Origin of the sequence: Jannaschia sp. M317, assembly GCF_025141175.1 — a bacterium.
Classification (GTDB): Bacteria; Pseudomonadota; Alphaproteobacteria; order Rhodobacterales; family Rhodobacteraceae; genus Jannaschia.
Window position 1 is genome coordinate 1,111,707 of sequence record NZ_CP081155.1, and the last position, 885,014, is coordinate 1,996,720.

The window sequence follows — 885,014 nt, forward strand, 5'->3', positions numbered from 1 at the left end:
CTCTGGGCCGGGCGCTGGGGATGGAGGTCGTGGCCGCCGATCCCTACGCGCGTGACTTCGACGGCGCGCGCCAGGCGGAGGCGGCAGAGGTCATGGCCGAGGCGGATCTGCTGTCGCTGCACGTGCCGTTGACCGATGAGACCCGCAACCTGATCGACGCGGACGCCCTTGCGCGGATGAAGCCGGGCGCGATCCTGGTGAATGCCGCGCGGGGCGGCGTGGTGGACGAAGGTGCGGTTTGCGATGCGCTGCGCGCAGGCCATCTGGGCGGCGCGGCGCTGGACACCTTTGCGGTGGAACCGTTGGGTGCCGACCATCCCTTTGCGGGCGTTCCGAACCTGATCCTGACGCCGCACATCGGTGGCGTCACCGCCGAGGCGAACACCCGCGTCTCCGAGATGACGGCGCGCCGGGTGGCGGCGCACCTCGGGCTGGAATAGGAAGCGATATGAGACCAAGTTTTACCATCGCGGGCCACGGCCTGACGGCGACCTTCACCGATCTGGGTGCGGTGCTGCATGATTTGCGTCTGGACGGCCATGCGCCGCCGCTGGTGCTGGGTCTGGCCGATCTGGATCACTATCCGCAGCATTCCAACTACATGGGCGCGACGGCGGGGCGCTATGCCAACCGTATCGCCAATGGCCGGTTCCAGATCGACGGCACAGCCCATCAGGCCGACACCAACTTTCGCGATCGGCACCTTCTGCACGGAGGGGCCGATGGCACCGGGCGACAGGTCTGGGACATGGTGGAGCAGGGCGACGATCACATCCGCTTTGCCATCGACCTTGCGGACGGCCATATGGGTTTTCCGGGTGCGATGCGGGTCGAGGCGACCTATCGCTGCGACCCCGGCGCCTGTCTGCGGGTCGATTACACGGCCACGACGGATGCGCCGACGCTGTGCAACTTTGCGCATCATTCCTATTGGACCCTGGACGGGCAGCCGACGGTGGCCGACCATGTGCTGAGCGTTGATGCCGACCGCTATACGCCGGTCAACGACGATCTGATCCCGACAGGTGTCGAGCCGGTCGAGGGCACGGCCTACGATTTTCGGGCGGGGCGGGGATTGGCGCAGCCGGGGCTGTTGGATCACAATCTGTGCCTGTCGGACGGACGCGTGCCCCTGCGCGAGGTGGGGCGGCTTTGGTCGACGGTCAGCGGCGTGGAAATGCGGATCGCCACGACCGAGCCGGGATTGCAGGTCTACGATGGGGCCGGATTGAACACCCAGGTGCCGGGGCTGGAGGGGCGGGTCTATCGCGCCCATGCCGGCGTCGCACTGGAGCCGCAGATCTGGCCCGACGCGCCCAATCACGACGACTTCCCCGACGCGGTGCTGCGTCCGGGCGAGACCTATCATCAGACAACCACTTTTACTTTTTCGAAAGGCTGACCCATGGCGTTCCAGGACTGGATGAAACAGGCGAACCTGATCGGCGGCGACTGGGTCGGGGCCGATAGCGGTGCCACCATCGACGTCACCAACCCGGCGGACGGGTCGGTCATCGGCACCGTGCCCAAGGCGGGCCGGGCCGAGACCGAGCGTGCGATTGCCGCCGCCAGCGCGGCCTTCGAAGGGTTCGCCGGGATGCCCCTGATGGAGCGCTGCAACCTGTTGTGGAAACTGCACGATGCGCTGATGGACCATCAGGCCGATCTGGCCGAGCTGTTGACCATCGAGATGGGCAAACCCCTGGCCGAGGCCAAGGGCGAGATCGCCATCGGCGCGCAATACGTCCGTTGGTTCGCCGAAGAGGCGCGTCGCGCCAAGGGCGAAATCGTGCCGGCCGGTGTGAACGGGCGGCGCATCCTGGTGACCAAGCATCCGATCGGGGTCGTGGGCATGATCACGCCCTGGAACTTTCCGTCGTCCATGCTGGCGCGCAAGGTGGCCCCGGCCCTGGCCGTCGGCTGCCCCATCGTGGCGAAACCCGCGACGGCCACGCCGTTCAGCGGGCTTGCCTGGGGCGCGCTGGCCGAAGAGGTCGGCTATCCGAAGGGCGTGATGAACGTCGTCACCGGCTCTGCGCGCGACATCGCGGGCGCGATGATGGACGCCTTCGCGGTGCGCAAGATCACCTTTACCGGCTCTACCGAGGTCGGCAAGGAATTGATCCGGCAGTCGGCGGACACGGTCAAGAAGGTCTCGATGGAGCTGGGCGGCAACGCGCCCTTCGTGGTCTTTGACGACGCCGATCTGGATGCGGCCGTCGAAGGCGCGATGGTGTCGAAGTTCCGCAACGCGGGCCAGACCTGCGTTTGCGCCAACCGGATGTATGTGCAGGCGGGCATCCACGATGCCTTTGTCGAAAAGCTGGTCGAAAAGACCCGCGCCATGAAGGTCGGCGACGGTTTGGAGGCGGGCGTCGAGCAGGGGCCGATGATCGACATGGATGCGGTCGAGAAGGTCGAGGAGTTCGTGGCGGATGCCAAGGCCCAGGGCGGCGAGATCGTCACCGGCGGCGCGCGCCACGCCAAGGGCGGCACCTATTTCGAACCTACCGTCGTCACCGGAGCCACTCAGGCGATGAAATTCGCCACCGAGGAAATCTTTGGCCCCCTGGCCCCGGTCTTCAAGTTCGAGACCGAGGAAGAGGCGATCGAGATGGCCAATGCCACGGTCTTTGGTCTGGCCTGCTATGCCTATACGCGCGACCTGGGCCGCGCCTTCCGCCTGAACGAGGGGCTGCAATACGGGATGATCGGCATCAACTCGGGCCTGATCACCACGGTCGAGGCACCCTTTGGCGGGGTCAAGGAATCTGGCCTCGGCAAGGAAGGCGGCTCGCAGGGGTTGGAGGACTACCTGGAGACGAAGTACGTCTGCATCGACGGCATCTGACGGGGCACCAGACTTTTGCAAAAGTCTGGTCAAAGTCTTCCAAGACTTTGATCCGCCTAGATCAAGCGGGGCTGCTCGGCCTCGAAGGACGCGCCTTCCAGTTGCAGGAGGGCGCGTTTCACGTTCAGGCCGCCGCTGAATCCGCCGATGCCGCCGTCCGCGGCCACGACGCGGTGGCAGGGGATGATGATCGGAATCGGGTTGCGACCATTGGCCTGACCCACCGCCTGCGTCCCGCCGGGTTTGCCAATGGCGCGGGCGATGTCAGCGTAGGTGCAGGTTTGGCCAAGCGGGATGTCCGTCAGGGCCTGCCAGACGGTGCGCTGGAATGGCGTCCCCTCGGGGGCGAGGGGCAGGGTGAACCTGGTCAGGCGACCATCGAAATAGGCGGTGAGCTGGGCGCGCGCCTCGGGCAGGGTGGTTGGGTCGTCGCGCCCGTCAGGCAGGTCCGCGCCGGGCCAGCACAGATGCGTCAATTCACCGTCCAGACCCGCCAGGCCAAGTGGGCCCAGCGGCGTGTCCAGGGTCGTGCGCAGGCGGGTCACACCGGGTTGGGCGGGGCCCGCCCCTCGGCGATGGCGATGGCATTGGCCAGGGCCATGCGGCCCATGTCTTCGCGAACTTCCAGAGCGGCAGTGCCGAGATGTGGCAGCAAGACGGCAGTGTCGCAGGCGCGCAGCGCCTCGGGCACCTGTGGTTCCCGTTCATAGACGTCCAGGCCCGCGCCCGCGATCTGCCGCGTTTCCAACGCCGCGATCAGGGCCGCTTCGTCCACGACATCGCCGCGCGCGATGTTCACCAGGATGGCATGGGGTTGCATCGCGCAAAGCGCGGCGGCGTCGATGATGTGACGGGTCTCGGCGGTTGCGGCGACGGCGGTCACGACGATGTCGGCGGCGGCGCAGACCTCGGCAACGGTGGCCAGCTGCACTGCGCCGTCGACGGGCTTGGGCGAGCGGTTCCAGAACACGACCTGCATGCCGAAACCGGCGGCGCAGCGGCGCGCGATGGCCTGGCCGATCCGGCCCATGCCGATGATGCCCACGGTCTTGCCCGAGACGTGCATTCCCAGCATCTGCACCGGGTGCCAGCCCTGCCATGCGCCGGCACGGACCAGGCGTTCGCCCTCGCCGGCGCGGCGCGCGGCCATCAGGATCAGGGTCATGGCGATATCGGCGGTGGCATCGGTCACCGCACCCGGAGTGTTGGTCACCACCAGACCGGCGGCGCGGGCGGCGGTGACGTCGATGTGGTTGTAGCCCACGCCGAAGTTGGCGAGGCCCCTTGCGCGGATCGGACCGTCAAAGGCCGCGGCCCCGAAGGCATCCCCCAAAGTCGGCAGGACCACATCACAGGTGGCCAGCGCGGCACGGCATTCGTCCAGATCCATCGGCTGCGTCGTGTCGCGGCAGGTCACGTCGAAGCGATCTGCGGCTGCCTGCATCACGCTGTCGGGCAGCGCGCGGGAGACGAGGAGGGTGCCAAGATCGCTCAATGCATCCGCCCCCCTTCGGGGACCTCCCGGTCCGGGCCGATCAGGACGATGTCGCCGTTGGCGTCGGGCAGGCCCAGCACCAGCACCTCGGACATGAAACGCCCGATCTGGCGGGGCGGAAAGTTGACGACGGCGGTCACCTGTTTGCCCACCAGAGTTTCGGGATCGTAATGCGCGGTGACCTGGGCGGAGGTCTTGCGTTCGCCGATCTCTCCTCCGAAGTCGATCCACATCTTGATCGCGGGTTTGCGCGCCTCAGGGTAGGGTTCGGCGCGGGTGACGCGGCCGACACGGACGTCCACCTTGAGGAAATCGTCGAAGTCGATGGTCATGCCCGCAGCTCCCGCGATCTGTCGGCGGCGGCGGCGACGGTGCGTTTCATCAGGTCGGGCAGTTCGGGCATCAGAACCTCCAACCCGGCTTGGGTGGTGCCATTGGGACTGGTGACGTTGATCCGCAACTGCGCGGGGTCTTCGCCCGTCATCGCCAGCGCGCCGGACCCGGCGACGGTGGCGCGCGCCAGTTGCAGCGCAAGATCCGGTGTCAGGCCCTGCGCCTCGCCTGCGGCGGCCAGGGTTTCGATCATGTGGAACACATAGGCCGGACCAGAGCCGGACAGCCCGGTGACCGCGTCCATTTGGTCTTCGTGGGTCAGGCGCACAACCTGTCCCACGGCGGCGAGGATCCCCTGGGCCAGGTCCAGATCGTCAGGTGTGGTGGCGCCATTGCCGATGATCGCCGTGATGCCCTGCCCCACGGCGGCGGGCGTGTTGGGCATGGCACGAACGATCCGGGAGTGTGCGCCAAAGGCCGCCTCGTAGGCCGCGATCGGGGTGCCCGCGGCAACCGTCACGAACAGCGTCCCTGGCAGCCCCTGCAATGCGGGCAGGGCGTCGCCCATCATCTGCGGCTTGACCGCGATCAACGCAAAGGCCGGGGCGGCGGGCAGGTCGGCATTGATCCGCACCCCGGTGCCCTGCACCCAGTCGGAGGGATGGGGGTCCAGCACCGTCACCGCGCCGGGATCCAGCCCCCGGTCCAGCCAGCCCGCCAACATGGCGGACCCCATCTTGCCGCACCCAAGCAGGACCACGCCCCGCGCATTGATGTCTGAAAAGTCCATGCGTCCTCCGGTTTCGCCGCGCAGTCTAGGCGTGGCGGCGAAGGGGGGAAAGGTCAGGCGTGGCCATAGGCCTCGGCGATGGCGACCTGCATGGCATCGACGGGTTTGCGCCCGCCCCAGCAGACCAGTTGAAACGCCGGATAGTACCGTTCGCCCGCCAGGATCGCCTCGGCGACGATGGCGTTGATCTGGTCGACCTCGGCACAGGCCCCGCCCGCCAGGATCAGACCGTAGCGGTAGACCATCATCTTTTGCTCGGGCCAAAAGCTGAAGGCTCCGGCCCAGCATTCATCATTGGCGAGGTTCAGCACTTCGTAGAGGCCGGGCAGGCTGTCTTCGGGGGGCTGCATCTCGAAGCAGCAGACAAGGCGCAGGGTTTCATCCGCCTCGGACCAGGCCAGGGTGACGGAATAGCTGCGCCACTGGCCCTCGACCACCATGGAAATCTGGTCCTCGCCCACCCGGTCGAAGTCCCATTCATGGCTTTCGGCCACCGTCTCGACCAGGTCGATCGGATGAAGATCCCCGGTCTGAGAAAATTGCTGCCTCTGGTGGAGCATGTCTTGCCCTCTCGCTCGTTCGCTAGAACTTGTTGGCGCGACCATCCTTATGACGGCGGCCCCCACGTCCTACCAGATATGGTGGAGCGGTGCGGGGCGCCTGTAAAGCCCGCAGAACGGGTTACCCACAGGAATCACAAGCATTTGCGCGTTTTTGCGCTGTTTCCGGGCTGTCACGGCCTTGTGACGGGGTCGCACGGGGGCGGTGCCCTATCTCTGGCGCATGAAACACCTGCTTCCCGTGGCGCTTGCCGCCTGCCTCGCCCTGCCCGCCACCGCCGCGCCGCTGTCCTTTGACGGCAGCTGGAAAGAGCAGGGGTTCCTGCGCTTTTCCAGCAACGACTACGGACAGGGGGGATCGACCCTGCAAGTGGTCTCGGACGGCACCGTTTCGCTTTTGTGGAAGGCGGTGCCAGAGGCGCAGCGCGGCGCGACGCGCGCTTCCTGGGGGTGGGCGGTGGCCGAGGGCGTGCCCGCGACGGACCTGCGGCGCAAGGGCGGGGACGATCGGAACCTGGCGATCTATTTTGCCTGGACCGACGCGGAAACGGCGGCCACGGCAAACCCGTCTCGGGCCACGCGCCTGCTGCGCAACCCCGGCACCCGCGTTCTGGTCTATGTCTGGGGCGACGACGATGCGCGCGGCACGATCCAGCAAAGCCCCTATCTGGCGGGCTTGCGCACGGTCGTCCTGCGCCCGGCGGGCACCGGACAATTCGTCGAGCAGGTCGATCTGGCGGCTGACTACGCACGGGCCTTCGGCGGTGCGCCGGGCGTCTTGCTGGGCGTGGGCATCTCGGCGGACAGCGATGATACGGACGGCCGGATCCGTGCGTCGATCACGGCACCCGACTTGCGCTAGGTCGCGGGGCGCGTAGTGTGCGCGTCGAACAGACCGGGGAATGTCATGGACCTGAACACCTGCGTAGCGGCCATCACCGGCGGGGCCGGGGGGCTGGGTGCCGCGACCGCGCGGCACATCGCGGCGGCCGGTGGACGCGTTGCGATCCTGGACCTTGATGGGGACCGGGGACGGGCCCTGGCGGATGAGGTCGGCGGCACCTTCCACAGCCTCGACGTCACCGACGCCGCGGCCTGTGCCGACGTTCTGGCCGAGGTTGCGGGTGACGGGCGGCTTGACCTGATGGTCAACTGCGCGGGCATCGCGCCAGGGGCCAAGACGGTCGGAAAACACGGGGCCCATGATCCTGCGCTGTTCCAGAAAACCATTGCCATCAACCTGCTGGGCACCTTCAATTGCGCCAGCGCCGCGGCCGCGATCATGGCGCGGCAGGACGGGCGCGGCCCGGACGCGGAGCGGGGCGTGATCGTCAACACCGCCTCGGTCGCCGCCTTCGAGGGGCAGATCGGACAGGTCGCCTATGCCGCGTCCAAGGGCGGGGTCGCGGGCATGACCCTACCGATGGCGCGCGATCTGGCTGGGCTGGGAATCCGGGTGGTGGCCATTGCGCCCGGGCTGTTCCTGACGCCGATGCTGGAGGGCCTGCCGCAGGAGGTACAGGACAGTCTGGGCGCGCAGGTTCCCTACCCATCGCGGCTGGGCAAACCGGCGGAATTCGCGATGCTGGTGGGGCAGGTGGCCGAGAACACGATGTTGAACGGAACAGTTCTGCGCCTGGACGGAGCAATCCGCATGGCTCCGAGATGAGCCCGCGTCCCGACCTGACCCAGTGGCAGCCACCGGTGTTCGAATTGCCAGAGGTTCTGGAAGGTGCGCATGCCCGGTTGGAGCCACTGTCGTTCGATACCCACACGGAGGCGCTGCACCAGGCCAATCTGGCCGATGCTGCCATGTGGCGGTTCCTGCCCTATGGGCCGTTTCCGTCATTCGCGGCCTATCGGGGGTGGGCGGTTGGCGCATCGGTGTCCGAGGATCCGGCTTTTGTGGCGATCCGGGGGGCGGCTGGCTGGACCGGGGTCGCGGCCTTCATGCGGATCGACGAGGCCAATGGCGTGATCGAGATTGGCAATATCGCCTATTCGTCGGCCCTGCAGCGGACCGTGGCCGCGACCGAGGCCCTGCATCTGATGATCGACCATTGTTTTTCAAGCGGTTTCCGCCGCCTGGAGTGGAAGTGCAATGCCGCCAACGCGCCCAGTCGCCGCGCGGCGGAGCGGTTGGGCTTTACCTACGAGGGCACCTTTCGGCAGCATATGATCGTCAAGGGCGCGAACAGGGACACTGCCTGGTTCTCGATGTTGGATCATGAGTGGGAACGGATCTATCCCGCCCACCGGGCTTGGCTTGCCCCCGACAATTTCGACGCCGAAGGGCGGCAGAAGCAGTCGTTGGCCGATCTGACGGCCGGAGTGCTGCGCGGCGACTAGATCACCCGACGCGTGGTCGGAAGCCGCGCCTCGATCAAGGCGCGCAACTCGGGGCGAATGTCGTCGCGGTCGCGGGCGGCCAGGGTGCGGGAACGGATCAGCAATTCGTTGTCGTGGCCGGTTCGTGCCAACCCTTGCAGGAAATCGGCGACGAAGACGGGTTTGACGTTGTCATCTTCCAGCAGGCGACCCGCGTAGACCAGATCGTCGGACAGCGCGAGACGGTCCGGCTCGACCTGCTCGGAGCCGACGGGTCGCAGGCCCCGGGGCCAGTCGTCGCGGGGCATGTGGCACAGGATCGTCTGCTGAAAGGCCGCGAGCGATTCAATCGGTTTGGGCAGAAAGCCATCGGCCCCGGCGTCGAGGCAGTCAAGCTCCACCTCCTCCCTCGGGCGGCCGGAGGTGGCCAGGATGACCTGTGGGCGTTGGGTCGCGCGGTGCAGCCGCTGGATCAGGTCAAGACCAGAGCCGTCAGGCAAGCCCAGATCGACGATCGCCACCCCCGCGCGATAGGTTTCCAGGTGGCGGCGGGCGGACGCCAGGCAGTCGGCCCGTCTGATCCGCGCGCCCGAGCGCAGCGCCAAAAGGCGGACCGCCTCAGAGGCGTAGCGGCTGTCCTCGACCAGCAGAACGGTTGTACCCAGCAGCGGCCTTTGTGGGGTCGGGGCCGGGCGGGCCAGAATGTCCATCGTGTCCATTGATTCGCCTCCACAGAGTTTCCAGCAGCATGGCGGATCAGCCCTAACGGATCGTAAACGCGGCACCCTGTCCTGTTGCCGGGACGACGCGGGCGGCACATAAGGCCGCAGACTTTTGCCCAGGAGGCCCGCCATGATCGGCAAGCTGAACCACGTCGCCATAGCCGTCCCGGATCTGGAGGCCGCCGCCGCGCAGTATCGCGACACGCTGGGTGCCCATGTGAACCCGCCCCAGGACGAGCCCGACCACGGCGTCACCGTCGTCTTCATCGAGCTGCCGAATACCAAGATCGAATTGTTGTATCCGCTGGGCGAGAACAGCCCGATCCAGGGCTTTCTCGACAAGAATCCGTCGGGCGGCATCCACCACATCTGCTACGAGGTCGACGACATCCTGGCCGCGCGCGACAAGCTGCAGGCGTCGGGCGCGCGGGTGCTGGGCACGGGCGAGCCGAAGATCGGGGCCCACGGCAAGCCGGTCCTGTTCCTGCACCCCAAGGATTTCACCGGAACGCTGGTAGAGCTGGAACAAGTCTGATGGGTGTCTTTTCCGCAATCGTCGTTTTCATGATGATCTGGGCTATGGTCTTCATGCTTGGCCTGCAAGTCGGTCAGGACACCCAGGGCGACCGGGGAGAGCGGTCGCCGGGCACCCATGCCTCGACCCCCGCGAACCCGATCGGCGTCTACCGCCGCATCGCCTGGGCCACGGGGATCACCCTGGTCCTTTGGGTGCCGCTGGTCTGGTTCATCACTTCGGGGCAGTTGACCATCGACGATCTGCGCCGCTGGACCGGGCGCGACGTGCCGGGCTAGCGCCCCGACAGCCGGTGGAACAGGTGGGTAAAGGTCGCCGCCCCCACCACCGGCACCAGCAGGTTCACCACCGGGATCGACAGCGGGATCGCCATCAACACGCCGGTCAGCCAGATTTCGCCCCGGTGCTTGCTGCGAAAGGCGCGGGCCTCGGCCGGGGGCAGGTGTCGCGCAGCGCTCATCTGTGCATATTCACGGCCCAACAGAAAGCCGTTGACCCCCCAGAACAGCAGCAGCGCGATCGGGGCCAGAACCAGGTAGGCAATCAGCGCCAGCAGGTTGATACCGACCACCAGGCCCAGAAAACTGGCGCTTTCGCGCAGCGCCTCGCTCAGCGGTTGCGGGCGCGGTGCGGGCAGGTTCGGATAGTGACGATCCTCGACCGCATCGGCGATCCGATCCAGGAACAGGCCGGTAAACGCCGAGGCCACCGGCACCATCAGAAACACCGACGCCAGCAGGGTGACCGGGATGACGGCGATGCCGGCCACGTCGTTCAGCCAGGTCACCTCGCCCAGCCACGGGAGGGTCACAGCGGGCCCGACCAGCCAGTTCACCAGCCAGATCAGTACCAGCGAAAAGCCCAGCAGAAGGCCCGCCGACAGGCCGACGCCCGTCAGCAGAACGCGGCGAAACCGGGGGTCGCTGAGCTGGCCCAGGGCCTTGAGCGCGTCCCCGATCATGCCCCGACCCACTGCGTCTTGGTCGACAGGTCCGGGCGCGGGCGATCCGTCGGAACCGGGCCTTCGGTGCCGAGCACGATATAGCCGGCGACCCATTCCGTCGGCGCAAGGGACAGCCCTTCGGACAGGAAGTCCCGATCCGTCGACATCCAGCCCGACAGCCAGTTTGCCCCCCAGCCAGAGGCCAGGGCGGCGTTGACGAGGCCCAGGCAAACCGCGCCGGCGCTGAGCACCTGTTCGACCTGAGGGATCTTGTCGGAGGGCACGGGGGCCGCCACGACGGCGACCATCAGCGGGGCGTCACGGAACATGGCGGCGTTCTTTGGCAGCTTTTCGCCGTCGCGGCCCTGAGCATGGCCCAGCCGGTCGGTCAGGTCGGCCAACCGCGTCAGGGCGGCCCCTTGCAGGACGATCAGGCGCCAGGGTTCCAACTTGCCATGATCGGGGACGCGCAACGCGGCCTCCAGGATCGGGGTCAGTTCCGCACGGTCGGGCGCGGGGCCTGTCAGGGTCTTGGCAGGGCGGGACCGGCGGGAGCAGAGAAACTGCATCACTTCGGGGCGGGGCGTCAGGCGTGCGGGTGTTGTCATGGCGTCCATGTCGCAACGGCGCACGCAACATTCAAGCTTGGCGGTGACGGTCCTGCGACTAGGGTGGTGCGAAACACAAACGGGGGACGATCCATGCAGATCGACAGCATTCACCACGCGGGCCTGTCCGTGTCCGATTTCGACGCCGCGGTCGCCTGGTGGGGGCGACATTTTGGCTTTGCCCTGCTGGCGGAATGGGGCGATCCCGCCCTGCGCATGGGGCTGATCGGCAAGGGGGGCATCCATCTGGAACTGTTCTGCAAGCAGGGTGCCACGCCCGGACCAGACGAGGCGCAGAGCGTACCCGAGAGTTTCGGGCAGCGCGGGTGGAAACACCTGGCCTTTGCGGTGCCCGATCTGGAAAGCAGCATCGAGTCGCTGCGCGCGGCGGGCGTCGAGATTATCGTCGATCCCGTGCGCGACGCGCCGCCGGGCTATAGCTACGCGTTCTTTCGTGACCCGGACGGCAACCAGGTGGAACTGGTCGAACTGCCCTGACGACGGCCACCGGCGGACCCAGACTTTTGGAAAAGTCTGGGCAAATCCTTCGAAGGATTTGCGCCCGCGTCAGGCGTCGTCGGTCTTTTTGGTCGCAGCTTTCCTGGCGGGTGCCTTTTTGGCCGCGGGCTTTTTCGCGGCTGTTTTCTTTGGCGCGGCCTTCTTCTTGGCCGGGGCCTTCTTGCCGGCCTTGGCCGCACGCTCGGCGATCAAGTCGACCGCCTGGGCCATCGTCACGTCTTCGGGGGCGGTTCCCTTGGGGATCGTCGCGTTGATCTTTTCCCATTTGACGTAGGGGCCATAGCGCCCCTCCATGATATTCACGGGGCCGCCGCCTTCGGGATGTTCGCCCAGGGATTTCAGCGGCGCCGCCGCCGTGCGCCCGCGCCCGCGCGGGTTGGCGCGTTTTTCGGCCAGAACCTCGACCGCACGGTTCATGCCGATGGTAAAGACCTCTTCCTCATCGGGCAGGTTTGCGTAGACCGGCTTGGCGTCGTCGGGACCCTTGTGCATCACGTAGGGTCCATAGCGGCCCAGATTCGTCTCGATCGGTTGACCGTCTTCGGGGTGGGTGCCCACAAGACGCGGCAGGCTCAGCAGTTGCATCGCGCGGTCGAAATCCACGACGTCGGGCGCCCAGCTTTTGGGCAGGGACGACCGCTTGGGTTTCGGATTGTCCTCGGCCTTTTCGCCCAGCTGCACGTAGGGGCCGAACCGGCCCGATTTCAGCCAGACCTCCAGCCCGCTTTCAGGCTCGATCCCGAGCATCTTCTCATCGCCCGATTGCTCCCCTTCCATGCCCGGAGGGCCGAAGGGCCGGGTGTAGCGGCATTCCGGATAGCTGGAGCAGCCGATGAAGGCCCCGCCCGACCGCGCGGTGCGCATCGACAGGCGGCCTTCCTCGCATTTCGGGCACAGGCGGCGGTCGCGGCCATCCTCGCGTTCGGGGAACAGGTGCGGTTCCAGCACCTCGTTGATCTTCTCCAGAACGTCGGTGATCCGCAGCTCTGCCGTTTCGTCCACGGCAGCCTTGAAGTCGCGCCAGAAGCGGGCGAGCACGTCCTTGTAGTCGGCTTCGCCTGCGGACACGTGGTCCAGCTCGTCCTCCAGCCCGGCGGTGAAGTCGTAGCCGACGTATTTGCGGAAATAGTTCGACAGAAAGACCGTCACCAACCGTCCCTGATCTTGCGGGATCAGGCGGTTGCCGTCCTTTTGCACATAACCGCGGTCGACGATCGTGCCCAGGATTGACGCATAGGTCGAGGGGCGCCCGATCCCCAGCTCTTCCATCTTCTTGACCAGCGTCGCCTCGGTGTAGCGGGGCGGGGGCTGGGTGAAGCTTTGCTGGCCGAGCACGGCCCCGTCGCCCGACAGGCGCGCGTTGGTCGGTTCGGCGTCGCCCATCAAGGTGTCGGCCTTGGGATCGTTTTCGGCCAGCTTGTCGAAGTCGGGGCGCAGGCCGTTTGCATGTTTCTTGGCCACGTCGCCCTGATGAATGGCGGGCAGACGGCGGTCGTCGCCGTCGTCGGCGTCATCGTCGCGCCCTTCGGTATAGACCTTCATGAAGCCGTCGAAGACCACGACCTGACCATTGGCGCGCAGCTCGACCTGGTTGTCCGCGCTGCCGATGGTGACGACGGTGCGTTCCAGGCGCGCGGCCTCCATCTGGCTGGCCAGCGTCCGCTTCCAGATCAGATCATAGAGCTTCTTTTGTTCGCCATCGAGGCGCAGATCGTCGGCGGCCTTGGACATGTCGGTAGGCCGGATACATTCGTGCGCTTCCTGGGCGTTCTTGGCCTTGTTCTTGTAGATGCGCGGGCTGGACGGGACATAGCTGTCGCCATAGCGGGCGGCGATGGCGCCGCGTGCTTCGGCCACCGCTTCGGGGGCCATGTCGATGCCGTCGGTTCGCATGTAGGTGATGTGCCCGGCCTCATAGAGACGCTGGGCGGTACCCATGGCGGCCTTGGCCCCCATGCCGAACTTGCGGCTGGCCTCCTGCTGCAGGGTGGAGGTCATGAAGGGCGGGCTGGGATTGCGCGAGGCGGGCTTGGCCTCGACCCCCGTGACGGTCAGATCGCGGCTGGCCACGGCCTGCACGGCCAGCTCGGCCGAGGTGGCGTCCTTGAAGGTGAACCGTTCGACCTTGTCGCCCGCAAGCGATACCAGGCGCGCCTCGAAGGTCTGGCCACGCGGTGTTTCCAGGACGGCCCGGACGGTCCAGTATTCCTGGGGATCAAAGGCCTCTATCTCCATCTCGCGCTCGACGATCAGGCGCAGGCACACCGATTGCACCCGGCCCGCCGATTTCGAACCGGGCAGTTTGCGCCAGAGCACCGGCGACAAGGTGAAGCCGACCAGATAGTCCAGCGCGCGTCGTGCCAGGTAGGCGTGCACCAAGGGGGTGTCGATTTCACGCGGGTTGGCAATCGCCTCCTGCACGGCCTTTTTGGTGATGGCGTTGAAGGCGACCCGGCTGACCGGCATGTCCTTCTTGATGCCGCGCCGATTCAGCAGGGTTTCCTGCAGGTGCCAGGAAATCGCCTCGCCCTCGCGGTCGGGGTCGGTGGCGAGGATCAGGTTCGGGTCGTCGGCCAGCGCATCGGCGATGTCCTTGATCCGCTTCTTGCTGTCGGCGGGCACCTCCCACGTCATGTCAAAGCCGTTCTCGGTATCGACGGAGCCGTCCTTGCCCACTAGGTCGCGGACGTGGCCGTAACTGGCGAGAACGGTGTAATCCTTGCCCAGATATCCGTTGATGGTCTTGGCTTTGGCCGGGGATTCGACGACGACAACGGGCATGTTTGCGGGACCTCGGGGTGGTTCTGGATTGGCGTCATGGACCCTTCCGGCGGGGCCCATAGGCGGGGGACTCATGTGGCGAGCGTCCCATGATTGTCAATGCCATGGGCGGACGACGGTCAAAAGGGCGGGGTGCTGCGCGGCCCGTCCGGCAGATCCGAACGGGGCTTTGGGGGCCGCGCGGGCGGTCCGGTGTCAGGCTGTGCGCGCGGTCCGCACGCCGCGCCGGGCCGGTCCTTTCAGGGGGCGACCATCCGGGTCAGACCCGGACGAGACCACCGCCCGGTCGGCGGGCAATCGACCCCGACAGTTCCAGCTCCGAGAGTTCGGCGGCAAGGTGCGGTGCGGGGACGGGCCGGTCCTGCGACAGGTCGCGCAGCAACTGGTCCTCTCCGACGGGGACAGGGGACAGCAGGGTCAGGATCCGTTCGCGCAGGTCCGTGGTGTCCGCCTCGGGCTGCATGGACGGGGCAGGGGGCGTCAGCGCGACCTCAGGAGGAGGGGTCAGGCGGTCCAGCACCTCCAGCACGTCCTCGGCCCCGCGCACCAGGGTCGCGCCATCGCGCAACAGCATGTTGCAGCCCGAGGCGCGCCCGTCCAGCGGATGTCCGGGAACCGCCAGAACCTCCCGCCCCTGGTCGAGGGCATCTCGCGCGGTGATCATGGAGCCGGAGCGGGCCGCCGCCTCGACCACGACGACGGCCTGCGCCAGGCCGGATACGATCCGGTTGCGGCGCGGAAAATCGCGGGCCTGCGGGGACAGGCCAAAGGGGCGTTCGGACAGGGCGCAGCCCTGGGTCGCGATCTGCGTGCCCAGATCGGCATTTTCGGCCGGATAGATGCAATCCAGCCCGCCCGCGTGAACCGCAATGGTGCCCCCGTCCAGTGCGGCGCTGTGTGCGACCGTGTCGACACCACGCGCCAGGCCCGAAACGACGACAATCCCGGCCTCTGTCAGGTCACGCGACAGGGCACGGGTCATGCGCAGGGCCAGGCTGGACGCGTTGCGCGTGCCCACGATGGCCACGCAGCGCCGCTGCGCCAGCGTGGTGCGCCCCTGCGCCCAAAGCACGGCGGGCGCGTCCCCCACTTCGCCCAGGCGGCTGGGGTAGCCAGGGCCACCCAGCGTCAGCAGCTTGGCGTCGGCCTTGCGGGCGGCGCGGATTTCGCGGCGGATGTCGTCCTCGTTGGCGGGTCGGTATTTCGCGTCGCCTGCCTGCGCCGCCACCTCGGGCAGGGCGGCCAGCGCGCGCGTGGCGTCGCCATGTTCCGCGATCAGCCGCCGGAAGGTCGCGGGGCCGACCCGGCGGGACCGGGCGAGGCGCAGGCGGGCGAACATTTCTTCCTGCGAGGGGGGCGCGTCGAACAGGGGCAAGGGTGCCTCGGCCCAGCCGTCGGCGACGCGGATCAGTTCGGGAATCGCATACTCCATACGGGGATGGTCGCCGCAGGGGGTTGAGGAATGGTTAACGGGACCGCGACCACCAGCCATCGTCTGGGCGGAACATCTCGACCACCAGGCGAAAGTGCAGGGCATATACTATGCCGATCCCCGCGCCCACGATGACAAGCGCATCCAACTGACGGGCCAGCATCAACGTCAGCAGCGCGCCGTTCCCAAGGCCCAGCCCCGCAATCAACAGCCAGCCGGACACCCCACCAGCCAGCAAGATCGCGCCTAGCACGAGACCGGGCAGCATCGCCATCCAGGCCAGAAAGACGGACACCGCCAGCAACGCACCGGCAGAGCAGAGGGGGGGGACCCAGGCTATCTTGCCGCAGGTCAGGATGCTCAGGACGACCCCGAACAGTGGGATGAGGATCAGGGTCAGGACAGCCGCGCCCAGCAGGACACCGGGGTTGAAGGTCACCGGATCCGCCCGGACCGGGTGGGCAAAGGTCCGGGCGAAGACGGCCCGCAGGCCGGTGTCGGCGGGCACATCGACGGCGTCAGGCCGCGGAGCCGCCCACGGTCAGCCCGCCGATCAGAAGGGTCGGTTGCCCCACGCCTACGGGCACCCATTGCCCCTGCTTGCCGCAATTGCCCATGCCCGGATCCAGCGCCATGTCGTTGCCGATGGCGCGGATATTGGTCAGCGCGGTCGCCCCGTCGCCGATCAGGGTCGCGCCCTTGACCGGTTCGCCCACGACGCCGCCCCGCACGCGGTAGGCCTCGGTGCAGGAAAAGACGAACTTGCCGTTGGTGATATCCACCTGACCGCCGCCGAAGCCCACGGCATAGATGCCGTCCTTGACGTCGGCCACGATGTCGCCCGGCGCGGTGTCGCCGCCCAGCATGTAGGTGTTGGTCATCCGCGTCATGGGCGCATGAGCATAGCTTTCGCGGCGCCCGTTGCCGGTGGGGGCCACGCCCATCAGCCGCGCCGATTGCCGGTCCTGCATGTAGCCAACCAGAATGCCATCCTCGATCAGGGGCGTGCGGTTCGATGGCGTGCCTTCGTCGTCCACGGTGATCGACCCGCGCCGGTCCGGGATGGTGCCGTCGTCCAGCACCGTCACCCCGGCCGAGGCGACGCGTTGGCCCATCAGGCCCGCAAAGGCAGACTGCCCCTTGCGGTTGAAATCACCCTCCAACCCATGTCCGACGGCTTCGTGCAGCAGGATACCGGGCCAGCCGTTGCCAAGCGCCACGTCCATCACGCCTGCGGGGGCGGGGACTGCGGACAGGTTGACCACGGCGATGCGCAGCGCCTCGCGCGCGACGGATTGCCAGTGATCGGAGGTCATCAGGCTGGTCAGGCCGATCCGCCCGCCACCGCCCGCGCCGCCCGATTCGCGGCGGCCGTTTTCTTCGACGATGACGGATATGTTCAGGCGCACCATCGGACGGGTGTCCGCGACCGACACCCCATCGGCGCGCAGGATCTCTACCTCCTGCAGAGAGGCCGCCATCGACGCGCTGACCTGCACGACGCGCGGATCCAGCGCGCGGGCAAAGGCGTCGATCTCCCGCAGGGTGTCGAGCTTGACCGAAAAGGCCTGTCCGGCAATGGGATCGTCGTCGGTATAGAGTTTGCGATTGGTCCGCACGGGCGCATCCGCCAAGGTGCCGCCGCCGTCGCCCACGGCCAGGCGCGCGGTCTCGGCGGCGCGGCGCAGGGCCTGTTCGCTGACCTCGGTGGAATGGGCATAGCCCGCCGTCTCACCACGCACAGCGCGCAGGCCGAACCCCTCGGAGGCGTCGTAGCTGGCCGTCTTCACCCGCCCGTCGTCGAACACCACAACCTCGGAGCGGCGGCGTTCGAGAAACAGTTCTCCGTCGTCGGCCCCGTTCAGCGTCTCGCGCAGGACGGCCAGTGCGGTTTCGCGGTCGAGGTCGGTCTCGAAGGGGCGGAAGGGGGCGTCGGTCATGGCAAGCTCCGGGGAAGGCGGCGTTGCCTGTCAGATAGGGTATTCAGTGGCCGGACCCTAGGGGGCTGCGGCCAAGTCGGGTGTTTTCCTGTCTTCAGCAGGCCGCGCGGCCGCCGCCGGGCCGTCTGGCGTCTGCGATTCGCCGCAATCGGGCCCCCGGTATTCCGTCGTTCGTGCCGCCGGTGGTGCCTTGCGGCGAAGGCGGGGTTCACGCGGATCTGTTTGGGGTTCGATAACAGGCGCGCGAGGACTTGTCGGCGAGAGCTGTGAAAATTTCGGATCCTTTCGAATGTCACGCCAATAGCCTGCTTCAACCGTGCCGAAAGGGACGTGTCCCGCGCCACGGCGGTCCACGCGTCTGCAAGGATTCATACGTCGGCATGATCCCTGTCGCCCGTCAGTTCAACGTTGGAAAACATGCCCTTCCGACGCATCTGACCGGTGTGCGCCTTGCCTGGGCAACCCCCGCTCCCTTTGTTCGCAGACATCATGGTGCCGCAGCTCTGAAGTTTCGATGTGCAGGTGCCCGAGATAAAGGGGCTTGGGGTTCAACGCGTTCACGATACGCCGTCGAGCCGGGGCAAGCCGTCCTCCACGTTGGGGCGTGGATCGGCGCAATCACCCGTTCAGCCGGCGTTTGACGGGGTGATTGCCCTTGTCCCGTGGCGGTGACGGCGGCCACTTGCCTGTGTTCCGGTCGAACACGCAGCATGGCCGCCGGATTCTGTGGACCCGATCCATCGGACCGGACGGACACGGCACCGGGTCCCCGCCCCGCGCCGCCCGCCCTGCGGGGCGACAGGGTGCCACAGATCGTGTCCGGCCCCTTGCGCAAATGGTTCCGGTTATGGTCTTAGCGGGCGGAGACTCAACGGGGGGCCCTCGGCCCAGAGGCCCGACCGGACCGGAGCCGCCCCGCCAGACAGGATGACCGATATGAAGATGTCCCGATTCACCAAAGCGCTCGCGGTGGCCACCACGGCCCTCGCCGCGCTGCCGGCCCGCGCCCAGGATCTGTTCGGAGAGCTGCCGATCATCGGCACGCCGCAGCCCGGCGGCATGAGCTTTCAGCCCGCTGCGACCTCGCTGGCCGAAGAGATCCACTGGCTCGATGGGTTCCTGCTGGTGATCATCACCATCATCGCGCTGTTCGTGACCGGCCTGCTGGCCTGGGTCGTTCTGCGGTTCAACAAGAAGTCCAATCCGAACCCCGCGACGTTCACGCACAACTCTCCGCTGGAGGTCACCTGGACCGTCGTTCCGATTCTGATCCTGGTGGCGATCGGTGCGTTTTCCCTGCCGGTCCTGTTCGATCAGCAGCGCATCCCCAAGGGCGACGTGGTCGTCAAGGTGACCGGCTACCAGTGGTTCTGGGGCTATGAGTATCCCGAAGAGGGGATCGAGGAGTTCTCTTCCTACATGATCGGCACCGGCGATCACGTCCTGAACGAAGAGGTCAGCGCCCAGCTGATGGAGGCCGGTTACAGCGACGAGCATTTCCGCCTGGCCACCGACACCTCTGTCGTCGTGCCCGTGGGCAAGACCGTCGTGATGCAGGTCACCGCAGGCGACGTCATCCATTCCTGGACGATCCCGGCCTTTGGCGTGAAGCAGGACGGCATTCCGGGCCGCCTGGCTCAGCTGTGGTTCCAGGCCGATCAGGAAGGCATCTATTTCGGACAATGCTCCGAGCTGTGCGGCCAGGCCCATGCCTACATGCCGATCACCGTCAAGGTCGTCTCCGAAGAGGCCTATGCGGCTTGGGTCGAGGCCATGAAGGCCGGCGAGCTGGAGACCTGGTGATCCGTTGACCGACGCATCGCTTCATATCCCTGCCGATGGGCCTGTCTCTGACGAGGCGGGCCTGCGCGACTACTGGCAGCTGCTCAAGCCGCGCCTGATGTCGTTGTCGGTGTTCACCGCGTTGGTCGGCCTGTTGGTGGCACCGGGCGGCGTGCATCCGTTCCTGGGGGCGACGTCGATCCTGTGGATCGCGCTCGGGGCCGGGGCATCGGGGGCGCTGAACATGTGGTTCGACGCCGACATCGACCGGGTGATGAAGCGGACACGCAAACGCCCGATCCCTTCGGGGCGGGTCGCACCGGGCGATGCCCTGGCACTGGGCTTGTTCCTGTCGGGCGTGTCGGTCGTGATGCTGGGGCTGACGGCCAACTGGGTCGCGGCCTTCTGGTTGGGGTTCACCATCTTTTTCTACGCGGTCATCTATTCGATGTGGCTGAAGCGGACGACATCCTGGAACACGGTGATCGGTGGTCTGGCGGGGGCGTTTCCCCCGATGATCGGCTGGGCGGCCGCGACAGGTGGCACGCCGCTGGAGGCCTGGCTGCTGGTTGCGTTGATCTTCATGTGGACGCCGCCGCATTTCTGGGCGCTCGCTCTGTTCGTGAAACTGGACTACCACGCGGCCCGCATTCCGATGCTGACCGTGACCCACGGCCGCGAAGAAACCCGCAAACAGGCGCTGATCTACGCCGTTGGCTTGGCCATCGTGTCGATCTTCACCGCCTTCACCGCGATCGGCGGGCCGCTGACGCTGGCCGTTGCGGTGGTGTTGAATGCGGTGTTCCTCAAGGGGGCCTGGGACATGTGGCGCAGGACGGATGCCGACAGCGAGGCCGACAATCACGCGGTGGAAAAGGGGCTGTTCAAATGGTCTCTGGTCTATCTCTTTGCGCATTTCTCGGTTTTCGTGGCCGAGGCGGCGCTGCCGTTCGGAGGTTGGTGAATGCATCAGGATCATGAACTTCACACCCGCCGCAGGGGCCGGAACTTCGGCGTTCTGGGCGTCTTGCTGGCCTTTATCGTGATCGTGTTCGGCGTGACCGTGGCCAAGGTTCAGACCGGCGGCTTTTCCGAAGGGTTCGACCACGTGGCACGGCCCGCGTTGATCCCCGGCCAGACCGAGGGGGGCGACCAATGAGACGTTGGTGGCGCAACCTGACGGATAATGGCCGGGTCATCGCGATGACCGGCGCGACCGTGATCGGCATGGGGTCGCTGGGCTGGGCGGCGGTTCCGCTTTATGATCTGTTCTGTCGGGTGACCGGGTATGGCGGCACCACATCCCAGGCGGATGCAGGATCCGACATCGTCCTGGATCAGACCGTTCTGGTCCGGTTCGACGCTTCGCGGGAACGCGGGATGCCCTGGACCTTCAAGCCGGTCGTCCCCTCGATGGAGGTGCGCATCGGCGCGACGAGCCTGGCCTTCTACGAGGCCCACAACCCGACCGACAAACCGGTCGCCGGAACCGCCAGTTTCAACGTGGCCCCCTATGCCGCCGGCCCACATTTCGTAAAGATCGACTGCTTCTGCTTCGAAGAACAGATCCTGCAGCCCGGCGAAACCGTTTCGATGCCCGTCACCTTCTTCGTCGACCCGGAGATCGTCGACGACCCGGAGGCCAAGGGCATCCCCGAAATCACCCTGTCCTACACATTTCATGTAATGGACTTGCCCGAAGACTACGCCGCGTTGCAAACCGACGCGCTGACGACGACCAACTGAGAGGCACGAAGATGGCCCACGCCAAGAACCACGACTACCACATCCTCCCGCCCTCGATCTGGCCGTTCATCGGCGCGGTTGCTGGCTTCTTCATGCTGATCGGCGCGGTGCTGTGGATGAAGGGATCCGGCCCCTGGCTTTTCGCCGCCGGTTTCGTCGGCGTGCTGGGCGTGATGTTCGCCTGGTGGTCGGACGTCGTGCGCGAATCGAACGTAGGCGATCACACGCCGGTCGTTCGCATCGGCCTGCGCTATGGATTCATCTTCTTCATCATGTCCGAGGTCATGTTCTTCGCGGCCTGGTTCTGGTCGTTCTTCAAGCATGCCATCTATCCGATGGGCCCGCTCAGCCCCGGTGTTGACGGCGTCTGGCCGCCCGTGGGGATCGAGACCTTCGACCCTTGGCACCTGCCTCTGATCAATACGCTGATCCTGCTGTGCTCGGGGGCCGCCGCGACCTGGGCGCACCACGCTCTGGTGCACGAAAACAACCGCCAGGACATGAAGTGGGGCCTGATCCTCGCCGTGGCCCTGGGCGTCTTGTTCACGGCGTTCCAGATCTATGAATACAGCCACGCGGCCTTTGGCTTCTCCGGCAATATCTATGGTGCCAACTTCTTCATGGCGACGGGTTTCCACGGGGTCCACGTCTTCATCGGGACGATCTTCCTGCTGGTTTGCCTGTTCCGCCTGCAGGCCGGTCACTTCACCCCCGAAAAGCACATCGGCTTCGAGGCGGCTGCCTGGTACTGGCACTTCGTCGACGTCGTGTGGCTGTTCCTGTTCGCCGCCATCTACGTCTGGGGCGGCTGACGGCGTCAATCTTTTCGAAAAGATTGACCAAATCCTTCGAAGGATTTGGACGGCGCGGGCTTCCCGCGCCGTTCCCTGTTTGAAAGACCCCGATGCGTTTCCTCGTCCCTTTTCTTTTCGGTCTGACCGGTTTTGCCGTGCTGGTCGCTTTGGGCGTCTGGCAGTTGCAGCGTCTTGACTGGAAAGAGGGTGTCATCGCGCAGATCGAGGCGCGGATCACTGCCGCGCCCGTCGATCTGCCGCCGACCCCTGACCAGTCCGCTGACAATTTCCTGCCTGTCCGCCTGGACGCCCGCGTCACAGGGGCCCCGTTGCGCGTCCTGGGTGCCTGGCGAGGCGGGTCCGGCTATCGGATCGTGGCACCGGTCGAGACGGGGGGGCGGCGCGTGCTGGTGGATTTCGGTCTGGTCCCGCTCTCGGCTTCGGAGACCACGCTGGCGCCGGGCCCCTACGCGATCATCGGGAACCTGTCCTGGCCAGACGACGTCACATCCGCCACGCCCGACCCCGAGGGCAGCACCTGGTTCGGGCGCGACGTGTCTGCCATGGCGGACACGCTGGGCACGGATCCGCTGATGGTGGTTGCCCGCACGGTTACCCCCTCCGCCGGGCCGCAGCCCTTGCCCGTCGGGGTCGAGGGGATCCCGAACTCTCACCTCGGGTATGCGATCCAATGGTTCGGGCTGGCACTTGTCTGGCTGGGGATGACAGTCTTCCTGCTGTGGCGTATCAGACGCCGCACCCTCTGAGAGAGACCCGAATGCGCTATATCTCCACCCGTGGCCAGGCACCGACCCTGGGCTTTGAGGACACCATGCTGACCGGGCTGGCCCGCGACGGTGGCCTTTATGTGCCCGAGACCATGCCGGTTCTGTCCCATGCGCAGATCGCAGCGTTGGCGGGCCTGCCCTACGAGGAGGTCGCGCAGCGGGTGATGTGGCCCTTCGTTTCCGAGGCCTTTGCCGAGGACGATTTCGCGGCGATGATTTCGCGCGCCTATGCGGGTTTTGGCCACGACGCCCGCGCACCGCTGGTTCAATTGGGGCCAAACCATTTCCTGCTGGAGCTTTTCCACGGGCCGACCCTGGCCTTCAAGGACTTTGCCATGCAGCTAATCGGACAGATGTTCGAACACACGCTGACCCGGCGCGGCCAGAAGGTGACCATTGTCGGTGCCACGTCGGGCGATACGGGATCGGCTGCGATCGAGGCGTTCCGTGGACTGGACGCGGTTGACGTCTTCATTCTGTATCCCCACGGCCGGGTGTCAGAGGTGCAGCGCCGACAGATGACCACGCCGACCGAGGCGAACGTGCACACCCTGGCCGTGACCGGGCATTTCGACGATTGCCAGGCGCGGGTGAAGGACATGTTCAACGATTTCGCCTTCCGTGACCGGGTTGGTCTGGCGGGTGTGAACTCGATCAATTTTGCCCGGGTACTGGCGCAGGTGGTCTATTACTTCACCGCCGCCACTGCCCTCGGTGCCCCGCACCGAGAGGTCAGTTTTACCGTGCCCACGGGCAACTTCGGCGATATCTTTGCCGGCCATATCGCCAAGCGGATGGGCCTGCCGATCAAGCAACTGGTCGTGGCGACGAACCAGAACGACATTCTTCACCGCTGTCTGAGCACCGGGGAATACCGGGTCGGGACGGTCGAGCCCTCGATCTCTCCGTCGATGGATATCCAGGTCAGCAGCAATTTCGAGCGGGCGCTGCACCTGGCCTACGGCGGGGACGGCGGGGCCATCGCGCAACTGATGGAAGAGTTGAAGGGCGGCGGCTTTACGGTCAGTCAGGGTGCGCTGCAGGCCTTGCAGGACATCTATACCTCGGGCCGCGCGTCCGAGACAGAAACGGCCGCAGCCATCACCGGGATGCTGCGACGCACGGGCGAAACCCTGTGCCCTCATACCGCCGTGGGCACCCATGTCGCCGAGGCGCATCTGGGCAGCACCCCGATGGTGACCCTGGCCACCGCTCATCCCGCCAAGTTCCCCGACGCGGTCGAGGCCGCGACCGGCACCCGCCCCGCCCTGCCGCCGCGCATGGCGGATCTGTTCGACCGGGACGAACGCATTCTTCTGGTCGACAACGACCTGGCCGCCATCGAGGCGGTGATTGACGAAAGGCGCGCAACATGAGCGTGCAGATCACGCGGTTCCCCAACGGCTTTCGTGTTGTGACCGAACACATGCCCGGCCTGCAATCCGCCAGCGTCGGCATCTGGGTTGGGGCCGGCGGGCGCCACGAGGCAAGCGAACAGAACGGCATCGCCCATTTTCTTGAACACATGGCGTTCAAGGGGACGGACCGCCGATCTGCCCTGCAGATCGCCGAAGAGATCGAGGACGTGGGCGGCTATATCAACGCTTATACCTCCCGCGAGGTGACCGCCTATTACGCCCGGGTGCTCAAGGACGATGTGCCGCTGGCCGTCGATCTGATCGCCGACATCGTGTTGAACCCTGTCTTCGACGAGCGCGAGATCGAGGTGGAGCGGGGCGTCATCCTGCAGGAAATCGGGCAGGCGATGGACACGCCCGACGACATCATATTTGACTGGCTGCAGGAAGCGGCCTATCCGGAACAGCCGATGGGCCGCACCATCCTGGGTCCGTCGGAACGGGTGTCGGCCTTTGGGCGCCGTGACCTGACGGATTTCGTGCAGCAGAATTATGGGCCCGGACAGATGATCCTGTCAGCCGCAGGGGCGGTAGATCATGACGCCATCGTGCGCCTGGCCGAATCGCTGTTCGGACATTTGCCCGCGCAGCCCCAGAAGCTGCCGGAATTGAGCCGCTACCAGGGCGGCGAGGCGCGCCATGTACGGCGTCTGGAACAGGCGCATGTCGCGCTCGGTTTCGATCAACCCGGGTACCGCGACGACGATATCTATACCGCACAGATCTTTGCCAGTGTCATGGGCGGCGGCATGTCGTCCCGTCTGTTTCAGGAGGCCCGCGAAAAGCGCGGCCTCTGCTATACGATCTTTGCCAGTGTCGGGGCCTATTCCGATACCGGGCTGCTGACCGTCTATGCCGGCACCGCCGAGGAAGACGTGGCCGGTCTGACGACGCTGACCATGGATGAGCTTCGGCGCGCCGCGGACGACATGTCCGAGGCGGAGGTGGCGCGGGCCCGGACGCAGATGAAGTCGGGGATGCTGATGGGGTTGGAATCGCCCTCGTCACGGGCGGAACGTCTGGCCCGGGTCGTGGCGATCTGGGATCGGGTGCCGCCCCTGTCCGAGGTCGTGGACCGGATCGACGCCGTCGATGCCGCCGCCGTCCGCGCCCACGCGGAGCGGTTGACGCAGGGGGCGCCGACACTGGCGCTCTATGGCCCGGTCGACAGCGCACCGGACGTGGAGACCCTGCGCAGGCGGCTCGCCGCGTGATGCTGCCCAGCTTTCGCAAGCCGAAGATCGAAACGGATCGGATGGTGCTGCGACTGCCGCAGCATGGCGATTATCGCGCCTGGGTGTCGCTGCGCGAAGGGTCCGCCCCGTTCCTGCAACCCTGGGAGCCGGAATGGGCCCCCGACCACCTGAGCCGCAAGAGCTTCACTAACCGGGTCTATTGGGCGCAACGCAGCCAGTCCCAGGGCTCTGCGCTGGCCTTGTTCCTGGCGCGCAAGGACGATGGCATGCTGATGGGGGCGATCACGCTGGACAACATCCGGCGCGGTCCGGCGCAATCGGCGACCATGGGGTATTGGATCGGACAGGCTCACGCACGGCAGGGCTATATGCACGAGGCGATCACGGCCCTGTCGTATCATGCCTTCAGGCGTCTGGACCTGAGCCGGTTGGAGGCCGCCTGTCTGGAAGAAAACGGGGCCTCCCGCGGGTTGTTGGAAAAATCCGGCTTCAAATACGAGGGCGTGGCGCAGAGCTATCTGCAGATCGCCGGGCGGTGGCGAAATCACGTGCTCTACGCGATGCTGCGGTCCGATCGGCGCGGCCGGGCCTGAGGCCGGACCCCAACCGCCCCGGCATGCGTTGCCCCTCCAACCCCAAGGAGGATCCAACATGCCCGCCCCGACCATCCGCCGCATCCCGACCGTCGACCCCGCCACCTTTGCCTTCGAGATCGAGGGCGAGGTCTCCGCCGAGGAAATGGAGACGTTGGCCAAGCAGATGAACGCAGCCTTCGATACCTATGATCAGGTCAACATGCTGCTGGTTTTCGCGCCCTACGGCGGCAGCGAGCTGGGCGCGGGGCTGGATTGGGAATCGATCCGGTCGCGGTTCCGGTCGCTGTCGCACGTCAACAAATACGCCGTCGTCGGCGCGCCCGAGGGGGCGGCGATGATGATCGAGGCGGTGGGCCGGATGATCCCGGTAGAGGCGCGGACCTTCGATCTGCCCGACATCGATGCCGCCTGGGACTTTGTCGGCACACGCCCGGCCTGAGGCGTGGCGGTCAGAGTTTTCGAAAACTCTGACCAAATCCTTCGAAGGATTTGGCTGCCGCGCTATTGTTGGGGCAGGAGGATCCGCACATGCGCCTACTGCTTGCCTGCCTGCTTTTGAGTCCGACGATCCTGTTTGCGCAGGATCGCAGGCCCAGCCATTGCATCGCCATCGCCGAGGCACCGGGTCTGGCCTATATCCAGACCGCCAGTTTCGCGGCGCCGCTGCCCGACGATTACACTGTGCGGCTGAACTACATCGACCACGCCATGTTCCTGCTGGAAACGCCGGGCGGGTTGCGCGCCGTGACCGATTTCGTGGGTTTCATCGGGGCCACGCGCCTGCCCGACGTGGTCACCATGAACCGTGCCCACATCTCCCATTGGGACCCGACGCCGGACCCGGAGATTCCCCATGTCCTGCCCGGCTGGTCGGACCGCGTGGGCGACCCGGCGAACCATCACCTGGATCTGGGCGAAATGCTCGTGCGGTCGGTGTCCACCGATATCCGATCCCGAGCCGGGGTGGGGGTGGAGCGGAACGGCAATTCCATTTTCGTGTTCGAGGTGGGGGGCCTGTGTATCGGTCACCTGGGTCATCTGCACCATGAACCGACGGCCGAACAATATGCCGCGCTTGGTCGGCTGGATGTGGTCATGGCCCCGGTCGATGGCGGGCTGACCGTGGACATCCCGACGATGATCCGGGTGCTGACGCGGCTGCGGTCCTCGCTGATCCTGCCGATGCATTGGTTCGGCGAAGGCACCTTGCAGCAATTCCTTGCCGGCATGTCTGGCGACTTCGCGGTTGAGCGTCGCGCGGAAAGCCATATTGAGGTCTCGCTCCGAACCCTGCCGTCGCAGCCGACCATCGTGGTGCTGCGCCCCTCTTATCTGACGGACCCTGAATGACCTATGCCCCCGCGACCGGCGCCTTTGCCGAGGCGCTCCGAGCTGATCTGCCGCCCGAAACCTTTCGCCCGCTGGAGCCGCGCTATACAGAAGAGCCGCGCGGGCGGTGGCAGGGGCGGGGGGGCTTGCTGGTGGCACCCGCTTCGGTGGCAGAGGTCGCGACATTGGTGCGCGCGGCGGGGCAGGCGGGGGTGCCGATCGTGCCCTATGGCGGCGGCACTGGTCTGGTCGGCGGACAAGTGGCGGGCGACCTGACGGACCCGTTGATCCTGTCGCTGGAACGGCTGAACCGGATCCGGTCGGTGGACCCGGTCGAAAATGCTCTGGTGGCCGAGGCGGGTGTGATCCTGCAGGTGGCGCAGGACGCGGCCGAGGCGGCGGATCGTCTGTTCCCGCTGAGCATCGCGTCACAGGGCAGCGCGCGGATCGGCGGGATCCTGTCGACCAATGCGGGCGGCGTGAATGTCCTGCGCTATGGCAATGCGCGTGACCTGTGCCTGGGGCTGGAGGCGGTGCTGCCGGACGGGTCGGTCCTGAACGGGTTGTCGCCGCTGCGCAAGAACAACACGGGATATGACCTGCGGCACCTGTTGATCGGGGCCGAGGGTACTCTGGGCATCATTACCGCCGCGACGCTGAAGCTGCTGCCGCGCCCTGTCAGGACCGGGGCCGCGATGCTGGCCGTCCGCGACCCGCAGGCGGCGCTGGACCTGCTGAACCTGGCGCGGGACCGGATCGGAGAGGGCGTTTCCGCCTTTGAGCTGATCGGCCGCGCCGGTCTCGACTTTCTGACCGAAACCTTGCCCGATGTGCGCCTGCCGATCGGGCACCCGGATTGGTCCGTCCTGATCGACCTGGGGCTGGGGGCTAGCGGCGACCCGGAGGGGGCGCTGACGTCGCTGTTCGAGACGGCGCATGCGCGCGGGCTGGTGACCGACGGGACCATCGCCCAGTCGGAACAACAGCGGCAGGATTTCTGGGCCGTGCGCGAAAACATCCCCGAGGCGAACCGGCGCATCGGGTCGATCAGCAGCCACGATATCTCCGTTCCGCTGGCCGCGATTCCGGCCTTCATCGCCGATGGTCCGGGGATCCTGGCGAAGATCGGGGATTTCAGGATCAACTGCTTTGGGCATGTCGGGGACGGCAACCTGCACTACAACGTTTTCCCGCAATCGGGCCGCAGCCGCGCGGATCATGAAGACCAGCGCGAGGCGATCAAGTCCGCCGTGCACGACCTGACCCATTCCCACGGCGGATCGGTCAGCGCGGAACATGGGGTCGGGCGGCTGAAAGTCGGTGATCTGGAACGCTATGTGGATCCGACCAAACTGCTGGCGATGCGGGCGATCAAGGGGGCGCTGGATCCACGGGGCATCATGAACCCCGGCGTCATGTTGCGCGCCAGGTAACCTGTCGCGGGCGTGCCCCTGAACGGGGTGCGCCCTGCCGGGGGAGGCAGGGCGCGGGGGGGAATGGGTGGCTGTCTGCTTGCGCCACGCCTTACCCTTGCACCCGAAGTGTTACCAAAGTGTTTACGCGGGGCGGCGCGTGCGAAAATTTCTCACGCGCCCTCGAAATCGCAGATCGTATGGATCTGCATGCCCATGTCTTCCAGCACCTTCCGGCCGCCCAGCTCTGGCAGGTCGACGACGAAGGCACAGCCGACGATATCGCAGCCCAGCCGTTCCAGAAGGGAAATCCCCGCCCGCGCGGTGCCGCCGGTCGCCAGAAGATCGTCGACCAGCAGAACCCGAGACCCGGCGGGCAGGGCGTCGCGGTGGATTTCGACCGTGGCGGTGCCGTATTCCAGCGCGTAATCCTGGCTGAACGTCTCTCCGGGCAGTTTGCCCTTTTTACGGATCGGAACGAAGCCGGTGCCCAGCTGATGCGCGATGGCTCCGCCCAGGATAAAGCCCCGCGCCTCCAGGCCCGCGACAGCGTCGATTGGCTCGCCGGCCCAGGGGGCCAGCAGCTGATCCACGCACAGCCGCATGCCCCGCGCATCGGCAAACAAGGTGGTCACGTCTCGGAACATGATCCCTTCGTGAGGGAAATCGGGAATGGTACGGATATAGTCGCGGACCGTCTTGCGCTGCATGTCAGCTTTCCTCGTCGGCTGTGGGGGCACCCCGGTAGTGACGCCGCAGCGCCATGGCGTCCTGACCTTCCAGCCGGACGACGGAATTGCCGGTCTCGGCAAAGACGGAGCGGCGGTAATCCGGCCCCTCGATATCGGTCATCAGGCCCAGGGCCTGGGTCACCTCTTCCAGCAGGATCGAGGCGATTTCCCGGCGGCGCGCCTGTGCGGAGATGGCGATCAATGCCTCGCGGATCTCGTTGTCGCGGGCGCGCAGGGCCACGCGACCCAGCGGCAGGACATTGCCGTCCAGCCCCTCGACCCCGGTGTCTTCCATCACCTGACCCGGCGGCGTGGCGACCACGTGGATGGCAATGTCCGTGGCTCCGCGTCCGCCCGCGATCCGGGTCAGGCGCACCCCCGCGTCCAGCGCGTTGATCTGGCCCAGAGCGGCGTCCAGACCGGCCTCGAAGATGGCGCGCTGATAGGGCAGCAGCGCGGGCGTGACCGAGACCAGCGCGACGGTCAGATCCTGGCGCTTGTCTTCCGGCCAGCGCAGGATCGGTTTTTGGCAGGCGTCGCCCGGCGGCGCGGCGCAGGCGACCGCGCGATAGAATTCTTCGTCCGTCAGAGGGCCGGGCACGACGACGAATTCCTGCGCCGCGGCGGGCAGGGCAGCCAGCAGAAAGACGGCGGCCAGTCTCACAGCACGCGGCCCGCGATGGTGGACAGGCGGGTGATCATGTCCGGGTCGCGTGCGTCCGGGGCGGTCATGATCGCATGGTCCAGCGCCGTGGCGCAGCCCGCGCCGCAGCTTGCGCCCACAAGGCCCGGCAGCGCGGCGACCATGGCGGCGGCGCGGCCGACGTTTCCGTGCAGCGTCTCGAGGATGTCGGTGATCTGAACGTTGCCGTGATCCGGATGCCAGCTGTCGAAATCGGTGACCATCGCGACAGAGGCATAGTGCAGCTCCGCCTCGCGGGCGAGTTTTGCCTCGGGCATGTTGGTCATGCCGATCACGTCGCAGCCCCATTGCCGATAAAGATGCGATTCCGCCTTGGTCGAAAACTGCGGCCCCTCCATCGCCAGATAGGTGCCGCCCTCGTGCACCGTGGCCCCGCCCTGGCGCGCGGCTTCCGCGCAGGCTGCCGACAGCCTGGGGCAGACCGGATCTGCGACCGAGACATGAGCCACCAGACCTGGTCCGAAAAAGGTTTTCTCGCGTGCGAAGGTGCGGTCGATGAACTGGTCGACGATGACAAAATGGCCCGGTGCCATGTCCTCTCGGAATGACCCGGTGGCCGAGACGGAGACGAGGTGCGTCACCCCCGCCGCCTTCATCGCGGCCACGTTGGCGCGGTAGTTCACCGTCGACGGCGTCTGAACGTGCCCGCGCCCATGGCGCGGCAGAAACACCATGCGCGTGCCCCCCAGCGTCCCGATCAGCAGGTCGTCCGACGGTGCCCCCCAGGGTGTATCGAAGGCGGTCCAGACCGCGTCTTCCAACCCGTCCACCTGATAGAGGCCAGAGCCGCCGATGATGCCGATGACAGGGTTCATGCGCGTTCTCCGACCGTTCGCCTGCGCCAGACTATCAGGCGGCGCGCCGGGGACCAGCCCCGCGTGTCGCTGTCACTCCCGCTCCTTCTGGATGATCCCGGTCAGGGCGGCGGCCCCCAGCGCGGTGATGATCCAGCCGAGCAGGTTCAGAAAGAAGCTGGCGACCCAGACCCATTTGCCCCAGACGCCCCGGTTGGGCGAGGGTGCCCAGGCATCGGTCTGGTTCAGGTCGATGATCGGGATCACCAGATCGGCGGCATAGGCGTAGCGGTTGAACGTCTCCCAATCCTGTCCGGCTTGCGTGGTTTCGCTCCAGACCTGCGCGGGGTTGTCGGGGCATGTCTGCGGGCAAGCGATCATCGCCTGCCACGCCTCCGAGATCTGAACCGGACCGGAGTTCGGGGCGAAGGTCCCCGTCTCCCAGGCCTGATGGGCGAGGAAGGTGGCGAGGAGCCAGAGGGCGATCAGGCAATAGAGCGCCCGATGCGGGCGGTAGCCATGACCCACGACCACGCGCAGGGTCCAGTCCCACAGCACGCACGCCGGATGCCAGACGCGCCGCCAGAGAAACCGGGGCCAGTCCCACCACGTCCCGGCGGGTTTCGCCAACAGGCGGCGGCGCAGGTCCACATGCTCCCGCTTTTCCCGCTCATAGAGCACCCTTCGCGCATCCCCGTCCCGGCCCATGGCGCGGTAGACCCGGGCGAGCTGGGTGTAGGGCTGGGGGGTGAAGGCTCCGTCGAAGTAGCTGCCGGAAGCCAGCCAGCGCAGCCGCGCGTCCACGTCGAGGTCGCCATGGATCCGGTCGTAGGTCAGACCGTCCAGGAGCAACCGCCCGTCCGTTGGCCAACAGGTCAGGTCATCTGCCCAGCCGGTGACATGGGCCCCCGCGAACGCCATGCTTCCCGCCAGGCAACGAGCCCCGTCCCGCCAGAACAGCCCGCCCTTCACCTCCGCGCTTTGCACGTTGAGAGCAAAGCCCTCTGCGTTGGACAGGGTCGCGCCCACGCAGGACAACTGCCCGCCGATGACGGCCCCGGAGAGGCGGACCTCTCCGGTCGCCGTGACGCCGGGCAGGAAGATGCCGCCCTTCACCTCCGCGCCTTCCGCGTTGAGGGCAGGGCCCCCTGCGTTCGACAGAGTCGCACCCACGCAGGACAACTGCCCGCCGATGGCGGCCCCGGAAAGGCTGACCTCTCCGGTTGTCGTGACGCCGGGCAGGAAGACGTCTCCCTTCACCTCCGCGCCTTGCGCGGTGAGGGCATGGCCCCCTGCGTTGGACAGAGTCGCGCCCACGCAGGCCAACTGACCGCCGATGATGGCATCGGGGAGGCGGACCTCTCCGGTCGTCGTGACCCCGCCAAGGAAGACGCTGCCCTTCACCTCTGCGCCTTGCGCGTTGAGGGCGGGGAGGTGGCTGTTGTTGAGGTTGAGCGCGGTCAGGCGGGTCTGCATCGCCTCCACGCCATCGGTGAAGCGGCAGGCTATCAGGCCGGTCGCTCCGCGCGCCGTCTGAAAGGACAGGTCGAGCGCACCGGTGACCCGGGCCCCGTAGAGCCGCACCCCCCACCCCTGCACCTGGCACGCCTCGCAGCCGCCGAGGATCAGGTAGCGCAGGACGTCGGCCCGGATTGTCCGGTCCGGGCCCGCGTCCCCCGGCGGCAGCTTACGGTCGCCAAGGACGCAGACCTCTCCCGCCTGAACGGCCTCCAGCAAATGTTCCTCCGCCGGGGTGGGGCCGCCGAGGTGGGTGTCGATGTCGTCGCGGGTCAGGATCAGGGGCATGGCGCGACCCTAGCCGGTCCGCCGCCGTGTGCAACGGGGCGGGGGGTGTTGCCAGGGGCCCAAGCCTGTTACACGCAGGCCAAATCCCTCCCTTTGATCCGAGAGTCGTTCCCTTGAGCAGTTCACCACTGGCAAGCCTCGCCAACCTATTCGACCGCCCCGACCTGCGCGTCGCCCCCACCGCCCCGCTGAACCCCGCCCGATTCCGCATCGAGATTCTGGCCGGTCTGACCGTCGCCCTGGCGCTTGTGCCCGAAGCCGTTGCCTTTGCTTTCGTGGCGGGGGTCAACCCGCTGGTCGGTCTTTATGCGGCCTTTATCGTGGGGTTGATCACGGCGTTGATCGGCGGACGGCCCGGCATGATTTCGGGCGCGACCGGGGCCTTGGCCGTGGTGATGGTCAGCCTGGTGGCGCAGCACGGTGTGGAATACCTCTTTGCGACGGTCGTTCTGATGGGATTGTTGCAGATCTTCGCGGGCGTGATGCGTTGGGGCAAATTCATCCGCCTGGTGCCGCACCCGGTGATGCTGGGCTTTGTCAACGGCCTGGCCATCGTCATCTTTCTGGCTCAGCTGACGCAGTTCCGCACGGCGGACGGGTCCTGGCTGCCGCCTACGGATATCCTGCTGATGCTGGGCCTGGTGGCCGTGACCATGGCGGTGATCTGGGGCCTGCCCAAGGTGACGAACATCATCCCCGCGCCCCTGGCCGGGATCGGCGTGACCGCCGCCATCGTGATTCTGTTCGGATTGCCGACGCCGACCGTTGGCGACATGGCCTCGATCTCTGGCGGGCTGCCCATGTTCCACATCCCCATGGTTCCGATCAACCTGGAGACGTTGCAGATCATCCTGCCCTATGCCCTGATCCTTGCGGCCATCGGCCTGATCGAAAGCCTTCTGACCCTGAACCTGGTTGGTGAAATCACCGGTCAGCGCGGCGGCGCGTCGCAGGAATGCATCGCTCAGGGTGCGGCCAACACGGTGACCGGGTTCTTTGGCGGCATGGGCGGTTGTGCCATGATCGGTCAGTCGATGATCAACGTGAAATCCGGCGGGCGCACCCGCGTCTCGGGTATCTCGGCGGCTCTGTTCCTGCTGGCCTTCATCGTGGTCGCGGCACCCTTGATCGAGCGGATCCCCCTGGCCGCGCTGGTGGGGGTGATGTTCATGGTGGTGATCGGCACCTTTGCGTGGAACTCGCTCAAGATCCTGTTCAAGGTGCCCCGCATCGACGCGGTGGTCATCATCCTGGTGACCGTTGTGACCGTGATGACCGACCTTGCCATCGCGGTGGTCGTGGGCGTCATCGTCTCGGCGCTGGCCTACGCCTGGCAGAACGCCACCCGCATCCGCGCCACCACCTACGAGACGCCGGAAGGCGCGCGCGTCTATCAGGTCAACGGGCCGCTGTTCTTCGGCTCTGCCGCCGGGTTCACCGAGCTGTTCGACCCCAAGGAGGACCCGTCCGTCGTGATCGTGGACTTCGCCGAAAGCCGGGTCGCGGATCAATCCGCCCTGCAGGCCATCGAGGCGCTGGCGGCCAAGTACGAGGCGGCCGGCAAGACGATCCAGCTGCGCCACCTCAGCCGCGACTGCCACAAACTGCTGACCCGCGCAGGCCACCTGATCATCGACAGCGACGATGACCCGGATTACGCCATCGCGGCCAACTATTCGGTCCGCACCGGCATCCTGGAAGGCGGCCACTGACGGTGGCGGGCCTTGCGCGGGGCCACCGCCGGGGATAGTGAGGACGGGACGGGTGGCAGTGAGGACCCGTCCCCCCACATTGTCATCCCCGGTAGAAGGAGGCCGCGCGCGTGAAGCGTCCGTCCCGTCCTGTCGCCCGTCAGTCCGTGGACTGGCTGGCGGCGCACGAACAACACATGAAATGGCTGGCCCTGGCCCTTGGGCTGGGCAGCACCGTGGCCATCGTTCAGAACTGGCATCCCTGGCCGATGATCCTGGGTCTGCCGTTCTGCCTGATCTGGATCTTCTGCGCCTGGCTGCATGGCGAGCGGCAGTTGAAATATATCAACATGCTGTTCTCGGCTCTGTACCTTTACGGTCTGACGCGCTGGATCCTTTTTGGATAGCGGCCAACCGGGCCCGGATCAGTCGTCCGGGCGGGTCAGCTCGAAAACGTCTCGGACGGTCGTGTAGTCGCGATATCCCATCCGGGCCAACGGCTGGAAGGTCGTCACGTCAAATCGGCCGTCGCGCAGACATTCGTCGCGGATATGCACGCCCGTCACCTCGCCGAAGACCGCGACATTGCTGTCGCCGGGCAGGGGCACGATCTGGGTCAGGCGGCATTCCAGGGCTGCCGGGGCCCCGGCCACGCGGGGACAGTCGATGGTTTCGCAGGCGGCCTTTTGCACCCCGGCCGCGGCAAACTCATCCTCGCCCGCAGGCAGGCCCGCCGAGGTTGCGTTCATCGCGTCACGCACCGCATGTTCGACGATATTGACGCAGAACACGCCGGTTTCGCGGATCTGGGCCACGCTGTCCTTGGTATTGTCCCGGTCCGGTTTGGCCGAGGTCGAGGCGAACATCACCTGAGGCGGCACATAGGCCACCGCGTTGAAGAACGAATAGGGGGCCAGGTTGTCCCCAAGCTGCCCGCGCGTGGAAATCCAGCCGATCGGGCGCGGCGAGACGATGGCATTGAACGGATTGTGCGGCAGGCCGTGGCCGTCTTCGGGGCGGTAGAACATCGGGGACCTCTGTTGGCTTCTCCGCCCTGACTAGCGGTCCGGAGGATGGGGGGGAAGGTGCCGCGCCGCTGTGGGCCCTGGCGGTCGAGGCGGGTGTCGGGTTTGCATATTTGGAAAACAAGGAAGCCAGGCCGGGCGTCCAGATTTGCTCTGGCCCCCGCGTGGCGGAGCGGGCAGGAACGCGGCCATGGAACTGGTGCGCGAAACCGATGCGGATATCTGGGAGGTAGAGGCCCTCATGGATCTCTGCTTTGCGCCGGGTCGCACGGCGCTTTCGTCGTATCGATTGCGCGATGATGTGCCGCCTGCGCGGGATCTGTGCCTGCTGGCGCGCGGCGAGGCTGGGGAGGTGGCGGGCGCGATCCGGTTCTGGCCGGTGCGGATTGGGGGCGCGCGGGATTGGGACGCGATGTTGCTGGGCCCAGTGGCCGTTCACCCGACGCGCCAGGGTGAAGGTCTGGGGGCCTTTCTGATTCAGTCGGGTCTGGACCGCGCAGCGGTGGCGGGTGTGGACCGGGTGCTGCTGGTGGGGGACGCGCCCTATTACCGGCGGTTTGGCTTTGCCCGGCTGGACGGGGTCGAGATGCCGCCGCCGACAAACCCCGACCGCGTTCTGGGCGTTTGGGATTGGGACGGGGTCGCAGGCGAGGTCTGTCGCGCGATTTGATCCCGGGCTTGCCGAAGCCGTTCCGCGCCCCCATCTGACAGGGCATGAAAGATCATGACAGCGCACAGGTTTTCCCGCCGCTCGACCGGGAAGACGAACTCGACCGAATTGCCGAACGGATGCAGGCCGCGTCCGGCACCGGCATGCAGCTTCTCAACCTGATCGGCACCCAGGCCGAAAGCCTGATCGACATGTTGCCCGGCCCGGTCAAGGCCGGGTTGGAATCCGCCACCGCCGCCGCCTTGCAACAAAGTTTCAAGGCCGCTGCCATATCGCGAAACCGGGTGGCCGATGCCTCTGACTGGCTGACGCGCGCGATGACTTTGGGCACCGGCGCCGCAGGCGGCTTCGGCGGCCTGCCGACGGCCCTGGCCGAGCTGCCGGTGACGACGACTGTGATCCTGCGGGCCATTCAGGGCATTGCCGACGAACACGGGTTTGACCCTGCAAAGCCCGAGATACGCGCCGCGTGCCTGAAGGTGTTTGCCGCCGCCGGTCCGATGGACAACGACGATGGCACCGACCTCAGCTTCATCACGATGCGGCTGACATTGGTGGGCGGTACCGTACAGGGGTTGATCGCCAAGGTCGCGCCGCGGCTGGCCATCCCACTGGGGCAGAAGCTGGCGGCGCAGGCGGTGCCCTTTGTGGGGGCCGCAGCAGGGGCGGCGACGAACTATATCTATACCAGCTACTATCAGGAAATGGCGCGTGTGCAGTTCGGCCTGATGCGTCTGGCCGAGCAGGAGGGCGAGAGCCTGGAGGCCCTGACGCTCGACCTCAAGAAGCGGCTTTTGTGACGGTCAGGGGCTGGCCGGGGTGTCCTGGCTGAACAGGTTGATCCAGCCATCCCCGGCGCGTTGCCAGATCGACGTGACCCACATCGCCTGCTCTGCCACGTCGGGGCGGCGAAACCGGGCAAGGTAGGTCAGCGATGCGATCCCGTCGGCAAGCGGCAGGACACGCGGCGCGGTCAGATCGAAGGTCTGGATGGCTGGTCCATCGGCCAGTTGTCCGATGTGGTCTGCGCGGGTCGCGGGGCCGCTGGGATAGACACCCAGGAAATCCGGATGCAGGGCCGCCCCATCCGCCACCGCGTCGCCTGCGACCAGCGCCTGCCAGACGGCGGTTTCGGCGGCCAGCAGCTCTGCCAGCAGATCGTCAGGCGGCGGCGGACCGGCAAGCAGATGTTCCAATGCGTCCAGGTCCGGCCCTTCGAACTGCCCGAAACTCTGCATCCAGACGGAGGCATCGCGCAGCGCCTCCGGGTCCAGCTTGCACCACACGACCCGGCCCCGTCGTTCGCGCAGGATCAATCCGGCCCGATCCAGAACTCCCAGATGCTTGGAAATTGCAGCCAGCGAGATGTCGAACCCAGCGGCAACGTCGGTGACGGCCATGTCGTCCTCCAGCAGCATCGACAGGATGGCGCGGCGGGTGGGGTCCGCAAGGGCGGCGAATGCGGCGTCTAGGGCATTGGACATGGCCCCCGCGATGCCCGCAGGCGCGGCAGGGGTCAAGAACGTTCAACCGATGCGTTGAATCTCCTGCGGCTGCGACGGGGCGTCGCGGGGGTGGGTGAGGTTGGTGTAACATGCTGATCGAAAGCGGATAAACGGAACAGCATCGCTGCGTTGACACCCTTGCCGCTGCCGCCTAAACCCCACCACAACATCCGTGGGGATTCCATGTCCGACGAGCACGACACCGACCGACTGCGCGCCCTGGAGGCACGGATCGCGGCGGCGAAGGGCCAGGACGACAAGGACCACATGGAGGAGCACTACTCTCAGGCGCAACTGGCCTGGCGGATGGTGATCGAGATGGTGGCGGGCCTGGGCATCGGGTTCGGCATCGGATACGGCGCAGACGCCGTTCTCGGGACCCAGCCGTTCTTGATGGTGGTGTTCACGCTTTTGGGCTTCGCCGCAGGGGTGAAGACGATGATTGCCTCCGCCAAGGAGGCGCAGGGCAAGGTCGACGCGGCCGCCGCTCTGAAGGAACCAGGCGCAGGTGCGCCGAACGATGGGGATACGCATGGCTGAAGAAGCGCACGCAGAAGGTGGCCTTTCTTTCCACCCGATGGACCAGTTCATCGTCAAGCCGCTGTTCGGCGAGGCGGGGGACCCGGTCGGCATGCTGACCATCACGAACTCGACCCTGTGGATGGCGCTGGCGGTTCTGTGCGTGATCGGTCTGTTCGTGTTGGGTACGCGTGGCCGCGCGATCATTCCCAGCCGGACCCAGTCGGTGGCCGAACTGGCCTATGGTTTCGTCTACAAGATGGTCGAGGATGTGACCGGCAAGGATGGGGTGAAGTATTTCCCCTACATCTTCACGTTGTTCCTGTTCATCCTGTTCGCCAACTTCCTGGCCCTGATCCCGACGTCCTTTTCGCCCACCTCGCACATCGCGGTGACGGCGGTTCTGGCCTTCGCGGTGTTCTTCGCGGTTACGATCCTGGGTTTCGTCAAGAACGGCACGGCTTTCCTGGGTCTGTTCTGGGTCAGCTCCGCACCTCTGGTGCTGCGTCCGATCCTCGCCGTGATCGAGATCATTTCCTACTTTGTCCGCCCCGTCAGCCATTCCATTCGTCTGGCAGGCAACATCATGGCCGGTCACGCGGTGCTGAAGGTTTTCGCCGGTTTCGCCGCGATCACCGCCATCGCGCCGCTGTCGATCCTGGGCATCGTGGCCATCTACGGTCTGGAGGTGCTGGTTGCCGGCATCCAAGCCTACGTCTTCACCATCCTGACCTGCGTGTATCTCAAGGATGCGCTGCACCCGTCGCACTAATGACCTGCGCCACACTGGCGCAGTCTGACCTATCGCAAACTATTCCATCGTAAGGAGAATACCCATGGAAGGCGAACTCGCACACATCGGCGCTGGCCTGGCTGCAATCGGTTCCGGCGCTGCCGCAATCGGTGTGGGCAACGTGGCTGGCAACTTCCTCGCCGGCGCCCTGCGCAACCCCTCGGCTGCCGGCGCGCAGACCGCGACCCTCTTCATCGGCATCGCATTTGCCGAAGCCCTTGGCATCTTCGCCTTCCTGGTGTCGCTGCTGCTGATGTTCGCCGTCTAAGGCGAACCTCTCCTTCCTTACGCTCGGCGGGCGCCCCATCGCGGGTGCCCGCCGCAGGACCACCTGACGAACGGGACCCGATCTCATGGCCACCGAACCCATCGACCTCGAAGTTGCGGGCGCATGCGTCAACAGCGTCGGCTCCGCCATCGGCATGCCGCAGCTCTGCGACGCGTGGTTCGGCAATCAGATCTTCTGGCTGCTGGTCGCGCTCGCCGCAATCTACTTCGTCCTGACCAAGATCGCCCTGCCGCGCGTCAGCGCCGTTCTGGCGGAACGGTCCGGAACCATTTCCAACGATCTTGCCGCCGCCGAGGATCTGAAGCGTCAGGCCGTCAAAGCGGAAGAGACCTATAACCAGGCGCTCGCCGATGCCCGCGCCGAAGCGCAGCGCATCTCTGCCGAGGCCCGCGCCGCGATTCAGGCCGACCTGGCCGCCGCCATCGCCAAGGCTGACGAGCAGATCGCCGCCAAGACCGCCGAGAGCGAGGCGCAGATCGCCGAGATCCGTGACGGTCAAGCCGCCACCGTGGCCGAAGTCGCCCGCGATGTCGCCGCAGAGATCGTCACCGCCCTTGGTGGCGCTGCGGACCAGGCCGCGATCGACGCCGCCGTCGACGCCCGTGTGAAAGGGAACTGAACCATGCGTTACCTTTTGCCCCTGATGCTGATCGGCACCCCGGCTCTGGCCGCCTCCGGTCCGTTCTTCAGCCTCAAGAACACCGACTTCGTCGTTCTGATCGGTTTCCTTCTGTTTGTCGGCGTCGTCGTCTACTTCAAGGTGCCGGGCATGCTGATGGGCATGCTGGACAACCGGGCTGACGGCATCCGCAAGGACCTCGACGAGGCCAAGGCGCTGCGCGAAGAAGCGCAGTCGATCCTCGCCTCCTATGAGCGCAAGACCCGCGAAGCCAAGGAGCAGGCCGCCGAGATCGTCGCTGCCGCCAAGGCCGAAGCCGAATCCGCAAACGTCCAGGCCCGTGCCGAGCTGGAGCGGAGCGTGGAGCGTCGTCTCGCCACTGCCGCTGACCAGATCGACAGCGCCCGTGACGCCGCGATCCGCGATGTCCGTGACCGCGCCATTTCTGTTGCGACGGCCGTCGCCGGCGAAGTTGTCGCACAGCAGATGTCGGCCGCCGACGCCAACAAGCTGATCGATGCTTCGATCGATACGGTCAGCGCCAAGCTGCACTGACCCGCGCATCATCGCACTGATCAGGGCACCCTTCGGGGTGCCCTTTTTCATGCCGTTTCCTTGTTTCCCAGATATGCAGGTCCCAAGTCAGCGACCGCGTGGTTTCGCCCGCGTTGTGGGGGTGGCCTCCGCCGGGTCTTCGGGCCAGGGATGCCGTGGATATTGCGCGCGCATATCGCGGCGCACATCGGCATAGGACCCGGCCCAGAACCCCGGCAGATCCTGGGTGATCGCAACGGGCCGCTGCGCCGGTGACAGCAGCTCCATCCGCAGCGGTGTGTCCCCCACCATCGGATGCCGTGTTTCGCCCAACACCTCCTGCAGCCGCAGCGAGACGGTCGGCGTCTCGTGGCCGTAGTCGATGGGCACCTTGCGCCCCAGCGGAGTGGTGTAGGCGGCGGGGGCGAGCCGGTCCAACCTTTGCCCATCCTCCCATCCCAACCACGCGGTCAGGGCGTCGAACGGATCCAGGCGCCCCAGGCCAGCGGCATCCCGAAGGCCGATCAAATGCGGCAGCAGCCAATCCTCCGCCGTGGCCAACAGACCTGTATCGGACACATCGCGCAGTTTGACCGCCGCAATCCGCGCCCGCAGCAGGCGCGCCCGTTTGCTCCACCCTAGGCTGTCGAGGCCGAGTGCGTGAACGCCGTCCAGCGCCGCGCGGGCGATGTCCGCTTCGGGGGCGTCCGGCCAGGCTCGGTCGTCCAGCGCGATGGCCCCCAGGCGTTCCTGCCGGCGGGTTTCGACCCGTCGGTGCCGATCGGACCAGGCGCACACGTCGACCCAGGTCAGCCGGTCGCCCAGCACCTCGCGCAGCTCCGCCTCGCTGAGGACCAGCCCACGGCGGACACGCGCTTCGGTGCGATCACCGTCCAGGTCGCAGGCCACGATCAGTCGAGCGCTCGCCAGGGCGTCGCCCTTGTCCATCCGCGCGCCTTTGCCGCCCGACAGCAGCCAGCGAGGGGCGTCACCGGGGCGGCGCAGCCCGACGCGGTCGGGATAGGCCAGCGCCAGTTGCTGCGCCGGGCTCAGGTCCGGCCCGGCCTCATAGCGGCGCAACCGCCTTGCCTCGGCCCGCGCGTCGGGCGCGGGGCGGCGCAGCGCCTCCGTCAGGTCGACGGATCCCGGTGGCAGGCGCGTGGACAAGCACCCAGCCAACAACGTGCTGCCGCTGCCACCGCGCAGCACCATGTGCGCCAGCCGGGGATGCAGCGGCAAGCGCGCCAAGGCCCGCCCGTGGTCCGTGATCGACCCGCCTGAGAGGGCCCCCAGTTCGGCCAGCAAGGCCCTCGCTTCGGTCAGCGCGCCCTCGGGCGGGGGCGTAAGGAATGGCAGGTCGTCCGATCCCCAGGCCGCCAGCTCCAACGCCAGCCCTGCCAGGTCGGCATTGGCGATTTCGGGGGCAGGATGCGGTAGCATCCCGCCTTCTTCGCCGCGTGTCCAATTGGCATAGGCCACGCCTGCGGCGACCCGACCGGCGCGGCCTGCGCGTTGGGTTGCCTCGGCCCTCGTGACCCGTTCGGTGACCAGCCGTGACATCCCCGATGCGGCGTAGAACCGCGCGCGCCGTGCCCGGCCCCCGTCGACCACCGCGCGGATGCCTTCGATCGTCAGCGAGGTTTCAGCGATGGAGGTCGCCAAGACGACCCGTCGCCCGCCGCCGGGTTCGATCGCGGCCTGCTGATCCTTGAACGGCAAGGCCCCGTACAGCGGCCTGACGGCTGCGCCGCAGCCCGTCAGCAGGTCCGCGCAGCGGCGGATCTCGCCCTCGCCGGGCAGGAAGGCCAGCACATCGCCCGCTCCCTCATCCAAGGCTTGCAACACGAGGCCCGCGACCTGCGCTTCGAGCCGCTGGCGGTCCGGTGGGGGACGATCGCGCCAGCGTCGCTCTACCGGGTATGACCGCCCGTCAGAGGTCACGACCGGCGCGCCCAGCAGGTCGGCCACCGGACCGGCATCCAGGGTGGCCGACATGACCAGAACCTGCAGATCGGGGCGCAGCGCCTGCCGCGCCTCCCAGGTCAGGGCCAGGCCCAGGTCCGCGTTCAGGGACCGTTCATGGAATTCGTCGAAGATCACCGCCCCCACGCCCGGCAGTTCAGGATCGGATTGCAGCATCCGCGTCAGAATGCCCTCGGTCACGACCTCGATCCGGGTGGCTTTGGACACTTCGGATGCGCCCCGCATGCGGAAGCCGACGGTCTGTCCGACCGGCTCGCCCAGCGTGTCGGCCATGCGGGCGGCGGCGGCGCGGGTGGCCAGGCGTCGGGGTTCCAGCATGACAATACGGCCCGTGACCTGCGGCAACAGGGCCAGCGGCACCCGTGTCGTCTTGCCCGCACCGGGCGGGGCCTGCAGGACGGCCACGCCCCCGGCGGCCATCACGGCGCAGAGTTCGGGCAGGACATCCTCGATCGGCAGTCTCATTGGCGGCGCAACACCGCCTGGCCCAGCGAGGTGTCGGAGCGGATTTCGCCCACCTGCACCCGCCCCCCCGCGACCGGGGTGAAGACGAAGGTCATCTCGACGGCCTCTCGCTTGGCCAACTGCTCTTCGGAGTATCCGCGCAGGCGGCGGTATTCGGCGGGGCAGGTCACCGTCCCCCCGGTCTCGCGCGGGGCACCGAGTGTCAGCCGGGACACGTGTCGCCCGTCGAACAGGTCGAACCGGCGGTCGCAGGCCGCATCCGGCGCAACCGGCTGCAACACGGCATAGAGCGCGGTCAGCGGATCGACGACGCCCTGTTGCGCCGTCGGGTCGATGTCATGGGGTTCGGGCGCGCGCGCCGGGTCGAATGTGACGCTGGCAGGGGTGGTGCCGTTGAATTCTGTTGTGGCCACAGTCCGCTCTCCGTCGTCGACCTCCACCTCCGAGTAGGTGGTGCTGATATAACGGCCGTCCCGGATCTGGCCCTGCGCCCGACCTTCAAAGCCATATTTCACCAAGGCACCGACCAGCCCTGTCGCCTTTGCCGCGGACGACACGGAATAGCTGCCGCCGCTGTCTGCCCCGCGAATCGCGATCTGTCCGCCGGTGATCCCGCGCAACGACAGCGTGTATTGCGCGTCCACGTTGCCCGCGTGGGCGGGCAGGGCAAGCAGCAGCGGCAGAATGAAACGCAGGACCATCGACAACCTCCGGGTGGTGTTGCTGACGACATAGGACAATCTGCCGCTCAATCCCACGGGTTGCATTGACCGCACCCGCCGGGCATCCCCGAGGGCATGAATGACGATCCCCTGCATGGCCCCTTGCTGGCCGGTGACCGTCGGGCGCTGGCCCGGGCGATCACGCTGGTCGAAAGCACCCGCCCCGATCACCGTGTGCGCGCCGTGGCCTTGCTGGACGGTTTGCGCGCCGAAGGGCGGCAGGCCCTGCGCATCGGCCTGTCGGGCACGCCCGGTGTCGGAAAATCGACCTTTATCGAGGCGTTCGGGACGCTTCTGACCGAACAGGGCAAACGTGTGGCCGTGCTTGCCGTCGACCCGTCATCGACCCGCACGGGTGGATCGATCCTGGGTGACAAGACGCGGATGGAACGGCTCAGCCGCGATCCGCGCGCCTTTATCCGGCCCTCGCCGTCGGCGGCGCATCTCGGCGGCGTTGCGCGCCGGTCGCGCGAGGCGGTCGCGCTCTGCGAGGCGGCGGGCTTTGACGTGGTGCTGATCGAGACGGTGGGCGTGGGCCAATCCGAGACGATGGTGGCGCAGATGTGCGACCTGTTCGTTCTGTTGCTTGCGCCCGCGGGCGGGGACGAGCTGCAGGGCGTCAAGCGCGGCATCATGGAAATTGCGGACCTGATCCTGGTGAACAAGGCCGACGGAGAGCTGAAATCCACGGCGACCCGAACGGTCGCCGATTATGCCGGCGCGCTGCGGCTGTTGCGCAAACGCCCGCAGGACCCCGATGGCTTTCCCAAGGCGTTGCCCGTCTCGGCCCTGGCCGAGGAAGGATTGGCCCGCGCCTGGGCCGAGATGCAGGACCTCGCCTCCTGGCGGCGCGAGGCAGGGCATTGGGCCGAAAATCGCGCCGCGCAAGCCGCCCATTGGTTCACGCAGGAGGTGCGCGAAGGATTGCTGGCACGTCTGACCCAGGACGCCGAGACCCGCGCGCGCATGGCGGATCTGGCCCGCGCCGTGGCCAGAGGCGACCGCGCGCCGCAGGCAGCGGCGCAGGAGATGCTCGAATCGCTGCGGGGCGCTTGACGCGCCGGTCCAGCCCGACTATCACGCCGCGACCGCGGGGCCGTTTGATCGGCCCTGCACCTGTTTTTGAAACCCTTCAACCCGAGGTCCCCGCCATGTCGCGCGTTTGCGAACTCTCCGGAAAAGGCCCGATGACGGGCAACAATGTCAGCCACGCGAACAACAAGACGCGTCGCCGCTTCCTGCCCAACCTGAACGACGTCACGCTGCAGTCCGAAGCATTGGGTCGCGCGTTCAAGCTGCGGATTTCCGCCGCTGCCCTGCGCACCGTCGATCATCGTGGCGGTCTGGACGCGTTCCTGGCCAAAGCCAAGGACGCGGAGCTGTCGGCCCGCGCGTTGAAGATCAAAAAGGACATTGCCAAGTCCTCCAACACGGCGGCCGCGCTGGAGGCCTGAGCCTTCGCCAAGTTGCCTGACGCTTCAGAAAGGCCCCTGCGCAAGCGGGGGCCTTTTTCGTTGAGGTCACTGTGGTGTTGGTGGTCAGTCGTCGATCTTGTCCGCGACCTTGGCCGTGTCGTTCGCGGCCTGCGCCTTGGCCGCGCCGCCGCCCAGCCCCGTGACAGGTCGGCCTGCCTCGACGGCCATTGATGTGGCGCGCAGGAAATAGACGCACATCGCAAGCAGGGCGAGCAGCAGGATGATCGGTAAAAATGCCATGGCAGGCTCCTTTGGGGCAGAATGAGCAGACACTTTTCAACATAGGCGCGCCTGCCCATACGGAAACCCCTCAGGCGGCTGCACGCAGGGCTCCGCCTATTGGCGCAGCACCTCTGCCACCCAATTGGGCACCAATTGCGACGCCGGGCCTTTGCGGATGGCGTCGAATCGCCCGCCAGAGGCCTCCAGGTTCAGCTCCAGCGTCTGGGCCCCTGCGGTTCGCGCCATCTCGACGAAGCCTGCGGCCGGGTAGACGGTGCCAGAGGTGCCGATGCTGACGAACAGATCCGCCCGGGCCAGCGCCGCCTCGATCCGGTCCATGTGGTGGGGGATCTCTCCGAACCAGACGACATCCGGGCGCGTGTGGCGGGCGGTGCACCTGGGGCAGGGGTCCGTGGGGGCCATCCGCGCGGGCGCATCCCACCTTGCGCCGCAAGCGTGGCATAGGGCGCGGGCCAGTTCCCCGTGCATATGGATCACGTCCCGCGCCCCGGCTCGTTCCAACAGGTCGTCGACGTTCTGCGTAACCAGAGTGATGCCAGGCCTCTGCGACAGCCGGGCAAGCGCGTCATGGGCGGCCCCCGGTGCGGCGGCCCGCATGTTCGCGCGGCGCGCATTGTAAAAGCGATGCACCAGGTCCGGATCGCGGGCAAAGCCCTGTGGCGTTGCCACATCCCCCAGGTCGTAGTGCCGCCAGAGACCGCCTTTGTCGCGAAACGTGCCCAGCCCCTGTTCCGCGCTCAACCCCGCGCCCGACAACACCACGATCCGATCCATCCCGTGACCCTGCCCGAGCGCGGTGTCGATGGCCAGACTGGCGCGGCGCGACGGGCTGGCCTATGTCGGCGGTATGCGCGTTCTGTTCGTTTGCCTTGGAAATATTTGCCGGTCCGCCGCCGCCGAGGGCGTGCTGCGGGCGCGGCGACCCGATTGGCAGGTCGACAGCGCGGGAACCTCCGACTGGCACATTGGCAATCCGCCCTATGGCCCGATGCAGGCCGAGGCGCGGGATCGGGGGCTGGACCTGTCCGGGCAACGCGCGCGGCAGGTGAGTGTCGCGGATTTCGCGGCCTTTGATCGGGTACTGGCGATGGATGCGTCGGTCCTGGCCGATCTACGCGGGATGCCGGGCGGCGAGATGGCGGAGCTGTTCGGTGTCGCCACGGGCCTGGGCGCACACGACGTGCCCGACCCATACTACACGCGCGACTTCGCGGGGTGTCTCGACATGATCGAGGCGGGCTGCGCGCGTCTCTGACCGCGCAGCCAGAGTTTTCGAAAACTCTGGTCAAATCCTTTGAAGGATTTGATCGCCTCAGCCGCCGTTGCCCAGTTCGTCGTAGCCGTTGCGCAGCCAGTGGCTCAGCCGGACGTCACCTGCCTCGCCCGTGATGCGTGCGCGATAGGGCATCAGGCTTTCGCTGACGCGCATGATGTAGTTGCGGGTTTCGCTGAAGGGCACATCCTCGATCCAGTCGATGACATCGACCGACGGGTCCGACGGCAGACCGAAGTCCGCCGACCAGCGCCGTGCCCGCGACGGGCCCGCGTTGTAGGCTGCCGGCACCAGGATGGGGGAGCGGCCGAATTCCGCCTCCAACTCCTGCAGGTAGGTCGTGCCGAGCAGCGCGTTATACAGCGGATCCGTCGTCAGCCGCCCGGCCTCGTAGGCGATGTCCAGTTGCCCTGCCATTTCGCGTGCGGTCCCTGGCATCAACTGCATCAGCCCGCGCGCCCCGGCCCCAGAGACGACGACCGGGTCGAACTCCGATTCGCGCCGCGCGATGGCAAGGGTCAGTTCGGAGGCGACGGGGCTGGGCAGGGTGGCCAGATCGGTGACCGGGAAATAGCCCTTGTGCAATTCATGCCCCGCCTGCGCCGCGCGCTTGGCGATGATCAGGGCGATATGCGGCTCTTCCAGTTCCAGGGCGACGTCGATCAGCGTGCCGATCTGCGCGCGGGGAAGGGTTTCGGCCATATGCGCCATGAACCTCTCTGCCAGCGATCGTTCGCCGATGCCCTGCAGGGCCAGCGCGGCGCGCAGCACGCTGCTTTGCCCCAATCCGGCGGCGGTCAGGGGCGCGAACGCCTCCTGCCCGGTCAGAAGCGGGTCGGCGGGCAGCCCGGCGCGTTCGGCGGCCAGTTGTCCGTAAAAGCTGGTCTGCCATTGCCCGCCCGCGCGGTAGGCGGTCATGGCACCAGCGGTGTCGCCCGCGGCCTCCAGCGCGCGGCCAAGCCAATAGCCGGCGCGTCCCCTGGAAATCGGCGAGGCGACATTGGCATCGAACCGGCGGAAATGCACAGCGGCCTGCGCCGGATCGTCCAGGAACCGCAGCGCCATGTAGCCCGCCAGCCATTCGAGGCTGGCCACGTCGTCTGCGCCGTCGGGCAGATGGTGGCGCGCGGCGACACGGTATCCCGCCACCGGGTCGCCGTCCTGCATCAGGCCCCGCGCCAGTCGCGCGCGGTGGTCTGCCCAGGCGCGGGGATTGCCCAGCGTATCCTCGCTTTCATCATAGGCGAACAGCAGGTCCAGCGCGTCGGAGCGTCGTCCCTTGTCCAGCCGCCAGCGGAACCGTTCATAGGCGAGGCCTTGATGGTCGCGCCACGTCTCCGGTACCGCTTCGATCAGGGCATCGACCCCGTCGCGCCCATCGCGCAGGGCGATGCGGGCACGGGCGAGTGCCGCCTCCGGCCCATCGACCAGCGGCAGAACCCGCTCGGCCGAGACGATATCCCCCGACCAGGTCAGCGCATCCAGTCGGGCGGCGTGGTACGGGGTCAGGGCGTCGCGCCAAAGTTCGACGAACCCGGCATGGCTGGCGGCGGTCATCGGCTTGGAGAGCCAGAAATCGATCACGACGGCCTCTGCTTCGGCCATGCGACCCACTGCGCGCAACGAGGTGGAATACAAAAGCGCGCCGCGCGACGTGCGGGGCGGTTCGGATTCGAAGAAGGCGATCAGACGGTCGGGGGCCGTGGTGACCGGAATGTCCGCCTCGACCCGCGTGCGCAACAGCGGCAGACCGGGCCAGTCGGGGTTGCGGGCCAGAAACGCCTCGGCCTCGGCGAAGGTGCCCATACGGTTGCGCAGCAGTGTCCAGCGCAAGACGTCGGCCGCCGGTGGGGTGGCGATGCGGTCCAGCGCGGCGCGCGCCGCCTCTGCGTCGCCCGCGCGCACCTGCGCCAGCCCGACCGCCAGGTTGGGGTCGGCGCGCAGCGGGCCATGGAAAATCGTGATTGCCGCGATAGCGGTCAGAAATAGCTTCAACATATCACACCTCTTGCGGGCCAACGCCCAAGCGCGCCGATCGGTTCAGACCCCATCTTAGCCGATCCAGCGACTTGCCGCTGCTCGGACGGGGCACTAGGGTCCGCACGAATTTGTTATCGCCCTACATAGGAGGATGCGTCGATGTTCAAAGGCTCCATGGTTGCCCTGGTGACGCCCCTCAAGAACGGTGCGGTGGATTATGCGGCGCTGGACGCGCTGGTGGATTGGCAGATCGAAGAGGGCACCAAGGTTCTGGTCCCCGTCGGCACCACGGGCGAAAGCCCCACCCTGACCCACGAAGAGCATGAGGCCGTCGTGGAACGCGTGGTCAAGCAGGCGGCGGGCCGGGTCCCGGTCATTGCAGGGGCGGGGTCCAACAACACCGCCGAGGCGCGCCGCCATGTCGAACACGCCAAGCGGGTCGGCGCCGATGCCGCGTTGGTCGTCACGCCCTATTACAACAAGCCGACGCAGGCTGGTCTGATCGCGCATTTCAAGGCCCTGGCCGAGGTCGGCCTGCCGATCGTGATCTACAACATCCCCGGCCGCTCGGTCGTGGACATGTCGCCCGCAACCATGGGCGAGCTGGCCAAGTTGCCGGAAATCGTGGGCGTCAAGGACGCGACCGGTGACCTTGCACGGGTCTGCGCCCAGCGGATCACCTGCGGGCCGGACTTCCTGCAGATTTCGGGCGAGGATCCGACGGCGCACGGCTTCAACGCGCAGGGTGGGGTCGGCTGCATCTCGGTCACCTGCAACGTCGCGCCTGGACTGTTGAGCCAGATGCAGGACGCAACCCTGTCCGGTGACTATGCGACTGCGCTGTCCATCCAGGACCGCCTGATGCCGCTGCATCACGCCATCTTTGCCGAACCGGGATTGGTCGGCGCGAAATACGCGCTGTCGCTTCTGGGGCGCTGCGCGGAAGATGTGCGGCTGCCTCTGGTCGGGGCCACCGACGCGTCCAAGGCGCGGATCGCGGATGCCATGCGCCATGCGGGTCTGTTGAACTAGGCGCCGGGCCCGTGGACAGCGGGCCTGCGACACCCTAGGTGAGGCCAATGGCCAAGAAAGACGAAAACAAGAACTACAAGGTGATCGCCGAGAACCGGCGGGCGCGCTATGACTATGCTATCGAGGACGATATCGAATGCGGCATCGTCCTGGAGGGGTCCGAGGTCAAATCCCTGCGCGAAGGCGGCACCAACATCGCCGAAAGCTATGCCGAGGTGAAGGACGGGGAGTTGTGGCTGGTCAACGGCTACATCGCCCCCTACGCCCAGGCCAAGACCTTCGGTCACGAAGAACGCCGCCGCCGCAAACTGCTGGTGTCCCGGCGCGAGATTTCCAAGCTATGGAACGCCTCGGCCCGCGAGGGGTACACGATCGTGCCGCTGGTCATGTATTTCAACCACCGGGGCCGGGCAAAGCTGAAGGTCGGCATCGGCAAGGGCAAGAAAAACAACGACAAGCGCGACACGGTGGCCAAGCGCGACTGGCAACGGCAAAAGTCGCGCCTGATGAAGGAACACAACTGACGGTTGTAGTGGCGGTGGCGACCTTGCCCCCGTCGCCTGCGGCCCCTCCGCCGAGATATTGCGCCCCAAAGGAACAGGCTTGCTTTTGACCCGGTGATGGGATTGAGGCGACTGACCTGTCGGAGTGTCACCATGTCCATTCTCTCTGCCCTCGTGGTCAGTCGCGCGCCGGTTGCGGGGTTCATGTCCGTTGGCCTGACGTGGGGCTGTTTCGCCGCCATGGCACCGGTTCTGAAGGCGCGGATCGGTGTGGATGACGCAACCTTCGGCCTTATCCTTCTGGGGACCTCGATCGGATTGACGACGACGCTGTGGCTGGCCCCCCGTTGGGACCGGCGCATGGGCCCGTTGGCGATGCCATTGGGTGCGACGATTCTGGCGATGACCGCCCTTTTGCCGGGGCCTGCGACGACGGTCTGGCTGTTGTTCGCGGCGCTCTTGCTGATGGGCGCGGCCAGCGGCTTGACCGACGTGGTGATGAACACCCGCGTGTCCGAGTTGGAGGCCCGCCACGGCCGCAGCCTGATGAACGTGAACCATGCCATGTTTTCGGTGGCTTATGCCATCTCTGCGCTGATCACCGGGGCCCTGCGCGAGGCGGGTTGGCAACCGCAGGCGATCTTTGCGGTGACCACGGGGATGATCCTGCTGACGGCCTTGTTCCAGCGGATGCCGGTCGAACAGATCTCGGAGGAGGACAGCCGCAACGCGGGCCGCTTGCCCCTGTCGGTGGTCGCGATCTGTGGATTGATCGTGCTGATCGCCTTCATGAGCGAAGCAACGGTGGAAAGCTGGTCGGCCCTTCACATCGAACGCACCCTGGGCGGTGGCGCGGCAGAGGGGGCCTTTGGCCCCGCCATGCTGGGCCTGACCATGGCCGTGGGGCGGTTTTCGGGTCAGGCGGTGGCGGCAAAACTGTCCGAGATCGGCGTGATCCGCGGGGCCTCGGGCCTTGCTGTCGTGGGTGTGTTGATTGCGGCCGCCGCGCCCACGCCACTGGTGGCCTATGTGGGCTTTGGCTTGATGGGTCTGGGGATTTCGGTGATCGGGCCAATGGGCCTGGCGCTGGCCGGGCGGTTGACCGAACCCGCGCGCCGCAGTGCGGTGATCGCGCGGGTCGCGGTGATCGGCTTCGTCGGCTTCTTCATCGCGCCCGCGTTGATGGGCTTGGGGTCAGAGGCATTCGGCCTGCGCTGGGCCTTTGCCTCTGTTGCCCTGCTGCTGATGGTGATCTGGCCGCTGAGCCGCGCGGTGCGCTGATCAGGCGTTCCGCCCTTCCCATTCGCCGGCAAACCCCTTGGGCACCAACAGGTTGTGCGGGCCGACGTCGTGGATGTCCCGCTCGCCGCACAGCGCCATGGTGGTGTCCAGTTCCTTATGGAGAACCTCCAGGGTGCTGCGCACGCCTTTTTGCCCCATGGCACCCAGCCCATAGATGAACGCCCGCCCGATGTAGGTGCCGCGCGCGCCCAGGGCCACGGCCTTCAGCACGTCCTGCCCGGACCGGATGCCCCCGTCCATGTGCACCTCGATCTGATCGCCGACCGCGTCCACGATGGACGACAGCATCCGGATCGAGGACAGGGCTCCGTCCAGTTGCCGCCCGCCGTGGTTTGACACGATGATCGCATCTGCCCCCACATCCAGCGCCCGCCGCGCGTCCTCGGCATCGAGGATCCCCTTGAGGATGACCTTGCCCTTCCACTTCTGGCGCAGTTTGCGGATCTTGCCCCAGTCCAGCGCCGGATCGAATTGCTCCGCCGTCCAGGACGACAGGGACGATGTGTCCGACACGCCCTTGGCATGACCCACGATGTTGCCGAACTTGCGACGCGGGGTCTGCGCCATTTCCAGCCCCCAACCGATCTTGGTCATCAGGTTGGCGACGCTCTTGGGGGTCAATTTGGGCGGGGCGGAAAGGCCGTTTTTCAGGTCCTTGTGGCGTTGACCCAGGATTTGCAGGTCCAGCGTGATGACCAGCGTGTCACAGCCCGCGGCCTCGGCCCGGCCGATCAGGTTGTCGACGAATTCTTCATCCTTCATGACGTATAACTGAAACCAGAAGGGTTTCGATGTCTTGCGCGCGACGTCCTCGATCGAACAGATCGACATGGTCGACAGGGTAAAGGGCACGCCGAAATCTTCGGCTGCGCGGGCGGCCAGGATCTCCCCGTCGGCATGCTGCATACCGGTCAAGCCGACCGGGGCCAGGGCCACAGGCATCGCCACGTCCCGCCCGACCATGGTTGTCGCGACCGACCGGTTGGTCATGTCCACCGCCACCCGCTGCCGCAACCGAATCTGAGAGAAGTCGTCAACGTTGTCGCGGTAGGTTTGCTCGGTCCAGCTACCCGACTGACAGTAGTCGTAGAACATCTTGGGGACGCGGCGACGATAGATATCGTGGAGGTCGGCGACGGTTGTGATCACGGGCATCTCATGCGTCCTGCATCGGTTTTGGTAAGAATAACTAACCAATGTGGCGACTACATGCAATCCTTGCATAGCTCAAATCACGCCAAACGGGTCCGCTTGCCATAACGCGACCACAATCAACCACATTCCGAAGGCGTTCAGATGCTCCGTCAGGAAGAGCCAGAGACCCGTCAGGCCAAACGCGGCGATCCCACAATAGAGAACGCCGAACGTCGCCCATGCCGCAGTAGAGGTCAGGACGGGGAGGTCTCTGCCGTGGTCATCGTAAACATCGCGGCGGAAATCCCGCCGATTACCACCAAACCTATGGTAAAGACATTTCCAAACCAATGGGTTAACGCGGCAGCGCGGCGCGCGCCCAAGGCTCAGAACGGATCGTCTGGATAGCCCACCCCGGTCAGGACCAGCCCGTCGGGCGGCGATACCGGGCCGCAGGCGGCGCGGTCGCGTGCCGCCAACGCTTGGCCCACGCGCGCGGGGGGCCAGGACCCGGTGCCCACCCGCTCCAGCGTGCCCGCGATGCTGCGCACCTGGTTGTGCAGGAACGACCGCGCCCGCAGGTGCAGCCGGATGTCCTGACCGCCGGGGTAGGGAAATTCCTCCAACGTGATCTCGTCGAGGGTCTTCACCGGGCTTTTGGCCTGACAGATCGAGGCGCGGAATGTGGTAAAATCATGCTGTCCGATCAGGTATTTGGCCCCTTCGCGCATGCGGCCTACGTCCAGCGGCCCGATCACCCGCCACGCCTGTCCCGCGTCCAGCGCGAGCGGTGCGCGGCGCGCGATGATGCGGAAGGTATAGCGCCGTTCCTGCGCGGAAAAACGGGCGTGCCAATCGTCTGACACGCGCGCGCAGGCCGTGATCGCGATGGGTGCGGGTTTCAGGTGCCAGTTGACCGCCTCGGACAGGCGAAACGGCGTCCAGTCCTTTGCCATGTCCGCATGCGCCACTTGGCCCGTCGCGTGGACACCCGCGTCCGTGCGCCCGGCGGCGGCTATGGAGGGCACGTCCGGTTCCAGGGCGCGCAGCGCCTCTTCCAGCCTCTGCTGAACGGAATCGGGGCCGTCCTGGCGTTGCCACCCGGCAAAGGGGCGACCGTCGTATTCGATGCGAAAGGCATAGCGGGGCATGGCCCGCAGATAGGGCCGCCGGGCGGCAAAGGGCAAGCCGCCCGTTAACCTGGATCGGTCCGCAGACCGGACCAATTCCGCGCGATGCTGCGCAGGGCTCCAGGTATGATCCACGTCGGACGTGGGTATGATCTGGGTCTTCCCCCAATCCGACGGCCTTGGGCCGGGCCGCGGGCGGTCAGGTTTTCGACCAGCCCTGCAAACGGCGGGCGGCTGACGCCCCCCGTACAGGTCAGCCGCAACGGGGGGGTGGTGCGATGGTGGAAAGAAAGGACCGGGGCATGGCCGGTTTGATCGGGGCGCTGTGACAACCGCTCAGGCGTAGGCGCGCTCCACCTCGATCAGGCGGCGTTTCCGCCAAAGACCGCCGCCATAGCCGGTCAGCGACCCATCGGCGCCGATGACCCGGTGACAGGGAATCACGATGGCCAGCCGATTGGCCCCGTTGGCGCGGGCCACGGCGCGGATCGCGTCGGGCCGGTCGATGGCGCGGGCGAGGTCGGAATAGCTGCGCGTCTGTCCGGCGGGAATCGCGCGCAGCGCGTCCCAGACCTGACGCTGGAACGGGGTGCCACCGGGAAACAGCGGTGTGTCGAACCGGGCGCTGCGGCCTGCCAGGTAGGCCTCCAGCTCGGCGGCGATCTGGTCCACGGGGGGCAGCCGGCCCAGGCCCAATGCGCCGCGCGCCTCGTCGCGCAGCCCCTGCAATTCGCGGGGCAGGGCGGGGCGGTCGGCGAATTCCAGCAGGTGCAGGTGGGTGCGACTGGCCACGGCGACCATCGGGCCGAGCGCCGTGTCGATCCAATCGGCCTGCAGCAGGCCGTCGCGCGCCAGGCGTCCCGGCACCATGCCCAGATGTCTGGCGAAGGCCTCGCGGAAGCCCGAGGCGCTGTCGAACTCGGCGGCCAGCTGCGCCTCGATCACGGCCCCGCCGTCGGCCAGCGCCTGCGCGCCGCGACCCAGCCGCCGCAACCGGGCCATGGCCAGAAACGTCATTCCGAATTGCCGCCGGAACGCGCGCCGCACGGTCGAAGGGTCATGGCCGCGCGCGGCGACGTCTTCTTCGGACCAGCGGCGATCGGGGTCCGCCTCCAAGGCGTCCAGCAAGTCCGTCACCGTCGGCTCCTGACCCTCGGCAAGGGGGCGGCAGCGTTTGCAGGGGCGAAACCCCGCCTCCAGGCAGGCGGCGACGCTGTCGTGAAAGCGGCAATTGGCGCGCTTGGGCTTGGGCGCGGGGCAGGTCAGGCGACAAAAGATGCCCGTCGAGGTCACGCCGACCCAGGCGCGCCCGTCAAAGGCTGCATCGCGGGACAGAAGCGCGTCATAAAGCGTATCGTCGGGGGGCAGGGCAAACAACATGGCGCGACCCTATCGCCCGGTCCCCCTGCGTGCAGCCGGAATTCGGGCGTCGCTTTCCCTTTGGCCCCCCGGCGCCTACATTCCCTGCGGACGACGAAAGGGTTGCGAATGATCGGACGGTTTGCGGATGCGGTGACGCGCGGGGTGGGGGACATGACCGCCTCGGTGACCGAGGTGTTCGACCCGACGGTCCGGCTGGGCGTCACGGGGTTGTCGCGCGCGGGCAAGACCGTGTTCATCACATCGCTTGTCGCGAACCTGATGGACCGGGGGCGGATGGCCGGGTTTTCGCCCGCCGCGCGGATCGACACGGCGTTCCTGCAGCCGCAGCCGGACGATACGATCCCCCGGTTCGAGTACGAGCGGCATCTGGCCGCGCTGACGTCCCGGACGCCGCACTGGCCCGAAGGCACGCGCGCGGTGTCCGAATTGCGCCTGTCGCTGAAGGTGCGTCCGGCGGGCATGTTGGCGGGGATGCGGGGGCCGCGGGTCGTGCATCTGGATATCGTCGATTACCCGGGGGAATGGCTGCTGGACCTGGGTCTGATGGAAAAAACCTATGATGAATGGTCGGCGCGGGCACTGAACCGGCTGAAGGATTGGGGGGCCGAGGCCTATGCCGCCGCGCTGGCTGACGTCGATCCCGCCGCCAAGCTGGAGGAGCCGACGGCCCAGACGCTGGCCGCGACCTATACGGAGGCGTTGAAGGCGGCGCGCCGCGCCGGGGCCTACGACCTGACGCCGGGTCGGTTCCTGCTGCCCGGAGAGCTGGAGGGCTCGCCCGCGTTGACCTTTGCGCCGTTGCCCCCGGGGGACGCGCCGCGCGGGTCGCTGCGCCGGGAAATGGCGCGGCGGTTCGAGGCCTATAAATCCAAGGTCGTGCAACCGTTCTTTCGCGATCACTTTGCCCGGCTTGACCGGCAGGTGGTCCTGCTGGATGTGCTGGGCGCAATCCGGCGTGGTCCCCGCGCGGTCGAGGAGATGCGCGCCGCGATCGCCGATATCCTGTCCGCGTTCAAACCGGGCGCGCTGAACTGGTTGCTGTCCCTGCTGGGGGCGCGGCGGGTCGACCGGGTGTTGTTTGCCGCGACCAAGGCCGACCATTTGCACCACACACAGCACGCGCGTCTGACCGCGATTCTGGATGCCATGGTGGATGATGCGCGCCGGCGGGCCGATTTCGCCGGGGCCCGGACCGAGGCTCTGTCGATCGCCGCCCTGCGTGCCACCGTCGAAGAGATGCGGGAGCATCGGGGCGAGAGCTTGCCCGTGGTGCGCGGTCGCCTGCTGGAGGGCGGGCGCGAGGCGGCGCTTTATCCTGGCGAGCTGCCGCCGGATCCGTCCCACATCCTGACGCCTGCGATGCAGGGGGCCGAGGGTTGGTTGGAGGCCGAGTATGACATCATGGAATTCGCCCCCGCGCCCCTGACCCTGCGCCCCGGTGAGGGGCCGCCCTTTATCCGGTTGGACCGCGCGGCGGAGTTCCTGTTGGCCGACCGGCTGTAGCGGTCAGGGTGCCCCTGAACTGACAAGCGGGCCTGCCGACGCATCCGCCAAGCCCGACAAGCGGACCGTTTGCGGCATGATGCCCGGTGTCGCGGCCGGTGCGTTCATCGACGCGCGGAGTTGCAACGTCGGGCCGTCGAGGGCCGCGCGAAAGTCCGGTGCCTGGGGCAGGCCGCCCCCCTGAAGCACCGCCGAGGCGGTTACGCCCAGCGTCAGGGCACCCGCCCCGAGCAGGATCCAATCGGACAGTGTCAGCCGCAGGCCGGAAGAGGAAACAGGCATCAATTCGGTCACTTTCGTGTCAGGTCCCCCTTGCTAGCAACCAGATCTGGCCACGAGCGGGAGAGATCGGGGCATTGTCAGGGAAATGCGTTAACAAAGACTGAACGTTGCATCCGGCCGGCGGAGGCATACCTTCAGCACGACCGCAGACGGAGGGGCCGATGGCCGACACACCCGAAGGCAGCCGCCGCCGCGGCGCAGTCCTGTTCGAAATCGACGCGCCCGAAGCGACGCCCGAGCCCCCGCGCCGGGCCCGTCCGTCGGGTGACTTGCCACCGGGTGAGGGCGGCTTTGACCCTGCCTCCGCCCCGCCGGTGCCCGAGGCCGAGGTCGCGCCGCCGCCGTCCGGGCGGGCGATGCAGACCATGGCCCTGCTGGCAGGGCGGCGGGACAGACCGCTGGCGCGGTGGTTCTGGGCCGCCCTGGGCGCGTTGCTGAGCTTTGCCCTGTCCGTGGCGGCCTGGACGTTCGTCACCGATCTGCTTGCTGCAAACCCCTTGCTGGGTTGGATCGCGACGGCGCTGGTCGCGGCCTTTTTGCTGGCCTGCATTGCGGTCATCCTGCGCGAGGTTTCCGCGCTGTCCCGTCTGGGTCGGATCGACGCGTTGCGCACCCAGGCCGCGCAGGTCGTCGACCTGTCCGGCGCGCGGGCGCTGACCGATAGATTGGTGGCCTTCTACGCGGGGCGCCCCGACACCCGTTGGGGGCGGGAGGAGTTGGCCGCGCGCCGCGCCGACATCTACGATGCCGATGCGATGGTCGCAGCGGTGGAACGTGATCTGCTGGCCCCACTCGATACCGCCGCCACCCGCGAGGTGGAGGCGGCGGCCCGCCAGGTCGCGCTGGTCACCGCCGTCGTGCCGCTGGCGCTGGCCGATGTTGTGGCCGCGTTGACCGCGAACCTGCGGATGATTCGCCGCATTGCATTGATCTATGGTGGGCGCGCGGGGACGTTGGGGTCCTGGCGGCTGGCCCGCACGGTGCTGACCCACCTGGCGGCGACGGGCGCGGTGGCCGTGGGCGACGATCTGATCGGGTCGGTCGCGGGGGGCGGTGTTCTCAGCAAATTGTCGCGCCGCTTTGGCGAGGGGCTGATCAACGGCGCGCTGACCGCCCGCGTGGGTCTGGCGGCGATGGAGGTCTGCCGCCCCCTGCCGTTCACCCACCAGCGCCCGCCCCGCATCACCGACGTCGTTGGCCGGTCGTTGACCGGTCTGTTCGGCCAGAAGGAAAGCTGACATGGAAAGCCTGGCCGACGACCTGCAGACGATGACGCGCACCCCGCTCAGCGAGGATCACGTCGCCCGCATCCGCGAGATCGCACGTGTGATCGAGATTGGCGCGGGCCAGACGCTCGTGGATCTGGGCGACCCCATGGATACCTTCCACTACGTCCTGACCGGAGAGGTGGAGGCGGTCGATGCGATTACCGGTCGCCGCTACGGCAACGGGGCAACCCTGGGCCCGGGGCAATTCGGCGGAGAAATCGGGTTCCTGACCGGTGCCCGTGCCATGCTGCAGATGCGCGCCGTGTCCGACAGCCGTCTGCTGGCGGTCGATCGCGATCAGATGCTGGACCTGATGTCGCGTGTGCCAGAGATGTCCGACATCATCGTTTCGGTCATGGCCGGGCGGCGGCGCGCGCTGTTGGAAAGCGATCAGGCGTCGTTGACCTTGATCGGGATGGACCGCGACCGGGAGATTCGCGCCATCGGGGCCTTTGCCGCGCGCAACCGGATCCCGTATCGCACCCTGGACCTGGACGACGCCGAAGCAGGGGAAGTCGCGGCGCACTGTTCGCTGGCCCCTCGGCACCCGGCCGTGGTGTTCGGCAAGGACCGCGTGATTGAAAACCCGACCCCGCGCCGGGTCGCGCAGCTCTATGGTCTGGACCTGGATCTGGACCCGGAGGTGGTGCACGACGTGCTGATCGTGGGGGGCGGACCGGGCGGCATCGCGGCGGCGGTCTATGCCGGGGCCGAGGGGCTTTCTGCGCTGGTGGTCGAGGATGCGACCATCGGCGGGCAGGCGGGGACCTCTTCGCGGATCGAGAACTACATGGGGTTTCCCACCGGTATTTCCGGCGCGGATCTGTGTTTCCGGGGCGAGGTGCAGGCGATGAAGTTCGGCACCCGCTTTGCCGTCCCGCGCAGGGCCACCGGGGTGGAGCGTCGCGACGACGGCAGCTTCTGCGTCCGGCTCGACGATGAGACGGAGACCTGCGCCCGCGCTTTGGTCGTGGCGACGGGCGTGCAGTATCGCCGCCTGCCGCTGGACGGGTTGGAGGGGTTGGAGGGCGCAGGCGTCTACTATGCCGCGACGGAGACAGAAGCGCGGTTCTGCAAGGGCAGCGAAGTGGTCATCATCGGCGGCGGCAATTCGGCGGGCCAGGCGGCGATGTTCCTGTCGCGCCACGCCGTCTGTGTGCATCTGCTTGTGCGCGGCGACGGGTTGGCCGACAGCATGTCACGCTATCTGTCGTCCCGGCTGGAGGCGAACGATTGCGTCCGCATCCGCTATCGCACCGAAGTCGACCAGCTGGAGGGGGAGGGGCATTTGTCCCGCGTCCATCTCAAGGGCGATGGCGTGGCCGAGGGGAACGACAGCATCGACACCCGCGCGCTGTTCATCATGGTGGGGGCTGCGCCGAACACGGACTGGCTGGGTGATCTGGTGGCCTGCGACGGCAAGGGGTTTGTGCTGACCGGGCGCGATGTGGATCGCGACGACCCTTTTGCCACCTCTGCCGACGGGATCTTTGCGGTGGGCGATGTGCGCGCGGGATCGGTCAAGCGGGTGGCGAGCGCCGTGGGCGAAGGCTCCGTCGTGATTTCGCGCGTCTGGGGGCATGTGGCCGATCAGAAAGAGCGTTTGCGCGGCTAGCCCGGCTTGTCGCGATGGCGCAGGGGCCGCAACCCGCCCACGAAAGGCAACGGGATCGGATGAAGCAGCGCCAGTCGCCCGTTCCCGCGTGGACGCGGCAGCAGCAGCGGCAGAAGGACGACGAAAGCGGTGCCAAGAAAGGCGATGAAGAGCACGTGGGACATGTTCGGTCCTCCTGCCGCCATCCTTGCGCAGGAACATGAAGACTTCCTTAAGGCCGCAGCCGTCCGCCGCACCTTGCCCCCTGCCGGGTGCCCTGCCTATAAGGCGCGCGATGACGGGACGCGCGTGCATAGGCCAGCGAATTAGCCCCCCGGCGCCCTGATCCACGGGGCCGCCGGGCAAAGATGTTGGACCGACCGCATCGCCATTCCCCGCCGACGATCTGCAAAGGACGCCCGAGATGAGCGCCGACACGCCCTCCGACCAGACCCCCGACTACAAATCCACGCTGAACCTGCCGAAGACGGACTTTCCGATGCGCGCGGGCCTGCCCAAGCGGGAGCCGGGATGGCTGACCCGGTGGGAGAAGATCGGCGTCTATGATCGCCTGCGCGAAAAGGAGGGCCGCGCGCCCTTCACGCTGCACGATGGGCCGCCCTATGCGAACGGGAACCTGCATATCGGGCACGCACTGAACAAGACGCTCAAGGACATGGTGGTCCGGTCGCGCCAGATGATGGGCCACGACGCCCGCTATGTGCCCGGCTGGGATTGTCACGGCCTGCCGATCGAGTGGAAGATCGAAGAAAAATACCGCCAGAAGGGCCGCGACAAGGATGCCGTCGACGTGGTGGAATTCCGCCGCGAATGCCGCGAGTTTGCCGCCGGCTGGGTCGATGTGCAGCGCGCGGAATTCAAGCGTCTGGGCATCACCGGCAACTGGGCCGATCCCTATCTGACGATGAACTACCACGCCGAGGCGGTGATCGCCGCCGAGTTCCAGACGTTTCTGATGAACGGGCTGGTCTATCAGGGGTCCAAGCCGGTGATGTGGTCGCCGGTCGAAAAGACCGCGCTGGCCGAGGCGGAGGTGGAGTATCACGACCGCCAGACGGACGCGATCTGGGTGCCGTTCGAGGTGGTGTCCGGTCTGGAGGGGGCCCGTGTCGTCATCTGGACGACGACGCCCTGGACCATCCCGCAGAACCGCGCGATCTGCTTTGGGCCGGGCATCGCCTATGGTCTCTATGAAATCACCGGCACGCCCGAAGAATGCTGGGCCAAGGTCGGCGACAAGTATCTGCTGGCGGACGGTCTGGCAGAGGCCACGCTGACCGCCGCCCGGCTGGAAGACGGTCAATGGACGCGTCTGCGCGATGTGACGGCAGATGAGCTGTCTGCCCTGACCTGCGCCCACCCTCTGCGCGGGGTCGACGGCGCGAACGGGGAATGGGACTATGACGTCCCTCTCTTCCCAGGCGACCACGTGACCGACGATGCGGGCACGGGCTTTGTCCACACGGCCCCCAGCCACGGTGACGACGACTACAAGATCGGCGTCGAACATGGCCTGCCGATGACCTACAACATCGAGGCCGACGGCTCTTACCGCGCCGACCTGCCTTTGTTCGGCGGCGAGGCGATCCTCAGCCCGAATGGCAAGAAACCGGGGGGGGCCAACAAGGCCGTCATCGCGGCGCTGCAATCTGCCGACGCCTTGCTGGCGCGCAAACGCATCACGATCTCGGACGCGCATTCCTGGCGCTCCAAGGCTCCGGTCATCCGCCTGAACCGCCCGCAGTGGTTCGCCGCCATCGACCGGCCCGTGGGCGACGGGCAGGACACATATGGCGAGACGGTGCGGGCCCGCGCCCTCACCTCCATTGATCAACTGGTGGAATGGACGCCCAAGACTGGGCGCAACCGTCTGTTCTCGATGATCGAGAACCGGCCTGACTGGGTGTTGTCGCGCCAACGCGCCTGGGGCGTTCCGCTGACCTGCTTTACCAAGGTCGGCGCCAAGGCCGACGACCCCGATTTCCTGCTGCGCGATCCTGCCGTGAACGCGCGCATCATCGCCGCCTTCGAAGCCGAGGGCGCCGATGCCTGGTATGCGGAGGGCGCAAAGGAACGGTTCCTGGCCCCCGACTACGACCCTGCGGAGTGGGAGAAGGTCGACGACATCCTGGACGTCTGGTTCGACAGCGGCTCGACCCATGCATTCGTGCTGCGCGACCGCTCGGACGGGACCGAGGACGGAATTGCCGACGTCTATCTGGAGGGCACGGACCAGCATCGCGGCTGGTTCCATTCGTCGATGTTGCAGGCCTGCGGGACCAAGGGGCGCGCGCCCTACCGCGCCGTCGTGACCCACGGGTTCACCATGGACGAAAAGGGCATGAAGATGTCCAAATCCATCGGCAACACCATCGCGCCCCAGGACATCGTGGACCAATACGGCGCCGATATCCTGCGGCTGTGGGTGGCGCAGGTCGACTATACCGCCGATCACCGGATCGGGCCGGAGATCCTCAAGGGGGTGGCCGACGGCTATCGCCGCTTGCGCAACACGCTGCGGTTCATGCTGGGCTCCATCACCGAGGACACGCCCGCCGACCCGCTGGAAATGCCGGAGTTGGAGCGCTGGGTTCTGCACCGCCTGTCGGAGCTGGATGACGAGGTGCGCGCGGGTTATGCGGCCTATGACTTCGCGTCCGTCCTGAACGCGATCTTCCAGTTCACGACGATCGACCTGTCGGCCTTCTATTTCGACATCCGCAAGGACGCGCTTTATTGCGACGGTGACACGCTGCGGCGGCGGTCGGCGCGCACGGTCCTGCGGCTACTGCACGAACGGCTGACCACCTGGCTGGCCCCGATCCTGCCCTTCACCATGGAAGAAGTCTGGCTGGAGGTGCATCCGGACGAGGACGGATCTGTCCATCTGCAGGATTTCCCGGACGCCCGCCCCGGTTGGCGCGATGAGGCACTGGCGGCCAAGTGGTCCACCATCCGCCGCGTCCGCCGCGCGGTCACCGGCGCGCTGGAGGTGGCACGTCGTGACAAGACCATCGGGTCGTCGCTGGAGGCGGCACCGGTGGTTTACGTGGACACCGAAACGGCAGCGATCCTGCGCGACGTCAGCTTCGAGGACATCTGCATCACCTCGGGCATCGAGGTCAGCGAAGCGCCCGCCCCCGAGGATGCCTGGCGCCCAGAGGACGGCGAAGGAATCGCCGTCACCTTCCAGCATGCGGAAGGCGGAAAATGCCAACGCTGCTGGAAGATCCTGCCCGATGTCGGCAGCCATGGGCATGATGGCGTTTGCGCGCGCTGCGACGCGGCGCTGGGCTAAGACGTGACGCCGGGCCGCGAAAGCGGGCCCGGCGATACGGTTCGGCCTGTCATCCGATAACACACCGTCCAGCTAGACGGGGGTCTGCGCGCGCGCTACCAAACAAGATGTCATAAGACATTTTGACCTGCCGGACGCTTGCCCGAAGGGCCGCCTCCGCCCTCGGTAGTTAGGATGGGCCTTGCCATGACCCTTTTTGATTGGTCGCAGTACATGCCGCACGGTATGTGCCTTCTGTGGGAGCCGTGGCTTGTCGCGCTCTGGGTTGGGTCGGATTTGCTGATCGTGCTCAGCTATTTCGCGATCCCGCTGGCCCTGTTGTTGTTCCTGCGGCAGCGGCCCGACCTGCGGTATCGCGGTCTGGTGGCGTTGTTCGCGGGCTTCATCCTGCTGTGCGGGGTCACTCATGTGTTGTCGATCGTGACGCTCTGGCTGCCGGTCTATCCGCTGGCCGGGACGATAAAGCTGGCAACCGGCCTGGTCTCGGGGGCCACGGCGCTGGTGCTGTTTCGTCTGGTCCCGACGTTGGTCCGCATCCCCAGCCCCGCGCAGATGGAGGCCGCCAACGCCCGCTTGCTGGCGGAAATCACTTCGCATCAGGCGACGCTCAGTGATTTGCGCGCCGCCCAGGCGGACCTGGAGAAGCGCGTCGCCGCCCGAACCGAAGAGCTGGCCCGCGCAAATGACCGCCTGTCGGTCGCGGCGCGCGAAGCGGTGCACCGGTCGTCCAACATGCTGACGGTCGTGGCGGCCATGGCCCGCCAAAGCGCCAGAGGGGCCGAACGGATCGAGGATTTCCTGACCGCCTTTACCGGCCGTGTGGACGCGCTGGCCAAGGCCACGGCCCGCGTGATGCGCGGCGACGATCGCGGTGCGGCGGACCTGGAGGCGGTGATGCGCGACCAGTTGGAGCCGGTGCTGATGACTTGGGCCGACCGTGTCCGGATCGAGGGTCCTGCCCTGAATATTGGGGCGGAAGGGGCGCAGCAGATCTGTCTTGCCCTGCATGAGCTGAGCACGAACGCCCAGAAATACGGGGCCTTTGCCCATCCTGACGGCCGGCTGTCGCTGACCTGGCGGGTCGAGAATGATGCGGAGGCAGGCCCGATGCTGGCGGTCACCTGGGCCGAGACCCTGGGCCGCCCCATGGGCCCCGAAACCGGGCAGGGGTTTGGCACCCGGCTTGTCACGCAGATTGTGCCACAGACATTGCAGGGGCGGGCCGAACGGCGGTTCGAAGACGACCGGTTGATCTATGATTTGAGGGTGCCGATGGCGGCGATCGGACCGCGCGATGATCTGACCCAAGCCCAGGACCGCCCAGACGGCCCGGAGCCGCAGCCGGCGTAGTCGCCGACAGGGGCGTGACGCAGGCGGGGCGGCGTCGCAAGCCGGGGATCCGGCGTGACGTTGGCGGGGCGGGTCACCCCAGGCGCCGCAATTTCCGGGCCAGACGTTTGCCATGCTCCGGGAACCGCTGCGTATGTTCGGCCTCTGCCGCGGCGGTGTCGGCCCCGGCATCACGTCCCGCCAGAATGAGGCGTTCCAACAGAAAGGCGCGGGGTGGCCCCGCCTCCCAGGCTGCGACCAGGGCATCGAAGGCGTCGCGTGGGCGGCCCAGTCCCTGCAAGGCATTGGCCTTCAGGATGTGCAGGCTTGGCTCTCGACGCTCTGCGCCCCGGTGGCCGTCGATCAATCTCAGAAGGGCCGCGTGATCCTCCAGCCGGGACAGCAGCCGCGCCAATTCCGACAATCGGCTGATCGAGGTGACGCGCACCCGCCCAATCACCGCATCGACGAACCCCAGGACACGGGCCCGCCCCGAAGCTGTCAGTGCGACGGCGGCCAACGCCTTGCCGCGCCGTTCGTCCACCTGCTCCTCCGGGTCGTCCAGGTTATAGTCGGCAAAGAAGGACGTATAGCGGCACCCGCTTGCCAGCGCGTGCGGCATGAAATCCTGCCACCGGAACAGCGCCGTCTGCAGCGTGCCGATTTCGATGCAATGGGTATCAGCCTCGGCAAAGATCATGTTGGCGAACCCGGCACCGTGATAGCTCATCATGATGTCGGCATTCGCCATCAGGGCGACCTGTTCCAGGGGCGTGAAATCTTCGAAATAGATGGTTTCGAAGCCGCGCCGCGCCAAATCCGCCCGCAGGTCCGCCTCGCCCGCCATGGCGCGGTCCCGCACCGATTTGCGCCCCACCCAGAAGCGCCGGGGCAAGTGCGACCAGTCCTGTCCTGCTATTCGGTCCAGCGCCGTTTCGCGCAGGCGGATCAACATCTCGTCGCAGGAATTCATCGCCAGCATCCCTTGGGACGCCCGTTCTGGCTGGCGCCCGCGCCAGACATGGCTGTCCGGGGCCAGTGGGTCGAGCGAGGGGATCACCTCGTCCGTGGTCTGGCAATACCAGTGCCGCCCGTTGAGAACCGTCAACGCGGGGCCATAGTCGCGGTCCGTCCGGGTCAGGTGAACCCGCCCGACCAGTCGGGGAAAGATCGCCTCGACCCAGGCCATGACGAAGCTGGAAATGTCCGGCCCTTTCATGTGGATGTGAACGTCCCCCCGAAACCAGTCCGCATCGACCGCGCAAAGCTGACAGAGCGTTTCAGTCACGAAGTGGTAGAAGTTCGTCCCGTTGCGCGCATCCACCACGAAGGGCAGCCGGCTGACGTCACCGTCGTGCAGATCCGGAGCCTTGGCCGCGGCCCTGTGCCGGTCAAAGGCACGCGCGACCTCGGCGTCCATGTCCCGGCCAGGCTCTGCCTTCCAGACGTAGCGGTTGCGCAGCCGGGTCCCGGCCGCCCCGGTCAGCAGAAAGCGGTCGCCCACGGCCAGGAAATGTTCCTGCGCGCGCAGTTGGGTGACATGCACCAGCACGGTCGTGGTCACGATCCCGGCCCGAAAGGCGCGCAACCGGGTGTGCATGTCGATGTGGTCTGCCGTGCGGTGCGCGGTGGCGTCATCGGCGCTGACGCTGGCCCCGGCGATCCGCCCGCGCGGCACGCTCCGCCACATCCGGGGCAGGGGGGCCAAGGTGGACAGGCCCGGATCGACGCCTGGGGCAAAGAACATCTCTGCCGCCGGGCGCTGCCAGTCGATCGGGGGGACCTGGGTCACGGCAGGGCCGCGCCGGTCAGAATTCCACCCCGGCCTGGGCCTTTACGCCCGACCGGAACGGGTGCTTGATCAGCTCCATCTCGGTGACCAGATCGGCCAGGTCGATCAGCGCGTCCTTGGCGTTGCGCCCGGTGCAGACCACGTGGGTCATCGGCGGCTTTTCATCGCGCAGAAAGGCCACGACATCGGCCACGTCGATATAGTCATAGCGCAGCGCGATGTTGATTTCGTCCAGCAGAACCATGCGGTTGCCGGGATCGCGGATCAGTTCCTTCGCCTTGGCCCAGGCGGCCTGAGCCATTTCGATGTCGCGGGATTTGTCCTGCGTCTCCCAGGTAAAGCCCTCGCCCATGGTGTGAAATTCGCACAGGTCACCGAAATGCGCGGTGATCAGGTCGCGTTCCCCGGTGGACATGCCGCCCTTGATGAACTGCACGACGGCGCAGGGCATGTCATGGGCAATACAGCGAAAAATCATCCCGAAGGCGGAGCTGCTCTTGCCCTTGCCCTTGCCGGTATGGACGATCACCAGACCTTTTTCGTCGGTCTTGGTGGCCATGATCTTGTCGCGGGCGGCCTTTTTCTTGGCCATCTTGGCGTTGTGGCGGGCGGTGTCGTCGGGCGTCGCGGTCATGGGCTGTCCTGTCGGGCGTCGTGAGGTCGCGCAGACTGTCCGCGCGGGCGGGCCGGGCGTCAACCGCCCGCGTTCGCAGCGGCCCACGTTAACACTCTGTTAGGGATCGCTGTGGCAAGGTCCGGAAATGATCAGATCCAGTCTCCTATTCGTATGTCTTGGCCTGTTGGCTGCCTGCGGCGCGCCGCATCCCGTCTCCGGGTTGGACCGGTCCGGTACGGCCAGCGGCAATGGCCACGACTACCGCGTCAACTGGAACGTCACCAAGGCGCAGGCGACCCGGACCAATGCGGTCTGGCGGCCCGGCCTGGCCCAGGTGACGCGCGGCGCGATCATGGCGACAGAGCAGCTGAGCGGCTGCACGGTGGTGCCCGGCACGGCCATCGGTGACATCGCCCTCATCGAGATGGAGCTGGACTGCGTGCCGGGCTAGGTCGATCAATCCTTCAGGTTGACCGTGATGGTCGGATACTTGAATTCGTCCTTCTCATCGTCGCGGGCCGCGGCATTGACCGCCCCGATGACGATCGCCCCCAAAAGACCGGTGCCAACCGCTGAATTGCTGCGTTGGGCGGCGGTGAAATTATAGGGGCTGACGGTTGTGGACCCGCTGCGGCCATCGGGATGTTCGCAGCGCACGAAAATCGCCGGAGAGTTCGGGCCGTAGTCCGGCACGATCAGGTTGGCCGGGGTCTGAAAACGGGCGGAATAGACGCCGGCATCCAGCGTGCAGGGCACGCCGGTCAGCTCTGCGTTGGCGCTGCCCTTGGGGCCCTTGCCACGCGTGCGGACGGGGATGGTCTCCTGACCCCGGAACCGCGGCACCGGATTGCCCTGTGCGCGGGGCCGGGCGTAGACGTCGATGCCCACCGCATTGCTGGCGACCTTTGGGGTCACCATAATCGGGGGCGTGTCGATGTCGGCCATTTCACAGCCAGCCAGAAACACGCCCACAAGAGGGAGGAGTTTTGCGTAACGCATGGAATTTTCTCGTTATAATGCTCGTTACCCTCTGTTGCACAGAGGCTACTTTCGAGGAAAGCGCGGCATCTATGAAACGCGGTTCTGTGACCCGAAAGCCTCAATCAACGCCCGAGCGGAGTTCGATCTGGGCCGCCACAGCCCGCGCTCGATCGCTTCGCCCAGCCGATCGGCGATGTCGGCCAGGGCGGGGGCGTTTGCTTCGGCCAGGAAATCGCGCGTGTCCTCGTCCTCCAGGATGGCGGCATGGACCAGATCGAAATGGTGGTCGCGCACGGCCCCCGTCGTGGCGGCAAAGGCGAACAGATAGTCGATGGTGGCGGCGATTTCGAACGCGCCCTTGTAGCCGTGCCGCTTGACCCCTGCGATCCATTTCGGGTTGACCACGCGGGACCGGACGACGCGGCCGATTTCCTCGTCCAGGGTGCGGATGACGGGGCGTTCCGGGCGGGAATGGTCGTTGTGATAGACCGGGCGCGCTGTGCCTTGCAGCATCTCGACGGCCGCCGCCGCCCCGCCTTCGAACTGGTAGTAGTCGTCGCTGTCGAGCAGATCGTGTTCGCGGTTGTCCTGGTTCTGGACGATGGCCTCTACCTGGCCCAGCCGCTGGCGCAGCCCGTCGTGGTCGGCGCTGCCCTCACCGGTGCCATAGGCATAGCCGCCCCATTCGACATAGGCGCGCCCCAGATCGGCGCTGTCGGACCAGAGCCGTTCGTCGATCATGGCCTGGAGTCCCGCGCCATAGGCGCCGGGCTTCGACCCATAGACCCGCGCCTGTCCTTCGCCCGCGCGGGCACGGGCGGCTGCTGGGTTGTCGGCCTCGGGCTCGTCCAGTGCCTGCACCGCCCGGGCGGCGGCATCCACCAGCGCCATCTGTTGCGGAAAGGCATCGCGGAAGAACCCCGAAACCCGCAGCGTCACGTCCACGCGGGGGCGGCCCAGGGCGGTGGCCGGAATGATCTCGAACCCCACGACGCGGCGATTGGCGCTGTCCCAGCGGGGCTTGACCCCCATCAGGGCCAGAGCCTGCGCGATGTCGTCGCCCCCGGTGCGCATGTTGGCGGTGCCCCAGGCCGTGACCAGCATCGCGCGCGGCCAGTCACCGTGATCCTGCAGGTGGCGGTCGATCAACAGGCTGGCGCTTTTCCAGCCCAATTTCCAGGCGGTCGGTGTGGGCACCGCACGGCTGTCGACGGAGTAGAAGTTGCGCCCCGTCGGCAGCACGTCAGGCCGCCCGCGGGTGGGGGCGCCGGATGGCGCAGGGGCGACGAACTGCCCCGACAGGGCGGTGAGGAGGCCCTCCCCCTCCGCCGGGCCGCAGCTGCGCAGGGTCGCGCGCAGGTCGGCGGCGTCTTGCAGAACCGCCGCTGTCGCGGGGCCTGGTGCGGGCGCATCCCCTCGCAGCAAGGCAGCCGAGAGCGCCTCGATCCGCTCCACGGTATCCCCGCAGGACCGCCAGATACCCGAGTGTCCGCCAGCGGGGGTATTGTCCTCCTCCGGGCCGGTCTCGGGGGCGGGTATCGCGATCTGCGTCAGCATCTCGGGCCGGGGCCCGGTCCAGGGCGCGGCCATGTCGCAGTCCAGCGGATCGAATGCCAGGTCCAGATCGGTGGCGATGGCGCGCGGCAGGCTTGCCGCGTCGCCTCGCGGCAGGCGCAGCAGGGCCTGCAGCAGGTCATCCTCCAGCCGTCCTTCGGGCGATTGGCCAAAAATGTGCAAGCCGTCGCGGATCTGTGCCTCTTTCAATTCGCAAAGATAGGCGTCCAGCTTGGCCAGATCGCCTTCGTCGCCTGAGAATCCCGCGTCCAGGTCCAGCCCGGTGACTGAGGCCAGCGACAGGATTTCCTCTCGCAGGGTCTCGATCCGGCGGGGGTCGACGCCTGCGGCCTCGTAGTATTCGTCCACCAACGCCTCCAGATCCCGCATCGGCCCATAGCTTTCGGCGCGGGTCAGCGGTGGCGTCAGGTGGTCGATGATCACGGCTTGGGCGCGACGCTTGGCCTGCGTGCCCTCACCGGGATCGTTGACGATGAAGGGATAGACATGGGGCAGGGGGCCGAGCGCGATTTCGGGCCAGTCATCCCCGCCCAGGGCCACGGCGCGCCCCGGCAGCCATTCCAGGTTGCCATGCTTGCCCATGTGCACGATGGCATCCGCCTCGCGCCGCAGCCACGCATAAAACGCCAGATAGTTGTGCGGCGGGACGAGGTCGGGCGAATGATAGCTGTCGGTCGGATCCACGTTGTAGCCGCGCGCCGGTTGCAGCGCGACGACGGCCCGGCCGAACCGGTGGATCGACAGGGCGAAATGGCCGCCCGGCGCAGAGGCCGGTGCCTCCGGCGGGGATACTTCGGAAGCAGCGAAGAAGGGGTCGTCCTCGGGCGTGCCCCAGCGGTCCTCGATCTGTTGGCGCGCCTTGAGCGGGAGGGTGGCGAAGAACGCCCGGTAATCGCCGAGCGACAGCGTCTCGCCGCCTGTGCGCGTGGCCCGGTCGGTCAGCCAATTGGTCGGACCGGCCATCAGGTGCGCCATCAATCGGGCCCCGTCCGCCGGGGGTCGTGCGTCATAGCCTGCGTCTCGCAGCAGGCGCAGCACGTGGACCGTGGCGGCGGGCGTGTCGAGACCCACGCCATTGGCCAGCCGCCCGTCCCGGTTCGGGTAGTTCGCCAGCACCAGCGCGACCCGGCGGTCGGCGGGTGCCGTGCGGCGCAGGCGGCACCAATTGGCCAGCAGGTCCGCCACAAAGGCGATGCGGTCGCCGTGGGCTTTCCAGGTGGCGATGGGGCATTGGGTTGCCTCGTCGAAAAAGGCCTCGCCCTTGAACCCCACGGCGCGGGTCAGGATACGCCCGTCCAGTTCCGGCAGGGCGACGTTCATGGCGATGTCGCGGGCCGACAGTCCGGTCAGGCCGCTTTCCCATGCTTCCTCGGTGCCGCCGGACAGAACCGCTTGAAAGACGGGCGCGGCATTTGCCCAAGGCTGTGCCAGCGGGTTCGCGCCCGCGTCGCCCACCGCAAAGCTGGTCAGGTTCACGATCGCGTCGGGCGGTGTGTCGCGAAACAGCGCCTCCAGCGTGGCCGCCGACACCGGATCCTTGAGCGAGGCCACAAAGACCGGCAGCGGGTTCAGCCCGGCGCGCAACATCGCCCGGATCAACCGGTTCACCGGGTTCAGCCCCGCCCCTTGCAACAGCGCGCGGTAGAAGATCAGCGGCACGACCGGCGCGCCGTCGGTCCAGGACGCGCGGAGATCGGCCAGCCCGGCCTCCTCCGCGCCGGGCCAATAGAGACCCGCGCGCAGCAACGGCCGGGCAGGCGCGGGACGGGGCGCGTCGTCGAGCATCGCCTTGGCATGGGTGAGAAAGGTCTGGGCATTGGCCGGGCCGCCTTCGACAAGGCAGGACCAGAGCGCGTCGTAATCCACTGCCGCGACGGTGGACAGCTCGCGCAGCTCCGCATCGGGTTTGTCGTCGCCGGGCAGGGCGGCAAAGGGCACGCCCGCCTCGTGCAGGCGGGCGGCGAACTGCTCCAACCCATAGGTCCAGTAGCCGCGCCCGCCCAACACGCGGGCCACGACAAGGCGGCTTTGGGTGGCGCAGGCATCCAGGTGCAGGTCGACCGACATCGGGTGGCGCAGGTGCATCAGCGACGCAAGGCGCAGGGACGGGGGCAGCGCCATCTCGGCGCGCGCCTGCGACAGGGCGGCAAGTTCCGTGTCGGCGGCAGAGATCATCACCAGGTCGGCGGGGGTCTGGCCCAGGTCGACGGGGTCGCCGTCGTCGACGGCACCGGGTTGTGCGGCAAGCAGATGCATGGGCGGAACCTCCGCCCGGGGGTTTGCGGGAGGGCGCGGATGGGTGCAAGAGGGGGCCAAGACAAGGAGCGCCCGATGACCGCACGAATCGAACCCCAGATGACCGACGAAGTGGCTGTGGCCCTGGCCCAAGGGCGCCCGGTGGTCGCGCTGGAAAGCACCATCATCAGCCATGGCATGCCCTGGCCCCGCAACGCCGAGGTGGCGCTGGCCGTCGAACAGGCGGTGCGCGACGAAGGGGCTGTGCCGGCCACGATCGCGGTGATCGACGGGATCTGCTGCGCCGGGTTGTCCGGGCCGCAGGTCGAACGCCTGGGGCGCGACACGGGCGTGGTCAAGGCCGCCTCCCGCGATCTGGGGGCCTGTCTGGTCAAGGGCCGGACGGCGGGCACCACGGTCAGCGCGACGATGCGGATCGCGGCGTTGGCCGGGATCGGGGTCTTTGCCACCGGGGGCATCGGTGGGGTGCACCGGGGCGGCGACATGGATGTCAGCGCCGACCTGACGGAGCTGTCGCTGACCGATGTCCTGGTGGTTTGCGCGGGCGTGAAATCGATCCTGGACATCCCGCGCACCATCGAACTGCTGGAGACGCTGCGCGTGCCGGTGGCGGTCTTTGGCACGGATGAGTTTCCGGCATTCTATACGCCCCATTCCGGTGTTCTGGCGGGCGAGCGATTCGACGACCCGGCCCAGATCGCGGCCGCGCGGCGTGCGAACCGGGCCGTGGGGCTGGGCACCGGCATGCTTGTGGCGAATCCGATCCCGGTGGCCCATGCGCTGGACGCAGCCGAGATCGGGGCCACCATCGACGCGGCCCTGGCCGCGGCGGAGGCGCAGGGTGTGCGCGGCAAGGATGTGACGCCTTTCCTGCTGGGACGGCTGAACGAGGTCACCGAGGGGCAGGCGTTGGGCGCGAATATCGAGCTGGTGCTCAACAACGCGCGACTGGCGGCGCGGATCGCCGTGGCCGAGGCCGGCGCGGGCACCTGGGTCTGACCGGGCGCAAGGCCCTGCGCGGCCCGTGCCGCAGACCTCAGGCGGGGCGTTCGAAAAACAGGCTGGCCGGGTTTTCCCGGTAGCCGTCAAACGGTTCGCAGGCGACGAAACCGTGGCGTCGGTAAAGCCGGTGCGCGGCGTCGAGCCCGGTCCCGGTTTCCAGCCGCAACAGGGGGCGTCTTTCCGAGGCGGCAAGGTCGATCAGGTGTCGCAGGATGGCATCCGCCACACCGCGTCCGCGCGCTTGGGGGGCGGTGAACATGCTTTTGACCTCGGCGTAGCCATCGCGCAGGGCCAAGGCGCCCGTGCCCAGCGTCGCCGCGCCCTCGGTGGCGGCGACGAACCGGATCTCGGGCCGGGTCAGCGCGTCGAGGTCGAGGAAATGGCATTCGTCCGCCGCAAACATCGACCGCATCAGCGCGTGGGACTGCGCGAGCAAGGCGGCGGGGCCAGCGGCGCGCGGGTCGGCTGGCCCGACGATCACGCCAGCGCGGCCTCGATCGCGGCGCGGTCCAGCCCGGCCTGACCAATGACGACCAGTCGCGCGCCGCGCGGGTCGCTGCCCAGCGGGCGGTCGAAGTAGTGATCCACACGTGGCCCGACCGCCTGCACCGTCAGGCGCATCGGTTTGCCCGCGACCGAGGCAAAGCCCTTGAGCCGCAGAATGTTGTGGGCGCGGATCACCTCGGACACGCGCACGGCAAAGGCGGCAGGATCCGTGACCTCGGCGGTTTCCACGACGAAGCTTTCGAAGGCGTCGTGGCCGTGTTCATGGTCATGGTGATGATCGTGGTCATCCTCATCGTCGTGGTGGTGATGGTGGTGGTGGACTTCGTGCCGGGCGGCAATGTCGTCCTCGGCCCCCTGGCCACGGCCCAGCAGGACATCCGCAGGCAGCGCCCCCATCGCGGCGGGCAGCACCTGGACGCCATCGCGTGCCTCGCCGCGCAGACGCGCGACCAGCGCGTCAGTCCCGTCGCCCAGCAGGTCGGACTTGTTCACGACGATCATGTCGGCACAGGCCACCTGATCGGCATAAAGCTCGCTCAGTGGTGTTTCATGGTCCAACCCGTCGTCGGCGGCACGCTGCGCGTCGACTGCGGCCACATCCGCCGCGAATGTCCCGGCGGCCACGGCGGGGCCGTCCAGCACGGTGACGACCCCGTCCACGGTGACGCGCGTTTTCAGCCCCGGCCAGTTGAAGGCCCGGACCAGAGGTTGCGGCAGGGCCAGCCCGGAGGTTTCGATCACGATGTGATCGGGGGGCGTGTCGCGGGCCAGCAGCGCCTCCATCGTGGGGATGAAATCGTCGGCGACCGTGCAGCAGATGCAGCCGTTCGACAGCTCGACCACGTCGTCGTCGGAACAGCTTTCGATGCCGCAGCCCTTGAGGATACCGCCATCGACGCCGAGATCGCCGAATTCATTGATGATCAACGCGATCCGCCGCCCGCCCGCATTCTGCAGCAGATGACGGATCAGAGTGGTCTTTCCGGCCCCGAGGAAACCGGTGACGATGGTGGCGGGGATCTTCATCCGGCGCGCTCCTGATCAAGGGGGGACGCCCGTTGCGGGTGTCGGATTTGAGTATTTGGAGACCCATGAGGCAGGCGTCTGGCGCGCTGATGCCAGCGCGGCCCCCTTGCGTCACGGGACTTCAGATACCCACGGCGCGCCGGATGTCCCGGGCGCGCCGCGAGAGACGGCGTCAGCCGGCGATGGCGGTGACGATCGGGCCCTCGAGGATCTCGAGCCCAAGGAACAGCCCCGCGCCCACGACCATGGCCCCGGCCAGGCGCGCGTTGACCGCGCTGGCGGCGGGGGCTGCGGCGCGGACGGCGAACCCGGCGGCGATGGCCACGGCATATTGGATCGCGGCAAGGCCCAGCAGGTAGCCCGCGAAGACGGCGGCAGACAGGCCGCCTTCCTGACCGGCCACCGAAGCGCCGAAGGCGGACCCGTGGAACAGCCCGAACCCGGCAAACAGCACCAGCGCGGGGGTCAGCGTCAGGGCGCGACCCGACAGAACAACACCGCCGACGACCAGCAGGGACAGAACGATCATGATTTCCTGTGCGGGCATGGCGACACCGGCAGTCATCAGGGCGACACCGACCAGCATGGCGGCGATATAGGCCAGCGGCGCGCGCAGGGCCTGGCCGGTAAAGGCGGCGGCGATGCCCATGGCGGCGACGAAGAACAGGTGGTCGAAGCCCAGAACCGGATGGCCGACGCCGGACATCATGCCGTGGGCGAAGGTTTCCATGGGCATGCCGTTCAGCGGATGGTGGGCAAGCGCGGGCGTGGCCGAAAGGCCGAGCGCGGCGATGGTGAGAAGTTTCTTCATGTCTGTCCCCTATCCGGGCCGGGGCCCGGTGATCTGTGGGGGGGATCGTGCGGGGGTTGCCTCCCCGTTCACGGAACACCCCGTCCGTTACGTCATCCCCACGCATCGCGCGGGGTGCAGGGCTGGTCTCCTGGCTCACGGGTCGATGGTCGGGGCGGCCTTCCCGGGATGGTCCCAGTGGCATGTGGCCCGTCCCTCACCGCATACAGTCGCGGGGGCGGCTGCGGCATCGGGTCCCTGCTTGGGTCCCCCATCACCGCATTCCCATTTCATCCCCTGTCGCTTTGGCGCATCGGGGAACCTTGCCCGGCTGTTGTGCGCCCGCCCCGGCAGGCGGTCAAGCGCGAAGGCGACGTATTGAGGTCTGATCGCGCAGGCGGGCCGCGACGTCGGGTCCGGGGGGCAGGGCCGCTAAATCCGGCGGATGCGGCGATATCTTGTGGAAAACCGCCCCTCGGGCACCAAATGGCGCGGGCGGTGGTTGACGGGGCGGACGGAGCCGCGACTATTCCGCATGCGTTTTTCCCGCCTGCGTCTGAACGGCTTCAAAAGCTTCGTCGACCCGACCGATCTGGTGATCGCCGACGGGCTGACCGGTGTGGTCGGCCCCAATGGCTGCGGCAAGTCGAACCTGCTGGAGGCGCTGCGCTGGGTCATGGGCGAGAATCGCCCGACCGCCATGCGGGGTGGCGGGATGGAGGATGTGATCTTTGCCGGGGCCGCCTCGCGCCCGGCGCGCAACTTCGCTGAGGTGACGCTTGCGCTGGACAACACCCTGCGCACCGCGCCTGCCGCCTTCAACGACAGCGATGCGCTGGACGTGGTGCGGCGGATCACGCGGGATGCGGGATCGGCCTACAAGCTCAATGGCCGCGATGTGCGGGCGCGCGACGTGCAGATGCTGTTCGCCGATGCCTCGACCGGGGCGCATTCGCCCGCGTTGGTCCGACAGGGACAGATATCCGAGCTGATCAACGCCAAACCGCAACGTCGCCGCCGCATTCTGGAAGAGGCGGCGGGGATCAGCGGTCTTTATCAGCGGCGCCACGAGGCGGAGCTGAAGCTGAACGCGACCGAGGGAAACCTGACGCGGGTGGATGACGTGGTGGAGCAGTTGGCCGCGCAACTGGCGACGCTGGCCCGGCAGGCCCGGCAGGCGGCCCGTTACCGCGAAATCGGGGCTGCGTTGCGGCAGGCCGAGGGGTCGCTGCTGTATCGCCGCTGGCAGGAGGCGGAGGCCGCGCGCGCCGCGGCGGATGCCACGCTGCGCGCCCGCCTGACGGCCGCGGCGGCGGCGGAACGGGCCGCGGTCGGGGCCGAAAAGGCACGCATTGCCGCCGAGGAGGCTTTGCCGCCCCTGCGCGAAGAAGAGGCCGTGGCGGGCGCGATCCTGCAACGGCTGGAGGTCGGGCGCGATACCCTCAAAGAGCGCGAGGCCCAGGCCCGCGCCACGGTCGATCGGCTGTCGGCGGCCATCGACCGCCTGGCCCGTGACGCGGAGCGGGAGGCAGGTCTGAACGAGGACGCGCGCGCGACCACGGCGCGCCTGCAGGCAGAGGACGCGACTTTGCAGGCGGCGGCCGACGGGCAAGAGACCGCGCTGTCTGCGGCCCAGGCCGAGGCCCACGAGGCCGCCCGCGTCCTGTCGGAGCGGGAGGAGGAGCTGTCGATCCTGACCGAAGACCTGGCCCGGTTGTCGGCGCGCCACCAATCCGTAACGAGGCTGGCCGAGGATGCGGCCAGGCGTCTGGATCGCGTGACCGCCGCCCGTGCCACGGCGCAGGCGCAGGCCGACGCCGCGCGTCGGGCCCTGGCCGAGGCGGAGGCGGCGCAGGGTGCGGTGCAGGCCGATCTGACCCGCGCGCAGGATGCGGCCGTGGCCACCGACGCGGCCTTGTCCGCAGCCGAGATGGCACGCGAAGCGGCCCAGGACCGCGAGGCGGCGGCGCGCACCGAACGGGCCGAGGCAGAGGGGGTGGCAGGCACCTTGGGTGCAGAGGTCAGCGCCCTGGCCAACCTGCTCAACCGGGACACCGGCGAGGGAGAGCCGCTTCTGGATCGTCTGACCGTGGCCCCTGGCTATGAGGCGGCCTTGGGCGCGGTCTTTGGCGAGGACCTGAGATCAAGCGAAATCGGCCTGACCGAGATGGAGGAGGCGGGCTGGGCCAGTCTGCCCCCCTACGACCGCACCGCCCCCTTGCCCGAGGGGATCGCGCCGCTGGCCACCCATGTGACCGCCCCCGAGGTGCTGACGCGGGCGCTGGGGCAGGTGGGCCTGGTGAAACCCGAAGAGGCGGCGCAGATGCAGCCCTTGTTGCAACCGGGGCAGGCTTTGGTGTCGCTGCGCGGGGATCTTTGGCGCTGGGACGGGTTCCGCGCCACGGCAGAGGCAGCCCCCTCGGCGGCGGCCCTGCGGTTGCAGCAGATGAACCGCCTGACGTCGCTGCGGCAGGATCTGGAAGAGGCGACGGCCCGCGCAGATGGCACGCGCGCCGCCCATGACGCGCTGGGCCGCGATCTGGCGCGGGCCAAGACCGCCGAGGGGGCCGCACGGGACGCCCGCCGCACCGCCGACCGCGCCCTGACCGATGCGCAGCGCAGCCTGGCCCAGGCCGAAGGGGCCAGGAACGTCGCCGGATCCCGGTTGGAGTCGGCGCAGATGGCGGTTGCCCGCCACGACGCCGAGATGTTGGAAGCCCGCGAGGCCCAGGCCGAAGCAGAGGCCGCGCGCCGGGATTTGGCCCCGCTGGACGGGGCGCGCCTGGCCTTGGAGACGATCCGCACCACGGTCGAGGCCGCACGCATGGCGATGATGGCGCTGCGGGCGCAGGCCGATGAGGTCAAGCGCGAGGCGGCCGCACGGGATCGGCGGCTGGGCGAGATCGCGAAGGAGCGGGCCTCCTGGCAGACCCGGCTCGACAATGCGGGCGCGCAATTGGCCGATCTGACCGCGCGGCGCACCTCCACCCAGGCAGAACTGGACGCCGCCCGCGACCTGCCGGAGGCGCTGGCCACCGAGCGTGCCGCGCTGAGCGCCGAGATCGAAAAGGCCGAAGCCCGCCGTACGGCTGCAACCGACGCCCGCGCGGGGGCTGAAGGGGCCAGCCGTGACGCCGTCCAGGCCGCCCGTGACGCGGAGCGCGCGGCGGGCGAAGCGCGGGAGGCGCGCGCCCGCGCCGAGGCACGCCTGGATGCCGCGGGCGAGACTTTGGCCTATGCCGAAGACCGGATCGACGAGGCGCTGGACTGCACGCCCGCCGAGCTGCGCGCCGCGCTGGACCTGGACCCCGATGCGATGCCCCCCGTCGAGACGATCGAGGCGGAGGTGACGCGCCTGAAGCGGCAGCGCGACGCGCTGGGTGCGGTAAACCTGCGCGCCGAGGAAGACGCCCGCGAGGTGCAGGCGGAACACGATCTGCTGGTCAGCGAAAAGGCCGACCTGGAACAGGCCGTGTCAGAGCTGCGCGCAGGCATTGCCGCGCTCAACAAAGAAGGGCGGCAGCGCTTGCTGGACGCCTTCGAGACGGTGAACACCAACTTTTCGATGTTGTTCCGGCACTTGTTCCAGGGCGGCGAGGCCCGTCTGGCCCTGGTCGAAAGCGACGACCCCCTGGAGGCGGGACTGGAGATCATGTGCCAGCCACCGGGCAAGAAGCTGTCGACGCTGAGCCTGTTGTCCGGGGGCGAACAGACGCTGACCGCGCTGGCGCTGATCTTCGCCGTCTTTCTGGCCAACCCGGCCCCGATCTGTGTTCTGGACGAGGTGGACGCGCCACTGGATGACGCGAACGTTACGCGGTTCTGCGACATGCTGGACGAAATGACCCGCCGCACCGACACCCGGTTCCTGATCATCACCCATCACGCGGTGACCATGGCCCGGATGGACCGGCTGTTCGGGGTGACCATGGTCGAGCAGGGGGTGAGCCAGCTTGTGTCCGTCGACCTAAAGAAGGCCGAGGCGCTGGTCGCCTGACGCTTGACCGCCTGGGGGTGGGTGCCGCACGGTTCGCGTATGAGGATACCTTTTGCCATTTGCGCCGCCGTGCTGCTCTGCCCGGCCCCCGCCGCTGCGCAGGATGTGTCCGCGGCCAACCCGAAAAGCATCGTGCAGGCGATGCAGGCCCATGGATTTGCGGTCGAGGCGTCGCGCGATGAGGACGGATCGCCACTTCTGACGTCGCGCACCTCTGACAGCAACTTCGAGGTCTATTTCTACGGCTGCACCTCCGGCACTGCCTGCGAATCGCTGGAATTCTGGGCCGGCTATCGTCTGGAGGTGCCGGTGAGTGCAAAGGTGATGAACGACTGGAACCGGGACAAGCGGTTTGCCACTGCCTTTGTCAACGGCGATGGAAATCCGGGCATTCGCATGGATCTGATCGCCCCGGGTGCAGGCATCAGTCGGGAAAGCTTTGCCCTGACGCTCGATTTTTGGCGGTTGCAGGTTGAAGAGTTCGAGGACCTCATCAATTGGTAGCCTCCGCCCCTGACCGGAAGGCCATCGCATGAAACTGACTATCGAAGCGGGACTCTCCTACCAGTTGGAGACCGCCTCCGACCTGTTGCTTCAGATCGAGGTGGCGCGAATGTCTGGGCAGGAGTTCGAAAACGATGCCCTGTTCACCACATCCGTTGACGGCTTTCGCCGTGTGGCCGGGGCCGAGGCGCTGGGCAAACGGGCCTGGATGCGCGCCGAAGGATTGTTGGAAGTGACCTACAAGGCCGAGGTCGAGGTCAATCGCCCCGATCCGCCGCTGGCCGCAATGCAGGCCGCCGCGCCGCGCAGCCTGACCGCAGAGGCGACGAATTTCCTGATGCCCTCGCGGTATTGTCCGTCAGACGAATTCGATGCCTTTGTGGCGGCCGAGTTCGAAGGGCTGACGGGGGGCAAGCTGATCGTCGCGCAGCGCGACTGGATCGAGGACTCATTCAGTTATGTCCCAGGTGCCAGCGGCCCGAACACCACCGCGCGCGAAACCTTTGTTCAGCGGCAAGGGGTCTGTCGGGACTATGCGCATGTGATGATTTCCATGGCGCGGGCTGCGGGCATCCCCGCGCGAATGGCCAGCGTCTATGCACCCTATGTCGATCCGCCCGACTTTCATGCCGTGGCCGAAGTCTGGCTGGAGGATGCCTGGCATCTGGTCGATGCGACCGGCATGGCCCGCGCCAGCGAAATGGCGGTGATCGGGGTCGGTCGGGATGCGGCAGAGGTGTCATTCCTGACGACCTTCGGCCTGGCCGAGATGATGTATCAGAAGGTCAGCGTCACCGCCGGCTAGGCGATGGCCAGCCCGGCGTGGGTGTCGAGCAGGAACTGCGAGGCGATGGGCCCGCTGGCAGCCCCGATGGCGCGGGCCCCCAGGCCGATGGTGCCCGGTTCGATGCGGGGCGGGATCAGGCCGCGGATGTCCTGGTTCACGACGTAGCGGCGGGTCCGTTCGACCAGTTCAGCGCGGATTTCGGGCGGGAACGCCCCGTCGATCAGCACCGCCTCAAAATCGATGACGGCACAGATCGACAGGCAAGCGCGCGCCAATTCCTGCGCGGCCTGGCCTAGCCAGGGATCGACGTGGCGGGTCAGACCGCTCCAATCCTGGGGCTGATGCCAGAGCTGGCTTATATCCAGCTCCGATTCGCGCAGCCTCTGTTCGAGGACATGGATCGAGGCGGTGTCGACCAGTTGCAGGCTTTCGCCCAACGGGCCCAACGTCGGCAGCGAACCCAAGGCGCCCGCATTGCCCTGACGCCCCTCATAGACGGAATGGTTCAGAACGACGCCGCCGCCCACGTAGGCCCCGACAAAGAAATAGGCGTAGTCGCGGAATTCCTTGCCGCGCCCAAACACCTGTTCGGCCTGACAGGCGGCCGTCGCGTCGTTGATGATGGTGGCGGGCAGGTCGGTGATCTCGCTTGCGCGGGTTTTCATGTCGATCCCCGCCCAGGGTGCGAAAAACGCCAACCTGGGCGAGTCGTCGCGCCCGATCTGCATCTCGAACGGAGCCGCGACGCCGATGCCGCACAGACGTGCGCGCTGGGCCGTGGTCAAGGTCGTCGCGATCTCGGTGGTGCTTTGGGCGAGAAAGGCAAAGACCTCCTCGGGGAGGGGGCGGGCATAGCGCAGGCTGCGGGCGTCGCGGACCGCACCGCCCAGGTCCAGCAGAACCAGATCGGCAGAGCGGCGGCCGATCTTCAAGCCCCAACTCAGTGCCCCATCCGGGTAAAGCCGCATCGGCAGTGAGGGTTTCCCGATCTTGCCGCGCACCGGGTCGCCCCGTTCCAGCAGGCCATCCGCCTCCAGCCGTTTCAGGATCGCCGAGACGGTGGGCGGGGACAGGCCCGCGCGGCGCGCCAGCTCGCTTGCGGGCAGAGCACCATTGCGTTGCAGCAGCGACAGAAGCAGCCGTTCGTTGTGATTCCTGACGCCTCGCTGGCTGAGGCCGGAAGAGAAGGTGGTGGCGGCGTCGGTCATGACAAGCCTTTTGCACGTCCTATGTCAAAACCTACAGAGGGGAACCGAGTTAGTAAAGAAAACAAACTAACTAATTGACAGCCCCCCATCGGGGCTGGCATTGGAGGAGGCACAGGCAGGGAGAGCCTGTGCAGAATTTATCGCCGCTTCGATCCGGCAAAACGTTCTCGGGAGGAACACAGATGACCAAGACACTGCTCGCCACGACTGCTACCGCCGCCGCGCTCGCCCTGTCCGGCGGGGCTGCCATGGCCGACGGCCACGGCGTTTCCGCGTGCCTGATCACCAAGACCGACACGAACCCCTTTTTCGTCAAGATGCGCGAAGGGGCCGAGGCTGCTGCCGCCGAGAATGGCGTGACGCTGCGGTCCTATGCCGGTCAGGTCGACGGCGACCACGAAACGCAGGTTGCCGCGATCGAGACCTGCATCCTGGACGGTGCGTCCGGCATTCTGATCACCGCCTCTGACACGTCGTCCATTGTCGGGGCCGTCACCCAGGCCCGTGACGCGGGTCTGCTGGTCATCGCGCTGGATACGCCGCTGGATCCGATCGACGCCGCCGATGCCACCTTTGCCACCGACAACTTCCTTGCCGGAGAGCTGATCGGTCAGTGGGCCGCCGCCTCCTTGGGGGATGCCGCCGCCGACGCCAAGATCGCGATGCTTGACCTGGCTGTCAGCCAACCGACCGTCGGTGTGCTGCGCGACCAGGGGTTCCTGCAGGGCTTTGGCATCGATCTGGCCGACCCGAACGTGAACGGTGACGAGGACGATCCGCGTATCGTCGGCAACGACGTCACCCAGGGCAACGAAGAAGGTGGCCGCCGCGCGATGGAGAACCTCCTCGCTGTCGATCCCGAGATCAACGTCGTCTACACCATCAACGAACCCGCCGCCGCCGGCGCCTATGAGGCGCTGAAGTCCATCGGGCGCGAAAACGACGTTCTGATCGTGTCGGTCGACGGCGGTTGCCCCGGTGTTCAGAACATCTCCGACGGCGTGATCGGGGCCACCTCGCAGCAGTATCCCCTGCTGATGGCGTCCAAGGGCATCGAGGCGATTGCCGCCTTCGCCGCCGACGGCACCCTGCCTGAAAAGACACCGGGCAAAGAGTTCACGGACACCGGCGTGGCACTGGTCACCGGAGCCCCCGTCGACGGTGTGGCGAGCATCTCGATCGAAGAGGGCATGGACCTCTGCTGGGGCTGATCGCCTGATCCTCTGACACTGGCAAGGCGGCGCGTGATCGGCCGCCTTGCCGCATATCGACCGAAAAGGGGGGAGCCATGCCGTCCGGCACCGACAACTACGAAGCTGCGAGCAACAAGGCGGAAAGCGTCGCACAGTTCGCCGATGCGCGCCGTGGCTTGCTGGCGAAACTGCAGCATGCGCTGCACGTCAATCCGGCCCTGGTGCCGCTTTTCGTGCTGCTGGTGTCCATCATCGTGTTCGGGCTGTTGCTCGGCTCGCGCTTCTTCAGCCCCTTCGCTATGACCTTGATCCTGCAACAGGTGCAGATCGTGGGCATTGTCGCAGCCGCCCAATCGCTGGTGATCCTGACCGCAGGTATCGATCTGAGCGTGGGGGCCATCGCGGTCATCTCTTCGGTGATCATGGGGCAATTCACCTTTCGCTATGGCATTCCCGTCGAAATTTCGGTCGCCTGCGGCCTGATCTTTGGCACGGCCATCGGTGCGCTGAACGGCTGGCTGGTGGCGCGCATGAAGCTGCCGCCGTTCATCGTGACGCTGGGCATGTGGCAGATCGTGCTGGCTGCGAACTTCCTCTATTCCGCCAACGAGACGATCCGAAGTCAGGAGATCGAGGCCGAGGCCCCGCTGCTGCAATTCCTGGGCACGACCTTCAAGATCGGCGCGGATGAAACCGGCCGCGGGGGCGCCACCTTTACCTATGGCGTGATCGCGATGGTGCTGATCGTGGTCCTGCTGGCCTATGCCCTGCGGCAGACGGCCTGGGGCCGCCATGTCTACGCCACCGGCGACGACCCGGAGGCCGCGCAGCTGTCGGGCGTCAACGTGACCGCGACGCTGATTTCCGTCTATGCGCTAACCGGGTTTATCTGCGCCATCGCCGGCTGGGCCCTGATCGGTCGTATCGGCAGCGTCAGCCCGACCTCGGGCCAGCTGCTCAATATCGAAAGCATCACGGCCGTGGTGATCGGGGGGATCTCTCTGTTCGGCGGGCGTGGCTCGATCATGGGCACCTTCTTTGGCGCGCTGATCGTCGGGGTCTTTACCCTGGGCCTGCGGTTGGCTGGGGCGGATGCCCAGTGGACCTACCTGTTGATTGGCGTTCTCATCATCGCGGCGGTGGCCGTGGATCAATGGATCAGAAAGGTGTCGGCATGAGCACCCCCGTTTTGCAAGCCCGAGGCCTGGTCAAACGCTATGGCAAGGTCACCGCGCTGGACAATTGCGATTTCGATCTGCACGCCGGAGAGATCGTGGCCGTCATCGGTGACAACGGCGCGGGGAAATCATCGCTGATCAAGGCGATGTCCGGGGCCGTCGTCCCAGACGAAGGCGAGATCCTGCTGGAGGGCAAGCCGATCCGCTTTAATTCGCCCACGGACGCCCGGCAGGTCGGAATCGAGACCGTCTACCAGACCCTCGCCATGTCGCCCGCCCTGTCGATTGCCGACAACATGTTCATGGGGCGAGAATTGCGCCGCCCCGGTTGGCGCGGCCAGTTCCTGCGACAACTGGACCGGCCCCGCATGGAGAAGGTCGCGCGCGAAAAGCTGTCGGAGCTGGGTCTGATGACGATCCAGAACATCAATCAGGCGGTCGAGACGCTGTCGGGTGGCCAGCGGCAGGGTGTCGCCGTGGCGCGCGCCGCCGCCTTCGGGTCCAAGGTCATCATCCTGGACGAGCCGACCGCCGCACTGGGCGTCAAGGAAAGCCGCCGCGTGCTGGAGCTGATCCTGGATGTCCGGTCGCGCGGGATTCCCATCGTGCTGATCTCGCACAACATGCCCCATGTGTTCGAGGTCGCGGACCGGATTCACGTGCACCGGTTGGGCAAGCGGCTGTGCGTCATCGACCCGAAGGATTACACGATGTCCGATGCCGTGGCCTTCATGACCGGCGCGAAAGAGGCCCCACTTGCCGCCTGACGCCCGGATCGCCGCGATAGCGGACCGGATCGCCGAACGGCCCGGTGCGCGGTTGCTGATCGCCGTGGTGGGGCCGCCTGCCTCGGGCAAATCGACCATCGCCGAGGGCCTCGTGGATCATCTGGGCCCCGATGCGGTGCTGATGCCGATGGACGGGTTCCACATGGACGACCGGGTGCTGGAGGCGCGGGGTCTGCGTCCGCGCAAGGGCGCGCCGGAGACATTCGATCACGCGGGCCTGTCCCGAGCGCTGGACGCCGTTCGGCGCGGGGAGGAGGTCTTCGTGCCGGTCTTCGACCGCTCCCGCGAGATTGCCATCGCGGGCGCGCAGGTCATCGCACCTGAGGCCCGCGTCGTGGTGGTGGAGGGGAACTGGCTGCTGCTCGACCGGCCGGGTTGGCGCGACCTGGGGCCTTGGGATCTGACCATTCGCTTGGAGACACCCGAGGCAGAGCTGCGCCGTCGGCTGGAAGATCGCTGGCGCAACCTGCCGGAGGCCGAGGCGCGCGCCAAGATCGACGGCAATGACCTGCCCAACGCGCAGGTGGTCGCCGCCGAGTCCCGTCCGGCGGATGTCGTGCTGACCGACTGACCGGTCAGAGCGCGTCCAGAAGATCCCGCGTCGGCCAGGCATCGGCAGGCAGTCCCAGGCGCACCTGCTCTGCCTTGACGGCGCGCCTTGTAAGCCGCCCCAGGATGCCGTCCACGTCGCCCACGTCGTGGCCGCGCGCGGACAGCTTGCGCTGCAACGCTTCCATTTCTTCCCCCGACAGGCCGGGCGTCGGGGTTCCCGCGTCGAACACGGGGGCCCCTGACAGGCGGGTGGCGAAATAGGCGGCGGTGGTCACGTAGACGAAGCTCTTGTTCCATTCGAACAGCACTTCGTAGTTCTGAAAGGCCAGGAACGCCGGTCCGTTCCGCCCCTGTGGCAGCAGCAGCGACGCCTCCAACCCGTCGGTCATGCCAGTCGTCGGGCCGCGTGGGCTCACGCCATCGGCCAGCCAGGCAGACACCGGGCGTTTGGTGTCCAGCCCGCTCTGCGCCCAGTCCAGATCCGAGGGGACCGCGACCTCGATCAGCCAGGGCTGCCCGGCCTGCCATCCGATATCCTGCAGGAACCGCGCACCCGAATGCAGCGCGTCGGGCACCGACGTCTTGAGCGTCACGCGCCCGTCCCCATCCCCGTCCACGCCGCGTTCCAGAATATCCAGTGGCAGCATCTGCACCTGCCCGATTTCGCCGGCCCAGGCACCGGTCGTGTCCAGATCGAACTGACCGCGGGCATAAAGCTCCAGCGCGGCAAAGACCTGCGGGTGGAACAGGTCCGGTCGGCGGCAGTCATGGGCCAGCGTGACCAGCGAATCGCGCGTGTTGAAATCCCCCTGCACCGCGCCAAAGTCTGTCTCCAGCGCCCAGAACGCCAGCAGAACGCCGCGCGGAACGCCATAGGACGCCTCGACCGCGTCAAAGATCGGGCCGTAGCGATCCGCGTTGCTGGTGCCTTTGCGGATCCGGTCACCGGAAATGACGCGGCGGGCGAAATCCACAAACTCCAACCGGAAAACGCCCTGGTTGCGGTCGCGTGACAGCGTGCGCTGATCCTGCTGCACCCCGGCGAAGAACCGGTCCACGGTCGCGGCGTCCTGACCGGTGGCCACGGCCTCGGATTTCAGATCGGCCACGAAGGCGGCAAAACCGCCACCGCAGGTTTGTGCCGCAGCCGGGGCGGCGCAAAGGCTCAGGACCAGGAAAGGGATCAGTCGCATCAATATCTCCGAAATCTAGAAAAGCACCCAGACGCCCAGGATCAGGGCAAGCGTCACCCCCCAGGTCCGCCAGAGCGCGCGCACCGCGCGGTCGATGTGATCCGCGCCGAGGGTGCGGTCGCCGGTCGGGTTTACCCAGGGAAAATCCTGCATCTGACCTTCGTAGCTGCGCGGACCCGCCAGTGCCACGCCCAGAACCGGGGCCAATGCCGCCTCGGGCCAGCCCGCATTCGGCGACCGGTGCAGCCGCGCATCGTTGGGCACCCGCAGCCACAGCGCAGGTGCGCCATGGGCCAGCACGATCAGCGCGGCCGTCAACCGCGCGGGAATCCAATTGAGCACATCGTCCAGCCGCGCGGCGGCCCAGCCGAACTGCGCATGGCGTTCCGTCTTGTAGCCGATCATGCTGTCGGCGGTGTTGACGACCTTGTAGATCAGGATGCCGGGCAGCCCCAGGATCAGGAACCAGAACGCCGGTGCGATAACCCCGTCGGACAGGTTTTCGGCGGCGCTTTCGATGGCGGCACGGGCGACCTGTGGCGTGTCCATGTCATCGGTGTCGCGCCCGACGATCATGGCGACGGCGGCGCGGCCCTGCGGCGGGCCGCCCTCGCGCAGGGCCTGCGCCACCGCCTGCACATGGGTCACGAGGCTGCGCTGCGCCAACAGGATCGCCGCGCCCAGAACCTCCAACAGGCCGAAATCCGGCACCCAGGCGATCACCGACCCCAGGGCCCAGGCCCCGATGACCAGCAGAACCACGGCCAGCACACCCTTGTCCCGGCGGTTCGCGCCGGTGTTCAGGCGCGTGTCCAGCCAGGCGACTGCGCGGCCCATGACGACGGCGGGATGAGGGTAGCGCGACCAGAGCCAGTCCGGTTCTCCGAAGATGGCGTCCAGGATCATGGCGGTGGCCAGCATCATGTCAGCGCCTCTTTCAGCCGGTCCCAACGGTGTTCGGGCGGCAAGCCCAGACGAATCCAGCGGTCGGAATAGGGGAAGGTCCGCGACCAGATCGCGGCGCGGGCCAGACGGTCCTGCAGCGCGCGGGCGTCGTCGACATCATACAGGCGAAACAGATCGGTGCCGCCTGCAACCTGCCCGTGCGGGGCCATCAACCGGTCCAGCCGGGCCGCATCCCGTGTCAGCCGGGCGCGCGTGGCGCTGGCCCAGTCGCGATCCGCCAGCGCCCGCGCCCCCAGCCGCAGCGCCGGACCGCTGACGGCCCAGGGTCCGATCCAGTCGACCAGCGGGGCCAGCGTGTCCGCCGTGCCGATGGCAAAGCCAAGCCGCAGGCCCGCATGGCCCCAGAATTTGCCAAAACTTTTCAGGACGACCGTGCCGGGGCGCGTGGTCAACGCGATGTGGCTGGCACCGGGGCAGAGGTCACAGAAGCTCTCGTCGATGATGGTCAACGGTCCGGGCTCGGGGGTGGGCCACAGTCTGCCGTCCGGGTTGTTTGGGTGGACGCGCACCTGCACCGGGGCGGTGCCCTCGGTGGGGGTGTGGCCGTGGGCGCGAAAGGCGGCGGCATGTTCGTTGTAGGTCGGACCGGGGATCGACACGGGCCCCGGCGGCACAAGGGCAGGCAGCCGCGCGATCAGCGCCGAGGTGCCGGGTGCCGCCAGCACGGCCGCGCCGTCGGGGATGGACCAACAGGCGCGGGCAGCCGCGATCAGCGCGTCTTGCGCGGGGCGGTCCGGCAGGGCGGTCCAGTCCTCGGGGGCGAAGGTCGGCAGGGGGTAGGGCACCGGGTTGATGCCGGTCGAAAGGTCGATCCAATCCGTCCCGCCCCAGCGGACCTGCGCGGCAGCTACGCCGCCCCCGTGATCGCGCCCGCCCGCCATCTCAGTCCAGGATCGGGGGGTGACGGGTGACGAAATGGCCCTTGATCGGCTGTGGCCAGTCCCGATACGGGACCACGCCCGTTTCGGTGGCGGCATGTTTGGCGGCATACTCGACGATGGCCTGCGCCGCCTCCGCCTCCGGGTCGAACCGGCCCAGAGTATAGTTCATCTTTCCTGTCGCCTGCACCGTGATATTGCAGGCCCGGTCACACCCCATCAGACAGGAGTGGCGGCGGGTCTTTACATCGGGGATGGCGGCGGCGGCGGCCTCGACCAACTCGGCCAGGGCCTCTCCGTCGGTCCGGCCCGAGGCCGCGTCCCAGCCTTCGCGCTTGCAGGTGTCACAGATGGTGATGACGGTTGTCATGGCGTCCCTCGGAAATGGTCGGCCCTTGCTGATCATACTGCCCGCCTGAGGGCAATGGTGCCCGATCGCTTGGCGGCAGAGCGGGTTTTCGCCGGTGTTTTCGACCAAGTGGTCAGAATTAACGATCTGTTAACCACGAGATCGCATGGTCCCCTCGTGGGAAGGCCGGACTTTGAGGAAGAACTCATGACTGAGAAACCTATCGTGCTGTCGGTCGGCTTCGCGCTGCCCACATTTTCGGGCACGGACAGCCCTGACAACCAGCAGTCGTTCCGATCCGAGGTCGCGACCAGCCAGGCACAGGCCGTCGCGATGATGTTCGAACTGACGCCCGCCGTGGTCCTGATCGATCTGGGGCTGATCGACGGCAGCCCGCTGGCCGTGGCCGATTTCGCCAGCTATCGCCACCCCGACGCGCGGGTGATCTTTACCAGCGCCTCGGGCATCTTTTCGGATGGTTCCATCTTCAACCACTGCGCCAACGCCCATGCACATATCGCGCATGGCATGGCCGAACCGGATGTTCTGGCCCTGGTCGGTTACCACGCAGAGGCCGCGCCCGCGACGCGCAGGCGCGCCTGACGGTCAGCCGCGCCCGTGCGGTTCCATCCAGTCGATGACCGGGTTGATCGGAATGACCCGGTGCGGATTGATGGATTCATGGCTGTAGTGATAATGACGCACGATATGTTCCAGGTTCACGGTTTCGGCGACGCCGCAGACCTGGAACAGCTCGCGCGCGTAAGGCCAGAGGTTCGGATAATCGATCAGCCGCATCCGGTTGCATTTGAAATGCAGGTGATAGACGGCGTCGAACCGGACCAGCGTGGTGAACAGCCGCCAGTCGGCCTCGGTAATCTGGTTGCCGGCCAGATAGCGGCGATCCTGTAACAGACCGTCGACCCACGCGAGAGAGTTGAACAGGGCGGTCACCGCCTCATCATAGGCGGCCTGGGATGTGGCGAAGCCGGACTTGTAGACGCCGTTGTTGATGTCCGAATAGACCTGCGCGTTGATACGGTCGATTTCGTCGCGCAGCGGGGCGGGGTAGTAATCGTCATGATTGCCCGTCAGCCCGTTGAAGGCCGTATTGAACATGCGGATAATTTCCGAGCTTTCGTTGGACACGATGCTTTCGGTTTGCTTGTCCCACAGGACCGGCACGGTGACCCGACCGGTGACGTCCGGTTTGGCCTTGATGTAGATGTCGCGCATGAATGGCAGGCCATACAGCCGGTCACCCGTCGCCCCATGATCATCGGTCTCAAAGGTCCAGCCGTCCCCCAGCATGTCGGGGTGAACGACCGAGATGTCGATCAGGTCGGTCAGCCCCTTGAGGCTGCGCATGATCAACGCGCGATGGGCCCATGGACAGGCGAGCGAGACATAAAGGTGATAGCGCCCCGCTTCGGCGGGATAGCCGCCTTCGCCGGTGGGGCCGGGGCTGCCGTCGGCGGTGACCCAGTTGCGGAAGGCCGCGTTGGGACGGACGAACTTTCCGCCGTGCTTTTCGGTGTTGTACCAATCGTCGTGCCAGACGCCCTCGACCAACTGTCCCATGTTCCGACCCTTGCTGTGAATAATTTCCGCGCCACACCTAACGCGGAGGTCTCTTTTGGTGAAACAGCCGCGCGCGCACAGGCCCTGCGCATGCGGTCAGTCGAAGGTGCCCGACACCCGCCCGGTCAGCATGAAGGCCCGCGCCGTCCGCGTATCGGCAAACCGCGCAATCTCGTTGTCGGATGCGCCTTTGGCGAAGGCCGAAAACACGGTGTCGAAGGTGCGCAGGAAATGGTGGATGGCGTCGCGGAAGACCGGGTCATTCTTCATTCGTCCCAGTGTCAGCGCCAGACTTGACCGATCGCGAATCCCACCGAGCGCCGCGATGGCCTCGCCCCGCTCTCCGGCGGCAAAGGCACGCCAGACCACTGGCTCTGCCCGGTGCGGGGCCAGATCGTCCATATAGATCTTGTCCTGCGACAGCAGTGTCAGCACATCCTGCGCGGCGGTCACAAGCTGCCCGGTGCGATGGTGTTCCAGCGCGCGCCGCAGCACGTAGAAGCCTTCCTTGTCGTGCTCATTCTCCGGAAAGTTGAGCGCGCGGATGAAATCCTCGGGCGGCAACGGGGACTCTTGCGATTTCTCCTCTAGCGCAAGGGTGCGCTGGGTGTCCCGAACCGGGCGTAGCGGCGGCTGCAGCACGGGTTCGGGCTCACTGGTCAGGTGCAGGCTGGCCACTTCTGCGCCCAGGGCGGCCTGGGCGCGCGCGACGCTTTCGATCCGGTCCTCCATATCGCGCTTGAGCGACAGGCCCGCGTTCTGCTGCTGCTCCACGTAGGACAGGCGCATGGCGTCGATGGCGGCCTGCAGGCGGCTGCTTTCCTCGCGCATGGTGCGCGCCGTGCGCGCCGCCGAGGCCGCGACCCAGATCAGGGCGACCGGCAGGAAAACCCCCAGGATCGTCATCATGAAACCCAACGGATCGGCGCGCGTCAGGCGCGCCTCCTCCTGCGGGATGGTCAGAAAGAACCACCCCACCAGCCCGAGCCAAAGAAAGCTGAGCACCAGAGCCGCGACCTCGACTGTGGAAATCCGGTCCGTGCGGTGGGGCGTCACGCTTACGAATGGCGGTGCCTGCACCGGTGCGTAGACCCGTTGCTTTCCTGTCAGGCGCGGTTCCGCGCCGGGGAGCGTGTCAGACATCGCGGCGCTACTTGTAGACGACCGCCGTGACTTCGTAGTCGCGGGTGCCGCCGGGGGTGCGAACTTCGACGCTGTCTCCCTCTTCCTTGCCGATCAGGGCACGGGCCAGGGGGGATTTGATGTTCAGCAGGCCGTTTTCGATATCGGCCTCCTGCTCACCCACGATCTGATAGGTCTTTTCGACCTCGGTATCTTCGTCGACCAGGGTCACGGTCGCGCCGAACTTGATCGAGCCGGACATCTTCGAGGGATCGATGACATCGGCAAGCGAGATCAGCCCCTCCAACTCCTTGATGCGGCCTTCGATGAAGGACTGCTTTTCACGGGCGGAATGGTATTCGGCATTTTCCGACAGGTCGCCGTGTTCGCGTGCTTCGGCGATGGCGCGGATGATGGCGGGCCGCTCGACGGATTTCAGCTGCTTCAATTCTGTCTGCAGGGCAGTCATGCCCCGCGGCGTCATCGGGAACTTTTCCAAGGGTCTCTCCTGAAGGGCGTGTCGCCCGTCGTGTGTTTAGCCATGAGTCTAGGAGGCCCTGCGACCGCACGCAACAACCCATGGGCCGCTGGTGTCAGGTCGGCTGCGTGACGGCGCGCTGTTCCAGGGTCTGGACCAGGCCCGTCAGCGGTTCCTTGCGCCCCGATCCCGGTTCCCAGGCGTCGATCACCTGCATGCCGGCCTGACGGGCGGCGGCCAGGCCGCTTGGCGTGTCCTCGATCACCAGGCAATCTTCGGGGGCGGTGGCCAGCATCGCCGCGGCCAGATGGTAGCAGTCTGCGGCGGGCTTGCTTGCGACCAGATTGTCACCGGTGACGATGGTGTCGAACACCTCCGGGGCCAGTTCCAGGTGTTCGAAGACAGAGATCGTCCAGGCGGTCGGCGTGGTTGCCACCAGACCCAGCGGCACCGCAGCACCGGCGGCGGCGGCAATCAGCTGATGCAACCCGCGGCGCGGTTTGAGCGGCCCATGGGCGAGCGCGGCCCCGAGATGGTGATTGCGCGCATCCAGCAGACTTTCGAGAGGCACCGCACGCGGTGACGCCGCAGACCCGGACGCTGCCTGATCCAGTGCATCGCGCGCATCGGTATCGAATTTCAATCCGTGATCCCGAAAGGCACGCGCAAACGCGTGTCTACGCGCATTGCGGGTATCGGCGAGCAGCCCAACAGAGCCGAGCAGGATGGCCTTCATGGCACGTGCTCCTTGAAACGCTGGTCAGGCGCTATCTACGGTCGCTCCCTCACAGCGTGGTGCGGTTCCGGCAACCGGCACAAGGGGAATGTGGGGGTCCGCCAACAAATGTCAACGCATCAGGACGGTCAGAATGTCCCATCCAGGCTGGCCAAGGCCCCGGTTCAGGGGCTCTGGCGCGCGATGCCCACCCCGACGCTGCCGGAAAGTGTCACGCTGGCAGGCTGGGCTGCGTCCTGCTCTTCGACCTGGGACGGGCGGAGCGGGTCGCCGTCGACTCCGCAGGAAACCAGCGTCAGAAACAGCAGAAATGCAGCGGTTTTCCTCACGCCAGCTCCTCCCGCCAACGGGCGACCTGCGCCTGGACATTGGCCGGGGACGTGCCGCCGTAGGACACACGGGACGCGACGGAATTATGCACCCCCAGCACCTCGAAGACGGCCTCTGTGATGTCTGCGTGGACCGACTGCATTTGCGCAAGCGTCAGGTCCGGCAGGTCGATGCCTGCGTCCTCGGCCATCTTGACCAGGGCGCCGGTGACATGGTGCGCCTCGCGGAACGGCAGGTCCAGCGTCCGCACCAGCCAGTCGGCCAGATCGGTCGCGGTCGAAAAGCCAGAGGCGGCGGCCGCCTCCAGGTTGTCTTTCTGGCCGGCCATGTCGGACACCATTCCGGTCATCGCCGCCAGGGCCAGCATGAGGCTGTCGGCCGCGTCGAACACCTGTTCCTTGTCCTCCTGCATGTCCTTGGAATAGGTCAGCGGCAGCCCCTTCATCACCATCAGCAGCGCGGTCTGCGCCCCAAAGATCCGCCCAATCTTTGCGCGCAGCAGTTCGGCGGCATCGGGGTTGCGTTTTTGCGGCATGATGCTGGATCCGGTGGACCAACGATCCGACAGCCGCACGAAACGGAACTGCGCCGAGGACCAGATCACCAGCTCTTCGGCCAGGCGGCTCAGGTGCATGGCGCAGATCGAAGAGGCCGACAGGAACTCCAGCGCGAAATCGCGGTCGGACACGGCGTCCAGCGAGTTTGCGGCGGGCCGGTCGAATCCCAACGCCTTGGCCGTCATGTCCCGGTCGATGGGAAACGACGTGCCGGCCAGGGCGGCGGCACCAAGCGGGCTTTCGTTCATGCGCTTGCGCGCGTCCTGGAACCGCGACAGATCGCGGGCGAACATTTCCGTATAGGCCAGCATGTGATGGCCCCAGGTCACCGGCTGCGCCGTCTGCAGATGGGTAAAGCCGGGCATCACCCAGTCGGCCCCTGTTTCGGCCTGATCGACCAGCGCGGTCATCAGGCGGGGCAGGGCGTCGATGGCGGCGTCGCACTGATCCCGCACCCACATCCGGAAATCGAGCGCCACCTGATCGTTGCGCGACCGCGCGGTATGCAGCCGTCCGGCGGCGGGGCCGACGATTTCGGTCAGCCGGGCCTCCACGTTCATGTGGATGTCCTCAAGGGCCGTCGAAAAGGCAAAGGTGCCGCCTTCGATTTCTGACAACACCGTGAGCAGGCCTTCCCGGATCGCCTCGGCGTCGCTAGCTGTCACAATGCCTGTGGCGGCAAGCATCGCGGCATGGGCCCGGCTGCCGTCGATGTCCTGCTTGGCCATGCGACGGTCGAACCCGATGGAGGCATTGATCGCCTCCATGATGGCGTCTGGGCCTTCTGCGAAACGACCGCCCCACATGGCGTTGGATGAACTGGACATCGGGTCCCCTCGAATGCTGCGATACCTTGCCTTTGGCCTATACGGCCTGACTGCCACGCTCGCCACCCCTGCGGATGCCGTCGATCCGGGGCTTTTGACGGGGGACATGGCCAAGATGCAGTTGGACGCCCCCTGGCGGCCCGAGGTGCAGACCTTCGCCCGCGAAGACAGCACCCGCGGCCGCCTGTCTGACTACGCCGGTGAGGTCGTGGTGCTGAATTTCTGGGCCACCTGGTGCGCGCCCTGCCGCGCCGAGATGCCGTCGCTGCAAGCGTTGCAGAATGAATTGGGCGATGACGGCCTGCAGGTCGTGACCGTCGCATTCGGGCGTCATAACCCGATGCAGATGAAAAAGTTCTGGACGGAGGCGGGGATCACCTCGCTGCCGCTGCACCTGGATGCGGGGACCGAGTTGGCGCGGGCCCTGGGCGTCAAGGGCCTGCCGCATACGCTGATCCTGAACCGGGCCGGCGAAGTCGTGGCCCAACTGCCCGGCGAAGCTGACTGGGCCGCGCCCGAGACGCTGGCAGTTATGCGGGAATTTCTGGCGGAATAGCCTGTCGTCGCAAAGAATTTCCGGCCATCTCCGCAGGGCTCTTGATCGCATCTTCTGCGCACCCAACTGATCATCAATCGCCGGGCTGGCCCTGCCTGCGGGGCCTTTGACAACCGGGCCGGGACTGTCTTTCTTGGATATTATTCTGGTGGTGGCGGGGCTTGTGGCCTTGCTGTTCGGCGGCGGTTGGCTGGTGACCGGAGCGGTCGGGCTGGCGACGCGTCTGGGCCTGTCACCGATGGTCATCGGCGTCACCCTTGTCGGTATGGGCACGTCCATGCCGGAGCTTCTGACGAGCCTGCGGGCTGCACAGGCCGGGGCACCGGATCTTGCCCTGGGCAACGTGGTCGGGTCGAACATCGCGAACATCCTGCTGATCCTCGCCCTGGCGGCCATCGTCGCGCCCGTGGCCATGTCGCGTCAGGTCTGGCGGCGCGATGGGTTGGTGCTGGCGGCGATCTCGGTGGTGGCCTCTGTCTGGATCGGGGTTCATGCCGGGCTCGACCGGTTCGGGGCCTTTGTGTTTCTGGTCGCCTTTGCGCTGTGGCTGGGCTGGCAGCTGCGCAACGATCCCGATGGCGCAGAGGTGCCCGCGACCCCGCAGGGGGTGGGCCGCACGGTGTTCCTGTTCGCGGTCGGACTGGGCGGTGTTTTGCTGGGGGCCGATCTGCTGGTGCGCGGCGGTATCGGACTGGCCCGCGATTTCGGCATCGGCGAGGCGGTGATCGGCCTGACGGTCGTGGCGGTCGGCACCTCTCTGCCGGAACTCGCGGCCAGCGTTGCCGCCGCCCGTGCAGGACGCGGGGATCTGGCACTGGGCAACGTGCTTGGGTCCAACGTCTTCAACCTCTTGGGGATCCTTGGGGTTACGGCACTCGTTGCCCCGCTGGAGGCGTCTGCCCGATTTGCAGTGCTGGACTTGCCGTTGATGGTCGGGGCCGTCGCGGTGCTGCTCCTGATTGGCCTGCGCGGACTGATCGGGCGGTTGGCGGGCCTGGCGATGGTCGGCGGTTACGGCGCCTACGTGGCACTCATGTTCTGATGCCGCAGCGCAGCGCTTGCAATTCCAAAAGACAGAATGTAGCGCCTGACACCAAAGACACGCAATTTCGTTACCCGAGGATCCGCCATGAGCTTCCGCCCGCAACCTACGCCCCCCGCCCGCCCGAACCGCTGCCAGCTTTTCGGCCCCGGTTCCAATCCCAAGCTTTTTGCCAAGATGGCGGCCAGCGCTGCGGATGTGGTGAACTTGGATCTGGAGGATTCGGTCGCGCCGTCTGACAAGGATGTGGCGCGGGCAAATGTGATCGAGGCGATCAACACCGTCGATTGGGGCGGCAAGGTGGTGTCGGTGCGGATCAATTCGCTCGACACGCCCTATTGGTATCGGGACGTGGTGGACCTGCTGGAACAGGCCGGTGACCGGCTGGATCAGATCATGATCCCCAAGGTCGGCTGCGCGGCGGATGTCTATGCGGTCGACGCGCTGGTAACGGCCATCGAGGCCGCCAAGGGCCGGGCCAAGCGCATCGACCTGGAGGTTATCATCGAAAGCGCGGCGGGCATCGCCCATGTCGAAGACATCGCGGCATCCTCGCCGCGTCTGGTGGCAATGTCGCTGGGGGCTGCGGATTTTGCCGCCTCCATGGGGATGCAGACCACCGGCATCGGTGGCACGCAGGAAGATTATTACATGTTGCGCGATGGGGCGCGGCATTGGTCCGACCCGTGGCATTGGGCCCAAGCCGCCATTGTCGCGGCCTGTCGGACCCATGGTGTCCTGCCGGTGGATGGCCCGTTCGGAGACTTCTCGGACGATGAGGGCTTCCGCGCCCAGGCACGCCGGTCTGCGGTCTTGGGCATGGTCGGCAAATGGGCCATCCACCCCAAGCAAATTGCCCTTGCCAATGAGGTGTTTACACCCTCTGACGCCGCCGTGTCCGAGGCGCGCGAAATCCTGGCCGCGATGGAGGCCGCAAAAGCGGCGGGCGAGGGGGCGACCGTCTACAAGGGCCGTCTGGTGGACATCGCCTCGATCAAGCAGGCCGAGGTCGTGGTGCGCCAGTGGGACATGATTGAGCAAAATTCGAAGGATTAAACGTTCGGCCTGAGCCGCTTGCTACCCTATTCTCCGGTGACCCCTGAAACACAGAGGGATCGGGATTTGCAGAGCGGAATCATCTTTGAGTATGGCGCGCCGATCGCCCTGTTGATCGGTATGGCCTACGGCTACGGCGTGATGCGTCGCCTGCTTCCGGGAACCGACCTGGCGCCGCAGATCCTGGGTGTTCTGTTTGGCCTTGTGGCGGTGTTGCAGATGAATCTGCCGCTGGAACCGGTCGATGGGTTGATCATCGACTTGCGCAGTGTGCCCGTCGCACTGGCTGGCGCGTTCCTAGGCTTGCGCGGTATGCTGATCGCGCTTTTCATCGCCTGCGCCACACGGATTTCCATCGGGGGGGTCGGCTGGATGGCCGGGGTGGTTGGCCTCATGCTTGCCGGGGGCGCGGGCATGCTGTGGGATCATTTGACCAGAGGTGGGGCGCAGCGGCCGTTGCGGATGATGTTCGGCCTGGCTGCGATGATGTCTTCGCACAATCTGGCGGTGTTCTTTCTGCCTGCGTCCATGGCGCTTTGGTTTCTGACGAACGCTGCTCCGTTTCTGCTGGCGCTCAATTTCCTGGTGGTGCCCGTGGTGGCCTTGCTGATGGAAAAGCAGCGAATGCTGATGATGACAGAGGGCCGCCAGAGGCGAAGCCTGGCGCGCGCGGGACACCGCCTGTTCGACAGCCCGGAGCTGCTGGCGCAGCGCATGGCCCAGGCAGACGGCAGCGTGGATTTTCCAGGCGGTGCCGAGGTTTGGGCCCTGCGGATGCGGCGGAGCAGTACAATCGCCACCTTTTGGGGGCCCGAGGCAGAGGGCCACGTTCTGGGCACCCTGCACAGTCGCCTTGCGGAGGTTTTGCCGACGGCTGGCATGGTCGGTCTGGTCCGGGACGATCTGATCCTGATCTGCGTTCCGCGCCAATCGGACCAGGACCGTGACGACCTGTGCCAGGCCATCAGGACGCAGGTGGGCGGGACGCCCATCAAGGTGCCCGGCATGGCTGCGGTTCCCGTTCGGTTCGGGGTTCGCCACCACATCTTTGACTGTGTGCCGACGCTGCCCGTGGCAATGGAGCGTCTCGACAAGGGGCGTGGACGCATCTGGCGGCGCAAGGCGCACCTGATGACCGGAATCGAAGGCCTGCATGCCATGCCCGAACGGGTGGAACCAGGAACCGGCAGGTTATTCCATATCGCAGATCGTCTCCTTGAATCGGAACCCGCGCGGCAGGGCGCGAATGGGTCCGACACGGTCTGATCCCGCTTCGGGTGCATTGCATCACTGCTCGGCGCGCTCCATATGGGTGCGAAACCGGCAGGGACTTGGGCAATGACGCAGTATCTGGATTTCGAAAAGCCGCTCTCCGAGATCGAGGGCAAAGCCGAAGAGCTTCGGGCCATGGCGCGGGCCGACGACAAGATGGATGTCGAGAAGGAAGCCGCCGCGTTGGATCGCAAGGCGGGCGACATGCTGACCCAGCTCTACCGTGGGCTTTCGCCCTGGCAGAAAGCCCAGGTCGCGCGCCACGGCGATCGGCCCCACTGCAAGGACTATATCGAGGCGCTGTTCACCGATTACACGCCGCTGGCCGGGGATCGGAACTTTGCCGATGATCACGCCGTCATGGGCGGGTTGGGGCGGATCGGCGACACGCCGATCATGGTGATCGGCCATGAAAAGGGCAACGACACCCGCACCCGGATCGAGCGGAACTTTGGCATGGCCCGGCCCGAAGGCTATCGCAAGGCGATCCGCCTGATGCAGATGGCCGACCGCTTTGGCCTGCCGGTCGTGACATTGGTCGACACCCCCGGTGCCTATCCCGGCAAGGGTGCGGAGGAGCGGGGCCAGTCAGAGGCCATCGCCCGCGCCACCCAGGCCTGTCTGCGCCTGGGCGTGCCGCTGGTCAGCGTCATCATCGGCGAAGGCGGCTCTGGCGGGGCCGTGGCCTTCGCGACCGCGAACCGGGTCGCGATGCTGGAACACTCGATCTATTCGGTGATTTCGCCCGAGGGCTGTGCCTCGATCCTTTGGAAGGACTCCGAAAAGATGCGCGAAGCGGCCGAGGCGCTGCGCCTGACCGCGCAGGACCTGCAGAAACTGGGTGTGATTGACCGGATCGTGTCCGAACCCATCGGTGGGGCCCATCGGGATCGCAAGGCGGCCATCGCGTCGGTCGGGCAGGCGATCACCGCGATGCTGGGCGAATTCGCAGACAAGGATGCCGCATCCCTACGTCAGCAGCGCCGGACGAAATACCTGTCGATGGGGTCCAAGGGCCTGGCCGCCTGATCCCTATTCGCGGCGGTAGACGCCTTCGGGCAGGTCCAGCGCGACCAGCAGGTCGTGGACCTGTCCCATGGTCAGGGTGATCTGCACCGTTTCATCGCTGCGGGGGTCGACCTGAGACAGGGTGATGCATTCCTCGAAGGCAGACACGATGACGTCCTCCGCCGGGGGACGGGTGTCGTCGCCTTCGTCGACCAGGGTGACGACTGTGGCGTCGAATTCGTGCTCGATGGAAAACATGTCGTGATCCTTTGACTGCTGCGCACGGCTGGTCCTGACATTCGCGCAGCCCGGCCTATAACCTGTTCTGACGGTAGAAAACGATGGGAAGGAAATCCATGCGTTCTGTGATCATGGCCGCAGTTTGCGGCCTGGCCCTGGCCGGGTGCCAGGTCGCCCCGGTAGAGACCGCGCCTGCGCCCACGCCGCGCAGCACATCGCCCGCCCCCGTCGGTGGGTCCGTCGCCGTTACGAATTTCCGCGCGGCCGTCGCGCGGGTGGAACCGGCGGCAGAAACGCTGTGCCGGTCGCGGACCCAGGGGATCAATTGCGATTTCCTGATCCAGGTCGACCCCGACCCGCGCAAACCCGCCAACGCCTTTCAGTCGCTGGACCGCAGCGGGCGGCCCGTCCTGACCTTTACCCAGGCCCTGATTGCGGACGCCCGCAATGTCGATGAGATCGCCTTTGTTCTGGGCCACGAAAGCGCCCACCACATCGAACAGCACATCGCCCGCCAACGCCAATCCGCCGTGGCCGGGGCCGTCGTCGGCGGGCTGATCGGGACGGTGATCGGGGCCGATGCCTCGACCGTGGATGCCATCAGCCGCACCGGGGCCACCATCGGCGCGCGGCGGTTTTCCAAGGATCATGAGTTGGAGGCCGACGCGCTGGGCACGATCATCACCGCGCGGGCCGGGTTCAACCCGGTGCGCGGGGCGGCCTTTTTCACGCGTATTCCCGACCCGGGCGACCGGTTCCTGGGCACGCATCCGCCCAACGCCGACCGTATCGCGACGGTGCAGCGGGTGGCCTCCGGTCTCTGACCGGATCGTGATTGGCGCGCGGTGGGGTGGACGGATAGGTCCGGGGACATGCGACTGATCCTGCTTTTGTTTCTCGCCCTCTCGGCCCTGACTGCGCCGCCCGCCGTTGCCTGCACCGGGGCCGAGGAATGCCCGCTGGGCGAGCGTGCCTATCACGTGCGTGAGCCCGACGGCTGGGACGGGCGCAGCCCGTTGCCGGTCATGCTGCATTTCCACGGCTGGGGCCGTCAGGGCGAAACCATCATGGGGCACCCGCGCATCGCAGGGGCCACGGTCCCGCGCGGGGTTTTGCTGGTGGCCCCGGATGGGCTGGGCCGGTCCTGGGATTTCCGCCGCGCAGGCAGCCGGGACACGCCCTTTGCGCGGGCCGTTCTGGCGGATGTCGCCCGCCGTTATCCGACCGCAGGCCAGCCGTTGATCGTTTCGGGCTACAGCTGGGGGGCGTTGATGGCCGCCCGTTTCGCCTGTGAGGGCGAGGCGGACATCGCCGCGCTTCTGCTGGTGTCCGGCGCGTTCCCGCCCTCCGTCTCCTGCGATGCCGCGCCGGTGCCCGCGCGTGTCAGTCACGTGCACGGGCTGACGGATGGCGTTCTGGATTTCCCCTATGGTCCGGGCGGCGAGGATACCCACGCCGTCGCCCTGTGGCGCGCCCGGATGGGGTGTGACGCCCCCGAGGCACGGCGCTTTGACTGGCAGGCGGTCAGCTGGCTGACCCATGATCGCCGCGAATGGGACTGCGCAGGCGGGCGCGTCACGATGGACATCCATCCGGCCAGCCACCTGATCCCGCGCGGTTGGTTCGCGCAGGTCCTGGACGAGGTCCTGGACGCCCGCTGACCGCTTGCGCCAGATCAAGGCGCGGCCCTTATCTGGTCGCTACCTTCCGGGGGCACAGTCTCAGGAGGATCCGATGACCCGACCACACCCGATGGGCGACGCACGCAAGCATCTCATGCTGCTGCGGACCATGGCGGCGCAGACCGGCGCGGATACCGTTCTGGCCTTTGACGAAGGTACGCTCGACGCCGATGGCTGGAACAGCGCGATCACCCGCTGCCGCAACTGCGACTGGGCCCAAGGCTGCCGCGACTGGCTGGCCGATGCCTCTGCGGAATATCCGCGCGAGGTCCCAAAGGCCTGTGCGAATTCAGACATGTTGCGCGGACTGCGGTTGCCGGGGTGACCGCTAGTCATCCGAGGGTGAATGATCGACTCCAAAAATCGAATGATCTGCATCCGCGCGCAGGGCCACAAAGTCGTCGAACGTCATCTCTTCTACAAACTGATCGGTGAGAATGAACATGATGGTTCCGGGACGTCGGCGGGACTCAAGATGGATCAGCTCAAACCGGAAACGTTCGGCGGCATCGCCTCTGACGTCGAAAAACCAGACGCATGACAAGGCTCCGTCCAGTGGCGCAGCCGTAGGAGCGTCGAAGTTCAGGTTCACCTGGAATTCAAACTGCTGCTGCTGATCCGTCAGTTGACGCGGCTGGTCGTCAGGCAGAAGGAATGTGACATAAACCGTGCTTTCCCCGCCCATGAAAGCACCGCGCGTGGGACGACAGCCGATGTGCCGGTTCGGTTGACCGCGCCCCGCTTCGTTCGAGGCAAATATGGAAAGCGTCCGGTAGGCGTAACTTCCTTGCTGCAGTTGTACGGAATAGCGGTCGCTGACAGGCCAGAAAGTAATTGCGAATGTCAGGATTGCGGCCAGGGCCGCAAGAGCGGCCAAGATCCCGCCCCCGGCTTTCGCAAGCGTCGTCACGGATGGAGTCCGATCAGACAATCCGCCCCCAGAGATCGTATTCCGATGCCTCGTCGACCTCCACCGTGACGATGTCCCCCGGGGCGAGCGTATCGAAGCCTTCGTCGATGAACAGGTTGCCGTCGATTTCCGGCGCGTCGGCCTTGGTGCGGCAGGTTGCGCCCTCGGCGTCGATCGCATCCACGATGACGTCCTGCCGCGTGCCGACCTTTGCGGCCAGCTTGGCGGCGGAAATGGCCTGCGCCTTTTCCATGAACCGCTCGAACCGCTCTGCCTTGACCTCCGCGGGGACATGATCGGGCAGGGTGTTGGACCGGGCTCCGGCGACGTTTTCATATTGAAACGCGCCGACACGATCCAGCTGCGCCTCGTCCAGCCAGTCGAGCAGCGTTTCGAACTCCGCCTCCGTCTCGCCCGGGTAGCCGACGATGAAGGTCGAGCGGAGCGCGATGTCCGGGCAGATGTCCCGCCATTCCGCAATGCGGTCCAGCGTCTTTTCGGCGGCAGCCGGGCGCGCCATGCGGCGCAACGTGTCCGGATGGGCGTGCTGAAACGGCACGTCCAGATAGGGCAGCACTAGACCCTCGGCCATGAGCGGGACGAGGTCACGCACAAAGGGGTAGGGGTAGACGTAGTGCAGCCGCACCCAGGCCCCGAGCGCCCCCAGCCCGCGCGACAGCTCGACGATTTCCTGGCCCGCAGCCTTGCTGCGATCCTTCCAGTCGGTGCCATAGGCAGAGGTATCCTGGCTGATCACCAGCAGTTCGCGCACCCCGGCCTCGACCAGTTTCTCGGCCTCGCGCAGCACCGCCTTCTGCGGGCGCGACACCAGCCGCCCGCGCATGTCGGGGATGATGCAGAACTTGCATTTGTGGTTACACCCCTCGGCGATCTTCAGATAGCTGAAGTGGCGCGGCGTCAGGCTGACGCCGGACGCGGGCAGCAGGTCGACGAAGGGATCGGGTGCGGGCGGCACCGCCTGATGGACGGCGTCCAGCACCTGTTCGTATTGATGCGGACCGGTGACGGCCAGAACCTTGGGGTGGGCACCGGTAATATACTCCGGCTCCGCGCCCAGGCAGCCGGTGACGATGACGCGGCCGTTTTCGCGCAGGGCCTCGCCGATGGCGTCCAGGCTTTCGGCCTTGGCTGAATCCAGGAACCCGCAGGTGTTGACGATGACGGCTTCGGCGCCGGCATAATCTGGGCTGATGGCATAGCCTTCGGCGCGCAACCGGGTCAGGATGCGTTCACTGTCGACCAGCGCCTTGGGACATCCGAGCGACACCATCCCGATCCGGGGCTGGCCCGGTCGGGCGTCGGTGGGCAGCACGGCGCGAGGGGCCAGATCGGGGCGGAGGTCGGGCGGGTTCTGGGACATGCCGCCCACATAGGCCGCACAGCCCCCACACGGAAGCCCTTGCAGCCCGCGCCCGCGCGATTCATCGTGGCGCGACGTTTACCCGGAGGTCCCGTATGAGGTGGCTCATTCGCATTTCCTTGACCTTGGTTGCCTTGGTCTTGGTGGCCGTGGTGGCCCTGCTGCTGGTCCCGACAGAGCGGATCGCCCAGTTGGCCGCCGACCGGTTCGAGGCGTCTACGGGGCGCGCCCTGACCATCGACGGTGGTCTGCGCGCGACGCTTTGGCCGCGCCTGGGTGTTCACGCCGAAGGGGTGGAAATCGCGAATGCCGCCTGGTCCGACGCGGGCCCGCTGTTGCGCGCCGACAGTCTGGAAATCGGGGTGACCGCGGCCGCCCTCTTGGGGGGCGCCCTGGAGGTCGAGACCCTGGAGGCCAGGGGCGCAAGGATCCTGCTGGAACGCCGCGCCGACGGCACCGGAAACTGGGAATTCGGCACGGCCCAGGGTGCGGCACGTGGCCCGGGCGGGGCAGGGGCGGCCCCGGCCCTGACCGTCGCGCGCGCCGTGCTGACCGGGGCGGAGGTCACCTATGTCGACCGCGCCGAAGGCACCCGGTGGGAGCTGCGCGCCCTGGACGTGTCGACGTCCATCGCGGATCTGTCGCAACCCGTGGAAGTGACCGCATCGGCCCTTTTGGGCGGCGTCGCCCTGAACGCTGACGTCACGGTCGAAAACCTGCTCGCGCTCAGCGAGGGTGAATTGACGGGCCTGACGGGCACCTTGTCGTCGGGGGCGACGACCGTTTCGCTGGACGGGCGCGCCGATCTGGATCCACTGTCCTTCGAAGGGCGCATCGACGCGCAAAGTACGGATCGCTTTGCCCTGCTGGCGGCGTTGGATATCCCGCAGCCGGATCTGCCTGCGGGTCTGGGTGCCGAACGGATCGCGCTTGCCTCCGGCCTGACACTGGCCCCTGCCGGTAGCCTGCATCTGCGCGGGATGGAGTTGTCGCTGGACGGAAACGTCCTGACCGGTGCCATGGATGTCGCGCCCGGCGCGGACCGGCCCCGCATCACCGCCACGCTCGCGGCCCCCGCGCTGGACCTGACCGGCCTGAGCCGCAAGGGACAGGGCGGTGAGACGGCGCTGGTGGCCGAAACCGGCTGGGGGCGAGAGGTGATCGACGTCTCCGGCCTGTTCGCGGCGGATGCGCAGGTCAGTTTTACCTCCGGCCCGATCACGCTGGGCGACGCGCGGCTGGACCAGGCTGGCATCGGTATCGTTCTGGACCAGGGTCGCGCGGTCGTCACCCTGCGCCCGGTCGTGGCCTATGGGGGTACGGTTACGGGGGACATCGTGATCAACGGGCGGGGCGGGCTGTCGTCGCGGGCGACGCTGGACCTGTCTGGCCTGCAGATGCAGCCTTTTCTGACGGAATTCGTGGACTTCGACCGGCTTGTCGGTCAGGCCGATCTGTCCGTGAACCTGCTGGGCGTCGGAAACACCACGCAGGCCCTGATGGACAGCCTGGATGGCGATCTGTCGTTCCGCCTGGGTCGGGGGGAAATCCTGGGGCTGGATGTCGGCGGCATGATCCGCAACCTGGACGCGAATTTCCGGGGCGAGGGGCAGAAAACGATCTTCGACGGGCTGTCGGGCCGTTTTGCGGTGACCGACGGCGTGGCGCGGGGGGATGACCTGTCGTTACAGGCCCCTTTGCTGGCCGCGACCGGCGCGGGGCAGGTCGATCTGGGGGCGCGGACGCTGGATTATCGCCTGCTGCCCACGCTGCGCCGCGACGCCGAAAGCGACGGCATCTCGGTCCCGATCCTGATCACCGGCCCCTGGTCCGATCCCCGCATTCGCCCGGATCTGGAATACCTCGCAAAGCAGCGGTTGGAGATCGAGCGCGCCGAGCTGGAGGCCCGCGCCCGTGCCGAGGCCGACGCCGCCCGCGCCCGCGCAGAGGAGGCGACGCGCCAAAAGCTTGCCGAAGAGCTGGAGGTCGCGCCCGAGGTTCTGACCGATCGAGGTGCCGTCGAGGACGCGATCAAGGAGCGGGTCGAGGAACAGTTGCTGGACCTGCTGCTCAACCGCTAGGCGACTGGAACTTCGGTCCGGCCCGCGCTATCTGCCGAAAGGTCCGGGATGACCCGGCGCAACCCACCGGAGAGCATCGCATGGGCGTCAGCCTCAAAGACACCGTCATCAAGCCGATTCACAGCGAAGGCCCGAAGTTCATCGGCATCTTCGCCATCGTTTCGCTGATCCTGTTCATGCTGTGGGAACCGCTGGGCGTGATCGGTCTGGGCCTGACGATCTGGTGCTATTACTTCTTTCGTGATCCGGTGCGGACGGTCCCGATGGGGCCGAACCTGGTCGTTTCTCCGGCTGACGGCCTTGTGTCGCTGATCGAGCCCGCGGTTCCCCCGGCGGAACTGGGTCTGGGCGATGCGCCCCTGATGCGGGTGTCGGTTTTCATGTCGGTGTTCAACTGCCACGTGAACCGCGCGCCGGTCGCGGGCGAGGTCACGGTCATCGGCTACCGGCCGGGCAAGTTTCTGTCGGCGGAACTCGACAAGGCGTCCGAAGAAAACGAGCGCAACGGCCTGGTCCTGACCATGGACGATGGCACCAAGATCGGCGTCGTGCAGATCGCGGGCCTGGTGGCGCGACGTATCCTGTGCGAGGTGACCGAGGGCGCACAGCTGGGCCGTGGTGACCGGTTCGGGATCATCCGCTTCGGCTCTCGCCTTGATGTGTACCTGCCCGAGGGCACCGCCCCCAAGGTGTCGGTCGGTCAGACCATGATCTCCGGCGAGACGGTGCTGGCGGTGCTGGACGATCCGACCCCCGCCATCGCGCGCGAGGTCTGACATGGGCCGCAGGGATCGCGACAAGCCGCTGCCGGTAGTCTTGCTGCTGCCGAACCTGGTCACGATCCTTGGCCTCTGCTTCGGCCTCACCTCGATCCGCTTTGCCTTTGAGGACCGGTTCGAACTGGCGGCAGGCCTTTTGATCCTGGCGGCGCTGGTCGACGGCATGGACGGGTTGCTGGCGCGGCGCCTGAACGCGGCCTCGCCGTTCGGGGCGGAACTCGACTCGCTGTCGGACTTCGTCTGCTTTGGTGTGGCCCCGGCGATGATGGTCTACCACTTCGGGCTGGAGGGCATGGGCGGCATGGGCTGGATCGCCGCCCTGACGTTTGCCATCTGCTGCTGCCTGCGGCTGGCGCGGTTCAACGTGGCCGCCAAAGATGAAACCAACGACAGCGGCTCCTTCACCGGGGTGCCTGCCCCGGCGGGGGCGATGCTGGGCCTGTTTCCGGTCACGCTGCATCTGGCTGAATTTGTCGACCTGCGCGACTATCAGTGGGTCATCGGGCTTTGGATGCTGGCGGTTGGCGGGCTGATGATCGCGCGGTTCCCGACGATATCGCTCAAGTCGATGAAGATCAGCCGCGACAATGCCGTCTATGTGCTGCTGGCGGCGGCCGTGGTCATCGGCCTGATGCTGACCCGGATCTGGGTATTCCACGTGGGCGCGACGTTGCTTTATCTGATGATACTGGTTTGGGGCCTGATCCAGCACCGCCGGGCCTGTGCCCAGGACTGACGCCGTCCCGGTCCTGTTTCGTCGGGGTTACGCGCCCTCCTTCCTATGGCCGCAAATACGGCGGTGGCAGGCCCCCCTGCGATGGTGCAGATTTCCTCTTCCATCCCCGGCAGATTTCCGTATCTTCCGGCTCATGACGCAGACCCTGATCCTGGACCTTCTTCTTATCCGCTCCTGAGCGTGCCATCCGGCGCGACCGCTCGGGAGAGGTGCAGCGCCGAAGAAGACACCCACCAGATCAGGACAGAGCCATGACTTCAGACAGCAACCGCGTCGTTATTTTCGACACCACCCTGCGTGACGGCGAACAATCGCCCGGCGCCACGATGACCCATGCCGAAAAGCTGGAGATCGCCTCCATGCTCGACGACATGGGCGTCGATATCATCGAGGCCGGGTTTCCCATCGCCTCGGAAGGCGATTTTGCCGCCGTTTCCGAAATCGCGAAGAACGCGCGAGGCGCCACGATCTGCGGATTGGCGCGGGCGAACTTCAAGGATATCGACCGCTGCTGGGAGGCGGTGAAGCATGCGAAATCCCCGCGTATCCACACCTTCATCGGCACCTCGCCGCTGCACCGCGCCATCCCGAACCTGACCCGTGACGAGATGGCCGACCGGATCCACGACACGGTCACCCATGCGCGCAACCTCTGCGACAATGTGCAGTGGTCGCCGATGGATGCGACCCGGACGGAGTGGGACTATCTGGCGCGCACGGTCGAGATCGCGATCAAGGCCGGGGCCACGACGATCAACATCCCCGACACCGTGGGCTACACCGCGCCCAACGAGAGCGCGGAGCTGATCCGGCGCCTGATCGCCGAGGTTCCCGGTGCCACCGATGTCATCTTTGCCACCCATTGTCACAACGATCTGGGCATGGCGACGGCGAACTCGCTCGCCGCGGTCGAGGGCGGCGCGCGGCAGATTGAATGCACCATCAACGGTCTGGGCGAACGCGCCGGCAATACCGCTCTGGAAGAGGTGGTGATGGCGCTCAAGGTGCGCCATGACATCATGCCTTTCACCACCGGCATCGACACCACGAAGCTGATGGCGATTTCGCGCCGGGTCAGTGCCGTGTCGGGCTTTGCGGTTCAGCCCAACAAGGCCATCGTCGGCAAGAACGCCTTCGCCCACGAGAGCGGGATTCACCAGGACGGCATGCTCAAGAACGCCGAGACCTTCGAGATCATGCGCCCCGAAGATGTCGGCCTGACCGAGACCTCGCTGGTCATGGGCAAGCATTCGGGCCGCGCGGCGCTGCGGTCCAAGCTGGCGGAACTGGGCTATGACGTGGAGGGCAATCAGCTCGCCGACGTCTTCGTGCGGTTCAAGGCCCTGGCGGACCGCAAGAAAGAGGTGTTCGACGACGACCTGATCGCGCTGATGCAGGATGAGGAACGGTCTGGCGAAGACCGCATCAAGGTCGGCACGCTGCGTGTTGTCTGCGGCACCGAAGGCCAAGCGGAAGCGGCGCTGACGCTGATGATCGACGGCGAGTCCGTGTCGTCGGACGCCGTCGGCGATGGTCCTGTGGACGCGGCCTTCAACGCCGTGAAGGACCTGGTCGCGCACCAGGCACGCCTGCAGCTTTATCAGGTGTCGGCAGTGACCGAGGGCACCGACGCCCAGGCCACCGTGACCGTGCGGATGGAAGAGGACGGGCGCATCGTATCGGGGCAATCCGCCGACACCGACACGGTCGTGGCCAGCGTGCGGGCCTATGTCAACGCGCTCAACCGGCTGCTGATGCGCCGCGAGAAGGCGGGCAAGGACGCGCGCGAAATCTCCTACAAGGACGTCAGCTAAGGGCGCAGACAGGGCGGCGTGAACCCCGCCCTACACCTTACGTTAACCACTGGTGGGGCAGGCTGAGGCATGCCCCGCTACACCCGCCCCCGACTCCCCGGTGCCACGATCTTTTTCACGGTTTGCCTGGCCGACCGGGAAAGCGACCTGCTGGTGCGTCATGTGGACGTGTTGCGCGCTGTCGTGCGGCGAACCAGGGCCGACCGGGGGTTTCACATCGACGCCTGGGTGACGCTGCCGGACCACTTCCATGCGGTGCTGACCCTGCGCGATGACGACGCGGATTATCCCAACCTCATCGGCGCGGTGAAGGCGCGGTTCTCGCGTGAACTGCGTAGGGCGGGGTTCACGCCGCCCTCCCCGTCGGGCCCCATGGCACAGCATCTGCGACCCGGGGAAACCGGCATCTGGCAGCGCCGCTTCTGGGATCGCCATGTTCGCGACGTCGGAGAGTTGAATCGCCTTGTTGCCTATTGCCACCGCAATCCGGTCAGGCACGGGTTGGTGGCCGATCCCTTTGACTGGCCCTATTCGTCGATCCATCGGGACATGCGCGCGACGCTGCGCAAAGGGGCCGCTTTGGCGGCGACCCGGGTGCCCAGGGCCGACCTGCCCCGGGGCCTGGTTTCGCGGTCACGCCGCGATCCCTTGGGTGAACCCGACCCGACCAACGGTCGCCCCGGCGAAAACTGGCCGAACCGCAGGCCCACGACCCTTCCCCCCGGGGCACCGCTCCGCTAAACCCCGACAAACCCCTCGGGCGCGCGCGTCACGAGGATCGGTATGGTTTGGGGAAGCGCATGTCTATTTTCGGAAGCCTGTTCAGCAAGGACATGGCCATCGACCTCGGCACGGCCAATACGCTGGTTTACGTCAAGGGCAAGGGGATCGTCCTGAACGAGCCCTCTGTCGTGGCCTACCACATGAAGAACGGTCGCAAAGAGGTTCTGGCCGTGGGCGAGGACGCCAAGCTGATGCTTGGCCGGACCCCTGGCAGCATCGAGGCCATCCGCCCGATGCGCGAAGGCGTCATCGCCGATTTCGACACCGCCGAAGAGATGATCAAGCATTTCATCCGCAAGGTGCACAAACGGTCGACCTTTACCAAACCGAAGATCATCGTCTGCGTCCCCCATGGGGCCACCCCCGTCGAGAAACGCGCGATCCGCCAATCTGTTCTGGGCGCGGGGGCGCGCAAGGCGGGTCTGATTGCCGAACCCATCGCCGCAGCGATCGGGGCGGGGATGCCGATCACGGACCCGACCGGATCCATGGTCGTCGACATTGGCGGCGGCACCACCGAAGTCGCGGTGATGAGCCTGGCCGACATCGTCTACGCCCGCTCGATCCGCGTGGGCGGCGACCGCATGGACGAGGCGCTGATCAGCTACCTGCGTCGTCACCAGAACCTCTTGGTGGGTGAAGCCACCGCAGAGCGCATCAAGAAAGAGATCGGCACCGCCCGCATGCCCGAAGACGGACGCGGCGAGGTCATGCGCATCCGGGGCCGGGATCTGTTGAACGGTGTCCCCAAGGAGACCGAGATCAGCCAGGCCCAGGTCGCCGAGGCCCTGGCCGAACCGGTGCAGCAGATCTGCGAAGGTGTGATGACCGCACTGGAATCGACGCCGCCGGATCTGGCCGCCGACATCGTCGACCGGGGTGTCATGCTGACCGGCGGCGGGGCCCTGCTGGGAGAGTTGGATCTGGCGCTGCGCGAGCAGACCGGACTGGCCATCAGCGTTGCCGACGAAAGCCTGAATTGCGTGGCTCTCGGCACCGGCAAGGCGTTGGAGTATGAGCGTCAGCTCAGCCACGTCATCGATTACGACAGCTGACGGACCCGCTGGACGCGGGGCCGCCATCGCATAGACTGAGACCCCATGGCGCGTAACCCGTCCTCCGAGGAGATTTATCAACGGCCGCTCCGGCGGCTGGTGATCGTGATCCTCTGCGTGCTGTTGTTCGCGCTGGCGTTGCTGTGGCGGATCGACAACCCCCGTGCGGAGCGTATTCGGGCGGGGCTGGTCGACCGGGTCGTGCCCAGTTTCGAATGGGCGCTGGCCCCGGTGACCTGGGCGGGACGGCTGATCGAGGATTTCGAAGGCTACGCCCGCGTCTATGAACAAAACCAGGAACTGCGGCGCGAGTTGCAGCAGATGAAATCCTGGCGCGAGGCCGCAATCCAGCTGGAGCAGGAGAACGCGCGCCTGCTGGATCTCAACAAGGTGCGGCTGTCGCCGGACCTGACTTATGTCACGGGTGTGGTGCTGACCGACAGCGGGTCGCCGTTCCGGCGGTCGGTTCTGTTGAACATCGGGGCGCAGGACGGGATTCAGGACGGTTGGGCGGCGATGGACGGGCTGGGCCTGGTCGGGCGCATCGCGGGTGTGGGACAGCGGACGGCGCGGGTGATCCTGCTGACCGATGGCAACAGCCGCATTCCGGTGACCATCCAGCCCTCGGGCAAGCGGGCGATCCTGGCGGGCGACACCACCGCCACCCCGGCATTGGAATTCGTCGAAAACCCCGAAGATGTGCGCCCCGGCGACCGGATCGTCACCTCGGGCGATGGCACGGTCTTCCCACCCGATCTGCTGGTGGGGCAGGTGGTGCGGTCTTCGGACGGGTTGCTGCGGGTGCGTTTGTCGGCAGACACCGCGCGGCTGGAATTCTTGCGCGTCCTGCGCACGCGCGCGGCCCCGACCATCGATACCACCGGCGGGTTGATCACGCCGCCTGCCGGGCCGGTCCAGGGGCCGCCCCCGCCAGAGGGGGGCTGACACATGGCGCAGCGCAACGTCTGGGGCTATCGCGCGGTGTTCGCGCTGCTGTCGTTTGTGATCCTGTTTTTCGCGCTGCTGCCGTTTGGCCGTTCGGACGGCGGGGTGCCGGGGCCGGACCTGATGCTGTGCCTGGCCTGTGCCTGGATCTTGCGACGCCCGGACTATGCGCCGATCTGGCTGTTGGTGCCGCTGGTGTTGCTGGACGATGCGCTGCTGATGCGGCCCTTGGGGGTCTGGACGATGGTCGTGATGTTGGCCACCGAATACCTGCGCCGGCGCGTCGATCATACCGAGGCGCAGACGTTTTCCTCGGAAATCCTGATTGTCTCGGGCCTGATCGCGGGAACGTTCGTGGCCAATCACCTGGTGATGTTGCTGCTTCTTGCTCAAACACCGCCGCTGATCGGTCAGGCCTTGCACGCGCTGGTCACGATTGTTTTTTACCCGCTGACGGCCATATTCTCACAATTGATCGGCGTGCGCAGGTTGGCTCCGGGTGAGCTGGACAGTCTGGGCACGCGCGCCTGACATCCGGCGGGCCTGCAAGCCGCCGCATGGGAGACGATGATGAAACGCAATCCACAGGAATTGTCCCTGTCGTCCAAACGGATCACCCGCCGCGCCCTGGTTCTGGGCGGGGCGCAGGTGGCGTTCGGGGGGCTGTTGGTGGCGCGGATGAATCATCTGCAGGTCGATCAGGCGGACAAGTTCCTGCTGCTGGCCGAAGAGAACCGCATCAAGGTCCGCCTGCTGGCACCGGCGCGGGGCAATATCTTCGACCGCAATGGCCTGATGCTGGCGGGCAACGAACAGATTTATCGCGTGTCGATGATCCGCGAAGACGCCGATGATGTCGATCAGGTCATCGCCAACCTGCGCGGCCTTGTCCGCCTGGACGAAGAAACGTTGCAGCGCGCGCTGCGCGAAATGGACCGGCGCCCGCACCAGGCCGTCACCCTGGCCGACCGTCTGACCTGGGAGGAGCTGTCGACCATCGCCGTCAACGTGCCTGCCCTACCGGGTGTCACCCCCGAAGTCGGGCTCAGCCGGGTCTATCCGCTGACCGCCGATTATGCCCATGTCATCGGCTACGTCGGTCGCGTGTCCGAACGGGACCTGGAGAACGAGGAAGACCAGGACCCGCTGTTGCAGACGCCGCAATTCCAGATCGGCAAGATCGGCGCGGAGCGGCGGCTGGAAAGCGTGCTGCGTGGCAAGGCCGGGTCGCGGCGGGTCGAACAGAATGCCGCGGGGCGCATCATGCGCGAGCTGGGGCGCACGCCGGGCGAATCCGGGCGCGATGTGCAGTTGACCATCGACGCGGGGCTACAGAACTTCACGCAGGCCCGACTGGGCACCGAAAGCGCCAGCGCCGTCGTCATGGATGTGCGCAACGGGGACGTGGTGGCCGCCGTGTCCTCGCCCAGCTTCGATCCGAACCTGTTCGTGTCCGGTATCTCGGTCCCGGATTACGCGGGGCTGCGCGACAACGATCACCGTCCGCTGCACAACAAGATCGTGCAGGGGCTTTATCCACCCGGCTCCACCTTCAAGATGGTGACCCTGCTGGCGGCGATGGAGGCGGGCCTCGTTTCCCCCGGAGAGACGGTCTATTGCCCCGGCCACGCCGATGTGTCGAACCGCCGGTTCCACTGCTGGAAACGGGGCGGTCACGGGGCGGTGGACGCGGCCAAGTCGCTGCGCGAAAGCTGCGACGTCTATTACTACGACATGGCACAGCGCGCGGGGATTGATCGCATTTCCGCCATGGCCCGAAAGCTGGGCCTTGGGGTTGCCCACGACCTGGAGATGACCTCCGTTTCGGATGGCCTGATCCCCACACGCGAATGGAAGCGGGATCGCCGCGGAGAGGATTGGGTCGTCGGCGACAGCCTGAACGTCTCGATCGGGCAGGGCTTCGTTCTTGCGTCGCCGATGCAATTGGCGGTGATGACGGCGCGGCTGGCCTCCGGGTTGGAGGTGTCGCCCCGCCTGGTGCGGTCGGTTGGCGGCGTGGCGCGTCCGTCTGGCGTCAAAGGTCCGCTGCAGATTCAGCGCAGCCTGCTCGATCGGGCACGGGACGGCATGTACGAGGTCGTCAATGCCCGTGGCGGCACCGCCGGTCGGTCCCGGTTCGATCTGGACGGGATCAAATGGGCGGGCAAGACCGGCACCAGCCAGGTCCGCAACATCACCGCCGCCGAACGGGCGCGTGGCGTGTTCCGCAACGAGGATCTGCCCTGGAACCGGCGCGACCATGCGCTGTTCGTCGGATATGCCCCCTACGATGATCCAAAATACGCCATTTCCGTCGTTGTGGAACATGGCGGTGGCGGATCGACGGCGGCCGCGCCGGTGGCACGCGACATCATGCTTTACGCCTTGCACGGGGGCGTCCCCCCGCTGGCGGCCTATCCCTCCAATCAGCGCAACCAGATGGAGGAGCTGCTGTCGAACCTGCCGCTTAGCGACCTGCCCGCGCGGCGCACGGATACCAGCCAGGCGTGAGCTATCTCGAATATAACGTCGCCCGCGTTCCGCAGGGCCTGCAAAAGGTGCTGGCGCTCAATTGGGCGCTGATCCTGCTGATCTGTGCCGTGGCCTCGATCGGATTCATCGTGCTCTATTCCGTCGCCGGGGGGGACTGGCGCTGGGCGGAGCCGCAGATCGAGCGGTTCATCCTGGGGCTGTCGGTGATGTTCGTGGCTGCGATGATTCCGATCTGGTTCTGGCGTAACGTCTCGGCGCTGGCCTATGCGGTGACGCTGGTCATGCTGGTGGCGGTCGAGGTGGTCGGCGTCACGGGCGGGGGCGCGCAGCGCTGGATCGACCTGGGGTTCATGCGTCTTCAACCGTCAGAGCTGATGAAAGTCGCGCTGGTGATGATGCTGGCGGCCTATTACGACTGGCTGCCGCCCAGTAAGGTCAGCCGCCCGCAATGGGTCATCGTGCCGGTGGTGATCATCATCGTGCCGGTGTTCCTGGTTCTCAAGCAGCCGGACCTCGGCACCTCCATCCTGTTGATCACCGGCGGGGGCGCGGTGATGTTCCTGGCGGGTGTGCACTGGGCGTATTTTGCCACTGTGGTCGCGGCGGGCGTTGGCCTTGTGACGGCTGTGCTGAAGTCGCGGGGCACCGACTGGCAGATCATCAAGGATTATCAGTACCGCCGCATCGATACCTTCCTCGACCCCGAAAGCGACCCCTTGGGGGCGGGCTATCACATCACCCAATCCAAGATCGCCCTGGGATCAGGGGGATGGACCGGCAAGGGGTTCATGCAGGGCACGCAGGCGCGCCTGAACTTTCTGCCGGAAAAGCACACCGATTTCATCTTCACCACACTGGCCGAAGAATGGGGCTTTATCGGCGGGCTCAGCCTGTTGCTGCTGTACCTGCTGATCATCGGATTCTGCATCACCTCGGCCCTGCGCAACAAGGACCGGTACTCGTCGCTTGTGATCCTGGGCGTTGCGGTCGCGTTCTTCCTGTTCTTTGCGGTCAACATGTCGATGGTGATGGGGCTGGCCCCGGTCGTGGGCGTGCCCTTGCCGCTGGTCAGCTACGGCGGCTCGGCGATGCTGGTGTTGATGCTGGCCTTCGGGATCGTACAGTCGGCCCACGTGCACCGGCCCCGCGCCGCCGGAGAGGGTCGCCTGCTGCGACGCTGACCGGTTTCTTGCGGCGGCAATCGCCCTAGGGCCTGCGAACCATCGCTGTGCGGGTATGAGCCTGTCGCCGTGGTTCTTGCGACTTATCTTCGGGGCAACGCAACGCGATCGAAAGGATCCCCTGATGTCCGACAAACACATCGCCGGCCTGCACCACGTCACTGCCATTTCCGGACCGCCGCAGGCCAACGTCGATTTCTTTACCAAGCTGCTGGATCAGCGCCTGGTGAAGAAGACCGTCAATTTCGATGATCCCGGCACCTATCATTTGTACTACGGCAACCAGACTGCTGACCCCGGTACGATCCTGACGTTCTTCCCCTTTGTGGGCGCGCGCCCCGGGCGGCCCGGTCCCGGCATGGCGTCGGCCTATGGCTATTCGGTCGGCGCGGAGGTTTTCGAGCATTGGACGACCGAGGTCCGCCAACGCGGGGCGCAGGTCTCCTCTCCCGAAGAGCGGTTCGGTCAGTCTGTTGTCACCGTCACCGACCCCGATGGCGCGGCGGTAGAGCTGATTGCAGAACCGGGCGACCACGCCCCGGTTGACGGCGGCTTTCATTCCACGACGCTCTGGCTGGACGATCTGGCCCCGACGCAGCGGTTGCTGGTCGACCACATGGGCTATGTCGAGGCGGGCCATGAGGCGACAGACGGGGTCGAGCGACTGCGCCTGCAGGCCCCCGGTGACGCGCGGGGCACCGTCGTCGATCTGTTCCGCCGTGAGGGGGCCGCGCCGGGCGTGTCCGGCACCGGCACCATCCACCACATCGCATTCCGCGCCCGCGACGATGCCGATCAACTGGATTGGCGGGACCGGATGCTGGCCGCAGGCATGCAAGTCACGCCGGTCATCGACAGGCAGTATTTCAACGCGATCTACTTTCGCGAACCGGGCGGCGTCCTGTTCGAGATCGCGACCGATCCGCCGGGGTTCACCCGCGACGAGCCGCTCGAAAGCCTGGGTGAGGCGCTGAAGCTGCCCGACAAGTATGAGCCGCTGCGCGACCGGATCGAGGCGGCGCTGCCCCGGATCGAACGTTGAAGGGGCTGGTGCTGATCCACGGGCGGGGCGGGTCGGGTCGCGACATGCGCGGCCTGCTCGCCCCGCTCGGGGCCGAGGGGCTGGCCATCGCCACGCCCGAGGCACCGGGCCACAGTTGGTGGCCCACGTCCTTTCTGGCCCCCACCGCACAGATGGAGGGCCCGCTGGCCGCCGGGCTTGCGGCGGTTGATGCCGCCATCGACGGGTTGGCGGTGCCCCGTACGGATATCGCCATCCTGGGGTTCAGTCAGGGGGCCTGCCTCGCGTTGGAATATGCCGCGCGGCGGGGGCAGGGGTTGGGCGCGGTTATCGGGCTGTCTGGCGGGCTGGTGGGCAACGGGGACGCGCCGGGGACGGTCTATGGGTTCGGGGAGAAGGTCTTTGACTACGACAGCGACCTGTCAGGGGTGCGGGCGCTGGTCACCTGTCACGAGGCGGATCCGCACATCCCCCTTGGGCGCGCTGCGCACAGTGCCAGGGTGCTGGGCGGGCTGGGTGCCACGGCGCAGTTCATTGCGCACCCGGGTCCGGGGCATCAGCCGATGCCCGACGGGATCGCGGCGGCGCGGGCGCTGTTGGCGTAGGGCGGGGTTCACGCCGCCGCCCGAAACGAAAAGGGCCGCCCCGAAGGGCGGCCCGATCAGCGTCATGCGCCGGACGTCACTCGCGGTTGCCGAACAACGACAGCAGCATCATGAACATGTTGATGAAGTTCAGGTACAGTGACAGCGCGCCCATGATGGCGGCCTTGCCCAACCATTCCTGATCCCCATGCGCCGCGTGGGCGATGTATTCCGTCTTGATCCGCTGGGTGTCGTAGGCGGTCAGGCCCGCAAAGATCAGCACGCCGATGGCGGAGATCGCGAAGGCCAGCGCCGAGGACGCCAGGAAGATGTTCACGACCATCGCGACGATCAGGCCGATCAGGCCCATCATCAGGAAGGTGCCCATCGCCGACAGGTCCTTGCTCGTCGTGTAGCCATACAGCGACAGCGAGGCGAAGGCGATCGACGTGATCAGAAAGATCTGCGCGATCGAAGTGCCGGTGTAGACCAGAAAGATCGAGCTGATCGACAGGCCCATGACAGCAGCGAAGGCATAGAACACCAGCTGCGCGGTGGCGGCCGACATCTTGTTGATCATCGCCGACAGACCGAACACAAAGGCCAGCGGCGCGAACATGATGACCCACTTCAGCGGCGAGGCATAAAGCGAGTAGCCGATCTGCGTCAGGAAGGTGTCCGCGTTCAGCTGCGCGACAGCGGCGGCCGGATCGGACGTTACCGCCAGGCCGGAAATGGCCCAGGCAGCGGCAAAGGTGATGAGCATGCCCACGGACATCGTGCCGTAGACCTTGTTCATGTGGGCGCGCAGGCCCTGGTCGATTTCAGCGGCGCGGGCGCCGGAGATTGAACCGGTCCGCAGGGCGTCGAATTGTGCCATGGAACTCCTCCAAAGGATGAAAGATGAGGGCCGCGACCTGCGGACCCCTTCGCAATCGAATATCGGGGCGCTTCGAAGGCTTTTCAAGCAGGCATTGGCTCAGAAACGGCTTGTTTTGATTGATAATACCTATCGACTGTGCGCCTTGGACCGATTCATGCTATCGCAAATCGTGATAGACGGCATGACGACATTCAATTTCCAGAATGGCGACGTGCCCGCTACGGTTCCGGGGAAGGAGTTTCCATGGCCCGAAATCTTGACCTGACCGCGTTGCGCGCCTTTGCGACCGTTGCCGCCACTGGCGGTGTTACGCGCGCTGCCGCGCTGCTGAACCTCACGCAATCTGCCGTGTCGATGCAGGTCAAGCGGCTGGAGGAGGCATTGGACGCGACCCTTCTGGAACGCACAGGGCGGGGGATGCGCCTGACGTTGGAGGGCGAAAAGGCGCTGGGTTATGCCCGCCGCATGCTGGCGCTGAACGACGAGTTGCTGGACCGGATGCGCGACACCACCCCCGAGGGGGAAATCATCGTCGGCGTGCCCCATGACATCGTCCCCCGCGCGATCCCCGAGGTGCTGCGCGCCTTTGCGGCGGAATACCCCCGCATCCGCATCACGCTGATCTCTTCGGTGACCTCGATCCTGCATGAGATGTACGCGGCAGGCGAATGCGACGTGATCCTTGGCACCGAAATGGCCTGCCGCGACGGGGGCGAGGAACTGATCCGCCTGCCGTTGATCTGGGTCGGGGCCGAAGACGGCCGCGCCTGGCAGCAGCGCCCCCTGCGCCTGGCCTTTGAGGAGGCCTGCGTGTTCCGCGTCACCGCGCAAACCGCACTGGACCGGGCCGACATCCCCTGGGAGGTGGCGATCACCGCCAAGTCCAGCCGGGCCATCGATGCCTCGGTCAGTGCGGATCTGGCGTTGCACGTGTTGATCGACGGCTTCGAGACGTCGGAACTGGTGCCCGTCGAACACGGCGGCAGCTTGCCGGACATCGCGGACGTGGCGATCACGCTTTACCACAATCCGGCGGTGCGCGACCCGGCGCGGGATCGGTTGCTGGATCTTTTGCGGCAATCCTATCGCAGCTTCAGGGGGTCACGACGACCTTCCCTGTTGAGCGTCGCGTCCTGAGCAGATCCAGCGCCTCGGGCACCTGATCCAGCGGCAGCACATGGCTGATGTGCGGGTCCAGATCACCGCGCGCGTGCATCTCGAACAGGGCGGCGATGCTGTCGGTCAGAACCTTGGCGTCAAAGGCCAGGTAGCCACCCCAATAGACCCCCATCAGGTCGATGTTCTTGACCAGCAGATGATTGGCCTTGACCTGGGGCACGTCCCCGCTGGCGAAGCCGATGACCAGGATGCGGCCGCCGGGATTGGTGGCGCGGAAGGCCGCTTCGAACCCGGCCCCGCCCACCGCGTCATAGACAACGTCCGCCCCGCCCAACGCCTTGAGCCGCCCGCGCAGGTCCGGGTCTTCGGCGTCGATCAGGTGCGTGGCGCCATGGGCGCGCGCGATGTCCAGCTTGGCGGCCCCGCGGGCCACGGCCACCACCTCCGCGCCCATCTTCGCGCCCAGCTCTACCGCTGTCAGACCGACGCCGCCCGCCGCCCCCAGAACGACCAGACGCTCGCCCGGCTGCAGGCGGGCACGGTGGGCCAGGGCGACGTGGCTGGTGGAATAGGCGACGATGAAACCGGCGGCGACCTCGGCGGCCATTCCGCCCGGTACCGGAACGCAGCGGTCGGCGGGAAAGCAGCCGACTTCGGCCAGGCCGGCGTTCCCACCGAAGACGGCGACGCGGGTGCCGACGGTAGGGCTCGTGACGCCGGGGCCTTGGGCGATCACGGTGCCGCAAACCTCCATGCCCGGAACGAAGGGCGTGGCGGGGGTGTCCTGATAGGTGCCTTTGATCATCAAGAGATCGGCAAAGTTCAACCCGCAGGCCGCGATCCGCAAGGCGACCTCACCGGGGCCGGGCGAAGGCTCCGGCAGGTTGCGCAACACCGGGTCCGTCCCGCTTTCCTCGACAACCCATCCACGCATGTCCCGCCCTCCAAAGCCCGTCTGCTCCGGGATGCCGGTCTTTGGGTGCTGCGGCAAGGGGGGAAAGGTCGCAGGCGCAGCGGCCGGAACCGGGCATGTCATGGTGCTGAAATCTTTTACGAAACCACCGGTGACTCCATGGTCTGTCACACGCCGTTCACAATTCTGCAAAGGCACAACAGCACGTCTGGATCTCGTCCCTGCCGCCGGAATATGCGAAAACAACCTTTACGTGCATTGGGAGTGTGCGGATCGAGGAAGATCGGGAGGACGACCTTGAAGCATCCGGTAGATGAACACGTGGGCAAGCGCATCCGGCAGCGTCGCTGGATGATCGGGACAACCCAACAGCAGCTGGCCGAAAAGGTCGGGATCAAGTTCCAGCAGATCCAGAAATACGAGACCGGTGCGAACCGCGTCTCCGCATCGCGGATGTGGGACATCGCCGAGGCACTTCAGGTGCCCGTCGCCTATTTCTTCGAAGGCCTGGAGGAAGGACCGACCCGGACGCCCTGCAAGGATGTGCTGGGCGACAAGGAAGCGTCGGACCTCGTGCGGTGTTATTACGCGATGCCCGAAAATCAGCGCCGCCGCCTGTTCGAGTTGGCCCGCGTCCTGTCCGAGAGCGCGGCCTAGCCCTCCGCCCGCTCGCATGTCTTGACCCTCCGGTCCCGCCCATGCCACCGCAGGGAGGCCCGATACCGGAGGTGCCATGACCCATGATCTGACCGCGCTGGCCGCCGTCGCGCAGCAGTTGGCCGATGCGGCCCGCGTGGCCACCCTGCGCCATTTCCGCAAGCCGCTGACCATCGACAGCAAACGCGCGGATTTCGACCCCGTCACCATTGCCGACCGCGAGGCGGAGGCCGCGTTGCGTGCCGTTCTGGCCCGGCTGCGACCCCAGGACGGCGTTCTGGGAGAGGAGCAGGCCGCGACCCCCGGCACCTCTGGTCTGACCTGGGTTCTGGATCCGATCGACGGCACGCGCGGGTTCATTTCCGGCACGCCGACCTGGGGCGTGCTGATCGCGCTTCAGGACGACACCGGCCCGATCCTGGGGATCATCGACCAGCCCTTTACCGCGGAACGTTTCGCCGGTGGCCCGGATGGCGCGACCTGGACCCGTGGCGCGGAACACCACCCGATCAGCGTTCGCGACACCAAGACCCTGTCCGAGGCCACCATCCTGACGACCTTCCCGGAGGTCGGGACCAAGGCCGAGGGGGCCGCCTTCCACCGCGTCGCGGGGGCCTGTCGCCTGACCCGGTATGGCATGGATTGCTACGGCTATGCCTTGCTGGCGGCAGGTCACGTGGACCTCGTGATCGAGGCGGGGTTGCAGGCCTATGACATCGCCGCCCCCGTGGCCGTCGTGCAGGCGGCCGGTGGGATCGTCACCGACTGGCAGGGCGGCCCGGTTCACGCAGGCGGCCAGGCCATCGCTGCTGCCACGCCGGAGCTGCACGCCGCCGCGATGGAGCTGTTGCATGGCTGAGACCCTGATTTCCGGCGCGACCCTCTGGCGACCAGACGGGGCCGAGACCGCGGACCTGTTGATCCGTGACGGCGTGATCGCCGCCATCGGCCCGGCCCTTTCGACCACGGGTGCGCGGGTGCTGGCCCACGGCTGCCTGGTGACACCCGGCCTCGTGAACACGCACCACCACCTGTACCAGACGCTGACCCGCGCGGTGCCTGCGGGGCAGGATGCGCTGCTGTTCGGGTGGTTGCGCGCGCTTTATCCGATCTGGGCCCGGTTCACGCCGGATCACATGGCGGTTGCCACGCAACTGGGCCTCGCGGAACTGGCGCTCTCGGGCTGCACCACCTCTTCGGATCACCTCTACCTCTATCCCAACGGCGCGCGGTTGGAGGATACGATCCACGCCGCCGCCGAAATCGGCTTGCGGTTCCATCCCACCCGTGGGGCCATGTCCATCGGCGAAAGCGACGGCGGCCTGCCACCCGATTCCCTGGTCGAGGACGAAGCGGCGATCCTGGACGATTGCATTCGCGTCATCGACGCCTTTCACGACCCGGCACCCGGATCCATGTGCCGCGTGGGGATCGCGCCCTGCTCGCCGTTTTCCGTCAGTCGTGATCTGATGCGCGACGCGGCCCTGCTGGCGCGGGACAAGGGCGTGCGGCTGCACACCCATCTGGCCGAGAACGACGAAGATGTGGCCTATTCGCTCGACACGTTCGGCTGTCGCCCCGGCACCTACGCCGAGGATCTGGGCTGGACCGGCGACGACGTCTGGCACGCCCATTGCGTCAAACTGGACCCGGGCGAGATCGACCTGTTCGCCCGCAGCGGCACGGGCGTCGCGCATTGCCCCTGTTCCAACTGCCGCCTGGGATCGGGCGTGGCCCCCCTGCGCGACATGCTGGACGCGGGCGTGCCCGTGGGGCTGGGGGTGGACGGGTCGGCGTCCAACGACATGGCCAGCCTCGTGGGCGAGGCGCGCCAGGCGATGCTGTTGCAGCGGGTCACCCGTGGGGCCGACGCCATGTCGGGGGCCGAGGCGCTGCGCGTCGCGACCGAAGGCGGGGCGCGCGTGCTGGGCCGTGACGACATTGGCGCGCTTGTGCCGGGACTGCGGGCCGATCTGGCGATCTGGGACATGACGGGCGTGGACGCCGCCGGCAGTTGGGACCGCGCCGCCCTGTTATTGGCCGGGCCACGCCGCGTCCGCGACCTGTTCGTCGAGGGCCGGCAGGTGGTGCGCGACGGACAGCTGACCACGCTGGACCTGCCCCGTTTGCTGGAACGCGGCGAAGGCCTGCTGCGCGATCTGATGCGCTAGAGCGTCCAGAGCACGAGACCGACCACCACGGCCGAGACCGAGAAGACGCTCGCCAGAACCGTGAAAAGCCGCGTGGACTGCGGATCGGTGTCGTGGGACTCGAGCCGCCTCATCGCCTTGCTTGCCTGCCTGCGCGCCGACCAGAAGATCAGGAAGGCTGCGGCCAGAAACAGGGTCGAAACCAGCTTCGGCACCCAGGACGGTTCCGCTTCGTTGAACACGGCCTTCAGGCCGACGGCGATGGCGATGGCCGCCATGCCGGTGCGCATCCAGCCCGCGAAGGTCCGCTCATTGGCGAGGATGGTGCGATCCTCGGCCCAGTCGGTGCGGTCCTCGGCCCAAGCGGTCTTGGCTTCGGGGTCGGGGGTTTCTGCGGGTCTATCGGCCATGAGGACGGAGGTAGGGCGCGATAGCCACAGGACGAGGGGCCTTGGACGCCGCGCGCGGCTGCCAGCAGACTGGACGGTCAACAAGACGGACCGGCTGATCAACGGGGCGGCGTGGCCGAAGGTCCCCTAGGGTGGATTTGTCACGGGATACGGCGCGCTTACGGGACAGTTTGTTCCAAACTGCCCTGTCACTTGCGATGCTGGGTATGGTGACGTGGCAGACTTTGGCTTTGCCAAAGTCGCCGGGGGCGACGGGGCGCGGATTGCTTGGTGCGATCTTGCGAGATACGGCTCGCTTTCGGGACAGTTTGTTCCAAACTGCCCTGTCGCTTGCGATGCTGGGTGTGGTGACGTGGCAGACTTTGGCTTTGCCAAAGTCGCCGGGGGTGAGAGGCTGGACGACGACCCAAGCGGGACTCGTTGTGGCTGCTACCTTCCGGTCCTGACCAGGTTGGCGAGGCGCCTGCCCGCGCCAACCTCTCGCTGGTTGAGATAGGACAGGGGCGGGCCGGATGCAAGACGTAGCGCCGCCTGCGTGCGCAGGCCCCCGGTAGGTATGTGACACACCGCGGGCGGGGTCACCCGGGGTTGCGTTCGGCCCAGCCTGCAAAGATCTTTTCCAGCAAGACGACGACGTAGAACAACGCAATGCCCAGAACTGCCAGCGCGATCAGCACGGCAAACATCAGCGGGTAATCCGCGTTGATCTTGCCGGAATCGAACAGGTGGCCGAGGCCCCGGCCATGAGGTTCCACGATCTCCATCAGGTTGGTGCCGATGAAGGCCAGGGTGACCGATACCTTCAGCGCGCCAAAGAATTCGGGCAGGGTCTTGGGCAGGGCGATCTTCCAGAAGATCGTCATATTGGATGCCCCCAACGACCGCAGGATATCGCGGTACTCCGGCTCCAGCGTGCTGAGCCCGATGGAGACGGAGACGGCGATGGGAAAGAAGCTGATCATGAAGGCGATCAGGATCGTGTTGAAATCGTGCTGGCCTACGAACAGCAGCGCGATGACCGGCACCACGGTCGCCTTGGGCACGGCATTGAAGCCGACAAGAAGGGGATAGAGCGCCTCGCGCGCGGTGCGCGAGAAGCCCATGACCATGCCCAGACCGATCCCGAAGACGACCGCCACCAGCAGCCCCACGACCGTGCGCCACAGCGTTTGCCAAGCGTAAATGGCGAACAATTCCCGGAACTTCCAGAACGCGGGCCAAAGATCCGAGGGCGAGGCCATCTTGTAGTTTGGCCAGCCGTTGACCCAGACCAGAAACTCCCACGCGATGAGGAAAACGATACAGGCCCCGACGGGGACGGCGATCTTGCGCAACATGTTCATGCCTCCACCTCACGGCCTTGGGCGATCTGGATTTCACGGCGCAGCGTGGCCAGCAATTCGACCGCTTTCGGTGTGTAAAGATCGTCGAGGGTCCGGTGCCCCTCCAGGTCGATTTCCACGACGCGCTGCGCGCGGGCGGGGCGGGCGGAAAAGACGACGGTGCGGTCCGACAGAAACACGCTTTCGCGCAGATCGTGGGTGATCAGGACGGTGGTGAACCGTTCGATCCGGCGCAGGTCGTGCATCGTTTGCCACAGGTCTTCGCGGGTAAAGGCGTCAAGCGCGCCAAAGGGTTCGTCGAGGATCAGAACCTCGGGCCGGTGCACGATGGACCGGCACAGCGAGGCGCGTTGGCGCATGCCGCCGGACAGCTCGGACGGGCGCTTGTCTTCGAAACCCTCCAGCCCGACCAGCGCCAGCAATTCGCGGGCGCGGTCCTGCTGTTGGGTCTTGGACATGCCGGTGGATACGATTTCCAGCGGCAGCATCACGTTTTGCAGGATCGTGCGCCATTCCAGCAGAACCGGGTTCTGAAACGCCATGCCGACGGTCTTGCGCGGGCCTGTGACCGGTTCTCCGCCCAGGCGGACGATGCCCTGGTCGGGCTTCATCAGGCCTGCGATCAGGCGCGTCAGCGTGGACTTGCCACACCCCGAGGGGCCAACGACGGCGGTAAAGCTGCCTTCGGGCATGTCGATGCTGAGGTCATCCAGAACCGGCAGCGGACCGGCCGCCGTTCGATAGGCGTGGGTGACGTGTTCAAGGGCGATGGGCAGCGACATGGCGGACTTTCGGCAGGCGGCAAGGGGGCCGGGATACGGCCTGAAATCGAAGGGGGGATGCACGTCGGACCAAGGGGTGACCCGGGTCCGACGTGCAACCGGGTCTTATTTCAGCATCCGGTCTGCCGCGTCGGGCAGGTAGCTGCCGTCGAAGATGACGGACATGTCCGGGTCGTTCTGGAATTCATAAACCAGTTTGGTCTGTTCCAGCGCCGAGGCCATGCGGTCCGCGTCGACACCGCCCATGCCGTTCTCAATCACGTAGTCGGTCAGCACGTTGGCATCGATCGCCAGTTGCAGGCGCCGCTCTTCGAGGGCGACGTCGCCGGCGGGGTTGCGGTCGATGACCATCTGCGCGCCCGCGGCGGGATCGGCGATGACGTCCTTCCATCCGGCGGCCACGGCCTTGAGGAAGCCGGTCACCAGCGCCGGGTTTTCGGCGGCGAAGTCGGTGTTGACGATGATCGCGTTGCCGTAAAGGTCGACACCGTGGTCGGCCATCAGGATCGTGGTCAGATCATCCTCTGGCACGCCCAGGCGGACGAGGTTCAGATAGGATGAAAAGCTGAAACCGGTGACCGAATCGACGTTGCCTTCGGCCAGCATCGGCTCGCGCGTGGGGAAGCCGACGGGCTCGACCGTGATCTTGGACACGTCGATGTTGTTCTCGGCGGCGAAGATCGGGAACTGCGCCCAGGCGCCGTCGGGCGGCGGCGCGCCCAGGGTGGACCCCTCCAGATCGGCCACGCCGTTGATGCCCTGGCTCTTGCGACCGACGATGGCAAAGGGCGGCTTGTCATAGACCATCATCACGGCGGTCACGGGCGCGCCAGGGTTCTGGTCGAGGAATTTGACCAGGCTGTTGATATCGGCAAAGCCCAGCGGAAAGGCCCCGGTCGCGACCTTTGGAATGGCGTCGAGCGAGCCCTGACCCGCGCTGACCTCGACCGAGAGGCCCTCGGCCTCGAAGTGGCCGTTGTCGATGGCGGCGAAATAGGCAGCGGACGGCCCCTCGAATTTCCAGTCGAGCGCGAAAGGCACGGCGGTGGCGTGGCCATCGGCAAAGGCCGGCGCGGCCAGCATAAGCGCGGCGGCGACGCCGGTGAAACGGTTGAACATGATTACTCCCCATCTTTTCGGACGCCTGATTTGCCAGCAGGCCCCGTGAAAGGACCAGACGGTTCGGCTGTCTCGGGGCAGGCTGACGGGCGCGGGCAGGGCGATCAACTGATTCTTGAGCAGCCTGCCCAAAAAAGTGGCAGACGGTCTGGTCTGTGGACACGGCTGCGCCTTTGCCCCAGACCCGCACGGCGCAGCGACAGGAGACCCGCCATGAAGATTGCCGAAACCGTTACCTTTGGCGGTGGCGGGCTGAACCGGGCAGAGGATCTGCGCCGTCACCCCGAATTGCTGGCCGAGCTGCCGGTGCGGACCTTGCCGGTCTGGCGTGGCAAGCTGCTGATGAATGCGGCCCGTGACGGGCTGGCGACGCTGGACGGCCCCGCGTTCGATGGCCACGGCACACCCGTTCTGATCGGCAAGCTGGAGGGCGCGGCCCTGATGGCCCGCGATGTTTCCAGCCTGGAGACGGAGGGCATCGACGACACCATGGGTCAGTTCGTGGACCCGTCGGAACAGACCCACCCGGACCTGCCCGAGGGCACTGCCTTTGCCGAGTTGCGCGCCGTGATGCCCCGGTTGTCGCCCCTGGACGCGGAAATCGCGGCCACCGCCAAGGGCGTGTTGGAATGGCACCGCACCCACGGGTTCTGCGCCAATTGCGGGACCGAAACCCAGGTCGGCAAGGCGGGCTGGATGCGCGGCTGCGCGGGCTGCGGGCGGATGCATTTCCCGCGCACGGACCCGGTGGTGATCATGTTGATCACCCATGGTGACCGCACGTTGCTGGGCCGCTCGCCCGCCTGGCCCGAGGGGTTCTTTTCCTGTCTCGCCGGCTTCATGGAACCGGGCGAGACGATGGAATCCGCCGTGCGCCGTGAAGTCTGGGAAGAAACCGGCGTGCGGGTCGGGCCGGTGCGCTATCTGGCGTCGCAGCCCTGGCCGTTTCCCGGTTCCCTGATGCTGGGTGCCCACGGCGAGGCGGTCACGGAGGAGATCGAGATCGACCCGGAGGAAATCGCCGAAGCGATCTGGCTCGACCGATCCGAGGTTCTGGAGGTCTTTGCAGGCACCCATCCGCGCATCACCCCCGCGCGCAAGGGGTCGATCGCGCGGTTTCTCCTGGAAAACTGGCTGGCAGATCGGCTGGACTAGGCTAGACCTAGTCAAAACATGACCGCCGGAGTCCCCATGAAATTCACCGCCACCGAAGACATCGCCGCCCCGATCGAAACCGTCTGGGCGCGGGTCAGCAACTTCGACGGCTTCGAAGGGGCGTTGAAGGGACGCGCCCGCGAGATCCGGCGGAGCCCGGACGGACCTGCCACGCCGGGCACCAGATGGACGGCGACCGGCACGGTTCTGGGCAAGCAACGGGACGTAGAAATCACGCTCGACGAGATGACGGTGCCGACGCGTGTCTGTGCCTCCGGCGGCAGCGATGGGCTGTCGGTCGTGCTGGACGCGACACTGGAATCGCTGGGCCCCAACCGCACCCGCCTGACCGTGACGAGCGAGGCCAAGGCCAGAACGATGACCGCGAAACTGATGCTCAAGACCGCGTCGCTGGCCCAAGGCAAGATGGCGGAACGCTATGGCAACCGCATCGAAAGCTTTGCCCGCCGGATCGAGAAATCCGCCTGATCAATCGTCGTCCACGCCGATGTCGCGCAAGAGGTGCGGGGCCGTATCCCGCAGCCGCTCAACGCCTTGGTGGCGCAGGTTTTCCAGCCGATGCCGCGCCTGGAGTGCGTATAAAAAGCTGATCCAGTCGCGGAGCATGGAGCGGGCCGGCGTGGTAACGTCTGTTCTGCGGTCCAAGGTGATCATCTGCGCCTCACGTGGTCATCCTGATTGCAGGATAGGGGTGCCGGACCCCGGCGCACAAAGCAGGAAAACGCTGGCCTGCGTCAGGAAACCTGTGCCAACCTTGTGCCATGCGCCTGCCCCCGCTCAACGCCCTGCGCGCCTTTGAGGCGGCCGCCCGCCACGGCGGGTTTCTGGCTGCTGCCGATGAGCTGGGGGTTTCGCGGGGTGCGGTCAGCCGCCACGTCAAACTGCTGGAGGATGACCTGGGCACCGCGCTGTTCATCCGCAGCCACAACGGCGTGGCCCTGACCCCGGCGGGTCAACGGCTGAGGCCCGTGCTGACCGAGGCGTTTCGCGCCATCACCGATGAGGTGGCGCAGGTGTCGGGGCACGGCGGCGCGCTGCGCATCATCTGCCCGCCCGCCTTGTCGATCCGCTGGCTGTTCCCCCGGCTCGACGGATTCCGCGCGGCGCACCCGGAGATCCGTCTGCAGCTGACGACTGATTTCTATGGTGAGGCGGGGTTCGATACGGGGGCTTTCGACCTTGGCATCACGACCCTGCACGCGCGCACCCGGCCCGACAGTCTGCGCAGCCAGGTTCTGTTTCCGATGCGGGTGACGCCGGCCTGTGCGCCGGACTTTCTGGCGGCCCATCCATTGCGGCACCCCGCCGATCTGGCGGGCCTGCCCCTGCTGCACGAGGCGGCGTCGCGGGCGGACTGGCGACAGTGGCTGACGGTGTTCGGTGCGGGGGGTGCCTCGGCAGAGGACGGCACGGTTTTTCCCAATCTCGACATGGCGTTGCGGGCCGCCGTGATGGGCGGGGGCGTGGTCATGGCCGATCTGGCGCTGGCCGTCGAGGAGCTGTCGCGCGGCGATCTGGTGCTGCCGTTTCCCACGATGACGCTGGACCCGCCGGAGGGGCCCTTCGGTCTGATCGGTCCGCGCGACCGGTGGAACAGCCCGTCGGTCGCGGCTTTTCGGCGCTGGGTTGTGGGCGTGCTGCCCGAGGGTCCCGTCGGCTCAGTCTGACAGCAGGCGATTCGCGAGGGGCCAGCCGACGGCCACATTTTCCGACCGTCAAAGCGGACCGGCATCGGTAAAGCGCTCCGTCTCGACCCCGCCGCTGCGCGCATAAAAGGCGCGCGCGCGGTTGTTCGCCGTCACCACCGCCAGGGCCGCACGGGCGTGTCCCGCCCGCGCCAGCCGGTCCAGCGCCAGATCCAGCAGTCGCCGCCCAAGGCCCGCGCCGCGCGCGTTCGGGTCGACATACAGGTGCTTGATCTCTGCCGTGGCCCCGAGGTCAGCCTGCGAGGCGGGCCCGAAGGCGACGACACCCGCGATCCCGTCCCGCCCCTGGGCCAGGACCGCCCCGCGATCCGGCGCGGGGCTGGCAAGCAACGCGTCCCAGGCGGGCAGACGGCGCGCGATGTCCAACGCGTCATAGGCGGCGGCTGGTGCCAGGTCGCGATAGGTCAGCCGCCAGATCCGGACGTGAAATGCCGCCAGGGCCGCTGCGTCGGACGGGTCCGCCTGCCGAAGGCGCGGGCCGTCTGTCACCCGGCCCCGCCGTCGAAATGCTCCGGGTCCGCGGGGTAGACGCCCAGAATGTCCAGAGAGGAGGTGAAATAGGCCAGCTCCTCCAGGGCGCGGGCGACGGGGGCATCGTCGGGGTGCCCCTCGATGTCGGCATAGAACTGGGTCGCCGAAAAGCTGCCGTCGACCATGTAGCTTTCCAGCTTGGTCATGTTGACGCCATTGGTCGCGAATCCCCCCATCGCCTTGTAAAGCGCGGCGGGAATGTTGCGGACGCGGAACACGAAGGTGGTCTTGATCGGGCCCGACCCGGTGACCGGGCGGTGCGGCTCGCGCGACATGATCAGAAACCGCGTGGTGTTGCGGTCGTGATCCTCGATGTGGCGCGCCAGAACGTCGAGGCCATAGATCTTGCCCGCCATCTCGGAGGCCAGGGCCGCCTCGGACGGATTGCGCGCCTCGGCGATCTGCTTGGCGGATCCGGCCGTGTCCGCACCGACGCGCGGGCGGATGCCGTTCCGGCTGAGGTAGTCGCGGCACTGCCCCAGCAGAACCGTGTGCGACTGGGCCACCTTCACATCGCTCAGCGCCGTGCCAGGCAGGGCCAACAGGTTGATATGCACCCGCACGAAGGCTTCTTCGATGATGTGCAGGCCTGAATGCGGCAGGAGCGAATGGATGTCGGCCACCCGGCCATAGGTGGAATTCTCGACCGGCAGCATGGCCAGATCGGCGCGTCCGTCGCGCACCGCGTCGATCGCATCCTCGAAGGTCGGACAGGGCAGGGGGGCGTGGTCGGGGCGGGCCTCGTGACAGGCCTGATGGGAATAGGCGCCCAGTTCCCCCTGGAAGGCGATGGTGGCTGACATATCCTCTCCCCGTCAGATGATGCGTTTCGTCGCGGTCGGTATCTCTTGCGCCGAGCCGTTGAAACCCCATACATACCCGCGACGCGAGACACGACCCGCAAGACGGGCCCCAGGACGGAAAGAGGCATCATATGGATACCATGACGATCACCAAGGCTGGCGGTGCCCTGTGCGGCGCGCTCCTGATCTTCTTGCTGGGTGCCTGGGCGGCCGAAGGTCTGTATCACGTGGGCGGTGGCCACGGCGACGATCACGCCATGGGCTATGAGATCGAAGTCGCCGAAGCAGGCGCCGCCGCAGCCGAAGTCGAGGCCGAGCCGGAAGTCCCCTTCGAAGAGGTTTACGTCAACGCCTCTGCTGATGCGGGCGAGGGCCTGTGGCGTCAGTGTTCCGCCTGTCACAAGCTGGAGGCAGGCGCCAACGGCACCGGCCCCTATCTTCATGGCGTGGTCGGTCGCGACAAGGGCGCGGCAGAGGGCTACAGCTACTCCGACACGCTGGCCACGATGGAAGGCGACTGGACCCCCGAGAACCTGTCCGGGTTCCTGGCCGACCCCAAGGGGTACGCGCCCGGCACCAAGATGGCCTATCGCGGCATGCGCGACATCGAAGATCGCGCCAACCTGATTGCCTATCTGGCCACCATCGGCGGCTGACACCCGAGGCAATCTGACGTGACAAGCGACCGCCCCCGGGCGGTCGTTTTCGTTTGCGGCGCCGCGCGTCCGGTTGCGATCATACGGCGTAGGGCGGGTTTTCAACCCGCCTTGGTGGGGCGGCGGGTTGAAAACCCGCCCTACGTCTTACGCCCGCGGACCGGTTCGCGACCTGCGACCGCTGCGTGGTTCCGGCTTTCCTGACGCTTGCAGCGGCCTAAATCACGCGCAGGTGACGTGCAGGCCCTTGAAACTGGGGCGCACGGCTCGTTACGTGATGGGAACCCCAAAGGGAGGTGCCGTATGATCCACCGTTTTGCTTCGACCTTCGCCGCCGGGCTGGTGCTTGCCGCCCCCGTCCTGGCCCAGGATCTGATCGTCAGCCATGGCTACAGCAACTTCGGGGAGCTAAAATACGGACCGGATGAGCCGTTTTCCTACGTGAACACCGATGCGCCCAAGGGGGGCGAGATCAGTTTCGATGCGCTGGGCAATTTCGACAGCTTCAACCTGTATACCCGCAACGGCAATGTCGCGACCGGCACGCAGGTGATGTACGAGGATATCTTCATCTCTGCCGCTGACGACCCGTACGGCAGCTATTGCTACCTTTGCACCACGATCGAATACCCCGCCGACCGATCCTATGTGATCGTCAATCTGCGCGAGAACATCACCTTTGCCGACGGCACGCCGATGACCGCAGAGGATGTGAAGTTCACCGTCGATCTGTTTCTGGAACAGGGCCTGCCGGAGTTCCGCTCCGTGGTCGAAAGCTATTTCTCGGCAGTGGACGTGACCGGCCCCTATCAGGTCCGTTTCGATTTCAACGACGAGGCGCCGTTCAACGACCGCCTGGGACTGGTGGGCATCTGGAATCCCTTCTCCAAGGCGTGGTTCGAGGAAACCGGGGCGCGGCTGGACGAATCCACGACGACACCGTTCCTGGGGACTGGTCCCTATGTGTTGGGCCCGGTCGACATGGGCCGGTCGCTGACATACGTGCGCAATCCCAATTGGTGGGGCGCGGATCTGCCGCTCAACCAGGGGCGGCACAACTTCGATTCCATCCGGTACGAATATTTTGGCGACGCCGCCGCCGCCATTCAGGGCTTTTTCGCGGGCGAATATACCGTGCGGGTCGAGAACAGCTCCAAGGAATGGGCCACCTCCTACGACGTGCCCCCGGTGGAGCGTGGCGACATCATCCGCGAAACGCTGCCGGACGGGAATATCTCTACCGCGCAGGGGTTCATCTTCAACCTCAAGCGGGACAAGTGGAACGATCCGCAGGTGCGCGATGCCATCCGCATGATGTTCAACTTCGAATGGTCGAACGAGACGTTGTTCTACGGTCTCTATTCCCGTCCCGCCAGCTTTTGGGGCGGCTCCGACCTGGCGGCCGAGGGCGTGCCAACCGAAGGAGAGCGCGCCGTGCTGGCACCGCTGGTCGAGGAAGGTCTGCTTGACGCCTCGATCCTGACCGACGAGGCGGTGATGCCGCCGGTCAACGGCGCGGACCGCAATCAACCCGACCGCCGCACCCGCCGCGCCGCGCTGCGCCTGCTCAACGAGGCCGGCTGGGAAACCGGCAGCGACGGCATGTTGCGCAATGCAGAGGGTCAGACGCTGGATCTGATCATCATCCAGTTCAGCCCGACCTTCGACCGCATCGTGAACCCCTACGTGGAAAACCTGCGCGACATCGGGGTCAACGCCCGCCTGGAACGGATCGACCGTGCGCAATACATCGAACGGCGCCGGTCGGGCGACTGGGACCTGACCAATCAGTCGCTGGGCCAGGGCTTTGAGCCGGGCGGCGGGTTGAAGCAATGGTTCGGCTCCGAGACGGCCGAGAATTCGTCGCGGAACCTCATGGCGCTTGCCGATCCTGCGGTGGACCGCCTGATCGACATCGCCATCGACAGCAAGGACCTGGACGACGTCCGCGACCGTCTGCGGGCGCTGGACCGGGTGCTGCGCGCCTGGGGGTTCTGGATCCCGCAATGGGGCAATTCGGAACATTGGATCGCCAGCTGGAACATGTTCCGCCACCCCGATGAATTGCCGCCGCTGGCCCCAGGCGTGATCGACTTCTGGTGGCTCGACGCCGAGGCCGAGGCCGCGTTGAAAGCCTCCGGAGCCCTCTAATGGGAGCTTACATCCTGCGGCGTCTGCTGCTGATGATCCCCACCCTTCTGGGGATCATGATCATCAACTTTGCGCTGATCCAGTTCGTCCCCGGCGGCCCGGTGGAACAGGTTCTGGCCCAGTTGGAAGGTGGCGGCGACGCCTTCGACAGCTTTTCGGGCGGCGCGTCCGAGATCCAGTCGACCGGCAACGATTCGGGCTACACCGGGGCGCAGGGCCTGCCGCAGGAGTTCATCGACGAGCTGGAGCGCCAGTTCGGGTTCGACAAGCCGCCGTTGGAACGGTTTCTCAACATGATGTGGGACTACGTGCGCTTCGACTTCGGCGAGAGCTATTTCCGATCCATCTCGGTCGTCGACCTGGTGCTGGAAAAGATGCCGGTGTCGATCACGCTGGGCCTTTGGACGACGCTTCTGGCCTATCTGATCTCGATCCCGCTGGGCATCCGTAAGGCGGTGCGCGACGGGTCCAGTTTCGACACCTGGACCAGCGGCATCGTCATCGTGGCCTATGCCATTCCGGGCTTTCTGTTCGCGATCCTGCTTTTGGTGCTGTTCGCGGGCGGGTCCTACCTGAAGCTGTTCCCCCTGCGCGGCCTGACGTCGCCGGGGTCCGAGGACCTGTCGATTCCGATGCAGATCGTCGACTATTTCTGGCACATCACCCTGCCGGTCCTGGCCGCAACGATTTCCGCCTTTGCGGGTCTGACGTTGCTAACCAAGAACTCGTTCCTGGATGAAATCCGCAAGCAATACGTGGTGACCGCCAAGGCCAAGGGCCTGTCCGAGGGGCGGGTCCTTTATGGCCACGTCTTCCGCAACGCCATGCTGATCGTGATCTCGGGGTTTCCTGCGCTTTTTGTGTCGGTTTTCTTCGGCGGCTCGCTTATCATTGAAACGATCTTCTCGCTCGACGGGCTGGGGCGGCTGGGGTTCGAGGCCGTGGTGAACCGCGACTATCCGGTGATGTTCGGCACGCTGTTCGCGTTCTCGCTGCTGGGTTTGATCGTGGGTCTGATCACCGATCTGACCTATATCTGGATCGACCCCCGCATCGACTTCGAAAGCCGGGAGACGTGACATGGCCCTGCTGACCCTGTCCCCCCTGAACCAGCGCCGATTGCGCAACTTCCGCAAGAACGGGCGGGCCTATTGGTCGCTGTGGATCTTTGGCGTGCTCTTCATCCTGTCGCTCTTTGCCGAGGTGCTGGCCAACGACAAGCCGCTGTTGGTCAGCTACCGCGGAGAGGTGCACGCGCCTTTCCTGACCTTCTACCCGGAGACGGCCTTTGGTGGCGATTTCCAGACCGAAGCTGTCTACCGCGACCCGGAGGTGGAATGCCTGATCGTGTCCGGCGGGTTGGAGGATTGCTTCGACTTTCCCGAAGAGATGCTGACCGAAATCGACGCCAGCGGCACCTGGAACGGGGAGGCGGTGGACAAGGGATGGGTTCTCTGGCCGCTGATCCCCTACAGCTACAACACCGTCAACGACATCGACGGCGCGGCCCCGTCCGCCCCGGATGCGCAGCACTGGCTGGGCACCGATGACACGGCGCGCGACGTGACCGCGCGGGTGATCTACGGCTTCCGCCTGTCCGTGGCCTTTGCGCTGATCACCACCTTTTTCACCAGCATCATCGGCATCGCGGCAGGTGCCGTGCAGGGCTTTTTCGGGGGCTGGACCGACCTGATCATGCAGCGCGTGGTGGAAATCTGGGCTGCGATCCCGTCGCTTTACATCATCATCATCGTGGCGGCGATCATCCCGATGAACTTCTGGCTGCTGGTGGGTCTGACCGTGTTCTTCGGCTGGATCGGCCTGGTGGGCGTGGTGCGCGCAGAATTCCTGCGGGCCCGCAACTTCGAATACGTCCGCGCCGCGCGCGCGCTGGGCGTATCCAGCGCCACGATCATGTTCCGTCACCTGCTGCCCAACGCCATGGTGGCGACGCTGACCTTCCTGCCGTTTCTGGTCACCGGGGCGATCGGCGGGCTCGCCGCGCTTGATTTCCTGGGCTACGGCCTGCCGTCGTCGTCCCCCTCGTTGGGCGAGATGACCTTGCAGGCCAAGCAGAACCTTCAGGCCCCCTGGCTGGCCTTTACGGCCTTCGTCACCTTTGCGGTGATGCTGTCGCTGCTGGTCTTCATCTTCGAGGGCATCCGCGACGCCTTTGACCCGCGAAAGACCTTCGCATGAGCCTTCTGACCGTCAAAGACCTGCGCATCGCCTTCCGTCAGGACGGCCAGGTGACCGAGGCCGTCAAGGGCGTCTCGTTCTCGGTCGAAAAGGGCGAGACCGTCGCCCTGGTCGGCGAATCCGGCTCCGGCAAATCGATCACCGCGCTGTCGACCGTGTCGCTCCTGCCCGATTCGGCGCAGGTGACCGGCTCGATCACCTACGACGGCGCAGAGATGGTCGGCGCCCCCGAGGCAGAGCTGCGCCGCGTGCGCGGCAACGACATCAGCTTCATCTTCCAGGAGCCGATGACTTCGCTCAATCCGCTCCACACCATCGAAAAACAGCTGAGCGAGGCGCTCCTCCTCCATCAGGGGCTCAGCGGTGGCGCAGCCCGCAGCCGTATTCTGGACCTGCTGGACAAGGTCGGTATCGTCGACGCCGAAAGCCGATTGTCCGCCTACCCGCATGAGCTGTCGGGGGGGCAACGGCAGCGGGTGATGATCGCCATGGCGCTGGCGAACGGGCCGGACCTGCTGATTGCGGACGAACCCACGACCGCGCTCGACGTGACGATCCAGGCGCAGATTCTCGAACTCCTGGCAGAGCTTCAGCGGGCAGAGGGCATGTCCATGCTCTTCATCACGCATGACCTGGGCATCGTGCGTCGCTTTGCGGACCGCGTCTGCGTCATGCAGCACGGGGAAATCGTGGAAACCGGTCCCGTGGCCGACATCTTCGATAACCCACAGCATCCCTACACCCGCAAACTGCTGGCCGCTGAACCGACGGGCCGCCCCGATCCGGTGCCCGCCGGCGCAACAGAGGTGGTGTCCACCGACCACCTGCGCGTCTGGTTCCCGATCAAGACGGGCCTGCTGAAACGCACCAGCGGCCACGTCAAGGCGGTCAACGACGCCACGCTTTCGGTCCGTGCGGGCGAAACGCTGGGCATCGTGGGGGAATCCGGTTCCGGCAAGACGACGCTGGCGCTGGCGATCATGCGGCTGATTTCCTCCGATGGGCCGATCACGCTTGAAGGCAGACGCATCGACGGGCTCAAGACCCGCGACATGCGCCCCCTGCGTCAGGCCACGCAGATCGTGTTCCAGGATCCCTACGGCAGCCTCAGCCCGCGCATGACCGTGGCCGAAATCGTGGCCGAGGGTCTGCGCCTGCACGACACCGGCGACAGCCGCCCGCACCGCGAACAGGTGGCCGAGATCCTGGCGGAAACCGGCATCGACCCGGCGTCGATGGACCGCTATCCGCATGAATTCTCCGGCGGCCAGCGACAGCGCATCGCCATTGCCCGTGCCATGATCCTGCGCCCCCGTCTTGTTGTCCTGGACGAGCCGACCTCTGCCCTGGACCAGACCGTGCAGGTCCAGATCGTCGACCTTCTGCGCGATCTGCAACGACGCTACGGGCTGGCCTACCTCTTCATTTCTCACGACCTCAAGGTGGTGCGCGCCCTGTCCCACAAGGTCATGGTGATGAAACGCGGCGATGTGGTCGAGGCGGGCGAGGCAGCCCAGGTCTTCGACGATCCCGCCGATCCCTACACCCGCGCCCTCATGGCCGCCGCCTTCGATCTGCGCACCTCCGAGGCCATCGCCACCTGACCCGGGACTTTTTCTCGGCGAAAATACTCCGGGGGAGTCCCGCAGGGACGGGGGCAGAGCCCCCCACAAGCAAAAAGGCCCGGCGCAGCCGGACCTTGTCGCAGTGGGGCGGTGGTAGCTCAGCTACCGGTGAGGACGCTGCATTCCACGTCGCGGGCCCGCAGGCGGGTGCAGGCGCGGTTCGCCTCCCGCTCCGACAGGCCGACGAAGCTGGGCTCATAGCCGCCGCGCACGCGTTCCACCTGGCGCAAGGCATCGTCCAGGGCGTCCAGTTCCTGCAGGGCGGTGCGCAACAACAGCTTGTCCGCGGCCGATCGCGACGGCTGGTTGCTCAGTGAAATGGCATAGCTCCGCCCGCCGCTGGTGGACGCGCGGGTGACCACCTCGCGCGGGGCCGGGGCCACATCGGGGCGCGGGGCCGGGGTGGGCGAGGGCAGGACGGCCGGGCCGGAGGCATTGGCCATCAACGTGATCTGCCCCGATCCCCCACGCGCCACGGGCCGCATCGAGACCGCCGGTGCGGTCGGTCCGGGCAAGGTGGCCCCGCCATAGGTTGGCAGTGCGGGTTTACGCTCCGCGACGCGGCTGGGAGCCCGTTGAAAGCCGAGGTCCAGCAACTCCGCGATCCGGGCGTTCCGCGTGGCGGTGGATCGCCCGCCGAACACGGTGGCGATCACACGCTCGCCGCCCCGCTCGGCGCTGGCGACCAGGTTGAACCCGGCGGCATTGGTGAACCCGGTCTTGATGCCGTCGGCCCCTGGATAGGCATCCAGTAGACGGCGATTGGTGTTGCGCACGCGGGTCACCCCCGCATCGGTCGTGCGGCGCGAGAACAGGTTGTAATACTGCGGGTAATCGTAGAACAGCCGCCGCCCCATCACGGTCATGTCGCGGGCCGTGCTCATATGTCCCGACTGGGTCAGCCCGTGGGCGTTGCGGAAGGTGGTGGACGTCATGCCAAGCGCGCGCGCGGTCATGGTCATCCGCTCGGCAAAGGCGCTCTCGGAGCCGCTGATCGCCTCACCGATGGCCGTGGCCGCGTCGTTGGCCGATTTCACGGCTGCCGCACGGATCAGATAGCGCAGCGCGATCTTCTGACCCGCGCGCAGGCCCAGTTTGCTGGGCGGCTCGTTGGCGGCATTGCGGCTGATACGGACCTGCGTATCCAACGTGATTTCGCCGCGTCGCACCGCTTCGAAGGCGATGTACAGGGTCATCATCTTGGTCAGCGACGCGGGATGCAGCCGGGTGTCGGCATTGCGCGACCGCAGCACCTCGCCGGTGCGCGCGTCCATGACCATCTCGGCATAGGGGGCGGCGCGCACCGTCATCGTGGCGGATGCCAGGAGGATCAGGATCACGACGAACGGCGTCAGGGCCCTCAAGGCCCGGTTCATTCCAGTTTTCATCAGCGACTGCTCTGCTGCCTGCGACCCGATCTGTGCCAGGTCTGCGTTATGATTAAGGTCAGGCTAGCCGCTCTGACGGCACGAATCCATCCTCGAATCGGCTGCCTCAAAAAGACCTAATTCCTTAGGAAACGGCGCAATATCTGGTGCAATCGGGGCACCACTCCTACTATGGTCGGGTTGAAAGATGGCGAAATCTGGGCAGTCAGGGGGGAACTCCGCCACTGCTCTGCATTGTTGCAAAAGAAGGTTCTCATGCTCGCAAATCCCGAATCCCGAAAGGCCGAAGCCGCCGCCTGGTTCCGCAGCTTGCGCGACCGTATCACCCAGGCCTTCGAGGCGTTGGAGGATGCCGGCGCCCCCGGACCCTTTGGCGATCTGGAACCGGGCCGGTTCGACGTGTCCGAAACCCGCCGCGACCCCGGCGACGGCAGCGACGCGGGCGGCGGAATCATGTCGGTGATGCGCGGTGGTCGCGTGTTCGAAAAGGTCGGCGTCAACTGGTCCGAGGTTCACGGAACGCTGGCCCCCCGCGCGCAAAAGGCGATGGCCGCGCGCGGCGTGCCGGGGATGGAGGACGACCCCCGTTTCTGGGCGTCGGGGATCAGTCTGGTGGCGCATATGCGCAACCCGCACGTCCCCGCCGTGCATATGAACACCCGGATGTTCTGGACCCCCCACGCCTGGTGGTTCGGCGGCGGGGCCGACCTGAACCCGTGTCTGGAATACGCAGAGGACACCGCCCATTTCCACGCCCGGATGCAGGCCGCCTGCGACGCCCACGGACCCCTCGATGGCGAGGATCGCTATGCCAAGCTCAAGGCCTGGGCGGATGAGTATTTCTTTGTCCCCCACAGGGGCCGGGCGCGGGGCGTCGGCGGGATTTTCTACGACGATCTGAACACCGGCGACTGGGATGCGGATTTCGCCTTTACCCGCAATGTCGGGGCCGAATTCCTGCCCGCCTATCAGCCCCTGGTGGAAAAGCGCCGGGCGCAGTCCTGGACCGATGCCGACAAGGACGCGCAGCTGGTGCACCGGGGTCTCTATGCCGAATACAACCTGGTTTATGATCGGGGCACCAAGTTCGGGCTGGAGACGGGGCACAACGCTGATGCGGTGCTGATGTCCCTGCCGCCCGAGGCGAAATGGCCGTGATGTAGGGCGGGGGGCACCCCGCCGTGCGACCTCGACCCGGGGCGGCGGGGTGAACCCCCGCCCTACACGGCCACCGGCACCAGAACCCGCAGCGCGCCGATCGTCTCGAACCCGGCCTTCTGCGCCGCCTCTAGGTCCGCGCCGCGCTCATAGCCCACGACCGGGCGGCCCGCGCCAAAGTTTTCTGCCGATGCGGCGGCCTCCGCGAAGGTCTCCGGCCCATCGCCGAAGACATTCGACAGTCCCACCACCTCCGCCGAACGATTGACGATGCAGCCCGCCGTCACCCGCCCGGCCTCGATGCGCCCAAAGAAGGCCAGGCCCGGGTCTGTCAGGCAGGTGTCCGGAAACATCCGCTGCTCCGTGGGGGAGGTCGCGCCCCAGGCACCTTCCCAGGCGGCCAGCAACGCCGGTGTGTCGATCCGCCGCCAGTCGCTCTCGGGCCCCTCCGCCGCGCGCCAGATCCACCGCGCCTCAAAGAGCACCCTTCGCCTAGCCTCGTCGATCTCGCAGAAGCTGTCCTTGATCGCCGTGCGTGCCCCGAAGGTCCGCTCCAACCGCGCCAGCAGCCCGGCCGCGCTACCTGGCCGGGTCACGACGCCATGACCGTAGAACGGCGGCGGCGGGTCGAGCGCGGCGAAGCCGTCGGGCAAACGGGCAAACCGCAGCCCCTGCGCGCGGAACACCGCTTCATAGAGGTCCGCATTGTTCCCGGCCGCCAGAACCGCGCGCCTGTCTGTCACGCCCAGACCGCCGCGAAATCCTGCGCGTAGCCTTCGCCTGCGAACTCGGTGCCCGTGGCCATCAAGGCCCCCAAGCGGCCCAGTTCATCCCCGCATTTCGCCGCCGCGCCGTTGCCACCGCACAGAACGGTGATCCCCGGTCCGGCGGTGTCGATGTAGGGAAACCCGGTTTCGGACCAGACCACGGCGCAGGGGCCGCTGTGCGTGGCCTCTGCGGTCAGGCCGGGCAGGATGCGCTGCATCTCTGCCAGCAACCGCGCACCGACCTCGGCGTCGCCGGGCCCGTGGAACCAGGTCGCCATCTCTGCGGCGGTGCGGATCCTGGGCGAATCGACCTGGCCACCGATCTTCAGATACAGCCGCCCATCCGGATAGCGCACCGGTGGCAACATATAGAGATCGTGGTCCCAGCCCTCGGGCACCCAGATGACCGAGGGCATGGCAGCCAGCCGCGCGCCCTCTGCCTCCGACAAGCGGGCAAAGGCGATGGTGCGCGCCCAGACCTTCAGTTTGGGCACCGCGGGCAGCAACCCGTCCGACGCCGCATGGGGCCCGGTGGCGATGACAACATGCCCGCCCGACAGCCGCGTGCCGCAGGCCAGGGTCACATCAGTGCCGTCCCGCGACACGGCGGGTTGCGCGAACAGTTCGGCCCCCGCCGTTTGCGCCAGTTGCCACTGCGCGGTGCGCATGGCGCGGGGGGCCATCCAGCCGCCCTGCGTCGCCTCATGGGTCGCACGCGTGCCCTCGGGCAGGGTCAGGCCAAGGCCCGTGCGAACCGCGTCGACGTCCAGCACATCCGGTGGGTCGGGCAGGGCGCGTGCGATGCCGAGAAACCGCGCGGTCGCCCCGGCCATTGGCCCGTCCGTGGGACCGGCCATGACGGCACCGGTCTGGTGGAAGATGCGGTGCCCGGACCGGACCTCCAGATCCCGATACCGCGCGATGGATCGGCATGACGCCAGCGACCAATCCGGGTCCGACGCCACCCGCCGCGTGATCCGCGCGGCGTCGAAATGGCTGCCGAACGGCCCCTGCGAGGTCCCCCAGTCCGCCGGTTCCGGGGCGGCGATCAGGGCGACCGAATGCCCGGCCTCGGCCAGATGACGGGCACAGGGCCCGCCCATCATGCCGCCACCGACGACGATGAAATCGAAGGTCTGGGTCATGGCAGCGGATTCCCCCAAAACGTGAATTGGTCCCCGGTGGATTGCCCCAAAACGGGGCATTTTGTGTCAGGCGTGTTCGCGCAGGGTTTCGATCATCAGGGCGACATTTTCGGGATCCGCATCCGGTGTGATCCCGTGGCCCAGGTTGAAGATATGCGGCCCCTTGGACAGCGCATCGCGAATGCGCCGCACCTCGGACACCAGGTCCGCACCGCCCGTGACCATGTGAGAGGACTTCAGATTGCCCTGCACACAGCCGTGGGGCTGCAGGTGTTCCGCGACCCATTCCGCGCTGACCGAATCGTCGACGGCAACGCAGTCGGCCCCGGTCGCCGCGTGAAACCCGACATAGCCCTGACCCGCTTCGCGCGGGAAGGCGATGATCGGCAAGGTTGGGTGACGACGCTTCAGCTCGGCGATGATCTGCTTGGCCGGTTCCAGCGCATAGCGTTGAAAATCATCCCCTTTCAGGGATCCGGCCCAGCTGTCGAAGATCTTGACCACCTCGGCCCCGGCCTGCACCTGCATGTCTAGATACTCGATCGTGGCGGCGGTGATCCGGTCCAGCAGCGCCTCGAACACGGGGCGATTGCCGTCCTTGAGCGCATGGGCCGGGGCCTGATCCGGTGTGCCACGGCCCGCAATCATGTAGGTCGCCACCGTCCAGGGCGCGCCCGCAAAGCCGATCAGCGCCGTCTCGGAGGGCAGGGCAGAGGCCAGATTGCGCACGGTCTGATAGATCGGGGCCAGGTGTTCGTGAATGTCGTCGGGGCCTTTCAGCTTGGCCATGCCCTCCGCATCGGTGATCGTCGACAGGCGCGGTCCCTCGCCGGTGACGAACCAAAGATCAGCACCCAGGGCCTGTGGCACCAAGAGGATGTCGGCAAAAAGGATAGCCGCGTCAAACCCATAGCGCCGGATAGGCTGTAGCGTGACCTCGGTCGCCAGGTCGGAATTGTAGCACAGCGACAGGAAATCGCCGGCTTCGGCCCGTGTCGCACGATATTCAGGCAGGTAGCGGCCCGCTTGCCGCATCATCCAGATCGGGGGCACGGGCAGGGTCTCTCCGGCCAACGACCGCATCAGCTTCTTCATTTTCTTCGCGCTTCCTTGGGTCTCGGGTCTGGACAGGATGTCTCAAGTTGGTGTCACAGTGTCAAACGCCGCGCAGCTGTCAACCTATCCTGACAGTCAGGCGTGCTGGACAGACAGGACGTTTCATGACCCCGACCCCGACCGCCCCTCTCAAGATTGGTACCCGCGGCTCTCCGCTGGCGCTGGCGCAAGCCTATGAAACCCGCGCCCGCCTGATGGCCGCACTCGACGCCCCCGAAGCGGCGTTCGAGATTGTCGTGATCAAGACCACGGGGGACAGGGTACTGGACCGACCGCTGAAGGAGATCGGCGGCAAGGGTCTGTTCACGCGGGAAATCGAAGACGCCTTGCTGGACGGCGGGATCGACATCGCCGTGCATTCGATGAAGGACATGCCGACGTTGCAACCCGACGGCCTGCTGCTGGATACCTACCTGCCGCGCGAGGATCCGCGCGATGCCTTTGTGACCCTGGACGGACGGCAATTGTCCGACCTGGAAGCGGGCACCGTGGTCGGCACCTCGTCGCTGCGCCGTCGTGCGCAACTGGCGCACCGGCGGCCCGATCTGAACGTGGTGGAGTTTCGCGGCAACGTACAGACGCGCATGAAGAAACTGGCCGACGGCGTGGCCGATGCGACCTTTCTGGCGATGGCCGGTCTGAACCGTCTGGGCATGGCAGAGGTGCCGCGCGCCGCCATAGAGACCGCCGATATGCTGCCTGCCGTGGCGCAGGGTGCCATCGGGATCGAGCGGCGCGCAGACGATGACGGCGTGGCCGAGATGCTGGCGTTGATCCATGATCGGGACACCGGGCTGCGCCTGGCGGCGGAACGCGCGTTCCTGCTGACGCTGGACGGATCCTGCGAAACACCGATTGCGGGTCTGGCGGAGCTGGACGGCGATCATCTGCGATTGCGCGGCGAGGTGTTGCGGCCCGACGGCTCGGAGGTGCTGGCCGAGGCGGGCGAGGCCCCCGCCGCCGAGGGGGCCGACCTGGGGCGGGCGGTGGCCCAGCGATTGCTGGACCGTGCCCCGGAAGGGTTCTTCGACTGGCGCGGGTGACGCGTTTTCGGGCAAGGCTCTGGCCCGGCGTTTCAGCGAAACCTGTCCGCCGTCATCCTGCCCAGGGTCCGTGCTGATCGGTCTTGCCATTGCTGTGAACAAAGCCGTGCAGGCCAAAATAGTCCCGTTGCGCCTGCACCATGTTCGCGGTTCCGCGCGCCGTGCGCATCGCATCGAAGTAGGCCAGACCGGAGGACAGCGCGGGCGTCGGGTGCCCGTGCAACGCCGCCTGGGCCACGACCTGGCGCAGTGCGTCGTGGCTGTCGCGCATCAGTTGGGCGAAATGGTCGGTAAACATCAGGTTCGTGCCCGGTGACGCAGCCAGCGCCTGGGCCATGTCGTCCAGCATGGCGGACCGGATGATGCAGCCCTCGCGCCAGATCTGTGCGATTCGCGCCATGGGCAGGTCCCACCCGAAATCCCGTTGCGCGGCGGACAGCATCTCGAAGCCCTGAGCGTAGCACAGGATCTTGCCCGCGATCAGCGCCCGTTCCAGCAGGTCGTGGTTGACCGTCACGGGTTGCGGGGCCGCGCCAAAGATCCGTTCTCCCTCGGCGCGCTCGTCCAACCGCGCGGACAGGTTGCGGGCGACGACAGCCGCCTCGATGGCGGGGACAGGGGCCAGGCGGTGCTGGCTTTCGATGGCGGTCCAGCGGCCGGTGCCCTTTTGCCCGGCGGCGTCCACGATGACCGACAACAAAGGCGCGCCGGTGGCGGTGTCTTGGGCCTGCGCCACGATGCCCGTGATCTCGATCAGGTAGGAGGCGAGGGTGCCCTCGTTCCAGCGTTCGAACACCTTGCCAATCGCATCGGGGGCCAGCCCCTCACCGTCGCGCAGCAGGCCGTAGACCTCTGCGATCATCTGCATGTCGGCATATTCGATGCCGTTGTGCACCATCTTGACGAAATGCCCCGCACCGCCGGGGCCCATCAGCGCGGCGCAGGGGTCGCCGTCGTGCTTGGCCGAAATGGCAAGCAGAACCTCTTCGACGCGGTCCCAATGGGCCGGATCCCCGCCCCCCATGATCGACGGACCGTGGCGCGCGCCTTCTTCTCCGCCGGACACCCCGACCCCAAGGAAGGGGCCGCGGTCGTCGTGCACCCGCCGGTCGGTGTCGGAAAACAGGGCGTTGCCGCAGTCCACGATCAGGTCGTCGTCATCCAGCAGGGGGCGCAGCGCGTCGATCTGATCATCGACCGGCTGGCCTGCGGGCACCATCAGGATGATCGCGCGCGGTTTGGCGATGGCGGCGACGAAGGCCTCCAGGCTTTCGGTTGCGGTGATGCGCGCGGACAGGTCCCCGGCCGCAGCCGCAAAGTCGCGGGTCACCTGCGTCGTGCGGTTGAAAACCGCGATGTCGAACCCTTTCTCCGCGATGTTCGACGCCAGTGCCGCCCCCATCGTGCCCAGTCCGATCAAGCCGATCCGTGCGCCTGTGTCCGTCATCGCAAATCCTCCGTTTTGTTCGTCCTATCGGGCGACGGCCCCTCGCGAAAGGCGAAGCCTACCCCGCGCCCGCGCACAGTCGGTCTGGGTGCGACGTCGGGGCGCTGTCTGTCGGGATTGTAAGGAACGAGTGGGGAACATATACCGAACGAATGGCAAAAATGACGATCAAAGACAAACTGGCCTTGCTGTCGGATGCGGCGAAATACGATGCGTCTTGCGCGTCGTCTGGCACATCCACGCGCGGGTCGCGGGATGGCAAGGGGCTGGGGTCCACCACCGGGTCGGGAATTTGCCATGCTTATGCGCCTGACGGGCGCTGCATCAGCCTGCTGAAGATCCTGATGACGAACTACTGCGTCTATGATTGCGCCTACTGCGTGAACCGCGTGTCCTCCAACGTGCCCCGCGCGCGTTTCACGGTAGAGGAGGTGGTCTGGCTGACCACGGAATTCTACCGTCGCAATTACATCGAGGGGCTGTTCCTGTCGTCGGGGATCATCAAATCCTCGGACTACACCATGGAGGAGATGGTCCGCATCGCGGAAACCCTGCGCAAGGGTGGCTTTCGCGGCTACATCCACCTGAAGACCATCCCCGATGCCAGCCCCGAGTTGATCGAACGGGCGGGCCTGGTGGCGGATCGTCTGTCGATCAATATCGAGCTGCCGACAGATGCCAGCGTCAAGGCCTATGCCCCCGAAAAGGACCCGGCGGGCATCCGGCAGGCCATGGGCAAGGTGCGCCTGACCAAGGAGGATTATTCCGACCGGACCCACACCGGGCGCAGGCGGGGCAATTTCGCGCCCGCCGGGCAATCGACGCAGATGATCGTGGGGGCGGATGCCGCCGACGATGCCACGATCCTGGGCAATTCCACCCGGCTCTATTCTTCCTACGGGTTGAAGCGGGTCTATTATTCCGCGTTTTCGCCCATTCCCGACAGCTCCTCGGTGCTGCCGCTGGTCGATCCGCCCCTGATGCGGGAACACCGGCTGTATCAGGCGGATTGGCTGCTGCGGTTCTATGACTTCTCGCTCGATGAAATCGTGACGCGGGATGCGGGCGGGATGCTGGACCTGGAGGTGGACCCGAAACTGGCCTGGGCGCTGGCGAACCGGGATCGGTTTCCGGTGGATGTGAACCGCGCCCCGAAAGAGGATTTGCTGCGCATCCCCGGCTTTGGCACCAGGATCGTCCAGCGGATCCTGAAGGCCCGGCGATCCGGTGCACTGGGGTTGGAGGATATTCGCCGCATGGGCGGGCGGGTCAGGGCGGCGCGCCCCTTTGTCGTGACCCGCGACCATCATCCCGGTGCCCGTCTGGATCAGGCCGACCTGCGCGCCCGGTTCGTCAAGCCCAAGCAGATGGAGCTGTTCTGACGTGTTCGCCCCTCGGTTGCCGCGATTGGGGACCCATGCCGCCTGGCGCGAGGCCGCGCGCGCCTTGGCCACCACCCCGCCCGAGGCGGTCGACTGGGGGTGGCAGGATCGGGGGGCGTCGATGTTCGATGCGCCCTTGCCGGTGTCCTCGGCGGCATTGTCGGTGCCCAAGGGGTTCGACGCACTGAGCCGGACCTTGATGGCGGAACGGACGGGCGAAGGCTTTGCGGTGTCGCATGCGCTGCTCCATCGTTTGCAGGCCGAGCGCGGGCTGATGTCGCGTCGCGCCGATCCGTTGGTGGCGCGGGCCGAAAGGGTGGCCAAGGACGTCCGCCGCGACATTCACAAGATGCATGCGTTCCTACGCTTCAAGGAGGTGCCGGGCGATGGCCGCCGCCGCCGCTTTGCCGCCTGGTTCGAGCCGTCCCACCGCATCGAAGAGACGACGGCCGATTTCTTCGTGAACCGTTTCGGCGATATGGATTGGGTGATCGTCACGCCCGAGGTGACGCTGCGCCATCTGGGCGGGACGCTGGAGATGCAGGCCGTTGCCTCCGGCAGGCCGGACGAAAGCGACCCGTTGGAGCAGCTCTGGACGACGTATTATTCCAACATCTTCAATCCTGCGCGGCTGAAGCTGAACGCGATGCGCGCCGAGATGCCCAAGAAATACTGGAAGAACATGCCCGAAACGGCGGCCATTCCGGGTCTGGTCGCCGAGGCCCGCAAGCGGGTGGAGGCGATGCAGGCGGCCCCGATGCGCGCCCCTCGAACCGCCGCGCCCCGCCAGATCGCGCCGATTGCCGACGATTTGCCGGGGCTGGCTGTGCGGTTGCAGGCGTGCACTGCGTGTCCGATCCATTGCGGGGCGACCCAGGCGGTCATGGGCGAGGGCCGCCCGCAGGCGCCAGTGATGATCGTCGGCGAACAACCCGGCGACCGGGAGGATCTGGTCGGGCGTCCGTTCGTCGGGCCCGCCGGTCAGCTGTTCGATCAGGTCGCGGCGCGCGCCGGGCTGGATCGCAGCGCCTGTTATGTCACCAACGCGGTCAAGCATTTCAAATACATCCAGCGGGGCAAGACACGGCTGCATCAACGTCCCGATGCCGCCGAGATCCGCGCCTGCCGCAGCTGGCTTATGCAGGAGATCGCGCTGGTCCGGCCGCGCCTGCTTGTCGCGATGGGGGGCACCGCGGCAGAGGCGTTGACGGGGCGCGGCACAGGCGTCTTGGCCCGGCGCGGCACGCTGGAGGAGACGCCTTTTGGTTTGCCGGTCTGGATCACGATCCATCCCTCGGCCTTGCTGCGGATGCCCGACGCGACGGCCCGTGCCGATGCGCGCCGCCAGTTCGAGTCGGATCTGGCTGCCATCCCGGATATGCTTAAAAAACAGGCGGAATGACGCTGCGCTGCGGCGAAATTGACCTCGGCTAGGCGGGTCTTTGCTGCTGCGCAGAAAAATGTCCCGAATGGTGGAACTTGTCGCCTGTTTGTCGCTTCTTATCGTCAGAATGTCGGAAATTTGTCCGGCGCACGAGAAGGAGTTTGCCCCGTGAGAACCTTGAACACCGTGATTTTTCCCGTCGCCGGTCTTGGAACACGGATGCTGCCAGCCACCAAGGTGATGCCCAAGGAGCTGCTCCCGGTTTACGACACACCGCTGTTGCAATTCGCCATCGACGAGGCGCTTGCTGCAGGTGCAAAGAGGATTGTCCTCGTTTCGCACCCCGACAAACCCGCGATTGCTGAATATTTCCGCCACGACGCCGCGTTGGAGGCGACGCTGGCCGAAAAGGGCAAGCACGACCTTCTGGCCGCGGTCGAGGCCAGCAACCTGCCCGAAGGGGTCGACCTTCATATCGTCATGCAACACGAGCAGTTGGGCCTGGGGCACGCGGTCCTGTGCGGTGCGGACTACGCAGGCGACGGCCCGGTCGGGGTGATCCTGCCCGACGATCTGATTCTGGGCGCGCCTTGCCTGGCCGAGATGACCGCCGCCTATGATCCCGAAACGATGAACAGCCTGGTTGCCGCGCAGCAGGTCGCGCCGCAGCACGTCTCTCGCTACGGGATCTTTGATTGCGACGAAAGCGTCCGGGACGACGCGCTGCCCTGCGCCCGTTTCGTGGAAAAACCTGATCCGTCGGTTGCCCCCTCTCGTCTTGCTGCGGTCGGGCGCTACATCCTGGATCAATCGGTGTTCGACATCCTGCGCGGCACGGGTCGCGGCGCCGGGGGCGAGATTCAGTTGACCGATGCCATTGCAGACATGGGCGGCATTCATGCCTTCCGGTTTTCGGGCACGCGTCACGATTGTGGGTCGAAGGACGGTCTGGTCGAAGCGACCCTGGCCGTTCAGAAAATGCGGAAGCGCGCACATCTGAGTGTTGCTGCTAAATGATTACTTTGGGGAGGAAAGGATGCTCTACTATCAAATGACTGGCTTCATGGAGGGGGATAGCCCCACCGATCAGGGGCGCATCACCCTCCCCAAGCACGAAGATGCGGCTCTGTTTCTCGACTTCGACGGAACCTTGGTAGAAATCGCGGACCGCCCCGATGGCATCACCGTGCCCGAGCGTATCACGACGATGCTGAAGCGGGCGCAGGATCGTCTTGATGGGCGCGTGGCGCTCGTCTCCGGTCGCTCCGTCTCTGATCTCGAAGCGTTTTTGCCCGATTTCGATGGGCCGCTGATCGGGGCCCATGGGGCCGAGCGGCGGATTGAGGGGACGACCGAACACACCCAGGATTTCGACCTGGGCAAGATCGCGACCTTGCAGAAACTGGTCGAGGACTACGCCAGTCTCCAATCCGGTTTTCTGGTCGAAACGAAGCCCACGGGCGTCGTGCTGCATTACCGTCAGGCACAGGAACACGGGGCGCTTGCTCTGCACTTCATGGAAAGCCTGGCCGAGGCGGCTGATGGTTTCCGTCTGCAGCCCGCGCTTTGCGCCTATGAGATCAAGCCCGACAGCGTGGGCAAGGATATCGCGCTGTCCGACCTGCTGGAGACGGCGGCCTTCAAGGGCAAGACGCCGATCTACGCGGGGGACGACCTGACGGATGAACCCCCGCTGGAGCTTGTGAAATCTCTGGGTGGGACGGCGATCAAGATCGGCGGTCGGGAAAGCGTTGCCGAGTACGGGTTGGAAACGCCGGAGATGCTTCTGCGACTATTGGAGAAGTGGCTTGCCTGACGGTTCGAAAATGGAACCCCGCCCCAACGGCCAGCTTCTTGTCCTGTCCAACCGCATCCCGAAAGGCGATGTTCCGGCAGGCGGTCTGGTTTATGCCCTGCACGAGGCCCTGACCGGTGCCGGCGGCACCTGGATCGGCACGGCTGATCCCAGCCATTCTGCCGAGCCGGTGCTCAGCCCGATCGGCAGCGGCGATTACGACCGCATGACCTTTCCGGTGACGGGTACGGAATATGACGGTTTCTATCTGGGTTACGCCAATGGCGTGCTCTGGCCGCTGTTTCACCACCGTGCCGACCTGCTGGATATTCAAGAAGGGCACTTTGATGCCTATGCTGCGGTCAACCGGCGCGCCGCCCGTGTGATTGCCGATCGGATCGGGCCCGAAGACACGATCTGGATCCACGACTATCACTTCTTGATGGTCGCCTCCGAACTGCGCAAGCTGGGTGTCGAGAACCGCATCGGCCTGTTCCTGCATATCCCGTTTCCCAACGTCACCGACATCATGGCCCTGCCCGAGGCGTCGATGCTGGCGGGTTGGCTGGCGGCGCATGATCTGGTCGGGTTGCAGACGGAACGTGACGTCGCCGCGGCCAACGATATCGTCGCACAGGACGGTCAGGCGCAGCATCTCAACGATGGCACCTGGGTCCGGGACGGTCGCGTGTTCAACGTAGAGGCCTTTCCGATTGGCATTGACGCCAAGGGCTTTGCCGAAACGGCGGCCCGCGTGCCCGCTCCCGATCTGTTGCTGCGCCCCGGTGCGCCCCTATTGATCGGGGTGGACCGTCTGGATTATTCCAAGGGCCTCGTCCATCGGTTCGAAGCCTTCGGGGAATTCCTGGAACGCCGGGCCGACCAGACGATCCGTCCGACGTTCCTGCAGATCGCGCCGGGTTCACGCGAAGACGTCAGCGCCTATCAGGACATCCGCGAAGAGTTGGAGCGTGCGGCGGGCTCGATCAACGGCGAACACGCCTCGCTCGACTGGACCCCGATCCGCTATATCCGCCACCACATCGACCGGGACACGATCGCCGCGCTGTATCGCAAGGCCGACGTCGCGCTGGTGACGCCCTTGGCCGATGGCATGAACCTTGTGGCGAAGGAATTCGTGGCCGCCCAGGATCCCGAGGACCCGGGCGTTCTGATCCTGTCCCATTTCGCCGGCGCGTCGGAACAGATGGACAGCGCGCTGATGGTCAACCCGTTCGACGCGGGCAGCTTTGCCCAGGCCATCGAACAGGCATTGACCATGCCCCTGGCAGAACGTCAGGCCCGCCACGCCTCGCTGCGCGACAGCGTGTTCGAGCAGGACGTCGCATGGTGGACCGATCGGTATCTGAAGCGACTGCGCGGCGGGTCCATGGTCCCGGTCTGACGGGCTACGGCCCGCCCGCGCCCGACAGGGTGACACGCTGACAGGACGCCGCCAGCCGACCCCGTTGCGGGCGGGGGCGGTCCGTCTTGGTCCGGAAAACCGTGTCGCGGCCGTTCTCAGGTTTGCGTGCCGTCGGCGGGTCGCGCAAGCCGCGCCGCCAGTTGGGACACTGCGATTGACGCCGCGGCCTTCGATGCCTCGTGCCGATGATCGCCGAATTCCTGATACTCTATGCCGATATGGTGGAAATCCGACATGCCGAGGTATTTCGACGCGACGCGCAAATGCGGCACCAGATTGTCCAATCCCTCGTTGAGCTCGCCCGCCCCGAAACCGAATTCACCCCATGAGGTCAAGGCGACGACGGTCTTGCCGCTCAGAACCGGCAGAAGTGGCCGGTCACCACGGGCGAGATCGAAGGTGAAGGTCTTGTTGATCCGCACGACCTGATCGAACCACGCCTTCAGGGCCGCAGGCATGCCGTAGTTGTACATCGGCGTCGTGAAGACGATAAAATCGGCTGCGACCACCTCGGCGATCAGCTCATCGGAGATCCTGGTGATCTGCTGCTGCTCCGAGGTCGTGCCGTCACTGAACACCGCCGCGATCCATGCTTCGGAGATAAGCGGCGGCGGGCGCGTTCCGACGTCCCGCGTCGTAACCACCACGTCCGGTTCGCGAAGGGTCCATTCGCTGATGAACCGGTCGCCAAGGCGGCGAGAGAGGGAGCGCGTCGTGCGGGCGCTGGCATCGACTCTGAGGATGTGTGTCATGTGCGGGATCCTTTCTTCGGGTTTCGCGAAGGCCTTTCTGCGCAGTCAGATCGGGCCCCGTCGGTGGGCGGGAAACGCATGAGACGGTCTGGGCAGGGTTGCGTGGTTCGGGCCGCATCACGGACAAGCGATGATGCTGGCCAATGGACGCGCCAGTGTCGGGGCGCGGGTCGTCCGCGATGTGACTGACGCCTTGGCGCGTCCGGTAGCAGCGGGCGTTCCGGGCCCCAAAGATCGGGACCCGGACCGGGCTGCTGAGCCCCCGGATCAGAGATCGTCGATGGAGGTCGACAGGATGCCGGGCCAGGTTTCATTGGCCACCTCAATCACCTCGGCACTGTTTTCCTTATACTTTTCGAAGATCGCGGCGTTGACGAAAAGATAGAGCTTGCCGTCCACGATGTCGGCAAAGCGAACGTCTCCGTCGAGTTTCTTGCCGACGTAGACGCCGAAGGCGCAGAACCCTCCGAACTGCGGAAGGTAACCTGCTGGATCCGCCTCGAAGAGCTGCTGAGCCTCTGCGGTGGCAAAGTAGTAGTCCACGCCGTCATGGGCCGTGCTGTAAGCGGCATCGCCGATCTGCGGCACCGGGCCGTCGAACATCGACACCGGATCGACGCCGTGCAGGCCCAGCGGATTGCCCGCAAGCGTCAGGCCGTTCGAGACATTGTATTCGTCGGCGGCCATCGCGGACGAGCCGCAGGCAAGCACAGCAACAAGGGCAAGTGCGGAAAGGGTGAGAAGGGATTTCATGGGTCTGTTCCTTTCAGGGTATGAGATCAGGGGGGAGGGGTCAGGCCCCTCGGGCGATGCGCTCGACGGCGTCGTCGGTCCACCAGACGCCGTTTGCGACCATGCGGAAGTTGATGATCGCGGCCAGGTAGCCGTCGCCTTCGGGCACCTTCGCGCCGGCGGTCGCGTCGCGCACCACGGCGACCTCGAACCCGAGCTCCAGAAGTTCGTAGAGATGCGCCTGGGTGCAGAGGTTGGCGGACATGCCTGCCAGGATGACCTTGTCGATCCCGCGCTTGCGCAATTGCAGGTTCAGATCGTTCTGGGCCGGGCTGTAGACCTTGTGGGGTGAGCAGATGACGGTCTCTCCGTCTTCGATGTATTTCTTGTACTGCGGCATCCAGTCGGCGCCGGAGCCGTCAAAACCCTCAAGGTTCAGCGGGCCGGGGCGATCGAACATGCCGATGCCGTGCATGGTCTTTTCGAGGGTGCCTTCGAAGTCCCACCGGTGATCGTGTGGATAGTAGTAGTGCGGCGAGATGAAGACCGGCATGTCCGCAGCCTTGGCCGCAGCGAAAAGACGCTCGATGTTATCGACGGTGCCCTGTTCGGTCACGCTTTCGCCAACGACGCCCCAGGTGACGCCATCTTCGGACAGGAAATCGATCTGAGGGTCGGTGACGACAAGCGCGGTGCGGCCCGGCGCGATTTCCATATCGACTTGCGGCAGGCCCGGCTCGGCGGGGTCGGCATAGGTCGCGCGTGCCTGGGGCGTCGCGGCCATCGCGGCGGCACCTGAAACGGCGACGCCGCCCGCAGCGGCGGCCCCGGCTGCGCCGGCCATCAGGCGCCGTCGTGCCATGTCGACCCGTTCGGGGGTGACGTCGCAGCCGCAGGCGCGGTCATTGTGGTGGGTGTGATCGTTGTCCATTTCGGGACTCCTTTCTGGGGTGTGATGACAGCGCGCCGGACGGTGTGCTGTCGGGGGAACAGGGTCGTGCCTCGTCGTTTGGGCACATGTCATCTGCGCGCAGCCGAAGGGCGCGCGGGGCAGGCAGGTGTCGTTGCGGAGGACCTCGCGCCCCGGCGTAAGGGGCGCGATCCGTGACGCTTTAGGTCAGAGGGTGCCGCGCGCCGGGTTCGGCTGGGCGCAATCGGTGCCTGAGGCGCGGATTACCGGCAGGAGGCGCGCGAACACCTTTCACCGCATGGTGAACGGAAACGTCAGGATGCCGGTCATCAGGGCGGCGGCGATGGCGGCCAGAACAAGCTGGGCCATGTCACCGGTGACCGAAGGAACCGAGGGTTTCGAAATCTGGGGGGCGTCGTGCCGCTTTGCCGCGGTCCGTGTCATCTTGCTTTTCATTCTCATAGTCTTGGTCTCTCGGTTGGCAGGACGGGCTTTCGGGTCGCGTTGCAGCATCCGAACCTTCCTGTGTGTGCTGAGATGACGCTAGATGACCGGGCGTCCTGCGGTATCGGCCAGACCTGCCAGGCAGATGGCCGAACCTGCCAATGTTGGCTGGCGGCAGACCCGGGTTCAAAGGGCTTGACCGTTTTCAACGCGCAGGTTTCGCGGCGCTTGATCAGGGCGGGCACGTGGGTGGCGTGAGGACCGTCGGTTGTTCAACCCGTCCAGCCTGATCGAGGGGGGCTGCGGGTTTTACCGGTTCGGACGTTGTTGCCTGAACTGGGCAGGGGCCTGGCCGACCCACCGCTTGAAGGCCCTGCTGAACGTGCTCTGCTCCGAGAAACCGGTCAGAAAGGCGATTTCCGCGACCGAGCTGGTGCTGTCCCTGAGAAGATCCTGCGCGAGCGAAGACTGCGCTTCGGTCAGCACATCGCGAAACGTCAGCCCCTCTGCGGCAAGACGACGGTAGAGCGTGCGTTCGCTCATCCCCAACGCGCGCGCGGTCTCCGCTGCCTGCGGCACGCCATTGCTGAGCGCCGGTGTGAGGTGACGCAAAAGCGTCGCCCTGAGCGAGGTGTCATCCCTGAGCGAGCCGATTTCCGTTTCGAGGTGCGCAGTCAGAAAGTCGGACACCGCCCGGTCCCCCAGCAGGTTCGGCAGATCGAGCGTCGCGGGCGGCAAGGCTATGGCGTCATGATCTGCCTCGAAGTGTACAGGGCAGTTGAAAAGCGCGGCATAGCGGTCTGGATCACTGCGGCAGGCATGCCGGAACGAGACATGGTCGAGAACCAATTCGCCTTGGACGAACAGACGCATGTTGTGGGCGAACCCGGCAAGGGCGATTTCAGTGCGCAAGGTCAACACCGGATGATGATCTGTCCGCGCCTCGAAGGCGAAGAGCGCGGGATCCCGCGTTTCGTCCAGGCGATAGATGGCTGTGTCGGTGACAACGCGCCAATAGCGCGCAACCCGTTCCAGCGAGCATCGCAATGTCGGAGACGTCTTGACCGCCAATCCAAGAATGCCGATGTCATCAACCCGGATTTTCCGCGCATAGGCCTCCATCAGGCCGATATCGTCCTCGTAGCGAAGGCGGATCCAATCCAGCAGCTCGAAATAATCGCTGTCCGAAATACGACTGTCAGACGATTGCGGCAGGCTCCGCAGGACAACACCATCGGACACGAGGTCCCCGTCGTCGCTCAGGGACATGCCCGCGGCCTGGGCCATGGTTTTTGCAAAGGCAGCGATCACACTCGGCATGGGCAAACGTAAGCCGAAAGCGGTCAGGGTGCCAGTTTTTCCAGCTCGTCTGAAATCCTGTCGGATCTGTCAGCCGCTCAATCCGCACGCGCGCGTCGCTGTCGTCTCAGGCGCGCTTTCGGGAAGGGCGATCCGCTCCCGCAGGGCCACGGGTTTCCCCCCGCGGTCAGGATCGGTCAGGCCCACCGGGACGCGCTGCGGGCTGGAACGGTCGTGGCCGATCATCTGGCTGACGGTGCCGCGCGCGGTCCACAGGGACCGGCGACACCTTTCAGGCGACAGGACCGGTCCCGGTTTGTCGCCCATCCTCAGACCACCTTTGCTGCGGCACAGGGTATTGGAAAGTGTGTCGAGGCACAGCCGTCCGGTACCTCAGGCGAGATCGCTGGGCGGCCAAGACGTTGACCACGCAAGACCGCACCGCAAAGGTGAACCCGGCGACCAGAGCACAGCGCTGACGTTCCTGCCCGCCCGCCGGGTTGGCCCGGTCGGACTGTCAGCGATCAAGACGGTTGTTCCCAAAGGCACGCCGACCTATGCGTTCGGTGGCGTCGGACCGGTCAGTTTGCGGAACGGTTCCAGGCCGGGATTGCCGGTTGCGGTATCGGGACAGGCCCCGTGCCGCCCCGACGACCCGGCTGGGGACGGTCACACGGGTGCCACGCAGGCCAACGTGCCATGCTAGGATGCAGCGCGGGCGCAATTGAAGGGATCAAATCAGACATGAGCGAAGCACAAGTAACTTTCCGGCAGTTCCTGCTGAACAACCGGCGGGCGCATGGGACGGACAAGGATCTGATATTCTTGCTGGAGGATATCGCCACAGCCTGTCGGATCATTTCCCACCGGATCCGCAGCGGCGCTTTCGCGGGCACGCTTGGCGCGACCAAGGACGTCAACGTGCAGGGCGAGACGCAAAAGCAGCTCGATGTGATCGCCAACGAAGTCTTCGTCAAACACTGCTCCAACTGCGGGCGGGTGGCGGCGCTTGTCTCGGAGGAGGTGGATGAGATCATCTGGCTCAAGGATCGGCCGGCCGCAGGGGACTATCTGGTTTACTTCGATCCTCTCGACGGTTCCTCCAACCTGGATGTGAACCTATCGGTCGGTTCGATCTTTTCGGTGGTCGCGCTGGAAGACGCGCTGGAGCGGACATCGGACGAAGCGGTCCTTCAAAAGGGAAGCCGACAGATCTGCGCGGGCTACGCGATCTACGGACCCTCCACGTCGCTGGTCATCACAACCGGAAGCGGGGTCGACGGTTTCACGCACCAGCAGGGCACGGGCGAGTTTCGCCTGACGTTTCCGGACATGCGCATCCCTGAAACCACGCGGGAATTTGCCATCAACGCTTCGCGCTATCACCATTGGGACGCATCGATGCGGCGCTATGTGGATGAATGCCTCAGCGGCGAAAACGGCCCACGCGCGCAAAGCCACAATATGCGCTGGACCGCGTCGATGGTGGCCGACATCCACCGCATCCTGACGCGCGGTGGCGTCTTCATCTACCCGGTGGACCGCGAAAATGCGTCGATGGGCGGGAAACTTCGCCTGATGTACGAGGCAAACCCCCTGGGGATGGTGGTCGAACAGGCGGGTGGCATGGCCTCGACCGGAACGGATCGTATTCTCGACCTGCCGCCACAGTCGCACCATCAGCGGGTGGCTGTGGTCATGGGGTCTTCGGATGAGGTGCGGCGGATCAATCGCTATTATCAGGAGGCGCAATAGCACCACCTGACCAGGCGTCTCAGGCCGCGTTCAGCTTCAGGGGCGTCGCGAATTCTTGTTCTCGATGCCCCTGCGGGTAAAGGCGCGCAACCGCCGCAGGAAACCCCCTCCATGGTGGGGGCCCGACGAGGGCATCCTATGGGGGCGCCATGGGAAGAACGGTCTGTTCGTCTTCATGCGGACCGCAGATCGGCCCGTCCCTCGGAGAGCCACGGACGAGGACTATTCAGGGTGAGCGTCGCTGACAGGGCCCGTCCGCAACGGCCCGCGTGCAGATCCTCGCGTCCGTCTAAGCAGCGACCAATCTAGGAGACGCGGGTCACGTCACCCCGCCGCCCCCAACGAATTGCCGAGACACTAGCGGACGCCTCAAACCGGATAAGATCCACGCAAGCAATAGGGGCATGATGGTGGCGGTGCAGGGACTTGAACCCCGGACACGCGGATTATGATGACGCGGACAGTATGGCATAACAGTATGTTACGACCGTTTGTCTAAATCGGTGTCTAACTTTTGTAACGGACTGATAACAGGATGTTTTGTGATCTGAGCGGGATCAGTATCCGTTGGTCGAGAGCGTGTGCATGCTTCCACGTTGTGCTCGAACCGTGCTCAGACCCAAGGACATCGATGACGAAGAGGGTCGCCACAGCTCAACGCTCACCCAATAAAAGCGCTCTTAGGCCAAGAGGTCGAAGTCCTGTCCCGCGATCCGCAGCGTGATCTCGTCGTTGCCCATGCCGTCGACCAATGCCCAAAGGATCTGGCCGGAGGGTTTGAAGATCACGAAGGCCTCGTCGACGCCCGCTGCGCCTGCGTTGGCTGTGTTGGCCTGGTTCACCTGGAACTGGTCAATAGTTGCACTGCCGCCAAACTGCAGCACGTCGCCCTCGGCAAAGCTGTAGTCCTGGATCCAGTCGCTGCCGTGATCCCGAATGCCGAGATGGAAGAAGCGATCCGCGTCTGCACCGCCATTGACCCGATCCGACCCGAACCCGCCATTGATGAAATCGAACCCGTCGCCACCGACGATCAGGTCCCCGAACGCGCTGCCGGTCAAGGTGTCGTCGCCGGTGCCACCTATCACCGTATCGGTCCCGAACCCGCCTGCTATGTTGTCGTTCCCTGCATCCCCTCGCAGTTCATCATTGCCGAAGCCGCCGTCGATGTTGTCGTCGCCGTCACCGCCGTAGATCACGTCGCGCAGGTCGGAGTCCGTGTCTCCTCCCACGAGCAGATCGTTGCCGATGCCGCCGATCAGAGTGTCGTTGCCGTCGCCACCACGAAGTGTATCGTTGCCGGCGTCGCCGCTCAGCCGGTCGTTGCCGCCGTCGCCGGACAGGTCGTCATTGCCGCCGCCCCCCGCGATGGTGTCGTTGCCGTCAGACCCGACATAACTTTCGTCGGCATCGGTGCCGGTCCACACATCGTCCCCAACAGTGCCTGCAACGGGAACTGAAAAGAACTGGCCGAAAACGCCCTTGCCGTTGTGATCGCCAATCAAGCCATTATTGTCTCCCATTGTCCAGGCGATTGCCACACCGCCTTGTGTGCTGGTGGCCATAGCCGGCGAGCGCTGCCAATCCTCTACAAAGGTATTGACCACTTGTTCCGTGCCGACCGGCGTACCGGTCGCGTCAAAACGTTGGGTCGCGATATCGCCAAGCTGGGTGGCGTGATAGGTTTCCCACGTCGCCTGAAAGCCGCCATCGGGCAGCGCGGAAAGCTGAACATTATGCTGATCCCCAACGGTGATCGTATTGACCAGGAACTCGCCCCCCAGCGCGAGGCCGTCCGCGTCAAAGCGTTGCGCCCAAATGCCGTTAGCGTCGGTATCGTCGCCGTGGCCAAAAGACATCCACGCCACGACGAAACCACCGCCCGTAAGCCCGGTGACAGATGGCAATCCCTGATTCATATCGCTAAAGGTGTTGACGTGAAATTCCCCCCCCACACGTTCGGACAGGTTGTTGTAGCGCTGGCCAAAGATATCCCGCCGCACAAAGCCGTCCTGGCCATCGGACTGCCAGACCACCACATAGCCACCGTCGCTAAGGGCCGCGATATCGGGATAGTCCTGATTGTTGGTGGTCGTGGTGTTGACGCGGAAATCCGGGCCCAGACTGATGCCCGTCGCCGAAAGTTGCTGGACGACAACACCCGCTTGCGATCCGTCCCACGACCACGTCGCGGCACTGACGATGCTGCCATCTATCAACGTTGCCAGTTTCGAGTAGTGGGTGTTGTAAATCATACTGAACATTTCGCCGACCGGATCGTCATCGGCGTCAAACAACTGGATCCGGACGGTGTTGTAGTTGGTCCAGCTGACCGCATAACCGCCATCGGCTAGCCCGGTCACGTTGGGCTGCGTGTTGTTGTACAGATCGGTTGTGTTGGCCACGAATTCCGGTGCCAAAGGCTGCCCCTGACCGTTGTATCGCTGGGCGATGATCCCGTCATAGGCATATCCGTTGGGGTTTTCCGCATCCTGATCTTCGGATTGCCAGGCAATGACAAAACCGCCGTTGCTCAACGCCGCGACCGCAGGATAGTCCTGATGTCCGGTTGCAAAAGTGTTGATCTGGGTTCCTATTCCGGCGGGAATGATTGCATGGCTCGGCATGGGCTTCTCCTTAAAACCGTTCACGGAGGACGATAAGCTGTCACATGCGCTATATAAGTTGTGTTCGATGGCAACATTGAGCTACGTCAAGACGGACCGGGTAGCGCTTGGTGCCGCCCAAACAGCCCGCACAGCGATGTGCCGGTCGCAAATTGGTCAGCGATCAATCGGCCATGACCTCGGGCAGTTCGATGCCGCTTAGGAAGGTCACCAGATAGCAGGCCAGCGCGTGCAGTTGCAGCCGCACCTCGTTGTCGCCGAACCACCTGCAGGACCGCCGCGTCCAGAGGACCGCATCCATGCCCTGGAGATAGGCTCTTCATATCTTCGCAGAGCTAAAATCTAATCTGAACAGCCTAAGATACGCTTTGTTACAGATGGTTACCGGGAGTTTTCAAATTTGAAAATTTCTCAAAACTGGTTGTCAACCTGGACCTGCCGTCTATGCGTGCTCGTGACTATCCCCCACATCAGGAGAGTACATGAACGTACGGGAGAAGACCCAGACGCGTCTGGACACGTTGGAAACGCAGTTGAAAGCAGGTGACCATCTTCAGTCAGCGGAGGACGTAATCGCGGTGCTGACGACCATCGCGTCGGTGTCGAAGTTCTGGCGTGTCCTGACGGACGACGAGCGAGACTTCGTGAACGCAGCGAAGATGGCAGTAGAAGAAGGCCTCGAGTGGAAATGACGCGTGACCAATCGACCAAGCGTGTGTGCGACCTCTTCCAGCTCGCCCCGAAGAACTGGGGGTATCGCGGCGACCCCGTCTTGTGGTGGCGACTGAGAGATCGGTTCGATGACACGCTGTTTGAACCGCACCGGGTTTGCCGGAGGCTCCAACTCATGAGTAGGATGGAGCACGATGAACCAGACAACAAACAAGTACACGCCAGAAGTCCGCGAACGCGCGGTACGGATGGTTTTGATTGGCGCAGGGCAGCATGAGAGCCGTTGGGCTGATTGTGTCGATATCGTCGAAGATCGGCTGTGCGCCGCAAACGCTGAACGAATGGGTCAAGAAGGTCGAGGTTGATACAGGTCAGCGCGGGGGTGTCACAACCGAGATGGCCGAGAAGATGAAGGCGTTGGAACGCGAGAACCGCGAGTTGAAACAGGCCAACGAGATCCTTCGCAAAGCCTCCGCATATTTTGCTCAGGCGGAGCTCGACCGCCCGTTCAAGAAATGATCCGCTTCATCAACGATCACCGCGCGGATCATGGGGTCGAGCCGATTTGCGGGGTTCTGCCGATTGCCCCAGCGACGTTCTACGACAACATGGCCAAGCAGGCCGATCCGTCGCGGTGGTCGGATCGTGCCAAGCGTGATGAGCAACTCAAGCCCGAGATTGAACGGGTCTTTGAGGAGAACCTCAAGGTCTATGGCGTTCGCAAAGTCTGGCACCAGATGCGCAGAGAAGGCTTTGACGTTGCGCGCTGCACCGTCGCGCGTTTGATGAAGGATATCGGGATCGAAGGTGTCATTCGTGGCAAGAGACCCAGGACAACAATCCCCGATAAGGTGCTGCCGTGTCCTTTGGATCGCGTGAACCGTCAATTCCACGCGCCTGCACCTAACCTGCTGTGGGTCAGTGACTTCACCTATGTCGCGACCTGGCAGGGGTTTGTTTACGTCGCCTTCGTCATCGACGTCTTTGCACGCAGGATCGTCGGATGGCGGGCCAGCCGAACAGCACATGCAGGCTTTGTCCTGGATGCTTTGGAACAAGCCATTCATCAACGCAGGCCGGCACAAGACCAACTGGTTCATCACTCGGATCGCGGGTCGCAATACCTATCAATCAAGTACACCGAACGGCTGGCTGAAGCCAAAATTGCCCCATCGGTCGGCAGCGTCGGCGACTCGTATGACAATGCCTTGGTCGAGACGATCATGTTCAAAGCAGAAGTCGTTCACAGACGCGGGCCATGGCGCAGCTTTGAAGCCGTCGAATATGCCACCCTCGAATGGGTCGATTGGTTCAACAACCGACGCTTGCTGGAGCCTATCGGGAATATTCCGCCAGCCGAAGCAGAGGCAAACTTCTATGCAGCTCTGGAAAGAACAAACATGGCCGCGTAACTAAGACAAATCAGCCTCCGGCAAACCCGGCGCGGTTCAGTTGCCCGAGACCGTCAACGCCTTCGTAGACATGATTGATGCGGCGTTTCGGGGGGAGGTCGGCGCAGGCATCTTGGCGCTGAACGAAGCACATGTGCCGGAGTTGCGGACTGGGGGCATGTCGTCGGGCATGGTGAGCGGTGACTTCTGGCGCGACACTGCTCTGCCGACGTTGATGGACCGGTTCATGCGGGAGCGTGATTTGCGGCGGGTGGCTTTGTTGCGCAAATCGGTTGAGGGGATTCATCTTTTGAATCCAGTGTGATAGATGGAGGGCGTGAGCAGTTGGACGCAAACGAAGTACAAGACCACGAACTGGCCTTCGTACAACACCGCACTGAGGCAACGCGGATCGCTTTCAATCTGGTTTGATCCCGGGATGATCTGGGTGCCTCCGCCAAGCGGTAAGCGTGGTCGACAGCAGCAATTCAGTGATGCGGCCATCCAGACTTGCCTGTCGATGAAAGTTCTTTTTGGGATGCCGCTCCGGCAGACCACAGGTTTCGTTGAAAGTCTCCTGCGGCTGGCTGGCCTGAACTGGGCCGTACCGGATTTCAGCACCCTTTGTCGGCGTCAGAGAACCCTGGACGTGAGCCTACCCTTTCGCGGCGGCACCGGCCCACTGAACCTCCTCATCGACAGCACCGGCATCAAGGCTGAGGGTGAAGGCGAGGGGAACGCCCGCAAGCATGGCGGCCCAAAGCGCCGCATCTGGCGCAAGATACACATCAGGATCGACGAAGAAACGCTGGAAGTTCGCGCCGTCGAAATCACCACCAGCAATGTCGGTGACGCGCCAATACTGTCAGAGTTGCTCAATCAAATCCCAACCGATCAGACCATCGGGTCAGTGACCGCCGACGGGGCCTGTGACACGCGCAAATGCCATGATGCGATTGCTGCCCGGAATGCCCATGCGGTCATCCCTCCGCGCAAGAACGCCAAGCCCTGGAAACCCAGCAGCGCCGGTGCCATAGCCCGCAACGAGGCCGTCAACGCATCGCGATACCTCGGCCGCGCAATCTGGCGACCCCTCTCGGCAGCATCCTTCGGATGCGCCTGCCGGGCAATGGATGGAGCGGATACCACCGACGAAGTCGTGTCGAAACCAAGATGCATTGTGTGAAGTTGCTGGGGCAGAGCCTCATGGCGCGGGACTTCGACCGCCAGATCGCAGAAATCCAAATCCGTGTTGCCGTCCTCAACAAGTACACCGCTCTTGGCATACCTGTTACTGAGGCCGTAGGCTAATTCCGTCCGGGGAAAGGGGAAGTGCGCTCACCCCCAGATTTGTGCAACAAAGCCTGATGGGGGGGTATTTGGTGGCGGTGCAGGGACTTGAACCCCGGACACGCGGATTATGATTCCGCTGCTCTAACCAACTGAGCTACACCGCCACTGGCGCGCGAAATACGCATACCCGAGGGGGGCGTCAAGCCCGCGCGCGCGGCTTTTCTTCGCGGTCTCTCCATGCCACCCTCCGCCCCCGGAGGCCCCCATGAATACCACTCAGACCGACCCGCTTTCTGACCTGCGCGCCCTGCTTGGCGCGACCCATGTCCTGACCGGGGCAGAAACCGACCGCTTTGCCCGCGACTGGACCGGCAAGTGGCGGGCCGACCCGGTTGCGGTGGTGCGCCCCGCCGACACCGAACAGGTCGCCGCCTGCGTGCGGATTGCGGCCCGACATGGGCTGGCCATCGTTCCCGTGGGTGGCAACACCGGCCTCGTTGGGGGCACGGCCAACACCGGGGCCTTGATGATCTCGTTGGAAAGGATGACCGCGATCCGCGACATCCGCCCCGAGGCCGGCGTCATCGTGGTCGAGGCGGGCGCCGTTCTGTCGACCATCCACGACGCCGTGGCAGAACACGGGCTGATGTTCCCGCTGACCTTTGGCGCGCGCGGGTCCGCGCGGGTGGGGGGCTTTCTGTCGACCAACGCGGGCGGCTCCAACGTGGTGCGGTATGGGTCCACCCGCGGGCTTTGCCTGGGGTTGGAAGTGGTGCTGGCCGATGGCCGCATCCTCGATCTGATGAGCGCGCTGCGCAAGGACAACTCCGGCTACGACCTGCGCGACCTGTTCATCGGGGGCGAAGGGACGCTGGGCATCATCACCGCCGCCGTCCTGCGCCTGACGCCCACACCGCGCCACTACGCCACCGCTTTTGCCGCCGTCTCTGACCTGCCCGCCGCCCTGCGTCTTTTGCGCGCCCTGCAGCAGGCGACGGACGGTGCGGTCGAGGCCTTTGAATACATGCCGCGCGGCTACATGCAGGCCCTGTCGAAATACCGCCCGGACCTGCGCCAGCCCTTTGCGATTCACGACCACAACGTGATGATCGACCTGGGCGGCCTCAGCCGGCCCCTGGACGAGACATTGGAAAACGTCCTGGCCCGCGCCGTCGAGCAGGGCGATGTCCTCGATGCGATGATCGCCCAGAACGCGGCCCAACGTGCGCATATCTGGGAAATGCGGGAATCCGCCGCCGAGGTGACCTTTACCCGCCTGCCCATCGTCGACAACGACGTGGCCCTGCCGCTGGATGGGGTCGGTGATTTCATCGACACCATGCGCGCCCGGCTGGACGCGATGGACCCCGGGGCCGACGATCTGATCGTGGCGCATCTGGGCGACGGCAACGTGCACCTGACGGTCTATCCCAGCGACGACAGACAGCTGGACGCCATCCGCGAGATGATCGAAGCGGTGACCGTGGACCTGGGCGGCTCGATCAGTGCCGAACACGGCATCGGCCTGTCAAAGCTGACCACGATGACCCGGCGCAAGGATCCGGTGGCGCTGGACGTGATGCGGGCGGTCAAACAGGCGCTCGATCCGGACAACCGGATGAATCCGGGCAAGGTGATCCCGGACGCTTAACCTATGTTAAGGTTAACGCGCCGCCCGCGACGGCGCGTCGACCCCTGGTTTCTTCTCGGCGAAAATACTTAAATCCGACCATCCCGGCCGCGCTACGGCAGGAAGGTCAGACCAAGCATCAGAACCGCACCGGACACGAACAGGACCAGCACGCAGAACCCCATGATGTCGCGCGCCGACAGGCCCGCCACGGCCAAGGCGGGCAAGGCCCAGAACGGCTGGATCATGTTGGTCCAGGCATCGCCCCAGGCAATCGCCATCAACACGCGGGCCTTGTCCGCGCCCAAGGCCTCGGCGGCGGGCATGACGATGGGGCCCTGCACCGCCCATTGCCCCCCGCCCGAGGGCACGAGCACATTCACGATCCCCGCAGACAGAAACGCCAGCACCGGCAGGACCGTCGCATTGGCACCGCCTACGAACAGATCGGTCAGCGACGCCGCCAGCCCCGATCCGACCATCATCCCCATGACGCCCGCGTAGAACGGGAACTGGATCAGGATGCCGCCCACACCTTTTACCGCCGCGTCCAGCGCATCCAGAAAGTTGCGTGCCGACCCGTGCAGCAGCAGTCCGGCGAACAGGAACGCAAAGTTCACCGTGTTCAGCGTCAGCGCAAAGGCACCGGTCAACACCTGCAGTGCGATATAGGCCAGGCCGAATCCGCCGATCCCCCAGCCCAGCCATCTCGCCGTTTCCAGGCGGGCGGCGGGGGTGTCGGCTTTGACATGCGGGGTGCCTTCATCTGCGTCTTCCAGGTGCAGATCGCCCGCCCGCACCACGCGCCCGCCGTGGTTCAGCATCGTCCGGTTCAGGAACGGCAGACCCACGGCGATCACCGCCAGCAGGATCAGGTTGAAGGGGGCAAAGATCGTCTCGGACGCCGGGATCAGCCCGATTTCGTCCTCCAGAAAATTGCCCGGCGTGGCTGCGGTCAGCGGGATCGACCCCGACAAGCCGGCGTGCCAGATCAGAAAGCCGGAATACCCTGCGGCGATCAACACGCGGTAATCCACCTCTGGCACTTCGCGGGCAAGTCGTTTGGCGAAAAGCGCACCAATCACCAACCCAAAGCCCCAGTTCACGAAACTCGCCGCCAGCGAGACCAGCGTGACCAGCACGATCGCCTGACCGGGTGTCGACGCGCGCCGGGCAATCGCACCCAGCAACCGCCCGAACAAAGGGGTGGAGGCAAAGACGAAGCCCGTGACCAGCACCAGCGCCATCTGCATCGCGAAGGTCAGCAGGTTCCAGAACCCATCCCCGAAGTAGCCGATCATGGCCACGGGCGAGGCCCCTTCGAAAAGGATTCCCGCCGCAAAGACGAAAAAGGTAAGCAGGATGACGATCACCAACGGCTCCGGCAGCCAGCGTTGGATGAAAGCGTCAAGCGCGCCGGTCAGGCGGCCGATGAATCCGGGGGAAGGGGAATTGTCAGACATGCTCCGAACCATGGCGCGCTGCGGTGCAGCGTCAAGGGGGGGCGAACCCTTCGAAGGATTTGGTCCCTCAGTCCCGTCCCGCCATCTGCGTCAGCAACAGCCCCACCGCCATCAGCACCAGCCCCCCTATCCGCAAGGGGGACAGCGCCACCACGCGCGCGCCGAACAGGCCGAACTGATCGATCAACCCGGCCGAGATCATCTGCCCCAGCAATACGAACAGCACTGCATTTCCGACCCCGAAGGCAGGTGCGATCCAGGTGATCGACAAGACGTAGAAGGCGATCAATCCCCCTGCGAGGAACAGATGCCAGGGTTGCCCGGCCAGCCGTGCAAAGCCGTGCATCCCGGTCAGCACCGCCGCAACCGCTGCCGTGCAGAAGGCGACGGCGAACAGCACCGTCGCCGCGGCGGCAGGGGCCCCGATATTCGCCCCCAGACGCGCATTCAGGGCCGCCAGGATCGGGATGCCGACACCTGCCAGCAGCATGATCAGCGCATGGTGCATCACGCGGTGTCTACCTTTGCCAGCCAGGCACGCAATGCGTCGGTCACCGCATCGGGTTGTTCCAGGGTCGGCAGGTGACCTGCGCCGTCCACCACCACCAGGTCGGACCCGGGGACCAGATCACGCATCAACTCATGGCGGTGCAGCGGGCAGAGGCTGTCTTCTGCACCACACAGCACCAGCGTCGGGACCACCGCGCCGCGCAACGTATCCTGCCTGTCGGTGCGCCCCGCCAAAGCGCGGGATTGGCGCACGAAGACCTCGGCCCCCAACGTCTCGGCCATGGCCATGCACGTGTCCAGGATGGCCCCCCGGTTCGGGCCATCCGCCAGGTAGTTCGGCTTCATCTCGTCGCGCATCACGCCGCGCAGGCCCCCGCCCAGGACCTTGTCGATCTGCGGCTGCCGCCCGGCGGCGACGGCGGGGTGTTCCGCCTTTGGGTTGGTGTCCATCAGGCACAGGCCGGCAATCCGGTCGGGGGCCTGGGCGAGCATCTCCATCGCGACGATCCCCCCCATGCTCAGCCCTGCCAAGGCAAATCGAGGCGGCGCGACGCGCAGAACTTCGGCGGCCAGCGCTTCGGTCGTGTCGAAGTCCGTGATCGGGGCGACCATGACCGCCCGGTCCGACAACGTCAGGATCTGAGGCGCGAACAGTCGCGCGTCGCACATCATTCCGGGCAAAAGAAGCAGAGGAGTCATCGCGGAGATCTCGAAATCGTGAAGCAGCTGTTCATTTTTGTTAAGGCATCCCTGCTTTCCATGGACATAATCCAGACTATAAACACTTTTGTGCCTTTCGTTTGGGAGAGCGAAGTGACCGACTACTTCATTTTGGCCGTTGCCGTTTTTTCGGCCGTCGTCATCGCGCGTCTGCTAACGAAAAGCTGGTCGGCCCCCGTCGACGACGACAACGAAGGTCCGACGTCAACGCCCTAGGTGCCGGTCGCCCCGTGTTCGGGCAAGTTCGATCTGGCGCACGCGTTCCCGAAATCTGTTCCGATCAGCCTCCGAAAACTGCGTAACACATTGATGGCACTGTACCCCGGCCTCATAGGCGGGATGTTCGGTTTCGTTTGGTTTCAAGGGTCTGCGGCAGGCGTGGCACAGAAGATGCCCGTCCGGTTGCAGCCCGTGCCCGACGCTGACCCGGTCGTCGAAAACGAAACACCCACCCTGCCAAAGGCTGTCTTCGGGGGCCACGTCCTCCAGGTATTTCAGGATGCCGCCCTGCAGATGCACCACGTCGTCCACGCCCTGTTGCCGCAGGTAGGCGGTGGATTTTTCGCAGCGGATGCCCCCGGTGCAAAACATCGCAACCCGTTTGCCGGCAAATCGCGGGGCGTTTTCCTGCCACCAGGCCGGGAAATCGCCAAAGGCTTCGGTCTTTGGGTCGATGGCACCTGCGAAACTGCCGATCGCCACTTCGTAGTCGTTGCGGGTGTCGATCACGACCGTGTCGGGGTCGGCCACGACCGCGTTCCAGTCCGCAGGCGGAACATAGCGTCCGACGCCGCCCAGGGGGTCAACCTCGGGCTGGCCCATCGTGACGATCTCGCGCTTCAGGCGGACCTTCATCTTGCCAAAGGGCATCTCGTCTGCGTGGCTGATCTTGGCCTCCAGCCCATCGCAATCGGGCAGGGCGCGCAGATGCGCCAGCAGCCGGTCGATCCCTTCGGCCGGTCCCGCCACGGTGCCGTTCACCCCTTCGGGTGCCAGCAGGATCGACCCGCGCAATCCCTCGGACTGTGTCAGGGACAATAGGGCGGGGCGCAGCGCCGAAGGGTCGGCAAAGCGGGCGAACCGGTAGAAGGCGGCGATGGTGACCATGGGCGCGGCTTAGGCCGTTGCGCGCGCGCACTCAAGCCGTAGGGTGGCCACAACCCCAGGAGGCCCCGATGATCCCAGACCCGACCCATGCCCTGATCGTGATCGATGTGCAGAACGGTTTCTGCCCCGGCGGCAACCTGGCCGTGCCTGGCGGGGATGAAATCGTGCCGGGCATCAACGCGCTGATGGATGGGTTCGCGCATGTGATCCTGACCCAGGACTGGCACCCATCGGGGCATTCGTCTTTCGCGTCCTCGCATCCGGGCAAGGCACCCTATGACCTGGTCGAGATGCCCTACGGGCCACAGGTCCTGTGGCCCGATCACTGCGTGCAGGGCACCGAGGACGCGGCCTTTCATCCCGATCTACGCAGCCATATGGCCCGTACCATCGTCCGCAAGGGCATGAATCCTGCTGTCGACAGCTATTCCGCCTTCTTCGAGAACGACCAAAAGACGCCGACCGGTCTTGATGGCCTCTTGCGGACGTTGGGGGTGACCCGGCTGACGATGGTGGGCCTGGCGACCGACTTCTGCGTGAATTTCTCGGCCGTGGACGCGGCCAAACTGGGCTATGCCGTCACCGTGCAAGAGTCGCTGTGCCGCGCGATTGATCTGGACGGATCGTTGACGGCGGCGCGGCAAGGGCTGCAGGCCGCTGGCGTAAGCCTGGCCTGACGCGGGGTCAGTCACCCCCCAAAACTGTCAAAAAGCGACATGAATCATGCAAGTGATGTCGCATTTGTCGTTACGACCTGCGACAGAGCAGCGCAGGCTTCTCTTCGGGACAAAAAAGGAACGACATATGGCTGATATCAAACCACCATTGACCGATCTCCAGATCCACACGAAGGAAGGCGGGTTCTACAACGGCTTTGCCACGCGCGTGGCAGTTCCCGCCAAGATCATCATCTCCATTCTTTGCGTCTGGGCCATCTTCTGGCCGGTCCAATCGGGCAACGTGCTGAATGGCTTCAACACCTTCATCCTGGGCAACTTCGCGGCCTGGTACATCTGGGTCGTGGCCCTGTTCATCGTCGTGTCCCTCGGGCTGGCGATCTGGCCGACGGCGGGGCGCATGAACCTCGGCCTCGACGGCGAAAAGCCTGAGTTCGACAATTTCTCCTGGTTTTCGATGATGTTCGGCGCGGGCATCGGGGTCGGCATGCTGACCTGGGCCGTGGCCGAACCGGTCGCACACTTCCGCAACAACCCGGAGGTTATCCAGGGGATCACGACCGCGGCGGACGCCAACAATATCATGATGGCCTACAAATGGTCGTATCTGCACTGGGGGCTCAGCGCCTGGGCCTGCTATGCCATCGCGGGCCTGTGCCTGGCGTTCTTCAGCTATCGGCGCGGCCTGCCGCTGACCATCCGGTCGTCCTTGACGCCGCTGTTCGGTGAGAAACTGTCTGGCACCCTGGGCCATGTCATCGACGTCGTTGCCGTGGTCGCCACGATCCTGGGCGTCGCGCAGACGCTGGGCTTCGGGGTGGAGCAGTTCGTCGCCGGTCTGGGCCGGATCGGCATCGGCGGTCTGGCCGACGCAGAGGGCGCGGTCACCACGACCGGCATCATCGTCGCGATCCTGATCATCATGGGGGCGTCGACCCTGTCGGCGCTGTCCGGCGTGGGCAAGGGCATCAAGTGGCTGTCGAACATCAACATGGTGCTGTCGATCATCCTGCTGGGCTTTTTCATCATCTTCGGCGCGACCTTCTTTGGCCTGAACGCCATGTTCGTCGGCACGTTCACCTATCTCGTCGCCTTGCCGGAGCTGAGCTTCAACGTCTGGTTTTCGGACGGTGTCGAAGGCTCGCAGGACTTCCTCCTGGCACAGTGGCAGGGATGGTGGCCGGTGTTCTACTGGGCCTGGTGGATCGCCTTCGCCCCCTTCGTGGGGCTGTTCCTGGCGCGCATCTCGCGCGGTCGGACCATCCGCGAATTCGTGCTGGGCGCAATGGTCGTGCCCGCGCTGATGTGTTTCGTCTGGTTCGCCTGGGCCGGGGGCACAGCCATCGACCTTGAACTGAACGGAGAGGCCAACGGCGTCATCTTCGATGCGGGCAACGGGGACAAGATCTTCGCCATGACCGCCTTCATGCTGGAACCCATCTCCGAGATCCTGTCCTGGCTGATGGCAGTGATGATCGTGGTTCTGCTGATGACGTTCCTCGTCACCTCTGCCGATTCGGCGGTTCTGATCGTCAACACGATCAACGCGGCCGGCGACGAAGGCCCCAAGGCGCGCCCGCACATCATCTTCTGGGGCGTGGCCCTGGGCACGGTGGTGGCGGGTCTGCTGATCTCGGGCGGGACCTCGGCCATTCAGACAGCCATGGTGATCGGCGCGCTGCCGTTCTCCGTGGTGATGGTTCTGATGTGCATCGGCCTGATCAAGGCGATCTACAATGACGGGCGACGTGAAAAGGTCGGCGTGCCGACCACCCACGACAAGATCGAGGGGGCGAGCCCGCCGAATATTCCCGATGATTTCGGCACCCCCGCCGAGTGATCGTACAACAAGGAAAAAGGGGCCTTCGGGCCCCTTTTTTCATGCCCGCCCAAGGGATCAGACAGAGACCTCCATCTGATCCAGCAGCAGCACATCGCCCAATTGGGCCGAGATCATCATCCCCAGAACGCCCCCGGCCCGTGTTGCGACCGGGGTGAAATCGCCTGCCTCGACCACGTCGAACCCCGCCAACGTCGCCAAAGGCTCGGCCGCGATACGGGCCCGGACCGCGGCTTCGGCGGTGGGGACATCGCCGCCGCTTCGCAGAACCTCTGCCGCGTCGCGCAGGGCCTGGTTCAGGACCGGTGCCGCCGCCCGTTCCACCGCCGACAGGCGGGCATTGCGCGACGACATGGCCAGCCCGTCAGCCTCGCGCACCGTCTCGACTGCCTCGATCCGAAGACCGAAATGCAGGTCGCGCACCATGCGCCGGATCAGCGCCAGTTGCTGATAATCCTTCTTGCCGAAACAGGCGACATCGGGCTGCGCGATGTTGAACAGCTTGGTCACTACCGTGGCCACGCCCTTGAAATGCCCGGGCCGCACCGCGCCGTGCAACATCGTGCCCAGCCGGGTGACCTCCACGATGGTCTCCGCCCCCTCCGGGTAGACATCAGTCGCCTGGGGCAGAAACACCGCCGCAACGCCCGCCGCTTCCAGCGCGGCCAGATCGGCGTCGGTGTCCGACGGATAGGCCGCCAGGTCGGCCCCGCTCTCGAATTGGGTGGGGTTCACAAAGACCGAGGCCACGACCGCCTCCGACACCTCCGCCGCGCGCACGACGAGCGCCATGTGCCCGGCATGCAGGCCCCCCATGGTCGGTACGAACCCCAGCGTCCCGTCGCGGCGCAACGCCCGGCAGGCGGTCCGCATCTCCTGCACGCTTCGACAGATCTGCATGGCATCCCCCTCTGATGCGCCGGGCATAGGGCAGCCTCACGCGCGCCTCAACCATTCCGCTTTCCATGCCGGTGCCCCTTTGCTCTAAGTCGAACCCAAGAGGAGCGCCCAATGAACGACATCGCCACCCGCGTCTGGAACCACAAGTGGAAGATCGACCCCATCGTCCGCTCTCTTATCGACACGGATTTCTACAAGCTGCTGATGTGCCAGTCGGTCTTCCGCAACCGGCCCGACACCAAGGTCACCTTCAGCCTGATCAACCGCTCCAGACACGTGCCCCTGGCCGACCTGATCGACGAGGGCGAGCTGCGCGAACAACTCGACCACGTCCGCACCCTGTCGCTGTCGCGCGGCGAAAGCACCTGGCTGCGCGGCAATACCTTCTATGGCCAGCGCCAGATGTTCCGCCCCGACTTCATGGAGTGGTTCGAGGCCCTGCGCCTGCCGCCCTACCACCTGGAACGCGTGGGCGACCAATACGAGCTGACCTTCGAAGGCGCCTGGCCCGAGGTCATGCTCTGGGAAATCCCCGCGCTCGCCATCCTGATGGAACTCCGCTCGCGCGCGGTGCTGGCCGACATGGGCCGGTTCGAGCTTCAGGTCCTCTATGCCCGCGCCATGACCCGCGTGTGGGAAAAGGTCGACCGCCTGCGCGCCCTGCCGGATTTGCGCCTGGCCGACTTTGGCACCCGGCGCCGCCACTCCTTCCTCTGGCAGGACTGGTGCGTCCAGGCCCTGCACGAAGGCCTGGGCGACAGCTTCGGCGGCACCTCCAACTGCCTCATTGCCAAGAACCGCGACCTGGAGGCGATCGGCACCAATGCCCACGAACTCCCCATGGTCTACGCCGCCCTGACCGACGGCGACGCAGCCCTCGCCCGCGCCCCCTACGACGTGCTGGCCGATTGGCACGAGGAGCATTCGGGCAACCTGCGCATCATCCTGCCCGACACCTACGGCACCCAGGGCTTCCTTGACCGCGCACCCGACTGGCTGGCGGGCTGGACCGGCATCCGCATCGACAGCGGCGATCCGGCGAAGGGCGCCGAGACCGCGATCCGCTGGTGGCAGGACCGGGGCGAGGACCCGACGGAGAAGCTGGTGATCTTCTCGGACGGTCTGGACGTGGACAAGATCGAGCAACTCCACGCCCAATTCCGGGGCCGTGTCCGGGTCAGCTTCGGCTGGGGCACCCTCCTGACCAACGACTTCCGAGGCCTGGTAGACGGCGACCGCCTGGCCCCGTTCTCCCTGGTCTGCAAGGCGGTCGAGGCAGACGGGCGGCCCACTGTGAAGCTGTCGGACAACCCGAAGAAGGCGATGGGGCCTGCGGCGGAGGTCGCGCGGTACAAGCGGGTGTTCGGGGTGGGGGAGCAGGTGGCGGAGGAGGTGGTGGTTTAGGCTATTGTAACTCTAAACGGTTCGCCTAATATCTGGGAATGAATAGATTTTCTGAAGCACTCCGCGACTTTGAAGCTACAAATTCTGGTCCTGTTCGAGAGCGTGAAATTTTACGTGTGGCTGGAATTTTGCCGAACTGCAAATTCGCTGATGTTCGAAAGCAGGTTTTGCTTTGGGCAAAAAAGAGAACACCATCTGAGTTGCCGCAGGATGCTTGGAACGGTGGTCCTGTCGAAGTCCTTTCCGGTGGTCGGAGTGTTCATATTGAAACTCTTGAGACATCAAGCGGCAATCTTTGGGCGTTTCGTAACGATGATCCAGACAAGAACGTGCCTGGGCGCGTTTGGACCACTGAGGTAACTGTTGGCGGTGAAGAAAGTCAAGACTTGATGCTGAGTCTAAGGCAGATGGTCTCAAGTAGTGAGGGTGAACTTCACATTGAACCTCATGTTCCGGGGCCTATCTTACAGATCGCTGAAAAGCTAGAATTCATTTCTGGTGGAGCGGCTGTCTCGAAATCACCGAAGAACATAAGAAATGAAAATGATCTGGCGAAGTTGCTTGACCTTATGGAGCGACCTCAGAGAACATTGCCTGTGATCATTGCTTCAGGCGACGAACGGGGAAGCGAACCGGAACAGCCGCTTATTGATATAGATTCAATTGCACGGGCGTGCTGCGGATTGGCTCACTGTTTTGTCTTGCCTGCCGAATTCACCTACGGCTTGAGCAATGCGTTTGGAAAAACTCGATCAGTCTTCCATGGCGGCGTCCGTATTTTTCTGCCGGGATTCTCAAGTCAATCTCGGCCATTAGATCATCGGCTGTTTGTCGGAGATTCGTTGAAAGACATTTCTGGAAGAGAGTTATGTGAAAGCTCGCTGAGGCAATTATCTGCCCGACTTAGTTTGAGCAAAACAAGACTTGGTCGTGAGATTGTCACTTTCTCCTCGGTGCGTAGCGCCGCTAGTCGGAAAGCCGTTACTGAACCCGTTTCCCCGATGGGAATTGATGGAGGAGAAATTGCGGCAATTCGTACTCAGCTTGACGCCATGGAGAACGAACTTGTCGAGGCGAAAGCATGGGAAGAACAACTCACAAATCTTCATGATGAAATGGAGGAGAGAGCACTTGCTGCTGAGGGGCAAGCTGCAAGCGCCGCGTTCAGAATTCAGCAACTGCAAAGTTTGTTCGAAGCCAAAGGCACGGACCCTGATGAAGACGTCGAACTCCCGACATCTTGGAGTGAGATCGGCGATTGGATTGATGCCAGGCTGGCGGGAAGACTAGTTCTCGTCCCATCGGCGAGAAGGAGCCTCAAAAAGGCAAAGTTTGAAGATGTGAGTGCTGTCGCTCAAAGTCTACTTTGGCTTGCCTCCGATTGCCGAAAACGAAGAATTTCCGGGGGAGGCTCGGTGGGAGAAGAATCAATAATGGAAGGTGTGAGAAACGCTTCATGTGGCGGAGACACCTTTGATTTTGAACATCAAGGGCAAAAAATGAAAGCCGATTGGCACGTCAAGAACGGCGGCAACACGCGTGATCCCAAAAGGTGCCTCCGGATCTATTACGGCTGGGATTCTAATTCGACCCAAATAGTGGTCGCGTCGTTGCCCGCGCATATAGAGACTGGTGCAAGCTAAGCAAGCGTAGGGTGGGTGAAACCCACCATCACCGCCCGCATCAAACGCCGGACGGTGGGTTGCACCCACCCTACTCCTCCACCCCACCCCTAAGCGCCTTAACCTCCCCGCGCCGCTTCTTCGCCTCCACCCGTTTGCGCTTCTGGTTGAGCGACACCCGCGTCTTCACCCGGCGTTTCGGTTTCACCGCCGCCGCGCGCACCAGTTCCACCAGCCGGTCCCGGGCCACCGCGCGGTTGCGCGCCTGCGACCGTTCCTCGGACGCCTGGATCACCACGGCCCCCTCCTTCGTCCACCGCCTCCCCGCCAGCCGTTTCAGCCGCGCCTTCACCGGCCCCGGCAGGGACGGCGACCGCTCCGCCTCGAACCGCAGCTCCACCGCGCTCGACACCTTGTTGACGTTCTGCCCGCCGGGCCCGCCCGCGCGGACGAACTGCTCGGTCAACTCCCAGTCCTGAATCTCGATTTCTGGGGTCACGGAAAGCGGCATGATGGCCTCGGATGATTTTACCCCAAAACGTGAAACAGGGGCGCGGGGTTTCCCCCAATATGTGAAAGAAGGCCGCCCCCGGCAACGGGAACGGCCTTCCGAAAGGTCAGGAGGTGGCGACGGTTAGACGCATCCACCCCGAAGGTTAACGGCCCAGGGGCTGCCCTAGACGCGGACCTCCGAAGCTGTCCCGTTCGCATTCTCCAACATCTTTCTAGACACTGGGTCACCTCCTTTCAGTTGTTGCCGATACCCCGAAGGTGCCACGTATCTGGTATGGGTCAAGACTTTTTACGCAACAGATTGTGCAAACTTCGCCGTGATGAGCCGGAACGGCACCAAAGCCAGCAGCGCGATGGACAGTTTCACTGCCCAATCCGCCAGCGCCAGACCAACCCAGAGCGGCCCCACAACCGTCGCCTCCTGCGCCCAGGACACGTCGCCCCAAGTGATTGGAAACGCAAGGAAACCAGCGAAGGCGAGGGTGAAGAAAAGCGTGGTGTCGATCGCCGACCCGACGATCGAAGACGTCAGCGGCGCAACAAACCAGCGGCGATTGCGGAGCGCGGAAAACACCCCCAGATCAACAAGTTGTGCGACAAGGAAGGCCGTGCCCGATGCCAGCGCGATGCGCAGCGTCACCAGAGGCCCGAACTCGCCCATGATCTGCGTGCCGATCAGCGAACAGACAAGGCCGACACCGAACCCGGCGAGCACGACTTTGCGCGCTTTTTCAGCACCGTAGAGACGGTTGGTGACGTCGGTGACAAGAAAGGCCAGCGGGTAGGTAAAGGCCCCCCAGGTCAGCCAGCCGTCAGCGATGAGGAATTGAACGCCGATGTTGGAGGCGACGACGATGGCCCCCATGGCGAGGATAGCAAGGATCATGATGTGGTCCGTTTTTGACATGGTGGTCGGAGACATGGCCCGATTGGGCAGGGGCGCGACTTAGCCCCGAGCAGACCAGCGCGCAAGGGTGTCGGTGCGAAACGCCTCGGGGATCGTGTCGGACCCCGTCAGGACCAGGTCTGCCATCACCTCTGCCACTTTCGGCGCGACACCAAAGCCGATCTTGAAGCCGCCGTTGGCGATGAAATGTCCGGCGCGTCCGGGCCAGGCCCCCATCAGGGGCGCGCGGCTGCGGGCACGGGGGCGGACGCCGGCCCAACGGCGCAGGACGCGGCAACCCGCGAGCGTGGGAACAGCGGCCACGGCACGGGCCAGCACGGCGTCGAGCTGTGCGTCGGTGGCGGTCGGGTCGTCAAAGTCCCGCTCCGATGTGGATCCGATGGCCGTCGTCCCGTCCGCATGGGGCACGATGTGCAGCCCGTCGGCATAGAGCTGTGGCAGGTCGCGGCGGTCCAGGTCCAGCAGGACCGCCTGTCCCTTGACGCCGTTTCCGGCGGCACGCCCCCGGTCGTCCTGCATCGAGGCCAGGCCTTGCCAGCCGGTGGCATGCAGAACCAGGCCCTCGGTCGTGCCGTCGACGACGATCTCTGACCCTTGGGCCCGGATTGCCGCCGCCAGGGCTGCGCAGGCGCGCGCGGGGTGAAGGCGGGCGCTGAGCGTGTCGCGGATCACACGACCGGTGGGCGAGGGGGGGGACCAGTCGTCGGGCGCGTCGATCACGTCCCACAGGATCCCGGACGGCCAAAGCAACCGGGCCCCCGCCGCGCGGTCCTGCGCGCGCAGCAGGGCCGCGGCGTCGGGGATCGGTTGCAGCCGACCGCTGCGGGCATAGCCGGGGTCGCCGCCGCCGGCATCCGCCACGGCGCGCCACCAGTCCTCGGCCATCAGCAAACTGTCGAGTTGGAAGGCCTTCTTGTCGTTCCATTGCTCGGGCACGTGCGGGGCCAGGGCCCCGACGATGCCGCCGGACGATCCGGTCCCGACACCGGCAGGGTCGATCACGCGCACCCGCGCGCCGCGCCGGATCAGCGCCCAGGCGCAGGACAGACCGAAAGCACCCGCGCCCAGGACCGTTACGTCGATTGCCAAATCACCGGCCCTCCGCCATCACTCGCCCATGGGCATAGGGCAGGACATCGCGAACGGAAAGCAGCCCCGGCTTGACTGGCGCGACGGTGTGCCGGTGGCCGAAGCGTTTGCCGATCCTTATTTCTCGCTCGCCGACGGTCTGGCCGAGACGGAGCATGTATTCCTGCGTGGCAACGGCATGCCGGGGCGGCTGTGCGATGAGTTCCGGGTCGCAGAACTGGGATTTGGCACCGGCCTGAACGCCTTGGTGACGGCGCGGGCCTGGGATGGGCCGGGGCGCGTGGCCTTTACCTCGTTCGAGGCGTTTCCGATGGCGCGATCCGACATGGCGCGGGCGTTGGCGGCCTTTCCGGCGCTAGGCCCGCTGCGCGACGACCTGCTGGATCAATGGCCTGCTGCGCGGATGACCTTGGGCGCGCTGGATCTGACCGTGGTGACCGGCGACGCGCGTCAGACGTTGCCTGCGTGGACCGGTGCGGCCGATGCCTGGTATCTGGACGGCTTTTCGCCCGCGCGGAACCCGGAACTCTGGGGGTCGGACCTGATGGCAGAGGTTGCGCGCCACACGGCGCCTGGCGGGACCTTCGCGACCTATACGGCCGCGGGGCACGTGCGGCGGGCCTTGTCGGCAGCGGGCTTTGCGGTGGAACGGCAACCGGGCCACGGACGCAAACGACACATGACCGTGGGGCGACTGCCGTGAAAGCAATGACCGGCGACCGCCTTGGCATCGCGTTGATGGTGGCCACTACGGCGGTCTTTGCGATGCAGGACGGGATCTCGCGCCATCTGGCGGGGGAATACAACGTTCTGATGGTGGTGATGGTTCGCTACTGGTTCTTTGCCGCCTTCGTCGTGGCCATCGCGACCCGGCAGGCAGGCGGCGTGCGGGCGGCGGCGGCAACCACGCAGCCGGTTCTACAGGCGTTTCGCGGACTGCTTCTGGCCGCCGAAGTCTGTGTGATGGTCGGGGCCTTTCTGTTGCTGGGCCTGGTCGAAAGCCATGCGATCTTTGCCGCCTATCCCCTGATCGTCGCGGCCCTGTCGGGGCCGGTTCTGGGCGAACGGGTGGGGTGGCGCCGTTGGATGGCGATCGGGCTGGGGTTCATCGGCGTGCTGGTGATCCTGCAACCGGGGGCGGGGGTGTTTTCGCCCGCCGCACTGGTGCCGCTCACCTCGGCCTGTCTCTTTGCCTTGTACGGGCTGTTGACGCGGTTCGCCGCCCGGCGCGACAGCACGGCGACCAGTTTCTTCTGGACCGGCACCGTGGGGGCTGGCGCAATGACGCTGGTCGGCGTCTGGTATTGGGAGGCAATGACCGCGGCTGACTGGGGATGGATGGCGACGCTATGCGTGGCGGCGGCGCTGGGGCACTGGCTGCTGATCAAATGCTACGAAGTGGCGGAGGCCAGCGTGGTGCAGCCCTTTGCCTACCTGCAACTGGTCTTTGCCTCGATCCTGGGGGTCAGCCTGTTCGGAGAAACGATCCAGACCAACGTCGTGATCGGGGCGGGAATCGTCATGGCCGCCGGGCTGTTCACCCTGTGGCGGGCACGCCAGGCGGACCCCTAGCGGCAGGCCCGTTCTGCCACGGCGACGAACCGCTTGTAGCGCTGCCAGAACGCCTCGTCCCCGCGATTGTCCGACTGGCGCGTTACCTGGGCCTGATGCGGTTCGCGGAAGAACTTGACCGCGCGCGACTGATCTCGGCCCGACAGCGTGGCGTCGGCCGCTGCCTGAACGCAGCCACACAGGGCCGTATCCGCCGCCCGACGATCCGCCCGCAGGCAGGCCGTCTGCATCGGGCCCGTCGCATAGGGCCGTGCATTGCTGGTGACGTCGCTGCCACGGCCACCGCCGCCACAGGCACCTAGCACCAGCAGGGCCGCCAGCGCACAAAGGGTCTTGATCGGGGTCATCTGCTCTGCCTCCGGTCATTATGTTTTGACCGCAGAATGCCAGAGGTGGCGGGCACTGGCAACGTCACCTCTGCGTTACCCGACCCGCAAAAGTCAGCGCGCGTGGCCCAATTGCAAGGGCCACGCGCAGCAAGGTCAGGCCGTCTTGCGCGGACGACGGCGACGGTTGCCGCCGCCACCGGCGGGCTTGGCCGCGCCTTGGGGGCGACCGCCGCCCCCGCCGCCACCACCACTGCGACGACGACCGCCGCCGCCGCCGCCACGCTTGGGCTTGGCCTCTTCCTGCGACGGGGCCCAGCGGCGACCGGTCGCCACGGGAATTTCGCGGCGAATGACCTTTTCGATGTCCTTCAGTTCCGACATCTCGTCGGGCGCGCACAGCGTGATCGCGGCCCCTTCGCGCCCGGCGCGGGCCGTGCGGCCGATACGGTGCACATAGGTTTCGGGCACGTTGGGCAGGTCGAAGTTATAGACGTGCTTGACGACCGGGATGTCCAGGCCGCGCGCGGCCACATCGGTGGCGACCATCACGGGCGCGTCGCCCTTGGTGAACGCCTCCAACGCGCGGGTGCGCTGTCCCTGGCTGCGGTTGCCATGGACCGCGACGGCCTCGATGCCAGCCTTGGACAGCTGCTTGGCCAACCGGTCCGAGCCGTGCTTGGTGCGGGCAAAGACCAGCGCGGCCTCGCCCTCGTGCTGGCGCAGCAGTTCCATCAGCAGGGTTGGCTTTTCGGCCTTGGCGATGAAGTGGATCGACTGCTCGATCTTGTCGGCGGTCTGGCCCGAGGTCGCGACCTGCACCCGCGCGGGGTTTTGCAGATAGGTGGCGGCCAGGCTTTCCATATCCTTGGGCATGGTGGCCGAGAACAGCATCGTCTGGCGTTCGCTGGACAGCTTTGCCGCGATCTTCTTCAGGTCATGGATGAACCCCATGTCGAGCATCTGGTCCGCTTCGTCCAGCACCAGGAAATGCGTCGAATCGAGGCGCACCGCACCCCGGTCCATCAGGTCCAGCAGGCGGCCCGGCGTGGCGACCAGCAGGTCCACACCGCGTTCCATCCGTTTGATCTGCGGGTTGATGCCCACACCGCCGACGACCTTGGCAACCCGCAGGTGGCTGCCTTTGATGAAACCGTCCAGGCTTTCGCCGATCTGGTTCACCAGTTCGCGGGTAGGGGCCAGGATCAGGGCGCGGGTGGTGCGGGCGGCGGGGCGCAGCTCCTCGCTCAGCAGGTGCTGCACCAGCGGCAGGCCAAAGGCCGCCGTCTTGCCGGTGCCGGTCTGGGCCAGGCCCAGCACGTCGCGCCCGTTCAACGCATGCGGAATCGCCTGCTGCTGAATGGGGGTCGGGTCCTTGATGCCCATGTCGGTCAGGGCAGTGATGAGTCGGGGCTTCAGCCCCAGCATGTCGAAATCCATAAATATTCCTGTCGCGCGCGCGGCGCGCGGTCTGGCACGCCTCCGGCGCGCGGTTGAGGGTCACGGGACCGGTTGTCCCGCGCCTCCCTGGCGTGATCCTTGGGAAAGCGTCCCGCCAATCGTGGGGATGCCCAATGGGGCACCCGGCTCACGCGGCCCGAAGGGCGGGGTTGAGCGCCATGTGGGGGATTGGGGCCGATATGTCAACGCCGCCCGAGGCCCGCAGCAAGCCAAGGCTCGCCCGATGGGCCGTTTGCGGCTAGGCTGGGTGCGACGACAAGGGGGGCCGAAATGCAGACAGACAGCTATGATAACCCGCTTTCGACCCGGTCAGAGGTCGCGCAGGGGCATTACAACGAGGGCCTCGACCGCATCCTGGTCGCCGGGGCCCATCCCAGTGCAGCCTTTCGCGCGGCGGTTGAGGCGGACGACGGTTTTGCCTTGGGGCACGCGGGGCTGGCCCGCGCCTGCCAGTTCGAGGGCGACGGCCCCGGTGCCCAGGCCGCCATCGCGCGCGCGCGCCAACTGACCGGCGGGCTGTCGACGCGGGAGGCGTCGCATATCAACGCAATCGGCCTGCTGATCGACGGCGCGCCGGGGGCGGCCTATCCAGCCATCCGCGCCCATCTGGCCTGTCATCCCCGCGATGCCCTTGTCGCACAGACCTGCAGCTCGGTCTTTGGCCTGATCGGGTTTTCCGGCCGGCCAGGGCGCGAGGCGGAAATCCTCGCCTTTGTCGCGGGTCTGCTGCCGCACTACGGCGCGGATTGGTGGATGGAGAGCCAGTATGCCTTTGCGCTGTGCGAAAATGGCGATCTGGAGCGGGCGGATGCCTACGTCGACCGATCCCTGGCCCTGCGCCCGCGCAACGCCAACGGCGCTCATATCCGCAGCCACGTCTACTACGAAAGCGGCGAGACGGATCTGGGGCGCAGCTATCTGGCCGACTGGCTGAAGGGGTATGACCGGGCCGGGGCCATCCACGGGCATCTGTCCTGGCACGCCGCGCTGTGGTCGCTGGAGCAGGGGGATCACGCGACCATGTGGGCGCGGATCGACGGGGATGTCGCGCCGGGCGTGAACGAGGGGTTGCCGATCAACGTGTTGACCGACACCGCGTCGATCCTGTACCGGGCCGATCTTGCGGGATTGACGGTGGACGCGGCGCGTTGGGCCGATCTCAGCCGCTATGCCGCCCAGGTGTTTCCGAAGCCTTCGCTGGGCTTCATCGATTTTCACGCGGCGATGGCCCATGCCATGGCGGGCGACGGGGCGGCGCTGGCGCGGATCACCGAGGCCCCCAATGCCCTGAACGGTGACCTGGTTGTCCCGGTGGCCGAGGCGTTTGCCGCTTACGCCCGCCAGGATTGGGAGGGCGGCGTGGCCCTGTTGACCCAGGCCCTGTCCGACAGCGCGCGCCTCGGCGGCAGCCGGGCGCAAAGGGATGTTCTGGAACTGGCGCTGCTGAATGGTTTGCTGCGACTGGGCCGAGACACGGAGGCGCAGCGCCTGTTGGTCCTGCGTCGTCCGGTCCTGACCGGATCGGCCCTGGTTCATGGCATGACGGCGCATTAACCGCGGGCGTAGACGTCCTCGTAGCGGATGATGTCGTCTTCGCCCAGGTAGGCGCCGGTCTGCACCTCGATCAGGACCATGGGCACCTTGCCCGGGTTCTCCATCCGGTGCGTGGCCCCCAGGGGGATGTAGACGGACTGGTTCTCGCTCACCAGTTTGACTTCGTCGTCAACGGTGACGCGGGCGGTCCCCTCGACGACGATCCAATGCTCGGACCGGTGGTGATGCGACTGCAGGCTGAGCGCGGCACCGGGGTGCACGACGATACGTTTGACCTGGAACCGGTTGCCGATCACCAGGCTTTCGAACCAACCCCAGGGGCGGTGGTCCTTGGGGAAGGCGACGGCCTGTGTGGCCTGTTTCGCCTTGAGCCGGGCAACGGCTTCCTTGACGTCCTGCGCCCGCGAGGCGTCGGCCACCAGCACGGCGTCGGGCATCGCCACAGCCACGATGTTCTTCAGGCCCAGGCCCACGATTTCCAGGCGCGGATCCTCGGAGCGCAGCAGGCTGTCGTCGCAGTCGATGGCCGTGGCGGCACCATAGGTGGCGACGCCGCGCGCGTCGCGGTCGCCTTCGCGCCAGACCGCATCCCAGCCGCCCAGGTCGGACCAGCCTGCGTTGAACGGCACGACCGAAAGGGTGTCTGCCCGTTCCATCACCGCATAGTCGACCGAAATGTCGGGCAGCGTTTCCCAGGCAGCCGGATCCAGCCGCAAGAAGCCCAGGTCCGTCTCGGCCCGTTCGACCGCTTGGCGGACGGGGGACATCAGTTCGGGCGCATGTGAGGCAAAGGCGGCCAGGATGGACTTGACCGAAAACAGATAGATTCCCGCGTTCCAAAGGAACGTGCCGGCGGCCAGCATCTGCTCGGCGGTCGCGGCATCGGGCTTTTCGACGAACCGTGTCAGCGGCATGGCCCCGCCGTTGGGCGTCTCGGGCAGTTCGAGATAGCCATAGCCGGTTTCCGCATGGGTCGGATGGATGCCGAAGGTGACGATGCGCCCGTCCTGGGCCGCCGCGACGCCGGTATCGACGGCCGCGCGGAAGGCGGCGGCATCTGGAACGACGTGGTCCGAGGGGGCCACGAGGATCAAGGCCTCGGGGTCCATGTCCGCCAGGTAGACGGCTGCGGCCAGGATCGCAGGTGCGGTGTTGCGCCCTTCGGGTTCGATCAGGATGGCACCTGGATCGATGCCCACCTCGGCCAGTTGTTCGGTCACGATAAAGCGGAAATCGGAATTGGTCAGCACCGTCGGTGCCGCGTAATCCGGGCCGGACAGACGCTCTGCCGAGGCCTGGAACAGCGTCGTCTGACCGGTCAGGGGGACGAACTGCTTGGGATAGCTCTTGCGAGACAGGGGCCACAGACGGGTGCCGGAGCCACCGCAAAGAAGAACAGGATAAATGGTCGCCACGGGCACCGCTCCGACGTTTTGTTTTGTTTCGATAAAGCAGTGCAATGCGGCAGCACTAAGGAATTCTGCAACGCTTTCGCACCAGTGGCGGCGGAACATCCCGCCCATGCCGGGTGTTCCCCCCTGACTGCAAACAAGCGAGAGGAGTTCCGCCATGAACGCCCCCCATATTCCGGCCCAAAGCCAGGACGCCATGCCCGCCCATGAGTACAAGATGGACCCGGCCCCCGACTATGCCCCGCGCCACCCCGGTGCGGACAAGTTGAAGGACAAAGTCGCGCTGATCACCGGCGGCGACAGCGGCATCGGCCGCGCCGTGTCGGTCCTGTTCGCCCGCGAGGGTGCCAAGATCGCCATTGCCTACCTGGAAGAAGACCGCGACGCCGAGGAGACCAAGCGCCTGGTCGAGGCGGAGGGCGGCGAATGCCTGCTGATCCCCGGCGACCTGGGGGCGAAGGCCCATTGCGAGGCGACCGTGCAGAAGGTGATCGACACCTATGGCCAGCTTGACGTGCTGATCAACAACGGCGCGCAGCAGTGGCTGGACGAAGACTTTGCCGCCCTGGACGAGGACAAGATCGACCGGATGATGGCCTCCAATGTGAAGGCCTACATGTTCACCACCCAGGCCGCCCTGCCGCATCTGAAGGAAGGGGCCGCGATCGTGAACACTTCGTCGGTCAACGCGTTTGCGGGCATGGGCTCGCTGATCACCTATTCAACGACGCGCGGTGCTTCGCTGGCCTTCAGCCGGTCGCTGGCGGGCAACCTTGCGGACAAGGGCATCCGCGTCAATTCGGTCGCGCCCGGCCCGATCTGGACCCCGTTCATTCCAGGCACCATGCCCGCGGACAAGGTCGAAGATTTTGGCACGCAGACGCCCATGGGCCGCGCGGGTCAACCGTGGGAGGTGGCGACCGCCTTCCTGTTCCTGGCCAGCGACGACGGCAATTACTTTACCGGCCAGACGCTGCACCCGAACGGCGGCATGGTGGTCGGGGCCTGATCCGCCCCTAGGTTCGACCTGGATGGGACGCCCCGCGCGGGCGTCCCTCTTTTCATGAAAGGATGCCGATGCCCGACCGCCCCTGGCCCGCCGCGCCCGTGATCTATCAAATCTATCCGCGCTCGTTCCGCGACACGACCGGCAGCGGCACGGGTGACCTGAACGGCATCACCAGCAAGCTGGAATTCGTGGCGGACCTGGGGGTCGACGCGATCTGGTTGTCGCCGTTCTACCCGTCGCCGATGAAGGATGGGGGCTATGATATCGCCGACCACATGGAGGTGCACCCCGCGCTGGGCACGTTGGGTGATTTCGACCACCTCGTGGCCCGGGCACATGACCTGGGCGTGCGGGTGATGATCGACCAGGTGTTCAACCACACCTCGACCGAGGCTCCGTGGTTCAAGCGTTCGGTCGCGCGCGATCCCGTCTATGATGACTACTACGTCTGGGCAGATCCGAAACCGGACGGCACCCAACCCAACAACTGGCTGTCGCAATTCGGCCCCCCCGCCTGGACCTGGAACCACAAGCGGCGGCAGTATTATTTTCACAACTTCACGTCGGATCAGCCCAGCCTGAACCTGCGCAATGCGGACGTTCAGGCCGAGTTGAAGCAGATCATGCAGTTCTGGCGCGACCGGGGTGTCGACGGCTTTCGCATCGACGCGGTGACGTCGCTGCTGTTCGACCCGTCGCTGAAGGACAATCCGCCTGCCACGCCAGAGGTGCGGGACAAGGTCTCGGGCGAGAACTTCGTGCCCTACACCTATCAGGACCACGCCCATGACATCCTGCCGGGCGACGGCGTGGACTATATCCAGAACCTGCGCGACTGGGCCGGAGAGGGGGCGTTTCTGATCGGCGAGGTCACGTCCGGCAACAAATCCGTCGACCTGGCCTGCCGTTTGGTGGCCGATGGCGGGATGAGCGCGGCCTATACGACCGACCTGCCGGAAAAGAAGGCGACCGCCGCCGCCTATGCCGACATTCTGGATCGGTCAGACGACCCCGGCCACCTCGGCTGGTGGCTGTCGTCCCACGACCAGACGCGGCATCTGGGCAAAGCGGGCGACGGGTCGGCGCGCGAAGCCAGGTTCTTTGCCCTGCTCTTGGCCACCGCACCCGGTTCCGTGCTGATCTATCAAGGAGAGGAGCTTGGCCTGGTTCAGCCGGCCCTGCCCAAGGCGGCGGTCACGGACCCGCTTGATCTGCTCTATTGGCCCGACGGGCCGGGGAGAGAAGGCGCGCGCGTGCCCTATCCTTGGGCCGAGGGTGGCAACCGTGGGTTCACCACGGGCGCGCCGTGGTTGCCGATGGATTGGCCCGAGGGGATTTCCGCCTCGGTGCAGCACATCGACAAAGGCAGTGTCCTGAATTTCTACCGCGACGCCTTGGCGTTCCGGCGCGCCTCAATGCAGGATCTGACGCTTCGGCACTGGGAACGGGACGGCGACGTGATCCGCCTGAGCTATCCCGCCGCCTATGTCGTCCTGAACTTCGGAGCAGAGGCGGTCGAGGTAGAGGGGGCAGCCGACCTGTCTTCGGACAGGATCGACGGCACCTTGCCGGGACGGGCCGGGGCGGTCTGGCTGCGTTAGGGGCGATCTGGTCGGGCGTGCACCCTGGCTTCATTGGCGCGCGGCACACCTGACGTCTGTCGCGCCACCGCAGGGGTATTGCCTGCGGCGGCGCAAAGGCTTGTGTCTGACTGCCCGTTCAGACGCGATATTCGGTCGGGCGGCGATAGGCGGGGCTCGCCGGATGGCGATCGGGTTTTTCGCGTGCTTCGACTTTGGGACTGGATCCCGACGTCAGGCCCCGACCCAGCAGGTAGCCGAGCCCCAGCAGCGCCGCTGCCCCCCCGAAGGCAAGCGTCTTGCGTGCCGCGTCGCTGTCCAGGGTGATGCCATCGTCTTTGGCGCGCGCGTCGAAGCCGCCGTGTGCCCGCGCGGAAATGTCGGGGTGGGGGCCGTCCAGGTTGTCGCGGGCGTCGGTGTCCGGGCGGTCGGATTTCTGCGTTTCGATCCCCATCTCGGTCAGCTGTCTTTCGACCAGTGGCGGAAACAGGATATTGCCGATCAGCAGCTTCAGGACCGAGCGGCCCACCAGGATTTCTCGTGCGTTCTGGTCGATTGCGCGCAGGATGCCACGGGCCGCGACTTCGGGTTGAAAGATCGGCGGGGCCGGTTGCGGGTGGCGATCCAGACGGTTCCGGGCCCAGTCGAACTGCGGCGTGTTCACTGCGGGCAGCTGCACCATGGACAGGGTGATGGGCCGCCCCTCACGCGCAAGTTCGATCCGCAACGCCTGAGTGAAACCACGCACCGCATGTTTCGCCCCGCAATAGGCGGCCTGTCCCGGGACCGACACATAGGCCAGCCCGGAACCGACGTTGACGATATTCCCCTGCGCCATGACCGACAGCGCCGCGCGGCACCCGTTCACGGTGCCCAGATAGGTGGTGTCGGTGATCTTGCGGAACTCGGCCTCGTCGACCATGTCGAAGGTCGAAAAACTGGTGAGCATGGCGGAATTCACCCAGATCTCTGGCGCGCCCAGGTCCGAGGCGATGTCAGAGGCCGCGCGCATCACCGCGTCGCCATCGCTGACGTCCAGGGCGCGGGTCCAGATCTGCGCCCCCAACTCTTGTTGCATCTGCGCCAGGCGCGCCTCACCGCGGGCCAGAACAGCCACGCGGTATCCGCGTGCGATCAGGGCGTCGACGGTGGCGCGCCCGACCCCTGCGGTTCCGCCTGCGACGACGGCGACGGGATTGTGATCACGGGTCATTCTGGTCGTCTCCTTCAGATAGGTTGCCTGCAAAACGCGCGCCCGCTTGCAGCGGTTCCGGCGCATTTTTCCGGCTTTCCCGGAACTTCGCCCCCCGGTCACCGCGTTGGGAAGGCAGATCCCAAACGGGAAAGGAGAGACCAATGAATACGCTGACCGACCTCTATCTGGACGAACTCAAGGACATCCGGTCCGCCTGTGCGCAATCGCGCGAGGTGACGATCAAGCTGGAAGAAGCCGCGACCGATCCCGCGCTGAAAGAGGCGCTGCATGCCGGTCACAAGGGCATTTCCGACGGCATCGCGATGCTGGACCAGGTCATCAAGGGCCACGGGGCCGACCCCGATGGCGAATTCTGCAAGGGAATGGAAGGCCTGGTGAAAGAGGCCAGGAAGCACGCGCTGGACGAAGATTTCGGCGACGACGCGGTGCGCGATGCGATGATCATCACTCAGTATCAGCGCATGGCCCACTATGCGATTGCCGGCTACGGCTGCGTCAAGGCGTTTGCCAAACGTCTGGGCCTGGACGAAGACGCCCGCCACCTCGACACCCATCTGAGCAACACCTACGACGGTGACGAAAAGATGACCGAACTGGCAATGGGTGGCATCAACGCCGACGCCAAGGCTGCGTAAGCCTTGACCGACCGATGATCGAGGGCGGCCCCGGTGGGCCGCCCTTTGTCGTCTCAGGTGGTCACGTCAGGGTCGATGCGCCCGATGTGCCCCTGGAAATCGGCCAGCGCCAAGGTCGCGGCACGCACGTCGTCCAGTTTGGACGGGTCGTCCAGATCGTCCGCGCTGAACGCCTCCAGGTAGCAGCGGATCGTTGCGCCGACGGTCCCCGTTCCAGAGGTGCGTAGCATGGCGCGCGCGCCCCCCTCGTAGCCGATCATCAGCCCCTGATTGGCGCTGACCGAGCCGTCGACCGGATCGTTGTAGGTAAACTCTTCTGCCGTCTCGACCGTCAGACCGGCAAAGGTCTGACCGGGCAGGCTGTCCAGCCGTGCGCGCACCCCGTCCATGAGCGCATCCGCCCCTTCGGTCGGGACGGCTTCGAAATCGAGACGAGTATAATAGTTCCGTCCGTAGTCATCCCAATGCGCCGCCAACAGATCCGCCACCGACATCTTGCGCGCGGCCAGGATGTTCAGCCAGAACAGCACAGCCCAAAGGCCGTCCTTTTCGCGGATGTGGTCCGATCCCGTGCCCGCGCTTTCCTCGCCGCAGATGGTGACCTTGCCCGCGTCCAGCAGGTTGCCGAAGAATTTCCAGCCTGTGGGCGTGGCATAGATGCCGATGCCCAGTTTCTCGGCCACGCGGTCGGCGGCCCCCGACGTCGGCATCGACCGCGCCACGCCAGCCAGGCGTCCGGCATAGGCGGGCACGTGCTGCGCATTGGCGGCCAGCACCGCCAGGCTGTCTGACGGCGACACATAGGCCCCGCGGCCCACGATCATGTTGCGGTCGCCGTCCCCGTCCGAGGCCGCACCGAAATCGGGGGCATCCGGTCCCATCATCCGGTCCATCAGCTCCTTGGCCCAGACCGGGTTCGGGTCGGGGTGCCCGCCGCCGAAGTCCGGGGACGGCGTGCCGTTGACCACCGATCCAGCGGGGGCACCCAGCGTTCCCTCCAGGATCTTGGTGGCATAGGGGCCGGTGACCGCGTGCATGGCGTCAAAGCTGATCGTGAATCCGCCCGCGATCATCGCGCGGATCGCGTCGAAGTCGAAGATCGAGGCCATCAGCGTCTCGTAATCCGTGACCGGGTCCACGATGGTGACGGCCATCTCGCCCAGTGTCGTGTCGCCGTCGGAGTTCAGATCCACATCGGGCACGTCGGCCTTGTGATAGACGTCGATGGTCTTGGTCCGCTCGAAAATCGCGTTGGTCACACCCTCGGGGGCAGGGCCGCCGTTGGGCGTGTTGAACTTGATGCCGAAATCCTCGTCCGGGCCGCCGGGGTTGTGGCTGGCCGACAGGATGATGCCGCCGTCGGTCTTGTTCAGACGGATCAGGTGCGACGCGGCAGGCGTCGACAAAAGGCCGCCGCGTCCGACGATGACCCGCGCGGCCCCGTTGGCGGCGGCCATCTTCAGGATCGTCTGGATCGCCTCGGCATTGAAATAGCGTCCGTCTCCGCCGACCACGAAGGTCTTGCCCGCTGCCCCGCCGATGCCGTCGAAAATCGCCTGAACGAAGTTTTCCAGGTAACCGGGTTCCATGAACACGCGGGTCTTCTTGCGCAGGCCAGAGGTGCCGGGTTTCTGCCCGTCGATGGGCTGTGTTGTGTGTTGGGTCATGTCTCGGTCCTCGATGGCTCAAGCGATAGGGCGATGACGGAGGCGGCCGGGATCGGCGCGCTTCGCTGGTCGGGTTCCTCTGCCACGAGGGCATCCGGAGCGGTGGTGTCGATGTGGCGGGTCCAGACCGTGCCCTCGGGGGCGGGTGGCAGGCTGACGCGGGCGGGACGGTCGGCGCGGTTGAAGGCGATCAGAACGACGTCCGTCTCGCTTTCGTTCACGGTGGTTTCCGCCGAAGGCCGCTTGACCAGACAGAACCGCGCCAGCGCCGGATCGCGCCATTCCAGCGGTTGACCGGCAAAGTCGCGCCAGATCACATCGGGCATCCCGTCCGCCTCGCGCTGACGTCCATGCAGGAAACGGGACTGCCGCACCGTGGCGTGGTCGCGTCGAAAGGCGGACAGACGCGCGACAAAGGCCGTCAACGCGTCGTCCCCGGACCAATCGATCCATCCGATGTCGCTGTCCTGGCAATAGGCGTTGTTGTTGCCGCCCTGGCTGTTGCCGACCTCGTCGCCGGCCAGCAACATGGGCGTGCCCTGCGACAGGAACATCGTCGCCAGCAAGTTGCGCGCCCGCAGCGCCCGCTTGGCCAGGATCACGGGATCGTCGGTCGCCCCTTCGACCCCGCAGTTGTCGGAGTAATTGCCGGAATGCCCGTCGCGGTTGTCTTCGAGGTTCGCGGCGTTGTGTTTTTCGTTGTAGGCCGTGACGTCAGCCAGGGTGAATCCATCGTGGCTGGTCAGGAAATTGATCGACGCCCAGGTCCGCCGCCCGTTGCAATCGAACTTGTCGGCAGAGCCCAGCAGCTTGCCGCCCAACTCCTGCGTGGCGTGGTCGTCGCCTTTCCAGAATCGCCGCGCGGTGTCGCGGAACCCGTCGTTCCACTCGGAGAATTCGTAGGGGAAATTGCCCAGTTGATAGCCACCGGGCCCCAGGTCCCAGGGTTCGGCAATCAGACGCACCTGGCTGAGGATCGGATCCTGGCGCAACGCGTCGAGAAAGCCGCCATGGGGGTCGAACCCATAGCTTTCGCGCCCCAGCGTCGTCGCCAGATCGAACCGAAAACCGTCGATCCCCATCTGCGTCACCCAGAACCGCAGGCTGTCCAACACCATCCGCAGGACGTGCGGGTTGGTCATGTTCAGCGTATTTCCGGTGCCCGCGTCATTCACATAATAGCGTTTTTGCCCGTCGATCAGGCGGTAGTAGCTGGCATTATCGAGGCCGCGGAACGCCAGGGTCGGGCCGGTCTGATCGCCCTCGGCGGTGTGGTTGTAGACCACGTCCATCAGCACCCGGATGCCCGCATCGTGGAACCGCTGCACCATGGCGCGGAACCCGGCAAACCCGGCGGGGCCGAAATAGCGCGGCTCGGGCGCGAAAAACCCGATCGTATTATACCCCCAGTAGTTGCGCAGTCCCTTTTCGATCAGGAAACCGTCGTCGGGGAAGGCCTGCACCGGCAGCAATTCGATGGTGGTGGCCCCGATCCGGTGCAGATGTTCGATCACCGAATCCGAGGCCAGACCCTCGTAGGTGCCGCGCAGATGCTCCGCCACGTCGGGGTGCAGCATGGTCAGGCCCTTGGCGTGGGCCTCGTAGATCAGCTCCGACGCAGGCACACCGGCAAGCGGGCTGAGCGCCGGTTCAAACAAGTCGGGCCGCGAGATCACCGATTTGGGCACGAACGGCGCGCTGTCGCGGGCATCGAATGACAGGTCGACCGATGGATCCATGCGATCAAACCCGTAGGTTTCCGAGGCGTGGGCGAACCGTCCGTGAAATTCGCGCGCATAGGGGTCGATCAGCAGCTTGTTGGCGTTGAACCGGTGGCCTCGCTCCGGCTGATAGGGACCATCCACCCGGTAGCCGTACAGCGTTCCGTAAGGCAGCCCGGCTACATAGCCGTGCCAGATCGGTCCGGTGCGTTCCGGCAGCGGCAGGCGCGCGACCTCTTGCTGGCCGTCGGGCGAAAAGAGACACAAGCTGACCTGTGTCGCATGTTCGGAATAGACGGCGAAATTCGCCCCCTCGCCGTCGTGGGTCACGCCCATGGTTTTGGGCGTGCCGCTGGTGAGTGTGTATTGGGTCACGTCAGCCTTCGATCAGGTCAGTGAACAGCGCGTGATAGGCCTGCGCAGAGGCGTCCCATCCCACCGGCTGACGCATAGCCCGTCTCTGCATCCCCGCCCAGACCTTGGGCTGGGCATAAAGCGAGATGGTGCGCGAAATCGCCTGTTCCAGCGCGGGCGCGGTGATCGGGGCGAATTGCACACCCGTGGCCACACCCATATCCAAGGCCGCTGGATTGGCGTCGATCACCGTATCGGCCAACCCACCCGTGCGCGCCACAACCGGGATCGTGCCATAGCGCAGACCATACAGCTGCGTCAGGCCGCAGGGTTCGAACCGCGACGGGATCAAGATGGCGTCGGACCCGGCCTGCATCAGGTGCGACAGCGGCTCATCATAGCCGATGATCGTGCCGACCTGGCCCGGGTAGCGACTGGCCGCCTCGGCAAAGCCACGCTCCAACCCCTTGTCGCCACTGCCAAGCAGGGCCAGCCGCCCCCCTTCGGCCAACATCGCGGGCAGGGCCTCAAGCAGCAGGTCCAGGCCTTTCTGTTCGGTCAGGCGGCTGATCACGCAAAACAGCGGGCCGTCGCCCGGTGCCAACCCAAAGCGGGCCTCCAGCACGGATTTGTTCGCGGCCTTCCGCTTGAGTGTGCGGGCGGAATAGGGCGTGTCGATGGAAGGATCGTCGTCCGGGTTCCAGACGTCCAGATCAATGCCGTTCACGATGCCGGACAAATCCGATCGCCGCGCCCGCATGACCCCATCCAGCCCCATGCCGAACCCCGGCTCCATCAGTTCCCGCGCGTAGGTAGGGCTGACGGTCGTGATCCGGTCGGCCAGCATCAGCCCGGTCTTGAGAAAGCTGAAGCCGCCGTAATATTCGCCCCGGTCCACGTCGAACATGGAATGCGACAGGCCCAGCGGGCCCATCACCTCGGGGGCATAGACGCCCTGAAACGCGATGTTGTGAATGGTCATGACCGTCGGCACGTCCACTTGCCAGTCGGTCAGATAGGCGGGCACCAGTGCGGCCTGCCAATCATGGGCGTTGACCAGATCCGGCGTCCAGTCGCCCAGGTCGCCGCGGGCGATCATTGCCCCCACCCGGCTTAGGGCGCCGAAGCGCAGCGCGTTGTCGTGCCAATCCTGACCGTTGCCATCCAGATAAATGTTGCCGGGCCGGTCAAACAGATGCGGTGCGTCCAGCAGCAAAAGGTCGATGCCGCGCGCCGTGACCGCCAGCACCCGTGCCGGCCCGCCATGCAGATCCGGCAGCGACAGAACCTCGGTGCCCTGCGCCACTTCGCCCGACAAGGCAGGGTAGGCGGGCAGCAACACCCGGACCCTCGCCCCCAGGGGGGGCAGGGACTTGGGCACGGCTCCGATCACATCGGCCAGCCCGCCTGTCTTGATGAAGGGCGCGCATTCCGAGGCAACAAAGAGCAGGTTCATCAGTCTTCCAATCGGTCGATCATCTTTTTGGTGATCAGGCAGATCCCGTTTTCGGTGCGTCGGAACCGTTTCGCGTCCAGGTCCGGGTCTTCGCCCACGACCAGGCCTTCGGGGATATGCACCCCCCGGTCGATCACGACGTCCTTCAACCGTGCGTTTCGCCCGATGTCCACATAGGGCATGGCCACAACACCCGACAATTCCGCGTAGGAATGGGTTCGCACCCCGGTAAACAGCAAGCACCGGTCCAGCGTCGAGCCAGAGATGATGCAGCCCCCCGATACCATCGACGACACGGCATGCCCCTTACGGCCTGCTTCGTTGTGGATGAACTTGGCCGGGGCGGTCAGTTCCTGGTTGGTCCAGATCGGCCATTCGGTGTCGTAGAGGTCCAGCTCCGGCTCGAAATCGGTCAGGTCGATGTTGGCCTGCCAAAAGGCATCGACGGTGCCGACGTCACGCCAATAGGCCTTCTTTTCCAGCCCCGTCTTGACGCAAGAGCGGCCGAAGGGATGGGCGATGGCCTTGCCATTGGCGACGATGGCCGGAATGATGTCCTTGCCGAAATCGTTCTCGCTGTCGGGGTTGGCGTCGTCCGCGCGCAGCAGTTTTGCCAGGTACTCTGTCTCGAAGACGTAGATCCCCATCGAGGCCAGTGCCAGGTCCGGGTGGCCGGGCATCGCGGGCGGATCGGCGGGCTTTTCCATGAATTCGATGATGTTGTCGTTCTCGTCGACGTGCATCACGCCAAAGGCGCGGGCCTCCATCCGGGGGACTTCGATGCAGCCCACCGTCACATCCGCGCCGCTATCGACGTGGTGTTTGATCATCAGGGAATAGTCTTGCTTGTAGATGTGATCGCCCGCCAGGATCACGATGTACTTGGGACCGTAGCCTTCGATGATTTCCAGGTTCTGGGTCACGGCGTCGGCCGTGCCGCGATACCAGTTGTCGTTCCCCATCTGCTGCGAGGCAGGCAGAATATCGAGGCTCTCGTTGCGCTCGGCCCGGAAGAACGACCAGCCGCGTTGCAGGTGACGAATCAGGGAATGCGCCTTGTACTGGGTGGCGACGGCGATCCGGCGGATGCCGGAGTTCACGGCGTTGGACAGGGGAAAGTCGATGATCCGGCTCTTGCCGCCGAAATACATCGCCGGTTTGGCCCGGATGTCCGTCAGCTCGTAAAGTCGGCTGCCGCGACCTCCTGCCAGAACGAAGGCCATGCTCTGCTGCGCCAGCCGCTGCGATTCCCTGTCGGTCATGTCGTCTCCTCCCAAAGCGTCGTTCCCATTTAGTCTAGTTCGAAAATCAGTGTGGACAGAGGCGGCACCGTGATCACGATGCTCTGCGCCCGGCCCGAGGCGGCGATGTCCTCGGACGACACGCCCCCCAGGTTGCCCTCACCGGTGCCGCCATAGTCCAGCGCATCGGTGTTCATCCGCTCAGCCCAATGTCCGGCCTGGGGCACGCCGATGCGACGGCCCTCGCGCAGAACCGGGGTCATGTTGGTGACGACCACGACCGGTTTCGTCCCGTCTGCCCCCAGCCGGGCCCAGACGAACAGCGATTCCTCGACCGCGCCGCCTTCGATCCATTCGAAGCCCTCGGGCTTGGTGTCCCGCTCGAACAGGGCGGGCACCGCGCGGTAGGTCGCGTTCAGGTCGCGGACGAGTGCCTGAATGCCCTGATGCTGCGGGATATCCAGCAGGTGCCAGTCGAGCGAGCCGTCGTGGTTCCATTCGCGCCCCTGCGCGAACTCGCAGCCCATGAACAACAGTTTCTTGCCCGGATGCCCCCACATGAACCCCAGATACGCCCGCAGGTTGGCGAATTTCGCGTCGCCATCGCCGGGCATCTTGTCCAGCAGGCTGCCCTTGCCGTGCACCACCTCGTCATGGCTGATCGGCAGGACGAAGTTTTCCGAAAAGGCGTAGTTCAGCCCGAAGGTGATCAACCCGTGGTGATACTTCCGGTTGATCGGGTCCTCTTCCATGTAGCGCAGGGTGTCGTTCATCCACCCCATGTTCCACTTGTAGCCAAAGCCCAGTCCGCCGCTGTCGACCATGCCGGACACGGCCGGAAAGGCGGTGGATTCCTCGGCGATGGTCACGACTCCGTCCAGCTGTCCGTAGACGGTGACATTGGTCGATTGCAAAAAGGCGATGGCTTCCAGGTTTTCGCGCCCGCCGTCCTTGTTGGGGATCCATTCGCCGTCCTTGCGGGAATAATCACGATACAGCATCGAGGCCACGGCATCGACGCGCAGACCGTCGATGTGATGTTCGTCCAACCAGTAAAGCGCGTTGGCCGTCAGATAGTTCGACACCTCGGCACGGCCGTAGTTGAAGACCAGCGTGTTCCAATCCGGGTGGAACCCCTCGCGCCGGTCGGCATGTTCATAAAGCGGGGTGCCATCCAGCCGGCCCAGGCCATGCGCGTCCTCCGGGAAATGGCCCGGCACCCAGTCCAGGATCAGGCCCAGCCCCGCGACATGGCACGCCTCTACGAAGGCGCGGAATTCGCGCAGGGTGCCGTGTCGGATGGTGGGCGCGAACAGGCCGACCGGCTGATAGCCCCAGGACCCGTCAAAGGGGAATTCGCTGATCGGCATCAGCTCGATATGGGTGAAACCCATATCCCTGGCGTAGCGCACCAGGTCGTCGGCCAGTTCCAGGTAGGACAGGGGGCGGTTGCCGTCTTCGGGGACGCGCTTCCAGGATCCGAGGTGCACCTCGTAGACGGTGACGGGGGCGTCGACGGCGATGGCCTGCCCGCGCTTGCCCATCCAGTCCGCATCGGCCCAGTCGAAGCCGTCCAGCGCACGCACGACCGACGCCGTGGCGGGCGGGTGCTCGGCCCCGAAACCGAAGGGATCCGCCTTTTGCGGCAGCAGGTTGCCGTCGGCCCCGATGATTTCGTATTTGTAATGCTCGCCCTCGCCGATACGAGGGACAAAGATTTCCCAGACACCGGTAGTGCCCCGTCCACGCATCACGTGGCGGCGTCCGTCCCAGGTGTTGAAGTCGCCCACAACGGACACCCGCTGTGCATTGGGCGCCCAGATCGCGAAATGGGTGCCCGCGACGCCCTCATGGGTCATCACATGTGCCCCCAGCACGCGCCACAGTTGCCGGTGAGAGCCTTCGCCGATCAGATGCTCGTCCAGGTCGCCCATCACCGGGCCAAAGGCATAGGTATCCTCGGTCTCCCAGGTGGTGTCGTCATGGGTGACGCGCAGCAGATAGCGGAACCGGGTCTTGCGGCGGGTGGCGGCCTCGAACAGACCGTCGCGGACCTCTTTCAGGGTAGCAATCCGGCGTTTCGTCTTGGCGTCGATGACATCGACCGCGCTGGCACCGGGCAGGAACGCCCGCACGACCAGCTTGCCGTTCACCTCATGCAGGCCAAGGCAGGAAAAGGGGTCAGCGAGCCGGCCCGTGGTGATCGCTTCGATCTCCGCATCCGTCAGTGTCGTCATGATGACCCCCCATTTGCCGTCTTACAGCAGCGACTTTGCCCCCCAGATGTCGCGGGCGTAACCCGCAATCGTCCTGTCGGAGCTGAACCACCCCATCCGCGAGGTGTTCAACGCGGCCTTCCGCATCCATTCCTTCGGATCGCGGTAGTCCTTGTCAATCTGGCGCTGTGTTTCGAAATATCCATCGAAGTCTGGCGTCACGAGGAAATAGTCGTGGTCCCAAAGCATCCCGAGCACGTCGCCGAACCGGTTGTCGCCGTCCGAGAAAACGCCGTTGGCGATCTGGCCCAACACCCGTTTCAGACGGGGTGACGCCTCGATCGCGGCGCGGGCATAGTCGGGCTCGGCGCGGTGGGCCTGCACTTCGGCGGCGGTCAGACCAAACAGATAGAAGTTCTCGGCCCCGACCTGTTCGCGGATCTCCACGTTCGCGCCATCCAGGGTGCCGACGGTCAGCGCGCCGTTCAGCGACAGCTTCATGTTGCCGGTGCCCGAAGCTTCCTTGCCCGCGGTCGAGATCTGTTCGGACAGATCGGCGGCGGGGATCAGGCGTTCGGCCATCGACACGTTGTAGTTCTCGGGAAAGACCACCTGCAACCAGTCGCGCGTGACCGGGTCGGTGTTCACCTTGGCGGCGACGCCGTTGATCAACTCGATGATCGACTTGGCCATGGCATAGCCGGGGGCGGCCTTGCCACCGAACAGCTTTACGCGCGGGGTCCAGTCGGCGCTGGGCGCATCGTGCATGTCGTTCCACAGCGCGATGGTTTCCAGGATGTTCAGAAGCTGACGCTTGTATTCGTGAATCCGCTTGATCTGGATGTCGAACATCGCGTCGGGGTTCAGGCGCGCGCCGTCGCGGTCCTTGAGCCATTGGGCCAGACGCACCTTGTTGGCCCGCTTGGCGGCGGCGAATTGATCCAGGAAACCGGCATCGGGGATATGCAGTTCCAGCTGAGTCAGCTGTTCCAGATCCGCGACCCATTCGTTTCCGATCGTCTCGGTGATCAGGCCCGACAACGCAGGGTTCGCCGAATACAGCCAGCGGCGCGGGGTGATCCCGTTGGTCTGGTTGATGATCCGGTCCGGATAGGCGCGGTGCAGGTCGTGGAACACGGTTTCCTTGACCAGGTCCGAGTGCAGAGCCGAGACGCCGTTGACCTTGTGAGCCAGCACAAAGGCCAGATCGCCCATCTTGACCTCGCCGTGCTCGATCAACTGGGTGCCGTTCTCGGCCGAGACGCGGTCGTGCAGGCCGCGGACAATGTCGTAGTGACGCGGCAGAATGCCCTGGAACATGCCCTCGGGCCAACGCTCCAACGCTTCGGGCAGCAGGGTGTGGTTGGTGTAGCCCAGGCAGGTCTGCGCCAGGTCGATCGCCGCGTCGAAGGTCAGGCCGTGCTCGTCTTCCAACAGGCGGATCAGCTCGGGCCCGGCCAGCGCGGGATGGGTGTCGTTGAGCTGAATGGCGACGTGATCGGCCAGGGTGGCGATCTCGTATCCTTCGGACTTGAACCGGCGCAGCAGGTCACGCAGCGAGGCGGAGGTAAAGAAATACTCCTGCTTCAGGCGCAGGGCCTTGCCCTCGTCGGTGGTGTCATCGGGATAGAGCACGCGGCTGAGCGTCCGGGCCAGCGCTTCGGGGGCAGAGGCCCCGATGTAGTCGCCGCGATTGAACGCCTCCAGGTCGAAATTCCGGTTCGGCAGCGCTGACCACAGGCGCAGCGTGTTCACCCATTTGCCCTGCCAGCCGACGACGGGCGTGTCGTGCGCCTTGGCAATGACGGTGTCGGCGGGGTGCCAGACGGCGCGGGCCCCCTTGTAGTCCACATGCCCGCCAAAACCTATTTCATAGCGCGCCTCGGGACGCTCGAATTCCCAGACGTTGCGCTGACCCAGCCAGGTCTCGGCGCTTTCGATCTGCACGCCGTCGCGGAAATGCTGCTCGAACAGGCCGTGCTCATACCGGATGCCATAGCCATAGGCCGGGATGCCAAGGGTCGAAAGACTGTCGAGGAAACAGGCCGCAAGACGCCCCAACCCGCCGTTGCCCAACGCGGCATCGGGTTCCAGCGCGACCAGCTCGGCATAGTCCTGACCCAGGGATGCCATCGCCTCGCGGGCGATGTCTTCCAGCCCCAGGTTGAGGGTCACATCCTCGATCAGGCGCCCGATCAGGAACTCCATCGACAGGTAATAGACTCGCTTGCCCTGCTTGGCATAGGTCGCGCGCGTGCTTTCGAACCAGGGGTCCACGACCCGGTCGCGCACGGCCATCGACATGGCCAGACGCCAATCGTGGCGGGTCGCATGGTCGGGATCCTTCCCAAGCGAGGCTTTCAGGTGACGCTGGATCGCGTCGGCAAAAAGTTCGCTGGTGGGCAACTGAAACAGGTCCTTGGGCACGTGGAAAGGTCCTCGATGAATGCGTCCGAATGGACAGGTGGGCGTTTTGCCCATTTCGGCAAGGGAGAAACACAGGAGTCACGCTGTGTCGCGACATCTCGCGCAGCGCAAGGGCACTGGACCCATGATTAGATGCAAATAGGGGACAATGGTTCCCCCATTCGACACAATCCCGCCCTGCTGATTGCGCAAGCCTCAGCGCGGGGCAGACGACAGCACGATGACTTGCCACGGGGACAGCGGGACGATTCCCCGCAGGTGCCGCGTCGTCTGGGCCTGCTCGAACAGGGGCCAACCCGTCAGGTGCAGGCGGTCGGGCAGGGCATAGTCCACGGGTTGGCTGCTCAGGTTGCCGATGACGGCAATCCATGCCGCATCCAGCCGGCGCGTATAGGCCATCACCTGCGGATGGTCCGCGTCAAACGGGGTGTAACGCCCCTGTCGGATGACCTCCGATTGCGCCCGCAGGGTCGCCAACGCGCGATACCGCGCCGACACACCGTCCGGATCGGCCAGATCCGCAGCGACGTTGAGCGTGGCATGGTTCGGATTGACCTCGATCCAGGGCGTGCCGGTGGTGAACCCCGCCTGCGGCCCGTCGGTCCACTGCATCGGAGTGCGCGCGTTGTCGCGACCGTTCTCGTTGGCTCCGGCCAGGAAATCCGTCTCTGCCACGCCCGCCGCCATCTGCAACCGATGGAAGTTCAGCGTCTCGACATCGCGGAACTGATCGAGCCGGGTGAACGCCGCGTTCGTCATCCCGATTTCTTCGCCCTGATAGACGTAGGGCGTGCCCTTCATAAGGTGCAGCACGGTGGCCAGCGCCTTGGCCGAAGCGACCCTGTGTTCGCCGTCGTCGCCGTATTTCGACACCGCGTGCGGCAGGTCGTGGTTGCCCCAGAACAGGGAATTCCACCCATCCTGGGCACACACCTCCTGCCAGGTGTTCAGCACCCGCTTCAACGCGGGCCAATCCACCGGGCGGGGCCGCCACTTGCCGTGTTCCGGGTCATGACCCGCGATCACATGGGCGAACTGGAACACCATCGACAATTCGCCCCGGTCGCGCCCACAATAAAGCAGCGCCGTTTCGGGCGTGGCACTCCAGGTTTCGCCGACGGTGACCACGTCGCGACCCGCCAGAACGGCGGCGTTCATTTCCTGCAGGTGCGGGTGCAGGGTCGGCCCGTCGGTGGTGATGCCCCGGTCCACGTCCTTGCCGATCAGGTCGATCACATCCATGCGGAAGCCCGCGACCCCCCGATCCAACCACCATCGCATCATGTCGTGCACCTCGGCCCGCATGTCCGCGCAGTCCCAGTTCAGGTCCGGCTGTTTTGGGTCGAAAAGGTGGAAATAGTACTGACCGGCAACCTCGTCCCAGGTCCAGGCGGGGCCGCCAAAGACCGATTGCATCCCGTTGGGCGGTCCACCATCCGGGCCTGCGTTGCGCCAGATATACCAGTCACGGCGTGGGCTGGCCGGGTCGGCCCGCGCCTCCTGAAACCACGCGTGTTCGTCGGAGGTGTGGTTGACCACCAGGTCCATGACGATGCGGATGCCGCGTGCACGGGCCTGGGCCAGCAAGTCATCGAAATCGGACAGCGTCCCGAACTCCGGCGCGATGTCGCGGTAGCCCGAAATGTCGTAGCCGTTGTCCGCCATGGGCGAGCGGTAAACGGGCGAGAGCCAGATAAAGCCCACGCCCAGATCCGCCAGGTAGTCCAGTTTCGAGGTGATCCCCGGAATGTCCCCGATCCCGTCGCCGTTGCTGTCGCAAAAGCTGCGGGGATAGATCTGATACCCCGTGGCCGCCTGCCACCAGGGGGCGCTCATGCCCCCGGGCGGCCGATCCAGACGCCGTTCGGGCCTAGTTCGACCCCGTCTTCGACCACCTTTGCCGCGATCTCCAACAAGGGCGCGCCGACGCCCAGGCCCAGAACCTCGACCGCCTCGGGGCCGAGGTTCATGACACACAGAACATCGTCGCCTCGGGTAAAGGCCATGACCGGTTCCGGCGCGTCCAGAAAGACGGTCTTGCCCGTGCGCAGCGCCGGTTCGTCGCGGCGCAGGTGCAGCAGTGCGCGGAACGCTTCCAACACCGATCCGTCGACCCCTGCCTGGGTATCCACCGCGCGCGCGGTCTGCGGCGCCTTGGCGGGCAGCCAGGTCGTCTCTGCGGTCGAAAAGCCACCATTAGGGGCCCCTGCCTCCCAGGCCATGGGCGTGCGCGACGGGTCGCGGCCCTTGACCAACGGCCAGAAGCTCTTGCCCTCGGGGTCGACGATCTCGTGGCGTTCCAGATCGGTGTCGGCCTGGCCCAGCTCTTCTCCCTGATACATGCAGATGCCGCCTTCCAGCGTCAGGAGCACCGCCCCCGCCAGTTTGGCCAGTGCGTCCTGATCGGCACCGATGTCGGACCAGCGGCTGACGGGACGGTTGTGATCATGGCTCGACATGGCCCAGCAGGGATAGCCGCCCTGACCCGGCGCGATCATCGATTCCACCTGGGCGCGGATATAGTCGGCGGTGAAATGCGGCCCGGTCAGCGCCAGCGTATAGCCCATGTTGAGCCGCTTGCCGGTGGTGTATTCCGTCATCCGCTCGACCGGGTGGTGGCCTTCGCCGATCTCGCCCACGGTCATGGTCGCGCCGTAGCTGTCCATGACCTCGCGCACCCGCTCCATGAACTCCAGGTTTTCTGGCTGGTTCTTGGAATGGATCGGGTACTGCATCTCGAAGGGTTTCGAATCCGGCTCCGACTTTTCACGCCAGTCGGGCGGGTTGTCGCGCAGTTCAGGGTCCTGGAAGTAGTGGTTCACCGCGTCCAGGCGGAAGCCGTCGACCCCCCGGTCCAGCCAGAACCGCAACGTATCCAGAATCCACGCCTGCACGTCGGGGTTGTGGGCGTTGAAATCGGGCTGCTCGGACAGGAACTGGTGAAAGTAGTATTGCTTGCGTCGGGTGTCCCAGGTCCAGGCGGGGCCGCCGAAAATCGCCTGCCAGTTGTTCGGCGGGCTGCCGTCCTCCTTGGGGTCGGCCCAGACGTACCAATCGGCCTTGGGGTTGTCTCGGCTCTGACGGCTTTCCTCGAAAAAGGGATGTTCTTCGCTGGAATGAGAAAACACCTGGTCGATGATGACCTTCAGGCCCAGCTCATGCGCCCGCGCCACCATCGCTTCGAAATCCTCCATCGTTCCGAACGACGGATCGACCCCGCGATGGTCGCTGACGTCATAGCCCATGTCCGCCATGGGGGAGGTGAAGAACGGGCTGACCCAGATCGCATCGACGCCCAGGGCGGCCACGTGGTCCAGCCGCCGGGTGATCCCCTTCAGGTCGCCGGAGCCGTCGCCGTCGTCATCCTGATAGGACCGGGGATAGATCTGATAGATGACCGCACCGCGCCACCATTCTGCATTTTCGGCCATCCAGGGCCTCCACTTCCAAACCGCTTTGCATGACTAGACGGGCCACCCGTCCGGTTTGCAAGCGGTCTCAGAGGTCGCGAGCGATCTGTTCGGCAAGTTGCAGCCACGCGGCCTCATGCGCGGCAATGATATCGACATAGTCCTGGCCCGCGACGGGTGCTGTGATGGCAAAGGGTTCGACCAACCCGCGCGCGCCTTCGCGGCGCAACGCATAGCTGCCCGTGAACCGCAGGGTGCCGGACGACTGGACGATCATGTCTTCGACAAAGACCGAGACTTCGACATCGGGAAACCCGCCCAACGGCCAGGGTTCGACCGCGACCTGCGCGTCGGTGATGACGTTGAGGTGGCGCATCAGGCTGCCGGCCATCGCCCGGTCGGGCAGGTCCGCCCAAAGCCGGCTGGTGTCGGTGGTCAACGATCCGTCGGGCTGTTGCACCGGGATTTCCTGGTTCACCGCGTATTCCGGGATCGAAACCTCGTTTACCTGTACCGTGTTCGCCCGCACGTTCAGGCGCAGCTCGGACTCCGTCGGTGGGGGCGCGAAATACTGCGTCGAGGAACAGGCAGACAGCGCCAGAAGCGCAGGGATCAAAAGTCGCATCAGGTCACCTTCCCAGCAGCAGGGAGTTCGGGTTGCGTTCGATGGTCCGCGCGAGCGACGACACGTCCTCGGCGGCGCGCACGGCGGCACGCAGCGCGGCATAGAGTTCGGTGTTCACTCGGCTGCCATCCCCATAGGACGCCAGCACGCCGCCCGCCTGCGTCGTCAGCGTCTGCAACCGGTTCACCAGCGCGGGCAGGTCCTGCGCCGCCGTGGCGATGCTGTCCGCCGCCCCGGAGGTGGAGCGGAGCGTGGTGTTCAGGTTCTCCAGCGTGCCGCCGGTGCGGATCGTCTCGATCGTCAGGCGCAGCTCTTCCAGGGTTTCGACCAGGACGACGGGCACGTCGTCGGCTTCGTCGGACGACAGGAAGGCATCGGCGGTGCGCATCAGATCGGTGGTGGAGGTCACCAGATCCTCCAACGCCAAGGCCTCGGTCTTCGCCGTCAGGCGGTTCAGCCCGGCGCCCAACTCCTCGGCCTGCGCCATCACCCGCTGGGCGGAGGCCGAGAGTTCCGGCAGATTGGCCGTGCCCTCGGCCACGGCGACAGCGGCGGCTTCGGCGGCTTCCAGCGCGGCGGTCAGGCGGGCGGTGGCCTCGGCGGCGGCCAACTCGGCGGTGATCGCGCGGACGTCGGCGGCGGTCGCGGCCAGGTCGCGCAGGATCGCGTCCAGCTCGGGCGAGGCGATCAGCGCCTGGCCGTCCTGCATCAGGGCCAGCGTCGCGGCGGGCAGGGCGCGCGTTGCCTCGTCCGACAGCAGGATCTCGGCATCGGTGACCAGCGCGTTGATGTTCTCGGTAACGGCACCCAGCCCGACGGTGCCCGAGGCGATGTTGCGCGCGGCTTCGGTGGCCGCCGACAAGGCGTCGTTCAGCATCGGGGCCAGCGCGGTCTGCGCCACATCCGCCGTGATCGCGGCAATGTCCGCCGAGGCGGTTTCCAGGTTGCCAAGCACGGCGCGGAGCTCAGGCGTCGCCAGCAGGTCGCGTCCCTCGGTAAGCAATTCCCGGCCTTCGTCCAGCGCGGCCAGCGCGGCACCAGGCAGGGCCTGTGTCGCCTCATCGGACAGCAAGACCTCGGCCCCTTCGGCCACTGCGGTCAGTCGTTCGGTCAGGGTGTCCAGATCGACCGTCGCCCGTGCGATGTTGTCGGCCGCAGATCCCGCGCTTTCCAGGGTGTCCGACAGGCTGGCGACAAGGGCGATCTCTTCCAGCTCGGTGGTCAGCCGCGCGACGGTCGCGGAAATCGTTTCGATATCCAGCAGGACGCTGGCCACCTGCGGCGAGGAAATGATGCCGCGCCCGTCCCGGATCAGACCGCGTCCGTCTTCGATCGCGGCCAGGGCCGCGCCCGGAATGGCCCGCGTGTCCGGGTCGCCCGCGATGCGGTTGAGGTTGTTGAGAAGATCGGTGGCCGAAGTCAGCAATTCTTCCACCGGCAGGGCCGCGATCCGGTCCATAACGCCTGCCGCGCTGGAGGCGAGACCGGAGTCCTCGGTTTCGATCGAAGGGATCAGCGGGTTGTCGGCGACGCCGATTTCCAACCGGGCCGGCGGCGCACCCGCTGTCTGGACAAGGTCGATGGCCAATTCCCCACCGAACAGGCCAAGCCCGACCAACTGCGCGCGCAACCCGTCTTCGACCAGTCCCCCGATGAAATCGAGCCCGGCGAGTTCCGAAACCTCGCCTTCCTGACCCATCTTGACCGGCTGCAGATCCATGACGGCAAGCAATTGGACCTGCCGGGTCGGATCGTCGGGGCGGATAAAGCCGTTGATCGAGGTCACCGACCCGACGCGCACCCCGTTGTAGCGCACCGACGCGCCCTGCCGCAGGCCTGCGATGGCCGACGGGAACAGGGTCGACAGCTTGACCGACCGCGCCGACGGCGTCTCGAAGGTCGAGGCGCGCGCTGCGCTTTCGTCAGCAAAGATCTCATAGACGTGGCCTTCGCCGATCCCCGAGCCGCCAGAGATCAGCGTGTCGAAGTTGAGCCCGCCTTCCAGCAGGGTCGCCACCGATCCCAGCCGCAGGTCCACGCCGCCCGCGCCGATGTTCACCGACACGCCCGAGGCATCCCAGAACCGCGTCGCGGTCGACAGTTGGCGGTCATAGGGCGCACGGACGAAGGCGTCGATGCGGATTTCCGTGCCGTCAGGCGTCAGTCGCGGCTGCGACACCTCGCCCACCTCGATCCCGCGATACAGGATCGGTGCCCCCGGTCCCAGGCGCGAACTGTGGCGCGTGGTCAGCGTGATTGCGGTTCCGTCCACGCCGGGCGGGACGATCGGGGCCCGCTCATCGCCGACGAATGCCGTCAGGGGCGTGCCCAGGTCGCTATCCCAGGTGCCTTCGATGTAGGTGCCCGACAGGATCGTGTTCAACCCTTCGACGCCCCGCGCCGACACCTCGGGCTGGACCACCCAGAAGGACGCGTCGTCATCCAGATAGGGCGCGATGTTGCGCGACACCCGCACGTAAACATTGACCGAGGCCAGGTCCGGCGAAAACCCCACGTCCTCGACCACGCCGACCGTCACCTCACGGTAGCGGAGCGTGGTCTGCCCGATCTCGACGCCACTGGCATCCGGAAAGGCGATCTGCACCAGGACACCGCGGTTGGCATAGCTTTGCCAGGCAATCGCCAGGGCGATCATGACGGCAATGATCGGCACCAGCCAGACCGCCGACACGATGCGCCGCCGGGGGCGGGGGCGTTCCATCACGGGGCTATGGGGTGTTTCGTCACTCATCGCTCAACGTCTCGATCCGGTCCCAGATTATTCTGCTGTCAAAGCTCAGCGCCGACAGCATCGTGAATACGACCGACAAGGCAAACGACACGGCCGCGATTCCGGGGTTGATCGTGGCAATCAGCGAGAACTGCACCAGCGCGACCAGGATTGCCACGACAAAGACGTCGATCATCGACCAACGGCCGATCCATTCCACGAATTCATACAGATGCAGCAGGCTCTTGGGCTTGGTGCCATGGGGTTTGCGCACGATCAGGGCCAGGTAGGCAATCGCCAGAAACTTGCCCACCGGAATGATGACCGAGGCGAAAAAGACGATGCCCGCCACGCCGTAGGCCCCGTGATGGATCAGTTCGATCACACCGCCCACGATGGTCGCTTCGGCGGTGCGACCCACCGTCGTGGTCAGCAGCATGGGGTACAGGTTCGCGGGGATGTAGGCCATCAATCCGACGATCCACCAGGCCCAGACCTTTTGCAGGGACGTGGGATCGCGGCTGACCAGGTCACCGCCACAGCGCGAACAGGTCCAGGTGCCCGCGGGCGAAACCCGCGTGCAGTGCCTGCACCCCACCAGCCCCGCATCGCGGGCGGTCAGCGCCTTGTTGCCTGATCCAGTGCCGTCCATATCGAATGTTTGCTCATCTGCGTGTCCTTGAGGCCCGTTATGACCACGATGGCCGCAAAGGACCAGAAGGCGGGGCCCATCGACAGGGTCGCCAGATCCGCAAGTTTCACCAGCGCGACCGCCACGCCCACCATGAAGATCTCGGCCATGGCCCAGGGCTTCAGAACCTCGGCCCACCGCAAGGCAAAGGCCGCGCCGGGCCAGGCCGCGCGTCCGACCGACAGGGGCCCCAATGCCCAGATCAGCAAAACCAGCCGTGATACCGGCAGCACGATCACAAAGGCCGCGACCGCCAGCGACAGGGGCGCCATGATCCCCTGGCTAAAGCTCATCACTGTCTCGAAGACCGAGGCCTTGCTTTCGAAGACGCCGTTGCGCAGCTCCAGAAAGGGGTAGAAGACCACGATGCTCATCAGAACCAGCGCGGTAGAGGCCAGGACCACGATCCGCAGGATCGCCTCGGGCCGGCCCACCGCGATGATGGTGCCACAGCGGATGCAGCGGGCCCGTTCCCCGTCCGGCACGTCCACATGATGGTGCAGCGCATCGCAGACCGGGCAGCAGACCATGTCGTCGGTCGCCTCCATCTCAGTAGTCCTTCTCGAAGAAGATGCCGAGGCTGCTTTCGCCGCTGGCACCGGTCGCGCCCCGCACCGTCAGGTTCGGCGTCAGATCAAGGTTGAGAGAGATCGTCGCGTCCCCGCTCTGGTCGATTTCGACGTCGGTATAGACATTGTCCGAGATGTATTTGCCGGCCCGCACGGCGGTGTTGCCGTCGCTGTCGGTGGTCACGTCCAGATCGTCCAGTCCCGCATTGCCGCGCAGCTTTTCCAACAATCCGCCCGATCCCCGACCCGCCAGAACGGCGATGGAATTGGCCAGTTGCAGCGCCTGCAAGGGCGACAGCTGGCTCAGGTCGCGGCCAAAGAAGATCTGCGCCAGGATTTCCTCCTGCGGGACGTCCGGGCTGCTGCCAAAGCTGACCTCGATGCTGTCCGCCGGTCCCTCGACCGCGATGGAGGCGGTCAGGGCATCGGTCTCGGTGATGGCCACCAGCCGGATGTAGGGGATCAGATCACCCTGAAAGCTGATCGTGCCCTCGTCCAGATCGAACCGCTGTTGCAGAATGTCGAGACGCCCGCGCACCAGCTCGAAGGCGCCCGCCGTGACCGGCGCATTCGTGGTGCCCGTCACTCGCAAGGATCCCCCCAGTTCCGCGTCCAGGCCGCGCCCGCGCACAAAGATGCGACCGGGTGCATCGACCCTCAGGTCCAGCCCGAAACCCGGGCCGGAGCTGGCCTGCTTCTCGGCGCGCACCGCCTTTGCGTCCTGGCCTGCCCGCGCCAGGGTGCGCTGCACTGGGCGCGGGGTGGCCAGATGGTCGATGGGGGGCAGGTCGCCGATGGCCGTCAACCCAGAGGAGGGGACAGCGATCTCTGCGCCGTCCAACAGCACCTGCCCCGAAATCACCGCCCCGCCCGTCAGCGGCCCGGTCACGGCGACATCGCCCGAGACATTGGCAGTATAGAGGGTCGGATCCTCTAGCGTGACGGCGAATTGCGCCCGCAGGTTTGCATTGAACGGGGCCGACAGGTCGACAGGCCCGCTGACCTGGACCTGACCGCCGGTTTGCAACGTCGCCTGTGCGTCCACCACTGCGCGCCCGTTCTGCAACGTTACGGTCGCCACCAGCGGCTCCAGCCCGTTGCGCAGGGTGGGCAGGCTGACCGCGCCGTTGGTGGTGCGGATCGTGCCGGTCACCGAGTCGAGCGCGGGCGGTCCGGCCACGCGCAGATCGAAACTGGCGGTGCCGCCCAACCGGCGCGGGGCCACGGCTGCATTTGCCAGACCCAGCGGCGCGCTGCCGCTGACCGACAGGGTCAGCGTCGCATCCGTGGCCACCGTGCCTGCGACCTGCGCCGCCGTGCCCGCAGGCCCGGTCAGCGACAGGTCGAGACGGTAATCCGACCCCGGCTGCGTCACCCGCCCGCTGACCCGCAGCGGGCCGGAAATGTCGGGCACCAGAGGCGAGATATCGGGCACCGCAAATGCCACATCCACGTCCACCGGCCCACCAAAGACGACACCCGACACGTCGAGATCGGCCCCGAACGGTCCCGACGCGTCCACATCCGCGCGCCAGACCCCGCCGCGTTCTGTCGCGGTCAGGTCCAGGTTCAGGGGGCCGCGCAGGGCAGGCGACAACGTGGCGGCGTTGGGCATCCGCAGCGCCGCCGTCACCTCCGCCCCACTGTCCGGCAGGCGGGCGTTCGCCGTGACCCGTGCGCCCAACGGGCCGCTCGCCTCCACGTCTGCCGACCAGACGCCGCCGCGCTGTCGCGCCTCGGCCTCGACCGTCAGGGCACCGCGCAATTGCGGTGCGATCCGCGTGGCGTCCGGGATCCGTGCGGTCAGCGTCACCTCGGGCCCCGCGTCCGGCAGGCGGGCCGAGGCGTTCAGCGTCGCCGCATAGGGGCCGGTTCCGTCCAGATCGACGCGCCAGCCGTCTTCTGCCTGCACGGCCATGCCCGACAGGTCCAGCCCGCCCGGCACACCCGCGGCAAAAGCGGCCAGGCGCGGCACATCCAGCGTGAAATCCACCGCCAGCGGCGTGTCGGTCAACACCGTCTCGACCGTGGCGCGCGTGCCTTCGGGGCCGCGCGCGCGGGCCTCAAGGGTCCATTCCTCGCCCGCCCGCGCCAACAGGGCGTCCAGGCTGAGCGTCCCCTCCACCTGCGGCACAAGGACCTGCAGGCGCGGCACCGTCGCTGCCATCTCCAACCGGGGGGCGGGGCCTGTCACAGGGCCGCGCAGACGCAAGGTGACACCCTCGGGCGCGGTGACCTGCGTGTCCGTGACCAGGGCCGCGCCTTCCTGTGTGATCTTGCCCGACAATTCGACCGGTCCCGCCAGCGCGGGCAGCGCGGCGAGCGCCGGGACCGGTGCGGTGACGTCCGGCAGGCGTGCCGAATAGGTGATGGTTACCGCGTCGCCCGTGACCGGTCCGGCGACCTCGGCCACCAATCCCCAGGGTCCGGCCAGATTGGCGTCCACCGACCAGATCCCGTCTTCGGCAAAGGCCCGCCCCTCGGCGGTCAGCGCCCCCGGCACGCCGTCGACGAAGGCCCCGATTTCGGGGACCGACAGGGTGAAATCCAGGTCCGGCGTAGGCCCCGTCAGCCGCCCGGCGGCCGTGGCGGACACCCCCTGCGGTGCCGTGATCTCCGCGTTGCCGGCCCAGGCACCGGCGTCATCCTCGCTCAGCGCAACGCGGGCGCTGAGCGGGCCGGTCAGACGCGGATCGACGACCCCGCCGTCCGCCACCGTCAGGTCCAGCGTGGCCTGACCCGTCTGCCCCTCGGTCCGGGCGGGGGCGTCTTCGGCCAGGATCCGTGCGGTGCCCGACAGCGCCACTTGCGGATTTTCCAGGGACAGAGCGTCCAGATAGGTGCCCGTCTCATCGCGCCGCGCCGCCAGCGACAGCGCGGTGCGCCCCTGTAGCAACCCGTCTGCCTGGGCGATGCCGGTGCGCAGCCCCTCTGCCGCGCCCCGCGCCGACAGATCAAAAGCGCCGCCAACCGGGGTCAGATCGCCCGATACCTCCAAAGCCGCCGCGCCGCCAAGGTCCAGCCCGGTCAGGGCCGACAGCCGCGACAAGGCCCCCACCTCGGCCCGAAGATCCAGTGTCACCGGCAAGGCGCGCCCGTCCAGTGCATAATCCACCGCGCCCGATGCCGTCAGCGCGGGGCCCTCCAGCGCCAGATCCGTGATCCGCACCGGCCCGCCTTCGGCCCAGCCGACCTGTGCGCCCAGGGTGACCTGCGCGCCGATCGCATCCGCCAGCGCCGGGTCGATCCAGCCGATCCCGTCCAGCGCCGCCTCGATCAATCCGTTGGCCCCGATGACGGACCCGTCGCTGCGATCCACGGTGCCGCGCGCGGTCACGTACCCGCGGTCCAGCGTCAGGGCCGGGTGGTCCAGTGCCTCGACCGACAGATCCAGCAGCCAATCTTCGCCCGCCTGAGCATCGTGACGCAGGGCGAAGTCCGCCCCGGCCAACGAGATCGCATCCGCCGTCGGCAACAGGACCCGCGTTCCATCCGCCGAGGCAATGCGCCCGGTCACGTCCAGCGCGCGGGGCCAGCCGTCGGCCCCGACCTCTGCCGTGCCGCCAAGCGTCAGGGCCTGGGTCGAGATGTCCAGCTCCTGCAAGAGGGTGCCACCGGCATCCAGCGCCACGCCCACGACCCGCAGGCCCACGTCATCGCCAAAGAACGGGCGATAGCGCGGGGCCAGCAAGGCGGTCAGGTCGCCGCCCAGGTCGGCGGCAAAGCGGCGGCCGTCCTCGACCCCGGCCAGTGTCACCTGTCCCGACAACCGGTCCGCCCCGTCCGAGGCCACCGCGATATCGGCGGCGAAATCGTCCAGTGGCCCGGTTCCCGTCACCGTCAGCTCGATCGCGGGCGCACCCGGCAGTTGCAGCAGGCCGGACGCCAGCCCGCCCTCGGCCTCGCGCACGTCCAGATCGACCGACAGGATCTTGGTCTCGGCGTCGAATCCGGCTTCGATGTCGAAGGTGCCCGCGACCCCGTCCAGCCGTTCGCCGGTCAGATCCACCTGGCCCGATCCATCGGCCAGCTGCGCGGTCGCCTCCAGCCGTAGCGACAGGGCCTGCCCCAGGATCGCGGCGCCCAGGTCGATGCGTTCTGCCCGGATCAAACCGATATCGACGGAAACCGGCAGGTTCGGTAACGAAAACCCGCTCGCCCCGGCCTCTGGCAGGGCCTCGACCCCTTCGGGCGGCAGGGGCGTGCGTTCGACCGCGATCAGCGCCGCGGTCAACTGCTCCACCTCCAGCCGTCCGCGCAGCAGGGCAGAACGGTTCCAGTCCAGCACCACCTCCTCCAGCCGCAGCCAGGGGCCCGCGTCGTCCGAGATCGTCAGAACGTCCAGCGAGGCTTCGGATGACAGGGCCCCTTCAAAGCCGTCGATCCGCACCGACAGGCCGGGCGCGCTCAGGTTGTCTTCGATCAGGGCGGTCAGAAAGCTGCGATCCCGCTCCTCGGCGGCGTCCTGGGCGGCGGCGGGCAGGGCGAGTGTCAGCGCCAGCGTCAGCGCAAGGGGAAGCGCGCGCATCAGAACGACTGCCCGATGCCGATGTAGACCTCGACACCGCTGTTGGTGCCCGGCCCCGATACCGGCAGGCCCAGGTCCACGCGGATCGGCCCGATCCCGGTCTGATACCGCACGCCAAGGCCCGCGCCGACATGGGTTTCCCCGTCGGAGAACCCGCTCTCCGAGCTGACGCGCCCGGCATCCACAAAGCCCACGATGCCGATGCTGTCGGTCACCTGCTGGCGAATTTCGGTCGACAATCCGACAAAGGACCGGCCGCCCACCTCGCGCCCGTTGGGCAGGGTCACGCCCAGCGACTGGAACGGCTGACCCCGCACGGTGCCGCCGCCACCGGAATAGAACAGATCCGTGGCGGGCGTATCCGCCAGATCCGGCCCGACGACGGATCCCAGTTGCAGCCGCGCGGCCAGAACGGTCCGATCCTCTGCACCAAACCCCTGATAGCCGCGCAGGTCGGCGGTGAACCGCAGCCCGCTGCCCGCCGTCTCGAAGCCGTGGAAGGGCGACAGGCCTGCCTCGACGTAATAGCCGTCAGACGGGTTCAAGGGGTCGTTGCGCCGGTCATACTGCGCCTCGAGCGGGAGGGAGACGATCTCGAAGTTGCGGGTGCCGAAGGCGTCGGTGATCCGGGATTTCTCGAACGACAGACCATAGGAATACTGAAACTCGTCGCTCACGATCCGCCGGGCACCCACCACCAGTTCCGCCCGGTCGGAGGAGAATTCCGGCTGGTCCAGGCTTTCGATTTCGCCAGTGATGAACAGGTCGGTTTCCGGGTTGAAGGTGGCGGGGCGATTATAGCTCAGCCCGAGGCGATAATCCTCGCCGCCGCTGTCACCGCCGATACCCTCGACCTCGCCTTCCACGCGAAAGCTGTCGGCGTATCCCGTCAGGTTCCGGTGCAGCCAGAACGCCGACAGGCCCAGCCCCTCGGTCGTCCCCAGCTCTGCGCCAAAGCCGATCCGGCGGGGCAGGCGCTCTACGATCTGCACCTCCATCGGCAGGGTCTGGCCCGGCGCGATCTCCTCCGCTTCGACGATGGACACCGACCGGAAGGCACCGGTCCGCTGCAGGCGCCGCGCCGATTGCCGCACCTCTTCGGGGTCGAACACATGCCCCGGCCGCAGATCGGCGATACGCGAAATCTGCCGCGTCTTGACGGCCTCGTTGCCTGCGATGGTCAGCGGACCGTACGTCAGCCGTGGTCCCGGGGCCAGCGTCAGCCGCGCATCCAGCCGGTCGACGTCGTGGCGCGCGGTGATCTGCTGGTCAGCCAAAGCCGCCTTGGCATGGCCGCGACCACGCCAGGCGTCGATCCCCTCGGCGGTCGCCTGCCGCAGGATATCCGTTCCCGCCTGCGCTCCGCTGGCAAAGCCTTCGGGCGGGCGGATGCCGTCGGGCAGGGGGCCGACCGTCGCCGTTCCAAACAGGAATACGGGCCCCGGCTGCACCGAAATCGACGCCGTCCCGACCGAGCCGGTCGTCCCGATCGTCGGCAGCGCGGCGGCCTCGACCCCGTCCAGCGTGATGGAAATCGCGGGCCCAAAGTGGCCGGCTTCGAACAGGACGGCCAACAGGCGCGAATAATCTGCCTGCGCGGCAGCGACCAGATCGCGGCGCACCTGCGTGCCCTCGTCCACCGCCTGCGCCAGCAAGGACGCGGCGCGCAGCGTTTCCGCCAGGTCTTCGTCGGTTGAAAGGTTCAGCCGCAATTCGGCGGCAGGGGCCGTCAAGGGGATCGACAGGGTCGCAAGGCACAGGGCCAGTCGCGCCAAGGCAAGGTTCCGAAAACGCATTTCCACTCCCCAGATGGCCCCGCATGGCAGTTCGGCAGGCCAAAGGACCACCGGGGCGTGCGGGCCCCGCACGGCACCGCTGTGCAAACAGCTAGCACCACGCCCCCCCTTCGGAAAGGCAAAGGCCGTCAATGTTGTGTGACCGGCGCCAGGCGGCGCGGCGCGTCCCTTGGAAATTCAGAGCGCGCAACCTAGGTCTTTCGCTCTCAGACCTAGGCGATTGACCGATGCTGCCCGGACCGACCGTTCCCGCACTCCTGCCTCTCTTGACCGCACAGGAGGCATTTCCCGCCTTCGAGGAGGCGGTTCTCGACGCGCACGAGGAAATCGTCTGCGGTTTTCGTATCTTCGACTTCGCAACCCGCCTGCGCAGCCCCCGTGCCCGCGCGGTCGGGGCGGATTGGTTCGACCTGATCCTTGATGCCTTGCGCCGGGGCGTGACCTTTCGCCTGGTGCTGTCGGATTTCGACGCGGTCGTGGGCGAACATCTGCATGGCCTGACCTGGCGCAGCCTGCGCGCGGCGGCGGCGCTGCGCGAACTGGCCCCGCCGGGCGCGCAGCTGGATGTCAGCGCGGCCCTGCACCCGGCGCGTCTGGCCTGGCCGGTGCGCCTGGCGCTTTGGCCAAAGGTGCAGCTGATGCTGGGCGCGCGGACCCGCAGTCTGGCGCAGATGCCCGAGGGCGCGCGCGCGCGCTATCTGCTGGATCACCCCGGAGTGATGCGCATGCTCCGCGTCCAGGGCGCGCGTCTGCGCCCGCGCCGTCTGTTCCTGCCGGATTTGGCCCAGGTTACGCACCACCAGAAACTCGCCGTGATCGACGGGCGGCGGCTTTACTGCGGCGGGCTGGACCTGAACGAACGTCGCTTTGACACTCTGGCCCACGACCGCCCCGCCGAAGAAACCTGGCACGACGTGCAGGTCATGATCGACGATCCCGCGATGGCCCAGGTCGCGCGCGCGCACCTGGAGACTTTCGTGTCGGCCACGCATCGCCACGCGCCGCCCAGCCCGTCAAGTGGTGGCGTCCTGCGCACGCTTTCGGCCTGTGCGGCGGGCACTGGCAATTCCTTTGCCCCGCGTCGATTGCTGACCGAGTTGGAGGCCGAGACCCTGCGCGGCATCGCCGCCGCCCGCGACCTGATCTATATCGAGACGCAGTTTCTCCGCAGTCGCCGCATTGCCGGGGCCCTTGCCCGTGCGGCGCGCCGCAATCCGCAGCTGCGCCTGTTCCTGATCCTGCCCGGCGCCCCCGAAGACGTCGCCTTCGAACAGAGCGACCGCAGCGACGCGCGGTTTGGCGAATATCTGCAGGCGATCTGTGTCGCGCGCCTGCGACGAGCCTTCGGGACACGGCTGTTCATCGGCGCGCCGGTGCGCCGGGTCGCGGCCACGTCGCGCGGGCGCGATACGCTTTATGGTGCGCCATTGATCTATGTGCACGCCAAGGTGAGCATCTTCGACGAGACCCTCGCCGTGATCAGCAGCGCGAATCTCAACGGACGCAGTTTGCGTTGGGATACGGAATTCGGCGTGAAGATTTCCGACCCTGCTCAGGTTCGCGCCCTTCGCGACCGTTTGCTGCGGCATTGGCTGGACGACGCCGAGGCGGAGCGCCTGGTTTCTGCCGAAAGCTGCGTCGCCGCCTGGCGCGCCCAGGCGGCCCGCAATGCCCATAGCACCCCGAGTGCGCGTCTGGGATTTCTCGTGCCCTACCGCTCCGGTCCCGGTCGCCGTTTTGGCCGAGATTTGCCGGTCATCCCCGAAGAGATGGTCTGACTTCGGGCGCGGGCTGGCAGGCCCACCGCCAGGATGCTGTGAGAGCCGCGGGCGACGGCCGTGCCCCTCCGCGGGTCCGTACTTCTCTTTCAGGAGCAATGACCCCGACCCGTGCCCGCGTCTCATTCAGGGTCCGCCAGGGCACCGCCCAGCGGGCCTCAGGTGTCACCGACGCCCCGCAGTCCGGGCGCGCCCACTCACGCCGAGGCCGACCGGTTGTTGGACTGATCGCTCTCGATCTGATCGAGCAGCCGGTTGATGCCGCGTGCCAGAACTGCGCCGTGGGCATCCAGCCCCAGCACATCGATGCGCCGATCCGCATCACCCCGCGCCGCCGCCGCCAGCACATCATCCAATCTCTCGTCGACGTAGATCCGGATGTCCTCGGCCGCAGCGGCGGACATGCGCCGCTCGATCTGGGCCGCGCGCAAGGCAGACAAGGCTTCGGAGATCTGGTTCAGATCCGCCTGAGAGCAGGGCGGCACACGCGTGCCCACCGGATCCTGCGACATCGCGTGGATCGACGCGATGATGGACCCGATCGACTGATCCACCCGGTGCAGCGTCAGGTAGGCCAGCGATCCGAAGATCATGAACAACCCCGCCAGGAACGTCAGGTCCCGGACAAACGCGTGCCAAAGCGCCGTGGTTTCGGCGTCCAGCGCCTCGTTGAGGCGTACGTTGCCTTCCACCTCCAGGGTGCGCAGGGAATCGATCAACCGGTCGGCGATGGTGAACCAGGCCTGGGGCGACGCGGGCAGGCGGGTGTCGCGCCCCGTCGGATCCAGCAGCGCCGCACGGGCGGCCAGAAATTTCGTTGTCTCTGGTGCGCGTGCCCAAAGATCGGTGGACACCCGCGCTTCCTCGTCGGCGACCATGCGAAAGCCCGCAAGCCAGGTGTCGCGGATCAATTGCTGATCCTGCAATTCCCGGCGCAAAGCTTCGGGCACCGCCCGACCGGCGGCCAGGTTGGCGATGATCGCGCCGCCCATGGCGCGTTCCAGCCCGACCGCATCCTTGGCCACCATCAGCGCAGAGGCGTTGCGCATCAACAGGGCCAGCCGCCCGGACCAGGCCGATTCCGCAGCACGGGCGACGGCACCGATGATGCGGGTGTTCTGCTCCGTCATTGCATCGCGATAGGCCCGTGGGATCAGGTCCCCGGCGTCTACCGTTTCCCGATGGGTGTCCAGCCAGTGCTGCAGGACCGCAAACCGCCCCCCGGACGTCATGACGTCACGGTGCATCTCGTTTCCATTGCTCAACATGACGCGGGATAGGACCGTGTCCGTGGCCAGGCGCTGCACCTCCAGCGCGTCGCGCAGGTCTTCGTCTCGTGCCGTCAGCCAGCTGTAGGTCAGCCCGCGTTCCCGCTGCATCTCGTGGACCAGGGCCCCCATGTTCTGCGTCAGCTGCAAAAGATCGCGGTCCCGCGACAGGATGCCGTGTTCCTGCTTCTGAGCCATCAGGGACGACAGGGAAAACAACAGCGCCACCGCGAAGCCCGAGAAAAAGACGACAGCCATCGATTGGCTGACCGTGAGAGTGCGAAGTCGCATCATGTCGGATCCCTTGCAGTTCCGCCCGGATATGTGGCGAAGAGGGTTGCGATTCCGTTAGCAACCCCTTTCCAAACCCTTACCGCCGCCGAATTTTCCACTTCCGTTCCCATAGGCCATTGCGCCCGGCGTTCTGCCGGGACAGGGTTGTGACATGACAAATGACGCAACTTTCGACGAAATGCGGGCCGCCGACGGCAAGACCCGTGCCGCCTACGCCGAGTTCGCCCATTGGTTTGACGAAGAGGACCCCGCGCGCCTGCGCGCCAAGGCCCGCGAGGCCGAGGACGCCTTTCGCCTGACCGGCATCACCTTCAACGTCTACGGCGAGAAGGAGGCTGGCGAACGGCTGATCCCCTTCGACATCATTCCGCGCATCATCGCGGCGCGGGAATGGGCCAAGCTGTCCAAGGGCATCGAACAGCGGGTTCGCGCGCTCAACGCCTTTCTGCACGACATCTATCACCGGCAGGAAATCATCCGCGCGGGCGTCCTGCCGGCGTCTATGATTGCCAAGAACGAAGCCTTCCTGCCGCAAATGATCGGCGTCGATCCGCCGGGCGACATCTATACCCACATCGTGGGCATCGACCTGGTGCGCACCGGGCCGGATCAGTTCTACGTCCTCGAAGACAACGCGCGCACGCCGTCCGGTGTCAGCTACATGCTGGAAAACCGGGAAACGATGCTGGCGATGTTCCCGGAGCTGTTCTCGCGCAACAAGGTGCAGCGGGTGTCGAACTATCCGCGCAACCTGCACGAAAGCCTGTCGGCCTGCGCGCCGACAAAATGCACCGATACCCCCGTGGTTGCGGTGTTGACGCCCGGCATCCACAATTCGGCCTATTATGAGCATTCCTTCCTGGCCGACCAGATGGGGGCCGAGCTGGTCGAGGGGCATGACCTGCGGGTCGTCGATGGCCGTGTCGCCATGCGCACCACGCGCGGGTACAAGGCGATCGACGTGATCTATCGCCGGGTCGACGACGATTACCTCGACCCGCTGACCTTCAACGCGGACTCGATGCTGGGGGTGCCCGGCATTTTCGACGTCTACCGCTCTGGCGGGATCACCATCGCCAATGCGCCCGGAACCGGGGTCAGCGACGACAAGGCGATCTACAGCTACATGCCCGAGATCGTGAAGTTCTATACCGGCGAAAAGGCCCTGCTGGAAAACGTCCCGACCTGGCGTTGTTCGGATTCGGACGCATTGGCCCATGTGCTCGACAACCTCCAGGATCTCGTCGTCAAAGAGGTCCACGGCTCTGGCGGGTATGGCATGTTGATCGGGCCGACCGCGTCCAAGAAGGACATCGCCGCCTTCCGCAAAAAGCTGGAATCGAAGCCGTCGAACTACATCGCGCAGCCGACGCTGGCGCTGTCGACCGTTCCGATCTTTGCCAAGAAGGGGCTGGCTCCGCGTCATGTGGATCTGCGGCCCTTCGTGCTGGTGTCCCCCAATGGGATCGACATCACGCCGGGTGGCCTGACGCGCGTGGCGCTCAAGAAAGGGTCGCTTGTCGTGAATTCCTCGCAGGGCGGGGGCACCAAGGACACTTGGGTGCTGGAGGACGACTGATGCTGGGAAAAACCGCAGGTGGCCTCTACTGGATGTTCCGTTACCTGGAGCGGACCGAGAATATCGCCCGCCTGGTCGAAACCGGCGAGCGTATGGCCCTGACCAGGCCCGATGCCGACGACAGCGAGTGGGGGTCCATCCTGTCCACCGCCGGCGTGCGCTGGGCCTATGACGCCCACCACGACGAGGTGACGGGCGAGGCGGTGGTCGATTTTCTGCTGCGCTCCACCGACAATCCGTCTTCGGTCATGAGTTGTATCGAGAACGCGCGCATGAACGCCCGCACCGTGCGCACCGGCCTCACGCGCGAGGTCTGGGAAGCGGTGAACGAATGCTGGATGTCCCTGCGCGAGGCGTTGCAGCGCAAGGTGCCGCCCCGCGATCTGCCTCGGGTGCTGGGTCTGATAAGGGCGCGTTCGGCCTTTGTGCGCGGTGCGTTGCATGGCACGATGTTGCGCAACGACATCTACGATTTCGCCCGTCTTGGAACCTTCATCGAACGCGCCGACGCCACTGCGCGCCTGCTGGATGTGAAGTATTTCGTTCTGTTGCCCTCTATCGCCGGTGTCGGCTCCCGGCTGGACAATGCTCAGTGGGAAATGATCCTGCGCGCGCTGTCCGCCGAAGGCCCGTTCCGCACCGTGCACGGCAATACCCGTGGTGCGTCCGCCATCGCGGAATTCCTCATTCTCGACGGGCGCATGCCGCGATCGCTCGCGTTCTGCTACAAGAAGATCGGCGACAACCTTGGCTATCTCGAATCCGACTACGGCATCCGACAGCCGTCCCACGATCTGTCCCATGAGATTTGTCACATGTTGGAACAGCTCTCCATCGAGGACATCTTCGATCAGGGTCTGCACCAGTTCCTTCAGGTCTTCCTGAAGCGTAATCACGCGCTGGGCCAACAGATCGAACAAGATTACAGGTTCATCAAATGACCGCCCGACTGCACATCCGCCACGTCACGACCTATCGCTACGACGCGCCCGTGGACTACGGGTTGCAGCAGTTGCGACTGACGCCCAAGCCTCGCAATGGCCAGCACATCGTCGACTGGAACACCCGTGTACGCGGGGGGCGGGAAGAATTGAGTTTCGACGACAGCCACGCCAACCACGTTCAGCTCGTGTCGATCGACGCGGGGGCCACCGAGGTGGAAATCACCGCCGAGGGCGTGATCGAGATGTCCGACGAAACCGGCGTGATCGGCAGTCACGCGGGCTACATGCCGCTGTGGATGTTCCTGCGTCCCACGGACCTGACCCGGCGCGGGCAGGGCACCATCGGCCTGGCACGGGACGTTCGGCCGATGGAAAACCAGTTGGAGCAGCTGCACGCGCTGTCGGCCGCGATCCGCGAGACGGTGACCTACGACACCAATGGCATGGACGTCGCCCGCAGCGCCGAAGAGGCGATCGCCGATGGCCATGGGGTCTGCCAGGATCATGCCCATATCTTTGTCACGGCGGCCCGCCTTCTGGATTGCCCCGCGCGCTATGTCTCCGGCTACCTGAAGATGAACGACCGTGACGACCAGGAGGCGACCCATGCCTGGGCAGAGGCCCACGTCGAGGGTCTGGGATGGGTTGGCTTCGACGTGTCGAACGGCATCTCGCCGGACAAACGGTATGTCCGTGTCGCCACCGGTCTCGACTATGCCGACGCGGCACCCATCTCGGGCATCCGCCAAGGTGCCGGGTTGGAACAGATGTCGGTCAGCGTCCATGTCGCCGAAGCCAAGGCACAGGCCCAGCAGCAGCAATCCGGGGGGCAGGACCAGGCGCAGAGTTGACCGGCCGAGTTTACCCCAAAACGTGAAACAGCTTATCCAGACGTGCTGCAAAATGTGAAAAATCCGCAGCAACGGATGCGCCGCCCGTTGACATGGGCGGTCCCCGCGACAACCTCTGACGGACCTGAAACCGGAACTGCATCCATGACCTACTGCGTTGGCCTTCACCTCGACCGTGGCCTCGTCTTCATGTCCGACACCCGCACCAACGCGGGCGTCGACAACATCTCTACCTTCCGCAAACAGTTCACCTGGGAGGTGGAGGGCGACCGGGCCATGGTGTTGATGACGGCGGGAAATCTGGCCACCACCCAGGCGGTCGTCTCGCTTCTGGATGAACGCAACCTGGCTGCGCCCGACCGTGCGCCCAGCCTTCTGACGGTGCCGTCGATGTTCCAGGCCGCCCGCCTGATCGGCCAGACCCTCAAGGAAGTCATCGCCGACAGTCGCGACGACGGCGGTCCCACCGCGTCCAAGGCCTTTGGCGCGACGATGATCCTCGGCGGTCAGATCCAGGGCGGCCCGCCCCGGCTCTATATGATCTACCCGGAAGGGAATTTCGTGGAAGCTCAGGAGGATACACCGTTTTTCCAGATCGGAGAGACCAAGTACGGCCGCCCCATTCTGGTCCGCGCCTACGACCCGGAGATGCCCTTCGACCAAGCCGTCAAGCTGCTGATGGTCAGCTTCGATTCGACGATTCGGGCCAACCTGTCGGTCAGCACCCCGCTTGACCTGCAGGTGATCGAGACCGATGCATTCTGTCTGGGCAAGAGTCGCCGCATCGAAGATGCTGACCCGGATTGGCGCGCGGTGTCGGATGGGTGGTCCGATGCGTTGCGACAGGCCTTCCACAGCCTGCCCGACGTCGACTTCTGATCGCGCCCCTGCGACGAAACGAACGCGTCCAGGCCATTGAACCTGCGGGCCTGCCCGCTACCCTTTGTCCATGCTCCTCCGCGCGCGTGACCTGACCCAAAGCTTCGCCACCGCGGACGGACCCGTCCGCGTGCTGGACGGCGTGTCCCTTGATCTGGATGCAGGACAGACGCTTGCCTTGACGGGGGAAAGCGGGTCGGGGAAATCGACGCTTCTGCATCTGATCGCTGGGCTGGACACCCCCGACAGCGGCACGATCCACGTGGCCGGGCGGGACATCGCGGGGCTTGACGATGCCGGGCGCGCGGCGCTGCGTCGGTCCGAAGTTGGACTGGTCTTTCAGCAATTCAACCTGATCCCCTCGCTGTCTGTTGCCGATAACCTGTCCTTTCATGCCCGCCTCGCGGGGCGGGCCGACCCTGATCGTCTCGCCCGTCTTGCGGATCGTCTGGGCCTGCAGGATCATCTGTCGAAATATCCCGAACAGCTGTCCGGCGGACAACAACAGCGGGTCGCTGTGGGCCGAACCCTTGCCGCGTCGCCGCGCCTTGTGCTGGCGGATGAGCCGACGGGCAACCTGGACGAGGCCACGGGCACCGCGGTGCTGTCGCTCATGTTGGAGCTTGTGTCCGAGGCCGGTGCGGGGTTCCTGATGGTGACCCATTCTGATCGTCTGGCCGACCGGCTGGATGCGCGACTGCACCTGCGTGCGGGCCGCGTCGCGTGATCCGCGCGGGGGCGCAGGCGCTCTGGTCGCATTGGCGGCGTCATCCGATCCAGCTGCTGACGCTGATCATCGGGCTGGCGCTGGCGACCGGGCTCTGGACCGGGGTGCAGGCGATCAACGCACAGGCGCGGCTCAGCTATGACCGGGCGGCGGCCACCCTGGGGCAGGACCGGCTGCCCGCGTTGGAAGGGGCGCTGACGCTGGCCGATTTCGCCCGGGCCAGGCGCGCGGGCTGGCCCGTGTCTCCGGTGGTCGAGGGCCGTTTGCCCGGCGGGCTCCGCCTGCTGGGGATCGACCCTTTCACCCTACCGCAGACGCCCGGCACCGCGATGCCCGATCTGTCCGAGCCGGACCTGCTGCGCGCCTTCCTCGCGGCAGAGGTGGCCTTTGCCGCCCCCGACACCTTGGCGCGCCTGCCCGAAACCCTGCCGCCGGCGCGCGCGTTGGAGGGGCTGGCACCGGGGGTGGTCCTGCTGGACCTGCAAGCAGCGCAGAGCGTGCTGGGATCAGAGGGCATCACGCGCCTTCTTGTCGGGGGACCGACGCCGGATCCTCTGGACCAGTTGCCCGACCTTTTGCCCGGCACCCGGGTCGCGCAACCCGCGGGCGGTGGTGACATCGCCCGACTGACCGACAGCTTTCATCTGAACCTGACCGCCTTTGGGCTGCTGGCCTTCGCGGTCGGGTTGTTCATTGTCCATGCAACCATCGGCCTGGCGTTCGAACAGCGCCGCACCCTGTTCCGTACCCTGCGCGCGCTGGGCCTGCCTGCGCGGGTGCTGGGCGGTTTGCTGGCGGCCGAGCTGCTGGCCTTTACCCTTGTTGCCGGTGCGCTTGGCATTCTGCTGGGCTATCTCGTGGCGGCGGCTCTGTTGCCCGGCGTCGCGGCGACGCTGTCGGGGCTTTACGGCGCAGGGGTCGAGGGGGCGCTGACGCTTTCGCCCGTCTGGTGGATGTCGGGCTTTGCCATGGCGGGGGCAGGCATGGCGATTGCAGGCGCGGCAAGCCTGCACCGGATCGTGACCTTGCCGGTTCTGGCCCCTGCCATGCCCCGCGCCTGGGCGCGGTCACAGCGGCGCAGCGTCTGGATGCAGGGGGCGGCGGGGCTTGTGTTGTTGGGCGGGGCCGCCGGGTTGGCGGTCTTTGGGACCGGTCTGGTGGTGGGGTTCGTGACGCTGGGCGCGTTGCTGGTGGGCGCGGCGCTGCTGCTGCCGCCGGTCCTGACCCTCGTGCTGGACGCGGGCGCGGCGCGCGCGCGGGGGGCCGTGGCGCAATGGCTCTGGGCGGATACGCGCCAACAGGTGCCGGGGTTGAGCCTTGCGCTGATGGCGCTGCTGCTGGCGCTGGCGGCCAATATCGGCGTGGGCACTATGGTCGGCAGCTTCCGCGCGACCTTCGTCGGGTGGCTGGATCAGCGTTTGGCATCCGAGTTGTACATCACCGCCGAGGATATGGCCCAGGCCGATGCCATCGAGGCCTGGGTTGCGCCGCAGGTTGATGCCGTCTTGCCCATTGTCTCGGTCGAGACCGATTTGGCGGGGGCACCGGGCGCGTTGTTCGCGGTGGCGGATCATCCGACCTATCGCGACAACTGGCCCCTGCTGGATGCGGTGCCCGCAGTCTGGGACCAGGTGGCGGCGGGTGCGGGCGTGTTGGTGAATGAACAATTGGCCCGGCGCGAGGAGCTTTGGGCGGGGACATCAATCGTGGTGCCGGTTCTTGGGCAGACACCGATCCTGGGCGTTTATTCCGACTACGGCAACCCAAGAGGCGAGGCGATGCTGGGCCTGGCCGCGTTCGAGGCGGTCTTCCCGCAGGCGGAGCGACGGCGTATGGCGCTGCGCGTGGCCCCTGATGCGGCAGATGCCCTGGCAGAGACGCTGCGCGATCGGTTCGACCTGACAGGCGACGGCGTGGTGGCACAGGCGCAGGTCAAGGCCTTCTCGTTGAGGGTTTTCGAACAGACCTTTGCAGTGACCGCCGCACTCAATGTTCTGACGCTGGGGGTCGCGGCCTTTGCGCTTTGGGCGTCCCTGACGACGCTGGGAACGATGCGCCTGCCGCAGGTGGCACCTGTCTGGGCGCTGGGCCTGACGCGGGCGCAGTTGGCAGTGGCGGACCTGGGGCGCGCGCTGTTGCTGGCGGCGCTGACCGGGGCGGTGGCGGTACCGGTGGGGATCGCACTGGCCTGGGTGCTGTTGGCTGTGGTCAACGTGCAGGCCTTCGGTTGGCGCCTGCCGCTCCTGCCGGATCCGGGGGGGTGGCTGCGGCTGGGCGGCTGGACCCTTACGGCGGCGGTTCTGGCGGCGGCGGTCCCGGCCTGGCGGCTCTGGCGGATGCCGCCCTCGGACCTGGTCAAGGTCTTTGCGCATGAACGGTAACGGGGGATCAATGTTATGGAAAACATTGAGCAAAGCCTTCGAAGGCTTTGCCGCCGCGCTGGCGGTTTGCGTCGCGATCGGCACAGGCGCGGCGGCGCAGGGGTTTGCCGGTTTGGGGCAGGGGGGCGACGGCTTTGCCTTACCGCAGCCAGATCCGGTGTTCGATTTTCCCGCCGACCACGGACCCCATGAAGGTTTCCGCATCGAATGGTGGTATCTGACCGCGACCCTGCGCGATGCCCAAGGCACCCGGTACGGCATCCAATGGACGTTGTTCCGGTCCGCCCTGTCGCCCGAGGGCCCGCAGGTCTGGATGGGACACTTCGGTCTGACCACCCCCGATGCCCACTATTCCGCAGAGCGGCTGGCGCGTGGCGGCGTCGGCCAGGCGGGCGTCCAGGTCGCGCCTTTCGATGCGTGGATCGATGACTGGCAATTGGCAGGACCGGATCTTGACAGGCTGACGCTGCGTGCGCGGACCGCCGAGACGGGATACGACCTTGCCCTGTCCGCTCAGGGGCCGCTGGTGTTTCATGGTGACGGCGGTTTTTCGGTCAAATCCGCCAGCGGGCAGGCCAGCTACTACTACTCCCAACCCTTCTACAGCGTCAGCGGTCTGCTCGATCTGCCATCCGGTCCGGTCGAGGTGACGGGGGAGGCCTGGCTTGACCGGGAATGGTCTTCGCAACCGTTGGAGGGCGATCAGGAGGGCTGGGATTGGTTCTCGCTCCATCTTGACGACGGCAACCGGCTGATGGCGTTCCGGCTGCGTGGCGATGGCGACTATACCTATGCGTCCTGGATCGCGCCCGATGGTCGCCTGACGCCCTATGGCGATGGCGCGCTGACGTTGGAGCCGCTGACCACGGCCCAGGTCGCCGGTCGCACGGTGCCGGTGCGCTGGCGGCTGCGCCTGCCGGCCGAGGGCGTGGACCTGGACGTCGGGGCCGTGAACCCGCAAAGCTGGCAAGACACGCTGTTTTCCTATTGGGAGGGCCCGGTTACCGCGACCGGCAGCCACCGGGCCGAAGGATATCTGGAGATGACCGGTTATGAGTGATCCCTGGCAAAGCCTCGGTACCCTGCGCGCGCACCTTTGGGCGCGGCTTGCCCGCGGGGCGGCGAAGGCGGACGATCCCTTTCGCTTCACCACACTCGCCACGCTGGGTGCCGAGGGGCCAGAGGCGCGGATCGTTGGTCTGCGTCGGGCCGGGGCCGGGCAGGTCGAGGTGCACTCCGATCTGCGCACAGCCAAGGTCACGGCCCTGCGCCGGGATCCCCGTGCGGCGCTTTTGTTTTGGGACCCTGACACGCAGGAACAGCTGCGCCTGTCCGTGCGCCTGACTGTGTTCCCGGCGGACCCGTCGCGTTGGGCTGCGATCCCCCCCGAGGCGCGGTTGAACTATGGCACCGACCCGGCCCCCGGCACGCCCATCGACGACCCCGACCGTCTGACGCGCACCCCCGAGGCCGCGCGCCACGGCACGCTGACAGGGCCCGTGTTGCGCATGGATGCGGTCAGCCTGGCCCATGATCCGCATCGACGCGCGGTCTTTGAGGGGCCGGACCTGCGCGGGGCCTGGGTCGCGCCCTAACGGTTCGTTCACGACTTGGCGCTAAACCTCCGGCCAAACTGTCGGAGGATCTGGGCATGAGTGGCGAGAACAAGCGCCCGATCATCATCAAGCGCAAGAAGGTGGTCGGCGGTGGCGGCCACCATGGTGGCGCGTGGAAGGTGGCCTATGCGGATTTCGTGACCGCGATGATGGCCTTCTTCATGCTGATGTGGCTGCTGAACGCCACCACAGAGAATCAGCGCAAGGGCCTGGCCGACTACTTCAGCCCCACCGTTGCGCTGTCGCGCACCTCTGGCGGCGGCGATGGGGCGCTGGGTGGGCGTACGATCAGCAGTGACTCCACCGCCGTCGACGTCGGGCGCGGCGGCGTCACGTCGACCACGTTTCATGGCTCCACCGAAGCGGAGAACGCGGAGCTGGAGGCCGTCGAAGCCGCGCTTTTGGGGCGAGGTGGCGAAAGCCTGCTGGATCAGGAACAGTTACGCCATGTCGCCGTGCGCCTGACCGATGAGGGGCTGGTCATCGAACTCTTTGACCTGCCGGACCGTCCTCTGTTCGAGCAGGGGGACGCGACACCCACCCTGCGGGAGCTTCTCGGCTCGGTCGCCCCCCTCCTGCGGGAGCAGCGCAATCCCTTGGCGCTAAGCGCGTTTACAGCGGCTGAACCGGTCGTGACACGGGTGCCGCGCGGCTGGGACCTGTCGACAGAACGGGCGCAGGCCCTGCGCCGCACTCTGTTGCCGCTTGAAATCCCCGATGGTCGGATTGCCCGTTTGACTGGCCACGCCGACCGCCGTCCCGCGGATCGCAACCCCCTGTCGGCGCGGAACAACAGGGTGGAAATCACGCTTTTGCGCGCGGGGTCCAACCCCTGACATGGAGCGCGCGTTAACCCTGCCCGCGTTTCGTCACAGCCGTTAGCCGGGGCTTAACCTTCCGTGGGCTAGGGTGCCTCGACTCGGGGAGAACCCCCGAGGAGAGAGACAGCCGAAAGGGACTTTGATGACGATCTCCTCCTCTCTGAATGCAGGTGTGACCGGGCTCAGCGTGAATGCCAGCCGGTTGGCCACGATTTCGGACAATATCGCGAATTCCGCGACCCATGGCTACAAACGGTCGACAGCTGATTTCCACTCCCTTGTCATGGACCAGAGCCGTGGGACCTATTCGGCGGGTGGCGTGCGCGCGACGACGGGGCGTTCGGTAGATCAACGTGGCACCCTGGTCACCACCAACAACCCGACTGACCTGTCGGTCGGCGGACGCGGCATGCTGCCGGTGACCCCGGTTTCCGAGATCGGAAACACCGCCGGGGCAATGCCGTTGCACATGACCACGACCGGATCTTTCCGTCCCGATGCCGATGGCATCCTGCGAACTGCGGGCGGTCAGGCGCTGCTGGGCTGGCCCGCGGATCGGGATGGCGCAATCCCCAGTTTCCCCCGGGACACCATCAGCGGACTGCAGCCGGTGCGCGTCGACAGCAATGAATTCGAGGGGGATGCCACGACGCGCATCGCGCTTGGTGTGAATCTGCCGGCGACGGACACGATCGCCGGGGCAACGGGTGCGCCGCGGGACCTCTCATTGGAGTACTACGGCAACCTGGGCCAATCGCAGAACATGCAGATCGCCTTCACGCCGACTGTGCCCCCCGCCGGTGACCCCGCGTCGAACACCTGGACGATGACGATCCGGGACGACGCACAGGGTGGCATTCTGGTGGGTGATTTTACCATCACCTTTGACGATAGTCGGGAAAATGGCGGGACGATTGCCACGGTGACTGAAAACGGCACCGGGACTTACGATGCCGTCACAGGCGACGTGACCATCGCCGCGCAGAGTGGGGACATCGCGCTGGAGATCGGTATCCCGCTGGAGACCGGCGGCATGTCGCAGCTGTCTGATGCCTTTGCGCCGCTTTCGATCAATAAGGACGGCTCTCCGGTGGGGATCCTGTCGGCTGTCGAGGTGGACGCCAAGGGTATTCTCAAGGCGATCTACGACACTGGCTTCACCAAGCAGCTTTATCAAATCCCCATCGTCGACGTGCCCAACATGAACGGGTTGGAGGCGCTGGCCAACCAGACCTACAAGGCCTCCACCGAAAGCGGGGCGTACTACCTTTGGGATGCGGGAAACGGTCCGGTCGGTGATCTCGTCGGCTTTTCCCGAGAGGAAAGCGCCGTCGACGTAGCCTCGGAGTTGACCCAGCTGATCCAGACGCAGCGGGCCTACAATTCCAATGCCAAGGTGATCCAGACCGTCGACGAGATGCTCCAGGAAACCACCAACATCAAACGCTGATCGTTGAACGCAGCATAACGAACGGAGGCCCGGATGAGCCTGACCGCATCCTTGAATTCTGCCTTGTCCGGCCTCTCGCTCGCCAGCAGGCGGGCAGAGATCATCGCGACCAACGTCGCAAACGCCGACACGCCTGGATACGCCAGTCGGCGCCTGGAAGCGAGCGGGCCAATTGCCGGTTTGCCAGCCAGCAAGGCCGGCGTCGTGCGCGGGATCGACCCGGTTATCCTGTCGCTGCGGCGTGAATCGCAATCGCGTCTGGCGGATGCCTCGGTTGCGCAGTCATTCCACACCCGGATCGAGACCGCCATTGGCGACCCGGATCAATCCGGAAGCCTGCAGGATATGCTCGCACGGTTCGATGCCTCCCTGACGACTGCGGCTGCCGATCCGACATCGGATCTGAGGCTCGGCAATGTTGCCCGTGCCGCAGGCAATCTGGTGACCAAGGTCGGCGACCTGGCCCAGGTCATCACCCGCGAACGTCAATCCGCCGAGGTGCGCATCGGCCAGACGGTCGATCAACTCAACCTCGATCTGGCCACGGTGGAACGGCTCAATGGCGACATCGCGCGGTCGATGGCAACGGGGTCCGATCTGTCCAACCTGCTCGACCAGCGCCAGCTTGCCGTGGATCGCATTTCCGAGGCGGTCCCCCTGCGGGAGCTGCCGCGCGAACGGGGCGGCGTTGCCCTGGTTTCCACCGGAGGGGTCATCCTGCTGGACGGCTCCGCCGCCAAGATCGGCCACAACGCGCGGCCGGGGATCGAACCTGCCGACCGCTATCCGACCGAACTGTCGGGCCTGACGGTTCGCGGGCGTGATATCGGACCGGGCACCGGGTTGCAGGGGGGCTTGCTGGGGGGGCTGTTTGCGTTGCGCGACGATCTCGCGCTTACGGCAATGGATCGGCTCGACGCCTTCGCTGGTGACCTGGCTGCGCGGTTCGAGGATCCCGCTGTCGATCCCAGCCTGGGGGCTGGTGAGCCCGGTCTCTTCGCCGATGCCGGTGCGGCGGTCGGGGTGGCACCGGATGCCGGTCTGTCCCTGCGCCTCAGCCTCAATACCGCTGTCGATGCGGACCGCGGTGGGGATCCTGTCGTACTTCGGGCGGGTCTCGGCGTGGGGGCCACGGCTCTGGCTTCCGATCCGTCGCAGCTGCTGCGCTACGGTGCCGCGCTCGCGCAGGCACGTGTGCCCAGCTCCGCCGCGCTGGGATCCGTTCCGACCGGCTTGGCGGATCTGGGGGCTGCCTTGCGATCGGCAATGTCCAGCGATCGGCTCCGCGCCGACGACGTATTCGGGGCTTTCAGCCGGCAGGAGGCCGATCTCGTGGATCAGCGTGACGGCGCGCGGGTGGACGTGGATGCAGAGATGCGCCGCCTGTTGGAGGTCGAGCAGGCCTATGCCGCCAATGCCCGGATGATCCAGGTCGCGGGTAACATGATCGATAGACTGACGGAGATTTGAAATGACCCCTTCCGCTTCGCTCGCCCAGGCTATCCTGGGCCCTCGTGACCGCACGCAGCCGACCCGCGACCGGATCGAGACCCTCTCGCAAGAGATCGCCAGCGGGCGGGCCGCCGACACCGGGCGGGCCCTGTCCAGCGATTTCTCTCAGGTTTCCCGCCTTGCCCACGGATTGCGGGAGGGGCGGGCCAGCATCGAAAGCCTGTCCCAGGCGCAAACCTGGGGTGCCGCAATCCAGGCATCCCTCGCAAGAGTGGCAGATGTCAGTGCGAGACAGATGGCCGACCTTCCCGTCAACCTCGCCAATCCGGATCCCGCAGCAATCTCTCGCCTGTCTCGTGGAGGAGAGGAAGGGGTCCGCGACATTGTCGCTGCCTTGGGACATACCGTCGGCGGGCGCGCGCTCTTTGCCAATGGCGGAACGGAACCGCCGATCACGACGGTCGACGATATCTTGACCGAGGTGTCCGCGCTCGCCACCGCGGCCACCGATTTCGACGACTACATCCAGCGGGTCGACGCCTATTTCGCGCCGGGCGGCACCTTCGAGACCGCCCATTTGTCCGTCCCGGCCACTGACCCGACCCGTTTCCCGGCGGGTGGCGGCGAGGTTGTCACATTCGAAGTGGAGGCCGGATCAGACGAATTGGTGCAGGCGCTTCGCTCGGCGGCGACGCTGTCGGGGCTGGGTGGCGCAAGCTTCGCGCTGACCCCGGACGCGCGCCTGACGCTTCAGGAACGCGCGGCCAACGCGGCGGCGGACCTGCCAACCCTGCAAGGTCGTATCGGTGCGACCGAGGCTCGCGTGGGCGACAGGCTGGAAACACTCAGGGCGGAGGAACAACAGGCCGAGGTCGATCTGTCGACCGCTGTCGGTGTCGATCCGTTCGAGACTGTCAGCGCCCTGCAAAACGAGATGACCCGGTTGGAGACACTCTATGCGATCACCGCGCGCCGTGCGCAGTTACGACTGACGGATTACTTGCGTTGAGTTGGCGTCATCTGATCGCGCGGCTCGTCTTTTTCGGGATGTTTGCTGCCTGGGCATTTGGCGTGCAGGCGCAATCGGTGCGGCTCAAGGATCTGGTGGAATTCGACGGTGTGCGCGGTAACGACTTGCTGGGATATGGTCTCGTTGTGGGGCTGAACGGCACCGGGGATGGGCTTCGCAATGCGCCCTATACCGAAGAGATCATGTCCAACATCCTCGAACGTCTCGGGGTAAATGTCACGGGTGAGCAATTCCGCCCGCGAAATGTCGCGGCAGTGATCGTGACGGCGACCCTTCCGCCCTTTGCGCGCAGTGGGGGGCGGATTGATGTTACGGTGTCGGCGATCGGCGATGCGGACAGCTTGCAGGGTGGTACATTGGTGATGACCCCCCTGACCGCAGCCGACGGTGATATCTACGCTGTGGCGCAGGGGACCATCGTGGCGGGCGGGGTGGCCGCACGTGGTGAGGCCGCCGAGGTGATCGAGGGTGTCCCGACGGCGGGCGTCATCCCCGCCGGTGGACGCGTCGAGCGAGAGGTGGAATTCGATTTTACCCAGATGACGCAGATCCGCCTGGCCCTGCGGGAGCCGGATTTCACCACCGCCGCGCGGGTTGAACGTGTCATCAACGGCCAGATCGGTCGCGACGTCGCGCGCATGCTGGATGCAGGGACGGTGTTGGTGGACATCACGCGGGCCAACCGCCGATCACCTGCCCATGCGATCAGCGCGATCGAGAACCTCGCGGTAGAGCCTCAACAAAAGGCGCGTGTTGTGGTCGACCAGGCATCAGGCACCATCGTGATGGGAAGCGACGTGCGCATTTCGGAGGTGGCTGTGTCGCAGAACAACCTGACCTTGCGGATCGAAGAAGCCCCGGTCGTGGTGCAACCCAATCCCTTTTCGCAGGGTGAGACGGTGGCCGTCCCGCGCACAGGCGTCGCCTTGCAGGAGGAACCGGGACCGGGCCTTGCCCTGATACAGAGCGGGACGAGCCTGTCGGACGTGATTGCCGGGCTGAATGCTTTGGGTGTTTCCGCGCGCGACATGATCGACATCCTCAAAAGCATCAAGGCAGCCGGCGCGCTGCATGCGGAGTTTGTGGTGCGCTAAGGGGCCTAACGGGAGGGCACCGTTCGACATGTGGCCTGGACAGGCGAGCGTCGCGGGGTGAGGATGGGGCGATGGCCCCGGGTCTGGGACCGGATTTCCCGACCTGCAGGCGAACCCTCCGCTCGGCCTGGGTGCAGGCTTGCCACGCATCTCACCGCAATCGGTCGGGAACGGGTCGCAGCATCTGCGAGACCGGACGCACCCCGCCGGTTTGCCCCGTGACAGTGGGGGCTGAACGACCATGGCCTGTCCGCAGAGCAGAGGCACGTCGGTCGTCTTGGTGTAATTCGGATTCAGGTGTTCGGGGCGTCTTTGCGCCGATCCGCCAAGATCAGGGCCCGCGCTTTTTGTTGCTTTCGCGCGACGGTCCGGTCGCGGTGCGGCGGTTCCCTATACGACAACCATCCGCTTCGCCTTGTTCCCCCCCGGGGTCGCCTCTACATCCCCCTCATGCTTTCGCGCCTGCGCCTCCCGTTTCGCCCCCGCCCCGCCGTCATCCCGGTTCTCCGTCTTCAAGGCGTGATCGCCGCGTCCGGCGGCAGGGGAACGTTGAGCCATTCGAGCCTTGCCCCGTTGATCGAACGGGCGTTTCGCAAGGGCAAACCCAAAGCCGTCGCCCTGGCGATCAATTCGCCCGGCGGCTCGCCGGTGCAATCGGCGTTGATCGGGGCGCATATCCGGCGTCTGGCCGATGAGTTGGACATCCCCGTCCATGCCTTCGTCGAGGATGTCGCCGCTTCGGGTGGCTATTGGTTGGCGGCGGCTGCGGATGACATTCACCTCGACCCCAGCTCGATCACGGGCAGCATCGGGGTGATCTCTTCTGGCTTTGGCTTTCATGAACTGATTGCGCGTCACGGGATTGAAAGGCGCGTACATACCGCGGGTGAGGACAAGTCCCTGCTTGACCCGTTCCGACCCGAGCGGGACGAGGATGTCGCGCGGCTCAAGGACATTCAGGCACGGATCCACGCCAGCTTCATCGATCACGTCAAGGCACGGCGGGGCGCGCGCCTGGTCCCTGATCGCGACCTGTTTACCGGCGAGGTCTTTGTCGGCGCGGAGGCGGTGGACGTCGGGCTGGCGGATGGGCTGGACCATCTGGAGCCGCGCCTGAAGACGCTTTATGGCGACAAGATCCGCCTGGTTCTGCTCAGCCAGAGGCGGCCCCTGCTGCAGCGTCTGGTCCCCGGCATCCTGACCGAAGCTGCAACCGCCATCGAGACCCGGGCCCATTGGGCCCGCTTCGGGCTCTGACGCGCGATGATCGTCAAAATCGTCTTTCTGTTTCTGGTCGGTATGGCTGTGCTTGCGATGTTCGGCAAACTGCGAATGCCCAAGATCGGCCTTGACCGTCGAGCCAAGTGCCGCAGGTGTGGGGCACCGCGCGTCGGCCGTGGCCCCTGTCCTTGCGGGAAGGATCCCAAGGCATGATGTTTGAGTTTCTGAGCGTTGGCGTCGGCCTCGTGATCCTGATCTTTGCGGGCGATGCCTTGGTCAAAGGGGCGGTCAACCTGGCCCTGCGCCTTGGCCTGCCTGCCCTGGTGGTCAGCTTGACGGTTGTCGCCTTCGGCACCTCTGCGCCGGAACTGCTGGTCAGTGTGCAGGCCATACTGGAAGACGCGCCAGGTCTGGCGTTGGGCAACGTGGTGGGATCCAACATTGCAAATGTGTTGATGGTCCTGGGCGTGCCGGCCCTGATTGCAACGTTGCACACCGGTGCCTGCGAGACGCGGCGCGACTATCTCTATATGTTGGGCGCGACGGCGCTGTTTGTCGCGTTCTGCTTCACGGGACAGCTGGTTTGGTGGCACGGCATCGTGCTGCTGACGGCATTGGTGGCCATTCTTGCCGCGACCTTTCTGGGGTCGCGCGGCGAAGACGTAGAGGTCGAGGGGGCCGATACCGGTTTGCCGGGCTGGAAATTGGCGGCCTATCTGATCCTGGGCATAATCGGCCTGCCGTTGGGGGCCGACCTGCTGGTCGAGGGCGCGACCGAGATCGCGCGCGATTTCGGCGTCAGCGAAACGGTGATCGGGCTGACGCTGGTCGCGATCGGCACATCGCTACCCGAACTTGCGACGACGGTCATGGCCGCGATCCGCCGCCATGCGGATGTGGCGTTGGGCAATGTGATCGGGTCCAACCTGTTCAACCTGTTGGGGATCATGGGCGTTGCCGTTCTGGTCGGCCCGATCCCCGTCGATCCGGCGTTTCTGCGCACTGACCTGTGGATCATGGTGGCCGCGACGCTGATGTTGGTGCCGTTTGTGTTCTTGCGCCGCGACATCACCCGGCTCTGGGGCATTGTGCTCACGGGCCTTTATATCGCCTATCTGGCGCTGGTGCTGGCATGAGGGCGCTGGTCACAGGGGCCGGTGCCCGCCTGGGGGCGGCCATGGCCCGCGATCTGGGCGCGCAGGGCTGGGACGTGGCGTTGCACTATTCCTCGTCCGCCGACGGGGCGCAGGCGGTTGCCGACGACATTCGCGGCCAAGGGCGTCAGGCGGTTCTGTTGCAGGCCGATCTATTGGATCTGGACGCCTGCGAGGCTTTGGTCCCACGCGCCGCCGAGGCGCTGGGCGGGCCGCTGACCCTGTTGGTGAACAACGCCTCGATCTTTGAACACGATGACATTCGCACCGCCAGCCGCCGCAGTTGGGACCGGCACGTCGGGTCGAACCTGCGCGCGCCGCTGATCCTGACGCAGGCCTTTGCGGCCCAGACCACCGCTGGCAATATCGTCAACATGATCGACCAGAGGGTGCGCAAGCTGACGCCCGAATTCATGACCTATACGCTTGCCAAGACCGCGCTCTGGACGCTGACGCAGACCAGCGCGCAGGCGCTTGGTCCGGGGATCCGCGTGAACGCGATCGGGCCCGGTCCGACCCTGCAGGGCGTGCGACAGTCCGCTGCTCATTTTGCGGCGCAACAGGCCGCGACGTTGACCGGGCAGGGGGCCGGGCCCGAGGACATAACCGGCGCATTGCGCTATATTTTAGCGGCCCCCGCACTGACCGGTCAGCTGTTGTGCATTGACGGTGGCCAGCACCTGATCTGGCAGACGCCGGACGTCCAGGGGGTTGAATGACCGCCCGTCGATTCGTCCCAGTTTTTGAAGTCCTGCGAAAACTGTCCACCCTGACGTAATGTCAGGTTTGCGGATCAGGCGGGCATCGCGGGCACAGCGGTGAAATCCAGCGCAGAAAAAATTAACAATACTTATCAGATAGATAGATAATGTATCCAATTGTGCACTTTGTAACGGTTTGGTAAAAAAGCCAAGTAGTTCAAAGGGGCTGGGAAATCTGTCCCCCGAGTTATCCACACGGGTGGCCTGGAAAAAACCGACGCTGCGACCCTTGCTTTGGTCCGGCCTGGTGTGCAGCCCCATCAGGGAATCGGATCGCGCATGAATGACGTCGTCAAAACCGGCCCGGAGGTCATCAAACGCTTCTTGCGCACGCTGGACGGATCCCCCGGCGTTTACCGCATGTTGGATGCCGACAGCCGCGTTCTTTACGTCGGCAAGGCCCGCAATCTGAAGAACCGGGTCGCCAGCTACACCCGCAGCCACGGCCATTCCGGGCGTATCCGCCGGATGATTTCCGAGACCGCCTCGATGATGGTGCTGACCACCGAGACAGAGTTGGAGGCCCTGCTGCTGGAGCAGAACCTCATCAAGCAGCTCAAGCCGCGCTACAACGTGCTGCTGCGCGACGACAAAAGCTTTCCGAACATCGAGGTCACCCACACCCACGCCTTCCCGCAGATCCGCAAGCATCGCGGGCGCAAGGGGCAGGGCACCTATTTTGGCCCCTTCGCCAGCGCCGGGGCCGTGAACCGCGTTCTCAACCAGTTGCAGCGCGTCTTCCTGCTCCGCAACTGCTCCGACAGCGATTTCGAGACGCGGACGCGGCCCTGTCTCAACTATCAGATCAAGCGCTGTTCGGCCCCCTGCGTCGGGTTCATCACCCCCGAAGATTACGCAAGCTCGGTCAAGGACGCGGAGCTGTTCCTGCGCGGTCAGACCACCGAGATCCAGGAAAAGCTGGCCCAGGACATGTCCGCCGCCGCCGAAGACATGGAGTTCGAGCGCGCCGCCGCCCTGCGTGACCGGATCAAGGCGCTGACCAACGTGCAATCGGTCCAGGGCGTGAACCCCCAGGGCGTCGCCGAGGCGGACGTGATCGGCCTGCACATGGACGGCGGCCAGGCTTGTTTCCAGGTCTTCTTCATTCGCGCCAACCAGAACTGGGGTAACGCCGATTTCTATCCTCGCGTGTCCGACGACATGTCCCCGGCAGAGGTGACAGAGGCCTTCCTGGGTCAATTCTACGACACCAAGGACCCGCCGCGCATGGTGCTGTTGTCCCACGGAATCGAAGACGCCGACCTGATGGTCGCAGCCTTGTCGGAAAAGGCAGGCCGCCGGGTCCAGCTGCTGCATCCGCAACGCGGCGAGAAATTCGACCTGGTTCAGGGGGCGGTCCGCAACGCGCGCGAAAGCCTGGGCCGCAAGATGTCCGAAAGTGCGACGCAGGCGAAACTGTTGCGCGGCGTGGCCGAGGCCTTTGACTTGCCCGCTCCGCCGCTGCGGATCGAGGTCTACGACAACTCTCACATCCAGGGCAGCCATGCGGTCGGCGCGATGATCGTTTCCGGCCCGGACGGGTTCGAGAAAAGCCAGTATCGCAAGTTCAACATCAAGGACACGGCGCTGACCCCCGGTGACGATTTCGGCATGATGAAAGAGGTTCTGACCCGCCGTTTCAAACGCCTGCTCAAGGAAGACCCGGAGCGGAAATCCGATCTCTGGCCCGGCCTGTTGCTGATCGACGGCGGGGCGGGCCAGGTGTCGGCGGTGCGCGACATCATGCGGGAATTGCAGGTCGAGGACATCCCGATGGTTGGCGTCGCCAAGGGCGTCGACCGCGACCACGGCAAGGAAGAATTCCATCGCACCGGCCATCGCCCCATGGCCCTGCCGCGCACCGACCCCGTGCTCTATTTCATTCAACGGCTGCGCGACGAGGCGCACCGTTTCGCCATCGGCACCCACCGCGCCAAGCGGGCCAAGGCCTTCGTCGCCAATCCCCTGGACGAGGTGCCGGGCGTCGGCGCCACCCGCAAACGCGCGCTGCTTGCACACTTCGGCTCTGCCAAGGCCGTCAGCCGCGCGGCGCTTGCGGATCTGAAGGCGGTCGACGGCATCTCGGGTGCCTTGGCCGAGGCGATCCACCGCCATTTCCATGAAAAAGACTGACCGGTCTTCGTTCTCGGCAAAATACTCCGGGGTCCGGGGCCGCGTCCCTGCCTCCCCCTAGGTGTGGGCGGCCCACGGTCTGGGATGGGGTTCAACCCTGCGGATCGCCTGCGCGCGCCCGCCCCCGCCATCGTGACGCAAAGGCCGCGACGCCGAGGCGCGATTGGCAAAGGGGGGATGGATTGCCCCTCCGAAGCCCGCTACACCGACCTTCATGACGTGGACAGTGCCCAACATTCTGACGGTCCTGCGCCTCTTCGCTGCCCCCGGCGTTGCGGTCATGTTCCTGTTTTTCGCCCGGCCCTGGGCCGATTGGTTCGCTCTGGTGCTTTTTGTGGTGGCCGCCGTGACCGATTGGTTCGATGGCTACATCGCGCGCGAGTTCAATCAGGAAAGCCGCTTTGGCGCGATGCTGGACCCGATCGCCGACAAGGCGATGGTGGTGATCGCGTTGCTGGTCATCACCGGGTTTTCGGGCATGAATCCCTGGATCCTGCTGCCCGCCACCGTGATCCTGTTCCGAGAGGTCTTTGTCTCGGGCCTGCGTGAATTCCTGGGCGCGACGTCGTCCACGCTCAAGGTCACAAAGCTGGCCAAGTGGAAGACGACGGCGCAGATGGTGGCCATCGCGGTGTTGTTTTCGACCGGCGTGTTCGAACATCACTTCGCCGAACGGGTGCACGGCATGGACGCCGAAATGGTCGGGGCCATCCTGTCGGGCACCATCCCGGATGAACTGGGCCTTGGTGCCCTGATCTGGGGGGAACAGGCGACGTTCCTGGCGGGCACGGTTCTTTTGTGGATTGCGGCCGCGCTGACCGCGATCACCGGCTGGGACTATTTTTCCAAGGCACGCCCCTATCTGATGGATGGCAGCGAATGAAAATTCAGGTGCTCTACTTTGCCTGGTTGCGCGAACGTATCGGACTGGGACGCGAAGACGTCGACACAGAGGCCGCGACCATTGCCGAATTGGTCGAGGAACTGCGCGCCCGCGAAGACCGCTATGCCGCGGCCTTTTCCGATATGACGACCGTGCGGGCAGCCCTGGACCAGGAACTCGTGGCGCTCGATACGCCGTTGGGCCAGGCGCGCGAGGTTGCGTTCTTTCCGCCGATGACGGGCGGATGATCCGCGTTGTCGTGACAGACGCCGATTTCGACCTCAAGACAGAGGTCGAGGCGTTGGAGGAGGGGGCCGATACCGGGGCCGTCGTCACCTTTACCGGGCGCGTCCGCGACGTGGCGGGTGGACTGCGTCACATGGAGATAGAGCATTATCCCGGCATGACCGAACGCGCCCTGACTACCATCGCCGAACAGGCGGCGGATCGGTGGCCGTTGTCGGGGGTGACCGTGATCCACCGCCACGGCGCGCTGGAACCCGGCGCGCGGATCATGATGGTGGCGACAGCCTCGCGCCACCGCGACGCCGCCTTTGCCGCGGCCGAGTTCTTGATGGATTACCTCAAGAGCCGTGCGCCCTTCTGGAAGAAGGAAGTCACGTCAGATGGCGCCGATTGGGTTGCGTCCAAAGAGAGTGACGAAGCGGCCCTGTCGCGCTGGTCGGATTAGGCGGCGTCGATTTCTTCGACGGATTTGATCGGGATTTCCAAAGTCCCGATCCCCATCGCTACCTGCTCGACGCCCGCCGAAGAAGGTCCGCAGCATCCAACCCGTCCAGGTCCGAGGCGGAAGGTTCGATGCCATGGTGGGGGGCATGGTTCCGGCCCTGCATTCGGCCCTGGACGTCGCGGGCCAGATCCTCGTCCAATCCGGCCAGAACATCGGGCGAGACCAGCAGGCTTTCGGCGGGAATGCCCTCGGCGTAGATGATTTCGTGCGCGTCGAACAGCAGGTGGAAATAGTCCACGTGCCCGCCATTGGCGCGGCGGATCGTTGTCCCGTTCACAAGATGGCGCGCACGGACCAGAACCTCTGCGCGACCTGCGCCGATGGCATCGCGGCGTTGATAGATGAACAGCCGGTGATCGGGCGACAGGATCAGGTCGTCGGCGTTGTTCAGTGCGCCAGCCTCGATCACGACGGGGGCGTTCGCCCCCTCGGCGCGCACGGTTTGCTGGCCGGTCCAGCGCACCGCCTGGGGGCCGTGGTCGCGGGTCAGGACGCGGTCGCCCTCGCGCAGGTTCTCCACCGGGATCTGGTGGCCCCCTGCGCCGGTAATCTTTGTGCCCCGCGCAAAGCTGACCGAGGCGACGGACCCAAGTTCACCGGCGACCGCCTCGGACGAGATCAGCGTGTATTCATCCGCAGGCGACAGCGCCCCTAACGGTAGCGCCATGCGTACCCCGCCAAGATCGAGCACCAGAACCTCTGCCGCCGTGCCCCGGTCGCCCATCAACTGATGCCGCGCCAACGGCACGACCGGCTGGCCGGTCACCCCGACAGAGCTGCCTGCGGCGACGGTCACGGTGCCTGCGGCCCGCGTCAGAACCAATTCGCGCGCCTGCGCCTTGGGATCCAGGGCATAGACATCGCCTGCCACCACCTGTGTCAGATCGCCGATCGGATCCCCCATCAGCGCGCCGGTATCCACCGACAGCGCCTCGGCGGGAAAGACGGTGCAGCGGCTGAGCGCGGAGAGAGGGGTCTGTGTCATGCCTCCTCCTGGCAGGGGGGTCGGGCGAAAGTTTGGCGGTTTGGTGATCCTGCGGCAACATTTCCGCTGATTACCGGGCAAAGGGATGATAGCGCAGGGAAAGCACAAAAGGGAGGTGTCCGATGGATCTGGGTATCAAGGGCAAACGCGCGCTGGTCTGCGCGTCGTCAAAAGGTCTGGGACTGGGCTGCGCCGAGGCGCTGGCAGAGGCGGGCGTGGATCTGGTCATGAACGCACGCGGGGCCGAGGCGTTGGAGGCAGCCGCCGAAGACATCCGCACTCGGTTCGGTGTGTCGGTGACGACGGTGGCCTGCGACGTGACCACCGCCGAGGGTCAGGCCGAGGTGCTGGCTGCGGCCGACACCCCCGACATTCTGGTCACCAACGCAGGCGGGCCGCCTCCGGGGATCTGGTCCGATTGGGATCGCGACGATTTCATCCGCGCGCTCGACAGCAACATGTTGACGCCGATTGCCCTGATGAAGGCCTGTCTGCCCGCGATGATGGACCGTGGTTGGGGCCGCGTGGTCAACATCACCTCGCAATCGGTCAAGGCACCGATCCCGGCGCTGGGCCTGTCGAACGCGGCGCGCACGGGCCTGACGGGCTATGTGGCGGGCACGGCGCGGCAGGTGGCGCCCTCGGGCGTGACGATCAACAACCTGTTGCCGGGCATTCACGACACGGATCGGGCGGTGTCGCTGGATTCCGGGGTCAGCCGTCAACAGAACATCTCGGTCGAGCAGGCGCGCGAGCAGCGCGAGGGCACGATCCCCGCACGGCGCTATGGCACGCGGGCGGAATTCGGGGCGACCTGCGCCTTTCTGTGTTCGCAGCATGCGGGCTTTATCGTCGGGCAGAACGTGCTGCTGGACGGCGGCGCAACCAACGCCACGATCTGAGTTGGGCGCGCGTCAGGCCGGGGTCTGGCGCGCGCGGCTGAGGCGAGTCCGGACAAGCGTGTAGCCCGCCACCAAGAGCGCCGCCGCCCCGGCAAATATGCCGACAAGGCTGGTCCCGTTCTGAACGACCACGCCCACCAGTGCCCAGACCACCGCCCCACCATAGGCCGGGCTGGGCACTTTGGTCAGCATCACGAGCGCGATCACAAGGCCTACGGTCAGGGCAACGATGGCCCACCCCTCGGGGCCAAAGGGTGGCACGCCCCAGCCCGGTGCAAGCAGGCCAAGCGAAACCGAGGAGGCCGCCGTCAGCCAACCGGCATAAAGCCCTATCGGCCCCCGCAGCAGAAAACGGTCTTTTGCAGGGCTTGCCAGCAACGCGGCCAGCGCCCCGCCCAGCATCACCCAGATCAATACCGTGGCCCAGATCGGCGAAGCCAGCGCCACGGCCAGCCAGAACGCACCGACGACGAGGCTGAGGAGCAGGGGCCGTCGGGTCGCGTCCCATGCCGCATCTTCGGCCCGCTTCCAAACCCCGTATCCCACAGATGCGATCAGCCAGAGGTAGATCACTCCCCAGATCGAAAACGCGTAGCCTGCGGGCTGGACCGGCGGCTCTTCGATCGGGACCGGGAATTGCGACGGCTCATAGCCGCCAAATCCGGGTGTCAGGAAAGGCGACACCGCAAAGGCGAGCGCGGCGAACAGCAGGAGGAGGGCACGGATACGCATGTCACGCAGGTAGGCCGCGACAAAGCGGCGGCAACAGCATGCGTGTGGGCGGCGCGAACTGGGGCATTCCTGCGTCGGGCATCAACGTCCTTTCCATCCGGGCGGTCCGGTGTCGCCTGCCTTGGGGGGGCAAGGCAAAGGGTGCGTCCGGCCCCGACGGGCCGGACGCGCGGGGGTCACTCCGACCAGCTTACGCCGGTCAGGTCGATGGCCTGCGTGGGCGAGTTTTCCCACAGGCCCTGAATGCGCGCGTCGGCCACGCCGGTCTTGGCCAGCTGGAAGAGGTAGCCGTTGACGTAGTCGTCCGCGATCATCTTCTGCGCATCGGCCAACAACTGCGACCGCATCGCCGGATCCGATGTCACGGTGATCTTGTCGTTCAAGGCCTGGAGGTCGGGATTGTCATACTGGAAGTAATAGTCGGGCCGGGCATAAATGTTGATGTCCGCGGGTTCCGTATGGCTGACGATCGTCAGGTCGAAATCCTTGCCCCGGAACACCTGTTCCAGCCATTGCGCCCATTCCAGGTTGCTGATCTCGGTCTTGATCCCGACCTCGCGGAGCTGGCTGGCGATGATCTCTCCGCCGCGGCGGGCATAGGCCGGGGGCGGCAGCATCAGGCGCAGGGTCAGATCCTCGACCCCGGCTTCGGCCAGCAGGGCGCGGGCGCGGTCCGGATCGTGCGCCGACTGGCCGGTCAGGTCCACGTAGTCCGGGTTGTGCGGCGCAAAGTGGGTGCCGATCGGTGTGCCGTAGCCGAACATCGCGCCGTCGATGATGGCCTGCCGGTCGATGGCATGGCTGATCGCCTCGCGCACGCGTACGTCCGTGATCGCCTTGTTGTTCATCGCCAGGATCGTCTCACCCTCGGTGGAGCCGACGATGACGGAGAACCGGGGATCTGCCTCGAAGTTCGAAAGGGTCTCGGGCGCCGGGAACACCGGGAAGGCATCCACATCGCCCGCCATCATCGCTGCAAAAGCCGCATTCGGGTCCGAGATGAACTTGAACGTGGCCGCCGTCAGGGCTGGGGCGGTGCCCCAGTAGTCCGGGTTTGCCACCAACTCGACCCGGTCGCCCTGCGCCCAGTTGGCCAGCTTGAACGGACCGGTGCCGACGGGTGCGGTGGCGTTTGTTTCGGCGCTTTCGGGGGCGACGATGACGGCATCGCCCCAGGCCAGGTTGAAGCCCAGGTTGCCGTTCGGCTCGCTCAGCGTGATGCGAACCGTGGTGGCATCCACGGCCTCGACGCTGTCGATCCCGGCGAACAGAGCCTTCTGTGCGTTGGTGCTGTCTTCTGCGCGGGCGCGGTCCAGGCTGAACACCACGTCGTCGGCATCCATTGTGGTGCCGTCATGAAAGGTCACGCCGGCATTGAGCACAAAGGTCCAGGTCTTGCCGTCTTCCGACACCTCCCAGGATTTTGCCAGCGCGGGCTGTACCGCGCCGTCCGGGCCAAACCGGGTCAGTCCCTCGAAAAGATTGGCATAGACCACTTCGTCGATGGCGGCGGCGGCCCCCCCGGTCGGGTCCAGGTTCGGTGGTTCCAGCTGCATGCCTATCGTGATGTCGGTCTGCTGGGCCAACGCGGTCGTGGCGGTCAGTGCCAGAATGGCGGCGGAGCGTGTGAGCATGGGTGTCCCTCCCGATTGACGTTGCTCAAGCTATGCGGGCGACGGGGCAGGGGGCAAGCGCGAAGGCAGCGCGCGGCCCCCGCTTCCTTGTTTCCAAAATATGCAGACGCTCCCTCGTCGCGGGCGCGTCGATGCGGGTCATGCGGGGCCAAGGGCGTAGCCTGCGACCACCTCCACCATGCGGTCGACGGACAGGATCGGCGGCAGCAAGGTCAGGAATCCGCCGTCTGCGTCCATGACGTAGATGTGGGATCCGTGGCTATAGACCGTGCCGCCCAGCGGCTCTTCGAACAGTGCGGTCCGTTCTACATGGAAAAGCGCGCGCGCGGCGGCCAGCTCCGCTTCGGTCCCTGTCAGGCCGGTCAGGCCGGGGGCATGGCTTGCCAGGGCGGGGCCCATCGATTCAACCGTGTCGCGCGCCGGATCGACGGTAATGACCAGGGGCGTCACGGGGATGTCGCGCGCAGAAAGCGCGCTGGCGACCTCGGACATGATGGGCAGGGCAACGGTGCAGATCGCCTCGCAGGAGGCATAGCCGAAAAAGATCAACTGGACGCGGCCCTCCGGGTCGGCCTGGGTCCGCGTCTGGCCGTGGTGGTCGGTCAGGGTATAGGCCCCGCCGAAATTCGACGGAAACAGCCGGTCGATGACCCCCTCGGCCGCGGCGGGGGCGGCCAGGAGGGTGGCGGCAATCAGGGCGCGCAGCATCAGAACCAATCGGCGATAAAGGCGGCGTCGGCTTCCTCGCCCAGGCCCAGGTAGCCCTCGGCCTCGATTTCCGAAATGATGCGCGGGTCGCGGCGGAACCATGGACCCTTGCCCGTCGCGTCCGGGTTGCGCGCGGCCCAGTCCTTGGTCCACTGGTTCGCGCGAAGCCATGCGCCGCCCTCGGGGCGGATGCGCTGAACAAGGTAGACATTGGTGGCCCCAATGTCGGGGTCGTCGATCAGCAGGCCATCCACCTCGACTGTCTGGCCACAAAACGGGGCGAGTTCCACGGCGGCTCCGGTAAAGGCGGCCTGGCTGTTCTTCAGCGGAAAGACCATGGCGTCGTCGGCATCGCGGATCAGAACGACCTGCCGCTGTCCGGTGCCGCAATCGGCGGCGCATTGGCCGGTCAATTCGCAAACGGGGTCGGCCACGCGGGCGGTGAAGCGGGCGGGCACCTCCGCATAGAGGTTCCAGGTCTTGGCCTCGGACATGGCAGAGAAATCCTGCGCGGCGGCGGGGGCGGCCAGCAGGGCGGCGGCCAGGGCAAGGCGGATCATTGGGCGGCCTCCTCGGGGATGGCGAAGCCGGGGATGACGCCGAAATCGTCATGGGTCTGGTTTATGATGTCCAAATCGGCGGTGATCGTCTCGACGATCAGGTAATTCAGACCGTCGCGGGTGTAATGCAACCCGTCCGCCTCGATCGTATGCGAGGCGATGTGCAGGTTGGTGTCGCCGCCCGCGTTGTCGGCGTCGCCCTCCATCTTCAGGACCATGTAGACCGTCCCGTCAGGTGCCAGCAGGCCGACCGGGATGCCGCCCGCCGAACACCACAGCGCGCAGGTGTGATGCGCGGACCCCACGACCGCATCGGTCGGTCCCATGACGCCCGAGAAATAGCACCAGGTGTCGATGACCTCTCCGGTGATCTGAATGCGTTCCCCCGAGGCGGCGAAGGCGGGCGGCGCCATGAGAAGGGCGGTAAGGACGAGGGGCAGCGGGCGCATGGGGCCTCCGATCTGGCTGTGCTGCGACGAAGTTGACGCAGGGGCGGACCCGGCTGGCAAATCACAATTTCGAATTGAGGGCACCGCCGACCGCGGGCGGGATCAATTTCTTCGAAGAAATTGATCAAATCCTTTGAAGGATTTGACGCGGTCACATCGCGTCGAGATAGGTCCGCACAGCCGTCTGCACATGGCGGAACCGGTCGCCGCCCAGGTGCTTGCCGCCATACCAGCGCGTGACGATGACGACATGATCCTGAAGGCCCTCCCGTTCCAGCATGCGCAGGATGACCATGCCGGCCCCGGCCTCTCCGTCGTCGTTCTTGATGGGCCCTGTGGCCGTCAGCAAGCCCCAGGTGTTGTGGGTCGCACGCGCGAATTTCTTGTCGCGGCAGAGCGCCTTGACCACGGCCTTTGCCGTCTCGGCGTCCGCAGCGGGGGCCCCGGTGACTGCATATTTGCTGCCACGGTCATTGATGTCGAGGGCAAGGGTGCGCATGCGGCCGGGGTATGTCGGCAGGTGGCCTGCCGGGCAAGGTGTATTGTGCCTGCTCAGGATCGGAGGGGTGCCACGGGGCCTTTGCCTACCGCCAGTCTCCGAACCGGTCGAAGGGGGCCGATGCAGCGGCGATGGCCTACTTGTTGGTCAGGCCATCGGACACCTTGCTGACAAGCAGATGCAAGAGAAGCGTCATGATCACGAGCGTGAAAAGGGCGGCGAACATCAGATCGGTCTTGGCGCGTCCGTTGGCCAGCAACATCAGGTAGCCCAATCCCTTTGACGCGCCGACCCATTCCCCGATGACCGCCCCGATGGGCGCATAGACCGCGGCCAGTTTCAGACCGGTTCCCAGGGACGGCATCGCGTGGGGAATCCTGATACGCCGCATGATCTGGCGATTGGTGCCCCCCATCGTTCTGGCCATGTCCAGGATCGCAACCGGCACGCGCGTCAGCCCATCATAGAATGCCGAGGTCACCGGAAAGTAGATGATCAAGACGGCCATCATGACCTTGGATGCGATGCCATAGCCCAGCCAAAGCGTCAGGATCGGAGCGAGCGCGAACACCGGCACGGCCTGGGTGAAGATGAGAAGGGGCATCACAAGACGGTGCAAACGCGCGGACCGGGCCAGCTGGACCGCCGTCACCGCGCCCAGAACGGCCCCGATGATCAGGCCCAGAAGGACTTCGGTCGCAGTGACGCGTGCATTTTCGGCAATCAAGACGCGGTTTTCGATCGCGGCCCGTGCCACCCGCATCGGGGACGGCAGGATGAATGACGGGACACCCGTGACCCAGACGACCCCCTGCCAGATCAAAAGCGCAAAGGCGGCGGCCCCCAAGGCATAGGTCACCCGCATCATGGCGATGCCCGCAGATGCGCAAGCAAAGCCGCCTGACAGGCGATTGTTGCGGGGGCAAACTGGTCGCGGACGGGCGGGTCCTGCGGGGGCTGCCAAACCTGCGCGTCGGTCGGGGTCAGCACGATGATCTGATGGCCAAGGCGCACCGCCTCTGCGGGGTCATGGGTGACCAGAACGACGGTCTTGTCGACCAGGACTTCGGCGGCGAGGTCTTGCATGTCGGCCCGTGTGCTCGCGTCGAGCGCCGAGAAGGGCTCGTCCAGCAGGGCGATGCAGCGATCCTCCATCAGGGTCCGCGCCAGGGCCGTGCGTTGCCGCATGCCCCCCGACAGGGTGTGCGGCCGTTGCTCGGCGCGATCCGACAGGCCGACCCGGTTCAGAAGATGCCTCGCCCGGTCCATATCCGGCTGTTGTCCGCGCAATCGGGCCCCCAGTACCGTGTTTTCCAGAACGCTGAGCCAGGGCAACAACAGATCGGATTGCGCCATGACGCTGACGCGTCCTGCAATCCGGGCCCCGTCGGACGCGATGATCTGCCCGTCAAACTGGCCCGGTCCATCCAGATCGGCGATCACGCGCAGGAGCGTCGATTTACCTACACCGGACCGTCCCAGAATGCAGGTCCACTGCCCCGCGGGCAGGGTCACATCGACGGGCCCGAACAGGGGACGCCCGGCAATGGACTGCGTGCCGCGCAGGCGAAGGGACGGGGCCATTGTCACGCGCCGCGCAATCCCATCTCCCAGAAGGCGACCTCCAGCCGGGTGGCCATGTCGAAACGCGCCTGCAGCCGGGGCCAGCGTGCGGATGTCGTCGGGGCATCGCCCAGACGGTGGGTCACGGCCCGGTCGAGCATTTGCCCCACGGTGACCATCGCGCCCTGATAGCCGTCATCGCAATAGGTGTTGATCCAGTCGCGATAGGGCGTGTCCGGGGCGGCGGTCGCGGCCAGTCGTGTGCCGATTTCACCATATCCGAAACAACATGGTGCCAGGGCCGCCATCAGATCCAGGAAATCTCCGTGCAGGCCGGCATCCATCACATAGCGGGTGTAGGCGATGTTCTCGAACGCCTCGGTCGCGGCGAAAAGCGTGGCCTCGTCGATGCCGGCCGCGGCGCAGGTCTGAACGTGCAAGGCCATCTCGTGATTGACGAGCGCGTCGACGGTGCCCGCACAGACCTTCATTTCGTCCAACGTGTCGGCCTTGACCACGGCCAACGACCAGGCCCGCGCAAAATGCACAAGAAACACGTAGTCTTGCACGAGGTAGTGCAGGAACGATGCGCGCGGCAAAGACCCATCGCGCAGGCCTTCGACAAAGGCGTGATGCGTATAGTCCTGCCACGCACCGCCACAGGCGGCACGCCACCGCGCAAAGGTGTGCCCATAGACCGACGCGGTCATTGCGCGGTCACGTCAATGGCGATGTCGCGGACGGAATTGATCGACGGGATCAGGCCCGCGTCATGCAAGAACGCCTCGAATGCGGCATAGCGGCCCGCATCCATCGCCGTCGGACGCAGGGCAAAGCGGGACAAGGTGTCGACCCACGCGCGCCTGTTCAACTCATCGTTCAGTTCGGGCGCGGTTCCGGCAAAAATCTCCCAGCTCTCAACCGGGTGATTGACGATGTATTGGGTCGCCTTTTCCGTCGCGGCAAGGAACCGCCGGATCATGTCGGGATCCATCGTGGTCTTGTTTGCCACATAGATCAGCTCGTCATAGGGCGGCAGGCCTTCTTCTTCGACGTAGAAACAGCGGCCTGGAGCGCCTTCGATATCCATCTGGTTCAATTCAAAATTTCGGAATGCCCCGATCACGGCATCGACCTGACCCGACATCAACGCGGGCGACATCGACCAGTTCACGTTGATCAGCTCCACATCTTCGAGCGTCAGGCCATGCGTGCTCAGGACGTGACCCAGCACCGCTTCCTCCACGCCACCGACCGAAAAGCCGACCTTGCGCCCCTTGAGGTCGGCAGGCGTTTCGATCGGACCATCCGCCAGCACCAGCAGGCAGCTGAGCGGCGTGGCAACCAACGTACCGACCCGAACCAGGGACAGGCCTTCGTGGATCTGCAGGTGCAACTGGGGCTGGTAGGAAACCGCAAGATCCGCCTGACCTGCCGCGACCATTTTCGCCGGGGCCGATGGATCGGCCGGGGCGATGACCTCTACGGCAAGGTCCTGGTCCGCGAAGTACCCTTTTTCCTGCGCGATGATGATCGGTCCGTGATCCGGGTTCACGAACCAGTCGAGCAGCAAGGTGACTTGATCCTGAGCCGCGACCGGCGCGGCGCACAACGACAGAACCAGTGCATGGATGATGGATTTCATGGGTCTCAACCTCGTGTGGAATAGTGCGCGGCGAAATGATGGGTCGGGCCGTGGCCCGTGCCCACAGACAGGTCCCCTGCCTGCGCGATGGCCCGCGCGACATAGGATTTGGCCGCCGCCGTGGCCGCCTCGGGTCCGAGTCCCTTGGCCAATTGCGCCGCCAATGCCGACGACAGGGTGCATCCCGTGCCATGGGTGTTTTGCGTTTGGGTGCGCCCGGCCTCGTACCAGGTCACGGTGTCGGTCGTGACAAGGCAATCGGGGCTTTCGGGACCGTCAAGATGGCCACCCTTCATCAGCACCGTTTCGACGCCAAGCGCGCAGAGCGCGCGCCCCTGACCGACCATGTCGTCGCGCGTCTCAGCGATGTCGCAGCCCAGCAGATGCGCCGCCTCGGGCAAATTGGGCGTCATCAGGGTCGCCATGGGCAGCAGGACGTCGCGCAGGACCTGCACCGCATCGGGCTGCAGCAAGGCCGCCCCGCCTTTGGCAATCATCACCGGATCAAGGACGATGGGGATGGTCGCGTGCGGTTCAAGCGCCTGCGCAACGGCGACGGCGATGTCCGCGTTCGCTATCATCCCGATCTTGATCGCATCGACGCGGATATCCGCAAAGATGGCCGCGATCTGATCTTTCACAAACTCCGGCGGGACAAGGTGAATGCCTGTCACACCTTGGGTGTTCTGCGCTGTCAGGGCCGTGAGCGCGGCCATGGCAAAGGCACCATTCGCGGAAATCGCCTTGATGTCGGCCTGGATGCCGGCCCCGCCAGACGGGTCAGACCCCGCGATGCTCAGAACGTTCGGGATCATCGGGACTGTCCTGCTGCAAAGCCATCAAATGCGCGCGCGGCCGCTTCGGGATCAGGCTGACCACAGATCGCGGACACGACGGCCATGCCATCCGCGCCGCTACCAAGCACAGCCTTGATATGATTTGCCTTCAGCCCGCCAATCGCGACGGACGGCAAGGAAGACAGGGCCACAAGCTGTGCCAACCCGTCAAACCCCACCGGCTGCGCGTGGTCGGCTTTCGTCGCAGTCCCGAAAACGGGTCCCAGCCCAAGATAGTCGACAACCGCCGGGTCAGCATCGCGCACGGTCTGAGCCGTCTCACAGGACAGCCCGAGGATCTTGTCCGCGCCCAGCATGGCCCGGGCCTTGGCGGGTGAAATGTCGCCTTGGCCGATATGGGCCCCGTCGGCCTTTGCCGCCACGGCAGCGGTCACATCGTCGTTGATGATCAGCGGAACGTCCGTGCCGCGCAGCGCCGTCCTGAGCGCGATGGCGCATTCAATGCGCTGCGCGGTGGTTGCGTGCTTGTCGCGCAGCTGAACCATCGTCACGCCGCCGGCCACCGCACGGCGTACGGTGGCCACGACGCCGGCCTGTTGGCAAAGCTCGGGATCGGTCACCAGATACAGCCGCAATCGGGTTCTGAGCGCTGTCACTATCCGATGGCCCCGGCCAGATCGCCAGGCTGAGCCGCGGAAAGCGCGTCGAGGAAATGCATCTGAAAGCTGCCCGGCCCCTGGGCCAGTTTCGCGGCGGCGGTCCCTGCGATCTTGAAATGGGCCATCGCGGCGAGGGCTGCGTCAAATGCGGGGCCTGTCGCGGCATAGGCCCCCATCAGGGCCGTCTGGGAACACCCCAGGGCCGTGACCTGTGGCATCAGGTCAGAGCCGCCGGAGACATGCGCCTCCTGCTTGCCGTCGGTCAGGTAATCAACCGGGCCACTGATGGCCACGACCGTGCCGAACTGATCCGCAAGCGCCTTTGCGGCCCCCCAAGCGGCTTCGACGCTGTCGCCGCTATCTGCCCCTTTTCCGGTCCCCGCTTCGCCTGCCAGGGCCAGGATCTCGGATGCGTTTCCGCGCACGATGGTCGGACGTTGCGCCAGCAAGCTTTGGGCCGCGCACTTGCGGTAATCCGTGATGAAATGTGCAACGGGATCGAACACCCAGGGGATGTCGTTGGCCGCCGCGCTGGATGCCGCCGCCGTCATGCTTTGCAGCCAGCTTCCGGAGAGCGTGCCGATGTTGATCGTCAGGCCACCACAGATGGGCGTGAACTGCGCCACTTCTTCGGGGGCATGCACCATCGCGGGCGACGCACCTGCCGCCAGCACGACGTTGGCCGCGATATTCATCGCCACGTAGTTGGTGATGCAATGCACCAAGGGTTTCTGGTCGCGCAGGGCGGTCAGCATAACGTCGGGGGTCATGGGTGGGCCTCTTTTTGCGAACGAAAAAGAGGCATGAATTCTGCAGTGCAAAAGACCATAAGACCTCCCTCCGCCAGCATTATCTGGTTCAGGTTCAAAGGGTACGTCTCAGCTTTTCAGCGCCCCTGGTACGCAGATGGCTAGTCGTTCCTGGACGGGGCGTCAAACGGATTTGAGATCCGCGACGACAGAGGCAAGTGTCTGTCTGGCCGCAACGCGGTGCCGTCAGCCCAGCAATCGCTGCATCGCCAGCCCCATCACCTGGCCGCTGTCGACCATGTCCTGCACGCCGATCCATTCGTCGGGCTGATGCGCCAGATCCAGCACGCCGGGGCCGTAGGCGATGCAGTTCTTCAGCCGCCCGATCCGGTCGATGTGTTTCTGGTCGTAGGTGCCCGGCGACACGACGTAATCGGCGGATTTGCCCAGAACCTGCTGCACTGCGTCCTGCACCACCTGCACGACGGGGGCGTCTTCGGGGGTCATGGTGGGCATGACCTCGAACAGGTCGCGGATTTCATAGCGAAAGTCGGGGCGGCGCGCGCGGACGCGTTCCATCATCGCGGTGACTTCGGCTTTTACCTCGGCGATGTCCTCTTCCATCAGAAACCGCCGGTCGATGGTCAGGGTACAGCGGTCCGGCACGCAGGCGGACGGCAGGCCGGTATAATCGGCGTCCTGCACGGGTTCGCCGCCGTGGATCGCGTTCAGGTTCAAGGTGGACTGCCGCGCGCCTTCGGGGACGACGGGCATCGCGGTGCGTTTCCCCGCAAGCAGGGGGAACAACGTCGCCTCCATCTCGTCCAGAACGGCCCCCATGTGGCGCACGGCGCAATCGCCCAGAAACGGCATGGAGCCGTGGGCGATACGGCCCTTTGTTTCGATCTCGGCCCACCAGACGCCGCGGTGGCCCAGGCAGATACGGTCCTTGTTCAGGGGCTCGGGGATGATGACGTGCTGCACCCGGTCGGGGTCGAAGAACCCGCGTTCCGCCAGATAGGCAACGCCGCCGTAGCCGCCCGATTCCTCGTCCGCCGTGGCGCTGATTTCGATGGCCCCGCTGAAATCGGGGTGGATGTCGGCAAAGGCCTCGGCCGCGATGACAGAGGTCGCCAGCCCGCCCTTCATGTCGCAAGCCCCGCGCCCGTAGATGCGCCCGTCCGCCAGTTCTGCGCCGAACGGATCGCGGGTCCAGCCGTCGCCGACCGCCACGACATCGTGGTGGCTGTTGAAATGCAGCGTCTCGCCGGGGCGGGGGCCTTCCAGTCGGCAGATGACGTTCCAGCGAGGGTATTTGTCGGAATCGCCCAAGGCCCCTTCGGCGCGCACCATCTGAACCTGCCAGCCCCGTGCCTGCATCCGCGCGCCCAGCAGGGCGCAGATGTCGTGGTAGTGCAGGCCCGGCGGGTTCAGCGTGGGAATGCGGATCAGGTCCTGGGTCAGCGCCACCAAGTCGTCGCGGCGCGTCTCGATTTCGGTCAGCAATCTGTCCATCGTTCCCCCTGTTTGCACGTGTCACCTGTGCCACGGACCGCATTATCCCCTTGGCGGAGCGGCTGCAAAACGCGACAGTGATCCCCATGTGGTAGGAAGACAAAGATATTCTCAAGACGGGAGGCACCGCGTGGCCGATTTCAATCAGCAGATTCAAGAAAGCCAGAAACAGGTCACGGCGGCACAGTCCAAAATCTCGGAGATTACGAGCCGGATCGAAGCAGCACGCGCCAAGCTGGATCAGGGCATCACCATCGACGTGGAAAACGCCACGTTGGAGGATGTGCACGCCCATACCGACACGATGAACGCAAACATCGCCGAGTTGATCATGGGGCTGGACGATGTGACGGCGGGGTTCTCCAAGGACTTCGACGAGATGCGGTCCAAGACGGGATGGGAAAGCTTCGTCGGCATTTTCGCCTCCGGCAAGTCGGAAGCGATGCGTCAGGAGCGGCTGCGGTCGGCGTCGATCGACGACAAGTTGCAGGACCTGATCTCCAAGTCCGACACGATCACCCAGTTGCTGCAAAGCCAGTTGGCGATGCTGAACAACCAGCGCACCAAGGTGGAAACCAACCTTTCCGGCACCCTTGATGATCGAGAGGCCGCCGTGGCGGAGCTGGAACGCATCCGGGCAGAGATCCTGGCCATGGACCCGCGCCTGATCGAGTTGGAAAACAAGATCTCGGTCGAACAGGACGCCACCGCGCGCACCCAACTGGAAAGCGATCTGGCCGAGGCCAACACACGTCACAACGAATTGGTGCAGGCCGAACAGGTGGCGCTGGCCCGGTCGCAGACGCTGGAGCGCTATATCGAAAAGGGCAAGACCTGGGTGGACAGCCTGCAGAACCAGGCGGCGACGCAGATGGTGCTGATCAACAAGCTGGAAACGGACACCAAGCAGCGGGTCGTGTTGTACGACGCCTTGTCCAAATCGCTGAAGACCGCGCAGCAGCAGGACGTGGCGCACCGGATCAACGAAATCGGCGTGAAAACCGATCAGGAGGCGCAGCAGGCGATGGCCGCGATCGGGGCCGCAACCAACAGCCGGATGGCCGAAATGCTGGAAGCACACGAAGACCACATGGTCTTCGCCCGCGACGTGCTGGAGGCCAAGGCCAAGGCGGACGAACGCTTTGCCCGCCGCTTTCAGGCAATTGTCGAGAAGCACGACAAGAACCTTTATGGCGGATGAGGCGGTGACAGAGTTTCCGCCGGAAATCCTGGCCAGGACCCTCGCCGAAGACGTTGCGCGGCACCCATGACGCTGAAGGAAGACCTGATCCGCGACCACGCGGGCCTGCAGGAAAACCGGCAGGCACGGCGCTATTTCGCGAAGTTCGAGACGATCCTGTCGCATCTGCCCCGCGTCGCCGCCGAGATGGAGCGGGACGGGCGATTGACCCGCCGCGAGTTGGAGGTGCTGGGCCTGCACCTGACCGCGTTGGGCCGGACCTTTCGGGCCTTGTCGCACAAGTATCTGATGACCGGGCGCGACACCGGCGTGTTTCTCGGCTCGCTCACGGTCGACCGCTCCGCCTCCGGGTTTCCGGTGATGCGGGAGTTGATGTCCATGGCCTCTGACGCGGCGCAGGCGGGCGGGGTCGAGGACCGCATTCCCGAGCCGGAGGAGCTGAAGGAGGCGATGCTGGCCGCAATCCTGGGCGAGCGACGCATTCCGACGGATCTGCAATATGCCATGTCCCAGCGGCTGTATCGGGACCTGCTGCTGGATGGCGCGCTGTTCTGGCCACGCAACGATGTCGTGCTCAGGGGGCTGACCTCTGAGCCGCGGGTTTACCTGATGCACTGGTCGGCCTGGGACGGACAGCGCAACCTGCCGGTGATCTGGATGATGGAGGTGGAGGACGTGGGCCGCACGCCCTTGCGCGACGACTTCGCGCGGCTGGCGCGGGTGCAGGGGCATCTGATGGCCCAGGCCCTGCCCGAGTTGAAGCTGCTGACCGTGGCCAAGGGGTTCGACGATGATTTCGACCAGCTGCAGCCCAAACGCCTGCGACGGCTGACCGTGGGGCCGATGTATTCCTCGGCCTACACGCGCCAGACCGAGGGGCTTGGTGCCGTGATGGAGGCCGCGCGCGCCCCGGCGGGCGAGGATTGGGCGCTGGCCTGGACGTTGGAGACGCTGGAAGCGGAGCGGACACGCAGCGAAAGAACCGGATGGTTTTCCTCTGCGGAGCGGGCCGTCTGGGCGTTGGAGCCGTTGGTCGGGGCCGAGACCGGCGCCACACGGATCGAGCGTGCCGCCATCCTGCCCGAGCGGATCTATCAGGCCCTCGTGGAAAGTGGCGCGCCGGGGTTTGCGGATGTCGTCAAATATGTCGTCGGCGGCGGGCGGCTGTGGCGGGCCGGGTGAATGGGGATCACCGGGCAGGGGGGCTCTGCCCGCCGTCGCCATCGGGCGACTCCCCCCAGGATAGTTTGAAAGCAGAGAAGGAACGGGGATGAGCCTGTCCGGAGACGCGGTGGAATTGACAGAAGCGGAAATCGTGGCCCGATACGGCGCCGCGCTGACCCTGCTGGAGGGGTTCGACCATACGCCGCGATTGGCGCGTGCAGAGGCCCCCGCGCGGGCGGAGCGGTCGCCGGGGATCGGCACAAGGTCGCGGTTTCGGTCCACCACGCCGGGGTTGGTGACACGGTCGGGGCCGCGGGCCTCTGGTGTGCATCTGCGCGAGGCTGTGGAGGGCGAAGAGTTGATCTCGCCCACGCGCGCGCACCTGTTGCTGGCGCTGCGCCGTGCGCTGGCGATTGCCATGGCCGTGGGCGGTGCAATCGAGGATCGCAGCGGCCTGGACGGGCTGAAGGCCGCGAACCTTGCCGGGCGATTGCCGTCGCAGGATGCGGGACGGTTTCGGGAATTGCTGGAGGCGGAGGCGCTGGCCGTGGGCCACGTCTTTGCCAACGCGCTGGCCTTTCTGATCGCCCCCTTGCGCGGCAGTGACACAGCCGAGGTCCCCCCGCCGGAGGAAGTGCTGACCGACAATGCGCCCGCCATGCTGGAAGGGCTGCTGTGGGAAATCGACCAGCGGATCGACGGGCTGGACGACGGCGCGATGGTCGCCACCCTGGCCGCGCAGGCGGAGTTGTTGCTGGAGAGGTTGGCCGATCGGGCGCGGGCAGCGGCACGGGCCTCGGTCTATGGCGAGGTCACATATCGGATCGAGGCAGATGACCTGACGCTGAACGGCTTCGCCCCGGCGCTGCGCGCGGCGGGCAAACCGTTGACCATGCAGTTCAAGGCCCCCCACGAGGTGGTGGGCAACCACATCGCCAAGCATCAGGCGCTGAAGCTGTCGAAGATGCTGATGGCCTATGATTTCGACCGCCGCCTGAACCCTTTTGCGGATCTGGGGGGGTTCATCTTCACCTTCATGGGCGACGGGGCGCCGGGCACGGGCAAGACCACCCTGATCCAGATGATGGCCGGGCTGATCCACGGCTATTGCGAGGTGGCGGGCTATCCGTTCCGCTACGAAAACCTGAGCACCGACAGCATCGACAGCTACCAGGGGAAATCGGCGCAGAACGCCAAGGCCTTTATCAATGGGGTGCTGGACCCGAACGTGATCGGCTTTGGCACAATCGACGACATTGACCAGCTGGCGGGCAAGCGCGGCGACCGGCAGGCCAGCGCGGGCCAGTTGGAAATCACCGCCGTCCTGATGGAGAGTTTCGCAGGCGCAAATACCGTCGTGCGGGGCAACTGCACCTTTGGCATGTTCTCGAACTACCCCGAAAACGTAGACGACGCCCTGCGCCAACGGGCGGGCGCGCGGTTCCTGGTGGACGGGCCGCAGACGCAGGCCGACTACATCGACATCCTGGCGCTGCTGCTGGGCAAGCGGCACGACATCCCGCTGGGCGACCACGACTTGTTCGCGGCCCAGGAGCTGACGCGCGCGGTGGCCGAAAGCTACGCCAAACACGCCCGTCCGGCGGAACAGCGTCTGGCCCAGGTTTTCGAAGACGTGCGCGACCGCATCGGGGACCTGGATACGATTGCCAAGATCGGCACCTACCTGAAGGGCATCCAGGAGGCGGACGAACGCTTCACCGGGCGGGCGATCAAGAACATCACAGACGCGGTAAAGGTCCGCGCCATGGACGTGGATCTGCCGGATGACTGGTTCGAGACGGCCGACGCATTCATGCACCGGTCCTACGACGAGAAACTGGCCATGGTGTCAGAGCTGCGCGTGCCGATCACGACAGAGATGGTCCTGCAGGAGGTCAACCGCTACGCCGACAGCGAATTCCGCTATGCCGACAAATCCGACGAGGTGGCCATCGACGCCATGGTCCGCGACATGGGCCGGGCGGAAGAGGCCAAGCGCCGCTATCTGGAGGGCAAGGCATGAGCCTGATCCTGCCGGTTCTCTTCCTGGCCGCGCTGGCCTGGATCGTGCCCTGGGGGCTGGGTCGGGTCCTGCCCGAAGGTCTGGGCTGGCTGATCGTCAACGGGATGATCTCGGTCGTGGCGCTGGCGGTCGGGGCGGGGGCGTTGTTCGTTCTGCTTTACGGCTCGGCAGGGGGCGTGGTCTGGCAGGAGGCGCCCTGGCACTTCGTTTCGCTGTCGGCCCGGTCGGCCATCGTCTGGGGGCCGGTACTGGTTCTGTCGCTGGCCAACCTGCCGCGCGGGTGGCGGGAGGTGGAGTGGTGATGGAACGTTCACGGGCCTTCCCCCCAAGCCAGCCACGGCCAGGCGATAGGGGGCCGACATGCACCGCCTGATCCGCCACGGACTGATGTTCGGGGGCCTCTTCGAGGTGTCCGCCCCGGCGCTGGTCGACCGCTACAACCGCGCGTTGGCGCACCTGATCGGCAAGCGCACCGCGCTCGACAGTTTTCATATCGACCTCAGCGGGTTCTCACCCGAGGTGGGCGATGAATTCGGGGACATGGATTACCTGAACCCCGGCGGCTGCAACCGACAGATCATCCTGCTGTCCACCCAGCAGCGCCACGCCCCCCTGTTGGAGATGAAGTTCTCGACCACGCAGGACATCCTGCGCGCCTTTATCGCCGCCAACGAGGCGCAGTTGTTCACCCTGACCGCGCGGGATGCGGTGGCGGGGGAATTGCAGAACTCCGTTTTTGGGGTGCCGGACCCGGCGCGGTTGCTCGACATCCGTTCGGTGACCGTCGAGGCGGATACCACCACCGGCATCGTGCGCGACGCCGAGGAACTGGACCGCCTCGTTACCCGCTTCCGCGAGGAGGAGGACGCCTGGTGGGACGACGTGTTGGTGGCGCGGATGATCGGGCTGGCGCAGACGACCGGCGATGTGTCCCGCGCGCCCGTCCGGTTCGAAAGCCCGGTTTACCAGCAGGACGATTTCTGGACCGCCCATCACGGGGGCGTCTACATCTTCCGCTCGGTCGAGCAGCCGGCGGTTGTCGCGAACGCGCCCTTCCGCGCGCCGGGGGTCGAGGTTCTGGACCTGGCCGACCGGCATCTGATTGCGACCTTCCTGCGCGCCAACGGTCTGGTCCAGCCCATCGTCGAGGGCCGGGGCCAGGCGGCGGCGGGGATCCTGCGCGAAAAGCTGGACCATCTGGTGATCGACGCACTGGGAGCGATGGGCGAACTGCCAGATCAGGTCGACGACCGCGCCCTGCGCCGTGCGATGCAGCGCCATGGCGCGGCCTTGCCCGCCGAGGTGCATTCCCTGGGCGCGATGCTGGCCTGGGCCGAGGGCCGCGGCGACTGGCCCCATATCGACAGCGGCAACGCCGCCTATTTCCACACGCTGCGCGCCGCGCCGGGGCCTTTGCGCGACCTGGTCAACATGCTGCTGGCCGAACTGGCCCCGCAGGATTTCCGCCAACTGCACATCTGTCACAAGCCGTTGTTCTACGACCGCTACCGCCGCGCGTCCGAGCCGTGGAAGGAATGGGTCGCGGCCCGGCTCGCCAGGGACTACGCTGCGGATCGCGGCGGGGTGTGGGCGCATCTCTATGCGTCGGACGTGGCGCGGCCAATGCCGAAGGTTGCGGCCCGTGTGAAAGGACCATGGGGGTAGAATGCTGGGACTGTTGAGACTGGCCGTTGTTCTGTTGATCGGGCTGACGGTGATCTATTGGGCGCTCGTCTTCTACTTTCGGGCGGGTGAAAAGGACCGGTTGGAGAGGGAATGGGCCGAAACCCAACCGCCTCTGCCGGAGGAAACCTTTGTGCGCAACGGATTGCGCGATTATCAGGGGTCCTTGCGTCGCAAACTGCTTTGGGCTGTCTATATCATTCCCATCAGCGCGATCTGCACGCTGATCTATTACGTGAACTACGCCTGAGGGGGCCTTGCCATGCGGTTTGTGAAATGGGGTCTGGGCCTGGTCGTCTTTGCGGTGGCGGGTGCGTTCCTGCACTATACCCTGCCGCAGACCGATATCGTGCGCGTGGTGAACACCGAGGTGCAGCGCTTCGACTTCGGCGAGAATTCGATCTTCTGGGCGGGCGGTGATGTCGGGGCGGATGGCACGGCCGTCAATCGCGACGTCCGCATCATCGAGACGGTCAAACCCAACGGCCGCCCGTCTGTCTATCGCAACGAGGACACGGGATGGGGCTGGCCGCCGTATTTCAAACTCGACAGCTCGAACCTGCAGACCGAGGCGCGCGACCTCGTGTCGACCTCCGCCGATCCGCAATGGGTGGCGCTGACGCATTACGGCTGGCGGTCGGAATTCCTGACGATCTTTCCGAACGCCGTCGGAATTCGACCTGTCGACAGTCCGGATGCGACGATCATCCCCTGGTTCAACATCATCTTCCTGACGATCCTGGCAGCCATCCTCTGGGCGATCGGCGTGCGCATCCTGAGGTTCCGACGCAACCGCATCGACCCGTTGATCGAAGATGCGGGCGAAGCCTGGGACGAAGCGGGCGACCGGGTCGCCGCCCGCCGAAAAGGTCTGCGTGCCTGGCTGGATACCTGGAAGGGAAAGCCCCGCGTGTGAGACGACCGGAGTTTTCAGATCACACCGTGATGCAGGTCTAGGGCTTTGGCCCCGCTTCGTGTCTGGGCGCAACGCCAAGCTTTGCCGCCGCCGTCGGGTCGACCTTGGTCGGTGCCCAGAGGGGTACGCCCGACCGAAACGCCGCGCGCCCGATCATATGAGCCGCGACAGGGGCGGTGATCAGCAGGAACACCACGATCAGAACCGCACGCGCGATGGTCGGCGCATCGCCGATCCCCGCCGCCACGGCCAGCATGATCAGGCCAGAGGCCAAGGTCCCCGCCTTTGTGGTCGCGTGCATGCGGATCAAAACGTCCGGCAAGCGCAGCAGGCCCAGCCCCGCGATGAAGGCGAAAAACCCGCCCAGCAGGACGCAGGCCGACAGGAACAGCTCAAGCATCCGGGTGCTCCTTCTCGACGGGCGTCGGGGCGATGGTCTTGCGCTCGATGAACCGGGCGAGCGCGACAGTCGCCAGAAAGCCGATCAGCGCCAGGACCACGGCCACATCGAGGAAGGCGGTAGACCCGCTCTCGAAGACGAAAAGCCCGCAGAACGCCACGATCAGAACCGTCATCGTATCCAGCGCCACGACCCGGTCGGGCAGGGACGGGCCCTTGACCAGCCGCAGGAACGACAAGACGACGCCCGCCATGACCATGACAAAGGCGGCCTGTACGGCAAAGGCCAGGATCGGCATGGATTCGATCATCGGTGTTGTGACGGCTTCGTTCATTCCAGCGCCTCCCGCACCCAGCGTTCCATGCCGTTTTCGATGTCGGATGCGATCTTTTCGGGATCGTCGGCGAACATCGCGTGCACGAACAGCGTATTGCAATCCTCGGTGACATCCAGGCTTAGCGTGCCGGGCGTCAGCGAGATCAGGTTCGTGACCAACAGGACCTCTGCCTCGCCCTTCGCCTTCAGCGGCACGGCCACGATGCCGGGCCGGGCCCTGTGGCGCGGGGTCAGAACGTCCCAGGCGACAGAGAGCGAAGAGATGATCAGCTCCCAGTGGAACAGCACCAGCAGCTTGGCCCATCGCCAGACCCGAACGAAGTATCCGCCGCCGCGGTTCTCGAACAGCGGCTGCACAATCCACAGCGCGAAGAACCCTACGACAAACCCCACCGCCAGGCCCGGCAAGGTAAAGGTGCCGGTCAACGCGGCCCAGGCCACGGCGAGGGTCAGGTTCATCAGAAACAGGCTCATTCGCTCGCCCCCAGCACGGCGGTGACATAGGCGGTCGGGTCCAGCAGCTCAGCCGCGGCGCGTTCGGCGACCTGCACGAAGGGTTCCGGGAACAGGCCGATCACCACGGTCATCGTCGCCAGCATCCCGATCGGCAGCAGCAGCGCCATACGGTCCGCCGGCCGCAGGCTGGACAGGGTCGGTGTGCTGCCGTCGGGGTGCGGCTTCCAAAAGGCCTGGCCCCAGATTTTCGTCATCGAGTAGATCGTCATCAGCCCCACGGCCAAGGCGATCCCCGCGACAACCCACATCTGAATATCCATCGACGCCTTCACCAGCACGTATTTTGCCCAGAACCCCGACAGCGGCGGAAAGCCTGCCAGCGAAAAGGCCGGTATCAGGAACAGGAAGGCCAGGAACGGTGCGCCTTTGTACAGCCCGCCAATGCGGCCCAGTTCCGTGCTGCCTGCGATCCGGTTGGCCACGCCCGCGACCAGGAACAGGTTCGCCTTCACGATGATATGGTGGACCAGGTAGAACACCGCCCCCATCAGGGCGAGCGGCGTCATCAGGGCCAGGCCCAGCACCATGTATCCGATCTGACTGACGATATGGAACGACAGGATCCGCCGGAAATCGGTCTGGGCGGCGGCCCCCAGAACCCCGGTCACCATGGTCGCGCAGGCGACCCACAGCAGGATCGTATGGGTAAAGCCAACGTCCTGCGTGAACACCAAGGTGAACATCCGCATCATGGCATAGACGCCCACCTTGGTCAGCAGCCCGGCAAAGACCGCCGAGACCGCGAAACTGGGCGTGTGGTAAGACGCAGGCAGCCAGAAAAACAGCGGGAAGACCGCGGCCTTTACCCCAAAACCCACCATGAACATCATCGCGATCACGGTCATCAACCCGTCGTCGACGGTGGGGACGATCCGGCTCAGATCCGCCAGGTTCAGCGTGCCGGTCGTTCCATAAAGCAGGCCGATGCCCGACAGGAACAGGATCGTCGAGATCAGGTTCAGCGTCACATACTTGATGCCCGCATCCAGCTGCACCCGCTTGCCGCCCAGGATCAGCAGTCCGAAGGACGAGATCAACATCACCTCGAACCAGACATACAGGTTGAACAGGTCGCCGGTCAGAAAGGCCCCCGTCACCCCCGCGATCAGCACCTGGAACAGGGCGTGGTAGCCCAATTGCTCCATCTCGTCGGTGATATCCGACAAGGCGTAGATCGACACGGCCAGCGCGGTGATACCGGTGATCACGACCATCACCGCCGACAGCGTGTCGGCCACCAGCACGATGCCGAAGGGTGCGGGCCAACCGCCCATTTCAGCGGCTTGCGGCCCATAGCGCAGCACATCGGCCAGCAAAAGGACCCCCGCACCCAGCATCACGGCGGACCCGGCGACAGAGATCCAGCGCCCCTCTCCGTTGCGGCGGAACAGGAAGGCCAGAACCGCCGTGGCGAAGGGCAGGATCAGGGGCAGGGGCAGAAGCCAGGTCACTTGGCGGGGTCCTCCGGCTCGGCCAGGCGCATCTGGTCGCTGTTGAGCGTGCCAAGGTTCTGGTAGCCGCGATAAATCAGGGTCAGGGCAAAGGCGAAAAGGCCGAACCCGATCACGATGGCCGTCAGCACCAGCGCCTGCGGCAGGGCGTTGGCCACGCCATCGGGCGGTGCGTTTTCGCCATAGGCGATCAGGGGCGGGGCCTCGGGCGTCAGCCCGCCAGAGGCGAAGATCAGCAGGTTCGCCGCATTCGACAAAAGGACCATGCCAAACAGGAACCGCAAGACGTTGCGCGCCAGCATCAGATAGACCGAGGCCGCGACCAGGACGCCGACCATGATGGCGATCAGGACTTCCATCAGACCTCCTCCTCCAGCGCCAGCACGAGGGTCAGGACCGACCCCAGCACGACCAGATAGACGCCGATGTCGAACACGAGAACGGTGGACAGGGGCACGCCCTTGCTGTCCTCGCTGGGCCACAGGAACAGCCACTGCCCGGTGAACAGCGCGTCGCCTGGTATCCAGGCGGCAACACCGGCCAGCAGCGCGATGCCCAGGCCCACGACGGCGATGGTCTGCGGATCCAGACGCAACGCCTCGCGGGCGGCGCGGCTGCCATGGGCGATGGCGTACAGGATGAAGCCGGTGGACCCGATCAGCCCCCCGATGAACCCGCCGCCCGGTTCATTGTGACCGCGCAGCAGCATCCAGATCGAAAACATCAGCGACAGGCTGACCAACAGGCGCGTTGCCGCGCGAACGATGAGCGAGGATCTCATTCCATCCCCTTTCGTGTGCCGCGCAGCAGGGCATAGGCCCCCAGCGCGGCAATGACGACCACGGCGATTTCGCCGAATGTGTCCAGCGCGCGGAAGTCGACGAGGATCACGTTGACGATGTTGCGCCCATAGGCCAGCGGGGCCGAGGTCGCCTCGAAGAACTCGGTCAGTGTCAGATCGAACGGCGTTGCCATGACCGCCAACAGGATCAGTGTCGTCAGCCCGCCGATGATCAACGCCAGGCCCAGGTCCCAGATCCGCAACGTCTTGACCCGCTCAGGGTTCAAAAGCGGCAGTTTCAGCATGGCGACGGCCACCAGAACGACCTGCAACACCTCGACCAGCAGCTGCGTGATCGCGACGTCGGGCGCGCCGAACATGATGAAGATCAACGCCACGCCGACCCCCACCACGCCCAGCGCCGCAACGGCGGTCATGCGCGAATTGGTGAAGGCCACGATGGCGGCACCTGCGGTGATGAAGATGAGAACCGACCAATGTTTGACCCGCAGGTCATCGCCCAGATCGATGGCGGGCCAGATGCCGCCACGCCACACCGACCAGCCCAGTGCAAAGGCCAGCGTCAGGAAGGTCACGAAGATATAGCGCCGCAACTGCCCGGTCTGGATCACGCGGGTCTGCCATTTGGCCCCGGCGGCAACCCAATCCATCAGCCTGTCCCAACCGGGATCGAAGCGCGACTTCCACCCACCCAGCCAGCCGCGCAGGCGGCCGTGCAGCAGGTAGATGACGAAACCCACGGCAAAGGTCGCCAGCGACAGGATCAGCGCCGTATTCACCCCACCCCAGAGGTAGAGATCCACCTTGACCGGCACCCCCGCCACAGCGGCGGCGGCGGGACGCACCAGCGCCTCGGCGTAGTCGGGGAACAGGCCGAGGCCCAGACCCAGCGCGCCCAAAAGCAGCGGCCCGGTCAGCATCGCGACCCCGCCCTCGTGCGCTTTGACCGGTGTGTCGGCCAGCTTGCCCACAAAGGGCCGCCAGGCCACCACGCCCGCGGCCGCGAACATCAGGGCCGAGGCGGCGAAGGTGCAGGCCGTCACCCAGAGCATTGCGGGATCCGCATCCAACGCGGCCTTGTACATGAATTCCTTGCCAATGAACCCGAACAGCGGCGGTATCCCCGCCATCGACAACGCGGCCAGCCCGGCGGCCAGCGCGGTCAGCGGCATCGCCCGCGCCAGCCCGCGCAACACGGTCGCATCCCGCGTACCCGTGCCGTGGTCCACCACGCCGATCATCAGGAACAGCGCCGCCTTGTAAAAGCTGTGAACCAGCAAGAAGGTCATCGCCGCCTTGACCGCCTCTGGCGTGCCGACGCCCAGGAACATGACCAGCGTGCCCAGCGCCATCAACGTCGTATAAGCCAGCACCTGTTTGATGTCGGTCTGCTTGAGCGCCAGGATCGAGGCAAAGACCGCCGTGACACCGCCGAATACCACCAACGTCCAGAACCAGATGTCTGTCCCGCCCAGCGACGGATTCATCCGCGCCAGCAGGTAGACGCCACCTTTGACCATGGTGGCCGAGTGCAGATAGGCGCTGACCGGGGTGGGTGCGGCCATGGCATTGGGCAGCCAGAAGTGGAACGGCACCTGTGCCGATTTGGTGAAGGCCCCGGCCACGACCAACAGAAAGATCGGCAGATAGAGCGGGTGTTCGGCCAGCGATCCCTCGATCGCCGAGATGTCAAAGGTGCCCGCCGCAAAGCCGATCAGGATGATCCCCGCGAGGAAGGCCAACCCGCCGGTGCCCGTGACCAACAGCGCCTGAAGCGCGTTGCGCCGGGCCTTGGCCTGATCGGCGTCGAAGCCGATCAACAGGTAGGAAGAGATCGTCGTGATTTCCCAAAAGACAAACAGAGACAACAGGTTGTCCGAAAGAACCAGCCCCAGCATCCCGGTCATGAAGGACAGCAGATACGTCACGAACCGCGTGTAATGCACGTGCCCGCCCATGTAGGACGATGCATAAAGCGTCACCAATGCCCCGATGCCCGAGATCAAAAGCGCAAAGCTGAGCGACAATCCGTCCAGCAGGATGCCCGTCTCTACCCCCAGCGATGGCACCCAGGCGAACCGCCAGGCCAGAACCTCTCCGGCGGCGACCTGCGGGACGAACTGAGCGAACCAGACGAACAACGCGGTCGGCACCAGGATCGAGATGATCCCAGGTGTTCCCCCAAGAAAGGGTGCCTTGTCCTGCCCTGCCGCCATTGTCTGTCCCGTATGTTTCGGAGGACTACATAGAGAGAATGTTTGATTGTTCAAACCCACCGAATATATATTTTTCGATAGCCCGTAACTATCGAGGCCCCAGATGCCCACTTTGCAACAGTTCCGCTATCTCGTGGCGGTCGCGGATACGCTTCACTTCCGCCGCGCCGCCGAGACGGTGCACGTCACGCAGCCGACGCTCAGCGCGCAATTGCGCGAGTTGGAGGAAAAGCTGGGCGTGCAACTGGTTGAACGGTCCCGATCGGGCGTGACGCTGACGCCCCTTGGTGCGGAGGTGGCGGGCCGGGCACGGCGGGTGCTGCGCGATGTGGCTGATATCTCGGCGCTGGCCCAGGCCGGTTCCGATCCGTTCAGCGGGACGATCCGCGTGGGCGTGGTCGGCAGCCTTGGCAGCTATTTTCTGCCGCTGGTGATTCCGGCCTTGCACGAAACCTGGCCCAAACTGACCTTTTACGTCCGCGAGGGGCAGGCCCCCGATCTGATGACGCGGTTGCGCGACGGGGCGTTGGACCTGCTGTTCTTTCCGCTGCCGGTAGAAGAGGCGGGGCTGGTCCATGCGCCGCTGTTCCATGAGCCGCTGCTGCTTGTCATGCCCGCGGATCATCGCCTGGCTGCCTCTGACCCGGTCGCCCGTGCCGATCTGGCGGGCGAGACGATCATGACGCTGGAGGCGGGGCATCGCCTGCACGACACCGTGGCCGAAATCGTCTCCGAGACGGGGGCCACCCTGTCGCTCGACTACGAGGGGACGTCGCTCGATACCCTTCGGCAGATGGTGGCGACGGGCCTCGGTCTGTCGGTCCTGCCCGCGCTCTATGTCCGCTCGGAGGTCGCGAGAGAGCCGCTGGTCACCGCCCGTGCCCTGTCCCAACCGGAACCGGGCCGGGACATCGGCATGGTCTGGCGCGCCAGTGCCGCGCGGATCGAGGCCTATACCGAAATCGCAGCCCTGATCCGCGCCACCCTGTCGGCCACCGCCCCCGAGGTGCGCGTGATCGGCGACTGACGCGGCTGGACCCACGGGGGCCGCGATTTGGCCCTAGCGTGGCGCCGCGTGCGGGGTCTAGACGGGCGGGATGGACCTGCTCGCCCTTGCCCCGTCTGACCTCGCCCTGTTGGGGGCCATCGCCTTTGCGGCGGGCATGGTCCGTGGCTTTGCGGGCTTCGCGTTATCCGCAATGGTCATGGCAGGCGCGGTCCTGATCCTGCCGCCAAGGGAGCTGATCCCGATCTGCTGGATCCTGGAGATGGTCGCCTCTCTCCTGATGGTTCGGGGTGGCATCGCCCAGGCAGACAGGCGTATCGCCCTGGGCCTTGCGATCACGGCGGCGATCGGGGCCCCTATCGGCCTGTGGCTGACCACGCGCCTGCCGGTGGAAGACACGCGCCTGTTGGCCTTGGTCGTTTTGATGGGGCTGGCGCTGCTGCAACTTGCCCGGGTGCGTTTGCCGTTTCTGGCCACCAACGCGGGCCTTTATGGTGCCGGCATCCTGGCGGGGGTGGCCACCGGCATCGCGTCGATCGGGGGCATGGTCGTCGCGCTATATGTTCTGGCTCAGAACAGCCCGGCGCGGGTGATGCGGGCATCCTTGGTGTTGTATCTGTTCGTCTCGTCGATTTTCACCCTGCTCTGGCAGCTGGGCTATGGCTTGTTCGATCTGACGGCCGTGGCGCGGGGCCTGACGTTGATCGTGCCGGTCGCGCTTGGGGTCTTGATCGGAAAATGGCTGTTCCGGCCCGCGTTGGAGCCATTTTACAAACCCTTTGCGCTGTGTCTGCTGCTGGCCCTGGCGGGGCTGTCGTTGATCCGGATGCTGTGAAAGCGCGCGGCGCGCCCGGTGATCCGGACGCGCCTGCATATTATCGGGACAAGGAAGCAGCGGTCAGAGGCCGAAGGGCACCCAGATCGTCTGCACTTCGGTCGCGGCGGCAAGAAAGGGGGCGGCGTCATTGGTCAGCCAGTCGCGCCCCCGACCGTGATTGACCCAAGTACGCTTCAGGTCTTCGGCCGCCTCCCGCTCGATCGTGGCGGAGATGTCGGCGGAAGAGAAGGACCAGACCGCATCCACCCCCTTGTGCCCCGCCATCTGACCGGCCAGCTCGGCATGGTCGCCGGTCAGGATGTTGACCACGCCGCCAGGCACATCGGAGGTGTCGAGCACCTGATACAGGTCCGTCGCCGTCAGGGGGGACGCCTCTGGCGCAATCAGAACGAGGCGATTGCCGGTGGCAAGGGCCGCGCCCAACACCTGCGCCAAGGCGGTCAGCGGGGTCTCTTCGGCGGCGAAGGCGCCGATCACCCCCACGGGTCGGTTCAGCGCCAGCGCGAGCCCCCCCATCGGCACGCCCAGGGTGCGCCCGTCGTGCTTGTCCGCCCAGGCCGCCCAGCGGAACAAATGGCGCGCGGCGGTCTCGGTGCTGTCCTTGGTGCCCTGCGCGGTCAGCCGGGCATCGAACTCCACGGCCCGCGCTGCCAGGTTCTCGGCCAGATAGTAAAGGATCTGTGCCCGCAGGTGCCCGGTCGACCGGCCCCAGCCGCTGGCCCCCCGCGCCGCCTCGACCGCGTTGCGCAGGTCCTTGCGGTTGGCGATGCCGACCTCGCCCACGGGTCCCTTGGGGCCATGGACCATGCGGGTGTAGCCGCCGTCGGGCCGGGCCTGTTTACCGCCGACGTACATCTTGGCTGTGCGGTCGATTGCGGCGGCGGGCGCCGGATCACCGGTGTAGGATTTCACAGCCGCCAACGCGGGGGCAGGGGCGGGACGCAAATAGGCCGCCAATCCCGCGATGCCGCCTTCGCGGCCAAAGCCGCTTTCCTTGATGCCACCAAAGGGGGCGGCGGCGTCCAGCATGTTGGTGCCGTTCACCCAGATCACGCCCGCGTCGATCTTTGGGGCGCAGTCCAGCGCCACGTCGATGTCCTGCGACCAGACGGACCCGGCCAGCCCAAAGCGCGTGTCGTTGGCCAGTTGCACGGCCTCGGCAGGCGTGCGGAAGGTGGTGGCCGCCAGGACCGGGCCAAAGACCTCCTCCTGCATCAGCGGATCGGCCCCATGCAGGTCTGTGACCAAGACAGGCGGCAGATAGCAGCCGTCGGGTGCCGCGCCCCGGTGGACCGTACCGGAGGTGCGCGCCAGCATCGCCTCGACCCGGGCCTTTTGCTCGGCGTGGACCATGGCCCCCATGTCGATGGCCTTGTCCAGCGGGTCGCCCACGCGGATGCGGGCCATACGGGTCTTGAGCCGGGCGTAGAAATCCTCGGCGATACCCTCTTGCACCAGCAGGCGCGCGCCCGCGCAGCAGACTTGCCCGCCATTGAACCAGATCGCATCGACCAGGCCTTCGACGGCGGCGTCGATGTCGGCGTCTTCGAAAACCACATAGGGTGATTTGCCGCCCAGTTCCAAGGTCAGGCCCTTGCCGGTGCCCGCCGTGGCGCGCCGCAACAGGCGACCGACCTCGGTCGAGCCGGTAAAGGCCAGCTTGTCGATCGGGGCGGCGGTCAGCGCCGCCCCGGTTGCCCCGTCACCGGTGACGATGTTGATCACACCCGGGGGCACGCCCGCGGCGTCGCAGATGTCGGCAAAGGCCAGCGCGGTCAGTGGCGTCCATTCGGCGGGCTTGAGCACGACGGTGTTGCCCATCGCCAGCGCGGGCGCGACCTTCCAGGCCAGCATCAATAGCGGGAAATTCCACGGCACGATCTGCCCGCAGACGCCCCATGGCTCCGCCCCCGGCATCAATTCGGACCGCAACTCGGCGTGACCCGCATGGTGGTAGAAATGCCGCGCCGCCAGGGCCACGTCGATGTCGCGGGCCTCGCGGATGGGCTTGCCGGTGTCCAGAACCTCCAACACGGCGAACAGGCGTGCATGTTTCTGCAAGCCGCGCGCAATCGCATAGAGAACGCGCGCCCGGTCATGGTCGGACGCCTTGGCCCAACCGGTCTGCGCCTTGCGGGCAGCGGCGACGGCGGCGGCCACATCGGCCTCGGTGCCCTGGGTGATCTGGGCCAGGTCCTCGCCGGTCGCCGGATCGATGGTCGCAAAGGTCTCGCCCGCTGTCAGTCGTTTGCCGCCGATGTAATGCCCAAAACTGCGCCCATGACCGTCCAGCCAGGCATCCGCCTCGGCGCGGCTCTCGGGGGCGGGACCCCAGTCCATCGTCTCGAAAATCTCAGCCACGCGTGTTTTCTCTGTCATGTCTTCTTCTCGGCTCAAATACTTCGGAGAGTGTGGGGCCCGCCACCGGCGCGACGCCGACCCGGCGGCGCAACACCTCGTGCGGTTTCCCGCTCACCCCACCGCGTGACGATGCGCGACCGAGTACCGCCCGGTCACGTAATGCTCCACCTGCCGCTCGATATCGCCCAGAAGGGACGAGGCACCGAACCGGAACAGGTCAGGCCGCAACCAGCGATCGCCCAGTTCCTCCTTCAGCAGCGCCAGGTAGGTGACGGCGTCCTTGGCCTTGGACACGCCGCCCGCTGGCTTGTAGCCGACCTTGAAACCGGACGCGGCCTCATAGGCGCGGATCGCGCGCATCATGGTCAGGCTGACGGGCAGGGTGGCGTTCACTGCCTCTTTCCCGGTCGATGTCTTGATGAAATCCGACCCGGCCATCATGCACACCATCGAAGCTTTCATGACGTTCTTAAGCGGGCCTAGTTCGCCAGTCGCCAGGATCGCCTTCATATGTGCCGACCCACAAGCCGCGCGCATCTGGGCGGTTTCATCATAGAGCGCGGCCCAATCCCCGGTCAGGACGTGGCGGCGCGAGATGACGATGTCGATTTCGGTGGCCCCTTCCGCGACCGAGCGTTCGATCTCCCGCAGGCGCAGATCGAAGGGCGACAGACCGGCGGGGAACCCTGTGGATACGGCGGCGACCGGGATGCGCCCGGCGACCGCCTCGACGGCAACGGGCACCATTTCATGATAGACGCAGACGGCGCCGGTGGTCAGGTCCGGCAACCCGATCGCCTCCAGCAGGTCGGCCCGCATCGGCGAAAGCGCCTTGGCGCAAAGCCGCCGCACCCGCATCGGGGTGTCGTCGCCCGACAGGGTCGTCAGATCGATCATCGACACCGCGCGGGCCAGCCAGGCGGCCTGCCACTCCTTCTTCACGGACCGGCGCCCCGGCAGGGTCGCGGCCCGGCGCAGGGTTGCGGGCGTGTTGACCCGCACCGCCTCCACGACGGACGGATCGAAAGGGAGCCCGGCGTTGCGGGTCAGGTCTTGGGCGGTGCTCACGTCGGTCTGCCTGGGCTGGAAAGGATGCAGGCAGAACGGTCGCATGGGGCCGGGACAAGCGCAACCGTGACCCGGCGCAAGGGCCCGGTGTCAGGACTTCGGGCCCAGCGTGGCGTAGTCGGCAAAGGTGGTCGGGACTTCGATCTCGAACAGGGTGGTTTCGATGCCGCGTGCCAGGTCCATGACGTGATCGCCGACCGGCTCGAAGAAGTAGGCGCTCAGCCCGATGGTCGCGGCGGTCATCAGGCACCAGTCAATGATGACTGACCCGCCTTCATCTTTGCAAAACGCACGTATCGAGACCATGAAATCCATTCCAGCCCCGGTTCTGGCGGGGAATCGGGGCAGAAATGGGCCGAATTCAGTCCGAACTACGGACGATTTTTGCGAACTTTTCGAAGATTGCGGCAGAGCCGGAGATCAGCTGACCGTTTTCCATCAGGGTCTGCGTTTCGGGGCGGATGGGTTCGACCAAACCACCGGCTTCGCGCACCAAAAGGATGCCGGCGGCGATGTCCCAAGGCTTCACGCCGCGTTCCCAATAGCCGTCGTAACGCCCGGCCGCGACATAGGCGAGATCCAGCGAGGCCGCGCCCCAGCGGCGCACGCCCGCGCAGACCGGCAGCAAGCGACCCAGATCCTTCAACGCGGCGGGCAGATACTTGTTGCCAGCCCAGGGCAGGCCGGTCGCATAGACCGTCTCGATCAGCGAGGTCCGGCCAGACACCCGCAACCGCACCTTGCCGTCCAGCCAGGCCCCTGCACCTTTCTCGGCGTAGAACAGCTCGTCCTTGACGGGGTCGTAGATCACGGCAGAGGTGACTTCGCCCTTGTGTTCCAACGCGATGGAAACGGCCCAATGGGGCATTCCGTGCAGGAAGTTCGTGGTCCCGTCCAGCGGATCGACGATCCAGCGCCGGGTCGGGTCCTTGCCTGCGACTTCATCCGATTCTTCGCCCAACCAACCATAGGTCGGGCGCGCACCCATCAGTTCCTCGCGGATGATTTCTTCGGCGGCATGGTCCGCGCGGCTGACGAAGTCGCCCGGCCCCTTGGTGCCGACCTGAAGGTTCTCGACCTCCGCGAAATCCTTGATGAGGGAGCGGCCCGCCTTGCGGGCGGCCTTGATCATGACGTTGAGATTGGCACTGCCTTGCATCTGTCGCGCTCCGGGTTCGGTCAGGGCGCGCGTGTAACGCGTGTTGCGGCAGGGGTGAAGCGGAAACGGCAGAACGGGACGTGCGCGGCGGGCAGGGACCAGATTTTTCGAAAAATCTGATCAAATCCTTCCAAGGATTTGATCCCGCCTCAGGCCGGCGCGCGTTGCAGCTTCAACGGTTCCGTCCGCATCAGGCGCAGCACATGGGCCATAAAGGGCTTTGCCGCATCTGCCTGACGCACGGCAGCATACAACCTGCGCGTGACCCCCTGCGCCGTCAGCGGTCGTGTGACGTAGTCGGAATTGTAGCGCACCTCGCGCACCACCCAGTCCGGCAGGACCGAAACGCCCCGGTTCGACGCCACCAGCAGCAGGATCACCGCCGTCAGCTCTACCTGCCGGACGCTTGCGGGCTCCACCCCTGCGGGCATCAGAAGCTGCGAGAAGACGTCCAGACGGGGGCGATCCACCGGGTAGGTGATCAGGGTCTCGCCCGCGAAATCCGCTGCTTCGACATAGTCCTTCTGCGCCAGCGGATGCGCCGACGACGCCAGGAAAACCGGCTCATAGTCAAAGAGCGGCGCGAATTCGACGCCGGGCAGGTCCTCGGGGTCCGACGACACCACGAGGTCCACCTCTTCCTTCTGAAGCGCGGGCAGGGCCTGAAACTGCAATCCTGGACGGATGTCCACGTCCACGTCGGGCCAGGCGCGGCGGAACTGTTCCAGCACCGGGAACAGCCATTCGAAACAGGCGTGGCATTCGATCGCGATATGCAGCCGCCCGGTCTTGCCCGACTTCAGCCCTGCGAATTCCTGCTCGACCGCCTCGATCTGGGGCAGGACCTGATCGGCCAGCCGCAGCAGCCGTTGACCGGCGGGCGACAGGGTCATGGGTTTCGACCGCCGCACGAACAGCTCCACGCCGATCTGTTCCTCCAGGTTCTTGACCTGATGGGACAGCGCGCTCTGCGTGATGTTCAGCCGGTCGGCGGCGCGCGCCAGCCCGCCACATTCCTGAATCGCGCGGATCGTGCGCAGGTGTCGAAATTCGATGTTCAGGCGCATGGCACACCCTCTTTGTGCAAGGCTCATGTTGTGTATGAGGATTATGAGGCTGTCTCACACAAGCGCAACAGGGCACAAGGGCGCAACAGATTTGCCCGCCGAGGATCCGACCCATGACCGCCCCCAAGATCAGCTTCGAATTCTTCCCTCCGAAATCGCTCCAGGCTTCGTTCCGGCTTTGGGATTGCGTCAGCACGCTGGCGCCCCTGGCCCCGGAATGGGTGTCCGTCACCTACGGTGCCGGCGGCACCACGCGGGAATTGACGCGCGAGGCGGTGGGGGCGTTGGGCAAGGAATTCAACCTGCGCGTGGCCGGTCACCTGACCTGCGTCGACGCCTCGCGGGCTGAAACGCTGGAGGTGGCGCGCGGCTTTCGCAAGGCCGGGGTGGAGGACATCGTGGCGCTGCGGGGCGACCCGCCCAAGGGCGCCGACGGGTTCACCGCGCACCCCGACGGGTTCGCCAATTCGGTCGAGTTGATCGAGGCCTTGGCGGGCGAGGGTTTTAAGGTCCGCGTCGGCTGCTATCCCGATACCCACCCCGAGGCGGCCTCGGCGGATGCCGACATTGCCTGGCTCAAGCGCAAGATCGACGCCGGGGCCTCCGAGGCGATCTCTCAGTTCTTCTTTGACGCCGACAGCTTTCTGCGGTTCCGCGACCGCTGTGCCGCCGCTGGTATCGACGCGCCGATCGTGCCGGGTCTCCTGCCGATCGAGAACTGGGAAAAGACGTCCAGGTTCGCCAAGGCCTGTGGGGCCCATATCCCCACCGAACTGGCCGAGGCCTTCGACCGTGCCGTCCGCGACGACCGCGCCGATCTGCTTGCCATCGCGCAGGCGGCGGAGCTGGCCGATACGCTGGTCTGCGAGGGGGTGGAGCATCTGCACTTCTACACGCTGAACCGGCCCGAACTGACCCGAGACGTCTGTGCGGCCCTGGGCGTCGTGCCGCAGGTAGGGTTGAGCCAGGTCGCCTGATAGGATCAGGGCCCCGATCACCTCCGGGGCGCGACGACCGAGCCAACCAACGGCCCGAACCCTGTCAGAGTGTCGGGCCCTTGCCGCCCCAAGGCACACCATTCCTGCCCCCAAGACAGGCCGCGCGACTTGACGCCGCGCGCCGTCTGCCGCCACCTGTGACCAGATGGGCGGAGGGGCGGGTGCAACGGATCTACGACAGCTTTGCCCGGCAGGGCCTGATGAACACGCTGGGCGCAACCATCGAAGAGGTCGCCCAGGGCCAGGTCCGGATTGCCGCCGAGGTAACGCCCGCAACCGGACAGCAACAGGGCTTCGGTCATGCCGGGTTGACTTTTTCGCTTGCCGATTCGGCCGCCGGTTACGCCGCCCTCACGACCCTGGGGTCAGAGTGGGAGGTGGTGACGTCGGAGTTCCGCATCTCCTTGCTGGCCCCGGCGCGAGGACGGCTGATCGCCACCGGCCGCGTCGTCCGGCCCGGTCGCCGGTTGATCGCCGTCGCCGCCGACGTCCATGGCGCGGACGGGGCCCATGTGGCCACCGCGCTGGGCACCATGGTCCCGGTTCCCGCGACATGAGCGGCGAGCAGAACCTTGACCGGCTGCTCGCCACGATGCAGCCCGTCCTGACCCCGGACACCTACGTCTTTGCCACCACCCGCGACCCGGCCAAGGCCCGGCTGCCCGCCCGCATGCGCCTCGACGAGGCGGAGGGCACGACCCTGATCCTGACCGAAGCGGAGGCCCGCGCGGCGGGGCTGGACGGCGTGTTTCCCGCGCGGATGATCACGCTGAACGTGCATTCCGCGTTGGACGCGGTCGGGTTCCTCGCGCGGATCACGACGCGGCTGGCTGCCGCCGGGATGGGCGTCAATCCTGTCTCGGGCTTTTACCACGATCATCTGTTCGTGCCCGCGGACCGCGCCGCCGAAGCAATGGAAATCCTGCGCGACCTGGCCGCCGAAGGCGGGGCCTAGCCGCCCTCGCGCACCGTCTCGACCATGGCCAGCAGCTGATCGGCGTCCACCAGGCCGGGGGCAAGTTGTTCGCCCACGACAAAGCTGGGCGTGCCCGAAAACCCGAGCGACCGGGCCAGTTCGAAGGTCGTGTCGATATGCGCCTGCACCTCGGGCGCGTCCATGTCGGTCTGCAACTGGTCCAGGTCCAGGCCGACGCTGGCGGCGATCTGCAGCACGATCCGTTCGTCGACGCGCCCGCGCGCGCCCATCAGCGCCTCGTGGAACGCGCCGTATTTTCCCTGCGCCCGCGATGCCAGAGCGGCCCGCGCGGCAAATACGGATCCGTCCCCCAGGATCGGCCATTCGCGGTACACGACCCGCACGTTGTCGTCGCGCGCCAGCAGGTCGGACACCTGTTCGCCCGCGCGGCGGCAGTAGGGGCAGTTGTAATCAAAGAACTCGACCACGGTGACATCGCCATCGGGGTTGCCCAGGACCGGCGCATTCGGATCCCGCTCCAACAGGTCGCGCCCCTCGGTCAGCGAAGAGCGTGCGGCGGCTGCGGCCTCTTCCTCTTCGCGGCTTTGCAGGATGGCGACGGCTTCCATCACGATCTGAGGGTTTTCCAGGATCGCCTGCAGGGCCAGCTGCTTGATCTCTTCTTCGCTGAAATCCTGCGCGGTGGCCGCGAACGGCAGGCAAAGCGCAAGGGCGGTGGCGGCGAGCCGGGTCACGGGGCGGGGCATGGCGAGGATCCTGCTGGGTCACGGTTGCGTGATACATGGCCCGCGTCCGGGGGCGGGCGCAAGGCGCCGCGCTGGTCACACTTGCGTCAACAGGCGCGGCAGGCCTTTCGCCCGCTGCTGTCTGCGGCATAAGTCGGGGCATGTTCCGCGCCCTGCTTTTCTGCCTCGGCCTGCTGGCCGCTCCGGTTTTCGCCGCCTCGTCCGATCCGGTCGAGACGCGCACCGTCACCGCCCGATTGATCACGGTCGAACAGGGGGTGGGCCCCGGCTCCGCCACGCTGGCGGCTGGGTTGCAGTTGCAGATGGCGCCGGGGTGGAAAACCTACTGGCGCTCCCCCGGAGAGGTGGGCCTGCCGCCCGAAATCACCTGGGACGATAGCGAGAACGTCGCCCATGTGGGCCTGGCCTTTCCGGCCCCCACCCGGTTCACCGCCTTCGAGATCGAAAACTTCGGCTACGCCGGAGAGGTCGTCTTTCCCTTGACCGTCACCCTGGCAGAGGCCGGTGAGGCCGCGCGCCTGGCCCTGCGCGCCGATCTGTTGGTCTGTGCCGAGGTATGCATCCCCGAGACGGTCAACCTGTCCCTTGATCTGGCCCCCGGCGCGGGCGTCGACTTGGACGCCGCCGCGATGCTGTCGGATTGGGTGGCCCGCGTTCCCGGTGATGCCGCCGAGGCGGGCCTGACGCTGACCGGCGCGCATCTGGGTGACGAGGCGCTGACCGTGGCCTTTGCCGCCGACCCGCCCCTGACCACACCCGACATTTTCCCCGAACAGGGTGATTATGCCGCCTTTGGTGCCCCCGACCTGCGCCTGGCGGACGGCGGCCGCACGCTGTGGGCACGCCTGCCGGTGCTGTCGCCGGGCGAAGGCACGTTGGATCTGACGCTGGTGGACGGTGCACGGGCGGCGACCCTGACCGCGGACCTCGACGCGACGCCGCCGTCGCCGCCGGGGGCGGCAACCGGTCTTTGGTGGATGCTGGCCCTGGCGTTTCTGGGGGGGCTGATCCTGAACGTGATGCCCTGTGTCCTGCCGGTTCTGTCGATCAAGCTGGCCTCGGCGCTGCAGGCCCGCGATCGCAGCCCGGCCCGGGTGCGCGCGGGGTTTCTGGCCTCTGCGGCGGGGGTCCTGGCTTTCTTTGCGGTGCTGGCGGGCGGGGTGATCGCGCTGCGCACGGCCGGCGTGGCCGTCGGCTGGGGCGTTCAGTTTCAAAGTCCGGTATTCCTGGCCCTGATGATCGGGTTGATGGTGCTGTTCGCGGCCAACATGCTGGGCCTGTTCGAGATCGGTTTGTCGAGCCAGGCCCTGACCGGCATGGCCCGGACCGAGGGCCGCGCGGGCTGGTCCGGTGATTTTGCCACCGGTGCCTTTGCAGCGGTCATGGCCACGCCCTGTTCCGCGCCGTTTCTCGGCACGGCGGTGACCTACGCGCTGACCTCGGGCGCCGGGACGACGCTGGCGGTACTTCTGGCGATGGGCCTGGGCCTGGCCTCGCCGTTTCTCTTGGTGGCGGCGCGGCCCGGGCTGATCGCCCGTCTGCCGCGTCCGGGTCGCTGGATGGCGACGATCAAGGCCGTGTTGGGCGGATTGCTTTTGTTGGCGGCGGTCTGGTTGGTGACGGTCCTGGCGGGGGCAGCGGGCTGGCCGCTGGCGCTGGGCGTGACGGTGGCGGCGGCGGCGATGCTGGGCGGGCTCTGGCTGGGGCGTCGCGCCCTGCCGGTCGCGCTGGCCGGATTGGTGGCGGTGACGGGGGTCGCGCTGGCGGTGCCGGTTGCGGCTCCGGTGGCGGTGCAGGCCTCGGGCCCCTGGCAACCCTTCGCCCGCGACCGGATCGGATCAGAGGTCGCGGCAGGGCAGGTGGTTTTTGTGGATGTCACCGCCGACTGGTGCCTGACCTGCAAGGTCAACAAGCGGCTGATCCTGGACGACGACACGGTCGCGGCCGCGCTTGCGGATGCGGGGGTCACGGCCTTGCGCGCCGACTGGACCCGCCCGGACGACGTCATCGCGACCTACCTGCGCGACAACGGCCGCTTCGGCATTCCGTTCAACGCGGTCTATGGCCCCGGCGCGCCCGAGGGCATCGCCCTCCCTGAAATCCTGACGGCTTCGGCTGTGTTGGAGGCGATGTCCAAGGCTGGCAGCACGCAGAGCGCGTCTCGCTGAGGGCTGCCTGCGGGCAGGTGTCGGGTTGAGTATTTTCGCCGAGAAGAAACCCAATGGCCCGCAGGGGCCGCGCCGGTGCGCCTGGCGGGGCGGGAATTATCGGTGCGCCGCCAGCGCCGCGTCAACCAGCGCCCGTTCCGCCTGCGACAGCTGCTGCGCGCGTGGATAGAGGGGCGCGGCGCGGTCGTCCCGGACCGGGGCCTGCCAGCCGTCGGTCGTGGCAAAGAACCGGTGCACGCCGGCCTCTCCGAACTGTTGCAGATAGCCCCGGACGACCACATCCAGATAGCTGAGCAGGATCGGCTGCGCGGTGTCCGCCACCGGGTGCAGGTTCTCGGGGATGTGATAGATTGCGGTGCCATCGGGCAGGGCGGCGCGCAGATAGGCCCCTTCGCGGGCATCGAGCGCGGCCCAGTCGCGGCCCGGCACCTGCGCGACGATCCCGTCGATCCGGGCCCCGTCGCGCGGCACCGCCGTCAGAATCGCGTGGTCGGCAAGCGCCGTGTGTCGCCAAATGCGGCCCCAGCCTTCGACCGTCACGCGCCGCGCCGAGGGGTAGTCATGGGTGCCCAGGTTCACCAGCGACCCGTATCCAAAGAATTCATCCATGCGCCTGTCTTTCCCTCTTGCGCCTGGGCGGTCAAGTTTCGTATCGGAAACCTGCACGGCACGGGAGACTCTGACCCCTGCGTCAGGGCCGAAGGAGCAACCGCCCCGGTAAACTCTCAGGCGAACGGACCTGTCGTGCATCGAACTCTGGAGAGAGGCGCGAACAGGCGTCCGCCGAAGGGATAGCGATCTCAGGCGAAGGGACAGAGGGGGCACTTTCGCGGGCGAAGCCCGCCTCAGGAGGTGCCGATGACCGATGATCTGATGCAATTGCCGCTGGCCGCTCTGCACGCCGAACTGGGCGGCAAGATGGTGCCCTTTGCGGGCTATGCCATGCCGGTGCAATATCCCGCAGGCGTCATGGCCGAACATCTGCACACCCGCGACAAGGCCGGTCTGTTCGACGTTTCGCACATGGGACAGGTCGTGATCCGGGGATCGGGGGCGGCCGCGGCGTTGGAGCAGGTGATTCCGATGAACGTGCAGGGCTTGGCCGAGGGGCGGCAACGCTATGGCTTGCTGACCCTGCCGGGCGGGGGCGTGGCCGATGACCTGATGTTTGCCAACCGGGGGGATCACCTGTTCGTCGTCGTCAACGGCGCGATGAAGCGGGCCGACATGGACATTCTGACGGCGGGTCTGCCGGATCATGAGGTGACCCTGCTGGATGATCGCGCCTTGCTGGCCCTGCAGGGCCCGTCGGCAGAGGCGGTGCTGGAGTCGCTGGTGCCCGGTGTAGCCCAGATGCGGTTCATGGATGTGCGCACCCTGTCGTGGTCCGGCGCAGAACTGTGGATCAGCCGGTCGGGCTATACCGGCGAAGACGGCTACGAGATCAGCGTCCCGGCCGATCATGCCGAGGCCTTTGCCCGCGCCCTGCTGGCCCAGGATGATGTGCTGCCCATCGGCCTTGGGGCGCGCGATTCGCTGCGGCTGGAGGCGGGGATGCCGCTTTATGGTCAGGACCTGACGGCAGAGATCACCCCGGTAGAGGCGGATCTGGCCTGGGCCATCCAGAAGATTCGCCGCACCGGCGGCGACCGGGCAGGCGGATTTCCGGGCGCGGAGGTGATCCTGCCGCAGCTTGACCAGGGTCCGGCGCGCCGTCGCAGCGGCCTGCTGCCGCAGGGGCGCGCGCCGATGCGCCACGGCGTGACGCTTTTTGCCAGCGAGACGGCGACGGATCCCGTGGGTGAGGTCACCTCGGGCGGGTTCGGCCCCTCGGTCGGGTCGCCCGTCGCCATGGGTTATGTCCCGGCGGATTGCCAGGCGGGCACGACGCTCTACGGTGATGTCCGGGGCCGCCGCCTGCCGGTGACGGTCACCGATCTGCCCTTCCACACGCCCCGCTACAAGCGCTAAGCCAAAGCCGCACAACAGGAGAAACCCGATGAAATACACCGAAGAGCACGAGTGGCTGGACGACAACGAAGGCGTCATCACCGTCGGCATCACCGAACATGCCGCCACGCAGCTGGGCGACGTGGTCTTTGTGGAACTGCCCGAGGTCGGGGCCACCGTCACCAAGGGCGAAGAGATTGTCGTGATCGAGTCCGTCAAGGCCGCATCAGACATAACCGCGCCGCTGGACGGCGAGATCGTGGAAATCAACGAGGCGCTGGCCGACACCCCCGGCCTGGTCAACGAAGACGCCGAGGCGGCGTGGTTTTTCAAGATGACCACGACCACCCCCGAAGAGATGGACGGCCTGATGGATGAAGACGCCTACAAGGAGTTCATCGACTAGCGACCCCAGATCGTCGGAGCCCGCATCATGGCCTTCTCTGTCATCCCGAAGCTGTCTTGCGCCGTGCCCGCGCAGGCATTGGCCAGTCCTGTGGCCGGGTGCAGACAGAAGGCGGTGATCGGTGCGGGCATCACCGCGATCGTCGCGGGGCAGGGGGCGCTGGCCGCCGTGCCTGCCGCGTCGGTCCCGGCCCCGAACGGTTGCGTGACGGGGGGCGTGGCCTGCTGCGCCCCCGTGACCGGACCGCGGGATCTCTGCCGGATCGTTTCGCACGGTCCCTTGTCTCTGCCGCCACCTCTGGCGGGCGGGGTCGCCTGAAACCCGCCCCGCCTCCCGGCGCTTTCTCAGGGCGGGTCCCGCCGTCCCGCCGCCCATTCACCTGCCCCGCCTGACACGCGCGACCGCGCACATCGCAAGGACCCGAGCATGCCGCTGACCGATTACGACACCTATGATTTCGCCAACCGTCGCCACATCGGCCCCTCGCCCGCCGAGATGGACGAGATGCTGGCCGCCATCGGCACGCCGTCGCTCGACGTGCTCATCGACGAGACGGTGCCCGCCTCGATCCGCCAGGCGGACCCGCTGCCCTGGCCGCAGATGACGGAACACGCAATTCTGGCGCGGATGCGCGAACTGGCCAACCGCAACCGCGTGACCGTTTCCATGATCGGGCAGGGTTACCATGACACGGTCACGCCGCCTGCCATTCAGCGCAACATCCTGGAAAACCCGGCCTGGTACACCGCCTACACCCCCTATCAGCCCGAAATCGCGCAGGGCCGGCTAGAGGCGCTCTTGAACTTCCAGACGATGATTTCCGATCTGACCGGTCTGCCCATCGCGAACGCCTCTTTACTGGATGAGGCGACGGCCTGCGCCGAGGCGATGGTCATGGCGCAACGCGTTTCCAAGTCGAAGGCCATGGCCTTCTTTGTCGACGAGAACTGCCATCCCCAGAACATTGCCGTCATGCGCACACGGGCGGAGCCGCTGGGCATCGAGCTGATCGTGGGCGATCCCGACACGCTGGAGGCCGAGGCCGTGTTTGGCGCGATCTTCCAGTATCCCGGCACCCATGGCCACCTGCGCGACTTCTCCGCCCAGATCGAGGCATTGCACGCGGCCAAGGGCGTCGCCGCCGTGGCCACGGATCTGTTGGCGCTGTGCCTGCTCAAGGAACCCGGCGCGATGGGGGCCGACATTGCCGTCGGCTCGGCGCAGCGGTTCGGCGTGCCGCTGGGCTACGGCGGCCCGCACGCGGCCTTCTTCGCCTGCACCGACGCGATGAAGCGGCATATGCCCGGCCGCCTTGTCGGCGTGTCGGTCGACAGTCACGGCAACAAGGCCTACCGCCTGTCGCTGCAGACCCGCGAACAGCATATCCGCCGTGAAAAGGCGACGTCGAATGTCTGCACCGCGCAGGCGCTGCTGGCCGTCATGGCCAGCTTCTACGCCGTGTTCCACGGGCCCAAGGGCCTGCACCACATCGCCACCCACGTCCACGCCCATGCCGTCGCCCTGCGCGATGCGCTGTCGGGCGCGGGCTTCACGGTCGACCAGGCAACGGTCTTCGATACCATGACCGTTCAGACCGGACCGCTTCAGGGCGTCATCTGGCGGTCTGCCCGCGCCGAGGGGATCACCCTGCGTCGCGTCGGCACCGACCGGATCGGCATCGCCTGCGACGAGCTGACGGACGCCGAAACGCTGACCCGTCTGTTGCGCGCATTTGGCGTCGAGGGGCAGGTCGCCGCGACCCGCACCGACATCCCCGAAGGCTTGCAGCGTCAGACCGACTACCTGACGCATCCGATCTTTCACATGAACCGGGCCGAGGCCGAGATGATGCGCTACATGCGCCGTCTTGCCGACCGCGACCTGGCGCTGGACCGGGCGATGATCCCGCTCGGCTCCTGCACGATGAAGTTGAATGCCGCCGTCGAGATGATGCCGGTCACCTTCCCCGAGTTCGGCAAGATCCACCCCTTTGCCCCCGCCGAAGACGCGCTGGGCTACAAGGAGATGATCGACGAGCTGGCCGCCCGGCTTTGCGTCATCACCGGCTATGACGCCATGTCGATGCAGCCCAATTCGGGCGCGCAGGGGGAATACGCGGGTCTTTTGACCATCGCGGCCTATCACCGGGCCAACGGCCATGACCGCCGCATCTGCCTGATCCCGACCTCTGCCCATGGAACCAACCCGGCCTCCGCCCAGATGGCGGGGATGAAGGTGGTGGTGGTGAAGGCCGCCGAAAACGGCGACATCGACCTGGATGACTTCCGTGCCAAGGCCGAGGCGGCGGGCGACGATCTGGCGGCCTGCATGATCACCTATCCCTCGACCCACGGCGTGTTCGAGGACACGGTGCGCGACGTCTGCGAGATCACCCACAGCTACGGTGGCCAGGTCTATCTGGACGGGGCGAACCTGAACGCGATGGTGGGCCTGTCGAAGCCCGGCGAAATCGGGGCCGACGTCAGCCACCTGAACCTGCACAAGACGTTCTGCATTCCTCACGGCGGAGGCGGTCCCGGCATGGGACCGATCGGCGTCAAGGCGCATCTGGCCCCGCATCTGCCCGGTCATCCCGATCTGGGGACCGAAGGCCCGGTGTCGGCGGCGCCCTACGGCAGCGCTTCGATCCTGCCGATCAGCTATGCCTATGTGATGATGATGGGCGGTGCGGGCCTGACCCAGGCCACAAAGGTCGCGATCTTGTCGGCGAACTACATCGCGGCCCGGCTCAAGGGCAGCTACGACGTGCTCTATGGCGGACGGCGCGGGCGGATCGCGCATGAATGCATTCTCGACACGCGGCCCTTTGCCGACAGCGCCGGGGTCACCGTGGATGATGTCGCCAAGCGACTGATGGACAATGGCTTCCACGCGCCGACCATGTCCTGGCCGGTGGCCGGAACGCTGATGGTCGAACCCACCGAAAGCGAGCCGAAGCCCGAACTCGACCGGTTCATCGACGCCATGCTGGCGATCCGGGAAGAGGTGCGCGCCATCGAAGAGGGGCGGATCGACGCCGCCAACAACCCGCTCAAGAACGCGCCACACACGATGGAGGATCTGGTCCGCGACTGGGACCGCCCCTATTCGCGCGAAGAGGGATGCTTCCCTCCGGGGGCGTTCCGCGTGGACAAGTACTGGCCGCCGGTGAACCGGGTCGACAACGTGGCGGGCGACCGCAACCTGATCTGCACCTGCCCCCCGCTGGAAGAGTACCTCGACGCGGCCGAGTGATCCGCCGTCTTGCCAGGGGGCGGTCTTTGGGCCGCCCCCTGGGTGCGAATATGGTCGCCGGCACTTTGCCGGTTGGGGCAGGGATCGGACTTGCCCTCCCCCCGTAGGGCGGGGTTCACGCCGCCCGGATCGTGCCTTGCGTCTAGCGACCCGCAGCCGCCGTGCGCACAACCGCCGCATCGGCAGAAAGCGGCAGATCCATCCGTTCCAGCGCGCGGGCCGAAACGATCCGCGCGGCCTGCGCCATCTCTGCATCCGGGTGGCGGGCCAGATGGGCAAGCGCGCTCTGAACCGCGACCTGCACCTCGACCAGCGCCGCCCCGTCGCGGGCGATGTAGTCAAACGCCCCTTCCACCAGGGCCTGCGCCCGCAAGGGCGGAACGAACAGCCGGGGGAACTGCGGCTTGCACGTGTCCCGCGCCTGCCAAAGCGTCAGAAGGCCCAGTTGCAACCAGACCACATGCGTCGCCGTACGCGGATCGTTCATTCCGGGCGACAGCGCACGCTGGCCGATTTCCGACAGAACCTCGATGCCAAAGCCGGGATCCTGCATGAAATCGCGCAACGGACCGATCACGATGGCCGCGTTCATCTCGGTCTGCGCCTCGACCGACATCCGCTCGGTCTCGACGTGGATCAGCACATCGTCCGGGGCTACGCGGTCGCCGGGCACCTTTGCCAGGTAAAGCCGCGCCTCTGACGTCTTTGCCAGGTCAGACAGCCGTTCCAGGTCGATATGCCGGACCCAGCCATGCGCCTGTGCGACGACCGGGATCGTGCCCGCGGGTGGACCGTCCTCGGGCAGGGCGCAGCCACCCAGAAAGGGGGCTTCCATCCGGTCCTCCATCGCGGCGCGGGCCGCGCTCTCGACCCGCTCGGTCGTGGCTTCGATCGATCCCAGGCTGGAAATCTGGCGGACCCAACGCACCAAGGCCACGATAACCAGGGCCAGCACGACAATGGTGACCCCGTAGACGGCTGCAAAGTCGCGCCCCCCGAACAGTCCGGCGTTGACCAGAACGATGGCCACGATGGCGTAGACGAAGGCCCCGATAAAGGTCGCCAGGACCGATTGCGTCCGCCCGTCCTGCCGCAGCAGGCGATGCGATCGGGGCGTGACCTGCGAGGCGGCGAAATGATGGGCCGATACCATGACCGACAGGGAAAAGGTCGCAACCGCCAGCATCGATCCGCTGAGCACCGACAGCAGGTCGCGCAGCGCCTCTTCGGTGATGCGGTCCTTCATGCCCTCAGGCAACAGCCAGCCCAGCACCGGCGTCGCTGCCACTGCAATCAGGGCCAGCCCGGAAATCAGCGCGATGCGCACCCAGATCCGCCGCGCCAACTCTCGCAGTTTCCAGAATTCGATCGACAGGAACATGCCCGCACTCCCTCTGTCTTTCGCGCAAGATAGAGCGCGGCACCCGCGCGGCCCGGAAAAGCCGGGCGATTTCGCCCAGCCGATATCGAGTGCGGCCCCCCAATGTCGCACGGCGCGCCGATGGTCTGCAAATCCCGCAACCCATCTTGACGCGGCCTCTGCCCAGCGCCATACGAGCCGCCGTTGGGGTCGTAGCTCAGTTGGTAGAGCGCGTCGTTCGCAATGACGAGGTCAGGGGTTCGATTCCCCTCGGCTCCACCAACGTCCCCCCCTCAATCAAGGCGACTCGCGCCAAGGCACGGGCCCCACGAAAAGCCGCCGTCCCCTTGTCGCTTTGCGGCACCAAAATCGCGCGGCACGGACGCGTTCCGCGATGGCGCATGCCCGCGCCACGGGGCAGGTGCAAGCCTGCGGATCCGGTCTGCGACAACGCCCCCCTTTCCGTCCCCCGACACCCGGTATATCTGCCTGTGAACCCCTGTTCCCGAAGGCCGCGCCCCCATGACCGACCTCAGCCGTATCCGTAACTTTTCCATCGTCGCACACATCGACCACGGTAAATCCACCCTGGCCGATCGCCTGATCCAGGAAACCAACACGGTTGCCCTGCGCGACATGAAGGAACAGCTGCTCGACGCGATGGATATCGAACGCGAGCGGGGCATCACCATCAAGGCCAACACGGTCCGCATCGATTTCACCGCCGCCGACGGCGAGACCTACGTTCTCAACCTGATCGACACCCCCGGTCACGTCGATTTCGCCTATGAGGTCAGCCGCTCCATGCGCGCCGTCGAAGGCTCCCTGCTGGTGGTCGACAGCACCCAGGGCGTCGAGGCACAGACCCTGGCCAACGTCTATCAGGCCATCGACGCCGACCACGAAATCGTGCCCGTCCTCAACAAGATCGACCTGCCCGCGTCCGAACCCGACCGTGTGCGCGAACAGATCGAGGACGTCATCGGCATCGACGCCTCCGAGGCGCTGCTGGTGTCCGCCAAGACCGGGCAGGGCATCAAGGAAACCCTGCAGGCCGTGGTGGACAAACTGCCCGCCCCCAAGGGCGACCCCGATGCGCCGCTCAAGGCGATGCTGGTGGATAGCTGGTATGACAGCTATCTTGGCGTCATCGTCCTGGTGCGGATCATCGACGGCAAATTGAAAAAGGGCGACCGCGTCCGTTTCATGTCCAACGACACGATCCACCATGTCGACCGCATCGGCGTCTTCCGCCCCCCTATGACCGAGATCGACGTTCTCGGCCCCGGCGAAATCGGCTTTCTCACCGCGTCGATCAAACAGGTCCGCGACACCCGCGTGGGCGACACGATCACCCACGAAAAAAAGGGCACCGACAAGGCGTTGCCGGGCTTCAAACCCTCTCAGCCGGTCGTGTTCTGCGGCCTGTTTCCGGTCGATTCCGCCGAGTTTGAGGACCTGCGCGACGCCATCGAGAAACTGGCCCTCAATGACGCGTCCTTTTCCTACGAGGTGGAATCCTCTGCCGCGCTCGGCTTCGGCTTCCGCTGCGGATTCCTCGGCCTGCTGCACCTGGAGGTCATCCGTGACCGGATCGAGCGGGAATACGACATCGACCTGATCACCACCGCGCCCTCGGTCGTCTATCACATCCACATGCGCGCCAAGGAAGGCGAAGAAGGCGAGATGCGCGAGTTGCACAACCCCGCCGACATGCCCGACCTGACCCACGTGGATCACCTGGAAGAGCCGCGGATCAAGGCCACGATCCTGGTGCCCGACGACTATCTGGGTGACGTGCTGAAACTCTGCCAAGATCGCCGTGGCATCCAGCTGGACCTGACCTACGCCGGCCCCCGCGCCATGGTGGTCTATGATCTGCCGCTGAACGAAGTCGTCTTCGATTTCTACGATAGGCTGAAATCGGTGACTAAGGGCTACGCCAGCTTCGACTACCAGATGATCGGCTACCGGGAGGACAACCTGGTCAAGATGTCCATCCTCGTCAACGACGAGCCTGTGGACGCCCTGTCGATCATGGTCCACCGCGACCGCGCCGAAATGCGCGGCCGCGCCATGGTCGAAAAGCTCAAGGAACTGATCCCCCGCCACATGTTCAAGATCCCGATCCAGGCCGCCATCGGCGGCAAGGTCATCGCACGCGAAACCCTCGCCGCGCTTCGCAAGGACGTGACCGCCAAATGCTACGGCGGCGATGCGACGCGGAAGAAAAAGCTGCTGGAGAAACAGAAGGCCGGCAAGAAAAAGATGCGCCAATTCGGCAAGGTGGAAATCCCGCAGTCGGCGTTCATCAATGCACTGAAAATGGATGGGTGACGGCCCAGACGTTCGCGGATGCCAGGGCCGGAAAATGTCGCCTCTTAGGGATTGAGGGGGTCATTTGGCTGTGACCGGAACGCCTGCCGCGAATTCAATTTCCGCAAGGTGCATTCAAGATCTATGTGGCTCAATGCATCGATGACGTGTTGCACGAGGCTGACCACAGAGAATCTGTGCGGATATGCGTGGAACCAGAGACGACGCAAAGCGGGATCTAATTTCAGGTGGCATATTCTTGCTGGTTATTCGCATCCCAGCACGTCTCTGACGGCTCCGATTGCCAGGGGCTTTTTAGGTCGCCAGCGTAGGGTGGGTGAAACCCACCACCCCACTCCCAATCCCGATCTAACGCCGCCACCCGAACCACCGCCTCCGCGCCGGCACGTCCACTTCCACCGCGACCTCGCCGCCCGGGACCGGGTCCAGGCCCGCCCGTGCCAGCAGCCGCCGTTCGGACAGGCGGTCCATCTGCACCTTCAGCAGCATCTCCCCCGTCTCCCGCGCCGTAGACGGCCATTTCCCCGACAACGCCGTGGGCCAGGCCTTGGCCCACCCCCGTGTCTTCAGTCTCTCGATGTCATGCGCATCGAAGATCCGCGAAAGCTCCGCCATCGACACGACGGCGGCGACAGGTTTGCCATGTCGGGTCAGGACGCAATAGGCGCGCGGGTCCTGCACCCGGCGGACAATTTCAGACAGGCGCTCATGTGCGAGCGTGGTGGACAGGCGCAGGGCAGCGGGCGTCATCAAGCCTCCTCGGGGTTTCCCCCAAAACGTGAATTCGGACCCGGAGAGTTCCCCCGAACTGTGAATTTTCCCTTTCCGACAGACGGCTGCGGTCGCTGTAACGATTTCATGAAAATTCCCGCAGGCAGGGGGTTGCGGCCCCCGATGGCCGGGTATAGGTGATCCCTCGTTGGCGCGGGATGGAGCAGCCCGGTAGCTCGTCAGGCTCATAACCTGAAGGTCGTAGGTTCAAATCCTACTCCCGCAACCAACTTATCCTGCGAAGCGCCCTCCGGGGCGCTTTCGCATGTTGGGCCTTCGCCAAGCGCGGCTCTGCTAGCCGCAATCGTGGCGTCGTTGATATGCGAAGAAGGCTTCGGTCCGGCAGACAACGTCAGGATGCCTGCCAGGTCGCCGTGAAGATCAGCCACCAAACGGTTTTCGCTTTCGTCCGGTGTCAGGACGATCTTCTCGACCAATGATCGAACGATTTCCGCTGCCTCAGCGCGATGCTCAGGCGTGTTCAACGTTTCGATCAGTTTCCCCAGCTGCTCACGATATCGGCAGGCCATACTGGGGTGCAGCAGAGGAGGAGCCTCCTCTACATCTTTCAGGAGGGCTTCCAAGTGTACCCTCCGATTCTCTAGTTCGTGCATCTTGTCCTTGATCGGCGCGACCGGCGCGCCTTCGGCGATGGCATCGACCATCTGGGAAAGATGCTTCTTAACTTTTCGCAGGTCGTCGCGATGGAAATCGAGCGCTGCATCATGTTCACGGCGGAGCTTGTTCATGTGCCGTGTGTATTCTTCGCAGAAGACGTTGCAGAGTTCGTCGTCCATCAAATAGTGTTCGAGAGCACCGAGCACGTCTTGCTCAAGGTTCTCCCGCTTCATCGTTCTTTTGTTCGAGCATGTGCCTTTGTTGCGGGCGTTGGAGCATCCCATGTGGGTTTGCGAAACCATGGAAAATCCACCACCGCATTCGCCGCACTTGATGAGCCCTGAGAATAGATTGCGAGGACGTTGCTTCGTCCAGAAGTTTCCACCCGTCCTGTCCAGCTTGCGCTGTCGATCCTTGGCTGCCTGCCATAGATCGTCGTCGATGAGCTGAAGTTCCGGAACGTCGTGAATGATCCAATCCTCTTCAGGATTGAGCTTTGAGACGCGCTTACCAGTCTCGGGATTCTTCATGTAGGTCAGGCGGTTCCAAACCAGACGGCCAATGTAAAGCTCGTTGTTCAGGATGCCCGTGCCACGCTGGCGGTTTCCGTTGATGGTGCTTTGCCCCCAGGCTTTGCCCATCGGCCCCGGAATGCCTTCCTTGTTTAGAGTAAGCGCGATGGCCTTGGGAGACTTTCCGGCTGCATATTCCTCGAAGATGCGCCGGACGATAGCGGCCTGCGCTTCGTTGATCGTCCTGTGGCCGCGCTCCTCGCCATGCACCACGTCATAACCGTAGCACTTACCGCCACCGGAGAGACCCTTCTCGACCTTCCCGACGAGCCCGCGATGCGTCTTCTTCCGTAGGTCGGAGAGAAAAAGCGCGTTCATCGTGCCCTTGAGGCCAATGTGCAGCTCGTTGATCTCGCCTTCAGCGTAAGTGACAATCCGCACCCCAGCAAAGGTAAGGCGCTTGTAAAAAGATGCGATATCCGCTTGATCACGGCTGATCCGGTCGAGCGCTTCCGCATAAACTTCGTCAAAGCGCCCCGCAGCCGCATCCTGCATGAGCATCTGGATTCCGGGCCGCATGATGGATGCGCCCGAGACGGCGTGATCTGTGTAGCTCTGGAACACCTGCCCGCCAGCCTCTCGCACCTTCTTCTCGCACAGCCTGATCTGATCCTCGATGGAGGATTCTCGCTGGAGGTCTGTAGAGTAGCGGGCGTAGATGGCGGTTCTTGTCATGGTTTCCTCTAGTGCGTTGTCGGCTCCTTGGTTTCCTTCAGCTTCTTCTTTCGCTGGCGTTGGAGCAAGCTTTCATAGTCGTCTTCGGCGGCGCGTCTGGCCAGAAACCTGGCCAGTTCGCGAAGCGGCTGATCGGATGGAACTTTTCGTGTATCACGAATTGCCGTCCGCCAGCTATTATCAGACCGCCGACGAGACATTTTACGCTACTTTCTTGTATACTTTGAGGCGAAAAGCCTGTGGATAACTTTTCTGGGCCTCTACTTTGATTTTACCACGAGCGGGCGCAAACCCGCAAAAAACGGGGTCAAAATTCATTTTTTTCAGTGGTTTAATCACTGCACATGCCCTTCGGATTTCCGCCAGAGGATGAGCGGACAGTGATCCTGACCGCTCAGCACGAAAGACTGGCTCACGAAGGGGAGACCGGCGTAGCTGCACCAGCTGAAACTGCGGGTGTACTCGATACGAAGGTGCGGCCAGCCGAAGGTGGCTACCGTCAGCACTGCCCCGGCCAGCAAGAGGACAGGAGGGCCAGGCACCAGATGGGCCATGCTTGCCAGCAGCGGACGCAGCAAGGGACGCTTGGGCCGTTCGATCTTCCGCCTTCCCGCGCGCGAGGCGCGCGCCACACCGTTCCTGATGCGCATCTTCACGCGGCCAAGGAATGGCTTGTTGCCATGCAGGGGGTTCGGCTTGACCTGCCGCCGGAAAGGATCGATCTCGTGCGCACCAACCTTGAGAAGCCGAGCGGCACGCAGGTTCTTGATAAACACGATCTGCTCATCGTCGGGCAGACGCCGGATTTGATCAGGCTTCAACAGCGGCTTCGAGCGGCGGCCAAGATTCAGCGAAGGAATGCCAAGCACATCGTGGCCAAGGCCGAAGCTTTCGGAGTTGAGCTCTTCTTCCCCCAGCATACGTGATACAAGCTGCGCCGTCTGATCGGAGGCGACACCGAAGAATTGTTTGACATCTGTCTGGCTGAGGATCGTGGAGAGCGCCTCTCTGCCATAAGCTCTGGCAACCTCATCGAGCTCCTGCACCAGCATCCAGCAACGAATGCCATAGGAGCCGAGGGCCGTGAGGGCGTTCGGCAACCCGCTCAGTCGATAGTTCGTAAACTCATCGAGCAGGAAATAGACGGGCGTGTCATTGTTTTCGCGCACCAGCTCTTTCAGCGCGGCCCAAATGATCAGACCAAGCCAAGGCGCGAACACGTCCATGCGGCTGTAGTCGCAAATCAGATAAAGAGACGTTTTCTGCTTCTTCAGATCGCTGAACCGGAAAGCGCAGCTCTGCATAGACGGCGCGAGGCGTCCGCTAGGGCCGAACGGCGCGAGTGATTGGAGGGCGCCTTCGCGGAAGGATTCGAAGTGCTTTGGGTTTTCGTCCCAGACGTTCTTGATGTTGCGCGCCATTGCGGCCAATTCGCCGCCGAGTGCGGTGCTATCCTTGGCATCGCTCAGCAGATCGTCAAACAGCCGATCATCGCCGAGAACTTCATAGACGCGCGGCAGATGCGCATCATGCTCATCGCGGAGCGCACATTGAGCGACGACTGTGAAGACGAGCATCTTTCGCGTGCCATTCGGCCAGAAGGGGTCCCGGTCTCCGCCAGGGGCTTCCGAGTGAATCTGCGTTGCCATGGAACGCGCATCGGCGATCACGTCCTGCGGCGCATAGGCAAGATCATCCAGGATGATCTGCATGGGATTGTAGGGCATGTTTGGCTTGCCGAACTGATGCGCCGGATTGACGTAGATGACGTTCTGACCGAGCACCCGTTCGCGATGTTCGCCAGTCTGGACGGCCAAATCACCCTTCATGTCCGCCGCGATGCAGCTCGCACCGAAGTCGTGGCAAAGGGCGGGCAGCACGAAGGACGTTGTCTTGCCCTTCCTTGCCGGAGCGCAGGTCAACCCGTGCACTGCATTGGCGATGAAGAGCGGCTGGCCTTCGAGAACGCCGAGGAACAGGCCTTCCGTGTTTCCGAGCCCAGCTTTGCGCGCCTCCCTCGCAGTAAGCCACTTCGCCGAGGCGGGCGACTCCTTCGGGCGGAAGGCGCGGAACGTCCGCGATACTCTTGCAACGAGCGCGCCGACTTCCGTCGCCACGCCGTAGGCTCCGGCGACGGTGGCAACAGCGCCCAGACCCCAGACGATCAGCCCCCAATCCGCGCCGTAAGGCGCTTTGGCGACCAGAGGCCAAGTCTTGTAGAGTGCGGTGCCGAGCGCGCTCGTCACCAGCAGTTTAGGCAGGAGTTTGGGGCCTTCGGGCTGCATCAGATAATGCCTCCCGGCCACGGGCAAGAAGCATGCGCGGCGGCAGCTTCCACCGGTTGCAGCTCCATCAGCGCGATGTCATCGTCGCTGAGGGGAAGGACGCGCACCCGCCCCGACGCATCGCGAATGGCCAAGCCGACACGAGGATCAAGCCCGCCTTCGTCGATGATTGCCCAGCAGAACGAGCGCACGAGACCAGTGCGGTTGGTCGCGTCTAGATAGATCGTGCCGACTACGAGGCTGACGCCGTCCTTCAGCGCGGGGCCTTGAGCGAATTCGAGATCACCGCGCGCGAGAGCATCTTCCGCCGCTCTCTGCGCCTCCTCAGCTTCGGCGCGCCGCTGATTTGCGGCGGCAACCGCATCGTCGGCACGCCGGATGGTATCTTGCGCACACTGGCTGCCTGCAACTGGATAGCCAGCGATGCACCGCACCTCTTCCCAGAATTCGCGCAGCGCCGTCTTGTCCGGTACGGCAAGAGAGAAGACGATAGCGGTAATTGTTCCGGTGAAGGCCAGGACCATCACGAAGCCGATGGCGGTTCCCAGAATTCGCTTGATAGCAGTCATTGGTTTGTTCCTTTCGTTGTTGTTCACTGATTGCGACGACGCATGCGGATAGCGGCGGCCGCAAAAAGCAGCGTGGAAAGCGGGGCGAAGCTGTCGATGCAGGCGGAGATCGCGAGCTGCGGCAGGTGCAGCTTCCAATGCTCCAGCACCAGCGTTTGACTCGGCTTGATGGTCGCGCGGCCCGGCTCGGGACGAGGCAGTGCTTCGATGCGCTCGATCAGGCCGTTCATCGCCCGACCGGACTCACGCTCTTCCTGAATAACGGCGGCGATGGCCTGAGCCTGGGCGTCCGCAAGAGAGCTACCGGTGCTTTCCAGCTCGGCGATAGAATTTGCCATGGCTTCGGAGCTGGCACGGATACCGTTTGTGCGATCCGCGTTTTCGAGTTCAAGCAGAAGGGCATCCATGCGGCGCGCCAGACGAATGAAGTCCAACTCTCGTTCGCCGATGGTCCGAACGCGGTCATAGATGACGCCGTCCAGTTCGGAGCTTAACGACTGGATTTCGCCCATACGCGCGGTATTTGCGGTGATGGTTGCTTCGAGTGCTTCCGCGATGGCTGTCTTGGCTTCGCAGAGCTTCAGGAACTGACCTGTGACAACGCCGCGGCCACGTGAACCGGTGATTGCACCAGTTGCCAATTCCTGCTCATACCGGGTGCACGCAGCCCGTGCTTCGGGCTCGACCGTAAACAGCGCGTCTTCCATTGCGCTGGCGCGCGGAGCGAGGATGCGGGCCTTCTCGGCGTAGAGGTCGGACTGACGCTGAAGCTCAAGGCCGCGCGCACTGTCCTGTGTGAGGCCGATAAAAGATGTGTAGGTGCTGGACAGCGCCAGCATCACCATCAGGACGACCAGCACGAGGATGCCGATCCCGCGCGCGGCATGAGTCATGTATCTCGGGATGAGGCGCATTGCGTAGTGCCACAGTGCAAACTGAGCGCCCATTGCGCTTGCCGTGACCAAGAGGGCGATGCGGCTCAGATAGTCGCTCACGCCGCTCATGAATTCGGCCATAGCGATCACGCCGGTGTAGCTGGTCCACCAGCTGCACAGCAGGAATCCGATCATCAGCAGCGGCTGATAGTAGAATTGGTAGATATTGGAGAAGCGGCTCGCTTCGTCCTGTAGGCGGTCAGGCCCTCGTGGGCTCATGTTGAGAAGTGCCATTTTGCAGTCCTTTCGGGTTGTTGAGACATATTTCGGGTGGTCGCCGGAGCGGGGTTTCCGCAGGCGGTTTGGGTATTCTGATCTGTCTGGAGAGCGTCCCCTCCGGCAGGTGCACCGAGCGGCCTACCCCGTTGCTCGACCGAGATAGGGTGGCGTTGTATCGCTTGCAAGTCCGTAACACACTGCTTGCAAGGCGATATCTGCTATGGGCGACGTCAAAAGGTTGGAATGCGATATCAGCATTGCGATAGCGCAATACAGTAGTATTTCGAATAGCAGCCTGTTATTTATCGAGATACCAGCGCGCTACGCGCCGATACCACTCCGACCGGTTTTGTCCCGATTTTTTCGCGGCAGCCTCTACAAGCGGAAAAAAATCTCTATCAAAGCGCACAGCGAAGGGTTCCGACTGCACTTCTCGCGTCCCTGAAGGCTCTGGAAGTTCGCCTTTCTCGTTCAGAAAGGATGTGATGGCTTGGTTCAACCAGGTCGAGCGATCCTGCTTTCCTCTCGCTCTGTCGATCTCTGCGGCCAGTGTCGGCCCCATGCGCGTCGAGGTGGAATAGTCTGCCCTGTTGTCATGAGCATCAGGGCTCTTGTATGGAACCGGGTACTTAGCGCGTTGGACTCGCCGGGCTCGCTCAGGCTTCTTGTTCCGAGGTTTGTCTGGCTTGGGTAGTTCAACGGCATGACCTTGCCGCTGGAGCTTTTCGGCAATGGCTTCTTCTAGCCAGCGCGACTGGCTGATACCAAGCTTGCCCGACTCCTCTTCGATCAGCGCCTTGAGCTGCGGATCAATGCGGCAGGGTATTTGGACTTTCTTTGGCGACATTCGATTCACTGGAGCCCATGCTGGCAGGGTTGGATCAGGTAACTCAGAGCGCTTTCGCGGCGGTCGGCGACGGCCAAAAGTACCTTCAGCACTCCGTCGCGTCGTTCCTTCGGCCTTGAGGGCGCTGCGAAGAGTCGCTTGCAACTCTGTAACCAGATAATAGCTCAGACGTTCGTATGCCAGCCTTGTAGGCGTTATTTCTCGGAGTACCTCCGCTACCAGCTCCGAGTTCCCAGCCAGCTGATCATGGCTGAAGAGCAGGCGAATGGCTGCTACGATCTGGCGAGCGCTGTCCCGTGGGGTCTCAGTCCGGCGAGCTGACAAGTTTGGCCTGCGAGGCCGGACGATCCCTTCGAGCCCATTTGATAGCATCACGATGTACCAGGCGAAGGTGCGATGTGGCTGCGGCTCATAGAACTTGCCAACGTCATCAACCGACGCCTCAACGATTAGCGACCGGAAAACCTGGGCTGTCGCTATGAGCTTTTGTTTCCTTCGTGATACACTTCGCGCCATGTAGTCGAACATGGCTCCCAGCGGCTGAGTTCGGCAAGAGCCAGTTTGCCTGAGAGATTGGGCTCTGAGCCGAGGCCGGAGATTGGCCGGACCGATGGATAAGAGCAAAGGCAAGGTGTGGCCGGTAGTACCATTAAATCAAAGATTTAGCGGCACTCCTGTTCGACCTAACCTTGGCAAGGGGGCCCGCTGCGCGCCCCCGTTGCATCCCCCCGGCCTGTGGCTCTTCCAGGGCATTTAACCCGTTCCAGAGCCATAGATCGTATCACCGATCAACCACTCGCAGGAGACTTCGCTCTCCCTGCACCCATCGATCCCTTCAGGAAGACCATGGGGCTATCGCGCCCCTTGGAACCACTCGCAGGGCTTGGAGACGTGCCTCTCCACCAGCACCGAACCATGCACAAACGGCTGCCCGTTTGATCACCAATCAGGGGAGCGTTCCTGCTCCCACCTATACCCCCATGACCATTTCATGGAGACGACTTCATCGAGACCAGGAAGGGAGCATTTCATAGCTACCCTTGCCTTGGAACTATCCCGTCGACTTAGGGCGCGTCGCCCCCAAGACCCCAGACCAAGGCTTTCGCTACCTTGGAACCCGCCATCTTGCCGAAGATGGATCACGGTCACCAAAGCTTTCGCTTGCTGTAGCTCAACGCCACCTGTGGGTGTGGATAATTACAACATTTTGTGCGTCGGTGGATGCGCGCAACAAAGCTAGCTGCTAGCTTTAACTTGGACTGAAGGAGTCGCCTCATCAGGGAACCGGGATGCTGAAGGAGCATGAGGCGAACGATTTGAATCAGCAAATGTCGAAAGAAGTACACCATGAAGCTCAAACTTACCCTCGCACGTCTAGAAAGCTTGCTGATGACAGCCTGCGACGACTTGCGTGGCAGCATGGATGCCAGTGAATACAAAGAATACATCTTTGGCATGCTGTTTCTAAAGAGGGCGAGTGACCTTTTTGATCAGCGCCGAGAAGAACTTAAAAAGCGTCTTAAGTCGCAGGGAATGAACGAAGCCGACATTGCGATAGAGTTGGCCGACCCCGACAACTACTCAGGCAAGTATTTCTTCGTGCCGGAGCGAGCCCGGTGGAATCAGGGTTGGAGCGAAGAAGTCGTGGAGGATGGTGAAACCAAAATCATTCAACGACCCGCCCTCAAGCATGTAAAGGAAAATGTTGGAACAGCACTCAATAAGGCTCTTGAGGCTATTGAAGATGCAAATCCTGACGCGCTGCAGGATGTACTAAAAGGTATAAATTTTAACCGTAAGATTGGTCAGAGAACGCTAGATGATGACACACTAGCTGATTTTGTACAGAACTTCGAAAAAATCCCTCTGAAGGATGAAGATTTCGAGTTCCCCGATCTGCTTGGGGCAGCATACGAATGGCTTATCAAATACTTTGCAGACTCCGCTGGTAAGAAAGCGGGCGAATTCTACACCCCTGCTGAAGTTGTTCGTGTGTGTGTTGAAGTCTGTGACCCGCAAGAAGGCATGAGCATCTACGACCCGACCGTTGGATCGGGCGGCATGCTCATTCAAACGCGTGACTATTTACGAGAGAACAACGGCAATGCAGATGAGATCGCTCTGTACGGTCAGGAAAAAATCGGAACGACCTGGTCAATCTGCAAGATGAACATGCTGCTGCATGGGATTTCGCACGCCGACATTCGCCAAGAAGACACCATTCGAGAACCTCAGCACCTAGGAGAAAACAACGAACTGCGGCGCTTTGATCGCGTCCTGGCAAACCCGCCTTTCAGCCAGAACTACATCAAGAAGGACCTCAAATTCTCGGGTCGTTTCCCGGTGATGATGCCGGAAAAGGGCAAGAAGGCCGACATGATGTTTGTCCAACATATGCTTTCCGTGCTGAAACAGGACGGAAAGTTGGCGACAGTCATGCCGCACGGCGTCCTCTTCCGGGGCGGTGACGAACAAGAGGCGCGCAAATACTTCATTGAGCAAGGCTATCTCGAAGCCATCATAGGCCTGCCTAGCAACCTGTTCTACGGAACAGGCATCCCCGCATGCATTCTCGTGATGAACAAACAGGGCGCAAAAGGCGCTGACGGGAAAACCAAACGCGACCACGTTCTCTTCATTAACGCGGATCGTGAATATCGCGAGGGTAAGGCTCAAAACCATCTGCGCCCCGAAGACATTGACAAAATTGTCCACGCCTACCGTTCTGGCCAGGATATTCCCGCCTATGCACGAAGCGTCCCGGTCTCCGAAATCAAAGGCGAAGACTACAACTGCAATATCCGCCGCTATGTGGACAATGCGCCGCCGCCCGAACCTCAGGATGTGCGAGCGCACTTGCATGGCGGCGTGCCGATCAAAGAAGTGGATGCGCTGGAGCATTTCTGGTCAAACTACCCCCAACTCCGAGAAGACTGTTTTGTGCCTCGCGATGACAAGTATCTCGACCTGGCTCCCGTCATCGCTGAAAAGCGCGAGATCGCAGAAACCGTCACAACCCACAAAGGCGTGACCTCCAGCCATGCAACTTTCATGGATACGTTGGAGACCTGGTGGCAGGCCAACTTCCCAATCATCGAGGCACTCGCGCCCGATCCGGAAAACCAGAACGAAACAGCCGGTAACGTCTACGTCATGCGCAGCACCATGCTGGCCAGCATTGAACAGACCTTGTCCAACCAGTCCCTCCTGACGCCCTATCAGGTGCGCGGGGCTTTTGCCCAGTATGTTGACCGACTCAAGGCTGACTTCAAATCAATCGCGGCTAGCGGCTGGAGCGCTGTCCTGATCCCGGACGAGGATATCCTGCAAAGCCAATTCCCCGAGGTTCTGGAAGAGTTGGAAACGGCCCAAGGGCGTTTGGCAGAACTTCAGACGCTGTTTGCTGCAGCGGGCGAGGAAGATTTCGAGGATACCGATGAAACCGGCGTCTTGCCTGCCGATGAGGTCAAGAACAAAAAGGCCGATCTGAAGACGGCCAACGCCGAATGGAAGGCTCAGCTAAAGCTAGTCAAAGACCTAGCCGCTAACATGTTTGTTGAGGTTCAAGCGGCAGGACTTCTGCCAGTGGGGGCGAAGAAAGGCTTCTACTGCACCGAAGGGCTCGCCGCAAAAGATGCACAGTTCGACAACGGCCAGCGTATTTTGGATTTGGCCCAAAAGGTCGGGCTGGCTTCTGAGTACTCCGTGTCGCTGAGCGATGCGATGGCGCAGGGCAAAGTTGCTTTTGCTCAAGCGGTGGCTTTGACCAAGTCGCTGGAAACGCACAAGCTTCTGGAAGACGAGGTGAAAGAGCTAAAGGCAACGATCAAGCAGATTGAAGGCAAGCGGGACGAGTTGGTTGAAAGCGCGCGCGCCAAGATTTCGACGGATGAGGCGCGTCAGGTCATCGTTGAGAGGCTGCGTAAAACTCTGATGGATACCTTTGCTGCGTATCTGCGGACCGATCAACGAGCCTGTGTGCGAGCGATTGAGAACCTTTGGTCAAAATATGCAGTGACAGCGAAGTCGATAGAAGGCGATAGAGATAAGGCCTCGGCGCAACTGCAAAGATTCCTTGAGGACCTTGGTTATGAGTAAGTGGCTATCAAAGCCGCTTGGGAAAACCGTAACCTTCCAAAAAGGCAGGAAGGTTGAAACGAGCGCGGAAGAGTTGCCCGGGTATTTAAGATATCTGGGAGCTGGGTCGCTTGTTGGAAAAAATGACGGATATGCTTCGACAGTGAATGCTGTGCGTGCAACATCAAAAGATGTCCTGATGCTTTGGGATGGCGAGAGAAGTGGCTTGGTTGGCTATAATCTAGAAGGGGTAGTTTCTTCTACCGTTTCAAAGCTCGCAACATTGGGCGAAGTAACGGCCCCATATCTATATTATTTCTTGAGCAGAAATTTCGAATGGATTCAGAACCGCCGTACAGGCACAGGTGTACCTCACGTTCCAAAGGATTTGGGGCGGATCATGATAGTGAATTTTCCGAAGTGCGAAGATACCCAAAAACAGATCACTACCATCCTCCAAACCATCGATGAAGCAATCGAGCAAACCGAAGCGTTAATCGAGAAGTACAGCTTGGTCAAAGCGGGGATGATGCATGATCTGTTTACCCGAGGTCTCACCCCAGACGGCAAACTCCGCCCCTCGCGCGAAGAGGCCCCAGAACTCTACAAAGAAACACTGATTGGCTGGCTTCCGCTGGAATGGGACCTCAAACCACTTGGGTCGATGTCGAAGATCGCTTCAGGCATTACTCTGAACTCTAAGTCCGAACCAGCTCAGAGCGTTTCTGTTCCATATCTGAGAGTAGCAAACGTTCAGGATGGCTATCTAGATTTGGCGGAAATGAAGGAAATTCGAGTTAGCAAAGAGGCGGTTGCTCGCTACGCTCTGCAAGAAGGCGATGTGTTGATGAATGAAGGTGGCGACTTTGACAAATTGGGTCGAGGTACGGTCTGGCCAGGCGACATTGATCCGTGCATTCACCAAAATCATGTGTTTCGGGTGAGGACAGAAAAGCAAATTCTTCGCCCATATTTCCTAACATTTTGGTCTCAATCCAATCACGGCAAAAAGTATTTTCTTCTAAGCTCCAAGCAGTCCACAAATCTGGCATCCATTAATTCCAAGCAGTTAAATGCCTATCCGATAGGTGTGCCAACTACAGACGAGCAATCTGAAATTGAAATCCGGATAACGTCCGTGAATTCAAAGCTGGAAACTCTAGAACATGAGAAGCACAAACTACTGGTTCAAAAATCTGGCCTCATGCACGATCTCCTTACTGGCGAGGTTCCTGTGAATGTAGCCGAACCGGAGGCTGCGAATGTCTGAATATACCGAGGTCGAACAACCCTTCTTACAACAGCTTGGAAGCCTCGGCTGGACTGCCATCGATCAGGGTGCGGATATCCCGCAAGACCCGATCAAAAGCCTGCGCCCGTCCTTCCGCCAGTGGATTTTGCCAGAGGTTTTTGCGTCATCCGTCTCTCGCATCAACACCACCGCTGACGGCTCCGAATGGCTAACCCCGAAACAATTGCAGGACCTCCAAGACCAGATCGCCCGCCAGCCCAACCGCACCTTGTTGGAGGCTAATGAAGCGATCCAGAAACTGCTGTTTAAGGCACAGGTCGATGTGAACGAGGTGACGGGCGAGCATGACCCCGTCGTCAAGCTGATCGACTTCGCTAATCCAGAAAACAACGCCTTCCACGCCATCAATCAGTTCCGCATCGATACACCGGGCTGTGTGAAGTCCTTCATGGTTCCTGACATTGTGCTGTTCGTGAATGGTATCCCCCTGATCGTGGTGGAATGCAAAAAAGGCGGTCCCACCTGCGCTAACCCGATGCCCGAAGCGTTCGAACAATTGCAGCGCTACATGAATGCGCGCAAGGCCACGAAACAGCAGGGATTGAAAGAAGGCGAGCCCAAGCTGTTCCACACAAACATGATGGTCATCCGCTCCTGCGGGCTTGAGGCGGATTACGGTACGATCACTTCTGGCGAAGAGCATTTCTTTCCTTGGAAAACTCAGTGGCCTGAGGATGATGCCGTCGCGGAAGGCATGAACGAACAAGAGCAACTGATCAACGGCATGCTCAACAAGTCCAACCTGCTGAGCATCCTACGGACGTCATCTGTGTTCATGGATACGGATGGAGGTCCGCGCATAAAAGTGGTTTGCCGTTACCAACAGTTTCGCGCTGCCAACAAGATTATTGAGCGACTGCGTCATGGCGAAGGCGTCATAGACCGCAGCGGTGTTGTCTGGCACACACAAGGGTCAGGTAAGAGCTTAACGATGGTTTTCGTCGCGCGAATGCTACGAACGTCCAAGGACCTGGGTGACTTCAAAATCCTGCTGATCAACGACCGCGTGGACCTGGAAGACCAACTGGCCGAAACAGCTACAATTATTGGTGGGCGGGTGAATGTGATCGAAAGCACTCAATCGCTTCGCAAGGATTTGGCGACGGACCAATCTGATGTGAACATGGTGATGGTTCACAAGTTCCAGCAGCGTGACCAAAGCCTGCCGCTGAAGGTTGCCGAGGCGTTGGGAACATATCAATCAATGCCAAGTGCTGAGACATTTGGGGTTGTAAACGAGTCATCGCGTATCGTGCTGATGATCGATGAAGCCCACCGCACGCAAGGCTCTGATCTTGGTGACAACATCTTCGAAGCATTCCCGAACGCGGCACGTATTGCTTTCACAGGTACTCCGTTGATCACGGAGCGGCACGGCGAGAAGAAAACGCACAAGCGTTTTGGGGAATACATAGACACGTACAAGCTGATGGACGCTGTGCATGACGGCGCGACGCTTCAGATTTTGTACGAAGGGCGTACTGCGGATTCAGCCTTGAACGACAAGCACGGTTTCGAGACTGAGTTTGAAAATTTGTTCAAGGATAGAAGCGACGAAGAGCTGCTAGCAATCAAAAAGAAGTACGGTGCAACCGGCGACATTCTGGAAACCGAATCCCGTATCCAAGCTATCGCCAAGGATTTGGTGAACCACTATTTGGAAAACATCTTCCCCAACGGGTTCAAGGCGCAAGTCGTCTGCCACTCTAAGCGTGCTGCAGTTCGATACCAAAAAGCGATATCCGAAGCGCTGCATGAGCGCGTCCGATCTCTGAAGGCTCAAGCTGAACCAGATATTGAGCTGATCAAACGCGTCGAATTTCTCAAGGCTGTGGTTGTGATATCTGGCGATGGGACCAACGAAGCGGCCTACATCACCCAAGCGCGTAAGGACGCGAAATCACTAAATGCCGTAGAAAACTTCTGTCGTTCGTTCGACATGGACGACCCCGATAAAGCGAACACCGGGATTGCATTTCTCATAGTTTGCGACATGCTGCTCACTGGCTTCGATGCTCCAATCGAACAAGTTATGTATATTGATAAGAAAATCCGTGAGCACACGCTGCTGCAGGCTATTGCACGCACCAACAGGGTAAAGAAAGGCAAAAAGCGCGGATACATAGTTGACTACATCGGGCTGACCGAGAACCTCACCGAAGCACTGACCCTCTATGCTGCGGCTGACGAAGCGCAGGAATTGGCCGTTGGATTGAAAAGCATAACGTCTGAAGTGCCCGTTCTGGAGGAACGCTACCAAAGGCTGCTACAATTATTTGCGGCTCATGGCGTGAAAGAAGTCGAGGAGTATGTACAAGGTAAGCTGGTAGGTGTGGAGGCAGATGCAGCTGTTGTTCATGAGGCGGTGAAACTGCTCAAGAACGAGAAAATTCGTGCTGACTTTGATGTGTACTTGAAAAAGTTCCTCACCAGCATGGACATCATTCTACCTCACGAAGCCGCTCATTCGTTTAGAGTGCCAGCTAAGCGCTTCGGTTACATCCTGCGAGTAACCAAGGAACGCTATAAAGACTCCAGTCTGAATCTGGGTGATGCAGGCGAGAAGGTAAGAGAGCTCATCAATGAGCATCTCATCAGCCTCGGTATCAACCCCAAGGTAGCTCCCGTAGAACTCCTGGCCGATGATTTTATCATGAACCTCAATAAGCATGCTGATGGAAATATAGAAGCCAAGGCAAGCGAAATGGAGCATGCAATTCGAAAGCACTGCACAGTCCATAATGACGAAGACCCTGCATTTTATAAAAGTCTGTCTGAAAAAGTCGAAAGCCTCTTGAACAAGCACAAGGACGACTGGGTGAAGTTAACGGAGGACCTCGAAAAACTCCGTGGAGAAGCTTTGAGCGGCAGGAAATCCGGACAAGACGGTATGAGCAAGGAAGCGACAACCTTTTACGAACATATCGCCAACGAGGCCTTTGATAATGGTCAGGTGCCAATCAGCGCGAAACCGAGAATGAAAATTCTGATGGAGTCCATTGTCGCGACGATGCAAGACAGTATCGGAAGTATCGACTTTTGGAACAATGCAGATAAACAAAAGAAAACCCGCAGTGAAATTAAGACAGCTCTCACACTAACCAAAATCCCTGAGCTCAAGGCAAACAGAGAGCGGATCGCCGTGGAAGTAATGAAACTGGCGAAAAACAGGCACAACGAATTACTGAAAGACGTATCAGAGGGGGCGCATAATGACTCCTAGACGCGTCGGCGACATAGATTACCATATCTTGCCTGGCACAGAGCGAAAGACGACTGACATCGTAATTGAACGTGACGGCAAGGTTGTAGTGCGCCCGCCTGCGACGCTAACGCACGAACAAGTTGACGAGCTCGTAGCTAGTAAACGCTTTTGGATATACCGAAATCTAGCTGAATGGCGTGACCTTAACGCGACCGCCGTGGTACGGGAGTGGGTCAATGGTGAGGCATTTCTTTATCTTGGTAGGTCTTACCGCCTGTCGCTTCAGGCCAACCAGGAATGTGATCTGACACTGAAAGAGGGGCGGTTTTGCTTAAACCGCAACCTCATTGACGAGCAGGGAGTTGAAGCTGCAAAAAAAGCTTTCGAGGATTTCTATACCGCCAAGGCGAAGCAGCGCATCAATGATCGTGTTGCCTACTTTGCTCCAAAAGTTGGGGTCCGGCCAGCGAGTGTTTCGATAGGCGATATGGCGTATCGTTGGGCAAGTTGTTCCCAAGACGGAAAGTTGAAATTCAATTGGAAATGCATGATGGCCACGCCCAAGGTCATAGACTACGTGGTTGTACATGAGCTTTGCCACATGCACATACAGGATCATTCAGATGCATTCTGGAATGAGGTGGATAAAGTTATGCCCGATTATCTGGAGCGGAAGAACTGGCTTAAGAAATATGGGGCCTCGATGAGCTTGTAGGTCCCATTAAGATACCACTCTTGGTGCAAGGGACTAGACCGTCTTTTAGAACGAAAATGATATTCAGAAACTTAGCCGCTTTGCCGTTTCTTCATTCGAGTAAGGGCGCCGAGCTCTCGGCTCCTTACTGCCAAAGGTCTGAGGAAAAATGGAAAAATAAAATCGTCAGCGTTGCTGAGGTGTGCGGCGGAATCTTCTCGCGCGTTCAAGCCGGTCGCGGTCAACGGCGTCAGCATCTAACCCTTCGTCACCAATCCCAACCGTACAGAGCTCGATTTGCTCTCGGTCGCATACTATGAGGAGCGTTTCCAAAAGGGCTGGATTTATCCTGTGCCCTGCGATTACTCTCCGTATGGGATTGTCCAATTGAAAGTATGGTGTGTTGTTCAGTATTCTTATCTCCTGTTCGTATTGCCATTCATTGTATTTTGAGAAAAGTATTGTCCTTGCGGCTTCATCTTCATCATTGACCTCATCCATATTCAAGAAGGCAAAAACCCCGCGATACTCAATCGGTCTGATGTTCGGATGGTCGCTGGGTAAATCTACTTCTATCGCCAGGCCGTTGAAGCCATCCGCGTAATGGGACCAGAGCAAATGAGACTGAAAATCAGCTGATAGAGAGCAGACTTTGTAACGACTCTTTTCAGAGCCGATGCCTTTGACAATGCGCTGGGCTTCATTCTGTTGCCTGCTTGTCGAGTAAGCAAACATCCCCTCCATCGGGTCGTTCAGGCTCTTCCAGTCCGCGCAGTAAAGTCGGCGGTTCAGAATGATATCGAGTGTAAACTCAATGTTCTGCGCCGATCTGAACTTAAATGCTCTCATTCTTGATACCCCCATTGCTGAAAAATTCTCCGTCAGAATCTTTACTTACAACCTCGCTTTGTGCGGAGAGGGCAAGAAGCATCGCCAAGCGATCTTCCGTAACAGTAGGTACCCACGCCGACGATACGAGTGCCGTTAAACCTGTCTCTTCAATGGCGAGCCGCAGGCGCTGGTTGCGACCGTCAAACCGGTTTACCGCCGTTGAGAAGTGCTGGCTGATCACCATGGCTTCCAAAATGTACTCGAAGGCTTCCGCGACGGTGACATCTCCAAGTCCGACCAATCTGTATCGTAAAACTCTCAACGACAAGCGCGGCGCACTGCCGAGTTGCACCATGTTTGGTGGGGCGTTTTCCGCTCCTGCGAACGAAGCGCATTGGAGAAGCCCGAAGAAGCAGGGTACTGCAAAGCCTGGATCACGCTGACGGAATTTCTCGGTGATTTCCGCCATGATTGAGAAGGGATCAGGGAGATCGTTTGTGTTGACGGCCCTAATGAAATCTTCGACCGAGTTGGACTTTGTATCCAGTTCGAAGATCAGTTCTGCAAGGTTTCGGGCTTCGCCAAGACCGTATTCGGAGGGTGCCCATGACTTCTTGAAGCGCTCAGCCATCGCGGACGGATCAACGACATCGTGGCGAAGTATCTGGTCTTCACACCAGCTTAGTAGTGTTTCTAAGGCAAGTCGTTGCAGCTGGCGCATTTGAAGTGTGAGCCATTTTCTGCGGCATTCTTCGAGCGCGGCTGGAACATCATAATTCGATCCATCTGGACGAACGGAAAAGCACATGCCTCGTCTGATCTTTGGAATGCTCTGCGCCGCGCCAACCTCCTGCAAGTGATGGCGCGCAAGAGCGAAGGTCGTGCTGCGCCTGCTGAGCAATGTGTCGTTTGAGCCGATAGCCTCTTCAGACGTCAGCGCGCTTGAGAAGGTCGCCATTTCTTCCTGTTCGACCGTCTCGGGAGACCAAAGTGACCATAGGGCGATAGCGTCGCTCTCGTTTGCCTTGACGGGATCGAGCGTTCCCAACAGACGGTTGTACCGCTCGCCATCCTCACGCAGTTTGTTGTCGAGTGCTTGCGCCAATGCCGCGCCTGCCCTCGATACCCGGAAGAATCCTCCGCGTCCTGGAACGGGCGATAGAAATCCGAGTCCTGTCACCGTCTTTGACGCAGGCCCATACCAGAGAGCAGCAATCAAGCTTGTACTGCTCTGCACGCGGCCCCATGCGTCAAAGGTCAACGGCTTTACGCCATCCTGGTCTGGCGGAGGTGTGGCCGAAATACCGGGGATGCGCTCAGCTGTTTCGTGAAGGCTTGCCCCCCATGTAAAGAGCACCTCAATTCTTTCGCGGAAAAGCCTGAGGTCGTCACTGGTTGCTTCTTCAATCTTGGCTTCTGTGCAGAGGTCGTGGAACTTCCAGTAAATCCAAGACAGAAGCGAGAAGGGACGAATGTATGAAGTCACGTTGTTGATCGAGGGGATCATTTCTCCCATCATGTCGAGATTGGCTTGGCGCAACCCTAGAAAATCAACGCCGCTATTTTCGCGATCTAGCGGGGCTAGAAAAAACGGTCTTTGCGGAAGTTCTATGCTCATGGCTCAATATCCAATGAATATCGTTTACACTGGACGCAGTGACCAACTCTCTGACTCTGAAACTGATTAAGTTCCTGGGCCGGGTAGCTGCACCAACAATGGCTACATGCCTGATAATTTGGAATGGCGCGTTTGATCTGCTTCCTCCAGTTCGGTTTGGTTAGTTTTCCATGGAGGGATTGACCGAGTGGTGACCTAAATACCTCCCAGTCTTTTGGAATTTCTTCACCTTGCTCCGCAAGATGAAGGGCGTCTTCAAGTTGGCTGCGACGTGTTCTCGTCGTCAACACGCCTGTGAGTGCAGCTTCCAGTGCGTTCGTATCAAGCTCGGGCAGGAGCGTGGATGCAAACCCTGTTTTCGGATCGTGTAGGAGACTTCCAATCGCCAGCTTTTCATCGACGGCGCCAGAGCAAAATCTCTCCAGTGCATCGTGCAAGGCGACCAATTGTGTGGTGCCGGACGAGATGTCGGCGAAGGCGGCAAGTATTGCAGCAGATGTGAAGATGTGCTGCGTCAAAGCTGACATGCTGTCTTCATTGACTAGGCCGCGTTTGCTCGCATTTACAAACCATCGACCCAAGAATTCGCGCGCTCCATCCACATCATCGAGGCGGTGAAGACGCATCCACATGCCAACTTCAAGTTGGATCACCAGCAGACCCTTGAGAGCTTCGAGTCGATCCGCTGCATCTTTGATCATCTGATCGAGTGAACGCTCGAAGTCCTCTAGCCCAAGCCCATACGCATCATCGTCGGTTGTTCTTCGATGCTCGTCACTATCCTCGTCTTCAGCTACGACAGCATCCGCGCCCTCTAAACGCGATAACGCAAGCTTTCGACCGTGGCCGAGTAACATGCGTCGCAGGCGCAGCATGGCTGTTTCGAAGTGATCATGTCCTGCGCTGTCCGCCGCGATTGCGATACCCTCGATGGGTTCCAAGCCAGACATTGGGGCCAAGTCGTCGATGCGCACGCTTACGGTATGTTCGTCCGTATCGTTTGGCACGTCTTCATCGTCGTCGCTCGCCAGCGGAAGATTGAAGATGCGCAAATGCTTGTCCGCTTGGACGCTGAGGTAATCCAGCAGTGCTTGAATATCATCGTCCGTTCCATCTCTGCGCATAAGACGGCTCAACGCGCCGGCGGTCAGCCGTCGCCGTGAGCCGATACTCAACAACAAATCATTATGGACCCAGCCCCGCGCTTCGCGGTTATCGCGTTTGAGTACAATCTGAAGTGCGGGCAGCTCAGAAAATCCATCCAGATTTTCGTCGAACACTTCGAATGAGCCATTATCCTTGATCGTCACATCGCCGGAAATCGAAGCGCCATCTGCTTGAATTAGCCGATACGTCCATGGACCGGCAGTCTCTTGCAGACTAAGGATAGAACCCTTCAAGACGCGCGTATCGCGTTGATCAAATCGCGCGAAGACGACTTCCGATGATCCGAGGCCCGAAGGCATCTGGACATCAGCATCAAAGCTTGGCGCGTCACATTCCACCCAATCCAGATAGGAAGTTTTCTCGTCCATCAGCCGCAACACGCCGAGCTCGACATTGTCCGTGGTAGCCAAAGCCTTTCTTGTGGCGTTGACGCTGCCCGTCAGAAGTATCGTTCCGTCGGCTGTTGTCATTTCAATCCATTTTGCGTGAACAAAATTCTGGCCGGAAAGAACAGGGGCTTTCGGTGTGATGGGCATGGTCCAAGAGGCAGCTTTGGCAAAGGGGAAGGGGCTGCTTTTGGGCGATGTGACAGCGACCGTTGTCTTTCGCGCGCCTGTTCTCTCAGCCAATTTTTGAATAGCAAATCCGTCCGGGTCGAAGTAGGGGGAAATGATTTTCAACTCCTCGCATGGACCGCGCGTGCTAGCCGTGTCCACAAGCTGATCGGCGATCGGGGTCTCTAACGGGTGAAGAAGTCTGATCGGCGGCGTAGATTTGTCATCCGCGCCGCGACGTGATGCTTCTTCTGCGCGCGCCGCAAACTCGTCGATCCAGCCCGTCAATCCTGTTTGAATATCTGAACGGGTTCCTAAGCCCAGCAGGAAGTCGGCAAAGTCTTGGAACGCGGTGGCGTGGCTGTCAGGCGTCAGGGCTTCGAAGACTTCGGCATTTCGTCCGTGCCCGCCAAATGTCAGATTACCGCTGCCGACAAGAAGCATTTCTTGTTCTGACGATGACAGATAAATGCATTTCGGGTGAAAAACCCCGTTGGGCATGCCCACGGGAACCAATCTATATTCCTGGCCGACACGCATTGATCGTCGCTCCAGAAGAGATGCGCGATAACCTTGAGCGTCAGCAACAAGCCAAATATCGTCGCATCCAGCTTGGAGAAGTGGCCGGAGAACTTCGGATTCAAAATAGCTGAGGCTGAGGGCGTATGTTGTGAATAGCGCGTGTTTCCACTGTTGAGCCTCAAGGAAGTCCCGGATCGTTGGTTGTGCGTTGTCTGCGTTGTTGATCTCGTTCACCCAAGCCTCATTCAATGTTCACAGGCGATGCGCATTCGAGGTAACGGCAGAAGCCATTTGCGAGCTGCATCTGTCTTGGAGTTTTACACTCAGCTTCAAACACATTGGGCGAAGCGACGAGGATGGCGATGCATTGGGCCCGTGATATTGCGACGTTGAAGCGGTTGGCACTGTATAGAAACTCCATGCCTCGCGGTGCGTCAGCGTGGCTGGATGTTGCCATCGAGTAGATCGTTATCGGGGCTTCTTGTCCTTGGAACTTGTCCACGGTCCCAACTCGCGCGTCTGGAAGGCGCTGCTGAATCTCGAAGACCTGCGCGTTATAGGGCGCGATGATGAGGATATCGTCCTCGGTGACATCGCGCACGACGCCGTCGCGGTCTGTCCATTGCGCGCCGCTTGCGAGGATTTGTCCGACGAGCTCGGCGACCGCGTCGGCTTCTTCGATGGATGCGCTTGTGTTGCCTTCATGCTTGATCGGTAGATATCGCAAGCCCGTTCCGGATATCGGACCGTCTGACGTGATGAGCTGACGCTCGCAATCTTCTTCGGCCTCCAACTTGCCTTCGTAGAAGAGCTCAGAGTTGAAGGCACAGATTTCCGGATGCAGGCGGTAGGTGGTTGCAAGGAAAAGGCCTTGCTCTTTTGTGATTGTCTGGGCTCCGCCGAGCAGGTGATCCAGCGCCGATACGCCGGTTCCATCCGGGTGTGTTCCCTGCGTTGGTTGTTCCAACTGTTGAGGGTCGCCGAGCATGACAACCGTTGGAGCTGCTTGGGAAACCGCTAGTGCGTTGGCAAGTGACATTTGCCCGGCTTCGTCGATGATGAGAACATCAACCAGGTTCTTGGCGTTTTCTGTGGCCCAGAAGAACGGTGTAGCCGCCGCCAACTGTGCAGCGCCGGAGCGGATGGCGCTGATGACATCGTCATTGCTTTTGGCGAAGGTCAGATGATCGCTCGGGTCTTCCTTGTGACCGCTCTCGGGTTTCTGGATGCAGACGAAATTTGCGCCCCGTTCCGGAGCGGCCTTGATGGTCTTGTCGACGAGGCCCCGGATCACCTTGTGGCTATTGGCCGTGATGCCGACCGTCTTGCCCTGATTGATCAGCTCGCAAATCATGCGCGCGCCTGTATAGGACTTCCCGGTACCCGGTGGCCCTTGGACGGGTAGCGCGCCCCCATTCATGAGGCCTGTTAAGCGCAGCGCAGCATCGAGGGTTGTTTCCCCATCTTTTTGAAACGCTTGGCCGCCTGCATCCATCGGTTTGCGCAGCAGGATTTCCCTTGCGGCTTGGTACTCGCCATCACCGCTGATGCCATGTTCGGCGACGTATTCCCCAAAGCGGAAGAGGGCAGCGGCCTGTTCTTTCGGGTCGATGAACTTGTGTGCGTAGACCGCATCGGGATGTATGTTTGCGGTTGCCTTGGATTTTTTGATGTCGATGGTGTTGGAATCCGGCGAAACGGCGAGTGCCGTGCCGAGTTTATCGCCTCCAACATTGTGAAGGTTTTCGTCCCCTCTGATGTCGGTATCTTGTGGCTCGAAGCGGTAGCGATCCGTTGGAATGCCTTGTTTCGAGCGCTCAATCGTTTCGACGTACTGAAGACGGCCAATGGCTGCTTTTTCTTCTAAGAGCTCCTCCGCACTGAGGTCCTTCAGACGGAAATACTCCCACCAGGTGGCCTTGTTCTCGCGGCGATGCCAATCGATGATGTAGGCCAAAATCCAGCGTGCCTGCTCCTCGCTCGTCCGTGCTTCAGGATCGACGGGCACGTCACGCGTTAGACGCTCAATGAGCTCTTGAACGCGTTTCTGCCTTTCATCGAGTTCTTCGCTTGGGCCATCTTGTCCTGGCGCTGGCCTGGGAACGTCAGTGCCTGCTGCGATCAATTCCGAACGCAGGTTCTCTAGCCAGTCTCTTAGGCTTGCCGTCGCCAGACAGTCATCTTTGTTATAGGCGGCGACTGTCTGTTTGGTCTCTTCGTCGATGGATGGGACATCATTCAGTTCCAGACCCGCCGAAACTTTGGTTAGGGCAATGTTGGCGTCGCGCAGAGTGGTTGCGCGCGTAAATCCGAAGAATGGTTCCAGCGATTTAAGCGAATAGCTCTCTACGCTGGCCCTTAAGGCATTGCGGGTCACACTCAACAGATCGACTAGAACAAGGCCGCGAAGGAGGTTATCCACCTCGTCCTCTCGGGTTGCATAGCGTCCCATCAGACGCTTGAGCGCTCCAGGCTCGTATCCCCCAAAGTGATAAATATGCATATCGGGGTATGTCTGCCGCCGCGCCGTAACAAAATCGATGAAGCGCTCGAAGATCAGCTTTTCGCCTTCGCGGTCAAAAGCCCAATCGGCGATGTATGCGCTCGCGCCCGTTTCATCTGCGTAGCTATACCCGAACAGATATTCGAGTCCGTGCTCGCCGACGAATTCGTCGCCTTCAATATCAAAAAAGACGTCGCCCTCTGAAGGTTCGGGAATGGCCGCGAGACCGAATTCAGGAACAACATTCAATAGCGTGTATTTGTACTGGCCCGTGCGTCGCCCTTCGACCTGGATTGCTGCTTGCTCCCGCGCCTTCTCGATGGATTGTGGCGAACCGCGCTTGGGCTTGAATGGCACAGGCAAAGGCATCTCGGCGAGTGCCTCAGTTGTCCCGAAGCCGTTTTCCTTCAGTTCCGCTATCTGGTTCTTCGTGATCCCAGCCACCAGGCACAAATGATCGTCTTGCCGCCTAAGCGCGTCACACTGGTTTTCCCATCGGCAGATATCGCAGTGCGATTTGGGTTCTGGATAGGTCTCAGCTCCGTTTTCTTCCGAAGCGGCGCGCTCAGCCGCACTTTTCACACGACGATAATAGGCCGCGTAGTCCGCGTACCGAAAGCTTTGAGGTTCGAAATCTGACCAAGGCGCAACCACATGCACATAGTCCGGCGTGATACCCTGCATGGCTTCCAGGAGATCGGCATATAGGCAGAGTTGGAGGACCGTTCCGCCCTTCGTCTCGCGCGCGAGTTTTGTGTCGATGACTTCGTAGGAGTAATCGCCCAGCTGGCTCGGCTTGCTAACACGGCGCAGGATATCGGCGCGTCCGCGCCAGCGATTATTGCTCAGCGCGGCCTGTATGATGATCTGCTTGCCTTCGCTCATGGCTTCGCGTGTGGCCTGAACGGCCTGCGCTGTAATATCCACACCATCTATGGCCGCTATCTCATAGCCGTTCGCCTTCAAATGATCGATGTATGCAGCTTCATGTCTGTGTCCCCGCTCACGCAGGATTTCGAGCAACGGGTCGTATCGATCCGGTTTTGCCATGCTGCCAGCGGCGACTTGAACGTCGAGTGCCGTCAAGTGATTGCAGTTCAAGTGGCCGACGAGATCGGACGCGCTGAGAATAAGTTCGCCATCTAACTTTTTCATGATTCACAATACCTTGGTTTTGGCATCCTTGGCGATAATGTGTGCCTCCGGAAACCGATTTGATCCACAATATTACTTGCGCACCCTACGGGGGCCGGGCTCTCGTGAACGGAGCCTGACAGGCCAGTCTCCGCCATCCGGCTTCGATCCCTTGCGCTATCATTGCCAGCCGTGAACGGCTGACATCCTTCTCTTTCATTGGGGCCTGATGGCCCATCACCCGTCAAGACCAAGCCCTTCGCTATGGCTGCGGGCGAAGGCCATGGGCCGTGGCTCGGCTTCGCCTGCGCCCGCACCACCCACCATGGCCTTCGGTCTGGACGGTCTCCCCCCTCTCTTCGCCAGAGGGGCAGTTCGGTTGCATGCGCAACCGAACAAAGGAGAAAAAAGACATGAAAGCAGATGTTTATCAGAAAGTCACAGACAAGATTATTGCCGATCTGGAGAAAGGCGAGCTGTCATGGCTGAAGCCGTGGAACGCTGGAAACCTTGAAGGGCGGATCACCAAGCCGCTACGGCACAACGGCATGCCTTACAACGGAATCAATATCTTGATGTTGTGGGGGGCGAGCGTTGAGGCGGGTTATCTCTCCCCGTACTGGATGACGTTCAAGCAGGCGAAAGAGCTTGGCGCTCACGTCAAGAAGGGCGAGCGCGGCAATCTGGTCGTTTATGCCAACACGATCACCAAGACCGAAGAGCAGGACGATGGGAGCGAGGAAGAGCGCAAAATTCCCTTCATGAAAGGCTACAGCGTTTTCAACGTCGAGCAGATCGAAGGCTTGCCCGAGCACTACTACACCAAGCCCGAGCCCGTGATTGATCCGGCCTTGAAGATCAGCCACGCGGAAGAGTTTTTCGGGCACACGGGCGCAGACATTCGCCATGGCGGGAACAGCGCCCATTATGCGAATGGCAGCGATCATGTGCAGATGCCAGCCTTCGAGACGTTCCGCAGCCCCGAGGCATACTACGCAACTCTAGCCCATGAACTGACTCACTGGACGAAGCACAAGAGCCGCCTTGACCGTGACTTTGGCCGCAAGCGCTGGGGTGATGAAGGTTACGCCCGCGAAGAGCTGGTGGCCGAGCTGGGCGCGGCGTTCCTTTGCGCCGATCTGAAGCTGACCCCCGAACCTGGCAGCGATCATGCCGCCTATATTCAAAGCTGGCTTAAGGTATTGAAGGAAGACAAGCGTGCTATCTTTGCCGCCGCCGCCCATGCGCAGCGCGCCGCAGATTTCTTGCATGGCCTGCAACCCCTCATCGAGGACCAGCAGAAGGACGAAGGAGTCGCCGCGTAAGCGGCGACATTCTTGCCTTAAGAAAATTTCGCGCCCGCCTTCCGGCGGGCGCATACCTACGGGCTTTTAGCCCTCGGGGAAAAGCCCCGGCATCCAACGCTCGGCGTATTTTGCCGGGAAAGCTAGATGCAGCGGCGCGCGCGTGCTTTCGGAGCGAAGCGCTCCGGCCTTGAGCAGGGCTGAGGTGATCCGGCGGGAAGTGCGCTCGCTTGTGCCAAGTACGGAATCCACCTCGCCGCGCTCCAGCACACCCTGATAGAGGATCGCTTTCAGCACCAGATCGGATTTCGGGGGCAGGTTTCCGGCGCGCATTTCTTCTTCGGCCCAGATCATTATCCGGTCTCGCAGCCGTTCCGCCTGCATCAGAGAGCCCATAAATTCGACCTGATCGATGCTGATGCGCAGGAAGAACTCCGTAAAGGAGGCCAGCGCCGCTTCGCTGAGCGTGCCGCGTCCATCCCTATCGCCGCGCCTGTCTCCATCGCAGGCCTGCAAATGTGCTTTGTAGTCAGCTTCGCGCCGCGCAAGGCCGCGCGCGACTGACCAAAGCCCACGCGTATCAAGAGAATTCCGCAGCATGGCATAGGACATCAGACGCGCCACGCGCCCATTGCCATCCATGAATGGGTGCACCCAAAGAAGGCGGTGATGCGCGCAGGCAGCGGCCAGGATCGACTCGATGCGGCCAGCGCGCGCGTAAGCTTGATGCAGTCGATCCAGAAAGCGCGGGACAGCGCCAGGGCTTGGCGGTATGTGCCGCCCGACCTGCACATAGCGTTCGCGGAGCTGGCCAGGCACGAGCGGCAGCTTTTCCTTTGTCTTGGGGTCTTCCACGAAGAGCAGGTCTTCCGGCAGCAACTCACAGAAGCGGCGATGAATCTCGATGATCGACGCGGGAGCGGTCGGGGGTTCTTCAAGCCCGCCATCATCAATCCATTTCTGGACAGTGATATGAGCCTGGGCTTCGAGCTGGAGGTCGCGCTTCTTGGGATCAGCGCTGTAGTCACCCTCAAGAGCGCGTTCGATATCAATGGGATGCGTGTTGTGGCCTTCGATCAGATTCGAGTAGTAGCAGTTCATTGAGCGCACCAGATCGGCCAGTGCCGCCGCGATGGATTCGGGCAGGCTGGCACGGAAGGCGGCGGATTTTTCGGCCAACTCCAGCGCCAGATCACTCAAGACCGCACGGCTAGGAGAGCCCTCGCTCACCATGAGGGGCTCAAAAAGACCTATACTTTCACCATCGTCGTGCGCCATGTTTGTCCTGCATTTTGGCCGGATAGTTAAATTCACTTATTCTAACTATATCATAGCTTTATGATCTGTGAAAGCGTTCTGAAGTCCGGCTTAATGGCCGCTTCTTTGGCCGCTTTCATGGCCGGTTGTCAAGGAAGCGACTGGCCGACCGGCCAGCCGCCAGACAGTTAGAGACCTGGACCGCGCGCGGCCAACTCATCTTCGATGTTGCGCATCGTAGCCAGCGCGTCGCGGCGCTCCTGGCTGCTGCGCGGGGCACTCGCAAAGGCGTTGAACGCCTCGGCCAACAGGCCATGCAGTTCTGCCGTGCTGCGGGATGCCGCTTCAAAGCGTGAGACGAGTTTCATCGTATCCTCCTTTTGCTTCAAGGAGGCCCCGAACCACTCAGGGCCTTTCGGCCCCGGCACACACCATCATCGGCCAATGGAAGGTCTGATGGTTCGGGAGGTTTCTTGATCCTGCATACAGGCGGATGCGCGTGAAGCGCTTCGATATCGTCTTTGAGGTGGTGATCTCCAGCAGCGCTAGCGGAATGCGTGGCCTATCGGGCGATGTCCGGCAGTAGTATTTGCGCGGCACTATCGGCAGCCATGTCCCGTGCTCCAATCCCGTGATTTCTTCGAAGATGACTGATGAGCCGAAGCCAGACTTGACGTTGGCGCGGCTGGCCTTGGCCTGTGGTGTTTTTTGCTACCGATACTGTCCGTCTCGTTTCCTTGGGAACTGGCTTGCAACAGTTGCCCTAAATTCCCTGGCCGGATGCGGCCCATCTATCAACATCCTGCCCGCTCCAAGTATCCGTGTTGGATATGACAGCTGGTCCTTTGCCTCCGGCGCTTCGGGAGGGCGTTAGCAAGCCAAACCCAAGCAAAGGAGAAAGAACATGGCCCGCGAAAACTCAAACCAAACCCAAGTCCTCAACGCGCCCGACTACATGGCATGGCACGTCACCCAGAAGGGTGCGAAATCCTACTGGAACAAAGTTGGCGCGGCATGGGCGCACAAAGACGGAAAGGGCTACACCCTCCAGCTGGAGACCTGCCCGATCAATGGCCGCATCGTCCTGCGCCTGCCGCTGGAAGATGCACCGCAAGCCGATAACGAAGCGGGGCGCTCATGAGCGCCCCTCTCGAAATTCCGGTAATCGAGGTCGATCCAGCACGCCTCGAATCTGGAACTTGGTGCCATGAGCGGGACCGCCAGATCGGCGAAGGCGACATTGCTGCCTCCTACAGCGCAGACAAGATCGCACTCGAAGGCCGGGTCCGTTCACCCTTCACATATCGAAACACCCTTTGGGTCTGCACGGGCATGGTCTCACACAGCAGCACCCGTGCTGCGACCGCGTACCAGCTCTTGCCCGCAAGGTTCTTCGATGGCATGCCGATCAGCTATCATGAGATTTCGATGCTTGGTGACGAAGCGCGAAACCGCCTTGAAGGCTTCTACCACGGTATGGCGGTGCACCACGGCAAGCAGGATTATGTCCTGATTGGCCCGAGCGCTTTGTTCATGCCATCGGAGGACGTGCAGACACCGAGGCAGGCCGATCTGTTTGATTTGCTTTAGGAATGAGCACCGTCTGATAGGGCGGTTTTCTGAATGAATGTGTCTAAATCCATTGAAATGGGTCAGTAGTATTGACATTTTTTAAACACAGCATATGGTGGCTCTTTAAAAATTATTATTATTTTTGTGAGGTTCAAAAAATGGGCAAAAGGGATAATACAATTAAGGCAGTTTTTCTTACCGCAGCCGGTGTTGGGGCCGCCCACTATGGCTTTGATGGCGCGGATAGATCATTAGTCGAGTCTTTCTCAGTGGGCGCAGCCGCAGGTTGGGGAGCCCTTATGGGAGATGTCATTAAGACGATACTGGATAGAAGGAGCGAAGCAGCTTCTTCGGAAAACAACGATCCGCCTGAACCTCCTCATTCCTTGTAAGGAAGTTGAGAATAGGACGATCAAGATGGCTCGTCATCATACCAGTCATCGCGCTTTGCCGACGGTTTGAACTCAGGCACGAGCACGTCCGGCTTTTGCTTGTGCCTGGCGTGGGTAAGTCGGATTGCAAGTCGGATTGTATCCTCCGCCTTCAGTTTGAAATGCTCTCGAAGATCATTCAGCTGGCGAGCATGTGCATCGTCCAGGTTCAGCATTATTGTGTGTCTCATGGCTTGTTACTCCTATTACTTGTTCTGTTCAAAATCCGGACCTTGATCGCGCGTTCTGCGTCGATCCCTTTGACGCTTTCCGTCCTCTTGCTTTCGCTGGGCCGTCTCAGGCACGCGTCCCATCGTGATGGCGAGCGCCATATCGGCTGCGAGCCCATACAGCGTATCTTGCTGGTGTTTGCGCACACGGTCGGCGGTTCTTTGAAGTCGTCGCCGTTCGGCGATCTGCTGTCGGATCAATGCGTGCTTTTCGATCCGGTCGCGCGCCTTCGCCTGCCTGATCTCGGCCTCGTTAATCTCTCTGAGTTTCCGATTCTTGCCAGTGATCCAGCCCCAAAGACCTCGAATGCCGCGCGGTGTCCGTGAGGCCCGAGCCTTTTCTTCGATCTTCCAGCGTTCTTCTTGCTTCCTGCGCAAAGCGTCGCGTTCACCGCGTTGCCGTTGAACGGCCTGCTCGGACTGGAACGTGATCGACAGCCGCAACTGCTTGGCGCGCGTTTCCGCTTCCTGAGCCCATTCCTTGATCTTGGGCGTCAGTTGTCCGCCGATATACGCCTTGGTCTCTTCGACAGAAAGAAGCTCCCTCATGTCGCCGAGCCGTGCAGTCAGTTCCTTCTTCTTGACACCGGCAGCGCGTGACAGGGAGTAAACCTCGCCCCGCCAATCGATGGCGACGTAGCTACGCTTGTCGCCGTGCGCGAGCCAGAATCCCTTTTCCCTCAGCGCCACCTCGAAGCTCTGGCGCGTGTCGGAGACGTTCCAACATTCGCGGAGCAAGGCCTTCGTCTCTTTGGCGTCGAGACCGGTACGTTTGGCTTGCTGCCATTCGTGCAACGAGAATTTTAGCGGATCGCGCTTGCGGAAGTCCTGAAGACCTTCCGGTAATGGCCATCTGTTTTCGAGGAAAAGCTGCTTGGAGATGCCGGTCAAACGCCTCTTGTAGAAGGAGATGTTGATCGCTTTCATGTCCTCGGAGTCGATCCGCGACCACACGGCATGTGCGTGGCGTCGGCCCGCCTTTTCGTGGAATACAATCGCACGGGGCTGGCCTTGCAGGCCGAGCCCCGCTTCGATGCGCTCGATTGCCTTCTCGAAGGTTTCGATAGGCACATCCGCGTATTCAGGCGGATTCAAGCTGAGGGAAAACAGGTGATTGACGCACCGCGTCCCCATGGAGATGGCCTCAGCTTCCAGGAGCGCACCGTGCAGGTCGTCGGAGACGAAACCACGCAGATCATGCAGCTCGACGTGGTCGTTGTCGCGCATGTTCAGGAGATGGCGTGCAAGCTCCTTCGCGTTTCCGCGTTCGTTGCCGTTCAAGATCATGACGCACCCCCATCCTTGCCGAAGGCTTCGAGCAGAGCGGTTCTCATCTCGTGGACCTCGCCGCAGGCCCGGCGAAGGTCAGCTTCTGTCTCGGGATGCACCGGCAGGGTGCCAGTGTTTACGGCTCGCGCCATTTGGTTGAGGTTTGCAGACAGACGTGACTGTCCGAGCGCGGCCAGCACGCGGCCTAAGGCCTCGTGGTCTTTGACCGGCTGGGTGTTCCGTCGCCGTACTTTAGGCAAGCTGCTGCCGAAGAGCACCGCCTTGATATAGGTGCCAAGCGGCACGCCGTTTGCGGCGTCCTCCAGCTTGGCACGTTCCTCGAATGTCAGTCTGAGCGAGAAGGGTGCTTCACGCTTTCGCTGGCTTCCATGTCTATTGAACTCGGTTTGCATGTCGGGTTCCTTTCGGACCCGGCATGACGGCGAAAACAACTTTCCTGAGCGATTGAATCATAGTTTCAACCGCTTAGGAGGCGTATCGCCATGCCGAGAAGTCTGGCGCGAAGATCAGCAAGTTAAGTTGGTTGCGAGCCCCCGCAACCAACTTATCCTGCGACCCTCGCAGGTTAAGTTTAGATCGCCCTCCCGCAACCAACTAAAAGCTGATAGTTCAGTGAGATAAACGCCGCCCCTTCGGGGCGGCGTTTCTCGTTGGAAGGCCGTGTCCGTACTGGGGCCGTGCTTGAGGGGCGAAAAAGATACGGTCGAGGTGAGATCGCTCTGTAGACATGTGAGGAAAAAAGCGGAGAGCTGCCGTTTGCTGAAGTATGGTTGTGCAGGACACGGTTGCGGATCGGCATTCCGTCGACCTCGAACTACATTCGCGTTGATGAACCGGGTGCCAAATACTACAACGTCTACAGCAGGATAGGTCGGTGGTTCACGGCGATCTGATGAAGAAGCATATTTCGACTTACGGTCGGGACGAGGCGTTCCGGTCCGTGGTCGAGCAAATCATCGGTGAGGAGGAGCGCAAGAACAAGCACGTCCTTGCGCGATCGCTTCGGGCGTCGCTCGATCATCTGGGAGAAGGGGTAACAGCCGGTGCGATGTCGCGGCTATTGCCGTTCCCCGACGAAATGGAAGCAGTGGGATGAGTCCGTCCGGGGAAAGGGGCCATCCGGACTTCAGATGATTTGTGCAACAGAGTCCTTTCAACCGACTGATTGAGGCGAGCGCACCGGCGTTGGCCTATCCGAGTTCCATTGACGCTATCGCATGAAACGCAGGGGCTTCGGCCTTTGGGGCTTTGCCACGGACCATTCTCGCAGTCTCGAAGGTCGCTTCAAACCCACGTGACGTCAACATTCCGGCGAGGGGTGAGCCGTGTTCCTGGACGTCGATGAAATAGGGGGCAGGGCGTCCCTCGAACGGATTTGAAGCCAAAAGCGCATCGGCGTCGGAGTCCGTCGTAGCGTGAAAAGGGCCGACCTTGATGCCGGTCCGGCAATGCCGGAACGTGGCGAAGCCCGTGACGGTTGTTCCATCAACCAAAACGACCGTTTTGCGTGTTTCCATTTGGTCAAGCCACGCGGTCGCAAAGGCCACGCGGTGCATGCCGGATGCGTTCATATCGCGTTCGACCAGGGACGGTAGTTCAGCGTGCGTTGCCAAGCGAACGCGGGGTTGATGTCTTGCTGGGACATGTCCCTCAAAACGGATCGTGCTGCCGCATTTGACGAAGCCCGAACGGGCGTAGTTCATCTGCTGATCCGGCACGCCATCCAAAGCGATGCTGCGGGTACCGGCATGGGCTATTCCTGCGCGCCAGACCTCCATCCCATAGCCTTGGCCCCTGTAGTCCGGCCTGCACAGATAGAGCCCTAGAAAGGCAAAGTTGCTGTCGTGGTTGACGACCGAAATCGCGGCGACAGGATCGCCGTCGAGTTTCTTGATGAAAAAACCCGACGGATCAGACGCCCAAAATGCCGGTGCATCTTCCAGGCCCGGGTTCCATCCCTCGTCTGCGGCCCAGTCCAGCACCTTTTCCAGATCCTGGAGGGTCATCGCGCGCACGGTCATGACGTCAGCGCGTCCTTCAGGGACAACGTCCTTTCACCCCTCTCTCGCAGGTCAAGCGCCGAATGGAGATCGACCAGATGGCTTCGCATCAGCTCCTCAGCCTGGTCGCCATTCTGATCGGCGAGGGCCTGCACCAAGGCATGATGCGCATGTTTTTCGCAGAGCGCGCTTTCCCGTCGCCAATACAGCGCGATGATCAAAGAAGAGCGTGCGACAAGCGTTTCAATTATGCCTGCAATCGTCGCCTGATCTGCGATCCGGGCGATTTCCATATGAAAAAGACCTGACAGGTGCAGCGCCCTGCCGGGATCCGCCGCGTCGAGCGCCGCATGTTCGTCGGTGATGTGACGTTCAAGCTTGGCAATGTCCGCAGGTGTCGCACGCGATGCAGCGCTGCGGGCTGTTCGCGGCTCCAGAAGCTCTCGCGCTTCGAAAACTTCATGCGCATCCGAGGTGGATGGCGAAGCGACAAAGGCACCTTTGTTGCGCCGGATATCGACCAGCTTGATGTGCGACAGACCGAGCAAGGCGGCGCGAATCACGGTACGGGACACGCCGTAGATATCGGCAAGATCGTCCTCACCGAGCTTTGTGCCGGGCATTATCCGATGTTCATGGATCGCAAGAGACAACGCTTGCGCGATGGTTTCGCTGCTTGCAGGCCTAGAAGTAGCTGGATTTGGACGGTTCAACATTTCGCTTCCTCAGGCCCCGGGAATGGCAGAGGTCTCGCGTCGCTTCAAGTCGGTGAGTTGTACGCAGTAGTATTCAACATTGTGTACAATGATGTGTTCAATTTCCGCGCTTCCGTCAGATTTGGTGCCTAAAGTTTCAGCAAGGCTGGGTTTGGCGCTGTGAAATTTCCATCTGAGTTTGCGCTTTTCCAGTCCGGACGTCTTGGGTGGCTCAGTGCATCGGAGAGCTTGTGATCGCCATGAAACAGGACCTTGAACTGGTATCAGTGACCAAGCGTTACGGCCCAACGATTGCCGTCGATGCGATCAGTCACAAGTTTCGACCGGCGGGCTATGCGTGTTTGCTGGGGCCGTCGGGCTGCGGGAAATCCTCCACGCTGCGTATGATCGCGGGACACGAGACAGTGTCTGACGGTTCGATACTCTTGGGTGGCACCGACATCTCCGACCTCGCGCCCGCGAAACGTGGCACGGCCATGATGTTTCAGAACTATGCACTGTTTCCGCATCTGAGCGTCACCGACAATGTCGCGTTCAGCCTGAAGATGCGAGGCGAAGACAAATCTGCGCGCCTCAAGAAGGCGGGTGAAGTGCTGGAACTGGTCGATCTGAGCGCGTTGGGAGACCGGCTCCCTGACCAGCTTTCGGGTGGCCAGCAACAGCGGGTCGCACTGGCGCGGGCACTGATCACGCGGCCTCAGGTTCTGTTGCTGGACGAACCGCTTTCAGCGCTCGACCCCTTTCTGCGGATCCGAATGCGGGGCGAGTTGCGCAAGCTGCAACGGGAGTTGGGGATAAGCTTCGTCCACGTCACGCACGGCCAGGACGAGGCCCTGGCACTCGCCGATGAAATCGTCGTGATGAACAACGCGGTTATCGAACAGGCCGGGTCTGCCCGGGACGTGTTCAACGCCCCCAAGACCGCCTTTGTCGCGCAATTCATGGGCGGCCATAACGTCATCGCCTTGCCAAAGGGACGCTTTGCCATCCGCATGGACGAGGTCGGGCTGTCGCAAAGCGAGGCGGGCCAGCTTCAAGGCAGCATTCTAGCCGTCGAATACCAGGGCGCGCATGTGTCCGTTCTGACCCGCATTGCCGGTGATCAGGAGATCAGCGCGTTGGTGCCCGAAGGCGTGTTTTTCAACAACCCATTCAACCCAGGCGATCAGGTCGGTCTGATCTGGGACGACGCGAAACTGCATAAACTCACGGCCTAAAATCAGTCTGACTCGGAGAGATAAAAGATGACCAAAGTATCAAGACGGAATATCCTCAAGGGCGGCGCGGCCTTTGCAGCTGGATCAACGCTCGGCGCACCAATGATTTGGGCGCAGAACATCAAGGACGTCACGCTGCGCCAGTTCGGCACAGGCGTGTCGAATTTGAATGACGTGGCCAACAAGGTCAAAGAAGACTTGGGCTTTACCCTGGAAATGACGGCGCTGGACAGTGACAGCGTCACGCAGCGTGCCGCCACACAGCCAGGCAGCTTTGACATCGCCGACATCGAATACTGGATCGGTAAGAAAGTTTGGCCGACCGGCAATCTGCAGGCGATGGATACATCTCGGATCGCGAACTATGACAAGATCGTCGGCATTTTCCGCAACGGTAAGCTGACGCCCACCAGCACAATCGCGCAAGGCACCGCCCCCCATACCGTCGGTTTCACGTCCGGGCCGAACGGGACCGAATTCGTTCAGGAAGAATCCGGCTGGATGACTCTGATTCCAACGATCTACAACGCTGACACCCTGGGTATTCGCCCCGACTTGATCGGGCGTCCGATCAACAATTGGTCTGAGCTGCTCAACCCTGAATTCGCGGGCAAGGCCTCGATCCTCGATATCTCGTCGATCGGGATCATGGACATGGCGATGGTCGTCGAATCGATGGGTGAATACACCTATCCCGACAAGGGCAACATGACCCGCGAAGAAATCGACATGACCATCGGCATCTTCACCGAAGCCAAGCGCAACGGTCAGTTCCGCGCCTTCTGGAAGTCCTTCGACGAGAGCGTCAACCTGATGGCCTCGGGCGAGGTCGTGATCCAGTCCATGTGGTCGCCGGCGATCACTGCGGTGAAATCCCGTGGCGTGCCTTGCGTTTACCAGCCCCTGGAAGAGGGCTACCGTTCCTGGGGCGGCGGTCTGGGCATGTCGGCGGCGCTGACAGGCTTGGAGCGGGACGCGGCCTACGAATACATCAACTGGTATCTCGACGGTTGGGTCGGCGGCTATCTGATGCGTCAGGGCTATTATTCCGCAGTGCCGGAAACCTCCAAGAACTTCATGTCCGAAAACGAATGGGGTTTCTGGTTCGAAGGCAAAGAGGCCACCGATACCATCACCTCCCCAACTGGCGACCCCTTGGCGCAAGCCGGCGAAGTCCGCGACGGCGGGTCTTTCGAAGACCGCATGGGTGCTGTTGCCTGTTGGAACGCCGTCATGGACGAAAACCAGTACATGGTTCGCAAGTGGAACGAGTTCATCGCGGCCTGATGACAAATGGGACGGGCGCAGGTGCGCCCGTTCTACCCTGACGTGGAAGGCCGACCCGTGCTGAAAAACAACTCGATACTTGGATGGCTGATGGCCCTGCCGATCATGGCGGTGCTTGTCATCTTTCTCGTCCTGCCGATCATCATGATCGTGATCGTCAGCTTCTGGCAGGCCACGGAATTTTCCATCATCCCGGCTTTTGATTTCGAGAACTACGAATTTCTATTCGGCTCGAACGTCACGTACCGTGTCTTTTTCAATACGTTCAAATATGCGTTCATCACCTGGGTGTTCACACTAAGCATCGGCTTTACCGTGGCGTACTTTCTGGCGTTTCACGTTCGCACCCTGACCTGGCAGATCGTTTTATTTCTGCTTTGCACGATTCCGTTTTGGACATCCAACATCATCCGCATGATCAGCTGGATCCCTTTCCTTGGCCGCAACGGGATCGCCAACTCAAACCTGATGTCCTGGGGCGTCATCGATGAGCCTCTTGACTGGCTCTTGTTCTCAGACTTTGCGGTGATCCTTGCATTCGTCCATCTGTACACGCTGTTCATGGTGGTCCCAATCTTCAACACGATGATGCGGATCGACAAATCCCTGATCGAGGCGGCTCGGGATGCAGGTGCATCGGGCGCTCAGATTCTTTGGAATGTCATCATTCCGCTGACCAAGCCCGGCATCATGATCGGCACAATCTTCGTGGTCACGCTCGTGATGGGGGACTTCATCACGGTGCGGTTCATGTCGGGATCTCAATCCGCCAATGTCGGACGATTGATCTCCAACGATATCGCGCTTCTGGCCTATCCATCTGCATCCGCCACGGCGGTGGTGCTCCTCCTGACGGTTTTGATCGTGATTGGCATCATGTTGCGTTTCGTCGATATCCGGAAGGAGTTGTAGAATGGAGCCGCGCTCGAAATCCTTTTACATCCTGGGCACCTTTTTTGCAGTCTTCCTGCTGTTCCTCTATGGCCCGACGATCACCATCGCGATCCTTTCCTTTCAGGGTCCTGGCGGAGGACTGACGTTTCCGATGCAAGGCACGTCGCTGCATTGGTTCCGCGAGCTGTTCGAACAGCAAGCTGTTGGTGACATCTGGGGAAGCTTCCGGCGGAGCCTCGGCCTGGGCCTCATGGTCATGGTGACGACGGTTGTCCTGTCGGTGATGGGGGGGCTGGCCTTTCGAAAGCGGTTCAAAGGATCCGGCATCCTGTTTTATCTGATCATCACGTCGCTTGTGATCCCATCGATCCTGATCTCGCTCGGCGTCGGGTTGGTGTTCTCGCAATCCGGTTTGACGGTACATTGGTCGACCTCGGGCTTTGGGGCGCAATTGACCTGGACACTTCCTTTTGGCCTTTTGATCATGTTCGCCGTCTTCAACCGCTTTGACAAAAGCTATGAGGAGGCGGCGCGCGATCTGGGCGCGACCCCATGGCAAACGCTCCGCCACGTCGTCTTGCCGATCATCGGCCCGTCGCTGATCGGCGTTGCCCTGTTCGGCTTCACCCTCAGCTACGACGAATTTGCGCGCACCCTTCTGACGGCGGGCAGCTACAACACGCTGCCGCTCGAGATCTTCGGCATGACGACGAATGTGACCACACCGGTTCTTTACGCCTTGGGAACTCTGACCACGGTGTTTTCGCTGCTGATGATCGGCTTGTTTTTGTGCCTCGCGGTTTGGAGTACCCGTCGCAAGGCGCGTGCGGGGTCCGATGCCGGGCAGGGCACGTTATGATTGTCTTGATCAACCCCAACAGCACGGTGTCCATGACGGATGCAATGCTACGCACCGCCCGCGAAACGGTCCCCACCGCGACGTTCAAAGGCTGGACATCCCATGATGGCCCGCCTTCAATCCAGGGTGCTGAGGACGGGCTGGCCGCCGAAGGCCCCCTGCTGGCGCTTGTTGCCAAAGCGTCCGAGGAGGGAGCCTCGGCCATCATAATCGCATGCTTTGATGACACCGCTCTGGAGGCTGCCCGGACAATTGCTAGGTGCCCTGTCATCGGCATTGGTCAAGCGGCGTATCATCTTGCCGCAGTCGCGGGCAGGCGTTTCTCGGTTGTGACGACCCTTGAGGTCTCGCGGCCAATACTCGAGGCCAACATCGCCGCCTACGGCCTCAGCGGTCACCTTGGTCGCGTTCGTGCCAGCGGAGTGCCCGTTCTTGCGCTCGAGCGCGATCCGAAAGCAGCAGCGGCGAGGATCCTTGCAGAGATTGAGATGGCCATACGCGATGACGACGTCCAGTCCGTTGTCCTCGGCTGTGGAGGCATGGTTGAAATCCACCAATCGACGACAAGTAGCGGGCAGGCCGTACGGTTCATCGATGGCGTAAGAGCCGCTGCGAATTTCGCCAGCCAGATTTGAGGGCTATCGATGCTGCAGGAAGGGCCCGTTGTGGCTGTTTGCCTACACACCTTTCATGCGACTACCCGAGATTGCCGCCGTTTGTGCGTTATGCAGCATCAGTCGATCCGGGCTCTTCCCTGACCTCAGATACAACGCAACATTCTGCGACATGATGCTGTGGTCAACGTCTGGGTTGTCTTTGTGGAAGGATTGGCAAGTCGGAGGATCAGTCTTGGAAACAACAGACTAGCTGGTCATTCGGACCCTTCGCCCCGCCTGAAACAACGGTCGTATCGTGGGCCGTAAGGGACCACTCAATCCAAAACACATCTGGACAAAAAGGGTGCGGCTGGAGTTGACCGAGAACCATCGCGATCCTGCTCTGTTCAATCTGGCCATCGACAGCAAGTTCCGCGGCTGTGATCTGGTGAAAGTTGGAAATCGTCTGTGTCATGGCGTCAGATCCGATCCAGGAACGCGCGTCCGCGTCGCAAAGCAAGACCCAGTAGCCCGTGCGCTTTGAAATTTCTCAAGGCGCGCGCGCACTGCTGGCCCGGTGGGTGCAGGAACCGCTCATGATCGGATCTGAATGCCTTTGCCCAGGGCGATTTCACGAATGGTTTCGCATCTCGACCCGTCAGTACACGAGGATTGTGCGAGACTGGGTGGCATCCATTGGCCTGGAAACCAGCGTATATGGAACGCATTCGATGCGGCAAACAAAGGTGACGCAGATCTACAAGAAAATCGGCAACCTTCGGGCCGTCCAGATGGTTTTGGGTCAGATCAAGATATGGACAGCACTTTCAGATACCTTGGCGTCGAGCTTGAAGATACGTTGGCGATCGCTGAAGCTATACGACCGCGCCGTCGTCACGGACGGCCCTTAGCCGCGGTTCTCCGGAAGCGTTGGAGACGCAGCGCAGCTTCCCCGGAACCGGTGTGTATCACTAGCGTACATTTGCTGTTGAGCTGATCTCCGCTCTGCGGACACGCATCGCCTGTCGGGAGAGGGGCCCTTCCTCTCGTCTGCTCTCCCTTCAGGATAATCTGCTGCACATATGGCATATGAGGTAATGAACCATGTCTGATGGATCACTGAAGCCAATATTCAATGATAAATCAGAAAACTTATCCGGTCAGATGATGGAATCATCAGGCACCATAATTCCATGTACGCCATGCTCGCAGGTGACCTTTTTCTCATCGCAGTTGATCGGCCCGGGCGGGCCGGACAAGTGAGAAGGGACCACTACTTGCTCACGGCTAGATGACGCTCCTACCTGAGCGTCAGGCTTCGCTTGCAACCAAATGTCCAGATCCGACTGATCGCAGGGCCACCCGTTTGGGCGGGTCGCCTACGCGGCGAACCGGGCTTGGCGGATCGCTGGCATGGACGGTTCGGGCGGGAAGGACCCTGGATGGATCAGGGTGCGGCACCGCGTCGATCAGGCGGCGGGTATAGCTGTGCTGTGGATTGCCAAAGACCTGCGCGCTGCTGCCAGTCTCGACGATCTGGCCCAGAAACATGACGGCCACGCGATCGGCGATGTTCTCGACAACCGCCATGTCGTGGGAAATAAAGAGGTAGGACATGTCCATCTCTGCCTTGAGTTCGGCCAAAAGGTCCAGAACACTCGCTTGGACCGACACGTCCAACGCAGACACGCTTTCATCTGCAAGTATCAGTTTGGGATTAAGCGCCAGCGCGCGTGCGATGCAAATGCGTTGCCTTTGCCCGCCCGAAAATTCGTGCGGATATCGGTCGAGCGCGTCACGCGTCAGGCCAACGCGGTCGAAAAGCGCTTCCGCCCGGGCGCGGCGCGACGCCGCGTCGCCGATCCCGTGGATCGTCAACGGCTCCATCACGAGGTCGCCCACGCGCATTCGACCGTTCAGCGCTGCCATCGGGTCCTGAAAGATCATCTGCATCTGCCGACTGGCGGCAAAGCGGGCGGCCGGTGTGCCGCCCAACGGTTTTCCGTCGAACTCCACGATACCCTGATGCGTGACCAACCCGGTGAGGGCGCGCGCGATTGTTGATTTGCCACAGCCGCTTTCGCCCACAAGCGCGAATGTCTCTCCGGGGTAGATGTCGAAGGTCACGCCTTCGACGGCGTGCACGCGGGACTGCGTTCGCCCCAAGATGCCGCCCTTGATGTCATAGGTAACGACCATGTCGCGGATCGAAACCAGCGGTCGCCTCGGCGTGTCTGCCGACGCCGCCCGGCCTTGGCCCATACGGGGCACGGCGGCCAGAAGCGCCTGCGTGTACGCCTGCTTCGGGGCCGAAAACAATTGGCCTACCGCGGCTGCCTCAACCATCGCGCCGGATTGCATCACCAGCACACGGTCGGCCATTTCCGCCACAACACCCATGTCGTGGGTAATAAGTATGAGGGCGGTGCCCAGATCACGGCTGAGGTCGCGCAGCAGGTCCAGCACCTCTCTCTGGACGGTCACGTCCAGCGCGGTCGTCGGTTCATCGGCGATGAGGATGTCGGGGCGCAACGCGATGGCCATGGCGATCACGACCCTCTGACGCATTCCGCCCGACAGCTCATGCGGATACTGGCCCAAACGTTGTTCTGGGTCGGTCAGGCGTACCGCCCGCAGCGCCTCTAGCGCGCGGGCGCGGGCCGCGTGACGCGACAGGGGTTCGTGCGCGCGCAGCGCCTCGACCAACTGATCTCCGATTCGCATGACTGGGTTCAGCGCGGTCATTGGTTCCTGAAAGATCATCGCGATGCGACTGCCGCGGATGGCTTGCAATTTCGTCTCGGCAAGCTTCGTCAGGTCGATGCCATCAAAGGTGATCGACCCGCCCGAAACATGCACGGCAGGCGGCGGCAAAAGGCCCATGATTGCCAGCGACGTCAGAGATTTACCGGACCCGCTTTCACCCGCGATGGCCAGCGTCTCGCCGCGCCGCAGATCGAAGGTCAGGCTGGTTACAAGGGGTTTGGCACCACCGTGCTGGCGCACGGAAATATCGAGGTCGCGCACGGACAGGACGACTGGGGCTTCCCCGGCGACCTCTGCCGCCGGGGAAAGGGATGCCTGCGCGGTCATTCGAAGACGATCCGCGGGAAGTAGAACGAGACGACCCAGTTCGGGGTGTCCACAATTTCCGAGATCCGCAGATCGCCGCAAGTGGAGACCAGCATGTAGGCGTCTTCGGGGGCCAGTTTCTGCGTCGCGCACAGGTGATCGACCATCTGCGCAACTGCATCGCGCGCGCCGCTCATCAGGTCCGGCCCGATGCCCGTCGTCACCTCATAGCCCTTGGCATCAAGGTGCCGCGTCACCGGTCCCGGCGTGGTAAAGCGCGGCATCTTGAGGTTCGCGCCCTTCACCAGATCCAGCGTCACGGTGGCGTCCATCGGGCTTTCGATGGCCGTACCGCAGACTTCGCCGTCGCCCTGTGCTGCATGCGTATCTCCGATCGAGAACAGCGCGCCCGCGACTTCGACCGGCAAGTAGAGCGTGGTGCCCGCCGCCAGATCACGGATGTCGAGGTTGCCGCCGACCCGCCGGGGCGGGACGATGGAATGCAGGCCCGGCTCGGCCAAGGCACAACCAATCGTGCCCGCGAAGGGCTTGAGCGGCACGGCCCCATGCTTGCCGAACAACGCCGGTTCGAGCGTGTCGGGATCGTACTTCCAGATCGTCAGCGCCGGGTCCTGAAACTGATCGGCAAGCAGGCCGAAGCCCGGGATGTTCGCCGTCCAGCCAAAGCCCGAAGGGGTGAACCCCTCGATCTTGATCTTCAGCGCGTCGCCCGGTTCGGCCCCATCGACGTAGATGGGACCGGAAACGGGATTGATCTTGCCAAAGTCGAGCGTGCGCACGTCATCGACAGTACTGGTCACGGTCAATTGCCCGGCGGAACTGTCGTGGCACTTGAACTCGATCGTCGATCCGGGGGCGACCGTCTCGACCGGGACAAACGAGTTGTCCCAGCCGAAATGGTGGCTTGCGCCGTGGATCGTGTAGTCAGGGCACTTATTGCACATCGGTGACGAACACGTAGTCGTAGTTGACGGGGATCGAGACCGGATCGACATAGAGCGCATCCGCCCCGCCCATCCGCTCGGACTTCATGGTGTAGCGCTGCTCGTTGAATACGGGCACCCAGGGCGCATCTTCCATGACGGCCATGTAGACGTCGGACCACATCTTCAGGCGGTCATCGACCATTGCGGGGTCTGTCATACTGTCGGCTTCAATCGCCATCGCGTCGATATCCTCGTTGCAGTACCACGACCAGTTCCAGCCACCCGGCACCGCCCCGTCGCACCCAAGGATGGGTCCGTAGAAGTTGGACGCATCCGGGAAGTCCGCGATCCAGGCCATGCCACCGGACCAGATCATCGGGGCCTGATCGGCCTCGCCACCAGCGGCGATGACGCTGGCTTGTGCAAGGCTCTGGATCGACGCGGTGATGCCGATCTGGCTAAGGTCTTGCTGGATGGCCTGCGCGATGCGCGGGTTCGGGTCGGTGTTCATCACGAAGAGTTCCGTCTCGAACCCGTCGGGGAAGCCTGCCTCGGCCAGCAGCGCCTTGGCCGCCTCCACATCATAGGCGTAGCCTTCGTAGCCTTCGGTGTATCCGGGCATCGACGGTGGCAGCGGCTGCGTAGCCGGAACGGCCCGGCCATTGATGACCTGCGTGATCCGCTCCTTGTTGATGGCCATGTTCACGGCCTTGCGCACGTCGACGTTGTCGAAGGGTGCGATATTGACGTTCAACGTGATGTAGCCGGTGTGCAGCTGCCCGCCCTCGATCACGCGGGAGGCCTGTTCAGGGTCGCCCATGACTTCCATGAATTTCGCAGGCGGGATGCCGTCGCCGGGCACGTCCACTTCGCCGTTCTGAAGACGCAGCAGGGCGACAATGGGTTCCTGCCCCACTTCGAAGGTTACCGAGTCCAGATACGGCAGCCCTTCACGCCAGTAGTCGGCGTTCTTCTCGAACACCAGGCGCTGACCGATGGTCCACTCGCTCAGCTTGAACGCGCCAGTGCCCATGGCCGTCTTGCCAAAGTCTGCGCCTGCTTCCTCGACCGCTTCCTTGGCGACGACGGAGGCGAAGTTCAGGCCCATGACATGCAGGAAAGTCGCGTCGGGACGCGAAAGCGCGATCTGGACGGTATAGGGATCGACAACGGTCACGCCTGACAGGCCCTCGGCCTCGCCCGAGGATACGGCGTCATAGCCCGCGATGGACCCGAAGAAGCCCGCACCGGGCGATTGTGTCTCGGGGTTGGTCACACGATCGAGGGAGTATTTCACGTCCTCGGCCGTCATTTCGCGGCCATTGTGGAACTTGACCCCTTCGCGCAGTTTGAAGGTGAAGGTCATGCCATCTTCGGAAATCTCGTAGCTCTCGGCCAGGCCAGGGCGCAGGTCGGTCGTGCCCGGCTCGTAATCCATCAGGCCGTCGTAGAGCGATTTGATCATCGACCAGTTCTGCCAGTCATAGCCGATGGCCGGATCGAGCGTGGCCACGTCATCCTTGTAGGTGATCGTGATGTTGCCGCCATACTGGGCGTCGGGGTCCGTCGCGGAATGCGCGTCGGCAGCAGCCAGCGTCGGCATCGCCAGGGCCGCGATGAGCGCGGTCGTGGTAAGCATGTTTTTCATCTGTCTCTCTCCTGTTGAAGTAGTTTGCTTTTCAGTTACCGGACCTTGATCCGGGGATCGGCCAGCAGCGACGCGATGTCGGCGACCAGATTTCCGATGACGATGGCGCAGGCGGACACCAGCGTGACGCCCATGATGATTGGAATGTCGACCCGTTGGATCGCCTGCCAGGCCAGCTGACCGATGCCGGGCCAGCCGAACACGCTCTCGACGACGACGATGCCCCCCATGAAGATGCCGACGTCGATCCCGATCATTGCGATGATGGGCAGGATCGCGTTGGGCAGGGCATGGCGGAACAGCACACGGGCCCGGCCCAACCCCTTGGCGCGGGCCGTGCGGATGAAGTCCTGGCGCAGCACGTCGATCATTGAGGACCGCATCATGCGGCTGTACCAGCCTGAGCCAAGGATCCCGAGCGTCACCGCCGGCAACACCAGATGCGCAAAGGTGCCGTAGCCCCCGATTGGGAACCACCGAAGCTGCACCGCGAAGACATAAAGCAGCAGCAAACCCACCACGAATTGCGGGGCGGACACGCCGATGAACGACACGATCATCAACGAATTGTCTGTGCCCGTGCCCCGGCGGATCGCGGCGATGACCCCCATCGTAAGGCCGAGAAGCAGTTCGCAGACGATTGCCCCCGCCATCAGCAGCAGCGAGGCGGGCAGACGCGACGCGATAAGCGTGCCGACCTCGGTTTTCTGCAGGTAGGAGCGGCCAAGGTCGCCCTGAAGCAGGTTGCCCAGATAGCGTAGGTATTGCACCGTAAAAGGCTGATCCAATCCCAATTGCGCGCGAATGTTTGCCACCGTCTCGGGCGTGGCCGAGCGGCCGGCGATCTGGCGCACCGGGTCGGCGGGAAACAGGTAGAGCAGGGCGAAGGTGATGAAGCTGACCCCCAGCAGGATCAGGGCCGACTGGATCAGGCGACGGGCGATGAAAGCCAGCATCAGGTCCGCCCCCGCTGCGTCGGGTCCAGGACCTCGCGGAAGGCATCGCCCACCAGGTTGAACGCCAGTGCCAGCGTCACGATGGCAAGCCCCGGAAAGAACACGAGCCAGGGGGCGGCCTGAAAATAGGTCTGGTTCTCGAAGATGATATTGCCCCAGCTGGGGGTCGGCGGCTGCACCCCCACGCCGAGATAGGACAGCGTCGCCTCCAGAAGGACGGTCGTCGAAATGCCCAAGGTCCCCCAGACGATGATCGTCGGCACCAGATGCGGCAGGATATGGCGGAACAGGATGCGCATGTGTCCGGCACCCAGCGTACGTTCCGCCGCGATGAACTCGCGCTGCGACAGGCTGGCGGTTTCTGCATAGAGGACGCGGGCCGTCTGCACCCAGTTCACGGTCGCGATGACCATCACCACGATCCACAGCGAAGGTTGAAAGATCGCCGCAAGACAGATCGCCAGCAGCAGCGCGGGAAACGCCATCATCAGGTCGGTCAACCGCATCAGGACACCGCCGAGGATGCCGCCGAAATAGCCGGCGGTCACGCCCACGAACGTCCCGATCAACAGGGCGACCCCATTGGCGAGCAGCCCGATGATCAGCGACGTGCGCGCGCCATAGAGGATGCGGGTCAGCAGGTCGCGTCCCAGCAGGTCCGTGCCCAAGGGGAACATCCCGCCCGGTGCCATTGGCGCGCCGGTGATGGAAAGGCCCTCGAACAGCTGCTCATTGGGATCGAACTGCGTCAGGTAGGGGGCGAAGATCGCGCCAAGCAGGGTCACGGCGATCAGGAATAGACCCAGCAGCGCCAGTTTCCGGCGGCGCAATCGTGTCCAGACACCCTCCTCGATCGGTGGGCTGGCGGCGGGGACGGTGTCAACTGCAGTCACGCAGACCTCCGGGCTTTTGCGCGCGCTCGACGACATGAACCGCAGCGGCTTCGATGGTCATTTGCCACGCCATCGCCATCTGGCGCAGTTGGTCGTAAGCGGCGTCCTGGTTCACGGCCTTGCGGGACAGAATGCTGACCGCTTGCACCACGGTCTGTCGGGCGGACAGGCGCTGGCGCAGCGCCGCGATTTCGGCAGCAAGACTGCGGCGCAGCTCGAACGCCTGCCGCGCGACCAGAAGTGCTGCGAACACGCCTTCCGCGCCCAACGGTTTCATCAACAGCGCATCGGCCCCCATCCGTGATGCCCATTCCAGCCGGCCCGGTGCCTCGGACCCGACCAGCGCGATCATCGGCATCGGTGCCTCGCCGGGGGCCCAAGGGAATTGTCCGTCGTGACCAAGGTCCACGTCGTAGAGGATCACATCAGCCTGAATGGCCGCCGACGGCAGTTCGGGCCAGGCGGTCTCGACGCTCAGGCCGATGGCGCGCAACTGCCGCAGCAGAAGCTGCAGGCGCTCATGTTCGGGGTGCAGTACGATGGCGCGCGCACCGTCGAGCCCGGCGATATCCATCCGCGGCATCATGCGCGCACCACCGACAGGCGCGGCCTGTCCAATTGGGGATGCCGCGTGGGTCGGGTCATGTAGGGGTCTGGCCGGATGTCACGCCAGTCGGCCAACACGTCGAAGGCACCACCGCGGACTTGCGCGATTTTTACGTCCAGCGTGCAATGTTGTGTCGCCGGGTCGATTCCGTAGGTCGCGCCATGCTCCGCGATAAAGGCATCGAAGGGGCCGGCTTCTTGCGCAGGCGACATGTCCGACAGGATCGCAGCAAGCGTGAGCACGGACCGGTAAGCCGCCAGCTCCAGAGACGAGCCGCGCCCAGCCGGTTGCACCCGGTCGCTGAACGACGGACCTACGGAGATCAGCCCCTCCGCGTCCGCGCCCAGAAGAGGCAGCTCGGCTTCGGTCAGGTTGCACGACAGAACGGGGCAGGTTTCGGGGCGGAAATAGGCGTCGCGTGCGCCCAGGGCCTGAAACGCCCGCAGGAACGCATAGGACGATGCCCCGACCAGGGAATTGAGAACGAACCGAGGCCGGGTCGCCTCGATCTCCGTGATCAGGCTGGCGACGTCTTCGTCTCCCAGAGGGAGAAAGCGCTCGCCCAAGACTTTGCCGCCTTCTGCCTCGGTCTGATGGCGGGCGAAACGGCAGGTCTCCCAACCCCAGATGTAATTCGACCCGACGAGGAACGCCGCGGTGCCGTACTCCCGCATGGCCCAGCCGAGGATGGGCAGAATGTTCTGGTTGGTGCAGGCGTGGGAATAGATGACGCGCGCGGACGTCTCGAACCCCTCATAGGGAACATTGTACCACAGCGTAGCCTCTGCCTTGTCCAGCGCCGGAATAACCTCCTTGCGCGAAGAAGAGGTTACGCAGCCGATGATGTGACGCGCGCCGGAAGATGCGAGAATGTCCGCGCACATGGGGGCGTACTGCTGCACGTCCCCACCGGGGTCACGCTCGACCGCCCGAAAGGTGACATTGGTCTCCGGCGACGTGTTGACCACTTCGATCGCGTCCATCGCACCCAGCCAGAGTGCTTCGGAAAGCGCGGAATAGGTGCCGCTGCGCGAGTAGAGGATGCCAAGATCGACGTTGGTTTTCATAAGTCCCCAAAAAGAAAAAGCCCCGCACGACCCCCTGAAAGGAAGGGTCGTAACGGGGCCTGATTGCCCAGCGGTCTGTCCGCGTGTGAGACTACGTTAAGGCAAGAGGTTGCAGACCTGTCTACGATTTCGGTCAGGTTTGTCGGTTCCCGACCTCGGAAACTGCGAGTTTTGCTTAATTTTTGCGCACATTATCCCAAATTTGGAGCGAGAAATGGCGCAACTGATCGCTTGGGCGGGCGGCTTGGCCCTCTTCACGTTTGCTGGCGACGACGACGATGGATAGCCCGTTGTCCCAGAATTTCGCACCGATGCCGCCGCTCGCGCCCACATCTGTCAGACCTGCCGATGCTTCCGGCAAGTCGGTCCGCGCGTCGAAGGGGCCTCGGCGGTCCGAACTGTGGTCAGGATCCGGTTGTCTCCTTGCGAATGGATGGCAAGAAAGAGCTGCGCGTTCCTTGTCACTTCGGCTTCGGCGCGAAGCTATACGCCCATCGTCAATTCGAGACCTCGCGCAGCGCCGCGGCCGGCAGCCGGCAGCAGGCCGAATAGGGCAACCTGGGCGACGACCCCGAACATCAGCAGATGCTTCGGTTCGGTGAAGGTGGTGGTCGCCACATTCTGGATCATGTCCCGATCGATCATCACGCCGAGTGTGTCCATGTAGTAGGATGACGCCGCTGACACGATCAGCATTACGGTGAGTGCGGGCCGGACAATGGGCCTGAAGCTGGTCACCCCGACGAAGGAAGCGAGAAGCGCGTACAAGGCGAGCCCGAACACGACGAGTTGCCCGGGGTGGCTCTGAAATATTTCGGCCCCCCACGACCAAAAGGTCGCGTTGTAGGCCGCCATCAATAGGGCCGCGACGAGCAGCGAGAGCGTCCCAGCCGAGAGCGCGATGCGTAGGCCGCCGGGATCGGTGAGGACGGGACGGGTATCTAGAGCGTTTTGCATTGGGGCCTGCGGGTTGGTTGCCCCGGTCTTCGGCCACGTCAACGTTATCTCAGGATTACGGGGATCACTCATACGATCTTTGCGGTTCCAGATACCGCGCTCCCATCGGTCTCGGAAAACCATGCGGTCATTCAAGCGGATTATTTCAGACACGCTGGAGGCCGGTGTCGCAAAGGAAGGGACCGAACCCGGCTATCGTCGAAGTGGCGGGCTGGTTGTGCCGTGTATCGACATGTCCCCATCACAGGTTCGTCTGGCGGCACCCGCGGCATCAAGATGTGGGCGTCGGGGGGTCTTTGAGGAAATGTGTCGGATAGGCCTGGCGGCCAAGATCGCTGCTGTGCGGGTGACAGCGGGGTGAGGGACGTTGATGCAGATGGAACGGATCAATTCACAATCTGTGCCCGGTAGACGGACCCTCAGAACTGCGTGCACCCCAAGAGGGCCGCGCTGTCTTCTTCTGCCACGAAGATGGTCGGATTGCTGTGCAGGCGGAATTTGCAGGAATCCTGGAACACATTGATCATTGGGTCCGGCGCACATCTGGCGATGGCGCGACCGACGCTGCCTGCAAGAAACGTCCCGCGGGAAGGCATGTAGCTAAGCGAAAGATCGCGCAGAAGCAGACCTAGAAGAGATGCGTATGTGTCAATTGCGTCGGAAATCTTCGCCTCTGCGGGGTCTCCGTAGTTCTTGATCGCGGATTCGCCCGATACGTAGTCCGAGCCGGTCATCTGCCGGCAGAACGCGGTCAGACCGCGGCCCGAGAACAATGTCTCGACGGTGGGAAACCGCTTTGGGTTGCAGGCGTGATCATCCAGTCTGGACGCGATGGCCGAGGGCATCGAGATGTGTCCCGCCTCGGCTGGTGGACAAACGGTACATTGGTCTTTGGTGATCACCTGACTGATGTTGAACCCTGTTCCGATCCCTACGATCAAGGCTTGGCCATTCGGGTCGTCGGGAATGTCCTGCCCGCAGATCTTTGTCACCTGATCCGTTCCAAGCAACGGCACGGCGTATCCCAAGGCCCCAAGATCGTTCAGCAATACCACGCGTCGGCATGAAAAACTCTGCGCCAGATCATCTGCGATGATGGTCCAGTTTCGGTTGGTCAGCTTGGCGCGGCCCGCGTGGACGGGCCCTGCAACGGCGATGACCATCTCATCGATCACGGTATCGGGATGCGCGCGGCAAAACGCGCGCAGCACGTCATCCAGGCTGTCCCACTCTGCGTTGGTGAATCGCGCGACGGAACCATGATCGACCCCACCATTGGCGCACAAAGCCACGCGGGCATTTGTGCCGCCAATATCCGCAACAAGTCGCATGACCTAGTTCAAACGCTCGCCGGTTTCCGGAGCAAAGTAGGACACCTTGCCAAGATCAAACGTGAGATTGAGGTTTTGCCCTGCGACCGCACCTGTTTCTGCATGTAGGCGTGCCGTCACGTGCTTGCCGCCCAGTTGCATCACCGCGAAGGTATCCGCGCCTGCAGGTTCGACGATATCGATCAGGCAGTCGGCCTCCTGACGTCCTTCACCCCCCCGCAAGGACGCGTCAGCGATGTCTTCGGGGCGCACGCCCAGAATGACATTCTCCGGCAAGTCCGTGTTCTTGGTGTCGATCAAGGTGATCGGTGCACCCGTTTCACGAGCGATCTCGATTTCCACACCATTGCCGTTTGCCTTGGTTCTGGCCGGGATCAGGTTCATTGCGGGGCTGCCCATGAAATCTGCGACAAACAGATTGGCCGGATGGTTGTAGATTTCGGACGGGGTTCCGATCTGCTGGATAATGCCGCCTTTCATCACAACGATCTTGGTCGCCAGTGTCATCGCCTCGATCTGGTCGTGCGTCACATAGACCATGGACGCGCCAAGGCGCTGGTGCAGGGCCTTGATTTCGGTGCGCATTTCAACGCGCAACTTTGCGTCAAGGTTGGACAGGGGTTCGTCAAACAGGAACAGTTTTGGATCCCGAACAAGCGCCCGGCCCATTGCAACGCGCTGACGCTGGCCACCGGACAATTGACCCGGTTTGCGGTTCAAGAGCGGCTCGATCTGCAGTTGGGTCGCGACGTGCTTCAGCTTTTCGTCCTGGACCGACTGCTCGATGCCACGCACCTTCATGCCGAAGGTGATATTCTTGGCGACAGTCATTGTCGGGTAAAGCGCGTAGGACTGGAACACCATTGCGATGTCGCGGTCCTTGGGGCTGACGTGGGTCATCTCCTGGCCGCCGATGCTCAGCTTTCCGCCTGTGATCGGTTCCAGCCCGGCGATGCAGTTCAGAAGCGTGGATTTACCGCAGCCGGATGGGCCCACAAGCACAAGGAAGTCACCCTGTTCGATCGCGACATTGATGTCTTTGAGGATTTCAACAGACCCATAGCTTTTGAACAGGTTGTTGATTTCGAGAATGGGAGCCATGGGTCAGCCTTTCACGGAGCCAGCGGTGAGGCCGCGGACGAAGTATTTGCCAGCGACGACATAAACAAACAGCGTTGGCAGGGCGGCGATGATCGCAGCGGCCATGTCCACGTTGTAGGCTTTGACGCCGGTGGTCGAATTGACGATGTTGTTGAGCGCGACGGTCACAGGCTGCGTGCCTGCCTGACTGAAGGATACGCCGAACAGGAAGTCGTTCCAGATTTGCGTGAACTGCCAGATGACGGTCACAACGATGATCGGCAGCGACAGCGGCAGGAAGATCGACCAGAAGATGCGGAAGAACCCCGCGCCATCTACCTTGGCGGCCTTTGTCAGCTCGGACGGGATCGACACGTAATAGTTGCGGAAGAACAGTGTCGTGAACCCAAGGCCATAGATGACGTGGACAAAGATGAGCCCCGGAATTGTGCCCGCCATTCCCATCAGGCCCAACATGCGCGCCATGGGCAGCAGGACAACCTGGAACGGAATGAAGCAACCAAACAGCATGAGCGCAAAGAACAGGTTTGCCCCCTTGAACCGCCACTGAGCCACGACGTAGCCGTTCAACGCGCCGATCAGGGTCGAGATCATCACCGCGGGAATCGCGATCAGAACGGAGTTCCAGAAGTAGGGGCGCACGCCTTCACACTGGATTCCGGTACAGGCACCCGACCATGCCGTGCGCCACGCATCAAACGTGACCTCGCGCGGCAGGGAAATCAGGTCGCCCGTGCGGATTTCATCCAGGCTTTTGAACGATGTCGTCACCATCACAAACAGCGGCATCAGGTAGAACAGCGCGAACAGGCCAAGCATGACATAGAGCGTCCAACGCAAGGCGATCTTGCCCGTGCGGCTGCCCGATTGAGGAGGGGTGTAGGACATATCAGTCATCTTTGGTCCTCAACTCTGAGTAGAGGTAGGGCACCACGATCGCGAAGACGACCATCATCATGATCATCGCAGAACTGGCCGCCTGGCCGATGTCGCCACGCGAAAACGCCATTGTATACATGTAGGTAGCCGGCAGATCGGTCGCGTAACCGGGGCCGCCGCCGGTAAGTGCAATCACCAGATCAAAGCTCTTGATCGCAAGGTGCGACAGCACGATGAACGCAGACAGGAAAATCGGGGCCATCGCGGGAATGATGATCGCGGTATAGACGCGCCACGTCGGGATGCCGTCGACCTGGGCGGCTTTGATGATCTCTTGATCAACGGACCGCAGACCAGCCAGAAACAGCGCCATCACAAACCCGGAGCTTTGCCAGATCGCCGCGATCACGACCGTGTAGATCGCCATGTCCGGATCGACGAGCCAGTTAAAGGTGAACGTCTCGAACCCCCAACCGCGGACCGTGGCCTCCAGACCCAGTCCCGGGTTCAAGATCCACTTCCACGCCGTACCGGTGACAATCATCGAAAGCGCCATCGGATAAAGATAAATCGTGCGGATCGCCCCCTCGGTACGAATGTTCTGATCCAGCAGGATAGCTAGGATCAGCCCCAGGATCATTGCAATCACAATGAACAAGAACCCGAACACGAACAGGTTGGTAAAGGCCGTATCCCATCGGGGGGAATCGAACAGACGGTCATATTGAATAAGTCCGTCAATCTCATATCTTGGCAAAAGCCGCGACCGCGTAAATGAAACCCAAGCCGTCCAGCCGATAAAGCCATAGACGAAGATCAGGACAACGATAAACGAGGGGGCCAATACCAATTTGGGCATGTGTTCTTCAAGCCACTTGGTCATTGGATTTCTTTCTAAAGCCCCCCCACGAAAACGCGTGGGGGGGAGAGGGAGGAAGGTCGACTACAGGCTGTTCGCGATTGCGTTGGCCAACATCTGAACCGCATCCGCAGAGGACATGTCAGAGTTGAAGTGTGCGGTCACGGTATCGGTGATCGCACCAGCCTGCGCGCCGCGAAGCGCCATGCCGTGGGCGTAAGACGGCAGAAGAGACCCATTTTCGTTGCTTGCGGCCATGTCATCGGAGGACAAGACAGCACAGCTGTCAAAGTTATCCAGGGCGACGTCCGTGCGTACCGGGATAGACCCCTTGTTCAGGTTGAAAACCTCCTGGAAGCTTTCGCCAACAACCAGTTCAGCCAACAGGGCCTGACCCGCCTGCTTGTTGTCGCCGTCAACTGCGAACATCGCGAAGCTGTCGACGTTGTAGAGGAAGCCTTCGCCGGGGGTGGACAGGCAAAGGAAGTCTTCGCCCGGGACCTTACCTGCCGCCATGAATTCGCCCTTGGCCCAGTCACCCATGATCTGGAACGCCGCTTCGCCGTTCATGACCATTGCGGTTGCCAGGTTCCAGTCGCGACCCGAGAAGTTCCCGTCAACGTAGCCGCGCATTTTGCGCATTTGGTCAAAGACCGCGACCATGCCGTCGGACTTGACTGCGTCCATGTCCAGATCGACAAACGCCTTGCGGAAACCGTCAGCGCCCAGGATGCCCAGAGCAACGGCTTCGAACACGGTCGCGTCCTGCCAGGCCTGACCACCGTGGGCCAACGGGATGATGCCCGCCGCTTGCAACGTGTCAGCAGCAGCGTTGAATTCGTCCCAGGTTGTCGGCATTTCGATACCGTTTGCAGCCAGTACCTCGGCGTTCGCCCAGATCCAGTCAACGCGGTGCACGTTCACAGGGGCCGCACACCACGTGCCTTCGCACTGCATGTGGCCGGCGATTGCAGCCGGCAGAACCTCGGACCAGTTGTTGGCTTCGGCAACAGCCGAGATGTCGGCAAGAACGCCTTCCTCATACCATTCCTGGATTGCGGGGCCTTTGATCTGAGCGGCTGTCGGGGCATTGCCCGCCAGAACGCGTGCCCGCAGCGCCGTACCCGCAGCGTCACCGCCGCCGCCAGCGACCGGCATGTCCGTCCAAGTGCCACCGTTTGCAGCGAACTCTTCTTGCAGAACGGCGACAGATTTCGCTTCGCCGCCGGATGTCCAGTAGTGCAGAACTTCTGCCTCTGGCGATGCATGGCCGTCTGCAAATGCAGCGGTGGATGCAACGATCGCCATGCCGGAAACTGCACCAAGAAGTTTAAGCGTCATTTTTTGATTTCCTCCCAGAAATACGTTCGCCCCGACGTGGGGTGGTGGCATAGATACGCCTCACCTCTGCCTAGCTTTGCAATTAGTGCAGGGCGGGTATTCCGGGCCAAATCGCGAATAATGGCCGAGTTCGTTACACGATGTTACGTTGCTCTCGATTTTGTTGCACGCTGTTACATAGATGCTGACGCATTGGGCGGATGCGCCCGCATGTTGCAGCAAGGAGAGGCAGCCCATGACGATCCCGCGCATCCTTGTCGTCGATGATGATTATGACATGCGTCAGATGATGACGCAGTTCTTGCGCCAGAACGGATCGATTGCTTTGCCTGCCTCAAACGAGCGCGAAGTGCGGTCTCATCTGGATGGCGGACGTGTGGACCTGATCCTCTTGGACGTGATGCTCGGCGACGAAAGCGGGCTCGAAATTTGTGGTCGTTTGCGCCATGAACAAAGCGTTCCCGTGATCATGGTGTCCGCGCTTTCGGCCGATCATCAACGCATGGCCGGCTATGCCGTCGGTGCCGATGACTATATCGCCAAGCCGTTCAATCCCGAACTGCTGCTGGCCCGGGTCAAGGCGGTGCTGTCGCGTGCGCGGCGATCATCATCCTTGGTGCATCGGCGAAATACCAGGACCTTTACCTTCGAGGGGTGGACCTATCACGCCAAAACCGAAGAAGTGCTGTCCCCCGAGAACGTCCAAGTTGCCTTGTCGCGCCGCGAAATCGCGCTGTTGCAGGTGTTGTTGGCCAACCCGCATATCCCGTTGACCCGCGCCGAAATCGCGACCGCTCTGGATGTTACCGGCACCTCGTCCCAATCGACCGAGGCGATGGGGCGGTCCATCGACGTCCTTGTCGGGCGCCTGCGCAACAAGATTGAAACAAACCCCAAGGCCCCAAGAATCCTAAGGACGGAACGCGGTGTCGGTTACGTCTTTTCCGTCGACGTCGTGGCCCGGGACGGTTGATCGGTGCCATGACAAGCCTGCGCTTCATCGGCCTGATTTCAGTCAGCGCGGCATTCCTGGCGGGTGCGTTTTCGGTCTGGCTGTGGACCCAGTCGACCGCCAGTTGGCGCGACCATCAAAGCGCCGCCTATGTTGCCGGTGTGACGCTTTATGATGCCTTGCAGAACGGCACTGCACCGCCAACCGGGGTCACACTTCGGGCCCTGTCGCCCGAGGATCAAGCCTTGGCCGCGACGGGTCAGTTTCGCCAGATTACGGGGGGCACATCCGCGTCGCGCCTGACGATCATCCCGATTTCCGCCGACATCACGCCGCAGCGGATCGGAGCGCCCCTGACGCTTGCCATTCTGTCCCCTGACATCACCTACAACATCGCCGATCTTCCCAACCGCGAAGGTCAGACTGCGGCGGAAACGACCGGGGCCGTCACGCGCAAGTTCGCGTCCTTTTGCAGCGACCCGGTTGTTGTCGCGAAAATGGGCGACGCTCCCTGGCTGAGCATCGAAGGGGCGCAGGTTTGGGGGTGCGCCGCAAGCCCCCCAGACCGACGGCTCTTGGCGGCCATTCTGGCGGTCTTGGCGATGGGTACGATGATCACCCTGGCGTTGAACCTGTCGTCAGACTTCACGGCCTTCGCGCATCAACTGCGCAATCGCCGCCGCGTCGGTGGCCCGACAAGGTACGATGCGACGGGCCCGCAGGAGCTGCGCGATATCGTGACAGCCGTAAACAGCTATCTGGAGGTCGAGCGGGATCAATTGGCCAGTCGCGCCGCGGTTCTGTCCGGTGTCAGCCACGACCTCGGCACGCCTGCGACCCGCTTGCGTCTGCGCGCCGCGCTGATCCCTGACAAGGAGCTGCGGCAGAAATTCGAAAACGACATCGACACGATGACAGGCATCATCGAAAGCGTGCTGACCTACACCAACGCCGAAATGAATTCAGAGGCCCCGCGCAAGCTGTCACTGACCTCTCTCGTGGATGCCGTTGTGGCAGACTACCAGGACGTCGGGCAGCCTGTCATGTTGCAACAAGCCAAAGAGGTGATTGTCCAAGGCGGAAGGTCCATCTTCATGTCGCGCCAAGGACAGGGCGTGGTGCCGTCTGAACACGACATCATCGTTTTTGCCCGTCCCGTGGCATTGCAACGCGCAATCACCAACCTGATCGAGAACGCCCTGAAATACGGACGCCGCGCGCATGTATCGATTGCGGCGAACGCCCGAACAGCCACCGTGGTGATCGAAGACGAGGGCACCCAGACATCCGCCCAGGACATCGAAGCCCTGATGGCTCCGTTCCAGCGCGGCGAAGACACTGCCACCATCGACGGGCACGGCTTGGGCCTGACGATTGTCGCAACGATCGCCAAACTGCACGGCGGTTCGTTGGCCTTTGAAGACGTTTCCGGTGGCGTGGCTGCAAAGCTGGAGATTCAGCGCAATTGAACCTGTGAGAAGACGCAAGCCTCTGCTCAAGACCATACTGGCCGAACCGATAGGCCGCATCGACAGAAGACAGGATGACGCGCTGCGATGGCCGGCCAGACGACGTCATCTATCGATGCCACGCGCTGCATGACCGTGATGTTCCACGGAACCGGCAACGCTTCTCCGCGTTTGTGTCCGCTAACGAGAAGTGCCACATCTTCTTGAAGGCGTTTGTCTCTGGAGTGCCTCGATGGCCAGAAAATCTCGTACCTTCGTCGTGATCGGATTGGGCACCTTCGGCGGCACACTTGCCCGCGATTTGCAGCGGTTTGGCAATCACGTGATTGGCGTCGACCTAGATGAGCGTCATGTCGCCCCCTACGCTGACGACCTCGGACAAGCTCTTATTCTTGATGCCCGCGACGACGCAGCTTTGCGCGCGGCGGGCATTGACGCGGTTGATGTCGGGATTGTCGCGATCGGCACCGACATCGAAGCCAGCGTTCTTGCGACGATCAACCTAAAGACCATTGGCGTCGAGACCATCTGGGCCAAGGCCACATCCAAGAACCATCACCGCATCCTGTCCAAGCTTGGTGTGGATCGTGTTGTCCATCCAGAACGCGAGATAGGACAGCACGTGGCCCAGGTTTTGAACAATCCATTGGTTCGCGACTACGTCAGCCTTGGCAACGGACAGCATGTGGTCAATTTCCGCGTCCCATCAAGCCTGCAGGGAAAAACGCTTGCCGGTCTGTCATACGAACGAGATCATAATCTACGGTGTATTGGCGTTCTCAGGGGCACCGACTACGTGGGCCACGACGGCAAAAGCTGTGAGTTGGAGGAAGACGACCTGCTCTTGCTGCTGGGAAGCCGCCAGGACCTTCGCGATTTCGCAAGCTTGCTTTAGTCGACAGCCATGGCGCGATTTCGGTTTTCAATGACAAGCAAGCGGTTCAGTCCGCCTGCCGTTCTCGCTGCAATTTACGCGATCTTCATTTTTCTTGGCGCGGTCGCGCTACGCCTGCCGTGGAGCAACTCTGGCAACGTGACGTTCAGCGACGCTTTTTTCACCGCGGCATCTGCCGTTACGGTCACGGGGCTCGTCGTCGTCGATACAGGTTCGGATTTCACGCTGATCGGTCAGGTGATCATCGCATTTCTTGTCCAGATCGGCGGATTGGGTCTCATGACCTTTGCGGCGTTGCTTCTGACGATGCTGGGTCTGACCATTGGCATGCCTCAGCGTCTTGTGTTGCGAGACGAGCTTGGCCAGACCAGTGTCAGCGAATTGATGGCGCTCGTCAGAATTGTCGTGATCGTCGCGCTCGCCGCAGAAGCCGTCGCGACTGTCATTCTAATGACCGTCTTCGTTCCCGAATTCGGGTGGGCCCAGGGATTCTGGCAGGCATTGTTCCATGCAATTTCGGCTTTTAACAACGCTGGCTTCTCGCTCTTTGCTGACAGCCTTATGGGGTACGTCGCAAATCCGACTGTCAACATCACGATTACGGTCCTGTTCATACTCAGTGGCCTGGGATTCGTTGTATTGGCGGACATGAACCGGCAACGGCGATGGTCAAAGCTGAACCTGCATAGCAAGTTGATGTTGACCGGAACGCTGTTTCTTATCCTGTTTTCATGGTTGATGTTTGCCATTCTGGAATGGAGCAATCCCGCAACTCTTGCAGGTCTCGAAAGCGACGGCGCAAGGCTGCTTGCAAGTTGGTTCCAGGCGGTGACCCCGCGCACTGCGGGCTTCAATACGCTCGACTATGCCGTCATGGAAGACAGCACGACCGTCATGACGCTTGCTCTCATGCTGATCGGAGGGGGACCTTCCTCTACTGCGGGCGGGATCAAGGTTACGACCCTGATTGTTCTGGCACTCGCGACGCTTGCCTTTTTCCGCAAGCAAGAGCGCCTTCACATTTTCGGTCGAAGTCTTGGAATTTCGGAAATCATGAAGGTGCTGTCCCTTACGTCGATTTCGATCTTTCTCGTTTTCGTCGGTCTGTTTTTGATCTCGCTGACGTACCGGGGCGATTTTCTAGATCTCCTGTTCGAAGTCTGTTCAGCTTTCGGCACGGTCGGTTTGTCACGCGGCGCGACAGGAGAGCTTGACGAATTCGGCCGGGTCCTGATCGCACTGATCATGTTCGTGGGCCGCCTTGGCCCCCTGACCCTGGCGTTTTTCCTGGCGTCACAGGTCAGGCCCAAAGTCGGATACCCGGAAGGCAAGGTTTTCCTGGGTTAGGGGGGCGTCGCATGGGATCGGCCTGAGTTACCCTCTGAAATTCTGACACTGAGATAAGCTACGATTTGCAGTCTGCTGATCTTCGACGAAAAGGAGGTTGGGTAATCCCCCCATTTCCGCTCTTTGAGCCCAGAGACGGTTCCGGTGCGTGTCGACGGCGAACGCGGTGGTGCGACACGTTCAGATCGATCCCACTCGGCGCATTGATCATGGGCGGCCCGGACACGTCGCCCCACCGCAAAGGCCGTGGCTGAGCGCGACAAGACGCCCTTCCAAACGATCCGGCCAGATGGTGACGCTCAACCAAGTTGGACAGGCGACAACGGGGGTCAGACCTATTCGGAATGGATATCCCAATCCGAATAGAACGCGCGCACAATCGGCAGCGCCGCGGCGGCCATTTCACGGCGGGCGGCTTCGGCCGGTGTGTCGGGCCGATTGAGGGCCCGGTTGATTGCGGCATGGATTTCGTCCCGGTCGATCCGCGTGAACTGCCCCCGATCAAAGACCACTTCGCCGCCAATCAGGACCGTCTTCACGGCGCCGCTACGGGCACGACGGATCAAGACATCCACCATGCCGATCGCTGGGTCCTGCCACGGTTGCGTCACCGCCTTCCAATCGACCAAGACAATGTCCGCCAGCCCCCCGACCGCCAGGCGTCCGATATCCTGTCCGAAGGGTGTCGTTGCCGCGCCATGCTGTGTCGCCATACGCAGCACCTGCGCCGCCGTCGGGGCCTTGGCGTCGTGACCTGCGGGGCGGTGAAGGGTGAGAGCCATCCGCATCTCCTGCAGCATGTCACGGTCGTCATTGATCCCCGCCTCGTCGATGCCAAGAGCACAGGGAATCCCCGCGGCGAGAACGGCGTTCAGGTCCAGTGTCCCACTCTTCAGACGAAGGTTGGAGGAACAATTGTGGCAAAGGCAGGCGCCCCGCTCGGCCAGCAACGCCAGATCATCAGGTGTCATCCAAGTGCCGTGCCCGATCGTCAGGCGGGGGGTAAGCAGGCCGAACTGATCGATGTATTCCACCGCGGATCCGCCGGTGCGGCGCCGCGCGTATTCCTTCTGGTACGGGGTTTCCAGCAGGTGCATGTGCATCGGGGCACCGGTTTCCTCGGACAGGCGGGCGGCCTGTTCCAAGGCGGCATCCGAAAGCCAATGCAGGTTGGCTGGCGCGATCTGGATGGCGATACCGGGCGCGTCTGCCCAGATATCGCGCAGGGCGCGGAACACTCCGATCTGGTCATCCAGCGGCAAGGCGAAACCACCAAGATAGGCGGCCATGGGGGCGCGGGCGTCGGGGGGCAGCATTTCGATGAACGTCTCATCGGCGGCGTAGATCATGCGGTTCTGATCACGCAGGGCGAAAGAATAGCTGACCCGCATTCCAATGTCCTGGTAGGCCCCGAGAATGGCCTGGGCACGCCCGACCACTGCGGTTTGGTCGCCGGGCGCACGGCTGTGCAGGTGCTGCACGGTCGTGACCCCGGACGCGATCATTTCGAAGGCGGAAAACAGGGTGTCCAGACGCGGATCGACATCGCGCATCGCCAGTCGTTCGGCGAACCATAGCTCAAGAGGTTGATCCGTCGCGCCCATTTGAAACGGGGTCAGGCCGACGTGATGGTGCGCGTTGATCAGCCCGGGGATCGCCACGTAGTCCCGCCCCCCTATCTCGGGCGTGCCGGGGTGGTCGCGGCGCAACGTCTCGGTCGGTCCGATGGCCGCGATACGGTCACCGACGATCAAGAGGGCACTGTTGTCGAGGATCTCCGGCGCACCCCGCGCATCGAACCCGGTCAAGATACGGTCAGCGACGACGAGTTTATCGGTCATGTTTTCCCCTTTGCGCGGCAGAGTGCCAGGAGGACGGCTTCGGGGACGGGTTCGATCAGCGGCACCGACAACCTGTCGCGGAGCGTTTCAGCCGCCTGCGCCAGAGGTCCGCCCCCGATGATCACCGCCTCTGCGCCCCCCTCCGAAATCGCCGCTTCGCAGGCGGCATGCAGGGCGCAGGTCAGCTTTCCAGGATCGGCCGTCAGTTTGACAGGGTCTCCGGGTGTCAGCCAAACGCCCGCGAAATTGGCGTGGCCCGCAGCCGCGACCCCCGCCCGGATCGAAGCGCAGAGATCGGGCGTCGTGGTCGCGACCGCGAAACGCCGCCCCCCCATTCCCGCCGCGTGCATCGCGGCCTCGGCAATTCCGGTGACGGGGCAGGGCACGCGCGTGCGCAATGCCGCCAGCCCCGGATCGCCGTAGGCGGCGACGATCACCCCATCAAATCCGCGCAACGCCGCGTCAAGGGTCACGACGGCATAGGCTGCCTGGGCGAGTGCCTCTTCATTGGTGATAAGGGCGGCCCCGAACGGCGCGGTGAATCCGGTGATGTCGATCCCCCCCCGCGCGGCGATGGCGCACATCGCGCGGGTGACCGCGACGTCGGTGTTGGGATTGACGAGGGCGAGTTTCATGTCGCGGCGATCCAGGCGCGGGCGATCTGCTCACGCGATGCCACCCAGAGCCGGTCCTTGCGGGCGGCCAGAACACTCAGAATGGTATCGAACGCCTTGAACCGGCCGGGTCGTCCGACGATCCGCAGGTGGAACCCGATGTTGAGAAGTCGCGTCCGCCCCCGAGCCGCCTCCGTCTCCAGCACGTCGAGCGCGTCGGTCACATAATCCACCATGTCTGCGGCCCGCACAAAGCCGTTCGGGTGGAAAAACTTCATGTCGTTGCTGTCTAGGGCATAGGGGACCACGGTCAGGGGGCCGTCAGCGTAAGGAAGATCATCGTCGAACCCGTTCGACGTGTAGAGATAACCACGGTCTGCCAGCAGGTCGCGGGTCCAGGGGCTTTCGGCACCGCGACAGAAGAACCCCACGGGCGGCTTGCCAGTGACGCGCGCGATGGCTTGCCCCGCGCGATCGAGATCGCGGGCCTCGGCGTCGGGATCATCGTAGTCGGCATGGGGACGCCAGAGCCAGCCGTGACAGGCCACCTCGTGCCCGTCCTGTGCAAACCGGTGAGCGACGGGGGCCGCGCGTTCCACGGCGCGACTGCAGGCAAAAATCGTGGCGGTCACGTCGTGGTGCGTCAGCGCATCGGCCATCCGCCACGCCCCTGATCGCGGCCCATAGGCGAAAATCTGCGCTTGCCCGGGATCAGCTCGGCCGTCCGGAACGACGCTCAGAACCTCGCCCATTCTCTCGGTGACGGGATCACCATCGATCACCTGCTGCTCCGCGCCCTCCTCCAGGTTGATGACGACCGACACGGCGAGCCGCGAACCGTTCGGCCAGACGACATCGGGCGTCTGGCCACCGTATCCGACGAGATCGCGGATCATCCGGAAAAACCCGCTGGACAGGCACGCGGTTGCCATACGGGCAGGGATCTGGCGGCCCGCCAGTGGCGCGCGATATCGGCGCGGGTTGCAAACCAGACGCCGTCGGCCGCCAGTGCATGATCGAGGAACATCTCCAGCCCGGCGATCCGGCCCGGCCGACCGATCATGCGGGTATGCAGACCAATGGACAGCATCCGCGGCGCGCGCAGGGACTCCGCCAGAAGTCGATCGAAGGCGGCGATACAGTAGCGCGCGAAATCCTCTGCAAAGACGAAGCCGCCCCGATTGAAAAACCTCATGTCGTTGGTGTCGAAGGCGTAGGGCAGAACGACATGCGGCCCCGCGATGCCATCTACCAAATACGGAAGGTCGTCGTTGTAGGCGTTACTGTCGTATAGAAATCCGCCCTGTTCGATAAGCAGATCCCGTGTCCGCAGCGACGTGGCAGACCGCGTGTGCCACCCCAGCGGAGGCGACCCGGCGGTGCGGGCGATCGCCTCGACCGTGCGGGCGATGGCGCGTCGTTCCGTGGCCTCGTCCATATGTACGTGCCGTTCCCAACGCCAGCCGTGCGCCGCCACCTCGTGTCCGTCGGCAACCGCCTGCTGGGCGATCCAGGGGGTCCGTTCCAGCGCGCGGCCGCAGGCATTCAGAGTGGCGGGCAGGTCCCGCGTGCGCAAGGCATCCCGGATACGCGGCCATCCGGCACGGGGCCCGTATTCATAGTGACTTTCCATGCAGAGGTCGCGTTCCCCCTCGATCAGTTCCACCGCTTCGTAGATCGACTCGTTTCGCGCGTCGCCTTCGCCCAGCGACAGTTCCGCCCCTTCTTCGATGTTGACCACGATGGAGACTGCCAGCCCTGCGCCATTGGGCCAGCGGACATCCGGCACGCCGTGACGATAGCCTTCGAAGTCGCGCTGGGTCATGCCCGGGCGGCCTCCATGAAACGGGCACAGGCGTCGGCATCCCATCGGATCAGATCATCGGGCGCACCGCACATCAGGGCCGAACTCACCACCACGCCGTCGGATGCCCCAAGCGCGTCGCGAACATTTTCGTTGGTCACGCCCCCACCGATCAGGATCGGCTTGCGCACACCCGCCGTGCGAACCGCCGCGATCCGGTCCAGGGTGTCTTCAAAACTGCTGCCGGTGATGACCAGCCCATCGGCCCCGGCCTTTGCGGCCCAGCCCGCGGCAACGGCCTGGGACTCCGACGACAGGGGTACGGCCGTTCGATCATGCACGTCCGACAGCACGGCGATATCCTCTCGCCCGATCCGCCGCCGGTGGGCCATCGCCTGTGGGGCCAGCGCGTGGCGCGGGCCGAAGGCGGTCATCGCGCCCCCGACGAAGACCTTCAGCCGGACGAAATCTGCACCCGATGCCGCTGCCACCGACAAGGCAGCCTGTGGGTCGTGCGCTTCGATGATGATCCCCAGACCAAGCGAGGGCACTTCGGCTCGGACCAGCCGTGTCAGCGCGGCCATCGTGGCAATCGTCTCGGACGCGGCCGGGCCGTCGGTTGGCGTCTGGTCCTGGATCTTGACCCAAGGCACGCCGGCATCCGCAAAAATCCGGGCATTGGTGACAGCATAGTCTTCCAGCCAGGCCATCGAGCGTCCCGCCCCAGGGGACGGCAAGTGCAGCGCGGCGATAACGGTGGGACGTTGGGTGAACAGCTGTTGGGTCATTCGGGCGTCACTTTCGAAGAATTCGGGATCAGGGCGCGCATTCGGCTGCGATCGACGGGCAGCGCCCCATCGGCCCCGAAATGGCGAACGACACGGCCCGCAGAGAGCGCGCCAAATCGCGCGGCCCGCAAGGGATCGGATGTCTGGACCAGACCGGCCAGGAAGCCACCGCAAAAGGAATCCCCTGCGCCGGTCGGGTCGATGGCCTGCACGGAGTCGGCCGGGACCAGCGTGGCAACGCCTTGTGCGCGGTCCCAGACCAGGACGCCGCGCGGGCCCAGCTTGACGGCAACCGCGCCCGGACACCGTTTTGCCAGAACGGCCAGCGCGTCCGACAGCTCCGCGCCGGGCACGAAGCGACGCAGTTCGACCTCGCTGGGCAGAAAGGCATCCAGACGCGAGAGGATCGGGGTCAAATCATCAAGGTGATGTGCGGCCAGTTGCCATCCGGGATCGGCCACGGTCGTCATGCCGGCGGGCGTGCGGTCCAGCATGGCCTGCATGACCGCCGGCCCGGACGGCGCGAGGAGCATTCCTTGGGCCTGCCAGAAGTCCGCCGGGACCTGGGCGGGGCTGAGCGGGTTCTGCACGCGGAACGCGGCGTACCCGATATCGTCCGGCTGTTGCCGTCCTGAAAGCAAGGTGTGCCATCGGGCACGTTCCGCGGGCGTCAAACGGTCGGTGGGGAACCCCGCCGCGGCCAGATCCTCCGGCGCGCTCTGCAAGCTTTCGTCCCGGTCGCCGTTGGGCTCATAGAAAAACCAAGTTCCCGCACGAAGCTCAGTGGGCACAAAGGCCACGCCCCGCAGGTCGACGCCCCCCGCGACCAACCGGTCCAGCACGGTCGTCGGGTAGCTTGAAACGGCCTGGCTGACCAGCCCGACCCGCTTGACCCAGTGGAGCGCGCCGACCGCGCCATAGGCCCCGTTCCCGCCCGCCTGACCAAGGCCGAGCGTCCCATCCGCAGCCACGACGTTGTCGACGGTCAGGCCGCCGACAGTGATCAGATCAGGGACGCCCGGCGGCATCAGATCGACTGTCGCGGTGCGCCAAGGCCGACCGCATCCCGTTCGACCGCCGCGTGATAGCCAAAAAGATGCAGCGGAACGGAATAGACCAGCGGCGCCACAAGGCCGGGGACATGGGGCAGGTGCCAGGCCTCGTCCGCGACGGCGGCAATCTCCTGCTCGCCCTCCGGGACAAGCGCGAGGCAGAACCCGTCCTCCCCTTTGCTCATGATCGCGGTTTCAAGCGCGCGGGTATGGCTGGCTTCGTCCGCCGCGACGAGAAAGATCGGGTCGCCAGCCTTCTGCGTGCGATAATGGTGATATTCCTCCAGAGGGAAGGCAATCGCGTGGATCGGGGCCAACTCCTTCAGCTTTGCAGCCCCGAAGGCGGCGGGCGCATAGAACGGCCCCGCCCCGGCCAGCAGCACCAGATCAGCCCGCGCCAGTTTGCGGGCGAGCCTTTGCGCCGGTGCCCAGAACGCCTTGGAAACCGCGTCCACCTGATCGGGCAGGTCGGCCAGCGCCGCGTCGATTGCGTCTGCAACGTCCGCGCGCCCCCGTGCCCGCGCAACCGCCGCACCAAGCGCCAGCTTGAGCGCCATCGCTGCCGTCGATGACTGCGTGGGCCAGCCGCCCCGGGTTGCATGAATGTGCAGCGCGCCCGGAAACTGTTCCATAAGCGGAGAGCCGAGTGTGTTCGACAACCCGATCACGTAGGCCCCTTGCCCTGCCGAGGCGGCCAGTCCGTCCATGACAGGTTCCGTCTTGCCCGAAGAACTGAGGCCGATCGCCACCGTTTCCGCATCCATGACGCCGGTGCCGTAGGTCGCGAAGTCGAATGCCTCGTAGGGTTCACACGGACAGCCGAAGGCCTGTTCCAGCGCGGGGCGAACCCCGTATCCGGAAATCCACGAGTCGCCGCACCCCACCATGACGACGCGTTTGACCGTCCGATCCGCAAGATCGCGCCCGATCTTCGCAAGCGGTTCGACGTTGGCGGCCAGGGTCGCCCGGATCGCGTCGCCCTGCGTCATCATCTCGGTGCCTGTCAGTTCCACGCGCCGGAACCGCTCCTTGTCACCGGGTGCGTCCGAAGAGGATTCGCGACGAATTTCCTTGAGGCGGTCCTGGATGCCCATCATCATATCTCCTGAATTCCCGAGGTTGCTCCCCGGCTCTTTCTTTCATTATTTTCTTTTGACCGAAAAACACAAGGGGTCTTTCGACAATGCCCGACGATGCGCAAAACATCTCTGCTGCGGTCACGCCCCGGCATGCCTACATCCTGGATCGGTTGCGCGCACAGCCCATGGTGGAGGTGACCACGCTCGCGGAAGAGCTTGGCGTGACCGCGGTTACCATCCGTTCGGATCTGGATGCGCTGGACCGCAAGCAACTTTTGCGCAGGATAAGGGGTGGCGCGATGGCCGTTCGGCCCGCGCGGTTCGAGCCTCCCGCAGATCTGCCCGGGCAGGAGCTTGATGAAGAAAAGGCCCGTATTGGTGCGATGGCCGCGCGTATGGTTCGGTCGGGCGAGACGATCATTCTTGACGCCGGAAGCACGGCAATGGCGCTTGCGCTTGCCCTTCCGGACGACATTCATGACGTGCTTATCGTGACGTCCAGTCTTGATATCGCAGTCGCGCTGCATGGCCACGCGGGGATAGTGGTCCTTGTAACGGGCGGAAAACTAAAGAAAACCGGGCGTAACTCAGCAGCGCGCTCTTTGATATCGCCCTTCGGGACGCTTCTGCTGGAACAGATCAACGCGGACTGCGCCTTTCTGTGTTGCACGGGGATCGACGCGCATCGGGGCTTTACCAATGCCAGCCTCGAAGAGGTGGAGATCAAGCGCGCCATGCTGCGCGCGTCGCGCCGGGTAGTCGTGTTGGGCGACTCTGGCAAGATCGGTCACGTGGCTGGCGCGCGAATCGCGGATACGGCCGAGGTGTCCACCCTCGTTTCCGACAGCGGAGCGCGGCCTGCCGACGTATCCGCATTGGAGGCGACCGGCCTTCAAGTGCTTCTGGCCTGACGCGCCAGCCCCTTTCGGATCCACAAGATGCCTAATTGTCCGGCAGGCACCCCTGCGGGTGACTGCATACGCGGCAACTTTCTGCCTGCATGATCGAGACACTTGCGTTTTTTTGTTTTTAGTACATTTTGATAAATCGTGAGGGATGGAAATCCTGAGATTGAAACGATGACACGGGGGTGGCACTGCCATGAAACTGACAAGACGGACTGTAGTGGGCGGATTGATGGGTACGGCAGCGCTTGCCGCCCCGACCATCCTGCGGGCGCAGCAGCGCGAGCTGGTGATGATCGGATACGGCAACGAGCAGGACCGACCGCTGATGCGCGCGGGCGAGGAATTGGCTCGCCGCCATCCGGGCACCTCGCTCACCATCATCGGTGGCCTCTCGACCGAGGCGCTGGCGCAAATTCGCGCGGCGCGGGGGAACTCGCCCTACGACATGGCGGTGATGGGCTCGCCTGCCATCGTCAATGCGCTCGCCGAAGATGTGCTGGAGCCGATGGACCTTTCGATGATTCCGAATGCGTCGACGATCGCCGACCGCTTTCCGCCGCTGTCCTATGGCGCGGGCTGTCCGATCACCTTTGAGGGCATCGGGATCGCCTACAACATGGAGGCGATCGACACGCCTCCGACCACGTGGGAAGAGCTGTGGGACCCGGCGTTCGCCGGTCGCGTCGGCATGTGTCGCCCACAGTCGAACCTTGGGCTTGGTGTCCTGGCGGCCACGTCCGAGGCCTTCGGTCAGCCGCAGACCGAGATGAACTTTGCCCTGGAGAAATGGATGGAGCTGGATCCGCTGGTCGGTCGGTCCCCGCCGCTTCTGCAGCAGATGCTGGAACGGGGCGAGATCGACATCACGCCGCTCTGGCACGTCAATACCGCACTGGCGGCGGCTGCTGGCCTGCCCATCGGCTACGTCAAGGTGCAGGGCCCGGGCCCGCTGATGCTGCCGTCCAACGTGGTGCACTTCGTGAATACTGCCGACGGGACCCGCGAGCTGGTGCACGAGTTCGCCGACATCATGCTTCAGCCCGAGCTGCAGGAATTCGCAGGAGGCGCGCCATTCTACTTCGGCACCGTGGTAGAAGGGGTGGAGACATCCGAGGCCGCGGCCCCCTACGTTCCCGCGTCGGAGGCGGAGCGGGCTGCGATGTCGTCGCTGGCATGGCAGGAAATCGCGCCGTTGCGTGGGGAAACGGTCGAAACCTTCGACCGCATGTTTGCCGGATGACGGTTGCGGAACGACAGATGACGCGACCGGACGACGCGGTCGAACCGGGGGGTGCGCAGGCCGCCCCCGGTATCCCCGCGCCGGTATTGCGGGTGCGCGACCTTGAAATGCGGTTCGGGACCATGACCGTTCTGTCAGATTGCTCAATCGACGTGGCCGAGGGCGAGATTGTCACGCTGCTCGGTCCCTCCGGGTGCGGCAAAACAACGCTTCTGCGCTGTATCGCGGGGTTCTGGGCACCGCATTCCGGTGCAGTGACCATCGACGGCCGGGATGCTTTGCCCATCCCGGTCAACCGGCGGCCCGTGGGCGTGGTCTTTCAGTCCTATGCCCTGTTCCCGCACATGACCGTCGCACAGAACGTGGGCTACGGCCTGCGTATGCGCGGCATGCCCAAGGCAGAGATCGACGAAGCAGTCGCGCGTGTCCTGGAAACCGTCGCCATGTCGCAATTCGCGGACCGTTGGCCCGCGCAGCTTTCAGGCGGACAGCAGCAGCGCGTCGCCGTTGCGCGCGTTCTGGTGCTGGAACCGCGCGTGCTCCTGCTTGATGAGCCGTTCAGCGCGCTGGACGCCAAGCTGCGCGGCGCGATGCAGATGGATTTGCGGAACCTGATCAAGCGCCTCGGCATTACGGCGATCTTCGTCACGCATGACCAAGAGGAAGCTCTGATCATGTCCGACCGCATCGCCGTCATGCGCCAGGGCCGGATCGATCAAATTGCACCACCGGCAGAGGTCTTCGACCATCCGGCGACAGCCTATGTCGCCGATTTCGTCGGCGCATCGAATTTCTGGGAGACGCAGGCGCGGGACGGTCGCGTCGTCTTTCCCGACGGGGCCGCCCTTCAGACCGACCTGTCCGGGACTGTCCGCGTCATGTCGCGGCCACACAACATCCGCCTGGAGGCGGGCGGCGAGGGCCCCTGGCGCGGCACCGTATTGCTGCATCGGCCGGTCGGCCCCCTGGTGGAGTACATCGTGCGGACCGACAACGGAGATCTGAAGGTGTCGGCCTTGAGACAGGAACAAGCGCGCATCCTGTCGGATGGGGTCGACGTGACACTGACCCTGCGCGACCCATCGCTTTGCGCGGTCTATCCGCAGGAATGATGCCCCAATGATCGCTTCCTCAAGCCCGCCCCCCTTGGCCCGTATCGGGTCCGCCACGATGGACAAGCTTCTGTCTGGCCGCGGCGTCTGGCCGGCTGTGCCGGCGTTGATCGCGCTGACGGTCGTTGCAGTCGTGCCTTTCGGCATCCTGTTGTCCCTGGGCTTTACCGATATCATGATGAACCGGGGGGCGATCTCCTGGAACGGGTTCACCTTCGACTTCCTGACGAATGCGCTTTCGGACCCGCTTTATTGGACGACGTTCCGGCGCTCGCTCACGTTGGCGCTTACGACGACGGTCCTGTGTCTGCTGTTCGGCTATCCGGTGGCGTACCTCTATCTTGTCGGGGGCGCGTGGACGCGGCGTCTTATCCTGATCCTGACGATCGCGCCCCTGCTCACGTCAGGGATCGTGCGAACCTATGCCTGGCTCGTGATCCTGGGCGGGCGCGGTGTGGTCAATTCGACGCTGATGGGCATGGGAGTGATCGACCAGCCGCTGCGCATCGTGAATACCCATTGGGCCGTCTTGATCGGCATGGCGCAGATCCACCTGCCGGTGATGATCTTGCCGCTGATCGCGGTGATGTCGCGCCAGGACCGCAGCATCGAAGAGGCGTCGGCCAATCTCGGGGCGAGCCGTCTGGGAACCCTGCGCCACATCATCCTCCCGATGAGCATGCCGGGGGTCGGCACCGGTACCGCGCTTGTCTTCACGCTCAGCTATACCACCTTCGTCGTGCCTCAGCTTTTGGGCGGTGGAAACTATCTCAACGCCGCAACCATGATCTACGAGCAGGTCGTCTATTCCCTCGAATGGTCCAAGGGCGCGGTTTCATCGCTGATCCTGATGCTCTCCTGCCTGCTCGTGTTGACCGTGATCGCAGTGACCACCAACCATTTCACCCGCTGGACGAAGGGGCGAGACGCATGACAGGCTCGGACTGGGATACAGGCGGACGCGGCAGTCGCCTGACGGATACTATCGGCATCGGGGCGGTGATAACGCTCGCAATCATTGCGTTGATCATCCTCGTGGCACCCTCGATCATCGTGCTGATCATATCTTTCGACACGCGCGCCTACGTCAGCTTTCCGCCCGAGGGGTTTACCTTTGACTGGTACCGGCAGGTCTTTTCGAAGGACGTTCTGGTCACCGCAATGCTGAACTCGCTCAAGGTCGGGGTCGCCGTGACGCTGATCTGCATCGTCCTCGGCGTTCCTACGGCTCTCGCTTGCGTGCGGGGTCAGTTCAAGGGCACGACAGCCGTGTCGATCTACGTACTTGTGCCGCACATGGTGCCCGGCATCGTCCTTGGTGTTGCTGTCCTTTTCGCCGGTGCGTTGGTCGGGATCGGCCCGTCCATCGGGCTGCAATCCATCTCGATCGCGATCTTCGTCCTAGCGGTGATGGTCCGCACGATCATGAGCCGTTTGCAACGCCTCGACCCGTCGCTGGAAGAGGCGGCGGCCAACCTTGGGGCCACGCCGTTCGCCGCGCTTCGAACGGTCACGTTTCCCCTGCTCATGCCCGCGATCCTGGCCGGGGCGGTGTTCACGTTCATCGAAGGGTTCGACAACATCTCGGTCGCGATCTTCACCCATGGATTCCGGGACCGGCCGTTGCCGATCGAGTTGCTGGCAATGGTGCAAACCACCAATTCACCCCTGGTGGCGGCGGTGTCCGGCATACAGATTCTGCTGGCATTGGTGGCGCTGGTCGCCCTGTCACGGTCCATCGGCCTGGATGAAATGAACAAGTAGCAAGGTCTGCCCAGACAACCGCTTGGGTGTGGCGAGAGCCGACCTTGTTGCACCAACCCGATGATCCGCAGGCTTTGCCATTCGAAGGATGGTTTTGTCCTGCGGACACCGTGGCCAAGGGCGGCGTGGCGATAGAGGCCGCGACGCGACCCTGGATCGGTGCGTGAGCTGTTTCGATGTCCCTCGGAATGAGGCTTCGCCCTGTCGACCTGTCCCGCTGCATCTTTGTTTTGGCGCGGCCCTGGCACCTTGCTGCAAGTCGACCAGTCTGCGGTTTGGTCGTCGTAAGGGTGCCACATTCTCAGGCCGGCCAGCTATCGCGCGGGCCCCACCAGTGCGTTTTCCAGCTGAATTGACAAGAAACCGAGAGCCAACTCACCCGTCCCATTCGACATCGAACCTGGTGATCAAGCGCTGAACATCAGTGTCCGAAATCCCGCGTGGATTCATGCCGCGCGTCATCATTGCCAGTTTTGCCGTATCTTCGAGTTCCTCGATGGCGTTGCACGCGGCCTCTATGTCTTTGCCGGCCACAACGGGTCCGTGATTGGCGAGCATGACGGCGGATCGCTTTCCCGCAAGACCGCGCACCGCCTCACCCATTGCGGGATCGCCGGGCAGGAAGAACGGCAATAGTTTCACGCGACCCAGTTTCATGATGCCGTAAGGTGTGAGGCGCGGCAGAAAGTCATCCTCATTCGCGTCGGGCATCATCGACAGCGCGACCGAATGGCAGCTGTGCAGATGAACAACCGCGCCCGCCGAGGAGCGGGTATCGTAAAAGGCCGCGTGCAACGGCATTTCCTTGGTCGGAGGATCGCCATCGATCAACCTGCCCTGGACGTCGAACCGGCTGAGGCGGGCTGGATCGAGGCGTCCGAAACTGGTCCCCGTGGGTGACACCAGAAGCCCGCCGTCCGGGGTGCGGGCCGATATGTTCCCCGTGCTGCCACCTGTCAGACCACGGTCGAACATGGATTTTGCCAGCAGACAAACCTGTTCTCTCAGGTGGGTTTCGGGGGTCATGGTTGATCCAATTTGGCCTGAGCGTCGCTGAAGAACGTCTCTGTGCCGAAGTTGCCGGACTTCAACGTCAGGGCGATCCGCGTGCCTGCGGATAGGCAATAGGTCCAAGGCACGCCCGGCGCGATCTCGGAGGCGATATCGAGCTGGCTCACGCCCAGGGCCTTTGTCACGGCACCCGACGTTTCCCCGCCCGCCACGATAATCCGTCGCGCGCCCGCATCCCGCGCGGCAACGGCGCAGGCGGCAAGGGTTCGTTCGATCAAGGCACCGACTTGCGCCACGCCCAGCTTGGCTTGCGCGGCCTTGACGCTTGCGGGATCGGCTGTCGCATAGATCAGCGGTGCGTCTGTCAAATCTTGTGTCGCCAGCCAATCGAGAACGGCTTGCGGACCTGACTGGGTCAGCGTCAGTGGGTCAAGCTGATACGAAGGCACCCCCTGCGCGATATAGGCCGCCACCTGCGCATTCGTCATGGCAGAACAACTGCCTGACAGAACGATCGTGGTGCGATCAATCTCGTGCGTGGCTTGCCTGGGGGCGTCCTTGGAAAGCAGGCCATCGGCGAGGTAAAGCGCCGGAAGCGGCATCGCCAACGCAGATCCACCGGTCATCAAGGGCATATCGCGACAGGCCGCTGCGATGGTTTCGAGGTCTGAATCGGCGACGGCATCCATGACAACATGGGCCACGCCATCCGCGCGGTGGTACGCCAGGCTGGCCTGCACCGCGTCGACGCCGCGCGCCACGGTCAATCGGTCGGTCAGCCCGACGGGCCTGGTTACCTGCGGCTGCAGCAACCGCATCAGATTGCTGTCGCGCATCGGCGTCAGCGGGTGATCTTTCATCGGACTTTCGGCAAGCGGTTGCCGGCCCACGAACAGGTTGCCCATGAAGATGGATCGTCCGTTTTCGGGGAAAGCGGGGCAATAGACTGTCTGGTCTGTTCCCAGATCGCGCATCAAGGCTTCGGCCACGGGGCCGATGTTGCCCTCGGCAGTGGAATCGAAGGTCGAGCAGTATTTCCAGAAGAACCGCGTTGCTCCGGCTCCTTGCAACCATGCAAGCGCCGCTCGGGTTTCGGCGATGGCATCTGCCACAGGGGCGGTGCGTGATTTCAGCGCGATCACCTCAAACGGACTTGTCCGGGTCAATGGGCTATCAGGCACGCCGATGCGCAGGGACACCTGGACACCACTGCGTGCCAGTAGACCGGCAATGTCCGTGGCACCTGTGAAATCGTCTGCGATACAGCCAAAAATGGTTCCGGTCATGTGCGTGCCTTTTCAAACTTTGCCCAAAGGTCCTTGAAGGTTTCAAAATCGACGGGTCCATTCCCGACGGCGTCAAGGACCACTGCTTCGGCGGCGAAAAGCCGGTCCAGCGCGTCCTGCAGCAACGGTATCACATCGACAGGGACACAGACTGCACCGTGTCTGTCCGCATGGATCAAGTCACCTTGCGCCACGCGCATGCCAAACACCGTTACTGGGGTGCCGATATCGTGGACGTGGACAAATCCGTGACTTGGGCCGACAGATCCTGCCAAAATCGGGAATCCGTCCGGTATATCGCCAAGATCGCGCATCACACCATTTGTGACAGCTCCGCCCAGGGCGAAGACGTTCTTGTGAATCTGGGCGTGAACCTCGCCCCACCAAGCACCAAGCGCGGCATCGCCGTCGAGGTCTTCTATCACGGCAACGCCGGGTCGGGCCCCGCTGTTCATGGCCTCGAAGTAGGCCATGCGGCGTGCGCGGATTTCCTCTGTCGGCGCGGTCGGGGGCAGGTTTCCCGAGATGCGGGCTGTGCGTGCGAAGCCGACGATCCGCGCGTCCGGATCGCCGGCCCATTGAACTGTGCGGTGGGTGAAGCCTGAAAACCCTCGGCGGCCTTGCGCGACTTCGATTGCATTGCAGACGGTCGGCGTATCGCAGGTTTGCAGGCGTGCGATCAAAGCGGGAATGTCAGGTGCCGTCATGTGTCACCTTGGTGGCCTGCATGACGGCCGATGCACATGCCTGTGGGTCTTCCAGCAGCGCGTAGTGCCCCAGTCCCTCAAGCGGGATGAACAGTCCGTCCGGAGCCGCCTGCGCGGCAGCTATGCCATAGCTCGGCGGGGTGATCCTGTCCTGGGTGCCAGCCAGTGCCAGCACGGGCATCCGCGCACGTGCCAGTGCAGGCACGGCACCGGGGCGTGTCAGCGACAGTCGCGTCTGGGCATCTATCATATGCGATGTCGCGTCAGCCATTTCGCAGATCCGAGCACGTGTCTGATCAGCGGTCGGGCCAAAAACCTCTGGCGGGCGAGCCATGAGCGCCGCGGCCCCACCACGAGCCTTTACGTCCCTTGCCAGGTCATGGCGGCGAACGGCACAGACAGGATCGTCTGCAAACGGGTTCACCCCAAAGAGGATCAGCCGATGGGCCGACATGCGGTCAGCATGATGCGCCGCGACCAGTGCCCCCAGAGAAAAACCACACACGACCGCGCCACGGGGAAGATCCGAAAGGACGCATGCATAGTCTTCGACCTTTGGCTGATCTAGCGGGATATGCTGTCGGTGCTGTGGTGGAACGGCCAGCGTATCGAGCATATCCTCAAACAAGATTTCGGTGCACAGGGTCCCGCCCAGCAAGATCCAGGGCCGGTCCGCCAAACTGTCAGTATCCATTTTGAGCGGTGACTTGTGGGCCGGTAACTTGCAGCGTTTCGCGGACCGCGTCTTGCATGCTTCGCGTCAGGTGGGCGAAATCGTTGCCCGGTGTAACCAGGTCAAATCCCTGTGCGACCCGGCGCCGCGCGTCTTCGCCCGAGGCACAGAACACACCGACCGGTATGCCGCGCCGTTTTGCAGACGACAGCACATGCAGCATGGCCGCTTCGGATCTGGGGCGGGGATGGCCGACATGTCCGTCCAGCGCGAAGGCCAGATCGTTGGGGCCCAAATAGATCATATCCACCCCCGCCACGGCGAGGATCTCTTCGATCCGTTCCACGGCTTCCGCGGTTTCGATCATCGGGATTGCCATGACGGTCCCATCCGCTTCGGCGACGTAGTCGCGACCACCGTACAGCATGCCACGCGATGGCCCGAAACTGCGGTTGCCGTGCGGCGGATACCGACACGCCGCGACAAGTTCCTCGGCTTGCTGAGGTGTCGAAATCATCGGACAGATGATCCCGTAGGCGCCGGCATCCAGCAGGTGCATGACCTGAGCAGGGTTCAGATCCGGAACCCGCACCATCGGCGTCGCGGGCGTCGCAGAAATCGCCTGCATCATCGCCAAGGCGTCAGAGAACCCCAGCATGCCATGTTGCAAATCAACCGTGACGGCATGCACGCCGCTATGACCGACGCCTTCGGCGGAATAGGTCGACGCGATCGATAGCCAGCCGTTCACGACGGTCTGACCGGCGGCAATGCGGGTCCGGACAGCGTTGGCGCGCATCAGCCTGCCCGCCGGTAGCTGGGCAAAAGGGACGCCTTTGCGACGAATCCGCTCGCGTCCAGACCGAGGCCCGCTGCTCGTGCCGCATCAAGGACGTCTGGCGCAAAGACGGGTCGCTTGCGATGATCCCCGCTGAGGACAACCAAGGCTTCGACGGGGGTGTCGCCCGTTGCGGTCAAGCTGCGCATCACGCCACCGGGGATCGAATAGGTGTCCCATGCGTTGATCTCGACGGACGCGCTGCCGCCATCGGCGTAGTCCAGGCGCAATTGTCCCTCATGCATCATCAGCACCATCTTTTCATCGACGCTGAAGGGGCCGACAGACTGGCCCGGTTCGATGCGCAGCCATTCCGCTGAAAATCCATGGGGATTGGTGAGCGGTGCGGCATGTTCGCGGTTCTGGGTCATGCCGAACCCGATGACGGGCGCAATTTGTGCGCCGCCTGTCGAAAGCGCCTGGTCGATGAAGGCAGGTTTGAAATCGCGGGCGTCGGCTGCAACGATCCTCGACATCATTTCGTCGCGGGACACATCGCGCAGATCGGCGACATCCTCGTCGGGCATTGGTGGAATACGCCCGCTTTCCGGCGGAACGGCATCGCCGCGCGAGGTGTCGATCAGGCTGTTTTCCGTCGAGATATACAGCCCGTAGTCAGCCGCTTCGCGAATGATTTCGGGGTGGAAGATGACGCCGCCGGTGTTGTCCCCGCCAAGAATGGTAAAGAGCCAGCCATCGTCGGGACCCGTATTGGTAAAGCCGCGAAAGATCCATGTGGGGACAGACACGATATCGCCCTTGCGCCCCGTCACTTCGTTTTCACCGTTCGATCCCCAACGGAATGTCCATTCCCCGGCCTGGACGATGAACACTTCGGCGGTGAAGTGGATGTGCAGGTTGTTGGTGATGCCATGGGGCATTGCCGCCGCCCCGATATTGAAGCCGTGTGCCTCTGGCAGGTTGATGACCTGATCCGCCGATGACGTCACGCCGGGGCCAATGATGGAGTAGTTTTCCTTGGTGTCTGATCCAGGCTTCTTGCAGTCGATAAAGGCGACCGTGCAGGACACATAGTCATCCCGTTTGATGTGGCGTGCGTCTGCGATGTCTTGTGTGATGGGGGTCATGGTCGTTCCTTTCCTCAACCAAGTCGTTCGCCACTGGCGCGATCGAAAAGGTGAATGCGTGCATCTTGTTTTGGTGCCAGAAAACAGGGCGAATTGATCTCGGCTTCGAAATCCGCGTGGCCGCGTGCGCAAACCGAGGACGGCCCATTGCGCATCGTGACCAGGGTGGATTCACCCGTCAGTTCCAAGGCATAGAGTTTGCCACCAATCGCCGCGCCGGTGTCGGTCGTGATTTCAAGTTCCTCGGGGCGAATACCCAGGACAACGCCATCACGGTCGGCCAGATCAACCGCCACCTGGACACCGTCCGCTCGGAACACACCGCCTTTGACCGCGCCATCGATCAGGTTCATCGACGGCGATCCGATAAAGCCCGCCACAAACAGATCCGCAGGTTCGGCATAGATTTTCTTGGGTGTATCCAATTGGACAATCCGCCCCTCGCGCATCACTGCGACGCGGGTGGCCAGCGTCATCGCCTCCATCTGGTCATGGGTCACGTAAACGGTGGTGACGCCCAGTTCGTGGTGCAGGTGCTTCAACTCGGCGCGCATTGTCACGCGCAGCTTCGCGTCCAGGTTCGACAGCGGCTCGTCCATCAGGAATATGGATGGCGTACGCACGATCGCGCGGGCCAGTGCCACGCGTTGCCGCTGGCCGCCCGACAATTCCGAAGGACGGCGTTCCAACAACTTGTCCAGCTCGACCTTTTCGGCGGTTTCCTGCACGCGGGCCTTGCGATCCGCCTTGGACATGCCGCGCAGCTTGAGCGGATAGTCGATGTTCTGACGCACGGTCATATGCGGATAAAGACCATAGTTCTGGAACACCATCGCGATGTCACGATCTTTGGGCGGCTTGTTGTTGATCCGCTCGCCCTTGATCATGATGTCGCCTGAAGTGATGTCCTCAAGCCCTGCAATCATGCGCATGGTCGTGGTCTTGCCACAGCCCGACGGGCCGAGAAGCACGAGGAACTCGCCATCATGAATGGTCAGGCTTTGTTTGGGAACGGCAAGGAAATTGCCGTATTTCTTTTCGATATCGACAAGACGGACTTCGGCCATAATCGTATTCCTTTTACTTGACCGCGCCGGCCGTCATGCCGCGCGTGAAGTGTTTTTGGATGAACAATGCCATGATGAAGATCGGCACTGTAATCATGACGCCTGCGGCTGACATCAATTCCCAGAGATCACCCCGTTCGGTACGGAAATTCACGAGACCCACGGGCAGGGTCACAGCCTCACGGCGCGACAAGATCAGGGCGAACAGAAATTCGTTCCACGTCAGGATGAAACAAAAGATCGATGACGTCATGATACCCGGCGCGGCCATGGGCAGAACGATGTCCTTGATCACCCGCAGGCGGGACGCGCCGTCAATCATCGCGGCTTCTTCGCTGTCTTGTGGAATTGCGTCGATGAACCCTTTGATCATCCAGATCACAAATGGCGTCACGATAGCCAGGTTCACGATGATCAATGCGATCCGCGTGTCCAACAGGTCCAACTGGCGGAACATCAGGAAGAACGGCAGCACGATGACAACGGCAGGGATGAACTGCGTGGACAAGATCAGGAAGAATAGGAATTTGCGCGCCCGCACCCGAAATCGCGAAAAGGAATAGGCCGCCAGCGTGGCACAGGGGACCGCAATCGCCACGGTCACCGTCGAGACGATCACCGAATTGAGGACCATGCTGCCAAGGTTCCACGGGTGCGAGAACACCGTGATGAAGTTCTGCAAGGTGGGCTCAAACCACAGCGACAGGGAATATGCATCACGCGGCTGTTTGAAAGCCGTCAGGAACATCCATGCAATAGGGAACAGAACCACGATCGAGATAAGGACCAGGAGGGCGCGTTCGCCCACATAGGCAAGCTGACGTTTCATGCGGTTGCCATCTTTCTTTCGCTCAGCAGCATGCGGACATACCAGATTGAGATGAACATCATGATCAACGTCAGGATCCACGCCAGCGCAGAGGCGTAGCCCATGTCGAACCAGCGGAAGCCCACGTTGAAGATAAAGTAAGCCAGTGTTTCGGTGGATGTACCGGGGCCACCACCTGTCAGCGTGACGACCTGGTCGAACATCTTCAGCGCGAAGATCGTTTTCAGAACCGCCATCACAAGGATGACGCCACGCATTTGCGGCAGGATGATCCCGAAAATGATGCGCAGGTTCGAGGCGCCATCAATGCGTGCGGCTTCCTCGGTTTCCTTGGGGATCGAGGCCAGCCCGCCCAGGCACATGAAGGTCATGTAGGGGGTCCAGTGCCAGACATCGGTGAGGACCAGAATGCCCATGGCCAATTGCGGATCTGCGAGCCACGGCACACCCTGCAGCGACGGAAAGACGGCCCCCAGACCATTGGCGAGGACACCAAATTCCGGGTTGAACATGAATCGATAGCTGACCCCGATCAATGCGGGGCTCATCGCGAAGGGCAGAATGAGGATGATGCGCGTAAATGTGTGCATCGGCCCTTTGCGGCGCAAAAGCAACGCCAACGCCATGGCCAGAACGACGGTGAGGGCAACACTAGTGATTACGAAAACGAAGGTAACCCAAAGGGAATTCAGAAATGCGCTTTCGCTGGCGGCATAGATGTAATTGTCGAAACCGACGAACCCCTCGGGGCGGCGGCTTGTCGTGAGGTCCCAGGCGCGAAACGATGTGACGAATGAATGGGCGAGGGGATAAATCGTTGTGGCCAGCACGATTATGAAAGCTGGGATCAGAAGCCAGTACGGAAGCAGCCGGTCTTGCACGGAGATCACCTCGTCGCAAATTTTCGAGAAAACAGAGGATTGGCCGGACGACAGATGCCGTCCGGCCGACCGGGAGGTTAGCGGATCGCCGCGATATCCTCGGCAGCCTTGTCCAACGCGGCCTGCACGTCGGTGCCTTCGCCGGATGCAAGGCTGGAAATCGCTGTCTCGAGGATCAGCGCAATACGCGGCCAGTCATCACCGAATTCCATGCCTTCTGCCGTTGCCAATGCGTCAGCCGCAGCCTGGTGCATGCCGCCCCAACGGGCGTTGACGTCCGCGTCTGTCAGGTTGGACATGTGGACCGCGACGACCTCTGACAGATCAGGGTCGAGCAGAACGTCACGTTCCAGCGCCGGATCCGTGAGCCAGCTCAGGAATTCGGTCGCGGCACCCTTGGAATCGGATTCTTGCGTGACGCCGAAGATCCACGTGTTGGTGAAGGTCGTGCGATCCGCACCTGCAACCGACGGGAGGGATGTAAACCCGACCTGATCGGTCGACAGCGTCGATTGCTCTGGGTCTGTCAGCTGGGAATTGACCCACCACCACACCGGCAACATCGCAGAATTGCCCTGCTTGAAGGATGTGACCGCGTCCTGTTCGACGAAGACTGCCGAACCCGCAGGCACGATTTCCTCGGCCAGATAGCTGATATAGGTTTCCGTCGCGGCGACGCCCGCATCGGAGTTGAAGACTGGCGCGCCGTCGGCGTCAAACACGTCACCGCCATTCCCCCAAAGAAGGTTCATCCAGACCATCAGGTTCTGGCCGTTCAGCTTGCCATACGGCAAGGCAATGCCAGCCGCATCCGAGCTGTCCTGAATGGCTTTGGCTGCGGTGACCATCTCGTCCCAGGTTTGCGGCGGTGTTACGTTCGCCGCATCAAAGAGGTCCTTGCGATAGAACATCAGCTGGACGTGGCCGCGCACGGGCAGGCCGATCAAGTCCCCGTTCAGCATTCCATGACGCATATGCGCGGCCGGAAAGTCGCTGAGATCGACGCCAAGCGCTTCGATCTCGGGGCCAATCGGCTCCATCAGCATCTGCAGCGAGCTGACCCATTGGTCCATCACCGACACGACGTCATAGTCGCCGCCCGCCACCATTTCAGTGGTCAGCGCCTCCTTCATGTTCGGGAACGGCACGTAGTCATAGATGACATCGATCCCCGTCGCGTCTTCGAATTCGGCCAGCCGCGCCTCGTGGGCGGCAAACTGGCTGGATGTCACGGCAAGGACTGTCACGGTCTGACCCTCGTAGGGCCGTCCTTCGGTCGCTTCCCATGCGAACGCTTGCGCGCCGTAAAGTGAAGCGGCGATCGCGATCGCGCTGGTAAGTTGTTTCATAGGTTCCTCCCTTGATTTTTCCTAGGTAGACGGGCCGCGCCAGCTTCGTCAATAAAATTATCAATAATATATATGGACAGAGTTTCGTGCTATGCTAAGCTGTTGTCATTGAAGGGGATGGGTGGCTGCGAATGACTGTTTCGCTGACGACAGACTTGCAAGACGACATCATTTTTGGCGTCTATGCGCCGGGAAACCGCATCATCGAAGACAGCGTGATGGAACGTTACAATGCCAAGCGCCATGCCGTCCGCAACGCATTCTCAGAGCTTGAATCCCAGGGTCTTCTGATCCGAAGACCGAACCGTGGCGTCGAGGTCGTGGACTTCACGCCCGAAGAAGTGGACGCCTTGTATGATGTCCGCATAATTCTTGAAACGGCTGCCGCCAAACGCACAATTCTGCCCTGTGACCCGGCGATCGTGGCAAGGCTGGATGATATAGCGCGCCGCCACAGTGAGGCGGTGCACGATCAGAATTTCCGCGCGGTCTACTGGCTGAACCAGGAATTCCACGAGGTGCAGTTTGCGACCTGCGGCAACCCGCGGTTGGCGGAGCTGATCGGCACGCATGCCCGGACCGCACAATCCATCCGCGTTGTGAAATACCAGGACGCCGAACATATGCGCACGGTCATTTCGCAGCATTTCGATATCGTTGCCGCTCTTGCCGGTGACTCGCAGGATGCGTTGGTTGCTGCGGTTCAGGCGCATTTGCCCGCCTCGGCCGAGGCCTATCGAAAACTCTATGAGCGGCGTTTTGGGTCGCGGTCGGCCACTGCCTGACCCAGGGCTCGGTCAGCCCGAAACCCGGCTTGCCCGGCGGGTCTGAGGCAGGTCATCATCCGGTCATGACGCTCAGGCCGAGGCGCGTTCCGTCAATCTGCAGGGCAGCCATATCCTGTCGTGTACGGGCTCCTGCTCGGCGATGATCCTGGCGATCAGTTCGGCGGCGCGGGTCGCCATGGCAGACACCGGCAGGCGAATGGTTGTCAGCTGATTGCCGACCCAGTTCGCCATGGGGATATCATCGAAACCAATGACGCGCATGTCCTGTGGAAAGCGGCTGCCTATACTGCTGCGCAGGCGGTCCATCAGGCCGATTGCAAAGAGGTCATTGGGGCAGAGAATCCCGTCGGGCAGACTGCGCCGGGCCGCCAGGATGTCCGCGACCTTCGCGCCGTCTTCGTAGGTATAGCCGCCTTTCAGCACGTCCATCGGGGTGATGTTCATCCGCTCAAGACCTGTCAGATGCCCCGCGAATCGTGCCCTGCTTGTCCAGTGGCCGTTTGGCCCCTGTGCGATCACAATCTGACGGCAACCGCGATCTGCAAGATAGCGCGCGGCAATAAGGCCGCCCTGGTTCATGTCGGCGCTGACCGAAGCGGTCGTGCCGTCTTCGTCGACGCGATTGAGCAGCAGAACCTGAAGGCCCGCATCCTGTATCCGGGTGACCAGATCGGCCGGGATATTCATGGAGGTAAGGATGATCACGTTGACCTGATACTGTCGGAAGGTCGCGATCATCTGGTCCGCATCATTGGGTGGCGACAGCTGCGCGGAAATCGGAATGAATCCGTTGGATTGCAATGCATGGCTCAGCGATTGGTGCAGGACCGCGTGGATCGGATTGCTGAGTTCGCCCATGACGATGCCGACGATCTGCGACCTGCGCGAGGTCAACGCCTGCGCGAGTGCATTGGGGTGATAGCCAAGCTCCTGCGCCGCACGCAGGATTCGCTGCCGGGTTTCCTCCTGAACGGGGCGCCCGGGCGAGAACGCCCGCGAGACGGTCGAGCGGGACACACCCGCCCGCAAGGCCACGTCATCGGATGTCACTCTGTCGTTTGGCATTTGCTGCTTTCTGCGGGCTTGCCAATATTTTGACCCCTTTCGAGCGCGCTGTCCAGTCACCCAGATGACCGCGCGTGCAGTTCAAAAAGATCAACAAATTAGCAATGTTGTTGACAATTTTTCGGGACTGTGACCAGATAATTGCACGCGCGTGCATTAACTGTGCAGCGATGCGCCTTGGGAGAGACGCGCAGGATCGGCACCAAGCCGGACATCAAGGGAGGACGATACATGCAAATATCTACATTCAAGGGTTTCGCCGTTGCCGGGGCCGTGGCGTTTTCGGGGGGCGCGGCTCAGTCGCAGGACATCACATGGGATCTGGCCTTATTCGGCAGCCCGGCATTCAGGGTCGCGGGCGAGGCATTCGCGGACTACGTCAACGAAAACAGCGGCGGCAAGATGGAGATCACGGTGCACAACGGCACCTTGTCCCCTTCGACCGAGATTCTTGACAATGTGTCGATCGGCGCCTTCGAACTGGGCTACGTCATCTCCAGCTACCACCCTGGGAAAAACCCGCTGATTTCGGTTCTGGATCTGCCGTTCTTGCCGATCGAGACGATGGAAGAACGCCGCGATCTCTCCGAAGCGCTGTTCCAGAATGAAGACGTCGCGAAAGAGTTTGCAGGCTGGAACGCCGTGCCGATCATGACCGTGGTCCTGCCCAACTATGAAATCATGGGAAAAGGCGAAGCGCCGCAAAAGCTGGAAGATTTCTCAGGCATGCGGATCAAGGCAACCAGCGGGATCGGCGATGCGTTGGCTCTCTACGGTGTCAGCCTGGTCCCGCTGAGCGGGTCCGAGCAGTATAATGCGCTGCAGACCGGCGTCATCGACGCAGCCTCGGCGACGCCCTCGGGCTTGGGCGGCTGGAAGCTTTTCGAGATCAGCGACTGGTACACCGTCGGCATGGAAGCAGGCGCGGCGCACGTCACGATGGTCGGCAATGCCGCGGCCTACGAGGCCCTGCCGGATGACATGAAGGCGCTGATCAACGATGCAAAGGCATTCGCCTATGCCGAAAGCATCAAGGCCCAAAGCGAAGCTGGCGCAAGCTATGAACCTGAATTGGTTTCACGGGGTCTCGTCCGCGTCGACATCCCGGCTGACATGGTCGCCGAACTGCGGTCGGAAGCGGCCAAGCCGGTCTGGGACGCCTATGTCGCGGATCTGGAGGCCAAGGGACTGCCCGGTGGCGAGATGCTCGATTTTGTTCTGAACTGGAAATGACAGGTTGGTGGGGCCGCATCTGCGCGCCCCAACACCCTTTCGTTCGAAGGCTGCGAACGTAATCTCTCTTGTTCAAGGTAAATTCCCGATGGTGGAAAAACTCGACAGATGGCTGGGACGTGTGGAATACGCGACCGCCTGGATCGCTGGCGTGACAATCTTTACGCTGATGCTCTTGGCGTCGGCCGAAGTATTATCCCGAAAACTTCTCAATGCGCCAATCCCGGGGCAGGTTGATTTCACCTCCTTGTCGATGGTGACGTTCAGCCTGCTGTGCATCTCGCATTGCTATCGGCAGGCCGGTCATATCCGGATGGATATCCTGCAGAAGATGACAAAGGGCCGGTTGTCCTGGGCCACGCAATTGCTGACGACATGTATCGCGCTGTTTCTGGTGACAGCGATTTTGCCAGGCACCTGGACGCATTTCATGCGGTCTTGGACCCTTGGGGATTCAACGATCGGCATCGGACTTTCCACCTGGCCATCCAAGCTTGCCGCACCGGTTGGGCTGGGCATTCTCTGGCTGCGCCTGACGTTGGAGCTTTGGGTCTATGGCCGTCTGATCGCCAATCCTGACCTTGATCCGATCGGGGTGCCGCGCGCACCGGACCCGGTCGACCATATGGATGCGTGAGGCGACACAATGGATCCCGTAACAATAGGCGCACTTGGCTTCATCGTTCTGATTGCGATGGTCATGATCGGCGTTCACATCGTATTCGCTACCGCGATCACAGGATTTCTTGGCATTGTCATCCTGAAAGGGTGGACGGTCGCGGTCAACATCGCCGGAATCATTCCGCACAGCACTGGCTCGAACTATCTGTTCAGCGTGCTTCCCATGTTTATTCTCATCGGGTTCTTTGCCCATGCGTCAGGAATGGTTCAGGGGGCCTATCGGGCGGCACGTGCCTGGATGGGTTGGATGCCCGGAGGCCTGGCCGTTTCGACTGTGCTGGCGGCAGGGGCATTCGGCGCGGTGTCGGGGGCCAGTCAGGCCACAGCGGCGGTGTTTGCCCGCGTTGCAATTCCCGAATTGCTCAAGTTCAAATACAACCCCACGCTTTCAGCAGCGGCCGTCGCGGCGTCCGGCACGCTTGCTTCGCTGATCCCGCCCAGTGCCGCACTTGTGGTTTATGGTGCAATCGTCGATCAATCCATTGGACGATTGCTTCTTGCGGGGTTTCTGCCGGGCATATTTTCGGCGCTGCTTTACGCTGGCTTCATCCTGTTGCGGTTCTCGTTGAACCCCGAGCTTGGGCAGCCGATCAAAGGCATCTCCTGGGAAGAACGCGGCCGGTCCATCGGTGGTGTGCTGCCAATTCTGCTCGTCATGCTGATGATCCTGGGCGGGATGTCGACCGGCTGGATGACCCCGACGGAAGCAGGCGCAGCAGGGGCCACGATCGTCTTTGCCTACGCGTTGATCCGTCGCAAGATGACCCTGACGGGATTGAATTCATCCCTGATCGAAACTGCAAACCTGACCATCATGCTGTTTTCGACCTTCTGGGGCGTTTTCATCTTTTCACGTTTCCTGGCATTCACCCGACTGCCGACCGAAATCGCCGAATGGCTCGTTTTGCTGCCCTATTCCCCGACAACGATCCTGATTGCCATTTTGGCCGGGTATGCGTTTCTTGGGATGTTCCTCAGCGCTTCGGGAATGATGCTTTTGACCTTGCCAGTCATATTCCCCGCGATTGTGGAGCTGGGAATCGATCCTATCATATTCGGTATCCTGGTCATCAAGATGGTCGAGATTGGCCTGATCACTCCGCCGGTGGGCCTGAATGTCTATGTCGTGGCTAGCATTCGCAGGGATATTCCCATTGGCGGCATCTTTCGCGCGATCTGGCCATTCGTCTTGATCGACGTGCTTACAGTGGCGTTGCTGATCCTTTTCCCTGCGATCACTCTGTTCCTGCCCAACCTCGTACTGGGTGCGGGATGATGAAAGGAAACACCCATGACGTTTGATATTCGTATGCCGGCGTTTACCGATCTTGTAGACAAGGCCGCTGCTTTCGAAGAAATCGCCAGTGGTCTGGGATTTACCGAGGGGCCGATATGGCACCCCCACGAGAATTGGCTGATCTTCTCGGACATTCAGGAAAGTCGACAATACAAGTGGAGCGATGCGGGCGGTCAGAGTATTTTCCGAACGCCATCCAATCAATCCAATGGAAATTGCTTCGATGCTGATGGGCGTGTAATCACCTGCGAACATGCGTCTTCGCAAGTTGTGCGCCACGAACATGATGGGAAACACATCGTTCCCATTGCGACGCATTATGGTGACAAACAATTGAACAGCCCAAACGATGTGATCTGCGATGGTCAGGGACGTATATGGTTTACTGACCCGACATTCGGACGTATCCGGGAAAATCTGGGTATTCTGCGCGAAGCTGAACAATCGCTGCAGGGGGTATTTCGTCTGGATCCTGATGGGACGTTGCATCTGGTTGCGGGTGATTTCCAGCAGCCTAACGGATTGTGCTTTGATGCCGATGAAACGCGTCTTTTCGTGAATGACAGTTGGGGTGGCCATATCCGTGTCTTTGATATCGATCCGGGGGGATCATTGCGCAATGGCCGCGTTTGGGCGGATGTGACCGGCCCAGGCGAAGGCGTTCCTGACGGAATGAAATGCACCCGGGATGGCCAAATCCTGTGCAATGGGCCGGGGGGCGTTCATCTTTTCGACCGCAATGCCGACTGCCTTGGCGTTATTCTGACGCCGCAGAAATCCACCAACTTTTGTTTCGGAGGCGCGGGGCTGCAGACCCTTTTCGTGACCGCATCAACCTCTGTTTATCGCATCAAAACCCGGATGACCGGGTTACCCATGACCAAGTGAGGCACCATGACCGAATTCGACATCGCACCAAGCATTGAAAACACCAAGACAGCAACCTTGATCCATCCGACCGTGACCGCGCGCCAGGTCGATGGCCTGCTGGTCTCGGTTGGCACCCGGTCGCACCGCTGGATCATTGACGAACCGACACACAAGGGCGGCACGGATCTGGGACCGACCCCGCTGGAATCGCTGTTGGGCGCATTGGTCGGATGCGAAACAGTCGTTCTGAAGCTGGTCGCCGATGCGATCGGCTTCGACTACAGCGGGATCGAGATCGACTGCGAAGGAACTGCCGACATGCGAGGCGCGCGCGGCGTAAAGGGCGTGCGCCCCTATTTTTCAACCGTCAAGATGACGATCCGCCTAACCACTGGCGAGGAGCCGAAGCGCGTCGAACTGCTGCGCCGCAACGTCGAACAACGGTGCCCGGTCATGAACCTGTTCGAAAGCGCAGACGTTGAGATGGACATCGATTGGCTGACTGTTCCGAAATCCCCTGCCTGATCCGGCATCTGATCGGAGAGCGGAATGGACTACGCTGGCTGACCTTGATGGGGCAGCCAGCGGGATTTGGTTCCGTGGGGCCCAATCCGACAGACCTGCAAATATCCGCCTGCACATATCCGCCAGTGACCAGTGTGAATTTCAATAAGCGATGCGGTCACAAGACTTGTGGAAAGAGGCTGCCGCGCTGTCTTCGCAGGGTGGGCAGGACCGGGTGGCGGTCGTGACGTGACGTACCTGACCCGATCGTGGGGCAGGGTGTCACGTCCCAGCCCCAGACAGAATAATATAATATCTGTGATAATTGTATAATTAAAATGCCTGCTTCATACGTGATCCCGGGGCGCAAGGCCCGTTGAGCCTAGGCAAAAGGGGACACTGATGAGCCGGAAACCGAACATCATCCTGATAACCACCGACCAGCAGCGCGGCGATTGCATCGGCCCAGAGGGCCGGGGCGTGCGGACGCCGCATCTCGACAGGCTCGCGCGCGAGGGGGTCCGGTTTTCCAACTGCATCACGCCGCATCCGATGTGTCAGGCGGCGCGCGCCTCGATCCTGACGGGCAAGCTGCCCTACAGCCACGGCGTGCGCGACAATGGTCGCGACCTGGACGAGGCGTTGGGCGCGGCCGGGCTGGGCGGCACCTTCTCCAAGGCAGGCTACGACACGCATTTCATCGGTAAGGCGCATCTGTCCAGCCAGCAGACATTCGAACCGACCGGTCGCCCGGAATGCTACAAAAGCGCCAAGGACTTCGCACCCGACTGGCGCGGTGGTTACATGGGGTTCGAGGATGTGCAGATGATGCTGCGCCCGCATCACCATTCGCAATGGTACGAACCGCCCGAGGCGCTCCACTACGAATACTGGCTCGATGCAGGCGGCAAGGGGCGGCAGCGCTGGGACCATGCCAAGGACCGGCTCGCCCCTGATACGGCGCATTTTCAGGCCTGGCGCTCCGCGCTGGATGATCCCTGGCATTCGTCGCCCTGGATCGGGGACCGCGCGGTCGAGATGATCGAAAACCAGGGGGATCAGCCCCTGATGGCCTGGGTGTCCTTTCCAGATCCGCATCCGCCCTTTCTGGCCCCTCAGCCCTGGTGCGACATGTACGGGCCCGATGAGGTCACGATTGCCCAGAACCCGACCCTGGACCTGGACAAGCGCCCTTGGTGGCACAAGGTCTTTGTCGACAACCGTGCCAAGCCGAACCAGCAGGGCGCAGAACACAACGCCCGCGGCATCGACTGGGGGCAGAAGGGTGATCTGACGGACGCCGCCTTGCGCGACATTACGGCGATCTACTTTGCGATGATCACTGCCGTGGATCACCAGGTCGGGCGCATCCTGGCCGCCCTGGAGCGTAAGGGCGAGTTGGATAATACCTATGTCATCTTTACCAGCGATCATGGGGAATGGCTGGGCGATCACGGTCTGCTGCTGAAGGGGCCGATGCTCTATGACGGGTTGTTGCGCGTGCCGTGCATCGTACGCGGCCCCGGCGTGCCGACCCAGGTCGTCAAGGACGATCCGGTCAACACCCTGGATATCCTGGCAACCGCCACGGATCTTGCCGGGCTCGAGGTGCCAGACACCCACGGCGCAAGTTGGCGGCCCCTTTGGGACGGGCAGGAAAGCCGCGATTTCGCCCTGTCGGAATACGAAGTCGACAGCAAGCGTTCTGCGGTGGACATGGATCTGATGACGGTCAAGACGCGCCGTCATCGCATGTCGGTCGACCTGAGGACCGACACCGGAGAGCTTTATGACCTGCACGAAGACCCCGCAGAGATGGTCGATCTGTTCGACGATCCGGGCGCACAGACCGTGCGGCGCGAGCTGATGGACATGATCCGGCAACGGCCAGACGATATCATACCGGTTGCGCCGCGCGTCGGGTGGCATTGACCAGGCGGACATCGGCCTGATGTGATCCCGACGTGGGCAGCGTCGTCGCGCCCATCCCAAAGGAACGCCGAAGTGTCACGCAAGGTCGACAAGTCAGGACCTTGTCGACCTTGCGAAGCTCTGTGTGGGGCCGGGCGGCAGGTGCGCCGCGCTGGCTGGCCCCACGCGGCCGCCAACCGTGGTCCGCCTACTTGGCAAACATCGCGTCCAGACGATCCGTATCGACGCCCAAACCCGGCGCATCGGTCAGGGTGACGGCACCGCCCTCAATCCTGCAGGGGCAGATATCTTCGCGCAGGGCATTGTCGTTGCCGTCCATCTCGACAAAACCGGTTCCCCCGATCCCCGCCCAAAGATGCATCGACCCGGCCAGGGCGACCCCGCCGCCCAGCGTGTGCGGGCAGGTCAGCTTGCCCGCCGCCTTGGCCCGCAGAAAGATGTCCCGCGCCTGGCTAATCCCGCCCCATTTGCAGATGTCTGGCTGAATGACGTCCAGCCAGTCCCCGGCGATCGCGTCATCGAACATTCTGAGATCACTGAAATTCTCGCCTCCAGCCAGTCGCAGGCCCGACCCGTGGCGCAGGGTGCGCCAGGCGGTGGGCGGGGTGTCGACGCGCACCGGTTCTTCGACCCAATAGGGGGCCACCGCTGCAAGGTCGCGCAGCGCGTGGTCCGCCGCCTCGACGGTCCAGCCTTGATTGGCGTCCAGCATCAGCTCCGCGTCCGGTCCCAAAAGCGCCCGCAGGGCACGGGCATTGGCCAGGTCGGCCTGCGCGTCAAACCCGACCTTGAGCTTCAGTCGGCGATGCCCCTGCGCCAGCAACCCCGCGCCCGTGGCCTCGGCGCCGCTTGGGTTGATGCCGCTGGCATAGACCGGAACATGGGCCTCCGTGCCGCCCATATATCGCCAGAGCGGCTGCCCCGCGCGCCGCGCCAGCATGTCCCAGACCGCCAGATCCAGGCCCGAAATCGCCTGCGCGATCGGCCCCGGTTCACCGGTCTGCAGGACCAGGACGCTCAGCGCTTCGGTCAGGTACCGCCACAGGGCGGGCGCATCGTCAAAGGTCCGGTTCACCACGCGAGGGGACAGGTCCTGCGTGACGATCTGGGCGCGGTGCGGGGCACCGAACTTTGGAAAATTGCACCAGACCTCTCCGTATCCGGTCGCGCCCGAGGTGTCGCGCACCCTCACGAATATGGCGGGTCGATGCGTCATGACCCCGAAAGACGTTTTGACCGGAACCTCACAGGGGGCATATTGCACCGTAACATCAATGGCTTCGAGAGTGAACGCAGTATCGGTCATAAAGATTTCCAATTGGCAGAGGACTTGATTGAACATATCTGCCCCGCCGTTGCCAAGTCGTCGCGGTCTGGCGGAACCCGCGCGCGGGGCGTTGACGGGCCGCAAGACGATCGTCATGCTGCGCTGCGGCATCAGGAGGGTTCGATGGCGACGGTACTCACGTTCGCGCAGCAAAAAGGCGGGTCGGGCAAGACCACGCTTTGCGCGCATCTCGCGGTGGAACTTGCGGCGCGCGGGCACCGGGTCGGCCTGCTCGATAGTGACCCGCAGGGGTCGCTGGGTCGCTGGTTCATGACCCGGTTCGAACGCGAAGGCGGGTTGAAAGGGGATCTGACCTTTTCAACCGCCTCTGCCTGGGGTGTCGGTTACGAGGTGTCCAAGCAGAAGGACGCGCTCGACTTCATCCTGATCGACACGCCGCCCAAGATCGATGCCGACCTGCGCCCGGCGCTGAAGGTGTCGGACTTGATCGTGGTGCCGGTCACGGCCAGCCAGGTCGATCTCTGGGCGACCGAAGGCGTGCTGGAAATGGCCGCGCGAGAGGGCAAGCGCCCGCTGGCGGTGTTGAACCGGGCACGGTCGGGGACCAATCTGACGGTCGCGGTCAAAGGCGCGTTGTCGGGGTTGGAGGCGGATGCCGCAGACGCCGTGATCGCCAACCGCGTCGCCTACGCAGAGGCGTTGGGGGCCGGACTGGGCGTGGCCGAGATGGGTGGGGCCAAGGCGGCCGCGGCCGAAATGGCTGCGCTGGCGGATGAAATCCTGCGCCGCCTCGACCCCTGAGAGCGCCGGGGCGCTGCCCCGGACCCCGGAGTATTTTCGCCGAGAAGAAGACCTAGCCGCGCCAGATCCAGGCGTGGTTCGCCAGCGCGCCCTGCGCCTTGGACAACGCGCGATTGGCTGGGCCGGGGCGCGGCCACGGGCCGTGGGCCAGACGGTGGAGTGCGACCTCGGGCGGGCAGGCGGTTCCGGTGATGGGGTCGAAATACCTAGGATAATCAATGAGAACGGCTTGGACCAGCGCGTCCAGACCGGGGCGCGCCGCGCGGCGACGGGCAGGCACCCGGCCAAGGTCGTGGGTCAGGCCCCAGCCCGCGTAGAAAGGCGCGCCGAGCGTCGTGACGGCGGTGTCCCGCAGCAGCGCCTCGAACCCCAGCAGCGACGTCAGGGTCCAGACTGCGTCGGCGCGGGCGATCAGCGCCAGGGGATCCGCGTCGCGGGCGACGAGGTCCGCGTCGGGGGCCTCGATGGCCCCGTCGCGGAGGCCCGCCTCCACGTCCGGGTGGGGTTTGTAGACGATGAACGCCTGCGGGTTCGCGGCGCGGGCGGCTGCCAAAAGGCCTGCGTTATCCGTGACGTCGGACGTGCCCAGCCGGATCGAGGCGTCGTCGGCGACCTGTCCCGGCACCAAGAGGATCGGGCCCTCGGGCAGATCGGGCAGGGTGCCGCCGAGGTTGTATTTCGTGACGCCCAGATCGACCACGGCGGCACGCAGCGCACGGGCGCGGGCCAGCGTTTCGGGGGGGCGGGCGGCGGCGGCGATGATCGCGTCTTCGAGGTCGGAACGGCGGCTCGGATCGTAGTAGATGCCCTGCCGATCCAGCACCAGCGACAGGGGCGGGATCAGGTCGGCACCCAACCCGCGCGACCGCAGAAAACCGTCTTCGACCTGCGCCCGGACCGGTGAAGCCACAGGGGTGACGGACGGGTGACCGGTGGGTGATCTGGGTCGGACGTGGGGCCCGGTGCCCCAGGTCAGATGTCGGGGGCCGGGTTTGTCGGTGAACCGCGCGCGGCCCGACAGAAAGGCCCGAACCGGACCGCGCTTCCACAGTCTGAAACCGGAGGCGGTCCAGCCATCGCGGTCTTCGCGCCAGGCGCGGGCCTGGGCCTCCAGATTGCGGATCACGTCGATGGGGTCGCACAGCCGGTCGCGGTGTGGATCGTACCAGCGCGGATAGAGCACCATCATCGCCGCGACAAGTTGTGCGCGCGTCAGGCGGCGTTGGCGGCGGGGCAGGGGATTGCGGGCATCGTCCAGGCCCCAGCCGGACCAGACGGGTTGCCCGAAAGTGACGGGGCGGTGGCCGTGGGCGATGGCCTCGAACCCCATCTGGCTGCTGACGGTATAGACCGCGATGGCCCCGGCCAGCAGGGTGGCGGGGGGCAGGGGGCGATCCTCCAGCGTGGCCCCATGGGTGGCGTCGGCCTCGGTGTAGTGGCCGGCGCGGTGGCCGCCCTGGGTTTCGGGATGGGTCTTGATCAGGATGGGATGGGTCGGATGTTCTTCGCGCGCGAACATCAGCATTTCGCGAAACGTGGTCTCTGTCGCGCCGCCGCGTGCGATGGAGGCATCGCCCCGCGTCTGGTCGACGACCAGAACATAGCCGGGGTCCGGTGGGGGCAGGTCGGTGCGGGTGGCGGCGTATTTGGTCACGCCGCTGGCGCGCAACGCGTCCAGCGCGGCGCGGGCGCGGGTCATCAGGTCGCCGTCGTCGAACGGGTGCGTGGCCAGCAGGGTTTCCAGGTCCGACGGCCGGGCCCCATCGTAGTGCGCACCCTGGGTGTCGATCAGCAGGCCCATCGCAGGTTCCCCCCCGCGACCGGGGTGGAGCGAGCGGAGCCAGGCGTCTTCGAGGGTGACGACGGGCGCGCCGGTCTTTGCGTTGATCCATGCGGCGCGGCGGGCGGAGGGGCCGTCGGTGCCCCATCGCGCCACCCAGTCGCCCGCCCGGGGCCAGCCGGGCCGCAGGTCCCAGCCCGCCAGCCAGGCGATCCGGCGGATGCGGTGCGACATCAGGCCCAGCGAGGGGACCCGGGCGATGCGGGGGGCGTCGGTCACCGGATTGGCGCGGCGCCCGCCCGCAGCATCAGTTCAGGCCAAGCGTGTTGGCCGCGCTGCCCACCGGGGTCAGCGACCCGAAGACGGCGGCGACGGAGCGGTTCCAGGCCACGATCGGGGCCTCGGTCACATAGACCGTGTCGCCGTCGCGGATGATGAAATCGCGGGCCGAGAACATGCCGTTGGGCGCGGTCAGGTCCAGCACATAGACCACCCGCTGCGTGCCGGTCAGGTCATCGCGGCCCATGACGGCCTCGGCGATTTCCTCGGGCTCGTTGCGGAAAACGAAGACGCCGGTGGGGTTGGCCAGGTTGGCGTTGAGGCCACCGACCTGGGCCAGCGCCTCGATGGCGGAGATGACTTCGGACTGGAATTCAAGCCGGGTCTGGGTGCCCGTCGCGCCTAGCACGGTGAAGGCGCGGGTGTCTTCCTCGATGAAGATGCGGTCGCCGTCGCGCAGCGCGATGTCGAGCTGCGGATTGCGGTAGAGGTCGGCCAGATAGGCCGTCTCGGTCCGGTTGCCGCGCGACACGGAGACGAGCGCCACGTCCGGCTCGATCGAAATGCCACCGGCGCTGGCGATCATCGCGGTCAGGGTACGGGTGGGACGTTCGATGGGATAGACCCCCTGCGCGCCCGCACCGCCGACGACCGAAACCGTGGCCCCGTCGCCCGCCAGACGGCGGACCAGAACCTGCGGATCGGGCGTCTGTTCGTCCAGACGACGGGTGATGACCCGGCGCAGCGCCTCGGGCGTGTTGCCTGCCGCGCGGATGCGTCCCGCGTAGGGGATGAAGATCATGCCCGCCGCGTCGACCTGAACCTCGTCGATCAACGAGGCCGAGGCCCCCGCGTTGGTCAGCAGGCCGTCCTCGACGTTCTCGTAGATGATCAGGCCCAGGGTATCGCCGGGGCGGATGGTGTCGGCCCCGATGGGGTTGGCGTTGCGGAACGCCGCCGAGAAGCCCAGGGCAGGCGTCACCGAGGTCGCCGCCGTCACCCGGTCGTTGACCGAGACGATGAAGGCATCGCCGTCCTGCAGGACGGAGCCTGCGAAGATTTCCGCCTTGTTGGGCCCCGACCGCGGCAGGGTCCCGCAGGATGCCACAAGGGTCACGGCCAGGAAGAGGGCGGTTGCCCTCATCTTCCGGCGTCTGAGATTGCTCACGGTTCTGCCCTTTCGCTCTGCCTCGGTGCCACATCGCGGGGGTTGGCCCCCGTCCAGTGCGGTTTGTCCGCACGGGCGTATGTTGTTGTCTCTACAGTATCCTAGCCGGATACCAATTTCAAATTCTGCCTCGGCACCGGATCGCCGGAGTCGAGACGGTCATAGGGGTCCTGTTCGGACAGCATCATGTCGACGACCTGGCGCAGCAACTGCCGCCGTCCGCGCGCCGAATAGAAGCCGCCCGCCACCTGCGAGGTTTCCAGCAGGTAGTGGCGGTAGTCGCGATAGGCGCGGCTGTCGGGGCGGTCGGGGTTGGCGAAGAAGGCCTCGATCGGCTGATCGGACACGAACTCCGGCTTGGAATAGACCGACCGGCCCAGTGCTTTGACCGGCAACCCGCGCCAGAGCGCCTGCTGCGCGGCGGTCGAATTGACGGTGATCGCGGAGCGCGCCTCGTTCATCAGACCGGCCAGCTTGCCGCCGCGCAGATAGTGGACGCGGCCCTGCAACCCATGCTTGTCGATCAGGCGCTTGATCGTGGCCTTGATCGGCGCGCGTCCATCTTCGAGGGGATGCGCCTTGAGGACGAGGTGGTGGTGCGAGGGGGCACCACGGGCGAAGCCCTCGACCACGACCTCCAGGAATTCGGTCATGGAGGTGAACGGGGAATGGGCCTGAAAGCTGGCGTCATGTTCCAGCTGCATCAGGCAAAGATGATAGGGGAAACCGCCGTGGGTGATCCGCCAGGTGGCAATGCGCCGTTCCAGCGCGGTCAGGGGCATGGTCAGCAAGCGTCTGAGATACAGACGAAATTCCTGCGCGACCGTGATCCGGCGGTGCGGTTTGTAGGTGCGATAGGCCCCGGGGCGGGACACGACGAACCAATGATAGAGCATGCCGTAGAACATGTGATGGCGCATGTCGCCCCAATGGGCGGGCGCGTCCGGCAGATCCAGGTCGAGCTGCGCCAGCGCGGCCTGCATCTGCGGCACGGTCTTGTCCATCAGGCGGGAATTGGCGTTCGATCCGCCACGTTCATAGCTGGTCCACCAGGGGCGCAGGTAGCCCTCTTCGAAGACATGAACGGTCAGGCCGACGGCCCGCGCATGGGCGATGGCCTGGGCATGGATGGGCCGCACGTCGCCATACAGCACGAGGTCGGTGATGCCCTTGTCGGCGACAAGGGCGGCGAAGGTCAGGGGCCAGGTGTCCGCCGGTTTCTGGAAGGGGATGTAGCTGGGGCGGTCGAACCAGAACGCCTCGTCGCCCCGGTTGAAGCCCACACGCCACGCCTCGCACCCCGCCGCCCGCAACAGCCTGGCGAGGCGGTGGAAGAAGGGCCCATGCGGCCCTTGCAGGAACAGGAAGCGGCGCGTTGGGCGCATGTCACCCTCCGATAAGACGCGCTATCGTGGTCCGGGCTGGCGGCAGGGGGAAGGCCATAATGTGGCCGCAATGGGGCACTTGCCCCGAAGATTGCAGGCCGTTAGCTGCAAAATGGCAACGAAAGGCAGCACAATGTTCACCGGAATCGTCACCGACATCGGCATCCTGCGCGCGTTGGAACAGCGCGGCGACCTGCGCGCGCGCATCGGCACGCGCTATGACGCGACCGGCATCGATCTTGGCGCGTCGATCGCCTGCGACGGCTGCTGCCTGACGGTGGTGGATCGCGGCACCGATGCCGAAGGAAGCTGGTTCGACGTCGACATCAGCGCCGAGAGCCTGTCGAAGACCGCGCTGGGCGACTGGGTCGCGGGCGGTCGGGTCAACCTGGAACGCGCGCTGAAGGTGGGCGACGAGTTGGGCGGGCATATCGTGTCGGGGCACGTGGATGGCGTGGCCGAGATCCTGTCGATCACGCCCGAGGGCGATTCGGTGCGCTATGTCTTTCGCGCGCCCGCGGCCCTGGCGCGTTTCGTGGCGCCCAAGGGGTCGGTGGCGTTGCAGGGCACATCGCTGACCGTGAACGAGGTTGCGGGGGCGGAGTTCGGCGTCAACCTGATCCCGCACACCCAAGAGGTGACGACCTGGGGCGGGGCGCGGGTCGGGCAGCGCGTCAACCTGGAGATCGACACCCTGGCCCGCTATGTCGCGCGGCTTGCTGAAATGTCCGGCTGACGCCGGGTTGCTGCCTGCTGGCCGCCTGCGGCGGCGGAGGGGGCGCTGCCCCCGTCCCTTGCGGGACTCCCCCGCGGTATTTTCGGCCAGAGGAAGACGGGTCAGGGCAGCCGGGCCGTCAGCACGCGCAGGCCCGCCGCGCCGAAGCCAAGGGCGAAAAGCGCCTCGAACGGGCGGCGCAGGCGCAGGTAGAGGCGGGTCATCGATGGCGTCGAGAAGAGCAGCGCATAGCCGTGGAAGGTCAGCGCGCTTTGCAGGCCCACGGCCAGGATAATCGTCAGCAAGGCGCTTGCCGAGGCATCGGGCGGCACCCCGATGGCATAGAGCGCCCCGAAGAACAGCACTGCCTTGGGATTGGTCAGGTGCAGGGCCAGGCCGCGCGCGAACAGGCGGCGCGAGCTGCCGCTGAGCGCGCGGGTCTGCGGGCGGGCCCGTGACAGGGCGGCGCGGGCGGATTTCGCCGCCAGGAGCAGCAGATAGCCACCGCCGATCAGGCGAATCGCCTCGAACAGCCAGACCTGCGTCAGCATCACCGCGCCCAGGCCAAGCGCCGCCGCCACCGACCAGGTCAGCGACCCCAGCGTGATGCCCGATGCCAGGACCAGACCCGCGCGGCGGCCTGAGGCCATCGAGGTGCCGGCGATGGCCAGGGTCGCGGGCCCGGGGCTGGCGCCCGCGACAAACGCGGCAAGAAGGATGAGGGGCAGGTCGATCATCCGCGCAGGATGACGGCCGGGGCAGGGCGGGGCAAGCGCTTGATTTGCGTCAAGGCGCCGGGGGCTTGCAGCTGTCAGATCGGGGACATCCCATGCAAACGGAGGTTGCCCCCATGTCCCATGTCCCGCACGAACTGGCCGAGGAATTTCCCCAGGATGCCGCGCGCATCTCGCTTTTGAAGGCGGAGGACGCGCATTTCTGCGGCTTGGCCGAGCAGTATCATCAGATCAATCGCGAAGTGCACCGCGCAGAGACCAACGTGGAGCCGACTTCGGATGTTCACATGCTGGAGCTGCGGCGCAAGCGGCTTGTTCTCAAGGACCAGATCGCCGGATATCTGGCTAAATCCGCGTCCTAGGCGGGACGGCGGAGTTCGAAGACCGGCTCAACCAGATCGCCGTCCCGGAGGGTGTCGATCTGGCGCAGGCCAAGGCGCGCGACCAGCGCCAGCGCGCCTGTGTTGCGCGCGTCGGTGATGACGAGGATGCGCGCCGCATCGGTCGCGTCAAAGATATAGCGGGCGGCGGTTTGCACCGCCTCCTGCCCGAGGCCCTGGCCCTGGGCGGCGCGTGCCAGGGTGATGCCCAGCTCCACCTCCGTGCCATCGGCAGACAGGCAGAGACCCAGATCCCCGATCAGCACGTTGTCTTCACCCCTGGCGATGCCGATCTGCCACCAGCCGCCTTGTGGAAAGGGTGCGGTTGTCTCCATCGCCGAAAGGAAGGCCTGCGCGCGGGCGTCGTCCATCCTGTCCCAGCCTTGATAGCGCGCGACCTGCGGGTCGGACCGATAGGCCTGAAACGTGGACAGGTCGTCGGGCCTCAGGCGGCGCAGGCGGATGCGGGCGGCGGTGCGGGGCAGGGCTGTCATCGGGGGGGGCTTTCGTTTGGGCTTGCGGTGGGTCGGGCGGCGTGGCGTGGTGGCAGGATGCAACAGACATTCGGCATTGGCCACAATTCAGGCAAGGACATGAACGGCTACACCGGGCGGCTGCACCAGTGGCGGCGCGCGCGGCAGGCGCTGTTCTCCAACCGGATCCCGGTGGAGGTGGTGCGCCTGCGGGTCCGGCGGGCGGCGGCGCTGGGCCTGGACTATCGCACCTATGCCGGTGTGCGGGCCACCACGGGGCGCGATATCGCGGCCTTGCTGTTTTCATCGAACGCGCTGGGGATGCTGCGCGCCGCCGAGTTGGAGGATGCGCGGGCGCGCAAACTGGCGGCGGTCGAGGCGGAGCGCGGCGCGCTGATGCACCGGCCCCTGCCTGCGGTGGCTGTGGACCCGTTGGATTTTGCCGCCGAAGCGCCCCTGTTCACCGAAAGCTGGACGGAGGTGCGCGCCCGTCTGGTCGCCGTTCTGGCCGCGCGAAAATTACCCGCCGATGCGGTTCTGATGATCGGTGACACGACGTTCGAGCGCAGCTGGTCTGTTACAGCCCGCGCCGGGGGCTATCTGTCCGCTGAAACCTATTTCGGGAGCGAGACATGAACGAACTGGCACTGGTCACCGGCGCCTCCAGCGGTATCGGGCGGGGGTTTGCGGAGCTGTTGGCCCGCAAGGGCAAGGATCTGATCGTCGCGGCCCGGCGTCTGCCCGAGCTGGAGGCGCTGAAGGCCGAGTTGGAGGCCGCACACGGCGTCACGGTGACGCCCGTGGCCTGCGACCTGGGCACCGACGACGGGGTCGCGACCCTGCTGGCGGCGGTAGAGGGCAAGCCGCTGGATATCCTGATCAACAACGCGGGATTCGGCGGACAGGGGGCGTTCCTGGACCGGTCCCTGCCGGGGGATCTGGCGATGGTGGATCTGAACATCCGCAGCGTCATGGCGCTGTGCCACGGTATTGCGCCGGGCATGGTGGCGCGGGGGCGCGGGCGGATCCTGAACGTCGGATCGACCGCCGGGATGGTGCCGGGGCCGATGCAGGCGACCTATTATGCCAGCAAGGCCTTTGTGAACAGCTTCTCTCAGGCCCTGGCAGAGGAGCTGCGGCAGACCGGCGTGACGGTCACGCTGCTGGCCCCCGGCGCGGTGGAAACACCGTTCATGGAGCGGGCAGACCTGCGCGGCACGCAGCTTGCTGCGCGCGGAAAATCCGTCGGGCAGGTGGTGCAGGTGGGGTATGACGCCATGCGGCAGGGCAAGCTGGTCGTGGTGAACGAGACGCTGTTGGCCATCGTTTTGCGGTTCATCGTGCCCTTTGCGCCGCGTGGGCTGGTCCTGCGGACAGTGGCGAGGTTGCAGGCGAAATAGACGCTCAGCGCGCCGCCGCCAGCCAGTCCAGCACACGGTCCACGTTGGGCGACATCGGCAGGCGCGCCATCTGGTCGCGGGTCAGCCAGGCGGCGGCCTCGGCGTCGTCGGCGGCCACCGGATCGCCGGCCTGCCAATCACACAGGACGGCGGCCAGCAGATAGTGATATAGCACGCGGGCGCCGTCGCGCTCGATCAGGTCGATATTGCCGAGATAATCGCGCGCGGTGGCGGTCACGCCGGTTTCTTCGGCCAATTCGCGCACAGCGGCGGCCAGTGCCGTCTCGCCCAGTTCGACATGGCCGCCCGGAAACCCCCAGAGCCCGCGATTCGGCGCCTTGCCGCGCTGCACCATCAAGACGGTGTCGCCGCGCGCCACCACGGCCAGGGCCCCAAGTTTCGGATGTGACGTCATTGATGGTTCCTCCGTCCCCGGCTCTGGCACATTGGGCCGTCGGGGGCTACATCCACGGGCAAACCGGACCAGACGTCCGGCACGACTGGAGGATTCCATGGCCGAAGCCATCCCATTCGAACAGCCCGGTCCGGTAGAGCGGGAGAACGCCGAGGTGATTTCCCCCATCGAGGACATCATCGAGGATGCGCGCAACGGGCGCATGTTCATCCTGGTCGATCACGAGGACCGGGAAAACGAGGGCGACCTGGTGATCCCCGCGCAGATGGCCACGCCGGATGCGATCAACTTCATGGCGACCCACGGGCGCGGGCTGATCTGTCTGACCCTGCCGGGCGAGCGGATCGACGCGCTGGGCCTGCCGTTGATGGCGTCGAACAATTCGTCGCGGCACGAGACGGCCTTTACCGTGTCGATCGAGGCGCGCGAGGGCGTGTCGACCGGCATTTCGGCCCATGACCGGGCGCGCACCGTGTCGGTCGCCATCGACGCCAGCAAGGGCGCGGCCGATATCGCCACACCCGGGCATGTCTTTCCGCTGCGCGCGCGCGACGGCGGTGTCCTGGTCCGGGCGGGCCACACCGAAGCCGCGACCGATATTTCGCGGCTCGCGGGGCTGAACCCCGCGGGCGTCATTTGCGAGATCATGAAGGAAGACGGGTCGATGGCGCGTCTGCCCGACCTGATCGCCTTTGCCCAATTGCACGGGCTGAAGATCGGAACGATCAGCGACCTGATTTCCTATCGCCGGCGCCACGACAACCTGGTCAACCAGACCGCGTCCGAACCGGTCACGGCAAAGATCGGCGGCGAATGGCTGATGCGGGTCTTTACCGACGAAACCCAGGGGGCCGAACACATCGTCCTGACCAAGGGTGATTTGACTGACGGGCCGGTTCTGGTGCGGATGCACGCGATGAACCCGCTGGAGGACGCGCTGGGCGTGGGCGACAGCGATCTGAAAGGCGCGATGCGCGTGATTGCCGACGAAGGGCGCGGCGTTGTCGTCCTGCTTCGCGACACCGAGATGAAGCTGGACACCGGCGGCGTGTCGCCGCGCAAGCTGCGGCAATACGGGCTGGGCGCGCAGATCCTGGCGGCGCTGGGCATTCACGAGATGGAGCTTGTGACCAACTCCGGCGCGCCGCGCGTCGTCGGGCTGGAAGCCTACGGCCTGTCGATCACCGGCACCCGACCCATTCCAAAGGAGGCCTGATCCATGGCCGGACATTCCGACAACGTCCTCGAGCTGCCTGCGTTCGACAAACCGACCAAGGTGTTGATCGTCATCGCCCCCTATTACGGCGCGATTTCGGCTGCTCAACTGGCCTCGGCCCGTGCGGTGATCGAAAAGACCGGGGCCAGCCATGACACGGTCGAGGTCCCCGGCTCGCTGGAGGTGCCGACGGCGATTGCGATTGCCCATCGTCAGATGGACTACGACGGCTATGTCGCGCTGGGTTGCGTGATCCGGGGGCGGACCTCGCACTATGATGTGGTCGTGAACGAAAGCGCGCGGGCGATTGCCACGCTGGGCCTGGGCGGGGCGTTGATCGGCAACGGGATCATCACCGTCGAGAACATGGACCAGGCCGAGGAACGCGCCGATGCGGCCCGCCTGGATACGGCCGGCGGCGCGGCGGCGGCGGCCGTGCATCTGATCGCCTTGCAACGGTCGATGAAGAAGGCCGAAAGCGGGATCGGCTTCAAACCCGGATCGTTCCAGCACGATGCGGCAGGCAAGGGGCCTACGGTGGCGTAGAAAAGTCTTGAAGAAAGACTTTTCCCAAATTCTTCGCGGAAGAATTTTTCAAAGAGTTTTCGGCGAAAACTCTTTGCCCCGTGTTGCCAGTTGCGCGCCCCGCAATCCTGTCTTAGGGGGCGCTCATGTCTGACCTTTCCGCCGAAGATCGCCGCCTGCTCAAGCGTCGCATGAAATCCGCCGCTCGGCTTTATGCCGTGCAGGCCTTGTTCCAGATGGAAGCCATGGGCCAAGGCGTCGACCGCGTGCGCGTCGAGTTCGAGGACCACCGGTTCGGCATGGTCACCGAAGAGGGTGCCTTTGCCGAGGGCGACGTCGACCTGTTCCGGTCAATTCTGAACCAGGCTGTCGACAACCAGGTGATGGTCGACCGCGCCACTGATGCCGCCCTCGTCGCGCGTTGGCCGTTGGGGCGGATCGATCCCACCCTGCGCGCCGTGTTCCGGGCGGCGGGCGCCGAGCTGATCACCAAGACGGTGCCACCCAAGGTCGTGATCACCGAATACGTCGAAGTCGCGCGCGCCTTTTTCCCCGAAGGCAAAGAGGGCGGCTTCGTCAATGGCGTGCTGGACCATATGACGCACGCCATCCGACCCGAAGGGTTCTGACGCTCCCCTCGGGTTTGCATATTTCTGAAACAAGGAAGACCTAGGCCGGTTTCCGGCGGCCCAGGGTCAGCCCGGCCGCAAGCCAGGTCAGCAAGAGCGCGCCGGCGGTGCCGGCCAGGAACGTGGCGAACGCCGTGGCGGGGCTGTCGAGCGGCAGCTGGGCCAACGGCGGCCATGGGGCACCGTTGATCAGGGTCACCCCCAGCGTGGCAAAGCCCCAGGCCAGGATTGCCGTCCCCAACGCAAGCGCCATCACGCCGACCGCGCGCCCCCGTGGCCGGCCCGGCAGGTGCAGCAGGCGACGCAGCGCCGTCCCCGCCCGGCCCAGGTCGTGCCCCATGGCCAGGATCGCGGGCACCAGGATCAGGACCAGCACCATGCCGAAACCCAACCCGTAGCTGAGCGTGATCACCGTGGGACGCAGAAACTGCGCCTGCGAGGAGCTTTCGTAGAGCAGCGGCGTCAACCCCAGCACCGTCGTCAGGGTCGTCAGCAGGATGGGCCGCAGCCGGTCGCAGACCGCATCGGTGATTGCGGGCAGCAGGGCGCGGTCCTTGGAATACTCGTCCACCGTGGTCACCAGAACGATGGAATCGTTGATGATGATGCCGGTCATCCCGATCAGTCCTACGACCGAGAACATGCTGAGCGGGACATCCCACCACCAATGGCCCCAGATCGCCCCGATCAATCCGAACGGGATCACCGCCATGATGACGGCGGGCCGCGTCCAGGAAGAGAAGATCCAGGCCAACACGACGTAGATGCCCAGCAGGCAGGCCACCAGGCCCAGCGTCGCGTCGGTCAGGAAATCGCGTTCCTGTTCCGCCAGCCCGCCGAGGGCGTAGCCGACCTGATGCACGGCGGCGACGTCGGGCAGGATATCCTCGGCCAGTTGGGTGCGGATCTCGTTGGCGCGGGCGGCGTCGTCCTGGCTGATGTCACCGGAAACGGTGACCACCTGCACGCCGTTCTCGCGCCGGATCGAGGCGAAGCCGGATTGCACGCGCACGGTGACGATGTCCGATAGGGCGACCTCGCCGCCTGTGGGCGCGGCCAGGCGGAGGGTTTCCAGGAAATCCGCCTCGATCTCACCCTTGGGCAGTTCGACCCGGATGGCACCGGTGCGTGGGCCGACGGGGAAGGTTGCGGCCTCGATCCCGTTCAGGCGGTCACGCAGGGTGCGGCCCAGGGCGTCGATCTCAAAGCCCAGCGCCTCGCCCTGGGGGGTCAGTTCCAGGATCAGCTCGTCCTTGTCATAGGGTAGGCTGTCTTCGACGCCCGAGACTTCGGGGATGCCCGCAACGGCGGCTTTCAGGGCCTCGGCGGCGGCCTTGAGCGTGGCACTGTCGGCCCCGAAGAATTCCACCGAGAGGGCATCGCCGCCGGGGCCGGAGCGCCAGCCGCGAAAGCTGATCTCTTCGGTCAGGGGCAATTGGCGGGCGGCGTCCTGCAACTCTCCGACGAACTGGAAGGAGGAGTAGGGGCGCAGGTCGGCATCGATCAACTCGATCGAGATGGCGCCCAATTGCTCGGGATCCTTATCCTCGGCGGAGGCGAGGGACCGGCCGGAATTTCCCCCGATCTCGGCCAGCACATAGGCCAGCGGATTCTGCCCATAGCGGTCTTCGTAGGTTTCGCCCAGAGCATAGGTGGCGCGCTGCATCTCGCGCATCTGCTCCAGCGTGTCGTCGCGCGTGGCCCCGTCGAGCATGGCGAAATTGCCGGTGACCGACCCCTGTTCCGGCGAGTTGAAGAAGCGCCACTGCACCTCTCCGGTCAGGAACAGCGCGGCCTGGGTCGACAGCAGCACGAAGGCCCCTGCGGCCACAGGATAGCGGGCCCAGATGCACAGGCGGATCAACGGGCGGAACAGCGTCTGCCGTACCCAGTCGAACCCCCGGTTCACGACCCGCGACGGCAGGTCATACCAGTGGTCGCGGCCCTGATGCGTCAACGCGCCGGCCATGTGATGTGGCAGGATCAGGAAACATTCGGCCAGCGAGGCGATCAGAACCACGATCACGGTAAAGGGGATGTCGGCGATCAGGTCGCCGAACCGCCCGCCGATGGCGACCAGCCCGAAAAAGGCGATCACAGTCGTCAACGTGGCCGAGAACACCGGCAGGAACATCCGCCGGGCCGCGTTTTCAGCGGCGTCATAGGGGGACTCGCCCAGGCGGCGGGCGCGGAAATCGGCGTGTTCACCCACAACGATGGCATCGTCCACCACGATCCCCAGCGTGATGATCAACGCGAACAGAGAGATCATGTTGATCGTCAGACCCGCCACCCACATCAGCGCGATGGCCGACAGAAGCGCCACAGGAATGCCCGTGGCGACCCAGAAGGCGGTGCGCGCGTTCAGGAACAGGAACAGCAACCCCACCACCAGCGCGAGGCCCAGCAGCGCGTTGTCCACCAGCAGGTTGATACGCCCGGTGATCGCCTCGGTCCGGGTGCGGATCAGCTCGATCGTCACGCCTTCGGGGGTGTCCTGCATGACCTCGGCCGCGACCGCCTCGACCTGGCGTTGCAGGGCGATGGCATCGCCTTCGGCGGTGCGGTCGACGCGGACCGACATGGCGGGGTTGTCGCCCACGAAATAGGCGCGTTCCCGGTCCACCCCTTCGGAGGTGACGCGGCCCAGATCGGCCACGGTCAGGGCCGAGCCGTCGGCGTTGCGGCGGATCACGATGGCCTCGATGTCGGCCACCTCGCGCCGGGCGGACCCGGTGCGGACGCGGGCATTGGCCCCGGTGACGTCGCCCGCCGGGTCGGCCTGGGCCTGACCCTCGATGGCCTGGGCGAGCTGGGCCATGGTGACGCCATAGCGCAGCAGGTTGGCGGTCGGCACCTCGACCACGACCTCGGGGGCGGCGACGCCCCGGACAGAGGTGCGGGTGACGCCCGCCGCGAACAGGCGGGTGACGAATTCGTCGGTGATCCGCGCCAGTTGGTCGACGCCCACAGGGCCGGTGACGATCACGTCGGTCACCCGGTCGAACCAGCGGGCCTGCCGGACCTGTGGGTCCTCGATCCCGTCGGGCAGGCCGGTGACCCCGTCGATGGCCGCCTGCACATCGTCGGCGGCCGTGGTCAGGTCGCGCCCCGGCTCGAATTCCACCTGAAATGACGCCATGCCTTCGCGTGCCGTCACCACGGTGTCGGCAACCCCGTCGATGGCCAGCAACGCCGGTTCGACCAGTTGCACGATGCCACGGTCCACGTCCTCGGCCCCGGCCCCGTCCCAGCGGATCGAGATGGAGACGTCTTCGACCACCACATCGGGGAAGAACTGCGCCCGCATGTTCGGCACCGCCATCAACCCCGCCGCTAGCATCAGCACCAGAAGCAGGTTGGCGACCGTGCGGTGCCGGGTGAAGTAGCCGAGGATGCCCATGCGCCTAGCCCCCCATCCGCGATTCAAGACGGCTGACCATGGCGGCGGGGACCTCCTCTTCCTGCAACTGGGTCAGCATCCGCGCCTTCACCTCGGACGGGATGCGGGTATTACCCTCCACGAAGGCCTGGATGCGGGCGCGGCGTTCTGGGTCCAGCGTTACCATCTCGGCCACCTCCGGTTCGGCCCCGTCGGGACGGATCGGACGCACCCGGATTCCGGCGCCCAACGCGGGTGAGCGTTCGGCCACCACCTCGCGCCCGTCGATGCGGCCGCGCACGATCACATCGTCGCCCTGGCGGCGCAGGCGGTCCACGGCGACGGTTTCCAGGCGGTCCTCTTCGCCCAGCACGAGAACCTCGCCCTGCGCCGACAGCGCGGTGGCAGGCAGGCGGATGGCGCGGGGCAGGGTGGGTTCCTCGACCACCACGCGGACAAAATCGCCGGGGCGAAAGCCCCGCGCGTCCGACAGCCGGGCAAAGACCAGTCGTCCGGTCTGCCCCTCGCCCACCGCCGGGGCTTCGCGCGTGATCTGGCCTTTCGCCTCGACGTCCAGGCCGAAGACGTCCAGCACCGCCGTCACCTCTGCGCCCACCAGGTTGCCTGCGCCGTCCAGCAGCCGCGCGTGTTCTGCCGCCGACAGGCGGAACGCGACCTCCAGCTCGGTCGGATCGATCAGTCGGGCGACTTGTTCGTTGGCGGTCACCAGCCCGCCGCGCAGGACCGACACCTCGGACAGCTGCCCCGCGAATTCCGCCGTCAGCGTGCGGTCGGCCACGTCGCGTTCCGCCTGGGCCAGGGCGATGCGCGCCCGGTCGATGGTCAGCGCCGCGGAATCGACGCGCGTCTCCGCTTGGGCGATGGCCCCGCGCCGGGTCAGGATCGTCTGTTCGGCATTGGCGAGGGCCAGTTCAGCCGACTCGCGCGTGGCGGCCGCACCCACGCCCCGGGCCGACAGGTCCACCTGCCGTTGCAACGCGCGGCCCTGCAGGTCGCGCTGCGCCTCGGCCCCGGCCAATTCCGCCCGCGCCAGATCCAGGTTGCGGGCCGCATCGCGGGCCTCGGCCTCGGCCCCGGCCAGGTCGGCGCGTGCCACGGCCAGCGCGCTTTCGGCATCGGCAGGGTCGATCCGCAGCAGCAGCTGCCCGGCGGTGGCGGTGCCGCCCTCCTCGAAGCCGGGGGCCAGTTCTACGACGCGCCCGCCGACCGGGGCCCGCAGTTCCAGAACACGCCGCGCGCGCACTTCGCCAAAGGCGGTCAACGTGGGGGTCAGCTGTGTCGCCTCGGCGGTGACGACATTGACGGCCAGCACCCGTTCGCGGGCAGGCGGGCCGCCGCCCTCGCGGGCCTGGCGGTCCTGCAAGGCGGCATAGGTGATCTGTGCCGCCCAAGCCAGCAGGCCCAGCGTCACGGCAGTCAGGAACAGGGCAATAAAACTGCGACGTAGGAAGCGCATGGACTCTCCGATCCAGGGGACCAACTTAAGATAAGGCGCGGACGGCCCATTCCAAAGTTTACACGCAGGCTTGCGTCACTTCCGTCGCAGATGTTCGTCCAGACGGGGCATTATTTCTACAAAGTTGCAGGGCTTGTGCCGATAATCGAGCTGATGGACGAGAATTTCGTCCCAGGCGTCCTTGCAGGCGCCGGGCGAGCCGGGCAGCGCGAACAGATAGGTGCCACCCGCCACCCCGCCGCAGGCGCGCGATTGCACCGCCGAGGTGCCGATTTTCCGCATCGAGACGTGGGTGAACACCGTGCCGAAGGCGTCGATTTCCTTTTCGTAGACGTCGCGGTGCGCCTCGACGGTGACATCCCGGCCCGTCAGCCCGGTGCCGCCCGTCGACAGGATCACGTCGATGTCCGCATCGGCCACCCAGGCGCGCAGGTGTGCGGCGATCCCGGCGCGGTCGTCGCGGACAATGGTCCGTGCGGCCAGCACATGCCCCGCGGCTTCCAGCCGTGCCACCAACGTGTCACCGGACCGGTCGTCCGTCACGCTCCGGGTGTCGCTCACCGTCAGGACGGCGATGCGGCAGGCGATGAATTCCCGATCTGTCACGCGCGGCCCTCTTCCTTGTTTTCCAAATATGCGGGGGGTCCGGGGGGCAAAGCCCCCCGGCGGATCGCCCCCGCATCAGCGGGGGCGAAACCCTCACTTGAAATCGTCGCGGGAATGCCGCTCCGGCAGTTTCAGGCTCTCGTCGTCGCCGAAGGACCGGTTGACCATGCGTCCGCGCCGCACGGCGGGCCGGGCGTCGATCCGTTCGGCCCAGGCCATCAGATGTTCATAGTCCTGCACCGCCAGGAACTCCGCCGCGTTGTACAGCCGTCCCAGGACCAGCTGCCCATACCACGACCAGATCGCCATGTCGGCGATGGTGTAGTCGTCGCCGGCGATCCAGGGCACGTCTTCCAGGCGCTGGTTCAGCACGTCCAACTGACGCTTGGCTTCCATCGCGTAGCGGTTGATCGGGTATTCGAACTTTTCGGGCGCATAGGCGTAGAAATGGCCAAAGCCACCGCCCAGGAACGGGGCGGAGCCCATCTGCCAGAACAGCCAGGACATCATCTCTGGCCGGTTGTCCCCCAGGAAAGCGCCATAGCGTTCCGCCAGATGCATCATGATCGCCCCGCTTTCGAAGATCCGGGCGTTCAGCCCGTCGGTCCGGTCGAACAGCGCGGGGATCTTGGAATTCGGGTTCACGTCGACAAAGCCGGAGCCGAACTGATCTCCCTCACCGATGTTGATCAGCCAGGCGTCGTACTCGACCGGATGCCCGGCCTCGATCAGCTCTTCGAACAGGACCGTGACCTTGACCCCGTTGGGCGTCGCCAACGAATAGAGCTGGTAGGGGTGATCCCCGACCGGCAGGTCCTTGTCGTGGGTCGGGCCGGACACGGGCCGGTTGATATTGGCGAACTGGCCCCCGGATTGGGTGTTCTGCCAGACTTTGGGCGGCTCGTAGGTCATGTGCGGTCGGTCCTTTGGTTAGAGCGGGCAGGGCGGGGGCCAGCCCCCGCGCCCCCGGAGTACTTATGCCGAGAAAAAGACAGGGCTAGGCCCCCAGCCGCGCGCGCAGCGCCAGCAGGTCTGCCCAGGCCTCGCGCTTGGCACCGGTCTGGCGCAGCAGGTAGGCGGGATGCAGCATCGGCAGAACCGGCAGACCAAAGCCCTCGGTCCAGGTGCCGCGCAGCCGGGTGATGCCGCGGCGGTTGAGCACCGCGCCGCAGGCGTGGTTGCCCATCAGGATCAAAAGCTCCGGCGCGGCCAGTTCCACGTGGCGACGCAGGAAAGGCAGCATCATCGCCACTTCGGCCGGATCCGGGTCGCGGTTCGACGGCGGCCGCCAGGGCAGGACGTTGGTGATGTAGACGGCCTGCGCCGGATCCTGTGCATCGCGGGCCATGTCGATCGCGGCAAGCATCCGGTCCAGCAACTGCCCGGCCTGTCCGACAAAGGGTTTGCCCTGGCGGTCCTCTTCGCGGCCCGGCGCCTCGCCGATGATCATCACCCGGGCCGCCGGATTGCCGTCCGCGAACACCAGCGACCGGGCGCCCAGCCGCAGGTCGCACCAGGGGTATGCGGCCAGCGCGTCGCGCAGGGCGGGCAGGGTCGCGGCCCCGGCGGCCATCCGTTCCGCCTCGGTCACGGGATCGGGGTCGGTGCCGATGGGGCCTGCGGGGGCCGCCTGCGCGGATGCGGGGGCCGGGTCCGCCGCCGGACGTGCGGGGGCCGGCATCCGGGGGGGCAGGGCAAAGCGATTGACGGGGCTCGCCTCGACCGCCGTGTCGCAGCCCAGTTCCACCTGCCATTCGAGGGCAGCACGCAGCGCTTCGGGGGACATCTGATCGAGCATGACAGATGTGCTAGCCCGTCTTGTGGCGAAGGACCAGAAGGTCTGCGCCCCGCGCGCAAATGTGATCGGACCGCGTCAGTCGCTGCGCCCCGCCGCCAGGGCCGTGATCCGGTTGAATGTCTCTTTGTGATCCGGCGCGATCTGGGGGATCGGGTGGCCCGCGGCCAGCGCCAGTTTCTGCTGGATCACCCGGAACGCGGCGGACACGACGGACCCGGTTGCCGCCTGCACCGGTCCATCCAGCGCGTCCGCCAGCGGCACGAACCGCGCGCCCGCCGACCGCAGCGCGGCCAGGTAGTCCTGCGCCATTACCGCGAAGAAAGCCACGTTGTGGCCCAGCGCGATGCTGGGCACCGGGGTGCCGAACCAGGCGGCTGCGGCCGCGTGATCGTGGCGCAGCTGGGCGGGGGCGAATGTGAGGAAGGCATCGCAGACCCAGGCCTCGGTCCGGCGGTCGCCTGCTTCGCGTGCGGCAAGCCAGGCGCGGTTGAAGGTCCATTCATAGCTGAACGAGGTGACATCGACCGCCGTATACCGTTCTGCCGTCAGGTGGGCGTTGACCGCCGCCAGCTTGGCCTGCGTCTCGCCCCAATGGCACAGCGGGTGGCGGAACAGGCGGCGAGGGGCGCGGTCCAGCCAGGGGGCCAGGGCCTGACTGCCCGCGTCGATGTCGGCGATGAAAGCGGCGGCGCTGACCTCGGGCAGGTGCGGATGGGAATGGGTGTGGTTGCCGACGTGATGGCCGTCTGCCAGCCAGTCATCCAGAATACGCGCGTAGCCTGGGCCGCGCGCCAGCGGCCAGGAATTGCAGAAGGCATAGACCCCCGCGACCCCCTGCGCGGCCAGCGCCCGGCGGATGTCGGCCACGATGCCCGCCGCCGTGACCCCGGCGGGCGGGTCCGACTGCGGCCAAAGCGGCAGGTCATCAAGGGTGAAGGCTATGTCCATCGGCGGATCCTTTGGACCCATGGGCCGGGCGGGTACGCCTGCTGTCAAGCCAAAGGGGCTTGATCCCCCGGAGATCGCGTCGCAAGACCACCCCATGTTCACGCAACGCCACCTCCTCGGCATCGAGCCGCTGCACCCCGTCGAGATCACCGCCCTGCTCGACCGCGCCGACCATTATGCCGAGGCCACGCGCCGCGGCGAAAAACATGGCGATGCCCTGGCTGGGCTGACGCAGATCAACATGTTCTTCGAGAATTCCACCCGCACCCAGGCCAGCTTCGAGATTGCGGGCAAGCGGCTGGGCGCGGATGTGATGAACATGGCGATGCAGGCCTCCAGCCTGAAAAAGGGCGAGACGCTGATCGACACGGCGCTGACGCTGAACGCCATGCGCCCCGATCTGATCGTCGTGCGGCACCCGCATTCCGGTGCGGTCAACCTGCTGGCCGAAAAGGTCAACTGCGCGGTTCTGAACGCGGGCGACGGGCGGCACGAGCATCCGACCCAGGCCCTGCTGGACGCGCTGACGATCCGGCGCGCCAAGGGGCGTCTGCACCGGCTGACCGTGGCGATCTGCGGCGACATCGCCCATTCCCGCGTGGCGCGGTCGAACATGATCCTGCTGGGCAAGATGGAAAACCGCGTCCGCCTGGTCGGCCCGCCGACCCTGATGCCGTCCGAGGTCGCCGCCCTGGGCGTCGAGGTCACCGACAACATGCAAGAGGGGCTGCGCGACGCCGACGTGGTCATGATGCTGCGCCTGCAAAAGGAACGCATGGACGGCGCCTTCATCCCGTCGGAGCGGGAGTATTACCACCGCTTCGGCCTGGACGCGGCGAAACTGGCGGCGGCAAAGCCCGACGCCATCGTCATGCACCCCGGTCCCATGAACCGGGGGGTGGAGATCGACGGCACCCTGGCCGACGACATCAACCGGTCCGTCATCCAGGAGCAGGTGGAGATGGGCGTGGCCGTGCGCATGGCGGCGATGGACCTGCTGGCGGCGAACCTGCGCGCAGCGGTGTGATCCGTTCACCGGACATTCACCGCTCGGCGCGATACCCTGATCGTCGACATTGAAGGACAGGGTTCAACGGTCGGGCGGGTCACGCCGCGCCCCGCGCGATCATCCGGCGCGGGGGCTCACCGTCCCGCGACCGCCGAGCCCACCCCTCACCCGAGGGTGGTGCCATCCTCACCACCAGCCAGAGCATCTGCCTGGTCTGCCCCGGTCCCCGGTTGACCGCCCTGTCGCCCGGCCCATATTCCGTGGCATGCCCATGGACCTTCCCCCCCGCGACGCCCGTATCCACGTCTTTTCCGTCAGTGATGGTGATCTGACGCTGGCGCATCAGACCTATCTGTCCCGCCTGGACGCGGAACCCCCCGCCGCCACGGCTCTGCCAGAGGCGTTTGGCGCGGCCATCGACGCCACCTACGCGGAGGTCTTTTCGGTCGAGGATATCGCGCCGATGCGCCTGCGCGATTACCTGTCGCAGGCGCACGACATCCCCTCCGACACCCTGGCCGCGGATGCCGCGCGTCTGGATGCCCTTTCTGGCGATGTGGTCGTGCTGGCCCCCCGCGCGATCGAGGGGCTGACCCGGCTGTCACCACAGCCCGAGCTGACCCATATCGGCAGCTATCCCACCGCCGAGGCCGACAACGCCCCCCGAGAACTGCCGCCTGCGGCCAAGCAGCCGCAGCTTGCGACGCCCGCCACGGCCACCGGCACGCCGGTGCAGCGCAAGGTCATCCCCTGGATCGTGATCGGTGCGCTGGTCCTGGCGGTGCTGGTGGTCGCGCTCTTCTGAGGGATCGGGTGCGTCTACCTGCGGCAGGGCGTCACCGCGCCGCGTGGAGCGGTCCGTCGGTGCATCTCCGCCTCTTCCTCTGGCCATGAATACCTCGGGGGTCAGGGGGCTGGCCCCCGGTCCTTGGCTTGCGCCAAGCCGATTGCCTTGGCGCGGCGCGGGGGCTAACCGGGGGGCATGACTGCGACGCTCTTCACCAATGCCCGCCTGATCGATCCCGTCACCGGCAGCGACGCCCTGGGCGAGTTGCGCATCGAGGACGGGCGCATCACCGCCCCCGGACCCGCGGCCCATGTCATCGACTGTCGCGGCAAATGTCTGGCGCCGGGTATCATCGACATCGGCGTAAAGGTCGGGGAACCGGGCGAACGTCACAAGGAAAGCTTCCGCACCGCAGGCCGCGCCGCCGCGGCGGGTGGGGTCACCACGATCGTCTGTCGCCCCGACACCCTGCCGCCCATCGACAGCCCGGAAATGCTGGATCAGGCCCGCGCCCGCGCCGCGGGCAGCCCGGTCCGCGTGCGGCACATGTCGGCGTTGACGCGGGGCCGCGCCGGGACCGAGATGGCCGAGATCGGGTTTCTGATGGACGCGGGGGCCGTGGCCTTTTCCGATGGCACCCATGTCACCCGCGACGCCAAGATCCTGTCGCGGTGCCTGACTTATGCCCGTTCGCTGGGCGCGCTGGTCATCGGTCATCCGCAGGATCCCAGCCTGTCTGCCGGGGCCTGCATCACATCCGGTAAATTCGCCAGTCTGCGTGGCCTGCCCGGGGTTGCCCCCTTGGCCGAGCGTATGGGCCTGGAGCGGGACCTGGCGCTGGTCGAGGCGACGGGTGCCCGCTACCACGCCGATCAGATCACCTCCGCTGCGGCGCTGCCCGCGCTGCGCCGGGCGCGGGACGCGGGGCTGGACGTGACGGCGGGCACCTCGATCCATCACCTGACATTGAACGTTCTGGACGTGGCCGACTATCGGACCTTCTTCAAGATGACCCCGCCCCTGCGCACCGAAGACGACCGTCTGGCCGTGGTAGAGGCGTTGGCCACGGGCGAGATCGATATCATCTCGTCGATGCACACGCCGCAGGACGAGGAATCGAAACGCCTCCCGTTCGAGCAGGCCGCCCCCGGAGCCGTGGGCCTGGAAACGCTGCTGCCCGCCGCGATGCGGCTGGTGCATGCGGGGCACATCGACCTGCCGACGCTCTGGCGCGCGGTGTCTCTGAACCCGGCCCGGCGGCTGGGTCTGGAGGGCGGCACGCTGGAGGTCGACGCCCCGGCCGATCTGGTTCTCTTCGATCCCGACGCGCCCTTTGTGCTGGACCGTTTCAAGCTGCAATCCAAATCCAAGAACACGCCCTTTGACGGGGCCCGGATGGAAGGGCGCGTCCTGGGCACCTGGGTCGCGGGCACCCGCGTCCACGGGCAGGAGAGAGCCGATGCCTGAGATCACGACCGCGCCCCTGACCCTGCTGATTGTCGCGGCGCTCGCCTACCTGCTGGGGTCCGTCCCCTTTGGCATCGTCATGGCGCGGCTGTTCGGGCTGGGCGATTTGCGGGCCATCGGCTCGGGCAACATCGGGGCCACCAACGTCTTGCGTACCGGCAACAAGGTGGCGGCCTTCCTGACGTTGCTGGGCGATGCGGGCAAGGGCGGCTTTGCCGTGCTGGTCGCCCGCGCGGTGCTGGGCGAGGATGCGGCACAACTGGCGGGGTTGGCGGCCTTTGCGGGCCATGTCTGGCCGGTCTATCTGCGGTTCAAGGGCGGCAAAGGCGTCGCGACCTTCCTCGGCACGTTGATCGCGCTGTCCTTCCCGCTGGGGCTGGCGGCCTGCCTGACCTGGCTTGCGGCGGCCGCAGTGCTGCGGATTTCCTCGACCGGAGCTTTGGCGGCTGCGGCGTTGGCCCCGGTCTGGGCGCTGTGGCTGGCCCCGCAGGCGGTGGCGCTTTGCATCGTGCTGGGCGCGATGATCTGGGTCTTTCACCGCAGCAACATCGCCCGCATCCGCGCCGGAACCGAACCCAGGATCGGCCAAAAATGAGCTTTGAGGTCGCGGTCATACGCTGCCTGCGCGGTTATCTCGATTTCTCGGGGCGCGCGACGCGGGCGGAGTACTGGTGGTTTCAGGCGTTCCTGCTGCTTTTGACCTTTGGGGCGCTGGTGCTCGGCTCTCTGTCCGAAACGGCGGGTGGGTGGATGTTCATCCTGGTCATCGCCGCCTTCATGGTGCCGACCCTGGCGGTCGCTGTGCGCCGCCTGCATGACATCGGCTGGTCGGGGTGGTGGCTGCTGCTGACGTTCCTGCCGTTCGGACAGTTGGCCATCATGATCATGTCGGTGTTGCCCGGCCAGGCCACTGAAAACCGTTGGGGTCCGCCAGTATCCGCCGACGTGGCATCGCCTGCGCCGTTGATCCGTTTCGACGACCTGGAGGCAAGCTATTCGCGAACCCGCATCCCCCGCGTCCGTCCCCACCGCGACGACTGAGCCATGCCTTGAACGGGACCTTTCGGGGTGCCACCTTGAAGGGGCGCAACCCCAGGAGGCCCAGATGACCTTTGCCGATGCTGTCCGCCGCTGTCTCACGACCGGCTACGCCAATTTCAACGGACGCGCGGGCCGGCCCGAGTTCTGGTGGTTCGCGTTGTTCGGGTTCGGCGCCAATCTGGCCGTGCAGTTGATCGACGCGATTCTATTCGGCTCAGACGGGATCGGGCTGTTCGAGGGGCTGTTCACACTGGCAATCCTGGTGCCGTCCCTGGCCGTTGGGGCCCGGCGCCTGCATGACATCGACCGAAGCGGATGGTGGCAGGCGATCCTGTTGGTGCCGTTGATCGGGATCTTGGTCATGATCTATTTCTGGGCGCAGCGCGGGATCGAGGGACCGAACCGCTTTGGCCCCCGGGTGCGCGCAGCGGTGCGCCGGGACAGGACAGTCCCCGAAAGCTCTGTGCCCAAGGTACGCCGCTGACCCGCGCCGAAGCGGTGGCCGCCCGGCTGCTGGATCTGCCGCTTGGGGCCTTTCGCGGACAGGCACTGGGGCGCGATTGGCTGGTGGTGCGCACGCTCTTTGCGGGCGGTGCGTCGGAGAAGCTTGTCGCGCGGTCGCTGGACGGGGCGGATTACGTCAGCCTGAACCTTTACCGCCTGGAGGCGGGGCCGCGGCTCAAACCCTGCGAGATGCCAGCGGCCAAGGTCGCGGATTTCGTGGCCGATCTGATCCCGACGCGACCTGTGTAGGGCGGGGTTCACGCCGCCCCCTGGTGCCTAGCGTCGCAGTGTGATCAACAATTCCAGCGCGTCGGCCGTGCGTCGCGTGTTGGCGTAGATCCCCAGGAACAGGTACAGCGCGCCGCCGGTGATCAACAAGGTCAGCGCCCCGCCGATCAGGATCACGGCGGCGGCCAGCGGACCTTCGATCGGTGGCAGGCCGGGGGCGGTGGGCACCGATCCCATCAATGCGCCGATGGCCGCCACGACGATGCCGACGGCGGCCAGAACGATCACGACCGAGATCACGATCTCCAGCCCCTTGATGAAGAAATCACGCATGGCGTCCCCCAGATGTCCGCAGCCGCCCTAGCATGGGCACCGGGCGGCGCGGCGCAAGGGGTCAGTAGCTGTATTCACCGTAGATGCGCGTCAGATCGCCGTTCCAGTCGCCGTGATACTTGGCCAGCAGCTCATCCGCCGGGGCCTGCCCCGTCTCGACGCTTTCGCGCAGGGCGTTCAGGAAATGCGTCTCATCGGGGATCATGCCGCCGGCCCCGGGCATTGCGCGCGCGCGCAGACCCTCGTGGGCGATATCGACCAGTTCACGGGCCAGATCGTGCATCTTCACGCCGTGGGTTTCCGCCTGCAGTCCATCGACCGAGGCCGCGACCCGCAGCGCATCCCGCGTTTCCTGATCCCAACCCTTTGCCAGGTCCCAGGCCGCGTCCAGCGCCGTCCCATCATAAAGCAACCCGACCCAGAACGCGGGCAACGCACAGAGCCTGCGCCAGGGGCCGCCATCAGCACCGCGCATTTCCATGTACTTCTTGATCCGCGCCTCTGGGAACAGCGTCGTCAGATGGTCGGCCCAGTCCGACAAGGTCGGCACCTCGCCCGGCAGGGCCGGCAGTTCGCCGCGCATGAAGTCGCGGAACGACATGCCCAGCGCATTCACGTATTTGCCATCGCGGTAGACGAAATACATCGGCACATCGAGCGCGTAATCCGCCCAGCGCTGGAACCCCATGCCATCCTCGAACACGAATTCGGGGATGCCGGTGCGGGCGTCGTCCAGGTGCCGCCAGGTGCGTGCACGCCAGGATTTGTGGCCGTTGGGTTTGCCCTCGAAGAACGGTGAATTGGCGAACAGCGCCGTGGCCACCGATTGCAGGGCCATCGCAACCCGCAGCTTTTTGACCATGTCGGCCTCGGACGCGAAGTCGACGTTCACCTGCACGGTGCAGGTCCGCCGCATCATGGTCTTTCCGCTGGTGCCCACCGTGTCCATGTAGGCATCCATCAACTTGTAGCGCCCCTTGGGCATCAGCGGCATCTGGTCATGGGTCCAGATCGGCGCGGCCCCCAGGCCGATGAACCGCACGCCGATATGGTCGGCCACCGATTTCACTTCGCGCAGGTGGTCGTTGACCTCGTCGCAGGTCTGGTGGATCGATTCGACCGCCGCCCCCGACAATTCGAGCGCGCCGCCGGGTTCGAGGGACACATTGGCCCCGTTCTTTTCCAGGCCGATCAGCTTGCCGCCCTCTTCGACGGGGGTCCAGCCGTAGGTGTCGCGCAGCGCGCTCAGCACGCGGTGGATCGACCGCTCCCCTTCGTAGGGCAGGGGGGCCAGGCTGTCTTCGCAATAGCCGAATTTCTCGTGCTCGGTGCCGATGCGCCAATCCGTCTTCGGCTTGCAGCCGGATTCCATGTATTCATACAGTTGCGCGGGATCGGTGATCGGCCCGCCGCCGGACTGGGGAATGGACATCGGGGGCCTCTATCTCTGCTCGGGGTTCACGGTTGAAACGCGGGCGAGGTCAAGTCAAGGCCGCGCGGCCCGGACGGCTCCATACGGTGATCGTCGTGGGTGTGCGCGATTGCACCGCGCGCACCATTGCACCGCCATCGAAACCCGGCAGCGGGGCCATGGCATCCAGCAGCGCCTCGGCGTTGTGGGCCCCTTCGGGGATATAAAGCGGCCGCGCCCCATCAGAGGTGAACCGCCAGAACGCCTCGCCCGTGGACGTGCGGCGGAACACCAGTTCCGTCAGGTCGTCCAGCTCTACCGCGCCGCCCATGATCGGGCCCAGGTAGGTGATGCGGCCCTCGTCCACCTCGACCGTGCCCGGGGCCTCCGCCTCGGTGCGGAACCGGGCGTGGCGGACACCGTTGAAGGCCAGGAACCCGCCCAGCAGCGTCAGCGCCAGCCCAAACAGAAACGCCAACCCGCCAGAGGTGGCCAGCAGCCAGAGGCCGGGCACCATCGCGGCCCCCCCTGCCAATGCTTCGCGCCAGCGGGTTATGACGGCGGCGGCTTCGGGTCGGATCATGGTCGGTGCCTCGATTGGAACAGGAGGAGGATAAGCATCCCTGCGCGCGGGACCAAGGGTCATACGGCGCGCTGCGGTCCATCGAAGAGGATGAGCGCGACGGTCCCGGTCCGCACGAACCCCAGCCGCGCGTAGCTGCGCAGCGCCTGCACGGAGTCCGCGAAAAGGGTCGCGCGCGTGACGCCAAGGGCACGGCGTCGGTCCAGGTCGAGTGCGACCGCCCGTCCGGCGAGGCGCGCACCGCGACGCGCGGGCGGCACGTAGACACCACCGACCTGGACAATGTCGGGCAGGGCCGCGTTCAGGCCGGTCAGCGCAAGCGGCGTGTCCCCGTCGATCAACAGCCGCCCCCGGTCCTGCGCAATCCAGCGCGCCACCTCGGCGCGCGCGCCCTCGATATCCTGCGCGCCGGCTTCGGCTTCCCGGTTGGCGGCCAGCCGCCAGAGGGCCGCCTGACCGGCATGGGCATCAAGCGGCACCAGCTTGCCCGGCCCGTCGGGGGTGACAAGTGCATCAAGCGAGAGGCCCATCTGCGGCGCGTCATCGTTCCTTTGCATCGGTGCCTGGGAAAGGCCGCAGGCCGCAAGAAGGGGGCGGGCCACGGCGGCAGGGCCGATGATCCCGTTCAGATCCATTCCGGACATTGCGTGCGCCGCGCGGTTCACGTCCCAACCGTCGGGCGCAAAGGGCAGGGCAAAGCCCGCCCGCGTCAGGCCCAGAACCGCGGTCCCGTCCGTCCAGAAGCGCGTCGCGTGAGGGTAGGTGCCGCGCAGCCCGTGGGCAGCCAGGTTGCTGCGCAGGAACATCGTGTCCTCCGGCATCCGGCTCAGATTGGCGTCGAGGCGGGCGGGGGCCGCCGGATCGTCGGGATCACCGCCAGTCGCCCCGTGCCGCCTGCCAAAGCGTCAGCGCCGCCACCGCCGCCGTATCCGCCCGCAGGATGCGCGGGCCGAGGGCCACGGGCACGGCGAAGGGCAGGGCGCGCAGGCGGTCGCGTTCCTCGGGGGCGAAGCCGCCCTCCGGCCCGATCAGTATCGCGGCGGGGGCGGGGGGGAAGGCCCCGGCCTCGCCGCCCTCGGACCAGAGGGGATCGTCCGACAGCGTCTCGTCGCAGAACACCAGCGCGCGGCCCTCGGGCCAGTCGTGCAGCAGCCGGTCGAGCGTGACCAGATCGGTCACCTCGGGCACGAAGGTGCCACCGCATTGCTCGGCGGCTTCGACCGCGTGGGCCTGCAGGCGGTCGCGGCGGATGCGTTCGGAATTGGTGAACCGCGTGGCGACGGGCAGGATGCGGGCGGCCCCCAGTTCCACCGCCTTCTCGACGATGAAATCGGTGCGCGCCTTCTTGATCGGTGCAAAGATCAGCCAGAGGTCGGGGGGATCGCGCTGTTCGGCCACGCGATCCTCGCAGACCAGCGCGCCACCGCGTTTCGTCGCAGCCTCGATCCGGGCGCGCCACGCCCCGTTCGCCCCGTCGAAGACCGTCAGCGTGTCGCCGGGCGACAGCCGCATGACGCCGGACAGGTAGTGCGCCTGCTCCCGCGTCAGTTCGACGGATTGCCCTGTGCCGACCGGCTGGCCTACATGAAGTCTGACTTTGCTGTCCATGAGGCTCTCTAGTGTCCGAAACGCTCCCCGATCAAGGACAGGTGGCCGACGCCGTCAAGGGCAACTGGGTCGATACCCTGGCCCCGGCGGTCACGCGCCCCTATCTGCGGCTGTCGCGGGCGGACCGCCCGATTGGCACCTGGCTGCTGCTGTTGCCGTGTTGGTGGGGCCTGGTGCTGGCGGTTGCTGCGACCGGGTTCCGGGTCGAGGCGTTGTGGATCGCGCTGGGTTGCGCGTTAGGCGCGTTCCTGATGCGCGGCGCGGGGTGCACCTGGAACGACGTCACCGATCGCGAAATCGACGCGGGCGTCGCGCGCACCCGGTCACGCCCGATCCCGTCGGGGCAGGTGACGCCCCTGCAGGCACTGGGCTGGATGGGGGTGCAGGCGGCGCTGGCCTTCGGGATCCTGCTGACGTTTCACCCGACGGCGATTGCCTTGGGCGTGCTGGCCCTGTTGCCGGTGGCGATCTATCCCTTTGCCAAGCGGTTCACCTGGTGGCCGCAGGTGTTCCTGGGACTGGCGTTCAATTGGGGCGCGCTGCTGGCCTGGGCGGCCTATACCGGGTCGCTGAGCCTGGCACCGGTGATGCTCTATCTCGGCGGGATCGCCTGGACGCTGTTTTACGATACGATCTACGCCTATCAGGACGTGGAAGACGACGCGCTGATCGGGGTCAAATCCACGGCGCGGCGGTTCGGGGACCGTCCGGGTCCCTGGATGAACGGGTTCCTGATGGCCACGGTTGCCCTGCTGTCCATGGGCGTTCTGGCCGCGCTGCCTGTCGGTCCGGCGCTGGTGGCGATGCTGGGGGTCTGGGCGATGGGGTGGCACCTGGTCTGGCAATTGTCCCGGCTGGACATCGCCGATCCGGCGCGGTGCCTGGCATTGTTTCGCGCCAACAGCACGACCGGCCTGATCCCCCTGCCGTTTTTCGCCGTCGCTGCATTGCTCTGATTGCCCAGCCGTTAACGGTTCGCTAAGCACAGCGGACGCATCAGCTGACGGATCCCATGAGCCGCAATCAGACCATCGCCACCACCGCAGCCTTCGTGCTGGCCGCCGCAACCGCAGCGGCCGCGGCCTGGGTTTCTGCCGATTACATCGAACGCAGTTCGCGCGACGCCGTGCGCGAACGGCTGTCGGGTCAGGGGATGGACTGGCTCGACGTGCGCACCGATGGCCTGCAACTGATCCTGACCGGCATGGCCCCCGATGAACGTGCCCGGTTCCGCGCGGTGACCGAGGCGGGGGCTGTCGTCGATCCGGGTCGCGTGCTGGACGCGATGGATGTGCGCGCGTCGGCCCCGGCAATGGCGCCGCGCTTTGCGCTGGAAATCCTGCGCAACCAGGACGCCGTTTCGTTGATTGGCCTGACCCCGGCAGAGACCTCTGGCGAAGGCATCGCCGCCTTGATCGCCCGCGCCAACCTTGATGTCACCGACATGGTGGAACGGGTTGCCTATGACACCCCCGAGACATGGGGCGATGCGGTGGCCTTTGCGCTGACGGCGCTGGACCTGCTGCCGCGGGCCAAGATCTCGGTCGAGCCGGGGCGCGTCAAGGTGACCGCCGTGGCCGACAGCGATCAGGAACGCCGCCGTCTGGAACGGGACCTGAACGCGGCCAAGCCTGCCGGGCTGGATCTGACGCTGGCCATTGCCGCGCCACGCCCGGTGATCACGCCCTTTACGTTGCGTTTCGTCATGCCCGAACAGGGGCGCCCCCGGTTCGAGGCCTGCGCCGTCGACAGCGAGGCGGCCCGCGCCAAGGTTCTGCGCGTGGCGGGCGAGGCCGGATATCAGGGCACGCCCACCTGTGTGATCGGGCTTGGTGTGCCCTCGGCGTCCTGGGGGGATGCGGCGGCGCTGTCGATCGCGACCTTGGCCGAGTTGGGCGGCGGGTCGGTGACCCTGTCGGACGCGGATGTGACGCTGGTGGCGCGTGAGGGCACGGTACAATCCGCCTTCGACACCGCCGTGGCCGAGCTGGAAACCGCGCTGCCCGATATTTTCGCGCTGAGCGCAGTGCTGCCGGAGGCCCCCCAGGCCGAGGGCGGCGAGGGGCAGGTCGAAACCCCCGAATTCACCGCAACCCTGTCGCCCGAAGGTCAGGTCCAATTGCGGGGCAGGCTGTATGACGAGGCGCAGGAGGCGGCGGTGCTGAGCTATGGGCGCGCCCTGTTCGGGTCGCAGCGGACCTATATCGCAACCCGCCAGGACGAATCGTTGCCGCAGGGCTGGCCCGCCCGCGTGCTGGCCGCGCTGGACGTGCTGTCACGGCTGGAAAACGGGGCCGTCGTGGTGCGACCCGATCTGGTCGCCATTCGCGGTGTCACTGGCAACCCCGAGGCCGAGGCCGAGATTTCCCGCATCCTGTCTGACAAGCTGGGCGCAGAGGCGAATTTCCGGGCCGATATCGACTACAACGAAGAGCTGGATCCGCTGCTGAGCATTCCGACGCCCGAGGGCTGCGAGGAACAGTTGAACGCGGTGCTGGTGGAACAGAAGCTGACCTTTGCGCCGGGCGAGGCAGTGATCGACACCGCCGGCGAGGGCCAGCTGAAGCGGTTGGTTGACCTGCTGGACCTGTGCGGGCGCAACGTCTTTGAGGTTGGCGGACATACGGACAGCCAGGGGCGCGAAGTCATGAACCTGGATCTGTCGCAATCGCGGGCCGAGGCGGTGCGCCTGGCCCTGATCGAACGCGGCACCCCGCCCAGCCAGCTGATCGCCAAGGGTTATGGCGAGGCGGAGCCCATCGACGACAACGGCACCGAGGCAGGGCGCGAGGCGAACCGGCGCATCACCTTTACCCTGATCGGTCGTCGCGACCGCGAAGGCGATCCGATCGCCGCAACCGACACCCCGGAAACCGGCGACGCAGACCCGCCGGCCAACACGCCAGAGGCCGACCCCGCCGAAGCCGAAGCGCTTGCCGAAGACAAAGCCAGTGAGGAGGGCGACCAATGAACCGCCTGGAGTTCGTTATCGCCATCGCGGTGATCCTGTTCGTGGCCTTCATGCTGGGCTGGTTCGCCTCCTGGTTGGTGAACCGGTTCAGCCGCGTCACCCATTCCGACATGGCGGAGTTGGAGGATATGGCCAAATCCCTGCACGACGCCGAAGAACAGCGCGACGAGGCGATCACCTACCTGCAGTATCGCGAGCAGGAACTGACCACTCAGGTGACCCAGACCGAGGCAGAGCTGAAGGCCGCCATGGAAGGGTTGCGCGAAGCCCGGCAGGAAGCCGCCGAGCTGCGCGGCTATATCGAGAGCCTGAACGCCTAGGCCGCAAGGACCGCCGCCATCCAGGCCGTGGCGGCGACGATCCCGCCCAGAACACGCAGGTGGTTCCAACGTGTCCAGCCCTGCGCATAGGCTGGCCAATAGGCCTGCGCCGCTGCGCTGCCGTCGGGCATCGCAGCCAGGCGTTCGTTCATCGGCACATTGCCCGCAACGGTCACGCCGATGACCCCCAGCAGGTAGGCCACCGCACCCGCCATGATGGCCGGATTGCCCCAGCCCAGCCACAGCGCCAGCGCCGAGACCGGCCCCAACCCCAAGGTCAGCGTCAGGAACAGCGTGCGGAACACACGGCGGTTGACGATCTGCATGGCCTCGGAGCCTGCCGCCGGTTGCGCCACCGAAAGCGATGGCATCACCAGTTCCGAAAAGGTCAGAAACACGCCTGCGACCAACGCCGCGCACAATGCCATCGCCGCCAGGACGTATGGCAGCAGTCCCGCGTCCCACAGCCCGGTCATGCCGAAACCGCCACGGCGCGGCCCGCGTTGCTGCGGTCGGCCAGTTGGCGCGTCAGGAACACGGCCAGATCGGCACGGCTGATCTTCAGCTTCAGGCCGCGTGTCTCGGGGCCGAACCCTTCGAGGTAGTCGCCGGTGGCGGGGCCATCGGTGAAGGCGCCGGGGCGAACCAGCGTCCAATCCAGGCCGCTGGCGCGGACCATGTCTTCCTGCCGCTGATGGTCCTGAAAGACAGGGCGGAGCAGCGCCCCGAACATGATCCGTTTCCAGAAGAAGTTGAGGTTGGACCAGCTTTCGTGGGCACCCAGTGTGCTTTGCACGATCAGGCGGCGGATGCCGTGGTGCTGCATGCCTCGGATAATGGCCAGCGTCCCCTGCGAGCGGATCGTGCTGCGCCGGGTCATGCCTGCGCCCAGGGTGACGACGACGGCATCCTGTCCCTGCAGCGCGGCGGTAACGGCGGCGGCGTCGGTGGCGTCGCCTGCGATGCGGGTCAGGGCGGGGGCCTCGATGTCCAGCTTGTCCGGATTGCGCGCAAAGGCGGTGACGCGATGGCCCGCGTCCAGCATGCGTTGCGTGGCGAGGCGGCCGACAGTGCCGGTGGCACCGAAGATGATGACGTTCATGGCGGATCCTTTCGAGGTGAGCTTTACACGGTGTAAAGTTGACGTCCCGGTCATAAGTGGTAGCTTTACATGATGTCAAGCGACTCAAAATCCTCCCGCGATCGCATCCTGGATGCCGCGCTCGACCTTCTTGAAAACAAGGGGGAAAAGCCGGTCCGCATGTCCGATATCGCCAAGGCCGCCGGGCTGAGCCGGCAGGCGGTCTATCTCAACTTTCCGAATCGCGCCGAGCTGCTGATCGCCGCGACCCGCCATCTGGACAGCCGTGCCGACGTCGACATCCGGCTGGCCGCCAGTCGGGCCGCAACATCGGGGACGGAGCGGCTGCGTCTTTGGGTGGCGGCCTGGGGCGATTACATTCCGGTCATCCACGGCGTGTCCCGTGCGATCCTTGCGATGAAGGACACTGACCCGGAGGCAGAGGCCGCCTGGGATGATCGCATGGCCGCGATGCGCGACGGGTGCGCGGCGGCGGTGGCGGCATTGCAGGCCGACGGGCATCTGGCCCGCGACCTGTCAGAAACGCAGGCAACGGACCTTCTGTGGTCCTTGCTGTCGGTGCGGATGTGGCAGCACCTGTGCCTTGATTGCGGCTGGTCGCAGGCCGCGTACCTGGCCGAGATGCAGGTCCTGGCGGCGCGGCGCCTGATTGCCTAGGGCACGGGGCGGAGCGTCGAGGCGGGCAGGATCAAGGTGATCCCCTTGCAGGGCCCCTGCGCAAAGCTGGTCGTCCACCACCCCTCCGGGTCGGTTGGCCGGGCCTTTACCGGCAAGGGCGCACCCGCGTCGGCGCAGCCGCGCAACAAGGGAACGACCGCTGCGGGCAGGGGGGCATCGCGGGCGATGAACAGGTCCATAGGCTCGGGCTTTGGCGGGCCCTGCAGCCAGGCCAGCGTGGCAAGCGCGGGCAACGCCAGCACGAAGTAGCCCATCAGCCGCCCCGTGACGTGCCGCGTTTCCTTTTCCAGCATCAGCCCGGCGGCCAGATCCTCTGCCGCGTTGCGAAAGGCCCGCAGGGTGGCGTCGGTCGGGGCGGTGCGGGGGGCGGACGTCAGGTAGGCGGCTTCAACCGACAGGACATCGGGCGCGATCCTGGTCACCAGGTTGGCCAGCGGATCATCGGCGGCCTTGGGCGTGACCCCTCCGGTCGGGCCCTCGGACGGCAATTTGGCCAAGGCGGCGCGCAGGGCAGACAGGCTGCGGTAGCGGTCGTTGGTCAGGCGCGGCATATAGTGGTCCAGCCGGGCGATGACCTCCGCGTCGGTCAGATCGTCCAGCAGGAAGGGATCTTCGGTCAGTGCGTCGCTGACCAACCGCAGACCGGCAATCAGCAGGCCAAGCACGAGGGCCCCGAAGAATACCCCGGCGGCGAAGCTTTCGGGCGGCAGCTTCGGCAGGACCGCCAGCGTCAGGCCAGCGGCCAGCGCCGCGCCGACCCCCGCCAGCGTGACGGCATACCATTTCAGCGTCTCACGCAGGGATTTGCGCCACCCCGCATAGCCCGGCGTCGCAGACCCATCGGCCATGGATCAGCTTCCCGATGTCATTTTGGAGGTGACGACGCCGGGGCGTTCTGCAAGCTGCAGCGCGCGTGCCTCGTCCTGAGCTGTCTTGAGCTGTCTGGTCAGGTCGATGAGGACCGCCGCCGCGTCCGCGCGGTCGCTGGCGGCGGCCAAGCGGTCCAGGAAGGCCGCCAGGTCCTCTGGCATTTCGATGGCGATCTTTCGGGTTGCCATGTTGCCCCCTTGGTCCCGGTCAATGCGTGACCGAAAGGTGCCATCAGCGCGCGATTCGCGAAAGGGGCCGCAAACCCGGCCCCAGCGGATCAGCGGTCGTCGTCTTCGTCGTCGTCCTCGCCCTCGGGCAGGTTGAAGAAGCTGTCGGCGTCGCGGACGTCGCGGGTGTCCCTCGGCTCTTCGTCGTCGGTGCCCGACAAGGTGAAGCTTTCCAGACCGGAGATGTTCGACGGCATCTTCGGCTCGTCCTCCTGGCCCAGCGATTGTTCGGTCGAGACCAGCTTGCGGCGTTCCTCGTCGGTCATGACTTCGCCATCTGCGGCCTTCTTGGCGGCGGCTTTCTGGACGGCGGCGTCCAGCTCGGACTGCTTGCACAGACCCAGGGCGACCGGGTCGATCGGCTGGATGTTCTGGATGTTCCAGTGCGTGCGTTCGCGGATGGCCCCGATGGTCGGCTTGGTGGTGCCGATCAGCTTGGAGATCTGGGCGTCAGACAATTCCGGGTGGAACTTGACCAGCCACAGGATCGAGGCGGGACGATCCTGACGCTTGGACAGAGGGGTGTAGCGCGGGCCACGGCGCTTTTCTTCGCCGACGGCGGCGGCGTTGAATTTCAGCTTGAGACGATAGGACGGCGTCTTCTCGGCCTTTTCGATTTCCTCGGCGGTCAGCTGGTTGTTGGCGACGGGGTCGAACCCCTTGACGCCGACGGCCACGTCACCGTCCGCGATGCCCTGGACCTCCAGCTCGTGAAGCTCGCAGAAGTCGCCGATTTGACGGAACGACAGGGTGGTGTTGTCCACCAGCCAGACGGCGGTGGCCTTTGCCATGATCGGTTTGTTCATCTCGGTCTCCTCTCGGATCAAATCTCTGGACCCCGGGCAAGCCTGTCCCGTCGCCCGGATCAGGGGCTTCCGGGCGGGGCCGGCTGTTCTCGCTTTCGGGGGAACTTGGGGGGCTATATAGGCAAAGGGTCCAGACAGGGGAAGCCCCGATGAAACGCCTTCTTGCCGCGCTGTGCCTGTTGGCCGCCCCCGTTTTTGCGGATGGGGAGCCAGCGGGCGCGTTCGATTACTATGTTCTGTCGCTCAGCTGGTCGCCCACCTGGTGTGCGCTGGACGGCGATGCGCGCCGCTCGCCCCAATGCGAGGAAGGCACGGGATACGGGTTCGTCCTGCACGGCCTCTGGCCTCAGTTCGAGCGCGGCTGGCCCGCCTATTGCCGCACGTCCCACCGCGAGGCGACGCGCACAGAGACCGGGGCCATGGCCGACATCATGGGAACCAGTGGGTCGGCCTGGCATCAATGGAAGAAGCACGGGCGCTGTTCCGGCCTTTCGGCGGGGGACTATTTCGATCTGGCGCGGCTGGCCTATGACCGCGTGAACCGCCCCGCCGTCCTGCGGGAGCTGGGGCGCGAGGTGACGCTGCCCGCCTCGGTCGTGGAAGAGGCGGTGCTGGAGGAAAACCCGGCGCTGGAAGCCGATGGCGTAACGGTCACCTGCAAGGCCGGGCGCCTGCAGGAAGTGCGGATCTGCCTGACCCGCGGGTTGGAGCCGCGGCGCTGTGGCGCGGATGTGATCCGGGATTGCAGCCTGCCCGACGCGTTGCTGTCACCCGTCCGATAGCGCGGGCTCCCTCTCCAGGCAGCGGGCCCAATCGCTGGCGGGCGCAGGGCGACCGAAGTGATAGCCTTGGCCGTAGCGAATACCCAGGTCTGAGACGGCGCAGGCCTGGGCCTCTGTCTCGATCCCTTCGGCGATGATTTCGATGTTCAGGTCGCGGGCCATGCGCACCAGATTGCGCAGGATCGCTTCGGCCCGGCCATCGCCGCCCAACTCGCAGGTAAAGGCACGGTCGATCTTGAGGAAATCCACCGGCGTCTTTTGCAACCGGTCAAGGTTCGACAGGCCGGTCCCGAAGTCATCCAACGCAACCCGCACGCCCTGTGCGCGCAGTTTGTCCACCAGCATGGCGGCGCGTTCCGGCTGGGCGATGACGGCGGTTTCGACGATTTCCACGACCAGACGATCAGGCGGCAGCCTGCGCAGCACCTCTTGCAGCCAGAGACAGCCGGTGCTGCCTGCCCCGTCCAGCACGGTGGCATTGATATTCACCGCCAGGAAGAGAGGGTCCGGCCCATGCACAAAGGGACGCGCCGCATCCTCGGTCAGGGCAGGGAACAGGTCCTCTGTGTGGTCGGGGATCCGGTCAAGCTGATCCACGAAGGCACCCGGCCCGATGACCGCCCCGTCTTCGCGGGTCCACCGCAGCAGCGCCTCCAGCCCTGCGACGCGGTTTCGGCGCAGATCCATGATCGGTTGCAGGTAGTAGCACAGAGCCCCCGACGCGATGCCCTTGATGACCTCGTCCCGCGTCGGGCCCGCAGGCGGCGCGGGGCGGCTGTGGGCCAGTTCCAGACGGTTGCCACCCAAGGATTTGGCCCGCGCGACGGCGGCCCCGGCATGGACCATGGCGCGGCCCCGTCCTTCTTCGCGCGTGGTGGCGACCAGCCCGGCCGACAAGGTGCGCGCGACCTGGCCTTGCGCGCCATGGACATAGCTGCGGGACGCCGTGTCGCGCATCCGCTCCACGACGGCACGTGCAGAGGCGATGTCCTGGTCGGGCAACCAGACAAGAAAGCGGCCGCTGTCCAGGCGCTCCAACCCCAGGCCGTCGGTCAGGATGCGGCGCAGCACGTCCTCGATCTGATTGAGAAGGCGGTCCCCCGTATCATAGCCGTTCACGCGGTTGAGCCCGGCCAGATCGTCGACGTCCAAAAGCGCCAGCGCCCCGTTTCCGGTCTCGGTCAGGGCCAGTCGGGTTGGGGCGACATTTGCAGACGGCGCGTCATCCCTGCGGCGATGGTGCCACCAACTGCAAAACAGTGCTCCGCCTGCGGCTGAACCGATCATCAGGGCGGCAAGGGTCGTGGCCGTGATCATCGGAGTCCTCGATGCTTACGGGGCAGGGCGTGGCCGGAAACCGGGGACACGTGAAAATGCAATGTGGTGCGCCAACGGGCAAAAAAAAGGAACTAGAAAGGTTTCCGGGATGATAGGGCCGCGCGCAAGGTGCCGTCATCCAAATAATCGAGTTCGCCACCCACGGGCATTCCCTGGGCCAAGCCGCTGACCGAGACACCGGTGCCCGACAGCTCCTGCGCCACGTAATGAGCGGTGGTCTGGCCGTCGACGGTGGCGTTCAGCGCCAGGATCACCTCGCGCACCGCTTCCGCCGCGATACGGTCGCGCAGCTTGGGAATGTGCAGATCTTCGGGTCCGACGTCATCCAGCGGGGACAAAGTGCCGCCTAGAACGTGATAGCGGCCCTGAAACACCTGTGCCCGTTCCATCGCCCAAAGATCTGCGACGTCCTCGACCACGCAAAGCTGACCGTTGGCGCGTTTGTCCGATTGGCAGAGCGCGCAGATATCGCCCGTGGTAATATTGCCGCAGTTGAGACAGTTTCGCACGCTGCGGCCGATGTCCGTCAGGGCCTGCGCCAAGGGCAGCAACTGTGTGTCGCGCTTTTTGATCAGGTGCAACACGGCACGCCGGGCCGAGCGTGGCCCCAGCCCCGGCAGCCGCGCCACCCGCGCGATCAGATCCTCGATGTCGCGCTGGCCGTCCAATGCGGGATCAGAACGGCAGCTTCATGCCAGGCGGCAGACCCAGACCTTCGGCCATCTTCCCCATCTCCTCGCGGGAGCGGTCAGCGGCGCGGGATTGAGCGTCCTTGATGGCAGCAAGGATCAGGTCTTCGACCATTTCCTTTTCATCGGGCTGAAAAATGGAGGGGTCGATGTCCAACCCGATCAGGTCGCCCTTGGCGGTGGCGGTGGCCTTGACCAGTCCCGCGCCGCTTTCGCCGGTCACCTGAATGTCGCTCAGGCTGTCCTGCATCTCGCCCATCTTGGCCTGCATTTCTTGGGCCTTCTTCATCATCCCGGCCATGTCGCCGAGGCCACCCAATCCCTTGAACATCTCGCCCATCCTTCTGCTTGATCCTGCCTTCGGACCTAGGCGGTGCGGCGGGGGCGGACAAGGGCCGGCGGGCACGCCGGGCCCCGCAGGCCGGATGGTCGGCGGGGCGCGGGTGCGTCTTTCGGGCAGTCAGATCGATGGAACGATCTGACCAATCCTTTCATGGAAACCGACGCGTGTCTCAGGCAGCAGCATTGGCCCCGATGAACCAGGTGTCCTTTTCGACCAGGCGGCTGACCTCGGTGAACAGGTCAGCGGTGTCTTCGTCGCCGGCATCGCCCGCGTCGGCGATCGCCGCGCGCAGGGCCTTGCCGTAGGTCTCGAAGCGGTCGACCAGTTCGGCGATATGCGCCTCGATATCGGTCAGTTCCACCGGATAGGGTGCGAGCGTGGTTTTCTCGGCCACGACCTGCGTGGTCCCGCGTGCGAAACCGCCCATCAGCGCGACCCGTTCGGCCATCATGTCCGTGCCGTCACCCAGCCGGGCCGACACCTCGTCGAGCAATTCATGCACGCCAATATATCCGCGCCCGCGCAGGTTCCAATGTGCCTGTTTCACGGCCAGCCGCAGGTCGATGCCCTCGGCCAGACGGGCGTTCAGCAGGTCGCACATCTGCGCCTGGACCTGGGTGTCGATTCCGGTGACGAAACTCTTGGGCATGGGACCCTCCTTGATGTGCTGTTCGGATCGACAACACCGCAGGAGGTGATTCGGTTTCAGATCTGCCGAGATTTCCGATGGCCGGGCCGGGGGACGTCCCCCGGACCCCCGTAGGCAAGCGGGGGGGCGGTCGCACGCGTCGAGGTCGGTGCGGGCCGCGGAGCGAGGGGCCAGCCCCTCGCGCTCCCCGCGGTATTTATGGCCAGAGGAAGAGGGGACGGATCCGCGTCAGCGGGTCGTCAGTCTTCGTCGAATGGATCCCATTCGTCTTCGACCTCGGCCAGCGCGTCTTCTGCCGCTTCGGCGGCGATGGCGGCGCGGGTGCGGACCTCCAGCAGTCTGGCACCGGGAAAGGCCTGCAGAACGGCCTGCGTCATCGGATGGGCGAGGGCCTCGGCCTCTGTCTTTCGGGCCTGCGCGTCGCGGGTTTCAGCCAGGGTGGGGGCCCCGCCTTCTGTCACCAGCGACACGGCCCAGCGCACGCCTGTCCAGCCCTGCAGCCGTCCGGCCAGTCGGGCGGCGAGGTCCGGGGCCGCGTCGGGGGTCGGCTCGAACTCGATCCGACCGGGTGAATAGCGGACGAGACGGACACCGGTTTCCACCTCTACCAGCAGTTTGACGTCGCGGTTGGCGCGGATCAGCTCGACAATCTGCGGGAAGGTCTGGAACCGGGCCAGAGCCTGTTCGTGGTCCATGGCCAGCGCCGTCGCAGCGCCGGAGCGGGCGACGGGACCACCACCGCCGCCGCCCGATGGCGCGGGGCGCGGGGCGGGTGCGTGCGTGGTGGGCGCGGGCGTGTCGCGCAATTTGCGGATCAGGTCGTCGGGCGAGGGCAGGTCGGCCACGTGGGTCAGGCGGATCACGGCCATCTCGGCGGCCATCATGGCATTCGGGGCCATCGCGACCTCCTCCAACGCCTTGAGCAGCATCTGCCACATGCGGGTCAGGGCGCGCATCGGCAGGCCGGTCGCAAAGGCCTGACCACGGGCGCGTTCGTCCGGGCTGACGGTCGGGTCCTCGGCGGCGTCAGGGGTGATCTGGATGACCGACACCCAATGCGTCACCTCGGCCAGATCGCGCAGCACTGCCATGGGATCGGCCCCGTCGGAATATTGCGCGCCCAGCTCCAGCAGGGCGGCGGCGGCCTCGCCTTTCATGATCAGCTCGAACAGGTCCATGACCCGGCCCCGGTCGGCCAGCCCCAGCATGGCGCGGACCTGATCGGCGGTGGTTTCGCCCGCACCGTGGGAAATCGCCTGATCCAGCAGGGACATGGCGTCGCGCACCGACCCCTCGGCGGCGCGCGCGATGAGGCCCAGGGCATCGCCCGCGATCTCGGCCCCTTCCTTGGCGGCGATCCCTGCGAGGTGGTCGACCATCACCTCCGGCTCGATCCGGCGCAGGTCGAACCGCTGGCAACGGCTGAGCACGGTGACGGGCACCTTGCGGATCTCGGTCGTGGCGAAGATGAATTTGACGTGGGCGGGCGGTTCTTCCAGCGTCTTGAGCAGCGCGTTGAAGGCGCTGTTCGAGAGCATGTGCACCTCGTCGATGATGTAGATCTTGTAGCGCGCCGAGGCGGCCCGGTAATGCACGCTGTCGATGATTTCGCGCATGTCGCCGACGCCGGTGTTGGACGCGGCGTCCATTTCCAGAACATCCACGTGGCGCCCCTCGGCGATGGCCACGCAGGGCTCGCAGGTGCCGCAGGGGTCGGTGGTGGGGCCGCCGGTGCCATCGGGGCCTACGCAGTTCAGCCCCTTGGCCACGATCCGCGCCGTCGTCGTCTTGCCGGTGCCGCGAATGCCGGTCAGGATGAAGGCCTGGGCAATGCGGTCGGCAGCAAAGGCGTTGCGGAGCGTCCGCACCATCGCATCCTGTCCGATCAGGTCGGCGAATGTCGCGGGCCGGTATTTGCGCGCGAGAACCTGGTAGACGGCGGGGGCGGTGTCGGACATGGGCGCGGCCTTTCGGGCGGGAACCGGACTGTTCTACCACCTGACCGGGGCGCGTCCACCGGTTGCGGGCAGGCGGGGCGCGCGCTATCGTTCTGGGGCTGCTCGGGGCAGCTGCCTGATCCGCGGAAAGTCGCAAGACACCCCTTTGGACGACCGGTCAGACCTTCGGTTTCATCCTGTGCCCCACCAGCGGATCGGGGGCGTTTCGGAGGAAACCCCATGCCCCTTACCCTTGAGACTTTGCGAAGATCCGCCAAGCGGTTGCGCGCCGCCTATGAGGCCGGCGACAGTGCCACGATCGCGCGTGTCACCGCCGTCGACCCGCGCCCGGGGCAGCCGCTGCGTCATGCCGATTTCCTGCATATCGTCGCCCGAGAGGCGGGGTTTTCCAGCTGGCCCGCCGCCAAGTTCGCCGAAGAAAGCATCGGCATGGACCGCGCCCAAAAGCGGCACCGGCTGCGGCAGGCCGTCTATTTCGGACAGCACTGGATCGTGGAACGCCTGCTGGCCGAGGACCTGGCCCCCTCGGAGGATTTTGCCCTGGCGATCGTGCTTTATGATCGCGAAGCAGTGATGCGGCGGTTGGCGGACGATCCTGGGGCCGCGGTGCGGATGCTGGGGCCGCGTCGTCCCATTCTGCACCTGGCCTTTTCGCGGCACTTTCAGGCCGCGCCAGAAAAGCGGGCGGACATGTTGGCGATTGCCGCAGCCCTGCGCGCGCAGGGGGCCGATGTGAACGATGCCTGGGACAAGGCACCGGGACAGCGATTGTCCGCGTTGTACGCGACAATCGGACACGCGCGGAACCTGCCGCTGGCGGAATGGTTGCTGACACAGGGTGCCGATCCGAACGATGGCGAGTCGCTCTATCATGCCTGCGAGATGGGGCATGCCGAGGGGGTGCGCCTGCTGCTGGCCAATGGGGCGGATCCTGCGGGGACGAACGCAGTGCTGCGGGCGTTGGATTTCAACGCTCATGACATGGTTGCGGCTCTGCTGGCGGCAGGCGCATCCTTGGCGGAGCCGGGGCGCAGTCCCGCGTTGCACCACGCCGCACGCCGGGGCTGTGACGGGCGGATGGCCGAGATGCTGATGCAGGCAGGGGCCGAGCCCGCGCAGTTGCATGAGGGTGTGTCGGCCCATGCCTACGCGCGGGTTTACGGGGCCAGGGCGGTTGCGGACGCGATCGAGGTGCGGGCGACGGTCCCCGCCCTGACCGAGGCAGAGGCGCTGATGGCGGGGGCCGCAGAGGGGGCCGTGCCATCGGGGCGGTTTCTAGACCCGGGCAAGTTGCCGCCCGGCCTGCGCAACATCATCCGTGATATTGCGCATCTGCCCGACAGCGCCGGGCACATCACCCGCCTGGCCGGGGTGGGGGTCGAATACGACCGACCGGACGGGATGGGGGTGACGGCGGTGCAGGTTGCGGGATGGGCCGGGCAGGCGGCCCCGTTGGCGGCCCTGCTGGCGTTGAAGCCGGATCTGGGTCGAGTAAATGCCCATGGCGGCACCTTGCTGGGGGCGATCCTGCATGGCGCGCAGGAAGGCGAGACCGGCGACCATCTGGCCTGCGCCGAGCTGGCCCTGCGTGCAGGCGTGGCGCTGCCCCGCTGGGCGCTGGAGGGGGCCGGGGACGCGGAGCTGACGGCCTTTCTGCGCGCTTGGGCGGTGGCCCATCCGGGGCAGGTCGTGGACTAGCCGGCGTTGCCTAGACCGGGGCCTCCGGGGGCACCCGGTCACCGATGCGTTCGCGGAAATGACGACGACAGAGCGAAATGTAGCGGTCGTTGCCGCCGACTTCGACCTGGGCGCCTTCGGTCAGGGCGCGGCCCTCGGCGTCGACGCGGATCACCATGGTCGCCTTGCGCCCGCAGTGGCAAATCGTGCGCACCTCGCGCATTTCGTCGGCCAGCGCCAGCAGCGCGGCGGATCCGGGGAAGAGCTCTCCGCGGAAATCGACCCGCAGGCCGTAGGCCATGATCGGAACGTCCAGATCGTCGACCACGCGCGCCAGCTGCCAGACCTGGTCGCGCGACAGCCACTGCGCCTCGTCGATCAGCACGCAGGCGCAGGGGCCCGCGTCCAGCCGGGCGGAGATCAACGCCATGAGGTCGGTATCGCCCGAATAGGTATCGGCCTCGGCGGCGATGCCGATACGACTTGCGATCTGCCCCTTGCCGGCCCGGTCGTCGAAATTCGCGGTCAGCAGATAGGTCTGCATCCCGCGCTCGTTGTAGTTGTAGGACGCCTGCAGGAGCAGCGTGCTCTTGCCTGCGTTCATCGTGGAGTAGTGAAAGTAGAGCTTGGCCATGCCCCGGTCGTGGCGCCCTGCGCCAAGAAAGGGAAGCCCCTGGTGCGGCCCTGCGACAGGAGACGACGTTTCCCAGACGGTTCGGCTTTGATACGGTGCCCCGGAGGGAGATCCAGATGACGGCGGATATCGCCACAGTTTTGAAACGACGCACCGAAGCTCTGGTGAAATCACTGGGGGTGGAGCGGTCCTGCGCCATCATCGGCAAGTCCAAGGCCACGATCGGGCGCTATTACTCGCTCGATGAGGAACACGCGGACCGTTTCATGCCGATCGACGCCGTCGCCCTGCTGGAGGCAGAGGCCGGGCTGCCCTTGGTGACCGACGCGCTGATCGCCCATGCCCTGGGCCCCGAGGTCGCTGATCTGTCCGACCTGTCGGAGGGGGTGGCCCGACTGATGAGCGGGGATTTGCCTGCGGACCAGGCCCTGGCAGAGGCGCGCATCCTTCAGGCCGCCCTGACTGCCCATATCCTGCGATTGACGCAGTCGGGTTAGTTCCGGCTTACCAAGACAGATCCCACCGAATACCCGGCCCCGAAGGAACAGATCAGCCCACGGTCGCCGGCTGTCAGATCGGCGGAATGCTTGGCGAATGCGATGATCGACCCTGCCGAAGACGTGTTGGCGTAATCCTGCAGGATGTTCGGCTGTTCCTCGGCAGTGGGCACGCGGCCCAGCACCCTGCGCCCGATGTAATCGTTCATCGACTTGTTCGCCTGGTGCAGCCACAGCCGTTTCAGGTCGTCGGGCATCACGCCTTCTGACGCCAGGTGATCGGCGATATGGGCCGAGACGAGGGGCAGGACCTCTTTGAAAACCTTGCGCCCGTTCTGGACGAACTGCATGTCGCGGCGGTCTTCCATCTGGTCACGGGTGCGGCGCAGAAACCCGTCGTTGTTGCGGATGTTGTTGGAAAATTGCGTGGCGCAGCGGGTGCTGTCGATGGTGAAGCGCGCGCCCCGCGCCAGGTCGTCGCGTTCCAGCACGAGCGCGGTGCAGACGTCACCGAAAATGAAATGACAGTCGCGGTCGCGCCATTCCAGATGGGCCGAGCAGATTTCGGGGCAGACGACGATGGCCCGCTGGATCGAGCCGGATCGGATCATGTCCGCCGCCGCCTGGATGCCGAAGGTGGCCGAGGAACAGGCGACGTTCATGTCAAAGGCAAAGCCGCCGGTGCCCAGCAGAGTCTGGATCTCGATGGCGATCGCCGGATAGGCGCGTTCGTGGTTCGAGGCGGCGCAGATCACCGCGTCGATCTGACCGGCATCGATCCCGGCCTGGGCCAGCGCATCGGTGCAGGCCGACACGGCCATTTCGGCCATCTGCCCCGGTTCCTCGTCGCTGCGCGGGGCCAGTCGGGGATACATCCGGTCCGGGTCCAGAACGCCCGCCTTGTCGAGCACGTAGCGCTGCTCGATCCCGCTGGCGGAGGTGATGAAATCGGCGCTGGATTGGGGCAGCGCGGCGCGGGTGCCTGCGGCGATTTCATCGGCGTGCAGCGCATTCTGACGGTCCGCGTAGGCGTTGAAGGCGGCGACCAATTCATCGTTTGTGATGACCTGGGATGGCGTAAAGAGGCCGGACCCGGTGATGGCGGCGCGCGTCGAGGCGGTCATGGCAGGGTTCCTCTGGGGGCGGGGACGATGGGCGTGCGCCAACCTGTCGGCGGCACCCGGCCCGGTCAAGACGTGCAAGCCCCCTGTGCCGTAGCGTCAGGCCGCTAGCGCTCTTGCCGCTCTGCCGTCTCGGCGTCTGCCAGTCGGAGTTCGATCCGCCCGCGGTCCCGGTCCCATTTCGCCAAACCCTGCAACGTGACAATTGGCAGGCCCGCGCGGTCGAACAGGCGGCTCTTGACCCGGTTGCGCCCGGGTGCGCCGCGCCCGGTGGCGTCGGGCGGGCAATGGTCGATTGCCAGCACCGGCCGCGCCCCCCGGTCCAGCAGCAACATGTCGACCCGTTCCTGAAACAGGGCGCTGCGGGCCGCCTGGGACACCGCCGATCGCCGCCCGTCACGGACGCTGAACACGGCCCCCAACGCGACCGATGGCGCAATATGGAGCCCGTGGGCGCGGGCCAGGTCAGAGACCCTGCGAAAGGTCTCCTCCCGCTCTTCTGCGCGACCGGAATGGGCACAGAGATCGGCAACCCCCGCCCGGCCCGACCTGCGTGTCAGGAAGGACAAGGCGGAGGCCAGGGGGCCCGGTGTGGGTCGCAGTTGCAGCAGCATCGGACGCTCCCTTTCTTGCGCAGCAGACAAGGGAGATATGGCCGGGATCACATGGCGAGATCAGGGCGGGGTGGTGGCGGCGTTGGTTGCTAAAAATATAGCAATTATAAATAATTAAATGAAAATGCGCATCCGCGCCCACCGGTTCCTTTCGTTGACAGGGGGGCACGGTCCGTCTTTGACTGTGGGATACATTTGTTTGACCCATTCGGATATTCACCCATGACGAGATTTCTTCGCGATCGTTTTCCCCTTTTGCTATTGTGTCTGGTCGGCCTTCTGGCTGGATGCGCGCCGGCATCAGACACGCAACCGGACCCCGGCACCACTTTCGATGGCCGCAGCCGGACCGTTGAGGCGGCGTTTGAGCGGGCGGTGGACAGAACACTGCCGGCCGCGCGGACGACCGGTGCCGTCGCACCGCAGTTGACGACCGATGATTTCGATAAGCTGGTCCATCTGAACCGGGCCGTGGCGGGGGAGTTGCTCAAGAGTTCGGACCGCGTGAAAGCCTATCGGCGCGGCGGCAACGGGCTGCTGATCCTGTCCGGCTTTGCCTACGCCCTCGTGAACGAAAACGCGCCGGGGTCCGACGATCTGGCCGCTGGTCTGTTGATCGCCTTGGGGCTGTCAGAAGGGATGCGGTATTACGGTGGGGCGAAAGCTCATGAGGCGCTGCTGTTGGCAGCGGATCAATCCAATTGCATCGCAAGTGCCGGGGCGTCCCGGATGGATGATAGGGGCACGCCCGACCTGGAGGATGTGGCCCTCCTGTGGGAGGTGACCTTTCTGGTTCAGACGAACCTTCGGCGCGCGGTAAGCCGGAAATCGGTTTCGATTGTCTCGCTGATCGACCGGGTCACCGGGGCCGAAAACCGTGAAGATGCGGAGTACGACCTGACGGTCGCGACCGCGCGCTTGAAGGCCTATGAGCGCTACTCCGGGGCGGCCGAAAAAACGTTCCCGCGCAGGCTTTGGGGATGCCTGGCCCAGAGCAACGGCTGAGGGCCCGGCCGCTGCTATTGCAGCGACCGCACCTCGACCGGGCCTTCGGCCCGCGCCTTCATTGCCAGTGCCGCGGCATGCGACCCGGCCAGGGTGGTGAAGTAGGGGATCCGATCCATCAGGGCGACGTTGCGCATGGACCGCGAATCCTCGACTGCCTGGGCGCCCTCGGTGGTGTTCATGACCAGTTGGACTTCGCCGTCCTTCATCACGTCGACGACCGTGCGCCCGCCTTCATACGCCTTGTTGACGTGACGGCTTTCGATGCCGTGGCGGGCCAGGAATTCCGCCGTGCCGGACGTGGCGAGGATCGAGAAGCCCATGTCGATCAGCAAGGATGCGGTTTCGACCAGCTGCGCGGTCTTGTCGTCGGATTTGATCGACAGGAACACGGTGCCCCCCTCGGGCAAGACGACGCCCGCGCCCATCTGTGCCTTGAGGAAGGCGCGCGCAAAGCTGCGGTCCCAACCCATGACTTCACCGGTGGAGCGCATTTCCGGCCCCAGCAGGGTGTCGACGCCGGGGAAACGGGCAAAGGGCAGCACCGCCTCCTTGACCGAGAACCAGGGCGTGTCCGGGTGCGACAGCATCATCGTGTCGCCCATCGGCACATGCGCGATTTCCGCGTCGGCAGGGTAGGGATCGCGGAGCGGGAAGTTCGACATCGGCTCGCCCGCCATCAGGCGCGCGGCGATGGAGGCGATGGCCGAATCCACGGCCTTGGCGACGAAGGGCACCGTGCGGGACGCGCGGGGGTTCACCTCGATCAGGTAGACCTCTTCGTCCTTGACGGCGAATTGCACGTTCATCAGGCCGACGACCCGCAGCGCCAGCGCCAAGTCTTCGGTCTGATGGCGAATCGTGTTGATGACGTCCTGGGACAGGGTGTGCGGCGGCAGGCAGCAGGCGCTGTCGCCGGAATGGACGCCGGCCTCTTCGATATGCTGCATGATGCCCGCGACATGGACGGTTTCGCCGTCGGACAGGGCGTCGACGTCGACCTCGATCGCGCCGGACAGATAGCTGTCCAGCAGGACGGGGCTGTCGCCGGAGACCACGACAGCGTCGCGGATGTAGCGTTCCAGCTGTGCGGTGTCGCGCACGATTTCCATCGCTCGCCCGCCCAACACGTAGGAGGGGCGGATGACCAGCGGATAGCCCAGTTCCTCGGCGCGCAAACGGGCCTCGGCGTCGGTCGTGGCGATGGCGTTCCGTGGCTGCTTCAGGCCCAGCTTTTCGACCAGCGCCGAGAAACGTTCGCGGTCCTCGGCCAGATCGATGGCATCGGGCGTGGTGCCCAGGATCGGGATGCCCGCCTCGTTGAGCAGGTTGGCCAGTTTCAGCGGTGTCTGACCGCCGAACTGCACGATCACGCCATGCAGCGTGCCGTTTTCCTGCTCCACCCGCAGGATTTCCATCACGTGCTCAAAGGTCAGCGGTTCAAAATAGAGCCGGTCAGAGGTGTCGTAATCCGTGCTCACCGTTTCGGGATTGCAGTTGACCATGATCGTCTCATAGCCCGCGTCCGACAGCGCGAAACAGGCGTGGCAGCAGCAGTAATCGAACTCGATCCCCTGGCCGATCCGGTTCGGACCACCGCCCAGGATGACGACCTTTTTTGCGTCGGTCGGGCGCGATTCGCATTCCGCCTCGCCCATCACGGGCATCTCGTAGGTGGAATACATATAGGGGGTTTGCGCCTCGAACTCGGCGGCGCAGGTGTCGATCCGCTTGAACTGCGCGGTGACGCCCAGGTTCAGGCGGGCGCGGCGCACGTTGTCTTCGGTCCGGCCCGTCAGCTTGGCCAGACGCGCATCGGTAAAGCCCATGGTCTTGAGGCGGCGCAGGTCTTCTTCGACAACCGGCAGCCCGTCGCGTCTGACCACGGCCTCGACGTCCACAATTTCGCGGATGCGGGCCAGGAACCAGGGATCGAACATGGTGATGGCCTGGATGTCGTCGTCCGACAGCCCGGCGCGCATGGCCTGGGCGATGACGCGGATCCGGTCAGGCGTCTGACGGCCGAGCGCCGCCTTGATCGCGGCTGGATCGTCCGGCAGGTCGATTTCGTCGAACCCGGTCAGGCCCGATTCCATAGACGCCAGCGCCTTTTGCATCGATTCGTGGAAGGTGCGGCCGATGGCCATCGCCTCGCCCACGGATTTCATCGCCGTGGTCAGGGTCGGCTCGGAGCCGGGGAATTTCTCGAAGGCGAACTTCGGGATCTTGGTGACCACATAGTCGATGGTCGGCTCGAAGCTGGCGGGGGTCACCTTGGTGATGTCGTTGTCCAGCTCGTCCAGCGTGTAGCCAACGGCCAGCTTGGCCGCGATCTTGGCGATGGGGAACCCCGTGGCCTTGGACGCCAGCGCCGACGACCGTGACACGCGGGGGTTCATCTCGATCACGACCATGCGCCCGTCGGCGGGGTTCACGGCCCATTGAACGTTGGATCCGCCGGTTTCGACACCGATCTCGCGCAGCACGTTGATGCTGTGCGTGCGCATGATCTGGTATTCCTTGTCGGTCAGCGTCAGCGCGGGGGCGACAGTGATCGAATCGCCGGTGTGGACGCCCATCGGGTCCACGTTTTCGATGGCGCAGACGATGATGGCGTTGTCTGCCTTGTCGCGGACCACCTCCATCTCGAATTCCTTCCAGCCCAGAAGGGATTCGTCGACCAGGATCTGCGCCATGGGCGACGCCTCCAGGCCGGTGCGGCAGATGCGCTCGTAATCGGCGCGGTTGTAGGCAACTCCGCCGCCGGTGCCGCCCAGGGTAAAGGCGGGGCGGATGATCGCGGGCAGGCCCACGTGTTCCAGCGCATCCATCGCTTCGACCATGCCGGCGTTGATGTCGTAGCGGTCGCCTGTCTTGGGCGCGGCCACGATCAGGGCCTTGGGGTTTTCGATACCCAGCCGATCCATCGCCTCGCGGAAGAGTTTCCGATCTTCGGCCATTTCGATGGCGGCGCGCTTGGCACCGATCAGCTCGACGTTGAATTTCTCCAGCACGCCCATATCGTCCAGCGCCAGCGAGGTGTTCAGCCCGGTCTGGCCGCCCATCGTCGGCAAAAGCGCATCGGGGCGTTCCTTTTCGATGATGCGCGCGACGACTTCGGGGGTGATGGGCTCGATATAGGTGGCATCGGCCATGCCGGGGTCGGTCATGATGGTGGCGGGGTTGGAATTGACCAGGATGACCCGATAGCCTTCTTCGCGCAGCGCCTTGCAGGCCTGGGCACCGGAGTAGTCGAATTCGCAGGCCTGCCCGATGACGATGGGGCCCGCGCCAATGATCATGATCGACTGGATGTCGGTCCGTTTCGGCATCGTGCCGTCCCCCGGTGCTTTTGCAAATTGTCGTGCGTTTAGGGGCCAGCGCGGGGGGGTGCAACCCCGTCCGGCACGTTGCGGGTCACGGAACATTTACGCAGGGGGAACCCGCAGCCGTAAGGGGGCGTTAACCGTCAATTAGGACACATTTGGCAGACTTGGACGCAAGAGGGCTGATTGCCCGCGTTCCGGGACTGTCGGGGACGACGAAACTTCCAAGACGGAGAGACGAAGCATGCTGCCTTCTGCGATTCTGTTCGGTGCCATCGGCACCTTGGCCGAAACGTCCGAGCTTCAGCGCCGCGCGTTCAATATGGCCTTTGCGATGCATGACCTGGACTGGATCTGGGAACCGGCGATCTATTATCGCATGTTGCGGTCCCCCGGTGGCCGCGATCGCGTGGCCAGCTACGCCGAGGCGGCGGGCGACCGGGTGGATGCAAAACGCATCCACGCCGCGAAAGAGGATTTCTTCCGCCTGTTGGTCCGGAAAGAGGGTATCACCCTCCGCGATGGTGTGAGGGAGACGATCAGACACTGCCACGCCCACGCAATCCCCATGGGATTTTGCACCACAACGTCGGAACGTCAGGTCGATCTGATTTTGCAGGGGCTGGCCCCCGCCCTGTCACGTGACAGTTTCGACTGGATCGGGAACCGGTCCAGGGTCGAACGTGTGAAACCGGCACCGGATATCTACCGCGCGGCCCTGCGGGATCTTGGCGTTCAGGCAGGCGGTGCCATCGCTATCGAGGATACGCCCGAAAGCGCGCGGGCCGCGCTGTCGGCTGGATTGCACGTCCTCGCGGTTCCGGGACGCGCGGCAAAGGGGCGCGCCTTCCCCGAGGGGGTCCAGGTGCTGGATCGGCTGTCCGTCCAGGCGTTGGGCGTCGGTATGAACCTGGCGGCAGAGTGATCGGCACCCGGCCGGGGCGCATGTGACGGTCAGGCGGTCGGCGCAGCACGATTGCAAGGGCAGGACACCCGACAGTGCCCGCAATGGCACAGCTGGGCGTCCCGCGCTCGGGTGGCGGGACCAGTCCGCCCGGTATCCTCATGGGCGCAGCCCCCCGGCGGGGTTGACTTCGCGCGCCCGCCACGGTCAACCGACGCGACCCGAATTCTCCCTTTCGCCGAGCCGCCCGAGGAACCGCCATGCACGCCTATCGCACCCACACTTGCGCCGGATTGACCAAGGAAGATGTCGGCGAAACCGTCCGTCTGGCAGGCTGGGTCCATCGTATCCGCGACCACGGTGGCGTGCTGTTCATCGACCTGCGCGACCACTACGGCATGACGCAGTTGATCTGCGACCCCGACAGCCCGGCCTTCGCCGAGGTGGAAAAGGTCCGCGCCGAATGGTGCATTCGCATTGATGGCACCGTGAAGGCCCGCGATGCAGCGCTGGTGAACGCCAAGATCCCCACCGGTGAGATCGAGGTCTTCGTGCGCGACATCGAGGTACTGGGCAGCGCCAAGGAACTGCCGCTGCAGGTGTTCGGCGATCAGGAATACCCTGAGGAAACCCGGCTGAAGTATCGCTTTCTCGATCTGCGCCGTGACGTGATGCAACGCAACATGCTGTTGCGGTCCAACGTCGTCCGGTCGATCCGCAACCGGATGTGGGACCAGGGCTTCAACGAATTCCAGACCCCGATCATCACCGCCAGCAGCCCCGAAGGTGCGCGCGACTTCATCGTGCCGTCACGTCTGCACCCCGGTAAGGTCTATGCCCTGCCGCAGGCACCGCAGCAGTTCAAGCAGCTGCTGATGGTGTCCGGCTTTGACAAATATTTCCAGATCGCGCCGTGCTTCCGCGACGAAGACCCGCGCGCCGACCGCTCGCCCACCGATTTCTACCAGCTGGACCTGGAGATGTCGTTCGTCGAGCAGCAGGACGTGTTCGACACCATCCAGCCGGTCGTGCAGGGCCTGTTCGAAGAGTTCGGGGGCGGCAAGGCGGTCGACACCGACTGGCCGCTGATTTCCTACAAAGATGCGGCGCTGAAGTACGGCACCGACAAGCCCGACCTGCGCAACCCGATCGAGATGCAGGTCGTGTCCGAGCATTTCGCCGGCTCCGGCTTTGCGATCTTTGCCAAGCTTTTGGAGCAGGACGGCACCGAGATCCGCGCCATTCCGGCCCCCACCGGCGGCAGCCGAAAGTTCTGTGACCGCATGAACAAATTCGCACAGGGCGAAGGGCTGCCGGGGATGGGGTATATCTTCTGGCGCGATCAGGGGCAGGGCATGGAAGCCGCCGGCCCCCTGGCCAAGAACATCGGGCCTGAGCGGACCGAGGCGATCCGCCAGCAGTTGGGCTTGGGCGTGGGCGACGCGGCGTTCTTCCTGGGCGGCAAGCCCGCCGCCTTCGAGGCGGTCGCGGGCCGCGCGCGGACTGTCATTGGTGAGGAGCTGGGCCTGACCGACAAGGACCGCTTTGCCTTTGCCTGGATCGTCGATTTCCCGATGTACGAGGCCGACGACAACGGCAAGATCGACTTCAGCCACAACCCGTTCTCCATGCCGCAGGGCGGGATGGCGGCGCTGGACGGCGATCCGCTGGACGTGCTGGGCTATCAATACGATCTGGCCTGCAACGGCTATGAACTGATTTCGGGCGCGATCCGGAACCACCGCCCCGAAATCATGTTCAAGGCATTCGAGCTGGCCGGATACGGCCACGACGAGGTCGAGAAGCGGTTCGGCGGCATGGTCAAGGCCTTTACCTATGGCGCCCCGCCCCACGGCGGCTGTGCGGCAGGCATCGACCGGATCGTCATGCTGCTGGCCGAAGAGGCGAATATCCGTGAGGTCATCCTGTTCCCGATGAACCAGCGGGCCGAAGACCTGATGATGAACGCCCCGTCGGAGCCGATGCCAGGCCAGTTGGCCGAGCTGGGCCTGCGGAAGATGCCACAGGACTGAGCCAGATGCCCCTGTCCGCCCGGACAGGGGCGCTGTACGCGCAAGACGCTGCACGGCCGCATGTGGCCATGTGCCTGAATGCGCCGCGCCAGGCCCGCAGACGCGGCGGGTAAGACAGTCAGCGCCACGTGCAGATCTGTGTCCAAGTCGCGACGCTGTCCCTCAGGGGGCTTATCACGCAGGGCTCGCCGACCTATCATGAGGATGGTCCACCGGAGCCTGCCATGAGCCTGATCCCGACCCTTGCTGCCGTCCGTTACGGGACCGGCCTGTCGCCGCGCATCGCGCCGCCTGAGGGGCGCGATGAGATGATGCACAAGTTGCAAGCAGCGGATCTGGTCGTTCGCCGGGTGCCTCAACCAGGATGGTCGGCCAAGTTGGACATGACCCGGCGTTGGATGCAGTTCAACAGCCGTAGCAGACGCGATCCGTCCGAGGAAAACCGCCGTCGGCTGCGTCATCAATCCACGGTTTTGCAACGCGCATTCCACGAAGACGCGACACGGATGCTTGTGCGCGCCTCAATCACGGCGGACGGCTTTCGGGAACGTCTCGCGTGGTTCTGGGCCAACCACTTTACGGTTCGGGATGGCGGTGGGCTGCTGCGCCGGTCGGTCGTCGGATACCAGGAAGATGCGATTCGCCCCTATGTGACGGGGACGTTCTCGGACCTGCTGACGCATGCGGTGCTACATCCTGCGATGCTGCTCTATCTTGATCAGTCATCATCGGTCGGGCCGAATTCCGCCCGTGCCGGTGGACGCAGGGGTCTTAATGAAAACCTCGCCCGCGAAGTTCTGGAGCTGCACACCCTGGGGGTCGAGGCGGGCTATTCGCAGGTCGACGTCCGGGAATTCGCAGAGCTTCTGACCGGGGTGACCGTCAGCCGGGACGGGGCGTTGCGGTTTGACGCCCGCGCGGCGGAGCCGGGGGCGGAACGGGTGCTGGGCACCGAGTATGGCGGGCGTCAGGCACGGTTGTCGGATGTGTACCGTGCGTTGGAGGATCTGGCCCTGCATCCTGCCACGGCGGCGCATGTCAGCCGCAAGCTTGCGGTACATTTCATTTCGGACGCACCGCCTGACAACCTGATCGCGCGGATGGTCCATCGCTGGCGCGAAACGGGCGGTAATCTGCTGCGGGTGTATGATGCCATGCTCGACCATCCCGCTGCCTGGCAACCGGATCTGACCCGCGTGCGTCGCCCGTTGGAGTTGATGGCGGCCACGGCACGCGCACTGGGGATCGGGGCGGAGCTGACGTCGCTCGCCGGTCGCGATGTCCGGCAGAGGGTATTGTCCCCGCTGGCGGCGATGGGGCAGCCGTTTCAGCGCCCGGCCGGGCCCGATGGCTGGCCCGAGGACCCAGAGGCCTGGATCACGCCTCAGGGTCTGGCAGAACGGATCGCCTGGGCGATGAAGGCGCCCGGTTGGGTGCCCGAGATGCCGGATCCGCGTGATTTTGTGGACACGGCCTTGGGGCCGTTGGCCAGTGCGCGCACCCGCTTTGCGGCGACCGCGGCAGAGGACCGGGCCGCGGGGATCGGGCTGGTTCTGTCCTCGCCCGAATTCCAGAGGAGATGACGCCATGACCCTCCCGTTTGATCGTCGACGGTTTCTGGCCACGGCGGCCTGTTCGCTGGCCGCGTCGCCGCTGGTGACGCCCGTGGCCTTTGCAGCGCTGCCGACGGACCACCGGTTGGTGGTCATCATCCTGCGCGGGGGTATGGATGGTCTGGATGTTCTGCACCCCTACGGCGACCGCGATCTGACCCGCCTGCGCCCCGGATTCGACATCGGCCCCGCTGCCGGGGCGGTCGATCTGACCGGTTTCCACGCGATGCATCCCGCGCTTGCCCCGCTGGCCCCGCTTTGGTCGGCGGGGGATCTTGGCTTTGCCCAGGCGGTCAGCACGCCCTACCGCGACAAGCGCAGCCATTTCGACGGGCAGGACATATTGGAGGCCGGGACCGCGGGGGATGTACCGGATGCGGTGCGCCGCGATGGTTGGCTGAACCGGTTGCTGACCCTGCTGCCGGGGGCGACGGGGCGCACGGCGCTGGCGGTCGGGCGAGACGAGATACTGCTGTTACGGGGGCGCGCGAACCATGCGGCCTGGACACCCGAGGCACGGCTGGACCTGGCGCAGGCAACACGCGACCTGTTGCTGCATGTCTATCACGACGATGCCCTGTTCCGGGAAACAGCGGAGGAAGCTTTGCTGTTGTCTGCCGAAAGCCTTCAGGCATCTGATACGCGCAATGCCAACGACCGGATGTTCGCCTTCGCCGCCGAGCAGTTGCGCCAGGAGTCCCGGATCGCGGCCATGTCGCTGGCCGGGTGGGACAGCCATCGCAACCAGCCGAGGCAGATCAGCGCAGCCTTGGGACGGCTCAGCGACGGGGTGCTGCGGCTCAGAACCGATCTGGGACCTGCCTGGGCCAAGACGGTCGTGCTGGCGATGACGGAGTTCGGGCGCACGGCGGCACAGAACGGGACGAACGGCACGGATCACGGCACCGGCGGGACGATGATTCTGGCGGGCGGTGCGCTCAAGGGTGGGCAGATCTGGGGCGAATGGCCAGGCCTGGCCGAGGCACAGCTTTATGACCGGCGCGACCTGATGCCGACAGGCGACGTGCGGGCCTATGCGGCCTGGGCCCTGCATGGGTTGTTCGGGGTTGATCGCGGGTCCTTGGGCACCGTTGTCTTTCCGGGCTTGGATATGGGGCGCGATCCCGGATTGCTGGCCTGACGGAAGGCTTGCCTGCCCTCGGTGTTCATGTCTTGTTCCGGGGCATGAGCTACAAACGCCCGCATCGGTTCGATATCATCGACCGCGCCTTTCCGGTGCGCCTGACCCTGGCTGTTGCGCCGGAACAGAACATGTTGGTCAATCGCGCTCTGACCCGGACGGCGGGGACGGGCAATTACGGGGTCACGCCGGCCCGCCTCTGGTCGTCGCAAAAGGCGCATCACCTGCACCTTTACACGGTGCATGACGCGCTGATGTTCCTCGCCGCCTGCCCACAGGCGCGGCTGATGTCGGAACGCTATGACGGCCCGCCGCGCTAGGCCTGGGGGCCGGACAAGCAAAAGCCGCGTCGGTTTCCCGCGCGGCCTCGGCTGGTTGGCAATCTCGTAAGCGGGTGCTTACTTGATCTTGCCTTCCTTGTATTCGACGTGCTTGCGCGCGACCGGGTCGAATTTCCGCACGACCATCTTTTCGGTCATGGTGCGGGCATTCTTTTTGGTCACGTAGAAGTGGCCGGTTCCGGCGGAGGAATTCAGCCGGATCTTAATCGTGGTGGGCTTCGCCATCGGGTGTCTCCTGCGTCGGGTGGGGGGACAATACGCGCCCAGCCCCATCTATCCGGAGGCTGCCTTCTATCCGACCCGCGCCCACTGTCAAGCGCAGTGGGCAGATCAATCGGGATTGGTCCAATCTAGACGCATGACGATGCTGCCCTGCGCGGTTCCGGGGGCAAAGGTGACCTCTGCCTGGATCGGCTCGCCGTGCACGTAACTCAGGTCAACGGGGGCCTGCCCGGTATCCCCGCGCCGCGCGGAGGCGAGGGCACGGGCTACGGCGGCCCGGTCGTCATGATGCCAAAGGCTGGAAATCTGCAAACCCGACAGATCGCCGGGCCGGTCGAAGCCCAGATCCTTGCTCAAACCCCGGCTGAGGGTCGCAATCCGCCCGTCTCTGGACAGCAGCGCCATACGCGCCTTGGCGCGCGCGACGTCCTCAACCGCCTCTGGCGAGAGTTTCGCGTTTGAGCATGGCTTATCGTCTGCGTGCAGTTTCAACGGTCAGACTTCCAATTCATTTCCCCATGGGAAAGCATGACCCCTGGTCGCCGTATGGCAAGCGTCTTGCCCGGAAAATGCTGAAAAAAGCGGCGATTCTGCCGATTACTGTGGATCTGGCGGGGTGCGGGGGGCCTGTAAGCGGGATTCTGTTCCCCGGATTTCTCCGGTTCGACGACCATTCCTCTGAACCACGAATCGCTTCGCGGCCTCTAGCTGCCAACCCGGACCCCTGCGGCAAAGCGCCGGAGCGTCTTGCGACGCGGTGGGTCCCTATTCGGCGTTGCTCCCGGTGGGGCTTGCCATGCGGGGACTGTTACCAGCCCCCCGGTGGGCTCTTACTCCACCGTTTCACCCTTACCGCAGGCACGCCTGCGGCGGTCTGTTCTCTGTGGCGCTGTCCGTCGGGTTGCCCCGCCCGGGCGTTACCCGGCACCGTCGCTTTGTGGAGTCCCGACTTTCCTCGAAGGTTGCCCCCCGCGGCCGTCCGGCCCCCCGCGCGGCGGGGTTAGGCCGTCACCCGCGGCTGGTCAACGGGGAACCGTCGCGCCAGGTCCGCCACGATGGCGCAATCACGCCCATCCAGCGGCCCCGACGCCCAGGGCCGAAAACGCAACCGGACGGCGGTCAGCACCCTGTCCGGGGACACGTCTGCGGTCCAGCCGGCGATTTGGGCGTCGCGCAGAAAGGCATCGCTGTCGGGCGCAGCCGGGCCCTGCCTGGGCCAGACGGACAAGCCGCCGCGCGCCAGACGCAGCCAATCGAAGCGCGCGCCCGGATCGATCTTGCGCCCGGGGGCACAGTCGGAATGGCCGATAATGTTCTGCGGCGGGATGTCATGGCGGGCCGTCAGATCCCGTAGCAGCCGCTCTAACGCGTCCATCTGGTCGGCGGGAAAAGGGGAATAGCCGTCGTTCGACAGCTCGATGCCAAGCGACCGGGAATTCACGTCGTCGCATTCGCCCCAGCGGCCCGCGCCCGCGTGCCAGGCCCGGCAGGCGTCAGGGACCAGCTGAGTGACCTCTGCCCCTTCGTCGATGATGTAGTGGCAAGAGACCTCGGTCGACGGATCGCAGAGCCGCTTGATCGCAGGTTCCGCCCCGCCCATCATGGCAGTGTAATGCAGGACAATCAGGTCCGGCGCATCGTATCCGCTGCGTCGGGGACCATGATTCGGTGAGGCGACGGTCCGCACCGGGCCGTCAGTTGCGCACGAGGTTCTTGTAGAGACCCGGGTCCCAGCGGCAGGCGTTGCCGTCGCCGTCCGGGTCCAGGTTCAACCGGTCGCGGGCCGGACCACCGGCCTCCAAGAACGCTTCTTGCGCGATGTCGTCGCTGCGGTAGCCTTGGCAGTTGATCTGACTGCGGCGCGCGCTGGCCAATGGGTTGCGGCGGAAGCTTCCTTCGGATCCCAGGGGGCGGGCCTGCTCGATCGCATAGGTGATGATGTTGGGTCCATTGTCGGCGGGACGCTCCAACTCGGTCGGCTGGACCAGCTCGAACTGCTGGCGGGCAGCACGGACCCGCGCGGCATCGTCCTGGATGGAGCGTTCGGCCGCGACCGCGTTGAAGTCCTGCTCTTGGCTGAGGCCGGGATTGTCGCGATCCAGGTCTGCCGCCGGGGCCCCGGTGGCCAAGGGGGCAACCGGGCCGCCGGGCAGCACGGTGGCGGTCGTCGCCGTGGGCAGCGGGGCAGGGGCGCCGATGTCCACCGGATCGGGGGTCACCGGATCGGGCCGACCCAAGGCGGCGCGGGTCTGGCTGGCCAGGACCTCTGCCTCGGTGGTGGGGGCCTGAATGGACTGGCTCGGCGTGGGGGCGGCCTGGCGCAGCTGCGCCTCCCGGCGGCGCTCGGCCTCGGCGCGCAAGGCTTCCTGGCGGGCGGCTTCGGCGGCGCGCCTCTGGGCGAACTGATCGGGCGTGTCAAAGCCCGCCCCCGATCGCGCGCCGCTGTCGGGCACGGGCGGCTCACAGGCGGCCAGCACTGCAACGGAAAGGACGGACAGGATCAGGGATGTCGCGCGCATCAGGGTGCCTCTGGGTTGTCGCGGGCCCTCTGAGGGGCCCTTGACGATGGGTCTTACCACCATTTCTCCGGGCGCGCCACGAAACCGGCACGCTGCTCCAATGTGTAGGCCACGTCGAGCAGGGCGCCTTCTTCCCAGGGGCGCCCGATCAGCTGCAAACCCATGGGCAGGCCGCGACGGTCCTGGCCCGTGGGCACCGCGATGCCGGGCAGGCCCGCCAGGTTCACCGTCACCGTGAACACGTCGTTGAGGTACATTTGAATCGGGTCGGCATCCTGCATCGCGCCCAGTTCGAACGCCGACGATGGGGTCGCGGGCGTCAGGATGGCGTCGACGCCATCGGCGAAAACCGTTTCGAAGTCCTGCTTGATCAGGGTCCGCACCCGGCGGGCGCGGTTGTAATAGGCATCGTAGAATCCAGCGGACAAGACGTAGGTGCCGACCATGACCCGGCGCTGCACCTCGGGGCCAAAGCCTTCGGCGCGGGTTTTCTCGTACATCTCGGTGATGCCGTCGCCCTGGGACAGCTTGGCACGGTGGCCAAATCGGACGCCGTCATACCGCGCCAGGTTCGACGAGGCCTCGGCGGGCGCGATCACGTAATAGGCGGGCAGGGCGTATTTCGTGTGGGGCAGAGAAATGTCGCGAATTTCCGCCCCGGCGTCGCGCAGCATGGCGATGCCGTCCTGCCAAAGGGCCTCGATCTCTTCGGGCATACCGTCCATGCGGTATTCCTTGGGAATGCCGATGACCTTGCCGCGAATATCGCCGGTCAACATCGCCTCGAAGTCGGGGACGGGGAGGTCGGCAGAGGTGCTATCCTTCGGGTCGTGGCCCGACATGGCGCGCAGGAAGATGGCGGCATCGCGCACGGTGCGCGTCATCGGTCCCGCCTGATCCAGCGAGGACGCAAAGGCCACGACGCCCCAGCGGGAGCAACGGCCGTAGGTCGGCTTGATCCCGGTGATGCCGGTAAAGGCGGCGGGCTGGCGGATCGACCCACCGGTGTCGGTGCCGAGCGCGCCCAGGCAAAGGTTCGCGGCCACGGCGGCGGCGGACCCGCCCGATGATCCACCGGGCGTCAGGTTGGCGTCGGAATTGCCCGCCCGCCAGGGGTTCACGGCATTGCCGTAGGTCGACGTCTCGTTCGAGGACCCCATGGCGAATTCGTCCATGTTGAGCTTGCCCAACATGACCGCGCCCGAGGTGAACAGCTTGTCGGTGATCGTGCTCTCATACTCCGGCTTGAAGCCGTCGAGGATCGCGGATCCGGCCTGGGACGCGACACCCTTGGTGCAGAACAGGTCTTTCACCCCGATCGGGATGCCGCACATGTCGGGCGCGTCGCCGCGCTGGATGCGCGCGTCCGCGGCACGCGCCTGAGCGCGCGCGATGTCCGGCGTGTGGTGCACAAAGGCGTTGAGCGCGCCCGCCCCGTCCACGGCGTCCAGATGCGCCTCGGTCAGGGCCAGGGCCGTTGTCTCACCGGCGCGCAGCATGTCGCGGGCCTGGGCGATGGTCAAATCGGTCAGGGACATTATTCCACCACCTTCGGCACGGCAAAGAACCCTTCGCGGGCATCGGGGGCATTGGCCAGAACGGCCTTGGGCTTGCTGCCATCGGTCACGATATCTTCGCGCCGCTTCAGCCGCTGCGGCGTCACCGAGACCATGGGCTCGACGCCCTCGACGTCGACTTCCTGCAATTGCTCGATGAAGCCCAGAATAGCGTTGAATTCCTGGGCGAGCGGCTCCAGCCGGTCGTCGGGCACGGCGATCCGGGCGAGCTTCGCCACCTTGCGCGCGGTTTCCTTGTCGATGGACATGGGGCCTCCGGGGGTTTCGGTCCGGGGCGGTCTATCCCCGGTGCGCCCGGTGTTCAATATCGCTCGCTCAGAGCGACATCGTGATCTCGGCCTGAAGGCCACCTTCGCGCCAATCCAGCGTCAGATCGCCGCCGATCGCGGCCAGCAGGGACCGGATGATCCGCGATCCGCCCGCGCGGGTGGGCACGGCGACCTTGGGGCCGCCCTCCTCCTGCCAATGCAGGCGCAGGGACGTGCCCTGGTTCATGGCTTGCGCGGCCACGGTCACATGCCCGGTCTCGGCACCCAGCGCGCCATGTTTGACGGAATTGGTCGCCAGTTCGTGCAGCGTCAGCGTCAGCGGTGTGATCTGCGCCCGCCCGACGCGGAAATCGTCGCCGGCGATGGTGAACTGGGACGCGCCCAGTGGCGCATAGGCCGTCAGGATCGTGCGCAACACATTGCTCATGGAATCGGTCGACTGGTCGTTGGACCGGAACGTGTTGAAATGCGCCTCGCCCAGAACATGGAGCCTTTCGGACAGTTGCTTGGAAAAGCTGGCCACGTCCTCGGCTTCGCGCGCGGTCATGCGGATGACGCCGGACATGACGTTGACGATGTTGCGCAGACGGTGGATCTGTTCCTCCACGTCCAGAAGAGCGGCCAGACGCTCTGCCTCGCGCTTGACGGTGATGTCCAGCTGAGAGCCGAACAACAGCACCGTTTCACCCGCCGCGTTTTGAATTGGGCCCAGTTGCAGGGCGTTGATGAAACGCTCGCCGTTCTTGCGATAGTTGACGATTTCCACCACGGCCTGCTTCTGGTCGCGCACGGCGGCGCGCACCTCTTGCAGGCTTTCCTCGGTGGTGCCGGGGCCCTGAAGGAACCGGCAATTGCGGCCCAGGACCTCGTCGGGGGCGTAGCCCGTCAGATCCAGAAACGCCTTGTTCACGTAGACAATGGGATTGTCGGGGGCTTTCGGGTCGGTCAGGCACAATGGCACCCGCACTTGCGACATCAGCCCGTCAAGCGTCAGCTCTCCGAGCATTGCCACCTGGGCAGGTTGGAATGAATTCGGCATCACGTCGTCCAGTAACGAGCGGTTGCAGGTCCACTCGCGCAAAGCATGGCAAGTTTGCCGACGCTGGGCAAGTTGACGGTGCATCTGCTCTTGCGTTCCGCCCCCGGTCGGGCGTATCTCGGGGGCCGAGCGCGGGCGTTGTGTAGTGGTAAGACCTTAGCCTTCCAAGCTAATGACGCGGGTTCGATTCCCGCCGCCCGCTCCAGATCTTCCGTGACGTCAAACGCCCAGCAGCCCCCTCAGAATCGGGAGGGCGAAGGCTGCGGCGATGCCGACGACGGCCCCGATGGCCGACCGCATCCATAGTTTCAGCCGTTGTGGAATCGTCGCGGCCAGCACCGTGCAGACGATGCCGTAGAAAATCAGCGGGACGAGGTCGATCATGGCGGCGCTCCGTGTCCGTTCCGCAGACAACGTCGCGCGGTCGCCCCGCCGGGGTCAAGTCCGGGGGCGGCGTCCTGCCAGCTTGCACCCCGGTGCAGGCCTCGTTACCCCCAAAGACGTCGAAGACGGAGAAGACCATGGCCGAGATCGCCAAAGAGGCCGACCGCGAAGGGTCGAAACGGATCGGAAGCTTGCGGTCCCTGACCCCGTTCTTCCGCCCGCACATCAAGATGGTCCTGGCCGCTTTGGCTGCGCTGGTCACAACGTCCTTCGTGTCGTTGGTCCTGCCTCTGGCCGTGCGCCGGGTTGTCGATGGGTTCCAGACGGGCACATCGGAATTGCTGGATCAGTATTTCGGCGCGGCTCTGGCCATTGCCGCGCTGCTCGCCGTGGGGACGGGGCTGCGCTATTACTTTGTGACGCGCCTGGGCGAACGGGTCGTCGCAGACATCCGCAAGGCGGTGTTCGACCGCATGATCCGCATGTCTCCGAATTTCTACGACGGCATTCTCACGGGTGAGGTTCTCAGCCGGATCACCACCGACACGACGTTGCTGCTGTCGGTGATCGGGTCCTCGGTCTCGATCGCGCTGCGCAATATCCTGGTGCTGATCGGCGGCATGGGCCTGATGATCTGGACCGCGCCCAAGCTGTCGGGCCTGGTCCTGTTGATCGTGCCCGCCGTGATCGTCCCGATCATCCTGCTGGGACGCAAGCTGCGCAAGCTGAGCCGCGAAAACCAGGATTGGATCGCGGAATCCTCGGGCCGCGCCTCCGAATGGTTGCTCAGCGCGCAGACCGTGCAGGCCTATACATTCGAGGGCGAAGCGGCGGGTCGTTTCGCGGATGTCACCGAGAAAAGCTTTCTGTCCGCCCGCACGCGCATTCAGGTGCGGGCGATCATGACGGTGATCGTCATCTCGCTGGTGTTTGCGGGCATCGTCGGCGTTCTGTGGATCGGGGCGCGGGACGTGCGCGCCGAGGTCATGTCCATCGGCGAGCTGATCCAGTTCCTGATCTATGCCATCCTCGTGGCCGGTGCCGTTGCCGCCCTGTCCGAGATCTGGGGCGAGTTGCAGCGCGCGGCCGGCGCGACCGAACGCCTGGTCGAGTTGTTGGAGGTCGAGGACGACGTCAAGGACCCGGCCCAGGCCGCCCCCCTTCCGGACGGAGAGGCGATTGCCTTCGAAGACGTCACCTTCCGCTATCCGGCGCGGCCCACGGTCGCGGCGCTCAAGGGCGTTACCTTGCATGTGACACCGGGCGAGACGGTGGCCCTGGTCGGTCCTTCGGGCGCGGGTAAATCGACCATGATCCAGATGTTGCAGCGGTTCTATGACCCTGACGAGGGTCGGATCACCCTGGGCGGCACCGATCTGCGTGACCTGGACCGCGACGCGTTCCGCGCGCGCATGGCGCTGGTGCCGCAGGATCCGGTGATCTTCGCGGCCTCGGCGCGCGACAATATCCGGTTTGGCAACCCCGGTGCCAGCGACGCCGAGGTAGAGGCCGCGGCCCGTGCCGCCGCCGCACATGATTTCCTGGCAGCCCTTCCCGAAGGCTACGACACCTATGTCGGTGAACGCGGCGTGATGCTGTCGGGCGGGCAGAAACAGCGTATCGCCATTGCCCGTGCCATCTTGCGCGACGCTCCGATCCTGCTGCTGGACGAAGCGACCAGCGCGCTGGATGCGGAAAGCGAACGACTGGTGCAGGATGCCGTGGCCCGCATGGCCGAGGGGCGGACCACCATCATCGTGGCGCACCGCCTGGCGACCGTGAAACAGGCGGATCGCATCGTCGTGATGCAGGACGGGGGCATCGTGGCGCAGGGGACGCATGACGAACTTGTGGCCCAGGGCGGTCTTTATGCGCGATTGGCGCGGTTGCAGTTCACCGATGGACTGGCGGCGGAATAGTCACCCCAACGAGACGGTCCAGTTTCCACCGCGATCCTCGAACTCGTAAGTGTATCTGAAGTTGTTGCAGACGATCGTGAAGCCACGGGACATCAGGAACGGTCTGGCCGCAGAGATACTGTCGCAACGCCATCCCATCGCGCGGATCATGCCGACCCCGGGGTCTATCAATCGCAGCATGTTTTGACGCGGCATGTCACGCGTATCGGCGATCATCGCGTCGCGTTCTATCGTGACCGACTGCGCCGTTGCGGGAAGACCAAGGGCAAAGATCGCTAGCAGCAGTAAAATCGGGTTCATACGGCGCATGGCCTGTCCTGTCTCGTTTTTCGGCCCGAGGATTGCTGGGAATGGGTTAGGATCAAATTAACTACTGAAAAGAAGTATGAGGAAACGCCGCTGCGTCGCACTTGTGTTCCCTCGGGGCGGTGTACCATCGTCGCAGACATGCGTTCCGGAGGGGGAACTCGGTTCAATAGGGAGGAACGGATGGCTTCTTTCGCCACCAAACAGGACATTCTCGACATCGAGGCGCAAGAGCCGTGGGAAAAGGCGCGACCGGCGACCACGCTCTATGAGCTGTTGTCCAAGACGGCGGCGACCCATGGCGACCGCCCGGCCTTCAGCTTTCAGCTCTTCTCGGGGCCGACCGACAAGGCCGAGACGCTGACCTGGACCGAGTTCAAGGGCCGGATCACCCAGGCCGCGAACCTCTTCCGATCGCTCGGTGTGGGCGAAACCGACACCGTCGCCTATGTCCTGCCCAATTGCACCGAGACGGCGACCGTCCTGCTGGGCGCCTCCATCGCGGGCATCGCCAATCCGGTGAACCCGCTTCTGGATGCCGAACAGATCGGGGCCATCCTGCGAGAGACGAACGCCAAGGTCGTCGTCACCCTGCGTGCCTTTCCCAAGACCGACGTGGCCCAGAAGGTCGCCGAAGCGGTCAAGCTGGCCCCCAACGTCGAAACCGTGCTGGAGGTGGACCTGCACCGCTATCTGACGGGGCTCAAGAAGCTGATCGTACCGCTGATCCGTCCCAAGAACCCGGTGTCGCATCATGCCAAGGTCAAAAGCTTCGTCGCCGCGGCGGCCAGGCAACGGTCCGATGCCCTCGATTTCGCGGACAGCGACGGCGACCGCGTGGCGGCCTATTTCCACACCGGCGGCACCACCGGCATGCCCAAGGTCGCGCAGCACACCTATGACGGAATGATCTACAACGGCTGGATCGGGCACCGTCTGCTGTTCTCGGAACAGGACGTGGTGATTTGTCCGCTGCCGCTGTTCCATGTCTTCGCTTGCCACGTGATCCTGATGGCGATGCTCGCCTCGGGCGCGCACGTGGTGTTCCCGACGCCGCAGGGGTATCGCGGGGATGGCGTCTTCGACAACTTCTGGAAACTGGTGGAACGGTGGCGCGTGACCTTCGTCATCACAGTGCCGACCGCCATGTCGGCCCTGATGCAACGTCCGGTCAACGCGGATGTGTCGTCCATCAAAACCGCCTTCTCCGGATCGTCCCCCCTGCCGGTGGAATTGTTCCGCCGGTTCGAGACGGACACGGGCGTGACCGTGGTCGAGGGATACGGCCTGACCGAGGCCACCTGTCTGGTCAGCTGCAACCCGGTCGACGGCGAGAAAAAGATCGGCTCTGTCGGGATTCCCTTCATGCACACCGAGGTGCGCATCCTGATGGACAAGGGCGAAGGCCCGGTCGATTGCGGCACAGATGAGGTGGGCGAGATTTGCGTGGCCTCCCCCGGCGTGCGTCCGGGCGCGACCTATACCGAGGCCGCCAAGAACGCGAACCTCTACCATCACGAGCGGTTCCTGCGCACCGGCGATCTGGGCCGCATCGACGCGGATGGCTACCTTTGGATCACCGGCCGCGCCAAGGACCTGATCATCCGCGGTGGTCACAACATCGACCCCGCCGAGATCGAGGAAGCGCTGGCCGGTCATCCCGCCGTCGCCATGGCGGGCGCCATCGGTCAGCCCGATGCCTTTGCCGGCGAATTGCCCTGCGCCTATGTCGAACTCGTCGCCGGGGCCACGGTCACGCCGGCAGAGCTGTCGAAGCATTGCGACAGCCACGTCCACGAACGCGCGGCCCGGCCCAAGTACATCGAGATCTTGGACGAACTGCCCAAGACCGCCGTGGGCAAGGTCTTCAAGCCCGACTTGCGCCGCCGCGCCATCGCGCGGATCTACGATGCGGCGCTCGCGGATGCGGGCGTGAATGCCAAGGTGGCCGAGGTGGTCGAGGACAAGAAACGCGGCCTCGTCGCGCGGCTGGAAAAGACCGGCACAGTCGAGGAGCGGGAGGTCGTGGCCGTGATGGGCAACTACACTCGCCCATGGGAATGGGTCTGAGACCGGAGATCAAATCCTTCGAAGGATTTGACCATTTTCTTGCAAGAAAATGGCCCCCTCGCGGGGGCCAGCACTAACAGTAGTCGTGGGGTGCCTGACTGTGCAGGCATCCCGTATTGCGTCACCTGGGGCTGACGTCTGGGGCCGGTTTAGTCCAGCGCGACCAGGTCGGAGGCGGAAGAACGGCCATCCCGGCCCTCTCGCATCTCGAACTCAACCTTCTGATTGTCGCGCAATCCGGTCAGACCGGCGCGCTCGACAGCGGAGATATGGACAAAGATGTCCTTGCCGCCATCGTCGGGTGCAATAAAGCCGTAGCCTTTAGTGGTGTTGAACCATTTCACGGTGCCAGTGGCCATTCCCGTGTCTCCTTCGTGGGTCGTGCTGCCCGCAACATCGCGGCAGAATGATGCCCGTGGCCCGAAGGGAAGTCAGACCTGCATGGCCGAGGCACCCTTTTGAGGTATAGGCCGCATGAAAAACGTCAAGGGGAAGCCCCGGGCGTAGCGGAGGGAGACGAAATCGTGATAGTTCTGAACGGCCTGAAGACCTGCGATACTTGCAGAAAGGCGCTCAAGGCGGTCCTGGCTGCCGGTCTGGAAGGCAGATTGCGTGATTTTCGGGCGGAGCCGCCAAGCCGGGATGAGGTGGCGAAGTGGCATGCGAATCTGGGTGACGCGTTGCTGAACACGCGTTCGACCACCTGGCGCGGCCTGTCTGAGGCGGACCGGGCGGCCGACCCCATCGACCTGATGCTGGCCCACCCCGCCTTGATCAAACGGCCGGTGGTCGAGACGGAAGGGGTCTTGATGCTCGGCTGGGCACCGCCGACGCAAAGGGCGCTGGGCCTTTAGGGGCGTGGGGGCCTGCGTCAGGCCTGTGGCATCCGCAGCACGACATTGTTGCCGCCGCGCTGATAGCTGAGGGTGCCGTCACCGATCGCCGTCACCCGGCCCCGGTCCAGACGGTCCCCGACCTCCACCTTGACGTAGCGCCCGTTGGCAAGCCGAACCAGGGCACGCCGGGCGTTCGGGCGGCCGTAGACACCGATCAGATTGATCCGGTTCAGCCGCAGCACATTCCGCTCCGTCGCTGCGCGCGCCACGCTGCCACCGGGCGCGCGGGTGGCCTGGGATCCGCTGTCGACCGATCGTGCGGCGGGTGTCGCTGGGGCAGCCGGGGCCGCAGCGGCCTGTTCGCGCCGTTGCGTCACGATGCGCGCGGCGTCCCGCTCGACCGAGCGGGGGCGGCTGCGGGGACGCTCGGATGCGGGCAGGGCCAGCGGCGATACCGGTCCGGATTGCACGACGGCGGCGACCTCTACCGGGGCGTCGGCCTGCGCCTCGGCCACGGCGGCATCGGTCGCGGCGGCCAGCGATGCCGCAGCCGCCTGTTCCGCGGCGGAGCGCGCCGCCTGAGCCGTGGCGGCGATCTGAACGATGGCGTCTGGACGGGCGCGGGGCCGTACGCGGGTCAGTTCCGCGCGCGTGAAACCGCCATTTCGCGTCCGCTCCACCAACTCGGCGGCGTCCTCGGGGCGGGGCACCGGACGGACCCTGCGCAGGATCTGCTGCGCTTCGTTTTCAAGCGCGTCCTCCGCCTCGGTCGTGCCACTTGCAGAGGTCGCGCGTTGGACCGGGAAGACGTCGGGCCGACCCAGCACGACGGTATAGCCGCCGGGGGCGAGGGTGCCCTCCGGGGTGGCCTCGACCAGGCCGGTCTGCGCATCGGTGGCAAAGGTCGTGCCCGCTGGTGCGGGGTTGGTCTGAATGGCGACCCCGTCGGCGGGCGGCTCGGCCCGGGGCAGGGCCACGGCGTCGCCCCAGGCGATGTCCGGGTCGATGGAGGCGACGTAGATATCCTCCGCGGTTGCATCTGCGGGCGCGACGGGGGCCGGCAAGGCGGTAAACTCCCCGGCGGCCTCGAAGCGTTCGATGAAGGTGGAAGGCGTCGTGTCCAGCGTCGGGGCCAGGTCCAGCCCCGGCGGGGCCGCGATGTCGGGGGCCACGATCGGAAGGATCTGTTCATCCGGCAGGCCGGTCGGCGCGGCCTCGGGCAGGCGCAGCAGCGGGTCGGCCAGCGCGACGACCTCGGGCGGGGTGGCCACGGGATCCGTCTCTGGCACCGCCGCAACGGGCGTGGCACCGGGGGCGGGCAACAGGGCCGCGATGTCGACCTCTGGTGTGGTCTCGTCCGGGGTCGGCTCGGCGACGGGCGGCAGGACAGCGGTGGCTTCGACCGCAGGCGTTTGCGGTGCAACGGGCACTTCGGCCAGGTCATCGCCACCCAACAACAGTGATCCGACGGCCACGAGGAACAGCAGGATCAACAGCCCGACGGTCAGGGCCAGGCCAAGCCGCGCGCCCCCGGGACGCGCAGGCGTCGCAGCCTTTTCCCGCGCCAGACCAGGCAGGGCCAGGGCCGCGGCCTCTTCTTGCCGGATACGGGCCTCTTCGCTTTGCTTCGGGTCTGCAACGCGGCCTTTCTCGCGCAGGCGCTGCATCTTGTCTGTAAGGGTCGAAAGGGCCCGCGCGGCAACGACGCCGGGCCGCTTGCCCGTCACTTCGGGCTGCGGCTCGGCCAAGGCGGGCGTGACTTCAGGGGCAGCATCGGCGTCGCCTTTGGCCACCGCCACGGTCGGGGCCGCGGGTGCATCCCGACTGGCGACGAGCGCGGGATTGGTTGCGGGTGTCTTGGGCGCAACGGTCGGAGGCGGTGCAACCTTGGGGGCCGTGGCGGGCTTGGGCGCGGCCGGTGGGGTCGACAGGCGGCGTGTGACACGGTCCAGACGCTCGCCGCTGGCGGCCCGCGCGGTCGGCTCCGGCGCGGCCTTGCGGCTTGTGCTGAAGCCGGGGACGATCAGCGGCGCATCCTCGGACGCCGGGACGTCCAGGGGTGTCGGCGGCGGCGTGGCGGCCTTTGGTTTGGGCGCGGCGGGGGCCTTCTTGGGGGCTGGCTTGGTCTGAGCCAACGTTTCTGCCGCGTCTACGGTCGGCGGTTCGGCTGGCGTGGGCGTGGCCGGGGGCTGCGCGACCGGCGCCTCTGGGGCGCTTTCGGGCAGGGCCGCGACAACCGTTTCAGACGATGCGGGGCGGTGGCCCAGCGGGACCGGTGGTTCGGACTTGGGCGCCTTGGGCGTAGGGCGCGGCGCGGGCAGGGCCGCGAACCCTTCGGGCAGGTCCACCTCCAGCGGCGCGCCCGCCAAAAGCTCCGCCGCGATGCCAGTCTTGCCGAAGTTCGGCAGGCCCGGATAGGCAGGGTCCTTCGGGTTGGCCATGATGACCACGGGCCGAAAGCCGTAATCGGCGGCAAATGTCTCTGCCTCCAGCAGGGTTTCGAGCGCGACAACCGCAACCTGCAACCGATCCCCCCGTTCGACATAATCGAAGGTCAGATCCTCGACCGGGTAGGGCGTGCGCCCCTTGAGCAGCGCGCGAATCGTCTCTTCTGGCCGACGGTCGTCGCGTTCCAGCGAGGTATAAAGCAGCTGGCTGTCCGGCAGGATCAGGATCGAGATGGCATCCGCCCCGACACGCGCCTGCGCCCGGTCCCGCAGATCGGCCAGGCGGTCCGGCATGTCCGGGGTGTCCAGCCGCACAGCCCCTTCGCGCCACCATCCACCCTCGGGCGCGCGGCTGAGGACGGCGATGCCGTCGAGCGATAGGTCCAGGGCGATTTCGGGTCTCATACAAATCGCTCTAACACGCTCGGCCCCCGGGCCGGAAGTCTTGCCGTGCCAGGGAACAGGCACCGGCGGGACGGTGCCGGCACCTCGCGTTCGTCGGGCCTTTGTGTGTTGTGGGTTGTATGAGTGGACTGATCGACTGGTCTGTCCTGGCCCCGGTTCCTTATGAAAATGAAACGGTTGCCATGATCGCCTGCAATGCCCGTCGCGGTGCCGACCAGGCCGCAGCGTGACGGGCATCGCGCCTCGGCCGGCAGGCATCCACGTCAGCCGGTGCGATGCACCGTCTTGGCCGCAACGCGCCAGCCGCATCGCAGATCTGGACCCTTGCAGCAGCAAAACCGACGGGCGGCTGTCAGCGCGCGATCGGATCGACGTCGCCGAGGAAAGCGGAGCGCGACGGCCAATGGTTGCATCCGTCTCGCAAAGTCAGGGGCGCGCGGGCAGCGGGTCCGGCGCCGTTCTGCGCGCGCAGCGGAGGGTGCATCCCGCACCTCGATGCCTTTGCGGGGTGTGGGGCAGACTGACATCGGCCCTTGGCCCTGCCGGGCAAGACCCCGCCTATGGCTGGTTTTCGCGGCTGACCTTGGCGCAGGCATCGCTAGGGTGCGCACGAACGCCATCTGACGGAGCCTGCCATGCGCGCCCTTTTAACCTGTCTACTGTTGGTCCTGCCCTTGGCCGCCCCCGCGCAGCAGGGCGCGGCCCCACGCCTTCTGGTCGAGGGGCGTGGCGAGATATTGGTGCGGCCCGACATGGCGACCGTGACCTTGGCCGTCGTGCGCGAGGCCGCCGAGGCGGCGACGGCCATGGCCGACTTGTCGGAGGCGACGGCGGCCGTTCTGGCGCGCGTCGAAGGCGACGGGATTGCCGCGCGGGATGTGCAAACCGGCCAGTTGTCTCTGCAACCGCGCTGGGACCATTCGGAAAACCGCACGACCCCACAGATCACAGGCTATGTCGCACGCACGACGCTGGACGTCCGGGTGCGTGACCTGGACGCACTTGGCCCCCTTCTGGATGCGGCGGTGTCGGATGGCGCGAACGGGTTGGAGGGCTTGCGCTTCGGCCTGAGCGACCCGCGTGCAGGCGAAGATGCCGCGCGGCGTGCCGCGGTGGCGGATGCGCTGGCCAAGGCGCAGATCTATGCCGAGGCGGCGGGCATGAATCTTGGGTCCATCGTCTCGCTGAGCGAAGGTCAGGCGGCCGTGCCGGGCCCGGTGATGATGGAAATGGATGCGATGCGGTCCATGCCGGTGGCCGCTGGTGAGGTGGCGCAAGTCATGACGGTCACCCTCGTGATCGAGATGATCGCCCGCTGAGGGAAAGGGCAAAGCCTTTTGCCAAGGCTTTGCCCAAACGTTCGCCTTAGTCAGACCTTGGCCAGCGCCTGTTCCAGGTCCGCGATCAGGTCATCTGCATCCTCGATCCCGATCGAGACGCGCACGACCTCCGGGCCGGCCCCTGCCGCCGTCTGCTGCTCCGGCGACAGCTGCCGGTGCGTGGTCGAGGCCGAGTGGATGATCAGCGACCGCGTATCGCCCAGGTTGGCCACGTGAGAGAAGATCTCCAGGTTGTCGACCACCTTCACGCAGGCGTCGTAGCCCCCCTTGAGCGCGAAGGTGAACAAGCCGCCCGCTCCCTTTGGACAGACCTTCTTGGCCAGGTCGTGATAGGGCGAGGACGGTAGGCCCGCGTAGGTGACGGCTGCGACTTTCTCGTGCCCTTCCAGCCAGGCGGCGACCTTTTCGGCGTTTTCCACGTGGCGCTGCATCCGAAGGCTCAGCGTTTCGGTGCCCATCAGGGTATAGTGCGCCGCCTGTGGGTTCATCGTCATGCCAAGGTCACGCAGGCCAATGGCGATCGAATGGAACGTAAAGGCCAGGTTGCCGAAGGTCTCGTGGAACTTCAGCCCGTGATAGGCCGGTTCCGCCGCCGACAGCGATGGGAACTTGTCTGACGCGGACCAGTCGAACTTGCCCGAATCCACCACGCAGCCGCCGGTGACTGTGCCGTTGCCGGTCAGGTATTTGGTGGTGGAATGGACGACCAGCGTCGCGCCATGTTCGATCGGGCGCACCAGGTAGGGGGTGGCCGTGGTGTTGTCGATGATCAGCGGCACGCCCGCAGCATCGGCCACATCTGCGATGGCGCGCACATCCATGATCCAGCCGCCGGGGTTTGCGATGGCCTCGCCAAAGACGGCGCGGGTGTTTTCGTCGATGGCATCGGCCACGGCCTTCGGGTCGTCAAAATCAACGAACTTGGCCGACCAGCCGAACCGCTTGATGGTCTGGCTGAACTGCGTGACCGTGCCGCCATAAAGGCGCGTCGAGGCCACAACGTTGCAGCCCGGCTGCATCAGCGGAAACAGCGCCATGATCTGCGCCGCATGACCCGACGAACAGCAGACAGCGCCGACGCCGCCTTCCAGCGTGGCGATCCGTTCGCCCAGGACCGCGACCGTGGGGTTGGTCAGGCGGGAATAGATGTAGCCGACTTCCTGCAGATTGAAGAGCGCGGCGGCATGTTCGGCATCGCGGAACACATAGGCCGTGGTCTGATAGATCGGCGTCTGCCGGGCACCGGTGGCCGGGTCGGGCCGGGCGCCTGCGTGGATCTGCAATGTGTCGAAGCCGTATTGGCGGGTCTCGGTCATTTCTTCCTCCTGATCTGTCCGAACGGCACGATAGAGAAGGCGGAGGCGGGCGGCTACAGGGCGCGGCGCGGAATCTGTGCACAGCAGGCACCTCGCGCGGCAAAGCCCCGCGCGCGGGGCCGTGACGCCTTGACCGCCCCGACCTGCGGTGTAGGGAAGGGGGAACGACCGCGCGGAGGACCGACAGATGGCCAGCTTGCTCAAACGCCTTGTGACCTGGTGGGACGGCGACTCCATCGGGACGCGCCTTTTCACCTCTCGCTTTGGCAACAAGGTCGGAGAGGACGCGCAGGGCAACGTGTTCTATTCCAATGCCGACGACAGCCGACGTTGGGTGATCTACGATGGGGACAACGACGCCACGCGCGTCGATCCCGAATGGTATGGCTGGCTGCACCACACCTTCAAACAACCGCCGACCGAGGCGCCGCTGGCCCACAAGACCTGGGAAAAGCCGCATCAGACGAACCTGACCGGGACCGATGGCGCGTTCTTGCGCCAGGGGTCGATCCGGCGTGCCGACGTCAAGCCCGCCTCCGACTACGAGGCCTGGAGCCCCGAGTGATGCGGACGCTCGGCCTTGCGCTGACGCTGGCCCTGCTGGCGGGTGCGTCAGATGCCCAGGCGGTGCGCACCGGCGTCGGGCTGGGCGCGGTGCTGCGCACGCTCGACAAAAGCTCGGGCGAAGTCATCGACGTGGAAATGGCCGCCGGGCAGACCATGGCCTACGGGCCGCTTCAGGTGACCTTGCACGAATGCCGCTATCCGTCGAACAATCCGGCGGGCGACGCCTTTGGACTGTTGCAGGTCGTCGACGCGCGCCAGGTGCAGGAGCTGTTCGCGGGCTGGATGGTCGCCTCTTCCCCTGCGCTGAATGCCCTGGAACATCGGCGCTATGATGTCTGGGTGCTGCGCTGCCTGACCGGGGACGACTAGGCCCGCAGTTCCGCGATGACGTCCTCGGGCTCCGGCACGGGATGGGGCAGGCGCGCCGAATGGCTGAGCGCGCTTTTCAGGCGGGCACGATAGGTGTCGCGCGCGATTTCCGCCCCCCCGAGCGAGGCCAGATGATCGGTCAGGAACTGCGTATCGAATAGCTGGAAACCGCCCTGGCGCAACATCGCCACGGACCATGCCAATGCCACCTTGGAGGCATCCCGCCGGCGCGAAAACATCGATTCGCCAAAGAACGCGCCCCCCATGGCCACCCCGTAAAGCCCGCCGACCAGTTCCTCGCCTTCCCAGACCTCGACCGAATGGCCAAAGCCCAGGCGGTGCAACTGCCCGTAAAGCCGGGCGATGGGCGCGTTGATCCACGTCTCCTCGCGATCGGCGCATCCGGCAACCACGGCGTCAAAGGCCTCATCGACGGTCACGAGAAAGCGCCGTTGCCGAATGACCTTGGCCAGGCTGCGCGACAGGTGAAACCCGGTCAGCGGCAGGATGCCTCGCTCCTGCGGGTCGACCCAGAAGATGTCTTCATCGTCCTGGGCTTCGGCCATGGGAAAGACGCCGCTGGCATAGGCCATAAGCAGCACTTCGGCCGTGATTTCGGGCACGTCGCGGGGCATGGGATCAGCTTACGCGCTGCGACGGCCGGGCAAAAGAACCCGATCGCCGCAAAAGATCACGATTGCGGGGGAGGGGGGACCAGACTTTTCGAAAAGTCTGGTCAAATCCTTTGAAGGATTTGATCCCCGATCAGCCCAGGTTCGTTTCAAGCCACTTTTCGAGCCAGTGGATCGTATAGTCGCCGCGCAGGATGTCGGGCTCCTGCAGCAGGGCGTCGAACAGCGGGATCGTCGTGTCGACCCCATCCACGATCAATTCGCCAAGCGATCGATGCAAGCGCGCCAGGGCCTCGGGGCGGTCGCGACCATGGACGATCAGCTTGCCGATCAGAGAGTCGTAGTAGGGCGGGATCCGATACCCGTCATAAAGCGCGGAATCCATCCGAACGCCCAGCCCCCCCGGCGCGTGATACTGGGTGATCCGACCCGGCGAGGGGGAAAAGCTGGGCAGCTTTTCGGCGTTGATCCGAACTTCGATGGCGTGACCGTTGATCTTCAGGTCGTCTTGGCCGAACGACATCGGCAGGCCAGCGGCCACGCGGATCTGTTCGCGCACCAGGTCGACGCCGAAAATCGCCTCGGTCACCGGGTGTTCGACCTGCAGGCGGGTGTTCATCTCGATAAAGAAGAACTCGCCGTTCTCGTAGAGGAACTCGATCGTGCCCGCGCCGGAATAGCCGATGCGCGCCACGGCATCGGCGCAGGTGGCCCCGATCTCGGCGCGCTGTTCGGGGCTGATCGCGGGGCCGGGGGCCTCTTCGAAAACCTTCTGGTGGCGACGCTGCAGGGAACAGTCCCGCTCGCCCAGATGAACGGCGCCGCCCTTACCGTCGCCGAAAACCTGGATCTCGATGTGGCGCGGCGTGCCGAGATATTTCTCGATATAGACCTCATCGTTGCCAAAGGCGGCCTTGGCCTCGGACCGCGCCGTGCGGAAGGCGGTTTCGAGATCGGCAGCTGTCTTGGCCAGCTTCATGCCGCGCCCACCGCCACCTGCCGTGGCCTTGACGATGACGGGGTATCCCGCCTCTTCGGCCACCGCGCGGGCCACGTCCATGTCGGGTACGCCGCCGTCGGATCCGGGCACGCAGGGCACGCCCAGCTCCTTCATGGTATCCTTGGCGGTGATCTTGTCGCCCATGATGCGGATATGTTCGGCCGAAGGGCCGATGAAGGTGATCCCGTGATCCTCCAGGACCTGCACAAAGGCGGCGTTTTCGGACAGGAAGCCGTAGCCGGGGTGGATCGCTTCTGCGCCCGTGATTTCGCAGGCGGAGATGATGGCCGGGACGTTCAGATAGCTTTGCGTTCCCGGGGCGGGACCGATGCAGATCGACTCGTCAGCCATGCGCACGTGCATCGCGTCGGCGTCGGCGGTGGAATGAACGGCAACGGTGGCCACGCCCATTTCGCGCGCCGCGCGGACGACGCGCAACGCGATCTCGCCGCGGTTGGCGATAAGGATCTTCTTGAACATGACGCTATCCCAGGATGACCAGGGGGGCACCGAACTCCACGGGGGCCCCGTCTTCGACGAGGATGCGCTTGACCTTGCCGGCGCGGGGGCTCGGAATCTGGTTCATCGTCTTCATGGCTTCGACGATCAGCAGGGTCTGACCTTCGGACACGGTGTCGCCAACCTTGACAAAGGCAGCGGCCCCCGGTTCCGCCGACAGATAGGCGGTGCCGACCATGGGCGATGTGACGGCCCCCGGATCCTGCGCCGGATCGGTGGAAACGGCGGGCGCGGCGGCCTGCGGCGCGGCCGGCGCCACGGGCGCGGTCGGGGCCGCGTAATGGACAGGTGCCGGCGCAGGCAGTTGGCGCGAGACGCGGACGTTCAAGCTGTCGTCGTCGCCATATTCGCGCATGACCTCCAGCTCGGTCAGGTCGTTTTCCCGAAGGAGTTCGGCCAGTGCCTTGATGAAGGCGACGTCGCTTTCGTGGTGTTTGGTCATGCGGTCCTCGTTGCCCTGTTTTGCCGGACTTACCGCGAACGAGACGCGAGGGAAAGGACTTGAATGCGCAGCGCCGTCGCGGGCGGCGTGACTTTCGCGGGAAGAAAACCGGGCGTTCCGCGCACCCGGGCAGGTTTCACCAGGCCTCAGCGGTCACGCGACGGTGTCGATCGTTCTGTCTTCGGGGTCACCGATGGTTCGGACCGTTTCGACATCGCCGGTCAGCTTCGGGATCGCCTCGACGGGGACCGGGATACGCGACAGGACCTCTTTCTGGATAACCTTGCGCAGCGCTTCGTCGGCGTCGCGCTTGGCCTGCGCGTCTGCGATGTCCTGCCGGGTTTCCAAGTCGTTCTGCACGTCCTCGGCAAGGGCGCGTCCCTCTGCGCCGGTGCGCGCGGCAGAGGTGCCGTTCGCCGTGCGAGAGGCCGTGACCGGTGGAATGCGCGCGGCGGTGACCGTCGCTTCTGCGGCGGTTTTGCCGGCGGTGCCCAGCGGCTGCACCTCGGCGGTGATCTGGCCCCGAGGGTTCTGAACCGGTGGTTGAGTTGGTTGATTGCTCTGCGCGGCGGCGGTGGCCGCCTGCACGGGCGCGATTGTCGAAATCAGAGACATTCCGGACTCCTGTCACAAAGCCCCCGGGTCTAAAGGTACCGTGGCGGACCGAAGCCCGCCACGATTCGTGTTCATCTCCGTTAGCAGGGCGTTAACTCCGCAGCGGCCTCAGCCCTTGTTCATCCGGTTTTCGATCAGGTCCTCGACGACCGAAGGATCCGCCAGGGTCGAGGTGTCGCCCAGGGCGCCGAAATCATCCTCGGCGATCTTGCGCAGGATACGGCGCATGATCTTGCCGGATCGCGTCTTGGGCAGGCCGGGGGCCCATTGGATCAGATCCGGCTTGGCGATCGGCCCGATTTCCGAGCGGACCCAATCCGACAGTTCCTTGCGCAGCGCCTCCGACGGCTCTTCTCCGCCCATAAGGGTGACATAGGCGTAGATCCCTTGGCCCTTGACCGCGTGCGGATAGCCGACGACCGCGGATTCCGCGACCTTCGGGTGGGCGACCAGCGCGCTTTCGACTTCGGCGGTGCCCATGCGGTGGCCAGAGACGTTGATGACATCGTCCACGCGACCGGTGATCCAGTAATAGCCGTCCGCATCGCGCCGACAGCCGTCCCCGGTAAAGTAGTAGTTCTTGTAATCGCTGAAATATGTCTTCTCGAACCGCTCATGATCGCCCCAGACCGTCCGCATTTGCGCGGGCCAGCTGTCGGCGATACACAGCACGCCCTCGGCGGCGGTTTCGTGGATTTCCTCGCCGCTCGTAGGTTCCAGGATCACGGGCTGGACGCCAAAGAACGGCAGCGTCGCCGAACCGGGTTTCGTCGCCGTGGCCCCCGGCAGAGGGGTCAAAAGGTGGCCGCCGGTCTCGGTCTGCCACCAGGTATCGACGATCGGACAGCGTCCGCCGCCCACCACGTCGTTGTACCAGTTCCAGGCCTCGGGGTTGATCGGTTCGCCCACGGTGCCGAGGATGCGGATCGACGACAGGTCGTAGGGCTCGACGAAGCTGTTGCCCTGGCCCATCAACGCACGCAGCGCGGTCGGGGCGGTGTAGAACTGCGCGACCTTGTGCTTTTCGCAGACCGCCCAGAAACGGCCCGCATCCGGGTAGGTCGGCACGCCTTCGAACATCAGGGTGGTCGCGCCGTTGGCCAGCGGGCCGTAGACGATGTAGCTGTGCCCGGTGACCCAGCCCACGTCCGCGGTGCACCAGAACACCTCCTGGTCTTTGTAATCAAAGGTATATTCGTGCGTCATAGAGGCGTAGACGATATAGCCGCCGGTCGTGTGGACGACGCCCTTGGGCTGTCCCGTGGACCCGGAGGTATAGAGGATGAACAGCGGATCCTCGGCGGCCATCTCTTCGGGCGGGCAATCGTCGGAGACGCCAGCCTCGGCCTCGTGCAGCCAGACGTCGCCATCGGGTCGCATCGCGACCTGCTGGCCGGTGCGCCGGACGATCAGGCACTTTACGCTGTCGTCGCAGTGCAAGAGGGCCTTGTTGACGTTGTCTTTCAGGTTGGTGATCCGGCCGCCGCGCGGGGCCCCGTCGGCGGTGATCACGACCTTTGCATCGGACCCGTTGACCCGTGCGGCCAGCGCCTCGGAGGAGAAGCCGGCGAAGACGATGGAATGGATCGCGCCGATCCGCGCGCAGGCCAACATCGCATAGGCCGCCTGCGGAATCATCGGCATGTAAAGCACGACACGGTCGCCCTTTGCGACGCCCAGGTCTTTGAGGACATTGGCGAATTTGCAGACGTGGGCGTGCAGCTGCCGATAGGTGATATGCTGCGCCTCGTCATCCGGGCTGTCGGGCTCCCAGATGATCGCGGTCTGATCCCCCCGTTCGGCCAGGTGACGGTCGATGCAGTTGGCGGCGACGTTCAGGGTGCCGTCCTCGAACCATTTGATCGACACGTTGCCCGGCGCGAAAGACGTGTTCTTGACCCGCGTGTAGGGCTTGATCCAGTCGATGCGCTTGCCGTGCTCGGCCCAGAACGCCTCGGGGTCCTCGATGCTGGCCTGGTACATCGCGTCATAGGTGGCGCGGTCGGCGTGGGCGTTTGCGGCCATCTCTGCGGATGGCGGATAGGTCTTTTCGTGCTCGTCGAGCATGTCGTCTCCTCCGAGGGTGGGCGCGCGGTCCGGGCGCGCCCAAGTCATTCAGATAGCGAGGTATTCTGCGCGCAGCGCCTCGTCGCCCAGAACCTCTGCTGCGGTGCCGTCAAAGACCACACCGCCAGTGTCGAGGATGACCGCCCGGTCAGAGAGTTCAAGGGCGCGCACGGCGTTCTGCTCGACAATGATGGTGGTCATGCCCAGTTTGCGGACCTCGTGCAGGGTGCGCTCGATCTCGTCGACGATGACGGGGGCCAGGCCCTCGTAGGGTTCGTCCAGCAACAGCAGTTTGACGTCGCGGGCCAAGGCGCGCGCGATGGCCAGCATCTGCTGCTCGCCACCCGAAAGGGTCACGCCCTCTTGCTTGCGACGCTCTCCAAGCTTCGGAAAAAGCTCATATAATCTCTCCAGCGACCAGCCGACGGGCGGGGCGATCTGGGCCAGTTTCAGGTTCTCTTCCACGGTCAGGCCGGGGATGATTCGCCGGTCTTCGGGGACAAGGCCCAGCCCCGCGGCAGAGGCTTCGTGGGCCTTCATGCGGTGCAGCGGCTGATGGTCCAGCCAGATTTCGCCGTGGGTCAGCTGGGGGTCGCCTACACGGGCGCAGGTGCGCAGGGTCGATGTCTTGCCTGCGCCATTTCTTCCAAGCAAAGCAAGGATTTCGCCTTCGTGGACGTTAAAGCTGACGCCTTGGACGATATAGCTTTCGCCGTAGTAGGCGTGGATGTCATGGACGCTGAAATAGGCGGGCGCGGAGGCGGCCTTGTTGGCGTCGCGGGTGAAGTCGGGTTTGACGTTCATGGGACCCTCCGGGGGCGATTTTCACATTTTGGGGTCGCTTTCGCGGCCCCGTTTCACGTTTTGGGGGAAACCTGTCAGTGCCCCGACGACTCGCCCAGGTAGGCTTCGCGGACCTTGGGATGGCCCTTGATGTTCTCGGGCGTGTCCTCGACCAGCGGCGTGCCCTGGGCCAGGACGGTGATCCGTTCGGCCAGGCTGAAGACGACGTGCATGTCGTGTTCGATGATGGCGATCGTGATCGGGCGGCTTTCCTTGATCTCCTTCAACAGGTCGATCGTGTTGTTGGTGTCCGCACGCGCCATGCCGGCCGTAGGTTCGTCCAGCAGCAGCAGGCGCGGTTCCTGCGCCAGGCACATGCCGATTTCCAACCGACGTTTGTCACCGCGCGACATGGACGCGGCGTGCATGCCGCGCTTGTCGATCATGCGCATGTCTTCGAGCATATGCTCGGCCCGTTCAACGATTTCCCGGTCGCCCAGCATGGACCGATAGCCGTGCAGAGCAAAAGACCCGTCACGTTTGGCCAGGCAGGGGATCATCATGTTTTCCATGACGGTCAGATCCCCGAAGATCTCCGGCGTCTGGAACACGCGGGAAATCCCCATCTGGTTGATCTCGTGCGGTTTGCGGCCGAGCACGGATTTGCCCTCGAACATGACCGATCCGGTGTCGGGGATCAGCTTGCCGACAAGGCAGTTGAGCAGCGTGGATTTGCCCGCGCCGTTGGGGCCGATGATCGCGTGGACCGTGCCTTCCTGGACGCTGAGGTTGACGTCGCCCAGCGCCTGGAGCCCTCCGAACCGCTTGCCGACGTTCTTGACTTCGAGAATGCCCATGGCGCGTTACTCCCCGGCTTTGCGTTGTTCGGCGGCGGCCTTTTCGGCATCCGCTGATTTGCGGTCACGGCGGAACACCGTGGCCAGTTTCTGACCGCCCTGGACCAGACCACCGGGCAGGAAGATCACCACCGCCATGAACAAAAGGCCCAGCGTCAGGTGCCACCCCTTGCCCACGAAGGGATAGATCAGCGTGACCATGACGTCCGTCGCCCAGTCGGGCAGAAAGGCGAACCAGCTTTCCAGCGTGGCCTTGTTGATGGTCGAGACGATGTTTTCCATGTACTTGATGAAACCCGCGCCCAGCACCGGCCCGATCAGGGTGCCCGCGCCGCCGAGGATGGTCATCAGCACGACTTCGCCCGAGGCAGTCCAGAACATGCGTTCCGCGCCGACCTGGGTGTCCATCGCCACCAGCAATCCGCCCGCCAGACCAGCGTACATGCCGGAGATGACGAAGGCCGCCAGCGTATAGGGCTTGGGCGAGATGCCGGTATAATTCAGGCGGTTCTGGTTCGATTTCACCGCCCGCAGCATCACGCCGAACGGCGACCGGAAGATGCGGATCGACAGGTAGAAGGCCGCCAGCATGCACAGCGCGGCGATATAGTAACCCGCGTTGAAGGTGAATAGCCAGGCGCCGATCTGCAACTCGTAGCTGGCTCCCATTTCCAGGCCGAACAGGTTGGCGCGGGGGGTCGTTCCCTGCTCCAGCGCGGCGTCGAGGATACGGGGGTCGAAGTATTTCAACTGCAGCCCCGTCTCACCGCCGGTGATCGGCGTGAGGACCGAATAGGCCAGGGCGAAGGACATCATCGCGAAGGCCAGCGTCAGGATCGAGAAGTAGATCCCCGAGCGCCGCAGTGAGATGAACCCCACCAGCAGAGAGAACAGACCCGCCACGATCACCGAGACCAGGATCGACGGGAGGACGTTCAGCGTCAGCAGCTTCATCGACCAGATCCCGGCGTAGGACCCCACGCCCAGAAACGCGGCATGGCCGAAGCTGAGGTAGCCGGTCAGGCCGAACAGGATGTTGAAGCCGATGGCGAAGATCCCGAAAATCACGAAGCGCTGCATCAGGTCCGGGTAGCCCGCGTTGAACTGCGCCAGGGCCGAGCCTTCGGGGAAGGGGTTGAGGATGAAGGGTGCCAGCAGGGCGAGCGCGGCGACAAGCAGCAGCAGGCCCGCGTCCTTCTTGCCCACACCCAGCAGCCCGCTGGAGGTCCGCACCGGAGCGGAGGAGGCGGGGCGCGCGGCCCCTGCGTTGGAAGTCTGGTCGGTCATTGGATTAATCCTCCATCACGCCCTTGCGGCCCATCAGGCCACGGGGACGGGTCAGCAGCACGACGATGGCCACGAGGTAGATGACGATCTGGTTGATGCCGGGCAGCACCTCCAGCACCTGGGTCATGGAGGCGAAGGCCTCGACGATACCCAAAAGGAAGCCTGCCAGCACGGCACCGGGCAGCGACCCCATGCCGCCGACGACGACCACCACGAAGCTGAGCACCAGGAAGTCCATGCCCATGTGGTAGTTGGGCGAATTGATCGGCGTGTACATCACGCCCGCCAACCCCGCGACGGCCGCCGCGATCCCGAACATCATGGTGAACCGCTTGTCGATGTCGATGCCCAGCAGGGTCACCGTCTCGCGGTCGGCCATCCCGGCGCGGACGACCATCCCGAAGGTGGTGAACTGCAAGAAGGCAAAGACAGCGGCGATGATGACCGCGGCAAAGAAGAAATAGACCAGGCGCCAGTAGGGATAGACGATGGATCCCGGATCGAAGCCCAGCAAAACCCCGAAGTCGTAGGACCCCACGAAGGCCGAGGGCGCGGGCGTCGGGATCGGGTTGGCGCCGTAGAAGTACTTGATGATTTCCTGCAGCACGATGGCCAGGCCGAAGGTCACCAGGATCTGGTCGGCGTGGGGGCGTTTGTAGAAATGCTTGATCAGTCCCCGCTCCATCACGACGCCGATGGCGATCATCACGGGAATGGCCATCAGGATCGACAGGGGGACGGCCCAGTCGATGATGGCGGCACCCGTCGATTCCCCGAACCAGTCGTAGATGTAGGGCACGTCCACCATCCGGGGATTGCCGAGAAAGTCCGTCTCGCCGGGGACCGGGATTTCGTGGCTGAGCGAAAGCAGCCGCGAGAAGGTCACGGCGCAGAAGGCCCCCATCATGAACAAGGCGCCATGCGCAAAGTTCACGACCCCCAGCGTGCCGAAGATGAGCGTCAGGCCCAGGGCGATCAGGGCATAGGCACTGCCCTTGTCCAGACCGTTGAGAATTTGAAGGATGATGGCGTCCATGACGTGCCCCCCCGCGCGGCTATGGGATCAGCGTAAGATCGGTATCGCCCCGTCGGGGGCGATACCTTGGGTCGGAAGGTGCCGTGCGGATGTCGCACGGCACCGCGTGATCTGCGATCAGGCGCCCGGGTTGCACTCGCCCAGCGAGCCACCGGCGAACTGCGGATGCTCGGGGTCGTAGGTGACCTGTGCGGCCGGAGTGACCTCGACGATTTCGACCAGGTCGAACTCGTTCTCGGGGTTTTCCTTGCCGCGCACCACGACGACGTCCTTGAAGCACTGGTGATCGTCGGCACGGTACAGGGTCGGACCGTTGCCCAGACCGTCGAACTCGAAGCCGGCCAGGGCCTCGACGACGGCGCAGGGGTTGAACGATCCGGCGCGGGTGACCGCATCGGCATAGAGCAGGGTCTGCACGTAGCAGGTGTGCGCGGCCTGCGACGGCGGGAAGCCGTACTTGGTGCCGAAGGATTGCACGAAGGCGTTGGTGCCCGCGTAACGCGCGCCCAGCTGGTTCTCCAGCTTCCAGTCCCAGTTCTGCGAGCCGAGGATGCCTGCGATGTTCTCACCGGCACCGCGGGCCATCAGCTCGGAGTAGAGCGGCACGACGATCTCGAACTTCTTGCCGTTGACCATGCGGTCACGCAGGCCAAACTGCACCGCGTTGGTCAGCGAGTTGACCATGTTGCCGCCGTAGTGGTTCAGGACCAGAACGTCCGCATCCGACTGCAGCACCGGCGCGATGTACGAGCTGAAGTCCGTCTGGGTCAGCGGCGTCTTGACGGTGTTGACCGTCTGCCAGCCCATCGCCTCGGTCGAGGAGGTGATCGCCTCTTCGGTGGTGTAGCCCCAGTTGTAGTCGGCGGTCAGGTGATACGCCTTGCGGTCGGCACCATACTGCTGCTCCAGGATCGGGGCGAGCGCGGCACCGGACATGTAGGAGTTGAAGAAGTGGCGGAAGCCATTGGCCTTCTTGTCCTTGCCGGTGGTGTCGTTGGCATGGGTCAGACCAGCCATGAAGATCACGCCCGCCTCTTGGCAGAGCGCCTGAACGGCCACGGCCACGCCCGAAGACGACCCGCCGGAGATCATGACGGCCCCGTCCTTTTCGATCATCGACCGGGCAGAGGCGCGGGCGGCGTCGGACTTGGTCTGCGTGTCGCCGGTCACATAGGCGACCTTCTTGCCCAGGATGCCGGTGCCATCGAGAACCTTCGACGAGAAGGTCGACAGCATGCCGCCGTCGCCTTCGCCGTTGAGATGCTCGACGGCCAGTTCGAAGGCGCGCAGCTCATCGGCACCTTCGTCGGCGTAGGGGCCGGATTGGGGCACGTTGAAGCCCAGCGTAACGGTGTCGCCCTGCGGCGCGTTGGTAAAGCCGGTGTGGCCATCGGCCCAGGCGGCCCCAGTGAAAATGGTCGGAGCGGCCAGGCCAGCACCCGCCAGGCTGCCGGTCTTCAGCACGCCACGGCGTGTAAAGTTCGATTTGGTCATTGAGACCCTCCCTGTTTTAAGCCCCGTCGCGCCTCCTCCTAGGCCGACAGGCGGTCCTGTCGCGTTGACAGCACAGGGTGACTATCGCGTCAGGTGTGAAAATGATTCAACAGATGCCTGTCAGGGTTGGATTTTTTTGTAAACAACATGACAGACTGGGTTCAATTGTTGTAAATTAGTTTGCGCGCGACCGCGGCATTGCGCTTTGCGCGCGCAGCAAGTCCTTGCCTGATGGAGATTTCATGGCGACCCCCGTTCCGACCGGTACCCGCATTCGCGAACGGCGACTGGCGCTGGATCTGCGTCAGGCCCATCTGGCCGAGGCTGTCGGCATCTCTCCGTCCTATCTGAACCTCATCGAACACAACCGCAGGCCCATCGGTGGCGGGCTGCTGGGCAAGCTGGCCGAGGCGTTGTCGGTCGATCAGGCGGCGCTGTCCTCGGCGCTGGACGACACGCTGATTGATTCGCTGCGGGCGGCGGGGGCCGCGCAGGACCTGCCGTCGCGGGCGTTGGGGGATGCCGCCGAACTGGCGCGCCGCTACCCGGAATGGGCCCGCGTCATCGCCGCCCAGGCCGAGGCGCTGGCCGTTCAGGCGGGCACGATCGAGACGCTGTCGGACCGGCTGACCCATGATCCGGCCCTGGCCGAGGCGATGCACGAGTTGCTGTCCACCGTCTCTGTCGTCCGTTCCACCGCGTCGATCCTGGCGCAGACGCCCGAGATCGACGCGAACTGGCTGGGCCGGTTCCACGCCAACCTGGATGCCGACAGCCGCCGCCTGGCCGATGGCGCGGAGGCGGTCGTCTCTTATCTGGACCGGCAAGCGGCGCGCGGCGACGCCCGGCTGACCCCGTCCGAAATCGTCGCGGGGTTCCTGGAGGCGGCGGGCCACAGCTTTGCGGTGCTGGAGACCGAGGGCGTCGGCGCGGTTTCGGATCTGGTTGCGCCGATCGCCAATCCGCAGGCCCAGGCGCTGGCCGCCGAGTTGCTGGAACAGGATGCCCGCGACGCCGCGCGCCTGCCTGCGGCAGAGGTTTTGGCCGCGGCGGGGCCGGATGCCCTGTTGGCGCGGGCCGGCGATCCGGCGCTGGTGCTGCGGCGGCTGGGCCTGCTGGATCCGGCGCGCGGGCTGGTGATCTGCGATGCGGCGGGCGCGTTGATCCGACGCAAGCCGGTGGCGGGCTTCGCGCTTCCGGTGATGGGGGCGGGGTGCCCGCTCTGGCCGCTCTATGAGGCGCTGTCGCAGCCCGGCCGCCCGCTGGTGCGGCGCATCGAGATGCCTGACGGCGCCCAATGGGTCGCCCATGCCGTGGCCCAGGGCCAGGTCGGCGGCTTTGACGAGGTGCCGGTGCTGCGTGCCACCATGCTGCTGTCGCGGGCTGACGGGCAGGGGGGCGCGCTGGGCGTGGGTCCCGGCTGTCGCGTCTGCGCCCGCGACCGCTGTCCTGCGCGGCGCGAGCCGTCGGTTCTGGGCGGCCTGCTGCCCGTCTAGGTCTGCGTCGCCGCGTCGCCATTTTGGCGAAACGCTGGACAAGGCGCGCCCAGGGGGGAAAGGTAGGGGCGAAGTGACCGGAGGGGAGGCCGGGCATGACCCAACACGCACCGCGGGCGGATGCGCCCACCCCGCGCCGCGTCCTTTTGATCGAGGACGAGGCCAATATCGCGACCGCCATCGCGTTCATCCTGCATCGCGCCGGCATGCAGGTCTCGACCCATTCCGACGGTGCAACCGCCCTGGAGGCCGTGGCCCGCCACGCGCCCGATGTGGTGGTTCTGGATGTCATGCTGCCGGGCCGTTCCGGCTTTGACGTGCTGGCGGGCATTCGGTCTGGCACGCGGCCCGATCTGCCGGTGCTGATGTTGACTGCCAAGGGTCAGACCAAGGATCGGGAACGGGCCGAGGCGCTGGGCGTCAGCCAGTTCATGACCAAGCCCTTTTCCAACCGTGATCTGCTGGATGCGGTCGAGGCGTTGGGCGCGGCGGGCGCGGCATGAGGGCCCCGGCCCTTGCGCCGCCGCCCCCCGGCGGGCGCGACGCCCGGCAGGCGCGGGCGGGTGTGGGTGTGGCCGACGCCCGGGTCCGGCCCCCCGCCCGGATCCCGTAGCTGATGGACCCCACACCGACACCGGCGGCCAGCGAGGCGCAGCGGCGGGCCTGGCGCCGCGACCGCCGACGGGACGCGGCGCGGCTGTTGCCGTTCTTTGGCATCGCGCTGCTGCTGTTGCCTGATCTGGTGCTGTCCGGATCGGACGCGGCGGGCGGGGCGACGCGGCCCTGGCTGGTCTACCTGTTTGCGGCCTGGATACTTCTGATTGCCTTGGCCGCCTGGATTGCCCGGCTCCACCACGGAGAGGCGACGGCCGCCTCGGACGACTAGATGGAGCTGACGCTCAACATTCTGGTGGCGGGGTGCCTCGCCTATGTGACGGGCCTGTTCGTCATCGCCTTCGTCGCCGAACGCGCGGCGGAACGGGGGCGGATGCAGGTGTTGCGCGGGCCCGCAGTCTACACCCTGTCGCTGTCGATCTACTGCACCGCCTGGACGTTCTATGGTGCCGTCGGATACGCCGCCCGGTCGGGGCTGGAGTTCATGACGATCTACCTTGGCCCCACGCTGGTCTTTGTCGGGTGGTGGTGGCTGCTGCGCAAGCTGGTCCATATCGGCCGGACCGAGCGGATCACCTCCATCGCGGACATGATCTCTTCGCGTTATGGCAAGTCGAACCTGCTGGCGGTTCTGGTGACCTTGTTGGCCCTGGTCGGGACCACGCCTTACATCGCGCTGCAATTGCAATCGGTCACGCTCAGCTTTGCGGTTTTTGCCGCGCCGGGCACCGTGGCCGAGGATCTGACCGCCATGGCGTTCTGGGTGGCTGCCGGGCTGGCCGTCTTTACCATCCTCTTCGGCACCCGCCGCCTGGACGCCGGAGAGCGGCACCACGGGATCGTCAGCGCCATCGCCGTCGAGGCCGTGGTCAAGCTGATTGCGCTGTGTGCCGTGGGGGTCTTTGTGGTCTGGGGGCTCAACGACGGGATCGCCGCCGTGGGGGCCGCGATCGAGGCTGCGCCGATCACCGACTGGTCGGGAACGCCGGGGCGTTGGGCGGGACTGATCTTTGTCTCCGGGGCCGCCGTGATCTGTCTGCCGCGGATGTTTCAGGTGCTGGTGGTCGAAAACTCGGACGAGCGCCACCTGATGACCGCGTCCTGGGCCTTTCCGCTTTATCTCATGGCGATGTGCATCTTCGTGGTGCCCATCGCGGTCACAGGTCTGGCGCGGATGCCCGAAGGGTCGAACCCGGATCTGTTCGTGCTGACCCTGCCGCTGGCCGAGGGGCAGGGCGGGTTGGCGATGCTGGCGTTCCTGGGCGGGTTTTCCTCGGCCACATCCATGGTGATCGTGGCGGCCGTGGCCATGGCGACGATGCTGTCGAACCACATCGTCATGCCGCTTTGGCTGGCCACGCAGGACGACGGACAGGCCACCATTTCGGGCGACGTGCGCACCGTTATCCTGCGGGCGCGGCGGGCTTCGATCCTGATCGTTCTGGCGCTGGGTTATCTGTACTATCGCGCGACCGGCGGGACCGAGGCGCTGGCCTCCATCGGGTTGATCGCTTTCGTTGGCGTGGCGCAGGTGTTGCCGGCACTGGTCTTCGGCCTGTTTTGGCGCGGGGCCACACGGACCGGGGCGGCGGCGGGGATCGTCACGGGATTCGTTCTGTGGGCCTGGGCCATGTTGGTGCCTGTTCTGGCGGGGCTGCCTCTGGTCGATGGTTGGCTGATTGACGGGCCGATGGGCCTGTCGTGGCTGCGCCCGCAGGCCCTGTTCGGGGTGTCGGGCGACCCGCTCCTGTCGGCGCTGATCGTGTCCATCGGGCTCAATTGCGCGGTGTTCTGCGCCGTCTCCCTGCTCAGCCATCCCTCTCCGATGGAGCAGTTGCAGGCCCCCCGGTTCGTCCAGGTGTTCGAGCGGGCCGCCACGCCGCGCGGGCGTCAGGGCGGGCAGGCGGGGGCCGATGAGCTGTTGATCATGGCGCAGCGGATCCTGGGACCGACGGAGGCGCAGGAGGTGTTTGCCGACGAGGCGCGCAATCAGGGCCGCGCCGGTGAAATGCCGGAACCGACCCCCGACCTGATCGACCGGCTGGAGCGCAAGCTGGCGGGGTCGGTCGGCGCCGCCACCGCCAACGCCATGGTCACCGGCATCACCGGAAATTCCGCCGTTTCGCTGGCCGACCTGATGGCCGTCGCGGATGAAACAGCGCAGATCATGGAATACTCGGCCCGGCTGGAAGAACAGCAGACGGAACTGACGCGCACCGCGCGCGAACTGCGGATGGCCAACGAAAAACTGACCGCGCTGGCGGTGCAAAAGGACGCCTTTCTCAGCCAGGTCAGCCATGAGCTGCGCACGCCGATGACCTCGATCCGCGCCTTTTCCGAGATCCTGCGATCCGGTGATCTGCCGGCGGAGGAATCGGCGCGGTATGCCGGGATCATTCTGGACGAAAGCCGCCGACTGACGCGGTTGCTGGACGATTTGCTGGATCTGAGCGTTCTGGAAAGCGGTCAGGTGGACCTGAACGCCGCGACGGTGCGGCTGGGCGATGTTCTGGACCGCGCAGTGACCGCATCCGCATCGGGGGCCGGGATGCGGGTGCTGCGGGATGGTGCGGGCGAGGACCTGCTGATCCGCACCGACCCGGACCGGCTGGCGCAGGTGTTCATCAATCTGATCACCAACGCAGCCAAGTACTGCGAGGCCGCCGAGCCCGAATTGAGCATCGTCGTGCGCGAAGAGGCGGGCACGGTTCTGGTGGATTTCATCGACAACGGCGCAGGCATCGCGCCCCGCGACCGCACGCTGATCTTCGAGAAATTCGCCCGCCTGTCGGACCAGGCCGCCGCCGGAAGCGCGGGGCTGGGCCTGGCCATCTGCCGCGAGGTGATGGGCCGCCTGGGCGGGGCGATCGACTATCTTCCGGGACAGGGGGGGGCGGCGTTCCGGGTTCGCCTGCCGCGCCCCGAAACGGCCGCTGCCGCCGCAGAATGACGGCAGGGACAATCCTTTGTTAACCTGATTGGGCCAGAACCGGGGGGCACATTTGCAAGCGCCGAGTTTCATGCCCAACGATTCGTCCCCCTCGATCCTGCGAAAAATGGCCGGCCTGCCAGAGGCGGAGGCCGCATTGGCGGTGCCGCAGGCCTCTCCGGTTGAGCGCGCCTTGGCCACGGCTGCGATGCGGGTGGCCGATGGCATAAAGGGGCTCGACCTTGCCGCGGGGGTGCGCGGTTCTGCGTCCCTGCCCGTTGCGACCGCGTTCGAAGGTTTGGCCGAGCTGTCGCTATGCCTGATGGTCAATCCCCCGCTGCCGTCCGGTGTGACCGCCCCCGCGCCGGAGCTTCTGGCGCTGACCACCGGGGTGCTCTTGATGGATTCGGCGCTGGTCGACAGCCTGATCGAGGTGCAGACCATCGGCCGTGTCGACGGGCCTGCGCGCCCGCCCCGCCGTCCCACCCGGATCGACGCGGCGCTGGTGCAGCCTTTCGCGCAGGAGTTGATTGCCCAGACCGCCGCCCTGTTGCCCGCCGACCATTGGGGCCCGCGTCCGGGCAAGCTGCGGCCTGGCACCTATCTGGCGGGGGTGGGGTCGCTGCCCATGGTGTTGACGGCGGCGGTTTACCAGCGGGTGACGCTGGACATCACCTTGGCCGGGGGGGCGCGCACCTCGCGCGTGGTGCTTCTGCTGCCAGAGCCGCAGATCGACGAGGGGACGGAGGTGGACGACGACACCTTTCCGCAGCATGACCCCGCCTGGGCCGCCGCGATGGATGCGGTCGGGCGCAGCGCCTCCGTCCGGTTGGAGGCACAGTTGCCGCCCGTTCGGATGACCCTGGGTCGGATGGTCGCGCTCAAGGTCGGGGATGAAATCGAAATCGACGCCGAGGCCCTGGACGAAATGCGCCTGATCGCCGGCACCTCGGGGCAGGGAACGCCGCTGCGCCGTCGGATGCCCCATGGCCTGCGCCTGACCGCGCGTCTGGGACAGCTGAGCGGTATGCGGGCCGTGCGGGTGACGTCGACGCCAGCCGATCCGGCGGTCGCGGCCCCCATCCCCGACCAGATGGCCGCCCTGCCGGTGGCGGCGCCTTCGGGTCCGGGGCAGGGGGCCTTGCCCGCGCCGAAGGTCACTGGTGGCCGCGTGCCCGGTGGCAGCCTGCAGGACAGTGGGCTGGTCAGATCCGCCAAGGGCCAGGCCGCATCGCGGGGGGCGGACAAGGGGGCGGCGTCGGGCCGCAGGATGCAGGTCGCAACCGGGGACCTCGCAGATCTGCCCGATCTGCCGGATCTACCTGATCTGCCCTAGGTGCGTGCGGGCATGCGCAGAGCGCAGGACGGGGTTTCTGCGGGCGCATTGGTCATTCTGCGCCTGCGAGGTTAGCTGTTCGGCAAGGGAAGACACACTTGGGCGAACACCGGTTCGCCGCAGCTCCTCGGAGAAAAGACATGACCGCTCAGACCCAAATCAACACTGCTGAAATCGAACTGCGTGCCCGCGCCCTGCGTGCGGAATACGTTCGCGAAGCCATTGCTGGCTTTGTCGCCCGCTTTCGCGGCGTCGCTGCCCGGCCCCAGACCTCGCAGGCCTGATCTGACCGCCGCGCAACGCGGCGATTGAATACGCGCCGGGGCGGAGATAGGCGGGGGTCATGAATGACACCCCCGACACCCGCCCCGTCCTGCGCCTGAAACCCAAGGCCGACGCCAAACGTCTGCGCCACGGCCATCCTTGGGTCTATACCGATGACATCGTGACAGACCGCCGGACCCGCGCGTTGACGCCCGGTACGCTGGCCGTTCTGCAAGACGCGGAGCGGGCCGAGATCGGTCTGGTGAGCGTCAACCTCGAGTCCCGGATTGGGGCCCGACTTCTGGATCGCGATCCCGCCGCACAGATCGACCGCGCCTGGATTTCCGCCCGGCTGACGGCGGCGCTGGCGCACCGCGACCGCCTGTTCGCGGACCCCTACTATCGCTGGATCCATGCCGAGGCCGATGGCATGCCGGGCGTTGTTCTGGACCGGTTCGGCGATGCGGCCGTCCTGCAGCCCAACGCCGCCTGGGCCGATGCGCGCGCCGAGGATTTCGCGGCTGTGCTGTCCGACCTGGGGCTGCGCCATGTGCTGTTGAACGCAGGTGGGCGGACGCGCGCCGCCGAAGGGTTGGGCGAGGAGAATCGCTGGTTGCTGGGCGGGATCGACGCGCCGCTGCCGGTGCCGATGAACGGCGCGACCTACATGGCCGATCTGACCGGTGGGCAAAAGACGGGGTTGTTCTATGACCAACGGCCCAACCATGCCTTTGTTGCGCGCCTGTCGCAGGGCGCGCGGGTTCTGGATGTGTTCAGCCATGTGGGCGGTTTTGGCCTGGCGGCCCTGGCCGGTGGCGCGGTTCAGGCGCTGGCGGTCGACGGGTCTGCCCCGGCTCTGGCGCTGGCCACCGAGGGGGCCGCGCGCATGGGCCGGGCCGATGATTTCACGACCCGCAAGGGCGATGCCTTCGACACGATGACCGAACTGGCCGCAGAAGGGGCCAGCTTTGAGGTCGTCGTGGTCGATCCGCCGGCCTTTGCCCCGGCCAAGCCCGCGTTGACGGCGGGGCTGCGCGCCTATGAACGGGTCGCGCGTCTGGCCACGCCCCTCGTGGCGGAGGGCGGTTATCTGACGCTGTGTTCGTGTTCCCACGCCGCCGAGCTGTCGAAATTCCACGCCGCCTGCGTGCGCGGGATCGGGCGGGCAGGGCGCAGCGCGCAGTTGATCCGCACAGGGTTTTCCGGCCCCGACCACCCGGTGCACCCACAATTGGCCGAAAGCGGGTATCTGAAGGCGCTGACCTTCCGACTGCTGCCGTGAAGGTCTTTCTCGACGCTTGCGTGCTTTATCCGACGGTCCTGCGGGAGATCCTGCTGGGCTGCGCGGGGGCGGGGCTTTACCGTCCGCTCTGGTCGCCGCGGGTGCTGGAGGAATGGGCGCGGGCCGCGCGCAAGATCCCCGACGGCGAAGCCTTTGCCCGAGGCGAGATCGTAACGCTCCGCGCGCGGTTTCCGCTGGCCGAGGTGCGGCCCGGGGACGCCACGCAGGCGCGTCTTTGGTTGCCGGACGCCAACGACGTGCATGTTCTGGCCGCCGCGTCGGACGCGGGCGCGGATCGGTTGGTGACGCTGAACATCCGCGACTTTCCGCGCGCGGACGTGACGGCCGAAGGGATCGCCCTGCAAAGCCCCGACGCCTTTCTGATGGATCTCTGGCTGGCCGATGACGCGGCGGTCGCCCGCGTGGTCGAAGACGTGCGCGCCACGGCGGAACGGCTGTCGGGCACCGCGCAGCCCCTGCGCCCGCTGATGAAGCGCGCGCGCCTGCCGCGACTTGGCAAGGCGCTTGCTGTCTAGCCCGTGACGGTTTGCGTCAAGGGGCCGGGCGGAGCGTGGTTACGCCAACCGCCCCCGCGCGCGCCAGCGCCGGGTCCAGGGTCATGGGAATATATTCGCCCCGTCGCCACAATTCGCCCAGGTCGTCATAGTGCTGGGACAGGGGGTGGCCGGACTGACCGGTGGCGGTGATGAAGACGCTGCTTTCGGGGTCGGCAAAGTCATAAACCCCGCGATAGGCCGCCGCATGGACGTTGGCAAAGGGGGTCGGCATCTCGCCCGACAGGCGTCCGCGTTGCAACGTGTTGTCCCCGCCCGAGGTCGATTGCCGGATGTTCACCACCGCACCCAGGAACGGCACGTCGCCCAGCACGGCGTGGTCATGGCGCGCCTCGTGGGCGTCGCCCCAACGCCAGGCCTCGACCCGGCCGCCATAGGTTTCGTCCAGCAGTTGCAGCGCATCGTCCAGCGCCAGCCGCGCGATGTCGGTGCAGGTTTCCACCTGGGACGACTGAATGATGTCGCACCAGGCCCCGGCCCCGTCGATGTTGCGGTAGACGCGTTCGATCAAGAGCGGCTCCAACCGGGTGTATTCATCGGCCAGGGGGCCCAGGTCGTCGCGGATCAGCCGGTCCTGCAACGCACGCATCCAGGCGGCGTAGATCAGCGGCTCTGGCAGATGTTCGGACATCTCGCCGTTCCAGGCGGCCAGCAGTTGCAGGGCGGTCTGGCGACGCCGCTCGGGCGTGCCTTCGGGGCTGGCTTGGCCGGTGAACCACAGGTCGGCCCCCACCAGCGGCAGCAAAGAGCGGGCGGCATTGGATACGGCATCCAGCTGCGCCTCGATCAGGCTTTCGCGGGTGTGAATTTCGCGGGCTTGCAGCAGGCGCTGCATCCGCTGGACGCGCTGACTGTCGCCCCATTTGAAGGTGAGATGACCTGGAAACGGGCGGTCGATGGTCTTGTTGTTGGTGTTGCCCAACTGGCCGCCCAGCGGGTCCAGCCAGACCGGATTGTCGGTAAAGGGACGCAGCCCCTTCCAGCGGTTCGCCGCGATCCAGCCGGGGGACGGGATGCGCCCCTGGCTTTGATGGGCGGCGTCACGATCGGGCTGACGGCCCATGATCTGCAGTGCGATGCGGTTGCCATCGGCCAGCATCAGGTTCTGCGACGGCGCGATGGTGTGGCGCGCGGCCTTCAGTCCGTCCTCGATGGTCTGGGCCTGCATCAGTTCCAGCCCCGTCGCCAGCGAGGTGTCCTCGGTCGACAGGCCGGTCCAGGACAACGCCGCGACATGGCCCGGCGGGGTGACCGCGCCCAGGTCGAACTGGCTGCCGGTCAGGACCGGCCCGTTGACCGTGCGGCGCAGCGTCAGGGTGACCGGGGCCGCGTCCTTGATGCCGACGATCGAGCGTTCCGTCTCGAACGGGGCGTAGCCGTCGGGGGTTTCGTATTCCTGCGGGTTCTCGGGGTTCAGGCGTTCGATCAGCACGTCTTGGTCGTCGATATAGGCGGTCGTCAGCCCCCAGCCCAGCGATTGGCTGCGGCCGACCAGAACGACGGGCATGCCGGGAATCGTCGCGCCGATCACGCCGCCGGTCGCCAGCTGCAGCCGGGCGAGGTAAAAGATGGTCGGCGCGCTAAGCCCCAGGTGCGGATCATTGGCCAGAAGGGCCCCGCCTGCCGCCGCGTGATCGCCCGCCACGGCAAAGGCGTTGGACGCGCCCGCCAATCCGCGCGGTGCCACGGGCCAGAGGTCGGGGCGCGGCAGGGACGCCCATTGCGTCCCCGTCAGCGCCGGGAAAAGGTCACCGGCCGAGGCCAGTTCTGTCACGCCGGTGCCGGGCATGTCGGGATGCAGGTCCGCCAGCCGGTCGTCGGGCAGTATCAGCGAGGCGCGGGCGCGCAGCACCTCTTCGGTGACATGGCCGGACAGTTGCAGCGCCATCAGCTTGGCCACCGCGATGCTGTCGGCGGGTTGCCAGGGTGCGATCTCGGGCGGGAACAGGAAGAACTCCGGAGCGCCCCGGCCAGAGGCGTCGCGGTTGATCACCTCGATCCGGGCGTTCACCCCGGCGGAATAGGCCCGCAGCATCGCTGCCACTTCGGGCGATTGCGCTGCGACGGAGGCGCTGGCCGCCTTGTAGAGGCCCAGCCTGCGCAGCAGCTCATCGGTGCGCAGCGTGCGGTTTCCAAAGACCTCGGACAGTTTGCCCTGTGCCGTGCGCCGCAGCAGCGTCATCTGCCACAGGCGATCCTGCGCATGGGCATAGCCCAGTCCAAAGAAGACATCGGCATCGCTGGACCCGAAGATATGGGGGACGTTGTGGGTGTTGCGGACGATTTCCACCTCGGCGCCCAGACCGCGCACGAGATCGGTGCGATCATAGTCCGGCAACGACCGAGAGGCGAGCCAGAACGCGCCGATCACGGCCAGCGCGCCAAGCAGCAGTGCCGCCGTTACAATGCGGAAGGACCAGCGAAACAGACGCTCCATGTCACCCCCTGTTGACCCGATTGCGCCTGGGCGGTCTAACCCTCGCAGCAGGCAGATGCAAAGGGAGGCCGTCATGGCGAAATTGGCGTTTTTGGGAATGGGTGTCATGGGCGCGCCGATGGCGGGGCACCTGGTATCGGCGGGGCACGAGGTTTGCGTCTACAACCGCACGGCCGCCAAGGCGGAGGCCTGGGCCGACACCCACGGCGGGCGCCACGCCGCGACCCCGCGCGAGGCCGCCGAGGGGGCCGAAATGGTGATGGCCTGCGTTGGCAACGACGACGACCTGCGCGGCGTCTGTCTGGGCGAGGACGGGGCCTTTGCGGGCATGGCCCAGGGCACGCTGTTCGTCGATCACACCACCGTCTCGGCGGAGGTCACGCGGGAGCTGTCAGCCGCTGCGGCGGAGCAGGGGATCGCCTATGTCGACGCCCCCGTGAGCGGTGGCCAGGCCGGGGCCGAGAACGGACAGCTGGTCATCATGTGCGGCGGGTCGGCTGAGAATTATGAACAGGCAGAGGGGGTTATGGCCGCCTATGCCAAGCTGGCCAAGCGCATGGGCGACGTGGGCGCCGGGCAGTTGACCAAGATGGTCAACCAGATCTGCATTGCGGGGCTTTTGCAGGGGTTGAGCGAGGGGATGGCCTTTGCGCAGAAGGCTGGTCTGGATGGCGAGGCGGTCGTGGATGTGATCCAGGGCGGGGCGGCAGGCAGCTGGCAAATGGTCAACAGACACAAGACGATGCTGGCCGGGGAATACGATCACGGGTTCGCGGTGGACTGGATGCGCAAGGACCTGGGAATCTGTCTGGCGGAGGCCGAGACTATCGGCGCGCCGCTGCCGGGGACGGCGCTGGTGGACCAGTTCTACAAGGACGTGCAGGCCATGGGCGGGGGGCGGTGGGATACCTCCAGCCTGATGGCCCGGCTGCTGAAATTGGGCGGGTGAGGCGCGGGTGACGGAGGGGTGATCCGGGGGTGATCCCGGTCGGACAGCCTTTTGTTAACCCTTCGTTCACCGCTCGGGCCGAGAGTGCCTTCCGGATCAGCAACCGGGGGCACGCACATGGCGACGCAGAGACAGGCACGCGCGGAACTTTTCGCGATCATGGACCGGTTCCAATGGGACCTCGCCAACCGCGCCACGCGAGAGGGGAAGATCCCCTCGGAATGGCGCCGCGTCTGGACGGAACGGTCGAGCCGAAAGCGCAAGGTCAGCCTGTGGGTGGACGAGGACGTCTACCGGCTGTTCAAATCCATGGGCCACGGAATGGGGCCACGCATGAACGCCGTCCTGGGGGCCTTCGTGCGGGCCCGGGTGGCGGGGATGCTGGAAGGCGAAGACCTGTCGGAGCGGTTCCGCGAGGAGTGGATGGGGAAGCCGAAGCCGTCTGCGGATGAGGCGGTTGCGGAGTGGGAGCGGAGTTTTGGAGAGTGACAGCCTTATAGCGATTTTACATGCTAGCATCGTTTTCTGGCGAAGCATTCTTCGCGGTAGGACAGTTTTCAGGCTATTATCTCATTATGGAGTCGTGAAATGAAATTGCTTCATTCTTTATTCGTTGCGGTCGCCATATCTGCCATTTCTAACTCTACGTCTGCAGATAGTGGCCTGATATTGACGACAGGAGGTCATACTATTCAGGTGGCTACGGAAACGGAAGAAGATCGTAAAAATTTGCCATTGTGTGCCCGACATCTCAATTTTTGGTGTATTAAGAAGCCAGGAAATGTTCGATGGGATGGTCAAATCGACGAAGATAGCAAGAATCATGCAATCTTTTCTGACGCGAGTTTCAGTGCGAGAGCATTTTTCCGACTGATGTGGACATACCGTTTCAAACACAATTTGAAAACTGCGGACGAAATATTTGGTCGCTATGCTCCAGCCTCTGACTGTATTGGATCAGTCGGCAGAGACCGGAGAACCGGAAGATGTCCGCGTGGGGAGAATTTAACTTGGGTATATTCTAGGAAAGTTGCCCAGTCCCTTGATCTGAAGCCAGATGAAGATATTCGGCTCTTTACCAGTCAAGATACCGTTGACCGGCAAGTGGCAATTAAATTTGCACAAGCAATTGCTAGTTTCGAGTTGGGGAGAGGATATAGTGTTTCAAAAGGGCTGGTTGACTCAGGTGTTGCGCTTGCTGGATTCTCATATCCATAGAGCGTGTCGTCCTCTCCGAGAGCGACGTTGTTGCACTAGTCAGGCGGAGCGGTCGTGGCCGTCACTGTTCCTAACTCTGGATTATAGATGATGCTGACGACATCGACTGTCAGTCCTCGAGCTAGTGTATCTGGATCATATCGCACTGCCGGAACTAATACTACGAATCTGGGGTCGCCATTTTCAAATCGGTAGACCTGCCCCTCGATCCTTGACTCAGAAAGCCAGATGTCAGTCCAGCCTTCGCCTGTATCGAGAGAAATAACAGAGCATTTATCTGAATATTCGCCATCGAAGTAGGATATCCCAATATGCATCGATCCGCCGACAGGTTCATAGGCTGTGGTGAGCTTGAATAGATCGATAGTTTCGCGCCATCTTGAAGTGAGGTCCGTATTATCTTCGTATCTTTCACGTGTCAGTGTGAGAATGTTTGAAGTCCGGGGGGAAGCGATGTCGCTCGGATCAAATCTAGGTGCGCAGCTGTCTACGCTGACGCCTTCTGCAAGAGCTGAAGCTGCCGGAACAAGAATAGCAAATGCAATAATTCCAGTTGATAGTGTCTTGATTTTCTTCATTCCAAAGCCTCTGATGAAGTGCAAATTTAGATCTAGGCAGCGCCTATCTTTTTGAGACTTGCTCAAGTAAGCGTAGTCCACGGTAGCGTCGAATAGCTGAAAGCCGACGCTTGCCAACATTATCGTAGAGACATTTTTGCGATTTGGCAAAAACTTGATATGTCCCATTCAACTTGTTGGCGAAATATTAATGGGCGAGCAATAGTGCCGCCCATTATTTAGTTATTTCAGTTGTTTAGTTCAGCGCAGCATCCGTGATCACAGACGTCCACGCCCCCTCGGGTGCCGCAGAAATCACCGGATCCGACCCGCCGGCCAGAAGCGTATCCACCGTGCGCTGGTAGTCGGCCTCGTCCAGGGCGCCGTTCGAGCCTGCCGTCAGTTTGGCGATCTCGCCCATCATGCGGACCTGGTGGGCCTCGGTCTGGGCACCGGTCTCGTCGTTGTCGAGCACGATTTCGGCGGCCTCGCCCGGGTTCTCCTCGGCGTATTTCCAGCCCTTCATGGAGGCGCGGACGAATTTGACCATCTTCTCCTTGAAGGCCTCGTCCTCCAGGTTCTCCTCCAGCACGTAGATGCCGTCTTCGAGGGTGGCGACGCCCATGTCCTCGTATTTGAAGGTCACGAGTTCATCCTCGGAGACGCCCGCGTCCAGCACCTGACCGTATTCGTTGTAGGTCATCGTCGAGATGCAGTCGGCCTGGCGTTGCAGCAGGGGATCGACGTTGAAGCCCTGTTTGAGGACCGTGACGCCATCGTCGCCGCCGTCCGTGGAGATGCCTTCCTGCGACATCCACGACAGGAAGGGATATTCGTTGCCGAAGAACCAGACGCCGATGGTCTTGCCCTTGAAGTCCTGCGGGCCGGTGATGCCGGTGTCCTTCCAGCAGGTCAGCATCAGGCCGGAGGTCTTGAAGGGCTGGGCGATGTTGACGACCGGCAGACCCTTTTCGCGGGCGCTGAGGGCCGAGGGCATCCAGTTGAGCATGGCATCGGCACCGCCGCCGGCCAGCACCTGCGGGGGCGCGATGTCGGGGCCGCCGGGCAGGATGGTGACGTCGATGCCCTCTTCCTCGTAGAAGCCCTTGTCGAGGGCCACGTAGTAGCCCGCGAATTGCGCCTGGGTGACCCACTGCAGCTGCAGCGTCACGGAATTGGCGTGGCCGTCGGCCATGGCACCGCCGGTCATGGCAAGGGCCAGCGCCGCGGAAGTGATCAGGGTTTTCATGTCGTCTCTCCTGTTGGGGGCGGAGGGTCCGCCCATTTGGTTGGCGCGCGTGTTCATCCGCGCGCTCTCTGGGAAGGATGCCAGAAGGTCAGCCGTTTTTCCAAGGCCGCGATGGCCCCGTAGGACAGGCTGCCCGCGATGGCCGCCACAACGATGGAGGCCCAGACCATCGGCAAGTTCAAGCGCCCCACTTCGGTGGAGATGCGAAACCCCATGCCCAGAGTCGGGCTGCCGAAGAATTCCGCGACGATGGCCCCGATGAGGGCAAGCGTCGTGGCGATCTTCAGTCCGTTGAAGATGAAGGGCAGGGCGGCTTGCAGCTTGAGGTAGCGCAATTCCTGCCCGGCGCTGGCCCCGTAGGTGCGCATCAGGTCGCGCTGCATGGTGCTGGTGTCGGCCAGTCCCGCAACGGTGTTCACCAGCACCGGGAAGAACACCATGACGACGACGACCGCGGCCTTGGATTCCCAGCCAAAGCCGAACCACATGACCAGGATCGGCGCGGTGCCGACGATGGGCAGGGCCGCGACGAAGTTGCCCACGGGCAGCAGGCCCCGGCGCAGAAAGTCGGAGCGGGCGACCAACAGGCCGGTCGCGATGCCCGCGCCCGCACCGATGAGCCATCCGCTGAGCGCGCCCTTCAGGACGGTCTGCACGAAATCCGCCCAGAGGGTCGGCAGGTTGGCCGCGATGGCGGTCGCGATCTGGCTGGGGGCGGGCAGAATCACGGTGGGCACAGCGAACAGGCGAACCGTCAGTTCCCACAGGATCAAAAGGGTTAGGCCGAACAGGATCGGGGCCGCCCAACCGCCCGCCGCGCTGCGCGCCACGCGAACGTTCAACGCCCAAAGCGCGGCCCAGGTGCCGAGGATCACAATCAGGTTCATCGCGCCAGCCCCATGCGTTTCAATGTCACCCGTTCCAGCACCGCGATGATCGCGACCAGGCCCGCCGCCACGATGGCCGCACCAAACAGCGCGGACCAGATCTGCACGGTCTGGCCATAATAGCTGCCTGCCAGCAGCCGCGCGCCCAGGCCGCGCACGGCCCCGGTCGGCAGCTCGCCGATGATGGCCCCGACGACGGCGGCGGCGACGGCGATCTTGAGCGAGGCAAAGAGATAGGGCAGCGACGAGGGCAGGCGCAGGCTGATCAGGGTGCGCAGGGGCGACGCGTTCCAGGTACGCATCAGGTCCAGGTCGGCGGGCGAGGGCGCGCGCAGACCCTTTACCATGCCGACAGTGACCGGGAAAAAGCTGAGGTAGGCAGAAATGATCGCCTTGGGGATCATTCCCTGCACCCCCACGGAGTTCAGGACCACGATGATCATCGGCGCGATGGCCAGAATCGGGATCGTCTGCGAGGCGATGGCCCAGGGCATGACGCTGAGGTCCATGACCCGGCTGTAGACGATGCCCACAGCCAGCAGAATTCCCGCCAGCGACCCGATGGCAAAGCCCAACAGCGTTGGTCCCAGTGTGATGCCCGCGTGGAACACGAGGCTGCGCTTGGAGGTGATCTTTTTGCCGACGGTGGTGTCCCAGAGCTCGGCCAGGATCTGATGGGGGGCGGGCAGGCGGGGGCGGTCCTGCACAAAGGCCCCGGACAGGGCGGGGCCGGGGTTCGCCAGCGCAATGGTGACGCCCGAAAGGTCGCGGCGTTCGGCGGCGGTGGGCGGGTCGATGACGGCACCGGCGCGCTCTGCCTCCAGCACGGATTGTTGGGCGTTCATCGGAATACAGGCGACATACCACAGCAGCAGCAGCGCGGCGACGACGGTCAGGATCGGCACGAGGCTGTGGGCCAGACCGCGCCAGGCGCGGGCGACCGTGCCGGAACGTCCCGTTGCGGCACCGGGGGCAGAGAGGGGGGCGTCGGTCATGCGCACATCCGGTCGTTGGTGTAGGAAGGCTGGCTGGATGCGAGGACTTGCAGATCCGTGGCGAGAGGCGGCGGCGCGCCAAGGTCACCCTGCGCCTGCGGCGTCGCGGGCCCGATGGGGCGCATTCGATGGATTGCACCGGTCGCAGCGGGCGCGGGTCTGTCGCCACCCCGGGCGGCACAGGACCGTGCGTCGAGGACAGCGGCCCGCGATGCGGAGGGGCGCGCGGTCTGAATCCCAGCCCTTGTCATGCGTGCCACTCCATCCGGAGTTCGGGGACGCCGTCGGCGCCAGCCAGATCGCGTGCCGTCACGACAAAACCTTCGCGGGTGTAGAACCGGTGCGCCGCCTCATTTGGCATATGGCTGTTGAGCGACAGAAAGCTGCGTCCCTGTTTCGCGCGGTCGATCAACGCCTTGCCGATGCCCCGTCCCGGTGTGCCGACATAAAGCCCCCGGATATGGTCGCTGTCGGCGTCCAGAGAGAGATAGCCCAGCGGGGCGTCGTTCTGTGCCACGTAGGCTTCGCGTTGGGGGAAGGCGTCGCGCATCATCTGCGTCAGCGCGGCCTCGCTGGGGCCTTCGGGCATCCAGCCGGAGACATCGAGCCAATGCCGCACGATGCGGGCACAGGCCGGGGCGTCGCCGGCGGTTGCGCGGCGGATCTTCATGAGGTGCCCCAACGTTTCCAGATCCGCCAAAGGGCCGATCCGATCACAAAGAGCGCGACAGCATCCAGAAAGGGTTTGGCCGGGATGTCGGCAAAGGCCTCGGCAAAGAGAAACCAGAGCGCCACGAGGATCGAGACGATATCGGCGAGGGATTTGCCCAGCGTTTCCATCACGCGGCCCAGGCCAGGTGGACGTCCGGCAGGCGTTCTTCGTTGTCGGCCTCTGTGCGCGCGACCTCGCGCACGCCATTGGCGGCGCAGAAGCGGCGCGCCCCGTCATTTGCCTGAAACGTCCAGAGTGACAGGCTGTTCCGTCCCGTCTTGGCCTGGTCCAGCAGGGCGCGTTCCCGTCCGAGGCCACGCGCCCGCGGGGCGAGACAGAGCGCGGTGACCATGCCGCCGTCCTGGGCCGCCAGAAAGCCGTCGACCGGTGCGTCGGTCACCCAGACGGTTTGGCGGGGCAGGACCCGTTCGGCGGAGTGGTGGCGTACATCCGCGTGGCTGTGGACGCGCGTCATCCCGTCGGTCGCGTCGACCCAGTCGTTCAGGATCCCGGCGCAGGCGGCGGCATCGGCGGGGGGTGCGGGTCGGATCATGCAGCCTCCATCCCTTCGCGCAGGCCTTCGCGGACGCGGTGGGCGATGGCCAGGAATTCAGGCGTGTCGCGGATGTCGAGCGGGCGGTCGCGGGGCAGAGGGCTGTCGATGACGTCGGTGATCCGCCCCGGTCGGGGGGACATGACGACGATCTTGGTGGACAGATAGACCGCCTCGGGGATGGAATGGGTGACGAAAAGGGTCGTCTTGTTGGTGCGTTTCCACAGCGCGAGCAGTTCTTCGTTCAACCGATCGCGGACGATTTCATCCAGCGCGCCGAAGGGTTCGTCCATGAGCAGGATCGGCGCGTCGAAGGCGAGCGCGCGCGCGATGGAGGCGCGTTGCTGCATGCCGCCGGACAGCTGCCAGGGGTATTTGTTGGCGAACTGGCCCAGTTCGACCAGGTCGAGAACATCGCGCATCCGCTGATCCCGATCCGCGCGGGAATAGCCCATGATTTCCAGCGGCAAGGTCACGTTCTTGCCGATGGTGCGCCAGGGGTAGAGGCCGGCGGCCTGAAAGACGTAGCCATAGGCGCGGGCGCGGCGGGCCTCGTCCGGGGTCATGCCGTTGACCTGCAGGGTGCCGCCGGTGGGGGTCTCAAGGGCCGCGACGCAGCGCAGGAAGGTGGTCTTGCCGCAGCCGGAGGGGCCGATGAAGGAGACGAATTCGCCTTCGTTGATGTCGAGCGAGACGTCCTTGAGGGCGTGGACGGGGCCGTCGCCGGTCTGGAAGGTGAGGTCTAGGGATTGGGCGGAGATTGTGGTCATTTCAATGCGCCAGTACTCGCATCAGGCCATCCCATTCACTTGGTATGGGCGCTCGCTCGCGAGGATCGGTCAGGCCAAGTTCCCTCAGGTGATAATCGTTCTTAGCAAAGTTGCATGGCGCACAAGTGATCACGACATTTTCCATCGAACTGTCGCCACCGTGCTTAAACGGAATGACATGATCGAATTGAAGCCACAGGCACTGAAAAGCAGCATGCTGCTCCGCATTCTTCGAGCCCCACCGCAAAGCGTTAGGATACTCCAAGTGCACACTCTTTCTCACTTCCATCGGAATCACTGGTACACCACAGAAACGGCAGCGATAGCCGTCACGGGCAATCAATAATCGCTTGGTTGCAGCTCCTGGCATGCGCTCCTTCGCTTTCGGCAGGCTTTCCGGCAAGGACTCTACATGCCGCCGACGCAGATAGTGGACTTGATCGGGATAGTTTTTTGCCGAGCCCCACATCGTCTCGACATAGTCCCGAATCTCGGGAGTATCGGCATCGGCGATGAGGGTCGCTGCCTCCGATCTGCTCCCAGAGACATGGGCATCGGCAGCCTTGTCCAATAGGTCTACAGCGCGCCAAACATGGCTTGTCGGCACCCTCAGACAGTCTCGCGGCTCCCAGTAGGTCGGGTCTTCGGTATTCATCACACCCCCGCCGGAATGTTCAGCGGGTTGCGCTCGATCTTGCGCGGCGTGTTCAGCGCCTTCCATTTCGACAGGGCCTTGGCGGCGCTTGCGTTCGGCGGGCGGCGGATGAACTTGCCGCGACCCGGCTGCGGTTGGGAGTTCTGGCCGTGGGCCCAGACCACGTCGCCACGCGACAGGGTGTAGCGGGGGGCGGCTTTCAGCTCCATGCCTTCGAAGACGTTGTAGTCGATGATCGACTTTTGCGCCGCGACCGAAACCGTGCGGTGAATGGACGGGTCCCAGACCACCAGATCGGCGTGGCCGCCCACGTGGATGCCGCCCTTCATCGGATAGATGTTCAGGATCTTGGCGATGTTGGTCGATGTGGTGGCGACGAATTCCTCGGGTGTCAGGCGACCCGTCTCGACGCCCTGGGTCCAGAGCATCGCCATGCGTTCCTCTAGGCCCCCGGTGCCGTTGGGGATCAGGGTGAAATTTTCCAGCCCCATGCGCTTTTGCTCGTCAGAGAAGGCGGCGTGGTCGGTGGCCACGACCTGCAAGGACCCCGACGCCAGACCGGCCCAGAGGCTGTCCTGGTGCATCTTGTTGCGGAAGGGCGGGGACATGACGCGGCGGGCGGCATATTGCCAGTCCTTGTTGAAATACTCGGACTCGTCCAGCGTCAGGTGCTGGATCAGCGGCTCACCGTAGACGCGCATCCCCTTTTGGCGGGCGCGGCGGATGGCTTCGTGCGCCTGCTCGCAGGAGACGTGCACGATATAAAGCGGGCATCCGGCGGCATCGGCGATCATGATGGCGCGGTTTGCGGCCTCGCCCTCGACCTCGGGGGGGCGGGAATAGGCGTGGCCCTCGGGGCCGGTGATGCCCTCGGCCAGAAGCTGTTCCTGCTTGGCGGCCACGATGTCACCGTTCTCGGCGTGGACCAGCGGCAGGGCACCCAGTTCGGCGCAACGCCGGAAGGACGCGAACATCTCGTCGTCCTCGACCATCAGGGCGCCCTTGTAGGCCATGAAGTGCTTGAAGGTATTGATGCCGCGCTCGCGGACGACGGTCTCCATCTCGTTGAAGATGCCCTCGTTCCAGCCGGTGATCGCCATGTGGTAGGAAATGTCGGTGCAGATCTGGTCCTTCGACTTGCGGTCCCAGTCATCGATCGCGTTCAGAAGGCTGCCGTCTTCGCCCGGCAGGCAGAAATCGACCAGCATCGTGGTGCCACCGGCGGCGGCGGCGAAGGTGCCGGATTCAAAGGTCTCGGCGGCGGTTGTGCCCATGAAGGGCATTTCCAGATGGGTGTGCGGGTCGATGCCGCCGGGGATGACGTAAGCGTCGGTCGCGTCGATGACCTCGTCGCCGGTCAGGTTCTCGCCGATCTGGGCGATGTGTTCGCCCTCGATCAGGACGTCTGCTTTCCACTGAAGGTCGGCGGTGACGATTGTGCCGTTCTTGATGACCTTGGACATGGGTTCCTCCGGGGGGATTACAGGCAGATCGGATTGCCGGTTTCGTCGAAGACGCCGATTTCGGTGTCGTTCAGCGTGTAGCGATAGCAGCCATCCACGACGCGCACCGCGCCGGGGGTCAGGTCCAGCGGGACCCGTGCGGCCACGGCGGGCGGCAGTTGCGTGGCCGGGGCCGGTGGGGACGGCGGGGCCGTCACGCAAGCCGCAAGCAGCAGCAGGGGGAGCAGGCGGATCATGGCATCCTCACAGGCAATACTGCGACCCGCGCGGGGTCAGAACGGGATAGGTTTGGCCCTGGTAGACGTAGCCATAGCAGTTCTGCCAAAGCCGCACGTCCGCATCGAAGACCCCGCGTGGCAGCAGTTGGCGCACGGCGAAGGGCACCGGCGCGTCCGACGCCACATAGCGGTCCGGGTTGGTGACCGGGGCGCTGATCGACGGGGCGCAGGCGGCCAGCGTCAGCAGGGCGAGGGTCAGGCTAATCCGCATAATCGGGGTCCTCTCTGTCGAGGATGCGCTTCATCTCCTCGAAGTGGGTCAGGCGTTCTGTGTGGTCGTTGTCCCAGCCCTGGGCGGTTTCCTCGGCCAGGGGGTCGGGCATGATGGCCAGCGGCTGTCCGGTGGAATAGGCCAGCACCATCGTCCGGGCGGCGCGTTCCAGGTGATACATCGCGTCGAAGGCCATCGCGGGCGAGGCGCCCAGCGTGGTGACCCCGTGGTTGCCCATCATCACGGCGGAATGGTTGCCGATGGTGCGGGAAATCCGCTCTCCTTCTTCGGCGTGCAGGGCCACGCCGCCGAAGGCCAGGTCATAGGCCAGACGGTTGTGGAACCGCGCGGTGACCTGGTCGATGGGCTTGATCGTCGGATCCTTCAGCCCCGCCAGCGCGGTGGCGTAGGCGGGATGCAGGTGCAGGGCGACGCGCGCCTGCGGCAGGTTGCGGTGCAACGCAGAGTGGATCATCCAGGCCGAGGGGTCCGGCGCATCGGGGCGGTCCATCGTGGTCGGATCGTCGGCATCCACCAGGAGCAGGTCCGACGCCTTGATCCGGGAGAAATGCCGCCAGCGCGGGTTCACGAGGAATCTTTTGCCGTCTTCGGACACCGCCGCCGAAAAATGGTTGGCCACCGCCTCGTGCCAGCCCGCACGCGCCGCCAGTCGAAAACAGGCGGCCAGGTCGATGCGCAACTGCGTCTCGTCCAGGTCGGGGGTGCCGTCGGCCATGGTCAATCCTCCTTGGGCGCGGTGAAGCGCAGGAAGGCGTAGTAGGCGGCCGTGGCCAGCACCGTGACCAACACGGCAGAGGCGATGGCCCCCAAGGTGATGCCCCCCGCCCGGTAGACATCAAAGACCAGGTTGATGACCAGAAAGATGCCAGCGAAATTCGCGGTCTTCTTGTTGATGGACGGCGGCGCGCTCACTCCACCACACCCGCAGTTTCGACGACGGCATGCAACAGGACATCGGCACCCGCGCGGGCCCAGTCCTTGGTGATTTCTTCGGCCTCGTTGTGGGACAAGCCGTCGACGCAGGGGCACATGATCATCGCCGTGGGCGCGACCTTGTTGATCCAGCAGGCGTCGTGGCCCGCGCCCGAGATGATGTCCATGTGGCTGTAGCCCAGCCGTTCGGCTGCCGCGCGCACGGCCGAGACGCAATCCGCGTCGAAGGTGACTGGGTCAAAGCCGCCGACTTTCTCCAGCTCGACCGCCATTCCCATATCGTCTGCGATCCGTTTGGCGGCGGCGTCGAAGCGGGCCTCCATATCCTCGATCACGGACAGGTCGGGGGACCGGAAATCGACGGTAAAGACGACCTTTCCGGGGATCACGTTGCGGGAATTGGGGTAGACGTCGATATGGCCCGCCGCGCCGACCGCGTGGGGGGCATGGGACAGGGCGATGGCCTCTACCTGTTCCAGCATCCGCGCCATGGCGAGGCCCGCGTTCTTGCGCATGGGCATGGGGGTCGATCCGGTGTGCGCATCCTTGCCGGTGACGGTCACCTGGGTCCAGGACAGGCCCTGGCCGTGGGTGACGACGCCGATATCGCGGCCCTCGGCCTCCAGGATGGGGCCCTGTTCGATGTGCAGCTCGAACATCGCGTGCATCTTGCGGGCCCCGACCTCTTCGTCGCCGCGCCAGCCGATGCGGTCCAGCTCATCGCCGAAACGCTTGCCCTCGGCGTCCACCTTGTTTTCGGCCCAATCCTGCGTGTGGACGCCCGCAAAGACGCCAGAGGCCAGCATGGCGGGCGCAAAGCGGGTGCCTTCCTCGTTGGTCCAGTTGGTGACCACGATGGGATGCCGGGTGCGGATGTTCAGATCGTTGAGCGTGCGGATCATCTCCAGCCCGCCCAGGACGCCCAGCACGCCGTCGTATTTGCCACCGGTGGGTTGGGTGTCCAGGTGGCTGCCGACATAGACCGGCAGGGCGTCGGGGTCTTCGCCCGCGCGGGTCGCGAACATGTTGCCGATGCGATCGACGCCCATCGTCATGCCCGCCGCCTCGCACCAGGTCTGAAACAGGGCGCGGCCTTCGCCATCGGCGTCGGTCAGGGTCTGGCGATTGTTGCCGCCCGCGACGCCGGGGCCGATCGTGGCCATTTCCATCAGGCTGTCCCACAGCCGATCGGGATCGACGCGCATGTTCTGTCCGGCGCTGGCTGCCATTTCATCCCCCGAAGATTTGACCGTCTGGTAAAACCGACGCTATCACGGGGGCAGAAGCAGTCAACAGGGCAGCGGGTGCGATACACCTCTGACCGCATCTGCACGGAATTCCGGCAGCCGGAGCGTTTTGCGCCCAAGGAGTATGCATGGCGAACGACGAAAGCCCAACGCGCATTCAGCTCAAGAACAGGGCGTTGATCCTGGAGGCGGGCCTCGACGCGTTTTCGACAGAGGGTCTGCGCGGGGCCACCCTGGACGCAATCGCGCGGGCGGCGGGTCTGTCGAAGCCGAATGTCTTGTATTATTTCGGCTCGAAGGAGGCGATCTATCGCGCGCTTCTGGACCGGATCCTCGACACCTGGCTTGACCCTTTGCGCGCCATGGACCCCGAGGGCGAGCCTGTGGAGGAGATGCTGGGCTACGTGCGCCGCAAGCTGGCGCTGGCGCGGGGTTTTCCACGCGAAAGCAGGCTGTTTGCCGGGGAGATATTACGGGGCGCGCCGCTCATGGGCGATGCGCTGTCGGGGGATTTGCGCGATCTGGTGGACGATTATGCTCGGGTCATTTCGGCCTGGATGGAGGCCGGTCGGCTGGCCCGGTCCGACCCGCACCACCTGATCTTCTCGATCTGGGCGCTATCCCAGCACTACGCCGATTTCGAGGTGCAAGTGCAGGCGGTTCTGGGCGACGGGCGCGATCCCTGGGCTGAGGCGGAGCGGGAGGTGGTGCAACATTTCACGCGGGTGCTGGCGGTGGTGTGACGGTCCGATGTTCGGACGAAGCACTCTTTCTCTGCGGTTGCACCAATTTCTGTATACGATTTCTTTAGGGTGGCGGTCCTAGACCAGCCAAGTGATCGACAGCCTTCCAATCGCGTAAAAATTTACCGGTAGTCTCGCCTAACGACTGATAATGAGCGAAAATGGCATCTAGTTCTTGATGCTGGTTCCCCCAGCGGACAAAATGCTCCCAAATTCCAGAGATATGACCCAGCAAATCGCTAGTCAGCAATTGGATGACCAAAGGATCATTTTGAAGCAACGTCATCGCACTTGGTGTTGGATGCCCGCCCATTTCACAATGATATCCGTAGTCTTTGGCTCGAAATTTTCCATCGGCAGCCTCTCGTAGTTTTGCAGGTCTGAAGAGCTTCCAACGGTCGTTTTTGTCCGACCTTACCCACTTTTCCGCGTCACAATCGCGTTGATCAAAAGCCCAGGCTAAGTACTCAATCTCAACGATTTGGCGGAGCAGTGCGGCTGCGGCGTAAGTCTGCTTCGCTTCGAAAAGTCTGATAGTGTTTTCGCTCAATTCAGCTGCGACCCTCAACAATAGTGAGACACCGTACACTTCATCGGATCCGAACTGGAAAGGGGAGCGTCCTTCTCTTCTATCTGTGCCCATAATTTGGCCAGAGGATCGCAGGATTTCTCCAAATTGTCGGAAACTGTTCGCTACAAATATAGTTGTCTCGATACGCATGGTCGCGAGTTCCGGCTTCGACTGTTCTTTTGTGGTCAGTTGTTTAGCGAACTCTGATTTTTCCATGTTGACAAAGTAAATTTCCTTTGAAGCTGGAGGTAGCGAAGAAGAACATTATTCCAAGAAACACAAAGCAACCAGTCGTATTGATTGCAGCCATTCGAACTTGGCGCAGCATCGCACAGAATTGGCTCGAAGCGGCCATCGACCGGCCGCTCCGAGAGGGCAGGCCCTACTCCGCTGCGACCTTGACCGACGGGTTGTTCGGATGCGTCGTCCAGTCGGCGTGCTCTGCCTCGACGACCTTGCCGGTGCGGGGGTCGACGGTTCCGGGGGTGAGGCGTTCCATGGTGATGCAATCCTCGACCGGGCAGACGTCCACGCAGAGGTTGCAGGCCACGCATTCGGCGTCGATCACCTCGAAGGTGCGGTCGGGGCCGATGGCGATGGCCTGGTGGGATGTATCCTCGCAGGCGGCGTAGCAGCGCCCGCACTTGATGCAATCGTCCTGCGAGATCCGCGCCTTGGTGACGTAGTTCAGGTTCAGGTGCTTCCAGTCGGTGACATTGGGCACGGCGCGCCCGATCAGGTCTTCGACCGTCATGTCCTTTTCGTCCAGATAGCGGGACAGGCCGGCCTTCAGCTCTTTGACGATGCCAAAGCCGTAGGTCATGGCCGCGGTGCAGACCTGCACGTTACCCGCGCCCAGCGTCATGAATTCCGCCGCGTCGCGCCAGGTGGTGACGCCACCGATGCCACTGATCGGCAGGCCGTGGGTTTCCGGGTCGCGGGCGATTTCCGACACCATCGACAGGGCGATGGGCTTGACCGCCGGGCCGCAATAACCGCCGTGGCTTCCCTTGCCGTCGATCGTCGGCTCGGGCGCGAAGAGGTCCAGATCGACGTTGGTGATCGAATTGATCGTGTTGATCAGCGACACCGCGTCCGCCCCCCCGCGCTTGGCGGCGGCGGCGGGTTTGCGCACGTCGGTGATGTTCGGCGTCAGTTTCACGATGACCGGCATGCGGGTGTATTGCTTGCACCAGCGGGTCACCATCTCGATGTATTCCGGCACCTGGCCGACGGCCGATCCCATGCCGCGCTCGCTCATGCCGTGGGGACAGCCGAAGTTCAGTTCAATGCCGTCGGCCCCCGTTTCCTCCACCCGGGGCAGGATGGCGCGCCAGGCCTCCTCCTCGCAGGGGACCATGATGGACGCGATCAGGGCGCGGTCAGGATAGTCGCGCTTGACCGATTTCATCTCGTCCAGGTTCACCTGCAACGGGCGGTCGGTGATCAGTTCGATGTTGTTGAGGCCCAGCAGGCGGCGGTCGGCCCCGTAGATCGCGCCGTAGCGCGGGCCGTTGACGTTGACCACGGGCGGGCCTTCGGCGCCCAGCGTTTTCCAGACAACCCCGCCCCAGCCTGCCTCGAAGGCGCGGCGGACGTTGTATTCCTTGTCCGTGGGCGGGGCCGAGGCCAGCCAGAAGGGGTTCGGGCTCTTGATGCCGACGAAGGTGGTGGTCAGGTCTGCCATGTCTCTACTCCCTGAGGGCCGTCAGCCCGGTCTGAATGTCATTGCGATGGGTTCGATGTCGCCTGCGTTCACCGCGCGCGCCATGTTCGCCGCTTTCTCCGCTGCCGTCGGACCCATCAGCATCGGCAGACCCAGCGGGCGCGGCCCATGGTCGGCCAGTTGCGCCTGCATCCGCGCGAAAAAGGCGCGGGCCACCTCGCCCCGGTCGGCGCGCGCGGTCAGGGTCAGGACGGCGGCCTGGGCGGCGTCCAGATAAGTTTGCGGCGTATCGAGGAAGGAGTGATCCGGCGTCTCGGCCCAGGGCAGCGGAAAGTCGGGGTGGGCCCCGTGGCGCATCACGTCATAGACGGCCAGCCTCCCGCCGGGGGCCAGCACACGCGCCGCTTCGCGAAAGAAACGCGGTTTGTCGGGCAGGTTCATGCCCACGTGCAGCAAGGTCACCAGGTCGAAACTGTCATCGGCGAACGGCATGTCCAGCGCGCTGCCCTCGACAAAGGTCACCTGCTGTCCGGTCAGTGCGGTCAGGCTGCGGGCGGTGGCCACGAAATCGGGTGTCAGGTCCAGGCCGGTGACCTGGGCCCCATAGCGTCCGGCGATGAACCGTGCCGCACCGCCAATGCCGCAACCTGCGTCCAGGACCCGTGTGGCGGGCCCGATGAAGAGATCGGCAAGCAGGGCCTCGGTCGCCTCCAGCCCGCCGATGTGAAACTCGTCGATGGGCTTCAGGTGCCCGGAGGTAATCTGGTCCCGTGTCACGCCGTCCTTGGCCAGCGCATCCAGAATTCGCCCGTAAAGATCACCGCCGCCGTAGTGCGCGGCGATCCTGTGTTCGGTGTCGGCCATGGTTGCATCCCCCTGTGTCCATCGGGGCAGCATAGCAGAAACCCGGCGTCGGGTCGCCGGGCGGCGGGGGGGCGGCGCGGCCGTTCGGGGCGGCGCAGGGGCCACCCAAGCGGAGGAATGCGCCAGCCCCATCCGCGCCTCAGGCCGTGGCGGCCGCGGCGGTCGCCGCTTCGGAGGCTGCGAGACGCGCGGTCGCGGCATCACGGATGGCCAGATCGAACGCATCGGGGTGACGCAGGATCACGGCCTCGCCGGTCATGTCGTCCAGGCCCCGCGCCATCAGCGTGTCGAAGGCGGTATAGTCCTCGGTCGCCTTGGCAAAGCCGGACAAGGCCTTGGCGGCCCCCGACTTGGTCATCGCCATGCGGGTCTTGGTCAGGCGCTTGGCCTTGCCCAGCTCTTCTCTGACCAGTTGTTCGTAGGCAAAGATCGTCTGGGTGAAATCATGTTCCAGGCTGCCCGGCTCTCCTTCGGTCTGGATCAGGGCCAGCCTGCGGAACGCCGCGTCGCGAACGGGGGTGACCCCCATCCGATCGGCGTTGGCCATCAGATTGCGCAGCTTTTCGGGTTCATCCATCGCATCGACGCGAGCGAGGGCTGCGGCGTTGCGCGCGGCCAGCTCCTTTTCGGTCAGGGCTGCGGGCTTGGGGGCGGGGGTGTTTTTGGATTTGCTCATGGGCGACCTTCGGTCAGGGCGGCATGGATGTCCATGGCGGCATCACGGCCTTCCGCGACGGCGGTCACGGTCAGATCCTCGCCCCCCAAGGCACAGTCGCCCCCGGCCCAGACCCCATCGACCGAGGTGCGGCCCGCGCCGGTCACGGTCAGCTTGCCACCGGACAGGGCCAGACCCTCGACCGTCTCCAGCTTTTGGCCGATGGCCCGGAACAGCTGATCGGCGCGCAGGGTCAGCGTCTCTCCGGAGGGTTTCATGTCGGCATCGACGTAGGCCAGTTCCACCTCACGCAGTTGGCTGTCGCCGCGCAGCGCGACAGGCTGGACATGGGACAGGATGCGCACGCCGTGGGTGGCGGCCAGATCCTGTTCCCAGCGCGAGGCGGGCATCCGGTCCTGGGCACGGCGATAGGCGATTGTGACCGTCTCGGCCCCCAGCAACCTGGATTGCACGGCGGCATCCACCGCCGTCATGCCGCCGCCGATCACCACCACGTGCCGCCCGACGGGCAGGGCCGTCAGGTCATCGGTCTGGCGCAGGGCGGCGATGAAATCGACGGCGTTTTCGGTGCCGGACAGGTCCTCGCCCTCCAGCCCCAGCGCGCCGACACCGGCCAGGCCGATGCCCAGGAAAACGGCGTCGAAGTCGCGGCGCAGCCCCTGCAACGTCAGCCCATCGCCCAGTGCACGGCCCGTCTCGACGGTGATGCCGCCGATCTTCAGCAGCCAGTCGACCTCTGCCTGAGCGAAGTCGTGGGGCGTCTTGTAGGCGGCGATGCCGTATTCGTTCAGGCCGCCGGGTTTGGTCCGGGCGTCGAACATCGTGACGTCGTGCCCCAGCATCGCAAGACGGTGCGCGCAGGACAGACCGGCGGGGCCGGCCCCGACGACGGCGACTGTCTTTCCGGTCGCGTCGGCGCGGGTATAGGGGTGCGTGTCCTCGGCCATCAGGCTGTCGGTGGCATAGCGTTGCAGGCGGCCGATCTCGACCGGCTTGCCCTCGGCCACTTCGCGCACGCAGACCTGTTCGCACAGCGTTTCGGTCGGGCAGACCCGGGCGCACATCCCGCCCAGGATGTTCTGGTCAAAGATCGTCTTGGCCGAAGCCTCGGGCATGCCGGTGGCGATCTGACGAATGAAAAGCGGGATGTCGATGTCCGTGGGGCAGGCGGTGACGCAGGGCGCGTCGTGGCAGAAATAGCACCGGTCGGCGGCCACGGTCGCCTCGTGCCGGTCCAGCGCCGGGTGCAGGTCATCGAAGTTGCGCGCGATGTCCTCGGCCCCAAGCCGCCCCGCCCGTATCCCGTCCAGCCGCATCGCATCGGTCATGGTGATCTCCGTCCATCTGTTCGGGCTCAGCTTGCCACGATCCAAAATTTTATCAACTGGTAAAATTTCGGCAGTTTGTGAACGACCCCTTCGGACCGTCAGAGGGTCATGCGGAAAAATTGCAGATGCGGGATCAGCTCTGGCAAAATCCGGGCGACCGCGCTGCCGTAGGCGGGGGCGTCTTCGACTCCCACCGCGCGATACAGGCGGATCATCGGCGCGTTGCCCCGGAAGGTGTCGGCCACCAGATTGCGCAACCCGAGGTCGCGCGCCACGGCGATGCGCGCTTCGATCAGGGCGCGCGCCAGGCCGGTGCCCCGTGCCTTTGGGCGCACGAACAGGTGCTTCGTCTCGGCGGTGTCATCTGAGGCGCGGCGGTGCCCAAAACCTCTGCGTTCGGGCCGTGCGCCAGGACAAAGGCCCCGCGCGGCGCCAACCTGTCGCGCAGATGGGCGAAGACGGCGTCGATATGAATGGCCGGGTCGAAGTCTGGCGTGCCAGGATCCACGACCCTGTCCCGACCCCATTTGACATGCGCTGTCAGCAGCGCCCGTGCCGCAGCGGTTTGATACAGGGCCAGCCGCAGGTCCACGGCAGCGGTGGTGCGATGCCCAGGCTTGTGTCCGCTGGGGGGCGTTTCAGGTGACAGCTCCTCACCCTCCGGTGTTCTGAGGATTTGCCGCGTATTGTGAGCGCATCCGGGCGGCCCGGCCTGATCAGGGATTTAAGCCATCCTGAAAGCCGGGCTGTCATGCCTTTCGACTGGAACCACGGGCGTTTGACGCGACCGCGCGCAGTGGCGTTTCTGCCAACGCCGCCCGGTCCCGGATCGTCACCCACGCCGCCGTGGCGCAACAGGTGGGCACTCTGGCGGGCGGGTTCGAGATGATCGCCGGGGGGGCTGGACGCCCTGCGCGCGCGAGGTGCGGCGCGGCATCCGTGTCCCGACCACGGCCATCGCGGCCCCCAAACTGCCGGGGGTCACGACCGATCCACAACGACTGCCGTGGTTGGAACACGAGGGCATGGCCAGCAAGCTGACGATGATGCGCGATTGTGGACTGAACGTAGACAGCCTGACCTATGTCCTGATCGGCAGTCCGACCCTGTCGTTGCAAGCCGTGCGCAACGGTCTGGACGTGACGATTTTCAGCGCGGAGTTCATCAGCGACGACCTGGCCACGGGACGCCAGGTGCAGGTGCCGCTGCCCAAGACGCTGCATGCGCGCTATCTTGCCGTTACGCCGCGCGGGCCAAGGCACCGGCTGGTCGGGCCCTTCGTGGCCTGGGTCCGGTCCCTGTTCGAGGGGCGGGTGCCTAGCGCAGATGATCCATGACCAGAACGCGCGTCGTCTGGGGCAGGGTTTCGCGCGTGATCTCTGCCCTGGGGCCAAAGGCGAAATCGACGTCGGCGGCGTTCCAATGGCTCAGGAAGGCACCGATCCACTGCATCCCGGTGATCCGGCAATCCAGCGTGCGGAAGTGCATCGGGATGACCAATCGGGGCCGGACCCGGTGGATCATGTGCATCAGGTCGGGCAGCGCGATGGTCGGCGCATCGCCCGCCAGCGCCAGCAGGATGTCCGTGTCCTCGAAAAAGGCGATCTGGTCTTCGTCCAGCGCGTTGCCCACGTCACCCATGTGGGCGATGCGCAGGCCGTCCAACTCGAACCGGTACATGGCGTTCTGATTGGCCACGCCGCGGGGATGATGTTCCCATTCCTCGGCGGCGATGGCATCGACATGCAGGCCCGCCACATCGCCGCTGCCGCGGCCCTCGCCGGCGAAGTCCATGACGTTTGCAATGGCCGGTGTGCCAGGGATCAGGTCGCTGCGGCAATGGCCGTCGTCGTCGTCCGACGAGGTCAGGACGATATCTGCCGTTTCGCGAAAGGGGGCAAAGCCCAGCAAGTCAGGCGTATAGGGGTCGGTGATGACCGACCGCGCAGTCCCTTCCAGCCGGAATGCGGCCTGTCCGTACCAGGTGATTTGCATGGGCGTCCCTCCTGCGGGGCAGGGAACGCCAGTCGGGCGGCGCTGTCCAGCGGGATTGACGGCGTCGGGGTGGCCCGCCAGTCTGATCCGCCAAGGAGGACGCCATGCCCAAAGCTTACTGGATCGCCCACGCCACGGTCACCGACCCGGACCCCTATGCCATCTACGCCAAGGGCGCGACCGAGGTGTTCGCGCAATACGGCGGAACTGTCCTGGCGCGCGGGGGCCGTGTCGAAGGATTGGAAGGTATCGCCCGCGCCCGCAATGTCGTCGTGGAATTCGAGAGCATGGAGGCGGCGTTGGCGGCGTATAATTCGCCCGAATATCAGGCTGCGCGGCAACACCGCCTGGACGCGGGCGAGTTGGAAATCATCCTGCTGGAAGGCGTCTGACGCCTACCGCGCCAGCGTGGCCCGCGCCCGGATCATGTCGGCTTGGGTCGTGATCTTGTAATTCTCTTCGCTGCCCTGAACGAAGCGCACCTCCAACCCCGCTTCGCGTGCGACGGCCACGTCGTCGGCCCCGCTGCCGTCGTGTGTCGCATGGGCGGCGCGGATCGCGTCAAAGCGGAAGCCTTGCGGTGTTTGCGCACGCCACAGGCCGTCGCGCGGCACGCTGTCGCGGGCGATGTCGCCGTTGCTGGACCACAGGGCGTCGATGACGGGTAGGGCGGCGCAGGCACCGGGCACCCGGTCCAGCATGGCGATCACCCCGGCGATGACAGACAGCGGCACGAAGGGGCGGGCCGCATCGTGGATCAGAACGCGGTCGGGGGCCTGCGCGGCCAGCGCGTCCAACCCTGCGGCGACGGATGCGGCGCGGGTGTCACCGCCCGCGACCGGCGGGCCGACGCGCGGGTCGCGCAGGCCGTCCATTGCCCCGGCGTACAAGTCGCCGTCGTCAGGATGGATCACAACCCGCAGGGCCGTGACCCCCGGCTGCGTCAGAAATACCTCGCAGGACCGACGCAACGCGCAGGCCCCCGACAGAGGCAGGTATTGCTTGGGCACCGTACCCCCCATGCGCCGCCCGCGTCCGGCTGCGACGATCAGGGCGGCGACGGTCGGGGTGGCGGCGGACATGGCGGATCTCCGGGTCGGGGGGGCGTCCCCCTCCCTGCGACAGCGGACGCGCGCCGTCCAGCCACCTTGATCGGTCCGGCTCTGCCGCGTAGACGACGGTGCATGTCCAATCCCACCGAACCCGCCATTCTCCGACTGGCCCGCGAAACCGGCGACAGCATTCAGGCAGAGCCTCTGGATCTGGGCCCCCGCGTGCGCGATCTGCGCAAGGCGCGCGGCTGGACGCTGGAACAGGCGGCACAACAGGCGGGGCTCGCCCGGTCCACCCTGTCGAAAATCGAGAACGGGCAGATGTCGCCAACCTTCGAGGCGTTGAAGAAGCTGGCAGTCGGTCTGGAAATCAGCGTGCCACAGCTGTTCACCCCGCCCAAGCGCGACCAGATCATGGGCCGTCGCGCCATCACCCGGCGCGGCGAAGGTCAGTCGCAGATGACGACCACCTATGAGCATGAGCTGCTGGCAGGCGACATGACGAGCAAGCGGATGCTGCCGTACCGCGCCCGCGTCCATGCCCGGTCCTTCGACGAATTCGACGGATGGGTCCGCCACGACGGAGAAGAGTTCCTGCTGGTCCTGACCGGCACGATCCGCCTGTTCACCGAATTTTACGAGCCGATCGACATGGCCCGAGGCGACAGCGCCTATTACGACGCCGCCATGGGCCACAACGTCGTCAGCACCTCGTCAGAGGATGCGACGATCCTTTGGGTCACCAGCCTGCCCTAATACGTTAGCCCGGGCTTACCCTCCCGGCAGCAGCCGCGCGCCCCGCAGCGGGACAAGATCCAGCGATTGGACCTGCACGGCAGGATAGGCCGCCTGCACGGCGTGGAACGCATGATGGCGGGCGCGTGCCTCGGCGCGGTGGACCGGCATTGTCATGGCCAGTTGCGTCAGGCAGCGTTTGTATTCTGCCTGATACAGATAGAACTGGTTCGGGGTCAGCGCGGCGGCGCGATCCTGTCCGTGAAACACCAACCTGATGCGGTCCTGCCCGCCGCGGAGCGTGTCGGGACCATCCATCCAGACACGGGCCGGGGCATAGCCGTCCTGCGGATCGTGGGCCTGTGCGGCCAGGGGCAGGGCCAAAGCGGCCAGCAGGACCAGCCCGCGCATCATCCGGTCCGCCCCATCGGCCGGTCGGCCAGATCATCATCGCCAAACCGGCTGTCATCGGCCAGCGCGTCTTCGCCTTCGGGGATATAGGCGTCAGATCCGCTGATCGCGGCGTCGTCGTGCTGAGGCGCGGCAAAGGCATCGGCCGGCATCGGGCCGGACAGGAAACGGTCCAGGGTCTGGCGGGCATCCGGCAGGGTCTGGCCCCCGCGCTCGGCGATGCGCCGCGCCAGGGCATCGAACTGCCCGTCGGCGTCAGACAGATCCCCTTCGGTCAGCCCGTCAAAGCGGGTCAGCAGGGCGTCGCGGAATGGGGTCCAGTCGGTTTCGAAATCGGCGCGGCTCATGGCGGTCTCCTCAGTGCGGTTGCCGACCTTACGCACGAGGGGCGGGCAGGGTTCCGCCCCGCCTCAGGCGAACATCTCTGCCAGATCCACAGTCGAGCGGTCGCCGATGGCCTCAAAGTCCCGATCCAGAAAGGCCCCGGCGGCCCGGGATCCGGCCTCGAACAGCTGATGCATCACGGCGGCGTTCGGCACTGTCTTGGTCGCCACGGACAGTTGCCGCATCAGGGCATCGTCGGCAATCATATGGACCAACACATCCTTCATCGCGCCTTTCGGAATGGTGCCGGACCGGACCAGCCGCTGCACGAATTCGATGGCGCGCATTTCCCGCAACAAGGAGGTGTTGAAGCTGATCTCATTGATCCGGTTCTGAATATCTCGCGCCGTCACCGGCAACTCGCCCCGTTCCAGCGGGTTGATGTTCACGATCAGAATGTCGCGCGGCAACGACCGGTCGAACAGCGGGAACAGCGCCGGATTCCCGGTGTAGCCGCCGTCCCAGTAATGCTCTCCGTCGATTTCCACGGCCGGAAAGACGGTGGGCAGGCAAGCCGAGGCCAGGATTGCGTCGGGCGTGATGGCGTCGCGGGTGAACAGCTTGATCTTGCCGGTGCGCACATTCGTCGCGCCGACGTGGAACTGTGGGCCCAGGTCGGAACAGACGTTCTCGAACGACAGGCCCGCCACGATCCGGCGTAGGGCGTCGCCGCTAAGATCCGGCTTGGCATAGGGAGAGATCGCCCGGCTCAGCGTGTCCATCATCTGATAGCCCGGCGACATCTCGATGGCGTGGCTGACGGCCAGGGGGGACAGCGCCGCGAACCAGGGCGTCAGACGGTCATCGGTGATGGCGCCGACCTGGGTCCAGACCTGCTCCAGGGTTTCGCGCGCCAGGCTGCGGGACCCGCGCGCCAGCCCGCATTTCACCGCCGCGCCATTCAGCGCACCCGCCGATGTGCCGCTGATACCCGCGATTTCCAGCCGTTCGTCGGCCAGGATCCGGTCCAGAACGCCCCAGGTAAACGCCCCGTGCGCGCCGCCGCCCTGCAGGGCCAGGTTGATGCGCTTGGGCTCAGCCATTGTGCCACTTCTCCAACAGGTCGGTGACCGCGATGCCGTCGATGGTCATCCCTTCCATCGATCCGTCGGCGATGGCGAGCCCGGTCAGATTGACGTGGTCGATCGTGGCCCCCGCCAGGTTGACGTTGTGAAACCGCGCGCCCGACAGGTTCACGTTCTCGAATGTCATGCCTTCAGCGTTCACATCGTCCAACGCGGCCCCCATCAGGTGGCTGTCGGAAATGCGCGCATCCTTCAGGCTGACGCGAGTAAAGGTGGCGCCGATCAGAAACCGGTCTTCGATGGCCAGGGGGGTATCGCTCACAACGCGGTCCAGCCGCCATCGACGCTGATTGTCGTGCCGGTGATCTGAGCCGCGTGGTCGGAACACAGGAACAGCGCCGTGCCGCCCAACTGATCGGTGGTGGCGAATTCCTTCGACGGCTGACGCGTCAGCAGGACCTCGCGGATCGCGGTTTCCCGGTCCATGCCGTATTTCTTCATGGTGTCGGGGATTTGCGCCTCGACCAGCGGGGTCATCACGTATCCGGGGCAGATGGCGTTGGCGGTGATCGGCTCTTCTGCGGTTTCCAGCGCGACCACCTTTGTCATGCCGACCACGCCGTGTTTGGCGGCGACATAGGCGGACTTGTAGGGGCTGGCCGTCAGCCCGTGCGCAGAGGCGATGTTGATGACCCGACCCCAGCCCGCCTTGCGCATCATCGGCAGGGCGACAGCCGTGGTGTGAAAGGCCGACGACATGTTGATTGCAATGATCGCATCCCACTTGGCGGCCGGGAATTCATCGATGGCCGCGACATGCTGAATGCCCGCGTTGTTCACCAGGATGTCGCAGACCCCGGCCTTTTCGACCAGCATCCGCGCCTGGTCCCCATCGCTCAGGTCGGCCTGGATATAGCGCACGTCGGTGCCGTATTCGCGGGCCATGTCGGCGGCCAGCGCATGGTCGTCGTCGTTGTCGGTGTAGGAGTTCAGCACGACGTTCAGCCCGGCGGCGGCAAAGCTGTGCGCCACCCCCAGCCCGATGCCGGAGTTGGAGCCGGTGATGATCGCGGTCTTGCCGGAAAGGGACATTGGGCAGGCCTCCTGAGAGTGGGACGGGGGATCGGTTTTCGGCGATGAACATAGATGCTGCGGGTGCGAAGGAAAGCGCGTTTCCGGTCGCTCCGTCTTCGTGCACCGCGTGCGAAAGCGGCAATCCGCCAAAAAAAACGCCCGCACAAGGCGGGCGCTAAGTCATTGAGGCAGGTTTCATACAGGCAAGAAACCTATCGAGCAGTGACCCTTTTATAGACGTTTACGTCACGGCTGCAAAGCAATTTCTTTGCGATTGGACTCTCTCGCCCATACAGTTCTCCCAAATCTTACAGGCTTTTGAGGGATTGTCTCACACATGACACTGAATCGTTTCGCCGCGCCGGCGCTCTCCGCCCTGCTTCGCCGGACGGCGCTTGCGCTGGTTGTGATCACAGCGCCGGTCGCGGCGGCGGCTGATGGCCATGGTATCGCGCTCTATGGCGATCCGGCCTTGCCCGCCGATTACCAGCATCTGTCACAGGTCAATCCGGACGCGCCAAAGGGCGGCATCTTTTCCGACGGTCAGGTCGGCAGCTTCGATAGCTTGAATCCTCATATTTTACAGGGACGTACGCCTTGGCAGCTGCGGTTCATCGCCTACGAATCCCTGCTCGGGCGGGCCTATGACGAACCCTTCACGCTCTATGGTCTGCTCGCCGATTCGGTGACGACCAACGACGCTCAGACCGAGGTGACCTTTACCGTGCACCCGGACGCCAGGTTTTCTGACGGGACGCCGGTCACCGCCGAGGACGTGATCTGGTCGTTCAACATCCTGGGGCAGGAGGGGGCGCACGGTCGTTATCGCACCGCGTTTTCCAAGGTCACCTCGCTGGAACAGGTGGGTGAGCGGGGCGTGCGCTTTACCATCGACGCGCCGGATCGCGAATTGTTGATGATTCTCGGCCTGCGTCCGGTGATGAAAAAGGCGCAGTGGGCCGAAGACGAATCGGCCTTCTTCCGGTCGGGCCTGGAAACGATTCCCGTCACCTCTGCGCCCTATGTGATCACAGACGTTGATGCGGGCCGCTACGTAGAGCTGTCGCGCGACGCAGACTACTGGGGGGCCGACATCCCGTTCCGCGTGGGTACGAACAACGTCGACGTGATCCGCATGGAATTCTTCGGCGACGCCACCGCCCATTTCGAGGCCTTCAAGGCAGGCGAATTGTCCACCATGCGCGAGACGAACGCCGCGCGTTGGGCGCGGGACTACGATTTTCCGGCGGCGCAATCCGGCGAGGTCGTCCTGTCGGAGATCCCCCATCAGCGCCCCACCGGCATGACCGGCCTGGTGATGAACACCCGCCGCGCGCCTTTTGATGACTGGCGCGTGCGCGAGGCGCTGATTCAGGCATTCAACTTCGAATACCTCAACGGCATCATCAACGGCGGTGCGCAGCCGCGCATCACCTCCTACTTCGCGAATTCGCCCCTGGGGATGCAACCTGGTGCCGCCGACGGTCGGGTGGCCGAACTGCTGGCCCCCTTCGCTGACGATCTGCTGCCCGGCGCGGTCGAGGGCTACGCCTTTCCCGAAACCGATGGCAGCGCGCGCAACCGCGCGGGCATCCGCGCCGCCACGGATCTGCTGGCCGAGGCCGGCTATACCGTCGACGACGGCGTCCTGACCGGTCCCGACGGGCCGATGCAGATCGACTTCCTGTTGGAGCAGGGCTCCTCCGAGGTGCAAAGCATCGTCGACGTCTACGTCGAGGCGCTCAAGCGGCTGGGGATCGAGGCCAGCGTGTCGGTCGTCGATGACGCCCAGCACAAGGAACGGGTGAACAGCTACGATTTCGATATGGTTTACTACCGCTGGGGCCTGTCGCTCAGCCCCGGCAACGAACAGCTGGCCTATTGGGGGCCGGACGGGGTCGAAACGCCGGGCAGCCGCAACCTGATGGGGGCCGACAACCCGGCTATCCCGGCGATGATCGACGCCATGCTGAACGCGGAAAGCCAGGGCGACTACGTTGCCGCCATCCGCGCCCTGGACCGGGTGCTGACCTCGGGCCGCTACGTGGTTCCGGTCTGGCACAACCCGATCAGCTGGATCGCCCATGACGCCCGGCTGACCTTTGCCGCCGACCGCCTGCCGATCTACGGCGACTGGATCGGGTTCCAGCCCGATGTCTGGTGGTTCACCGAGTAATCGTCCCGGACCTGCCTCACGTCCAGTGCGGCAGGTCCCCGCCCGGCAGCGCGGCGCGCGCGGCCAGGAACGTGTCGTGGCGCAGGTCCTGCGCCTCGCAGACGCCCTGGACCCAATCGTCCTGCATCATCACGAAATCCAGCACCGCCGCCAGGAAGGCCGGATCCCCCGCCGCCGCGCGGATCTGGTCGCGGTCCGCGCCCGTGGCGGACTGAAACGTGTCCAGCAACTCGTTTGACGCGATCCAGCCCAATGCGCCCAGCGCAATGACCTCTGCATTTTCGACTTTCATATGGTATACACCCCTGCGGCCCCTCGTCGGAGAAACCTTTTGTTAACCTTCGATGACCATAACCATTCTCACTGGATTCTTAATCGTCCAGTAAGACCTGTGAAATTTTGAGAAAGGCCAGTCAGCCATGACCGGGCGCATCCTAATCGTCGATGACGTCGCCACGAATCGTATCGTGATGAAGGTCAAGCTGACAGCCGCCCGGTACGAGGTGACCCCCGCCGCCAGCGGCGAAGAGGCGCTGCGCATCGCGCGCGGCGGCGGGATCGACATCGTGATCATGGACATGATGATGCCCGGCCTGTCGGGCGCGGAAACCTGCGCCCGGCTGCGCGCCGACCCGGCCACCGCCGCCATTCCCGTCATCCTGGTGACCGCCAGCGACGACACGGAGGCCCGGATGGAGGGGCTGTCCGCCGGTGCCGACGATTTCCTGTCCAAACCCGTCGACGAAATCGCGCTTCTGGCCCGTGTCCGCTCTCTCCTGCGCAGCCGGGAGGAGGAGCGGACCTACGAAGAACACAGCGGCCCCCTGCTGGGCATGCAGATGGACAGCGGTTTCGGTGGCTTCGCCGAGGGGGGCAAACAGGCAGGCTTCGCCGCAAAACCCGCGCCTATCGACGGTCAGATCGCGCTCGTGGCCGGGGGCGACAGCGCCTGGTTGCTGCGCCAAAGGGACCGTCTGCGGCCTCTGTTCCGCGAACAGGTTTCTGTCATATCGCGCGATTCCGTTCTGTCGCTTGACCGCGACAGCGCGCCTGATCTGTTCCTGATCGACGCCGACCTTGGTGCCCATAACGAGGGGCTGCGCCTGATGTCGGAACTGCGCTCGCGCCAGGCGACGCGGCATGCGGCCTTCATCGTGATCCTGCCTGCGGGCGACAGCGAACGCGCGGCCACGGCGCTGGATCTCGGGGCGTCGGATGTGGCGTATCGCCCGTTCCCGGTCGATGAGATCGCCATGCGCATCCGCACCCAACTGGCGCGCAAAAGGCGCGCCGATCGCATGCGCGATACCCTGGAGACGGGGCTCCGCCTTGCGGTGATCGACCCGCTGACGGGGCTGCACAACCGTCGCTACGGGTTGCACCATCTGGACCAGATCGCCACCCGCTGCCGTGCACAGGGCATCCGCGCCGGCGTGATCCTGATGGATGTCGATCACTTCAAGGCCGTCAACGACACCCATGGCCACCTGGTCGGTGACCGGGTCCTGTCCAAGGTGGCACTGGTGCTCAAGGAAAGCCTGCGCGGCGAGGATCTGGTCTGTCGCATTGGCGGAGAAGAGTTCCTGGCCGTGCTGCCCGACAGCAGTCTCGATCAGGTCCGCACCGTCGCCGAACGGTTGCGCAAGGCGATCGAGGCGCTGAACTTCCGCCTGGACGATGGCAGCACCCTGTCGGTCACCATGTCGCTGGGCGTCGCCATGCTGGAGGATCGCGACGATGCCTCGACCCACGCGCTCGCCATCGTGGATCGCGCGCTTTATGCCGCCAAGGACGCAGGCCGCAATCAGGTGCAGACCGCCAGCCTGACCAGCGGTTAGCGTCTCCGCCGCGTCAGGCTGTCTTCCAATGCCGTGACGAAAGCCGCGCGTTCCGCAGGCGTCAGATCCGCCACCACCTCGACAAAGGCATCCAGCCCCCGCTGCGCCAGATCCGCCTGAACCTGCCGCTGGCCCGCCAGGGCCGCGCGCAACCCGTCCGGGTCGAACGGCTCGGCCCGCAAGGCCGCGACCACGGCCCGTCGGCCCGCGCGAATCCGGTCGCGCCCCTGTCGCAGCACGGGATCGCCCCGCAACCGCGCCCGCAGCTCGTCGCTGCGCGGCCCGTCCAGCGCGCGTGAAAAGGCGGCAAGTTCGGGGGGGCCGCCGCGCGCCGTGCGCGGGTCATCGCCGCCGCCCCGTCGCGGCCCATCAGGGGCCAGCAACACCGCGCCCGCAATGGCAAAGACCACCAGCAGGTTAACGGCCACAGAAGCCCAAAGCGCGATGCGCAACCTGCGCGGGGTCATAGCCAATCCTCCCAGCTGCCGCCGTAGATGTCGTCCAGCAGGGCCTCGCCATCGGTCAATGCCTCGGTCGCAGACAGGTCCATTCCCGGCACCGCTTGCAGCACCAGCGCCGGCTGCGCAATGCCCAGCCACAGCCCGCACAGCGCCGCCACCGGTGCCCCCAAGGCCCCGCCCCAAAGGCTGATGCTGCGCCACCATGGCACCGGGCGCGGGGCCATTGCGATCGCATCTTCGATCACTGCCGACCTCAGGGCGGCACCCAAGGGCACGGTGTCATCGCCCATGTTCCGCAGCAGGGCCTCGATCTCTGTCTCGTTAACCATGGGTTCCGTCCCCCGTGTCATCTTTCAACCCCGACAGCAGCGCTGCAAGCCTTCGCTTGCCCCGCGCAATCAGGCTTTCGACCGCTTCCACCCCGGTGCCCATCATCGCGGCAATATCGGGGTTCGAATGGCCTTCGATATGGCGCAACACGACCGCTTGTCGCTGGCGGTCGGGCAGGCTGTCCAGGGCCGCGCGCAGGGCGGCCTGGCGGTCGGCGCCGATCATCACCGCCTCGACGCCAGGCGCCGGGTCCGCGATGTCCATTTCGTCGTCCAAAGGCGCCGACCGCGCCGCACGTCGTTGCCGGTCGATGGCCAGGTTTGCCGCCACCCGGCCCAGCCAGGTCGACAGCTGCGCCGTGCCGTGGGCATCCCAGTCCCGTGCCTTGCGCCAAAGTCGCAGGAACGCCTCCTGCACGATGTCCTCGGCCTCGGCCCGGTTGCCGCCCGTCAGCTTGAGGCAGAAGGCCATGAGCTTCGGGCCCAGACGATCGACCAGCATTGTCGCGGCGGTGCGGTCGCCCGTCACCACCCGCGCCAGCAGCGCTGCTTCCTCTTCCTGAGCCGTCAAGGTCACGGTTGCTCCTGTCCCGTGGGGGTGTCGGGGGCGGGCATCCGCCCCCGGACCATGTCAGTGGCGACCGCCGCCGCGCTTGCCGCCGCGCTGGCCCATCTGCTCGAACTCTTCGGCGCTCAGGCCGCCGCTGTTATCGGCGTCGGCCCGCTCGAACATCCGCTCGGGTCCACCGCGACCGCGCCGGCCTTCGCCGTCGCCGCGCTGCGGGCGTCCGGCCTCGATCTCGGCCTGGGTTAGCGTACCGTCGCTATCGGCGTCCATCCGGTCGAACATGCGACCTGCACGTTCTTCGCTTCGGCCCTGGGCGGCGGCCAGAACCTCTTCGCGGCTCAGCGCGCCGTCGCCATCGGTGTCCGAGGCTTCGAACCGGGCGGCCCCATGGGCGGCGCGGTGGGCCTGCATCTCTTCCAGCGTCAGCTGGCCGTCGCCATTGGCATCCAGCTCGCTGAACGCGGGCCGTTCACGCCCCTCGCCGCGGGCATCGGCGGCGGCTCCGAACGTCATCACCGCGACCCCCGCCATCAGCGAGAGGGTCAGGATCTTCAGGTTGGGCTTTGTCATTTCTGTCTCCGGGTATCTGACGCGCCACTGGTTTGCGGCCCGTTCCCCCCTTGCACGCGGACCGTCGCGGTTTCCGTCGCAGGTTTTTTCAACTTTCCCATTTTTGCCGATCCAGCCCCGCGCCATCCTGTCACCTGTCCCTGCGACCAGGACGCGCCTAGGACCGGGGCATCAAAGGACACCACCATGCAAGATCTGACCCCCTCTGCCGATCCGGCCCCCGTAGATGCCGATCCGGCCCCCGTAGATGCCGATCCGGCCCCCGTAGATGCCGATCCGGCCTCCACCACCCGCGAGATGCGGACCTCCATGCTGCGCGGGTGGCGGCGACGTTGCCCGAACTGCGGCTCCGGCCCGATGATGAAAAGCTATCTCAAGGTGCGCGACAGCTGCGCCGTCTGCGGAGAAGAGCTGCATCACCACCGCGCCGACGACGGCCCGCCCTATCTGACCCTGTTGATCGTGGGCCACATCATCGGCCCCGCAATGCTGTGGTACTTCGTTGCCTTCGAGCCGGATCCCTACAGCTTCATGGCCATCTTCATGGTCGCGGCTGCCGCCCTGTCGCTGTGGTTTCTGCCCCGGCTCAAGGGGGTGATCGTCGGCGTGCAATGGGCGTCGCGCATGCATGGGTTCGGCCATACGGAGAGCGGACGCAGGTGACGCCCCCCACCGACAAGGCCGCCCTGCGCGATGCCGCCACCACCGTTTTGCTGCGCGACGGGCCGACGGGCCCGCGCGTCCTGATGGGACAGCGGGGCGCGGGCGCGGCCTTCATGCCGTCGAAATTCGTGTTTCCGGGCGGTGCCGTGGACGCGGGCGATGGCACGGTGACCCTTGCGCGGGCCCTGCCGCAGGCGGATCGCGCCGCCCTGGCGCGGCGCAGCACCCTGCCGCCCGAGACAATCGCCGCCGCCGCCCTGCGCGAATTGGCAGAGGAAACAGGCCAGATCCTGGCCCGGCCCAGCCCGACACCGGCTCCCTGGCCCGGATTTGACGGGCTGGCCCCCGATGCGGGCCCCCTGCGGTTCATCTTTCGCGCGATCACCCCGCCGGGCCGTCCCCGGCGCTTCGACGCGCGTTTCTTTCTGGCATCGGCGGATGCATTGCGCGGAGACCCGGATGATTTCACGGCCGCCGAGGATGAACTGAGCCACCTGCACTGGGTGCCCCTGGCCGAGGCGCGCGCGCTCGACATGCCTTTCATCACCGAAATCGTCCTGGCCGAAATCTCCGCCATTGCCGAAGGCCGCGACGCCCCCGGCGTGCCCTTTTTCGACAACAGCGGTGCGACCTCGGCTTTTCTGCGGCTCTAGTCGGCGGGGCCGGATGTCCTGCCGGGAAATCCGGCCGCAGGTTTTGCTGAAACCCCTGGCGACCGGTCCGGGTCTATCCGTCCGCCAGGTCCGGGTGGTCATAGGCCTCGGGGTAGGGCAGGGGCGTCAGGGGGCCCAGCGGCACGGTTCCGTTCCAGGACCGTCCGAAATACCCCTGCCGACAATGCACCAGCGACCCGGCCTCCGCGACGCCCGGCAAGGCATGAACCCGGCAGAGCCAGCGCCAGAGCGCCGGATAATCCAGGATCCGCGCCGCGTTCAGTTTCATCCGCACGTAATACACCGGATCGTGCCGATAGAGGGTCGGGAACAACCGCAGGTCCGCCTCGGTGAAACGGTCCCCACAAAGAAATGCCCGCCCGTCCGACAGGCGCGCCTCCAACCGGTCGAGCGTCTCGAAGTAGCGCGCGAAGGCCTCCGCATAGACGGCCTGATCCGATGAAAAGCCCGCCTTATAGGCCCCGTTGTTGATCGCAACATAGATCTCGGTGTTCAGCGCGTCGATCTCTGTGGCGAGGTCCTGCGGATAGAGATCCCCCGCACCGCCAAGCCCCGCCGCCTCGGCGCTGAACATACGCAGGATCTCCGCGCTTTCGTTCGACACGATCCGCCCAGCCTGCTTGTCATACAGGATCGGCAGGCTCGCCTCCTCCGACCCTTCCGCCCCGTAGATCTCCACCGCCAGACGATAGCCGCGACCGGTGCCCGTCTCGGCGGTGCACTCCGGCAGGGGGGCGCCGGTCAGGCTGGCCACCCTTTCGGGCGCGAATTCCCAGCGGTTCGGCGCGACCGGATCGTCGTCGCCGGTGCGGTTGGGAAAGGCCACGTCCATGGTGATCGACACCTGCAATCCCAGCACCGCGCGCGCCAGGGTCACCCGGTGGCACCAGGGACAGTTGAGCGCCACGAACAGATGATATCGCCCCACCTCTGCCGGATGGGCCGCGTCCCCGATCCAGCTGCGATGGGCGCTGACCCCGCGCACGAATTCCCCCCGCGCACGCCGCGCGGCGGCCCCATCCTGTGCTTCCTCGATCGCCTTGTTCGACATGACGTCCCCCTCAGCCGCGCAGCAGGATCAATCCCAACACGCTGACCCCGACCAGCAGGATACCCGCCAATTCCCGCGTCGTCTGCCGCTCCCCCAGGGCGAAACGGGAAATCAGCATCGACAGCACCAGCTCGATCTGACCCACCGCGTTCACATAGGCCGCCGTCTGCAAGGTGTAGGCCGTGAACCACCCCATGGACCCCGCCATGGAGGTCACGCCCACCAGCGCCGTCACGCGCCAGCCAGTGAACACGGCGATCAACCCGGCCCGGTCCCGCCAGGCCAGCCACAGCAGAAGCATCAGCGTCTGTATCAAGGTCACGATGCACAGCGTCATCGCCGCCCGCAACAGCGGCGCATCGGTCGCTATCGCCAGCGACGCCCCGCGATACCCCACGGCAGACAGCGAAAAGAAAACCCCGGACCCCAGCCCCAGCAAGGTCGCCACGTTGAACGGATTGGCCCTCAACCCGGCTCCCACCGGTACCGACAGGATCAGAACCCCCAGGAAACCGACCGCCATGGCGACAAGCGATACCCAGGTCACCACCTCGCCCAGCAACAGGAACCCCGACACCACGGTCAACAGAACGGCGGTCTTGGAAAACGCCATGCCCACCGCGAAATTGCGCCGCGCGAACAGCGCGACAAGGCAGACCGTCGCCAGGATCTGCGATATCGCCCCGGTCAGGGCAAAAGGCCAGAACTCCGGACCGATTGCCGGAAACTGCCCGCCAGTCGACACGGCCCAGATCCCCAGCCCGATGGCGATGGGCAGGGGGGCGTAGACAAAGCGCGCAAAGGTCGAGGCAGCCGGGCTCAACCCCGAAAGCGACAGTCGCTTTTGCAGATAGAACCGCATGGCCTGAGCCGAGGCTGCGAAAAGTGTCGCGAACAACCAAAGGGACATGAATGCGTCATGCCCGCGACACGCATCGCGCACCAGTCCCCAATTGATGCCATGGATTGGCGCCAGCGGTTTCGAGATCGGAGGGAAAAGCGATAACTTTCAGACAATTGTTCCGAATACTCGGACAAATTCAGTTGAATCTGCCACAATTATGACTGAATTTAGCGCCATATTGGTCTCAATTCCGACGAGGTCCCGCCCAAATGTCGCTGCTGCCCCGCCTTACTTCTCTTTTACCGGCCGCCTGGGTTCAGGCCGGTCAGGACCTGCGGTCCTGGGGCGCGACCGTGCCGACACAACTGCGCAGCGCCTCTCGGCTGGAAGCCGCGTGCATGTCGCTGGGCGTCGCGGGCATGGCGCTCGCGCTGTGCGTATCCGTGGCTCAGGCGACGCTGTCGCCGCTGGTGGTGACCGAAGACGCGCTGCGGCGGGCTGTGGTGGCGGCAGACTTTGACGGCGCGCTTTGCCCCGATGGTTGGGCGGCGGATCATGCCGGATTTCTGGGCATGACCGAGGCCGAGGTGACCGCCTGGTATCTGCGCGAGTCGTTCCAGCTGAGCGATCAGCAGGTCATCACCAACGTCGGCTTCTACCTCGCCAACGCGACCGACTTCCGCCAGATCGAGGGGCCGGCCCTGACCCGCAACCAAATCCTGCTGTGCGTCGCCGAAAGCCGCCGCCTGACGCAACCGTTGGAGGCGTTGCTGCCCCCGCATCTGCGCACCACCGGCACCGATGCCTGATCGAACCGGGGCGGCCTGAAGCCCGCCCTACACCTTACGGGCCTCGTAGGGCGGGGTTCACGCCGCCGCCCCGCCCGCAGGCAGCGTGACAGTCAGAATTTCCAGATCCTCGGTGGCCCCGGCGAACCGCAGGTCCTCCGCTGGTGCCAGAACGAAAGCATCGCCTTCGGACAATGACTGTGCCTGCCCCTCGCGGATCAGCTGCATCCGCCCGGACCGCAGGAAACCCAAGTGTATCTCCGCGTCCGCTCGCATCGGCCCCGCGTCGGTGACGGCGCGCAGCACCCGCACCCCGGCTACCCCCCGCGTCGCGTCGGCCACGCCGGTCTCACGCGTCACGAACCCCTCCGGCCCCGGTCGCCACGTAGCCTCCGCCGCCCGGTGGTGCAGGAACCGCTGTCCCTGGAACCGCCGGGCGGGATTGGCGGGGCCGTTGGGCAAGACCATCTCGTGGTCCATGGTCGTCACATGCACCGCTGGCACGCCCACCTCCACCACCTCGATATTGTCGGAGGCATGGAGCACCCTGTGCCGGATCTCCGGCGGCTGGATGACGCAGCCCCCGGCCTCCAGGCGGAACGCCGGGCCCTGATCCTCGTAGATCAGATCGACCCACCCCCGGTGGCAAAAGATCAACTGAAACCCCACCGTGTGATAATGCACCATGTCCGGCACCGGTCCGCCGTCGGGGATGCGGATGTGGCTGGCGATGACCGCCCCGCCCAGCCGGTCGGGCACCAGGTCGCGATACTGCATGCCCGCGCGCCCGATCACCCAAGGGTCGCCGTCGGACAAGCGCCGCAGGCCGAACCCGGTCTGCACAGGCGGCAAGGCATAGACAGGTACCGGCGTCCCGACCTCCACCCGTGTGCCCCCCGGCGACAGCGCCGCCGCCCCTTCGGTCAGGCGCAGGGTGACCGCCCCCTTGGCCCCGCGGACCAGCCGCAGGCACAGGCCCAGCCCCGAAAGTCGCGCCACCTCCGGGTCATCGGCGGGCCAGATCGCGTCCAGCCGAAAGCCGCGCGCGGTCCAGAATGCCAGCTCTGCTCCCAGGTCGGGCGCGGGCAGGACGATCTCTGCCCCTGTCGTCGAGGAATTATTCATGGCACACAGCATCATCACGGTCCCCGGCGCGCGTCAAACAGGCACTGGCAGGACAGGATGGTTTAATATTAAACGATCTTCGGATCGGGCAGGGAGGGGCCAGAATGAGCGACCGCAAAGAAGAGCAGCAGGCGGCGGCACGACAGGCGGCGCTGGATTATCACCGCTATCCCCGCCCCGGCAAGCTGGAGATCCGGGCCACCAAGCCGCTGGCCAATGGCCGCGACCTGGCCCGTGCCTATTCGCCCGGCGTGGCCGACGCCTCGACCGCGATCCACGAAAACCCCGCCGCCGCCGCCGACTACACTGCGCGCGGTAACCTCGTTGCCGTCGTCTCGAACGGCACCGCCGTCCTGGGCCTGGGCAACATCGGCGCGCTGGCCTCCAAGCCGGTGATGGAGGGCAAGGCCGTCCTGTTCAAGAAGTTCGCCAATATCGACTGTTTCGACATCGAGGTGAACGAAAGCGACCCCGAAAAGCTGGCCGATATCGTCTGCGCGCTGGAACCCACCTTCGGCGCGATCAACCTGGAGGACATCAAGGCCCCCGACTGTTTTGTGGTCGAACGCATCTGCCGCGAGCGGATGAACATTCCCGTCTTCCACGACGATCAGCACGGCACCGCCATCGTCGTCGGGGCCGCCGCGCTCAACGCGCTGCGCCTGACGAACCGCAAGTGGGAGGACGTCAAGGTCGTCTCCACCGGTGGCGGCGCGGCGGGCATCGCTTGCCTCAACATGCTGGTGACCTTGGGCGTAAAGCGCGAGAACGTCTTCCTGTGCGACCTGCACGGTCTGGTTCACGAAGGCCGGGCCGAAGACATGACCTCGCAAAAGGCCGCCTTCGCCCAGCCCGGCGGCGCGCGGTCCCTTGATGACGTGATCGACGGCGCGGACCTGTTCCTCGGCCTGTCCGGTCCCGGCGTGCTGAAACCCGCCATGGTCGAGAAAATGGCCGCCAAGCCGATCATCTTCGCGCTGGCCAATCCGAACCCGGAAATCCCCTACGACGACGCCAAGGCCACGGCCCCCGATGCGATCATCGCCACCGGGCGCAGCGATCATCCGAACCAGGTCAACAACGTCCTGTGCTTCCCCTTCATCTTCCGGGGCGCGTTGGACGTGGGCGCGACCGAGATCAACGAGGCGATGAAGGTCGGCTGCGTCGAGGGCATCGCCGCGCTCGCCCGCGCCACGACCAGCGCCGAGGCGGCAGCCGCCTACAGCGAGGAACAGCTGACCTTTGGCCCCGATTACCTGATCCCGAAACCCTTCGATCCGCGCCTGATGGGCGTCGTCGCCAGCGCCGTGGCCAAGGCCGCGATGGAATCAGGCGTGGCAGCGCGCCCCATCGACGACCTGAAGGCCTACAAGGCCGCGCTGGACGCATCTGTCTTCAAATCCGCCCTGATCATGCGCCCGGTCTTTGCCGCCGCAGCCCAGGCCGAGCGCAGGATCGTGTTTGCCGAGGGCGAGGATGAGCGCGTGCTGCGCGCCTCTCAGGCCATTCTGGAGGAAACCACGGACATCCCGATCCTGATCGGTCGTCCTGATGTGATCGCCACCCGCGCCGCCCGCGCGGGCCTGACGATCGAGCCGGGCCGCAACGTGGAAATCGTGAACCCCGAAAGCGACCCCCGGTATCGTGACTACTGGGAGACCTATCACCACCTTATGGCGCGGCAGGGCATGGCCCCCGACCTGGCCCGCGCGGTCATGCGCACCAACACCACCGCCATTGGTGCGGTCATGGTTCAGCGCGGCGAGGCTGACAGCCTGATCTGCGGCACCTTTGGCCAATTCCTGTGGCACCTGCGCTACGTCACCGAAGTGCTGGGGCAGGGCGGGTTGCATCCGGTCGGCGCGCTGTCGCTTGTCATCCTGGAGGATGGGCCGCTCTTCATCGCGGACACCCACGTGCACGCCCAACCGACGCCGGAACAGATCACCGAAACCGTCGTCGCCTGCGCCCGGCACGTCCGCCGCTTCGGGGTGGAGCCGAAGGTGGCGCTGTGCTCGGCCTCGCAGTTCGGCAACCTCGACAGCCACTCGGGCCGGACGATGCGCACGGCCTTGGCCCAGCTTGACGCGATGAAGCTCGACTTTTCCTATGAGGGCGAGATGAACGTCGATGCCGCGCTCGACCCCGCGTTGCGCGCCCGCTTTCTGCCCGCCAATCGGATGGAGGGGCCGGCCAACGTTCTGGTCTTCGCCTCGACCGACGCGGCGGGGGCGACCCGCAACATCCTCAAGGCCCGCGCCGGCGGGTTGGAGGTCGGGCCGCTTTTGATGGGAATGGGCAACAAGGCGCACATCGTGACGCCGTCCATCACCGCGCGCGGTCTGCTGAATGTCGCCGCCCTCGCGGGGACACCGGTGGCGCATTACGGCTGACCGGGGGCTGGGCGCGGTTTTCCCCCAAAACGTGAAAACCGCGCCCGGGCCATACCCCAAAACGTGAAATCAGGCGGCCTCCACCTCGGAGGCGAGTTTCAGCACCCCGTCGCCGTCCTCCTGCTCGATATAGAGCGCGGGATCGTCGTCGGACCCGTTTCGCGTGACCTCTGTGCCCTGCAGTTTGCGGGTGATCTTCTGGGTGTAGGTCTTTTCGATCTTGCCGGTCCCGGTGCCGTTGCCCCAGTTCCATTTCACCGTGTCGCCGACGTTGTAGCTGGCCATGTCATCCTCCGTTCGCAGGGTCGCGAGGGCAACGAAACAGTTGCACCTGCGGTTCCCTGTGCACGATCCGATCACAAATCGGGCGTGTTGCGTAACGAAGCATCACAAGGCTTGACGCAAGGTAGGTCATTACTGTTGACCTATTGACATGACTGATTTCACGCTCTTCCAGCCCCGCCTCGCCAGCCGGATGTCCGGTGTCCAAGCCTCTGAGATCAGGGAACTTCTGCGCGTCGCCGACGCCCCCGGCGTCATCAGCTTCGGTGGGGGAATCCCCGATCCCTCGCTGTTCCCGACCGCCGACATGGCGGCCACGGTGACTGAAATCCTGGCCGATCCGGCGCAGGGCGCGCGTGCCTTGCAGTATTCCGTCAGCGAGGGGGAACCCGAACTGCGGCAATGGGTGGCGGATCGCCTGACCGCACAGGGCGTCACATGCGCCCCGGAGAACGTTCTGATCACCTCGGGCGCACAGCAAGGACTTGATTTCCTTGGCCGTATTCTGATCGACCGAGGCGACGAAGTGTTGACCGAATGGCCAACCTACCTTGGTGCGCTGCAGGCTTTTGGACCCAATGGCCCCGTCTATCGCCCGCTGGAGGGGCACAACGCCATGGGCGCGACGACGGGACCGGGACGCAAGGCGTTCGCCTATGTGGTTCCCGACTTTGCCAATCCGACCGGGGCCACCATGACCCGCGCGGCCCGCGACCGGTTGCTGGCCTTGGCCGAAGCAGAGGATTTCATCGTGGTCGAGGACAATCCCTACGGCGCGCTCCGTTTCGAAGGCGAGGTTTTGCCCAGCCTTCTGGCGCTGGATGCAGGCGCGCGGGGACATGTGGATGCCAGCCGGGTCGTGCACCTGGGATCGTTCTCGAAAATCCTGTCGCCGGGCCTGCGGGTGGGGTGGATGGTGGCGGCCAAGCCTTTGATTAAAAAGCTTGTCTTGATGAAACAGGCCAGCGACCTGAACGCGCCTCGTCTGAACCAGATGGCTGCGCTGCGTCTGGCGCAGGCCGGTCTCGATACCCGCATCGCCAGGGCGGTCGAGCGGTATCGCGGCAAACGCGACGCCATGCTGGCCGCGCTGGAGACGGCGATGCCCGAAGGCCTGCGCTGGAACCGGCCCGAAGGCGGCATGTTCCTTTGGCTGACCCTGCCCGAGGGGATGGACGCCGCCGCGCTGTTGCCGAAGGCAATCGAGGCGGGCGTGGCCTTTGTGCCCGGTGCTGCCTTCTATCCGAACCGCGATGTGAGGAACTGCATGCGCCTTAGCTATTCGTTACCGTCAGAGGCAGATATTGCCGATGGAATTCAGCGTCTTGGGCGTGTCCTGCGGGGTTAGCCCGCCTGCGCCGTCTCAGGCGAGGAAAACGCCCAGAACCACCATCATCAATCCCAGGCCCGACACGGCCAGCGCGCCCAGGTTCAACGCGACAAGCTTGCGCAGTCGCGCCTCCATCGCGGCCCCCTCCAGCCCCTCGCGTTTGGCGCGGGCGGCGATGACGATGCAATAGACCAGCCCCGCCAATCCCGCGGCGGCCAAGGCTGCGCCGATCCATACCAATGCGGTCATATCGCGTCCTTCCAACGTTGCACCCGTCCCTGCCGGGCGCTACCCAAGGTGCTCTGAGGACGCAAGAGCAACAGAGACAGGAGACAGGGCATGGCGGAGCTGAAAGTGGTCGAAGACGGCCCAGCCGACACCTACCGCGTCACGGCCGATGAACTGCGCCAGTTCATCGAACGTGTAGAGCGTTTGGAGCAGGAAAAGAAAGACATCGCCGAACAGGTCAAGGAAGTCATGGCCGAGGCCAAAGGCCGTGGCTACGACACCAAGATCATGCGAAAGATCATCGCCCTGCGCAAACGCGAGGCGGATGACATCGCCGAGGAAGAAGCGATCCTCGACATGTACAAGGAAGCGTTGGGCATGTCCTGACGCGCCAAGGCCCGCCGGTCGCGGCGGGCCATCGGCCCTCAGGGGGCCAGGAACCGGACGTCATCACGCGCGCGGAGCTGCGACAGGTCCCGTTCGTAAAGGTCGGTCATCGCGGCGATCAACGCCTGCGACCAGCCGGGCAGGGCGATCTCTTCGTCGAGCTTCGATTCGTCGGCGTATTTGCCCAGGAAAGCGGTCACGACCTTGCGCCAGGTGGCCAGCGTCGGTGTGGGATTGTCGTGCAGATAGGTTTCCAACCGGCGGAAGCCGGCCTCGGTCATCACCTCGCGCAGGATCATCGTGTCAGCGTGATGTGCCTCTTTCACGTCGGTGACGGCACGCAGGATCGCGGGCCAGATCAGCGGCAGATCCTCGTTGCACCAGATCGTCAGGGGCACATCCGGACAGGCCGCGCGGATACGGTCGATCACCGGGGACCACAGCATCTGCCCCATGTCCTGACCGCCGAGGAAGGCACCGAAATCCTCGACCGTTGAGGCGCGAAAGAGGGCGGGCACAAAGGTCGCCGGATTGCGGATGCCCAAAAAGAACTCCACCTTGTGGCCCGCAAAGAGGTCGCGCAGCGCCGCCGCCTTTTCGCCCGCAAGCCCATACATGGTGTTGTCCTGCACGATCTTGGCATAGGCTCCGAGGAAGCCTTCGTTGCTCAGTACAATCCGCTGCGCCAATGCGCCGCCCAGCAAGTCTTCGGCCAGGCGGGTCGGGCCCCCCGGCAGAATAGAGCCCTTGCCCGCCTGCAACGCCTTGTTGATCGCTGGTCGCGCCTGCGCCGGAGGCGGCACGGCGACGCCCTTGGCGGTCATCATCTGCGCGTCGGCCAGCAGCGCCTTTTGCAGGCGATCCTCGTCGGTGCAATGGGCACCGAGGTGAAGGGCGATGTCCAAGGGGCTGGCCTCATGCGATTGTCTGCTTTGGGGCGACGTTACCTGCGCCCCGCTGGACAGGCAAACGGCAATGGACTAGGCCGCCGGGGATATGTCCGACGAAAACGCTCAAGGATTTGCGCGCCGCCGCCGCTGGCCCCGCCTCGACATCTGGTCGTTGGCGGCGATGGCCATCGCCGCGCTGGTCCTTGTTCCGATCCTGTCGGTGTTCTGGCTGGCCGCCAATCCGTCCGAGAACATCTGGCCGCACCTGATGGCCACGACCCTGCCACGCTATCTGACCACGACGCTGATCCTGATGGTGGGCTGCGGTCTCCTGGCGGGGGTGGTGGGCACGGCGGCGGCCTGGATCGTGGCGATCTATGACTTTCCGGGGCGGCGCTGGCTGGCTTCGGCCTTGCTGCTGCCGCTGGCGATACCGGCGTATGTGGGGGCCTATGCGCTGGTCGATTTTCTTGAATATGCGGGACCCGTGCAGACCGGTCTGCGCGGCCTGTTCGGCTGGACCTCGGCCCGCGACTACTGGTTCCCGGACATCCGATCGTTGCCCGCCGCAATCCTGGTGATCGGCCTGTCGTTGACACCCTATGTCTACCTTCTGGGCCGCGCCGCCTTTTCCGAGCAATCAGGGGCGGGATTCGAAGTCGCGCGCGCGCTCGGGGCAGGCCCCTGGGCCCGGTTCTGGCGCGTTGGCCTGCCGTTGGCCCGTCCAGCCATCGCGGCGGGCGTGGCGGTTGTGATGATGGAAGCCGTCAACGATTTCGGTGTTGTCGATTTCTTTGGGGTGCAGACCCTGACGACGGGGATCTTTTCGGTCTGGCTGTCGGGCGGCAACGCGGGTGGCGCGGCACAGATCGCCTGCGTGATCCTGGTTCTGATCGCCGGTCTGGTCACGATCGAGCGCGCGTCCCGCCGCCGCCGCCGGTTTTGGCAGGCCCCGCGCGCACAGCGGCCCGTTGCCCGCGTCACACTGACGGGCGCGCGTGGTTGGTGCGCGACGCTGGCCTGCGCGGTGCCGGTGCTGCTGGGTTTTGTCTTTCCGGTGTCGGTCATGGGCTGGCATGCGGTGGTCGCCGCCGATGGTTGGTTGGCACCGGGGCTTGCAAAGGCCCTGATCAATACGGTTGTCGTGGCCGGCACGGCGGCCGTGGTGACGGTGGGGCTGGCGCTTGTCATGGTCTATGGCGTGCGCATGACGGGCCGCCGCATCCCGCAGGTCCTGCTGCCCGTGACGACGGTCGGCTATGCCGCGCCGGGGGCGGTGCTGGGCCTGGGCGTGTTGATCCCGATGGCGGCACTGGACAATCGCGTGGCCGACAGCATCCTGGCCCTGACCGGCTGGGACCCGGGGCTGATGTTGACGGGCACGACGGCGGCGCTTGTTTTGGCCTATGTCGTGCGGTTCTTTGCCATCGGTCAGGGGGCCGCAGACGCGGCGCTTGGCCGGATCCCCCCGTCATTGCCGTTGGCCGCGCGGTCACTGGGACGTGGACCGGGGGCGGTGCTGCGCGACATCCACCTGCCATTGATGCGCGGGTCGATCGCCATGGCGCTGTTGCTGGTGTTCGTGGACGCAATGAAAGAGCTGCCGGCGACCTTGTTGCTGCGGCCATTCGGTTTCGACACGCTGGCGACGCGGGTGCATGATCAGGCCTCGTTGGAGCGCCTGTCCCAGGCCGCGCCAGCCGCACTCGTCATTACTGTGATCGGATTGGTCGCCGTCCTCTTGCTGGCCCGCGCCGAGGGCGCTAGGAGGTAGCTGAGTGCCCCTATAGCTCAGCTGGTAGAGCAACTGATTTGTAATCAGTAGGTCCGCGGTTCGAGTCCGTGTGGGGGCACCATTTCTCTTACTATTATCAGCACTTTGCGTCGTTCGGGTTGGTGTTCTTCGGCGCGAGCTGAGGGGCTTGGAAGCAGTGCGGAAGCAGTACGAGTGTGGCCGCATAGCAACGCCTGCCGCTGGTTAGATTGATTGGCACTGTTGCAACTCGGGCGGGCACCGGACCTTCGCTGCGTTCTGAACGAACGAACGAACGAACGAACGAACGACCGAGGTGCGAGACTTTTCAGACTTTCGCTGCAACTGCGAAATTGGATTGGCCTAAAGCCAGCACCGACACTAAGGGCGGGAAGGAGACATTCGCTGCACTTGTGATGAACGTCTGCTTCCAGTCCTAGACACAGGCTTGGGTCGATAGCGCAGTGAACCGCGCCGGGTTTGCCGGAGGCTCCAACACCTGAGTAGGATGGAGCATCATGAGCAAAACAACGAACAAGTATTCGCCCGAAGTCCGCGAACGCGCGGTACGGATGGTTTTGAGCAACGAAGGCCAGCATGAGAGCCGCTGGTCGGCGATCCTGTCGGTTTCGTCGAAGATCGGCTGCGCGGCTCAGACGCTGAATGAATGGGTGAAGCGTGCCGAGGTGGACAGCGGCCGGCGCGGTGGCGTGCCGACCGAGATGGCCGAGAAGTTGAAGACGCTGGAGCGCGAGAATCGGGAGCTGCGGCAGGCCAACGAGATCCTACGCAAGGCGTCCGCGTATTTTGCTGTGGCGGAGCTCGACCGCCGGTCAAGGACATGATCGCCTTCATTGACGATCATCGCGGGGAATACGGGGTCGAGCCGATCTGCAAGGTGCTGCCGATCGCCCCCTCCACCTATCACGATCACCTGGCGAAGCGGGCCGATCCAACGCGCCTGTCCGATCGTGTCAGGCGTGATGTCGGGCTGAAGCCCGAGATCGAACGCGTGTTCGAGGCCAATTTCCGGGTCTACGGCGTGCGCAAGGTCTGGCGGCAGATGCGTCGGGAGGGCTTCGATGTTGCCCGCTGCACCGTTGCCCGGCTGATGAAGGAGATGGGGATCGAAGGCGTGATCAGGGGGAAGAAGATCAAGACGACGACCCCCGACAAGGCGGCCCCGTGCCCGCTGGATCGCGTGAACCGTCAGTTCCACGCACCGGCCCCGGACATGCTCTGGCTAAGCGACTTTACCTACGTCGCAACCTGGACCGGCTTCGTCTACGTCGCATTCGTGATCGACGCCTACGCCCGGCGGATCGTCGGCTGGCGCGTCAGTCGGACGGCCCATGCCGGATTTGTCCTCGATGCCTTGGAGCAGGCCGTCCACCAGCGCCGTCCGGCAAAAGGCGCAGGTCTCGTTCATCATTCCGACAGGGGGTCCCAATATCTTGCTATAAAATACACCGATCGCCTCGCAGAAGCGGGCATCGAGCCTTCGGTCGGCAGCGTCGGGGACTCGTATGACAACGCGCTCGCCGAGACGATCAACGGGCTGTTCAAGGCTGAGGTCATTCATCGGCGCGGACCTTGGCGCAGCTTCGAGGCCGTGGAATACGCGACCCTCGAATGGGTCGATTGGTTCAACGACCGCAGTCTACTGGAACCCATTGGAAATATCCCGCCAGCAGAAGCTGAGGCAAACTTCTATGCGGCTCTGGATAGAGTAGACATGGCCGCGTAGCTAAGACAAATCAGCCTCCGGCAAACCCGGCGCGGTTCAGACCTTTGGCTATACTTGCATAGTACCCGAGCCCGCCAGACAGCATATCCGCAGAGGACGTTCTGTCGTCGAAGTTCCCGATTGACGCACGCGATGGTGCGCGCGATCATCGTTTTCGGCTGATCGGCAATCTGCCGATTCTATGTTTCAGCCATTGAAAGATGCTGGGTAAGCCGTCAGAAAGCTTGTGTTCGGGCGAGGTTGCGAGTTCACGGCGCGAAAGGTGTGGCGGCATGGAAGACGCATCTTGCAACGGTCCGATTGGGTCGGATTTAACCTACCGCGTCCCTTCTCATCTTCAACCTCATGTGCACGAAGCGTTGGCAAGGCTTGGCTACCTGCTTTCCGGAGTAACAATCGACTATGACGGCGAATGCTTGATCTGTGTCGGGTCTGATAAAGTGCATTGGGATATGATCTGTCAGGAGATCTCCTACGCCTTGTTTCGTGCCAAGGTTCGGGCCGAGGGTGCTGACCAGAGAGCAACACTCTTCAAGGTCGTCTTCGGCTCATGACAGTCTGGCCCCTTCAGTTTCGCAATATGGCCGATGATCAACTGTTGTTTACGGATGATGCTGGCGGTTTTTTTTCCGCCAACAACACATTTCTGGATCGCTACATCAGTGATGGCCTGACGTCAGCCGACATGGAGTTCCTCCACGAGCACGGTCATGCCGCAAGCACACCTGACGACCCGTCCTTCTCCGGATTTGCAGCAAGATGGACACGGCGGATCAATCCGCATGCGCTTTTGTCCTACATCATTCTCGTTCCCACCCTGCGCTGCAATCTCATGTGCGATTATTGTCAGGTTTCCCGTGCGGCAGAAACCGCGAAGGGGTTCGACTGGGATGAGGACCAACTTCGACAGGTTCTGGACTTCCTGAACGGTCTCGAAACAACGAGCATCAAGGTCGAGTTTCAAGGCGGCGAACCGCTTCTGCGGCTGGATCATCTCGAGGCGGTCCGAAGCTTCTGCCGAACGAAGTTCGCTACATCCGAATTTGTCGTCTGCACGAACCTGCAACGCGTCTCGGATGCGGCATGGACGTTCCTGAGCGATGACGACACGCATGTCAGTACATCCTTCGACGGAACTTCGGAGTTACATCGGCAGCAACGTACGAAGGACGAGGCGCTCCACAATCTATTCAGCGCGAACTTCGAGCGAGCAATGCGGACATTGGGGGCTGACCGCGTTTCGGCTCTACCGACGATCGATCCGATGGATCCGCCGAATCCTCGTGATGTCATAGATGGCTTTGCAGAACTGGGTCTGACATCGATCTATCTGAGGCGTATCAACTACCAAGGGTTTGCTCGCAAGAAGTTTGGCTTCGACCGCTCGCTCGCAGCGTGGCAGACCTACTACCGACGCTTCATCGAGGAGTTGATCTCGTTCAATCTAATCGCAGAGAAGCCTCTCGAGGAATTCTATCTCAGCCATATCCTTCGGCGGATTTTGCAGGGTGGTCATGATGGTCACGTTGATCTGCGAAACCCGAACTGGTTTGGGTCCGACTATCTCGTCATCGACTTCGATGGGACATTTTATCCGACAGATGAGGCACGGATGGTTTCGCGCATTGGTCGGATCGACCTATCGATCGGCAACCTATCGAAGGGACTGGATCGAATAAAGCTGGAAGCGCTGAACCAAGGTGTGTCGAACTTCGATGATCCTGACTGCGTCCACTGTACCTACCGGCCATATTGCGGGTTGGACCCGGTCGACGATCTAGCGCGCTATGGTCGCATCGACATCCCCCGGCATGTGACCGATCACTGCCAGACACACCTGGGGCTCTTCGATTTTGCGTTCGAGCTTCTCTACTCGGAGGACCCCGCCGTTCATCGATCTATCGCCGTATGGCTCGATATCCCTCGATACTCGAGGCATCTTGTGCCGAACCTCCCATGATACCGCTTCAACTCAAAATAGAACCCCTGCCGATTGTCGAGCCTCTCGTTGCGCGCCTCGTGCTTAGCCCCAAAGCTGGGGACCCGTCGGATGCCGTCTTGGTCGCGCAAAGGGCCGGAACCGCTGACTTCGATGTCGGGGGCTTTTCGCTGCGTGTCCATACGCAGGACCCGGCTTCGCTTGATGGCGACGTGGTCCTGGCGATCCCCGGTCGTCGCACGATCCACCGACTTATCCGGGCGTCCTCGGCGCACAACACTTTTCTTGTCACGGAGCAGTGCGATCAGCTTTGCGTCATGTGTTCGCAACCGCCCAAGCGGTATCATACCGACATGTTCGATCAGTTCTTGGAAGCGGTGCGATTGGCCCCCTCGAAAGCAACTATTGGGCTGTCTGGAGGCGAGCCACTCCTCCACAAGGAACGTCTGTTCGGATTTCTCACGAACGCCCAGCGAATACGTCCTGATCTACGGTTCCACATACTGACGAACGGACAACATATCTTCGCGGAGGATGAAGCATCGTTACACGCCCTCGACATGTCGTCGATCCTATGGGGTATTCCGATCTACGCTGCCCACGCTGAGGTACATGATCGCATTGTCGGCAAGATAGGGGCGTTCGACCTTCTCCAGAATAACCTCGCCCGGCTCGGTCGCGTTGGAGCGGCAATAGAACTTAGAACGGTCGTGCTGCAATCTAACATCGGGCATCTGGAACAACTGGCCGATCACGTCACGCTGCATCAGCCCTTTGCACAAGTTTGGGCTATAATGCAGCTTGAGAATATCGGCTACGCCCGCATGAACTGGGATGCCGAGTTCAGTGATACTTCGAAGAATTTTGATGATATCGCCCTAGCGCTGGATATTTCGTTGGGACGAGGCTTGCCGACGTCGCTCTATAACTTTCCGCTCTGTACGGTCCCCGACAATTACCGACGATACTGCGTCGCATCGATTTCGGACTGGAAACAGAAATTTCTGGCGACATGCGACGGCTGCGCGATAAGATCGGCATGTACGGGCTTCTTCGAATGGTATCCTGAGAAGCGCGGGTTCAGGAAGATTGTTTCACAATGAACAAGAAGTATCTCATTCCATCGCTCTTGGCTGCCGGCTTCACCAGTTCAGGTGCACATGCAGCCCTGCCAGTAGATCCGATGGTCACGGACGATGCGAAGACATCTCTGTTCGCGCTGTTTCGTCAGCAGCACACCTATACCTTAGCAGGGCATCGGTCCCATTCCAGCCATGGGTCCCATTCGAGCCACAGGTCTTCATCGGGAGGCGGGTACTCTGCGCCCCGTGCGGCACCAGCTATCACACCACGATCCGCGGCACCGGCACCTCTCTACACGCCGCCAACGAACCGAAACACGACGAGCACTCCGCCAGCTTCCGTGCTGCCGAGCCCATCGGCATCTGCCCCGCGTGTGCTTCCCGGTAACTCGGGATCCTTCCAGAAGATCGCGATGCAGGTACAGGCCGCTTTGCAGGCTTACGGCTACTACAACGGTGCCATCGACGGCATTATCGGGGATGGATCGAAAAGCGCTCTGTCTCGGTTTCAGTCCGATTTCAGTCTGGCGGTAACTGGGACGATTACGCCGGAGGTCCTCGATGCGTTCGGTATCACGGCGAATTAGCTTTACAGGCGGCTTGGCGATCGGGCTCGTTTTGGCATTCATTGCCATGCCGATATGGAAGGTCGCAGTGATGCGGGTAGGCCAGGAACGCTTCGCAATTCTTACTTTCGAATGCGACGATGCAATGCGCGGACATCTTCTGGCGAAACAGAAACTTGTCGGGTCGCCCTCTGAGGCCAATGCCGTCGCCTTGAAAGCCGCAGAGATCGGTCTTGTCGATTGCCAGGACTACGATCTGATGCGCAAGCAACTGATCCGCTGGGGCCTGACCGATAACGAGCTGAGTGAAATGTCCCTCATCGCAATCGAGGAGAAGGGAACAGACCTTCGGGATGTAGTGAGGATCCATGAGATACGTTACTGAGGCCCTTCTAGCCATCGGGCTTGTGTCGAGTTCGGCTTTGACCACGGTAGCTGAGGGCATGCGGGAGGCGGTGCTTCGAGAAGCGATCCTCGCGAATGGGTTTCTTCCGGCAAATGCGACGCACATAGGACAGCCCGAAGACCTGGTCGAGATTGGAAAGTTGCTATTCGAGAGCCGACTGCTTTCGTTTGATCGCGGTACGGCTTGCGCTTCCTGTCATGTTGATCGTTTTGGATCGGCCGATGGGATCGTCAACGCGATCGGGACGGAGGGCGAAGGTTTAGGTTTCGAGCGTGTCATGAAAGGCGGTGATATCGTTCCCCGCAACACCTTGCCGTTCTGGGGTCGAGGCGGCGTCGGGTTCGACACCTTCTTCTGGGATGGAAAGGTGGATGCCTCGTCAGGGGTTGTATTGAGCCAATTTGGAGATCGGGCTCCGTCGATCGATCCCTTGGTTGTTGCCGTACACCTGCCACCTGCGGAGATCGGCGAAATGGTTATCGACAGGTGGGAGACCCAGTCATTGCAGGCCGAGGATGTCGAGACGGCCACTGCCCTCTATGAGATGTTGACGGCTCGAATCCGGGATGACCCAATCATGGGGCCAAATCTTGCTGCTGCGAGACAGGTCGAACTGGAAGATATCCAGTTCCTCGACGTTACTGAAGCGATCGCATCGTTCATTCGGTTCAACTACCGCGTCGGGCAGACACGATTGCATGACTTCGTTTATAATTCTGGTGAGCTTTCGAATGAAGAGAGAGATGGGGGGCTTTTGTTCTATGGATCTGGCGGCTGTACGACGTGCCATAGCGGTCCGTATTTCTCAGATCTTAAATATTATGTCGTGCCGTTTGTGCAAGCAGGTTTCGGTCGAAATGGATTCGGGGTCGACTACGGCCGGTTCAATGTTACGCTGCGCGAGGCCGACCGATATGCGATCAGGACACCGCCACTTCTAAACGTAACCAGAACGGCCCCATACGGACATTCAGGGTCCATATTTGATCTTGGAGATGCTATCCGTGGGCATGTTGATCCGCTACGATATGTCGATCCCGAAAGTATGACAGAGAATGACCGCAACGAGTTATACCAAAGATTGCGTCTTTGGGCCGCCTCACCTCTAAATGGTATCGTCATGAGCGACGACGATGTCTCTGGCCTTAAGGCATTCCTCGGCACACTTACCTATGATAGTGCGATGCAGGTAAAAATTGTTGACTAGATTGCTAGGAGAATTTTATAGCGGTATCGAAGGAAGGAGTCGGAAGTCAGAGCAAAGATACTTATTACTTTTTGATTTTCGGAAAGACAGATATTTAGCACTATTTGAAAAGTAAGACTTTTGCTCAAAGGTCAACTCTGGTCTCCTTATCGAAGGACCGGGCTTGAATGTCTGTTTTGCGAGCGTTGCATAGTGGCTGAGTGTTCGCCTCACGAACGGTCGCTATGGGCCGGTAGCAGCGCTACCTAACAGTCGTGGTTCTTCCAATACCGATCCCAGCGAGCAGCCCAACCTCCATTTACCATAGCGCAATTAATGTCTCCCGCGCTTGGCGATACGCACCATGAAGCCGTACGGTTTCCCCCTGCGGAGCCGTCAGACCGACACGTAAGAGTTGGCCCAGTCAATATGATATGCCCCTGCCTGCTTACCCCAGTGCGGACACCAAGAAACGCCACCAGCGCATTACGGGCGTCTTCAGCACTTGCACTTGGACAGGGATGGCCGGGCGAACAGGTACCATCTAGCTCTCTAGCTGCTATGCCCGCGAGGCGAAGCCGTGGCCCTTCTTCACACCAGATCGGACCACCGCCATCCCAAACATGTGAGGGTGTACATTCAAAAGTTTGACCGCGCGAGATTACTGGTACATCTGCCTTTGAAACAAGAGGAGTCATAACCAGAACGGCTAGTCCAAAGAAAGTGTGGTTTACGAGAGCGCTTGCCATGGCTGAATCCATCGCGTGTACTAAGTCAGTACCCTAGTCGCAGCGAAGGATACTGCCAAGCGACGGGTGGTAGGCAAGGTTTTTTCAGGTGCCGCGAACGTCCCAAAAAAATGGACCGCGTTGCAATAACGTAAGATCGGCTTCAAAGGTACCTATGGGCCAAATTATACTCCAGCCCATTTTCTGTGACGCCCGAGCGCATCCAGGCTTGGATAGTGTGTGAGATCATCGGGTAGTACGAGCTGCTTGCTTTCAAGATTGACGTAGCTCTCTTCTTCAAGGGCGACATTCGAGAGCTTTACGCGGTAATCTTCTGTGATGACCAGCAACCCCAAATCGAAGAGCGTGTGGATGTCGGATCGTAAAAGCAGCCCATTTTGAACATGGTGCGAATGGTCACCGCGGTAGGGGGCGATATGCGCGGCCTCCAGTGCGTCCGTGAGAGCGCAACCTGTTACGCAACACTTGCCGGCATAGGCTTCAAGGAGGTCCGCCCTGAAGGCCGCTTGGCCTCTCCGTCTAGCAACCTGTGCCAAGGTTTTCTCTCGCAAATCCTGATCATTTTCAGCGTCGAATGTCTCGCTGTTTGTACCATGGGTCGCACGTAACCGGGTAGCATCCGGTTGTTCGGCATCATGTACTGCGCCGACGTTCGAGAAGCCCTCGATAGTGAAGAACCCATTCTCCCAGTTGGTCACCAACCCGAGACCAAGGATCTCGTAAGCGACGCCCGGCTTAGGTTTGCGTTTCACAAGGGTTCCGACTGGGACCTGGTCCCTCATACACCTCATCAGACCACGGTTGGTGGCTTCGCGGTCACGTTGATCCGGGTTCTGGTTTTCCTGGAAGTAGTGCAGAGCCCAGCTGCCATCTGGGCGGTGCACGACATCCTTGTCCGGATAGGGCCCGTTCTGGATGGTGCGGAGGCTTAAGGCATAGTCGGAGTACTTAGGTTTGTAGATGCCTTTCGCTTGATTGACTAACCTACTTTGGTTGTTAGAGAACTCCTGGATAGCGCTCCACGTAATGATCTCTCCCTTGTTCTCGTTGAACCAATCCAAAGCAACTCTGTGTTCTCCCATCGTCTTCGACAGTGCGCTTTCAAGCTCAGCCACCATTATTGACTCCTTCACGACGTTAAGAGGATTAGAGCTCAATCCTTGCTACCGATTACAATGCCTTTGAGCACCTTTGGCAAATGCGAGCCACACCACCCAGAACCGTCTCGCTGAAAGTCTGCTTCAGCGAAGCTGCAACGCAGCGCTCGGACATCTGTCCAACGGCAGGTATGGGCCGAAACTGACCCTGCTACCCCAGTCCATTGAACCGGTCTGCAGCTCTTTGCATCCGGGTAGCCAACGAAGTCGGGTGACGTAACGATATGGAAAGAAGCCGATCCGGAACCATGCGCAGAAAATCCTCAAACTCTGACTTCGGCCTCCCGTGTAGCACTGCGTAGCTGACGGCGAGGCCCAGCATCTGCCTTTCGATGACGGCGCACCGTTCCTCGCGCGTAATCAACCGATAGTCAGCTGGTTCTAGGACCGGAATGCTTCGTTCGACGCAGCTAACCATTTCTGTCAACGCCCCGGCCCACATCGGATGCGTCGGCCATCGTGCGCGGTTGCTGTCAGCAGTCGGAGCGCAGTATCGAATATCCTCCATCGCGGCTTGCAGCATCAGAGGCAGAACATGGGACAGGTCAGCCCACGTTCGGACGTGCCACCGGTTCGCTAAGTGATCCTTCCCCGCACGTGTCTCGATCCGCCAGACACGGGAGACAGATGGATCGGCCATGTTAAGGTGTGGCAGGCCGCGCCGTTCGAGGGCTTTGTTCCAGATCACTGGCCATTCTCGTTTGCTCTTGGCCATGACCTCTTCGCGCTTGTCGTAAAGGATGGTTTGCCGCCCTGGCATCTTGCCAACGGTGATGGATGTAACCCGCCCTGACACACCATTGGTTTCAATCAGCTCACCGATGGTCTTCTTACCTGTCCGGGAGTGCATCACGAAGTAATCGTCATCGGGCACGAAGTCCGGGTCTAGGATATCAACGGCGACATCGACGCGGCTGATACTGACACCAACAGGTTCACTGACGCCTGAGAACAGACCAGCCAGTCGTTCAACGCGGGCGCGCCAACCCGGAAGTCCGTGGCAGAGCAGAGCAGCGGATTTTGCCGAAAGCCGGGCTCCCCATGGGTCGTTTTTATTCGGTCGCTTAAGAAACCAGATTTCCCCATCCGGCCCTGTGTCGAGCCGATAGGCGTAGCCACCGCGTGCCCCGGTTGGCTGAACGGTGAAGGGAACGCCCTTCCAATCTCCGCCGACTGGCCCGTCAATCTCCGCCGCGTCCGTTTTCAGTTCGGCTAGAAGGGTGTCGAATTCGTCAGAGATGTTGAGCTTGAGAGCGAGGTCGAGACCGTCAAATCCGGAATACAGGATAATCATTTTCAGGTACTTTCGTTGGTGTGTGTATTTCTAGAGGGGGGTGCTACAAGGACCCCCCTCTCGGCTCCGGGGCGTCAGTCGGGCCGCGCGCCCGCGCAAGCGCGGGCATCGCGTCCCGCCTGCCGCCCGTCGCCGCAAGCGAAGCGTTGTGCCTCCGTCGTGTGCTTCACCCGTCTGCTGGCGACCCAGCCTTGGACTTCGGCGTAGCGGTAGCGGACGGATTGGCCGAGCTTATAGAAAGCGGGGCCTTGGCCCGTGACGCGCCATTTCTGGAGCGTTCGCACAGACTGGCACACGAGGTCCGCGACCTGCACCTCTGTCAGCATCTGGTTTGGGTCGATCTGGGGCTCTTGGCCGACGAGGCGCATTGTCTCCACTCCGCTAGGTTGCGATGTGGGGACGCTAGAAAACTGCGACCGTTTCGTCTTGTTGAGACGCTGGGAGAGTTTCCGCCATATGGGGGCTACAACTCTCCCAGCTGCGTCGCTAGGCGCGCCATTCTCCGCCGTTGCGCACGCGGATCACCTCTTTCATCTCCCGGTCGATATCGGACGAGCGGATCGACGGGTCGAGAACGCGGTAAGCGTAGAGAGACAGAACGGCAGCTTCCGAAATCGGTTCACCGTCCCCGTGAAACTGGCGCGTGAAGCGACGGCCAACGTCCTTCTCCCAGACCCATGCTATCCTGCGAAGCCATGGTGGCAGGTCGTCGTTTGGTTTCGGCCCGCGAGGGCCCGACCATCGAACGGTTCCGATATCGACCACGGACAAAAGGTTGTCGAGAACCACGTTCAGTTCGTCCAGATCATAAGAACCGCGACGGTGAAGATCGGACGGATCGTATTCCAGTGTCAGGGATACATCAGGCCGCCAGTCATCATCGTTCGAAAAGCTCAGGTTCGCGCTGTACTGATGGCCAAGGTGGGCAGCGTGGCAACTCTGAAGCCGCCGCCAACTGTCCAGCTCGACATCTTTCAGAGACTCGACCGTCGCGGCCAATGCCTTGGAAAGCTTCGTGAACGCCTTCGTCTCAGCTGCAGACAAACGGCCCAGCCCAAGACACCGATACTTCCAGTCCTTGGCCGCGCTTTTCAAACCTGCTTCCAGAGCAACGCTTTCGGCCTCCGTCAGTTTGAGCGTTTCGCGCAGCCAAGCGAAATGGTCCTGATTGTATGGCTCAAAGTCGTGGACCTCGATTTCGCGGGGATCATATCGCATGGTTATGGCTCTTATTTCACCACCCTGAGGAAAGGTTTCGCGATAGACGCGTTCCCGAGGGTTGCGATTATCGCGGTCGCGTTGGCCTCGGCAGCATCCCGGACCGGATCATCGGCAAGATGTGCATAGCGCATCGTCGTTTGCATCTGTGTATGTCCCAGCAACCGGCCCACCATTTGTATCGGCATCCCACCTGATACGGCGATGGAGGCATAGGTATGGCGCAGATCGTGAATTCGCACGTCATCCAACCCGGCCTTCGCCCGGAGCCTGCGCCACGGGTGTTGAAGGTCCGTCACATGGGTGTCGGCAAACTTGCCCTCGATCACAAAGGGATTGCCCACCGTGCGAGGTTTTGCGGCCAGCAGATCGCGCGCTGCGGCTGGGAGCGGGATGCACCGCCGCCCCGTTTTCGTGTCGGGCAACTCCATGCCGCGCGTCGTGACCCACTCCCAACGAAGCGTCTGGATTTCGGACAGACGACAGCCGGTCAGCAGAAGAAGTCGGAAGGCTGCGACGGCATGGGGGCTTTCGGAACCGTCCCGCTCGGCGTCTCTCAGAACATCGCCGAGCCTTTGGATCTCGTCTTGGTTCAGAAACCGCTCGCGCCGGTTCTCTTTATACTTCGGAACATGGCGACATGGGTTGGTACCATCATCCCGAAGCCCCCACATCTCGGCCAAGTTGAACATCTTCGACAGGACGGCGAGCATCCGGTTGGCTTGTATCGGCGTCCCTCGAAAGCGGTAGTGGAGGTTGGCCACGTCCTTGCGATGCACATCGCTGACCCGGAAGGTCCCGAGGGTCGGCTTGATCATCCGGCGGATCGAGCTTCGATAATCACGGGCCGTCGCAGGCTTGCACCGTTCGGCAACGTGAACTTCAAGAAACCGGTCGCAGAGGTCCGAAACGGTCGGCGCGAGGCGGGACAGCGCGATCTCTTCAATCGGGTCCGCGCCCGTCGCCGCCTGTCCGAGCATCTCGCGCGCTTTGGCCCGGGCCTGATCCACAGTAAGGACACCGTGCTGCCCGAGCGCATTCCGACGTGTGCGCGCGCCGTGGCGATACTGGACCTGATACGTGCGCGTCCCGGTCGGGGCCACCCGAACACCGAACCCGACTACTGCGCTGTCCCATACGAAGTAGTCCTTCGCCTTCGGCTTGAGGCTATCAATGAAGCGTTTGGTCAGCTTCGGCATGGCGCGATCTTCCCGGTTTAAAGCCTCCAATTTGGAAGCGCATAGGAAGCTCCCGGAAGCAAATCGTGGAGAAAGCGGTAGGAGAGAGGCGCAGCGGCCGTCAATATTTAGGAAGCAAATACAGTAATTTAGCGTAGGGCAGGGTAGGTAGGCGAATTGGGCAGATCGCGGTTTGTAATCAGTAGGTCCGCGGTTCGAGTCCGTGTGGGGGCGCCAATTTTCCTTGATATTGCTATATTTTCATGGGTTAGCGGGAAAACGCTACACAAACGCTACACAGGATCGGGTGTAGCGCCATGAGGATCACGATGGATTTGCCGCACCTCAAGATGACCGCAACCGGCAGCGCCAAGTATCGTCGGCGTGTTACCTCGGCCCCGATGAAGGCCCTTCTGGGGAAGTCTGCGGTCGAGTGGTCGCTCAAAACGCGCGATCCGGCGGAGATCGTAGAGGCGTGGAAGGAAGCTAACGCGCGGTTCGAGGCCATACGGTCCAAGGCCGAAGGCAAGACCCTTGAGCAAGCCCAATGGGAACTTCTCCGGGATGCCGCCGTGGCGCAGGGCTGGTCGGCCCCGATGCCATGCGGATCGGCCCGGTGGACTATCAGCTAGAGGGCGGTCGCTTCGATGCGTTCACCGCAGCCGCGCTGGCAGAGGCCGATAAGCTGACCCTGCAGCAAGCCCGTGCCAAGTTTGGCGAAGGAAAGGCCGCTACGCCTTTCGAGTTGCTGGCGAAGGCGCAGCATTTCGGGGTCGAGCGCCCGCCGATACCGCTGTCCGAAGCGGTCAAGGCATACCTTCGGGATCGTGAAGGGCGCTCGAACTATCCTGACATCGAGAAACAAGTCGGACTGGTGGTCGCCGCGCTGGGGGAAGTCTTGGGCAAGGCAGACCCGACGATTGCCGCTGTAGACCGGACCGCCGCTTATGCCTTTCGGGATAGCCTCACGGTCAAGGGAAACTCGCTAAGCACCGTCCGGCGGCGTATCACGACCATCAAGGCCGTTCTGAACCATGCCGAACGCCGCTTCGACCTGCCGAACTGGCGCAACCCGTTCAACGGGATCGAACTGCCGGAAGATGACGGCACGGCTGGCGAGGACAAGCGGTATCCGCTGACTTTGGAGGAAATCCGCAAGGTGCGCCCGGCCATCGCCCGGTCGAACGACGACCTGCAAGGCATCTGGCACCTGATGATGTTCACCGGCCTGTCGCCCGATGAGGCGCGGGGTCTGCAATGGGGCGAGGTGCATCTGGACGACCCGACCCCGCATTTCGAGGTGAAGCCGAACGGGCGGCGCAGATTGAAGAAAAGTCAGCGGCGGCGGCGTGAGCCTTTGGCTGGGTCCGCTCTGGCAATGATGCGTGAGCGCCAACAGACGGCCGCGCAGGGCGCTATGGACGTGTTCCCAAGGTATGCGCATCAGCGCAACGCAAACGCACTGTCGGCGTCTCTGGTGAAGCCCATGAAGGCCGCAGGGGTCTGGCAGAGAACCGTCAAGGGGCTTTGTTGCGCAAATCGGTTGAGGGGATTCATCTTTTGAATCCAGTGTGATAGATGGAGGGCGTGAGCAGTTGGACGCAAACGAAGTACAAGACCACGAACTGGCCTTCGTACAACACCGCACTGAGGCAACGCGGATCGCTTTCAATCTGGTTTGATCCCGGGATGATCTGGGTGCCTCCGCCAAGCGGTAAGCGTGGTCGACAGCAGCAATTCAGTGATGCGGCCATCCAGACTTGCCTGTCGATGAAAGTTCTTTTTGGGATGCCGCTCCGGCAGACCACAGGTTTCGTTGAAAGTCTCCTGCGGCTGGCTGGCCTGAACTGGGCCGTACCGGATTTCAGCACCCTTTGTCGGCGTCAGAGAACCCTGGACGTGAGCCTACCCTTTCGCGGCGGCACCGGCCCACTGAACCTCCTCATCGACAGCACCGGCATCAAGGCTGAGGGTGAAGGCGAGGGGAACGCCCGCAAGCATGGCGGCCCAAAGCGCCGCATCTGGCGCAAGATACACATCAGGATCGACGAAGAAACGCTGGAAGTTCGCGCCGTCGAAATCACCACCAGCAATGTCGGTGACGCGCCAATACTGTCAGAGTTGCTCAATCAAATCCCAACCGATCAGACCATCGGGTCAGTGACCGCCGACGGGGCCTGTGACACGCGCAAATGCCATGATGCGATTGCTGCCCGGAATGCCCATGCGGTCATCCCTCCGCGCAAGAACGCCAAGCCCTGGAAACCCAGCAGCGCCGGTGCCATAGCCCGCAACGAGGCCGTCAACGCATCGCGATACCTCGGCCGCGCAATCTGGCGACCCCTCTCGGCAGCATCCTTCGGATGCGCCTGCCGGGCAATGGATGGAGCGGATACCACCGACGAAGTCGTGTCGAAACCAAGATGCATTGTGTGAAGTTGCTGGGGCAGAGCCTCATGGCGCGGGACTTCGACCGCCAGATCGCAGAAATCCAAATCCGTGTTGCCGTCCTCAACAAGTACACCGCTCTTGGCATACCTGTTACTGAGGCCGTAGGCTAATTCCGTCCGGGGAAAGGGGAAGTGCGCTCACCCCCAGATTTGTGCAACAAAGCCCCGCCGGTGTCGCAAGCCAAGCGTCCTACTCGCTCACGGCGGCCACACCTCCGAAGTTCGCTTCGAGCCGGTCCGTTAATTGAGCTATGGAATGAGCGTGGCTGCGGCGGCCGCTTGGCCTGTGGCCGGAGCGGCACTTCGGGTAGGGACGTCTCTGGAAGCACGGCACCGGTCACACGTGAACGCGAAGATCTAAAGCTCGTCCGACACCCGGCAATGTCACTTCCGTGTGTCGGCAGAATGCGCTGATGACGGGACTTTCCATTCGGGACCGTTGGGTCAGTAAGCTTATGGTTCGCGTCGTGCCCGAGCCGGTCATCGGCAAAGCGACGATCGCCTCGGGCAGCGACCGCGTTGCAAGGCCTGGCAAGACCGTGATGCCCGCACCGGACGCCACCATGGCAAGCAAGGACAGGTTATTGCGAGCGGAAATACGGCTGCCCGCCACGAGCTTTGTTGTTTCGTCCAAGCCGACGGACCGGATCGTCTCGTTCACGATCAAGGTGCCACATCCAAGGTCAGCCCAGGTCAATGCCGCGTGGCGGCTGGCCAGCTCGTCCGTCGGCTTGCAGATCACGAACAAGGCGTCGCTGAACAATGGTCGCGAGCGAATGCCGGTGTTCTCCATCGAATTGTCGGCAAGACCGATGTCCGCATGACCGGAAGCGACCGCTTCTCGGACTGCCGCGCTATCGCTGTCCATGAGGTCGACGCGCACGTCCGGGTGGACCTTCATGAAAGACGACAACAGGTCCGGCAATATCAGTGCCGCGACCGAAGGGACGGACGCGATCCGCAGTTGCCCCGCCTCGCCGCGGGAATAGGCCCGGATCGTGGCCAGACCGACATCGTGATCTTGCACCATGCGGTCGCCCACACCTTGGACGAACTGGCCGAGATCGGTCAGATCTCGTTTGCGATCCGTCTCGAAGAGCGCGCTGCCAAGGTCTCTTTCCAGCTGCTTCAACGTCATTGAAAGCGCTGATTGCGTTCGTCCCAGTTCTTCGGCCGCCCCTTTCAGGCTCCCGTGTCGGGCGACAGTCGTGAAGACGCGGATGCTGTCGAATTTGATCATGATGCCGGAGAATTTCAGAAAAATTTAATATAAGTGAAGAAATACAAGATTGCCTGAATCGATGCAATGATCATGATGCAGGTCGGGGGACCTCATTCATGAGCAAGATATTCACGCTGGACGATGTGGAAAAGCTGGCCCATCGCCGCTTGGTTGAGGCGGGGGCGTCTTCGGAAGCCGCAGCCTCCGTGGCCCGGTCGACGCGCCGCGCGGAGCGGGACGGCTTGCGCAGCCATGGCTTACTCTATGTGCCGATCTATGCGGAACACCTGGAATGCGGCAAGGTGGCGTCAAGCGCCGTGCCGGCCGTGACGACGCCCCGACCCGCAGCCGTCTGCGTGAACGCGGCGAACGGCTTTGCGCACCCCGCTATCGACGCGGGTTGGACTGCATTCACCGATGCCGCGCGCGCCTGCGGGGTCTCGGCGCTCAGCATCAACAATTCGTACAATTGCGGCATCCTGGGTCATCACGCCGAACGGCTGGCCGAGGATGGCCTGATCGGTCTTTGCTTCACCCATGCGCCGGCCTCCATCGCGCCCACCGGGGGCAAACGGCCGGTGATCGGGACCAACCCGTTTGCAATCGCCGTGCCCGACGGCACGGGGGGCGCGCGCCTGGTGCTGGACCAATCCGCCAGCGCTATCGCCAAGTCCGAGATATTGCTGCGCAGCCGCGAGGGCCGCGCGATCGAGCCGGGCTGGGCGCTGGATGCCCGCGGGCAGGAGACGACGGATGCCGATGCCGCGCTCAAGGGGTCGATGATCCCCTCGGGCGGGCAAAAGGGATTCGGTGTCGGGCTGATGGTCGAGATCTTCGCCGCCGCCTTGACCGGTGCGAACTTGAGCGCCGAGGCCAGCCCGTTCTCCGGTCCCAAGGGAGGCCCGCCCGCCACGGGGCAATTCTTCCTGGCTGTCGATCCATCGGCTTTTGCGGGGGACGCATTCTCCGCGTCGATGGACCGCCTGATCGCGTCGATCGAGGAACAGGAGGGCGCGCGCCTGCCGGGCCAGCGCCGCATGGACAACCGCCGCCGCATCGACGTGGAGGGGGTCACGGTAGACGACGCGCTGCTGGCGCGGATCGAAGGAGACGGCGCATGAGCGGACAGATCGAAACCCGGAACCTGATCGCGGGGCGTTGGATCGACGCGGAGCGGACGCTCGCCAACGTGAACCCTTCCGATCTCTCGGACGTCATCGGAGAGCACGCGCAGGCGACCCGCGCCCAGTTGGACGAAGCGGTGGACGCGGCCCTCCGGGCGCAGCGTGAATGGTGGGCCGCCGGCATCCAGAAACGGCATGATGTGCTGATGGCCATAGGGACCGAGTTGATGGCGCGTGCAGGCGACATCGGCGCGCTGATCTCACGTGAGGAAGGAAAGCCGCTGGCCGAGGGCAAGGGCGAGGTCTATCGCGCCGGACAGTTCTTCACCTATTTCGCCGCCGAGGCCCTGCGCCAGATCGGCGATACCGCCCAGAGCACGCGGCCGGGAATCGAGATCGACGTGCGCCGCGAACCGGTTGGGGTCGTCGCCATCATTTCCCCCTGGAATTTCCCCGTCGCCACGCCCGCCTGGAAGATCGCACCCGCGCTGGCCTTCGGCAACGCCGTCATCTGGAAACCCGCGAGCCTGACGCCCGCAAGTGCCGCTGCCATGGCCGACGTGATCGCGCGGCAGGACATCCCCGAGGGGCTCTTGTCGATGTTGGTCGGGCCGGGCGGCGAGATCGGGCAGGCGATGGTCGAACATCCTGGCGTGAACGCCATCAGTTTCACCGGGTCGGTCCCCGTGGGGCGCGGGATCGCCGCTGCGGCCATTGGCGGCATGAAGAAAATCCAGATGGAGATGGGGTCGAAGAACCCGATCATCGTGATGGACGACGCGGATATGGACCTTGCCGTCGCCCATTCCGCCGGGGCGGCCTTTGGTGCGTCGGGGCAAAAATGTACCGCAGCCTCCCGCCTGATCGTCCACGACGCTGTGCATGACCAGTTCGTCGAGCGTCTGGTCGAGGCGGCCCAGGCCCTGAAGGTCGGGCACGCGCTGGAGGAGAGAACGCAGATCGGCCCCGTCGTCAGCGCCGATCAACTGAACGCCAACCTCGGCTATATCGATGTCGGCAAGAGCGAAGGGGCGGAGTTGCTCTGTGGCGGCACCCAGCTGGAGCGGGCGACCGAGGGGCACTACATGGCCCCCGCCGTCTTCGTGGAGACGACCAACGACATGCGCATCAATCGCGAGGAGATGTTCGCGCCGATCACCTGCGTGATGAAGACCAGCAGCTACGACGAGGCGCTGGCCATCGCCAACGACAGCGACTTCGGCCTGACCGCAGGGATCATGACGCGCAGCTTGGCACGGGCCAACCATTTTCGGGCGAACATGCGGGCGGGCACGCTGATGGTGAACCTGCCGACCGCCGGGACCGACTACCACGTGCCGTTCGGCGGCATGGGTGCGTCATCTTACGGGCCGCGCGAACAGGGGCAATACGCGGCGGAGTTCTACACCACCGTCAAGACGGCCTATGTCTTCGCGGGCGTGCCGGAATGACGCCGACTGTCGACGGTCTGCAATACGCGAACTGGTCGGAGAAGATCTTCCGCCAGATGCGCGCGGGCGGCGTCGATGCGGTGCATGTCACGATCACCTACCACGAGACGTTTCGCGAGACGGTCCTGAACATCGAAGCCTGGAACCGCTGGTTCGAGCGGTTTCCGGATCTGATCTTCCAGGGCTTCACCGCCGAGGACATCACGCGGGCCAAGGCGACGGGCCGCACAGCGATCTTCTTCGGCTCGCAGAACCCGTCGTGCATCGAGGACGACATCGGGCTTGTGGAGGTGCTGCACCGGCTGGGCCTGCGCTTCATGCAGCTGACGTATAACAATCAGTCGTTGCTCGCGACGGGCTGCTACGAGAATGACGATACCGGGCTGACGCGCATGGGCCGCGCTGTGGTGGCGGAGATGAACCGCGTCGGGCTGGTCGTGGACATGAGCCACTCCGGAGAGCGGTCTACGCTGGAGGCGATCGAACAGTCGACCCGCCCCATCGCCATCACGCACGCCAACCCGCGCGCCTGGCATGCGGCGCTGCGCAACAAGGCGGACACGGTGTTGCGTGCGCTGTCGCAGACCGGCGGGATGTTGGGCTTTTCGCTCTATCCGCATCACATGGCAAATGGCGGGGCCTGCACGCGAGCCGAGTTCTGCGAAATGGTCGCCCGTGCCGCCGAGGCCTACGGCGTCGCCAATCTCGGGATCGGGTCGGATCTGTGCCAGGATCAGCCCGACAGCATCGTGGAATGGATGCGCACGGGCCGCTGGACCAAAACCATCGATTATGGCGAAGGCAGCGCCGACGCCCCCGGCTTCCCGCCGATGCCCGACTGGTTCGAAACCAATGCCGATTTTCCCAACATCGCCACGGGCCTGCGCGAGGTCGGGTTTTCGCCCGAGGAGGTCGGGGCCCTGATGGGCGGCAACTGGGCGCGGTTCTTCGAAGCCAGTTTCGGTGCCGAAACGTCGCAACTGGCTCAGGTCGCGGAATGACCTGCGCGCCGCTGTCCCCCGTGCCGGACGCGGCAAACTTCCGTCGGGACCCGGCGGACGTGATGCGGCTGTCGCGCATGGGTGCGGCGCATCCGACGCGCCTGTCGTTCCGCAGGGTCCTGTTGCGGCGGATGCAGGCCGAGGGATGGACCTTTGATCGCCCGGTGTTCGATTTCGACGCCGATGGGGTAGGGCGTGCAGTCTACCGTGCCCATGGGCCGGAGCGGACATATTCGCTGGTCGCCTTCGGCCATGACTTGTCGCCCGACCAACGCTCGGACCGGGTGATCGCGACGGCATGGGATGCCACATTCACGCTGTTCGACGGAGAGCCGGACATGGACGATCTAGGCCGGCTGGCGGCGAATGTGCCCGTTCAGGAAGCTGGCCGTGTGACCGCGAAGGAGCTGACGCTAAGTCGGGCCAACCGTTCTGTCCGCCTGTTTGCCGACGTGGTTACGGCCCTGTCGGAAGGGCGGCAACCGGATGCCGAAGCGCTGGCGCAAACCGGCTACCTAATGCGGACGACGGCGGTTTACGGGTCGGGCAAGTTCGGGGCGGCTTGCCACGGTGACATCGCGGTGCGCCCCGAATTGGCCGCCCCGTTCCAGGCCGAGATGCTGACGGTCTGGCTGATCCGCACTTTCACCGTCGATCTTGTGGAACACTTGGCGCGCCTGAAGGGCGGCGCGAAATCCGTCTCTCTGGACCCGGAACTGCGGACCGGCCTCGGCGTCGGCAATTCGACCGGCCTTGGCATGGCTCCGTTTTTGGTGCGGCATCCGCTGTTGCTCAACAGCTGGATGATGGTGCGCGAGGAGGCGCTGGCGCGTGTCCGGTCGCAACCCGCGGCGACCGCCGCACAGGTGAAGGACTTTCGCACGGCCCTCGCGGAAGCGCAGGAAAACGCGCGGATCTGGACGAGCGATCATCCATTGCAGGGCCTGCGCCTGAAGGAGTTGCGCACCGGGCTTGACCGGATCGCGGCCCATGCGCGGGCGGAGTGGGAGCCGGACGGACCACACCCCTGGGATACGATCTGGCGTTGGGCCGAGGCAAACGTTCCCGCAGAGGCGCAGGAGGCCCTCGTTGCCATTCTGCTGGAACCCCATGGTGATCTGGTCGATGGTCTTGCGAGTTGCCTGAGTGCCGATGAGTCTGCCGGGTTCGCAATCGACGGAGCGATGTCCGTCGGGGTGTTGCGGCAGGTGATGGCCGCCAACTACGGCTGGGCCTTGATGCCGGACTACACCGCCCCGTCGGAATGCGCCCGATTCTGGTACGTCTCGGAGGACAAGCTGGAGCCGCGTCTGGGCGAGCGCCACGAGGAGCCGGGCGCGGAGCGGGAACTGCCGCTGGACATCGGACGACAGGCTGCTGCGCTGATCGAAGCGTTGGACGGGTTCACTGCCGATACACCGGTTGCGCAACTTCTGCTGGCGGCCCCGGAACATCGCCTGATGGTGCGCCGCGCACAGATAACGCGAGGCCGCCCGTTTTCGGAGATTCGCGACAACCTCATCTCGGCGGACCTGCTGCCCATCGACATGCTGCGCTGCAAGCTGGCGTTCTTCGGGGCAACCCGCTTCGACCCGCGCTCGGACCGCTGGGTGCGGATTTCGCTGTTCCAAGGCGCTCCTTACCCCGACGAGCTTTTGCAGGCGGCCCCGGTTTGATCCTTTCCGGCGATGACCCCACCCGCCTTGCGGGGCAGCCGGTCCCGATGGCGAAGGGGCGGGTGCGTCTGTCGTGGAGCGAGGTCGAGGCTGGTACGATGCGGTCGGCGCGCGGAGCGGGGATGACCTGGGGCGACGCGGAGGAATGTGGTGCGGCGGCAGTCTGGCTGGCGCGGCGGAACCTGCCATGGGCCGACGTCGTGCTGTCGCGCCTGCAAGGCCCGACGGGCGGCGTGTTCACGCCCGCACCGGGGGCTTGGCCTGCGGACGGAGCGATCTGCGGATTGCGCGGGGGCATCGCGCTGTCGGACTTCACGGCCTTGCCGGAAGGTGTGGGCACCGTGCCGCTCCTGCTGGGGCCGGTGCTTGATCCAATGCTGCTCCTGCCTTTTCTGGCCCGGGTGGCAGAATGGCAAGACGCCGTGATCGAGGTCGAGATTGCAGGCGTCTGTCACGCGACGGTTTCCGTAACCGGGCTTCATATCGCCGACGGCGCGCTTGGGCATGGCACATCGGGGCCGGTCACGCTGCGTTTCGATCTAGACGCCGATGTACCCGACCAATTGGTAGGCTCTGCCGCGCATCCCGCCGATATTGAGAATACCCTTTGGAACCGGCTGGACCGCCTGGCCCTGAAAACGACTGTCCCATCGTCGGAGACGTCGCACGCCCGAGCCGGCGGTGCGCGACCCGACAACGACTAGGACATCCGTCATCTGGGCCGGCCCCGTGCCAAGGCACGCCCGGCCCCGATCAAGAGAAGAAATGACCAACATCAACCTGGGAGACTACCATGAAGAAGATTGCAATCGCTGCCGCCATGTCGACGCTTGCCGCCCCTGCCTTCGCGCAGGACCAGTGCGGGGAAGTCGTCCTTGCCGAAATGAACTGGGCCTCGGCCTCGATCATCACCAAGATCACCGAGTTCCTGATGACGCAGGGCTATGGCTGCGATGTGCAACTGGTGCCGTCGGCCACGGTGTCCGCCGTCACCTCGCTGGCCGAGAACAACCAGCCCGACATTGTGCCGGAATTGTGGGTGAACTCCGCCCCGCTCTACAACGAGCTGGAAGCCGACGGGAAGGTTTTGACCGCCGCCAACGTCTTCTCGGACGGTGGAACCGAGAACTGGTGGGTGCCCGACTATCTTGTCGAGGCGCATCCCGAGCTGGCCACCATCGAAGGCATTCTGGCCAACCCCGAACTGGTGGGTGGGCAGTTCCACAACTGCCCCGTGGGCTGGGGTTGCCGCACGGCCAACGACAACCTGATCCAGGCGTTCGACTTCGAGGGTCGGGGCATGGATGTGTTTGACCACGGGTCTGGCGAGACGCTGGCCGCGACGATGGCCGCCGCCTACGAAGCCAAGGAGCCGTTCTTCGGCTACTACTACGGGCCGACCGCCGTGCTGGGGCGCTATGACATGGTCGCCGTCGACATGGGGCCATATGACGCGGAGATCCACGCCTGCAACCAGACCGAGGAATGCGAGACGCCCGGTATCTCCTCCTATCCGGCGGCCCCGGTACTGACGGTGGTGACGTCGGACTTTGCCGAGCGCCAGCCGGAGATCTTCGATCTGGTAAGCAAGATCACTTTCACGTCCGCAGACCTGAGCACGCTGCTTGCCTGGCAGGATGACAACAGTGCTTCGGCCGAAGAAGCGGCAGTCTACTACCTGACGCAGAATGGGGAGACCTGGAAAAACTGGGTAAACGAGGCCGCAGCCGAGAAGCTGGCCCCGCTGCTTCAGTGACGACGACGACACCGGGCGGCGGCAACGCCGCCCGGACCCTTGCTGGCGACCACCAAAGGCTCGGATTTCTGCTGTTCCCCGATTTTCCGATGTCCTGCCTGACCTCGACCATCGAGCCCCTGCGCGCTGCCAACGAAATCTTGAGCCAGCGCGTCTTTTCCTGGACCCTGTTGGCCGAAGCGGCCGGACCAATCGTCTCCAGCGCCGGGGTCGGGTTCGAGGCCGAAGCCGCATTGAGGGAAGCGGGTCCGCTCGATCTGCTCCTGCTCCTCGGGGCGCCGCAATCGCGGTTCCGCGATCCGAAAGCCGGGAATGCCATCCTGCGTGATCTGGCCCGCCACGGCACGGGCGTCGGCGCGGTCAGCGGCGGGGTGTTTCCCCTGATGCGATCAGGCGTGATGACAGCTCGGCCAGTCTCGGTGCATTGGTGCTACGAAGCCGCGTTCCGGCAGGAATTTCCGCAAGCGGACGCGCGGTCGGACGTGATCGTCGGCGATCGGCGGCATCCAACCGTATCGGGGGCTGCTGCTGCCTTCGATTTCGCGCTGGCCTTGATCGACGCGCAGTTGGGCGGCGATGTTGCGCATGAGGTCGCTTGCTGGTTCCAGCATCCCCAGATGCGCGGCGCGGGCGTGCGGCAGCGGGTGCCGCACCATGCCTTGCCGTCGGCGGACGAGGCGCTGCCGGATCTCGTTGCGCGCTGCGTGGCGATCATGGCCGCAGACCTGTCCGAGCCTGTGACCGTCGACGATCTGGCAGCCCGTGTCGGCGTCTCCTCCCGCCATATCCGCCGCGCGTTCAAGACCGCGACGGGCGACGGGCCCAGCCGCTATCTTCGGGGGATGCGGATGCGGGCGGCGCGGCAGATGGTGCTCTACTCCAACACCGGAACAGGTGCGATCGCTAGGGCCGTTGGGTTTGCCAATCTGGCGACGATGACCGCCCACTACCGGGAAGCCTTCGACGTGACGCCGACCGAGGATCGGACGCGGATCAACGGGTTCCGGGTCGAGGGGAATCTGCCGTTGCCGGGTTAGACCGCGCCCATCGCCGTGAGCACAGCGTGGTGCAGGGACTGGGCCGAGGCGCGCGGGCCGTAGAGGACTACGCGACCCTTGTCGCGCAGCAGCAGGCAGCGCAGGTGATGGATCGTGGTGAACGTGGCCGATCCGACCGTCATCCGCCCATGGTCAAGGTTCGACAGACGCTCCAGCACCGGCACAACGTCGTCTCCCGCGAGGTCAAAGCGGACCCAGGCATCCGTCTGCTCGACGATGGTGGCGGCGTCGGCAACAGCGACGCGCAGGATCGGCTCGATATTCTCGTGCGTGGCGAAGGGGGCCTCGATCAGCCATTGGTCAGGGCCGGTCCAGATCGCGCGGAGCGGGCCACCAGCAATGCGCCCCGGCGCGGGGGCATCGGTCTCGATCAAGGCGGTGATGGCCGCGCGCGTGTCCGACACCCGGCCCCTGCGCGCAGTGACCGAAGCCAGGGCCAGGTCGAGCCGCTCGGTCAGGGTGAGGCTGCGGATTGTGTCGATCCGGGGCGCAGTGGTGCCCAGGGCGCAAAGCGGGGTCAGGTCACGCACGTTGCCGTCCTCCATCCGGGTCGATGAAGTGCGGCGAGACGACTTCGACCTCCACCGTCAGATTGGTGAGGGGCGAGACGAGGCGAAGCCGTTCGCCCATACGGTCAGCTCCCCGTTTCAGGAACCCGAGCCCGATCATGTGGCCCAGCGTCGGTGAATGGCAGGCCGAGGTGACGTAGCCCTGATCGTGCTTCGCATCGACGGGACCGTCTGTCGTCATCAGATGGCCGCCGGCGGTGACCTTCGCGGTGGGATCGACCGGCCAGAGGCCGACCAGCCGCAGATCGTCCGGCGCATTCAGGCCGTCGCGCCGGGACAGGACCGCGCCGATGCTGTCCTTCTTGTCAGAAACCATCCGTCCCAGCCCCAGGTTCGCCGCCGTGGTCGTGCCGTTGAGCTCGTTGCCCGCGGCGTGGCCCTTTTCGATACGCATCACGCCGAGGGCCTCGGTCCCGTATGGGGTGACGCCGAGGTCCTCGCCCACCTCCATCAGCCGCCGCATCAGCGCGTCGCCGTAGCGGGCGGGGACGGCGATTTCATAGGCCAGCTCTCCGCTGAAGGAGATGCGGAAAAGGCGCGCCCGCAATCCGCCGCATACCGTGACCGGTGCGCAGGCCATGAACGGAAAGGCGTCGTTCGACAGGTCGGTGGTGTCATCGACGACGCGCCTCAGAAGGTCGCGCGCCTTGGGTCCGGCGACGGCGAATTGCGCCCAGGCTTCGGTCGTGGGTGTCAGGGTGACATCCAGATCGGGGGCCAGGCACTGCGCGACGAATTCCATGTGCCGGTAGACGCTGGCCGCGTTGGCCGTGGTCGTCGTGACGATGAAATGATCCTCGGCCAGCCGCGCCGCCGTGCCGTCGTCCATCACGATCCCGTCTTCGCGCAGCATCACGCCGTAGCGCACCCGGCCCACGGCCAGCTTGGCGAAGCCGTTGGCGTAGACGCGGTTCAGGAACGTCGCCGCATCAGCGCCCTGCAGGTCGATCTTGCCCAATGTGGTGACGTCGCAGATGCCGACGCCGGTGCGGGTGGCCGTGACCTCGCGATCGACGGATTGGCGCCAGTGGGTTTCGCCTGCCTGCGGAAAATACTGTGCCCGCATCCAATCGCCGACTTCGGTGAAGACGGCACCCCGTTCGTCGGCCCATTGGTGTGACGGGGTCAGGCGGGTGGGCCGGAACTGCGCCCTGGTGCTACGTCCGGCGAATGCGGCGATGGGAACAGGCGTATAGGGCGGGCGGAACATCGTGGTGCCGGTCTGCGCAATCGTCTTGCCCGTCAGCTCGGCCATGATGGCAAGGCCCGCGATATTGGAGGTCTTGCCCTGATCGGTGGCCATGCCCAGCGTGGTATAGCGTTTGAGGTGTTCGACTGCGGCGTAGCCCTCGCGGTGGGCAAGCGTCACGTCCTTGACGGTCACGTCGTTCTGTTGGTCCAGCCAGGCGCGTTTGACGCCTTGGACGTGCCAGAACGTGGTTTGCATCACGGGTGCGTCTTCGGTTTCGGGCAGGTCCGTCGCAGTGGGGGGCAAGCCCAGATCGGACAGGGCCGCGACGGCTTCGGCGCGCCCCTGTGAAAGGGCACCGTGGGTCGAGAGCGCGCCGTTTGCCGCGCCCGCCACGGTCATGCCGGCGGGCAGGTCAGGGCCGGGCACGAAGGCGGCGATGTTATTGTTCCAGGCCGGGCGGCCCCGATGGTGCGACGTCAGGTGGACGTTCGGGTTCCAGCCGCCCGCCAGCCCGAGCGCGCCGACCTCCAGCATCCGGTTCGACCCGTCGGCCAGCCGCACCTGAACGAAGGTCAGGCCCAGCCGCCCGCGTGTGCCGGTAACCTGCGCACCGCACAGAACCTCGTAGTCTTGGGACGTCGGCGCATCGTTGCGAATGTCGATCACGGCGGCGATCTTGATCCCCTTGGCGTGCAGGTCGGTCGCTGTCCTGTGCCCGTCGTCGGTGCAAGTAAAGATGGCGACGCGTCGCGCGGGCGTGGCGGCGAAGCGGTTGGCATAGCTGCGCAGGGCCGAGGCCATCATAACGCCGGGCCGGTCGTTGTCGGCGAAGGCGATGGGGCGCTCGGTGGCTCCGGCGGCCAGGATCGTGCGGCGTGCGGTGATGCGCCACAGGATCTGTCGCGGCTTGCCGGACAGGGGGGCGGGCAGGTGGTCCGAGACCCGCTCGATCGCGCCGTGAACACCATGGTCCAAGGCCCCGATGACGGTCGTGCGGGGCATCAGGCGGACGTTGGGCAAGGTGGCGAGTTCCGCGACTGTGCGCCCTGCCCAGTCCGCACCATGCGCGCCGCCGATCTCCAGGCGTTCGGACAACAGCCGCCCGCCCATCTCGAAATCTTCGTCCGCCAGGATCACGTCGGCCCCCGCGCGCCCCGCCGTCAGCGCCGCCATCAGACCCGCAGGTCCGGCCCCGATGACAAGCAGATCGCAGTGGCGGAAGCCCTTGTCATAGCTGTCCGGGTCCGGTTCCCCCGACAGCGCGCCGAGGCCGGCCGCACGGCGGATGATCGGTTCGTAGAGCTTCTCCCAGAAGGACGCGGGCCACATGAACGTCTTGTAGTAGAATCCGGCGGTCAGAAACGGCGACAGCCGGTCGTTCACCGCCAGCGCGTCGAAGCGCAGCGACGGCCAGGCGTTCTGTGAGCGCGCTTCCAGCCCGTCGTAAAGCTCCGCCGTCGTCGCTCGCGTGTTCGGCTCGGCCCGCGCGCCGCGGCCCAGCGTGACGAGGGCGTTGGGTTCTTCCGACCCGGCGGTCAGGGGGCCACGCGGCCGGTGGTACTTGAAGCTGCGCCCCATCAGGCGCACGCCGTTCGCCAAAATGGCCGAAGCCAGCGTGTCGCCGGGGTGGCCGGTGTAGGTCTTGCCGTCGAAGGTGAAGGTCAGCGTGCGCGCCCGATCCAGCCGCCCGCCCGCCAGCCGGTTGGACCCGCTCATGTCGACCGCCCCTGCGCACGGGCCACGTCGCGGGCCAGTTGCACGTCGGTGATCTCGTGCGTGACGGTGTCGCGTGTTACCACCAACCAGGATCGGTCGCCTTGCCCGTGGAACCACAGCTCCCGGTGCAGGCCCGCCGGATTGTCGCGCAGATAGGCGTAGTCGTGGAAGGCTTGCGGCTCGGTCAGGCCGTCGGGCCGGTCGATCAGGGACGCGTCGCCCAGATAGGTGAACTCCGAAGCGTCACGGGGGCCGAGCAGGGGGTGATTGATGATCATCGCGGCCCCCTCAATGCAGGTTGGGCTGCGCGCCCATCCCTTTTTCGTCGATCATATGACCCGTCATGAAGCGATCCAAACGGTAGGCGGTGGCGGTCTCGTGCGGTCTGCCGGTCGCCAGCAGATGCGCAAAGGCGAGACCCGAGGCGGGTGTCGCCTTGAACCCGCCGTAACACCAGCCGCCGTTGAAATAGAGCCCGTCGATATGCGTGCGGTCGATGATGGGCGAGCCGTCCATCGACATGTCCATCACCCCGCCCCACATCCGCAGCATCCGCGCCCGCCCGATCATCGGCATCAGGGCCATGCCACCTTCGCAGACGTCTTCCACGGTGGCGAGGTTGCCGCGTTGGGCGTAGGAATTATAGCCGTCTATGTCGCCGCCGAACACCAACCCTCCCTTGTCCGACTGGCTGACGTAGAAGTGCCCCGCGCCGAACGTGAGGACGCAGGGCAGGATGGGCTTGAGCCCTTCGGTCACGAAGGCCTGAAGCACATGACTCTCGATCGGCAGGCGCATTCCGGCCATCGCCATGACGCGGCCGGAATTACCAGCGACCGCCACGCCGACCTTGCCCGCACCGATGAACCCACGGGTGGTCTCGATGCCCCTGACTGCACCGTCTTCGATGCGGAACCCGGTGACCTCGCAGTTCTGGATGATATCGACGCCGCGCCGGTCCGCGGCCCGCGCATAGCCCCAGGCGACAGCGTCGTGGCGCACCGTGCCTCCCCGCCGCTGCGCCAGCGCGCCCTTGATCGGGAAGCGCGCGTCGTCGAAGTTGAGGAACGGCGCCTCGCGGCGCAGGGCGTCCACGTCCAGCAATTCGGCATCGGCGCCGTGCAGGATCATCGCGTTGCCGCGCCTCACGTAGGCGTCGCGTTGCGCGTCGGAATGGATCAGGTTCAGGATGCCGCGCTGGCTGACCATGGCGTTGTAATTGATGTCCTGCTCCAGCCCCTCCCAAAGCTTCAGCGACATCTCGTAGAACGGCTCGTTCCCATCCAACAGGTAGTTCGAGCGGATGATCGTGGTGTTGCGCCCGACGTTGCCGCCCCCGATCCAGCCCTTCTCGACCACCGCTACAGATATCTGGCCATATCGGCTGGCCAAGTAATGTGCCGTCGCTAACCCGTGCCCGCCGCCACCGATGATGACGATATCGTACTGCGCTTTGGGCGCTGCGTCCCGCCAGACCGGGGCCCAACCGCGGTGGCCCGTCAAAGCCTCCTTGATTACCTTGAAGCCGGAATAGCGCATCACTCACCTCTCACCGCACTGCCTAGCAGGGTCAGGAGAGCCAGGCTCTCCAAAAACGGACGTCGAAGCCAAGATTCCGGACTCACGCAAAGATATTTGTTGCCTGACCTTGTTTGACGGAATGTCGCAAATTGGACCTGTCCCGCTTTTATGCCGCTCCAAGATCTCGTTTAAGCCACCTTGCGTTCGAAGGGGCCTTGTTGCATAAATCGGATGAGGGATTCACTGCATGAATCCAGCATGATAGCTGGGAGGCCTGAGCAGTTGGACCCCTACGAAGTACAAGACCACGAATTGGTCGGCTTACAATGAGGCGCTGAGGCGGCGTGGGTCGCTTACAGTTTGGTTTGACCCCGACATGGTGTGGAGGCCACCTCCAACCGGAAAGCGTGGCCGGCAGCTGAGCTTCAGTGATGCCGCGATCCAGACGTGCCTGACGATGAAGGTACTGTTTGGTATGCCGTTGCGACAGACGACTGGTTTCGTCGCAAGTCTCCTTCGGCTGGTCGGGTTGGACTGGGCGGTCCCGGACTTCAGCACCTTGTGCCGTCGCCAGCGAAAGCTGAACGTGGCTATCCCCTACCGTGGAGGGAAAGGTCCGCTGAACCTTCTGATAGACAGCACCGGTATCAAGGCTGAGGGCGAAGGTGAGTGGAATGCCCGAAAGCATGGTGGCTCCAAGCGGCGCATCTGGCGCAAAATACACATCGGAATTGACGAGGAAACACTGGAGGTCAGAGCCGTCGAGAACACCGGCAGCAATATCGGTGACGCGCCCATACTTCCGGAGCTACTGGATCAAATCGGAACGGATCAAGACATCGCATCAGTCACCGCCGACGGGGCTTACGACACCCGGAAGTGCCACGAAGCTATTGCTGCCCGAAATGCTGACGCTGTTGGCACCAAACTGGTCGATAAGTTTGAGGGCGATTTCCCGGCCCAATTGTCCTGAAACGGCTGTTACGGCATAGATCATAAGCCGCTCCTATCGGTCGACGTCGGAATGGCCCGACTATCAGGCCATTCCCTTTGGTCGTATGTTAGCCGTGATATGCTTGGCTGACGGCGAACGTGTCTTCGAACCAATGCCACAAAACCACCTGCCCATCCCGGACCTTGGCTCTTAGGGCAAAGGTGAAGTCTCCTGTCTCCTTGCCAGAATGGGTGGTGATTGCATTCATCACGCCAAAGACGGCCACGGTATCGCCGGACGCGAAGGCGTCGGTATTTTCCCATTTCGTGGTTTGCAGGTTTTCGGAGAAGACACCAAGGAACGTGAAGATGTTTTCCTTGCCACGGGTCTCGCCGATCCACGGCAGGCTTTCGTCGCCTTCATTGTGCCAGACCATATCGTCAGCCATCAGTGCGCCCATCGCCTCCATATCGCCGGACCCCATCGCGCCCATGAAAGCCATGACTGTGTCGAAAGATTCCTGTGTTTGTTCGTCCATGTTCTGTGCTCCTGCGTGTGTTCCAAGGATGATCGCCAGCGATGCGCCGAGCGATGTTGTAAGAAGTGTTCTGCGGTTCATTGTTTGCTCCTGTTCGGTGCGCCACGGGCGGGCCGCGGCGTGATGCTTGGATTAGAATTTGCCAGCTTCGTTGTGCGGCGCGTCTGCCGCTGGCATCGGAGCAATGACGTCCCAGTGTTCAACGATCAGCCCGTCTTCGACGCGGAAGAGGTCGTAGAATGCGGTGGCCTCCGCACCCAGCGTGCCTTCGGACAGTGTGAGCACAAAGTTGCCCTCGCCGATCACTTCATGGACTTCGGTGTAGTCCATGCTGATGCCCTGTTCGGCCATCTGGGCCATGAAAGCACCAAAGCCATCAAGCCCGTCGGCGACCAGCGGGTTGTGCTGCGCGTAGTTGGACGGATTGATATACTGGGTGAAATCGACCTGTTCGTGGTTGATCAAGGCGCGCGTGAGAAAGTCCTCGACCAGGTCCTTGTTCGCCTCGGTCCGGTCCAGGTCGGTGATCTCGGTCGCGCCGTCGATCTGGCTTCGCCCCGACGGGTTGAGGGGCTGCTCGGGGATCAGGTTGTCCCAGTGTTCCGCGATCTTGCCATTCTCGACGCGGAAGACGTCGAAACCGATGACCGGATCGGGGCCAAACCCTTGATAGCGGGCATGAACGGCAACGATGTCGTCATCGGCGATCACGCGGATGTATTCGGCGCTGAAGTCGCCGTTGCCGGACAGGAAGGCGACGACGCCTTTTTGTGCGTCGATGCCGTTGGCGAACATCTCGTTGTGCTGGATGATGTCGGTCGCAAAGTACCGGTCGACTGCCTCGACATCGCCCGCAAGAAGCGTGTTTTCCAGCGCCTCAAGAACGAACGCCTTGTTTTCCGCGCTGTCGGCAATGGCAGCGACCGGCACGGCAACCGCGAGTGTGGCGGTGGCCAGAAGTGTGTGGATCGTCATGTTAAGCTCCTGCTGTCTGGACATGATTTCGGTCTGTTTTCAGTGGGGTGTCACGGGGTGAGCGGTGTTGCGCGGTGCCACTCGATCTGCGGGTTCTCGCGAAAGGCAAAGCGTTCGAGGTGGCTGCCGATGACGTGGGCCGTCTTGTCGAGGTCAGCTTTGGTTTCGGCGGAAACCTTCATGTCCAGCGCGTCTGCATTCGCCGCCAGTTCGCACTGCCCGAACGGCAGATCTATCCGGCCGTGCTTGCCGTCCCGTTGCACCGGAACCTTGTGGCCAAAGTGCTTGCAAAGGGTGCCGAGGTAGCGTTGCGCATGCTCTGTCTTGAACGTCGTTCGTGCGTTCATCCGGGTGCTCCTTCAGTGTTGACGTCACACCTATCGCCCCGGAACTGTTTCGAATATTGTACGAATATTGATTTTATAATTCCGGAAAACAGAACAGTGATTGATCACCTGAAGCACATGGCCGTCTTTGCGCGGGTCGTCGACAAAGGATCTTTCCGCGCGGCGGCGCGAGATATTGGCGTAGCCCCGTCGCGCGTCAGCCAGACGATCACCGATCTTGAAAGTTACCTCGGCACAACGTTGCTATACCGCACGACGCGGAAGCTTGCGCTGACGGGGGAGGGCAGAACGCTTTATAGGCGCGTCACCGAAATGTTGCGCAGCGCCGAAGCCGGGTTCAATGAAATCAACGCTAACACACAAGAACCGGTCGGCGCGCTGCGCGTATCAGTCCCGGCATTTTTGGCCATATCCGATCTCTCAACCGCCATGGCCGCATTCATCAAGCGGTACCCGAACGTGGCCCTGTCATTGTTCTATAGCGACCGCAGGGTTGAAATCATTGAAAACGGATTCGATCTTGCCATCAAAGCGGGTTCGCTTTCGGACAGCGCGATGATGTCTCGCAAACTGGGCAGCATCCCGCGTGCGCTGGTTGCAGGTGCCGAATACGCCGGCTCCCGCCCGGTTCCCACCCGGCCCGCCGATCTGGAAGACTGGGACTGGGTCCGATACCAGCAGCGGCCTGACACGATCGAGCTGACTTTGGACAATGGCAAGTCCGAAAAGGTCAGCGGGCAGTCGCAGATTGAGGTCGACAGCGCCAACGCGCTCTATCATTTCGCGCTGCAAAACATGGGTGCGACGGTCCTGCCGGAGAACCTGGCTGCGCAATCTGTCGCGTCCGGCGCACTGGTCCGGCTGCTGCCTCAGTGGCGGCTGCCCGAAGTTGCTCTGAATGCGGTTTGGCCGGACTCTTCGCGGCGCGAGAACCTGACATTGCTTTTTGTTCGGTTTTTGGCCGGCGAACTTGGTCATTGAGCGATGCAACGGACTCGGGCTCGCGTTGCAGCACATTCTGAAACGCTGCCACCCCGAACCGACAGGGGGCCTGAGGGCACCCGGCCGGTCGCGGGCGCCACAGAAAGGATTATATAGCCCAAAGCTGTTGCGATCGCTACGTTGCACGCTGCGGCGTGTTTCGTGCCGAGTAGGGTGGAGTAGATTTCATGACGATCCTCGGAACCGCAGGCGCCGCTCTCGACAGCTTTGCAATGGCCAACGAGTTGACCACGCTGATCACCACTGGCGAGTTTTCCTTTCTGTCGGACGACAATGCGGCGGTCATGGACGCCATTGCAGGCTTGTCCAACCAGATCACCAGCCAGCTGAGCTCTCTGCAGGCAACCTTGATCGATACGGCCCGAAAGGACGCCTTGCTTGGACATGTGGCCGAGGCCACGACCGCGGTCGATGCTCTGAAGGTGTTCAGGGCCTATGGGGCGCTGACCGACGACAGCCGCAACAGCATCGTCGAGCTGAGCAACCGCGCCTTCAACAATATCATGGATCTCGCCGACAAGATCATGTCCGAAGATCCCCGGCCCGAGATGATCATCCAACTGTTGTCGACGGTAAACTATGTGTCGGCGGTCAAATACCAAGCCATCGCCGCCGTCGAAAACGGTGCCTTCGGGTTTTCGGGCAATTCCGAGAAACTGGAGCGCGCGAGCGCCTTCATGGCCAGCGCGGAAGCCATCCTTCTGGACAGCATCAACGTCAGGTCGGGCGCCCAGCTGTTTGAGCAGGCGAACCAGAACGGGGTCTGGTTCATTGAGTTGCGCGGCAACCGGCTGACGGCGGATGTCGATGTCAGCGTCTACAAGGCCGACTTGCTCCGCTCCATGGGGCTGACGGAAAACATCAATGTCCGCAATGGTCCCGCTTTCAACATCGAACTGGCACGCTTGCCCCAGGACGAAGCCACTCAAACCACCTGGGCGGCCCTCAGGGGCGGCCCATATACGGAAGTGCTGCTGAACCGGTATCTCAAGCTCGCGCTGGAAGAGGCGGTCTTGCGCGGCGAGGGGCTGAAGCCCGTGATCTCTGGTGCCAGCGTCGCGGCGTCGGGCCTGCGTCTCGTGCTCGACGGTGAAGAGTTCATCGGAAAGCAGGGTGGCGACATTCTGCAGGGAACGCCCGGCAACGATTTCATGTCCGGTCTGGCCGGAGCGGATGTCCTGTTTGGCTTGGGCGATGCCGACGTTCTTTTGGGCGGCTCCGGGTTGGACCAACTTTTTGGCGGCGGCGGTAATGATACCCTGGTTGGGGGCGACGATGACGACTTCCTTCTGGGCCAGGCAGACGACGACAATCTCGATGGCGGCGACGGCGACGACGTTCTGACTGGCGACGATGGGGAAGACACCATCGACGGCGGGTTGGGCGACGACTCGATTGACGGTGGCGACGGTGCGGATGTTGCTGATGGTGGCGATGGTGACGACTCCATCTTCGGTGGCGAAGGCAATGACGATCTCAATGGTGGCGACGGCCGCGACACGCTTGACGGTGCCGATGGCAATGACGTGCTTTATGGCAGCCGCGGCGACGATTCTATCGTTGGCGGCGACGGCAAGGACACCTTGCGCGGCAGCAGCGGCGATGACGTCCTGCAAGGCGGAGAGGGCAACGACGAGCTTTACGGCGGCCATGGCAACGATTTGCTTCAAGGCGGCAGCCCAAGTGGCAGCAGCAAGGACACCCTCAATGGCGGTCAGGGCAATGACACGCTGGAAGGCGGCGGACAGGATTTCCTGTTCGGCGGTGACGGCGACGATTTGCTGCGCGTGCTCAGCCTGTCGGAAAACTACACCGAAGGCGTGGTGCCAAGTGCCAGGGTCTACGGGCAGGCAGGGTTCGACACGCTCGATCTGACCCTCTTCCGCTATGTTGATGTGGTCGTGACGGCGACCGACGCGGACGGCGGCAACACCGGATATGTCGATTTCACCAGCGGCCCCGGCATCGACATACCGTTCAGTCGCCTGGCCTTCCAAGGTATCGAGCTCGTTCTGACGGTCAACGACTCGCTGCAGGGCGACGACGGGGACAACACGATCGAGGGCGGAATTGGCAATGACACCCTTGTGGGGGCGGGCGGCAACGACCTGCTCGATGGCGGCGCCGACGACGATGTGCTGAGTGGCGGGTTGGGCGATGACACCCTCATTGGCGGCGACGGTCAGGATGCGGTTTTCATCCAGGCGCAAAGCACCGCGATCACGGGGCGTCTTGATGAGGTTGCCGGTACGCTTGAGATCACAAGCGAGGATGGCACGGATGTCATCCATGATGACGTGGAAGAGTTTTATTTCTCCGACATGGACCTCAGCTATGCGCAGGTGCTTGCGCTTTTGGTGAACGCCGCTCCCACGGCGGTTGTGCTCCAGAACGCGGACACAAGTCTGGACGAGAACACCGACACGACGTCCCGAATAAAGATGGCCGATATCGAGGTGACGGACGATTTGCTTGGGTCAAACGAGCTGGGGCTGGCTGGCGCGGATGCTGAGCTGTTCGAAATCGACGGGACCGAGCTGTTCCTCAGGCAGGGTACCGCGCTCAACTTCGAGGCACAAAGCCAGTTGAACGTGACGGTTACCGTCGATGATCCCACTGTCGGTGCGACCCCCGATGCAAGCGCAACATTGTCGGTTACCGTGGATGATCAGGATGATGACCCGACCGGCACCATAGAGATCACCGGGGATCCGGTAGAAGCCGCGACCCTGACGGTCGTTTCCACTCTCGAGGACGAGGACGGTCTCGGCACACTCATGTATCAGTGGTTGCGGGATGGCACACCGATCGCGGGTGCAACAGGCGCGACCTATGAAGTCGCCAATGCCGATGTCGGTGCGGTCGTGTCCGTGCGGGTGACCTATGACGACGACAACGGAGCGCAGTTCTCCCTGGTGTCGGGTCAAACCGAAACCATCGGGGAATTCGTCCCTCCGCCTGTCGGCTCGGTCGCGATTGCCGGTGACCCAATCGAAGGGGCGTCGTTGATGGCGATGCCCAGTGTCCCCAATGGGGTCGATCCCGGGACGATTTCCTACCAATGGCTTCGCGATGGTGCCCCGATCGCTGGCGCGACCAGCGACACCTGTCCGCTGGAACAAGCCGATGTCGGTGCGGTCTTGTCGGTGCAGATGTCTTACACCGACCCCCTGGGCGCGGCGGTGTCCGTGGCCTCAGGTGCAACCACGCCCATCGGCAACGTCAACGACGCGCCCACCGGCGCGGTGACGATTGCCGGTGACCTGACCGAGGATGCAACCCTTACGGCGGCATCCAGTCTTGCCGACGAGGACGGTATCGGAACGCTCGCCTATCAATGGCTGCGGGATGGGGCCCCGATCACGGGGGCGACTGCCGACACATATGTGTTGGGGCAGGCCGACGTGGGGACGGCAATGTCGGTGCAGGTGTCTTACACCGACGATCAGGGAACCGAAGAGTCGGTGACCTCCGGTGCAACCGCGCCTGTCGGCAACCTCAATGATGATCCCAGCGGCACCGTCACGATATCCGGCAGCGCGCGTGAGGGTGAAACGCTGATGGCGGTCTCGACATTGAACGATGACGATGGCCTTGGTCCGCTGTCCTATCAATGGTTGCGGGACGGCACGGCGATCGCCGGTGCCACTGCGGCAGGCTATGTGCTGGATGTGACCGACGTCGGCCGGCAGCTGTCTGTCATGGTGTCCTATACGGATGGTCAGGGAGCCGCCGAATCCGTCACCACGGCAGTCGATAGCCTGATCATCTCGCGCAACTTCCAGGAAGGAACCGCTGGCGACGACGTCCTGACCGGTCTGAACGGCAACGACACCCTCGTTGGCTTGGGCGGCGACGATACGCTGCGCGGTGGCGTGGGTGACGATCGGCTGATCGGTGGGGCGGGCAGTGATAGGCTGATAGGCGGCGATGGGGCGGATGTTGCCGTCCTGGCCGTGTCCAGCACCGTCGTGACGGTCGAGGCGGGCGACGGCGGGCTGATCGTGACCTACGCAGAAGGCCCTCAAGATGTCCCCAATATCGTGTCTGACTTTGTGTCCGACGATACCGAGACCGTTCAGTTCGGCGACGGCAATCTGACCTACGCAGAGGTTGCGGGACTGATCGTGCCCAACGCGACCCCTGGCAACGATCTGATCGAAGGCCTCTCTGTCGCGGATACTGTCGACGGCCTTGGTGGGGACGACACGATCCGCGGCAACGGCGGCGATGATTCCATACAGGGCGGCGATGGCAACGACCGGATCACTGGCGGCATCGGAAATGACACCATCGACGGCGGCAATGGTGTTGACACCCTCGACGGCGGCGATGGCAACGACCAGCTGACGGGTGGCTCGACCGATGTCGACCTGCGGGACGTGATCTTTGGCGGCGCGGGTGATGATACGATCGAGGGCGGATACGGCAACGATGAGCTGCGCGGTGATGCGGGCAACGACAGCATCGCGGGCGGCTTCGGCGCGGATACGGTGATCGGCGGAAGCGGGAACGACACCCTCACAGGCTCGGCCTTCGGAGATCTGATCTTTGGCGGCGACGGGATGGATTTCCTGAACGGCGGCTTCGGTTCGGACCGGGTGAATGGCGGTGCAGACGCGGACCAGTTCTTCCACCTTGGCGTCTTCGACCACGGCAGCGACTGGATCCAGGACTATTCCTTCGCCGACGGCGATGTCCTGGTCTTCGGTGGCGCAGCCACTGTCACCGATTTCCAGGTCAATCAGAACACCACAGCCGGCGCGGGCGGTGACGCCACTGAAGAGGCTTTTGTGATCTACAGGCCCACCGACCAGATCCTTTGGGCGCTTGTGGACGGCATGGACAACGCCAATATCACCCTCAGGATCGCCGGTACCGACTACGACCTGTTGCCATGATCGCGGGACCTGTCTGCACTGGTTCGGGACACCTAGCATGGCCGGACCCATTGCACCGCATAGACCGTATGCCTTCAGGATTGATCAGCTCCGAAAACTGACCACGCGCCAGCAGGCAAGAAGGTCGATTTGCGATGCGACGCCGACCATGAACGGCGAGGTAGGCCGGATAGGACTCATGATGTCTGTGCGTCAGGACCCGACGACGCCCCGGCACGCGGCACTGTCGGGCAATCGGGGCAGATTGGCGCAGCGATGCGAGCCCACCTGACGATCAAGGCCCTGTTCGGTCGATCACCGCGCAAGACGACGGGGTCTGTCAGGAGCCTGCAGAGGTTTGCGGGCCTTGAACCGCAGGTTTCGGATTTCCCGACGGTGCGCCAACGCCAGAAGACGTGGGCCCGCGCGGCTGCCTGATCCTTGGGGCGGCGCGCGAAGCCCGTGCGTGGGCGACTTGGGCCGAAAGATACGCGGTGAAGGAAGGGGGGCATCCGCCCAGGCATGGTGGCCTGCGCTTGTGCGTTTGGCGCAAGGTTCGGCTCGCCCCAGGCGACGCGTTCGCTTCGGCCAGGGCGAACAGCGGGACAGCGCTTGCGTCATCCACAGCCGCCACACCCCGGTCATGAAACCCATCGAACGGCCCGTAAGACGAAGAGAGCCTCGGCCCCTATTTGGTCGATCCATCAGAGGCAGAGTTGCCGGATCGGGGGGAATAGCTGCGCTGTTAAGCGTCTGTTTACGCACTGGCCTCCAAGGTGCGGAACAGGGTCGTTGCGCAGGTCCGTTGCGGGTTGTCTCGGGCGGGTGCGGTGGCTCTGATGGTTTTGCGGGCGATGTGTTTGTGTCGCCCTGTTCCGGTTGCCCCCAGACATTGACGACGGATCGACCCGAATGACCGACTCCCAGACCGTGCTGCCGCTGGTGTTCTTGACCGAGGTGGATTTCCGACCGCTCGCCACGCTGTTGTCGCAGCGGCGCGCGGCCTCGCCCGAGATCGGGTTCACGCCTGATCCCGACTGGTTTCTGGCTGCGATCCTGGATCTGGTCCAGCGACTGGCAGAGCCTGAGGCAGCTGCGCAGGATTCCTCGACCGAAGTCCCCGATGAGCTGCGGACGTTCGGCGTTTTCCTGGCGGACTCCGGGGCCCGCGTGCAGGCGGCCTTGCCGATGACCTCGGCAGAAGTCACTTGGCAGTCAATCCTGTCCGAGCCCGAGGCGCAGGCCCCGCTGGATCTGGGCACCACCCTGCTGTTGCAGAGCGCGCCCGTGCCCGCGACCGCAGACCACGCAGGTGTGCTTGCCGCGCCAGAGGCGCTGGCCTCGGGGGCTGCGACCACGCTGGGCGACGATCTTATGGTGAATGCCACGGCGGGGACCACCCTGGATGGGGGACAGGGCGATGACACCCTGGTCAGCGGGCCGGGTGCTGATCTGTCGGGCGGCGGCGGCAATGACGTGCTGCTGGGCAGTGCCGCCGCCGAGCAGATATCGGGCGGGGTCGGTGCCGACACGCTCGTCTCCGGCGGAGGGGAAGATACGTTGATCGGTGGGGCCGACAGCGACCTGTTCGTGGTCAGTGCCGATGCCACGGGCGTCCAAATCGAAGAGGTCGTGGGCGAGGGGTTTGACCGCATCCTGTTCGAAGGCGGCCTTCGGGCCAGCGATCTGATCCAGACCCTGGTGGATGGCCGGCTGCAGGTGACCTGGAACGCCAATGGTCAGTCCGGCAGCCTGTCGATTTCGGACGAAGGCAAGGGGATTGAACGTTTAGTCTTTTCCGACGGCAGTTTCGCGGCGACCGTCGATTTGTCCGGCGCGGATGGCACGGTCGTGACCGCGCCGTCCCAGGTCGTTCAGGTGGCTTTGGGCACGACGGCGGCTGAGCTCAACGCGCTGATCACGCAGTACGGTGCCGGGACGGAGTTTGTCCTGCAAGCCGGGACTTACCAATTCGATGAAACCATCCATTTGGGCCAGGACGGGATCCGCCTGACTGGTCAAGGCAGCGGTCAGACCACGATCCAGGTCGATCCCGACCTGCTGGGCGCGGCGGTCATCCAGGTGGGGCACGCGCTGCATGATCCGGGCAAGAACTACACCGACTGGTGGCGTTCGGTCTATGTGACCGAGACGTCGGGCGGCACCGTCACCCGCGATGAACGGTTTCAATACGAACTGCTCGAGGATCCGCAGCAGGGCGACACCCATCTGACCGTGCGCAGTTTCGCCAGCGCCGAGTCGCAGGCGTCGTCCAAGTGGGACACGCTGCAAAACGCGATCGGACGCGGCGAAGTGGATCAGGCGCTGAGCGTCGGAGACAGCCTGTGGATCTACCAGGACAACACGGAGGCTTACCTGCGCGATCTCTATGGCGCGGACGAGATCACCTGGACCAGCCTGCTCGAGTCCGACACCTATGAAGGCAGCAAGCCACTGCGGTCGATGATGGCCGAAGTCACCTCGATCGATGGCGACCGGATCGGGCTGTCGACGCCGCTGACCTTTGACTTCGACGGGGCCTACATCAAGATCCAGAAACGCGAGATGGTGACAGACACCCATGTCTCGGGTCTGACGATGGTGGGGGGGCACGGCGTTTCCGATCCGGATGCCTATGAAAACACCGTCGACATTCCGGGCTCCGACAGCAATGCCGCGCAGCGCACCTCCATGATCATGGTGGGCGGGGCCAAGGATTCGTCTCTGACCGACATCGAGATCATCGAACCCGTGTCCCATGGCATCACCACGGCGGGGTCGATGCGGCTTGATATCTCCGACATTTCGGTGATCGGTGCCCATAACAAGGGGGCCGGAGGCGCGGGCTACAACATCTGGATCCGGGACACCTTCGACAGTGAATTCACCAACCTGGACCTTCAGAACGGGCGTCATGCCGTCTTGTTCGGCGGGTGGAACACGGCCAGCGGCAACGACGTCCACGTCAGCTATACCAACCGCGACATCAACTTTCACGGCGGCCGCGATCAGAACAACACGGTCACCGTCGACGAGGCGATCCGCGACACCCTGGCCGAGCAGGAGGGGCTGGGCTGGACCACGTTCTACAATCCCGGCACCCACTACGGCGCGCCCACCGATCCGACGACGAACCCGGTAACCTATCGCCACGTCATCGGCACGTCCAAGGGCGACGACCATGTGGTCGCCAACGCCGAAGGCGGGCTGCTGTTTGGTGTGGGCGGGGCTGACACGCTGACCGGTGGCGCGGGCGAGGATGTGATCGACGGCGGAACCGGCAATGACCTGATCGACGCGGCGGGCGGGGATGACCTGCTGATCGCATCCGATGGCGATGACACGATGGATGGGGGCACCGGCGCGGACGTGGTGGCCTTTACCGGGGCGCTCGCATCCTATGGGGTCGCTATGGACGGCGAGGCGGTGATCGTCACCGGGTTGCGCGGCAGCGCCCGGATCACGAACGTCGAGGCCTTTGACTTTGCAGGCACCCTGATCGCGCGGGCCGATCTGTTGGCGCAGGCGGATCCGGTGCCGGGGCCGCTGGACCATCTCTATGAAATCGACCCTTCCGGGCTGGAGCTGGTGGAATTCCTGCCGGACGGTGAGACGGTGCTGCGCACCGATGTCTCCTCGCTGCTTAGCTTCAACATCCACGACGCGGAGCTTGTGGGCGGCACGGACGCGACGCTCGTCGCCAACCTGCACGACAACGACCTGACCGGGAACACCGGCAACAACCGGCTGGAGGGGCGCGCAGGGAACGACACGATCGACGGCGGGGCCGGGGATGACCTGATCCTGGGCGGCGACGGCAACGACGATCTGCGTGGCGGTGTGGGCAATGACGACATCGGCGGGGGCGCGGGCAACGATCTGCTCGACGGCGGCGCTGGCGACGACCTTCTGGCCGGGCAGGGGGGCGATGACACCGTGGTGGCAAGCCTGGGCAGCGACACGATCCACGGCGGCGCGGGCAACGACATCATGACCTTCGCAGGCGATCTTGCGGGCTACGATGTGGTGGCCACGGCGGATGGGTTCCGCATCACTGCGACCGATCTGGCAAGCGACGTGCAGCAGGTCGAGACCTTTGTCTTCGACGGGGTGTCCGTGGCCGCCGCCGATCTGATTGCGGCCCATGCAGCTGCCGTGAACACCGGCGGTGGTACGGGCGGCGGCGGCGATACGGGCGGCGGCGATCCGGTCGGGACCGACTGGTGGCAGGTTGGCTCGACCGCCGGGTTGATCGTCGTCTCCGGCAGCGGCGGCTGGCAGCGACACCTGTCCGACGTGTCTTTCGTGATGGGCGCAGATCTGGAGGCGTCAGGCTTCGCGACGGAGGAGGATCTGTCGGTCTTTGGCAACGCGCTGGACAACAACATGCTGGCCAACGGCGGTGCCAATCGGGTCGAAGGTGGGGCCGGGGACGATCGCGTCTTTGCCCGCGCGGGCAACGACGTGGTTCTGGGCGGCGACGGCGGCGATTACCTGGACGGGGGCGGCGATGCCGACAGCCTGTTCGGCGGTGCCGGTGACGACACCTTGCTGGGCGGCGCCGGGGACGACTTGTTGCGCGCCGGCAGCGGAGCAGAGACCATGCAGGGCGGTAGCGGCACAGACGTCCTGGAGATGGTCGTGGCCCTGGCCGATATCGGCCTGGCCGAGACGTCCGGCGGCTTTGTCCTGACCCATGCGGGCGGCACAGTCACCGCGACCGAGGTGGAGAGCTTTGCCTTCGCCGACGGCACCGTCGCAGCGGCGGACCTGCTAACCGCGCACGCGGCGGCCACTGGCGGCGGAACGGACCCCGGTGATGGAACGGATCCAGGCGATGGAACCGACCCCGGTGACGGCACGGACCCTGACGACGGAACGGATCCGGGTGACGGCACCGATCCCGGCGATGGTACGGACCCGGTCAACGGTGCCGACCCCGTGCCTGCGGGTCTGGAAGGTCCGTGGTCCGAGATCGACCCCGGCGACGCCCCCGTGATCGCGGGCACATCGGCCCCGGATGACTACGCGCGGGCCGAAACCTCCTGGGTGATGGGCGCGGGGCTGGAAACGGGCCGTTTCGACAATGAGTTGAACCTCGATCTGTGGGGGAACGCGCTGAATAACGGTATCCGCGGCAACGACGGCGACAACCGGCTGGAGGGGCGCGCAGGCGATGACACGATCGATGGCAAGGATGGCGACGACCTGATTCTCGGTGGTGCCGGGGACGATGACATCGAGGGGGGCGACGACAACGACACGCTGTTCGGCGGCACCGGCAACGACACGTTGGACGGCGAGAACGGGGCCGATACCTTTGTCTTCCTGTCTGGCAGCGAGTCCGATTTCATCAAGGATTTCGGCGACGGCAACGACACGTTGGTCCTGGGCATCGAAGGGGTCACAACGGTGGCCCAGGCCCTGACCTTCGCCAGCGAAGATGGGCGGGACCTGCGGTTCGATTTCGGCGGGGGTGACGTTCTGCTGCTGGACAATCTCGAATTCGCAGACCTCAGCGGCAAGATCCTGATCGCCTGGGACCTGGTCTGACCTGCGCCGCGCGCCCCGGCGTCGGGGCGCGCGCGGAACCAAAGGCAGGCCTCATGCGTCCTGATTGCAGGAGGCCCGCAATGACCGAGACCCTTGAGGAACGCCTCGACCGGCTGCAAAGGCTGGCCGACGGCATGGACAGCCGCTTTCGCATCCCCGGAACGCGAATCCGCTTCGGTTGGGATGCGATCCTGGGCCTGGTGCCCGGCATCGGCGACATCGCCGCGCTGGCACCCGCGGCCTACATCTTTCTCGAAGGGCATCGGCTGGGCGTGCCGGCGCGGACCAAGGGCCGTATGGCGTTCAACGTGGGGCTGGACTGGATCGTGGGATCCATCCCGCTGGTCGGGGACCTGCTGGACGTCGGTATCAAGGCCAACCGGCGCAACGTGGCGATCCTGCGCGCACATGTGAACCGGGAACAGTTGGGCGGCTCGGACGTTGCACCGACGACCGCCACAACCTTTGCCAGGACCCAATGACCTCTGAAAGTCCCCATGCGCCCGCCGCCCGTGCCATCGTCGCCGAACCTGGGCGGGGGCGGCGCGCGACCAGCCCCCTGGGTCTGCCGGCAAAGGGCTGGAAGGATGTGGCCCTGCGTATCAAGAATGAGATGTCGGCGGATCACGTCGGCCTGATCGCCGCCGGCGTCGCCTTTTACGGGGTGCTTGCGATCTTTCCCGCGATCACCGCGCTGATGGCGCTGACCGGGTTGATTTACGAGCCGACCGAAATCGTCACCGCGCTGGAGGGCGTGTCCGCCTTCGTCCCCAATGACGTGAGCGACATCATCCTGACCCAGGCCAAGGAGGTCGCGGGCAGCCAGGAGGGCGGGCTGACCCTTGGTCTGATCCTGGGCTTCGGGCTGGCGCTGTGGTCGGCATCGGCCGGGGTTGGCAGTCTGATCGAGGGCCTGAACGTGGCCTATGACGAAAAGGAAACCCGTGGCTTCATCCACCTGAAGCTTTTGACCCTGGGCATGACGCTGTTGATGCTGGTCGGCGTGTTCCTGGCGCTGGGCCTGGTCGTCCTGGTCCCGGTCGCCCTGAAGGTCCTGATCTTCGCGCCTTGGGTCGAGGTTCTGATCAACGTGCTGAAATTCTTGCCGCTGGGTCTGATCTTCGTCTTTGGCGTGGCCTTCCTGTATCGGCGCGCGCCGGACCGGGAACCTGCAACCTATGCCTGGCTCACACCCGGCGCGGTGGCTGCTTGTGGTCTGTGGTTGATCGTTTCGGTCGGGTTCTCGATCTACGTGCAGAATTTCGCCAGCTACAACGAATCCTTCGGGTCCGTCGCGGGCATCATCGTGTTGCTGACCTGGATGTGGCTATCGGCCTACATCATCCTGCTGGGGGCGGAGTTGAACTCCGAACTTGAGGCGCAGACCACCCATGACACCACCACGGGCGAAGAACGCCCGATGGGCCAGCGTGGGGCCATCAAGGCAGATCGGTTGGGCGATGCGCAAGTCTGATGCTGGTGGGGACGTCCCCGCCTCGACCCCGCGCCATCCGCTGTTCTGGCCTGTGACCGGCATTTTCGTGCTGCTTTCGGTTCAGGGTCTGATCTATGCGGCCGATTTTCTGATCCCCGTGACCATGGCCATCCTGGGATATTTCCTGCTGAACGCACCCCGCCGCGCGCTGGAGGCGGTCGGCATTCCCGCGCCGGTGTCCGCCACTCTCTTTGCGCTGACGCTTGCCGCTGCGGTCTTTCTTGGAACGCTGGCCTTGTACGAGCCGATGTACAACTTCGTGGCCGACATTCCCGTTCTGGTGGAAAAGGCCGCCGCTGCCGTCTCTGGCCCGGGCGGTGTGCTGGAGCCGCTGAGCGAGGCGCAGAAAGCCACGGAAGAGGCGCTGGCCGACAAGGATCGCGCGCCCGCCATGCAGGTTGAGGTCGTGGATGACGGGCCTGGTCTGGCCGGGTCCGTGGCGGCCATCGCGCCGCAGATGCTTAGCCAGCTGGTCTTTGCGATCTGTCTACTGTTCTTCCTGGTCGCGTCGGGGGACCTGTTTATCCAGAAGGCCGTGCAGGTCGCAGATCGGTTTCAGGACAAGCGACAGACCGTCCTGACCATCCGCATGATCGAGGCTCGGCTAGGGAATTATCTGGGCGCAATCACCCTGATCAACATCGGGCTTGGCCTGGCTATCGGTACGGCCATGTGGCTTTGGGGGCTCCCGACGCCCTGGCTGATCGGGTTGATGGCGACGACGCTGAATTTCGTCCCCTTTGTGGGTGCCGTCGTGGGGGCCTGTATCGCCGCGACCATGGGTTTCGTGACCTTTGGCGACGTCTGGCCGGCGCTTGGCATCTTCGCGACCTACTTCGCGCTTACGTCGTTCGAGGGGCAGTTCGTCACGCCGACGCTGGTGGGGCAACGGCTACGGCTGAACGTCGTGATGGTCTTTCTGGCTGTCGCGTTCTTTGCTTGGATCTGGTCGGTGATGGGCATGGTCGTGGCTGTGCCGATGCTGATCGTGATCAAGGTTGTTTGCGACAGCATCCCAGCGGCCCGCAAGATCGGCTTGTTCCTTGGCGACGCCGAAGGCTTTGTCCCCAAAGTCCGGCCCGACGCTCAGACATAGGTCGCGCCCGGATACTTCCGGGCGCGACACCGCTTCAGAACGTTTCCAACCGCAGTTGCGCGTCGCAGTATTCGCCGTCGGCTGTCCCGACCCAGATGTCGAGCACGCCCGACGACGGAGACGTCAGGCGGATCTTTGCATCCAGGTTCCCGTTGTCGTCGTCGTCATAATACCAGTTGCCGGCAGGGGTGTTGATCAACAGGGTGCTGTCGCAGTCGCTGACCACGGCGATTTCCAGGGTGAAGCCGCCAAGACCGGGGGTTTCGAGGGTGAAATCGGGACGCACCGGAAAGAACCCTTCGCCCCTGTCGCTGCGCAAGGCGTTGTAAATCCCGCGACAATTCCGCTGGAGCGAGTAATCGCCGCCCGCAACGACATTGAACCGCTTGGGATCATAGAGCTGATTGCCGTTATAGCGGCCATAGGCTCCGTTCTGGCGAACATCCGGGCACGCCTGCGCCGCGCTGGCCGCCAAGGTCAAACCAAGCGCCAGTCCAGCCGCTGCGAAATGTGATGTCTTCATGGATCGTCCCCCTCTTTGATAGATAAATGTTAACACATGGTTGGCGTTTTTCTATCCCCGGTTCCGATGGGGCCTCGGATCGGATGTGCTGGCGTTCCTCAACGACCTTGGAAAAGGGCCACGCGCGGTGCACGCCCCTTTGGTCAGGGACTTGACCGACGCCCGAAAACCCTCTGCCTGACGCGGTCGAGGCGGGGCGCGACGAAAGGCGCGCTGCTGATTGGGGATGGGTGGACTGGGCGCGGTGGTTGGCCACCCTCTGTGCCCGTGACGGCCAGAGGGGATTCGTCGACCGGCATGGCAGTGACGCGCGGTCCGGAACCGTTGGCCCGGGGGACAGGGCCACGATCCCTGTCATGCCGATCTATCTTACGGCCTTCGCCATGCCGCGAGAAACACGGTTTTTCGGGCAACAGTCAGGGTGGACCCGAACGCCTGAGACGACCTTGCGGTCCAAGCATTCGTGTCAACCCGACGGGATGATCCTGAAAATGGTGGGCGACCCTGGAATCGAACCAGGCGTGAGTCGCCTCGAGGGAGTTACAGTCCCCTGCCACACCTTGCGGCCTGTCGCCCACTGGCGGCGTCCTACCGACCCCGCAGGGCAGGGTCAAGCGGTGTTGTGGCCAGAAATCGCACGGGTGATAAGCGGGTGATCTACGGGTGATCCAGGGGTGATGGAAAATGGCGCAAAAGCCGAAATGGGTGGTCGACAAGGAACGCGACCGGCGCGCCGCGGCGCAGGCCACGGTCTGGCTGTTCGGCCTGCATGCCGTGCGTGATGCGTTGCAGAACCCGATGCGCGATCGCCTGCGTCTGGTTCTGACCAAGAACGCCGCAGACCGCCTGGGCGATGTCGTGCCCGCGTCGGGCATGACGCCTGAAATTGTCGACCCGCGCCGGTTCCCCGTACCGCTGGATCCCGGGTCGGTGCATCAAGGGGCCGCGTTGGAGGTCAAGGCACTGGACTGGGGCAAGCTGGACGATTTGGCGCGGCCGGGCGGCGGGGCACCGGTGTTGGTTCTGCTGGACCGGGTCACGGACCCGCACAATGCGGGCGCGATCCTGCGGTCGGCCGAGGTGTTCGGGGCGCGGGCCGTCGTGGCACCCAGCCGCCATTCTGCCCCCGAGACCGGCGCGCTGGCCAAGACGGCGAGCGGGGCGCTGGAAAGGCAACCCTATCTGCGGGTCGGCAACCTGGGCGACGCGATGGAGAAGCTGCGCGACCTGGGCTACGTCACCGTAGGGTTGGACGGCGAGGCCCCGGAGACGCTGAGCGAGGCTGCAGCCGGGCTGGCCACCACCCCCACGGCCATCGTGCTGGGGGCCGAGGGACCGGGTCTGCGCGACCGGACGCGCAGCCTGTGTGACCGGATGGTGCGGATTGATCCTGCCGGGGCCTTTGGGTCGCTGAACGTTTCGAACGCGGCGGCGGTTGCGTTGTTCGCGCTGACGGAACCGCGCGATGCCTGACACCAAGATCGCGACCTGTTGTTATTGCCAGCGGCGCACGACCCTGCGCAACGACGGGCACACCCTGATGTGCGGGTCCTGTGGTGCGCCGTTGACGCGGATGAAGGCATTGCGCCCGACGGCTGCGCGGGCGGCGGCGGGTCATGCGCCGGTGAAACATCCCGTCCCGTTGAAGGATGCCAAAACGCGTCGGAAGACGCCGAAGAAACGCAAGAGCCTGTGGCAAAAGGTGGCGTCCGAAATCTGGGACGAGATCGAAGATATCTTCGACTGACGCCGTTTCTGGCGTGGGTGAAGAAAAGTTGATCGGTGTGGGAACTTTATCGGCGCAGGATCGTTCCCATATTACCTGATGAAGGCGGCGCTGGAACTCTCGCCTTCAGTTCACTGTCCCTCGTTCCACACCTCGGGCCCGCGTCTTTGTTGCCGCGGGCCCTTTTTTCTGCTCCGTTCATGGCATGACGACCGAACCTTCCGATGCGCTGCTGCGCGATGTTCTGACGCGGGCGCGGTGCTTTGCCTGCGTGGGCGTGTCGACCAATCCGATCCGGCCCAGTCATTATGTTGCCCGCTACCTGGCGCAGCGGGGGTATCGTGTCCTGCCGGTCAATCCGGGTTCAGCGGGGCAGGTGTTGTTCGGTCAGAGGATCCTGGCCGATCTGTCTGAGATCCGCGAGCAGGTGGATTTCCTGGACATTTTCCGCCGCCCCGAGGCCGTGCCCGCCATCGTCGAAGCCGGTTTGCGCGATCTGCCGGGGCTGGGCTGCGTCTGGCTGCAGGTCGGTATCATCAGCCCGGAGGCGGAGGAGATGTGCCGCGAAGCAGGGGTGACGATCATTCAGGACCGCTGTCCCAAGATCGAATATCAGCGCCTGTTCGGTGAGTTGCGGCAAGGCGGGTTCGCGACCGGTATCGTCAGTTCGCGGCTGCCGCCACGGACGCCATCTATGTAAAAAAACATAGACGGCGTCCGGCATAGGTGGACGGCAAACCCCTTTTTTTGCTAGGGTTTGCGAGTTGCCGGAGCGACCTGTTTGCAGGTTGGTCGCGAAAGCAACGCGCAAGGCGGTGCGATGGTTCCGCACCCGGACCGCCGCCTTGCATCCCAAATTTTAACATTTATCAATGCATACAACGCTTTGGGCGTTGTCAGGCACCGTCTGGTCGGGCCGCTTTTTCGGCAAGGCCAGAGGTGCCGTCGCGGCGCGCCAGCTCTGCCATGACCTCATCAAGAGAGATTCCCTGCGCCGAAAGCATCACGCAAAAGTGATAAAGGACATCCGCACCTTCGGAGATGAGGCGGGTCCGGTCGCCTTTGACGGCCTCGATAATGGCCTCGATGGCCTCCTCGCCGAATTTTTCGGCACATTTTTCGGGGCCTTTGGACAGAAGTTTCGCGGTCCAGCTGCTGTCCGGGTCGGTGCCCTTGCGGGCCTCGATGGTGGCGAAAAGGCGGTCGATCTGATGCATGGCGTTACTCCAACCGCATGGGGATGCCGGCGGCGGCCATGTGGGCCTTGGCCTCGGCGATGGTGTAATCCCCGAAGTGGAAGATCGAGGCGGCCAGCACGGCGCTGGCCCCGCCTTCGGTGACGCCTTCGACCAGGTGATCCAGCGTGCCGACCCCGCCCGAAGCGATGACCGGCACGGTGACCGCATCGCTGATTGCGCGGGTCAGCGGCAGGTTGAAGCCTGCGCGCGTGCCATCGCGGTCCATGGATGTCAGCAGGATTTCCCCGGCGCCTTTCCGGGTGACCAGGCGGGCAAATTCGACCGCGTCGATGCCGGTGGCCTTGCGTCCGCCGTGGGTGAATATCTCCCACTTGCCGGGGGCCACGGTCTTGGCGTCTATGGCGCAGACGATGCACTGACTGCCGAACTTGTCGGCGGCGCGGGACAACACGTCGGGGTCGGCCACGGCGGCAGAGTTGAAGCTGACCTTGTCGGCCCCCGCCAGCAGCAGGTTGCGCACGTCGTCGACGGTGCGCACGCCGCCGCCGATGGTCAGCGGCATGAAGCAGGCCTCGGCGGTGCGGGTGGCCAGATCGTACATCGTGCCGCGGTTCTCGTGGGTGGCGTGGATGTCCAGAAAGCAGAGTTCGTCGGCACCCGCCGCGTCATAGGCGCGGGCCGATTCAACCGGGTCGCCCGCGTCGATCAGATCGACGAAGTTGACGCCCTTGACCACGCGCCCGTCGGCGACGTCGAGGCAGGGGATGATACGTGTCTTCAGCATGAGCCTCTCCTAGCGGGCGGGGGCGGGCGGGGCCAGCCCCTGCTGGCGATCACGCAGTCGTGATCTGGGCCGGGGAACCGGTGCCGAGGCAGGTGAGTTGCATCAAAAACGAGGGAGTTTTCGATGTTTCGCCGTCTGTTCGCCGCAGCGCTGTTTGCACTGCCGGTTCTGTCCGTGCCTGCCTTGGCCGCCGATTTCGAGATGCGGACGGCGCGCGGCAGTGTCGCGGAAACCATGGATGCGCTGGTCTCCGCCGTCGAGGGGGCGGGGGCCACGGTTTTTGCCCGCATCGACCATGCCCAGGGGGCCCGGTCCGTCGATATGGAGCTGCCGGAGGCGCAGCTGCTTGTCTTCGGCAATCCGACGTTGGGAACGCCCGTGATCCAGGCCGACATGCGCGCCGGGCTGATGCTGCCGCTGCGGGTTCTGGTCTACGATGACGGCGACGATACGATCATCCTCTGGCTTGACCCCGAAGAGATGCTGGATGGCCTGAATGTAGACCCGGATGCCGACGTCGTCCGCAAGATGGCCAGCGCGCTGGAACGGTTGACCGGCGCGGCGGCAGGCGGCTGACGGCGGGTTCCGACGTTTCATCTGCGCGGATCAATTGATCTATGTTACCCTCGGTCGAAATTGGGGGGGCGATGATGTTGGATGGGCAATCCGCGCACGGAGGCGCGGACTACGATCTGGTGATTGTCGGGGCCGGGGCTGCGGGGCTTAACGCGCTGTTTTCGGCCGCGCAGTATCTGGGGCCTGACGCGCGCGTCGCGCTGATCGACCGGCGTGATGATTGTGGCGGGATGTGGCGCGACACCTACGACTATGTGCGTCTGCATCAGCCCCATCGCATGTTCACCGCTGGCAACATCCCCTGGCAGCTGGATCGCCCGCCCGAGTATCTGGCGACCCGCAGCGAGGTGGTGGATCATCTGCGGCACTGCCTGGACACATTGGCCGCACGGGTCGCGTTGGAGCCGGTGTTCGGCCATCAGTTCGACGGCGCGGAGGAGGACGCGGAGGGTGTGACCGTCCGATCCAGCGCGGTTTCGGATGGCACCCCGCGGGTGCTGCGGGCCCGGCGGCTGATCGTGGCGACGGGCTATGACGTGCCGGTCCTGCCGCCCTTGCCCTATGCCAGCACGGCCATCAGCTGCACCGCGCCCAAGCATCTGTTCGACGCAGGGACGCCGACCGATCCGCCGGTCTATGTGGTGGGTGGGGGCAAGACGGCGATGGACACCTGTCACGCCCTGATCACCCGGTTTCCGGGCCGCAGGATCATACTGGTCGCGGGCGCGGGCACTGCCTTTACCCGCCGTGAGCTGATCGCGCCCACCGGTTTGCGGCGCTATTGGGCGGGCACGCCGTCGGCCAATATCTTCATCGAGCTGAGTCAGGCCTTTGATGGCACCAACGAGGCGGAAGTGATCCGCCGATACCAGAACCATTTCGAAACCAGCCTGAACGACGCGGCGCAGCGCAACTTCTTTGGCGTCCTCTCGCAGGAGGAGTTGCAGGTGATCCGCGCCGGGCTGGCCGAGGTGATCTATGACTATTGCGAGGATGTGGTCGACGGTGCGGACGGGCCGGAGATGCAGATGCGATCCGGGGCGACGCGTGTGGTTGAGACGGGGGCCATGTTCGTCAATTGCACCGGGCATATTGCCCGAGATACGACCATGCCGGCAGCCCCGTTGATTTCAGGCGGGAAACGCATTCTGACGATCAGCCCGCGCGCGGCGGTCCACTTCCTCAGCACGGTGTCCGCCTATTTCATGACCCACCTGTTCTATCGCGACAAGCTGCCGCTGGACGGGTTGTATACGGTCGATTTCATCGCGCTGCGTGGGGAAAACATCCAGGCCTTGCGCATGGCCGCGGTCTCGGTGTCGTTCATCACCCAGTCGATGATGTTCCGGGCCTTGCCGATGCAGGCGATTCAGGATTGCGGCCTGGACATCAACGGCTGGTTCCCCAAGTACCGGATGTTGCCCGTTCTGCTGAAGCTGAAAAGGCATGGGCCCGCCTATGTGGCCCATGCGCAGGCGTCGCTCGACCAGATGAGCGCGCGGTTCAAGGCCCGGATCGGCCCCGTCGGCACCTAGCGCAGCGCAGAAAGAGCGGCCCCGAGGTCGATGGCGCCGTCATACAATGCCCGGCCCGAAATCGCGCCCGCGATGGTGCCCTGCGCCTTGAGCGCCAGCAGGTCGTCCAGCGACGACACCCCGCCCGAGGCGATCACCGGGATCGAGACCGCGCGGGCCAGCGCGTCGGTCGCGGCCACGTTGGGGCCGCCCATGGCCCCGTCGCGGTCGATGTCGGTGTAGATGATCGCCGCCACGCCCGCGTCCTCGAACTGCTGGGCGAGGTCGGTGGCGGTGACGTCGGTTTCCTCGGCCCAGCCCTTGGTCGCGACCATGCCTTTGCGCGCGTCGATGCCCACGGCCACCTGACCGGGGAAGGCGCGGGCGGCCTGTCGGACCAGGTCGGGGTTTTCGACCGCGACGGTGCCCAGGATGACACGGGCCAGGCCCTTGGACAGCCAGCCTTCGATCGTGGCCATGTCGCGGATGCCACCGCCCAACTGACAGGGCACGTCGACCGCGGCAAGGATCGCCTCGACGGCGGCGGCGTTCACCGGTTGGCCTGCAAAGGCCCCATTCAGATCGACCAGGTGCACCCAGTCGCATCCCGCGTCCTGAAACGCCCGCGCCTGGGCAGCGGGGTCGTCGTTGAACACCGTGGCAGAGGACATTTCGCCATGCACGAGGCGCACAGCCTGTCCGTCTTTCAGGTCGATGGCGGGATAGAGGATCATCGCGGGCGCTCCGGGTCGGTCTGTTCGCGGCGCTTCTGCCGCAAAGCGCGGCCTTTGGCCAGCATCTGCCGAAACGTCACGCTTGCCTGACGGGGGACCGGGCCCACAGGGTGGCGGCAATGGTCCAACGGGAGGAGAGACCCATGAAACGCTTTGCACTTGTGCTGGCAGCCGTGTTCGCGATGGTCGGTGCCGCCAACGCCGATCCGATCGAAGGCGTCTGGCAGACGGAACCCGACGACGGGGCCTTTGCCTATGTCACGATCGCGCCCTGCGGGGGCAACTACTGCGGGACGATCACGCGGACGTTCAACAGCTCGGGCGAATACAACTCGCCCAACAAGGGCAAGCAGCTGGTCCGCGACATGGCGGTTCAGGGCGACGGTCGGTACGAGGGGCGCGTGTGGCGGCCGTCCAACGACAAGGTCTATCTGGGCAAGATCCAGATCCAGGGCAACGCCATGGCGTTGCGTGGCTGCGTCGCGGGCGGGCTGATCTGCGCCAAGCAGAACTGGGTCCGGGTGCAGTAAACCCCTGCGTTTTCGCGGCGTATTTTCGGAAAACCTGCACTAAAGGCCAAAGTCTGGCCCGACTTCGGCCCGGCGCGCGGTTCTGCGCCGGGCTAGACGTTTCGATCGGACATCGTTCCCGATCGGAGGTCGTCATGCGCAACATCCCCGGCATTCTGGATCAAGCCTGGCATCGCCTGGCCACCTTCCTGCGTCAGGAGGACGGGGCGGTGACGACCGAACATATCCCGCTGGTCTTTGTGTCCGTCATGGGCACGGTCACCGTCGGGGCGGAAATCACCACCCGGTTGGAGGTGACCTCGGGCCGGATCGGGGTCGCGCTGGACGGGGCCGGAGCCGACGGCGCATCGGAGCGGTTCGGGGCCCTGTCGCATTTTTCCAGACCATCGTCTGCCGGGGCGGTGGCGGGCGGGTCCGGGGGTGCCGGGGGCGGTGCCTTGCCGCCGGAGGGGTGGCGTATCGCCGGTCTGTTGCAGGTCGACACGGGCATCAACCTGAGCGGTGCCGAGATCCTGTCCGCAGAAGAAACGGAGGTTCTGGTCGCGGCCCTGCTGGGCGAGGCGGAGGCCGGAGACGGCAACGGGTCATCGGGCGGTGGCGGGTCTGGCGTGTCTGCCGGGTCGGGCAATGGGACCGGAGCGTCGAGCGGTGCCGGCATGTCTGGCGGGAGCGGGGGATCTGGCGGGACTGGGGCGTCCAGCGGCGGTGGCGCAGTTGGGGCTGGACCGTCGGGCGGAACTGGGGCTCACAACGGCAACGGCAACGGCAACGGCAACGGCAACGGCAACGGCAACGGCAACGGCAACGGGGCTGGCGCGTCGGCTGGGGCGGGAACGGGCGGCACGGGCAATCCTGGGAATGACAAACCCGTCGGCGGCGCCGGCGAGGCACCGAACGGGCAGGGCGGCTGGGGAACCGGGTCCCAGGGGCGCAGCGATGGGGGCGGGTCCGCGCCGCCTGGCGGCACCGACACGGGCGGTCCCGGAAACCCCGGAAACAACAAGGCGGTCGGCAACGCGGGCGAAGCCCCCAACGGCCGGGGCGGTTGGGGCAATGGCACCCGTGGGCGCAGTCAGTAGACGGCCCTAGGGCATCCAGCGCAGGAAATTGGCGATCAGACGCAGGCCCGTGGCCTGGCTTTTCTCCGGGTGGAACTGCATGCCGACGACATTGTCACGCGCGACGATGGCGGTCACGTCCCCGCCATAGTCGACATGGGCCAGCCGATCCGCCGGATCGGCCATGGTCATCGCGTAGGAATGCACGAAATAGGCGTGATCGCCGGTCGCTACCCCTTCCAGAACCGGGTGTGATCCCGTCACGATCAAGTCGTTCCAGCCCATGTGCGGGATCTTCAATCCGGGGTCCGCGGGCGTGATCCGGTCGATCGTCCCGCCGATCAGGTCAAAGCCCGCGACGTCCTCGTATTCGCGCCCGGTGGTGGCCAGCATCTGCATGCCGACGCAAATACCCAGGAAGGGGCGGCTGCGGGCGGCGTCCAGAACGGCGTCCTCCAGCCCGTCAAACCCGCGCAGGCCCCGGCGGCAGGCCGGAAAGGCGCCATCGCCGGGCAGGACGACACGGTCGGCGCGCGCCACGTCTTCGGGGCGTTGCGACACCAGCACGTCACCTGCATCCACCTCGCGGGCCATCCGCTCGAAGGCCTTTTGGGCAGAGTGCAGGTTGCCGCTGTCGTAATCGACGAGAACCGTCAGCATGTTACAGCGTGCCCTTGGTCGACGGGATCGCGTCCGCCTTGCGCGGGTCGGTTTCCAGTGCATCGCGCAATGCGCGGGCCACCGCCTTGAAGGCCGCCTCGGCGATGTGGTGCGAATTGACCCCGCGCAGCCCGTCAACGTGCAAGGTGATGCCGCCGTGGGTGGCGAAGCCCTGGAAAAACTCGCGCACCAGTTCGGTGTCGAAGGATTTGATCTGCGGGGCGGTCATCGGCACCTCCCAGGCAAGCCAGGGGCGGCCCGACAGGTCCAGCGCCGCGCGCACCAGCGCGTCGTCCATCGGCAGATAGCAATGCCCGTAGCGCCGAATGCCACGCTTGTCGCCCATGGCCTGGGTCAGGGCCTGACCCAAGGCGATGCCCACGTCTTCGACAGTGTGATGATCGTCGATGTGCTGATCGCCATCGCAGCGCACCGTCATGTCGATCAGCGCGTGGCGCGCCAATTGATCCAGCATGTGATCGAAAAAGCCGACGCCGGTTTGGTTGTCGTAGATGCCCGTGCCATCCAGATCGATGGTGACGGAGATGTCGGTCTCGGCGGTCTTGCGGGTGATGGTGGCGCGGCGCATGGGCCCTCCGGAAGGTCAGGGATCGGCGACAGCTATAGGGGCAGGGCGCGCGGCGGGAAAGAGTGTGCGGCCCCCTGGAACGACGAAGGGCCGCCCGAGGCGACCCTGTCAAACCGAAATGGAGCGGGCGAGGCGATTCGAACGCCCGACCCTAACCTTGGCAAGGTTATGCTCTACCCCTGAGCTACGCCCGCACCGTTTCGGTAGCGGTCAGATAAGAAAACCGCCGATCCTCTGCAAGCGGAAAAAGCGCTCCGCTTGCGGATTTTTCTCAGGGGTCCGCCGGCTCTTCGGTTACGGCAGCCGTGCTGGTCACCGAGAAGTTGTCGAGCGCGAAACTCTCATCCTCGACGTTCTGGTTGGCCGTGGACCCGAACCCGAAATCCAGCGGGCCGGTCGGATCATCGACCGTGATGGAAACGGCGACGCGGCTATCCTTGAACCAATCGTTGGCGACGGAATAGCCGCCGATCTGGACCTCGTCTTCCAGGACGGTGGCTGTCACCGTGACGCCCGCAAGGGTCGTATTGGCCTCGAAGATGGTGCCGCTATGGTTGCTGATGACGCGGCCGACTTCGACCCCGCCGAGGTAGATGATACCCGATTCACCATCCAGGCTATCGAGGGCGAGAACGTCAAAGTTCAGGGTCGCCTTGCTGCTGCCCTCTGCGACCGAGAAGCTGCGGCTGACCGCTTCGGCCCCGCCGAGCGCGCCATCGATCGGGCCGAGAACATGGCCGAAGCCGAAAATCTCTGTGGCGATGGCCCCGGTCCAGCCGCCGGCCCCGTTGTCGAAACCATCATTATAGACCGTGGTGGTATTGGCATCTGTGGCTGTGCCGGACAGCTCACTGGTGATATTGTCAGAAAGGGTTCCGAACCCCGCCACAACCAGATCGGCAGAGGCAAGCGCCACGCCCGTCGCGGCGGCTGTGATCACCACGTAGTCGACCGTGACCGCACCACGCGTATCGGACAAAAACTTCCTGAACTGGGCAAACGACAGTGACATTGGGTAAACTCATTCATTCGTGACAGCGTTTTTCTACCCCGAGGGTGGGGCATCAACGTGCTGACGAATGGCCGAGAATGCGGCAGTGAGTCATCGGTTTAGGAAAAATTTGATGCAAAGGCCGCGCATTGTTTCGCGCGGCCTTTGCAATCCAGCCGTTATTCCAGCTCGATCAGCAGGTCCTTGGCGTCGATCTGTGCGCCCGGGTTGACGTGGATCGCCTTGATCTTGGCGTCCCGGTCCGCGTGCAGGCCGGTTTCCATCTTCATCGCCTCGATCGTCAGCATCAGATCGCCCTGCTTGACCTCGGCCCCGGCCTGGACGGCAACGCTGGCAATGACGCCGGGCATTGGTGCGCCGATGTGGTTCGGGTTGCCGACCTCGGCCTTAGGCATCTTTGCGGCGGCCCCGACGACGCGGCGGTCGGGGACACGGATGACGCGCGGCTGGCCGTTGAGTTCGAAGAAGATGCGGGCATCGCCGTCTTCATGGGTCTCGCCGCGTGCAACGCAGCGAATGACGAGCGATTTGCCGGCGTCGATCTCTGCCTCGATCTCATCGCCCGGTTCCATCCCGTAAAAGAACACGGGCGTCGGCAGGGCGCGGACCGGGCCGTAGGTCTGATGACGCTCGGCGTAGTCGGTAAAGACCTTCGGATACATGAGGTAGCCGTTCAGATCCTCGTCGTCGATTTCCACGCCCAACTGTTTGGACAGATCCTTGCGGATTTCCTCCAGGTCGACGGGAGGCAGGTGTTTGCCGGGCCGTTCGGTCGACGGCTTTTCGCCCTTGAGCACCTTTTTCTGCAGGGCCTTGGGCCAGCCGCCCGGGGGTTGGCCCAGGTTGCCGCGCAGCATGTCGATCACGCTGTCGGGAAAGGCGACGTCGGATTTCGGGTCTTCGACCTGCGGCACCGACATGCCCTGCGCGACCATCATCAGGGCCATGTCGCCCACGACCTTGGACGACGGCGTGACCTTTACGATGTCGCCAAACATCTGGTTCACGTCGGCGTACATTTGCGCCACCTCGTGCCAGCGTTCCTCCAGGCCCATGGACCGGGCCTGCGCCTTGAGGTTGGTGAACTGGCCGCCGGGCATTTCGTGCAGGTAGACCTCGGACGAGGGGGCCTGCATGCCGGATTCAAAGGCCAGATACTGGGCGCGGACGGCGTCCCAGTAGTCGTCGATGCGGCGCACGGCCGTCATGTCGATCCCGGTGTCACGGGCATCGCCCTTGAGCGCCGAGACGATGGTGCCGAACGTCGCCTGCGAGGTGTTGCCCGACAGGCTGTCCATCGCGACATCGGCGGCATCCACGCCCGCATCCGCCGCGGCCAGGATCGTGGCCGAGGCCACGCCCGCGGTGTCGTGGGTGTGGAAGTGGACGGGCAGGCCGACCTCCTCCTTCAGGGTCTTGATCAGGATGCGCGCGGCGGCGGGCTTCAGCAGACCGGCCATGTCCTTGAGGCCGAGGACGTGGGCACCCGCGGCCTCCAGCTCCTTGGCCATGGAGACGTAATACTTCAGGTCATACTTGGCCCGCGCGGGGTCCAGCATATCGCCGGTGTAGCACACCGTGCCTTCGCAGACGCGGCCGGTCTCGATCACCGCGTCCATCGCGACGCGCATGTTTTCGACCCAGTTCAGGCTGTCGAAGACGCGGAAGACGTCGACGCCGGTTTCGGCGGCCTGTTTCACAAAGCTCTGGACGACGTTGTCGGGATAGTTGGTATAGCCCACCCCGTTCGACCCGCGCAGCAGCATCTGCGTCAGCAGGTTCGGCATGGCGGCGCGCAGGTCGCGCAGGCGCTGCCACGGGCATTCCTGCAAGAAGCGATAGGCCACGTCGAAGGTCGCCCCGCCCCAGCATTCCATCGAGAACATCTGTGGGATGTTTGCGGCATAAGCCGGGGCCACGCGCACCATGTCGATGGACCGCATCCGGGTGGCCAGCAGGGACTGGTGCCCGTCGCGCATGGTGGTGTCGGTCAAGAGCAGGCGATCCTGCGCCAGCATCCAGTCGGCCAGGGCCTTGGGCCCTTCGCGGTCGAGGATCTGCTTGGTGCCGTCGGGCGGCGTGTCGGTGCGCAGGTCAGGGACCACGGGCGCGCGGACGTCGGCGGCGGGACGGGGGCGACCCTCCGTCTCGGGGTGACCGTTGACCGAGATGTCGGCGATATAGGTCAGGATCTTGGTCGCCCGGTCGCGGCGCGGTTTGAAATCGAACAGGTCCGGCGTCTCGTCGATGAACTTGGTGTGGTATTCGTTCGACAAGAAGGTCGGGTGCTTCAGCAGGTTCTCGACAAAGGCGATGTTGGTGCTGACGCCCCGGATGCGGAATTCGCGCAGGGCACGGTCCATCCGACGGATCGCGGCCTCGGGCGTGGGGGCCCAGGCGGTGACCTTTTCCAGAAGCGAGTCGTAGTAGCGCGTGATCACGGCGCCCGAATAGGCGGTGCCGCCGTCGAGACGGATGCCCATGCCGGTGGCCGACCGATAGGTGGTGATCCGGCCGTAGTCGGGGATGAAGTTGTTCTGCGGGTCCTCGGTCGTCACGCGGCATTGAATGGCGTGGCCGTCGAGCTTGACGTCATACTGCGAGGCGACGCCGGTGGCCTCGGTCAGGGACTTGCCCTCGGCGATGAGGATCTGGGCGCGGACGATGTCGATGCCGGTGACTTCCTCGGTCACCGTATGCTCGACCTGCACGCGGGGGTTCACCTCGATGAAGTAGAACTCGCCCGAGTCCATATCCATCAGGAACTCGACCGTGCCGGCGCATTCGTAGTTCACGTGTTCGCAGATCTTCTTGCCCAGCTGGCAGATCTGTTCGCGCTGCGTGCCCGACAGATAGGGGGCGGGGGCGCGTTCAACGACCTTCTGGTTGCGGCGCTGCACCGAGCAGTCGCGCTCGTAGAGGTGGTATGTGTTGCCGTGCTTGTCGCCCAGAACCTGCACTTCGACGTGGCGGGCGCGCTGGATCATCTTTTCCAGGTAGCCTTCGCCATTGCCAAAGGCGGCTTCGGCCTCGCGGCGGCCTTCGAGGACCTTTTCCTCGACCTCGTCTTCACCAAAGATCGGACGCATCCCGCGCCCGCCGCCGCCCCAGCTGGCCTTGAGCATCAGCGGATAGCCGACGTCCTTGGCGGCTTTCTTGATGGCGGCCATGTCGTCGCCCAGAACCTCGGTCGCGGGGATGACGGGGACGCCGGCCTCGATCGCGACACGCCGCGCGCTGGCCTTGTCGCCCAGCTTGCGCATGGTTTCGGCGCGCGGGCCGATGAAGGTGATCCCGGCCTCGACGCAGGCATCCACGAACTCGGGGTTTTCCGACAGCAGGCCGTAACCCGGATGGATCGCATCGGCACCCGAGGCCTTGGCGACGCGAATGATCTCGGGGATGGAAAGGTAGGCGGCCACCGGGCCCAGGCCTTCGCCGATCTTGTAGGCCTCGTCAGCCTTGAAGCGGTGCAGGCCCAGCTTATCCTCTTCTGCGTAGACGGCGACGGTTTTCTTGCCCATCTCGTTTGCGGCGCGCATCACGCGAATGGCGATTTCGCCACGGTTGGCAATCAGGATCTTCTTGAAGTCGGCCATACTGGTCCCCCGGGATCTGGTCGTAACGGTTTCGTAACGGTATCGCCGCAGCGCGGCAACCACGGGGTTGTGGGTAGGATGCCTGTTTTGGTCCAACCACCTTGCCGAATGCAATTTTCGGCAAAATTGAGGAGAGAAGTCTCGATGCCACGCTTGGTGCGGATGTACATTCACTGCTGCCTGATCGGGTTCGGGGCCGCCGCGGTCTTTACCGGGCTTGTCCTCTGGTCAGACCTTGGCGGGATCGGCGGATTGGTCGCGCGGTCCGACGTGGGGCTGATGGCGATCACGGTGTTCTGGGTGTTCAACGGAATCGTCTTTTCCGGGGTTCAGACGGTCTGGACCCTGATGCAGATGGCCAGGGATCCGTGACGTGACCGGGCGTGTTTCATTGGAACGCATGGTGAACACAGTCTTTCCTTGCGGGGCCGTCCGGTCTATCACCTTGCAATGATGTATCATGACGATTCCGACGCGATGGAGGCGGCCAGCCTGTCGTCACGCGCCATGGCCGCCCGCCCCGCGCCCTATCTGGACGGGCTGAACGCCGCGCAGTTGCAGGCGGTTCAGACGCTGGATGGTCCGGTTCTGATGTTGGCGGGGGCGGGCACCGGAAAGACACGGGCCCTGACCGCGCGGATCGCGCATCTGATGGCGCAGGGCCGCGCGCGCCCGAACGAGATCCTGGCCGTGACCTTCACCAACAAGGCCGCGCGCGAGATGCGCAACCGGGTCGGTGCCATGATGGGCGAGGTGGCCGAGGGAATGCCTTGGCTGGGCACGTTCCATTCCGTCTGCGTCAAGCTGCTGCGCCGCCACGCGGAACTGGTCGGCCGCACCGTGCCCGACCCCCTGCTGGAAGGCGGCGCGCGGGATCTGTTTTTGAAGTCGAACTTCACCATTCTGGACACCGACGACGTCAATCGCCTGCTCAAGCAGCTGATCATCGCCGCCGACATGGACGAAAAGAAGTGGCCGCCCCGGATGTTGTCGGGGATCATCGACCACTGGAAGAACCGCGCCTGGACGCCCGACAAGGTGCCCGCCCATGAGGCGCAGGCCTTCGACGGGCAGGGGGTCGCGCTGTATCGGCAGTATCAGGACCGGCTTCTGACGCTGAACGCCTGCGATTTCGGGGATCTGCTGCTGCATGTGATCGGCATTTTTCAGGCCCATCCCGACGTGCTGGAAAAGTACCGCCACTGGTTCCGCTACATCCTGGTGGACGAATATCAGGATACCAACGTGGCCCAGTATCTTTGGCTGCGGCTGCTGGCGGGCGGGCACCGGAACATCTGTTGCGTGGGCGACGATGACCAGTCGATCTATGGCTGGCGCGGGGCCGAGGTCGGCAACATCCTGCGGTTCGAGCAGGACTTCGAGGGGGCGGAGGTGATCCGGCTGGAGCAGAACTACCGCTCCACCCCGCATATTTTGGCTGCGGCCTCGGGGGTGATCCAGGGCAACAAGGGACGGCTGGGCAAGACCCTCTGGACCGATACGGAAGAGGGCGAGAAGGTCCGTCTGATCGGCCATTGGGACGGAGACGAAGAGGCGCGCTGGATCGGCGAGGAGGCGGAGGCCCTGCAACGGGGCACACGCGGGCTGGATCCGATGTCGTTGGACGATATGGCGATCCTGGTCCGCGCCTCGCACCAGATGCGCGCCTTCGAGGATCGTTTCCTGACCATCGGCTTGCCGTATCGGGTCATCGGCGGGCCACGGTTCTTCGAGCGGCTCGAGATTCGCGATGCGATGGCCTATTTCCGTGTCACCGTATCCCCTGACGACGACCTGGCGTTCGAGCGGATCGTGAACACGCCCAAGCGCGGTCTGGGTGACAAGGCGCAACAGACGATACAGGTCATGGCCCGGTCGAACGGCGTGTCCCTGCTGGAAGGCGCGCGGCTTTGCGTGCGCACCAAGACCATCGGCGGCAAGGGGGGCAAGGCCCTGGGCGAGTTGGTCGCCGGTTTCGACCGTTGGCGTGCCGAGCTGCTGGACGGGCGCGATCACGTGCGCCTGGCCGAAGAGATCCTGGACGAAAGCGGCTACACCGGCTTTTGGCAGAACGAAAAGACGCCCGAAGCGCCGGGACGGTTGGAGAACCTGAAGGAATTGGTGAACTCCCTGGGGGAGTTCGAGAATCTGCAGGGGTTTCTGGAACACGTCGCGCTGATCATGGACAACGAGTCGGAGGCCGAAGAGCCGAAGATCACGCTCATGACGCTTCACGGGGCGAAGGGGCTGGAATTTCCCGTCGTGTTTCTGCCGGGCTGGGAAGACGGGTTGTTCCCGTCGCAGCGGTCCATGGACGAAAGCGGCGTGAAGGGCCTGGAGGAGGAACGGCGGCTTGCCTACGTGGGCATCACGCGGGCCGAACGTATCTGCACCATCAGCTTTGCCGCCAACCGCCGGGTCTATGGTCAGTGGCAATCGGCCCTGCCGTCCCGGTTCATTGATGAACTGCCCGAGGACCACGTCGAGGTTCTGACGCCTCCGGGGCTTTATGGCGGTGGTTTCGGCGCATCCGGCATGGCCGCCGCACAGCAGGCGGCAATGTCGGGCGGGGTCGAAAGCAATTTGCAGGAAAAGGCGTCGAAGGCGGATGTCTACAATTCGCCCGGTTGGCGACGGCTGCAATCCAACAGCGCCCGACCGATCCGGCAACCGTCCGAGGCCAAGGGCCTGACCATCGATTCGACTGCCGTTTCGGCTTTTGGCGTGGGCGATCGCGTGTTCCACACGAAATTCGGCTATGGCGCAGTGCAGGCGATAGAGGGCGACAAGCTGGAGGTGGCCTTTGACAAGGCCGGCACCAAGAAGATCGTAGGACGGTTCCTGATGCCCGCCGATCAGGCGGGAGACGTGCCGTTTTAGAGGCACGGTGATTGCGAGGCGGGGATCAGAGTTTTCGAAAACTCTGATCAAATCCTTCCAAGGATTTGACGCGCTGAGTTCCCGACATCTGAAAAAAGAAAACGGCGGCACCCAAGGGAGGAAGGGTGCCGCCGTCTCTATGCGATGACCTTCCCAAGGGAGGAGGAAGGAGGGTCATCATTCGTGCGACAGGCCAAAGGGAGGAGGAGCCCGCCGCCGAAATCTCATGTTCAACACCGTAAGGTGTTCGTTGGTTCCTGAGCCGGCCCCGATGACGCTCAAGGGAGGAGGAGAGCGCCACCGGTCCGGTTCGTACCCTGACAAGGCAGGGCGGAGTGCCGATCCAATGGGAGGAAAGGATCGGCGGGGTGCGACACCGGCTAAGGGAGGAGGACGCCGGAGCCGCGATCCCGGCGCTGCCAAAGGGAGGAGGAAGCAGCGCAGGGAAGGGGAATTACTTGCCGTAGGCGGCTTCGATCGCCAGAGACTTGATCATCGAGCGGTGCAGGCCCAGATCGCTCAGATCGCGGTTCGACAGGGCGGACAGCTCTGCGAGGGTTTCGCGATACAGGCGCCACTTGGCGAGGTTTTCGCGGGCGGTGTCGAGACGAGCGGCCAGGCGGGCGCGCAGCGAGGTGGTGGTGGCGGTCGAATTACCGTAAGTCGTGAAAGCCATGATTGACCCTTTCTTGATATGGGGCCTTTTGCCCCGTCAGGCGTCCCGACCGGATTGTCGGGGCTGCTCTGTGTTTCGTTGAGACATACTTGGGACGAATGCTGCGCTTGCACAACGTGGCCAATGTTCAATGCCGCTATGCGGCATTTGCATAGGTTGCGCTACGTCAACTGGCGCTCTCCTTCTGATTGTGTGCGGTAGGTCCATATGGCGGCTTTGTCTCACAGCGGCTTCAGGGCCTATTTCTTTGCCGCCGTTCCTTTGGTGCAGGCGCTTTGGGCACAGCGGGTCACGCTTGGCTGGCTCGCCTGGGAGGTATCGCTTTCCCCCGCTTTCGTCGGCTTGATTGCCGCGCTGGGGCTGGTGCCGATGCTTGTGTCGGGTCCGGTCTTTGGTGTGCTGGTGGATCGCGCGAATATCCGGCGTGCGTTGTTCGCCACCTCAGGCACGATGGCGGGCCTGTTGGTCGTGGCGGCCCTGTTGGCCGGGACGCAGGGGTTGGGGCAGGGGGCGTTGATCGTTCTGTCGCTGGCCATCGGTGTGGTGACCTCGGCGCATCATCCGGTGCGGATGTCGCTGGGCCCGCGCCTGGTGCCGCGTGCGGATGTGCCCAATGTCGTCGCGCTCTCGGCTTTGAACTTCAACCTGGCGCGTCTGATTGCGCCGGTCCTGACGGGCTTTGCGCTGGCCACGGTGGGGCCGGTGGCGACGCTTTGGATCTCGGCAGGGCTTTACCTGCCGATGCTGTTCGCCGTCCGCTGGATGGATCCGCGGCCCCTGCCGGTCGCCACCGCGCAGGTCAGCGTGGTCGAAGGCGTGCGGCAGGGTTTGCGCTTTATCGCGGCCACGCCGGTTGCGCGGCATGCGCTGATCCTGACGGCGGCGATGGCGGTGCTGATCCGCGGCTATCAAGAGATCTTGCCCGTCATGGCCGAAGGTGTGCATGGGCGCGGCGCGACCGGGCTGGGCTGGCTGACGGCCGCTGCGGGGGCTGGTGCCCTGCTGGCGGCGCTCAGCAAGACCCGCAGCCGGGCCGAGGTCGTGGACACCGTGCCGCTGACCCTGCGGGTGATGTTGGTGGCGGGTGTCTTGACCCTGGTTCCGCTGGGATTGTGGCCGTCCTGGTGGGCGGCCTTGCTTTGGACGGCGGTGCTGGGCTTTGCCTCGACTTATTGCGGGGTCAGTCTGCAGGCGCTGATGCAGGTGCAATTGCCCGATGACCTGCGCGGACGGGTGATGTCGCTGTGGGTGGCGGTCGGAATCGGGGCGGTGGCATTGGGCTCTGGCGGGTTGGGATGGCTTGCCGGTCTGATTGGATTGCCCGTCACCCTGACGGGGGCGGGCGTCCTGGGTGGCATTGTGACGCTGATCCTGGTCTTGCCATCACGCACGAAGGCGGCCACCTAGCGACCGATCAGTGAAAGGACGCCCCATGACCACGCGCGATGACATCAACGCAGCCCTGTCGCGGATCCGCCTGCCGGTGGACGGCACATTGGTCAGCCGGGACATGGTGCGGGCCGTGACGATCCAGGGCGATACGGTCAGCTTTGTGATCGAGGCCCCGTCGCCGGAAATCGCCCGTCAGATGGAGCCGATCCGCGCCGCCGCCGAGGCCGCCGTGGCCGAGTTGCCGGGCGTGGCCAGGGTGCAGGCAGTGCTGACCGCCCCGACCGAGCAGAAACAGCCCCCCTCGTTGAAAATCGGCGGCCACCCGAAGCCACAGGACGGGCCGTTGCGGGTGCCGGGGGTCAAGCGCCTGATTGCCGTCGCTTCGGGCAAGGGTGGCGTCGGGAAATCGACGGTGTCGTCGAACCTGGCCGTCGCGCTGGCCCGGCAAGGGCGCAAGGTCGGTCTGCTGGACGCGGATATCTATGGGCCGAGCCAGCCCCGCATGATGGGCGTAAGCAAGCGCCCGGCCTCGCCCGATGGCAAGATCATCCACCCGTTGCATGCCCATGGCGTCACCCTGATGTCGATTGGCCTGATGCTGGGCGAAGACAAGGCCGTGGTCTGGCGCGGACCGATGTTGATGGGGGCGCTTCAGCAGATGTTGGGACAGGTGGCCTGGACGCATCATACCGGGGGCGAGGATCTGGATGTGCTGATCGTCGATCTGCCGCCGGGGACGGGGGATGTGCAGCTGACGCTTTGCACCAAGGCGGTGGTCGACGGCGCGATCGTGGTTTCTACCCCCCAGGACGTGGCTCTGCTGGACGCGCGCAAGGCGCTGGACATGTTCGCGACGCTCAAGACGCCGATCATCGGCTTGGTCGAGAACATGAGCCTGTTCCACTGTCCCAGCTGCGGCCACGAAGCGCATGTCTTCGGTCATGGCGGTGTTGCCACCGAGGCCAAGCGGCTGGGCCTGCCGTTCCTGGGGGCGCTGCCCATCGACTTGGACACCCGGCTGGCGGGGGACTCGGGCACGCCCATCGCCGCCGGCGACAGCGCCATGGCCGAGAGTTTCGCACAAATCGCAGGCAAGCTGGTGGCGCAGAACCTGGCCTGACCAATCACAGAATCAGGGTGGCTTGATGTTGTCGGCCCCGGATCGCCCGCCGCGATCCGGGGCCGATTCGCATTTCAGTGGCGAAAACGGCCTGATTCATATAGGATAACCCCAGCGGCACGATGAGCGATTTGACGGCGCACGAGGGCGGCAAGGCTCAATTTTAGTCAGTTTCGGATTTTTCTCTACTGTGGGCGTTCTGACACGGCTGTGATGATTGATGGGAAAACCTACCACCGAAATTGAGCCACAACATAAAAGGGTCCGTGTCCATCAAAATACTAAATGTAGTGTGACTTGGCAGTTATACATGTTTCATTCACAGGCTGTGGATAACAAAAGTGGGAGTCAGGACCAATTTTAGGCTGGCGGTACCATACCCGCCCATGGCATCACGGCTCTACAGAAGACGAACGAATGCGGGGCGACAAACGACCCCACCCAAAGCAACGATAAATCCGAGGCAAGGGATCATACAGGCGACATCAATTCGTCTTCAGACTTGAAGATCCGACACGCGTATCGAGCAGATTCATCCCCCCAGGTGACACGCGTGACGGAGACCCGCTTGACGGGGCAGGGCGGCGGTCCGGGTTGGCAGACCCCGGGCCGCCGCTTTCCGTTTCGGGGGCAAATCATGCGGCGCAGACCGCGATACGAAGGAGCGCCGGACCACCCGTGGCACATCGGTTCAGAGGCAGGCACACCAACAAGGTGGACGCGAAGGGCAGGGTCATGATCCCGTCCGAGTTTCGCACTGTGCTCGATGCCGGTGATCCCGAACGTCCCGCCGGATCCAATCCCTCGGTCCATATCTGCTACGGCGAGGAAGAGCCTTGGCTGAGCTGCTGGACGGTCGAGGCCGCCGAGGAAATCGAGGCCCAGATCGACGCGTTGGAATACGGGGACGAGCGCGACATGCTGGAAGAATGCTTCTTCGAGAAGATAGAGGTCGTACAGCTGGACGACGCTGGACGCATGGTCATCCCCAAGATGATCCGAGACAATTATGGCCTGGTTGGCGAGGCGATTTTCGCCAGCCGTGGCAAGAACTTCCGGCTTTATTCCCCTGAGGTCCCGATCATGGCCACCAGCAAGGTCGCCCAGGCCAAGTCCGAGCTGGGCGGCGGCACGCCGATCCTCAGCGTGCTGTCCAGGGCCCAGGTAAAGGCCGCGTCATGACCGGGGCCGCGCCGCATGTGCCCGTGCTGCTGCAACCGATCCTGGATGCCGTCGCGCCGTTGTCGGGGACCTGGATCGACGGCACCATGGGCGCGGGCGGCTATACCCGCGCCATGCTGGATGCGGGTGCAGGCCACATGATCGGGCTGGACCGCGACCCGCTTGCCCATGAGATGGCGGCGCAGTGGGGGGCACCTTATGGCGACCGGCTGACGACCGTGAAGACGGTGTTTTCCTGGATGGACGAAGTGGCAGAGGCAGTGGACGGGGTCGTCCTGGACCTGGGCGTCAGTTCGATGCAGCTGGACCGCGCCGACCGCGGTTTCAGCTTCATGCGCGACGGACCTCTGGACATGCGGATGGGCGACGATGGGATCACCGCCGCAGAGCTTGTGAACACTGCCTCGGAAACCATGCTGGCCGACATCCTGCACCGCTATGGTGAGGAACGCGCCGCGCGGCGCATCGCGCGCGCCATCGTCCGCGACCGAGAGGCTGCGCCCTACACGACAACCCTGCAACTGGCCGAGACGGTCACGGCGAACCTGCCCCGGTCCAAACCGGGTCAGAGCCACCCCGCGACCCGCAGTTTTCAGGCGATCCGCATCGCAGTGAACGACGAGTTCGGCGAGCTGACCGAAGGATTGCAGGCCGCTGAACGGGTGCTGGCACCCGGTGGCTGGCTAGCGGTCGTCACCTTCCATTCGGTCGAGGACCGTGCCGTCAAACGGTTCCTGCAACACCGGTCTGATGCGGGCGGCGGCGGCAGCCGGCATTTGCCTGAACGCGCGCAGAAGGATCCGGGGTTCGAGCTGATCGGCAAGGCCATCGGCCCGTCCAGGTCCGAGTTGGAGGCCAACCCCCGCGCGCGGTCTGCCCGGCTGCGGCTGGCGCGGCGGACTGCTGCTCCGGCGCAACCGGTCGCGCGCCGCGACCTGGGCCTGCCCGATGTCGTCACCTCTGAGGGAAGAAGGTAAGCCATGCGTGGTCTGCTTTATACTGTGTCCGTGTTCGCCGTTGTCGCCCTGGGCTTCTGGGCCTACCGCGAAGGGTATGAAACCCGCGAGACGGAACGCGCCGTTGATCGCCTGCAACGCCAGATCGGTGAGCGGCATCAGGAGTTGTCGATGCTGCGTGCGGAATGGGCCTATCTGAACCGGCCCGACCGTCTGCATGCCCTGGCCGAAATGAACTTTGAGCGGCTGGGCCTGATGGCGCTGTCGTCGGATCATTTCGCCTTGACCGAGCAGGTCGGCTATCCGCTGCCCGCAGCGCCCGACTGGGCCCCGGAGCTGGCCAACAGCACGCCGCTGGACGACGCCCTGTCCGAGGTCATCATCATGAACCATGCCTACGGGGCAGACGCGCAGCCGCGCATGATCGCACCGCCCAGCCTGGCCGACGACGGAGAGCAGCTGCCATGATTTTTCGCCGCCCCACACGCCAGCAACCGACAGACCCCTTTGTTCCCGTCGCGCCGACAGTCCCGCGCGCGCCTGCGCCGAAACCTGTCATCCCGCGCGAGAACCCAGAACGGGCCCGCATGCGGGCGGAACGGCGGCTGAAATTCACGGCCTCCTGCTTTGTGCTCGGGTTCATGGTGATCGGGATCAAGATGGGGGCCATCGCCGCCTCGGAGGCGCGGGAACCCACGACCGTGGGCCTGTCCGGGGCGGGAATCGTCAACGAGCGGGCCGATATCACCGACCGCGAAGGCCGGGTGTTGGCCACGAACGTCACGGCAACCGCGCTTTATGCGCAACCGCACATGATGGTCGATCCCGTGGCCGCCGCCCAAGGGTTGGCCGCGATCTTTCCGGACATGAATGCCGAGACCTGGGCGCGGCGCTTTACCTCCGGGTCCAAGTTCTTCTGGCTCAAGGGCAACATCTCTCCCGAGCAGCAGCAGGCCGTGCATGATCTGGGCGAGCCGGGATTGCTGTTCGGACAACGCGAAATGCGGCTTTATCCGAACGGTCCGTTGGCGGCTCATGTCCTTGGTGGTGCCCGGTATGGCGCCCAGGACGTCCGCGCCGCCGAGATCAAGGGAATCGCGGGCATCGAAAAGACCTTCAATGCCTATCTGTCCGATCCGGCGCAGGAAGGTGCGCCACTGCGCCTGTCGCTGGACCTTACGGTTCAGACGGCGGTGGAACAGGTGCTGTCCGGCGGCATGCGGCTGATGAACGCCAAGGGGGCGGCAGCCGTCTTGATGGACATCCACACCGGAGAGATCCTGTCGCTGGCGTCTTTGCCTGACTTCGACCCGAATTCCCGGCCCCGCCCGGCAACCGAGGGCGACCAGGCCGATAGCCCGCTGTTCAACCGCGCGGTGCAGGGCGTCTATGAACTCGGCTCGACGTTCAAGATATTCACTGCCGCGCAGTCGCTTGAACTGGGCCTGACCAACGCCGGGACGATGATCGACACCTCGGGCCCGCTGCGGGTCAATCGTCATCCGATCGGCGACTTCCACGACTATGGCCCGCGCCTGTCGGTGGCGGATGTGATCCGCAAATCGTCGAACCGGGGCACGGCGCGCATGGCCCTGGCCATCGGGGCGGAACGGCAGCAGGACTTTCTGCGCAGCCTCGGGTTCTTCGAGCCGACCCCGGTCGAGCTGATCGAGGCACCGGGCGCCAAGCCCATCGTGCCGCCACGCTGGCCCGACATCACCACGGCGACGGTCAGCTATGGCCACGGCCTGTCGGCCTCTCCGCTGCATCTGGCGGTCGGCTATGCTTCTGTTCTCAATGGGGGAACGCGGGTGACGCCGACGCTTCTGGCGCGCAGCGAACCACCCCGGCCCGGGCCCCGGGTCGTGGGGCCACGCGTTTCGGCCGAGGCGCGCCATATGTTGCGCCAGGTCGTTTTGAACGGCACCGCCTCGATGGGTGAGGTGCCGGGCTATCAGGTCGGTGGCAAGACCGGCACCGCAGACAAGCCGGGAGTGGGCGGCTATCAGGAAAACACCGTGATCGCGACCTTTGCCAGCGTCTTTCCGGCCAACGATCCAGATTACGTCTTGATCGTCACCCTGGACGAACCCGAAATCCACGCCGCGGGCGAGGATCGCCGCACGGCGGGCTGGACGGCGGTGCCCGTCGCCTCGGAACTGGTGGCACGGGTTGCGCCGTTGCTGGGATTGCGGCCTGACTTCGATCCCGGCCGTGACGAATTCGGCGCATATCTGACCCAGGCGGCTGCCCGTTGATGGACGGCCCGCGCCACGCGCGATAAGTCACCCGCGCAAGGGGGCACGCATGAGCAAAACTCTGTCTGAACTTGGTCTGACCGGTCCCGAGGGCCTGCTGGTTGGCGGCTTGGCCGTAGACAATCGCAAGGTCCGGAGCGGCGATCTGTTTGCGGCGCTGCCCGGCTCTGCCACCCATGGCGCGCGGTTTGCGGGCGATGCGCTGGCGCGCGGTGCCGTGGCGGTCCTGACCGATCCCGCAGGCGCGGCGATGCTGCCCGAAGGCGCCACGGCGATCACGGTCGAGGATCCGCGCGCCGCGCTGGCCTTTGCCGCCGCGCTGATGGCGGGGGCGCAGCCAGACTGCATGGTCGCGGTGACGGGCACCAACGGCAAGACGTCGGTTGCCAGTTTCACGCGTCAACTCTGGGAGGCGATGGGCCTGGCTGGTGTGAACATCGGCACCACCGGCGTCGAAGGGGCCTTTCACGCACCTTCGGCCCATACCACGCCGGAACCGATCACCCTGCACCGCCTGCTGGCTGACATGGCGGGCTCAGGCGTGACCCATGCCGCGATGGAGGCCTCGTCCCACGGGCTCGATCAACGGCGGCTGGAGGCGGTGCGTCTGGCGGCGGCGGGGTTCACCAATCTGACGCAGGATCACCTGGATTATCACGGCACCATGGAGGCGTACTTTGCCGCCAAGGCGGGGCTATTCGACCGGCTTTTGCCCGGTGACGGCGTGGCGGTCATCAATCTGGACGATCCCCATGGCCCCGATCTGGCCGCCGCCTGCGAAAGCCGCGGGCAGGAGGTCATCGGCGTCGGGGCCAACGAGGCGGCGCGCATTCGCCTGACAGGCCAGCGGTTCGACGCAACCGGGCAGGAGGTTCTGTTCCGCTGGCAGGACCGGGCGGTGTCCGCCCGGCTGGATCTGATTGGCGGGTTCCAGGCGGCGAACGCGCTGCTGGCTGCGGGGCTGGTCATCGCCGGCGGCGAGGACCCGGCGCAGGTCTTCGCGGCGCTGCCCAGGTTGCGTGGCGTGCGCGGCCGGATGGAACTGGCCGCGACGCGAGCTGGCGGGGCTGCGGTTTTTGTCGACTACGCCCATACGCCGGACGCCGTGGCCACGGCGCTGACGGCGCTGCGCCCGCATGTCATGGGGCGGATCATCGCGATCGTGGGCGCGGGCGGCGACCGCGACCGGGGCAAGCGGCCCCTGATGGGGCAGGCGGCGGCGGATCACGCCGATGTTGTCATCGTCACCGACGACAACCCCCGCTCCGAAGATGCCGCGTCGATCCGTGCCGCCGTGAAGCAGGGCGCGCCGGAGGCCATTGAAATAGGCGACCGGGCCGAGGCCATCCTGCGGGGCGCCGGTCTGTTGGAGCCGGGCGACGCCCTGCTGATCATGGGCAAGGGCCACGAGACGGGGCAGACGGTGGGCGACATGGTCTTGCCGTTTGACGATGTGGAACAGGCGTCGATTTCCGTCGCCGCGCTGGAGGGACGGGCATGACGCTCTGGACTGCGGCAGAGGCCGCCGAGGCGACCGGCGGGCGTGCCATCGGGGATTGGTCCGTGACGGGCCTGTCGATCGACACCCGTTCGATCCAGGCGGGGGATCTGTTCGTGGCGCTCAAGGCGGCGCGCGACGGGCATGATTTCGTGGCACAGGCCTTGGACAAGGGGGCGGGTGCCGCGCTGGTGTCCCGCGTGCCCGACGGCTGCGACGCGGGACCCTTGTTGTTGGTGGACGACGTGCAGACCGCGTTGGAGGCCTTGGGCCGGGCCGCGCGGGCGCGCACCACGGCCCGGGTCATCGCGGTGACGGGCAGTGTCGGCAAAACCTCTACCAAGGAAATGCTGCGTCACGTTCTGGTCCCGCAGGGCAAGGTTCACGCCGCCATCAAAAGCTTCAACAACCATTGGGGCGTGCCGCTGACCCTGGCGGGCATCCCGGCTGACGCCGATTTCGCCGTGATCGAGATCGGCATGAACCATCCGGGCGAAATCGCACCGCTTGCAGATCAGGCCGCACCGGATGTGGCGATGGTGACCACGGTGGCCCCCGTCCACCTGGAGGCGTTCGAGGACGGTCTGCCCGGCATCGCCCGCGAAAAGGCGGCGATCTTCTCCGGGCTGAGGCCGGGGGGCGCGGCGATCTGGAATGCCGATTTGCCGGTGTCGGACATCCTGGCGCAGGCGGGAACGGTGTCGTTCGGACGCACCACGGGCGACTGGCTGCTTTCGCAGGTCAACGCGGGCCCCGATGCCACCACCTGTGCAGCCGAGACACCCGATGGCCCCCTGATGTTCCGCGTCGGCGCACCGGGTGCGCATTTCGCGCTGAACGCGCTGGGCGTGCTGGCGGCGGTCCATGCGGCGGGCGCGGATGTGGCGCAGGCCGCCCTCGCCCTGGCCGATTGGACGCCGCCCGACGGGCGCGGCAAACGGCATGCCGTCATCCTGCACCCGGACCAGCCCGCCGTCGATCTGATCGACGATGCCTATAACGCCAACCCCGCATCGGTGGGCGCGGCGCTGGATCTGCTGGCCGCGACCGAGGTGCCCCGCCGGGCCCGCCGCATCGCCGTTCTGGGCGACATGAAAGAGCTGGGACCAACCGGTGCCGCCCTGCACGCGGCCTTGGCGGACCATGGCGCGATGGACGCGCTGGACCAGGTCCACACCGTCGGGCCGCTGATGCGCGCGCTGCATGACGCCTTGCCTGCCACCCAACGGGGCCATCACACCGAGACGTCCCATGCGATGGCGCCACACTTGCGAGAGATGGTGCAGCCGGGCGACGCGGTTCTTGTGAAGGGGTCGCTTTCGATGCAAATGGCCGTTCTGGTCGACGGGCTCCGCGCCCTTGGCGAAGCCGGATGACGAAGGACGGACGCAGATGCTCTATTGGCTGACAACATTTTCGGACGGCGGCGACGTCTTCAACCTGTTCCGCTACATCACCGTGCGGGCGGGGGGCGCGTTCTTTGTGGCGTTGCTGTTCGGCTTCATCTTCGGCAAGCCGTTGATCAATCTCTTGCGTCGGCGGCAGGGCAAGGGCCAGCCGATCCGCGACGACGGGCCAGAGACGCATTTCGCCAAGGCCGGCACCCCCACCATGGGCGGCGTCCTGATCCTGGGCGCCGTCACGGTGTCGACCCTGCTGTTCGGGCGGCTCGACAACCCCTATGTCTGGCTCGTGCTGGGCGTGACCATCAGTTTCGGGGCCATCGGGTTCGTCGACGACTATGCCAAGGTCAGCGCGGGCAACACCAAGGGCGTGCCCGGGCGCGTGCGTCTGGCGCTGGGCTTTCTGATTGCCCTTGCCGCTGGTCTCGTCGCCGTCTGGACCCATCCGCCCGAGTTGTCGGGCGCGCTGGCCTTTCCGGTGTTCAAGGACGTTCTGTGGAACATGGGGCTGATCCTCTATCTGCCTTTCGTGATGATCGTGATCGTGGGCTCGGCCAATGCGGTGAACCTGACGGACGGTCTGGACGGGTTGGCCATCATGCCGGTCATGATCGCCGCGGGCACGCTGGGCGTGATTGCCTATGCGGTCGGTCGGGTCGATTTCACCGATTACCTGGACGTGCATTACGTGCCCGGGACCGGAGAGCTGTTGATCTTCGCCGCGGGTCTGATCGGTGGGGGGTTGGGTTTCCTGTGGTATAACGCGCCGCCCGCGGCTGTCTTCATGGGCGACACCGGGTCCCTGGCCCTGGGCGGGGGCCTGGGCACCGTGGCGGTTGTGACCAAGCATGAACTGGTCTGGGCGATCATCGGCGGGTTGTTCGTGGTCGAGGCGCTGTCGGTCATCATTCAGGTCCTCTATTTCAAGGCGACCGGAAAGCGGGTCTTTCTGATGGCCCCGATCCACCATCATTTCGAGAAAAAGGGCTGGGCCGAACCGCAGGTTGTCATCCGGTTCTGGATCATCGCGTTGATACTGGCGTTGGTCGGCTTGGCCACATTGAAGGTGCGGTGACACCTGTGTCGGCGCGCGTCGCAATCAGGCGTGCAGGGTGACCAGGCGGATCGTCCTGGTCGCGGGTATCGGGGCCGCGACCCATGCAAAGATGTCGATGGCCGACCTGCGCGCGGGGGTCGAATCGGCGGGGGTGCAGGGGGTGTCGACCCTGTTGGCGACCGGGAACCTGATCTGCGACAGTGACCTGCCTGCGCCCGATCTGTCTGCAATCGTCACGGGTGTTCTGGCGACGTTTGGCGTGGATCGGGCCGTCTATCTTCTGGACCCGGACGAGGTGGCGCAGGCCATCGATGCCGTGCCCTTTGCGGATGCGGTGCAGGTCCGGCCGGGTCATCTCCTGCTCCATGTCACGGCCCGGGCCACGGTCACACCGGATTGGCCGGGGCCGGAACGGATCCTGGCCGACGGGCGGCTGGTCTGGATCGACTACGTGGCGGGGGTGGGGCGGTCAAAGCTGACGGGTGCGCGGCTGACCCGGTTGGTTGGCCCGGGAACCGCGCGCAACTGGAACACCCTGCAGAAGCTGCGCCAGGCAACCAAGGGGCATTGAACCCGGACCCGCAAACAGGTCATCTGAGGCGCGACAATCCTTCGGAGGCTCCATGGCCAAACGCGGCGAGAACCCCCTGTCCCTGAACCAGCGCGGTGCGCGTTACGGGGCCTTTGCCTTGGCCCTCGGGCTGGCGATCCTGGCCTGGCCGGTGGTGCAGGGCTATGGCGACGGCAGCGCCGGGCGCGCCGCGCCGTTGGGCGACAGCGGCTGGGACGAGATGCGCCGCTTTGGCTGGGAAATGGCGACGGAGCGGACCCAATGATTCCGGTGCGCGGATTCGAGGGCGCGACCGTCATGGTGCTGGGACTGGGGCGATCCGGCCTGACGGCGGCACGCGCGATGCGCGCGGGCGGCGCGACGGTTCTGACCTGGGACGACGGGGCCGCGGGCCGCGCCGCAGCCGAGGCGGAGGGGTTCGAATTGCGTGATCCCACGCGGGCTGGCGCGTTGGACGGCGTCGCGACCCTGGTGACCAGTCCGGGCATCCCTCACCTTTACCCGGCACCGCACCCGGCCATCGCCGCCGCGCTGAACGCGGGCGTGGCCGTGGACAATGACATCGGGCTTTTCTTCCGTTCGCTCGGCTGGGCAGAGGCCCCGCCGCGCGTGGTCGCCATCACCGGATCCAACGGCAAATCAACCACCTCTGCCCTGTTGCACCACGTGTTGACCCAGGCCGGGCGCACCGCGCATCTGGCGGGCAATATCGGTCGCGGTGTTCTGGATCTGGATCTGGGCGGCGAAGAAGAGATCGTCGTGCTGGAGCTGTCGAGCTATCAAACCGAACTGGCACGGTCGCTTACGCCGGATGTGGGCGTGTTCACCAATCTTTCGCCGGATCATCTGGATCGGCACGGCGGCTACGGCGGCTATTTCGCGGCCAAGCGCAGGCTGTTCGCCGAGGGGGGACCGGACCGTGCGATCATCGGTGTGGATGAGGTCGAGGGCCGCTTTCTCGCCGGACAATTGCAGGAGGCGCAGGGCGATGACCGGGTGATCCGCGTGTCGACCGGCAAGCTGTCGGGGCCGGGATGGCAGGTGACCGCGCGCAAGGGCTGGCTGGCCGAGATGCGCAAGGGACGACAGGTGGCCTCGGTCGATCTGCGTGACATTCCGGGCCTGCCGGGGCGGCACAACCACCAGAACGCCTGTTGCGCCTGGGCGGCTGCGCGTGCCCTTGGCCTCAGTCCCCGCGACATCGAGGCCGGGCTGCGCAGCTATCCGGGTTTGCCACACCGGTCGCAACACATCGCCGACAGGTCAGGCGTGGCTTACGTGAACGATTCCAAGGCAACCAATGTGGATGCCGCCGCGCAAGCGTTGCAGGCCTTCGACAGGATCCGCTGGATCTGTGGTGGCCTGCAAAAAGACGGAGGACTGGACGCGTTGCATCCGCATCTGCACCGGGTCGCCAAGGCCTATGTCATCGGGCGCGAGGCGCAGGCCTTTGCCCTGGCACTGGGGACGGGGATTGCTGTCGAGGTTTGCACCGACATGGCAACGGCGGTGCAATCGGCGGCAGCGGAAGCGGTGCCGGGGGACACGGTGCTGCTGGCCCCTGCGGCGGCCAGTTTCGACCAATACGACAGCTTCGAGCGGCGCGGCGAGGATTTCGCAGCACGTGTCGCGGATCTGGATGCTTGATCGGCCCAGGCGAGATCAAATCCTTCGAAGGATTTGATCAGAGTTTTCGAAAACTCTGATCGCACCCCGCGCGTCGGTCCCTTCAGCCGCTGGGCAAAGGGCTCAACGCACCACCGTTGCGCCTGCGGGCACTTGATCCGGCACCTGGCTGGACGGATAGACGAGACCCGCCGAGATCACCAGTTTGGCCGCGTCTTCGACCGACATGTCGAGGATGATGACATCCTCTTCGGGCACGAAAAGCAGGAATCCCGAGGTCGGGTTAGGTGTCGTCGGCAAGAACACCGACATCATCGGGGCCCCTGCGCGGGCCTTGATCTCGCCCTTGGCCGTCGTTGAAATGAACGCGATGGCCCAGATGCCCTTGCGCGGATACTCGACCAGGCAGGCCTTTTCAAAACTGGACTGGTCCTGCGCCAGGATCGTCTCCGCGATCTGCTTGAGACCGCTGTAGACAGACCGGACGACCGGCATCGTCTGCACCAGGTTTTCGGACCAACGCAGGATCGACCGCCCGATCAGCCCCTTGGCCAGCCAGCCGACCAAAAGGGTGAACAGCAGGAAAAAGCCGACGCCGATGCCGCGAATGTCCAGGTCGATGTCGAATTGGTTCAACAGCCAGATGTCGGGGCGGTAGCGGGCGGGCACAAAGGGCAGGACCCAGCTGTCGATCCAGCCGATGACAGACCAGATCAGCCAGAATGTCAGGCCGATGGGCGCTATGACGATGAGGCCGGTAAGGAAGTTGTTCCTCAACCGGGTAAAAAGGCCCGCCCGTTGCGGGCGGGGTACCGAGTCGTCACCGAGTTGCATTTGGTTTCTGGTCCGCCTGGTCCGAGTCCTTAACGACATAGGTGGCGGGCTTCTGGACAACAAGGCGAAGCTGGTCCGACAGATGCCGCAGCGTGCCTTTGCTTACGCGTGGGGCAGGATGCCGGGAACTCTGGCATCTTGGGAACAACGGCCGGATCAGACGGTCCAGGCCGCGTTCTGCAAGACCATGCGCCAGCCTTCGGGATCGGCATAGGTGCGACCGGCCCGGTCCCAATAGGGGTTTTCGGCCGGAACCGGGGTGAACCCCGCGCGGTCCATTCGGGCGACGGCCGCGCGCCACATATCTGTGTCCGGCAGATAGAGAACCAGCAGGCTCTCCGCGCCCGGTGAGGGCGGCGCGCGGTGGCCGCGCCGATGGGTCAGCTCAAGATGCCAGGGGGCGTTGGGGTGCCCCAGGATGATTCCGTCGAACCCGTCATGATCCGCAAATCGTCCCAGAACCGACAGGCCCAATCCGTCGATATAGAACGCCAGCATCCCGTCCAGGTCGTCGCTGGCCCGGGCCACCCGCAGAACCGGGATCAATAGGTATCGCCCGACACGTAGGTCGCCGCCGCCGCGACGGCCTTTTGCAAAGCGGTGTCGGCATCGGCCCCCTGGCGTTCGGCGGCGACATGGGCGGCCATGAAGGTGTCGCCCGCCCCGGTGACGCGGGTCACCATGACTTCGGGCGGGCGGTGCGCGTGAACGCCGCCCAGATGGGCGCAGGCGGCCAGACGCGGTCCATCGGTCACCAAGGCACGGAACAGCCCGCGGGCGCGCAGCGCCTCTGCCGCTTCTGCCGCGTCGGTCTGGCGGCGGTGCAAAAGCAGCCCCGCCTCCTCCAGGTTGACGTAAAGCGTGGCGGATGGGTGGGCCAGAAACGGCAGCAAGCGTTCCGCCTTGCCCGGCGATGCGGGTGCGATACGCAGATCCATCGCCGCAAAACGGCCATCCGAGGCGATGCGCGACAGCAGATCCGCCGTCAGGTTGCCGTCCAGGGCCACCGGCCCGTCCCAGCCCGCCAGGGTGCCGGACAGGGGACGCAGGATCTTGTCGCCAACGGCCTCCAGCGAGTGGGCATCGGCGATGGCGGCGATCAACCCGTTGCCGCCTTCGACCGCCATATAGACATCTGTCGGCAGATCGTCGGATCGATACAGCGTCTCGGTCACCAGCCCCATACGGTCAAGCGCGGCGACCAGTTCATCGCCTTCCGCATCGCGGCCCACGACTGACAAGAGCGCGGGCGTCATCCCATAGGCCTTGGCGGCCATGGCAATGTTCAGCGCGACGCCGCCGGGCAGCCGCTTGATACGGCCAGGCACGTCCGAGCCCTTGTCCATATGTGCGTTGGAGCGGCCGATGATGTCCCAAAGGACCGAGCCGATGCAGAGGATATCCGGTGTCATACCCCGGTGATGCCGCATGCGGGCGAGGGATGCCAGAGCGACGGGCGATCAAATCCTTCGAAGGATTTGACCAGAGTTTTCGAAAACTCTGGCCTGCGGCAGCTGACATGTCGATCTTTCGATTGATCTGGCCTGTGCCCCCGCCGCGCCCTCGGCAGCCCCGATCGAAGGTTCGCCTCTGCTCAGGCCAGCGCGGCGAGGGTCAGGAGCGTCAGCAGGCTGGTCCACACCAGAACCTGTGCCACCCGGTCCGACGGGACGCCGTGCAGGACCGAAAGGCTTAGCGCCATGGCCCCGGCGGGACCGGCTGCGGCAAAGGTGAAGACCCGCGCATCCGATTCCGGAACGCCGCCCAGCCACAGACCCCAGGCCACCACCGCCGGGAGGGCCAGCAGTTTTATGGCCACCACGCTCGCCACCGCGCCATCCAGCGTGAATCGCGTGCCCGACAGGATCACGCCCAGCGCGAACAACGCCACAGGGGCCGCCGCCACACCGTTGAAATCGAGAAAGGTTTCGACCGCCCCCGGCAGGCCGATTCCGACCATCGCCAGCATCATACCCGCGAAGATCGCCAGCAATGCGGGCGTGCGCGCAAAGATCCGCAGGATCGACATCGGTGACGCGCTGCCCTGGTTGAGAACCTGCAACACGATCATCACCCCGGCAAAGGACACGGTCGAATCCAGCACGACCACCGTCGTCACCGGCAGGATCTGATCCGGGCCGAACAGCAGGCGCGAAATCGGCAGCGTGTAGAAGAAGGTGTTGGCAAAGATCCCGGCGTAGGCCAACAGAACCGCTTCGGCTGGCCCGATGCCAAACAGACGACGCGACAGTTGGTAGCCCAGCGCAAAGAGCGCCGCCTGCATCCCGGAATAGATCAGCAACGCGCGGCCCGACAATTCGGACAGGGGCGCATGCGCCAGCAGGTTGAACACTGCGATCGGCACCAGCACCGTCATCGCAAACCAATTGAGGGTGCGTGCCGCCGCCAGGTCGAACTTGCCAGCGCGCCCAATGACATAGCCGAAGGCCAGAATCGCAAAGATCGGCAGGATCGGATCGCCAAGCGCGGAAAGGAACGACATCACGATCTCTCCGCTACCTGTCCTGATCCCGGCCTATCAGAGCGGGCCCGGTCGTGCCAAGCCGGGCGTTCTCAGCTCTCGATCTGCCAGCGGGCCTCCAACGCCTCGATGGCGGCGATACGTTCTTCGGTTTTCGGGTGACTCATAAGCCAGGCGGGCATGCCATTGCCCCCCATGCCGGTCAGCCTGGACAATTTGGTGAAGAGCGATTTTTGCGGGCCGGTTCCAATGCCGGCCTTGACCAGCAGGGCGCTGGCATATGCGTCAGCCTCGTATTCGTCCTGTCGCGACAGGCGCGCGGCGACCAGGGACGCCAGGGCATTGGCCACATAGGGGCCGACGCCGGGCAAGAGACGGCCCAGAACCCCCGCCAGCACCACACGGATCGCGTTCTGCCCCGAAAAATCGATCAACCGCCGCCGGGCATGGCCCAGCGCCACGTGCCCGAGTTCATGGGCCACGACCGAGGCCAGCTCCTCGGATGTGACCGCACCGCTGGCGTGTTTGTCCAGAAATCCGCGCGTCAGGAAGATCCGTCCATCCGGTGCGGCGAGACCATTGACGGGGGCGACTTCATGCACCTGCACCTTGATCCGTGCCACCCCCAGGACGCGGGCCATGGGAGCGAGAACAGCCTCCAGCTTCGGATCGGCAAGGGGCGTCGATGTTGCATCCATCTGCCTTTTCAGCCGCCAGGCGGAAAAGAGCCAGAGGACCACACCATAGGCAAGAGGCAAGAGGATGGCGGAAAGCTTGAGCATGGTCGTGAATATGGGGCCGAAGGGACGCTTTGGGAACCATACGGCGACCCGGCGCGTCATTTTGGCAGGAGGTATTTCATGCCCGACTGGTCCACGCCATTTCTCGACGCCGTTCTGCTCGTGCCCTTGATGGTGGTCTGCGTGCGCCTCTCGGGCTTGCGGGCCTTTTCAAAGATGTCGTCCTATGACTTTGCGGTCACCGTGTCCTTCGGGTCGGTTCTGGCGGGTACGGTTCTCGACCCCGCGATCGTGTGGTGGCAGGGGGCGGCGGCGATGGCCGCGCTGTTCGCGGTGCAGTGGGGAATCGGTTGGGCACGGGTGCACGTGGCGGGGATGCAGGACGTGACGGACAACGTCCCCCTGTTGTTGATGCGCGACGGGCAGATCCTGTCTGCGAACCTGAGGAAAGCGCGCGTGACCGAGGCGGAGGTGCGCGCCAAGCTGCGCGAGGCGAACGCCCTGGATTTGTCACAGGTGCGGGCCGTGGTGCTGGAAACGACAGGCGATGTCAGCGTGCTGCATGGCGACCACCTGGCCGATACGCTGCTGGACGGGACGCGGGATTAGCGCGTCAGCATCCGCATCCCCGCGCTCAGCCCCTCCAGCGTCATGGGCACCATGCGATCCTCGAAGATCTCGCGGATCATGCGAACGGAATGGGTATGGTCCCAATGGGGGCGGGGCAGGGGATTGATCCAGAGGTTCGAGGCCCACTGCGTCCGCGCCCGTTCCAGCCAGACCTGGCCCGCTTCCTCGTTCCAGTGTTCATTTGCACCGCCGGGATAGGCGATCTCGTAGGGCGACATAGAGGCGTCGCCCACGAAGATGGCGCGATAATCCGGGCCGTAGGTGTTGAACACCTCCATCGTCGGCGTGGTCGCGTTCCAGCGACGGCGGTTGTCGCGCCAGACCCCTTCATACAGGCAGTTGTGGAAATAGAAGTATTCGCAGGTGCGGAATTCGGCGCGCGCGGCGGAAAATAACTCCTCCACCACCTTCACATGCGGATCCATGGATCCGCCGACGTCCAGAAACAGCAGAACCTTGACGGCATTGCGCCGCTCGGGCCGCGTCTTGACGTCGAGATAGCCCGCCTTGGCGGTGGAACGGATGGTGTCGTCGAGGTCCAGCTCCTCCTCCGCGCCCTCGCGGGCCCAGGACCGCAGGCGTTTGAGCGCGACCTTGATGTTGCGGGTGCCCAGCTCGACGTCGTCGTCCAGGTTGCGGAACTCGCGCCGGTCCCAGACCTTGACGGCGCGCTGGTGGCGGGATTTGTCCTGCCCGATGCGCACGCCTTCGGGGTTGTAGCCATGGGCACCAAAGGGGCTGGTGCCTGCCGTGCCGATCCATTTCGACCCGCCCTGGTGGCGGCCCTGCTGTTCCTTGAGCCGCTCGCGCAGCGTGTCCATCAGCTTGTCGAAGCCGCCCAACGCCTCGATCTCGGCGCGTTCTTCGGGCGTCAGATGTTTTTCCGCCTGCTTTTCCAGCCAGTCGGGCGGCAGGTCCATCGCCTCCAGCACATCCTGCAGGGGGATGTCGCCCAACCCTTCGAAGGTCGCGGCAAAGGCGCGGTCGAACCGGTCGATGTGCCGCTCGTCCTTCACCAGCGCGGTGCGCGCCAGATAGTAGAAACCCTCGACGTCGTAGATGACGATGTTGGCGGCCATGCCTTCCAGAAAGGCGAGGTGTTCGCGCAGCGATACCGGAACCCCGGCCCCGCGCAGCGCCTCGAAGAAGCGCAGGAACATCCTAGATCCGCACCAGCACGATCAGGGCCAGCAGGCCCAGCAAGCCGCCCATGACCGCCCAGACGGCGGCATATTGCGCAATGTCAAAGCCGTTGCCCTTGCGGCTGCGGGCAAAGAACGCGCCTGCGACGGCGCCGAGAATGGCTGTGATGATCGGTAACATGCCCCGTGCTTACGCCCCCGGTGTCAGGGCCGCAACCTCGGCCATGCGTCGCGCCAGAACGGCGTCGCCCCAGGCATAGCGCCCCCAGGCCAGGCCTTCGCGTCGGGTACGGGCCGCCTCGGACCGGGCCCCCTGCATTTCCATCGCTTCGGCCCGCAGCAACAGCAAGGTCGCCAGCAGCACGGCGTTCTGGGCGTCGTCCGCGGCAGGGATGGCCCGGTCGAGGATGCGCAACGCCTGTTCCGCCTGTCCGGTGGTCAGGGCAAAGGCCCCCATCTGGACCGCGACATGGGCCGCGTGGATACCGTCACCATACAGGGCGCGGAACTGCGTGCCGGCCTCCAGAAAGGCCGTGATCGCCTCGTCGGGGGACATCGCCAGCGCGGCGCGGCCCTTTGCCAGGTGCGAAAACGCCAGTCGCCCGTCCTGCCAGTCCGCCTTTTGCGCCAGTGCCGTGGCCTGTCGTGCCGCCGCCAGCCGGGCCCGGTCGCTGCCGACCGGGCTGAGTGCGCCTTTCAGCGCCTCCTGCCAGTCCAGGCTGCTTTCGGGTGTCGTGACGGCATCGGCGCGGGCCCCGCGCGGATTGATCCGGGCGAAAATCGCTGGCAACTCTGCGCCCACGTCTTCCTGGGTCATGCCGGACCGGAGCGTCGGGGCATAGGTCGCCCGCAGCATCAGCATGTCGTAGCCGGTCAGAACGACATGGATGTTGTCGTCGTTGAACACCGAATGCGGCAATCGGTAGAGATCGTTGAGCGGGCCGAGCGCCTGGGCGATTTCCTCGTGCAGGCAGTCCCTTATTTCCTGCGGGGACACGTCGGCGGGCAGAAAGACGCTGGCCCGGTTGCGGGTCTTGAGCGTGGTCCAGTCGGTTTCCGCGCCGAACCGCTTGGCCTGATAGTCGTCCCAACCGCTGACGCGGGGCACCACGAAACAGGCGGCCCCTGGCACGACCTTCTGCAACGTCGCGCGGGGCAGGGCGGTCACGGTGATCGACCCCCGTTCGCCCTTGGACGCGCGGGTGATGTCGATGTCGGCCTCGCTGCGCAAACGCGCCAGAAGGGCATCCAGATCAGGGCCCAGCGTGGCAGGCGGGGTGCCTTCTACGGCAACGGTGATCGGTCCTTCGAAACGGGACAGCACGGGCAGCGCGCGACCGGTTTCCAGCTGAAAGCTGAGCGCCATGAAATCGCGCGCCAACTGACCATTGGGCTGCACGGGGATACGCGCGGCGGGCGTTCCGGTGAAATGGCGCGGCGCGGGCAGGGCCTCGCGCACCGTGGCCACGGTGGCGCGCGTCGCCTCTGGCGCGGGCCCCGTGGGCGCGCAGGACGCCAGCGCCGTGGCCCCGGCCATGAGAAGCGCGCGCAACATCAGACCGCTGGCCGGTCGTAGCGGATAAAGGGCGTCCGCGTCCCGATCCGATCATAGAGCATCCGGCCCGCGTAGTTGAATTCCTGCGTCAGCCAGTAGACGCGCGGCGTCCCGCGGGCGTCTGCATCGGAATAGACCGCCTCGATCAAGGCGCGGGCGACGCCCCGGCCGCGCGCAGCCGGGGCGGTGAAAAGGTCCTGCAGGTAACAGGTCCCTTCGGGTCGCCACATATGCGGGTGGTAGACCCAATGGACGAGACCCACAGGCGTCTTGCCCAGCCAGGCCAACCTGCCCTGGAACGTGCTCGGGTCATCAGACAGCAAGTTGGCGAAAGAGGTCTCGTAGACTTCGGGCGGCAGTGTCGTTTCATAAAACGCGAGGTAGTCGGCCCAGAGCGCAGCCCAGGCCGCGCGGTCGCCTTTCGTCACGCCGCGCAGCGTGAGTGTTTCCGATTCCATGACGACTGCCCCGCGTCTTCTTGTTTTGTGTCACGCTAGGGCTGCAATGTGGCGGGATTTGGGCGTGCGCGATCTTGCTTGGCCTTGCGCGCCCGGTGGCGGGTTTTCCGGCAGGGGCGCGAAGCGGCTCTTCATCCGAACGTATCCAGAGCAGAGATGTGCGACCTGCCCCCTCCGATTTGTTGCGGTTTCGCAGGGTTCGATAACGCCCGCGTGAGGCCTCGTCGCGCGGGCGTGAGGGGGGTGCGGGGCGGAGATGTGTCTGTGCATATGTGCACGTTTATCGCGTGATACTCACGGGTTCGTTTGTTGAATGTCAGGTCCGCAAGGCGCAAATAGGGTTCATCAGCAGGGCAAAACACACCGCCCCGCATCAAACCCAAACGGGCCCGCCGCAACCACAGGGTCCACCGAAAAAGGACTAACGTTATGAAAACCCTCATCATCTCCGCCCTCGTCGCTTCCGCCGCTCTGACCGGTGCCGCCTCTGCTCAGGTCGGATCGGGCGCTGCCGCCGCCATCGCGCACTTCAACCAGGACGTGGACGTCGCGAACGACGCCGTTTCGCTGATCAACCTGGATGGCGACCGGGTCGTTGTCTCCAGCCGCTCGGGTGGCCTGGGCGCGGTCTTCGCCCTGTTCAACTCGGACGCCGACGTGGCCAACGATTTCACCGGCCAGAACGGTGCAACGCTGGTCGCCACGACCCCGGCCTACAACGCCGACATCTTCGCCGAGATCGAGCGTCAGCGCGAACTGGACGACTGATCAACTAGCCAGCCCATCGCGGTCCGGGTGCTTCTCCCCCGCCCGGACCGTGCGACGCGCTTCACTCCCCTCCCCGGTTTCCCTTCCCGAGGTGCGTTGCGGCACGCGGCCCCCGTCAGAGCATCTGCTCGGCGGGGGTCGCTTTGTTTTCGGGGGTCAGCGTCCGCCGCGTGCCATGAAAGCCAGCCGTTCGAACAGATGCACATCGGCCTCGTTCTTCAGCAAAGCTCCGTGCAGGCGTGGCAGGGCCGTGTTCGCATCGGCTTTCAGATCCTCTGCGGTCAGATCCTCGGCCAGCAGCAGCTTCAGCCAGTCCAGCACCTCGGAAGTCGACGGTTTCTTCTTCAACCCCTGTTGATCACGGATCGTGTAGAACTGCGTCAACGCGGCCGTCAGCAGGGCTTGCTGAATACCGGGAAAATGAACCTCGACGATGGCGCGCAGCGTGTCGATGTCCGGAAACCGGATGTAGTGAAAGAAGCAGCGGCGCAGGAAGGCATCCGGCAGCTCTTTCTCGTTGTTGGAGGTGATGATGACGATCGGGCGGTGGCGGGCGCGGATCGTCTCTCCGGTTTCGTAGACGTGGAATTCCATCCGGTCGAGTTCTTGTAAAAGATCGTTCGGGAACTCGATATCCGCCTTGTCGATCTCGTCGATCAACAGGACGACGCGGTCGTCCGCATCAAACGCCTGCCACAATTTGCCGCGGCGGATATAGTTGGAGATGTCGTGAACCCGCGCATCGCCGAGTTGGCTGTCGCGCAGGCGCGAGACGGCGTCGTATTCATAAAGCCCCTGCTGCGCCCGCGTGGTCGATTTCACAGCCCATTCCAGCATCGGCACGCCCAGCGCGGTGGCGACCTGACGCGCCAGCTCGGTCTTGCCGGTCCCCGGTTCCCCCTTGACCAGCAGGGGGCGCTGCAGCGTGATCGCAGCATTGACCGCCACGCGCAGATCATCGGTCGCGACATAGTCGCGGGTGCCTTCAAAACGCATGGATCGTCCCCGTTCCGTCATCAATCGCCGTGCAAGGTAACAGCCGATCACGCCTGCGCAACCAATGCACTGCAAGGGCGTGACATCGGCCCGGGGAACATGTAATCCGCGCCCATAAGCGGCGGGACCGTTTGCGACCAGACAGGTCGCCAGGCGGACCCTGCGAGTGGGAGCGCATCAATGAAGGCCGAGACCTTTCTACCGAACGACTACATTCCGGCAGAAGACGAACCTTTCATGAATGAGCGGCAGACGGAGTATTTCCGTCGCAAGCTGCTCGCCTGGAAGGCCGATCTGCTGGACGAGACGGCGACGACCATCGAAGGGTTGCAGGACGCCGCTCGGAATATTCCCGATATCGCCGATCGCGCCTCGGAAGAGACGGATCGCGCGCTGGAACTGCGCACGCGGGATCGGCAGCGCAAGCTGATCGCCAAGATCGATTCGGCCCTGCGTCGCATCGACGAAGGAGAGTACGGATATTGCGAGATGACCGGCGATCCGATCTCTCTCAAGCGGTTGGACGCCCGGCCCATCGCCACCCTGTCGCTGGAAGCGCAGGAGCGGCATGAGCGTCGTGAAAAGGTGCATCGCGACGACTGAGCGCGTGGCCGACACCGAAACCGGGCGCCCCCGCGGGGCGTCCGATGTCGTCACGGTCCTCGGGGCCGGTATCGGCGGGCTGACGGCCGCCATCGCCTGCGCCCGCGCGGGCCATTCCATCGAAATCATCGAACAGGCCCCCGCCCTGACCGAGGTCGGCGCGGGGCTGCAGCTTGCGCCGAACGGGATGCGTGTGTTGCGTGCGTTGGGGGTCGAGGTTCCCGGCATCGACAACCGGGCCGTCCATCTGATCGACGGGGCGACGGGCCGCAGCCTTGTGCGCATGCCGCTGGGTCCAGGGTTTCGCCTGGTTCACCGCGCCGATCTGATCGCCGCCCTGGCCGCCCATCTGGATGGCGTGACGCTGCATCTGAACACAGAGGTGGCCGGGCTGGAGGATAGGGGCCTTCGCCTGGCCGACGGTCGCCTGTGGCCTGCGGGGCGGGTCATTGGGGCGGACGGCGTGCGGGGTGCTGCGCGGCGCTATGTCTCGCCGGATCATGCCGCGCGGTTCACGGGGCAGGTGGCCTGGCGCGCAACCGTTCCGGTCGAGACTTGGCCCGCCGAAGCGCAGGTGCATGTGGGCGCGGGGCGGCATCTGGTGCTTTATCCACTGCGCGACGGGCGGCTGCTGAACATCGTCGCGGTCGAGGAGCGGGCGGACTGGACCGCCGATGGCTGGTCACGGACCGACGATCCGGAAAACCTGCGCCGCGCCTTTGACGGCTATGCCGCGCCAGTGCGGGCGTTGTTGGACAGGGTCGAGACCGTGAACCTCTGGGGTCTTATGGATCATGGGGTGACGCCCGATTGGACCCGTGGCGGGTGCACCGTGATCGGGGACGCCGCGCATCCGACCCTGCCGTTTCTGGCGCAGGGGGCCAATCTGGCGCTGGAGGATGCCTGGCTGGTGTCGCGGATGCTGGAGGATCCGACCGGATACGAGGCGCTGCGGCGTGCGCGGGTGACCCGGGCATTGGCGGCAGCGGCGGGCAACGCGCGGGCCTACCATCTGCGGGGGCTGTCCCGGCATGTGGCGCATGCCGGGCTGCGTCTTGCGGGCGCGGTCGCGCCGGGGGCGTTGCTGCGCCGCTACGACTGGCTCTATGGCCACGACGTGACGGCGCAGTAGCGCGTCAATCCTCCATCGGGCCGCCCGCGTCCTTCCATTCGGCGATGCCGCCGATGTTGGTCACCTTGCCGAAGCCCATGTCCTTCAGCGTCTTGCCCGCCAGCGCGGCCTGACCACCGGCACCGCAGACCAGATGCAGGTTCGCGTCCTTCGACAGGGCGGGGTTGTGGAACTTGCTTTCGCTGTCGGCTGCGAATTCGATGAAGCCGCGCGGCACGCGGAGCGCACCGGCGATGGTGCCGGATTGCGCGATGGCCGCGCTGTCGCGGACATCGACAAAGACCGCGTCGGAGCCATGCAGCGGCACGGCCTCGGCCCCGGGAATGCGGGTCACGACGGCGTTGGCATCGGCGAGGTAGTGTTGGGCGGTTTTCATGAGGGGCTCCCTGAGGGTGTTCTGAGGCCTGATAGCTGGCGCAACGGGGCGGGCTTGGCAAATAAAACCCGACGACCGGGGCCCCGTTACCCGTGCGAAACAGGTGAGACACCGATGGGGTCGCACCCCGCACGGGCCGCCGGGCAGGGCGGTCAAAGGGCACCGGAGGGAAAAAACTTGCCCCATAAAAGTTACGCGCGTTAAGTTTTGGATTGTCGCTGGTTTCTTCTAAGGCGGGCGCAGATCGGAAAGGGGGCATCGATGACCGACAAACCAGACGAGCGTCAGAGACGGCGGCAAGTGCAGACCATGCAGGAGCTGTCGGCGTTGATCGGCGTGTCACGCCCGACCCTGTCGCGCTATTTCCAAAGCCCGGAAAGCGTGCGCGGCACCACCGTCGCCAAGATCCGGCAAGGGTTGGAGCAGATCGACTACGTCCCGAACTTTTTCGCGACCCGGATGAACCGGAAGTCGACGGGCATTATCGGCGTGGTCATCCCCTATCTCAACGACCTCTTCTTTACCAAGCTGCTGCAAGCGGTCGAGGTGGCGGCCATGGCCCAGGGGTTTACGGTCATCACCCAAAGCAGTCATTCCGACCCAGAGATCGAGGCCCGCGCCGCGGAAACCCTGATGTCGATGAGCGTGGATGGCGCCATTGTTGCCCCGCTGGGCAATCAGACCGACCCCGAGGTTCATGCCAGACTGGCGGCGCGTTTGCCCTTCGTCTTGATCGACAGCCTGCCGGAAACCCTTCCGGATGTGGATTATGTCGGCACCAACCACGATCAAAGCACTGGCTTGATCGTTGATTACCTTGCACGCCGCGGAGAGGCGCCGGTCTATCTTGCGATGCCGCCCGGGAACTTCAACGCCATCGGGCGCGAACGGGCCTATCTGCGTCGCATGAGCGAACTGGGGCTGGAGCCGACGATCATCGGCGAAAGGGCCCTGGGCGATGACCCCTACGAGGGGCACGGCAATGCGGTGCTGGCTGCGGAATTCGGGCGCGGCAATCTGCTGGATCGATCCATTCTGTGCGTGAACGACCGCGTCGCCATCGGGGCCTTGCGTGCCGCTGGTCAACATGGGCTGACACCTGGTCGACAGGGCGAAGGCGGGCTGCGGATCGCCGGGCATGACGACTATCCGCTGTGTCCCTTTACCGTGCCGTCCCTGACCACGGTCGCCCAGGACCTCGATGCCATCGCAAACCGGGCCGTGACCCGCCTGATTGCAAAGATTCGCGGCGACAAGGGTACCGACGTGCCCGAGGTGACGCTGTTCGATGGCACATTGAAAGTTCGTGAATCCGCCTGAAACTTCGCGGTTCTTTCGCGTGCGCGCACCTGTTTGGGGCGATCTGAAAACTTTTTGTTGACGCGCGTTCATTTCGCTGGGTAAAAGTTTACACGCGTAAAGGGAGGTTTACGATGACAATCACACAAAGACTGCTCGGCACTGCTGTGGGGGTTGGCCTTTCGGCTGGCCTGGCCATGACGGCGGCGGCTGACGGCCATGCCACGACGCTGACCATTGCGACCGTAAACAACGGCGACATGATCCGCATGCAGGGCTACACCGACGACTTCACCGAAAAGACCGGTCACCAGGTTGAATGGGTGACCCTGGAAGAGAACGTGCTGCGCCAGCGCGTCACGACGGACATCACCACCAAGGGCGGTGCCTTCGACCTGATGACCATCGGCATGTACGAGGCCCCGATCTGGGGTGCGAACGGCTGGCTGGTGCCGCTGGACGATCTGTCCGCCGACTACGATGTGGGTGACATCCTGCCCGCAATGGCCGGCGGCCTCAGCCATGAGGGCACGCTTTATGCGGCGCCGTTCTACGGCGAATCCTCGATGATCATGTATCGCACCGACCTGATGGAAGCTGCGGGCCTGGAAATGCCCGACGCCCCCACCTGGGACTTCGTCCGTCAAGCGGCTGCGGCGATGACCGACAAGGACAACGAGCAATACGGCATCTGCCTGCGTGGCAAGGCCGGTTGGGGCGAGGGTGGCGCGTTCATCACGGCCATGTCCAACTCCTTCGGCGCACGCTGGTTCGACATGGACTGGAAACCCCAGTTCGACACCGAGGCCTGGGCCAACACGCTCAACTTCTACAAGGGTATGATGGATGAATCCGGTCCCGCCGGATACGCCACCAACGGCTTCAACGAGAACCTGAACCTGTTCCAGCAGGGCAAGTGCGGCATGTGGATCGACGCCACCGTGGCGGCGTCCTTCGTGACGAACCCCAACGACAGCCAGGTCGCTGACTCCGTTGGTTTCGCACTGGCCCCCGACACCGGTTTGGGCAAGCGCTCCAACTGGCTCTGGGCCTGGGCGCTGGGCATTCCGGCCGGCACGCAAAAGGCCGACGCCGCGAAAGAGTTCATCGAATGGGCCACCGGCAAGGCCTACATCGAAATGGTCGCCGCCAACGAAGGTTGGGCCAATGTGCCTCCGGGGGCGCGTCAGTCGCTCTATGACAACCCGAACTACCAGGAAGTGCCGTTCGCACAGATGACCCTGGATTCGATCCTTTCTGCCGATCCGGCCGATTCCACCGTGGATCCGTCGCCCTACGTCGGCATCCAGTTCGCGGCCATCCCGGAATTCGCGGGCATCGCCACCCTGGTCAGTCAGGAATTCTCGGCCGCCTATGCCGGTCAGCAGACCGTCGAGGAAGCGCTGGAGAAGGCGCAGGCCATCGCCACCGAAGAGATGGAAGCCGCAGGCTACTGATCCTTTCCTCCGGGGGGCGGTACACCCGCCCCCCGGACACGCCGGTTACGCGACCGCGCATTTTCCGCGACATTCGTAGGCACACCCGCAGCAACGGAAGACGACGAGGTCGGTCTTCCGCAGGAGGACGGCATGGCAACCGCACATTCCCGAACCGCAGCACGCTACATGATGGCACCCGCCGTCACGCTCCTTCTGGGGTGGATGTTGGTGCCGCTGGTAATGACGCTCTACTTTTCCTTTTCGGACTACCGCCCCCTGCGCGGCGTGTTCGAGCCTTGGGTCGGGTTCGAGAACTACGTAAGGTTCTGGAATTCATCGTCCTTTGCGGATTCGGTCCAGACGACGCTGATCCTGGTCGCGGCGGTCCTTGTCATCACGGTGGCGCTGGGCATCCTACTTGCGATGCTGCTGAACGAGCCGATCTGGGGGCAGGGCATCGTCCGCATCCTCGTGATCTCGCCCTTCTTCGTTATGCCGACAGTGTCCGCGCTGGTGTGGAAGAACATGATGCTGGACCCCAACAACGGGATCTTCAGTCACATCTGGCGGTTTTTCGGGGCGGTGCCCCATGACTTCCTCAGTCAATCGCCGCTGTTCTCGATCATCCTGATCCTGTCCTGGCAGTGGCTGCCGTTTGCCACGCTGATCCTGCTGACCGCGATCCAGTCGCTCGACAGTGAACAGCTGGAGGCCGCCGAGATGGACGGGGCCCCGCCGCTGGCCCGTTTCTGGTTCCTGATCCTGCCGCACCTGGGTCGGGCGATCACCATCGTGGTGCTGATCCAGACCATCTTCCTGCTGTCGATCTTCGCCGAGATCTTTGTGACCACCGGCGGCGCCTTCGGCACACGAACCCTGTCTTACCTGGTGTTCCAGCGCATCGTCGAAAGCCAGAACATCGGCCTGGGATCCGCCGGCGGCATCTTTGCTGTCATCGTCGCCAACATCGTCGCGATCTTCCTGATGCGGATCGTCGGCAAGAACCTGGACGCCTGAGGAGGGAATTTACATGGCCCGCGCCGTCACACCCCGCCGCAAGGCGATCGCAACCACCGCCGCCTGGGGGATCGGACTACTCCTGTTCTTTCCGATCCTCTGGACCATCCTGACCTCGTTCAAGACCGAGGCTCAGGCCATCTCCAACCCGCCGGTGTTCCTGTTCTTCGACTGGACGTTCGAAAATTACCAGGTCGTGCAGGACCGCTCCGGCTACATGAAGTTCCTGTGGAATTCGGTCATCATCGCCGGCGGCTCGACCCTTTTGGGGATCATCGTCGCGGTGCCCGCCGCCTGGTCGATGGCCTTCGTGCCCTCTGCCCGGACCAAGGACATCCTGCTGTGGATGCTCTCGACCAAGATGCTGCCTGCGGTGGGTGTTCTGTATCCGATCAGCCTGGTGTTCATCAAGCTGGGCATCCTGGATACGCGGATCGGTCTGGTCGTGGTTCTGATGCTGATCAACCTGCCGATCATCGTCTGGATGCTCTACACCTACTTCCGCGAAATCCCGAGCGAGATCCTGGAAGCGGCGCGCATGGACGGGGCCTCTCTGAAGGAAGAGATCCTTTATGTCCTGACGCCGATGGCGGTGCCCGGCATCGCGTCGACGCTGCTCTTGAACTTCATCCTGGCCTGGAACGAAGCGTTCTGGACGCTGAACCTGACGGCGGCCAACGCGGCCCCGCTCACGGCCTTCATCGCCAGCTACTCGTCCCCCGAGGGCCTGTTCTTCGCCAAGCTGTCCGCAGCCTCCACCATGGCCATCGCGCCGATCCTCATCCTCGGCTGGTTCTCTCAGAAACAGCTTGTCCGGGGCCTCACATTCGGAGCCGTGAAATAAAATGGGTCAGATTACTCTCAAGCAAGTCACCAAGTCCTTCGGCGACGTGAACGTCATCCCGCCCCTGGACCTGCAGATCAACGAAGGCGAGTTCGTGGTTTTCGTCGGCCCCTCGGGCTGCGGCAAATCCACCCTGTTGCGCCTGATCGCCGGGTTGGAGGACATGACCTCCGGCCATATGGAAATCGACGGCCGCGACGTGACCTCGGTGCCGCCCGCGAAACGCGGTCTGGCGATGGTGTTCCAGTCCTACGCGCTCTACCCGCATATGTCGGTGCGCAAGAACATCTCCTTCCCTCTGCGCATGGCCAAGATGGAGCAGTCGGAGATCGACCGCCGCGTGAACCACGCCGCCAAGATCCTGAACCTGGCCGACTACATCGACCGGCGCCCCGGTCAGTTGTCGGGCGGTCAACGTCAGCGGGTGGCCATCGGTCGCGCCATCGTCCGCGAACCCGCCGCCTTCCTGTTTGACGAACCCCTGTCGAACCTCGACGCCGCGCTGCGCCACGGGATGCGGGTCGAGATCGGAGAGCTTCACAAAGAGCTGGCGACCACGATGGTCTACGTGACCCATGACCAGGTCGAGGCGATGACCATGGCCGACAAGATCGTCGTTCTGCGCGCCGGACACATCGAGCAGGTCGGCTCTCCGTTGGAGCTGTATCACGCGCCGCGCAATCTCTTCGTTGCCGGGTTCATCGGGTCGCCCACGATGAACCTGATCAAGGGGGCCGAGGCGCAAAAGCATGGCGCCGAAACCATCGGCGTCCGCCCGGAGCACATCTCGATCGATGCCAACGGTCCCTGGCAGGGCCGCGTGGGTCTGGCGGAGCATCTGGGCTCCGACACCTTTATCCATATCCACGACACCGGCCTGGCCGAGACTCTGACCGTGCGCCAGAACGGCGACATCCCGGTCAAGCACGGCGATCAGATCCGCCTGTCGCCCGATGCCGACAAGATCCACCGGTTCGGTGCCGATGGACTGCGGATGTCGTGATGCGACTGGACGGGAAATCCGCCCTGATCACCGGGGCCGCGCGCGGCATCGGTCTGGGCTTTGCCGAGGCCTACATCCGCGAAGGCGCGACGGTGGCGATCGGTGATATCGACCTGGCGGCAGCCGAATCTGCCGCCGCCGGGATCGGTCCGGGCGCCTATGCCGTCCGGATCGACGTGGGCGACCAGGACAGCATCGACGCGGCCATCGCGTCGGTGGTGGACCATGCGGGCAAGCTGGACATTCTGGTCAACAACGCCGCGCTGTTCGACGCGGCGCAGACGGTGGACATCACCCGCGCCAGCTATGACCGGCTGTTTTCGGTCAACGTGGCCGGCACGCTGTTCACCCTGCAGGCGGCGGCGCGGCAGATGATTGCCCAAGGCCACGGCGGCAAGATCATCAACATGGCGTCCCAGGCCGGGCGTCGGGGTGAACCGCTGGTGCTGGTCTACTGCGCGACCAAGGCCGCCGTCATCTCGATGACGCAGTCGGCGGGCCTGAACCTGATCGCGCACGGCATCAACGTGAACGCCATCGCGCCGGGCGTGGTGGACGGGGACCACTGGGTGCATGTCGACAGCCTGTTCGGCACGCTGGAAGGCAAGAAACCCGGTCAGAAAAAGGCCGAGGTCGAGGCAGGCGTCCCCGCCGGACGCTTTGCCGTTCCCGCCGATCTCAGCGGTATGGCCGTGTTCCTGGCCTCGTCCGAGGCCGATTACATCGTCTCGCAAACCTATAACGTGGATGGTGGCCAATGGATGAGCTGATCCCCCTGTCGCTTGCGACGCTTGACCGCCTGCCCGAAACGGTGCGCACCCCACGCTATGCCCGATCCGACCTGTCGCCGGGAATCGTCCATATCGGCCTCGGCAATTTCCACCGCGCCCATCAGGCCTGGTATCTGCACCGCCTGTTCGATCAGGGATTGTGCCACGACTGGGCCATCGTCGGCGCGGGCGTGCGTCCCGCCGATGCCGCCCAACGCGACCGGCTGTTGGCCCAGGATTGCCTGACCACCCTGCTGGAACTGGACCCCGCAGGCAGCGCCGCCGAGGTCACCGGGTCCATGGTCGACTTTGTCCCGGTCGATGTCGGCAACGGCGCTCTGATCGCGCAGATGGCGGCACCTTCGATCCGCATCGTCGCGTTGACGGTGACCGAGGGCGGATACTTCGTCGATCCGGTCAACGGCACCCTGGCCAGCGATCATCCGGACATCGAACACGACGCCGCCCATCCCGACATGCCGATCACCGCCTTTGGCGCGATCATCGCCGCCTTGGCCCGGCGGCGGGCAAAGGGTCTGGGCCCCTTTACCTGCCTCAGCTGCGACAACCTGCAGGGCAACGGCGCCGTGCTGCGCCAGACCGTCGTGGGCCTGGCCCGCATGAGCGACCCGGCGCTTGCCGATTGGATCGACGCGGAATGCAGCTTTCCGAATTCCATGGTCGACTGCATCGTGCCCGCCACCGGCGCGCGCGAACTGGCGATGGTGCAGGCGCTGGGCATCACCGACAAGGCCCCCGTGACGCACGAGAATTTCCGCCAATGGGTGATCGAAGATGATTTCTGCGCGGGGCGGCCCGATTGGGACCGGGTGGGGGCCACCTTTACCCCCGACGTCCACGCCTATGAGGCGATGAAGATCCGCATCCTGAACGCGGGCCATCAGGTGCTGGCCAACGCGGGCGAGTTGATGTCCCTGTCGACGATTGCCGATTGCATGGCCAACCCCGCCCTGAACGCCTTTTTCCTGAAGGTCGAGCAGGAGGAAATCGCGCCCCACGTCGCCCCGGTTCCGGGGTGCACGCCTGACGACTATGTGGCGCTGATCGCGCGGCGGTTTTCCAACCCGATGATCCACGACACGACGCGGCGCGTGGCGTTCGACGGGTCCTCGCGCCATACCGGGTTCGTTCTGCCGATGGTGCGCGAGGGGTTGGCCTCTGGCGTGCCGGTCGAGGGTCTGGCCCTGGTCGAGGCGCTGTGGGCGCGCATGTGCGCGGGCCTGCGCGACGACGGCAGCGAAATCGAGCCCAACGACCCGTTCTGGCCGGACCTGCAGGCCGCGGCCCTGGCCGCCCGCGACCGACCCGGTGCCTGGTTGGACCAGCACCACCTCTATGGCGACCTGGCCCGCCAGCCGCGTTTTGCCGACGCCTTTCAGACCTGGCTGACAGCGCTGTGGCGGGACGGGACCGAAGCGACGCTGCGCGCCTACGTCGGGTGACAGCGGCGGGGGTGCCTAGTCTGTGGGGGCGTTGGCCAATGGCTGAATCAACGCGTTTTCCCATTCCGCCAGAAACGTCCGCCGTTTCAACGCGTCCAGATAGGTCATCAGGGCGGGCTCCAGCGCGATGCGGGCCAATTCGCCGCTGAACCTGCCGCCATCCAGCGGCGGCAGGGGAAACCGATGGGCAGTCGAACCGGACTGCAACGTCACCAGGTGCCGCACGAAATTGCCCGCCAACGCGGCATTCGGCCCGCTGTCCGAAACCAACGCGGTGCGCATCATCGTGGTGGGAAAATCCGACGGCAGCACGATCTCGAAGCTGTCGGGCCCGTCGGCCCGCGCGGCGGCGTAGCTGCCCAGCACGTTATACGCCACGAGGATCTCCCCCGCCTCCAGATCGTCGATCATGTCGCCGGAACAGCAGTACAGCCGGGCGTTCAACCCGCCCATGACCTCCATCAGGCGCCAGAACGTCTCGGACGCGCGGGCGTCCTGCGTGGCGAACAGATACCCCAACCCGGACCGCCGCACGTCATAGGTGCCGATGCGCCCGCGAAACCGGGCGGGATCGGCGCGCAGCACTTCGATCAGGGCCTGCCGCGTCTGCGGCATGGGCTGGCCCGCAAAGGCGGCCCGGCTCAGCACGATCGTGGCCGGCTCCGAGGTGAAGGCGAACAGGCTTTGCCGCCACTGCGCCCAATCGGGCAGGCCGACGTTGTCCAGCGCGCGGGCATAGCCGTCGTTGGCCAGCTTCAATTGCAGGTCCATCGCGCTGGAGATCACGAGGTCGAAACGATCCGGGGTTGCGCGAAAGATCGCGTCGATATCCGCGGTGCCGGTGACCAGGTATTCCACCGCCACATCGGGCCGCGCGGTCAGGAACTCTTCGATCACGGGGGCCATGAACGAGGTGTCCGTGCTGGACAACACGCGCAACACGCGCGCCGCATCCTCGGGCCCGAACAGCCGCCGGTCCTCCCACGTCTGGGCCGACACGGCACAGGGCAGCAGCCAGAGGATCAGAGCGACAAGGATACGCATGCGCCCCCCTCGGGTCGGTTCGACAGGCGCAAGGCCCCGCCATGGGCTGTGGCCACATCCTTGGCGATGGTCAGGCCCAGGCCCGATCCGATGATCCCCTGCGAATTCTCGCCCCGCGTGAACCGCCCCGCCAGGCTGTCCAGGCTGTCGCCGGGAAACCCGCGTCCCTGATCGCAGATCTCTATGCAGGGCAGGGGGTCGGCCCGCACGCGGATATCCACAACCCCGTCGGGGGGCGAATACTTCAGCGCGTTGTCCAGGATGTTGCGGATCGCATTCTGCAACAGGATCGGATCGGCGGAACAGGTCACAGGCCCCGCCGCATCCACCCGCAGATCCAGGTCGCGCATGTCCGCGATGGGCGTCAGGCGCAGCACCAGTTCCTGCACCAGATCGACCAGATCGATGTCGTGCCGGTCCAGGTGATCGGCGCGAAAGGTGATCATCGCGTGGTCCAGCAGTTGCGAGGCTGCGCGGCTGCTTTCGTCGATGGCCCGCACCATCGACCGCAACGCCTTGCGGTTTTCTTCCTTGTCGACCCGTTGCAACGTTGCCTCTGCGTAGGATCGCACGGTGGCCAGTGGGGTGCGGACCCGGTGGGCGGCCTCGGCGATGAAATCCTCGGACTGGGTCAGCGAATGGTCCAGCCGTCCCATCAGCGAATTGAGCGACGCAACCAGCGGCCCCATCTCGGCGGGCACCGGTTTGACGAACGGGCTCAGGTCCTGCGGCCCCCGCCGCGTCACCGAGGTGGTCAGGCGCGACAATTGCCCGATCGTGGTCGAGGTGGCCCAGAACGCCAGCATCGTGGCCAATGCAAAGAACCCCGCCCCGAACAACGCGGCGTTGCGCGAAATCCCCTGCAAAGTGCCCGCCAAGGCGTCCTGCGTCTGCGCCAACGCGACCGTGATCCGCGTGCGTTGATCGGCCCCGATCAGGGTGCGGGACGCGGTGACCAGGCGCACCGGGGCCCCCGCGAATTCCACCGTGCGATAGACCGGCAGGCGGTCGCCCGTGGTGGCCGCGGGGGGCAGCGCCTCATACCCGGACAGGAACTGTCCATCCTGCCAGACGGCGTGAAACACGCGGTCGTCTGCTTCGGTCGTCAACATCGAGAAAGAGGCGTAGGGAATGTCCAGCTCCACCGTGCCGAACCGGATTGCGGCGGCGTCCAGGATCGAGGTGACGGCCGCGCCCAGAATGCTGTCCTGTCCCTGCTGCGCCACCTGCGTCGCATAGCCCCGGATTGCAAAGAACAGCAACAGCGCCAGAACCGCCGCGCCGCCCACAAGGATCGCCACCAACCGGTTCCGCAAGGAGCCGGAGATCGGCGCGCCGTCAGTCATGATCCAACCGATAGCCCAAGCTGCGCAGCGTCGTGATCTTCAGGTCCGAGGCCCCGAGATGACGGCGCAGGCGTCCGATATAGACTTCGATCGCATTCTCGGAGACGTCGTCGTCGTAGGAAAACAACCGATCCGCCAGCTTCTGCTTGGAGAAGATCTGCCCCGGCGCGCGGATAAGCAGTTCCAGCAGCCGCAATTCCCGGTTGCGCAACGCCACCACATTGCCCCGCACCGTCAGTTGCCCCGCCACGGGGTCGAAAACCACGCCGCCCAGCTCGGTCACGGTCTGCGCCGACCCGGCCCGGCGGCGCAGGACGGCGCGGCAGCGGGCCTCCAACTCGGCATGGTCGAAGGGCTTCGTCACATAGTCATCCGCTCCCAGATCCAGCAGGCCGATCCGGTCGGATACCTGGCTGCGCGCCGTCAGAACGATGACCGGCGTGTCGTGTTCCCCCGCCCTGTGCCGCTTCAGAAAGCTGCGCCCGTCGCCGTCAGGCAGCATGATGTCGAGCAGGATCAGATCGTATTCGCCGGTGTCCGCAAAGGCGAAGGCGTCGTCCAGGGTCGGTGCGTGATCAATGACATGGCCGTCGATCTTCATGCGCGACAACACGGCCTCGGCCAGCTCTGGATTGTCTTCGACGAGCAGGAATTTCATCGTCTTCCTTACCGGCGCGGGGGCGTGACAGGTTTGTGTCAGGTTGCCGTGTTCTGATCCCGTCAACTGAGCCGCCAAGCGGCCGGTTGTCAAACGGGAGGAAAACATGACGACATTCAAACTGGGCCGCCGGGCCCTGCTCGCGACCGCTGTGGCGGCATTCAGCTTTGGCGCGCCGGCTTTTGCAGATGGCCACAAGGTGCTTGATTCCGTGCACTTCCTGATCCCCGGCGGCGCCGGCGGTGGCTGGGACGGTACGGCGCGCGGCACCGGCGAGGCCCTGACCGCCTCCGGGCTGGTCGGCACCGCATCCTACGAGAACATGTCCGGTGGCGGCGGCGGCAAGGCCATCGGCTTTCTGATCGAAAACGCCGACAGCAACCACGGCACGCTGATGGTCAACTCGACCCCCATCGTGATCCGTTCGCTGACCGGCGTCTTCCCGCAAAGCTTCCGCGACCTGACGCTGGTGGCGGGTACGATCGGCGACTACGCGGCCATCGTCGTGGGCAAGGACAGCCCGATCAACTCGATGGACGACCTGCTGGCGGCCTTCGATGCCGATCCCTCGGCCACGGCAGTCGGCGGCGGCTCCGTGCCTGGTGGCATGGATCACCTGGTTGCGGCCATGGTGATGGAAGCGGCGGGCAAGGATGCGCTCGACGTGAAATACATCCCCTACGACGCGGGCGGCAAAGCCATGGCGGCGCTGCTCTCGGGTGAGATCGCGGCGCTTTCGACCGGCTTTTCCGAGGCGGTCGACCTGGCCAACGCCGGTGAGGTCAAGATCATCGGCATCACCGCGCCCGAGCGTGTAGGCGCGGCCCCCGATGCCATGACCATGAAAGAGCAGGGCATCGACACCGAATTCGTCAACTGGCGCGGCTTCTTCGGGGCCCCCGGCCTGCCGGACGATCAGGTGGCTGCCTATCAGGCCGCCCTGGAAAAGATGTACGACACCCCCGAATGGGAAGACGTCCGGGCGCGCAACGGCTGGGTGAACATTCACAACTCGGGCGACGATTTCCGCACCTTCCTGGAAGACCAGGAAAAGCAGATCGGTGACCTGATGAAGAAGCTCGGCTTCCTCTGACACCAAACGGCAGGGCGCGGTCCGCGCCCTGCCTACATCTTTCCGGGGAGGGGAAGAATGGCGCTTGATCGCTGGATATCACTGATTCTGCTGGGGATCTGCCTGGCCTATGGCTATGCCGCCTGGTTCACGATGGACGCAGGCCTGGCCCCGTTCATGCAGCGCAACCCGATCTGGCCCAGCACCTTCCCAAAGGTCCTGTCGATCCTGGGCATCGGCGCGTCGCTGATCATCCTGTTGGGTCTGGAAAAATCCGAGGCCAAGGAACAGGAAATCGACTACCGCCGTCTGGGGGATTACAACCTCTGGCAGGCCATCCTGCTGCTGGTTCTGATGGTGGCCTATGCGCTGACCCTGCGGCCGCTGGGCTTTCTGTTTTCCACCTCGGCCTTTCTGATCCTGGGATCGTTCCTTCTGGGCGAGCGGAAGTGGCACATCATGCTGCCCGTCTCCTTCGCCGCGACCTTCGTCGTCTGGTATCTCGTGCAAGAGGTTCTGGGCATCTACATGCGCCCGCTGCCGGGCTTTATCGGAGGCTGACATGCTCGAAGGACTTCTCATCGGCCTTCAGACGGCCTTTTCCATCCAGAACCTGCTCATGGTCATCGGGGGCTGCCTGATCGGCACCTTCATCGGCATGCTGCCGGGCCTGGGCCCGATGTCGATCATCGCGATCATGATCCCCGTGGCGATTTCCATGGGCGATCCCTCTGCGGCGCTGATCCTGCTGGCGGGCGTGTATTATGGCGCGATCTTCGGCGGCTCCACCTCGTCGATCCTGTTGAATGCGCCGGGGGTCGCGGGCACCGTCGCCAGCAGCTTCGATGGCTATCCCATGGCGCGGCAGGGCAAGGCGGGCAAGGCACTGACCATCGCGGCCATCGCCAGCTTTGCGGGCGGCACCATCGGGGCGATCCTGCTCATGATCTTTGCGCCGATGCTGTCGTCGGTGGCGCTTCTGTTTCATTCGGCGGAATACTTCGCGCTGATGGTCGTGGGCCTGTCGGCCATCGCGGCCTTTGCGGGCACGGGGCAGGTGACCAAGGCGTTGATGATGACGGTCCTGGGCCTGATCATGGCGACCGTCGGCGAAGGCGCGCTGTTCAACCTGCCACGGTTCACGATGGGGGTGATGGACCTGCAATCGGGTTTCGGCTTCATCACGCTGGCCATGGCGATGTTCGCCCTGCCCGAGGCGCTGTTCCTCGTGCTCAAGCCACGCACGACCAGCGGCGACGGCGACGGTGAAATCAAGGATCTGCGCATTTCCCGGTCCGAGGCCCGCGCCATCGCGCCGGTCATCGGTCGGCAATCGATCCAGGGCTTCTTCATCGGCGTCCTGCCGGGGGCGGGGGCGACCATCGCCAGCTTCCTCGGCTATGCGGTCGAACGCAACATCGCCACCAAGGCAGAACAGGAAGAGTTCGGCAAAGGCTCCATCAAGGGCCTCGCCGCCCCCGAGACGGCGAACAACGCGGCCTGCACGGGATCCTTCGTGCCGCTGCTGACGCTGGGCATTCCGGGGTCGGGGACGACGGCGATCCTGCTGGGCGCGCTCATCGCGCTCAACGTGACGCCAGGTCCGCGCCTCATGGTGGACGAGCCACAGATCTTCTGGGCGGTCATCATGTCGATGTTCATCGGCAATCTGGTCCTGCTGGTCCTGAACCTGCCGCTGATCCCCTATATCGCCAAGGTCCTGTCCATCCCGCGCAACTACCTGATCCCGTTCATCCTGTTCTTCACCCTGATGGGGGCCTACATCGGCCAGAACAACGCGACGGAACTGCTTCTGCTGGTGGCCTTCGGGGTCTGCGCGACGGCGCTGAAGTTCGCGGATTACCCGCTGGCTCCCCTGTTGATCGGGTTCATCCTGGGCGGGATGCTGGAAAACAACTTCGCCCGCTCGATGCAGCTCTACGACGGCGTGTCCTTTATCTGGGAGCGACCGATGACCCTGGGCCTCCTGGCCATCGCGGTCTTCCTGGTGGTCCTGCCCAGCTACCGTGCCCGCCGCGCCCGCCTGCGTGCCCAGGGCGTCGCCGACGGCGACTGATCCGCACCATCCGCACGACCACAGGGGGCCGGTTGCAACACTGCAGCCGGCCCTTTGCATGACGCGCCCTGACGGAACACGGCCAAGCGCCCGGTTGGCCGGGAAGTGATGCTGAAAAGAAGAATGGTGCTGCTGGAGAGAATTGAACTCTCGACCTCTCCCTTACCAAGGGAGTGCTCTACCTCTGAGCTACAGCAGCGCCGTGGGGGGCGATTAATGCGAACCGCGCGGGGGTGCAACCCCCCAGATGACCCTTCTTCTGGACCGCGTGCGCGCCGGGCGCTATGTGGGCGCAAGGCAACAGGGGGCCCCATGCCGAAACCGTCAAAAACATCCCGCGAAGACCGGCTGAAGTCCGCGCTCAAGGCCAACATGGGCCGACGCAAGGCGCAGGCCCGTGCCCGTTCCGAGGATGAGACAAAAGCCCCCAAGGCAGAGCAGAAGGACAACGCACAAGATGGATAGCATTCTCGTCACCGGGGGCGGGCCCCTGTCGGGCACCATTCCGATCGCGGGCGCAAAGAACGCCTGCCTGACCCTCATGCCGGCGACACTTTTGTCGGACGAGCCGCTGACGCTGACCAACGCGCCGCGCCTGTCGGACATCCGGACGATGACGTCCCTGCTCGAATCCCTCGGGGCCGAGGTCAGCAGCCTGTCGGACGGTTTGGTCATTGCCATGTCGTCCCATGCGCTCAACGGCGCACGCGCCGATTATGACATCGTCCGCAAGATGCGCGCCTCGATCCTGGTGCTGGGTCCGTTGCTGGCGCGGTTGGGCGAGGCGGTCGTCTCGCTGCCCGGCGGCTGCGCCATCGGCGCGCGCCCCGTCGACCTGCACCTCAAGGCGTTGGAGGCGATGGGCGCCGAGCTGGATCTGCGCGACGGCTACGTTCACGCCAAGGCCCCCAAGGGCGGTCTGCGCGGTGGCACTTTTGAATTCCCCTTCGTCTCTGTCGGGGCGACCGAGAACGCCTTGATGGCCGCCACGCTGGCGCGCGGCACGACCGTCCTGAAAAACGCCGCCCGCGAGCCGGAGATCGTGGATCTCGGCCACTGTCTGCAAGCCATGGGTGCCCAGATCGACGGCCTCGGTACCTCGACGATCACGATCGAAGGCGTCGACCGCCTGCACGGCGCCACCCACCGCGTCGTCACCGACCGGATCGAGTTGGGCAGCTACATGGTCGCGCCCCTGATCGCCGGAGGAGAGGTCACCTGCGCCGGCGGGCGCCGCGACCTGTTGGAGGCGTTCTGTCAAAAGCTGGAGGCAGCGGGCGCAGAGATCACCGAATCCGACGCAGGCCTCACCGTGCGCCGCGCGGGCGAGCGTATGCGGGCCGTCGATGTGACCACCGAGCCGTTCCCCGGCTTTCCCACCGACCTTCAGGCGCAGATGATGGCCATGCTCTGCACCGCCGAGGGCGCGTCCCACCTCGAAGAAAAGATCTTCGAGAACCGCTTCATGCACGCGCCAGAGCTGATCCGCATGGGGGCCCACGTCGATGTGCGCGGCGGCAGCGCCCATGTCATCGGCACCGACCGCCTGCGGGGCGCACAGGTCATGGCGACCGACCTGCGCGCGTCCTTCTCGCTGATCCTCGCGGGCCTCGCCGCCGAAGGCACCACCAAGGTCGGCCGCGTCTATCACCTTGATCGCGGGTATGAGCGGGTGGTCCAGAAACTGTCCGGCGTCGGCGCACAGATCGCGCGGGTGTCCGACGATGGCTGATGCAAGGTTCCACGACGGGGACGCCCGGCCCCTCGCACTCTGGGCGACGGATGCGCAGGATCTGCAGGTCGTCTCGGCCCTGTGCCAGGACGCGATCCTGCCCGCCTCCGAGATGCGTTTTCTGCGCCGCGACCGGCGGCTGGCGCTGCTGCTGAACCGGTTTCGCTGGGAACACGGAACCCGAACGCCAGAGCGGGTGCAGTGCCTGCTGACGGCCGGTGACGTGACGGCGGTGCGCGGGCAGGGCGTCGTGCCCGGCGATGCCGACACGGTCCTGTCGCTGCTGGCGTTCGATTGGGTGCCGACCGGCGAAACCGAAGGCACCCTGCGCCTGACCTTCGCAGGCGACGGCGTGGTCGAGGCGGAGTGCGATTGCCTGGACGTGGCGCTCAAGGATGTGACGCAACCGTACCGCGCCCCGTCCGGCAAGGCCCCAGAACACGGCGCATGATCCGCGCGCTGACCCAGGCGGACGCGGCCCCGCTCCGCGCCCTGTGGCGGCGGGGCTTGGCCGAGGAACCGGCGTCCTTCCTCCTCACCCCGCAGGAACTTGATGCCCTGCCGGACGCCGCACTGACCACCATGCTCGCGCGCGGTGACGTGATGGGCACAGAGCTTTCGGGCAGGCTGGTGGCGCTGGCGATCCTGCGGCAGGGTGGCCCGGTGCGGCTGCGGCATAGCGGCGACCTGGGTCCGCTCTACGTTGCACCCGACGCGCGGGGCAGGGGGCTGGGGCGCGCGCTCTTGCAGGCCACGCTCGACGTTGCCCGGTCGCGTGGCCTCCTCCAGGTCGAGCTCTGCGTCGATATGTCCAACACTCCCGCCATCGCTCTCTACGAGGCGCTGGGGTTCACCCGGATCGGCCTGCGCCCCCGCTCGGTCATCCTCGACGGCGCGCCGCGCGATGACATTCTGATGTTGCGGCAGCTCGATACGTCCGACACGGGCGCGCGCCCGGAACGAGATCAACACCCGGTAACCTCTCGTTAAGGTTAACGCCCCCTCTTCCTCTGGCCATAAATACCGCGGGGGAGTCCCGCGAGGGACGGGGGCAGAGCCCCCTCCGACGCTGGACCCCCGCGCCCCCGCCCGCTAACAGGCCGGCACCGCAGCCTTCGGAGCCGCCCGATGCCCCAGTTCCTGACCACGACCGATCCCGATTTCGATGCCCGTTTCGACGCGCTTCTGCATATGAAGCGCGAGGATGCGCCTGACGTGGATGACACCGTGGCGGCGATCATCGCGGATGTGCGCGCGCGCGGCGATGCGGCCGTGATCGAGCTGACGTCCCGCTTTGACCGGCTCGACCTCACACCGGATCTTCTGCGCATCACCCAGGCCGAGATCGCCGAGGCCGCCGCCGTCGTCGCCCCCGCGGATCGTGCCGCCCTCGAACTCGCCGCCGCGCGGATCGAGGCTTACCACGCGCGTCAGATCCCCGCCGATGAACACTGGACCGACGACACCGGCGCGACGCTCGGGTGGCGTTGGGGGCCTGTGGACGCGGCGGGGCTGTACGTGCCCGGCGGGTTGGCCAGCTATCCGTCTTCGGTTCTGATGAACGCCATTCCCGCGCGGGTCGCGGGCGTGGGGCGCGTGGTGATGTGCGTGCCCAGCCCGGATGGCGTGCTGAACCCTCTGGTCCTGCTGGCGGCTCAACTGTCGGGCGTCACGGAAATCTACCGCATCGGCGGTGCGCAGGCGGTGGCCGCCATGGCCTACGGCACCGCGACGATCGCGCCCGTGGACAAGATCACCGGCCCCGGCAACGCCTTTGTGGCGGCGGCCAAGCGTCGGGTCTTTGGCCGTGTCGGCATCGACATGATCGCCGGCCCCTCCGAAATCCTGGTGATTGCCGACAAGACGGCGGACCCGGACTGGATTGCCCTCGACCTGCTCAGCCAGGCTGAACACGACGAAAGCGCGCAATCGATCCTGATCACCGATGACGCCGCGCTGGGCCGCGCCGTCTCCGAGGCGGTGGACCGGCAGCTTGAGACGTTGGATCGCCGCGCCATCGCGGGGGCCAGCTGGCGCGACTTCGGCGCGGTCGTCGTCACCCGCGACCTTGCAGAGGCGGCGGCCCTGTCGAACCGCGTGGCCCCGGAACACCTGGAACTCGCCGTGGCGGACCCCGACGCGCTGGCCCAACAGATCACCCACGCGGGCGCGATCTTCCTGGGGCCCTGGACGCCCGAGGCAATCGGTGACTACGTCGGCGGCCCCAACCACGTGCTGCCCACCGCGCGGTCCGCGCGTTTTTCCTCGGGGCTGTCGGTTCTGGATTTCCTCAAGCGGACGACGCTTGCACGGATGACGCCCGAAAGCCTGCGCGCGATCGGCCCGGCGGCCACGCAGCTCGCCACCTCCGAATCGCTGCAGGCCCACGGCCTGTCGGTGCAGGCTCGTCTGGATCGTCTCAACCGCGCCTGACGGGGATGCAAAGTTTTTGCGGAAAACTTTGCGCAAGAGTTTTCAGCGAAAACTCTTTCCCCGCCCATGGCCTCTGCCGCGCCCGCGCGCTAGCGTCGCGCCATGACCGACCCCAGCCGTCGCGGACGCTCGCTCGAACTGTACTTTGCCGATGGCACCCCCGACGGCATCCTCACGGCCGAGGTCTTCGGCTGGACCGGCCATGTCCTGCGCATTCCCCGCCTGAGGCTGGCCGACGGTCTGCGCCGCCGCCAAGCCGCGCAAACCGGGACCTATATCCTGCTCGGTGCGGATGACGACGGCCCCGTCGCCTACGTGGGCGAGGCAGAAAGCGTGGCAACCCGCATCCGGTCCCACGATGCCGCCAAGGATTGGTGGGGCGCGGCGCTGATCCTGACCACGGCCGCCGACAACCTGCACAAGGCCCACGTCCGCTACCTGGAGGCGCGGCTGGTGCAGCTGGCCCGCCGCGCGGGCAACGCCCGTCTCGACAATGGCACCGACCCCACGCCCGCCTCCCTGACCGAGGCGCAGGTCGCCAGCATGGAGGAGTTCCTGGACATGGTGCAGATGGTCCTGCCCGCCTTGGGCGTGGACCTGCTGCAAAGCGGCAAGCGCACCGTTCCCCCGACCCGCGTCCCAACCGCCGAGGGCCCGGTATTCACCCTGCGCACCGTCAAAACCGGGGTAGAGGGGCGCGCCCGGCTCGATGGGTCCGATTTTCGCGTCCTTGCCGGGTCCCGCGCGCGCCGCACCTGGGCGGGAAGGGGCGACCACGATTCCGGATACCGGGCCCTGCACGGCAAGCTCTGCGCAGAAGGCATCTTGCGGCAGGACGCCGACCACGCCATTTTCGCCCAGGATTACGCCTTCAATTCCCCTTCGGCAGCCGCCGCCGTTATGACCGGACGCCCCGCGAACGGCCGCACCGAATGGCGCCACGAGATAACCGGCCAGACCCTTGCCGAATGGGAAGCCGAGCAATTGAAAGACCTGCCTTCATGACCGCAGACCGCATCGCCCATATCGAAATCGACGACAGCGGCCTGCCGACCCCCACGCCCGAGATCGAGCAGGAACGCGCGGTCGCGATCTTTGACCTGCTCGAAGAGAATTCCTTCGTTCTCCAGACCGAAGGCGCGCCCGAGGGGCCGTATCGCCTGCACCTGGCGATCCGCGACCGGCGCCTGGTCTTCGAGGTGGCGACCGACGACACCCCCGCGGGTGCCTTCCATCTGTCGCTGGGCCCGTTCCGCCAGGTGGTCAAGGATTACTGGCAGATCTGCGAAAGCTACTTCGATGCGGTCAAGAAACTGCCGCCCAGCCAGATCGAGGCGATCGACATGGCCCGGCGCGGCATCCACAACGAAGGCGCGCGCATCCTGCAGGAACGGCTCGAAGGTAAGGCTCAGATCGACACCCACACGTCCCGCCGGCTTTTCACGCTGATCTGCGTGCTGCACTTCGGGTCCTGAGCGTGGGGGAAAAACCACAATCGGTGCTGTTTTGCTGCGACCACAATGCGGTCCGCTCGCCGATGGCCGAGGGGCTGATGAAAAAGCTGTTCGGGATGGAGATCTACGTTCAGTCCGCCGGGGTGAAGAACGATCTGGAAATCGACGGCTTCGCCATCGCCGTGTGCAAGGAGCTGGGGGTGGAATTGTCACGCCACCGCTCCCGTTCCTTCGACGAGATGCAGGAATGGGGCGATGACTTCGAAGGCTTTGACCTGATCGTGGCCCTCTCGCCGGCGTCGCAACGGCGTGCGCTGGAACTGTGCCGCCACGTGCATATCGACGTCGAATACTGGCCGATCATGGACCCCACGGGGCTGGGCGAATCCCGTGATGCCAAGCTGGCAAGCTATCGCCAGACCCGCGATCAGATCGTCGGCAAGCTGAAGGCCCGTTTCGGCTGATCCGCGCAGACCGGCGCGTCACGGTGCCGCCAGGGCCAGGGCGATTCCTTCGATCACACGCCGCACTTCGGGGCGGTGCCGGTCCGTGTCATGGGTCACGATCCATTGTTCATGGCTCAGCTCCGGCACCTCTGCGCCCCGCCGCGCCAGATCCGGTTGGGCGTCGCCGATGAACGTCGGCAGCAAGGCGATACCGCGTCCGGCCAACGCCAGGTCCAGCGCCGTGCGCGGCGCGGTCACCTCGCAGATCGCATCCGCCCCCAGGTGGCGGGCCTGCCAGCGGCCGGACGGCGTGTCGGCCAGCACCCTGATCCAGCGGTCCGGGGCGTCGGCGCGGGCATAGGGCGCAAAGCCTATTCGCGCGATCCGCCGCCCGGCCAGCCCGTCGTCCCTTGGTCGCGCATTGCGCACGCCGATGACCGCCTCGCGGTGGGCGATGTCCAAGACCGCTTCGGCGGACACAAAGCGCAGCCGCAGGTCTTCCCCCGCGATCCCGTCCAGCCGGGGGATCAGATGCAGCACGGTCCAGGTCCCGGCAGAGATCTTGACCAGCGGTCGCTGCGCCCCCGGCGCTGGTGCGGTCACCCGGACGATCCGCGCCTCCACTTCGGTCAGCGCGTCCAACAACGCCCGTCCGTCGGTGGTCAGGGCATAGCCCCGGTCGTGGCGCAGGAACAGCTCCCGCCCCGTCGCCCGCTCCAGCGCCAGCATCCGCCGCCCGATGGTGGCCGGGGACCGTCCGGTCACGCGCGCGGCAGGCGACAGCCCCCCCTCCCGTGCGACGGACAGGAACAGGCGCAGGTCGCGCCAGTCGAGGTCGGCCAATGCTTCATTCATGAAAAGACCTCTTCAAATCCGCTCATTCCGGGGCAGAGGCTGTCTTGTTACCCTGCCTGCGTCAACTGCCCTGCACTGCCGCCCCGGAGGCCCCCATGTCCTGCCCGATCCCACCACCCCGCCCGTTTCCAAACCGGCGCCCGTCTCAGGCCGCCCGCCGCGAAGATGCCTTCTACGTGCAGCATGGAACCCGGACCGCACGGCTCATCCTGTGGTTGCTGGGCGGGGCAGGGCCGGGCGGGCCGGGCGGGCTGATTCACCTGCCCTGGGTTTTCCCCCAAAACGGGAATTCCGCCCCGGCAGATGCCCCCAAAACGGGGCAAAACAGGGCAAGACGCTTTGCCCCTTGAACTCTTGCAGAATTGGTCCCATCTAACCGCATCCCGCCGCACAGACGCGGCAGCACTCTAGGAGAGACCATGGCCAAGGAAGAGCTTCTCGAATTTCCCGGCGTCGTCAAGGAACTCCTGCCGAATGCGACATTCCGGGTCGAGCTCGAGAACGGTCATGAGATCATCGCGCATACGGCTGGAAAGATGCGGAAAAACCGCATTCGTGTTCTGGCAGGCGACAAGGTTCAGGTGGAAATGACCCCCTACGACCTGACCAAGGGCCGCATCAACTACCGCTTCAAGTAGGGCGGGGGCTTCCCGTCATGCCGCGCCTCATCCTCGGCTCCGGATCGCCCAGGCGATTGGAATTGCTTGCGCAATTGGGATTGATCCCTGACGATGTGCGGCCTCCGGATGTCGATGAGACACCGCTGAAAGCCGAACTTCCGCGCGTATATTGCGAGCGGATCACCCAGGCCAAGCTGGCCGCCGTCGTCGCGGATCCCGATGACGTCGTTCTATGCGCCGACACGACGGTCGCCCTCGGCCGACGGATCATGGGGAAACCTCAAGATGCTGCACAAGCTGCTGATTTCCTGACCCTTCTGTCCGGTCGGCGCCATCGCGTGATCACTGCTTTGGGTGTCCGTCGCGGTGACAAGACGTGGTATCGCACCTCGGTCTCTGCCGTTCGCCTGAAACGCCTGTCCGAGGCGGAGATCGACGGCTATCTCGCTACCAGGGATTGGCAAGGGAAAGCAGGCGGTTACGCCATCCAGGGGCCCGCCGCCGCCTTTGTCGCCTGGATCGAGGGCAGCCATTCCGCCATCGTCGGTCTGCCCCTGTTCGAGGCGGCCAACCTGTTGCAATCCGCCGGTCTAAAGGTCTGGAAATGAACGCATATCAGATCATCCTCGGTCAGGTCGAAGACCGCCGCGCCGCCGCCCTGATGCATGAGGGGCGGTTGCATGACCTTCTGATCGACCCCAGGGGCGACACGCCCGCCATCGGTGCCGTCTTCCGCGCCGTCTGCGACCGTCCCGTCAAGGGGCAGGGTGGCATGTTCCTCAAGCTGGGGGATGGTCAGACGGGCTGGCACCGAAACGCCAAGGGGCTGATTCCCGGACAGGAATTGCTTGTCCAGGTCACTGGCCACGCCGAAGCGGGCAAGGCTCTGCCGGTCACTGACCGCGTCCTGTTCAAGTCACGCTATTGCATCATCACGCCCGAGGCGCCCGGCCTGAACGTCGCTCGGTCCCTGAAGGACGAGGATGAGCGCGACCGCCTGCTCGAAATCGCCCACGACGCGCTCCCCGAGGATCGCGGCACGACCGGCGTTATCCTGCGCAGCGCCGCCAACGGGGCCGCCGCTGAGGATATCGAAGCCGACCTGTCCGAAACCTGGCTGGTCGCCACGCAGGTTCTGGCCGATCCGGGGCACGGGCCGGAGCATCTGCTTGATGGTCCCGACGCGCATACGCTGGCGTGGCGCGACTGGCCCGAGGCGGACGTCTCCGAAGACTGGGACACGGTTCTGGACCAGTTGGAGGCCCTGCGCTCGCCAGAGGTCCGCGCCGGCGCGGCCACCTTCTACATCGAACCCACGCGCGCCTTGATCGCCGTCGACGTCAACACACCCGAGGGCGGCCCGGCGGGGGGGCTCAAGGCCAACCTGGCCCTGGCGCGCGACCTGCCGCGCCAGCTGCGTCTGCGCGGCCTTGGCGGGCAGATCGTGCTGGACCTGGCCCCCATGCCAAAGAAGGACCGCCGCGGTTTCGAGGGGGCCTTGCGCACTGCGTTCCGGGACGATCCAATCGAAACCTCGCTTATCGGCTGGACCCCGTTGGGTCATTTCGAGCTGACCCGTCGTCGCGAACGTCGCCCGCTGGAGACGCTTCTGTGAGCTGTCCGATCTGCCAGAAACCGCCAGCCCCAAAGTATCGTCCCTTCTGCTCGGCCCGCTGCGCGGACGTCGATCTGGGGCGTTGGATGCGCGGTGCCTACGCCGTTCCGTCCACCGACCCAGACGACGCCCTGCGCGCCATCGAAGAGGCCGAAGACGCCATCTTGCACGACCGAAAACCACATTGATGGTTTTTCGTCTGGACACCGTTTTCCGGCTGTCCTAGAGGAGGCGCACCCCGCGACGGACTAGCCCGTCGCACCCGGTGCCTGGGTAGCTCAGGGGTAGAGCAGTGGATTGAAAATCCTCGTGTCGGTGGTTCGATTCCGCCCCCGGGCACCATAATTTCTCCGTCAGTTACAGTTTTGCGAGGGCGCAGGAATCCGAGTTCCGCCTTGCGGCTCGGTTGGTCATCAGGACGCCAGTCATGATCAATTCCGCCTGCGAGCGGCATGGGCGCAATGAAGGCCTGCTGCCGGGGCGAATGTCGCGCGGAACCTGGAAACCGTAGACGTGCTGCCCTCGATGGGCGCGAACGTCTACGACATCCTCAAGCGTGACACGCTCGTGCTCACGAAGGCGGGTGTCGAAGCGCTGGAGGCTCGGCTGAAATGAACACCTATGATGTGATCCGCAAGCCGATCATCACCGAGAAGGCCACCATGGCCTCCGAGGCGAATGGCGTGGTTTTCGAAGTGTCGATCGACGCCAACAAGCCGCAGATCAAGGCCGCTGTCGAAGAACTGTTCGGCGTCAAGGTGAAGGCCGTGAACACGACCATCACCAAGGGCAAGGTCAAGCGTTTCCGCGGCCAATTGGGCAAGCGGAAGGACGTGAAGAAGGCCTATGTGACGCTCGAAGAGGGCAACACGATCGACGTGACCACCGGCCTGTAGGGGACCGTAGGGTGGGTGCAACCCACCTCCGAGAGAAAGAGGGGTTTAGCGCCGTCCCGGAGACCTGAGGCTGGCCCGGACCATCGCCAAAAGGTGCGCTCTTCGTCCGGGGATCTCCGGGGGAAAAAAGGGGCCATCGGAACGAGCCCGCAGGCGTCAATCCGGCGGGGGCGGGGCCAGGGATTGACGCAGGCATACCTCGGTCGGCACCTCGACCGAGGCGGGTGTGTCACCATCGCGAACCATCACGACCAAGGCCTGCGCGGCCAGGCGTCCCATGTCGGCATGGGGTACGCGCAGCGTGGTCAGGGGCGGATCTGCGATCAGCGCCAGCTCCATATCGTTGAACCCCGTGATCGATACGGCTTCGGGCACCGCAATGTCCATTCTGCGCGCTTGGCGCAGTGCCCCGACCGCCAACACGTCATTCGCGCAGAGGATCGCGGTAGGCCGCGGCGTGCGGGTCATCATCCTGGCGAAGGCGCGGCTGCCGGTTTCCAACCCATAGGGGGTCTCGATCACCTGCAGATCGTCCGGGTTCAAGCCCGTCGCCCGCATGGCATCGTGGATGCCGCAAAGCCGGGCGGTGATGCGGTCGTTGCCGCCTGACGGGGCCATGATCGCACCCAGCCGCCGGTGCCCGGCCGCCAGCACCGTCTCGGCCAGGCCGCGCATGGCGGCGCGGTTGTCGATGCCCACGGCGGTCCGCCCAGGTGCGGCAGGAAAAGCCCATGACGTCAGCGCCGGCACTCCGTGCAGGGCCAGAAAGTCATAGATCGCCGGGTCCCGGTCATCGCCGATCAGCAGCAGCCCATCCGCGCCCCGCGCGACCAGGGCGCGGATCTGTGTCTCTTCCTGTTGGGCGTCCCAACCGGAGGCCGCCAGCAACAGCGTGAAACCCTGCTCGGCCAGAACGTCCTGAAACGCCTGAATGCCGCCCGCGTACATCGAATTGCCAAGCGACGGGATGACCGCGCCGATCGTATTGGTGCGTTTCGCGGCCAGCGCCCGCGCGCCGAAGTTGGGCGAATAGCCCAAGGCGCGCACCGCCTCCAACACGCGTTCCCGTGTCGGGCCGACCACGCGTTCGGGGGCGTTCAGACAGCGCGACACGGTCGCCGTAGAGACGCCGGCGCGCGCGGCCACATCGGCGAGCGTGGGGGTGCGGGGCGGGCCTGCCATGGATGTCCTCGGGTTCTTTCCCACTGGGTCTATCGGATCGGGAGCGGCAATGTCACCGCTTGCATTCCCAGATGTAAGCGCTTACACGGAGGCGACTCAGCAGGTGGGGACGATATGGCGTGGCGAGCGGGATCAGTGGCATCAAACAGCCCTGGACACGTGATCGTCCCCTGCCATCGCCCGCGCGGGGTCACAGTTTCCGAAGGCTGCGGCCTGCGGCGACGTGTCGGATGCGGAGACCGGGGACGGGAGGCCCTGGTCCGCATCCGACACGTCGAACCTGTCCCATCTTTTCGCCCAACCGCGACCCAGGCCACAGGCCTGGCTCCGGCGGCCTCTACGCCATGACAATCCTGTAGCCCTGAGAGGACCAAGCCCCTTGGATATCGACAAGAAGATATGTGACGACCTGATCGCCAATGACGTCAGTTTCGTCACCACCGTGCCCTGCAAACAGCTGGCGGGCGTGATCGACGAGGTCGAGAACCGGCCCGAGATCTTCCACATTCCGTCCAACAAGGAAGACGAGGGCATGGGCCTCTGCGCGGGGGCGTGGATGGGCGGCAAGCGTCCGATGATCATCATGCAGAACACCGCGCTGGGCGTGACGCTGAATACGCTGGCGACGCTGACGCAGTTCTACCGGATGCCTCTGCCGATGCTGATCTCTTACCGTGGTGAGCTGCGCGAACCGGTGGCCTGTCAGGTCGAGATGGCGGTGCATACCAAGGCGTTGCTGGCTCAGCTGAACATCCCGACCTACCATTTCCACTGGCAGAAGGACGTGGAGGAGTTCGACAACATCCTGAAATACACCTTCATGGCCAACAAGCCGGTCGCGATCCTGACCGACGCAAACTTCTGGGGAGGCTACGGCGACTCATGATCCGTTCTGAAATTCTTAAAGAGATCGCGCCGATCCTGCGCGACCAACTCGTCGTCTGCAACATCGGTATCCCCAGCCAGGAACTGCACGCCATCGACGATCAGCCGACCAATTTCTACATGCTGGGCACTATGGGCCTGGCCAGCAGCATCGGTCTGGGCCTGGCACTGGCGCAGCCCAAGCCGGTGATCGTCATCGATGGCGACGGATCTGTCCTGACCAACCTGGGAACCCTGCCGACCATCGGCAACAACTGCCCGGACAATTACATCCTCATGATCATCGACAACGGCTCTTACGGGTCGACCGGGGATCAGCCGACATACACCGGCAAGAAGACCGACCTGGCCGGCATGGCCCGCGCGGCGGGCTGCGACACGGTGGTCGAGGTCCAGGACGTGGATACCGGACCAGCCCTGCAGGCGGCGTTGGACAGCGGCAAGGGCACCGTGATGATCGTGAAATGTGACAGCGGCAATGCCAAGATGCCGGTCATCACCATGGATCCCGTCGTCATCCGGCATCGCTTCATGGAAGCGGTGAAGGCCTGAGGCAAGGCGGCGGGCACGCGGGTGCCCGCCGCATCCGCCGCCGGAGCGGCGGAGCGAGAGGCGCTGCCTCTCGCGCTCTCCGGGATATTTAGGAAGCAGAGAAGCCATAGAGCCGTTCGGGCGTGCGGGTGAGGATCACCTCGCGCGTGGCGTCGTCGGTGACGACGTCGAGGAACGCCTGAAGCAAGATGCCCGCATCGGGGCGCGTGGCGTCCGCCAGCATCAGGTGTGGCCAGTCGGAGGCCCAGAGGCAGCCTTCGGGGTTGGCGCGGGCGAGCGCGTCGATATGGGTGGCGGCGGCGTCATAGGGGGCACCGCAGAGGCGATAGAGACCCGAGAGTTTCACATGGGCCGCGCCGTCTGCGACCAGGCCACGCAGGGTGTCGAAGCCGGGTTCGGTCACGCCAGCCGCCAGGTTCGGCCAACCGATGTGGTCGAATACCACGGGCACCGGAAGCGCGCGTACCTCTGCGGCCAGATCCGACATGTGCAGGTCGGCCTGTATCAGCATCTGCACGTGCATGTCCCGCGCGGCGAGTCGCGGGGCCATCGCCCTGACCCCGTCCCAGCTGAGAATCCCGCCGTGGATGTAGTTCAGGCGCACACCACGGATGCCGGTTTCGGCCAGGGCGTCCAGGTCCGCCTCGGTTGCGGCGTCGGTGACCAGGCCGATGCCGCGCGCGCGATCGCCCAGCCGTGCGATGGCGGCCTGGGTCACGGAATTGTCGCCGCCGTAGAGGATCGTGTGCACGATCACCACGCGATCCAGGCCCAGCGTGTCGAGATGGGTTTCCAGCCGCTCGGCCCAGTCGTCCAACGTGCCGGGGGCCGGGTCCTCGACGCGGCCGTCCCAGAGAGCGAATTCGCTGCCGAGCATGTGGACATGAGCGTCGCAGGCCCCCTTGGGCAGGGCGATGCCTGGCGCGTGGGGACGGGGGACGGGGGCGGCGGATCGGGGCAGGGGCATGGTTTTCCTTTCGGCGCAGCCTTTACGGTATCGGTCCGCTTGCATAGGCTTGCAAGAGGCCGCGACGGCCACCCAGAGGAGAGCGGACATGGCCGACGCAGGCTTCAAGACCCGAATGTTGTCAGGTGAGATCCTGGCCGGGACTTTCTTCAAGACCCCGGCGCACGAACTGGTTGAGGTGCTGGCGAAGTCGGGCCTCGATTTTCTGTGTATCGATGCGGAGCATGCGCCGTTCGACCATGGCCGGATGGATGTCTGCCTGGCCGTGGCGCGCGCGCTGAACTGGCCCACGCTGGTCCGGGTTCCGACCGGGTCCCCGATGGAGATCCTGAAGGCGTTGGATGGCGGGGCCACGGGCATCGTCGTGCCCCATGTCGATAGCGTCGAAAAGGCGCGCGCGGTGGCGCGGGCCGCGCATTTCGGCGAGGGCGGGCGGGGCTATGCCGGGTCGACGCGCTGGGCCGGGTTCGCCACGCGCGGCATGGCGGACGTGTTGGCGCAGGATGCTGAGACCATCGTGATCGCCCAGATCGAAGAGCCGGCTGGCGTCGAGGCCTGCGAAGAGATCGCGGCGTTGGACGGCATTGACGGGCTGTTCGTCGGCCCCGCCGACCTGGCGGTCTGCTACGGAGTCACGGACCAGAGCGCGGGGCCGGTCCGCGAGGCGATGGCGCGGGTCGGACGCGCGGCCAAGGCCAACGGCAAGGCGTTCATGACCTTCGCACCCAATGCCGCCGCCGGTCCGGCACTGCGCGACCTGGGGGTGACGATGTTCTTCGTCGCGTCGGAGCATGCCTTCATGTTGCAGGGTGCGCGCGCCACGGCGGAGGCGTTGCACGAGATGTGATATGCAAGCTGGCAGGTCCGCGGCGTCTTGCGACTTGGGCTGACGCCCCGGTCAGGAATGTTCTTCTGCGGCCGTGGCCGCAAGCGCCCGGTTGTAGACCCGCAGGGCATCGACGTGCAGCAGGACGCCCAGGACCTCGGGTGTCTCGGCCTTGTCGGTCAGGCGCACGACGGCCAGAAAGTCGGAACCGGACCTTTCGAACAGGGGCATCGCCGTTTCCAGGGTGTCGGAGGGGGCGACGAACAGCGCCTCGTTCACGGCGCGACGCACCCGGTCTTCGGCGGGGGCGCGGGGATGGTCCGGGGATTTCATCACCGAAGATACTTTGAACATCGCCAGCAGATAGGCCTGCGGCCCGGCGGCCAGGTGGATGCCGCGCCGTTCCAACTGAGTCAGGAAGAAACTGCGGTCGACCAGACGCGACGACAGGGCCGTGGACATCGACACGGCCACCAGAACGGCGAGCCCGGTTTGCCAGTCGCCCGTCAGCTCGAAGACGATCAGCGTGGTGGAAATCGGCGCGCCCAGCACCGCCGCCGCCACCGCGCCCATGCCCGCCAGGGCATAGAGCGTTTCGGACCCCGACACGTCGGGCAAGGTCGCGGTGGCCACGATGCCAAAGGCCAGGCCCGTCAGCGCCCCTACCATCAGCGCCGGGGAAAACACGCCGCCGCCCATCCGGCCCCCCATGGTGATCGACACGGCGGCAACCTTGAGCACGGCAAAAACCACCGCTTCATGCAGCAAGAGATTACCCGAAAGCGCGGCTGACGTCGTCTCGTAGCCGACGCCGATGATATGCGGAAACCAGATTGCCATGGCCCCCAGCAACAGGCCCGCCAAGGCCGGGCGCAGCATTGCGGGCAGGCGCAGGCGGCCCTGCAGGCGGGTGGCCAGATCCTCGACGTAAAAGATCGAGCGCATCAGGACAAAGGCCACCAGCCCGCAGGTCAGCCCCAGGATCAGAAATGCCGGAAGCTCGACGTAAAACGCCAGCAGGCCCGGTTCCGGCAGCATGAACTCTGTCCGTTCGCCGAAATGCAGCCGGGAAATCACAGACCCGGAGACGGCGGCGATGGTGATGGGCGCAAAGGCGTGGACGGCAAAGTGGCGCAGGATCACTTCCAGCGCGAAAAGCGCACCGGCGATGGGCGCATTGAACGAGGCGGCGACACCGGCGGCCACGGCGCAGCCCAGCAGGTCCCGCCCGGTGATGCCGTCGGCGTTGATCCGGTTGGACACCCAGCCTGCGATCATTCCGACCATGTGCACCACCGGCCCCTCGCGGCCCGAGGACCCGCCTGACGACAGTGTGATGAGCGATGCGCACATCGAAGCGACGCCGGCCCGTGGCTCGACCCGGCCTTCCTTCATGGCGGCGGCCTGAATGACCTCGGCGGGGCCACGCACGCGGGCGTCGGGGGTGAAACGGGTCAGGATGAAGCCCACGATCAGCCCGCCGAACGCCGGCAGCATCAGGACCCACCACCAGGGCAAGGTCGCCGCGAAACTGTGCAGGGTGCGCGGGTCTTCGGTGCCATAGAGAAAGGTCTGCAAAGCCGCGATCGCGGTCATGAAGGCCACCGCCGTATAGCCGGATGCGATCCCGACCAGCAGGGCGATGAACCAGAACTGGAACTGGGACGGCCCCCGCGTCAGGATCAGCTGCCAGGCGGCGCGCAGCCGCACCGAAGGCCGGACAGAAGGGGGGGATGACGGATCGGGCACCGCTGCTTGTCCTTTCGACAGCCCTTGTCCACAGTCGCGGGCGGCAGGGGAGGGCCGGACATGATCCCAGAGAATGCGCTCGACGAGTTGCGGGCAATGCTAGGCGAACGGTTGAGCACGGGAAAGGGCGATCTGGACCTGCACGGCCAATCCGAGACCTGGCATCCGCCGATGCCGCCCGACGCGGTTTCCTATCCGCGCAGCACCCAGGAGGTGGCGGACATCGTGGCCGTCTGCGCGCGCCACAACGTGCCGGTGATCGGCTGGGGCACGGGCACCGCGCTCGAGGGGCACGCGTCCGCGCCGCGCGGCGGGGTGACGGTCGATTTCCGCCACATGGCCGCCGTGCTGGAGGTGCGCGCGGAGGACATGCTGGTCCGCGTGCAACCCGGCTGCACCAGAGAGGCATTGAACCAGGAATTGCGGGCGACGGGCATGATGTTCCCGGTCGATCCGGGGGCCAATGCTTCGCTGGGGGGCATGGCGGCAACGCGGGCCTCGGGCACGACGGCGGTGCGCTACGGGACCATGCGCGATCAGGTCCGCGGACTGGAGGTGGTGCTGGCCGATGGGCGGGTGATCCGGACCGGGACCTTGGCGGCGAAAACCTCGGCGGGTTACGATCTGACGTCCCTGTTTGTAGGGTCCGAGGGAACGCTGGGCCTGATCACAGAGCTGACCCTGCGCCTGCACGGCCAGCCCGAGGCGATATCCGCAGCGGTCTGCGCCTTTCCCGATACCGGCGCGGCCATCGACACGGTCATCCTGGCCACGCAGATGGGCCTGCGACCAGCGCGGGTAGAGTTCCTGGATGCGGCCACGGCGCAGATCATCAATGACCACGACGGCGGCACCTTCGAGATGCGCCCGCATCTGATGCTGGAGTTCCACGGCTCTGACGCAGCGGTCGCCGAAGAAGCGGAGAGGTTCGGCGCGCTGGCAGCCGAGGCCGGAGGAAGCGGCTATCGCTGGGCCACACAGGTGGAGGACCGCAACCGCCTGTGGGCGATGCGGCACGCGGCCTATCATACAATCCTGGCGTCTCGGCCCGGATCGACGGCTGTGGTCACGGACGTCTGCGTCCCGATCAGCCGCATGGGCGAGGCCATCGATCGCGCCGCCGCAGAGATCGCCGCGAGCCCGATACCGGGTCCGATCCTGGGACATGTGGGCGATGGCAACTACCACGCAATTCTGCTGGTCGACCGGTCGTCAGAGACGGAACTCGCCCAGGCCAAACGGCTGTCGGATGCCATGGTCCTGCATGCGCTGGACCTGGGCGGGACGGCGACGGGCGAACACGGCGTGGGTCTTGGCAAACTGCATATGATGGCCCGCGAACACGGGGCCGCCTGGGACGTCATGGGCGCCGTCAAACGTGCGCTGGACCCTGATGGCCTGATGAATCCCGGCAAGCTGGTGCGGCAGAACTGACGGGATCAAATCCTTCGAAGGATTTGACCAGAGTTTTCGAAAACTCTGGCGGTGCCCGTTCTTGTGCGGGAGCCGTGCGCGACTGGCGTCGTCTTGGCGTGGCTGCCCGGGCATCTGTCCGCAGCGGGTGGCGGGTCAAACCCGCTCGACGGTCACCTTGTCGCCGTAGAAGGCCAGGTGCCCCTCGATCGCCTTGGCGTCCGGGTTGATCACGTCCCCATAGGTCCAGGCCACATCCGCAATCCGGGCCGACTGCCCGACGTAATGGAAATAGCTGGCGTCCCCTTTGAACGGACAGCGGCTGGTGGTGTCTGACAGCTCCAGCAGAGCCATCGCCACATCGGCGCGCGGAAAATAGATGACAGTGGGATAGTCGCCCTCGGTCAATGCCAGGGCGTTCCGGCTCTCGACGAGCACGCCATCTTCGCTGCGCACGGTCCAGACGCCCGCAGCGGGCGAAACGGTGATCTTGGCCATGATGTCTCCCTCGTTTGGGCGGACCGTAGCGGTTCGATCCGGGCGGCGAAACCCTAGAGACGTGCGGTCATCCGAAGCAGCCAGTCCCGATCCGCACCATCGAGCAGCGGGCCGATCTTTTCCGCAACGGTGGCGTGATAGCCATCGATCCACGCGCGTTCATCCGGTGACAACAGATCGGTCAGGATCAGCCGCCGGTCGATCGGCACCCAGGTGAGGGTTTCAAACCCAAGCATGTCCCGGTCGTCGCCGCCCTCGGGGCGCGGGGCTTCGATCACATGGATCAGGTTTTCGATGCGAATGCCAAAGGCCCCTTCGCGGTAATAGCCCGGTTCATTCGACAGGATCATGCCGGGTTGCAGGGGCACCTGGCTGACGCGGCTGATCCGTTGCGGCCCTTCGTGCACGCCCAGATAGACACCGACCCCATGGCCGGTGCCATGATCGTAGTCCCGATGCTCCGACCAGAGCGGTGCGCGCGCGAGGGCATCCAGGTGACATCCCGCCACGCCACGTGGGAACCGCACGCGCGAAACCGCGACCATCCCCTGCAAGACGCGGGTAAAGGCGTGGGCGATGTCCCTTGGCGGGGCGATCAGCGGCACGGTGCGGGTGATGTCGGTCGTACCGTCAAGATACTGTCCCCCCGAATCCACAAGAAGGACGGGATCCCCAGCCAAGGGGCGATCGGTTTCCTCGTTCACGCGGTAATGCACGATCGCACCATTCGGGCCAGACCCGGCAATCGTCTCGAAACTCACGTCCCGCAACTGGTTCGTGTCCCGGCGGAACTGCTCCAACGCGCGCACGACGCCGATTTCCGTCAGATCGTCGGGGCGATCCTCATCCAGCCAACGCAGGAAGCGCACCATCGCGGCCCCGTCGCGCAGATGCGCCTGGGTCGTGGCGGCGATTTCTGCGGTGGATTTGACCGCCTTGGGCAGGGCCAGGGGGTCTGTCACGGCGACAGGCTGCGCCAAGGCTTCGGAAATCGCGACTGGGCAACTGGACGGATCATAACCAACCGCCCCCGAAAGCCCGGCGAGAAGCGCCGCGAACCCCTCGGGTGCGGTGACCCGAACGTCGGGACCCAGATGGTCGATGACCGCGTCCACTTTCGTCGGCGCACAGATCAGGTCGACGCTGCCATCGGCAAAGACGACGCCAAAGGCCTGGGCCACCGGCGTCCTCACGATGTCCGAGCCGCGGATGTTCAAAAGCCAGGCCAGCGCGTCGGGCTGGTTCGTAACGAAGGCGGTGATCCCCGCTGCGCGGACCGCCTCGGCGATCTGGGCCCGCTTCTCGGCGTGAGACCGACCAGACAGGGCTTGCGGGTAGACGGACATGGCCCCCGCGGGCGCGGGCGGCCGTTCGTTCCAGACCGCATCAACGCCGTTGTCGCAGGCCACCATTTCGATCCCGGTCAGCGCGCGCAGACGGGTCAGCTCCGCCTCCGTATGCAGCCAGGGGTCAAAACCGACGCGTCCCCCCTTGGGCAAGGCACCCGGCAGCCAGTCGGCCAGTCCGGTTCCTGGCCAATCGACAGTCTCGAACGTGTCGGGGTCGGTCTGGACCTTCACCTGAACCGAATAGCGTCCGTCGGCGAAAACGGCCGCGCGATCCGCGAGGATGACGGCAAAGCCCGCCGACCCGGTGAACCCGCTGATCCAGGCCAACCGCGCGTCGCAGGGAGCGACGTATTCGCCTTGATGGGCATCCGCGCGGGGGACCAGAAACGCGTCCAAACCCTGCTCGTTCATCCACGCACGCAGCCGGGCGACGCGTGGAACAGCATCCTGTGGACGGGCGGTCACGTCGAAGGTCTGAAACAAGGCGCGTCTCCTCTGGCAGGTGGTGGGGCTGACCGCCCCGAGGCGCAGTCTTGCAGCCGCGCGGGCGAGGGGCCAGCCCCTCGCGCTCCCCGGGATATTTCAGAAGCAGAGAATAGGGAAACGCGTTGTTAACTTTGGTCTGTCAAACACGAAGGCGCGGGACAGGCTGGGAAGCCGATGACCGCAAGCGGAGAAGCCCCGCCGTCACGTGGCTGTGCCACCGGGCGGTGGGGTGGACCGGCGTCTCTGCTTTCCAAGTATCCCTGCCGGAGGCCCGGCCCGCAGGGCCGAGACAAACAGGAAAGCGCCGAAGGCGCCCATTTTGATCAAATGCTCAGGACGCGCGGCGCAGTCCCATGGCCCGCGCCCGTTTGCGCGGGTCCGCATCGAACAGCGCGGCCAGTTGTTCGGTCATCGCACCTGCCAACTGCTCCACGTCGGTGATCGTCACCGCGCGGTCGTAATAGCGCGTGACATCGTGGCCGATACCAATCGCCAGCAGTTCGACCGCCTTGCGTTTCTCGACCATGGCGATGACGTCGCGCAGGTGTTTTTCCAGATAGTTGGCCGGGTTCACCGACAGGGTTGAATCGTCCACCGGGGCCCCGTCCGAGATCACCATCAGGATCTTGCGCGACTCCTGCCGGGCGACCATGCGGCGGTGCGCCCATTCCAGGGCTTCGCCGTCGATGTTTTCCTTCAGCAGGCCCTCTTTCATCATCAGGCCCAGGTTCGGGCGGACCCGACGCCAGGGGGCATCCGCCGATTTGTAGACGATATGGCGCAGATCATTCAGGCGGCCCGGCTGCTGCGGGCGGCCGTCCTTGAGCCATTGCTCCCGGCTCAGCCCGCCTTTCCAGGCGCGGGTGGTGAAGCCCAGGATTTCGACTTTGACGCCGCATCGCTCCAGCGTGCGCGCAAGCACGTCGGCACAGATCGCCGCGATGGAAATCGGCCGTCCCCGCATTGAGCCGGAGTTGTCCAGCAGCAGCGTGACGCAGGTGTCGCGGAACTCTGTGTCGTGTTCCATCTTGAAGGACAGGGGCGTCGTCGGATTGGCGACCACACGCGCCAGCCGCCCTGCGTCGAGAATGCCTTCTTCCAGGTCAAATTCCCAGGACCGGTTCTGTTGCGCCTGCAGGCGGCGTTGCAACTTGTTGGCCAGGCGCGATACGGCACCTTTCAGCGGCTCAAGCTGTTGGTCGAGATAGGCGCGCAAACGCTCCAACTCGGCGGGTTCGGCCAGTTCCTCCGCACCGATGATTTCGTCATGAGCGGCGGTGTAGACGGCATAATTCGGGTCGGCGTCCGAGACGGGCTGTGGCGGGGGCGGATCCTGGGCTTCGTCGGACTCGGGCATTTCTGCCTCTTCGCCCTCTTCCTGATCGGCCATGTCGTCCATGGACACCTGGGCCTGCGATGGATCGTCCTGCTGTTCCTGGCTCTGCTCGGGCGAGGCCTCGGCGTCCTCTTCCTCATCGTCGGAGCCGGTGGAATCGGGTTCCTCCTCCTCTTCCTCTGCCGCGCCTTCGTCGTCCTGATCCTCGTCTTCCATGTCCGGGTCGTCGCCCAGTTGGTCGCCGTACCCCAGATCGTCGATCAACTTTCGGGCCAGTCGCGCAAAGGCGGCCTGATCGGACAGCACGCTGTCCAACCCGTCCAGACGGTCGCCGGTCGCGCCCTCGATAAAGTCGCGCCACAGGTCGAGAACGTTTTCCGCTCCTTTGGGCAGGGCGCGGCCCGTGGCCATCTGCCGGATATAGTAGCCCGCGGCGGCGGCCAGCGGGGCCTGCGCCTTGTCGGTAATCTCGCCGTATCCCTTCCGGGCGGCCTCGACCCCGATCTTGGCGTCGATGTTGCCCGCCGTGCCCGGCATGTCGCGGGCGCCCACGGCCTCGCAGCGGGCGGTTTCCATGGCCTCATACAGCTCTCGCGCCATGTTGCCCTGGGGCAGGTATCGCGCGTTAGTGCCGGCGTCGTGGTGGCGGTGGCGCAGGGCGTAGGCGTCGGCTGTGCCGCGTGCCAGCAGGATCTCGTCCCGGGTCATGCGGCGCGACACCTGGGGCAGGCGCACGGCGTCATTCGTCTGCCCCGGAGGGTCGACGGAATAGGTCACCGACAGGTCGGCATCGTCGGCCATCGTCTTGGTGGCTTCGGCGAGCGCCTTCTTGAACGGATCGGCGGGGTTGTCGTTGGGCTTGACCATGGGCGGAGAGTTCCTTCTTTTCCGGTCCGAGCGCAAGGGCCGCTCTGCCAGGTGGGGACGGATCCATGCCAGCTTTTGTGATACCGGACAGTCGACGTGTCATGTCCTGGACGGAGCTGCCGGGGCCGGGCGTTCCGATCCTGGCCTTGCCCGGGATTGCCATGCCGGGCGCGCCGGGCCTGGTCCCGGTCTTTGCACAGGCCCCCCTGCGGGGGCACGCCGCAATCCTGCCGGACCTGCCCGGCACCGGCGGGAGCGAGGCTTTGGCCTCTCACGACATGCCCGCGCTGGCCCGCGCCATCGCCGCGCTGCTGGATCATCTGGGGGTCGGGGCGGTTCCGGTTTTCGGCCATTCCCTGGGCGGGACCGTCGCGATCGAGTTGGCGCGGCTGCGGCCTGACCTCGTGTCCCGGCTGATCGTGGCCGAGGGGAACCTGACGCCCGGAGGTGGGGCCGCCACCCGTGCGATTGCGGGTGTCCCGCTGGCGGATTTCCTGGCGACGGGTTTCGAGGCGGCCCAGGCCAAGCGCCGCGCGGCAGCCGAGGCGGGCGATGCCACGGCTGCCTACCTGTTCGCAGGTCGGGCGCAGAGCGATCCTCGGGCGCTGCACGAAACCGCCAGCGCCCTGGTCGACCTGGACCCGACAACCGAGGTGGATTTTCTGTCGATGACCCTTGCGCGGACGTTTCTTTATGGCGCGCGCAGCTTGCCCGGAAACGCACGTCAGGCGGGGCCCGATACGCCGGATCCTGCGCGCCTGGCCGCCCATGGCATAGTGACCGACATCGTGGCCGGGGCCGGGCACCTGATGCCCTTCGACGCCCCTGCGGACACTGCCCGCGCCGTCGCCGCCCACCTTTAAGAGCGTAGAAGCCTGTCTGTGCAGCCCCGTATCAGGTGATCCGCGCGTCTTTGTGCCTGGACTGCCCGGTCAGGGTCGGTTCCGAAAGCCGCCGTCGTCAGCAGGGCCCAGTGAACCCGTTTTGCCGATACGCGTAGCGACAGCGCCTCGCGCCCGCCGTCCGGCGGGGTCACGGCGTCCAGGATCAAGACCATTTCCTCGCGCAGCTCGGCCGTTTGCGCGGCCTCGGGTGCGCCGATGAGCCACTGAAACTCCATCAAGGCAGAGAGGCGGCCCGTGCATCCGGCAAAGAAGGGCAGGGGTGGGCCGAACAATCCGTCGCGCGCCTCCGCCTGCCCAACTGGGATCAGGGTGAAGCACAAAACAAGAAGACCAATACATATCGTGCCCATGAAGTAATCAATAAGGCAAAAATAACGCACGCCAAGTGTGCAGTTTATAAACTTGTCTCGGCGTGCCCGGCCCGCATCACAAAAGAAACCCCCACGCGCCGAGGGCACGCGGGGGGGGTAGGGCCATCAGGCCGGTGTTGATCTGTGACTTAAAGCCCTAGCCGAGCGCCATGCTCACGGCGCTTTCGGGTAGTTCTTCGTCAAAGCAGCGCTGGTAGAATTCGGCCACCGTCTGCCGCTCCAACTCGTCGCATTTGTTCAGGAACGACAGGCGGAATGCATAGCCGACATCGCGGAAGATCTCTGCGTTCTGGGCCCAGGCGATGACCGTCCGGGGCGACATCACCGTCGACAGGTCGCCGTTCATGAACGCCGTCCGCGTCAGGTCGGCAACGGTCACCATCCGGCTGATCGTCTGGCGACCCTTTTCGGTGTTGTAATGCGGCTGCTTGGAAATGACGATATTCGTCTCGGCGTCATGGCTGAGATAGTTCAGCGTGGCGACCAGCGACCAACGGTCCATCTGGGCCTGGTTGATTTGCTGGGTGCCGTGATAAAGGCCCGTGGTGTCGCCCAGGCCGACGGTGTTGGCCGTGGCGAACAGGCGGAACGACGGGTGCGGCGTGATGATCGTGTTCTGATCCATCAGCGTCAGCTTGCCGTCATGTTCCAGAACCCGCTGGATGACGAACATCACGTCGGCACGGCCCGCGTCGTATTCGTCGAACACGATGGCGACGGGGTTGCGCAGGGCCCAGGGCAGGATGCCTTCGTGAAATTCGGTGACCTGGACGCCGTCCTTCAAACGGATCGCGTCCTTGCCGATCAGGTCGATGCGGCTGATATGGCTGTCGAGGTTGACGCGCACGGCGGGCCAGTTGAGGCGCGCGGCCACCTGCTCGATGTGGGTCGACTTGCCGGTGCCGTGGTAGCCCTGGATCATCACGCGACGGTTCCAGCCAAAGCCCGCCAGGATCGCCAGCGTGGTATCGGGGTCGAACTTGTAGGTGCTGTCGATCTCGGGCACGCGGTCGGTCGGTTCGGCGAAACCCTTGACCTTCATGTCGCTGTCGATGCCGAACACCTCGCGGACGGACATTTCCGTCTGCGGTTTGGCGTCGATATCCATGTTGCCATCAGCCATCGGGGTCTCCTTCGTGTCCGCCCGTTCGATTGCCCGATATCCCTCCGGGTCGCAAGGGGGGCTTTGGGCTGGTCGCAAGGCCGATTGGCCCTATAGCTATGGCAGGGGGGCATCGTATGGATGATCGCGTGCAACGGATAGAGGGTTGGCTGGCCGGTGCCGCCACTGGCGACCGGGCCGCGTTCCGCAATCTTTATGACGCCACATCCGCGAAACTTTTCGGGATGTGCTTGCGTGTCTTGGGCGACAGGGTCGAGGCAGAGGACGCGCTGCAGGAGGTATTCGTGAAGATCTGGGACAACGCTCACCGTTATCGCGCGAACGGTCTCAGCCCGATCACCTGGATGGCGGCGGTGACGCGAAACCATTGCATCGACCGCCTGCGCCGTCGTCGTGCCGGGCGTGCGGAAATGCCCCAGGACGACATCCTGGCCGACCTCAGCCCCGGCCCCGAAGCCCTGAGCGTCGCCCAGAGCGAGGCGCGTGCCATCGTCGCCTGTCTGGGCGAATTGGCACCCGACCGCGCCGAGGCTGTCCGCCGCGCCTATCTGGACGGTGAGACCTACGCCGAGCTTGCGGCCCGGTTCGAGGTGCCCCTGAACACCATGCGCACCTGGCTGCGCCGCAGTCTGCAGGCCCTGCGCGCCTGTCTGAGCGCATGACCGGTTCTGCGGACATCCCCGATGACGACGCCGTCCTGATCGGCGAATACGTGCTGGGCCTGCTCCCGGAGGCGCAGGAACAGACCCTGGCCCGCCGGTTGGAAAGAGAGTCGGAATTGCAGCTGCTGCATGCGGTTTGGCAAGAAGATCTGCAAAGACTGGCCGCCGGGCGCGACGTGCCACCGCCCGTCCACCTGCGCCCCCGGATCGAAGCACGGCTTTTCCCCGAGCGCGCGCCCGCCCGTCGCGGCTGGTTGGGCTGGGCTGCCTTGCTTGGGGTGCCGATTGCGGCCTTTGCGGTGTCGTTCGTGATGCTGCAACCGACCGTCGTGCCCTTTGCCCCGACCCAGGGCGCGGAAATCGCGAGCGCCGAGGGCCTGGTCCTGCGGGCCCGCGCCGACGCCGACCAGATCGTCGTGACCCGCGCGGCGGGCACCGCACCGCCAGGCCGCGTGTTGGAATTGTGGGTGATCGCAGGCACCGCGGCCCCCGTGTCGCTGGGCCTGCTGCCTGCCGAGGGTGACTTGCGCCTGCCTCGTCCGTCCGTTCTGGTTGCGGGCGTGGTGCTTGCCGTCTCGTCCGAACCGCCGGGCGGATCCCCCACCGGGCAACCGACCGGTCCGGTTCTGGGAACCGCCCCGCTGGCGGACCTGTAACAGGGCAGGGATGCATAGCGGTTGAGACCCTTTGCCGCCCGTCGTTCGGACCGGGGCGAATGGCCGCTTCGATGACCTAATGTGCGACCACGCCAAGCTTGTCGGGATTTCGCATGATATAAATCCACGCGATCTTGCCGGTCTGATCCGGGGCAAGCGTGGTGACCGACTCAATCTGGCCGTAGGAATAGCGCAGCAGAGCCGGGTTGGAATTCACGACCGACATCTGGTTCGTCCAGCCCTGTTCCTCTTTCGCTCTCTCATACAGCGCGCGGAACACCTGCATGATCTCGGCCCCGCCAGACAAAGGCCGCCGCGCCGCGCGTTTCTTGGCACCACCATCTGAAATCGCAACGGAATCGGGTGCCAGCAGCGACAAGGCCGCGTCGAAATTTTCCGCCATGATGGCCATGAAGAAACGCTGGCTCAGTTCGGCGATCTCTTCGGGCGTGGCATCAAAGCGGGGACCGGTGTCTTGCAGCTTCTTTTGTGATCGGCTGACAAGTTGGCGGCAGGCCGCCTGCGTTGTGCCCAGAGTGTCCGCGAGCTCTGCGTAGCTGGCATCGAACGCTTCCCTGAGAATAAAGGCCGCGCGTTCCTTTTCGGTCAGCCGTTCCAAGGCCCAAAGCAGCGCCAGTTCGCAGTCCTGGGCCAATTCGAAGGGATGGTCAGACGCTTGGGGGTCTTGATGAACAAGGGGTTCGGGCAGCCAGGGGCCGACATAGATTTCGCGTTGGCGACGGGCGGAACGAAGGGTGTCGATTGCAATGTTCGTGGCGACCTTGCGCAACCAGGCCGCAGGATTGTCGATCTTGTCGATGTCGGCGGCCGCCCACTTCAACCAGGTATCCTGCACGGCATCTTCCGCCCCGGCACGTTCCCCCAACATGCGGTAGCACAGCGACATCAGCTTCGACCGTTCGGCTTCGAATATGTTCTCAAGCATCTTTATGGGTCCGGTCGGCCTGTATCTTTTCATGTCCGACCTGAACGATGCTGCACGCCTGGCCAAAACCCAATCCACGTTTCAGGACCGGATATATCCGGCCACTGGATGCGGCAATAGACGCCGTCGTGACCGCGACGGGACCGAAACGGGTCTCAATTTCTGCCCTGAGGTTTTCGAGATCGGGGGAATCGTCGATCGCGGCTTGGGCAAACCGAAAACCAAGCCCGACATCGCCCGCAGCGGCGGCATCGCCCTGCAGACAAAGCGCAAGCTGATCTGGGGAAACCTGCACCTCCAGCGCCATATCGATGACAAGCTGCACGCATGGCCCGCAATCGCCGTCCAGTGTCGACCCCAGCATCGCACCCGCCCAGACATCCCGCACCTCTTTCGGCCCCCGGAACTGACTGTAGAGGGGCAACAAGGACAGCCGCACTCCGGCCGCAGAAGACGTCTGGACGACGTGGGACATGTAACTGGCGTCATATCCGTAACGCTTTGCGAACTTTCGAATACCCATGTTCAGAAGATAACGGATCATGACGGGCTCTTTTCAGATTGAGTATTGATCGCTGCGAAAAACGCGAGGAAGGCGGGCGTCTGAATGCCCAGCAGGTTTGTCAGCGCGATGATGTCGAAGGGGGCGCCGCGGTGGATCCAGATCCAGATGTGAAACAACGCATGCAGGACAAGCCATGTTGCCCCGCAGAGCCCGGCGGACCTATCGTTCCTCAGGCCAGCCCAGAGCAATGCTGCACCGCTCGTCAGGTAGGCAAGCGCGACATCCTTCGCAAAATGAGAGTTGAGCGGGCCAGTCAACGCAACACCCGGTACGCTGTCATACCAGTGTTGCGTGGCAGCCCCGATATGAACCCCTGTCGCGAGGGACAGCACACCAACGCCGATCAAGATTTGCCTTTGCATTACGTCTCCAAAAGTTCGGTTTCACAGACATGACGGTCCGGCCCGGCGTTTTGTGACGTCGGTTCGACATTTTGATTGCAAACGGTGACGCATCACCGGGCAGGCCGCCCTGCGTCCCCCGCATCGAGCGGAACCTTGCCCATGACCCGAGGTTTTCGGGGCGTCCGACCTGCCAGAAACGCACGGGGCCGTGCCAGCCGTCGATTGGACCGTTTGAGACCCTGCGCAGACCGGCTAGGCTGCTGGCATGAAACGGATCGTGATCCTTTGTGACGGCACCTGGAACCATGCCGACGCGCCGCATCCGACCAATGTGGTGCAGGTGGGGCAGGCGCTGGCCGCGCGCGGGGCTGACGGGTGGCCTCAGGTTCCCGTCTACGTCGAAGGCGTGGGCACCGGGCGGCGTGGCGTGACACCCGCGACGCGCGCGCTGGATCGGGCGCTGGGCGGGGCCATGGGGCTGGGTCTGATGGACAACGTGGTCGAGGCCTATCGCCACCTCGTGTTTCTGTATGAGCCGGGGGATGAAATCCATGTGTTCGGGTTTTCGCGCGGGGCATTCACGGCGCGGTCGCTGGTCGGGTTCATCAGGTTCACCGGTCTTTTGATCCGCGCCGATCTGCATCGCCTGCCCGAAGCTGTCGCCCGCTACGCGGAGCGCCGGATCGAAAGCGGCGCGCGCAGGCAGGCGCGCAACGCCGAATGGCGCGCGCGATTTGCGCCATGGTTCCTTGTGGATGAGGCGGACCGGGCGACCTATGCGGAGTTCGGGGCCAATCAGGCCGTGCCCCTCGACATCGCCTATCTGGGCGTCTGGGACACCGTTGGCGCGCTGGGCGTGCCGGGGCATTTCACCGCCGCGCCGCTGCTGAACCGCAAGTACACGTTCCACGATACCGACCTGTCCGCCATGGTCCGTGCAGCCCGCCACGCGGTTGCGTTGGACGAACGGCGCAAGGCGTTTCGCCCCACGCTCTGGACCAATCTCGACGGGTTGAACCCGCAGGGGGCCGCGCCCCGGTATCTGCAACAGCATTTCGCCGGGGATCACGGCTCCGTCGGGGGTGGCGGCGATATTCGCGACCTCAGCGCGCTTGCGCTGGCCTGGGTGCTGGAGGGCGCGCAGGCGGCGGACCTGGACTTTGACGACACCGTGCTGGCGCGGATCCGGCGCGAGGGAAATCCGATGGGGCCGTTGATGAACAATACCGTGCCCAAGGGCGGGGCCTTTGCCGCGCTGATGCGCCGGTTCGGGGCCGCGCGGGATGCGGTGGCGCGGTTTGCGGACGTAAGCGAACCTGTCCGCGACCGCTGGACCTTCGAGACGAAGACACAGGACCGGCAACCCTATCGCCCAGAGGCGCTGGCCGCCTTGGGAGCGGAGTTCGAGGCCTGGGCAAAGGGGCGGCCCAAAGACCGCCCCGATGAGACATCTATTTGAAGTTGCGGCTGTCCTTCAGCTGATCCCAGGCCCAGACGACTTCGCCCAGCTGTTCTTCCTGGCTGCGGTCACCACCGTTCATGTCGGGGTGCAGCACCTTGATCAGCGATTTGTAGGCCTTGCGGATTTCGGCCTTTGACCAATCGTCCTTGGCCTCCAGGATATCGATCGCCTTGCGTTCGGTCGGGGGCAGTTTCCGGCCCACGACGCCCCGGCCCGGATTGCGGGTGGCGTTGTCACCCAGGACCGCGTGCGGATCTTCTATCCCCAGACGGGCCCAGGCGCGTTCCTCGATGGTCTTGCGGAACGGCTTGGTCTTTTGTTCGCGGGCTTCCTGCTGTGCGATCTCGGCCTCGGTGGCGCCGTCAAAGAACGACCACTTGGCGTTGTATTCGCGGACATGGTCCTTGCAGAACCAGTAGTAATCATCTGTCGTGTCACGACTTTTCGGTGCGCGGTACTGTCCCGTCTCGGTGCAGCCGTCATGTTCGCAAACCCGGGTAGAGGTTTCGAACGCGCCGGACATGCCCCGCTTGCCGCGCGGGTTTTTCTTTTTCGCGCTGGAGACCCGCATGTCGAAATTGAATGGGTCGTTCTTGGTCATAGCGCGTGCCCTCTTTCGGTCTGAGGCGGCAGAGTTTAGTCATTGCAGCGGCAGAGGGAAGAGGCGGAGCACGTATTTCTCATGACAATGGAACAGACCATCCACGACCGGCTGGAAGCCGCCTTTGATCCGGCGCATCTGGAGGTCCACAACGAGAGCGGCAAACATGCCGGTCACGCAGGTGATGACGGCACCGGCGAGAGCCATTGGCACGTCGTGATCTGGTCCAAGGCCTTTGATGGCCAAAGCCGAATCGCGCGGCATCGGATGGTGCATCAGGCGCTGGGCGATGTGATGGACCGCATTCACGCGCTGTCTCTGGATCTGTCCAACAGCGCCTGAACGGCAGGGGTGACGCGCGGGTGACCGACGGGTGATCCGCGTCGGACGTGGCGCGGCCTATTCGGCAGCGTGTTTCGGACGGGCGCGCGCCGCGAGGATGTCGATGACCTCGGCTTCCTGCATCTCCTGCTCTTCGAAGCCCTGCCATTCGGGCAGCGGCGCGTTGAGCAGAAGCGGCGGTTTCGGTTTCGCCTCGATCACGGGTTGAACGACCTGCGGCACCGCAGGTGCCAGCGAGCGGCGGAACACCAGCAGCGCGTGATAGCGGACCTCGGATCCCGTCAGGCCGACGCGTTCCTCGGCGGGCAGGGTATCGGCGCGCACGTATTCCCACCCCTGTTCGCCCATCCGGTTGAACAGCCGCGACATGGCCAGGGCAAAGCGCGCCTCGCCAGAGCGGACACCGCGCGCCTTCTCGCCCTTGCGGGGGGCGGGCACGACTCGGTACTCGAACGATTGGTGTGGGGTCACGTCTGCCATATTAACGCCATATTAACAAATGCTGCCCCAGAGTCGCCAGTCTTGCTGCGGACAGCGTGTTTCCGTTCGGGCGACGGTGCCGCGATGCGGGCAGGGTGTGCAGGGGGCGATCCGGTCAGAGGCCGACCGGCTGGGTCAGTGGCAGGGGCGCGTCATCGGCGGCCGGGATCGGGCGGCGAAAGACCAGCATCGTCATCGTCTTGGGCGCGGTCCCCGACAGGTCGGCGCTCATGTCGTTGGGCAGGGTGTCGGCGCGGACAAAATCCCAGCCGTCCAATGCCATGTCGTTGAGTATCTCGGTCAGGGTGTTCGCCATGCGCGCGGCGTCGGTGCGCAGACCGGGCACGCGCTCGCCCTTGGTGGGGGCGGGCAGGACCTGGAATTCATAGAGATCGGGGAGAGGGGCACGCGCGTGGAACATGCGCGGACCATACCGCAGGAAAGGCGGCAGATTTTGGGCGGTCGAGGGCGCAGGTCGCGACAATCCGCGTCAATTGCCTGCGACCGCCAGCTGACGTTGCGTCAAAGACCCAGCTTGGCGGCCACGATCTCGTTGATGGCCTTGGGATTGCCCTTGCCCTGCATCGCCTTCATCGTCTGACCCACGAACCAGCCCGCCAGTTTCGGGTTGGCCTGCGCCTTTTCGACCTGGGCGGGGTTGGCGGCGATGATGTCATCCACGGCCCGTTCGATGGCCCCGGTGTCGGTCACCTGCTTCATGCCGCGATCTTCGACGATCTGCGCGGGGTCGCCGCCTTCGGCATAGACGATCTCGAACAGGTCCTTGGCGATCTTGCCAGAGATGTCGCCCGCCTCGATCAGCTTGAGGATGCCGCCCAGCTGCGCGGGGGTCATCGGGCTGGCCTCGATGTCGCGCTCGTCTTCCTTGAGCTTGCCGAACAGGTTGTTGATCACCCAGTTCGCGCTGACCTTGCCGTTGCCCGATACCTCGGCCACCTGCTCGAAATAGGCCGCCGAGGCGGTGTCGGCGGTCAGCACGCTGGCGTCATAGTCCGACAGGCCGAAATCCTTGATGAACCGGGATTTCTTGGCGTCGGGCAGTTCAGGCAGCGAGGCGGCGATATCGTCGACCCAGCCCTGTTCGATTTCCAGCGGCAGCAGATCGGGATCTGGGAAATAGCGGTAATCGTGCGCCTCTTCCTTGGACCGCATGGACCGGGTTTCGTTGCGGTCGGGGTCATACAGGCGGGTTTCCTGGGTAACTTCGCCGCCCGCCTCGATGATGGCGATCTGGCGCTTGGCCTCGACGTCGATGGCGGCCTGGATGAAGCGCATGGAGTTCATGTTCTTGATCTCGCAGCGGGTGCCCAGATGCGAGAAATCCTGGGTCGCCTGATATTTTTCGTACTGGCCCGGACGGCAGACCGAGACGTTGACGTCCGCGCGCAGGTTGCCGTTCTGCATGTTGCCGTCGCAGGTGCCCAGATAGCGCAGGATCTGGCGCAGCTTGACGACATAGGCCGCCGCCTCTTCGGGGCCGCGGATGTCGGGGCGGCTGACGATTTCCATCAAGGCCACGCCGGTGCGGTTCAGATCGACGAAGGACATGGTGGGGTCCATGTCGTGGATCGATTTGCCCGCGTCCTGTTCCAGGTGAATCCGCTCGATCCGCACGGTGCGCGCGGTGCCGTCGCCCATTTCCACCAGCACTTCGCCTTCGCCCACGATGGGGTGGTAAAGCTGGCTGATCTGATAGCCCTGCGGCAGATCGGGATAGAAGTAATTCTTGCGGTCAAAGGCCGACGTCAGGTGAATCTCCGCCTTCAGGCCCAGTCCGGTGCGCACGGCCTGTTCAACGCAGAATTCATTGATGACGGGCAACATGCCGGGCATGCCCGCGTCCACGAAGGCCACGTTGCTGTTCGGCTCCGCCCCGAAGGTGGTGGAGGCCCCGGAAAAGAGTTTCGCATTGGAGGCGACCTGCGCGTGCACCTCCATGCCGATGACCAGTTCCCAATCGTCCCGCTCTCCGGCGATGACGCGGGGTTTCGGGGTGGGGAGCGTGTCGTCGAGCATGGGGCGGCCTCCGGGCGAATGTTGGGGGCGGGTTTACGCCCGGCCCGCGCGCGGGGCAAGCCGGGGCAGGGGGGCAGACGGGCCCCCGGACAGGAACTTTTGCCGAAATCGCAAACTGCTGCTATGGAGCGCCAGAGTTCCCCCGCCGTCTGCCACGTGCGGGGGGGCGTCGTGATGGCATCCATGGTGGCCGAACCCGGTTCGACCACTAGCTGTGGCTGGCCTTCACCTGTTCTGGAAGGTGCCTTGGGGGGCTGGATGAAGACGAATCGTTGTGTGGTGCTGGTGCGATCTCTTGTTGTGCTGGCTCTTTTTGCCGCGGCCGGCCCTGTTGCCGCAGATGTGCGCCCGGTGCCCCGCGCCGATCTGACCACCACGACCAGCAGCATGACCCTGACGCCGGGCCTGTCGGCCCCGCGCCTGGCCGCGCCCTTGCCCGAGGCATCGGCCCTGTCCCCCGCCGTGTCCGCCCGGCCGACCCCGCGCCCGCGCGTCGTGGCCGAAGAGATGCCGGACCTGCGTTGGGACCACATCAGCGGGTCGGCCCGTTGGACCCGCGCGGCGATGCGCGCGCTCGACAGTCACGGCGACCGCCTGACCGAGACGGTGCCCCGCGACATCGAACAATGGTGCCCGGCCTATGTCGAAGCCGACGAGTGGGGGCGCAAGGCGTTCTGGGCTGGGCTGCTGTCGACCTTGTCGAAGCACGAAAGCACCTATCGCCCGACGGCAGTGGGCGGCGGCGGGCTGTGGTACGGTCTGGTTCAGATCCTGCCGGCAACGGCGCGTGGCTACGGCTGTCAGGCGCGGACGGGCGATGCGCTGAAGGATGGGGCGCTGAACATGGCCTGCGCGGTGCGGATCCTGAACCACACGGTGCCCCGCGACGGCGTCGTGGCCCGTGGCATGCGCGGCGTGGCCGCCGACTGGGGCCCGTTCCATTCCACCCGCAAGCGCGAGGACATGCGCCGCTGGCTGATCCGTCAGCCGTTCTGCAACGGTCTGCACCGATCCGTGCGTCCCGTGGCGCGGCCTGACTGGCTACTGGAACCTGCGGGCGTGGTCGACGAAGTCCCCTTGTTCGTGACCTGGGAGCTGGACAAGGAGCTGTCGGGCAAGATGCCGCTTTGGTCCTCGGGCCAGAGCGACGTCGAAGGCTAGCATGCGGGCGGCAGGCGGGACAGCAGGCGGCGCATAGCGGCAGTCGCCGCTGAAGCGGTCGTCGGGTCGAAGCCGGGCCGCTGGTGCATCTCGGGCACCGATATCGTCAGCGCGGGCCGCTCCAACTTGCCATAGGTCACGGGCTCCGCGCCGGCGCAGGGCGCAAACGGGCCGCTGCCCGGCGGTGCGATCAGCAGAACCGCGCCGCACCGCGCCCTGGCGGACGTCCAGAACCGCCAGTGCAGCTCGTAGCCCGGATAGTCGGGCAGAATGACTATGAACCAATTGTCGCCATCGTAGTGGGCGGCGTTCAGGCGTGGCAAAGAGAGGCGAAGGGGGGCATCGGCAAAAGCCGCCTGCACCGCATTTGAAACCGCTTGCCGCAGAGCGCGCGTGGCCGGGTCCGGCACCTTGACGCCGCTGCTGGCCTGTTTGTCGATCGCCCGATCCAAGAAAGCCTGGCGATAGGAGAGGCGTTGCGGATCGCTCGGGTCCAACAGGTCGCGCATATCTTCCAGCGTGAGAGTATGATCGAAGCCCTCGGCCTGTCCGCCGTAAGCGGCGGGGGCGCAGAGCACGGTGCGGGCCTCGTCCCAGTCGCCCTCCGCCTCGCCCTGATCGGCCCAGAGACGATAGCGTTCATCTTGCCGAGTGCCGCCGGCGGCGGAGATCTTGTTTTCGATCAGAAGGGCATGGACCGCTTCGCCGCAGGGATAGCGCACCAGAAGATCACCGAACCCGTTGCCCTTCATCGAAGGTTGCGCCACGACCTCCTGCACCGGTCCGCCTGTCGGCAACCCAAGGTGGGCAAGGATCCGGGGCAGAAACTCGGGATCGCACGCAAACTCCTCTTCCAGCAGGTGATCGAGTCGGGCCTCCTGGGCCGATTTGCGGGGACGGTCGGTCATTTGAGCAGCAGCAGCCAGCCCGAGACGGTCAGCACCGAAGCCGCCGTTCCGATCAGAACCGACGAGGCGCTGATCCGCACCGCCCGCCCGTGCAGTGCCGCAAAGAGGTAGGCATTGACGCCCGGTGCCATCGCCGCGGTCAGGACAGCAGCCCGGAACTGACTTTCGTTCAGGTCCAGAAGGCGGCCCATGCCCCAGGTCCAGGCCGGATGCAGCAACAGCGCGATGCCACAACACAGCGCGATGCCCCGCGCGTCGCCTTCGGGTTTGTATTGCACCATGACCCCGCCCAGGCCGAACAGCGCCGCGGGCAGGGCGGCGCGGGCGATCAGGGTGACCGCCTCGTTCACGGGGGCGGGCAGCGGCAGGCCACTGAGGTTCACGGCCAAACCTGCCGCGACCCCCAGCATCAACGAATTGCGCGACAGCGATCGGGCGACCTTGGCCGCCCCGCCCAGCAGGCCCGTCCCCCCTGCGCGCACGGCTTCCATCGTCGCGGTGCCGGTCAGGTAGCAAAAGGCGGCGTGCAGCGCGATGATGGCGTAGTTCGGTTCCAGAGAGGCTGTGCCGAAGGCGCGCTCGGCGATGGGCAACCCCAAGAGCACGGTATTGGCGAACATTGCGGTAAAGCCCACGGCGACGGCGTCCTCTGCTCCGCGCCGGAGCCAGTAGAGGGTGCCAAGGATACCTGCCAGGAAACACACCATAGAGCCGGAATAATAGGCCGTCAGCAGTCGCCAGTCGAAACCCGCCTTGAGGTCCAGCGTCGACACGGCCAGGAACAACAGGCACGGGATGGCGAACCGCTGTGTGAAGACCATCAGCCCGTCGACCTGGCCCTGGGTGAACAGCCCGCGCCAGACCGCCAGGTAGCCCGCGCCGATGATCAGAAAGACGGGGACGGTGACAGCCAGGACGTCCAGCATCGGGCTAGGCGTCCATCTCGATCACCATGCCGTCCCAGGCCGGCGTGATGTGATCGGGGGTCTCGCCGTCAACGGTCGCCCAGTCCAGATCAACGTGCATGTTGGTCAACACGCCTCGGCGCGGTGCCAGGCGGGCGATCCAGTCCAGCGATTCCGACAGCGACAGATGCGACGGGTGCGACGCCCGGCGCAGGCTGTCCAGAACCCAGGTGTCCAGACCGGCCAGAAGCGGCAGCGACGCGTCCGGGATGTCGTTGACGTCGGGCATATAGGCCAGGTCTCCGATGCGTAGGCCAAGCGCGCTGATATCCCCGTGTTCGACCGGGATCGGCAGCACCCTCACCGGCCCGCCGGCACCGGGGATATCCACCGCCCCCTCCAGAGGGTGCCGCGTCAGGATCGGCGGATAGGACGATCCGGGGGGCGTCTCGAATATGTAGCCGAACCGGTCGGTCAGCCCCTCGAAGGTCGGTGCGTCTGCCCAGATGTCCAGCATCCGACGCTGGTTGAACACGATCATGCGCAGGTCGTCGATGCCATGGGTGTGGTCCGCATGAGCATGGGTCCAGACCACGGCGTCCAGGTTGCCCACGCCCGCGTCCAGCAACTGCTCGCGCATGTCGGGCGAGGTGTCGATCAAGACACGGGTGATCCCCGCCTCGCCGATCCGTTCGACCAGCAGAGAGCAGCGGCGGCGGCGGTTCCTGGGGTTCGTCGGGTCGCAATCGCCCCATTGTCCCCCGAGGCGCGGAACCCCGCCGGAAGAGCCGCAGCCGAGAATGGTGAAGCGCAATCGGGCCATGGGCGCTACATGCGCCGCTGGCGCGTCCGGGGCAAGGGGGCGGGCGTCGGGTCTTCTCTGCTTTGGAAATATCCCCGCCGGAGGCCCCCGGCCCGCAGGGCCGGAAAGAAGCTGGCGCGCGCCGAAGGCGATCCATTCGGTCAGAGGGGCGGACCGGTGCTATGGCGCAGCAGACAGCCTACACAGGCGTTCACCTCCTCGAAAATTGCTTGCCGCAGGCGCATCGCCTCTGACCAGTCGGTCAGGGTGGGCAGGGGCCACGCCACCGCCTCCAGGATTGTCTTTGCCTTAAACGCAGATTCTCGCCGTGCCGATCCGGAAGAGGACGAAGGCCGCCGCGCCAAGAATTCATCGGAGGCTTTGCGATTGCGTTGGCGATGCGTGCGGCCCTGCACCCCGGTCCGCAATCCGGCAATTGACGCGACCTGCGATGAACGGGTCAGAGGCCCGTTTCGGGCCCAATTGGGTCATGTCCGGGCGCGACGGCTGCGGATCCTGACTATTGCCGTGTCAGCCGGAGCGGCGCTGACACCCGGCACGCGGACCTGTGTCTTCTTCTCGGCAAAAATACTCCGGGGGTCCGGGGGCTGGCCCCCGGCCCGCTGCTGGCTCCGGGGGCGGCACCTGCTCCGCGTCAAAGCGGCCAGAACACCAGGATGGCGGGGACCGAGACGGCGACCACCAGGATCTCCAACGGCAGGCCCATGCGCCAGTAGTCGCCGAACCGATAGCCGCCGGGGCCGAGGATCAGCGTGTTGTTCTTGTGCCCGATGGGCGTCAGGAACGCGCAGGAGGCGGCGACCGCGACCGCCATCAGGAACGGGTCGGGGTTCACCTCCAGGGTCTTTGCCATCTGGATGCCCACCGGTGCCGCCACGATCGCCGTCGCCGTATTGTTGAGAACGTCCGACAGGGTCATCGTCACCACCATCAGGACCAGCAGCGCGACCCAGGCCGGTTGCCCGTCGGTGAGCGTCGTCAGCCACCCCGCGATCAATTCCGTCCCGCCCGATGTCTGGAGCGCCGCGCCCAGGGGGATCATGGATCCCAGCAAGACCACCACCGGCCATTCGATGTGATCATACAGTTCCTGCAAGGGCACGATCCGGGTCAGCACATAGGCCACGACCACGACGCCGAGCGCGACAGTCAGGTCGATCAGGCCGAAACTGGCGGCCAGGACGGCCAGCGCAAAGACGCCGACCGCGGGCCAGATCTTGCGGTTCTCGATCACCGCCAGGCCCCGGTCGGCCAGCGGCAGCGCGCCAAGCCAGTTGACCACATCCTCGGCGCTGTCCTTGGGGGCAAGCAGCAGCAGGATGTCGCCCGCGCGCACCTTGGTGCGGCGCAGCTTGTCGGTGATCCGCTCCCCCTTGCGGGAAATGCCCATCAGAACGGTGCGTTGCCGCCAGGCCAGCCCGATTTCCTGCGCGGAGCGGCCGTTGATGCGGGACGTGACGGGGACCACGACCTCGATCAGGTCCAGGCCCTGATCCGTCGCCTCCAGCAGGGTCATGCGGCGGTCGTCGGCAAATTCCAGGGTCTCGCCCGCGCGGAATTCGTCCAGCGCCTCGGGCAGGGCCTCCAGCACGATGGCATCGCCGGCCTTGAGCGTCACGTCGCGCGACGATCCGAACATCCTGCGCCCATCGCGGACCAGGCCCATGATCTGCGCATCGACCTCATCGGCCTGATCGCTGAGCGTGCGAAGCGGCTGCCCGATGTGCTTGCTGCCTTCGGGCACGGTCAGCTCGGCCACGTAACGCGCGGTTTCGGCGTCACCCCCGCTGGTGTCGGTCTGACCGCGCACGCCCGGGATCAGCCGCCAGCCGATCAAGGCCACGAACAGCAGGCCGATGGCGGCGGTCACCGCGCCGACGGGGGCAAAGTCGAACATCCCGAAGGCCTCGCCCAGCTGATCCTGCCGGATGCCGGCCACGATGATGTTGGGCGGCGTGCCGATCAGGGTGATCATGCCGCCCAGGATCGTCGCATAGCTGAGCGGCATGAGCGTGGCACCCGGCACCCGGCCCGCCTTGCGCGCCGTGGCGATGTCGACGGGCATCAACAGGGCCAGTGCCGCGACATTGTTCATGAAGGCCGAAAGCACCGCGCCCACGGATCCCATGATGGCGATATGCGCCCCGATCCGGCGGCTGGAATCCACCAGCGTCCGGGTAATAAGCAAGACCGCGCCCGAGCGGACCAACCCGGCCGAGACCACAAGGACCAGCGCCACCACCAACGTCGCGGGATGGCCAAAGCCGCTGAACGCGTCCTCTTTGGGCACGACGCCCAGGATGACCCCGAGCAGGAGCGCCGAGAACGCCACGATGTCATACCGGAACCGCCCCCAAAGCAGCATCGCGAAAACCCCGCCGAACAGGGAAAAGAGGATGATCTGGTCGGTGGTCATGGGGGTGCCCTTGCAAGGTTTCATGGATACCTAGGCCGCGCGGGGCGGCGCGCAAAGAACCGTTTGAATGCGGCGCGGGCAGAACGTCACCGGGCGCGCGTGGCGGGCCTGTCGCCGGGGTCAGGTCTTGAACCGCCCAGAGACATCGGATCAAGGACGACATGACGCGATTGCTCACGGCGACGCGCCCCTGCCGCGCCCGCCTGGCGCGGCAGGTTGGACGATTGGCCTCATGCCTTGCCGTCGCACAAGGTGACCAACGCAGGTCTGGCCCAGTTGCAGGCAACCGGCGCGACGGTCCCGCGCCGGACCTGGACGATGGCAGCAGGTCGCTGCGCCGGTGATGACCCCTACGGACGACAGGCCGTGCGTGACGGTATGCGATCCGTTCGACCGGACCCAGGTCATCCTGCCGGGCCCGTCGCGGATCAACGCAGTGATGGGCCGCACGCGCGCTCGAGACCCGGTCCGGCGGTCTTGCCGCCGCAACCCAATTGCGTCCCGCCCTGTCGCGGGGCTATACCCCCCGGAAATTGACATTCGGCGAGGACGGGACCCATGGCGGGACATAGCAAATGGGCGAACATTCAGCATCGCAAGGGGCGGCAGGACAAGATCCGGGCCAAGCTCTTTTCCAAGCTGTCGAAGGAAATCACCGTTGCCGCCAAGATGGGCGACCCTGATCCCGACAAGAACCCGCGCCTGCGTCTGGCCGTCAAAGAGGCCAAGCAGCAGTCGGTGCCCAAAGACGTCATCAGCCGCGCCATCGCCAAGGCCTCGGGCGGGGATGCCGAGAACTACGACGAGATCCGCTATGAGGGCTATGGCCCCGGTGGCGTGGCCGTCATCGTCGAGGCGATGACCGACAACCGCAACCGCACCGCGTCGTCTGTCCGGTCCACCTTTTCCAAGAACGGTGGCAACCTGGGCGAGACGGGGTCCGTCGGCTTCATGTTCGACCGCAAAGGCCAGGTGATCTATCCGGCCGCCGTGGGGTCCGCAGACGACGTGCTGATGGCCGCGATCGAGGCCGGTGCCGAGGACGTCGAAAGCGACGAGGACAGCCACGTGGTCTGGTGCGCCGACACGGATCTGAACGCCGTCTCGACAGCCCTCGAAGAGCAGCTGGGCGAGAGCGAGAGCACCAAGCTGGTCTGGCGGCCCACCACCACGACGGAGCTGGACCTGGATGGCATGCAGTCGCTGATGAAGTTGCTGGACGCGCTGGAAGACGACGACGACGTCCAGTCCGTCACCGCCAATTTCGAAGCCAGCGACGAGGTCATGGCGCAGCTCGACTGACCGGGCGTGACCTGGCGGTCGCCCTGCGGGCGGCTGCTTTTGCCTTGCGGCCCCCGGTCGGGGACCGCGGTGCCCCTTGGCAGCCCCCGGCGCGGGGCAGACACGGAACCCTTTGCGGGTCTGGCGGTTTTCCCCCGGAGGAGAGCTGCCATGCCACTGGAACCGACCGCCGACACCGCCCTGCCCGAGGTGCCCCGACTGCTGCGCGCGCTGGGATGGGTGGCGATACTCGGGTGTGTCGTCTTCGTGGTGGCCGTGGTGATCGGCGACATCGTCGTGCCCGATCACGACTGGATCGCCGACACCATCAGCGACTTGGGTGCCGGGCGCTATGAGCTGATCGCGGATAGCGGGATCTACGCCTTCGCCGCCGGATTGATCGCCTGTGCGGTGGGCGCGTCGCATGCGCATCTGGGGGGACGGCGCTGGAGCCTGGGGATCGGCGGGCTTATCCTGCTGGGGCTGATCGTCTTTCTCGTGGGGGCGCGCAACGAATATGGCGACAGCCACGAAGGCGGCGTCGTGATCCATCGCTATCTTGTCTACGCGCTGGGCTTGCTGTTTGCCGTGGTCCCCTGGCTGATGGCACCGGGGGCTGCGCGGGTGTCGCGGCGGCTGGCCCTGCTGTTCCGGGTTTCGGCCGTGCTTTGGGTGGGGGCCGCGCCGTGGTTCTTTTTCCTGCCGGACGGTTGGGATGGTCTCTATGAACGGGGGCTGGGCCTGCTGACCTTTCTGTTCGTGGTGCCCATGGGGCTTGTGCTGGTTGGTCGCGCGCGGGCCATTGCAGGGCGCTAGGCGGGACGCACGAGGGTGTGGCGGGCGGCCTGGCGCAGGGCACGGGTCACCGCGGCCAGGGCCGGAGCCATCGTGCGGTTCACCTGCCAGAAAAGCGGTGTATCCAGGTGCGTGCCCGGGACCAATTCCACCAGGCGACCTGCTGCGATGTCTTCTTGCACCAGTGAATCGGGGTTGAGGCCCCATCCCAGCCCCTCGCGGGTGGCTTGAACGAAAGGCCCGGGTGCCGGGATCAGGTGGGCCGGAGGGTCCACCGCCTGACCCGTCTGTCGCGCCATCCAGCGCATCTGCAGTCCGTCGAGGGCCGTGAACCGCAGGGTCGGCGCGCGGCTGAGCGCGCGGGCCGTGACGCCGTCCGCGAAATGGCGCGCGAACAGCGCAGGCGTGCAGGTGGCGCGGTAGCGCAGCGCGCCCAGAGACGTCACGTCGCAGCCGGGCAAGGCCGCCGCCTCGGCGGTGAGCGCGGCGCTGACTTCGCCGCGCCGCAACAGACCCGCACTGTGATCCTGGTCGATGACGCGGACGTCGAACCGGAAATCGGGGCAGGCGGCCAGGGCAGGGACGGCCCAGACCTCCAGGCTGTCGGCGTTCAGCGCGATGGAGACGGGGCGCGGGCCCGCGTCCTGGCCCAGGTCGCCGGCCAGCTCTGCCTCCAGCGTGGCGACGTCGCGGGCGTGGCGCAGGAGACGGCGCCCGAGGGCGGTCGGTTCCGCCGGTTGCAAACGCGCAAACACGGCCCCGCCCGCGGTTTCGGCCAATGCGCGCATGCGTTGGCTTATGGCGGGGGGCGTCACCCCCAGGCGGGCGGCGGCCAGATCAAAGCTGCCGGTTTCGATGACGGCGATCAGCGTGGAGAGGAGCGGTGCGGGAATCATTAGTTATGCTTATCTTGGGTTATTCATCCTAAGTTGCGTTGCGGCGCGCCGCAGGTCCATAGGGCCGACATGTATTCCCTTATCTCCGGCTTCGGCCTCGGCCTCTCGCTCATCCTCGCCATTGGCGCTCAGAACGCCTTTGTTCTGCGCCAGGGGCTGCGGGGGGAGCATGTGACCTCCGTCTTCTTGACCTGCGCCCTGTCCGAGACCCTGCTGGTCACGGGCGGCGTCCTGGGTCTGGGGGCCCTGGTCGAGGCAGCCCCCTGGGTCGTCCCCGCCTTTCGCTATGGCGGGGCGGCGTTCCTGATCGTCTATGGCGCGCGCGCGGCCCTGTCGGCCTGGCGGGGTGGGGGGGTGTTGCAGGCCGCTGGCACGGGGGCGGGGCATTGGCAGACAGTGGCGGCGGCGTTGGCGATCACCTGGCTGAACCCGCATGTCTATCTGGATACGGTGATCCTGCTGGGCTCCATCTCGACGCAATATCCGGCACCGTTGCTGTTCGGGATGGGATGTATCGCTGCGGCCTGGGTGTTTTTCGCAAGCCTCGCCTATGGCGCGGCCCTGCTGCGGCCCCTGTTCGCGCGCCCCCGGGCCTGGCGGGTCCTGGACAGCTTTGTGGCGCTTGTGATGTGGGCCATCGCCGCAAACCTGCTTTTCGCCTGACCCCCTTGCGAGGTCCGGTGCAAAGGCGCATGGCTGGCGCATGACCGCCCCCTCTCGCCCCTTGCAAGCCATCTTGTGGATGATCGCCACGGGCCTGTGCTTTATCGCGGTGACGGCGGTGGTGAAACATGGGGCGCAGGACCTGCCGGCGGCGGTGTCCGCCTTTCTGCGGTATCTTCTGGGGCTTGTGTTCCTGATCCCGGTGGCCCGGACCCTGCTGGCGGCACCGATGTCGGCGCGGGATCTGGGGCTGTTTGGCCTGCGCGGGTTGGTCCATGCGCTTTCGGTGATCCTGTGGTTCTTTGCGATGACCCAGATCCCCTTGGCCGAGGTCACGGCGATGAACTATCTCAACCCGGTCTATGTGACCCTGGGCGCGGCGCTGTTTCTGGGCGAAAAGCTGGCCCTGCGCCGCATCCTGGCGGTCGTGGCGGCGTTGGTCGGCGTGCTGGTCATCCTGCGCCCCGGTTTTCGAGAGGTCGAGACAGGGCATCTGGCAATGCTGTTCACCGCCATGGGCTTTGGGGCATCCTATCTGCTGGCAAAACCATTGGCCGGGCGGCATTCGGCATCGATGGTTGTCGGGATGCTGTCGGTCATGGTGACCATCGGGCTGGCCCCCTTTGCCATCGCCGTCTGGGTCACGCCCAGCTTGGCGGAGCTGGGGTGGCTGTTCCTGGTCGCGCTTTTCGCCACGGCGGGCCACTATGCAATGACGCGGGCCTTTGCGGCGGCTCCGGTGTCGGTGACACAGCCGGTGACGTTCCTGCAGATGGTCTGGGCGGTGCTGCTGGGTTGGGCGCTGTTCGACGAGCCGCCGGATGCCTTTGTGATCCTGGGGGCCGCGATCATCATTTCCGCCGTCAGCTTCATCGCCTGGCGCGAGGCGCGGCTGCGCCGGGCCGTCACGCCCAACCCAATGGCCACGAAGCACTGACCTGTTAACGAACTGTCAGGATTTCGCTGGAATTCCCGGTTTGGGCCGGGCATCTGGCAGAAATGTTCAAACTTTGTTCACTTTTGTTTCTGCTCTCGATGGGGGCGGCCCAGGCGGAGATCCTCTCGGGGCCGATCCGCGTCGTGGATGCGGATACGATCGATATCGGGGCAGATACCAACATCCGCTTGCTGGGGATCGACGCCGCCGAGGGCGCGCAGACGTGCCGTGAAAAGACCCGCGAGATTCTGCCCTGCGGGGCCATGGCGACCGAGGCGGTGCGGCGGCTGTATGCCGGGGCGATGGCCCGCTGCGACAGCTCCGAAAGGGACCGCTATGGGCGCCGTCTGGCGACCTGCACCATCGGGGGCGTGGACCTGGGCGCGGACTTGGTGTCGCGCGGCCTGGCAAGACGCTACCGCGACGATCCCCGCTATGCCGAGGAAGAAAAGGCCGCGATCCTGTTCGAGCGCGGGCTTTGGGCCTATGACATGGTCGATCCGGCCGTGTGGCGGGCCGAACAACGGCGGCGCGTGACGACTGGGCCCACTGCCACGGCCCCCGCAGGCTGTCCCATCAAGGGCAACATTTCGGCCAATGGCCGCCTTTACCACATGCCCGGCAGCTTTGCCTACGACCGCACCCGCATCAACCTGCAGCGGGGCGAACGCTGGTTCTGTTCCGAAGCGGAGGCGCGGGCGGCGGGGTGGCGGCGCGCGGGCGGCTAGTCTGCGTCCGTCCCTTCGACCCGCGCCTGAAATCGCTCAAAGAACTCATCGGCCATCTTGGCCGCGAAACTGTCGATCAAGCGATTGCCCAGCTGTGCGATCTTGCCGCCGACCTTGGCCGCGACCTCGTACGTCAGCTCCGTTCCCTCGGGCACCTCGGTCAGGCACACGTCCGCCGCCCCCTTGGCAAAGCCCGCGACGCCGCCCTTGCCTTCGCCCGCGATGCGATAGCTTGCGGGCGGGACCACCTCCGACAGGGTGACGCCGCCCTTGAAGGTGGCCTTCACCGGGCCGACCTTTTGCTTGACCACCGCCTGAAATCCCTCCTCCGGAGAGCCGGTCAGTTCTTCGCAGCCGGGGATGCAGGCGCGCAGGGTGTCGGCGTCGTTCAGATGCGCCCAGACGACGTCACGGGGGGCGGCAATGGTGCGGGTTCCGGTCAGGTCCATGGTGCGATCCTTTCAGAGGTCATAGGGCAGAACGCCCCGGTCATGTGGGTCAATCCGCAGCGGCCGTTCCAGGGGCGGCACCGCGCGTTGGTGGCAATTCACCCGTTCGCAGATCCGGCAGGACACGCCAATGGGGACGACGCCGCTGTTCAGGTCGAGACCGTCGGCATAGACCAGACGTTCGGCGTGGCGCACTTCGCAGCCCAGCGCGATGGCGTGGCGGCGCACGGGCGCGCCCCAGGCCCCGCCGGTCCGCGACACGTCCCGCGCCAGGCAGAAATAGCGCACGCCGTCCGGGGTTTCGGCCACCTGCCGCAGGAACCGGCCCGGCGTCTCGAAGGCGGCGTGTACGTTCCACAGCGGACAGGCCCCGCCGAAACGGGCGAACTGCAGCCGGGTGGCGGAATGGCGCTTGGTGATCTGGCCTGCGGGATCGACGCGCACGAAAAAGAACGGCACCCCCTTGGCCCCGGATCGTTGCAGCGTGGACAGCCGGTGCCCGACCTGTTCCAGCGAGGCGCCGAACTGCCGCGCCAGCGTTTCCAGATCATGACGGCAGGCGTCGGCGGCACCGCGAAAGGCCGCGTAGGGCATCAACGCGGCACCGGCAAAGTAATTGGCCAGACCCGTGCGCGCGATCCGCCGTGCGTCGGGCGAGGTAAAGCGCGCCAGATCCAGCGTCGCATCGAGCAACTCTCCGCGCGAGATCAGGGCAACCTGGTGCAGCTGCTGGAACCGCAAGGTTGCGGGGTCCGCCCGGCTGGAAAGTGTCAGCACGCCCGCGCGGCTGTCGAAACGGCGCAGGCGGTCGCTGTCTTCGGTGACAACGGCGATGCGCTTCTCTCTCCAGAACCGGGCGAGACCGCTTTCGAGGTCGTCGAGGCGACCTGCAAAGGTTTCCGCCGCGCGGTCGACCGCATCGATGTAATTATCGCAATAGTGAAAGAAATCCCGGACTTCTTCCCATGGAGACGGTGCAGACATGCCAGATGATCCAAGGGCCGCATCCAGCGAGGCGAGCCGTTCGTGGCCGTCCCGGTAGGCGCGGTGCAGGTCCAGAAAGGCGCGGGCCAGCGCCGGCGCATTGCCCGCCGCCAGCCGCAGATCCGCCAGTGGCACCGCGTCCCCGAACACCGGGTCGGCCAGCGCCTCGCGCATGTCGGACACGAGCCGCGCCTCGTCCCCGCCGCCCAGTTCGGTCACGTCAAAGCCGAATTCCCGCGCGAGGGCCAGAACGACCGTGGTGCTGACCGGACGGTTGTTGTTTTCCATCTGGTTCAGATAGGGCAGCGACACGCCCAGACGGGCCGCGAACTCGGTCTGGGTCAGGCCGATCCGCGTGCGGACTTCGCGCAGTTTTCCACCGGCATAAAGTTTCTGACCCGCCATGGTGCCCCCTTTGCAAAGGGGATTAGCAGGTTAGCGAGTGGCCGTCACCCTGCCACGGCCAGCTGGCGATTGCGCCGGATCGTCAGCACGATCGCCACGACCGAGCAGAGGCCGGATGCCACCATCAGCAGGATCAGCGGCAGCGCACCGCTGAACCAATGCAGAAGGTGGCCGGCCAACTCGGCCAGGGCGGCGCCTCCGCCGATCATCATCGCCCCACCCAGGCCCGAGGCCGTGCCCGCCAGGTGCGACCGGACAGACAGCATGCCCGCCGTCGCGTTCGGGATCACCAATCCATTGCCCAGGCCCACAAAGGTCACGAGGCCGAAGAAGACCCAGTGCGAGTCGAACCCGGCCAGCGCCAGCACCAGCAGCAGGCTCAGACCCATCGCCTGACCCAGCGCCCCGATCAGGATCATTATGTCGATCCCCACGCGTTGGGAGAACCGACCAGACAGCCCGTTGCCGGCAAAATAGCCCAGCGCGGGCGCACCAAAGAAGATGCCCAGAACCTCGGGGGTCATGCCGTAGACTTCGGACCCGACGTAGGGGGCACCGCCGAGGTAGGCAAAGAACGTACCCGAAGCAAAGGCAGAGGCCAGGCAATAGCCCCAGAACCGGCGCGAGGTCAGAAGCTCCGGGTATTGTTTGACCTGCGCCCGGAAAGACGCATTGGCCGAGGTCGGTGCCGTCTCACCCAGGTCGATGTAGGTAAGGATCAGGATGAAGACGCCGCCGATGAACATCGCCCAGAAGTTCGACTGCCAGCCATAGGCACCATCCAGCCAGCCGCCCACGGCGGGCGCGACCATGGGCACAACGGACATGCCCATCGTGACATAGCCCAGCATCGAGGCCGCCTTGTCCTGTGAGAACAGGTCGCGCACGACCGCGCGGCTGAGCACCATGGCGACGACGACGCTGGCCTGCACCATGCGGAACGCCAGGAAAACCTCAACGTTGGGCGCATAGATGCACCCCAGCGTCGCGACCAGAAACACGGACAGGCCGCCCAGGATAACGGGGCGCCTGCCGTACCGATCCGACATCGGGCCGACCACCAGCTGCAGCAGCGCGTTGACCGCCAGGAAAAGCACGACCGCGCGGGCGACGACGGCGTAGTCGGTCTGAAACCAGGTCGCCATCGACGGCAGGGACGGCAGAAAGATGTTCATGGACATCGTTGACAGGCTGACCAGGGCCACGAGTGTCAGGATGTGAGGGGGGCTGCGGCGTGGCGCGGCGGAAGTGTCTGTCATGAGGGCCATGGTGGGGCGGTATCCGCTGCCGTCCAGTCTGTCCATTTTCTTTCCCGCACAGATGACTGTGCGATCCGGGGTCTCTGCCAAGGGTTTGCTGATTTGCAATTAATCTATTCATTATATTCAGGTCTTTGCAAATATGCCAAAGAACACTATCGCGGCGCCGCAGCATCGCCTAGATCAGGGGGGGGACATACCGGAGGACGCCATGACCGACATTCTCGCCGAACTGGAAGATCGCCGTGCCCAGGCACGCGAAGGTGGAGGCGAGAAGCGTGTCGCCGCCCAGCATGCCAAGGGCAAGCTGACCGCGCGGGAACGGATCGAACTGCTGCTCGACGACGACAGCTTCGAGGAGTTCGACATGTTCGTCGCTCACCGTGCGACCGATTTCGGCATGGAGGCGCATCGGCCTGCGGGCGACGGGGTCGTGACCGGTTGGGGCACCATCAACGGGCGTCTGGTCTATGTCTTCAGTCAGGATTTCACCGTCATGGGCGGGTCCGTGTCCGAGACGCACGGGCAGAAGATCTGCAAGATCCAGGACATGGCGCTGCAGAATGGGGCGCCTGTCATCGGGCTCAACGACTCGGGCGGGGCGCGGATTCAGGAAGGCGTGGCGTCGCTGGCGGCCTATGGCGAAGTGTTCCAGCGCAACATCGACGCCTCGGGCGTGATCCCGCAGATCAGCGTGATCATGGGGCCCTGCGCGGGGGGGGCCGTCTATAGCCCCGCGATGACCGACTTCATCTTCATGGTGAAGGATTCCAGTTATATGTTCGTCACCGGCCCCGACGTGGTCAAGACCGTCACCAACGAGGTCGTCACCGCCGAGGAGCTGGGCGGGGCCGTCACGCACACCAAGAAATCGGGCGTGGCTGACGGGGCCTTTGAGAACGACGTGGAGGCCCTGGCCGAAGTGCGCCGCCTGGTCGACTTCCTGCCTCTGTCCAACCGTGAAAAGCCGCCGGTCCGACCGTTCTTCGACGATCCCGCCCGCATCGAGAGCAGCCTGGACACACTGATCCCCGACAACGCCAATGCGCCCTACGACATGAAGGAGTTGATCGGGAAGCTGGCGGACGAAGGCGATTTCTTCGAGTTGCAGGCGGACTATGCCAAGAACATCCTGACGGGCTTTATCCGGTTGGAGGGGCGCACCGTGGGTGTCGTCGCCAATCAGCCCATGGTTCTGGCAGGATGCCTGGACATCGACAGCAGCCGCAAGGCGGCCAAGTTCGTCCGGTTCTGCGATGCCTATGAGATCCCGATCCTGACCCTGGTGGATGTCCCTGGCTTTCTGCCCGGCACCAGCCAGGAATACGGCGGCGTCATCAAGCACGGTGCCAAGCTGTTGTTCGCCTACGGCGAGGCGACGGTGCCCAAGGTCACGGTCATCACCCGCAAGGCCTATGGCGGGGCCTATGACGTGATGGCATCCAAGCATCTGAAGGGTGATTTCAACTACGCCTGGCCCACCGCAGAGATCGCGGTGATGGGGGCCAAGGGCGCGGTGGAGATCCTGTATCGGTCCGAGCTGGCCGATGCCGCGAAAATCGCCGACCGCACCAAGGATTACGAAGACCGTTTCGCGAACCCCTTCGTGGCCGCCGAGAAGGGCTTTATCGACGAGGTCATCCAGCCCCATTCCACCCGCAAACGCGTCGCCCGCGCCTTCGCCTCGCTGCGCCACAAGCGGCAGGAGCGGCCCTGGCGCAAGCACGATACGATTCCGTTGTAGGTCAAGCCTTGGAGATTGATCGACATATCGCCTACTTTGACGCGGAATTGGCCATGACGCGCGCGCTGACTGCGGGCTGTGCAGTCGTTGCTGCAACTGCGCTGGCTCTACTTCGGTTCGAGCTGTCGTCGCATGGTTGGCGGGCGGAACTCGCAGGGGTGATCGCGGTTATCATGGCCGGCTACGGCACCGCATGTGGGGGATTGTTCGGGGCCCGAGTTCGGGGCGTTAAGCGACGGCTTCTAAGTGTGCATCTGGAAGATCGGATCGGCGTTTTGGAAGATGACCCGATCCGTGACCCGATCACGCGTTGGTTGGAGAGAGACAGGTTGAATCCGAAGGGCGTTGTCACGCGCTTCTCGTCGTTTGTCTTGGGATTTTATCCCACAGCCGCGGACGACAAGGCCCTTACGCTCAAGCAGTACATACGCGAGATCGAAGGAAGCGAGACCCGTGCCGTCGCTGGTTTGGTGTTCGGTAGTATCGCTCTGTTTGTCTCGTTCTCTTTTGTCATCGCGGGTGTGTTTCGATGATGCATGATTGGACCTCAGACGGCCGGGGCTGGTTCGTCCGGCGCGATGGGGACAGGTTTTCCCTGACGCGGCGCTTGCCGCTGCGCTGGGATGTGGCGGCGGAAACGGTTTTGCCGGATCTGGGGCGGCGGCGTCTGGCCCATGCGGTGCGGCAGGACATGTGGCGGATGTTGCAGGATCTGCGGGGGTTTTCCCCTGCGGTAGAGGTGGTGCGTGCGGGGGCCACCTGCCGTTTGCGCGCGGGCGGACGGGTGGACGGGAGGCGGCCATCCGATTTGCCCGCGCGCATTCAGGCGCTGTTGGAAGATCCCGGGCACCGCGCCGCCTGGGTCCGCTCGGCTGCGCATCGGGGCGCGGCATGAGGCGGCTTGCGCTGGGGCTGGCCCTGGCCGGGCTGTGCGGCCCCGCGCTGGCGCAGGGCGTGCCTTCGGGGCAGGCGGTCGTTCTGTGGCAGGTGTTGTGGGAACGGATCGACGGGCAGGGGACGCAGGCGATCCTGCGGTTCATCGCGCCTGAGGTTGCGCGGGACGGCGGCTCGGTCGATTTCGAGACGGCACAGACCGACATGAACTGGCTGTGCGAAACCCACGGCCTGCCGGTGGCCGGATTGGCCTATGCGCGGTCGGACGAGATCGTGATCACCTTGATGGATCGTGCCGTGCCACGGGGCGCGACCGATCCCGAGGCGACGCGCTATTTCGCCGTATACCGTGTTGCCGACGGACGTTGCGCGGCGGTGGACTACTGATGCCCTGTCCGTGCCGCCGACAGACCCCACGGAACCAGATGCCCCGTCTTGTGCGTTGGATACCCGGACCCGCCGTGCCTTTGGCAGGGCACCCCGTCCGCAACGCAAGGAGACTATCATGCGCACGACCATCAAATTCATCGCCGTCGTCGGCGTCGCTGCAACCCTGGCCGCCTGCGGCAGCTCGGACGAGGACGTGGTCTATGTGCCCACGGTCACAGTGGATCCGGTCAGCACCAAATACTGATCCCGCCACGCGCCGGGTCGCGAAACAATCCCTGTTTGGCGGTGGCTTTGATGCCGCCGCGACACAAGCCCTTGGGGCAACTGGGGCATTTTCGGGGCAGGCGTATCGCGATGAATTTTTGCGCGTTAAGCTTTCGACAGGTCGCCGCATGGCGATCCAAACTGCGGGCGGCGTGGGGGATAAAACTCTCGCGCCGCCCGTCAACGTCAGGAGACTTGAATGTCGCACGTACTCAAGGCCGTTGTCGCCCTTGCCGCTTTGTCGGCTCTGGGCGGTTGCTTCCTCGGGAACCCCGAGCCGGAAGAGATCGTTATCGTCGAACCCGCGCCCGTGGTCATCGAGCAGCCGACCGGCAAATACCACTAATGGTTCGGGGCGGGGAGAGATCCTCGCCCCAACACTCCGGGCTGTGTACGGGCCCGGCCTGACATCTGACACGACCAGCATGGGGAGGGGCCCATGCTGAAGCATCGCGGCTTTCCGGGCAGATTGCCCAGCACAGATTTTCAATTCACCGTCCGCCGCGCCAATCCGAAGGGCGCCACGCCCATCACCCGGCGCGAGCGGTATCGCGACCGGCGCACGCCCGACAAGCAGGCCGATGCAGGGTTCCTGAAGGCGCTTTGGGACCATTTCGGCGACGAGCCGTTCGAGCGTGGGAACCTGGATGCGGGCCGTTTGTCCTGGCTGTTCGGGCGCGAAGTCCTGGCCGCCGAAGATCCGTTTGATCCGACCAGCTATGACGCGCTCTTGCGGGTCGACGAAACGGCGGCCCGGATCAGCTTCCCGGAGGTCTTTGCCGCAGGCGAAGACGCGGAGGTCGACGCCGACGACTGGGATGAGGATTCGGCATGATCCTGCCCACCGCCCCCGGGTTTGAGCCAACCGCCGCCGATGGCCGCGCGCGTCGCAACCTGCCCTTTGCGGGCGGGGGAAAGACGGGCACGGTCAAGGTGCGACGCGGTCCGGCTCTTTGTACCCGGAGGTCCGGGGCGGGTCGTAAGTGGAACCGTACCCCTTCCCCTGCCGGGCGGTGCGTCGACCCGTTGGTCTGCGTGCCGTCCGGTCCCTTTGTTCACGCGGGCCCGGAGGCAGTGGCGCGCGGGGTCAAGGCGGGGCGGGGCCAGCGGCCACAGGCGCACCACGGGGCAGGATCTGCATGCACCAACGTTCATATGCAGCCTTTGGGCGAGCCGGATATCCGGTTGCGGTCCAACGTTGTCATGCAGGGCACCGTGGACATCGGTGGTCATTGGATAACATCCAGAAAACAAGCAACCAAACGGTGCGTTCGGGCGTTACGCCCCTGCACCAACCTATCCGGAGATAGTCCATGTACCGCACCTTCGCCCTCCCGGCATTGGCCCTGGTCACCCTTTTGTCCGCTTGCAACGGAGGCAGCGATTTTGAGCGCGCCGCAGTCGGCGCCGTCATCGGCTGTGCCGTCGGCGAAATCGTCGACGACGGCAAATGCGTCACCGGCGCTGCCATCGGCGCAGCCGGCGGGGCGCTGGCCAACGACATCTGAGCCGACGGCTCCGGGCGCCACGGCGTCCCAAGATACATCTGGGCTGTCCGGTCATGTGACCGGGCGGCCCTTTCTTTTGCCTAACGACAACGCAGGGGGGCGGCCGCTGGGCCGGACCTGAGGGGGACCCATGTTCGACAAGATCCTGATCGCAAACCGAGGCGAAATCGCCTGTCGCGTCATCAAGAGCGCGCGAAAAATGGGGATCAAGACGGTCGCCGTCTATTCCGACGCCGACCGGAACGCCCTGCACGTCAAGATGGCCGACGAGGCCGTGCACATCGGCCCGCCGCAGGCCAACCAGTCCTATATCGTGATCGACAAGATCATGGACGCCATCAAGCAGACCGGCGCGCAGGCGGTGCATCCGGGCTATGGCTTCCTGTCCGAGAACCCGAAGTTCGCCGAGGCGCTGGAGGCGGCGGGCGTCGCGTTCATCGGGCCACCCAAGCGGGCCATCGAGGCGATGGGGGACAAGATAACCTCCAAGAAGATCGCGCAGGAGGCGGGCGTCAGCACCGTGCCGGGCCACATGGGCCTGATCGAGGACGCCGAAGAGGCGATCAAGATTTCCGGCCAGATCGGCTATCCGGTGATGCTGAAGGCGTCCGCGGGCGGTGGCGGCAAGGGCATGCGGATTGCCTGGAACGAGGGCGAGGTCGCCGAAGGGTTCCAGGCGTCCAAGAACGAGGCCGCCAGCAGCTTTGGCGACGACCGCATGTTCATCGAAAAGTTCGTGACCCAGCCGCGTCACATCGAGATCCAGGTGCTCTGCGATCAGCACGGCAACGGCGTCTACCTGGGCGAGCGTGAATGTTCGATCCAGCGGCGCAACCAGAAGGTCGTGGAAGAGGCCCCGTCGCCGTTCCTGGATGAGGCCACGCGCAAGGCGATGGGCGAGCAGTCGCTCGCGCTCGCCCATGCGGTTGGCTACGCCAGCGCGGGCACGGTGGAATTCATCGTCGATGGCGACCGCAACTTCTACTTCCTGGAGATGAACACCCGTCTGCAGGTGGAACACCCGGTGACCGAGCTGATCACCGGCGTGGACCTGGTGGAACAGATGATCCGCGTCGCGGCCGGTGAGCCGCTGTCGATGACGCAGGACGATGTGACGCTGAACGGCTGGGCGATGGAATCGCGGCTTTATGCAGAGGATCCGTATCGCGGCTTCCTGCCGTCCATCGGACGGCTGACCCGTTATCGCCCGCCTGCCGAGACCGAGGGCTATGCCCCCGGCGTCACGCCAGACGCCCCCGTCGTGCGCAACGACACCGGCGTCTTCGAGGGTGGCGAGATCAGTATGTATTACGACCCGATGATCGCCAAGCTGTGCACCTGGGGCCCGGACAGGGCGGCCTCTATCCAGGGCATGCGCGACGCGCTGGACGGGTTCGAGGTCGAGGGGATCGGCCACAACCTGCCGTTCCTGAGCGCCGTGATGGATCATCCGAAATTCGTCTCTGGCGATATGACCACGGCCTTCATCGCCGAGGAATATCCCGACGGGTTCGAGGGCGTGGATCTGCCGGAGGATCACTTGCGCCGCATCGCGGCGGCCACCGCGGCGATGCACAGGGTGGCCGAAATCCGGCGCACCCGCGTGTCGGGACGCATGGACAACCACGAACGCAAGGTCGGGTCCGACTGGGTGGTGACGCTGGGGGGCGCGCGGTTCGACTGCGTCATTGCCGCCGACCCCCACGGGGCCGATGTGACCATCGGTGACATGACCCTGCGGGTGAGCGGCGACTGGACGCCCGGCGATCAGCTGGCGCGCATGGTCGTGGGCGGCGAAGGCGTGGTGATGAAGGTGGGCAAGATCTCGGGCGGGTTCCGTATCCGCACGCGGGGGGCCGACCTGAAGGTCCATGTCCGCACCCCGCGCCAGGCAGAGCTGGCGGCCCTGATGCCAGAGAAGCTGCCGCCTGATACGTCCAAGTTCCTGCTTTGCCCGATGCCGGGTCTGATCGTGCGCATCGACGTGGCCGAGGGCGACGAAGTGCAGGAAGGGCAGGCGTTGGCCGTGGTCGAGGCGATGAAGATGGAAAACATCCTGCGCGCCGAGAAGAAGGGCCGCGTGTCCAAGGTCAACGCCGCGCCGGGCGACAGCCTGGCGGTGGACGACGTGATCCTGGAATTCGAGTGATCCCTTGACCTGCGGCTTTCTGATCCCTTGTCCCCTTGCTCCGCGCCTTGGCGCGGGGCAGGGCCTGCGATTGGAAAGCCGCGGCTTACGTTATCGGTTCTCGCGGATTTCTCGCTGGCGCATCGGCATCTTGTCGATGGACCGGTTCAGTTCCCGCACCGTCCAGGGCAGGGGTTTGCGCAGCTTCACCTCTCCGTCCTTGCCAATCAGCACCAGCATGAAGCCGCGCGGCCGCAGTTTCTGGCGCAGGTCCGACCCGCTGTCGCGGTCGGTGTCGACGATGATGATCACATCGCGTTCGACGAGCTGTTCGATGTCACGTTCCAAGGCGTCCATCTGTTCTATGAACGCCGGATCACGCGGCGAGTTGGCGAAAATCACCACGGGACGGGCAACCCATTGCAAGGCGTCCAGGTCGATTTCTTCGGCGGCAAAGACGCGCGTCGGATCTTCGGTCCAGGCGTCTTCGACCGACTGCCCCTCGGCGGCGAGAGCGGGTGTGGCCAGGGCGAGGCTGGCAATCAGGGCGAGGGCGCGGGGCAGGGTCATTTCGGGGCAGTCCTCCTGTCTGACACAGGATATAGGTGGGCGGGGCGTCCGCGCGAAGGGTTTAGGCGCGATAACCCTGCAATTTGACGTCATTTCCGCCTTTAACCCCCTGCGAACGGGCCTGGGCGCATGCCATCGGGCATCCCGTCCCTTGTCAAAGCTGCGCCCATGACCCTGACCCGCATCCCGCCCGTCACCCTGCACGTTGGTGCCCATCGTACCGCGAACGGCAGCCTGCATCGCCTGCTGGATCGTGATGCGGCCCTGCTGGAGGCGGCGCATCTGGGCGTCTGGACCCCGCGTCAGACCCGCACCGGGTTGATGAGCGGGCTGCTGGGCGACCCGGGCATGGTGGACGCGCGGCGCGATCAGCGGGTGCACCGCGCGGCGGGCCGCGTGGCCATGCGGCGCGGCGCGTTGACCGGCGACGGGGTGCAGCGCCTTGTGATTTCAGACGAAGCGCTGCTGGGCAGTTTGCGGGAAAACGTATTGTTGGGGCGTCTCTATCCGACGATATCGGCGCGGATGGCGCGGCTGAGCCGTGCCGTACCGGGGGTCGACCGGGTCTGCCTTGCGATCCGCAGCCCGGACGCATGGTGGGGCAGCGTGTTTGCGGCCTCCATGGCGACGGGCTTTGCCCCGCCGGACCAAGCCACTCTGGAGGCGGTGCTGCGCGCGCGCCGTGGCTGGCGACAGGTGATCGAGGATCTGGCCCTTGCCCTGCCCAAGGTACGGTTGACCGTCTGGACCCACGAGGAATTCGGCAGCCGCCCTGACACCATATTTCAGGCGTTGACCGGGCGCGCGCCGTCGCGTCCGGGGCGGCCCGCGTTGAACGCCTCGCCCGGCCTTGGCGCGCTGCGCGACCGGTTGCGCGACGAAGGTTGCACGACCCGGCTTACGGGGGTGGGGGACCGCTATGCCCCCTTTACCCCCGACGAAACGGCGGCGCTGCAAGGGGCCTATGCCGATGATCTGGCCTGGCTGCGCGCGGGCGCCGATGGGCGGGCAACATATCTGACGCAGGGGTCCGATGACGGTCCTGCGCACGACAGGAAAGGACGCATCCATGGTGCAAGACACTGACCCGAGGGCAATCTGGACCGAGCTTGCCGAACAAGAGCTGCGTGGCCGCCCGTTGGAAGACCTGACCTGGCAGACGCTGGAGGGGATCGCCGTCCAGCCGCTGTACACCGCCGAGGATCTGGCAGGCGTCGACCATCTGGGCGGCATTCCCGGTCAGGCCCCCTATACGCGCGGGGTGAAGGCCACGATGTATGCGGGCCGGCCCTGGACGATCCGGCAATACGCGGGGTTTTCGACAGCCGAGGAATCGAATGCCTTCTACCGCAAGGCATTGGCCGCCGGACAGCAGGGCGTCTCGGTCGCCTTCGATCTGGCGACGCATCGGGGCTACGACAGCGACCATGCGCGCGTCGTGGGCGACGTGGGCAAGGCGGGCGTGGCCATCGACTCGGTCGAGGACATGAAGATCCTGTTCGACGGCATCCCGTTGGAAAAGATCAGTGTCTCGATGACCATGAACGGCGCGGTGATCCCGATCCTGGCAAATTTCATCGTCGCGGGCGAGGAACAGGGCGTGGACCGCGCGGCCCTGTCGGGGACCATTCAGAACGACATCCTCAAGGAATTCATGGTCCGGAATACCTATATCTATCCGCCTGAACCCAGCATGAAGATCATCGCGGATATCATTGAATATACCGCGAACGAGATGCCGAAGTTCAACTCCATCTCCATCTCTGGCTATCACATGCAGGAGGCGGGCGCGAACCTGGTGCAGGAGCTGGCCTTTACCCTGGCGGACGGGCGCGAATACGTGCGTGCGGCCATCGCGGCGGGCATGGATGTGGACCGGTTCGCCGGGCGGCTGTCGTTCTTTTTCGCCATCGGCATGAACTTCTTCGCCGAGGCGGCCAAGCTGCGCGCCGCGCGCCTGCTGTGGCATCGCATCATGGCGGAGTTTGAGCCGAAGAACCCCAAGTCTTCGATGTTGCGGACCCATTGCCAGACGTCTGGCGTGTCGTTGCAGGAACAGGACCCCTACAACAACGTCGTACGCACCGCCTACGAGGCGATGTCGGCGGTGCTGGGCGGGACGCAGTCGCTGCACACCAATTCCTTTGACGAGGCGATTGCGCTGCCGACCGAGAATTCGGCCCGGATCGCGCGCAACACGCAGCTGATCCTGCAGGAAGAGACTGGCGTGACCAACGTCGTCGATCCGCTGGCCGGGTCCTACTACGTTGAAAAGCTGACCCACGACATGGCCGAAGCCGCCTGGCAGTTGATCGAAGAGGTCGAGGAGATGGGCGGCATGACCAAGGCCGTCGCCTCTGGCATGCCCAAGCTGCGGATCGAGGAATCGGCGGCTACCCGGCAGGCCCTGATCGACCGGGGCGAGGACGTCATCGTTGGCGTCAACAAGTACCGGCGCGAGACCGAGGACGAGATCGACATCCTGGACATCGACAACGACGCGGTGCGCGAATCTCAGGTGGCGCGCCTGACCCGCATCCGGGCCAGCCGTGACCAGGCCGCCTGCGATGCCGCCCTGGCCGAGCTGGAGCGACGCGCGCGCGACGGCGGCAACCTGCTGGAAGCGGCGGTAGAGGCCGCCCGGCATCGCGCGTCCGTAGGAGAGATCAGCATGGCCATGGAAAAGGTGTTCGGGCGTCACCGCGCCGAGGTAAAGACGCTCGCCGGGGTTTATGGTGCCGCCTACGAGGGCGACGAAGGGTTCGCCGCGATCCAGGCGGATGTCGAAGCTTTCGCCGAGGAAGAGGGTCGCCGCCCCCGCATGCTGGTGGTCAAGATGGGCCAGGACGGTCACGACCGGGGGGCCAAGGTCATCGCCACGGCCTTTGCCGATATCGGGTTCGACGTGGACGTTGGCCCCTTGTTCCAGACGCCCGAAGAGGCGGCCCAGGATGCCATCGACAACGACGTCCACGTCATCGGCATCTCGTCCCAGGCGGCGGGGCACAAGACGCTGGCCCCCAAACTGATCGACGCGCTGAAGGCAGAGGGCGCGGGCGAGATCATCGTGATCTGCGGCGGCGTCATTCCGCAGCAGGACTATGCCTTTCTGCGCGACGCGGGCGTCGCGGCGATCTTTGGTCCGGGCACCAACATCCCGTCAGCGGCACAGGACATTCTGCGTCTGATCCGCGCCGCCCGCGGCTAGATCGAAAAGCAGGCCGCGAGAGGGAATTTTCTCTTGCGGCCCCGCAAGGCCTCTACTATCTCACGCCGCACGGTTGGGGTGTGGCGCAGTGGTAGCGCAACGGTTTTTGGTACCGCAGGTCGTAGGTTCGAATCCTACCACCCCAGCCAATTCTCTCAGGTTTCTGCGTGAATTCGACGTCGCTTGCGGCGTTCTGGCGCGTAAGCAAGTGGCCCTGCCAGGCCGCGCGTTCGGGCCTGGCGGAAAGCTTTGCCGCGTCAGGGAACAGGTGCTTGCCGGTCGTCCGGTCGACAAACCATGGCGTCAGCGGTTTGCGTCGACCTGGGCCCTGTCGGGGCCTGCGCGTTCCTATCCGGTTTTCAGGACTCGGCGGGGTCGGCATCTGCCCTGACTGGGGTCGCGGACGGTCGGAGCATTGTCGCGGCAACCGCAAGAAACCACAGAATCGCGCCGAGGCCAAAAACCGCCCCTGCCACGTCCCCCAAAGGAGGCAGGATCGTGGCCAAGCCAGCCGCCCCGGTGACACCGCCGATCAGGGCCGTCGCCCGGCCCATCGCACGGCTTGCCCGCCCCGCACCGCTTGCCAACAGGATCCAGGCCCCGCCCGCGATCTCGTTGCCGCCGCCCAGACCCAGTTCAACCGCATGGAGCGTTTGCCACAAGGCGGCGGCAACGTCCGGATCCGCCGCCAGGGCGTGCGCCCGTTCCACCGCAACATTCGCGATCATGCCGGCACCCAGCACAAGTGCGACCCAGACCGTTCCGATCAGGCGTGCCACCTCTGCCAGGCCGCCAGGGTGGCGTCCGGCCGTCGCGTGCAACGCCACGACAAGAACAGCCAGGGCGAGGGCGTTCACAACATAGATCGTGGTGTTCCAGGCAATGAGCAGGCCGGGGTTTTCTGCCGCAAAGGCCACGACCGCAACCGCGTCGATCTCACTGCTGCCAAAGCCGAGCGGTGCGAGTATCGTCAGGAGGAGGGCGAACCCGACCAGATAGGTCGCGGCGCAGGTCAGGGCAGCGAGGCCCCCGGCAGTTCGCAGGGTCATGTGGTTGCCTTTCATTGGGTCGATGCGGTCCGGGCGCCGTTCGGCGCAGGGGGCGACTGGCGGGATACCGCGTGCCGACCTCGGACGCTACCTTATCAATCCCGGCGCGATGTAGCCGGAGCAAGCGCGACCTTCGCTGCGCGGCCGGATGTCAGCGAGACTTTCCGCGCCGATCCGATCCGGACAATCGGACAGCTGGGTAACGCGCTTGGGTTGCTGCCAAGAAATTGGACCCCGCCGAGGAACGAGGCTGCGAACAGATCAAGTCGCGAGGCCCCCTGGGTGCTGCGTGGTTCCCGACCTGCCAGGTCTGTCCGCAAGTCGGCCTGATCCACGCGTGCCCCCGCTGCCGCATGAGTGAAACAAGGCCAGCCCAAAGCGCACGCCTACGATTGCACCGCACCCGGTTTTCCAAGCGGAAGCGCAGAGGCAAAAGAAAAGGCGTCGGGCAGGGTGTCTGCTCAACGCCTTGTTCTGTATATATTTTATGGCTCCGGCGGTAGGGATCGAACCTACGACCAATTGATTAACAGTCAACTGCTCTACCGCTGAGCTACGCCGGAACACGTGGGCGGGATTAGCCAAGGCGCAGCGGGCATGCAAGGGGGGCGCGGTGCTTTTTTCCGCGCGGTGGTCAACTTCTTTGCCAAAGAGCGTCCGGGTCGATCCCCGGTCGTGCTGTGACGCGGCCTGCCTCTGCCAGATAAACCAGGTGTGCCAGGACGTTGCGCGCAGCCGCACCATGGAGCGCGGCGGGGGTGTCGCGATAGACCTCGGCCACGACCTCGGCAATGCTGCGGGGATGGGTGAGGGTGGCCAGGATCGCGGCCTCTCGTGTCAGGCGATGAGACCGCATCTCGGCACATCGGGCAGGGGCGCAGGGGCGGCCGTGGCCCGGCAGGAAACGGGTGGCAGGCAGCTGCTCCAGACGGGTCAGCGATGTCATGAACTGCCCGAGGTCGCCGTCCGGGGGCGAGATCAGCGTGCTGGCCCAGCCCATCACCGTATCGCCTGTGAAAACCGTGCCACCCTCGGGCCATTCGAAACTCAGGTGATTGGCCATGTGTCCGGGCGTATGATGCGCGTGCAGGGTCCATCCCTGACCCGACAGGACGTCGCCCTGACCGATCAAGGTGTCGGGGCAAAACCCGGTGTCCACGCCTTCGCCGCCGCCAACGCGGTCCGAAAGACGGCGCATCAGATCGCTGCGCCCGGTGTCGGACGCGCCAAAGGCCAGAACCGGGGCGTCCAGCTGATCGGACAGGGGCCGTGCGGCGGGCGAATGATCCAGGTGCGAATGGGTGACCAGGATTGCCTGGACAGGCCGGTTGCGGATGGCCTGCACGATCGCGTGCATATGGGCCGCGTCCGCTGGTCCTGGGTCGATGATCACCAGGTCCTCGGTGCCCAGGATATAGCTGTTGGTCCCGGCTTCGGTCATGGGGGACGGGTTGGGGGCCAAGATGCGCAGCAGCCCGCTTTCGTCCGCCTCGTGTGCGGAGTAGCCTTTGCTCATGTCATCTGACCTTTCCACTGATCCGCACCCCGCGCTGGCCCGCCGCGCCACCTCGCGGCGCTGGCTGCCACGCAGCTTTTACGCGCGCGCCGCGCTGATCCTGATCCTGCCTGTCGTCGTCATTCAACTTGCCGTAGCGGTCATGTTCCTGCAACGCCATTACGAGGATGTGACGATCCAGATGACCTCCAACATGGTGCGGGAGTTGGAGCTTGTCCGGTCTCAGCCCGATCTTGCGTCACCGCTGGGCATCCGGCTGGACGTCGGTCCGGTCGAGGATCACATCCGGTTCTGGGACCTGTCGGCGCGGGCCATGCGGGAACAACTGACAGAAGCCATGGCCGGCATCGTCGCCGTCGACACCGTCAGCGAGCGCAAGACCGTGAAGGTCGGCTTCGAGACCGGGATGCGCATGACCTTTTCGCGCAACAATGTCTCGGCCGCGAACCCGCATCAGCTTCTAGTGTTCATGGTGGCCACGGCCCTGCTGATGACGGCGATTTCATTCTTGTTCCTGCGCGGACAGATCCGCCCGATCCGACGGCTCGCCCGCGCAGCCGAGGCCTTTGGGCGCGGCGAATCGAGGAGCTATTGGCCCTCGGGCGCGACCGAGGTGCGGGCGGCCGGGACGGCTTTTCTGGCCATGCGCGCCCGGATCGAACGCCATATGGAGCAGCGCACCCTGCTGTTGTCCGGTGTCAGTCACGATTTGCGCACGCCTTTGACCCGGATGAAGCTGGAGCTTTCGATGATGGACGCCCCGGAGGCCGCCGACCTCGCGGAGGATGTCGCGGCCATGGAGCGGATTATCAACACGTTCCTCGACTTCGCGCGGGACGAGGCGAACGATTCAAAAGAGACGGTCGATGCGCTGGCCTTGCTGCGCGGGGCGGTCGATCTTGCAGCGCCGGGGCGGGATGTGCCGGTTGCGGGGCAGGGGGCGCAGGTCGTTCTGTCTCCTGACGGCATGCGGCGGGCGCTGGCGAATCTGGTCAGCAATGCCCTGCGCTACGGCGCGCGCGTGCGCGCCTCGGTGGTGGTCAGCGAGAACTGGGTGACGTTTGTCATCGAAGACGATGGCCCCGGCATTCCGGCGGAACAACGGGATGCGGCGGTGCGACCTTTTGCGCGCCTGGATGCTGCGCGCAGCAACACCGCTGGCAACGTGGGTCTGGGTCTGGCCATCGCGCGCGACGTCGCCCGCGCGCACGGTGGCAGCCTGCGCCTTGGCGAATCGGACATGGGGGGCCTGAAGGCGGAGATCGTGATCCCGGTCTGACCCCACGGTGTTCAGGCCGGAACCTCGATGGTGCCCGCCCGTGCATCGCGGCAGCCGATCGCCCCAAAGCTGTTGCCGAACTGGGCCGCGTCCACCAATCCGTCCCGCAGGCGGATATAGTAGGTCGAATAGCCAACGTAGCCGCCGAACCCATTGGTCGCATTATATTCCCCGCAGATGATCGTGTCGCCTTGCGAGGTTCGAAACCCTTCTTCGCGTCGGAACCGGGCCCCGTCCGGGTCACGCAGGCTTTCGCGGATATAAGCCTGTGCAACGGTCTTGTCGGCGGCGCTGAGCGGGGCGGAAGCAACAGAGACAGGCACCGTCGGGACGCAGCCAAGCAAGAGCAACAGCGGGAGGAGGGCGCGCAAACGTGTCATGCCGACAATCTGGCCCCAGAAGGTTACCAAGACGTTAACGATGCCAACGTCGGGAGGAGGAATGGTAGGCCCGGCAGGACTTGTAGCGGTTTGGAATACAGTAGCTTTTACAGAAACTTACGGCAAATGTGCCCCACGAAAAAACGTGCCGTGGTCCACATTACCAATCCATAGCGGCCAGACGGCTCGCCGCCATCTCGCCCAATCGCATCCGTTCCACGGACTCCGTGTAGACCTGAGAGGTCGAGGCGTTGGCGTGGCCGTGCACGGACATGATCTCGTATTGCGTGGCCCCGTTCAGCGCGAGAATGTGACCCGCCGCCTTGCGGATGCCGTGCGATGAGCGATCCTCCAGGCCTGCTTCGCGGCATCGCTTCTTGAACCAGTTCCGCAGCGCCTCCGGGCTGGCGAAGGGCTTCCCCGCTTCCGTCAGCAGGTAGGTGGGGCCAACGATGGTCTGCGCCCGGATGGCGCGCCCCAGCGGGGCAAGGACGGGGATCGTGACCCGGCGCGAACCCTTCTTCGCCGGTTGCCAGTCAAGCCAGAGCTGCCCCGCGTGCCGTGTTTCGTGCTGTCGGCCCAGACGGTAGGCATCCCCGATCCGGCAGGCTGTGAACATGAACAACGTCAGGGCGAGGTGGGCCATCGTTCCGGGCGGGTGCCGTTCGCGGTAGGCATCCAGATCCTCGACGGTCCACGGCGTTGCGCCCCCGGCGCTGCGGTAAGTCGGGCGAGGCACGGCGCGGGCAGGATTGATCGAGCAATAGCCCCGATCCACCCCGAAGTCGTAGAGCGCGATAAGCAGCTTCCAGACGTTGCGGGCCTTGCCTGGCGTCGCGGCCATCCGGTCCTTGAGGGCGTGAAGCTCGGCGGCGGGCATCACGGCGGGCAGGCCGCGATATTCCTTGCCGCGCGACTTGGGCTGTTCGCTCTGCTGGCCAAGCAGGAACGTTGTCAGACTGACCCGTTCCTTTAGCGTCAGGGAGGAGGCGTCCTTGGCCTCGACCATCGCGCCCAGGTGCTTGAGGTAGGCGGTCGCGAGCCAGCCTAGCGTCCCGCGATCTGGCCCGGTGTCCTGCGGGACCGACAGCCGTTCCCCGGCGCGGGCGGCACGATAGTGGCTGTCGAAATCGGGATGCTCCGGGCCGAACGGCAAGGTGATTTTCCGCGCCCGCGCGCCCTCGACCCGAACGCGCCAGCGCTTGTTCCCGGATGGTAGCCGTTCCTCCGTCAGACCGGGGAAATCCACGCGCATGTTACCACCCTGTGTCATCGGCCTGCCCTTCTATTGCGAGGTCATCGGCGAAGGCGTCAAGGGCAAGCCCGTCATAGAGCCGTTTGCCGTCGAGGACGCGGCGTGGGATTTTTAGGGTGCGCAGCTTGCTTTCCGACACGCCGATGTATGCCGCCGCCTGCGGCGCGGGCAGGAGGCGAGGGGGAAAGGCAATTGATGGCCGCGCGGCGGTCATGTCAGTCCTCCGAATGGGTGGTAATGCCCGGTGTGGTCATGCGGCCTCCTCCATCGCGGAACCGTCCCACTGATCGGCCATGGCGTCGGCGATGCCGGGAAAGGTCCGACTGCGGATCCGCCCGCGATCGGGGCCCGGCGGGGCGCGGTGGATCGCGGACCATTGCTTGTGATCGTCGGTGCCCTTGGTGGGCGGGGTCAGGCGGGCCGTCGGTGTCAAAGGGGGCAGGCCGCGCAGATAGAGCCCCGTTCCCTTGAAAGCCGGATCGCCGAACCACCACGGCTGCACGACCTGCGTTGGCCGAGGCTGTCCGTCGATCAGCGCGCGGGCGTGTTTGTGCATCACGGGGTTTTCAACGGCGACGCGGGGAATGTCGGCGGTCCAGCAGGCGTTGAACAGGTCGGCCCCGGCGCGCAGGTCGTCCCACATTTCGTCCAGCGTACGCCCAGGCGGGGGCGTCGTCAGCCAGCGCACCCCGCTGTTGCAGAGGCGGGTGCAGGGCGGGTGCATGACCGCCAGCAGATCCCAGCCGCCGCGCGCGATGCAGTCGCGCACATCTTCGACGTAGTGTCGGTTCGATCCGTCCTCGGCCGGCAGCAGGTCGCAGGACCAGGCGTCATGCCCGCGCGCGGCAAAGGCCCGCCGGACGACGCCGGACGTTTCGCAGCCGATCAGGACGCGGAGCGGGTGGTTGGTCATGCTGCGACAGCGGGCGGCGATGCGACGCCGCCGTGCTGGTCGATGATCGCGGCCACGACGTGCAGCGGGACATATGCGTAGACCGCGGCCCATGGCCCCGGTGCGTCGGCAAACGGCTCCAGATCGGCCACCTGGCTAGAGGGCGCGCCGACCTCGACATCCGACCAAGGGCCTGTGTTGTCGCGCGGTGTGCAGTAGTTGTGACGTCCTGCCTGGACGGACAGCTGGAACCCGTCGGCACAGCGCAACGTGGGTGCCCGGTCGAGGATTTCGCGCGGGCCTGGAATTCGCCGAAGGGCGGGGTCCAGGTGCGCGGTCAGAATCTGTATCGTGTCCATCTTCGGTCCCTTGGTGTGACCGGGGCCGCGCCCCCGGTCGGTTCTTGCCTGTGAGTGACCCGGCGCGGCGGGTGTCTGGTGGGGTGTCAGGTCAGTCCGCATGCGCGGCGGCGGCGGCGGATGCAGCGCATCCTGATCCGGTCCTGTTCGGCGCGCATGTCGTCGATGCTCTGCTGTCGATGGCCGATCCGGACCGTCAGGGTGGCGAAGCGTTCCAGTTCGGCGGGCCTGGCGGCGTGCATCCACGGGGCCGGGGTGAATGGTTGTGCAGTCGAGTCCGCTGCACAGGTCATGCGGCGGTGCCGGGCAGGGGGGCGGACAGGGCGGCGGCGTTGAGCGCGGTGCGCGCCGTCGTGGCCCAGGTTTCGGCCATCGACACGGGGTCGATGCCGAATGCGGTCACGCCGTGCAGCGACATCGTGCATATGCCGCCGCGGGGATAATCCTCGGGGACTGCGTAGCGGTCGCCAGCTGCCCGCACCTCGGCGGCCATGATCGCCGGCCATTCGACGCGGTGCAGGGTCTGCAGGCGCGACAGGACGGTGCGGATCGCGTCGCATTGCACGGCGTCCAGCGGCGGGATGTCGGGTCGGGTCATGTCAGTCTCCGGAAACGAGGATCAGGCAGGGCGTGCCGCCGGGCGCGGCAGGCGGCCTGGGCGGGCGGTGCTGGCGGCATCGATGCCCGCGCGCGGCCATCAACGTGGCCCAGGCGATGCCGCGCAGGGTCGGCGATTGTTCGGCGGTCGGGCTGGACACGATCGTCCGGGCCTGCCGCAGCCAATCGTCCGTCGGGGTGAGGGGCAGGGGCGCGGTCATGGCGCTGTCCCTTCGGTGATCTGCACCGGGCGGCGGGCGTTGGTGCGGCGGATGTCGCTGCGCAGCCGGGCCGCGGCCCGGCGGTGGTGAGTTGCCGCGTCGTGGTCCCCATCGTCTTCGACTTCGCGCGCCCATTTCGCGTGCAGGTCGGCCATGAGTGTCAGGCACCACGCGGGCAGGTGGGTGCCCGGCAGGCTGGGCTTGCGGGTGCGGATGGCGGGGACGGTCATGTCCGGGCCTCGATCACGGCGATCAGCGCGCCGACGGTCGGGACGGATTCGAGGTTCGCATCCTCGAGGTCGATGCCGAAAGCTTCCTCCAGCGCCATTGCCAGTTCGACCATGTCGAGGCTGTCCAGTTCGAGGTCGCGGACCAGATGGGCCGTTTCGATGACGCGGTCGTGCGGTTGGGAGGTGACATCGGCGACGATGTTGCGGACGCGGTCGGCGATGATGACGATCTGTGCGGTCATGGGGGTGTCCTTTTTGGGGGAGGTCGCGGGGGCGGACCTCTGACGGGTCCGTCCCCCGCTCGGCCCCGGACGCGAGGGTCGCGTCCGGGAAGCCGATGCCGCCCGGGAGAAGGGAAGGCGGCACCGGATGGGTGTGGGGGGTCAGGCGAGGCGGCAACCGGTCGCGAATGGGCCGACCGCGATTGCAAGTATCGTCTGAAAGATCACGACGCCCGCCCGGTCATGGTGGCGCGGAGTTGGGCGGCGGCGAGGAGGAGGGCCATGTGCGCGTCGTGGCCGATGGCGGCGTCGCGGGTCAGGCGGGGGTCTTCGGGGCGTTGAGGGTGCATGGGTGGCTCCGTCAGATGCAATTCGCATTGATGGAGTAAATGCATTTTGCATTGCGACGCGTCAAGGCAAAATGCATCGCCGCGAATTTTCGCGGGGGTGCGCTTCGTTCTGTAGTGTTTGCGTGGATCAGAAGCTGCGGATTACGCCCTCAATTAACCCCATGGTAACCCCCTGCCCGCGAACGGTGGGCTGTTGTCCGGGGTCCAGTGCCGGAATGGGTCGACCTTGCAGCAGCCGTTGCACTACGGTCTCAGCTTCACCGGTGTTTGGATCCGCGTAATTGATGATTGCGAGGGTGTCAGTCGTGTGGCTCGGATTGAGATTCACGACGAGAATGTCGCCGACTAGCAGATGTAGCTCAGGGTAAGATCGGTTCAGCAAAAAGAGAGTTTTCCCTTTTTCTGTTATCTCAAGCGCGGAGGCCAGGAAGGCGGGTCGGTTCGAGGTTTCCCGAATCTCAAACGGAACGAGCGCAGGCTCCGAGAACCCATCGGCCGTTGAGCCACGCACCGCTCCAGGGCCGCGCCCTTTGCCGAACAGAAGCCATTGTTCGTCAACCTTGAACGCCCTGGCGTAGCTTCGGATGGTGTCGGCCTTGATGCCCCGGGAGCCGTTTTCGTGGCCGGTATATGTTGGCACCTTCATGCCGAGGCGGCGGGCTGCATCGGCGGCGGTTTCATAGCCAGCGGTTTCGCGGGCGACGCGCAAGCGGGTGTGGATATCGTTCATGTCGAAACGGCTACACCCGCGACAAATGCGAAAGGCATTGACATGAGAAAATGCGTTTTGCATTTAACGCAACTATGAGTGACCTCGAAAATATCATTTCGGCCAAGCCGTGGCCCAGTGCAGCGGCTCTGGCGAGAGACTTGAAATGCCCGGCACAAACGGTCGTTTCTTGGGGTGGTCGGGGTATTCCCAGCAAGCGATGGCTGGAAATCCAGCGGGCCGCCGCCGACCGTGGCTGGCCCCTTTCCATGGAGACGATTGCCGCAATGCCATTGGCCGATCTGGTCCAGCGGTCGCAGCGGGGCGTCGGGGTAGACCGAACCGGAGCGGCAGCATGACCGCCTCCGACAATCGGCACTCGGCCTCACGTTTTGCCGACCAGCGCGAGGAATTCCGTCTCTCCGACGATCCGAATGTCGTGGCCCTCCGCGATCAGGTCTTCGGCCTTGCGGTGCTTGCTGCTCTTTTCATGGCCCGCGAGAAGGGTCAGGTCCTGATCGCCGACGACGAGGATGTGTACTTTCTTCGAAACTCCGGCCTTGATCTCTATCCCCGCATCAGCCGCGATCTTCGCCGCGTCCCGGCGCGTCAGCGAAATCTGACCCGTGAAGCAGGCCGTCAGTCCATGCAGCGGCCCGACGGGATTGCCGTCCATCGAAATGGGTTTCGCCCAGTCCCGCGCCGCCTGCTTTCGGGCTGTGAGAATGTCTTCGAAGTTTTTCCCGGTGTGCTGTTCCGCCAGCAGGACCACCTGCGCTGCGGCAAGGGCGTCATCCTCTGCATCGTGGTGACGGCCACCCAGGTCCAGCTTTGCCTTGAGGTTGGCCAGCCCGTGTCCGCCGTCCTCGCGCAGTTCCGGCCATGCGCCGCGCGCGATTTTCACGCTGTCACGCCACGTCGTGAGGAGGCGGGGCATCCGGTTCGCGTCGCAAGCGGCGCCGATGGCGCGTTCGTCGAAATGGCTGTGCTGGATAAGCGTATGTCGTTCCAACACGCCGCGCAGGTGTTCGAGCGCGCGGTCGAATGTCGGGGCCTTTCGGACATGTTGCGCGGTGATGCCGTGGATGTTGGTGTTGTAGGGATCGAAGTCGGCGCGCGGATTGATCAACGTCCCGGTCTGGATGATTTCTCCCCGCTCTGGCACGCCAGCAAGTCCGATCTGGCAGATCGAGGCAGGGTCTTCGTTCGCCGTTTCGACGTCGACGGCGATGAATCGAAAACTCATCTGGTTGAACTGCTGCATCGTCAAATCCTGGTTCGGTGTGGCGTCGGCGCGGGATCGGGGGGGCAGCTCGCCCGCGCCGCCACTCGTAGGGGCATCGTTCCCGCCAGCGAAGGCACGGGGGCATGCCCGTCGCCCCTTATCATCCTTCTTCCGTGGTCGGGTCAGCAGGGTGGGCAGCCCGAGGATGACGTTGCCCAGAACCAAGAGCACCAAAATGGACGAGACGACAGTTCCGGTGCCGGTCGCCGTGCCCGCCGCCTTGGCATCCGACATCTGGTTGACGCCGTCCGTGGCCACTCCGAGCCAGAGAATGAAGAAGAGCACCATCAGGATGTTGAAGAGTATCAGCAGCGACTTGAACAGCTTTCCGAAGAGGCCGCGTTTCGCCTTCCTCAAAGGGTGCCCACAGCTCGGGCAGTTGAACGCCTTGCGCGAGATGGTGTTGCCGCAGCTCGGGCAGTCGCTGGTCGCGGATTTTGCCATGAAACAAGTCTTTCTGTGGAATCAATGACATCGAACTTCCGCGACGTCAGAGAACCGGTCAACAACAAAGGGGCGGCAGCATGACCGCCGCCGCCCCCCGTTCCTTTCGGTCTGTTTCCAAGAAGGTCCCTGCACAGGACCATCATGGAGCACGCCCCTTGGAAAAGTCTTTCAGAAAATCGCGTCGGCGCGTCCGCGTGTCCGAAGATGCCGGACTGGCATGGTTCGCGCGGCAGCTTTGGCGGGCGTTCCCGGAGGCCACGTCGGAAAACGAACTGGCCGACCTAGTGGCGGAGTTGCTGACAACCGACGCCCGCGACGTCCATCCGCGCACAGTTCGCAATTGGTTGCGTGGCGAGAACACGCCGCACTTTCGCTATATGCTGGCTGTCCTGTCCCTGGCGGGGGCCGAAGCGGTGTTCGACCTTATCGACGAGAACGCATCGTGAGCGCGCGTGGGGGCCTGATCTGCCGCACCGGATGGCGGATCGCGGGACGGTTCTGGCGACGCATGGCATCGCGGGTGCATCGCCGCGCCGCGACCGTGTCGGATTGGTCATTGTGGCAGGCCCGCGCGAGCCGGTCGGAAAAGTTTTTCCGCCGGATCAAGAGGGGGCATCAATGACCCGCCCCATCCCCTACCGTTTCGCCCGCGACGAAGAAGCCGCGCTGCGCCGCGCCCGCGACGGCTGGGCGCGCTGTGCCGGTGTTGCCGTGGTTATGCTGTGGCTGGTGGTGGTGCTGACGTGACCGGCTGGTGGGGCGAATGCGACCTGGATCATTACCGCGCGGCGGGCCTGCTGCTGACGCGGGCAGAGGTGGGCTGCGCCGTGCCGCTGCTGCGCGGGCAGGTCGTCTATCTGGGGGTCACGGCGCGGGTCAGTGGCCCCCGGCTGGACGCGCTGGACGCGCCCGGCCGCCTGTTGGAACGCCGGTCCGTCGCCGCGTTTCAAGCGTTGCTGGGGGCCGGTTTGTCGCCGGTCTGTCCGGCGCTCGCGCGGGCGGAGGTGCTGTTGCATTGCGACGGGGTGACGCCCGCGCGCGACGACGCGGATTGGGTCGAAGTGGAGCGGCTGATCGTGGATCGCGCCGATGCGATGGCCGTCTGGGTCACCGACGGTTGGGACCGGTGCCATGTCATCGCCACCGCCGCCGCCGCCATGCTGCGCACCAATCGGCGCGTCGTGCTGATCGGGGGTGGGGAGTGACCGGGGTTCGCCGCCGGGCGGTCGTATTGAGTGAGGGTGCGGCCCTGGAGATCGCGCCCGGCGCGACCGCGATGCGCGGCCCGTGTGCGACCCCCCGTGACAGGCGCGAGGTCGGTCACAGATCCATGGCGGTGCGCAGCATGTCGTTCACGCGGGATTGCCAGCCTTTGCCGGTCGCCCGCAGCGTTTCCACCAGATCGGCGTCGAGCCGGATCGTCACAGGCTGTTTCGGGTTGTCCGACTTTGGCCGACCCCTGGCGCGTGTCGCCAGTTCGGGTGCCACCTGTTCCATCGGGCGCAGCCGGGCCAAGTCGGTATCGCTGAGCGGACGTTCGATGTCCGGATCCGGGCCGACCAGCGTTCCGGTGGCGGTTTCGACCCACCATCCGTCATCGTCCTGGTGCAGGCCGCCCTTGGCGATCAAGGCGCGCATGTCGCGGTCGTACGCGCGCCACCGGCGGTCCATTTCGGCGCGGTCGGCGTCACTGTCGCCAAGGTCGCGGGTGATGAACTGGGGCCATTTGTTCGTCATTCGGGGCCTACCTTTCCTTGAAGTTTGCGGGGCGCATGGAAACGACCGAGAGCGCCTCTTGCCCCAGCGGGCGGAACACGACGACGATCACGCGGCGTCCCTGAAACGTGCCTACGGCCATCAGGCGGTTCGTATGGGCGGGCAGGACGTCGGCATCGGCAAAGAAGGCCGGGGTCAGATCGGCAAAGTCGAGGCCGTGCTTGGCGATGTTCGCCTGCCGTTTCGGTTCGTCCCATGTGATCATCTTTTCCATATTTATTGTATGCACGAAAAATCAGGTAGGCGCAATATTTGTAAATACAATAAAAGGCGGGAAACGGTTGGAAATCGTGGCGCGCTGATCGGGGGGTGGGGTGTGACCGGGGTCTGGGTGGCAGGGCGGCCGTCTGCCTTGGTTTCTGGCCCGCGCCCCGTCTATGGTGCCGACCGATGATCCGCGCGCAGCCTTTCGACGCGGATCCGGCGGGCGAGGCGTTCGAGCCGCTGCCGACCTGCGCCGCCGCGCCTGATATCGCGCTGGCGTTGATGTCCGACGCCGCGCTGACCGCCGCTTGCGACCGCGCCATTCGGGCATCGGACCGCCATCAGGCCGTGCCGGGCCACTGGCTGCATTTCGCCGCCTTTGCCCTGCGCCGTGACCTGGTGCGGCTGGGCCGTGCGACGGTTTTCGACCGCTGCTGGCGCAGGTGCGCCGTCGTCGGAGGGCGCGCGCCATGACCCGCCACGCACGGATTGATGGCCTGCGCCTCGCCGATGGCAGGTATCTGGCCAAGGGCGACTGCGGATACCTGCAGCGGCTGGCCCGGGCTGTGCGGGCCAGCATGGGCGCGGGCGGCTACGCCCCGCCGGAAGTCAAAGCCCTGATCGCGGTTGTGATCAATTCGGTGGAGGACGCTGCATGACCGACGTGAAAGCCCTTTTTCTGGCCCCAGTGGCGACCGACGATCTGCCCGAATATCCGTTCGGCATCGAGGATCGCCTGGATAGCCACTGGTTCATGCCGTGGGAGCGCCGGAGGTGGTTGAATAGCGACATGGGGTTGCGCGGCGACTGGGTCTGCAAGGCGATGTATTTCGACCTTATCAACCATGCTTATGACCAATCGCCGATCGGGACCTTGCCGCAGGACATGGCCACGTTGGCGCGCCTTCTGCGGGCTGACCGGACCCAGTTCGAAGATTTGGTCAAGCTGCCGCTTGGGCCGCTGCACCGGTGGCATCCCTGCCGGTGCGATGGCGAGGTGCGGTTGATGCACGACACCGTGCTTCGGTCCCTGACGGAAGGCTTTGCGCGGCGCGAGGACAACAGGGCGCGCACCGATGCCGCCAACTCTGCCAAGCGGATCCAGCGACTGCGGATCAGTTTGGCCGGACTGGACAAGGCGCTGGCCGAGAACGACCACGCTGTGCGCTGGATAGATGAGTGGCTGATTGAAGAAGGCTGCGTCAAGCGCGTGGCCAGCTGGATCGAGAAAGGCGTGCGCGCCTGGGTGCGCCATCGTCAGAATATCGGGGGGTCGCGCGACCGGAGATAGGCAGACGATCTGTCGAAACGTGTCCCGAAGACAGTTTTGGACTGTCCGGGACAGTCGCGGACAGTCGCCGGACAGTCCGCTTCGACAGGGAAATAGACAGGAACATGAAAAGACAGGCAGCGCGCGCGGACAGTCGAAGCGGGCGCGTCTGTGGATAAGTCGGGCAGGCAGAGAAAGGCAGGGACATGGACAGGACAACGCAGGACGAAGGCGAGCGCCGGGTGGAGGATCAGTTGATCGCCCCTCTGCTGCGGCTGGGACTGACGAAACCGGTGGGCATGCCCAAGGTGCAATTCGAAGCGATGCAGGCCGAGCTGCGCGCCAAGCTGGCCTACATGACCCCGCCCAATCTGGCGGCGCTGCTGGAGAAGGCCGAGGCATCGCCCGGCGGGCGCGACAAGGATCGGTTTCCAATCGCGCGCGTCCTGCTGCGGTGGGCGGCGGACATCCAGTCGCCGCAGGTCGGGCCGTCGCCCCTGATGATGTCCTTCTGGGGCCATGCCGATGGCGCGCGGGTGATCGAAGAGGGCTATGCCCCCGAGGTGCAGATCCATCTGCGCCGGGTGCGCGTCTGGCCCAAGCCGTTCGCCCTGAGCCAGCTGCGCGATCAGGCCCGCCCCGAGATCCTGCGCCGCGAAGCGTTGGAAACCGCGCTGGCGGACGGCGAGGATCTGGCCCCCGACGACCGCGCCTGGCTGGACCGGCGCATCGCGGCCGAGGCCGAGTGCCGCGACATCGCCGCGATGGGCGGGGCGGTGTGATGGGACGGCTGACGCCCGCCGAGATCGCAGCCATCGCTGTCTTTCCTGTCGATCGCGTGAGGCGGGTGGATCCGGTTGTCCGCCGGGTGGCCCCCGGCGCATCCGCCGCGCCCGATCCCGTCGGTGGCCTCGTTGCCCGGGCCCCTTCGCGGCCAGCGCCGGTGCGGCATCGGGTCATGGGCATCTGGGATGCCTTGCAATGGGCCATTCGCGACGAAGGTGCGCGGCTGGAACTGCCGGGCGATCACCTCGACCTTGCCCGGCGGCCCAGCTACGGCATGGAGCATGTCATGATCGAGCGCGGGCGGGTTGGCTGTGCCATCGACGGCGGTGGGTATCGTCGCGACACCGTGCCTATGGATGCCGAGGTGCTGGTGGCCGCGCTGTCGCGTCTGCCGAACCGGTTGGGCGGATTGCGCCAGGCGCTGGCCGTCGCCGAGACGGCCCGTTCCGGCCTGATCCCGGACGCGATGGTCGGCGTCGTTCCGCGATGCGTGCCCCGCGACTGGAAGGGCGGGCATAGGTTCGGCGCGCGCAAGGCGCGATCCGTCGTCGTCGACCACGCTGTCGTTCGCGAGTGGAAGCGGGCAGGGCGCGCGGCCCGGTGGTTCGAGCGCACGGTCGAGGTTCGCATGACGCCCGTGACCTTCGAGCCGAGCGCCGATCACATCGCGGCGGCGCGTCGGATCTACCGCGCCTGGTGGCATGCGCTGCTGCACGTCCAGAAGGAGGTCATCGCCTATGGCGCGCTGGAGCGTCTGACGGTCACGCGGCAGATGCCGCCTGGCGCGCCGTGGATGGCTGCCGGGCCTGCGATCCGAAAGGGGCTTGCTTTGGGAAAGTGAACCGATCTAGACAAAGTGCCAGCAACACAGCCGCGCCCGGAGGGAACATCCCTGCCGGGCGCGTTGCGTTTTCGGAGGTCGGCATGGCGCGGTTGAAGACGATCAAGCCGCGTCTCGCACGGGTGCCGGCGCGGTTGGCCCGGCCTGCCACGGAGCAGGAACGGCTGAAGGCGCGCAATGCCACGCGACCGAATTGGTACTCGACCGCGCGCTGGCAAAGGCTGCGCCGGTTGGCTTTGGATCGGGACAATTGGGTGTGCCGCCAGACGGGTGCCCTGCTGATCGGGACGTATCCCGCGCCGAACAGCCCGACAGTCGACCACATCCGGCCACACCGCTGGGATCCCGAGCTGTTCTGGGATCTTGGCAACCTGCAGTCGGTGACGAAGGCGTGGCACGACGCCGAAAAGCAGCGGATCGAAGCACGCGGCGATTGGTGAGTCCGGGGGGCGGTGGAAACCTCGCAACCGGCTGTCTGCCAGACCCGCCACACAGCTAGCGGGGGATTTTTTTCTTGGGGCATGAAATTCTGACGGAAGACCTTTTTGGGGGGCTTCGGACGTTGCCGAGCGGGCGGCGTGGGCGGCCTGCTCATTGTTGGTCGCAAGAAAACGAAAACATTGTGATCTTGGCTTTGGCACAGGGTTACAGCGACGCGGAGGCGGCGCGAGCCTTGGGGATCAGCCTCCCCACCCTGCGGAAGTATTATTTTTCTACGCTCAAGATGCGGGACATGCAGCGGACGCGGCAGGAGTTGTGGTTGCTGGCGCGGCTGGCGGAGCAGGTGAACGCGGGCAACGTCGGCGCAATGAAGGAGATGAAGAAACAGATGGCGGCACGGGATCGCGTCCTGGCGGAACGGGCCTTGAAGCAGAGCGAAGACGAGGCGCCCTCTATGCCCGTCGGCAAGAAAGAGCAGGCGCGTCGCGATGCCGAACAGGCCATCGAAGATCCCGATCTGACACCCGGTCTATGGACCCACTGACATGACTGCCCATAGCCGCAACTGGTCGACCGCCTGCCCGGATTGGGAAGCGCGGATCATGGCCGGACGTCCGCCGATACCCGACCTGCCGCTGCATGATCTGGCGGCGGAGCGGGCGCTCAAGATCTTCAAGCGGTTGCGGGTTCCGGATCTGATCGGAACGCCGACTTACGGAGAGGTCTGCGAGGCGTGGGTTTTCGACTTTGTGCGCGCCGTATTCGGAGCCTACGACCCTGAGACGAAACGGAGGATGATCCGGGAATACTTCCTGATGATCCCCAAAAAGAACGGCAAGTCGGCTATCTCGGCGGCCATCATCCTGGTGGCCGCGATCCTGAACGAACGTCCGGAGGCGGAGCTGATCCTGATCGCGGAAACGCAGGCGATTGCCGGGATCAGCTTCAAGCAGTGTCGGGGGATAATCGCGCTGGACGAAGGTCTACGGGCCATTTTTCATGTCACCGATCATCGCAAGATGATCACCCACCTGACCACGGGTGCCATCATCCGCATCCTGTCGGCGGATGGCGATATCGTGACCGGGTCCAAGGCGGCGTATATCCTGGTCGACGAAACCCATGTGCTGGCGCACAAGCCGAAGGCCGGGGATCTGTATATCGAGTTGACCGGCGGGCTTGCGTCGAACCCGGAAGGCTTCTTCCTGGAAATCACGACGCAATCGAAGGTTGAGCCGCACGGCGAGTTCAAGCGTCGGCTGACCCGCTATCGCGAGGTCCGCGACGGCACGCTGTCGCTGCCCATCCTGCCGGTGATGTATGAGTTCCCGCGCCCGATGCAAAAGGCGGAAGACTGGCGAAACCCCGAAACATGGGGCTTGGTCAATCCGAACCTGGAGCGGTCGGTCAGCCTGGACTATCTGCGCGACAAGATGGTCGAGGCGGAGCGAGACGGTCCGGACAAGCTGGCAACGTTCGCGTCCCAGCATCTGAACGTCGAGATCGGTCTGGGGCTGCACAGCGAACGATGGGTCGCGGCGGACTATTGGGAGAGCTGCGGCGGCCTGACCTATGACCTTGATGGGCTGATGGCGCGGTCGGACGTCTGCGTCGTGGGCGGCGATCTGGGCGGGGCGGACGATCTGGCGTCGCTGGTCGTCATGGGGCGCGACCGGAAGACGCGGGACAGGTTGGTCTGGGGCTGTGCCTGGGTGCATCCCGACGTCCTGAAGAACCGGCAGGAAATCGCGCCGCGCCTTCTGGACCTGGCAGAGGTCGGGGATCTGATCATCGACGCGGACGTCGATAAGCACGTGGCCGACATGGCCAAAATCTGCATGCGGATCGAGGCGGCGCGCCTGTTTCCGGCGCAGGAAGCGATCGGGCTGGACGACTGGGGTGTCGCGGCCCTGCTGGACCGACTGGACCTGGAGGGGATGCCCGAAGGGCGCGTCGGAGCGGTCGGGCAAGGGTTCAAGTTGAATGGCGCGATCAAGGGCATCGAGCGGCGGACGCTGAACCGCACCCTGCGCCATGCGGATCAGCCGATGATGAAATGGTGCATGGGCAATGCCAAAGCGATTGCACGGGGAAACAACGTCATGATCACCAAGGAGCGCGCGGGCGTGAGCAAGATCGACCCCCTGATCGCGATGTTCAACGCGGCAATTCTGATGGATAAAAACCCCGTCGCCGAAGCGGTGGGCACCATCGACGAATACTTTGCGGCGCTGGCGGCATCCTGATGGGGGTGGTTGAGCGGTTCAAGTCGCTGATCGGCCTTGCGGGCACATCTGTCGTCGTGCCGAGCGGCGGGAACATCACCGTGAACAATGCCCGCGCCACGGATGGCGATGGGGGGGTCGGGCGGGCGGTGCCCGCCGCCTCGGCCCTGGGCCTTTCGGCGGTCTGGGCCTGTGTCAATCTACTGGCGGGGACGATCGCGTCGCTGCCGTTCCAAGTCCAGAAACGGGGTGCGTCGGGGGTGGAGGTCCTGAAAGGGCACCCGCTGCATCGGCTGCTGCACGAAAGCCCAAATTACGACCAGACCGCCCTGGATTTTTGGGAGTTCATCGCCGCCAGCCTGGAGCTTTGGGGGAACGCCTATGCCGTCGTCACCCGCGACGCGGGAAGGATCGTGGCGATCCACCCCGTTTCGCCGGAACTGATGGAGGTGCGTCGGCGGACGGATGGGGAGCTGGAATATCGTTGGGTCGACCACGGCAAGCAGCGGGTCGTGACGGACCGCGAGATACTGCATGTTCGCGGCTTTGGCGGCGACCCCTTGGGCGGGTTGTCCACGCTGCACCATGCGCGGGGCGTATTTGGTCTTGCGCGCGCGGTAGACCGGACGGCAGCGGCCACGTTCAAGAACGGGATGCAGCCCAGCGGGGCGCTGGTTTTCCCGGAGTGGCTTTCGCAGGAAAACCGGATGCTCGCGGAAACGCGCATGACCGAGAAATACATGGGTGCGATGAACACGGGCCGCCCCCTGATCCTGGAGGGTGGCACGACCTGGACGCCGCTGACGATCAAGCCGGAAGATGCCCAGATGCTGGAAAGCCGCGGTTTTTCCGTCGAGGAAATCTGCCGGTTCTTTGGGGTGCCGCCGTTCATGGTGGGTCACACCGAGAAGACGACCAGCTGGGGCAGCGGAATCGAACAGCAGACCCTGGGCTTTCAAAAATTCACGCTGCGCCGCCGACTGAAGCGGATCGAGCAGGCGGTGGCCAAGCAGCTGTTGACCGACGCGGACCGGGCGCAGGGCATCAAGGTCCAATTCAACATCGAGGGGCTGCTGCGCGGCGACAGTGCCGGGCGCGCATCCTACTATCAGACGATGACGCAGATCGGTGCGATGACCATCAACGAGGTGCGCGCCCTGGAAGGCCTGCCCCCGGTGCCCGGCGGCGATCTGCCCCGGATGCAAAGCCAGAACGTCCCGATTTCGCAATCACAGGAGCCTGAAAATGAAGGCAGTGCTTAAACATGCCCCGGCGATCTGGGACGTAAAGGAGCTGTCGGAGAACGGCGAGTTCGAGGGCTATGGTTCGACATTCGGCGGGGAGCCGGATTCCCATGGAGACATCATCGCCCCCGGGGCGTACGCCGACAGCCTGGCGTCCGGGAAGATGCCGAAAATGTTCTGGCAGCACGACAGCCGGGAACCGATCGGTCGCTGGACCGAAGCGGCAGAGGACGGCAAGGGCCTGCTGCTCAAAGGTCGTCTTAACACGCAGGTTCAGCGTGGACGGGAGGCCTATGAGCTTTTGAAGGCGGGCGACATCGACGGGCTGTCGATCGGGTATCGCATCGTCGAATACACCCGCAACACGGACGACGACACCTGGCTGCTGGAAAAGCTGGACCTGATCGAAGTGTCGGTCGTGTCGGTGCCCGCGAACGACAACGCGACAATCACCAACATCAAGGCCGCGCGCGCGGCGCTGGAATTGAAGGATCGTCTGGCAGCCGGGGAGCGGCTGACGGAACGGGAATTCGAGCAGTTGCTCAAGGGGAGCTTGGGGCTGTCGAATTCACAGGCGGAGCGTGCCGCGCGCATCCACCTGAAAGGACCGGGGGATCCGGTCGCGGCGGACAGTGAACTGGCGCAGCTTTGGCGCGCCTTTGTGGCCTGACGGTCGAACACCCCTAAAGACAGGAGGGCAAGATGCCCCAGGATGAACCGAAAACCGCCGCCGAGATCGGCGCGGAGCTGAAGAAGTCGCAGGAAATCGCCGCGAAGACGGCGGATCAGGCGAAGGAGCTGGCCGAGGATGCCCTTGGCCGGGCCAAGAAGTCGGAGCAGCTGTCCGCCGCGCAGAAGCAGGCGGCGGATGAGGCGCTGACCAAGCTGAACGAAGTCGTGGAGCAGGTCGCGACGCTGGGCCAGAAGATGGCGCGGGCGCAGGGGCATGAAGCCGCTGCGGCGCGCGCGAAAACGCTGGGGCTCCAGTTTGTCGACAGCGATCAGGGCAAGGAGCTGCTGGAAAAAGGCGGTGATTTCCGGGGCAAGGCGTCGCTGCACATGAAGGCCACGATCACCTCGGCCACCACGGATGCGGCCGGATCGGCGGGCGATGCGGTCGATGCGACGCGCCTGCCGGGTATCATCACCCCGCCGGACCGCCGCCTGACGATCCGCGACCTGATCATGCCCGGTCAGATGGACGGATCGGCGCTGGAATATGTGCGCGAAACCGGGTTCACGAACAATGCCGCCCCGGTGGCGGAGGGGGCCGCAAAGCCCCAGTCCGACATCCAGCTGGAGCTGGTCAGCACCTCGGCCAAGGTCATCGCGCATTATGCCAAGGCGTCGCGGCAGATCCTGGACGATGCGGCGATGCTGCGCACCTATATCGATGGCCGCCTGCGCTATGGTCTGGCCTACAAGGAGGAGCTGCAGCTGCTCAACGGGGACGGCACGGGGCAAAATCTGTTGGGGATCGTGCCGCAGGCTACCGCCTTCAGCGCGGCCTTCGTGCCGGACGCTGCCAATATCCTGGACACCCTGCGCCTGGCGCAGTTGCAGGCGGTGCTGGCGGAATACCCCGCGACGGGCCACGTCCTGAACCCCATCGACTGGTCCAAGCTGGAAATGCTGAAGGACAACGACGGCAACTACATCATCGGACAGCCGCAAGGCAATGCAGCGCCGAGCATGTGGGGCCTGCCTGTCGTGGCTACGCAGGCCATGGCGGCAGGCAAATTCCTGACCGGCGCGTTCCAGCTGGGTGCGCAGGTGTTCGACCGCTGGCAGGCGCGCATCGAAGTGGCCACGGAAAACGAAGACGATTTCGTCAAGAACCTGGTGACGATCCTGTGTGAAGAGCGGCTGGCCCTGGCGGTCTACCGCCCGGAAGCCTTCATTTACGGTGACTTGGCGGTTGTGGCCGCCTGATCCCGGACGGGATTGCAAGACCTGAAAGGGGCGGGATTTCCCGCCCCTTTTTCCATGGCGATTTCCGGAGAGACGGACATGAAATTCGAAGTTCTGCGTCACCACGAAGGTGATCGATCCTACGTGCCCGGTGACCTGCGCGACGCACAAGAGGGCGACGTGGCCCATCTGGTTGCGTCCGGTGTGCTGCGGCCTGCTGGCAAGGCAGCGCAGGCCGCCGCCAACAAGGCCGTGAAGGCGGCCCCGAAGAACAAGGCGGGCTGACATGCTGCGCCCGGTCCGCATCGCGCCACCAGCCGAAACACCGCTGTCGCTGTCGGACGCCAAGTCCGCCCTGCGCGAGGAAAGCGACGACCAGGATGCCGTTATCGGATCGATGATCGCGGCGGCCACCGGGCACCTGGATGGGTGGGCCGGGACGCTGGGTAGGTGCATGGTCACGCAGGTGTGGCGTTATCGGTTGCCGTGCCTGACGGCGCGCACGTCGCTGGTCATGCCGGACGCCCAAGCGGTCGCCGCATCGGTCATCGGCGCGGACGGAAGCACGACGGCCATCGATCCCGCCACGCTGGCCTTGCAGGAAGGCGTGACCGGCGCGGTCCTGACGCTGTCGGGGGCAGGGCCGGATTTGCCAGGCGATGTGGATCACCCCGTGCAACTGGACGTGACCTTCGGGTTCGGCAGCGCGGCGGACGTCCCGGCCCCCATCGTGCAGGCCATCCGATTGATCGTGGGGCACATGTATGCCCGCCGCGAAGCTGTGGCCGACAGCCGGTTGGCCGTCCTGCCCGTGGGCGTGTCGTCCCTGCTGGCCCCGTATCGGTGGTTCGGGTGATCGGCGCGGGCCAGTTGGACCGCAGGATTCAGATCCTGCGGCGGGCCGCCGGGGGGAATGCCTTTGGCACGTCCGACGCGTCCGGGTCGTTCGTGGTGCAGGGTGATCCGATCTGGGCGGCCAAGCGGGATCTGCGGGTAAGCGAGCGCATGGGTCAGCAGGGAGGCCTGTCTGCCGCCGGGATCGCCGCGACGGTGGTGACGGAATTCATCGTGCGCTGGTCCACGGCGGCCCGAGACGTGACATCGAAGGACCGTATCCTGTGCGACGGGGTGACCTACGAAATCACGGGCATTCGGGAGGGCGCGGGTCGCCGTGTCGCCCTGGTGTTCGAGGCCACGGCGCGGACCGACCGATGACGATGAGGGTGCAGATGACAGGCATGCGCGAGCTGGAGCGCAACCTGGAGCGGCTGAAGCGCAGCACACGGAAGGCCGTGGGCCGCCGCGTCCTGAAGAAGGCGGCAGAGCCTGTGGCGCAACTGGCGGCAGATTTGTCGCCCTATGATGAGGGCGACCTGGAGGCCGGTTTGGCGGTGTCGCACCGGCTGTCTCGGCGCGACAAGTTGCGTCACCCGGAGCCGTCGTCGGGCACCGTGGAGATGTTCATCGGACCCGCCGTCAGGGGGCGTCAGGGTTATCCCTACCCGCAGGCAATCTTTCAGGAATTCGGATCCTCGAAACAGGCACCTCAGCCGTTTCTGCGTCCGGCCTGGGAATCCGAACGGGGGGCCATGCTGGACCGGATCGGCGACGCGTTGCGAATTGAAATCGCAAAGACGCTTGCGCGCGTCGCCGCACGGGCGCGGCGCTGACGTGGAAGAGGTTCTGATCGGTCTGCTGACCGGGGCGACCACCGTCACCGACCTGACCGCCGAAGTGAATTGGGGCGTGCATCCGCAGGGCGTGCCGTTTCCGGGTGTGGTCCTGAACGTCGTCGGCGGGACGTCGGGTGTCACGCTGGACGGCCCGAACGGGACGGGATCGGCGTTGGTGCAGGTTGATGCCTATGCCGCGACCTATGGCGAAGCGAAATTACTGTCCCGCGCGATCGAGGCCGTTCTGAACGGTCATCGCGGCGGTGCCATCATGGGCGTCTTTCTCGTCAGCAGACGGGATGGGCGAGAGGGCGATGTAACTGCGGACCGGCCCTTCCGCGTATCCACGGATTTTCGTATCCACTACAGGAGATAAGACATGTCCGAAATGAGCATTCTCTATGGCGCCACGATCGAGAAATCGACCGACGCTGGCACGACCTGGGAGAGCATCCCAAAGGCAAAAGGTGTCGGGATCCCGAAGAAGTCCAAGGACTTCAAGGATGTCACCAACCTGGACAGCCCGAATGGCTATCGCGAGTTCATCCCGGGTCTGAAGGATGCGGGCGAGGTCACCATTGCCTGCATCTACACGCCCGACGGCTATGCCGACGCGCTGGCCGACGACGAAAGCGGCGATCTGGTCCAGTACCGCGCGACGCTGCCCACGATGGGCAACCAGACCGGCGGCGATGTGTTCGAGTGGTCGGGGTATCCCACTGCGTCGATGCAGGACGGTGACGTCGAGGGGGAGATCATGTTCGATGTCATGATCAAGATCAGCGGTGCCATGTCGCACACCGCCGGGGCGACCGTCTGATGCGGGGCGCCGTCGAGTTCGAGGCGGGCGGCCAGACCTACGAGTTCCGCCTGACCATCAGTCGCCTTGCTGCCTTCCAGAAGCGCCTCGACGAATCCTTCATCGATGCGTTGCGTGCCTTCGAGGACAGCGGCGGCACCGACTTTTCCCGGTTGTTCGAAATGTTGGCCTGCGGTCTGGGCTGCGATCCGGACGCCGCCGTCGCCATCGTCGATGAGATGGACGTGGCCGAGGCGGGCCGGGTCCTGGGGGCCGCGGTCAAGGCGTTCTTTCCGCAGGCGGAGAACGATCAGGAAGCCGGGGAAGTTCAGGGCGACGCAGCCCCGGAGGTCCCGTCGAAGACCGCGTCGGGAAAAGCGAAGGCGGCCCCGAAGGCCGCCTGATCGAAGACCTGCGCGACCGGTGGCTTGCCGTCGGTCTGGACTATGAGCCGTTCTGGGATCTGAGTCCGGTGGAAGCCGCCTGTATCCTGAAGGGGCGCGAAGCGTTCCTGCTGCGGCAACATGAGGCGGCCCGCGCGGTCGCCTACGAGGCCGCCGTCCTGACGGCCCATGCCTACCACGATCCGAAAAACATCCCGCGTTATGCGCCGCTGTCTCAGGACGGTCCGGCGGACGACGACCCGCGCCGTCGCGCCCGAGAGGCGGCGGAGGTGCGCGGTCGCCTGACAGCCATGGCGCGGGTTTCGGCACGCGGTGCCCGTTCCTGACGGGCACCGCATTCCCCTTGTTCTCTTACCCACGACTGGAGACGCGATGTCTACGATTATCGGTGCGCTGCGGGTTAACATCAGCCTCGACAGTGCGGCGTTCGAGCGAGGCGTGGGGCGGGCGAAAACCGGTCTGCGGGGCCTGCGTGTCGGGCTGGCCGGAGTTGCCGCGATGGCCGGGGCCGGTCTGGGCCTGGGCCAGGCGGTTCAGACCCTGCGTGGATTTGAGTCGTCGATGGCCAGGGTCAAGGCGATCAGCGGTGCGACCGAGCAGGAATTCGGCCGGATGCGGGATGTCGCCCGCGAGATGGGTGAGACGACCGAATTCAGCGCCAGCGCGGCGGCGGGTGGCCTGGCCTTTCTGGCGCAGGCCGGGTTCTCGGCGCAGGATGCGACGGACGCCCTGCCGCGCACCCTGGAGCTGGCGACCGCCGGGGCGTTGGGGTTGGCCGAGGCGGCGGACATCGCATCCAATGTGATGTCGGGGTTCAGTCTGCCGGTGGCCGAGGTGGGCCGCGTGTCGGATGTCCTGGCGAAATCGGCAAGCATTTCCAACACCAACGTCCAGCAGCTGGGAGACGCCATGCGGTCCGCCGCGCCGGTGGCCAACATGCTGGATATCTCGATCGAAGAGACGGCGGCGGCCATTGGTGTGCTGTCGGATGCCGGTATTCAGGGATCGCAATCGGGCGTCGGTCTGGCCGGTGTCATGAACCGGATGATCAAGCCGACGAAAGACGTCGAACGCGGTCTGGCGTCGGCGGGTCTGACCCTGGCCGATGTCGACATCGAGGCGCTTGGCCTGACCGGTGTGTTGGAGCGGCTGCACGATGCCGAGCTGACAGCAGGCGAGGCGGCCCAGATCTTCGGGGCCGAACATGCCAAGTCCGGCGCGGTCCTGATCGAGGGGATCGGCAAGCTGCGCGATTATACCGGATCGCTGAACGCAGCCGAGGGCGCGGCGGGCGATATGGCCAGGACGATGCGCGACCAGTTGGACGGCGATTTCAAATCACTGTCCTCGGCGGTCGAGGGTCTGACGCTGTCCCTTGGCGAGGGTGGCCTGACCGAAGTGATCCGCCAGGCCGTTCAGACAGCGACCGGTTTCGTGCGCGCCCTGTCTGGTTGGGACCTGCTGGATGAGGTGGCTATGTCCGCCGCCGCGCTGGCCGCCGGTCTGGGTGCGCTGGTCTTTCCGATCGCGGCCATCGGCGCGGTCAGCGCCGGTGCCATCGCTTATATCGTCGGCAACTGGGGAAGCCTGCAGGACCGGTTTCCGCGCGTGACCGGCGCGATTTCCGGCGGCATCGGCCTGATGCGCGGGGCATTCGATACCATTGGGTCCGTGGCGGCCGGGGCCGCCGCGTCCCTGACAGCCGGGCTCGCCGGGTTTCGGGAAGGGGTCGACGGGTTCGTCGGGCCGATCCGTGACAAGTTGCAGGGCGCGGCAGATGATCTGGGGCCGATCCTGGACAACCTGTCCGCCGCCTTCGGTGTGATCATGGGGGTATTCGCGGGTGAGGATGGGGATGCCGCCACGACGGGCATGCGCGAGATCGGGACTGTTCTGGGGGCCATCGCCGGGCTTGCGCTGGAGGGCGTGGCTAATTCGCTGGGCCTGCTGACCGAGGGGATCAAGGCCGTAACCGGCGTGGTTGCCGGTGTCCTGCAGAGCGATTTCGGCGCGGCCTGGGCATCGCTGCGCGGGTTCTTCGATTACATCACGGGGGAGATCCAGCTTGCCCCCTGGATCACGGGCGGGATCGATTTTGGCCCGGTCACCGCGTCGGTCCTGGGGTTGGTGGTCGACGCCGGGGCCGAGCTGGCGAATTGGGTGGCGTCCCTGCCTGCCGTCGGTGCGGAGTTGGTGGCGGGGTTGGCCGACGGCATCGCGGCCGAGGTCGGTGAGGTTCTGGACGCCATTGCGGGCATCTGGACGCAGCTGCGCGGTGCCGTCGTCGGCTGGAAGGATGATCTGCGCGACATCGGTCGGGATGCCATCAGCGGTCTGACCCTGGGGATTCTGGGCGGTAAATCCGAAGTCGAGGGCGCGGCGGCAGAGGTCGCGCGCAGCGCCGGGTCCAGCATCCGGCGGGCCACCCGAACCCGGTCGCCATCGCGCGAATGGATGGAGATCGGGCGCGACCTGTCGGACGGTCTGGGCATCGGGATCGAGGACGGGCAGGGACGGGTCGAGGATGCCGCCCGGTCGCTGGCCGAGGGCGTCAGCGACACGATGCGCAACGGGCTGGCCGATCTACCCCGCAAGCTGGGGGATGCGATCGCGGGCGGGCTGGCCAACGGCGGTCTGTCGGGCGCGTTTGCCGACCTCGCGAGCCTGGCCAAGTCGTCCCTGACGTCCATCGTGTCGGGCGGGATCACATCGCTGTTTACAGGCGGGGCGGCCTCCGCATCGGTCGGGGGCGGTGGCACGGGTGGCGGCGGGGGTATCCTGGGCAACCTGTTGGGCGGTGCCGGCCTTTTGGGGCAGGGCGGCATCCTTTCGAACATCGGCGGGGCCATATCCGGGGCCTGGACGGGTCTGTCCGGTGTCCTGACGGGGGGCGGCCTTGGATCGTCGTTCGCGAACCTTGGCGGTCTTGTCACCGGCAAGGTCGGCGGGGCGGGCGCAATCGGTGCGGCGCTTCCTGCGGCGGGCATCATCGCGGCGGGCGTCGCTGCCATCGTGAGCGGCTTCAAGAAGGAGTATGACGGTCGGTTCCTGCGCGGCAGCCTGTCTGGCGAGGGGTTCGACGGGCATTCCGCCGATTTCTGGGACGGTGGCTGGATCCGGGGCGACAAGGAAGTCCGGGTGCCGATCGAGGCGGAGACGCAGGCCATGCTGGACGGCACCGCCAAGGCGATCCGCGACAACGTGCGCGACATGGCCGCGAACCTTGGCCTCGCGTCCGACGCGACGGCGGACTTCGCCACCGACCAGTTTACCGTCTGGATCAGCGGTCCGAACGCAAAGTCCGGAGAAGAAGTGGCTGCGAAGCTGCAAGCGCAGTTGGATGGGCTGGCTGTCGGCATGTCCGATCTCGTCCTGACGACGAACGAGTATTCGCACGTGGGCGAGACAAGCTATGACACGCTGACACGCCTGGGCGGAGCCATACAGTCGGCGAACGAGATCCTTGAGACGCTAGGGCATCGGATGTTCACCCTGTCGCTGCATGGGGCGGATATGGCTTCCGGGCTGGTGGATGCTTTCGGCGGCATTGATGCGATGAACGCAGCCAGCACGGCATATTTCTCCGCCTTCTATACCGAGGCCGAACAGTTCGACATCGCCCTGGGCCGGGTCCGCGCCGCCTTTGGGGACCTGGGCCAGACGATGCCCGAGACACGCGCGCAGTTCCGCGCCATGATCGAGGCGCAGGACCTGACGACCGCGGCGGGTCGGATGCTTTATGCTGAGTTGATCGGGCTTTCCGGCGCGCTTGCGGAGGTGCTGCCGGGGGTCATGGATCTGTCCGCAGAAGTCGGTGCTCTTTTGGGGAATGCGGCGACGGGCATAGACGGCCTTTTGTCGACGGCCAATTCGGCGATGCGCGCAAACCAGACGGCGGCGACCACGTGGTATCGCGCGGCGGATACGTTGCGCGGGCTGATTGCCGAACTGCGCGGGACCTCTGGTGCGCTGGTGTCGGGTGCGCAGGCGCGGGCATATAACGAGGCGCGTTTCCAGACGGCCCTGTCGCGGGCGATCGCGGGCGACAACGGCGCTGCGGGTGACCTGACGGGCGCGGCGCGGGCGTTGCTGGACAGCGCGGCTGCGACGGCAAGCAGCCGGGTGGATCTGGCGCGGATCGAAGCACGGGTGCTGTCCGATCTGAACCTTGCGGCGGGTGTCTCGGATGTCGAGGGCGCACGGCACGACGTCATCGCCGGGCTGCATGGGGATCAGATCAGCCTGCTGGGCGAAGTGAAGGACTACCTGACGGGGGGCGGCGCTCTGGACCCTGCGCAAATTGACGCGCTCAGCGGGCAAATCGGCGCGCTTGAAGCTGCGCTGCAATCTGCGGAGATGATCAACTATGCCTTCCTGAAGGAGCGGCTGTCGGTCAGCGTGGATCTGATCGCCGACGCGAACGTGCCCCCGTACCTGCGCAGGATGCTGGCGGATGCCGCCCGGGGCGTCACTTCGTCCATCGACTACATCGTGCGTGCGCCGGGTCTTACGCCGGACCTGCGGTGGATCGCCCTGACCGGCGCGTCCGAGCACATCAAGACCGTCGATTTCCTGGTGGGTGCAAAGCTGCCCGCAGATACGAACCGCCTGGCGCTTGCGTCGGTTTCGGACCTGCGCAAGACCGTCAACCTGGTCGTCGGGACCAAGTTGCCCCGCGACACCATGCGGCTTGCGCTGACGGGGTCGTCCGAGTTGTCGCGCACTGTGAACGCGGTGCTGTCGTCGCAGGCCGACACGCGCGCGATCCATTTGGCGTTCAGCAATATCGGGGCCTATGACGTGGCCGTCCGCGCCGCGTTGCACCGATCGACCAACGACGACGTTCGCAAGATCGTCTTCGGGGAGGTCGGGACATACGCGGCGGCGGTGACTGCGGCCCTTGCGGCGGATATCGCGCCCTGGGCGCGCGCTGTCCTGCTGGGACGGCAGGGGCAGATGATCGTGAACATCACGGGCGTCCTGTCGTCTGGTCTGTCGCAGGCGCACCGCCGGTTGCTGCTGGAGGCGAATACCGCCGCACTGCGCGGGGTGACCGTTGCGATGGCATTCGCGCGCAGCGTGTCGGCCGCAGAGCGGGGCCTGTTGCTCGATGCGGGCGTGACGACCTTGCGCCGCATCGAGGCCATCGTGAACCCGGCGGGGTGGACGCCCGATGGTGTTTTGTTCCTTCGGGCGCTGTCCGACGCCGGGGTCGTCACCCGGCGGATGGACGGTCGGCTGGATCTTGTCCGCCCTAGCATCGATGCGGCCCTGCTTCTGCGGCTGACGGATAGCAGCGTCGTCAAGCGCATGCGCGGCGGCGCGTGGATGGGGCAGGGCATGATCAGCGCGGATGGCATCAGCCTCCTGCGCATGGCCGATAGCAGTGTCGTCAAGCGCATGTACGGTGGCGCCTGGATGGACAAGGCGAAGATTAGCGCCGATGGAATGGCGCTGCTGCGGATGGGCCACCAGAGTGTCGTCAAGCGGATGCACGGCGGGGCATGGCTCGACAAAGGAAAGATCAGCACCGATGGCGTGAACCTTCTTCGCATGACCGACGGCAGGATCGTCAAGCGGATGCTCGGTGGCGCGTGGCTGGATAGCGCAAAGGTCAGCGCCGATGGTGTCAACCTTCTTCGCATGACGGACGCTAGCGTCGTCAAGCGGATGCGTGGTGGCGCGTGGCTTGAGCAGGGGAAGGTCAGCGCGGACGGCATCAGTCTTCTGCGGATGAACAGCGACAGCATCAAGCGGATCCTCAAGGGGTCGGTTGTCCTGTCGAACATGACCCCGCAGCAATCGGCGCTGCTTGCGGCCGTCCACGGTTCCAGCAACGGTCGACTGACGCTCGGCGGGTCGTTTTCGTTCGATCCGTCCGCGTCCTTCAGAACGTGGTATGACGCCACGACGCGCTCCGCCATATCGAGCCCCATCTGGAACCTGCGGCAGTCGCTCGGCCAACTCGCCGAAACGATCCGGGACGAAGGAGCGGGGCGGGAAGCGCAGCTCGCCGCGGATCGCCTGAGGCAGGAAGCGGCGACGCGATCCTCGGCGCTGACAGACTATGCAGACGGCCTGGCGCGCAACCGTAGCGGCCAGCACTATGCGACGGACGCCCAGATCCGGCACATGGCACAGATCGCGGGTGTCAGTACGGCAGGGCACGGCAATGCTGTTGCCGCCCGCGTGGCCGAGTTCTCCGACGCCGATGACCTGGCGTCCATCGTCATGGATAACGGCGGGCACCGGCTGAACGCCTACCTGCGGTCGCTGGTAGGGGCGAACATGGTGGATATCCGCCCCGATGCGTATCTTGCCGCCTATTCCGACGTGAAGAGTTCCCCGGAGTTTCATTTCCAGCGGCACGGGCGGGGGGAGATCGCGAGCGGCCAGCGCCAGCTGGCCAGGTCTGCCTTTGACTGGGCCAGCATGGGGGTAAAGATCCCCGGCTACGCAACTGGCATCAACTTCGCACCGGGTGGCGTAGCAATGGTTGGCGAGCGAGGCCCCGAACTGGTCGAGCTGCCCAGGGGCGCGCGCGTCAATACGGCGCTGCAGACCCGGGCGATGATGGGTGGCGGGAACGAAGCGCTCATTCGCGAGGTGCGGGAACTGCGCCGCGAGATTTCCGAGTTGCGCGCACAAGAGCGTCAGTTCGGTCTCAGGAATAGCGAGAACCTGCAGAAGCTGGGCCGCATGGCCGACCGCGAACGCCGCATCGGTATCGCCGTGACCAACCCGGGCGATGGCACGAAATTGCAGACGGAAGGGGCGTAGGATGCGCGTGATTTATCCAATCGTCGTGAATGACGGCATCCTGTCGACAAGCAATTTGCCGGAGAACGATCATCCGGAATGGAATTCCGGCACCTCCTATACGGCGGGGGACCGTGTCATCATTTCGGCGGACCATGGCGTCCATGAAGCGGTGGTTGATAATCTGGGCAACGCCCCCCTGGACGACGACGGCACAAACTGGATCAGGATCGGTGCCACAAATCGCTGGAAGCCGTTCGACGGTTACCTGACGGACGCGGCCGAGGGTTCTGGCAGCATTACCTACACGCTGACGCCAAGCGGCGTCGTTCGGGGAATCGCGCTTTTTGGGTTGGCGGGTCTTTCCGTGCGGGTGCGGGTCGCGGCAACCGGATACGACCGCACCGTCGACCTGGTCGACGGGACCGAGGTTTCGGACTGGTTCGATTTCTTCTCCGAACCGATCAAGTACGACAGCGAGGCGCTGTTGGCCGACGTGGCCTGTTACGGCACGTCGATCGAGATCACGGTCGATGCCGGGTCGGGCACCGCGCGGGTCGGCCAGATCGTGCTGGGGCGCATTGTGAATCTGGGGACGACGCTGGACGGGACGCAGCCGGACTTCGTCAGCTACTCGGTGAAATCGCGCGACGACTTTGGTCGTGCCAACCTGGTGCGGCGCGATTTTGCGGATACCGTCACGTTCAGGTTTGCCGCGCCCACCGAGAAACAAAGGCAGATCAAGCGGGTCGTGACTGAACTGGATGCAGTTCCGGCCGTCTGGTTTGCGGGCGAGGCCATGGAGGCGTTCGGGGTGCAGATCTACGGATACCCATCGAACTACGATGCCCCGCTCAGTTCCGACGGAACGACGTTTTATACACTCGAAATAGAGGGGGCCCTGTGATGGCACTACCGCTGACTGCCATATCGTCGTTGCCGAAAGCGCCGAACCTAGCTGATCCGGCAAACTTTCAGGACGATGCGGCGACATTCGTCGGGGCGCTGGCGTCGTTCCGATCCAGCATCAATTCGATGATCGATGAGATCAACGGTGGGCTGTCCAATGCGTCGATCCTGGGCACCGTGCGCCAATCGTCGGGATCGCCCACCGGGTCGCTTTTCGAGCCCGGAAGCAATTCCAATGGCGCATACGTGCGGTTCGCCGACGGAACGCAGATCTGCACCTCCAACGCCTTGTATGGCACCGCGGCCAACATCGCCGTTTCCACGAACTACCGCACCGCCGACATGAACTGGATCTACCCCGCTTCGTTCGTCGGGGAGCCTCGCCTGTCGGCCAGCTGTCGATCGGAGGTCAACCATTGGGCGACCGTCAGACCGATCTCTGGTGGCAATACGACGGAGGCCGTTCTGCGCGGATGGGCGGCCGCGGGCCCCCAGGCGACCGCATGGACATATGTCGCGACGGCCGTTGGCCGCTGGTTCTGAAGGAATCCCGAAATGAGACTGACCTTTTCCCCGGTGCGCCGGGACGACAGCCTGTCCGTTGACCGGCAGGGCGATACGCTGATCCTGAACGGAGAGGCGTTTGATTTTTCGGCCCTTCCCGAGGGGGCTATCCTGCCTCGATCGGCCATCGTCACCCTTTGGGTAGCTGGAGATGTGACGCGCGAAGGAGGGGTCCTGACGATCCCTCTGATCTTGCCACATGGGCCTGCCGGGCCCGATGAGACACGGTTTGCTCAACCACTCACCCTGACCGAGAACGGGCCAGTAACCCTGCCGCCTTTCGATGCGGAGGTCTCGGCATGAACATCGATTTCACGCAGATCATCACCGCCGAAGACAAGGCCACAGCGGACAGGGCGCGACTGAGCGCGGCAGTCAACGCGGAGCGGGACCGCCGGATCGCGGCGGGGCAGACCGTCTTCGTTCCAGGCCTTGGACCGGTCCCGATGCAGGGACGGATCGGGGACATGCAGAACCTGCTCGCGCTGTTCAATGCGGCCAACCTGCGCAAGGCGCGCGGCGACACGTCGGCTGGCATCGTGTTTCGTGATGCGGAAAACGTTGTTCACCGCCTGACGCCCGATCAGATGATCGCGCTTTACGTCATGGGCGCGACCTGGGTGGAGGCCGTCTATGGTGCGTCCTGGCGCATGAAGGACGGCGGCGACGTGCCCGCCGACTTCACCGACGACCGGCACTGGCCGCAATAGCCGGTCGGGTCGTTCTATGACGAACCGACTTGCCCAGGAGGGCGCGGCCTTCGTCGCTGTCGCCCGCAAGATGATCTATGGCGCGATCGCGGCGGGCCTGCTGTCGATCGTGGTGGCCGTCGCGTGGGAGCCGTTCCGCACCTGGGCCGTGTCGATGATCCATCTGCCCGAAAGCGTGGCCGAGAACGCGCGCGCGACCGCAGCCAACGCCCGCGCCATCGATCGGCTGCGCCTGCCGTCCAACATCTTCGAGGTCAGCCCCCGTTCGGGGCCGGTGCGCGGCCACTGCGTGAGCGGGGTGAATTGCGTGGTCAAGGTCCGGGTCCGGCGACTGCCCGACGCGATGCCCTGCGAGATCATCCCAGGCTCGGCCGATTACTACTATCGCAACCCCCGCGACAACGAGACCCACGACGTCACCATTGTCAGCGGGCGGCCCCGGGATGTCGACACGACCTGGATCAACCTGACCTTTACCCTGTCGACGCCATTCTCGCTGGAACCTGACGCGGAGCTCTGCGTCCGCCCGGCCTATCTGAACTGCCCCGGCCAGTTGCCCGAAGACGGGGCGATTGCCCCCGACGAAGAGTGTTTCGAGGTGCGGGTGCGGTCCGCCGCCCGGCACGAGTGATCAACCCACAATGCAACAGGAGGCCCCGCCAGCGGGGTGATTTGCCATGCCATATGATGTGCTGACGCTGCAGCGCCGTCTGAACCGCCTGGGCTTTGGCCCGCTGGTCGAGGACGGCATCAAGGGGCCCCGGACGGATGCCGCCGTGGTCGTCTTCAAGCGATCCGTCGGATTCCGGGCGCGACCTTACGTCGGGCCCCTGACCTGGGAGGCGCTGACCGGCGCGGTGCCGATCGGGAACGGGGCGCTGGACGCCCGGCAGGCGATTCCCTGGATGGCCGAGGCCGCACGGATCAAGGGCCTGCACGAAGCGCGCGACACGGCCCGCCTGCGCGCCTGGTTCGACCGGTCCGTGGCCTGGATCGACCCGCGCGAGATCCCCTGGTGCGGGGCTTTTGTCGCGACCGTCATGCGCCGCTGGGAACCTGGCATCGCCCTGCCGGACAACCCGTTGGGCGCGCGCAACTGGGGCCGGTTCGGCAACGAGGTCGCGCCGCAGTTCGGGGCGGTCCTGACCTTTTGGAGGGGCGCGCCGTCAGGCTGGAAGGGACACGTCGGGTTCTACTGGGGCGAGGATGCAACCGCGTTCCATGTCCTTGGCGGAAACCAATCGGACGCCGTCACCGTCACCCGCATCGCGAAGACCCGCCTGCTGCGCGCGCGCTGGCCCCATGGCCAAGCCGCGCCCGGGACGATCATCCGGCTGTCCCGCGCGGGTCAGCCCCTGTCTACCAACGAAGCCTGAAGGAGGCCCCCATGCAAGTCACCACCAGAATCAAGTCGGCCCTGCGGTCCAAGATCAACTGGACCCAGGCCATCGGCATCGCGGCGCAGGTCGTCGCGTTCTTCGGCCTGGACGTGCCGGCGGACATCCAGGCGGAGATCGTCGTTATGATCGGCTCGGGGCAGGCCATCGCCACTTGGATCCTGCGCACCTGGTTCACCACGTCGATCACCGCCGCGTCGGCCGCGCGGATGGGGCGGGGTGGCTAACAGCGTCCAGCATAGACCGCGCGCGCTGTCTCGTCAGCGGCGGAGGGCCTTGACGCTTCTCTTGGAGCGGATAGCAGTTGCCCGGTTCGGGCATCTCAGCCCGCCGGGGCGGCGTCAGGGCAGGGCCGAGGGCATTTTGGGGCGAGGGTGGCGAAGCAGCTAAAACCCTAGCCGCATATGAGTTGTCTATCGTGCAATGTTGTCGGAAAGGGCGGAATCTGGATATTCGCTGCACATGCGAATGCACGAGTCGAACTCATAAATAACAGCCATTCGGAACGGCGGCTGGACCTCGAATTCTGAACAGCTAAACTTAAGGTCAAGGATTGCCCCGACCCGCGCAGTTGCGGCTGGACCTCGAATTCTGAACAGCTAAACTATTCGCCTCTCAGCCTGTGTTCGACGGCACGTTGCGGCTGGACCTCGAATTCTGAACAGCTAAACTTCGCGATCATGTAGGACGCCAAGGTCGTAAAGTTGCGGCTGGACCTCGAATTCTGAACAGCTAAACTGATCACCCGGGAGGTGTATTTGCATCAGACGTTGCGGCTGGACCTCGAATTCTGAACAGCTAAACTTTCCAGGCGCATGACTTCCTTGAAGATCCCGTTGCGGCTGGACCTCGAATTCTGAACAGCTAAACTCTCGACGAGGCCTGCCAACGCAGGCGCCGGTTGCGGCTGGACCTCGAATTCTGAACAGCTAAACTCAATGAGTATTTTTCTGCGCTCGCTTGATGGTTGCGGCTGGACCTCGAATTCTGAACAGCTAAACTAAGCTGTCCGACAAACGACTGACCGTTAGGGTTGCGGCTGGACCTCGAATTCTGAACAGCTAAACTGCACGTTCAAAACTGAACATGGCGGTTCAGGTTGCGGCTGGACCTCGAATTCTGAACAGCTAAACTAACTTTGTCAGCCAGTTCTTGCGTGGCTGCGTTGCGGCTGGACCTCGAATTCTGAACAGCTAAACTGCGGGCAGTCGGCCATGTTTTTGGGGACTGTTGCGGCTGGACCTCGAATTCTGAACAGCTAAACTGCCGGTGATGGCGAGGGCTTGCCAACCGGAGTTGCGGCTGGACCTCGAATTCTGAACAGCTAAACTGGCCTCAAGGTCGCGAATGTAGTCCGCCGAGTTGCGGCTGGACCTCGAATTCTGAACAGCTAAACTTGCGATCCGGCTTGGGGGGCAACTCCTTGGGTTGCGGCTGGACCTCGAATTCTGAACAGCTAAACTGATGCAGACCGTGTCCATCGGCTCCGCGAGGTTGCGGCTGGACCTCGAATTCTGAACAGCTAAACTTGCCGCTGGCATTGACATCACGAAGCACGTGTTGCGGCTGGACCTCGAATTCTGAACAGCTAAACTTTCCGCTAGCGCTGTTCACAGTCGGCCTTGGTTGCGGCTGGACCTCGAATTCTGAACAGCTAAACTGCGCAGGCTTCTAGGGCATCGCGCCCCGCCGTTGCGGCTGGACCTCGAATTCTGAACAGCTAAACTTATGCGAACGCTGTCCACCTTCCAGCCTACGTTGCGGCTGGACCTCGAATTCTGAACAGCTAAACTCCGTTTGATAATGCCCCCTCCGCTACGATCGTTGCGGCTGGACCTCGAATTCTGAACAGCTAAACTCACCGGGTCCCGCGTGATGACGCCGGTGCGGTTGCGGCTGGACCTCGAATTCTGAACAGCTAAACTGCGTGGCTATATGTGGCGACGCCAACGACGGTTGCGGCTGGACCTCGAATTCTGAACAGCTAAACTCGCTTGGATCATGGGCCGCGTTGGGCCGGGGTTGCGGCTGGACCTCGAATTCTGAACAGCTAAACTAATAGTCCAGATCAAATCAAAGACTGGTTAGTTGCGGCTGGACCTCGAATTCTGAACAGCTAAACTCTACGCCGGGAGCGACACTGCACTGCTCGAGTTGCGGCTGGACCTCGAATTCTGAACAGCTAAACTCTTGACCAGATCGGAGCAGCCCGACTGGCGTTGCGGCTGGACCTCGAATTCTGAACAGCTAAACTGAGGCAGAACGCCGCGTCATTCGGTGCAGGGTTGCGGCTGGACCTCGAATTCTGAACAGCTAAACTGGTCGATGGCTACTTCCTCACGACTGACGGGTTGCGGCTGGACCTCGAATTCTGAACAGCTAAACTTCACTCGACATAGGTGCCGTGCCGGATGATGTTGCGGCTGGACCTCGAATTCTGAACAGCTAAACTGACCTCTCCAGCTTCTACAACGTGTCGGAGGTTGCGGCTGGACCTCGAATTCTGAACAGCTAAACTGTAGGCTTGGGTGGGGAAACAGCCTTGCGAGTTGCGGCTGGACCTCGAATTCTGAACAGCTAAACTGGCGATCACCCGGCCCCTGACGATCGACACGTTGCGGCTGGACCTCGAATTCTGAACAGCTAAACTCCTGCCAGTATTTCACAACGTCGCTGGCCTGTTGCGGCTGGACCTCGAATTCTGAACAGCTAAACTTCAGTGGCCGGTCCCCACGGGCTGAGGCAGTTGCGGCTGGACCTCGAATTCTGAACAGCTAAACTCCGTCCTCTCCCAAGCTCCTGAAATCACAGGACTCTTGAGATGGGACGGTTGAGGCAAACCGAAGAATCTTCATCAAAACAGCGCCAGTTGCTCCGGATTCTTCCGGGCCGCCCTGCGGCCCTGATCCGAAAAGTGAACGATATCACGATATTGCCGGTCGGTGAAGTTTAGGATCTGGATGTCGCCCTTGTCGGGCAGATGTCGCTCTATACGGTTCACGCGCGTCTGGAACGCCTCCTTGCCGTTGACGAAGCGGGCATAGACCGAGAACTGGCTGCGCTCGAACCCTTCATCCAGCAAGAAGTTCCGAAAGTCCGTCGCCGCCTTCCGCTGCGGCTTGGTGTCGGTTGGTAAATCAAACATCACGAGAATCCACATGATCCGGTATCCAGACAGGTAGACAGGTGCTGTGGTCATGACCCCAACCCTGCGAGGGTAAGAGCATCGGGCGGCGAAGGCAGAGCAAGGTTCAGGCGTCTGGTCTCGAAGCTCTGACCCAGTGAAACAGCCAGTTTTCCAAGCGCTACGGACACTGGTGTCATGCCGCCGCCCAAGGGCAGATCGAGTGCGATAAGCCGGGCCAATGTCGTTTTGGCTTCGGTATCCACCTTAGGCCCATTTCGCTCCGAAAGCCTGCGAACGCAGCAATCCACCAGGGGACGGAACGGTTCCATCAGGTCATCTGCCAGGGCAAAAGCGTTGCCTCTGTTGGAATGGTGCAGTCCGATGGTGGGGTGCAATCCGGCGGCCACGACGGCGCGGGCGGTTGCTGCCCGCAGGACGGTATATCCATAGTTCAACAGCGCATTGAGATCGGGGGCCGCGCGGTCCCGCCGAAACTCTTCCCCCATCATGCGTGGCCAGTAATAGCGGGCGGCCTGAGCTTCGACGTTTGTGCTGTCACCGCTGGTTACCTTGCGCATGAGCATGGCGACGGGCGCGTAAGGCTCACCCATGGCATCCAGCGCGGCGGCTTGCATGGCGATCTTGCAGATCACCACCTGTTTCCAGGCTTGCTTGATCAGTGGGGCCTTCGCCTGCCATTGGGAGCGCAATCGGGCGCCCTGCGCGTGGTGTCCCTCAAGCGGGAGGAGGACTGACCGAGGGGCATGGTTCGCCCCGCACAAAACGACCGGAGCGCCGCGATCGGCGAGTTCGGTCAAAAGTGAGGTGGACCACGTGGTTCCATGGGCGTGCACTATCACCCCCGCGATCTGGTCGAGCGGGATGCGGCCGATTTCTTGTGCGCCCTCGCTAACCTTCAGAAAGCCCCGGTCGCGCGAGAGATGCCGCCCGTCGGTCGAGATATCCACGATCTGATCCATGCCTTCACCCTCCAAGCCATTGGAAGATTGACACGTTTTGTCGATTCGGGCGAATCCGGCCTATGTGGGCTTCACGCCTCCGTCGCGAAGACGGCCAATTTCATCGACAGATACACTGCGAATCCCGGATGCAACTGCGGGGCGTGCGGCGATCTGAATCCAGCATTTGCGCTCCGCTGCGTTCGCTTCGTTATGCGGCGTGATGAACAAGCCATTCGCAATGTCCATTTTCTGAACATGTCCGATGATTGTTCGACCGTCCCGTTCCAGCGCAACCATGTCGCCTTTGTGCACACGCAATAGACGCTTGGCGGCGGGATGGCGCTTGTGTTTCGGGCTTTCCTCCGCATGAGCCTCGAAAGTGGTGATGACGCGAGGCTGGATCTTGCCATTGGGCTCCCGCCAGATCTCGAACACGTGGTTGCTGCCGCCCTGGTAGGCCTTGATCGGGTCCTGCGCCGGCACAGGAACGCGCGCCTGCTTTTGCAAGGGCTTGATGATGCGCACCCGGCGGATGCCTTGATATGGGCCGGTCTTGGCCGCGAAATCACGCAGGGCCTTCTCAAAGTCCTTGCCGGTCTTGTCGCTGGTCGCCACGCGCAGCGCCTTGCGCAACTGCGGGTCTCGTACCTGGCCGCTTCGACCGGGCTCGTCCAGCAATTGCGCGGGCTTCACGCTAAGCAGATCGGTCCGGCTGGCAACATGCATATCATCGACAATGGAATAGGCTGTTTCCTGATGCAGCTGTCCGGCGGTGTTGTCCCGTCCCAGCTTGCGCGCCTCCTTGTCGATCCTGCCATGGTCGGGGCGATGACTGACCACGATCTTGCCGAGCTGAACTTCGAGATCACCGCGAAAAACCTCCCAAGGCGGTGGAGTGTCGCGTGCGATGAGTTCGGCCGATTGGCCGTCCTGTTCGCCTCGCCCGGCAGCGCGGCTGATCCGGTTCAGCAAACTGCGATCCGTCGCGGCGACCACGGCGGCGTCGATGGCGTGGTGGCGGTGATCGGTGCGGTTCTTGGCCTTGACGGCCCCGCGATCCTTATCGCTCAAAAGGGAGTTCAGCCCCCAGTGCCGCCGCAGCATTTCGGTCAGACGACCGGGCACAGCCCAGACGTGACCGCCCTCGGTGAAAAGCGTATCCAGATAGGTGCGCGATATCCGGGAGAGATATTGCGTATCGACCAGTGCACGGTCGAGAAAATCGTTCTCGCCCTCGAACCGCTCCATCGCGTCCGGGGCAAAGCGCCAGCGTTTATTGTCGGGCAGGTTCTTCAGGTTGGCTTCGATGGCGTCCCATTTCGGGGTGTCGCCGAACGCTTCCCATGGGGTCTTATTGCGCTTTTCGCGGTTGGCTTCGCGCAGGCAAAGCGTGCGGTTGGCGAAACCGTCATCCAGGGTGCGTGAGTAGGGCAGGATGTGATCGACGTCGCAGCTGCCGTCAAAGATCATCGCGGCCGAGATGCGTTCGCCCGTGTAGGGGCAGAACCGCCGCATCGCATCGTCGGGGTTCAGATCCTCCCACAACCGCAGGAGCATCCGGTTTCGGCCATTGTCTTCGATGCCGAGTTCTTCGAGCTTCTCGCTTCTCTTCTTCGCGGCCGCGGTCGTGTCGCGGATGCGCTTCATTGCGTCAGCTTTCTGCTGTTCGGATTGCTTCAGTTCCCGTGCCAGTTCGATAACGATCTGATCGGGTTTGCCGTAAACCTCGATGATCCTGTTCACCAACCGCCGCAGCTGATTGAGCCCGATATGCACGGTCGGATTGGTGATGCGGCCAAAGCGGGTGATATCGTCGTCGTTTTCATCATAGGTTCCCGGAATGACATGCCGGTCGAGCACCTCGCCATAATATGGCAGGCGGTCGAGGCATTCGCCTGTCCGCCGGTCCGAATGGTGCCAGCCGCAGGCGCTTACAGCGTCCGCATAGGTTATTACATCGGCTTGGAGGTTTTCGAGGATGTGCGTGGTGGCCGTCAGCCCCAACCGCCCATAGCCCTCGGGAAGTCGCGCCTTGGCGGTCTCTTCGGCGTGTTTGCGGTCGAGCCCATGCTCGTGCATCAGCCAGTCTATCAACGCAGCGTGATCGGCATCGCTTTGCACCTTTCGGATGCGCGAGATCACCTCCCATTGCGCGTCGAAATCCAGGACAGACCAGCGCGGGCCGAAACGATCAGGATGCGAGAGACTGGCGCGGACCGGGTCGCAGGCGATTGCGTCGCGCACGCCGGTTTCCAAGGTGAACCGCTCACCTTCGCGCAGGTTCAGCACTTTTGCCAGTGTGGGCAATTTCATGGACATTGATTTCAACGACGCCGTGGGCTTCTTGTTGTCCAGCGCGTGGATGATCTGGTCGCGTTCCGCCAAGGTCAGCGGACGTGTTTCCCGCCCGTCGGCCGTCACGCGCAATTGATTGACAGTTTCGCACAGCACACGCCGCTGCGTCAGGGGGTGGGCCTTGGGCAGACGCTGTTCCGCTGTAAACAGACACAGCCCGACCTTTGGCTCTTTCAGGGGGCGTTGAAAGAAGATTTTCTCGAACACGAGGCCGCGCAGATCCTCGGTCAGCTCAGGGTGGTGGCCCGCCTGCGCCGTCCAGAGTTTGTGAAATTCTTCCTCTAGGTGTTTGCGGTCGGGGTAGAAATCATACCCGGCTTCTTCTTTGCTTTCTGGACCATCCCGCTTGGCGATAGACAGACGGGTTCGCACGGATGGCACATTACGGTAGTCCAGCCGTGTGCCATCCTTGTTTATGTTGGGTTCCGTGCTGGGCTTTTCCTTCAAGCGCTGGCACCGCGTGTGCAGGAATTCGCCATAGGTGCGGGCACCGCTGGCCATCATCGCCTGCTCAAGCCGCGCGGTAGCGTCCTTGATTATACCGCTTTCGTTAACGCCGCGATCTGTCTTGCGGTTGGATTTGAAGCCACGACGCTGGTTGATGTGAAACAGCGCCCGGCCCAGATGCGTCAGCGGCAGCGCCGCATCTAGTCCGGTTGCCCGTAAAGCGTAAGGATCCAACGTCTCTAACGATTTTGCCTCGGTTGGATCGGCGGGCATCAGCCCCGCATTGGCCAAGACCTTCATCAACGTAGCGCGGCGACGGAGGTAGCGGTCACGGCGGCGACGCATAGCGCGGGCGGCCCGTCTCTTAACCGCCAAAGGCAGACCGGTCTTTCCTTCGGGGGCAGGTTCTCGACCGTCAGGGAAGACCCGAACACCGCCGCCCATCACACCCGTGATCCGGGCGGCACTCCCGGCTCCGTCGGTTTCGTACAGCCACCAGCCGATGGAGTTCGTGCCGATATCGAGACCCAAACGCATATTCACCACCCAAGTTGCAGTCCTGCAAAGGATTCCGGACGATCGAACAGGATGCAACTTGAAAACGCTGTTGCCTTGTGCCAAAACAGAAGCGTTCAGAATTTGCGGTCGAGCCGTTAACAAGCTCGAAGTAGCACCACATTGAAACGCGTCCTACGGGGCGCGTTTCCTTTTTTGGTATTAGAGATAAAGACAGTCTTCCTCCTTGTGAGCCGCCCGGTTATCCAAGGGCTCAAGGTCTGCGCGGATGTCCGGAAAGCGGGTTGCGACTGCAGCATCCCAGTCTACGCAGGAATGACCGAAATGGGCCGTCCATGCACCCCGACACGAGGGGCGGACACCGGACATTCGCTGCGCCGATCAACAAAGGGAGCAATAAGCAGAAGCGGCCATTCAAGCCCGAGCAGACCGAAGCCCTCATGCTGCTCTACCCACCAAGGTCGGCTATGCGCGGTTAGCGCCCTTTGCAAATTCGTGGACAGCGAACAGAACGACAGGCATGATCGGCCTCAAGTGGCCATTCGGGTTATATCATTTTGCTGTGACCTATAGCGGCGAATAGGGCTGATCTCTGAGCAGAAACATAAACATCTGGGATGGAACAGCTACCCAGTCAAAGTAAAACCAGATCTTGATCAAAGCTAACCCAAATTAGTGGGCTCTATTGTGGCATGTCAGCTTCCCAAGCTAACGGTCACAGGAACATGGCTCGCGTATCTCCAAGATAGCGCCTCCGATTGTTTGCCTGTGATTGTCCTATCGATGACCTGATCTGACCAAAGCGATAGAACTACGCCTGCCATCTCACCGCCTTGGGGCATGCCTATCTCCACTACCCTACCGGTATCATCCTTCCAAAGCGCTATTGATCTGTTGGCAGTGTGGTGGCCCTGCTCGTTTGCCCTGTCAATCAGCCCATAAGAAGTAAATGTTAGAACCGCTGAACCTGGGTCGTCGGCGAGATTAGATGCATACTGCGCCGGCCAACGCTGTTTTATTTGAGGGCCGTCGAGCAGAAGAGCGAAGATAAGGTTCGGCGCAACTGAACGAAGAATATCGTGACACGGTTCGGATCTAGCTAGCTCTTCACAAATGAGCACCGCAAAAACCGATCTCTCCCTGAATCGCTGAAAGTGAACCTGCCGTTGCGTAAGAGGCGTATCTTCCCACCAGTTCTTGATACGTGGATTGAGAGCCCCAGTTAGAGCGTAGTTTTCTACCTGAGATCGATCCATCCGCCACCGATGATGCTTCCTGCGGCTTTGAGTGAGTTCAACGTCTTCGCCGATATACCATATGCGAGTCATCACGTGATTCCCGTGACGGTGGTTGCAGTCTTCACTAGTACCCGAGATGACGAAATCGAGGCTTGGCTCTTTTTCTTTCAGCCGTTCACATAGCTTTTGAAAGGTATCCCAATCAAGAGCGTACTCCGGTAGTATTACCCCATTGATTGTCCTAGATTCTTTTTTGGCTCGCGTAATGAGAAGCTCACACAGGTTCAGAAAACGATCCCTTGCCGCACCTTTCGTGATCCATGTCTGATTTATTCTAAAGGTGCTCCAGTCCTTCATCCAATAGTGACGGTCAGGATCTTGGTTTTCAGTGAAACCACTCTCAATAAAGTCAGCAGCACTGATCTTTCTCGGCTCTGGGATCAATAAAATGTCAAGCGAGTCGCTCGATTCTGCCGGAGCAACGTTTATCGGCGTTTCCCAAAAACAACGGACCTCTGACCGCCCAGGCAGCAAAGAAAGATTCCTTGATACATTCCGCATAGTCGCACCGACAGGTGAAACCCGAACCTTTGGCAGAACGCAAACTACACTACTATCGGCCATAATTCCAAGAGACGGAGGGGGACGATCATGGTGCTCGCCAGAACCGGTCACATCGGAACGATTTAGAGTGGTTTGGTAGAGGAGCTTCATCCAGTCCTCGAATGGACCCACGCCGTAGACTCGTAGTGGGTCTCGTAAAATTCGATTGCAAGCCATATCAGCGATCATGACTAACAACAGAGCCGTACGCCACCAATCGGGTGGCCCTTCACCTGTCTCCAAATAGCTTCCTGAAGTGATATCTTTTCCCCAGCAATCTAACAAACACTCCCAAAGCTCCTGTACGAATTCGGGTGGGACACCCTGGGCGCTTTCTTCTCGCCACGCAGACGCTGCCTGATCGGCCGCTTTTCGCTGTTCCTTTGTCAGCGTGAATTCACATTGTTCATTGTCAGTTCGATATGGCGAAGGATCAAAAAATCCGATCAAACCACTTACTTTAGAGAGATATCCAACTGCTGCGAAGAGATCGGTGGGCACCATCGGTGCCAACCGCCAAGGATCAAGTTTTCGATCTCTTTCTGCAGTTTGATCGTTCGCGTCCCAATGTTCTGCAACCTCCTGCCAGAGCGGTTTCGGGTTCGTTCCTTCGGGTAGAACAGCTTTCAAGCAGTCGCCGACACAGTAACGTCTTTCTAACAAAATCAATTTCCTGCATGCTTCTAACCAGTCCAACGAAAGAAGCTTAGTTTTAACACTCGGTCAACTCAAAGATGTCATTTTCCAACCTCAAGCTACTTCATGAGTCGACAGTCGCGGAAAATTCGCGAATATTTGAACATTTGGGGTCGCGGCGAGGATTGTGGTGGGTAAGCAAAGCCCCCACCTTACGTTCTGTTGATGACGAAAACGTTGATTTGTGACGCAATTTGTGATGGAACAGAGTCACACGTGGCGAGTTACAAATGCACGTTCAACGCGCAGATTTGTGGCGCCTAGGGGAAGGAAGTAGTTGATGCCAAGGGAAGAGTCGGAACAGTTAAGGTCTCTGGAACGGGATGGGGCCGACTTGGCTGTATCGCACGGAGTAGACCATATGGGCCAGTCTTATCAGGCATATCTGGCGGCAGCCTCACGTCGGGTTGGTGGCGAAGTGCGTCGGTCCGCCGACTTCTTGGAAGAAGTCACGAAAGACATCCGTCGCAGGCTCCTGCAAGCCGAGTAGGCCGCACGCTCACTCGTGAGTTTGATGTGAAGGGTCGCACAGACGCTCCGTTTGTGTACCATGCCGAATTTGAATCGGAATTCCGATGCCGAAGTAGTTTTATCAATCCGGGCTAGAACCTCAATCGGGGCTAGCACCTTCGGTGAGCCACTCATTGTTAGCACGATGAATGCTTGTGTAAAGAAAGCTGTAGGCCCGACGCTGTACTTGCAGCGAAGGGTTGCCTTCTGCCGCTCCTGTCAGCACGACACCTCATGCTGCACTATGCACGAAGGTCATGGAAGGGCTGTTTCTTTCCTCGCCAACGTTGGACGGTGTGGAAAAGGTCAGGACTCGCACTCCATCCCCAAACCATACCGATTGCTGTAAAGACCAACACTCCTGCGTTCGCTCTAACAGGCTGCTGAAAAAGTCGGCCATCCTGACGCTCGTGCCTGAACAGCCTGGTTCTTCGGGCGCTCTCGTCGAGCTGAGGAAAAGCACTCGGGTCCCGCATCGACGAAATCGACGAGAGGTGCTCCACAAAATTCTTTTTCAGCGGCCTGCTAAACACTCAGCCGACGATGCCAGTGCCAGCACCGGCAACGAAGCCCTTTGTGCCTCCAACAAGGCCGCCAATTACTCTACTTTTCATATCTGCTCCTTCGCTTTGGAACACACTATCGTCAATGTCCGCTGTCGGGAAGCTGCATCGCAGCATTTGTGTGGGGTCGTAAAGGCAGGTCTGGGCCGGAGCAACGATTGCTGTGGAAGTAAATGCCAAGATCCGCGCCTTAATATCTAACTAGCTACCGCCTCCAGTCGGCAGGACCGGGGGCCATCGAGTTGCTCGACGATGGCGAGATCGTCAGCGGGTGCAGGGCAGGCCCGGGCATTGACGACAGTTTCTTATGGACAATCAGAGTCGAACCAAACGGTTAGCTGGCCAGCACAACTCAGGAGGCGCGGGAGTGTATCCGCAGGGCGGTTCTCCAGCGGGACAGAATCGGAGAGAGGCAACCGGCAGGGCTGCCCGGAATGACCGCGGTGGACGGGGTGGCAGCCGGGTGGATTCGGAGGGGGCCTGATACGGAAACTCGTGGGGCACACCGCCTGCAAGTCATTGAAACGCATAGGACCACGCCGCTTGCCCGTGGGGCACATTGGCATTGAAAACAAAGGGGAAATCGGAGTTTTGGTAGGCCCGGCAGGACTTGAACCCGCAACCAAAGCGTTATGAGCGCTCTGCTCTAACCAATTGAGCTACAGGCCCCCGATCCCTGACAGGCCAGGCCGATTGTGCAGCCGCGTCCCGTCACGTAACAGGCTCGATAACAGACCGCCCGGGGCGGTCAAGTGAGAGGCTGCGACATGAGTGATACCCCCCGCACCCCCTATCTGGGCCGTTACCTGATTGCCGTGCTGGCCCTGACCATCGGGTTCATGGTCTTCGTGAACCTCGTGGCGCGTCTGACCGGTATTCTGTTGCCCGGTGGTGCGGTGGCGATTCTGCCTCCGATGATTGCCGCCCTGCATGTCGGACAGGTCTGGGGCAAGGAACGCGGTGCCGTCCCCGAAAGCGCCGTCGCCTGGCGCTGGGCTGCGGTCGCGGGGCTGGTGTTTTTGGCGGTGCAGCTGTTGCTGATGCCCGTGATGCTGGCGGGTGCGGGTGCGATTACCGGGCAGATGATGGGGTTGATCGCGGGGTTGGTGGCTGGAACCACGATCATGGCGGTGCTGGTGCATCGCCTGTTCCTGGTGATGGGTGCCAAGGGAGCTGTTGCCCGCCCCAAAGGGTGATGCTAGGCGGCGCGCAACTGACGCGGGGGCAGATATGACCGAGGGCAAGAACGGGCTTACCTATGCGGATGCGGGCGTCGACATCGACGCGGGCAACGCGCTGGTCGAGCGGATCAAACCGGCGGCCAAGTCGACCGAACGGTCCGGCACCATGGCGGGCCTGGGCGGTTTCGGCGCGCTGTTCGACCTCAAGGCGGCGGGCTTTCGCGATCCGATCCTGGTCGGGGCGACCGATGGCGTGGGCACCAAGCTGCGCCTGGCGATCGACACCGGCAAGCTTGACACCGTTGGCATCGATCTGGTCGCGATGTGCGTCAACGACCTGGTATGTCAGGGGGCGGAGCCGCTTTTCTTCCTCGATTACTTCGCCACTGGCAAGTTGGAGACAGAGGCCGCAGCCCAGGTGATCGAGGGCATCGCCGCGGGCTGCAAGGCATCGGGCTGTGCGTTGATCGGCGGTGAGACGGCGGAAATGCCCGGCATGTACGGGGCGGGTGATTTCGATCTGGCCGGGTTCGCCGTGGGCGCGATGGAACGCGGCACGCATCTGCCGGCGAATGTGGCCAAGGGCGATGTCCTGCTGGGCCTGTCTTCGGACGGTGTGCATTCAAACGGCTTTTCGCTGGTGCGCCGCGTGGCGGATCATGCGGGTCTGACCTGGGCCGATGCCGCCCCCTTTGCCGAAGGCACGCTGGGCGCGGCTTTGCTGACGCCCACGCGGCTTTATGTTCTGCCGTTGCTGGCCGCGGTGCGGGCAGGGGGCGTGCATGCGCTGGCCCATATCACCGGCGGCGGCCTGACCGAGAACCTGCCGCGTGTCCTGCCCAACGGTCTGGGTGCGACGATCGACCTGTCGTCCTGGCATCCCGCACCGGTCTTTGGTTGGCTGGCGCAGGCGGGTGGGGTGGCCACGGCAGAGATGCTCAAGACCTTCAACTGCGGCATCGGCATGGTGATGGTCTGCAACCCCGACCACGCCGATACGCTGGAAACGTTGCTGACAGAGCAGGGCGAAACCGTGTCTCGCCTGGGCACCGTGACCGAGGGCACGGGCGTCAGCTATACCGGAACGCCCAACTGGTGAAACGTGTCGCGATCCTGATTTCGGGCGGCGGCTCCAACATGCTGAAGCTGGTGGAGTCGATGACCGGCGACCACCCGGCGCGGCCCGTGCTTGTGGCCTCCAACGATCCGGGAGCGGGGGGGCTGGCCCGCGCAGCGGCCCTGGGGATCGAGACGGCAGCGGTCGATCACCGCCCCTTCAACGGCGACCGTGCCGCGTTCGAGGCGGCGCTGGGCGACCGGATCGAGGCGGCGCAGCCCGACATCCTGGCGCTGGCGGGGTTCATGCGGATCCTGACGCCTGCTTTCACGGCGCGCTGGGCCGGGCGGATGCTGAATATCCATCCGTCGCTTCTGCCCAAGTATCGCGGCCTGCACACCCACGCACGGGCCATCGAGGCGGGCGATACGCAAGCCGGCTGCTCGGTCCACGAGGTCACCGCCGAGTTGGACGACGGCCCCATCCTGGGGCAGGCGCGCGTGCCGATCCTGCCGGGTGATACACCCGACAGTCTGGCCGCGCGGGTGTTGGCGCAGGAACACAAGCTTTACCCGGCTGTCCTGCGCCGGTTTGCGTCCGGCGACCGGACTGCGATCACGCTTCCGTGAGGCCAGCGCTTTCCCTCCGTTTGGCAATCGGCTAGATCAGGGAAAACGGACGAAAGGGCAGAGCCATTCCCGCCGACATCAAGACGCTGCGCACGACCGAAGACCTCGCCAAATTCTGCGCCGAAGCCGCCCAAGCCCCCTATGTGACCGTCGATACGGAGTTCCTGCGGGAACGGACCTATTATTCGAAGCTTTGTCTGATTCAGCTGGCCTATCCGGGGAACGGCACCGACGATGCCGTCCTTGTCGATCCGCTGGTAGACGGGCTGGATCTGGCCCCGCTGTATGATCTTTTCCGGGATACCGGCATTGTGAAGGTGTTTCACGCCGCCCGCCAGGATCTGGAGATCTTTGCCATCGAAGGCGATGTCATTCCCAGCCCCCTGTTCGATACCCAGGTCGCGGCCATGGTCTGCGGCTTCGGAGAGCAGGTTGGCTATGAAACCCTCGTGCGCAAGATCGCCAAGGGCAGCGTCGACAAGTCCTCGCGGTTCACCGACTGGTCCCGCCGCCCGCTGTCGGATGCCCAGAAAATCTATGCTCTGGCCGATGTGACCCACCTGCGGGTCGTGTATGAATATCTCGCCGCCGAAATCGCCAAGTCCGGTCGCCAGCCTTGGGTCGAGGAAGAGCTGGATGTGCTGCGCGACCCCGCCACCTACCGGGTGGAACCGCGCGATGCCTACATGCGGTTGAAGATGCGCAACCCGTCGCCCCGCTATCTTGCCATCGCGCGCGAGTTGGCCGCCTTCCGCGAACGCTATGCCCAGGAACAGAACGTCCCCCGCAATCGGGTTTTCAAGGATGATGCCCTGTTGGAGCTGGTGGCGAACAAGCCCAAGGACCTGGGCGAGCTGAGCAAGGCCCGCCTGTTGCTGCGCGAGGCCCGCAAGGGCGCGATTGCCGACGGCATCCTGGCCGCCATCGCCGCCGGTCAAGAGGTGCCGCGCGAACAGATGCCCCCGGCGCCCTGTGCCAAGGCGCGTGACCAGATCAACGGCGCGCTGGCGGATCTGCTGCGGGTGCTGCTGAAGGCCAAGGCGGAGCAGGCGGGCGTGGCCCAGAAGCTGATTGCGACGGCGTCCGACCTTGATGACATCGCGGCGGGCACCCGTAGCGGGGCCTGGGCGAAAGGGTGGCGGGGCGAGGTCTTTGGCCAGGACGCGCTGCGGCTTTGCGAAGGCAGCATCGCGCTCGCCTGTCAGGGGCAGACCGTCAAGATCATCCCGCTCTGAGGTCGGGGATCTTGATCAGATCCTTCTAAGGATCTGACGTCTAATCCGTGACATAGGCGTCAAAGGCCCAACCCTGCGCCCCCGAGACATGGCGCACATGCAGCCAGCGGCCTTCCCGGCCCAGAGGTTCCAAACGGTCACCGGGGTACATTCGCCGCAAGATCGCGTGATCGGTGCCCGGCCCCGACCGCAAATTCAGATAGCCGTCCCCCGTCTGCGCCACGAACAGCGGCGGACCGACCACGGGCGCGGCCTTTTCGAGATAGGTCAGGGACGCCCAACCCGTTGCCCCCGATGGCAGGCGCACGCGCGCCCAGCGGCCCATCGTCTCCTCGACCTGGACCCGCGCACCCACGTCCAGCCTTTGCAACACCTCATGGCGCGTTCCCGGGCCAATGCGCAGGTTCAGGTAGCCATCGTCTGATTGTCCCACATAAAGCGTCTGCGCCAGCGCCAGACTCGGCGCGACGATCAGGGCGAGGATAAGGGCGGCGATGCGCATGGTGGCTCCTGTCTGGCAATGCCGCAGATTCGCCCGCGAACGGGTCGGACGCAAGCCCGTACCGTCGACAGGCTGGCGGCTGAGCGGTGCGTTTCTACCCGTCCCCGGGACCCGCGATGTCGATTATCTGATCCGGCATGGATTGCCGTTTGAGAGGCATTTGTAACGCGCCGGTGTATTCGACCAGGATCTGCGTCGGGGTCGAGATCGCCGGGGCGCGTGCGTCCCATGGGGTTTTGTGTCACCCGATGGCACCTCCGCAAGGCCGGGCCAGATCGAGACGCAGCAGCAGGGTCTAGCGCCCCGTCCGCAGCAGCGCCTCCTTGTCGATGCCCAGTTTGACGATCTTTTCGTTCAGCGTGCGCCGACCGATGCCCAACCCGTCGGCCGCGTCCTCCATCCGGCCCTCGTGATCGGTCAAGGCACGGGCAATCAGCTTGCGTTCGAACGCGGCGACAGCCTCGCGCAGGGTCGGGGGCACCGGAGGGCGATCTTCGTCGGACATCAGACAGTGACCGATGCGCGCCGTGCCATGCCGCGCCCGCATCGCAAATCGTTCGGCCACGGCGCGCAGCTCGCGCAGGTTGCCAGGCCAGCTGTGGGCGATCAACAGGGCCAGATCGTCCGCCGACAGGGTGGGCATGTCGATCTGCATCCGTGTCGCAGCGGGGTCGAGCTCCGCCAGAAACAGCTCGGCGATGTCGTCGGGCCGCTCGCGCAGGGCGGGCACACGGATCACATGGGTCGCCAGCCGCCAACGCAGATCCGGCATCACCCGGTCCGCGCGATCCTCGTCAAGCGCCGCGATCAGGCGCGGGCCGTCCGGCAGGGCCAGCGCCAGCTGTGCCTGGGTCGCGTCATCGCAACGGTCCAGCCCTTCCAGAAAGAGCGTCCCTCCGGTCGGTATCGGGCCGGGGTCCAGCCCGGCGGCACGCGCGACAAAGGGTGTCCCGGCACGGGGGGAGAGGTCGTGGACCACCCGTGCGATGGCTGACCGGCCGGTGCCCACGGCCCCCTCGATCAGGACCGGTGCCAGCGATCCGGCGGCGTCCAGGATGGCGATGCGCAACTGTGCGGCGGCGGCGCTGTGCCCGGCGGCCACCCGGTCGAGGTCGGTGCCCTGGGCCACACGAGCGGCGATGCGCATCTGCTGTTCGGCCTGACGGCGATCCTGCGCGGCGCTGCGCAATGCTTCGATCAACTTTGGGGGGTCGTGCGGTTTCTCCAGAAAGCCGCGCGCTCCTGCCTGAACGGCCTCGACCGCTGTGGAAATGTCGCCATGGGCCGACAGCATCAGGATCGGAGGGCAATGCGGTCCCGCAACCGCGCGCACGAAATCCAGCCCCGACATGCCCGGCATTTTCAGATCGCAAAGCACCACATCGGGGGCCAGACCGTGCAATCGCGCCACTGCATCCTGTGCGCGGGCCGCCGTGTCCACGCGCCAGCCGCCGCGCGTCAACAGATGGCGCAGCGAATCGCGCATCGCCGCGTCGTCGTCGACGACCAGAACGTGGAACGGGTCGGTCATGACAGCGGTAGCCGAATGGCAAAGGCCGCGCCGCCCAGATCGCTGTCGCCTGCGGTCAGGGTGCCGCCGTGTTCGTGGACGATCTCGGCAGATATGGCCAGGCCAAGGCCCGTGCCCTCGCCCGAGGCGCGGGTGGTGAAGAACGGCTCGACCGCTTGATCCAGCGGCACCGACAACCCCGGCCCGTTGTCGGAGATGGTCAGCCGGGCATGGTCGCCGTCCTGGTCTATCTCGATCCGTACGATCGGTTCCGGCAGGCCCTCGACCGCGTCGATGGCGTTGCGCAGCAGGTTGACGGCCACCTGTTCCAGACGGTGCCGGTCGCCCCGCACCTGCGCATCGGTGCGCGGGCCGTGCAGGGTCACGCCCGAGATGCGGTCTGCCAGGACCTCCTGCGCGTAACGCGTCACCTCGCTCAGGGGGACCGAGGCCATGACCGGCCCGTCAGAGCGGGCGAAGAACTTCAACTGCCGGGTGATTCCGTCAAGGCGATCCACCAGGCCGCCAATCCGCCCGGCCAGCCCGCTGTCCGTTTCCGGCCCCAAGGTGTCGGCATACAGATGGTTGCGCATCGCCGCGATGGGTTGGCCCAGCTCATGACAGACCGACGCCGCCAGCCGTCCCAGAACGGCCAGCCGCCCGGTGCGGACCAATTCCGCCTGAGCCTCGCGCAGGCGCGTTTCGACCAACTGTCGTTCGCTGATTTCTTCGGTCAGGCGGCGGTTCATGCGGCGCAGCGCGGCTTCCTTGGCGGCGGCCTTGCGCAGGTCGCCTGTGGCGCGCACTGCCTGCCGACCGGTCCAGACCAAAGAGGCCAGGATCATCGACACCGCAACCGCCCCCGCGGCGATAAACGCCCAAAGCGCCGCAGTCCCGGTCGCGGGGGCATATCCGACCCGCCAGGGGGCCGCGTCCATGTCGCGCAGAATCATGTCGCGCGGCAACGGCACGGGCGACAGCGCCTCGGCCCCGAACTGCCGACTGTCCCGCATGCGCCGGATCTGTTCGCCATCAAGCGGGGCCGTCGACCGATAGCGCCAGTCATCGCGAGAGGTCAGGATCGTCACGCCGTCGCCGTTGAGAACGCGCACCGCTTCGTCCGCCCCCGCCCAGTCGCGTTCCAGCCGCGACAGATCCAGCTTGATGGCAAGCACGCCCAAAACCGCGCCCGTGCCATCACGCACCGCTTCGGCGATGAAATACCCAGGCCGCCGGGTGGTTGCGCCAACGCCGAAAAACGTGCCGGTCCGGCCGGCCAAAGCTTCGGTGAAATAGGGGCGAAAGGCGTAGGATTGGCCCACAAAACTGCCGTCGGTGCCCGCGTTCGACGCGGCAAGGGTCAGGCCCGCGCGGTTCATCAGGTAGATCGCGTCGACCTCTGCGCGGGGGGCATAGTCGGCCAGTCGCGCATTCAGCCGCCCCGGCGCCGCCCCGCCCGCCACCGCGCGCACGACCGGATCCTGCGCCAGGATATGCGGCAAATGGGTGACGCGCCCCAGCTCTGCCTCGATGCCAGACACATAGAGCGCGAGACGCCCCTCGGCCCGTTCCGCCTCGATACGGCTAAGCACGCCCAAGGTGGCAACAAAGGCCACGCCCGCCGCCAGCAGCGCCAGCCCCACAATCAGGGCCCCCAGGCGTGCCACAGGCAGCCCGGTCATCCGATCAACGGTGCGGTCCACGATCTCCTCCCTCGGGGCCAGTCTAGCAGTCGATCGCGACGGGCGCCTTGCGGAAATCCGCAGGTCTTTGCGCGATGCCCTGCGGATTTGTTCATATCGCCGATCATGCCGCGCGGGCTAGGTCTGACCCATGTCGCAATTCAGGGAGGAAGACCGACAATGATCAAAGCCATTATCCTGTGCACCACCGCCGCTGCCATCGCCGCCCCGGCCATGGCCGAAGAATGGGACGTCAGCCTTTGGGGCAAGCGCCGCGCCTTCACCGAGCACGTCGAGAAGCTGGCCGAACTGGTGTCCGAAAAGACCGGCGGCGAGTTCACGCTGAACATCAGCTACGGTGGCCTGTCCGGCTCTCGCGAGAACCTTGACGGGATCTCCATCGGGGCCTTTGAGATGGCTCAGTTCTGCGCGGGCTATCACCCCGACAAGAACCCCTCGCTGACGGTGCTGGAACTGCCGTTCCTGGGCGTTGGCTCGCTGGAGGAAGAGCGGTCGATCAGCCAGGCCGTCTACGCCAGCGATGCCGTTAAGGACGACCTGGCCCGTTGGAGCGCGGTCGCGCTGATGCCGTCGCCGCTGCCGCAGTACAACCTGGTGGGCAAGGGCGATGCGCCGACCTCGTTGGACGGCTTGTCCGGCCTGTCGGTGCGCGCCACCGGTGGCATCGGGGCCGCGATGTCCGAGCTGGGCGCCACGCCGACCTCCATGAGCGCCTCCGAGGTGCGTCAGGCAATGGACTCGGGCGTCGTGAACGCGGTGGCCTTCGCGCCCCACGCGCACATGTCCTTTGGCACCGTCGAAGCCGCGACCTGGTGGACGACGAACCTGAACCCGGGCACGGTCAACTGCCCCGTGGTGGTGAATTCCGACGCGCTGGACAGCCTGTCGGACGAACACCGCGAGGCGCTGCTGGGCAGCGTGGACGAGGCGCTGGACCACTATCTGGCCTACTACGATGAGCAGACGATGGCCGCCTGGGCCCCCCTGCTGGACGAGAAGAGCATCACGCAGGTGACCTTCGACGATGCGGCCCTGGCCGATCTGGCCGCCCGCGTGGCCGACCCGGCCGCTGCGGCCTGGGTCGAGGCGAATGCCGCCAAGGGCCTGCCCGCGCAGGAGCTTCTGGATATGGTCAAGAAGCTCGCCGCCGAGCAGTAAACGACAGGGCGCGGGCCAGACACGGTCCGCGCCGCACCCAACACACCGGGGGAGGGTGGCATGGCCACAGCCGCAAATGTGCGGACGGATAACTCACGTCTTAGTCGCATCGACCAATTTCTCTATCGTATCGAAGGCTGGCTGGCGCTTATCGCCGGACTGGCGATCCTGTCGCTCATGGGGCTGGCCGTCGTGTCGGTGGGCGGACGCAACTTTGTCGGTATCCCCTTGCCGGGATACGTCGACTGGATCGAACAGATCATGCCCGCCATCGCTCTTTTGGGCATCGCCTATACGCAACGCACCGGCAGCCATATTCGCCTGGACCTGATCGTCGGCAACATGAAGGGGCGCCCGCTGTGGATCGCGGAATGGGTAACGACGCTGATCATGCTGATCCTGACCTTGCTGCTGGTCTGGGGCACCTGGTCGCATTTCCTGCGCAGCTTCGATCTGGGGCAGCCGCTGTTCTCGCGCGATAGCTCCATCGACATCGGTCTGCCGATCTGGCCTGCGAAACTGGTCGTGCCGGTCGCGCTCATGGTCCTGGCCCTGCGGCTGAGCATCCAGTTGGTCGGCTTCAGCCGGGGTCTGCGCGGCGATGAAACGCCGGTTGCTGTCCCCCTGGTCGAAAGCGCGGCCGATCAGGCCGCCGCCGAGGCCGCCGCGATGGAAGGAGGCCAGAAATGACCCCGCTCGATATTGGCATGTGGGTCACCGGCGGGCTGGTCCTGCTGGTTGTGCTGGGCATGCGCGTGGGACTTGCCGCCGCCTTGGCCGGCGTCGTGGGGCTGATCTGGATTTTCTGGGAAAAGAAGGATTACGCGCTGGACGAATTCACCTGGGCGCTGGGCGTTGCGGTGAAGACGGCGGGGCAGGTGCCCCATTCCAAGGTCGCCAGTCAGGCGCTGTCGCTGATCCCGATCTTCATCCTGATCGGCTATCTTGCCTATCAGGCTGGCCTCACGCGCGCGCTGTTCGAGGCGGCGAAACGTTGGGTCGGCTGGTTGCCGGGCGGGATGGGCGTGGCCTCCGTGTTTGCGACGGCGGGGTTCTCGGCGGTGTCGGGCGCGTCGGTCGCCACCTCTGCCGTCTTCGCACGCATCGCCATCCCCGAGATGCTGGCCGTGGGCTACGACAAACGCTTTGCGGCAGGCGTCGTGGCGGCGGCGGGGACATTGGCGTCCCTGATCCCGCCCTCGGCCATTCTGGTGATCTATGCGATCATCGTGGAACAGGACGTGGGCGCGCTGTTGCTGGCGGGTTTCCTGCCGGGCGCGTTTTCTGCCCTGGTCTACGGTGGGCTTGTCGTAGGGCTGGCGTTGGTCTGGAAGCAGCTGGGCCCGCCGGTCGGCGGCTACAGCTGGAAGCAGCGGTTTCAGGCGTTGCCGGGGGCTTTGCCGATCTTCGCGGTGATCGCGCTGATCATCCTGTTCGTCTACAATCCCTTTGGCGAGGCTTTTGGCACCCCGACCGAGGGTGGGGCCCTGTCGGCTGCGTTGATCCTGGCCATCGCGCTGTGGAAAGGCACCCGCTGGACCGAGCTGAAGGGTGCCTTGATGGAAACGGCGAAGCTGACCGCGATGATCTTCACGATCATCTGGGGTGTGCTGATCTACGTCCGTTTCCTTGGGTTCGCGGATCTGCCTGGCGCATTTTCCGACTGGATCGCGGGGCTGGATCAATCGCCGATGCTGACCTTGGTGTTCATCCTGCTGGCCTATGCGGTGCTGGGGATGTTCATGGATGCCATCGGCATGCTGCTGCTGACCTTGCCCATCGTCTTTCCGGCGGTCATCGCGCTGAACGGCGGGGCGGGTGTGACCGCCGCCGAAAGCCCGTTCGGCCTGTCCTCTACCGAGGTGGGGATCTGGTTTGGCATCCTTGTGGTCAAGATGGCGGAGTTCTGTCTGATCACGCCGCCCATCGGCCTCAACTGCTTTGTCGTGGCGGGCGTGCGGGACGATCTTTCGGTGCAGGATGTGTTCCGCGGCGTGACCCCGTTCTTTATCGCGGATGCGCTGACGATCGCGGCACTGGTGGCATTCCCCGGCATCGTGATGTGGCTGCCTCGCTTGCTGGGCGTCTGACGCGACGCCTTCGATCACGCGAAAGGGCCGCCCGAGAAGGCGGCCCTTTTTGCGTCGAGGGAACCGGGGGTGCCCCCGACCAGCGCAGGGTCGGCGCGCCCCGCAGCCCCCCTGTCAGAGCAGCTGCAGCAGCAGCGCGCGGGTATTCGCCTCGGTCATCGCGACCGGGTTGCCGCCGGTACTGGGGTCGGCCAGCGCACCTTGCACGATCCGGTCAATGTCCGGGTCTCTGACGCCCAAGGCGGTCAATGTCTTCGGGATGCCCATGGATGCGTTGAGATCATCGACATAGGCGCAAAACCCGTCAAAGCCGCCGTCGATCCCCAGATAGGCGGCCGCCTGCGCCATCCGGTCCGCAATCTCGGGGCGGTTGAACTGCAACACGGCAGGCATGCAGACGGCGTTCGTCGTGCCGTGGTGGGTGTGGTGGATCGCGCCGATGGGATGAGACAGCGCATGGATGGCGCCCAGCCCCTTTTGGAACGCTGTGGCCCCCATCGCGGCGGCGGACATCATCTGCGCGCGCGCCTCTATGTCGGTGCCGTCGGCGTAGGCGCGCGGCAGGTAGTCCTTGACCAGACGCATGCCTTCCAGCGCGATGCCCTGGGACATCGGGTGGTAGTGCGGCGAGCAGAAGGCCTCGACGCAATGGGCAAAGGCATCAAGGCCGGTGCCCGCCGTGATCGCCTTTGGCATGCCGACCGTCAGTTCCGGGTCGCAGATCACGACCGCCGGCAGCATCCTGGGGTGGAAGATGATCTTTTTCTCGGCGGTCCGGGAATTCGTGATGATCGACGCGCGCCCGACCTCCGACCCGGTGCCTGCGGTGGTCGGTACGGCGACGATGGGGGCGATGGCGTCCGCGTCGGCGCGGGTCCACCAGTCGCCCACGTCTTCAAAGTCCCAGATCGGGCGGCTTTGCCCGGCGAGGAAGGCCACGACCTTGCCCAGATCCAGACCCGAGCCGCCGCCAAAGGCCACGACCCCGTCATGGCCGCCGTCGCGATAGGCCCGTACGCCAGCCTCGGCGTTGACCTCGTTCGGGTTGGGATCCACCTCGGCAAAGATCGCCCGGCCCAGACCCGCCGCTTCCAGCAGGTCGAGGGTGCGGGTCGTAATCTCCATCGTGGCCAACCCCTTGTCGGTGACCAACAAGGGACGGGTGATGCCCGCGGCGACACAGGCATCCGCGATTTCGGCGATGCGGCCCGCGCCGAAGCGGATGGACGTGGGATAGGACCAGTTTGCGCGGATCGTCATGTCAGGCCTTCTTCATGTGGTAGGATTTCGGACGGGTCAGGTTGTGAAAGCCGATGACCGACAGACCGCCACCGCGCCCGGTGTCCTTGCACCCGGTCCAGCACAGCGCCGGGTCCAGGTAATCGGCGCGGTTCTGGAACACGGTGCCGGTTTCCAGCCGATCCGCGATCCGTTCCGCCCGGTCGGTGTCGGGCGTCCACAGCGAAACGGTCAGCCCATAGGCACAATCGTTCATCAGCGCGATCGCCTCGGCGTCGTCCTTGACCGGCATGATGCCGACCACGGGGCCAAAGCTTTCTTCGCGCATGACCCGCATCTGGTGGGTGACATTGGTCAGGATCTGCGGGGCCAGATAGGCACCGCCATCCTCGGGAAAATCCTCGGGGGCGATATGGGCGGTTGCGCCCTCGGCCACGGCCTCGGCCACCTGGGCGCGCACGCCTTCGGCAAAGCGGACCTGCGCCATGGGGCCGATCGTCGTCTCGGGGTCCAGGGGATTGCCCAGCTTGTAACCCTTGACCAGGGCCACCGCCTTTTCGACGAAGGCATCGAACAGGCTTTCGTGGACATAGATCCGTTCGATCCCGCAGCAGCACTGGCCGGAGTTGAACATCGCCCCGTCCATCAGCGTATCGACGGCGGCATCCAGGTCCGCGTCTTCCATCACATAGCCCGGATCCTTGCCGCCCAGTTCCAGACCGACGCCGGTAAAGGTGCCCGCCGCCGCGCGCTCTATCGCCTGGCCGCCTGCGACGGATCCGGTGAAGTTCACAAAGCCAAAGGCCCGCCCCGCGATCAGGTCCGACGTCGTGTCGTGGTCCAGAAACAGGTTCATGAACACGTCTTCGGGCACGCCCGCCTCGTGGAAGGCGCGGACCATCCGTTCGCCCACCAGTGGCGTTTGCGAGGCATGTTTCAGAACGACCGTGTTTCCGGCCATCAAGGCGGGCGCAATCGTGTTGATTGCCGTCATGTAGGGGTAATTCCACGGGGCCACGACCAGAACGACGCCGTGGGGGACGCGCTTGATCATGCGGCGGAACCGGTCGCTGTCCTCGACCACCATCGGGGCAAGAGAGCTGTGCGCGATGCCCGCCATATAGGACGCGCGCTCGGTGAAGCCGCCGAATTCGCCGCCGTAGCGGACCGGTCGGCCCATCTGATGCGCCAGTTCGGGCACGATTTCGTCGTTCATTTCACCGACGCGGGCAACGCCTGCCAGCACCAGGTCGATCCGTTCCTGCAGGGGGCGGTCGGCCCAGGCGATCTGGGCGGTGCGGGCCCGGTCGACAGCGGCGCGCGCCTCTGCCGGGGTCAGCGTGGGGCGTTCGGCAAAGACCGACCCATCAATGGGAGAGATACAGCGGATCATGACAGAACTTTCGTGAAGGGCCGCCCGGTGCGGGTCGGTGCAGGTGAATATCTCATGGCGTGGGCGCACGAACCAGAGGGGTCATGCCCTCTCGAAGCCGCGCGCGATTTCCCAGTCGGTGACGGCGCGGTCGAACTCCTCCTGCTCCCACTCGGCGGCGCGGGTGTAGTGGTCGATCACGTCGTCCCCCATCGCCGCGCGCAGCATCGCCGAGCTGCGCAGCGTCTCGGTCGCGGCGCGCAATGTCTGGGGAATGTCGGCGGCCTTCGCGTCCTCGTAGACGTCGCCGGTCGTCGCCGGTTGCAGGTCCATCTTGTCCTCGATGCCCCTGATCCCGGCGGCCAGCATTGCGGCCTGCGCCAGATAGGGGTTCAGGTCAGATCCCCCGATCCGGCATTCGACCCGGATCCCCTTGGTCCCGTCGCCGCACAGCCGGAACCCGGCGGTGCGGTTGTCGATGGACCAGACCGTTTTCGTGGGCGCAAAGGTCCCCTTGGCAAACCGTTTGTAGCTGTTGACGTAGGGGGCCAGAAAATAGGTGTAATCGGGCGAATAGGCGATCAACCCGGCCATGTAGTGCCGCATCAGGTCCGACATGCCGAGGTCCGCGTCCGGATCGTGGAACGCGGGCGTCCCGTCCCGCCAGAGCGATTGGTGCACGTGGCTGGAACTGCCGACCCGGTCGGCGGCCCATTTCGGCAGGAACGACGCGGCGTGGCCCTGCTGCCAGGCGATTTCCTTGACCGCGTGTTTCGCGATGGAATGATGATCGGCGCAGGCCAAGGCCTCCGCGTAGCGGATGTTCAACTCTTCCTGACCTGCCTCGGCCTCGCCCTTGGTGTTCTCGACGGGGATGCCCGCGGCGAACAGGTGGTTACGAAGCGGGCGCATCACGGCCTCTTCCTTGGTCGTCTGAAAGATGTGGTAGTCTTCGTTGTAGCCCGAAATCGGCGTCAGGTCGCGAAAGCCGTCCTTGCGGATCTGATCCAGCGGCTTTTCGAACAGAAAGAACTCCAGCTCCGTCGCCATCATCGGCGTCAGGCCAAGTTTTTCCAGACGCGCGATCTGCCGTTTGAGAATGGCACGGGGGGAATGGGGCACGGGGGCGTGTGTGTGGTGGTCCAGGATGTCGCACAACACCATCGCAGTGCCGTCCAACCAGGGGACGGGGCGGATGGTGTCCAGATCGGGCTTCATCACGTAGTCGCCGTAACCCGCCTGCCAGCTGCTTGCCGCATAGCCGGGCGGGGTCGCCATCTCCAGATCCGTGGCCAGCAGGTAGTTGCAGCAGTGGGTTTCCTCGTAAGAGGTCTCGACGAAGTTGACGGCGTGGAACCGTTTGCCGGTCAGGCGGCCCTGCATGTCCACGAAGCAGACGAGGACGGTGTCGATATCGCCCGCCGCAACAGCGGCCTTCAGCTCTTCGAATGTCATGGTGGCGTCCTTTCAGCCTTGGTCGGTCTTGATGCCGTCGTGGGCCAGATCCAGCATTTCGACGGTCGTACCCGTTGGTCCTGTGGTGAACGGCCCCGCGCGCAGCGGGAAGGCATGGGGCAGGTGCCAGGTGGCCACCGGCGTGCCTGCCACGTCATGCAGGGTCACGGTGACGGCGCGGCGCGCGATGCGCAACGTTTCCACGTCGGCGACCCAGGCGCGCAGCGCGTCGCCGTCGCGGGTGGTGCCGAACTGGCAGGTGATCTCGTCGGGGGGGCGCCCACCCGGTGCCCCCAGGCCCGAGATCTCGCGAAAGGCGAGGCGGCCGAGACCTTCGATCTCGACCGTGAAGGGCGTCGTGTCGCTGAAGGCGTCGAACGCATCGTGTTTGGGTGGGCGCATCGGCGTCTCCGAAAGGGGGCGGCGGCGCAAAGGCCGCACGCCCCCGCTGGTCTCAGGTGTAGCGGTAGGGGCGCCCTGCCGCTTCCATGTCGGCATTGTACTGCTTGATGATGTCGACCACCTTGCGCTTGGTCTCCGACTCGGCGGCGATCTCTTCCCAGAAATCCTTGGCTGCCGCTTCGACCGTGGCCCATTCCGCATCCGGGATGGAGGTCAGCTGCAGCTTGTCGCCCTGGGTCCGCAGCCGGGCCTCGCCGCCCCAATACCACCACTGACGGTAGTAGTGCGACTGATCGGTGCAGACCCGGAACAGGGTTTGCAGATCCTCGGGCAGTTCGTTCCACCGTTCCATATTGGCAAAGAACGACCCGGCCCAGGCGCCCGAGATATTGTTGGTCAGGAAGTAGTTGGTCACATCCGCCCAGCCGACGGTGTAATCCTCGGTGATGCCCGACCAGGCGATGCCGTCGAGCTCGCCGGTCTGGACCGCGACCTCGATGTCTTCCCACGGCAGGTTGACCGGCACGACGCCGAATTGCGACAGGAAGCGACCGGCGGTCGGGAAGGTGAAGATCCGCTTGCCCTGAAGGTCGGCCAGCGACCGGATCGGATCCTTGGTGGCGAAATGGCACGGGTCCCAGGCCCCGGCCGAGATGTGTTTGACCCCGACCTTGGCGTATTCCTCCTGCCAGATCTCGTTCAGGCCGTACTGGTTGAACAGCACCGGCACATCCAGCGAGTAGCGCGATGCAAACGGGAAATAGCCGCCGAAGACGGTGACCTCGGTGGGCGACGCCATGGAGTCGTCGTCGGATTGCACCGCGTCGATGGTGCCGCGCTGCATCGCCTGGAACAGCTCGCCTGTCGGGACCAGCTGATCGGCGTAGAACAGTTCGATCTGCATGCGGTCGCCCGCGATCTTGTTGAACATTTTGATGGCCGGGTCGATGACCTCGGCGGCCAGGGCGGCGCCGGCATAGGTCTGCATGCGCCAGGTGATCGTGCCCTGTGCCAGGGCGGGCGCGGCGAGCGCGGCGGGCGCGGTGGCGGCCCCCGCGATGAACTTGCGTCTGGTGGTCATGTCTTCACTCTCCTTGCTGCGGTTGGGGTGCCGGGATCGACCTTTGCGGTCTGTTCGGCCCTCCTCGGAGGGGCCCGGAGTGGGGCAGGTGCCCCGATTATCTGCTGTGGATGGTGTGCGGGCCGGGTGGCGGGGCGCTCAGTTTCCATAGATCACCCCCGGCAACCACGTCGCGAGACCGGGGAAGATCATGACCAGCGCCAGCGCCCCCACCATCACCGCCACGAAAGGCGTGATCGACGCATAGATGTCGCGCAGCGAGATTTCAGGCGGGGCCATCGCGCGCATCAGGAACAGGTTATAGCCGAAGGGCGGCGTCATGTAGGCGATCTGCGTCGTGATCGTATAGAGGATTCCGTACCAGATCAGGTCAAAGCCCAGCTCTCCGACAAGCGGCACGTAAAGGGGCGCGACGATCACCAGCATGGCCGTGTCGTCCAGGAACGTCCCCATCAGGATGAAGCTGAGCTGCATGAGGATGAGGATCATCCAGGGGGACAGGTTCAGCTGCTCCGTAAACAGGCTCTCGATTGCTTTGACCGCGCCCAGCCCGTCGAAGACCGCGCCAAAGGCCAATGCCGCCAGGATGATCCACATGAACATGCAAGTGATGCCCAGCGTGTTGCGGACCGAATTCTCGAACACCTGCCGCGTCATCCGTCCCTTGACGACGGCGGCCATGAACGCCGCCAGGGCACCGATGGCGGAACTTTCGACCAGCGAGGTCCAGCCCTGCACGAAGGGCACCATCATCGTCGCAAAGATGATCAGCGGCAAAAGGCCCGCGCGCAGCAGGCGCATCTTTTCGGCGCGCGGCAGGTCGCGCTCCTCGGCGGGCAGGGCGGGGCCCAGCGACGGTTGCAGCCGGCAGCGGACAGCGATGTAGATCACGAACATCGCGGCCATCATCAGACCCGGGATCACACCCGCCAGCCACAATTGTCCCACCGGTTGCCGCGCGATCATCGCATAGAGCACCAGCACCACGGACGGTGGCACAAGAATGCCCAGCGATGACCCTGCCTGGACCACACCGGTGACCATGCGTTTGTCGTAGCCCCGTTTCAGCAACTCCGGCAGGGCGATGGTCGCGCCAATCGCCATGCCCGCCACCGACAGCCCGTTCATCGCCGAAATCAGGACCATCAACCCGATCGTCCCGATCGCCAACCCGCCGCGCAGGCCGCCCATCCAGACATGGAACATCTTGTAGAGATCGTCCGCGATTTTGCTTTCCGACAGCACGTAGCCCATGAAAATGAACATCGGCAGGGTCAGCAGCGGATACCATTTCATCAGCTTCATCGCCGCCGAAAACCCGATGTCGAACCCGCCTCGATCCCCCCAAAGCAGCAGTGCCGCGATGACGGCGACGAAACCGATGGCCCCGAACACGCGCTGCCCGGTCAGCAGCATCAGCATCATGGTCGAGAACATGAGCGTCGCGATCAACTCATAGGGCATCAGGCGGACTCTCGCTCTGGGGGGACGCCGCGCAGGATCAGCACGTCTTTGAACAGCTCAGACAGGCATTGCAGCAGCATCAGCAGCAGGCCCGCCACCATCACCGCCTTGATCGGCCAGAGATAGGGCCGCCAGGCGGTGGAGGAGCGTTCCATGAAGCCGATCTCGCTGCCTCCGGTTGCCAACCCGCCCAGAAAGGAGAACGGCGCGGAGCCGAAGTAGCCCAGCCCGTAGGCCAGCGAGGCCACCCCGCCGTAAAGCATCACGCAAAGGTAGAAGATCAGGAAACAGACGGTCAGCAGGTCGAACCAGGCCTTTCGCCGCGCCGACCAGCCACCATAGAGCAGATCCATCCGCACGTTCGACCCCAGCTGGATCGAATAGGGCCCGCCCAGGATGTAATAGGCGACCATGGCGAACTGCGCCGCCTCCAACGTCCAGAGCGATGGCAGAAAGAACGTCTTCGACACCGAGGACCACAGCAGGATGCCCATCAGCACGAAAATTCCGTACATCATGATCCGTCCGATCCGGCGGTTCACGGTGTCCACGACGCGGATGTAGCCGCGCATCAGGCCGAGCATGCGACGTCTCCGGGCAGGCCAGTCGCGGCAAAGGCGTCGGTCAGCCATCCGGCCAGCATGTCGCCCATGGCGGTCTGCGCCTCGGGGGTGGCGATCAGGTCGTTGCGGATTTCGATCATCACGTTCGGGTGGCCCTGTGGCACGGCATGGCGCAGCAAGGTGTGCAGCACGCCGTCACCGGGACCATACGGTTCATTGCGCTGGACGTCGGCGCCGGTGTGAGCGGCGGCGCAGGCCAGCATGGCATCGGCCAGTCGCGCGTCCTCGCCGTGCAAAACGCCGATGTCGACCGTGCGCGGTCGGCCTTTGTAGACCGGCGTAAAACTGTGGATCGTCACCAGCAGGGGGGCCTGACGCCGGGTGATCTGGGTTGCGAGTTCGGCCTCGAACGGATCGTACCAGCGGGCGGTTCGCGCAAGACGGTCTGCCTGTGACAGGGCCGCGTTGGCGGGGATCCTGGTCGTTTCGCTGATGGCGGGCATGGCATCTGGTGCCTCGGGGGGGCGGTTCAGATCATAGACCAGCCGCGACACGGTGCCCGCGACCAGCACGGCGTCCAGCCGCGCCGCCAACCGTTCGGCCACCGGCAGGGCACCGGGATCCCAGGCGATGTGGCTGCGCCGCGCGTCCGCATCCAGACCCAGATCGCCGTAGGCATCCGGGATCGCACAGGCCGCATGTTCGCAGACCACCACAGCGCAGGAGGTGCCCTCCGCCCGCGTGACCGCAACGCTGTCGATGTTCCCGATTGCCTGAGCCATCTTTACCCCTTCGAAGGCAGGTTTCAGTCCGGCGCCCGTCCTGTCAATCAGATTCTGATAAATTTCTATCACGGACGTGGATTCTGATATATTGTCGATCAAAACGGAGGCACGCATGGCGACCCAGGGCCCGACAATCGCCGAAAGGATCCACAAGCAGTTCGACACCCTGACGCGGGCAGAACGGCAATTGGCGTCCTCGATCCTGGCCAGTTACCCTGCGTCCGGCCTGGGTCCCCTGGCCGCGCTTGCCAAGGCGGCAGACGTCTCGGTGCCGACGGTGGCGCGGATGGTCGGCAAGCTCGGGTTTTCGGGCTACGCGGATTTCCAGGCCGAGCTGCGCGAGGAGTTGCGTGCCACTGCCAAGAACCCCATCGCCAAGCATGACACCTGGGCCGAAAACGCGCCGTCCGGTCATATCCTCAACCGCTTTACCGAGGCGGCGATCGACAACATCCGGGGCACACTGGCGCAGATCGACCCGGACCGGTTTGACGCGGCCTGTGCGTTGGTGGCCGACCCCACGCGGCGGCTGTTCATCGTGGGGGGGCGGATTACGCATACTTTGGCGGAATACCTGTTCCTGCACATGCAGGTGATCCGCCCACGGGTGACGCATATCCAATCCACGTCCAGCACCTGGCCCCACTACATGTTGGAGGTTGAGGCAGGCGATGTCGTCGTCATCTTCGATGTCCGGCGCTACGAGACGAACACGCAAAAGCTGGCAGAGATGGCCCATGAAAAGGGGGCAGAGATCGTGCTGTTCACAGATCAGTGGCGATCGCCGGTTCAGCAGCTGGCCGGCGTCACCTTTGCCAGCCCGATCGTCGTGCCCTCGGCCTGGGATTCCGTCGCCGCGATCCTGTTGCTGGTCGAGACGCTGATCTCTGCCGTGCAGGACGTGAACTGGGACGACACCCGCGTCCGCATGGAACGGTTGGAGGAAACCTTTGACCGCACCCGCCTGTTCCGCAAATTCACCTGAGCGCGTGGGTCAGCCCGGCGATCACGCCATTGAGCTCCGCCAGGCCCTTTAGCCGCCCGATGGCCGGATATCCGGGCTGCGTCTGCCGGGTCAGGTCATCCAGGATGTCCTGCCCGTGGTCAGGACGGAACGGAATTTCTGCGTCGGTTCGACCGGCGGCGCGGCGGCGGGTTTCCTCGGCCAGGATTTCGCTGATCAGCGCGGGCATGTCGGTGTCACCGCCCAGATGCTCGGCCTCGTGAAAGCTGCCCAATCCATCCTCGCGGGTGGTGTTGCGCAGGTGGATGAAATGAACCTTGCAGCCCAGCCGCCGCATCATCGCGGGCAGGTCATTGTCGGCCCGCGCGCCCAGCGACCCCGAGCACAGGGTGACCCCGTTGGCCGGGCTGTCGACTGCGTCCGTCAGAGCGACATAATCGTCCAGCGTCGAGACGATGCGGGGCAGGCCCAGCAGCGGCCAGGGCGGATCATCCGGATGGCAGCACAGCCGCAGACCCAATCGTTCGGCGGTCGGCACGACTTCGGCCAGGAAATCGGCAAGGTTGCGGCGCAGCTGCTCGGCCGAGATCGAATCGTAGGTGGCCAGATGGCTGCGCAATTCGTCCAGCGTCAGGCCGGGTTGCCCGCCGGGCAGGCCCATCACAAGGTTCGCGGCCAGCCGCGCCTGCGCGGTGTCGTCCATGGACGCAATCCGTTCCGCCGCTGCCGCGCGCAGGGGGGCAGGGGTGTCGTCCACCGCCGCGGGGCGTTTCAAGACATGCAGATCGAAGGCCGCGAAATCCGCCGCGGCGAAACGCATGGCGGTACCGCCGTGGTCCAACCGCCAGGCCAGATCGGTGCGGGTCCAGTCCAACACCGGCATGAAGTTGTAGCAGACCACCTTGATCCCGGCGCGGGCGATGGCCTCCAGGCTGTGACGATAGGCGTCGATATGGTCCCGCCAGCCGGTCGTCTGGGTCTTGATCCTTTCGGAAACCGGCAGGCTTTCGACCACGTCCCAGCGCAGCCGGGACGGCGCGCCGTCGATTCGGGTCGCGATGTCCTGCTTGCGTTTTGCGATCTCTGCGTCGGTCCATACGGTGCCCGGCGGGATGTGATGCAGGGCGCTGACCACGCCCCGCGCGCCGGCCTGTTCCATCCATTCGACCGGCACGCTGTCGTGGGGGCCGAACCATCTCCAAGTCGCTTTCATGTCGCCTCCAGCAAGGTTTCGGCATCGTCTCCTGCGGCACGGCCCGCGCGCAGCCGATCTGCGGCGGGATCGTCCGGGCTGCGTCCTGCGGCGAATTCGCCGTCCAGCCAGCCGGTCCATTCCAGCAGCGCGCGCGCGCAGGCGGGGCTATCGGTGCGGGCGGCCATCGTGGGCAGGATCCGGATCGGCAGCTTTTCAGACCCGTCCATCGCGATCTGAGCCAGAGCGTGGTGCAGATGCGGATTGGCAAAGCGCGTCATCAAGGCATCGGCATAGGCCGGGGCCTGTGCGCGCACGGGGTCGGGCAGGGTGCTTGCCGCCTCTTGCATGACGGCGCGGGCCAGCGCCGCCAGATCGGGGTCGGCCACCGCCTCGTGCACATAGGTCAGCCCCTTGTTGAGGCCCGCATAGGCCAGGGTCGAATGCGCCCCGTTCAGCATCCGCAGCTTGCGCAACTCGTGCGGACGCACATCGCCCACGACCTGCGCGCCGCCGGCAGCGAAATCGGGAACGGGTCCGGCAAAGGTGTCTTCGATTACCCACTCGGAAAAGGCTTCGGTCGCGACCGGGGCTGAGGCCGGGTGCCCCGCTGCCTGCATTCGGTCGCGCAGTGCCGCATCGGCGCGGGGTGTGATCCGGTCAACCATGGAAGAGGGAAACGCGTGGCGCGTGACGGTGTCTGCCGGAAGGCCCGCAGCCGCCGCCAGGTGCAGCAGCACGGCACGCAGCTTGGCCCCGTTGTCCGGCAGGTTGTCGCAGCTCATCACCGTCATCGGGGCGTCGCGCAGGACCAGCCCCGCCAGCAGGTGTCCGGCCATCGTGGCCGGGGTGCCGCCCGCGCGCAGGGCATCGGCGTCTGCGGCCAGGGCTGCGGCATCCGGTGTGCCGTCGGCGCGCAGGGCATAGGCCTTTTCGGTGACGGTCAGGGTGACCACCGTCGTCACTGGTCGCGCGATCAAGGTGGCCACGCGATCCGGTGCCTCGGGCGCGACGGTGATGCTGTCGATCAGGTCCAGAACCTCGACACGCCGCCCGTCCGCGTCCGCGATTTCCAGGGCGTAGCGGTTGCCGTCTGCGGCCAGCGCGTCGCGCACGCTGGCGGAACGCAGGGACACGCCGTCGATGCGCCACGCGCTGCCGGTTGCCGCGTTGGCCTGCGCGATGTGCCAGGCCTGATGGGCACGGTGAAAGGCCCCAAGGCCCAGGTGCACGATCCTCATAGGCGGTACGCCTCCTGTGCTGCGCCGGTCGCCAGCCACATGGCCAGCCGTTCCGCATCGGCATGGCCAAAGTAACCGGCCCGCATCTGATCCTCCAGATGCGCGGCGACGGCGCGGCGCCACATGTCGTGGCGGGCCGGGATCGACATCAGGGCGCGCGTGTCGTCGTTGAACCCGGCCAGATTGTAGTATCCCGCCGTTTCGACCACCTGGTCCAGATAGCGGCGCACGCCGTTCGGGCTGTCGTGGAACCACCAGGGCGGACCAAGGCGCAGGGCCGGCCAATGTCCGGCCATGGGGGCCAGTTCGCGGGCATAGACGCTCTCGTCCAGGGTAAAGGCGATCAGGGTCAGGCGGGGATCGTTGCCGACACGGTTCAACAGGCCGTGCGCCCCCTCGACCCAGTTCTGGGGCAGGGGAATGTCGGCCCCCATGTCCGGGCCATAGCGGTCGGCCAGCGCCGCGTTCGTGCCGCGCCGCGATCCGGCGTGCAGCTGCATGACAAGGCCATCGTCCACCGACATCTGCGCCATTTCGATCAGCATGTGGTTGTGCAACTGCCGCTGCGCCGCCTCGTCGGCCCGCCCGGTCAGGCACTGATCCAGCAACGCCTGCGCGACGCTGTCATCCAGCCACACCGTTTCCAGCCGGTCGATGGCGTGGTCCGTGGCCGTGGCCCCGTGGGCGATGAAGTGCTGACGCCGCGCCCGTAAGGCCGCGCGATAGCCCGACAGGGTCGCCGTGTCTTCGCCGGTCATGGCACCCAGCCGGGTCATGTTCTCGGCCCAGGCCGCCGCCGCGGGGTTCAGAACGGCATCGGGCCGGAAGGTCGGCAAAAGCCGGCACCGCTGTCCGGACGCTGCAAAGGCGGCGTGCGCCGACAGGTCGTCCAGCGCGGCGTCGGTCGTCGCCAGAACTTCGATCCCGAACCGGTCCAGCAGGGCGCGGGGGCGAAAGGCCTCGGTCGCCAGCGCCGCGTCGATGGCGTCGTAGATCGCATCGGAGGTTGCGCCCGACAGCGTTTCCCGGATGCCGAAAACCTCGCGCAGCGTATGGTCCAGCCAACCCCGCGACGGGGTGCCCAGAAACAGGTGCCAGTTTTCGGCCAGCAGGCGAAAGATGGCGCGGGGGTCGCGCGCCTCGGGCGGTTGTCCGATGCCCAGGCGATCCAACCCGATGCCTTGCGAATAGAGCATGCGAAACACGTAATGATCCGGCACGATCAGCAGGTCGGCCGGGTCGCTGAAGGCGCGGTCCTGGGAAAACCACTCCGGCACGGTATGGCCATGCGGGGACAGGATGGGCAGGTCGCGGATTGTCTCGTACAGCATCGTCAGGTTCCTGCTTGTGGGTCTGTCGGGGCGGGCAAGGTGACGCGCGTGCCGTCGCGCGCCGACCTGGCGATGGCATCGATTGTGCGGTGCACCGCCATCGCGGCCTGCGCGGGGATGGCGGGGGGGCGACCCTGGCGCACGGCGCTGGCGAAGTCTTCCATGACCGCCTGATGCCAGTCGTGGGGAAAGGCCATGGGATCCGCCCCGGACCCGGTGCCGCCCTTTTCCCCCACATGATCCACGCGCCCGTCCCGGTGCAGAACCGTCAACTGGCCAGACGCCAGCCGCAGGGTCGCCGCATCGCAGGTCACTTCGATGGTTTCGGGGTGACCCGGAAAGGCGGCGGTGGTCGCGGTAAAGACGCCGGTGGCCCCCCCGGCAAAGGTCATCCCTGCGACAGCGGTATCCTCGGCCTCCAGGTCGTGGACGGCGCGGCTGGTCTGGCCCTGGACCGAGGCGACCGCGTCGCCCGCCAGCCAAAGCCCGAGGTCCAGCGCATGGATGGCCTGGGTCAGCATCACGCCACCGCCGTCGCGGGCAAAGGTGCCGCGCCCCGGTGCCGCATAGTAGCCAGGATCCCGCCACCAGGGCACATCCACGCGCAGCATCCGCACGGCCCCGACCACGCCGTCCGCGATCAGACGCCTTGCCGCCTGACTGGCGGGACGCATCCGGTGTTGCAGGACCACGCCGAACGGGACGTCGCCCATCTGCGCGATCAGGATCTCGGCCGAGGCGCTGTCCCGTTCCAACGGCTTTTCGGTCAGCAGCGGGACGCCTGCGGCGGCACAGGCCGCGACGATCTGGGCACGGGCATTTGGCGGCGTCGTCGCGATCACGGCATCGGGGGCGTCCGCGATCAGCGCGTCGAGACTGTCGTATGTCTTGCATCCCTGCTCGGCGGCAACAGTGTCACGTGCCGCCTGCCTGCGGGCATAGACGCCCGCGATGGCGACGGTATCCGAGGCGGCAGCCGCCCGGTGAAACGCCCCGGCCACCATGCCCGCCCCGATCAGACCGAAACGAAACGTCACGACCCGCGTCCTGCGTCGGCCAGGCGCTGTGCCTCTATGGCAAGCTCCATCACGCGGAAGGTGTGGGTCTGCGCGACCGCTGTTTCCGTCCGGTCGCGCACATCCGCCGCCAGACGGGTGAAATAGGGAAGCCCCGCGTCCGCGGCATCCATCGTCTCGCAGGTGTCCTTGTTGACCAGCACGACATGGTCGGTTCCCGCGCGGCCCACATCCACGTATTTGCGCAGTTCGATGTAGCCTTCGGTGCCCAGCAGCGTCAGCCGACCATCGCCCCAGGTCGGCAGGGCATCGGGCGTGAACCAATCCAGCCGCGCATAGCCGCGCACATCACCGGCCTGCAGCAGGATCTCTCCGAAATCCTGAAAACGCGGGCGGTCCGGGGTGGCCAGGTTCGTGGCGCTGGCGTGGACGATCTTCGCGTCGAGCGTCCCGGCATAGTGCAGGAACTGGTCGATCTGATGGGTGCCGATGTCGCCGATGATGCCGCCATAGCGCGGGGCGTCCCAGAACCAGTCAGGGCGCATGTGGGCGTTCAGGCGATGCGGGGCCTGCGAGGTCAACGCGATCAGCCGCCCGATGGCACCCTGGGCCAGCAGACGATCGGCGAGAGTGGTGGAGGGCACCTCGAACCGCTCCGAGAAATTCACGGACCAGATGCGTCCGGTGCGGGCCTGCACGGCGCGGACCTCGGCCAGTTCAGCCGCGGTCAGGCAGCCGGGCTTGTCCAGCATCACGTCGCAGCCTGCCTCCATGGCGTCAATCGACAGGCGGGCGCGATCGGCGGGGGCCGCCGCGATCAGGGCGAGGTCGGTGCCGTCCAGCGCCTCTGCCACCGTGGCGCAGCGCGGCACGTCGGGATGCCGTTCCACGAACCCCGCCAGCGGCGCGGGCGCGCCGTCGGTCCAATAGCCGCGCCATGTGGCCCCGGCGTCCAGCATGCCCTGCGACATGCCATAGATGTGTCTGTGATCGAGCCCGAGCGCGGCGATGCGGAGGGTCATGGAAGCTCCTGCGGAATTGGTCCGTCCAATTTTGCCGACATTGGTCAAGCCTTGAATAATTGGCAAGACCAATTTCCCTGCTATGCTGTGTCCACCCGATCCCGCAGGCCCCCTTATGTCATCAGTCAGCCCCCTCCCGCCGCGCTTGTATCGACAGGTGGCCGACCGTGTGGTGGCCATGATCCTGTCCGAGGGGCTGACCACCGGCACCCGTCTGCCACCCGAGCGGGAACTGGCGCTGCGCCTTGGTGTCGCGCGGTCCACCCTGCGCGAGGCGATGATCGCACTGGAAATCGCAGGTCAGGTGGTGATCCGCACCGGCTCTGGCATTTATGTCGCCGAGGGCGCGATGCCCGACCCAGCCGATCTGGGGGCAGGCCCGCTGGAGCTGCTGGACGCGCGCGAGTTGATCGAGGGAGAGGTCGCGGCCCGCGCGGCACAGGCCATGGACGCCGCGCGCCTGCGCGCCATCGAAACCACGGTCGCGGCCATGGCCCAGGCCACCGACCGCGATAGCCACCGCGCCGCCGACCGCGCCTTTCATCTGGCCCTGGCCGAGGCGACCGGCATCGACCCCCTGGTGCGGATCGTCGACGATCTCTGGTCTCAGATGTTCGGCCCGATGTTCGAACGCATGGGTACCCTGACTGGCTTGTTTGGTGGTGACGACGACACCGCCCTGACCCATCACCGCGCCATTCTGGACGCGCTGGCGGCGCGGGACGGGGCCGTGGCGCGGGCGCGCATGCAGGCGCATCTGGTCGACGTGCGCCGCGTCCTTCTGCGTGGTCCCGACCGCGAGGATCGGGCGATTGCGGGCGACGGCGGCGCGGCGTAGACCGCGCGCGTGACCTATGACGTGATCATTCTGGGGGCCGGGGGCGCGGGCCTGATGGCGGCGGCCACCGCCGGGCAAAGGGGTGCGCGCGTCCTGCTGATGGACCACGCCGAGAAGGCCGGCAAGAAGATCCTGATATCCGGCGGCGGGCGCTGTAACTTCACCAACATGGGGGTGGAGCCGGGGTGTTTTCTGTCGGAAAATCCTCATTTCGTGAAATCCGCGCTCAGCCGGTATACCCAGTGGGATTTCCTGGCACTGGTCGAGGCCTACGGCATTGCCTGGCATGAAAAGACGCTGGGGCAATTGTTCTGCGACGGCTCGGCCCGGCAAATCGTGGCCATGCTGTTGGATGAATGTCAAAAGGGTGCGGTGGATCTGCGACTGAACACGCCTTTGGGCGAGGTGCGTCACGACGGCGGCCAGTTCCATGTCGCGGGGGCCCGCGCGCCGCAGTTGGTGATTGCCACCGGCGGGCCGTCGATCCCCAAGATGGGCGCGACCGGCGTGGCCTATGATCTGGCGCGACAGTTCGGCTTGGCCGTGGTGCCGCCACGGCCCGCGCTGGTGCCGCTGACCCTGGGCGAGGATCAGATGTTGTTCCGCACCATTTCAGGCGTGTCCTGTCCGTCGGTTGCGCAGGCGGGCGGGGCCAGCTTCGAAGAGGCGACGTTGTTCACCCACCGTGGTCTGTCCGGCCCCGCGATCCTGCAGGTGTCGTCCTATTGGCGGCCCGGCGGCAGCCTGTCGCTGAACGTCCTGCCGGGCGCGGGCGACAAGTTGCGCGCCGCCCGCCGCGCCATGCCGCGCGCGCACCTGAAGGCCGCCTTGTCCGATCATCTGCCCAGTCGCCTGGCCGAGGCATTGGCCGAACGGATCGGCTTGACCAAGCAGTTGGCCAATGCCTCCGACAAGGATCTGGACAGCGCGGCAGAGGTGCTGACCGGGCTGACGTTTCGACCCACGGGAACCGAGGGATATGCCAAGGCCGAGGTAACGGCGGGCGGTATCGACACCGACACGCTGTCCTCCAAGACGCTGGAGGCGCGGGCGGTGCCGGGCCTTTATGTGATCGGCGAGGCGGTGGATGTGACCGGCTGGCTGGGTGGCTACAACTTTCAATGGGCCTGGGCGTCGGGCCATGCGGCGGGCGTTGCGGTCGCTGCGCGTGCGTCGGCGGGGTGACACCGGCGCGGGGCCTGCTAGGGTCGCGGGTATGATTGCTCTTATCGCACACGACCGCAAGAAACCCGACCTTGCCACCTGGATCGCCGCCAACGAGGCCGCGCTTTCGGATCATCGCTGCGTCGCCACGAAAACCACCGGCGGCGTCCTGAAGGAACGGTGCCCCACGCTGGACCTGCATCTGGTCGAAAGCGGGCCGTTGGGCGGCGACCAACAGATCGGAGCCCTGATCGTCGAGGGGCGGATCGACCTGCTGGTGTTCTTTACCGACCCGCTGTCCCCGCATCCCCATGACGTTGACGTCAAGGCGCTGACCCGGCTTGCCATCGTCCATGACATTCCCATGGCCTGCAACGCGGCGACGGCTGATCTGATCGTCGCCTCGCCGGGCTTTGCAAAGCTGGCGCACACCAACTGAGCCACCATCACGTCCCCGTGCGGCCGCTGGCGCGCGGGTGTCGGCATGATAGACCGGTGCGAAAGCCCCCACGCCGAGAGACGCCATGCCCCCCGATCTGCCCCTGACGCGCGACCTGTTGTTGATCGGCGGGGGGCATGCCCATGCGCTTGTGCTGCGCAGATGGGGCATGAACCCCTTGCCGGGGGTGCGTGTGACGGTCGTCAATCCAGGGCCCACGGCCCCCTACACGGGGATGTTGCCAGGACATGTCGCGGGGCACTATGGCCGCGATGATCTGGACATTGATCTGGTTCGGCTGACCCGGTTCGCGGGCGCGGCCCTGATCGACGGGGCGGTGACCGCACTGGACGCACGGGCGCGGGTGGCGACGGTGCCGGGACGCGGGCCATTGCGGTATGACGTGGCCTCGATCGACGTGGGCATCCATGCCGAAATGCCCGAGATCGAGGGCTTTGCGGACCATGGCACGGGGGCCAAACCGCTGGATCTGTTCGCCCGCCGCTGGCGTGCCTTTCGGGCCGATGTGGCGGCGGGTGACGCGCCGCCGCATGTCGCCGTCATCGGCGGCGGCGTCGCGGGGGCAGAGCTGGCGATGGCCATGGCCCACGCGCTGCGTCGCGACGGGTCCGATCCGCAGGTCACCCTGCTGGAAGCCGAGCCGCGCCTGACGGGTGTGGGCGAGGCGACGCGACGTCGCCTGACAGAGGCGCTGCGCGATCAGGGGGTCACCTTTCGCGGGGGCGCGCGTGTGGCGCGTCTGACGGCGGATCACGTCGCGTTGGAGGACGGTGAAAGTGTCCCGGCCGCCTTTGTCACCGGTGCCGCAGGGGCCCGTCCGCACGCCTGGCTGTCGGACACGGGCCTGCCGTTGAAGGACGGGTTCATTCGCGTCGACAGCCGCCTGCGGGTCGAGGGATACGACGATCTGTTCGCGGTCGGCGATTGCGCCCACATGACCCACGCCCCGCGCCCCAAGGCCGGTGTCTTTGCGGTGCGGCAGGCCCCGGTGCTGCACGACAACCTGCGCGCGACCCTTCGGGGCATGGGCGGGGTCAAGCCGTTTCATCCCCAGACATCCTATCTGAAGTTGATTTCGCTGGGCGGAAAGTCCGCTCTGGCGGAAAAGGGCGGGGCGGCGTTTGCCGGACCATGGCTTTGGCGGTGGAAGGACCACATCGACCGCAGTTTCATGGACAAGCTGAACACTCTGCCCGCGATGCCCACCCCCGACTATCCCACGGAGACGGCGCGCGGGGTGCGCGAGATGGGAAAGCCGCTTTGCGGTGGATGCGGGTCAAAGGTGACGGGCGGGGCCTTGGCGGCCGCGCTGGCGCAGGTGCCGGCCGCCGCGCGGGATGATATTCTGTCGGCACCCGGTGACGATGCGGCGATCCTGACCCATGGGGCAGGGCGGCAGGTTCTGACGACCGATCACCTGCGGGCCTTTACCGCCGACACGGAGTTGTTCGCCCGCATCACGGCCGTGCACGCGCTGGGCGACGTCTGGTCCATGGGCGCGCGGCCCCAGGCGGCGTTGATCAACGCGATCCTGCCGCGCATGTCCGAAACCTTGCAGGCCCGGACATTGGAGCAGATCCTGAGCGCGGCGTCAGAGGTGCTGCGCGGGGCGGGGGCCGACGTGGTTGGCGGACATTCGACCATGGGGGCCGAGATGACGCTGGGCGTTACGTTGACCGGCCTGACCGAGGCACCGATCACCCATTCTGGTGCGCGTGCAGGCGATGCGATCCTGCTGACGCGGCCCTTGGGAACCGGAACGATGCTGGTCGCCGAGATGGCCGGACGCGCGCGGGGGGCACAGGTTTTGGACATGCTGCAAGCGATGGCGCGCCCGCAGGGGGACGCGGCAGAGTTGTTGCACGGGGCCCGTGCGATGACCGATGTGACGGGCTTTGGTCTGGCCGGGCACCTGATGGCGATCTGCCGGGCCAGCGATGTGGCGGCAGATCTGACGTTGGACAGCCTGCCCATCTATGACGGGGCGCTGACGGCGGCACAGGACGGCCATCTGTCGACCCTGCACCCAGCCAATGTTGCCGCGGCCCCGGTCGTGGGGCCGGATCATCCGGCGGTGCCGCTGTTGCACGATCCACAGACGGCGGGCGGTTTGCTGGCGGCGGTGCCACCGGACCGGGCCGACCAATTGGTGCAGCAACTGCGCGCGGCGGGGCATCAAGCCGCGCGGATCGGAACCTTTCGCGCGGGCCCGCCCATGCTGCGCGCCGTCTAGCGCGATCCGTCGCCCACAAGGTCGCGCAGGCGTTCGGCGGCCTGGGCAAGGTCGGCGTCCGTCAGGCCGGGCATCTCGATCAGGCCCAGGTCCGGGCGGGTTTCCTTGCCTGGCCGGGCATAGCGCGGGTCGTAGTGGTGTTGGATCAAGCCTTCGGCCAGCGCGGTAAAGTCGCCCGCGCGGGCCAGACCGTGCCAGCCGTCGATCATGTCGCCCGGCTGATAAGGGCGCAGCGCATCGATGCGGCGCGCCAGCAGGTCCGCATCTGCGGTCAGATCAGGATAGGTCGTCGTCAGGAAGCGCGCGCGGGCCGCCACGGGGGCGGTGACGCGCACAACCGGTGCCGTCTTCATCGCCTGCCAGACCGAGGGGGGTATCAGCAAGGTGCCGATTGCGTTGCTCTCGGCCTCCAGGAACACGGGCCGCGCGGGGTCTAGCGCGTGGATCGCCTGTGCCAGTCGCGATTCGAACATCTTCTGGGCGGGCTGACCGTCGGCCCAGCCACCAAAGTTGGACCCACGGTGATTGGCCAGCCCCTCCAGGTCGATGACCTGCGCGCCGTCGCGGGCCAGATGATCCAGCAGCTGCGTCTTGCCGGTGCCGGTGCCACCGTCGATCAGGATCGGGCGGACCGGCAGCGGATCGTCATACAACAGGCGGGACACCAACCGCCGGTAGCTGCGATAGCCGCCTTCGATCAGCTCTACCCGCCAGCCGATCTGCGCCAGGATCGACGCGAACGAGCCGGAGCGTTGGCCCCCGCGCCAGCAATAGACCAGCGGTCGCCAGCCCCCGTCGCGGTCCGCCAGTGGGCCCTCGATATGGGCGGCGGCGTTGCGCGCGACCAGCGCGGCCCCGATCTTGCGCGCAAGAAAGCGGTCCTGCTGAACATAGACGGTGCCGACCTTGGCCCGTTCCGCGTCAGACAGAACCGGCAGGTTGATCGCGCCGGGCACGTGGTCGACGGCGAATTCAGACGGCGCGCGCACATCGATCACCTGATCGAAGGGCAGGGCGGCGTCGGGCAGGGTTGTCAGGGTATAGGCCATGGCGCGGGTGGACCCGGTTTTCCGCCCGGCGTCAACGGGTCAGAGCCGGGCCGCAAGCCAGCGGAGCGCGGCGAAATAGCCTTCGATCCCCAGTCCGGCGATCACCGCCTCGGCGCGGGCACTGACGTAGGAATGGTGGCGAAACGCTTCGCGCTTGTGGATGTTGGAGATGTGCACCTCCACCACCGGGCCTTCGAAGGCCGACAACGCATCGAGGATCGCCACCGAAGTGTGGCTGTAGGCGCCCGGATTGATGACGATTGCGTCCTGCGTGCCGCGCGCCTGCTGGATCAGGTCGACCAGTGCGCCTTCGTGATTGGATTGGGCAAAGGTCAAATCGCCCAGGTTCAGCGCGCGGGCCTGCGCCTCGACGTCGGCCAGCGTATCGGAGCCGTAGATATGCGGCTCTCTCTGGCCCAGAAGGTTCAGGTTCGGACCGTTGAGGATCAGGATCTTGGACATGACGACACCTTGGTTGCTGGCCTTGTCTAGCGGAGTGGACGGCGGGTTCCAACCGCGCGCCCGCCCGCAAGATCGCTGTTCGTGCAGCAGGTCAGGCTGATGTGACGGCTGTGGCCTGGGCCAGTTCCTTTTGCACGATGGCCTTCAGGGCCGGTCTGTTGGCGCAGCGGTCGATCCAGGCCCGGACCGACGGCTGGTCCGGCACGGCATCGGGGATCCATTGAAACGGGCTCGACAGCAGCAGATCGACGGCAGAGTAGTCGTCGCCCAGCAGATAGGGTTGTGCGTCCAGCGTCTCTGACAGGCGGGCGAAGACGGTGTCGAGCGTGCGGAACGTGCCCGTCACGGCGGGATGGTCGATCTTGGCCCAGTCCAGCACGAGAACCGGCTCCATCACGCCTTGATAATAGAACAGCCAGCTGAGGAACGCGCCGCGCTGCGGGTGTCCGACGGGGCGACCAAGGCCCGTATCCGGGAACATGTCGGTCAGGTAGGCGACGATGGCCCCCCGTTCCCGCACCCGATCGGTGCCGTCGACCAGATAGGGCACCTTGCCTTCGGGGTGCGGATTGCGTGGGTCCGGGGCACCGCTGCCGTCGTTGCGGATCACCGATACCTCGACCACGTCGATCTGATCGGCCACGCCCATCTCCTCCAACAGGACGAGGATGGAGGTGGAGCGGGAATTCGGGGCGTGAAAAAGCGTGGGCATGGTCGGTCCTCTGGGTTGATTGTACCTCGCCCTAGCAGCCCACTGCTGACATATTCCGTCACTATGGCCCGTGCAGACAGACTCATGCGTTTGATGGACGCGCTGCGCCGCTTGCCCGCGCCGTTGACCGCCGCGCGGCTGGCGGTGGAAACAGGCGTTTCGCGCCGCCAGTTGTATCGCGATATTGCAACGTTGCGCGCCGGTGGGGCCCTGATCGACGGCGAGGCGGGCGTGGGATATCGGTTGACCGAAGACACCGCCCTGCCACCACAAAGTTTCTCTCAGTTGGAGATCGAGGCCCTGGTTCTGGCCGTGGGGGAGCTGCGCCAGATGGGGGACAGCGACCTGGAGAAGGCCGGGCAATCGGCGCTGGCGCGGATCATCGCGACGCTGCCGGATCGGCAGGCGCAGCAAGCGATGCATACCGTCCTGCGCAGTTTCCACCCGTCCGGCGCGCCCGCGACGATCACCGCCGATCTTGCCTTGCTGCGGCGCGCCTGTTGGGAGGAACGCGCGCTGACCCTGCGGTATCGCGATCTGGCCGGGCGGGTGACGGAGCGCGAAGTCTGGCCGCTGGGCATGAGCTATTCGCACGGCAGGCTGATGGTACTGGTCTGGTGCTGCTTGCGGCAGGATTGGCGACATTTCCACGCCAGCGGGATCGAAGCCGCTGAATTGAACGGTCGCAGTTTCCGCCCCCGTCGTGTGCCGTTGCTGCGTGCCTATGCGGCGCGACATTGAACGGTTCGACCAACGAAAAAGGGCGCCCCGAAGGGCGCCCCGATCCGTGCCCGTAGGCCGGTGATCAGCAGCTGTAGTACATCTGATATTCGACCGGGTGGGGCGTGTGCTCGTAGGTGTAAACCTCGTCCCATTTCAGGGCCATGTAGCCCTCGATCTGGTCGCGGGTGAAGACGTCACCGGCCAGCAGGAACTCGTGATCCTTCTCCAGCTCGTCCAGAGCTTCCCGCAGGGAGGCGCAGACGGTCGGGATTTCGGCCAGCTCTTCGGGCGGCAGATCGTAGAGATCCTTGTCCGACGGCTCGCCGGGGTGGATCTTGTTCTTGATGCCGTCCAGGCCGGCCATCAGCAGCGCGGCGAAGCACAGGTACGGGTTCGCGGACGGATCCGGGAAACGGGCCTCGACGCGCTTGGCCTTGGGGCTTTCGGTCCACGGGATGCGGACGCAGCCGGACCGGTTGCTGGCGGAATAGGCCCGCAGAACCGGGGCTTCGAAGCCGGGGATCAGACGCTTGTAGGAGTTGGTGGACGGGTTCGTGAAGGCGTTCAGGGCCTTCGCGTGCTTCAGGATGCCACCGATGAAATACAGCGCTTCCATCGACAGGTCAGCGTACTGGTCGCCTGCGAACAGCGGCTTGCCGTCTTTCCAGATCGACATGTTCACGTGCATGCCGGTGCCGTTGTCGCCCGCGATGGGCTTGGGCATGAAGGTGGCCGATTTGCCGTAGGCGTGGGCGACGTTGTGCACGATGTACTTGTACTTCTGCAGCTCGTCGGCCTGCTTGGTGACCGTTCCGAAGATCAGGCCCAGCTCGTGCTGACAGGACGCCACTTCGTGGTGGTGCTTGTCGACCTTCATGCCGATGCGCTTCATCGTCGACAGCATCTCGGACCGCAGGTCCTGTGCCGCGTCGGTCGGGTTGACCGGGAAGTAGCCGCCCTTGACGCCGGGCCGGTGGCCCATGTTGCCCATTTCGTATTCGGTGCCGGTGTTCCAGGCGGCATCGGCCGCGTCGACCTCATAGCCGACCTTGTTCATCGTGTTCGAGAAACGAACGTCGTCGAACAGGAAGAATTCAGCTTCGGGGCCCATGTAGGCCGCGTCACCGATGCCGGACGAAACCAGGTAGGCTTCGGCCTTTTCGGCGGTGCCGCGCGGGTCGCGGGCATAAGATTCACCGGTGTCCGGCTCCACGACCGAGCAATGCACGCAGAGCGTCTTTTCGGCATAGAACGGGTCGATGTAGACCGACTCGGTGTCCAGCATCAGCTTCATGTCGGAGGCTTCGATGCCCTTCCAACCAGCGATGGAGGAGCCGTCGAACATGAAACCTTCTTCGATGAAGTCAGCGTCGACCTGATCGCTCATCACCGTGACGTGCTGCAACTTGCCGCGCGGGTCGGTGAAGCGGATATCGACGTACTCGATTTCCTCGTCCTTGATCAGCTTGAGGACTGCGTCCGTGCTCATGAGATTCCCCTTCTCTAGAAGTCCACCCCGGAGCCGATCCGGGGTCTTGATAGGTTGTAGGTTTTGGACCGGTCAGATGGCGTCGTCGCCACTCTCTCCGGTGCGGATACGGATGGCTTGCTCGACCGGCGTGACGAAGATCTTTCCGTCACCGATCTTGTCGGTCTTGGCGGCGTCGACGATGGCGTCGATGGCCCCTTCGACCATGTCGTCGGCCAGGACGACCTCGATTTTCACCTTGGGCAGGAAGTCCACGACATATTCGGCCCCACGATAGAGCTCCGTATGGCCTTTCTGCCGTCCAAAGCCTTTGACTTCGGTGACAGACAGGCCCTGGATGCCAATTTCCTGCAGGGCCTCTTTGACTTCATCCAGCTTGAACGGCTTGATGATGGCCTCGATCTTCTTCATGCGGGGTTCCTCCCAGGGGGCGTCGAAGGGGTCACAACATGGGTTGGACCGAAGGGACAATCGGCTAGCCTTGGACGCGAGGCAAGGGGGCTGTGGAAATTCGGGGGTGTGACTAAACTTTGATCGACGTGTTTAAAAAATGGGCAAATAGGGAATCGGGATCGAGGGGCCCGTTGTCCTCTGGCCAGATGCGCGCGGTCGAGGCCGCGTCCTTCGAGTCGGGCCACATCACGGCCGCGCGGGCCATGGCCCGTGCAGCGCAGGCGACGATTGCGGCGATCGAGGGGCACTGGCCCGCATTCGCGGCCGCACCGGGGCGCGCGCGGGTGCTTTGCGGGCCGGGCAACAACGGCGGCGACGGCTTTGTTGTCGCGCGCCTGTTGGTGGAACGGGGCTGGTCTGTCGAGGTGTTCGCCCTGGGGCACACGCGGGATGCAGCCGGTGCCGCAGGTCAGGCGCGCGCGGCCTGTCCGGTGCCGATCCTCACGCTGACACAGGAAACTGAGGTGCCCGTTGCAGGCTGTGACCTCTATGTCGATGCGCTGTTCGGGATCGGATTGACGCGACCGCTCGAGGGACTCGCCCGGATCTGGGCCACTGCCTTGGCCGAAGGCGCGCAGCATCGGGCGGCGGTGGACATCCCCAGCGGTCTGTGCGCCGATTCCGGGCGCTGGCTGTCCGCTGGGCTGACCGGTCATCGCCCGCCACCGGCGGATCTGACGGTGACGTTCCATGCGCCAAAGCTGGGGCATCTGTTGGCCGAGGGGCCGGACCTTTGCGGCGTGCTGGTCGTGGCCGATATCGGTGTGCGGGACCTATCGGACGCCGCGATCGTGCAGCGGGTCCGTGCGCCGGACGGGGCGCTGTTGGATCGGTTGCTGCGGCGCGGGCAGGGTGGGGACCATAAGTTCGGCCATGGCCACGCCCTTGTCCTGTCGGGCGGAGTCGGGCGCACCGGTGCCGCACGGCTCAGCGCACAGGCAGCCCTGCGTGTGGGCGCGGGGCTGGTCACGCTGGGCGCACCTGGCAGCGCGCTGATGGAATGCGCGGCACAGCTGACCGCAGTGATGCTGCGGCGGTGCGATGACGGGGCCGCCTTGACGGACCTGCTGACCGATGCGCGTCTCTCGGCGATCTGCTTGGGGCCCGGCCTCGGGCTGGGCGCGCGGGCCGAAGGGTTGCTTGAGGCAACCCTGCAATCGGGCCGTCCGCTTGTGCTGGATGCGGATGCGTTGACGATGATTGCCGCGCGGCCCTCTCTCTTCGACGGCCTGCACGCCGGCTGTCTGCTGACCCCGCACGGTGGAGAGTTCGCCCGCCTGTTTCCCGACCTCGCCGCCGATTTGCAGGACCCGGCCGTTGCCGGCCCGGCATTTTCCCGGATCGAGGCAGTACAGCAGGCCGCCAGGCGGGCAGGCTGCACGGTGCTGCTGAAGGGGCGCGACACGGTGATTGCAGGACCGGACGGGGCCGCGCATCTACACGCGGCCGTCGGGCCCGATGCCGCACCCTGGCTCGCGACAGCCGGATCCGGAGATGTTCTGGCAGGGCTGATTACGGGTCTGCTGGCCATGGGCGTCGACGGCATCGACGCGGCCCGTACAGCGGCCTGGCTGCATGCCGCAGCGGCGCGCAACTTTGGACCGGGCCTGATCGCAGAAGATCTGCCGGGTGCGATCCCCGCGGTCTTGCGCGATCTGTCGGATGGAAACGTGACCTAGGGAGGGCGTGGGGCGGGAATAGGTCAGGCCCAGGTCGGCGCGCTCAACCGGGTGCCCCGGGCCCTGTGGGCGAAATCCCCGTCGGCCGCCAATGCCTGTGCCGGCACGGCCCCTGGATCAAGCCAGGGGCAGGCGCATCATGCCGATCGCAAGGCCTCGATTGCGCCGACCGAGCCGGAGACGATCTCAAGCCCGTCCACGAACAGCGCCGCAGGCCAGTCGAGCACGATGGAATAGACCGTGGCTTCTGCCGAGTCGCCCATGCGGATCAGTTGACCATCAATCAGGCGTCCGACGGCAACCCGCGCCTCTTTCGCACCGAAAAGCGTCAGCGCGCGCCAATCCCGCAGGACGACGGGCTGATCCGGCGGCAGGCGGAGATCGCGATCAGGCCTATGGTTGCCAAGACAGCCTTGGGTGATGTGGACCATGCGGTCGCGCGTGGTGGTCGATGCGACGACAATTTCGCGCACGGTGGCCTTGCCATGGTCGCGGGTAATGACCTCGTCGCCAGGGCGCAGGCCCTCGACCAGCCGTTCCCCCCGCGTGGTCAACACCAGGCTGCCGGCCGGCAGGGCATGCCGTACACTGTGGTTTGCCACGATCGGCACACCGATGCCCGCGGGCAGGGCCCGAGAGGAGCGACGCCCATGGGGGCGCGCGCTATGGGTCGCTTTCTGTGGCATCTGCCGTTTTCCTTGCATCATGGCACACCTGAGCAGTCCTGCTTGCGACGGTGTCGCATGCCGGTGTTGCTGTGCGGTTAACTGCCGCGAAAAAACTGGGACTCTCTGAAGGCGGGGGTCAGGCGTCCGGGATGGCGTCGACCACGCCCGTTTCGCTGCGCCCGACGGGCAGGTCCAACCCGTTGGCCTGGATCGTCAAGGCGGAGCCGAGGTCCAGTTGATAGACTTCGGCTTCCGAGAGCGTCGCGATCTGGTGGCCATCCGCCAGTCGGGCGGTCGGGACCAGTGCCGCGCCCATGTCGAACAGGGCCTCGGCCCGCCAATCGCTCAGCACGATGTGCTGATCGCTGGCGACAAGGATGTCGCGCGCGGGCCGCGCCAGGCCCAGACTGTCGGTCCGGATGCGGCAAACGGGTGCGTGTCGTCGACTGACCGACAGGAGCAGGCAAAAGCCCCGCTCGTGCGTCTGTATCATGTCGCCGGGGCGCAAATCCTGGACCGCGACCGGTCCTGCATCCGTTTCCACCTTCGTTCCACGTGCCAGACCACCCGTGCGGGGCATGTCGGAAATGACATCGACCCTCAGGCAGGAGGTGGCGCGAAGTTGATCGGCATTCATGCGGAGCTGGACGGTCATGGCAGTGATCCCGTTCTTTAATTTCATCAGGCGGACGGGTTCAGGATCGACTTGAATTGCGGCGGAGCTTGGGCACGCTTGGGGAGTCTTCGCGGCCCTTTCCGAGCATCAAAGAGGATGCTATCAGGCCGCCGATGCGGGTGTGGCGGAATTGGTAGACGCACCAGATTTAGGTTCTGGCGCCGCGAGGCGTGGGGGTTCGAGTCCCTTCACCCGCACCAAAACAGCGTCCCACAAGTCAGGGGCCGCCGCCCGTCGGGGCAGTCCCTCTAGGACCGCAGCGCGGCCAAGCCGATTCCCGTGGCCTCGAACCCGCCGTCGACGGACAGCCGCTGACCGGTCACGAAGCTGGCCTTGTCCGAGCACAGCCAGACGATTGCTTCGGCGATCTCGCTTTCCTGGCCATAGCGGTTCAACGGAATCGCGTCGTGGTAGGCGTCGATGATGTCCTGCGTGTGGACCGCCATCGCCAGTTTGGTGCGCACCGGGCCGGGGCAGACGCAGTTCACGCGGATGCCGTGTTCGCCCAGCTCCACCGCCTGTTGCTGCGTCAGGTGGGCGACCCCGGCCTTGGATGTGCCATAAGCCACACGCAGGGTGGAGGCGCGCAGGGCGCTGATCGAGGCGATGTTTACCACGGCGCCTTTGGCGGCCTTCAACGCGGGGGTAAAAGCCTGCGTCATCAGAAAGACGCCGTCGAGATTGGTCGCCATGACCGCGCGCCATCTTTCATACGTGGTCTCTTCGATGGGGCCGAAATCCGCGAGGCCGGCATTATTGACAAGGGCCACGATCTCCAACTCGGCCACATCCGCCGCCAGCCGTGCGACCGAGGCGGGATCGGAGACGTCGCAATCGTGCGGGGTCACGTTTTCCAGCGATTCTGCCACGACTGCCAATTCAGCCCCGTCGTTGTCGACCATGACGACGTGCAGCCCCGCGTCCAGGAACAGTTTCGTCGTGGCCAATCCGATGCCGCGCGCCGCGCCGGTCACAACTGCTGTCTTTACCATGTGTTCAGTCCCTCGTGTTTTACGCAGGGTTCAGGCTTCGCCGCCGGGATGCAATCCCTTACCGCTTCCGCAGGTGATCGGTGCGCTGGTGCGTATTGTTGTGGTGTGATGCGTCATATACGTTCGGAGTAACACAGGAGGACGACATGAGCTGGAACCCGGTTCTGGACCCGCAGGTCCCCATGGGCAACGACATCGACGCCATCGAAACGGTCATCGTACCCCGCGCCCGCGATCTGGGCGGGTTCGAGGTGCGCCGTGCCTTGCCGGCGCCGAAACGGCAGATGGTCGGCCCCTTCATCTTTTTCGATCAAATGGGCCCGGCGGAGTTTCTGACGGGGCAGGGCATCGACGTGCGCCCGCACCCGCATATCGGCCTGGCCACGGTGACCTACCTGCTCAAGGGCAAGATCCACCACCGCGACAGTCTGGGGACCGACCAGTGGATCGAACCCGGCGCGGTCAACTGGATGGTCGCGGGCCATGGTATTACCCATTCGGAACGGATGGATGGCGACTATCGTCAGCAAGACAAGTCGCTGTTCGGCATTCAGACATGGGTCGCCTTGCCCGAGGATCGGGAGGATGATCCAGCCGATTTCAGCCATGCACCGAAGGCGGCCTTGCCCGTCCTGCAGGCCGAGGGCAAGCAGCTGCGCCTGGTGCTGGGCGACGGCTGGGGCGAAAAGGCACCGGTCGAGACCGCCAGCCGCATGTTCTATGCCGATGCGATCCTTGATCCCGGTGCCGCGATCCCGCTACCGGACGATCACGAGGATCGGGGCGTCTACGTTTTGGACGGATCCGTGACCGTCGCGGGCCAGGACTTCGAGACGGGGCAGATGATGGTCTTCCGGCCCGGCGATCCGATCTCGCTCCGCGCCGGGGAGCGGGGCGCGCGGCTGATGTTGCTGGGCGGCGATACCATGGGCGGACCACGCCATATCTGGTGGAACTTCGTGGCCTCGTCCAAGGACAAGATCGAGGCCGCGAAGGAGGCCTGGCGCGCGGGCGACTGGCGCCACGGGCGGTTCCAACTGCCGCCGGGCGACGACGCGGAACACATCCCGCTGCCGCCGCGCTAGGACAAGGTGGCCTTGCGCGCGACCAGAAACCGGCTGGTCGATCCGCTGGGGTAGGTGCCGCGCTCCACGATCTCGAAGCCTGCGGCCCGAACCATTCCGACCCATTGTTCGGTCGACAGGAAGGTGACCGCGGGTGCCTTGCCCAGCAGGCGCATGGCCCCGACCACCGTGCGATACATCAGCGTCTTGGCCCCCTGTCCACCCAGGCAAGGCGTCTTGGAAATGAAGACACCCCCCGGTTCCAGGCCGCGCGCCACATGGGCCAAGGCCGCCTGTGGGTCGGCGATCAGGTGGAACAGGTTGAACCCCAGAACCACGTCGAACCGCCGCCCAGCCAGCACATCGTCGCCCGGTGCCGCGACCTGGAAATCCAGGTTTCGCGGGCTGTCTTCCCAGGCCTTTTCGCGCGCAACCTCGATCATCCCCTCGGAAAAGTCGGTCCCGGTATAGCGCGCCACCTTGTCGCGCAGCTTCAACGCCGTGGTCCCCGTGCCGCAGCCCAATTCCAGCACGCGGTCGGTGTCGCGCAGATAGTGGGCGGTGCGCAGCAAGGTTTCCTCGTAGGCGGGAATGTCTGCGATGGGGCGCGCGGCATAGCGGCGCGCGATCCGGGTCCAAAAGGCGGTGTCCTGTGTCATCAAGGCGTCCTGTGTCATCTTTGTCTCCTGTGTTGAGGGCAGATTATCTGGCGGTTCTGCGTATGGGTATTGCGGAAATTTCCGGGGCAGCTATGCATCCGTGCATGACCTGGAATGCCCTCGATTTCGACTGGAACCATGTTCGCGCCTTTCTGGTGACCGTCGAACAGGGGTCCTTGTCGGCAGCAGCCCGCGCCCTGCGCCAGACCCAGCCAACCGTCGGGCGTCAAGTCGCCGCGTTGGAGGCAGAACTGGGCGTGGCGCTGTTCGACCGGATCGGCAACGCCCTTGAACTGACGCAGGCGGGGACCGAGCTGATCGAACAGGTGCGCCTGATGGGGCAGGCGGCGGAACGGGTTTCGTTGACGGCAAGCGGGCAGGCGCAGACGATCGAGGGGATGATCCGCATTTCCGTGTCGGAACTTTATGCCGGTCTGATAATGCCCGCCATCGCCGCCGGTCTGCGCCAGCGGCACCCGGACCTGAAGGTCGACATTCTGGTCACCAACAGCCTGTCCGACCTGCGCCGCAGAGAGGCGGACATCGCCATTCGGAACGCCGAACCCCAGGACCCGGATCTGATCGGTCGCAAGCTGGGCCAGGACGGCGCGACCTTGTTCGCCACGCCCGACTATCTGGCGTCCCTGGGGTCGCTGAACGGACCCGAGGATTTTGCCGATGCGCAATTCCTGAGCCTTGGCGACAACACGGAGATCAGCCGCGCGCTGAGCAGTGTGGGGTTTCGGCTGACGGATCGTAATTTCATGCTGTCGACCGGGGAAAGCCATATGGTGCATTGGCATTTCACCCGCGCGGGGCTTGGTATCGGGTTCGGCCCCATTGCTGTCGGCATGGCCGACCCCTTGCTGGTCCCGGTTCTGCCCGACCCGCCGATCTATCCCTTTCCCATCTGGCTGTGCGCCGCGAAAGAATTGCGGACCAGCGCGCGCGTCCGGGCCGTGTTCGACTACCTGACAGAGGCGCTGCCGCCGTTGTTCAAGAATTCCATCACAGGCGCTTGACGCCGGTTGCACGGCCTTCTAGAGACCCCCTCACGCGCGGTTGTAGCTCAGTTGGTTAGAGTACCGGCCTGTCACGCCGGGGGTCGCGGGTTCGAGCCCCGTCAACCGCGCCACTTTCCCCCCTTACGATATCGATGCTTCTGGTCGCCTTGGTATGACCGGATCAAAGCTGTTGACTTTGGCCTGCCGCCTCCGCCCATCTTGGCGCGTCTCTGAGGAGGGCAGAATGTCGATATTGGGCCGGTTCCTGTACAAGTCACGCAAGTTTTATGACGATGATTTCGACTGGGACAGTTACACCGAGGACAGCTATGAGCGGCGCCTTGTGTCCGTTGTCGAGCGTGAAAACCTGGCTGCGGCGGCCCCCGGTGATCTGACGTTCGATCCGGCGACCGGGTCCGTCACCTCCAACAGCCGACCGATCCACCCGAACCAACAGGCGATTCTGGAGGTCATCGGCAGGCTGCGGCCCCGGTCCGTGCACGAGGTTGGATGTGGCGGCGGCGATCATCTGGCCAACGGTCAACTGCTCTACCCCGACATAGCCTTTAGCGGTTCGGACCGGTCGGACGGACAACTGGCGCTGGCGCGGAAGCGACACCCGACCTTGGCCGATCGCCTCGTCCAGCGCGATCTGACGATGCCGTTCTCGCGAAACTGGGTCCAGTCCGATCTCGTCTACAGCCAGACGGTGCTGATGCATATCCATACGGCTGTCAGTCATTTCGTGGCCCTGTCCAACATGGTGGCCCTGGCCGAACGCTATGTCCTGCTGATGGAGAACCAGCAGTGCCACAACTTTGTCGAGGATATCGGCAACCTGCACGCGGGGGGGCATTTCGCCTGGGACTCGCTGCACGTCTACCGCTTCGACGGCACGGATGGCGCACGCACCATCCTGTTGTCGAAGAATCCCTTGCCGATGGAGCCGCTGACCACGGACGCGCAGCTACGCGCCGGGTTGAAGCCGTCGCCCCGGCGTCTGAAACGCGCGCGGGAGGACAGCGCGCGGGGCACCTTTGGCTGACGTTCGGGGGGCAATGTGCGGTCGGGGCATTTTCTGTGCTCCAAGGGGGCAGAAGGCCATTGACCCCCCCGCAACCCCCGGCTATCCCGCCCCTCACGCGCGGTTGTAGCTCAGTTGGTTAGAGTACCGGCCTGTCACGCCGGGGGTCGCGGGTTCGAGCCCCGTCAACCGCGCCATTTCATTCTTTTTGCAGGATTTTCCTGCCGACCTCGCCTCGGCTCTGGCCCCGCACGGGGCCGTCGCCGATGCGACATGCATGCGCATGGGTGCCGTTTGCGGGCAGGTTGCCCGCAACGGTAGAGGTGTCAGGAGCGTGGCGGCCGCGCGGCCGCGCTATCTGGTGTCAGTCGCGCGATTTCGAGGCGAAGTGCGGCAGCAAGGCCGAGAAATCCCTGCCCTTGCCACCGGCCTCGACGAAGGCGCGATACTGGGCCAGAGCCTCGGTCCCAAGGGGCGTCGGGCTGTCGGCGATCTGCGCCGCTTGAAGCGCCAGGTCCAGATCCTTGAGCATCAGTTCTGCGGCAAACCCCGGTTTGTAGGCGTTGTCAGACGGCGACGTCGGGCCGACGCCCGGTGCCGGGCAGTAACTGGTCAGCGACCAGCTTTGCCCCGATGACATCGAAGCGACATCATACATCGCCTGGCGATCGAGGCCCAGTTTGTCGGCAAGGGCAAAGGCCTCGCAGGTGACGGCCATGGTCGCGCCCAAAATCATGTTGTTGCAGATCTTGGCCGCCTGGCCATTGCCTGACGGGCCGCAGTGGACGGTCTTGCCGCCCATGATGTCCAGAAGCGGTGCAGCCGTGGCAAGGGCGCTGTCACTGCCGCCGACCATAAAGGTCAGCGTGCCCGCGTCCGCACCACCGATCCCGCCAGAGACAGGCGCGTCTAGGGCCCCAAGCCCGGCGGCTAGCGCCTGATCCGCAACCGCGCGGGCGCTGTCGACATCCACCGTGGAACAATCGAGCAGAACCGCGCCCTTGGCCATGGCCGGGATCACCTCATCTGCGACGGTGCGCAGGATCGCGCCGTTGGGCAGCATGGTGATGACGACCTCGGCCCCGGCAACGGCCTCGGTCGCAGAGGCGGCGGCGGTGACGCCCTCGGGGGCGGGGGCCATCTTGTCATAGCCAGCGACGGTATGGCCCGCGCGGGCCAGGTTGCGGGCCATGGGCGCGCCCATGTTGCCCAGGCCGATAAAGGCGATGTTCATGGGGTGACCTCCGGTAGGGGTGTGCCTTTGGGCAAGGGGGCGAGCATGTTGGCGACGTCGACGGCGGGCACATCGCCGGGGGCGCCATGTCGCCAGCGCGGATTGCGGTCCTTGTCGACGACCTGGGCGCGGATGCCCTCGACGAAATCGCCCTGTTCAAGGGCGCGGTGCGTGAAACGGTATTCCATCAGCAGCGCCTGGTCGATGCTCGGGTCGTCGCCCAACCTGTGCAGTATCTCTACCGTGCAGGCCATCGGCAGCGGCGCATTGCGCGCAAGGGCGGCGCGCGCGTCGGCGGCGAACGGCGTGGTGGATGCCGCAAGGGCGGCTACGATGTCCGCCAGACGTTCGCCTGAGAACAGCGCGTCGATTTCGTCCTGCTGGTCTGCAAGGGGGGCCTTTGGCGGCGGCTGGCCCGCGGCATCGGCCAGGGTGGCGTCGCCAGAGGCGCAAAGCGCAGCCTTCAGCTTGTCCCAGCCGTCGGGAAGATAGAGATCGGCAAACCCTGCGTGGATCGCGTCTCCGGGGCCCATGCGGGCGCCGGTCGTGCCCAGATACTCGCCCAACCGACCGGGCGCGCGCGCCAGGATCAGGCTGCCACCCACGTCGGGAACCAGTCCGATGGCGCATTCGGGCATGGCAATCCGGCTGCTGTCATCCACGATCCGGTGGCTGGCATGACAGCCAAGGCCGACACCACCGCCCATCGTGAAACCATGCAGGAACGACACCACTGGCTTCGGAAAACGGAAGAGCTTTGCGTTCAGTCGGTATTCGTCGCGCCAGAACCTTTGCCCGTAGTCGTAGCGCCCCTCGGTGCCCGCCTTGTGCATGTCCAGAATGTCGCCCCCTGCGCAAAAGGCGCGGCCCGGCGCAGCGTCGAGCAGGATCAGGTCGATGGCGGGATCCGTGGCCCAGGCATCCACCGCAACCTCGATCGCCAGGCACATGTCCCAGGACAGCGCATTGAGCACTTCGGGCCGGTTCAGGGTGATGCGCCCTGCGCGGCCCTCGGTGCGGATCTGGACGTCGGTCATATCAGGGTCTCCGAAGCGGCCTGGCGCGGATCACGCGGCCAGCATGTCGCGCGCGACGATCAAGCGCATGATCTCGTTCGTGCCTTCCAGGATCTGGTGCACGCGCAGGTCGCGGACCAGTTTTTCGATGCCATAGTCCGCCAGATACCCGTAGCCGCCGTGTAGTTGCAGACATTGATCGACAATACGGCTGCCGGCTTCGGTCACGAATTTCTTGGCCATGGCGCAATGCTTGGTTGCATCCGGCGCGCCCTGGTCCAGTTTCCACGCGGCCTGGCGCAGGAAAACGCGGGCGGCCTGCAGCTCGATCTCCATATCGGCAAGGCGGAACTGCAGCGCCTGGAACTGGTCGATGGATTTGCCGAAGGCCTTTCGTTCGGCCATGTAGCCCAGCGTCATGTCCAGCGCTTGCTGCGCAGCCCCCAGGGAACAGGCAGCGATGTTGAGACGGCCCCCGTCGAGGCCCTTCATCGCATAGCGGAAACCCTGACCTTCCTCGCCCAGCAGGTTGCCCAAGGGAACCGCGCAATCGTCCAGTTGGACCTGGCGGGTGGGCTGCGATTTCCAGCCCATCTTCTGTTCCAGGCCGCCAAAGGACAGGCCGTCCGCGCCGTCGGGCACGACGATGGCAGAGACGCCGCGCGGGCCGTCCTCTCCGGTGCGGGACATGACGATATAGGCATCGGCATAGCCGCCGCCCGAGATGAAGGCCTTGGTCCCGGTCAGACGCCAAGCGTCGTTCGTCTGCACGGCGCGGGTTTTCAGCGCCGCCGCGTCGGACCCGCTGCCGGGTTCGGTCAGACAATAGGCCAGGACGGTTTTCATGGTCAGGGCGTCGGGCAGGATCTGGGCCTTCAATGCATCGGAGCCGAACATGTCGATCATCTTGGCGCACATGTTGTGAATCGACAGGAACGCCGCAACAGAAGGGCAGGCCATCGACAGGGCTTCGAACACCAGCGTAGCGTCAAGGCGGCTGAGGCCGGCCCCGCCCGAGTCCTCCGAGACGTAGAGACCGCCAAAGCCCAGGTCTGCGATACGTGGCCACAGGTCGCGGGGGATGGTGCCGTCCGCTTCCCAGGTTTGCGCATGGGGGGCGATCTCGGCCTGACCGAAATCGCGGGACATGTCGAAGATCGCCTGCGATTCCTCGGAAAGCGCGAAGTCCATCTTTGACCCTCCTCCGGTCATTAATCGAACGTCTGTTCAATTACTGCGCCAGATACGCCTGTTTGGCAAGCGCGAAGGTCAGCTTTGCTGAGGTCAAATCCTTCGAAGGATTTGATCAAAATTTTTCAAAATTTTGAATGGCACCGGGGGCAGCCTAGCCCCCGGCGACCTGAATCAGATCACGCGGACCTGGGTCCCAACGGGCGTGATCGCAAACAGCTCGGCAATCTTTTCGTTATAGAGCCCGATGCAGCCAGACGACGACCGGCGGCCGATCTTGCGCGTGTCGTGGGTTCCATGGATCAGATAGGCTGGCCAGCTGAGATACATGGCATGCGTGCCCAGGGGATTGCCTGGCCCGGCCTCCATGAAGTCCGGCAAGGTCGGATCGCGTTCGCGCATGGCCTGAGTCGGCGTCCAGGTGGGGCCGACGCGTTTGCGCACGATCTCCGTGTAGCCACGGCGGGTCAATTCATCGGTCATCGGAACGGACGTCGGGTAGAGCCGGTAATCGGTGCCCGTCCCGTTCCAGAAATGCAGCGCACGGCTTGTCGTGTCGCAGATGATCGTTGCGACCCCCAGCGACTCGAAATGCTCGCGCCAGTCGATCCGTTCGAAACTGGACAGGTTGCGGCGCGTCTCGACCGGATCCGGCACGGCGCGCGGCGAATAATCCGCCTGCTGCGCGCGCAGCAGGCTGGGTGTGGCGAGGGTCGCGGCGGCCCCCAGCAGCAGAGATCGGCGTGTCGAACTACCCATGAGATCACTCCTTCTCGGATGACCGGTATCTATCAAAGCGACCAAACGCTCGAAAGAGGGGCAAAGTTCACATGTTCGTCGGCGACCGACGTAAACCCGCGGCCTTTCGGCGAAGACTTGCCGGTTTTTTCGCCGTTCTTGCCCACCCGCGACAATGGCATGGCCAAAATGCGGCACGATTCGGGCAAGCCGGGCGGAATCGTGACGCTCCGGTTCCGGTTCAGAGCGTCCGAAACGGCCCGGGTTGCGACAATGCAAGGGGTGTCAGAGGACCGTTCCTGGGGGCGCAACAGTCTGACCGCTTTCGGCCTGAATTCCGGCCATTTCAGGCCGCGACATGGCATCTTTCCGGCCTGTCGGGGGCTAGAGTAAGGCATGGGCCGGTCGAGATTGTGACCGGAATGGGGCAACGAAAATGACGAAGGAAGACACCATGGTTACCGGCATCATCATCTCCACCGTAATTACCGTCACCGTCCTGTGCGAGACCTTCCTGACGGCCCGCGACTGACGCTTTCCTCGCTGGGCCAGTTCCCTGCGAAACGATCGAAGCGCCCCCGAAGGGACGCTTGCCGGGGTGCCAAGGCACCCGATCCAATTCCAGACATGACACCCGACCGCAACCGGCCCCGCAGGGCCGATCCGGGGTCGTCTATTCCATCACCGGGATGGAAAATTCGCCACCTTCCTTGATCCCCGACGGCCAGCGAGCCGTGACCGTCTTGGTGCGGGTGTAGAACTTGAAGCTGTCGGGCCCGTGCTGGTTCAAATCCCCGAACATGGATTTCTTCCAGCCGCCAAAGGTGTGATAGGCCAGCGGCACCGGGATCGGCACGTTGACGCCCACCATGCCCACATTCACACGCTTGGCAAAATCGCGCGCCGCGTCGCCGTCGCGGGTAAAGATCGCGGTGCCATTGCCGTATTCGTGATCCATGGCCAGGCCCAGGGCCTCTTCGTAAGTCTGGGCGCGCACGCAGGACAGGACCGGGCCGAAGATCTCCTTTTGGTAGATCTCCATGTCCTTGGTGACGTTGTCGAACAGGACGGGGCCGACGAAGAAGCCGTTTTCATAGCCCTGAACCTTCATGTCGCTGCCGTCCACGACTGCCTTGGCACCGGCGTCCTTGCCGGATTGGATCAGACGCAGGATGTTTGCCTTGGCGGCCTCGGTGACAACGGGGCCAAAGTCCACGTCGTCGCCAGAGGTATAGGGGCCAACCTTGAGCGCCTCGACCCGCGGGGCGAGCTTTTCGATCAGACGGTCTGCGGTGTCTTCGCCCACGGGGACCGCCACGGAAATCGCCATGCAGCGTTCGCCAGCCGCGCCATAGCCGGCGCCGACCAGCGCATCGGCCGCCTGATCCATGTCCGCGTCGGGCATGATGATCATGTGGTTCTTGGCACCGCCGAAACATTGGGCCCGCTTGCCGTTGGCCGAGGCCCGTTCATAGATGTAGGCCGCGATGGGCGTGGACCCGACGAAACCAACGGATTGGATAACCGGGTTGTCCAGGATCGCATCGACCGCTTCCTTGTCGCCGTTGACCACCTGCAGGATGCCTTTGGGCAGGCCCGCCTCTTCCATCAGGGCCGCCAGCATCATCGGAACGCTCGGGTCCCGCTCTGATGGCTTCAGGATAAAGGCGTTGCCGCAGGCGATGGCGGGCGCGAACATCCACATCGGGATCATGGCCGGGAAGTTGAAGGGCGTGATGCCCGCCGTGACGCCCAGGGCCTGGCGCATGGAATACATGTCGATGCCCGGGCCCGCGCTGTCGGTGAAGTCCCCTTTCAGGTGATGGGGGGCACCGATGCAGAACTCGACAACTTCCAGCCCGCGCTGCACGTCGCCCTTGGCATCCACAAAGGTCTTGCCATGTTCGCGCGACAACGCCTCGGCCAGCTTGTCCATGTCGCGGTTCAGCAGATCCACGAATTTCATCAGAACGCGGGCACGGCGCTGGGGGTTTGTCGCCTCCCACTTGGGCTGTGCCGCGGCGGCGATCTCGACCGCGCGGTCCAGTTCCGCCTTGGAGGCGAGGGCCAGTTGCGCCTGCACTTCGCCGGTGGCGGGGTTGAAAACCTCTGCCTTTCGCTCGCCGCCCGCGACCTCTGCGCCGTCAAGCCAATGTCCGATCTGTTGCATGGAACCCTCCCGATGATTTGGGGGCATCCTAGCCGCAGGGGCCTTGCGCGAACAGAGATATACCTTCACGGTAATCTTGCATTTTTGCAAGACAGACTTCTGTCTGGCGGCGATGCACGCCATCGGGTTTGACATCAGAGATTCGCACTCGGTGCGTTGGCGACGTCTCGCAGGGGGGAAGCGATGGATTGGGATGACCTGCGGCTGTTTCTGGGCGTGGCACGCGGCGGGTCGTTGGCCGAGGCGGCCAAGGCGTTGCGGCTGGACCCCGCCACGCTGAGCCGTCGGATGGCGCGGCTTGAATCCGGGGCGGGTGCCGCCCTGTTTCTGAAATCCCAACGCGGCTATGCGCTGACCGAAGCGGGGCACCGTCTGCTGCCCCATGCCGAGGCGATGGAGGATCAGGCCCGCGCCGGTGGGGCGGCGCTGGCCGGGGGGCAGGCGTTGCGCGGGCGGGTGCGGATCGGCGCACCGGACGGTGTCGCGAACCACGTCCTGCCGCAGGTCCTGACCGCATTGAAACGGGCCCACCCCGCCCTGGAGCTGGACCTTGTCGCCCTGCCACGGGTTTTTGATCTGGGCCGCCGAGAGGCGGATCTGGCGGTCACGGTGTCCGCGCCCAAATCCGGGCGGCTGCGGGTGCGGCGGATCTGCAGCTATCGGCTAAGCCTGGCGGCCCACGACAGCTATCTGTCGAACGCTCCGCCACTGGCGACAGTGGCCGACCTGCGGGCCCATGCGATTGTAGGCTATATCCCCGACATGATTTTCGACGCCGATCTGGACTATCTGGGCGAGGTCGGCGTTTCGGCCCCCGGCCTTGCGTCCAATTCGGCGGCGGTTCAACTGGGCCTGATCCGCGCGGGTGCGGGCGTCGGTGTGGTGCATGATTTCATGTTGCCGACCGATGCCAGGCTGCGGCGTGTTTTGCCGCAGGATGTGGGCCTGACCCGCGCCTTTCACCTGGTTCGGCATTCGGATGCGGGTGGGCCGCTGCTGTCGCGTACGGCGGATCTGCTGACCGACGGGGTCCGCGCAGAGGTCACCCGCTTGGAGCGGCTGGCAGGCTAGAGTTTCCTGCTGGCAGATGCCTGCCAGTGGGGCCTTGATCGGGGCGAGGGATCAGCCCGTCACCCGTCTGACCGCCCCAACCAGCAACGCCGCCCCCGGCGCGATCAGATCATCGTCGAAATCGAAGTCTGGATTGTGCAGCGCCGGACCCGGTCCGGCCCCCAGCAGCAGCATCGCCGATGGGCAGTCGTGGCCAAAGCGACCGAAATCCTCCGAGGCGCGCAGCGGCACGCCCGGAACGGCGTCCAGCCCTGCCTCGCTGGCGGCTGCGCGCAAAAGCGCCGCTGCTTCGGGTGTGTTGATCCCTGCAAGGAACCGGTCGTGTTCGGTGACCTCCAACGTCAGGCCGGCGGCTTCGGCCGCACGGGCGGCTTGGTCGCGGATCATAGCCTCCAGCTCGGCGAGGCTGGCGTCAGAGGTGGTGCGACAGGTGATCCAGACCTCGCCTCGGCCAGGCGCGATGCCAAACGCGGGGGCACCAAGGACGGCGTGGGTCAGGGTGACCAGCCGGTAGCCGTCCTGTGGGAAGGTGCCGCCCGACAATGCGGGCAGGGCGGTCATCAGCGCCGCCATGGCATCACCGGGCGAGGTGCCGGTTTCCGGCGCGCAGGCATGGGCTTCGGTTCCGGTGAAGGCAAGACGCAGCCCGACCGAAGGCGGGCTGGCCAGACCGTCGGGTACATGGGCCACGCCGCGTGGAACATCGGGTTCGTTGTGCAGCGCAAAGGCCCAGTCCGGGGCGAGCGGCGCAAAACCAGAATCCTCGCAGACCGCGATGGCACCGGTCCCGTCTTCCTCTGCCGGTTGGAACATCAAGACGACCCGACCGCGGGCCGGGCGCGTCCGGCAGAGAATCCGCCCGACGCCCAACACCGTGACCATATGCCCGTCGTGACCGCAGAGGTGCCCCTTGCCGGGGATCTCGCTTTGCCAGTCGGGGGTGCCCGTTTCATGGATCGGCAGCGCGTCGAGTTCGCAGCGCAGCAGAACCGTGGGGCCGGGGGCCGCGCCCTCGATCACGCCGGCGACGCCGTGACCGCCCAGGCCCGTGATCACGCGGTCGACGGGCAGGGCGCGCAGGGCCCCGGCGATGCAGGCGGCGGTCTCCCGCTCCTCGCCAGAAATCTCGGGACGGCGGTGAAGGTCGCGACGCAGGGCAATCAGGTCGGAAAGGTCGGAATTGGTCAATCGGTCCATTCCTCTGTTGTGCCGCCGGGGTTCGGGAATGTCACGCGCGCTTGACTTGACGCCAAGGCAGGCCGACGCTGGACGTGGGAGACATCGAGGAGGACACCATGTTTGTGACGCAAATCCTGGCGCAGAAAGCCACCAAGGGCGTGCTGACCATCGACCCGACGGCGACCATCGCAGATGCCGTCGCCGAATTGTCGGCGCGCCGGATCGGGGCGTTGGTCGTCAGCGGGGATGGCCGCCGCGCCCAGGGCATTCTGTCGGAGCGCGATATCGTCCGGGAACTGGGCAAATCCGGCGGCGAGGTTCTGAAGCGGACGGTCGGCGACCTGATGACCAGGAACCTTCAGACATGTGCGCCCGGCGAACGGTCCGACGGCGTGCTGGCACGGATGACCGATGGCCGGTTCCGCCACATGCCGGTGGAGGAGGACGGGCTGCTGGTCGGCCTGATTTCGCTGGGGGATGTGGTCAAGGCACGGCTGTCCGAGGTCTCGATGGAAAAGGATGCGCTGGAAGCCATGATCGGCGGCCACACCTGAGCGACGGGGGCAGTCGCTGTCCGCTCTGTCTACGGACCCGACAAGAGGGGGAGCGTGTCAGCCTCGCAGGAGGACCTGACCGCGACCCGTGCCCCCCCGTGATATCTGCGCGTCACGCAGGTGACTTGATCCGGCGGCCCGGGCGTGTCACCCCTTGCGCAACAATCTTGCGGGAGACGTCCCATGCGCACAGCCCTCTATCCCGGGACGTTTGACCCGATCACCAAGGGTCACATCGATATCATCAAGCGGGCCTGCACCTTGGTCGACCGGCTGGTGATCGGCGTGGCGATCAATCGCGACAAGGGGCCGATGTTCACCCTGGAAGAACGCGTGGCCATGGTCGAGGCAGAAGCCGCCTATTGGTCGGACCGCACCGGGACCGAAATCGTCGCCCATCCGTTCGAGAACCTGCTGATCAATTGCGCCCGCGAGGTCGGTGCCCAGATGATCGTGCGCGGCCTGCGCGCGGTGGCGGACTTCGAATACGAGTATCAGATGGTGGGCATGAACCGCGTGCTTGACGACCAGATCGAAACGGTCTTTCTGATGGCCGAGGCCCAGCATCAGGCGATTGCGTCCAAGCTGGTCAAGGAAATCGCGCGCCTGGGCGGCGATGTTTCCGCCTTTGTGACGCCCGCGGTAAATCAGGCCCTGTCGGAGCGATTTGCGCGGTAGGCCCGCGGCGGGGGCTCAAATCCTTAGATAAGGATTTGACACCGACCGCAGCCGAACGCGCGTTTGGCGCATGTGGAGGGGGCGCTGCCCCCGATGCCTTTGGCATCCCCCCGGAGGTATTTTTGCCGAGAAGAAGACCGGCGGCAGCGACCACTGCGCGCCGGAATGCGATCTAGCTGGTCGCGCCGCGCGACAGGGCGGCGACACCGGTGCGGGCCATCTCAACCAGGCCAATCGGGCGCATCAGGTCAGCGAAGGCGTCGATCTTGCCCACGTCACCCGTGATTTCGAAGACAAAGCTGTCGAGCGTCGAATCCACGACGTTGGCGCGGAAGATCTCGGCCAGCCGCAGCGCCTCGATCCGGTGCTCGCCCGCGCCCTGAACCTTGAACAGCGCCAGTTCCCGTTCGACCGGATTGCCCTCGACCGTGAGGTCATGGACATCGTGGACTGGCACGATGCGGCCCAGCTGCGCCTTGATCTGTTCGATCACCTGGGGCGTGCCGGTGGTGACGACCGTGATCCGCGACAGGTGCCCGGCGTGGTCGACCTCGGCCACGGTCAGGCTTTCGATGTTGTAGCCGCGCCCCGAGAACAGCCCGATGACACGCGCAAGGACCCCCGCTTCGTTATCGACGAGAACGGCCAGCGTGTGACGTTCCTGCACGTCCGAGAAGGTCGGGCGGAGGTTGTAGGCAGAATGGCTGGTAGAGCCCTTTTTGAGTTTCAGCGGGGACATGTCGGACCTTTCGGTTGCTGGCGGTCTTGTGGCGCGACCGGATGGGAATGGAAAGCGGCGGATTGCCGGGCGCGGCCTTTGGTCGGCATCGATTGGCCGGTGGCCCTATGCTCGGCGGAATTCCCGCCAGCCCGCGGGCGACTGGCTGCCGATCCGGGGCGGAGGCTGGCCAGGTTTGACGCGTCCCGGACGGTGCGCTGGCGCGTGGGGGCGGGCAGGACCCAGTGATTGTGCCGAGGCGGCGCAGCACGCGTCGTCCGAGAAGAGGAGATCGAGAAATGACCAAGATCATGACCGCGACCCTGTGGGCCGTTCTGGGCGCAGGCGCCGCATTGGCCATGGGCCATGCCACCTGGGACACCGATGGCGACGGTGCGCTGTCCCCGGTCGAGTTCCGCATGGGCGTCGACGGCCTGGGCGTCCACGGCGGCTTCGACGCCGATGGCAGCGGCCTTTTGGGCGAAGCCGAGTGGGACCCGCTGGCCGAAATAGGGGACCACGTCAACATGGACCTCAACGGCGACGGCGGCGTCGATTCCGCTGAGTTCGGGGCGGTTCTGTTCAACCGCTACGACACCGACGGGTCCGCCACCATCGACGCGACCGAGATCGGCGCACTGGACGCGGATCTGGCCGCAGGCGGGTTGCTGGCGCAGTAGGTTCGCGCCCGGGCGGGGGCCGTCAGGGCGCATGGGCCCGGTCCTCGTCCGCAGTCGCGGGGGCATGGAACCGGCGATCGGTCCAAGGTCGCAAGACATGGGATGTTGGCCACCGCGCATCATACCCGGGTCCGGATTGCGAACCGCCTTTTCCTTGGCAAGGGCGGTGGCGGGCGGGCCGGGTGGGCGCAGGCACATGGCCTGCGCCACCTCTGGCGAGGTCTGGGTCACACCAGCACCGACCCCTTGGCGTCGATGACCCCTTGGGTTTCCGCGTCTCCCAGCAACATTTCGTTGTGGGCCTTGCCCGAGGGGATCATGGGGAAGCAGTTTTCATGCTTGGCGACCAGGCAGTCGAAGATCACCGGGCCGTCGTGGTTCAACATCTCCATGATGGCGTCGTCCAGATCGTCGGGATCGGAACACATGATGCCCTTGGCACCGAACGCCTCGGCCAGTTTGACGAAATCGGGCAGGGCCTCGGACCAGCTCGACGAATAGCGCTCCCCGTGCAGCAACTCCTGCCACTGACGCACCATGCCGAGGCGTTCGTTGTTCAGGATGAACTGCTTCACCGGCAGGTGGTATTGCACCATCGTGCCCATTTCCTGCATGTTCATCAGCCAGGATGCCTCGCCCGCCACGTTGATGACCAGGCTGTCGGGGTGCGCGACCTGCACGCCCATGGCCGCAGGTTGGCCATAGCCCATGGTGCCCAGGCCGCCGGACGTCATCCAGCGGTTCGGAGCCTCGAACCCCAGGTATTGCGCGGCCCACATCTGGTGCTGACCGACCTCGGTGGTGATGTAGCGGTCGTGATCCTTGGTCAGCGCCTCCAGCCGGGACAGAGCGTATTGCGGGCGGATGATCTTGCCTTCCTGCTTGAAGGACAGGCAATCGACCGTGCGCCACTGTTCGATCTGGGCCCACCACTTTTGCAGGCCAGCCGTGTTGACCTTGCGGCCCCGTGCTTTCCAGACGCGCAGCGCGTCCTCCAGAACGTGACCCACGTCGCCCAGGATCGGCACGTCGGCCTTGACCACCTTGTTGATGGACGAGGGGTCGATGTCGATATGGACCTTCTGCGACTTGGGCGAGAAATGCGGCAGGGTGCCGGTGATGCGGTCGTCAAAACGGGCCCCGACGTTGATCATCAGATCGCAGCCATGCATCGCCATGTTCGCCTCATAGAGGCCGTGCATCCCCAGCATGCCCAGCCACTTGTCGCCGGACGCCGGATAGGCCCCCAGACCCATCAGGGTCGAGGTGATCGGAAAGCCTGTCGCCTCGACCAGTTCGCGCAGCAGCTGGCTGGCTGCCGGGCCGGAGTTGATGACACCGCCGCCGGTGTAGAACACGGGCCGCTCGGCTGTTTCGATCAGATCGACCAGCTGCGCGATGGCCTCGGCGTCGCCCTTCAGCTTGGGCTGGTAGTGCGAGGTCTTGGCCTGTTTGGGACCGGTATAGTTGCCCGAGGCGAACTGGATATCCTTGGGAATGTCGATCAGCACCGGGCCGGGGCGGCCGGAGGTGGCGACATGAAACGCCTCGTGCAGAACCTTGGGCAGGTCGTCCGTTTCCTTGACCAGCCAGTTGTGCTTGGTGCAAGGGCGGGTGATGCCGACGGTATCCGCCTCCTGGAACGCGTCCGAGCCGATCATGAAGGTCGGCACCTGACCGGTCAGAACCACGATCGGGATCGAATCCATCAGCGCGTCGGTCAGGCCGGTGACGGCATTCGTCGCACCGGGCCCCGAGGTGACCAGCGCCACGCCCGGCTTGCCGGTCGACCGGGCATAGCCCTCGGCGGCGTGTACGGCGGCCTGTTCGTGGCGGACGAGGAAGTGGCGGATGTCGTTCTGCTGAAAGATCTCGTCATAGATCGGCAGGACGGCGCCGCCGGGATAGCCGAACACGGTGTCGACGCCCTGATCCTTCAGGGCTTTCACGACCATCTGTGCGCCGGTCATCTGTTTGCTCATCGTTCCATTCCTTTTATCCCGCCTCTGACGAAAAACCCCCGGAGAGGGTGTCTCCGGGGGCGCATGGTTACCATTATGGTCGCTGATCAAATCAGCCCATGCACCCTGTTCCGACAATTACGAGAAGCGTGTTCATTCGTGGTTCCTTGTCCTGACGGTATCCATACCGATGCAGCACCGGGGGTCAACCGGGGTTGTTGGAGAAAATTGCGGTCGTTGGTATTTTTCTTGTCGTTTGTTGCGTGAGGCGGGGTCAGGTGGGCCCGATCTGCCGGGCATCGTCCTCGGCATGGCTGGCCAACTCGGCCACTTGGGCGCGGCCGTCCCATGGTTCGCCTTGGTTGCTGATGATGCTGCTGTCTTCGGTGTAATGGGCGGCGATCGCCTCGGTCGCGCCGGATTCCAGGCCTCGGTATGGGCCTGTGCCATGGTCGTGCTCGACTTGCTGGATATGCGTTTATCCCTCTGACGCGCGCTGGGACATGCGACCGCCGCCCTGTCTAACGGCGGTCGCCGGTGTCTCAGCCGATCGCCAGACCGGCCAGCGCCATCCACAGCGGGATCGACAGGATCGCAACCGGGGTGCCCAGGCCGGTCGATGTACCGACATAGGCCGAGGGGTTCGCTTCGGGCAGGGCACCGCGCATCGTCGGAGGGCCCGAGATGTCCGAGGACGAGGCCGCCATCACCGCCAGCAACACGACGCCCCCTTCGGAAAAGCCGGTCAGGTGGTGCGCCAGCAGGCCCGCGCCAAAGCCCAGCGCGCCGTGCGCCAGCGGGGCCAGCAGACCATAGGCCAGATAGGCATGGGCGACCTTGCGCAACTCGGACAGCCGGGACCAGGCCTCCATCCCCATGATCAGCATCAGGATCGACAGCAGACCCCGGAACAGCGGCTCGTAGAAGCTTTTGTAGACCGAGTCGGGCTCGGCGAAGATGCCGATGGCCAGGCCGATCAGCAGGGCCGAGATGGCGGGGCTTTTGAACGTGTCCGACAGGATGCCGGACAGCAGACCGCCGCCCAGCCCCTCGACCCGAGGGGGGGCGCCGCCCAGCGTCAGGGTGCCGCCGCCAGAGGCCGCCGCCCGCCGGGCCACGCTGACCTTGGCCAGAACGATGGCCGTGACCAGCGCTGCGATATCCATGAACGGGTAAAGCGCGCCGATGAACCCCTCATAGGCCACGCCTTCGTCGTCCAGCACCGCCATGCCAGCCGCCAGCGTCGAGGCGGAAACCGCTCCGAACAACCCCGCTGTCGCCAACCCGTCGACCCGCGAAACGCCCCGCCACCGCGCCAGCGTGCCCGCACCCAACAGAACGATGCCCACGCCCACGACCGCCGCCAGCACCGCCGGCACGGCCAGTTCCGCCAGATTCGCCTCGCGCACGGAAATCCCGGCCCCCAGCCCAACCTTGAGCAAGAGCAGCATGACGACGAACTTGTAGACCGGATCGGGCACCTCCAGCTTGCTGCCCATCGCAGCCAGCAGCATCCCCCCGATCAGAAAGGCGAGTGTCGGTTTCTGGACCTGGTCCAGAACGGTGGCGAAAATGCCAAAGACGATATCCATGGTGCGGACCCCTTGTTGCTGAGGGGGGATGTAGCTGCGGGATATTATGAATAAAAATATAACTTATGATCATAAGTGTTCTATATAGGTGAACGAATGGGACCGCTGAATTATCATCACCTACGCTACTTCCACGAAGTCGCGCGCGAGGGGCACCTGGGCCGCGCAGCGGACCGTATGAACGTGTCCCAATCCGCCTTGTCCATTCAGGTCAAACAGTTGGAGGAACGGCTGGGCCATCCTCTCTTTGATCGCGTTGGCCGAAGACTGGTCCTGACGGAAGCGGGGCGCATCGCGCTGGACCATGCCGACCGGATCTTTGGCGCGGGCGAAGAGTTGCTGGCCTCCTTGCGCGGCGAATCGACGGCGCAGCCGCTGCGGGTCGGGGCGCTGTCGACCCTGTCGCGCAACTTCCAGATGCAGTTCCTTCGGCCTCTTCTGGTCGATGGGGCCTGCGACATCGAATTGAAGAGCGGGAACATGAGCGTTCTGCTGGACGCTCTCCGGGCGCTGACGCTGGACGTGGTGCTGACGACGGATGTCCCACAGGGGGCCGAGGCGGACGATCTGGCCGCGCAGCGCGTCGCCGAACAGGCGGTGGGCCTGCATGGGGCACCGGCCCGTCTGAGCCACAGCAGCCTGCGCGATACCCTGGCCAGTGAGCCGCTGATCTTGCCGACCGACGGCGCGATCCGGGCCGGGCTGCAGGCGCTGGCACAGCGGCTGGACGTGGTGCCCCGCGTGGTGGCCGATGTGGACGACATGGCCATGGTGCGCCTGTTGGCGCGCGAAGGCGTGGGCCTGGCCGTGGCCCCTGCGGTGGTTCTGGCCGATGAGATCGCGTCGGGTCGCCTCGCCTCCGCGCCCTTTGATCTGCCGATTCGCACCCGGTTCTATGCCGTCACGATCCGCCGCCGCTTCCCGCATCCGGCATTGGCGGACCTGCTGGCCGCACAGGCCAGCGGTTAACGCGTCGCGAGCAGGGCACCGCCCCCAATGAGGAATCCGCCGCTGGCGTAGGCCATGCGCCTGCGCGCCGCTGCGCTGTGCAAGAGCCGCCGGGCACGGGCCGCTGCCAGGGCGTATACGCCCAGCACTCCCCCCACGATCCCGGTCGAGGTCGCCATCAGCAGCGCCAGCTGCGGCCCGACCGGAGCCGACGGGTCGATGAACTGCGCCAAAAACGCCCCATAGAACAGGATTGCCTTGGGGTTCAGCACGCCAGTCAGGAACCCTGCGCGCATGCTGTCCCCCGCGTGCGCGCGCAGCTCGTCAGGCTCGGGTGCCCGCGCCGCTCGGATCTGGGCGAGTCCGAGCCAGACCAGATAGACCACACCGGCCCATTTGAGCATCGCGAAGGCCAACGCAGATTGCGCCAGAACAAACCCCAGACCCAATTGTGCTACCGCAATAACAACCAGCCCGCCCGCCATGTCACCTAAGATGCAGCATAGGGCGGCGGGCATCCCCCGTGACAAGGCCTGACTCAGCACCATGAAGACGCTTGGCCCTGGAACGAGGCAAAGCAGAGTGTAGGCAATCGCATATGTGGCCCAGATTTCGAACGTCATCGTAGCATCGACCTTGGGTTTGACTGCCTTTAGCGCGGTCAGGCTAGGTGCGCGCACCCGTCTTGCCAAGCCTCGCGCCCCATGCCACCCCGAAAGGATGAACGCATTGCAAGACGCCCTCCGCTCTGGCCGCGCGCTGCGCGGGTTGTGGCAGAACCTGCCGGGCCCCGAAGCCGCCGAAATCGCGGCAAACGCCGGGTTCGATTTCCTCGTGATCGACGGGGAACACGGGCCCTGGGATCCTACCGATATCCGTCACCGCCTGATCGCCGCGCCAGACGCCGTGGTCCGGGTGCCAGTCAATGAGGATTGGCTGTTGAAACAGGCGCTGGACCTGGGCGCACGCACGGTCCTGATCCCCATGGTCGAGACGGCGGAGGCTGCGGCCAAGGCCGTGCGCGCCTGTCGCTATCCGCCTGATGGCGTGCGGGGCGTGGGGGCCATGGTGGCGCGGGCCGGGGGCTGGGGCAGGGACACCGGTTACCTTGACCGGGCCAATGCCGAGGTTTCGGTCTGGGTTCAGGCCGAAAGCCGCGCCGCGCTTGAGAACCTCGAAGACATCTGTGCCGTGCCGGGGGTGGATTGCGTGTTCCTCGGGCCCGCCGATCTGGCGTGGGACATGGGCCTGCGTCCCGATGCTCCGGAGGTAATGGACGCCTTGGCGGATGCCGTGACGCGCATCGCGGCCGCGGGCCTGGCACCGGGTATCTTTGCCGCCGACCCCGAAGGCTGGTTGGCCAAGGGTGCACGCGCCGTGTCGATGGGATCAGACGGCAGCGTTCTGGCACGTGGCCTGGCGGAGTTGCTGTGATCACCTTGTCCGCCCAGGGCATCCGCGCCCTGTGGGAGCCAGGGGTAGGTCACCTGCCGGAGCTGGTGATCGATGGCGCACCCGTCCTTTATGCCGCGCCATGGCGGGACGAGGCCGGCATCCAGACCGACCCCGCCATCGCCCCGGTAGAGCGTCGGCTGGGCGGCACCTTTGCCTGTTGTCCCTTTGGCGGCGACGATGTGGATGGCGGGCCGATTCATGGGCAGGCCGCGAACGGGCCCTGGACGGTCGCGCGGGCCGCGCCCTCTGCCCTGACGGCGCGCTGCGCCCTGTCGCGTGGCCGGATGGAGGCGCGGATCGTTCTGCGCGACGATCATCCGGTGCTGTATCAGACCCATGTGCTGGACCTGAGCGCGCCTGCGACCTTTGCCCATCACCCGATGCTGCACCTTGCGGGCGACGGCCATATCGCGACTGCCCCCTTGCGCGCAGTCCATTCCATCGGGGGACAGGATGACGGCACGGTTCGCCCGCTCTGGTCGCGCGATGCCCGGTCAGAGGATGACTGGATGCCCACGCCGACCGGCCCGCGCAATTGGCGCGACTATCCAGGCCCGGAGGGGGAGGACTTTCTTGCGCTGGTCACACACGCCCGGACCGGTCTGTCCTGGACGGCCGTACAGCGCCGGGCCGAGGGTGACACGATCCTGTTTCTGAAACGCGCCGAGCAATTGCCGCTGACCTGTCTGTGGATGTCCAACGGCGGGCGGGACTATGCGCCGTGGAACGGGCGCTATCGCCGCGTTCTGGGGGTCGAGGATGCGATTTGCGCCGGGGCCGACGGGTTTGCCGCCGCGCTGTCGGGCAACAGCCGTTTCAAGGGCGAAGGCATCCCGCAGCATCTGCCGCCCGGACGCCACGTGATCCCCCATGCCATCGTGCGGCTGGCGGGCTGTCATCTGGTGCGCGACGTGACGCCGGACGCAGGCCTGCGTATCATGACCGATGACGGCCCGATCTCGGTGCCCTTCGCCACGGAGCATTTCGCATGATCTTGATCGACGCCGATGCCTGCCCCGTGAAGGCAGAGATCACCGAGGTCGCGCTGCGCCGCAACATGCAGGCGATTTTCGTCGCAGGCAGTTTCTTGCGCCTGACAGATCATCCGCTGATCAAGCTTTTCGTGGCGGGCGATGCCTTTGACGCCGCCGATGACGCCATCGCGCAGGTGGCGCGGCCCGGAACCGTGACGATCACCGCAGACATCCTGCTGGCGGAACGGGTGCTCAAGGTCGGGGGGGCCGCATTGGACCCGCGCGGGCGCGAATACACCGAGGCCTCGATCGGCGAGACGGTGGCGACCCGCGATCTGATGGCGGAACTGCGGCCCGGTATGATGGGGCAGGCGGGGGGACAGTCCAGCGGCCCCGCCCCCTACAACGCCCGCGACCGGGCCGCGTTCAAGAACGCCCTGGACCGGGTGCTGACGCGGATCGCGCGCGTGGGCTAGACGTCGCGGGACTGGACAGTGACCGCCGGGCCTGCACCATGAGGGGCGGAGGGGCCATGCGATACAATAAACTCTATGCCGACGCCGCGGGCGAAAGCCACTGGACCGATATTGACGTCCCGCTGGAGCAGCGCAGTTTTGCGCCTCCGGCCCAGGCGATCGAGATTTCGGACCCTGTGCCCGCCACCCAGATGCTGTTCCTGCGTTTGCGCGCGGGCTGGGACGAGCCTGCGCATCCGACGCCCCTGGCACAGAAGCTGATCTGCCTGCGCGGTCAGCTGCGCGTCACCGCCAGCGACGGCGCGGCGCGGGTGATCGGGCCCGGAGACGTCTGGCACATGGAGGATACCCACGGCAAAGGTCACCATACCGCCGTCATGGGCGACGAGGATTTCCTGTCCGTGATCGTGCAACACGGCTGACGCAGGCCTGGTTCTTTTCCCTGCGAGAATACTCCCGGGGAGGGGACCGATGGCAGTGGGGGCAGCGCCCCCTCTACCGGTTGCCCCGTGGCACGAAGCGTCCCGCCTCGCGCGCGGCCATCTTCAGGGCGCGGGACTTGTTCACGGTTTCCTGAAACTCATCCGCGGGCACCGAATCGTGGACCACGCCGCCCCCGGCCTGCACATAAAGCTTGCCGTCCTTGACCACTCCGGTGCGCAGGGCGATGCACATGTCCATGTCGCCGCCCGCGCTGAAATAGCCGACGCCGCCGCCATAAACGCCGCGCTTCTCCGGCTCCAACTCGTCGATGATCTCCATCGCGCGTACCTTGGGGGCCCCCGACACGGTGCCCGCAGGCAGACCGGCCAGCAGGGCGGACAGGGCGTCGTGATCCTCCGACAGCTCGCCCACAACGTTCGACACGATGTGCATCACGTGGCTGTAGCGTTCGACGATGAACTTCTCGGTCGGGCGCACGGTGCCGGTCTTGGACACCCGGCCGGTGTCGTTGCGACCTAGGTCCAGCAGCATCAGATGCTCGGCCAGTTCCTTTTCGTCGGACATCAGGTCCGCTTCCAATGCGGCATCCTCTGCCGGCGTTGCACCGCGGGGCCGGGTGCCGGCGATGGGGCGGATCGTCACCTCGTTTCCGAACACACGGACCAGAATTTCGGGGCTGGCCCCGATGATCTGAAAATCGCCCATGTCGAAGTGGAACATAAAGGGCGAAGGATTGGTGCGGCGCAGCGCGCGGTAGAGCGAGAAAGGCGGCAGCGGGAAATCGTAGGTCCAGCGCTGCGACGGGACCACCTGAAAGATGTCGCCCGCCGCGATGTAGTCGCGTGCCTTTTCCACCGCCGCCTCGTACCCAGCGCGGGTGAAGTTGGATGTCGGCTCCGCCAGGTCGAACGGCTCCGCCATGTCGCGCGGCTCGGTCACCGCACGGCTGAGAGAGGCGAGCGCGTCCTGCAACCTCTCGGCGGCCTGGGCATAGGCGGCGCGGGCCGTGGTGCCCGAACCGGCCCAGGCGGGGGCGACCAGAATGACCTCGCCCTTGACCCCGTCCAGGACGGCCACGACCGAAGGCCGCATCAGCATCGCATCAGGCAGGTTCAGCGTGTCGGGGTTCACATCGGGCAGATGTTCCACCAGCCGGATCATGTCGTAGCCCAGGAACCCAAACAGACCGGCGCTGGCAGCCGGCAGGCCGCGCGGCAATTCGATGCGGCTTTCGTCCAGCAGGGCACGGATCGCCGCAAGCGGTTCGCCCGCGTCTTCCCAGGCGTCCGGGTCATAGCGGGCGGCGCGGTTGACGCGACTGCCGGTGCCGCGGCATTCCCAGATCAGGTCAGGCTTCATCCCGACGATGGAATAGCGGCCCCGCACCTCGCCTCCGGTCACGGATTCCAGCACGAAAGAGAAGGGCTGCGCCTCGGCCAGTTTCAGCATCAGCGAAACGGGCGTGTCCAGATCGGCGGGCAGGCGTGTCCAAAGAACCTGGTTCGCGCCCGCCGTAAATCCGGGCTCAAAGTCTGAATAGCTCGGTTCGATCATCGTCTCAATGGCCTCCAAGCAGCTGGGACTGGACGGCCTGGACCGCTTGCTGATCGACCTCGAAACCGATGTCGGCGCGCACCGCCTGGCCGTAGGCGTCGAACAGATCGCTGGTCAGATCGCCCCGCAGCTGTGTCTCGATCGCAGTCAGCAGCTCGGCGGTGTCCGGTGCCTCCGGGTCGGCGGCGTTGACCGCATCCAGCCGCAGGACATAGGCGCGGTTTGCGTTGCCCGGCGCCGCCAGAACGCGGCCTGCTTCGGCCTCGAACAGGCGCGACAGCAAATCCGCAGAGATCCCTTCGACCCGGCCGTCACGGGCAATACCGGTCACGGTCTCGGCGGTCAGACCGGCCTCGGCAAAGGTTTCCCCGGCTTCGATCCGCGCGGCAAGCGCGTCCGCGGCTTCGCTCAGGCGGCGGGCGGTCGTGTCCTCTTGCCAGGCCTGTTCCACGGCGGCGCGGATCCGCGCCAGCGGGGGGGTGGCGGGCGGGTCGATCCCGTCCAGGCGCAGGGCAAAGAGCCCCCCGTCCGACAGGCTTTCCAATTCGGGAAAGTCGCCTTCGGCCACGGTGGCGGCAACGGCGCGGAAGGCGTCGTAGCCCGCGATGGGCTGCTCGCTTTGATCCGAGAACGCGATCGTGCCCAGGATCATGTCGGTCTCGGCGGCGATTTCCTCCAGGGTGGCGCCCCCGGCCAGCAGGTCATCGATATCATCGCGGGCCGCATCGATACGGCGTGTGGCGGCGTCACGGGCCAGTTCGGCCAGAATATCGTCGCGCACATCTTCCAAGGGTGTCTCGGTCGCATCCAGAATGGCGTTCACACGGTACAGGGCAGGGCCCAGATCCGTGGCCACCGGCCCGGCGATCCCCGGCTCCTCCAGCGCAAAAAGCGCTGAGGCCACGGCCTCATCCACGTCCGCTGCGGCGATTTCCCCCTGATCCACGTCGTCGAGGGTCAGGCCGCGGTCCTCGACCAGCGTGTCGAAGTCGGTTTCGCCCGCCGCAATCGAGGTCAACGCGGCCTCGGCTGTGGCCTGATCGCGAAAGTTCAGGCGCTCGGCCAGCACGCGGGCGGGTTGGCGGAATTCGGAGGCCAGCTCTTCGTAGCGGGCCAGGATACGGTCTTCGTCGACCTCGACCGCGTCGGCCAGATCGGTCGGCGTGATCCAGGCATAGGTGATGTTGCGGATCTCGGGCGTCTGGAACAGCGCCTGGTTGGCGTCGTAGAATGCCTGCACCTCTTCGGGCGAGGGGGCCAGTGCGCCGCCGTCCAGATCCGCAACCGAGACGATGGCAAAGGTCGCGTCGCGGGTCTCGGCCAGCCAGCTGGCGATGGTCGCGCTGTAGGTGTCGGGCACCTGCACGCCCCCAGCGACGGCGACCTGCAACAGTTCGCGCGCGGCTTCGTCGCGAACCTGACGTTCAAAGCGCGCCTCGTTCAGGCCGGCATTGCGCAGCGCAAAGGTATATCCTTCGCGATCGAACCCGCCGGCGATGCCCCCAAAGGCGGGGTTGTTGCGAATCCGTTCCGCCACCTCGGCGTCGCCCACGGACAGGCCCATGGTCTCGGCCTCTTCTTCCAACGCGGCGGTGGCAAGAAGGCGTTCCATCACGGCGCGGTCGAGGCCGAACACCTGCATCTGCTGCAGGGTCAGGGCCTGGCCGGTCTGTTGCTGCAGGCGGCGCTGTTCGCCCTGGATCGCGGTGGCATAGTCCTGAACCGTGATTTCCCGGTCCCCGACCGAGGCGACCGACGACAGGCTGCCGCCGAACTGGCCCACGCCAAAGCCGCCCAGTGCCAGGATCAACAGGCCCAGAACGGCCCAGACGATGACGTTGGACGCTTTGGTTTTCTTCTTCTCGGCCATGTCGATCCCCCCGGGCGTTTTGCCCGCCTTGCATAGGCGGCGCGGGGGGCGGGGACAAGCGGATCAGAGACCGGTTTCAGTCACAGCGGCCAGACGATCAAAGAGGGTGGCAATCCCGGCGGCATCGGCGTTGGCATAGGCGATCCGAAGCGTGGCCTCGGCGCGGCCCGATCCGCCCTGTGCCACAGTCGGCCCGAACATCGTCCCCGGCAGCAGCAGCAGGGACGCGCGGTCCACCAGCGCCTTGGCCACCACATCGGATGGCGCGTCGAACGGGTGCTGCACATAGGCGAAATAGGCGCCGCAGCCCAGCACCTTCCAATCGGACTGCGCGGCAAAGCCCGCGTCCATGGCCGCCCGGCGCGCCAGGATTTCCCGTCGTTCACCGGCAAGCCAGTCGCCCAGGTTTTCCATCCCCCACAGCGCGGCGCGCTGGCCCAGGCCATTGGGGCAGATGGTGACCGAGTCCAGCCACTTTTCCACCTGCGCCAGATGCGCGGGCGAAGCGCAGATTGCACCGACGCGGTGACCCGTCAGACGGTAGGCCTTGGAAAAGGAGTAGAGCTGGATCAGCACGTCGTCCCAGTCGGGATCGGTGAACAGATCATGGGGGGCACCGTCCCGCGCGTCAAAGTCGCGGTAGGTTTCATCCACGATCAGGGCCAGCCCGCGAGCACGCGCCAGATCACGAAACGCGGCCAGAATTTCGGCGGGGTATTCCACGCCGCCGGGGTTGTTCGGGCTGACCAGCACGATGGCGCGAGTGCGGTCATCGATCAGTGCGGCGGCGGCCTCTGGATCGGGCAGCAGGGCGGCGTCCGTCTCCAGCAGGCGGGCGTCGATCCCGGCCATGTCCAACCACATCTTGTGATTGAAATAGAACGGGATCGGCAGGATCACATTGTCGCCCGCGCCGGCCAGGACCGAAATCGTGGCCGTGAACGCCTGATTGCAGCCCGAGGTGATCGCCACCTGATCGGGGCGCACCGTGCCGACATAGGCGTGTGACCAATCGGTTGCGACCCGTGCGCGCAGCTCTGGCAGGCCCAGGACCGGGCCATAGAGATGCGCGGCCGTGTCCGTCAGAACGATATCCGCCATGGCCTGCCGCAACGGTTGCGGAGGTGGGTCGGCGGGGGCCGCCTGGCTGAGGTTCAGCAGGGGGCGGTCGGCTGGGAACTGCGCGTGTTCGATCCAACGCCGCGCCTCCATCACCGGGGGCGGGTCAGTGGCAAGAAGGGCGGGATTGAACGTCGTCATTGGGACCTCCGGGGTGCGGAATGACGGCCCGGAGGCCGAATCGCATCAGAACGGGATTTCGTCGTCCATGTCCGAGGGACCGCCGTAACCGCCGCCCTGGCTGCCGCCGCCGTTTCCGCCAGAGGACCCGCCGCGATCATCGTAGCCACCGCTGGACCCGCCGCCATATCCACCGCCGCCGCCGGAGCCACCACCATAGTTGCCGCCACCGCCGCCGGACCCGCCGCCTTCGCCGCGACCGTCAAGCATGGTCAGCGTGCTGCCGAAGCCCTGAAGCACGACCTCGGTCGAGTAGCGATCGGCACCGGACTGATCCTGCCATTTCCGGGTCTGAAGCGCGCCCTCGATATACACCTTGGAGCCCTTGCGCAGATATTGTTCCGCCACGCGCACCAGACCTTCGTTGAAGATCGCCACCGAATGCCATTCGGTCTTTTCGCGCCGCTCGCCGGAATTCTTGTCACGCCACGTCTCGGAGGTCGCGATGCGCAGGTTGCAAACCTTGCCGCCGTTGCCGAAGGTCCGCACCTCGGGATCGCGGCCAAGGTTGCCGATGAGAATGACTTTGTTGACGCTTCCGGCCATGGGGCCCCCCTGAATGCTCGAATCCGGTGGCGGCAGATGACGCCAGATTGGTTAACTACCCGTGAAGACCCGGAGGGGAAAGGGCGTAGGCTTTCAAATCGAGGCTCTTTCCGCTAGGGTCCGCGTCAGGCGCGATGGCCCCGACAGATGGGACGCGTGCCGGATCTGTGACAGACGGGATGGTCGGATGCGGACGATGGCTTGGGGGGTGGCGCTGCTGGCGCTGGGCGCGGGTGGCTTGGCCGAAGCGCAGGGAACGTTGTCGACGCGCAACCGGGTCGAGTTGTTTTCCAGCCAGACCGCCCTGATGGACCGTCGTCTGGCCTCGCAATACGCACATTCCAATCGCTTGCTGCCTACCTCGCCGGAAATCAACATCCCCTCGCGCGAAGCGATTCCGCGCTACACCGGGTCGCAACGGTCGCGGTTCCTGCCCGACGCCCGTGCCGCCGCGCGTCGCCATGGCGTGCCGGAGGATTTGTTCCTGCGTCTTGTGCGCCAGGAATCGGGCTGGAACCCGAACGCACGGTCGGTAAAGGGCGCGATGGGTCTGGCGCAATTGATGCCGGGGACGGCACGGGCGCTGGGCGTGAACCCCGCCGATCCCAAGCAGAACCTGGAAGGTGGTGCCCGCTACCTGGCGCAGCAATACCGCAAGTTCGGATCCTGGCGTCTGGCCCTGGCCGCCTACAATGCCGGGCCGGGGGCGGTTGAAAAGCACGGCGGCATTCCACCCTACCGAGAGACGCGCAATTACGTTCGCGTCATCATGGGGCGCGGCTGACCGGCGCGATCAACCGTTGAGCCCGGTTCCCTGCAACACGCCATGTTCCATCGCGTAGCGGGTCAGCCCGGCCGTCGTCGAAATGCCCAGCTTACGCTTCAGATTCTTGCGGTGCGTCTCGACCGTGCGCACAGAGATATCGAGCTTGTGGGCAACCGCCTTGTTCGACTGCCCCTGCGCCAACAGCAGCAGAATCGTCTGTTCGCGCGATGTCAGCGGTTCGGTTCCGTCCTGCGACGGCTCCAACGCCTCTTCTGCGCCGGGGCACAGGTAACGGCCGCCCGCGCAGACGACGTCGATGGCGCGGCGGATTTCCTCGGTCGGCTGATCCTTCAGGCAATACCCCGCAGCGCCGTGACGCATCGCCGTTGCGACGTATTCGGGTGCGTCGTGCATCGACAGGATCAGAACGGCGATGTCGGGATACCGTTCCCTCAGGATCTCGGTCGCCTGCAGGCCGTTCAGACGCGGCATGTTCAGATCCAGCAAGATCACGTCGGGGCCAAGGGCACCGCAATTGTCGATCGCCTCTTGCCCGTCGCGAAACAGGCCGACGACCTCGATGTCCTCGTAGCTTTCCAGCAGGGCGCGGATGCCGTCGGCAACCATCGCATGGTCATCGACGATCAACACGCGGACCGGGCGGTCCGGCATGGTGGTCACGGCTGTCTCCTCCCCGTCATACCTTTGGGGTAGCGCAGGGGGGGCGTCTGGGCAAGCGAGGCTAGCCGCCGATCCCCGCCAGGGCCAGCAAGGGTAGCAGTCCCAGCAGCCATCCCAGCACGTCGAGGAAGCCGGTGTCCTCGTCCTCTGCCGCCTGGGCTTCGGCGTCGCGATCCTGTTCCTCGATCTCTTCGACCGAGGGCGGGGCGGTGAAGGGCAGGGGAGAGTCCTCTTGCGCGAAGCCCGGCAGCGGATCCGGCGCTTCTGCATCGTCGTCCTGTTGGTCCTGCGGTGGGGCCGTCGGAGCCGTCGGGGAAGGAGCCACCCCACCCTGGTCGATCTGGCGCATCACGGGCGCGAATTCCTGCGTGGGGCGAAAGTCGGTCAGACGCAGTTCCAGAATCTCTCCGGGGTCGAGCGCGGTCACGATGGTGTTGTTGTCGTAGATTTCTTCGGCAGGGACGTTTTCCACCTCCGGACGCGACTCGATGGATCCGGGGCCCTGTTGCCCGGCGACGCCCAGGATGCTGGCCTTGGCCCGCCCGCCCTCATCGACGATACGCGACAGATCGAAGGACAGCGTTTCGGTCTTGTCGCTGGTCGAGGCGAGGTAGAACACCAGTTCGTTGTCACCGTAGAAGCCGTGTAGTTCAGCGAAGCGGCCCTGAAACTCGGTCTGCCTGTCTCCGGTTCTTGTGAAATCCAGCATGGTCTTGCCCGGCAGTGCGTCGGACATCATCGCGAACATCTGGCCTGCGGGGCTGAACCCGCCGTCTGCGTCATCCGGGCTAAGCGCGTTTTTCGTATTTTGCAGCAGCGGCCAGATATGGGCCTGATCGACGCCGGATTCGACCATGGTTTCAAAGACGTCCAGGACCTCTTTGGCCTGATAGAGGCCAAAGTCAGAGTCCTCGCTCAACCGGGGGTCCGAGGCAGAGACGTTCCATTCGGTGACGTGGATGTCGATGCCGGGGAATTCTTCCTCCCAGCTGCGCTCTATCTGTTTGAGGCCGAAATCGCGTTGGCCCGGCGACACGGAGTCCTTGGAATAGAGGTGCGTCACCACGCCATCCACGGCCTCGGCCTCTGCTGCGCTGTATTCCCGCAGGATCAGGTGGTCGGACACGGCGCGCCAGTTGATGCGCCCATTGGCAAAGGTGACGTCGCGGCCCATGTCCGCGCCGAACCGGTCGTTCAGGTCCTCGAGAACCTCGTCCGGGGGCTGACCCGCGTAGTCGTTGCTGAGGTTGGAAAAGGCAAAGTTCGTGCCTGCCTGCACGATGACGTCGATGCCCGGATCTTCGCCTGTCTGGCCTGCGACAAGGGTCAGCTCATCGTCGATGATCTCGGCCATGCGCGACGACAGGCGACCGTATTCCACCGCCGTCATCTGGCCGCTGCCCCAGTATTCGTTGCCGATCTCGAATGCGGCGACCTCGGCATCGCCGTATTTGCCTGTCGCCACGTCGCGCACGAAACCGCGCAGTTCCGCCTCGTCGAAGGCCGGAAAGCGGTCGCCGTTCTGGTCCGATTGCCGGGACAGGGCGTCACGGGTCGGGATCACGATGGTCGCGGGGTGGTCGCTGTCGCGGGCGTAGTTCATGAACTCCGACAAGGGGACGAAATCGCGCTCGGACCCGTCGTCGTTGGTGACCCGCGCCGCATCCGGGTTGCCGATATCGAACAAGCGTTCCGTCAGGGATCCGCCGGGATAGCGCAAACCCTCGACCCCCAGCCGGTCGATCACCTCCTTGGCATTGTCGTCGCGATTGGCGTGATAGCGGTCGGCAAGGAAATTGCCGCCGAACAGTCCGGCTTCGATCGTCTCGCCTTCAACACGTGGGGTATTGACCAAGGGCATCGCTGACCTCCGGGAGGGGAGGTTCGACGTCTAGTCAGCGACTCTTTCGGGATCCTTTCGAAATTCGAGACAATTCCGTTCAACAGTCGGAAATCATGTCACATTAGATATGGATTGCGCGGATTATTCGGCCGCCGTCGGCAGGTTGCTGTCACTGCTGGGCTTCAGCAGGTGGCTCAGGGGGACGGTCGCCTCGACGACCGTGCCCTGGCCTTGCGTGCCTGCGGAAATCGTGAGCGTTCCGTCCAACTGCTCGATCCGCTCGGCCATGTTGCGCAGGCCCAATCCGGCGCCTGCCTGTGAAATGCCACGCCCGTCGTCTTCGACCCGCAGGCTGGCCCCGTTGCGATGGCCGAAAACCTGGACGGACACCCGGCTGGCCTGGGCGTGCCGTTCCACGTTGGTCAGCGCCTCTTGCGCGATGCGGTAGAGCGCGGTCTTCGATTCGATATCGAGGCGATTACGGAACACGACGGTCCGGAATTCGACCGGCAGGCCCGTGCGCGCGGCGAACGCCTCGCACAGGGATTTCAGCGCGGGCCCCAGTCCCAGATCATCCAGCACACCAGGGCGCAGATCGTGGCTGATCCGGCGGACCTCCGTGATGGCCCCCTGCAACCCTTCGATGGCACTGTCCACCGCGCCCTCGGCCTTTGGATCGCCCTTGGCGGTCAGGCGGCGCGCCAGTTCCAGGCGAAACCGGATGCCGACCAGAATCTGGCTGATGCTGTCGTGCAATTCGCGCGCCACGCGGCCGCGCTCCTCCTCCTGGGTGTCCAGGATGCGCTGGGTCAGCTGTTTCAGCTTCACGTCCGCCAGGCGGCGTTCGCGCACGGTGATGGTAAACCCGCTGACGAAGACCACCAGCAGCGCCGCCAAGGCAATCGCGCCGATCCAGAGAAACTGTTCCTGCACTTGGGCGCGCACATCCGCGCGGGCGCTGGCAGCCTGGGCCAGCACGTCGTCCAGAAAGACCCCCGTGCCGATCGCCCATTTCCAGTCCTGCAAGCCGATCACGTAGGTCATGATCGTGCTTTCCTGCCCCGTCGACGGTTTGCGCCATTGATAGGTGTGATAGCCGGAGCCGGAGCGCGCCAGTTCGATCAACTGGTCCGTCACAGGCACGCCGTCTGCATCTGCCATGCCTGACCAATCGCGCCCGATCAGCCAGGTTTGGCGCGGCGCCACAAGGTTGGTGCCGTCGTAGTCGTAGACGAAAAAGAAACCATCGCTGCCATAGACCATGGCCGACAGGATCTGGGTCACCCGCAGCTTGGCCGCCGCATCATCCGGGGCGGCATTGCCGTAGATCGTGATAAAGGACGTCCGCGCGAGCTGCAGGTAATTGCGCAACTCCCTTCGTTTGGCCTGGATCATCGCCTCTTCGAGGGCCGCGATTTCGCGCTCGGCGGTCCGTTCCGATTGGATGGCGACCAGCACGGAAATACCGCTGACCGCCAGGATCAGCGGCAGGGCCGCCAGCAGCAAAAGCCGTTGGCCATAGGAAAGGCGGGGCAGGCGCATGAAGCGGATTAGACCGGATCGTGACGCGGGGGGCCAGAGGCAGCTTGCGAAAACCGGTTTCGGGGCTGACACCTTTCGCATGGATCAGATCACGATTTCCTGCTGCACCCCGACCGATGCGACAGAGGTTGCCGCCTTGGTCGAACACAACCTGCTTGCCGATCTGGCGCACAGCCAGCCGCAGGCGGTCAACCGGTCACTGGTCCTTGCCGCGCGCGACGGCGCGGGCCGTCTGGTGGGCGGGGCGACAGGAGGAACATCCTATGGGTGGTTGCTGATCAAGACGATCTGGGTGGCCCCGGCGCAGCGCGGGCAAGGCACCGGTCGCGCCCTGATCGCCCGGCTGGAGGCTGCGGGCCGCGCGGTGGGCTGCCATGGCAGCTGGCTCGATACCTCCAGCGAGATGGCGCACGAGTTCTATCAAGGCCTCGGCTACGAGGATTTCGGCGTTCTGGAAAACACGGGCGATGCACGGCCCCTGGGGCACCGCAGATGGTTCATGCGCCGCGCCCTGGGCCAGGGTTCAGACGCTCAGTCAGCATAGGGTCCGCGTGACAGAAGGTCGGGGCGCGGCTAGGCTCGCCCCATCGCGCAGGAGGACGCCATGCCACGCACACTCCGGACGATGTGTCCGATGAACTGCCATCCGACGCTCTGCGGGATGGAGGTCACGGTGGACGGCGATCAGGTGACGATCACGGGCGATGCCAGCAACCCCGACAGCGAGGGCTATCTTTGCATGCGGGGCAAGGCCGCCCACGAGATCCTGGACAACACCGCGCGGCTTTTGCACCCGATGGTCCGCGCCACACGCGACGGCCCGTTCGCGCGCACGTCCTGGGATGCGGTTCTGGACCGAATGGCCGACCACATGCAGTCCGTCGGGCGCGAGGCAGTCGGGTTCTGGCAGGGCCATGGCAACTGGGCCAACGATTATGCCTTTGGGTTGAAACGGTCGCAGATGGACCGGTTCGCCAATCTCTATGGGTGCCAGGTGTGGAACCCCGCGATGATCTGCTGGGGCCTGGGCGCGTTCGGAGCCGGGATCACGGGGGCAATCGAGACCTCCACCAAGGAAGATCTGAGCGCCAATTCGAACCTGGTGATCCTCTGGGCGGCCAACACGGTCAGTCAGGCCAACACGCTCCGCCACGTGGAGCGGGCCAAGCGGCGCGGGGCGCGGATCGTGGTTATCGACGTCCGCCGCACCGAAGCCTCGGCGCTGGCCGATGAGACGGTCCTCGTGCGGCCCGGAACCGATGCAGACCTGGCGCTGGCGATGATGCACGTGATTCTGGACGAGGATCTGTGGGACAGGCAGTTCGTCGAGGCGCATACGATCGGTTTCGACGCCTTGCGCGTGCATCTGCGCGGGATGACCCCGGCCTGGGCCGAGGACCGCACCGGTGTTGCCGCCGACCGTATCCGTGATCTTGCGCGCAGCTATGCGCAGGCCGGGCCGGCGATGATCGTCATGGGCGGCTCGTCCCTGCACAAGGGGGCCAACGGGTGGGCCGCGGCGCGCGCGATTTCGTGCCTGCCGGCTGTCACGGGCAACTATGGGCGCGCGGGCGGCGGGCTTGGCCCGCGCCACGGGGGGCGCAGTCACGGCGTGGGATTTCAGGATCTGTCTGCCGCCGACCAACGCCCACCGGGGCACTACATTCCCAACCAGATGGAAGCGATCCTGCAGGCTTTGGAAAGCGGCGCGGTCAAGGTGTTTGTCTCTGTCGGGTCGAACATGCTGTCGTCCTTTCCCGACACGGCGCGGGTGCGCGCGGCCCTGCGACGCGCGGAGCTTGTGATCGCCTACGACATCTTTCCAAACCAGATGATCCGAGAGGTCGCGGACATCGTCCTGCCCGGGACGATCTGGCTGGAAGAAATCGGCGGCAAGTCGACCAATACGCATCTGCATCTGTGCGACCAGGTTCTGCCTGCCGCAGGCGAGGCCCGCCCGGTTCACGAGGTCTACAAGGGCCTTGCTGCGCGTTTGGGGGTCGCCGACGTCTACCCCTGGCCGGATCAGACGGCTGCAATGGATGCGGCGCTGGACCATCCGGCGACGGGCCATGCCACGGTTGCCTCGATCCGTGCGGCAGGTGGGCGCGTGCCTTTGGCCGTGTCGCACGTCGCCTATCCGACCCATCAGTTCACTACGCCGTCGGGCAAGGTCGAGTTCCTGTCGCAGCGGGCAGGGGACATGGGATTGCCGACCCTGCCGATGCCCAGCACCCCGGACGCAGGCACGGGGTTGATCCTGGCCCATGGCCGGACCTTTGCCCATTTCCATTCCTTCTACGACCACGCCCGCGCCCTTCCGACGCTGGCCGCCCGCGAAGACGCCTCCGACCTGTGGATTTCGCCCGCCGATGCGCAGGCGCGGGGCGTGGCGGATGGTGCCGCGATCGAGTTGTCGAACGCACGCGGCCGGTTTCGGGCACGGGCCAAGGTCACGCCGCGCATCCCCGACGGGACGGTCTGGATGCGCGATGGCTGGCCGGGCCAGAATACCCTGACCGCCAGCGCGGCGGTTTTGCCGGACACAGCGCTGGCCGCATTTCCCTTTTCGGTAGGCCAAAGCACCTACAGCGCCCGGATCGAGGTGGCCCCGTTGCGGACCTAGCCCCCCGACATACAGGTTTTCGGGCCGTCTACGTGTTTTCGGGTATTTGACTCCCCCCCGCCAATCCCTAGGGTCGGCTCACGTTCCGAAAAGGGACAGCTGTTCACGCCGGGAGGGCGTGGCAGCACGAAATCCAATGGGAGGAAGCAATGGACCGCCGTTCATTCCTTAAGAATTCGACCCTCGGTGCCGGTGCCGCCGCCGGTGCCGCCGCTCTGGCCGCACCCGCATATGCGCAGGGCAACCGCACGCTGACGATGGTGACCACCTGGGGCCGTGGCCTTGCCGGTGTGCACGACAGCGCCCAGCGCGTCGCAGACAGCATCACCGCCATGTCCGACGGTGCCCTGACCGTGGACCTCAAGGCCGCGGGCGAGCTCGTCGGTGCGTTCGAGGTGTTCGACGCCGTGACCTCTGGTCAGGCCGACATGTACCACGGCGCCGACTACTATTTCGTCGGTCAGCATCCTGCCTATGCCTATTTCACCGCCGTGCCGTTTGGCATGACGGCGCAGGAACTGGCCAACTGGTACTACCACGCCGGCGGCATGGAGCTGCACGACGAGCTGGGCCAGATCTTCGGTCTGAAGTCCTTCCTCGGCGGCAACACCGGCGCTCAGGCCGGTGGCTGGTTCCGTCAGGAAATCAACGGTCCCGAGGATTTCCAGGGTCTGAAGTTCCGTATGCCCGGCCTTGGCGGTCAGGCGCTGGGCAAGATGGGTGCTTCGGTCCAGAACCTTCCCGGTTCCGAAGTGTACCAGGCGCTGGCCTCCGGCGCGATCGACGGCACCGAGTGGATCGGTCCCTGGGCCGACGAAAAGGCCGGTTTCCAGGAAATCACCAAGACCTACTACACCGCTGGCTTCCATGAGCCGGGTGCCGGTCTGTCGGTGGCCACCAACCGCGACGTCTTCGAGGGCCTGTCCCCCGCGCACCAGAAGATCATCGAGATCGCCTCGGCCGAAGCGCACCAGTGGAACCTGGCACAGTTCCTGGCCAACAACGGTACCGCGCTGCAGCGTCTGCAGTCCGGCGGCGTGACCATCCGCGAATTCCCCGACAGCGTCTGGGATGCCATGGGTGCCGCCAGCCAGGCCGTCGTGGACGAGAACATGGGCGACGAGCTGTTCGCCAAGATCCACAACTCCGCGATGGCTTCGATGTCCGCCTCGTCGAACTGGATCACCCGTTCGGAAGGCACCTACCGCACGCAGCGCGACCGCGTGCGCGGCTGATGCCTTTGGCCCGTCCCCTATCCGGGGGCGGGCCATTCGATAAGGGGCACCGCCGTGCCCCACCTGTCCGAGCAAGCCGGGGGACGCCATGCTCGAAGCCATTTCAGGGTTCTTCACGAACCTCGCGCTCGCTTTCTACAATCTGGGCTATGCGGTGACCCATCCGGGGTCCTGGCTTGCCTGGACCACGTCCTGGGAAACGGTGGAAGACAAGCAAAGCCTCATGCGGCTCGTCTACTATGGGGCCAGCAAAGAGCTGTTCTTCGTTCTGCTGGTCATATTCCTGGGCATCACACTTGCAGGCTGGTTCTTCCGCGACTTCCTCTGGGGGGTCGTTCGCGTGCTGGAAGGCGCGATGAACTGGTTGGGCCGGATCGCCGCCTGGGCCGGGTTGTTCATGGTTCTGCAGCAGATCATGATCGTGTTCCTGCAGCGCATCTTCCGGGTCTCGGAAATCTCCATCGGGCCGTTCGGCACCGTCTTTACCCGCGACCTGTCGTGGTATTCCGAAGAGCTGAAGCTGTATAACGCGATGATCGTCTGTCTTTGCGTGTCCTGGACCTTTATCCAGGGCGGGCACGTGCGGGTCGATCTGGTCTATTCCGCCGTCGGGCATCGCACCAAGCGGGCCATCGACATGGCCGGGGCGCTGCTGTTCATGGTGCCGTCGCTGGTTCTGATCTGGCTGTTCAGCTGGTTCTTCTTCTGGCGTTCGATGATCACGCCCGCGACCTCCGCCTCCGATCAGTTGGACCGCCTGATGCTCAAGGCGCGCGCGGTGCGCTGGAACGTCGAGACCATCGGCTTCAGCCCGAACGGCTTTGACGCCTACTTCCTGTTCAAGGTCCTGATCCTGCTGTTCGCGGCCACCGCCCTGATACAGGCCTGTGCCTTCTTCTGGCGCAGCTGGCTGGAACTGCGGGAAGGCGAGATCAGCGCAGGCCGCTACCTCGACAAAGATATCCTGGGCGACGAAGACGCGGAACGCGTCGCCGAAATCCACTGACTTGATAACTAACCGGGGCCCCGAGGCCCCAGCGTGGGGGACGCGCAGATGCCATTTGGTTTGGACGGGGTCGAAGTCGGCCTGATCATCGTTTTCCTTTGCCTGTTCGGCGGGATCATGTCGGGCTTTCCGGTGGCGTTCGCCATTGCCGGGGCAGGGGTCATCAGCTTTGGCATCATCGCCGCGCTCGACAGTGCGGGCATCTTGCTGCATGCGGCCATCGACACAGCATCGGCGGATTACGCCGGGTTGATCGCCGAGGGCGTGCGACGCGACGCCATCTCCATCTTCCGCTACCCGGACCTTCCGCGCATCACCGAGCCGCTCTTCCCCGGTGGCTGGGAACAGGCGCTGGATCGCAATATCTCCTTCATCGTGAACCGCATGAACGAGCGCGTCATCGCGGGTGCCTCCATCGAGACGCTGCTGGCCGTTCTGATGTTCGTGATGATGGGGATCACGCTGGAGCGGTCCAAGATCGCCAACGATCTGCTGACCACCATGGCAAGGGTGTTCGGCCCGCTGCCGGGCGGCCTGGCCGTGTCCATCGTGATTGTGGGCGCTTTCCTGGCCGCCTCGACCGGGATCGTGGGCGCAACCGTTGTAACCATGGGCCTGCTGGCGTTGCCGACGATGTTGCGCAACGGCTATTCGCCCGAGCTGTCGACCGGCGTGATCGCGGCCTCCGGTACCCTGGGGCAGATCATCCCGCCGTCGATCGTCATCGTGCTTTTGGGAACCTTGGCGGGCGACATCTATTCCACCGCTCAGGAGAACCGTGCGCAACTTGTCGGATGCTCCGACGCGTTGACCTATCTGGGCGAGCCTGCCGTGGTGTCTGTCGGCACGTTGTTCCAGGCCGCGTTGCTGCCCGGTATCCTGCTCGCGTTCCTTTACGGGGCCTATGCGTTCGGCTTCGCGTTGTTGAACCCGGCCAAGGCGCCGCCGGTTCAGTTCGCCGAGGGCAGCGGATCGGTCACCACCAAGGGCGACGCCCTGACCTGGTTCCTGGGCGTGCCCGTCGCCTTGATCGTCGGTGCGGTCATGCTGGGGCAGCTGGGCGTCATCGGGTCGCAGAACGTTCAGGTCAGCAGCTATTCCGATGCCGGGGCCACGGCCTCCTTGCGGACCAGTGTTTCGCCTGACTGTCAGGCGGCGATGATCGACCTGCATGGCCAGGAGGCCTGGGACACGGCCGTCAGCGAACAGGCTGCTATCGACGATGCCGGTGGCGTGCAACTGGCGCAGGAACGAACGGCAGAGCAGCTGGACGTCGCCCGTGCCGAGGCGCTTGCCAACGCGGCACCCATCGGGACCGGCATTGCCATTCTCTTTGTCGGTCTGGCGCTGGTTCTGGCGACCGCCCGCGGGGTCAACCCGCTGGCCGATGAGAAGCCGTTGCTGATCGGGGCAGGGGGCGTGTTGCTGGCCTTTGTCATCGACTGGCTCTTGATCGCGCCCACCACCTCCTCCGGCGTGACCTTCGTTCTGATGGCCATTCCGTTGGCGATCACGCTGTACGGCGTCTGGCCCGCCTTCGAGAGGCTCGCGCAGAACGAGCTGCTGCGCGTGGTGTTCCCGCCGCTGGTCTTGATCGTCGCCGTTCTGGGGTCGATCCTGGGCGGCATCACCAACCCGACGCCCGCCGCGGCCCTGGGGGCCGGCGGGGCCATCATGCTGGCCGCCTATCGCAAGCTGGCGGAAGAGGACGGCAAGAAGGGCTCGATCATCCTGCTCGCCTCGCTGGCTTTGGTGGTGATGTTGCTGTTCGGGATCAACTTCGATCTGCGCACTGGATTGGAGACGACGACCGCAGCCGATGTCATCGCCAATTTGATCGCCCAGGCAGCCTATCACTTTGCCTTCATCGGACTGCTCTATGGCTGCTGGGTGCTGTTCCGCACTGGCGTTCTGGGCCCCGTCGTGCGGGAAACGGCCAAGGTGACATCGATGGTCTTTACCATCCTCATCGGATCGCAGCTGTTGAACCTGGTGCTGATTTCGTTTGGCGGCGAACACTACATTCAGGATTTCCTGCGCAGCTTCGACAATGAGCTGAAGGTTTTCCTGATCGTGATGCTCGTGCTGTTCATCCTGGGCTTCGTCCTCGACTTCCTGGAGATCATCTACATCGTCATCCCGATCGTGGGTCCGGTCATCTACGGCGGCACCTTCGATCCGAAGTGGGTGACGATCATGATCGCGGTGAACCTGCAGACCTCCTTCCTGACGCCGCCCTTTGGCTTTGCGCTTTTCTACCTGCGCGGCGTCGCCCCGAAGGAGGTCACGACCGGGCACATCTACCGCGGGGTCATTCCCTTCGTTCTGATTCAGGTCGCCGGTTTGGCCTTGCTGTGGTGGGTGCCCTCAATTGTGACGATCGTGCCCAATTTGCTGCCCTGACGGCGTCGCAGCGTTATTCGGACCCGATGAAACGGCCCTGGTTCTTTGGAATCGGGGCCGTTTCCACATCGGCAGCAGGCAAAAAGGTCGTGTCCCGCCGTGCCAATGCAGAAAATTCGCGGTTTCTTGCGTCAGCCCCGCTTACTAACGATTTCTTAAGGATTCATGGGGATGTTCGGGTCAGTTCGGATCTTTGCGGGACATCAGTCGGTCCCTCGAAATGGGTTCAGGCCAAAGTTTTCGTGATTTCGGACGGAAATGTGGCAGGTTGGCCCAACTTCGGTCCCGATCCGGGTGGATAAGGTGTTTGTCACCAAGTTGCGGAGAGAAGAGCCATGACCCAGAAAACCACCCTCGTCATCAAGATGGTCGTCGCTTCCGTTCTCATCTCCGAGGCTTTGGGAACAGGCGCTGCCATGGCAAACGTCGGCAACGGGCCGTTCTTCGGCACTGGACTTGGCCTGACGTCCGAAGGGTCCTTCCTCTACGGCTTCTGGATGCTCAATGCCGCGCTTGCGATTTTCACCGGACTGCGCAGCCGTCCGATGCTGCTTCTGATCATGGGCTTCGCTGTCAACGGCCTGATCATCGGTGGCGGTTTCGGCTGGGCGATGGTTGCAGTCGGGTCCATGGCTCTGGCGATGGTTCTGCCGATGGTGATGCGCGGCCAGTTCGAAGATGACGATCACGGTCTGCACGCTCAGGCCGGCTGATAGCCCGTCCGACGCCTTTCAAGGCGTCGCGGTCCTTCCCCTCTGCGGTTTGGCGGTCTAGGTAGACCCGGAACAGACAGTAGGGAGAGCGGCAATGGCCGACATCAAGGACCCCGAGAACACCATTCTCATCGAACTCAAGGACGGCACAGTGGCCATCGAGTTGCTGGCCGATGTGGCCCCGGGCCACGCAGACCGCATGAAAGAACTGGCACGCGAAGGTGCCTATGACGGCGTCGTCTTCCACCGCGTGATCGAAGGTTTCATGGCGCAGACCGGCGATGTGGAGCACGGCAAAGATGGCGGGAACACTGCCCGCGCTGGCACCGGTGGTTCTGACAAGCCTGACCTGAAAGCCGAGTTTTCCGGCGTGCCGCACGACCGCGGCACCCTGGGCGCGGCCCGGTCGGCCAACCCCGATTCAGCCAACAGCCAGTTCTTCATCAACTTTGCCGACAATCATTTCCTGAACCGCCAGTACACGGTCTATGGCCGCGTCATTTCGGGGATGGAGCACGTCGACAAGATCACCCGTGGCGAGCCGCCTGCAAACCCGGACAAGATGATCTCCGTCAAAGTGGCTGCCGATGCGTAAGGCGGCCCTGACGTTCGCCCTGTTGGCTGCGGGCGGATCCGCACAAGCCACGGGTCTGGAAATCGACGTCGCCGGTGAGGCCAACGGCACGATCACCATCGACTTGCTGGAAGACGTGGCCCCCAGGCATGTGGAGCAGATCACCGCCCTGGCGGAGGCCGGAGCCTATGATGGCGTCGTCTTCCACCGTGTGATCGACGGCTTCATGGCGCAGACGGGGGACGTGCAGCACGGCCGGGTCGGTGGCAACATGTCGCTCGCCGGGACCGGCGGCAGCGATCGCGATGACCTGGCGGCGGAATTCTCGGACGTTTCGTTCGACCGGGGCGTGGTCGGCATGGCCCGGTCTTCGAACCCGAACTCGGCCAACAGCCAGTTCTTCATCATGTTCGCCCCGGCCCCCCACCTGAACGGCCAGTACACGGTCGTTGGCCGGGTGACTGACGGGCTGGACGTGCTGGATGCGATCAAGCTGGGTACCGGTGGCAATGGTGCCGTCGTCGGGCAGCCCGACCTCATGCAGGATGTGCGCGTGACGGACTGACCGCTCGCGCCGATGTGACTCGGACGTGATCCAAAGGGTGCGCTAAGCTTGGCCATGCGCGCCCTTTTTCTTGCCCTGACCCTTGCCCTTGTGCCGACACTCGCACTCGCTGATCCGACCTTTTGGCGTGTGGAATGGCCGAACACCGATTTCAGTCGCTCAAGTGTCGACTATGCCGAAGTCCTGTCCGGCGGTCCGCCCAAGGATGGCATCCCGGCCATCGACGGCCCCACTTTCGGTCCGGTCGCGGGCAAGCGCGGCCTCGACCCACGTGAACCGGTCATCGCACTCGAGTTGTCTGGCGCGACACCGCGCGCCTATCCGATCCGCTACCTGACCTGGCATGAAATCGTGAACGACGACGTCGGCGGCCTGCCCGTGGCGGTGACTTTCTGCCCGTTGTGCAATTCCGCGATCACCTTTGACAGGCGCGTGGATGGGCGCGTTCTGTCGTTCGGGGTTTCTGGCAAACTGCGCCACTCGGATATGATCATGTACGATCGTCAGACCGAAAGCTGGTGGCAGCAAGCTGTGGGTCAGGGGATCGTGGGCGAGTTGATGGGCGCCGAGTTGACCATGCTGCCTTCGTGGATGGAGCCTTGGTCTGCCTTCGCCGCGCGAAATCCCGATGGGCTGGTGATGGATCAGCCGCCGTTGCGACGCGACTACGGGCGCAATCCCTATGTGAATTACGACAGCAGCCGCTGGCCGTTTCTCTATCGGGGGGAAACGCCGCCCCATAATATTGAACCGCTGGCTCGGATCGTGCGCGTGGGCGACCGCGCCTGGCCGCTTGCCCGGTTGGCAGTGGCAGGGCAATTGAATGAGGCTGGACTGACGATCCACTGGGCGTCTGGGCAGTCGTCCGCATTGGATCGCGCGGAAATTGGCGCCGGGCGCGATATCGGCCATATTCGCGTGCGGGACGCGGACGGGCGCGACGTCGTGCACGATGTGATGTTCGCCTTTGCCTTCCATGCCTTCCATCCAGATGGGACCTGGATGATCGACTGAAACGAGAAAGGCCGCCCCGGTCGGGACGGCCTGTATCGTCTAGCTGGACCGCGTCAGTCAGAAACTGCAGGCGCGGTGATCGAGGGGCTTTCGACCACGTCGGCCTCGCCCGTTCCGACCGGTTCGGCCAGCGAGGTGACGTAGACGAAAATCAGAATGCCTGCGAAAACAACACCGGCACCGATCCCGATAAGGGGTCCGGCGTGGCGTTTTTTCTGGCGGTCAAGGTTGGTGTCGGGAGCGCTCATGGCGGTCCTCCTGTGGTTGGTGCGGTGTTTCTCTTCAGGGGAACAACCCGCACCCTCCGCAGTCGGTTCCGTCAGTCATCCAACCGAATGAGAGCATGGCGTTTTCGACCGGCCGACAATTTGACCGGCGCGGCAAAGTCACCGTCGCGCAGCACAAGGCCAGGATCGGTCACCGCCTCATCATCGCGCCGCGCGCCCCCCTCGGCGATCAGGCGCTTGGCCTCTTTGCCGGATTTGGCCAGGCCCGCGCGCACGAACAGCTGAACGATGGATACGCCTTCGGCTGCTTCTGCCGCGGTGATCGTCGCGGTGGGCAGATCGTCGCCTGCGCCGCCCTTCTCGAACACTTCGCGTGCCGTTGCCTCTGCTGCTGCGGCGGCGTCGGCACCATGCAGCAGGGTGGTCACCTCGTTGGCCAGCAGGATCTTGGCGGCGTTGATTTCAGACCCTTCCAACGCACCCAGACGGTCGCATTCGTCGATGGACAGCTCGGTAAAGAGTTTCAGGAACTTGCCCGTGTCGGCATCCGTGGTGTTGCGCCAGAACTGCCAGAATTCGTAAGGTGACAGCATGTCGCCGTTCAGCCAGACGGCACCGTTCGCGCTCTTGCCCATCTTGCGGCCGTCAGATGTGGTCAGCAGCGGGGTGGTCAGGCCGTAGATCTCATGATCCAAAACGCGCCGGGTCAGGTCGATCCCGTTGACGATGTTGCCCCATTGATCCGACCCGCCCATTTGCAGCAGGCAGCCGTAGCGGCGGTTCAGCTCCAGGAAGTCATAGGCCTGAAGGATCATGTAGTTGAATTCCAGGAAGCTCAGCGATTGTTCCCGGTCCAGACGCGACTTGACGGATTCAAAGGACAGCATCCGATTGACGCTGAAATGCCGCCCGATGTCCCTCAGAAAGTCGAGGTAGTTCAGGCCGTCCAGCCATTCCGCGTTATTGAGCATGATCGCATCGGTCGCGCCATCACCATAGCTGAGGTATTTGGCAAAGACCTGCTGCATCCCGTTGATGTTGGCATCGATCGCTGCCGCATTCAGCAGGGGGCGTTCATCGGATCGAAAGGACGGGTCCCCGACCTTGGTCGTGCCGCCGCCCATCAGGGTGATCGGCTTGCCGCCGGTCTTCTGGAACCAGCGCAGGACCATGATGTTCATCAGATGACCGACGTGCAACGACTTGGCCGTCGCGTCATACCCGATATAGGCGGGGACCACTCCGGCCAGCAGGGCATCGTCCAGCGACTGATAATCGGTGCAGTCGGCCAGGAAGCCGCGCTCCATCATCACACGCAGAAAGTCGGATTTGGGGTGGTAGGTCATCGGTTTTCCGGTCCATCTATCAGCGCACCCGCCATAGAGGATGCACTTGCGAAGGGGAAGGGACATGCAGCCGATCCGTGCCTTGGGTGCCATGTCCGGCACCTCTCTGGATGGTGTGGACGCCGCCGAGATCTGGACCGATGGCGTGACCATCGACGGGTTCGGCGACAACGACTATCGCCCCTATTCCGACGCAGAGCAGGCGACGATCCGTACCGCTTTGGGCCGTTGGCAAGGTGAACCGGACGTCGCCGAGGCCGCCGAAATCGTCGAGACGGCCCACGCCCGCCTGCTGGCCCGGTTCGACAAGGCGCAGGTGATCGGTTTTCACGGGCAGACGTTGGCCCATGATCCGGCAAACCGACGCACCCATCAGGCCGGCGACGGCGATCTGCTGGCCGAGGTCCTGGGCAAACCGGTCGTCTGGGATTTCCGGACTGCCGATGTGCGCTTGGGCGGCGAAGGCGCCCCGCTCGCCCCGATTTTCCACCACGCCTGCGCGCGGTGGATGGGGGCCACGGCACCCGTGGCCTTTCTCAACCTCGGAGGCGTCGGCAACCTGACCTGGGCCGATCCGACCCGCGCGCCGGACGAGGCAGGTGCCCTTTTGGCCTTTGACACCGGGCCCGCGAATGCGCCGATCAACGATCTCTGCATGGACTGGCTTGGACAGCCGTTCGACCGGGACGGAGAACTGGCCCGCGAGGGCGCGGTGCACGGGGACCTGGTGGCCCAGGTCATGCAGCATCCCTATTTCTTCCGCATGCCGCCAAAATCGCTGGACCGGGATGCCTTCAGCGGGGTCGTGGCGGAGTTCGACGCGCTGCCGCCCAGTCATGCGGCGGCGACCTGGGTTGCGGTGATTGCAGCCTCTGTCGCCCATGGGTTGGCGCAGGTGCCGACCCGGCCCGACCGCCTGTTGGTGTGCGGTGGTGGGCGGCACAATCCGGCGATCATGGCCGCGCTGTCCCAGGCGTTGCCCTGCGATGTGGCCCCGGTCGAGGCCGTCGGATTGAACGGCGACATGCTCGAGGCGCAGGCCTTTGCCTATCTCGCCGTTCGCGTGCTGCGCGGATTGCCGACATCGTTTCCCGGCACCACCGGCGTAGCGGCGCAGGTCGGGGGTGGTCAGGTCAGTGGGGACCGCACAGCGCTGGACAGCTTCGTCTCAGGCGCTAGACAGGACCCGAGACGCCGGGTAAGACACCCCCGTTAGCGCTAACATCGGGCTATTGGAAGGACTCGACATGGTCTCCAGAACGATCCCTGTGGACACCTTTGACCTCATTCTCTTTGGGGCAACGGGGGACCTTGCGGCGCGCAAGATTCTGCCGTCGCTCTATCGACGCTTTGTCGCGGGGCAGATGCCGGACGATGCGCGGGTCATCGGTGCGGCCCGGTCCGACATGGACGACAAGGCCTTTCGCAAATTGGTGGCCAAGGCCCTGTCGACGTATGTGGCGGAGTCCAAGCGCGACAAGAAAACGATCGACGCCTTTCTGGCGCAGTGCAGCTATATCGCCGTGGACGCCATGGGCGACGGCGGCTGGGCAGAGCTGAAGGCCAGCGTGCGCGATGAGGTGGTCAAGGCATTCTATTTCTCTGTCGCACCCAGCCTGTTCGGCCCTCTCGCCGAACGCCTTCGGTCCAACGGCATTGCCTGCGAGAATTCCCGCCTTGTGGTCGAAAAACCCTTTGGCACCGACCTGGCCACCGCCAAAAAGCTGAACGCGGATCTGGCCGCCAGCTTTGACGAGACGCAGATCTACCGGATCGATCATTTTCTGGGCAAGGAAACCGTCCAGAACCTGATGGCGGTTCGCTTTTCCAACGTGCTGTTCGAGCCGCTCTGGAACGAGCGGTATATCGACCATGTCCAGATCACAGTGGCAGAACCCATGGGGGTCGGTGGGCGTGGGGGGTATTATGACACCTCGGGCGCGATGCGCGACATGGTGCAGAACCACCTGATGCAACTGCTGTGCCTGACCGCGATGGAGCCGCCGGCGACGTTCGATCCTGACCGTTTGCGCGATGAAAAGCTGAAGGTCATTCGCGCGTTGGATCCGATTGGGCCAAAAGACATCGTGCGCGGGCAGTACAAGGCCACGGACACGGCCCCCTCTTACATCGAGGATGCCGAGAACCCCGACAGCAAGACGGAAAGCTTCGTCGCGATGAAGATCGGGATTTCCAACTGGCGATGGAAGCATACGCCCTTTTATCTGCGCACCGGCAAGCGGATGACCAAGCGCCTGTCCGAGATCGTCGTGCAGTTCAAGGAAACCCCGCATTCCATCTTTGAGCGCGACGAGGAGTCGAAGGCGAATACTCTGACGATCCGTCTGCAGCCCGACGAAGGCATGGACCTGTCTGTCACCATCAAGGAGCCGGGGCCCGGCGGCATGCGACTGGTGAACGTGCCCCTGGACATGACCTTTGCCGATGCTCTTGGCCCCAACGGCGAAGAGATCCCCGATGCCTATGAGCGTCTGATCATGGACGTGATCCGGGGCAATCAGACGCTGTTCATGCGCGGTGACGAGGTCGAGGCGGCCTGGGCCTGGACCGATCCCATCATCGAGGCCTGGACCGAACGCGGTGACAGGCCACATCCTTACACGCAGGGGTCCAGCGGCCCGGAGGAGGCGCTGGCGCTCATGCACCGCGATGGCCGCCGCTGGCGCGACCTTGGGGAGGAATGAATGCAGCTGATTGAATACCCCGATCGGGAACTGCTGGCGATGTCGCTGGCCGATGCCTTGGCGTCCGCATTGAAGAACTGCCTTATGGTTCACGACCACGCCAGTTTCTGCGTGCCCGGCGGCACGTCCCCGGGTGAGACATTCTCGGCGCTGTCCGGCACGCGGTTGGACTGGGATCGGGTGCATGTTTTCCTCAACGACGAACGCTGGGTGCCAGAGGGGCACGCCCGGTCGAACACCAGCCTGCTGAAGCGGACGCTGCTGACGGACAAGGCTTCGCAGGCCGTGCACGTGCCCCTTGTCAACGATGCCGCAACACCGGAGGAGGGGATCCCCGCGTTGGAGAAAGGGTTCGACGGCAAGTTGCCGATTGCCCTGCTGCTGCTGGGCATGGGGGCAGACATGCACACCGCCAGCCTGTTCCCGGGCGCAGACCGTCTGACAGAGGCCATGGCCCCCGACGCGCCGATCCTGCTGCCGATGCGGGCCGAGGGTGCCGGAGAGCCGCGCGTGACGCTGTCGCGCCGGGTGTTGGCGGACGCGATGGAAACCCACATCCTGATCATGGGCGACGAGAAACGCGCGGTACTTGACCAGGCGGGTGCTATGGACCCGATGGAGGCCCCGATCGCGGCCTTTCTGAGTAACGCAACCGTCCACTGGGCGGCCTGACGGAGAGTATCATGGACTTCTGGACCGGTATCGAAACGCTAAAGGGTCAATGCGGCGCGCAGATTGGTGATTTGCTGCGAAATGATAATCGAACCGCGCGGATGCGGGCCCAAGAGGGGCCCTTTTTGTTCGATATGTCTAAGACGTCGCTGACATCCGAGGCGCTCGATATCCTGTTGGAGATGGCCGCCGGGGTCCCTGCGCGCCGTGATGCCATGTTCGACGGCGCTGCCATCAACGAAACCGAAGGTCGCGCCGTTTTGCACACCGCGCTGCGCGGTGAACGGCCCGTGACGGTGGACGGGGCGGATGTGATGCCCGGCGTCATGGACACGCTGGCGCGGATGCGGGCGTTTGCGTCCGACGTGCGCGACGGGACGTTTCAGGGCCCCGGCGGGCGGATCACCGATGTAGTGAACATCGGCATCGGCGGCTCTGACCTGGGTCCGGCGATGGCGACGCTGGCGCTTGCTCCCTATCACGATGGGCCGCGGTGCCATTTCGTGTCCAACGTGGACGGCGCGGACTGGGCCGATACCGCCAAGGGTCTGAACCCCGCGACCACGCTGGTCATCGTCGCCTCCAAGACCTTCACCACGATCGAGACCCTGACCAACGCGCGCACCGTGCGCGACTGGATGGCCGAGGCGCTGGACGATCCGACTGCGCAATTCGCCGCGCTGTCGACGGCGCTGGACAAGACCTCCGACTTCGGGATCGACCCCGCCCGCGTCTTTGGGTTCGAGGATTGGGTCGGTGGACGCTATTCCATGTGGGGGCCGATCGGTCTGTCGCTGATGCTGGCCATAGGGGCGGCGAACTTTGACGCATTTCTGCGCGGCGCGCGCGCGATGGACGACCATTTCCGCACGGCGCCGCTGGATCGGAACCTGCCGGTCCTGCTGGCGCTGATCGGGATCTGGAACCACCAGGTCTGCGGCTACCCGACCCGCGCGGTTCTGCCCTATGACAACCGCCTGTCGCGCCTGCCTGCCTACCTTCAACAGTTGGAGATGGAGAGCAACGGCAAGGGCGTCACCATGTCGGGCGAGGCGCTGCAGGGCCCCGCGGGTCCGGTCGTCTGGGGTGAGCCGGGCACCAATGGCCAGCACGCGTTTTACCAGTTGATCCACCAGGGAAAGACGCCCGTGCCGTGTGAATTCATGGTTGCCGCCTTGGGGCATGAGCCGTCGCTGGACCATCACCACAAACTGCTGATCGCCAATTGCCTGGCCCAATCCGAAGCCCTGCTGAAAGGCCGCACACTGGAGGAGGCCCGCGCAAAGGTCGCCGACAAGTTCGAAGGTGCCGAGCTGGACCGCCAGGCCGCCCACCGCGTGTTCGAGGGCAATCGCCCGTCGACGACCCTGATCTATCCGAAACTCACGCCTGAGGTTCTGGGCGGGATCGTCGCGATGTACGAACACCGCGTTTTTGTCGAAGGCGTGATGCTGGGCATCAACAGCTTTGACCAATGGGGGGTAGAGCTGGGCAAGGAATTGGCAACATCGCTTGGCCCGCTGGTCGAAGGCGCGGATGCCACGGGCAAGGACAGCTCCACCCAGGCACTGCTGACCCAGCTGCTCGCCTGGCGCTAGGTTTTCGGGAGGCCCGGACGGGCCACCCGAACCCCGTTCAGTAAGGCAGCGGGTGCTGCTTGTGCGTGGCGTCGATTTCCGCCACCAGATCGTCGGGCAGGGTCATGTCCTGTGACTTCAACCCATGTGCCAACTGCTCTGACGTGGTCGCCCCCAGGATCGCCGAGCAATGGAACGGCCGCGTTTGCAGCCAGGCCAGCGACATGTGCACGGGGTCGATGTCATACTTTGCGGCCAGATCCAGATAGGCCTGCACCGCGGCCTCGGCCCGATCGTTCCAGCGACCGCCGAGGTTGCCGTTGATCGACATGCGGGATTCTTCGGGCAACGCGCCGCCCTGGTATTTCCCGGTCAACAGGCCCGCCGCCAGAGGTGAATAGGCCAGCATGGTGATGTCTTCGTAGCGCAGCACCTCGGCCACGTCGGTATCCGGCTGGCGCTGAGTCAAATTGTAGTCGTTCTGCAGCGATACAGGCCGCCCCGGTCCGTCGCCTGCGGCGGCCACCATCTGCGACAGGCCCCACGCGCTCTCATTCGAGGGGCCATGCGCCCGGATCGTGCCGCGCTCGATCTCCCGCTCCAGGGCGCCGATGCAATCGGACAGGTTCTGCACGATGGCGGCGCGGTCTCCCTTGGGGCGATAATGCCAATACTGTCGAAAGCAGTAGCTGCCCCGGTTCGGCCAGTGGAACTGATAGAGGTCGATGACCTCTGACTGAAGCCGCTTGAGCGATCCTTCGATGGCGCGCGGAATGCTCTCGGGGGTGATTTCGGCCCCGTCATGGACGACGCCCCCTTCTCCACCGTGCTTCGTGGCGATCTTGATGCGCCCGGAGTTGCCCTTGGCGATCCAGGTGCCGACGATCTCTTCGGTGCGACCGGCACCTTCCTTGGTCATCGGATTGACGGGATAGACCTCGGCGGTATCGAGCCAGGTGACACCCGCGTCGACGGCCATGTCGATCTGGTTGTGGGCATCGGCTTCGGGCGTCTGCGTGCCGTAGGTCATGGTGCCAAGCATGATCTCGGAAATGGTGTCGTTGCGGCCAAGGGGGATGCTGCGCATGGTGCGTCTCCGGGTAGGTGAGGGGGGGGCGGCGCGGGCCGTCCTACAGGTCGAGGGTCAGCCAGACCGGCACATGGTCGGACGGCTTGTCGCGTCCGCGCATGTCTGTCTGGATCGTACAATCGGTCATGCGGTCGGCCACGGCGGGCGACAGCAGAAAGTGGTCGATGCGAATGCCGTCGTTCCGGTTCCAGGCGCCGGCCTGGTAGTCCCAGAACGAATAATGCCCACCGGCGGGGGTGCGGGTGCGGAACGCCTCGGTCAGGCCCAGGTTCAGCAGACGTCGCCAGGCGGCGCGGGTTTCGGGCCGGGCCAGGGCGTCTTCGGTCCAGGCCTCGGGCCGCTTGGCATCCCGCGCGTCGGGGATCACGTTGAAGTCTCCGGTCATCAGAAACGGCTCTTCGGCGGCCAGCAGTTCGCGCGCCCGCGCCTCCAACCGGGCCATCCAGGCCAGTTTGTAGTCGTATTTCGGCCCCGGTGCCGGGTTGCCGTTCGGCAGGTACAGCCCGCAAACCCGCACCGCGCCGCCGTCGCCGATCACCGTGCCCTCGATATAGCGCGCCTGTTCGTCGTCTGCGTCGCCCGGCAGGCCCCGCGTCACGTCCTCCAGCGGGGTCTTCGACAACAGTGCGACGCCGTTGAACCCCTTTTGACCATGGGTGTGCAATTCATAGCCCGCATCCTCGACGACTTCGCGCGGAAAGGCGTCGTCCAGCGACTTGATTTCCTGCAATACGGCCACGTCCGGCGCATCCTCGCGCAGCCAGGCGGCCACCGTTTCATAGCGCGCCTTGATGCCGTTGACGTTGTAGGTGGCGATCTTCATGACGGCTCCTTCGGGTCTCGCACCGGTCTAGGTCAGCGTGTGGGCATTGTCACCCACACGGGCCCTGTCTTCCTCTGGCCTCAAATACCCGGCCTTATGTATCAAACGCACCAAGGGGTTGAGCGGTGATTAATGCGCTGGTATTGGCGATACTAATCTTCAGCTTGGAGTATGAGTTCTCCAGAAGTTCGCCGACTTTTCACTGCCGGATAGAACGGACCCTTAGCTATCCCTGCGCGAAGAACAATTCTCTCACTGTGATTGTCTCCGAAGACATCAGACCAAGAAACGACCAAGCTAAACTCAATGACATTTGCCGTTTTTGCGATTGCAAGAACGTTGCCCTTTTCACCTTCAAAGCCCATGTAAACCGCGCCAACAGATTCAGAGAAATGAGCAGCGTCAAAAAAAATTTCGCAAACCCCATCCCCTTGCGCCGAAATGGGGTCGTTGCTCCATTCAGCATTAACACTACTAGCATTTTCCAGAACTCTCGGCATAACAGGGATGCCGCCCACTTTTTCAAAAACGCAAGTGCCAGAGAGCGAGACATCTTTTGCGGGCGATTGCCCAGTGTTGGAAACCTCCAAGACAGCGCGAGAAAGATCACTTTTGATTTCAAATTTGGCACTTTTGCAATGCAAGTACGCCCTAACTTGAGCTCGTCCAATGGCCCTAGTGTCATCAGCCATTCGCTCAGCGGTATCGGCTGCTCGTCTCGTATGGTGCAGAGTTCGTATAATTGCGATCAGGGCGGCAAACGTCAGAATAACGGTTCCAGCGGTGGCGTAGAACATAAGTTCCGCCCACCAAGCCATACCCTCTTGAGCATCAAGATCGCGGGCGGCGTTCTCTCGGGCGCGGTTTGTTTCGTTCTGATCTACTTCGGATTTAAGTTTGTTGATCGCGGCTTCGATGGCTTCGAGCGCAATGACCGCTTGAACGGGGTCAAATTCTGGCTGTTCGGGGCGATCCTGGCCATCAGTAGCGCTGTCTTCTTGCCTTGGTTGATCTTCGGTAGCGGGCTGTTCTTGAGCCGTCCCTGACGTAACTAAAGTTAGTCCAAGTGCAACTGCGATGATCCAACGGCTGATAGACATTGCAACATAAACGCGGCTGAAAACTTCCCACGGGACAGCTTGTTAGCGACGTTCACCTCTTTCTCACTGATTCCGACTTCGGCCAACTTCTCAACAAGTTGAGCGTAAGTCACGCCTTTACGCTTCAACTCTGCCTTGAGGAGGTTTGCAGCCTTGGATTCCCATGTATTCTGATCTGGCATCTATCACCCATGATGTAAAATATAACGCATGCAGTAGATACCCGATTGCAAACAGTATGTCACTATACTATATTCGATATGAAAATAACGGATACGGTAGATCATGGCACAGCACTTCCTTCTCTCAGCAGCATCGCGCACCACGTCCCTTCGTGCGATCTACAAGGCTGGTGAAGATGCGGCCTATGCCACGTTCTGCCAAATGCGCTGGCCGGAGACGGACGGCGAAGCCGTGTGCCCCGTTTGTAGCCATGGCGAGACGTACAAGATCACCACGCGCCGCAAGTTCAAGTGCAAGAACTGCCACCACCAGTTTTCGGTCACGTCCGGCACCATCTTCGCATCCCGCAAGATGGACTTCGTTGACCTGTTGGCCGCGATCTTCATTATCGTGAACGCCTCCAAGGGCCTCTCCATGGTGCAGCTTTCCCGCGATCTGGACTGCCAGTACAAGACGGCCTTCGTTCTGGCACACAAGCTGCGTGAAGCCATGGCGCAAGAGGTCCAGACGGGCGAAGTTCTGGAAGGTCACGTTGAAATCGACGGCGCGTATTTCGGGGGCCATATCCGCCCCGCCAACGTCAAGGCAGACCGCGTTGACCGTCGCCTCAAGCGCCACCAGACGGGCAAACGCCGCGTCGTCGTCGCCCTACGGGAGCGCACGGGCCGCACCCTGCCTTTCGTCGCCATGACTGAGGGCGAAGGCGTGGCGCTGGCAAACGAGAACATCAGCCGCATGGCGACTATCTCCGCCGATGAAGCAAGCCACTGGGACATGCTCCACGCTGGCTGGGACGTTGACCGCGTGAACCATTCGGAAATCTACAGCGACCACGGCAAGCACACCAACATGGTGGAATCTTTCTTCTCGCGCCTGCGCCGCATGGTTGAAGGCCAGCACCACGGCGTGAGCCCTCAGTACCTGCACCAGTACGCGAACCACGCTGCATGGCTGGAAGACAACCGCCGCACCGACAACGGGACGCTGGCCCAGATCGTCGTCAGCAACGCCATGGGTGCGCCTGTCTCGCGTAGCTGGAAGGGTTATTGGCAGCGGGCGGCTTGAATTTAGGGATAGACGGCATGGTTGCAGTCTAGCCAGATCACATGGAAGCAACTTCCGATAATCAAGCCAAACACTCTTCCATGCGAGTTGGACGAGATTGAGAACTGCCAAGGCTGGTAAGATTCAAACTGCTCATTCAGATGAGCGAAACCCGCCGGACGGGCCGTCCGGTCCCAGTCAACGCCGTGGCTACGGATTGATTTGCTCCTAGACCCGCAAAATTCGGCCATGGTCCAGCTAGAAAGATCTCTTAGCCGCTCCATAAGCGCCCGCGTGTATCCATCGGCAAATGTTGGCGGGCATACCTCGTGATCGTCGCTGTCGAAAAAGTTGAAAGAAAAGGTAAGCTTATCAGAGGCTTTCGATCCCTGAGTAACGCCAGATGGAGACGTTTTCGCCTTCTTGGATTTCTTAATCTTTGTCGGCAAGAGAGGCGTAAAACTCTTTGGTCGTGGTCTTGTCTATGAAAGCATTTGATGGCTGATCATCGGGGATACCGCCTCTTGCTTCGATCCAAGGCTGTTCTTGATGGGTCATGACCTCAAGCGCCGGACCCGTCTCTACACCAAACACGTCAACGATCTCACAAAGGTGCTGGGCGGTCGCCTGTGAAAAGTCGGGCCGCTCTATGTCATCGAGAATAGGTCTCCAGCGGTACTCCTTGAATCGATGATATTGCGACAGCGCAACAGGGCCATGCACCCAAGCTTGGAATCTTTCGGAAGTTATTTCGGAGCCATACAGTGCCATGTGCCATGCGTCGGCATAAAACATAAGCTTCTGTAGCTTGAGAGGCGTCAACAGGTCGCCCCTCTCGCGACTTTCTACGATGAGAAAGTCCGCAAGCCTAGCTGATGCGTCGGGGTGGTCGCAGGGGTGCAGAAGATGATCCATATTCCTTACGTAGCTTGAAATTTGCGCATGAGGAATCCCTGTAGCGAAAAGTGATTAAGAGAGAGTCATATTCGCCAAACGACCCCCTCATGCCGCACAGCCCCGCGCCGCTTCAACTTATCCAGTGCCTGCGTTGTCCGAACATAGCAGGCTCTCTCGCCTATCTCCGGCCTGTTAGCCGCCACATGCGCCACGATCTCGCGCAACGGCTTGGGGCCGTCCCTCAGCGCTTCCATGACAAGCCGGGCCATGTGCCCCCTCCGTGCTGCGTCTGGCTTCTTCACGGGCAGGACAGATGGCATGGGAACGCATCGCATTGCTAGCAGCGCTTCGACATGCCGTAAGCCGTCGCCATCTTCGCGGATGATTTGCTTGCGAAGGGCCAGTAGCGCCCCGTTGATACTCTTGTCCTGCATGGCGGATAAGTAGCAGGGAGGGATTCACAAGTGTTGGTGCGTTTGCTGCCTAAGGCCGCAAATACCTCGGGGGAGTCCCGCAGGGACGGGGGCAGAGCCCCCGGATCGGGGCCGCAGGCCCCGATCCCGGCGGCAACCACACCGTCAGTCCCTCAGAACCCGATCTGCGCGTTTGCGCACCAGCACCGTCCGCAGGTCGTGCATGGCCAACAAAAGACGGTCGGTTACCGCCTCCAATTCCGCCTCGCTGGCCTGGCTTTGCGCCCAATGGGCGGTCAGGTTCAGGTGGTCGACGGCCCGCTGGATGTCGTCCACGATCCGCGCGTCAAGTTCCGCCCGCCGTGCGGTCATCCAGTCAGAAATCGCGGCCTCGTCCTCGGCGCTCAGCACCGTATCGCCCTGAGGTTTCACCGACCCGTTGTTGACGTTGACCGTCGCGATGTGGTCCAGCTCCAGCCGCCGTTGGCGGTTTTCGCTGTCCACACGGAAGACCAGCGCGCCGTTGTCCTTCACGCGAAAGTAATAAGGGGGCAGGCCGGTCAATTCACGATCCCCTGCGCCGCCTCGATCAACTCGGCTTCGTATTCGGTGCAGAAGGTGATGGAGCGGTCAGAGGGGTCATAGAAGGCGTTCGCCTCGTCGCAGGGGGCCACGCGCACATCGACGTTCTCGGCCAGCTGCAATTCCGCGTTCAACGCGGCCACCTCTTCCGCAAGGACCGCACCGATCCGACCGACCTCTGCGCCGCTCAACCGTAGGCTGTCGCCGCCGCCGCGGTCGAGCATCGCATCCAGCACTTCGCCCCAGGCCACCTCCGCTTGCTCGTATTCTCCGGGGCAATAATCGGCCCGCTCCTCCGGGAGGCCCATATCCTCGGCGTAGTCGGATCGGCCCTGTGGATCGGCACCGTAGAACAGGCATACCGTATTATAAAACCGCTGCTCATCTGGGCCGTGGACATCCCACCAGGGATGATCCTCGCCCCTTTCCGCTCGGGCGCGGGCCTCGGCATCGAAGCCCAGCGCATAGTCGTAGGCCAGATCCAGCGCGACCTCCGGCTCGAAGACGGCTTCGGTCAGGACAACGGCGAAAACATCGGCGGCGTCTTCTTCCTGGCCGAAGATCGGAACGTCCTCGACATCGATCAGGGCGTGGCCGAGTTCGTGATAGAAGACGCTGAGGATGTTGGCCTCGACAAAGGCCTCTTCCTGCTGCGACAGGTCCTGTGCCGCAACCGGCAAGGCCGAGAGAAGAAGAAGCGCCGCTGCCTTCACGACAGTCCCTCGCAGAAGCGTTTGATACGGGCACAGGCCTCGGTCAGTTGCGCGTTGGATGTGGCGTAGGACACGCGGAAATGCGGGCTGAGCCCGAAGGCCGCGCCAAAGACGACGGCCACGCCTTCTTCCTCCAGCAGGGCCGTTGCAAAGGCTTCGTCGTCGGTGATCTCGGCCCCGCCCGCGCTGGTCTTGCCGATGCACCCCGCGACCGAGGGATAGACGTAGAACGCCCCCTCCGGCACGGGACAGGTGATGCCGGGACAGGCGTTCAGCCCGGCGACGACCAGGTCCCTGCGACCTTTGAACAGCGCCTGGTTGGGACGGATGAAGTTCTGCGTCCCCTCCAGCGCCTCGACCGCCGCATATTGCGAGATCGAGCAGGGGTTCGACGTCGATTGTGACTGCACCTTGCGCATCGCGCGGATCAACTCTTCCGGACCTGCGGCATAGCCGATCCGCCAGCCGGTCATGGAATAGGCCTTGGACACGCCGTTCATGGTCAGCGTCCGATCATACAGGGCGGGCTCCACCTCGGCGGGCGTGGCAAAGACGAAATTGTCGAACACCAGATGCTCGTACATGTCGTCGGTCAGGATCCAGACATGGGGATGACGCATCAGGACATCTGTCAGGCCCTTCAACTCCGCAGCCGAATAGGCGGCCCCCGTCGGATTGGACGGGGAGTTGAAGATCAGCCATTTCGTCTTGGGCGTGATCGCCGCCTCCAAGGCCTCGGGTGTCATCTTGAAACTGGTTTCGATCCCGGCCTCGACCACCACGGGTTCGCCCCCCGCCAGCAGCACCATGTCGGGATAGCTGACCCAATAGGGGGCCGGGATGATCACCTCGTCGCCGGGGTTCAGCGTGGCGACCAGGGCGTTGTACAGCACCTGCTTTCCGCCGGATCCGACGGTGACCTGTGCGGGGGTGTAGTCGAGTTTGTTGTCGCGTTTGAACTTGGCGCAGATCGCGGCCTTCAACTCGGGGATGCCGTCGACGGCGGTGTATTTGGTCTTGCCCTCGGCGATGGCACGGGCACCGGCCGCCTTGATGTTTTCGGGCGTGTCGAAGTCGGGCTCTCCGGCACCGAGGCCGATGACGTCTCGTCCAGCGGCCTTGAGCTCGGCCGCCTTGGTCGTGACCGCGATGGTGGGCGACGGTTTGACGCGGGCAAGGGTGTCGGACAAGAAGGCCATTGGGTCGTCTCCGGTTTGCGGTAACTCAATTCCCGTCCTAGGTTGCACGGGACCTGCAAGCAAGGAGCGGTAGAATGACACTGGACGAAGACAGCGGCGAGAGTCCGCGCGACTGGTTCCACCCCGAAACCACGACCCTGGGTGATCGCCTGGCCGGGGCCCGCGAGGCCGCCGGTCTGTCACAGCCGGAATTGGCGCGTCGGTTGGGGGTCAAGGTCAAGTCGCTGCGCAACTGGGAAGCGGACCAGTCGGAGCCCCGCGCCAACCGTGTGCAGATGTTGTCGGGCATCCTGAACGTGTCGCTGGTCTGGTTGCTGACCGGGCAGGGGCAAGGCCTGGAAGATCCACAGATCAGCGCCGAAGAAGAGGACAGCGACCTGTTGCAGGAAATCGCGGACCTGCACCGCAAGGCCGCCAGTCTGGCCGAGCGAATCGCCCTACTGGAGACGCGCCTGCGCGCCCGTCTGGCGGTGGACGCATGAGCGCCGATCTGGAGACCCGCCGCAAGCGTCTGCGCATCCGGGCCTGGCGCCGTGGTATCAAGGAGATGGACCTGATCCTTGGTGGCTATGCCGATGAAATGCTGGCCGGGATGGAGGCGGATGAGATCGCGCTGTTCGAGGCATTGCTGGGTGAAAACGATCACGACCTGTTCCAATGGGTCACCGGTCAGGTCGCGGCTCCGCCACGGTTTGCCCCGCTGATCGCGATCCTGTCGTCACGCGCGGCCATCGCCTCGTCCGGTGGATAACTTTTCAGGTTTTAACGGAATACTAGGACTTTTCGGGGCAAAACCCTCTCAGTTGAGAGCAGACCAGGGTGCCAGAGATGAGCCGACTAGAGAATTTCCAGCCGCGCAACGCTCCGGACTTCATGTCCGGATACCTCGACGCGCTGACATTGGTGGAACGGCTGCACAGGCTTCTACTCGATGTCATCAAGGATGAGTTCGAGCGGCTCAACATCCTGGAAATCAACGCCGTGCAAGGTTTGCTCCTGTTCAATATCGGCGACCACGAGGTCACTGCGGGCGAATTGAAGACGCGCGGTTACTATCAGGGATCCAATGTCAGCTATAATCTCAAGAAACTGGTGGAAATGGGCTACATGCATCACCAGCGTTGCGAGATCGACCGCCGCGCGGTGCGTGTCCGCCTGACCGAAAAGGGGCGGGAGGTGCGCAACGCCGTCGAAGCGCTGTTCGGGCGTCACGCTGACGGCATTCGCCACACCGGCGTGTTGTCGGATGCAGGCCTGATCGAAATCGTCAGCACCCTGCGCCGGGTGGAGCGTTACTGGAGCGATCAGATTCGCTATATCTACTGATCCGCGAGACACCCGCGTCCGGGCGATCAGAATTTTGCAAAATTCTGATCAGTTTCTTGCAAGAAACTGACTGCGCCCGGGGGGCATCCTGCGGTTTCAGGCTCCGGTGTCGCCCTCAAGACCGCCGCCTCTGAATCTCCTTGCACCCCTGCCATCGCCTCCCTAGACAGGCCGTCGATTTGCACCCGCCACACCCGGCGGGGTTTTCGCATATGGGGGGCCGCGATGGCCCTGGCAGGACAGATAAGGACGAGACACATGCAGGTGACCGAGACCCTGAACGAAGGCCTCAAGCGCGGCTATACCATCAAGGTCCCCGCGGCCGACCTGGACGCGAAGGTCAACGAAAAGCTGGTCGAAGCGCAGCCAGAAGTCGAGATGAAGGGCTTCCGCAAGGGCAAGGTCCCGATGGCCCTGCTCAAGAAGCAGTTCGGTCAGCGTCTGATGGGCGAAGCCATGCAGGAGAGCATCGACGGCGCCATGTCGAAGCACTTCGAGGAGTCGGGCGACCGCCCTGCCATGCAGCCCAAGATCGAGATGACCAACGAAGACTGGAAGGAAGGCGACGACGTCGAGGTCGCGCTGTCCTATGAGGCGCTTCCCGATGTGCCCGAGGTCGATTTCTCCGGCGTGAAGATCGAGCGTCTGGTCGTCGAGCCCGCCGAGGCCGACGTCAACGAAGCGCTCGAAAGCCTTGCCGGCAGCGCGCAGACTTTTGAGGCCAAAGACGGCGAAGCCGCCGATGGGGATCAGGTTGTCATCGACTTCCTGGGCCGCGTCGACGGCGAACCCTTCGAGGGCGGTGCCGCCGAGGATTACCCCCTCGTGCTCGGTTCCAACTCCTTCATCCCGGGCTTCGAAGAGCAACTGGTCGGCACCAAGGCCGGTGACAGCAAGGATGTCGAGGTGTCCTTCCCGGAGGAATACCAGGCCGAGCATCTGGCGGGCAAAGCCGCCGTTTTCGAGTGCACCATCAAAGAGGTGAAGGCCCCCGCCGAAGCCAAGATCGACGATGAGCTGGCCAAGCAGTTCGGTGCCGAGGATCTGGCCGCGTTGACCGGCCAGATCTCGGAGCGTCTGGGTCAGGAATATCAGGGTGCCGCGCGACAGGTGATCAAGCGCCAACTGCTCGATCAACTGGACGGTCTGGTGACCTTTGACCTGCCGCCCTCGTTGGTCGAGGCCGAGGCAAGCCAGATCGCGCACCAACTGTGGCACGAGGAAAACCCCGACGTCCAGGGTCACGACCACGCCAAGATCGAACCCACCGACGAGCATAACGCCTTGGCCCAACGCCGCGTGCGCCTTGGCCTTCTGCTTGCCGAACTCGGCCAGAAGGAAGGCGTCGAAGTGACCGATGCCGAGATGACCCAGGCGATCATGAACCAGGCCCGTCAGTATCCGGGTCAGGAGCGGGAGTTCTTTCAGTTCATCCAGCAGAACCAGCAGGCTCAGCAGCAGCTGCGCGCCCCGCTGTTCGAGGACAAGGTCATTGACCTGATCCTGGAGCGGGCCGAAGTCACCGACAAGTCGGTCACCAAGGAAGAGCTGCAGGCCGAGGTCGAGAAGCTCGAAGACGCATAAGACGTATCGCGCGGCGCAAGGCCGCTGCGGAGAAGATGAAGGGCACCCGGACGGGTGCCCTTTTTCGTATCAGCCGCCCGGTGTCACATGCAGGACCGACCCATTGCCAGAGTCGATCAGCACCAGAAAACTGCCGTCCGCCAGGACTTCGATGTCCCGCACCCGGCCCACGTCGCGCAGCAGGCGCTCCTCCTCCACGACCACGCCGTCGTCCAGCGACAACCTCACCACGCCGCCGGGGTTCAGCGAGGATGCCAGGATGTCGCCGTTCCAATCGCCGAACGCCGCGCCCGCGTGAAAGGCCATGCCCCCCGGTGCGATCACGGGGTCCCAGAAATAGACCGGTTGCTCCAACCCCTCGCGGACGGCGTCGCCGGACCCGATGGCCCCACCGCGATACCGTTCGCCGTAACTGATGACCGGCCAGCCGTAGTTCAGGCCCGGTTCCGGTCGGTTCAACTCATCCCCACCCTTGGGTCCGTGTTCGATGGTCCAGAGCGTGCCATCGGCATCCACAGCCGCGCCCTGAATGTTGCGATGTCCCAAGGACCAGATCGTATCGATCGCCCCCGCCACCCCGACGAACGGATTGTCGGCAGGCACCGACCCATCGCGGTTGACGCGGATCACCTTTCCATAGGTCTTGTCCAGGTCCTGCGCGAACAGCCGCTCCTGCTCCGATGAATGCTCGCCCGTGGTCACCGCGACGGTGCCGTCGGCCAGAAAGACGACGCGGCTGCCAAAATGCATCGGATTGCGCGAGGCGGGGGCCTGGACGAAGATGTCCTTGACGTCGGCGAGACCACTCAGATCCTTGGCCAGGACACCCCGTGCCGCGGCGGTGGCGCTGCCGCCTTCGACAGGTTTGGCATAGGTCAGATAGACCTCGCGCGTCGACGCAAAATCGGGCGCCAGGGCCACGTCCAACAGGCCGCCTTGCCGCGCGGCCAGCACCTCGGGGGTGCCGGACAGGGGGGGCGATAGCGTGCCGTCGGGTGCCAGATGGCGCAGCCGTCCTGGGCGTTCCGTCACCAACCAACCCGCGTCCCCCGGCAGGGTCGCAATGCCCCAGGGATGTTCCAGCCCGCCCGCCAGACGCTCCATGTTCAGTGTCACGTCGGACGGGGTCAGCGGTGCGCGGAACTGCTCGCGGAAGGCGGGCGGGAAATCGGTGTTTTGTGGGCCCCAGTCAAAGTCCTGCGCCGCGACCCCCATAGGGGCGAGCGCGAGGATCAGGGCAGGGGGCATGGCTATGGGGCGCATCGGCAATCTCCGGTTGCAGGGCATGACACATAGCTAGTGCAGGCATCGCACCGGTCACCTCACCTCTGCGTCAGTGCTGGACCTGAGGACCTGCAGGGGGCAAACAGGATCCGCCCGCAAGATCCCCGGAGGTGCCGATGGCCAACCCTCTCTACGACCGACTTTTCGGCCGACACGCCGGGCGGGACGCCCCCTTTGTGCATTTGTCGGACGAGCGCCGCATCAGCTATGCGGATTTCCATACGATGGCCGGGCGCTTTGCGTCGGCGCTGACGGCGATGGGTTTGAACCCCGGCGACCGGGTCGCCGTGCAGATCGAAAAATCCGTGGAGGCGCTGGCGCTCTATGCGGCCTGCGTCCGCGCGGGGTTGGTGTTTCTGCCGCTGAATACCGCCTATACGCCGGAGGAATTGGGGTACTTCGTCCGCGATTCCGGCGCGGCGCTTTTGGTGTGCGATCCGGGTCGGGCGGCGGCCCTGTCCGCGCTGAATGCGCCACGCCTGGAAACCCTGTCGGGCGATGGCAAAGGCACCCTGGCTCTGGCCGCAGCGGGCGCAAATCCGGGCTTCGACACTCTCGACCGAACCTCGGACGACCTGGCGGCGATCCTTTACACGTCGGGCACGACGGGCCGATCCAAGGGCGCGATGCTGAGCCAGGAAAACCTGCTGTCGAACGCGTTGACCCTGGCCCGGGCCTGGCGTTTCACCTCAGACGACACGCTGCTGCATGCGCTGCCGATCTTTCACACCCATGGTCTGTTCGTGGCGACCAATGTGGTTCTGGCCACGGGTGGCGCGATGATCCTGCTGCCGAAATTCGACGCGGGGGCCCTGATCGACGCGATGCCCCGTGCGACCGCCTTGATGGGGGTGCCGACCTTTTATACCCGGTTGCTGGACGACCCGCGATTCACCGGGGATCTGGTCGCGCATATGCGGCTGTTCACCTCCGGCTCTGCGCCGATGCTGGCCGAGACGCATCGCCAGTTCACCGACCGGACAGGCCACCGTATCCTGGAACGTTACGGCATGACCGAAACGAACATGTCGACATCGAACCCCTACGACGGCGACCGCCGCCCCGGCACCGTGGGTCTGCCCTTGCCGGGGGTAGAGCTGCGGATCATGGCGGATGGGGCACCGGTCCCACCGGGTGAAACGGGAACGATCGAGGTGCGCGGGCCGAACGTCTTCAAGGGGTATTGGAACATGCCGGAAAAGACGGCGGAGGAGTTGCGGCCCGACGGTTGGTTCGTGACCGGCGACCTGGCCACGCAAGAGCCGGATGGCTACGTCACCATCGTCGGGCGTGGCAAGGATCTGATCATCTCCGGCGGGTTCAACATCTACCCGAAAGAGCTGGAGCTGCTGCTGGACGTCCAGCCCGGTGTCCTTGAATCCGCTGTCATCGGCGCGCCTCACCCCGATTTCGGAGAAGCTCCGATCGGGGTGCTGGTCGCTGAACCGGGCGCCACCCTGAACCTGGAGCAGATCGCGGCAGAGGTTGGACGGCGCCTTGCCCGCTACAAGCACCCCGCCCGCTACGAGGTCGTGAGCGAGCTGCCGCGCAACACCATGGGCAAGGTCCAGAAGGCCGCATTGCGCGACCGCTACCGCGCGGCGCTGACGGGCTAGGGGGCTGCCCAGACAGTATCGGGTTGAGTTTGGTGCCCCTTGAGGGCCAAGCGCCTGCCCTTCGACAGGGGGACCAACATTGCCTGCGGGGGGCCGGGGGCCGTGCCCCCGGCGGATCGGCCCGCAGGGCCGACACCTTACATCGTCATGCGGAACCGCAAGAACCCCGCGTCAGAGACGCCGGCCTCTTCCAGAGAGACACCCGGCACGCCGTCAGCATAGGAGGCCCCGCCCGGTCCAGTTTCGAAGATCGCGGTCGTGCCCTCCATCGGGACAAAGGACCAGTTGCCGTCCGCCGAGGGGCTGATGGTGCCCTGTTCGACGATGTAGCGGACGATCACGTCGCGGTTGGTGTCCGGCGCCTCCAGGATGATCGTCGATCCGTCGGCTCCGGGGAAAGATCCACCGCCAGAGGCGCGGTAGTTGTTGGTGGCGATCACGAATTCTGCGGTCATGTCCAGCGGCGCGCCGTCGTAAGTCAGATCCACGATGCGGTTTGCCCCCGCGTTCACCACCGCCCCGTCACGGTCGAAGCGGGCAGGCTGCGACAGGTCGATGCGATAGCTGACCCCGTCGATGACGTCGAAGTTGTAGCTGGGGAAATCCGGGTTCAGCAGGATCGCGTCCTGGGCCCCGGCCTCGACCTGGTTGAACATGCCAGCCGAACGTTCCAGCCAATCCTTGACCTGCTGGCCCGTGACCTTCACGGCGCGCACCGTGTTCGGATACAGGTACAGGTCCGCCACGTTGCGGATCGCCACGTCGCCTGCCGGGACGTCGGTGAAATACTCCGGCCCGCCCCGGCCACCGGCCTTGAACGGTGCGGCCGCCGACAGGATCGGCAGGCCCGCGTGTTCGGTGCCGGCCAGCAGCTGCTCGACGTACCATTTCTGCGCGATGGATACGATCTGGACCGAGGGGTCATCGGCCACCAGCGCGAAATAGGAATGCAACGGCGCGTCGGTCTTGCCCACGGCGCGGCGGACGTAGGCCAGCGTGTCGTCGTGATCTTTCTGCGTGGCGGCCAGAACCTCCGCGTTGCTTTCGACCTGCGGCTGCCAGGACCGATCCTCCTGCCGGATGGCGATGGGCCGCAGCTCCTGCTCGGAGGCGGCAATACGCCAGCCGCTGCCATCGCGTTCCAGCATCAGGTCGATCAGCCCCATGTGAGACCCCCAGAAACCGGGCATCACAGCGGGCTTGCCGTGGATCGTGCCGGCGGCGGCATCGACGCCCTCGATCCCCTCATAGGCGCTGCCGGGGAATTCGCGGTGGTGGTGGCCGGTCAGGACGACGTCGATACCGGGCACAGCGGCCAGCGGGATCGAGGCGTTTTCCATCATGTCCTCGTGCTGCGCCGCGCCGATGCCCGAGTGCGACAAAGCGATGACAATGTCGGCCCCCTGTTCCTTCATCTGGGGGACATAGGCTTCGGCGGCGGCGACGATGTCGCGCACGGTGACGTTGCCTTCCAGATGGCGGCGGTCCCACTGCATGATCTGCGGGGGCGTAAAGCCGATGATCCCGATCTTGATCGGATGCTCGGCCCCTGCGCCGTCGGTCAGGGTGCGGTCCAGAATGGCATAGGGTGGGACCAGGGTGGTGTCGTCGGTGATCGACGCGCCCGCCTCCTTCACGACGTTGGCAAGAACAACGGGGAACCCGGCACCGGCCAGGGATTTCATCAGGAAATCAAGACCGTAGTTGAATTCATGGTTGCCCACGGTGGCCCCGTCGAAACCAACGGTGTTCATGGCGGCAATGACCGGGTGCAGGTCGCCTTCTTTCATGCCCCGTTCGTAAGCGATGTAGTCGCCCATCGGGTTGCCCTGCAGAAAATCGCCATTGTCGAGCACCAGCGCATTGCCGCTTTCGGCGCGCACGTTTTCGATCAGGGCGGCGGTGCGGGCCAGGCCGACGGTGTCCACCTCCCGGTCGCCATAATAGTCGTAGGGCCAGACGTGGACGTGCAGGTCGGTCGTTTCGCAGATCCGCAGATGCGCCTGACCGGCCTGGGCGCGGGCGGCAAAGGGATGGACAATGACCAGACCGGTGGCGGCGGTGCTGGCGAGAAAGTCGCGGCGTGTAAGGGGCATGGCAGGTCTCCGGCAAGGTGATTCCGCCGCCATGTTACGCCCTAAGATGACGTGCGCACGACATTTCCTTGCGTCAGCCCAATCAGAGCGCGCCGCGGGTCAAGTCCGTGGTCGGGCCGCTGCCTCCAATGCCAGGATGTCCGTCGCAGGCAACTGCGACAGGCGGACCCGCGTCTCGGCCGGGATCAGCCCGCGCAATTGCAGATCCAGATACCGCAGACAGCAAACCCGCAGGAAGGACGTGAAATTGCCGATGTCATGCCCGGCATCCAGGCTCTCGTTGTAGAGCCGGTGGAGGAGTTGCGGGACGCTCAGGTCGTCCCGCGCGCCGATGGCCTCCAACACCTGCCAGAACAGCGCCTCCAACCGGACGGAGGTGACCATGCCGTCCATGCGAAACGACCGCGTTTGCGGTGTCCACTGCGCGGGATCGGCGTCGATGAACAGCTGGCACATGGCAAGGCCCCCTTAGCGGCCGAGACGTTCCTTTACGTCGGCGGCAAAGTCTTCGTAGCGGCGCAGGCTCTTGACCTCTACCTGAACGTGGTTGCCCATCTTCTGCATGATCGGCAGGTCGAACAGAATCCGGTCCAGATCGTCCGGCGTCTCGACGTCCACGATGGCCAGAACCTTGCGCTCGCCCACCACCTTCCACAGGTCGCGCACGACGCCTGCGGATTTGGCCCCAAGGGCGGCGTCCGCCTCTTCGGCCCAGACGCCCAGCAGGCCCTGCTGTGCCATGGTGGAATCGTATTCAACGGTGAAATCAAGTCTATAGAGCATCTTATCCCCTCCCAAGGATGTGGTGATGTCAGGTAAAGCGGCCCAGGCGGGCCATGACCTCGATCTGATAGCCATCGGGGTCGGCAACGAAAAAGAACCGGGCAAAGGGGGCGCCGTCGCGGTCAAAATCGACGATCTTGCGCGGGGCGGCCCCCATGTCGGTCAGCCGCGCGTGCGTGTCTTCCAGATCGTCGACGACAAGGGCCAGGTGGCCGTAGCCGTCGCCCAGATCATAGGGTTCCGTCTGGCTGTCGTTGATCGTCAACTCCAACTCGAACCCGCCGGGTTCTGACGCCATGTAGATCAGCGTGAAACCGTCGAACGGAAACCGCCCGACGATCTTCAACCCGAACGCCGCCTCGTAGAACGCGACGGAGCGCGCTTCTTCGAGGACCCGGATCATGCTGTGAGCTAGTTTGGTCATTCTGTCCTCCCTCATCGCCTGGATAGCAGGCCTGCGGGCGCAACGGGTATTACGTCCTTAATACGCGCGACTTTCGTAGTCCGGTGGCCTTGCGGACCGGTCTGGTCCGGCCGACTGCTACGCCTCGCGCTTGCGCGCCACGGTGACAACTTGCGTAATGGTGAAGAAAAACCGTCCGTCACGGTCCAGCGCAAACTGCTCATCGAACCAGGCCTGCGCCACCTTCTCGGGGACCTCGCCGCTGCTGACGGCAAAGGCGCGCATGAGATGCAGCATCGTCATCGCCAGTCCATCCGGCTTTAGCCGATGGTCCACAAAAGGTACCGGCACCTGAGACGTTACCTCATGTCCCTGCGCGCGGATCAATCCGGGCAGTAGGGCGGGCACCTCGCCGCAGGTGAAATGGCCATCCCAGGCGCTACGTACCCGCGACATCCGTTCATGATCGTCGCTGTGCCAGGAAAAGGTGCCGAAATGCAGGTCAGCGATGACGAGCCGGCCACCCGGTCGGATGCAGCGCAGCGCGTCGGCCACTGCGGCATCCAGATCGTCCAGATACTCGAAAACCTGAACCGAAACGGCCCCGTCCGCGACGCCGTCTGGCACCGGTAGGGCATCGGCGCGTCCCGCGAGGATCTCGATCTGCGGCGTATCGGCATTACGCGCGCGCGCCAGGCTTCGCATGTCGTCGCTTGGATCGATCCCGATGATCCGTCCTTCTGTCCCTACGGCACGGGCCAGTTCTTCGGCCAGCAAACCGCTGCCGCATCCGATGTCCAACAGCGTCTCGCCCGGGAGAGGTGTCAGCGCGTCGAAAGAGGCGCGTCTGCGCCGGGTCATGTCGGCCCCCTGATAGGCCGTATCCAATAATCGCGCCGTGTCCGCGTCGAAGGTCAGCATCGTTGGCCCCCCTTTGGGTCCGAACTGTCAGCGTACCACAAATGCGGATCTTCTGCGCGCATACGAAAAAGGCCGCCCCGAAGGGCGGCCTTTAATCTTAGTCGTCGGAGGCGATCAGACGGGCTGATCGTCGCCGCTGTTGCCTTCGGGCGTGTCGACCGGGCCGGCGTCGTCGAATTCATCGGCAGCGCCGCCGATGTCGTCGAACAGGTTCGAAATCTCGAACTCGGCGGCAGCCTCTTCTTCGGCGGCCAGTTCCTGGATGGACTTGCCCGCGGCCTGAAGCTCGGCCTCTTCGGCGGAACGCGCGACGTTCAGCTCGATCTCGACCTCGACTTCGGGGTGCAGGATCACGGTGACCTTGTGCAGGCCCAGGTCCTTGATCGGGGCCTGAAGGGCGACCTGAGCGCGGCTGACGGTGAACCCGCCATCGGTCGCGGCTTCGGCGGCGTCACGGGTGGTGACAGAGCCATAGAGCGCGCCCGAGTCGGAGGCCTGCCGGATGATGACGAACTGCTCGCCGTCCAGCTTGGCGCCCAGCGCCTCGGCCTCTTTTTTGGTTTCCAGGTTGTCGGCTTCCAGCTGGGACTTGCGCCCCTCGAAAGCGGCGACATTCGCCTCGGACGCGGTCAGCGCCTTGCCCTGCGGCAGCAGGAAGTTGCGCGCATAGCCGGGCTTGACGTCGACGACGTCGCCCATCTGGCCCAGCTTGGCCACGCGTTCCAGAAGGATCAGTTGCATGTGCTCGTCTCCTTATTTCACGGCGTAGGGCAGCAGGGCGAGGAACCGGGCGCGCTTGATCGCACGGGCGAGGCGACGCTGGTTCTTGGCCGAAACGGCGGTGATACGGGCCGGGACGATCTTGCCACGCTCAGAGATGTAACGCTGAAGCAGGCGCGTGTCCTTGTAGTCGATCTTCGGGGCGTTGGGGCCATCGAAGGGATCGGTCTTGCGACGGCGGAAGAAGGGTTTGGCAGCCATTGTCCGGTCTCCTTATCGACGTTCGCGGCGCTCGGAGCGCTCGTCACGTTTCTGCATCTGGACCGAGGGGCCCTCTTCGTGGGCGTCGACCTTGACGGTCAGGACGCGCATCACGTCGTCGTGCAGACGGGCCAGACGCTCCATCTCCTGCACGGCGGCCGAAGGGGCGTCGGTGCGCAGGAAGGCGTAGTGGCCCTTGCGATTCTTGTTGATCTTGTAGGCCATGGTCTTCACGCCCCAATACTCGCTTTCGACGACGGTGCCGCCGTTGTCCGCGAGAACGGTGCTGAAGTGTTCGACAAGGCCTTCGGCCTGCGCGTTGGACAGATCCTGACGCGCGATCATGACATGCTCATAGAGCGGCATGTGAGCTCCTGTTTTTCTATCGCGTGTTTCATAGTCCGGACTAGAACCCGCCGCCCGGACACGAGAGGCCACGCAGAACATTCGTCTGGCGGGATGGGCGGGGTATAGCGATCCGGGGGAAGGGCGCAAGGGGGCGCAGACCGGTTTGGAGCAGGCATCCATCGACGGGCCCGGCGGGGGCGACAGGCAGGGGCGTGGCGGCGGTCAGGCCAACGGTGCCCTGCATCACGTCGCGGCGCGCTTACGCACAGAACCTGTTTGCGGATCGGTCTTGGTCTTTTTTGCTGCACGGTCAATCTGTCACCCATCGTAACCCACCCCACCGGAGCCTTCCATGACCCGTTTTCCCGCGCTGACCCTCGCCGCAGCCCTGCTCTCCTCGCCCGCTCTCGCCAGCGATGTGGGCGGCAGCTACACGCTGGACCCCAGCCACAGCCAGATCGTGTTCAGCTACAGCCACCTGGGGTTTTCGACGACCTTCGGCATGTTCTCGGGTTTTGAGGGTACCATCGACTACGATGCCGCCACCCCCGAAAATTCGTCGGTAATCGTCTCCATGCCGACGCTGTCGATGTTCACCGGTTGGGAACAGCGCGACGCGCATTTCACCTCGCCCGACTTTCTGGATGCAGCCGCCAACGACACGGTCACCTTCACCTCGACCGGGATCGAAGTCACCGGCGAATATACCGCGCTGATCACCGGCGACCTGACGCTGGGCGGCGTGACCAAGCCGGTCGTTCTGGACGCCAAGCTGAACCAGGCCGCCAACCATCCCCAGGCCAACGCCCCGTGGATCGGCTTTGATGCGACGACGACGCTGCTGCGCTCCGACTTCGATGCCGGCGCCTTTGCGCCCTTCGTATCTGACGAAGTCGAGGTGCGGATTTCGATCGAGGCCCAAAAAGTCGAGGGCTGATCCCCCGTCTGCGTCTGGCAAAGGGCGGCCCATTCGGGTGGCCCTTCTGCATTTTTCGAGGGGCGGCATGCGCATTTCGGCAATTTCCCCCTCAGGAATGCATGGGTACCTGGTGGTCAACCAACCTGATGCCAGAGCTCATGACAGTCTACGACCCGATCCCCCCGCTTCCCATTCGCATTGTCGCGCGCCGTTTCGGCGGGTGGCACGTGTCGATCACCCGCGCCGCGCCGCCTGTGCAACACCTCAAGCAAAGCTATGACGCCGTCGCCCCCCGGTGGGACCGGATCATGCGCCGCACCGACAGTCGCGCCGCCTATCGCGCCCTGCTGGCGGCGGATGTCGGGGTGGCGCGTTTGCCGTCTGATGCGCCCGTCCTGGATTGCGGGGCGGGGACGGGGGCGCTGTCGCTTGCGCTGTGGAAGATACGGGGTGGGCCGCAGGGCCAGGTGGCCTGCGATCTGTCTGCGGCCATGCGCGACGCGGCCCGCGCCGCCTTTCGGGCCCATGGCGCGCGGATTGGGGTCGACGCGGGCGATATCACGGCCTTGCCCTATGCAGACGATCGCTTTGCCCTGACCATGGCCGCGCATGTGTGCGAACACCTGCCCGATCCGGTGGACGCTCTGGCAGAAATGGCCCGCGTCACCCGCCCCGGTGGACAGGTCCTGGTCGTGATGACCCGCGACGGCCTGGCCGGGCGACTGATCCAGGCCCGCTGGGCGACCCATGTGGTGACCCCGGACATGGGACGCGCGATAATGCGGCAGGCCGGGCTGACCCGGGTCACCAGTCGCGCGGCACCGGCCATCGGCGGGCTGGCCCGGCGGTCGGTGGTCCTGTCGGGATACGTCCCGGACGCGGGTGCGCGGGTGTAATCGCAGGTTCCGGGTCGCGGGCACGGGGCCTGCCGCGCCATCAGCGGGGCACAGCAACCGGAGACCCCCGATGAGAATCCTGCCCCTCGATCCCGCCCTGACCCGCCACCTGCGCGCTGGTGGTCCTGATGCCAACGGCCAATCCGCCGAGCGGCACCATTCGGACGGGTCGGGCGCGCCCTGCCGATCCTGTCTGCAAGACATTGCGGCGGGGGAAGAGATGCTGATCTGCGCGCTGTGCCCCTTTCCGGCGATGCAGCCCTATGCGGAAACCGGTCCGATCTTCCTGCATGCCGCTGACTGCCCCCCTGGGACGCCGACGGTCTGCCGCCGATCTTCACAACGTCGCCGGACTACTTGATCAAGGGCTACACCCAGGATCACCGCATTCGCTATGGCACCGGTGCGGTGGTCCCTGCCGCCACGCTCGCGCAGGACATAGCGGCCCGACTGGCCCGGCCAGAGGTGGCTTTTGTCGACATCCGGTCGTCGCGGAACAACTGCTTTCAGGCCCGCGCGGTCTCGGAAAGCTGACCTGGCAGGGAACAGGGGCGCATCTGCAGCGTTATTCGCGTACGAGGGGCAGATATTGGATATCCTGGCGATCCCTTCCACATGAGCGGATGGCGAACCACCGCCATTCGAGTCAAGACTAAGGAGGTCGTCCATGACCCGCACTCTCCGCAACATTCCGGCATTGATGGCCAGCGTGGCTTTGGCCCTGCCACCGCTCAGCCTGCCGGTCGCGGCGCAGCAGCCCACCGATGTGGGCGTTCTTGATCAATGCGAGATGCAGCACGGTCCTGACAACACGCAGACCCTCCTCGATTGTGTGAACGCCCGGCTGCAGGGCACCGGCGTGCCCCGCCAGCAAGCGGTCGATCGCGCCAATGCCCTACGCGCAGAGATCAACACCCGCCGGGGTCAGCCGGCTGCGCGCCCGCAGATCGACGATCTGGCGGTTCTGGACCGTTGCGAGGGCGAAAACGGAGCCAACACGCAGGCGGTGATCGATTGCGTGAACGGGCGGCTTCAGGGGGCGGGCATTCCACGGGACGAAGCAGTAGAGCGGGCGAATGGCCTGCGAGACGACCTGCAAGCCCGCGTCGACGCCCGTGCGGCCGAGGTGCGCCGTCAGGAAGAAGCCCGCCAGGCCGCCGAAGCGCAGCGCGCCGCCGAAGCGGAGCGTCAACGCCAAGCCGAAGCGCGACGCCAACAAGAGGCCGATGCCGAACGCCAGCGTCAAGCCGAAGCCGCCCGGCAACAAGACGCCGAGGCAGAGCGTCAGCGCCAGGCCGTCGCCGCGCGCGACGCGGATATGCAGGCGCTTGACCTGTGCGAAGACCGGCACGGGCTGGATAACACCCAGGTCGTGATCGATTGCGTCAATGGCCGGTTGCAAACGCTGGGTGTGGCCCGCGCCACTGCGGTCGAGCGTGCCAATGGCCTGCGCTCCACCTTGCAGGACCGTGCCGCCGCGAATGCCGCCGCCGAAGCGGCGCGTGGTCCCGACGATGTCGCGATCCTGGACAATTGCGCGGCGCGGCATGGGGCAGGGAACACCCAGACGGTCATCGATTGTGCCAACGCTCGGCTGCAGGCTGCGGGCGTGCCGCGCGCCGATGCCGTCGACCGCGCCAATGCATTGCGCGGCGTGTTGGCCGCGCGCACGGCCGACGGCGCACCCGACAGCCGCATCGCCGAAGAAGTGGCGCGCCGTGGCGTGCCGGAGCTTACCGAAGAACAACGCCGGGCTGCCCGACAGGCTGGTGATGCGCTGGACGGTCGCAACGTCGAGGCCGCGACCCGGCGCGGCGGCGGCAGCGTTTCCGAACAGACGGTGGATTCGGGCGACGTCCGGTCTTCTGCCGAAGACTTCCGCACCGGGGCCGTGGTGACCGACGAGGGTGGCCTGTCGAACGTCGAGAAATTCGCGCTGGGGGCACTTGGCGCACTGGCTGTCGGGACCATCCTGAACAACCGCAACCGCGTTGTGTCCAATTCCGGCGATCGTGTGGTGGTGCAGCGCGAAGACGGCGATCTTCAGATCCTGAAGGATGACGATACCCTGCTGCGTCAGGAAGGGGCCAATGTCCGCACCGAAAGCTTCGACGACGGCTCTACCCGGACGATCGTCACGCGCGACGATGGCAGCCAGGTCATCACCATTCGCGACGCATCCCTGCGGGTGCTGCGCCGGGTGCTGATCCAGACCGACGGCTCGGAATATACGCTGATCGATGACACCGCCGAGGTGGCACCGGTCGACGTTTCACAGCTGCCTGCCGCGCCGCTGGTATCGACCCGGCCGTCGACCCGTGCCGGTGATGATCCCCTGCGCGAGGCGCTGCGCCGCGAAGCCGGGATCGACCGTCGCTTCAGCCTCAGCCAGGTGCGCAACATCGCCCAGGTCCGGGCCCTGGCCCCTGCGTTCGAGGTGGAAAGCGTGACCTTCGCCAGCGGCTCTGCGGCGATCACGCCGGAACAGGCGGGCAATCTGACCGGGCTGGCGCGCGAGGTGCTGGACCTGATCCGTGACAACCCGCGCGAGGTCTTCCTGGTCGAGGGGCACACCGATGCCGTGGGCGACGCCGCCTATAACCTGGCCTTGTCGGACCGCCGGGCAGAGACCTTGGCCCTGGCGCTGAACGAATACTTCGGCGTGCCGGTCGAGAACATGGTCGTGCAAGGCTACGGAGAGGAATTCCTGCTGATCCCGACCCTGGAGGATGAGCGCGCCAACCGCCGCGCGACCGTGCGCCAGATCACCGGTTTGCTGCAGACCGCTGCCGCCAACTGATCTGCGGCGCATCGGCCCTTGTGGCCCCCGGACCCCTCCGCCATCCTCGCATGGCGGAGGGGTTTTTCATGCAGACGACCATCATCGACGACGCGCCGCGCGCCGCCCTGGATTGGCACAGGGCCGGGCATGGCGCTGTGCTGGCCACCGTCATCGACACCTGGGGCAGCGCCCCGCGTCCGCGCGGCGCGCAACTGGCCGTTTCGGGCCAGGCAGAGCTGGTCGGCTCCGTCTCTGGGGGCTGCGTCGAGGGGGCGGTCGTGGCCGAAGCGATGGACGTTCTGTCCAGCGGGCGGCACCGGGTGCTAGAATTTGGTGTCAGCGACGACGACGCCTTTTCCGTTGGGCTCGCCTGTGGGGGGCGCATTCGAATCTTGCTGCAACCGGTGGGCGGCAGCCTGTCCGAGGCGTTGCTGTCCGATCTCGTGGCCCGCCGGGCGGCAGGTCAGGCCGTGGGGCAGGTGGTCGACGTGGACACCGGGGCGACCCGCCTGACCGACGATGTGTCCGACCGGTTGCGCACCGATCGCAGCGACTTCGAGGCCGATGGCCACCATTTTGTCACCCTGCACGCGCCGCCCCTGCGATTGGCCGTCGTGGGGGGCGTGCACATTGCCCAGGCACTGGTGCCCATGGCGCGGATCGCGGGCTACGCGGTGACGGTCATCGACCCGCGCGAGGCCTTTGCCTCGGCCGCCCGATTTCCGGACACGACGCTGGTCCACGACTGGCCCGACGTGGCGATGCAGGCCTTCGCCCCGGACCCCCGCAGCGCCATCGTCCTGTTGACCCACGACCCCAAGCTGGACGATCCGGCCCTGATGGTCGCGCTTGCCAGCCAGGCGTTCTACGTCGGCGCGCTCGGCTCTCGGCGGACCCACGCCAAGCGGGTGGAGCGGCTGCAGGTGGCCGGTCTGTCCCCCGACCAGATCGCGCGCATCGACGCGCCCGTCGGCCTGTCCATCGGCGCGCGCAGCCCGGCCGAGATCGCGGTCTCGGTCCTTGCCGGTATGACCGCGACCCTGCGACAGGGTTAACCTGCCGCCGAAACGGGCGCCGCCCAAGCGATGGGCGCGGAACCTGAGACCATCGGTTCCATTCACGGCGTAACCCGAGGTGATCCTGCAAAGATCCGGGTTTTTACTTGGCAGTTCGAAATGGATAAAATACCTGTTCTCACGGATGGAAAGCTGTGCTTTTGTGCCGCAGCAAATTCAGAGGGCCGCATGCAGCCAGTCACGATGACCGTCAACGGAGAAACCCGGACCGCAGAGGCGGAGGGACGCACTTTGTTGGTGGATTGGCTGCGCGACGGGCTGGGCCTGACGGGCACGCATGTGGGCTGCGACACCTCGCAATGCGGTGCCTGCATCGTCCACGTGGATGGCGCGCCGGTCAAGGCCTGCACCGCCTTCGCGGCGGAATTCGACGGCAGCGAGATCACCACGATCGAGGGTTTGGCAAACCCCGATGGCACGCTGCACGCGGTTCAGGACGCATTTCGGCAGTACCACGGTCTGCAATGCGGCTTTTGCACGCCCGGCATGGTCATGTCCGCCGTGGCCCTGCTCAAAGAGACGCCAAAACCGACCGAGGCTCAGGTGCGTCACGCGCTGGAAGGCAATATCTGCCGCTGCACGGGATACCACAACATCGTCAAGGCGGTCCTCGCGGCCTCTGGCCAGGCGGTGACACCGGTGGCTGCTGCGTAGGCGCGGTCGCAGGGTAGGGGCCGGTCGCTCGCACGGCTGCAGCCCCCGGGGGCGCGGAAGGGAGGAGCCGCGCCCCTGTATCTTTCCCGCAAGGTCGTTGGGGCTCGACCAGGGCCCGTCATCGGGTCAAGATGCCCGCAGTCGGAGACGGGCGAGGACCAGATGTACGAATTCGAACTCAAGAGACCGCGCAATATGACGGACGCCTTGCAGGCGTTGGCCGCCGAGGACGCGCAGATCCTGGGCGGGGGGCAGACGCTGATTCCGACGATGAAGGCGCGGCTGTCCATGACCGAAACCCTTGTGGCGCTGTCCGGGATCGAGGACATCAAGGGCGTGTGTCGCGACGATGCGGGCCGGGTCTGCATCGGCGGTGGCACGACCCACGCGGCGGTGGCCCGCGCCTGCGCCGACAGCTATCCGGCCCTCGCATCTCTGGCGGGTCGGATCGGGGACCCGGCTGTGCGCACGCGAGGCACGATCGGCGGGTCGCTTGCCAACAACGACCCCTCTGCGTGCTGGCCTGCGGCGGCGCTGGCGTCGGGGGCGACGGTGGTGACCCACCTGCGAAAGATCGCGGCAGAAGATTATTTCCAAGGCATGTTCGCCACGGCTCTCGATGATGCAGAGATCATCACCGAGGTCTGCTTTCCGGTACCTGTCCGGGCGGCCTATGAGAAATTCATCCAGCCTGCCTCGCGCTTTCCGCTGGTGGCTGTCTTTGTAGCGCAGTTCGATGATGCCGTGCGCGTGGCCGTGACCGGGGCCGCCGCCGACGGTGTGTTTCGCTGGACCGCGGCAGAGACGGCGCTGACAACGCAATTCGCGCCCGGCGCATTGGACGGTGTGGCGCTGCCGGATGCGGGCGACATGTTGTCGGACCTCCATGGGGACGGCAGCTACCGCGCGCATCTTGTGGGCGTGATGACCCGGCGCGCGGTCGTGTCGGCAGGGGGGCAATGAAAAAGGGCACCGCAAAGGGTGCCCTTTCCTGATACTGATCTGGCGGCGCCTAGCGTTGCGACGGGCCGATCATCATGACCATCTGGCGGCCTTCCATTTTGGGGAAGTTCTCCACCTTGCCGATTTCCTTGGTGTCGTCGGCAACCCGTTCCAGCAGTTCGCGTCCCAGGTTCTGGTGCGCCATCTCGCGGCCGCGGAACCGCAGTGTGACCTTCACCTTGTCCCCGTTTTCCAGGAACTTGACCACGTTGCGCATCTTGACGCCGTAATCGTGCGTGTCGGTGTTGGGGCGGAACTTCACCTCCTTCACCTCGATGGTCTTCTGCTTTTTGCGCGCCTCGGCTTCCTTCTTCTGCTGTTCATATTTGAACTTGCCGAAGTCCATGATCTTACACACGGGCGGATTGGCGTTGGGGCTGATCTCGACCAGGTCGAGGCCGGCGTCTTCTGCCATCTGGCGGGCGCGGGCAGGGCTGACGACGCCCACGTTCTCGCCTTCGGCGCCGATCAGGCGAATTTCGACGGCACGGATACGATCGTTGACACGGGGGCCGGTGTCGCGCTGCGGGGGCGCATTGTGGGGTCTGCGGGCGATGGTCGTGGTCCTTTGACTATTCGTATGAGGCCCGCAACTTAGCTTTGATACGCCCGTTCTTCAAGTCGCGAACGGCGGCTGCTTGCCGGATTCAGGGACCTTTCACGCAGCTTTCGCGTTGAAGCGGCACAGGCGTTAGGTCAAGACGCCTACATATGAGAATCGCTGCCGAGGAGACCCGCAGATGTCCCGTAACGTGATCGTCGGACTCGCCGTCCTGGTCGTGGCCGCCCTGGCCTGGATCGTCATTGGCCGCACAACCGTCCCGGACGAGGTCGTCCAGACCCCGGCTCCGGCCGAAGAGGTCATCGAGACCGAAGCCGAAGCCGCCGTCGCGGAAATCGAAGCCGACACCACTGCCACCGCAGAGGCCGTCGAAGAGGCCGCGACCGATGCTGCCGCGACCGTGGAGGAGGCCGCCTCCGATGCCGCCGCTGCAGTTGGTGAGGCCGTGACCGACGCCACCGAGGCCGTCGAAGGCGCCGTGGCCGAAGCCGCTGAGGGGGCCGCCGCCCTGCTTGAGGACGCCGAAGCCGCTGCCGCAGACGCGGCCAACGCCGTCGGCGATGCCCTGGCTGGTGCCACCGAAGAGGCCGGCGACGCCCTTCAGGTGACGGAAGAAGCCGCAGAAGAGGTGGCGACCGACGCGGTCGAAGCGACCGAAGAAGCCGCCGCAGCCGTGACCGAGGAAGCCAGCGAAGCCGCTGCCGCGACCGAGGCTGTTGCCGAAGAAGCCACCGAGGAAGCCGCAGAGGCCGTTGAGGCGACCGAAGCCGCCGCTGAAGAAGCTGCCGCCGAGGTGACCGAGGAGGCCAGCGAAGCCGCTGCCGCGACCGAGGTCGTTGCCGACGAAGCCACCGAAGAAGCCGCAGAGGCCGTTGAGGCGACCGAGGCCGCCGCTGAAGAGGCCGCCGCCGAGGAGGCCGGCGAAGCCGCTGCCGCAACGGACGCCGCTGCCGAAGAAGCCACCGAGGAAGCCGCAGAGGCCGTTGAGGCGACCGAGGCCGCCGCTGAAGAAGCTGCCGCCGAGGTGACCGAGGAAGCCAGCGAAGCCGCTGCCGCAACGGACGCCGCTGTCGAAGAGGCCGCCGACACCACCGAGGCTGTTGAGGTTCCCTCGACCGAGGCAGGCCTGGCTGAGCTGCTCTCTCCGGAGACGTTCTCTGCCGATGCTCTGCTGGGGTACGTGGAACAGTCTGACCTGAACGTCATCGCGAAGACCGCGCTGTCGACCGCGATCGAGCAGGCGCGCAACAATCCCGATCTGGTCCCCGCCGCCATCGAGGCGCTCAAGGCTCAGTTCGGCGTCGAGTAAGTTACGAGTTACCTGTTACCAACGGGCCGCGCCGGGGAAACCTGGCGCGGCCTTTTTTGTTTCGGCCCGGCGATGCGCCGCTCGCTCCTGTCGGAGCCTCGCCCCGCCCGCCGTCCCGCAAACGAAAACGCCCGCGCGGATCTCTCCACGCGGGCGTTCTGGACGGTGAGGCTGCGGTCGTCAGCCGACGAAGGCCTTTTCGACCACGTAGTGTTTGGGGTCGCTGTTCGCGCCTTCTTCCAGGCCGAAGCCTTCGAGGATCGCCTTGATGTCGGTGTTGAGCCCCAGCGAGCCGCAGACCATCGCGCGGTCGGTCTCGGGCGAGATGCCGTCGATCCCCAGATCCCTGAACACGGTGCCATCGGTCAGCAGATCGGTGATCCGGCCCATCTTCGGGCTCTGTTCGCGGGTGGTTGTCGGGTAGTAGGTCAGCTTGGCCAGGGCCTCTTCGCCCAGCAGTTCCTGCATGAGTTCATCGGTGCGCAGGCTGTCGATCAGTTGGCGGCCGTAGTCCAGCTCTGCCACGTCGCGGACGGTATGGGTGATGATGACCTGATCGTAATCCTCAAAGGTCTGCGGGTCGCGCAGCAGGGACGCGAAGGGGGCGAAGCCGGTGCCGGTGGCAAAGAACCACAGGCGCTTGCCCGGCAGCAGGGCGTCATGGACCAGAGTGCCGACGGGCTTGGGCCGCAGGATGATCTGATCGCCCGGCTTGATGTGCTGCAGCCTGGAGGTCAGCGGCCCGTCCTGGACCTTGATCGAATAGAACTCCAGCTCTTCGTCCCAGGACGGCGAGGCAATGGAATAGGCGCGCAGCAATGGCTGTTGCTTGCCGGTCTTGGGGTTCACATCGCCCATCAGCCCGATCATCACGAATTCGCCGGAGCGGAAGCGCAGGCTGGCGGGCCGGGTCACGCGGAACGAGAACAACCGGTCCGTCCAATGGGTCACGGCTGTCACCGTCTGCGCGTCCGGCAGAACGGGCTGGGCGGGGGCTACGGGGGCGGCTGTGGCGTCGGTCACGGGGGAATGCTCGGTCATGTCAGTCATGGGCGCGGGAATGCGCCCCTCCGGGGGGTCTAGTCGTTGATCTGGATCAGGGGAAGGCGGCAGGGTGCCTCAGCCGGTGCGGCGACGCCCCAGGTGATGCTGATAATCGTGGGCCTGCCAGTCGGCGCGGGCCAGCCATTGTGGTTCTGGCTGGCGGGCGGCGAGGGTGTCGTCGATCTCTACCTCGTCGAAGCCGCAGCGACGGGCCATCGCGTATTGGTCGGCCAGGACATGACCCTGGGCCCGCAGGCGCCCGGTATAGCCAGCGCGGCGCAGCTCGCGCGCGATGGAAAACCCGCGCCCGTCGGCGGACGAGGGGAAGGCCACGCGAATGGCGCTCACCTCGGGCAGGCGCGCGATCAACGGGGCCAGGTCCGCGTCGGACGGGACGTCAACGGCCAGCGGGCCGTTGGCAGGCAGGTCGTCCAGCGGGCAAAACCCGTGGTTGAGGTCGTCGGCCCGAAAGCCGGTGTCGGTCACGATGGGCATGTCAGCCTCCGATAGTCTTGCGGCCCGGCGGGCCTGATCTGTTCTGCCTGTCGGGCGGGAATTATCCCGCCACAACAGCGCCGTTGCCACGGACGACGACGCCACCGGCGAAGTGGATGCCGCACTCGGTCTTTTCGTCGCCACGCCAGCGCCCGGCGCGCGGGTCCTCGCCCGGGGCGACCTTGGATGTGCAGGGGCCGCAACCGATCGACGGATAGCCTTGCGCCACCAACGGGTGCCGGGGCAGGCGGTTGTTGGTCATGTAATCGGCGATGTCCGACGGCTCCCAATGGGCCAGCGGGTTGACCTTCAGTTTGCCGGCTTCGGCTTCGAAGAACTGCAATTCGGCGCGCTTGCCGCCCTGATACCGCTTGCGCCCGGTGATCCAGGCATCGAAGCCGCCAAGCGCCCGTTCCAGCGGGGCCGTCTTGCGCAGGGCGCAGCAGGCATCGGTGTCGCGCTGATGCAGGTCGCCTTCCGGGTCGTCGGCGAACAACGCCTCTGTGTCGGGGCGGATGACGCGGACGTCGGACAGGCCCAGCCGGTCGGCCACCTCCCGCTGGTACGTCAGCGTCTCGGGGAACAGCATGCCGGTTTCCAGAAACAACACCGGCCGCGTCCGGTCCATGACCGACAGCATGTGCAACAGCACGACCGATTCCGCGCCGAAGGACGACACCAGCGCGATGTCCCCGACCAGATCGTCGTCAAGCGCCCGGCTCATCACCGCGAAGGCGGAGTGATTGGCATAGGCGTCGTTCAATCCGTCGGCGCGGGCCTTCAACAAGGCGTGGGCATCAAGCGGCATTGGCGTTCTCCTGCGGGTAGAGCGCGGCCTTGAAGGGGGCGGCACCGAGGCGGCGATAGGCGTCGAGGAAGGTTTCCTCGGGCGCATCGCGCAATTCCAGATAGGCAGTCACGAGGCGTTCGATGGCGGGCACGACCTGATCGTAGGCAAAGCCGGGACCGGCCCGTTCCCCGATGGAGGCCGTCTCGGTCCCGTCACCACCAAGGGTGATCTGGTAGTTTTCCACCCCTGCGCGATCCAGCCCCAGAATGCCGATATGGCCGACGTGGTGATGACCGCAGGCGTTGATGCAGCCCGAGATCTTGATCTTCAGCGCGCCGATGTCGTGCTCGATCCCCAGCTCTTCGATGCGGGTGGCGATCTTTTGCGCGACCGGGATGCTGCGCGCGGTGGCCAGCGCGCAATAGTCCATGCCGGGGCAGGCGATGATGTCCGAGGCCAGCCCGACATTCGCCGTCCCCAGGCCCGCGTTCCGCAGGCTGGCGTGGATGGCGGGCAGGTCGGCGCGGCGCACGTGGGGCAGGATGACGTTCTGCTCATGGCTGATCCGCAGCTCGCCATAGGCATGGCGGTCCGCGATATCGGCCAGCAGGCGCATCTGCTCGGCGGTGGCGTCGCCCGGCGTCTGGCCGTGGGCCTTCAGCGAGACGGTGACGATGGCATGATCGGCGCGTTTGTGGGCGACGGTGTTGGTGTCGATCCAGCTTTGCAGGATCGGGTCCACGATCGGCGGCAGGTCCGAGCTGTCGCGGAAGTCGGGTAAGGCGAACTGCGCCTCGATCCCGCGCAGCATTTCCTGATCGACCCCGTCGAACAGCGGCTTCAGCTCGGCAAACCGCGCCTCGACCAGGTCACGGATCGTGTCCACGCCGTTTTCGTGCACGGTGATCTTGATGCGCGCCTTGTACTTGTTATCGCGGCGACCCAGCCGGTTGTAGACGCTGACGATGGCCTCGCAATAGGGCAGCAGGTCTTCGGTCGGAACGAAGTCGCGCAGGGTCTTGCCGATCATCGGCGTCCGGCCCAAACCGCCGCCCACGATGACCTCGAACCCGACCTGACCGTCGCGTTCGACGGCGACCAGCCCGATATCATGCGCACGGGTCACGGCGCGATCATTGGGGGATCCGGTGACGGCGATCTTGAACTTGCGCGGCAGGAACTGAAACTCCGGGTGGTCCGTGGACCATTGGCGCAACAATTCGGCGACCGGACGCGGATCGATGATCTCATCGGCGGCGGCACCCGCGAAATGGTCGGCGGTCACGTTGCGGATCGTGTTGCCCGAGGTCTGGATGGCATGCATCCCCACGGTGCCCAGCCGGTCCAGCATGTCGGGAATGTCGCGCAGCTTGGGCCAGTTGTACTGGATGTTCTGCCGCGTGGTGAAATGGCCGTAGCCCTTGTCGAACTCAGCCGCCAGATCCGCCAGCACCCGCATCTGATCCCCCGACAACGTGCCATAGGGGATCGCCACGCGCAGCATGTAGGCGTGCAGTTGCAGATAGACGCCGTTCATCAGGCGCAGCGGCTTGAATTCATCCTCGGTCAGGGAGCCGTCGATACGGCGGTCCACCTGCGCGCGGAACTGGGCGTTGCGCTCGGCCAGAAAGGCGCGGTCGAAATCGTTGTAGTGATACATCAGACGGCCTCGTGTGCTTTGCCGTGGGCGTAATTGGTGGGGCCGGAGGCGCGGAACGCTTCGCGGAAATGCACCGGCTCGGGACCGGACGCGCTCAGCTTCACGTCGGCCAGATAGACACCGACCACGGTGTCGTGTTGTTGGCTGGCGTCGATCAGGCGGGCCTCGGCGATCGCCTCGTCCTCGTAGACTTCGGCATCGGTCAGGGCGGTGGCCCAGGTATCGTCTGCGGCCAGATAGACCACGTCGCCTTCCAGCAGGCGATTGGCGGTGACGACCTTGGGGGTGAAAGGGCGACGGCTCATAGCGCGATCTCCGTTTGTGCGAGGGCCTGGGCCGCGCGGCGCGGGGCAAGACCATGGAGGAGGAGGGCGGGACCAGTCACATCGGCGACGGCCTCGGGCAAGGTGGCAAGGGTGGCGGCAATGGTGCGTTGATCGGCACGCGATGCGTTTTCGATAATGGTGACGGGCGTGGCGGGGGCGGCCCCGTGCATCAGCATCCGGCCCTGCATCCAACGTGCGGCCCGCTTGCCCATGTAGATGGCGGCGACCTCACCGGGCTGCGCCAACGCGCGCCAATCCTGATCGGCGAAGCCTTTCATGTCGTGACCGGTCAGGAACCGAACCGACCCGTTCCGCCCCCGCTTGGTCAGCGACTGCCCGATCGACGCGACAGAGGCGCTGGCGGCGGTGATGCCGGGCACGATGGACCAGGCCAGGCCCGCGGCGTCCAGCGCTTCGATTTCTTCGTCGAGCCGCCCGAACACGGTCGGATCCCCCGCCTTCAGGCGCACGACATGCGCCCCCTTCAGCCCGTGCGCGACCATCAGGTCATTGATGTCGCCCTGCGCGGTAGAGGGGCCAAAGCCTTCCTTGCCCGCGTCGATGATCAAAGCTTCGCGGCGGGCCAGCTCCAGGATCTCTGGCGCGACCAGACGGTCGTGGATCACCACGTCGGCCCGGTCCAGCGCCGTGCGCGCCTTCAGCGTCAGAAGCTCCGGATCACCGGGGCCTGCGCCCACCAGATCGACGTGGCCGGGCCGGTCTTCGGCGGCGACATGGCTGGCCAGCAGGTCACCCAACGTGTCGCGAATGGCATCTTCCCCGGCATCGGCCGCGCGGGGGCCGGCGTGGTCGTAGTAGTCGGCCCAGAAGCGGCGGCGAACGGCGCCCATGGGCAGCACGTCGGCGGCTTTTCGGAACGTTTTCCCGATCCGCGCCAACAGGCCCAGTTGCGCGGGCAGCTTTGCCTCCAGCTCGGCCTTGATCTTGCGGGCGAGAACCGGGGCCGCGCCTTCGGTGCCGATGGCGACGACGACCGGGTCACGGTCGACGATGGCGGGTGTGATGAACTGCGACGCCTCCAGATTGTCGACGACATTCACCAGCGCACCATCGGCGGAGGCAAGGCGCACGGTCCGGGCATCAAGGGCGGCGTCTTCCGATGCCGCATAGGCCAGCACGCAGCACAGCGCATCGCCGGGTTCCTGCGCGCGGCGGATCAATGTCACGCGTCCCTCGGCAGCCCAGGTTTCGATCACCGGGTCAAAGGTTTCGGCGACAACGTTGATGTTCGCCGTGGTCTTCAACAGCAGCCGAAGCTTTGCGACAGCAGCGTCGCCACCACCCACCACAAGCACACGGCGGCCTTCTAGGGCGACGAAGATGGGGAAGTGGTTCATGGCGAGGCGACCTTGGTGATGTGCCCCTTATATAGAACATTGTTCTGGTATTTGGGGAGAGGGGGCCGCATAACAGGAACGTGGGACGCATTATGACGACTGAGGTGGGAGGATATTCCGGATGGCGGAGAATACGCAAACGCAGGTGCGGTTGGATGAGTTGGACCGGAAAATCCTCCGGGCGTTGCAGACGGATGCGGGGCAGAGCCTGGATGAAATCGCCCGTCAGGTGGGGTCGTCGAAGACGCCGGTGTGGAACCGGATTCGCAAGATGCGCGAGGCGGGCGTGATGGGGCCGCCGGTTGTGGTGCTCGACCCCGAAGCCCTTGGTCTTGAAGCCTGTTTCTTCGTTCTGATCCGCACGTCCGAGCATGAGGCCGACTGGCAGCAACGCTTCCTCGCCACGTTGCGCGCCCGCCCCGAAGTGCAGGAGGCGCACCGCTTGGCGGGGGATATCGACTACATCCTGAAGGTGCGGGTGGCCAACGCGCGGGCCTATGACGCCTTCTATCAGGCGCTGATTTCCGAGGTGCGGGTGTTCAACGTCACGGCGCTTTTGTCGATGGAGGAGTTGAAATCGGAGGTGGCGCTGCCGGTTTGATGTGCCGCGTTCGGCATGGGAGTCGGCCCGGGGGCGGATGGGCAGAGCGGGCGGGAAGTCTTCCCTGATATCGGGCCGTTTGCGATTTTCATCGAAGGGCGGACGCGGGGGTGATCCAGGGGTGATCCCGGTCATACGTCCGCTTTGCACAGGTCCGGGGCGGTCTGTGCGGCGGGGGCGCTTGACGGGTGGCCTGCTCAGAGGACGGCGAGATGGTCGCGCAGGCGGCTGGCCCCTTCGTGGTAGTAAGGCATCGTCTCCGGGTCATAGACCGTCAGAGCGTCCGCGACCGCCGCGCGGGCGGCGGCGAGATGTTCCGTTGATTCCTCCGGGAAGGCGGTGATCATCGCTTCAAAGCAAAGCGCCATGTTTTCGCGGGTCATGGCCCAATCCACCGGCAGGGCGTCGCGGGTGCGGACCTGCAACGCGGCGCGGTAGGCGGTGACAGCATCGCGCAGGGCGGTGTCGTCGCCGCGTTGGCCGAGGGTCAGGAGGGCGTTGCCGAGGTTGTTCTGCGTCATGGCCCATTGCACCGGCAGGGCGTCGCGGGTGCGGACCTGCAACGCGGCGCGGAAGGCGGTGACGGCGTCGCGCAGGGCGGTCTCGTCGCCGCGTTCGCCAAGGGTCCGGAGGGCGTTGCCGAGGTTGTTCTGCGTCATGGCCCATTGCACCGGCAGGGCGTCGCGGGTGTGGACCTGCAACGCGGCGCGGAAGGCGGTGACGGCATCGCGCAGGGCGGTGTCGTCGCCGCGTTCGCCGAGGGTCCGGAGGGCGTTTCCGAGGTTGTTCTGTGTCGTAGCCCATTGCACCGGCAGGGCGTCGCGGGTGTGGACCTGCAACGCGGCGCGGTAGGCGGTGACGGCGTCGCGCAGGGCGGCGTCGTCGCCGCGTTCGCCGAGGGTTGCGAGGGCAGTGCCGAGGTTGTTCTGTGTGGCTGCCCAAGCCACCGGCAGGGCGTCGCGAGTGCGGACCTGCAACGCGGCGCGGTAGGCGGTGACAGCGTCGCGCAGGGCGGTGTCGGCGCCGCGTTCGCCGAGGGTCAGGAGGGCAAGGCCGAGGTTGTTCTGGTCGGCTGCCCAGGCCTGCGCCTCTCTCACTCGGTCCCGCGCCTGCGCAAGGTCGGATAAGATGGCCGCCGCGGAGGCCATGGCCGGGCCGCTGCGTTTCAGCCCGTGGTCATGGAGGCGTTTGGCCGCCACCTGCATCAGCCGCAGCCACTCGTCCCGATCGGTCCGGCGACAGGCATCCGCCGCATCCAGCAGGACGTCGCGGGCCGCGTCCTGGCGGTCGAGGAGCAGGAGGTTGTCGGCGCGGGTCATCGCGGTTTCGGTGGCGATGGCGCGTTCGGTGGCGTGGATGTGGGCGAAGAGGGTCTCCACCTCTTCAAAATCCAGGCGATCGACGGCGTCCTGCGCGCCGGCCTTGAGATTGGCGAGGCCTGCGGTGCGATCGTCCAGGGCGGCGACCTGTCTGCGCAACGCCTCGTACTCGGCGGCGCGGTCGTCGAGTTCGGCGCGGAGTTGGGTGTCGGTGAGGGTCCAGGCGCGCTCGATCTGAAAGCGGGCGGCAAGGGCTTCGAGTTGGTCGCGGTTGGCGGTGGCGAGAGAGTCGAGGCTGCGGCGCATCGCCCGAACGTCGGTGAAGATCGACCAGAGGACGTCTTGTTCGATCACGCGATGTATTTCAGGCGTGTAGCGGCAGGCGGCAACGGCATGTTGGAACAGGACCCGAATGAGCGCGGTGGCATCGGGGCCGGTTTCTGGCGGAACGACTGTCATGATCTGGGTCACGAAAGCAGCGTCGAGCGTCTCTCGGTCACGCGGTTCCGGCATGTCGCCGGGGCCGAGCGTGACCTGCCGCCCGGATTTGGTCAGGGTCTGCCGGACTTCGGCCAGGACGGCGGGAGATTCGGAAGCCTTCATCTTGTTCAGGACCGTGGTTACGGCAGTTTCACAGGCTTTGCGGCTGTCGCGAAAGCTTTGGAATCCGACGGCGGCCAGAACTGCGCAGCTGACCGACACGGTCGCCGCCGCGCCGGCCAAGCCAAAGGCCGCCAAGGTGATGGCCACGCCATGTTCGGCAATCGTCTGTTGGTCGCTCATCGCTGCACCATGGGCGATTCGGCGCGGAGCGAAAAGGCCCTACAGGTCGCGGGGCACCAGGAAGGCGAGCGCGCGGCCGGGCAGGGGGCCGGGGGCGTCGATGACCGTGCAGGCCGCCGTGGGATAGCGGTGGAAGTCGGGGTGAACCGGGGGGGTGGCGACCGCAAGGCTGGCGGCTTCGGCCATGCCGGGGTTATGGCCGACGACCATCACGGTCTGCGCGCCTGCGCCCGTGGCCTGCGCCAGGATCATATTCGCATCCGCCAGATAGAGCGCGTCCAGATCCACCGTCGGCGTGTCGTCGAAGCCCAGAAGCGCGCGCGTCTCGCGGGTGCGTTTGGCGGTCGAGCAGAGGATCAGATCGGGCGTATGCCCCATGTCGCGCAGCCAGCGGCCGATCTTGGGTGCGGACTCGCGCCCGCGGCGGTTGAGCGGGCGGTCATGATCGTCTTGGAGGGGGTCGTGCCAGTCGGATTTCGCATGGCGCATGAGGATGAGTTTCATCCGCCGGTGTGGCTCATGTGGCGGGACATCTGGCCGCCGGCGCGTTGGCGGGAATAGTCGAAATCGTGGCCGCGGGGCTTGCGGGCGATTGCGGCGCGAATGGCATCCTCCAGCGGGGTCTCGTCGCCGGAGGCGCGCATCGGTGCGCGCAGGTCGGCCATGTCCTCCTGCCCCAGGCACATGTAGAGTTCACCGGTGCAGGTCAGGCGCACGCGGTTGCAGCTTTCGCAGAAATTGTGGGTGAGCGGTGTGATGAAACCGATCTGCTGGCCCGTCTCCTCCAGCCGCACGTATCTGGCGGGGCCGCCGGTGCGGTGGGCGAGCTCGGTGAGGGTGAAGCGTTCGGCAAGACGGGCGCGCAGGTCGCGGAGTGGCCAGTATTGGTCCAGTCGCAGCGTGCCGTCGGTGCCATCGCCCATGTCGCCCATGGGCATGACCTCGATAAAGGTGAGGTCCATGTCGCCCGCGCGGCACCAGTCGACGATCTCGAACAATTCCGCTTCGTTGAAGCCCTTGAGCGCGACGGTGTTGATCTTGACCCGCAGGCCCGCTTCCTGAGCCGCCGCGATCCCACGGCGCACCTTGTCGAGCGATCCCCAGCGGGTGATCTCTTTGAACTTTGCTGCATCCAGAGTGTCGAGTGACACATTGATTCTGCGCACCCCTGCGTCAGCCAATGGGCGCGCAAAGCGGTCGAGCTGGCTGCCGTTGGTGGTCAGCGTCAGCTCATCGAGGCCCGCGCCCAGATGCCGCGACATGCCGTCGAAGAAGGTCATGATGCCCCGCCGCACCAAGGGTTCGCCCCCGGTGATGCGCAGCTTGCGCACCCCCATGCGCACGAACGCGGAGCAAAGCCGGTCCAACTCCTCCAGTGTCAAAAGATCCTTCTTGGGAAGGAACGTCATATGTTCCGACATGCAGTAGGTGCAGCGAAAATCGCAACGGTCGGTCACTGACACCCGCAGGTAGTCAATCGTGCGGGCGAAGGGGTCGATAAGGGGTGCGGTCATGGGCGAAAGCTAGTCTCGGGGGAACGGCGGTGCAAGGTCATCGCGAGCAATTAGGGAACGTCAGGTGACGTAGAGGAAGCGTGGTGTTTCCCAAGCGAGCACAATTGCCCTGCGTGTCGCAAAATTCGGGCTCAAACCGTGTTCTCGCAGGTCGGATCAGGGCGCGCGATACGTTGGGATCACGCGACAGCGTACGTCGGGTACGGTGACCTGTGGGATCGACAAGGGGTGACAGCGCGCGGGGCCGCGCTAGTCTGCGCGGGATACTTGCAAACGGAAGTCGTTCTCATGCCTCGCCTCGCCGCCGCCCTGATCGCCACCTGCCTGCTGGGGGCCTGCGCGCAGATCCCCGTCCTGGACCGGATGCGCGCCGCACCCACCCCGGAGCCGGAGGTGACGGACGAGGCCCCCGCCGCCCTGCCGGAGGCGGCGCAGGCCCCGGTGCCCGTGCCACAGGTCGCCGCCGCGCCCGCCGCATTGGACACCGTCAGCGAGGCCGAGAAAGACGCCGCCCGCGCCACCGCCGCCGCCGCACCCGCGGGCGGTGCATTAGGCACGGTGACCGTCGCGCTGGGTGATCCGGTGGAGCCCGGCCTTTGGGTCAAGTCCGCGCTGGTCACTGCCGAGCAACCGGGCACGGTGCGCACCGGGGGCGGTGAGGCCATTGCCGTCACCCTGAAACCCTTGGGCGGGGCAGGCGGGCCGCAGATTTCTCTGGCGGCGATGCGGGCTTTGGGCCTGCCGTTGACCGGGCTGCACTCGGTGACCCTGGCCGCGTCATGAGACGGACGATCCCGCGTCTCGCCCCCTGGGAGGAGATGCGTGCGGGGTTCGCCTGGGACATTCCCGATCCGTTCAACATCGCCACCGCCTGCTGCGACCACTGGGCCGAGGCGGAGCCGGAGCGTGTGGCCATCGTCGATCTGTCCGACGGGCGGCGGGTCTGGACCTATGGCGCGCTGAAGGACGCGTCGGACCGATTGGCCGGGGCGTTGTCGCGGCGTGGCGTGGTGCGCGGCGACCGGGTCGCGATCCTGTTGCCGCAGCGTGCCGAGGTCATGGTCGCGCATTTCGCGGCGATGAAGCTGGGGGCCGTATCCATCCCGCTGTTCACCCTGTTCGGGCCAGAGGCGCTGAATTACCGGTTGCGGGATTCGGGCGCGCGGGTGGTGATTTCGGACGCGGAGGGGTTGGCCAAACTTGCGGACCTGGACCTGCCCGATCTGGCCCTGCGGATCGACGCCGATCACTGGGACGGATTGCTGGCAGAGGCACCCGTTGCGCCAGTTCGTACCGGGCCCGACGATCCGGCGATGATGATCTATACCTCGGGCACGACGGGCACGCCCAAGGGGGTGCTGCACGCGCACCGGTTTCTGATCGGGCATCTGCCTTGTGTGGAATTGGCGCTGGAGGGCTATCCCCAACCCGGCGACGTGGCATGGACCCCGGCCGACTGGGCCTGGATCGGCGGTCTGATGGACCTGGCGATGCCGGCGCTGTGGTTCGGCGGGCCACTGGTGGCCAAGCGGTTTGCCAAGTTCGATGCGGACGCCGCCTGGGCCTTGATGCGCGACGAGGGCGTCACGGTGTCCTTCCTGCCACCCACGGCGTTGAAGATGCTGCGCCGGTCGGATCCGCCGGAGGGCCTGACCCTGCGGGCGGTCCTGTCGGGGGGCGAGGCGTTGGGCGCGGGGCTGCTGGACTGGGGCGTGGGGGGGCTGGGGGTACGGATCAACGAGATCTACGGCCAGACGGAATGCAACCTGGTCATGGCGTCCTGCGCGGGCACGCAGGATGTCGTGCCGGGCACCTTGGGCCGCGCGGTTCCGGGGGTGGAGATCGCCGTTATGGATGGCGCGGGGCAGGTCCTGGGCGCGGGCGAGGTTGGCGAAATCTGTACCCACGGATCGCCCGCCGCTTTCCTGCGGTATTGGAACAAGCCGGACGAGACGGCGGCGAAGTGGCGCGATGGCTGGTTGCGGACGGGCGATCTGGGGCGGGTCGAGGGCGCCGTCATCGCCTATGTGTCCCGCGATGACGATGTGATCAACTCAGCCGGTTACCGGATCGGGCCGACCGAGATAGAGACCTGCCTGACGGCGCACCCGGCGGTGGTCCTCTGCGCGGTCGTGGGGCTGCCGGACGCCGTGCGAGGCGAGGCGGTGACCGCCTTCGTCGTGGCCCCCGACCGGGCCGAAGACCTGGAGGCGGAGCTGATCGCCTGGGTCCGCGCCCGCCTGTCCCCCCACATGGCCCCCCGCGCCGTGCGATTTGTCGAAGCCTTGCCGATGACCGCGACGGGCAAGATCCAGCGGCGGGCGTTGCGCGGGGATTGAGGGGGGCTTCGTCTGGCGGCCCGCGTCGACGTTTTTTCCCCATCTGCGTATGTCGCCCGCCGTCCCCGAGCGTCCGACTCACCCCGTCATAGCGACCTGCCCCCTCACCTTTGTTGCGGTTTCGCAGGGTTCGATAACGCCCGCGTGAGGCCTCGTCGCGCGGGCGTGAGGGGGGTGCGGGGCGGAGAGGTGTCTGTGCATAGGTGCACGTTTATCGCGTGATACTCACGGGTTCGTTTGTTGAATGTCAGATCCGCAAGGCGCAAATAGGGTTCATCAGCAGGGCAACACACACCGCCCCGCACCAAACCCAAACGGGCCCGCCGCAACCACAGGGTCCACCGCAAAAGGACTAACGTTATGAAAAACCTCATCATCTCCGCCCTCGTCGCTTCCGCCGCTCTGACCGGTGCCGCTTCTGCCCAAGTCGGATCGGGCGCTGCCGCCGCCATCGCGCACTTCAACCAGGACGTGGACGTCGCGAACGACGCCGTTTCGCTGATCAACCTGGACGGCGACCGGGTCGTGGTCTCCAGCCGCTCGGGCGGTCTGGGCGCGGTCTTCGCGCTGTTCAACTCGGACGCGGACACGGCCAACGATTTCACCGGTCAAAACGGCGCGACGCTGGTGTCGGGCACCCCGGCCTACGACGCCGACATCTTCGCCGAGATCGAGCGTCAGCGCGAGCTGGACGACTGATCAACTAGCCACCCCCTCGCGGTCCGGGTGCTTCTCCCCCGCCCGGACCGCGCCTGTTCCCCATCCCGAAGTGCCTCGCACGCACGAGACCCCCGTCAGAGCATTCGCTCGGCGGGGGTCTCTTCGTTTTTGGGGGTCAGCGCAGGCGGGGTGTCAGGCGGCGGGCATGCGTTTCTCGACGATCTCGGCCCACCAGGAACAGCCTGCGGGGATGGCTTCGTCGGTGAAGTTGTATTCAGGGTGGTGCACCGGGGCCGTTTCGCCGTTGCCGACCAGGATGTAGGCCCCCGGGCGTTCCTCCAACATGAAGGCAAAGTCTTCGCCGCCCATGACGAGCGGGGCGTCGTCGCAGGACCCTGACACGGAGCGGGCGACGTCGGCTGCGAAGTCGGTCTGTTCTTCGTGATTGACCATGACCGGATAGCCGCGCTGATACTCTACGTCGGCCGTGCCGCCGAAGGTGGCGCAGACGCCCGCGGCGATGTCCTTGATCCGTCGCTCGGCCAGATCGCGCTGATCCTCGGCCATGGTGCGGACGGTTCCCTTGATTTCAACCCTTTGGGGGATGACGTTGAAGGCCTTGGAGGAGGTCTCGAACGAGGTGACGGAAACCACGATCTGTTTCACCGGATCGGCATTGCGCGAGACGATGCTTTGCACCGAGGTGACGAAATGGGCGGCCATCAGGGTCGTGTCGATGACCTCTTGCGGTTTGGCCGCGTGGCCGCCCTTGCCCTCGAGCGTGATGGTGAACACATCGGTGGCTGCAAAGAACGCGCCGGGGCGGATCGCAAAACTGCCGACCGGATTGCCGGGCCAGTTGTGCATGCCGTACACCTCCTGGATGTTCCAGCGGTCCATCATGCCGTCGTCGCACATTTCCTTGCCGCCGCCGCCGCCTTCTTCGGCGGGCTGGAAGATCACCACGACGGTGCCGTCGAAATTACGCGTCTCCGACAGGTATTTCGCCGCGCCCAGCAGCATGGCGGTATGACCGTCGTGGCCACAGGCATGCATCGCGCCATCGGTCTTGGAGGCGTAGTCCAGCCCGGTCTGTTCGTGGATCGGCAGGGCATCCATATCGGCGCGCAGGCCGATCACCTTGCCCGAGCCGCTGGACTTGCCCTTGATGACGCCAACGACGCCGGTGCGGCCAATGCCTTCGACCACCTCGTCGCAGCCGAAGGCGCGCAGCTTGTCGGCCACAACCTTGGACGTGCGGTGCGTGTCGAACAGGATCTCGGGGTTTTCATGAAGGTCCCGACGCCATTCGGTGATCTCGGGGAGCAGTTCTGCAAAGCGGTTCTTGACGGGCATGAGGGTCTCCTTTGACGGCAGAGCCTGCCGCGCGTCGCGGCGGGCTGCAAGGGGGCAGGCGGCGTCGGCAGGCTGCCCCTGCGTCAGCGCACCCTCGATGCGAAACGGCAGGATCGGAAAGGCCAGCCGCCGCAACGCCGGGCCGGATGGAGAGCGCGAGGATGCCTCGCGCAGTCCGTCGTCAGCGCGGGGGTGACGGGTGGGTATCGAGCGCCGCCAGACGGTTGGCAATCGTGTCCCGGAGCCATCTGTGGGCCGGATTGCCGTTTGAACGTCGGTGCCAGACCATGATGATCTGCGCCTGCGGGATGGGAATCGGCGGCGTGTAGATCGACAGGCCAAGCCGAGGGGCGATGCGCGCCGCGAACTGTGCCGGGACCAGCGCGATAAGGTCGCTGACCTCTACCGCGCGGGCCACACCAAAGAAGAACGGCAGGGTCATCGCCACCTTGCGTTTGCGCCCCACGCGGGCGAGGGCGGCATCCCCCATGGCCTGCAAGCGGCCCTCGGGCGAGAACAGCACGTGGCCCATGTCGCAAAACAGGTCGATGGGCACGGTGTCACCCGGATCCAGGGCGGTCAGGCGCGGATTGTCCGCGCGGGCGATCGCCACGAATGGCGACTGAAAGACACGTTGCCGATCTGCCCAGGGGGGCAGCTCGGTTTCCGGGATCAGCGCGACGTCGACTTCGTAGCGTTCCAGGGTGTTGACGTAATTGTCCGGGACGAGATCGACGAGTTGGACGCGCATGCCGGGGGCCAGGCGGGCAAGATCGGCGGCCAGGTCCGGCATCAGGCATTCGGCGAAGAAATCGCTGCCGGACAGGCGAAAGGATTGCGTGGCGGCGCGGGGGTCGAATGTCTTGGGCGCGGTCAGGGCCCGCTCGATTTCGATCAAGGCATCACGCAGGGGATCGGCCAGGGCGCGGGCATAGTCCGTCGGTTCCAGCCCGCGGCCCCGTCGCACGAACAGGTCATCCTCGAGCGTGTGGCGCAGACGGCCCAGAGCAGCCGAGACGGCGGGTTGCGACAGGCCGATCTTTTGTCCGGCGGCGACGGTGGAATGGGTCTGCAACAGCGCATCCAGCACGCGCAGCAGGTTCAGATCGAGGGTTGAGAAATTCATAATCTGGATACCAACTATACAATCAATCCATTTATATGATTTTGCAGTTCATGGTACCAGTTATGTGAAAGCGCTTTCGGATCCTTTCAGTCCCGAAACAGGGGGAGCCGATGTCACATTCCATCCTTGGACCCGAAGCCTATGAATGGGCCGGAACCTGGTACAAACCGATCCTGACAACCGACGCGAGCGGTGGGGCCATGTCCATCGTCGATTCCGTCTCACCCGAAGGGTCCGGGCCGCCGCGCCATGTGCACGATGCGGAGGACGAGACCTTCGTCATTCTCAGCGGGACCTGCGCATTCTGGGTCGCTGGGGAAACCGTCGTCAAAGGCCCCGGCGAGACGATCTTTGTGCCGCGCGGCACCGAGCACACGTTTCGCGTCACCGATGACGCGCCTTGTCGCCATCTGGTAATACTGACGCCCGGCGGGTTCGAAGGCTTTTTCGCCGACATGGCGAAGGGTCAGTTCCGCATTCCCGACGACATGCCCGCGATCGAGGCTTCGGCGGGGCGTCACAACCTGCGGTTCACCGGACCGCCCCTGGGGATGGAGTAGGGTCATGGATTACGGAAAGCTGTTTCTGGCCACCGGGGCGGTGGCGGCATTGATCGGAATGGGGTGGGGCATCCAGATGTCGGCCACGGGCGATCACACGCTTTCGCCCGCACATGGGCACCTGAACCTACTGGGTTGGGTGTCGATGGCGATCTACGGTGTCTATTACGCCCTGACCCCGCAGGTCGGGCGTGGCTGGGTGATGGGGCATTTCGGGCTGAGCCTGCTGGGCCTGATCATCTTGGTGCCAGGCATCGCAATGGCGATTTCCGGCAGCGGCGAGGCGCTGGCCAAGGTGGGGTCGGTCGTCTGGGTTCTGTCGATGGTCGTCTTCGTCGTGACCGTATTGCGCAACGGCGTCGGCCCCGCGCGGGCCTGAACCCGCGCTAGACCAGCGTGTCGACCAGGCGCCGCAACAGGGCCTCGCCCTTCTGGAACTGGTCGACCGCGATCCATTCATCGGGCTGGTGGGCCTGGGCGATGTCGCCCGGGCCGCAGACCACTGCCGAATAGCCGCGTTCCTGAAACTGTCCCGCCTCGGTCCCGTAGGTGACGACGTGGGTGCCGTTGTCCCCTGTCAGGCGGCGGATCAGCGTCTCGGCGGTGCCGTCCGTTTCGGGGGTCAGGGCGGGCACCCCGTGGTTGCAGACCCAGGACACGCCTGCCTCGGGGTGGCGCGTCTTCAACTCGGCATCGAGGTCGGTCAGGAAGGTTTCCAATGCCTTCGAATGGCGGGCCATATCGTCGCCCGCAGGGACGCGGAAACCCAGCTTGAAGGTGCAATCCCTGGCCGTGATATTGTGCGCCGTGCCCCCCTGGATCATGCCGACATGCACCGTGGTATGGGGCGGGTCGAAGGTGGCAGAGATGGGCGAAGGCGTCTCGGCCATCAGCATGGCGTTGCGGTCGTTGACCCATTGCAGGATGCGCCCGGCTTCGTGGATCGCGCTGACGCCCTGCGGCAGTTTGGACGAATGCACCTCGAACCCGTGAACGTGAACCTCGTGGATGGTCGAGGCGTTGTGGCCCGTCACCGGGCGCAGCATCGACGGCTCTCCGATCAGGGCTGCGGCGGCGCGGGGCAGGTGGGCCACCATGTCGTCGATCATCGGCGGCGCGCCGATGCAGCCGATCTCTTCGTCGTAGCTGAACGCCAGTTGCAGGGGGCGCGACACGCCACGTTCCAGCGCATAGGGCACCATGGCCAGCGCCAGCGCGTCGAAGCCCTTCATGTCGCAGGTGCCGCGCCCATAGAGGCGCCCATCCTTTTCGGTGACCGTCCAGGGATCGGTGGTCCAGGCCTGCCCATCCACCGGCACGACATCCGTATGCCCCGACAGCACGACGCCCCCGGCCACCTCGGGCCCGACATTTGCATAAAGCGCGGCCTTCTTTCCGGTTGCGTCATAGACGCGGCGCGACGCGACACCGAACCCGGCCAGATAGGTTTCAACCCAGGAAATCAGCTCGAGGTTCGAATCGCGGCTGACGGTCGGGAAGGACACGAGGCGGTCCAGAATTTCGCGTGCGGTCGGGGAATTGGCCATGGGTACCTCCGGCGCAAGGGGTGGCGCGACAGGGCGGCGTGGTCAAGGGGTGTGCGGTCCTTGGGCGGAGTATGCCCGATGATCGGGCCGCTTGCCCGTTTTCTGACCCTGTGCACAGACCGACCCCACGTGATGCACGGAAAACGGGCACGACACTTGCGGGGGCGCGATCATCTGTTAGCCTGATCCGAAGACGTGCCGTCAGAGCGCGCCGAAACAGTCAGGGAATAGTGTATGCCAGACGGCAATGCGCGCGAGGGGTGGGTCCCCGGTGATGCTCAAAATGTGCTGGAAGTCAGGGGCTTGTGTACCGTTTTCGGGACACGCGGGGGCGAGGTTCACGCGGTCAATTCGGTCAGCTTCGAGGTAAAGCCAGGCGAGCTGCTGGGTGTCGTCGGGGAATCCGGGTCCGGCAAGTCGGTCACGATGATGTCGTTGATCGGCCTGCTGCCCAGCCCCCCTGCCGAAGTCCGCGAAGGCCAGGTTTTGCTGGACGGAGAAGACCTGTTGAAGGTCAGCCCCGCCCGCCTGCGCGAGGTCCGTGGCGGCGAGGTCGGGTTCATCTTTCAGGATCCGATGACTTCGTTGAATCCGGTCTTCAACGTCGGCTTTCAGATCATGGAACCGCTGCGGCGGCACATGGGGATGAACAAGGCGCAGGCCCGTGAACGCGCGGTCGAGTTGCTGGAACTGGTGGGCATTCCCGGTGCGCGGGGGCGTCTGTCGGACTATCCGCACCAGTTTTCGGGCGGGATGCGGCAGCGGGTGATGATCGCCATCGCGTTGGCCTGCGATCCCAAGGTTCTGATTGCAGATGAACCGACGACCGCGCTGGACGTGACCATTCAGGCGCAAATCCTGGAGATCGTCGAGGACCTGCGCAAGAAACTGGGCATGGCGATCATCTGGATCACCCATGATCTGGGCGTGGTAGCGGGCATCGCGGACCGGGTGCTGGTGATGTACGGCGGGCAGGTGGTCGAACAGGCCCCGGTGTTCCCGCTATTCAACGACGCGCGCCACCCCTACACGCGCGCCCTTTTGAAAACGATCCCGTCCGTATCGGGCGCACGCGCCGAAAAATTGCAGGTGATCGAAGGGCAGCCGCCGATCCTGGCCGGCGCGCCCACGGCCTGCCCGTTCCGCGATCGGTGTCCGCTTGCCTTCGAGAGGTGCCACGCGGAAAACCCACATCGCGAAATCGTGGCCGAGGGCCATGACGTCGCCTGTTTCCACCCTCTGGCCCGGACCGGGCGCGACTCTCTGGAAGGGGCCCCCGCATGAAGCCGCTTGTCGAGGTACGCGACCTGAAGATGCACTTCCCGATCTATGCCGGGTTGCTGCGCCGTCAGGTGGGCGCGGTAAAGGCCGTGGACGGGGTGACGTTTTCGATCATGGAAGGCGAAACGCTGGGCCTGGTGGGCGAGTCCGGCTGCGGCAAGTCGACCTGCGGGCGCGCGGTGCTGCGGCTTTATGACATTACCGACGGTGAAATCGTGATCGATGGGCGGGCCATCGGATCCGACAGCCAGGGCAGCCTGCGGTCGATGCGGCCGACGATGCAGATGGTGTTTCAGGACCCGCAGGCCTCGCTCAACCCGCGCATGACCGTGGGCAGCATCATCGGAGAGCCGCTGGACGAACATACGACGCTCTCCACCACAGAGAAGCGCGCGCGGGTGCGCGAGTTGATGGATCAGGTCGGTCTGAACGACGCCTTCATCAATCGCTATCCGCACGAATTCTCGGGGGGACAACGGCAGCGGATCGGGATTGCCCGCGCACTGGCGCTCAAGCCCAAGTTCATCGTCTGCGACGAACCCATCGCCGCGCTGGACGTGTCGATCCAGGCGCAGGTCGTCAACCTGCTGGAAGAGCTGCAGGACGAGTTAGGCCTGACTTACCTGTTCATCAGCCACGACCTGTCGATGGTGCGCCATATCGCCGACCGCGTAGCGGTGATGTATCTGGGCAAGGTGGTCGAATTGGCCCCGCGTGACGATCTGTATGATGCCCCCCTGCATCCTTACACGCAGGCTCTGCTTTCTGCCGTGCCGGAGCCGGACCCGGCCAAGGCGGGTCAGAAAAAGGACCGCATCGTGTTGCAGGGCGACGTGCCCAGCCCGGCGAACCCGCCGGATGGATGCAACTTCTGCACCCGTTGCCCCAAGGTGATGGACGTCTGTCGCCGGATCGATCCTGACTTCCGCGAGGTGGCGCCCGGCCACTGGGCGGCGTGTCACCTGCACGACCCGGCCCAGGGCGGAGCGGCATGAAATCCCGGTTTTTCCACGGAAAACCCGGTGGGCGACGCGCCGAGAGAGCGCGCGCCGAGGCTCGGATTCGAGCGCAACGCGTCCGGGAGAGGGCGCGCCAACAAGGAGAACCCCGAATGAAAATGAAATCAGCCCTGCTGTGCGCCGCCGCGAGCTTCGCGCTTGCGCCGATGGCCATGGCCGATGGCCACGAAGGTGAGCGCGGTCGCGACGGCCAGGTCAACATCATCTACTGGCAGGCCCCGTCGACCCTGAACCCGTTCCTGTCGGGCGGCACCAAGGACGTCGAGGCCGCCTCGCTGGTGGTGGAGCCGCTGGCCCGTTTCGATGAAACCGGCTCGATCCAGCCCTGGCTGGCGACCGAGATCCCGACGGTCGACAACGGCGGCATCTCCGAAGACCTCAAGACGATCACCTGGAAGCTGAAAGAGGGCATCCTGTGGTCGGACGGCACGCCGTTCACCTCTGAGGACGTGAAATTCACCTGGGAATACTGCACCAACCCCGAAGGCGGCTGCGCCCAGGTCACCAAGTTCGAGGGCGTCACCGGGGTCGAAACCCCCGACGCGCTGACCGTCGTGGTGTCGTTCGCGGACCCGAACCCCTATCCCTATACCGCCTTCGTGGGTGGCGAGAGCCCGATCCTGCAGAAGGCGCAGTTCGAATCCTGCGTCGGCGCGGCGGCATCGTCGTGCACCGATCAGAACTTTGGCCCGATCGGCACCGGCCCCTTTGTCGTGGATGATTTCCGCACCAATGACGTCATCGCCTTTTCGGCCAACCCGAATTACCGCGTCGAGGGCAAGCCCGCCTTCGCCAGCGTCAACTTCAAGGGTGGCGGCGACGCCGATGCGGCCGGTCGTGCCGTGATGCAGACCGGCGAGTTCGACTATGCCTGGAACCTGCAGCTGGCCCCCGAGGTCATCGCCTCGATGGAAGCAGGCGGCCTGGGCACCCCGGTCGCGGGTTTCGGCCCGCTGGTCGAGCGGATCATGCTCAACAACACCAACCCCGATCCGGCGCTGGGCCCGGATGAGCGGTCGGTGATCCGCCCGCACCCGTTCCTGGGTGACCCGGCGGTCTACAAAGCCCTGTCCATGGCCATCGACCGCCCGCTGCTGGTGGAAATCGGTTACGGTCAGGCCGGCAAGGTCGGCTGCAACTGGGTGCCGGCACCCGCAGTCTTCGCCTCCACCTCGATCAAGTGCGACGTGCAGGACCTGGAAGGCGCCAAGGCCATGCTGGAAGACGCGGGCTACGTCGACAGCGATGGCGACGGCATCCGCGAAGCGGACGGCAAGCCGATGTCGGTTCTCTACCAGACGTCGACTAACGCCGTGCGCCAGGATTTCCAGGCGCTGATCAAGGAATGGTGGGAAGAAATCGGCATCTCGGTCGAGCTGCGCAACGTCAACGCATCGGTCTTCTTCGGTGGGGATGCGGGGTCGCCCGACACCTTCCAGAAGTTCTATGCCGACGTGGAGATGTACGCCAACACCTTCAACGGCACCGACCCGCAGGCCTATCTGGGCAACGGGTTGTGCGACAAGGCCCCCAGCCCCGCGACCCAGTGGCAGGGTGAGAACATCTCGCGCTTCTGCGATCCCGAGTTCGACGCCCTCTGGAGCGAGCTGTCCAAAACCTCCGGCATCGAGGCCCGCGCCGAGATCGCCAAGCAGCTCAACGACATGATCATCGAGCGTGGCGGTATGATCCCGCTGGTGCACCGTGGTCGTCTGTCAGCGCACGCCAACACCCTGGGCGGCGTCAAGCTGAACGTCTGGGACAGCGAGATTTGGAACATCGCCGATTGGTACCGCATCGGCGAATGACCTGAACCGGGCGGGCCGTTCGCGGCCCGCCCACCCTGCCGCGCCCATTGCGCGGTGGGTTTCACCCACCCTACGCCGTGGCCTGCGTAGGGTGGGTAAAACCCACCGACCCCGCCCTTCGCACAGGATGGCCCATGCTGACCTTCACCATTCGAAGATTGCTCTTCGCGATACCGACGCTGCTGTTCATCGCGCTCGTCATCTTCATGTTGCTGGAGCTTGCGCCCGGCGACCCCATGGCGAACGTGCCACTGACCGTGCCGTCCGAGGTCAAGGAACAGATGCGGCAGGCCCTGGGCCTGGGAGAGCCGGCCCCGATCCGGTTCTGGAAATGGCTGGTACAGTTCTTCTGGATCGAGCCCTTGAACGTGGTCGATGCCTTGTTCGGCACCGGCTTTGCCGAAGACAAGCTGCGCATCATTTCCTGGCAGAACCGCGCACCGGTCTTCATCGCCATCGCCGAGCGTATTCCCCAGACCCTGTGGGTGGTCGGCACCGCCTATATCATCGCCATCGTGATCGCGATCCCGGTGGGCATCTATTCCGCCTACAAGCAGTATTCGGTCTTCGACCAGGCGGGCACCTTTGTCACCATGGTGGGCTTTTCGGTCCCGCCGTTCTTTTCCGGCGTACTGGTGATCGTGATCTTCGCGGTGCAGCTGAAATGGTTCCCGTCGATCTATGACACCACGCTGGTCGTCGACAGTTGGGCCGCCTTCAAGCAGCAGGTGATGCAGATGGTGTTGCCGGTCATGGTGCTGGCCCTGCAGATCACCTCGCAGCTGTCGCGGTTCATGCGGGCGTCGATGCTGGACAATCTCAACCAGGATTACGTCCGCACCGCCCGCGCCAAGGGACTGCGGGAACGGACGGTGGTTCTGGTCCACGTCCTGCGCAACTCGATGATCCCGGTGGTGACCGTCATCGCCCTGGGCATCCCGTCGATCTTTGGCGGGGCGATCATCACCGAGCAGGTGTTCAAGGTGAACGGGATCGGCCAGTTGCTGATCACCGCGATCCAGGCCAACGACCTGCCGATGGTGCAGACGCTGACCTTCATCTTTGCGGTGCTGATCGTGCTGTTCAACCTTATCGCCGATGTCCTCTATGGCATCCTCGACCCCCGGATCCGCTATGACTGAGCCGCAGACCAATATCGGCACCGATCAAGGCGTCGTCGCCAATTCCGCAGCCGTGGCCGGGACCGACCCGGTCCTGTCCAACACCACCTCGCGCAGCCAATGGTGGGATGTCTGGGACCAGTTCCGCACCCACAAGGGCGCGATGTTCGGGGCCCTCGTGTTCCTGCTGATCGTCGGACTGGTGGTGCTTGGCCCGCTGTTCTGGGATCTGGAAACCGGGATCAAGACCAACATGCGCGCCCGCAACGAAGGCATGAGCCTGGCCCATCCCTTTGGCACCGACCGTCTGGGCCGGGACATGTTCGCGCGGATGATCGCGGGCGGTCAGGTCAGTCTTGCGGTTGGCGGGGCGGCCATGCTGCTCAGCCTGCTGCTGGGCACGTTGATCGGGGTTCTGGCAGGGTATTTCCGGGCGCTGGACGGGCCGCTGATGCGCTTTACCGACTTGTTCCTGGCGCTGCCGCTGCTGCCGCTCTTGCTGGTCATGGTTCTGCTCTTCCGGGAGCCGTTGACGGCGGCCTTCGGGATCGAGACCGGAATTTTCATCCTGATCGTGGCGGCCATCGGCATCACGTCCTGGATGCAGACCGCGCGGATCGTGCGGGGCGACGTGCTGGCCCTGAAGGAGCGGGAGTTCGTTCTGGCCGCCCGGTCCATCGGCACGCCGCCGCGACGGGTGATCACGCGCCACGTTCTGCCCAACGTGCTGTCGCCGATCATGGTCTCGGCCACCTTGGGCATCGCGACCGCGATCATCACGGAATCGGCGCTGTCCTTTCTTGGCCTGGGCTTTCCGCCCGACTTCCCGACCTGGGGGCGTCTGCTCAACGACGGGGTGCCGTTCCTGGAGCTGAACCCGGGGCTGGCCTTCTGGCCGGGGATTGCGATCTCGCTGGTTGTCCTGTCGATCAACTACGTCGGCGATGGGCTCCGCGACGCGCTGGATCCGCGGATCCGGGGGCGCTAACGCCCCTCAGCGCGGTAGGCGCTGGGCGTACGGCCGTAAAAGGCCAGAAACGCCGCGTTGAACCCCGAGAGGGAGGCGTAGCCCACCTCCAACGCGATCTGCGACACCTGCGCATCGCTCAGGGTCAGCCGCTCGGCGGCGCGGATCATCCGCATGCGTCGTTGCACCTGGCCCCAGGACATCCCCAACTCCGCCGTGCAGCGGCGGGCGAAGGTGCGGGGCGTCAGGGCGACGGCGGCGGCCACGTCCTGTTGCGTCAGCTCGGCATCCAGTCGCGACTGGGTATATTCCAACGCCTGGGCGATGGCGGGGCTGCGGGCAACGGGCAGGACAGCGGGACTGGTCCGGGCGGACAGGGACCAGGCCAGCGCGGCCAGCGTGCCGAACAGCGTTTCGGCCAGGTCCGGACGCGGCCCGTCTGGGGTGTCCCAGGGGCGGCAGGTGGTCAGCAGCTCCCGCAAAAGCGGCGTCACCTCGAACACCGACAGCAGCGCGGGCGGAGCCGGGTGCGTGTCCGCGTCCAGCAGGACGGAACAGCAGCGCAGCGGATGGGTGATCGCGACCTCGATCGGCGTGTCGGCGGCCACCAGCGCGGCACGCGCAGGCGGCAGGGTCCAGCGCTGGCTTTCGTAGGTCAATGTCATCGACCCCGCCAGCGCATAGAGCAGGTAATGCCGGTCCATCCGGAACGGGCGTGGCGGGCCCGCCGGAAAGTCAGCGTTGACGCAATAGGCGCTGTGCGGGGCATTCATGGGCGCAGGGTGGCCCTAGGCGTCGGGCGCGTAAAGGGTCGTGACGAGGCGTTGGCTGATCGGCGGTGCGATCATCAGGGGCTTCAGCCCCGCCAACGCGCGGGCAAACGCGTCGGAGGCGAGGTAGCCTTCGAAGCTGGCCGCATCCGACCAGCCGTGTTCCAGCCGCAGGCGGTCGGGCGCATGGGGATCGGTCAGCACGTCAAAGGCGACGTTGCCCGGCATTTCGCGTGCCTCGGCTGCGTCGATATCCAGAATGGCCTGCGCTTCGGCACGCTTGTCAGGGGCGACGGTCACGTCGATGAGGGCAAGAATCTGGGTCATGCTTGGGTCTCCGTTGCTAGGGTAAAGAGGTAGGCGCGGCTGGTGCGGCGGGGCGGGCCACTGGCAAAGCCGGTGGTGGCAAGGGGGCGCAGATCCGCCGCGCGGGCCATGGACTGGACGGTGTCTGATGCAAACCAACGGTGTCGCCAGCGCAGCCAGATCACCCATTGGCACCAATGCGGACGGCTGACGATCAGCAGCAGGCGACCGCCAGGTGTCAGCAGCCGCGTCATGGCCCGCAACCCCGCGACCGGGTCGTCCAGATGTTCGATCAGATGCGCGCTGATCACCAGGTCGAAGGCACCTTGCGTGCCGTAACCGTCCAGCGTGCTGGCCACGCATTCGGCCCCCGGCAGGACCGCGCGCGCCTGCGCCAGCATGGCGGCAGATCGGTCCACGAGGGTCAGACGGTCGGGCCAGCCCAGACGCGCCACCAGTGCGGCGGCCAGCGTACCGGTGCCCGCGCCCATGTCGCAGACGGCACCTGGCCGGGTCGGGACCAGTTGGTCCAGCATTTCGCCATAAGCGGCCTCATACCCCAGACCGCGCATGCGATCGGCCCACCAGGGGGCGGCTGTGGCGTAGGGGTCCAGGGTTTGATCGGTCATCGCGGGTCTCTGGCTGTTCAGAGGCAAGATGACCGAGTTGCGGGCGGCGTGCCTCCGGCAGGCAGACGAAAACCGGCGCGCGCCGGACAAACGGAACCGGGCACCTATTGCGAGATCCGTCGGCGTGCCTTTCCTGGTGCGTTTTCGGCGCTGCTCAGCGCGCCGCCAGCAGGTCAGCCCGGTGCACTAGGTGCAGCTTGTTGCCGTCCGGGTCGCGCAGGTAGGCACCATAGTAGTCGGGGGCATAGTTGGGGCGCAGGCCCGGCGCGCCCGCATCGCTGCCCCCCATGGACAGGCCCGCCGCGTGGGCCGCGTCCACGGCGGCCCGGTCGGGCGCGATCAAGGCCACCATCGTTCCGTTGCCCGCCGTGGCCGCGCTGTCATCGTAGGGGGTCGTGATGTAGAGGCGCGGTGCCACGCAACCGGGCAGGTGCCAACAGAACATCACGGGGCCGCCGTCGTCCTCGACCGCGCGTTCCACCAGTCCGAGGGGGGCCAACACCGCGCGGTAAAAGGCCCCGGCACGATCCAGATCGGCGCAGCCGAGGCAGATGTGAGAGATCATCCGGGCATCCGCGCCAGACCCACCCCGATCATGCTGTCACGGGTGACCAGCGCGGCCAGCGCCGCCTCATCCATCGTCTCGGTGCCTGCGGGGCGCGCAGGGATCACCACATAGCGCATGTCGGCGGTGGAATCGTGGACCCGGACCGTGGTGTCATCTGACAGGGTCACGCCGAACTCGGCCAGCACGCGGCGCGGTTCGCGGACTGTGCGCGATCGGTAGGCCCGGCTTTTGTACCAATCGGGCGGCAGGCCCAACAGGTTGCGCGGATAGCAGGAGCAGAGCGTGCAGACGACCACGTTGTGTACCGTGTCCGTGTTTTCGACTGCGATCAGCTTCAGCGGCCCGATGTCGAAACCCATTTCGGTCGCCGCTGCCGAGGCATCGGTCAGCAGGCGGTCGCGAAAATCGGGGTCAACCCAGGCGCGGGCCACGACGGCGGCCCCCTGCGCAGGAGAGCGGGCGTCCATCGCCTCGATCTGGCGGGCGACCTCGGCCTCGGTGACGACGCCCTTGGCGATCATCAGCTCGCGAATGGCGATCTCCATCACCTGCCAATAGGTCAGCGGCCCGTCCTGATCTGCGCGGTAAGGGTGGCCGGATGGGGACATGCCCTCGTGGCTGTGGTGCGGGTGATCGTGGGGCATCAGAGCGGCTCCAGCCAATGGGCGTAGATTTCGGCGTCGATGGTGTCGTTGGGGGTCTGGCTGTCGGGCCAGACTTCGCCCAGGCGAAAGCGGACGCGGTAGAGGGGCAGGGCCTGGGCGGGGTGCCCATAGGCCAGCTGTTCGGGGTTGGCGAAGGGGCCCAGCACCCGTTCGACGGCGCCTGTCTTGCCGCGCAGGTAGGCAGGTGTGCGCACGTGGCCCGGTGGCATCAGGGTGCGGACACGGACGGGCGTGCCGGGGGCAAACGTGTCAGGCACCGGCATCGCTCGCCGTGCCATAGGTGGTGCCGCGTGCCTCGACCTCGGCCATCTTGTCCGCCAGTTCGGCCACGGAATAGATCCCTTGTTCCAGCAGGTTCTGGTTCAACGACCCGACCCAGCGTTCGTAGTAGCCGAGCGTCTCGAAGGCGTCTTCGCCCATGTCTTCCAGAACACGGCGCAACCCGTCGACGGTGAAGATGCCCTTCATGTTGGCCAGCATCACCAAGGCATCGACCCGCTTTTCCCACAGCGCGAAATCGTGGTCGGCGTCGGGCACGGGACCGGCCAGTTCACCGCCCATGTCGTGCCACCGCTTGCCTGCAAAGGCTTCGCCGGCGGTCATGCCTGACCCGCCAGCTGGTCGATCTGCGGTGCCAACCCATCGAGCGCGTAGCCCGCGTTGCGCGTGGCGGCCAGGATGTCCTGCGTCGGACGTTGCCCGGCCATGGCCAGCGCCCAAAGAACGGCGGACCGTGTGCCAGACGCGCAGTAGGCGACGACGCGGCCTTCGGCCCCGGCGATAGCATCGGCCTGTTCCTCGACGGCGTCGAGCGTCAGGTTCGGCATGGCGATCGGGTTGAAGGTAAACGACAGGCCCGCCGCTTCGGCGGCGGCCTGCATGGCACCAGCCTGATGAGAGGGCGGGACCTCTGCATCCGGGCGGTTGCAGATGATTGCGGTGACCCCATCGGCGGCCAGAACGGCCATGTCGGCAGGGTCGAGTTGCGGCGTGACGGAGGTCGTCTCGTCCAGGGGGCGCAGGTCCATGGCGGGCTTTCGGTTGGGTCCGGTTGCGCCGCAGGATGCCCGCAGGCGCGCAGGAGGTAAAGAGACGCGGTCGCGCGGGTGCGACCGCGTCGGATCAGGCCGCGCGCAGGGCGCGCAGGCGCGGCAGGGCCACCATGCCCAGCACCATCGCGGCGGCAAAGCCCGCCACCTTCGGCCCCCCCCAAAGCAGCGAGGCCAGCGCCGGTCCCGGGCATAGCCCGACCAGGCCCCAGCCAATTCCGAACAGGACCGATCCCGCGATCAGCGGCCCGTCGAGGCCGGTGACCCGTTCTGGCCAGCTTTGCGCCAGCACCGGCGCGCGGCGCGGGGTGACGCGCCAGGCAAACAGCATCGGCAGGATCGCGCCCCCCATCACGAAGGCCAGCGTCGGATCCCACGGACCGGGACCCAGTAGCGCCAGGAACCCCCGGACCCTGGCCGTGTCCGTCATCCCGGAGACGAGCAATCCGCCGCCGAACAGGGCACCGGCGGCGGCGGCGACCAGGGGTCTCATGCGAAGACCCGCACGGTCAGCACGCCTGCGGCGATAAAGGTGACCGTGGCGGCCAGCGACCGTGGCGACAGGCGCGATATCCCGCAGACCCCGTGCCCCGAGGTGCAGCCCGCGCCCAGTCGTGTGCCGATCCCGACCAACAGCCCGGCAATCAGCAGCGTGGGCCAACCCGCGACGATGTTGGTGGGCCGGTCGCCCGTGGCGAGCACGATCAGCAACGGCACCCCGATCAGCCCGGCCAGAAAGGCCAGACGTTCCGTGCGCGCATCGCCGGTCCCATCGACCAGCCCACCCAGAATGCCCGACGCCCCCATGACGCGCCCGTTGACCAACAGCATCAGCGCCGCCGCGCCGCCGATCATCAGCCCTCCGACCAATGCCCGCACAACGGCGGGCAAATCCCAGATAATCCCTTCCATGGTGACCCTTTCCACAACCTTCGTTTCGTGCCCGCAGGGCGGGCTCGCACCCGGCCCTGCGGAGGGGCGCCTACAACCGGTTGACGGGCAACTTCAAGGAAACGTTGCCTTCGGCGTCCGGCTCGGGCATCCGGCCACCGCGCATGTTGACCTGCAGCGACGGCAGGATCAGCTTGGGCGCGCCCAGGGTCGCATCGCGTTCGGTGCGCATCTTGAGAAAGGCGTCGCGCCCATCGGCCAGATGCTTGTTCCGCTTTTCGGCGGCGACGGTGGTTTCCCAGGCAAAGTCGTCTCGTCCCGGTGCCTTGTAGTCATGGCCCACGAAAATGCGGGTGTCGTCGGGCAAGGCCAGGATCTTCTGGATCGACTCCCAAAGGACCTCGGCAGAGCCGCCGGGGAAGTCGCAACGCGCGGTGCCGAAATCGGGCATGAACATCGTGTCGCCCACAAAGGCCGCGCCCCCTTGGCCTTTGCCCACGACATAGGTCAGGCAGGCAGGCGTGTGGCCGGGCGTGTGCAGGACATGGACGGGCAGGGTGCCGATCTGGAACACGCTGCCTTCGCGAAACAGGGCGTCGAACTGGCTGCCGTCGCGCTGAAACCGTGTGCCCTCGTTGAATATCTTGCCAAAGGTTTCCTGCACCGTGACGATTTCCGCCCCGATGCCGATCTTGCCGCCCAGTTTTTCTTGAATGTAGGGCGCAGCAGAAAGGTGGTCGGCGTGGACATGGGTTTCCAACAGCCAGTCCACCGTCAGCCCCCGGTCGCGGATCGCGGCGATCAGGCGATCCGCGCTGTCGGTGCCGGTGCGGCCCGCAGCCATGTCGAAGTCCAGCACCGGGTCGATCACGGCGCAGGTGGTCCCATCGTCCATAAGGTAGCTGATGGTGTTGGTCCCGCTGTCGAAGAAGCCTTCGACCTGTGGTGTATCGGTCATATTCGGTCCTCCCTGCGGAAGGGTCGCGCCACCGCTGGCCCCGCGTCAAGCGCTACCCTGCGTCGGGTGTCGGGGTGCGGCAGCATGCCCCGGCATACAATTCCATAAGCATTGTCAGTGTTGTTAGCGCTAATTGATTGATTGCTAAGGTCTATGTTCGCGCAACCATGCCTGCGCCGCCCTTGCGTGACGGCAGAAGCAGGCCGTAAACATGGGCCAAAGGGGACCGGAGGACATGGGAATGAGCTGGAAAAGCGAATGGGACCGGGCGCACAGCGACCCGGAAGGGTTCTGGATGGACGCCGCGCGGGCCATCGACTGGGCCAAGGCCCCGTCCAGGGCGCTGCACGATCTGGGCGGGCCGGTGCCCGAATGGTTCGCTGACGGCATGGTCAACGCCTGTCACAACGCGGTCGATCGCCACGTGGCGGCGGGCCACGGCGACCGGGTGGCGATCATCCATGACAGCCCGGTGACCGACAGCGTCACCAAGGTCACCTACGCAGACTTGCAGGACCGTGTCGCCCGCCTGGCCGGGGCCCTGGCCGCGCGCGGCGTGGGCACGGGCGACCGGGTTCTGATCTACATGCCGATGGTGCCCGAAGCCCTGGAGGCGATGCTGGCCTGTGCCCGGCTTGGCGCGATCCATTCGGTCGTCTTCGGTGGTTTCGCGGCGGCTGAACTGGCCGTGCGGATCGACGATGCAAAGCCAAAGGCCATCCTCGCCGCCTCGGGCGGGATCGAGCCGAACCGCGTCGTGCCCTACAAGCCGCTGCTGGACGGGGCGATCGACATGGCTGCGCACAAACCGGATGCCTGCATCATCCTGGAACGTCCGGGCCTGGAGGTCGACCTGGGCCCGCGCGACGTGGATTGGGCCGCCGCCGTGTCCGCCGCCGACCCGCACCCCTGCGTGCCTGTGCGCGGCGATCACCCTGCCTATATCCTTTACACTTCCGGCACGACGGGGGCACCCAAGGGTGTGGTCCGCGCGACCGGCGGGCATCTGGTCGCGCTCGACTGGTCAATGACCAACATCTACGGCGTTCAACCCGGAGAGGTCTACTGGGCCGCCTCTGACGTGGGCTGGGTCGTAGGGCACAGCTATATCTGCTATGCGCCTCTGATCCATGGCTGCACCACCATCGTGTTCGAGGGCAAGCCAGTCGGCACCCCGGATGCCTCGACCTTTTGGCGGGTGATTTCGGATCATGACGTTTCGGTCTTCTTCACGGCGCCGACCGCGTTTCGCGCGGTCAAGCGGGACGATCCTGCCGGCGCGCTGATGGCGGGCCATGACCTGTCGTCGCTGCGGGCCGTGTTCCTGGCCGGGGAACGCGCCGACCCCGACACCGTGAAATGGATCGAGACGCGCACGGGCGTGCCCGTCATCGACCATTGGTGGCAGACCGAAACCGGTTGGGCCATCGCGGCCAACCCCCTGGGGCTGGAACAACTGCCGATCAAATCCGGCAGCCCTTCGGTCCCGATGCCCGGCTATACCGTCGAGGTCCTGGACGAAGGCGGCCACCCCGTCGCGCCCGGCGAACTGGGGGCCATAGCCGTCAAGCTGCCATTGCCGCCCGGCACCCTTCCGACGCTTTGGAACGCGGCAGACCGCTTCCAGTCGAGCTATCTCGATACCTTTCCGGGCTATTACGAGACGGGGGACGCGGGGATGCTGGACGAAGACGGCTATCTGTGGATCATGTCGCGCACGGACGATGTCATCAACGTGGCCGGCCACCGCCTGTCCACCGGTGCCATGGAAGAGGTGCTGGCCACCCATCCCGACGTCGCCGAATGTGCCGTCATCGGCGTGGCCGATGATCTGAAAGGGCAGTTGCCGATGGGATTCCTGTGCCTGACCAAGGGCGTCGACCGGCCACACGGGGACATCGCGCAGGAATGCGTGAAACTGGTGCGCGAAAAGATCGGCCCGGTCGCGGCCTTCAAGCTTGCCGTGGTGGTGGACCGTCTGCCGAAAACCCGGTCAGGCAAGATCCTGCGCAAGGTCATGGCGCAGATCGCCGACGGTGCCGACTGGAAGATGCCCGCGACCATCGACGACCCGGCCATCATGGATGAAATCGGGACCGCGACGCGCACGCTGGGCTATCCGGCCGGGGCCGATTGACCGACCGGCGGCGCGGATCCCGTGCCGGACCCGGGTTCACCCCGGATCCGGTGGACCTGTTGGCCCACGACATCCGCGCCGCCGTGTCCGACGTCATCGGCGGTCTGCGCCTGATCGAACCCGAAGACCTGCCGGAGGCGACCCGCGAACAATTGGGCCGCGTTCATGTGGCGTCCGAATTGCTGGCACGTCTGGTCGAGGAAATGTTGCTGGGGGCCCCCGGCGATGCTGAGGATGCCGAGGTCGGCATTCTCAACCTGCACCGGTTCCTCGATGATGAGCTGCGGCGCTGGCATGGCGCGGCGCGTCCCACCGGCACCCGCGTCAGCTTTGACAGGGACCCGGACCTGCCAGAGGTCGTGCGTCTGAACGGCCTGCACCTGCGCCGGGTCATCGCGAACCTGATGGGCAATGCCCTGCGCCACGCGCCCGGCGGCTCTGTCACCCTTGGGGCGGAGCTGTACCGCGACCGAACGCTCAGCATTTGCGTCAGCGATGACGGGCCGGGCTTTCCCATTGATCTTCTGCCCCGGCTGTTCGACCCGGAAACACGCGGTGGATCTGCCCCCGGCACCGGAATGGGGCTGCACATTGCGTCCGCCCATGCAGAGGGGCTGGGCGGGAAACTTGCCGCGCGCAATCTGGCCACGGGCGGCGCGCAGGTCACCCTGACCATCCCCGCCCACATCTGGGAGCGGGAGGTGGAGCCTGCGCCAGGTGATCTGCCCGATCTCACCGGTCGGCGGGTTCTTGTCGCCGACGACAGCGCCACCAATCAGACCCTGCTGCGCGGCATTCTGGCGCGCCTGGGGGCCGAATGCGAAACTGCGGGCGACGGGATCGAGGCGCTGAACTGGCTGTCGCGGGAACGGTTCGACATGGCGCTGGTCGATCTGGAGATGCCGCGCCTGGGCGGCCTGGACGTCATCCGCTCCGAGAGGGAGCGGCAGGCGCGCGGCATTGCGCCGCCGATGTTGATGGTCGCGATGACAGCCTACGTCCTGCGCGACAACCGCGAAGCGATCCTGGAGGCGGGGGCGGACGGCATTCTGGCCAAACCCCTGGCCGGGATCGAAACCGTGGCCAAGATCCTGCACCAATTCCTGGAAGACGCCCCGGACCCGGACGATTGGGCGCCCGAGCGTGCCCCGGCGCTAAGCGCGATCACCCTTGCGGAACTGATGGCCGCTGCCGGGCCGGACCAGGGTGACGTTCTGCTGACCCGGCTCAAGCAGGATCTGGCGCTGGTGGACATGGATCTTTCGGCGGCGTTAGACGGCAAGGATCTGGCGGGTATTCGGGCGCAGACCCACGTGCTGTTGTCGCTGGCCGGGGCCGTGGGGGCCTTGCCCACGCAAGAGGCGGCGCGGCGTGTCGGTCACCTGGCCCGCGATGGCGACATGGAGGCCATCGCCATCGCGGTCAAAGTCTGTCTGGGTCGCCTGAGCGAATTGCGCGACGAGTTGCGCCGCACCGGGTGACCGTCAGGCCATTTCCTCGGCCTGGGCCTCGACCAGAACCGTTTCGACCTGCGCCCCGGTTTCCAGGGTCCGGTGGACGGGGCATTTGTCCGCGATTTCCAGCAAACGCGCGCGTTGGTCGGCGTCCAGCCTGCCCTTGATGGTGATTTCGCGGCGGAAGCGATCGATCCGCTCGGACGCGGACGGCGCGTCCTGGGCGTGCATGCGGTCATGCGTGACGTCGACCGACACGTGTTCCAGGGGCCATTTCTTGCGCCGTGCATACATCCGCAGCGTCATCGTCGTGCAGGACCCCAGCGAGGCGGCCAGCAGCTGATAGGGGGACATGCCAAGATTGGTGCCGCCGTAGGCCGCCGGTTCATCGGCCTTGAGGTGATGAATGCCGCCCGCGACGATGTCCTGGGCATAGCCGTTGGGGTCTGCTTCGGACACGCGGGTGACACCCTCGGGGGCACCGATGGGTGGGGCGGGGCGGGTGACGTCGACGTATTTCGTGACCCAGGCCCCGATGACATCGGCGGCATATTCCGCATCCTTGGCACGGGTGATCAGGTGATCCGCATCGTCGAGCGTGACGAAGCTTTTGGGGTGCTTGGCCTCGATGAAGATGCGCGTCGCGTTCTCGATGCCGACGATTTCATCTCGGGGGGCGTGCAGGACCAGCAGGGCGCGGTTCATGGTGCGGATGGCATCGGTCAGGTTCTGGCCTTCCACGTCCTCGACAAAGCCGCGACCGATGCGCAGCTTGCGCCCGCCCAGTTTGACCTCGGCGGCCCCGTCGCGGGCAATGTCGTCCAGGGCTCCGCCAAAGTTGTGGGTGACGTGGCCGGGGTCAAACGGGGCACCGATGGTCACCACGGCCTTCAGGCTGTCGATGGAACCCGCCGCACGCAAAACGGCGGCCCCGCCCAGCGAATGGCCGATCAGGATGGCGGGTGGCATGCCCCGCGCGGCCAGGGCGGCGGCGGCGGCAGTCAGGTCGGCCACGTTGGAGGTAAAGGACGTGTTCTCGAACTCTCCTTCCGAATGCCCAAGCCCGGTAAAGTCAAACCGCAGGACGGCGATCCCCATTGCGGCCAGGCGCGTGGCGATGCGGCGCGCGGCGGGGATGTCCTTGCCGCAGGTAAAGCAGTGGGCCATCAGCGCGGTCGCGCCGGTGGGGCCTTCGGGCAGGTCCAGCCGGGCGGCCAGTTGGCTGCCGTCATGGCCGGTAAATGTGAAACGTTCGGTCGGCATCAGGGGTCCTTTCGGTTGCCCGCAGACTGCCCCGCGGTCCCCGATCCGGCAAGCGATGCAGGCCCCGCGTCACGGAAGGGTGATTGCCCGCCCGCCGCGTGATCACAGCGCTGTGACGCGCGTGCATCGGCGCAGGGACGGGCCTGCGCTCAGGCAGGACGAGGGGGCGATTTCACCCCTTGTCCCACCATTTTGCCACGCACCCCGCCCCCCGGCGAACCGGCGGGCTGTAACGTTTATGACCTCAGAGGTTTGGCTTCTTTTGCAGCAGGGGCATCAGGCTGGCCATATCGGGACCCCGATCGGTGCCCGTCATCGCAAGGCGCAGTGGTTTGAACAGGCCCTTGCCCTTGCGGCCTGTCGCCTCCTTGACGGCGGAGGTCCACTCACCCCAGGTCGCTTCGGTCCAGGGGGCCTCGGGCAGCAGGTTCAACGCCTGCCGGACGAAGTCGCTATCCTCGGCGTCGATCTCGGGCGTGGCCCCTTCGGAGATGACGCGCCACCAATCGGCCATTTCCGCGCGGGTTCCGATGTTGTCGCGCACCACGGTCCAGAACCGGTCGGCCAGGGCGTCGGGCACACCCATCGCGCTGACCTGTCCGGCAACGGCCGACAGCGGCAACCGCTGCAGGTAGTTGGCCGTCAGCGGGCGCAGGTCGGCCTCGTCGAACTTGGTGGGGGCCACGCCAAAGCTGTCCAGGTCGAAATTCGCCGCCAGCTCGTCGGGCGTTTCCGCCAGTTCGACGGCGCGCGACGACCCAAGCCGGGCCATCTGCGACAGCAGGGCCATCGGTTCGATCCCAGCCGCGCGCAGGTCGCGCAGGGACAGCGTGCCAAGCCGCTTGGACAATGCCTCGCCCTTTGGGCCGGTCAGCAGGGAATGGTGGGCAAATGTCGGGTGGCCGTGGCCAAGCGCGGCCATGATCTGAATCTGCGTGGCCGTGTTGGTCACATGGTCCGACCCGCGCACCACGTGGGTCACGCCCATATCGGTGTCATCGACGACCGATGCGATCGTATAAAGAACCTGCCCATCGCCCCGGATCAGCACCGGATCCGAGACCGAGGCCGCGTCGATGCTGAGCGGGCCGAGGATGCCATCGGTCCATTCGATGCGTTCCTGGTCCAGTTTGAACCGCCAGTGGCCGCCACGTTCGGCGCGCAGGCGGTCCTTTTCCGCGTCCGACAAGGCCAGCGCGGCACGGTCGTAGACCGGCGGCTTGCCCATGTTCAGCTGTTTCTTGCGTTTCAGATCCAGTTCGACCGGGGTTTCGAACGCCTCGTACAGACGGCCCGAGGCACGCATCTCTTCGGCGGCGGCGGCGTAGCGGTCCAGGCGGGCCGACTGCCGCTCCTCCCGGTCCCAGGTCAGGCCCAGCCATTCCAGGTCTTCGCGGATGGCGTCGGCATATTCGTCCTTCGACCGCTCCGGATCGGTGTCGTCGAGGCGCAGGATGAAGGTGCCGCCGGATTTGCGGGCGATCATCCAGTTCATCAGCGCGGTGCGCAGGTTGCCTACGTGGATGTGCCCCGTGGGCGAGGGGGCAAAGCGGGTGACGGTCTCGGACATGGAAGGGCTCCTTTGAGGGCGATGTGCCACCCAGGCGGAGGGCTGTCCAGTCTGGGCTCTGATGTGCGCTGGGGCAGGGCGGGCGTTACAGGGTGCACGGATCACGAAACCGCGAGGCTCTCGCTCCGCTCCGGGACAGCGCTAGGTTTGAGAAATCGTGTATTAGGAGGATCCCGATGAACCTGTCCCGCCGCGCCGCCCTTGGTGCAACCGCCGCCCTGCCGTTCACCGCAGCCCTGCCGGCACTGGCCGCCGCCCCCAAGAAGGACGCGATGATCCAGAACGTCCGTCGTTTCGGCCTGGGCGACCTGGAGGTGACGACCCTGCTGGCCAATACGGTCACCAACCCGAACGATCCGCAGACCATCTTTGGCATGAATGTCGATGCACAGACGTTCCTGGCGGCGTCCGAGGCGGCGTTCATCCCGTCGGACGTCAACCAGTTCTTCTTTACGCCGACACTTGTGAACACGGGCGACAACCTGGTTCTGTTCGACACCGGCCAGTCGGGCGACGGCATCGCCAAGGTCATCGAAGAGGCCGGCTATGCCACGGGTGACGTCGACACCGTGATCATCACCCACATGCACGGCGACCACATCGGCGGTCTGATGCGCGACGGATCCCCCACATTCGAGAACGCGTCCTATGTAACGGGTCAGGCCGAATACGATGCCTGGGCCGCGCAGGACAACGACGGGTTCAAATCGAACGTGGCCCCCTTGGCGGATCGGATGACGTTCCTTGCCGACGGGCAGGACGCGCTGCCGGGTATCACGGCCATGGCGGCCTTTGGGCACACGCCGGGGCACATGACCTATCGCCTGTCGTCCGGCGACAAGTCGCTGTTGGTGGCGGCAGATCTGGCCAACCATTATGTCTGGTCCCTGGCGAACCCAGACTGGGAAGTCCGGTTCGACATGGACAAGGCTGCCGCCGCCGCGTCCCGTCGCAAGGTTCTGGGCATGCTGGCCGCCGAGCGGATGCCGATGATCGGCTATCACATGCCTTTCCCTGCCGTGGGTTATGTCGAAGCGCGGGGCGATGGCTTCCACTGGGTTCCCGAGAGCTATCAGATGATGCTGTGATCCGGTGTCGGCCCGCCTGGCGCGGGCCGACCAGGTGGGGGGCCAGCCCCCCACACCCCCCGGAGTATTTACGCCGAGAAGAAGACAGGGTCAGGCGCGCACCGGCCAATGGTCGCGCAGGTTGCTCAGTCCGGCGGCGATCAGGTCACCCAGGACGGATGTGTCGATCCGGTTCAGCCGCGTGACGTAGAGACAGGATTTGCCCATGCGATGGGGGCCCAGGCGGCTGAGGATGTCGCTGAAATCCGCATAGCCTGGCATGATGTAGATGCTGAGCGCTGCCTTGCGGGGGCTGAAGCCTGTGGCAAGGTATGTGCCGGACCGGCCGGTGGCATAGGTGTAATCGTAGCGGCCATAGCCCACCTTGTTGCCTGGCCAGAGTTCGGGCGCGAGCCCCGAGCATCGTCGAAAAAGCGCGTCGAGCGTGCGGCACTCCTCTGATCTGGGCGCGGATTGGGCCCGGAAAAATGCCTCGGGGGTTGCGGGCATTAGGGGTGGGGTGCGGTCAGTCATCTGGCGAAGACTAGCACATCTGCTTGCTGCGCCTAAGCGGCGACTGGCGGGTGCCGTCGCGCGGGGGCTTGCGCAGGGCCGCCCGCCGAGCCTAGCACGGGGGACAAACAAGATCGGAGGCCAAGATGTCCGACACGCTGCGCGACGCCGCGCTCGCCGTGCGCGAAAACGCCCATGCTCCATATTCGCAGTTCAAGGTTGGCGCGGCCATCCGGACCGCGTCCGGCACTGTCTATCGCGGCTGCAATGTCGAAAACGTGGCCTACCCCGAAGGCACCTGTGCCGAGGCCGGGGCCATCGCCGCGATGTGCGCGGCGGGCGACCGCGAAGTGGTCGAGGTTTATGTCGTCGCAGGATCCCCCACGCCGGTTCCGCCCTGCGGTGGCTGTCGTCAGAAGCTGGCGGAATTCGGGGCGGGCGACGTGCCCGTGACCCTGGCCACGGTCGACGGCGCCGAACAACGCACGACCGTCGCCGCCTTGTTGCCCGGCGCGTTTGATGCGGGGCACATGGCTTGACCATTCGCGCGACCCTTGCCGCGCTGCGCCGGGGGGCGGCCCTGGATGGGCAGGCTCTGGCTGATTTCGCCGAAGGATTGGCCGACGGGCGCGTGTCTGACGCCCAGGCCGGGGCCTTTGCCATGGGTATTTGCCATGCGCCCTTGTCGCCGCCTGCACGCGCGGCCCTGACGCGGGCGATGCGCGACGGCGGCGAGGTTCTGGAATGGGATCTGCCGGGACCGGTCATCGACAAGCATTCGACGGGCGGGGTCGGCGATTGCGTGTCGCTGATCCTGGCCCCGGCGTTGGCCGCCTGCGGGGCCTATGTGCCGATGATTTCCGGCCGGGGATTAGGCCACACGGGTGGCACGCTGGACAAGCTGGCAGCGATTCCGGGCCTGCGGGTCGAAATGCAGGCCGATGAGTTGCAGGACATCGTCCGCCGGGTCGGTTGCGCCATCGTGGGGGCGACGGCGGACATCGCGCCCGCAGATCGGCGTCTGTACGCCGTGCGCGACGTCACGGGGACCGTGGAAAGCCTGGATCTGATCGTCGCGTCGATCCTTTCCAAAAAGCTGGCTGAAGGGTTGGAGGCGCTGGTCCTTGATGTGAAAACCGGGTCCGGCGCGTTCATGGCCGATCCGGGCGCGGCGCGCGCGTTGGCGGCGGCCCTGGTCGAGACGGGTCAGGCCAACGGGGTCATGACCTCGGCCATCGTGACCGACATGTCGCAACCGGCGGCGACCTCGGCCGGCAACGCATTGGAGGTGATTGCCGCGATGGAGGCGCTGACCGAACCGGCCATGCGCCGGTCGCAACGGTTGGTTGCCCTGACCAAGGCGTTGGGCGGTGAGGCGCTGGCGCTGGGGGGGCTGGTCGCAGATGCGGACGATGGGGCCGCGCGGATCGAGGTGGCCTTGACCTCGGGCGCGGCGGCCGAGGTGTTTGGCCGGATGATCGCCGCGCAAGGCGGCCCTTCGGATTTTCTGGAGCGGTGGCGCGACCGGCTGCCTGCGGCCCCGGTCGTGGCGGAATTGCGCGCGGACCGACCCGGCGTCGTGGCCCGGATCGACGCGCGCGCCTTGGGCGAGACGGTGGTGGACCTGGGCGGCGGACGCAGGCGCGAACATGATCGGATCGACCCGACCGTCGGCATCAGCCACCTGGCGCAACTGGGCGCCGTCGTGACCGAGGGGCAGCCCCTGGCCCGCATCCATGCCGCCGATAGCGACGCGGCAGAGGATGCGGCGGCGCAGGTGGCCCAGGCGATCGAAATGGCGCAGGGTGCCGTAACCCCGCCAACCCTGATCCAGGAGACGATCCGATGAGCCGCGCCTTTCTTGTTGTCATGGATTCCGTTGGCTGTGGCGGGGCCCCAGATGCGGTTGAATTCGGGGATGCGGGGGCAAACACACTTGCCCATATCGCACAATGGGTCACTCAAAACCGCAGGAACAGGCAAGTCCACTTGCCCAATCTGGACAATCTGGGGCTTGGTCGCGCCGTAACGCTCGCCTCTGGTGAAGCGGCCCCGGGCCTGGATGCGGAGCCAGAGGGGGCCTGGGGGTGCGCCACCGAAATCAGCCCCGGTAAGGACACGCCGTCGGGGCACTGGGAATTGTCGGGCCTGCCTGTTCCCTGGGACTGGACCTATTTTCCCGACACCGATCCCTGCTTTGCGCCGGACCTCGTGGCAGAGGTGGCGCGGCTGGCGGGGACCGACGGCATCCTAGGCAACCGCCATGCCTCGGGCACCAACATCATCGAGGAAGAGGCAGAGGCGCATATCCGCACGGGTTGGCCGATCTGCTATACGTCCGTCGACAGCGTGTTCCAGATTGCGGCCCACGAAGAGCATTTTGGCTTGCAACGCCTGCTGGACCTTTGCGCCGCGCTGGCCCCGCGTCTGCATGAGATGCGGGTCGGCCGCGTGATCGCGCGGCCTTTCACGGGGGACGGGCCGTGGCAGCGCACGTCCAACCGCAAGGATTTCGCAATCTTGCCGCCGGCAGACACGCTATGCGATGTTGTGCAACGGGCGGGACGCCGGGTGCATGCGATCGGCAAGATCGGCGACATCTTTTCCATGCGGGGCATCGACAGCGTGGTCAAAGGGTCGGATGCGGATCTGATGGCCCATCTGGCCGCAGCCGTCCGCGACATGCCCGATGGCTCGCTCACCTTCGCGAATTTCGTCGAATTCGACAGTCTTTATGGCCACCGACGTGATCCGCTGGGCTATGCCGAACATCTGGAATGGTTCGACGCCTGCCTGCCACCGATCCTGTCGGCGCTGCGGCCCGATGACGTGATGATCTTTACGGCGGACCATGGCAATGACCCGACCTGGCGCGGGACGGATCACACCCGCGAACGGGTCCCCGTCGTCTGCGCCGGCATCATGGGAGAGCTGGGGCAGCTTGGCTTTGTCGACGTCGCGGCCAGCATCTGCGCCCATCTGGGCGTGCCCAAAGTCGGACCGGGGAGGAGTTTTCTATGACCGATCAACCCAAGATCGAGCTGCATCTTCACCTCGAAGGGGCCGCGCCGCCTGATTTCATCCGACAGTTGGCCGCGGAAAAAGGCGTGACCCTGGACGGTGTTTTTGATGCAAGTGGATCCTATGCTTTCAATGACTTCGAACACTTTCTTCAAGTCTACGAAGCCGCAGTCACCGTCTTGCAGACGCCGGAAGATTTCGGCCGCCTGACCCGCGCGGTGCTGGAACAGTCAAAGGCCAACGGCGTCGTCTATACCGAAGCGTTCCTGAGCCCGGATTTCTGTGGCAACCGCGACCTGGGGGCCTGGCGCGAATACCTTGCCGCCATCGAGGAGGCCGCCGCCTCCGTATCCGGGATCGAGATGCGTGGGATCGTCACCTGTATTCGGCATTTCGGCCCGGAAAAGGCCCGTGAAACAGCCGTTTGCGCAGTCGAGACGGCGGGGGATTTCATCACCGGCTTTGGCATGGGTGGCAATGAGGGCGTCTTTACCCAGGGCGATTTTGCGCCCGCCTATGACGCCGCCCGCGAGGCCGGGCTGGGCCTGACCACGCATGCAGGCGAATTCGGTGGCCCCGAAAGCGTGCGGCAAGCGCTCGACGACCTTCGGGTCAGTCGGATCGGCCATGGGGTGCGCGCCAGCGAGGACCCGGCCTTGATCTCGCGTCTGGTCGAAGAAGGCATCGTCCTGGAGGTGTGTCCGGGATCCAACGTTGTCCTTGGACTTTACCCGAACATCGCCGCGCATCCTATTGATAAGATGCGCAAGGCGGGCGTAAAGGTCACCGTCTCGACCGACGATCCCCCGTTCTTTCACACGGATTTGCGCGCTGAACACACGGCGCTGACCGACACCTTCGGATGGACCGGCGCGACCTTTGCCGCGGTCTATCGCACCGCGGCCCAGGCCGCTTTTTGCGACGCGGCGACCCGCGCCCGTCTGCTTGCCCGATTGGAGTAACCCATGGAACACCTTACCGTCGTCAGACATCCGCTGGTGCAGCACAAGCTGACGCTGATGCGGGAAAAGGACACATCGACCGCTGTTTTCCGGCAGTTGTTGCGTGAAATCAGCCAGTTGCTGGCCTATGAGATCACGCGCGAACTGCCGATGACGACCAAGACGATCGAAACGCCGATCCAGACCATGGATGCGCCGACGCTGGCCGGTCGCAAGCTTGCGCTGGTCTCTATCTTGCGGGCCGGGAACGGTCTTTTGGACGGGATTCTCGAACTGGTGCCCTCGGCCCGCGTGGGGTTCGTCGGTCTTTACCGTGACGAAGAAACGCTCAAGCCGGTGCAATACTATTACAAGGCCCCGGAACTGTTGAGCGAACGGCTGGTGATCGCCGTCGATCCGATGCTGGCCACGGGCAATTCCTCGGTCGCGGCCATTGATCTGCTCAAGGAGCAGGGGGCGACGGATATTCGGTTCCTGTGCCTTTTGGCGGCCCCCGAAGGCGTCGCCCGCATGAAGGAAGCGCACCCGGATGTGCCCATCGTCACCGCCGCCGTCGACACCCAGCTGGACGAGAACGGCTACATCGTTCCGGGACTAGGGGATGCGGGTGATCGGATGTTTGGCACAAAATAGAGCAGTTTGAACGGCCTCCGCGCTTTACTTGACCCCAAGGCGTCGTGCACAGTCGCGGCGGACCTGCGGGGGCCATTGACGGAGGGTGACATGGGCGCGTTCAGAACGTTCGGATTGAGTTTGGTTGCAGTCAGCGCGCTGCTTGCGGCCAGTGAGGTTGGCGCACAGCGGGCGTCCAGCGGCCCCGCCGAAGTGCCTCCCGGCAGCTTTGCCGGATCGCAGTATGTGGACAGCACCGGCTGTGTGTTCATTCGCGCGGGTGTCGACGGGGCGACCCGTTGGGTGCCGCGCGTAAATCGCGACCGCACGCCCGTGTGCGGGGCCAGCCCGACACGGACCGCAGGCGCCGCCACCGCCCCAGCCGCGGCCCCCGCACCTACGCCGCGTGTGACGGTTATCGAACCCGTCGCGACGCCGACACCCGCGCCGGTTCGCACGGCCGAGCCGGTGATCCGCCGCGCCCCAGCTGCCGCCGCCCCCCGCCGCATCGTCGAAGCCGCGCCGCGTCCGCGTGCCGTAGCCCCCCGCGTGGTCGCCGCCGCCCCCCGCCGGGCGACCGCCCCGGCACCGCGCCGCGCGGCACCGCGCCCGATGCCACAAGTCGTACAAGCGCCGGTCGTCTCCGCTCCGGTGGCCTTGCCGCCCGGCTGCGGGGCCTCGGCGTTGTCGGCACGGTATTTGCCCGGCTGTCGGGTCGGCACGACGACGGCACAGCCCACGCGCGTGGTAACGACGGCGGCCCCGCGCGTCGCGACCGCGCCCGCGCAGCCACGCGCCCGTGTCGTGGCACCCGCGCCTGTCACGCGCCGCGCGAACGAGCAGGTCATCGTTTCCGTCACGCCACCCGCGACCGCCCAGAGGGTGAACCCCGCCACGCCGTCCCCGCGCCGCAACGTCGGCACCGGGGCGCGACCGGGTGTGCGGGCTGGCGGGTGTCAGGGCGCTTCGGATCTGTCGAACCGGTATTTGCAGGGAGCGAACCGGTGCGGCGGTGATTCAGGTTGGACGCCAGGTCGGCGGTCGTCCCTGGACGCTGCTCCGGGTTTGTCCACGACGCGCTCTGGTCGCGAGCAACGGGTCGTCATCGTACCCGCCGCGCGCACGACGTTCGACGTCACGCAACCGCCTGCCGGATATCGGGCGGCATGGACCGATGGTCGTCTCAACCCGCACCGGGGTCCGCGGACCCTGCAGGGGGACTACCAGTCGCAAGCGATCTGGACCAACGAGACGCCGCGCCGGCTGCGTCCCGTGATCCTCGTCCGTCAGTAGGTGTGGGGCCGGCCTCAGGGCCGATCGATGACGCCGATTGCGTCCATCATCGCCTCAAAGGCGTCCCGTTCCGTATCCACGGTGCGGGATTTGACTGCATCGAAACGGACGCGCAGGGCTTTCTTTTCGTCGCCCTTGCAGTCGTTCCAGGGCCGCCCCTGAAGCGCCATTTCCAGAACGTAGAACCCGATGAAGTGGGGACGGGTCCCGGCCGCGATCATGCGGGCATAGGCTTCGTCCGTGCCCAGGGCGCGCAACGCTGCGGCGGAATGGATCCCGGCGCGGGCGCAGGCCTCCTCGACGGCGGGGCCGAGGTTTCTCAGCGAAGATACGGGGGCATCATCGG

At 64.9% G+C, this 885,014-nt stretch carries 877 protein-coding genes, 15 tRNA genes, 2 other RNA genes, 7 pseudogenes, 1 CRISPR repeat array, 3 riboswitches and 2 other annotated features (2 of these 907 cut by a window edge); of the genes and pseudogenes, 451 read left to right on the plus strand and 450 right to left on the minus strand.

The window, feature by feature from the left end:
• The 3 genes in view from K3551_RS05830 to K3551_RS05840 are tightly spaced (at most 8 nt apart) and all read left to right on the plus strand, a layout consistent with a single transcriptional unit that may run on beyond the window.
• Positions 1-440: the end of a hydroxyacid dehydrogenase gene (locus K3551_RS05830; protein WP_259918461.1), read on the plus strand. Its footprint begins 463 nt before the window's first position; 440 of the gene's 903 nt are visible here — the last part of the coding sequence; its start codon lies beyond the left edge, outside the window; it ends in the stop codon at positions 438-440.
• An 8-nt stretch (positions 441-448) separates the two neighbouring features.
• Positions 449-1,402 (plus strand): aldose epimerase family protein, encoded by a 954-nt coding sequence (locus K3551_RS05835; protein WP_259918463.1) that lies wholly within the window; start codon positions 449-451, stop codon positions 1,400-1,402.
• Between the two features lie 3 nt (positions 1,403-1,405).
• Positions 1,406-2,851: an NAD-dependent succinate-semialdehyde dehydrogenase gene (locus K3551_RS05840; RefSeq protein WP_259918465.1), complete on the plus strand. Its 1,446-nt coding sequence runs from the start codon at positions 1,406-1,408 to the stop codon at positions 2,849-2,851.
• A 56-nt stretch (positions 2,852-2,907) separates the two neighbouring features.
• On the opposite strand, the gene K3551_RS05845 is transcribed toward K3551_RS05840, so the two are convergent.
• Genes K3551_RS05845 through K3551_RS05865 form a run of 5 tightly spaced genes read right to left on the minus strand, consistent with a single transcriptional unit; the run spans position 2,908 to position 6,029 of the window.
• Positions 2,908-3,396 carry a methylated-DNA--[protein]-cysteine S-methyltransferase gene (locus K3551_RS05845; protein WP_259918467.1) on the minus strand — a complete coding sequence of 163 codons (489 nt, stop codon included), beginning with the start codon at positions 3,394-3,396 and terminating at the stop codon, positions 2,908-2,910.
• Entirely contained in the window at positions 3,393-4,295 is a 903-nt protein-coding gene (locus K3551_RS05850) for a D-glycerate dehydrogenase (protein ID WP_259919494.1), read from the minus strand. Before K3551_RS05850 ends, K3551_RS05845 begins: the two co-directional genes overlap by 4 nt.
• A 47-nt stretch (positions 4,296-4,342) precedes the next feature.
• Positions 4,343-4,678, minus strand: a complete 336-nt coding sequence (locus tag K3551_RS05855) for a tRNA-binding protein (RefSeq protein ID WP_259918468.1) — start codon at positions 4,676-4,678, stop codon at positions 4,343-4,345.
• Positions 4,675-5,469, minus strand: a complete 795-nt coding sequence (gene proC, locus K3551_RS05860) for a pyrroline-5-carboxylate reductase (RefSeq protein WP_259918470.1) — start codon at positions 5,467-5,469, stop codon at positions 4,675-4,677. The genes K3551_RS05855 and proC overlap by 4 nt, the downstream gene beginning before the upstream one ends.
• Before the next feature lie 53 nt (positions 5,470-5,522).
• Positions 5,523-6,029 carry a YbjN domain-containing protein gene (locus tag K3551_RS05865; RefSeq protein ID WP_259918472.1) on the minus strand — a complete coding sequence of 169 codons (507 nt, stop codon included), beginning with the start codon at positions 6,027-6,029 and terminating at the stop codon, positions 5,523-5,525.
• 223 nt (positions 6,030-6,252) lie between these two features.
• On the opposite strand from K3551_RS05865, the gene K3551_RS05870 reads away from it, so the two are divergent.
• The 3 genes from K3551_RS05870 to K3551_RS05880 are packed head-to-tail and all read left to right on the plus strand — an operon-like array spanning position 6,253 to position 8,378.
• The gene (locus tag K3551_RS05870; protein ID WP_259918473.1) at positions 6,253-6,891 is read left to right on the plus strand and encodes a DUF3047 domain-containing protein; all 639 of its coding nucleotides are present in this window, start codon (positions 6,253-6,255) and stop codon (positions 6,889-6,891) included.
• 45 nt (positions 6,892-6,936) lie between these two features.
• Entirely contained in the window at positions 6,937-7,698 is a 762-nt protein-coding gene (locus tag K3551_RS05875) for an SDR family NAD(P)-dependent oxidoreductase (protein ID WP_259918475.1), read from the plus strand.
• A complete protein-coding gene (locus tag K3551_RS05880; RefSeq protein WP_259918476.1) occupies positions 7,695-8,378 on the plus strand; it encodes a GNAT family N-acetyltransferase in 684 nt (227 codons plus the stop codon). The genes K3551_RS05875 and K3551_RS05880 overlap by 4 nt, the downstream gene beginning before the upstream one ends.
• Here K3551_RS05880 and K3551_RS05885 read toward each other — a convergent pair.
• On the minus strand, positions 8,375-9,076 hold the full coding sequence (locus K3551_RS05885; protein ID WP_259918477.1) for a response regulator: 702 nt from the start codon (positions 9,074-9,076) through the stop codon (positions 8,375-8,377). The genes K3551_RS05880 and K3551_RS05885 overlap by 4 nt on opposite strands.
• A gap of 133 nt (positions 9,077-9,209) precedes the next feature.
• Between K3551_RS05885 and mce the strand changes: the two genes are divergently transcribed.
• Both mce and K3551_RS05895 read left to right on the plus strand, forming a co-directional pair.
• Positions 9,210-9,614 carry a methylmalonyl-CoA epimerase gene (gene mce, locus K3551_RS05890; RefSeq protein WP_259918478.1) on the plus strand — a complete coding sequence of 135 codons (405 nt, stop codon included), beginning with the start codon at positions 9,210-9,212 and terminating at the stop codon, positions 9,612-9,614.
• On the plus strand, positions 9,614-9,892 hold the full coding sequence (locus tag K3551_RS05895; RefSeq protein ID WP_259918480.1) for a DUF1467 family protein: 279 nt from the start codon (positions 9,614-9,616) through the stop codon (positions 9,890-9,892). Before mce ends, K3551_RS05895 begins: the two co-directional genes overlap by 1 nt.
• On the opposite strand, the gene K3551_RS05900 is transcribed toward K3551_RS05895, so the two are convergent.
• Together K3551_RS05900 and K3551_RS05905 are read right to left on the minus strand one after the other, a co-directional pair.
• Entirely contained in the window at positions 9,889-10,575 is a 687-nt protein-coding gene (locus K3551_RS05900) for an EI24 domain-containing protein (protein ID WP_259918481.1), read from the minus strand. The two genes, K3551_RS05895 and K3551_RS05900, sit on opposite strands and share 4 nt — an antisense overlap.
• On the minus strand, positions 10,572-11,165 hold the full coding sequence (locus K3551_RS05905; RefSeq protein ID WP_259918482.1) for a nitroreductase: 594 nt from the start codon (positions 11,163-11,165) through the stop codon (positions 10,572-10,574). Before K3551_RS05905 ends, K3551_RS05900 begins: the two co-directional genes overlap by 4 nt.
• Before the next feature lie 93 nt (positions 11,166-11,258).
• Between K3551_RS05905 and K3551_RS05910 the strand changes: the two genes are divergently transcribed.
• Positions 11,259-11,663, plus strand: coding sequence for a VOC family protein (locus K3551_RS05910; RefSeq protein WP_259918484.1), 405 nt, complete (start codon positions 11,259-11,261; stop codon positions 11,661-11,663).
• A 69-nt stretch (positions 11,664-11,732) separates the two neighbouring features.
• Here K3551_RS05910 and topA read toward each other — a convergent pair whose 3' ends face one another.
• The 4 genes from topA to tldD form a co-directional block, all read right to left on the minus strand.
• Entirely contained in the window at positions 11,733-14,465 is a 2,733-nt protein-coding gene (gene topA / locus K3551_RS05915) for a type I DNA topoisomerase (RefSeq protein ID WP_259918486.1), read from the minus strand.
• A 259-nt stretch (positions 14,466-14,724) separates the two neighbouring features.
• Positions 14,725-15,804, minus strand: coding sequence for a DNA-processing protein DprA (dprA, locus tag K3551_RS05920; RefSeq protein ID WP_259919495.1), 1,080 nt, complete (start codon positions 15,802-15,804; stop codon positions 14,725-14,727).
• 127 nt (positions 15,805-15,931) lie between these two features.
• Entirely contained in the window at positions 15,932-16,405 is a 474-nt protein-coding gene (locus K3551_RS05925) for a hypothetical protein (protein ID WP_259918488.1), read from the minus strand.
• A 10-nt stretch (positions 16,406-16,415) separates the two neighbouring features.
• Positions 16,416-17,837 (minus strand): metalloprotease TldD, encoded by a 1,422-nt coding sequence (gene tldD, locus K3551_RS05930; protein ID WP_259918489.1) that lies wholly within the window; start codon positions 17,835-17,837, stop codon positions 16,416-16,418.
• Positions 17,838-18,773: 936 nt separating this feature from the next.
• On the opposite strand from tldD, the gene coxB reads away from it, so the two are divergent.
• The 12 genes from coxB (at position 18,774) to K3551_RS05990 (ending at position 28,919) form a co-directional block, all read left to right on the plus strand.
• Complete coding sequence (gene coxB, locus K3551_RS05935; RefSeq protein WP_259918491.1) at positions 18,774-19,640, plus strand: cytochrome c oxidase subunit II; 867 nt, start codon at positions 18,774-18,776, stop codon at positions 19,638-19,640.
• A gap of 4 nt (positions 19,641-19,644) precedes the next feature.
• Entirely contained in the window at positions 19,645-20,583 is a 939-nt protein-coding gene (cyoE, locus tag K3551_RS05940; protein ID WP_259918493.1) for a heme o synthase, read from the plus strand.
• Positions 20,584-20,778 (plus strand): hypothetical protein, encoded by a 195-nt coding sequence (locus tag K3551_RS05945; RefSeq protein ID WP_259918494.1) that lies wholly within the window; start codon positions 20,584-20,586, stop codon positions 20,776-20,778.
• Positions 20,779-20,822: 44 nt separating this feature from the next.
• Positions 20,823-21,365 (plus strand): cytochrome c oxidase assembly protein, encoded by a 543-nt coding sequence (locus K3551_RS05950; protein ID WP_259919497.1) that lies wholly within the window; start codon positions 20,823-20,825, stop codon positions 21,363-21,365.
• An 11-nt stretch (positions 21,366-21,376) separates the two neighbouring features.
• The gene (locus K3551_RS05955) at positions 21,377-22,177 is read left to right on the plus strand and encodes a cytochrome c oxidase subunit 3 (RefSeq protein ID WP_259918495.1); all 801 of its coding nucleotides are present in this window, start codon (positions 21,377-21,379) and stop codon (positions 22,175-22,177) included.
• A 92-nt stretch (positions 22,178-22,269) separates the two neighbouring features.
• Positions 22,270-22,926, plus strand: coding sequence for an SURF1 family protein (locus K3551_RS05960; RefSeq protein WP_259918497.1), 657 nt, complete (start codon positions 22,270-22,272; stop codon positions 22,924-22,926).
• Between the two features lie 11 nt (positions 22,927-22,937).
• On the plus strand, positions 22,938-24,323 hold the full coding sequence (gene thrC, locus K3551_RS05965) for a threonine synthase (protein ID WP_259918499.1): 1,386 nt from the start codon (positions 22,938-22,940) through the stop codon (positions 24,321-24,323).
• A complete protein-coding gene (locus tag K3551_RS05970; RefSeq protein ID WP_259918501.1) occupies positions 24,320-25,579 on the plus strand; it encodes a pitrilysin family protein in 1,260 nt (419 codons plus the stop codon). Before thrC ends, K3551_RS05970 begins: the two co-directional genes overlap by 4 nt.
• Positions 25,579-26,154 carry a GNAT family N-acetyltransferase gene (locus tag K3551_RS05975; protein ID WP_259919498.1) on the plus strand — a complete coding sequence of 192 codons (576 nt, stop codon included), beginning with the start codon at positions 25,579-25,581 and terminating at the stop codon, positions 26,152-26,154. Before K3551_RS05970 ends, K3551_RS05975 begins: the two co-directional genes overlap by 1 nt.
• Before the next feature lie 58 nt (positions 26,155-26,212).
• The gene (locus tag K3551_RS05980; protein ID WP_259918503.1) at positions 26,213-26,596 is read left to right on the plus strand and encodes an STAS/SEC14 domain-containing protein; all 384 of its coding nucleotides are present in this window, start codon (positions 26,213-26,215) and stop codon (positions 26,594-26,596) included.
• An 89-nt stretch (positions 26,597-26,685) separates the two neighbouring features.
• Positions 26,686-27,507, plus strand: a complete 822-nt coding sequence (locus tag K3551_RS05985; protein WP_259918505.1) for an MBL fold metallo-hydrolase — start codon at positions 26,686-26,688, stop codon at positions 27,505-27,507.
• Positions 27,504-28,919: an FAD-binding oxidoreductase gene (locus tag K3551_RS05990; protein ID WP_259918507.1), complete on the plus strand. Its 1,416-nt coding sequence runs from the start codon at positions 27,504-27,506 to the stop codon at positions 28,917-28,919. The genes K3551_RS05985 and K3551_RS05990 overlap by 4 nt, the downstream gene beginning before the upstream one ends.
• Positions 28,920-29,071: 152 nt before the next feature.
• On the opposite strand, the gene K3551_RS05995 is transcribed toward K3551_RS05990, so the two are convergent.
• From K3551_RS05995 to K3551_RS06010, 4 genes are all read right to left on the minus strand, one after another.
• On the minus strand, positions 29,072-29,608 hold the full coding sequence (locus tag K3551_RS05995) for an adenine phosphoribosyltransferase (protein ID WP_259918509.1): 537 nt from the start codon (positions 29,606-29,608) through the stop codon (positions 29,072-29,074).
• 1 nt (position 29,609) lies between these two features.
• Complete coding sequence (locus tag K3551_RS06000; protein ID WP_259918510.1) at positions 29,610-30,293, minus strand: DUF2927 domain-containing protein; 684 nt, start codon at positions 30,291-30,293, stop codon at positions 29,610-29,612.
• Positions 30,290-31,147 carry an S-methyl-5'-thioadenosine phosphorylase gene (locus K3551_RS06005; protein ID WP_259918511.1) on the minus strand — a complete coding sequence of 286 codons (858 nt, stop codon included), beginning with the start codon at positions 31,145-31,147 and terminating at the stop codon, positions 30,290-30,292. Before K3551_RS06005 ends, K3551_RS06000 begins: the two co-directional genes overlap by 4 nt.
• A gap of 72 nt (positions 31,148-31,219) precedes the next feature.
• Positions 31,220-32,932, minus strand: a complete 1,713-nt coding sequence (locus K3551_RS06010) for a hypothetical protein (RefSeq protein ID WP_259918513.1) — start codon at positions 32,930-32,932, stop codon at positions 31,220-31,222.
• A 164-nt stretch (positions 32,933-33,096) separates the two neighbouring features.
• Between K3551_RS06010 and K3551_RS06015 the strand changes: the two genes are divergently transcribed.
• Both K3551_RS06015 and K3551_RS06020 read left to right on the plus strand, forming a co-directional pair.
• Complete coding sequence (locus tag K3551_RS06015) at positions 33,097-34,644, plus strand: SulP family inorganic anion transporter (protein WP_259919499.1); 1,548 nt, start codon at positions 33,097-33,099, stop codon at positions 34,642-34,644.
• Between the two features lie 110 nt (positions 34,645-34,754).
• Entirely contained in the window at positions 34,755-35,030 is a 276-nt protein-coding gene (locus tag K3551_RS06020) for a peptidase (protein ID WP_259918514.1), read from the plus strand.
• Positions 35,031-35,048: 18 nt separating this feature from the next.
• Here the strand turns inward: K3551_RS06020 and K3551_RS06025 are convergent, their stop codons facing one another.
• Positions 35,049-35,651 (minus strand): flavin reductase family protein, encoded by a 603-nt coding sequence (locus tag K3551_RS06025; RefSeq protein ID WP_259918515.1) that lies wholly within the window; start codon positions 35,649-35,651, stop codon positions 35,049-35,051.
• 187 nt (positions 35,652-35,838) lie between these two features.
• Here K3551_RS06025 and K3551_RS06030 point away from each other — a divergent pair, with 187 nt between their 5' ends.
• Both K3551_RS06030 and K3551_RS06035 read left to right on the plus strand, forming a co-directional pair.
• Entirely contained in the window at positions 35,839-36,318 is a 480-nt protein-coding gene (locus K3551_RS06030) for a GNAT family N-acetyltransferase (RefSeq protein WP_259918517.1), read from the plus strand.
• A 44-nt stretch (positions 36,319-36,362) separates the two neighbouring features.
• Positions 36,363-37,118, plus strand: a complete 756-nt coding sequence (locus K3551_RS06035; protein WP_259918518.1) for an EcsC family protein — start codon at positions 36,363-36,365, stop codon at positions 37,116-37,118.
• Between the two features lie 3 nt (positions 37,119-37,121).
• Here K3551_RS06035 and K3551_RS20020 read toward each other — a convergent pair whose 3' ends face one another.
• A complete protein-coding gene (locus tag K3551_RS20020; protein WP_409197407.1) occupies positions 37,122-37,838 on the minus strand; it encodes a metalloregulator ArsR/SmtB family transcription factor in 717 nt (238 codons plus the stop codon).
• Between the two features lie 168 nt (positions 37,839-38,006).
• Between K3551_RS20020 and K3551_RS06050 the strand changes: the two genes are divergently transcribed.
• The 5 genes from K3551_RS06050 to K3551_RS06070 all read left to right on the plus strand — a co-directional run bounded on the left by K3551_RS06050 (position 38,007) and on the right by K3551_RS06070 (position 40,598).
• On the plus strand, positions 38,007-38,363 hold the full coding sequence (locus tag K3551_RS06050; RefSeq protein WP_259918519.1) for an AtpZ/AtpI family protein: 357 nt from the start codon (positions 38,007-38,009) through the stop codon (positions 38,361-38,363).
• Positions 38,356-39,114 carry a F0F1 ATP synthase subunit A gene (locus tag K3551_RS06055; RefSeq protein WP_259918521.1) on the plus strand — a complete coding sequence of 253 codons (759 nt, stop codon included), beginning with the start codon at positions 38,356-38,358 and terminating at the stop codon, positions 39,112-39,114. Before K3551_RS06050 ends, K3551_RS06055 begins: the two co-directional genes overlap by 8 nt.
• Before the next feature lie 64 nt (positions 39,115-39,178).
• Positions 39,179-39,403, plus strand: coding sequence for a F0F1 ATP synthase subunit C (locus K3551_RS06060; RefSeq protein ID WP_259918523.1), 225 nt, complete (start codon positions 39,179-39,181; stop codon positions 39,401-39,403).
• Between the two features lie 85 nt (positions 39,404-39,488).
• Positions 39,489-40,043, plus strand: a complete 555-nt coding sequence (locus K3551_RS06065) for a F0F1 ATP synthase subunit B' (RefSeq protein WP_259918525.1) — start codon at positions 39,489-39,491, stop codon at positions 40,041-40,043.
• A 3-nt stretch (positions 40,044-40,046) separates the two neighbouring features.
• A complete protein-coding gene (locus tag K3551_RS06070) occupies positions 40,047-40,598 on the plus strand; it encodes a F0F1 ATP synthase subunit B (RefSeq protein ID WP_259918527.1) in 552 nt (183 codons plus the stop codon).
• A gap of 87 nt (positions 40,599-40,685) precedes the next feature.
• On the opposite strand, the gene hrpB is transcribed toward K3551_RS06070, so the two are convergent.
• Both hrpB and K3551_RS06080 read right to left on the minus strand, forming a co-directional pair.
• The gene (gene hrpB / locus K3551_RS06075; RefSeq protein WP_259918529.1) at positions 40,686-43,025 is read right to left on the minus strand and encodes an ATP-dependent helicase HrpB; all 2,340 of its coding nucleotides are present in this window, start codon (positions 43,023-43,025) and stop codon (positions 40,686-40,688) included.
• Positions 43,022-43,726, minus strand: a complete 705-nt coding sequence (locus K3551_RS06080; protein WP_259918531.1) for a DUF3108 domain-containing protein — start codon at positions 43,724-43,726, stop codon at positions 43,022-43,024. The genes hrpB and K3551_RS06080 overlap by 4 nt, the downstream gene beginning before the upstream one ends.
• 96 nt (positions 43,727-43,822) lie before the next feature.
• On the opposite strand from K3551_RS06080, the gene meaB reads away from it, so the two are divergent.
• Together meaB and rpmB are read left to right on the plus strand one after the other, a co-directional pair.
• The gene (meaB, locus tag K3551_RS06085) at positions 43,823-44,803 is read left to right on the plus strand and encodes a methylmalonyl Co-A mutase-associated GTPase MeaB (RefSeq protein WP_259918533.1); all 981 of its coding nucleotides are present in this window, start codon (positions 43,823-43,825) and stop codon (positions 44,801-44,803) included.
• A gap of 95 nt (positions 44,804-44,898) precedes the next feature.
• Positions 44,899-45,201, plus strand: coding sequence for a 50S ribosomal protein L28 (rpmB, locus tag K3551_RS06090; protein ID WP_259918534.1), 303 nt, complete (start codon positions 44,899-44,901; stop codon positions 45,199-45,201).
• An 84-nt stretch (positions 45,202-45,285) separates the two neighbouring features.
• On the opposite strand, the gene K3551_RS06095 is transcribed toward rpmB, so the two are convergent.
• Both K3551_RS06095 and K3551_RS06100 read right to left on the minus strand, forming a co-directional pair.
• Positions 45,286-45,462 (minus strand): hypothetical protein, encoded by a 177-nt coding sequence (locus K3551_RS06095; protein WP_259918536.1) that lies wholly within the window; start codon positions 45,460-45,462, stop codon positions 45,286-45,288.
• A 96-nt stretch (positions 45,463-45,558) separates the two neighbouring features.
• Complete coding sequence (locus tag K3551_RS06100; RefSeq protein ID WP_259918538.1) at positions 45,559-46,239, minus strand: NAD-dependent deacylase; 681 nt, start codon at positions 46,237-46,239, stop codon at positions 45,559-45,561.
• A 28-nt stretch (positions 46,240-46,267) separates the two neighbouring features.
• Between K3551_RS06100 and K3551_RS06105 the strand changes: the two genes are divergently transcribed.
• Complete coding sequence (locus K3551_RS06105; protein WP_259918540.1) at positions 46,268-46,720, plus strand: low molecular weight protein-tyrosine-phosphatase; 453 nt, start codon at positions 46,268-46,270, stop codon at positions 46,718-46,720.
• Between the two features lie 57 nt (positions 46,721-46,777).
• Here the strand turns inward: K3551_RS06105 and K3551_RS06110 are convergent, their stop codons facing one another.
• Positions 46,778-48,736 carry a lytic transglycosylase domain-containing protein gene (locus K3551_RS06110; RefSeq protein ID WP_259918542.1) on the minus strand — a complete coding sequence of 653 codons (1,959 nt, stop codon included), beginning with the start codon at positions 48,734-48,736 and terminating at the stop codon, positions 46,778-46,780.
• Positions 48,737-48,877: 141 nt separating this feature from the next.
• On the opposite strand from K3551_RS06110, the gene dapA reads away from it, so the two are divergent.
• The 3 genes from dapA to K3551_RS06125 all read left to right on the plus strand — a co-directional run bounded on the left by dapA (position 48,878) and on the right by K3551_RS06125 (position 51,534).
• Positions 48,878-49,750 (plus strand): 4-hydroxy-tetrahydrodipicolinate synthase, encoded by an 873-nt coding sequence (gene dapA, locus K3551_RS06115; protein ID WP_259918543.1) that lies wholly within the window; start codon positions 48,878-48,880, stop codon positions 49,748-49,750.
• A 47-nt stretch (positions 49,751-49,797) separates the two neighbouring features.
• The gene (gene smpB / locus K3551_RS06120) at positions 49,798-50,274 is read left to right on the plus strand and encodes an SsrA-binding protein SmpB (RefSeq protein WP_259918545.1); all 477 of its coding nucleotides are present in this window, start codon (positions 49,798-49,800) and stop codon (positions 50,272-50,274) included.
• A gap of 132 nt (positions 50,275-50,406) precedes the next feature.
• The gene (locus K3551_RS06125) at positions 50,407-51,534 is read left to right on the plus strand and encodes an MFS transporter (protein WP_259918546.1); all 1,128 of its coding nucleotides are present in this window, start codon (positions 50,407-50,409) and stop codon (positions 51,532-51,534) included.
• On the opposite strand, the gene K3551_RS06130 is transcribed toward K3551_RS06125, so the two are convergent.
• The 3 genes from K3551_RS06130 to K3551_RS06140 all read right to left on the minus strand — a co-directional run bounded on the left by K3551_RS06130 (position 51,535) and on the right by K3551_RS06140 (position 55,199).
• A complete protein-coding gene (locus K3551_RS06130; RefSeq protein WP_259918548.1) occupies positions 51,535-52,710 on the minus strand; it encodes an alpha-hydroxy acid oxidase in 1,176 nt (391 codons plus the stop codon).
• 365 nt (positions 52,711-53,075) lie between these two features.
• Positions 53,076-53,840 (minus strand): tRNA pseudouridine(38-40) synthase TruA, encoded by a 765-nt coding sequence (truA, locus tag K3551_RS06135; protein WP_259919501.1) that lies wholly within the window; start codon positions 53,838-53,840, stop codon positions 53,076-53,078.
• 315 nt (positions 53,841-54,155) lie between these two features.
• The gene (locus K3551_RS06140) at positions 54,156-55,199 is read right to left on the minus strand and encodes a bifunctional transcriptional activator/DNA repair enzyme AdaA (protein WP_259918550.1); all 1,044 of its coding nucleotides are present in this window, start codon (positions 55,197-55,199) and stop codon (positions 54,156-54,158) included.
• A 108-nt stretch (positions 55,200-55,307) separates the two neighbouring features.
• Between K3551_RS06140 and K3551_RS06145 the strand changes: the two genes are divergently transcribed.
• Entirely contained in the window at positions 55,308-56,705 is a 1,398-nt protein-coding gene (locus tag K3551_RS06145; protein WP_259918552.1) for a YcjX family protein, read from the plus strand.
• Positions 56,706-56,708: 3 nt separating this feature from the next.
• Here K3551_RS06145 and K3551_RS06150 read toward each other — a convergent pair whose 3' ends face one another.
• Positions 56,709-56,987: a hypothetical protein gene (locus K3551_RS06150; RefSeq protein WP_259918553.1), complete on the minus strand. Its 279-nt coding sequence runs from the start codon at positions 56,985-56,987 to the stop codon at positions 56,709-56,711.
• A gap of 161 nt (positions 56,988-57,148) precedes the next feature.
• On the opposite strand from K3551_RS06150, the gene K3551_RS06155 reads away from it, so the two are divergent.
• Together K3551_RS06155 and K3551_RS06160 are read left to right on the plus strand one after the other, a co-directional pair.
• Positions 57,149-58,225 (plus strand): YcjF family protein, encoded by a 1,077-nt coding sequence (locus tag K3551_RS06155; RefSeq protein WP_259918554.1) that lies wholly within the window; start codon positions 57,149-57,151, stop codon positions 58,223-58,225.
• Between the two features lies 1 nt (position 58,226).
• Positions 58,227-59,870 carry an FAD-dependent oxidoreductase gene (locus tag K3551_RS06160; RefSeq protein ID WP_259918556.1) on the plus strand — a complete coding sequence of 548 codons (1,644 nt, stop codon included), beginning with the start codon at positions 58,227-58,229 and terminating at the stop codon, positions 59,868-59,870.
• Here the strand turns inward: K3551_RS06160 and K3551_RS06165 are convergent.
• Complete coding sequence (locus K3551_RS06165; protein ID WP_259918558.1) at positions 59,867-60,034, minus strand: hypothetical protein; 168 nt, start codon at positions 60,032-60,034, stop codon at positions 59,867-59,869. The genes K3551_RS06160 and K3551_RS06165 overlap by 4 nt on opposite strands.
• A 239-nt stretch (positions 60,035-60,273) precedes the next feature.
• Here K3551_RS06165 and ileS point away from each other — a divergent pair, with 239 nt between their 5' ends.
• Together ileS and K3551_RS06175 are read left to right on the plus strand one after the other, a co-directional pair.
• Positions 60,274-63,168 carry an isoleucine--tRNA ligase gene (gene ileS / locus K3551_RS06170; RefSeq protein ID WP_259918559.1) on the plus strand — a complete coding sequence of 965 codons (2,895 nt, stop codon included), beginning with the start codon at positions 60,274-60,276 and terminating at the stop codon, positions 63,166-63,168.
• Between the two features lie 186 nt (positions 63,169-63,354).
• Positions 63,355-64,518, plus strand: a complete 1,164-nt coding sequence (locus K3551_RS06175) for a sensor histidine kinase (protein ID WP_259918561.1) — start codon at positions 63,355-63,357, stop codon at positions 64,516-64,518.
• 73 nt (positions 64,519-64,591) lie between these two features.
• Here K3551_RS06175 and K3551_RS06180 read toward each other — a convergent pair whose 3' ends face one another.
• Complete coding sequence (locus K3551_RS06180; protein WP_259918562.1) at positions 64,592-66,289, minus strand: glycosyltransferase 61 family protein; 1,698 nt, start codon at positions 66,287-66,289, stop codon at positions 64,592-64,594.
• A 16-nt stretch (positions 66,290-66,305) separates the two neighbouring features.
• Complete coding sequence (cobO, locus tag K3551_RS06185; RefSeq protein WP_259918564.1) at positions 66,306-66,923, minus strand: cob(I)yrinic acid a,c-diamide adenosyltransferase; 618 nt, start codon at positions 66,921-66,923, stop codon at positions 66,306-66,308.
• A gap of 127 nt (positions 66,924-67,050) precedes the next feature.
• Between cobO and K3551_RS06190 the strand changes: the two genes are divergently transcribed.
• Positions 67,051-67,356, plus strand: a complete 306-nt coding sequence (locus tag K3551_RS06190; RefSeq protein ID WP_259918566.1) for a hypothetical protein — start codon at positions 67,051-67,053, stop codon at positions 67,354-67,356.
• Positions 67,357-67,361: 5 nt separating this feature from the next.
• Here K3551_RS06190 and K3551_RS06195 read toward each other — a convergent pair whose 3' ends face one another.
• Positions 67,362-67,904, minus strand: coding sequence for a hypothetical protein (locus K3551_RS06195; protein WP_259918567.1), 543 nt, complete (start codon positions 67,902-67,904; stop codon positions 67,362-67,364).
• Between the two features lie 69 nt (positions 67,905-67,973).
• Positions 67,974-71,717: a cobaltochelatase subunit CobN gene (gene cobN / locus K3551_RS06200; protein ID WP_259918568.1), complete on the minus strand. Its 3,744-nt coding sequence runs from the start codon at positions 71,715-71,717 to the stop codon at positions 67,974-67,976.
• 75 nt (positions 71,718-71,792) lie between these two features.
• Between cobN and K3551_RS06205 the strand changes: the two genes are divergently transcribed.
• Positions 71,793-72,716, plus strand: a complete 924-nt coding sequence (locus K3551_RS06205) for a pseudouridine-5'-phosphate glycosidase (RefSeq protein ID WP_259918570.1) — start codon at positions 71,793-71,795, stop codon at positions 72,714-72,716.
• Between the two features lie 37 nt (positions 72,717-72,753).
• Here the strand turns inward: K3551_RS06205 and K3551_RS06210 are convergent, their stop codons facing one another.
• From K3551_RS06210 to K3551_RS06220, 3 genes are all read right to left on the minus strand, one after another.
• A complete protein-coding gene (locus K3551_RS06210) occupies positions 72,754-73,200 on the minus strand; it encodes a GNAT family N-acetyltransferase (protein WP_259918572.1) in 447 nt (148 codons plus the stop codon).
• On the minus strand, positions 73,197-74,252 hold the full coding sequence (gene cobW / locus K3551_RS06215) for a cobalamin biosynthesis protein CobW (protein ID WP_259918573.1): 1,056 nt from the start codon (positions 74,250-74,252) through the stop codon (positions 73,197-73,199). Before cobW ends, K3551_RS06210 begins: the two co-directional genes overlap by 4 nt.
• 172 nt (positions 74,253-74,424) lie before the next feature.
• Entirely contained in the window at positions 74,425-75,063 is a 639-nt protein-coding gene (locus K3551_RS06220) for a HupE/UreJ family protein (protein WP_259918574.1), read from the minus strand.
• Positions 75,064-75,165: 102 nt separating this feature from the next.
• Positions 75,166-75,383: riboswitch (cobalamin riboswitch) on the minus strand.
• Positions 75,384-75,577: 194 nt separating this feature from the next.
• Between K3551_RS06220 and smc the strand changes: the two genes are divergently transcribed.
• From smc to K3551_RS06235, 3 genes are read left to right on the plus strand one after another with little or no spacing between them, the layout of a single operon-like run.
• Entirely contained in the window at positions 75,578-79,039 is a 3,462-nt protein-coding gene (smc, locus tag K3551_RS06225) for a chromosome segregation protein SMC (protein WP_259918576.1), read from the plus strand.
• 39 nt (positions 79,040-79,078) lie between these two features.
• The gene (locus K3551_RS06230) at positions 79,079-79,543 is read left to right on the plus strand and encodes a YbjN domain-containing protein (RefSeq protein ID WP_259918578.1); all 465 of its coding nucleotides are present in this window, start codon (positions 79,079-79,081) and stop codon (positions 79,541-79,543) included.
• 28 nt (positions 79,544-79,571) lie between these two features.
• Positions 79,572-80,348 carry a transglutaminase family protein gene (locus K3551_RS06235; RefSeq protein WP_259918579.1) on the plus strand — a complete coding sequence of 259 codons (777 nt, stop codon included), beginning with the start codon at positions 79,572-79,574 and terminating at the stop codon, positions 80,346-80,348.
• Here the strand turns inward: K3551_RS06235 and K3551_RS06240 are convergent.
• Positions 80,345-81,538 carry an ROK family transcriptional regulator gene (locus tag K3551_RS06240; protein ID WP_259918580.1) on the minus strand — a complete coding sequence of 398 codons (1,194 nt, stop codon included), beginning with the start codon at positions 81,536-81,538 and terminating at the stop codon, positions 80,345-80,347. The two genes, K3551_RS06235 and K3551_RS06240, sit on opposite strands and share 4 nt — an antisense overlap.
• A 182-nt stretch (positions 81,539-81,720) precedes the next feature.
• Here K3551_RS06240 and K3551_RS06245 point away from each other — a divergent pair, with 182 nt between their 5' ends.
• The 4 genes from K3551_RS06245 to K3551_RS06260 all read left to right on the plus strand — a co-directional run bounded on the left by K3551_RS06245 (position 81,721) and on the right by K3551_RS06260 (position 85,268).
• Complete coding sequence (locus K3551_RS06245) at positions 81,721-82,749, plus strand: sugar ABC transporter substrate-binding protein (protein WP_259918582.1); 1,029 nt, start codon at positions 81,721-81,723, stop codon at positions 82,747-82,749.
• Between the two features lie 77 nt (positions 82,750-82,826).
• Entirely contained in the window at positions 82,827-83,909 is a 1,083-nt protein-coding gene (locus tag K3551_RS06250) for an ABC transporter permease (RefSeq protein ID WP_259918584.1), read from the plus strand.
• Complete coding sequence (locus tag K3551_RS06255; protein ID WP_259918585.1) at positions 83,906-84,676, plus strand: ATP-binding cassette domain-containing protein; 771 nt, start codon at positions 83,906-83,908, stop codon at positions 84,674-84,676. Before K3551_RS06250 ends, K3551_RS06255 begins: the two co-directional genes overlap by 4 nt.
• Positions 84,666-85,268 (plus strand): AAA family ATPase, encoded by a 603-nt coding sequence (locus K3551_RS06260; protein ID WP_259918586.1) that lies wholly within the window; start codon positions 84,666-84,668, stop codon positions 85,266-85,268. The genes K3551_RS06255 and K3551_RS06260 overlap by 11 nt, the downstream gene beginning before the upstream one ends.
• A gap of 4 nt (positions 85,269-85,272) precedes the next feature.
• Here K3551_RS06260 and K3551_RS06265 read toward each other — a convergent pair whose 3' ends face one another.
• The 4 genes from K3551_RS06265 to K3551_RS06280 are packed head-to-tail and all read right to left on the minus strand — an operon-like array spanning position 85,273 to position 88,656.
• Positions 85,273-86,442, minus strand: coding sequence for a lytic murein transglycosylase (locus K3551_RS06265; protein WP_259918588.1), 1,170 nt, complete (start codon positions 86,440-86,442; stop codon positions 85,273-85,275).
• A gap of 15 nt (positions 86,443-86,457) precedes the next feature.
• Entirely contained in the window at positions 86,458-87,366 is a 909-nt protein-coding gene (cbiB, locus tag K3551_RS06270) for an adenosylcobinamide-phosphate synthase CbiB (RefSeq protein WP_259918590.1), read from the minus strand.
• Positions 87,363-88,289 carry a threonine-phosphate decarboxylase gene (locus tag K3551_RS06275; protein ID WP_259918591.1) on the minus strand — a complete coding sequence of 309 codons (927 nt, stop codon included), beginning with the start codon at positions 88,287-88,289 and terminating at the stop codon, positions 87,363-87,365. Before K3551_RS06275 ends, cbiB begins: the two co-directional genes overlap by 4 nt.
• Before the next feature lies 1 nt (position 88,290).
• Positions 88,291-88,656: a DUF1636 domain-containing protein gene (locus tag K3551_RS06280; RefSeq protein WP_259918592.1), complete on the minus strand. Its 366-nt coding sequence runs from the start codon at positions 88,654-88,656 to the stop codon at positions 88,291-88,293.
• A gap of 186 nt (positions 88,657-88,842) precedes the next feature.
• On the opposite strand from K3551_RS06280, the gene K3551_RS06285 reads away from it, so the two are divergent.
• The gene (locus K3551_RS06285) at positions 88,843-89,238 is read left to right on the plus strand and encodes a hypothetical protein (RefSeq protein WP_259918593.1); all 396 of its coding nucleotides are present in this window, start codon (positions 88,843-88,845) and stop codon (positions 89,236-89,238) included.
• Between the two features lie 3 nt (positions 89,239-89,241).
• On the opposite strand, the gene K3551_RS06290 is transcribed toward K3551_RS06285, so the two are convergent.
• The 6 genes from K3551_RS06290 to argH all read right to left on the minus strand — a co-directional run bounded on the left by K3551_RS06290 (position 89,242) and on the right by argH (position 94,266).
• A complete protein-coding gene (locus tag K3551_RS06290; RefSeq protein WP_259918594.1) occupies positions 89,242-90,216 on the minus strand; it encodes a glutathione S-transferase family protein in 975 nt (324 codons plus the stop codon).
• A 96-nt stretch (positions 90,217-90,312) separates the two neighbouring features.
• Positions 90,313-91,359, minus strand: coding sequence for a hypothetical protein (locus K3551_RS06295; RefSeq protein WP_259918596.1), 1,047 nt, complete (start codon positions 91,357-91,359; stop codon positions 90,313-90,315).
• A 7-nt stretch (positions 91,360-91,366) separates the two neighbouring features.
• Positions 91,367-91,837 (minus strand): transcription elongation factor GreA, encoded by a 471-nt coding sequence (gene greA / locus K3551_RS06300; RefSeq protein ID WP_259918597.1) that lies wholly within the window; start codon positions 91,835-91,837, stop codon positions 91,367-91,369.
• 94 nt (positions 91,838-91,931) lie between these two features.
• The gene (locus K3551_RS06305; protein WP_259918598.1) at positions 91,932-92,552 is read right to left on the minus strand and encodes an HAD family phosphatase; all 621 of its coding nucleotides are present in this window, start codon (positions 92,550-92,552) and stop codon (positions 91,932-91,934) included.
• Positions 92,553-92,716: 164 nt separating this feature from the next.
• Positions 92,717-92,881, minus strand: coding sequence for a hypothetical protein (locus K3551_RS06310; RefSeq protein WP_259918599.1), 165 nt, complete (start codon positions 92,879-92,881; stop codon positions 92,717-92,719).
• A complete protein-coding gene (argH, locus tag K3551_RS06315; RefSeq protein WP_259918600.1) occupies positions 92,878-94,266 on the minus strand; it encodes an argininosuccinate lyase in 1,389 nt (462 codons plus the stop codon). Before argH ends, K3551_RS06310 begins: the two co-directional genes overlap by 4 nt.
• Before the next feature lie 13 nt (positions 94,267-94,279).
• Here argH and K3551_RS06320 point away from each other — a divergent pair, with 13 nt between their 5' ends.
• From K3551_RS06320 to K3551_RS06340, 5 genes are all read left to right on the plus strand, one after another.
• On the plus strand, positions 94,280-94,822 hold the full coding sequence (locus K3551_RS06320; protein ID WP_259918601.1) for a TlpA disulfide reductase family protein: 543 nt from the start codon (positions 94,280-94,282) through the stop codon (positions 94,820-94,822).
• Between the two features lie 133 nt (positions 94,823-94,955).
• The gene (locus K3551_RS06325; protein ID WP_259918603.1) at positions 94,956-95,864 is read left to right on the plus strand and encodes a calcium/sodium antiporter; all 909 of its coding nucleotides are present in this window, start codon (positions 94,956-94,958) and stop codon (positions 95,862-95,864) included.
• An 87-nt stretch (positions 95,865-95,951) separates the two neighbouring features.
• On the plus strand, positions 95,952-96,920 hold the full coding sequence (locus K3551_RS06330; protein WP_259918604.1) for an L-malyl-CoA/beta-methylmalyl-CoA lyase: 969 nt from the start codon (positions 95,952-95,954) through the stop codon (positions 96,918-96,920).
• Positions 96,921-96,986: 66 nt separating this feature from the next.
• Positions 96,987-98,186: a LytS/YhcK type 5TM receptor domain-containing protein gene (locus tag K3551_RS06335; protein ID WP_259918606.1), complete on the plus strand. Its 1,200-nt coding sequence runs from the start codon at positions 96,987-96,989 to the stop codon at positions 98,184-98,186.
• Positions 98,187-98,258: 72 nt separating this feature from the next.
• Complete coding sequence (locus K3551_RS06340) at positions 98,259-99,221, plus strand: acetyl-CoA carboxylase carboxyltransferase subunit alpha (protein ID WP_259918607.1); 963 nt, start codon at positions 98,259-98,261, stop codon at positions 99,219-99,221.
• A 3-nt stretch (positions 99,222-99,224) separates the two neighbouring features.
• Here K3551_RS06340 and K3551_RS06345 read toward each other — a convergent pair whose 3' ends face one another.
• On the minus strand, positions 99,225-99,458 hold the full coding sequence (locus tag K3551_RS06345; protein ID WP_259918608.1) for a hypothetical protein: 234 nt from the start codon (positions 99,456-99,458) through the stop codon (positions 99,225-99,227).
• 98 nt (positions 99,459-99,556) lie between these two features.
• On the opposite strand from K3551_RS06345, the gene K3551_RS06350 reads away from it, so the two are divergent.
• From K3551_RS06350 to K3551_RS06360, 3 genes are all read left to right on the plus strand, one after another.
• The gene (locus tag K3551_RS06350; RefSeq protein ID WP_259918609.1) at positions 99,557-100,264 is read left to right on the plus strand and encodes a M48 family metallopeptidase; all 708 of its coding nucleotides are present in this window, start codon (positions 99,557-99,559) and stop codon (positions 100,262-100,264) included.
• A 48-nt stretch (positions 100,265-100,312) separates the two neighbouring features.
• The gene (locus K3551_RS06355; protein WP_259918611.1) at positions 100,313-101,101 is read left to right on the plus strand and encodes a PHB depolymerase family esterase; all 789 of its coding nucleotides are present in this window, start codon (positions 100,313-100,315) and stop codon (positions 101,099-101,101) included.
• A gap of 73 nt (positions 101,102-101,174) precedes the next feature.
• Positions 101,175-101,447, plus strand: a complete 273-nt coding sequence (locus tag K3551_RS06360; RefSeq protein WP_259918613.1) for a DUF6455 family protein — start codon at positions 101,175-101,177, stop codon at positions 101,445-101,447.
• 3 nt (positions 101,448-101,450) lie between these two features.
• Here K3551_RS06360 and K3551_RS06365 read toward each other — a convergent pair whose 3' ends face one another.
• Both K3551_RS06365 and rimO read right to left on the minus strand, forming a co-directional pair.
• The gene (locus K3551_RS06365; protein ID WP_259918615.1) at positions 101,451-102,032 is read right to left on the minus strand and encodes a hypothetical protein; all 582 of its coding nucleotides are present in this window, start codon (positions 102,030-102,032) and stop codon (positions 101,451-101,453) included.
• A 13-nt stretch (positions 102,033-102,045) separates the two neighbouring features.
• Positions 102,046-103,413: a 30S ribosomal protein S12 methylthiotransferase RimO gene (gene rimO, locus K3551_RS06370; RefSeq protein ID WP_259918617.1), complete on the minus strand. Its 1,368-nt coding sequence runs from the start codon at positions 103,411-103,413 to the stop codon at positions 102,046-102,048.
• Between the two features lie 95 nt (positions 103,414-103,508).
• On the opposite strand from rimO, the gene K3551_RS06375 reads away from it, so the two are divergent.
• From K3551_RS06375 to K3551_RS06430, 12 genes are all read left to right on the plus strand, one after another.
• On the plus strand, positions 103,509-105,494 hold the full coding sequence (locus tag K3551_RS06375; RefSeq protein ID WP_259918619.1) for an AsmA family protein: 1,986 nt from the start codon (positions 103,509-103,511) through the stop codon (positions 105,492-105,494).
• A gap of 80 nt (positions 105,495-105,574) precedes the next feature.
• Positions 105,575-106,270, plus strand: coding sequence for a phosphatidylserine decarboxylase (locus tag K3551_RS06380; RefSeq protein ID WP_259918620.1), 696 nt, complete (start codon positions 105,575-105,577; stop codon positions 106,268-106,270).
• A gap of 1 nt (position 106,271) precedes the next feature.
• A complete protein-coding gene (gene pssA / locus K3551_RS06385; RefSeq protein ID WP_259918623.1) occupies positions 106,272-107,009 on the plus strand; it encodes a CDP-diacylglycerol--serine O-phosphatidyltransferase in 738 nt (245 codons plus the stop codon).
• A gap of 251 nt (positions 107,010-107,260) precedes the next feature.
• The gene (locus tag K3551_RS06390; protein WP_259918625.1) at positions 107,261-108,823 is read left to right on the plus strand and encodes a 2-isopropylmalate synthase; all 1,563 of its coding nucleotides are present in this window, start codon (positions 107,261-107,263) and stop codon (positions 108,821-108,823) included.
• A 69-nt stretch (positions 108,824-108,892) separates the two neighbouring features.
• A complete protein-coding gene (locus K3551_RS06395; RefSeq protein ID WP_259918626.1) occupies positions 108,893-109,564 on the plus strand; it encodes an REP-associated tyrosine transposase in 672 nt (223 codons plus the stop codon).
• Positions 109,565-109,623: 59 nt separating this feature from the next.
• Positions 109,624-110,661, plus strand: a complete 1,038-nt coding sequence (locus K3551_RS06400; RefSeq protein ID WP_259918627.1) for a rod shape-determining protein — start codon at positions 109,624-109,626, stop codon at positions 110,659-110,661.
• Between the two features lie 45 nt (positions 110,662-110,706).
• A complete protein-coding gene (gene mreC, locus K3551_RS06405; RefSeq protein ID WP_259918628.1) occupies positions 110,707-111,606 on the plus strand; it encodes a rod shape-determining protein MreC in 900 nt (299 codons plus the stop codon).
• Between the two features lie 3 nt (positions 111,607-111,609).
• Complete coding sequence (locus K3551_RS06410; protein WP_259918630.1) at positions 111,610-112,137, plus strand: rod shape-determining protein MreD; 528 nt, start codon at positions 111,610-111,612, stop codon at positions 112,135-112,137.
• Positions 112,138-112,176: 39 nt separating this feature from the next.
• Positions 112,177-114,117 carry a penicillin-binding protein 2 gene (mrdA, locus tag K3551_RS06415; RefSeq protein WP_259918632.1) on the plus strand — a complete coding sequence of 647 codons (1,941 nt, stop codon included), beginning with the start codon at positions 112,177-112,179 and terminating at the stop codon, positions 114,115-114,117.
• Positions 114,114-115,280, plus strand: a complete 1,167-nt coding sequence (gene rodA / locus K3551_RS06420) for a rod shape-determining protein RodA (protein ID WP_259918634.1) — start codon at positions 114,114-114,116, stop codon at positions 115,278-115,280. Before mrdA ends, rodA begins: the two co-directional genes overlap by 4 nt.
• A 124-nt stretch (positions 115,281-115,404) precedes the next feature.
• On the plus strand, positions 115,405-116,322 hold the full coding sequence (locus K3551_RS06425) for a ring-cleaving dioxygenase (RefSeq protein ID WP_259918636.1): 918 nt from the start codon (positions 115,405-115,407) through the stop codon (positions 116,320-116,322).
• Complete coding sequence (locus K3551_RS06430) at positions 116,319-116,906, plus strand: alpha/beta hydrolase (protein ID WP_259918637.1); 588 nt, start codon at positions 116,319-116,321, stop codon at positions 116,904-116,906. Before K3551_RS06425 ends, K3551_RS06430 begins: the two co-directional genes overlap by 4 nt.
• A 76-nt stretch (positions 116,907-116,982) precedes the next feature.
• Here K3551_RS06430 and K3551_RS06435 read toward each other — a convergent pair whose 3' ends face one another.
• The gene (locus K3551_RS06435) at positions 116,983-117,765 is read right to left on the minus strand and encodes a Bax inhibitor-1/YccA family protein (protein ID WP_259918639.1); all 783 of its coding nucleotides are present in this window, start codon (positions 117,763-117,765) and stop codon (positions 116,983-116,985) included.
• Between K3551_RS06435 and K3551_RS06440 the strand changes: the two genes are divergently transcribed.
• A complete protein-coding gene (locus tag K3551_RS06440; RefSeq protein WP_259918640.1) occupies positions 117,764-118,033 on the plus strand; it encodes a hypothetical protein in 270 nt (89 codons plus the stop codon). The two genes, K3551_RS06435 and K3551_RS06440, sit on opposite strands and share 2 nt — an antisense overlap.
• The gene (locus K3551_RS06445; protein ID WP_259918641.1) at positions 118,012-118,905 is read left to right on the plus strand and encodes a LysR family transcriptional regulator; all 894 of its coding nucleotides are present in this window, start codon (positions 118,012-118,014) and stop codon (positions 118,903-118,905) included. Before K3551_RS06440 ends, K3551_RS06445 begins: the two co-directional genes overlap by 22 nt.
• On the opposite strand, the gene K3551_RS06450 is transcribed toward K3551_RS06445, so the two are convergent.
• Positions 118,862-119,821, minus strand: coding sequence for an NADPH:quinone oxidoreductase family protein (locus tag K3551_RS06450; protein WP_259918642.1), 960 nt, complete (start codon positions 119,819-119,821; stop codon positions 118,862-118,864). The genes K3551_RS06445 and K3551_RS06450 overlap by 44 nt on opposite strands.
• Before the next feature lie 276 nt (positions 119,822-120,097).
• Here K3551_RS06450 and K3551_RS06455 point away from each other — a divergent pair, with 276 nt between their 5' ends.
• From K3551_RS06455 to K3551_RS06465, 3 genes are all read left to right on the plus strand, one after another.
• Entirely contained in the window at positions 120,098-120,457 is a 360-nt protein-coding gene (locus tag K3551_RS06455; protein ID WP_259918644.1) for a helix-turn-helix domain-containing protein, read from the plus strand.
• Positions 120,458-120,533: 76 nt separating this feature from the next.
• Positions 120,534-121,316: a histidinol-phosphatase gene (hisN, locus tag K3551_RS06460; protein WP_259918645.1), complete on the plus strand. Its 783-nt coding sequence runs from the start codon at positions 120,534-120,536 to the stop codon at positions 121,314-121,316.
• Positions 121,309-122,628, plus strand: a complete 1,320-nt coding sequence (locus K3551_RS06465) for an 8-oxoguanine deaminase (RefSeq protein WP_259918646.1) — start codon at positions 121,309-121,311, stop codon at positions 122,626-122,628. The genes hisN and K3551_RS06465 overlap by 8 nt, the downstream gene beginning before the upstream one ends.
• Here the strand turns inward: K3551_RS06465 and K3551_RS06470 are convergent.
• From K3551_RS06470 to K3551_RS06490, 5 genes and pseudogenes are all read right to left on the minus strand, one after another.
• On the minus strand, positions 122,625-123,017 hold the full coding sequence (locus K3551_RS06470; RefSeq protein WP_259918647.1) for a YidH family protein: 393 nt from the start codon (positions 123,015-123,017) through the stop codon (positions 122,625-122,627). The two genes, K3551_RS06465 and K3551_RS06470, sit on opposite strands and share 4 nt — an antisense overlap.
• A gap of 384 nt (positions 123,018-123,401) precedes the next feature.
• Positions 123,402-123,500: signal recognition particle sRNA small type (gene ffs / locus K3551_RS06475), an RNA gene on the minus strand.
• Positions 123,501-123,595: 95 nt separating this feature from the next.
• Positions 123,596-124,360 carry an ABC transporter permease gene (locus K3551_RS06480; RefSeq protein WP_259918648.1) on the minus strand — a complete coding sequence of 255 codons (765 nt, stop codon included), beginning with the start codon at positions 124,358-124,360 and terminating at the stop codon, positions 123,596-123,598.
• Positions 124,357-125,043, minus strand: a pseudogene (locus K3551_RS06485) (ABC transporter ATP-binding protein); the annotation flags it as partial. The pseudogene K3551_RS06485 and the gene K3551_RS06480, both read right to left, overlap by 4 nt.
• Positions 125,044-125,247: 204 nt before the next feature.
• Positions 125,248-126,261: an ABC transporter substrate-binding protein gene (locus K3551_RS06490; protein ID WP_259918650.1), complete on the minus strand. Its 1,014-nt coding sequence runs from the start codon at positions 126,259-126,261 to the stop codon at positions 125,248-125,250.
• 213 nt (positions 126,262-126,474) lie between these two features.
• Between K3551_RS06490 and nudC the strand changes: the two genes are divergently transcribed.
• Both nudC and K3551_RS06500 read left to right on the plus strand, forming a co-directional pair.
• Positions 126,475-127,416: an NAD(+) diphosphatase gene (gene nudC, locus K3551_RS06495; protein ID WP_259918652.1), complete on the plus strand. Its 942-nt coding sequence runs from the start codon at positions 126,475-126,477 to the stop codon at positions 127,414-127,416.
• 36 nt (positions 127,417-127,452) lie between these two features.
• Entirely contained in the window at positions 127,453-127,905 is a 453-nt protein-coding gene (locus K3551_RS06500) for an SRPBCC family protein (RefSeq protein WP_259918653.1), read from the plus strand.
• On the opposite strand, the gene K3551_RS06505 is transcribed toward K3551_RS06500, so the two are convergent.
• Positions 127,906-128,091: a hypothetical protein gene (locus K3551_RS06505; protein ID WP_259918655.1), complete on the minus strand. Its 186-nt coding sequence runs from the start codon at positions 128,089-128,091 to the stop codon at positions 127,906-127,908. It lies immediately after the preceding gene.
• A 107-nt stretch (positions 128,092-128,198) separates the two neighbouring features.
• On the opposite strand from K3551_RS06505, the gene K3551_RS06510 reads away from it, so the two are divergent.
• A complete protein-coding gene (locus tag K3551_RS06510) occupies positions 128,199-129,104 on the plus strand; it encodes a LysR substrate-binding domain-containing protein (RefSeq protein WP_259918656.1) in 906 nt (301 codons plus the stop codon).
• A 48-nt stretch (positions 129,105-129,152) separates the two neighbouring features.
• On the opposite strand, the gene K3551_RS06515 is transcribed toward K3551_RS06510, so the two are convergent.
• Together K3551_RS06515 and K3551_RS06520 are read right to left on the minus strand one after the other, a co-directional pair.
• Positions 129,153-129,632, minus strand: a complete 480-nt coding sequence (locus tag K3551_RS06515) for a GNAT family N-acetyltransferase (RefSeq protein ID WP_259918657.1) — start codon at positions 129,630-129,632, stop codon at positions 129,153-129,155.
• A complete protein-coding gene (locus tag K3551_RS06520) occupies positions 129,629-130,477 on the minus strand; it encodes a prephenate dehydratase (protein WP_259918658.1) in 849 nt (282 codons plus the stop codon). The genes K3551_RS06515 and K3551_RS06520 overlap by 4 nt, the downstream gene beginning before the upstream one ends.
• Positions 130,478-130,608: 131 nt before the next feature.
• Between K3551_RS06520 and K3551_RS06525 the strand changes: the two genes are divergently transcribed.
• The 5 genes from K3551_RS06525 (at position 130,609) to K3551_RS06545 (ending at position 137,087) form a co-directional block, all read left to right on the plus strand.
• Positions 130,609-131,133, plus strand: coding sequence for a cytochrome c family protein (locus K3551_RS06525; protein ID WP_259918660.1), 525 nt, complete (start codon positions 130,609-130,611; stop codon positions 131,131-131,133).
• Positions 131,134-131,436: 303 nt separating this feature from the next.
• Positions 131,437-133,284, plus strand: a complete 1,848-nt coding sequence (locus K3551_RS06530; RefSeq protein WP_259918662.1) for an extracellular solute-binding protein — start codon at positions 131,437-131,439, stop codon at positions 133,282-133,284.
• Positions 133,284-134,363, plus strand: a complete 1,080-nt coding sequence (locus K3551_RS06535; protein WP_259918664.1) for a microcin C ABC transporter permease YejB — start codon at positions 133,284-133,286, stop codon at positions 134,361-134,363. The genes K3551_RS06530 and K3551_RS06535 overlap by 1 nt, the downstream gene beginning before the upstream one ends.
• Before the next feature lie 10 nt (positions 134,364-134,373).
• Positions 134,374-135,483 (plus strand): ABC transporter permease, encoded by a 1,110-nt coding sequence (locus K3551_RS06540; RefSeq protein ID WP_259919502.1) that lies wholly within the window; start codon positions 134,374-134,376, stop codon positions 135,481-135,483.
• Positions 135,480-137,087, plus strand: coding sequence for an ABC transporter ATP-binding protein (locus K3551_RS06545; protein WP_259918666.1), 1,608 nt, complete (start codon positions 135,480-135,482; stop codon positions 137,085-137,087). The genes K3551_RS06540 and K3551_RS06545 overlap by 4 nt, the downstream gene beginning before the upstream one ends.
• Before the next feature lie 119 nt (positions 137,088-137,206).
• Here K3551_RS06545 and K3551_RS06550 read toward each other — a convergent pair whose 3' ends face one another.
• On the minus strand, positions 137,207-138,496 hold the full coding sequence (locus tag K3551_RS06550) for a serine hydrolase (RefSeq protein WP_409197408.1): 1,290 nt from the start codon (positions 138,494-138,496) through the stop codon (positions 137,207-137,209).
• Between the two features lie 255 nt (positions 138,497-138,751).
• On the opposite strand from K3551_RS06550, the gene hemF reads away from it, so the two are divergent.
• Positions 138,752-139,654, plus strand: a complete 903-nt coding sequence (gene hemF / locus K3551_RS06555; protein WP_259918667.1) for an oxygen-dependent coproporphyrinogen oxidase — start codon at positions 138,752-138,754, stop codon at positions 139,652-139,654.
• 62 nt (positions 139,655-139,716) lie between these two features.
• Here hemF and K3551_RS06560 read toward each other — a convergent pair whose 3' ends face one another.
• The 3 genes from K3551_RS06560 to hemE all read right to left on the minus strand — a co-directional run bounded on the left by K3551_RS06560 (position 139,717) and on the right by hemE (position 142,661).
• Entirely contained in the window at positions 139,717-140,397 is a 681-nt protein-coding gene (locus K3551_RS06560) for a hypothetical protein (protein WP_259918668.1), read from the minus strand.
• Positions 140,394-141,566: an FAD-dependent oxidoreductase gene (locus K3551_RS06565; RefSeq protein ID WP_259918670.1), complete on the minus strand. Its 1,173-nt coding sequence runs from the start codon at positions 141,564-141,566 to the stop codon at positions 140,394-140,396. The genes K3551_RS06560 and K3551_RS06565 overlap by 4 nt, the downstream gene beginning before the upstream one ends.
• Before the next feature lie 66 nt (positions 141,567-141,632).
• The gene (gene hemE, locus K3551_RS06570; RefSeq protein WP_259918672.1) at positions 141,633-142,661 is read right to left on the minus strand and encodes a uroporphyrinogen decarboxylase; all 1,029 of its coding nucleotides are present in this window, start codon (positions 142,659-142,661) and stop codon (positions 141,633-141,635) included.
• 125 nt (positions 142,662-142,786) lie between these two features.
• Between hemE and hemC the strand changes: the two genes are divergently transcribed.
• Positions 142,787-143,725 (plus strand): hydroxymethylbilane synthase, encoded by a 939-nt coding sequence (gene hemC, locus K3551_RS06575; RefSeq protein WP_259918674.1) that lies wholly within the window; start codon positions 142,787-142,789, stop codon positions 143,723-143,725.
• A 52-nt stretch (positions 143,726-143,777) separates the two neighbouring features.
• Here the strand turns inward: hemC and gndA are convergent, their stop codons facing one another.
• The gene (gene gndA, locus K3551_RS06580) at positions 143,778-145,172 is read right to left on the minus strand and encodes an NADP-dependent phosphogluconate dehydrogenase (RefSeq protein ID WP_259918676.1); all 1,395 of its coding nucleotides are present in this window, start codon (positions 145,170-145,172) and stop codon (positions 143,778-143,780) included.
• A 152-nt stretch (positions 145,173-145,324) separates the two neighbouring features.
• Between gndA and K3551_RS06585 the strand changes: the two genes are divergently transcribed.
• The 5 genes from K3551_RS06585 to K3551_RS06605 all read left to right on the plus strand — a co-directional run bounded on the left by K3551_RS06585 (position 145,325) and on the right by K3551_RS06605 (position 151,138).
• Positions 145,325-146,554: a putative DNA modification/repair radical SAM protein gene (locus K3551_RS06585; RefSeq protein ID WP_259918678.1), complete on the plus strand. Its 1,230-nt coding sequence runs from the start codon at positions 145,325-145,327 to the stop codon at positions 146,552-146,554.
• 16 nt (positions 146,555-146,570) lie between these two features.
• Positions 146,571-147,956, plus strand: a complete 1,386-nt coding sequence (locus K3551_RS06590) for a UdgX family uracil-DNA binding protein (protein WP_259919505.1) — start codon at positions 146,571-146,573, stop codon at positions 147,954-147,956.
• Positions 147,957-148,106: 150 nt separating this feature from the next.
• Entirely contained in the window at positions 148,107-148,955 is an 849-nt protein-coding gene (locus K3551_RS06595; protein ID WP_259918679.1) for a UTP--glucose-1-phosphate uridylyltransferase, read from the plus strand.
• A gap of 19 nt (positions 148,956-148,974) precedes the next feature.
• Positions 148,975-149,754 carry a trehalose-phosphatase gene (gene otsB / locus K3551_RS06600; RefSeq protein ID WP_259918680.1) on the plus strand — a complete coding sequence of 260 codons (780 nt, stop codon included), beginning with the start codon at positions 148,975-148,977 and terminating at the stop codon, positions 149,752-149,754.
• Between the two features lie 10 nt (positions 149,755-149,764).
• Complete coding sequence (locus tag K3551_RS06605; RefSeq protein WP_259918681.1) at positions 149,765-151,138, plus strand: trehalose-6-phosphate synthase; 1,374 nt, start codon at positions 149,765-149,767, stop codon at positions 151,136-151,138.
• Positions 151,139-151,254: 116 nt separating this feature from the next.
• On the opposite strand, the gene K3551_RS06610 is transcribed toward K3551_RS06605, so the two are convergent.
• From K3551_RS06610 to K3551_RS06635, 6 genes are all read right to left on the minus strand, one after another.
• Positions 151,255-151,911 (minus strand): FMN-dependent NADH-azoreductase, encoded by a 657-nt coding sequence (locus K3551_RS06610; RefSeq protein ID WP_259918682.1) that lies wholly within the window; start codon positions 151,909-151,911, stop codon positions 151,255-151,257.
• 267 nt (positions 151,912-152,178) lie between these two features.
• On the minus strand, positions 152,179-152,664 hold the full coding sequence (locus K3551_RS06615) for a YHS domain-containing (seleno)protein (RefSeq protein ID WP_259918683.1): 486 nt from the start codon (positions 152,662-152,664) through the stop codon (positions 152,179-152,181).
• A 40-nt stretch (positions 152,665-152,704) separates the two neighbouring features.
• A complete protein-coding gene (locus tag K3551_RS06620; RefSeq protein ID WP_259918684.1) occupies positions 152,705-153,574 on the minus strand; it encodes a cysteine hydrolase in 870 nt (289 codons plus the stop codon).
• 270 nt (positions 153,575-153,844) lie between these two features.
• Entirely contained in the window at positions 153,845-153,997 is a 153-nt protein-coding gene (locus tag K3551_RS06625; protein WP_259918685.1) for a hypothetical protein, read from the minus strand.
• A gap of 309 nt (positions 153,998-154,306) precedes the next feature.
• Positions 154,307-155,317 (minus strand): AraC family transcriptional regulator ligand-binding domain-containing protein, encoded by a 1,011-nt coding sequence (locus K3551_RS06630; protein WP_259918686.1) that lies wholly within the window; start codon positions 155,315-155,317, stop codon positions 154,307-154,309.
• Positions 155,318-155,386: 69 nt separating this feature from the next.
• Entirely contained in the window at positions 155,387-155,623 is a 237-nt protein-coding gene (locus tag K3551_RS06635; RefSeq protein WP_259918687.1) for a hypothetical protein, read from the minus strand.
• A gap of 417 nt (positions 155,624-156,040) precedes the next feature.
• Between K3551_RS06635 and K3551_RS06640 the strand changes: the two genes are divergently transcribed.
• Positions 156,041-157,051, plus strand: coding sequence for a class 1 fructose-bisphosphatase (locus tag K3551_RS06640; protein WP_259918688.1), 1,011 nt, complete (start codon positions 156,041-156,043; stop codon positions 157,049-157,051).
• Positions 157,052-157,731: 680 nt separating this feature from the next.
• Here the strand turns inward: K3551_RS06640 and K3551_RS06645 are convergent.
• Both K3551_RS06645 and K3551_RS06650 read right to left on the minus strand, forming a co-directional pair.
• A complete protein-coding gene (locus tag K3551_RS06645) occupies positions 157,732-159,678 on the minus strand; it encodes a calcium-binding protein (RefSeq protein WP_259918689.1) in 1,947 nt (648 codons plus the stop codon).
• A gap of 163 nt (positions 159,679-159,841) precedes the next feature.
• On the minus strand, positions 159,842-159,979 hold the full coding sequence (locus tag K3551_RS06650; protein WP_311199798.1) for a hypothetical protein: 138 nt from the start codon (positions 159,977-159,979) through the stop codon (positions 159,842-159,844).
• Positions 159,980-160,160: 181 nt separating this feature from the next.
• Between K3551_RS06650 and K3551_RS06655 the strand changes: the two genes are divergently transcribed.
• The 4 genes and pseudogenes from K3551_RS06655 (at position 160,161) to K3551_RS06670 (ending at position 163,052) form a co-directional block, all read left to right on the plus strand.
• Complete coding sequence (locus K3551_RS06655; RefSeq protein ID WP_259918690.1) at positions 160,161-160,370, plus strand: hypothetical protein; 210 nt, start codon at positions 160,161-160,163, stop codon at positions 160,368-160,370.
• A gap of 174 nt (positions 160,371-160,544) precedes the next feature.
• Positions 160,545-161,762, plus strand: a pseudogene (locus K3551_RS06660) (IS3 family transposase).
• Positions 160,824-160,940: a sequence feature (AL1L pseudoknot), on the plus strand. It overlaps the preceding pseudogene by 117 nt.
• A 40-nt stretch (positions 161,763-161,802) precedes the next feature.
• Entirely contained in the window at positions 161,803-162,066 is a 264-nt protein-coding gene (locus tag K3551_RS06665; RefSeq protein ID WP_259918691.1) for a hypothetical protein, read from the plus strand.
• 3 nt (positions 162,067-162,069) lie between these two features.
• Positions 162,070-163,052, plus strand: a pseudogene (locus K3551_RS06670) (IS5 family transposase).
• Between the two features lie 69 nt (positions 163,053-163,121).
• On the opposite strand, the gene K3551_RS06675 reads toward K3551_RS06670, so the two are convergent.
• Positions 163,122-163,198: transfer RNA gene (locus tag K3551_RS06675), tRNA-Met, on the minus strand.
• A 101-nt stretch (positions 163,199-163,299) separates the two neighbouring features.
• Here K3551_RS06675 and K3551_RS06680 point away from each other — a divergent pair.
• Complete coding sequence (locus tag K3551_RS06680; protein WP_259918692.1) at positions 163,300-164,685, plus strand: FAD-binding oxidoreductase; 1,386 nt, start codon at positions 163,300-163,302, stop codon at positions 164,683-164,685.
• 92 nt (positions 164,686-164,777) lie between these two features.
• On the opposite strand, the gene K3551_RS06685 is transcribed toward K3551_RS06680, so the two are convergent.
• The 3 genes from K3551_RS06685 to K3551_RS06695 form a co-directional block, all read right to left on the minus strand.
• Positions 164,778-166,127 carry a short-chain fatty acid transporter gene (locus K3551_RS06685; protein ID WP_259918693.1) on the minus strand — a complete coding sequence of 450 codons (1,350 nt, stop codon included), beginning with the start codon at positions 166,125-166,127 and terminating at the stop codon, positions 164,778-164,780.
• 67 nt (positions 166,128-166,194) lie between these two features.
• A complete protein-coding gene (locus K3551_RS06690) occupies positions 166,195-166,638 on the minus strand; it encodes a DMT family transporter (protein ID WP_259918694.1) in 444 nt (147 codons plus the stop codon).
• Positions 166,635-167,336 carry an alpha/beta fold hydrolase gene (locus K3551_RS06695; protein ID WP_259918695.1) on the minus strand — a complete coding sequence of 234 codons (702 nt, stop codon included), beginning with the start codon at positions 167,334-167,336 and terminating at the stop codon, positions 166,635-166,637. Before K3551_RS06695 ends, K3551_RS06690 begins: the two co-directional genes overlap by 4 nt.
• An 18-nt stretch (positions 167,337-167,354) precedes the next feature.
• Here K3551_RS06695 and K3551_RS06700 point away from each other — a divergent pair, with 18 nt between their 5' ends.
• A complete protein-coding gene (locus K3551_RS06700; RefSeq protein WP_259918696.1) occupies positions 167,355-167,573 on the plus strand; it encodes a hypothetical protein in 219 nt (72 codons plus the stop codon).
• Here K3551_RS06700 and K3551_RS06705 read toward each other — a convergent pair.
• Complete coding sequence (locus K3551_RS06705; protein ID WP_259918697.1) at positions 167,562-168,464, minus strand: rhodanese-related sulfurtransferase; 903 nt, start codon at positions 168,462-168,464, stop codon at positions 167,562-167,564. The two genes, K3551_RS06700 and K3551_RS06705, sit on opposite strands and share 12 nt — an antisense overlap.
• A 68-nt stretch (positions 168,465-168,532) precedes the next feature.
• Between K3551_RS06705 and pncA the strand changes: the two genes are divergently transcribed.
• Together pncA and K3551_RS06715 are read left to right on the plus strand one after the other, a co-directional pair.
• On the plus strand, positions 168,533-169,141 hold the full coding sequence (pncA, locus tag K3551_RS06710; protein WP_259918698.1) for a bifunctional nicotinamidase/pyrazinamidase: 609 nt from the start codon (positions 168,533-168,535) through the stop codon (positions 169,139-169,141).
• Positions 169,142-169,268: 127 nt separating this feature from the next.
• Entirely contained in the window at positions 169,269-170,981 is a 1,713-nt protein-coding gene (locus K3551_RS06715) for a BCCT family transporter (RefSeq protein ID WP_259918699.1), read from the plus strand.
• A 57-nt stretch (positions 170,982-171,038) separates the two neighbouring features.
• Here the strand turns inward: K3551_RS06715 and panC are convergent, their stop codons facing one another.
• On the minus strand, positions 171,039-171,881 hold the full coding sequence (gene panC / locus K3551_RS06720) for a pantoate--beta-alanine ligase (RefSeq protein ID WP_259918700.1): 843 nt from the start codon (positions 171,879-171,881) through the stop codon (positions 171,039-171,041).
• A gap of 111 nt (positions 171,882-171,992) precedes the next feature.
• Here panC and pncB point away from each other — a divergent pair, with 111 nt between their 5' ends.
• Entirely contained in the window at positions 171,993-173,285 is a 1,293-nt protein-coding gene (gene pncB / locus K3551_RS06725; protein WP_259918701.1) for a nicotinate phosphoribosyltransferase, read from the plus strand.
• Between the two features lie 38 nt (positions 173,286-173,323).
• Positions 173,324-174,928: a hypothetical protein gene (locus K3551_RS06730; protein ID WP_259918702.1), complete on the plus strand. Its 1,605-nt coding sequence runs from the start codon at positions 173,324-173,326 to the stop codon at positions 174,926-174,928.
• A 70-nt stretch (positions 174,929-174,998) separates the two neighbouring features.
• Here K3551_RS06730 and arfB read toward each other — a convergent pair whose 3' ends face one another.
• The 3 genes from arfB to K3551_RS06745 form a co-directional block, all read right to left on the minus strand.
• On the minus strand, positions 174,999-175,418 hold the full coding sequence (gene arfB, locus K3551_RS06735; RefSeq protein ID WP_259918703.1) for an alternative ribosome rescue aminoacyl-tRNA hydrolase ArfB: 420 nt from the start codon (positions 175,416-175,418) through the stop codon (positions 174,999-175,001).
• 291 nt (positions 175,419-175,709) lie between these two features.
• A complete protein-coding gene (locus tag K3551_RS06740; RefSeq protein ID WP_409197409.1) occupies positions 175,710-176,306 on the minus strand; it encodes a queuosine precursor transporter in 597 nt (198 codons plus the stop codon).
• A gap of 60 nt (positions 176,307-176,366) precedes the next feature.
• Complete coding sequence (locus K3551_RS06745; RefSeq protein ID WP_259918704.1) at positions 176,367-177,416, minus strand: FAD-binding oxidoreductase; 1,050 nt, start codon at positions 177,414-177,416, stop codon at positions 176,367-176,369.
• A 28-nt stretch (positions 177,417-177,444) separates the two neighbouring features.
• On the opposite strand from K3551_RS06745, the gene mnmD reads away from it, so the two are divergent.
• Together mnmD and K3551_RS06755 are read left to right on the plus strand one after the other, a co-directional pair.
• Positions 177,445-178,119 (plus strand): tRNA (5-methylaminomethyl-2-thiouridine)(34)-methyltransferase MnmD, encoded by a 675-nt coding sequence (mnmD, locus tag K3551_RS06750; RefSeq protein ID WP_259918705.1) that lies wholly within the window; start codon positions 177,445-177,447, stop codon positions 178,117-178,119.
• A 5-nt stretch (positions 178,120-178,124) separates the two neighbouring features.
• Entirely contained in the window at positions 178,125-178,988 is an 864-nt protein-coding gene (locus tag K3551_RS06755) for a DMT family transporter (RefSeq protein ID WP_259919507.1), read from the plus strand.
• Here K3551_RS06755 and K3551_RS06760 read toward each other — a convergent pair.
• Both K3551_RS06760 and K3551_RS06765 read right to left on the minus strand, forming a co-directional pair.
• Positions 178,985-179,335 (minus strand): hypothetical protein, encoded by a 351-nt coding sequence (locus tag K3551_RS06760; protein ID WP_259918706.1) that lies wholly within the window; start codon positions 179,333-179,335, stop codon positions 178,985-178,987. The genes K3551_RS06755 and K3551_RS06760 overlap by 4 nt on opposite strands.
• A gap of 135 nt (positions 179,336-179,470) precedes the next feature.
• The gene (locus tag K3551_RS06765) at positions 179,471-180,754 is read right to left on the minus strand and encodes a DEAD/DEAH box helicase (protein WP_259918707.1); all 1,284 of its coding nucleotides are present in this window, start codon (positions 180,752-180,754) and stop codon (positions 179,471-179,473) included.
• 291 nt (positions 180,755-181,045) lie between these two features.
• Between K3551_RS06765 and K3551_RS06770 the strand changes: the two genes are divergently transcribed.
• Positions 181,046-182,329, plus strand: a complete 1,284-nt coding sequence (locus K3551_RS06770) for a tetratricopeptide repeat protein (protein WP_259918708.1) — start codon at positions 181,046-181,048, stop codon at positions 182,327-182,329.
• Here the strand turns inward: K3551_RS06770 and K3551_RS06775 are convergent.
• Positions 182,326-183,744: a mannose-1-phosphate guanylyltransferase/mannose-6-phosphate isomerase gene (locus K3551_RS06775; protein WP_259918709.1), complete on the minus strand. Its 1,419-nt coding sequence runs from the start codon at positions 183,742-183,744 to the stop codon at positions 182,326-182,328. The genes K3551_RS06770 and K3551_RS06775 overlap by 4 nt on opposite strands.
• 154 nt (positions 183,745-183,898) lie before the next feature.
• Here K3551_RS06775 and K3551_RS06780 point away from each other — a divergent pair, with 154 nt between their 5' ends.
• Together K3551_RS06780 and K3551_RS06785 are read left to right on the plus strand one after the other, a co-directional pair.
• A complete protein-coding gene (locus K3551_RS06780; protein WP_259918710.1) occupies positions 183,899-184,750 on the plus strand; it encodes an SDR family oxidoreductase in 852 nt (283 codons plus the stop codon).
• A 68-nt stretch (positions 184,751-184,818) separates the two neighbouring features.
• Entirely contained in the window at positions 184,819-186,351 is a 1,533-nt protein-coding gene (locus K3551_RS06785; RefSeq protein WP_259918711.1) for an alpha-amylase family glycosyl hydrolase, read from the plus strand.
• A 118-nt stretch (positions 186,352-186,469) separates the two neighbouring features.
• Here K3551_RS06785 and K3551_RS06790 read toward each other — a convergent pair whose 3' ends face one another.
• A complete protein-coding gene (locus tag K3551_RS06790) occupies positions 186,470-187,543 on the minus strand; it encodes an SDR family oxidoreductase (RefSeq protein WP_259918712.1) in 1,074 nt (357 codons plus the stop codon).
• 143 nt (positions 187,544-187,686) lie between these two features.
• On the opposite strand from K3551_RS06790, the gene K3551_RS06795 reads away from it, so the two are divergent.
• Positions 187,687-188,181, plus strand: a complete 495-nt coding sequence (locus K3551_RS06795; protein WP_259918713.1) for a DUF892 family protein — start codon at positions 187,687-187,689, stop codon at positions 188,179-188,181.
• A 53-nt stretch (positions 188,182-188,234) separates the two neighbouring features.
• Here the strand turns inward: K3551_RS06795 and K3551_RS06800 are convergent, their stop codons facing one another.
• The 14 genes from K3551_RS06800 to K3551_RS06865 form a co-directional block, all read right to left on the minus strand.
• Positions 188,235-189,848 (minus strand): alpha-D-glucose phosphate-specific phosphoglucomutase, encoded by a 1,614-nt coding sequence (locus K3551_RS06800; RefSeq protein ID WP_259918714.1) that lies wholly within the window; start codon positions 189,846-189,848, stop codon positions 188,235-188,237.
• Positions 189,845-191,905 carry a glycogen debranching protein GlgX gene (glgX, locus tag K3551_RS06805; protein ID WP_259919508.1) on the minus strand — a complete coding sequence of 687 codons (2,061 nt, stop codon included), beginning with the start codon at positions 191,903-191,905 and terminating at the stop codon, positions 189,845-189,847. Before glgX ends, K3551_RS06800 begins: the two co-directional genes overlap by 4 nt.
• Positions 191,906-191,945: 40 nt before the next feature.
• A complete protein-coding gene (gene glgA, locus K3551_RS06810; protein ID WP_259918715.1) occupies positions 191,946-193,379 on the minus strand; it encodes a glycogen synthase GlgA in 1,434 nt (477 codons plus the stop codon).
• Positions 193,379-194,641, minus strand: coding sequence for a glucose-1-phosphate adenylyltransferase (gene glgC / locus K3551_RS06815; protein ID WP_259918716.1), 1,263 nt, complete (start codon positions 194,639-194,641; stop codon positions 193,379-193,381). Before glgC ends, glgA begins: the two co-directional genes overlap by 1 nt.
• A gap of 29 nt (positions 194,642-194,670) precedes the next feature.
• On the minus strand, positions 194,671-196,857 hold the full coding sequence (glgB, locus tag K3551_RS06820) for a 1,4-alpha-glucan branching protein GlgB (RefSeq protein WP_259918717.1): 2,187 nt from the start codon (positions 196,855-196,857) through the stop codon (positions 194,671-194,673).
• A gap of 21 nt (positions 196,858-196,878) precedes the next feature.
• Positions 196,879-199,317, minus strand: coding sequence for a glycogen/starch/alpha-glucan phosphorylase (locus tag K3551_RS06825; protein WP_409197410.1), 2,439 nt, complete (start codon positions 199,315-199,317; stop codon positions 196,879-196,881).
• Between the two features lie 141 nt (positions 199,318-199,458).
• The gene (locus K3551_RS06830) at positions 199,459-201,099 is read right to left on the minus strand and encodes an alpha-glucosidase (RefSeq protein WP_259918719.1); all 1,641 of its coding nucleotides are present in this window, start codon (positions 201,097-201,099) and stop codon (positions 199,459-199,461) included.
• Entirely contained in the window at positions 201,096-202,694 is a 1,599-nt protein-coding gene (locus tag K3551_RS06835) for an alpha-amylase family glycosyl hydrolase (protein WP_259918720.1), read from the minus strand. The genes K3551_RS06830 and K3551_RS06835 overlap by 4 nt, the downstream gene beginning before the upstream one ends.
• A gap of 67 nt (positions 202,695-202,761) precedes the next feature.
• The gene (locus K3551_RS06840; protein WP_259918721.1) at positions 202,762-203,298 is read right to left on the minus strand and encodes a membrane integrity-associated transporter subunit PqiC; all 537 of its coding nucleotides are present in this window, start codon (positions 203,296-203,298) and stop codon (positions 202,762-202,764) included.
• A 4-nt stretch (positions 203,299-203,302) separates the two neighbouring features.
• Positions 203,303-206,050: a PqiB family protein gene (locus K3551_RS06845; protein ID WP_259918722.1), complete on the minus strand. Its 2,748-nt coding sequence runs from the start codon at positions 206,048-206,050 to the stop codon at positions 203,303-203,305.
• Entirely contained in the window at positions 206,043-206,681 is a 639-nt protein-coding gene (locus K3551_RS06850; protein WP_259918723.1) for a paraquat-inducible protein A, read from the minus strand. Before K3551_RS06850 ends, K3551_RS06845 begins: the two co-directional genes overlap by 8 nt.
• Positions 206,648-207,268, minus strand: coding sequence for a paraquat-inducible protein A (locus K3551_RS06855; RefSeq protein ID WP_259918724.1), 621 nt, complete (start codon positions 207,266-207,268; stop codon positions 206,648-206,650). Before K3551_RS06855 ends, K3551_RS06850 begins: the two co-directional genes overlap by 34 nt.
• Before the next feature lies 1 nt (position 207,269).
• A complete protein-coding gene (locus K3551_RS06860) occupies positions 207,270-211,817 on the minus strand; it encodes a translocation/assembly module TamB domain-containing protein (protein WP_259918725.1) in 4,548 nt (1,515 codons plus the stop codon).
• Entirely contained in the window at positions 211,817-213,613 is a 1,797-nt protein-coding gene (locus K3551_RS06865; RefSeq protein ID WP_259918727.1) for an autotransporter assembly complex family protein, read from the minus strand. The genes K3551_RS06860 and K3551_RS06865 overlap by 1 nt, the downstream gene beginning before the upstream one ends.
• Positions 213,614-213,840: 227 nt before the next feature.
• On the opposite strand from K3551_RS06865, the gene K3551_RS06870 reads away from it, so the two are divergent.
• Complete coding sequence (locus K3551_RS06870) at positions 213,841-215,391, plus strand: phospholipase D-like domain-containing protein (protein ID WP_259918729.1); 1,551 nt, start codon at positions 213,841-213,843, stop codon at positions 215,389-215,391.
• A 197-nt stretch (positions 215,392-215,588) separates the two neighbouring features.
• Here K3551_RS06870 and K3551_RS06875 read toward each other — a convergent pair whose 3' ends face one another.
• Positions 215,589-216,953 carry a nitrate- and nitrite sensing domain-containing protein gene (locus K3551_RS06875; protein WP_259918731.1) on the minus strand — a complete coding sequence of 455 codons (1,365 nt, stop codon included), beginning with the start codon at positions 216,951-216,953 and terminating at the stop codon, positions 215,589-215,591.
• Between the two features lie 151 nt (positions 216,954-217,104).
• On the opposite strand from K3551_RS06875, the gene K3551_RS06880 reads away from it, so the two are divergent.
• The 20 genes from K3551_RS06880 to K3551_RS06975 all read left to right on the plus strand — a co-directional run bounded on the left by K3551_RS06880 (position 217,105) and on the right by K3551_RS06975 (position 238,620).
• Positions 217,105-218,532 carry a circularly permuted type 2 ATP-grasp protein gene (locus tag K3551_RS06880; protein ID WP_259918733.1) on the plus strand — a complete coding sequence of 476 codons (1,428 nt, stop codon included), beginning with the start codon at positions 217,105-217,107 and terminating at the stop codon, positions 218,530-218,532.
• A complete protein-coding gene (locus K3551_RS06885) occupies positions 218,532-219,473 on the plus strand; it encodes an alpha-E domain-containing protein (protein WP_259918735.1) in 942 nt (313 codons plus the stop codon). Before K3551_RS06880 ends, K3551_RS06885 begins: the two co-directional genes overlap by 1 nt.
• Positions 219,470-220,327 (plus strand): transglutaminase family protein, encoded by an 858-nt coding sequence (locus K3551_RS06890; protein WP_259918737.1) that lies wholly within the window; start codon positions 219,470-219,472, stop codon positions 220,325-220,327. Before K3551_RS06885 ends, K3551_RS06890 begins: the two co-directional genes overlap by 4 nt.
• A gap of 144 nt (positions 220,328-220,471) precedes the next feature.
• Positions 220,472-221,206: a proteasome-type protease gene (locus tag K3551_RS06895; protein WP_259918738.1), complete on the plus strand. Its 735-nt coding sequence runs from the start codon at positions 220,472-220,474 to the stop codon at positions 221,204-221,206.
• A 70-nt stretch (positions 221,207-221,276) separates the two neighbouring features.
• Entirely contained in the window at positions 221,277-221,933 is a 657-nt protein-coding gene (locus K3551_RS06900; protein WP_259918739.1) for an ABC transporter ATP-binding protein, read from the plus strand.
• Entirely contained in the window at positions 221,933-224,314 is a 2,382-nt protein-coding gene (locus K3551_RS06905; protein WP_409197423.1) for an FtsX-like permease family protein, read from the plus strand. The genes K3551_RS06900 and K3551_RS06905 overlap by 1 nt, the downstream gene beginning before the upstream one ends.
• Before the next feature lie 10 nt (positions 224,315-224,324).
• Positions 224,325-225,374, plus strand: a complete 1,050-nt coding sequence (locus K3551_RS06910; RefSeq protein WP_409197411.1) for a lipocalin-like domain-containing protein — start codon at positions 224,325-224,327, stop codon at positions 225,372-225,374.
• Positions 225,367-225,909, plus strand: coding sequence for a pyridoxamine 5'-phosphate oxidase family protein (locus K3551_RS06915; protein ID WP_259918741.1), 543 nt, complete (start codon positions 225,367-225,369; stop codon positions 225,907-225,909). Before K3551_RS06910 ends, K3551_RS06915 begins: the two co-directional genes overlap by 8 nt.
• 56 nt (positions 225,910-225,965) lie before the next feature.
• Positions 225,966-226,766 (plus strand): flagellar motor protein MotB, encoded by an 801-nt coding sequence (locus K3551_RS06920; RefSeq protein WP_259918742.1) that lies wholly within the window; start codon positions 225,966-225,968, stop codon positions 226,764-226,766.
• A gap of 127 nt (positions 226,767-226,893) precedes the next feature.
• Positions 226,894-228,201: a flagellar hook protein FlgE gene (locus K3551_RS06925; protein WP_259918743.1), complete on the plus strand. Its 1,308-nt coding sequence runs from the start codon at positions 226,894-226,896 to the stop codon at positions 228,199-228,201.
• Positions 228,202-228,234: 33 nt separating this feature from the next.
• The gene (locus K3551_RS06930; protein ID WP_259918744.1) at positions 228,235-229,671 is read left to right on the plus strand and encodes a FlgK family flagellar hook-associated protein; all 1,437 of its coding nucleotides are present in this window, start codon (positions 228,235-228,237) and stop codon (positions 229,669-229,671) included.
• Position 229,672: 1 nt separating this feature from the next.
• Positions 229,673-230,662: a hypothetical protein gene (locus tag K3551_RS06935; RefSeq protein WP_259918745.1), complete on the plus strand. Its 990-nt coding sequence runs from the start codon at positions 229,673-229,675 to the stop codon at positions 230,660-230,662.
• Between the two features lie 38 nt (positions 230,663-230,700).
• Positions 230,701-231,777, plus strand: a complete 1,077-nt coding sequence (locus K3551_RS06940; RefSeq protein ID WP_259919511.1) for a flagellar basal body P-ring protein FlgI — start codon at positions 230,701-230,703, stop codon at positions 231,775-231,777.
• Between the two features lie 450 nt (positions 231,778-232,227).
• Positions 232,228-233,034, plus strand: coding sequence for a S49 family peptidase (locus K3551_RS06945; RefSeq protein ID WP_259918746.1), 807 nt, complete (start codon positions 232,228-232,230; stop codon positions 233,032-233,034).
• A 176-nt stretch (positions 233,035-233,210) separates the two neighbouring features.
• Positions 233,211-234,134 (plus strand): calcium/sodium antiporter, encoded by a 924-nt coding sequence (locus tag K3551_RS06950; RefSeq protein WP_409197424.1) that lies wholly within the window; start codon positions 233,211-233,213, stop codon positions 234,132-234,134.
• Positions 234,131-234,871, plus strand: coding sequence for an SDR family oxidoreductase (locus tag K3551_RS06955; protein WP_259918748.1), 741 nt, complete (start codon positions 234,131-234,133; stop codon positions 234,869-234,871). The genes K3551_RS06950 and K3551_RS06955 overlap by 4 nt, the downstream gene beginning before the upstream one ends.
• Before the next feature lie 321 nt (positions 234,872-235,192).
• Positions 235,193-237,046, plus strand: coding sequence for an excinuclease ABC subunit UvrC (gene uvrC, locus K3551_RS06960; protein WP_259918749.1), 1,854 nt, complete (start codon positions 235,193-235,195; stop codon positions 237,044-237,046).
• A 214-nt stretch (positions 237,047-237,260) separates the two neighbouring features.
• The gene (pgsA, locus tag K3551_RS06965) at positions 237,261-237,929 is read left to right on the plus strand and encodes a CDP-diacylglycerol--glycerol-3-phosphate 3-phosphatidyltransferase (protein WP_259918751.1); all 669 of its coding nucleotides are present in this window, start codon (positions 237,261-237,263) and stop codon (positions 237,927-237,929) included.
• Positions 237,926-238,177 carry a molybdopterin converting factor subunit 1 gene (moaD, locus tag K3551_RS06970; RefSeq protein WP_259918753.1) on the plus strand — a complete coding sequence of 84 codons (252 nt, stop codon included), beginning with the start codon at positions 237,926-237,928 and terminating at the stop codon, positions 238,175-238,177. The genes pgsA and moaD overlap by 4 nt, the downstream gene beginning before the upstream one ends.
• A complete protein-coding gene (locus K3551_RS06975) occupies positions 238,177-238,620 on the plus strand; it encodes a molybdenum cofactor biosynthesis protein MoaE (protein ID WP_259919512.1) in 444 nt (147 codons plus the stop codon). Before moaD ends, K3551_RS06975 begins: the two co-directional genes overlap by 1 nt.
• A gap of 58 nt (positions 238,621-238,678) precedes the next feature.
• Here the strand turns inward: K3551_RS06975 and K3551_RS06980 are convergent, their stop codons facing one another.
• Positions 238,679-239,665: a Hint domain-containing protein gene (locus K3551_RS06980; RefSeq protein ID WP_259918754.1), complete on the minus strand. Its 987-nt coding sequence runs from the start codon at positions 239,663-239,665 to the stop codon at positions 238,679-238,681.
• Between the two features lie 122 nt (positions 239,666-239,787).
• Here K3551_RS06980 and K3551_RS06985 point away from each other — a divergent pair, with 122 nt between their 5' ends.
• Positions 239,788-240,567, plus strand: a complete 780-nt coding sequence (locus K3551_RS06985) for an SDR family oxidoreductase (RefSeq protein WP_259918756.1) — start codon at positions 239,788-239,790, stop codon at positions 240,565-240,567.
• A 12-nt stretch (positions 240,568-240,579) separates the two neighbouring features.
• Here the strand turns inward: K3551_RS06985 and K3551_RS06990 are convergent, their stop codons facing one another.
• The 14 genes from K3551_RS06990 to K3551_RS07055 all read right to left on the minus strand — a co-directional run bounded on the left by K3551_RS06990 (position 240,580) and on the right by K3551_RS07055 (position 252,077).
• Entirely contained in the window at positions 240,580-241,299 is a 720-nt protein-coding gene (locus tag K3551_RS06990) for a tryptophan-rich sensory protein (RefSeq protein WP_259918757.1), read from the minus strand.
• 176 nt (positions 241,300-241,475) lie between these two features.
• Positions 241,476-242,933, minus strand: coding sequence for an ABC transporter substrate-binding protein (locus K3551_RS06995; RefSeq protein ID WP_259918758.1), 1,458 nt, complete (start codon positions 242,931-242,933; stop codon positions 241,476-241,478).
• 138 nt (positions 242,934-243,071) lie between these two features.
• Positions 243,072-243,641: an SCO family protein gene (locus tag K3551_RS07000; RefSeq protein WP_259918759.1), complete on the minus strand. Its 570-nt coding sequence runs from the start codon at positions 243,639-243,641 to the stop codon at positions 243,072-243,074.
• Positions 243,641-244,201 carry a hypothetical protein gene (locus tag K3551_RS07005; RefSeq protein ID WP_259918760.1) on the minus strand — a complete coding sequence of 187 codons (561 nt, stop codon included), beginning with the start codon at positions 244,199-244,201 and terminating at the stop codon, positions 243,641-243,643. Before K3551_RS07005 ends, K3551_RS07000 begins: the two co-directional genes overlap by 1 nt.
• Complete coding sequence (locus K3551_RS07010; protein ID WP_259918761.1) at positions 244,198-244,650, minus strand: hypothetical protein; 453 nt, start codon at positions 244,648-244,650, stop codon at positions 244,198-244,200. Before K3551_RS07010 ends, K3551_RS07005 begins: the two co-directional genes overlap by 4 nt.
• Before the next feature lie 151 nt (positions 244,651-244,801).
• Positions 244,802-245,149 carry a YigZ family protein gene (locus tag K3551_RS07015; protein WP_259918762.1) on the minus strand — a complete coding sequence of 116 codons (348 nt, stop codon included), beginning with the start codon at positions 245,147-245,149 and terminating at the stop codon, positions 244,802-244,804.
• 136 nt (positions 245,150-245,285) lie between these two features.
• Positions 245,286-246,014, minus strand: a complete 729-nt coding sequence (locus K3551_RS07020) for an ABC transporter permease (protein WP_259919513.1) — start codon at positions 246,012-246,014, stop codon at positions 245,286-245,288.
• The gene (locus K3551_RS07025; protein WP_409197412.1) at positions 246,014-246,739 is read right to left on the minus strand and encodes an ABC transporter ATP-binding protein; all 726 of its coding nucleotides are present in this window, start codon (positions 246,737-246,739) and stop codon (positions 246,014-246,016) included. The genes K3551_RS07020 and K3551_RS07025 overlap by 1 nt, the downstream gene beginning before the upstream one ends.
• Positions 246,736-247,422: a TenA family protein gene (locus K3551_RS07030; protein ID WP_259918764.1), complete on the minus strand. Its 687-nt coding sequence runs from the start codon at positions 247,420-247,422 to the stop codon at positions 246,736-246,738. Before K3551_RS07030 ends, K3551_RS07025 begins: the two co-directional genes overlap by 4 nt.
• Positions 247,419-248,357 carry an ABC transporter substrate-binding protein gene (locus K3551_RS07035; protein WP_259918765.1) on the minus strand — a complete coding sequence of 313 codons (939 nt, stop codon included), beginning with the start codon at positions 248,355-248,357 and terminating at the stop codon, positions 247,419-247,421. The genes K3551_RS07030 and K3551_RS07035 overlap by 4 nt, the downstream gene beginning before the upstream one ends.
• A gap of 5 nt (positions 248,358-248,362) precedes the next feature.
• Positions 248,363-249,172, minus strand: coding sequence for a bifunctional hydroxymethylpyrimidine kinase/phosphomethylpyrimidine kinase (thiD, locus tag K3551_RS07040; RefSeq protein WP_259918766.1), 810 nt, complete (start codon positions 249,170-249,172; stop codon positions 248,363-248,365).
• Positions 249,169-249,810, minus strand: coding sequence for a thiamine phosphate synthase (gene thiE, locus K3551_RS07045; RefSeq protein ID WP_259918767.1), 642 nt, complete (start codon positions 249,808-249,810; stop codon positions 249,169-249,171). The genes thiD and thiE overlap by 4 nt, the downstream gene beginning before the upstream one ends.
• Positions 249,810-250,583: a hydroxyethylthiazole kinase gene (thiM, locus tag K3551_RS07050; protein ID WP_259918768.1), complete on the minus strand. Its 774-nt coding sequence runs from the start codon at positions 250,581-250,583 to the stop codon at positions 249,810-249,812. The genes thiE and thiM overlap by 1 nt, the downstream gene beginning before the upstream one ends.
• Positions 250,584-250,631: 48 nt before the next feature.
• Positions 250,632-250,720: riboswitch (TPP riboswitch) on the minus strand.
• 88 nt (positions 250,721-250,808) lie between these two features.
• On the minus strand, positions 250,809-252,077 hold the full coding sequence (locus tag K3551_RS07055; RefSeq protein WP_259918769.1) for an acetylornithine deacetylase/succinyl-diaminopimelate desuccinylase family protein: 1,269 nt from the start codon (positions 252,075-252,077) through the stop codon (positions 250,809-250,811).
• Positions 252,078-252,207: 130 nt separating this feature from the next.
• Here K3551_RS07055 and K3551_RS07060 point away from each other — a divergent pair, with 130 nt between their 5' ends.
• The 7 genes from K3551_RS07060 to K3551_RS07090 all read left to right on the plus strand — a co-directional run bounded on the left by K3551_RS07060 (position 252,208) and on the right by K3551_RS07090 (position 259,064).
• Complete coding sequence (locus tag K3551_RS07060) at positions 252,208-253,278, plus strand: hypothetical protein (protein ID WP_259918770.1); 1,071 nt, start codon at positions 252,208-252,210, stop codon at positions 253,276-253,278.
• 66 nt (positions 253,279-253,344) lie between these two features.
• Positions 253,345-254,460, plus strand: a complete 1,116-nt coding sequence (locus K3551_RS07065) for a hypothetical protein (RefSeq protein ID WP_259918771.1) — start codon at positions 253,345-253,347, stop codon at positions 254,458-254,460.
• An 88-nt stretch (positions 254,461-254,548) separates the two neighbouring features.
• The gene (locus K3551_RS07070) at positions 254,549-256,465 is read left to right on the plus strand and encodes an ATP-binding protein (protein WP_259918773.1); all 1,917 of its coding nucleotides are present in this window, start codon (positions 254,549-254,551) and stop codon (positions 256,463-256,465) included.
• Positions 256,462-256,767 (plus strand): hypothetical protein, encoded by a 306-nt coding sequence (locus tag K3551_RS07075; protein WP_259918774.1) that lies wholly within the window; start codon positions 256,462-256,464, stop codon positions 256,765-256,767. The genes K3551_RS07070 and K3551_RS07075 overlap by 4 nt, the downstream gene beginning before the upstream one ends.
• Positions 256,768-256,825: 58 nt before the next feature.
• A complete protein-coding gene (locus tag K3551_RS07080) occupies positions 256,826-258,130 on the plus strand; it encodes a DUF6638 family protein (protein WP_259918775.1) in 1,305 nt (434 codons plus the stop codon).
• Position 258,131: 1 nt separating this feature from the next.
• Positions 258,132-258,398: a hypothetical protein gene (locus K3551_RS07085; protein ID WP_259918776.1), complete on the plus strand. Its 267-nt coding sequence runs from the start codon at positions 258,132-258,134 to the stop codon at positions 258,396-258,398.
• A gap of 12 nt (positions 258,399-258,410) precedes the next feature.
• The gene (locus K3551_RS07090) at positions 258,411-259,064 is read left to right on the plus strand and encodes a DUF1523 family protein (RefSeq protein WP_259918777.1); all 654 of its coding nucleotides are present in this window, start codon (positions 258,411-258,413) and stop codon (positions 259,062-259,064) included.
• A 37-nt stretch (positions 259,065-259,101) separates the two neighbouring features.
• Here K3551_RS07090 and mnhG read toward each other — a convergent pair whose 3' ends face one another.
• Genes mnhG through K3551_RS07125 form a run of 7 tightly spaced genes read right to left on the minus strand, consistent with a single transcriptional unit; the run spans position 259,102 to position 264,785 of the window.
• Positions 259,102-259,464, minus strand: a complete 363-nt coding sequence (gene mnhG / locus K3551_RS07095; protein WP_259918778.1) for a monovalent cation/H(+) antiporter subunit G — start codon at positions 259,462-259,464, stop codon at positions 259,102-259,104.
• Positions 259,457-259,798 (minus strand): cation:proton antiporter, encoded by a 342-nt coding sequence (locus tag K3551_RS07100; protein WP_259918779.1) that lies wholly within the window; start codon positions 259,796-259,798, stop codon positions 259,457-259,459. Before K3551_RS07100 ends, mnhG begins: the two co-directional genes overlap by 8 nt.
• Positions 259,795-260,274, minus strand: coding sequence for a Na+/H+ antiporter subunit E (locus K3551_RS07105; RefSeq protein WP_259918780.1), 480 nt, complete (start codon positions 260,272-260,274; stop codon positions 259,795-259,797). The genes K3551_RS07100 and K3551_RS07105 overlap by 4 nt, the downstream gene beginning before the upstream one ends.
• Positions 260,271-261,767, minus strand: coding sequence for a Na+/H+ antiporter subunit D (locus tag K3551_RS07110; RefSeq protein WP_259918782.1), 1,497 nt, complete (start codon positions 261,765-261,767; stop codon positions 260,271-260,273). The genes K3551_RS07105 and K3551_RS07110 overlap by 4 nt, the downstream gene beginning before the upstream one ends.
• On the minus strand, positions 261,764-262,126 hold the full coding sequence (locus K3551_RS07115; protein ID WP_259918783.1) for a Na+/H+ antiporter subunit C: 363 nt from the start codon (positions 262,124-262,126) through the stop codon (positions 261,764-261,766). The genes K3551_RS07110 and K3551_RS07115 overlap by 4 nt, the downstream gene beginning before the upstream one ends.
• On the minus strand, positions 262,126-262,548 hold the full coding sequence (locus tag K3551_RS07120; protein WP_259918784.1) for a Na+/H+ antiporter subunit B: 423 nt from the start codon (positions 262,546-262,548) through the stop codon (positions 262,126-262,128). Before K3551_RS07120 ends, K3551_RS07115 begins: the two co-directional genes overlap by 1 nt.
• Positions 262,545-264,785, minus strand: coding sequence for a putative monovalent cation/H+ antiporter subunit A (locus K3551_RS07125; RefSeq protein WP_259918785.1), 2,241 nt, complete (start codon positions 264,783-264,785; stop codon positions 262,545-262,547). The genes K3551_RS07120 and K3551_RS07125 overlap by 4 nt, the downstream gene beginning before the upstream one ends.
• 103 nt (positions 264,786-264,888) lie before the next feature.
• Here K3551_RS07125 and K3551_RS07130 point away from each other — a divergent pair, with 103 nt between their 5' ends.
• Both K3551_RS07130 and K3551_RS07135 read left to right on the plus strand, forming a co-directional pair.
• Positions 264,889-265,812, plus strand: coding sequence for a hydrogen peroxide-inducible genes activator (locus K3551_RS07130; RefSeq protein ID WP_259918786.1), 924 nt, complete (start codon positions 264,889-264,891; stop codon positions 265,810-265,812).
• Positions 265,813-265,882: 70 nt separating this feature from the next.
• On the plus strand, positions 265,883-266,626 hold the full coding sequence (locus tag K3551_RS07135) for a sulfite exporter TauE/SafE family protein (RefSeq protein ID WP_259918787.1): 744 nt from the start codon (positions 265,883-265,885) through the stop codon (positions 266,624-266,626).
• 63 nt (positions 266,627-266,689) lie between these two features.
• On the opposite strand, the gene K3551_RS07140 is transcribed toward K3551_RS07135, so the two are convergent.
• The 5 genes from K3551_RS07140 to K3551_RS07160 all read right to left on the minus strand — a co-directional run bounded on the left by K3551_RS07140 (position 266,690) and on the right by K3551_RS07160 (position 272,278).
• Positions 266,690-269,008 (minus strand): aldehyde dehydrogenase family protein, encoded by a 2,319-nt coding sequence (locus K3551_RS07140; protein WP_259918789.1) that lies wholly within the window; start codon positions 269,006-269,008, stop codon positions 266,690-266,692.
• Positions 269,009-269,101: 93 nt separating this feature from the next.
• The gene (gene deoC, locus K3551_RS07145; RefSeq protein WP_409197413.1) at positions 269,102-270,103 is read right to left on the minus strand and encodes a deoxyribose-phosphate aldolase; all 1,002 of its coding nucleotides are present in this window, start codon (positions 270,101-270,103) and stop codon (positions 269,102-269,104) included.
• Positions 270,104-270,148: 45 nt separating this feature from the next.
• Positions 270,149-270,301: a hypothetical protein gene (locus K3551_RS07150; protein WP_259918792.1), complete on the minus strand. Its 153-nt coding sequence runs from the start codon at positions 270,299-270,301 to the stop codon at positions 270,149-270,151.
• A gap of 118 nt (positions 270,302-270,419) precedes the next feature.
• The gene (locus tag K3551_RS07155; protein WP_259918793.1) at positions 270,420-271,217 is read right to left on the minus strand and encodes an inositol monophosphatase family protein; all 798 of its coding nucleotides are present in this window, start codon (positions 271,215-271,217) and stop codon (positions 270,420-270,422) included.
• Positions 271,218-271,366: 149 nt separating this feature from the next.
• Complete coding sequence (locus tag K3551_RS07160) at positions 271,367-272,278, minus strand: LysR family transcriptional regulator (protein ID WP_259919514.1); 912 nt, start codon at positions 272,276-272,278, stop codon at positions 271,367-271,369.
• 119 nt (positions 272,279-272,397) lie between these two features.
• Here K3551_RS07160 and metF point away from each other — a divergent pair, with 119 nt between their 5' ends.
• The 3 genes from metF (at position 272,398) to K3551_RS07175 (ending at position 274,237) form a co-directional block, all read left to right on the plus strand.
• A complete protein-coding gene (metF, locus tag K3551_RS07165) occupies positions 272,398-273,261 on the plus strand; it encodes a methylenetetrahydrofolate reductase [NAD(P)H] (RefSeq protein WP_259918794.1) in 864 nt (287 codons plus the stop codon).
• A 221-nt stretch (positions 273,262-273,482) separates the two neighbouring features.
• Complete coding sequence (locus K3551_RS07170) at positions 273,483-273,839, plus strand: PaaI family thioesterase (RefSeq protein WP_259919515.1); 357 nt, start codon at positions 273,483-273,485, stop codon at positions 273,837-273,839.
• Positions 273,836-274,237, plus strand: a complete 402-nt coding sequence (locus K3551_RS07175) for an ACT domain-containing protein (protein ID WP_259918796.1) — start codon at positions 273,836-273,838, stop codon at positions 274,235-274,237. Before K3551_RS07170 ends, K3551_RS07175 begins: the two co-directional genes overlap by 4 nt.
• On the opposite strand, the gene K3551_RS07180 is transcribed toward K3551_RS07175, so the two are convergent.
• On the minus strand, positions 274,234-274,965 hold the full coding sequence (locus K3551_RS07180; RefSeq protein ID WP_259918798.1) for a DsbA family protein: 732 nt from the start codon (positions 274,963-274,965) through the stop codon (positions 274,234-274,236). The two genes, K3551_RS07175 and K3551_RS07180, sit on opposite strands and share 4 nt — an antisense overlap.
• Before the next feature lie 140 nt (positions 274,966-275,105).
• Between K3551_RS07180 and K3551_RS07185 the strand changes: the two genes are divergently transcribed.
• Complete coding sequence (locus tag K3551_RS07185) at positions 275,106-277,133, plus strand: protein-disulfide reductase DsbD (RefSeq protein ID WP_259918799.1); 2,028 nt, start codon at positions 275,106-275,108, stop codon at positions 277,131-277,133.
• Between the two features lie 96 nt (positions 277,134-277,229).
• Here K3551_RS07185 and K3551_RS07190 read toward each other — a convergent pair whose 3' ends face one another.
• The gene (locus K3551_RS07190) at positions 277,230-277,742 is read right to left on the minus strand and encodes a gamma-glutamylcyclotransferase family protein (RefSeq protein ID WP_259918800.1); all 513 of its coding nucleotides are present in this window, start codon (positions 277,740-277,742) and stop codon (positions 277,230-277,232) included.
• 51 nt (positions 277,743-277,793) lie between these two features.
• A riboswitch (glycine riboswitch) is annotated at positions 277,794-277,883 on the plus strand.
• A gap of 108 nt (positions 277,884-277,991) precedes the next feature.
• Here K3551_RS07190 and gcvT point away from each other — a divergent pair.
• The 4 genes from gcvT (at position 277,992) to gcvP (ending at position 282,744) form a co-directional block, all read left to right on the plus strand.
• Positions 277,992-279,104 carry a glycine cleavage system aminomethyltransferase GcvT gene (gene gcvT / locus K3551_RS07195; protein WP_259918801.1) on the plus strand — a complete coding sequence of 371 codons (1,113 nt, stop codon included), beginning with the start codon at positions 277,992-277,994 and terminating at the stop codon, positions 279,102-279,104.
• Positions 279,105-279,132: 28 nt separating this feature from the next.
• A complete protein-coding gene (gcvH, locus tag K3551_RS07200) occupies positions 279,133-279,489 on the plus strand; it encodes a glycine cleavage system protein GcvH (protein ID WP_259918802.1) in 357 nt (118 codons plus the stop codon).
• Between the two features lie 27 nt (positions 279,490-279,516).
• Positions 279,517-279,807, plus strand: coding sequence for a hypothetical protein (locus K3551_RS07205; protein WP_259918803.1), 291 nt, complete (start codon positions 279,517-279,519; stop codon positions 279,805-279,807).
• 108 nt (positions 279,808-279,915) lie between these two features.
• Positions 279,916-282,744 carry an aminomethyl-transferring glycine dehydrogenase gene (gene gcvP, locus K3551_RS07210; protein WP_259918805.1) on the plus strand — a complete coding sequence of 943 codons (2,829 nt, stop codon included), beginning with the start codon at positions 279,916-279,918 and terminating at the stop codon, positions 282,742-282,744.
• A gap of 142 nt (positions 282,745-282,886) precedes the next feature.
• Here the strand turns inward: gcvP and K3551_RS07215 are convergent, their stop codons facing one another.
• Complete coding sequence (locus tag K3551_RS07215; protein ID WP_259918807.1) at positions 282,887-284,125, minus strand: DUF2254 domain-containing protein; 1,239 nt, start codon at positions 284,123-284,125, stop codon at positions 282,887-282,889.
• Positions 284,126-284,310: 185 nt separating this feature from the next.
• Here K3551_RS07215 and K3551_RS07220 point away from each other — a divergent pair.
• A tRNA-Ala gene (locus K3551_RS07220) sits at positions 284,311-284,386 on the plus strand.
• Positions 284,387-284,626: 240 nt separating this feature from the next.
• Complete coding sequence (gene lepA, locus K3551_RS07225) at positions 284,627-286,441, plus strand: translation elongation factor 4 (protein WP_259918810.1); 1,815 nt, start codon at positions 284,627-284,629, stop codon at positions 286,439-286,441.
• A gap of 348 nt (positions 286,442-286,789) precedes the next feature.
• On the opposite strand, the gene K3551_RS07230 is transcribed toward lepA, so the two are convergent.
• Complete coding sequence (locus tag K3551_RS07230) at positions 286,790-287,191, minus strand: type II toxin-antitoxin system Phd/YefM family antitoxin (RefSeq protein WP_259918812.1); 402 nt, start codon at positions 287,189-287,191, stop codon at positions 286,790-286,792.
• A gap of 173 nt (positions 287,192-287,364) precedes the next feature.
• Here K3551_RS07230 and K3551_RS07235 point away from each other — a divergent pair.
• Positions 287,365-287,441, plus strand: a tRNA-Met gene (locus K3551_RS07235).
• Here the strand turns inward: K3551_RS07235 and K3551_RS07240 are convergent.
• The 5 genes from K3551_RS07240 to K3551_RS07260 form a co-directional block, all read right to left on the minus strand.
• The gene (locus K3551_RS07240) at positions 287,398-289,077 is read right to left on the minus strand and encodes a recombinase family protein (protein ID WP_259919516.1); all 1,680 of its coding nucleotides are present in this window, start codon (positions 289,075-289,077) and stop codon (positions 287,398-287,400) included. The two genes, K3551_RS07235 and K3551_RS07240, sit on opposite strands and share 44 nt — an antisense overlap.
• 335 nt (positions 289,078-289,412) lie before the next feature.
• The gene (locus tag K3551_RS07245; protein ID WP_259918813.1) at positions 289,413-291,362 is read right to left on the minus strand and encodes a type IV secretory system conjugative DNA transfer family protein; all 1,950 of its coding nucleotides are present in this window, start codon (positions 291,360-291,362) and stop codon (positions 289,413-289,415) included.
• Positions 291,362-291,931, minus strand: coding sequence for a hypothetical protein (locus K3551_RS07250; RefSeq protein ID WP_259918815.1), 570 nt, complete (start codon positions 291,929-291,931; stop codon positions 291,362-291,364). The genes K3551_RS07245 and K3551_RS07250 overlap by 1 nt, the downstream gene beginning before the upstream one ends.
• Before the next feature lie 23 nt (positions 291,932-291,954).
• A complete protein-coding gene (locus K3551_RS07255; RefSeq protein ID WP_259918817.1) occupies positions 291,955-293,100 on the minus strand; it encodes a hypothetical protein in 1,146 nt (381 codons plus the stop codon).
• A gap of 283 nt (positions 293,101-293,383) precedes the next feature.
• The gene (locus tag K3551_RS07260; RefSeq protein ID WP_259918819.1) at positions 293,384-294,460 is read right to left on the minus strand and encodes a hypothetical protein; all 1,077 of its coding nucleotides are present in this window, start codon (positions 294,458-294,460) and stop codon (positions 293,384-293,386) included.
• An 819-nt stretch (positions 294,461-295,279) separates the two neighbouring features.
• On the opposite strand from K3551_RS07260, the gene K3551_RS07265 reads away from it, so the two are divergent.
• From K3551_RS07265 to K3551_RS07280, 4 genes are read left to right on the plus strand one after another with little or no spacing between them, the layout of a single operon-like run.
• Positions 295,280-298,030 (plus strand): class I SAM-dependent DNA methyltransferase, encoded by a 2,751-nt coding sequence (locus K3551_RS07265; protein WP_259918821.1) that lies wholly within the window; start codon positions 295,280-295,282, stop codon positions 298,028-298,030.
• On the plus strand, positions 298,023-299,279 hold the full coding sequence (locus K3551_RS07270) for a restriction endonuclease subunit S (RefSeq protein ID WP_259918824.1): 1,257 nt from the start codon (positions 298,023-298,025) through the stop codon (positions 299,277-299,279). Before K3551_RS07265 ends, K3551_RS07270 begins: the two co-directional genes overlap by 8 nt.
• Positions 299,272-302,544 carry a type I restriction endonuclease subunit R gene (locus K3551_RS07275; protein ID WP_259918827.1) on the plus strand — a complete coding sequence of 1,091 codons (3,273 nt, stop codon included), beginning with the start codon at positions 299,272-299,274 and terminating at the stop codon, positions 302,542-302,544. The genes K3551_RS07270 and K3551_RS07275 overlap by 8 nt, the downstream gene beginning before the upstream one ends.
• A complete protein-coding gene (locus K3551_RS07280; RefSeq protein ID WP_259918829.1) occupies positions 302,534-303,241 on the plus strand; it encodes a M48 family metallopeptidase in 708 nt (235 codons plus the stop codon). The genes K3551_RS07275 and K3551_RS07280 overlap by 11 nt, the downstream gene beginning before the upstream one ends.
• Before the next feature lie 165 nt (positions 303,242-303,406).
• On the opposite strand, the gene K3551_RS07285 is transcribed toward K3551_RS07280, so the two are convergent.
• The 4 genes from K3551_RS07285 to K3551_RS07300 are packed head-to-tail and all read right to left on the minus strand — an operon-like array spanning position 303,407 to position 311,570.
• A complete protein-coding gene (locus K3551_RS07285) occupies positions 303,407-304,069 on the minus strand; it encodes a DUF2971 domain-containing protein (RefSeq protein ID WP_259918831.1) in 663 nt (220 codons plus the stop codon).
• Positions 304,056-305,669, minus strand: coding sequence for a hypothetical protein (locus K3551_RS07290; protein WP_259918833.1), 1,614 nt, complete (start codon positions 305,667-305,669; stop codon positions 304,056-304,058). Before K3551_RS07290 ends, K3551_RS07285 begins: the two co-directional genes overlap by 14 nt.
• On the minus strand, positions 305,666-308,146 hold the full coding sequence (locus K3551_RS07295) for a hypothetical protein (RefSeq protein WP_259918835.1): 2,481 nt from the start codon (positions 308,144-308,146) through the stop codon (positions 305,666-305,668). The genes K3551_RS07290 and K3551_RS07295 overlap by 4 nt, the downstream gene beginning before the upstream one ends.
• Before the next feature lie 7 nt (positions 308,147-308,153).
• Positions 308,154-311,570, minus strand: a complete 3,417-nt coding sequence (locus K3551_RS07300; protein WP_259918836.1) for a TM0106 family RecB-like putative nuclease — start codon at positions 311,568-311,570, stop codon at positions 308,154-308,156.
• A 392-nt stretch (positions 311,571-311,962) separates the two neighbouring features.
• Here K3551_RS07300 and K3551_RS07305 point away from each other — a divergent pair, with 392 nt between their 5' ends.
• The gene (locus tag K3551_RS07305) at positions 311,963-312,874 is read left to right on the plus strand and encodes an ArdC family protein (RefSeq protein ID WP_259918838.1); all 912 of its coding nucleotides are present in this window, start codon (positions 311,963-311,965) and stop codon (positions 312,872-312,874) included.
• A 66-nt stretch (positions 312,875-312,940) separates the two neighbouring features.
• Here K3551_RS07305 and K3551_RS07310 read toward each other — a convergent pair whose 3' ends face one another.
• Both K3551_RS07310 and K3551_RS07315 read right to left on the minus strand, forming a co-directional pair.
• On the minus strand, positions 312,941-314,131 hold the full coding sequence (locus K3551_RS07310) for a Fic family protein (RefSeq protein ID WP_259918840.1): 1,191 nt from the start codon (positions 314,129-314,131) through the stop codon (positions 312,941-312,943).
• A 167-nt stretch (positions 314,132-314,298) separates the two neighbouring features.
• Positions 314,299-314,478 carry a hypothetical protein gene (locus tag K3551_RS07315; protein WP_259918842.1) on the minus strand — a complete coding sequence of 60 codons (180 nt, stop codon included), beginning with the start codon at positions 314,476-314,478 and terminating at the stop codon, positions 314,299-314,301.
• 536 nt (positions 314,479-315,014) lie between these two features.
• Between K3551_RS07315 and K3551_RS07320 the strand changes: the two genes are divergently transcribed.
• Together K3551_RS07320 and K3551_RS07325 are read left to right on the plus strand one after the other, a co-directional pair.
• A complete protein-coding gene (locus K3551_RS07320; protein ID WP_259918844.1) occupies positions 315,015-315,251 on the plus strand; it encodes a hypothetical protein in 237 nt (78 codons plus the stop codon).
• On the plus strand, positions 315,248-315,700 hold the full coding sequence (locus K3551_RS07325) for a hypothetical protein (RefSeq protein WP_259918846.1): 453 nt from the start codon (positions 315,248-315,250) through the stop codon (positions 315,698-315,700). Before K3551_RS07320 ends, K3551_RS07325 begins: the two co-directional genes overlap by 4 nt.
• A 394-nt stretch (positions 315,701-316,094) precedes the next feature.
• Here K3551_RS07325 and K3551_RS07330 read toward each other — a convergent pair whose 3' ends face one another.
• The 3 genes from K3551_RS07330 to K3551_RS07340 are packed head-to-tail and all read right to left on the minus strand — an operon-like array spanning position 316,095 to position 318,025.
• Complete coding sequence (locus K3551_RS07330; RefSeq protein WP_259918848.1) at positions 316,095-316,289, minus strand: hypothetical protein; 195 nt, start codon at positions 316,287-316,289, stop codon at positions 316,095-316,097.
• Positions 316,290-316,319: 30 nt separating this feature from the next.
• Positions 316,320-317,630: a relaxase/mobilization nuclease domain-containing protein gene (locus tag K3551_RS07335; RefSeq protein ID WP_259918849.1), complete on the minus strand. Its 1,311-nt coding sequence runs from the start codon at positions 317,628-317,630 to the stop codon at positions 316,320-316,322.
• Positions 317,627-318,025, minus strand: a complete 399-nt coding sequence (locus K3551_RS07340; protein WP_259918851.1) for a hypothetical protein — start codon at positions 318,023-318,025, stop codon at positions 317,627-317,629. Before K3551_RS07340 ends, K3551_RS07335 begins: the two co-directional genes overlap by 4 nt.
• Positions 318,026-318,507: 482 nt before the next feature.
• Here K3551_RS07340 and K3551_RS07345 point away from each other — a divergent pair, with 482 nt between their 5' ends.
• Positions 318,508-318,729, plus strand: a complete 222-nt coding sequence (locus tag K3551_RS07345) for a hypothetical protein (protein WP_259918853.1) — start codon at positions 318,508-318,510, stop codon at positions 318,727-318,729.
• Between the two features lie 94 nt (positions 318,730-318,823).
• Here the strand turns inward: K3551_RS07345 and K3551_RS07350 are convergent, their stop codons facing one another.
• Entirely contained in the window at positions 318,824-319,654 is an 831-nt protein-coding gene (locus K3551_RS07350) for a GNAT family N-acetyltransferase (RefSeq protein WP_259918854.1), read from the minus strand.
• On the minus strand, positions 319,651-320,349 hold the full coding sequence (locus K3551_RS07355) for a GntR family transcriptional regulator (protein ID WP_259918855.1): 699 nt from the start codon (positions 320,347-320,349) through the stop codon (positions 319,651-319,653). The genes K3551_RS07350 and K3551_RS07355 overlap by 4 nt, the downstream gene beginning before the upstream one ends.
• Positions 320,350-320,582: 233 nt before the next feature.
• On the opposite strand from K3551_RS07355, the gene K3551_RS07360 reads away from it, so the two are divergent.
• The 6 genes and pseudogenes from K3551_RS07360 to K3551_RS07385 all read left to right on the plus strand — a co-directional run.
• Positions 320,583-321,566, plus strand: a complete 984-nt coding sequence (locus K3551_RS07360) for an ABC transporter ATP-binding protein (protein ID WP_409197425.1) — start codon at positions 320,583-320,585, stop codon at positions 321,564-321,566.
• A gap of 27 nt (positions 321,567-321,593) precedes the next feature.
• Positions 321,594-322,853: a PotD/PotF family extracellular solute-binding protein gene (locus K3551_RS07365; protein WP_259918857.1), complete on the plus strand. Its 1,260-nt coding sequence runs from the start codon at positions 321,594-321,596 to the stop codon at positions 322,851-322,853.
• Positions 322,854-322,943: 90 nt separating this feature from the next.
• Positions 322,944-323,765, plus strand: coding sequence for an ABC transporter permease (locus tag K3551_RS07370; protein WP_259919517.1), 822 nt, complete (start codon positions 322,944-322,946; stop codon positions 323,763-323,765).
• A 1-nt stretch (position 323,766) separates the two neighbouring features.
• Positions 323,767-324,606: an ABC transporter permease gene (locus K3551_RS07375; RefSeq protein ID WP_259918859.1), complete on the plus strand. Its 840-nt coding sequence runs from the start codon at positions 323,767-323,769 to the stop codon at positions 324,604-324,606.
• Positions 324,603-325,241, plus strand: coding sequence for an aspartate/glutamate racemase family protein (locus K3551_RS07380; RefSeq protein ID WP_259918860.1), 639 nt, complete (start codon positions 324,603-324,605; stop codon positions 325,239-325,241). The genes K3551_RS07375 and K3551_RS07380 overlap by 4 nt, the downstream gene beginning before the upstream one ends.
• 274 nt (positions 325,242-325,515) lie before the next feature.
• A pseudogene (locus K3551_RS07385) lies at positions 325,516-326,082 on the plus strand (tyrosine-type recombinase/integrase); the annotation flags it as partial.
• Between the two features lie 431 nt (positions 326,083-326,513).
• Here K3551_RS07385 and K3551_RS07390 read toward each other — a convergent pair.
• The 14 genes from K3551_RS07390 to K3551_RS07455 all read right to left on the minus strand — a co-directional run bounded on the left by K3551_RS07390 (position 326,514) and on the right by K3551_RS07455 (position 340,860).
• Positions 326,514-328,295, minus strand: a complete 1,782-nt coding sequence (locus tag K3551_RS07390; protein WP_259918862.1) for an ABC transporter ATP-binding protein — start codon at positions 328,293-328,295, stop codon at positions 326,514-326,516.
• A complete protein-coding gene (locus K3551_RS07395) occupies positions 328,292-329,239 on the minus strand; it encodes an acetamidase/formamidase family protein (RefSeq protein WP_259918863.1) in 948 nt (315 codons plus the stop codon). The genes K3551_RS07390 and K3551_RS07395 overlap by 4 nt, the downstream gene beginning before the upstream one ends.
• Positions 329,229-330,869, minus strand: coding sequence for an ABC transporter substrate-binding protein (locus tag K3551_RS07400; RefSeq protein ID WP_259918864.1), 1,641 nt, complete (start codon positions 330,867-330,869; stop codon positions 329,229-329,231). Before K3551_RS07400 ends, K3551_RS07395 begins: the two co-directional genes overlap by 11 nt.
• 35 nt (positions 330,870-330,904) lie before the next feature.
• Positions 330,905-331,825, minus strand: a complete 921-nt coding sequence (locus K3551_RS07405; RefSeq protein ID WP_259918866.1) for an ABC transporter permease — start codon at positions 331,823-331,825, stop codon at positions 330,905-330,907.
• Positions 331,825-332,718 (minus strand): ABC transporter permease, encoded by an 894-nt coding sequence (locus K3551_RS07410; protein ID WP_311199774.1) that lies wholly within the window; start codon positions 332,716-332,718, stop codon positions 331,825-331,827. Before K3551_RS07410 ends, K3551_RS07405 begins: the two co-directional genes overlap by 1 nt.
• Positions 332,705-333,304, minus strand: coding sequence for an ANTAR domain-containing response regulator (locus K3551_RS07415; RefSeq protein ID WP_259918868.1), 600 nt, complete (start codon positions 333,302-333,304; stop codon positions 332,705-332,707). Before K3551_RS07415 ends, K3551_RS07410 begins: the two co-directional genes overlap by 14 nt.
• A complete protein-coding gene (locus K3551_RS07420; protein WP_259918870.1) occupies positions 333,301-334,392 on the minus strand; it encodes a transporter substrate-binding protein in 1,092 nt (363 codons plus the stop codon). The genes K3551_RS07415 and K3551_RS07420 overlap by 4 nt, the downstream gene beginning before the upstream one ends.
• Positions 334,393-334,567: 175 nt before the next feature.
• Entirely contained in the window at positions 334,568-334,753 is a 186-nt protein-coding gene (locus K3551_RS07425) for a hypothetical protein (RefSeq protein ID WP_259918872.1), read from the minus strand.
• Positions 334,754-334,875: 122 nt separating this feature from the next.
• On the minus strand, positions 334,876-335,349 hold the full coding sequence (locus K3551_RS07430; RefSeq protein WP_259918873.1) for a DUF1705 domain-containing protein: 474 nt from the start codon (positions 335,347-335,349) through the stop codon (positions 334,876-334,878).
• A gap of 419 nt (positions 335,350-335,768) precedes the next feature.
• Positions 335,769-336,680, minus strand: coding sequence for a glucokinase (locus K3551_RS07435; protein WP_259918874.1), 912 nt, complete (start codon positions 336,678-336,680; stop codon positions 335,769-335,771).
• A gap of 3 nt (positions 336,681-336,683) precedes the next feature.
• Entirely contained in the window at positions 336,684-337,781 is a 1,098-nt protein-coding gene (locus tag K3551_RS07440) for an ABC transporter ATP-binding protein (RefSeq protein ID WP_259918876.1), read from the minus strand.
• Positions 337,782-337,784: 3 nt separating this feature from the next.
• The gene (locus K3551_RS07445; protein ID WP_259918878.1) at positions 337,785-338,678 is read right to left on the minus strand and encodes a carbohydrate ABC transporter permease; all 894 of its coding nucleotides are present in this window, start codon (positions 338,676-338,678) and stop codon (positions 337,785-337,787) included.
• Positions 338,671-339,543, minus strand: coding sequence for a carbohydrate ABC transporter permease (locus K3551_RS07450; protein WP_259918879.1), 873 nt, complete (start codon positions 339,541-339,543; stop codon positions 338,671-338,673). The genes K3551_RS07445 and K3551_RS07450 overlap by 8 nt, the downstream gene beginning before the upstream one ends.
• Before the next feature lie 60 nt (positions 339,544-339,603).
• The gene (locus K3551_RS07455) at positions 339,604-340,860 is read right to left on the minus strand and encodes an ABC transporter substrate-binding protein (RefSeq protein ID WP_259918880.1); all 1,257 of its coding nucleotides are present in this window, start codon (positions 340,858-340,860) and stop codon (positions 339,604-339,606) included.
• Positions 340,861-341,095: 235 nt separating this feature from the next.
• On the opposite strand from K3551_RS07455, the gene K3551_RS07460 reads away from it, so the two are divergent.
• From K3551_RS07460 to K3551_RS07475, 4 genes are all read left to right on the plus strand, one after another.
• Entirely contained in the window at positions 341,096-341,833 is a 738-nt protein-coding gene (locus K3551_RS07460) for a response regulator transcription factor (RefSeq protein WP_259918881.1), read from the plus strand.
• 8 nt (positions 341,834-341,841) lie between these two features.
• Positions 341,842-343,281, plus strand: a complete 1,440-nt coding sequence (locus tag K3551_RS07465; RefSeq protein WP_259918882.1) for a sensor histidine kinase KdpD — start codon at positions 341,842-341,844, stop codon at positions 343,279-343,281.
• A gap of 232 nt (positions 343,282-343,513) precedes the next feature.
• Positions 343,514-344,176, plus strand: coding sequence for a TrkA family potassium uptake protein (locus K3551_RS07470; protein WP_259918883.1), 663 nt, complete (start codon positions 343,514-343,516; stop codon positions 344,174-344,176).
• Between the two features lie 9 nt (positions 344,177-344,185).
• Positions 344,186-345,523: a TrkH family potassium uptake protein gene (locus K3551_RS07475; RefSeq protein WP_259918884.1), complete on the plus strand. Its 1,338-nt coding sequence runs from the start codon at positions 344,186-344,188 to the stop codon at positions 345,521-345,523.
• A 335-nt stretch (positions 345,524-345,858) separates the two neighbouring features.
• On the opposite strand, the gene K3551_RS07480 is transcribed toward K3551_RS07475, so the two are convergent.
• Genes K3551_RS07480 through K3551_RS07510 form a run of 7 tightly spaced genes read right to left on the minus strand, consistent with a single transcriptional unit; the run spans position 345,859 to position 352,722 of the window.
• On the minus strand, positions 345,859-347,364 hold the full coding sequence (locus K3551_RS07480) for an amidohydrolase family protein (protein WP_259918885.1): 1,506 nt from the start codon (positions 347,362-347,364) through the stop codon (positions 345,859-345,861).
• On the minus strand, positions 347,361-347,999 hold the full coding sequence (locus tag K3551_RS07485; RefSeq protein ID WP_259918886.1) for an aspartate/glutamate racemase family protein: 639 nt from the start codon (positions 347,997-347,999) through the stop codon (positions 347,361-347,363). Before K3551_RS07485 ends, K3551_RS07480 begins: the two co-directional genes overlap by 4 nt.
• Entirely contained in the window at positions 347,996-348,874 is an 879-nt protein-coding gene (locus K3551_RS07490) for a polysaccharide deacetylase family protein (RefSeq protein WP_259918887.1), read from the minus strand. The genes K3551_RS07485 and K3551_RS07490 overlap by 4 nt, the downstream gene beginning before the upstream one ends.
• The gene (locus K3551_RS07495) at positions 348,871-349,803 is read right to left on the minus strand and encodes a polysaccharide deacetylase family protein (protein WP_259918888.1); all 933 of its coding nucleotides are present in this window, start codon (positions 349,801-349,803) and stop codon (positions 348,871-348,873) included. Before K3551_RS07495 ends, K3551_RS07490 begins: the two co-directional genes overlap by 4 nt.
• Positions 349,800-350,570, minus strand: coding sequence for a BtpA/SgcQ family protein (locus K3551_RS07500; RefSeq protein ID WP_259918889.1), 771 nt, complete (start codon positions 350,568-350,570; stop codon positions 349,800-349,802). Before K3551_RS07500 ends, K3551_RS07495 begins: the two co-directional genes overlap by 4 nt.
• Positions 350,567-351,598 (minus strand): carbohydrate kinase family protein, encoded by a 1,032-nt coding sequence (locus tag K3551_RS07505; RefSeq protein ID WP_259918890.1) that lies wholly within the window; start codon positions 351,596-351,598, stop codon positions 350,567-350,569. The genes K3551_RS07500 and K3551_RS07505 overlap by 4 nt, the downstream gene beginning before the upstream one ends.
• The gene (locus K3551_RS07510) at positions 351,598-352,722 is read right to left on the minus strand and encodes an SIS domain-containing protein (protein WP_259918891.1); all 1,125 of its coding nucleotides are present in this window, start codon (positions 352,720-352,722) and stop codon (positions 351,598-351,600) included. The genes K3551_RS07505 and K3551_RS07510 overlap by 1 nt, the downstream gene beginning before the upstream one ends.
• An 83-nt stretch (positions 352,723-352,805) precedes the next feature.
• On the opposite strand from K3551_RS07510, the gene K3551_RS07515 reads away from it, so the two are divergent.
• From K3551_RS07515 to K3551_RS07535, 5 genes are all read left to right on the plus strand, one after another.
• Positions 352,806-353,612, plus strand: a complete 807-nt coding sequence (locus K3551_RS07515) for a DeoR/GlpR family DNA-binding transcription regulator (protein WP_259918892.1) — start codon at positions 352,806-352,808, stop codon at positions 353,610-353,612.
• A gap of 190 nt (positions 353,613-353,802) precedes the next feature.
• Positions 353,803-354,849, plus strand: a complete 1,047-nt coding sequence (locus tag K3551_RS07520) for a PotD/PotF family extracellular solute-binding protein (RefSeq protein WP_259918893.1) — start codon at positions 353,803-353,805, stop codon at positions 354,847-354,849.
• Between the two features lie 17 nt (positions 354,850-354,866).
• Complete coding sequence (locus K3551_RS07525) at positions 354,867-355,961, plus strand: ABC transporter ATP-binding protein (protein ID WP_409197414.1); 1,095 nt, start codon at positions 354,867-354,869, stop codon at positions 355,959-355,961.
• Positions 355,962-355,968: 7 nt separating this feature from the next.
• On the plus strand, positions 355,969-356,895 hold the full coding sequence (locus K3551_RS07530) for an ABC transporter permease (RefSeq protein WP_259918894.1): 927 nt from the start codon (positions 355,969-355,971) through the stop codon (positions 356,893-356,895).
• Entirely contained in the window at positions 356,892-357,725 is an 834-nt protein-coding gene (locus tag K3551_RS07535) for an ABC transporter permease (RefSeq protein WP_259918895.1), read from the plus strand. Before K3551_RS07530 ends, K3551_RS07535 begins: the two co-directional genes overlap by 4 nt.
• Positions 357,726-358,100: 375 nt before the next feature.
• On the opposite strand, the gene K3551_RS07540 is transcribed toward K3551_RS07535, so the two are convergent.
• From K3551_RS07540 to K3551_RS07585, 10 genes are all read right to left on the minus strand, one after another.
• On the minus strand, positions 358,101-358,751 hold the full coding sequence (locus tag K3551_RS07540; protein WP_259918897.1) for an aldolase: 651 nt from the start codon (positions 358,749-358,751) through the stop codon (positions 358,101-358,103).
• Positions 358,748-360,022 (minus strand): 3-oxo-tetronate kinase, encoded by a 1,275-nt coding sequence (gene otnK / locus K3551_RS07545; protein WP_259918899.1) that lies wholly within the window; start codon positions 360,020-360,022, stop codon positions 358,748-358,750. Before otnK ends, K3551_RS07540 begins: the two co-directional genes overlap by 4 nt.
• Positions 360,019-360,729: an RraA family protein gene (locus tag K3551_RS07550; RefSeq protein WP_259918901.1), complete on the minus strand. Its 711-nt coding sequence runs from the start codon at positions 360,727-360,729 to the stop codon at positions 360,019-360,021. Before K3551_RS07550 ends, otnK begins: the two co-directional genes overlap by 4 nt.
• Positions 360,716-361,423, minus strand: a complete 708-nt coding sequence (locus K3551_RS07555; RefSeq protein WP_311199777.1) for an alpha/beta fold hydrolase — start codon at positions 361,421-361,423, stop codon at positions 360,716-360,718. Before K3551_RS07555 ends, K3551_RS07550 begins: the two co-directional genes overlap by 14 nt.
• Entirely contained in the window at positions 361,413-362,201 is a 789-nt protein-coding gene (locus tag K3551_RS07560; RefSeq protein ID WP_259918902.1) for an HpcH/HpaI aldolase/citrate lyase family protein, read from the minus strand. Before K3551_RS07560 ends, K3551_RS07555 begins: the two co-directional genes overlap by 11 nt.
• Entirely contained in the window at positions 362,201-363,328 is a 1,128-nt protein-coding gene (locus K3551_RS07565; RefSeq protein WP_259918903.1) for a hypothetical protein, read from the minus strand. The genes K3551_RS07560 and K3551_RS07565 overlap by 1 nt, the downstream gene beginning before the upstream one ends.
• Positions 363,329-363,342: 14 nt before the next feature.
• A complete protein-coding gene (locus K3551_RS07570; protein WP_259918905.1) occupies positions 363,343-364,395 on the minus strand; it encodes an ABC transporter ATP-binding protein in 1,053 nt (350 codons plus the stop codon).
• 13 nt (positions 364,396-364,408) lie between these two features.
• Positions 364,409-365,224: a carbohydrate ABC transporter permease gene (locus K3551_RS07575; RefSeq protein WP_259918907.1), complete on the minus strand. Its 816-nt coding sequence runs from the start codon at positions 365,222-365,224 to the stop codon at positions 364,409-364,411.
• A complete protein-coding gene (locus tag K3551_RS07580) occupies positions 365,221-366,105 on the minus strand; it encodes a carbohydrate ABC transporter permease (RefSeq protein WP_259918909.1) in 885 nt (294 codons plus the stop codon). Before K3551_RS07580 ends, K3551_RS07575 begins: the two co-directional genes overlap by 4 nt.
• 77 nt (positions 366,106-366,182) lie before the next feature.
• A complete protein-coding gene (locus K3551_RS07585) occupies positions 366,183-367,454 on the minus strand; it encodes an ABC transporter substrate-binding protein (RefSeq protein WP_259918911.1) in 1,272 nt (423 codons plus the stop codon).
• A gap of 131 nt (positions 367,455-367,585) precedes the next feature.
• Between K3551_RS07585 and K3551_RS07590 the strand changes: the two genes are divergently transcribed.
• On the plus strand, positions 367,586-368,239 hold the full coding sequence (locus K3551_RS07590) for a GntR family transcriptional regulator (RefSeq protein ID WP_259918913.1): 654 nt from the start codon (positions 367,586-367,588) through the stop codon (positions 368,237-368,239).
• 72 nt (positions 368,240-368,311) lie between these two features.
• On the opposite strand, the gene K3551_RS07595 is transcribed toward K3551_RS07590, so the two are convergent.
• Positions 368,312-369,307, minus strand: a complete 996-nt coding sequence (locus K3551_RS07595) for a LacI family DNA-binding transcriptional regulator (protein ID WP_259918914.1) — start codon at positions 369,305-369,307, stop codon at positions 368,312-368,314.
• Between the two features lie 177 nt (positions 369,308-369,484).
• Here K3551_RS07595 and dctP (K3551_RS07600) point away from each other — a divergent pair, with 177 nt between their 5' ends.
• From dctP (K3551_RS07600) to K3551_RS07625, 6 genes are all read left to right on the plus strand, one after another.
• Positions 369,485-370,540, plus strand: a complete 1,056-nt coding sequence (gene dctP / locus K3551_RS07600) for a TRAP transporter substrate-binding protein DctP (protein ID WP_259918916.1) — start codon at positions 369,485-369,487, stop codon at positions 370,538-370,540.
• 88 nt (positions 370,541-370,628) lie between these two features.
• Complete coding sequence (locus K3551_RS07605) at positions 370,629-371,177, plus strand: TRAP transporter small permease (protein WP_259918918.1); 549 nt, start codon at positions 370,629-370,631, stop codon at positions 371,175-371,177.
• Between the two features lie 9 nt (positions 371,178-371,186).
• Positions 371,187-372,497, plus strand: a complete 1,311-nt coding sequence (locus K3551_RS07610; RefSeq protein WP_259918920.1) for a TRAP transporter large permease — start codon at positions 371,187-371,189, stop codon at positions 372,495-372,497.
• A 15-nt stretch (positions 372,498-372,512) separates the two neighbouring features.
• Complete coding sequence (locus K3551_RS07615) at positions 372,513-373,406, plus strand: SMP-30/gluconolactonase/LRE family protein (protein WP_259918922.1); 894 nt, start codon at positions 372,513-372,515, stop codon at positions 373,404-373,406.
• 6 nt (positions 373,407-373,412) lie between these two features.
• On the plus strand, positions 373,413-373,913 hold the full coding sequence (locus K3551_RS07620) for an OsmC family protein (RefSeq protein ID WP_259918924.1): 501 nt from the start codon (positions 373,413-373,415) through the stop codon (positions 373,911-373,913).
• 381 nt (positions 373,914-374,294) lie between these two features.
• The gene (locus K3551_RS07625) at positions 374,295-375,824 is read left to right on the plus strand and encodes a sulfatase (protein WP_259918926.1); all 1,530 of its coding nucleotides are present in this window, start codon (positions 374,295-374,297) and stop codon (positions 375,822-375,824) included.
• 187 nt (positions 375,825-376,011) lie between these two features.
• On the opposite strand, the gene K3551_RS07630 is transcribed toward K3551_RS07625, so the two are convergent.
• Positions 376,012-377,130 carry a mandelate racemase/muconate lactonizing enzyme family protein gene (locus K3551_RS07630; protein WP_259918927.1) on the minus strand — a complete coding sequence of 373 codons (1,119 nt, stop codon included), beginning with the start codon at positions 377,128-377,130 and terminating at the stop codon, positions 376,012-376,014.
• 144 nt (positions 377,131-377,274) lie between these two features.
• Between K3551_RS07630 and parA the strand changes: the two genes are divergently transcribed.
• A complete protein-coding gene (parA, locus tag K3551_RS07635; protein ID WP_259918929.1) occupies positions 377,275-377,913 on the plus strand; it encodes a ParA family partition ATPase in 639 nt (212 codons plus the stop codon).
• Between the two features lie 52 nt (positions 377,914-377,965).
• On the opposite strand, the gene K3551_RS07640 is transcribed toward parA, so the two are convergent.
• The 3 genes from K3551_RS07640 to K3551_RS07650 form a co-directional block, all read right to left on the minus strand.
• Positions 377,966-379,972 carry a capsular polysaccharide biosynthesis protein gene (locus tag K3551_RS07640; protein ID WP_259918930.1) on the minus strand — a complete coding sequence of 669 codons (2,007 nt, stop codon included), beginning with the start codon at positions 379,970-379,972 and terminating at the stop codon, positions 377,966-377,968.
• Between the two features lie 28 nt (positions 379,973-380,000).
• Complete coding sequence (locus tag K3551_RS07645) at positions 380,001-381,116, minus strand: polysaccharide biosynthesis/export family protein (protein WP_259918931.1); 1,116 nt, start codon at positions 381,114-381,116, stop codon at positions 380,001-380,003.
• 125 nt (positions 381,117-381,241) lie between these two features.
• Positions 381,242-382,525 (minus strand): capsule biosynthesis protein, encoded by a 1,284-nt coding sequence (locus tag K3551_RS07650; RefSeq protein ID WP_259918933.1) that lies wholly within the window; start codon positions 382,523-382,525, stop codon positions 381,242-381,244.
• A gap of 133 nt (positions 382,526-382,658) precedes the next feature.
• Here K3551_RS07650 and K3551_RS07655 point away from each other — a divergent pair, with 133 nt between their 5' ends.
• Positions 382,659-383,261 (plus strand): riboflavin synthase, encoded by a 603-nt coding sequence (locus K3551_RS07655; RefSeq protein ID WP_259918936.1) that lies wholly within the window; start codon positions 382,659-382,661, stop codon positions 383,259-383,261.
• 101 nt (positions 383,262-383,362) lie between these two features.
• On the opposite strand, the gene K3551_RS07660 is transcribed toward K3551_RS07655, so the two are convergent.
• Complete coding sequence (locus K3551_RS07660; RefSeq protein WP_259918937.1) at positions 383,363-383,977, minus strand: LysE family translocator; 615 nt, start codon at positions 383,975-383,977, stop codon at positions 383,363-383,365.
• A 113-nt stretch (positions 383,978-384,090) separates the two neighbouring features.
• On the opposite strand from K3551_RS07660, the gene K3551_RS07665 reads away from it, so the two are divergent.
• Positions 384,091-384,336, plus strand: a complete 246-nt coding sequence (locus K3551_RS07665; protein ID WP_259918939.1) for a YdcH family protein — start codon at positions 384,091-384,093, stop codon at positions 384,334-384,336.
• On the opposite strand, the gene K3551_RS07670 is transcribed toward K3551_RS07665, so the two are convergent.
• On the minus strand, positions 384,333-384,848 hold the full coding sequence (locus K3551_RS07670; RefSeq protein WP_259918941.1) for a GNAT family N-acetyltransferase: 516 nt from the start codon (positions 384,846-384,848) through the stop codon (positions 384,333-384,335). The two genes, K3551_RS07665 and K3551_RS07670, sit on opposite strands and share 4 nt — an antisense overlap.
• Before the next feature lie 57 nt (positions 384,849-384,905).
• Between K3551_RS07670 and K3551_RS07675 the strand changes: the two genes are divergently transcribed.
• On the plus strand, positions 384,906-385,463 hold the full coding sequence (locus tag K3551_RS07675; RefSeq protein WP_259918943.1) for a hypothetical protein: 558 nt from the start codon (positions 384,906-384,908) through the stop codon (positions 385,461-385,463).
• Positions 385,460-386,227 (plus strand): SDR family oxidoreductase, encoded by a 768-nt coding sequence (locus K3551_RS07680; RefSeq protein ID WP_259918945.1) that lies wholly within the window; start codon positions 385,460-385,462, stop codon positions 386,225-386,227. Before K3551_RS07675 ends, K3551_RS07680 begins: the two co-directional genes overlap by 4 nt.
• A 4-nt stretch (positions 386,228-386,231) precedes the next feature.
• Here the strand turns inward: K3551_RS07680 and K3551_RS07685 are convergent, their stop codons facing one another.
• Positions 386,232-386,642: an NUDIX hydrolase gene (locus tag K3551_RS07685; protein ID WP_311199778.1), complete on the minus strand. Its 411-nt coding sequence runs from the start codon at positions 386,640-386,642 to the stop codon at positions 386,232-386,234.
• 97 nt (positions 386,643-386,739) lie between these two features.
• Here K3551_RS07685 and ribB point away from each other — a divergent pair, with 97 nt between their 5' ends.
• The 3 genes from ribB to nusB all read left to right on the plus strand — a co-directional run bounded on the left by ribB (position 386,740) and on the right by nusB (position 389,012).
• On the plus strand, positions 386,740-387,858 hold the full coding sequence (gene ribB / locus K3551_RS07690; RefSeq protein ID WP_259918947.1) for a 3,4-dihydroxy-2-butanone-4-phosphate synthase: 1,119 nt from the start codon (positions 386,740-386,742) through the stop codon (positions 387,856-387,858).
• A gap of 3 nt (positions 387,859-387,861) precedes the next feature.
• Entirely contained in the window at positions 387,862-388,404 is a 543-nt protein-coding gene (locus tag K3551_RS07695; RefSeq protein WP_259918949.1) for a 6,7-dimethyl-8-ribityllumazine synthase, read from the plus strand.
• Positions 388,405-388,529: 125 nt separating this feature from the next.
• Complete coding sequence (gene nusB, locus K3551_RS07700; RefSeq protein ID WP_259918951.1) at positions 388,530-389,012, plus strand: transcription antitermination factor NusB; 483 nt, start codon at positions 388,530-388,532, stop codon at positions 389,010-389,012.
• Positions 389,013-389,052: 40 nt separating this feature from the next.
• Here nusB and K3551_RS07705 read toward each other — a convergent pair whose 3' ends face one another.
• The 6 genes from K3551_RS07705 to K3551_RS07730 form a co-directional block, all read right to left on the minus strand.
• Positions 389,053-392,415 (minus strand): efflux RND transporter permease subunit, encoded by a 3,363-nt coding sequence (locus K3551_RS07705; protein WP_259918953.1) that lies wholly within the window; start codon positions 392,413-392,415, stop codon positions 389,053-389,055.
• Between the two features lie 4 nt (positions 392,416-392,419).
• Positions 392,420-393,871 carry an efflux RND transporter periplasmic adaptor subunit gene (locus tag K3551_RS07710; protein ID WP_259918954.1) on the minus strand — a complete coding sequence of 484 codons (1,452 nt, stop codon included), beginning with the start codon at positions 393,869-393,871 and terminating at the stop codon, positions 392,420-392,422.
• Positions 393,872-393,946: 75 nt separating this feature from the next.
• The gene (moaB, locus tag K3551_RS07715) at positions 393,947-394,477 is read right to left on the minus strand and encodes a molybdenum cofactor biosynthesis protein B (protein WP_259918955.1); all 531 of its coding nucleotides are present in this window, start codon (positions 394,475-394,477) and stop codon (positions 393,947-393,949) included.
• A 93-nt stretch (positions 394,478-394,570) separates the two neighbouring features.
• Positions 394,571-395,389: a glutathione-dependent disulfide-bond oxidoreductase gene (gene yghU / locus K3551_RS07720; RefSeq protein ID WP_259918957.1), complete on the minus strand. Its 819-nt coding sequence runs from the start codon at positions 395,387-395,389 to the stop codon at positions 394,571-394,573.
• A gap of 85 nt (positions 395,390-395,474) precedes the next feature.
• Positions 395,475-396,275 (minus strand): uracil-DNA glycosylase family protein, encoded by an 801-nt coding sequence (locus K3551_RS07725; RefSeq protein WP_259918958.1) that lies wholly within the window; start codon positions 396,273-396,275, stop codon positions 395,475-395,477.
• Positions 396,276-396,350: 75 nt separating this feature from the next.
• The gene (locus K3551_RS07730) at positions 396,351-397,223 is read right to left on the minus strand and encodes a polysaccharide deacetylase family protein (RefSeq protein ID WP_259918960.1); all 873 of its coding nucleotides are present in this window, start codon (positions 397,221-397,223) and stop codon (positions 396,351-396,353) included.
• Positions 397,224-397,317: 94 nt separating this feature from the next.
• On the opposite strand from K3551_RS07730, the gene K3551_RS07735 reads away from it, so the two are divergent.
• The 7 genes from K3551_RS07735 to K3551_RS07765 all read left to right on the plus strand — a co-directional run bounded on the left by K3551_RS07735 (position 397,318) and on the right by K3551_RS07765 (position 402,280).
• Positions 397,318-398,250, plus strand: a complete 933-nt coding sequence (locus tag K3551_RS07735) for an aspartate carbamoyltransferase catalytic subunit (protein ID WP_259918962.1) — start codon at positions 397,318-397,320, stop codon at positions 398,248-398,250.
• Positions 398,251-398,503: 253 nt separating this feature from the next.
• Positions 398,504-399,037, plus strand: a complete 534-nt coding sequence (locus tag K3551_RS07740; protein ID WP_259918965.1) for a hypothetical protein — start codon at positions 398,504-398,506, stop codon at positions 399,035-399,037.
• 177 nt (positions 399,038-399,214) lie between these two features.
• A complete protein-coding gene (gene pyrC / locus K3551_RS07745) occupies positions 399,215-400,486 on the plus strand; it encodes a dihydroorotase (RefSeq protein WP_259918967.1) in 1,272 nt (423 codons plus the stop codon).
• Positions 400,479-401,081, plus strand: a complete 603-nt coding sequence (plsY, locus tag K3551_RS07750) for a glycerol-3-phosphate 1-O-acyltransferase PlsY (RefSeq protein WP_259918969.1) — start codon at positions 400,479-400,481, stop codon at positions 401,079-401,081. The genes pyrC and plsY overlap by 8 nt, the downstream gene beginning before the upstream one ends.
• Positions 401,078-401,527 carry a DUF805 domain-containing protein gene (locus K3551_RS07755; protein ID WP_259918971.1) on the plus strand — a complete coding sequence of 150 codons (450 nt, stop codon included), beginning with the start codon at positions 401,078-401,080 and terminating at the stop codon, positions 401,525-401,527. The genes plsY and K3551_RS07755 overlap by 4 nt, the downstream gene beginning before the upstream one ends.
• Positions 401,528-401,591: 64 nt before the next feature.
• Complete coding sequence (locus tag K3551_RS07760) at positions 401,592-402,011, plus strand: DUF805 domain-containing protein (protein ID WP_259918973.1); 420 nt, start codon at positions 401,592-401,594, stop codon at positions 402,009-402,011.
• A gap of 14 nt (positions 402,012-402,025) precedes the next feature.
• The gene (locus K3551_RS07765) at positions 402,026-402,280 is read left to right on the plus strand and encodes a hypothetical protein (RefSeq protein ID WP_259918975.1); all 255 of its coding nucleotides are present in this window, start codon (positions 402,026-402,028) and stop codon (positions 402,278-402,280) included.
• Between the two features lie 27 nt (positions 402,281-402,307).
• On the opposite strand, the gene K3551_RS07770 is transcribed toward K3551_RS07765, so the two are convergent.
• The 5 genes from K3551_RS07770 to K3551_RS07790 all read right to left on the minus strand — a co-directional run bounded on the left by K3551_RS07770 (position 402,308) and on the right by K3551_RS07790 (position 406,194).
• The gene (locus K3551_RS07770) at positions 402,308-402,592 is read right to left on the minus strand and encodes a hypothetical protein (RefSeq protein ID WP_259918977.1); all 285 of its coding nucleotides are present in this window, start codon (positions 402,590-402,592) and stop codon (positions 402,308-402,310) included.
• A gap of 61 nt (positions 402,593-402,653) precedes the next feature.
• Positions 402,654-404,024 (minus strand): glutamate--cysteine ligase, encoded by a 1,371-nt coding sequence (locus tag K3551_RS07775; RefSeq protein WP_259918978.1) that lies wholly within the window; start codon positions 404,022-404,024, stop codon positions 402,654-402,656.
• A gap of 49 nt (positions 404,025-404,073) precedes the next feature.
• Positions 404,074-404,586: a hypothetical protein gene (locus tag K3551_RS07780; RefSeq protein ID WP_259918980.1), complete on the minus strand. Its 513-nt coding sequence runs from the start codon at positions 404,584-404,586 to the stop codon at positions 404,074-404,076.
• 59 nt (positions 404,587-404,645) lie between these two features.
• Positions 404,646-405,392, minus strand: coding sequence for a GNAT family N-acetyltransferase (locus K3551_RS07785; RefSeq protein WP_259918981.1), 747 nt, complete (start codon positions 405,390-405,392; stop codon positions 404,646-404,648).
• 64 nt (positions 405,393-405,456) lie between these two features.
• A complete protein-coding gene (locus K3551_RS07790; protein WP_259918982.1) occupies positions 405,457-406,194 on the minus strand; it encodes a 16S rRNA (uracil(1498)-N(3))-methyltransferase in 738 nt (245 codons plus the stop codon).
• Between the two features lie 11 nt (positions 406,195-406,205).
• Here K3551_RS07790 and ubiA point away from each other — a divergent pair, with 11 nt between their 5' ends.
• From ubiA to K3551_RS07805, 3 genes are read left to right on the plus strand one after another with little or no spacing between them, the layout of a single operon-like run.
• Positions 406,206-407,150, plus strand: a complete 945-nt coding sequence (gene ubiA, locus K3551_RS07795) for a 4-hydroxybenzoate octaprenyltransferase (RefSeq protein ID WP_259918983.1) — start codon at positions 406,206-406,208, stop codon at positions 407,148-407,150.
• 56 nt (positions 407,151-407,206) lie between these two features.
• Entirely contained in the window at positions 407,207-409,165 is a 1,959-nt protein-coding gene (locus K3551_RS07800) for an OmpA family protein (protein WP_259918985.1), read from the plus strand.
• Complete coding sequence (locus K3551_RS07805; protein ID WP_259918986.1) at positions 409,162-409,485, plus strand: coiled-coil domain-containing protein 30; 324 nt, start codon at positions 409,162-409,164, stop codon at positions 409,483-409,485. The genes K3551_RS07800 and K3551_RS07805 overlap by 4 nt, the downstream gene beginning before the upstream one ends.
• On the opposite strand, the gene K3551_RS07810 is transcribed toward K3551_RS07805, so the two are convergent.
• Together K3551_RS07810 and K3551_RS07815 are read right to left on the minus strand one after the other, a co-directional pair.
• Positions 409,482-409,961 carry a DUF1772 domain-containing protein gene (locus K3551_RS07810; RefSeq protein WP_259918987.1) on the minus strand — a complete coding sequence of 160 codons (480 nt, stop codon included), beginning with the start codon at positions 409,959-409,961 and terminating at the stop codon, positions 409,482-409,484. The two genes, K3551_RS07805 and K3551_RS07810, sit on opposite strands and share 4 nt — an antisense overlap.
• Positions 409,958-410,587 (minus strand): NAD(P)-dependent oxidoreductase, encoded by a 630-nt coding sequence (locus K3551_RS07815; RefSeq protein ID WP_259918988.1) that lies wholly within the window; start codon positions 410,585-410,587, stop codon positions 409,958-409,960. Before K3551_RS07815 ends, K3551_RS07810 begins: the two co-directional genes overlap by 4 nt.
• Before the next feature lie 69 nt (positions 410,588-410,656).
• On the opposite strand from K3551_RS07815, the gene K3551_RS07820 reads away from it, so the two are divergent.
• A complete protein-coding gene (locus K3551_RS07820) occupies positions 410,657-411,244 on the plus strand; it encodes a TetR/AcrR family transcriptional regulator (RefSeq protein WP_259918989.1) in 588 nt (195 codons plus the stop codon).
• Here K3551_RS07820 and K3551_RS07825 read toward each other — a convergent pair.
• From K3551_RS07825 to K3551_RS07835, 3 genes are all read right to left on the minus strand, one after another.
• Positions 411,241-412,113: a hypothetical protein gene (locus K3551_RS07825; protein ID WP_259918990.1), complete on the minus strand. Its 873-nt coding sequence runs from the start codon at positions 412,111-412,113 to the stop codon at positions 411,241-411,243. The genes K3551_RS07820 and K3551_RS07825 overlap by 4 nt on opposite strands.
• Positions 412,114-412,116: 3 nt before the next feature.
• Positions 412,117-412,323 carry a hypothetical protein gene (locus K3551_RS07830; RefSeq protein ID WP_259918991.1) on the minus strand — a complete coding sequence of 69 codons (207 nt, stop codon included), beginning with the start codon at positions 412,321-412,323 and terminating at the stop codon, positions 412,117-412,119.
• Between the two features lie 89 nt (positions 412,324-412,412).
• Positions 412,413-413,168: a DUF1013 domain-containing protein gene (locus tag K3551_RS07835; RefSeq protein ID WP_259918992.1), complete on the minus strand. Its 756-nt coding sequence runs from the start codon at positions 413,166-413,168 to the stop codon at positions 412,413-412,415.
• 149 nt (positions 413,169-413,317) lie between these two features.
• On the opposite strand from K3551_RS07835, the gene K3551_RS07840 reads away from it, so the two are divergent.
• Positions 413,318-413,950 (plus strand): ribonuclease T2, encoded by a 633-nt coding sequence (locus K3551_RS07840; RefSeq protein ID WP_259918993.1) that lies wholly within the window; start codon positions 413,318-413,320, stop codon positions 413,948-413,950.
• Here K3551_RS07840 and K3551_RS07845 read toward each other — a convergent pair.
• From K3551_RS07845 to K3551_RS07865, 5 genes are all read right to left on the minus strand, one after another.
• Positions 413,936-415,267 (minus strand): bifunctional diguanylate cyclase/phosphodiesterase, encoded by a 1,332-nt coding sequence (locus K3551_RS07845; RefSeq protein WP_259918995.1) that lies wholly within the window; start codon positions 415,265-415,267, stop codon positions 413,936-413,938. The two genes, K3551_RS07840 and K3551_RS07845, sit on opposite strands and share 15 nt — an antisense overlap.
• A gap of 92 nt (positions 415,268-415,359) precedes the next feature.
• Positions 415,360-415,956 (minus strand): recombination mediator RecR, encoded by a 597-nt coding sequence (gene recR / locus K3551_RS07850; protein WP_259918997.1) that lies wholly within the window; start codon positions 415,954-415,956, stop codon positions 415,360-415,362.
• 7 nt (positions 415,957-415,963) lie between these two features.
• Complete coding sequence (locus K3551_RS07855; protein WP_259918999.1) at positions 415,964-416,308, minus strand: YbaB/EbfC family nucleoid-associated protein; 345 nt, start codon at positions 416,306-416,308, stop codon at positions 415,964-415,966.
• Between the two features lie 181 nt (positions 416,309-416,489).
• The gene (gene dps, locus K3551_RS07860) at positions 416,490-416,969 is read right to left on the minus strand and encodes a DNA starvation/stationary phase protection protein Dps (protein ID WP_259919000.1); all 480 of its coding nucleotides are present in this window, start codon (positions 416,967-416,969) and stop codon (positions 416,490-416,492) included.
• Between the two features lie 239 nt (positions 416,970-417,208).
• The gene (locus K3551_RS07865; RefSeq protein WP_259919001.1) at positions 417,209-418,927 is read right to left on the minus strand and encodes a DNA polymerase III subunit gamma/tau; all 1,719 of its coding nucleotides are present in this window, start codon (positions 418,925-418,927) and stop codon (positions 417,209-417,211) included.
• A gap of 219 nt (positions 418,928-419,146) precedes the next feature.
• Here K3551_RS07865 and K3551_RS07870 point away from each other — a divergent pair, with 219 nt between their 5' ends.
• Positions 419,147-420,625, plus strand: coding sequence for an ankyrin repeat domain-containing protein (locus tag K3551_RS07870; RefSeq protein WP_259919002.1), 1,479 nt, complete (start codon positions 419,147-419,149; stop codon positions 420,623-420,625).
• Between the two features lie 10 nt (positions 420,626-420,635).
• On the opposite strand, the gene K3551_RS07875 is transcribed toward K3551_RS07870, so the two are convergent.
• Entirely contained in the window at positions 420,636-421,238 is a 603-nt protein-coding gene (locus K3551_RS07875) for a thymidine kinase (RefSeq protein ID WP_259919003.1), read from the minus strand.
• Between the two features lie 116 nt (positions 421,239-421,354).
• Here K3551_RS07875 and K3551_RS07880 point away from each other — a divergent pair, with 116 nt between their 5' ends.
• The gene (locus tag K3551_RS07880) at positions 421,355-421,735 is read left to right on the plus strand and encodes a hypothetical protein (protein WP_259919004.1); all 381 of its coding nucleotides are present in this window, start codon (positions 421,355-421,357) and stop codon (positions 421,733-421,735) included.
• Here K3551_RS07880 and K3551_RS07885 read toward each other — a convergent pair.
• Together K3551_RS07885 and K3551_RS07890 are read right to left on the minus strand one after the other, a co-directional pair.
• A complete protein-coding gene (locus K3551_RS07885) occupies positions 421,732-422,859 on the minus strand; it encodes a beta-ketoacyl-ACP synthase III (RefSeq protein WP_259919005.1) in 1,128 nt (375 codons plus the stop codon). The two genes, K3551_RS07880 and K3551_RS07885, sit on opposite strands and share 4 nt — an antisense overlap.
• Before the next feature lie 104 nt (positions 422,860-422,963).
• Positions 422,964-423,470 carry a DUF2726 domain-containing protein gene (locus K3551_RS07890; RefSeq protein ID WP_259919006.1) on the minus strand — a complete coding sequence of 169 codons (507 nt, stop codon included), beginning with the start codon at positions 423,468-423,470 and terminating at the stop codon, positions 422,964-422,966.
• A 375-nt stretch (positions 423,471-423,845) separates the two neighbouring features.
• Between K3551_RS07890 and K3551_RS07895 the strand changes: the two genes are divergently transcribed.
• Positions 423,846-424,475: a hypothetical protein gene (locus K3551_RS07895; protein ID WP_259919007.1), complete on the plus strand. Its 630-nt coding sequence runs from the start codon at positions 423,846-423,848 to the stop codon at positions 424,473-424,475.
• A 14-nt stretch (positions 424,476-424,489) separates the two neighbouring features.
• Here the strand turns inward: K3551_RS07895 and carB are convergent, their stop codons facing one another.
• Positions 424,490-427,807, minus strand: a complete 3,318-nt coding sequence (gene carB, locus K3551_RS07900; RefSeq protein ID WP_259919008.1) for a carbamoyl-phosphate synthase large subunit — start codon at positions 427,805-427,807, stop codon at positions 424,490-424,492.
• A 238-nt stretch (positions 427,808-428,045) separates the two neighbouring features.
• Between carB and K3551_RS07905 the strand changes: the two genes are divergently transcribed.
• From K3551_RS07905 to K3551_RS07925, 5 genes are all read left to right on the plus strand, one after another.
• Positions 428,046-428,726, plus strand: coding sequence for an HAD family phosphatase (locus K3551_RS07905; protein ID WP_259919009.1), 681 nt, complete (start codon positions 428,046-428,048; stop codon positions 428,724-428,726).
• A 239-nt stretch (positions 428,727-428,965) separates the two neighbouring features.
• Complete coding sequence (gene aspS, locus K3551_RS07910; RefSeq protein ID WP_259919010.1) at positions 428,966-430,738, plus strand: aspartate--tRNA ligase; 1,773 nt, start codon at positions 428,966-428,968, stop codon at positions 430,736-430,738.
• Between the two features lie 224 nt (positions 430,739-430,962).
• Positions 430,963-432,321 carry a DUF1800 family protein gene (locus K3551_RS07915; protein WP_259919012.1) on the plus strand — a complete coding sequence of 453 codons (1,359 nt, stop codon included), beginning with the start codon at positions 430,963-430,965 and terminating at the stop codon, positions 432,319-432,321.
• 4 nt (positions 432,322-432,325) lie between these two features.
• The gene (locus K3551_RS07920) at positions 432,326-433,492 is read left to right on the plus strand and encodes a DUF1501 domain-containing protein (RefSeq protein WP_259919013.1); all 1,167 of its coding nucleotides are present in this window, start codon (positions 432,326-432,328) and stop codon (positions 433,490-433,492) included.
• Between the two features lie 44 nt (positions 433,493-433,536).
• Entirely contained in the window at positions 433,537-433,812 is a 276-nt protein-coding gene (locus K3551_RS07925) for a hypothetical protein (protein ID WP_259919015.1), read from the plus strand.
• A gap of 78 nt (positions 433,813-433,890) precedes the next feature.
• On the opposite strand, the gene rpmG is transcribed toward K3551_RS07925, so the two are convergent.
• The 8 genes from rpmG to K3551_RS07965 form a co-directional block, all read right to left on the minus strand.
• Positions 433,891-434,058, minus strand: coding sequence for a 50S ribosomal protein L33 (rpmG, locus tag K3551_RS07930; RefSeq protein WP_055661766.1), 168 nt, complete (start codon positions 434,056-434,058; stop codon positions 433,891-433,893).
• A gap of 105 nt (positions 434,059-434,163) precedes the next feature.
• Positions 434,164-434,547: a hypothetical protein gene (locus K3551_RS07935; RefSeq protein WP_259919018.1), complete on the minus strand. Its 384-nt coding sequence runs from the start codon at positions 434,545-434,547 to the stop codon at positions 434,164-434,166.
• 122 nt (positions 434,548-434,669) lie between these two features.
• Positions 434,670-435,046: RNase P RNA component class A (gene rnpB, locus K3551_RS07940), an RNA gene on the minus strand.
• Positions 435,047-435,055: 9 nt separating this feature from the next.
• A complete protein-coding gene (locus K3551_RS07945) occupies positions 435,056-435,742 on the minus strand; it encodes an N-acetylmuramoyl-L-alanine amidase (protein ID WP_259919020.1) in 687 nt (228 codons plus the stop codon).
• Positions 435,743-435,749: 7 nt separating this feature from the next.
• On the minus strand, positions 435,750-436,574 hold the full coding sequence (locus tag K3551_RS07950; protein WP_259919021.1) for a hypothetical protein: 825 nt from the start codon (positions 436,572-436,574) through the stop codon (positions 435,750-435,752).
• A gap of 53 nt (positions 436,575-436,627) precedes the next feature.
• On the minus strand, positions 436,628-438,112 hold the full coding sequence (gene gatA / locus K3551_RS07955) for an Asp-tRNA(Asn)/Glu-tRNA(Gln) amidotransferase subunit GatA (protein ID WP_259919022.1): 1,485 nt from the start codon (positions 438,110-438,112) through the stop codon (positions 436,628-436,630).
• Positions 438,112-438,399 carry an Asp-tRNA(Asn)/Glu-tRNA(Gln) amidotransferase subunit GatC gene (gatC, locus tag K3551_RS07960; protein WP_259919023.1) on the minus strand — a complete coding sequence of 96 codons (288 nt, stop codon included), beginning with the start codon at positions 438,397-438,399 and terminating at the stop codon, positions 438,112-438,114. Before gatC ends, gatA begins: the two co-directional genes overlap by 1 nt.
• 67 nt (positions 438,400-438,466) lie before the next feature.
• Positions 438,467-439,459 (minus strand): PAS domain-containing protein, encoded by a 993-nt coding sequence (locus tag K3551_RS07965; protein ID WP_259919024.1) that lies wholly within the window; start codon positions 439,457-439,459, stop codon positions 438,467-438,469.
• A 131-nt stretch (positions 439,460-439,590) separates the two neighbouring features.
• On the opposite strand from K3551_RS07965, the gene K3551_RS07970 reads away from it, so the two are divergent.
• Positions 439,591-439,664 (plus strand) — tRNA-Gly (locus K3551_RS07970).
• Positions 439,665-439,678: 14 nt separating this feature from the next.
• Here the strand turns inward: K3551_RS07970 and K3551_RS07975 are convergent.
• The gene (locus K3551_RS07975) at positions 439,679-439,843 is read right to left on the minus strand and encodes a hypothetical protein (RefSeq protein WP_259919025.1); all 165 of its coding nucleotides are present in this window, start codon (positions 439,841-439,843) and stop codon (positions 439,679-439,681) included.
• A gap of 137 nt (positions 439,844-439,980) precedes the next feature.
• Between K3551_RS07975 and K3551_RS07980 the strand changes: the two genes are divergently transcribed.
• Entirely contained in the window at positions 439,981-441,762 is a 1,782-nt protein-coding gene (locus tag K3551_RS07980) for an ABC transporter transmembrane domain-containing protein (RefSeq protein WP_259919027.1), read from the plus strand.
• On the opposite strand, the gene K3551_RS07985 is transcribed toward K3551_RS07980, so the two are convergent.
• A complete protein-coding gene (locus K3551_RS07985; protein WP_259919028.1) occupies positions 441,763-442,071 on the minus strand; it encodes a hypothetical protein in 309 nt (102 codons plus the stop codon). It lies immediately after the preceding gene.
• 180 nt (positions 442,072-442,251) lie between these two features.
• Here K3551_RS07985 and K3551_RS07990 point away from each other — a divergent pair, with 180 nt between their 5' ends.
• Complete coding sequence (locus K3551_RS07990) at positions 442,252-444,138, plus strand: acyl-CoA synthetase (RefSeq protein WP_259919029.1); 1,887 nt, start codon at positions 442,252-442,254, stop codon at positions 444,136-444,138.
• 149 nt (positions 444,139-444,287) lie between these two features.
• On the opposite strand, the gene K3551_RS07995 is transcribed toward K3551_RS07990, so the two are convergent.
• Positions 444,288-444,497 carry a cold-shock protein gene (locus tag K3551_RS07995; RefSeq protein ID WP_115383994.1) on the minus strand — a complete coding sequence of 70 codons (210 nt, stop codon included), beginning with the start codon at positions 444,495-444,497 and terminating at the stop codon, positions 444,288-444,290.
• A gap of 168 nt (positions 444,498-444,665) precedes the next feature.
• Here K3551_RS07995 and K3551_RS08000 point away from each other — a divergent pair, with 168 nt between their 5' ends.
• Complete coding sequence (locus tag K3551_RS08000) at positions 444,666-444,992, plus strand: arsenate reductase family protein (RefSeq protein WP_259919525.1); 327 nt, start codon at positions 444,666-444,668, stop codon at positions 444,990-444,992.
• 17 nt (positions 444,993-445,009) lie between these two features.
• Here K3551_RS08000 and K3551_RS08005 read toward each other — a convergent pair whose 3' ends face one another.
• The gene (locus K3551_RS08005; protein WP_259919032.1) at positions 445,010-447,826 is read right to left on the minus strand and encodes a hypothetical protein; all 2,817 of its coding nucleotides are present in this window, start codon (positions 447,824-447,826) and stop codon (positions 445,010-445,012) included.
• Between the two features lie 635 nt (positions 447,827-448,461).
• Here K3551_RS08005 and K3551_RS08010 point away from each other — a divergent pair.
• On the plus strand, positions 448,462-449,145 hold the full coding sequence (locus tag K3551_RS08010; protein WP_259919034.1) for an SIMPL domain-containing protein: 684 nt from the start codon (positions 448,462-448,464) through the stop codon (positions 449,143-449,145).
• Between the two features lie 50 nt (positions 449,146-449,195).
• Here K3551_RS08010 and K3551_RS08015 read toward each other — a convergent pair whose 3' ends face one another.
• A complete protein-coding gene (locus K3551_RS08015) occupies positions 449,196-450,482 on the minus strand; it encodes an O-acetylhomoserine aminocarboxypropyltransferase/cysteine synthase family protein (RefSeq protein WP_259919035.1) in 1,287 nt (428 codons plus the stop codon).
• Positions 450,483-450,669: 187 nt separating this feature from the next.
• Here K3551_RS08015 and K3551_RS08020 point away from each other — a divergent pair, with 187 nt between their 5' ends.
• Both K3551_RS08020 and K3551_RS08025 read left to right on the plus strand, forming a co-directional pair.
• Positions 450,670-451,047 carry an NADH:ubiquinone oxidoreductase subunit NDUFA12 gene (locus K3551_RS08020; RefSeq protein ID WP_259919037.1) on the plus strand — a complete coding sequence of 126 codons (378 nt, stop codon included), beginning with the start codon at positions 450,670-450,672 and terminating at the stop codon, positions 451,045-451,047.
• On the plus strand, positions 451,047-451,418 hold the full coding sequence (locus K3551_RS08025; RefSeq protein ID WP_259919526.1) for a DUF2155 domain-containing protein: 372 nt from the start codon (positions 451,047-451,049) through the stop codon (positions 451,416-451,418). Before K3551_RS08020 ends, K3551_RS08025 begins: the two co-directional genes overlap by 1 nt.
• Here K3551_RS08025 and aat read toward each other — a convergent pair.
• The 10 genes from aat to K3551_RS08075 form a co-directional block, all read right to left on the minus strand.
• Positions 451,415-452,053 (minus strand): leucyl/phenylalanyl-tRNA--protein transferase, encoded by a 639-nt coding sequence (gene aat, locus K3551_RS08030; RefSeq protein ID WP_259919038.1) that lies wholly within the window; start codon positions 452,051-452,053, stop codon positions 451,415-451,417. The two genes, K3551_RS08025 and aat, sit on opposite strands and share 4 nt — an antisense overlap.
• A 130-nt stretch (positions 452,054-452,183) precedes the next feature.
• Positions 452,184-453,530, minus strand: a complete 1,347-nt coding sequence (gene accC / locus K3551_RS08035; RefSeq protein ID WP_259919040.1) for an acetyl-CoA carboxylase biotin carboxylase subunit — start codon at positions 453,528-453,530, stop codon at positions 452,184-452,186.
• Between the two features lie 4 nt (positions 453,531-453,534).
• The gene (gene accB, locus K3551_RS08040; protein WP_259919042.1) at positions 453,535-454,011 is read right to left on the minus strand and encodes an acetyl-CoA carboxylase biotin carboxyl carrier protein; all 477 of its coding nucleotides are present in this window, start codon (positions 454,009-454,011) and stop codon (positions 453,535-453,537) included.
• A 153-nt stretch (positions 454,012-454,164) separates the two neighbouring features.
• Positions 454,165-454,626: a hypothetical protein gene (locus K3551_RS08045; protein WP_259919044.1), complete on the minus strand. Its 462-nt coding sequence runs from the start codon at positions 454,624-454,626 to the stop codon at positions 454,165-454,167.
• Between the two features lie 108 nt (positions 454,627-454,734).
• Positions 454,735-456,693 carry an acetate--CoA ligase gene (acs, locus tag K3551_RS08050; RefSeq protein ID WP_259919046.1) on the minus strand — a complete coding sequence of 653 codons (1,959 nt, stop codon included), beginning with the start codon at positions 456,691-456,693 and terminating at the stop codon, positions 454,735-454,737.
• A 48-nt stretch (positions 456,694-456,741) separates the two neighbouring features.
• Positions 456,742-457,497, minus strand: a complete 756-nt coding sequence (locus K3551_RS08055) for an ABC transporter ATP-binding protein (RefSeq protein WP_259919048.1) — start codon at positions 457,495-457,497, stop codon at positions 456,742-456,744.
• A 74-nt stretch (positions 457,498-457,571) separates the two neighbouring features.
• A complete protein-coding gene (locus K3551_RS08060) occupies positions 457,572-458,333 on the minus strand; it encodes an ABC transporter ATP-binding protein (protein ID WP_259919050.1) in 762 nt (253 codons plus the stop codon).
• A gap of 6 nt (positions 458,334-458,339) precedes the next feature.
• A complete protein-coding gene (locus K3551_RS08065) occupies positions 458,340-459,548 on the minus strand; it encodes a branched-chain amino acid ABC transporter permease (protein ID WP_259919529.1) in 1,209 nt (402 codons plus the stop codon).
• A 76-nt stretch (positions 459,549-459,624) separates the two neighbouring features.
• A complete protein-coding gene (locus tag K3551_RS08070; protein WP_259919051.1) occupies positions 459,625-460,656 on the minus strand; it encodes a branched-chain amino acid ABC transporter permease in 1,032 nt (343 codons plus the stop codon).
• Positions 460,657-460,773: 117 nt separating this feature from the next.
• On the minus strand, positions 460,774-462,150 hold the full coding sequence (locus K3551_RS08075) for a substrate-binding protein (RefSeq protein WP_259919053.1): 1,377 nt from the start codon (positions 462,148-462,150) through the stop codon (positions 460,774-460,776).
• A 242-nt stretch (positions 462,151-462,392) separates the two neighbouring features.
• Here K3551_RS08075 and K3551_RS08080 point away from each other — a divergent pair, with 242 nt between their 5' ends.
• The 8 genes from K3551_RS08080 to K3551_RS08115 all read left to right on the plus strand — a co-directional run bounded on the left by K3551_RS08080 (position 462,393) and on the right by K3551_RS08115 (position 470,608).
• On the plus strand, positions 462,393-463,646 hold the full coding sequence (locus K3551_RS08080) for a short-chain fatty acyl-CoA regulator family protein (protein WP_259919055.1): 1,254 nt from the start codon (positions 462,393-462,395) through the stop codon (positions 463,644-463,646).
• 95 nt (positions 463,647-463,741) lie between these two features.
• The gene (locus K3551_RS08085) at positions 463,742-464,149 is read left to right on the plus strand and encodes a response regulator transcription factor (RefSeq protein WP_259919057.1); all 408 of its coding nucleotides are present in this window, start codon (positions 463,742-463,744) and stop codon (positions 464,147-464,149) included.
• Positions 464,150-464,262: 113 nt separating this feature from the next.
• The gene (locus K3551_RS08090) at positions 464,263-464,532 is read left to right on the plus strand and encodes a hypothetical protein (protein WP_259919059.1); all 270 of its coding nucleotides are present in this window, start codon (positions 464,263-464,265) and stop codon (positions 464,530-464,532) included.
• A complete protein-coding gene (locus K3551_RS08095) occupies positions 464,533-467,211 on the plus strand; it encodes a sodium:solute symporter family transporter (RefSeq protein ID WP_259919061.1) in 2,679 nt (892 codons plus the stop codon).
• Between the two features lie 70 nt (positions 467,212-467,281).
• Positions 467,282-468,526 carry a FliM/FliN family flagellar motor C-terminal domain-containing protein gene (locus K3551_RS08100; RefSeq protein ID WP_259919063.1) on the plus strand — a complete coding sequence of 415 codons (1,245 nt, stop codon included), beginning with the start codon at positions 467,282-467,284 and terminating at the stop codon, positions 468,524-468,526.
• Positions 468,527-468,666: 140 nt separating this feature from the next.
• Positions 468,667-468,810 (plus strand): RSP_7527 family protein, encoded by a 144-nt coding sequence (locus K3551_RS08105; RefSeq protein WP_259919065.1) that lies wholly within the window; start codon positions 468,667-468,669, stop codon positions 468,808-468,810.
• A 59-nt stretch (positions 468,811-468,869) separates the two neighbouring features.
• Entirely contained in the window at positions 468,870-470,072 is a 1,203-nt protein-coding gene (locus K3551_RS08110) for an RSP_2647 family RNA methyltransferase (RefSeq protein WP_259919067.1), read from the plus strand.
• Entirely contained in the window at positions 470,069-470,608 is a 540-nt protein-coding gene (locus K3551_RS08115) for an RSP_2648 family PIN domain-containing protein (protein WP_259919068.1), read from the plus strand. The genes K3551_RS08110 and K3551_RS08115 overlap by 4 nt, the downstream gene beginning before the upstream one ends.
• 16 nt (positions 470,609-470,624) lie before the next feature.
• Here the strand turns inward: K3551_RS08115 and K3551_RS08120 are convergent, their stop codons facing one another.
• Entirely contained in the window at positions 470,625-473,084 is a 2,460-nt protein-coding gene (locus K3551_RS08120; protein ID WP_259919070.1) for a penicillin acylase family protein, read from the minus strand.
• 73 nt (positions 473,085-473,157) lie between these two features.
• Here K3551_RS08120 and K3551_RS08125 point away from each other — a divergent pair, with 73 nt between their 5' ends.
• The 3 genes from K3551_RS08125 (at position 473,158) to K3551_RS08135 (ending at position 475,251) form a co-directional block, all read left to right on the plus strand.
• Positions 473,158-474,033, plus strand: coding sequence for an NAD(P)-dependent oxidoreductase (locus tag K3551_RS08125; RefSeq protein ID WP_259919071.1), 876 nt, complete (start codon positions 473,158-473,160; stop codon positions 474,031-474,033).
• Positions 474,034-474,150: 117 nt separating this feature from the next.
• The gene (locus tag K3551_RS08130; protein WP_259919072.1) at positions 474,151-474,522 is read left to right on the plus strand and encodes a BrnA antitoxin family protein; all 372 of its coding nucleotides are present in this window, start codon (positions 474,151-474,153) and stop codon (positions 474,520-474,522) included.
• 99 nt (positions 474,523-474,621) lie between these two features.
• Positions 474,622-475,251: a hypothetical protein gene (locus K3551_RS08135; RefSeq protein WP_259919073.1), complete on the plus strand. Its 630-nt coding sequence runs from the start codon at positions 474,622-474,624 to the stop codon at positions 475,249-475,251.
• A gap of 35 nt (positions 475,252-475,286) precedes the next feature.
• Here K3551_RS08135 and K3551_RS08140 read toward each other — a convergent pair whose 3' ends face one another.
• The 15 genes from K3551_RS08140 to K3551_RS08210 form a co-directional block, all read right to left on the minus strand.
• Positions 475,287-475,829 carry a hypothetical protein gene (locus tag K3551_RS08140; protein WP_259919074.1) on the minus strand — a complete coding sequence of 181 codons (543 nt, stop codon included), beginning with the start codon at positions 475,827-475,829 and terminating at the stop codon, positions 475,287-475,289.
• A gap of 235 nt (positions 475,830-476,064) precedes the next feature.
• Positions 476,065-477,057, minus strand: coding sequence for an ABC transporter substrate-binding protein (locus K3551_RS08145; protein WP_259919075.1), 993 nt, complete (start codon positions 477,055-477,057; stop codon positions 476,065-476,067).
• A 53-nt stretch (positions 477,058-477,110) separates the two neighbouring features.
• Complete coding sequence (locus K3551_RS08150) at positions 477,111-477,944, minus strand: ABC transporter permease (protein ID WP_259919077.1); 834 nt, start codon at positions 477,942-477,944, stop codon at positions 477,111-477,113.
• Positions 477,941-478,939, minus strand: coding sequence for an ABC transporter permease (locus tag K3551_RS08155; protein ID WP_259919078.1), 999 nt, complete (start codon positions 478,937-478,939; stop codon positions 477,941-477,943). The genes K3551_RS08150 and K3551_RS08155 overlap by 4 nt, the downstream gene beginning before the upstream one ends.
• 247 nt (positions 478,940-479,186) lie before the next feature.
• Positions 479,187-479,609: a GNAT family N-acetyltransferase gene (locus K3551_RS08160; RefSeq protein ID WP_259919079.1), complete on the minus strand. Its 423-nt coding sequence runs from the start codon at positions 479,607-479,609 to the stop codon at positions 479,187-479,189.
• The gene (locus tag K3551_RS08165) at positions 479,606-479,779 is read right to left on the minus strand and encodes a hypothetical protein (protein ID WP_259919080.1); all 174 of its coding nucleotides are present in this window, start codon (positions 479,777-479,779) and stop codon (positions 479,606-479,608) included. The genes K3551_RS08160 and K3551_RS08165 overlap by 4 nt, the downstream gene beginning before the upstream one ends.
• Positions 479,779-480,204 (minus strand): GNAT family N-acetyltransferase, encoded by a 426-nt coding sequence (locus K3551_RS08170; protein ID WP_259919081.1) that lies wholly within the window; start codon positions 480,202-480,204, stop codon positions 479,779-479,781. The genes K3551_RS08165 and K3551_RS08170 overlap by 1 nt, the downstream gene beginning before the upstream one ends.
• The gene (locus tag K3551_RS08175) at positions 480,201-480,974 is read right to left on the minus strand and encodes an ABC transporter ATP-binding protein (RefSeq protein ID WP_259919082.1); all 774 of its coding nucleotides are present in this window, start codon (positions 480,972-480,974) and stop codon (positions 480,201-480,203) included. The genes K3551_RS08170 and K3551_RS08175 overlap by 4 nt, the downstream gene beginning before the upstream one ends.
• Position 480,975: 1 nt before the next feature.
• Positions 480,976-481,629, minus strand: a complete 654-nt coding sequence (locus K3551_RS08180; protein ID WP_259919083.1) for an HNH endonuclease — start codon at positions 481,627-481,629, stop codon at positions 480,976-480,978.
• Positions 481,629-483,092: a dihydropyrimidinase gene (gene hydA / locus K3551_RS08185; protein WP_259919084.1), complete on the minus strand. Its 1,464-nt coding sequence runs from the start codon at positions 483,090-483,092 to the stop codon at positions 481,629-481,631. The genes K3551_RS08180 and hydA overlap by 1 nt, the downstream gene beginning before the upstream one ends.
• A gap of 17 nt (positions 483,093-483,109) precedes the next feature.
• On the minus strand, positions 483,110-483,328 hold the full coding sequence (locus K3551_RS08190; RefSeq protein WP_259919086.1) for a hypothetical protein: 219 nt from the start codon (positions 483,326-483,328) through the stop codon (positions 483,110-483,112).
• A 7-nt stretch (positions 483,329-483,335) separates the two neighbouring features.
• Positions 483,336-483,581, minus strand: coding sequence for a hypothetical protein (locus K3551_RS08195; RefSeq protein ID WP_259919088.1), 246 nt, complete (start codon positions 483,579-483,581; stop codon positions 483,336-483,338).
• On the minus strand, positions 483,571-484,317 hold the full coding sequence (locus K3551_RS08200; protein WP_259919090.1) for a class II aldolase/adducin family protein: 747 nt from the start codon (positions 484,315-484,317) through the stop codon (positions 483,571-483,573). Before K3551_RS08200 ends, K3551_RS08195 begins: the two co-directional genes overlap by 11 nt.
• A 2-nt stretch (positions 484,318-484,319) precedes the next feature.
• A complete protein-coding gene (locus K3551_RS08205) occupies positions 484,320-484,514 on the minus strand; it encodes a hypothetical protein (RefSeq protein ID WP_259919092.1) in 195 nt (64 codons plus the stop codon).
• Positions 484,511-485,764: a Zn-dependent hydrolase gene (locus K3551_RS08210; protein WP_259919093.1), complete on the minus strand. Its 1,254-nt coding sequence runs from the start codon at positions 485,762-485,764 to the stop codon at positions 484,511-484,513. The genes K3551_RS08205 and K3551_RS08210 overlap by 4 nt, the downstream gene beginning before the upstream one ends.
• A gap of 146 nt (positions 485,765-485,910) precedes the next feature.
• Here K3551_RS08210 and K3551_RS08215 point away from each other — a divergent pair, with 146 nt between their 5' ends.
• On the plus strand, positions 485,911-486,525 hold the full coding sequence (locus K3551_RS08215) for a TetR family transcriptional regulator C-terminal domain-containing protein (RefSeq protein ID WP_259919094.1): 615 nt from the start codon (positions 485,911-485,913) through the stop codon (positions 486,523-486,525).
• Between the two features lie 64 nt (positions 486,526-486,589).
• On the opposite strand, the gene K3551_RS08220 is transcribed toward K3551_RS08215, so the two are convergent.
• The 6 genes from K3551_RS08220 to K3551_RS08245 all read right to left on the minus strand — a co-directional run bounded on the left by K3551_RS08220 (position 486,590) and on the right by K3551_RS08245 (position 491,965).
• Complete coding sequence (locus K3551_RS08220) at positions 486,590-487,312, minus strand: hypothetical protein (RefSeq protein ID WP_259919095.1); 723 nt, start codon at positions 487,310-487,312, stop codon at positions 486,590-486,592.
• 166 nt (positions 487,313-487,478) lie between these two features.
• Positions 487,479-488,783: an NAD-dependent dihydropyrimidine dehydrogenase subunit PreA gene (gene preA / locus K3551_RS08225; RefSeq protein WP_259919097.1), complete on the minus strand. Its 1,305-nt coding sequence runs from the start codon at positions 488,781-488,783 to the stop codon at positions 487,479-487,481.
• Between the two features lie 21 nt (positions 488,784-488,804).
• A complete protein-coding gene (locus K3551_RS08230; RefSeq protein WP_259919098.1) occupies positions 488,805-489,626 on the minus strand; it encodes a class I SAM-dependent methyltransferase in 822 nt (273 codons plus the stop codon).
• Between the two features lie 139 nt (positions 489,627-489,765).
• Entirely contained in the window at positions 489,766-490,302 is a 537-nt protein-coding gene (locus K3551_RS08235; RefSeq protein ID WP_259919100.1) for a hypothetical protein, read from the minus strand.
• Positions 490,299-491,630 carry an NAD(P)-dependent oxidoreductase gene (locus K3551_RS08240; RefSeq protein ID WP_259919102.1) on the minus strand — a complete coding sequence of 444 codons (1,332 nt, stop codon included), beginning with the start codon at positions 491,628-491,630 and terminating at the stop codon, positions 490,299-490,301. The genes K3551_RS08235 and K3551_RS08240 overlap by 4 nt, the downstream gene beginning before the upstream one ends.
• A gap of 98 nt (positions 491,631-491,728) precedes the next feature.
• Positions 491,729-491,965 (minus strand): GNAT family N-acetyltransferase, encoded by a 237-nt coding sequence (locus K3551_RS08245; protein ID WP_259919104.1) that lies wholly within the window; start codon positions 491,963-491,965, stop codon positions 491,729-491,731.
• Between the two features lie 588 nt (positions 491,966-492,553).
• Between K3551_RS08245 and K3551_RS08250 the strand changes: the two genes are divergently transcribed.
• Entirely contained in the window at positions 492,554-492,967 is a 414-nt protein-coding gene (locus tag K3551_RS08250; protein ID WP_259919105.1) for a LysR substrate-binding domain-containing protein, read from the plus strand.
• Here K3551_RS08250 and K3551_RS08255 read toward each other — a convergent pair.
• On the minus strand, positions 492,948-493,625 hold the full coding sequence (locus K3551_RS08255) for an MBL fold metallo-hydrolase (protein ID WP_259919106.1): 678 nt from the start codon (positions 493,623-493,625) through the stop codon (positions 492,948-492,950). The genes K3551_RS08250 and K3551_RS08255 overlap by 20 nt on opposite strands.
• A 104-nt stretch (positions 493,626-493,729) precedes the next feature.
• Between K3551_RS08255 and K3551_RS08260 the strand changes: the two genes are divergently transcribed.
• Positions 493,730-494,017: a DUF1330 domain-containing protein gene (locus K3551_RS08260; RefSeq protein ID WP_259919107.1), complete on the plus strand. Its 288-nt coding sequence runs from the start codon at positions 493,730-493,732 to the stop codon at positions 494,015-494,017.
• A 3-nt stretch (positions 494,018-494,020) separates the two neighbouring features.
• Here the strand turns inward: K3551_RS08260 and ispD are convergent, their stop codons facing one another.
• Complete coding sequence (gene ispD / locus K3551_RS08265; protein WP_259919108.1) at positions 494,021-494,707, minus strand: 2-C-methyl-D-erythritol 4-phosphate cytidylyltransferase; 687 nt, start codon at positions 494,705-494,707, stop codon at positions 494,021-494,023.
• A 102-nt stretch (positions 494,708-494,809) separates the two neighbouring features.
• Here ispD and K3551_RS08270 point away from each other — a divergent pair, with 102 nt between their 5' ends.
• Entirely contained in the window at positions 494,810-495,433 is a 624-nt protein-coding gene (locus tag K3551_RS08270; RefSeq protein WP_259919109.1) for a helix-turn-helix domain-containing protein, read from the plus strand.
• 15 nt (positions 495,434-495,448) lie between these two features.
• Here the strand turns inward: K3551_RS08270 and K3551_RS08275 are convergent, their stop codons facing one another.
• From K3551_RS08275 to K3551_RS08295, 5 genes are all read right to left on the minus strand, one after another.
• Positions 495,449-495,823, minus strand: a complete 375-nt coding sequence (locus K3551_RS08275) for a hypothetical protein (protein WP_259919110.1) — start codon at positions 495,821-495,823, stop codon at positions 495,449-495,451.
• On the minus strand, positions 495,823-496,170 hold the full coding sequence (locus K3551_RS08280; RefSeq protein ID WP_259919111.1) for a hypothetical protein: 348 nt from the start codon (positions 496,168-496,170) through the stop codon (positions 495,823-495,825). The genes K3551_RS08275 and K3551_RS08280 overlap by 1 nt, the downstream gene beginning before the upstream one ends.
• 63 nt (positions 496,171-496,233) lie before the next feature.
• Positions 496,234-497,250 (minus strand): patatin-like phospholipase family protein, encoded by a 1,017-nt coding sequence (locus tag K3551_RS08285; RefSeq protein WP_259919113.1) that lies wholly within the window; start codon positions 497,248-497,250, stop codon positions 496,234-496,236.
• Positions 497,243-497,554 carry a pentapeptide repeat-containing protein gene (locus tag K3551_RS08290; RefSeq protein WP_259919114.1) on the minus strand — a complete coding sequence of 104 codons (312 nt, stop codon included), beginning with the start codon at positions 497,552-497,554 and terminating at the stop codon, positions 497,243-497,245. The genes K3551_RS08285 and K3551_RS08290 overlap by 8 nt, the downstream gene beginning before the upstream one ends.
• Positions 497,551-498,324, minus strand: a complete 774-nt coding sequence (locus K3551_RS08295) for a 3-hydroxybutyrate dehydrogenase (RefSeq protein WP_259919115.1) — start codon at positions 498,322-498,324, stop codon at positions 497,551-497,553. Before K3551_RS08295 ends, K3551_RS08290 begins: the two co-directional genes overlap by 4 nt.
• A 319-nt stretch (positions 498,325-498,643) precedes the next feature.
• Here K3551_RS08295 and K3551_RS08300 point away from each other — a divergent pair, with 319 nt between their 5' ends.
• Entirely contained in the window at positions 498,644-500,482 is a 1,839-nt protein-coding gene (locus K3551_RS08300) for an extracellular solute-binding protein (RefSeq protein WP_259919116.1), read from the plus strand.
• Positions 500,483-500,498: 16 nt separating this feature from the next.
• Here the strand turns inward: K3551_RS08300 and K3551_RS08305 are convergent, their stop codons facing one another.
• Positions 500,499-500,774, minus strand: a complete 276-nt coding sequence (locus K3551_RS08305; protein WP_259919117.1) for a DUF3572 domain-containing protein — start codon at positions 500,772-500,774, stop codon at positions 500,499-500,501.
• A gap of 127 nt (positions 500,775-500,901) precedes the next feature.
• On the opposite strand from K3551_RS08305, the gene K3551_RS08310 reads away from it, so the two are divergent.
• Positions 500,902-502,320, plus strand: coding sequence for a diguanylate cyclase (locus tag K3551_RS08310; protein ID WP_259919119.1), 1,419 nt, complete (start codon positions 500,902-500,904; stop codon positions 502,318-502,320).
• Here K3551_RS08310 and K3551_RS08315 read toward each other — a convergent pair.
• From K3551_RS08315 to K3551_RS08330, 4 genes are read right to left on the minus strand one after another with little or no spacing between them, the layout of a single operon-like run.
• On the minus strand, positions 502,317-502,787 hold the full coding sequence (locus K3551_RS08315) for a periplasmic heavy metal sensor (RefSeq protein WP_259919121.1): 471 nt from the start codon (positions 502,785-502,787) through the stop codon (positions 502,317-502,319). The genes K3551_RS08310 and K3551_RS08315 overlap by 4 nt on opposite strands.
• On the minus strand, positions 502,784-503,110 hold the full coding sequence (locus tag K3551_RS08320) for a hypothetical protein (protein ID WP_259919123.1): 327 nt from the start codon (positions 503,108-503,110) through the stop codon (positions 502,784-502,786). The genes K3551_RS08315 and K3551_RS08320 overlap by 4 nt, the downstream gene beginning before the upstream one ends.
• The gene (locus K3551_RS08325) at positions 503,103-503,687 is read right to left on the minus strand and encodes a sigma-70 family RNA polymerase sigma factor (RefSeq protein WP_311199783.1); all 585 of its coding nucleotides are present in this window, start codon (positions 503,685-503,687) and stop codon (positions 503,103-503,105) included. Before K3551_RS08325 ends, K3551_RS08320 begins: the two co-directional genes overlap by 8 nt.
• Positions 503,688-503,741: 54 nt before the next feature.
• Positions 503,742-504,248, minus strand: a complete 507-nt coding sequence (locus K3551_RS08330; RefSeq protein ID WP_259919125.1) for an EF-hand domain-containing protein — start codon at positions 504,246-504,248, stop codon at positions 503,742-503,744.
• Positions 504,249-504,545: 297 nt separating this feature from the next.
• On the opposite strand from K3551_RS08330, the gene K3551_RS08335 reads away from it, so the two are divergent.
• Together K3551_RS08335 and K3551_RS08340 are read left to right on the plus strand one after the other, a co-directional pair.
• Positions 504,546-504,911 carry a DUF983 domain-containing protein gene (locus K3551_RS08335; protein WP_259919533.1) on the plus strand — a complete coding sequence of 122 codons (366 nt, stop codon included), beginning with the start codon at positions 504,546-504,548 and terminating at the stop codon, positions 504,909-504,911.
• Positions 504,908-505,564 carry an NUDIX domain-containing protein gene (locus tag K3551_RS08340; protein WP_259919127.1) on the plus strand — a complete coding sequence of 219 codons (657 nt, stop codon included), beginning with the start codon at positions 504,908-504,910 and terminating at the stop codon, positions 505,562-505,564. Before K3551_RS08335 ends, K3551_RS08340 begins: the two co-directional genes overlap by 4 nt.
• A gap of 73 nt (positions 505,565-505,637) precedes the next feature.
• On the opposite strand, the gene K3551_RS08345 is transcribed toward K3551_RS08340, so the two are convergent.
• On the minus strand, positions 505,638-506,636 hold the full coding sequence (locus K3551_RS08345) for a glutathione S-transferase C-terminal domain-containing protein (protein WP_259919130.1): 999 nt from the start codon (positions 506,634-506,636) through the stop codon (positions 505,638-505,640).
• A gap of 10 nt (positions 506,637-506,646) precedes the next feature.
• Positions 506,647-507,546 (minus strand): DMT family transporter, encoded by a 900-nt coding sequence (locus K3551_RS08350; RefSeq protein WP_259919131.1) that lies wholly within the window; start codon positions 507,544-507,546, stop codon positions 506,647-506,649.
• Between the two features lie 203 nt (positions 507,547-507,749).
• Between K3551_RS08350 and K3551_RS08355 the strand changes: the two genes are divergently transcribed.
• The gene (locus K3551_RS08355) at positions 507,750-508,289 is read left to right on the plus strand and encodes a hypothetical protein (RefSeq protein WP_259919132.1); all 540 of its coding nucleotides are present in this window, start codon (positions 507,750-507,752) and stop codon (positions 508,287-508,289) included.
• A gap of 57 nt (positions 508,290-508,346) precedes the next feature.
• On the opposite strand, the gene K3551_RS08360 is transcribed toward K3551_RS08355, so the two are convergent.
• Entirely contained in the window at positions 508,347-509,408 is a 1,062-nt protein-coding gene (locus K3551_RS08360) for a cupin (protein ID WP_259919133.1), read from the minus strand.
• 89 nt (positions 509,409-509,497) lie between these two features.
• Between K3551_RS08360 and K3551_RS08365 the strand changes: the two genes are divergently transcribed.
• Positions 509,498-511,786 carry an NADP-dependent malic enzyme gene (locus tag K3551_RS08365; protein ID WP_259919145.1) on the plus strand — a complete coding sequence of 763 codons (2,289 nt, stop codon included), beginning with the start codon at positions 509,498-509,500 and terminating at the stop codon, positions 511,784-511,786.
• Between the two features lie 69 nt (positions 511,787-511,855).
• Here the strand turns inward: K3551_RS08365 and K3551_RS08370 are convergent, their stop codons facing one another.
• The gene (locus tag K3551_RS08370) at positions 511,856-512,071 is read right to left on the minus strand and encodes a DUF2945 domain-containing protein (RefSeq protein ID WP_259919146.1); all 216 of its coding nucleotides are present in this window, start codon (positions 512,069-512,071) and stop codon (positions 511,856-511,858) included.
• A 148-nt stretch (positions 512,072-512,219) separates the two neighbouring features.
• On the opposite strand from K3551_RS08370, the gene K3551_RS08375 reads away from it, so the two are divergent.
• Positions 512,220-513,416: a PLP-dependent aminotransferase family protein gene (locus tag K3551_RS08375; protein WP_259919147.1), complete on the plus strand. Its 1,197-nt coding sequence runs from the start codon at positions 512,220-512,222 to the stop codon at positions 513,414-513,416.
• A 15-nt stretch (positions 513,417-513,431) separates the two neighbouring features.
• Here K3551_RS08375 and K3551_RS08380 read toward each other — a convergent pair whose 3' ends face one another.
• Positions 513,432-513,647: a hypothetical protein gene (locus tag K3551_RS08380; RefSeq protein ID WP_259919148.1), complete on the minus strand. Its 216-nt coding sequence runs from the start codon at positions 513,645-513,647 to the stop codon at positions 513,432-513,434.
• A gap of 90 nt (positions 513,648-513,737) precedes the next feature.
• Between K3551_RS08380 and K3551_RS08385 the strand changes: the two genes are divergently transcribed.
• The gene (locus tag K3551_RS08385) at positions 513,738-514,013 is read left to right on the plus strand and encodes a DUF2312 domain-containing protein (RefSeq protein WP_259919149.1); all 276 of its coding nucleotides are present in this window, start codon (positions 513,738-513,740) and stop codon (positions 514,011-514,013) included.
• A gap of 38 nt (positions 514,014-514,051) precedes the next feature.
• Here K3551_RS08385 and K3551_RS08390 read toward each other — a convergent pair whose 3' ends face one another.
• Positions 514,052-514,918: a hypothetical protein gene (locus K3551_RS08390; protein ID WP_259919151.1), complete on the minus strand. Its 867-nt coding sequence runs from the start codon at positions 514,916-514,918 to the stop codon at positions 514,052-514,054.
• A 91-nt stretch (positions 514,919-515,009) separates the two neighbouring features.
• Here K3551_RS08390 and K3551_RS08395 point away from each other — a divergent pair, with 91 nt between their 5' ends.
• The 9 genes from K3551_RS08395 (at position 515,010) to K3551_RS08435 (ending at position 523,603) form a co-directional block, all read left to right on the plus strand.
• Positions 515,010-516,677 (plus strand): iron ABC transporter permease, encoded by a 1,668-nt coding sequence (locus K3551_RS08395; RefSeq protein ID WP_259919152.1) that lies wholly within the window; start codon positions 515,010-515,012, stop codon positions 516,675-516,677.
• Between the two features lie 6 nt (positions 516,678-516,683).
• Positions 516,684-516,759, plus strand: a tRNA-Thr gene (locus tag K3551_RS08400).
• Positions 516,760-517,174: 415 nt separating this feature from the next.
• Positions 517,175-518,403 (plus strand): IS3 family transposase gene (locus K3551_RS08405; RefSeq protein WP_259919154.1). Its coding sequence is split into 2 segments (ribosomal slippage): positions 517,175-517,463 and positions 517,463-518,403, totalling 1,230 coding nucleotides; the frame shifts between segments, so codons are not numbered across the junction.
• Positions 517,456-517,572 (plus strand) — a sequence feature (AL1L pseudoknot). It overlaps the preceding gene by 117 nt.
• A gap of 272 nt (positions 518,404-518,675) precedes the next feature.
• Complete coding sequence (locus tag K3551_RS08410) at positions 518,676-518,957, plus strand: hypothetical protein (RefSeq protein WP_259919156.1); 282 nt, start codon at positions 518,676-518,678, stop codon at positions 518,955-518,957.
• Positions 518,954-520,363 (plus strand): His-Xaa-Ser system radical SAM maturase HxsB, encoded by a 1,410-nt coding sequence (gene hxsB / locus K3551_RS08415; RefSeq protein WP_259919157.1) that lies wholly within the window; start codon positions 518,954-518,956, stop codon positions 520,361-520,363. The genes K3551_RS08410 and hxsB overlap by 4 nt, the downstream gene beginning before the upstream one ends.
• Entirely contained in the window at positions 520,360-521,445 is a 1,086-nt protein-coding gene (gene hxsC, locus K3551_RS08420) for a His-Xaa-Ser system radical SAM maturase HxsC (protein WP_259919158.1), read from the plus strand. Before hxsB ends, hxsC begins: the two co-directional genes overlap by 4 nt.
• A complete protein-coding gene (gene hxsA, locus K3551_RS08425) occupies positions 521,442-522,011 on the plus strand; it encodes a His-Xaa-Ser repeat protein HxsA (protein WP_259919160.1) in 570 nt (189 codons plus the stop codon). The genes hxsC and hxsA overlap by 4 nt, the downstream gene beginning before the upstream one ends.
• Positions 521,986-522,375, plus strand: a complete 390-nt coding sequence (locus tag K3551_RS08430; protein WP_259919162.1) for a TIGR03982 family His-Xaa-Ser system protein — start codon at positions 521,986-521,988, stop codon at positions 522,373-522,375. Before hxsA ends, K3551_RS08430 begins: the two co-directional genes overlap by 26 nt.
• Complete coding sequence (locus K3551_RS08435) at positions 522,359-523,603, plus strand: His-Xaa-Ser system-associated MauG-like protein (RefSeq protein ID WP_259919164.1); 1,245 nt, start codon at positions 522,359-522,361, stop codon at positions 523,601-523,603. The genes K3551_RS08430 and K3551_RS08435 overlap by 17 nt, the downstream gene beginning before the upstream one ends.
• Before the next feature lie 892 nt (positions 523,604-524,495).
• On the opposite strand, the gene K3551_RS08440 is transcribed toward K3551_RS08435, so the two are convergent.
• The 5 genes from K3551_RS08440 to K3551_RS08460 all read right to left on the minus strand — a co-directional run bounded on the left by K3551_RS08440 (position 524,496) and on the right by K3551_RS08460 (position 529,199).
• On the minus strand, positions 524,496-525,449 hold the full coding sequence (locus K3551_RS08440) for an HNH endonuclease (RefSeq protein ID WP_259919165.1): 954 nt from the start codon (positions 525,447-525,449) through the stop codon (positions 524,496-524,498).
• A 190-nt stretch (positions 525,450-525,639) separates the two neighbouring features.
• Positions 525,640-526,782, minus strand: coding sequence for a hypothetical protein (locus K3551_RS08445; RefSeq protein WP_259919167.1), 1,143 nt, complete (start codon positions 526,780-526,782; stop codon positions 525,640-525,642).
• A gap of 74 nt (positions 526,783-526,856) precedes the next feature.
• The gene (locus tag K3551_RS08450; RefSeq protein ID WP_259919169.1) at positions 526,857-527,150 is read right to left on the minus strand and encodes an AlpA family transcriptional regulator; all 294 of its coding nucleotides are present in this window, start codon (positions 527,148-527,150) and stop codon (positions 526,857-526,859) included.
• Between the two features lie 118 nt (positions 527,151-527,268).
• Positions 527,269-528,000, minus strand: a complete 732-nt coding sequence (locus tag K3551_RS08455; protein ID WP_259919172.1) for a hypothetical protein — start codon at positions 527,998-528,000, stop codon at positions 527,269-527,271.
• A gap of 11 nt (positions 528,001-528,011) precedes the next feature.
• The gene (locus K3551_RS08460) at positions 528,012-529,199 is read right to left on the minus strand and encodes a site-specific integrase (RefSeq protein ID WP_259919174.1); all 1,188 of its coding nucleotides are present in this window, start codon (positions 529,197-529,199) and stop codon (positions 528,012-528,014) included.
• A gap of 308 nt (positions 529,200-529,507) precedes the next feature.
• Between K3551_RS08460 and K3551_RS08465 the strand changes: the two genes are divergently transcribed.
• The 3 genes and pseudogenes from K3551_RS08465 to K3551_RS08475 all read left to right on the plus strand — a co-directional run bounded on the left by K3551_RS08465 (position 529,508) and on the right by K3551_RS08475 (position 531,739).
• Positions 529,508-529,810 (plus strand): hypothetical protein, encoded by a 303-nt coding sequence (locus K3551_RS08465; RefSeq protein WP_259919175.1) that lies wholly within the window; start codon positions 529,508-529,510, stop codon positions 529,808-529,810.
• Positions 529,795-530,742, plus strand: coding sequence for a tyrosine recombinase XerC (gene xerC, locus K3551_RS08470; RefSeq protein ID WP_259919176.1), 948 nt, complete (start codon positions 529,795-529,797; stop codon positions 530,740-530,742). The genes K3551_RS08465 and xerC overlap by 16 nt, the downstream gene beginning before the upstream one ends.
• 14 nt (positions 530,743-530,756) lie before the next feature.
• A pseudogene (locus tag K3551_RS08475) lies at positions 530,757-531,739 on the plus strand (IS5 family transposase).
• 226 nt (positions 531,740-531,965) lie between these two features.
• On the opposite strand, the gene K3551_RS08480 reads toward K3551_RS08475, so the two are convergent.
• Entirely contained in the window at positions 531,966-532,868 is a 903-nt protein-coding gene (locus K3551_RS08480; RefSeq protein ID WP_259919177.1) for a LysR family transcriptional regulator, read from the minus strand.
• Between the two features lie 98 nt (positions 532,869-532,966).
• Between K3551_RS08480 and K3551_RS08485 the strand changes: the two genes are divergently transcribed.
• The 7 genes from K3551_RS08485 (at position 532,967) to K3551_RS08515 (ending at position 540,895) form a co-directional block, all read left to right on the plus strand.
• The gene (locus K3551_RS08485; RefSeq protein ID WP_259919178.1) at positions 532,967-533,971 is read left to right on the plus strand and encodes an Ldh family oxidoreductase; all 1,005 of its coding nucleotides are present in this window, start codon (positions 532,967-532,969) and stop codon (positions 533,969-533,971) included.
• Positions 533,968-535,425: an aldehyde dehydrogenase family protein gene (locus K3551_RS08490; RefSeq protein ID WP_259919179.1), complete on the plus strand. Its 1,458-nt coding sequence runs from the start codon at positions 533,968-533,970 to the stop codon at positions 535,423-535,425. Before K3551_RS08485 ends, K3551_RS08490 begins: the two co-directional genes overlap by 4 nt.
• Entirely contained in the window at positions 535,422-536,426 is a 1,005-nt protein-coding gene (locus K3551_RS08495) for a dipeptidase (protein ID WP_259919180.1), read from the plus strand. Before K3551_RS08490 ends, K3551_RS08495 begins: the two co-directional genes overlap by 4 nt.
• Positions 536,423-538,102 carry a hypothetical protein gene (locus tag K3551_RS08500; RefSeq protein ID WP_259919182.1) on the plus strand — a complete coding sequence of 560 codons (1,680 nt, stop codon included), beginning with the start codon at positions 536,423-536,425 and terminating at the stop codon, positions 538,100-538,102. Before K3551_RS08495 ends, K3551_RS08500 begins: the two co-directional genes overlap by 4 nt.
• Positions 538,099-538,806 (plus strand): DUF3726 domain-containing protein, encoded by a 708-nt coding sequence (locus K3551_RS08505; RefSeq protein ID WP_259919183.1) that lies wholly within the window; start codon positions 538,099-538,101, stop codon positions 538,804-538,806. Before K3551_RS08500 ends, K3551_RS08505 begins: the two co-directional genes overlap by 4 nt.
• A gap of 89 nt (positions 538,807-538,895) precedes the next feature.
• Positions 538,896-539,858 carry an ABC transporter substrate-binding protein gene (locus tag K3551_RS08510; RefSeq protein ID WP_259919185.1) on the plus strand — a complete coding sequence of 321 codons (963 nt, stop codon included), beginning with the start codon at positions 538,896-538,898 and terminating at the stop codon, positions 539,856-539,858.
• Positions 539,855-540,895 (plus strand): GlxA family transcriptional regulator, encoded by a 1,041-nt coding sequence (locus K3551_RS08515; RefSeq protein WP_259919187.1) that lies wholly within the window; start codon positions 539,855-539,857, stop codon positions 540,893-540,895. The genes K3551_RS08510 and K3551_RS08515 overlap by 4 nt, the downstream gene beginning before the upstream one ends.
• Here K3551_RS08515 and K3551_RS08520 read toward each other — a convergent pair.
• Genes K3551_RS08520 through K3551_RS08535 form a run of 4 tightly spaced genes read right to left on the minus strand, consistent with a single transcriptional unit; the run spans position 540,892 to position 545,932 of the window.
• A complete protein-coding gene (locus tag K3551_RS08520) occupies positions 540,892-541,446 on the minus strand; it encodes a sarcosine oxidase subunit gamma (protein ID WP_259919189.1) in 555 nt (184 codons plus the stop codon). The genes K3551_RS08515 and K3551_RS08520 overlap by 4 nt on opposite strands.
• Positions 541,439-544,393 (minus strand): sarcosine oxidase subunit alpha family protein, encoded by a 2,955-nt coding sequence (locus tag K3551_RS08525; protein WP_259919191.1) that lies wholly within the window; start codon positions 544,391-544,393, stop codon positions 541,439-541,441. The genes K3551_RS08520 and K3551_RS08525 overlap by 8 nt, the downstream gene beginning before the upstream one ends.
• Positions 544,390-544,671: a sarcosine oxidase subunit delta gene (locus tag K3551_RS08530; protein ID WP_259919193.1), complete on the minus strand. Its 282-nt coding sequence runs from the start codon at positions 544,669-544,671 to the stop codon at positions 544,390-544,392. Before K3551_RS08530 ends, K3551_RS08525 begins: the two co-directional genes overlap by 4 nt.
• A 10-nt stretch (positions 544,672-544,681) precedes the next feature.
• Complete coding sequence (locus tag K3551_RS08535) at positions 544,682-545,932, minus strand: sarcosine oxidase subunit beta family protein (RefSeq protein ID WP_259919195.1); 1,251 nt, start codon at positions 545,930-545,932, stop codon at positions 544,682-544,684.
• Between the two features lie 256 nt (positions 545,933-546,188).
• Here K3551_RS08535 and K3551_RS08540 point away from each other — a divergent pair.
• Positions 546,189-546,833: pseudogene (locus K3551_RS08540) on the plus strand (IS5 family transposase); the annotation flags it as partial.
• A gap of 142 nt (positions 546,834-546,975) precedes the next feature.
• On the opposite strand, the gene K3551_RS08545 reads toward K3551_RS08540, so the two are convergent.
• From K3551_RS08545 to K3551_RS08555, 3 genes are read right to left on the minus strand one after another with little or no spacing between them, the layout of a single operon-like run.
• On the minus strand, positions 546,976-547,467 hold the full coding sequence (locus K3551_RS08545; RefSeq protein ID WP_259919198.1) for a nuclear transport factor 2 family protein: 492 nt from the start codon (positions 547,465-547,467) through the stop codon (positions 546,976-546,978).
• Between the two features lie 51 nt (positions 547,468-547,518).
• Positions 547,519-548,361 (minus strand): nuclear transport factor 2 family protein, encoded by an 843-nt coding sequence (locus tag K3551_RS08550; protein WP_259919200.1) that lies wholly within the window; start codon positions 548,359-548,361, stop codon positions 547,519-547,521.
• 50 nt (positions 548,362-548,411) lie between these two features.
• Positions 548,412-548,708, minus strand: coding sequence for a DUF2218 domain-containing protein (locus tag K3551_RS08555; protein ID WP_259919202.1), 297 nt, complete (start codon positions 548,706-548,708; stop codon positions 548,412-548,414).
• 96 nt (positions 548,709-548,804) lie between these two features.
• Here K3551_RS08555 and K3551_RS08560 point away from each other — a divergent pair, with 96 nt between their 5' ends.
• The 7 genes from K3551_RS08560 to K3551_RS08595 all read left to right on the plus strand — a co-directional run bounded on the left by K3551_RS08560 (position 548,805) and on the right by K3551_RS08595 (position 562,734).
• A complete protein-coding gene (locus tag K3551_RS08560) occupies positions 548,805-549,689 on the plus strand; it encodes a LysR family transcriptional regulator (RefSeq protein ID WP_259919205.1) in 885 nt (294 codons plus the stop codon).
• Positions 549,690-549,877: 188 nt separating this feature from the next.
• Positions 549,878-554,611: a hypothetical protein gene (locus K3551_RS08565; protein WP_259919208.1), complete on the plus strand. Its 4,734-nt coding sequence runs from the start codon at positions 549,878-549,880 to the stop codon at positions 554,609-554,611.
• Positions 554,612-554,866: 255 nt separating this feature from the next.
• Positions 554,867-555,028 carry a transposase gene (locus tag K3551_RS20025; protein ID WP_409197415.1) on the plus strand — a complete coding sequence of 54 codons (162 nt, stop codon included), beginning with the start codon at positions 554,867-554,869 and terminating at the stop codon, positions 555,026-555,028.
• 474 nt (positions 555,029-555,502) lie between these two features.
• Positions 555,503-560,143 carry a hypothetical protein gene (locus tag K3551_RS19930; RefSeq protein ID WP_311199785.1) on the plus strand — a complete coding sequence of 1,547 codons (4,641 nt, stop codon included), beginning with the start codon at positions 555,503-555,505 and terminating at the stop codon, positions 560,141-560,143.
• Between the two features lie 80 nt (positions 560,144-560,223).
• Positions 560,224-560,625: a DUF4112 domain-containing protein gene (locus K3551_RS08585; protein WP_259919211.1), complete on the plus strand. Its 402-nt coding sequence runs from the start codon at positions 560,224-560,226 to the stop codon at positions 560,623-560,625.
• A complete protein-coding gene (locus K3551_RS08590) occupies positions 560,622-561,617 on the plus strand; it encodes a YihY/virulence factor BrkB family protein (RefSeq protein ID WP_259919213.1) in 996 nt (331 codons plus the stop codon). The genes K3551_RS08585 and K3551_RS08590 overlap by 4 nt, the downstream gene beginning before the upstream one ends.
• A complete protein-coding gene (locus K3551_RS08595) occupies positions 561,604-562,734 on the plus strand; it encodes an AI-2E family transporter (protein ID WP_259919215.1) in 1,131 nt (376 codons plus the stop codon). The genes K3551_RS08590 and K3551_RS08595 overlap by 14 nt, the downstream gene beginning before the upstream one ends.
• Positions 562,735-562,768: 34 nt before the next feature.
• On the opposite strand, the gene K3551_RS08600 is transcribed toward K3551_RS08595, so the two are convergent.
• The gene (locus K3551_RS08600; protein WP_259919217.1) at positions 562,769-563,257 is read right to left on the minus strand and encodes a hypothetical protein; all 489 of its coding nucleotides are present in this window, start codon (positions 563,255-563,257) and stop codon (positions 562,769-562,771) included.
• A 492-nt stretch (positions 563,258-563,749) separates the two neighbouring features.
• Positions 563,750-563,833: transfer RNA gene (locus K3551_RS08605), tRNA-Tyr, on the minus strand.
• Between the two features lie 108 nt (positions 563,834-563,941).
• Between K3551_RS08605 and rlmB the strand changes: the two genes are divergently transcribed.
• The 3 genes from rlmB to K3551_RS08620 all read left to right on the plus strand — a co-directional run bounded on the left by rlmB (position 563,942) and on the right by K3551_RS08620 (position 565,683).
• Entirely contained in the window at positions 563,942-564,730 is a 789-nt protein-coding gene (gene rlmB / locus K3551_RS08610; RefSeq protein ID WP_259919219.1) for a 23S rRNA (guanosine(2251)-2'-O)-methyltransferase RlmB, read from the plus strand.
• A complete protein-coding gene (locus K3551_RS08615) occupies positions 564,723-565,004 on the plus strand; it encodes a hypothetical protein (protein WP_259919221.1) in 282 nt (93 codons plus the stop codon). Before rlmB ends, K3551_RS08615 begins: the two co-directional genes overlap by 8 nt.
• Positions 565,005-565,188: 184 nt before the next feature.
• Complete coding sequence (locus K3551_RS08620) at positions 565,189-565,683, plus strand: CoA-binding protein (protein ID WP_259919223.1); 495 nt, start codon at positions 565,189-565,191, stop codon at positions 565,681-565,683.
• 196 nt (positions 565,684-565,879) lie between these two features.
• Here the strand turns inward: K3551_RS08620 and K3551_RS08625 are convergent, their stop codons facing one another.
• Entirely contained in the window at positions 565,880-566,200 is a 321-nt protein-coding gene (locus K3551_RS08625; protein WP_259919225.1) for a phosphoribosyl-ATP diphosphatase, read from the minus strand.
• 4 nt (positions 566,201-566,204) lie between these two features.
• Positions 566,205-566,966, minus strand: coding sequence for an imidazole glycerol phosphate synthase subunit HisF (gene hisF, locus K3551_RS08630; protein WP_259919228.1), 762 nt, complete (start codon positions 566,964-566,966; stop codon positions 566,205-566,207).
• A gap of 123 nt (positions 566,967-567,089) precedes the next feature.
• Between hisF and K3551_RS08635 the strand changes: the two genes are divergently transcribed.
• Positions 567,090-567,542, plus strand: a complete 453-nt coding sequence (locus tag K3551_RS08635) for a DUF302 domain-containing protein (RefSeq protein ID WP_259919231.1) — start codon at positions 567,090-567,092, stop codon at positions 567,540-567,542.
• 71 nt (positions 567,543-567,613) lie between these two features.
• Positions 567,614-569,077, plus strand: coding sequence for an FAD-dependent oxidoreductase (locus K3551_RS08640; protein ID WP_259919234.1), 1,464 nt, complete (start codon positions 567,614-567,616; stop codon positions 569,075-569,077).
• On the opposite strand, the gene hisA is transcribed toward K3551_RS08640, so the two are convergent.
• Positions 569,074-569,790: a 1-(5-phosphoribosyl)-5-[(5-phosphoribosylamino)methylideneamino]imidazole-4-carboxamide isomerase gene (hisA, locus tag K3551_RS08645; RefSeq protein ID WP_259919236.1), complete on the minus strand. Its 717-nt coding sequence runs from the start codon at positions 569,788-569,790 to the stop codon at positions 569,074-569,076. The genes K3551_RS08640 and hisA overlap by 4 nt on opposite strands.
• Positions 569,791-569,933: 143 nt before the next feature.
• Between hisA and K3551_RS08650 the strand changes: the two genes are divergently transcribed.
• Entirely contained in the window at positions 569,934-570,320 is a 387-nt protein-coding gene (locus K3551_RS08650) for a DUF2147 domain-containing protein (protein ID WP_259919238.1), read from the plus strand.
• Between the two features lie 134 nt (positions 570,321-570,454).
• The gene (locus K3551_RS08655; protein ID WP_259919241.1) at positions 570,455-571,399 is read left to right on the plus strand and encodes a hypothetical protein; all 945 of its coding nucleotides are present in this window, start codon (positions 570,455-570,457) and stop codon (positions 571,397-571,399) included.
• 6 nt (positions 571,400-571,405) lie between these two features.
• Here K3551_RS08655 and hisH read toward each other — a convergent pair whose 3' ends face one another.
• The 5 genes from hisH to pyc form a co-directional block, all read right to left on the minus strand.
• Entirely contained in the window at positions 571,406-572,038 is a 633-nt protein-coding gene (gene hisH, locus K3551_RS08660) for an imidazole glycerol phosphate synthase subunit HisH (protein WP_259919244.1), read from the minus strand.
• A gap of 1 nt (position 572,039) precedes the next feature.
• Complete coding sequence (gene hisB / locus K3551_RS08665; RefSeq protein WP_259919246.1) at positions 572,040-572,627, minus strand: imidazoleglycerol-phosphate dehydratase HisB; 588 nt, start codon at positions 572,625-572,627, stop codon at positions 572,040-572,042.
• A gap of 119 nt (positions 572,628-572,746) precedes the next feature.
• Positions 572,747-572,821 (minus strand) — tRNA-Gly (locus K3551_RS08670).
• 77 nt (positions 572,822-572,898) lie between these two features.
• On the minus strand, positions 572,899-573,639 hold the full coding sequence (locus K3551_RS08675; RefSeq protein ID WP_259919248.1) for a hypothetical protein: 741 nt from the start codon (positions 573,637-573,639) through the stop codon (positions 572,899-572,901).
• 158 nt (positions 573,640-573,797) lie between these two features.
• Positions 573,798-577,238: a pyruvate carboxylase gene (gene pyc, locus K3551_RS08680; protein ID WP_259919252.1), complete on the minus strand. Its 3,441-nt coding sequence runs from the start codon at positions 577,236-577,238 to the stop codon at positions 573,798-573,800.
• Positions 577,239-577,382: 144 nt separating this feature from the next.
• Between pyc and K3551_RS08685 the strand changes: the two genes are divergently transcribed.
• Together K3551_RS08685 and K3551_RS08690 are read left to right on the plus strand one after the other, a co-directional pair.
• Entirely contained in the window at positions 577,383-577,610 is a 228-nt protein-coding gene (locus K3551_RS08685; protein WP_259919254.1) for a hypothetical protein, read from the plus strand.
• A gap of 78 nt (positions 577,611-577,688) precedes the next feature.
• On the plus strand, positions 577,689-580,118 hold the full coding sequence (locus tag K3551_RS08690) for an ATP-dependent helicase (protein ID WP_259919255.1): 2,430 nt from the start codon (positions 577,689-577,691) through the stop codon (positions 580,116-580,118).
• A gap of 454 nt (positions 580,119-580,572) precedes the next feature.
• Here K3551_RS08690 and K3551_RS08695 read toward each other — a convergent pair whose 3' ends face one another.
• Positions 580,573-580,794, minus strand: coding sequence for a DUF1127 domain-containing protein (locus K3551_RS08695; protein WP_259919256.1), 222 nt, complete (start codon positions 580,792-580,794; stop codon positions 580,573-580,575).
• A 207-nt stretch (positions 580,795-581,001) separates the two neighbouring features.
• Here K3551_RS08695 and K3551_RS08700 point away from each other — a divergent pair, with 207 nt between their 5' ends.
• The 12 genes from K3551_RS08700 to murD all read left to right on the plus strand — a co-directional run bounded on the left by K3551_RS08700 (position 581,002) and on the right by murD (position 593,878).
• On the plus strand, positions 581,002-582,201 hold the full coding sequence (locus K3551_RS08700; protein ID WP_259919257.1) for an MFS transporter: 1,200 nt from the start codon (positions 581,002-581,004) through the stop codon (positions 582,199-582,201).
• A gap of 25 nt (positions 582,202-582,226) precedes the next feature.
• Positions 582,227-583,306, plus strand: coding sequence for an Mrp/NBP35 family ATP-binding protein (locus tag K3551_RS08705; protein WP_259919259.1), 1,080 nt, complete (start codon positions 582,227-582,229; stop codon positions 583,304-583,306).
• A 735-nt stretch (positions 583,307-584,041) separates the two neighbouring features.
• A complete protein-coding gene (locus tag K3551_RS08710; RefSeq protein WP_259919262.1) occupies positions 584,042-584,488 on the plus strand; it encodes a division/cell wall cluster transcriptional repressor MraZ in 447 nt (148 codons plus the stop codon).
• Positions 584,485-585,465, plus strand: a complete 981-nt coding sequence (gene rsmH, locus K3551_RS08715; protein ID WP_259919264.1) for a 16S rRNA (cytosine(1402)-N(4))-methyltransferase RsmH — start codon at positions 584,485-584,487, stop codon at positions 585,463-585,465. Before K3551_RS08710 ends, rsmH begins: the two co-directional genes overlap by 4 nt.
• Positions 585,466-585,468: 3 nt before the next feature.
• On the plus strand, positions 585,469-585,912 hold the full coding sequence (locus tag K3551_RS08720) for a cell division protein FtsL (RefSeq protein WP_259919267.1): 444 nt from the start codon (positions 585,469-585,471) through the stop codon (positions 585,910-585,912).
• Positions 585,909-587,702, plus strand: coding sequence for a penicillin-binding protein 2 (locus K3551_RS08725; RefSeq protein WP_259919270.1), 1,794 nt, complete (start codon positions 585,909-585,911; stop codon positions 587,700-587,702). The genes K3551_RS08720 and K3551_RS08725 overlap by 4 nt, the downstream gene beginning before the upstream one ends.
• Positions 587,703-587,751: 49 nt before the next feature.
• Positions 587,752-589,203, plus strand: coding sequence for a UDP-N-acetylmuramoyl-L-alanyl-D-glutamate--2,6-diaminopimelate ligase (locus K3551_RS08730; RefSeq protein ID WP_259919272.1), 1,452 nt, complete (start codon positions 587,752-587,754; stop codon positions 589,201-589,203).
• Positions 589,200-590,576 carry a UDP-N-acetylmuramoyl-tripeptide--D-alanyl-D-alanine ligase gene (gene murF, locus K3551_RS08735; protein WP_259919274.1) on the plus strand — a complete coding sequence of 459 codons (1,377 nt, stop codon included), beginning with the start codon at positions 589,200-589,202 and terminating at the stop codon, positions 590,574-590,576. The genes K3551_RS08730 and murF overlap by 4 nt, the downstream gene beginning before the upstream one ends.
• A 16-nt stretch (positions 590,577-590,592) precedes the next feature.
• Positions 590,593-591,678: a phospho-N-acetylmuramoyl-pentapeptide-transferase gene (mraY, locus tag K3551_RS08740; protein WP_259919276.1), complete on the plus strand. Its 1,086-nt coding sequence runs from the start codon at positions 590,593-590,595 to the stop codon at positions 591,676-591,678.
• A 37-nt stretch (positions 591,679-591,715) separates the two neighbouring features.
• A complete protein-coding gene (locus tag K3551_RS08745) occupies positions 591,716-592,231 on the plus strand; it encodes a DUF1697 domain-containing protein (RefSeq protein WP_259919279.1) in 516 nt (171 codons plus the stop codon).
• A 52-nt stretch (positions 592,232-592,283) separates the two neighbouring features.
• The gene (locus K3551_RS08750) at positions 592,284-592,496 is read left to right on the plus strand and encodes a hypothetical protein (protein ID WP_259919281.1); all 213 of its coding nucleotides are present in this window, start codon (positions 592,284-592,286) and stop codon (positions 592,494-592,496) included.
• Positions 592,493-593,878 (plus strand): UDP-N-acetylmuramoyl-L-alanine--D-glutamate ligase, encoded by a 1,386-nt coding sequence (gene murD / locus K3551_RS08755; protein ID WP_259919284.1) that lies wholly within the window; start codon positions 592,493-592,495, stop codon positions 593,876-593,878. The genes K3551_RS08750 and murD overlap by 4 nt, the downstream gene beginning before the upstream one ends.
• A gap of 102 nt (positions 593,879-593,980) precedes the next feature.
• On the opposite strand, the gene K3551_RS08760 is transcribed toward murD, so the two are convergent.
• The 5 genes from K3551_RS08760 to K3551_RS08780 all read right to left on the minus strand — a co-directional run bounded on the left by K3551_RS08760 (position 593,981) and on the right by K3551_RS08780 (position 597,955).
• Complete coding sequence (locus K3551_RS08760; protein ID WP_259919286.1) at positions 593,981-594,691, minus strand: DUF502 domain-containing protein; 711 nt, start codon at positions 594,689-594,691, stop codon at positions 593,981-593,983.
• A 156-nt stretch (positions 594,692-594,847) separates the two neighbouring features.
• Complete coding sequence (locus K3551_RS08765; protein WP_259919288.1) at positions 594,848-595,237, minus strand: VOC family protein; 390 nt, start codon at positions 595,235-595,237, stop codon at positions 594,848-594,850.
• On the minus strand, positions 595,234-596,103 hold the full coding sequence (locus tag K3551_RS08770) for a PfkB family carbohydrate kinase (RefSeq protein ID WP_259919289.1): 870 nt from the start codon (positions 596,101-596,103) through the stop codon (positions 595,234-595,236). The genes K3551_RS08765 and K3551_RS08770 overlap by 4 nt, the downstream gene beginning before the upstream one ends.
• Before the next feature lie 182 nt (positions 596,104-596,285).
• Positions 596,286-597,194, minus strand: coding sequence for an AEC family transporter (locus tag K3551_RS08775; protein WP_259919291.1), 909 nt, complete (start codon positions 597,192-597,194; stop codon positions 596,286-596,288).
• Between the two features lie 71 nt (positions 597,195-597,265).
• Positions 597,266-597,955, minus strand: a complete 690-nt coding sequence (locus K3551_RS08780) for a M48 family metallopeptidase (RefSeq protein ID WP_259919293.1) — start codon at positions 597,953-597,955, stop codon at positions 597,266-597,268.
• A gap of 78 nt (positions 597,956-598,033) precedes the next feature.
• On the opposite strand from K3551_RS08780, the gene K3551_RS08785 reads away from it, so the two are divergent.
• Positions 598,034-598,522 carry a DUF421 domain-containing protein gene (locus K3551_RS08785; protein ID WP_259919295.1) on the plus strand — a complete coding sequence of 163 codons (489 nt, stop codon included), beginning with the start codon at positions 598,034-598,036 and terminating at the stop codon, positions 598,520-598,522.
• Here the strand turns inward: K3551_RS08785 and K3551_RS08790 are convergent.
• Genes K3551_RS08790 through K3551_RS08805 form a run of 4 tightly spaced genes read right to left on the minus strand, consistent with a single transcriptional unit; the run spans position 598,519 to position 601,698 of the window.
• The gene (locus K3551_RS08790; protein WP_259919297.1) at positions 598,519-599,703 is read right to left on the minus strand and encodes a VWA domain-containing protein; all 1,185 of its coding nucleotides are present in this window, start codon (positions 599,701-599,703) and stop codon (positions 598,519-598,521) included. The genes K3551_RS08785 and K3551_RS08790 overlap by 4 nt on opposite strands.
• Before the next feature lies 1 nt (position 599,704).
• Entirely contained in the window at positions 599,705-599,866 is a 162-nt protein-coding gene (locus tag K3551_RS08795) for a hypothetical protein (RefSeq protein ID WP_259919299.1), read from the minus strand.
• 9 nt (positions 599,867-599,875) lie between these two features.
• The gene (locus K3551_RS08800) at positions 599,876-601,240 is read right to left on the minus strand and encodes a DUF2927 domain-containing protein (protein ID WP_259919301.1); all 1,365 of its coding nucleotides are present in this window, start codon (positions 601,238-601,240) and stop codon (positions 599,876-599,878) included.
• Positions 601,240-601,698 carry a GNAT family N-acetyltransferase gene (locus K3551_RS08805; protein WP_259919303.1) on the minus strand — a complete coding sequence of 153 codons (459 nt, stop codon included), beginning with the start codon at positions 601,696-601,698 and terminating at the stop codon, positions 601,240-601,242. Before K3551_RS08805 ends, K3551_RS08800 begins: the two co-directional genes overlap by 1 nt.
• 429 nt (positions 601,699-602,127) lie before the next feature.
• Between K3551_RS08805 and K3551_RS08810 the strand changes: the two genes are divergently transcribed.
• Positions 602,128-602,466: a hypothetical protein gene (locus tag K3551_RS08810; protein ID WP_259917093.1), complete on the plus strand. Its 339-nt coding sequence runs from the start codon at positions 602,128-602,130 to the stop codon at positions 602,464-602,466.
• A gap of 156 nt (positions 602,467-602,622) precedes the next feature.
• Here K3551_RS08810 and K3551_RS08815 read toward each other — a convergent pair whose 3' ends face one another.
• The gene (locus K3551_RS08815) at positions 602,623-603,462 is read right to left on the minus strand and encodes a MoxR family ATPase (protein WP_259919305.1); all 840 of its coding nucleotides are present in this window, start codon (positions 603,460-603,462) and stop codon (positions 602,623-602,625) included.
• 180 nt (positions 603,463-603,642) lie between these two features.
• Here K3551_RS08815 and dksA point away from each other — a divergent pair, with 180 nt between their 5' ends.
• Both dksA and K3551_RS08825 read left to right on the plus strand, forming a co-directional pair.
• Positions 603,643-604,065, plus strand: a complete 423-nt coding sequence (gene dksA, locus K3551_RS08820; RefSeq protein WP_259919307.1) for an RNA polymerase-binding protein DksA — start codon at positions 603,643-603,645, stop codon at positions 604,063-604,065.
• Positions 604,031-605,197: an FAD-dependent monooxygenase gene (locus K3551_RS08825; protein WP_259919309.1), complete on the plus strand. Its 1,167-nt coding sequence runs from the start codon at positions 604,031-604,033 to the stop codon at positions 605,195-605,197. The genes dksA and K3551_RS08825 overlap by 35 nt, the downstream gene beginning before the upstream one ends.
• Before the next feature lie 4 nt (positions 605,198-605,201).
• Here K3551_RS08825 and K3551_RS08830 read toward each other — a convergent pair whose 3' ends face one another.
• Positions 605,202-605,573, minus strand: a complete 372-nt coding sequence (locus tag K3551_RS08830) for a rhodanese-like domain-containing protein (protein ID WP_259919311.1) — start codon at positions 605,571-605,573, stop codon at positions 605,202-605,204.
• Positions 605,574-605,834: 261 nt separating this feature from the next.
• On the opposite strand from K3551_RS08830, the gene K3551_RS08835 reads away from it, so the two are divergent.
• From K3551_RS08835 to K3551_RS08865, 7 genes are all read left to right on the plus strand, one after another.
• Positions 605,835-606,893 (plus strand): LacI family DNA-binding transcriptional regulator, encoded by a 1,059-nt coding sequence (locus K3551_RS08835; RefSeq protein ID WP_259919313.1) that lies wholly within the window; start codon positions 605,835-605,837, stop codon positions 606,891-606,893.
• Positions 606,894-607,069: 176 nt separating this feature from the next.
• Entirely contained in the window at positions 607,070-608,329 is a 1,260-nt protein-coding gene (locus tag K3551_RS08840) for a sugar ABC transporter substrate-binding protein (protein WP_259919537.1), read from the plus strand.
• A gap of 132 nt (positions 608,330-608,461) precedes the next feature.
• Entirely contained in the window at positions 608,462-609,328 is an 867-nt protein-coding gene (locus K3551_RS08845; RefSeq protein ID WP_259919314.1) for a carbohydrate ABC transporter permease, read from the plus strand.
• 13 nt (positions 609,329-609,341) lie between these two features.
• The gene (locus K3551_RS08850) at positions 609,342-610,172 is read left to right on the plus strand and encodes a carbohydrate ABC transporter permease (RefSeq protein ID WP_259919315.1); all 831 of its coding nucleotides are present in this window, start codon (positions 609,342-609,344) and stop codon (positions 610,170-610,172) included.
• A gap of 1 nt (position 610,173) precedes the next feature.
• Positions 610,174-611,175, plus strand: coding sequence for an ABC transporter ATP-binding protein (locus K3551_RS08855; RefSeq protein WP_259919316.1), 1,002 nt, complete (start codon positions 610,174-610,176; stop codon positions 611,173-611,175).
• Positions 611,175-611,945 carry an L-iditol 2-dehydrogenase gene (locus tag K3551_RS08860; protein WP_259919317.1) on the plus strand — a complete coding sequence of 257 codons (771 nt, stop codon included), beginning with the start codon at positions 611,175-611,177 and terminating at the stop codon, positions 611,943-611,945. The genes K3551_RS08855 and K3551_RS08860 overlap by 1 nt, the downstream gene beginning before the upstream one ends.
• A complete protein-coding gene (locus K3551_RS08865; RefSeq protein ID WP_259919318.1) occupies positions 611,933-613,408 on the plus strand; it encodes a mannitol dehydrogenase family protein in 1,476 nt (491 codons plus the stop codon). The genes K3551_RS08860 and K3551_RS08865 overlap by 13 nt, the downstream gene beginning before the upstream one ends.
• A gap of 15 nt (positions 613,409-613,423) precedes the next feature.
• On the opposite strand, the gene K3551_RS08870 is transcribed toward K3551_RS08865, so the two are convergent.
• The 3 genes from K3551_RS08870 to K3551_RS08880 are packed head-to-tail and all read right to left on the minus strand — an operon-like array spanning position 613,424 to position 616,456.
• Positions 613,424-614,452, minus strand: coding sequence for an ABC transporter substrate-binding protein (locus K3551_RS08870; RefSeq protein WP_259919320.1), 1,029 nt, complete (start codon positions 614,450-614,452; stop codon positions 613,424-613,426).
• A complete protein-coding gene (locus tag K3551_RS08875) occupies positions 614,431-615,798 on the minus strand; it encodes a sensor histidine kinase (RefSeq protein ID WP_259919322.1) in 1,368 nt (455 codons plus the stop codon). The genes K3551_RS08870 and K3551_RS08875 overlap by 22 nt, the downstream gene beginning before the upstream one ends.
• Positions 615,791-616,456: a response regulator transcription factor gene (locus tag K3551_RS08880; protein WP_259919324.1), complete on the minus strand. Its 666-nt coding sequence runs from the start codon at positions 616,454-616,456 to the stop codon at positions 615,791-615,793. Before K3551_RS08880 ends, K3551_RS08875 begins: the two co-directional genes overlap by 8 nt.
• A 106-nt stretch (positions 616,457-616,562) precedes the next feature.
• On the opposite strand from K3551_RS08880, the gene K3551_RS08885 reads away from it, so the two are divergent.
• From K3551_RS08885 to K3551_RS08895, 3 genes are read left to right on the plus strand one after another with little or no spacing between them, the layout of a single operon-like run.
• Positions 616,563-617,549 (plus strand): tripartite tricarboxylate transporter substrate binding protein, encoded by a 987-nt coding sequence (locus tag K3551_RS08885; protein WP_259919326.1) that lies wholly within the window; start codon positions 616,563-616,565, stop codon positions 617,547-617,549.
• Positions 617,550-617,606: 57 nt separating this feature from the next.
• Positions 617,607-618,089 (plus strand): tripartite tricarboxylate transporter TctB family protein, encoded by a 483-nt coding sequence (locus K3551_RS08890; RefSeq protein ID WP_259919328.1) that lies wholly within the window; start codon positions 617,607-617,609, stop codon positions 618,087-618,089.
• A gap of 1 nt (position 618,090) precedes the next feature.
• On the plus strand, positions 618,091-619,605 hold the full coding sequence (locus K3551_RS08895) for a tripartite tricarboxylate transporter permease (RefSeq protein WP_259919329.1): 1,515 nt from the start codon (positions 618,091-618,093) through the stop codon (positions 619,603-619,605).
• 124 nt (positions 619,606-619,729) lie between these two features.
• Here K3551_RS08895 and K3551_RS08900 read toward each other — a convergent pair.
• A tRNA-Thr gene (locus K3551_RS08900) sits at positions 619,730-619,804 on the minus strand.
• Positions 619,805-619,917: 113 nt separating this feature from the next.
• Here K3551_RS08900 and K3551_RS08905 point away from each other — a divergent pair.
• The 8 genes from K3551_RS08905 (at position 619,918) to K3551_RS08940 (ending at position 625,688) form a co-directional block, all read left to right on the plus strand.
• Entirely contained in the window at positions 619,918-620,070 is a 153-nt protein-coding gene (locus K3551_RS08905) for a hypothetical protein (protein WP_259919331.1), read from the plus strand.
• A complete protein-coding gene (murA, locus tag K3551_RS08910) occupies positions 620,063-621,337 on the plus strand; it encodes a UDP-N-acetylglucosamine 1-carboxyvinyltransferase (RefSeq protein WP_259919334.1) in 1,275 nt (424 codons plus the stop codon). Before K3551_RS08905 ends, murA begins: the two co-directional genes overlap by 8 nt.
• Positions 621,330-621,788, plus strand: a complete 459-nt coding sequence (locus K3551_RS08915) for a DUF2948 family protein (RefSeq protein ID WP_259919337.1) — start codon at positions 621,330-621,332, stop codon at positions 621,786-621,788. Before murA ends, K3551_RS08915 begins: the two co-directional genes overlap by 8 nt.
• Positions 621,785-622,327, plus strand: a complete 543-nt coding sequence (locus K3551_RS08920; protein ID WP_259919339.1) for a GNAT family N-acetyltransferase — start codon at positions 621,785-621,787, stop codon at positions 622,325-622,327. The genes K3551_RS08915 and K3551_RS08920 overlap by 4 nt, the downstream gene beginning before the upstream one ends.
• 138 nt (positions 622,328-622,465) lie before the next feature.
• Positions 622,466-623,770 carry a histidinol dehydrogenase gene (hisD, locus tag K3551_RS08925; RefSeq protein ID WP_259919342.1) on the plus strand — a complete coding sequence of 435 codons (1,305 nt, stop codon included), beginning with the start codon at positions 622,466-622,468 and terminating at the stop codon, positions 623,768-623,770.
• Between the two features lie 102 nt (positions 623,771-623,872).
• Positions 623,873-624,775, plus strand: a complete 903-nt coding sequence (locus tag K3551_RS08930; protein WP_259919345.1) for a GIY-YIG nuclease family protein — start codon at positions 623,873-623,875, stop codon at positions 624,773-624,775.
• On the plus strand, positions 624,772-625,245 hold the full coding sequence (locus K3551_RS08935) for a UPF0262 family protein (RefSeq protein WP_259919346.1): 474 nt from the start codon (positions 624,772-624,774) through the stop codon (positions 625,243-625,245). The genes K3551_RS08930 and K3551_RS08935 overlap by 4 nt, the downstream gene beginning before the upstream one ends.
• 62 nt (positions 625,246-625,307) lie before the next feature.
• On the plus strand, positions 625,308-625,688 hold the full coding sequence (locus K3551_RS08940; protein ID WP_409197426.1) for a low molecular weight phosphatase family protein: 381 nt from the start codon (positions 625,308-625,310) through the stop codon (positions 625,686-625,688).
• Positions 625,689-625,706: 18 nt separating this feature from the next.
• On the opposite strand, the gene K3551_RS08945 is transcribed toward K3551_RS08940, so the two are convergent.
• Complete coding sequence (locus K3551_RS08945) at positions 625,707-626,525, minus strand: LysR family transcriptional regulator (protein WP_259919349.1); 819 nt, start codon at positions 626,523-626,525, stop codon at positions 625,707-625,709.
• A 419-nt stretch (positions 626,526-626,944) separates the two neighbouring features.
• Here K3551_RS08945 and infA point away from each other — a divergent pair, with 419 nt between their 5' ends.
• The 7 genes and pseudogenes from infA to K3551_RS08980 all read left to right on the plus strand — a co-directional run bounded on the left by infA (position 626,945) and on the right by K3551_RS08980 (position 629,656).
• Complete coding sequence (gene infA / locus K3551_RS08950) at positions 626,945-627,163, plus strand: translation initiation factor IF-1 (RefSeq protein ID WP_007205486.1); 219 nt, start codon at positions 626,945-626,947, stop codon at positions 627,161-627,163.
• 17 nt (positions 627,164-627,180) lie between these two features.
• A complete protein-coding gene (locus tag K3551_RS08955; protein ID WP_259919351.1) occupies positions 627,181-627,753 on the plus strand; it encodes a nucleoside triphosphate pyrophosphatase in 573 nt (190 codons plus the stop codon).
• A complete protein-coding gene (locus K3551_RS08960) occupies positions 627,750-628,760 on the plus strand; it encodes a ribonuclease E/G (RefSeq protein WP_259919353.1) in 1,011 nt (336 codons plus the stop codon). The genes K3551_RS08955 and K3551_RS08960 overlap by 4 nt, the downstream gene beginning before the upstream one ends.
• On the plus strand, positions 628,757-628,948 hold the full coding sequence (locus K3551_RS08965) for a DNA gyrase inhibitor YacG (protein ID WP_259919355.1): 192 nt from the start codon (positions 628,757-628,759) through the stop codon (positions 628,946-628,948). The genes K3551_RS08960 and K3551_RS08965 overlap by 4 nt, the downstream gene beginning before the upstream one ends.
• A 79-nt stretch (positions 628,949-629,027) precedes the next feature.
• Positions 629,028-629,102: transfer RNA gene (locus K3551_RS08970), tRNA-Phe, on the plus strand.
• A 138-nt stretch (positions 629,103-629,240) separates the two neighbouring features.
• Positions 629,241-629,375: pseudogene (gene rplD, locus K3551_RS08975) on the plus strand (50S ribosomal protein L4); the annotation flags it as partial.
• A complete protein-coding gene (locus K3551_RS08980; protein WP_259915476.1) occupies positions 629,372-629,656 on the plus strand; it encodes a 50S ribosomal protein L23 in 285 nt (94 codons plus the stop codon). The pseudogene rplD and the gene K3551_RS08980, both read left to right, overlap by 4 nt.
• A 156-nt stretch (positions 629,657-629,812) precedes the next feature.
• Here the strand turns inward: K3551_RS08980 and K3551_RS08985 are convergent, their stop codons facing one another.
• Entirely contained in the window at positions 629,813-630,838 is a 1,026-nt protein-coding gene (locus K3551_RS08985; RefSeq protein ID WP_259919357.1) for a LacI family DNA-binding transcriptional regulator, read from the minus strand.
• 379 nt (positions 630,839-631,217) lie between these two features.
• Here K3551_RS08985 and comD point away from each other — a divergent pair, with 379 nt between their 5' ends.
• Together comD and comE are read left to right on the plus strand one after the other, a co-directional pair.
• Positions 631,218-631,724 carry a sulfopyruvate decarboxylase subunit alpha gene (gene comD, locus K3551_RS08990; protein WP_259919362.1) on the plus strand — a complete coding sequence of 169 codons (507 nt, stop codon included), beginning with the start codon at positions 631,218-631,220 and terminating at the stop codon, positions 631,722-631,724.
• Positions 631,721-632,275 (plus strand): sulfopyruvate decarboxylase subunit beta, encoded by a 555-nt coding sequence (comE, locus tag K3551_RS08995; RefSeq protein ID WP_259919364.1) that lies wholly within the window; start codon positions 631,721-631,723, stop codon positions 632,273-632,275. Before comD ends, comE begins: the two co-directional genes overlap by 4 nt.
• An 88-nt stretch (positions 632,276-632,363) precedes the next feature.
• Here comE and K3551_RS09000 read toward each other — a convergent pair whose 3' ends face one another.
• Entirely contained in the window at positions 632,364-633,242 is an 879-nt protein-coding gene (locus tag K3551_RS09000) for an amidohydrolase (protein ID WP_259919366.1), read from the minus strand.
• Positions 633,243-633,330: 88 nt separating this feature from the next.
• Here K3551_RS09000 and K3551_RS09005 point away from each other — a divergent pair, with 88 nt between their 5' ends.
• A complete protein-coding gene (locus tag K3551_RS09005; RefSeq protein ID WP_259919370.1) occupies positions 633,331-634,089 on the plus strand; it encodes an HpcH/HpaI aldolase/citrate lyase family protein in 759 nt (252 codons plus the stop codon).
• A gap of 51 nt (positions 634,090-634,140) precedes the next feature.
• Here K3551_RS09005 and K3551_RS09010 read toward each other — a convergent pair whose 3' ends face one another.
• The gene (locus tag K3551_RS09010; protein ID WP_259919372.1) at positions 634,141-635,817 is read right to left on the minus strand and encodes a chloride channel protein; all 1,677 of its coding nucleotides are present in this window, start codon (positions 635,815-635,817) and stop codon (positions 634,141-634,143) included.
• Positions 635,818-635,877: 60 nt separating this feature from the next.
• On the opposite strand from K3551_RS09010, the gene K3551_RS09015 reads away from it, so the two are divergent.
• On the plus strand, positions 635,878-637,251 hold the full coding sequence (locus tag K3551_RS09015; RefSeq protein WP_259919375.1) for an FAD-binding oxidoreductase: 1,374 nt from the start codon (positions 635,878-635,880) through the stop codon (positions 637,249-637,251).
• A 135-nt stretch (positions 637,252-637,386) separates the two neighbouring features.
• Here the strand turns inward: K3551_RS09015 and K3551_RS09020 are convergent, their stop codons facing one another.
• From K3551_RS09020 to cobT, 3 genes are all read right to left on the minus strand, one after another.
• On the minus strand, positions 637,387-637,728 hold the full coding sequence (locus K3551_RS09020; RefSeq protein WP_259919377.1) for a DUF427 domain-containing protein: 342 nt from the start codon (positions 637,726-637,728) through the stop codon (positions 637,387-637,389).
• Positions 637,729-637,781: 53 nt separating this feature from the next.
• Entirely contained in the window at positions 637,782-639,560 is a 1,779-nt protein-coding gene (locus K3551_RS09025) for an aminopeptidase P family protein (protein ID WP_259919378.1), read from the minus strand.
• A 334-nt stretch (positions 639,561-639,894) separates the two neighbouring features.
• Positions 639,895-641,766 carry a cobaltochelatase subunit CobT gene (gene cobT / locus K3551_RS09030; protein ID WP_259919379.1) on the minus strand — a complete coding sequence of 624 codons (1,872 nt, stop codon included), beginning with the start codon at positions 641,764-641,766 and terminating at the stop codon, positions 639,895-639,897.
• Between the two features lie 65 nt (positions 641,767-641,831).
• Between cobT and K3551_RS09035 the strand changes: the two genes are divergently transcribed.
• Positions 641,832-642,629: an alpha/beta fold hydrolase gene (locus K3551_RS09035; RefSeq protein ID WP_259919380.1), complete on the plus strand. Its 798-nt coding sequence runs from the start codon at positions 641,832-641,834 to the stop codon at positions 642,627-642,629.
• Here the strand turns inward: K3551_RS09035 and K3551_RS09040 are convergent.
• Together K3551_RS09040 and cobS are read right to left on the minus strand one after the other, a co-directional pair.
• Positions 642,626-643,051, minus strand: a complete 426-nt coding sequence (locus K3551_RS09040; RefSeq protein WP_259919382.1) for a hypothetical protein — start codon at positions 643,049-643,051, stop codon at positions 642,626-642,628. The genes K3551_RS09035 and K3551_RS09040 overlap by 4 nt on opposite strands.
• 127 nt (positions 643,052-643,178) lie before the next feature.
• The gene (gene cobS / locus K3551_RS09045) at positions 643,179-644,165 is read right to left on the minus strand and encodes a cobaltochelatase subunit CobS (RefSeq protein WP_259919386.1); all 987 of its coding nucleotides are present in this window, start codon (positions 644,163-644,165) and stop codon (positions 643,179-643,181) included.
• Positions 644,166-644,281: 116 nt separating this feature from the next.
• On the opposite strand from cobS, the gene K3551_RS09050 reads away from it, so the two are divergent.
• Both K3551_RS09050 and K3551_RS09055 read left to right on the plus strand, forming a co-directional pair.
• Positions 644,282-644,827, plus strand: a complete 546-nt coding sequence (locus tag K3551_RS09050) for a sigma-70 family RNA polymerase sigma factor (protein WP_259919388.1) — start codon at positions 644,282-644,284, stop codon at positions 644,825-644,827.
• Complete coding sequence (locus K3551_RS09055) at positions 644,824-645,483, plus strand: anti-sigma factor domain-containing protein (RefSeq protein WP_259919389.1); 660 nt, start codon at positions 644,824-644,826, stop codon at positions 645,481-645,483. The genes K3551_RS09050 and K3551_RS09055 overlap by 4 nt, the downstream gene beginning before the upstream one ends.
• Positions 645,484-645,559: 76 nt before the next feature.
• On the opposite strand, the gene sigJ is transcribed toward K3551_RS09055, so the two are convergent.
• The 3 genes from sigJ to K3551_RS09070 are packed head-to-tail and all read right to left on the minus strand — an operon-like array spanning position 645,560 to position 647,341.
• Positions 645,560-646,429, minus strand: coding sequence for an RNA polymerase sigma factor SigJ (gene sigJ, locus K3551_RS09060; RefSeq protein WP_259919392.1), 870 nt, complete (start codon positions 646,427-646,429; stop codon positions 645,560-645,562).
• The gene (locus tag K3551_RS09065; protein WP_259919394.1) at positions 646,422-646,973 is read right to left on the minus strand and encodes a hypothetical protein; all 552 of its coding nucleotides are present in this window, start codon (positions 646,971-646,973) and stop codon (positions 646,422-646,424) included. Before K3551_RS09065 ends, sigJ begins: the two co-directional genes overlap by 8 nt.
• Positions 646,970-647,341, minus strand: a complete 372-nt coding sequence (locus K3551_RS09070) for a hypothetical protein (RefSeq protein ID WP_259919395.1) — start codon at positions 647,339-647,341, stop codon at positions 646,970-646,972. Before K3551_RS09070 ends, K3551_RS09065 begins: the two co-directional genes overlap by 4 nt.
• A gap of 262 nt (positions 647,342-647,603) precedes the next feature.
• Between K3551_RS09070 and K3551_RS09075 the strand changes: the two genes are divergently transcribed.
• Positions 647,604-648,797: a DUF2235 domain-containing protein gene (locus tag K3551_RS09075; protein WP_259919396.1), complete on the plus strand. Its 1,194-nt coding sequence runs from the start codon at positions 647,604-647,606 to the stop codon at positions 648,795-648,797.
• Here the strand turns inward: K3551_RS09075 and K3551_RS09080 are convergent.
• Entirely contained in the window at positions 648,790-649,401 is a 612-nt protein-coding gene (locus K3551_RS09080) for a J domain-containing protein (RefSeq protein WP_259919397.1), read from the minus strand. The two genes, K3551_RS09075 and K3551_RS09080, sit on opposite strands and share 8 nt — an antisense overlap.
• Positions 649,402-649,482: 81 nt before the next feature.
• Between K3551_RS09080 and K3551_RS09085 the strand changes: the two genes are divergently transcribed.
• Positions 649,483-649,743, plus strand: a complete 261-nt coding sequence (locus tag K3551_RS09085) for a BolA family transcriptional regulator (RefSeq protein WP_259919399.1) — start codon at positions 649,483-649,485, stop codon at positions 649,741-649,743.
• Positions 649,744-649,800: 57 nt separating this feature from the next.
• Here K3551_RS09085 and K3551_RS09090 read toward each other — a convergent pair whose 3' ends face one another.
• From K3551_RS09090 to gatB, 3 genes are all read right to left on the minus strand, one after another.
• Positions 649,801-650,223, minus strand: coding sequence for a DUF4177 domain-containing protein (locus tag K3551_RS09090; RefSeq protein WP_259919401.1), 423 nt, complete (start codon positions 650,221-650,223; stop codon positions 649,801-649,803).
• A 115-nt stretch (positions 650,224-650,338) separates the two neighbouring features.
• A complete protein-coding gene (locus K3551_RS09095; protein WP_259919402.1) occupies positions 650,339-650,644 on the minus strand; it encodes a hypothetical protein in 306 nt (101 codons plus the stop codon).
• A 101-nt stretch (positions 650,645-650,745) separates the two neighbouring features.
• Positions 650,746-652,260 carry an Asp-tRNA(Asn)/Glu-tRNA(Gln) amidotransferase subunit GatB gene (gene gatB, locus K3551_RS09100; RefSeq protein ID WP_259919403.1) on the minus strand — a complete coding sequence of 505 codons (1,515 nt, stop codon included), beginning with the start codon at positions 652,258-652,260 and terminating at the stop codon, positions 650,746-650,748.
• A 258-nt stretch (positions 652,261-652,518) separates the two neighbouring features.
• Here gatB and K3551_RS09105 point away from each other — a divergent pair, with 258 nt between their 5' ends.
• Positions 652,519-653,421, plus strand: coding sequence for a lytic transglycosylase domain-containing protein (locus tag K3551_RS09105; RefSeq protein ID WP_259919404.1), 903 nt, complete (start codon positions 652,519-652,521; stop codon positions 653,419-653,421).
• Here K3551_RS09105 and K3551_RS09110 read toward each other — a convergent pair.
• From K3551_RS09110 to K3551_RS09125, 4 genes are all read right to left on the minus strand, one after another.
• On the minus strand, positions 653,418-654,329 hold the full coding sequence (locus K3551_RS09110) for a hypothetical protein (protein ID WP_259919405.1): 912 nt from the start codon (positions 654,327-654,329) through the stop codon (positions 653,418-653,420). The two genes, K3551_RS09105 and K3551_RS09110, sit on opposite strands and share 4 nt — an antisense overlap.
• A complete protein-coding gene (locus tag K3551_RS09115) occupies positions 654,326-655,255 on the minus strand; it encodes an AEC family transporter (RefSeq protein ID WP_259919406.1) in 930 nt (309 codons plus the stop codon). The genes K3551_RS09110 and K3551_RS09115 overlap by 4 nt, the downstream gene beginning before the upstream one ends.
• Before the next feature lie 4 nt (positions 655,256-655,259).
• Positions 655,260-656,057: an MBL fold metallo-hydrolase gene (locus K3551_RS09120; protein ID WP_259919407.1), complete on the minus strand. Its 798-nt coding sequence runs from the start codon at positions 656,055-656,057 to the stop codon at positions 655,260-655,262.
• A gap of 634 nt (positions 656,058-656,691) precedes the next feature.
• Positions 656,692-658,473, minus strand: coding sequence for an SLC13 family permease (locus K3551_RS09125; protein WP_259912693.1), 1,782 nt, complete (start codon positions 658,471-658,473; stop codon positions 656,692-656,694).
• A 558-nt stretch (positions 658,474-659,031) separates the two neighbouring features.
• On the opposite strand from K3551_RS09125, the gene K3551_RS09130 reads away from it, so the two are divergent.
• Positions 659,032-659,775 (plus strand): YebC/PmpR family DNA-binding transcriptional regulator, encoded by a 744-nt coding sequence (locus tag K3551_RS09130; protein WP_259912694.1) that lies wholly within the window; start codon positions 659,032-659,034, stop codon positions 659,773-659,775.
• A gap of 150 nt (positions 659,776-659,925) precedes the next feature.
• Positions 659,926-660,570 (plus strand): DUF998 domain-containing protein, encoded by a 645-nt coding sequence (locus tag K3551_RS09135; protein WP_259912696.1) that lies wholly within the window; start codon positions 659,926-659,928, stop codon positions 660,568-660,570.
• On the opposite strand, the gene K3551_RS09140 is transcribed toward K3551_RS09135, so the two are convergent.
• Positions 660,567-661,445 (minus strand): ArgP/LysG family DNA-binding transcriptional regulator, encoded by an 879-nt coding sequence (locus K3551_RS09140; protein ID WP_259912697.1) that lies wholly within the window; start codon positions 661,443-661,445, stop codon positions 660,567-660,569. The genes K3551_RS09135 and K3551_RS09140 overlap by 4 nt on opposite strands.
• Before the next feature lie 69 nt (positions 661,446-661,514).
• Here K3551_RS09140 and K3551_RS09145 point away from each other — a divergent pair, with 69 nt between their 5' ends.
• From K3551_RS09145 to K3551_RS09155, 3 genes are all read left to right on the plus strand, one after another.
• Entirely contained in the window at positions 661,515-662,108 is a 594-nt protein-coding gene (locus tag K3551_RS09145) for a LysE/ArgO family amino acid transporter (RefSeq protein WP_259912698.1), read from the plus strand.
• Between the two features lie 40 nt (positions 662,109-662,148).
• Positions 662,149-663,045, plus strand: coding sequence for a DMT family transporter (locus tag K3551_RS09150; RefSeq protein WP_259912699.1), 897 nt, complete (start codon positions 662,149-662,151; stop codon positions 663,043-663,045).
• A gap of 62 nt (positions 663,046-663,107) precedes the next feature.
• Positions 663,108-663,773 carry a thermonuclease family protein gene (locus K3551_RS09155; RefSeq protein ID WP_259912700.1) on the plus strand — a complete coding sequence of 222 codons (666 nt, stop codon included), beginning with the start codon at positions 663,108-663,110 and terminating at the stop codon, positions 663,771-663,773.
• Here K3551_RS09155 and K3551_RS09160 read toward each other — a convergent pair.
• Genes K3551_RS09160 through K3551_RS09170 form a run of 3 tightly spaced genes read right to left on the minus strand, consistent with a single transcriptional unit; the run spans position 663,770 to position 666,870 of the window.
• A complete protein-coding gene (locus K3551_RS09160; protein ID WP_259912701.1) occupies positions 663,770-664,222 on the minus strand; it encodes a CoxG family protein in 453 nt (150 codons plus the stop codon). The two genes, K3551_RS09155 and K3551_RS09160, sit on opposite strands and share 4 nt — an antisense overlap.
• A gap of 12 nt (positions 664,223-664,234) precedes the next feature.
• The gene (locus tag K3551_RS09165) at positions 664,235-665,611 is read right to left on the minus strand and encodes a short-chain fatty acyl-CoA regulator family protein (protein ID WP_259912702.1); all 1,377 of its coding nucleotides are present in this window, start codon (positions 665,609-665,611) and stop codon (positions 664,235-664,237) included.
• 44 nt (positions 665,612-665,655) lie between these two features.
• Positions 665,656-666,870, minus strand: coding sequence for a multidrug effflux MFS transporter (locus tag K3551_RS09170; protein WP_259919540.1), 1,215 nt, complete (start codon positions 666,868-666,870; stop codon positions 665,656-665,658).
• A gap of 211 nt (positions 666,871-667,081) precedes the next feature.
• Between K3551_RS09170 and K3551_RS09175 the strand changes: the two genes are divergently transcribed.
• The 9 genes from K3551_RS09175 to K3551_RS09215 all read left to right on the plus strand — a co-directional run bounded on the left by K3551_RS09175 (position 667,082) and on the right by K3551_RS09215 (position 673,819).
• On the plus strand, positions 667,082-668,614 hold the full coding sequence (locus K3551_RS09175) for an acyl-CoA carboxylase subunit beta (protein ID WP_259912704.1): 1,533 nt from the start codon (positions 667,082-667,084) through the stop codon (positions 668,612-668,614).
• Positions 668,615-668,667: 53 nt separating this feature from the next.
• Positions 668,668-669,147, plus strand: a complete 480-nt coding sequence (locus K3551_RS09180; RefSeq protein WP_259912706.1) for a hypothetical protein — start codon at positions 668,668-668,670, stop codon at positions 669,145-669,147.
• A complete protein-coding gene (locus K3551_RS09185) occupies positions 669,144-669,509 on the plus strand; it encodes a hypothetical protein (RefSeq protein ID WP_259912708.1) in 366 nt (121 codons plus the stop codon). Before K3551_RS09180 ends, K3551_RS09185 begins: the two co-directional genes overlap by 4 nt.
• Positions 669,506-669,895 (plus strand): DUF6497 family protein, encoded by a 390-nt coding sequence (locus K3551_RS09190; RefSeq protein WP_259912710.1) that lies wholly within the window; start codon positions 669,506-669,508, stop codon positions 669,893-669,895. Before K3551_RS09185 ends, K3551_RS09190 begins: the two co-directional genes overlap by 4 nt.
• A 118-nt stretch (positions 669,896-670,013) precedes the next feature.
• Positions 670,014-670,142 carry a hypothetical protein gene (locus tag K3551_RS09195; RefSeq protein WP_259912711.1) on the plus strand — a complete coding sequence of 43 codons (129 nt, stop codon included), beginning with the start codon at positions 670,014-670,016 and terminating at the stop codon, positions 670,140-670,142.
• A 219-nt stretch (positions 670,143-670,361) separates the two neighbouring features.
• Positions 670,362-670,508, plus strand: a complete 147-nt coding sequence (locus tag K3551_RS09200) for a hypothetical protein (RefSeq protein WP_259912712.1) — start codon at positions 670,362-670,364, stop codon at positions 670,506-670,508.
• A 93-nt stretch (positions 670,509-670,601) separates the two neighbouring features.
• A complete protein-coding gene (locus tag K3551_RS09205; protein ID WP_259912713.1) occupies positions 670,602-670,997 on the plus strand; it encodes a hypothetical protein in 396 nt (131 codons plus the stop codon).
• A 478-nt stretch (positions 670,998-671,475) separates the two neighbouring features.
• Positions 671,476-671,670 carry a hypothetical protein gene (locus tag K3551_RS09210; protein ID WP_259912714.1) on the plus strand — a complete coding sequence of 65 codons (195 nt, stop codon included), beginning with the start codon at positions 671,476-671,478 and terminating at the stop codon, positions 671,668-671,670.
• Positions 671,671-671,800: 130 nt separating this feature from the next.
• Entirely contained in the window at positions 671,801-673,819 is a 2,019-nt protein-coding gene (locus tag K3551_RS09215; protein WP_259912716.1) for an acetyl/propionyl/methylcrotonyl-CoA carboxylase subunit alpha, read from the plus strand.
• Positions 673,820-673,909: 90 nt separating this feature from the next.
• Here the strand turns inward: K3551_RS09215 and K3551_RS09220 are convergent, their stop codons facing one another.
• Complete coding sequence (locus K3551_RS09220; protein WP_259912717.1) at positions 673,910-674,368, minus strand: DUF4174 domain-containing protein; 459 nt, start codon at positions 674,366-674,368, stop codon at positions 673,910-673,912.
• Positions 674,369-674,536: 168 nt separating this feature from the next.
• On the opposite strand from K3551_RS09220, the gene K3551_RS09225 reads away from it, so the two are divergent.
• From K3551_RS09225 to K3551_RS09235, 3 genes are all read left to right on the plus strand, one after another.
• Positions 674,537-675,454, plus strand: a complete 918-nt coding sequence (locus tag K3551_RS09225) for a hypothetical protein (protein WP_259912718.1) — start codon at positions 674,537-674,539, stop codon at positions 675,452-675,454.
• Positions 675,438-677,576 carry a methylmalonyl-CoA mutase gene (gene scpA, locus K3551_RS09230; RefSeq protein WP_259912719.1) on the plus strand — a complete coding sequence of 713 codons (2,139 nt, stop codon included), beginning with the start codon at positions 675,438-675,440 and terminating at the stop codon, positions 677,574-677,576. Before K3551_RS09225 ends, scpA begins: the two co-directional genes overlap by 17 nt.
• Before the next feature lie 74 nt (positions 677,577-677,650).
• Positions 677,651-677,725, plus strand: a tRNA-Gln gene (locus tag K3551_RS09235).
• 210 nt (positions 677,726-677,935) lie between these two features.
• Here the strand turns inward: K3551_RS09235 and K3551_RS09240 are convergent.
• The 3 genes from K3551_RS09240 to K3551_RS09250 form a co-directional block, all read right to left on the minus strand.
• Positions 677,936-678,625, minus strand: coding sequence for a hypothetical protein (locus tag K3551_RS09240; RefSeq protein WP_259912720.1), 690 nt, complete (start codon positions 678,623-678,625; stop codon positions 677,936-677,938).
• Between the two features lie 488 nt (positions 678,626-679,113).
• Positions 679,114-679,188, minus strand: a tRNA-Asn gene (locus K3551_RS09245).
• Positions 679,189-679,259: 71 nt separating this feature from the next.
• The gene (locus K3551_RS09250; protein ID WP_259912721.1) at positions 679,260-680,141 is read right to left on the minus strand and encodes an MBL fold metallo-hydrolase; all 882 of its coding nucleotides are present in this window, start codon (positions 680,139-680,141) and stop codon (positions 679,260-679,262) included.
• Here K3551_RS09250 and K3551_RS09255 point away from each other — a divergent pair.
• Positions 680,140-681,420 carry an ATP-binding protein gene (locus tag K3551_RS09255; protein WP_259912722.1) on the plus strand — a complete coding sequence of 427 codons (1,281 nt, stop codon included), beginning with the start codon at positions 680,140-680,142 and terminating at the stop codon, positions 681,418-681,420. The genes K3551_RS09250 and K3551_RS09255 overlap by 2 nt on opposite strands.
• A gap of 11 nt (positions 681,421-681,431) precedes the next feature.
• Here the strand turns inward: K3551_RS09255 and K3551_RS09260 are convergent, their stop codons facing one another.
• From K3551_RS09260 to K3551_RS09320, 13 genes are all read right to left on the minus strand, one after another.
• The gene (locus K3551_RS09260; RefSeq protein ID WP_259912723.1) at positions 681,432-681,800 is read right to left on the minus strand and encodes a hypothetical protein; all 369 of its coding nucleotides are present in this window, start codon (positions 681,798-681,800) and stop codon (positions 681,432-681,434) included.
• Between the two features lie 160 nt (positions 681,801-681,960).
• A complete protein-coding gene (locus tag K3551_RS09265; protein ID WP_259912724.1) occupies positions 681,961-683,073 on the minus strand; it encodes a site-specific integrase in 1,113 nt (370 codons plus the stop codon).
• The gene (locus K3551_RS09270) at positions 683,057-683,269 is read right to left on the minus strand and encodes a DNA-binding protein (RefSeq protein WP_259912725.1); all 213 of its coding nucleotides are present in this window, start codon (positions 683,267-683,269) and stop codon (positions 683,057-683,059) included. The genes K3551_RS09265 and K3551_RS09270 overlap by 17 nt, the downstream gene beginning before the upstream one ends.
• Positions 683,270-683,305: 36 nt before the next feature.
• Positions 683,306-683,968: a hypothetical protein gene (locus K3551_RS09275; RefSeq protein WP_259912726.1), complete on the minus strand. Its 663-nt coding sequence runs from the start codon at positions 683,966-683,968 to the stop codon at positions 683,306-683,308.
• Positions 683,965-684,306 carry a hypothetical protein gene (locus K3551_RS09280; RefSeq protein WP_259912727.1) on the minus strand — a complete coding sequence of 114 codons (342 nt, stop codon included), beginning with the start codon at positions 684,304-684,306 and terminating at the stop codon, positions 683,965-683,967. The genes K3551_RS09275 and K3551_RS09280 overlap by 4 nt, the downstream gene beginning before the upstream one ends.
• An 86-nt stretch (positions 684,307-684,392) precedes the next feature.
• Positions 684,393-684,548 (minus strand): hypothetical protein, encoded by a 156-nt coding sequence (locus tag K3551_RS09285; RefSeq protein WP_259912728.1) that lies wholly within the window; start codon positions 684,546-684,548, stop codon positions 684,393-684,395.
• Positions 684,549-684,595: 47 nt separating this feature from the next.
• Positions 684,596-684,904, minus strand: a complete 309-nt coding sequence (locus K3551_RS09290; protein ID WP_259912730.1) for a hypothetical protein — start codon at positions 684,902-684,904, stop codon at positions 684,596-684,598.
• Position 684,905: 1 nt separating this feature from the next.
• Positions 684,906-685,124: a hypothetical protein gene (locus tag K3551_RS09295; RefSeq protein WP_259912732.1), complete on the minus strand. Its 219-nt coding sequence runs from the start codon at positions 685,122-685,124 to the stop codon at positions 684,906-684,908.
• The gene (locus tag K3551_RS09300) at positions 685,121-685,354 is read right to left on the minus strand and encodes a hypothetical protein (protein ID WP_259912733.1); all 234 of its coding nucleotides are present in this window, start codon (positions 685,352-685,354) and stop codon (positions 685,121-685,123) included. Before K3551_RS09300 ends, K3551_RS09295 begins: the two co-directional genes overlap by 4 nt.
• Complete coding sequence (locus tag K3551_RS09305; RefSeq protein WP_259912734.1) at positions 685,351-685,596, minus strand: acyl carrier protein; 246 nt, start codon at positions 685,594-685,596, stop codon at positions 685,351-685,353. The genes K3551_RS09300 and K3551_RS09305 overlap by 4 nt, the downstream gene beginning before the upstream one ends.
• A 203-nt stretch (positions 685,597-685,799) precedes the next feature.
• The gene (locus K3551_RS09310) at positions 685,800-685,925 is read right to left on the minus strand and encodes a hypothetical protein (protein ID WP_259912735.1); all 126 of its coding nucleotides are present in this window, start codon (positions 685,923-685,925) and stop codon (positions 685,800-685,802) included.
• A gap of 127 nt (positions 685,926-686,052) precedes the next feature.
• On the minus strand, positions 686,053-686,655 hold the full coding sequence (locus K3551_RS09315; protein WP_259912736.1) for a helix-turn-helix transcriptional regulator: 603 nt from the start codon (positions 686,653-686,655) through the stop codon (positions 686,053-686,055).
• Between the two features lie 364 nt (positions 686,656-687,019).
• The gene (locus K3551_RS09320) at positions 687,020-688,363 is read right to left on the minus strand and encodes an exonuclease domain-containing protein (protein WP_259912737.1); all 1,344 of its coding nucleotides are present in this window, start codon (positions 688,361-688,363) and stop codon (positions 687,020-687,022) included.
• Between the two features lie 197 nt (positions 688,364-688,560).
• On the opposite strand from K3551_RS09320, the gene K3551_RS09325 reads away from it, so the two are divergent.
• The 3 genes from K3551_RS09325 to K3551_RS09335 all read left to right on the plus strand — a co-directional run bounded on the left by K3551_RS09325 (position 688,561) and on the right by K3551_RS09335 (position 689,571).
• Positions 688,561-688,812 (plus strand): hypothetical protein, encoded by a 252-nt coding sequence (locus K3551_RS09325; protein ID WP_259912738.1) that lies wholly within the window; start codon positions 688,561-688,563, stop codon positions 688,810-688,812.
• Positions 688,813-688,984: 172 nt separating this feature from the next.
• The gene (locus K3551_RS09330) at positions 688,985-689,113 is read left to right on the plus strand and encodes a hypothetical protein (RefSeq protein ID WP_259912739.1); all 129 of its coding nucleotides are present in this window, start codon (positions 688,985-688,987) and stop codon (positions 689,111-689,113) included.
• Positions 689,110-689,571: a hypothetical protein gene (locus K3551_RS09335; RefSeq protein ID WP_259912740.1), complete on the plus strand. Its 462-nt coding sequence runs from the start codon at positions 689,110-689,112 to the stop codon at positions 689,569-689,571. The genes K3551_RS09330 and K3551_RS09335 overlap by 4 nt, the downstream gene beginning before the upstream one ends.
• Positions 689,572-689,686: 115 nt before the next feature.
• Here K3551_RS09335 and K3551_RS09340 read toward each other — a convergent pair whose 3' ends face one another.
• Complete coding sequence (locus K3551_RS09340; protein WP_259912741.1) at positions 689,687-690,103, minus strand: BrnA antitoxin family protein; 417 nt, start codon at positions 690,101-690,103, stop codon at positions 689,687-689,689.
• A gap of 7 nt (positions 690,104-690,110) precedes the next feature.
• Entirely contained in the window at positions 690,111-690,356 is a 246-nt protein-coding gene (locus tag K3551_RS09345) for a BrnT family toxin (protein WP_259912743.1), read from the minus strand.
• 176 nt (positions 690,357-690,532) lie between these two features.
• Here K3551_RS09345 and K3551_RS09350 point away from each other — a divergent pair, with 176 nt between their 5' ends.
• From K3551_RS09350 to K3551_RS09480, 27 genes are all read left to right on the plus strand, one after another.
• Positions 690,533-690,820 (plus strand): hypothetical protein, encoded by a 288-nt coding sequence (locus K3551_RS09350; RefSeq protein ID WP_259912744.1) that lies wholly within the window; start codon positions 690,533-690,535, stop codon positions 690,818-690,820.
• Positions 690,817-691,005 carry a hypothetical protein gene (locus K3551_RS09355; RefSeq protein WP_259912745.1) on the plus strand — a complete coding sequence of 63 codons (189 nt, stop codon included), beginning with the start codon at positions 690,817-690,819 and terminating at the stop codon, positions 691,003-691,005. The genes K3551_RS09350 and K3551_RS09355 overlap by 4 nt, the downstream gene beginning before the upstream one ends.
• Positions 691,002-691,637, plus strand: coding sequence for a hypothetical protein (locus K3551_RS09360; protein ID WP_259912746.1), 636 nt, complete (start codon positions 691,002-691,004; stop codon positions 691,635-691,637). Before K3551_RS09355 ends, K3551_RS09360 begins: the two co-directional genes overlap by 4 nt.
• A 185-nt stretch (positions 691,638-691,822) precedes the next feature.
• The gene (locus tag K3551_RS09365) at positions 691,823-692,398 is read left to right on the plus strand and encodes a hypothetical protein (RefSeq protein WP_259912747.1); all 576 of its coding nucleotides are present in this window, start codon (positions 691,823-691,825) and stop codon (positions 692,396-692,398) included.
• Positions 692,398-693,243, plus strand: coding sequence for a hypothetical protein (locus K3551_RS09370; protein WP_259912748.1), 846 nt, complete (start codon positions 692,398-692,400; stop codon positions 693,241-693,243). The genes K3551_RS09365 and K3551_RS09370 overlap by 1 nt, the downstream gene beginning before the upstream one ends.
• An 83-nt stretch (positions 693,244-693,326) precedes the next feature.
• Complete coding sequence (locus K3551_RS09375; RefSeq protein WP_259912749.1) at positions 693,327-693,683, plus strand: HNH endonuclease; 357 nt, start codon at positions 693,327-693,329, stop codon at positions 693,681-693,683.
• 293 nt (positions 693,684-693,976) lie between these two features.
• Positions 693,977-694,228 carry a hypothetical protein gene (locus tag K3551_RS09380; RefSeq protein ID WP_259912750.1) on the plus strand — a complete coding sequence of 84 codons (252 nt, stop codon included), beginning with the start codon at positions 693,977-693,979 and terminating at the stop codon, positions 694,226-694,228.
• A 1-nt stretch (position 694,229) separates the two neighbouring features.
• A complete protein-coding gene (locus K3551_RS09385; protein ID WP_259912751.1) occupies positions 694,230-695,930 on the plus strand; it encodes a terminase large subunit in 1,701 nt (566 codons plus the stop codon).
• A complete protein-coding gene (locus K3551_RS09390) occupies positions 695,930-697,171 on the plus strand; it encodes a phage portal protein (protein ID WP_259912753.1) in 1,242 nt (413 codons plus the stop codon). The genes K3551_RS09385 and K3551_RS09390 overlap by 1 nt, the downstream gene beginning before the upstream one ends.
• Positions 697,155-697,823, plus strand: a complete 669-nt coding sequence (locus K3551_RS09395) for an HK97 family phage prohead protease (protein ID WP_259912755.1) — start codon at positions 697,155-697,157, stop codon at positions 697,821-697,823. The genes K3551_RS09390 and K3551_RS09395 overlap by 17 nt, the downstream gene beginning before the upstream one ends.
• Positions 697,824-697,855: 32 nt before the next feature.
• Positions 697,856-699,085, plus strand: coding sequence for a phage major capsid protein (locus tag K3551_RS09400; protein ID WP_259912757.1), 1,230 nt, complete (start codon positions 697,856-697,858; stop codon positions 699,083-699,085).
• Between the two features lie 78 nt (positions 699,086-699,163).
• Positions 699,164-699,349: a hypothetical protein gene (locus K3551_RS09405; protein WP_259912759.1), complete on the plus strand. Its 186-nt coding sequence runs from the start codon at positions 699,164-699,166 to the stop codon at positions 699,347-699,349.
• A 1-nt stretch (position 699,350) separates the two neighbouring features.
• Positions 699,351-699,920: a head-tail connector protein gene (locus K3551_RS09410; RefSeq protein ID WP_259912760.1), complete on the plus strand. Its 570-nt coding sequence runs from the start codon at positions 699,351-699,353 to the stop codon at positions 699,918-699,920.
• Positions 699,917-700,279: a head-tail adaptor protein gene (locus K3551_RS09415; protein WP_259912761.1), complete on the plus strand. Its 363-nt coding sequence runs from the start codon at positions 699,917-699,919 to the stop codon at positions 700,277-700,279. Before K3551_RS09410 ends, K3551_RS09415 begins: the two co-directional genes overlap by 4 nt.
• A 14-nt stretch (positions 700,280-700,293) precedes the next feature.
• Positions 700,294-700,734: an HK97-gp10 family putative phage morphogenesis protein gene (locus K3551_RS09420; protein ID WP_259912762.1), complete on the plus strand. Its 441-nt coding sequence runs from the start codon at positions 700,294-700,296 to the stop codon at positions 700,732-700,734.
• Positions 700,703-701,113 (plus strand): DUF3168 domain-containing protein, encoded by a 411-nt coding sequence (locus K3551_RS09425; protein ID WP_259912763.1) that lies wholly within the window; start codon positions 700,703-700,705, stop codon positions 701,111-701,113. The genes K3551_RS09420 and K3551_RS09425 overlap by 32 nt, the downstream gene beginning before the upstream one ends.
• Positions 701,114-701,116: 3 nt before the next feature.
• A complete protein-coding gene (locus tag K3551_RS09430; RefSeq protein ID WP_259912764.1) occupies positions 701,117-701,557 on the plus strand; it encodes a phage tail tube protein in 441 nt (146 codons plus the stop codon).
• Positions 701,557-701,940: a gene transfer agent family protein gene (locus tag K3551_RS09435; protein ID WP_259912765.1), complete on the plus strand. Its 384-nt coding sequence runs from the start codon at positions 701,557-701,559 to the stop codon at positions 701,938-701,940. Before K3551_RS09430 ends, K3551_RS09435 begins: the two co-directional genes overlap by 1 nt.
• Positions 701,941-702,008: 68 nt before the next feature.
• Entirely contained in the window at positions 702,009-702,266 is a 258-nt protein-coding gene (locus tag K3551_RS09440) for a hypothetical protein (protein WP_259912766.1), read from the plus strand.
• A 46-nt stretch (positions 702,267-702,312) separates the two neighbouring features.
• Positions 702,313-708,720: a phage tail tape measure protein gene (locus K3551_RS09445; protein WP_259912767.1), complete on the plus strand. Its 6,408-nt coding sequence runs from the start codon at positions 702,313-702,315 to the stop codon at positions 708,718-708,720.
• A gap of 1 nt (position 708,721) precedes the next feature.
• Positions 708,722-709,606, plus strand: coding sequence for a hypothetical protein (locus K3551_RS09450; protein WP_259912769.1), 885 nt, complete (start codon positions 708,722-708,724; stop codon positions 709,604-709,606).
• Positions 709,606-710,151, plus strand: a complete 546-nt coding sequence (locus K3551_RS09455; protein ID WP_259912771.1) for a hypothetical protein — start codon at positions 709,606-709,608, stop codon at positions 710,149-710,151. The genes K3551_RS09450 and K3551_RS09455 overlap by 1 nt, the downstream gene beginning before the upstream one ends.
• Before the next feature lie 12 nt (positions 710,152-710,163).
• Positions 710,164-710,475, plus strand: a complete 312-nt coding sequence (locus tag K3551_RS09460; RefSeq protein ID WP_259912773.1) for a hypothetical protein — start codon at positions 710,164-710,166, stop codon at positions 710,473-710,475.
• Entirely contained in the window at positions 710,472-710,882 is a 411-nt protein-coding gene (locus K3551_RS09465; RefSeq protein ID WP_259912775.1) for a DUF4376 domain-containing protein, read from the plus strand. The genes K3551_RS09460 and K3551_RS09465 overlap by 4 nt, the downstream gene beginning before the upstream one ends.
• Positions 710,883-710,898: 16 nt before the next feature.
• Positions 710,899-711,513: a hypothetical protein gene (locus K3551_RS09470; RefSeq protein WP_259912776.1), complete on the plus strand. Its 615-nt coding sequence runs from the start codon at positions 710,899-710,901 to the stop codon at positions 711,511-711,513.
• Between the two features lie 46 nt (positions 711,514-711,559).
• Positions 711,560-712,258 (plus strand): TIGR02594 family protein, encoded by a 699-nt coding sequence (locus K3551_RS09475; RefSeq protein WP_259912778.1) that lies wholly within the window; start codon positions 711,560-711,562, stop codon positions 712,256-712,258.
• A gap of 11 nt (positions 712,259-712,269) precedes the next feature.
• Entirely contained in the window at positions 712,270-712,506 is a 237-nt protein-coding gene (locus tag K3551_RS09480) for a hypothetical protein (RefSeq protein WP_259912779.1), read from the plus strand.
• A 278-nt stretch (positions 712,507-712,784) separates the two neighbouring features.
• Positions 712,785-715,060: a CRISPR direct-repeat array (repeat unit 36 nt; unit sequence GTTGCGGCTGGACCTCGAATTCTGAACAGCTAAACT).
• Positions 715,061-715,133: 73 nt separating this feature from the next.
• On the opposite strand, the gene cas2 is transcribed toward K3551_RS09480, so the two are convergent.
• The 5 genes from cas2 to K3551_RS09505 all read right to left on the minus strand — a co-directional run bounded on the left by cas2 (position 715,134) and on the right by K3551_RS09505 (position 723,965).
• A complete protein-coding gene (gene cas2 / locus K3551_RS09485; protein ID WP_081533142.1) occupies positions 715,134-715,478 on the minus strand; it encodes a CRISPR-associated endonuclease Cas2 in 345 nt (114 codons plus the stop codon).
• Positions 715,475-716,386 carry a type II CRISPR-associated endonuclease Cas1 gene (gene cas1 / locus K3551_RS09490; RefSeq protein ID WP_259912783.1) on the minus strand — a complete coding sequence of 304 codons (912 nt, stop codon included), beginning with the start codon at positions 716,384-716,386 and terminating at the stop codon, positions 715,475-715,477. Before cas1 ends, cas2 begins: the two co-directional genes overlap by 4 nt.
• A gap of 60 nt (positions 716,387-716,446) precedes the next feature.
• Complete coding sequence (cas9, locus tag K3551_RS09495) at positions 716,447-719,707, minus strand: type II CRISPR RNA-guided endonuclease Cas9 (RefSeq protein WP_259912785.1); 3,261 nt, start codon at positions 719,705-719,707, stop codon at positions 716,447-716,449.
• Positions 719,708-720,381: 674 nt separating this feature from the next.
• Positions 720,382-722,157: a hypothetical protein gene (locus tag K3551_RS09500; RefSeq protein ID WP_259912787.1), complete on the minus strand. Its 1,776-nt coding sequence runs from the start codon at positions 722,155-722,157 to the stop codon at positions 720,382-720,384.
• Between the two features lie 1,731 nt (positions 722,158-723,888).
• Positions 723,889-723,965: transfer RNA gene (locus tag K3551_RS09505), tRNA-Ile, on the minus strand.
• A 98-nt stretch (positions 723,966-724,063) separates the two neighbouring features.
• On the opposite strand from K3551_RS09505, the gene K3551_RS09510 reads away from it, so the two are divergent.
• From K3551_RS09510 to rnd, 4 genes are all read left to right on the plus strand, one after another.
• Positions 724,064-724,492 (plus strand): ABZJ_00895 family protein, encoded by a 429-nt coding sequence (locus K3551_RS09510; protein ID WP_259912788.1) that lies wholly within the window; start codon positions 724,064-724,066, stop codon positions 724,490-724,492.
• A 34-nt stretch (positions 724,493-724,526) separates the two neighbouring features.
• A complete protein-coding gene (gene purM / locus K3551_RS09515) occupies positions 724,527-725,576 on the plus strand; it encodes a phosphoribosylformylglycinamidine cyclo-ligase (RefSeq protein ID WP_259912789.1) in 1,050 nt (349 codons plus the stop codon).
• Positions 725,573-726,163 (plus strand): phosphoribosylglycinamide formyltransferase, encoded by a 591-nt coding sequence (gene purN / locus K3551_RS09520; protein ID WP_259912790.1) that lies wholly within the window; start codon positions 725,573-725,575, stop codon positions 726,161-726,163. Before purM ends, purN begins: the two co-directional genes overlap by 4 nt.
• 77 nt (positions 726,164-726,240) lie before the next feature.
• Positions 726,241-727,398: a ribonuclease D gene (rnd, locus tag K3551_RS09525; protein WP_259919542.1), complete on the plus strand. Its 1,158-nt coding sequence runs from the start codon at positions 726,241-726,243 to the stop codon at positions 727,396-727,398.
• Positions 727,399-727,438: 40 nt separating this feature from the next.
• Here rnd and K3551_RS09530 read toward each other — a convergent pair whose 3' ends face one another.
• The 3 genes from K3551_RS09530 to K3551_RS09540 form a co-directional block, all read right to left on the minus strand.
• Positions 727,439-727,900, minus strand: a complete 462-nt coding sequence (locus tag K3551_RS09530) for an SH3 domain-containing protein (protein ID WP_259912791.1) — start codon at positions 727,898-727,900, stop codon at positions 727,439-727,441.
• A 295-nt stretch (positions 727,901-728,195) separates the two neighbouring features.
• Complete coding sequence (locus K3551_RS09535; protein ID WP_259912792.1) at positions 728,196-729,431, minus strand: sigma-54 dependent transcriptional regulator; 1,236 nt, start codon at positions 729,429-729,431, stop codon at positions 728,196-728,198.
• Positions 729,428-731,113, minus strand: coding sequence for an ATP-binding protein (locus K3551_RS09540; RefSeq protein ID WP_259912793.1), 1,686 nt, complete (start codon positions 731,111-731,113; stop codon positions 729,428-729,430). Before K3551_RS09540 ends, K3551_RS09535 begins: the two co-directional genes overlap by 4 nt.
• 159 nt (positions 731,114-731,272) lie before the next feature.
• Between K3551_RS09540 and dctP (K3551_RS09545) the strand changes: the two genes are divergently transcribed.
• Genes dctP (K3551_RS09545) through K3551_RS09555 form a run of 3 tightly spaced genes read left to right on the plus strand, consistent with a single transcriptional unit; the run spans position 731,273 to position 734,361 of the window.
• The gene (dctP, locus tag K3551_RS09545) at positions 731,273-732,271 is read left to right on the plus strand and encodes a TRAP transporter substrate-binding protein DctP (protein ID WP_259912796.1); all 999 of its coding nucleotides are present in this window, start codon (positions 731,273-731,275) and stop codon (positions 732,269-732,271) included.
• A gap of 60 nt (positions 732,272-732,331) precedes the next feature.
• Entirely contained in the window at positions 732,332-732,961 is a 630-nt protein-coding gene (locus tag K3551_RS09550; RefSeq protein WP_259912798.1) for a TRAP transporter small permease subunit, read from the plus strand.
• Positions 732,958-734,361: a TRAP transporter large permease gene (locus K3551_RS09555; protein WP_259912800.1), complete on the plus strand. Its 1,404-nt coding sequence runs from the start codon at positions 732,958-732,960 to the stop codon at positions 734,359-734,361. The genes K3551_RS09550 and K3551_RS09555 overlap by 4 nt, the downstream gene beginning before the upstream one ends.
• Positions 734,362-734,475: 114 nt before the next feature.
• Here the strand turns inward: K3551_RS09555 and K3551_RS09560 are convergent, their stop codons facing one another.
• From K3551_RS09560 to K3551_RS09595, 8 genes are all read right to left on the minus strand, one after another.
• The gene (locus tag K3551_RS09560; protein ID WP_259912801.1) at positions 734,476-735,621 is read right to left on the minus strand and encodes an iron-containing alcohol dehydrogenase; all 1,146 of its coding nucleotides are present in this window, start codon (positions 735,619-735,621) and stop codon (positions 734,476-734,478) included.
• Position 735,622: 1 nt separating this feature from the next.
• Complete coding sequence (locus K3551_RS09565) at positions 735,623-736,993, minus strand: aldehyde dehydrogenase family protein (protein WP_259912802.1); 1,371 nt, start codon at positions 736,991-736,993, stop codon at positions 735,623-735,625.
• 81 nt (positions 736,994-737,074) lie between these two features.
• A complete protein-coding gene (locus tag K3551_RS09570; RefSeq protein WP_259912803.1) occupies positions 737,075-738,427 on the minus strand; it encodes a glutamine synthetase family protein in 1,353 nt (450 codons plus the stop codon).
• Between the two features lie 12 nt (positions 738,428-738,439).
• Positions 738,440-738,829, minus strand: coding sequence for a phage tail protein (locus K3551_RS09575; RefSeq protein WP_259912804.1), 390 nt, complete (start codon positions 738,827-738,829; stop codon positions 738,440-738,442).
• Between the two features lie 52 nt (positions 738,830-738,881).
• Positions 738,882-739,910 (minus strand): TRAP transporter substrate-binding protein, encoded by a 1,029-nt coding sequence (locus K3551_RS09580; RefSeq protein WP_259912805.1) that lies wholly within the window; start codon positions 739,908-739,910, stop codon positions 738,882-738,884.
• Between the two features lie 138 nt (positions 739,911-740,048).
• The gene (locus K3551_RS09585) at positions 740,049-741,374 is read right to left on the minus strand and encodes a TRAP transporter large permease subunit (RefSeq protein ID WP_259912806.1); all 1,326 of its coding nucleotides are present in this window, start codon (positions 741,372-741,374) and stop codon (positions 740,049-740,051) included.
• On the minus strand, positions 741,374-741,958 hold the full coding sequence (locus K3551_RS09590) for a TRAP transporter small permease subunit (protein ID WP_259912807.1): 585 nt from the start codon (positions 741,956-741,958) through the stop codon (positions 741,374-741,376). Before K3551_RS09590 ends, K3551_RS09585 begins: the two co-directional genes overlap by 1 nt.
• The gene (locus K3551_RS09595; RefSeq protein WP_259912808.1) at positions 741,946-742,719 is read right to left on the minus strand and encodes an N-formylglutamate amidohydrolase; all 774 of its coding nucleotides are present in this window, start codon (positions 742,717-742,719) and stop codon (positions 741,946-741,948) included. Before K3551_RS09595 ends, K3551_RS09590 begins: the two co-directional genes overlap by 13 nt.
• Before the next feature lie 115 nt (positions 742,720-742,834).
• Here K3551_RS09595 and K3551_RS09600 point away from each other — a divergent pair, with 115 nt between their 5' ends.
• Positions 742,835-743,707, plus strand: a complete 873-nt coding sequence (locus K3551_RS09600; protein WP_259912810.1) for a MurR/RpiR family transcriptional regulator — start codon at positions 742,835-742,837, stop codon at positions 743,705-743,707.
• Here the strand turns inward: K3551_RS09600 and uxuA are convergent.
• Genes uxuA through K3551_RS09625 form a run of 5 tightly spaced genes read right to left on the minus strand, consistent with a single transcriptional unit; the run spans position 743,700 to position 749,488 of the window.
• Positions 743,700-744,899: a mannonate dehydratase gene (gene uxuA, locus K3551_RS09605; protein WP_259912811.1), complete on the minus strand. Its 1,200-nt coding sequence runs from the start codon at positions 744,897-744,899 to the stop codon at positions 743,700-743,702. The genes K3551_RS09600 and uxuA overlap by 8 nt on opposite strands.
• Positions 744,896-746,119, minus strand: coding sequence for a mannitol dehydrogenase family protein (locus K3551_RS09610; RefSeq protein ID WP_259912812.1), 1,224 nt, complete (start codon positions 746,117-746,119; stop codon positions 744,896-744,898). The genes uxuA and K3551_RS09610 overlap by 4 nt, the downstream gene beginning before the upstream one ends.
• Positions 746,116-747,450, minus strand: a complete 1,335-nt coding sequence (gene uxaC / locus K3551_RS09615) for a glucuronate isomerase (protein WP_259912813.1) — start codon at positions 747,448-747,450, stop codon at positions 746,116-746,118. Before uxaC ends, K3551_RS09610 begins: the two co-directional genes overlap by 4 nt.
• Positions 747,451-747,452: 2 nt before the next feature.
• A complete protein-coding gene (locus K3551_RS09620) occupies positions 747,453-748,487 on the minus strand; it encodes a Gfo/Idh/MocA family protein (protein WP_259912815.1) in 1,035 nt (344 codons plus the stop codon).
• The gene (locus K3551_RS09625; RefSeq protein ID WP_259912817.1) at positions 748,484-749,488 is read right to left on the minus strand and encodes a Gfo/Idh/MocA family protein; all 1,005 of its coding nucleotides are present in this window, start codon (positions 749,486-749,488) and stop codon (positions 748,484-748,486) included. Before K3551_RS09625 ends, K3551_RS09620 begins: the two co-directional genes overlap by 4 nt.
• A 115-nt stretch (positions 749,489-749,603) precedes the next feature.
• Here K3551_RS09625 and K3551_RS09630 point away from each other — a divergent pair, with 115 nt between their 5' ends.
• From K3551_RS09630 to selD, 4 genes are all read left to right on the plus strand, one after another.
• Positions 749,604-750,326, plus strand: a complete 723-nt coding sequence (locus K3551_RS09630; protein ID WP_259912818.1) for a FadR/GntR family transcriptional regulator — start codon at positions 749,604-749,606, stop codon at positions 750,324-750,326.
• Positions 750,327-750,335: 9 nt separating this feature from the next.
• Complete coding sequence (locus K3551_RS09635) at positions 750,336-751,511, plus strand: NAD(P)/FAD-dependent oxidoreductase (RefSeq protein ID WP_259912820.1); 1,176 nt, start codon at positions 750,336-750,338, stop codon at positions 751,509-751,511.
• A gap of 31 nt (positions 751,512-751,542) precedes the next feature.
• On the plus strand, positions 751,543-751,929 hold the full coding sequence (locus tag K3551_RS09640) for a methylglyoxal synthase (protein WP_259912822.1): 387 nt from the start codon (positions 751,543-751,545) through the stop codon (positions 751,927-751,929).
• 85 nt (positions 751,930-752,014) lie between these two features.
• Positions 752,015-754,183: a selenide, water dikinase SelD gene (gene selD, locus K3551_RS09645; protein ID WP_259912824.1), complete on the plus strand. Its 2,169-nt coding sequence runs from the start codon at positions 752,015-752,017 to the stop codon at positions 754,181-754,183.
• On the opposite strand, the gene mnmH is transcribed toward selD, so the two are convergent.
• From mnmH to K3551_RS09660, 3 genes are all read right to left on the minus strand, one after another.
• Positions 754,180-755,232 carry a tRNA 2-selenouridine(34) synthase MnmH gene (gene mnmH, locus K3551_RS09650; protein WP_259912825.1) on the minus strand — a complete coding sequence of 351 codons (1,053 nt, stop codon included), beginning with the start codon at positions 755,230-755,232 and terminating at the stop codon, positions 754,180-754,182. The two genes, selD and mnmH, sit on opposite strands and share 4 nt — an antisense overlap.
• 39 nt (positions 755,233-755,271) lie before the next feature.
• On the minus strand, positions 755,272-755,694 hold the full coding sequence (gene aroQ, locus K3551_RS09655; RefSeq protein ID WP_259912826.1) for a type II 3-dehydroquinate dehydratase: 423 nt from the start codon (positions 755,692-755,694) through the stop codon (positions 755,272-755,274).
• A gap of 91 nt (positions 755,695-755,785) precedes the next feature.
• The gene (locus tag K3551_RS09660) at positions 755,786-756,406 is read right to left on the minus strand and encodes a glutathione S-transferase family protein (RefSeq protein ID WP_259912827.1); all 621 of its coding nucleotides are present in this window, start codon (positions 756,404-756,406) and stop codon (positions 755,786-755,788) included.
• A 63-nt stretch (positions 756,407-756,469) separates the two neighbouring features.
• Here K3551_RS09660 and K3551_RS09665 point away from each other — a divergent pair, with 63 nt between their 5' ends.
• Positions 756,470-757,147, plus strand: coding sequence for a YafY family protein (locus K3551_RS09665; RefSeq protein ID WP_259912828.1), 678 nt, complete (start codon positions 756,470-756,472; stop codon positions 757,145-757,147).
• A 64-nt stretch (positions 757,148-757,211) separates the two neighbouring features.
• On the opposite strand, the gene glnA is transcribed toward K3551_RS09665, so the two are convergent.
• Both glnA and K3551_RS09675 read right to left on the minus strand, forming a co-directional pair.
• Entirely contained in the window at positions 757,212-758,618 is a 1,407-nt protein-coding gene (gene glnA, locus K3551_RS09670) for a type I glutamate--ammonia ligase (RefSeq protein WP_259912829.1), read from the minus strand.
• A gap of 72 nt (positions 758,619-758,690) precedes the next feature.
• On the minus strand, positions 758,691-759,029 hold the full coding sequence (locus K3551_RS09675) for a P-II family nitrogen regulator (RefSeq protein ID WP_259912830.1): 339 nt from the start codon (positions 759,027-759,029) through the stop codon (positions 758,691-758,693).
• A 173-nt stretch (positions 759,030-759,202) separates the two neighbouring features.
• Between K3551_RS09675 and K3551_RS09680 the strand changes: the two genes are divergently transcribed.
• Positions 759,203-760,750: an NAD(P)H-hydrate dehydratase gene (locus K3551_RS09680; RefSeq protein ID WP_311199719.1), complete on the plus strand. Its 1,548-nt coding sequence runs from the start codon at positions 759,203-759,205 to the stop codon at positions 760,748-760,750.
• A 137-nt stretch (positions 760,751-760,887) separates the two neighbouring features.
• On the opposite strand, the gene K3551_RS09685 is transcribed toward K3551_RS09680, so the two are convergent.
• A complete protein-coding gene (locus tag K3551_RS09685; protein ID WP_259912831.1) occupies positions 760,888-761,436 on the minus strand; it encodes a Hint domain-containing protein in 549 nt (182 codons plus the stop codon).
• 118 nt (positions 761,437-761,554) lie between these two features.
• Positions 761,555-762,073, minus strand: coding sequence for a Hint domain-containing protein (locus tag K3551_RS09690; protein WP_259912832.1), 519 nt, complete (start codon positions 762,071-762,073; stop codon positions 761,555-761,557).
• Between the two features lie 136 nt (positions 762,074-762,209).
• On the opposite strand from K3551_RS09690, the gene K3551_RS09695 reads away from it, so the two are divergent.
• Positions 762,210-762,294 (plus strand) — tRNA-Leu (locus K3551_RS09695).
• A 48-nt stretch (positions 762,295-762,342) separates the two neighbouring features.
• Here the strand turns inward: K3551_RS09695 and K3551_RS09700 are convergent.
• Entirely contained in the window at positions 762,343-763,086 is a 744-nt protein-coding gene (locus K3551_RS09700) for an SDR family NAD(P)-dependent oxidoreductase (RefSeq protein ID WP_259912833.1), read from the minus strand.
• Between the two features lie 146 nt (positions 763,087-763,232).
• Between K3551_RS09700 and K3551_RS09705 the strand changes: the two genes are divergently transcribed.
• A complete protein-coding gene (locus K3551_RS09705) occupies positions 763,233-764,171 on the plus strand; it encodes a pirin family protein (protein WP_259912834.1) in 939 nt (312 codons plus the stop codon).
• On the opposite strand, the gene K3551_RS09710 is transcribed toward K3551_RS09705, so the two are convergent.
• Entirely contained in the window at positions 764,168-764,827 is a 660-nt protein-coding gene (locus K3551_RS09710) for a class I SAM-dependent methyltransferase (RefSeq protein ID WP_259912836.1), read from the minus strand. The genes K3551_RS09705 and K3551_RS09710 overlap by 4 nt on opposite strands.
• Positions 764,828-764,913: 86 nt before the next feature.
• Between K3551_RS09710 and K3551_RS09715 the strand changes: the two genes are divergently transcribed.
• The 4 genes from K3551_RS09715 (at position 764,914) to K3551_RS09730 (ending at position 767,034) form a co-directional block, all read left to right on the plus strand.
• Positions 764,914-765,831, plus strand: coding sequence for a LysR family transcriptional regulator (locus K3551_RS09715; RefSeq protein WP_259912837.1), 918 nt, complete (start codon positions 764,914-764,916; stop codon positions 765,829-765,831).
• A gap of 36 nt (positions 765,832-765,867) precedes the next feature.
• A tRNA-Asp gene (locus tag K3551_RS09720) sits at positions 765,868-765,944 on the plus strand.
• Positions 765,945-766,057: 113 nt separating this feature from the next.
• Complete coding sequence (locus tag K3551_RS09725; RefSeq protein ID WP_259912838.1) at positions 766,058-766,858, plus strand: trans-aconitate 2-methyltransferase; 801 nt, start codon at positions 766,058-766,060, stop codon at positions 766,856-766,858.
• Between the two features lie 99 nt (positions 766,859-766,957).
• Positions 766,958-767,034: transfer RNA gene (locus tag K3551_RS09730), tRNA-Asp, on the plus strand.
• A gap of 167 nt (positions 767,035-767,201) precedes the next feature.
• Here the strand turns inward: K3551_RS09730 and mmsB are convergent.
• The 5 genes from mmsB to K3551_RS09755 form a co-directional block, all read right to left on the minus strand.
• Entirely contained in the window at positions 767,202-768,167 is a 966-nt protein-coding gene (gene mmsB, locus K3551_RS09735) for a 3-hydroxyisobutyrate dehydrogenase (RefSeq protein ID WP_259919546.1), read from the minus strand.
• Entirely contained in the window at positions 768,068-769,108 is a 1,041-nt protein-coding gene (locus K3551_RS09740) for an enoyl-CoA hydratase/isomerase family protein (RefSeq protein ID WP_259912839.1), read from the minus strand. The genes mmsB and K3551_RS09740 overlap by 100 nt, the downstream gene beginning before the upstream one ends.
• Positions 769,109-769,138: 30 nt before the next feature.
• On the minus strand, positions 769,139-770,278 hold the full coding sequence (locus tag K3551_RS09745) for an acyl-CoA dehydrogenase family protein (RefSeq protein ID WP_259912840.1): 1,140 nt from the start codon (positions 770,276-770,278) through the stop codon (positions 769,139-769,141).
• Positions 770,279-770,452: 174 nt separating this feature from the next.
• On the minus strand, positions 770,453-771,037 hold the full coding sequence (locus tag K3551_RS09750; protein WP_259912841.1) for a L,D-transpeptidase: 585 nt from the start codon (positions 771,035-771,037) through the stop codon (positions 770,453-770,455).
• Positions 771,038-771,689: 652 nt separating this feature from the next.
• Positions 771,690-773,186 (minus strand): CoA-acylating methylmalonate-semialdehyde dehydrogenase, encoded by a 1,497-nt coding sequence (locus K3551_RS09755; protein ID WP_259912842.1) that lies wholly within the window; start codon positions 773,184-773,186, stop codon positions 771,690-771,692.
• Between the two features lie 183 nt (positions 773,187-773,369).
• On the opposite strand from K3551_RS09755, the gene K3551_RS09760 reads away from it, so the two are divergent.
• Positions 773,370-774,257 (plus strand): LysR family transcriptional regulator, encoded by an 888-nt coding sequence (locus K3551_RS09760; protein WP_259912844.1) that lies wholly within the window; start codon positions 773,370-773,372, stop codon positions 774,255-774,257.
• A 51-nt stretch (positions 774,258-774,308) separates the two neighbouring features.
• Here the strand turns inward: K3551_RS09760 and K3551_RS09765 are convergent, their stop codons facing one another.
• Positions 774,309-775,454, minus strand: coding sequence for an amidohydrolase (locus K3551_RS09765; protein ID WP_259912846.1), 1,146 nt, complete (start codon positions 775,452-775,454; stop codon positions 774,309-774,311).
• Between the two features lie 98 nt (positions 775,455-775,552).
• On the opposite strand from K3551_RS09765, the gene K3551_RS09770 reads away from it, so the two are divergent.
• Both K3551_RS09770 and coaD read left to right on the plus strand, forming a co-directional pair.
• A complete protein-coding gene (locus K3551_RS09770) occupies positions 775,553-775,990 on the plus strand; it encodes a CBS domain-containing protein (protein ID WP_259912848.1) in 438 nt (145 codons plus the stop codon).
• Positions 775,991-776,173: 183 nt separating this feature from the next.
• Positions 776,174-776,668, plus strand: a complete 495-nt coding sequence (gene coaD, locus K3551_RS09775; RefSeq protein ID WP_259912849.1) for a pantetheine-phosphate adenylyltransferase — start codon at positions 776,174-776,176, stop codon at positions 776,666-776,668.
• A 172-nt stretch (positions 776,669-776,840) separates the two neighbouring features.
• On the opposite strand, the gene ilvN is transcribed toward coaD, so the two are convergent.
• Positions 776,841-777,407: an acetolactate synthase small subunit gene (gene ilvN / locus K3551_RS09780; RefSeq protein ID WP_259912850.1), complete on the minus strand. Its 567-nt coding sequence runs from the start codon at positions 777,405-777,407 to the stop codon at positions 776,841-776,843.
• Positions 777,408-777,685: 278 nt separating this feature from the next.
• On the opposite strand from ilvN, the gene K3551_RS09785 reads away from it, so the two are divergent.
• On the plus strand, positions 777,686-778,066 hold the full coding sequence (locus tag K3551_RS09785; protein WP_259912852.1) for a hypothetical protein: 381 nt from the start codon (positions 777,686-777,688) through the stop codon (positions 778,064-778,066).
• A 227-nt stretch (positions 778,067-778,293) separates the two neighbouring features.
• On the opposite strand, the gene K3551_RS09790 is transcribed toward K3551_RS09785, so the two are convergent.
• Entirely contained in the window at positions 778,294-780,048 is a 1,755-nt protein-coding gene (locus K3551_RS09790) for an acetolactate synthase 3 large subunit (protein ID WP_259912854.1), read from the minus strand.
• A gap of 521 nt (positions 780,049-780,569) precedes the next feature.
• The gene (locus tag K3551_RS09795) at positions 780,570-781,619 is read right to left on the minus strand and encodes a sodium-dependent bicarbonate transport family permease (protein WP_259912856.1); all 1,050 of its coding nucleotides are present in this window, start codon (positions 781,617-781,619) and stop codon (positions 780,570-780,572) included.
• Between the two features lie 96 nt (positions 781,620-781,715).
• Between K3551_RS09795 and K3551_RS09800 the strand changes: the two genes are divergently transcribed.
• Positions 781,716-782,588 (plus strand): LysR family transcriptional regulator, encoded by an 873-nt coding sequence (locus K3551_RS09800; protein WP_259912858.1) that lies wholly within the window; start codon positions 781,716-781,718, stop codon positions 782,586-782,588.
• Here K3551_RS09800 and K3551_RS09805 read toward each other — a convergent pair.
• Positions 782,585-783,190: a LysE family translocator gene (locus K3551_RS09805; protein WP_259912859.1), complete on the minus strand. Its 606-nt coding sequence runs from the start codon at positions 783,188-783,190 to the stop codon at positions 782,585-782,587. The genes K3551_RS09800 and K3551_RS09805 overlap by 4 nt on opposite strands.
• Positions 783,191-783,287: 97 nt before the next feature.
• On the opposite strand from K3551_RS09805, the gene K3551_RS09810 reads away from it, so the two are divergent.
• The 4 genes from K3551_RS09810 to K3551_RS09825 are packed head-to-tail and all read left to right on the plus strand — an operon-like array spanning position 783,288 to position 785,894.
• Positions 783,288-784,001 carry an HpcH/HpaI aldolase/citrate lyase family protein gene (locus tag K3551_RS09810; RefSeq protein ID WP_259912861.1) on the plus strand — a complete coding sequence of 238 codons (714 nt, stop codon included), beginning with the start codon at positions 783,288-783,290 and terminating at the stop codon, positions 783,999-784,001.
• Positions 783,998-785,014, plus strand: coding sequence for a hypothetical protein (locus K3551_RS09815; protein WP_259912863.1), 1,017 nt, complete (start codon positions 783,998-784,000; stop codon positions 785,012-785,014). The genes K3551_RS09810 and K3551_RS09815 overlap by 4 nt, the downstream gene beginning before the upstream one ends.
• Complete coding sequence (locus K3551_RS09820; RefSeq protein WP_259912865.1) at positions 785,011-785,472, plus strand: YaiI/YqxD family protein; 462 nt, start codon at positions 785,011-785,013, stop codon at positions 785,470-785,472. The genes K3551_RS09815 and K3551_RS09820 overlap by 4 nt, the downstream gene beginning before the upstream one ends.
• Positions 785,473-785,528: 56 nt before the next feature.
• Positions 785,529-785,894 carry a cupin gene (locus K3551_RS09825; RefSeq protein ID WP_259912866.1) on the plus strand — a complete coding sequence of 122 codons (366 nt, stop codon included), beginning with the start codon at positions 785,529-785,531 and terminating at the stop codon, positions 785,892-785,894.
• Positions 785,895-785,967: 73 nt separating this feature from the next.
• Here K3551_RS09825 and trpE read toward each other — a convergent pair whose 3' ends face one another.
• The 4 genes from trpE to ssb all read right to left on the minus strand — a co-directional run bounded on the left by trpE (position 785,968) and on the right by ssb (position 791,185).
• The gene (gene trpE / locus K3551_RS09830) at positions 785,968-787,470 is read right to left on the minus strand and encodes an anthranilate synthase component I (protein WP_259912867.1); all 1,503 of its coding nucleotides are present in this window, start codon (positions 787,468-787,470) and stop codon (positions 785,968-785,970) included.
• A gap of 4 nt (positions 787,471-787,474) precedes the next feature.
• The gene (locus K3551_RS09835) at positions 787,475-789,340 is read right to left on the minus strand and encodes a SurA N-terminal domain-containing protein (RefSeq protein WP_259912868.1); all 1,866 of its coding nucleotides are present in this window, start codon (positions 789,338-789,340) and stop codon (positions 787,475-787,477) included.
• A gap of 63 nt (positions 789,341-789,403) precedes the next feature.
• Complete coding sequence (locus K3551_RS09840; protein ID WP_259912869.1) at positions 789,404-790,600, minus strand: aminotransferase; 1,197 nt, start codon at positions 790,598-790,600, stop codon at positions 789,404-789,406.
• 45 nt (positions 790,601-790,645) lie between these two features.
• The gene (gene ssb, locus K3551_RS09845) at positions 790,646-791,185 is read right to left on the minus strand and encodes a single-stranded DNA-binding protein (RefSeq protein ID WP_259912870.1); all 540 of its coding nucleotides are present in this window, start codon (positions 791,183-791,185) and stop codon (positions 790,646-790,648) included.
• A gap of 187 nt (positions 791,186-791,372) precedes the next feature.
• Here ssb and K3551_RS09850 point away from each other — a divergent pair, with 187 nt between their 5' ends.
• Complete coding sequence (locus K3551_RS09850; RefSeq protein ID WP_259912871.1) at positions 791,373-791,969, plus strand: lytic transglycosylase domain-containing protein; 597 nt, start codon at positions 791,373-791,375, stop codon at positions 791,967-791,969.
• A gap of 9 nt (positions 791,970-791,978) precedes the next feature.
• Here K3551_RS09850 and K3551_RS09855 read toward each other — a convergent pair whose 3' ends face one another.
• The 3 genes from K3551_RS09855 to K3551_RS09865 form a co-directional block, all read right to left on the minus strand.
• Entirely contained in the window at positions 791,979-792,623 is a 645-nt protein-coding gene (locus K3551_RS09855) for a response regulator transcription factor (RefSeq protein ID WP_259919548.1), read from the minus strand.
• A 70-nt stretch (positions 792,624-792,693) separates the two neighbouring features.
• On the minus strand, positions 792,694-794,493 hold the full coding sequence (locus K3551_RS09860; RefSeq protein ID WP_259912872.1) for a hypothetical protein: 1,800 nt from the start codon (positions 794,491-794,493) through the stop codon (positions 792,694-792,696).
• A 123-nt stretch (positions 794,494-794,616) separates the two neighbouring features.
• Positions 794,617-796,017: a cache domain-containing protein gene (locus tag K3551_RS09865; RefSeq protein ID WP_259912873.1), complete on the minus strand. Its 1,401-nt coding sequence runs from the start codon at positions 796,015-796,017 to the stop codon at positions 794,617-794,619.
• On the opposite strand from K3551_RS09865, the gene K3551_RS09870 reads away from it, so the two are divergent.
• The 9 genes from K3551_RS09870 to K3551_RS09910 all read left to right on the plus strand — a co-directional run bounded on the left by K3551_RS09870 (position 796,016) and on the right by K3551_RS09910 (position 806,153).
• A complete protein-coding gene (locus tag K3551_RS09870; protein WP_259912874.1) occupies positions 796,016-796,561 on the plus strand; it encodes a GNAT family N-acetyltransferase in 546 nt (181 codons plus the stop codon). The genes K3551_RS09865 and K3551_RS09870 overlap by 2 nt on opposite strands.
• Before the next feature lie 60 nt (positions 796,562-796,621).
• On the plus strand, positions 796,622-798,643 hold the full coding sequence (locus K3551_RS09875) for a molybdopterin-dependent oxidoreductase (RefSeq protein ID WP_259912875.1): 2,022 nt from the start codon (positions 796,622-796,624) through the stop codon (positions 798,641-798,643).
• 149 nt (positions 798,644-798,792) lie between these two features.
• On the plus strand, positions 798,793-799,878 hold the full coding sequence (locus K3551_RS09880) for a TRAP transporter substrate-binding protein (RefSeq protein ID WP_259912876.1): 1,086 nt from the start codon (positions 798,793-798,795) through the stop codon (positions 799,876-799,878).
• A gap of 88 nt (positions 799,879-799,966) precedes the next feature.
• Positions 799,967-800,884: a TRAP transporter small permease subunit gene (locus tag K3551_RS09885; protein ID WP_259912878.1), complete on the plus strand. Its 918-nt coding sequence runs from the start codon at positions 799,967-799,969 to the stop codon at positions 800,882-800,884.
• Positions 800,885-800,932: 48 nt separating this feature from the next.
• Positions 800,933-803,287, plus strand: coding sequence for a TRAP transporter large permease subunit (locus tag K3551_RS09890; RefSeq protein ID WP_259912879.1), 2,355 nt, complete (start codon positions 800,933-800,935; stop codon positions 803,285-803,287).
• 335 nt (positions 803,288-803,622) lie between these two features.
• Positions 803,623-804,000 carry a hypothetical protein gene (locus tag K3551_RS09895; RefSeq protein ID WP_259912880.1) on the plus strand — a complete coding sequence of 126 codons (378 nt, stop codon included), beginning with the start codon at positions 803,623-803,625 and terminating at the stop codon, positions 803,998-804,000.
• Between the two features lie 94 nt (positions 804,001-804,094).
• Entirely contained in the window at positions 804,095-804,595 is a 501-nt protein-coding gene (locus K3551_RS09900) for a peptidylprolyl isomerase (RefSeq protein WP_259912881.1), read from the plus strand.
• Positions 804,588-805,139 (plus strand): peptidylprolyl isomerase, encoded by a 552-nt coding sequence (locus tag K3551_RS09905; RefSeq protein WP_259912882.1) that lies wholly within the window; start codon positions 804,588-804,590, stop codon positions 805,137-805,139. Before K3551_RS09900 ends, K3551_RS09905 begins: the two co-directional genes overlap by 8 nt.
• 54 nt (positions 805,140-805,193) lie before the next feature.
• Positions 805,194-806,153 carry a DUF3179 domain-containing protein gene (locus K3551_RS09910; RefSeq protein ID WP_259912883.1) on the plus strand — a complete coding sequence of 320 codons (960 nt, stop codon included), beginning with the start codon at positions 805,194-805,196 and terminating at the stop codon, positions 806,151-806,153.
• A gap of 53 nt (positions 806,154-806,206) precedes the next feature.
• Here K3551_RS09910 and K3551_RS09915 read toward each other — a convergent pair whose 3' ends face one another.
• Both K3551_RS09915 and tyrS read right to left on the minus strand, forming a co-directional pair.
• A complete protein-coding gene (locus K3551_RS09915; protein WP_259912884.1) occupies positions 806,207-806,401 on the minus strand; it encodes a hypothetical protein in 195 nt (64 codons plus the stop codon).
• A 71-nt stretch (positions 806,402-806,472) separates the two neighbouring features.
• Positions 806,473-807,726 (minus strand): tyrosine--tRNA ligase, encoded by a 1,254-nt coding sequence (gene tyrS, locus K3551_RS09920; protein WP_259912885.1) that lies wholly within the window; start codon positions 807,724-807,726, stop codon positions 806,473-806,475.
• Positions 807,727-807,790: 64 nt separating this feature from the next.
• Between tyrS and K3551_RS09925 the strand changes: the two genes are divergently transcribed.
• From K3551_RS09925 to pgi, 4 genes are read left to right on the plus strand one after another with little or no spacing between them, the layout of a single operon-like run.
• A complete protein-coding gene (locus K3551_RS09925; RefSeq protein WP_259912886.1) occupies positions 807,791-808,942 on the plus strand; it encodes an anhydro-N-acetylmuramic acid kinase in 1,152 nt (383 codons plus the stop codon).
• A 31-nt stretch (positions 808,943-808,973) separates the two neighbouring features.
• Positions 808,974-810,431: a glucose-6-phosphate dehydrogenase gene (zwf, locus tag K3551_RS09930; protein ID WP_259912887.1), complete on the plus strand. Its 1,458-nt coding sequence runs from the start codon at positions 808,974-808,976 to the stop codon at positions 810,429-810,431.
• Entirely contained in the window at positions 810,432-811,103 is a 672-nt protein-coding gene (gene pgl / locus K3551_RS09935) for a 6-phosphogluconolactonase (protein ID WP_259912888.1), read from the plus strand.
• Between the two features lie 11 nt (positions 811,104-811,114).
• A complete protein-coding gene (pgi, locus tag K3551_RS09940; protein ID WP_259912890.1) occupies positions 811,115-812,701 on the plus strand; it encodes a glucose-6-phosphate isomerase in 1,587 nt (528 codons plus the stop codon).
• Positions 812,702-812,738: 37 nt separating this feature from the next.
• Here the strand turns inward: pgi and K3551_RS09945 are convergent, their stop codons facing one another.
• From K3551_RS09945 to K3551_RS09960, 4 genes are all read right to left on the minus strand, one after another.
• Positions 812,739-813,767 (minus strand): aldo/keto reductase, encoded by a 1,029-nt coding sequence (locus K3551_RS09945; RefSeq protein WP_259912891.1) that lies wholly within the window; start codon positions 813,765-813,767, stop codon positions 812,739-812,741.
• 43 nt (positions 813,768-813,810) lie between these two features.
• The gene (xth, locus tag K3551_RS09950) at positions 813,811-814,593 is read right to left on the minus strand and encodes an exodeoxyribonuclease III (protein WP_259912893.1); all 783 of its coding nucleotides are present in this window, start codon (positions 814,591-814,593) and stop codon (positions 813,811-813,813) included.
• Positions 814,594-814,745: 152 nt separating this feature from the next.
• The gene (locus tag K3551_RS09955; protein ID WP_259912894.1) at positions 814,746-815,693 is read right to left on the minus strand and encodes a hypothetical protein; all 948 of its coding nucleotides are present in this window, start codon (positions 815,691-815,693) and stop codon (positions 814,746-814,748) included.
• Positions 815,651-815,875, minus strand: coding sequence for a DUF6471 domain-containing protein (locus K3551_RS09960; RefSeq protein ID WP_259912895.1), 225 nt, complete (start codon positions 815,873-815,875; stop codon positions 815,651-815,653). Before K3551_RS09960 ends, K3551_RS09955 begins: the two co-directional genes overlap by 43 nt.
• A gap of 103 nt (positions 815,876-815,978) precedes the next feature.
• On the opposite strand from K3551_RS09960, the gene K3551_RS09965 reads away from it, so the two are divergent.
• Entirely contained in the window at positions 815,979-816,941 is a 963-nt protein-coding gene (locus K3551_RS09965) for an IS1595 family transposase (protein ID WP_259912896.1), read from the plus strand.
• 411 nt (positions 816,942-817,352) lie between these two features.
• Here K3551_RS09965 and K3551_RS09970 read toward each other — a convergent pair whose 3' ends face one another.
• The 4 genes from K3551_RS09970 to K3551_RS09985 all read right to left on the minus strand — a co-directional run bounded on the left by K3551_RS09970 (position 817,353) and on the right by K3551_RS09985 (position 820,724).
• On the minus strand, positions 817,353-817,835 hold the full coding sequence (locus K3551_RS09970; protein ID WP_259912897.1) for a Panacea domain-containing protein: 483 nt from the start codon (positions 817,833-817,835) through the stop codon (positions 817,353-817,355).
• A 560-nt stretch (positions 817,836-818,395) separates the two neighbouring features.
• Positions 818,396-818,794 carry a hypothetical protein gene (locus K3551_RS09975; protein WP_259912898.1) on the minus strand — a complete coding sequence of 133 codons (399 nt, stop codon included), beginning with the start codon at positions 818,792-818,794 and terminating at the stop codon, positions 818,396-818,398.
• Positions 818,791-819,525, minus strand: coding sequence for a DUF4344 domain-containing metallopeptidase (locus K3551_RS09980; protein WP_259912900.1), 735 nt, complete (start codon positions 819,523-819,525; stop codon positions 818,791-818,793). Before K3551_RS09980 ends, K3551_RS09975 begins: the two co-directional genes overlap by 4 nt.
• A complete protein-coding gene (locus K3551_RS09985) occupies positions 819,522-820,724 on the minus strand; it encodes a pyridoxal phosphate-dependent aminotransferase (RefSeq protein ID WP_259912901.1) in 1,203 nt (400 codons plus the stop codon). Before K3551_RS09985 ends, K3551_RS09980 begins: the two co-directional genes overlap by 4 nt.
• Before the next feature lie 74 nt (positions 820,725-820,798).
• Here K3551_RS09985 and K3551_RS09990 point away from each other — a divergent pair, with 74 nt between their 5' ends.
• The 4 genes from K3551_RS09990 (at position 820,799) to tig (ending at position 823,634) form a co-directional block, all read left to right on the plus strand.
• Entirely contained in the window at positions 820,799-821,206 is a 408-nt protein-coding gene (locus tag K3551_RS09990; protein WP_259912902.1) for a helix-turn-helix transcriptional regulator, read from the plus strand.
• Positions 821,203-821,475, plus strand: coding sequence for a succinate dehydrogenase assembly factor 2 (locus K3551_RS09995; RefSeq protein WP_259912903.1), 273 nt, complete (start codon positions 821,203-821,205; stop codon positions 821,473-821,475). The genes K3551_RS09990 and K3551_RS09995 overlap by 4 nt, the downstream gene beginning before the upstream one ends.
• A 77-nt stretch (positions 821,476-821,552) precedes the next feature.
• Entirely contained in the window at positions 821,553-822,050 is a 498-nt protein-coding gene (locus K3551_RS10000; protein ID WP_259912904.1) for a MarR family winged helix-turn-helix transcriptional regulator, read from the plus strand.
• Between the two features lie 258 nt (positions 822,051-822,308).
• Positions 822,309-823,634 (plus strand): trigger factor, encoded by a 1,326-nt coding sequence (gene tig, locus K3551_RS10005; protein WP_259912905.1) that lies wholly within the window; start codon positions 822,309-822,311, stop codon positions 823,632-823,634.
• A 69-nt stretch (positions 823,635-823,703) separates the two neighbouring features.
• On the opposite strand, the gene K3551_RS10010 is transcribed toward tig, so the two are convergent.
• The gene (locus K3551_RS10010) at positions 823,704-824,897 is read right to left on the minus strand and encodes a PQQ-dependent sugar dehydrogenase (RefSeq protein ID WP_259912906.1); all 1,194 of its coding nucleotides are present in this window, start codon (positions 824,895-824,897) and stop codon (positions 823,704-823,706) included.
• Positions 824,898-825,034: 137 nt separating this feature from the next.
• Here K3551_RS10010 and K3551_RS10015 point away from each other — a divergent pair, with 137 nt between their 5' ends.
• Positions 825,035-826,534, plus strand: coding sequence for a malonyl-CoA synthase (locus tag K3551_RS10015; protein ID WP_259912907.1), 1,500 nt, complete (start codon positions 825,035-825,037; stop codon positions 826,532-826,534).
• A gap of 137 nt (positions 826,535-826,671) precedes the next feature.
• Here K3551_RS10015 and K3551_RS10020 read toward each other — a convergent pair whose 3' ends face one another.
• The 8 genes from K3551_RS10020 to rpsF all read right to left on the minus strand — a co-directional run bounded on the left by K3551_RS10020 (position 826,672) and on the right by rpsF (position 832,084).
• Positions 826,672-828,630 (minus strand): bifunctional 2',3'-cyclic-nucleotide 2'-phosphodiesterase/3'-nucleotidase, encoded by a 1,959-nt coding sequence (locus K3551_RS10020; RefSeq protein WP_259912908.1) that lies wholly within the window; start codon positions 828,628-828,630, stop codon positions 826,672-826,674.
• A 99-nt stretch (positions 828,631-828,729) separates the two neighbouring features.
• On the minus strand, positions 828,730-829,086 hold the full coding sequence (locus K3551_RS10025) for a ribbon-helix-helix domain-containing protein (RefSeq protein ID WP_259912909.1): 357 nt from the start codon (positions 829,084-829,086) through the stop codon (positions 828,730-828,732).
• A 12-nt stretch (positions 829,087-829,098) separates the two neighbouring features.
• A complete protein-coding gene (locus K3551_RS10030) occupies positions 829,099-829,413 on the minus strand; it encodes a muconolactone Delta-isomerase (RefSeq protein ID WP_259912911.1) in 315 nt (104 codons plus the stop codon).
• A gap of 28 nt (positions 829,414-829,441) precedes the next feature.
• A complete protein-coding gene (locus K3551_RS10035) occupies positions 829,442-829,837 on the minus strand; it encodes a VOC family protein (RefSeq protein ID WP_259912913.1) in 396 nt (131 codons plus the stop codon).
• A 117-nt stretch (positions 829,838-829,954) separates the two neighbouring features.
• Complete coding sequence (locus K3551_RS10040) at positions 829,955-830,737, minus strand: methyltransferase domain-containing protein (protein ID WP_259912914.1); 783 nt, start codon at positions 830,735-830,737, stop codon at positions 829,955-829,957.
• Positions 830,738-830,851: 114 nt separating this feature from the next.
• On the minus strand, positions 830,852-831,478 hold the full coding sequence (rplI, locus tag K3551_RS10045) for a 50S ribosomal protein L9 (protein ID WP_259912915.1): 627 nt from the start codon (positions 831,476-831,478) through the stop codon (positions 830,852-830,854).
• A 12-nt stretch (positions 831,479-831,490) separates the two neighbouring features.
• A complete protein-coding gene (rpsR, locus tag K3551_RS10050) occupies positions 831,491-831,718 on the minus strand; it encodes a 30S ribosomal protein S18 (protein WP_259912916.1) in 228 nt (75 codons plus the stop codon).
• 12 nt (positions 831,719-831,730) lie between these two features.
• Positions 831,731-832,084, minus strand: a complete 354-nt coding sequence (gene rpsF / locus K3551_RS10055; RefSeq protein ID WP_259912917.1) for a 30S ribosomal protein S6 — start codon at positions 832,082-832,084, stop codon at positions 831,731-831,733.
• A 334-nt stretch (positions 832,085-832,418) separates the two neighbouring features.
• On the opposite strand from rpsF, the gene K3551_RS10060 reads away from it, so the two are divergent.
• From K3551_RS10060 to K3551_RS10090, 8 genes are all read left to right on the plus strand, one after another.
• Entirely contained in the window at positions 832,419-833,003 is a 585-nt protein-coding gene (locus K3551_RS10060; protein ID WP_259912918.1) for a YceI family protein, read from the plus strand.
• A 140-nt stretch (positions 833,004-833,143) separates the two neighbouring features.
• Positions 833,144-833,881 (plus strand): class I SAM-dependent methyltransferase, encoded by a 738-nt coding sequence (locus K3551_RS10065; protein WP_259912919.1) that lies wholly within the window; start codon positions 833,144-833,146, stop codon positions 833,879-833,881.
• Positions 833,882-834,101: 220 nt separating this feature from the next.
• Positions 834,102-834,242 carry a hypothetical protein gene (locus tag K3551_RS19935; RefSeq protein ID WP_311199791.1) on the plus strand — a complete coding sequence of 47 codons (141 nt, stop codon included), beginning with the start codon at positions 834,102-834,104 and terminating at the stop codon, positions 834,240-834,242.
• Complete coding sequence (locus tag K3551_RS19940; protein ID WP_311199720.1) at positions 834,239-834,415, plus strand: DUF1203 domain-containing protein; 177 nt, start codon at positions 834,239-834,241, stop codon at positions 834,413-834,415. The genes K3551_RS19935 and K3551_RS19940 overlap by 4 nt, the downstream gene beginning before the upstream one ends.
• Before the next feature lie 133 nt (positions 834,416-834,548).
• Complete coding sequence (locus K3551_RS10075; protein ID WP_259912920.1) at positions 834,549-836,681, plus strand: OmpA family protein; 2,133 nt, start codon at positions 834,549-834,551, stop codon at positions 836,679-836,681.
• 68 nt (positions 836,682-836,749) lie between these two features.
• A complete protein-coding gene (locus K3551_RS10080) occupies positions 836,750-837,718 on the plus strand; it encodes an XdhC family protein (protein ID WP_259912922.1) in 969 nt (322 codons plus the stop codon).
• A 189-nt stretch (positions 837,719-837,907) separates the two neighbouring features.
• Positions 837,908-838,393 (plus strand): (2Fe-2S)-binding protein, encoded by a 486-nt coding sequence (locus tag K3551_RS10085; RefSeq protein ID WP_259912923.1) that lies wholly within the window; start codon positions 837,908-837,910, stop codon positions 838,391-838,393.
• 162 nt (positions 838,394-838,555) lie between these two features.
• The gene (locus tag K3551_RS10090) at positions 838,556-839,356 is read left to right on the plus strand and encodes a xanthine dehydrogenase family protein subunit M (RefSeq protein ID WP_259912924.1); all 801 of its coding nucleotides are present in this window, start codon (positions 838,556-838,558) and stop codon (positions 839,354-839,356) included.
• Positions 839,357-839,405: 49 nt separating this feature from the next.
• On the opposite strand, the gene infC is transcribed toward K3551_RS10090, so the two are convergent.
• Positions 839,406-839,951 carry a translation initiation factor IF-3 gene (gene infC, locus K3551_RS10095; protein ID WP_259919549.1) on the minus strand — a complete coding sequence of 182 codons (546 nt, stop codon included), beginning with the start codon at positions 839,949-839,951 and terminating at the stop codon, positions 839,406-839,408.
• A 184-nt stretch (positions 839,952-840,135) separates the two neighbouring features.
• Here infC and K3551_RS10100 point away from each other — a divergent pair, with 184 nt between their 5' ends.
• A complete protein-coding gene (locus K3551_RS10100) occupies positions 840,136-841,266 on the plus strand; it encodes a hypothetical protein (RefSeq protein ID WP_259912925.1) in 1,131 nt (376 codons plus the stop codon).
• Between the two features lie 180 nt (positions 841,267-841,446).
• On the opposite strand, the gene K3551_RS10105 is transcribed toward K3551_RS10100, so the two are convergent.
• The 6 genes from K3551_RS10105 to cysG all read right to left on the minus strand — a co-directional run bounded on the left by K3551_RS10105 (position 841,447) and on the right by cysG (position 846,939).
• On the minus strand, positions 841,447-842,307 hold the full coding sequence (locus K3551_RS10105) for a ferredoxin--NADP reductase (RefSeq protein WP_259919551.1): 861 nt from the start codon (positions 842,305-842,307) through the stop codon (positions 841,447-841,449).
• A 78-nt stretch (positions 842,308-842,385) separates the two neighbouring features.
• On the minus strand, positions 842,386-842,805 hold the full coding sequence (locus tag K3551_RS10110) for a DUF934 domain-containing protein (RefSeq protein WP_259912926.1): 420 nt from the start codon (positions 842,803-842,805) through the stop codon (positions 842,386-842,388).
• A gap of 61 nt (positions 842,806-842,866) precedes the next feature.
• Positions 842,867-843,613 carry a phosphoadenylyl-sulfate reductase gene (locus K3551_RS10115; protein ID WP_259912927.1) on the minus strand — a complete coding sequence of 249 codons (747 nt, stop codon included), beginning with the start codon at positions 843,611-843,613 and terminating at the stop codon, positions 842,867-842,869.
• Positions 843,603-845,255 (minus strand): nitrite/sulfite reductase, encoded by a 1,653-nt coding sequence (locus K3551_RS10120; protein ID WP_259912928.1) that lies wholly within the window; start codon positions 845,253-845,255, stop codon positions 843,603-843,605. Before K3551_RS10120 ends, K3551_RS10115 begins: the two co-directional genes overlap by 11 nt.
• The gene (locus tag K3551_RS10125) at positions 845,255-845,560 is read right to left on the minus strand and encodes a DUF2849 domain-containing protein (protein WP_259912929.1); all 306 of its coding nucleotides are present in this window, start codon (positions 845,558-845,560) and stop codon (positions 845,255-845,257) included. Before K3551_RS10125 ends, K3551_RS10120 begins: the two co-directional genes overlap by 1 nt.
• A complete protein-coding gene (gene cysG, locus K3551_RS10130) occupies positions 845,557-846,939 on the minus strand; it encodes a siroheme synthase CysG (protein WP_259912930.1) in 1,383 nt (460 codons plus the stop codon). The genes K3551_RS10125 and cysG overlap by 4 nt, the downstream gene beginning before the upstream one ends.
• Positions 846,940-847,060: 121 nt before the next feature.
• Here cysG and K3551_RS10135 point away from each other — a divergent pair, with 121 nt between their 5' ends.
• Complete coding sequence (locus K3551_RS10135; RefSeq protein ID WP_259912931.1) at positions 847,061-847,540, plus strand: Lrp/AsnC family transcriptional regulator; 480 nt, start codon at positions 847,061-847,063, stop codon at positions 847,538-847,540.
• A gap of 197 nt (positions 847,541-847,737) precedes the next feature.
• Here K3551_RS10135 and K3551_RS10140 read toward each other — a convergent pair whose 3' ends face one another.
• Genes K3551_RS10140 through moaA form a run of 3 tightly spaced genes read right to left on the minus strand, consistent with a single transcriptional unit; the run spans position 847,738 to position 851,156 of the window.
• On the minus strand, positions 847,738-849,642 hold the full coding sequence (locus tag K3551_RS10140; protein ID WP_259912933.1) for a tetratricopeptide repeat protein: 1,905 nt from the start codon (positions 849,640-849,642) through the stop codon (positions 847,738-847,740).
• A 39-nt stretch (positions 849,643-849,681) separates the two neighbouring features.
• Positions 849,682-850,146: a histidine phosphatase family protein gene (locus K3551_RS10145; RefSeq protein WP_259912934.1), complete on the minus strand. Its 465-nt coding sequence runs from the start codon at positions 850,144-850,146 to the stop codon at positions 849,682-849,684.
• Positions 850,143-851,156 (minus strand): GTP 3',8-cyclase MoaA, encoded by a 1,014-nt coding sequence (moaA, locus tag K3551_RS10150; protein ID WP_259912935.1) that lies wholly within the window; start codon positions 851,154-851,156, stop codon positions 850,143-850,145. Before moaA ends, K3551_RS10145 begins: the two co-directional genes overlap by 4 nt.
• A gap of 288 nt (positions 851,157-851,444) precedes the next feature.
• On the opposite strand from moaA, the gene K3551_RS10155 reads away from it, so the two are divergent.
• From K3551_RS10155 to K3551_RS10165, 3 genes are all read left to right on the plus strand, one after another.
• Positions 851,445-851,939 (plus strand): hypothetical protein, encoded by a 495-nt coding sequence (locus K3551_RS10155; RefSeq protein WP_259912936.1) that lies wholly within the window; start codon positions 851,445-851,447, stop codon positions 851,937-851,939.
• The gene (locus tag K3551_RS10160) at positions 851,936-853,495 is read left to right on the plus strand and encodes an AMP-binding protein (protein WP_259912937.1); all 1,560 of its coding nucleotides are present in this window, start codon (positions 851,936-851,938) and stop codon (positions 853,493-853,495) included. The genes K3551_RS10155 and K3551_RS10160 overlap by 4 nt, the downstream gene beginning before the upstream one ends.
• A gap of 360 nt (positions 853,496-853,855) precedes the next feature.
• Positions 853,856-854,194: a hypothetical protein gene (locus K3551_RS10165; RefSeq protein ID WP_259912938.1), complete on the plus strand. Its 339-nt coding sequence runs from the start codon at positions 853,856-853,858 to the stop codon at positions 854,192-854,194.
• 153 nt (positions 854,195-854,347) lie between these two features.
• On the opposite strand, the gene K3551_RS10170 is transcribed toward K3551_RS10165, so the two are convergent.
• Positions 854,348-855,511 carry a M20 aminoacylase family protein gene (locus K3551_RS10170; RefSeq protein ID WP_259912940.1) on the minus strand — a complete coding sequence of 388 codons (1,164 nt, stop codon included), beginning with the start codon at positions 855,509-855,511 and terminating at the stop codon, positions 854,348-854,350.
• A gap of 181 nt (positions 855,512-855,692) precedes the next feature.
• Positions 855,693-856,637: a LysR family transcriptional regulator gene (locus tag K3551_RS10175; protein ID WP_259912941.1), complete on the minus strand. Its 945-nt coding sequence runs from the start codon at positions 856,635-856,637 to the stop codon at positions 855,693-855,695.
• A gap of 110 nt (positions 856,638-856,747) precedes the next feature.
• Between K3551_RS10175 and K3551_RS10180 the strand changes: the two genes are divergently transcribed.
• The gene (locus K3551_RS10180) at positions 856,748-857,197 is read left to right on the plus strand and encodes a cupin domain-containing protein (protein ID WP_259912942.1); all 450 of its coding nucleotides are present in this window, start codon (positions 856,748-856,750) and stop codon (positions 857,195-857,197) included.
• A 4-nt stretch (positions 857,198-857,201) separates the two neighbouring features.
• Positions 857,202-857,576 carry a hypothetical protein gene (locus K3551_RS10185; protein WP_259912943.1) on the plus strand — a complete coding sequence of 125 codons (375 nt, stop codon included), beginning with the start codon at positions 857,202-857,204 and terminating at the stop codon, positions 857,574-857,576.
• A gap of 7 nt (positions 857,577-857,583) precedes the next feature.
• On the opposite strand, the gene argE is transcribed toward K3551_RS10185, so the two are convergent.
• The gene (gene argE / locus K3551_RS10190; protein ID WP_259912944.1) at positions 857,584-858,744 is read right to left on the minus strand and encodes an acetylornithine deacetylase; all 1,161 of its coding nucleotides are present in this window, start codon (positions 858,742-858,744) and stop codon (positions 857,584-857,586) included.
• Between the two features lie 234 nt (positions 858,745-858,978).
• Between argE and K3551_RS10195 the strand changes: the two genes are divergently transcribed.
• The 5 genes from K3551_RS10195 (at position 858,979) to K3551_RS10215 (ending at position 864,961) form a co-directional block, all read left to right on the plus strand.
• Complete coding sequence (locus K3551_RS10195; RefSeq protein ID WP_259912954.1) at positions 858,979-860,028, plus strand: ABC transporter ATP-binding protein; 1,050 nt, start codon at positions 858,979-858,981, stop codon at positions 860,026-860,028.
• On the plus strand, positions 860,025-861,020 hold the full coding sequence (locus K3551_RS10200) for an ABC transporter ATP-binding protein (protein WP_311199721.1): 996 nt from the start codon (positions 860,025-860,027) through the stop codon (positions 861,018-861,020). Before K3551_RS10195 ends, K3551_RS10200 begins: the two co-directional genes overlap by 4 nt.
• A gap of 116 nt (positions 861,021-861,136) precedes the next feature.
• Entirely contained in the window at positions 861,137-862,852 is a 1,716-nt protein-coding gene (locus K3551_RS10205) for a peptide ABC transporter substrate-binding protein (RefSeq protein WP_259912955.1), read from the plus strand.
• Between the two features lie 134 nt (positions 862,853-862,986).
• Positions 862,987-863,994: an ABC transporter permease gene (locus K3551_RS10210; RefSeq protein WP_259912956.1), complete on the plus strand. Its 1,008-nt coding sequence runs from the start codon at positions 862,987-862,989 to the stop codon at positions 863,992-863,994.
• Entirely contained in the window at positions 863,987-864,961 is a 975-nt protein-coding gene (locus tag K3551_RS10215; protein ID WP_259912957.1) for an ABC transporter permease, read from the plus strand. The genes K3551_RS10210 and K3551_RS10215 overlap by 8 nt, the downstream gene beginning before the upstream one ends.
• Here K3551_RS10215 and K3551_RS10220 read toward each other — a convergent pair.
• From K3551_RS10220 to K3551_RS10270, 11 genes are all read right to left on the minus strand, one after another.
• Positions 864,958-865,713 carry an AraC family transcriptional regulator gene (locus K3551_RS10220; RefSeq protein WP_259912958.1) on the minus strand — a complete coding sequence of 252 codons (756 nt, stop codon included), beginning with the start codon at positions 865,711-865,713 and terminating at the stop codon, positions 864,958-864,960. The two genes, K3551_RS10215 and K3551_RS10220, sit on opposite strands and share 4 nt — an antisense overlap.
• Before the next feature lie 15 nt (positions 865,714-865,728).
• Positions 865,729-866,037, minus strand: coding sequence for a putative quinol monooxygenase (locus tag K3551_RS10225; protein ID WP_259912959.1), 309 nt, complete (start codon positions 866,035-866,037; stop codon positions 865,729-865,731).
• Positions 866,034-866,645 (minus strand): class I SAM-dependent methyltransferase, encoded by a 612-nt coding sequence (locus K3551_RS10230; protein WP_259912961.1) that lies wholly within the window; start codon positions 866,643-866,645, stop codon positions 866,034-866,036. Before K3551_RS10230 ends, K3551_RS10225 begins: the two co-directional genes overlap by 4 nt.
• Before the next feature lie 154 nt (positions 866,646-866,799).
• On the minus strand, positions 866,800-867,210 hold the full coding sequence (locus tag K3551_RS10235; protein WP_259912963.1) for a VOC family protein: 411 nt from the start codon (positions 867,208-867,210) through the stop codon (positions 866,800-866,802).
• On the minus strand, positions 867,207-867,857 hold the full coding sequence (nthA, locus tag K3551_RS10240) for a nitrile hydratase subunit alpha (RefSeq protein ID WP_259912965.1): 651 nt from the start codon (positions 867,855-867,857) through the stop codon (positions 867,207-867,209). The genes K3551_RS10235 and nthA overlap by 4 nt, the downstream gene beginning before the upstream one ends.
• A complete protein-coding gene (locus K3551_RS10245) occupies positions 867,857-868,141 on the minus strand; it encodes a nitrile hydratase subunit beta (protein ID WP_259912968.1) in 285 nt (94 codons plus the stop codon). The genes nthA and K3551_RS10245 overlap by 1 nt, the downstream gene beginning before the upstream one ends.
• Positions 868,128-868,481 carry a nitrile hydratase subunit beta gene (locus tag K3551_RS10250; RefSeq protein WP_259912969.1) on the minus strand — a complete coding sequence of 118 codons (354 nt, stop codon included), beginning with the start codon at positions 868,479-868,481 and terminating at the stop codon, positions 868,128-868,130. Before K3551_RS10250 ends, K3551_RS10245 begins: the two co-directional genes overlap by 14 nt.
• The gene (locus tag K3551_RS10255; protein ID WP_259912970.1) at positions 868,478-868,906 is read right to left on the minus strand and encodes a TIGR01244 family sulfur transferase; all 429 of its coding nucleotides are present in this window, start codon (positions 868,904-868,906) and stop codon (positions 868,478-868,480) included. The genes K3551_RS10250 and K3551_RS10255 overlap by 4 nt, the downstream gene beginning before the upstream one ends.
• Before the next feature lie 94 nt (positions 868,907-869,000).
• On the minus strand, positions 869,001-869,420 hold the full coding sequence (locus tag K3551_RS10260; RefSeq protein WP_259912973.1) for a DUF6691 family protein: 420 nt from the start codon (positions 869,418-869,420) through the stop codon (positions 869,001-869,003).
• Entirely contained in the window at positions 869,417-869,839 is a 423-nt protein-coding gene (locus K3551_RS10265; protein ID WP_259912974.1) for a YeeE/YedE family protein, read from the minus strand. The genes K3551_RS10260 and K3551_RS10265 overlap by 4 nt, the downstream gene beginning before the upstream one ends.
• Before the next feature lie 70 nt (positions 869,840-869,909).
• Positions 869,910-870,776 (minus strand): MBL fold metallo-hydrolase, encoded by an 867-nt coding sequence (locus tag K3551_RS10270; protein WP_259912975.1) that lies wholly within the window; start codon positions 870,774-870,776, stop codon positions 869,910-869,912.
• A 241-nt stretch (positions 870,777-871,017) separates the two neighbouring features.
• On the opposite strand from K3551_RS10270, the gene K3551_RS10275 reads away from it, so the two are divergent.
• Positions 871,018-872,913 (plus strand): AMP-binding protein, encoded by a 1,896-nt coding sequence (locus K3551_RS10275; protein WP_259912977.1) that lies wholly within the window; start codon positions 871,018-871,020, stop codon positions 872,911-872,913.
• A 59-nt stretch (positions 872,914-872,972) separates the two neighbouring features.
• Positions 872,973-874,394 carry an ATP-binding protein gene (locus tag K3551_RS10280; RefSeq protein ID WP_259912978.1) on the plus strand — a complete coding sequence of 474 codons (1,422 nt, stop codon included), beginning with the start codon at positions 872,973-872,975 and terminating at the stop codon, positions 874,392-874,394.
• A gap of 3 nt (positions 874,395-874,397) precedes the next feature.
• Here the strand turns inward: K3551_RS10280 and K3551_RS10285 are convergent, their stop codons facing one another.
• Positions 874,398-875,630 (minus strand): bifunctional alpha/beta hydrolase/OsmC family protein, encoded by a 1,233-nt coding sequence (locus tag K3551_RS10285; RefSeq protein ID WP_259912980.1) that lies wholly within the window; start codon positions 875,628-875,630, stop codon positions 874,398-874,400.
• A gap of 244 nt (positions 875,631-875,874) precedes the next feature.
• Positions 875,875-877,200, minus strand: coding sequence for a glutamate--tRNA ligase (gltX, locus tag K3551_RS10290; RefSeq protein WP_259912983.1), 1,326 nt, complete (start codon positions 877,198-877,200; stop codon positions 875,875-875,877).
• A 176-nt stretch (positions 877,201-877,376) separates the two neighbouring features.
• On the opposite strand from gltX, the gene K3551_RS10295 reads away from it, so the two are divergent.
• A complete protein-coding gene (locus K3551_RS10295) occupies positions 877,377-878,288 on the plus strand; it encodes an MBL fold metallo-hydrolase (RefSeq protein WP_259912984.1) in 912 nt (303 codons plus the stop codon).
• A 90-nt stretch (positions 878,289-878,378) separates the two neighbouring features.
• Here K3551_RS10295 and K3551_RS10300 read toward each other — a convergent pair whose 3' ends face one another.
• The gene (locus K3551_RS10300) at positions 878,379-878,777 is read right to left on the minus strand and encodes a DUF1801 domain-containing protein (protein ID WP_259912985.1); all 399 of its coding nucleotides are present in this window, start codon (positions 878,775-878,777) and stop codon (positions 878,379-878,381) included.
• A 149-nt stretch (positions 878,778-878,926) separates the two neighbouring features.
• Between K3551_RS10300 and K3551_RS10305 the strand changes: the two genes are divergently transcribed.
• The 6 genes from K3551_RS10305 (at position 878,927) to K3551_RS10330 (ending at position 884,668) form a co-directional block, all read left to right on the plus strand.
• Positions 878,927-879,319, plus strand: a complete 393-nt coding sequence (locus tag K3551_RS10305; protein WP_259912986.1) for a cytidine deaminase — start codon at positions 878,927-878,929, stop codon at positions 879,317-879,319.
• Complete coding sequence (locus K3551_RS10310; RefSeq protein WP_409197369.1) at positions 879,316-880,629, plus strand: thymidine phosphorylase; 1,314 nt, start codon at positions 879,316-879,318, stop codon at positions 880,627-880,629. The genes K3551_RS10305 and K3551_RS10310 overlap by 4 nt, the downstream gene beginning before the upstream one ends.
• Positions 880,626-881,801, plus strand: coding sequence for a phosphopentomutase (locus K3551_RS10315; protein ID WP_259912987.1), 1,176 nt, complete (start codon positions 880,626-880,628; stop codon positions 881,799-881,801). The genes K3551_RS10310 and K3551_RS10315 overlap by 4 nt, the downstream gene beginning before the upstream one ends.
• The gene (locus K3551_RS10320; protein ID WP_259912988.1) at positions 881,798-882,763 is read left to right on the plus strand and encodes an adenosine deaminase; all 966 of its coding nucleotides are present in this window, start codon (positions 881,798-881,800) and stop codon (positions 882,761-882,763) included. The genes K3551_RS10315 and K3551_RS10320 overlap by 4 nt, the downstream gene beginning before the upstream one ends.
• Positions 882,764-882,766: 3 nt before the next feature.
• Complete coding sequence (gene upp / locus K3551_RS10325; RefSeq protein ID WP_259912989.1) at positions 882,767-883,396, plus strand: uracil phosphoribosyltransferase; 630 nt, start codon at positions 882,767-882,769, stop codon at positions 883,394-883,396.
• A 90-nt stretch (positions 883,397-883,486) separates the two neighbouring features.
• On the plus strand, positions 883,487-884,668 hold the full coding sequence (locus K3551_RS10330; protein ID WP_259912990.1) for a hypothetical protein: 1,182 nt from the start codon (positions 883,487-883,489) through the stop codon (positions 884,666-884,668).
• Between the two features lie 14 nt (positions 884,669-884,682).
• Here K3551_RS10330 and K3551_RS10335 read toward each other — a convergent pair whose 3' ends face one another.
• Positions 884,683-885,014, minus strand: the 3' portion of a protein-coding gene (locus K3551_RS10335) for a TfoX/Sxy family protein (protein WP_259912991.1). The gene runs 4 nt beyond the window's last position; the window shows 332 of its 336 coding nt (coding positions 5-336); its start codon lies off the right edge, out of view — the gene reads right to left on this strand; the stop codon is at positions 884,683-884,685.

What these genes read in the sequence shown, in the direction of transcription:
- K3551_RS05835 (WP_259918463.1), top strand. Translation starts at nt 449, where the DNA reads ATGAGACCAAGTTTTACCATCGCGGGCCACGGCCTGACGGCGACCTTC.
- K3551_RS05840 (WP_259918465.1), top strand. Translation starts at nt 1,406, where the DNA reads ATGGCGTTCCAGGACTGGATGAAACAGGCGAACCTGATCGGCGGCGAC.
- K3551_RS05850 (WP_259919494.1), bottom strand. Translation starts at nt 4,295, where the DNA reads ATGCAGGCAGCCGCAGATCGCTTCGACGTGACCTGCCGCGACACGACG.
- K3551_RS05855 (WP_259918468.1), bottom strand. Translation starts at nt 4,678, where the DNA reads ATGACCATCGACTTCGACGATTTCCTCAAGGTGGACGTCCGTGTCGGC.
- proC (WP_259918470.1), bottom strand. Translation starts at nt 5,469, where the DNA reads ATGGACTTTTCAGACATCAATGCGCGGGGCGTGGTCCTGCTTGGGTGC.
- K3551_RS05865 (WP_259918472.1), bottom strand. Translation starts at nt 6,029, where the DNA reads ATGCTCCACCAGAGGCAGCAATTTTCTCAGACCGGGGATCTTCATCCG.
- K3551_RS05870 (WP_259918473.1), top strand. Translation starts at nt 6,253, where the DNA reads ATGAAACACCTGCTTCCCGTGGCGCTTGCCGCCTGCCTCGCCCTGCCC.
- K3551_RS05875 (WP_259918475.1), top strand. Translation starts at nt 6,937, where the DNA reads ATGGACCTGAACACCTGCGTAGCGGCCATCACCGGCGGGGCCGGGGGG.
- K3551_RS05880 (WP_259918476.1), top strand. Translation starts at nt 7,695, where the DNA reads ATGAGCCCGCGTCCCGACCTGACCCAGTGGCAGCCACCGGTGTTCGAA.
- K3551_RS05885 (WP_259918477.1), bottom strand. Translation starts at nt 9,076, where the DNA reads ATGGACACGATGGACATTCTGGCCCGCCCGGCCCCGACCCCACAAAGG.
- mce (WP_259918478.1), top strand. Translation starts at nt 9,210, where the DNA reads ATGATCGGCAAGCTGAACCACGTCGCCATAGCCGTCCCGGATCTGGAG.
- K3551_RS05895 (WP_259918480.1), top strand. Translation starts at nt 9,614, where the DNA reads ATGGGTGTCTTTTCCGCAATCGTCGTTTTCATGATGATCTGGGCTATG.
- K3551_RS05900 (WP_259918481.1), bottom strand. Translation starts at nt 10,575, where the DNA reads ATGATCGGGGACGCGCTCAAGGCCCTGGGCCAGCTCAGCGACCCCCGG.
- K3551_RS05905 (WP_259918482.1), bottom strand. Translation starts at nt 11,165, where the DNA reads ATGACAACACCCGCACGCCTGACGCCCCGCCCCGAAGTGATGCAGTTT.
- K3551_RS05910 (WP_259918484.1), top strand. Translation starts at nt 11,259, where the DNA reads ATGCAGATCGACAGCATTCACCACGCGGGCCTGTCCGTGTCCGATTTC.
- topA (WP_259918486.1), bottom strand. Translation starts at nt 14,465, where the DNA reads ATGCCCGTTGTCGTCGTCGAATCCCCGGCCAAAGCCAAGACCATCAAC.
- dprA (WP_259919495.1), bottom strand. Translation starts at nt 15,804, where the DNA reads ATGTTCGCCCGCCTGCGCCTCGCCCGGTCCCGCCGGGTCGGCCCCGCG.
- tldD (WP_259918489.1), bottom strand. Translation starts at nt 17,837, where the DNA reads ATGACCGACGCCCCCTTCCGCCCCTTCGAGACCGACCTCGACCGCGAA.
- coxB (WP_259918491.1), top strand. Translation starts at nt 18,774, where the DNA reads ATGAAGATGTCCCGATTCACCAAAGCGCTCGCGGTGGCCACCACGGCC.
- K3551_RS05945 (WP_259918494.1), top strand. Translation starts at nt 20,584, where the DNA reads ATGCATCAGGATCATGAACTTCACACCCGCCGCAGGGGCCGGAACTTC.
- K3551_RS05950 (WP_259919497.1), top strand. Translation starts at nt 20,823, where the DNA reads ATGACCGGCGCGACCGTGATCGGCATGGGGTCGCTGGGCTGGGCGGCG.
- K3551_RS05955 (WP_259918495.1), top strand. Translation starts at nt 21,377, where the DNA reads ATGGCCCACGCCAAGAACCACGACTACCACATCCTCCCGCCCTCGATC.
- K3551_RS05960 (WP_259918497.1), top strand. Translation starts at nt 22,270, where the DNA reads ATGCGTTTCCTCGTCCCTTTTCTTTTCGGTCTGACCGGTTTTGCCGTG.
- thrC (WP_259918499.1), top strand. Translation starts at nt 22,938, where the DNA reads ATGCGCTATATCTCCACCCGTGGCCAGGCACCGACCCTGGGCTTTGAG.
- K3551_RS05970 (WP_259918501.1), top strand. Translation starts at nt 24,320, where the DNA reads ATGAGCGTGCAGATCACGCGGTTCCCCAACGGCTTTCGTGTTGTGACC.
- K3551_RS05975 (WP_259919498.1), top strand. Translation starts at nt 25,579, where the DNA reads ATGCTGCCCAGCTTTCGCAAGCCGAAGATCGAAACGGATCGGATGGTG.
- K3551_RS05980 (WP_259918503.1), top strand. Translation starts at nt 26,213, where the DNA reads ATGCCCGCCCCGACCATCCGCCGCATCCCGACCGTCGACCCCGCCACC.
- K3551_RS05985 (WP_259918505.1), top strand. Translation starts at nt 26,686, where the DNA reads ATGCGCCTACTGCTTGCCTGCCTGCTTTTGAGTCCGACGATCCTGTTT.
- K3551_RS05990 (WP_259918507.1), top strand. Translation starts at nt 27,504, where the DNA reads ATGACCTATGCCCCCGCGACCGGCGCCTTTGCCGAGGCGCTCCGAGCT.
- K3551_RS05995 (WP_259918509.1), bottom strand. Translation starts at nt 29,608, where the DNA reads ATGCAGCGCAAGACGGTCCGCGACTATATCCGTACCATTCCCGATTTC.
- K3551_RS06005 (WP_259918511.1), bottom strand. Translation starts at nt 31,147, where the DNA reads ATGAACCCTGTCATCGGCATCATCGGCGGCTCTGGCCTCTATCAGGTG.
- K3551_RS06010 (WP_259918513.1), bottom strand. Translation starts at nt 32,932, where the DNA reads ATGCCCCTGATCCTGACCCGCGACGACATCGACACCCACCTCGGCGGC.
- K3551_RS06025 (WP_259918515.1), bottom strand. Translation starts at nt 35,651, where the DNA reads ATGTTCTACCGCCCCGAAGACGGCCACGGCCTGCCGCACAATCCGTTC.
- K3551_RS06030 (WP_259918517.1), top strand. Translation starts at nt 35,839, where the DNA reads ATGGAACTGGTGCGCGAAACCGATGCGGATATCTGGGAGGTAGAGGCC.
- K3551_RS06035 (WP_259918518.1), top strand. Translation starts at nt 36,363, where the DNA reads ATGAAAGATCATGACAGCGCACAGGTTTTCCCGCCGCTCGACCGGGAA.
- K3551_RS06050 (WP_259918519.1), top strand. Translation starts at nt 38,007, where the DNA reads ATGTCCGACGAGCACGACACCGACCGACTGCGCGCCCTGGAGGCACGG.
- K3551_RS06055 (WP_259918521.1), top strand. Translation starts at nt 38,356, where the DNA reads ATGGCTGAAGAAGCGCACGCAGAAGGTGGCCTTTCTTTCCACCCGATG.
- K3551_RS06060 (WP_259918523.1), top strand. Translation starts at nt 39,179, where the DNA reads ATGGAAGGCGAACTCGCACACATCGGCGCTGGCCTGGCTGCAATCGGT.
- K3551_RS06065 (WP_259918525.1), top strand. Translation starts at nt 39,489, where the DNA reads ATGGCCACCGAACCCATCGACCTCGAAGTTGCGGGCGCATGCGTCAAC.
- K3551_RS06070 (WP_259918527.1), top strand. Translation starts at nt 40,047, where the DNA reads ATGCGTTACCTTTTGCCCCTGATGCTGATCGGCACCCCGGCTCTGGCC.
- hrpB (WP_259918529.1), bottom strand. Translation starts at nt 43,025, where the DNA reads ATGAGACTGCCGATCGAGGATGTCCTGCCCGAACTCTGCGCCGTGATG.
- K3551_RS06080 (WP_259918531.1), bottom strand. Translation starts at nt 43,726, where the DNA reads ATGGTCCTGCGTTTCATTCTGCCGCTGCTGCTTGCCCTGCCCGCCCAC.
- meaB (WP_259918533.1), top strand. Translation starts at nt 43,823, where the DNA reads ATGAATGACGATCCCCTGCATGGCCCCTTGCTGGCCGGTGACCGTCGG.
- rpmB (WP_259918534.1), top strand. Translation starts at nt 44,899, where the DNA reads ATGTCGCGCGTTTGCGAACTCTCCGGAAAAGGCCCGATGACGGGCAAC.
- K3551_RS06095 (WP_259918536.1), bottom strand. Translation starts at nt 45,462, where the DNA reads ATGGCATTTTTACCGATCATCCTGCTGCTCGCCCTGCTTGCGATGTGC.
- K3551_RS06100 (WP_259918538.1), bottom strand. Translation starts at nt 46,239, where the DNA reads ATGGATCGGATCGTGGTGTTGTCGGGCGCGGGGTTGAGCGCGGAACAG.
- K3551_RS06105 (WP_259918540.1), top strand. Translation starts at nt 46,268, where the DNA reads ATGGCCAGACTGGCGCGGCGCGACGGGCTGGCCTATGTCGGCGGTATG.
- K3551_RS06110 (WP_259918542.1), bottom strand. Translation starts at nt 48,736, where the DNA reads ATGTTGAAGCTATTTCTGACCGCTATCGCGGCAATCACGATTTTCCAT.
- dapA (WP_259918543.1), top strand. Translation starts at nt 48,878, where the DNA reads ATGTTCAAAGGCTCCATGGTTGCCCTGGTGACGCCCCTCAAGAACGGT.
- smpB (WP_259918545.1), top strand. Translation starts at nt 49,798, where the DNA reads ATGGCCAAGAAAGACGAAAACAAGAACTACAAGGTGATCGCCGAGAAC.
- K3551_RS06125 (WP_259918546.1), top strand. Translation starts at nt 50,407, where the DNA reads ATGTCCATTCTCTCTGCCCTCGTGGTCAGTCGCGCGCCGGTTGCGGGG.
- K3551_RS06130 (WP_259918548.1), bottom strand. Translation starts at nt 52,710, where the DNA reads ATGCCCGTGATCACAACCGTCGCCGACCTCCACGATATCTATCGTCGC.
- truA (WP_259919501.1), bottom strand. Translation starts at nt 53,840, where the DNA reads ATGCCCCGCTATGCCTTTCGCATCGAATACGACGGTCGCCCCTTTGCC.
- K3551_RS06140 (WP_259918550.1), bottom strand. Translation starts at nt 55,199, where the DNA reads ATGTTGTTTGCCCTGCCCCCCGACGATACGCTTTATGACGCGCTTCTG.
- K3551_RS06145 (WP_259918552.1), top strand. Translation starts at nt 55,308, where the DNA reads ATGATCGGACGGTTTGCGGATGCGGTGACGCGCGGGGTGGGGGACATG.
- K3551_RS06150 (WP_259918553.1), bottom strand. Translation starts at nt 56,987, where the DNA reads ATGCCTGTTTCCTCTTCCGGCCTGCGGCTGACACTGTCCGATTGGATC.
- K3551_RS06155 (WP_259918554.1), top strand. Translation starts at nt 57,149, where the DNA reads ATGGCCGACACACCCGAAGGCAGCCGCCGCCGCGGCGCAGTCCTGTTC.
- K3551_RS06160 (WP_259918556.1), top strand. Translation starts at nt 58,227, where the DNA reads ATGGAAAGCCTGGCCGACGACCTGCAGACGATGACGCGCACCCCGCTC.
- K3551_RS06165 (WP_259918558.1), bottom strand. Translation starts at nt 60,034, where the DNA reads ATGTCCCACGTGCTCTTCATCGCCTTTCTTGGCACCGCTTTCGTCGTC.
- ileS (WP_259918559.1), top strand. Translation starts at nt 60,274, where the DNA reads ATGAGCGCCGACACGCCCTCCGACCAGACCCCCGACTACAAATCCACG.
- K3551_RS06175 (WP_259918561.1), top strand. Translation starts at nt 63,355, where the DNA reads ATGACCCTTTTTGATTGGTCGCAGTACATGCCGCACGGTATGTGCCTT.
- cobO (WP_259918564.1), bottom strand. Translation starts at nt 66,923, where the DNA reads ATGACCGCGACGCCCGACGACACCGCCCGCCACAACGCCAAGATGGCC.
- K3551_RS06190 (WP_259918566.1), top strand. Translation starts at nt 67,051, where the DNA reads ATGATCAGATCCAGTCTCCTATTCGTATGTCTTGGCCTGTTGGCTGCC.
- K3551_RS06195 (WP_259918567.1), bottom strand. Translation starts at nt 67,904, where the DNA reads ATGCGTTACGCAAAACTCCTCCCTCTTGTGGGCGTGTTTCTGGCTGGC.
- cobN (WP_259918568.1), bottom strand. Translation starts at nt 71,717, where the DNA reads ATGCATCTGCTTGCCGCACAACCCGGTGCCGTCGACGACGGCGACCCC.
- K3551_RS06205 (WP_259918570.1), top strand. Translation starts at nt 71,793, where the DNA reads ATGACCGCACGAATCGAACCCCAGATGACCGACGAAGTGGCTGTGGCC.
- cobW (WP_259918573.1), bottom strand. Translation starts at nt 74,252, where the DNA reads ATGAAGATCCCCGCCACCATCGTCACCGGTTTCCTCGGGGCCGGAAAG.
- K3551_RS06220 (WP_259918574.1), bottom strand. Translation starts at nt 75,063, where the DNA reads ATGAAGAAACTTCTCACCATCGCCGCGCTCGGCCTTTCGGCCACGCCC.
- smc (WP_259918576.1), top strand. Translation starts at nt 75,578, where the DNA reads ATGCGTTTTTCCCGCCTGCGTCTGAACGGCTTCAAAAGCTTCGTCGAC.
- K3551_RS06230 (WP_259918578.1), top strand. Translation starts at nt 79,079, where the DNA reads ATGAGGATACCTTTTGCCATTTGCGCCGCCGTGCTGCTCTGCCCGGCC.
- K3551_RS06235 (WP_259918579.1), top strand. Translation starts at nt 79,572, where the DNA reads ATGAAACTGACTATCGAAGCGGGACTCTCCTACCAGTTGGAGACCGCC.
- K3551_RS06240 (WP_259918580.1), bottom strand. Translation starts at nt 81,538, where the DNA reads ATGACCGACGCCGCCACCACCTTCTCTTCCGGCCTCAGCCAGCGAGGC.
- K3551_RS06245 (WP_259918582.1), top strand. Translation starts at nt 81,721, where the DNA reads ATGACCAAGACACTGCTCGCCACGACTGCTACCGCCGCCGCGCTCGCC.
- K3551_RS06250 (WP_259918584.1), top strand. Translation starts at nt 82,827, where the DNA reads ATGCCGTCCGGCACCGACAACTACGAAGCTGCGAGCAACAAGGCGGAA.
- K3551_RS06255 (WP_259918585.1), top strand. Translation starts at nt 83,906, where the DNA reads ATGAGCACCCCCGTTTTGCAAGCCCGAGGCCTGGTCAAACGCTATGGC.
- K3551_RS06265 (WP_259918588.1), bottom strand. Translation starts at nt 86,442, where the DNA reads ATGCGACTGATCCCTTTCCTGGTCCTGAGCCTTTGCGCCGCCCCGGCT.
- cbiB (WP_259918590.1), bottom strand. Translation starts at nt 87,366, where the DNA reads ATGATGCTGGCCACCGCCATGATCCTGGACGCCATCTTCGGAGAACCG.
- K3551_RS06275 (WP_259918591.1), bottom strand. Translation starts at nt 88,289, where the DNA reads ATGGCGGGCGGGCGCGATCACGGGGGCGGCGTAGCTGCCGCGCAGGTC.
- K3551_RS06280 (WP_259918592.1), bottom strand. Translation starts at nt 88,656, where the DNA reads ATGACAACCGTCATCACCATCTGTGACACCTGCAAGCGCGAAGGCTGG.
- K3551_RS06285 (WP_259918593.1), top strand. Translation starts at nt 88,843, where the DNA reads ATGACTGAGAAACCTATCGTGCTGTCGGTCGGCTTCGCGCTGCCCACA.
- K3551_RS06290 (WP_259918594.1), bottom strand. Translation starts at nt 90,216, where the DNA reads ATGGGACAGTTGGTCGAGGGCGTCTGGCACGACGATTGGTACAACACC.
- K3551_RS06295 (WP_259918596.1), bottom strand. Translation starts at nt 91,359, where the DNA reads ATGTCTGACACGCTCCCCGGCGCGGAACCGCGCCTGACAGGAAAGCAA.
- K3551_RS06305 (WP_259918598.1), bottom strand. Translation starts at nt 92,552, where the DNA reads ATGAAGGCCATCCTGCTCGGCTCTGTTGGGCTGCTCGCCGATACCCGC.
- argH (WP_259918600.1), bottom strand. Translation starts at nt 94,266, where the DNA reads ATGTCCAGTTCATCCAACGCCATGTGGGGCGGTCGTTTCGCAGAAGGC.
- K3551_RS06320 (WP_259918601.1), top strand. Translation starts at nt 94,280, where the DNA reads ATGCTGCGATACCTTGCCTTTGGCCTATACGGCCTGACTGCCACGCTC.
- K3551_RS06330 (WP_259918604.1), top strand. Translation starts at nt 95,952, where the DNA reads ATGAGCTTCCGCCCGCAACCTACGCCCCCCGCCCGCCCGAACCGCTGC.
- K3551_RS06340 (WP_259918607.1), top strand. Translation starts at nt 98,259, where the DNA reads ATGACGCAGTATCTGGATTTCGAAAAGCCGCTCTCCGAGATCGAGGGC.
- K3551_RS06345 (WP_259918608.1), bottom strand. Translation starts at nt 99,458, where the DNA reads ATGTTTTCCATCGAGCACGAATTCGACGCCACAGTCGTCACCCTGGTC.
- K3551_RS06350 (WP_259918609.1), top strand. Translation starts at nt 99,557, where the DNA reads ATGCGTTCTGTGATCATGGCCGCAGTTTGCGGCCTGGCCCTGGCCGGG.
- K3551_RS06355 (WP_259918611.1), top strand. Translation starts at nt 100,313, where the DNA reads ATGCGACTGATCCTGCTTTTGTTTCTCGCCCTCTCGGCCCTGACTGCG.
- K3551_RS06360 (WP_259918613.1), top strand. Translation starts at nt 101,175, where the DNA reads ATGACCCGACCACACCCGATGGGCGACGCACGCAAGCATCTCATGCTG.
- rimO (WP_259918617.1), bottom strand. Translation starts at nt 103,413, where the DNA reads ATGTCCCAGAACCCGCCCGACCTCCGCCCCGATCTGGCCCCTCGCGCC.
- K3551_RS06375 (WP_259918619.1), top strand. Translation starts at nt 103,509, where the DNA reads ATGAGGTGGCTCATTCGCATTTCCTTGACCTTGGTTGCCTTGGTCTTG.
- K3551_RS06380 (WP_259918620.1), top strand. Translation starts at nt 105,575, where the DNA reads ATGGGCGTCAGCCTCAAAGACACCGTCATCAAGCCGATTCACAGCGAA.
- pssA (WP_259918623.1), top strand. Translation starts at nt 106,272, where the DNA reads ATGGGCCGCAGGGATCGCGACAAGCCGCTGCCGGTAGTCTTGCTGCTG.
- K3551_RS06390 (WP_259918625.1), top strand. Translation starts at nt 107,261, where the DNA reads ATGACTTCAGACAGCAACCGCGTCGTTATTTTCGACACCACCCTGCGT.
- K3551_RS06395 (WP_259918626.1), top strand. Translation starts at nt 108,893, where the DNA reads ATGCCCCGCTACACCCGCCCCCGACTCCCCGGTGCCACGATCTTTTTC.
- K3551_RS06400 (WP_259918627.1), top strand. Translation starts at nt 109,624, where the DNA reads ATGTCTATTTTCGGAAGCCTGTTCAGCAAGGACATGGCCATCGACCTC.
- mreC (WP_259918628.1), top strand. Translation starts at nt 110,707, where the DNA reads ATGGCGCGTAACCCGTCCTCCGAGGAGATTTATCAACGGCCGCTCCGG.
- K3551_RS06410 (WP_259918630.1), top strand. Translation starts at nt 111,610, where the DNA reads ATGGCGCAGCGCAACGTCTGGGGCTATCGCGCGGTGTTCGCGCTGCTG.
- mrdA (WP_259918632.1), top strand. Translation starts at nt 112,177, where the DNA reads ATGAAACGCAATCCACAGGAATTGTCCCTGTCGTCCAAACGGATCACC.
- K3551_RS06425 (WP_259918636.1), top strand. Translation starts at nt 115,405, where the DNA reads ATGTCCGACAAACACATCGCCGGCCTGCACCACGTCACTGCCATTTCC.
- K3551_RS06440 (WP_259918640.1), top strand. Translation starts at nt 117,764, where the DNA reads ATGGAACTCCTCCAAAGGATGAAAGATGAGGGCCGCGACCTGCGGACC.
- K3551_RS06435 (WP_259918639.1), bottom strand. Translation starts at nt 117,765, where the DNA reads ATGGCACAATTCGACGCCCTGCGGACCGGTTCAATCTCCGGCGCCCGC.
- K3551_RS06445 (WP_259918641.1), top strand. Translation starts at nt 118,012, where the DNA reads ATGGCCCGAAATCTTGACCTGACCGCGTTGCGCGCCTTTGCGACCGTT.
- K3551_RS06450 (WP_259918642.1), bottom strand. Translation starts at nt 119,821, where the DNA reads ATGCGTGGATGGGTTGTCGAGGAAAGCGGGACGGACCCGGTGTTGCGC.
- hisN (WP_259918645.1), top strand. Translation starts at nt 120,534, where the DNA reads ATGACCCATGATCTGACCGCGCTGGCCGCCGTCGCGCAGCAGTTGGCC.
- K3551_RS06465 (WP_259918646.1), top strand. Translation starts at nt 121,309, where the DNA reads ATGGCTGAGACCCTGATTTCCGGCGCGACCCTCTGGCGACCAGACGGG.
- K3551_RS06470 (WP_259918647.1), bottom strand. Translation starts at nt 123,017, where the DNA reads ATGGCCGATAGACCCGCAGAAACCCCCGACCCCGAAGCCAAGACCGCT.
- K3551_RS06480 (WP_259918648.1), bottom strand. Translation starts at nt 124,360, where the DNA reads ATGAACATGTTGCGCAAGATCGCCGTCCCCGTCGGGGCCTGTATCGTT.
- K3551_RS06490 (WP_259918650.1), bottom strand. Translation starts at nt 126,261, where the DNA reads ATGTTCAACCGTTTCACCGGCGTCGCCGCCGCGCTTATGCTGGCCGCG.
- nudC (WP_259918652.1), top strand. Translation starts at nt 126,475, where the DNA reads ATGAAGATTGCCGAAACCGTTACCTTTGGCGGTGGCGGGCTGAACCGG.
- K3551_RS06500 (WP_259918653.1), top strand. Translation starts at nt 127,453, where the DNA reads ATGAAATTCACCGCCACCGAAGACATCGCCGCCCCGATCGAAACCGTC.
- K3551_RS06505 (WP_259918655.1), bottom strand. Translation starts at nt 128,091, where the DNA reads ATGATCACCTTGGACCGCAGAACAGACGTTACCACGCCGGCCCGCTCC.
- K3551_RS06510 (WP_259918656.1), top strand. Translation starts at nt 128,199, where the DNA reads ATGCGCCTGCCCCCGCTCAACGCCCTGCGCGCCTTTGAGGCGGCCGCC.
- K3551_RS06520 (WP_259918658.1), bottom strand. Translation starts at nt 130,477, where the DNA reads ATGTCAGCCACCATCGCCTTCCAGGGGGAACTGGGCGCCTATTCCCAT.
- K3551_RS06525 (WP_259918660.1), top strand. Translation starts at nt 130,609, where the DNA reads ATGGATACCATGACGATCACCAAGGCTGGCGGTGCCCTGTGCGGCGCG.
- K3551_RS06530 (WP_259918662.1), top strand. Translation starts at nt 131,437, where the DNA reads ATGATCCACCGTTTTGCTTCGACCTTCGCCGCCGGGCTGGTGCTTGCC.
- K3551_RS06535 (WP_259918664.1), top strand. Translation starts at nt 133,284, where the DNA reads ATGGGAGCTTACATCCTGCGGCGTCTGCTGCTGATGATCCCCACCCTT.
- K3551_RS06545 (WP_259918666.1), top strand. Translation starts at nt 135,480, where the DNA reads ATGAGCCTTCTGACCGTCAAAGACCTGCGCATCGCCTTCCGTCAGGAC.
- K3551_RS06550 (WP_409197408.1), bottom strand. Translation starts at nt 138,496, where the DNA reads ATGAAAACTGGAATGAACCGGGCCTTGAGGGCCCTGACGCCGTTCGTC.
- hemF (WP_259918667.1), top strand. Translation starts at nt 138,752, where the DNA reads ATGCTCGCAAATCCCGAATCCCGAAAGGCCGAAGCCGCCGCCTGGTTC.
- K3551_RS06565 (WP_259918670.1), bottom strand. Translation starts at nt 141,566, where the DNA reads ATGACCCAGACCTTCGATTTCATCGTCGTCGGTGGCGGCATGATGGGC.
- hemE (WP_259918672.1), bottom strand. Translation starts at nt 142,661, where the DNA reads ATGAAGAAGCTGATGCGGTCGTTGGCCGGAGAGACCCTGCCCGTGCCC.
- hemC (WP_259918674.1), top strand. Translation starts at nt 142,787, where the DNA reads ATGACCCCGACCCCGACCGCCCCTCTCAAGATTGGTACCCGCGGCTCT.
- gndA (WP_259918676.1), bottom strand. Translation starts at nt 145,172, where the DNA reads ATGACGGACACAGGCGCACGGATCGGCTTGATCGGACTGGGCACGATG.
- K3551_RS06585 (WP_259918678.1), top strand. Translation starts at nt 145,325, where the DNA reads ATGGCAAAAATGACGATCAAAGACAAACTGGCCTTGCTGTCGGATGCG.
- otsB (WP_259918680.1), top strand. Translation starts at nt 148,975, where the DNA reads ATGCTCTACTATCAAATGACTGGCTTCATGGAGGGGGATAGCCCCACC.
- K3551_RS06605 (WP_259918681.1), top strand. Translation starts at nt 149,765, where the DNA reads ATGGAACCCCGCCCCAACGGCCAGCTTCTTGTCCTGTCCAACCGCATC.
- K3551_RS06610 (WP_259918682.1), bottom strand. Translation starts at nt 151,911, where the DNA reads ATGACACACATCCTCAGAGTCGATGCCAGCGCCCGCACGACGCGCTCC.
- K3551_RS06615 (WP_259918683.1), bottom strand. Translation starts at nt 152,664, where the DNA reads ATGAAATCCCTTCTCACCCTTTCCGCACTTGCCCTTGTTGCTGTGCTT.
- K3551_RS06620 (WP_259918684.1), bottom strand. Translation starts at nt 153,574, where the DNA reads ATGGACAACGATCACACCCACCACAATGACCGCGCCTGCGGCTGCGAC.
- K3551_RS06625 (WP_259918685.1), bottom strand. Translation starts at nt 153,997, where the DNA reads ATGACACGGACCGCGGCAAAGCGGCACGACGCCCCCCAGATTTCGAAA.
- K3551_RS06630 (WP_259918686.1), bottom strand. Translation starts at nt 155,317, where the DNA reads ATGCCGAGTGTGATCGCTGCCTTTGCAAAAACCATGGCCCAGGCCGCG.
- K3551_RS06635 (WP_259918687.1), bottom strand. Translation starts at nt 155,623, where the DNA reads ATGGGCGACAAACCGGGACCGGTCCTGTCGCCTGAAAGGTGTCGCCGG.
- K3551_RS06640 (WP_259918688.1), top strand. Translation starts at nt 156,041, where the DNA reads ATGAGCGAAGCACAAGTAACTTTCCGGCAGTTCCTGCTGAACAACCGG.
- K3551_RS06645 (WP_259918689.1), bottom strand. Translation starts at nt 159,678, where the DNA reads ATGCCGAGCCATGCAATCATTCCCGCCGGAATAGGAACCCAGATCAAC.
- K3551_RS06650 (WP_311199798.1), bottom strand. Translation starts at nt 159,979, where the DNA reads ATGGATGCGGTCCTCTGGACGCGGCGGTCCTGCAGGTGGTTCGGCGAC.
- K3551_RS06655 (WP_259918690.1), top strand. Translation starts at nt 160,161, where the DNA reads ATGAACGTACGGGAGAAGACCCAGACGCGTCTGGACACGTTGGAAACG.
- K3551_RS06680 (WP_259918692.1), top strand. Translation starts at nt 163,300, where the DNA reads ATGAATACCACTCAGACCGACCCGCTTTCTGACCTGCGCGCCCTGCTT.
- K3551_RS06685 (WP_259918693.1), bottom strand. Translation starts at nt 166,127, where the DNA reads ATGTCTGACAATTCCCCTTCCCCCGGATTCATCGGCCGCCTGACCGGC.
- K3551_RS06695 (WP_259918695.1), bottom strand. Translation starts at nt 167,336, where the DNA reads ATGACTCCTCTGCTTCTTTTGCCCGGAATGATGTGCGACGCGCGACTG.
- K3551_RS06705 (WP_259918697.1), bottom strand. Translation starts at nt 168,464, where the DNA reads ATGGTCACCATCGCCGCCTTCTACCGGTTCGCCCGCTTTGCCGACCCT.
- pncA (WP_259918698.1), top strand. Translation starts at nt 168,533, where the DNA reads ATGATCCCAGACCCGACCCATGCCCTGATCGTGATCGATGTGCAGAAC.
- K3551_RS06715 (WP_259918699.1), top strand. Translation starts at nt 169,269, where the DNA reads ATGGCTGATATCAAACCACCATTGACCGATCTCCAGATCCACACGAAG.
- panC (WP_259918700.1), bottom strand. Translation starts at nt 171,881, where the DNA reads ATGCAGATCTGTCGAAGCGTGCAGGAGATGCGGACCGCCTGCCGGGCG.
- pncB (WP_259918701.1), top strand. Translation starts at nt 171,993, where the DNA reads ATGAACGACATCGCCACCCGCGTCTGGAACCACAAGTGGAAGATCGAC.
- K3551_RS06730 (WP_259918702.1), top strand. Translation starts at nt 173,324, where the DNA reads ATGAATAGATTTTCTGAAGCACTCCGCGACTTTGAAGCTACAAATTCT.
- arfB (WP_259918703.1), bottom strand. Translation starts at nt 175,418, where the DNA reads ATGCCGCTTTCCGTGACCCCAGAAATCGAGATTCAGGACTGGGAGTTG.
- K3551_RS06740 (WP_409197409.1), bottom strand. Translation starts at nt 176,306, where the DNA reads ATGATCCTTGCTATCCTCGCCATGGGGGCCATCGTCGTCGCCTCCAAC.
- mnmD (WP_259918705.1), top strand. Translation starts at nt 177,445, where the DNA reads ATGGGCATAGGGCAGGACATCGCGAACGGAAAGCAGCCCCGGCTTGAC.
- K3551_RS06755 (WP_259919507.1), top strand. Translation starts at nt 178,125, where the DNA reads ATGACCGGCGACCGCCTTGGCATCGCGTTGATGGTGGCCACTACGGCG.
- K3551_RS06760 (WP_259918706.1), bottom strand. Translation starts at nt 179,335, where the DNA reads ATGACCCCGATCAAGACCCTTTGTGCGCTGGCGGCCCTGCTGGTGCTA.
- K3551_RS06765 (WP_259918707.1), bottom strand. Translation starts at nt 180,754, where the DNA reads ATGGATTTCGACATGCTGGGGCTGAAGCCCCGACTCATCACTGCCCTG.
- K3551_RS06770 (WP_259918708.1), top strand. Translation starts at nt 181,046, where the DNA reads ATGCAGACAGACAGCTATGATAACCCGCTTTCGACCCGGTCAGAGGTC.
- K3551_RS06780 (WP_259918710.1), top strand. Translation starts at nt 183,899, where the DNA reads ATGAACGCCCCCCATATTCCGGCCCAAAGCCAGGACGCCATGCCCGCC.
- K3551_RS06785 (WP_259918711.1), top strand. Translation starts at nt 184,819, where the DNA reads ATGCCCGACCGCCCCTGGCCCGCCGCGCCCGTGATCTATCAAATCTAT.
- K3551_RS06790 (WP_259918712.1), bottom strand. Translation starts at nt 187,543, where the DNA reads ATGACCCGTGATCACAATCCCGTCGCCGTCGTCGCAGGCGGAACCGCA.
- K3551_RS06795 (WP_259918713.1), top strand. Translation starts at nt 187,687, where the DNA reads ATGAATACGCTGACCGACCTCTATCTGGACGAACTCAAGGACATCCGG.
- K3551_RS06800 (WP_259918714.1), bottom strand. Translation starts at nt 189,848, where the DNA reads ATGACCCAACACACAACACAGCCCATCGACGGGCAGAAACCCGGCACC.
- glgX (WP_259919508.1), bottom strand. Translation starts at nt 191,905, where the DNA reads ATGGGCGTGACCCACGACGGCGAGGGGGCGAATTTCGCCGTCTATTCC.
- glgA (WP_259918715.1), bottom strand. Translation starts at nt 193,379, where the DNA reads ATGAACCTGCTCTTTGTTGCCTCGGAATGCGCGCCCTTCATCAAGACA.
- glgC (WP_259918716.1), bottom strand. Translation starts at nt 194,641, where the DNA reads ATGACCGACAGGGAATCGCAGCGGCTGGCGCAGCAGAGCATGGCCTTC.
- glgB (WP_259918717.1), bottom strand. Translation starts at nt 196,857, where the DNA reads ATGACGACACTGACGGATGCGGAGATCGAAGCGATCACCACGGGCCGG.
- K3551_RS06825 (WP_409197410.1), bottom strand. Translation starts at nt 199,317, where the DNA reads ATGGGCAAAACGCCCACCTGTCCATTCGGACGCATTCATCGAGGACCT.
- K3551_RS06830 (WP_259918719.1), bottom strand. Translation starts at nt 201,099, where the DNA reads ATGAGCGCCCCCTGGTGGCAGGCGGCCACGGGGTATCAGATCTATCCC.
- K3551_RS06835 (WP_259918720.1), bottom strand. Translation starts at nt 202,694, where the DNA reads ATGGCCGAAAATGCAGAATGGTGGCGCGGTGCGGTCATCTATCAGATC.
- K3551_RS06840 (WP_259918721.1), bottom strand. Translation starts at nt 203,298, where the DNA reads ATGCGACTTTTGATCCCTGCGCTTCTGGCGCTGTCTGCCTGTTCCTCG.
- K3551_RS06845 (WP_259918722.1), bottom strand. Translation starts at nt 206,050, where the DNA reads ATGAGTGACGAAACACCCCATAGCCCCGTGATGGAACGCCCCCGCCCC.
- K3551_RS06850 (WP_259918723.1), bottom strand. Translation starts at nt 206,681, where the DNA reads ATGGACGGCACTGGATCAGGCAACAAGGCGCTGACCGCCCGCGATGCG.
- K3551_RS06855 (WP_259918724.1), bottom strand. Translation starts at nt 207,268, where the DNA reads ATGGAGGCGACCGACGACATGGTCTGCTGCCCGGTCTGCGATGCGCTG.
- K3551_RS06860 (WP_259918725.1), bottom strand. Translation starts at nt 211,817, where the DNA reads ATGCGCGCGCTTCCCCTTGCGCTGACGCTGGCGCTGACACTCGCCCTG.
- K3551_RS06865 (WP_259918727.1), bottom strand. Translation starts at nt 213,613, where the DNA reads ATGCGTTTTCGGAACCTTGCCTTGGCGCGACTGGCCCTGTGCCTTGCG.
- K3551_RS06870 (WP_259918729.1), top strand. Translation starts at nt 213,841, where the DNA reads ATGCTGCCCGGACCGACCGTTCCCGCACTCCTGCCTCTCTTGACCGCA.
- K3551_RS06875 (WP_259918731.1), bottom strand. Translation starts at nt 216,953, where the DNA reads ATGATGCGACTTCGCACTCTCACGGTCAGCCAATCGATGGCTGTCGTC.
- K3551_RS06880 (WP_259918733.1), top strand. Translation starts at nt 217,105, where the DNA reads ATGACAAATGACGCAACTTTCGACGAAATGCGGGCCGCCGACGGCAAG.
- K3551_RS06885 (WP_259918735.1), top strand. Translation starts at nt 218,532, where the DNA reads ATGCTGGGAAAAACCGCAGGTGGCCTCTACTGGATGTTCCGTTACCTG.
- K3551_RS06890 (WP_259918737.1), top strand. Translation starts at nt 219,470, where the DNA reads ATGACCGCCCGACTGCACATCCGCCACGTCACGACCTATCGCTACGAC.
- K3551_RS06895 (WP_259918738.1), top strand. Translation starts at nt 220,472, where the DNA reads ATGACCTACTGCGTTGGCCTTCACCTCGACCGTGGCCTCGTCTTCATG.
- K3551_RS06900 (WP_259918739.1), top strand. Translation starts at nt 221,277, where the DNA reads ATGCTCCTCCGCGCGCGTGACCTGACCCAAAGCTTCGCCACCGCGGAC.
- K3551_RS06910 (WP_409197411.1), top strand. Translation starts at nt 224,325, where the DNA reads ATGTTATGGAAAACATTGAGCAAAGCCTTCGAAGGCTTTGCCGCCGCG.
- K3551_RS06915 (WP_259918741.1), top strand. Translation starts at nt 225,367, where the DNA reads ATGAGTGATCCCTGGCAAAGCCTCGGTACCCTGCGCGCGCACCTTTGG.
- K3551_RS06920 (WP_259918742.1), top strand. Translation starts at nt 225,966, where the DNA reads ATGAGTGGCGAGAACAAGCGCCCGATCATCATCAAGCGCAAGAAGGTG.
- K3551_RS06925 (WP_259918743.1), top strand. Translation starts at nt 226,894, where the DNA reads ATGACGATCTCCTCCTCTCTGAATGCAGGTGTGACCGGGCTCAGCGTG.
- K3551_RS06930 (WP_259918744.1), top strand. Translation starts at nt 228,235, where the DNA reads ATGAGCCTGACCGCATCCTTGAATTCTGCCTTGTCCGGCCTCTCGCTC.
- K3551_RS06935 (WP_259918745.1), top strand. Translation starts at nt 229,673, where the DNA reads ATGACCCCTTCCGCTTCGCTCGCCCAGGCTATCCTGGGCCCTCGTGAC.
- K3551_RS06940 (WP_259919511.1), top strand. Translation starts at nt 230,701, where the DNA reads ATGTTTGCTGCCTGGGCATTTGGCGTGCAGGCGCAATCGGTGCGGCTC.
- K3551_RS06945 (WP_259918746.1), top strand. Translation starts at nt 232,228, where the DNA reads ATGCTTTCGCGCCTGCGCCTCCCGTTTCGCCCCCGCCCCGCCGTCATC.
- K3551_RS06950 (WP_409197424.1), top strand. Translation starts at nt 233,211, where the DNA reads ATGTTTGAGTTTCTGAGCGTTGGCGTCGGCCTCGTGATCCTGATCTTT.
- K3551_RS06955 (WP_259918748.1), top strand. Translation starts at nt 234,131, where the DNA reads ATGAGGGCGCTGGTCACAGGGGCCGGTGCCCGCCTGGGGGCGGCCATG.
- uvrC (WP_259918749.1), top strand. Translation starts at nt 235,193, where the DNA reads ATGAATGACGTCGTCAAAACCGGCCCGGAGGTCATCAAACGCTTCTTG.
- pgsA (WP_259918751.1), top strand. Translation starts at nt 237,261, where the DNA reads ATGACGTGGACAGTGCCCAACATTCTGACGGTCCTGCGCCTCTTCGCT.
- moaD (WP_259918753.1), top strand. Translation starts at nt 237,926, where the DNA reads ATGAAAATTCAGGTGCTCTACTTTGCCTGGTTGCGCGAACGTATCGGA.
- K3551_RS06980 (WP_259918754.1), bottom strand. Translation starts at nt 239,665, where the DNA reads ATGACACAGACCCCTCTCTCCGCGCTCAGCCGCTGCACCGTCTTTCCC.
- K3551_RS06985 (WP_259918756.1), top strand. Translation starts at nt 239,788, where the DNA reads ATGGATCTGGGTATCAAGGGCAAACGCGCGCTGGTCTGCGCGTCGTCA.
- K3551_RS06990 (WP_259918757.1), bottom strand. Translation starts at nt 241,299, where the DNA reads ATGCGTATCCGTGCCCTCCTCCTGCTGTTCGCCGCGCTCGCCTTTGCG.
- K3551_RS06995 (WP_259918758.1), bottom strand. Translation starts at nt 242,933, where the DNA reads ATGCTCACACGCTCCGCCGCCATTCTGGCACTGACCGCCACGACCGCG.
- K3551_RS07000 (WP_259918759.1), bottom strand. Translation starts at nt 243,641, where the DNA reads ATGCTGCGCGCCCTGATTGCCGCCACCCTCCTGGCCGCCCCCGCCGCG.
- K3551_RS07005 (WP_259918760.1), bottom strand. Translation starts at nt 244,201, where the DNA reads ATGATCCGCCTTGCCCTGGCCGCCGCCCTGCTGGCCGCCCCCGCCGCC.
- K3551_RS07010 (WP_259918761.1), bottom strand. Translation starts at nt 244,650, where the DNA reads ATGCGCCCGCTGCCCCTCGTCCTTACCGCCCTTCTCATGGCGCCGCCC.
- K3551_RS07015 (WP_259918762.1), bottom strand. Translation starts at nt 245,149, where the DNA reads ATGCGCACCCTTGCCCTCGACATCAATGACCGTGGCAGCAAATATGCA.
- K3551_RS07020 (WP_259919513.1), bottom strand. Translation starts at nt 246,014, where the DNA reads ATGCGGGTGACCTATGCCTTGGGGGCCGCCGCCTTTGCGCTTTTGATC.
- K3551_RS07030 (WP_259918764.1), bottom strand. Translation starts at nt 247,422, where the DNA reads ATGACCGCGTCGGTCTATGGGCACACCTTTGCGCGGTGGCGTGCCGCC.
- K3551_RS07035 (WP_259918765.1), bottom strand. Translation starts at nt 248,357, where the DNA reads ATGAAATCCATCATCCATGCACTGGTTCTGTCGTTGTGCGCCGCGCCG.
- thiD (WP_259918766.1), bottom strand. Translation starts at nt 249,172, where the DNA reads ATGATCCCGAACGTTCTGAGCATCGCGGGGTCTGACCCGTCTGGCGGG.
- thiM (WP_259918768.1), bottom strand. Translation starts at nt 250,583, where the DNA reads ATGACCCCCGACGTTATGCTGACCGCCCTGCGCGACCAGAAACCCTTG.
- K3551_RS07055 (WP_259918769.1), bottom strand. Translation starts at nt 252,077, where the DNA reads ATGGACAGATTGCTGACCGAAATCGAGACGCGCCGCGACGACTTGGTG.
- K3551_RS07065 (WP_259918771.1), top strand. Translation starts at nt 253,345, where the DNA reads ATGACGCTGAAGGAAGACCTGATCCGCGACCACGCGGGCCTGCAGGAA.
- K3551_RS07070 (WP_259918773.1), top strand. Translation starts at nt 254,549, where the DNA reads ATGAGCCTGTCCGGAGACGCGGTGGAATTGACAGAAGCGGAAATCGTG.
- K3551_RS07075 (WP_259918774.1), top strand. Translation starts at nt 256,462, where the DNA reads ATGAGCCTGATCCTGCCGGTTCTCTTCCTGGCCGCGCTGGCCTGGATC.
- K3551_RS07080 (WP_259918775.1), top strand. Translation starts at nt 256,826, where the DNA reads ATGCACCGCCTGATCCGCCACGGACTGATGTTCGGGGGCCTCTTCGAG.
- K3551_RS07085 (WP_259918776.1), top strand. Translation starts at nt 258,132, where the DNA reads ATGCTGGGACTGTTGAGACTGGCCGTTGTTCTGTTGATCGGGCTGACG.
- K3551_RS07090 (WP_259918777.1), top strand. Translation starts at nt 258,411, where the DNA reads ATGCGGTTTGTGAAATGGGGTCTGGGCCTGGTCGTCTTTGCGGTGGCG.
- mnhG (WP_259918778.1), bottom strand. Translation starts at nt 259,464, where the DNA reads ATGCTTGAGCTGTTCCTGTCGGCCTGCGTCCTGCTGGGCGGGTTTTTC.
- K3551_RS07100 (WP_259918779.1), bottom strand. Translation starts at nt 259,798, where the DNA reads ATGAACGAAGCCGTCACAACACCGATGATCGAATCCATGCCGATCCTG.
- K3551_RS07105 (WP_259918780.1), bottom strand. Translation starts at nt 260,274, where the DNA reads ATGAGCCTGTTTCTGATGAACCTGACCCTCGCCGTGGCCTGGGCCGCG.
- K3551_RS07115 (WP_259918783.1), bottom strand. Translation starts at nt 262,126, where the DNA reads ATGGAAGTCCTGATCGCCATCATGGTCGGCGTCCTGGTCGCGGCCTCG.
- K3551_RS07120 (WP_259918784.1), bottom strand. Translation starts at nt 262,548, where the DNA reads ATGAGATCCTCGCTCATCGTTCGCGCGGCAACGCGCCTGTTGGTCAGC.
- K3551_RS07125 (WP_259918785.1), bottom strand. Translation starts at nt 264,785, where the DNA reads ATGGCGGCAGGGCAGGACAAGGCACCCTTTCTTGGGGGAACACCTGGG.
- K3551_RS07130 (WP_259918786.1), top strand. Translation starts at nt 264,889, where the DNA reads ATGCCCACTTTGCAACAGTTCCGCTATCTCGTGGCGGTCGCGGATACG.
- K3551_RS07135 (WP_259918787.1), top strand. Translation starts at nt 265,883, where the DNA reads ATGGACCTGCTCGCCCTTGCCCCGTCTGACCTCGCCCTGTTGGGGGCC.
- K3551_RS07140 (WP_259918789.1), bottom strand. Translation starts at nt 269,008, where the DNA reads ATGACAGAGAAAACACGCGTGGCTGAGATTTTCGAGACGATGGACTGG.
- deoC (WP_409197413.1), bottom strand. Translation starts at nt 270,103, where the DNA reads ATGCGACCGTTCTGCCTGCATCCTTTCCAGCCCAGGCAGACCGACGTG.
- K3551_RS07150 (WP_259918792.1), bottom strand. Translation starts at nt 270,301, where the DNA reads ATGACCGCCGCGACCATCGGGCTGAGCGCCTACTTCTTCGAGCCGGTC.
- K3551_RS07155 (WP_259918793.1), bottom strand. Translation starts at nt 271,217, where the DNA reads ATGCAAGGCAGTGCCAATCTCAACGTCATGATCAAGGCCGCCCGCAAG.
- metF (WP_259918794.1), top strand. Translation starts at nt 272,398, where the DNA reads ATGACCGCCCCCAAGATCAGCTTCGAATTCTTCCCTCCGAAATCGCTC.
- K3551_RS07170 (WP_259919515.1), top strand. Translation starts at nt 273,483, where the DNA reads ATGAACACGCTGGGCGCAACCATCGAAGAGGTCGCCCAGGGCCAGGTC.
- K3551_RS07175 (WP_259918796.1), top strand. Translation starts at nt 273,836, where the DNA reads ATGAGCGGCGAGCAGAACCTTGACCGGCTGCTCGCCACGATGCAGCCC.
- K3551_RS07180 (WP_259918798.1), bottom strand. Translation starts at nt 274,965, where the DNA reads ATGCCCCGCCCCGTGACCCGGCTCGCCGCCACCGCCCTTGCGCTTTGC.
- K3551_RS07185 (WP_259918799.1), top strand. Translation starts at nt 275,106, where the DNA reads ATGTTCCGCGCCCTGCTTTTCTGCCTCGGCCTGCTGGCCGCTCCGGTT.
- K3551_RS07190 (WP_259918800.1), bottom strand. Translation starts at nt 277,742, where the DNA reads ATGGATGAATTCTTTGGATACGGGTCGCTGGTGAACCTGGGCACCCAT.
- gcvT (WP_259918801.1), top strand. Translation starts at nt 277,992, where the DNA reads ATGACCGATGATCTGATGCAATTGCCGCTGGCCGCTCTGCACGCCGAA.
- gcvH (WP_259918802.1), top strand. Translation starts at nt 279,133, where the DNA reads ATGAAATACACCGAAGAGCACGAGTGGCTGGACGACAACGAAGGCGTC.
- K3551_RS07205 (WP_259918803.1), top strand. Translation starts at nt 279,517, where the DNA reads ATGGCCTTCTCTGTCATCCCGAAGCTGTCTTGCGCCGTGCCCGCGCAG.
- gcvP (WP_259918805.1), top strand. Translation starts at nt 279,916, where the DNA reads ATGCCGCTGACCGATTACGACACCTATGATTTCGCCAACCGTCGCCAC.
- K3551_RS07215 (WP_259918807.1), bottom strand. Translation starts at nt 284,125, where the DNA reads ATGTTCCTGTCGATCGAATTCTGGAAACTGCGAGAGTTGGCGCGGCGG.
- lepA (WP_259918810.1), top strand. Translation starts at nt 284,627, where the DNA reads ATGACCGACCTCAGCCGTATCCGTAACTTTTCCATCGTCGCACACATC.
- K3551_RS07230 (WP_259918812.1), bottom strand. Translation starts at nt 287,191, where the DNA reads ATGACGCCCGCTGCCCTGCGCCTGTCCACCACGCTCGCACATGAGCGC.
- K3551_RS07240 (WP_259919516.1), bottom strand. Translation starts at nt 289,077, where the DNA reads ATGACAAGAACCGCCATCTACGCCCGCTACTCTACAGACCTCCAGCGA.
- K3551_RS07245 (WP_259918813.1), bottom strand. Translation starts at nt 291,362, where the DNA reads ATGCAGCCCGAAGGCCCCAAACTCCTGCCTAAACTGCTGGTGACGAGC.
- K3551_RS07250 (WP_259918815.1), bottom strand. Translation starts at nt 291,931, where the DNA reads ATGACTGCTATCAAGCGAATTCTGGGAACCGCCATCGGCTTCGTGATG.
- K3551_RS07255 (WP_259918817.1), bottom strand. Translation starts at nt 293,100, where the DNA reads ATGGCACTTCTCAACATGAGCCCACGAGGGCCTGACCGCCTACAGGAC.
- K3551_RS07260 (WP_259918819.1), bottom strand. Translation starts at nt 294,460, where the DNA reads ATGTTCGACTACATGGCGCGAAGTGTATCACGAAGGAAACAAAAGCTC.
- K3551_RS07265 (WP_259918821.1), top strand. Translation starts at nt 295,280, where the DNA reads ATGAAGCTCAAACTTACCCTCGCACGTCTAGAAAGCTTGCTGATGACA.
- K3551_RS07270 (WP_259918824.1), top strand. Translation starts at nt 298,023, where the DNA reads ATGAGTAAGTGGCTATCAAAGCCGCTTGGGAAAACCGTAACCTTCCAA.
- K3551_RS07275 (WP_259918827.1), top strand. Translation starts at nt 299,272, where the DNA reads ATGTCTGAATATACCGAGGTCGAACAACCCTTCTTACAACAGCTTGGA.
- K3551_RS07280 (WP_259918829.1), top strand. Translation starts at nt 302,534, where the DNA reads ATGACTCCTAGACGCGTCGGCGACATAGATTACCATATCTTGCCTGGC.
- K3551_RS07285 (WP_259918831.1), bottom strand. Translation starts at nt 304,069, where the DNA reads ATGAGAGCATTTAAGTTCAGATCGGCGCAGAACATTGAGTTTACACTC.
- K3551_RS07290 (WP_259918833.1), bottom strand. Translation starts at nt 305,669, where the DNA reads ATGAGCATAGAACTTCCGCAAAGACCGTTTTTTCTAGCCCCGCTAGAT.
- K3551_RS07300 (WP_259918836.1), bottom strand. Translation starts at nt 311,570, where the DNA reads ATGAAAAAGTTAGATGGCGAACTTATTCTCAGCGCGTCCGATCTCGTC.
- K3551_RS07305 (WP_259918838.1), top strand. Translation starts at nt 311,963, where the DNA reads ATGAAAGCAGATGTTTATCAGAAAGTCACAGACAAGATTATTGCCGAT.
- K3551_RS07310 (WP_259918840.1), bottom strand. Translation starts at nt 314,131, where the DNA reads ATGGCGCACGACGATGGTGAAAGTATAGGTCTTTTTGAGCCCCTCATG.
- K3551_RS07315 (WP_259918842.1), bottom strand. Translation starts at nt 314,478, where the DNA reads ATGAAACTCGTCTCACGCTTTGAAGCGGCATCCCGCAGCACGGCAGAA.
- K3551_RS07320 (WP_259918844.1), top strand. Translation starts at nt 315,015, where the DNA reads ATGGCCCGCGAAAACTCAAACCAAACCCAAGTCCTCAACGCGCCCGAC.
- K3551_RS07325 (WP_259918846.1), top strand. Translation starts at nt 315,248, where the DNA reads ATGAGCGCCCCTCTCGAAATTCCGGTAATCGAGGTCGATCCAGCACGC.
- K3551_RS07330 (WP_259918848.1), bottom strand. Translation starts at nt 316,289, where the DNA reads ATGCTGAACCTGGACGATGCACATGCTCGCCAGCTGAATGATCTTCGA.
- K3551_RS07335 (WP_259918849.1), bottom strand. Translation starts at nt 317,630, where the DNA reads ATGATCTTGAACGGCAACGAACGCGGAAACGCGAAGGAGCTTGCACGC.
- K3551_RS07340 (WP_259918851.1), bottom strand. Translation starts at nt 318,025, where the DNA reads ATGCAAACCGAGTTCAATAGACATGGAAGCCAGCGAAAGCGTGAAGCA.
- K3551_RS07350 (WP_259918854.1), bottom strand. Translation starts at nt 319,654, where the DNA reads ATGACCGTGCGCGCGATGACCCTCCAGGATCTGGAAAAGGTGCTGGAC.
- K3551_RS07355 (WP_259918855.1), bottom strand. Translation starts at nt 320,349, where the DNA reads ATGTTGAACCGTCCAAATCCAGCTACTTCTAGGCCTGCAAGCAGCGAA.
- K3551_RS07365 (WP_259918857.1), top strand. Translation starts at nt 321,594, where the DNA reads ATGACCAAAGTATCAAGACGGAATATCCTCAAGGGCGGCGCGGCCTTT.
- K3551_RS07370 (WP_259919517.1), top strand. Translation starts at nt 322,944, where the DNA reads ATGGCCCTGCCGATCATGGCGGTGCTTGTCATCTTTCTCGTCCTGCCG.
- K3551_RS07375 (WP_259918859.1), top strand. Translation starts at nt 323,767, where the DNA reads ATGGAGCCGCGCTCGAAATCCTTTTACATCCTGGGCACCTTTTTTGCA.
- K3551_RS07380 (WP_259918860.1), top strand. Translation starts at nt 324,603, where the DNA reads ATGATTGTCTTGATCAACCCCAACAGCACGGTGTCCATGACGGATGCA.
- K3551_RS07390 (WP_259918862.1), bottom strand. Translation starts at nt 328,295, where the DNA reads ATGACCGCGCAGGCATCCCTTTCCCCGGCGGCAGAGGTCGCCGGGGAA.
- K3551_RS07395 (WP_259918863.1), bottom strand. Translation starts at nt 329,239, where the DNA reads ATGTGCAATAAGTGCCCTGACTACACGATCCACGGCGCAAGCCACCAT.
- K3551_RS07400 (WP_259918864.1), bottom strand. Translation starts at nt 330,869, where the DNA reads ATGAAAAACATGCTTACCACGACCGCGCTCATCGCGGCCCTGGCGATG.
- K3551_RS07405 (WP_259918866.1), bottom strand. Translation starts at nt 331,825, where the DNA reads ATGCTGGCTTTCATCGCCCGTCGCCTGATCCAGTCGGCCCTGATCCTG.
- K3551_RS07415 (WP_259918868.1), bottom strand. Translation starts at nt 333,304, where the DNA reads ATGATGCCGCGGATGGATATCGCCGGGCTCGACGGTGCGCGCGCCATC.
- K3551_RS07420 (WP_259918870.1), bottom strand. Translation starts at nt 334,392, where the DNA reads ATGAAAACCAACGTCGATCTTGGCATCCTCTACTCGCGCAGCGGCACC.
- K3551_RS07430 (WP_259918873.1), bottom strand. Translation starts at nt 335,349, where the DNA reads ATGCAAAACGCTCTAGATACCCGTCCCGTCCTCACCGATCCCGGCGGC.
- K3551_RS07435 (WP_259918874.1), bottom strand. Translation starts at nt 336,680, where the DNA reads ATGCGACTTGTTGCGGATATTGGCGGCACAAATGCCCGCGTGGCTTTG.
- K3551_RS07440 (WP_259918876.1), bottom strand. Translation starts at nt 337,781, where the DNA reads ATGGCTCCCATTCTCGAAATCAACAACCTGTTCAAAAGCTATGGGTCT.
- K3551_RS07445 (WP_259918878.1), bottom strand. Translation starts at nt 338,678, where the DNA reads ATGACTGATATGTCCTACACCCCTCCTCAATCGGGCAGCCGCACGGGC.
- K3551_RS07450 (WP_259918879.1), bottom strand. Translation starts at nt 339,543, where the DNA reads ATGACCAAGTGGCTTGAAGAACACATGCCCAAATTGGTATTGGCCCCC.
- K3551_RS07455 (WP_259918880.1), bottom strand. Translation starts at nt 340,860, where the DNA reads ATGACGCTTAAACTTCTTGGTGCAGTTTCCGGCATGGCGATCGTTGCA.
- K3551_RS07460 (WP_259918881.1), top strand. Translation starts at nt 341,096, where the DNA reads ATGACGATCCCGCGCATCCTTGTCGTCGATGATGATTATGACATGCGT.
- K3551_RS07465 (WP_259918882.1), top strand. Translation starts at nt 341,842, where the DNA reads ATGACAAGCCTGCGCTTCATCGGCCTGATTTCAGTCAGCGCGGCATTC.
- K3551_RS07470 (WP_259918883.1), top strand. Translation starts at nt 343,514, where the DNA reads ATGGCCAGAAAATCTCGTACCTTCGTCGTGATCGGATTGGGCACCTTC.
- K3551_RS07475 (WP_259918884.1), top strand. Translation starts at nt 344,186, where the DNA reads ATGGCGCGATTTCGGTTTTCAATGACAAGCAAGCGGTTCAGTCCGCCT.
- K3551_RS07480 (WP_259918885.1), bottom strand. Translation starts at nt 347,364, where the DNA reads ATGACCGATAAACTCGTCGTCGCTGACCGTATCTTGACCGGGTTCGAT.
- K3551_RS07485 (WP_259918886.1), bottom strand. Translation starts at nt 347,999, where the DNA reads ATGAAACTCGCCCTCGTCAATCCCAACACCGACGTCGCGGTCACCCGC.
- K3551_RS07490 (WP_259918887.1), bottom strand. Translation starts at nt 348,874, where the DNA reads ATGATCCGCGATCTCGTCGGATACGGTGGCCAGACGCCCGATGTCGTC.
- K3551_RS07495 (WP_259918888.1), bottom strand. Translation starts at nt 349,803, where the DNA reads ATGACCCAGCGCGACTTCGAAGGCTATCGTCACGGCGTGCCGGATGTC.
- K3551_RS07500 (WP_259918889.1), bottom strand. Translation starts at nt 350,570, where the DNA reads ATGACCCAACAGCTGTTCACCCAACGTCCCACCGTTATCGCCGCGCTG.
- K3551_RS07505 (WP_259918890.1), bottom strand. Translation starts at nt 351,598, where the DNA reads ATGCCGCCGGGCGTCCCTGATCTGATCACTGTCGGCGGCCTGACCGTC.
- K3551_RS07510 (WP_259918891.1), bottom strand. Translation starts at nt 352,722, where the DNA reads ATGATGATGGGCATCCAGGACCGCCTCAAGGAAATTCGTCGCGAATCC.
- K3551_RS07515 (WP_259918892.1), top strand. Translation starts at nt 352,806, where the DNA reads ATGCCCGACGATGCGCAAAACATCTCTGCTGCGGTCACGCCCCGGCAT.
- K3551_RS07520 (WP_259918893.1), top strand. Translation starts at nt 353,803, where the DNA reads ATGAAACTGACAAGACGGACTGTAGTGGGCGGATTGATGGGTACGGCA.
- K3551_RS07525 (WP_409197414.1), top strand. Translation starts at nt 354,867, where the DNA reads ATGACGCGACCGGACGACGCGGTCGAACCGGGGGGTGCGCAGGCCGCC.
- K3551_RS07530 (WP_259918894.1), top strand. Translation starts at nt 355,969, where the DNA reads ATGATCGCTTCCTCAAGCCCGCCCCCCTTGGCCCGTATCGGGTCCGCC.
- K3551_RS07535 (WP_259918895.1), top strand. Translation starts at nt 356,892, where the DNA reads ATGACAGGCTCGGACTGGGATACAGGCGGACGCGGCAGTCGCCTGACG.
- K3551_RS07540 (WP_259918897.1), bottom strand. Translation starts at nt 358,751, where the DNA reads ATGACCCCCGAAACCCACCTGAGAGAACAGGTTTGTCTGCTGGCAAAA.
- otnK (WP_259918899.1), bottom strand. Translation starts at nt 360,022, where the DNA reads ATGACCGGAACCATTTTTGGCTGTATCGCAGACGATTTCACAGGTGCC.
- K3551_RS07550 (WP_259918901.1), bottom strand. Translation starts at nt 360,729, where the DNA reads ATGACGGCACCTGACATTCCCGCTTTGATCGCACGCCTGCAAACCTGC.
- K3551_RS07555 (WP_311199777.1), bottom strand. Translation starts at nt 361,423, where the DNA reads ATGGATACTGACAGTTTGGCGGACCGGCCCTGGATCTTGCTGGGCGGG.
- K3551_RS07560 (WP_259918902.1), bottom strand. Translation starts at nt 362,201, where the DNA reads ATGCGCGCCAACGCTGTCCGGACCCGCATTGCCGCCGGTCAGACCGTC.
- K3551_RS07565 (WP_259918903.1), bottom strand. Translation starts at nt 363,328, where the DNA reads ATGACCCCCATCACACAAGACATCGCAGACGCACGCCACATCAAACGG.
- K3551_RS07570 (WP_259918905.1), bottom strand. Translation starts at nt 364,395, where the DNA reads ATGGCCGAAGTCCGTCTTGTCGATATCGAAAAGAAATACGGCAATTTC.
- K3551_RS07575 (WP_259918907.1), bottom strand. Translation starts at nt 365,224, where the DNA reads ATGAAACGTCAGCTTGCCTATGTGGGCGAACGCGCCCTCCTGGTCCTT.
- K3551_RS07585 (WP_259918911.1), bottom strand. Translation starts at nt 367,454, where the DNA reads ATGAAACAACTTACCAGCGCGATCGCGATCGCCGCTTCACTTTACGGC.
- K3551_RS07590 (WP_259918913.1), top strand. Translation starts at nt 367,586, where the DNA reads ATGACTGTTTCGCTGACGACAGACTTGCAAGACGACATCATTTTTGGC.
- K3551_RS07595 (WP_259918914.1), bottom strand. Translation starts at nt 369,307, where the DNA reads ATGCCAAACGACAGAGTGACATCCGATGACGTGGCCTTGCGGGCGGGT.
- K3551_RS07605 (WP_259918918.1), top strand. Translation starts at nt 370,629, where the DNA reads ATGGTGGAAAAACTCGACAGATGGCTGGGACGTGTGGAATACGCGACC.
- K3551_RS07610 (WP_259918920.1), top strand. Translation starts at nt 371,187, where the DNA reads ATGGATCCCGTAACAATAGGCGCACTTGGCTTCATCGTTCTGATTGCG.
- K3551_RS07615 (WP_259918922.1), top strand. Translation starts at nt 372,513, where the DNA reads ATGACGTTTGATATTCGTATGCCGGCGTTTACCGATCTTGTAGACAAG.
- K3551_RS07620 (WP_259918924.1), top strand. Translation starts at nt 373,413, where the DNA reads ATGACCGAATTCGACATCGCACCAAGCATTGAAAACACCAAGACAGCA.
- K3551_RS07625 (WP_259918926.1), top strand. Translation starts at nt 374,295, where the DNA reads ATGAGCCGGAAACCGAACATCATCCTGATAACCACCGACCAGCAGCGC.
- K3551_RS07630 (WP_259918927.1), bottom strand. Translation starts at nt 377,130, where the DNA reads ATGACCGATACTGCGTTCACTCTCGAAGCCATTGATGTTACGGTGCAA.
- parA (WP_259918929.1), top strand. Translation starts at nt 377,275, where the DNA reads ATGGCGACGGTACTCACGTTCGCGCAGCAAAAAGGCGGGTCGGGCAAG.
- K3551_RS07645 (WP_259918931.1), bottom strand. Translation starts at nt 381,116, where the DNA reads ATGAGGGCAACCGCCCTCTTCCTGGCCGTGACCCTTGTGGCATCCTGC.
- K3551_RS07650 (WP_259918933.1), bottom strand. Translation starts at nt 382,525, where the DNA reads ATGCGCCCAACGCGCCGCTTCCTGTTCCTGCAAGGGCCGCATGGGCCC.
- K3551_RS07655 (WP_259918936.1), top strand. Translation starts at nt 382,659, where the DNA reads ATGTTCACCGGAATCGTCACCGACATCGGCATCCTGCGCGCGTTGGAA.
- K3551_RS07660 (WP_259918937.1), bottom strand. Translation starts at nt 383,977, where the DNA reads ATGATCGACCTGCCCCTCATCCTTCTTGCCGCGTTTGTCGCGGGCGCC.
- K3551_RS07665 (WP_259918939.1), top strand. Translation starts at nt 384,091, where the DNA reads ATGTCCCATGTCCCGCACGAACTGGCCGAGGAATTTCCCCAGGATGCC.
- K3551_RS07670 (WP_259918941.1), bottom strand. Translation starts at nt 384,848, where the DNA reads ATGACAGCCCTGCCCCGCACCGCCGCCCGCATCCGCCTGCGCCGCCTG.
- K3551_RS07675 (WP_259918943.1), top strand. Translation starts at nt 384,906, where the DNA reads ATGCAACAGACATTCGGCATTGGCCACAATTCAGGCAAGGACATGAAC.
- K3551_RS07680 (WP_259918945.1), top strand. Translation starts at nt 385,460, where the DNA reads ATGAACGAACTGGCACTGGTCACCGGCGCCTCCAGCGGTATCGGGCGG.
- K3551_RS07685 (WP_311199778.1), bottom strand. Translation starts at nt 386,642, where the DNA reads ATGACGTCACATCCGAAACTTGGGGCCCTGGCCGTGGTGGCGCGCGGC.
- ribB (WP_259918947.1), top strand. Translation starts at nt 386,740, where the DNA reads ATGGCCGAAGCCATCCCATTCGAACAGCCCGGTCCGGTAGAGCGGGAG.
- K3551_RS07695 (WP_259918949.1), top strand. Translation starts at nt 387,862, where the DNA reads ATGGCCGGACATTCCGACAACGTCCTCGAGCTGCCTGCGTTCGACAAA.
- nusB (WP_259918951.1), top strand. Translation starts at nt 388,530, where the DNA reads ATGTCTGACCTTTCCGCCGAAGATCGCCGCCTGCTCAAGCGTCGCATG.
- K3551_RS07705 (WP_259918953.1), bottom strand. Translation starts at nt 392,415, where the DNA reads ATGGGCATCCTCGGCTACTTCACCCGGCACCGCACGGTCGCCAACCTG.
- K3551_RS07710 (WP_259918954.1), bottom strand. Translation starts at nt 393,871, where the DNA reads ATGCGCTTCCTACGTCGCAGTTTTATTGCCCTGTTCCTGACTGCCGTG.
- yghU (WP_259918957.1), bottom strand. Translation starts at nt 395,389, where the DNA reads ATGACCTACGAGCCGCCCAAAGTCTGGCAGAACACCCAATCCGGGGGC.
- K3551_RS07725 (WP_259918958.1), bottom strand. Translation starts at nt 396,275, where the DNA reads ATGCTCGATCAGATGTCCCCCGAAGCGCTGCGTGCTGCCCTCGAATGG.
- K3551_RS07730 (WP_259918960.1), bottom strand. Translation starts at nt 397,223, where the DNA reads ATGGACATAGCCTTCACCCTTGATGACCTGCCGCTTTGGCCGCAGTCG.
- K3551_RS07735 (WP_259918962.1), top strand. Translation starts at nt 397,318, where the DNA reads ATGTTCACGCAACGCCACCTCCTCGGCATCGAGCCGCTGCACCCCGTC.
- K3551_RS07740 (WP_259918965.1), top strand. Translation starts at nt 398,504, where the DNA reads ATGGACCTTCCCCCCCGCGACGCCCGTATCCACGTCTTTTCCGTCAGT.
- pyrC (WP_259918967.1), top strand. Translation starts at nt 399,215, where the DNA reads ATGACTGCGACGCTCTTCACCAATGCCCGCCTGATCGATCCCGTCACC.
- plsY (WP_259918969.1), top strand. Translation starts at nt 400,479, where the DNA reads ATGCCTGAGATCACGACCGCGCCCCTGACCCTGCTGATTGTCGCGGCG.
- K3551_RS07755 (WP_259918971.1), top strand. Translation starts at nt 401,078, where the DNA reads ATGAGCTTTGAGGTCGCGGTCATACGCTGCCTGCGCGGTTATCTCGAT.
- K3551_RS07760 (WP_259918973.1), top strand. Translation starts at nt 401,592, where the DNA reads ATGACCTTTGCCGATGCTGTCCGCCGCTGTCTCACGACCGGCTACGCC.
- K3551_RS07770 (WP_259918977.1), bottom strand. Translation starts at nt 402,592, where the DNA reads ATGCGTGATTTCTTCATCAAGGGGCTGGAGATCGTGATCTCGGTCGTG.
- K3551_RS07775 (WP_259918978.1), bottom strand. Translation starts at nt 404,024, where the DNA reads ATGTCCATTCCCCAGTCCGGCGGCGGGCCGATCACCGATCCCGCGCAA.
- K3551_RS07780 (WP_259918980.1), bottom strand. Translation starts at nt 404,586, where the DNA reads ATGATCCGACCCGAAGCCGCCGCCGTCATAACCCGCTGGCGCGAAGCA.
- K3551_RS07785 (WP_259918981.1), bottom strand. Translation starts at nt 405,392, where the DNA reads ATGTTCCTGCGCAGCAACCTGGCTGCCCACGGGCTGCGCGGCACCTAC.
- K3551_RS07790 (WP_259918982.1), bottom strand. Translation starts at nt 406,194, where the DNA reads ATGGACAGCAAAGTCAGACTTCATGTAGGCCAGCCGGTCGGCACAGGG.
- K3551_RS07800 (WP_259918985.1), top strand. Translation starts at nt 407,207, where the DNA reads ATGAGCCGCAATCAGACCATCGCCACCACCGCAGCCTTCGTGCTGGCC.
- K3551_RS07805 (WP_259918986.1), top strand. Translation starts at nt 409,162, where the DNA reads ATGAACCGCCTGGAGTTCGTTATCGCCATCGCGGTGATCCTGTTCGTG.
- K3551_RS07810 (WP_259918987.1), bottom strand. Translation starts at nt 409,961, where the DNA reads ATGACCGGGCTGTGGGACGCGGGACTGCTGCCATACGTCCTGGCGGCG.
- K3551_RS07815 (WP_259918988.1), bottom strand. Translation starts at nt 410,587, where the DNA reads ATGAACGTCATCATCTTCGGTGCCACCGGCACTGTCGGCCGCCTCGCC.
- K3551_RS07820 (WP_259918989.1), top strand. Translation starts at nt 410,657, where the DNA reads ATGATGTCAAGCGACTCAAAATCCTCCCGCGATCGCATCCTGGATGCC.
- K3551_RS07825 (WP_259918990.1), bottom strand. Translation starts at nt 412,113, where the DNA reads ATGGCCGATGGGTCTGCGACGCCGGGCTATGCGGGGTGGCGCAAATCC.
- K3551_RS07830 (WP_259918991.1), bottom strand. Translation starts at nt 412,323, where the DNA reads ATGGCAACCCGAAAGATCGCCATCGAAATGCCAGAGGACCTGGCGGCC.
- K3551_RS07835 (WP_259918992.1), bottom strand. Translation starts at nt 413,168, where the DNA reads ATGAACAAACCGATCATGGCAAAGGCCACCGCCGTCTGGCTGGTGGAC.
- K3551_RS07840 (WP_259918993.1), top strand. Translation starts at nt 413,318, where the DNA reads ATGAAACGCCTTCTTGCCGCGCTGTGCCTGTTGGCCGCCCCCGTTTTT.
- K3551_RS07845 (WP_259918995.1), bottom strand. Translation starts at nt 415,267, where the DNA reads ATGATCACGGCCACGACCCTTGCCGCCCTGATGATCGGTTCAGCCGCA.
- K3551_RS07855 (WP_259918999.1), bottom strand. Translation starts at nt 416,308, where the DNA reads ATGTTCAAGGGATTGGGTGGCCTCGGCGACATGGCCGGGATGATGAAG.
- dps (WP_259919000.1), bottom strand. Translation starts at nt 416,969, where the DNA reads ATGCCCAAGAGTTTCGTCACCGGAATCGACACCCAGGTCCAGGCGCAG.
- K3551_RS07865 (WP_259919001.1), bottom strand. Translation starts at nt 418,927, where the DNA reads ATGTCCGACACCGCCCCCGCCGTCTACCAGGTTCTCGCGCGCAAATAC.
- K3551_RS07870 (WP_259919002.1), top strand. Translation starts at nt 419,147, where the DNA reads ATGCCCCTTACCCTTGAGACTTTGCGAAGATCCGCCAAGCGGTTGCGC.
- K3551_RS07875 (WP_259919003.1), bottom strand. Translation starts at nt 421,238, where the DNA reads ATGGCCAAGCTCTACTTTCACTACTCCACGATGAACGCAGGCAAGAGC.
- K3551_RS07880 (WP_259919004.1), top strand. Translation starts at nt 421,355, where the DNA reads ATGACGGCGGATATCGCCACAGTTTTGAAACGACGCACCGAAGCTCTG.
- K3551_RS07885 (WP_259919005.1), bottom strand. Translation starts at nt 422,859, where the DNA reads ATGACCGCCTCGACGCGCGCCGCCATCACCGGGTCCGGCCTCTTTACG.
- K3551_RS07890 (WP_259919006.1), bottom strand. Translation starts at nt 423,470, where the DNA reads ATGCTGCTGCAACTGCGACCCACACCGGGCCCCCTGGCCTCCGCCTTG.
- carB (WP_259919008.1), bottom strand. Translation starts at nt 427,807, where the DNA reads ATGCCGAAACGGACCGACATCCAGTCGATCATGATCATTGGCGCGGGC.
- K3551_RS07905 (WP_259919009.1), top strand. Translation starts at nt 428,046, where the DNA reads ATGCTGCCTTCTGCGATTCTGTTCGGTGCCATCGGCACCTTGGCCGAA.
- aspS (WP_259919010.1), top strand. Translation starts at nt 428,966, where the DNA reads ATGCACGCCTATCGCACCCACACTTGCGCCGGATTGACCAAGGAAGAT.
- K3551_RS07915 (WP_259919012.1), top strand. Translation starts at nt 430,963, where the DNA reads ATGAGCCTGATCCCGACCCTTGCTGCCGTCCGTTACGGGACCGGCCTG.
- K3551_RS07920 (WP_259919013.1), top strand. Translation starts at nt 432,326, where the DNA reads ATGACCCTCCCGTTTGATCGTCGACGGTTTCTGGCCACGGCGGCCTGT.
- K3551_RS07925 (WP_259919015.1), top strand. Translation starts at nt 433,537, where the DNA reads ATGAGCTACAAACGCCCGCATCGGTTCGATATCATCGACCGCGCCTTT.
- rpmG (WP_055661766.1), bottom strand. Translation starts at nt 434,058, where the DNA reads ATGGCGAAGCCCACCACGATTAAGATCCGGCTGAATTCCTCCGCCGGA.
- K3551_RS07950 (WP_259919021.1), bottom strand. Translation starts at nt 436,574, where the DNA reads ATGCGCGCGACATCCCTGATCCTGTCCGTCCTTTCCGTTGCAGTGCTG.
- gatA (WP_259919022.1), bottom strand. Translation starts at nt 438,112, where the DNA reads ATGTCCCTGACCGATTTGACCATCGCCCAGGCCCGCGACATGCTGCGC.
- gatC (WP_259919023.1), bottom strand. Translation starts at nt 438,399, where the DNA reads ATGTCCATCGACAAGGAAACCGCGCGCAAGGTGGCGAAGCTCGCCCGG.
- K3551_RS07965 (WP_259919024.1), bottom strand. Translation starts at nt 439,459, where the DNA reads ATGCCGAATTCATTCCAACCTGCCCAGGTGGCAATGCTCGGAGAGCTG.
- K3551_RS07975 (WP_259919025.1), bottom strand. Translation starts at nt 439,843, where the DNA reads ATGATCGACCTCGTCCCGCTGATTTTCTACGGCATCGTCTGCACGGTG.
- K3551_RS07980 (WP_259919027.1), top strand. Translation starts at nt 439,981, where the DNA reads ATGGCCGAGATCGCCAAAGAGGCCGACCGCGAAGGGTCGAAACGGATC.
- K3551_RS07985 (WP_259919028.1), bottom strand. Translation starts at nt 442,071, where the DNA reads ATGCGCCGTATGAACCCGATTTTACTGCTGCTAGCGATCTTTGCCCTT.
- K3551_RS07990 (WP_259919029.1), top strand. Translation starts at nt 442,252, where the DNA reads ATGGCTTCTTTCGCCACCAAACAGGACATTCTCGACATCGAGGCGCAA.
- K3551_RS07995 (WP_115383994.1), bottom strand. Translation starts at nt 444,497, where the DNA reads ATGGCCACTGGCACCGTGAAATGGTTCAACACCACTAAAGGCTACGGC.
- K3551_RS08005 (WP_259919032.1), bottom strand. Translation starts at nt 447,826, where the DNA reads ATGAGACCCGAAATCGCCCTGGACCTATCGCTCGACGGCATCGCCGTC.
- K3551_RS08010 (WP_259919034.1), top strand. Translation starts at nt 448,462, where the DNA reads ATGCGCGCCCTTTTAACCTGTCTACTGTTGGTCCTGCCCTTGGCCGCC.
- K3551_RS08015 (WP_259919035.1), bottom strand. Translation starts at nt 450,482, where the DNA reads ATGACCGAGACCCGCCAATACGGCTTCGACACATTGCAGATCCACGCA.
- K3551_RS08020 (WP_259919037.1), top strand. Translation starts at nt 450,670, where the DNA reads ATGGCCAGCTTGCTCAAACGCCTTGTGACCTGGTGGGACGGCGACTCC.
- K3551_RS08025 (WP_259919526.1), top strand. Translation starts at nt 451,047, where the DNA reads ATGCGGACGCTCGGCCTTGCGCTGACGCTGGCCCTGCTGGCGGGTGCG.
- aat (WP_259919038.1), bottom strand. Translation starts at nt 452,053, where the DNA reads ATGCCCCGCGACGTGCCCGAAATCACGGCCGAAGTGCTGCTTATGGCC.
- accC (WP_259919040.1), bottom strand. Translation starts at nt 453,530, where the DNA reads ATGTTCAAGAAGATCCTTATCGCCAACCGCGGCGAGATCGCGTTGCGC.
- accB (WP_259919042.1), bottom strand. Translation starts at nt 454,011, where the DNA reads ATGACCAAACACCACGAAAGCGACGTCGCCTTCATCAAGGCACTGGCC.
- K3551_RS08045 (WP_259919044.1), bottom strand. Translation starts at nt 454,626, where the DNA reads ATGTCTCTGATTTCGACAATCGCGCCCGTGCAGGCGGCCACCGCCGCC.
- acs (WP_259919046.1), bottom strand. Translation starts at nt 456,693, where the DNA reads ATGCTCGACGAGCACGAAAAGACCTATCCGCCATCCGCAGAGATGGCC.
- K3551_RS08055 (WP_259919048.1), bottom strand. Translation starts at nt 457,497, where the DNA reads ATGAACGTCAAACCCGACTTCACCCGCGACGCCAACAAGGCCGCCTCC.
- K3551_RS08060 (WP_259919050.1), bottom strand. Translation starts at nt 458,333, where the DNA reads ATGGGCATTCTCGAAGTCAAGAACGTCGGCAAGCGGTTCGGAGGGCTC.
- K3551_RS08070 (WP_259919051.1), bottom strand. Translation starts at nt 460,656, where the DNA reads ATGGACGCCATCATCCTTCAAATTCTCAACGGTCTGGACAAGGGCAGT.
- K3551_RS08075 (WP_259919053.1), bottom strand. Translation starts at nt 462,150, where the DNA reads ATGACCAAATCGAACTTTACACGCCGTGGCGTGCTGAAGACCGGCAGC.
- K3551_RS08080 (WP_259919055.1), top strand. Translation starts at nt 462,393, where the DNA reads ATGGCGACCCCCGTTCCGACCGGTACCCGCATTCGCGAACGGCGACTG.
- K3551_RS08085 (WP_259919057.1), top strand. Translation starts at nt 463,742, where the DNA reads ATGACCCAACACGCACCGCGGGCGGATGCGCCCACCCCGCGCCGCGTC.
- K3551_RS08090 (WP_259919059.1), top strand. Translation starts at nt 464,263, where the DNA reads ATGGACCCCACACCGACACCGGCGGCCAGCGAGGCGCAGCGGCGGGCC.
- K3551_RS08095 (WP_259919061.1), top strand. Translation starts at nt 464,533, where the DNA reads ATGGAGCTGACGCTCAACATTCTGGTGGCGGGGTGCCTCGCCTATGTG.
- K3551_RS08100 (WP_259919063.1), top strand. Translation starts at nt 467,282, where the DNA reads ATGCCCAACGATTCGTCCCCCTCGATCCTGCGAAAAATGGCCGGCCTG.
- K3551_RS08105 (WP_259919065.1), top strand. Translation starts at nt 468,667, where the DNA reads ATGACCGCTCAGACCCAAATCAACACTGCTGAAATCGAACTGCGTGCC.
- K3551_RS08110 (WP_259919067.1), top strand. Translation starts at nt 468,870, where the DNA reads ATGAATGACACCCCCGACACCCGCCCCGTCCTGCGCCTGAAACCCAAG.
- K3551_RS08120 (WP_259919070.1), bottom strand. Translation starts at nt 473,084, where the DNA reads ATGGAGCGTCTGTTTCGCTGGTCCTTCCGCATTGTAACGGCGGCACTG.
- K3551_RS08125 (WP_259919071.1), top strand. Translation starts at nt 473,158, where the DNA reads ATGGCGAAATTGGCGTTTTTGGGAATGGGTGTCATGGGCGCGCCGATG.
- K3551_RS08130 (WP_259919072.1), top strand. Translation starts at nt 474,151, where the DNA reads ATGGCGACGCAGAGACAGGCACGCGCGGAACTTTTCGCGATCATGGAC.
- K3551_RS08135 (WP_259919073.1), top strand. Translation starts at nt 474,622, where the DNA reads ATGAAATTGCTTCATTCTTTATTCGTTGCGGTCGCCATATCTGCCATT.
- K3551_RS08140 (WP_259919074.1), bottom strand. Translation starts at nt 475,829, where the DNA reads ATGAAGAAAATCAAGACACTATCAACTGGAATTATTGCATTTGCTATT.
- K3551_RS08145 (WP_259919075.1), bottom strand. Translation starts at nt 477,057, where the DNA reads ATGAAAACCCTGATCACTTCCGCGGCGCTGGCCCTTGCCATGACCGGC.
- K3551_RS08150 (WP_259919077.1), bottom strand. Translation starts at nt 477,944, where the DNA reads ATGAACCTGATTGTGATCCTCGGCACCTGGGCCGCGCTTTGGGCGTTG.
- K3551_RS08155 (WP_259919078.1), bottom strand. Translation starts at nt 478,939, where the DNA reads ATGACCGACGCCCCCCTCTCTGCCCCCGGTGCCGCAACGGGACGTTCC.
- K3551_RS08160 (WP_259919079.1), bottom strand. Translation starts at nt 479,609, where the DNA reads ATGAAGATCCGCCGCGCAACCGCCGGCGACGCCCCGGCCTGTGCCCGC.
- K3551_RS08165 (WP_259919080.1), bottom strand. Translation starts at nt 479,779, where the DNA reads ATGGAAACGCTGGGCAAATCCCTCGCCGATATCGTCTCGATCCTCGTG.
- K3551_RS08170 (WP_259919081.1), bottom strand. Translation starts at nt 480,204, where the DNA reads ATGATCCGACCCGCACCCCCCGCCGATGCCGCCGCCTGCGCCGGGATC.
- K3551_RS08175 (WP_259919082.1), bottom strand. Translation starts at nt 480,974, where the DNA reads ATGACCACAATCTCCGCCCAATCCCTAGACCTCACCTTCCAGACCGGC.
- K3551_RS08180 (WP_259919083.1), bottom strand. Translation starts at nt 481,629, where the DNA reads ATGAATACCGAAGACCCGACCTACTGGGAGCCGCGAGACTGTCTGAGG.
- hydA (WP_259919084.1), bottom strand. Translation starts at nt 483,092, where the DNA reads ATGTCCAAGGTCATCAAGAACGGCACAATCGTCACCGCCGACCTTCAG.
- K3551_RS08190 (WP_259919086.1), bottom strand. Translation starts at nt 483,328, where the DNA reads ATGATCCGCCTGCTCCCCCTGCTGCTGCTTGCGGCTTGCGTGACGGCC.
- K3551_RS08195 (WP_259919088.1), bottom strand. Translation starts at nt 483,581, where the DNA reads ATGCGGATTAGCCTGACCCTCGCCCTGCTGACGCTGGCCGCCTGCGCC.
- K3551_RS08200 (WP_259919090.1), bottom strand. Translation starts at nt 484,317, where the DNA reads ATGGCCGACGGCACCCCCGACCTGGACGAGACGCAGTTGCGCATCGAC.
- K3551_RS08210 (WP_259919093.1), bottom strand. Translation starts at nt 485,764, where the DNA reads ATGGCAGCCAGCGCCGGACAGAACATGCGCGTCGATCCCGATCGGCTG.
- K3551_RS08215 (WP_259919094.1), top strand. Translation starts at nt 485,911, where the DNA reads ATGGCGAACGACGAAAGCCCAACGCGCATTCAGCTCAAGAACAGGGCG.
- K3551_RS08220 (WP_259919095.1), bottom strand. Translation starts at nt 487,312, where the DNA reads ATGGAAAAATCAGAGTTCGCTAAACAACTGACCACAAAAGAACAGTCG.
- preA (WP_259919097.1), bottom strand. Translation starts at nt 488,783, where the DNA reads ATGGCAGACCTGACCACCACCTTCGTCGGCATCAAGAGCCCGAACCCC.
- K3551_RS08230 (WP_259919098.1), bottom strand. Translation starts at nt 489,626, where the DNA reads ATGGCCGACACCGAACACAGGATCGCCGCGCACTACGGCGGCGGTGAT.
- K3551_RS08235 (WP_259919100.1), bottom strand. Translation starts at nt 490,302, where the DNA reads ATGAGCAAATCCAAAAACACCCCCGCCCCCAAGCCCGCAGCCCTGACC.
- K3551_RS08240 (WP_259919102.1), bottom strand. Translation starts at nt 491,630, where the DNA reads ATGACCGATGCGATGCGGCTGGACGGGATACGGGCGGGGCGGCTTGGG.
- K3551_RS08255 (WP_259919106.1), bottom strand. Translation starts at nt 493,625, where the DNA reads ATGCAAATCACCTGGTACGGACAGGCCGCATTCCGGCTGGAAGGGACT.
- K3551_RS08260 (WP_259919107.1), top strand. Translation starts at nt 493,730, where the DNA reads ATGCCCAAAGCTTACTGGATCGCCCACGCCACGGTCACCGACCCGGAC.
- ispD (WP_259919108.1), bottom strand. Translation starts at nt 494,707, where the DNA reads ATGTCCGCCGCCACCCCGACCGTCGCCGCCCTGATCGTCGCAGCCGGA.
- K3551_RS08270 (WP_259919109.1), top strand. Translation starts at nt 494,810, where the DNA reads ATGTCCAATCCCACCGAACCCGCCATTCTCCGACTGGCCCGCGAAACC.
- K3551_RS08275 (WP_259919110.1), bottom strand. Translation starts at nt 495,823, where the DNA reads ATGCGCGGGCTGGTCCTGCTGGCCGCTTTGGCCCTGCCCCTGGCCGCA.
- K3551_RS08280 (WP_259919111.1), bottom strand. Translation starts at nt 496,170, where the DNA reads ATGAGCCGCGCCGATTTCGAAACCGACTGGACCCCATTCCGCGACGCC.
- K3551_RS08285 (WP_259919113.1), bottom strand. Translation starts at nt 497,250, where the DNA reads ATGGCTGAGCCCAAGCGCATCAACCTGGCCCTGCAGGGCGGCGGCGCG.
- K3551_RS08295 (WP_259919115.1), bottom strand. Translation starts at nt 498,324, where the DNA reads ATGTCCCTTTCCGGCAAGACCGCGATCATCACCGGCTCCAACTCCGGC.
- K3551_RS08300 (WP_259919116.1), top strand. Translation starts at nt 498,644, where the DNA reads ATGACACTGAATCGTTTCGCCGCGCCGGCGCTCTCCGCCCTGCTTCGC.
- K3551_RS08305 (WP_259919117.1), bottom strand. Translation starts at nt 500,774, where the DNA reads ATGAAAGTCGAAAATGCAGAGGTCATTGCGCTGGGCGCATTGGGCTGG.
- K3551_RS08310 (WP_259919119.1), top strand. Translation starts at nt 500,902, where the DNA reads ATGACCGGGCGCATCCTAATCGTCGATGACGTCGCCACGAATCGTATC.
- K3551_RS08315 (WP_259919121.1), bottom strand. Translation starts at nt 502,787, where the DNA reads ATGACCCCGCGCAGGTTGCGCATCGCGCTTTGGGCTTCTGTGGCCGTT.
- K3551_RS08320 (WP_259919123.1), bottom strand. Translation starts at nt 503,110, where the DNA reads ATGGTTAACGAGACAGAGATCGAGGCCCTGCTGCGGAACATGGGCGAT.
- K3551_RS08330 (WP_259919125.1), bottom strand. Translation starts at nt 504,248, where the DNA reads ATGACAAAGCCCAACCTGAAGATCCTGACCCTCTCGCTGATGGCGGGG.
- K3551_RS08335 (WP_259919533.1), top strand. Translation starts at nt 504,546, where the DNA reads ATGCGGACCTCCATGCTGCGCGGGTGGCGGCGACGTTGCCCGAACTGC.
- K3551_RS08345 (WP_259919130.1), bottom strand. Translation starts at nt 506,636, where the DNA reads ATGTCGAACAAGGCGATCGAGGAAGCACAGGATGGGGCCGCCGCGCGG.
- K3551_RS08350 (WP_259919131.1), bottom strand. Translation starts at nt 507,546, where the DNA reads ATGTCCCTTTGGTTGTTCGCGACACTTTTCGCAGCCTCGGCTCAGGCC.
- K3551_RS08355 (WP_259919132.1), top strand. Translation starts at nt 507,750, where the DNA reads ATGTCGCTGCTGCCCCGCCTTACTTCTCTTTTACCGGCCGCCTGGGTT.
- K3551_RS08360 (WP_259919133.1), bottom strand. Translation starts at nt 509,408, where the DNA reads ATGATGCTGTGTGCCATGAATAATTCCTCGACGACAGGGGCAGAGATC.
- K3551_RS08365 (WP_259919145.1), top strand. Translation starts at nt 509,498, where the DNA reads ATGAGCGACCGCAAAGAAGAGCAGCAGGCGGCGGCACGACAGGCGGCG.
- K3551_RS08370 (WP_259919146.1), bottom strand. Translation starts at nt 512,071, where the DNA reads ATGGCCAGCTACAACGTCGGCGACACGGTGAAATGGAACTGGGGCAAC.
- K3551_RS08375 (WP_259919147.1), top strand. Translation starts at nt 512,220, where the DNA reads ATGACTGATTTCACGCTCTTCCAGCCCCGCCTCGCCAGCCGGATGTCC.
- K3551_RS08380 (WP_259919148.1), bottom strand. Translation starts at nt 513,647, where the DNA reads ATGACCGCATTGGTATGGATCGGCGCAGCCTTGGCCGCCGCGGGATTG.
- K3551_RS08385 (WP_259919149.1), top strand. Translation starts at nt 513,738, where the DNA reads ATGGCGGAGCTGAAAGTGGTCGAAGACGGCCCAGCCGACACCTACCGC.
- K3551_RS08395 (WP_259919152.1), top strand. Translation starts at nt 515,010, where the DNA reads ATGTCCGACGAAAACGCTCAAGGATTTGCGCGCCGCCGCCGCTGGCCC.
- K3551_RS08410 (WP_259919156.1), top strand. Translation starts at nt 518,676, where the DNA reads ATGGAAGACGCATCTTGCAACGGTCCGATTGGGTCGGATTTAACCTAC.
- hxsB (WP_259919157.1), top strand. Translation starts at nt 518,954, where the DNA reads ATGACAGTCTGGCCCCTTCAGTTTCGCAATATGGCCGATGATCAACTG.
- hxsC (WP_259919158.1), top strand. Translation starts at nt 520,360, where the DNA reads ATGATACCGCTTCAACTCAAAATAGAACCCCTGCCGATTGTCGAGCCT.
- hxsA (WP_259919160.1), top strand. Translation starts at nt 521,442, where the DNA reads ATGAACAAGAAGTATCTCATTCCATCGCTCTTGGCTGCCGGCTTCACC.
- K3551_RS08430 (WP_259919162.1), top strand. Translation starts at nt 521,986, where the DNA reads ATGCGTTCGGTATCACGGCGAATTAGCTTTACAGGCGGCTTGGCGATC.
- K3551_RS08435 (WP_259919164.1), top strand. Translation starts at nt 522,359, where the DNA reads ATGAGATACGTTACTGAGGCCCTTCTAGCCATCGGGCTTGTGTCGAGT.
- K3551_RS08440 (WP_259919165.1), bottom strand. Translation starts at nt 525,449, where the DNA reads ATGGTGGCTGAGCTTGAAAGCGCACTGTCGAAGACGATGGGAGAACAC.
- K3551_RS08445 (WP_259919167.1), bottom strand. Translation starts at nt 526,782, where the DNA reads ATGATTATCCTGTATTCCGGATTTGACGGTCTCGACCTCGCTCTCAAG.
- K3551_RS08450 (WP_259919169.1), bottom strand. Translation starts at nt 527,150, where the DNA reads ATGCGCCTCGTCGGCCAAGAGCCCCAGATCGACCCAAACCAGATGCTG.
- K3551_RS08455 (WP_259919172.1), bottom strand. Translation starts at nt 528,000, where the DNA reads ATGCGATATGATCCCCGCGAAATCGAGGTCCACGACTTTGAGCCATAC.
- K3551_RS08460 (WP_259919174.1), bottom strand. Translation starts at nt 529,199, where the DNA reads ATGCCGAAGCTGACCAAACGCTTCATTGATAGCCTCAAGCCGAAGGCG.
- K3551_RS08465 (WP_259919175.1), top strand. Translation starts at nt 529,508, where the DNA reads ATGGATTTGCCGCACCTCAAGATGACCGCAACCGGCAGCGCCAAGTAT.
- K3551_RS08480 (WP_259919177.1), bottom strand. Translation starts at nt 532,868, where the DNA reads ATGATCAAATTCGACAGCATCCGCGTCTTCACGACTGTCGCCCGACAC.
- K3551_RS08485 (WP_259919178.1), top strand. Translation starts at nt 532,967, where the DNA reads ATGAGCAAGATATTCACGCTGGACGATGTGGAAAAGCTGGCCCATCGC.
- K3551_RS08490 (WP_259919179.1), top strand. Translation starts at nt 533,968, where the DNA reads ATGAGCGGACAGATCGAAACCCGGAACCTGATCGCGGGGCGTTGGATC.
- K3551_RS08495 (WP_259919180.1), top strand. Translation starts at nt 535,422, where the DNA reads ATGACGCCGACTGTCGACGGTCTGCAATACGCGAACTGGTCGGAGAAG.
- K3551_RS08500 (WP_259919182.1), top strand. Translation starts at nt 536,423, where the DNA reads ATGACCTGCGCGCCGCTGTCCCCCGTGCCGGACGCGGCAAACTTCCGT.
- K3551_RS08510 (WP_259919185.1), top strand. Translation starts at nt 538,896, where the DNA reads ATGAAGAAGATTGCAATCGCTGCCGCCATGTCGACGCTTGCCGCCCCT.
- K3551_RS08525 (WP_259919191.1), bottom strand. Translation starts at nt 544,393, where the DNA reads ATGAGCGGGTCCAACCGGCTGGCGGGCGGGCGGCTGGATCGGGCGCGC.
- K3551_RS08530 (WP_259919193.1), bottom strand. Translation starts at nt 544,671, where the DNA reads ATGATCATCAATCACCCCCTGCTCGGCCCCCGTGACGCTTCGGAGTTC.
- K3551_RS08535 (WP_259919195.1), bottom strand. Translation starts at nt 545,932, where the DNA reads ATGCGCTATTCCGGCTTCAAGGTAATCAAGGAGGCTTTGACGGGCCAC.
- K3551_RS08545 (WP_259919198.1), bottom strand. Translation starts at nt 547,467, where the DNA reads ATGAACCGCAGAACACTTCTTACAACATCGCTCGGCGCATCGCTGGCG.
- K3551_RS08550 (WP_259919200.1), bottom strand. Translation starts at nt 548,361, where the DNA reads ATGACGATCCACACACTTCTGGCCACCGCCACACTCGCGGTTGCCGTG.
- K3551_RS08555 (WP_259919202.1), bottom strand. Translation starts at nt 548,708, where the DNA reads ATGAACGCACGAACGACGTTCAAGACAGAGCATGCGCAACGCTACCTC.
- K3551_RS08565 (WP_259919208.1), top strand. Translation starts at nt 549,878, where the DNA reads ATGACGATCCTCGGAACCGCAGGCGCCGCTCTCGACAGCTTTGCAATG.
- K3551_RS20025 (WP_409197415.1), top strand. Translation starts at nt 554,867, where the DNA reads ATGCGAGCCCACCTGACGATCAAGGCCCTGTTCGGTCGATCACCGCGC.
- K3551_RS19930 (WP_311199785.1), top strand. Translation starts at nt 555,503, where the DNA reads ATGACCGACTCCCAGACCGTGCTGCCGCTGGTGTTCTTGACCGAGGTG.
- K3551_RS08585 (WP_259919211.1), top strand. Translation starts at nt 560,224, where the DNA reads ATGACCGAGACCCTTGAGGAACGCCTCGACCGGCTGCAAAGGCTGGCC.
- K3551_RS08590 (WP_259919213.1), top strand. Translation starts at nt 560,622, where the DNA reads ATGACCTCTGAAAGTCCCCATGCGCCCGCCGCCCGTGCCATCGTCGCC.
- K3551_RS08595 (WP_259919215.1), top strand. Translation starts at nt 561,604, where the DNA reads ATGCGCAAGTCTGATGCTGGTGGGGACGTCCCCGCCTCGACCCCGCGC.
- K3551_RS08600 (WP_259919217.1), bottom strand. Translation starts at nt 563,257, where the DNA reads ATGAAGACATCACATTTCGCAGCGGCTGGACTGGCGCTTGGTTTGACC.
- rlmB (WP_259919219.1), top strand. Translation starts at nt 563,942, where the DNA reads ATGGCGCAAAAGCCGAAATGGGTGGTCGACAAGGAACGCGACCGGCGC.
- K3551_RS08615 (WP_259919221.1), top strand. Translation starts at nt 564,723, where the DNA reads ATGCCTGACACCAAGATCGCGACCTGTTGTTATTGCCAGCGGCGCACG.
- K3551_RS08620 (WP_259919223.1), top strand. Translation starts at nt 565,189, where the DNA reads ATGACGACCGAACCTTCCGATGCGCTGCTGCGCGATGTTCTGACGCGG.
- K3551_RS08625 (WP_259919225.1), bottom strand. Translation starts at nt 566,200, where the DNA reads ATGCATCAGATCGACCGCCTTTTCGCCACCATCGAGGCCCGCAAGGGC.
- hisF (WP_259919228.1), bottom strand. Translation starts at nt 566,966, where the DNA reads ATGCTGAAGACACGTATCATCCCCTGCCTCGACGTCGCCGACGGGCGC.
- K3551_RS08635 (WP_259919231.1), top strand. Translation starts at nt 567,090, where the DNA reads ATGTTTCGCCGTCTGTTCGCCGCAGCGCTGTTTGCACTGCCGGTTCTG.
- K3551_RS08640 (WP_259919234.1), top strand. Translation starts at nt 567,614, where the DNA reads ATGATGTTGGATGGGCAATCCGCGCACGGAGGCGCGGACTACGATCTG.
- hisA (WP_259919236.1), bottom strand. Translation starts at nt 569,790, where the DNA reads ATGATCCTCTATCCCGCCATCGACCTGAAAGACGGACAGGCTGTGCGC.
- K3551_RS08650 (WP_259919238.1), top strand. Translation starts at nt 569,934, where the DNA reads ATGAAACGCTTTGCACTTGTGCTGGCAGCCGTGTTCGCGATGGTCGGT.
- K3551_RS08655 (WP_259919241.1), top strand. Translation starts at nt 570,455, where the DNA reads ATGCGCAACATCCCCGGCATTCTGGATCAAGCCTGGCATCGCCTGGCC.
- hisH (WP_259919244.1), bottom strand. Translation starts at nt 572,038, where the DNA reads ATGCTGACGGTTCTCGTCGATTACGACAGCGGCAACCTGCACTCTGCC.
- hisB (WP_259919246.1), bottom strand. Translation starts at nt 572,627, where the DNA reads ATGCGCCGCGCCACCATCACCCGCAAGACCGCCGAGACCGACATCTCC.
- K3551_RS08675 (WP_259919248.1), bottom strand. Translation starts at nt 573,639, where the DNA reads ATGTCACTGTCGTTTGCCCAGTTCAGGAAGTTTTTGTCCGATACGCGT.
- pyc (WP_259919252.1), bottom strand. Translation starts at nt 577,238, where the DNA reads ATGGCCGACTTCAAGAAGATCCTGATTGCCAACCGTGGCGAAATCGCC.
- K3551_RS08685 (WP_259919254.1), top strand. Translation starts at nt 577,383, where the DNA reads ATGCCACGCTTGGTGCGGATGTACATTCACTGCTGCCTGATCGGGTTC.
- K3551_RS08690 (WP_259919255.1), top strand. Translation starts at nt 577,689, where the DNA reads ATGATGTATCATGACGATTCCGACGCGATGGAGGCGGCCAGCCTGTCG.
- K3551_RS08695 (WP_259919256.1), bottom strand. Translation starts at nt 580,794, where the DNA reads ATGGCTTTCACGACTTACGGTAATTCGACCGCCACCACCACCTCGCTG.
- K3551_RS08700 (WP_259919257.1), top strand. Translation starts at nt 581,002, where the DNA reads ATGGCGGCTTTGTCTCACAGCGGCTTCAGGGCCTATTTCTTTGCCGCC.
- K3551_RS08705 (WP_259919259.1), top strand. Translation starts at nt 582,227, where the DNA reads ATGACCACGCGCGATGACATCAACGCAGCCCTGTCGCGGATCCGCCTG.
- K3551_RS08710 (WP_259919262.1), top strand. Translation starts at nt 584,042, where the DNA reads ATGATCCCGTCCGAGTTTCGCACTGTGCTCGATGCCGGTGATCCCGAA.
- rsmH (WP_259919264.1), top strand. Translation starts at nt 584,485, where the DNA reads ATGACCGGGGCCGCGCCGCATGTGCCCGTGCTGCTGCAACCGATCCTG.
- K3551_RS08720 (WP_259919267.1), top strand. Translation starts at nt 585,469, where the DNA reads ATGCGTGGTCTGCTTTATACTGTGTCCGTGTTCGCCGTTGTCGCCCTG.
- K3551_RS08725 (WP_259919270.1), top strand. Translation starts at nt 585,909, where the DNA reads ATGATTTTTCGCCGCCCCACACGCCAGCAACCGACAGACCCCTTTGTT.
- K3551_RS08730 (WP_259919272.1), top strand. Translation starts at nt 587,752, where the DNA reads ATGAGCAAAACTCTGTCTGAACTTGGTCTGACCGGTCCCGAGGGCCTG.
- murF (WP_259919274.1), top strand. Translation starts at nt 589,200, where the DNA reads ATGACGCTCTGGACTGCGGCAGAGGCCGCCGAGGCGACCGGCGGGCGT.
- mraY (WP_259919276.1), top strand. Translation starts at nt 590,593, where the DNA reads ATGCTCTATTGGCTGACAACATTTTCGGACGGCGGCGACGTCTTCAAC.
- K3551_RS08750 (WP_259919281.1), top strand. Translation starts at nt 592,284, where the DNA reads ATGGCCAAACGCGGCGAGAACCCCCTGTCCCTGAACCAGCGCGGTGCG.
- murD (WP_259919284.1), top strand. Translation starts at nt 592,493, where the DNA reads ATGATTCCGGTGCGCGGATTCGAGGGCGCGACCGTCATGGTGCTGGGA.
- K3551_RS08760 (WP_259919286.1), bottom strand. Translation starts at nt 594,691, where the DNA reads ATGCAACTCGGTGACGACTCGGTACCCCGCCCGCAACGGGCGGGCCTT.
- K3551_RS08770 (WP_259919289.1), bottom strand. Translation starts at nt 596,103, where the DNA reads ATGACACCGGATATCCTCTGCATCGGCTCGGTCCTTTGGGACATCATC.
- K3551_RS08775 (WP_259919291.1), bottom strand. Translation starts at nt 597,194, where the DNA reads ATGTCGTTCCTTTCCGCGCTTGGCGATCCGATCCTGCCGATCTTTGCG.
- K3551_RS08780 (WP_259919293.1), bottom strand. Translation starts at nt 597,955, where the DNA reads ATGCTCAAGCTTTCCGCCATCCTCTTGCCTCTTGCCTATGGTGTGGTC.
- K3551_RS08785 (WP_259919295.1), top strand. Translation starts at nt 598,034, where the DNA reads ATGCCCGACTGGTCCACGCCATTTCTCGACGCCGTTCTGCTCGTGCCC.
- K3551_RS08790 (WP_259919297.1), bottom strand. Translation starts at nt 599,703, where the DNA reads ATGTTCCTGCGCTTCTTCGAGGCGCTGCGCGGGGCCGGGGTTCCGGTA.
- K3551_RS08795 (WP_259919299.1), bottom strand. Translation starts at nt 599,866, where the DNA reads ATGTTACCGATCATCACAGCCATTCTCGGCGCCGTCGCAGGCGCGTTC.
- K3551_RS08800 (WP_259919301.1), bottom strand. Translation starts at nt 601,240, where the DNA reads ATGTTGCGCGCGCTTCTCATGGCCGGGGCCACGGCGCTGGCGTCCTGC.
- K3551_RS08805 (WP_259919303.1), bottom strand. Translation starts at nt 601,698, where the DNA reads ATGGAATCGGAAACACTCACGCTGCGCGGCGTGACGAAAGGCGACCGC.
- K3551_RS08810 (WP_259917093.1), top strand. Translation starts at nt 602,128, where the DNA reads ATGAAAACCCTCATCATCTCCGCCCTCGTCGCTTCCGCCGCTCTGACC.
- K3551_RS08815 (WP_259919305.1), bottom strand. Translation starts at nt 603,462, where the DNA reads ATGCGTTTTGAAGGCACCCGCGACTATGTCGCGACCGATGATCTGCGC.
- dksA (WP_259919307.1), top strand. Translation starts at nt 603,643, where the DNA reads ATGAAGGCCGAGACCTTTCTACCGAACGACTACATTCCGGCAGAAGAC.
- K3551_RS08825 (WP_259919309.1), top strand. Translation starts at nt 604,031, where the DNA reads ATGAGCGTCGTGAAAAGGTGCATCGCGACGACTGAGCGCGTGGCCGAC.
- K3551_RS08830 (WP_259919311.1), bottom strand. Translation starts at nt 605,573, where the DNA reads ATGAAAACCGCCCAACACTACCTCGCCGATGCCAACGCCGTCGTGACC.
- K3551_RS08835 (WP_259919313.1), top strand. Translation starts at nt 605,835, where the DNA reads ATGACCGACAAACCAGACGAGCGTCAGAGACGGCGGCAAGTGCAGACC.
- K3551_RS08840 (WP_259919537.1), top strand. Translation starts at nt 607,070, where the DNA reads ATGACGGCGGCGGCTGACGGCCATGCCACGACGCTGACCATTGCGACC.
- K3551_RS08845 (WP_259919314.1), top strand. Translation starts at nt 608,462, where the DNA reads ATGGCAACCGCACATTCCCGAACCGCAGCACGCTACATGATGGCACCC.
- K3551_RS08850 (WP_259919315.1), top strand. Translation starts at nt 609,342, where the DNA reads ATGGCCCGCGCCGTCACACCCCGCCGCAAGGCGATCGCAACCACCGCC.
- K3551_RS08855 (WP_259919316.1), top strand. Translation starts at nt 610,174, where the DNA reads ATGGGTCAGATTACTCTCAAGCAAGTCACCAAGTCCTTCGGCGACGTG.
- K3551_RS08860 (WP_259919317.1), top strand. Translation starts at nt 611,175, where the DNA reads ATGCGACTGGACGGGAAATCCGCCCTGATCACCGGGGCCGCGCGCGGC.
- K3551_RS08865 (WP_259919318.1), top strand. Translation starts at nt 611,933, where the DNA reads ATGGATGAGCTGATCCCCCTGTCGCTTGCGACGCTTGACCGCCTGCCC.
- K3551_RS08870 (WP_259919320.1), bottom strand. Translation starts at nt 614,452, where the DNA reads ATGCGTATCCTTGTCGCTCTGATCCTCTGGCTGCTGCCCTGTGCCGTG.
- K3551_RS08875 (WP_259919322.1), bottom strand. Translation starts at nt 615,798, where the DNA reads ATGACTGACGGCGCGCCGATCTCCGGCTCCTTGCGGAACCGGTTGGTG.
- K3551_RS08880 (WP_259919324.1), bottom strand. Translation starts at nt 616,456, where the DNA reads ATGAAATTCCTGCTCGTCGAAGACAATCCAGAGCTGGCCGAGGCCGTG.
- K3551_RS08885 (WP_259919326.1), top strand. Translation starts at nt 616,563, where the DNA reads ATGACGACATTCAAACTGGGCCGCCGGGCCCTGCTCGCGACCGCTGTG.
- K3551_RS08890 (WP_259919328.1), top strand. Translation starts at nt 617,607, where the DNA reads ATGGCGCTTGATCGCTGGATATCACTGATTCTGCTGGGGATCTGCCTG.
- K3551_RS08895 (WP_259919329.1), top strand. Translation starts at nt 618,091, where the DNA reads ATGCTCGAAGGACTTCTCATCGGCCTTCAGACGGCCTTTTCCATCCAG.
- K3551_RS08905 (WP_259919331.1), top strand. Translation starts at nt 619,918, where the DNA reads ATGCCGAAACCGTCAAAAACATCCCGCGAAGACCGGCTGAAGTCCGCG.
- murA (WP_259919334.1), top strand. Translation starts at nt 620,063, where the DNA reads ATGGATAGCATTCTCGTCACCGGGGGCGGGCCCCTGTCGGGCACCATT.
- K3551_RS08915 (WP_259919337.1), top strand. Translation starts at nt 621,330, where the DNA reads ATGGCTGATGCAAGGTTCCACGACGGGGACGCCCGGCCCCTCGCACTC.
- K3551_RS08920 (WP_259919339.1), top strand. Translation starts at nt 621,785, where the DNA reads ATGATCCGCGCGCTGACCCAGGCGGACGCGGCCCCGCTCCGCGCCCTG.
- hisD (WP_259919342.1), top strand. Translation starts at nt 622,466, where the DNA reads ATGCCCCAGTTCCTGACCACGACCGATCCCGATTTCGATGCCCGTTTC.
- K3551_RS08930 (WP_259919345.1), top strand. Translation starts at nt 623,873, where the DNA reads ATGACCGACCCCAGCCGTCGCGGACGCTCGCTCGAACTGTACTTTGCC.
- K3551_RS08935 (WP_259919346.1), top strand. Translation starts at nt 624,772, where the DNA reads ATGACCGCAGACCGCATCGCCCATATCGAAATCGACGACAGCGGCCTG.
- K3551_RS08940 (WP_409197426.1), top strand. Translation starts at nt 625,308, where the DNA reads ATGGCCGAGGGGCTGATGAAAAAGCTGTTCGGGATGGAGATCTACGTT.
- K3551_RS08945 (WP_259919349.1), bottom strand. Translation starts at nt 626,525, where the DNA reads ATGAATGAAGCATTGGCCGACCTCGACTGGCGCGACCTGCGCCTGTTC.
- infA (WP_007205486.1), top strand. Translation starts at nt 626,945, where the DNA reads ATGGCCAAGGAAGAGCTTCTCGAATTTCCCGGCGTCGTCAAGGAACTC.
- K3551_RS08955 (WP_259919351.1), top strand. Translation starts at nt 627,181, where the DNA reads ATGCCGCGCCTCATCCTCGGCTCCGGATCGCCCAGGCGATTGGAATTG.
- K3551_RS08960 (WP_259919353.1), top strand. Translation starts at nt 627,750, where the DNA reads ATGAACGCATATCAGATCATCCTCGGTCAGGTCGAAGACCGCCGCGCC.
- K3551_RS08980 (WP_259915476.1), top strand. Translation starts at nt 629,372, where the DNA reads ATGAACACCTATGATGTGATCCGCAAGCCGATCATCACCGAGAAGGCC.
- K3551_RS08985 (WP_259919357.1), bottom strand. Translation starts at nt 630,838, where the DNA reads ATGGCAGGCCCGCCCCGCACCCCCACGCTCGCCGATGTGGCCGCGCGC.
- comE (WP_259919364.1), top strand. Translation starts at nt 631,721, where the DNA reads ATGATCCGTTCTGAAATTCTTAAAGAGATCGCGCCGATCCTGCGCGAC.
- K3551_RS09000 (WP_259919366.1), bottom strand. Translation starts at nt 633,242, where the DNA reads ATGCCCCTGCCCCGATCCGCCGCCCCCGTCCCCCGTCCCCACGCGCCA.
- K3551_RS09005 (WP_259919370.1), top strand. Translation starts at nt 633,331, where the DNA reads ATGGCCGACGCAGGCTTCAAGACCCGAATGTTGTCAGGTGAGATCCTG.
- K3551_RS09015 (WP_259919375.1), top strand. Translation starts at nt 635,878, where the DNA reads ATGATCCCAGAGAATGCGCTCGACGAGTTGCGGGCAATGCTAGGCGAA.
- K3551_RS09020 (WP_259919377.1), bottom strand. Translation starts at nt 637,728, where the DNA reads ATGGCCAAGATCACCGTTTCGCCCGCTGCGGGCGTCTGGACCGTGCGC.
- cobT (WP_259919379.1), bottom strand. Translation starts at nt 641,766, where the DNA reads ATGGTCAAGCCCAACGACAACCCCGCCGATCCGTTCAAGAAGGCGCTC.
- K3551_RS09035 (WP_259919380.1), top strand. Translation starts at nt 641,832, where the DNA reads ATGCCAGCTTTTGTGATACCGGACAGTCGACGTGTCATGTCCTGGACG.
- cobS (WP_259919386.1), bottom strand. Translation starts at nt 644,165, where the DNA reads ATGGCTGATGGCAACATGGATATCGACGCCAAACCGCAGACGGAAATG.
- K3551_RS09050 (WP_259919388.1), top strand. Translation starts at nt 644,282, where the DNA reads ATGGATGATCGCGTGCAACGGATAGAGGGTTGGCTGGCCGGTGCCGCC.
- K3551_RS09055 (WP_259919389.1), top strand. Translation starts at nt 644,824, where the DNA reads ATGACCGGTTCTGCGGACATCCCCGATGACGACGCCGTCCTGATCGGC.
- sigJ (WP_259919392.1), bottom strand. Translation starts at nt 646,429, where the DNA reads ATGCTTGAGAACATATTCGAAGCCGAACGGTCGAAGCTGATGTCGCTG.
- K3551_RS09065 (WP_259919394.1), bottom strand. Translation starts at nt 646,973, where the DNA reads ATGATCCGTTATCTTCTGAACATGGGTATTCGAAAGTTCGCAAAGCGT.
- K3551_RS09075 (WP_259919396.1), top strand. Translation starts at nt 647,604, where the DNA reads ATGAAACGGATCGTGATCCTTTGTGACGGCACCTGGAACCATGCCGAC.
- K3551_RS09080 (WP_259919397.1), bottom strand. Translation starts at nt 649,401, where the DNA reads ATGACCAAGAACGACCCATTCAATTTCGACATGCGGGTCTCCAGCGCG.
- K3551_RS09085 (WP_259919399.1), top strand. Translation starts at nt 649,483, where the DNA reads ATGACAATGGAACAGACCATCCACGACCGGCTGGAAGCCGCCTTTGAT.
- K3551_RS09090 (WP_259919401.1), bottom strand. Translation starts at nt 650,223, where the DNA reads ATGGCAGACGTGACCCCACACCAATCGTTCGAGTACCGAGTCGTGCCC.
- K3551_RS09095 (WP_259919402.1), bottom strand. Translation starts at nt 650,644, where the DNA reads ATGTTCCACGCGCGTGCCCCTCTCCCCGATCTCTATGAATTCCAGGTC.
- gatB (WP_259919403.1), bottom strand. Translation starts at nt 652,260, where the DNA reads ATGCTCGACGACACGCTCCCCACCCCGAAACCCCGCGTCATCGCCGGA.
- K3551_RS09105 (WP_259919404.1), top strand. Translation starts at nt 652,519, where the DNA reads ATGAAGACGAATCGTTGTGTGGTGCTGGTGCGATCTCTTGTTGTGCTG.
- K3551_RS09110 (WP_259919405.1), bottom strand. Translation starts at nt 654,329, where the DNA reads ATGACCGACCGTCCCCGCAAATCGGCCCAGGAGGCCCGACTCGATCAC.
- K3551_RS09115 (WP_259919406.1), bottom strand. Translation starts at nt 655,255, where the DNA reads ATGCTGGACGTCCTGGCTGTCACCGTCCCCGTCTTTCTGATCATCGGC.
- K3551_RS09120 (WP_259919407.1), bottom strand. Translation starts at nt 656,057, where the DNA reads ATGGCCCGATTGCGCTTCACCATTCTCGGCTGCGGCTCTTCCGGCGGG.
- K3551_RS09125 (WP_259912693.1), bottom strand. Translation starts at nt 658,473, where the DNA reads ATGACCACCGACCAGATCATCCTCTTTTCCCTGTTCGGCGGGGTTTTC.
- K3551_RS09130 (WP_259912694.1), top strand. Translation starts at nt 659,032, where the DNA reads ATGGCGGGACATAGCAAATGGGCGAACATTCAGCATCGCAAGGGGCGG.
- K3551_RS09135 (WP_259912696.1), top strand. Translation starts at nt 659,926, where the DNA reads ATGCCACTGGAACCGACCGCCGACACCGCCCTGCCCGAGGTGCCCCGA.
- K3551_RS09140 (WP_259912697.1), bottom strand. Translation starts at nt 661,445, where the DNA reads ATGATTCCCGCACCGCTCCTCTCCACGCTGATCGCCGTCATCGAAACC.
- K3551_RS09145 (WP_259912698.1), top strand. Translation starts at nt 661,515, where the DNA reads ATGTATTCCCTTATCTCCGGCTTCGGCCTCGGCCTCTCGCTCATCCTC.
- K3551_RS09150 (WP_259912699.1), top strand. Translation starts at nt 662,149, where the DNA reads ATGACCGCCCCCTCTCGCCCCTTGCAAGCCATCTTGTGGATGATCGCC.
- K3551_RS09155 (WP_259912700.1), top strand. Translation starts at nt 663,108, where the DNA reads ATGTTCAAACTTTGTTCACTTTTGTTTCTGCTCTCGATGGGGGCGGCC.
- K3551_RS09160 (WP_259912701.1), bottom strand. Translation starts at nt 664,222, where the DNA reads ATGGACCTGACCGGAACCCGCACCATTGCCGCCCCCCGTGACGTCGTC.
- K3551_RS09165 (WP_259912702.1), bottom strand. Translation starts at nt 665,611, where the DNA reads ATGGCGGGTCAGAAACTTTATGCCGGTGGAAAACTGCGCGAAGTCCGC.
- K3551_RS09170 (WP_259919540.1), bottom strand. Translation starts at nt 666,870, where the DNA reads ATGACAGACACTTCCGCCGCGCCACGCCGCAGCCCCCCTCACATCCTG.
- K3551_RS09175 (WP_259912704.1), top strand. Translation starts at nt 667,082, where the DNA reads ATGACCGACATTCTCGCCGAACTGGAAGATCGCCGTGCCCAGGCACGC.
- K3551_RS09180 (WP_259912706.1), top strand. Translation starts at nt 668,668, where the DNA reads ATGACGCGCGCGCTGACTGCGGGCTGTGCAGTCGTTGCTGCAACTGCG.
- K3551_RS09185 (WP_259912708.1), top strand. Translation starts at nt 669,144, where the DNA reads ATGATGCATGATTGGACCTCAGACGGCCGGGGCTGGTTCGTCCGGCGC.
- K3551_RS09190 (WP_259912710.1), top strand. Translation starts at nt 669,506, where the DNA reads ATGAGGCGGCTTGCGCTGGGGCTGGCCCTGGCCGGGCTGTGCGGCCCC.
- K3551_RS09195 (WP_259912711.1), top strand. Translation starts at nt 670,014, where the DNA reads ATGCGCACGACCATCAAATTCATCGCCGTCGTCGGCGTCGCTGCAACC.
- K3551_RS09200 (WP_259912712.1), top strand. Translation starts at nt 670,362, where the DNA reads ATGTCGCACGTACTCAAGGCCGTTGTCGCCCTTGCCGCTTTGTCGGCT.
- K3551_RS09205 (WP_259912713.1), top strand. Translation starts at nt 670,602, where the DNA reads ATGCTGAAGCATCGCGGCTTTCCGGGCAGATTGCCCAGCACAGATTTT.
- K3551_RS09210 (WP_259912714.1), top strand. Translation starts at nt 671,476, where the DNA reads ATGTACCGCACCTTCGCCCTCCCGGCATTGGCCCTGGTCACCCTTTTG.
- K3551_RS09215 (WP_259912716.1), top strand. Translation starts at nt 671,801, where the DNA reads ATGTTCGACAAGATCCTGATCGCAAACCGAGGCGAAATCGCCTGTCGC.
- K3551_RS09220 (WP_259912717.1), bottom strand. Translation starts at nt 674,368, where the DNA reads ATGACCCTGCCCCGCGCCCTCGCCCTGATTGCCAGCCTCGCCCTGGCC.
- K3551_RS09225 (WP_259912718.1), top strand. Translation starts at nt 674,537, where the DNA reads ATGACCCTGACCCGCATCCCGCCCGTCACCCTGCACGTTGGTGCCCAT.
- scpA (WP_259912719.1), top strand. Translation starts at nt 675,438, where the DNA reads ATGGTGCAAGACACTGACCCGAGGGCAATCTGGACCGAGCTTGCCGAA.
- K3551_RS09240 (WP_259912720.1), bottom strand. Translation starts at nt 678,625, where the DNA reads ATGACCCTGCGAACTGCCGGGGGCCTCGCTGCCCTGACCTGCGCCGCG.
- K3551_RS09255 (WP_259912722.1), top strand. Translation starts at nt 680,140, where the DNA reads ATGTCATCTGACCTTTCCACTGATCCGCACCCCGCGCTGGCCCGCCGC.
- K3551_RS09250 (WP_259912721.1), bottom strand. Translation starts at nt 680,141, where the DNA reads ATGAGCAAAGGCTACTCCGCACACGAGGCGGACGAAAGCGGGCTGCTG.
- K3551_RS09260 (WP_259912723.1), bottom strand. Translation starts at nt 681,800, where the DNA reads ATGACACGTTTGCGCGCCCTCCTCCCGCTGTTGCTCTTGCTTGGCTGC.
- K3551_RS09265 (WP_259912724.1), bottom strand. Translation starts at nt 683,073, where the DNA reads ATGACACAGGGTGGTAACATGCGCGTGGATTTCCCCGGTCTGACGGAG.
- K3551_RS09270 (WP_259912725.1), bottom strand. Translation starts at nt 683,269, where the DNA reads ATGACCGCCGCGCGGCCATCAATTGCCTTTCCCCCTCGCCTCCTGCCC.
- K3551_RS09275 (WP_259912726.1), bottom strand. Translation starts at nt 683,968, where the DNA reads ATGACCAACCACCCGCTCCGCGTCCTGATCGGCTGCGAAACGTCCGGC.
- K3551_RS09280 (WP_259912727.1), bottom strand. Translation starts at nt 684,306, where the DNA reads ATGGACACGATACAGATTCTGACCGCGCACCTGGACCCCGCCCTTCGG.
- K3551_RS09285 (WP_259912728.1), bottom strand. Translation starts at nt 684,548, where the DNA reads ATGCACGCCGCCAGGCCCGCCGAACTGGAACGCTTCGCCACCCTGACG.
- K3551_RS09290 (WP_259912730.1), bottom strand. Translation starts at nt 684,904, where the DNA reads ATGACCCGACCCGACATCCCGCCGCTGGACGCCGTGCAATGCGACGCG.
- K3551_RS09295 (WP_259912732.1), bottom strand. Translation starts at nt 685,124, where the DNA reads ATGACCGCGCCCCTGCCCCTCACCCCGACGGACGATTGGCTGCGGCAG.
- K3551_RS09300 (WP_259912733.1), bottom strand. Translation starts at nt 685,354, where the DNA reads ATGACCGTCCCCGCCATCCGCACCCGCAAGCCCAGCCTGCCGGGCACC.
- K3551_RS09305 (WP_259912734.1), bottom strand. Translation starts at nt 685,596, where the DNA reads ATGACCGCACAGATCGTCATCATCGCCGACCGCGTCCGCAACATCGTC.
- K3551_RS09310 (WP_259912735.1), bottom strand. Translation starts at nt 685,925, where the DNA reads ATGCACCCTCAACGCCCCGAAGACCCCCGCCTGACCCGCGACGCCGCC.
- K3551_RS09315 (WP_259912736.1), bottom strand. Translation starts at nt 686,655, where the DNA reads ATGAACGATATCCACACCCGCTTGCGCGTCGCCCGCGAAACCGCTGGC.
- K3551_RS09320 (WP_259912737.1), bottom strand. Translation starts at nt 688,363, where the DNA reads ATGGCAAAATCCGCGACCAGCGACTGCCCGAGCTGCGGCAACACCATC.
- K3551_RS09330 (WP_259912739.1), top strand. Translation starts at nt 688,985, where the DNA reads ATGACCCGCCCCATCCCCTACCGTTTCGCCCGCGACGAAGAAGCCGCG.
- K3551_RS09340 (WP_259912741.1), bottom strand. Translation starts at nt 690,103, where the DNA reads ATGACGAACAAATGGCCCCAGTTCATCACCCGCGACCTTGGCGACAGT.
- K3551_RS09345 (WP_259912743.1), bottom strand. Translation starts at nt 690,356, where the DNA reads ATGGAAAAGATGATCACATGGGACGAACCGAAACGGCAGGCGAACATC.
- K3551_RS09350 (WP_259912744.1), top strand. Translation starts at nt 690,533, where the DNA reads ATGATCCGCGCGCAGCCTTTCGACGCGGATCCGGCGGGCGAGGCGTTC.
- K3551_RS09355 (WP_259912745.1), top strand. Translation starts at nt 690,817, where the DNA reads ATGACCCGCCACGCACGGATTGATGGCCTGCGCCTCGCCGATGGCAGG.
- K3551_RS09360 (WP_259912746.1), top strand. Translation starts at nt 691,002, where the DNA reads ATGACCGACGTGAAAGCCCTTTTTCTGGCCCCAGTGGCGACCGACGAT.
- K3551_RS09365 (WP_259912747.1), top strand. Translation starts at nt 691,823, where the DNA reads ATGGACAGGACAACGCAGGACGAAGGCGAGCGCCGGGTGGAGGATCAG.
- K3551_RS09370 (WP_259912748.1), top strand. Translation starts at nt 692,398, where the DNA reads ATGGGACGGCTGACGCCCGCCGAGATCGCAGCCATCGCTGTCTTTCCT.
- K3551_RS09375 (WP_259912749.1), top strand. Translation starts at nt 693,327, where the DNA reads ATGGCGCGGTTGAAGACGATCAAGCCGCGTCTCGCACGGGTGCCGGCG.
- K3551_RS09380 (WP_259912750.1), top strand. Translation starts at nt 693,977, where the DNA reads ATGCAGCGGACGCGGCAGGAGTTGTGGTTGCTGGCGCGGCTGGCGGAG.
- K3551_RS09385 (WP_259912751.1), top strand. Translation starts at nt 694,230, where the DNA reads ATGACTGCCCATAGCCGCAACTGGTCGACCGCCTGCCCGGATTGGGAA.
- K3551_RS09390 (WP_259912753.1), top strand. Translation starts at nt 695,930, where the DNA reads ATGGGGGTGGTTGAGCGGTTCAAGTCGCTGATCGGCCTTGCGGGCACA.
- K3551_RS09395 (WP_259912755.1), top strand. Translation starts at nt 697,155, where the DNA reads ATGAAGGCAGTGCTTAAACATGCCCCGGCGATCTGGGACGTAAAGGAG.
- K3551_RS09400 (WP_259912757.1), top strand. Translation starts at nt 697,856, where the DNA reads ATGCCCCAGGATGAACCGAAAACCGCCGCCGAGATCGGCGCGGAGCTG.
- K3551_RS09405 (WP_259912759.1), top strand. Translation starts at nt 699,164, where the DNA reads ATGAAATTCGAAGTTCTGCGTCACCACGAAGGTGATCGATCCTACGTG.
- K3551_RS09410 (WP_259912760.1), top strand. Translation starts at nt 699,351, where the DNA reads ATGCTGCGCCCGGTCCGCATCGCGCCACCAGCCGAAACACCGCTGTCG.
- K3551_RS09420 (WP_259912762.1), top strand. Translation starts at nt 700,294, where the DNA reads ATGACAGGCATGCGCGAGCTGGAGCGCAACCTGGAGCGGCTGAAGCGC.
- K3551_RS09430 (WP_259912764.1), top strand. Translation starts at nt 701,117, where the DNA reads ATGTCCGAAATGAGCATTCTCTATGGCGCCACGATCGAGAAATCGACC.
- K3551_RS09435 (WP_259912765.1), top strand. Translation starts at nt 701,557, where the DNA reads ATGCGGGGCGCCGTCGAGTTCGAGGCGGGCGGCCAGACCTACGAGTTC.
- K3551_RS09445 (WP_259912767.1), top strand. Translation starts at nt 702,313, where the DNA reads ATGTCTACGATTATCGGTGCGCTGCGGGTTAACATCAGCCTCGACAGT.
- K3551_RS09450 (WP_259912769.1), top strand. Translation starts at nt 708,722, where the DNA reads ATGCGCGTGATTTATCCAATCGTCGTGAATGACGGCATCCTGTCGACA.
- K3551_RS09455 (WP_259912771.1), top strand. Translation starts at nt 709,606, where the DNA reads ATGGCACTACCGCTGACTGCCATATCGTCGTTGCCGAAAGCGCCGAAC.
- K3551_RS09460 (WP_259912773.1), top strand. Translation starts at nt 710,164, where the DNA reads ATGAGACTGACCTTTTCCCCGGTGCGCCGGGACGACAGCCTGTCCGTT.
- K3551_RS09465 (WP_259912775.1), top strand. Translation starts at nt 710,472, where the DNA reads ATGAACATCGATTTCACGCAGATCATCACCGCCGAAGACAAGGCCACA.
- K3551_RS09470 (WP_259912776.1), top strand. Translation starts at nt 710,899, where the DNA reads ATGACGAACCGACTTGCCCAGGAGGGCGCGGCCTTCGTCGCTGTCGCC.
- K3551_RS09475 (WP_259912778.1), top strand. Translation starts at nt 711,560, where the DNA reads ATGCCATATGATGTGCTGACGCTGCAGCGCCGTCTGAACCGCCTGGGC.
- K3551_RS09480 (WP_259912779.1), top strand. Translation starts at nt 712,270, where the DNA reads ATGCAAGTCACCACCAGAATCAAGTCGGCCCTGCGGTCCAAGATCAAC.
- cas2 (WP_081533142.1), bottom strand. Translation starts at nt 715,478, where the DNA reads ATGACCACAGCACCTGTCTACCTGTCTGGATACCGGATCATGTGGATT.
- cas1 (WP_259912783.1), bottom strand. Translation starts at nt 716,386, where the DNA reads ATGGATCAGATCGTGGATATCTCGACCGACGGGCGGCATCTCTCGCGC.
- cas9 (WP_259912785.1), bottom strand. Translation starts at nt 719,707, where the DNA reads ATGCGTTTGGGTCTCGATATCGGCACGAACTCCATCGGCTGGTGGCTG.
- K3551_RS09510 (WP_259912788.1), top strand. Translation starts at nt 724,064, where the DNA reads ATGAGTGATACCCCCCGCACCCCCTATCTGGGCCGTTACCTGATTGCC.
- purM (WP_259912789.1), top strand. Translation starts at nt 724,527, where the DNA reads ATGACCGAGGGCAAGAACGGGCTTACCTATGCGGATGCGGGCGTCGAC.
- K3551_RS09530 (WP_259912791.1), bottom strand. Translation starts at nt 727,900, where the DNA reads ATGCGCATCGCCGCCCTTATCCTCGCCCTGATCGTCGCGCCGAGTCTG.
- K3551_RS09535 (WP_259912792.1), bottom strand. Translation starts at nt 729,431, where the DNA reads ATGACCGACCCGTTCCACGTTCTGGTCGTCGACGACGACGCGGCGATG.
- dctP (WP_259912796.1), top strand. Translation starts at nt 731,273, where the DNA reads ATGATCAAAGCCATTATCCTGTGCACCACCGCCGCTGCCATCGCCGCC.
- K3551_RS09550 (WP_259912798.1), top strand. Translation starts at nt 732,332, where the DNA reads ATGGCCACAGCCGCAAATGTGCGGACGGATAACTCACGTCTTAGTCGC.
- K3551_RS09555 (WP_259912800.1), top strand. Translation starts at nt 732,958, where the DNA reads ATGACCCCGCTCGATATTGGCATGTGGGTCACCGGCGGGCTGGTCCTG.
- K3551_RS09560 (WP_259912801.1), bottom strand. Translation starts at nt 735,621, where the DNA reads ATGACGATCCGCGCAAACTGGTCCTATCCCACGTCCATCCGCTTCGGC.
- K3551_RS09565 (WP_259912802.1), bottom strand. Translation starts at nt 736,993, where the DNA reads ATGATCCGCTGTATCTCTCCCATTGATGGGTCGGTCTTTGCCGAACGC.
- K3551_RS09570 (WP_259912803.1), bottom strand. Translation starts at nt 738,427, where the DNA reads ATGACATTCGAAGAGCTGAAGGCCGCTGTTGCGGCGGGCGATATCGAC.
- K3551_RS09575 (WP_259912804.1), bottom strand. Translation starts at nt 738,829, where the DNA reads ATGCGCCCACCCAAACACGATGCGTTCGACGCCTTCAGCGACACGACG.
- K3551_RS09580 (WP_259912805.1), bottom strand. Translation starts at nt 739,910, where the DNA reads ATGACCACCAGACGCAAGTTCATCGCGGGGGCCGCCACCGCGCCCGCC.
- K3551_RS09585 (WP_259912806.1), bottom strand. Translation starts at nt 741,374, where the DNA reads ATGCCCTATGAGTTGATCGCGACGCTCATGTTCTCGACCATGATGCTG.
- K3551_RS09590 (WP_259912807.1), bottom strand. Translation starts at nt 741,958, where the DNA reads ATGCTCGGCCTGATGCGCGGCTACATCCGCGTCGTGGACACCGTGAAC.
- K3551_RS09595 (WP_259912808.1), bottom strand. Translation starts at nt 742,719, where the DNA reads ATGGCTCAGGCAATCGGGAACATCGACAGCGTTGCGGTCACGCGGGCG.
- K3551_RS09600 (WP_259912810.1), top strand. Translation starts at nt 742,835, where the DNA reads ATGGCGACCCAGGGCCCGACAATCGCCGAAAGGATCCACAAGCAGTTC.
- uxuA (WP_259912811.1), bottom strand. Translation starts at nt 744,899, where the DNA reads ATGAAAGCGACTTGGAGATGGTTCGGCCCCCACGACAGCGTGCCGGTC.
- K3551_RS09610 (WP_259912812.1), bottom strand. Translation starts at nt 746,119, where the DNA reads ATGAGGATCGTGCACCTGGGCCTTGGGGCCTTTCACCGTGCCCATCAG.
- uxaC (WP_259912813.1), bottom strand. Translation starts at nt 747,450, where the DNA reads ATGCTGTACGAGACAATCCGCGACCTGCCCATCCTGTCCCCGCATGGC.
- K3551_RS09625 (WP_259912817.1), bottom strand. Translation starts at nt 749,488, where the DNA reads ATGACCCTCCGCATCGCCGCGCTCGGGCTCGATCACAGACACATCTAT.
- K3551_RS09630 (WP_259912818.1), top strand. Translation starts at nt 749,604, where the DNA reads ATGTCATCAGTCAGCCCCCTCCCGCCGCGCTTGTATCGACAGGTGGCC.
- K3551_RS09640 (WP_259912822.1), top strand. Translation starts at nt 751,543, where the DNA reads ATGATTGCTCTTATCGCACACGACCGCAAGAAACCCGACCTTGCCACC.
- selD (WP_259912824.1), top strand. Translation starts at nt 752,015, where the DNA reads ATGCCCCCCGATCTGCCCCTGACGCGCGACCTGTTGTTGATCGGCGGG.
- mnmH (WP_259912825.1), bottom strand. Translation starts at nt 755,232, where the DNA reads ATGGCCTATACCCTGACAACCCTGCCCGACGCCGCCCTGCCCTTCGAT.
- aroQ (WP_259912826.1), bottom strand. Translation starts at nt 755,694, where the DNA reads ATGTCCAAGATCCTGATCCTCAACGGTCCGAACCTGAACCTTCTGGGC.
- K3551_RS09660 (WP_259912827.1), bottom strand. Translation starts at nt 756,406, where the DNA reads ATGCCCACGCTTTTTCACGCCCCGAATTCCCGCTCCACCTCCATCCTC.
- K3551_RS09665 (WP_259912828.1), top strand. Translation starts at nt 756,470, where the DNA reads ATGGCCCGTGCAGACAGACTCATGCGTTTGATGGACGCGCTGCGCCGC.
- glnA (WP_259912829.1), bottom strand. Translation starts at nt 758,618, where the DNA reads ATGAGCACGGACGCAGTCCTCAAGCTGATCAAGGACGAGGAAATCGAG.
- K3551_RS09675 (WP_259912830.1), bottom strand. Translation starts at nt 759,029, where the DNA reads ATGAAGAAGATCGAGGCCATCATCAAGCCGTTCAAGCTGGATGAAGTC.
- K3551_RS09685 (WP_259912831.1), bottom strand. Translation starts at nt 761,436, where the DNA reads ATGCCACAGAAAGCGACCCATAGCGCGCGCCCCCATGGGCGTCGCTCC.
- K3551_RS09690 (WP_259912832.1), bottom strand. Translation starts at nt 762,073, where the DNA reads ATGACCGTCCAGCTCCGCATGAATGCCGATCAACTTCGCGCCACCTCC.
- K3551_RS09700 (WP_259912833.1), bottom strand. Translation starts at nt 763,086, where the DNA reads ATGGTAAAGACAGCAGTTGTGACCGGCGCGGCGCGCGGCATCGGATTG.
- K3551_RS09705 (WP_259912834.1), top strand. Translation starts at nt 763,233, where the DNA reads ATGAGCTGGAACCCGGTTCTGGACCCGCAGGTCCCCATGGGCAACGAC.
- K3551_RS09710 (WP_259912836.1), bottom strand. Translation starts at nt 764,827, where the DNA reads ATGACACAGGACGCCTTGATGACACAGGACACCGCCTTTTGGACCCGG.
- K3551_RS09715 (WP_259912837.1), top strand. Translation starts at nt 764,914, where the DNA reads ATGACCTGGAATGCCCTCGATTTCGACTGGAACCATGTTCGCGCCTTT.
- K3551_RS09725 (WP_259912838.1), top strand. Translation starts at nt 766,058, where the DNA reads ATGTCGATATTGGGCCGGTTCCTGTACAAGTCACGCAAGTTTTATGAC.
- K3551_RS09740 (WP_259912839.1), bottom strand. Translation starts at nt 769,108, where the DNA reads ATGACCGACGTCCAGATCCGCACCGAGGGCCGCGCAGGGCGCATCACC.
- K3551_RS09745 (WP_259912840.1), bottom strand. Translation starts at nt 770,278, where the DNA reads ATGGACTTCGCGCTTTCCGAGGAATCGCAGGCGATCTTCGACATGTCC.
- K3551_RS09750 (WP_259912841.1), bottom strand. Translation starts at nt 771,037, where the DNA reads ATGGGTAGTTCGACACGCCGATCTCTGCTGCTGGGGGCCGCCGCGACC.
- K3551_RS09755 (WP_259912842.1), bottom strand. Translation starts at nt 773,186, where the DNA reads ATGCAACAGATCGGACATTGGCTTGACGGCGCAGAGGTCGCGGGCGGC.
- K3551_RS09760 (WP_259912844.1), top strand. Translation starts at nt 773,370, where the DNA reads ATGGATTGGGATGACCTGCGGCTGTTTCTGGGCGTGGCACGCGGCGGG.
- K3551_RS09765 (WP_259912846.1), bottom strand. Translation starts at nt 775,454, where the DNA reads ATGGACCGATTGACCAATTCCGACCTTTCCGACCTGATTGCCCTGCGT.
- K3551_RS09770 (WP_259912848.1), top strand. Translation starts at nt 775,553, where the DNA reads ATGTTTGTGACGCAAATCCTGGCGCAGAAAGCCACCAAGGGCGTGCTG.
- coaD (WP_259912849.1), top strand. Translation starts at nt 776,174, where the DNA reads ATGCGCACAGCCCTCTATCCCGGGACGTTTGACCCGATCACCAAGGGT.
- ilvN (WP_259912850.1), bottom strand. Translation starts at nt 777,407, where the DNA reads ATGTCCCCGCTGAAACTCAAAAAGGGCTCTACCAGCCATTCTGCCTAC.
- K3551_RS09785 (WP_259912852.1), top strand. Translation starts at nt 777,686, where the DNA reads ATGACCAAGATCATGACCGCGACCCTGTGGGCCGTTCTGGGCGCAGGC.
- K3551_RS09790 (WP_259912854.1), bottom strand. Translation starts at nt 780,048, where the DNA reads ATGAGCAAACAGATGACCGGCGCACAGATGGTCGTGAAAGCCCTGAAG.
- K3551_RS09795 (WP_259912856.1), bottom strand. Translation starts at nt 781,619, where the DNA reads ATGGATATCGTCTTTGGCATTTTCGCCACCGTTCTGGACCAGGTCCAG.
- K3551_RS09800 (WP_259912858.1), top strand. Translation starts at nt 781,716, where the DNA reads ATGGGACCGCTGAATTATCATCACCTACGCTACTTCCACGAAGTCGCG.
- K3551_RS09805 (WP_259912859.1), bottom strand. Translation starts at nt 783,190, where the DNA reads ATGACGTTCGAAATCTGGGCCACATATGCGATTGCCTACACTCTGCTT.
- K3551_RS09810 (WP_259912861.1), top strand. Translation starts at nt 783,288, where the DNA reads ATGAACGCATTGCAAGACGCCCTCCGCTCTGGCCGCGCGCTGCGCGGG.
- K3551_RS09820 (WP_259912865.1), top strand. Translation starts at nt 785,011, where the DNA reads ATGATCTTGATCGACGCCGATGCCTGCCCCGTGAAGGCAGAGATCACC.
- K3551_RS09825 (WP_259912866.1), top strand. Translation starts at nt 785,529, where the DNA reads ATGCGATACAATAAACTCTATGCCGACGCCGCGGGCGAAAGCCACTGG.
- trpE (WP_259912867.1), bottom strand. Translation starts at nt 787,470, where the DNA reads ATGATCGAACCGAGCTATTCAGACTTTGAGCCCGGATTTACGGCGGGC.
- K3551_RS09835 (WP_259912868.1), bottom strand. Translation starts at nt 789,340, where the DNA reads ATGGCCGAGAAGAAGAAAACCAAAGCGTCCAACGTCATCGTCTGGGCC.
- K3551_RS09840 (WP_259912869.1), bottom strand. Translation starts at nt 790,600, where the DNA reads ATGACGACGTTCAATCCCGCCCTTCTTGCCACTGACCCGCCCCCGGTG.
- ssb (WP_259912870.1), bottom strand. Translation starts at nt 791,185, where the DNA reads ATGGCCGGAAGCGTCAACAAAGTCATTCTCATCGGCAACCTTGGCCGC.
- K3551_RS09850 (WP_259912871.1), top strand. Translation starts at nt 791,373, where the DNA reads ATGCGGACGATGGCTTGGGGGGTGGCGCTGCTGGCGCTGGGCGCGGGT.
- K3551_RS09855 (WP_259919548.1), bottom strand. Translation starts at nt 792,623, where the DNA reads ATGCCGGACCGCCCGGTCCGCGTGTTGATCGTCGATGACCATGCGATG.
- K3551_RS09860 (WP_259912872.1), bottom strand. Translation starts at nt 794,493, where the DNA reads ATGCCCTTGGTCAATACCCCACGTGTTGAAGGCGAGACGATCGAAGCC.
- K3551_RS09870 (WP_259912874.1), top strand. Translation starts at nt 796,016, where the DNA reads ATGAAGCGGATTAGACCGGATCGTGACGCGGGGGGCCAGAGGCAGCTT.
- K3551_RS09865 (WP_259912873.1), bottom strand. Translation starts at nt 796,017, where the DNA reads ATGCGCCTGCCCCGCCTTTCCTATGGCCAACGGCTTTTGCTGCTGGCG.
- K3551_RS09875 (WP_259912875.1), top strand. Translation starts at nt 796,622, where the DNA reads ATGCCACGCACACTCCGGACGATGTGTCCGATGAACTGCCATCCGACG.
- K3551_RS09880 (WP_259912876.1), top strand. Translation starts at nt 798,793, where the DNA reads ATGGACCGCCGTTCATTCCTTAAGAATTCGACCCTCGGTGCCGGTGCC.
- K3551_RS09885 (WP_259912878.1), top strand. Translation starts at nt 799,967, where the DNA reads ATGCTCGAAGCCATTTCAGGGTTCTTCACGAACCTCGCGCTCGCTTTC.
- K3551_RS09890 (WP_259912879.1), top strand. Translation starts at nt 800,933, where the DNA reads ATGCCATTTGGTTTGGACGGGGTCGAAGTCGGCCTGATCATCGTTTTC.
- K3551_RS09895 (WP_259912880.1), top strand. Translation starts at nt 803,623, where the DNA reads ATGACCCAGAAAACCACCCTCGTCATCAAGATGGTCGTCGCTTCCGTT.
- K3551_RS09900 (WP_259912881.1), top strand. Translation starts at nt 804,095, where the DNA reads ATGGCCGACATCAAGGACCCCGAGAACACCATTCTCATCGAACTCAAG.
- K3551_RS09905 (WP_259912882.1), top strand. Translation starts at nt 804,588, where the DNA reads ATGCGTAAGGCGGCCCTGACGTTCGCCCTGTTGGCTGCGGGCGGATCC.
- K3551_RS09910 (WP_259912883.1), top strand. Translation starts at nt 805,194, where the DNA reads ATGCGCGCCCTTTTTCTTGCCCTGACCCTTGCCCTTGTGCCGACACTC.
- K3551_RS09915 (WP_259912884.1), bottom strand. Translation starts at nt 806,401, where the DNA reads ATGAGCGCTCCCGACACCAACCTTGACCGCCAGAAAAAACGCCACGCC.
- tyrS (WP_259912885.1), bottom strand. Translation starts at nt 807,726, where the DNA reads ATGACCTACCACCCCAAATCCGACTTTCTGCGTGTGATGATGGAGCGC.
- K3551_RS09925 (WP_259912886.1), top strand. Translation starts at nt 807,791, where the DNA reads ATGCAGCCGATCCGTGCCTTGGGTGCCATGTCCGGCACCTCTCTGGAT.
- zwf (WP_259912887.1), top strand. Translation starts at nt 808,974, where the DNA reads ATGGTCTCCAGAACGATCCCTGTGGACACCTTTGACCTCATTCTCTTT.
- pgl (WP_259912888.1), top strand. Translation starts at nt 810,432, where the DNA reads ATGCAGCTGATTGAATACCCCGATCGGGAACTGCTGGCGATGTCGCTG.
- pgi (WP_259912890.1), top strand. Translation starts at nt 811,115, where the DNA reads ATGGACTTCTGGACCGGTATCGAAACGCTAAAGGGTCAATGCGGCGCG.
- K3551_RS09945 (WP_259912891.1), bottom strand. Translation starts at nt 813,767, where the DNA reads ATGCGCAGCATCCCCCTTGGCCGCAACGACACCATTTCCGAGATCATG.
- xth (WP_259912893.1), bottom strand. Translation starts at nt 814,593, where the DNA reads ATGAAGATCGCCACCTACAACGTCAACGGCATCAAGGCGCGCTATGAA.
- K3551_RS09955 (WP_259912894.1), bottom strand. Translation starts at nt 815,693, where the DNA reads ATGTCTATCAGCCGTTGGATCATCGCAGTTGCACTTGGACTAACTTTA.
- K3551_RS09960 (WP_259912895.1), bottom strand. Translation starts at nt 815,875, where the DNA reads ATGCCAGATCAGAATACATGGGAATCCAAGGCTGCAAACCTCCTCAAG.
- K3551_RS09965 (WP_259912896.1), top strand. Translation starts at nt 815,979, where the DNA reads ATGGCACAGCACTTCCTTCTCTCAGCAGCATCGCGCACCACGTCCCTT.
- K3551_RS09970 (WP_259912897.1), bottom strand. Translation starts at nt 817,835, where the DNA reads ATGGATCATCTTCTGCACCCCTGCGACCACCCCGACGCATCAGCTAGG.
- K3551_RS09985 (WP_259912901.1), bottom strand. Translation starts at nt 820,724, where the DNA reads ATGGCCTTCTTGTCCGACACCCTTGCCCGCGTCAAACCGTCGCCCACC.
- K3551_RS09990 (WP_259912902.1), top strand. Translation starts at nt 820,799, where the DNA reads ATGACACTGGACGAAGACAGCGGCGAGAGTCCGCGCGACTGGTTCCAC.
- K3551_RS09995 (WP_259912903.1), top strand. Translation starts at nt 821,203, where the DNA reads ATGAGCGCCGATCTGGAGACCCGCCGCAAGCGTCTGCGCATCCGGGCC.
- K3551_RS10000 (WP_259912904.1), top strand. Translation starts at nt 821,553, where the DNA reads ATGAGCCGACTAGAGAATTTCCAGCCGCGCAACGCTCCGGACTTCATG.
- tig (WP_259912905.1), top strand. Translation starts at nt 822,309, where the DNA reads ATGCAGGTGACCGAGACCCTGAACGAAGGCCTCAAGCGCGGCTATACC.
- K3551_RS10010 (WP_259912906.1), bottom strand. Translation starts at nt 824,897, where the DNA reads ATGCGCCCCATAGCCATGCCCCCTGCCCTGATCCTCGCGCTCGCCCCT.
- K3551_RS10015 (WP_259912907.1), top strand. Translation starts at nt 825,035, where the DNA reads ATGGCCAACCCTCTCTACGACCGACTTTTCGGCCGACACGCCGGGCGG.
- K3551_RS10020 (WP_259912908.1), bottom strand. Translation starts at nt 828,630, where the DNA reads ATGCCCCTTACACGCCGCGACTTTCTCGCCAGCACCGCCGCCACCGGT.
- K3551_RS10025 (WP_259912909.1), bottom strand. Translation starts at nt 829,086, where the DNA reads ATGTGCCAGCTGTTCATCGACGCCGATCCCGCGCAGTGGACACCGCAA.
- K3551_RS10030 (WP_259912911.1), bottom strand. Translation starts at nt 829,413, where the DNA reads ATGCTCTATAGACTTGATTTCACCGTTGAATACGATTCCACCATGGCA.
- K3551_RS10035 (WP_259912913.1), bottom strand. Translation starts at nt 829,837, where the DNA reads ATGACCAAACTAGCTCACAGCATGATCCGGGTCCTCGAAGAAGCGCGC.
- K3551_RS10040 (WP_259912914.1), bottom strand. Translation starts at nt 830,737, where the DNA reads ATGCTGACCTTCGACGCGGACACGGCGCGATTATTGGATACGGCCTAT.
- rplI (WP_259912915.1), bottom strand. Translation starts at nt 831,478, where the DNA reads ATGCAACTGATCCTTCTGGAACGCGTGGCCAAGCTGGGCCAGATGGGC.
- rpsR (WP_259912916.1), bottom strand. Translation starts at nt 831,718, where the DNA reads ATGGCTGCCAAACCCTTCTTCCGCCGTCGCAAGACCGATCCCTTCGAT.
- rpsF (WP_259912917.1), bottom strand. Translation starts at nt 832,084, where the DNA reads ATGCCGCTCTATGAGCATGTCATGATCGCGCGTCAGGATCTGTCCAAC.
- K3551_RS10060 (WP_259912918.1), top strand. Translation starts at nt 832,419, where the DNA reads ATGACCCGTTTTCCCGCGCTGACCCTCGCCGCAGCCCTGCTCTCCTCG.
- K3551_RS10065 (WP_259912919.1), top strand. Translation starts at nt 833,144, where the DNA reads ATGACAGTCTACGACCCGATCCCCCCGCTTCCCATTCGCATTGTCGCG.
- K3551_RS19935 (WP_311199791.1), top strand. Translation starts at nt 834,102, where the DNA reads ATGCTGATCTGCGCGCTGTGCCCCTTTCCGGCGATGCAGCCCTATGCG.
- K3551_RS10075 (WP_259912920.1), top strand. Translation starts at nt 834,549, where the DNA reads ATGACCCGCACTCTCCGCAACATTCCGGCATTGATGGCCAGCGTGGCT.
- K3551_RS10080 (WP_259912922.1), top strand. Translation starts at nt 836,750, where the DNA reads ATGCAGACGACCATCATCGACGACGCGCCGCGCGCCGCCCTGGATTGG.
- K3551_RS10085 (WP_259912923.1), top strand. Translation starts at nt 837,908, where the DNA reads ATGCAGCCAGTCACGATGACCGTCAACGGAGAAACCCGGACCGCAGAG.
- K3551_RS10090 (WP_259912924.1), top strand. Translation starts at nt 838,556, where the DNA reads ATGTACGAATTCGAACTCAAGAGACCGCGCAATATGACGGACGCCTTG.
- K3551_RS10100 (WP_259912925.1), top strand. Translation starts at nt 840,136, where the DNA reads ATGTCCCGTAACGTGATCGTCGGACTCGCCGTCCTGGTCGTGGCCGCC.
- K3551_RS10105 (WP_259919551.1), bottom strand. Translation starts at nt 842,307, where the DNA reads ATGACCGAGCATTCCCCCGTGACCGACGCCACAGCCGCCCCCGTAGCC.
- K3551_RS10110 (WP_259912926.1), bottom strand. Translation starts at nt 842,805, where the DNA reads ATGCCCATCGTGACCGACACCGGCTTTCGGGCCGACGACCTCAACCAC.
- K3551_RS10115 (WP_259912927.1), bottom strand. Translation starts at nt 843,613, where the DNA reads ATGCCGCTTGATGCCCACGCCTTGTTGAAGGCCCGCGCCGACGGATTG.
- K3551_RS10120 (WP_259912928.1), bottom strand. Translation starts at nt 845,255, where the DNA reads ATGTATCACTACAACGATTTCGACCGCGCCTTTCTGGCCGAGCGCAAC.
- K3551_RS10125 (WP_259912929.1), bottom strand. Translation starts at nt 845,560, where the DNA reads ATGAGCCGTCGCCCTTTCACCCCCAAGGTCGTCACCGCCAATCGCCTG.
- cysG (WP_259912930.1), bottom strand. Translation starts at nt 846,939, where the DNA reads ATGAACCACTTCCCCATCTTCGTCGCCCTAGAAGGCCGCCGTGTGCTT.
- K3551_RS10135 (WP_259912931.1), top strand. Translation starts at nt 847,061, where the DNA reads ATGGCGGAGAATACGCAAACGCAGGTGCGGTTGGATGAGTTGGACCGG.
- K3551_RS10140 (WP_259912933.1), bottom strand. Translation starts at nt 849,642, where the DNA reads ATGAGCGACCAACAGACGATTGCCGAACATGGCGTGGCCATCACCTTG.
- K3551_RS10145 (WP_259912934.1), bottom strand. Translation starts at nt 850,146, where the DNA reads ATGAAACTCATCCTCATGCGCCATGCGAAATCCGACTGGCACGACCCC.
- moaA (WP_259912935.1), bottom strand. Translation starts at nt 851,156, where the DNA reads ATGACCGCACCCCTTATCGACCCCTTCGCCCGCACGATTGACTACCTG.
- K3551_RS10155 (WP_259912936.1), top strand. Translation starts at nt 851,445, where the DNA reads ATGCCTCGCCTCGCCGCCGCCCTGATCGCCACCTGCCTGCTGGGGGCC.
- K3551_RS10160 (WP_259912937.1), top strand. Translation starts at nt 851,936, where the DNA reads ATGAGACGGACGATCCCGCGTCTCGCCCCCTGGGAGGAGATGCGTGCG.
- K3551_RS10165 (WP_259912938.1), top strand. Translation starts at nt 853,856, where the DNA reads ATGAAAAACCTCATCATCTCCGCCCTCGTCGCTTCCGCCGCTCTGACC.
- K3551_RS10170 (WP_259912940.1), bottom strand. Translation starts at nt 855,511, where the DNA reads ATGCCCGTCAAGAACCGCTTTGCAGAACTGCTCCCCGAGATCACCGAA.
- K3551_RS10175 (WP_259912941.1), bottom strand. Translation starts at nt 856,637, where the DNA reads ATGAATTTCTCAACCCTCGATCTGAACCTGCTGCGCGTGCTGGATGCG.
- K3551_RS10180 (WP_259912942.1), top strand. Translation starts at nt 856,748, where the DNA reads ATGTCACATTCCATCCTTGGACCCGAAGCCTATGAATGGGCCGGAACC.
- K3551_RS10185 (WP_259912943.1), top strand. Translation starts at nt 857,202, where the DNA reads ATGGATTACGGAAAGCTGTTTCTGGCCACCGGGGCGGTGGCGGCATTG.
- argE (WP_259912944.1), bottom strand. Translation starts at nt 858,744, where the DNA reads ATGGCCAATTCCCCGACCGCACGCGAAATTCTGGACCGCCTCGTGTCC.
- K3551_RS10195 (WP_259912954.1), top strand. Translation starts at nt 858,979, where the DNA reads ATGCCAGACGGCAATGCGCGCGAGGGGTGGGTCCCCGGTGATGCTCAA.
- K3551_RS10200 (WP_311199721.1), top strand. Translation starts at nt 860,025, where the DNA reads ATGAAGCCGCTTGTCGAGGTACGCGACCTGAAGATGCACTTCCCGATC.
- K3551_RS10205 (WP_259912955.1), top strand. Translation starts at nt 861,137, where the DNA reads ATGAAAATGAAATCAGCCCTGCTGTGCGCCGCCGCGAGCTTCGCGCTT.
- K3551_RS10210 (WP_259912956.1), top strand. Translation starts at nt 862,987, where the DNA reads ATGCTGACCTTCACCATTCGAAGATTGCTCTTCGCGATACCGACGCTG.
- K3551_RS10215 (WP_259912957.1), top strand. Translation starts at nt 863,987, where the DNA reads ATGACTGAGCCGCAGACCAATATCGGCACCGATCAAGGCGTCGTCGCC.
- K3551_RS10220 (WP_259912958.1), bottom strand. Translation starts at nt 865,713, where the DNA reads ATGAATGCCCCGCACAGCGCCTATTGCGTCAACGCTGACTTTCCGGCG.
- K3551_RS10225 (WP_259912959.1), bottom strand. Translation starts at nt 866,037, where the DNA reads ATGACCCAGATTCTTGCCCTCATCGACGTGACCGTCGCCCCTGACAAG.
- K3551_RS10230 (WP_259912961.1), bottom strand. Translation starts at nt 866,645, where the DNA reads ATGACCGATCAAACCCTGGACCCCTACGCCACAGCCGCCCCCTGGTGG.
- K3551_RS10235 (WP_259912963.1), bottom strand. Translation starts at nt 867,210, where the DNA reads ATGATCTCTCACATCTGCCTCGGCTGCGCCGATCTGGATCGTGCCGGG.
- nthA (WP_259912965.1), bottom strand. Translation starts at nt 867,857, where the DNA reads ATGCCCCACGATCACCCGCACCACAGCCACGAGGGCATGTCCCCATCC.
- K3551_RS10245 (WP_259912968.1), bottom strand. Translation starts at nt 868,141, where the DNA reads ATGCCGGTGCCTGACACGTTTGCCCCCGGCACGCCCGTCCGTGTCCGC.
- K3551_RS10250 (WP_259912969.1), bottom strand. Translation starts at nt 868,481, where the DNA reads ATGACCGCCGGCGAAGCCTTTGCAGGCAAGCGGTGGCACGACATGGGC.
- K3551_RS10255 (WP_259912970.1), bottom strand. Translation starts at nt 868,906, where the DNA reads ATGGACCTGCGCCCCCTGGACGAGACGACCTCCGTCACGCCGCAACTC.
- K3551_RS10260 (WP_259912973.1), bottom strand. Translation starts at nt 869,420, where the DNA reads ATGAGACCCCTGGTCGCCGCCGCCGCCGGTGCCCTGTTCGGCGGCGGA.
- K3551_RS10265 (WP_259912974.1), bottom strand. Translation starts at nt 869,839, where the DNA reads ATGGAAGGGATTATCTGGGATTTGCCCGCCGTTGTGCGGGCATTGGTC.
- K3551_RS10270 (WP_259912975.1), bottom strand. Translation starts at nt 870,776, where the DNA reads ATGACCGATACACCACAGGTCGAAGGCTTCTTCGACAGCGGGACCAAC.
- K3551_RS10275 (WP_259912977.1), top strand. Translation starts at nt 871,018, where the DNA reads ATGAGCTGGAAAAGCGAATGGGACCGGGCGCACAGCGACCCGGAAGGG.
- K3551_RS10285 (WP_259912980.1), bottom strand. Translation starts at nt 875,630, where the DNA reads ATGCCGACCGAACGTTTCACATTTACCGGCCATGACGGCAGCCAACTG.
- gltX (WP_259912983.1), bottom strand. Translation starts at nt 877,200, where the DNA reads ATGTCCGAGACCGTCACCCGCTTTGCCCCCTCGCCCACGGGGCACATC.
- K3551_RS10295 (WP_259912984.1), top strand. Translation starts at nt 877,377, where the DNA reads ATGAACCTGTCCCGCCGCGCCGCCCTTGGTGCAACCGCCGCCCTGCCG.
- K3551_RS10300 (WP_259912985.1), bottom strand. Translation starts at nt 878,777, where the DNA reads ATGCCCGCAACCCCCGAGGCATTTTTCCGGGCCCAATCCGCGCCCAGA.
- K3551_RS10305 (WP_259912986.1), top strand. Translation starts at nt 878,927, where the DNA reads ATGTCCGACACGCTGCGCGACGCCGCGCTCGCCGTGCGCGAAAACGCC.
- K3551_RS10315 (WP_259912987.1), top strand. Translation starts at nt 880,626, where the DNA reads ATGAGCCGCGCCTTTCTTGTTGTCATGGATTCCGTTGGCTGTGGCGGG.
- K3551_RS10320 (WP_259912988.1), top strand. Translation starts at nt 881,798, where the DNA reads ATGACCGATCAACCCAAGATCGAGCTGCATCTTCACCTCGAAGGGGCC.
- upp (WP_259912989.1), top strand. Translation starts at nt 882,767, where the DNA reads ATGGAACACCTTACCGTCGTCAGACATCCGCTGGTGCAGCACAAGCTG.
- K3551_RS10330 (WP_259912990.1), top strand. Translation starts at nt 883,487, where the DNA reads ATGGGCGCGTTCAGAACGTTCGGATTGAGTTTGGTTGCAGTCAGCGCG.